The sequence below is a fragment of the Clostridioides sp. LIBA-6822 genome (assembly GCF_056688955.1).
In genome coordinates this window covers 3557620-4348008 of sequence record NZ_CP196995.1, presented here as the reverse complement: position 1 = coordinate 4348008, position 790389 = coordinate 3557620, and the positions used below count along the sequence as shown (strand labels likewise).

743 protein-coding genes, 4 tRNA genes, 6 rRNA genes, 1 other RNA gene, 5 pseudogenes, 1 CRISPR repeat array, 9 riboswitches and 2 other annotated features (1 of these 771 only partly in view) are annotated in these 790389 nt (G+C 29.2%); of the genes and pseudogenes, 646 read left to right on the top strand and 113 right to left on the bottom strand.

Annotation, left to right across the window (positions count from 1 at the left end; translation table 11 throughout):
* The first annotated feature begins 658 nt into the window (after positions 1-658).
* The 12 genes from rpmH (at position 659) to ACTG48_RS20630 (ending at position 10930) form a co-directional block, all read left to right on the top strand.
* Complete coding sequence (gene rpmH / locus ACTG48_RS20685; RefSeq protein ID WP_003420485.1) at positions 659-796, top strand: 50S ribosomal protein L34; 138 nt, start codon at positions 659-661, stop codon at positions 794-796.
* A gap of 77 nt (positions 797-873) precedes the next feature.
* Positions 874-1218: a ribonuclease P protein component gene (gene rnpA / locus ACTG48_RS20680; protein ID WP_021386625.1), complete on the top strand. Its 345-nt coding sequence runs from the start codon at positions 874-876 to the stop codon at positions 1216-1218.
* Between the two features lie 32 nt (positions 1219-1250).
* On the top strand, positions 1251-1502 hold the full coding sequence (gene yidD, locus ACTG48_RS20675) for a membrane protein insertion efficiency factor YidD (RefSeq protein WP_021386578.1): 252 nt from the start codon (positions 1251-1253) through the stop codon (positions 1500-1502).
* A 31-nt stretch (positions 1503-1533) separates the two neighbouring features.
* Positions 1534-2241, top strand: a complete 708-nt coding sequence (locus ACTG48_RS20670; protein WP_021386599.1) for a YidC/Oxa1 family membrane protein insertase — start codon at positions 1534-1536, stop codon at positions 2239-2241.
* Positions 2210-2839: an RNA-binding cell elongation regulator Jag/EloR gene (gene jag / locus ACTG48_RS20665; protein WP_021386604.1), complete on the top strand. Its 630-nt coding sequence runs from the start codon at positions 2210-2212 to the stop codon at positions 2837-2839. Before ACTG48_RS20670 ends, jag begins: the two co-directional genes overlap by 32 nt.
* A 110-nt stretch (positions 2840-2949) precedes the next feature.
* A complete protein-coding gene (mnmE, locus tag ACTG48_RS20660) occupies positions 2950-4329 on the top strand; it encodes a tRNA uridine-5-carboxymethylaminomethyl(34) synthesis GTPase MnmE (protein WP_479917846.1) in 1380 nt (459 codons plus the stop codon).
* 95 nt (positions 4330-4424) lie between these two features.
* On the top strand, positions 4425-6320 hold the full coding sequence (gene mnmG / locus ACTG48_RS20655; RefSeq protein WP_479917845.1) for a tRNA uridine-5-carboxymethylaminomethyl(34) synthesis enzyme MnmG: 1896 nt from the start codon (positions 4425-4427) through the stop codon (positions 6318-6320).
* Positions 6313-7032, top strand: coding sequence for a 16S rRNA (guanine(527)-N(7))-methyltransferase RsmG (gene rsmG / locus ACTG48_RS20650; RefSeq protein WP_479917844.1), 720 nt, complete (start codon positions 6313-6315; stop codon positions 7030-7032). Before mnmG ends, rsmG begins: the two co-directional genes overlap by 8 nt.
* A gap of 162 nt (positions 7033-7194) precedes the next feature.
* Positions 7195-7980, top strand: a complete 786-nt coding sequence (gene noc, locus ACTG48_RS20645) for a nucleoid occlusion protein (protein ID WP_021386567.1) — start codon at positions 7195-7197, stop codon at positions 7978-7980.
* Positions 7981-8116: 136 nt separating this feature from the next.
* Entirely contained in the window at positions 8117-8887 is a 771-nt protein-coding gene (locus ACTG48_RS20640) for a ParA family protein (protein WP_479917843.1), read from the top strand.
* A gap of 4 nt (positions 8888-8891) precedes the next feature.
* On the top strand, positions 8892-9755 hold the full coding sequence (locus tag ACTG48_RS20635; protein ID WP_021386586.1) for a ParB/RepB/Spo0J family partition protein: 864 nt from the start codon (positions 8892-8894) through the stop codon (positions 9753-9755).
* 32 nt (positions 9756-9787) lie between these two features.
* Positions 9788-10930 (top strand): aminotransferase class V-fold PLP-dependent enzyme, encoded by a 1143-nt coding sequence (locus ACTG48_RS20630; RefSeq protein ID WP_479917842.1) that lies wholly within the window; start codon positions 9788-9790, stop codon positions 10928-10930.
* Between the two features lie 99 nt (positions 10931-11029).
* Here the strand turns inward: ACTG48_RS20630 and ACTG48_RS20625 are convergent, their stop codons facing one another.
* Positions 11030-11605 (bottom strand): GerMN domain-containing protein, encoded by a 576-nt coding sequence (locus tag ACTG48_RS20625; protein WP_021386629.1) that lies wholly within the window; start codon positions 11603-11605, stop codon positions 11030-11032.
* Positions 11606-11864: 259 nt separating this feature from the next.
* On the opposite strand from ACTG48_RS20625, the gene rstA reads away from it, so the two are divergent.
* The 19 genes from rstA to ACTG48_RS20530 all read left to right on the top strand — a co-directional run bounded on the left by rstA (position 11865) and on the right by ACTG48_RS20530 (position 24700).
* Complete coding sequence (rstA, locus tag ACTG48_RS20620; RefSeq protein ID WP_021386565.1) at positions 11865-13157, top strand: toxin production/motility transcriptional repressor RstA; 1293 nt, start codon at positions 11865-11867, stop codon at positions 13155-13157.
* Between the two features lie 103 nt (positions 13158-13260).
* Positions 13261-13863, top strand: coding sequence for a sulfurtransferase-like selenium metabolism protein YedF (yedF, locus tag ACTG48_RS20615; protein WP_021386623.1), 603 nt, complete (start codon positions 13261-13263; stop codon positions 13861-13863).
* 79 nt (positions 13864-13942) lie between these two features.
* Entirely contained in the window at positions 13943-14206 is a 264-nt protein-coding gene (locus tag ACTG48_RS20610; protein ID WP_021386600.1) for a putative Se/S carrier protein, read from the top strand.
* 14 nt (positions 14207-14220) lie between these two features.
* A complete protein-coding gene (locus ACTG48_RS20605) occupies positions 14221-14406 on the top strand; it encodes a DUF951 domain-containing protein (RefSeq protein ID WP_021386561.1) in 186 nt (61 codons plus the stop codon).
* A gap of 102 nt (positions 14407-14508) precedes the next feature.
* On the top strand, positions 14509-15705 hold the full coding sequence (locus ACTG48_RS20600) for an aminotransferase-like domain-containing protein (RefSeq protein WP_021386598.1): 1197 nt from the start codon (positions 14509-14511) through the stop codon (positions 15703-15705).
* A gap of 216 nt (positions 15706-15921) precedes the next feature.
* Positions 15922-16200, top strand: a complete 279-nt coding sequence (rpsF, locus tag ACTG48_RS20595) for a 30S ribosomal protein S6 (protein WP_003420522.1) — start codon at positions 15922-15924, stop codon at positions 16198-16200.
* Between the two features lie 37 nt (positions 16201-16237).
* The gene (locus ACTG48_RS20590) at positions 16238-16672 is read left to right on the top strand and encodes a single-stranded DNA-binding protein (protein WP_021386628.1); all 435 of its coding nucleotides are present in this window, start codon (positions 16238-16240) and stop codon (positions 16670-16672) included.
* A gap of 18 nt (positions 16673-16690) precedes the next feature.
* Complete coding sequence (rpsR, locus tag ACTG48_RS20585) at positions 16691-16918, top strand: 30S ribosomal protein S18 (RefSeq protein WP_021386573.1); 228 nt, start codon at positions 16691-16693, stop codon at positions 16916-16918.
* A gap of 142 nt (positions 16919-17060) precedes the next feature.
* A complete protein-coding gene (locus ACTG48_RS20580; protein ID WP_003420530.1) occupies positions 17061-17381 on the top strand; it encodes a MazG-like family protein in 321 nt (106 codons plus the stop codon).
* 7 nt (positions 17382-17388) lie between these two features.
* The gene (locus ACTG48_RS20575; protein ID WP_021386569.1) at positions 17389-18345 is read left to right on the top strand and encodes a YybS family protein; all 957 of its coding nucleotides are present in this window, start codon (positions 17389-17391) and stop codon (positions 18343-18345) included.
* A gap of 10 nt (positions 18346-18355) precedes the next feature.
* Positions 18356-20350, top strand: coding sequence for a DHH family phosphoesterase (locus ACTG48_RS20570; protein WP_021386606.1), 1995 nt, complete (start codon positions 18356-18358; stop codon positions 20348-20350).
* Positions 20351-20800 carry a 50S ribosomal protein L9 gene (gene rplI / locus ACTG48_RS20565; protein ID WP_479917841.1) on the top strand — a complete coding sequence of 150 codons (450 nt, stop codon included), beginning with the start codon at positions 20351-20353 and terminating at the stop codon, positions 20798-20800.
* Between the two features lie 18 nt (positions 20801-20818).
* The gene (dnaB, locus tag ACTG48_RS20560; protein WP_021386564.1) at positions 20819-22147 is read left to right on the top strand and encodes a replicative DNA helicase; all 1329 of its coding nucleotides are present in this window, start codon (positions 20819-20821) and stop codon (positions 22145-22147) included.
* A 204-nt stretch (positions 22148-22351) separates the two neighbouring features.
* Positions 22352-22660 carry a hypothetical protein gene (locus tag ACTG48_RS20555; protein ID WP_479917840.1) on the top strand — a complete coding sequence of 103 codons (309 nt, stop codon included), beginning with the start codon at positions 22352-22354 and terminating at the stop codon, positions 22658-22660.
* 81 nt (positions 22661-22741) lie between these two features.
* Positions 22742-24031 (top strand): adenylosuccinate synthase, encoded by a 1290-nt coding sequence (locus ACTG48_RS20550; RefSeq protein ID WP_479917839.1) that lies wholly within the window; start codon positions 22742-22744, stop codon positions 24029-24031.
* A gap of 325 nt (positions 24032-24356) precedes the next feature.
* A tRNA-Lys gene (locus ACTG48_RS20545) sits at positions 24357-24432 on the top strand.
* A 6-nt stretch (positions 24433-24438) separates the two neighbouring features.
* A tRNA-Glu gene (locus tag ACTG48_RS20540) sits at positions 24439-24513 on the top strand.
* Positions 24514-24517: 4 nt separating this feature from the next.
* A tRNA-Val gene (locus ACTG48_RS20535) sits at positions 24518-24593 on the top strand.
* 32 nt (positions 24594-24625) lie between these two features.
* Positions 24626-24700, top strand: a tRNA-Thr gene (locus tag ACTG48_RS20530).
* Between the two features lie 348 nt (positions 24701-25048).
* On the opposite strand, the gene ACTG48_RS20525 is transcribed toward ACTG48_RS20530, so the two are convergent.
* The gene (locus ACTG48_RS20525) at positions 25049-26041 is read right to left on the bottom strand and encodes an ATP-binding protein (protein WP_479917838.1); all 993 of its coding nucleotides are present in this window, start codon (positions 26039-26041) and stop codon (positions 25049-25051) included.
* Between the two features lie 8 nt (positions 26042-26049).
* Positions 26050-27108, bottom strand: coding sequence for a DnaD domain protein (locus ACTG48_RS20520; protein WP_021386620.1), 1059 nt, complete (start codon positions 27106-27108; stop codon positions 26050-26052).
* Positions 27109-27232: 124 nt separating this feature from the next.
* Here ACTG48_RS20520 and ACTG48_RS20515 point away from each other — a divergent pair, with 124 nt between their 5' ends.
* Entirely contained in the window at positions 27233-28696 is a 1464-nt protein-coding gene (locus ACTG48_RS20515; RefSeq protein WP_479917837.1) for a M1 family metallopeptidase, read from the top strand.
* A gap of 95 nt (positions 28697-28791) precedes the next feature.
* On the opposite strand, the gene ACTG48_RS20510 is transcribed toward ACTG48_RS20515, so the two are convergent.
* Both ACTG48_RS20510 and ACTG48_RS20505 read right to left on the bottom strand, forming a co-directional pair.
* Positions 28792-29835 (bottom strand): BtrH N-terminal domain-containing protein, encoded by a 1044-nt coding sequence (locus ACTG48_RS20510; RefSeq protein ID WP_479917836.1) that lies wholly within the window; start codon positions 29833-29835, stop codon positions 28792-28794.
* A gap of 2 nt (positions 29836-29837) precedes the next feature.
* Positions 29838-30647 (bottom strand): MerR family transcriptional regulator, encoded by an 810-nt coding sequence (locus tag ACTG48_RS20505; protein WP_479917835.1) that lies wholly within the window; start codon positions 30645-30647, stop codon positions 29838-29840.
* 345 nt (positions 30648-30992) lie between these two features.
* Between ACTG48_RS20505 and ACTG48_RS20500 the strand changes: the two genes are divergently transcribed.
* From ACTG48_RS20500 to ACTG48_RS20470, 7 genes are all read left to right on the top strand, one after another.
* Positions 30993-31457, top strand: a complete 465-nt coding sequence (locus ACTG48_RS20500; protein WP_479917834.1) for a GyrI-like domain-containing protein — start codon at positions 30993-30995, stop codon at positions 31455-31457.
* 252 nt (positions 31458-31709) lie between these two features.
* Complete coding sequence (locus tag ACTG48_RS20495) at positions 31710-32507, top strand: MBL fold metallo-hydrolase (protein WP_021386601.1); 798 nt, start codon at positions 31710-31712, stop codon at positions 32505-32507.
* Between the two features lie 12 nt (positions 32508-32519).
* Positions 32520-34619 carry an EAL domain-containing protein gene (locus tag ACTG48_RS20490; protein ID WP_479917833.1) on the top strand — a complete coding sequence of 700 codons (2100 nt, stop codon included), beginning with the start codon at positions 32520-32522 and terminating at the stop codon, positions 34617-34619.
* Positions 34620-34686: 67 nt separating this feature from the next.
* Entirely contained in the window at positions 34687-35166 is a 480-nt protein-coding gene (gene rlmH / locus ACTG48_RS20485) for a 23S rRNA (pseudouridine(1915)-N(3))-methyltransferase RlmH (protein WP_479917832.1), read from the top strand.
* Between the two features lie 138 nt (positions 35167-35304).
* Positions 35305-36486 carry a hypothetical protein gene (locus ACTG48_RS20480; protein WP_479917831.1) on the top strand — a complete coding sequence of 394 codons (1182 nt, stop codon included), beginning with the start codon at positions 35305-35307 and terminating at the stop codon, positions 36484-36486.
* Between the two features lie 223 nt (positions 36487-36709).
* Positions 36710-36838, top strand: coding sequence for a hypothetical protein (locus ACTG48_RS20475; RefSeq protein ID WP_285891512.1), 129 nt, complete (start codon positions 36710-36712; stop codon positions 36836-36838).
* Positions 36839-37067: 229 nt separating this feature from the next.
* The gene (locus ACTG48_RS20470) at positions 37068-38027 is read left to right on the top strand and encodes a hypothetical protein (RefSeq protein ID WP_479917830.1); all 960 of its coding nucleotides are present in this window, start codon (positions 37068-37070) and stop codon (positions 38025-38027) included.
* Positions 38028-38147: 120 nt separating this feature from the next.
* Here the strand turns inward: ACTG48_RS20470 and dpaL (ACTG48_RS20465) are convergent, their stop codons facing one another.
* On the bottom strand, positions 38148-39374 hold the full coding sequence (gene dpaL / locus ACTG48_RS20465; protein WP_479917829.1) for a diaminopropionate ammonia-lyase: 1227 nt from the start codon (positions 39372-39374) through the stop codon (positions 38148-38150).
* A gap of 159 nt (positions 39375-39533) precedes the next feature.
* On the opposite strand from dpaL (ACTG48_RS20465), the gene ACTG48_RS20460 reads away from it, so the two are divergent.
* The 10 genes from ACTG48_RS20460 to ACTG48_RS20415 all read left to right on the top strand — a co-directional run bounded on the left by ACTG48_RS20460 (position 39534) and on the right by ACTG48_RS20415 (position 49068).
* On the top strand, positions 39534-40427 hold the full coding sequence (locus ACTG48_RS20460; RefSeq protein ID WP_479917828.1) for an AraC family transcriptional regulator: 894 nt from the start codon (positions 39534-39536) through the stop codon (positions 40425-40427).
* 304 nt (positions 40428-40731) lie between these two features.
* Complete coding sequence (locus ACTG48_RS20455; protein ID WP_479917827.1) at positions 40732-41043, top strand: PTS sugar transporter subunit IIB; 312 nt, start codon at positions 40732-40734, stop codon at positions 41041-41043.
* A gap of 47 nt (positions 41044-41090) precedes the next feature.
* Complete coding sequence (locus tag ACTG48_RS20450; protein WP_479917826.1) at positions 41091-41408, top strand: PTS sugar transporter subunit IIA; 318 nt, start codon at positions 41091-41093, stop codon at positions 41406-41408.
* A 154-nt stretch (positions 41409-41562) separates the two neighbouring features.
* Positions 41563-42264 (top strand): GntR family transcriptional regulator, encoded by a 702-nt coding sequence (locus ACTG48_RS20445; protein WP_021386608.1) that lies wholly within the window; start codon positions 41563-41565, stop codon positions 42262-42264.
* Between the two features lie 216 nt (positions 42265-42480).
* On the top strand, positions 42481-43782 hold the full coding sequence (locus ACTG48_RS20440; RefSeq protein ID WP_479917825.1) for a PTS sugar transporter subunit IIC: 1302 nt from the start codon (positions 42481-42483) through the stop codon (positions 43780-43782).
* Positions 43783-43913: 131 nt separating this feature from the next.
* Positions 43914-45008 (top strand): DUF871 domain-containing protein, encoded by a 1095-nt coding sequence (locus ACTG48_RS20435; protein ID WP_021386605.1) that lies wholly within the window; start codon positions 43914-43916, stop codon positions 45006-45008.
* Position 45009: 1 nt separating this feature from the next.
* Positions 45010-46122, top strand: coding sequence for an amidohydrolase/deacetylase family metallohydrolase (locus tag ACTG48_RS20430; protein WP_021386583.1), 1113 nt, complete (start codon positions 45010-45012; stop codon positions 46120-46122).
* Between the two features lie 39 nt (positions 46123-46161).
* Positions 46162-47271 (top strand): DgaE family pyridoxal phosphate-dependent ammonia lyase, encoded by a 1110-nt coding sequence (locus ACTG48_RS20425; protein WP_021386624.1) that lies wholly within the window; start codon positions 46162-46164, stop codon positions 47269-47271.
* Between the two features lie 59 nt (positions 47272-47330).
* Positions 47331-48071 (top strand): 2-dehydro-3-deoxy-phosphogluconate aldolase, encoded by a 741-nt coding sequence (gene dagF / locus ACTG48_RS20420; RefSeq protein ID WP_479917824.1) that lies wholly within the window; start codon positions 47331-47333, stop codon positions 48069-48071.
* 4 nt (positions 48072-48075) lie between these two features.
* Entirely contained in the window at positions 48076-49068 is a 993-nt protein-coding gene (locus tag ACTG48_RS20415; protein ID WP_479917823.1) for a sugar kinase, read from the top strand.
* Positions 49069-49189: 121 nt separating this feature from the next.
* Here ACTG48_RS20415 and ACTG48_RS20410 read toward each other — a convergent pair whose 3' ends face one another.
* Positions 49190-50071 carry a LysR family transcriptional regulator gene (locus ACTG48_RS20410; RefSeq protein WP_021386575.1) on the bottom strand — a complete coding sequence of 294 codons (882 nt, stop codon included), beginning with the start codon at positions 50069-50071 and terminating at the stop codon, positions 49190-49192.
* 272 nt (positions 50072-50343) lie between these two features.
* Between ACTG48_RS20410 and ACTG48_RS20405 the strand changes: the two genes are divergently transcribed.
* The 17 genes from ACTG48_RS20405 (at position 50344) to ACTG48_RS20325 (ending at position 67871) form a co-directional block, all read left to right on the top strand.
* Entirely contained in the window at positions 50344-51732 is a 1389-nt protein-coding gene (locus ACTG48_RS20405; RefSeq protein WP_479917822.1) for an LVIVD repeat-containing protein, read from the top strand.
* Positions 51733-51758: 26 nt separating this feature from the next.
* A complete protein-coding gene (locus ACTG48_RS20400) occupies positions 51759-52715 on the top strand; it encodes a flavodoxin family protein (protein ID WP_021386584.1) in 957 nt (318 codons plus the stop codon).
* A 49-nt stretch (positions 52716-52764) separates the two neighbouring features.
* Positions 52765-52974, top strand: a complete 210-nt coding sequence (locus tag ACTG48_RS20395; RefSeq protein ID WP_021386588.1) for a hypothetical protein — start codon at positions 52765-52767, stop codon at positions 52972-52974.
* Complete coding sequence (locus ACTG48_RS20390; RefSeq protein WP_021386580.1) at positions 52967-53479, top strand: DUF1097 domain-containing protein; 513 nt, start codon at positions 52967-52969, stop codon at positions 53477-53479. The genes ACTG48_RS20395 and ACTG48_RS20390 overlap by 8 nt, the downstream gene beginning before the upstream one ends.
* A 30-nt stretch (positions 53480-53509) precedes the next feature.
* Positions 53510-54364, top strand: a complete 855-nt coding sequence (locus ACTG48_RS20385) for an acetyl-CoA hydrolase (RefSeq protein WP_079747094.1) — start codon at positions 53510-53512, stop codon at positions 54362-54364.
* Between the two features lie 308 nt (positions 54365-54672).
* Positions 54673-55194 (top strand): cysteine hydrolase family protein, encoded by a 522-nt coding sequence (locus ACTG48_RS20380; RefSeq protein ID WP_479917821.1) that lies wholly within the window; start codon positions 54673-54675, stop codon positions 55192-55194.
* A gap of 485 nt (positions 55195-55679) precedes the next feature.
* A complete protein-coding gene (locus tag ACTG48_RS20375; RefSeq protein ID WP_479917820.1) occupies positions 55680-57767 on the top strand; it encodes a BglG family transcription antiterminator in 2088 nt (695 codons plus the stop codon).
* A gap of 14 nt (positions 57768-57781) precedes the next feature.
* Positions 57782-58069: a PTS sugar transporter subunit IIB gene (locus tag ACTG48_RS20370; RefSeq protein ID WP_021386611.1), complete on the top strand. Its 288-nt coding sequence runs from the start codon at positions 57782-57784 to the stop codon at positions 58067-58069.
* A 26-nt stretch (positions 58070-58095) separates the two neighbouring features.
* Positions 58096-59367, top strand: a complete 1272-nt coding sequence (locus ACTG48_RS20365) for a PTS ascorbate transporter subunit IIC (protein ID WP_021386607.1) — start codon at positions 58096-58098, stop codon at positions 59365-59367.
* 65 nt (positions 59368-59432) lie between these two features.
* Positions 59433-60032 (top strand): SIS domain-containing protein, encoded by a 600-nt coding sequence (locus ACTG48_RS20360; protein ID WP_021386582.1) that lies wholly within the window; start codon positions 59433-59435, stop codon positions 60030-60032.
* Complete coding sequence (dapA, locus tag ACTG48_RS20355) at positions 60004-60942, top strand: 4-hydroxy-tetrahydrodipicolinate synthase (RefSeq protein WP_479917819.1); 939 nt, start codon at positions 60004-60006, stop codon at positions 60940-60942. The genes ACTG48_RS20360 and dapA (ACTG48_RS20355) overlap by 29 nt, the downstream gene beginning before the upstream one ends.
* 105 nt (positions 60943-61047) lie before the next feature.
* Complete coding sequence (locus tag ACTG48_RS20350; protein ID WP_479917818.1) at positions 61048-61680, top strand: beta/alpha barrel domain-containing protein; 633 nt, start codon at positions 61048-61050, stop codon at positions 61678-61680.
* Between the two features lie 183 nt (positions 61681-61863).
* Positions 61864-62058: a helix-turn-helix domain-containing protein gene (locus tag ACTG48_RS20345; protein WP_479917817.1), complete on the top strand. Its 195-nt coding sequence runs from the start codon at positions 61864-61866 to the stop codon at positions 62056-62058.
* A gap of 582 nt (positions 62059-62640) precedes the next feature.
* Positions 62641-63750 carry an IS200/IS605 family element RNA-guided endonuclease TnpB gene (tnpB, locus tag ACTG48_RS20340; protein ID WP_479917816.1) on the top strand — a complete coding sequence of 370 codons (1110 nt, stop codon included), beginning with the start codon at positions 62641-62643 and terminating at the stop codon, positions 63748-63750.
* A 150-nt stretch (positions 63751-63900) separates the two neighbouring features.
* Positions 63901-64119, top strand: a complete 219-nt coding sequence (locus tag ACTG48_RS20335) for a hypothetical protein (RefSeq protein WP_479917815.1) — start codon at positions 63901-63903, stop codon at positions 64117-64119.
* 770 nt (positions 64120-64889) lie between these two features.
* The gene (locus ACTG48_RS20330) at positions 64890-67400 is read left to right on the top strand and encodes a sensor domain-containing diguanylate cyclase (RefSeq protein ID WP_479917814.1); all 2511 of its coding nucleotides are present in this window, start codon (positions 64890-64892) and stop codon (positions 67398-67400) included.
* Between the two features lie 126 nt (positions 67401-67526).
* A complete protein-coding gene (locus ACTG48_RS20325; protein ID WP_021386555.1) occupies positions 67527-67871 on the top strand; it encodes a zinc ribbon domain-containing protein YjdM in 345 nt (114 codons plus the stop codon).
* A gap of 128 nt (positions 67872-67999) precedes the next feature.
* On the opposite strand, the gene ACTG48_RS20320 is transcribed toward ACTG48_RS20325, so the two are convergent.
* Positions 68000-68557: a hypothetical protein gene (locus tag ACTG48_RS20320; RefSeq protein ID WP_479917813.1), complete on the bottom strand. Its 558-nt coding sequence runs from the start codon at positions 68555-68557 to the stop codon at positions 68000-68002.
* A 442-nt stretch (positions 68558-68999) separates the two neighbouring features.
* Between ACTG48_RS20320 and ACTG48_RS20315 the strand changes: the two genes are divergently transcribed.
* The 9 genes from ACTG48_RS20315 (at position 69000) to ACTG48_RS20275 (ending at position 77939) form a co-directional block, all read left to right on the top strand.
* Positions 69000-69866, top strand: coding sequence for a pentapeptide repeat-containing protein (locus tag ACTG48_RS20315; protein WP_479917812.1), 867 nt, complete (start codon positions 69000-69002; stop codon positions 69864-69866).
* Between the two features lie 117 nt (positions 69867-69983).
* A complete protein-coding gene (locus ACTG48_RS20310) occupies positions 69984-70388 on the top strand; it encodes a YmaF family protein (RefSeq protein WP_021386546.1) in 405 nt (134 codons plus the stop codon).
* 174 nt (positions 70389-70562) lie between these two features.
* Positions 70563-71012: an acetyltransferase gene (locus ACTG48_RS20305; protein ID WP_479917811.1), complete on the top strand. Its 450-nt coding sequence runs from the start codon at positions 70563-70565 to the stop codon at positions 71010-71012.
* A 139-nt stretch (positions 71013-71151) separates the two neighbouring features.
* A complete protein-coding gene (locus ACTG48_RS20300) occupies positions 71152-72999 on the top strand; it encodes a glycerophosphoryl diester phosphodiesterase membrane domain-containing protein (RefSeq protein WP_479917810.1) in 1848 nt (615 codons plus the stop codon).
* A gap of 71 nt (positions 73000-73070) precedes the next feature.
* Entirely contained in the window at positions 73071-73979 is a 909-nt protein-coding gene (locus ACTG48_RS20295; protein WP_479917809.1) for a DUF2268 domain-containing putative Zn-dependent protease, read from the top strand.
* Positions 73980-74461: 482 nt separating this feature from the next.
* Positions 74462-75880, top strand: a complete 1419-nt coding sequence (locus tag ACTG48_RS20290) for a potassium/proton antiporter (RefSeq protein WP_479917808.1) — start codon at positions 74462-74464, stop codon at positions 75878-75880.
* Between the two features lie 90 nt (positions 75881-75970).
* A complete protein-coding gene (locus tag ACTG48_RS20285) occupies positions 75971-76768 on the top strand; it encodes a MerR family transcriptional regulator (protein ID WP_479917807.1) in 798 nt (265 codons plus the stop codon).
* A gap of 384 nt (positions 76769-77152) precedes the next feature.
* Positions 77153-77275 (top strand): hypothetical protein, encoded by a 123-nt coding sequence (locus tag ACTG48_RS20280; protein ID WP_021386543.1) that lies wholly within the window; start codon positions 77153-77155, stop codon positions 77273-77275.
* Positions 77276-77321: 46 nt separating this feature from the next.
* Positions 77322-77939 carry a DUF488 domain-containing protein gene (locus ACTG48_RS20275; RefSeq protein ID WP_021386531.1) on the top strand — a complete coding sequence of 206 codons (618 nt, stop codon included), beginning with the start codon at positions 77322-77324 and terminating at the stop codon, positions 77937-77939.
* A 149-nt stretch (positions 77940-78088) separates the two neighbouring features.
* On the opposite strand, the gene ACTG48_RS20270 is transcribed toward ACTG48_RS20275, so the two are convergent.
* On the bottom strand, positions 78089-78541 hold the full coding sequence (locus tag ACTG48_RS20270) for a staygreen family protein (protein ID WP_021386525.1): 453 nt from the start codon (positions 78539-78541) through the stop codon (positions 78089-78091).
* 460 nt (positions 78542-79001) lie between these two features.
* On the opposite strand from ACTG48_RS20270, the gene ACTG48_RS20265 reads away from it, so the two are divergent.
* The 10 genes from ACTG48_RS20265 (at position 79002) to ACTG48_RS20220 (ending at position 87540) form a co-directional block, all read left to right on the top strand.
* Entirely contained in the window at positions 79002-80360 is a 1359-nt protein-coding gene (locus ACTG48_RS20265; protein WP_021386539.1) for an MATE family efflux transporter, read from the top strand.
* A 270-nt stretch (positions 80361-80630) separates the two neighbouring features.
* Positions 80631-81011, top strand: coding sequence for a VOC family protein (locus tag ACTG48_RS20260; protein ID WP_021386535.1), 381 nt, complete (start codon positions 80631-80633; stop codon positions 81009-81011).
* A gap of 124 nt (positions 81012-81135) precedes the next feature.
* Positions 81136-81336, top strand: coding sequence for a hypothetical protein (locus ACTG48_RS20255; RefSeq protein ID WP_003420681.1), 201 nt, complete (start codon positions 81136-81138; stop codon positions 81334-81336).
* A 197-nt stretch (positions 81337-81533) separates the two neighbouring features.
* A complete protein-coding gene (locus ACTG48_RS20250) occupies positions 81534-82262 on the top strand; it encodes an ABC transporter ATP-binding protein (protein ID WP_021386545.1) in 729 nt (242 codons plus the stop codon).
* 21 nt (positions 82263-82283) lie between these two features.
* Positions 82284-83201 (top strand): SufB/SufD family protein, encoded by a 918-nt coding sequence (locus ACTG48_RS20245; RefSeq protein ID WP_021386538.1) that lies wholly within the window; start codon positions 82284-82286, stop codon positions 83199-83201.
* A 141-nt stretch (positions 83202-83342) separates the two neighbouring features.
* Positions 83343-84527 (top strand): amidohydrolase family protein, encoded by a 1185-nt coding sequence (locus ACTG48_RS20240; protein WP_021386559.1) that lies wholly within the window; start codon positions 83343-83345, stop codon positions 84525-84527.
* A 107-nt stretch (positions 84528-84634) separates the two neighbouring features.
* Entirely contained in the window at positions 84635-84823 is a 189-nt protein-coding gene (locus ACTG48_RS20235) for a ferredoxin (protein ID WP_003422320.1), read from the top strand.
* Between the two features lie 148 nt (positions 84824-84971).
* Complete coding sequence (locus ACTG48_RS20230; RefSeq protein ID WP_479917806.1) at positions 84972-85622, top strand: HAD family hydrolase; 651 nt, start codon at positions 84972-84974, stop codon at positions 85620-85622.
* A 102-nt stretch (positions 85623-85724) separates the two neighbouring features.
* Positions 85725-86663, top strand: coding sequence for an SDR family oxidoreductase (locus ACTG48_RS20225; protein ID WP_479917805.1), 939 nt, complete (start codon positions 85725-85727; stop codon positions 86661-86663).
* A 121-nt stretch (positions 86664-86784) separates the two neighbouring features.
* On the top strand, positions 86785-87540 hold the full coding sequence (locus ACTG48_RS20220; RefSeq protein WP_021386541.1) for a metallophosphoesterase: 756 nt from the start codon (positions 86785-86787) through the stop codon (positions 87538-87540).
* Positions 87541-87784: 244 nt separating this feature from the next.
* Here ACTG48_RS20220 and ACTG48_RS20215 read toward each other — a convergent pair whose 3' ends face one another.
* Entirely contained in the window at positions 87785-88519 is a 735-nt protein-coding gene (locus ACTG48_RS20215; RefSeq protein ID WP_479917804.1) for a tRNA 2-thiocytidine biosynthesis TtcA family protein, read from the bottom strand.
* 125 nt (positions 88520-88644) lie between these two features.
* On the opposite strand from ACTG48_RS20215, the gene ACTG48_RS20210 reads away from it, so the two are divergent.
* The 6 genes from ACTG48_RS20210 to ACTG48_RS20185 all read left to right on the top strand — a co-directional run bounded on the left by ACTG48_RS20210 (position 88645) and on the right by ACTG48_RS20185 (position 95165).
* Complete coding sequence (locus ACTG48_RS20210) at positions 88645-89361, top strand: M15 family metallopeptidase (protein ID WP_479917803.1); 717 nt, start codon at positions 88645-88647, stop codon at positions 89359-89361.
* Positions 89362-89497: 136 nt separating this feature from the next.
* Positions 89498-90190 (top strand): response regulator transcription factor, encoded by a 693-nt coding sequence (locus tag ACTG48_RS20205; RefSeq protein WP_479917802.1) that lies wholly within the window; start codon positions 89498-89500, stop codon positions 90188-90190.
* Between the two features lie 70 nt (positions 90191-90260).
* The gene (locus tag ACTG48_RS20200; protein WP_479917801.1) at positions 90261-91367 is read left to right on the top strand and encodes a sensor histidine kinase; all 1107 of its coding nucleotides are present in this window, start codon (positions 90261-90263) and stop codon (positions 91365-91367) included.
* A 274-nt stretch (positions 91368-91641) separates the two neighbouring features.
* A complete protein-coding gene (locus ACTG48_RS20195) occupies positions 91642-92097 on the top strand; it encodes an S-ribosylhomocysteine lyase (RefSeq protein ID WP_479917800.1) in 456 nt (151 codons plus the stop codon).
* Positions 92087-92812, top strand: a complete 726-nt coding sequence (locus ACTG48_RS20190) for a vitamin B12 dependent-methionine synthase activation domain-containing protein (RefSeq protein ID WP_479917799.1) — start codon at positions 92087-92089, stop codon at positions 92810-92812. Before ACTG48_RS20195 ends, ACTG48_RS20190 begins: the two co-directional genes overlap by 11 nt.
* Positions 92784-95165 carry a homocysteine S-methyltransferase family protein gene (locus ACTG48_RS20185; RefSeq protein ID WP_479917798.1) on the top strand — a complete coding sequence of 794 codons (2382 nt, stop codon included), beginning with the start codon at positions 92784-92786 and terminating at the stop codon, positions 95163-95165. The genes ACTG48_RS20190 and ACTG48_RS20185 overlap by 29 nt, the downstream gene beginning before the upstream one ends.
* 205 nt (positions 95166-95370) lie before the next feature.
* On the opposite strand, the gene ACTG48_RS20180 is transcribed toward ACTG48_RS20185, so the two are convergent.
* Positions 95371-96600 (bottom strand): aminopeptidase, encoded by a 1230-nt coding sequence (locus tag ACTG48_RS20180; protein WP_479917797.1) that lies wholly within the window; start codon positions 96598-96600, stop codon positions 95371-95373.
* Between the two features lie 368 nt (positions 96601-96968).
* Here ACTG48_RS20180 and ACTG48_RS20175 point away from each other — a divergent pair, with 368 nt between their 5' ends.
* The 7 genes from ACTG48_RS20175 (at position 96969) to carB (ACTG48_RS20145) (ending at position 108659) form a co-directional block, all read left to right on the top strand.
* Positions 96969-97883 (top strand): nitroreductase family protein, encoded by a 915-nt coding sequence (locus ACTG48_RS20175; protein WP_479917796.1) that lies wholly within the window; start codon positions 96969-96971, stop codon positions 97881-97883.
* A 23-nt stretch (positions 97884-97906) separates the two neighbouring features.
* A complete protein-coding gene (locus ACTG48_RS20170; RefSeq protein WP_479917795.1) occupies positions 97907-98542 on the top strand; it encodes a DUF1847 domain-containing protein in 636 nt (211 codons plus the stop codon).
* Positions 98543-98917: 375 nt separating this feature from the next.
* On the top strand, positions 98918-99634 hold the full coding sequence (pyrF, locus tag ACTG48_RS20165; RefSeq protein ID WP_479917794.1) for an orotidine-5'-phosphate decarboxylase: 717 nt from the start codon (positions 98918-98920) through the stop codon (positions 99632-99634).
* A gap of 25 nt (positions 99635-99659) precedes the next feature.
* Entirely contained in the window at positions 99660-100703 is a 1044-nt protein-coding gene (gene carA, locus ACTG48_RS20160) for a glutamine-hydrolyzing carbamoyl-phosphate synthase small subunit (RefSeq protein ID WP_021386549.1), read from the top strand.
* Positions 100704-100755: 52 nt separating this feature from the next.
* Positions 100756-103962 (top strand): carbamoyl-phosphate synthase large subunit, encoded by a 3207-nt coding sequence (gene carB, locus ACTG48_RS20155; protein WP_479917793.1) that lies wholly within the window; start codon positions 100756-100758, stop codon positions 103960-103962.
* Between the two features lie 258 nt (positions 103963-104220).
* Positions 104221-105270, top strand: a complete 1050-nt coding sequence (gene carA / locus ACTG48_RS20150; RefSeq protein ID WP_479917792.1) for a glutamine-hydrolyzing carbamoyl-phosphate synthase small subunit — start codon at positions 104221-104223, stop codon at positions 105268-105270.
* A 182-nt stretch (positions 105271-105452) separates the two neighbouring features.
* The gene (gene carB, locus ACTG48_RS20145) at positions 105453-108659 is read left to right on the top strand and encodes a carbamoyl-phosphate synthase large subunit (RefSeq protein WP_479917791.1); all 3207 of its coding nucleotides are present in this window, start codon (positions 105453-105455) and stop codon (positions 108657-108659) included.
* A 167-nt stretch (positions 108660-108826) separates the two neighbouring features.
* On the opposite strand, the gene ACTG48_RS20140 is transcribed toward carB (ACTG48_RS20145), so the two are convergent.
* From ACTG48_RS20140 to ACTG48_RS20130, 3 genes are all read right to left on the bottom strand, one after another.
* Positions 108827-109204: a hypothetical protein gene (locus ACTG48_RS20140; RefSeq protein WP_021386512.1), complete on the bottom strand. Its 378-nt coding sequence runs from the start codon at positions 109202-109204 to the stop codon at positions 108827-108829.
* A 66-nt stretch (positions 109205-109270) separates the two neighbouring features.
* Entirely contained in the window at positions 109271-109720 is a 450-nt protein-coding gene (locus tag ACTG48_RS20135; RefSeq protein ID WP_021386516.1) for a permease prefix domain 1-containing protein, read from the bottom strand.
* A gap of 4 nt (positions 109721-109724) precedes the next feature.
* Entirely contained in the window at positions 109725-110054 is a 330-nt protein-coding gene (locus ACTG48_RS20130) for a PadR family transcriptional regulator (protein WP_021386501.1), read from the bottom strand.
* Positions 110055-110538: 484 nt separating this feature from the next.
* On the opposite strand from ACTG48_RS20130, the gene ACTG48_RS20125 reads away from it, so the two are divergent.
* From ACTG48_RS20125 to ACTG48_RS20110, 4 genes are all read left to right on the top strand, one after another.
* Positions 110539-111225 (top strand): response regulator transcription factor, encoded by a 687-nt coding sequence (locus tag ACTG48_RS20125; protein ID WP_021386518.1) that lies wholly within the window; start codon positions 110539-110541, stop codon positions 111223-111225.
* Entirely contained in the window at positions 111212-112201 is a 990-nt protein-coding gene (locus ACTG48_RS20120) for a sensor histidine kinase (RefSeq protein ID WP_021386510.1), read from the top strand. The genes ACTG48_RS20125 and ACTG48_RS20120 overlap by 14 nt, the downstream gene beginning before the upstream one ends.
* Positions 112202-112283: 82 nt before the next feature.
* Positions 112284-112973, top strand: a complete 690-nt coding sequence (locus tag ACTG48_RS20115) for an ABC transporter ATP-binding protein (RefSeq protein WP_021386515.1) — start codon at positions 112284-112286, stop codon at positions 112971-112973.
* On the top strand, positions 112970-115516 hold the full coding sequence (locus tag ACTG48_RS20110) for an ABC transporter permease (protein ID WP_479917790.1): 2547 nt from the start codon (positions 112970-112972) through the stop codon (positions 115514-115516). The genes ACTG48_RS20115 and ACTG48_RS20110 overlap by 4 nt, the downstream gene beginning before the upstream one ends.
* A 144-nt stretch (positions 115517-115660) precedes the next feature.
* Here ACTG48_RS20110 and ACTG48_RS20105 read toward each other — a convergent pair whose 3' ends face one another.
* Genes ACTG48_RS20105 through ACTG48_RS20095 form a run of 3 tightly spaced genes read right to left on the bottom strand, consistent with a single transcriptional unit; the run spans position 115661 to position 118076 of the window.
* On the bottom strand, positions 115661-116518 hold the full coding sequence (locus tag ACTG48_RS20105; RefSeq protein WP_021386502.1) for a MerR family transcriptional regulator: 858 nt from the start codon (positions 116516-116518) through the stop codon (positions 115661-115663).
* Positions 116519-116538: 20 nt separating this feature from the next.
* Positions 116539-117204 carry an RluA family pseudouridine synthase gene (locus ACTG48_RS20100; protein ID WP_021386503.1) on the bottom strand — a complete coding sequence of 222 codons (666 nt, stop codon included), beginning with the start codon at positions 117202-117204 and terminating at the stop codon, positions 116539-116541.
* A complete protein-coding gene (locus tag ACTG48_RS20095; protein WP_479917789.1) occupies positions 117204-118076 on the bottom strand; it encodes a class I SAM-dependent methyltransferase in 873 nt (290 codons plus the stop codon). The genes ACTG48_RS20100 and ACTG48_RS20095 overlap by 1 nt, the downstream gene beginning before the upstream one ends.
* A gap of 168 nt (positions 118077-118244) precedes the next feature.
* Between ACTG48_RS20095 and ACTG48_RS20090 the strand changes: the two genes are divergently transcribed.
* Positions 118245-118988: a DUF3298 and DUF4163 domain-containing protein gene (locus ACTG48_RS20090; RefSeq protein WP_021386514.1), complete on the top strand. Its 744-nt coding sequence runs from the start codon at positions 118245-118247 to the stop codon at positions 118986-118988.
* Positions 118989-119207: 219 nt separating this feature from the next.
* On the opposite strand, the gene ACTG48_RS20085 is transcribed toward ACTG48_RS20090, so the two are convergent.
* Positions 119208-119435 (bottom strand): single-stranded DNA-binding protein, encoded by a 228-nt coding sequence (locus tag ACTG48_RS20085; RefSeq protein ID WP_021386506.1) that lies wholly within the window; start codon positions 119433-119435, stop codon positions 119208-119210.
* A 202-nt stretch (positions 119436-119637) separates the two neighbouring features.
* Between ACTG48_RS20085 and ACTG48_RS20080 the strand changes: the two genes are divergently transcribed.
* From ACTG48_RS20080 to ACTG48_RS19975, 22 genes are all read left to right on the top strand, one after another.
* A complete protein-coding gene (locus ACTG48_RS20080; protein ID WP_074178786.1) occupies positions 119638-120207 on the top strand; it encodes a recombinase family protein in 570 nt (189 codons plus the stop codon).
* Between the two features lie 564 nt (positions 120208-120771).
* Positions 120772-121926 carry a trans-sulfuration enzyme family protein gene (locus tag ACTG48_RS20075; RefSeq protein WP_021386505.1) on the top strand — a complete coding sequence of 385 codons (1155 nt, stop codon included), beginning with the start codon at positions 120772-120774 and terminating at the stop codon, positions 121924-121926.
* 50 nt (positions 121927-121976) lie between these two features.
* Positions 121977-123230 carry an MFS transporter gene (locus ACTG48_RS20070; RefSeq protein WP_021386483.1) on the top strand — a complete coding sequence of 418 codons (1254 nt, stop codon included), beginning with the start codon at positions 121977-121979 and terminating at the stop codon, positions 123228-123230.
* A 125-nt stretch (positions 123231-123355) separates the two neighbouring features.
* Positions 123356-124750, top strand: coding sequence for a sodium:solute symporter family protein (locus ACTG48_RS20065; RefSeq protein ID WP_479917788.1), 1395 nt, complete (start codon positions 123356-123358; stop codon positions 124748-124750).
* A gap of 14 nt (positions 124751-124764) precedes the next feature.
* Entirely contained in the window at positions 124765-124995 is a 231-nt protein-coding gene (locus ACTG48_RS20060) for a hypothetical protein (RefSeq protein WP_021386481.1), read from the top strand.
* A gap of 16 nt (positions 124996-125011) precedes the next feature.
* A complete protein-coding gene (locus ACTG48_RS20055; RefSeq protein WP_479917787.1) occupies positions 125012-125542 on the top strand; it encodes a hypothetical protein in 531 nt (176 codons plus the stop codon).
* Between the two features lie 144 nt (positions 125543-125686).
* Positions 125687-126397: a peptide arginase family protein gene (locus ACTG48_RS20050; protein ID WP_479917786.1), complete on the top strand. Its 711-nt coding sequence runs from the start codon at positions 125687-125689 to the stop codon at positions 126395-126397.
* Between the two features lie 115 nt (positions 126398-126512).
* A complete protein-coding gene (locus ACTG48_RS20045) occupies positions 126513-127010 on the top strand; it encodes an SEC-C metal-binding domain-containing protein (protein ID WP_021386499.1) in 498 nt (165 codons plus the stop codon).
* A gap of 9 nt (positions 127011-127019) precedes the next feature.
* A complete protein-coding gene (locus ACTG48_RS20040; RefSeq protein WP_021386480.1) occupies positions 127020-127181 on the top strand; it encodes a hypothetical protein in 162 nt (53 codons plus the stop codon).
* Between the two features lie 109 nt (positions 127182-127290).
* A complete protein-coding gene (locus ACTG48_RS20035; RefSeq protein ID WP_479917785.1) occupies positions 127291-128229 on the top strand; it encodes a dipeptidase in 939 nt (312 codons plus the stop codon).
* An 83-nt stretch (positions 128230-128312) separates the two neighbouring features.
* The gene (gene yabG, locus ACTG48_RS20030) at positions 128313-129173 is read left to right on the top strand and encodes a sporulation peptidase YabG (RefSeq protein ID WP_021386497.1); all 861 of its coding nucleotides are present in this window, start codon (positions 128313-128315) and stop codon (positions 129171-129173) included.
* A gap of 147 nt (positions 129174-129320) precedes the next feature.
* The gene (locus ACTG48_RS20025) at positions 129321-129587 is read left to right on the top strand and encodes a Veg family protein (RefSeq protein ID WP_009892135.1); all 267 of its coding nucleotides are present in this window, start codon (positions 129321-129323) and stop codon (positions 129585-129587) included.
* 92 nt (positions 129588-129679) lie between these two features.
* Positions 129680-131230: a DUF3794 and LysM peptidoglycan-binding domain-containing protein gene (locus tag ACTG48_RS20020; RefSeq protein ID WP_021386491.1), complete on the top strand. Its 1551-nt coding sequence runs from the start codon at positions 129680-129682 to the stop codon at positions 131228-131230.
* A 117-nt stretch (positions 131231-131347) separates the two neighbouring features.
* Positions 131348-132238: a 4-(cytidine 5'-diphospho)-2-C-methyl-D-erythritol kinase gene (gene ispE, locus ACTG48_RS20015; protein WP_021386484.1), complete on the top strand. Its 891-nt coding sequence runs from the start codon at positions 131348-131350 to the stop codon at positions 132236-132238.
* Positions 132222-132902 carry a GntR family transcriptional regulator gene (locus ACTG48_RS20010; protein ID WP_021386492.1) on the top strand — a complete coding sequence of 227 codons (681 nt, stop codon included), beginning with the start codon at positions 132222-132224 and terminating at the stop codon, positions 132900-132902. Before ispE ends, ACTG48_RS20010 begins: the two co-directional genes overlap by 17 nt.
* A 143-nt stretch (positions 132903-133045) precedes the next feature.
* The gene (spoIIR, locus tag ACTG48_RS20005) at positions 133046-133705 is read left to right on the top strand and encodes a stage II sporulation protein R (RefSeq protein WP_021386486.1); all 660 of its coding nucleotides are present in this window, start codon (positions 133046-133048) and stop codon (positions 133703-133705) included.
* Positions 133706-133755: 50 nt separating this feature from the next.
* On the top strand, positions 133756-134241 hold the full coding sequence (locus ACTG48_RS20000; RefSeq protein WP_021386494.1) for a cell wall hydrolase: 486 nt from the start codon (positions 133756-133758) through the stop codon (positions 134239-134241).
* A 202-nt stretch (positions 134242-134443) separates the two neighbouring features.
* Positions 134444-135250 (top strand): glutamate racemase, encoded by an 807-nt coding sequence (murI, locus tag ACTG48_RS19995; RefSeq protein ID WP_021386488.1) that lies wholly within the window; start codon positions 134444-134446, stop codon positions 135248-135250.
* 16 nt (positions 135251-135266) lie between these two features.
* Positions 135267-135695: a YwiB family protein gene (locus ACTG48_RS19990; protein WP_052328894.1), complete on the top strand. Its 429-nt coding sequence runs from the start codon at positions 135267-135269 to the stop codon at positions 135693-135695.
* Between the two features lie 182 nt (positions 135696-135877).
* Complete coding sequence (tilS, locus tag ACTG48_RS19985; protein ID WP_021386490.1) at positions 135878-137266, top strand: tRNA lysidine(34) synthetase TilS; 1389 nt, start codon at positions 135878-135880, stop codon at positions 137264-137266.
* Between the two features lie 33 nt (positions 137267-137299).
* Positions 137300-139270, top strand: coding sequence for an ATP-dependent zinc metalloprotease FtsH (gene ftsH, locus ACTG48_RS19980; RefSeq protein WP_021386495.1), 1971 nt, complete (start codon positions 137300-137302; stop codon positions 139268-139270).
* Positions 139271-139576: 306 nt separating this feature from the next.
* Complete coding sequence (locus ACTG48_RS19975) at positions 139577-140047, top strand: biotin operon repressor (RefSeq protein WP_479917784.1); 471 nt, start codon at positions 139577-139579, stop codon at positions 140045-140047.
* Positions 140048-140270: 223 nt separating this feature from the next.
* Here the strand turns inward: ACTG48_RS19975 and ACTG48_RS19970 are convergent, their stop codons facing one another.
* Positions 140271-140420 (bottom strand): hypothetical protein, encoded by a 150-nt coding sequence (locus ACTG48_RS19970; protein ID WP_021384555.1) that lies wholly within the window; start codon positions 140418-140420, stop codon positions 140271-140273.
* Positions 140421-140659: 239 nt separating this feature from the next.
* On the opposite strand from ACTG48_RS19970, the gene tnpB (ACTG48_RS19965) reads away from it, so the two are divergent.
* From tnpB (ACTG48_RS19965) to ACTG48_RS19870, 20 genes are all read left to right on the top strand, one after another.
* Positions 140660-141769 (top strand): IS200/IS605 family element RNA-guided endonuclease TnpB, encoded by a 1110-nt coding sequence (tnpB, locus tag ACTG48_RS19965; protein ID WP_479917783.1) that lies wholly within the window; start codon positions 140660-140662, stop codon positions 141767-141769.
* Between the two features lies 1 nt (position 141770).
* Positions 141771-142412: a biotin--[acetyl-CoA-carboxylase] ligase gene (locus ACTG48_RS19960; RefSeq protein WP_479918811.1), complete on the top strand. Its 642-nt coding sequence runs from the start codon at positions 141771-141773 to the stop codon at positions 142410-142412.
* Complete coding sequence (locus ACTG48_RS19955) at positions 142405-143373, top strand: P1 family peptidase (protein ID WP_479917782.1); 969 nt, start codon at positions 142405-142407, stop codon at positions 143371-143373. Before ACTG48_RS19960 ends, ACTG48_RS19955 begins: the two co-directional genes overlap by 8 nt.
* 183 nt (positions 143374-143556) lie before the next feature.
* A complete protein-coding gene (locus ACTG48_RS19950; protein WP_021386471.1) occupies positions 143557-144147 on the top strand; it encodes an ECF transporter S component in 591 nt (196 codons plus the stop codon).
* A gap of 18 nt (positions 144148-144165) precedes the next feature.
* Positions 144166-144936, top strand: a complete 771-nt coding sequence (locus tag ACTG48_RS19945) for a type III pantothenate kinase (RefSeq protein ID WP_021386477.1) — start codon at positions 144166-144168, stop codon at positions 144934-144936.
* A gap of 137 nt (positions 144937-145073) precedes the next feature.
* Positions 145074-146042 carry a tRNA dihydrouridine synthase DusB gene (dusB, locus tag ACTG48_RS19940; RefSeq protein WP_479917781.1) on the top strand — a complete coding sequence of 323 codons (969 nt, stop codon included), beginning with the start codon at positions 145074-145076 and terminating at the stop codon, positions 146040-146042.
* A gap of 108 nt (positions 146043-146150) precedes the next feature.
* Positions 146151-146630 (top strand): transcription elongation factor GreA, encoded by a 480-nt coding sequence (gene greA, locus ACTG48_RS19935; RefSeq protein ID WP_021386470.1) that lies wholly within the window; start codon positions 146151-146153, stop codon positions 146628-146630.
* A gap of 14 nt (positions 146631-146644) precedes the next feature.
* A complete protein-coding gene (gene lysS, locus ACTG48_RS19930; protein ID WP_479917780.1) occupies positions 146645-148174 on the top strand; it encodes a lysine--tRNA ligase in 1530 nt (509 codons plus the stop codon).
* 308 nt (positions 148175-148482) lie between these two features.
* Positions 148483-148677, top strand: a complete 195-nt coding sequence (locus tag ACTG48_RS19925) for a hypothetical protein (RefSeq protein WP_021386474.1) — start codon at positions 148483-148485, stop codon at positions 148675-148677.
* A gap of 295 nt (positions 148678-148972) precedes the next feature.
* Positions 148973-150475, top strand: a 16S ribosomal RNA gene (locus tag ACTG48_RS19920).
* A gap of 282 nt (positions 150476-150757) precedes the next feature.
* Positions 150758-153654: ribosomal RNA gene (locus ACTG48_RS19915) — 23S ribosomal RNA — on the top strand.
* Between the two features lie 114 nt (positions 153655-153768).
* A 5S ribosomal RNA gene (gene rrf / locus ACTG48_RS19910) occupies positions 153769-153885 on the top strand.
* The 16S, 23S and 5S rRNA genes sit together here, the layout of an rRNA operon.
* Positions 153886-154004: 119 nt before the next feature.
* Positions 154005-154196, top strand: coding sequence for a DUF378 domain-containing protein (locus ACTG48_RS19905; RefSeq protein WP_021386455.1), 192 nt, complete (start codon positions 154005-154007; stop codon positions 154194-154196).
* Between the two features lie 179 nt (positions 154197-154375).
* The gene (locus tag ACTG48_RS19900; RefSeq protein ID WP_479917779.1) at positions 154376-155785 is read left to right on the top strand and encodes an aminotransferase class I/II-fold pyridoxal phosphate-dependent enzyme; all 1410 of its coding nucleotides are present in this window, start codon (positions 154376-154378) and stop codon (positions 155783-155785) included.
* A gap of 141 nt (positions 155786-155926) precedes the next feature.
* Entirely contained in the window at positions 155927-156616 is a 690-nt protein-coding gene (locus ACTG48_RS19895) for a dTMP kinase (protein WP_479917778.1), read from the top strand.
* Between the two features lie 2 nt (positions 156617-156618).
* Complete coding sequence (locus ACTG48_RS19890; RefSeq protein WP_021386465.1) at positions 156619-157554, top strand: DNA polymerase III subunit; 936 nt, start codon at positions 156619-156621, stop codon at positions 157552-157554.
* Positions 157551-158444, top strand: a complete 894-nt coding sequence (locus ACTG48_RS19885) for a PSP1 domain-containing protein (protein WP_021386447.1) — start codon at positions 157551-157553, stop codon at positions 158442-158444. The genes ACTG48_RS19890 and ACTG48_RS19885 overlap by 4 nt, the downstream gene beginning before the upstream one ends.
* A gap of 79 nt (positions 158445-158523) precedes the next feature.
* Positions 158524-159270 (top strand): tRNA1(Val) (adenine(37)-N6)-methyltransferase, encoded by a 747-nt coding sequence (locus ACTG48_RS19880; RefSeq protein WP_079747087.1) that lies wholly within the window; start codon positions 158524-158526, stop codon positions 159268-159270.
* Positions 159271-160104, top strand: a complete 834-nt coding sequence (gene rsmI / locus ACTG48_RS19875; RefSeq protein ID WP_479917777.1) for a 16S rRNA (cytidine(1402)-2'-O)-methyltransferase — start codon at positions 159271-159273, stop codon at positions 160102-160104.
* Between the two features lie 22 nt (positions 160105-160126).
* A complete protein-coding gene (locus ACTG48_RS19870) occupies positions 160127-160831 on the top strand; it encodes an HD domain-containing protein (protein WP_479917776.1) in 705 nt (234 codons plus the stop codon).
* 187 nt (positions 160832-161018) lie between these two features.
* Here the strand turns inward: ACTG48_RS19870 and ACTG48_RS19865 are convergent, their stop codons facing one another.
* Positions 161019-161447: an Lrp/AsnC family transcriptional regulator gene (locus ACTG48_RS19865; protein ID WP_021386461.1), complete on the bottom strand. Its 429-nt coding sequence runs from the start codon at positions 161445-161447 to the stop codon at positions 161019-161021.
* 36 nt (positions 161448-161483) lie between these two features.
* The gene (locus ACTG48_RS19860) at positions 161484-162914 is read right to left on the bottom strand and encodes a nicotinate phosphoribosyltransferase (protein WP_021386454.1); all 1431 of its coding nucleotides are present in this window, start codon (positions 162912-162914) and stop codon (positions 161484-161486) included.
* 131 nt (positions 162915-163045) lie between these two features.
* On the opposite strand from ACTG48_RS19860, the gene ACTG48_RS19855 reads away from it, so the two are divergent.
* The 26 genes and pseudogenes from ACTG48_RS19855 (at position 163046) to ACTG48_RS19730 (ending at position 190656) form a co-directional block, all read left to right on the top strand.
* Positions 163046-163630, top strand: a complete 585-nt coding sequence (locus ACTG48_RS19855; RefSeq protein ID WP_479917775.1) for a nucleoside recognition domain-containing protein — start codon at positions 163046-163048, stop codon at positions 163628-163630.
* 15 nt (positions 163631-163645) lie between these two features.
* Entirely contained in the window at positions 163646-164167 is a 522-nt protein-coding gene (locus tag ACTG48_RS19850; RefSeq protein ID WP_021386457.1) for a spore maturation protein, read from the top strand.
* Positions 164168-164232: 65 nt separating this feature from the next.
* Positions 164233-164481 (top strand) — a binding site (T-box leader).
* A gap of 83 nt (positions 164482-164564) precedes the next feature.
* Entirely contained in the window at positions 164565-166502 is a 1938-nt protein-coding gene (metG, locus tag ACTG48_RS19845) for a methionine--tRNA ligase (protein WP_021386453.1), read from the top strand.
* A gap of 29 nt (positions 166503-166531) precedes the next feature.
* Positions 166532-167302 carry a TatD family hydrolase gene (locus ACTG48_RS19840; RefSeq protein WP_021386463.1) on the top strand — a complete coding sequence of 257 codons (771 nt, stop codon included), beginning with the start codon at positions 166532-166534 and terminating at the stop codon, positions 167300-167302.
* Between the two features lie 347 nt (positions 167303-167649).
* Positions 167650-168081 (top strand): phosphonate C-P lyase system protein PhnG, encoded by a 432-nt coding sequence (gene phnG, locus ACTG48_RS19835; protein ID WP_044214042.1) that lies wholly within the window; start codon positions 167650-167652, stop codon positions 168079-168081.
* 14 nt (positions 168082-168095) lie between these two features.
* Entirely contained in the window at positions 168096-168671 is a 576-nt protein-coding gene (gene phnH, locus ACTG48_RS19830) for a phosphonate C-P lyase system protein PhnH (protein WP_021386458.1), read from the top strand.
* Positions 168672-168673: 2 nt separating this feature from the next.
* Positions 168674-169759, top strand: coding sequence for a carbon-phosphorus lyase complex subunit PhnI (locus tag ACTG48_RS19825; RefSeq protein ID WP_021386464.1), 1086 nt, complete (start codon positions 168674-168676; stop codon positions 169757-169759).
* Between the two features lie 19 nt (positions 169760-169778).
* A complete protein-coding gene (locus ACTG48_RS19820; protein ID WP_021386460.1) occupies positions 169779-170648 on the top strand; it encodes an alpha-D-ribose 1-methylphosphonate 5-phosphate C-P-lyase PhnJ in 870 nt (289 codons plus the stop codon).
* Positions 170641-171507 carry an ATP-binding cassette domain-containing protein gene (locus ACTG48_RS19815; RefSeq protein WP_021386469.1) on the top strand — a complete coding sequence of 289 codons (867 nt, stop codon included), beginning with the start codon at positions 170641-170643 and terminating at the stop codon, positions 171505-171507. The genes ACTG48_RS19820 and ACTG48_RS19815 overlap by 8 nt, the downstream gene beginning before the upstream one ends.
* Before the next feature lie 40 nt (positions 171508-171547).
* Positions 171548-172261, top strand: a complete 714-nt coding sequence (locus tag ACTG48_RS19810) for a phosphonate C-P lyase system protein PhnL (protein WP_021386449.1) — start codon at positions 171548-171550, stop codon at positions 172259-172261.
* A complete protein-coding gene (locus ACTG48_RS19805; RefSeq protein WP_021386468.1) occupies positions 172262-173431 on the top strand; it encodes an alpha-D-ribose 1-methylphosphonate 5-triphosphate diphosphatase in 1170 nt (389 codons plus the stop codon). It abuts the gene before it with no gap.
* 3 nt (positions 173432-173434) lie between these two features.
* Complete coding sequence (locus ACTG48_RS19800) at positions 173435-174271, top strand: PHP domain-containing protein (protein WP_021386467.1); 837 nt, start codon at positions 173435-173437, stop codon at positions 174269-174271.
* Complete coding sequence (locus ACTG48_RS19795) at positions 174272-175267, top strand: ABC transporter ATP-binding protein (RefSeq protein ID WP_479917774.1); 996 nt, start codon at positions 174272-174274, stop codon at positions 175265-175267.
* Positions 175268-175284: 17 nt separating this feature from the next.
* Positions 175285-176973, top strand: coding sequence for a putative 2-aminoethylphosphonate ABC transporter permease subunit (locus tag ACTG48_RS19790; RefSeq protein ID WP_479917773.1), 1689 nt, complete (start codon positions 175285-175287; stop codon positions 176971-176973).
* An 11-nt stretch (positions 176974-176984) separates the two neighbouring features.
* Positions 176985-178052 (top strand): putative 2-aminoethylphosphonate ABC transporter substrate-binding protein, encoded by a 1068-nt coding sequence (locus ACTG48_RS19785; protein WP_479917772.1) that lies wholly within the window; start codon positions 176985-176987, stop codon positions 178050-178052.
* A gap of 445 nt (positions 178053-178497) precedes the next feature.
* Positions 178498-179490, top strand: coding sequence for an ABC transporter ATP-binding protein (locus ACTG48_RS19780; RefSeq protein WP_479917771.1), 993 nt, complete (start codon positions 178498-178500; stop codon positions 179488-179490).
* Between the two features lie 17 nt (positions 179491-179507).
* Positions 179508-181196 carry a putative 2-aminoethylphosphonate ABC transporter permease subunit gene (locus tag ACTG48_RS19775; protein WP_479917770.1) on the top strand — a complete coding sequence of 563 codons (1689 nt, stop codon included), beginning with the start codon at positions 179508-179510 and terminating at the stop codon, positions 181194-181196.
* 10 nt (positions 181197-181206) lie between these two features.
* Positions 181207-182274 carry a putative 2-aminoethylphosphonate ABC transporter substrate-binding protein gene (locus ACTG48_RS19770; protein ID WP_479917769.1) on the top strand — a complete coding sequence of 356 codons (1068 nt, stop codon included), beginning with the start codon at positions 181207-181209 and terminating at the stop codon, positions 182272-182274.
* Between the two features lie 363 nt (positions 182275-182637).
* Positions 182638-183168, top strand: a complete 531-nt coding sequence (gene rnmV, locus ACTG48_RS19765) for a ribonuclease M5 (RefSeq protein WP_021386441.1) — start codon at positions 182638-182640, stop codon at positions 183166-183168.
* A gap of 158 nt (positions 183169-183326) precedes the next feature.
* On the top strand, positions 183327-184196 hold the full coding sequence (rsmA, locus tag ACTG48_RS19760) for a 16S rRNA (adenine(1518)-N(6)/adenine(1519)-N(6))-dimethyltransferase RsmA (RefSeq protein ID WP_021386446.1): 870 nt from the start codon (positions 183327-183329) through the stop codon (positions 184194-184196).
* Between the two features lie 65 nt (positions 184197-184261).
* Positions 184262-185533 carry a hypothetical protein gene (locus ACTG48_RS19755; protein ID WP_021386440.1) on the top strand — a complete coding sequence of 424 codons (1272 nt, stop codon included), beginning with the start codon at positions 184262-184264 and terminating at the stop codon, positions 185531-185533.
* Between the two features lie 150 nt (positions 185534-185683).
* A complete protein-coding gene (locus ACTG48_RS19750) occupies positions 185684-186799 on the top strand; it encodes a tripeptidase T (RefSeq protein WP_021386442.1) in 1116 nt (371 codons plus the stop codon).
* A 736-nt stretch (positions 186800-187535) separates the two neighbouring features.
* Positions 187536-187601 (top strand): annotated as a pseudogene (locus tag ACTG48_RS19745) (transposase); the annotation flags it as partial.
* A 21-nt stretch (positions 187602-187622) separates the two neighbouring features.
* On the top strand, positions 187623-188732 hold the full coding sequence (tnpB, locus tag ACTG48_RS19740; protein ID WP_479917768.1) for an IS200/IS605 family element RNA-guided endonuclease TnpB: 1110 nt from the start codon (positions 187623-187625) through the stop codon (positions 188730-188732).
* Between the two features lie 160 nt (positions 188733-188892).
* On the top strand, positions 188893-189789 hold the full coding sequence (locus ACTG48_RS19735) for a cation diffusion facilitator family transporter (protein ID WP_021386415.1): 897 nt from the start codon (positions 188893-188895) through the stop codon (positions 189787-189789).
* A 69-nt stretch (positions 189790-189858) separates the two neighbouring features.
* A complete protein-coding gene (locus tag ACTG48_RS19730) occupies positions 189859-190656 on the top strand; it encodes a hypothetical protein (RefSeq protein WP_021386411.1) in 798 nt (265 codons plus the stop codon).
* 56 nt (positions 190657-190712) lie between these two features.
* On the opposite strand, the gene murC is transcribed toward ACTG48_RS19730, so the two are convergent.
* On the bottom strand, positions 190713-192065 hold the full coding sequence (murC, locus tag ACTG48_RS19725) for a UDP-N-acetylmuramate--L-alanine ligase (protein WP_021386408.1): 1353 nt from the start codon (positions 192063-192065) through the stop codon (positions 190713-190715).
* A 218-nt stretch (positions 192066-192283) separates the two neighbouring features.
* On the opposite strand from murC, the gene purR reads away from it, so the two are divergent.
* From purR to ACTG48_RS19415, 62 genes are all read left to right on the top strand, one after another.
* A complete protein-coding gene (gene purR / locus ACTG48_RS19720; RefSeq protein ID WP_021386395.1) occupies positions 192284-193162 on the top strand; it encodes a pur operon repressor in 879 nt (292 codons plus the stop codon).
* A gap of 155 nt (positions 193163-193317) precedes the next feature.
* The gene (gene spoVG, locus ACTG48_RS19715; RefSeq protein WP_003421453.1) at positions 193318-193596 is read left to right on the top strand and encodes a septation regulator SpoVG; all 279 of its coding nucleotides are present in this window, start codon (positions 193318-193320) and stop codon (positions 193594-193596) included.
* A gap of 212 nt (positions 193597-193808) precedes the next feature.
* Positions 193809-195188 carry a bifunctional UDP-N-acetylglucosamine diphosphorylase/glucosamine-1-phosphate N-acetyltransferase GlmU gene (gene glmU / locus ACTG48_RS19710; protein ID WP_021386422.1) on the top strand — a complete coding sequence of 460 codons (1380 nt, stop codon included), beginning with the start codon at positions 193809-193811 and terminating at the stop codon, positions 195186-195188.
* A 93-nt stretch (positions 195189-195281) separates the two neighbouring features.
* Positions 195282-196232: a ribose-phosphate diphosphokinase gene (locus ACTG48_RS19705; protein WP_021386410.1), complete on the top strand. Its 951-nt coding sequence runs from the start codon at positions 195282-195284 to the stop codon at positions 196230-196232.
* An 841-nt stretch (positions 196233-197073) separates the two neighbouring features.
* Positions 197074-197159, top strand: a riboswitch (cyclic di-GMP riboswitch).
* A 160-nt stretch (positions 197160-197319) separates the two neighbouring features.
* Positions 197320-197829 carry a type II secretion system protein gene (locus ACTG48_RS19700; RefSeq protein ID WP_021386429.1) on the top strand — a complete coding sequence of 170 codons (510 nt, stop codon included), beginning with the start codon at positions 197320-197322 and terminating at the stop codon, positions 197827-197829.
* Positions 197830-197975: 146 nt separating this feature from the next.
* Positions 197976-199652: a GspE/PulE family protein gene (locus ACTG48_RS19695; RefSeq protein ID WP_021386406.1), complete on the top strand. Its 1677-nt coding sequence runs from the start codon at positions 197976-197978 to the stop codon at positions 199650-199652.
* Positions 199653-199663: 11 nt separating this feature from the next.
* Positions 199664-200872: a type II secretion system F family protein gene (locus ACTG48_RS19690; protein WP_021386397.1), complete on the top strand. Its 1209-nt coding sequence runs from the start codon at positions 199664-199666 to the stop codon at positions 200870-200872.
* 14 nt (positions 200873-200886) lie between these two features.
* Positions 200887-202599 (top strand): PilN domain-containing protein, encoded by a 1713-nt coding sequence (locus tag ACTG48_RS19685; RefSeq protein WP_021386433.1) that lies wholly within the window; start codon positions 200887-200889, stop codon positions 202597-202599.
* Positions 202592-203500 (top strand): type 4a pilus biogenesis protein PilO, encoded by a 909-nt coding sequence (pilO, locus tag ACTG48_RS19680; protein ID WP_021386425.1) that lies wholly within the window; start codon positions 202592-202594, stop codon positions 203498-203500. The genes ACTG48_RS19685 and pilO overlap by 8 nt, the downstream gene beginning before the upstream one ends.
* Positions 203501-203526: 26 nt before the next feature.
* Positions 203527-204093 (top strand): prepilin-type N-terminal cleavage/methylation domain-containing protein, encoded by a 567-nt coding sequence (locus ACTG48_RS19675; RefSeq protein ID WP_044214030.1) that lies wholly within the window; start codon positions 203527-203529, stop codon positions 204091-204093.
* Between the two features lie 36 nt (positions 204094-204129).
* Positions 204130-204657 (top strand): prepilin-type N-terminal cleavage/methylation domain-containing protein, encoded by a 528-nt coding sequence (locus ACTG48_RS19670; protein ID WP_021386398.1) that lies wholly within the window; start codon positions 204130-204132, stop codon positions 204655-204657.
* A gap of 20 nt (positions 204658-204677) precedes the next feature.
* The gene (locus ACTG48_RS19665; protein WP_021386435.1) at positions 204678-206213 is read left to right on the top strand and encodes a hypothetical protein; all 1536 of its coding nucleotides are present in this window, start codon (positions 204678-204680) and stop codon (positions 206211-206213) included.
* A gap of 105 nt (positions 206214-206318) precedes the next feature.
* Positions 206319-207401, top strand: a complete 1083-nt coding sequence (locus ACTG48_RS19660; RefSeq protein ID WP_021386438.1) for a type IV pilus twitching motility protein PilT — start codon at positions 206319-206321, stop codon at positions 207399-207401.
* A complete protein-coding gene (locus ACTG48_RS19655) occupies positions 207382-208164 on the top strand; it encodes a prepilin peptidase (RefSeq protein WP_479917767.1) in 783 nt (260 codons plus the stop codon). The genes ACTG48_RS19660 and ACTG48_RS19655 overlap by 20 nt, the downstream gene beginning before the upstream one ends.
* Before the next feature lie 103 nt (positions 208165-208267).
* The gene (locus tag ACTG48_RS19650; RefSeq protein ID WP_021386427.1) at positions 208268-208918 is read left to right on the top strand and encodes a prepilin peptidase; all 651 of its coding nucleotides are present in this window, start codon (positions 208268-208270) and stop codon (positions 208916-208918) included.
* Positions 208919-208931: 13 nt separating this feature from the next.
* Positions 208932-209492 (top strand): aminoacyl-tRNA hydrolase, encoded by a 561-nt coding sequence (gene pth / locus ACTG48_RS19645; protein ID WP_479917766.1) that lies wholly within the window; start codon positions 208932-208934, stop codon positions 209490-209492.
* Positions 209493-209508: 16 nt separating this feature from the next.
* The gene (gene mfd / locus ACTG48_RS19640; protein ID WP_479917765.1) at positions 209509-212895 is read left to right on the top strand and encodes a transcription-repair coupling factor; all 3387 of its coding nucleotides are present in this window, start codon (positions 209509-209511) and stop codon (positions 212893-212895) included.
* Positions 212896-212925: 30 nt separating this feature from the next.
* Positions 212926-213921 carry a peptidylprolyl isomerase gene (locus tag ACTG48_RS19635; RefSeq protein ID WP_021386426.1) on the top strand — a complete coding sequence of 332 codons (996 nt, stop codon included), beginning with the start codon at positions 212926-212928 and terminating at the stop codon, positions 213919-213921.
* Between the two features lie 123 nt (positions 213922-214044).
* Positions 214045-214584, top strand: coding sequence for a stage V sporulation protein T (gene spoVT, locus ACTG48_RS19630; protein WP_021386391.1), 540 nt, complete (start codon positions 214045-214047; stop codon positions 214582-214584).
* Between the two features lie 119 nt (positions 214585-214703).
* Positions 214704-216317 (top strand): putative polysaccharide biosynthesis protein, encoded by a 1614-nt coding sequence (locus tag ACTG48_RS19625; protein ID WP_479917764.1) that lies wholly within the window; start codon positions 214704-214706, stop codon positions 216315-216317.
* A gap of 106 nt (positions 216318-216423) precedes the next feature.
* Positions 216424-217872 (top strand): bifunctional methyltransferase/pyrophosphohydrolase YabN, encoded by a 1449-nt coding sequence (gene yabN, locus ACTG48_RS19620; RefSeq protein WP_021386437.1) that lies wholly within the window; start codon positions 216424-216426, stop codon positions 217870-217872.
* A gap of 88 nt (positions 217873-217960) precedes the next feature.
* Positions 217961-218239 carry an HU family DNA-binding protein gene (locus ACTG48_RS19615; RefSeq protein ID WP_003421415.1) on the top strand — a complete coding sequence of 93 codons (279 nt, stop codon included), beginning with the start codon at positions 217961-217963 and terminating at the stop codon, positions 218237-218239.
* A gap of 71 nt (positions 218240-218310) precedes the next feature.
* Entirely contained in the window at positions 218311-218553 is a 243-nt protein-coding gene (locus ACTG48_RS19610) for an RNA-binding S4 domain-containing protein (RefSeq protein WP_021386414.1), read from the top strand.
* 61 nt (positions 218554-218614) lie between these two features.
* Entirely contained in the window at positions 218615-218869 is a 255-nt protein-coding gene (locus ACTG48_RS19605) for a YabP/YqfC family sporulation protein (RefSeq protein WP_003421411.1), read from the top strand.
* Entirely contained in the window at positions 218870-219403 is a 534-nt protein-coding gene (yabQ, locus tag ACTG48_RS19600; protein WP_021386407.1) for a spore cortex biosynthesis protein YabQ, read from the top strand.
* 5 nt (positions 219404-219408) lie between these two features.
* Positions 219409-219693 carry an FtsB family cell division protein gene (locus ACTG48_RS19595; RefSeq protein ID WP_479917763.1) on the top strand — a complete coding sequence of 95 codons (285 nt, stop codon included), beginning with the start codon at positions 219409-219411 and terminating at the stop codon, positions 219691-219693.
* A gap of 112 nt (positions 219694-219805) precedes the next feature.
* Positions 219806-220726 (top strand): Ppx/GppA phosphatase family protein, encoded by a 921-nt coding sequence (locus tag ACTG48_RS19590; protein ID WP_479917762.1) that lies wholly within the window; start codon positions 219806-219808, stop codon positions 220724-220726.
* An 89-nt stretch (positions 220727-220815) separates the two neighbouring features.
* Positions 220816-223188 (top strand): stage II sporulation protein E, encoded by a 2373-nt coding sequence (spoIIE, locus tag ACTG48_RS19585; protein WP_479917761.1) that lies wholly within the window; start codon positions 220816-220818, stop codon positions 223186-223188.
* A gap of 350 nt (positions 223189-223538) precedes the next feature.
* On the top strand, positions 223539-225428 hold the full coding sequence (gene pepF, locus ACTG48_RS19580) for an oligoendopeptidase F (RefSeq protein ID WP_479917760.1): 1890 nt from the start codon (positions 223539-223541) through the stop codon (positions 225426-225428).
* Between the two features lie 114 nt (positions 225429-225542).
* Positions 225543-226508: a UTP--glucose-1-phosphate uridylyltransferase GalU gene (gene galU / locus ACTG48_RS19575; protein ID WP_479917759.1), complete on the top strand. Its 966-nt coding sequence runs from the start codon at positions 225543-225545 to the stop codon at positions 226506-226508.
* 499 nt (positions 226509-227007) lie between these two features.
* Positions 227008-228612: a transcription termination factor Rho gene (rho, locus tag ACTG48_RS19570; protein WP_044214027.1), complete on the top strand. Its 1605-nt coding sequence runs from the start codon at positions 227008-227010 to the stop codon at positions 228610-228612.
* A gap of 163 nt (positions 228613-228775) precedes the next feature.
* Positions 228776-228976, top strand: coding sequence for a 50S ribosomal protein L31 (gene rpmE / locus ACTG48_RS19565; RefSeq protein WP_021386394.1), 201 nt, complete (start codon positions 228776-228778; stop codon positions 228974-228976).
* Between the two features lie 144 nt (positions 228977-229120).
* Positions 229121-230014 (top strand): DUF1385 domain-containing protein, encoded by an 894-nt coding sequence (locus ACTG48_RS19560; RefSeq protein WP_021386432.1) that lies wholly within the window; start codon positions 229121-229123, stop codon positions 230012-230014.
* A 17-nt stretch (positions 230015-230031) separates the two neighbouring features.
* Positions 230032-230883, top strand: coding sequence for a peptide chain release factor N(5)-glutamine methyltransferase (gene prmC, locus ACTG48_RS19555; RefSeq protein ID WP_021386400.1), 852 nt, complete (start codon positions 230032-230034; stop codon positions 230881-230883).
* A 43-nt stretch (positions 230884-230926) separates the two neighbouring features.
* Positions 230927-231991 (top strand): peptide chain release factor 1, encoded by a 1065-nt coding sequence (gene prfA, locus ACTG48_RS19550; protein ID WP_021386387.1) that lies wholly within the window; start codon positions 230927-230929, stop codon positions 231989-231991.
* Positions 231992-232119: 128 nt separating this feature from the next.
* Positions 232120-232800: a ZIP family metal transporter gene (locus tag ACTG48_RS19545; protein WP_021386431.1), complete on the top strand. Its 681-nt coding sequence runs from the start codon at positions 232120-232122 to the stop codon at positions 232798-232800.
* Between the two features lie 28 nt (positions 232801-232828).
* The gene (locus ACTG48_RS19540; protein ID WP_479918810.1) at positions 232829-233869 is read left to right on the top strand and encodes an L-threonylcarbamoyladenylate synthase; all 1041 of its coding nucleotides are present in this window, start codon (positions 232829-232831) and stop codon (positions 233867-233869) included.
* A gap of 16 nt (positions 233870-233885) precedes the next feature.
* Positions 233886-234335 (top strand): low molecular weight protein arginine phosphatase, encoded by a 450-nt coding sequence (locus tag ACTG48_RS19535; protein ID WP_021386416.1) that lies wholly within the window; start codon positions 233886-233888, stop codon positions 234333-234335.
* Between the two features lie 16 nt (positions 234336-234351).
* Complete coding sequence (gene rpiB / locus ACTG48_RS19530; protein WP_479917758.1) at positions 234352-234804, top strand: ribose 5-phosphate isomerase B; 453 nt, start codon at positions 234352-234354, stop codon at positions 234802-234804.
* 35 nt (positions 234805-234839) lie between these two features.
* The gene (upp, locus tag ACTG48_RS19525; RefSeq protein WP_003437840.1) at positions 234840-235469 is read left to right on the top strand and encodes a uracil phosphoribosyltransferase; all 630 of its coding nucleotides are present in this window, start codon (positions 234840-234842) and stop codon (positions 235467-235469) included.
* 288 nt (positions 235470-235757) lie between these two features.
* Positions 235758-236573 (top strand): selenium-dependent molybdenum cofactor biosynthesis protein YqeB, encoded by an 816-nt coding sequence (gene yqeB, locus ACTG48_RS19520; RefSeq protein ID WP_021386419.1) that lies wholly within the window; start codon positions 235758-235760, stop codon positions 236571-236573.
* A 225-nt stretch (positions 236574-236798) separates the two neighbouring features.
* Entirely contained in the window at positions 236799-237236 is a 438-nt protein-coding gene (locus ACTG48_RS19515) for a deoxycytidylate deaminase (RefSeq protein ID WP_021386393.1), read from the top strand.
* A gap of 174 nt (positions 237237-237410) precedes the next feature.
* Positions 237411-237638 carry an AtpZ/AtpI family protein gene (locus ACTG48_RS19510; RefSeq protein ID WP_021386436.1) on the top strand — a complete coding sequence of 76 codons (228 nt, stop codon included), beginning with the start codon at positions 237411-237413 and terminating at the stop codon, positions 237636-237638.
* A 4-nt stretch (positions 237639-237642) separates the two neighbouring features.
* A complete protein-coding gene (locus tag ACTG48_RS19505; protein WP_021386396.1) occupies positions 237643-238029 on the top strand; it encodes an ATP synthase subunit I in 387 nt (128 codons plus the stop codon).
* A gap of 2 nt (positions 238030-238031) precedes the next feature.
* Positions 238032-238736, top strand: coding sequence for a F0F1 ATP synthase subunit A (locus ACTG48_RS19500; protein ID WP_021386413.1), 705 nt, complete (start codon positions 238032-238034; stop codon positions 238734-238736).
* A 68-nt stretch (positions 238737-238804) separates the two neighbouring features.
* Positions 238805-239065 (top strand): ATP synthase F0 subunit C, encoded by a 261-nt coding sequence (gene atpE, locus ACTG48_RS19495; RefSeq protein ID WP_021386434.1) that lies wholly within the window; start codon positions 238805-238807, stop codon positions 239063-239065.
* Between the two features lie 122 nt (positions 239066-239187).
* Complete coding sequence (gene atpF, locus ACTG48_RS19490; RefSeq protein ID WP_021386412.1) at positions 239188-239685, top strand: F0F1 ATP synthase subunit B; 498 nt, start codon at positions 239188-239190, stop codon at positions 239683-239685.
* Positions 239682-240227 carry a F0F1 ATP synthase subunit delta gene (locus tag ACTG48_RS19485; RefSeq protein WP_021386420.1) on the top strand — a complete coding sequence of 182 codons (546 nt, stop codon included), beginning with the start codon at positions 239682-239684 and terminating at the stop codon, positions 240225-240227. The genes atpF and ACTG48_RS19485 overlap by 4 nt, the downstream gene beginning before the upstream one ends.
* Before the next feature lie 16 nt (positions 240228-240243).
* A complete protein-coding gene (atpA, locus tag ACTG48_RS19480) occupies positions 240244-241746 on the top strand; it encodes a F0F1 ATP synthase subunit alpha (RefSeq protein WP_021386417.1) in 1503 nt (500 codons plus the stop codon).
* A gap of 27 nt (positions 241747-241773) precedes the next feature.
* On the top strand, positions 241774-242652 hold the full coding sequence (gene atpG / locus ACTG48_RS19475) for an ATP synthase F1 subunit gamma (protein WP_021386389.1): 879 nt from the start codon (positions 241774-241776) through the stop codon (positions 242650-242652).
* Positions 242653-242664: 12 nt separating this feature from the next.
* On the top strand, positions 242665-244059 hold the full coding sequence (atpD, locus tag ACTG48_RS19470; RefSeq protein ID WP_021386424.1) for a F0F1 ATP synthase subunit beta: 1395 nt from the start codon (positions 242665-242667) through the stop codon (positions 244057-244059).
* Positions 244060-244061: 2 nt separating this feature from the next.
* Positions 244062-244322 (top strand): ATP synthase F1 subunit epsilon, encoded by a 261-nt coding sequence (atpC, locus tag ACTG48_RS19465; protein WP_021386388.1) that lies wholly within the window; start codon positions 244062-244064, stop codon positions 244320-244322.
* Positions 244323-244782: 460 nt separating this feature from the next.
* Positions 244783-245163 carry a holo-ACP synthase gene (gene acpS, locus ACTG48_RS19460; protein WP_021386379.1) on the top strand — a complete coding sequence of 127 codons (381 nt, stop codon included), beginning with the start codon at positions 244783-244785 and terminating at the stop codon, positions 245161-245163.
* Between the two features lie 14 nt (positions 245164-245177).
* Complete coding sequence (locus ACTG48_RS19455) at positions 245178-245639, top strand: CBS domain-containing protein (RefSeq protein WP_021386374.1); 462 nt, start codon at positions 245178-245180, stop codon at positions 245637-245639.
* A 20-nt stretch (positions 245640-245659) separates the two neighbouring features.
* Positions 245660-246250: a germination lipoprotein GerS gene (gene gerS, locus ACTG48_RS19450; protein ID WP_021386375.1), complete on the top strand. Its 591-nt coding sequence runs from the start codon at positions 245660-245662 to the stop codon at positions 246248-246250.
* 14 nt (positions 246251-246264) lie between these two features.
* On the top strand, positions 246265-247422 hold the full coding sequence (gene alr, locus ACTG48_RS19445; protein WP_479917757.1) for an alanine racemase: 1158 nt from the start codon (positions 246265-246267) through the stop codon (positions 247420-247422).
* Between the two features lie 32 nt (positions 247423-247454).
* On the top strand, positions 247455-247742 hold the full coding sequence (locus ACTG48_RS19440) for a ribbon-helix-helix protein, CopG family (RefSeq protein WP_021386373.1): 288 nt from the start codon (positions 247455-247457) through the stop codon (positions 247740-247742).
* Positions 247711-248094 (top strand): type II toxin-antitoxin system PemK/MazF family toxin, encoded by a 384-nt coding sequence (locus ACTG48_RS19435; RefSeq protein ID WP_003421356.1) that lies wholly within the window; start codon positions 247711-247713, stop codon positions 248092-248094. The genes ACTG48_RS19440 and ACTG48_RS19435 overlap by 32 nt, the downstream gene beginning before the upstream one ends.
* A 170-nt stretch (positions 248095-248264) precedes the next feature.
* Positions 248265-249092, top strand: coding sequence for a transketolase (locus ACTG48_RS19430; RefSeq protein WP_479917756.1), 828 nt, complete (start codon positions 248265-248267; stop codon positions 249090-249092).
* Entirely contained in the window at positions 249085-250026 is a 942-nt protein-coding gene (locus ACTG48_RS19425; RefSeq protein WP_479917755.1) for a transketolase family protein, read from the top strand. Before ACTG48_RS19430 ends, ACTG48_RS19425 begins: the two co-directional genes overlap by 8 nt.
* Before the next feature lie 426 nt (positions 250027-250452).
* Positions 250453-251547, top strand: a complete 1095-nt coding sequence (locus ACTG48_RS19420; protein WP_479917754.1) for a YkvI family membrane protein — start codon at positions 250453-250455, stop codon at positions 251545-251547.
* A gap of 222 nt (positions 251548-251769) precedes the next feature.
* Positions 251770-252186 (top strand): hypothetical protein, encoded by a 417-nt coding sequence (locus ACTG48_RS19415; protein WP_021386383.1) that lies wholly within the window; start codon positions 251770-251772, stop codon positions 252184-252186.
* Positions 252187-252317: 131 nt separating this feature from the next.
* Here ACTG48_RS19415 and ACTG48_RS19410 read toward each other — a convergent pair whose 3' ends face one another.
* Entirely contained in the window at positions 252318-252899 is a 582-nt protein-coding gene (locus tag ACTG48_RS19410; RefSeq protein ID WP_479917753.1) for a 5-formyltetrahydrofolate cyclo-ligase, read from the bottom strand.
* 152 nt (positions 252900-253051) lie between these two features.
* On the opposite strand from ACTG48_RS19410, the gene ACTG48_RS19405 reads away from it, so the two are divergent.
* On the top strand, positions 253052-254209 hold the full coding sequence (locus ACTG48_RS19405) for a S41 family peptidase (RefSeq protein WP_479917752.1): 1158 nt from the start codon (positions 253052-253054) through the stop codon (positions 254207-254209).
* Between the two features lie 94 nt (positions 254210-254303).
* On the opposite strand, the gene nagA is transcribed toward ACTG48_RS19405, so the two are convergent.
* Both nagA and ACTG48_RS19395 read right to left on the bottom strand, forming a co-directional pair.
* Positions 254304-255458, bottom strand: coding sequence for an N-acetylglucosamine-6-phosphate deacetylase (nagA, locus tag ACTG48_RS19400; RefSeq protein ID WP_479917751.1), 1155 nt, complete (start codon positions 255456-255458; stop codon positions 254304-254306).
* Between the two features lie 85 nt (positions 255459-255543).
* Positions 255544-256269, bottom strand: a complete 726-nt coding sequence (locus ACTG48_RS19395; protein ID WP_021386377.1) for a GntR family transcriptional regulator — start codon at positions 256267-256269, stop codon at positions 255544-255546.
* A 265-nt stretch (positions 256270-256534) separates the two neighbouring features.
* On the opposite strand from ACTG48_RS19395, the gene pfkB reads away from it, so the two are divergent.
* Positions 256535-257464, top strand: coding sequence for a 1-phosphofructokinase (pfkB, locus tag ACTG48_RS19390; RefSeq protein ID WP_479917750.1), 930 nt, complete (start codon positions 256535-256537; stop codon positions 257462-257464).
* Positions 257465-257586: 122 nt separating this feature from the next.
* Here the strand turns inward: pfkB and ACTG48_RS19385 are convergent, their stop codons facing one another.
* The gene (locus ACTG48_RS19385; RefSeq protein ID WP_479917749.1) at positions 257587-258504 is read right to left on the bottom strand and encodes a Gfo/Idh/MocA family protein; all 918 of its coding nucleotides are present in this window, start codon (positions 258502-258504) and stop codon (positions 257587-257589) included.
* Positions 258505-258995: 491 nt separating this feature from the next.
* Here ACTG48_RS19385 and ACTG48_RS19380 point away from each other — a divergent pair, with 491 nt between their 5' ends.
* The 9 genes from ACTG48_RS19380 to ACTG48_RS19340 all read left to right on the top strand — a co-directional run bounded on the left by ACTG48_RS19380 (position 258996) and on the right by ACTG48_RS19340 (position 268721).
* A complete protein-coding gene (locus ACTG48_RS19380; RefSeq protein ID WP_479917748.1) occupies positions 258996-260159 on the top strand; it encodes an SIS domain-containing protein in 1164 nt (387 codons plus the stop codon).
* Between the two features lie 47 nt (positions 260160-260206).
* Positions 260207-261058 (top strand): tagatose-bisphosphate aldolase subunit GatY, encoded by an 852-nt coding sequence (gene gatY / locus ACTG48_RS19375; RefSeq protein WP_021386363.1) that lies wholly within the window; start codon positions 260207-260209, stop codon positions 261056-261058.
* Positions 261059-261392: 334 nt separating this feature from the next.
* A complete protein-coding gene (locus ACTG48_RS19370; RefSeq protein ID WP_479917747.1) occupies positions 261393-263294 on the top strand; it encodes a BglG family transcription antiterminator in 1902 nt (633 codons plus the stop codon).
* A gap of 2 nt (positions 263295-263296) precedes the next feature.
* Complete coding sequence (gene ypdE / locus ACTG48_RS19365; protein ID WP_479917746.1) at positions 263297-264340, top strand: aminopeptidase; 1044 nt, start codon at positions 263297-263299, stop codon at positions 264338-264340.
* 14 nt (positions 264341-264354) lie between these two features.
* Positions 264355-264660 (top strand): PTS sugar transporter subunit IIA, encoded by a 306-nt coding sequence (locus tag ACTG48_RS19360; RefSeq protein ID WP_021386337.1) that lies wholly within the window; start codon positions 264355-264357, stop codon positions 264658-264660.
* A 99-nt stretch (positions 264661-264759) separates the two neighbouring features.
* Entirely contained in the window at positions 264760-265095 is a 336-nt protein-coding gene (locus tag ACTG48_RS19355) for a PTS sugar transporter subunit IIB (protein WP_021386367.1), read from the top strand.
* A gap of 31 nt (positions 265096-265126) precedes the next feature.
* Positions 265127-266449, top strand: a complete 1323-nt coding sequence (locus tag ACTG48_RS19350) for a PTS sugar transporter subunit IIC (RefSeq protein ID WP_021386355.1) — start codon at positions 265127-265129, stop codon at positions 266447-266449.
* Positions 266450-266458: 9 nt separating this feature from the next.
* Positions 266459-267529 (top strand): aminopeptidase P family protein, encoded by a 1071-nt coding sequence (locus ACTG48_RS19345; protein ID WP_479917745.1) that lies wholly within the window; start codon positions 266459-266461, stop codon positions 267527-267529.
* 4 nt (positions 267530-267533) lie between these two features.
* A complete protein-coding gene (locus ACTG48_RS19340; RefSeq protein WP_479917744.1) occupies positions 267534-268721 on the top strand; it encodes a MalY/PatB family protein in 1188 nt (395 codons plus the stop codon).
* Between the two features lie 188 nt (positions 268722-268909).
* Here the strand turns inward: ACTG48_RS19340 and ACTG48_RS19335 are convergent, their stop codons facing one another.
* Together ACTG48_RS19335 and ACTG48_RS19330 are read right to left on the bottom strand one after the other, a co-directional pair.
* Positions 268910-269782: an aldose 1-epimerase family protein gene (locus tag ACTG48_RS19335; RefSeq protein WP_479917743.1), complete on the bottom strand. Its 873-nt coding sequence runs from the start codon at positions 269780-269782 to the stop codon at positions 268910-268912.
* Between the two features lie 393 nt (positions 269783-270175).
* Positions 270176-270367, bottom strand: coding sequence for a hypothetical protein (locus ACTG48_RS19330; protein ID WP_003425777.1), 192 nt, complete (start codon positions 270365-270367; stop codon positions 270176-270178).
* A 219-nt stretch (positions 270368-270586) separates the two neighbouring features.
* Here ACTG48_RS19330 and cobT point away from each other — a divergent pair, with 219 nt between their 5' ends.
* The 37 genes from cobT to ACTG48_RS19145 all read left to right on the top strand — a co-directional run bounded on the left by cobT (position 270587) and on the right by ACTG48_RS19145 (position 314742).
* Entirely contained in the window at positions 270587-271633 is a 1047-nt protein-coding gene (gene cobT / locus ACTG48_RS19325) for a nicotinate-nucleotide--dimethylbenzimidazole phosphoribosyltransferase (RefSeq protein WP_479917742.1), read from the top strand.
* Between the two features lie 32 nt (positions 271634-271665).
* Positions 271666-272226, top strand: a complete 561-nt coding sequence (cobU, locus tag ACTG48_RS19320; RefSeq protein ID WP_479917741.1) for a bifunctional adenosylcobinamide kinase/adenosylcobinamide-phosphate guanylyltransferase — start codon at positions 271666-271668, stop codon at positions 272224-272226.
* Between the two features lie 9 nt (positions 272227-272235).
* The gene (gene cobS, locus ACTG48_RS19315; protein WP_479917740.1) at positions 272236-273009 is read left to right on the top strand and encodes an adenosylcobinamide-GDP ribazoletransferase; all 774 of its coding nucleotides are present in this window, start codon (positions 272236-272238) and stop codon (positions 273007-273009) included.
* Positions 273010-273029: 20 nt separating this feature from the next.
* Entirely contained in the window at positions 273030-273644 is a 615-nt protein-coding gene (locus tag ACTG48_RS19310; RefSeq protein WP_479917739.1) for a histidine phosphatase family protein, read from the top strand.
* 55 nt (positions 273645-273699) lie between these two features.
* A riboswitch (cobalamin riboswitch) is annotated at positions 273700-273878 on the top strand.
* A 115-nt stretch (positions 273879-273993) separates the two neighbouring features.
* Positions 273994-275508, top strand: a complete 1515-nt coding sequence (locus ACTG48_RS19305; protein ID WP_021386370.1) for a cobyric acid synthase — start codon at positions 273994-273996, stop codon at positions 275506-275508.
* 39 nt (positions 275509-275547) lie between these two features.
* Complete coding sequence (locus ACTG48_RS19300) at positions 275548-276924, top strand: cobyrinic acid a,c-diamide synthase CobB (RefSeq protein WP_479917738.1); 1377 nt, start codon at positions 275548-275550, stop codon at positions 276922-276924.
* Complete coding sequence (gene cbiB / locus ACTG48_RS19295) at positions 276925-277896, top strand: adenosylcobinamide-phosphate synthase CbiB (RefSeq protein ID WP_479917737.1); 972 nt, start codon at positions 276925-276927, stop codon at positions 277894-277896. It begins immediately after the preceding gene.
* A gap of 31 nt (positions 277897-277927) precedes the next feature.
* Entirely contained in the window at positions 277928-278998 is a 1071-nt protein-coding gene (locus ACTG48_RS19290; RefSeq protein WP_479917736.1) for a pyridoxal phosphate-dependent aminotransferase, read from the top strand.
* A 1-nt stretch (position 278999) separates the two neighbouring features.
* Positions 279000-279887 carry a GHMP family kinase ATP-binding protein gene (locus ACTG48_RS19285; RefSeq protein WP_479917735.1) on the top strand — a complete coding sequence of 296 codons (888 nt, stop codon included), beginning with the start codon at positions 279000-279002 and terminating at the stop codon, positions 279885-279887.
* Positions 279875-280507: a cobalt-precorrin-8 methylmutase gene (locus ACTG48_RS19280; RefSeq protein ID WP_479917734.1), complete on the top strand. Its 633-nt coding sequence runs from the start codon at positions 279875-279877 to the stop codon at positions 280505-280507. The genes ACTG48_RS19285 and ACTG48_RS19280 overlap by 13 nt, the downstream gene beginning before the upstream one ends.
* Before the next feature lie 8 nt (positions 280508-280515).
* The gene (cbiD, locus tag ACTG48_RS19275) at positions 280516-281742 is read left to right on the top strand and encodes a cobalt-precorrin-5B (C(1))-methyltransferase CbiD (RefSeq protein WP_479917733.1); all 1227 of its coding nucleotides are present in this window, start codon (positions 280516-280518) and stop codon (positions 281740-281742) included.
* The gene (locus ACTG48_RS19270; RefSeq protein ID WP_021386351.1) at positions 281739-282347 is read left to right on the top strand and encodes a cobalt-precorrin-7 (C(5))-methyltransferase; all 609 of its coding nucleotides are present in this window, start codon (positions 281739-281741) and stop codon (positions 282345-282347) included. Before cbiD ends, ACTG48_RS19270 begins: the two co-directional genes overlap by 4 nt.
* On the top strand, positions 282337-282912 hold the full coding sequence (locus ACTG48_RS19265) for a decarboxylating cobalt-precorrin-6B (C(15))-methyltransferase (protein ID WP_021386341.1): 576 nt from the start codon (positions 282337-282339) through the stop codon (positions 282910-282912). The genes ACTG48_RS19270 and ACTG48_RS19265 overlap by 11 nt, the downstream gene beginning before the upstream one ends.
* Positions 282905-283657: a cobalt-precorrin-4 methyltransferase gene (locus ACTG48_RS19260; RefSeq protein WP_021386369.1), complete on the top strand. Its 753-nt coding sequence runs from the start codon at positions 282905-282907 to the stop codon at positions 283655-283657. The genes ACTG48_RS19265 and ACTG48_RS19260 overlap by 8 nt, the downstream gene beginning before the upstream one ends.
* Positions 283641-283847, top strand: a complete 207-nt coding sequence (locus ACTG48_RS19255) for a hypothetical protein (RefSeq protein ID WP_479917732.1) — start codon at positions 283641-283643, stop codon at positions 283845-283847. Before ACTG48_RS19260 ends, ACTG48_RS19255 begins: the two co-directional genes overlap by 17 nt.
* Before the next feature lie 619 nt (positions 283848-284466).
* Complete coding sequence (gene tnpB / locus ACTG48_RS19250) at positions 284467-285576, top strand: IS200/IS605 family element RNA-guided endonuclease TnpB (protein ID WP_479917731.1); 1110 nt, start codon at positions 284467-284469, stop codon at positions 285574-285576.
* Between the two features lie 129 nt (positions 285577-285705).
* On the top strand, positions 285706-286620 hold the full coding sequence (cbiG, locus tag ACTG48_RS19245) for a cobalt-precorrin 5A hydrolase (RefSeq protein WP_479918809.1): 915 nt from the start codon (positions 285706-285708) through the stop codon (positions 286618-286620).
* Positions 286617-287342 (top strand): precorrin-3B C(17)-methyltransferase, encoded by a 726-nt coding sequence (gene cobJ, locus ACTG48_RS19240; RefSeq protein WP_479917730.1) that lies wholly within the window; start codon positions 286617-286619, stop codon positions 287340-287342. The genes cbiG and cobJ overlap by 4 nt, the downstream gene beginning before the upstream one ends.
* Positions 287339-288088: a precorrin-6A reductase gene (cobK, locus tag ACTG48_RS19235; RefSeq protein WP_021386350.1), complete on the top strand. Its 750-nt coding sequence runs from the start codon at positions 287339-287341 to the stop codon at positions 288086-288088. Before cobJ ends, cobK begins: the two co-directional genes overlap by 4 nt.
* Positions 288089-288107: 19 nt before the next feature.
* Complete coding sequence (locus ACTG48_RS19230; RefSeq protein ID WP_479917729.1) at positions 288108-289586, top strand: cobalt-factor II C(20)-methyltransferase; 1479 nt, start codon at positions 288108-288110, stop codon at positions 289584-289586.
* Positions 289587-289616: 30 nt separating this feature from the next.
* Positions 289617-290522 (top strand): hydroxymethylbilane synthase, encoded by a 906-nt coding sequence (hemC, locus tag ACTG48_RS19225; protein WP_479917728.1) that lies wholly within the window; start codon positions 289617-289619, stop codon positions 290520-290522.
* A complete protein-coding gene (cobA, locus tag ACTG48_RS19220) occupies positions 290512-292011 on the top strand; it encodes a uroporphyrinogen-III C-methyltransferase (protein WP_479917727.1) in 1500 nt (499 codons plus the stop codon). Before hemC ends, cobA begins: the two co-directional genes overlap by 11 nt.
* Before the next feature lie 15 nt (positions 292012-292026).
* Complete coding sequence (gene hemB / locus ACTG48_RS19215) at positions 292027-292992, top strand: porphobilinogen synthase (protein ID WP_021386360.1); 966 nt, start codon at positions 292027-292029, stop codon at positions 292990-292992.
* 152 nt (positions 292993-293144) lie between these two features.
* Complete coding sequence (locus ACTG48_RS19210; protein ID WP_479917726.1) at positions 293145-293723, top strand: precorrin-2 dehydrogenase/sirohydrochlorin ferrochelatase family protein; 579 nt, start codon at positions 293145-293147, stop codon at positions 293721-293723.
* A 193-nt stretch (positions 293724-293916) separates the two neighbouring features.
* Positions 293917-295419, top strand: a 16S ribosomal RNA gene (locus tag ACTG48_RS19205).
* A 302-nt stretch (positions 295420-295721) separates the two neighbouring features.
* Positions 295722-298618: ribosomal RNA gene (locus tag ACTG48_RS19200) — 23S ribosomal RNA — on the top strand.
* 114 nt (positions 298619-298732) lie between these two features.
* Positions 298733-298849, top strand: a 5S ribosomal RNA gene (gene rrf, locus ACTG48_RS19195).
* Positions 298850-299305: 456 nt separating this feature from the next.
* Complete coding sequence (locus ACTG48_RS19190) at positions 299306-300376, top strand: ABC transporter ATP-binding protein (RefSeq protein ID WP_021386315.1); 1071 nt, start codon at positions 299306-299308, stop codon at positions 300374-300376.
* Entirely contained in the window at positions 300360-301229 is an 870-nt protein-coding gene (locus tag ACTG48_RS19185; RefSeq protein WP_052328893.1) for a carbohydrate ABC transporter permease, read from the top strand. Before ACTG48_RS19190 ends, ACTG48_RS19185 begins: the two co-directional genes overlap by 17 nt.
* Before the next feature lie 42 nt (positions 301230-301271).
* The gene (locus ACTG48_RS19180) at positions 301272-302132 is read left to right on the top strand and encodes a carbohydrate ABC transporter permease (protein ID WP_479917725.1); all 861 of its coding nucleotides are present in this window, start codon (positions 301272-301274) and stop codon (positions 302130-302132) included.
* A 30-nt stretch (positions 302133-302162) separates the two neighbouring features.
* Positions 302163-303467 carry an ABC transporter substrate-binding protein gene (locus tag ACTG48_RS19175; protein WP_479917724.1) on the top strand — a complete coding sequence of 435 codons (1305 nt, stop codon included), beginning with the start codon at positions 302163-302165 and terminating at the stop codon, positions 303465-303467.
* Between the two features lie 61 nt (positions 303468-303528).
* Positions 303529-304791: an alkaline phosphatase family protein gene (locus tag ACTG48_RS19170; RefSeq protein ID WP_479917723.1), complete on the top strand. Its 1263-nt coding sequence runs from the start codon at positions 303529-303531 to the stop codon at positions 304789-304791.
* A gap of 162 nt (positions 304792-304953) precedes the next feature.
* Positions 304954-306948 (top strand): excinuclease ABC subunit UvrB, encoded by a 1995-nt coding sequence (gene uvrB, locus ACTG48_RS19165; protein ID WP_044214005.1) that lies wholly within the window; start codon positions 304954-304956, stop codon positions 306946-306948.
* Positions 306949-306966: 18 nt separating this feature from the next.
* Positions 306967-309792 carry an excinuclease ABC subunit UvrA gene (gene uvrA / locus ACTG48_RS19160; protein WP_479917722.1) on the top strand — a complete coding sequence of 942 codons (2826 nt, stop codon included), beginning with the start codon at positions 306967-306969 and terminating at the stop codon, positions 309790-309792.
* 260 nt (positions 309793-310052) lie between these two features.
* Entirely contained in the window at positions 310053-311870 is a 1818-nt protein-coding gene (gene uvrC, locus ACTG48_RS19155) for an excinuclease ABC subunit UvrC (protein ID WP_479917721.1), read from the top strand.
* Positions 311870-312799, top strand: coding sequence for an HPr(Ser) kinase/phosphatase (hprK, locus tag ACTG48_RS19150; protein ID WP_021386302.1), 930 nt, complete (start codon positions 311870-311872; stop codon positions 312797-312799). The genes uvrC and hprK overlap by 1 nt, the downstream gene beginning before the upstream one ends.
* A gap of 146 nt (positions 312800-312945) precedes the next feature.
* Positions 312946-314742, top strand: a complete 1797-nt coding sequence (locus ACTG48_RS19145; protein WP_479917720.1) for a MutS-related protein — start codon at positions 312946-312948, stop codon at positions 314740-314742.
* A gap of 121 nt (positions 314743-314863) precedes the next feature.
* Here ACTG48_RS19145 and ACTG48_RS19140 read toward each other — a convergent pair whose 3' ends face one another.
* From ACTG48_RS19140 to cls, 4 genes are all read right to left on the bottom strand, one after another.
* Positions 314864-316645, bottom strand: a complete 1782-nt coding sequence (locus ACTG48_RS19140) for an NADH-dependent [FeFe] hydrogenase, group A6 (RefSeq protein WP_021386324.1) — start codon at positions 316643-316645, stop codon at positions 314864-314866.
* A 22-nt stretch (positions 316646-316667) separates the two neighbouring features.
* Entirely contained in the window at positions 316668-318554 is a 1887-nt protein-coding gene (locus ACTG48_RS19135; RefSeq protein WP_021386321.1) for an NADH-quinone oxidoreductase subunit NuoF, read from the bottom strand.
* Between the two features lie 16 nt (positions 318555-318570).
* The gene (locus ACTG48_RS19130) at positions 318571-319068 is read right to left on the bottom strand and encodes an NADH-quinone oxidoreductase subunit NuoE family protein (RefSeq protein WP_003416946.1); all 498 of its coding nucleotides are present in this window, start codon (positions 319066-319068) and stop codon (positions 318571-318573) included.
* Between the two features lie 317 nt (positions 319069-319385).
* Complete coding sequence (gene cls / locus ACTG48_RS19125; RefSeq protein WP_479917719.1) at positions 319386-320867, bottom strand: cardiolipin synthase; 1482 nt, start codon at positions 320865-320867, stop codon at positions 319386-319388.
* Positions 320868-321184: 317 nt separating this feature from the next.
* On the opposite strand from cls, the gene ACTG48_RS19120 reads away from it, so the two are divergent.
* The 11 genes from ACTG48_RS19120 (at position 321185) to rlmD (ending at position 335562) form a co-directional block, all read left to right on the top strand.
* Positions 321185-321955, top strand: a complete 771-nt coding sequence (locus tag ACTG48_RS19120; protein ID WP_021386327.1) for a formate/nitrite transporter family protein — start codon at positions 321185-321187, stop codon at positions 321953-321955.
* Positions 321956-322227: 272 nt separating this feature from the next.
* Positions 322228-323142, top strand: a complete 915-nt coding sequence (murB, locus tag ACTG48_RS19115) for a UDP-N-acetylmuramate dehydrogenase (RefSeq protein WP_479917718.1) — start codon at positions 322228-322230, stop codon at positions 323140-323142.
* 3 nt (positions 323143-323145) lie between these two features.
* Entirely contained in the window at positions 323146-323862 is a 717-nt protein-coding gene (locus tag ACTG48_RS19110; protein WP_021386308.1) for a PHP domain-containing protein, read from the top strand.
* Positions 323863-323889: 27 nt separating this feature from the next.
* The gene (rapZ, locus tag ACTG48_RS19105; RefSeq protein WP_021386320.1) at positions 323890-324747 is read left to right on the top strand and encodes an RNase adapter RapZ; all 858 of its coding nucleotides are present in this window, start codon (positions 323890-323892) and stop codon (positions 324745-324747) included.
* Between the two features lie 11 nt (positions 324748-324758).
* Positions 324759-325865 (top strand): gluconeogenesis factor YvcK family protein, encoded by a 1107-nt coding sequence (locus tag ACTG48_RS19100; protein ID WP_479917717.1) that lies wholly within the window; start codon positions 324759-324761, stop codon positions 325863-325865.
* 68 nt (positions 325866-325933) lie between these two features.
* Entirely contained in the window at positions 325934-326359 is a 426-nt protein-coding gene (locus ACTG48_RS19095; protein WP_003416968.1) for an NUDIX hydrolase, read from the top strand.
* Between the two features lie 16 nt (positions 326360-326375).
* Positions 326376-327326, top strand: a complete 951-nt coding sequence (whiA, locus tag ACTG48_RS19090) for a DNA-binding protein WhiA (RefSeq protein ID WP_021386323.1) — start codon at positions 326376-326378, stop codon at positions 327324-327326.
* 153 nt (positions 327327-327479) lie between these two features.
* On the top strand, positions 327480-331049 hold the full coding sequence (locus tag ACTG48_RS19085; RefSeq protein ID WP_479917716.1) for a DNA polymerase III subunit alpha: 3570 nt from the start codon (positions 327480-327482) through the stop codon (positions 331047-331049).
* Positions 331050-331257: 208 nt separating this feature from the next.
* Positions 331258-332217: a 6-phosphofructokinase gene (pfkA, locus tag ACTG48_RS19080; protein WP_021386333.1), complete on the top strand. Its 960-nt coding sequence runs from the start codon at positions 331258-331260 to the stop codon at positions 332215-332217.
* A 51-nt stretch (positions 332218-332268) separates the two neighbouring features.
* Positions 332269-334029, top strand: coding sequence for a pyruvate kinase (gene pyk, locus ACTG48_RS19075; protein ID WP_479917715.1), 1761 nt, complete (start codon positions 332269-332271; stop codon positions 334027-334029).
* Positions 334030-334203: 174 nt separating this feature from the next.
* Entirely contained in the window at positions 334204-335562 is a 1359-nt protein-coding gene (gene rlmD, locus ACTG48_RS19070) for a 23S rRNA (uracil(1939)-C(5))-methyltransferase RlmD (RefSeq protein ID WP_479917714.1), read from the top strand.
* A gap of 82 nt (positions 335563-335644) precedes the next feature.
* Here rlmD and ACTG48_RS19065 read toward each other — a convergent pair whose 3' ends face one another.
* From ACTG48_RS19065 to ACTG48_RS19055, 3 genes are all read right to left on the bottom strand, one after another.
* Positions 335645-336775 carry a tyrosine-type recombinase/integrase gene (locus ACTG48_RS19065; protein WP_479917713.1) on the bottom strand — a complete coding sequence of 377 codons (1131 nt, stop codon included), beginning with the start codon at positions 336773-336775 and terminating at the stop codon, positions 335645-335647.
* A gap of 150 nt (positions 336776-336925) precedes the next feature.
* A complete protein-coding gene (locus tag ACTG48_RS19060; RefSeq protein WP_479917712.1) occupies positions 336926-337141 on the bottom strand; it encodes a hypothetical protein in 216 nt (71 codons plus the stop codon).
* Positions 337142-337190: 49 nt separating this feature from the next.
* Complete coding sequence (locus ACTG48_RS19055) at positions 337191-337412, bottom strand: helix-turn-helix domain-containing protein (protein ID WP_227845434.1); 222 nt, start codon at positions 337410-337412, stop codon at positions 337191-337193.
* A 266-nt stretch (positions 337413-337678) separates the two neighbouring features.
* Here ACTG48_RS19055 and ACTG48_RS19050 point away from each other — a divergent pair, with 266 nt between their 5' ends.
* Positions 337679-337801 (top strand): hypothetical protein, encoded by a 123-nt coding sequence (locus tag ACTG48_RS19050; RefSeq protein WP_479917711.1) that lies wholly within the window; start codon positions 337679-337681, stop codon positions 337799-337801.
* 189 nt (positions 337802-337990) lie between these two features.
* Here the strand turns inward: ACTG48_RS19050 and ACTG48_RS19045 are convergent, their stop codons facing one another.
* Positions 337991-338353, bottom strand: a complete 363-nt coding sequence (locus ACTG48_RS19045; RefSeq protein WP_479917710.1) for a helix-turn-helix domain-containing protein — start codon at positions 338351-338353, stop codon at positions 337991-337993.
* Positions 338354-338490: 137 nt separating this feature from the next.
* Between ACTG48_RS19045 and ACTG48_RS19040 the strand changes: the two genes are divergently transcribed.
* The 63 genes from ACTG48_RS19040 (at position 338491) to ACTG48_RS18730 (ending at position 378172) form a co-directional block, all read left to right on the top strand.
* Positions 338491-338739: a helix-turn-helix transcriptional regulator gene (locus ACTG48_RS19040; RefSeq protein ID WP_479917709.1), complete on the top strand. Its 249-nt coding sequence runs from the start codon at positions 338491-338493 to the stop codon at positions 338737-338739.
* Between the two features lie 146 nt (positions 338740-338885).
* Positions 338886-339329, top strand: a complete 444-nt coding sequence (locus ACTG48_RS19035) for a helix-turn-helix domain-containing protein (protein WP_479917708.1) — start codon at positions 338886-338888, stop codon at positions 339327-339329.
* A gap of 15 nt (positions 339330-339344) precedes the next feature.
* Positions 339345-340163, top strand: coding sequence for a phage antirepressor KilAC domain-containing protein (locus ACTG48_RS19030; RefSeq protein WP_479917707.1), 819 nt, complete (start codon positions 339345-339347; stop codon positions 340161-340163).
* A gap of 49 nt (positions 340164-340212) precedes the next feature.
* Positions 340213-340569, top strand: a complete 357-nt coding sequence (locus ACTG48_RS19025) for a MerR family transcriptional regulator (RefSeq protein WP_054271832.1) — start codon at positions 340213-340215, stop codon at positions 340567-340569.
* Between the two features lie 136 nt (positions 340570-340705).
* The gene (locus ACTG48_RS19020; RefSeq protein WP_223195644.1) at positions 340706-340930 is read left to right on the top strand and encodes a hypothetical protein; all 225 of its coding nucleotides are present in this window, start codon (positions 340706-340708) and stop codon (positions 340928-340930) included.
* Between the two features lie 98 nt (positions 340931-341028).
* Entirely contained in the window at positions 341029-341271 is a 243-nt protein-coding gene (locus ACTG48_RS19015; protein WP_223195645.1) for a hypothetical protein, read from the top strand.
* An 80-nt stretch (positions 341272-341351) separates the two neighbouring features.
* On the top strand, positions 341352-341627 hold the full coding sequence (locus tag ACTG48_RS19010; RefSeq protein ID WP_479917706.1) for a hypothetical protein: 276 nt from the start codon (positions 341352-341354) through the stop codon (positions 341625-341627).
* Positions 341620-342522: a phage recombination protein Bet gene (bet, locus tag ACTG48_RS19005; RefSeq protein ID WP_479917705.1), complete on the top strand. Its 903-nt coding sequence runs from the start codon at positions 341620-341622 to the stop codon at positions 342520-342522. The genes ACTG48_RS19010 and bet overlap by 8 nt, the downstream gene beginning before the upstream one ends.
* A 14-nt stretch (positions 342523-342536) precedes the next feature.
* A complete protein-coding gene (locus ACTG48_RS19000; protein ID WP_479917704.1) occupies positions 342537-343328 on the top strand; it encodes a hypothetical protein in 792 nt (263 codons plus the stop codon).
* Positions 343329-343400: 72 nt separating this feature from the next.
* Positions 343401-343652: a hypothetical protein gene (locus tag ACTG48_RS18995; protein WP_479917703.1), complete on the top strand. Its 252-nt coding sequence runs from the start codon at positions 343401-343403 to the stop codon at positions 343650-343652.
* Positions 343653-343663: 11 nt separating this feature from the next.
* A complete protein-coding gene (locus tag ACTG48_RS18990) occupies positions 343664-344020 on the top strand; it encodes a hypothetical protein (RefSeq protein ID WP_479917702.1) in 357 nt (118 codons plus the stop codon).
* Complete coding sequence (locus ACTG48_RS18985; protein WP_479917701.1) at positions 343989-344129, top strand: hypothetical protein; 141 nt, start codon at positions 343989-343991, stop codon at positions 344127-344129. The genes ACTG48_RS18990 and ACTG48_RS18985 overlap by 32 nt, the downstream gene beginning before the upstream one ends.
* Complete coding sequence (locus tag ACTG48_RS18980) at positions 344126-344359, top strand: hypothetical protein (protein WP_479917700.1); 234 nt, start codon at positions 344126-344128, stop codon at positions 344357-344359. Before ACTG48_RS18985 ends, ACTG48_RS18980 begins: the two co-directional genes overlap by 4 nt.
* Positions 344356-344691: a hypothetical protein gene (locus ACTG48_RS18975; protein WP_479917699.1), complete on the top strand. Its 336-nt coding sequence runs from the start codon at positions 344356-344358 to the stop codon at positions 344689-344691. The genes ACTG48_RS18980 and ACTG48_RS18975 overlap by 4 nt, the downstream gene beginning before the upstream one ends.
* A complete protein-coding gene (locus ACTG48_RS18970; protein WP_479917698.1) occupies positions 344691-344939 on the top strand; it encodes a hypothetical protein in 249 nt (82 codons plus the stop codon). The genes ACTG48_RS18975 and ACTG48_RS18970 overlap by 1 nt, the downstream gene beginning before the upstream one ends.
* Positions 344940-345033: 94 nt before the next feature.
* Positions 345034-346032 (top strand): nucleoid-associated protein, encoded by a 999-nt coding sequence (locus tag ACTG48_RS18965; protein ID WP_479917697.1) that lies wholly within the window; start codon positions 345034-345036, stop codon positions 346030-346032.
* A gap of 8 nt (positions 346033-346040) precedes the next feature.
* Positions 346041-346910: a radical SAM protein gene (locus ACTG48_RS18960; RefSeq protein ID WP_479917696.1), complete on the top strand. Its 870-nt coding sequence runs from the start codon at positions 346041-346043 to the stop codon at positions 346908-346910.
* A 4-nt stretch (positions 346911-346914) separates the two neighbouring features.
* Positions 346915-347088 (top strand): hypothetical protein, encoded by a 174-nt coding sequence (locus tag ACTG48_RS18955; protein ID WP_479917695.1) that lies wholly within the window; start codon positions 346915-346917, stop codon positions 347086-347088.
* A 17-nt stretch (positions 347089-347105) separates the two neighbouring features.
* Positions 347106-347429 carry a DUF1827 family protein gene (locus ACTG48_RS18950; protein ID WP_479917694.1) on the top strand — a complete coding sequence of 108 codons (324 nt, stop codon included), beginning with the start codon at positions 347106-347108 and terminating at the stop codon, positions 347427-347429.
* Positions 347430-347514: 85 nt separating this feature from the next.
* Positions 347515-347730, top strand: coding sequence for a DUF3850 domain-containing protein (locus tag ACTG48_RS18945; RefSeq protein ID WP_479917693.1), 216 nt, complete (start codon positions 347515-347517; stop codon positions 347728-347730).
* 21 nt (positions 347731-347751) lie between these two features.
* A complete protein-coding gene (locus tag ACTG48_RS18940) occupies positions 347752-348054 on the top strand; it encodes a hypothetical protein (RefSeq protein WP_227437393.1) in 303 nt (100 codons plus the stop codon).
* Between the two features lie 9 nt (positions 348055-348063).
* Positions 348064-348507, top strand: a complete 444-nt coding sequence (locus ACTG48_RS18935; protein ID WP_479917035.1) for a RusA family crossover junction endodeoxyribonuclease — start codon at positions 348064-348066, stop codon at positions 348505-348507.
* 390 nt (positions 348508-348897) lie between these two features.
* On the top strand, positions 348898-349380 hold the full coding sequence (locus tag ACTG48_RS18930; RefSeq protein ID WP_479917692.1) for a hypothetical protein: 483 nt from the start codon (positions 348898-348900) through the stop codon (positions 349378-349380).
* 556 nt (positions 349381-349936) lie between these two features.
* Positions 349937-350428, top strand: coding sequence for a ParB N-terminal domain-containing protein (locus tag ACTG48_RS18925; RefSeq protein ID WP_479917691.1), 492 nt, complete (start codon positions 349937-349939; stop codon positions 350426-350428).
* Entirely contained in the window at positions 350428-351195 is a 768-nt protein-coding gene (locus ACTG48_RS18920) for a hypothetical protein (RefSeq protein WP_479917690.1), read from the top strand. The genes ACTG48_RS18925 and ACTG48_RS18920 overlap by 1 nt, the downstream gene beginning before the upstream one ends.
* A complete protein-coding gene (locus ACTG48_RS18915; RefSeq protein ID WP_479917168.1) occupies positions 351192-351824 on the top strand; it encodes a queuosine precursor transporter in 633 nt (210 codons plus the stop codon). Before ACTG48_RS18920 ends, ACTG48_RS18915 begins: the two co-directional genes overlap by 4 nt.
* Before the next feature lie 45 nt (positions 351825-351869).
* Positions 351870-352568 carry a phage terminase small subunit gene (terS, locus tag ACTG48_RS18910; RefSeq protein ID WP_479917167.1) on the top strand — a complete coding sequence of 233 codons (699 nt, stop codon included), beginning with the start codon at positions 351870-351872 and terminating at the stop codon, positions 352566-352568.
* Positions 352561-353790 (top strand): PBSX family phage terminase large subunit, encoded by a 1230-nt coding sequence (locus ACTG48_RS18905; protein WP_479917166.1) that lies wholly within the window; start codon positions 352561-352563, stop codon positions 353788-353790. The genes terS and ACTG48_RS18905 overlap by 8 nt, the downstream gene beginning before the upstream one ends.
* Positions 353777-355195 carry a phage portal protein gene (locus ACTG48_RS18900; protein ID WP_479917165.1) on the top strand — a complete coding sequence of 473 codons (1419 nt, stop codon included), beginning with the start codon at positions 353777-353779 and terminating at the stop codon, positions 355193-355195. Before ACTG48_RS18905 ends, ACTG48_RS18900 begins: the two co-directional genes overlap by 14 nt.
* Complete coding sequence (locus tag ACTG48_RS18895) at positions 355185-356672, top strand: minor capsid protein (RefSeq protein WP_479917164.1); 1488 nt, start codon at positions 355185-355187, stop codon at positions 356670-356672. The genes ACTG48_RS18900 and ACTG48_RS18895 overlap by 11 nt, the downstream gene beginning before the upstream one ends.
* Before the next feature lies 1 nt (position 356673).
* Positions 356674-356832, top strand: a complete 159-nt coding sequence (locus ACTG48_RS18890) for a hypothetical protein (protein WP_479917689.1) — start codon at positions 356674-356676, stop codon at positions 356830-356832.
* Positions 356833-356903: 71 nt separating this feature from the next.
* Positions 356904-357149, top strand: a complete 246-nt coding sequence (locus ACTG48_RS18885; protein WP_479917163.1) for a hypothetical protein — start codon at positions 356904-356906, stop codon at positions 357147-357149.
* A gap of 1 nt (position 357150) precedes the next feature.
* On the top strand, positions 357151-357561 hold the full coding sequence (locus ACTG48_RS18880) for a hypothetical protein (protein WP_479917162.1): 411 nt from the start codon (positions 357151-357153) through the stop codon (positions 357559-357561).
* The gene (locus ACTG48_RS18875; protein ID WP_479917161.1) at positions 357562-358059 is read left to right on the top strand and encodes a hypothetical protein; all 498 of its coding nucleotides are present in this window, start codon (positions 357562-357564) and stop codon (positions 358057-358059) included.
* 18 nt (positions 358060-358077) lie between these two features.
* Positions 358078-358350 carry a hypothetical protein gene (locus ACTG48_RS18870; protein WP_479917160.1) on the top strand — a complete coding sequence of 91 codons (273 nt, stop codon included), beginning with the start codon at positions 358078-358080 and terminating at the stop codon, positions 358348-358350.
* Positions 358351-358399: 49 nt separating this feature from the next.
* Positions 358400-358630 (top strand): hypothetical protein, encoded by a 231-nt coding sequence (locus tag ACTG48_RS18865; protein WP_479917688.1) that lies wholly within the window; start codon positions 358400-358402, stop codon positions 358628-358630.
* 45 nt (positions 358631-358675) lie between these two features.
* The gene (locus ACTG48_RS18860) at positions 358676-359248 is read left to right on the top strand and encodes a phage scaffolding protein (protein ID WP_479917687.1); all 573 of its coding nucleotides are present in this window, start codon (positions 358676-358678) and stop codon (positions 359246-359248) included.
* A 15-nt stretch (positions 359249-359263) separates the two neighbouring features.
* On the top strand, positions 359264-359644 hold the full coding sequence (locus ACTG48_RS18855) for a hypothetical protein (RefSeq protein WP_479917686.1): 381 nt from the start codon (positions 359264-359266) through the stop codon (positions 359642-359644).
* Positions 359645-359655: 11 nt separating this feature from the next.
* Positions 359656-360675, top strand: a complete 1020-nt coding sequence (locus tag ACTG48_RS18850; protein WP_479917685.1) for a major capsid protein — start codon at positions 359656-359658, stop codon at positions 360673-360675.
* A gap of 10 nt (positions 360676-360685) precedes the next feature.
* Positions 360686-361030 carry a phage head-tail connector protein gene (locus tag ACTG48_RS18845; RefSeq protein ID WP_479917684.1) on the top strand — a complete coding sequence of 115 codons (345 nt, stop codon included), beginning with the start codon at positions 360686-360688 and terminating at the stop codon, positions 361028-361030.
* Entirely contained in the window at positions 361030-361374 is a 345-nt protein-coding gene (locus ACTG48_RS18840; protein WP_479917683.1) for a hypothetical protein, read from the top strand. The genes ACTG48_RS18845 and ACTG48_RS18840 overlap by 1 nt, the downstream gene beginning before the upstream one ends.
* Entirely contained in the window at positions 361374-361799 is a 426-nt protein-coding gene (locus ACTG48_RS18835) for an HK97 gp10 family phage protein (RefSeq protein ID WP_479917682.1), read from the top strand. Before ACTG48_RS18840 ends, ACTG48_RS18835 begins: the two co-directional genes overlap by 1 nt.
* Complete coding sequence (locus ACTG48_RS18830) at positions 361792-362229, top strand: phage tail terminator family protein (RefSeq protein WP_479917681.1); 438 nt, start codon at positions 361792-361794, stop codon at positions 362227-362229. The genes ACTG48_RS18835 and ACTG48_RS18830 overlap by 8 nt, the downstream gene beginning before the upstream one ends.
* Positions 362213-362398 (top strand): hypothetical protein, encoded by a 186-nt coding sequence (locus tag ACTG48_RS18825; protein ID WP_479917680.1) that lies wholly within the window; start codon positions 362213-362215, stop codon positions 362396-362398. Before ACTG48_RS18830 ends, ACTG48_RS18825 begins: the two co-directional genes overlap by 17 nt.
* Entirely contained in the window at positions 362399-363709 is a 1311-nt protein-coding gene (locus tag ACTG48_RS18820; RefSeq protein ID WP_479917679.1) for a phage tail sheath family protein, read from the top strand.
* Positions 363710-363729: 20 nt separating this feature from the next.
* A complete protein-coding gene (locus tag ACTG48_RS18815; RefSeq protein ID WP_065977991.1) occupies positions 363730-364206 on the top strand; it encodes a phage tail tube protein in 477 nt (158 codons plus the stop codon).
* Between the two features lie 69 nt (positions 364207-364275).
* Positions 364276-364716, top strand: a complete 441-nt coding sequence (locus tag ACTG48_RS18810) for a phage tail assembly chaperone (protein ID WP_223195610.1) — start codon at positions 364276-364278, stop codon at positions 364714-364716.
* A gap of 263 nt (positions 364717-364979) precedes the next feature.
* Complete coding sequence (locus tag ACTG48_RS18805) at positions 364980-365546, top strand: zinc ribbon domain-containing protein (protein WP_479917678.1); 567 nt, start codon at positions 364980-364982, stop codon at positions 365544-365546.
* Between the two features lie 77 nt (positions 365547-365623).
* Positions 365624-367975: a tape measure protein gene (locus ACTG48_RS18800; RefSeq protein ID WP_479917677.1), complete on the top strand. Its 2352-nt coding sequence runs from the start codon at positions 365624-365626 to the stop codon at positions 367973-367975.
* A gap of 11 nt (positions 367976-367986) precedes the next feature.
* A complete protein-coding gene (locus ACTG48_RS18795; protein WP_479917676.1) occupies positions 367987-368676 on the top strand; it encodes a LysM peptidoglycan-binding domain-containing protein in 690 nt (229 codons plus the stop codon).
* Positions 368669-370639: a C40 family peptidase gene (locus ACTG48_RS18790; RefSeq protein ID WP_479917675.1), complete on the top strand. Its 1971-nt coding sequence runs from the start codon at positions 368669-368671 to the stop codon at positions 370637-370639. The genes ACTG48_RS18795 and ACTG48_RS18790 overlap by 8 nt, the downstream gene beginning before the upstream one ends.
* 13 nt (positions 370640-370652) lie before the next feature.
* Positions 370653-370913: a DUF2577 domain-containing protein gene (locus tag ACTG48_RS18785; protein ID WP_227832502.1), complete on the top strand. Its 261-nt coding sequence runs from the start codon at positions 370653-370655 to the stop codon at positions 370911-370913.
* A 4-nt stretch (positions 370914-370917) separates the two neighbouring features.
* Positions 370918-371337 carry a DUF2634 domain-containing protein gene (locus ACTG48_RS18780; RefSeq protein ID WP_169469051.1) on the top strand — a complete coding sequence of 140 codons (420 nt, stop codon included), beginning with the start codon at positions 370918-370920 and terminating at the stop codon, positions 371335-371337.
* Positions 371338-372387, top strand: coding sequence for a baseplate J/gp47 family protein (locus ACTG48_RS18775; protein ID WP_479917674.1), 1050 nt, complete (start codon positions 371338-371340; stop codon positions 372385-372387).
* Positions 372380-372997, top strand: a complete 618-nt coding sequence (locus ACTG48_RS18770) for a YmfQ family protein (protein ID WP_479917673.1) — start codon at positions 372380-372382, stop codon at positions 372995-372997. The genes ACTG48_RS18775 and ACTG48_RS18770 overlap by 8 nt, the downstream gene beginning before the upstream one ends.
* Before the next feature lie 11 nt (positions 372998-373008).
* Positions 373009-374034: a phage tail protein gene (locus ACTG48_RS18765; RefSeq protein WP_479917672.1), complete on the top strand. Its 1026-nt coding sequence runs from the start codon at positions 373009-373011 to the stop codon at positions 374032-374034.
* Positions 374035-374050: 16 nt separating this feature from the next.
* The gene (locus tag ACTG48_RS18760; protein ID WP_479917671.1) at positions 374051-375670 is read left to right on the top strand and encodes a glycine rich domain-containing protein; all 1620 of its coding nucleotides are present in this window, start codon (positions 374051-374053) and stop codon (positions 375668-375670) included.
* Positions 375671-375683: 13 nt separating this feature from the next.
* Positions 375684-376031: a hypothetical protein gene (locus ACTG48_RS18755; RefSeq protein WP_479917670.1), complete on the top strand. Its 348-nt coding sequence runs from the start codon at positions 375684-375686 to the stop codon at positions 376029-376031.
* 11 nt (positions 376032-376042) lie between these two features.
* Positions 376043-376213, top strand: a complete 171-nt coding sequence (locus ACTG48_RS18750) for a hypothetical protein (RefSeq protein ID WP_479917669.1) — start codon at positions 376043-376045, stop codon at positions 376211-376213.
* A 33-nt stretch (positions 376214-376246) separates the two neighbouring features.
* On the top strand, positions 376247-376810 hold the full coding sequence (locus ACTG48_RS18745; protein ID WP_479917668.1) for a hypothetical protein: 564 nt from the start codon (positions 376247-376249) through the stop codon (positions 376808-376810).
* Between the two features lie 61 nt (positions 376811-376871).
* On the top strand, positions 376872-377102 hold the full coding sequence (locus ACTG48_RS18740) for a hemolysin XhlA family protein (protein ID WP_054271786.1): 231 nt from the start codon (positions 376872-376874) through the stop codon (positions 377100-377102).
* A gap of 15 nt (positions 377103-377117) precedes the next feature.
* Positions 377118-377378, top strand: a complete 261-nt coding sequence (locus ACTG48_RS18735; protein WP_479917667.1) for a phage holin family protein — start codon at positions 377118-377120, stop codon at positions 377376-377378.
* Positions 377375-378172, top strand: coding sequence for an N-acetylmuramoyl-L-alanine amidase (locus tag ACTG48_RS18730; RefSeq protein WP_479917666.1), 798 nt, complete (start codon positions 377375-377377; stop codon positions 378170-378172). The genes ACTG48_RS18735 and ACTG48_RS18730 overlap by 4 nt, the downstream gene beginning before the upstream one ends.
* 28 nt (positions 378173-378200) lie before the next feature.
* Here ACTG48_RS18730 and ACTG48_RS18725 read toward each other — a convergent pair whose 3' ends face one another.
* Positions 378201-378680 (bottom strand): hypothetical protein, encoded by a 480-nt coding sequence (locus ACTG48_RS18725; protein ID WP_479917665.1) that lies wholly within the window; start codon positions 378678-378680, stop codon positions 378201-378203.
* 248 nt (positions 378681-378928) lie between these two features.
* On the opposite strand from ACTG48_RS18725, the gene ACTG48_RS18720 reads away from it, so the two are divergent.
* Positions 378929-379435: a hypothetical protein gene (locus tag ACTG48_RS18720; RefSeq protein ID WP_095903999.1), complete on the top strand. Its 507-nt coding sequence runs from the start codon at positions 378929-378931 to the stop codon at positions 379433-379435.
* An 18-nt stretch (positions 379436-379453) separates the two neighbouring features.
* Complete coding sequence (locus tag ACTG48_RS18715) at positions 379454-379882, top strand: HTH domain-containing protein (protein WP_479917664.1); 429 nt, start codon at positions 379454-379456, stop codon at positions 379880-379882.
* A gap of 232 nt (positions 379883-380114) precedes the next feature.
* On the opposite strand, the gene ACTG48_RS18710 is transcribed toward ACTG48_RS18715, so the two are convergent.
* The gene (locus ACTG48_RS18710; protein ID WP_479917663.1) at positions 380115-380324 is read right to left on the bottom strand and encodes a hypothetical protein; all 210 of its coding nucleotides are present in this window, start codon (positions 380322-380324) and stop codon (positions 380115-380117) included.
* Between the two features lie 23 nt (positions 380325-380347).
* Positions 380348-380767 carry a DUF6530 family protein gene (locus tag ACTG48_RS18705; protein ID WP_054272103.1) on the bottom strand — a complete coding sequence of 140 codons (420 nt, stop codon included), beginning with the start codon at positions 380765-380767 and terminating at the stop codon, positions 380348-380350.
* A 731-nt stretch (positions 380768-381498) separates the two neighbouring features.
* Here ACTG48_RS18705 and ACTG48_RS18700 point away from each other — a divergent pair.
* The 9 genes from ACTG48_RS18700 (at position 381499) to ACTG48_RS18660 (ending at position 388369) form a co-directional block, all read left to right on the top strand.
* Complete coding sequence (locus ACTG48_RS18700) at positions 381499-381876, top strand: BlaI/MecI/CopY family transcriptional regulator (protein ID WP_479917662.1); 378 nt, start codon at positions 381499-381501, stop codon at positions 381874-381876.
* Between the two features lie 103 nt (positions 381877-381979).
* A complete protein-coding gene (locus ACTG48_RS18695; protein WP_479917661.1) occupies positions 381980-382363 on the top strand; it encodes a BlaI/MecI/CopY family transcriptional regulator in 384 nt (127 codons plus the stop codon).
* 606 nt (positions 382364-382969) lie between these two features.
* The gene (locus tag ACTG48_RS18690) at positions 382970-383668 is read left to right on the top strand and encodes a V-type ATP synthase subunit I domain-containing protein (protein WP_021386334.1); all 699 of its coding nucleotides are present in this window, start codon (positions 382970-382972) and stop codon (positions 383666-383668) included.
* Between the two features lie 139 nt (positions 383669-383807).
* A complete protein-coding gene (locus ACTG48_RS18685; protein WP_479917660.1) occupies positions 383808-383942 on the top strand; it encodes a hypothetical protein in 135 nt (44 codons plus the stop codon).
* Positions 383943-384217: 275 nt separating this feature from the next.
* Positions 384218-384364, top strand: a complete 147-nt coding sequence (locus ACTG48_RS18680) for a glycine zipper domain-containing protein (protein WP_021386309.1) — start codon at positions 384218-384220, stop codon at positions 384362-384364.
* A gap of 707 nt (positions 384365-385071) precedes the next feature.
* Positions 385072-385473 (top strand): RNHCP domain-containing protein, encoded by a 402-nt coding sequence (locus ACTG48_RS18675; protein WP_021386311.1) that lies wholly within the window; start codon positions 385072-385074, stop codon positions 385471-385473.
* Between the two features lie 125 nt (positions 385474-385598).
* The gene (gene rsgA / locus ACTG48_RS18670) at positions 385599-386543 is read left to right on the top strand and encodes a ribosome small subunit-dependent GTPase A (protein ID WP_479917659.1); all 945 of its coding nucleotides are present in this window, start codon (positions 385599-385601) and stop codon (positions 386541-386543) included.
* A gap of 406 nt (positions 386544-386949) precedes the next feature.
* A complete protein-coding gene (locus ACTG48_RS18665) occupies positions 386950-387681 on the top strand; it encodes an ABC transporter ATP-binding protein (protein WP_021386325.1) in 732 nt (243 codons plus the stop codon).
* Positions 387674-388369, top strand: coding sequence for an ABC transporter permease (locus ACTG48_RS18660; protein ID WP_021386314.1), 696 nt, complete (start codon positions 387674-387676; stop codon positions 388367-388369). The genes ACTG48_RS18665 and ACTG48_RS18660 overlap by 8 nt, the downstream gene beginning before the upstream one ends.
* A 212-nt stretch (positions 388370-388581) precedes the next feature.
* Here the strand turns inward: ACTG48_RS18660 and ACTG48_RS18655 are convergent, their stop codons facing one another.
* A complete protein-coding gene (locus ACTG48_RS18655; RefSeq protein WP_479917658.1) occupies positions 388582-389538 on the bottom strand; it encodes a GGDEF domain-containing protein in 957 nt (318 codons plus the stop codon).
* Positions 389539-390245: 707 nt separating this feature from the next.
* Between ACTG48_RS18655 and ACTG48_RS18650 the strand changes: the two genes are divergently transcribed.
* From ACTG48_RS18650 to ACTG48_RS18630, 5 genes are all read left to right on the top strand, one after another.
* On the top strand, positions 390246-391241 hold the full coding sequence (locus ACTG48_RS18650) for an ABC transporter ATP-binding protein (RefSeq protein WP_021386331.1): 996 nt from the start codon (positions 390246-390248) through the stop codon (positions 391239-391241).
* Positions 391228-392082, top strand: coding sequence for an ABC transporter permease (locus ACTG48_RS18645; protein ID WP_479917657.1), 855 nt, complete (start codon positions 391228-391230; stop codon positions 392080-392082). Before ACTG48_RS18650 ends, ACTG48_RS18645 begins: the two co-directional genes overlap by 14 nt.
* On the top strand, positions 392082-392873 hold the full coding sequence (locus ACTG48_RS18640; protein ID WP_479917656.1) for an ABC transporter permease: 792 nt from the start codon (positions 392082-392084) through the stop codon (positions 392871-392873). Before ACTG48_RS18645 ends, ACTG48_RS18640 begins: the two co-directional genes overlap by 1 nt.
* A gap of 21 nt (positions 392874-392894) precedes the next feature.
* Positions 392895-393416, top strand: coding sequence for a CDP-alcohol phosphatidyltransferase family protein (locus tag ACTG48_RS18635; RefSeq protein WP_479917655.1), 522 nt, complete (start codon positions 392895-392897; stop codon positions 393414-393416).
* A 250-nt stretch (positions 393417-393666) separates the two neighbouring features.
* Entirely contained in the window at positions 393667-395046 is a 1380-nt protein-coding gene (locus tag ACTG48_RS18630; RefSeq protein ID WP_479917654.1) for an MATE family efflux transporter, read from the top strand.
* A gap of 148 nt (positions 395047-395194) precedes the next feature.
* Here the strand turns inward: ACTG48_RS18630 and ACTG48_RS18625 are convergent, their stop codons facing one another.
* Positions 395195-395320, bottom strand: a complete 126-nt coding sequence (locus ACTG48_RS18625) for a hypothetical protein (protein ID WP_021386290.1) — start codon at positions 395318-395320, stop codon at positions 395195-395197.
* A 330-nt stretch (positions 395321-395650) separates the two neighbouring features.
* Here ACTG48_RS18625 and ACTG48_RS18620 point away from each other — a divergent pair, with 330 nt between their 5' ends.
* The 3 genes from ACTG48_RS18620 (at position 395651) to ACTG48_RS18610 (ending at position 398232) form a co-directional block, all read left to right on the top strand.
* A complete protein-coding gene (locus ACTG48_RS18620) occupies positions 395651-396301 on the top strand; it encodes a hypothetical protein (protein WP_479917653.1) in 651 nt (216 codons plus the stop codon).
* 1 nt (position 396302) lies between these two features.
* A complete protein-coding gene (locus ACTG48_RS18615) occupies positions 396303-397253 on the top strand; it encodes an SDR family NAD(P)-dependent oxidoreductase (protein ID WP_021386283.1) in 951 nt (316 codons plus the stop codon).
* Positions 397254-397518: 265 nt separating this feature from the next.
* The gene (locus tag ACTG48_RS18610; RefSeq protein WP_021386284.1) at positions 397519-398232 is read left to right on the top strand and encodes a response regulator transcription factor; all 714 of its coding nucleotides are present in this window, start codon (positions 397519-397521) and stop codon (positions 398230-398232) included.
* A 183-nt stretch (positions 398233-398415) separates the two neighbouring features.
* On the opposite strand, the gene ACTG48_RS18605 is transcribed toward ACTG48_RS18610, so the two are convergent.
* Positions 398416-399954 carry an ABC-F family ATP-binding cassette domain-containing protein gene (locus ACTG48_RS18605; RefSeq protein ID WP_479917652.1) on the bottom strand — a complete coding sequence of 513 codons (1539 nt, stop codon included), beginning with the start codon at positions 399952-399954 and terminating at the stop codon, positions 398416-398418.
* Between the two features lie 552 nt (positions 399955-400506).
* Positions 400507-403197, bottom strand: coding sequence for a magnesium-translocating P-type ATPase (mgtA, locus tag ACTG48_RS18600; RefSeq protein ID WP_479917651.1), 2691 nt, complete (start codon positions 403195-403197; stop codon positions 400507-400509).
* Between the two features lie 348 nt (positions 403198-403545).
* Positions 403546-403704, bottom strand: a riboswitch (M-box (ykoK) riboswitch).
* Positions 403705-404234: 530 nt separating this feature from the next.
* On the opposite strand from mgtA, the gene ACTG48_RS18595 reads away from it, so the two are divergent.
* The 4 genes and pseudogenes from ACTG48_RS18595 to ACTG48_RS18580 all read left to right on the top strand — a co-directional run bounded on the left by ACTG48_RS18595 (position 404235) and on the right by ACTG48_RS18580 (position 408574).
* Positions 404235-407105 (top strand): EAL domain-containing protein, encoded by a 2871-nt coding sequence (locus ACTG48_RS18595; RefSeq protein ID WP_021386286.1) that lies wholly within the window; start codon positions 404235-404237, stop codon positions 407103-407105.
* Positions 407106-407461: 356 nt separating this feature from the next.
* Positions 407462-407596, top strand: a pseudogene (locus tag ACTG48_RS18590) (Lrp/AsnC family transcriptional regulator); the annotation flags it as partial.
* Positions 407597-407926 carry an Lrp/AsnC family transcriptional regulator gene (locus ACTG48_RS18585; protein WP_479918808.1) on the top strand — a complete coding sequence of 110 codons (330 nt, stop codon included), beginning with the start codon at positions 407597-407599 and terminating at the stop codon, positions 407924-407926.
* Positions 407927-407989: 63 nt separating this feature from the next.
* Positions 407990-408574 (top strand): DJ-1/PfpI family protein, encoded by a 585-nt coding sequence (locus ACTG48_RS18580; RefSeq protein ID WP_479917650.1) that lies wholly within the window; start codon positions 407990-407992, stop codon positions 408572-408574.
* Positions 408575-408578: 4 nt separating this feature from the next.
* On the opposite strand, the gene ACTG48_RS18575 is transcribed toward ACTG48_RS18580, so the two are convergent.
* The gene (locus tag ACTG48_RS18575; RefSeq protein ID WP_479917649.1) at positions 408579-408902 is read right to left on the bottom strand and encodes a winged helix-turn-helix transcriptional regulator; all 324 of its coding nucleotides are present in this window, start codon (positions 408900-408902) and stop codon (positions 408579-408581) included.
* A 151-nt stretch (positions 408903-409053) separates the two neighbouring features.
* Here ACTG48_RS18575 and ACTG48_RS18570 point away from each other — a divergent pair, with 151 nt between their 5' ends.
* On the top strand, positions 409054-409572 hold the full coding sequence (locus tag ACTG48_RS18570; protein ID WP_021386285.1) for a nitroreductase family protein: 519 nt from the start codon (positions 409054-409056) through the stop codon (positions 409570-409572).
* 181 nt (positions 409573-409753) lie between these two features.
* Here the strand turns inward: ACTG48_RS18570 and ACTG48_RS18565 are convergent, their stop codons facing one another.
* Complete coding sequence (locus ACTG48_RS18565) at positions 409754-410422, bottom strand: phenylalanine--tRNA ligase beta subunit-related protein (protein ID WP_021386296.1); 669 nt, start codon at positions 410420-410422, stop codon at positions 409754-409756.
* A 114-nt stretch (positions 410423-410536) separates the two neighbouring features.
* Here ACTG48_RS18565 and pdxR point away from each other — a divergent pair, with 114 nt between their 5' ends.
* The 3 genes from pdxR (at position 410537) to clpP (ACTG48_RS18550) (ending at position 413218) form a co-directional block, all read left to right on the top strand.
* Entirely contained in the window at positions 410537-411952 is a 1416-nt protein-coding gene (gene pdxR, locus ACTG48_RS18560) for a MocR-like pyridoxine biosynthesis transcription factor PdxR (protein ID WP_479917648.1), read from the top strand.
* Between the two features lie 208 nt (positions 411953-412160).
* Positions 412161-412637 (top strand): helix-turn-helix transcriptional regulator, encoded by a 477-nt coding sequence (locus ACTG48_RS18555; protein ID WP_021386282.1) that lies wholly within the window; start codon positions 412161-412163, stop codon positions 412635-412637.
* Entirely contained in the window at positions 412634-413218 is a 585-nt protein-coding gene (clpP, locus tag ACTG48_RS18550; protein ID WP_479917647.1) for an ATP-dependent Clp endopeptidase proteolytic subunit ClpP, read from the top strand. The genes ACTG48_RS18555 and clpP (ACTG48_RS18550) overlap by 4 nt, the downstream gene beginning before the upstream one ends.
* A gap of 192 nt (positions 413219-413410) precedes the next feature.
* Here the strand turns inward: clpP (ACTG48_RS18550) and ACTG48_RS18545 are convergent, their stop codons facing one another.
* Entirely contained in the window at positions 413411-413902 is a 492-nt protein-coding gene (locus ACTG48_RS18545) for a DUF2284 domain-containing protein (RefSeq protein WP_021386301.1), read from the bottom strand.
* Positions 413903-414180: 278 nt separating this feature from the next.
* On the opposite strand from ACTG48_RS18545, the gene ACTG48_RS18540 reads away from it, so the two are divergent.
* From ACTG48_RS18540 to ACTG48_RS18510, 7 genes are all read left to right on the top strand, one after another.
* Positions 414181-415257 (top strand): glycosyltransferase, encoded by a 1077-nt coding sequence (locus ACTG48_RS18540; RefSeq protein WP_021386280.1) that lies wholly within the window; start codon positions 414181-414183, stop codon positions 415255-415257.
* Positions 415258-415323: 66 nt separating this feature from the next.
* Positions 415324-417690 carry an exosporium glycoprotein BclB-related protein gene (locus ACTG48_RS18535; protein ID WP_479917646.1) on the top strand — a complete coding sequence of 789 codons (2367 nt, stop codon included), beginning with the start codon at positions 415324-415326 and terminating at the stop codon, positions 417688-417690.
* A gap of 173 nt (positions 417691-417863) precedes the next feature.
* Positions 417864-418085 (top strand): hypothetical protein, encoded by a 222-nt coding sequence (locus ACTG48_RS18530; protein ID WP_479917645.1) that lies wholly within the window; start codon positions 417864-417866, stop codon positions 418083-418085.
* A gap of 587 nt (positions 418086-418672) precedes the next feature.
* Positions 418673-419782, top strand: coding sequence for an IS200/IS605 family element RNA-guided endonuclease TnpB (gene tnpB, locus ACTG48_RS18525; RefSeq protein WP_479917644.1), 1110 nt, complete (start codon positions 418673-418675; stop codon positions 419780-419782).
* Between the two features lie 132 nt (positions 419783-419914).
* Entirely contained in the window at positions 419915-420451 is a 537-nt protein-coding gene (locus tag ACTG48_RS18520; protein WP_021386164.1) for a hypothetical protein, read from the top strand.
* A 276-nt stretch (positions 420452-420727) separates the two neighbouring features.
* Positions 420728-421006, top strand: coding sequence for a CD3324 family protein (locus ACTG48_RS18515; RefSeq protein WP_479917643.1), 279 nt, complete (start codon positions 420728-420730; stop codon positions 421004-421006).
* Positions 421007-421298: 292 nt separating this feature from the next.
* Positions 421299-421883: a DUF1062 domain-containing protein gene (locus ACTG48_RS18510; protein WP_479917642.1), complete on the top strand. Its 585-nt coding sequence runs from the start codon at positions 421299-421301 to the stop codon at positions 421881-421883.
* 81 nt (positions 421884-421964) lie between these two features.
* Here the strand turns inward: ACTG48_RS18510 and ACTG48_RS18505 are convergent, their stop codons facing one another.
* Complete coding sequence (locus ACTG48_RS18505) at positions 421965-422801, bottom strand: prenyltransferase/squalene oxidase repeat-containing protein (protein WP_021386232.1); 837 nt, start codon at positions 422799-422801, stop codon at positions 421965-421967.
* 71 nt (positions 422802-422872) lie between these two features.
* Entirely contained in the window at positions 422873-423502 is a 630-nt protein-coding gene (locus tag ACTG48_RS18500) for a DUF3786 domain-containing protein (protein ID WP_479917641.1), read from the bottom strand.
* Between the two features lie 287 nt (positions 423503-423789).
* Between ACTG48_RS18500 and ACTG48_RS18495 the strand changes: the two genes are divergently transcribed.
* From ACTG48_RS18495 to ACTG48_RS18460, 8 genes are all read left to right on the top strand, one after another.
* The gene (locus ACTG48_RS18495) at positions 423790-424449 is read left to right on the top strand and encodes a response regulator transcription factor (RefSeq protein WP_479917640.1); all 660 of its coding nucleotides are present in this window, start codon (positions 423790-423792) and stop codon (positions 424447-424449) included.
* Between the two features lie 211 nt (positions 424450-424660).
* Positions 424661-425719, top strand: coding sequence for a lysylphosphatidylglycerol synthase transmembrane domain-containing protein (locus tag ACTG48_RS18490; protein WP_479917639.1), 1059 nt, complete (start codon positions 424661-424663; stop codon positions 425717-425719).
* A 243-nt stretch (positions 425720-425962) separates the two neighbouring features.
* Positions 425963-428107 (top strand): formate dehydrogenase subunit alpha, encoded by a 2145-nt coding sequence (gene fdhF, locus ACTG48_RS18485; RefSeq protein ID WP_479917638.1) that lies wholly within the window; start codon positions 425963-425965, stop codon positions 428105-428107.
* Between the two features lie 48 nt (positions 428108-428155).
* Entirely contained in the window at positions 428156-428989 is an 834-nt protein-coding gene (gene fdhD, locus ACTG48_RS18480; RefSeq protein WP_479917637.1) for a formate dehydrogenase accessory sulfurtransferase FdhD, read from the top strand.
* Positions 428958-429170: a hypothetical protein gene (locus ACTG48_RS18475; protein ID WP_202594874.1), complete on the top strand. Its 213-nt coding sequence runs from the start codon at positions 428958-428960 to the stop codon at positions 429168-429170. The genes fdhD and ACTG48_RS18475 overlap by 32 nt, the downstream gene beginning before the upstream one ends.
* A 40-nt stretch (positions 429171-429210) precedes the next feature.
* Positions 429211-429762, top strand: a complete 552-nt coding sequence (locus ACTG48_RS18470; protein ID WP_021386206.1) for a 4Fe-4S dicluster domain-containing protein — start codon at positions 429211-429213, stop codon at positions 429760-429762.
* Positions 429763-429786: 24 nt separating this feature from the next.
* On the top strand, positions 429787-431163 hold the full coding sequence (locus ACTG48_RS18465; protein ID WP_021386239.1) for a [FeFe] hydrogenase, group A: 1377 nt from the start codon (positions 429787-429789) through the stop codon (positions 431161-431163).
* Positions 431163-431678 carry a 4Fe-4S dicluster domain-containing protein gene (locus ACTG48_RS18460; protein WP_021386201.1) on the top strand — a complete coding sequence of 172 codons (516 nt, stop codon included), beginning with the start codon at positions 431163-431165 and terminating at the stop codon, positions 431676-431678. The genes ACTG48_RS18465 and ACTG48_RS18460 overlap by 1 nt, the downstream gene beginning before the upstream one ends.
* 77 nt (positions 431679-431755) lie before the next feature.
* Here the strand turns inward: ACTG48_RS18460 and ACTG48_RS18455 are convergent, their stop codons facing one another.
* Entirely contained in the window at positions 431756-433039 is a 1284-nt protein-coding gene (locus ACTG48_RS18455) for a conjugated bile salt MFS transporter (RefSeq protein ID WP_021386189.1), read from the bottom strand.
* Positions 433040-433231: 192 nt separating this feature from the next.
* Between ACTG48_RS18455 and ACTG48_RS18450 the strand changes: the two genes are divergently transcribed.
* The 8 genes from ACTG48_RS18450 to clpX all read left to right on the top strand — a co-directional run bounded on the left by ACTG48_RS18450 (position 433232) and on the right by clpX (position 442359).
* Positions 433232-433654 carry a DUF3783 domain-containing protein gene (locus ACTG48_RS18450; protein WP_479917636.1) on the top strand — a complete coding sequence of 141 codons (423 nt, stop codon included), beginning with the start codon at positions 433232-433234 and terminating at the stop codon, positions 433652-433654.
* A 100-nt stretch (positions 433655-433754) separates the two neighbouring features.
* Positions 433755-434693, top strand: coding sequence for a phosphoglycerate dehydrogenase (locus ACTG48_RS18445; RefSeq protein ID WP_021386235.1), 939 nt, complete (start codon positions 433755-433757; stop codon positions 434691-434693).
* 180 nt (positions 434694-434873) lie between these two features.
* Complete coding sequence (gene ligA, locus ACTG48_RS18440; protein WP_479917635.1) at positions 434874-436898, top strand: NAD-dependent DNA ligase LigA; 2025 nt, start codon at positions 434874-434876, stop codon at positions 436896-436898.
* 158 nt (positions 436899-437056) lie between these two features.
* Positions 437057-438406 (top strand): ribonuclease PH, encoded by a 1350-nt coding sequence (gene rph, locus ACTG48_RS18435; protein ID WP_021386200.1) that lies wholly within the window; start codon positions 437057-437059, stop codon positions 438404-438406.
* Positions 438406-438876 carry a metallophosphoesterase family protein gene (locus ACTG48_RS18430; protein WP_021386218.1) on the top strand — a complete coding sequence of 157 codons (471 nt, stop codon included), beginning with the start codon at positions 438406-438408 and terminating at the stop codon, positions 438874-438876. Before rph ends, ACTG48_RS18430 begins: the two co-directional genes overlap by 1 nt.
* Before the next feature lie 193 nt (positions 438877-439069).
* Complete coding sequence (tig, locus tag ACTG48_RS18425) at positions 439070-440356, top strand: trigger factor (protein WP_021386237.1); 1287 nt, start codon at positions 439070-439072, stop codon at positions 440354-440356.
* Positions 440357-440505: 149 nt separating this feature from the next.
* Positions 440506-441090, top strand: a complete 585-nt coding sequence (clpP, locus tag ACTG48_RS18420) for an ATP-dependent Clp endopeptidase proteolytic subunit ClpP (protein WP_021386274.1) — start codon at positions 440506-440508, stop codon at positions 441088-441090.
* An 18-nt stretch (positions 441091-441108) separates the two neighbouring features.
* Positions 441109-442359 (top strand): ATP-dependent Clp protease ATP-binding subunit ClpX, encoded by a 1251-nt coding sequence (gene clpX / locus ACTG48_RS18415; protein ID WP_021386241.1) that lies wholly within the window; start codon positions 441109-441111, stop codon positions 442357-442359.
* Positions 442360-442429: 70 nt separating this feature from the next.
* Here clpX and ACTG48_RS18410 read toward each other — a convergent pair whose 3' ends face one another.
* Positions 442430-442957: a chromate transporter gene (locus tag ACTG48_RS18410; protein ID WP_021386259.1), complete on the bottom strand. Its 528-nt coding sequence runs from the start codon at positions 442955-442957 to the stop codon at positions 442430-442432.
* Positions 442945-443457, bottom strand: a complete 513-nt coding sequence (locus ACTG48_RS18405; protein ID WP_021386213.1) for a chromate transporter — start codon at positions 443455-443457, stop codon at positions 442945-442947. The genes ACTG48_RS18410 and ACTG48_RS18405 overlap by 13 nt, the downstream gene beginning before the upstream one ends.
* Before the next feature lie 171 nt (positions 443458-443628).
* Between ACTG48_RS18405 and lon the strand changes: the two genes are divergently transcribed.
* Both lon and yihA read left to right on the top strand, forming a co-directional pair.
* Complete coding sequence (lon, locus tag ACTG48_RS18400; protein ID WP_021386266.1) at positions 443629-445992, top strand: endopeptidase La; 2364 nt, start codon at positions 443629-443631, stop codon at positions 445990-445992.
* Complete coding sequence (gene yihA, locus ACTG48_RS18395) at positions 445982-446593, top strand: ribosome biogenesis GTP-binding protein YihA/YsxC (protein ID WP_021386255.1); 612 nt, start codon at positions 445982-445984, stop codon at positions 446591-446593. Before lon ends, yihA begins: the two co-directional genes overlap by 11 nt.
* Positions 446594-446859: 266 nt before the next feature.
* On the opposite strand, the gene ACTG48_RS18390 is transcribed toward yihA, so the two are convergent.
* Entirely contained in the window at positions 446860-448230 is a 1371-nt protein-coding gene (locus ACTG48_RS18390) for an MFS transporter (RefSeq protein WP_479917634.1), read from the bottom strand.
* Positions 448231-448410: 180 nt separating this feature from the next.
* Positions 448411-448526: riboswitch (FMN riboswitch) on the bottom strand.
* A gap of 287 nt (positions 448527-448813) precedes the next feature.
* Between ACTG48_RS18390 and ACTG48_RS18385 the strand changes: the two genes are divergently transcribed.
* The 24 genes from ACTG48_RS18385 (at position 448814) to ACTG48_RS18270 (ending at position 476698) form a co-directional block, all read left to right on the top strand.
* Positions 448814-449893, top strand: coding sequence for an ATP-binding protein (locus ACTG48_RS18385; RefSeq protein ID WP_479917633.1), 1080 nt, complete (start codon positions 448814-448816; stop codon positions 449891-449893).
* Positions 449894-450364: 471 nt separating this feature from the next.
* Entirely contained in the window at positions 450365-451045 is a 681-nt protein-coding gene (locus ACTG48_RS18380; RefSeq protein WP_479917632.1) for a DUF881 domain-containing protein, read from the top strand.
* The gene (locus ACTG48_RS18375; protein ID WP_202594873.1) at positions 451038-452417 is read left to right on the top strand and encodes a GspE/PulE family protein; all 1380 of its coding nucleotides are present in this window, start codon (positions 451038-451040) and stop codon (positions 452415-452417) included. Before ACTG48_RS18380 ends, ACTG48_RS18375 begins: the two co-directional genes overlap by 8 nt.
* A 171-nt stretch (positions 452418-452588) precedes the next feature.
* Complete coding sequence (locus tag ACTG48_RS18370; protein ID WP_479917631.1) at positions 452589-453674, top strand: type II secretion system F family protein; 1086 nt, start codon at positions 452589-452591, stop codon at positions 453672-453674.
* A 52-nt stretch (positions 453675-453726) separates the two neighbouring features.
* On the top strand, positions 453727-454077 hold the full coding sequence (locus ACTG48_RS18365) for a type II secretion system protein (RefSeq protein WP_021386197.1): 351 nt from the start codon (positions 453727-453729) through the stop codon (positions 454075-454077).
* Between the two features lie 188 nt (positions 454078-454265).
* On the top strand, positions 454266-454988 hold the full coding sequence (locus ACTG48_RS18360) for a pilus assembly protein PilM (protein WP_479917630.1): 723 nt from the start codon (positions 454266-454268) through the stop codon (positions 454986-454988).
* Positions 454989-455432: a hypothetical protein gene (locus tag ACTG48_RS18355; RefSeq protein ID WP_479917629.1), complete on the top strand. Its 444-nt coding sequence runs from the start codon at positions 454989-454991 to the stop codon at positions 455430-455432.
* Between the two features lie 14 nt (positions 455433-455446).
* The gene (locus tag ACTG48_RS18350; protein WP_479917628.1) at positions 455447-456031 is read left to right on the top strand and encodes a hypothetical protein; all 585 of its coding nucleotides are present in this window, start codon (positions 455447-455449) and stop codon (positions 456029-456031) included.
* A 252-nt stretch (positions 456032-456283) separates the two neighbouring features.
* The gene (locus tag ACTG48_RS18345) at positions 456284-457321 is read left to right on the top strand and encodes a YecA family protein (protein ID WP_021386268.1); all 1038 of its coding nucleotides are present in this window, start codon (positions 456284-456286) and stop codon (positions 457319-457321) included.
* Positions 457322-457401: 80 nt separating this feature from the next.
* Entirely contained in the window at positions 457402-457767 is a 366-nt protein-coding gene (locus ACTG48_RS18340) for a hypothetical protein (RefSeq protein WP_021386207.1), read from the top strand.
* A 4-nt stretch (positions 457768-457771) separates the two neighbouring features.
* Positions 457772-458089, top strand: coding sequence for a hypothetical protein (locus ACTG48_RS18335; protein ID WP_479917627.1), 318 nt, complete (start codon positions 457772-457774; stop codon positions 458087-458089).
* A 47-nt stretch (positions 458090-458136) separates the two neighbouring features.
* Entirely contained in the window at positions 458137-459741 is a 1605-nt protein-coding gene (locus ACTG48_RS18330) for an NAD(P)/FAD-dependent oxidoreductase (RefSeq protein ID WP_479917626.1), read from the top strand.
* 124 nt (positions 459742-459865) lie between these two features.
* Entirely contained in the window at positions 459866-461494 is a 1629-nt protein-coding gene (locus ACTG48_RS18325; RefSeq protein WP_021386231.1) for a Na/Pi cotransporter family protein, read from the top strand.
* Positions 461495-461983: 489 nt separating this feature from the next.
* The gene (locus tag ACTG48_RS18320) at positions 461984-463333 is read left to right on the top strand and encodes a glucose-6-phosphate isomerase (RefSeq protein WP_479917625.1); all 1350 of its coding nucleotides are present in this window, start codon (positions 461984-461986) and stop codon (positions 463331-463333) included.
* Between the two features lie 153 nt (positions 463334-463486).
* On the top strand, positions 463487-464566 hold the full coding sequence (gene htrA, locus ACTG48_RS18315; RefSeq protein WP_021386234.1) for a serine protease HtrA: 1080 nt from the start codon (positions 463487-463489) through the stop codon (positions 464564-464566).
* 344 nt (positions 464567-464910) lie between these two features.
* On the top strand, positions 464911-465819 hold the full coding sequence (locus ACTG48_RS18310; RefSeq protein WP_479917624.1) for a trans-4-hydroxy-L-proline dehydratase activase: 909 nt from the start codon (positions 464911-464913) through the stop codon (positions 465817-465819).
* Between the two features lie 4 nt (positions 465820-465823).
* Positions 465824-468193 carry a trans-4-hydroxy-L-proline dehydratase gene (gene hypD, locus ACTG48_RS18305; protein WP_021386184.1) on the top strand — a complete coding sequence of 790 codons (2370 nt, stop codon included), beginning with the start codon at positions 465824-465826 and terminating at the stop codon, positions 468191-468193.
* A gap of 308 nt (positions 468194-468501) precedes the next feature.
* Positions 468502-469305, top strand: coding sequence for a pyrroline-5-carboxylate reductase (gene proC / locus ACTG48_RS18300; RefSeq protein WP_021386204.1), 804 nt, complete (start codon positions 468502-468504; stop codon positions 469303-469305).
* Positions 469306-470160: 855 nt separating this feature from the next.
* Complete coding sequence (locus ACTG48_RS18295; RefSeq protein WP_479917623.1) at positions 470161-472917, top strand: sigma-54-dependent transcriptional regulator; 2757 nt, start codon at positions 470161-470163, stop codon at positions 472915-472917.
* Between the two features lie 132 nt (positions 472918-473049).
* A complete protein-coding gene (locus ACTG48_RS18290) occupies positions 473050-473529 on the top strand; it encodes a PTS sugar transporter subunit IIB (protein WP_479917622.1) in 480 nt (159 codons plus the stop codon).
* Between the two features lie 15 nt (positions 473530-473544).
* On the top strand, positions 473545-473967 hold the full coding sequence (locus ACTG48_RS18285) for a PTS sugar transporter subunit IIA (protein ID WP_479917621.1): 423 nt from the start codon (positions 473545-473547) through the stop codon (positions 473965-473967).
* Positions 473968-474006: 39 nt separating this feature from the next.
* A complete protein-coding gene (locus tag ACTG48_RS18280) occupies positions 474007-474798 on the top strand; it encodes a PTS mannose/fructose/sorbose/N-acetylgalactosamine transporter subunit IIC (RefSeq protein ID WP_479917620.1) in 792 nt (263 codons plus the stop codon).
* Positions 474785-475591 carry a PTS system mannose/fructose/sorbose family transporter subunit IID gene (locus ACTG48_RS18275; protein WP_479917619.1) on the top strand — a complete coding sequence of 269 codons (807 nt, stop codon included), beginning with the start codon at positions 474785-474787 and terminating at the stop codon, positions 475589-475591. Before ACTG48_RS18280 ends, ACTG48_RS18275 begins: the two co-directional genes overlap by 14 nt.
* 51 nt (positions 475592-475642) lie before the next feature.
* Positions 475643-476698, top strand: coding sequence for an SIS domain-containing protein (locus tag ACTG48_RS18270; protein ID WP_479917618.1), 1056 nt, complete (start codon positions 475643-475645; stop codon positions 476696-476698).
* Positions 476699-476831: 133 nt separating this feature from the next.
* Here the strand turns inward: ACTG48_RS18270 and feoB are convergent, their stop codons facing one another.
* Together feoB and ACTG48_RS18260 are read right to left on the bottom strand one after the other, a co-directional pair.
* Entirely contained in the window at positions 476832-478778 is a 1947-nt protein-coding gene (gene feoB / locus ACTG48_RS18265) for a ferrous iron transport protein B (RefSeq protein ID WP_021386227.1), read from the bottom strand.
* A 17-nt stretch (positions 478779-478795) separates the two neighbouring features.
* Positions 478796-479014, bottom strand: coding sequence for a FeoA family protein (locus tag ACTG48_RS18260; RefSeq protein WP_021386230.1), 219 nt, complete (start codon positions 479012-479014; stop codon positions 478796-478798).
* Positions 479015-479220: 206 nt separating this feature from the next.
* On the opposite strand from ACTG48_RS18260, the gene ACTG48_RS18255 reads away from it, so the two are divergent.
* From ACTG48_RS18255 to rgaR, 21 genes are all read left to right on the top strand, one after another.
* Complete coding sequence (locus ACTG48_RS18255; RefSeq protein WP_021386209.1) at positions 479221-479730, top strand: Gx transporter family protein; 510 nt, start codon at positions 479221-479223, stop codon at positions 479728-479730.
* 77 nt (positions 479731-479807) lie between these two features.
* The gene (locus ACTG48_RS18250) at positions 479808-479969 is read left to right on the top strand and encodes an aspartyl-phosphate phosphatase Spo0E family protein (protein ID WP_021386276.1); all 162 of its coding nucleotides are present in this window, start codon (positions 479808-479810) and stop codon (positions 479967-479969) included.
* A 149-nt stretch (positions 479970-480118) separates the two neighbouring features.
* On the top strand, positions 480119-480784 hold the full coding sequence (locus ACTG48_RS18245; RefSeq protein ID WP_479917617.1) for an MgtC/SapB family protein: 666 nt from the start codon (positions 480119-480121) through the stop codon (positions 480782-480784).
* A 66-nt stretch (positions 480785-480850) separates the two neighbouring features.
* Complete coding sequence (gene pepF / locus ACTG48_RS18240) at positions 480851-482635, top strand: oligoendopeptidase F (protein WP_479917616.1); 1785 nt, start codon at positions 480851-480853, stop codon at positions 482633-482635.
* A gap of 256 nt (positions 482636-482891) precedes the next feature.
* Entirely contained in the window at positions 482892-483725 is an 834-nt protein-coding gene (locus tag ACTG48_RS18235; protein WP_479917615.1) for a phosphate ABC transporter substrate-binding protein, read from the top strand.
* A gap of 235 nt (positions 483726-483960) precedes the next feature.
* A riboswitch (cyclic di-GMP riboswitch) is annotated at positions 483961-484044 on the top strand.
* Positions 484045-484617: 573 nt separating this feature from the next.
* Positions 484618-485295 carry a response regulator transcription factor CmrR gene (gene cmrR / locus ACTG48_RS18230; protein WP_021386246.1) on the top strand — a complete coding sequence of 226 codons (678 nt, stop codon included), beginning with the start codon at positions 484618-484620 and terminating at the stop codon, positions 485293-485295.
* A 71-nt stretch (positions 485296-485366) separates the two neighbouring features.
* A complete protein-coding gene (locus ACTG48_RS18225) occupies positions 485367-487382 on the top strand; it encodes a sensor histidine kinase (RefSeq protein ID WP_479917614.1) in 2016 nt (671 codons plus the stop codon).
* Positions 487383-487431: 49 nt separating this feature from the next.
* Positions 487432-488112 (top strand): response regulator transcription factor, encoded by a 681-nt coding sequence (locus ACTG48_RS18220; RefSeq protein ID WP_479917613.1) that lies wholly within the window; start codon positions 487432-487434, stop codon positions 488110-488112.
* Between the two features lie 375 nt (positions 488113-488487).
* Entirely contained in the window at positions 488488-489186 is a 699-nt protein-coding gene (gene vanR, locus ACTG48_RS18215; protein WP_479917612.1) for a VanR-ABDEGLN family response regulator transcription factor, read from the top strand.
* 35 nt (positions 489187-489221) lie between these two features.
* Entirely contained in the window at positions 489222-490304 is a 1083-nt protein-coding gene (locus tag ACTG48_RS18210) for a sensor histidine kinase (protein WP_479917611.1), read from the top strand.
* A gap of 144 nt (positions 490305-490448) precedes the next feature.
* Entirely contained in the window at positions 490449-491336 is an 888-nt protein-coding gene (locus ACTG48_RS18205; RefSeq protein ID WP_479917610.1) for an ABC transporter ATP-binding protein, read from the top strand.
* Complete coding sequence (locus ACTG48_RS18200) at positions 491337-492572, top strand: ABC transporter permease (protein WP_479917609.1); 1236 nt, start codon at positions 491337-491339, stop codon at positions 492570-492572.
* Positions 492573-492940: 368 nt separating this feature from the next.
* Positions 492941-493858, top strand: coding sequence for a phosphate ABC transporter permease subunit PstC (gene pstC, locus ACTG48_RS18195; RefSeq protein WP_021386196.1), 918 nt, complete (start codon positions 492941-492943; stop codon positions 493856-493858).
* A 1-nt stretch (position 493859) separates the two neighbouring features.
* Positions 493860-494684, top strand: coding sequence for a phosphate ABC transporter permease PstA (pstA, locus tag ACTG48_RS18190; protein ID WP_021386214.1), 825 nt, complete (start codon positions 493860-493862; stop codon positions 494682-494684).
* 18 nt (positions 494685-494702) lie between these two features.
* Positions 494703-495467 carry a phosphate ABC transporter ATP-binding protein PstB gene (pstB, locus tag ACTG48_RS18185; RefSeq protein WP_044213975.1) on the top strand — a complete coding sequence of 255 codons (765 nt, stop codon included), beginning with the start codon at positions 494703-494705 and terminating at the stop codon, positions 495465-495467.
* 27 nt (positions 495468-495494) lie between these two features.
* Positions 495495-496148, top strand: coding sequence for a phosphate signaling complex protein PhoU (phoU, locus tag ACTG48_RS18180; protein ID WP_479917608.1), 654 nt, complete (start codon positions 495495-495497; stop codon positions 496146-496148).
* Positions 496149-496307: 159 nt separating this feature from the next.
* The gene (locus ACTG48_RS18175; RefSeq protein WP_479917607.1) at positions 496308-497180 is read left to right on the top strand and encodes an FUSC family protein; all 873 of its coding nucleotides are present in this window, start codon (positions 496308-496310) and stop codon (positions 497178-497180) included.
* 83 nt (positions 497181-497263) lie between these two features.
* Complete coding sequence (locus ACTG48_RS18170) at positions 497264-498700, top strand: [Fe-Fe] hydrogenase large subunit C-terminal domain-containing protein (RefSeq protein ID WP_021386247.1); 1437 nt, start codon at positions 497264-497266, stop codon at positions 498698-498700.
* A 45-nt stretch (positions 498701-498745) separates the two neighbouring features.
* The gene (locus ACTG48_RS18165) at positions 498746-499576 is read left to right on the top strand and encodes a polysaccharide deacetylase family protein (RefSeq protein WP_021386271.1); all 831 of its coding nucleotides are present in this window, start codon (positions 498746-498748) and stop codon (positions 499574-499576) included.
* A 311-nt stretch (positions 499577-499887) separates the two neighbouring features.
* Positions 499888-500148: a binding site (T-box leader), on the top strand.
* A gap of 76 nt (positions 500149-500224) precedes the next feature.
* Positions 500225-502891, top strand: coding sequence for a valine--tRNA ligase (locus ACTG48_RS18160; protein WP_021386236.1), 2667 nt, complete (start codon positions 500225-500227; stop codon positions 502889-502891).
* Between the two features lie 425 nt (positions 502892-503316).
* Positions 503317-504027 carry a two-component system response regulator RgaR gene (rgaR, locus tag ACTG48_RS18155; protein WP_021386188.1) on the top strand — a complete coding sequence of 237 codons (711 nt, stop codon included), beginning with the start codon at positions 503317-503319 and terminating at the stop codon, positions 504025-504027.
* Positions 504028-504292: 265 nt separating this feature from the next.
* Here rgaR and ACTG48_RS18150 read toward each other — a convergent pair whose 3' ends face one another.
* Positions 504293-504616, bottom strand: coding sequence for an AzlD domain-containing protein (locus ACTG48_RS18150; protein WP_021386202.1), 324 nt, complete (start codon positions 504614-504616; stop codon positions 504293-504295).
* On the bottom strand, positions 504606-505322 hold the full coding sequence (locus tag ACTG48_RS18145; RefSeq protein ID WP_479917606.1) for an AzlC family ABC transporter permease: 717 nt from the start codon (positions 505320-505322) through the stop codon (positions 504606-504608). Before ACTG48_RS18145 ends, ACTG48_RS18150 begins: the two co-directional genes overlap by 11 nt.
* Before the next feature lie 813 nt (positions 505323-506135).
* On the opposite strand from ACTG48_RS18145, the gene ACTG48_RS18140 reads away from it, so the two are divergent.
* Positions 506136-507014, top strand: a complete 879-nt coding sequence (locus ACTG48_RS18140; RefSeq protein ID WP_479917605.1) for a S8 family peptidase — start codon at positions 506136-506138, stop codon at positions 507012-507014.
* A gap of 283 nt (positions 507015-507297) precedes the next feature.
* Positions 507298-508596, top strand: a complete 1299-nt coding sequence (locus tag ACTG48_RS18135; RefSeq protein WP_479917604.1) for a bifunctional folylpolyglutamate synthase/dihydrofolate synthase — start codon at positions 507298-507300, stop codon at positions 508594-508596.
* A 121-nt stretch (positions 508597-508717) separates the two neighbouring features.
* On the opposite strand, the gene ACTG48_RS18130 is transcribed toward ACTG48_RS18135, so the two are convergent.
* On the bottom strand, positions 508718-508963 hold the full coding sequence (locus tag ACTG48_RS18130) for a TIGR03905 family TSCPD domain-containing protein (protein WP_021386182.1): 246 nt from the start codon (positions 508961-508963) through the stop codon (positions 508718-508720).
* A 148-nt stretch (positions 508964-509111) separates the two neighbouring features.
* Here ACTG48_RS18130 and ACTG48_RS18125 point away from each other — a divergent pair, with 148 nt between their 5' ends.
* A complete protein-coding gene (locus ACTG48_RS18125) occupies positions 509112-509978 on the top strand; it encodes a YncE family protein (RefSeq protein ID WP_021386168.1) in 867 nt (288 codons plus the stop codon).
* A 3-nt stretch (positions 509979-509981) separates the two neighbouring features.
* Here ACTG48_RS18125 and ACTG48_RS18120 read toward each other — a convergent pair whose 3' ends face one another.
* Both ACTG48_RS18120 and ACTG48_RS18115 read right to left on the bottom strand, forming a co-directional pair.
* The gene (locus ACTG48_RS18120) at positions 509982-510518 is read right to left on the bottom strand and encodes a DUF4364 family protein (RefSeq protein WP_009891708.1); all 537 of its coding nucleotides are present in this window, start codon (positions 510516-510518) and stop codon (positions 509982-509984) included.
* Between the two features lie 190 nt (positions 510519-510708).
* Positions 510709-510912, bottom strand: a complete 204-nt coding sequence (locus tag ACTG48_RS18115; protein WP_003422115.1) for an alpha/beta-type small acid-soluble spore protein — start codon at positions 510910-510912, stop codon at positions 510709-510711.
* 290 nt (positions 510913-511202) lie between these two features.
* Here ACTG48_RS18115 and ACTG48_RS18110 point away from each other — a divergent pair, with 290 nt between their 5' ends.
* The 22 genes and pseudogenes from ACTG48_RS18110 (at position 511203) to ACTG48_RS18005 (ending at position 536715) form a co-directional block, all read left to right on the top strand.
* Positions 511203-511967, top strand: a complete 765-nt coding sequence (locus tag ACTG48_RS18110; RefSeq protein ID WP_021386279.1) for a polysaccharide deacetylase family protein — start codon at positions 511203-511205, stop codon at positions 511965-511967.
* Positions 511968-512355: 388 nt separating this feature from the next.
* The gene (prdC, locus tag ACTG48_RS18105; protein ID WP_021386223.1) at positions 512356-513669 is read left to right on the top strand and encodes a proline reductase-associated electron transfer protein PrdC; all 1314 of its coding nucleotides are present in this window, start codon (positions 512356-512358) and stop codon (positions 513667-513669) included.
* Between the two features lie 436 nt (positions 513670-514105).
* Positions 514106-514191, top strand: a riboswitch (cyclic di-GMP riboswitch).
* 15 nt (positions 514192-514206) lie between these two features.
* Positions 514207-516303: a Cys-Gln thioester bond-forming surface protein gene (locus ACTG48_RS18100; RefSeq protein WP_479917603.1), complete on the top strand. Its 2097-nt coding sequence runs from the start codon at positions 514207-514209 to the stop codon at positions 516301-516303.
* Positions 516304-516674: 371 nt separating this feature from the next.
* Entirely contained in the window at positions 516675-518435 is a 1761-nt protein-coding gene (gene prdR, locus ACTG48_RS18095; RefSeq protein ID WP_021386203.1) for a sigma-54 dependent transcriptional regulator PrdR, read from the top strand.
* A gap of 438 nt (positions 518436-518873) precedes the next feature.
* Positions 518874-519296, top strand: a pseudogene (locus tag ACTG48_RS18090) (D-proline reductase (dithiol) proprotein PrdA); the annotation flags it as partial.
* Between the two features lie 140 nt (positions 519297-519436).
* Complete coding sequence (gene prdA, locus ACTG48_RS18085) at positions 519437-521311, top strand: D-proline reductase (dithiol) proprotein PrdA (RefSeq protein WP_479917602.1); 1875 nt, start codon at positions 519437-519439, stop codon at positions 521309-521311.
* A 62-nt stretch (positions 521312-521373) separates the two neighbouring features.
* Positions 521374-521658 carry a CBO2463/CBO2479 domain-containing protein gene (locus tag ACTG48_RS18080; RefSeq protein WP_003422102.1) on the top strand — a complete coding sequence of 95 codons (285 nt, stop codon included), beginning with the start codon at positions 521374-521376 and terminating at the stop codon, positions 521656-521658.
* A 37-nt stretch (positions 521659-521695) separates the two neighbouring features.
* Entirely contained in the window at positions 521696-522421 is a 726-nt protein-coding gene (gene prdB / locus ACTG48_RS18075) for a D-proline reductase (dithiol) protein PrdB (protein ID WP_079739805.1), read from the top strand.
* 79 nt (positions 522422-522500) lie between these two features.
* On the top strand, positions 522501-523259 hold the full coding sequence (gene prdD, locus ACTG48_RS18070; protein WP_479917601.1) for a proline reductase cluster protein PrdD: 759 nt from the start codon (positions 522501-522503) through the stop codon (positions 523257-523259).
* Positions 523260-523273: 14 nt separating this feature from the next.
* Complete coding sequence (locus ACTG48_RS18065) at positions 523274-523741, top strand: glycine/sarcosine/betaine reductase component B subunit (RefSeq protein WP_021386220.1); 468 nt, start codon at positions 523274-523276, stop codon at positions 523739-523741.
* Between the two features lie 26 nt (positions 523742-523767).
* Entirely contained in the window at positions 523768-524241 is a 474-nt protein-coding gene (locus tag ACTG48_RS18060) for a glycine/sarcosine/betaine reductase component B subunit (RefSeq protein ID WP_479918807.1), read from the top strand.
* A 19-nt stretch (positions 524242-524260) separates the two neighbouring features.
* A complete protein-coding gene (locus tag ACTG48_RS18055) occupies positions 524261-525268 on the top strand; it encodes a proline racemase (protein WP_021386243.1) in 1008 nt (335 codons plus the stop codon).
* Positions 525269-525387: 119 nt separating this feature from the next.
* On the top strand, positions 525388-526269 hold the full coding sequence (locus ACTG48_RS18050) for a TSUP family transporter (RefSeq protein WP_479917600.1): 882 nt from the start codon (positions 525388-525390) through the stop codon (positions 526267-526269).
* A gap of 657 nt (positions 526270-526926) precedes the next feature.
* Entirely contained in the window at positions 526927-527562 is a 636-nt protein-coding gene (locus ACTG48_RS18045) for a single-stranded DNA-binding protein (protein ID WP_479917599.1), read from the top strand.
* Positions 527563-527745: 183 nt separating this feature from the next.
* Complete coding sequence (locus ACTG48_RS18040; RefSeq protein ID WP_021386272.1) at positions 527746-528315, top strand: class I SAM-dependent methyltransferase; 570 nt, start codon at positions 527746-527748, stop codon at positions 528313-528315.
* Between the two features lie 77 nt (positions 528316-528392).
* The gene (locus ACTG48_RS18035) at positions 528393-528530 is read left to right on the top strand and encodes a hypothetical protein (protein WP_021386277.1); all 138 of its coding nucleotides are present in this window, start codon (positions 528393-528395) and stop codon (positions 528528-528530) included.
* The gene (locus tag ACTG48_RS18030) at positions 528527-530302 is read left to right on the top strand and encodes a sigma-54 interaction domain-containing protein (protein ID WP_479917598.1); all 1776 of its coding nucleotides are present in this window, start codon (positions 528527-528529) and stop codon (positions 530300-530302) included. The genes ACTG48_RS18035 and ACTG48_RS18030 overlap by 4 nt, the downstream gene beginning before the upstream one ends.
* A 427-nt stretch (positions 530303-530729) precedes the next feature.
* Positions 530730-532037: an L-cysteine desulfidase family protein gene (locus tag ACTG48_RS18025; RefSeq protein WP_479917597.1), complete on the top strand. Its 1308-nt coding sequence runs from the start codon at positions 530730-530732 to the stop codon at positions 532035-532037.
* 313 nt (positions 532038-532350) lie between these two features.
* On the top strand, positions 532351-532890 hold the full coding sequence (gene hpt / locus ACTG48_RS18020) for a hypoxanthine phosphoribosyltransferase (protein WP_021386183.1): 540 nt from the start codon (positions 532351-532353) through the stop codon (positions 532888-532890).
* Positions 532891-533109: 219 nt separating this feature from the next.
* Positions 533110-533643 (top strand): sigma-70 family RNA polymerase sigma factor, encoded by a 534-nt coding sequence (locus ACTG48_RS18015; RefSeq protein WP_021386260.1) that lies wholly within the window; start codon positions 533110-533112, stop codon positions 533641-533643.
* Positions 533644-533705: 62 nt separating this feature from the next.
* A complete protein-coding gene (locus ACTG48_RS18010; RefSeq protein WP_479917596.1) occupies positions 533706-534926 on the top strand; it encodes a DUF4179 domain-containing protein in 1221 nt (406 codons plus the stop codon).
* A 103-nt stretch (positions 534927-535029) separates the two neighbouring features.
* The gene (locus ACTG48_RS18005) at positions 535030-536715 is read left to right on the top strand and encodes an exosporium protein (protein ID WP_479917595.1); all 1686 of its coding nucleotides are present in this window, start codon (positions 535030-535032) and stop codon (positions 536713-536715) included.
* A 206-nt stretch (positions 536716-536921) separates the two neighbouring features.
* On the opposite strand, the gene dapB (ACTG48_RS18000) is transcribed toward ACTG48_RS18005, so the two are convergent.
* Complete coding sequence (gene dapB / locus ACTG48_RS18000; RefSeq protein ID WP_479917594.1) at positions 536922-537677, bottom strand: 4-hydroxy-tetrahydrodipicolinate reductase; 756 nt, start codon at positions 537675-537677, stop codon at positions 536922-536924.
* A 331-nt stretch (positions 537678-538008) separates the two neighbouring features.
* Here dapB (ACTG48_RS18000) and ACTG48_RS17995 point away from each other — a divergent pair, with 331 nt between their 5' ends.
* On the top strand, positions 538009-538998 hold the full coding sequence (locus tag ACTG48_RS17995) for an SPFH domain-containing protein (RefSeq protein ID WP_479917593.1): 990 nt from the start codon (positions 538009-538011) through the stop codon (positions 538996-538998).
* 243 nt (positions 538999-539241) lie between these two features.
* Here ACTG48_RS17995 and dapD read toward each other — a convergent pair whose 3' ends face one another.
* The 5 genes from dapD to dapA (ACTG48_RS17970) form a co-directional block, all read right to left on the bottom strand.
* Complete coding sequence (gene dapD, locus ACTG48_RS17990) at positions 539242-539958, bottom strand: 2,3,4,5-tetrahydropyridine-2,6-dicarboxylate N-acetyltransferase (protein WP_021386275.1); 717 nt, start codon at positions 539956-539958, stop codon at positions 539242-539244.
* Between the two features lie 189 nt (positions 539959-540147).
* Positions 540148-540897: a 4-hydroxy-tetrahydrodipicolinate reductase gene (dapB, locus tag ACTG48_RS17985; protein ID WP_479917592.1), complete on the bottom strand. Its 750-nt coding sequence runs from the start codon at positions 540895-540897 to the stop codon at positions 540148-540150.
* A gap of 66 nt (positions 540898-540963) precedes the next feature.
* On the bottom strand, positions 540964-541851 hold the full coding sequence (dapA, locus tag ACTG48_RS17980) for a 4-hydroxy-tetrahydrodipicolinate synthase (RefSeq protein WP_254478790.1): 888 nt from the start codon (positions 541849-541851) through the stop codon (positions 540964-540966).
* A gap of 116 nt (positions 541852-541967) precedes the next feature.
* Complete coding sequence (locus ACTG48_RS17975) at positions 541968-542969, bottom strand: aspartate-semialdehyde dehydrogenase (protein WP_479917591.1); 1002 nt, start codon at positions 542967-542969, stop codon at positions 541968-541970.
* 177 nt (positions 542970-543146) lie between these two features.
* A riboswitch (Lysine riboswitch) is annotated at positions 543147-543320 on the bottom strand.
* A gap of 77 nt (positions 543321-543397) precedes the next feature.
* Positions 543398-544279, bottom strand: a complete 882-nt coding sequence (gene dapA, locus ACTG48_RS17970) for a 4-hydroxy-tetrahydrodipicolinate synthase (RefSeq protein ID WP_479917590.1) — start codon at positions 544277-544279, stop codon at positions 543398-543400.
* Between the two features lie 322 nt (positions 544280-544601).
* Here dapA (ACTG48_RS17970) and ACTG48_RS17965 point away from each other — a divergent pair, with 322 nt between their 5' ends.
* The 6 genes from ACTG48_RS17965 to ACTG48_RS17940 all read left to right on the top strand — a co-directional run bounded on the left by ACTG48_RS17965 (position 544602) and on the right by ACTG48_RS17940 (position 550457).
* On the top strand, positions 544602-545795 hold the full coding sequence (locus ACTG48_RS17965) for an L-serine ammonia-lyase (RefSeq protein WP_021386175.1): 1194 nt from the start codon (positions 544602-544604) through the stop codon (positions 545793-545795).
* 205 nt (positions 545796-546000) lie between these two features.
* Positions 546001-547119, top strand: coding sequence for an N-acetyldiaminopimelate deacetylase (locus tag ACTG48_RS17960; RefSeq protein ID WP_479918806.1), 1119 nt, complete (start codon positions 546001-546003; stop codon positions 547117-547119).
* A gap of 130 nt (positions 547120-547249) precedes the next feature.
* Positions 547250-547495, top strand: coding sequence for an alpha/beta-type small acid-soluble spore protein (locus ACTG48_RS17955; protein WP_021386217.1), 246 nt, complete (start codon positions 547250-547252; stop codon positions 547493-547495).
* Complete coding sequence (locus tag ACTG48_RS17950) at positions 547482-548228, top strand: class I SAM-dependent DNA methyltransferase (protein WP_021386219.1); 747 nt, start codon at positions 547482-547484, stop codon at positions 548226-548228. Before ACTG48_RS17955 ends, ACTG48_RS17950 begins: the two co-directional genes overlap by 14 nt.
* Before the next feature lie 273 nt (positions 548229-548501).
* The gene (gene hslO, locus ACTG48_RS17945) at positions 548502-549377 is read left to right on the top strand and encodes an Hsp33 family molecular chaperone HslO (protein WP_021386186.1); all 876 of its coding nucleotides are present in this window, start codon (positions 548502-548504) and stop codon (positions 549375-549377) included.
* Between the two features lie 279 nt (positions 549378-549656).
* Positions 549657-550457, top strand: a complete 801-nt coding sequence (locus tag ACTG48_RS17940) for a PIG-L family deacetylase (protein ID WP_479917589.1) — start codon at positions 549657-549659, stop codon at positions 550455-550457.
* Positions 550458-550938: 481 nt separating this feature from the next.
* Here the strand turns inward: ACTG48_RS17940 and tnpB (ACTG48_RS17935) are convergent, their stop codons facing one another.
* Both tnpB (ACTG48_RS17935) and ACTG48_RS17930 read right to left on the bottom strand, forming a co-directional pair.
* Positions 550939-552048: an IS200/IS605 family element RNA-guided endonuclease TnpB gene (gene tnpB, locus ACTG48_RS17935; RefSeq protein ID WP_479917588.1), complete on the bottom strand. Its 1110-nt coding sequence runs from the start codon at positions 552046-552048 to the stop codon at positions 550939-550941.
* Positions 552049-552668: 620 nt separating this feature from the next.
* Positions 552669-553409, bottom strand: coding sequence for a LysR family transcriptional regulator (locus tag ACTG48_RS17930; protein WP_021386140.1), 741 nt, complete (start codon positions 553407-553409; stop codon positions 552669-552671).
* Between the two features lie 139 nt (positions 553410-553548).
* Between ACTG48_RS17930 and ACTG48_RS17925 the strand changes: the two genes are divergently transcribed.
* From ACTG48_RS17925 to ACTG48_RS17880, 10 genes are all read left to right on the top strand, one after another.
* The gene (locus ACTG48_RS17925) at positions 553549-553779 is read left to right on the top strand and encodes a hypothetical protein (protein ID WP_234781150.1); all 231 of its coding nucleotides are present in this window, start codon (positions 553549-553551) and stop codon (positions 553777-553779) included.
* Positions 553780-553828: 49 nt separating this feature from the next.
* Positions 553829-554314 carry a flavodoxin gene (locus ACTG48_RS17920; protein WP_479917587.1) on the top strand — a complete coding sequence of 162 codons (486 nt, stop codon included), beginning with the start codon at positions 553829-553831 and terminating at the stop codon, positions 554312-554314.
* A 40-nt stretch (positions 554315-554354) separates the two neighbouring features.
* Positions 554355-555107 carry an NADPH-dependent oxidoreductase gene (locus ACTG48_RS17915; RefSeq protein WP_479917586.1) on the top strand — a complete coding sequence of 251 codons (753 nt, stop codon included), beginning with the start codon at positions 554355-554357 and terminating at the stop codon, positions 555105-555107.
* 71 nt (positions 555108-555178) lie between these two features.
* Positions 555179-556369 (top strand): MFS transporter, encoded by a 1191-nt coding sequence (locus ACTG48_RS17910; protein WP_479917585.1) that lies wholly within the window; start codon positions 555179-555181, stop codon positions 556367-556369.
* Between the two features lie 356 nt (positions 556370-556725).
* On the top strand, positions 556726-558966 hold the full coding sequence (locus tag ACTG48_RS17905; RefSeq protein ID WP_479917584.1) for an ATP-binding cassette domain-containing protein: 2241 nt from the start codon (positions 556726-556728) through the stop codon (positions 558964-558966).
* A 355-nt stretch (positions 558967-559321) separates the two neighbouring features.
* A complete protein-coding gene (locus tag ACTG48_RS17900) occupies positions 559322-560857 on the top strand; it encodes an ABC transporter permease/substrate-binding protein (protein WP_479917583.1) in 1536 nt (511 codons plus the stop codon).
* 14 nt (positions 560858-560871) lie between these two features.
* Positions 560872-561627 carry an ATP-binding cassette domain-containing protein gene (locus ACTG48_RS17895; RefSeq protein WP_479917582.1) on the top strand — a complete coding sequence of 252 codons (756 nt, stop codon included), beginning with the start codon at positions 560872-560874 and terminating at the stop codon, positions 561625-561627.
* Between the two features lie 130 nt (positions 561628-561757).
* Complete coding sequence (locus ACTG48_RS17890; RefSeq protein WP_479917581.1) at positions 561758-562171, top strand: cupin domain-containing protein; 414 nt, start codon at positions 561758-561760, stop codon at positions 562169-562171.
* 283 nt (positions 562172-562454) lie between these two features.
* Positions 562455-563324, top strand: a complete 870-nt coding sequence (locus ACTG48_RS17885) for an AraC family transcriptional regulator (RefSeq protein ID WP_479917580.1) — start codon at positions 562455-562457, stop codon at positions 563322-563324.
* A 172-nt stretch (positions 563325-563496) separates the two neighbouring features.
* Entirely contained in the window at positions 563497-563757 is a 261-nt protein-coding gene (locus ACTG48_RS17880) for a DUF3781 domain-containing protein (protein WP_021386137.1), read from the top strand.
* Positions 563758-563878: 121 nt separating this feature from the next.
* On the opposite strand, the gene ACTG48_RS17875 is transcribed toward ACTG48_RS17880, so the two are convergent.
* From ACTG48_RS17875 to ACTG48_RS17865, 3 genes are read right to left on the bottom strand one after another with little or no spacing between them, the layout of a single operon-like run.
* Positions 563879-564529 carry a flavodoxin family protein gene (locus tag ACTG48_RS17875; RefSeq protein WP_479917579.1) on the bottom strand — a complete coding sequence of 217 codons (651 nt, stop codon included), beginning with the start codon at positions 564527-564529 and terminating at the stop codon, positions 563879-563881.
* Complete coding sequence (locus tag ACTG48_RS17870; protein ID WP_479917578.1) at positions 564526-565029, bottom strand: flavodoxin family protein; 504 nt, start codon at positions 565027-565029, stop codon at positions 564526-564528. The genes ACTG48_RS17875 and ACTG48_RS17870 overlap by 4 nt, the downstream gene beginning before the upstream one ends.
* A 48-nt stretch (positions 565030-565077) precedes the next feature.
* Positions 565078-565593, bottom strand: coding sequence for a PadR family transcriptional regulator (locus ACTG48_RS17865; protein ID WP_021386150.1), 516 nt, complete (start codon positions 565591-565593; stop codon positions 565078-565080).
* 532 nt (positions 565594-566125) lie between these two features.
* Between ACTG48_RS17865 and ACTG48_RS17860 the strand changes: the two genes are divergently transcribed.
* A complete protein-coding gene (locus ACTG48_RS17860) occupies positions 566126-566587 on the top strand; it encodes a MarR family winged helix-turn-helix transcriptional regulator (RefSeq protein ID WP_021386141.1) in 462 nt (153 codons plus the stop codon).
* Positions 566571-567974, top strand: coding sequence for an MATE family efflux transporter (locus ACTG48_RS17855; RefSeq protein ID WP_021386151.1), 1404 nt, complete (start codon positions 566571-566573; stop codon positions 567972-567974). The genes ACTG48_RS17860 and ACTG48_RS17855 overlap by 17 nt, the downstream gene beginning before the upstream one ends.
* 203 nt (positions 567975-568177) lie before the next feature.
* Here the strand turns inward: ACTG48_RS17855 and ACTG48_RS17850 are convergent, their stop codons facing one another.
* Together ACTG48_RS17850 and ACTG48_RS17845 are read right to left on the bottom strand one after the other, a co-directional pair.
* Positions 568178-568489 carry a hypothetical protein gene (locus ACTG48_RS17850; RefSeq protein WP_479917577.1) on the bottom strand — a complete coding sequence of 104 codons (312 nt, stop codon included), beginning with the start codon at positions 568487-568489 and terminating at the stop codon, positions 568178-568180.
* Positions 568490-568544: 55 nt separating this feature from the next.
* Positions 568545-569138 (bottom strand): nitroreductase family protein, encoded by a 594-nt coding sequence (locus ACTG48_RS17845; RefSeq protein WP_021386147.1) that lies wholly within the window; start codon positions 569136-569138, stop codon positions 568545-568547.
* Between the two features lie 712 nt (positions 569139-569850).
* On the opposite strand from ACTG48_RS17845, the gene ACTG48_RS17840 reads away from it, so the two are divergent.
* On the top strand, positions 569851-570501 hold the full coding sequence (locus ACTG48_RS17840) for a YidC/Oxa1 family membrane protein insertase (protein WP_479917576.1): 651 nt from the start codon (positions 569851-569853) through the stop codon (positions 570499-570501).
* Positions 570502-570873: 372 nt separating this feature from the next.
* On the opposite strand, the gene ACTG48_RS17835 is transcribed toward ACTG48_RS17840, so the two are convergent.
* From ACTG48_RS17835 to ACTG48_RS17815, 5 genes are all read right to left on the bottom strand, one after another.
* Positions 570874-572124, bottom strand: coding sequence for an MFS transporter (locus ACTG48_RS17835; protein ID WP_479917575.1), 1251 nt, complete (start codon positions 572122-572124; stop codon positions 570874-570876).
* Between the two features lie 85 nt (positions 572125-572209).
* Entirely contained in the window at positions 572210-572956 is a 747-nt protein-coding gene (locus ACTG48_RS17830; protein WP_479917574.1) for a MerR family transcriptional regulator, read from the bottom strand.
* Between the two features lie 96 nt (positions 572957-573052).
* The gene (locus tag ACTG48_RS17825; RefSeq protein ID WP_479917573.1) at positions 573053-574075 is read right to left on the bottom strand and encodes a serine hydrolase domain-containing protein; all 1023 of its coding nucleotides are present in this window, start codon (positions 574073-574075) and stop codon (positions 573053-573055) included.
* Positions 574075-576495, bottom strand: a complete 2421-nt coding sequence (locus ACTG48_RS17820) for an excinuclease ABC subunit UvrA (RefSeq protein WP_479917572.1) — start codon at positions 576493-576495, stop codon at positions 574075-574077. Before ACTG48_RS17820 ends, ACTG48_RS17825 begins: the two co-directional genes overlap by 1 nt.
* Positions 576496-576580: 85 nt before the next feature.
* Complete coding sequence (locus tag ACTG48_RS17815) at positions 576581-577501, bottom strand: AraC family transcriptional regulator (RefSeq protein WP_479917571.1); 921 nt, start codon at positions 577499-577501, stop codon at positions 576581-576583.
* A gap of 576 nt (positions 577502-578077) precedes the next feature.
* Here ACTG48_RS17815 and ACTG48_RS17810 point away from each other — a divergent pair.
* The 3 genes from ACTG48_RS17810 to ACTG48_RS17800 all read left to right on the top strand — a co-directional run bounded on the left by ACTG48_RS17810 (position 578078) and on the right by ACTG48_RS17800 (position 580848).
* A complete protein-coding gene (locus ACTG48_RS17810; RefSeq protein WP_479917570.1) occupies positions 578078-578767 on the top strand; it encodes a conserved phage C-terminal domain-containing protein in 690 nt (229 codons plus the stop codon).
* Positions 578768-579387: 620 nt separating this feature from the next.
* Positions 579388-580497, top strand: a complete 1110-nt coding sequence (tnpB, locus tag ACTG48_RS17805; protein WP_479917569.1) for an IS200/IS605 family element RNA-guided endonuclease TnpB — start codon at positions 579388-579390, stop codon at positions 580495-580497.
* Positions 580498-580629: 132 nt separating this feature from the next.
* Complete coding sequence (locus tag ACTG48_RS17800) at positions 580630-580848, top strand: conserved phage C-terminal domain-containing protein (RefSeq protein WP_479918805.1); 219 nt, start codon at positions 580630-580632, stop codon at positions 580846-580848.
* A 129-nt stretch (positions 580849-580977) separates the two neighbouring features.
* Here ACTG48_RS17800 and ACTG48_RS17795 read toward each other — a convergent pair whose 3' ends face one another.
* Entirely contained in the window at positions 580978-581598 is a 621-nt protein-coding gene (locus ACTG48_RS17795; RefSeq protein WP_479917568.1) for a response regulator transcription factor, read from the bottom strand.
* On the bottom strand, positions 581570-582751 hold the full coding sequence (locus ACTG48_RS17790; RefSeq protein ID WP_479917567.1) for a sensor histidine kinase: 1182 nt from the start codon (positions 582749-582751) through the stop codon (positions 581570-581572). The genes ACTG48_RS17795 and ACTG48_RS17790 overlap by 29 nt, the downstream gene beginning before the upstream one ends.
* Before the next feature lie 85 nt (positions 582752-582836).
* On the opposite strand from ACTG48_RS17790, the gene ACTG48_RS17785 reads away from it, so the two are divergent.
* Positions 582837-583067 carry a hypothetical protein gene (locus tag ACTG48_RS17785; protein WP_479917566.1) on the top strand — a complete coding sequence of 77 codons (231 nt, stop codon included), beginning with the start codon at positions 582837-582839 and terminating at the stop codon, positions 583065-583067.
* Between the two features lie 243 nt (positions 583068-583310).
* Here ACTG48_RS17785 and ACTG48_RS17780 read toward each other — a convergent pair whose 3' ends face one another.
* From ACTG48_RS17780 to ACTG48_RS17765, 4 genes are all read right to left on the bottom strand, one after another.
* Positions 583311-585338, bottom strand: coding sequence for an FtsX-like permease family protein (locus ACTG48_RS17780; RefSeq protein ID WP_479917565.1), 2028 nt, complete (start codon positions 585336-585338; stop codon positions 583311-583313).
* A 12-nt stretch (positions 585339-585350) separates the two neighbouring features.
* Entirely contained in the window at positions 585351-586100 is a 750-nt protein-coding gene (locus ACTG48_RS17775; RefSeq protein ID WP_479917564.1) for an ABC transporter ATP-binding protein, read from the bottom strand.
* 405 nt (positions 586101-586505) lie between these two features.
* Positions 586506-588167 (bottom strand): cell wall-binding repeat-containing protein, encoded by a 1662-nt coding sequence (locus ACTG48_RS17770; RefSeq protein ID WP_479917563.1) that lies wholly within the window; start codon positions 588165-588167, stop codon positions 586506-586508.
* A 194-nt stretch (positions 588168-588361) separates the two neighbouring features.
* On the bottom strand, positions 588362-588700 hold the full coding sequence (locus ACTG48_RS17765; RefSeq protein ID WP_021386127.1) for a winged helix-turn-helix transcriptional regulator: 339 nt from the start codon (positions 588698-588700) through the stop codon (positions 588362-588364).
* A gap of 180 nt (positions 588701-588880) precedes the next feature.
* Between ACTG48_RS17765 and ACTG48_RS17760 the strand changes: the two are divergent.
* The 4 genes and pseudogenes from ACTG48_RS17760 to ACTG48_RS17745 all read left to right on the top strand — a co-directional run bounded on the left by ACTG48_RS17760 (position 588881) and on the right by ACTG48_RS17745 (position 592728).
* Positions 588881-590266, top strand: a pseudogene (locus tag ACTG48_RS17760) (MATE family efflux transporter).
* Positions 590267-590430: 164 nt separating this feature from the next.
* On the top strand, positions 590431-591552 hold the full coding sequence (locus ACTG48_RS17755) for an aldo/keto reductase (protein WP_021386128.1): 1122 nt from the start codon (positions 590431-590433) through the stop codon (positions 591550-591552).
* 230 nt (positions 591553-591782) lie between these two features.
* Positions 591783-592172, top strand: coding sequence for a MerR family transcriptional regulator (locus tag ACTG48_RS17750; protein WP_021386116.1), 390 nt, complete (start codon positions 591783-591785; stop codon positions 592170-592172).
* Positions 592173-592188: 16 nt separating this feature from the next.
* Positions 592189-592728 (top strand): flavodoxin family protein, encoded by a 540-nt coding sequence (locus ACTG48_RS17745; protein ID WP_479917562.1) that lies wholly within the window; start codon positions 592189-592191, stop codon positions 592726-592728.
* 533 nt (positions 592729-593261) lie between these two features.
* Here the strand turns inward: ACTG48_RS17745 and ACTG48_RS17740 are convergent.
* Positions 593262-593420 carry a hypothetical protein gene (locus ACTG48_RS17740; RefSeq protein ID WP_479917561.1) on the bottom strand — a complete coding sequence of 53 codons (159 nt, stop codon included), beginning with the start codon at positions 593418-593420 and terminating at the stop codon, positions 593262-593264.
* Between the two features lie 345 nt (positions 593421-593765).
* On the opposite strand from ACTG48_RS17740, the gene ACTG48_RS17735 reads away from it, so the two are divergent.
* The 19 genes from ACTG48_RS17735 to eno all read left to right on the top strand — a co-directional run bounded on the left by ACTG48_RS17735 (position 593766) and on the right by eno (position 620304).
* Positions 593766-593909 carry a hypothetical protein gene (locus ACTG48_RS17735; protein WP_021386123.1) on the top strand — a complete coding sequence of 48 codons (144 nt, stop codon included), beginning with the start codon at positions 593766-593768 and terminating at the stop codon, positions 593907-593909.
* 383 nt (positions 593910-594292) lie between these two features.
* Positions 594293-594670, top strand: coding sequence for a RidA family protein (locus tag ACTG48_RS17730; protein ID WP_003421988.1), 378 nt, complete (start codon positions 594293-594295; stop codon positions 594668-594670).
* Between the two features lie 393 nt (positions 594671-595063).
* Positions 595064-596866 (top strand): sigma 54-interacting transcriptional regulator, encoded by a 1803-nt coding sequence (locus tag ACTG48_RS17725; protein ID WP_479917560.1) that lies wholly within the window; start codon positions 595064-595066, stop codon positions 596864-596866.
* A 352-nt stretch (positions 596867-597218) separates the two neighbouring features.
* Positions 597219-597599, top strand: coding sequence for a DUF3139 domain-containing protein (locus ACTG48_RS17720; protein WP_021386117.1), 381 nt, complete (start codon positions 597219-597221; stop codon positions 597597-597599).
* A gap of 761 nt (positions 597600-598360) precedes the next feature.
* Positions 598361-599575 carry a diaminopropionate ammonia-lyase gene (gene dpaL, locus ACTG48_RS17715; protein WP_479917559.1) on the top strand — a complete coding sequence of 405 codons (1215 nt, stop codon included), beginning with the start codon at positions 598361-598363 and terminating at the stop codon, positions 599573-599575.
* 195 nt (positions 599576-599770) lie between these two features.
* Entirely contained in the window at positions 599771-600958 is a 1188-nt protein-coding gene (locus tag ACTG48_RS17710) for a YgeY family selenium metabolism-linked hydrolase (protein WP_479917558.1), read from the top strand.
* 15 nt (positions 600959-600973) lie between these two features.
* Positions 600974-602557, top strand: coding sequence for an N-acyl-D-amino-acid deacylase family protein (locus ACTG48_RS17705; protein ID WP_479917557.1), 1584 nt, complete (start codon positions 600974-600976; stop codon positions 602555-602557).
* 27 nt (positions 602558-602584) lie between these two features.
* A complete protein-coding gene (gene ssnA, locus ACTG48_RS17700; RefSeq protein WP_021386013.1) occupies positions 602585-603913 on the top strand; it encodes a putative aminohydrolase SsnA in 1329 nt (442 codons plus the stop codon).
* A gap of 105 nt (positions 603914-604018) precedes the next feature.
* Complete coding sequence (locus tag ACTG48_RS17695) at positions 604019-605371, top strand: nucleobase:cation symporter-2 family protein (RefSeq protein WP_479917556.1); 1353 nt, start codon at positions 604019-604021, stop codon at positions 605369-605371.
* Between the two features lie 123 nt (positions 605372-605494).
* The gene (locus tag ACTG48_RS17690; RefSeq protein ID WP_021385954.1) at positions 605495-606604 is read left to right on the top strand and encodes a 4Fe-4S binding protein; all 1110 of its coding nucleotides are present in this window, start codon (positions 605495-605497) and stop codon (positions 606602-606604) included.
* Positions 606605-606820: 216 nt separating this feature from the next.
* The gene (hydA, locus tag ACTG48_RS17685) at positions 606821-608212 is read left to right on the top strand and encodes a dihydropyrimidinase (RefSeq protein ID WP_479917555.1); all 1392 of its coding nucleotides are present in this window, start codon (positions 606821-606823) and stop codon (positions 608210-608212) included.
* Positions 608206-610767, top strand: a complete 2562-nt coding sequence (xdh, locus tag ACTG48_RS17680; RefSeq protein ID WP_479917554.1) for a selenium-dependent xanthine dehydrogenase — start codon at positions 608206-608208, stop codon at positions 610765-610767. The genes hydA and xdh overlap by 7 nt, the downstream gene beginning before the upstream one ends.
* Before the next feature lie 152 nt (positions 610768-610919).
* Positions 610920-612266, top strand: a complete 1347-nt coding sequence (rpoN, locus tag ACTG48_RS17675) for an RNA polymerase factor sigma-54 (RefSeq protein ID WP_021386088.1) — start codon at positions 610920-610922, stop codon at positions 612264-612266.
* A 582-nt stretch (positions 612267-612848) separates the two neighbouring features.
* Positions 612849-613871, top strand: coding sequence for a sugar-binding transcriptional regulator (locus ACTG48_RS17670; protein WP_021386036.1), 1023 nt, complete (start codon positions 612849-612851; stop codon positions 613869-613871).
* 59 nt (positions 613872-613930) lie between these two features.
* Entirely contained in the window at positions 613931-614938 is a 1008-nt protein-coding gene (gene gap, locus ACTG48_RS17665) for a type I glyceraldehyde-3-phosphate dehydrogenase (protein ID WP_021385974.1), read from the top strand.
* Positions 614939-615159: 221 nt separating this feature from the next.
* The gene (locus ACTG48_RS17660; RefSeq protein ID WP_479917553.1) at positions 615160-616362 is read left to right on the top strand and encodes a phosphoglycerate kinase; all 1203 of its coding nucleotides are present in this window, start codon (positions 615160-615162) and stop codon (positions 616360-616362) included.
* A 25-nt stretch (positions 616363-616387) separates the two neighbouring features.
* On the top strand, positions 616388-617131 hold the full coding sequence (gene tpiA, locus ACTG48_RS17655) for a triose-phosphate isomerase (protein WP_021386084.1): 744 nt from the start codon (positions 616388-616390) through the stop codon (positions 617129-617131).
* 11 nt (positions 617132-617142) lie between these two features.
* A complete protein-coding gene (gene gpmI, locus ACTG48_RS17650) occupies positions 617143-618672 on the top strand; it encodes a 2,3-bisphosphoglycerate-independent phosphoglycerate mutase (RefSeq protein WP_479917552.1) in 1530 nt (509 codons plus the stop codon).
* Positions 618673-619011: 339 nt separating this feature from the next.
* Positions 619012-620304 carry a phosphopyruvate hydratase gene (eno, locus tag ACTG48_RS17645; RefSeq protein ID WP_021385989.1) on the top strand — a complete coding sequence of 431 codons (1293 nt, stop codon included), beginning with the start codon at positions 619012-619014 and terminating at the stop codon, positions 620302-620304.
* A gap of 119 nt (positions 620305-620423) precedes the next feature.
* Here eno and ACTG48_RS17640 read toward each other — a convergent pair whose 3' ends face one another.
* Positions 620424-620852, bottom strand: coding sequence for a MarR family winged helix-turn-helix transcriptional regulator (locus tag ACTG48_RS17640; RefSeq protein ID WP_054271647.1), 429 nt, complete (start codon positions 620850-620852; stop codon positions 620424-620426).
* Between the two features lie 84 nt (positions 620853-620936).
* Between ACTG48_RS17640 and ACTG48_RS17635 the strand changes: the two genes are divergently transcribed.
* Both ACTG48_RS17635 and secG read left to right on the top strand, forming a co-directional pair.
* Positions 620937-621443, top strand: a complete 507-nt coding sequence (locus ACTG48_RS17635) for an N-acetyltransferase family protein (protein WP_479917551.1) — start codon at positions 620937-620939, stop codon at positions 621441-621443.
* Between the two features lie 117 nt (positions 621444-621560).
* Positions 621561-621785, top strand: coding sequence for a preprotein translocase subunit SecG (secG, locus tag ACTG48_RS17630; protein ID WP_003421948.1), 225 nt, complete (start codon positions 621561-621563; stop codon positions 621783-621785).
* 254 nt (positions 621786-622039) lie between these two features.
* On the opposite strand, the gene ACTG48_RS17625 is transcribed toward secG, so the two are convergent.
* The 6 genes from ACTG48_RS17625 to ACTG48_RS17600 all read right to left on the bottom strand — a co-directional run bounded on the left by ACTG48_RS17625 (position 622040) and on the right by ACTG48_RS17600 (position 625790).
* Positions 622040-622426, bottom strand: coding sequence for a DUF3795 domain-containing protein (locus ACTG48_RS17625; protein WP_021385992.1), 387 nt, complete (start codon positions 622424-622426; stop codon positions 622040-622042).
* Positions 622427-622605: 179 nt separating this feature from the next.
* Entirely contained in the window at positions 622606-623544 is a 939-nt protein-coding gene (locus ACTG48_RS17620) for an AEC family transporter (protein WP_479917550.1), read from the bottom strand.
* A 3-nt stretch (positions 623545-623547) separates the two neighbouring features.
* Complete coding sequence (locus ACTG48_RS17615; protein WP_479917549.1) at positions 623548-623922, bottom strand: VOC family protein; 375 nt, start codon at positions 623920-623922, stop codon at positions 623548-623550.
* 252 nt (positions 623923-624174) lie between these two features.
* A complete protein-coding gene (locus tag ACTG48_RS17610) occupies positions 624175-624672 on the bottom strand; it encodes a YbhB/YbcL family Raf kinase inhibitor-like protein (protein ID WP_021386079.1) in 498 nt (165 codons plus the stop codon).
* A gap of 123 nt (positions 624673-624795) precedes the next feature.
* On the bottom strand, positions 624796-625158 hold the full coding sequence (locus ACTG48_RS17605; RefSeq protein ID WP_021386106.1) for a winged helix-turn-helix transcriptional regulator: 363 nt from the start codon (positions 625156-625158) through the stop codon (positions 624796-624798).
* Positions 625159-625175: 17 nt separating this feature from the next.
* Positions 625176-625790, bottom strand: coding sequence for a DNA alkylation repair protein (locus ACTG48_RS17600; protein WP_479917548.1), 615 nt, complete (start codon positions 625788-625790; stop codon positions 625176-625178).
* Between the two features lie 600 nt (positions 625791-626390).
* Here ACTG48_RS17600 and rnr point away from each other — a divergent pair.
* The 5 genes from rnr (at position 626391) to ACTG48_RS17575 (ending at position 633028) form a co-directional block, all read left to right on the top strand.
* Positions 626391-628526 (top strand): ribonuclease R, encoded by a 2136-nt coding sequence (gene rnr, locus ACTG48_RS17595; protein ID WP_021386045.1) that lies wholly within the window; start codon positions 626391-626393, stop codon positions 628524-628526.
* Between the two features lie 340 nt (positions 628527-628866).
* Entirely contained in the window at positions 628867-629358 is a 492-nt protein-coding gene (locus tag ACTG48_RS17590; RefSeq protein ID WP_479917547.1) for a YfbM family protein, read from the top strand.
* 937 nt (positions 629359-630295) lie between these two features.
* A complete protein-coding gene (locus ACTG48_RS17585) occupies positions 630296-631168 on the top strand; it encodes an ABC transporter ATP-binding protein (RefSeq protein ID WP_479917546.1) in 873 nt (290 codons plus the stop codon).
* A complete protein-coding gene (locus ACTG48_RS17580) occupies positions 631165-632454 on the top strand; it encodes an ABC transporter permease (RefSeq protein WP_479917545.1) in 1290 nt (429 codons plus the stop codon). Before ACTG48_RS17585 ends, ACTG48_RS17580 begins: the two co-directional genes overlap by 4 nt.
* Positions 632384-633028, top strand: a complete 645-nt coding sequence (locus tag ACTG48_RS17575) for an ABC transporter permease (RefSeq protein ID WP_479917544.1) — start codon at positions 632384-632386, stop codon at positions 633026-633028. Before ACTG48_RS17580 ends, ACTG48_RS17575 begins: the two co-directional genes overlap by 71 nt.
* A 596-nt stretch (positions 633029-633624) precedes the next feature.
* Here ACTG48_RS17575 and ACTG48_RS17570 read toward each other — a convergent pair.
* Entirely contained in the window at positions 633625-634452 is an 828-nt protein-coding gene (locus ACTG48_RS17570) for an AIM24 family protein (RefSeq protein WP_021386022.1), read from the bottom strand.
* A 506-nt stretch (positions 634453-634958) separates the two neighbouring features.
* Between ACTG48_RS17570 and smpB the strand changes: the two genes are divergently transcribed.
* The 6 genes from smpB (at position 634959) to ACTG48_RS17540 (ending at position 638252) form a co-directional block, all read left to right on the top strand.
* A complete protein-coding gene (gene smpB / locus ACTG48_RS17565) occupies positions 634959-635414 on the top strand; it encodes an SsrA-binding protein SmpB (RefSeq protein WP_021386105.1) in 456 nt (151 codons plus the stop codon).
* 157 nt (positions 635415-635571) lie between these two features.
* Positions 635572-635921: a transfer-messenger RNA gene (gene ssrA / locus ACTG48_RS17560) on the top strand.
* A gap of 519 nt (positions 635922-636440) precedes the next feature.
* Positions 636441-637580, top strand: coding sequence for a hypothetical protein (locus ACTG48_RS17555; RefSeq protein ID WP_479917543.1), 1140 nt, complete (start codon positions 636441-636443; stop codon positions 637578-637580).
* An 81-nt stretch (positions 637581-637661) separates the two neighbouring features.
* Complete coding sequence (locus ACTG48_RS17550) at positions 637662-637847, top strand: hypothetical protein (RefSeq protein ID WP_160743629.1); 186 nt, start codon at positions 637662-637664, stop codon at positions 637845-637847.
* The gene (locus ACTG48_RS17545; protein WP_479917542.1) at positions 637816-638016 is read left to right on the top strand and encodes a hypothetical protein; all 201 of its coding nucleotides are present in this window, start codon (positions 637816-637818) and stop codon (positions 638014-638016) included. The genes ACTG48_RS17550 and ACTG48_RS17545 overlap by 32 nt, the downstream gene beginning before the upstream one ends.
* Positions 638017-638021: 5 nt before the next feature.
* Positions 638022-638252 (top strand): hypothetical protein, encoded by a 231-nt coding sequence (locus tag ACTG48_RS17540; RefSeq protein WP_114108499.1) that lies wholly within the window; start codon positions 638022-638024, stop codon positions 638250-638252.
* A 115-nt stretch (positions 638253-638367) separates the two neighbouring features.
* Here the strand turns inward: ACTG48_RS17540 and ACTG48_RS17535 are convergent, their stop codons facing one another.
* The 4 genes from ACTG48_RS17535 to ACTG48_RS17520 all read right to left on the bottom strand — a co-directional run bounded on the left by ACTG48_RS17535 (position 638368) and on the right by ACTG48_RS17520 (position 641883).
* On the bottom strand, positions 638368-639534 hold the full coding sequence (locus tag ACTG48_RS17535; protein ID WP_479917541.1) for a tyrosine-type recombinase/integrase: 1167 nt from the start codon (positions 639532-639534) through the stop codon (positions 638368-638370).
* Entirely contained in the window at positions 639524-640276 is a 753-nt protein-coding gene (locus ACTG48_RS17530; RefSeq protein ID WP_227824429.1) for a Fic family protein, read from the bottom strand. Before ACTG48_RS17530 ends, ACTG48_RS17535 begins: the two co-directional genes overlap by 11 nt.
* A gap of 91 nt (positions 640277-640367) precedes the next feature.
* Positions 640368-640859, bottom strand: a complete 492-nt coding sequence (locus ACTG48_RS17525; protein WP_009891546.1) for a helix-turn-helix domain-containing protein — start codon at positions 640857-640859, stop codon at positions 640368-640370.
* Positions 640860-641109: 250 nt separating this feature from the next.
* Positions 641110-641883, bottom strand: coding sequence for a helix-turn-helix domain-containing protein (locus ACTG48_RS17520; protein WP_225532654.1), 774 nt, complete (start codon positions 641881-641883; stop codon positions 641110-641112).
* A 137-nt stretch (positions 641884-642020) separates the two neighbouring features.
* Between ACTG48_RS17520 and ACTG48_RS17515 the strand changes: the two genes are divergently transcribed.
* From ACTG48_RS17515 to ACTG48_RS17375, 29 genes are all read left to right on the top strand, one after another.
* Positions 642021-642221 carry a helix-turn-helix transcriptional regulator gene (locus tag ACTG48_RS17515; protein WP_479917540.1) on the top strand — a complete coding sequence of 67 codons (201 nt, stop codon included), beginning with the start codon at positions 642021-642023 and terminating at the stop codon, positions 642219-642221.
* Between the two features lie 3 nt (positions 642222-642224).
* Complete coding sequence (locus ACTG48_RS17510; protein WP_003433761.1) at positions 642225-642539, top strand: hypothetical protein; 315 nt, start codon at positions 642225-642227, stop codon at positions 642537-642539.
* Between the two features lie 21 nt (positions 642540-642560).
* Positions 642561-643304, top strand: coding sequence for a hypothetical protein (locus ACTG48_RS17505; protein WP_199176456.1), 744 nt, complete (start codon positions 642561-642563; stop codon positions 643302-643304).
* Positions 643305-643313: 9 nt separating this feature from the next.
* Complete coding sequence (locus ACTG48_RS17500; RefSeq protein ID WP_479918804.1) at positions 643314-644651, top strand: replicative DNA helicase; 1338 nt, start codon at positions 643314-643316, stop codon at positions 644649-644651.
* 247 nt (positions 644652-644898) lie between these two features.
* Complete coding sequence (locus ACTG48_RS17495) at positions 644899-645171, top strand: DUF6809 family protein (RefSeq protein ID WP_054271625.1); 273 nt, start codon at positions 644899-644901, stop codon at positions 645169-645171.
* A gap of 271 nt (positions 645172-645442) precedes the next feature.
* A complete protein-coding gene (locus ACTG48_RS17490) occupies positions 645443-646570 on the top strand; it encodes an HNH endonuclease (protein WP_160743625.1) in 1128 nt (375 codons plus the stop codon).
* 479 nt (positions 646571-647049) lie between these two features.
* Positions 647050-647697 carry a CRISPR-associated protein Cas5 gene (gene cas5 / locus ACTG48_RS17485; protein ID WP_009891534.1) on the top strand — a complete coding sequence of 216 codons (648 nt, stop codon included), beginning with the start codon at positions 647050-647052 and terminating at the stop codon, positions 647695-647697.
* Complete coding sequence (gene cas6 / locus ACTG48_RS17480; protein WP_054277582.1) at positions 647688-648452, top strand: CRISPR-associated endoribonuclease Cas6; 765 nt, start codon at positions 647688-647690, stop codon at positions 648450-648452. Before cas5 ends, cas6 begins: the two co-directional genes overlap by 10 nt.
* Before the next feature lies 1 nt (position 648453).
* Positions 648454-649620, top strand: coding sequence for a hypothetical protein (locus ACTG48_RS17475; protein WP_479917539.1), 1167 nt, complete (start codon positions 648454-648456; stop codon positions 649618-649620).
* Positions 649621-649640: 20 nt separating this feature from the next.
* Positions 649641-650711 carry a DNA repair protein gene (locus ACTG48_RS17470; protein WP_227824424.1) on the top strand — a complete coding sequence of 357 codons (1071 nt, stop codon included), beginning with the start codon at positions 649641-649643 and terminating at the stop codon, positions 650709-650711.
* Positions 650712-650721: 10 nt separating this feature from the next.
* Positions 650722-652716, top strand: coding sequence for a CRISPR-associated helicase Cas3' (gene cas3 / locus ACTG48_RS17465; RefSeq protein WP_479917538.1), 1995 nt, complete (start codon positions 650722-650724; stop codon positions 652714-652716).
* Between the two features lie 268 nt (positions 652717-652984).
* Positions 652985-654131: direct repeats of the CRISPR family, unit length 29 nt; unit sequence GTTTAAATTACACTAAGTTAGTTATAAAT.
* A gap of 1005 nt (positions 654132-655136) precedes the next feature.
* A complete protein-coding gene (locus tag ACTG48_RS17460; protein WP_479917537.1) occupies positions 655137-657236 on the top strand; it encodes a site-specific DNA-methyltransferase in 2100 nt (699 codons plus the stop codon).
* A 2-nt stretch (positions 657237-657238) separates the two neighbouring features.
* The gene (locus tag ACTG48_RS17455) at positions 657239-660049 is read left to right on the top strand and encodes a DEAD/DEAH box helicase (protein WP_479917536.1); all 2811 of its coding nucleotides are present in this window, start codon (positions 657239-657241) and stop codon (positions 660047-660049) included.
* Between the two features lie 1123 nt (positions 660050-661172).
* Positions 661173-661526 (top strand): JAB domain-containing protein, encoded by a 354-nt coding sequence (locus ACTG48_RS17450; protein ID WP_479917535.1) that lies wholly within the window; start codon positions 661173-661175, stop codon positions 661524-661526.
* Between the two features lie 199 nt (positions 661527-661725).
* Positions 661726-662688: a helix-turn-helix transcriptional regulator gene (locus ACTG48_RS17445; RefSeq protein ID WP_479917534.1), complete on the top strand. Its 963-nt coding sequence runs from the start codon at positions 661726-661728 to the stop codon at positions 662686-662688.
* Between the two features lie 77 nt (positions 662689-662765).
* Positions 662766-663395 (top strand): type 1 glutamine amidotransferase family protein, encoded by a 630-nt coding sequence (locus ACTG48_RS17440; protein WP_021386055.1) that lies wholly within the window; start codon positions 662766-662768, stop codon positions 663393-663395.
* A gap of 830 nt (positions 663396-664225) precedes the next feature.
* Positions 664226-664639, top strand: coding sequence for a hypothetical protein (locus tag ACTG48_RS17435; RefSeq protein WP_479917533.1), 414 nt, complete (start codon positions 664226-664228; stop codon positions 664637-664639).
* 60 nt (positions 664640-664699) lie between these two features.
* Entirely contained in the window at positions 664700-665116 is a 417-nt protein-coding gene (locus ACTG48_RS17430) for a hypothetical protein (protein ID WP_479917532.1), read from the top strand.
* Positions 665117-665128: 12 nt separating this feature from the next.
* The gene (locus ACTG48_RS17425; protein WP_021386112.1) at positions 665129-665329 is read left to right on the top strand and encodes a helix-turn-helix transcriptional regulator; all 201 of its coding nucleotides are present in this window, start codon (positions 665129-665131) and stop codon (positions 665327-665329) included.
* A gap of 634 nt (positions 665330-665963) precedes the next feature.
* Positions 665964-667007, top strand: coding sequence for an extracellular solute-binding protein (locus ACTG48_RS17420; RefSeq protein ID WP_479917531.1), 1044 nt, complete (start codon positions 665964-665966; stop codon positions 667005-667007).
* Positions 667008-667286: 279 nt separating this feature from the next.
* Complete coding sequence (locus ACTG48_RS17415) at positions 667287-668144, top strand: hypothetical protein (protein ID WP_479917530.1); 858 nt, start codon at positions 667287-667289, stop codon at positions 668142-668144.
* A gap of 18 nt (positions 668145-668162) precedes the next feature.
* Positions 668163-669164 (top strand): ABC transporter ATP-binding protein, encoded by a 1002-nt coding sequence (locus ACTG48_RS17410; protein ID WP_479917529.1) that lies wholly within the window; start codon positions 668163-668165, stop codon positions 669162-669164.
* Positions 669157-670851: an ABC transporter permease gene (locus ACTG48_RS17405; RefSeq protein ID WP_479917528.1), complete on the top strand. Its 1695-nt coding sequence runs from the start codon at positions 669157-669159 to the stop codon at positions 670849-670851. Before ACTG48_RS17410 ends, ACTG48_RS17405 begins: the two co-directional genes overlap by 8 nt.
* A gap of 883 nt (positions 670852-671734) precedes the next feature.
* Positions 671735-672625, top strand: a complete 891-nt coding sequence (locus ACTG48_RS17400; protein ID WP_479917527.1) for a ketose-bisphosphate aldolase — start codon at positions 671735-671737, stop codon at positions 672623-672625.
* Between the two features lie 24 nt (positions 672626-672649).
* Positions 672650-674545 (top strand): PTS fructose transporter subunit IIABC, encoded by a 1896-nt coding sequence (locus ACTG48_RS17395; RefSeq protein WP_479917526.1) that lies wholly within the window; start codon positions 672650-672652, stop codon positions 674543-674545.
* Positions 674546-674766: 221 nt separating this feature from the next.
* The gene (locus tag ACTG48_RS17390) at positions 674767-676674 is read left to right on the top strand and encodes a BglG family transcription antiterminator (RefSeq protein ID WP_479917525.1); all 1908 of its coding nucleotides are present in this window, start codon (positions 674767-674769) and stop codon (positions 676672-676674) included.
* Positions 676664-677113, top strand: a complete 450-nt coding sequence (locus ACTG48_RS17385; protein ID WP_479917524.1) for a PTS sugar transporter subunit IIA — start codon at positions 676664-676666, stop codon at positions 677111-677113. The genes ACTG48_RS17390 and ACTG48_RS17385 overlap by 11 nt, the downstream gene beginning before the upstream one ends.
* Positions 677114-677561: 448 nt before the next feature.
* Positions 677562-678338 carry a nitroreductase family protein gene (locus tag ACTG48_RS17380; RefSeq protein WP_479917523.1) on the top strand — a complete coding sequence of 259 codons (777 nt, stop codon included), beginning with the start codon at positions 677562-677564 and terminating at the stop codon, positions 678336-678338.
* A 15-nt stretch (positions 678339-678353) separates the two neighbouring features.
* Positions 678354-678719, top strand: a complete 366-nt coding sequence (locus ACTG48_RS17375) for an ArsR/SmtB family transcription factor (RefSeq protein WP_479917522.1) — start codon at positions 678354-678356, stop codon at positions 678717-678719.
* A 164-nt stretch (positions 678720-678883) separates the two neighbouring features.
* On the opposite strand, the gene ACTG48_RS17370 is transcribed toward ACTG48_RS17375, so the two are convergent.
* Entirely contained in the window at positions 678884-679633 is a 750-nt protein-coding gene (locus tag ACTG48_RS17370) for an EFR1 family ferrodoxin (RefSeq protein WP_479917521.1), read from the bottom strand.
* Positions 679634-679995: 362 nt separating this feature from the next.
* On the opposite strand from ACTG48_RS17370, the gene licT reads away from it, so the two are divergent.
* The 3 genes from licT (at position 679996) to ACTG48_RS17355 (ending at position 684421) form a co-directional block, all read left to right on the top strand.
* Complete coding sequence (gene licT, locus ACTG48_RS17365) at positions 679996-680838, top strand: BglG family transcription antiterminator LicT (RefSeq protein ID WP_479917520.1); 843 nt, start codon at positions 679996-679998, stop codon at positions 680836-680838.
* Between the two features lie 147 nt (positions 680839-680985).
* Positions 680986-682914 (top strand): beta-glucoside-specific PTS transporter subunit IIABC, encoded by a 1929-nt coding sequence (locus tag ACTG48_RS17360; protein ID WP_479917519.1) that lies wholly within the window; start codon positions 680986-680988, stop codon positions 682912-682914.
* A 79-nt stretch (positions 682915-682993) separates the two neighbouring features.
* The gene (locus tag ACTG48_RS17355) at positions 682994-684421 is read left to right on the top strand and encodes a 6-phospho-beta-glucosidase (protein ID WP_479917518.1); all 1428 of its coding nucleotides are present in this window, start codon (positions 682994-682996) and stop codon (positions 684419-684421) included.
* A gap of 451 nt (positions 684422-684872) precedes the next feature.
* Here the strand turns inward: ACTG48_RS17355 and ACTG48_RS17350 are convergent, their stop codons facing one another.
* Complete coding sequence (locus ACTG48_RS17350) at positions 684873-685421, bottom strand: PadR family transcriptional regulator (RefSeq protein ID WP_021385958.1); 549 nt, start codon at positions 685419-685421, stop codon at positions 684873-684875.
* A 188-nt stretch (positions 685422-685609) separates the two neighbouring features.
* Between ACTG48_RS17350 and ACTG48_RS17345 the strand changes: the two genes are divergently transcribed.
* The 7 genes from ACTG48_RS17345 (at position 685610) to ACTG48_RS17315 (ending at position 697179) form a co-directional block, all read left to right on the top strand.
* Positions 685610-686866, top strand: a complete 1257-nt coding sequence (locus ACTG48_RS17345) for an L-lactate MFS transporter (RefSeq protein WP_479917517.1) — start codon at positions 685610-685612, stop codon at positions 686864-686866.
* Positions 686867-686885: 19 nt separating this feature from the next.
* Complete coding sequence (locus ACTG48_RS17340; RefSeq protein WP_479917516.1) at positions 686886-688841, top strand: oxidoreductase; 1956 nt, start codon at positions 686886-686888, stop codon at positions 688839-688841.
* 515 nt (positions 688842-689356) lie between these two features.
* Positions 689357-690217, top strand: coding sequence for a PRD domain-containing protein (locus ACTG48_RS17335; protein WP_479917515.1), 861 nt, complete (start codon positions 689357-689359; stop codon positions 690215-690217).
* Positions 690207-692078 (top strand): beta-glucoside-specific PTS transporter subunit IIABC, encoded by a 1872-nt coding sequence (locus ACTG48_RS17330; RefSeq protein WP_479917514.1) that lies wholly within the window; start codon positions 690207-690209, stop codon positions 692076-692078. Before ACTG48_RS17335 ends, ACTG48_RS17330 begins: the two co-directional genes overlap by 11 nt.
* A 19-nt stretch (positions 692079-692097) precedes the next feature.
* Positions 692098-693540, top strand: coding sequence for a glycoside hydrolase family 1 protein (locus tag ACTG48_RS17325; RefSeq protein ID WP_479917513.1), 1443 nt, complete (start codon positions 692098-692100; stop codon positions 693538-693540).
* Between the two features lie 1018 nt (positions 693541-694558).
* Entirely contained in the window at positions 694559-695767 is a 1209-nt protein-coding gene (locus ACTG48_RS17320) for a hypothetical protein (protein ID WP_021386030.1), read from the top strand.
* Positions 695768-695799: 32 nt separating this feature from the next.
* Positions 695800-697179, top strand: coding sequence for a M20 family metallopeptidase (locus ACTG48_RS17315; RefSeq protein WP_479917512.1), 1380 nt, complete (start codon positions 695800-695802; stop codon positions 697177-697179).
* A 205-nt stretch (positions 697180-697384) separates the two neighbouring features.
* Here the strand turns inward: ACTG48_RS17315 and ACTG48_RS17310 are convergent, their stop codons facing one another.
* Positions 697385-698710 (bottom strand): hypothetical protein, encoded by a 1326-nt coding sequence (locus ACTG48_RS17310; protein ID WP_479917511.1) that lies wholly within the window; start codon positions 698708-698710, stop codon positions 697385-697387.
* Between the two features lie 252 nt (positions 698711-698962).
* Between ACTG48_RS17310 and ACTG48_RS17305 the strand changes: the two are divergent.
* The 3 genes and pseudogenes from ACTG48_RS17305 to ACTG48_RS17295 form a co-directional block, all read left to right on the top strand.
* A pseudogene (locus tag ACTG48_RS17305) lies at positions 698963-699154 on the top strand (helix-turn-helix transcriptional regulator); the annotation flags it as partial.
* Between the two features lie 27 nt (positions 699155-699181).
* Positions 699182-699397 carry an AbrB/MazE/SpoVT family DNA-binding domain-containing protein gene (locus ACTG48_RS17300; RefSeq protein WP_479918803.1) on the top strand — a complete coding sequence of 72 codons (216 nt, stop codon included), beginning with the start codon at positions 699182-699184 and terminating at the stop codon, positions 699395-699397.
* Between the two features lie 33 nt (positions 699398-699430).
* Positions 699431-700606, top strand: coding sequence for a macrolide family glycosyltransferase (locus ACTG48_RS17295; RefSeq protein ID WP_479917510.1), 1176 nt, complete (start codon positions 699431-699433; stop codon positions 700604-700606).
* 198 nt (positions 700607-700804) lie between these two features.
* Here ACTG48_RS17295 and ACTG48_RS17290 read toward each other — a convergent pair whose 3' ends face one another.
* Positions 700805-702022 carry a 6-phosphofructokinase gene (locus ACTG48_RS17290; protein ID WP_479917509.1) on the bottom strand — a complete coding sequence of 406 codons (1218 nt, stop codon included), beginning with the start codon at positions 702020-702022 and terminating at the stop codon, positions 700805-700807.
* Positions 702023-702412: 390 nt separating this feature from the next.
* On the opposite strand from ACTG48_RS17290, the gene ACTG48_RS17285 reads away from it, so the two are divergent.
* A complete protein-coding gene (locus ACTG48_RS17285) occupies positions 702413-703129 on the top strand; it encodes a ribulose-phosphate 3-epimerase (protein WP_479917508.1) in 717 nt (238 codons plus the stop codon).
* A gap of 135 nt (positions 703130-703264) precedes the next feature.
* Positions 703265-703891 (top strand): YitT family protein, encoded by a 627-nt coding sequence (locus tag ACTG48_RS17280; protein WP_021386047.1) that lies wholly within the window; start codon positions 703265-703267, stop codon positions 703889-703891.
* A gap of 68 nt (positions 703892-703959) precedes the next feature.
* Here ACTG48_RS17280 and ACTG48_RS17275 read toward each other — a convergent pair whose 3' ends face one another.
* Both ACTG48_RS17275 and ACTG48_RS17270 read right to left on the bottom strand, forming a co-directional pair.
* A complete protein-coding gene (locus ACTG48_RS17275) occupies positions 703960-705504 on the bottom strand; it encodes a BglG family transcription antiterminator (protein WP_479917507.1) in 1545 nt (514 codons plus the stop codon).
* 25 nt (positions 705505-705529) lie between these two features.
* On the bottom strand, positions 705530-706171 hold the full coding sequence (locus ACTG48_RS17270) for a transaldolase family protein (protein ID WP_021385967.1): 642 nt from the start codon (positions 706169-706171) through the stop codon (positions 705530-705532).
* A gap of 305 nt (positions 706172-706476) precedes the next feature.
* Here ACTG48_RS17270 and ACTG48_RS17265 point away from each other — a divergent pair, with 305 nt between their 5' ends.
* The 15 genes from ACTG48_RS17265 to ACTG48_RS17195 all read left to right on the top strand — a co-directional run bounded on the left by ACTG48_RS17265 (position 706477) and on the right by ACTG48_RS17195 (position 723559).
* The gene (locus tag ACTG48_RS17265) at positions 706477-707628 is read left to right on the top strand and encodes an iron-containing alcohol dehydrogenase (protein WP_021386097.1); all 1152 of its coding nucleotides are present in this window, start codon (positions 706477-706479) and stop codon (positions 707626-707628) included.
* A gap of 12 nt (positions 707629-707640) precedes the next feature.
* Positions 707641-708453, top strand: a complete 813-nt coding sequence (locus ACTG48_RS17260) for a Cof-type HAD-IIB family hydrolase (protein WP_479917506.1) — start codon at positions 707641-707643, stop codon at positions 708451-708453.
* 25 nt (positions 708454-708478) lie between these two features.
* Complete coding sequence (locus tag ACTG48_RS17255; RefSeq protein WP_479917505.1) at positions 708479-708970, top strand: PTS sugar transporter subunit IIA; 492 nt, start codon at positions 708479-708481, stop codon at positions 708968-708970.
* 361 nt (positions 708971-709331) lie between these two features.
* A complete protein-coding gene (locus ACTG48_RS17250) occupies positions 709332-710735 on the top strand; it encodes a Sapep family Mn(2+)-dependent dipeptidase (RefSeq protein WP_479917504.1) in 1404 nt (467 codons plus the stop codon).
* A 19-nt stretch (positions 710736-710754) separates the two neighbouring features.
* Positions 710755-712395 (top strand): PTS transporter subunit EIIC, encoded by a 1641-nt coding sequence (locus tag ACTG48_RS17245; RefSeq protein ID WP_479917503.1) that lies wholly within the window; start codon positions 710755-710757, stop codon positions 712393-712395.
* Positions 712396-712760: 365 nt separating this feature from the next.
* A riboswitch (cobalamin riboswitch) is annotated at positions 712761-712926 on the top strand.
* A gap of 50 nt (positions 712927-712976) precedes the next feature.
* Positions 712977-713105, top strand: coding sequence for a hypothetical protein (locus ACTG48_RS17240; RefSeq protein WP_479917502.1), 129 nt, complete (start codon positions 712977-712979; stop codon positions 713103-713105).
* Positions 713074-714654, top strand: coding sequence for an ABC transporter substrate-binding protein (locus ACTG48_RS17235; protein WP_479917501.1), 1581 nt, complete (start codon positions 713074-713076; stop codon positions 714652-714654). Before ACTG48_RS17240 ends, ACTG48_RS17235 begins: the two co-directional genes overlap by 32 nt.
* Entirely contained in the window at positions 714654-715601 is a 948-nt protein-coding gene (locus tag ACTG48_RS17230; protein WP_479917500.1) for an ABC transporter permease, read from the top strand. The genes ACTG48_RS17235 and ACTG48_RS17230 overlap by 1 nt, the downstream gene beginning before the upstream one ends.
* 1 nt (position 715602) lies before the next feature.
* Positions 715603-716439 (top strand): ABC transporter permease, encoded by an 837-nt coding sequence (locus ACTG48_RS17225; RefSeq protein WP_021385969.1) that lies wholly within the window; start codon positions 715603-715605, stop codon positions 716437-716439.
* 14 nt (positions 716440-716453) lie between these two features.
* Positions 716454-717404, top strand: a complete 951-nt coding sequence (locus ACTG48_RS17220; RefSeq protein WP_479917499.1) for an ABC transporter ATP-binding protein — start codon at positions 716454-716456, stop codon at positions 717402-717404.
* The gene (locus ACTG48_RS17215; protein ID WP_021386011.1) at positions 717388-718152 is read left to right on the top strand and encodes an ABC transporter ATP-binding protein; all 765 of its coding nucleotides are present in this window, start codon (positions 717388-717390) and stop codon (positions 718150-718152) included. Before ACTG48_RS17220 ends, ACTG48_RS17215 begins: the two co-directional genes overlap by 17 nt.
* A 126-nt stretch (positions 718153-718278) precedes the next feature.
* Positions 718279-719097 (top strand): class I SAM-dependent methyltransferase, encoded by an 819-nt coding sequence (locus ACTG48_RS17210; RefSeq protein WP_479917498.1) that lies wholly within the window; start codon positions 718279-718281, stop codon positions 719095-719097.
* 121 nt (positions 719098-719218) lie between these two features.
* Positions 719219-719398, top strand: a riboswitch (Lysine riboswitch).
* Between the two features lie 147 nt (positions 719399-719545).
* Complete coding sequence (locus ACTG48_RS17205; protein WP_021386101.1) at positions 719546-720937, top strand: YfcC family protein; 1392 nt, start codon at positions 719546-719548, stop codon at positions 720935-720937.
* Positions 720938-720950: 13 nt separating this feature from the next.
* Positions 720951-722138, top strand: a complete 1188-nt coding sequence (locus tag ACTG48_RS17200) for a M20 family metallopeptidase (protein WP_479917497.1) — start codon at positions 720951-720953, stop codon at positions 722136-722138.
* Positions 722139-722419: 281 nt separating this feature from the next.
* Positions 722420-723559 carry a glycerate kinase family protein gene (locus ACTG48_RS17195; protein WP_021386019.1) on the top strand — a complete coding sequence of 380 codons (1140 nt, stop codon included), beginning with the start codon at positions 722420-722422 and terminating at the stop codon, positions 723557-723559.
* A gap of 154 nt (positions 723560-723713) precedes the next feature.
* Here ACTG48_RS17195 and ACTG48_RS17190 read toward each other — a convergent pair whose 3' ends face one another.
* The gene (locus tag ACTG48_RS17190) at positions 723714-725627 is read right to left on the bottom strand and encodes a BglG family transcription antiterminator (RefSeq protein WP_479917496.1); all 1914 of its coding nucleotides are present in this window, start codon (positions 725625-725627) and stop codon (positions 723714-723716) included.
* A gap of 245 nt (positions 725628-725872) precedes the next feature.
* Between ACTG48_RS17190 and ACTG48_RS17185 the strand changes: the two genes are divergently transcribed.
* The 11 genes from ACTG48_RS17185 to ACTG48_RS17135 all read left to right on the top strand — a co-directional run bounded on the left by ACTG48_RS17185 (position 725873) and on the right by ACTG48_RS17135 (position 735725).
* On the top strand, positions 725873-726190 hold the full coding sequence (locus tag ACTG48_RS17185) for a PTS sugar transporter subunit IIB (RefSeq protein ID WP_009898152.1): 318 nt from the start codon (positions 725873-725875) through the stop codon (positions 726188-726190).
* A gap of 22 nt (positions 726191-726212) precedes the next feature.
* Complete coding sequence (locus tag ACTG48_RS17180) at positions 726213-727445, top strand: PTS sugar transporter subunit IIC (RefSeq protein ID WP_021385988.1); 1233 nt, start codon at positions 726213-726215, stop codon at positions 727443-727445.
* 28 nt (positions 727446-727473) lie between these two features.
* Positions 727474-727833: a PTS lactose/cellobiose transporter subunit IIA gene (locus ACTG48_RS17175; protein WP_021385998.1), complete on the top strand. Its 360-nt coding sequence runs from the start codon at positions 727474-727476 to the stop codon at positions 727831-727833.
* 17 nt (positions 727834-727850) lie between these two features.
* Positions 727851-729299: a glycoside hydrolase family 1 protein gene (locus ACTG48_RS17170; protein WP_479917495.1), complete on the top strand. Its 1449-nt coding sequence runs from the start codon at positions 727851-727853 to the stop codon at positions 729297-729299.
* A gap of 87 nt (positions 729300-729386) precedes the next feature.
* Entirely contained in the window at positions 729387-730004 is a 618-nt protein-coding gene (locus tag ACTG48_RS17165; RefSeq protein ID WP_479917494.1) for a YczE/YyaS/YitT family protein, read from the top strand.
* Between the two features lie 282 nt (positions 730005-730286).
* Positions 730287-731039 (top strand): MurR/RpiR family transcriptional regulator, encoded by a 753-nt coding sequence (locus ACTG48_RS17160; protein ID WP_479917493.1) that lies wholly within the window; start codon positions 730287-730289, stop codon positions 731037-731039.
* 101 nt (positions 731040-731140) lie between these two features.
* Complete coding sequence (locus ACTG48_RS17155; RefSeq protein ID WP_021386048.1) at positions 731141-732061, top strand: 1-phosphofructokinase family hexose kinase; 921 nt, start codon at positions 731141-731143, stop codon at positions 732059-732061.
* A gap of 2 nt (positions 732062-732063) precedes the next feature.
* Entirely contained in the window at positions 732064-733980 is a 1917-nt protein-coding gene (locus ACTG48_RS17150) for a fructose-specific PTS transporter subunit EIIC (RefSeq protein WP_479917492.1), read from the top strand.
* A gap of 19 nt (positions 733981-733999) precedes the next feature.
* Entirely contained in the window at positions 734000-734869 is an 870-nt protein-coding gene (gene gatY, locus ACTG48_RS17145) for a tagatose-bisphosphate aldolase subunit GatY (protein WP_479917491.1), read from the top strand.
* Between the two features lie 339 nt (positions 734870-735208).
* A complete protein-coding gene (locus tag ACTG48_RS17140; RefSeq protein ID WP_479917490.1) occupies positions 735209-735589 on the top strand; it encodes a nucleotidyltransferase domain-containing protein in 381 nt (126 codons plus the stop codon).
* A complete protein-coding gene (locus tag ACTG48_RS17135) occupies positions 735579-735725 on the top strand; it encodes a hypothetical protein (protein WP_479917489.1) in 147 nt (48 codons plus the stop codon). The genes ACTG48_RS17140 and ACTG48_RS17135 overlap by 11 nt, the downstream gene beginning before the upstream one ends.
* Before the next feature lie 73 nt (positions 735726-735798).
* Here ACTG48_RS17135 and ACTG48_RS17130 read toward each other — a convergent pair whose 3' ends face one another.
* Positions 735799-736365: a CD3073 family putative ECF transporter S component gene (locus tag ACTG48_RS17130; RefSeq protein WP_021386034.1), complete on the bottom strand. Its 567-nt coding sequence runs from the start codon at positions 736363-736365 to the stop codon at positions 735799-735801.
* 164 nt (positions 736366-736529) lie between these two features.
* Here ACTG48_RS17130 and ACTG48_RS17125 point away from each other — a divergent pair, with 164 nt between their 5' ends.
* The 6 genes from ACTG48_RS17125 (at position 736530) to ACTG48_RS17100 (ending at position 742240) form a co-directional block, all read left to right on the top strand.
* A complete protein-coding gene (locus tag ACTG48_RS17125) occupies positions 736530-737051 on the top strand; it encodes a CD3072 family TudS-related putative desulfidase (RefSeq protein ID WP_479917488.1) in 522 nt (173 codons plus the stop codon).
* 601 nt (positions 737052-737652) lie between these two features.
* Entirely contained in the window at positions 737653-739731 is a 2079-nt protein-coding gene (locus tag ACTG48_RS17120; protein ID WP_479917487.1) for a glycoside hydrolase family 31 protein, read from the top strand.
* Complete coding sequence (locus ACTG48_RS17115; protein WP_021385973.1) at positions 739731-740510, top strand: PTS mannose/fructose/sorbose/N-acetylgalactosamine transporter subunit IIC; 780 nt, start codon at positions 739731-739733, stop codon at positions 740508-740510. The genes ACTG48_RS17120 and ACTG48_RS17115 overlap by 1 nt, the downstream gene beginning before the upstream one ends.
* A complete protein-coding gene (locus ACTG48_RS17110) occupies positions 740497-741312 on the top strand; it encodes a PTS system mannose/fructose/sorbose family transporter subunit IID (RefSeq protein WP_223153229.1) in 816 nt (271 codons plus the stop codon). The genes ACTG48_RS17115 and ACTG48_RS17110 overlap by 14 nt, the downstream gene beginning before the upstream one ends.
* Positions 741313-741332: 20 nt before the next feature.
* Positions 741333-741815, top strand: coding sequence for a PTS sugar transporter subunit IIB (locus ACTG48_RS17105; RefSeq protein WP_044213929.1), 483 nt, complete (start codon positions 741333-741335; stop codon positions 741813-741815).
* A 20-nt stretch (positions 741816-741835) separates the two neighbouring features.
* The gene (locus ACTG48_RS17100) at positions 741836-742240 is read left to right on the top strand and encodes a PTS sugar transporter subunit IIA (protein WP_021386091.1); all 405 of its coding nucleotides are present in this window, start codon (positions 741836-741838) and stop codon (positions 742238-742240) included.
* Between the two features lie 474 nt (positions 742241-742714).
* Here the strand turns inward: ACTG48_RS17100 and ACTG48_RS17095 are convergent, their stop codons facing one another.
* Positions 742715-743896: an ROK family transcriptional regulator gene (locus ACTG48_RS17095; protein ID WP_021386077.1), complete on the bottom strand. Its 1182-nt coding sequence runs from the start codon at positions 743894-743896 to the stop codon at positions 742715-742717.
* Between the two features lie 213 nt (positions 743897-744109).
* Here ACTG48_RS17095 and xylB point away from each other — a divergent pair, with 213 nt between their 5' ends.
* Both xylB and xylA read left to right on the top strand, forming a co-directional pair.
* The gene (gene xylB / locus ACTG48_RS17090; RefSeq protein ID WP_479917486.1) at positions 744110-745654 is read left to right on the top strand and encodes a xylulokinase; all 1545 of its coding nucleotides are present in this window, start codon (positions 744110-744112) and stop codon (positions 745652-745654) included.
* Positions 745655-745741: 87 nt separating this feature from the next.
* The gene (gene xylA, locus ACTG48_RS17085) at positions 745742-747079 is read left to right on the top strand and encodes a xylose isomerase (RefSeq protein ID WP_479917485.1); all 1338 of its coding nucleotides are present in this window, start codon (positions 745742-745744) and stop codon (positions 747077-747079) included.
* 167 nt (positions 747080-747246) lie between these two features.
* Here xylA and ACTG48_RS17080 read toward each other — a convergent pair whose 3' ends face one another.
* From ACTG48_RS17080 to ACTG48_RS17070, 3 genes are read right to left on the bottom strand one after another with little or no spacing between them, the layout of a single operon-like run.
* Complete coding sequence (locus tag ACTG48_RS17080; protein ID WP_479917484.1) at positions 747247-748977, bottom strand: alkyl sulfatase dimerization domain-containing protein; 1731 nt, start codon at positions 748975-748977, stop codon at positions 747247-747249.
* A gap of 30 nt (positions 748978-749007) precedes the next feature.
* Positions 749008-750267 carry a DUF1254 domain-containing protein gene (locus ACTG48_RS17075; RefSeq protein WP_479917483.1) on the bottom strand — a complete coding sequence of 420 codons (1260 nt, stop codon included), beginning with the start codon at positions 750265-750267 and terminating at the stop codon, positions 749008-749010.
* A gap of 14 nt (positions 750268-750281) precedes the next feature.
* The gene (locus ACTG48_RS17070; protein WP_479917482.1) at positions 750282-751055 is read right to left on the bottom strand and encodes a sulfite exporter TauE/SafE family protein; all 774 of its coding nucleotides are present in this window, start codon (positions 751053-751055) and stop codon (positions 750282-750284) included.
* A 354-nt stretch (positions 751056-751409) separates the two neighbouring features.
* Between ACTG48_RS17070 and ACTG48_RS17065 the strand changes: the two genes are divergently transcribed.
* The 8 genes from ACTG48_RS17065 to ACTG48_RS17030 all read left to right on the top strand — a co-directional run bounded on the left by ACTG48_RS17065 (position 751410) and on the right by ACTG48_RS17030 (position 760142).
* Positions 751410-752609 (top strand): S41 family peptidase, encoded by a 1200-nt coding sequence (locus ACTG48_RS17065; protein WP_479917481.1) that lies wholly within the window; start codon positions 751410-751412, stop codon positions 752607-752609.
* Between the two features lie 339 nt (positions 752610-752948).
* Positions 752949-753407, top strand: a complete 459-nt coding sequence (locus ACTG48_RS17060; RefSeq protein WP_021386031.1) for a helix-turn-helix domain-containing protein — start codon at positions 752949-752951, stop codon at positions 753405-753407.
* A 20-nt stretch (positions 753408-753427) separates the two neighbouring features.
* Entirely contained in the window at positions 753428-753784 is a 357-nt protein-coding gene (locus ACTG48_RS17055; RefSeq protein WP_479917480.1) for a DUF4180 domain-containing protein, read from the top strand.
* 159 nt (positions 753785-753943) lie between these two features.
* On the top strand, positions 753944-754696 hold the full coding sequence (locus ACTG48_RS17050; protein WP_479917479.1) for an ABC transporter ATP-binding protein: 753 nt from the start codon (positions 753944-753946) through the stop codon (positions 754694-754696).
* Positions 754697-756604, top strand: a complete 1908-nt coding sequence (locus ACTG48_RS17045) for an FtsX-like permease family protein (RefSeq protein ID WP_479917478.1) — start codon at positions 754697-754699, stop codon at positions 756602-756604.
* A 154-nt stretch (positions 756605-756758) separates the two neighbouring features.
* Positions 756759-757436 carry a response regulator transcription factor gene (locus ACTG48_RS17040; protein WP_021385986.1) on the top strand — a complete coding sequence of 226 codons (678 nt, stop codon included), beginning with the start codon at positions 756759-756761 and terminating at the stop codon, positions 757434-757436.
* On the top strand, positions 757433-758452 hold the full coding sequence (locus ACTG48_RS17035) for an ATP-binding protein (RefSeq protein WP_479917477.1): 1020 nt from the start codon (positions 757433-757435) through the stop codon (positions 758450-758452). The genes ACTG48_RS17040 and ACTG48_RS17035 overlap by 4 nt, the downstream gene beginning before the upstream one ends.
* A 628-nt stretch (positions 758453-759080) precedes the next feature.
* Complete coding sequence (locus ACTG48_RS17030) at positions 759081-760142, top strand: transglutaminase domain-containing protein (RefSeq protein WP_479917476.1); 1062 nt, start codon at positions 759081-759083, stop codon at positions 760140-760142.
* 115 nt (positions 760143-760257) lie between these two features.
* Here the strand turns inward: ACTG48_RS17030 and ACTG48_RS17025 are convergent, their stop codons facing one another.
* Positions 760258-761232: an aromatic acid exporter family protein gene (locus ACTG48_RS17025; RefSeq protein WP_479917475.1), complete on the bottom strand. Its 975-nt coding sequence runs from the start codon at positions 761230-761232 to the stop codon at positions 760258-760260.
* Positions 761233-761702: 470 nt separating this feature from the next.
* Between ACTG48_RS17025 and pepI the strand changes: the two genes are divergently transcribed.
* The 6 genes from pepI (at position 761703) to ACTG48_RS16995 (ending at position 770223) form a co-directional block, all read left to right on the top strand.
* A complete protein-coding gene (gene pepI / locus ACTG48_RS17020) occupies positions 761703-762584 on the top strand; it encodes a proline iminopeptidase (protein ID WP_479917474.1) in 882 nt (293 codons plus the stop codon).
* 290 nt (positions 762585-762874) lie between these two features.
* Complete coding sequence (locus tag ACTG48_RS17015; RefSeq protein WP_479917473.1) at positions 762875-763678, top strand: hypothetical protein; 804 nt, start codon at positions 762875-762877, stop codon at positions 763676-763678.
* A gap of 11 nt (positions 763679-763689) precedes the next feature.
* Positions 763690-764820, top strand: coding sequence for an ATP-binding protein (locus ACTG48_RS17010; RefSeq protein WP_479917472.1), 1131 nt, complete (start codon positions 763690-763692; stop codon positions 764818-764820).
* 3 nt (positions 764821-764823) lie between these two features.
* Positions 764824-766233, top strand: a complete 1410-nt coding sequence (locus ACTG48_RS17005) for a vWA domain-containing protein (protein ID WP_479917471.1) — start codon at positions 764824-764826, stop codon at positions 766231-766233.
* Between the two features lie 205 nt (positions 766234-766438).
* Positions 766439-766942, top strand: a complete 504-nt coding sequence (locus ACTG48_RS17000; RefSeq protein ID WP_234781145.1) for a CarD family transcriptional regulator — start codon at positions 766439-766441, stop codon at positions 766940-766942.
* A 1925-nt stretch (positions 766943-768867) separates the two neighbouring features.
* Positions 768868-770223, top strand: a complete 1356-nt coding sequence (locus ACTG48_RS16995; RefSeq protein WP_021385961.1) for a peptide MFS transporter — start codon at positions 768868-768870, stop codon at positions 770221-770223.
* 205 nt (positions 770224-770428) lie between these two features.
* Here ACTG48_RS16995 and ACTG48_RS16990 read toward each other — a convergent pair whose 3' ends face one another.
* Both ACTG48_RS16990 and ACTG48_RS16985 read right to left on the bottom strand, forming a co-directional pair.
* A complete protein-coding gene (locus tag ACTG48_RS16990) occupies positions 770429-771310 on the bottom strand; it encodes a PhzF family phenazine biosynthesis protein (RefSeq protein ID WP_021385976.1) in 882 nt (293 codons plus the stop codon).
* Positions 771303-772049, bottom strand: coding sequence for a TrmB family transcriptional regulator (locus tag ACTG48_RS16985; RefSeq protein ID WP_479917470.1), 747 nt, complete (start codon positions 772047-772049; stop codon positions 771303-771305). The genes ACTG48_RS16990 and ACTG48_RS16985 overlap by 8 nt, the downstream gene beginning before the upstream one ends.
* 254 nt (positions 772050-772303) lie before the next feature.
* On the opposite strand from ACTG48_RS16985, the gene trxA reads away from it, so the two are divergent.
* On the top strand, positions 772304-772621 hold the full coding sequence (gene trxA, locus ACTG48_RS16980) for a thioredoxin (RefSeq protein WP_021385981.1): 318 nt from the start codon (positions 772304-772306) through the stop codon (positions 772619-772621).
* Positions 772622-772792: 171 nt separating this feature from the next.
* Positions 772793-773677: an NAD(P)/FAD-dependent oxidoreductase gene (locus tag ACTG48_RS16975; protein WP_479917469.1), complete on the top strand. Its 885-nt coding sequence runs from the start codon at positions 772793-772795 to the stop codon at positions 773675-773677.
* 255 nt (positions 773678-773932) lie between these two features.
* Here ACTG48_RS16975 and ACTG48_RS16970 read toward each other — a convergent pair whose 3' ends face one another.
* Positions 773933-775207: an aminotransferase class V-fold PLP-dependent enzyme gene (locus ACTG48_RS16970; RefSeq protein ID WP_479917468.1), complete on the bottom strand. Its 1275-nt coding sequence runs from the start codon at positions 775205-775207 to the stop codon at positions 773933-773935.
* 343 nt (positions 775208-775550) lie between these two features.
* Between ACTG48_RS16970 and ACTG48_RS16965 the strand changes: the two genes are divergently transcribed.
* From ACTG48_RS16965 to ACTG48_RS16900, 14 genes are all read left to right on the top strand, one after another.
* Positions 775551-776222, top strand: a complete 672-nt coding sequence (locus ACTG48_RS16965) for a response regulator transcription factor (protein ID WP_021386039.1) — start codon at positions 775551-775553, stop codon at positions 776220-776222.
* The gene (locus ACTG48_RS16960) at positions 776210-777256 is read left to right on the top strand and encodes a sensor histidine kinase (protein ID WP_479917467.1); all 1047 of its coding nucleotides are present in this window, start codon (positions 776210-776212) and stop codon (positions 777254-777256) included. The genes ACTG48_RS16965 and ACTG48_RS16960 overlap by 13 nt, the downstream gene beginning before the upstream one ends.
* Positions 777257-777319: 63 nt before the next feature.
* Entirely contained in the window at positions 777320-778681 is a 1362-nt protein-coding gene (locus ACTG48_RS16955; protein ID WP_479917466.1) for an FtsX-like permease family protein, read from the top strand.
* Between the two features lie 10 nt (positions 778682-778691).
* Entirely contained in the window at positions 778692-779396 is a 705-nt protein-coding gene (locus ACTG48_RS16950; RefSeq protein WP_044213924.1) for an ATP-binding cassette domain-containing protein, read from the top strand.
* A gap of 901 nt (positions 779397-780297) precedes the next feature.
* Positions 780298-781134 carry a PRD domain-containing protein gene (locus tag ACTG48_RS16945; RefSeq protein WP_021386110.1) on the top strand — a complete coding sequence of 279 codons (837 nt, stop codon included), beginning with the start codon at positions 780298-780300 and terminating at the stop codon, positions 781132-781134.
* A gap of 433 nt (positions 781135-781567) precedes the next feature.
* The gene (locus ACTG48_RS16940; RefSeq protein WP_021385997.1) at positions 781568-783145 is read left to right on the top strand and encodes a PTS transporter subunit EIIC; all 1578 of its coding nucleotides are present in this window, start codon (positions 781568-781570) and stop codon (positions 783143-783145) included.
* Positions 783138-784319 carry a MalY/PatB family protein gene (locus tag ACTG48_RS16935; RefSeq protein ID WP_479917465.1) on the top strand — a complete coding sequence of 394 codons (1182 nt, stop codon included), beginning with the start codon at positions 783138-783140 and terminating at the stop codon, positions 784317-784319. The genes ACTG48_RS16940 and ACTG48_RS16935 overlap by 8 nt, the downstream gene beginning before the upstream one ends.
* Before the next feature lie 19 nt (positions 784320-784338).
* Positions 784339-784938, top strand: a complete 600-nt coding sequence (locus ACTG48_RS16930) for a KpsF/GutQ family sugar-phosphate isomerase (protein WP_021386113.1) — start codon at positions 784339-784341, stop codon at positions 784936-784938.
* Positions 784939-784962: 24 nt separating this feature from the next.
* Positions 784963-785433 (top strand): PTS sugar transporter subunit IIA, encoded by a 471-nt coding sequence (locus ACTG48_RS16925; protein WP_021386073.1) that lies wholly within the window; start codon positions 784963-784965, stop codon positions 785431-785433.
* 353 nt (positions 785434-785786) lie between these two features.
* Complete coding sequence (locus ACTG48_RS16920; RefSeq protein ID WP_021385955.1) at positions 785787-786533, top strand: DUF2087 domain-containing protein; 747 nt, start codon at positions 785787-785789, stop codon at positions 786531-786533.
* Between the two features lie 67 nt (positions 786534-786600).
* Positions 786601-787275: a 4Fe-4S binding protein gene (locus tag ACTG48_RS16915; RefSeq protein WP_479917464.1), complete on the top strand. Its 675-nt coding sequence runs from the start codon at positions 786601-786603 to the stop codon at positions 787273-787275.
* A gap of 61 nt (positions 787276-787336) precedes the next feature.
* On the top strand, positions 787337-788293 hold the full coding sequence (locus tag ACTG48_RS16910) for a DUF1848 domain-containing protein (protein ID WP_479917463.1): 957 nt from the start codon (positions 787337-787339) through the stop codon (positions 788291-788293).
* 164 nt (positions 788294-788457) lie between these two features.
* Positions 788458-789390 carry a TDT family transporter gene (locus ACTG48_RS16905; protein WP_021385991.1) on the top strand — a complete coding sequence of 311 codons (933 nt, stop codon included), beginning with the start codon at positions 788458-788460 and terminating at the stop codon, positions 789388-789390.
* 105 nt (positions 789391-789495) lie between these two features.
* Positions 789496-789963, top strand: coding sequence for a C-GCAxxG-C-C family protein (locus ACTG48_RS16900; protein WP_479917462.1), 468 nt, complete (start codon positions 789496-789498; stop codon positions 789961-789963).
* 117 nt (positions 789964-790080) lie between these two features.
* Here the strand turns inward: ACTG48_RS16900 and ACTG48_RS16895 are convergent, their stop codons facing one another.
* Positions 790081-790389: the 3' portion of a GRP family sugar transporter gene (locus tag ACTG48_RS16895; protein ID WP_479917461.1), read on the bottom strand. It continues 564 nt past the right edge of the window; only the last 309 of its 873 coding nucleotides appear in the window; its start codon lies beyond the right edge, outside the window; it ends in the stop codon at positions 790081-790083.

Below are 790389 nucleotides of genomic sequence, written 5' to 3'. Positions count from 1 at the left end.
AATATAAACCTCCGAACAGAATAATTAATATTTTCCACAAAGTTATTAACAGAAAAGCAAAAATATATATAAATTTTACAGAATAACTAAATTTATGGATAATGGTGTTGATAAATTAATAATAGTATAAATTATTAAAAAAATATGAAAAGATATAAACAATATGTAGATAAAGTTATAAATAACATAAACATACAATAAATGGTGATTATAACTAGAGTATTGTCAGTAATCTTAAAAGTTATACACAAAAGTATCCACAAGCTGTGAATAATTTTTAATAAGTTGATAACATTTATGCACATTATCAACAAGTATATTTATAATATCAAAATATATGTCAAACTTCAATGATTTGTAACTAATTTATCCACAATATTAACTAATTGTTGATAAAAATATAAACATGTTAAAATTGCTTTATTTGTGCATATAATTGAAAAAAATAATTTAGAATAAAATTAAATAGATTTTTACTAGTATTTTCAATAAAAAAAATACATAATATATATATGGTAGATTTTGTGATAGAAGCGTCCCAAAAACTCGTTGACAACAGTGATAAAAGTATTTATAATTATATGTGTTATGTTTACTTTGAGGGTAAAGTTATTATTTTTATAAACGGAAAATGAAATCTGAAAGGCGGTGCAAAATAATGAGTAAAAGAACTTATCAACCAAAAAAGAGACAAAGAAGTAAAGAACATGGTTTCAGAAAAAGAATGAAGACGTCTAACGGAAGAAACGTGTTAAAGAGAAGAAGAGCTAAAGGAAGAAATAGATTAACTCATTAATTACAAAAGGGCCGCTGCAAAGGTGGCCTTTTTGTGTAAATAATTACAATTCATAGCTGTGTTTATGGAGGTTAACTATGGACTTTAATAGGACTAAAGGGTTAAAAAAGGACTCTGATTTTAGAAAAGTATATAAACACGGCAAATCTTTTGCAAACAAATATTTAGTAATATATATACTTAAAAATAAATCAGATTATAGTAGGATAGGCATTTCTGTTTCTAAGAAAGTAGGAAAAGCCATCACTAGAAATAGAGTAAGAAGACTAATAAAAGAAGTCTACAGATTAAATATTGATGAAAAAATTAAGCCTGGATATGATATAGTATTTATAGCAAGAGTATCTAGTAAAGATGCTACTTTTAAAGACATAGACAAGTCTATAAAAAATTTAGTTAAAAGAACGGATATTTCTATTTAAATTGTATGCTATAAGTATGGAGGTTCATAACTTTGAATAAAATAATTTATATATTAAAGGAAATAAGTAAGCATTTATCGAATTTATGTATTTATTTAGTGAGATTTTATCAAAAATATATATCTCCCTTAAAGGGACCTACCTGTAGATTTTATCCAACTTGCTCACAATATTCAATAGAGGCATTTAAGAAATATGGATTTGTAAAAGGTATGTATTTAACCGTAAGAAGAGTTTTAAAATGTCATCCTTTTCATCCAGGAGGTTACGATCCTCTAAAATAAAAGAGAGTAACTATTAGGAGGTATAAAAAAATTGAATATAATAGGAAATTTCTTAGGAATGATTCTTAAGGTAATATTTGAATTTGTTAATCATTATGGTATTTCTATAATACTTTTTACTATCCTTGTAAAGATTATTTTATTACCATTAACAGTTAAGCAGACTAAGTCAACAAAGGCAATGCAAGATATACAACCTCGTATAAAAGAGATACAAGAAAAATATAAAAATAAGCCAGAAAAACAAAATGAAGAAATTGTTAAGTTATATGGAGAAGCTAAAATTAATCCACTATCTGGTTGTTTACCTTTATTAATACAGTTTCCTATATTAATAGGATTATTTAGCGTTTTGAGAGAGCCAGTTGCTCATGGCGTTTTTGCAAATCAAGCTGCATTTTTAGCAGCTGATAATGGTTTTTTATGGATAAAAAGCTTAACAGCACCAGATTATGTACTAGCAGTATTTTCAGGAGCAAGTGCATATGTAATGCAAAAAGTAATGACTCCAAAAGATCAATTACAAGGCTCTATGAAAGTAATGACATATGTAATGGCAGGTATGTCTTTCTATTGGGGATTTATATTCCCAGCAGGACTTACATTGTACTGGACAGTAAGTAACTTATTCTCAATAGCTCAATACTACTTAATAATGAATCCTTTAAAAGCTAAGCTGGCTGCTAACTCTAAGGAGGAAAAAGTTAATGAGAAAAAGCCTAAAATTAATAAAAAGTAAAAGTAGGGAAGAAGCTATAAGTAAGGCTATAGCAGAATTAAATTTAAAAGCAGAGGATATAGAAGTTGAAATACTTGAAAATCCGAGCAAGGGGTTTTTAGGTCTCATAGGTGCTAAAGATGGGACTTATGAAATTTTTGTTATCGAGAAGGAACTAGATGTAGCTAAAAATTTTATAGAGGTAATGTTGAAAAATGCAAATGTTGATGCCAAAGTCAATGTATCTCAAAAAGATAATTTAATCATGGTTGATATTGAAGGCAAAGAAGCTGCAAGTTTAATTGGTAGAAGAGGGGAAACTTTAGATTCTATTCAATTTTTAACTGGATTAGCTCTTAATAAAATAAATAAAGATTCTCATACAAGAGTGCTTGTAGATATAGAAAACTATAGATCAAAAAGAGAAGAATCTTTAATAAGATATGCTAATAAAGTTGCTAGAGAAGTAGCGAAAACAAGAAAAACTAAAAAATTAGATTATATGAATCCGTATGAGAGAAGAATAATACATTCAGCTCTTCAAAACGACAAATATGTAATTACATATAGTGAAGGAACCGATCCATATAGAAGATTAGTAATTGAGTGTAAAAGATAAAATCAACCTCCTAAACATTAGGGGGTTTTATTTTTTAATATTATTATATTATTGTGATTAGTCAAAAGTAAAACTATATGTAAAAAATTATAAATTAAGAGGTGATAAATTTGTTTATAGATGATACAATTGCAGCAATAGCTACAGCACCTGGAGAAGGTGGTATAGGAATAATTAGAATAAGTGGAGAAAAATCTTTAAAGATTGCAGAAGAAATTTTTAAGTCTATGTCAGGGAAGAGTATTAAAGAATATAATAAGAGAACATTAATATATGGAAATATAGTAGACGATGGAAATGTAATTGATGAAGTTTTATTGGCATATATGAAAGGTCCAAATTCATACACAGGAGAAGATGTAATAGAAATCAATTGTCATGGTGGATTTATTTCAGTAAAGAAAATCTTAGAATTAATATTATCAAAAGATGTTAGATTAGCAGAAGCTGGAGAGTTTACTAAAAGAGCATTTTTAAATGGGAGAATAGATTTATCACAGGCAGAGGCAGTAATTGATGTTATAAAAGCCAAAACTGATATAGCTCATGAAGTTGCTCAAAACCAATTAGAGGGTTCTTTATCAAAAAGGATAAGAGAATTAAGAGATAAAGTTACAGAGATATTAGCTCATGTGGAAGTTGCTATAGATTATCCTGAAGAAGACATTGAGCATATAACATATCAAACTCTTAAAGAAAAAACTGATGAGCTTAAAAAGGAAATTAAAAAATTATATGACACAGCTGAAAGTGGAAAAATACTTAGAGAAGGTTTAAAAACAGTAATAGTTGGTAAACCAAATGTAGGTAAGTCTTCACTACTTAACTCCATTTTAGGAGAGAACAGAGCTATAGTTACTGATATACCAGGAACTACTAGAGATGTTATAGAAGAGTTTGTAAATATAAAAGGTATACCTTTAAAAATCGTTGATACAGCAGGTATAAGAGATACTGATGATATAGTTGAAAAAATAGGTGTTGAAAAATCTAGAGAATCATTTACGAGTGCAGATTTGATTATAATGGTTTTAGATGCATCTAGAAAGTTGTCAGAAGAAGATATAGAGATATTGGAAAGCCTTAGAGATAAACAAACAATAGTACTATTAAATAAGAATGATTTAAAACAGCAAATTGAAGAAGAAAAAATACTTAAATATGTAGAAAATAATAGTATAATAAAAATATCAGCTTTACAACAAGAAGGTATAGAAGAATTACAGGATAAAATAGAGTCTATGGTATATAAAGGTAGCGTTAAAAATAATTCGAGTTTAGTAGTAACAAATTCTAGACATAAAGATGCACTTAGTAAAGCATATAAATCTGCCACAGATGCTTTAATTGCTTTAGAACAAAGTATGCCATTTGACTTTGTAGAAGTAGATTTAAAAAATATATGGGATTATCTTGGTTATATTAATGGAGATACAGTAACAGAGGATTTATTAGATAATATATTCCATAACTTCTGTATAGGTAAGTAAGGTTTAAAAGCAAATTTGATTTTTTTATTATAGAGGTTTTAAAAAAATTATAGTGTTTCTCATGAAACATTAATTTAAAAAGAAAGGAATTATAAATGATAAAGTTTGAAGCAGGAAAATATGATGTTATAGTAGTTGGGGCAGGACATGCTGGGTGTGAAGCTGCTTTGGCTACTGCAAGAATGGGATATAAAACTTTGATAATAACAATGTCTTTAGATTCTATAGCATTAATGCCTTGTAATCCATCCATTGGTGGAACTGGTAAAGGTCAATTGGTTAAAGAAATAGATGCTTTGGGTGGCCAAATGGGATTAAATATAGATAAGACATATATACAAAGTAGAATGTTAAACACTGCAAAAGGACCAGCAGTTCACTCTTTAAGAGCTCAAGCAGATAAATTTAAATATCATGAAGAAATGAAAAAGACATTGGAAGATGAACCAAATCTTGATATAGCTATGGATGAAGTAGTGGAAATTTTACATGAAGGAAATGTTGTAATAGGAGTTGGGACTAAATTAGGATGTTCATTTAAATCTAAAGCTGTAATACTAGCTACTGGAGTTTATTTAAATTCAAAAATATATATGGGTGAGGTTGCATTTTATGAAGGACCTAATGCATTAGGATATGCAAAATACCTTACAGATAGTTTAGTTGAATTGGGTCTTAGAATGAGAAGGTTTAAGACAGGAACTCCAGCTAGAGTCCATAGAGATAGTATAGACTTTTCTGTAATGTCTTTACAAGAAGGTGATGAAAAAGTAACTCCATTCTCATTTATGAATGAAAATATAGAAAAAGAGCAAGAACCTTGCTATTTAACGAGAACTACTGAAGAAACTCAGAAAGTTATATTGGATAATTTAAAAAGGTCTGCTATGTATAGTGGTGTAATAGAAAGTACTGGACCAAGATATTGTCCTTCTATAGAAGATAAAGTAGTAAGGTTTAGCGATAAAACATCACATCAACTATTTATAGAACCAGAAGGGTTAAATACTAAAGAAATGTATATCCAAGGAATTTCAACTAGTTTACCTTTTGAAGTGCAATTAGATATGTACAAAACAATAAAAGGGCTTGAAAACTGTAAGATAATGAGACCTGCATATGCTATTGAATATGATTGTGTTGACCCAACACAACTAAAAATAAGTTTGGAAATAAAGGGAGTAGAGAACTTATTTAGTGCTGGTCAATTTAATGGAACTTCTGGATATGAAGAGGCAGCAGCTCAAGGGCTTATGGCTGGTATAAATGCAGTTAGAAAAATAGAAGGAAAAGAACCATTTGTATTAGACCGCTCAGAAGCATATATAGGTGTTTTATTAGATGACCTTGTTACTAAAGGGACTAATGAGCCTTATAGAATGATGACATCAAGAGCAGAATACAGGTTGTATTTGAGACAAGATAATGCAGATATGAGATTAACTCAAAAAGGTTATGATATAGGATTAGTTAAAGAAGATAGATATGAACGATTCATAAATAAAAAAATTGCTGTAGAGAAAGAATTTGAAAGATTAAAAAATGAAAGAGTTACGCCAAAAGAAGTAAATAGTCTGTTAGAAGAAAAAGGCGCAACACCAATAAAAGTTGGAATTTCGTTGTATGAGTTTTTAAAGAGACCAGAGGTTACTTATGAATTGCTTGAAGAATTAGGAAAAGGCGCTGGTGAAGATGTTTCAAGAGAAGTTAAAGAGCAGTGTGTAATAATAACTAAATATGAAGGTTATATAGAAAAACAATTAAAACAAATAGACCAATTTAAGAAACTAGAGAATAAAAAGTTAGATGAGAAAATAAACTATTCATCTATAGAAGGACTTAGATTAGAGGCTAGACAGAAGCTAGATGATATAAAACCTATCTCAATAGGACAAGCTTCTCGTATATCTGGAGTTTCACCAGCTGATATATCAGTTTTACTTATATACCTAGAACAAGTCAGAAGAACTAGAGGTGGCAAAGGTGAATAACATAGAGCTTCTGAAAAATGGGATTGAAGATTTTAATATAGTTACTAATGATAGTATGCTAGAAAAATTTAAAAAATATAGAGAGATATTAGTTGATTGGAATCAAAAGATGAATCTTACTGGGATAGAAGATGAAAAAGAGGTATATGTGAAGCACTTTTTAGATTCTATTTCAGCTGTAAAAAATGGATATATAAAAAATGGTATGTCTATAATAGATGTTGGTACAGGTGCTGGATTTCCTGGGATACCATTAAAAATATGTTTAGATGATTTAGAACTTACCTTACTAGACTCTTTGAATAAAAGAATAAACTTTTTAGAGGAAGTTGGTAGAGAATTAGAATTAGCTAATATTAAATTTATACATGGAAGAGCTGAAGATTTTGGTAAAGATGAAAAGTATAGAGAAAAGTATGATATTGCTACAGCAAGAGCTGTAGCTGGATTACCAATTCTTATGGAATTTTGTGTACCATTTGTAAAAGTTGGAGGATACTTCATTTGTTTAAAAGGTCCAAATGCTAATCTAGAACTAGAAGAATCACAAAAAGCTATTGATATTTTGGGATTAGAATTTGTTGAAAAAATAGATGTGGAATTACCAGAAATAGATTTAAATCATAATATATTAATTTTTAAAAAAATAAAAGAAACACCAGTTAAATACCCTAGAAAAGCTGGCAAACCAGCTAAGAATCCTATTATATAGTTGAAAAATTATTATAGGTAAGCTTAATTATTTCCTGAGAAATAATTAAGCTTACCTTAAACAAAACAAAAATAAAGGAATTATTAAAGTGGATGCAGAAATAAATTTGTATGTACATATAGAGAACAAAAATATTTATATCTAAAATAAGAGAGGTATGTTATGGAAGATAAAAGAGTTATGGAGATACCTATAGAAGATGTAGTTCCAAATCCATACCAACCAAGAAAAATATTTTCACAAGTTTCATTGGAGGAATTGAGTAATTCTATAAAGGTATATGGTATAATTCAACCTATAACAGTTAGAGCAAAAGATGGCAAATATGAATTAATTGCTGGAGAAAGAAGATTAAGAGCGGCTAAATTAGCAGAACTTAAAACTGTACCAGCGATTATAAATAATATGAATGATGAGTCTTCTGCTGTTCTAGCGTTATTAGAAAATTTGCAACGAGAAGACTTAAATTTCATTGAAGAAGCAATTGGTTATGAAAACTTAATAAAAGAACATGCTTTTACTCAACAGCAATTAGCAGAAAAATTGGGCAAAAATCAATCTACTGTAGCAAACAAGCTTAGAATATTAAAGCTTCCAAACAACATAAAAATGAAGTTGATAGAAAATAACTTAACAGAAAGACATGCTAGAGCATTCCTTAAACTACCAAGTGAAGATTTAATGCAAAGTGTACTAGAAAAAGTTATAAAAAATGAATTGACTGTTAAAAAAACAGAGAAATTGATACAAGAGATATTAGAAGAAACTAAAGTTCAAGAAGAGCCTGATAAAAAACAGAATATAAAGGGTGCTATGAGTATAAGAATTTACATAAATACTATAAAGCAGGCCTTTGATGCTATATCAAATACAGGAATTGATGCTAAGTATAATGAAATAGATAAGGGAGATTATATGGAAGTTGTTGTAAAAATCCCTAAAAAATAGAGATTACTGCTTACCAGTAATCTTTTTTTGTAATATAAGCCTTGTAATATAAATTGATTTATAGACATTATTTGTAATTATAAAAACACCTAGTCAACATTTAAAATTAATTCAATTCTTAAAGGGGGGGAACATCATGGGCAAAGTTATAGCTGTATTCAATCAAAAGGGTGGAGTCGGAAAAACTACAACAAATGTAAACTTAAGTGCTAGTTTAGGAACTTTGGGGAAGAAAATATTAGTATTAGATTTGGACCCTCAAGGAAATACAACTAGTGGATATGGTATTAATAAAAACGAAGTGGAAAATACAATCTATGAAATTATGTTAGATGGGTTACATATTAAAGAAGCAATAATAAATACTGAGTTTGAAAATATAGATTTAGTTCCATCAGCTACTGAGCTATCAGGTGCAGAAATAGAACTTACATCTAAAAGTAATAGAGAGTATATTTTAAGAAATTCCATAAGAGCAGTAGCAGATGAATATGATTATATATTTTTGGATTGTCCACCCTCACTTGGGATGCTTACAATAAATTGTCTAACTGCTGTAGATAGTGTTTTAATTCCTATACAATGTGAATATTATGCTTTAGAAGGTGTTAGTCAATTGATGGAGACTATAAAATTAGTAAAATCAAGATTAAATGCAGACATAGAGATTCAAGGTGTTGTTTTAAGTATGTTTGATGGGAGAGCGAATCTATCAATACAAGTAGTTGAAGAAGTCAAAAAATATTTTAAAGGAAGTGTATATACGACCCTAATTCCAAGAAATGTAAGACTTGCAGAAGCTCCAAGTCATGGGAAACCTGTTATTTACTATGATAAAAGGTGTAGGGGGGCTATAGCTTATTTGGAACTAGCAGAAGAATTTATAGATTTAGAAGAGGAGGAATAGTAGTATGGAGAATAAGTCTAAAAGAAGTAACAGATTGGGTAGAGGTCTTAGTGCATTGATACCAGAGATTAAAGGAGAAACTTCAGAAAAAGAGATAGTCAACATAGATATAGACGAAATATATCCAAACGAAGTTCAGCCTAGAAAACAATTTGATGAAGAAAAGATAAAAGTGTTGTCTGATTCTATAAAAAACTATGGTGTATTACAACCAATAGTAGTTAAGAAGGATGAAAATGATAAGTATATGATAATAGCAGGGGAAAGAAGATTTAGAGCATCAAAACTTGCAAATAAAAGTAAAATACCTGCTATAATTAAAGATATAGATATGAAAGATATAATGGAGATAGCTTTAATTGAAAATTTACAGAGAGAAGATTTAAACTCAATAGAAGAGGCTCTAGCATATAAAAGTTTAATAGAGCATTATAATGTAACTCAAGAGGAAATATCAGAAGCTGTTGGTAAAAGTAGACCTCATATAACCAATACACTGAGACTTTTAAATCTTGGACAAGATGTCATAGAAATGATAGATAGTGGTAGAATTACAGCAGGGCATGGTAAGGCATTGTTGAGAATTGTAGATAAGGATTTACAACTACAAATAGCAAAAAAAATAGAGGAAGAAGAGCTTTCTGTAAGAGAAGTCGAAAATATAGCTAAAAAAATATCTGAAAACAAAGAAGAAGTACCAAAAAAATCTAAGCCTAAAGATGTATTTATCTTGGATGTAGAAGATAAACTTAGAAATATCTTTGGAACTAAGGTAAATATTTCCAAAGGAAAGAAAAAAGGCAAAATAGAGATAGAATACTATAATGATGATGATTTAAATAGTATTGTATCAATGCTTCTTGAATAGAACAAAACTATAAAACAGAGAGGAAGATTGTTATGATTTATTTAGATAATGCTGCAACTACATATCCAAAACCAGAAAGAGTGTATGATGCTGTTTTAGATTGCATGAAAAACTACTGTGCAAATCCAGGTAGAGCTGGACATAAACTTGCTATGAGAGCTGCTAGGGAAATATATGATACAAGAGAGAATATAGCTAAGTTGTTTAATGTGAGTAATCCTATGAATATAGTATTTACATCTAACGCTACAGATTCCTTAAATTTAGCAATAAAGGGTGTATTACAAGAGGGAGACCATGTGATAACAACATCTATGGAGCATAATTCAGTAATAAGACCTATAAAAGCATTAGAAAAAAAGGGTGTTGAAAATACTGTAGTAAAATGCGATTATGAGGGATTTTTAGATTATGATGAATTAGAGAAATCAATAAAGAAAAATACTAAATTGATTGTAACAACACATGCATCTAATGTATGTGGTACCTTAATAGATATAAAAAAAGTTGGAGAAATAGCTAAAAAACATAATATACTGTTTTTAGTAGATGCGTCACAAACGGCAGGTGTTTATGACATAGATGTAAATGAATGTAATATAGATATGTTGGCAATGCCAGGTCATAAATGCTTATTTGGACCTCAAGGAACAGGTATATTATATGTAAGAGATGGTTTAAATTTAAATATATTAAAAGAAGGTGGAACAGGTAGTAAATCAGAAGAAATGGTTCAACCAGAATTGTTCCCAGATAAATATGAATCAGGGACTCATAATACCCCTGGAATAGCAGGTCTTAACCAAGGCGTATTATTTATATTTGAAAGAGGAATCAACAATATAAGACAACATGAAGAAGAATTATGTCAATATATGATAGACAAATTAGAGGAAGTGCCAGATATAAAGATATATGGACCAAAAGATAGTAAAAAAAGAGCATCAGTAATAGCTATAAATATAGGAAACATGGATTCTGGAGAGGTTACTTTTTTATTAGATAGTGATTATAATATAGCAACTAGATCAGGAATACATTGTTCTCCACTAGCGCATACTACTTTAGGTACTTTAAAACAAGGTGCAGTAAGATTCAGCATAGGATATTTCAATACAAAGGATGAAATAGATAAAGCAGTAGAAGCTCTAAATAAAATTTCAAAAAACAAGTAGCATATAATAATTAAATAATATAAGAATATAAAAATAGTGTAGATTGTACAATCTACACTATTTTCTTGTAATAGCATGGCTTAAGTATATCTTAAAAAATTACTTTAAGTAATCTCCTTCTTCAAGAACTATATGACCACTTTCATAATTACCACCATCAACAGTAATTTTTATTTGTTCAACATTCATATTTTTTATGTAAGTACGAGCAACTGAATCAAGCATTAAAGTTTCTGCATCACTACCTAAATTTGAATTTGTAAAATCAGAGTTAACATCTAATATACCAGTTTTTACACCATCAATATCTTTTGTAGTAAATGAATTTAGTTTTGAAGATTCTGGAACAACTTTAAGTTTTTGAAGTTCCTCAAATAAAGTATTTTCATCAACTTTATTTAAGTCAATCTTGTTTTCTATTAAATCTGTTTTATCTACATCAAAAGAATAAATAACAGCTGATTGAGTTTTCTTTTCCTCTTTTGGAGTAGATGTAGCTTTTTTATCAGGTGCCTCTTTTTCAGTATTGTTTTCCTCTTTTGGTTGCTCAACATTTGTATTACTCTTAGCTTCTTTTTTAGGTGTATCATTACCAACTTGAGCATTAGTACAACCAATTGCAAATATAGATATAGATAATATACTTAACACTAACATTATTTTCTTATTTTTCATAAAAATTTCTCCTCTCATAAAAACTATTCTTATATATAATTATAGTCGTTATGAGCAAATATATGAATACAAAATAGTAACAAATTTAAAAAATGATTTATTTAAATTAATTAAATTCAAAATAAACTAAATTTTAGTCATTTTTATGGGAAATCATTTAATGTACACAGAAAATATTGTAAAATAAAAGTAGTGTTTTTAAAATAAATATAAGTTATAATTATATTATAAAAAAATGTCTTCAAAAGGTGGGAATAGTATGGAAATTTTGAGCTTAGGAGAAAAGATTAAAAAATTAAGAAAAGAAAAAAACATGACATTAAAAGAATTAGCTGGAGATAGGATAACAGCAGCACAAATAAGCCATATAGAGAGGGATAAATCTCATACTAGCTATGAACTGTTGGAATATCTAGGCGATAAGTTAGATGTAAGTGTAGAGTACTTATTAGAAACCAAAGAAATGCAGTCAAAAAAGATAACTGATAATTTAATACTACAGAGCGAAATATATATAAAAGAAAATGAACTAAACAAGGCTGAGGACCAAATAAAAGAAGTTTTAGATATATGTAAGAGATACGATTTAATGGAGAACTATGGCAGATGTAATTTTTTAATGGCTAATATTAATCTAAAAAAATCTGATTATAATGATGCTATAGAAAACTTTGAAAAGGCATTATACTTCTTTATAAAAAATAGTGATAGTGAAAATATACTTAAGTGCTATTTAAACATAGGAAAAATATACATGCAAGAAGACTTTTATAAAGGTGCTATAAGCCACTTTAATTTTGCAGAGGAAATTTTGTTAGAGAGTAAGTTTGAGGATGTTAACATATACAAGGAACTATACAGTAAGATGGCATATTGCTACATAAAATTAGATAATCCAAATATGTCATTGAAGTACATAGATAAAATAAATGAAATAGATAATAGAAATGATAGAAAAGAAGATGTCGATATTTTGGTGTTAAAAGCAAATAATATGCTTGAAATAGGAAAATATGAAGAATCAAAAGATTATTTTAAAAAAGCGTTAAAGATACTTGAAAATGAAGATAATAAAACTGGATTAGCAAATGTATATTTAACAATTTGTGATGTTTACAGAAAAATAGGTGAGACAGATAGAGTACTTGAATATTCACAAAAGGTATATGATATAAAGAAAAATGATGAAGACGAATACATGATGTCAGGTTTATTTAAGATAATAGAAGCATATATAGATAAAGAAGATTATGATTTAGCTAGAAAATATTGCAAAATAGCTTTAGCTTCATCAATAAAAAATAAAAATAAGTTCAATGAATATAAAGCATTAAAATTCTATTCTAATATGTATAAAAATCAAAATGAAATTACCCTTGCAATTGAGTATTTAATTAAATGTATAAAAATAGTATCAGACTTAGGAAATAGTAGAATATTGGCTAATTTATATATAGATTTAGGTCAATTATATTCAAGTATTTCAAAAGAAAAAGAGTTAGAATATTATCAAAAAGGTGTATTTATGTATAAAAATTTAGAAATAATGTAAAAAAATAAACCTATAAGGCTATAGAAACAATCTATAACAAGCAAGATAACATCTATGATAAAATATAAATTGTATGAATATTTTTAAGGAGATGAATCAAACAATGAGTATAAAAATAGATGCTAGAGGACTTGCTTGTCCTAAACCAGTTATAAACACAAAAAAAGAATTGGATAACATAGAAGAAGGTATTGTAGTTACAACAGTCGACAATGAAACAGCTAAAGAAAATGTATTAAAACTTGCTAAATCTTTAAATTGTGAGGCAAATATTGTTGACGAAAAAGAGAATTTTATATCTATAGAAATTATAAAAGGTCAAAATATCTTAGATAAACAAAATAATGTAGACAAGAAAGAATGTGAACTAGAAGATACATGTGTATTTATATCTTCAGACAAAATGGGACTTGGAAATGATGAATTAGGGAAAGTATTAATAAAAGGATTTATATATACTTTGACAGAATCTAAGCCTTATCCTAAATATGTACTTTTAGTTAATGGAGGAGTAACACTAAGTGCTGAAAATGAAGAAACTATAGAAAATTTAAAAATACTTGAAAATGAAGGCGTAGAAGTCTTATCTTGTGGTACTTGTTTAGACTACTACAATTTAAAAGACAAACTACAAGTAGGTTCAGTTACAAATATGTATACTATAGTTGAAACATTAAAGAATGCATCAAATACTATTTCTATATAATGTATGTTTGTTTAATAATATAAAAACTAATAATAATGATTAACTTAAAGAAAAACAGATAGTCAGAAAGGATTAAGCAATGAATCAGATGTATATAGTGTCATTTAATTCGACACATCATGCAATAAGATCAGAAAAGTTATTTGGTGAAAATGGTCTAAAGGTAATGGCTCTTCCAACACCAAGAGAAATAACAGCAAGTTGTGGAATATCAATTAAATTTTCTTTTGAAGACATGGAAAAGATAAAAACAATTTTAACTGAAAATAATGTAGATATAAAAGGAATTTATTGTATAAGTAAATTAGAAGATGGTTCGAAAGAAGCAGAGAAGCTAGATTAGGAGGCTAATTATTTATGCCAATGGATTTAAAAATAGGAGACATTGTCGAATTAAAAAAACAACATGCATGTGGATGTAAAGAATTCGAAATCATAAGAACTGGAATGGATATAAAGATAAAATGTACTAAGTGTTCAAGGTTAATAATGCTTGATAGAGAGACTTTAGAAAAGAGAGTAAAAAAGCTAATAAAAGAATGATATAAATTTAACATTTAAAAAATGTCAAATACCGTATATTAATATCCAAAATTTTGGTATAATAGAAAATGAAGAAAACATTTTCATGGGGGTGCTTTAATTATGGCAATTAAATATGCAAGAAGAATGGAAGGTTTACAAGGATCTGAAATACGTGAGCTTTTAAAACTTACTCAACAACCACAAATAATATCTTTTGCTGGTGGAATGCCTGCTCCAGAATTATTTCCAGTTGAAGAAATGAAAAAAGTATCAGTTGCAGTGCTTGAAGAAAATGGAAGATCAGCTATGCAATACACTACAACAGAAGGATATGAACCATTAAGAGAGAAAATAGCAGCTAGAATGAATGAGAAAAATCAAACTAATGTAGACAAAGATGATATATTAGTTACAAGTGGTTCTCAACAAGGTCTAGATTTTGCAGGAAAAGTATTTATTGATGAAGGTGATGTAATTTTATGTGAAAGCCCATCTTACATAGGAGCTATAAACGCATTTAAATCTTATCAACCTAAATTCATAGACGTTCCAACTGATTCTAACGGAATGATAATGGAAGAATTAGAAAAAATACTAGAAACAACTGATAGAATAAAAATGATTTACGTAATTCCTGACTTCCAAAATCCAACAGGAAGAACTTGGCCACTTGAAAGACGTAAAAAATTCATGGAAATAGTAAACAAATTTGAAATACCAGTAATAGAAGATAATCCATATGGAGATTTAAGATTTGAAGGAGAATCTTTACCATCTTTAAAATCAATGGATACAAAAGGATTAGTAATATTCTTAGGAACTTTCTCTAAAATATTCTGCCCAGGATACAGATTAGGATGGACTTGTGCTTCTCCAGAAATATTATCTAAATTTAACTTTGCAAAACAAGGTGCAGACTTACAAGCATCAACTATATCTCAAATGGAAGTAAGTAAATTCATGGATATGTATGACTTAGATGCACACGTTGAAAAAATTAAAGCAGTTTATATTAAACGTAGAGATGTAATGCTTAAGACTATGGAAGAAGAATTCCCAGAAGGATTAGTATTTACTCATCCAGAAGGTGGATTATTTACATGGGTAGAGCTTCCAAGTAACTTAAATGCTAAAGAATTAATGCCAAAATGCTTAGAAAAGAATGTTGCTTATGTTGCTGGAGGAGGATTCTTCCCTAATGGTGGTAGAGAAAATACTTTCAGACTTAACTATTCAAATATGCCAGAAGAAAAAATAATAGAAGGTATAAAAAATATAGCATCAGTTTTAAAAGAAGCTATGGGTGTTGAAGCTTAATTAAAAATAATAACTTATATAGATATATTATAGGGGATGGCTATTGCCATCCCTTGTTAATTTAAGAATATATAATTTACCTTATATTAAACTTTGTCCAAAATTTAAATTGACATAAATGAGAATAAATGATAAAATGTGTAGGTATGAGATTTTAGTCTCATTTCTCTGCTCTAAGAGTGTAGAGCCGTTAAGTCCAAAGGGAGGTGAATTATAGTGAGAAATTATGAATTAGTTTATGTGGTAAAGCCAAACTCTGATGAAGAAGTAAGAGAGGCTATACTAAACAAAGTTAAGGAAGTTGTTGCAACTGACGGAGAAATAGTTAAAGTTGATACTTGGGGAACTAAAAAATTAGCTTATCCAATAGCTAAGTTTACAGAAGGTTTTTACGTATTAGTTAACTTTAAATCAGCAGTAGACGTTCCTAAAGAGATAGACAGAAACTTAAAGATAAATGAAAACGTAATAAGACACATGATAGTTGTTGCTTAATAACTGGGTTTTATTATAAAAAATAGGTGGTGTTTTTATGAATCAAGTTGTATTAGTGGGAAGATTAACTAAAGACCCTGAATTAAGATACATCCCAGGTACAGGAACACCAGTGGCATCCTTTACAATAGCCATTGATAGAGACTATGTAAAAAAAGATGGATCTAAAGAAACTGATTTTATACCTGTTGAAGTAATGGGTAAATCTGCTGAATTTTGTGCTAACTACATAACTAAAGGTAGATTAGTTGCATTGCAAGGATCTATAAGAGTAGACAATTATCAGACACAATCAGGTGAAAAGAGAACTTTTACAAAAGTAAGTACTAGATCAGTACAAGCTTTGGATAGTAAGAATAAATCGGAAAATTCATATAGAGAGAGTGCTCCAGCTTTTGAGCCAAGCTTTGAACCTCAAGGTCTAGACCCACAAGGTTTCCAAGCTATAGATGATGACGATATACCATTTTAAAAAGGAGGGAAAAAAGTCATGATGAATAAAAAAAGACGTAAGAAAAAAAGAGTTTGTCAATTCTGTGCTGACAAAAACGCTAAAATAGATTACAAAAGTACTCAGAGATTACAAAAGTATATAACTGAAAGAGGAAAGATATTACCAAGAAGAATATCTGGAACTTGTGCTAAGCATCAAAGAGAATTAACAGTTGCTATAAAAAGATCTAGAAATATAGCACTTTTACCATATACATTAGACTAAAAAAATGAGCCTTGTGCTCATTTTTTATTATAGGTATTTATATATCTAAATGAGGCGAGCTATAAAGCTCGTTTTTTTGTTTATATACTTAAATATATTATTATTTATGATATAATATTATATATTAAGGAGGGTTGTAAACGTGAAAATAGATAAAGGTTCTGAGATAACGAGAAACATAAAGATAATAGAATGGATGAAAACAGAAATATTAATGAGTGTAAGTGATTTGTTTAACTTATTATTTAAAGGGGTAAAACCTTTAGATGAAGCAATTCAAGATACTCTAGCAAATATAATAATGATAACATATCTCTTAGCAAAGAGATTAGGAATTAGTTTTAGAGATGTGGATTATAAAGTCAAAGAAAAAATAAAAATTGGTATAGATGAAGACCATAGTGTTGAAAGATGGTATGGAGATTTATCTAATTTAAAAAAACATATGGACAATAGGGAGTGATATTAAATTGAATAATAAAATTAGACTATCTAAAGCAATGTCTATAATAATTTTAGCTATAATAATCGCTTTAGTGATAGCCTATATTCCAATGCTAGGAATGTTTAGTATATTAGCAGCTGTTCCATATGTAATTATAGGTGCTATTACTGATAGAAAGTATTCTTTTATATCTATTTTGATTACATTTTGTGTACTAATTCTATTTGCAGACATTTCTTATGCATTAAATATATGTATAATGTATTCTTTACCAGGTATAGCAATAGGAAAGATGTTAAAGAGAAGTTTTGAACAAGAAGATAGTAATAAATTTGAACCAATATATGGTGGAACGATAATATTTGTACTTTCAATGCTTGTATATTTCTTTGTATTAAAAACATTTTTAAATGTAAACCTATTAGATGAAGTTTCTAAGATGATAACAGAAATTGTAAATATTCAAAAAAATAGTTTTTCAGCAGCTGAGCTTAAATTATTTGATAAAATGAAGCCAGATGAGATTGTAAGTTATTTTACAAATATGCTACCAATGATGCTATTTTTACAAGGGTTATTATCAGCATTTGTAACATATTATTTAAGTGTATTTTTTATCAAAAGAATTACAAAGATGAATATAAGATTTCCTAAATTTGCAGATTTTTATTTACCAGGAAATGCTATACTCACAACTTTTTTACTTTATTTATTAGTCTTATTTATTCAAATTATTGGTTCAAAACTATATACAGAATTAATAATGACTAATTTACAGCTAGTTTTTAATTTAATGTTTGTAATTCAAGGTATAGCAGTTTGTATCTATTTTTTAAAGAAATGGATAAGACAGGGACCAAATAAAATTATGTTTCTTTCAGGGATAATTTTATGTTTATTTGGATTTATGGGAATATCTTTTGTTGGTATGGTAGATAGTATAATTGACTTTAGAAAGGTGAGAAGTTATAAATCCACTTAGGAGGATAGAAATGAGTAATAAACAAACCTTTAAATTAAATATGCCAGAAATAAATTTATATATAATTGTTATTGGTATTTCTAGTATAATTTTGCTTTATTACAACTTGTATGTAGGGTGTTTATTTTTCTGTATTTTTGTATATATGGTTTTTCACAATTGGAGAACAACTAATATTAGACGTCATGAATGGACAGAGTATATTCAAAATTTATCTTTAGATATAGATGAGACAACCAAGAAAGCCATAATAAACCTTCCAATACCACTGTGTATCTTAGAATTTGATGGAAATATATCGTGGTACAATGGGAAGTTTTATGATATGATTGGTCAAAAAGATTTACTTGATAAAAATATAGAAGATATAGTTAAAAATCTTAACTTAAGAAAAGTATTAAATGAAAATAAAGAAATGTACACAGAAATAAACTACAAAGAAAAAGAATATACAATAATTTATAATGTTATAAAAAATGATCAAGAAAAAAATCCTAAATATTTGATGATATTATACTGGATAGACAAGACAGAATATTTAAAAGTAAAACAAGATTATGATGATGAAAAAAATGCAATGATGCTAATACAAGTAGATGGATACGATGAAGTATTAAAAAGTGCAGCAGAAGATAAGAGGGCTTTAATTAATGTTGAAGTAGAAAAAATACTTTCTGCTTTGGAATTAAATTCAAATGGTGCATTGAGAAGAACCTCAAAAGATAAATTTTTCTTGGTAATGCATAAAAAAGAGTTGAAAAAATTAGAAACTGAGAAGTTTTCTATTTTAGATACAATAAGACATATTGATTATGGAAATAATCTTCCTGTTACTATAAGTATAGGAATTGGTATAGATGGAGATACATTAAATGAGAACCTAAAACTTGCTACAGGTGCCCTTGACTTAGCACTTGGTAGAGGTGGTGATCAGGCTGTTGTAAAAACAAAAGATAAATTTGTATTTTATGGAGGAAAATCTAAAGCTGTAGAAAAGAAAACCAAAGTAAAGTCCAGATTGATAGGTCACGCTCTAAGAGAAGTTATACAACAAAGTGACCAAGTTTATATAATGGGACATAAATATCCAGATATGGATGCTATGGGAGCGGCAGTTGGAGTTTATGATATATGTAAATCCTGTAACAAAACAGCAAACATAGTTTTACACTCTGTAAATGAATCTATAGAAATATTTATAAATAAAATAAATGAAAATAATTATTATAAGAAACTATTTATTGGAAAAGAAGAAGCTATTGACAACTGTACTAAAAATACGTTAGTTGTAGTAGTTGATACTCATAGACCTAATTATACTGAATGTGAAGAGTTATTAAAGCTATCAGAGAAGATAGTAGTAATAGACCATCATAGAAGAGGTGTAGAATTCATAAATGATGCGGTACTTTTATTCCATGAGATATATGTATCTTCAACCTGTGAAATGGTTACAGAATTAGTTCAATATATGGATGAAGATGTAACAATAAATAAACTCACAGCTGAAGGACTTTTAGCAGGAATAAGTCTAGATACTAAAAACTTTGCGTTTAAAACAGGTGTTAGGACTTTTGAAGCAGCTTCTTATCTTAGAAAAGTTGGAGCAGATACTATTGAGGTTAAAAAGTTTTTCAATTCTGATGTAAAAGACTTCATAATAAAAGCTGAAATAATTCAAAGTACTAAAATAATTAATAATAGGATATGTTTAGCATATTCAAGTACAGAAATAGATAGTATAAATGTTATAATAGCTCAAACTGCTGATGAGTTATTAAACATAAAAGAAGTAGAAGCTTCCTTTGTATTAGGTGAAAAAGATGATACTATATTTATAAGTGCAAGGTCCTTAGGACAGATAAATGTACATGTGCTTATGGAGAAATTAGGAGGCGGGGGACATATAGATATAGCTGGAGCACAGTTAAAAGATGTTTCTCTAAAAGAAGCTTATAAGATGGTAAATAAAATAATAGAGGAGTATTTGGAGGAGGAAGAATAGATGAAAGTTATATTATTAAAAGATGTAAAAGGGACTGGTAAAAAAGGGGAAATGAAAGAAGTAAGTGATGGATATGCAAGAAATTTCTTATTTCCTAAAAAGATGGCTGTGCAAGCAGATAATGTAGCAATAAAAGAATTAAATGAAAAGAATAAGTCTAAAGAAATAAAAGCACAAAAAGAATATGAAGAAGCTGTTTTATTAGGTAAACAAATGGAAGAAATTAATATAGAAATATATTCAAAAGCAGGAGAAGGTGGAAGACTTTTTGGTTCAATAACTGCTAAAGAGATTGCTGAGCAATTAAAGAAACAAAAAGATATAGATGTAGATAAAAGAAAAATATTATTAGATGAGCCAATAAGAGCCCTAGGTTCAACTTTTGTAGAAATAAAAATACATCAAAAAGTAACTACTAAAATAAGAGTAGATGTAAAAGAAAAACAGTAATAACTAGAGGTGATAAAGATGGAAGATATGACGAGAATTCCTCCTCATAGTGTAGAATCGGAACAATCAATATTGGGTTCTATACTTCTAGATAAAGATGCTATAATAACAGTCACAGAAACTATAAAGCCTGATGATTTCTATAAAGAGGCTCACAAAATAATATATGAATGTATGATAACTTTAAGTAATAAAGGTGAGCCTATAGACTTGATAACATTAACAGAAGAACTAAGAAAACAAGGGCATCTTAATGATATTGGAGGAATCAGTTATATTACAAGTCTTTCTACTATAGTACCGACGACTTCAAACGTAAAATACTATGCTGATATAGTAAAAGAGAAGTCTGTGCTTAGAAAGCTTATAAAAGCTTCTAATGAAATAATAAATCTAGGATATAGTGGAGCAACTAAAATTGAAGATGTTTTAGAACAAGCTGAAAAGAGTATATTTGATATATCACAGGAGAAAACTAGTGATGATTTTAAATCTATAAACTTAGTTTTAATGGATGCCTATGATATGATAGAAAAGTTATACACTAATAAGAGTGATGTGACTGGTATAACTACTGGTTTTAAAGATTTAAACAAAAAAATAAATGGTCTTCAAAGGACCGATTTAATATTAATTGCGGCTAGACCAGCAATGGGTAAAACTGCCTTTTCTTTAAACTTAGTGCAAAATGCAGCCCTAAAAGGTGATGCTTCTGTAGCTGTGTTCAGTTTAGAGATGTCTAAAGAACAATTAGTACAACGTATGCTATCTTCACAGTCTAGTGTAGAATTAAAAAAAATAAAGACTGGAACACTTAATGATAATGACTGGCCTAGAATTATAGATGCTATGGCGGTGTTATCAGATGCGAAAATACACATAGATGATACTCCTGGTATAAAAATATCAGAATTAAGGTCAAAGTGCAGGAAGTTGAAAATAGAAAAAGGTCTGGACTTAGTGCTTATTGATTATCTTCAACTTATGGAAGGTGAAGGCAATAATGAAAGTAGACAGCAGGAGATATCTAAAATATCAAGGTCACTAAAGGTCTTAGCTAAAGAATTAAACTGTCCTGTTGTAGCATTATCTCAGTTATCACGTGCACCAGAACAAAGAGCAGATCATAGACCTATGTTATCTGACTTAAGAGAATCTGGAGCAATAGAGCAGGATGCAGATATAGTTATGTTCTTATATAGAGATGAATATTATCATGCTGATTCTGAGAGTAAAAATATAGGAGAAGTAATAATAGCAAAAAATAGACATGGTGAAACTGGTTCTGTAGAACTAGTTTGGCTTGGTGAAGTTCAAAGATTTGGGGATAAGTTGAGAGACCTATAATCTAACGAATATCCACAGAACATCCTTTCTTTCTACAGGAAAAATGTGGATACCTGTCACTAAATATGTCTAAACATTGAAATTTAGCTAAAAAATTATCCACAGTATCCACAGGTGCCCTGTTGATAAGTGTGAATAAGTAGATAAAGCAAGCTTTTGGCTTGCTTTATCTGTGTATAAATGTTAATTATTAGGAGGAATAATATGGAAAAAATAAGCTTAAAGTGTATATATCCCAATATAATTAAAGTACTTGATGAAATAAACTTATTTAGAATAATTGATAATAACCTAAAAGAATCGATTGTTGTTTATGCTAGTATTGTGGATAGTCAGTATTATATAAATATGACTAATACAAACTTTGGAAATATAATTAACATATGTAAGTTAGAAAAACTTTTAGATGTGGATAAATTTATGGAAAAAGTTATAAAATATGAAAAAGAAATTATAGAGAAAGATGAATTTTCAAAAATAGAAAAGTATTTGTTAAATATTGGAGAACGCTAAAAAAGTTGAAAAAAATACGAATGTTTGATAGAATAAATAAGTAAAGCGTTCGAGAGTATATAAAATATAGAGGTGAATTACATGAAAACAGTTGCAATTGTTGGTTCTCAATGGGGAGATGAAGGTAAAGGTAAAGTTATAGATTATCTTGCTACTCAAGCAGATGTAGTAGTGAGAGGACAAGGTGGAAATAATGCAGGGCATACATTAGTTGTGGAAGGTAAGAAGTATGCATTACATTTAATTCCATCAGGAGTATTAAATCCAAAAACAGTAAATATAATAGGAAATGGTATAGTATTTGACCCTAAAGGATTTTTAGAAGAATTGGAAATGTTTAAAGCGGATAATATAAGTACAGAAAATATAAAAATAAGTGATAGAGCCCATGTCATATTCCCATATCATAAAGAGCTAGATGCATTGTCAGAAGAAGCCAGAGGTGATTTAAAGATAGGTACAACAAAAAAAGGTATTGGACCTTGTTATATGGATAAAACAGAGAGATCTGGAATAAGAATATGTGATTTAATGGATAAAGATAAATTTGCTATAAAGTTAAAAGCTCAGATATATGCTAAAAATGAAATAGTTAAAAATATATATGGAAAAGAAGAATTATTTGATTTTGAAACTATATATAATGAATATATAGGATATGCAGAACAGATAAGAAAATATGTTGCAGATACGTCAGTTATTGTATATGATGCGGTAAGAGCAGGTAAAAAAGTATTATTTGAAGGAGCACAAGGAACTTTATTAGATTTAGATTTAGGAACATATCCATTTGTTACATCGTCTCATCCAACATCTGGTGGATTTGCAATTGGTGCAGGTATAGGGCCAAATATGATAAAAGATGTTGTTGGTATAGTAAAAGCATATACTACAAGAGTTGGAGAGGGACCATTTGTTACAGAACAAATAAATGAAATTGGTGATAAAATAAGAGAACAAGGTCATGAATTTGGAGTAACTACTGGTAGACCAAGAAGATGTGGATGGTTTGATGCAGTTATAGTTAAGTATGCAGCTAGGGTTAATGGTTTAACTAGTATCTCATTTATGTTACTAGATGTTTTAACTGGATTTGATAAGATAAAAGTTTGTACATCTTACAAAATGGGGGATAAAATAATAACAGATTTCCCAGCATCATTAGATGATTTAGCAAAATGTGAACCTATATATGAAGAATTAGACGGATGGAATGAAGATATAACTCAAGTAGATAATTTTGATAATCTTCCAGAAAATGCAAAGAAATATATAGCTAAAATAGAAGAGTTGGTCGGAGTGAGTGTAGACATGGTTTCTGTTGGGCCTAATAGAGCTCAAACAATAATAAGAAAAAATATATTTGCTTAATATTTTATTAAACAATTTAAGTTATGAATAATAAGGAAAGAGTATCTCAAAGTAATGATTATAGTTATTAGAGATACTCTTTTGTGTTAGATTTATATTAAATTTTTATTCAGTTAAAATTATTTATGTATATTCTATGTGTAATTAAAGTTGAATTTCTGTATTATAATTACATATTTTATTTAAAATACTTGTTGAAAATAGGTAGTTCAAGAGGATTTTAATTATATGCTAAAAAAATAAAAAAACTATTGACTAAAAATTGTATAGCAGTTATAATATAACTTGTGAGTGAAAGAAACGACGAAAAAAGTCGAAAAAATGTGGTCTATTAGCTCAGTCGGTAGAGCACCTGACTTTTAATCAGGGTGTCCCGCGTTCGAGTCGCGGATAGATCACCAAATTATGGCTCGTTGGTCAAGAGGTTAAGACACCGCCCTTTCACGGCGGTAACAGGGGTTCAATTCCCCTACGAGTCACCAGTATGGGACTATAGCTCAGCTGGGAGAGCACCTGCCTTACAAGCAGGGGGTCACAGGTTCGAGCCCTGTTAGTCCCACCATTTTTGAATTAGAGATGAATACTAGATTATATGCTGGTGTGGCTCAACGGTAGAGCAGCTGACTTGTAATCAGCAGGTTGTAGGTTCGATTCCTATCACCAGCTCCACAAAGTACATAAATTCAAATTAATATAATTTTCTATGTTACAGGATACTTTTAAGTATCTTTTTTTGATTGAAAAATTAAATTTAATTACAATAAAGTATTAAGTTATTTGTAATGATATAATTTTAAGATTAAAATTTAGAATCTTTTTAGAATAGTATTATATAATCTGATAAGTTTACAATATTGATAAATTACAAGTAATATAAAGAATTAGATGTATTAAAAATACTTTAGAAGTGTACTTATAGCAGAGAGATTAGTTTCTTTAGTATAAGTTTTAAACAGAGAAGCAAGTTTGTTCTTACCTCTCTATTTAAAAATAAAAAAATGTTTTTTAAGGGCTATTTTATTTAAATCTTTCCCATCTCAAATCATCACCAGTAAATTCTAAAATCCTAAATTTGTCTAAAATTCTAGAAAGAGTTCTTTGAGTATAAGTGTTTCCTATTTGGGATGGTGTTAAGTTGGTTGAGATAATAATTTTTTTACCAGTAACTAGTCTTGTGTTTACAATGTTGAAGATTTCTCCACTAGTAAAAGAGTTATTAAGTTCAGTACCAAGGTCATCTATTATTAATAAATCACAATCAAACAAGTTTTTATAATTATCTTCACTTATCTGATTATTTGTGTCTCTTCTAAATTTATAGTCTTCAAGAATATCTAATATTCTAAAAGAAGTTTGATAGATTACAACATTTCCTTTGTCCAATAATTCCTTTGCAATACAATTGCACATATATGTTTTTCCCAGTCCAGTAGAACCATAAAACAGTAAATTTTCATCATTATCTTTCTTGAAATCATGAACAAAATTTTCGCAGATACTTAAATTATTTAGCATATTTTCTCTAGGAGATATTTCTCCATTAGAACCTTTCTTAGGAGAAAATATATTCAAGTTAAAATTCGAAAAATTTTCCTGACTTAAAATCCTATCTAAATTAGACATTTTATAAGCTTCATTTACAATTTCTTGTTTAAGACAAGAGCATTTTTCACCATTAGGTAAAAAACCTTTGTCTTTACAAGAAGCACATTGAAACTTTATTTCTAGATAATCAAGAGGTATGTTATTTTCAACTAAAAGTTCTTCTTTCTTTACCTTTAAAGATTCTATAGTATCTTTAGATTTATTCACAATTTCATCTTTAGACTTAGGATTTAAAAGTACTGTTCTAGCTAAGCTAAGGCCTATTTTAGAAATCTCATCATCTATAGATTTTATTTCCGGAATTCTATTATATACCTCATTTTTTCTATTTTCTAATAAGAGTTCGTTATTATCTCTTTTCTTATCGTATTTAGCAAGTATTTTTCTTATTTTATCTTCATTCATTTAATCACCTACTTAAACTTTTCTTTTTGACTTTTTTTAATAATCTCATCGAGTTCATCAGAGGTATACTGAGTGAATGTTTCGTTGAAATTATGAAACTTAGTTTTCTTGTAAGTATTGTTGTTTTGAGTAGTATTAATCTGCTTCTTATTAATATTCTCCTTAACTATACGTTCTTCCTCTTTTTGCTTTAAATCATTTAAATTTTTTATATTTTTTTCATTCCAATTTTTAACTATACCATTTATATAAGATATACTTGGGTTTGAAATATTTTTAGACTTAGAACAGGCATTTATTATCAAGTCCATATCCATATCAAATTTATCAAACCAACTGTCCATAAGTTCTTTTTCTGACTTTGATGGTTGTCTTGAAAATCCTAACTCATTGAAAATGGTTTTATATAAAATATATCTCTCACTTCTAACTAAAAAGCTGTCTTCAACATCTTTTGGTGTATATAAATTTGAATCATACCAATTCCTGATAATACCCTCAATGTATTTAACTGGTTTTGATGTACCTGTTTTATCTTTGACGTATTCATAAGCACAAAGTATCATATCAGGGCTCATATTGTATTTATTCATTATATCCATAATACTTATTTTTTCACTTGGGTCGAGATATCTGCCAACTATTTTATTTATGGAATTGAACATTTTTCTAATACTTGGATTTTCAGAAGTAGATACAACTTGATCTGTATTAGATTTTATAGATGAATTATTACCTAATATATTCTCAATATAGAAATTTTTTAAATCTAAAAATTCTATTGAATAATTAAAACTATCAAATTCTCCATTGTCATGTATTTTTATAATCTTCTTTTCCTCCCAAAATTTCCAAGCAGATAACACATCAGACAAAGGTATATTTAGGTTTTTGGCTATTGAATTATTGTCGAACTTAGGATTAGAAGTAATATCACATGCTTGTCTATAACCCAAAAGATAAACTTTTACGTATAACCCGTCCGCCATTGGCATAAATATATCTATAAAGATATTGGGAATAGTGATTTCACCTAAATCTATTTCATTGCTTTCTTTGAAAAACATTTTATCACCTCAGATTAAATTATATCATTTTTTATATTATATTTGTCTGTAAACAAATAAAAGGTCACAAGATTAGCATGTAAATATTTTCTAGCAATATTCATTTTGAAAGGGAGGAGATATTTTGGTTATAAAATTCAACCAAAAAGTAAGAAGAACATTATCAGTAGCAATTCTATTTGTGGTATTAATAATAGGTTGCTTTATAGAAAAGGATGACAGTCTAGAAACGTACAAAGAAAAAAACAATTCTAAGATAAATCAATATAATATGGATGTTATATTTGATGATGAAACTAAGAGGCTAATGTGTAATCAGAATGTTGAGTACATAAATAATACAAAATCAAATATGGATAAAGTATATTTTCATATATATCCAAATGCTTTTTCCAAAAAAGATTTTGCTCCTTTTGAAAAAGAGGAAATGACAAGAGCTTATCCTAATGGATTTAATGAAGGATACATAGATATAAAGAATGTATTAAATAAGAATAGTAAAATGGAGTATAAAATTAAAGGGGATAAAAATGATATATTAGAAATAGAATTAGGAAAAGAATTGAAACCAAATGAAAAAATATCATTAGACATAAAATATAATGTAAAAATGCCAAATTCAGTTGGAAGATTTGGATATGGAGAAAATACTATAAATGTTACTAATTGGTTTCCTATAGCTTGTGTTAATGATGAAAGAGGATGGAATTTAAAGAGTTATGAAACAATTGGGGACCCGTTTTATAGTGAAACTAGCGATTTTCATGTGAAACTATTGATTCCAAATAAATATAAAATTGCTCATACAGGAAAACTTATAAATGACAAACATGACAATAAAAAGATGTTATATGAAATAGAAGCTGAAAATGTTAGAGACTTTGCATTTATATTAAGTAGTAAATTTGATGTAAATAAAGTGGATTCAAAAGGAGTAGCTATTAGTACATACAATTTAAATAAAAAACTTTCTAAAAAAGCAACTGAAGTTGCAAAAGACTCAATAGATATATTTAGTGAATTATTTGGCAAATATCCATACAAAGAATACTCTGTTGTAGCAAGTGATTTTTTTATAGGTGGGATGGAATATCCTATGCTTGTTATGATAGACCAAAGTTTATATAATGAAAAAAATGAATTTCTACTTGAATATGTTATTGCTCATGAGACAGCACATCAATGGTGGTATTCTGCTGTTGGAAATGATGAAATAAGTGAACCTTGGTTGGATGAAGCACTTACTGAATATTCTACAATAGTGTATTTTGAACAGAAATATGGTAAAGAAATGGCAAATAAACTTCTAAAGACTATGGAAATACAGACAAAGAGTTATTTGAGTGAGAATATATTTAAGCCAACAAATGAGTATAAAAATTCTACTGAATACAGCTTGAATGTTTATACAAAAGGGGCAATAGCTTTTAATGAAATAAGAAAAGAAGTTGGCGATAAAGTATTCTTTGAGACTTTAAATGAATACTATAATAAATATAAACATAAAAATGCTAATGGAAGAGCTTTTGTAGAGCTATGGAGTAGTAAAGGGGTAGATATAAATAAGATTATAAGTGAATACAAGTAAATTTTGTACAGGGAATGTTTCAAAATAAGAATTTGGAGCATTTCTTTTTTTGTGTAAAAAACAGAAAAAATAGAAATGGAGGTTCTTAAGAACCTCTAATCTACAGTAGTTTTTAATGATAAATACAAATTTTTTTCATCATCATAAATTTGTGAGATTGAATTAGACATCTTCTTCAAAAGTTCAACATTAGCTGTCTGAGATAATTCCCACATATCATTAGCTATTTCGTTCCAATGTTCAGAAACATCAATAAACTTTTGACCTATCACAAATAGTCTCTCATCTTTTATTATTGGAGCAGATTCAATTAAAAACTCGCCATACATCTTGCGGAAAATCCCACCGCCAGTTCCACCATCTTTACTGATTTGAAAATAATTTGTTATCCCAGCCAAGCGTAGTTTGTTTGAGCTAAATTGCTTCCACTTTAGTATTTCTTTTGAAAATTTCATGATTCCATTAATACCCATAAGTTGTGCTGGTGGATCTAGCATTGTATCACAAATTTCTTTTATAGCTTCCTGTAAAATTACCTTATCAATCACTCTGAAACCAGTAAAATCAAATATTAAATATTTATTGTTTGCAGGAAATGGTCTATATACACTACTGCGTGCCTTTTCAATTTCATCGTAATCGACCATATGATAATCTTGAGATATTTGCCCAGAGGGAATTTTTATCGGATAATCATGATTATCTCTATCACTTATCCAAAATTTTCTTGATGTTTCATCATATCCAAATAAAACGACTGCATGACCTCCAAAATGGTTATTTTGGTTCATTCCTAGATATTTCATATAAGGCATATCTACATAAATTAGGACTGGATTATTTGTATCAACCAAATGTTTTGTACTGTCAAAAATCTTAGGATAATTATTCCCAGACTTACATTTAATTTCTATGTTTAATCGTTTGGCAAGTTTATTTTCAAACTCAAATATTTTTGTTCTTCCATTTATCATAGGTGAGGCAGATTGATTTAAATATAGAAATGATATACCTGATGCTAATCCGAATAACATTTCTTCTGACATTGGATAACCATAATAAGTAAAAATTTGTTTCAGCGAATTAGTAATACAGTGTTTCCCGCCTTGTGGAACAAAACTTTCAATTAATTTTTTCATAATTACTCCTTTTCTATTATTTCAAGAGGCAAAATAATTTCAGTTATATAATTAGCAGGATTTCCCCTGAAAATAGCACCAGGCCCTTTGATATATACTTCTCTACTTGGAGTCAAAATTTTCAAGTTATTAGCATTAGCATATTCAAACATAGCCTTATATGCAAGATATAAAGTATCATAGCTACCATAGTGTTTTGTACATATTGCTTTAATTTTAGGTAATACTTTACACTCAATACTTGTATCTGTAATGTGCTTTTTTAGAGGTACACATAATTCTATGTCTGCATTTTTAACATACTCCTCATCAAAATAGCAGTTAAAATGTTTTCCATCTTTATTATTTTTTACTGCTTTATAAAGCAATGGGACATACTTATCAAGGTCGCTATACTTTCCAGTGAATCTGATAGAAGCAACAAGCATTTTTTGAATTTCAATGTTTTCAATTTTGTATTTGTTATTCTCATGCGTAATTTCTAATGAAGATGTACCCATGCTAATTTTCTGAATGAGTTTCTTTTCTCTTGAAATATTCATTTCAATAAATTTAATTTTTTCTTGTAAGATATATACTAAATCATCTTCATTTTTGACAGTTTCAACAACTTCTTTGATTTCTATTATAGAAAAATCTAAAGAGCGTAAATACTTAATAAGCATTGCTTTTTTCAAATTATCATCATCATAGTATCTATACTGATTTTCTTCATTTCTAAATGATGGTTCTAAAATACCTTCTTTATCATAATAGCGTAGAGCTTTTACAGTCAAACCAGATATTTTAGAAAACTGACTTATTCTATACATAATTACCTCCTTCGATTTTAATTGTAAACTATCCTCTGCACTGGAATGTCAAGAAAATTATAACGTATTAAAGATGACTATACAATAAGCTATTTATCTCTCTATTTATATATATAATGTCCTTATGGAATATAGAGTTGATACTCCTATTAATTTATAATGTATTTTTAAAGTAATTTGCTTTATGGTTTGCATATTGAAAATATTATGTATAGTATTTAAATATGTTTGTGCCATTTAATTATTACTTTGGGGCTTAAAAAGAGCATTGTAGGACAAGCCACAATATATGCTAGATGATATCATATTAACTATAAATAAAATAAACTTATTGGAGGAAATGAAATGTCAAGAAAAACAGATATTACTGTGGTTGAACAGAGTGCATATTATGCTTTAGTAATAAGGAAAACAATTAACTTCATGCTTGAATTTCAAGAGTTCTCTGCTCAAGGATATGCCAAAATCATGGACTATATAAAAAGTAAAAATACTTTCGTAGCAGGAGCACCTATTGTCTGCTTTCACAATATGGACTTAGAAAACTTAAATATTGAAATAGGTTTTCCTACTGCAACTAAGATGGAAGGCGTAGATGATATTCAGGGGATAGAAATACCTGCACAAAAGATAGTTACTGCAATTGACCAAGGTGATTATCTTTTACAAGACTCTACATTAGAAGAATTGTTTGCATGGGTACAGAGTAGTCCATATGAAATGCTTGGAGAAATTTATTATCAATACCTAAATACGCCAAATCGCCCAACGAGCGAACTTTTAACCAAAATGATGTTGCCAATTCATTAATACAAGGTAGAGATTATATAGGTGATTGAATAAAAATAGATTGTATATCTTGTGTGCTAAAGTAAAGCAAGTCTGAAGACAGCAAGTTAGAAAAATTTCTAATATTTACCTAAGTGTAAGCCGTATAGAAGGAATATTTCTTTATTAAAAACAGGAGTTGAGCTTAAAATTTGATTAGAAAAAATCAATTTCGAGACAACTCCTGTTTTTTTGGTATAATATAATTTATAAGGCAGAAAAAGAGGTGAAGGAATGCTAAAGTATTGTTCAGTCGGAAGTGGCAGTAGTGGAAATTGCCATTATATAGGATATAAAAATACCAATATACTAGTAGATGCAGGATTAAGTGGAAAGAGAATAACTACAGGTCTTAAAGACATTGATGTAGATGCAGATAAATTAAAAGGAATATTTATAACACATGAGCATGTTGACCACATAAAAGGGGCAGGTATATTATCAAGAAAGTTTGATATACCAATATTTGCTAATATAAAGACATGGTGTTCTATGAAGGATAAGTTAGGAGATGTTAAAGATAAAAATATGAAAGTTTTTGAAAATGATAAAACTTATTCATTAGGAGATATTATAGTTAGACCTTTTTCAATAGAACATGATGCGTCTGACCCAGTTGGATATAATTTCTATACAGAAAGTGATGAAAAGATATCTATAGCTACTGATATAGGATGTATAACTCAAAATATAAAAAAACACCTATATAAATCTAAGCTAGTAGTGTTAGAATCAAATTATGACCCTAATATGCTTATGATGGGGTCATATACATATGCTTTAAAGAAAAGAGTAATGTCAAATACTGGCCATTTATCTAATGAAGATGCAGCTAATTTCTGTGTTGAGCTTATTAATGAAGGGACAGAATCTATATTATTGGCACACTTAAGCAAAGAAAATAATTTTCCAGAATTGGCATATGAGACTTCAAAAGGAGTATTAGCATCAAATGATATAGTAGTTGGACAGGATGTAAAACTAGATGTACTATCACGAAATGATGTTTCTAATGTTTATGAAATGAAGTAGAGGTGAATAACTTTGCTAAAAAGAAATTTCGAAAATGTCGAAGATAATAAAATTTTGTATTCTATAAAGCAAGGAATGATTTTAGCGATACCTGCTATTATGGCTGGTTCAACTGCTCTTGTCATTTTGAATCTTCCAATTGATGCTTATCAAAAGTATTTATCAAGTTTGTTTAATGGAGAAATTACAAATATACTTAACTTTATAAATGATTCTACTTTAGGAATTATTTCATTAATAATATTATTAACAATAAGTTATAGTTATGGGAAAATATATGGGAGCAAGTATACAGTACTTGTTCCTATAGTTGCAATGTGCTCTTTTTTAGTGTTTTCAAGTGGCAATGAACTTAATTATATAGAAGTATTTAAGACCAAGTGGTTATTTACAGCTATTATTGTAGCTATGACATCATCTGTATTGTTTGTAAAACTTACAGAATCTTTTGTCACAAGTGTAAAGTTTCATACAGAGGGAGCAGATGCAGATTTTAATATGGTAGTTTCGGCTATAGTTCCGTTCATAATTGTAGTATTTTTATTTTCTATTTTTAGAGTAATAATGATAAATCTAATTGGAAGTTCAAACTTTCAAGATATATTTTACGATTTATTTTCAAATGTGTTTAGTAAAATGGGAAGAAATCTCATGAGTGCCTTATTATTTATTTTCTTGATGCATTTCATGTGGTTTTTTGGAATTCATGGGAGTAATGTACTAGATACAGTTGCAAAAAGTTTATTTGAAAATAGTATGGCAATTAATATCAATTTAGTTAACAATAATCAATTGCCAACAGAAATTTTTACTAAGACTTTTTTTGATACAATGGTCTTGTTGGGTGGATGCGGTTCTTTGCTATGTCTAGTAATTGCGATTTTTCTTAGTGAAAAACGTATAAATGTAAGAAAGCTAGCCAAAATTGCTTCCATACCAGCTCTTTTTAATATAAATGAGATGTTAGTTTTCGGAATCCCAATTGTTTTTAACCATATTATGTTTGTACCTTTTGTAATTACGCCTATAATCTTAACTATTACAAGTTATATAGCTATGTCTATAGGGTTTGTTCCATGTACAGTTTCTCCTGTAGAATGGACATCACCTATATTTTTAAGTGGCTATATGGCTACAGGCTCTATAAGAGGTAGTATGTTACAATTGTTTAATCTATGTATTGGGGTTATGATTTATATACCATTTATAAAAATGTCGCAAAATAGATATACATACATGTTTAAGAATAATATAGAAAACTTAACAAATTTAATAAAAAGGTATGAATTAACAGGTGAACAGCCAAATCTTTTAAATTACAGTGGTAAAATAGGGTCAATTTCAAAAATGTTGGCTTCAGATTTAAAATTTGCTATGAAAAGAGGAGAGATAGAACTTTTTTATCAACCTCAAGTTAATTATAATGGAAGTGTCGTGGGTGCAGAGGGATTACTTAGATGGAAACATTCAATAGGGGGATTCATTTATCCACCACTAGTTATAATCTTGGCTAAAGAAGAAGGATTTTTAGATGAGCTTGGAGAGTATATTATTAATAAAGCATGTGTTGATTTAAAGAAGAGTGAAAAGCTACTGAGAAATCCTGTTAAATTCTCTGTAAATATATCTCCAGACCAACTTGATGACCCTAAGTTGCCAGAGCAAATAAAAAATATAATTAATGGTAATGATATAAATCCCAATATGCTAGGTATAGAAATCACAGAGCAAGTTGCATTGTCAGGTTCACAAATAATTATTGAACGTATAAATGCGATACATAACTTGGGAGTAAAGTTAATTATGGATGATTTTGGCATGGGGCACAGCTCTCTTATATATCTTCAAAATAATAATTTTGATATAGTTAAATTGGATGGTTCGTTAGTTAAAGAGATACTTACAAATAAAAGAAGCAGTGAAATCATAATGTCTATTGTAAATCTTTCAAAGCATTTGGATTTTGATATAATTGTAGAGTATGTTGAAAATTTAAATCAAAGAGATAAGTTATATGGATTAGGATGTGAAATATATCAAGGATATTATTACAGCAAAGCTGTACCTTTTGAAGAGTTTATAGAGTATGCAAATCAAGAAAGAGTGAGATAATTTTATAAGAGCTTATAGATTATATTAGGATATAAATTTGTAGCAAAATTAAGTTTAGGAGAAACATATGAATATAAGTATAGTTGTGGTAGGTAAAATTAAAGAGAAATATTTAAAATTAGGTATTGATGAGTTTAAAAAAAGACTTTCTAAGTACTGTAAGTTGGAAATTATAGAGTTGGACGATGAGAAAGCTCCAGAGAATTTGAGTGCTAAGGAAATGGAAATTATAAAAGATAAAGAAGGTAAGAAAATTTTAGGGAAGATAAAGCACAATAGTTATGTTATAGCTTTAGCTATTGATGGAAAAAATTTGTCTTCTGAAGAGTTAGCTAAGACGATGAGTGATTTAGCGGTTAGAGGGAATAGTAGTGTCTGTTTTATAATTGGAGGTTCTCTAGGGCTTTCTGATGAGGTTTTAGGAAGAGCTGATTATAAGTTGTCTTTTTCTAGGATGACTTTTCCTCATCAGATGATGAGATTGATATTGTTGGAGCAGATTTATAGAGCATATAGGATAAATAATGGAGAACCGTATCACAAGTAACGGATCAAAATAGCCTTATCCATTGATATATCTTGGTTAAGGCTATTTTCATACATAAAAATACTGTATCATAAGTAATGCAATATAATTGAAAAATATGGTATAGTTGTAATTGATAATGATTAAAGGAGAGAATTTATGGGGGAAAGAAAAGTAATTTCAGATATAAGCAATGAAACTTACTTAGGGATAATTAAAGCAGGATATTCACCAGAGGATATAAAAGAAATGGTAATAGAAGAGTTTAATCAGTTTTTTATGAATAAGCAAGTATTAGAAAGAAATGCAATTGAAGTTTTATTACCAGAATTAATTAACTTAACTAAATTAAAACAATATGAGAAGTATTATCAAGAATTTACTATGTGTCTAGATATGTATAAGAATAGTATGAATATTGATAAAGAAGAGTGTTTTAAAGCATTTGCTAATTGGTCATCAGATATTAATAAAGCAATAAATAAATATTGGATTATATATAATTTGGATAAAGTAAGAGAAAATTTGACTATAGAAGAATATGTAGAAGTTACATTTAAAAAAATTGGTAAATTAATAGAGGGGATTATAAAGCCTTATTCATTTAATATATTAAATAACATATATATAATCAAAGGTAAAAAAGAAAAGGTTAATACATTTGAAAAGAAAGATTTAGGTGCATTCTTTGAAGAAATAATACAGGCTAATATAACAGGGGAACTTTTTAGAATACAATTAGACACTATGAGTGGAATAAAAGAAATAAAACTAAATCAATTAAGAAATATAGTAGCACATGAAAATTATGAGATTGAAGGAGAGATCATAAATTGTTTTATAAAGAACAAGAATGAGATAAAAGACTCATTTAGGATATCTATAGAACAACTAAAAAAATGTTTTGGTGATGTATATTATACATTAGGGTCAATAAAGTTAGCTCATACGATATTTTTTGTTGATAATATTGATGAAATAATTAAGTATAATCCCGATAAATCAAATATAAGAGTAGAACAGTTGATTACCAATGCCTTTTTGGGAATACAATCACAAGGATTTAAAATTATAGATTTTGTAGAAGACAGTATAGAGAGTAAACTAATTCTTGAAGATGCTTTATATGATAATGAAAAGCAAAGAATGATTCACTCATCTCAATTTTTATTTAGACTGTGGGAAATTACTAAAGCTAAAAACAATGTAATAGAATATCTTGATAATACAGGGGAGCTGAAGGCTATATTTCAATTAGATTCAAATGTATGTGAACGTATTAATAATGGAGAATTAGAACCATTAGCTCAAGCAGAAATGATGAAAATAAAGATTATATAAAAAGTTCATCTATCATAGATATGGAGAATACGAAGCTATAATAAATAATGTTATATGGGAAAAAGTACAAATAATCCTAAAAGATAGAAGTGAAACTCACAATAGAGTCTATGGGTAGTGAGTTAATTCTAAGTGGACTAACATAGAACTATTTGAAGATGGAAGACTAACAAAAACTGAGCTGGCAGAAAGAGTAAATAAACTAAATGAAGAGATAGATATTTTGAAGTTTAGACTAGATGAAATAAAGCAAGATGTAATGTTAGAAGAAGGAGAACCAGTACATTTTGAGTTAGTAAGTCAAGTGATGAAGAAGTTTGGACAAGTGTTCAAGGAAAGTAGTACAAGATAACAAAGAAAGCAGTTGTTGAACTTGCTTGTATCGAAGGTAACGATAGATAAGCCAAGAGTAATAGATACTATAGAGCTATAGATAAATGAAGATGTAGTAAGATACTTAGTGAAGGAAAGATAGTCTGAAGAAGATGAAGACCCTTCCTTTTTTCCTGTTCCTATGCTTAATTGTACTTGTTTGAAATTTGTAATACAATGTAAATAGTATAATGGAATGGAGGATTTAAGTGAATAATATAAAAAGCAATATTGAATTTACATTATTAGAGAATGGTCTTGATTTTATTTTATCTTCAACTCAACATATAGATAAAAAAGATAATAATAAGCGTAATATAAAATATAGCATATTACATATGTCATCAGGTATAGAGTTGATTTTTAAGTATAAACTTATGTTAACTGATTGGAAACAAGTTTTTAAAAAAGTTGAGAACGCAGATAAAAAAAACTTTTCACAAGGCAATTTTAATAGCATTGATTCAAAAGAATGTCAAAATAGATTAAAAAAAGTATGCAATGTATGTTTTAGTGAAGAAGAAGAAAATTTACTAAAAAAACTTAGAGAAAAAAGAAATAAATTAGAGCACTTTGCTATTGTAGACTCGTATGAGTCATTGATAGCTTATCTAATGAAAGTTTTCAATCTTATAGTAGAATTTATAATTGATAATTTTGAAAATGACAACTTTAGCATAAATGAAATGGAATTATTAGAAAAAATAAGGCTAAAGATAGGTGAAATTGAAGTATTTGTAGAGCATAGATGGAATGAGATAAAAGAAGAAATTGATTCATACTCAAAATATGGAAGCATTCTACAGTGTCCAAGTTGTTTTCAAGACTCACTAATAACGGATGATGGAACAAAGTGCTTATTTTGTGGATACACAGATGATAGTAACAAAGTGGCAAGTAAATATATAGAGCGAATATTAGGTATAAATGAATATAGAACAGTAAAAGATGGTGGAATATATCCAAAATATGATTGCCCAGAATGTGGTGTTGATTCATTTATAAATGATGAAGTTTTAGAAAAGTGGAAGTGTACAAACTGTGGTATTGAAAATAATGAAGAAGAAGTAGGAATGTGTTGTTATTGTGGAAGTCCTTACGTAATTTCTAATGAAGATGATATCGAGATGTGTAGTGATTGTATTGATTATAGATTTGAAAATGATTAAGTAAACTTTAATAAAGTAAGTGTGCTCCGTTGGAGTTGTAACGGAGAACCGTATAGTGATATAACAGAATAAATAAAGTAAGGTAGATAAGGTAATGAATACCTAATCTACCTTACTTTATTAAATTGACGTATAAGCGCCATCCCACACTATTCTTTTATAATTTTCAGGATCAGTATCACCCTCTGTACTTATAACAAGTATTTTTGAATCTTTATTTATGTTTAGCTTATCAGCTATTTCTTTTAATCCATCTTCCTCTAAAATCAAACTTAAAATTCCTAAACCTACCGCACCAGATTCTCCAGATACAACCGTAGGGTCTCCCTTTAATGGGTTAGCAAGTATTCTCATTGCTCTTGCAGCTACATAATCAGGGCAAGAAATATACATATCAGAATAATCTCTTAAAATATTCCAACCTATAGTGTTAGGTTCACCACAATTAAGCCCTGCCATTATAGTTTCCATAAAACCTGTAACAGCATGTGGTTTTTGGTCATTTATTTCTACCGATTTAAATATACATGCTGCTTCATTTGGTTCAACTATCGTAGTTATTGGTCTATTATTGCCAAATACATATTCTAAATATCCTTGTACAGTTCCAGCAAAAGAGCCAACTCCTGCCTGAAGGAATACATGGGTAGGAATTCCATTATCTAAAGAATTTATTTGATTTATAGCTTCATCAATAAGAGTAACATATCCTTGCATAATCCAAGTTGGAATTTCTTCATAACCATCCCAAGCGGTATCTTGTATTATAACACCATTATTTTCATCAGCATATTTAGTAGCTAATCTTACTGCATCATCATAATTTAAATCTGTTATAGATGCTTTTGCACCTTCTTTTCTAATATTATTTAATCTTATCTCAGAAGACCCTTTTGGCATAAATACTACTGATTTTTGTCCAATTTGATTTGCAAACCAAGCAATCCCTCTTCCATGATTTCCATCAGTGGCTGTTACAAAAGTTAAGTCTCCAAGCTTTTCTTTTATATTTTTACTATTTAGCATTTCAAAAGAAAGATCAGAAATATCCATATTTAATTTTTTTGCTATATATTTTCCAACCGCGTATGAACCACCAAGACTTTTAAATGCATTAAGTCCAAATCTATATGACTCATCTTTTATCCAGATATTACTAATACCTAATTCATTAGCTAATTCACTTAAACTGTGAAGAGGAGTTACTTTATACTCTGAAAAGCTTCTATGGAAGTTTCTGATTTTTTCTATTTGTTCTTTGTTAATAAAGTCTATACTTACTTTAGATTTGTGTAAATTTCTTGAATTTTCATTTTGTATATATTTGATATCTTTTATATTTCTCATAGTTTTTATCTCCTAAAATTATTTATTATTTATTTCTTAATTATAATTATATTGACTAATTCACAAAAAATATATAATAATATAGGCAATAAATATCGTTATATTATCAAGTTATATATAATTTAAAAAAATCGAAATTAGTAAAAGGAGGATTGATTTATGCAGGATAATATTGTTACTAATAAAAATAAAAAAGAAGTAACACAACAAGGTTCATTTGAATTTCCAATTACAGTCTATCAAACTAAAATAAGTGAAAATATTTTAGGATATATTGATTGGCACTGGCATGAAGAGTTGCAATTTTGTATTGTAACAAAGGGTAATATTAATTTTAATGTTGATGGAGACTCAATAATTTTATCTGAAGGAGAAGGGATATTTATAAATGTAAGGCAATTACATCAAGCAAAAAATTATAAGGGAAGTGATTGTTCTTATATAAGTGTAGTTTTTAATTCAGACTTTATATCTAGCTTTGCAGGAAGTCTTGTAAATATAAAATATATACAACCTTATATAGATAATTCTAGAATTAATTATTGTATTTTGAAAAATGATATTGAATGGAAATCGGTTATATTAAACAAGGTTTTCAAAGTTTATGAAGAGTATAACAAAAAGGAAATGGGGTTCGAATTACAGATATTTATCTTATTAATAGAGGTATGGAACATTTTAATAAAATCTTATTTTGTATTATTTCCTAATGATAAAGCTAGAAACAATAGTTTGCATATAAAAAATATAATTAGCTATATATGTAATCATTATATGGAGAAAATTGAACTTAATAATTTAGCAAAAGAAGTTAATTTATCTAAAAGTACTTGTTGTCGTGAATTTAAAAAATATATGAATTGCACTATTTTTGAATATATTACTAATTACCGTTTAGTAGCTAGTTCAAATTTATTAATTACAACTAATGATTCAATTTCAGATATAGCTTATCAGTGTGGATTTGGAAGTACTAGTTATTTTATTGAAAAATTTAAAATGAAAACAGGAGTATCACCATCTATTTATAGAAGACAAAAAATAAATTTGTAATAAAATAGTTTTATTAATAGTTATAATTAGATATACTGGGGTATTGAGTATTTTATATTAAGGTTTAAGCAAATAAAATTCAATGATTAATCACTTATAGTTAAGTAATAAAAACACGCTCAGTGGATTAAGTTATGAAGAACTGTATCACAAGCAAATGATACGGTTTTTATCTGTTTTGCAACTAATAACATTAAAATAATAAAAAAGTGTTGAAAGTATATAGCATTTAAGGTAGAATTAAATAAATATTATAACATTATAATGTTTAAAATGTTATTAACAAAAAATAGGAGGGGAATATATGATAAAAATAATGTTGGCTTGTTCAGCGGGAATGTCTACAAGTTTATTAGTTAATAAAATGGAAAGTGCAGCTAAAGAAAATGGTATAGAGTCACAAATTTGGGCAATACCAGAATCAACTATACAAAATGAAATAGAAAAATGTGATGTTTTATTATTAGGTCCACAAGTTAGATACATATTGCCTAAGGCTCAGGAAATAGCTAAGCCACATAATGTACCAGTAGAGGTTATAAATATGATGCATTATGGGACAGTTGATGGAAAAGCTGTTCTAAATAGAGCAATAGAACTTAACAATGCAAAGTAATAGAAAATATAATTTATTTTTAATATATAAATTGGGAGAATCAAAGGATGGACGAAAAAATTATAGAGATTTCTTTTGGTATAATAGGTTATGCAGGTGAAGGTAAAGGATTAGCTTTTGAGGCAATACAAGAAGCTAAAAATGGAAATATAGAAAAAGCAAAAGAATTGTTAAAAGAGTCTAAGGAAGTTATAAATAAGGCACATAGATATCAAACAGAATTAATACAAAATGAAGCTAGTGGAAACAAGACAGAAATGAGTGTCATACTCGTACATGCACAAGACCACTTAATGAATTCTATGAATTTTCAACAGTTAGCTGAGGAAATCGTTGATTTACATTTGAAGCTACAAGATAAATAAGAATTAACAGGAACAAATTAAGAGAGTTCTTAAAATATACATTAAGTTTATTTTGAGGACTCTTTTTATATTAAGTTTAAAGTTAATATATACTACTATTAAAGTATAAGATTATATGTTATAATATTATAACATATAATCTAAGAGGTGAATCATGTTAAGAAATCAACCATTATATATACAAGTTGTAGAGATATTAAAGCAAAAAATATTAAATAATGAATATAAAATTGATGAAAATATTCCAACAGAAAAAGAGTTAGAGCAAGAGTTTGGCGTTAGTAAAATTACTATTAGAAAAGCTATTGAGATATTAGAATCAGAAGGATATGTAGAGAAAAAAAGTGGGAAAGGTACAAAAGTAATAAGTAATAGTCTTTTTAATAAGTTATCTAAGGCAGATTCTTTTTCAAGTATACTTTTATCTAAAGGTCATAAGTTATCTAAAGAGATTATTTCAATTGAAAAAATTACAAATGATGCAAACTCACAAGAATTTTGTATATTTGGAGAAAACTGTAGTAAGATTACTAGAATGTATTACTTGAATAGCAAACCATACATATATTTTACTCATTATATACCTTTTGACGAAAATCTAACTATTGAAAGCTTTAATAATCACAGTTCTTTATATATGTACTTATATAGACGAAATATAAACATAACTAGATTTGAAGATGAATTTTTTATAGAAGAATCAGAAGTAGAAATATCAAAGGCTCTAAATCTTGAGAAAGACAAATTATTAGGAAGAAAGAGAAAAACATATGATGAAAATGATAGCATAGTTGAATTATCATTTGCAAGATATAATACAGAAGTACAAAATTATGTAATTAAATATGAAATATAATAAAAATCCTGAGCTTATTAAAGTGATAATATGCTCAGGATTTTTATTTCCTTTATAAAATATTATAACATTATAATGTTTACAACTAAACATTATAATGTTATAATATTTTTAAGCAAATAAGTGATATTACCAATTACATAAAAATTAATTTTTATTATGAAATAGTTATTGAATTATAAATAAAGGAAAATATCACTAATACAGGGGGGAATTATGGAAAAATTCGCAAGTTTTTTAGAACGTAAGGTTATGCCTGTAGCGGCGAAGATAAGTAATCAAAGGCATATGAGAGCTGTAAGGGCAGGTATAATAGCAACCTTACCACTAACAATAGTGGGTTCATTTTTTACAATATTACTAAACATACCTATTGATGCTTATATGGATTTTATAGCTCCATTCAAGGCAACATTAGATATACCATTTAGATATACTGTAGGATTTTTATCTCTATATGCTACTTTTGGAATAGCATCATCACTTGCCAAAAGCTACAACCTAGATACAACAGGTGTTGGTATGCTTGCAGTTATGGCATTTTTGGTTTCTACAATAGTTCCAACTCAAGTGATTGAACCGATAAATGGAGTTATAGAAGCTGGAAGATGGATGGATATGGCAAAACTTAATTCGCCATCATTATTTGGAGCAATCGTAACATCATTAATTACAGTTGAGATATATCGTTTTATGAAGGAAAGGAATATTACAATTAAGATGCCAGCAGGGGTTCCACCAGAGGTTTCAAACTCATTTACTGCATTATTACCAACAGCAGTGGTGTTAATGTTATTCTGGGTAATAAGACATATATTAGGATTTGATATAAGTACAGCGTTAAGTTCTATGTTATCACCTTTAAAAGGATTCTTATCAGGAAACAGTTTGGGTGGGGGACTGCTGACAGTATTCTTAATAACAGTATTCTGGGTACTTGGAATACATGGTCCAGCTATAATGGGTCCAGTAATAAGACCTATATGGGATATGTCCATAGCAGAAAATATAACTGCATTCACAGAAGGAGTATCAGCTCATGCAATGCCAAATATATTTACAGAACAATTTTTACAATGGTATGTATGGATAGGAGGAGCAGGAGCTACTCTTGCATTAGTTATAATGTTTATGTTTTCTAAGTCAAAATACCTAAAAAGTTTAGGTAGATTAGGATTTTTACCAGGGCTATTTAACATAAATGAGCCTATAATATTTGGAGCACCAATAGTTATGAATCCAATACTAGGGATACCATTTATAATTGGACCTATGATAATGACAGCTTTGTCGTATGTTCTTACTATTACAGGGATTATACCTATGATGGTAGCAAGACTACCCTTTGCAATGCCAGCACCAATAGCAGCTGTAATGAGTACTAACTGGAGTATAATGGCAGGTATCTTAGTATTAATTAACTTTGTGATATCATTTGTTGTTTATTATCCATTCTTCAAGGTTTTTGAAAAACAACAATTACAAAGGGAGCAAGAAGAAATGAGTGAAAGTTTATAAAAATACATAGAATAGAAGTTTTGTATTGTAAATATAAGAAACTTATAAATTATTAAAGGTGAAGGTAGGAGGAATTACCTTCACCTTTAATAATTTATATACTTTAAAAATGTAACTTGAGGAGGAAAAAGATGGAAAGAAGATTAGGGATATCAGTATATCCAGAACATAGTAATATGAAAGATGATAAAGCATATATAAAAATGGCTTCAAAGTATGGATTTAAAAGAATATTTATGTGTATGCTTTCAATTACAAGACCAAAGGAAGAGGTTAAAAAACATTTTAAAGAGATTATAACCTATGCAAGAGACTTGGGATTTGAAGTAATCCTTGATATAGCTCCAAATATATTTGATATATTAGAAATATCTTATGATGATTTAACATTCTTCAATGAGTTAAATGCTAGTGGAATAAGACTTGACTATGGATATGATGGAAGTAAAGAAGCCATGATTTCTTTTAATCCATATGATTTAAAAGTAGAGCTAAATATGAGTAATGATGTAGCATACTTAGATAATATAATTACGTACAAGCCAAATGTAAATAATATATATGGTTGTCATAATTTTTACCCTCAAAGGGGTACAGGTTTACCCTATGATTTCTTTGTAAGATGTTCAAATAGATTTAAAAAGTATGGAATAAGAACTGCTGCTTTTGTTAATTCAAAACATGCAACGATAGGACCTTGGGATATAAATGATGGATTGTGCACACTTGAAATGCATAGAAATTTAGATATATCTACAGCTACTAAGCACTTATTTGCAACTGGTTTGATTGATGATGTGATTGTAGGAAATGCATATGCAAGTGAAGATGAACTAAAAAGAATGTCTGAAGTAAATAAATATCAAATTGTATTTAATGTAGTAGCTGAGGAGCAAATTTCTGAGGTAGAAAAGATAATAATGATAAAAGAGCAACACTTTAGAAGAGGAGACATAACTAGCCAGGTGGCCAGGTCTACAGAGGTAAGAAAAAAATATGCTAAAGAACATTTCCCTAAACATGATAACAGTACTGTTTTTAAAAGAGGAGACGTAGTGATTGGTAATGATGACTTTGGAAAGTATAAAGGAGAATTACAATTGATACTTCAAGACTGTGAAGATGAAAGAAAAAATAGGGTTGGTAGAATAAAGGAAGATGAAATAATGCTTTTAGACTTTATTGAACCTTGGAGCAAATTTAAGATTATTTTAGAGGGAGAGTAAAGTGAAGATAGACATATTAATCAAAGGTGGAAAAACAGTAGATAAACATATAATTGATATAGCTATATTAGAAGGTAAAATAATAGAGGTAACAAATAATATAGATGATTCTAAGTATCAAGCAAGCCAAATCATAGAGCTGTATGGAGAGACATTTATTAGTGCAGGATGGATAGATATACATACACACTGCTATGAAAGGTTAGAGATTTATAAGGATTATCCTGATGAGGTTGGAATAAAAAGTGGAGTTACCACTGTGGTAGATACAGGGACAACAGGTGCTTTAGATATAGAAAAATTTTATGAGGATACTAAAAAGTACAAAACAAATGTGTATGCTTTGATAAATATTGCAAAGCAGGGAATAACGTCTCAAGATGAACTTTCAAATATGATGAGCATAGATGAGGAGGCGCTTAAATATGCAGTTAAAAAATATAAAGACTTTATTATTGGAATCAAAGCTAGAATGAGTAAAAGTGTTGTAATTTCAAATGGTATTGAACCTTTGAAGTTAGCTAAAAGAATTAAAAAAGAACTTAATCTACCTATGATGGTTCACTTTGGCAGTTCTCCTCCAACTATAGAGGATATATTAGGATATATGGAAAAAGGTGATATATTAACTCATATATATAACGGAAAACCAAATGGAATATTGAAAGGTAATAAACTTAAAGAGGAAATTATAGAAGCTAGGAAAAGAGGTATAATCCTTGATGTAGGTCATGGAACAGAAAGTTTTAGTATGGATGTTGCAATGAAAGCTAAAGATGCAGGACTTTTTCCAGATACCATAAGTACAGATATATATATTAAAAATAGAATAAATGGTCCAGTATATAGTTTATCTACAACAATGGAAAAGTTTATATATATGGGTTACTCACTTGAAGATATAATAAATAAGGTTACTAAAAATGCAGCAAATGCAATAAATTTGAAAAATAAAGGTTTAATAAAAAAAGGATATGATGCTGATTTAACTATATTTGATGTAGTAAATGAAGAAAAAGAGCTTCAAGATTCTTTGAATAATTCAGTAATCACAAATACGTCCATAAAACCAAGGGCTGTAGTAATAAATGGAGAGTATTTGAATATATGTTAGTCCATAAAATAGAATGTATAGATGGGAGAGGCTGATTGTATGAGTAGTATATTTGAAAAGTACTCTGTAAGACGTGTTATAAATGCTTCAGGTAAGATGACTATACTAGGGGTGTCAACATTAGATAAGGAAGTTATTGAAGCAATAGGTCAAGGGTGTGAAAATTTCTTCATAGTAGAAGAGCTTGTAAATAAAACTGGTGAATATATATCGAGTTTATTAGGCTGTGAAAGTGCAGTAATAGTTTCTAGTGCATCTGCTGGAATTGCACAGAGTGTAGGTGCAATAATAGCAAAGGATGATATAAATTTAATTTACAATATAAATAACCCTAAGAAACAAATTAAAAGGGAAATAATAATTCCTAAAGGACACAATGTTGACTATGGAGTTCCAGTAGAAACAATGATAAGACTTGGTGGTGGAGAAGTTTTTGAGGCTGGTTATAGTAATATGTGCAGTAAGGAACATATAATAAGAGAGATAAATGACAATACAGCAGCAATTATGTATATTAAATCTCATCATTGTGTTCAAAAGAGTATGCTAAGTGTATTAGATGCAGTGCAAGTTTCCAAAGAATACAACCTACCTTTAATAGTAGATGCAGCAGCAGAGGAAGATTTAAAAGTATACTATGAATTAGGAGCAGATTTAGTTATATACAGTGGTGCAAAGGCTATAGAGGGTCCTAGTTCAGGGTTAGTAATAGGTAGGAAAAAATACATAGATAATGTAAAGCTTCAATCAAAGGGTATTGGAAGAGCTATGAAAATAGGAAAAGAAAATATAATAGGTTTAACATGCGCAATTGAGAGATATGTGAATAGTGCTAAAGTAACTTTAAAAGAAATGGAGGATAAGTTAAATCCATTTATAGATAAGATAAATACTTTAAAAGGGGTTAGTGCGAATATAACTAGAGACTCAGCAGGGAGAGAAATATTACGTGGAGAGATTAATTTTAATGAAGATATAATAAATAAATCAACACAACAAATTATAAACGAACTTAGAGGTGGAAAGATAGCTATATACACTCGAGATTATAAGTCTAATGAAGGCAATATAGAGGTTGATATAAGAAGCGTGAGTGAAGATGATTTAGATATTATTTATAATAGAATAAAAGAGATAATAGAAAAATAGAAAATAAGATAAATAAAATTATAAAGATTTATTAAATTTTACTAACGGGGGTAAGTGATATGAATTGTACGCCAAAATATTATAAAGATAGAGTTTGTTTAAATGTTCTTGCAGGAAGTATAAAAAACGCCAAAGAAATATATGATGCTTGTGATGGGCATGTATTAGTAGGAGTATTATCGAAGAATTATAGTACTGTAGAAGCAGCTATTGAAGATATGAAAAAATACTCAAAGGAAATAGATAATGCAGTATCTGTAGGTCTTGGAGCTGGAGATCCGAATCAGTCAAATATGGTATCTCAAATTTCTAAAGAACTTCAACCACAACATATAAATCAAGTATTTACAGGTGTAGCTACATCTAGAACATTACTTGGTCAAAATGATAGTATAATAAATGGATTAGTTTCTCCAACTGGTAAACCAGGATTTGTAAAGATATCTACAGGTCCATTAAGTTCAAAGGAGGAAGATGGCATAGTTCCTATAGAAACAGCTATAGCTATGATGAAGGATATGGGAGGAAGTTCAGTTAAGTTTTTCCCAATGAGAGGGCTTAAAACAAAAGATGAATATATAGAAGTTGTAAAAGCTTGTGCAGAACATAATTTTTATCTAGAGCCAACAGGAGGCATAGACTTAGATAACTTTAAAGAGATAGTTCAAATTGCACTTGATAATGGTGTAGAAAAGGTCATACCTCATGTTTATACATCAATAATCGATAAAGTAACAGGTGATACAAAAGTAGAAGATATAAAAACACTTTATAAAATAATGAAAGAATTATTGGGATAGATTTATGAATATATTAGCTTTTGGTGAAATAATGATGAGACTTTCAGTACCTGATTATAAATTTTTAACACAAACTGACCAACTAAATTATGTAATTACAGGTACAGGGTTAAATATATTATCTGGACTTAAAAACTTTGGATATAATACCTATATGTTAACAAAGTTACCTAATAACAATGTAGGTAAAGCATCAAGTGCAAACATAAGAAAGTTTGGAGTAAAAGATGACTTTATTACATATGGAGGAAATCATATGGGGGTATACTTTCTTGAAAGTGGATATGGGGAAAGACCTTCAGAAGTGACTTACTTAAATAGGTTAAATAGTTCATTTTGCGAGAGTAGGATACAAGACTATGATATTGATAAATGTTTAGAAGGAATTGATGTGGTTCATATTTGTGGTATTGCTATGCAACTTACAGATTCAGTTAAACATATTGCTTTACAACTAGCTAAAGAATCTTATGAAAAGGGAATAAAAGTATTCTTTGATTTTAATTTTAGACAATCACTAAATCCAGATAAGACTTATGATGATTTAGTAAACGATTATAAAAAAATACTGCCATATTGTCACGGATTATTTGCTAGTTATAGAGATATAAATAAAATACTTAATATAGATACTTTAGATATAAAATGGAGTTCAGAATTAATTAGAAAAGAGTATAATATAGAAATTGTAGCTGGAACTATGAGAAGATTTGATAATATGAACAATAGATTTATAAAGGGATACATATCAAATAATGATGGCTATTTTGAAAGTAAGGAATATAAACTAGAAATATACGATAGAGTAGGTGCTGGGGATGGATATGTAGCAGGAATTATATATTCATATTTGGAAAAGATGAGAAATGAAGATATTGTTGAATTTGGAGTTGCTAGTTCAGTGTTAGCTCATACAACTTATGGCGATAGTTCCTTAATAAATACAAATCATGTATTTAGATTGATGAACAATGAGAAATTAGATATATTGAGATAATATTTTTATATCATATTTATAGTGTTCCATTATTGATGTTTTGGTAAACCTAATTAATATAATTAAGTAGAAAATAGCATTAACCATATAAAAGTGGTTAATGCTATTTTTATAATTAATTTTATACTATAGAAATAAATTTTTCTAATGCTGGGTTTGTATTGTTTTTATTCCATACAACTACAACTTCAATTCTATCTTCTACTTCTTTTATAGGTACTATTGCAATACCATGTTCTATCATAGTATCTAGAACACAAAATGAAGGTAAAATGGATATCCCCATATTAGATGCTACTAGTGATTCAATAGTGTTAAGATTATTTGAACGTTGAACTACATTAGGCACAAATCCTGCTTCACGATATCTATTCTGTATCATGGATTTTTGACCATATTCATCTCCTGTTTCTTTTACAAAAATAAATTTCTCATGTTGTAGTTCAATTAAATCAATATAATCCTCATTGCAAAGTGGATGACCAGGGGGTAAAAGAGCTACCAAGGAATACCTTTCTACAGTTTTATATTCAAAATCTTTTAATGGTTGATTTTCTGGATTAATTACAAATGCAAGGTCCATAAAATTATTTTTTACTAAGTTTAAAAGTTCAGTTATCTCATTAGTACAAATTTCCATAGATATATTAGGGTATATATTAGAAAATTCTTTTAAATATTGTTGAAATTTGTTTTTTTCATATCCTATTAAAATTCCTATACTTAAAGTTCCAAAAAAACCATGTGCAAATTGCTGTGTTTTTGTAATAGCATCATCTATATTTTTTATTATAGTACGTACCTCAGATAAAAAAACTTTTCCAGCAGGTGTTAGTTCAACATGTCGTTTACTTCTTGTAAATAGAGTTACATTTATTTGTTCTTCTAAAGCTTTTATTTGCTGTGTAACAGCAGTTTGGGAAATATAAAATTTTTCTGCTGTTTTGGTAAAACTTAGGCTTTCTGCTACAGATATAAAATATTCTAATTGTTTAGTATTCAAATAATCACCCCTATTTAAACTTGATTGTTCGTAAACATCATTTATATATAATTAAAACTTATTATAGTATAAGAAAATTTACTTTTAAAGGATATTGAAAAATATTTGTATAAAAATATATATTTTAAACATATTTTCACACTAGATTTTATAAATTTATTAATAAGAATAACTTATATATTCCCATGAAAACGATATTGGATTTAAGTAAGTTTATCTCATAAAATGAAAGTATATCAATTGATAATACCTTAAATGAGAAGGGAGAAAAAATGGAAGATAAATTTTATGCAAAAGGTAAAGGAAATAACGGTTATATTAAAAATCTTGAAGTTTGTTCCTTTAATAACTTAGATGGAACTTGTGGAATGTTTCAAATGGCTCTGTACAAAAGAGATGAAAAATACTATTTATATGGATGCTGTTTTGGCGGAAGTAAGAAAAATGGAGTAATGATTAGTGATATTACAAATCCTTATAATCCACAATTTATAAAGCATTTTCAAATGTTAGACCCAAAAGAGTATCCTACAACAACAACTCCAAAAATTCAAATAGCAGATGATTTAATGATAGTAGCTATGAGCTGTGGAAGTGGACCAGGAGCTCTTGTTGACCAAGCTAAATTATCAAGTATTAAGTGTGAAGCAGGAATTAGAATATATAGTTTAAAAGAAGACCCTTTAAATCCTAAGTTTTTAGGATATTGGGATTGTGGATTAAAGCATGTGATGGGTGTTCATAGATTTATGTATAATGGTGGAAGATATGTACATTTATCAAGTGACTGTGTTGGATTTGAAGGTATGATTTACAGAATCATAGATATAATAGATCCAACTAATCCAGTAGAAATAGGCAAGTGGTGGAGACCAGAGCAATACGCAGATGGATATCCAAATAAGACATTTGATCCAGGAGCACCTCATTGCCCAGAATTTATGGATAAAGGATGGCTTCATGGGCCTCCATTTGTAAGAGATGAAAAAGCATATTGTGGTTATGGTGGAGCTGGATTAGTTGTGTTAGATGTTGAGGATTTAACAAGACCAAGATGTTTAGGTGAATTACCATTTATGCCTGTATTTTCTAGTAGACTTGCAGGAGCAAGAACTCATACAGCACTACCATTACCAGGAAGGGATTTAGTAGTTGTTCAAAATGAAGGAGAGCGATTTCAATTTTTTAAACCAGATAGTATCACAGATGTTCAAGCCATGAACAATATACATATGGTTGATGTTAGTAATCCAACAAAGCCAACATTAATTGCTCAATTCCCATATCCTGAAGTACCAAAGGATTTTCCTTATCCTAATTTTAATGTTGCAGGTCTAGGAAAGCCAGGACCATTTGGCCCACATAATCTTCATGAACCAATGGATAATAAACCATGGCTAGAGCAAAGAGGAGATAGAGTATATTGTTGTTATTTCCACGCAGGTTTAAGAGTTTATGATGTATCAGACCCATATTACATCAAAGAGTTAGCATATTTCATACCACCAAATCCAAATAAAACGCCAGAAGAGTCTTATTTTCCAGGATTCCCTGGACCACGTTTGGCAGTAACAGAAGATATTATTGTTGATGATAGAGGATACATCATTATAGATGCTCTAGATGATGGATTCTATATATTAAAAATGAAAGAAGATTAATAAATACTGAAGAGGGAGAGTTAAAAATGAAAATATTAGGTATTTCTTTCGGAACAAAAAATGGAAATAATGACACAATGTGTAAAGTAGCACTTAAAGGAGCTCAAGAAGCAGGAGCTGAAGTAGAATTTATTCAAATGTCATCTCTTAATATTAAACATTGTACTGGGTGCTGTGCATGTGTTAAGACTTTATTATCTGGAAAAGGTAGTATGTGTGTACTAAAAGATGATTTTGAGTGGCTACTTGACAAAATGAAAGATGCAGATGGGATAGTAGCTTCAGACCCAATATTCGAAGAAGGAGCATCAGGATTATTTCATACGATAATGGATCGTTTTGGGCCAAGAGTAGATAAAGGAAATAATATTATAGGAACAAAAGTTGCAGAAGCTACAGGAGGAAAAATTCCAGACCCAAGGATTCTTAAAGATAAAGTAATATCATTTATGGGAATAGGTGGTTCAGACTGGGGTACAAGAGTTCAATGTGAGCATGCTATGTTAGCTCTAATACCAATGTGGAAAGTGATAGATAATGCTTGGTTTCCATGGGCAAAGGAACTAGTCATGAATGATGAAAAACTTGCTCAAGTTCGTCAAATAGGAATAAATATAGTTGAAGCAGCAAAAGATTTTGAAAAAGCTTCATACCAAGGAGAAGAAGGAGTCTGTCCACATTGCCATAATAGGCTATTCTACCTTGAACCAGGTACTAAAAAATCAATATGTGCTCTATGTGGTATAGTTGGAGAATTGGATACAGCAAATGGAAAAACTGTATTTAGTTTTCCAAAAGAGCAATTAGGTCATGCTCATGATACTTTACCAGGTAAGTTTATACATGGAGATGATATTAAACAAATGGAAGGTCATTATGCAGAAATTCGTAAAACACCAGAATTTAAAGAAAGAAAAGTAGCTTATAATTTTATAGAACCATTAACTAAAGAAAAGCAAGTTGAAGTTTCGTTAGGAGAATAATTGAAATATAAAGACTCTTTTTTAAGGAGTGTTATAGGAGGCTTATTATATGAATGAAAAGCCGTGCTTTAGACAAACTGTAGCTATCAATACAGTAAAAAATATACCCATAGCACTTATCGTGTCAGTTGTAGTACTAATAATACCACTATACCTAAGTTATTTTGTAGCATCTATAATTATAAGTCCAATAGCAATTAAGCTAATAGGAATGAGACAAACTAGAAAATTTACTAATTACAATATAGAAAATGGATAGAAAGAAAAAAGAAATATTAACACTATCCATAGGAATTGCTTTATTACCTCCTTTATGGGCAGTATTAGCACCTTATATAGGAATAAAAACTGGAGCAGTAGCATTAATTTGTGCAGGGTTATATGTAACTAATGGTAATAAACAAAAAGATGGATTAAAAATAATGTTTGGGTTTTGGTGTGGAGATTTATGGGCACTTTTGGCCATTTTAATTATGGAACATATAAATTTCAATCAAAATCTAGAATTATTTTTAACACTTAGTATATTGGGATTCTTTGCAGTTATAATTGCATCTTTATTTGAAAAAATAATTTTCTTACCATCATGGCTTTGTGGTTGGGCTATAGGTCTAACTATCATGACAGGTGAAAATATTATTAATTTACAGGACACTTGTATTCAAATTGCTATAGCTATGGCAGTAGGAGTGTGGTATGTGGGAGCAGGTGTAGATTTGTTTACTAGAGGTATTTTGAACAAAGATAAAAAAGAGAAAAATTGAAGCATGTGAATATAATTTGATTATAGGAGAATGTTTATGGGATTTGAATTTAAAATAATGAGAAGTTTAATATACGTAGGGCTTGCTAAGGAAGAGTATAGACCTAAATTAATGGACTGGTTATATCGTTACCATATTCCAGATAGTATTAGTAATTTTGGACCATATTGTACTAAATATGCTTTTTATCAAGCATATCCTACACCGAATGAAGGAGAACGCTTTGGGGTACGTAAGATGCAATTAACAGAGCATTATTGGATTGTGGATGAGCATATGCCTGAAATGGCAAATAGAATTATGACAGAGTACATGCCTATGGATGTTCTTCGTTGGCAAGGATGTATACCAGATGTGGAAAATAAAAAAGTTCATGAGAATGCAGAAAGTGGAGATGCAGGACGTGCAGTAGGTGGGGACAACGGATGTCCACCATTTATATTTGCTTTTGTTCCAATAAACTGGGAAGAAGATTTTAGAGGAAAAGGACGTACTGTGCAAGATGGACCAAACTATCGTTGGCAATTTATGATTAAGTATCCAGAGGGCATTTCTAAAGAAGAAGGGGAAAAATGGTTCTATGATGAGGTAGTTCCATACTTTACAAACTGCTGTTATGTTAATCGTTTTGTAAGTAGTAAAATTATGATTAACTATGGAGCAACTGCTTTTGACCGTGTAGTAGAACTATGGTTTGAAGGAGAAGAAGAATGGTATAAAGCTGTGGTTGAAGAGGCAAAATCATTTATTAAAAAGCCAGAATGGGCACAAGAAGAGGAGTTTCCATATCTAAAGCCACAATTCAATATCGCATCAGTATTTTTAGGTGATATAGCTACTATGGATGCATATTCACAGTATCGTGGATATATTCCAATGAGATAAAAATTTATAAGATATTTATTAAAAAGTGTTTAGAGTGTATTTAAAAATTGAGATATTCCTTTTATGATAGAAAGTTGAAATAATAAAACTGTTACCATGAAGGGAATATTTTTATGTCTAGAAAATCTTGTGAGATAAAATTTAAAATATATGAAAGAGTATCTTAAAGGTAAAAAATTAAAAAATATTTTGGAGAATACACTATAGGAAAATATACTATAAAAGAAATGAAAGACTACATAAGATTGTATTTACTTTTTATGGTAAAATATAAAGAAATTTTAAAAGAGATTCAAGGAGGGATAAATATGGTTTTATTGGTAGTCGATACACAAAAACTAATAACAAATGAAGAGTTATATAATTTTAATGGATTTGTAGCAAATGTAGAAAACTTGATTGATACAGCTAGAAAAAATAACATAGAGATAATATATGTACGTCATGATGATGGGGCTGAAAATGAGTTGACTAAGGGTAAAAATGGTTTTGAGATATATGAAAAATTTAAACCATACGATAAAGAAAAAATATTTGATAAAGAAGTAAACAGCGCTTTTAAAGAAACTGGTCTATTAGAATATTTAACAAATAAGGGTGAAAAATATATAATTATCGTTGGACTTCAAACAGATTACTGTATTGATGCAACTATAAAATGTGGATTTGAACATGGTTTTAACATAATAGTTCCGGCTTATTCGAATACAACTGTTGATAATTCATTTATGTCAGCAGAACAGTCATATAAATACTACAATGAACTCATATGGGATGGAAGATATGCAGAATGTATTTCATTGGATGAAACCCTTAAAAGAATGAAATAAGTATAGACTACTTATAATAAAAAAGTGTAATCTACTTGGATTAAAATATTAAAATCATAAGAAGTATAAGTTACTGAATCTTGTATTTAGACAGATTAATTTTAGAAAAGTATGATACTAGAGTAAAAGTTAATGGACAAATCTAGTGTATTAGAATTATATAAGTAGGATAAGGCACATCAATTTTATTTTAAATTAATGTGCTTTTTAAGTGAAATAATGTGCTAAAAGTGAATATGATTTTTATTTATAAAATCAGTTTTCTTGTGTTTCTTTACTAAAGAAACCTTTTTTATTTATAAAATCTACAATTGTAATATGGTATCTATTTTAGATAAGTATAATTTTTGTCTCAATCTAAAACAAAAGTTATACTTAAATGAAATTGAAAACAATAAAATTCTCCAATAAAATAAATATTGTGGAGGTGATGAAAGAATCCAATGATAATATGAAGACTAATCTTAATAAGAAAGTAGGGATTAATGGTAGTGGACAAAGAAATTGTATCAATTCTCCAGATTTTATTAAATAGCACGTTGATTACAACTAATGGATTACAAGAAGAATCCAACTCATCAAAGAGGCAAATTACTTATAGAATAAATAAAATCAATGACATGCTTAAAGTAAAAAAAGTACCACTTATATGTTTAAGAGCTGATAAAGATATTATCGTTAGAAAAGAAACTAAAAAAGCAATTAAAGAAATTTTAGAAAAAAACTATTCTAAGAATACTTATTACTTTAGTAAAGAAGAAAGACTTTTATATATGTACCTAATGCTTTTTATTAACATGGAGGATATCTCAATTAACCATTTTACAAATTCTATAAAAGTGAGTAGGTCTACTGTAAATCTTGATTTTAAGGATTTAATACCAAATCTTGAAAAAAAAGGCATATATGTTAAGAACAATCGTATAAGTGGTTATTATTTAGTTGGAAATGAAATGGAAATTAGAAGAGTACTTATTAAGAATATTATAGAAACTCTGTCTAATGAGAAGAGCTCAAGAGTATTTGATATTTTTATTGAAGAATATCATTTAGATAGCTTTGAAGAAGCCAAAAAAATTATATTAAAGCTCATAAAAAGATACGAAATTAATTTTGTTGAAGATAGATTAATAGAATTTATATATATATTTATCTTTCTAAAAGCAAGGATGTGTTCAACTAGAATAGTTACTCAAGAAAATATAGATATTCCTAATATTTCGGTTATGAGTTCGATGAAGGAATATAAATTTGCTAAGGAATTATTAGAAGTATATGAAAGTGAAGAAAAGATAAGACCTCATAATATAATGTATATTAGTGCTTGGATTTTAGGTATATCAGTAGGAAATTATGAAGAAGATACAGAAGATAAGGCTGTAATTTCAGAAATTGTAAATAAAATGATGACAAGGTTTGGATATTTAAGTGGGGTTTATTATATAAGTCAAGAAAAGATATTTAAACAATTATATTCTCATTTTAGACCAGCTTATTATAGACTTTTGTTTAAATTGCCTATTTATAATCCAATTTGTGAAAAGGTAAAAGAAGAATATAGATTAGTTTATAGAATTGTAAGTAATTCAATGAAAGAGTTTTGTGGATTATTTGGAGAAGAAATTCAAGAAGAGGAATTAGCATACTTAACAATGCATTTTGCAACTCTTTTTTCAAATAAAAAGGAATTCGAAGACTTTAGAAAAAGAATAGCATTAATAGTTTGTTCAAATGGTGTTGGGAGTTCAGCTATTTTACATGCAGAACTTACAAACTTATTTCCTGACTTGCATTTTATACCAATGTCAGAATCAGTTGGTTTGGAAAATATAAGTGAACCTGTAGACATTGTATTTACTACTAATTATAATACAGAGAGTCTAAAGACAGATGTACCAGTAATTAAAGTAAGTCCTGTTATGACCACAAAAGAAAAATATAAGATTACACGTGAAGTGTACATTCAATTGGGAGATATTTTTTTAAGACAACCTAAGATAGATGAGGTTATGAATATAATAAAAAAATATGCAAAAGTAACTTCTGAAAGTATGCTTTCAAGCGAGTTATTAGCTTATTTTGCACAAATAGAGAATTTTACATCTAAGGAAGGAGAGGGGCCTATGCTAAGTGAGATTACTAGTGAAACACTAATAAAATTAAAGATAAAAGCTAAGAATTGGGAGGATGCTATTAGACAATCAGCTTCTGTTTTAGTTGAAAACAATAAAGTAACTGAGGGATATGTAGATGCCATGATTGACTCAGCAAAAGTATCTGGGCCATACATAGTAATTACAAAACATGTGGCACTTCCACATGCTAGACCAGAGGCTGGCTCAAAAGAGATTGCAATAGGTATTGCTACTTTAGATAGCTCTATTAAGTTTGGAAATGATGAAAATGACCCTGTAAAATATGTATTTTGTTTAAGTGCAGTAGATAATAATAGTCATTTACGTGCTATGTCTGAACTGGTTGAATTATTGGAACAAGATGAATTCTTTAGCGTGTTGGATACTGCTAAAGAAGGTAAAGAAATTATTGATTTTATAAAAAGACACGAATTATAAAGGAGGATTTAATAATGTATAAAATTTTAATCGCATGTAGAGCAGGAGTTGGCTCAAGTTTAATGTTAAAAATAAAAACTCAACAAATTATTAAAGAAAATAACTTTCCAATCGAAGTAGAACATGGTTCATTGGATTCATTAAATGGATTTAATGGAGATGCTGTAGAAACATTAATTGATGTTGCTGAAGAATTAAAAAAGAAAAATTTGAAATTCGATATAATTGGAATTCGTAATATTGTTGACCGTAACGAGATTAAGGCGGCACTAGAAAAATTCCTTGCTTCAAAAGAGGGATAAATTTAAGAGAATAGGGAGGAAGGTTTATGGAGTTTATTATTAGTTTGTTGAGTACACCTGCTGTTTTGCTTGGTGTAGTTGCATGTATAGGATTGATTCTTCAAAAGAAATCAGCTGTTGAAGTATTTACTGGGTCTTCAAAAACGCTTATTGGCTTTCTAATATTTGGTATTGGTGCATCTGCTATGACTGGTGCACTTCAGAATTTCAATAAATTGTTCCAACATGGGTTTGGAATTACTGGTGTTATAGCTTCACCAGAAGCAGCTACAGCACTTGCACAAAGTACATACGGTTTTGCAGTTTCATGTACATTAATTCTTGGATTTATATTAAATTTAGTTTTTGCACGTATTACAAAGTTTAAAAATATTTTCTTTACAACAGGTCATAGTTTATTCTTTTCTTGTGTATTAGTTTTAATCATGAAAGCACATGGATTCGATAATACAATCACTATTTTAATAGGTGGAGTTATTTTAGGATTTATGTCTGCTGCACTACCTCAATTTTGTCAGCCATTTATGCGTGAATTGACAGGTGGAGATGAACAAGCCATTGGTCACTTCAATATGATTGGTTATGGTCTATCAGGATATATAGGACGTTTATTTTCAAAGCATAAAGATGATACAACAGAAACTATAGAATTTCCTAAGTGGTTATCAATATTTAGAGACTTTTTAATGGGTCTATCTATAGTTATGTTAATCTTATTTTATATTGCAACATTAAAAGCTGGACAGGCATTTACTCAAGAAATCGCTGGTTCAACACATTGGTTAGTATTTCCACTTATAGAGGCATTTACATTTGTAGCTGGTATGTCAATACTGATGTCAGGTGTTCGTATGTTCTTAGCTGAAATAACTGCGGCATTCGTAATTATTTCAGAAAAATATATTCCAGGTTCACGTCCTGCACTTGATGTTCCAACAGTATTTCCATATGCACCAAATGCAGTTATTATTGGCTTTATATCAGCATATGCTGCGGGTCTATTAGCAATTGTTATTATGGCATCATTTCCTAGTATATTCCCTGTAGTAATTATTCCAGCTGCTCATATATGTTTCTTTTCAGGTGGTACAGCTGCGATATTTGGTAATACTTCAGGAGGATGGAGAGGAGCTATTGCAGGGTCGTTTGTTGTAGGATTATTACTTGCATTTTTACCAGTTATACTATATCCAGTTTATGGAACTCTTGGTATAGAGGGTGCAACTTTCCCAAATATTGATTATAACGTAGTTGGCTCAATCTTACATAATATTTTACAATTTATAAAACCTATCTAGTCTTAAAGTAACAATGTAAAAGTCATAGGTATGGTTACCATAATTTAAAGGAGGATAAGTCTATTATGGAAAACACGCTATCTGAATTTCTAGACACTCTATCTAATGAAGTATCAGAGTTTATTGCATCAATAGATGAAATATCTATAAATAAAGCATGTGACTTAATTTTTGAAGTTGAAAGGAATCATGGACGTGTACACGTGACTGGTATTGGTAAACCAGGACATGTATCAGGGTATATTTCATCATTACTTTCATCTACTGGAACGCCAGCATATATATTACATGGTACAGAAGCAGTACATGGCTCAAGTGGTCAAGTAGTAGCTGGGGATGTTGTTATTGCAATATCAAATAGTGGTGAGACTCAAGAATTAAAAGCAACTATTGAGACATTAAAAGTAAATGGAGCAAAGATAATTGGTGTAAGTGGTAATACAAATTCATTCTTAAAGGATGTTTCTGATATATTCTTGTTTGCAGGTGTTAAACAGGAAGGTGATTGCCTTAATAAAGCCCCTCGTGCTTCGATTCTTGCCGAAACTATAGTCTTACAGTCCTTAAGTGTTGCATTACAATATGCTAAAGAACTTGATGTACAACAGTATTTGAAGTGGCATCCAGGAGGAAGTCTTGGAAAGTCTATTAGAGAGGAAATGTAATTTTATGAAATATAAAGGTATTATATGTGCAATGATAACACCTTTTGATGAAAATCAAAATATAAATCCACAGGCAACATGTGAGTTAATTGACTATCTAGTAGGTAAGGGAGTTTATGGCTTATTTATTTTGGGAACTAATGGTGAATGTCATGTGCTAACAGATGATGAAAAGGTTGAATTCGCAAAAATTGTTGTTAATCACACTAATAATCGTGTACCTGTTTTTGTTGGAACAGGTGGTAATTCAACTCGTGAAGTTATAAGTTTATCTAAGAGAATGGAATCTATTGGAGCAAGTGCTTTATCTATTATTACACCATACTTTGTAACACCAATGCAGGAGGAATTAATTTTACATTATAAAACTATTGCTAATTCAGTTAATTTACCCATTATGATGTATAACATGCCAGGTAAGACAGGGATTAATATTGAGCCTGAATCAGTGCGTGAATTGGCAAAGATAAAGAATATCGTTGGTATTAAAGATAGTAGTGGTAAACTTGACAACATGAAAGCTTATATTGAAGTAACTAAGAGTGAGGATTTTAGTATATTTTCAGGTTCAGATTCACTTATTCTTGATAGTTTGAAGGCTGGTGGACAAGGTGCTGTTGCTGCAACAGCAAACTTTCTTACAGAGATTGATATTGCTATTTATGAAAATTTCATGAAGGGGGATTTGGAAGAAGCTCAAAAAGCTCAAAGTAGTATAGAGGAGCTTCGTCGTATCCTAAAGCTGGGAACAATTCCATCTGTTATAAAAAAAGCTGTTGTATTTAATGGAATTAACGTTGGAACTGCACGACTTCCTGTAACTGAACCAACTGGAAAAGCACTTGAAGAAATTAAGCAAGTGGTTAAAAATTATAGAGGAGTACTTAATCAATATAGTGATAATAGATAACATAGATAAGGGAATCACATTTGCATATGACTAATATATGTCTTATGAAAATGAAGTTAACTTAATGGAAAAGTAAAATGGTTTGATAAATATAGAGGTGATGATATGAAAAAGATGAATATAACCAAAAGAATGGCAGAATGTGGGGCTCTTGCAATTGTAAGAGAAGAAACACTTAATGGTGCATGTGAAATTGCTGAAGGTTGTATAAAAGGTGGAATAACGGTTATGGAAATGAGCTATACTTTGAATAATGCTGGAGAAATAATTCAAGGGCTTAATAAAAAATATGGTGAATCCCTTTGTGTAGGAGCAGGAACCATTTTGGATAGTGAAACAGCTCGCCATGCTATCTTACATGGAGCTCAATTTATTATTGCACCAAATTACAATGAAGATGTAGCAAGGCTTTGCAATAGATATCAAATTCCTTATGCTCCAGGATGTACATCATTGACTGAAGCAGTAGATGCACTGAGCTTAGGAGCTGCCTTTATCAAGGCTTTTCCAATATCAGATTTCTATGGACCTAAACTAGTAAAGGTATTTAAAACACCGATACCTGATATGCCAGTTTTGGCAAGTGGTGGAATTAACCTTGATAACCTGCATGTATGGCTTGGAAACGGTGTTGATGTATGTGGTTTTGGTGGCTTATTAACTAAAGGTAATGTTGGGGATATTGCTGAAAATGCTAAAAAGATTCGTGAAATCATTAAAAATACAAGAGAAGTTTAATATTCAGGCTATATCATAGTAGTTTATAATTACTATGATATAGCCTCTTTAATATTTGTTATATTTTAATCTAAACTATAGATAAAATTAGTAATGCAACTATTAGTTAACAAAATGCAACTATATAAGGATTGTGAATCAATCAATATATAAATATAATTAAGTTGAGATGAGGTGATAATATTGAATTTTGGAGAAAATTTAAAGCGACTAAGAAAAGAAAGAAATTTATCACAAGAACAACTTTCTGAAATGCTAAACGTATCTAGGCAAGCTATATCAAAATGGGAATCCAATAAAACATATCCAGATATAGAGAATTTAATGTTACTAAGAAATATATTTAATATAACTTTAGATGATTTGTTATTTGATTAAAAAATAGCTACGCACACTCGTGACTTTAGTCGTGAGTTAGTAGCTAAAGTAGTCAGCATATAGGGAAACTTATATGTAGAGATAGGAAAGAACCTATCCAATACTACTTGAATTGCTGGAAACCCCTAAAGCTAACTAAACTAAAACATAAGGATGAAATAAACCTAAGTGTGAAAGTTACGAAAGTAGAAAAAATTGGTTAGATGGTATAAGGTTAAACCCTAAGTACTTTAAAATGGGCAATCAGCAGGTAAGCTCCGAATAGGAGAAACTTCAACGACTATTCCTCTTGAGGGAAGTACACTACAAGCTATTGGTAGTGGAAGTGGGTAGACCTTAACGGATAATGCCGAAGGATAAGATATAGTCTGTGCTTGCATGAAAATGTAAGAAGTTCATAAGAGAACTGCATAGGTAGTAGCGAACTTATGTGAACGACAACCTCAAAAATGATAAAAGTTAAGGGCTTACAGTTCTTATATATGTTATTTAAAAAATAAATATGAAAACCTTCAAAATACTTGTTTTAAATGTTAATATTATGATGGGTGATGAATAATCAGAAAAAACAAGTAAAGTGAGGTGATAGTAGTGGAAAAGGCATATAAGTTTAGAATGTATCCAAATAAAAAACAGCAACAGTTAATTAACAAAACTTTTGGATGTTGTAGATTTGTATATAATAAGTATCTTGCTAAAAAAATAGAAGTTTATGAAAATAATAAAGAAACTTTTACTTATAAACAGTGCAGTTCTGATTTGACCAATTTAAAAAGAGAATTAGAGTGGCTTAAAGAACCTGACAAATTTTCACTACAAAACACCTTAAAAGATTTAGAAAACGCATATAAAAAATTCTTTAAAGAAAATGCAGGATTTCCTAAATTTAAATCAAAGAAAACTAATAGATTTTCATATAGAACTAACTTTACAAATGGAAATATTATGTGCTGTGGTCAATATATAAAATTACCTAAACTTGGTATGGTCAAAGTAAGGGATAAACAAGTACCTCAAGGGAGAATACTTAATGCTACTGTATCTAGGGAGCCAAGTGGTAAATATTATGTATCATTATGTTGTACTGATATAGAGATTGAAGCACTTGAAAATACTAATAATAAGATAGGTTTAGATTTAGGAATTAAAGAATTTTGTATCTCAAGTTGTGGACAATTTATAGAAAATCCTAAGTATCTTCAAAAGTCATTAAACAAACTTGCTAAATTACAAAGAGAATTATCGAGAAAAACAATTGGTAGTTTAAATAGAAATAAAGCAAGGTTAAAAGTTGCAAGACTTCAAGAACATATAGCTAATCGTCGAGAGGATTTTTTACAAAAACTATCTACTAAATTAATACGAGAGAATGATATTATTTGCATAGAAGATTTACAAGTAAAGAACATGACTAGAAATCATAAACTATCTCTTTCTATTTCTGATGTATCATGGTCAGAATTTATTCGTCAATTAGAATACAAGGCTAATTGGTATGGTAGACAAATTGTAAAGGTAGGTAAATTCTTTGCAAGTTCACAAATATGCAATAAATGTGGGTACAAAAACGAGGAAATGAAGAATTTAAGTATAAGAGAATGGATGTGTCCTTGTTGTAATGAAACTCACGATAGAGATATAAATGCAAGTATAAATATACTAAAAGAAGGATTAAGACTAATAAGAGTTTAAAATAAATAACTTATGTAAGAACCGTAGGAACTACGGGGATAGCTTGTGGAGAATTGGTAAGACATATTTTAGTATGCAAAATTCTATGAAGCAGGAACCCTGTGACTTTAGTCATGGGAGGTTCAGGAAAATACAGATAAAATTGAAGACATGATTGAGTCAAGCAAATTGCCTACAAATAGTATAAATTATGATGAAAATGAGTCAGAAGATGAACTGTCAGAGAATTTCATTATAGGTGGTTTTATAATAGGAATATCAATTGGATTTATTACAGATAATTTTATATGGGGGCTAGCAGGTAGTTTTATAGGTATGGGAATTAGTTATCTAATCGAATATGTAAATAAAAAAGACAAGATAAACTAAATAAAAAAACTTTCAATAAAAGTGCAACATGGAAATACATTATAAATAAGAATATATAGTTTGGTTATAAGTGAGCAATACATGTATATAGAGTATTATCTAGTAAATATATTGTATAGTATAGAAGTAACAATTATTAGAATTAAAAAAGGAAATTTACCTTAAGCATATTTATTGTATAATATCTTGAAATAAAACTTTATATCAATGAATAATCAAGACCATATAGGATAATTACTTATATGGTTATTTTTAGTGAAGTAATTTCAGTTGTTTTGTATTGTTTCTTTGACTTAGAAAAGGACTGATTTAAAAATCAAGTTATGATATAATTTCATTAAAAGAATGCAAACTTGAGATATGTATGAAAAAATTATGATTGAAGTAGAAATAAATTTGGTTCTATATATTAAATAAATCAAGCTTTGTTTACAACAAATCAAACTTATCATTTAAATGACAATAAACAAACCTTACAAACTAAATTTTTAAAAATAGTCTTAAGTATATTATCAAAGTCAAATAAATAAAACTTTCGTCTTTAAATTTGGAAAAAGATTAATTATAATTACAAAAGATTTAATATTAAGTAAAAAGAAACAGGGAAAGAGAACTTATATATTTCAGAGAGAAATTTAAATATGGATTTAAGTTAAGAAGAAGCTGTAAATAAGATAGGTTAACACACATTGATGATTCACTTTTAGCATTATGTTATAAAAAGCATAATGTATTGAAAAAGGGTGATAAGGATAGGAGGATAACAAAAAATGATACGAGATAATGCTGGGTTAGATAAAGTATTTGAAAAAGAACAAACAATAAATAATGAAGTTATTTCAGAAGAAATGTTAAAATCCATGGGTATTGGAGTTAGTAAGCATTTTTTAGATGATTCATTTACAGTTATCTGGGGAAATGCAGCTTTTTATCAGTTGTTAGGATATACAGAAAAAGAATTTTTGAATGAATTTTCTAATCTAAGAGATTATTATGAAAATGATTATGATGATTTTGAATCTATGAGAGATTATTTTTTCGATGTTTACCATAATGGTAAGAAGAGTGGAGAGCATAAAACTTGCATTCCAATAAATTATGGAAGTAATCTTTGGGTAATAATGAATGGCATATTAATCGAATCACAGGAACATGAAAAAGCAATAATCTATATATTGTATTCAAATATCAATGAATTAAAAATAAAGCAAGATGAACTGTGTGAGAAGGAAAAAGAAAGTAAAGAGAATTTTGAATGGATGATGTCAGAGTATGCTGGAAACGTTTATATTAGCGATATGAATACGTATGAGTTGTTATATTTAAATAAACAATCGTGTAATACCTTACAAGCATCACCAAGTGAGCTGATTGGAAGGAAATGTTATGAGGTAATTCAAGGAAGAACTTCTCCATGTCCATTTTGTACGAATTCATATTTAAAGAAAGATGATATATATGAATGGGAGTTTTACAATAAAAAACTGAAAAGAACATTTATGATTAAAAATCGCATGATAGATTGGAAAGGTCGAAGAGCTCGCATAGAGTTATCTTATGATATGTATAGTGCTGAGTATAAGCTAGCGAAAAAAGACCAGGAAAGAGAATCAATCTTGAAAACTATTCCAGCAGGTATGGTTCGAATAGATGCAAGAGATTTTAGTACAATACTTTGGCATAATAACATATTCTTGAACATGATTGAATATACAAAGGAACAGTTTGAAAAAGAACTTGATAATCAATGTAGATATTTATTTTCCGAGGATTATAAACGCAGTAAGGAATTGGCACTAGATTTAAAAGAGTCTGGAGATAATGTTGTATTTGAAACAAGAATATATACACGCTCAAAGCAAGAACGCGTATGGACTGTCACGCTGTGTTATGTTAGTGGAGAAGATAGTTGGGATGGAATACCATCTTTTTACAGTATAGGGCTTGACATTACTAAAGAAAGAAAGCAGATTGAGAAATTACAGTACATATCAGAGAAAGATGCATTAACAGGAATTTATAATCGTGCTGAAACCGAGAGGCAGATTAAGAAATATTTTGAAGAGAATTTAGATGTTATGGGTGCATTGTTTATGATTGATACAGATAATTTTAAACAGATTAATGATACAGAAGGACATATGATTGGAGACATAGTGCTCACTGAAATAGCAGCAGGTATGAAAAAAATAATGCGAGACAATGATATTGTTGGCAGGATTGGTGGGGATGAGTTTACTATTTTAATGAAGAATATTTCTTCATTAAAAGATGCGGAAAAGAAAGCAGAAGAACTTTTATATATGTTTCGTCATCTATTTCATAAAGAGAAAAGTTCCATAAAAGTGACCTGTAGTATTGGAATAGCTATATATCCAAAAGATGGTGGTACATTTAAGGCGATGTACAAAAGAGCGGATAAGGCTTTATATCAAGCAAAAATTCTGGGGAAAAACAATTATGTCATATATGATCAAGGTTACTTTGAAGATTTGGAAGAATTTAATTACTCTTCTCTTGGAACAGCTATTGATTCAGAAAAGAAATATGCTGAATGTCCTGATAACCTTACACGTTATATATTCCGTATGCTTTATCAGTCTGATGATATAGATAAAACAATTAATATGATACTTGAAGTTGTTGGGAAACAGTTTAATGTGAGTCGTGTTTATATTTTTGAAAATACAGAAGATGGTCAATATACATCGAACACTTATGAATGGTGTAATACTGGAATTTCTTCTCAAATGGCTAATTTACAAAATAGTGATTATCAAGAGTATAATGATTATGAAAAGCTTTTTGGAGAAGATTTAGTTTTCTATTGTCGTGACATTCATACACTACCTCCTAAGTTAGAAGAGCTGTTCTCTAGTCAGGGTATCCATTCTACACTTCAATGTGCATATAGAGATGGTCAAGTTTTCAGTGGATTTGTTGGATTTGATGAGTGTACAGGACTACGTCTATGGACACAGGAAGAAGTCAGCACATTATCTTTGATTTCTCAAATTATATCAATATTTCTACAACGTAAAAAAGAAAAGAAAGTAAGTCAACATATGAACCAATATAAGTCTATTTTAGATAATATTGAACAATGTATTTATGTGATTGATAAGGAAAATAATATTTTGTTGTATTTAAATAAAAAATTTAAAAATACATATTCTGGATTCCAAATTGGACAACCTTGTTATCTTGATTCTATAGATATTCATAGTACATCCATTATGTGGAATCAAAAAGAAGCATACCTATGTATTGATATGGTGTAATGGAAGAATTTAAACCTTAGGAAAAAGAGTAGTTTGTAAATATAAGTATAATATGATATCATATAGGCTCAAAAGAAATTTTATGTTGTAAAAAATTTAAAAATAACAAGTGGAGGACATATAAATATGGAAAGTTTGCCAAATTGCCCGAAATGTAATTCAGAATATACTTATGAAGATGGAACTCTTTTAGTTTGCCCAGAATGCTCTCATGAATGGGCCTTAGAATTGGGAACAGAAGAAAATTCAAATATTATTAAAGACATAAATGGAAATATATTAAATGATGGAGACTCTGTTACAGTAATTAGAGACCTTAAAGTAAAAGGGAGTTCATCATCTATAAAGATTGGAACAAAAGTAAAAAATATACGTTTAGTACATGACCCATCAGATGGGCATGATATAGAATGCAAAATAGATGGATTCGGAGCTATGAAGTTGAAGTCTTCGGTAGTTAAAAAAGCGTAAAATCATGAATAAAGTATTTTATTTATGATTTTATAGTACAGTATAAACCACAAGAGTTTATTACAGAATTAAAGCTTATTTATCTTTATATTCTCTTGTGGTTTTATTAATATGCAGTTGTAATAAGTTTATTTTTCAAGAGATATTCTGAACATTTTGCCTAATCGCTCATAAAGTCCATTATCACTCTTACTGATATATTCACCAATACATTTACCTAATCTATTATATAGGTTGAAAACTCTAGGATGACTTGATTTTACATAAATACTTTTGAATTTTTTACCATAGTAATATGGAATAATGATATCTCTTAACCAACGTCCACCATTACCTCGGTCTTCTGGAGAAATATGAAAATAATTGAATACCAAAATATTATCTGTAGGTTCTGAAATATGTATCGTGTCTGGGAAAAAAAGTGGTATATCAAGTATTCCATGTGACATTAATCCAACTCCAATTATGTTATCATCTTTTTTTATATAGTGAAAGTCCATTATAATATTTGGATTCTGTTTTACTGTTTCAATTAAATGGCAACAATGATATATCTCGTCATAATCATCCCATTCATTTTCTGCTTTATATAAAAGGTTTTTAATAACTGGTACTAGCATGTTACTTGTGAAAGTATCTGAAACAAAAAAATTATACTTTTTCTCTTTATGTAGCAATAGTTCCATAAATATTCTCTCCTCTGCAAATAAGTTAATCGTATTTACTTAAAATAGTAATATAGTTGTTAGGCTTATTTATACTAGAATTGTAAAGTTAAATGAGATACTTAGCTTTGTATAGTTAATTTGCATATTTTTGATTTTATAGGTTGTATCTATGGCTATTATATCATGGATTCTAAAAACATTGAAATTTTCAACTTCTAAAAATATTTATAGTTCATGAGCTATATTATGATTGGGTGAAAACTTATTAGTATAATGTTATAGTTAAAATAAGTTCTAGTATAAAAAGTGTTGTTACAAATATCAAGAAACCAATGTATACTATTGGAATAACAAACACATTAAATTATAATTAAAAATAAGAAATGTTACATAATAGGTTGAAATGTAATTTATTTACAACAGTAGCTTATTAAAAAACATGCTGAGAAGGAGAAGCGATATGATAAATATACATAAAGATATATATAATAATAAATTATTTGATGAGTTAAAAATTGATTGTGAAAAGTGTTTTGGACTTTGTTGTCTAGCTCTTTATTTTTCTGCTTCAGATGGATTTCCTGTTGATAAGGAATCAGGAAATCCATGTATTAATTTGCAATCAGATTTTAAATGTTCTGTACATAGCAATCTTATAAAGCGAGGTTTTAAAGGCTGTACTGCATATGATTGTTTTGGTTCAGGTCAGAAAGTAGCACAAGTAACATATAAAGGTAGAGACTGGATGCAATCATCAGAATTAGCAAGTCAAATGTCTGAAGTATTTTTAATTATGAGACAGTTACATGAAATGCTATGGTATCTTAAAGAAGCATCTATATTAGATATAGCAGATGCAATAAAAGTAAAAATTGACTCAATAATTGAAGAAACTGAAAAGATAACTAATATGAATCCAGAACAGCTAATTGATTTAGATATCACATCACATAGAGTAAAGGTAAATTCATTATTAGCACAAGCTAGTGAGTCTGTAATGGAAAAAGTCAAATCTTTTCTTAAAACTTCTAATCCTAAAAACAAGAAAAAATTAAGTAAAAGTATAGATTTAATAGGAGCAGACCTTAGAAAAACAAATCTAATAGGAGCAGATTTAAAAGGAAGATTCATGATAGCAGCAAATTTAAAAGACGCAGATTTAAGTGGAGCAAATTTAATAGGAGCAGATTTAAGAGATTGCAATATTAGAGGAGCTAATCTTAAAAATAGTATATTTTTAACACAATTGCAAGTTAATACTGCAAAAGGAGATTCTAATACAAAATTACCAGCTTCACTAGTACATCCTAAACATTGGAATGAATAATTAAATTAATACATAATTTTACAAAATATGAACTTTTTTGACTCTGATTCATACTATATATTAGAGATTCTTTAGAGGAATTTCTAAATATATAATATAACAAGGAGAGATATAAAAATGAGTTATCAAAATTATAAATGTGAAAGAGATTATGTATATGATGATTATAAATATAATGAATGTAATAAGTGCTATAATGATTATGAGGAAATGACACATGTTCATGAATACTCACAAAGTGTTAAGTTAGCAGAAGAATGCGACGATAGACATAACCATCGTGCAGCAGGAGTTACTGGTGAAGTTATACCAATAAATGGTGGTACAAATCATGTTCATAAAATAAATGATAATGTGGATTTCCTTGACCATTTCCATAAGATATGTGTTACAACAGGTCCAGCTATTAAGATACCAGGAACTAACAAACATGTTCATTTGGTATGTGGAAATACTACTGTTAATGATGGTCACTGCCATAAATTCCTTTTTACTACTCAGATAGAAGCTCCATTAGTATAGCTAATATGAATTCTTGTAGTAAATTTGTTAGACTTTAGTATATAATTATAAAAATATAATGGATTATATTTAAATTTAATTAGGGCTATGATATTAACTTTCATAGCCCTTTCTAAATTTTATATAAATAATCAGGAACAATTAAAAATCACATAGAACAGAAAGGAAGTTTTTATGAACTCTGAAATAATTTTTGAAATGAGACAAATAAATTCAAACGAATATGAGGAAATGTTGAAAGTCTGGGAATCATCAGTAAGAGCCACTCATGATTTTTTAATAGAGAAAGATATTGAATCTTTAAGACCATTAGTTAAAACTGGGCTTAAAGAAGTAGAAAATATAGTCTGTGTTAAAGAAAAAAATATAATAAAAGCCTTTATGGGAATAGATAAAGACAAAATTGAGATGCTATTTATAAAAGATAAATATAGAGGTCATGGTATTGGTAAAAAGTTAATAACGTATGCTATAGATAAATATAATATAAAATATGTTGATGTAAATGAACAAAATAAAAAAGCAGTGGGATTTTATCTTCATTTAGGATTTAAAGAATTTGATAGGTCTGAAATAGATGGGCAAGGCAATCCATTTCCAATATTACATATGAAATTAACTTAAATAAAACTGCAGTTATAATAATATATTTGGGGAAATATAATTCTTTGTATTAGCTTAAATAAAATTATTAATTTAAAAAAATAGTATATATTTATGAGGTTTACAGGATAAAATACAATAAAAAGATTAAGGGGACATCATGAATAAGAATATCTTAGATACTTTTGTAAAATTAATAAAATATAACTGGACCACATTAATTACATTTGAACTGTTTCATAAGGGATTGGCTTTGATAATTATATTGCCATCAATTAAATTTGTATTAAGTAGCTCTATGAAAAGTGCAAATATAGTTTATTTAAGCACTGATAATATAGGAAAAATATTAACTAATCCTTTATCAATATTATTAGCCATACTTTCAATTGTGATATTAACATTTTATATGTTTTTTGAATTTACTTCAGTAATTATTTGTTTTGATAAATCAAGAATTTCTGAAAAAATTACATTGTATAAACTTATTAAATTGTCTTTAAAAAAATCTATGAAAATATTGTATCCTAAAAATATATTGTTATTTGTATTTGTGCTACTGATAGTTCCACTTACAAACATAGCCTTAACCTCAGGGTTTATTGGAAAAATAAAGCTTCCAGAATACATATTAGAGTATATAAATTCTAATATAGTTTTAAATATAATTTATATGTTTTTAATTTTAATATTATATATATCAGTTATTAGATGGATTTTTAGTATACATGAAATAACTCTAAATACAGATGGTTTTAAAGAGGCAAGAAATATAAGTAATAACCTTACAAAAGGAAAAGCTATAAAGTTGATTTTTTATTCATTAGGAATATCTTTAATAGTCAGTATTATAGGATATATAATATATCATATTATTGTTATATTGATAGGGATATGGACAAAAAATTATACTGATGCAAATTTTTTGAAAGATATATTTATTAATAGGTGTATATTGTTCAATGACTATGCTACATTTATTTCATCAATAGCTATATTTATAATTAGTACAGGTTTTATTTCTACATTTTATTATGAATATAATGATATTAGAATTTATGAAAAAAAATCTGAGAAACAAAAAAACTCAGTAATTCAACTATTAAGAATAACTCTAAAAATATCCATAATTTTATTTATCCTACATATTGAATCTATAGCGTATTCTTTAAATAATGATATTTTATTTAACTCTTCATTTTTTTATAATACAACAGCAACTGCTCATAGAGTTTCTTCATTAATTGCTCCGGAAAATACACTAGCTGCTTTTAAAGAGACTTTTATAACTCAAGCTGAGTATGCCGAAATTGATGTACAAGAAACTAAGGATGGGGAATTGATTTTATTTCATGATTCTAACTTTGAAAGAGTAACTGGTGTAAATAGAAATGTTTGGGAAGTAAATTATGATGAAATTAAGACCTATGATGCAGGTAGTCACTTTAGTTCAGGTTTTGCAGGTGAAAAAATACCAACTCTTGATGAGGCTATGAAGTATTCGAAAGGGAAAATAAAACTTTTAATAGAAATAAAACTTAATGGTCATGAAAAAACTAATGTAGAAAAAAAGGTTTTAGAATTAATTAAATCAAACAGGTTAGAGAACCAATGTGTTGTAGCATCTATGAATAAAGATGTATTAAAAAATGTCAAAAAATTAAATCCAGATATAATAACATGTTATTTAACTGCGGTTGCATATGGAAATTTTTACAACTGGGATTATGTTGATATATATGGAATAGAGTCTACATTTATAACTGAAAACGTTGTGGATAATATACACCAAAAAGGAAAGCAAGTTTTTGTGTGGACTATCAATAATAGTAAGCTAATGAAAAAAATGATTAATTTAAATGTAGATAGTATAATTACTGATAATCCATTTTTATTAGATGATGTAATTTATTGGCAACAGAATGGATTTGTTAATAGAGTAGCTTATTACTTGTTTGGTGATGATTCTGACAAAACTATAGACGAAACTATAATTGAAGAAAGCTAGATTATATAAAATGTATATTGACATTGACGCGACGTAATTCTATATACTCTATTTTGAAGGAGATGATAAAGATGAACATTATAGAAGTTCGCTCAGATAAGATATACAAGAAGATAATGAATGCACCATTAAACAAAAAAGAAGATATCTATAGATATGAACTTATGAAGCCTTTTGAATTTAAGTGGAAGTGCATAAATGTTCCAATGGTTGCTAGACAAGAAGGTGGATATGATGTAATTATGGCAAGTGAAATGATGGGGCTTTTATCACCTAAGGATATTGATGAAAATCAAAAAAATAATATAAATGCATTATCTGATGATAAACTTTGGAGCACTTGCAAAGAAACCATAGAAGAGTCTATAAACTCATTTATAAGAGAAGGATACGATTTGAATATTAAGAACTATAAATATTCAATCTTATTGGCTAATCCAAATAGTCCTTATACAATTTTAAGTGATGGATATTGGGGCGATGGTGGAATACCTGGATATATGTTCATATCATTGGTTCCTAATGAATACACGACTAATAGATTACAAGTAGCACTAGCACATGAATGTAATCATAATATTAGATTCCAGTTTATAGATTGGAGTAATAGTATAACATTAGAAGAAATGATGATAAATGAGGGGCTTGCAGAAAATTTTGCGACATGGATGTTTGGTGAAGATATGGTCGGACCTTGGGTTAGTAAAACAGACATCCAGACGTTAAACACATGTATAAAACCAATAATTAAAGATGCTTTAAAAGAGACTGGATTTCAAAACATAACATCCTATCTTTATGGTGATGATATAGCTAAAATGCAAGGATACTTTCCAGTTGGCTTACCTTACTGCGCAGGATATGCTTGTGGATATCATATGATTAAATATTATCTGGAAAAAACAAATAAATCAATAGTAGAAGCTACTTTATTGCCTTATAGTGAGATAATAGAAGGGATAAAAGAGTTTTGGGAATAAATATTATGGGTTGCATAATTTAAAAAAAATTATGCAATTTTTCTATTTTTAAGAAAAATAATTTGACAATAATTTGTAACAAATATAAAATAATATATATAAAGAAATATTTCAATGTATGAAATTTTGAAGATTTCATATCTAAAGTATCTAACATTGTATGTTAGTTTCTTATTACTTATCTAAATATTATATATTTCATAGTATATATAAAACTACTATAAGAGCATGAAATATATTAAATAATCAACTGAAAAATGAAATATTAATAAAAAAGAATTCAAATTTTGAATATTAAATGAATATAATTAAAATAAATATATAAACTTGAGTAGAATACTCATATTTTAGTGTATTATTAAATTTTAATTGTACTTTATGCACCATAACTTATAAAACTTATGTCATGTTATATTTGAACAAATAATAAAATTGTAGGTATATTTTAATCTACAAAATTTATATGAAATGGAGTTGATGCTATGACAGAATTGATGATTATAAGTGGATTAGTGCTATTGATTTGTATAACCTCGAGTAAGGTCTTATATAAATTTGGAGTACCAATATTATTAATTTTTATCCTATTAGGGATGCTATTTGGGTCTGATGGTATGGTAGGAATTTATTTTGACAACTATGAATTAACAAAACAATTATGTTCTATAGGACTAATATTTATAATGTTCTTTGGAGGATTTGGAACAAACTGGAATATGGCTAAGCCAGTTGCAATACCTTCTATACTGATGTCATCATTGGGTGTAATAATTACAGCAGGAGTAACAGGTATATTTTGTCATATGGTAGTAGGAACTAGTTTACTTGAAGGCTTATTAATTGGAGCAATTGCAGCTTCAACAGATGCTGCATCTGTATTTGCTGTGTTGCGTTCTCGAAAACTAAATTTAAAAGGTTCTCTTGCCTCCTTATTGGAAGTCGAAAGTGGAAGTAATGACCCAATAGCGTATATGTTGACACTAATTCTTTTGACATTGATGAATAATTCTGGAGTAGAACTTATTGTGCCAATGGTAATAAAGCAAATAGTTTTTGGGCTAGCTATAGGATTTATACTAGCAAAATTGTCTGTTTATATTTTGAAAAATTCAAACTTCGAGATAGAAGGATTTTATACTATATTTACAATAGCTATTGCAATACTTTCTTATGCATTTAGTGAGTATCTTGGAGGAAATGGATATTTAAGTGTGTATATTTCAGGTATTATTCTAGGAAACAGTAAGATACCTCATAAAAAAAGTTTGGTTCATTTCTTTGATGGAATCTCATGGATTATGCAAATAATGTTATTCTTTATGTTAGGATTGTTATCTTTCCCTTCCAAACTACCAAATGTATTTGGTATAGCAATGGCAATATCTATATTTATGATAGTTATTGCAAGACCATTAGCAACATTTATAGTTCTAGCAAAATTTAAATTTTCAAATAAAGAAAAATTATTCATATCATGGGTAGGTCTTAGAGGTGCTGCTTCAGTAGTTTTTGCGATTTATGCAGTTACTCAGGGTGTAATCATAGAGAATGACATATTCCATATAATCTTTTTTATAGCGTTACTTTCAGTAGGCATACAAGGAGCATTAATACCAACTGTAGCTAAAAAGCTCGATTTGGTTGATGATAATACATCTGTATTGAAAACATTTAATGATTATGATGGAGAAATTAGCTCTAAACTTATAGAAGTAAATGTTGATGATAGTAGTAAGTGGGCAAATAAGAGTATAATGGATTCTAATATACCAGAGGATATATTAATAGTTATGATAAAACGAAAGGAACAGGTTTTAGTACCTAAAGGTTCAACTGTTATAAAAACAGGAGATACATTGGTATTAAGTGGAGATAGAATTGAAGAATTAATACAATTATAATTTATTTTGTATTGACTTTAACCTAAGGGGAAGGTCTAAACTTAAATTAATCAAATCTAATGCGCAGGTGATGAGATGTTTTCTATAGGAATGTTTTCTAAAATAAATAAAATAACTACAAAGACATTAAGGTATTATGAAGATATAGGCTTATTAAAGCCAGAATATGTAGATGAGTTTACAAAATATAGGTACTATACAACAGAGCAATTACCTAAATTACATCAGATAATAACTTTAAAACAAATGGGCTTATCATTAGCTGAGATAAAAGAAGCTGTGGAAAATCCTGAAGAGGTTGAAAATATTTTAATGAATAAAGAAAAAGAAATGTTGGATGTAATCAAAAGTGAAGAATATAAACTCATTAAACTGCGTAATTATCTTGTGAATTTGAAAGGAGAAGTCAATATGAATGATGTAATTATTAAGTCTTTACCAAAAGTTAAAATTGCCTCTATGAGAAAGGTATTAAAGGGGTATGATGAACTTTTCAATCTATTTCCAAACGTAATGGCTGAAGAAATGAGAAATACAGGGTGTACATGTGCGGTTCCTGATTATTGTTTCAATATATATCATGATGGTGAATATAGAGAGTCTGATATGGATGTTGAGATGTGTCAAGCTATAAATGATTTAAAGAAAGATACAGATATATTAAAGTTTAAAGAACTAGATGAAGTTGAAAATGCAGTTTGTATATTACACAATGGTTCATATTCAACATTAGGAAAGACTTATGCAGATGCATTTAAATGGATAGAGGACAACAAATATGAAGTAATTGGAAATCCTAGAGAGTCTTATATAGATGGCATATGGAATAAAGAGAATGAGGATGATTGGTTAACAGAAGTTCAGATACCAGTGAAACGAGTTTTATAAGAGGTTAAAATTAATCAAGATAAAGCTATTAAATGGGGCTGTCTCAGAATAGAGATAAGCCTCTTTTTCGTTGTTGAAATGATAAAAATATATTTGATTTAATACAAAAAAGAGTGCCTCATTAACTAAACAGTTCATTTTGAGACACCCTCATTTTTTGAGATTATTTTTTGGTTTATTTTGGGGTTTAGATAAATCTAAAGATAAGCATTTTAAGCAGGAAAATAAAAAATACATACAGAAAGTTATAAGTAAAAAAGAGTGTAAGTATTTAGAACAAATAAATGATATTTTATTTGATTTTGGAGAAATAAGGGTATAATTATTATATAATTGATATTCTTATGAAGCTGGCACTAAGAGAAAGAATATATATCTATATATATGCTTTATTTAGAAATAGCATTAGAAATAAACGATTTATTTAGTAATGTATATACTTGTCAAAATGAAAATATAGAAGTTGTTAAATACATTTGTAACATAGAAGGTTTATATGTAGGATAATCAATTGTATTTCGAATATTGATTTTTAAGAATAGTAGGTGATTATATGGAAATATTTGCGATAGGACATTCAAATTATCCCTTTAGTAAACTTATTGATATGATAAAAAAGTACAATATAAACTGTGTAGTTGATATTAGAGAAACTCCATATTCTAAATATAATATTCAATATAATAAAGAGGCATTTAACGAATCTCTTAGAGAATCTGGATTTGTATATATATACATGGGTAAGGAGTTTGGAGCAAAAAGGACTAACAAAGATGTATATACAGAAGAAGGTTATGCAGATTTTGAAAAGGTAATTGAGGAAGAGATTTTTTTAAAAGGGATAGAAAGATTAAAAAAGGGATGTCAGATGGGATATAAAATAGTTTTATTAGGAGCAATGCAAGAGCCTATACGATGTCATAGAAGCATTTTGCTAGGTAAGGTACTGAATAAAGAAGGTTTTGATGTAAAATATATAATGCATGAGGGACATTTAGCAACTCAAGAAGATATAGAAGAATCATTATTGGATAAGTATTTTAGTGATAGAAAACAACTTAGTATTGATAATTTATTAGGGAATGCGTTGACAAGAGAAGAAATGATACAAGAAGGCTATAAATTAGCAAACAAAGAGATAGGATTTAGAACAGAAAAAATAAGTAAATAGAAATCTTAAGTACTAAAAATTATCTTAAATAAGAAAATGTGATAAAATTGTAACAGATAAACATGATGTACTGATTAATAATGTTACTATAATTTAATAATATGATTTAGTTTATGATATTGTTTCAAATAGTACATCATGTTGTAATGTTACAAAATAAAATTTCTAATACTGCCATAATCAACAGTTCTATTAAGTGTAGGATGACTGGATATAAATCTAACTGTAATTTTTGAGTTTAATAAACAAGAGTTAGAAATGAAGAATATTCTATCTCCAATTGCAATAGAAGTAATTGCAATTGGAAGAATATTAACAAAAGCATCATATCTATTTCTAGCAATTTCATAAGGGTAGTTTCCAACAAAAACGAATAGATTTAAATCATATATGTCACCAACAACCCAAGCCCATTGACCATAAACTTTATCAATACTTACTGTTCCTAAACCAAGTGTATCGAAGTAGGTTGCTATAGTTAAATAAATATTGCTCATATTTTCTGAGTATGAAACAGTGTATCTTCTAAAACGTATAGGAGCTGTAGCAGAAACAGGATAAACCATATTTACATTTAAATTATTTGCATTCAAATTAACCAAAGTATCACATCCTAAAAATAGTCTATAAAATACAATATTAAATTGAGTCAGTTTTGTTACATTTATATTGTAAGATTTTATATTTTAGCTTATCTTTTATATAAATTGGAGTAATCAAAACATGGATAAATATGGATAAATGTGTGACATGTATTTATTGTGATTATTACACAATAATGATACAATATTAACGAAATATAGCTATCTTTTATAATAGTTAATTATACTAATTGTCTAATTTAAATATATAAATATTTAAATTCTAGTATCCATAAAAAATAATAAACATAAAATAATTATAAAGATGTACTGTGTTCAAATGATATTAAATAAGAATAATATTATTTGGACACAGTATATTATGATGTCAACAATATAATTTTAACTTTAAAAACCAACTTAAAGTTTGATAAGTTAACTAAAATTTAAATTTACATAAATGGGGAAAAGAGGGAGAAGTATGTTTATAAGGAAAAATGTTATAAAATTAGCAATTCCTATAATGATAGAGCAGACATTTGTCATGCTTCTAGGAGTATTTAATACGATGATGGCAGGTCATATTGGAGAAGAGGCTGTATCTGCAGTTGGAATGGTTGACTCAATAAATAATATATTTATATCTGTATTTGCTGCACTATCTGTTGGTGCAACTGTTGTTGTAGCTCAACAGATAGGTAAAAGGGATAGTGAAAAAGTGAATGAAACTATAAAGCAAGCTCTAGTATCTGGAGTAATACTATCATTTACAATAACAATATTAATGTGGGTTTTTAGAACGGGTGTAATCAATTTATTTTATGGTTCAGCAGAAGAATTGGTAAAATCAAATGCAAAATTATACATAGAATTTACATTATTTACGTATCCATTTATTGCAACACAACAAATAGCAAATGGTATTTTAAGAGGATGTGGAGATGTAAAGAAACCTATGTATGTTACTATGTTTATGAATATAGTAAATGTAACATTAGGATATATACTTATATATGGCATTGATTTAAACCCTCTAGGTATAAATCTACAAACACCATCTTATGGAATAACAGGTGCAGCTATGTCTATTGCTATAGCTAGAATAATTGGATGTATAGTTATTATAAGAGCTTTATTTAAAGGAAATGAATTTATATCTATAGGTAAAATATTTCCATTTAAGATTGATATTGAAACTCAAAAATCTATATTTAATATAGGAATACCAGCAGGCGTTGAACAATTACTTTTTAACGCAGGGAAATTAATTGTTCAAGTGTTTATAGTTACTATGGGTACCTCAGCAATTGCATCCAATGCAATAGGAATGTCAATTGCATCTATCATAAATGTAATAGGAAATGCTTTGGCCTTATCTGCAACGACATTGGTAGGTCAGTATATAGGGCGTGGAGATATTAAAGGGGCTAAAAGTACTCTCTTATACCTAACTAAATTTGCAACAATTTGTTTATTTGTAGTAGGAGCTATATTTATACCAATTGCACCTTGGATTTCAAGTATGTATACTCAAAATACTAGTGTAATTGCTGTATCAACACAACTGATTCGAAGTGATTGTTTAGCTATGGTAATATGGCCTATATCATTTGTATTGTCAGCAGGGTTAAAAGGGGCTGGAGATACAAGATATACAATGATGACAGCTATAATAGGCATGTGGATTTTTAGAATTTTTACAGGTTATGTATTGGGAGTTGTGTTAGAATTTGGAGTACTTGGTATTTGGATAGGTATGTACACAGATTGGCTTGTTAGAGGAACGTTATACTGTTTAAGATTAAGAGGAACAAAATGGCTAAAACATAAAATTGCATAGGATATATAAAATCACTTTTAGATATAAAACTCTATTTAAGAGTGATTTTTAGTGTACATATTTTCATAATTATAAGTATGATACAGAATGATTAAATCATATAAATAAAGTCTATAATAATATGGGATAAATAAATTACATTATAGTTTAGAATTATATAATATGGGATAAATATTAGAAATATATATCTATAGAAAATAATATATATGGGTATATTATTAAATATAAAAAATATTAGATATTTATTTAATAATAAAGGTGGGTATTGTTATGATAAATAAAATAGGAAAGATAAGCCTCTATGTAAACAATCAAGAGGATGCAAAATTGTTTTGGACAGAAAAATTAAACTTTGTAGTAACTTATGAAAAGGAAATGGGCCCAAATGTGAAATGGTTAGAAATAGCACCAAGCAAAAATGAGTTTACGACATTTGTACTGTATGATAAAAATCTAATGATGAAACAAAATAAAGAGATAGATTTATCTCATCCGTCAATAATTTTAAGTACAAGAGATATTAATGGAACTTATGAACAAATGGCTAATAATGAAGTTGAGGTTGGTGAACTAATGGAAATGCCTTATGGAAGGATGTTTTCATTTAAAGACCAAGATGGAAATGATTATTTGGTTAGAGAGGATAAATAATTTTACAAAGTATTAAATTTACTCTATATCTGATATAATTAGAGACAATAATTATTATAAGTTAGTCTAAGACTAGGTTTATATAATTAAAAATCAATTGTAAATTTTGAGTAGAGGTGATAAAATGTTTAAGAAAATGGCAGTGTTAAAAGATATAGCAACTAAAATAGGACGTAAAAAAGCTTATGAGTTATTAGAAATGGTTGAAGGTAATGATGCTTTTGTAGCTGAGGTAAAGATAAAAAAGAATGGAATAGAATCTAAAAAAGAAGAGATTATGTTAAAAGATAATCAAAAAATAATACTAGAGTATATAGAAGGTTAATTTTTCAAATACATATAACTTTATAATAAGAACTTTTTAAGATGAGTCAGTATAAGACTCATCTTTTTTGTTTTTTAATAAGTCTGTTTTATTATTTAATACATATTTTGTCTCTTTGGAGTTGCTGGTATATAAAAATTACTGATATAATAAAAGAATGGATATCAATGTAATATTTTACAGAAAAGAGGGGTATTATGCTTGAAATAAAAAATCTTTCCTTTAATGTTGAGTCTAACAATGAGGAACTAGGAATAATAAATGATGTTAGCCTTTCATTTGAGAGAGGAAAACTTATTGTTATCACAGGGCCAAATGGTGGAGGAAAATCTACAATTGCTAAACTTATCATGGGAATTGAAAAAGCCACTAGTGGTCAGATAATTTTAGATGGAGAAGATATAACAAATCTTAGTATTACAGAAAGAGCAAAGAAGGGGATAGGATATGCATTTCAACAACCACCAAGAATAAAAGGTATGACAGTTGAAAATCTACTTACACTTGCTCATGGAAAACCATTGTCTACAGATGTATGTTGTCAATATCTTACGGATGTTGGATTGTGTTCAAAAGACTATTTAAACCGTGAAGTTGATAACTCTCTCTCTGGAGGAGAAATGAAAAGAATTGAGATAGCAACTCTTTTTGCTAGAGATTTAAAGGTTTCTATATTTGATGAACCTGAAGCAGGGATAGACCTTTGGAGTTTTGGAAAGCTTAATGAAAGTTTTAAGAAAATCCACGAAGAGTCTGACCAGACTATAATCATAATTTCTCACCAAGAAAGAATATTAGAGTTAGCTGATGAAATAATCGTTTTACAAGATGGTTCAGTAAAAAGTCATGGAACAAAAGATGCTATATTACCTGAAATCATGTGCCAAGTTAATTCAAGTTGTGAATTAATGAAAGATATGAATTAATTAGAAAGGAAGGCAAATTAAATGAATAAAACAGATTTAAATCTTTTAGAAAAAGTTGCTGAACTTCGTGGAACTCCATTAGGAGCATACAATATACGTAAAAATGGGCAAGGAATAGAGAGACATTCAACTGAAAATGTAACTATAGTTCCTAAAAAGGATAAACCTGGAATTGATATTATAGTAAAGCCAAATACAAAAGGCGAAAATGTCCATATACCAGTAATAGTAACAGAAGCTGGCGTACAGGATATGGTTTATAATGATTTTGAAATTGGAGAAAATGCAGATGTTGTTATAATTGCTGGATGTGGAATACATAATTGTGGTTGTGATGATAGTGAACATAATGGAATACATAGATTTTTCTTACGTAAAGGAGCTCGCTTAAAATATGTAGAAAAACATTATGGTGAAGGTGATGGAGAAGGAAAGAAAATTTTAAATCCAGTTACTATTGTTAATATGGATGAAGATTCATATTGTGAGATGGAAACAATTCAAATTAAGGGTGTAGATTCGACTAAAAGGGAAATGGATGCAAACCTAGGTAAAGGAGCTAAAATAGTAGTATTTGAAAAATTATTGACTCATGGAAATCAAGTTGCTGAGTCTAATATGAAGGTTGTATTAGAGGGAGAAAATTCCTCTGCTCAAGTAATTTCTCGTACAGTTGGGCAAGATAATTCTAAACAAAAATTCAATCCTTGTGTTATTGGGGATTCTCTTTGTTCTGCACATGTTCAATGTGACTCAATAATCATGGGAAATTCTCAAATTAGTGCCATACCTGAGATTGCTGCAAATCATCCAGATGCTCTCTTAGTACACGAGGCGGCTATTGGAAAAATTGCAGGAGACCAAATACTAAAGATGATGACATTAGGTCTTACTGAAGAAGAAGCTGAACAACAAATACTTAATTGTTTCTTAAAGTAAATTGAAGTTTTTATTTAATTTAACATAATGAATATAGTATAATATAATGAATAAGTCTAAATTATTTCTATTTTTAGACTTATTTTCTTTATGTAAGAAAAACTATTAGAGAAATTATACTGTAATTAGGATGTGGAATAAATGAAAAATTTACTTATAAGAAATGGGACAATAATATCTCCAAAAGATGGTATCAAGTTTGAAAAAAAAGATATCTTGGTTTTGCATGGGAAAATATATGCTATTGGATTGAATCTCAAAGAAAAGATAAGAAAAGAGAAATTACTTACAAATAAAGAATTTGAGATAATAAATGCTGATAATATGTATATTTCTCCTGGATTTATAGATGTTCACACCCATTGTTATAAGAGAAAATTACCTACAGGTATGGACTCTGATTCAATTGGAATTGAAAAAGGTTCAACAGTCATATTTGATGCAGGTACAGCAGGTCCTTTAAATTACTATGATTTTAAGAAAAAGTATATGGATGAGTGTAAAACTGAAGTGTATTCATTTCTAAACGTAACAAATGAGGGACTAAATATATTGAACGAATCAACCTCTTTAGATGTTATAAACTTTGATAATGTTGAGTCTATTGTAGAAAGAAATATGGAAAAGATAAAAGGGATAAAAGTAAAAGCAAGTAGGTTTCAATCTAATGAAAATGGGATAGATATAGTTAAAAAATCAAAGCAAGTTGCTAAAAAATTAAATTTACCATTAGTGGTATATATAGGTGAGCATCCATCATATATAGATGAAGTAATGAATATTTTGGGAAAAGGAGATGTGGTTACACCTGTATATGGAAATAGCACACATGGAATATTTAATGAATTTGGCACACTGAGAGAGTCAGTAATAAATGCAAAGAATCGAGGCGTACTATTTGACGTGTGCCATGGATTAGACCAGTTTGATTTTAAAGTTTTTAAAAAAGCAGTAAATCAAGGATTAGAACCAGATTTAATAAGCACTGATATGCATATAAAAAATATGAAAGACATAAATTATTCTCTTTTAAATGTTATAAATAAAATTATGGAACTTGGAATATCTTTAGAAAAATGTATAGAAAAAGTAACTGAATATCCAACAAAGATTTTCGATTTACATGGAAGTAAAGGTAGAATAAAGGTTGGTGGAGAAGGTGATTTTACTATATTTACAATGGAAAAGGGCAACGATATTATAAAAGACTATAATGATAATGAACTCACTTTAAATAGAAAGTTAAGTTTACAATATACCGTAAAATCATGGATGAAAAGTAGCGAAGTTTATAGACATGGATATGAAGATACTATAATAAACTGAGCAATAGTGATAAAATAATAAATATATGTTTAAATTGGCATATATTGGATAAATATCTTAAGGAAACAATAATTAAAAAATGATAATTTTAGGGGAGGCATTTTAGTATGAAAGCATTTGTTGATAAGGATGTATGTGTAGCTTGTGGAGCGTGTATAGGAACATGTCCAGACGTTTTTAGTATGAGTGATGAAGGACATTCAGTTGCAATTGAAGGAGAAATACCAGCAGATTTACAAGATTTATGTAAAGAAGCAGAAGAAGGATGTCCAGTTTCAGCTATAACAGTTAAATAAAGCTATTCAAATTTATTTTAAAACTAAATATGTAAGATTTAATTGTTATTTAAGCTATAGTATTAGAAAATTCTATTACTATAGCTTTTTAAAATATATAAATATAAAATATAAGATATTACTTTTTATAAATATGGAGGATTTAAATATGAAAAAAAACTATGAAATAGTATTGTTTGATTTGGATGGAACGCTTACAGACCCTAAAGAAGGAATAACAAAGTCTATTCAATATTCTTTGGATAGTTTTGGTATAAAAGAAGATTTAGATAACTTGGAACAATTTATAGGACCACCCTTATATGATACTTTTAAAGAATATTATAAATTTGAGGATGAAAAAGCTAAAAAAGCTGTTGAAAAATATAGAGAATATTTTTCAGATAAAGGAATATTTGAAAATAAAATTTACAAGAATGTAAAAGAAATATTAGAAATGTTATATAAAAAGGGTAAAATATTATTAGTAGCTACTTCTAAACCAACAGTTTTTGCAGAAACTATACTTAAATATTTTGAGATAGATAGATATTTCAAATATATAGCAGGTAGTAATCTTGATGGGACAAGAGTAAATAAAAATGAAGTTATACAATATGTATTAGATTTATGTAATGTGGAAGATAAAGATAAAGTTATCATGGTTGGAGATAGAAAATATGATGTAATTGGTGCAAAAAAAATAGGCATAGATTCTATTGGAGTGTTGTATGGATATGGTTCGTTTGAAGAGATTAGTGAAAGTGAACCTACTTATATTGTCGAAAGTGTAGATTCTATAAAAGATATTTTTCTATAAACATCTTTTATAAACAAAAATAATACAAAATACTGTAGCATATTTAAAAATATGATATTATAATTAAGGAAGTCATTTAAAAAAGAGGAGGATGCACTTAAAATGAAATCTATTTTAATTATGGGTGGAAGCGACTTCATAGGTTCTGCACTTGCTAAGCGTTTAATTAAATGTGGGTATCAAATTGATATACTTACAAATGGTAAAAAGGAAATAGATTATACAGGTTTTAAAGAACATCTAATTTGTGATAGAAAAGTTCGCAAAGATATGGAAAACATTATCAGGGGAAGAAAGTATGATTACATATATGATATGACGGCATATACAAAAGACGATGTAAGTAATCTTATTGATTTTGTAAGCATAGATAGCCTAAAGAAATATATAGTATTGTCAGCAGGAGCAGTATACAAAGATAGTGGGAGAAATGTTAAAGAAGAAAATGAGAAGGGTGAAAATGAAAACTGGGGAAAATATGGTCTAAATAAAAAAGAAGCAGAGGATTTTGTTATAAGTAGCTCTATACCATATATAATTATTAGACCAACTTATATATATGGCGAAAATAATAATTTATATAGAGAATATTATTTCTTCGAAAAAATAGAAAAAAATGAAAAAATACCAGTGCCAAAAGGAAAACAAGTGAGTAATCAATTTATATATATTGGTGATTTGGTAAAGGTATTAGAAAGTATAATGAAAAATCCTCATGTAAGAGAGGCTTATAACGTAACAAATCCACAGTTAATTTCTTGGGATGAACTTATACATACATGTGGAGAAGTTATTGGTAAAGAACCTATTATAAAGTATGTAGATATGGAAAAAGTGGAGTTTAGAGAAAGAACCTATTTCCCATTTAGAAATATAGACTTCAATCTTGATATAAATAAGCTTATTGAACATGGGCTTTATATACCAAATGTATTATTAAAAGAAGGGCTTACAGCGACATATAAATGGTTTTTAGCTAATAAGCCAAAAATGCATGACAGAAAAATGGACAAAGTTGAATCTGTAATGCAAATAGTTTAAGAAAGTAAATAAGTAGGTAGATGCTTTGAATTTAAAAGTTAAGTCTTTTTTAAAAATTTTTATACTGATAGTTATTTTGATTTTTATATACTCAGTTGCGATAGAACCGAGTCTATTAATTGTGAAAAAATATAGTATAAGTGAAAGTGGAGATTTGGTAAAAAATGATACAGTGAAGCCCAAATCTGAAAGTATAAAAGTAGTTCAAATTACAGATACTCAAATAGGAAGTTTTTACTCAACTAAGAACCTTAAGAAAGTAGCTAATAAGATTAATGCTTTAAATCCAGATATAATAGTATTTACTGGTGATTTAATTGATTATTCCAATAAAAATCCAGATATAGATGAAATTACAACTATTTTATCAAGTATGAATGCTAGGTTGGGAAAATTTTCAGTATTCGGCAATCATGATTATATGTATAAACTTCCTAGGTATTATAGACAGATTATGAAAAATTCCAACTTCAATCTTTTGATAAATGAAAATAAAAAAATAAAATTAGCTGAGGACAAATATATTAACATATTAGGTGTTGATGAAATATTAAATGGAAATCCTAATATAAAATATCTGGAGAATAAAACTGATAAGAAAAATTTTAATTTATTATTGGCACATGAACCAGATTTAGTTGATATGCTCAGTAAGGATGCGATGAATTTAGTTTTATCTGGGCATAGCCATGGTGGTCAAATAAGAGTACCTTTTAAAGGAGCTCTAGTTACTCCTCCATATGGGAGAAAATATACTAAAGGGTTTTATGAGATAAATGGAAATCATTTATATGTAAGCTCAGGACTTGGAAGTACAAAGCTACCATTTAGATTTCTTAATATACCAGAGATAGTAGAATTTAACATTCTAATTTAATATGAAATATTATTTTATTTATTAGAATATGTAGAAACTGTAAGAATAGATTGAGTTAAGATACAAAATATTCAAGTTATTATAATTAGTGTATTAGATAATATAGATATTATTAATAACTGTTAAAATATACATTAAAACAATATAAGATAAAAAATAAAAATACAGCAAGATTGTGTAGCTTATATACTGATTATTTATAATTAATACAATCTTGCTTTTTTGTGTGTAAAAATATTAATTACTATTTAAAGTTTTTTATTTTTTCTTTATCCCATATAAATAATTTTTCTGAATTATTTAAAGCACCAAATACATTTCTTTTAAAATCTGGCATTTCTTTGTTTAAATCAGCAATAAGATTTTTTATGTATTCTCTTCTAGTATGACCATTTGCAGGGCATGGATTTGTTATAATAGGATAGTTAGAATCTTTTGAAATCTTTTTAGTCATATACTCTTCTATGTAAATCATAGGTCTTATGACAGTTAAATCTTGTCTATCTAAATATGTTTTTGGAGAAAAACAATTTACTCTGCCTTCATAAAACATAGACATTAAAAATGTTTCAATTGCATCATCTTTATGATGTCCAAGAGCTACCTTGTTACATCCAAGCTTTTTAGCATTATCATTTAAGGCACCTCTTCTTAAATTAGCACATAATGCACAAGGATTTTTTTCTTGTCTTATATCAAATACAATTTCCTTTATATCAGTTTGAAACTCATAAAAAGGCACATCTATTTCCTGACACAACTTATCTAGTGGAGAATTATCAATACCACCAGTATTTAATGTTATAGCTATCAATTCAAAGTTTTGAGGAGAAAATCTTTGATAACTTTTAAGTATATGAAGCAATGTTAAACTATCTTTTCCACCAGAGAGCCCAACAGCAATTTTATCATTTTCTTGTATCATATCGAAGTCTTGTATAGCCTTGCGAGCTTTACTAAGAAGTTTTTGTATAGACATTTTTAGCACCACCTTTCAAAAATATTAAATTTAAGATTTACTTAAGATTTACTTATAAAATACTTAAAATTTATACTCTAAAATTAACATTATAGACAAACATACAAAAAGGAGACGATGTAACCATGAAAAAATTTAAATTAATATTAGCCATTATTATAGTAGTATTTATAAGTGTATTTATATCTAAAGATAAATTTCTTATAAAAGACAAAAACCCAACAGGAACTGCCCAATTTGCTTCAGAAGAAGATGTTGAATCAAATTCCCAAAATAAAAATCACTCAAATAGTATAGCAAATATATTACTGGTAAACAAGACAAATGGAATTGGCAAAGATTATGCTCCCGAAAATATTACTAAAGTAAATATACCTTTTGTTGAAGAAGCAACAGAAGAGGAAAAACAAATGGCAGGAGTACCTGCAAAAGCAGTTGAAGATTTAGTTAAGCAAGCTAAAGAAGAAGGAATACAATTTTTAGGGTCTTCAGCATATAGATCTTACAGTACTCAGCAAGAGACTTATACAAAAAGGGTAAAATCTCAGGGACAGGAAAAAGCAGATGCATATGTGGCAAAGCCTGGTTATAGTGAGCATCAAACTGGACTTTGTATAGACTTAACAAACCCAGAAAGATGGTTTGTTGGGAGTACAAAAGAAGCTATATGGTTGGCAGAAAATGCTCATAAGTTTGGATTTATAATAAGATATCCTAAGGGTAAAGAAGATATAACAGGTACAGCATATGAACCATGGCATATTAGATATGTTGGAAAGGATATTGCCGAGGAAATTTATTCAAAAGATTTAACTTTAGAAGAATATTTGCAAAATAAATAATATAAATATTTAAAGTTAATTGTATAATATTGGAAGTTAAGAAGTGGGTAAATTTAATGGATTACACTAACTAAAGTATAGTATAATTTTATATGAATAAAAACTATATACAAAAGTTAAGTTGGGATGTGTAAAAGTGGAGAATACAATTCTTGTTGTTGATGATGAAAAAGAAATAAGAGACCTTATAGAGATATATCTTTTAAATGGTGGATATAATGTAATTAAAGCTGAAGATGGAGAAGAAGCTCTAGATATTTTAAAAAAAGAAAATATTCATTTAATGGTGTTGGATATAATGATGCCAAAAATGGATGGGATAGAAGTTTGCAGAAGAGTTAGAGAAAGTTTGAATATACCAATACTTATGTTGAGTGCAAAATCAGAAGACATGGATAAAATACAAGGAATAATGACTGGTGCAGATGATTATCTTACAAAACCATTTAATCCACTTGAACTTACTGTGAGAGTGAAATCATTGATTAGAAGAGCATATTATTTTAGTGGAGCTAATAATGACAATAAAAATATCATAGAAGTTGGAGTGGTATTAATAGATAAGGAAAAGCATAGTGTAACAGTAGCTGGAAAGGACATAACTTTAACGTCAAGAGAATTTGATATACTGTACTTATTGGCAAATAATAAGGGAAGAGTATACAGTACAGAAGAAATATTTGAAAAAGTATGGAAAGAGAAATATTATCAATCTAACAATACTGTAATGGTTCATATGAGTAGAATAAGGGATAAAATTGAAAAATATACAGATGGAGAAAAAATAATTCATACTGTATGGGGAGTAGGATATAAAATTGAAAAATAAAAGCTTATTAAATCATATGTTTCGTCCTATAATAGATTTTACGATAAGTTGCATTATTACCTTAATAATTATGCTAACAAGCATTTATATAATAAAAGTGTTATATGTTAATACTGGTTTATCTACAATTAATTATCTTGTATATAATTTAAGAGATTTAAGAGCGTTTATAGGTGAGGGATTATTTTATCCATTTTTATTTGTACTCTCATCATTAGCAATTTATTCTTTAATATCATACAAGAGAAATAAACAACTTGTCGATTTTATAAGAAAAAATAATAAAAAAAATCAGAAGTTAGAAATCATTGTAGATGCTGTAAATTCAATGGATGAAGGCGATTTACAAAAAAATATAGATATTGAGTATGACTTAGAAGGGTTAAAGGATAAAGAAGTTGATGATATTGATGAACTAGCACATAAAATTAATAGTATTATTCATCAACTTAGAAACATAACTGTTGAAGAGAGACAAGCTCAGCAAACCAAAACAGATTTAATAACAAATGTGTCGCATGATTTAAGAACCCCTTTGACATCAATAATGGGTTATTTAGGATTGATAGAAGAAGGTAAGTATAAAGATGAAGTACAGATGATGTATTATATTAATATTGCATATGAAAAATCAAAAAGTTTAAATGTACTTATAAATGATTTGTTTGAGTTTACAAAAATGCAAAATAATACAATAAGATTAAATAAAATAGAAATAAATTTAGTAGAATTATTAAGTCAGATAGTATCTCAATTTGAAATTTATTTTAAGCAGGAATTTATGGTTAGTAGAGCTAATTTTAATGAAGAAAAATTAATTGTAAAAGCTGACCCGAATAAATTGGTAAGAGTATTTGAGAATCTTATGACTAATGCTATGAAGTATGGAAAAGATGGACTTTATGTAGACATAGTTACAGAGAAAAAAGGAGATATGGCAGTTGTAAAGGTCATAAATTATGGAGAACCAATTCCAGTATTAGATTTACCAAACATATTTGATAGATTTTATAGAGTTGAAAAATCAAGAAATAGAAATGCTGGAGGGTCTGGACTAGGTCTTGCAATTACAAAAAATATTGTGAACTTACATGATGGACAAATCACCGTTTTAAGTGATAAACATCAAACTGTATTTGAGGTACAACTACCACTAATACAATCAGTTGAGTTATAAAATAAAAGCATATTTATATGTATAAATAATATAGCAATAAAGTGTTTACAAAAATAAAAAAGTAATATATAATTTAAGTCAGTTTAATAAGATACTTATCAAGAGTTAGGGGAGAGAGTTAGCTCGGTGATCCTATACCAACCTTTTATCAGGTGGTCCTGCTAACAACGATGAGACGATTTGAAATAATATACTCTTCTTATCAATAATGGATAGGGGGAGTTTTTTTTAGAATTAATATAATAAATTTTAAATGATAATGGAGGATTAAATAATGGAAAAAGTGGAAAGTTTTAAGTTAGATCATACAAAAGTAAAGGCCCCTTTTGTAAGAAAGTGTAGTGTACTTGATGGAGTAAAGGGAGATAAAGTAAGTAAATTTGACCTAAGATTTTTACAACCAAATGTAGAAAGCTTTGGAACTGCTGCTATGCACGGTTTAGAGCATCTTTTAGCAACTTATTTAAGAGACACACTAGAGGGTGTAATAGATTTATCTCCAATGGGATGTAGAACAGGATTTTATTTAATACTGTGGGGAGACGTAGATGCCAATACAGTTAAGGTTGGTTTAGAAGAAGCGTTAAAAAAAGTGATTGAATCAGACGAAATGCCAGCAGCTACAGCAATAGAATGTGGAAACTACAGAGATTTATCTTTATTTGGAGCAAAAGAATATGCAAAAGATGTTTTGGATAAAGGATTTTCTTTAAATATATATGGAGAATAATTTGATTGAAAAAGGAAATATAAACATAAATCAAAGTGAAGTTTTAAGATACTTACAATACAGAGGTCAAGAGATAGATAAAGACCTTAAAGATACTATTGATGAATGTGTAGACATAACTAAAAATAAAATAAATCCTAGATATTTATCTAGGATTTATCCTATTAAAATAAATAAAGATAATGTTGTAGAGTTAGAGGGAACAAATTTAACATTAGAAAGTAAAGACATATATGAACTTTTAAAAGAATGTAATGAATGTGTAATTATGGCAGCTACCATAGGATTAGAGATAGAAAAAGAAATAAAAAGACATTCTTATTCAGATTTAACAAAAGGACTAATAATAGATTCATGTGGAACAACAGCAATAGAAGAAGTATGTGACATCGTTCAAGATAATGTAGAAAAGGTTTTTTCAGAACAAAATAAATTTATAACTATGCGATATAGCCCAGGATATGGAGATTTACCGATAGAGAAAAATATAGACATATTAAATGTGTTAAATGCTCAGAAACAAATAGGTCTAACAATTACCTCCAATGGAATTATGATACCGAGAAAGTCTGTAGTGGCTATCATAGGCATTTCTAATATAAAAATAGGTGAATCTAAAAAAGAAAAATCGTGTGAAAATTGTAAAAACTATAGAAACTGTACATATAGAAAAGGAGCGAATTCTTGTGGAAATAAGACAATATCTAAAGAATAATATACTAATATTTGATGGCGCAATGGGAACAATGCTTCAACAAAAAGGTTTAAGGTTAGGTGAAAACCCAGAAGTGTTTGGTATTCAAAATCCAGAAAAACTTATAGAAATACATACCTCATATTTAGAGGCAGGCTCAAACGTAATTCTTACAAATACTTTTGGATGTAATGAGCTAAAATTAGATAGTAAGTATACAGTAGAAGAAGTGATTGATAATGCTGTTTCAGTGGCTAGAAAAGCTATAGAAAATGTAGATAATACTAAACCAAGATATGTAGCATTAGATATTGGTCCTATAGGAGAAATGCTAGAGCCTATGGGAACTTTAAGCTTTGATAGAGCATATGAAATATTTAAAAGACAAGTGTTACAGGGGGCTAAGTCTGGTGTTGATGTAATAGTAATAGAGACTATGATGGACTTATATGAAGCTAAAGCAGCTGTATTAGCAGCTAAAGAAAATTCTGATTTACCTGTTTTCTGTACTATGACATTTGATGAAGGTGGAAGAAGTTTTACTGGATGTATGCCAGAGAGTATGGTGGCTACTATAGAAGGATTGGGTGTTGATGCAATAGGAGTTAATTGTTCATTAGGGCCTAAACAACTTTTACCGATAGTTAAAAAAATAGTATCAAGAGCTACAATACCTGTGATGGTTCAAGCAAATGCTGGTTTACCAAATATAGTTGATGGAGAGGCTATATATGATGTTGATGCAAAAGAGTTTTTTGAAGGTGTCAAGAAATTCGTTGAGGTTGGTGCTACTATAATAGGCGGATGTTGTGGTACAAACCCAAGTTTTATAAAAGAAATATCTGATAATATAAATTCTGTTACTAAAGGAAGTATAGAGAAGATTGATAAATGTGTTGTTTGCTCACCATCAAAATTTGTAGAAGTAGAATCACCTATAGTTGTTGGAGAAAGATTGAATCCTACAGGCAGAAAATCTCTACAAGAAGCATTGAAAAATGAAAACGTAGATTATGCAATAAATTTAGGGTTAGAACAAGTGAACGCTGGAGCACAAATATTAGGAGTAAATGTTGGCTTACCAGAGATAGATGAAAAAAAATTAATGCCAAAACTAATAAAAGAAATACAGGCAGTAGTAGATACTCCTTTACAAGTCGATTCTTCCAATGTAGAGGCACTTGAGCAAGGACTTAGATATTATAATGGTAGAACAATAGTAAACTCTGTAAATGGCAAAGAGGAGTCTTTAGAAAGCATATTACCAATAGTCAAAAAGTATGGTTCATGTGTGGTTGGACTTACACTTGATGAGAAAGGGATACCTAAAAAAGCCGAAGAAAGATTTGAAATAGCAAAAAGGATAGTAGATAGAGCAGTTTCTTATGGAATAAAGCCAAAAGATATATTTATAGATTGTTTATCATTAACTGTGTCAGCACAACAAGAAGAAGCAATAGAGACTATAAAGGCTATAACAATGGTAAAGGCATTGGGAGTAAAAACTATATTAGGTGTTTCAAATATTTCCTTTGGACTTCCAAATAGAAAGGCACTTAATGCTTCTTTTCTAACATTAGCTCTAGGGGCGGGACTTGATTTAGCAATTATAAACCCAAATGAATATAGTATGATGGAGGCTATTAATTCTTTTAAAATCTTAAATAATACAGATAAAGGATGTATTAACTATATAAATCAATACAGTAATATAAATAATTCAAAAAAATCAGATTCTACTACTAAAGTTGACAAAGAGTTGTCTCTAGATGTTTTAGTTGAAAGGGGCTTAAAAGACGACGCAAAAAATGTAACGCTGAATCTTTTGAAGGAAAAGGATGAAAATTATATATTGGATGAGATTCTAATTCCTGCCCTTGATAAAGTAGGGAAGAGATATGATAGTGGAGATATATTTTTACCACAATTGATTCAATCAGCAGAGACAGTAAAAGCTTCATTAAATACAATAAAGGAAACTTTATTAAGTAAAAGTAGTAATAATGTATCTAAAGGAAAAATAATAGTTGCTACAGTAAAAGGTGATATTCATGATATTGGAAAAAATATAGTAAAAATAATGTTAGAAAATTATGGATATGAGGTTATTGACTTAGGGAAAGATGTTCCAATTGAAGAGGTAGTAGAAGTTGCTAAAAAAAGAGATATAAAGTTAGTAGGCTTAAGTGCGCTTATGACTACAACTGTCCAAAGTATGAAAGATACAATTCAGGCATTAAGAGATAATGATATAAATGCAAAAGTATTTGTAGGTGGTGCAGTTTTAACAGAAGAATATGCTGAAGAAATGGGTGCTGACTATTATTCAAAGGATGCAAAATCTGCTGTTGAAATAGCAAAGTTAAATTTTTAGCATGTAAATTAAAATAAAGGTTGTGCTAAATAGGATATTTTATATATAATATAAATATAAGTTTTAGATACTTATGTTTGAAACAATAGGAATTAATCTATAAAAATGAGATTAATTAATATAAAAAAATATTTATCATCAACATTAAAAAGGGCTGGGAAGTCTGGTATAACTTCCATCAGCCCTTTTTAGTTAAAAATATAGATTAAAAAGCCCAGTTGCCGTTTTTAAAAATCTGTATTTGTTTTCCATCATAAGTTTCTCCGATAATATCCATATCCGCAGAACCAATCATAAAGTCCACATGTGTTAAGCTGTCATTTACACCGTATTCATCTAATTCTTCATCTTTTAAATTGTTTCCACCCTCTAGACAAGTTTTATAAGCAGAACCAATTGCAAAGTGGCAAGAAGCATTTTCATCGTATAGAGTATTATAAAAAATTATATCTGTATTGGATATTGGTGAATTGTATGGAACAAGAGCAACTTCTCCTAAATAATGAGACCCTTCATCTGTTTCAATAAGATTCTTTAAAGTATCTAATCCTTTTCCAGCAGAGAAATCTATTATTTTACCATCTTTAAAAGTTAAGAAGAAATTATCGATTATATTTCCACCATAAACAAGGGGTTTAGTACTATAAACAGTTCCATTTACTTTAAATTTATGTGGCATTCCAAAAATTTCTTCAGTTGGGATATTAGGATTAAAACTTATTCCATTAGGGTCTTTAGATGCTCCACTTAACCAAATATGGCCTTTTGGCAAATCTAGAGTCAAATCAGTTTTTGAAGATTTATATCTTAGAGTTTTAAAATTATTTTTATTTAAAAACTCCGTTTTAGATTTAAGATTTTCATTATGTTCTTCCCATGCCTTTATAGGGTCTTGACCATCTACTCTTGAACACTTAAATATAGTATCCCATAGTTTTTCTATTGCTTTATCTTCTGATAAATTTGGAAATACTTTTTTTGCCCACGCTTTTGTTGGTACAGAAACTATGCTCCACTTACACTTATCAGTTAGAGTATAAGAACGCCATTCTTTTAAAGCTTTACCAGATGCTTTTTGAAAATTTGCAACTCTTTCAGGGTCAACATCTTTTAGTAAGTCAGGGTTTTGAGCATATACTGATAAAAACGCTCCACCTTCTTTTGCTATATCTACATATTGTTCTGCTGTCCATTTTGGAAACTCATGAAACGCTTCATCTGGAGCATACAAATACTTAATGAGAGAACTTTCTTCATCAGACCATTCTATATATACATTTTTAGCACCACATTTATATGCCTCTTTAAGTGCATTTCTTGCAAAATTGGCACATTCTATTGGTGATTTTATAAGTAAAGTTTGACCTGGCTGTATGTTAATTCCAACTTTGATTGCCAATTCAGCATATTTTTCTAAATTTCTATTTAAATTCATATCCATCCTCCTATATTTTTAATATTGAATAACTTATAAAGTATTATAACATTACTTAGATTTTGGGTCATATTTAAAATATTTATACTCTGTAAACTGAGAAATAAAAAATATCTATTTTAATTAAAATAGATTGTTTAGATGTACAAACTTAAGTGGAAGAATATTTTTTGTTGATATTAGTATTAAAGTAGAAATAAAAATACTTTTTTAGTGAAAAGCTATACAAGAATACCGAAAAAAACTTATAATATAATAATGAGATAAATATAAATAATGAAATAAAAAATTTTCTGGCAAAGCTTATATATGTTTAAATATAGTAGTTTATATATTATGAACAGAAGATTTCAGTTAGGAGGGCATAAATGGAGCTTTATGAAGCCATTTTTTATAGAAAATCTGTAAGAAATTTTTCCAGTAATAAGATAAAAAAGCCATTAATGGAAGAGATAAAGAGAAGTTGTAAAAATTTAGAATATTTAAATGAAGATTTAAATATTAAGGCGCATGTTGTTGATAGAGGTCATATAATACATTTTTTAATGGGTAAGGAATGTAAAGTAAAAGCACCTCATTATATAGTAATCACATCAAATAAAGGTGAAGACTATTTACAAAATATAGGTTTTGCTACAGAAGGTGTAGTTTTACGTCTTACAACATTGGGTGTAGCTACCTGTTGGCTGGAAGGAAACTTAAAGAGAGAAGATATTTTAGAATTTGTGGATATTGGAAACAAAAGCTCTGAAGAAGATGAAGAAGACGATTTAGATTATTTAGCTGGAATAAAAACAGAAGAAGATAAGGAAGAAGAAATAGAGTATCCTTATATAATAATAGCTTTTGGATATCCAGCGAGAAATGAGGATTTATTTAGAACAAGATATGCTAGACCTGATAGAAAACCAGTAAAAGATATGATAAATAAAATAAATAGGAATAGAAAGTGGAAAGAAGTATTAGAATTTACAAGAAGAGCTCCATCTGTAAAAAATTCTCAGCCATGGTATTTCCATAAGGATGAACGAGGTCTTCATTTATTTGAAAAAAAACCTAAGAAACATTGTGAAGATATGAATAAAGTTAGCTTAGGTGTAGGATTAAGGCATTTTGATATAGCTTGTATAAAAAATAAAATAGATGTTTCATATGAAAAACTTCCTATAAGAAATAAAATAGGAAAATCATATTTTATAACCGTAGTTGAACATGTGAAACCAGAAGAAGAAATACCAGAAGAAAGTGTAACTCCAGAGAAAGAAGAATCACAAGAAGAATAAAATTTTGGAAGGGGATATTGGATATGTACAAGTGTGGAAAGTGTAATCTTAGGGGCTGTTCTGATGGAAATATGGATAAGCTGATGAAGATATGTCCTACTAGAGAAGTTGAACTACAACAAAAAGCAAAACAGCTTTATGAGGAAGAGGAAAATAGGAAAATAGCTTATAATGCTGGACTAGTTGAGACAGAAGGGTATTGTCAATATACTAGATTAAAAGAGATAATAGAGTTTGCTAAGAAATGTGATTATAAAAAAATAGGTATAGCATTTTGTATTGGATTAAAAAGAGAAATGCAAACAGTACAAAAAATATTTGAACACCATGGATTTGAAGTATTTTCGGTTATATGTAAAAATGGAGCAATGCCTAAGAGTACAGTTGGCTTAGAAGCATCTCAAACAATATCAAAGTGTGCAGATGAAATAATGTGTAATCCAATAGGACAGGCTTTGTTTTTAAATGAAGCTAAAGTTGACCTCAATGTAATTCTTGGATTATGTGTTGGACATGATACATTAGCCATGAAATATATGGAAGCTCCGATAACAACTCTAATTGTCAAGGATAGAGTAACTGGGCATAATCCAGCTGCTGCGATATATAATGCAGAGTCATATTTTGAAAAAAAATTGTTTGATAAAGATGAAGAATAATTCAAAGACTTATTGACATAAAAAGCAATTAGTGGTTTAATTATAAAAAAAGATAAAACTTTAAATTATCTTAGAGATACATAAAGTTATATTAATAAAGAAAAATATTACAGCTAAATTCCTTAAATTAGTCCAGAGAGACTAAAGGGTTATAGATAGTGTTAATATATAACCTCTAGTAAATCTTCTAGAGGTTTTTGATGAGTATAAAATAAAAATTTAAATATAATAAAGTCTTTTAAACTAGTCCAGAGAGACTGGGAAAGATATCTCATAGCTGAGAATTGAGTTATGTATAGATAAAATCCTTGTGCCTCTTTTGGTGTGAGGATTTTTTTATGAAGATTTAGGCTTTATTAAAAAGGAGATGTAAAAATGATAAATGGTAAAGAAAAATTGATAGTTGCAATTGATACTGACGAATTTGATAAAGCTAAAGAATTAATAGACAGATTAGAAGATAGTGTAGATATATTTAAAGTAGGACTAGAGCAGTATGTTGCTACAAAAGGAAAAACAATAGATTATCTTAAAGAAAAAGGAAAAAAGATATTTTTAGACCTGAAATTTCATGATATTCCAAATACTATGAAAAGTGCAGTAAGAGCTGCAGTTAGAGATAATGTTTGGCTAATGACAATACATGTATCAGATATGGAAGGAATGAGACAGTGTGCACTAGTTGCTAAAGAAGAAGCAGAAAGATTAAACATAGAAAAACCTTTAGTAGTTGGAGTAACAGTTCTAACTTCATTAAGCAACCAAGACTTACAGGATATAGGATGCAATATGACAACAGAAGAGTTAGCTATAAAGAGAGCTAAACTGGCAAAAGAATCAGGAATAGATGGAGTTGTTTGTTCAGCACAGGAAGTAGATAAGATAGTAGAAGCATGTGGAACTAATTTTATAACAGTTTGTCCAGGAATAAGACCTAAATCAGCAGAGGTTGGAGACCAAAAAAGAGTTGTAACTCCGTCAGATGCAATAAAAAGAGGAGCTCATTATTTAGTTGTTGGAAGACCTATAACAAAAGCAGAAAATCCAAGAGAATCAGCGATTAACATTGTAAAAGAAATAGAAAATGCTTAGATAAAATATTTGGGAGGTAGCTTATATGAAGGGGAAATTAATTTTAGAAGATGGAACAGTATTTGAAGGAAAAGCATTTGGATATCTAAAAGAAACTGTTGGAGAAGTTGTATTTAACACTTCAATGGCTGGATATGGAGAACTATTAACAGATGCAACTTATTATGGACAAATAGTTACTATGACTTATCCACTTATAGGTAACTATGGAATAAATTTAGAAGATGTTGAATCAAATAAAGTACAAGTAAAAGGACTTATTGTAAGAGAAAAAAGTGATAACCCAAATAATTTTAGATGTGAAATGGATATAGACACATATCTAAAGCAAAATAAGGTAATAGGACTTGAAGGAATAGATACAAGAGCACTAACTAAAATTATTAGAAACAATGGAACAAAGAGAGGTATTATAACTTTAGAAAATGCATCATTACAAGATGTTAAGTCTAAGTTAGCAGAGCATTGTAACAAGGATTCAGTAAAAAATGTTACAAGAAAAGAAATTGAAAATATTAAAGGTGTTGGTTCAAAAGTTGTAGTTATAGACTTTGGTGTTAAAAATAGCATACTAGAGTCTCTTAAAGCTTGTAACTGTGATATAACTATAGTACCAGCGATGACTACATCAGAAGAAATTTTAAATATAAATCCTGACTTAATATTATTATCTAATGGACCAGGGAATCCAGAAGATGTAAATGATATAGTTGAAAATATAAAAAATTTAGTAGGTAAAAAGCCACTGACAGGAATCGGTTTAGGACATCAAATTTTGGCATTGGCATTAGGAGGAAAGACTTCAAAACTTACATTTGGACATAGAGGAGGGAATCATCCAGTTAAATGTTTAGAAACTGGAAAAGTGTTCATAACTTCTCAAAATCATGGATATAATGTTTCAGAAATGCCAGAAAATACAGAAGTAACTCATATAAATTTAAATGACAATACTATAGAAGGAATAAGACATAAAGAATTACCAATATATAGTGTTCAGTACATTCCAGAATACACAACAAGAGAAGATTTAGATTGTATATTTAACAAATTCTTAGCATTAATATAGATTTAGTATTATTTACAGATAGTAAAAACCATTTAGATAAGGAGAAAAATTTATGCCTAAATTAGATAGTATAAAGAAAACTTTAGTATTAGGGTCAGGACCAATAATAATAGGTCAAGCAGCGGAATTTGACTATTCAGGTACACAAGCTTGCCAATCTTTAAAAGAAGAAGGAATTGAGGTTGTATTAATAAACAGTAATCCAGCTACTATAATGACTGATAAAGAAGTGGCAGATAAAATATATATAGAACCATTAACAATAGAATTTATAGAAAAAATAATAGAAAAAGAAAGACCAGATAGTTTACTTGCAGGTATGGGTGGACAAACAGGATTAAACTTAGCAGTTGAACTTTATGAAAAAGGCATACTAGATAAATACGGAGTAAAGATAATAGGAACTTCAGTAGAATCTATCAAAAAAGGTGAAGATAGAGATATATTTAGAGATGTAATGAAAGAAATAAATCAGCCAGTAATAGTTAGTGATATAGTTACAGATTTACAAGCAGGTCTTGACTATGCACTTACAATAGGTTATCCAGTAGTTGTAAGACCAGCATACACATTAGGTGGAACTGGTGGAGGTATAGCTGATAATGAAGAAGAATTAAGAGAGATACTTTCACATGGATTACAATTAAGCCCAGTTGGACAAGTATTAATTGAGAAAAGTATAAAAGGCTGGAAAGAAATAGAATATGAAGTAATAAGAGATTCAAAAGGAAACTGTATTGTTGTATGTAATATGGAGAATATAGACCCAGTTGGAGTTCATACAGGAGATAGTATAGTTGTTGCCCCAACTCAAACTTTAAGTAATAAAGAATGTGCAATGCTTAAAAAAGCATCTTTAGATATATTAAATGCAGTAGAAGTTCAAGGTGGATGTAATGTTCAGTTTGCATTAAATCCGCACAGTTTTGAATATGCAGTTATTGAGATAAACCCAAGAGTTAGTAGATCATCAGCTCTAGCATCAAAAGCTACAGGATATCCAATAGCTAAAGTTTCATCAAAAATAGCTCTAGGTTATACTTTAGATGAGATAGAAAATGCAGTAACTAAAAAAACTTATGCTTGTTTTGAGCCAACTATAGATTATGTAGTAGCAAAAATACCAAAATGGCCATTTGATAAATTTAAAAAAGCAAATAGAAAATTAGGAACTAAGATGATGGCAACTGGTGAAATAATGAGTATAGGAAGTAACTTTGAAGCTGCCATTCTTAAAGGTATAAGATCGCTTGAAATAGGAAAATATTCATTAGTGCATGTGCCATCTGAAGAGAGAAGTATTGAAGAATTAAAGAAAAGAGTTGTAGCACCTGATGATGAGAGATTGTTTGACTTAGCTGAAATGATAAGAAGAGGCTATAAGTTAGAAATGATAGAGCAAATTACAGGTATAGATAAATGGTTTATAAATAAATTTAAGTGGATAGTAGAGCAAGAAGAAAAACTAAAAGTTATGAGAATTGAAGATTTAACTAAAGATTATCTTCTTGAATTAAAGAAAAAAGGATTCTCTGATAAAGGGATATCTGACTTGATGAAGATAAGCCCAGAAAAATTATATGAATTGAGAAGTCTATATAATATAAAACCAGCATATAAGATGGTTGATACTTGTGCAGGTGAGATAGATGCTATATCTCCTTACTATTATTCAACTTATGAGCAATATGATGAAGTAGTTGTTAGTGATAAGAAAAAGGTAATAGTATTGGGTTCTGGACCAATAAGAATAGGTCAAGGTATAGAGTTTGACTATTGTTCAGTTCACTGTGTAAAATCTCTAAGAAAAATGGATATAGAAACTATAATCATAAACAATAACCCTGAGACAGTAAGTACAGATTTTGATACATCAGACAAGTTGTATTTTGAACCATTAACAGAAGAAGAAGTTCTAAGTATAATTGAAAAAGAAAAACCAGAAGGTGTAATACTACAGTTTGGTGGACAAACAGCTATAAAATTAGCTAAGTTCTTACATGAGAAAAATATACCTATATTAGGGACTGATTTTGATGATATAGATGCAGCAGAAGATAGAGAAAAGTTTGATGATTTACTAGAAAAGCTAGACATAAATAGACCAAAAGGAAAAGGTGTATGGTCACTTAGTGAAGGTATTGAAGTTGCCAATGAATTAGGTTACCCAGTATTGGTTAGACCATCTTATGTACTTGGTGGTCAAGGTATGGAAATAACTTATAATGAAGAAAAATTATCTCAATACTTACAGGATGCATTTGATAGAGACCATAAGAATCCAGTACTTATAGATAAATATCTAACTGGTAGAGAAATAGAAGTAGACGCTATATGCGATAAAGAAGATATATTAATACCTGGTATAATGGAGCATTTGGAAAGAGCTGGAGTTCACTCAGGAGATAGTACAACAATGTATCCAAGTCAAAATATATCTGATGAGATAAAAGAAAAGATAGTAGAATACACTAAAAAAATAGCTTTAGAGCTTAATGTACTTGGTATGGTTAATATACAATTTATAGAATTCCAAAATGAACTATATATAATTGAGGTTAATCCTAGAGCTAGTAGAACAGTTCCATATATAAGTAAAGTTAGTGGAGTACCAATAGTTGACTTAGCGACTAAATGTATGTTAGGGGCTAAGTTAAAGGATTTAGGATATGGTACAGGAGTTTATAAAGAGCCAAAACTAGTATCAGTAAAAGTGCCAGTATTCTCAATGTCTAAATTAGCTAAGGTTGAAGTAAGTCTAGGACCTGAGATGAAGTCTACAGGAGAGGTTCTAGGTGTAGGAGAAAACTTAGAAGAAGCTTTATACAAAGGATTCTTAGCAGCAGGTAGACATATGTCTGATGAAAGAGGAGTAGTCCTTGCCACTGTTAATAATCTTGATAAAGATGAGTTTATAGAGATAGCAAAAGATATGAAAGAGTTAGGATATACTTTTGTCGCTACAGAAGGAACAGCTAAGAGTCTAAGAGAAAATGGAATAGAGGCTGATACAGTAAATAGAGTAGAAGAATCTAGACCAAACATATTAGATGCTATAAGAAATAAGCAAGTTGATATAGTGATAAATACACCAACTAAAGGTAATGACTCTACAAGAGATGGATTTAAGATAAGAAGAACAGCGATTGAGTTCTCTACTGAAATAATGACATCTTTAGATACATTAAAAGCCTTAGTAGAGGTTAAGAAGAAACATTTAAATAAAGATAAGTTAAAAGTTTACAATATAGCTGAATAGAAATTGAGTTGATTGTATAGTTTAAGAATTTAATTATTAAATTAATAAAGAAGAAGTTATTTTTTCTATGAGTTTTTACTTTTGAGATAACTTCTTTTTTTTAAGAAATTTGTAGTATAATAGAAAAAGATAAAAAATAACTGTAAATAAGTATAAAACTAGAATGTAAAAGTGAAAAATATATATAGATATTTAAAAGCTTATATTTAGTTAATGTTCTTTAGCTTGCCTAAAGAGAATTATAGGAGGTACTGTAATATGAAAGCAAAGTTAATATTAGAAGATGGGACAATTTTTATAGGAAAGGCATTTGGATATTTAGAAGAAAGTGTAGGAGAAGTAGTGTTTAATACTTCTATGATAGGATATGGTGAAGTTTTAACAGACCCTTCTTACTATGGTCAAATAGTTACTATGACTTATCCTCTTGTAGGAAATTATGGTATAAATTTATCATCAGCAGAATCTGAAAAAGTGCAAGTAAAGGGATTTATAGTAAGAGAAAAAAGTGATTCTCCAAGTAATTTTAGATGTGAAATTGATATAGACCAATATTTAAAGCAAAATAAAGTTATTGGACTTGAAGGAATAGATACAAGAGCTTTGACTAAGATACTTAGAAATAATGGAACAATGAAAGGTATAATTACATTAGAAGAGAGTAAATTAGAAGATGTAAAACATAAATTGGATAAATTCTCAAATACAGAAGCAGTTAGAACAGTTACAAGAAAAGAAGTAGAGCATATAAAAGGAAATGGTCCAAAAGTAGCTGTTATGGATTTTGGAGTTAAGAGAAACATATTAAGATCATTTGTAGCTCGTGGATGTGATGTAACAATATTTCCAGCTACAACATCTCCAGAAGATGTATTAAGCATAAATCCTGATTTAATATTCTTATCAAACGGACCTGGAGACCCAGAAGACCTAGAAGATGTTATAGAAAATATAAAAGCCCTTATTGGTAAAAAGCCTATAGTTGGTATATGCCTAGGGCATCAACTTTTAGCTTTAGCTCTTGGCGGAAAGACTGCTAAGCTTAAATTTGGACATAGAGGTGGAAATCACCCAGTTAAAGATTTAGAAGAAGGAAAAGTATTTATAACTTCTCAAAATCATGGATATTATGTTTCAGAAGTTCCTGAACAAATGAAAGTTACACATATAAATTTAAATGATAATACTGTTGAAGGAATGAGACATGAGAATCTAGATGTATACAGTGTCCAATACCATCCTGAAGCTTGCCCAGGACCAAAAGATAATGATTATATTTTCGATAAGTTTTTAGAGTTAGTAAAATAATAATACGAGGATATATAGCTAAAAAATAAGAATAACTTAAATCAAAAAATAGATTGATTTAATTAACATAGATATGTATAATGATAAAACTCAAATTTAAGATGAAATAAAGTAATTAAAATTGATTATATAGATGATAAAGATAAGAGCTGTAAAAATTGTTTAGATAAGGAGAAAGAGTTATGCCTAAATTAGATAGTATAAAGAAAACTTTAGTATTAGGGTCAGGACCAATAATAATAGGTCAAGCGGCAGAGTTTGACTATTCAGGAACACAGGCCTGCCAAGCACTAAAAGAAGAGGGAATAGAAGTTGTATTAGTTAATAGTAATCCAGCTACTATAATGACTGATAAAGAGATTGCTGATAAAATATATATAGAACCACTAACAATAGAATTTATAGAAAAAATAATAGAAAAAGAAAGACCAGATAGTTTGCTTGCAGGTATGGGTGGTCAGACAGGACTAAACTTGGCTGTAGAATTACATGATGCTGGTATATTAGATAAATACAATGTAAAAGTTATAGGAACATCTATAAATTCTATAAAAAAGGGCGAGGACAGAGATTTATTTAGAGAGGTAATGAAAGAAATAAATCAACCTGTAATAGTTAGTGATATAGTTACAAACTTAGAAGCAGGTCTTGAGTTTGCCAATAAAATAGGATATCCAGTAGTTGTAAGACCAGCATATACATTAGGTGGAACTGGTGGAGGTATAGCCGATACTGAGGAAGAATTAAGAGAAACTCTTACACATGGTTTACAATTAAGTCCAGTAGGTCAAGTTCTTCTTGAAAAGAGTATAAAAGGCTGGAAAGAAATAGAATATGAAGTAATGAGAGATGGAAATGGTAACTGTATAACTGTATGTAATATGGAAAATGTAGACCCAGTTGGAGTTCATACAGGAGATAGTATAGTTGTTGCCCCAAGTCAAACTTTAAGTGATGAAGAGTATCAATTACTTAGAAAAGCATCAATAGATATAATAAATGCAATAGAAGTTCAAGGTGGTTGTAATGTTCAAATAGCTTTAAATCCGCATAGTTTAGAATATGCGATAATAGAAATAAATCCAAGAGTTAGTAGATCATCAGCTCTAGCATCAAAAGCTACAGGCTATCCAATAGCAAAAGTAGCGGCTAAGATAGCTCTAGGATACACTTTAGATGAGATAGAAAATGCAGTAACTAAAAAAACTTATGCTTGTTTTGAGCCAACATTAGATTATGTAGTAGTAAAAATACCAAAATGGCCATTTGATAAATTTAGACATGCCAATAGAAAATTGGGAACTAAGATGATGGCAACTGGTGAAATAATGAGTATAGGAAGTAACTTTGAAGCTGCAATTCTTAAAGGGATAAGATCACTTGAAACAGGAAAATATTCATTGGTTCATGCTCCATCAGAAGGTAGAACATTAGAAGAATTAAAGGCTAGAGTAGTAGTACCTGATGATGAGAGACTGTTTGATTTAGCTGAAATGATAAGAAGAGGCTATAAAGTAGAAATGATTTCAGAAATAACTGGTGTTGATAAGTGGTTTATAAATAAATTTAAATGGATAGTAGAACAAGAAGAAAAATTAAAAGTTCTAAAAATAGAAAACTTAGACAAAGAGTATTTACATGAATTGAAGAAAAAGGGATTCTCTGATAAAGGTATATCTGACTTAATGAAAATAAGCCCAGAGAAATTATACGAATTGAGAAGTTTATATAATATACAGCCAGTTTATAAAATGGTTGATACATGTGGGGGAGAATTCGAAGCTCTATCACCTTACTATTATTCAACTTATGAGCAATATGATGAGGTAGTTGTTAGTGATAAGAGAAAGGTAATTGTATTGGGTTCTGGACCGATAAGAATAGGTCAAGGTATAGAATTTGACTATTGCTCAGTTCACTGTGTAAAATCTTTAAGAAAAATGGGCATTGAGACTATAATTGTAAACAATAACCCTGAGACAGTAAGTACAGATTTTGATACGTCAGATAAGTTATATTTTGAACCATTAACAGAAGAAGAAGTTTTAAATATAATAGAGAAAGAAAAACCAGAAGGTGTAATACTACAGTTTGGTGGACAAACAGCTATAAAATTGGCTAAGTTTTTACATGAAAAAAATATACCTATATTGGGAACAGACTTTAGAGATATAGATGCAGCAGAAGATAGAGAAAAGTTTGATGATTTACTAGAAAAGCTAGACATAAATAGACCAAAAGGAAAAGGTGTATGGACAACTAATGAGGGTGTTGAAATTGCTAAGCAGTTAGGTTACCCAGTATTGGTTAGACCATCTTATGTACTTGGTGGTCAAGGTATGGAAATAACTTATAACGAAGAAAAATTAATTCAGTATTTGGATGATGCGTTTGATAGAGACCATAAGAATCCAGTACTTATAGATAAATATCTAACTGGTAGAGAAATAGAAGTAGATGCTATATGCGATAAAGAAGATATATTAATACCTGGTATAATGGAGCATTTAGAAAGAGCTGGAGTTCACTCAGGAGATAGTACAACAATGTATCCAAGTCAAAATATATCTGATGATATAAAAGAAAAGATAGTAGAATACACTAAAAAAATGGCTTTAGAGCTTAATGTACTTGGCATGGTTAATATACAATTTATAGAATTCCAAAATGAATTATATATAATTGAGGTTAATCCTAGAGCTAGTAGAACAGTTCCATATATAAGTAAAGTTAGTGGAGTACCAATAGTTGACTTAGCGACTAAATGTATGTTAGGGGCTAAATTAAAGGATTTAGGATATGGTACAGGAGTTTACAAAGAGCCAAAACTAGTATCAGTAAAAGTGCCAGTATTCTCAATGTCTAAATTAGCTAAGGTTGAAGTAAGTCTAGGACCTGAGATGAAGTCTACAGGAGAGGTTCTAGGTGTAGGAGAAAACTTAGAAGAAGCTTTATACAAAGGATTCTTAGCAGCAGGTAGACATATGTCTGATGAAAGAGGAGTAGTCCTTGCCACTGTTAATAATCTTGATAAAGATGAGTTTATAGAGATAGCAAAAGATATGAAAGAGTTAGGATATACTTTTGTTGCTACAGAAGGAACAGCTAAAAGCTTAAGAGAAAATGGAATAGAGGCTGATATAGTAAACAGAATTGAAGAGCCTAGACCAAACATATTAGACGCTATAAGAAATAAGCAAGTTGATATAGTAATAAATACACCAACTAAAGGTAATGACTCTACAAGAGATGGATTTAAGATGAGAAGAACAGCTATTGAATTTTCTACTGAAATAATGACATCTTTAGATACATTAAAAGCATTAGTAGAGGTTAAGAAGAAACATTTAAATAAAGACAAGTTAAAAGTTTATAATATAGCAGAGTAGAATAAAATTCTTATATAAGAGGCTATAAATTTTGTATAATAAAAAGACTGTAGATAAGTTATATATTTTATACAAGTTTATTTACAGTCATATATGTTAATTGTATAGTTTATATTTATTTTAAACTATTTTAAAGGCGTTAGCTCTAGAGGCTTTCGCCTTTTATTTTAATCAATAGATAAAGGATAAAGATGATAATCATGAATTTCTTCATGTATAAGATTTTCATATTTATCATAAGAATATTTAATTGTAACAACTATCTTATCTCCCTTAGATACATTGCTATAAAGTTTTTTGTTCTTGATAGAATAGACAACATCTTTGTATAAGGCATTAACTATAAAAATTTCTGATTCATAATCAAATGTACCCATTATTGGATTATAGTGTTTTGAATCTTCTTTATAACAAAAACTATCGACAGTCATTATATAAGTGCCAAATGAAATCCATTTAGTGTCTTTAAATAAATTCATTTTTTCATTGATATAGGAAACTCCTGGTGTATCAAGAAATTTTTCTAATAACATTTTTTTATCCATATAAAAGCTCCCTTCATAATCTTTATTTATTAGGAATAAATAAGAAATTAAAATATAGTTATAAGGTTACGTATTGTAATCATTTTCTATTTCTTTTTTTAATTTCTTAATTAAGATACTTAAAATTATTAATACAATAATTGATATTATTAAAACTATAATCAGCCATGGTGGAGTTATATGACCAAAACTTCTATTTATTGTGAATGCAGTAGCAGCAAAAAGCCATCCAAATAAATTTAAAAATACAATCCTTAAATTTGATAATTTTCGTAATAAAACTTTTTTAGGTTCTATTTTTTGTTTGAATATTGAACGTAGTTCTACTGACACTTCATTATTACCATCAAATCTTTCTATTGCTTTATTTTGTGCTTCATCTATATCATATCCATTCTCAATAAACTCGTTTGTAGAATTCATTAGATGCTCTCTCAATTCTTCTTTTAAGTCTTGAATTTCTTTGCTAGTATCATTTTTATATAGTGTTCCTAAATACTCTTCTATTATTTTCATAAATCTATTCACCCCTCTTTAGAAATTTGTTCATAACGCTTTGTATAAAGTTCCACTCTTGAATTTTTACTTCTAAATTTTCTTTTCCTTCATCAGTTATATTGTAATACTTTCTTCTACTTCCAAGACCTTGGTCATTTCCCCAATATGATTTTATTAGACATTTGGATTCTAATCTTTTAAGAGATACATAGAGAGTACTTTCCTTTAATTCAAAACTTGTTTCATCTCTAACTACTTTTGCTATTTCGTAGCCATATGAATCTCCTTTGTCTAGTATTGATAATATTAAAGTATCAATATGCCCCTTAAGTACTTCTTTATTCAAGTCCATAAATTCACCTACTTTGTTTTATCATATACCTTATATTATGAGGTATATATAACTATATAATAAGACTTCTAGATTAATTTTTCAAGTATAAATTATAAAATGTACACTTACGTTAGAACTAATAGAAAAAATTAGTAAATATTAAGATTAATAGCTATACTACTGTGGATGTAGTGAAGATTATGGAGTATGATTATAAACTAATTATGTGAAAATGTTTTTACCTATATCGTGTTTTATGACTCAACTTGTATCTTTGTGTCAAAAGAAATATAATAAAGCAATGAAGGGTTATTTATGATTATATAACAACAAAATATACTGCTAAACTTTGGAAAACTAAAGATAGAATGGCAGTGCATGATTATTCTTTTAAGCGGATTAAAGGGGCTAAAAAATAGGAAATACATGGTTTATTTTAGCTTACTCGCAAAACTAACCGATAGAAAGTATAAAACCAGTAAAATAAAGGGGGATGAAATAAATGAAACGGATATTTTTGGTTGAGGATGATAAGGCAATTGCCAAGAACCTTATTCTTTTGCTAAATGCAGAAGGATTTATGGTAACCCACGCTCCCACAAGAAGTGAAGCACTTGGTGAGATTGTTGGCAATAAATTTGACTTGGCACTAATTGATATTTCCTTGCCTGACGGAAATGGATTTACGATTTGCACAGAAATTAAAGAAACAAAAGATATTCCTGTTATCTTTCTGACAGCTTCTGGAGATGAATCAAGTGTTGTTACTGGGCTGAACATGGGTGCAGACGACTATATCACAAAACCTTTTCGTCCACGTGAATTGATTGCACGAATCAAAACAGCACTAAGAAAAAGTGAGCGTTTTGGGTCAACTTTTGAAATCTGTGGGCTTTCTGTTGATACAGCAAGTGGCATTGTGAAAAAAAATGGCAACGAAGTCTTTCTTTCAGCTTTAGAATACCGCTTATTGCTGGTATTTATTAGCAATCCCAAAAGTGTTATTACGAGGGGTAGGCTGCTTGACGAATTATGGGATGCAGCGGGTGAATTTGTCAATGACAATACATTGACTGTGTATATCAAACGCTTGAGAGAGAAGATAGAGAATGACCCCTCAAGTCCGCAAATAATTCTGACTGTTCGTGGAACAGGGTATAGATTGGGGGGAGGGTATGCTTCGGAATAGGGAGTTTCGTAAATTTACTATTTTGTTCTTATTAATAACTGTTGTTACTGTAACTCTGGGATTTTCAATCAATACGGCAGCTGGAATACTTGTCATTGCTTCTGATGCCGTTTTTGGAATAGTATTTCTAATATTTACTAAATCCCGATACAAAAGTATTGCACATATTTCAGAACAAATTGATATTGTGCTTCATAATGCTGACCATCTGTATATTGCCGAGGTAGACGAAGGAGAACTTTCTATTCTGCAAAGTGAGATAACCAAAATGACATTGCGTATTAGGGAGCAAAATGACGCACTAAAAAAAGAAAAAAAACATCTAGCTGATTCTTTAGCTGATATAGCTCATCAGCTACGCACTCCTCTTACATCGGTAACTATTATCCTGTCGTTATTAGAGACTAATCCTGATGAAGATGAGAGAAAAGATTTGATACGGGAGACAGAAGAATTGCTTGTACAGGTGGATTGGTTGATTACCTCTCTATTAAAATTATCCCGATTGGATGCGGGTATTGTAGAGTTCAAAAGCGAACAGATAGATGTAAATGACTTGATATACACTGCATTTAGACCGTTTATGATTCCAATGGAACTGCACAATATTGCTTTACAAGTAGACGTACCTAAAGGGATGAGTATTCAGGGAGATTCAAGTTGGCTTTCAGAAGCAATTCAAAATATCCTTAAAAATTGTATGGAAAAGGCAGGTGATAATGGTAAGATTGAGATTGTTTGTGAGGATAACATATTGTTTACTGAGATTACTATTCATGATAGCGGAATGGGTTTTGAGAAAGAAGATTTACCATTTTTGTTTGACAGGTTCTATCGTGGAAAAAATACAAATATGGTAGGATATGGGATTGGATTATCTCTCTGTAAGATGATTATAATGCGTCAAGGAGGGACAATTACTGCAAAAAATCATCCGCAGGGTGGTGCTATATTTGCTATTCGTTTCCCAAAGTGACTAATCTCTCACCTGAAAGTCACAGAGATGTAAGTTGAAAGTTCTATTATATGGGTAAACCATAAGAAAGGAGACTCACATAATGGAGTTTTTAAAAATTCAAAATCTATGCAAGATTTACGGAAAGGGTGAAAATCAGGTCACTGCACTCGACCATGTTTCACTTACTATCCAAAAGGGAGAATTTACAGCAATTATCGGCTCATCTGGGTCTGGTAAATCTACGCTGTTACACGCCATTGCAGGTGTAGACGTGCCAACAAGTGGAAAGATATATTTGGAGGGGCAGGATGTATATGGTCAGAGTAATGAAAAACTCGCTATTTTCCGCAGACGACAGGTTGGATTGATTTATCAGTTTCACAATCTGATACCAACACTAAATGTAGTGGAAAATATTACCCTACCTATACTTATGGACAAGCGAAGGGTTAACCAAGAACGACTAAATGACCTTTTAGAGTTACTTGGACTAAAAGAACGAAAAACGCATTTACCAAACCAGCTTTCTGGAGGTCAGCAACAACGTGTAGCTATCGGTCGTGCTTTGATGAATGCACCAGCAGTTATGCTTGCTGATGAACCTACTGGAAGTCTAGACAGTAAAAATGGACAGGACATTATACAGTTACTGAAAGAAAGCCATAATAAATATCACCAGACACTTATAATTGTCACACATGATGAAAATATTGCTCTGCAGGCAGATAGAATTATATGTATTGCAGATGGAAAAGTAGTGCGTGATGAAAGACAGGTGAATCGTCCATGAATATTTTCAACAAAGTTGCCCTGCAAGGACTGAAAAAAAATCGTACACGAACTCTTGTAACGATTATAGGAGTTGTGCTATCTGCTGCCATGATTACAGCAGTCACGACTTTTGGAGTTTCTTTGATAGACTATATGACAAAGGGTGCTATTTCGAAATATGGTGATTGGCACATTGATTTTTTAGATGTTGATTCATCTTTCGTCCAGAAACAGAAAGGTAATGATAAAGTTTCAAATACTACAGTATTTGAAAATGTTGGATATGCAACGCTTAGTGGCAATAGAAACCCAGATAAACCGTATCTTTTTATAGCTGGATTTAACGAAGAAACTTTTGATACTGTGCCTATAGATTTGATATCTGGCAGATTACCTAAAAACAGTGGGGAAATTATTGTTTCGAGTAAGATTGCAACAGATGGTGGTGTCAAATTCTCAGTAGGTGATACTATTTCCTTGAATGTAGGTAAACGTATAAATGGAAATAATAGACTTGGTCAAGGTAACCCATACACTGCTGGAAGTGAAACCTTTGTATCACAAGACAAGAGAACATATAAAGTTGTTGGTATATGTCGAAAACCCGTGTTTGAGGAATCTTCTGCACCAGGATATACTTTGATAACCAAAGCAGATGCACAATTCAAAGTGGATAGCTTTAGTTTGTTTGCAACATTGAAAAATCCGCGCCAAGTTCATTCCTATGCAAGTAGCACTGGAGAGAATGCTTACATTTTAAATGATAATGTGTTGCGTTTCATGGGAGCTTCTGACAACAATCTGTTCAATGTGTTTTTATATTCAGTTGGCGGAATTGTACTTGCTATCATAATGATTGGATCAATTTTTCTAATCTATAATTCGTTTAATATGTCACTGAATGAACGCACACAGCAGTTTGGAATCCTTTCATCTGTTGGAGCTACAGCAAAGCAGTTACGGAATTCAGTGTTGTTTGAGGGGCTTTGTATTGGTGCTATTGGGATACCAATTGGTGTTGCAGTTGGTATAGTCAGTATTGAGCTTGTAATTTCTGTTATTGCCAAAAACTTTGCAAATGTTCTATACACTAACGTCCCTTTGACCTTGACGTTGTCTATTCCTGCAATCATCGTTGCAGTAGTAGTCAGCATGGTTACCATCTTAATCTCAGCCTATATTCCAGCTAGAAAAGCAGCAAGTACACCAGTAATGGAGTGTATACGCCAGACAAACGAAGTAAAAGTCGAATCTAAAGCTGTGAAGACATCAAATCTTGCGCAACGCATTTATGGTTTGGAGGGAACCCTTGCACTGAAAAATTTTAAAAGAAATAAGAAACGCTATCGCAGTATAGTTCTATCATTAGCTCTAAGTATAGTGCTATTCATATCAACTAGTGCTTTGGTAGAGGATTTGAAACAGATGTCAAGTCAGAAGTCAGAGGTTACTGACCATGACATTATTTTTTCTACACAAGGTATGAGAGACAGTGAAATGCTAAAGCTTTATGATAAGATGAAGAGTGCCAATGGTGTTTACGAAGGCTTGTATCAAGAAATTATGACCTATTCATGTGTTGTTAAAGAAAATAAGCTTACAGATAACTATTTGCACCATGAGGGTTTACATTCAAAGAATAAAACAGTTAATCTACCAGTAGATATGCAGTTTCTTGATGATAGTACTTATCTGAATATTATCAAAGGTCTTGGATTAAACACAAAAGAATATACTGGGAAAAATGCAAAAATGATTGCTGTTTCTATGGTTGTTGAGGATGAGCATACTATTGATATTTTCAAAAATTCTTCCATGGATGTTAATCTTATTCCTGAAACCAATGGTGAGTTGAAGAAAGTTGAAAAGCAAAATGTAAACATTACATTTGTAAAAATAGTACCACCTGATTCTCCTCCAGGTGTAAGAAACTCCAATCATAAACAAGCAAGCTTTAGAGTATTGGCTCCTTATTCAGCCAAAGATAAGTTTGAGACTCTCGATGCTTCTACAGGAATTAAAAGCATGGGATTTCAATCAAAGAATCCAACTAAGTCAGTTGAAGAAATGGAAAAGATTATCGAGAGCGAGGGGATTACAGTTGAGCATAATCTGTACAATATGTATGGAATGATGGATGAGAACCGCAATTACATCTTCATTGTTAACGTATTCGCCTATACTTTCATCATTATGATTTCTCTTATTTCTGTTGCTAATGTGTTCAATACAATTTCTACGAATATCAAGTTACGCCGTAGAGAGCTTGCCATGCTTCGCTCTGTTGGAATGTCTGAGCGTGATTTTCAAAAAATGATGAATTTTGAGTGTGTTTTTTATGGTATGAGGGCTCTACTTTTCGGGCTCCCTATAGCAGTAATTTCTTCTTGGCTAATTCATAAAGGAATGGTCACAGATGATATTAACTTTACGTTTCCATGGGTAAGTATCGGAATCAGCGTGTTTGGCGTTCTCTTTATCGTATTCATTACAATGCTGTATACTATTAATAAGATAAAAAAAGAAAATATTATTGATGCACTTAGAGATGAGATGGCTTAATTTAAGACATATATTAATTTTATGAAAAACTCTTCTTGAAAGATGGTGCAAGAAAAGAATATTAATTTATACTAAAAACAGGTGGGAATTGGCATTAGCTATTTTCCCACCTGTTTTCTTAAAAATTTTACTGAGAGAAGGCAATTACACTAAACATCTTAAATCAATTTCTCTCTTTTTAACTTGTATCTGAATTTCAGTTAGAAGCTCTTCTTCATTGTTTGTAGACAAAGGGTCTATTATAGGTATTTCATATATATAATTTTCAATAGGTATTCTTTTATACTCAACATAATCGACCAGCTTCTTAAAAGCAGTATAATTTTCTTTGTAAGGTCCCTTATATGTCATACAGATAAAGTCGCCAGCTGAAATTTCTGTTATATATTTTTGTGATTTTGTGTCAAATAAATCTCTTTCAACTGTAACAAAACTATTGTCATAAATGACTTTATCTTCCTTTAAAAATCTATCTATAGATACAAGTCCACTCACACCACCATAAAACACAGATATATTATCTTCTAATATATTTGCTATTTGTCTTCTCGAAAGTTCCATAGTTTCTTCACTACTTAATCCTTCTTCATATTCTATAGATAAGATACTTCTTCGTGGAATATGCTTTCTTACTATTTTATTAACATCATCTACTTTCATACCCTTTTCCATTGTTTCTTTCTTAGTACTTAGTACCTTTTTTATAAGTTCTAATTCTTTAATTTTTTCGTCAACTATGTTAATTTTATTAGTTAGTAGTTTTAGAATTTCTTCATTGTTTTCATCAAGTTTAGATTTAATTTCCTTTAGAGGCATACCTAGATATTTTAAGTATTTTATAATATCTAATTGTGAAAATTGGTCAATTGAGTAATATCTGTAATTGCTTTCTTGATCAACATGAACGGGTTTAAATAAATCTATTTGGTCATAGTATCTTAGTGTCTGTATACTTATTTTATGAAGTTTTGACATTTCTCCTATTGAAAACTTTTTACTCATACAATCACCTCATTTGAGATTTAAAATATATTCCATGGATATTTATCAGGTGGATGACATGTAAATTCCATTTTTTCTTTTGTAGTAGGATGATAGATTTCTATTTTATTAGACCAAAGAGATATTTGTTGTCCAACTTTATTTACTTCTTTACCATATCTTTGGTCTCCATATAATGGATGTTTTCTGCTTGCAAACTGAACCCTTATTTGATGAGAACGACCAGTTTTCAGGTTAACTTGAACTAAACTTAGATTTTCTTTAAAGTCTAATATCTTATAGTCAAGCTCGGCTTCTTTAGCATCTTTATGATTTTTTTTCACTACAGTTACCATATTGGTCTTTTTATTCTTATATAAAAAATCTTTTAATGTATCTTCATAAGATTTCATTTTTCCATGTACAATAGCTAGGTAAGTTTTGTTGAAAGTCTTATTTCTTACTTGTTCAGACAGTCTTGATGCTGCTTTTGATGTTTTTGCAAAAACCATAACTCCACCTACTGGTCTATCCAATCTATGTATTAAACCGATATATACATTTCCAGGTTTGTTATACTTTTTTTTTATATAGTCTTTTAAAAGATTTACCATATCTTTATCATTAGTATCATCTCCTTGAGACAATATATTAACTGGTTTTTCTACAACTAATAAATGGTTATCTTCATATATGACTTTTATCATTATTTTTTCTCCCATCTTCCAAATATACCACAAGGAAGAATCTTACCATCTCTAGAAGCTGGTATTCCTAACTCTCCTCCATATATATCTCCTGCATTTGTTTTTTTGCCTATTGTTGTAGAAAGTACATTTTCAAGAACTATTGGAGAAAAGCCTGTTGTATAAGAATTAATCAAGAAAAATAATGGGTCATCTGATAAAACTCCCATACATAAGTCTACAAAACTATATAGTTTTTCTTCTATTTGCCATACTTCTCCCTTAGGTCCCCTTCCGTAAGAAGGTGGGTCCATTATTATTGCATCATATTTTTTACCCCTTCTTATTTCTCTCTCAACAAACTTTACAACATCATCTACTATAAATCTTACTGTTTGATTTTTAAGACCTGATAACTCTATGTTTTCTTTTGCCCAATTAACCATACCTTTTGCTGCATCAACATGGCATACTTCTGCACCAGCAGATGCACAAGCTACTGTAGCTCCTCCTGTATATGCAAACAGATTTAACACTTTTATAGGTCTGTTAGCTTTCTTTATTTTGTCTATCATCCAATCCCAATTGGCTGCTTGCTCTGGGAACAATCCAGTATGTTTGAATCCAGTTGGTTTAATGTGAAACTTTAAGTTTTTATAATTTATAGTCCATTGTTCAGGGTATCTTTTTTTATGTTCCCATTGACCTCCACCTTTATTACTTCTATGATAATGTCCATGAGGATTTTTCCATAGAGACCATTCAGATTCCATTGGCCATACAACTTGTGGGTCTGGTCTTCTAAGTACATAATTACCCCAACGTTCTAATTTTTCTCCATTTCCCATATCTATAAGTTCATATTCTTTCCATTTATCTGCTAATAATAACATATCTTTCCTCCTATAAAATAACTCTCAATCCTATGTATTATACCACAAAATCAGTCATTTTTTGCTGTTTTAGATACTTTCTATTCTTTGCATTTACTATTAACATTATTACTGTTTTAAGCATATTATATTGTATCTGATTTTTTTAATAAAAGGGGGAGGATTTTAATGGAAAATTATCAATCTACAAATACTTGTACATATAACATATTATATGTGCAATTTAATGAAGACTTTGAAAGAAGTAAGTATTTTTCATACGATGTAAAATATCCTATAATATACAATATTAGAAATCAATCTACTTATGTAAATCCAGCGATTTTAAATAACATAAACAATGCTGTAAAAATGACTGTAAACAATTTTAAAAATGGTTTACAGGAAGAAGAACAAGAATATAATAATGCAGCTTCTCAAAATTCACTTCCAAAGCAAAGCTACTGGGTATCTACAAATTATGCAGTTACTTTTAATAAAAATTATGTGCTAAGTATGATATTAAGTCTTATGGCGTTTACTAGTAACTCTGGACCTAAATATAATACATTGAATAATTACAATATAGATTTGACAACTGGAAAAGAACTTTTGCTTGATGACGTTTTTAGAGATGGGGTTGATTATATAAATATAATAACTGATTATATAAAATCTCAAATAAATGAAAATAGAGATATGTATTATTCTAATGTGGAACTAGTCATACCTGAGGACCAAGCTTTTTATCTTACAGATGATGGAATTGTTGTTTATTTTGGTGTTGATGAGATAGCACCTGAAAGTTTTGGAATACCTAAGTTCAAGCTTAAGTTTTCTGATTTTGGAAATTTCATAAATTCACGTTTCTATTGTATCTCTCCAGATATATATGTTCAATCAAGAGGAAAATCGAAGCATTTTATAGGATAAAAATATAGATAATTCTAAGCCCTATTTTAGTATTTATACTGGAGTAGGGTTAAGATTTATCTATCTTAAATAATGTGATTTAAATAGTACTATTTATATGTGTTAATTATATAAATTTAGACATATTGATAAATATTTAAAATAGCACGATTGTTTTGTATTAAAAGTTTTAACTTTTGAATCAACAAGAGGATTATATTATCATATACATTTAAGTCACTATTTTTTTTTATACATTTGCTGATAAGCAGAGTTTTTATTAATAACCTCTACATTCAAATTGGGATTACTTACCACTTCATATAAAAAGAGTTTTCCTAATTTTAATCTGATATTCATCTCCAACCTGTTCCATTCATAGCCTTTGAACAATTCTTTTAATAAAAAAACTTCGCCACAATTGATGTTTTTTAATTCATCTATTGCTTCTTTTAACAGACTATTCATATTATTTCCTCCAATTTGTGTAAACTCATTAATTTCATTATATTGGTAATTTTTGACATAGTCAAACAAATTATAAAGGAATTATTATGGTGTCAAAAGTTAACAGTATTGACACTAAAAAACCATTTTAGTAAAATGGATAAAGATGATTAGATACAAGCCTCTAGGCAACTTCTGTACTAAATCTTTATGTTAGGAAGTGATTATTATTATATATGGATATTGTCGTGTAAGTACAAAAAATCAAACAGATAACAATAGTCTGTATCAGCAACAACAGGAAATATTGAGCAAATATAACGATGCTAAGATAATAAAAGAAACTTATACAGGTACTACTACAAATAGACCTAAATTTGAAAAAGTTATATCATCTCTGAAAAAGGGCGACTTACTTGTTGCAACTAAATTAGATAGGCTAGCTAGAAGTACATCAGAAGGAATACAATTAATAGAAGGATTATTTGCTAAAGAAGTAAGTGTTCATATTTTAAATATAGGACTCTTAGAAAATACTTCAATGGGTAAATTTTTTCTAACTACATTGCTTGCAGTTGCAGAGCTTGAAAGAAATATGATAATAGAGCGTACTCAATTAGGCAAGGAATTTGCTAGAAAGAAAAAGGATTTTAAAGATGGTAGACCAAAGAAATACAGTAATCAACAGATACAATATGCATTAGGATTATTAAACTCTAAACCGTATAGAGAGGTTGTGAAGATGACTGGAATCTCTAAAAGCACACTTATTCGTGCAAAAAAATCAATATAATAGAGAGATAATTTATGAAAAATTAGAGGTATAAATAAACTAAAGATATTTATATCTCTAACTAATCTTATTTTAAATTATAATGCATAAAAAATTCTTAAAGGTTTTGTAAAATATTTTTTATATTATATAATTTTACTGTTAGGGTATATCTGATTAAAGATATTAAGTAATATTAAAATATTTAACTATAGTATATCTATAAAGAGATAATAAATCTTTAAAAATTTATGTGTTACATAAAAAATTAATGATTTATGTAATTATTTAAGGAACAACATAAAAATAGGTATATCTTAGAGTGACATTAGTTATTCTAAGGTATACCTATTTTTGTGCTAAATATTTTAAACATTGTAAAAAAAATATCAAAAATATATTGACTCTATAGTTACTATAGAGTTTATAATTAGAACTGTAAAAAGACAAAATAAGTGTAAGATTTTTAGGAATTATAACAAATATAAAAGTATACTTAAAAAATTTGTACTAAGATTAAGCTAAATTGGTGAAATTTGGCAGGGAAAACGTTGTATAAATAAGTCAAACCAGGAGGGAATTAAAATGAGTAATAATATTAATCAAGATTTAGAGACAAAAATAATACATTGGGGACATAGTGCAGACCCAACGACAGGTGCATTAGCTACACCAATATGCCAAACAGCAACATTTGCAGCAAAGACAGTAGAACATTTTGAAGAGTTATGTATGACATGGGGATATGTATATACAAGAGAGTGTAATCCTACACTTACAGAATTAGAGGATAAATTAGCTATGCTTGAAAATGCAGAAAGTGCAATATCTAGTACATCAGGCATGGGGGCAATAACATCTACTATATTAGCATTAGTAAAAAGTGGAGACCATATAGTTAGTTCAGATGGGATATTCTCGCACACTAAATTATTTATGTCTGAATTATTATCTAAATTTGGAGTTGAAGTTACATTTGTAGATGCAGTAAATCCGCAAAATATAAAAGATGCAATGAAGCCAAATACTAAGATTGTTTATATAGAAAGTCCTTTAAACCCTTCATTGGATTTGGTAGATATAAAAACAATAGCTGAAATTGCTCATGAAAATAAAAGCTTAGCAATAGTTGACAGTACTTTTGGTACACCAATTATACAAAGACCGATAGATTTAGGTGCAGATTTAGTAATACATAGTCTTACTAAATTTATAAATGGACATGGGGATACTTTAGGGGGATCAGTAGCAGGTTCGAAGGAATTAATAGACTTAGTTAGATGGCCAAGTTTATGTTGTTTTACAGGAGCATCTTTACCACCAATGAGTGCATGGATGATTTTAAGAGGTATGAAAACGTTAGATATGAGAATGAAAAAGCATTGTGAGAATGGATTAGCAGTAGCAGAGTTCTTGGAACAAGAAGAAAGCGTGGAATTAGTAAAATATCCAGCACTAAAATCTCATCCTCAATATGAGCTTTGTAAAACTCAAATGAATGGTTTAGGTGGAGGTGTAGTTTCATTTAAACTAAAAGATGGTATCAATGGTTTGACAAGAGACCAAGCTAGTAGAAGATTAATGAACTCTTTAGAACTTGCAACAATAGCAACAAGTTTAGGAGAAGAGCATACATTAGTTCAAATGAATGGAGAAAATCTAATAAGAATAGCTGTAGGATTAGAATCTTCAAATGATATAATAAACGATTTTAAACAAGCGATAGAAAAATTAAAATAAAATTATATGAATAAAATTACAAATAACAAAATTTTAAGGAGAGAAAATCAATGGAAAACAAAAGTAATGTTAAAAGATTTTTGATAATATTCATATTGGCATTTGGAACAACAGCTATGTATAGTTTACCATATATGAAATCATCATTTTATGACCCAATGCAACAAGCTTTAGCATTAAGTCATACACAAATAGGGAACTTATTGAGTTTATATGGATTAGTAGGAATGGTATCTTATTTTATAGGAGGATGGTTTGCAGATAGATTCTCAGTTAGAAAGCTGATAACTTTTTCTTTAATTGCTTCAGGGTTACTTGGGTTTTACTTCTCAACATTCCCATCATATAATATGATTCTTTTAATATTTGTATTGTGGGGATTTACAACAATATTAACTTTCTTCTCAGCATCTGTTAAAGTTGTTAGAATGCAAGGTAGTGAATCAGAGCAAGGAAGAATATTTGGTTTTTATGAAGGATTATCAGGTGTATCAGGTACATTAATTTCTTTTATAGGTCTTTATTTCTTTGGTAAATTTGCTGAAATAACAATAGGATTCAAATATGTAGTATGGTTATATTCTGCAGCATCTATAATATGTGGTATACTTTTATTCTTCTTAGTAGAAGAGAAAAAAGATACTGGAGCATCAGATGAAGGCTTAAGCATTAAATCACTATTAAAAGTAGTTACAATGCCAAAGGCTTGGTTAATTGGTCTTATAATATTTTCAACTTACCTAGTATTCTCAAGTTTAACTTACTTAAGCCCATATTTATCAGAAGTTTATGTAATGCCAATGACTTTAGTTTCAGCTCTATCAATAATTAGAACTTATGTTATAAAAATGGGAGCATCTCCTGTTGCTGGTGTCATAACAGATAAAGTTGGCTCATCTATAAGAGTAATGTTTGTAGGATTTATACTAATGACAGTAAGTACAGCTGCCTACTTGGTAATTCCTAAAGGTGCAGGGTTTATATGGATAGCTGTAATAAATATGATAATACTAAGTGTAATCTTGTTTGGATTTAGAGGAATATACTTTGCATCTGTTTCAGAATCTAATATATCTTTAGAAACTACAGGAGCAGTAGTTGGATTTGCCTCATTTATAGGATTTTCTCCAGACGCATTTTATTACACTATAGCAGGTAATTGGTTAGATAAATATGGACAAACAGGATATACATATATATTCATTTTATCTGTAGTATGTGCAGTTATAGGTATATTTGCCACTTATGCTCTAAATAAGATAAATAAAAGAGAAAATAACAATTTGAATAACAAGATTGCTTAATAACGAGATTGATTAAATACTTATAATTATTATATAACTCTACCTATTTTTATGGAAATGGGTAGAGTTGTTCATATTTAAATATTAAAGTGAAAATTTAAAATATAAGAACGTGGAGATTAAATATGTTAACATTGTGGGAAAATGGAATTATAGTTATATTTGCATTTATATTATTAGGGATAGGTTATTATTTTTCTAGAAATGTAAAAGATATGGAGAGCTATTACCTAGGAAATCGAAGCTTACCATGGTCATTGATAGTAGGCACTTTGGTTGCTTCGTGGTATGGAGGCGTTGGTACGGTAGGTAGTGTAGAGTATGCGGCTATATATGGAATATCTGCATGGGCAGTTTGGTCAATAGCTGCACATATTGGAAGGATGCCTTTAGCATTATGGGTTGGGCCGAGGATTCATATAAGAACCAATATAACAGTTCCTGATTTATTAGAAAGCTTTTATGGTAAACAGGTTGCTATAATTGGGGCAATTTTGATGTTTATATATTGTGCACAACTTGGAGAAATAACAGCTATGGGAACTATAGGTAATGTAGCTTGGGGAATAGATAAAGAATTGATTGGTTTAATAATGGTAGTTGTAGTCGTTGTACTTACAGTACTTGGTGGGCTTATGGGAGTTGCCATTACAGATATGGTATTATTTTTTTGCATGGTATTTGGTCTAACTATGGTTATGCCAGGTCAATTTGAACAAATAGGAGGTTTTCAAGGTCTTACAGAAGCACTTAAAGATGCACCTCAGCTTATGCATCCTACTAAAGGTATGTCAGCGATGAAAGCATTGATGTTAATTGTATATTCTTTTGGAGCTTATTCAGACCCAACTTTTTATCAAAGATTTTCAGCAGCAGACTCCCCTAAAGTTGGTAGAAGGGCCTTATTAACTTGTTTTTCTTTATGGATATGTTTTGATATGGTTTTAACTATGACAGGTCTTATAGTAAGAGCCACTTATCCAGAAATGGCACCAGCTGCTGGGTACATAACTTTAGTTTTGGAGACATTACCACAAGGAATAAGAGTAATATTTATAATAGGAATCTTAGGTTCTATAGTATCAACATTAGATAGTTATTATTTAGCGGCAGGAGCTACCTTGGCAAATGATATATATGGAAGAATTACGAAAAAGGAGTTATCTCAGAAACAATTAGTAAAGTTTACTAGAATAGGTGTATGTTTAGCAGCAGTTATGGGACTTAGTGTAGCATTTAGATTTGAAAATGTATATGATGCATGTATATTTGTAGGAAGTATCTGGATGGGTTCAGCATTTGTACCTATAGTAGGTGGACTTCTTGGAAATGGAAGGAGGACATCTATGGGTGGAGTTCTAGGAATGATTGTAGGGGGAGTTACTTTTGGTTATTTTAAAATATTCCCAGTCCAAAGTTTTGAGCTAGAACCTCTTGTAATGGCTATACCTCTTTCATTTATTGCATGGATAATTGGAAACAGAATAGGTGAAAATTTAAATACACAAAATAATCTATAAAAGGAGAAACTGCTATGTCTAAATTAGTGTCTAAGGTAAAAAAAGATTTAGAAATAAAATGGCTTGGAATAGATGGTTTTCTAGTACTATTGTACTTTTTAATAACAGGATTTATATTTTATGGTATAGTGACTAGAAATGATATTATAGTTGGAAAGATAATTCCATATGGAGTTATGACAGTTGTAGTTATAATATTTTTTGACTATCTATATAGAGTTGTAAAAATGACAAGAAAAAAATAAGAAAGAGAATGATTTTATGGATATAAGAGCCTTACCTATAAAAATTACAAAAGATGAAGCTATAGATATAGCCAAAAATGGAAAAAACTCTTTGATTAGCAAATTTATATTAAAGAACAAAGATACTCATGAAGTTAGACTTCACTATATAGAGTTTAAAGTTGTCATACTTAAAATTCATAAAAATAAATCTATTTTTATGAAAAAAAAACATTCTAATGATACAAATGAATTAAAAATCTTGGTGAATGGTTCTACAGGTGCTGGTAGTATAGTGCAAGAGTTGCCAGTACATGAAATAGTAAAAAATGTAGATTGTAATATTGTACAGTATAGTGATAAAGATGAAAGAAGAGTAAAAGCAAAAGCAAACAAGATGGCTATGAGGTTAACTCATAGGTTTATGGGAGGAATTCCAGAAATTGAAATAGTTAAAATTGAAAGTATTTTTAGACCATATTGGGTAGTATTTTTTGGAAAAGTGGAATTGAATACAAGAGTTAGTTATCTTCCAATTGAAGCTGATGGCTTTGTTATAGGAATGTAATATATTTTGCACTTATTGTATAATACATATTAAGAGAAGATGTTATATTTAGCTATATAATATGTCTTCTATAGTAGATAATATGATTTGCAATAAGTGCATTTTAGATTTTATAGATTATAAAAATGGAGGAAATTAAGTCTTATGGAAAGTTATGAATATAATGGATTTTATATAGAAAAACCAGTGGGGAACAATGTATTCTCATATGATAAGAGAGACAATAAAAGTATATATGTACCAAAACTTATAAGTGGTACATTGAATAATGTAAAGCTGGGTAATGAGGTAGTTTTTAATGAAATAGACGAAAATGAGGAAATAAAAGCAATAGGATTGGAGAATATGGTCGAATATGTCCTGGGAAATAAAACAATATACGTGTTTGATAATCATAATCATGCATTTTATTTTTGGTTAAAATCTATGATGAATGATGAATTTACAAGAGGATGTAAGTTAGTACATGTAGACCAACATAAGGACACTAGAGAGCCTGAAAGCTATGATGTAGATGTAAACAATATAGAAGATGTATTTAGGTATACAAATGAGGTTCTAAATGTAGGAAGTTTTATAAAACCAGCACTAAAACATAAAATATTTTCAGAATTAATAATAATAGACAGTTTATATGGATTTGATTTAGAGATAGAGCCCGAGTTTGTTCTTGATATAGACTTGGATATATTTTCAAGTGATATGGAGTATATACCGTTTGATTTCAAACTGGATAAGATAAAAAACTTAATTAAAAAAGCTAAAGTAATAACAATTGCTACAAGCCCTTACTTTATAAACCAAGAGTATGCTATAAAAGTGTTAAAAGAATTGTTTAATTATGATATAATATAAGAGTTAACTTTAAATAGAATATGGTATAATCAAAAAGAAGAAACTTCCGATCTAACTAAAAGATTTTATACTATAAAAACTATAAAAATATAGATGTACTTAGGAGGAAAAAAGTATGAGTTTATATACTGAATGGAGAAATTTAAGTGATAATCATGAAAGTCAAGAAGCAGAGGTAAAATTCTGGGAAGCATATTTAAAAATTGAAGCTGGAATATACAATGAAATATTAAACAATAAAATGGATGTTGTTGAAGGTAAAGTAAGTGAATTAGCTGAAAAATTTGGAACTACTAATGAATTTTTCATGGGATTCATAGATGGAATAAGTGAAAGTTTAAAAGAAGATATAGTTTTAGAAGGTGTAGAAGCTGATAAAGAAGTTTCTATAAAAATAGATTGGGAAAAATTATATAACAATATGGTAACTGTTGAAGCTCATTGGTTATATAATCTACAAGGTTGGGAAGAAATATTACCAGCAGACCAAAGAAAAGAAATAATAAAAGCGTACAAAAAATCTAAAACTATAGTTAAAGAAGCAAAAATAGGAAGAAATGATTCATGCCCATGTGGAAGTGGAAAAAAATATAAGAAATGTTGTGGAAAGTAAGGTAGTCTTATGTTTATTTTAAGATTTGCAGATGATGATGACAATTTATCAGTTAAAGATTTTACATCTTTAACTGATTTAAAAAAATATATTAGTGAAAATAATATAGATAAGACATGGCATCAAATTGAAGAGGTTAAAAGAGTAATACCTAACTTAAAAGAGGAATAAGATTAAGTAATATCAAAAAGAATATTAAAAAATAGTTGTCAATAGTTGTCTATAAGGACAACTATTTCTATTTTTGGATATAAATATAAAATATACAGGGGGTATAAATATGAAATTTATTGATTTACATTGTGATACTATAGCAAAGCTAATGGAAAATGTAGAAACAAGCGAACTTAAGTCTAACAAGTATTCTGTTGATATAGACAGATTGAAAAAAGGGGATTCATTAGCTCAAACATTTGCCCTTTTTGTTGATACTGAAGAAGTAAAGCATCCTTTTGATTATTGTATGAGCATGGCAAATAAATTTCATGAGGAAATGAAAAAAAATAGTGATGTGATAGCTTTAGCTACTAACTATGAAGAAATTATGAAAAATCAATCAGAAGGAAAACTTACAGCACTTTTATCTATTGAGGAAGGTGCAGTACTTGAAGGTAAGATAGAAAATTTAACTAAATTTTACAACTTAGGGGTTAGAATGATGACAATAAGTTGGAATCATGTGAATGAATTGAGTTTTCCTCATAATAAAGTAGAGTATAGAGAAAAAGGTCTTACTGATTTTGGAAGAGAAGTAGTACATAAAATGAATGAATTGGGAATGTTAGTTGATGTTTCACATATTTCAGATGGAGGATTTTATGAAATTGCGAAGATTTCTTCTAAGCCAATAATTGCTACACACTCTAATTCAAGAGCAATGATGAATCATTCTAGAAATCTAACTGATGATATGATTAGAGTATTGGCAAATAAAGGCGGAGTTACAGGTATAAACTTTTTCCATATGTTTTTAAGTGATAAAAGCGAAAGTAAGCTTGAAGATATGCTTAGACATATAAAACATATTGTAAATGTTGGAGGAATAGATGTTGTGGCTCTAGGCTCAGATTTTGATGGGATAGATTCAAAGGTTGAGATTGAGGATATATCTCAAATGGGTAAATTATACGAACCCCTAAAAAAAGAAGGATTTAGTGAAGATGAAATAGAAAAGATATACTATAAAAATGCTTTAAGAGTAATAAGAGATGTATTATAAGAAATGTTTTTTTGACATTAGGAAACAAAGTTTTATATCGAACATAGTATAAACTAAGATAAAAATTTATTGGAGGTTTAACTATGAAGGTAGGAGACATTGTAGCTAGAAAGTCACATAACAAAGATATAGTATTTAAAATAGTCTCTTTTGGTGTAGATGAAAATAATGAAAAAATAGCTATACTAAAGGGTATTGCATTTAGAGTAATAGCAGATGCTTATATTGATGATTTAGAATTAGTAAAAGCACCTGATATAAAAGATATATTAATAGATAAAAATGTAGAAAATTTATTATATAAGTCAGTGAGAAAAGCTAAAGAAAGACAAAAGAGAATGACAAGAGCAGTTCCAAAACTTCAATTAAATCCTAACACATATGGAATGCCTGGAAAAGTATTACAGATAGATGGAGATAAAGAATATCTAAAAATTTGTTTGGATGTATACGCTCAACTTGGAATACCTGCTGTAGGAGTAGCAGTTTCAGAGCAAAACCAGTATAAAGAAGTAAGAGCACTACTAGAAAAATATAATCCGGATATACTAGTAATAACAGGTCATGATGCAATGACAATAAAAAGAGGAGATATAGAAGATATGAGCAACTATAGAAACTCTTTAAACTTTATGAAAACGGTAAAAGAAGCACGTAAATGGCAACCAAATTTGGATAATCTTGTTATATTTGCAGGAGCATGCCAATCAAATTATGAAAAAATAATAAGTGCAGGAGCAAATTATGCAAGTTCACCTGGAAGAATAATGATACATGCTTTAGACCCTGTTTTTGTAGTGGAGAAAATTGCTTGTTCAAGAATTGATGTAGTAGTGCCTATTGACGAGGTCATAGAGCAGACTATTACAGGTGTTAAGGGTATCGGCGGTTCTGAAACAAGAGGGAAATTTAGATGGGCAATGCCAAAAACAATATTACATTAACAAAAATTAGCATAATTATACTGTATATCTTCAAAAATAGTATTGACATTTTTGCAAAAAATATATAAAATAATTAGTTTAAACATTTGACAAAAATGTTTATATGTGATATTATGTAAACATATAAACGTTAAAGAAGGTGATATTGTGGCTACTGTTCAAACTCTGGATAAGATAAGAGTAAGCTTAGAGAGACATATAGGAAAGAAAATATTGTTGAAAGCTAATAAAGGAAGAAAGCAGATTATTACAAAAGAGGGTATACTAGAAAAAGTTTATCCAAGCGTGTTCGTTATAAAATTAGATGATGAAAGTAATGGATACCCTAGAGTATCTTATAGTTACTCAGATTTATTAACATCTAATGTAAAATTGCAAGTTTTTAGAGATCAAGATAAATTACAGATAAGTTAAAATTATACCTATTAAAAATAGGTGTAATTTTTTTTTTGCTCCTTAAATATAAATATAGTGTGATACTTTTATAATACTTAAGGAGGTAAAGTATGGAATTAATTAAAGATGTAATTAAAATTGACAATAGAATAGACTTTGGAAAATTTCAAACATTTATTGAGGCGGAGGCGGTAGTACCAGACAAAAAATTAGATGTATATGAAATTGTAAAGACAGAAGGGTACATATCACTTAAAAAAATTGAAATGGCAGATGGGAAGATACTTTGTAGGGGAAGCTTTAATTATAATGTAATCTATATTGCAGATGATAAAAATACTATTTCTAATGTAGATGGAAAAGTAGATATAAACGAAGTTATAGAAAAAGATAATGTTGTTCAAGATATGGAATACATGTTATTTTCAGAAGTAGAGCATATGGATTGTACTATAATGAATGAGAGAAAAATCAAAGTAGGAGCTCTTATGAATATAAGAGGAAGTTTATTTGAAAAGCAAAGATTAGATATAGTAAAGGATGTATCACAAGTAGAAGGAATACAAAAGCATAGAAAAGAAATTTGTTTTCAAGATATAGTTGGAATAGAAAAAGCAGAAAGTTCTATAAGAGATACTATAACTATAAACACAGAAGAAATTCAGTCTATAATAAGTTTGAATCCATCTGTTAAAGTAAAAGAAAGCAGAGTGACTGACAATAAGGTTATTATTGGTGGAGTATTAGAAATAAATCCATTAGCTTGTACATATGAGGGTGAACTTGTAGAGTTAGATAGAGTAGGTATTGAGTTTACTCAATTTGTAGAAGTACCTGGAGTTAGTGATGGTATGATTGAGGAAGTCTTATTGTCCATGTCAGATTTCAATCATATTTTCAAACAAAATAGTGAAAGTAATACAGGTCTTTTAGAAATAGATTGTATGGCTTGTTGTAAAGTGAAAGTTACAGATGAGGTGACGAGAGAAGTATTACAAGATGCATATTCTCCTCAGAAAATAATAAAATTTGACCATAAGCCTATTCAATTAAACAAGACTTTAAGAAATAGTGAAGAGACATTTATGGTTAGAGAAGGCATAAGAAATGATAATGATGATATACAAATAAAAGATATTGTAAGCGTTTGTCCAACTATGTCTATAGAAAATAGTTATATTGAAGAAAATAAAAGTATTATACAAGGGATTATAAAAGTTGAGATTTTATTTGTTCCAGTTGAGGGTCTAAAATTAGTTTACAAAATTAGTGAAGAAATTCCATTTGAACATGATATAGAGATGGATAATTTAACTGATACAGCATCTGTATTTAATACAGCATGCATTGATAAAATTGAAGTTGATTTGAATAGAGACCAAATAGACTTAGTTATAAAAATTAAGCGATTTACTGAAGCACTAGATAAAAAGGCAGAAAACTTTATCATCAAAGGTGAAGACCAAGGTGTATATGATTTGTCTAAGGCTCCTAGTATAATTGTATATATATGTAAAGAGGGAGATACTTTCTGGAACATCGCAAAAAAATACAATACAACAGAAAATGAAATTGCAGAGCTTAATGATATAAAACTTGATGAACCAATTAAGCCTGGCAAGTGTCTTATTTTAGAAAAAAAAGTCGTATTAGTAGATTAATATTAAAAAATTTAAAGTAATTAAGTATAATAGGGTATTATAATACCCTATTATTTTATTTTTTGTAGTATAATATTATTGTTAGTGATGCATTATTCTTTAAACAAGGAGGATAGAATGGATTTTATAAAACTAAAAAGTAAGGCAAAAATAAATTTATCCATTGATGTCTTAGGAAAAAGGCAAGATGGTTATCATTTTGTTGAAATGATAATGCAAACGATAGATTTATACGATATAGTAAAAGTAAAAGAATTAGATGAAGATGAAATAAAGGTAAAAAGCACTAGTTTAGATATTCCTTTAGATGAAGATAATATTGTTTATAAAGCCGCCAAAATACTTAAGAATAAATTTGATATAAAAAAAGGTGTAGAAATATTCATAGAAAAAAATATCCCTGTAGCAGCGGGAATGGCTGGAGGAAGTTCTAACGCAGCCGCAGTATTAGTAGGTTTAAATCAATTGTGGAAGCTTGAATTATCTGAAGATGAATTAAAAGACATAGGATTTAATTTAGGAGCAGATATTCCATTTTGCATATCAGGAAAGCCTGCTTTAGCTCAAGGAGTTGGAGAAAAGCTAACTGATATCAAAGGTTTGCCACGTGATATAAATATATTAATATGTAAACCAGACTTATTTGTTTCTACTAAGGAAGTTTATCAAGGATTAGATTTGAATAATATTAAAAAAAGGCCAAATAATAAATATTTGATAGAATGTTTAAAATCTGAAGATATAAAAGCTTTATCAGAAAATATGGTAAATGTTCTTGAAAATGTTACTATAAGTAAGCACAAAGAAATAGATAATATAAAGCAAATCATGATGAAAAATAATGCTTTAGGTTCTATGATGAGTGGAAGTGGTCCTACAGTTTTTGGATTATTTGAAAGTAAAGAAGATGCTCTAATTGGAAAAAAAGAATTATTAAAAAAATATAAACAGGTATATGTTGTTAATAGCAGTCAAAAAGGGGTTGAAATTTGTGGAGAATTTAACTAAACTGAACTTGGATAATTACAAGCCATTAAGAGATGTAGTTTTTGAAAATTTGAGAGAAGCAATCTTAGAAGGAAAATTAAAGCCTGGTCAAAGGCTAATGGAAGTACAGCTAGCAGAACAATTGGGAGTAAGTAGAACTCCAGTAAGAGAGGCAATAAGAAAGCTTGAATTAGAAGGTTTAGTTGTTATGTTGCCTAGAAAAGGTGCTTATGTGGCAAATATGTCATTAAAAGATATTATGGATGTATTAGAAGTAAGAGCGAGCTTAGAAGGTTTAGCAGCATATCTTGCTGCTGAAAGAATCAGTGATGAAGATATTAAAAAGCTTAAAGATATATCAGAAGACTTTAAAAAAAGCACTTTAGAATGTGATGTAGATTCATTATTAAAACTTGATGTAGAGTTTCATGAATGTATATTTAAAGCAACAAACAATAAAAAATTAATCCAATTGATAAACTCATTATGGGAACAAGTATATAGGTTTAGAGTTACTTACATGTCTGATTATGACACATCACATAATATTGTTGAAGAACACAGATACTTACTTGATGCTATAATTAAGGGAGATAGTGAGCTATCTAAGAAGTACGCTACAGAACATATAGAAAAAGCAGAACAGTTTATGATAGATAAGGCTATGATTAATAAAGACTTATAAAATATAAAGTGAAAAAAGCTATTTTAAAATGATTATAATCGTTTTAAAATAGCTTTTTTTATTAATATTAAAAAATATTATGAATAAATTAAATTAAATTGGACATAATTGATGATATAAATTTATCTTAAGGGGGATTTTCAGTGAGAAAAGTTAAGATTAGATTGGGAATATTAATATTAAGTCTTATATCAGTTATATCAATAATGACAATAGTAATAAATGGTGAAGTAAAAAAGGTCGATAGTATATCAAAAGACTATAAAGATAAATTAATAAGATTTCATGTTATAGCAAATAGTAATACAGATGAAGACCAAGAACTTAAGTTAAAAGTTAGAGATGAAGTAATAAAATACCTACAGCCAAAGCTTCAAAATTCAAAAAGCATAGAAGAAAGTGAAGCAATTATAAAAAGGGAATATAGCAATTTGGAAGAAATAAGTAAAAATATTATTCTTGAAAATGGATATAATTACAGTGTAAAGGTAGGTATACAATACAGTAATTTCCCTACTAAACAATATTCTAATATAGTTCTTCCAGCTGGTGAATATAAAGCTTTAAAAATTATCATTGGAAAAGGCGAAGGAAAAAATTGGTGGTGTGTTATGTTTCCACCATTATGCTTTGTTGATGAATCTAATGGAGTAATAGATAAATCCACAGATGATAAGTTGAAAGAAGTATTAACTGATAAAGAATATAAGTTAATAAAACAAGATACACCAAAGAAAACAAGTAGAGTAAAAATTAAGTTTAAAGTACTTGAAGTAGTAAAGGATTTAGAGAAAAAATTTTAAAAATAAGATTGTAAGGAGTGGTTTTAATCATGGACAGGTGGAGTAAACTGATGGCTATACTATTAGCTTTGACTTGTATATTTATGCCTATTAAAGAGGTATTTGCATATGAACCAACAGAGAAAGTTAATAAAATAAATAAACAAGAAAAAAATATAGCAAAGAAAGAAGTCATAAATTTATCTAATGATGACTTGATGCTATTATCTAGGTTGGTTGCAGGAGAAGCTAGAGGAGAAAGCTATGAGGGACAGGTAGCTGTGGCAGCTGTAGTAATAAATAGGATATTGGACCCTAGATTTCCAGACACAATAGAAGAAGTCATATATCAAAAAAATGCTTTCTCAGTTGTGCTTGATGGGTCAATAAATATGACACCAACAGATTCAGCATGTAAAGCAGCTCAAGAAGCACTTTATGGAACTGACCCAACTAATAAAGCAGTATATTTTTGGAATCCAGAAATAGCCACTTGCAAATGGATAAATAGACTAAGTCCATATATGAAAATAGGGAATCATGTGTTTGCAAAATAAATATAAATTTTTGAAATATCGAAAGGAGTTGTCTTTTTCTAGAAATTATTTTCTAATTTAAGATAGCTCCTTTATTTTTTGTTTAAAATAAACTATAATAATCATTTAGGTAATAATATATTAACTGTGAATATAAATATAAATTTTAGCGATAAATAAGTTGTTGTTAAACACAAAATTGTAAAGTAGGTGTTGTATAAAAATGAGTAATAAGCCAATAGGAGTTTTTGATTCGGGATTAGGCGGATTAACTGTTCTAAAAGAGATAATGAAGATATTACCAAATGAGGATATAATATACTTTGGAGATACTGCCAGAATACCATATGGTTCAAGATCTAAAGAAACTATAATTAAATATACTTTTCAAGCTATAAACTTTCTAAAAACTAAAGATGTAAAAGCCATAGTTATAGCATGTAATACTGCTACTGCAAGAAGTTTAAAAGAAGCTCAAGAAAAATATGATATACCTATAATTGGTGTTATAGAGGCAGGAGCTAGAACAGCTGTAAGTTCTACAAAAAATAAAATTGTAGGTATAATAGGAACTGAAGGAACTATAAGTTCAAAAGCATATAATTTAGAAATATCTAAAATAGATGAAAGTATAGAAATTGTTAACAAAGCATGCCCTTTATTTGTGCCTATTGTTGAAGAAGGTTGGGCAAATACAGAAGTAGCTAAATTGACGGCAAAGATATATTTACAAGAATTGAAAGAAAAAAACATAGACTCTTTAGTATTAGGGTGTACTCATTATCCTATCTTGAAGAGAACAATAGGCGAAGAAGTTGGAGAACATATAAGATTAGTTAATCCAGCTAAAGAGACTGCTAAGGATTTAAAAACGATTTTAGAGGTACAAAATATTATAAACGATACAGAAGTTCATGGAACATATCAATATTATGTATCAGACATACATGAGAAGTTTTCGGATATAGCAAGAGAATTCTTAAAGAAAAAAATTGATAAGATTCAAAAAGTAGAAATACAAAAATATTAGCGTATATGAGGAATCTATGGAGGAAAAATCGTTGAGTGTAAAAATAAGTATAAATACTAGACAATATGATGAAAAAGGAAATATGGACACCATAGAGATGACTGCCTTTGGTAAAATTTTTTATAAAAATGATGGAATATATGTTATTTACAAAGAAAAAGAAGAAAATATAGAAATAACTAATACTATAAAGATACTTAAAGATGAAGTTAGTATCAAAAAATTTGGTGCTATTAACTCAACAATGCTGTTTAAGTGTGGAGAAAGTAGCGCTACAAAATATGTGACCCCACAAGGTACTCTATTAATTGATATTGATACAAGAGAATTGGATATAAATATACAAGAAGGGGAACACATAAAATTGAAAATAGACTATAATATAAAGATACAAGATTTATTTTTAGGTAGGAATAAAATAGATATATACATAGGTATTAAATAATAACTATAGCTATTTTCTAGAAATTTTATAAAGGTAGTGAAAAAACTACCTTTTATTTAATTTATTTGGTATTATTATATTTATATTAAACTTTAATTTCTTAAAATTGATACAAGGGTTTAGCGTTTTTTTATAGAAAGTATACTTAAAAGTGAATAAAACTAAGTGTAAGAGGGATAAATATGATATTTGATAAGGTACTAAGTACTATAAATAAACATAATTTAATACAAAAAGGCGATAAAATAGTTTTAGGTCTCTCTGGAGGACCTGATTCAGTTTGTTTATTGCATGTACTAAATAGATTAAAAAAAGATTTTAATATAGAAATATATGCAGCACATTTAAATCATCAGATAAGAGGGATAGAAGCTCAAAAAGATGCATTATATGTATCTAAACTTTGTGAGGATATGGGAATAGTATTCTTTGTAAAGTCTATTAATGTACCAAAATATTGTGAAAATGAGGGGTTATCATTAGAAGAAGGAGCAAGGAAGTTAAGATATGAAATGTTTTATGAAATTAAGGATAAGATTAAAGCTAATAAGATAGCTATAGGTCATAATCTTAATGACCAAGCTGAAACTGTTATGATGCGTATCATGAGAGGAACAGGTCTAACAGGTCTAAAGGGAATTGATTATATTAGAGATAATTGTATAATTAGACCAATATTAGATGTGGAAAGAAGTGATATAGAGGATTATTGTGAAGCTTATAATTTAAATCCTAGAATAGATAAAACCAACTTAGAAAATATATACACTAGAAATAAAATAAGGTTAGACCTTTTACCATATATGAAGGATAATTTTAATTCAAATGTAATAGAATCTATAGTAAGGATGAGCAATAGTTTAAAAATTGATAACGATTATATTGAGAAAGAGGCAGAAGCTAAATTTAGAGAAGTTTCAAGTGTAAAAGAAAAGGGCTTTGTAGAGATAAATTTAGACGATTTTATTTGCTTGCATGATGCTATCAAAGTTAGGGTTCTTAGAAATTCTATAAAACATATACTAGGAGATACTAATTTTGTTGACCAAAGACATATAGAGGATATAATGTCTTTAGAGGATAATTCGAAAGTAAATAAAATGTTAACTCTTCCAAGAAATATATTTGTTTATAGAAAAAAAGACAGTATAATATTAACCAATGAGGAAATTGTTAATGAGGAGATTGAATTTTATTACAATGTACCTAGTAATGGGTTTATTAAAATAAAAGAATTAAAACAAATTATTGAGACCCAAATAATGAGTATAGATAGGTATAAGAGTATGAAATTAGACAATTCATCTAAAGGGTTTGATTTTAATAAGGTAAAAGGGGGTATAGTAATAAGAAGCAGAAGGCAAGGTGATAAGATAAAGCTTGCTATGGGAAGTAAAAAAGTGAAAGATTTATTCATAGATTTAAAAATCCCAAGAGAAGAAAGGTGTAAAATTCCTATAATCACAGATAGTGAGGGAATAATATGTGTTGGAGATTATAAAATCAGTGAGAATTATAAAATTGACGAAAGCACAAAAGAAGTATTAAAAATTAATTTTAACAAATTATAGAGCAAAGCAATGTATGAAAGGAGGGCTTCTATATTGAATAAGTTGCTAAAAGGGGCAGGTTTTTATCTACTTGTTTTTATAATTATAGTGGGTATAGTTCAATTCTCAGGTAAGCCTACAGAAAAAATAAAAGATTTAAAATTCTCCGAAGTGTATAGAGAATTAACTGATGAGAATATATCAAGATTATACTTTGTAAATCAAACTTCCGTAGAAGGTACTATAAAAGATACAAATACAAAGTTTAAGTCATATGTTCCAACAGAAGTAATGGGAAATAAACTTGCAGATGAGGTGTTAGACCAAGCTAAGGCTGGTAAACTAACTTTTGGTGGTGAAGCTAAACCATCTACACCTTGGTTTGTTGAAATGTTGCCTACATTACTATTAATATTCTTTATGGTAATTCTTTGGTTTGTATTTATGAATCAGTCTCAAGGTGGAGGCGGAAAGGTTATGAGCTTTGGTAAGTCAAAGGCTAAGGTTCATAAAGATGATGAAAAGACTAGAGTTACATTTAAGGATGTAGCTGGATTGGATGAAGAAAAAGAAGATTTACAAGAAGTAGTAGACTTCTTAAAGAATCCTAAGAAATATATTGAATTGGGTGCAAGGATACCAAAAGGTATGCTTATGGTAGGTCCTCCTGGAACTGGTAAAACATATCTATCAAGAGCTGTTGCAGGAGAAGCAGGAGTTCCATTTTTCAGTATAAGTGGTTCTGATTTCGTTGAGATGTTTGTTGGGGTTGGTGCTTCTAGAGTAAGAGACTTATTTGAACAAGCTAAGAAAAGTGCTCCAGCTATAATATTTATAGACGAGATTGATGCAGTTGGTAGAAAAAGAGGTGCAGGTCTTGGTGGAGGTCATGATGAAAGAGAGCAAACTCTTAATCAACTTCTAGTTGAAATGGATGGATTTGGAGTAAACCAAGGTATAATAATCATGGCAGCTACAAATAGACCAGATATACTTGACCCAGCTTTACTTAGACCAGGAAGATTTGACAGACAAGTTGTTGTTGGTACGCCAGATGTAAAAGGTAGAGAGGCTATATTTAAAGTTCATTCGAGAAATAAGCCACTAAGTGATGATGTGAAAATGGATGTGTTAGCTAGGAGAACACCAGGATTTACTCCTGCTGATATAGAGAACTTAATGAATGAAGCTGCAATATTGACAGCTAGAAAAAGAGAAAAGAAAATTAAGATGGATACTATAGAAGAAGCTATAACTAAGGTTATAGCAGGTGTGGCTAAAAAATCAAAAGTAATAAGTGAAAAAGAAAGAAGACTTACAGCATATCATGAAGGTGGGCATGCAGTTTGTGCTCATGTACTTGAGGAAGTAAGCCCTGTTCATCAAGTTACAATAGTACCAAGAGGAAGAGCTGGAGGATTTACAATGCAACTTCCTGTTGAAGATAAATTCTATGCTACGAAAAATGAAATGAAAGAAAACATTGTAGTTTTACTTGGAGGTAGAGTAGCAGAAGAGTTAGTACTTAAAGATGTATCTACAGGTGCTTCAAATGACTTAGAAAGAGTTACAGCTACTGCAAGAAGTATGGTAACAAAATATGGAATGAGTTCTAAGCTTGGCCCAATGTCATTTGATAGTGATGATGAAGTATTCTTAGGCAATAGTTTTTCAAGTAAGAGAAATTATTCTGAAGAAGTTGCTTTTGAGATAGACCAAGAAACAAAACGTATAGTTGATGGTGCATACGATAAGACAAGAAGTATACTGCAAGAAAATATGGATAGATTAGAGTATGTAGCACAAGCTTTACTTATATATGAAACTTTAGATGCAGAGCAATTTGTAAAAGCATTTAATAAAGAATTACCATTAAATGATATTGAAAATGCAATTACAGAGGAAAATTCTCCTAAAGAAGTTGAAGAACAACTAACTATAAAATTAGAAAAAGATGAAGTAGAAAGAAACAATGTTATTGATATAAATAAAAATTTAGATAATAAATCTGATGAGGATAAATAGTTTTAAAATATTGATTATTTTAAGGTTATTATCTGTTATAGATTAAATACTAAAACTGAAAGTATAATATTAAATTAATGAGCAAAGTATATTTGCAAGTGTTAATTTGATTGATACTTTCAGTTTTTTATTATTTTACGAAGATTTAAGTAAAATAATAAATCCTCCACATAAAATATAAATATTATTGTGATAAGATATTGAAAAGGAAATTTAAAATTAATAGTATTAAAAGTCTATTAATAATGTATAATTATTTATTAGAAGAAAATAAGTCATGAAATTATGTCATATTAGAGGTGAAATATGCGAGATAAGATAATAGAAATTATATTAAATAATAAATCTGAATTTATTTCAGGAGAAGAATTATCAAAACAATTAGGGGTATCACGTGCAGCTATATGGAAGCACATGAAAGCCCTAAAAGAAGAAGGATACAATATAGAATCTGTAAATAAAAAAGGTTATAGATTATCAGAAAATCCAACGGATTTATTAAGTCCACAGAATATTTACTATAAATTAAATACGGAGTTTATTGGAAAGAATATAATACACCTTGAAACTGTAGATTCAACTAATGAATATGCAAAACGAATAGCTACAAATAATATAGATGGAACTGTGATTTTAAGTGAACATCAAGATATGGGAAAAGGTCGATTAGGAAGAACCTGGGATTCCAAACCTCATGAAGGAGTTTGGATGAGTATTATTTTAAAACCAGATATGGAGCCATTTAAGGCACCCTTTATAACTTTGATTAAAAAATAGCTACGCACACTTGTGACTTTAGTCGTGAGTTAGTAGCTAAAATAGTCAGCATATAGGGAAACTTATATGTAGAGATAGGATAGAACCTATCCAATACTACTTGAATTGCTGGAAACCCCTAAAGCTAACCAAACTAAAACATAAGGATGAAATAAACCTAAGTGTGAAAGTTACGAAAGTAGAAAAAATTGGTTAGATGGTATAAGGTTAAACCCTAAGTACTTTAAAATGGGCAATCAGCAGGTAAGCTCCAAATAGGAGAAACTTCAACGACTATTCCTCTTGAGGGAAGTACACTACAAGCTATTGGTAGTGGAAGTGGGTAGACCTTAACGGATAATGCCGAAGGATAAGATATAGTCTGTGCTTGCATGAAAGTGTAAGAAGTTCATAAGAGAACTGCATAGGTAGTAGCGAACTTATGTGAACGACAACCTCAAAAATGATAAAAGTTAGGACTTACGGTTCTTAAATATGTTATTTAAAAATAAATATAAAACCTTCGAAATAATTGTTTTAAATAATTACGTTTGTTAATATTATAATGGGTGATGAAAAATAGAAGTTACTCGGATATGTATATTAATAATCATAAAAAACAATTAAAGTGAGGTGATAGTAGTGGAAAAAGCTTATAAGTTTAGAATGTATCCAAATAAAAAACAGCAAGAGTTAATTAACAAAACTTTTGGATGTTGTAGATTTGTATATAATAAGTATCTTGCTAAAAAAATAGAAGTTTATGAAAACAATAAAGAAACTTTTACTTATAAACAGTGCAGTTCTGATTTGACCAATTTAAAAAGAGAATTAGAGTGGCTTAAAGAACCTGACAAATTTTCACTACAAAACACCTTAAAAGATTTAGAAAACGCATATAAAAAATTCTTTAAAGAAAATGCAGGATTTCCTAAATTTAAATCAAAGAAAACTAACAGATTTTCATATAGAACTAACTTTACCAATGGAAATATTATGTACTTTAGTCAATATATAAAATTACCTAAACTTGGAATGGTTAAAGCAAGGGATAAACAAGTACCTCAAGGGAGAATACTTAATGCTACTGTATCCAAAGAACCAAGTGGAAAATATTATGTATCATTATGTTGTACTGATATAGATATTGAAGCATTTGAAAATACTAATAATCAGATAGGTTTAGATTTAGGAATTAAAGAATTTTGTATCTCAAGTTGTGGAGACTTTATAGAAAATCCTAAGTATCTTAAGAAGTCATTAAACAAACTTGCTAAATTACAAAGAGAATTATCGAGAAAAACAATTGGTAGTTCAAATAGAAATAAAGCAAGGTTAAAAGTTGCAAGACTTCAAGAACATATAGCTAATCAAAGGAAGGATTTTCTACAAAAACTATCTACTAAATTAATACGAGAGAATGATATTATTTGCATAGAAGATTTACAAGTAAAGAATATGACTAAAAATCGTAAACTATCTCGTTTAATTTCTGATGTGTCATGGTCAGAATTTATTCGTCAATTAGAATATAAGGCTAATTGGTATGGTAGACAAATTGTAAAGGTAGGTAAATTCTTTGCAAGTTCACAAATATGCAATAAATGTGGGTACAAAAACAAGGAAATGAAGAATTTAAGTATAAGAGAATGGATTTGTCCTTGTTGTAATGTAACTCACGATAGAGATATAAATGCAAGTATAAATATACTAAAAGAAGGATTAAGACTAATAGCAGTTTAAAATAGATAACTTATGTAAGAACCGTAGGAACTACGGGGATAGCCTGTGGAGAATTGGTAAGACATATTTTAGTATGCGAAATTCTATGAAACAGGAACCCTGTGACTTTAGTCATGGGAGGTTCAGAGCAGGAGCAAGTGTAACGAAGGCTTTAAATAATTTAGGGGCAAACACCTTAATAAAATGGCCAAACGATGTTATTTTAAATGGTAAAAAAATATGTGGTATATTAACAGAGTTGTCTGCTGAAATTGAGAGAACAAATTATATTGTTCTTGGAATTGGAATAAATGTTAAGATAATGGATTTTGAGCCAGAAATAGCCGAGAAAGCTACATCATTGTATAAAGAAGGATACAAATTATCTAGAGTAGATATTGTTAGAAATGTGTTGACTGAATTTGAAAAGCTATATTTAGATTATATCGTAAATAACTCTAAAGAAAAAACTCTAAAGATATGTAGAGATTATTCTGCAATTATAGATAAAAATATATATGTATTAAAAGGCACTGATAAGGAATTAGTGAAATGTTTAGACATAAATGAGGATGGGAATCTATTAGTTCAAAGTAGTGATGGAATTGTAAAAGAAATCATTTCGGGTGAAGTTTCTATAAGAGGAGAAAAAGGATATGTATAATAATATTTTGGATATAGAAGGACTAAAGGTTGGGCAAGTTGAGGATAGAGATGGTCTTACTGGATGTACAGTAGTAATATGTGAAGAAGGAGCTACTTGTGGTGTTGATGTAAGAGGTTCTGCTCCAGGGACTAGAGAAACCGATTTATTGGACCCTGTGAATATGGTTCAAAAAGTTCATGCAGTAGTTTTAGCTGGAGGTTCTGCATATGGTCTTGAATCTACTTGTGGTGTAAGTAGATACTTGGAGGAAAAAGGAATTGGGTTTGATGTAGGTGTAGGAAAAGTACCTATAGTTGTTGGAGCAGTGTTATTTGATTTGGGCGCAGGAGATTTTAAGTGTAGACCAGATTTACAAATGGGTTATAGAGCTTGTGAAGTTGCAAGCAAGGATATTTTAAATCAAGGAAATTATGGAGCGGGATGTGGAGCCACTGTTGGAAAGATAAGAGGTCAGGAGTATGCCATGAAAGGTGGTATAGGAAGTTATTCCATAAAATTGGATAATGGTCTAATTGTATCTGCATTGGTTGCTGTAAATGCTCTTGGAGATGTTTATGAAAATGGTGAGGTTATAGCAGGTGCTTTAAATGATAAAAAGACAGAGACCATTGATACATATAAGCTAATGAAACAAGGCGAAAGTAAAGGTGAATTTAGTATAGATAATACTACAATTGGAGTAATTGCAACAAATGCTAAGTTAACTAAAGCTGAATGTAAAAAGATATCTCAAATGGGACATGATGGATATGCTAAAGCTATTTTTCCTATTCACACACCTCATGATGGAGATACAATATTCACAATATCAGCAGGAGAAATAGAAGCAGATATAACATTATTGGGTTCATTAGCTGTAGAGGTTGTGGAAAAAAGTATAATAAATGCAGTAAAAAAAGCGGATAGTATAGAAAATATAATAGCGTATAAAGATATAGTAAAAAAACGAGAAATATGATGAAATTAGCATATTTTTCTTGTCAAATTGTTGACAATAGCAACTCATCTTGATAAAATTATTCTTGTTAGAGCGGGCATCCTAGAATGGTAGCCTGACTCAGAAATATAAGAAAAAAGACCAAAAAACGAAAAAATTAAGTAGTCCGGCATCGTTATGAGCTGGAACGGAGGTGTATTTTTTATGATGAACACAAGTGCATCAGTAAGAAAAGTAAATGTAAGAAAAATGACTATAATAGGAGTACTATCAGCTATTTCTATTATGCTATCTATGACTCCATTGGGATTTATTCCAGTTGGACCTACAAAAGCAACTATAATGCATATACCAGTTATTATTGGAGCTATTATAGAGGGTCCAATAGTTGGGGGTGCAATAGGATTTATATTTGGAGTATCAAGTCTCCTAAATGCTATAATAAATCCAACCATAACATCCTTTGTTTTTATAAATCCGTTAGTTTCAATATTACCAAGAGTTATGATAGGTATATTGGCTTATTATGTATATCAGTTAATAATTAAGGCTACAAATAAGGTATACATATCAGGTTTAATTACAGGAGCTATAGGTTCCTTGTTAAATACAGCTGGAGTTTTAGGAATGATATATGTCTTATATGCTGACAAATATCTTCATGCAATGGGTCAAAGTGGTTCAGCAGGAAAAGTAATAATGGCTCTTGCCGCAGCAAATGGGGTACCAGAAGCAATAGTAGGAGCTTTAGTAGTAGCTGCCGTTGCCACTGTACTTAAGAAAAGCAAAAAATAGAAAGAAGGTTAATGACATATGCTTCTAGTATTTGATGTTGGAAATACTAATATGGTTTTAGGTATATATAAAGGTGATAAATTAGTTAATTATTGGAGAATTAAAACAGATAGAGAAAAAACATCTGATGAATATGGAATTCTAATAAGTAGTTTATTTGAGTATGATAATGTTGATATAAATTCTATTAATGATGTGATAATATCATCTGTAGTACCAAATGTTATGCATTCTCTTGAAAACTTTTGTATAAAATACTGTAAAAAACATCCATTAATAGTAGGTCCAGGCATAAAAACAGGTCTAAATATAAAATATGATAATCCAAAACAAGTTGGAGCAGACAGAATAGTTAATGCTGTAGCAGGCATAGAAAAGTATGGAGCACCAAGTATACTTGTTGACTTTGGAACAGCAACTACGTTTTGCGCTATCTCTGAAAAAGGTGAATATCTAGGTGGGACAATAGCACCAGGAATAAAAATATCTAGTGAGGCATTATTTCAAAGTGCGTCTAAATTACCTAGGGTAGAATTAACTAAACCAGGTATGACTATTTGTAAGAGTACTGTATCAGCTATGCAATCTGGAATAATTTATGGATATGTTGGTTTAGTGGATAAAATAATAAGCATGATGAAGAAAGAATTAAATTGTGATGATGTTAAAGTTATAGCTACAGGTGGATTAGCTAAACTGATTGCTTCAGAGACAAAAAGTATAGATTATGTAGATGGTTTTTTAACACTAGAAGGATTGAGAATAATATATGAAAAAAACCAAGAATAATTAATATACAGGGAATTGGGTTATATATCCAATTCCCTTTTTATGATAGTTTCCTAGCTTTATGTGGTATATTATAATGAGGAAATATGAACTTTAAAATCAAATCATAAAATAAAGGAAAAAATAGGAGAAAAGCAATGAAAATAGGAAATTTAGAATTGAAAAATAAAGTTTTTCTATCACCTATGGCAGGGGTAACAGACCTTCCATTTAGATTAATTTGTAAAGAACAAGGTTGTGGACTTTTATATACAGAAATGATAAATGGTAAGGCACTTTGCTATGATGATGAAAATACTAAAAAAATGCTTAAGATAGAAGAGGAAGAACATCCAGTAGCTGTTCAGATATTTGGCTCAGAGCCAGATTTTATGGGAAGAGCAGCAGAGATAATGAATGATTATTCAAATGAGATTCTCGATATAAATATGGGATGTCCAGCTCCAAAAGTAGTTAAAAATGGAGATGGGTCAGCACTTATGAAAAATCCTAAGCTTACGGAGAAGGTATTAAAGGCAGTAGTGAAGAATTCAAAAAAACCAGTAACTTTAAAGATAAGGAAAGGATGGGATGATAATAGTGTAAATGCTGTTGAAATAGCAAAGATAGCAGAAGCTTGTGGAATAAGTGCTCTAGCAATACATGGAAGGACTAGAGAACAGTTTTATACAGGCAAAGCAGATTGGAATATAATTGCAGAAATTAAGAATAGTTTAAACATACCTGTCATAGGAAATGGTGATGTATTTACAATAGAAGATTCAATAAATATGTTAGACAAAACTGGTTGTGATGCTATAATGATAGGTAGGGGTGCTCAAGGTAACCCGTGGATATTCAAAAGAATAAACCATTATATGAATACAGGCGAGATTTTGCCAGAGCCAACTCTTAACGAAAAAATAAGTACTGCCATTAAGCATTTAAAACTTGCAGTAGAAGAACATGGAGAGTATGTAGCTGTAAGGGAAATGAGGAAACACATCGCTTGGTATTTAAAAGGACTTAGAAATTCTGCAAGATTAAGAGATGAAATTAACAAAATAGAAGACTATCAAGAAGTTGTGTCGAAATTGGAGTACTATATGGAAGACTCCTTGACATAAAAATAATAGTGACTTATAATATAGCGCATAAATTAAAAAAAGATTATAAAATTTTTAAAATATAATTAGGAAAATTCCTAAGAAATTTGTGAAGGAGTTGTATTTATAATGGAAGAAAATAAAGAGTTTTTATTGACACAAGAGGGATATGATAAATTAGAAGAAGAATTAGAAAACTTAAAGGTTGTAAAGAGAAAAGAAGTTGCAGAGAGAATAAAGGTTGCTATATCTTTTGGTGATTTATCTGAAAATGCTGAGTATGATGAAGCTAAAAAGGAACAAGCACAAGTTGAAGAAAGAATTCTAAAATTAGAAAATATGGTTAGAAAAGCTGTTATCATAGATGAAAGCAAAATAGACCTTAATGTTGTTACAATAGGATCAATAGTTAAAGTTAAGGATTTAGAATTTGACGAAGATGTTGAATATACTATAGTTGGTTCGACAGAAGCAGACCCATATGATGGAAAAATATCAAACGAATCTCCTGTAGGGAAAGCACTTTTAGGAAGAGCTGTAAAAGAGGTTGTAGAAGTGCAAGTTCCTGATGGAGTTGCTAAGTTTGAAATATTAGAAATAAGAAGATAATCTGGAGGAAAAAAATGAAAAATAATCAACAAAGCAATGAAGAAGCACAAATTCAAGAAGACCTTAGTGAAGTACTTCAAGTAAGAAGAGATAAACTAAAAAAATTACAAGAATCAAATAGAGACCCTTTTAAAGAGAGTAGATATGATAGAACTCATTATTCTGCTGAGATAAAAGATAATTTTGATTCTCTTGAAGGTGAAACTACAAAAATAGCAGGACGTATAATGAGTAAGAGAATACAAGGTAAGGCTGGTTTTATAGATATTCAAGACCAAGAAGGAAGAATTCAATCTTATGTAAGATTAGATGCTATAGGGGAAGAAGAGTATAGTGTATTTTCAACATATGATATTGGAGATATAGTTGGAATTGAAGGGGAAATCTTTAAAACTAAAAGGGGAGAAATATCTGTAAAGGCTAAATCTGTAGTATTACTATGTAAATCTTTACAAGTACTACCAGAAAAATATCATGGATTAAAAGACCAAGAATTAAGATATAGACAAAGATATGTTGATTTAATAGTAAACCCAGAAGTAAAAAATGCTTTTTTAACTAGAACAAAAGCATTAAAAGCATTGAGAACATACTTAGATGATAGAGGATTTTTAGAAGTTGAGACTCCAATATTAAACACTATAGCAGGTGGAGCAAATGCTAGACCATTTATAACTAATCATAATACTTTACATATACCAATGTATTTAAGAATAGCTAATGAATTATACTTAAAGAGACTTATTGTTGGTGGATTTGATAAAGTTTATGAAATGGGAAGAATGTTTAGAAATGAAGGTATGGATTTAAAACACAATCCTGAATATACTGCAATAGAACTATATCAAGCATATGCTGATTATACTGATATGATGGAAATAACAGAAAATGTTATCGCACATATGGCTGAAGTTGCTACAGGAAGTATGATAATTAACTATCAAGGAACAGAAATAAACTTTACACCTCCTTGGAAAAGAATGAGTATGGAAGAGTGTGTTAAAGAGTATTCTGGGGTAGATTTTTCTACTATAGATACAGACGAAGAAGCGTTAGAAGTTGCTAAAGAAAAAGGTATAGAAATAAAACCTGGAATGAGAAGAGGAGAAGTAATAAATGCTTTCTTTGAAGAATTTGGAGAAGATAAATTAATCCAACCAACATTTATAACTCATCATCCAGTTGAAGTATCTCCATTATCTAAGAGAAATAATGAAGACCCAAGAAGGACTGATAGATTTGAAGCATTTGCTAATAAGTGGGAATTAGCTAATGCGTTTTCTGAGCTTAATGACCCAATTGACCAAAAAGGAAGATTCATGGATCAATTGAGAAAAAGAGAATTAGGTGATGATGAAGCTTTTGAAATGGATGAAGACTTCTTAAAAGCATTAGAAGTAGGTTTACCTCCTACAGGAGGATTAGGAATCGGTATAGATAGAGTAATTATGTTATTGACTAACTCTCCATCTATAAGAGATGTATTATTATTCCCTACTATGAAACCTATTGATAATAATTCAAATAAAGAAGAAGAGAACTAAAAAATATAAGCATTCTACCAAGTTTTAAATAAAGTATAGCTGTTAAATTAGCAATAAATAGCTTTATTTTATTTAAAATGTCAATGTAGAATGCTTTTTATATATTACAAATAAATTTTTAGATATTTAATTTATAAATTACCAACAAATATTACAAAATGATATTAATTTTTGTTGATTGAGATTTTATATTTAGAAAATATGATTGAAAGTAATTTATTATGAAAATATTTAGAATAATTTTTGGGAAGGGAAATGGAATAATTTCTGAGAATACTATATATAAAAAATTATTGGGGGAATGTCTGATGTTTCAAGTAATTGATTTTTTATGTTTATTTTGTGTTGGATTTTTAGTTCTTGATGTTATGGTATATTTTTGTAAAGATGCAATGGATATTTTTGAAGGTACAACTAAGGTTAATAAAGTTAAGAGTATAAATGTTTGGGCAGATAGAGTCAGAGCTAATTCATATTCTTATGAAAATAAAATTGCAAAATAGGTAAAACTATATATGCAGGTATTGCTTGTAATATCAAGGGTTATATCTATTAGTTTTAATTAAATTGATTAAAAAAAACAAAGAGCTATAACCTTTTTAAAAATAAAAAATAAAAAAATATTGAAAAAGTGTTGACGAATCATTTTTAAGATGATATAGTATTACTTGTCCTTAAGAAAAGGGCAAACATGAAAAATGAACTTTGAAAATTAAACAGTAGGTTAATTTATAAAACAAGAAACAAACCATAAAGCCAGATATTTTGATAACAATAGTATCTGAGCCTGATAAACTTTTATTTGAGAGTTTGATCCTGGCTCAGGATGAACGCTGGCGGCGTGCCTAACACATGCAAGTTGAGCGATTTACTTCGGTAAAGAGCGGCGGACGGGTGAGTAACGCGTGGGTAACCTACCCTGTACACACGGATAACATACCGAAAGGTATGCTAATACGGGATAACATATTTGAGAGGCATCTCTTAAATATCAAAGGTGAGCCAGTACAGGATGGACCCGCGTCTGATTAGCTAGTTGGTAAGGTAACGGCTTACCAAGGCGACGATCAGTAGCCGACCTGAGAGGGTGATCGGCCACATTGGAACTGAGACACGGTCCAAACTCCTACGGGAGGCAGCAGTGGGGAATATTGCACAATGGGCGAAAGCCTGATGCAGCAACGCCGCGTGAGTGATGAAGGCCTTCGGGTCGTAAAACTCTGTCCTCAAGGAAGATAATGACGGTACTTGAGGAGGAAGCCCCGGCTAACTACGTGCCAGCAGCCGCGGTAATACGTAGGGGGCTAGCGTTATCCGGATTTACTGGGCGTAAAGGGTGCGTAGGCGGTCTTTCAAGTCAGGAGTGAAAGGCTACGGCTCAACCGTAGTAAGCTCTTGAAACTGGGAGACTTGAGTGCAGGAGAGGAGAGTGGAATTCCTAGTGTAGCGGTGAAATGCGTAGATATTAGGAGGAACACCAGTTGCGAAGGCGGCTCTCTGGACTGTAACTGACGCTGAGGCACGAAAGCGTGGGGAGCAAACAGGATTAGATACCCTGGTAGTCCACGCTGTAAACGATGAGTACTAGGTGTCGGGGGTTACCCCCCTCGGTGCCGCAGCTAACGCATTAAGTACTCCGCCTGGGAAGTACGCTCGCAAGAGTGAAACTCAAAGGAATTGACGGGGACCCGCACAAGTAGCGGAGCATGTGGTTTAATTCGAAGCAACGCGAAGAACCTTACCTAAGCTTGACATCCCAATGACATCTCCTTAATCGGAGACTTCCCTTCGGGGACATTGGTGACAGGTGGTGCATGGTTGTCGTCAGCTCGTGTCGTGAGATGTTGGGTTAAGTCCCGCAACGAGCGCAACCCTTGTCTTTAGTTGCCATCATTAAGTTGGGCACTCTAGAGAGACTGCCAGGGATAACCTGGAGGAAGGTGGGGATGACGTCAAATCATCATGCCCCTTATGCTTAGGGCTACACACGTGCTACAATGGGTAGTACAGAGGGTTGCCAAGCCGTAAGGTGGAGCTAATCCCTTAAAGCTACTCTCAGTTCGGATTGTAGGCTGAAACTCGCCTACATGAAGCTGGAGTTACTAGTAATCGCAGATCAGAATGCTGCGGTGAATGCGTTCCCGGGTCTTGTACACACCGCCCGTCACACCACGGGAGTTGGAGACGCCCGAAGCCGATTATCTAACCTTTTGGAAGAAGTCGTCGAAGGTGGAATCAATAACTGGGGTGAAGTCGTAACAAGGTAGCCGTATCGGAAGGTGCGGCTGGATCACCTCCTTTCTAAGGAGAATTACCTACTGTTTAATTTTGAGGGTTCGTTTTTACGAATACTCAAAATTAGCACTTTAAGCAACAGAATAAACTGAGCGCATGCGAAGTTTGTTTGTTGGCGATGTGCGTTAGCACTTTAAGCAACGGGATTTATACGTTGGCGATGTGCGTTAGCACTTTGAAAACTGCATATATATTTAGTGATATGACATCTAATTTGTAATATATAAAGCTGATAACTTTTAAAAATTATCAAGTTGATAGACTTTAATCTATCAAACCTTTTTAACTGGTCAAGTTATTAAGGGTGCAGGGCGGATGCCTTGGCACTAGGAGCCGATGAAGGACGTGATAAGCTGCGATAAGCTTCGGGGAGTTGCACGTAAACTTTGATCCGAAGATTTCCGAATGAGGAAACTCACTTAGAGTAATGTCTAAGTATCATTAAGTGAATACATAGCTTAATGAGGGGAACTCAGGGAACTGAAACATCTAAGTACCTGAAGGAAGAGAAAGAAATTCGATTCCGTAAGTAGCGGCGAGCGAACGCGGAATAGCCCAAACCAATAAAGTTTTCTTTATTGGGGTTGCGGACATATCATAACGAAGAGGTATCGTAATTGAAGAGGTTTGGAAAGACCCACCACAGAAGGTAATAGTCCTGTATGTTAAACGAGAAGACTTCAGATATGATCCAGAGTACCACGGGACACGTGAAACCCTGTGGGAAGCAGGAGGGACCACCCTCCAAGGCTAAATACTACCTAGTGACCGATAGCGTATAGTACCGTGAGGGAAAGGTGAAAAGAACCCCGGGAGGGGAGTGAAATAGAACCTGAAACCCTGCACTTACAAGCTGTGGAAGCACATTTCTTGTGTGACCGCGTACTTTTTGTAGAACGGGCCAACGAGTTACGTTAAGTAGCAAGGTTAAGCACTTAAGGTGTGGAGCCGTAGCGAAAGCGAGTTTTAACTGAGCGTTCAGTTACTTGACGTAGACCCGAAACCGGGCGACCTACCCATGAGCAGGATGAAGCGAAAGTAAAATTTCGTGGAGGTCCGAACCCACGAGCGTTGAAAAGCTCGGGGATGACTTGTGGGTAGCGGTGAAATTCCAATCGAGCCCGGAGATAGCTGGTTCTCCCCGAAATAGCTTTAGGGCTAGCCTCAAGGTGAGAGATACGGAGGTAGAGCACTGAATGTCCTAGGGGGTATTGCACCTACCGAAGACTATCAAACTCCGAATGCCGTCATCTTATACTTGGGAGTCAGACTGTGGGTGATAAGATTCATAGTCGAAAGGGCAACAGCCCAGATCGTCAGCTAAGGTCCCTAAATGTAAGTTAAGTGGTAAAGGATGTGGGATTGCACAGACAACCAGGATGTTGGCTTAGAAGCAGCCACTCATTCAAAGAGTGCGTAATAGCTCACTGGTCGAGTGATCCTGCGCCGAAGATTTCCGGGGCTAAAACTTACTACCGAAGCTACGGCATCATTATGATGGGTAGGGGAGCTTCCCATACGGGTTGAAGCATGACCGTAAGGACATGTGGACAGTATGGGAGTGAGAATGTTGGCATGAGTAGCGAGATGTGGGTGAGAATCCCACAGGCCGTAAACCCAAGGTTTCCAGGGGAAGGTTCGTCCGCCCTGGGTTAGTCGGGACCTAAGCTGAGGCCGAAAGGCGTAGGTGATGGACAACAGGTTGATATTCCTGTACTACCGATAACCATTTGAGAGATGGGATGACACAGTAGGATAAGCTAAGCACACTGTTGGTTATGTGTGCCCAAGCATTGAGGCAGTCAGAGTAGGTAAATCCGCTTTGATAATGCTGGGATGTGATGGGGAGCGAAATTTAGTAGCGAAGTAGCTGATTTCACACTGTCAAGAAAAGTCTCTATCGAGGTTAAAGGTACCCGTACCGCAAACCGACACAGGTGGGTGAGGAGAGTATCCTAAGGCCCGCGAGAGAACTGTTGTTAAGGAACTCGGCAAAATGACCCCGTAACTTAGGGATAAGGGGTGCCACCATCCGGTGGCCGCAGAGAATAGGCCCAAGCGACTGTTTACCAAAAACATAGGTTTCTGCTAAGTCGCAAGACGATGTATAGGAGCTGACGCCTGCCCGGTGCTGGAAGGTTAAGGGGATCTGTTAGAGCAATCGAAGCAGTGAACTTAAGCCCCAGTAAACGGCGGCCGTAACTATAACGGTCCTAAGGTAGCGAAATTCCTTGTCGGGTAAGTTCCGACCCGCACGAAAGGCGTAACGATTTGGGCACTGTCTCAACAACAGACTCGGTGAAATTGTAATTCCGGTGAAGATGCCGGATACCTGCGACAGGACGGAAAGACCCCATGGAGCTTTACTGTAGCTTGACATTGGGTCTTGGTACTACATGTACAGGATAGGTGGGAGGCTTTGAAACCAGGACGCCAGTTTTGGCGGAGCCATCCTTGGGATACCACCCTTGTAGTACTGGGACTCTAACCATAGGCCATGAATCTGGTCTTGGGACACTGTCAGGTGGGCAGTTTGACTGGGGCGGTCGCCTCCCAAAAGGTAACGGAGGCGCTCAAAGGTTCTCTCAGTACGGTCGGAAATCGTACGTAGAGTGTAAAGGCAAAAGAGAGCTTGATTGCAAGACATACAGGTCGAGCAAGGATGAAAATCGGACTTAGTGATCCGGTGGTTCTGCGTGGAAGGGCCATCGCTCAACGGATAAAAGCTACCCTGGGGATAACAGGCTTATCTCCCCCAAGAGTCCACATCGACGGGGAGGTTTGGCACCTCGATGTCGGCTCATCACATCCTGGGGCTGTAGTAGGTCCCAAGGGTTGGGCTGTTCGCCCATTAAAGTGGTACGCGAGCTGGGTTCAGAACGTCGTGAGACAGTTCGGTCCCTATCCGTCGCAGGCGTAGGAAATTTGAGAAGACCTGTCCTTAGTACGAGAGGACCGGGATGGACGTACCTCTGGTGTACCAGTTGTTCTGCCAAGGGCATAGCTGGGTAGCTATGTACGGAATGGATAAGCGCTGAAAGCATCTAAGCGCGAAGCCAACTTCAAGATAAGATTTCCCACCGCAAGGGTAAGACCCCAGAAAGACTATCTGGTTGATAGGTCGAAGGTGTAAGTGCAGCAATGTATTTAGCTTATCGATACTAATAGGTCGAGGACTTGACCAAATTATTTGATGTCCATTCAGTAAAATATATATGTAGTTTTTAGAGTGCTAACTCTAAAGAAACTAGTATTACTAGATTCTAATAACTTAATAGAAATATTAAGCATAAAGATTATGTGGTTACAATAGCAGAGAGGATACACCTGTTCCCATTCCGAACACAGAAGTTAAGCTCTCTAGCGCTGATGGTACTTGGTGGGAAACTGCCTGGGAGAGTAGGACGTAGCCACGTAATTTTTTTATTTTTTGTAAAAAAAGACAAAAAATATGTATTTCTTTTTTTATTTCGGGAAAACTAAACACAGGAATTATGGATTATTATAAAAATTTAATTCTTGAGGAGTGATAGAAATGAAAAAAGTTGCTTTAATCTTAGCCATAATCGGTGCACTTAACTGGGGAGGAATTGGTATCCTAGGTACAGATTTAATAGGTAGTATTTTTGGTGGAACATATGAAATGGTAAGTAGAATAATATACTTCATTGTAGGTTTAGCTGGATTATACTTAATACCAAGCTTAATGTCTGATGATAGAGAATAATTTAATTTGTACTTTTATATTAAATGCCTCATTCTAAATATTTAGGATGAGGTATTTAATTTTATAAAAATCTTAATTTGTATCTTTTTTAATGGTAAAATAGATAAGAATTGAAGTTTTTAAAAAGATGTATTATGAAAAAAGAAATACTATGTGAAAAAAGGAGTATTATATAATATATGTTTATAATTAATGAATTAAGTAAGATTGTAGATGAAGAAGTGATATCTTTTCATATGCCTGGTCATAAAAAGGGCAGAATTTATGAGAAATTAGGATATAGAAATGTATTAGAAAATTTGTATAAAATGGATACTACTGAAATATTAGGAACAGATAACTTGCATTCGCCAGAAGGGATTATAAAGAGTTCTCAGAAGAAAGCCTCAAGAGTATTTAAAAGCGATTATACATATTATCTAGTGAACGGGAGCAGTTGTGGAATACAGTCCGCGATAATGTCAGTGTGCACTCCTAAAAGTAAAATAATTGTAAATAGAGATTGTCATCAGTCTGTTATAAATGCATGTATTTTGGGAGATATAGATATAGAGTATATTTCTTGTGAGATAAGTGAAGATACGAATGTCTTAAAGGGAATATCCATAAATAATGTAATTGATGTAATAGATAAAAATTTAGATGCAAAAGCAGTACTTCTTACGTATCCTACATATTATGGAATGACATATGATTTAGAATATATTTGTAATTATGCACATGATAAAAAAATGGTGGTGATAATAGATGAAGCACATGGTGCTCATTTAGGTCTTAGTGATAGACTTCCTAAAACAGCTCTTGAGCAAGGTGCAGATATAGTTGTGCAGAGTACTCATAAAACACTTCCATCATTTACCCAATCATCAATGATACATATAAAAGGAAATAGAATTGACATAGATAAACTCTTAAATATGTTGAGAATTACAGAATCTTCAAGTCCTTCATATATATTGTTATCTTCTTTGGAATTAGCAGTAGATATATATGAAAATAGGGGACAAGAACTAATGAAAGAGCTTTTAAATAAAATTAGAGTTTTTAAGAATAATATTAATAAAAATATTGAGATATACGATACAAATGATAAAACAAAAATATTTATATCTTCTAGAAATATAGGTCTAACAGGTTATGAACTAGAAAATATTCTAAGAAATAAATATAATATACAAGTAGAATTATCTAATTATTATGGAGTTCTTTTAATATGCACGATAGGAAATAGTACTAATGATTTCAATAGTTTAGAAACAGCATTGAACAATATTGTAAAAGAAGACTTTAAATTTACAAAGTTAGAAAATAAAAAATATCCCACTCTTATTCCAAAGAAAATATTAACACCTAGAGAAGCATTTTATAAAACTAAAAAAAGTGTTAAAATATATGACAGCATAGGTAAAGTCTGTGGTGAGTGTATAGTCCCATATCCACCTGGAATAAGCATAATATCTCCTGGAGAAATTATCAGCAAAGAAATAATAGATTATTTAATATTCTGTAATTCTAAAGGTATGGTTGTAAGTGGATTAAAAGATGTAGATTTAAATTTTATAGAAGTAATAGATTTAGAAAATATTTAAATTTATAATACAAAGTTTAGAATTATAATGCGAAGTAAAAAACTTATAGTTGTAATAAGTAATGTATAGAATATTTATATAAAGTTGTCTAAATAAAAATTATATTAAAAAGTAAAAAGTGTTTGTATGGAGGATATGAAAATGAAAGGTAAGTTAATAATTATAGAAAGTGGTTCAGATGCAAGTGGAAAGGCAACTCAGACAAAAAAATTATATGAAAGATTAGAAAAAGAAGGCTATATGATTAAGAAGGTAGAATATCCAAATTATGAGTCTCCATCATCTGCTTTGGTAAAAATGTATTTAAAAGGAGATTTTGGTAAAAATGCCTCAGATGTAGACCCATATATAGCATCAACTTTTTTTACTGCAGATAGATATGCTTCATTTAAAACCGATTGGGAGAAGTTTTACAATGAAGGTGGAATAATTATCGCAGATAGATATACAACTTCTAATATGGTACACCAGGCTTCTAAAATGGATGCTTCTGATAGAGAAGAATATTTGAACTGGTTAGCTGATTATGAATTTAATTTATTTAAGATACCACAACCTGATTGTGTTATATTTCTAGATGTCCCTATTGAGTTTAGTGAGAAACTTATGGAAAATAGAAAAAATAAGATTACAGGAGAAGAAGAAAAAGATATTCATGAAAGTGATATAGAGTATTTAAAGAAATCTTATAATAATGCTTTATACATAGCAGATAAATATAATTGGAAAAAAATAAATTGTGTTTCAGATAACGAATTGAGAAGTATTGAAAGTATACATAATGAAGTTTATGAAATAGTTCTTGATTCAATAAAATCTATGGAGAGATAAATATGTATTTTGAAAATATTATAGGGCAAAGTTTTGCAAAGAAATATTTAACAAATTCTATAAAGAAAAATAAACTTAATAATGCGTATATGTTTGAGGGAATAGATGGGATAGGGAAAAAGAAGTTTGCTGATGAACTATCCAAGCTGTTGCTTGACTATGTAAATCTAGAAAACAGTCCAGACTATGTACTCATAAAGCCAGATGGAAATAGCATAAAAATAGCTCAAATCAGAAGTTTACAATCAGACATAGTAATAAGACCTCATAAGGACTATAAAATATATATAATTAACAATGCTGAAAAAATGACTGTAGAAGCCCAAAATGCACTTTTAAAGACACTGGAGGAACCTCCAAATTATGCTATAATAATCTTAGTCACAAACAACAAAGAATCTTTATTAGAAACTATAAAATCTAGATGTGATATAATAAAGTTCTCACCTATACCAATGCAAGATTTAAAAAATTATTTGATAAATGCAGGTATAGAGGAAGAAAGAGCTCAACTGTTGGCTACTTTTTCAAGGGGAAGTATTGAGAATGCTTTAAATCTATCTCAGTCTACTGAGTTTTCAGTGATGAGAGAAGATATACAACAGTATATTCAAGTAATGTTAGATAAAAACATAGTAGAGATTCTAAACATACCAAATAATATGGAAAAATACAGAGGTAAGATTATAAGTTTATTGGATATTATGATAAACTATTTTCGAGATATTATCCTATTAAAAGAAAATGTTAATAAAAATATGCTAATAAATGTAGATAAGCTAGTTTTTATTCAAAATATGAGTGGAAAAATTAGTTATTCTCAATTGTCTAAGATTATTGATATAATAGAAGATGCAAAGAGTAAAATAAAGAGCAATTGCAATTTCAATATAAGCATACAAGTTATGTCTTTAAATATATACGAGGTGATTAAATGATAAAAATAGTAGGTATAAGGTTTAAAAGTGCAGGAAAAATATATTATTTTGACCCTGTTGATTTTAATATAGAGCAAGAAATGGATGTAGTTGTAGAAACTGCAAGAGGTTTAGAGTATGGAAAAGTAGTAGTAGGGCCAAAAGAAATGGATGAGAGCGAACTAGTTTCCCCTTTAAAACCAATTATAAGAATAGCTACAGAAGAAGATAAAAAAATATATCTAGAAAATAAAGAAAAGGCAAAAGAAACCTTTGAATTATGCCAACAAAAAATAAAAGAACATGAGTTAACAATGTTTCTAATAGATTGTGAATATACTTTTGATAGAAATAAATTGATTTTTTACTTTACAGCAGAAGGAAGAATAGACTTTAGAGAACTTGTAAAAGATTTAGCTGCTATATTTAAAACGAGAATAGAGCTTAGACAAATTGGTGTTAGAGATGAAGCAAAATCCATAGGAGGTCTAGGACCTTGTGGTAGAAAACTTTGCTGTTCATCATGGTTGGGTGATTTTCAACCAGTTTCAATAAAGATGGCAAAAGATCAAAGCTTGTCTTTAAATCCAACAAAAATATCTGGAATATGTGGAAGATTGTTCTGCTGTTTAAAATATGAGCATGATGTATATAGTGAGGCGATAGAAAAAATGCCTATTGTAGGTGCACTAGTGCAATCAGATGATGGAAAAGGAAAAGTTGTAGAAGTAAATCCTCTATTAGAGCAAATTAAAGTAGAGTTTCAGGATAAAACAGTAAAGATATATACAAGAGAAGAGATAAAAATACTTAGAGAGCCTAAAAAATGTGATGGCTGTGGCGGTAAATGCAAAGATAATGATGGATTAGATGAAGCCACACTAAGAGAGTTAAAGAAATTAGAAGATTAAATTTAAGGTAGGGCTTTTCCTACCTTTTTTAAAGCAAATAATACTTGAAGTTATTAATATTTGAGGAGCGTTTATGAATATGCAATTAAAAGATTCAGAAAGAATAGATGATTTACAATTAAAAGGTCTTAGACTTATACAAGATACTAATGGATTTTGTTTTGGTATAGATGCAGTTTTATTAGCTAATTTTACTAAAATAAAAAAAGATGCTAAAGTTGTAGACCTAGGTACAGGAACAGGAATCATACCTATTTTAATAGCAGGAAAAAGTGAAGCTAAAAAAATTATTGGTGTAGAAATACAAGAAGATGTATATGAAATGGCAACTCGTTCTGTAAAATTAAATAATTTGGAAGAAAGAGTTGAGATTATAAATGAGGATATAAAATCTATAGATAAAGTTTTAGATATAAATGGTTATCATGTAGTTACATCAAATCCTCCATATATGCATATCGATGGAATAAAAAATCCAAATGATAAAAAAGCAATATCAAGACATGAAGTAAAGTGTAATTTAGAAGATGTAATCAAAGCTGCATCTAGATTAGTTATGCCTAGAGGAAAGTTTTTCATGATACATAGGCCAACAAGGTTGGTTGATATAATAACTTTAGGGCGAAAATATAAACTAGAGCCAAAAGTTATCCAATTTGTACATCCAAGACCTAAAAAAGCACCTAATTTGGTTTTAGTTCAATTTGTAAAAGATGGAAGACCAGAGCTTAAAATATTAGACCCATTGTATGTTTATGGAGAAGATGGGAATTATACAAAAGAATTAAAAGCAATATATAATAATGAAGATATAGGAGAGTTATAGATGAGTGGGAAATTGTACATATGTCCAACACCAATAGGAAACTTAGAGGATATAACATATAGAACTTTAAGAGTATTAAAAGAAGTGGATTTAATTGCAGCAGAAGATACAAGACATAGTATAAAGCTTTTAAATCATTTTGAAATCTCAAAGCCTTTGACTAGTTATCATGAACACAATAAAGATTCAAAGGGTGATTATTTAATAAATAAACTAATTGATGGCGAAAATATAGCCTTGATAAGCGATGCAGGTATGCCTGGGATATCTGACCCAGGAGAAGAAATAATAAAACAAGCTATACAAAACAATATAGAAATAGAAGTTTTACCAGGTGCAACAGCATTTGTAACTGCTTTGGTTGGTTCTGGTATGGATACACATAAATTCGTTTTTGAGGGCTTTTTAGATAGAGATAAAAAAGTTAGAAAAGGGCAACTAGAAAAAATAAAAGAAGAAAGTAGAACTATAATTTTTTATGAATCACCACATAGATTGAAGGATACACTAAAAGATATGTTTAAGATTCTTGGAAATAGAAAAATTTCCATAAATAGAGAACTTACAAAAAAATATCAAGAGATAATCAGAGAAGATATAGAAACTGTTATAAAAATATTTGATGAAAAAGAAGTAAGAGGCGAGTTCGTATTAATCGTAGAAGGATTTCATGGTGAAAAGTCAAAAAAAGAAGATTATGATGCTCTTACAGACAGGGAATATGTTTTAAAACTAATTGAAAGTGGTATGAACAAAAAAGATGCAATAAAAATAGTTTGTAAAGATAGAAAATTAAAAAAGGATGTAGTTTATAAACAAGTCCTGGATTTATAAAACCTGAATCTGAGGTGATTTTATGGAAATAGAAAAAATTATAATAGAGAGTTTAAAGAGAAAATATACACACAAAACGTTTGTAGAGCTAGATGAAAAGGAAGAACTAGAAAAAATAATACCTAAAGTAAAATGTATGAAGTCTGTAGGAGAATGTAAGTATCATGTTGTTAATTGCTTTGAACACTCTATAAATGCATTAAGAGAATTAGAAATAGTGTTAAATGATAAAGCTTTTTTTCCAATACATTTAAGAGAACATGTATCAAATTATTTAAATGTATGTATTGGGGATGGTATAAATAAGTTACATGCACTAAAGTTAGGAATATTTCTACATGATATAGGTAAGCCTGATAGTATGACCTTAGATGAAACAGGAAGAGTTCATTTTACAAATCATGAAAAAATAGGTGCCCAAATAATAGACAATATGGGGATAAAGTTAGATTTATCAACAGAGACATATAAACTTATAAGCAAATATGTAAGATATCACATGATACTGCTGTCCTTGTATAAGAAAAATGATTTGAGTAGAAAAGAATTAATTAATGTATTTAATCTAGTGGATGAAGATACTATAGGCATAATACTTCTTGGATATGCAGATATAGTTTCTACAATAAAACTATTAGATAAAAGTGAAGAAGTGAGTGTATTAAAGACATATATGGAATACATTCTAACAAATTACTTGTATAAGAGTAATTATACGCATGTATAAATTTAGTTAACATAATTGAATTTTAAATGGTTAGATAAAGTTTAAAATATGTAGATTTCAAAAACATAAAAGAAGTTGTCTTTGTTATAAAATTATGAAAGACAACTTTTTTTATATCAAAAATTGGAATCTCATTAAGAATACTTAATGGTCTATTAGTCAATAAACCATTAGTATTTAACTTATATTACAATATTGATTTTGCTTGTATTGGTGTTGATAGTATAACAGAGGTCTTAGTAGAGCCTATTTTCTTTATAGTATCAATCACATTTTCTAATTCGTACATATCTTTTACAATGACTTTTAAAAGTAAGCAATCATCACCTGTTATATGGTGACATTCTACAATTCTAGGGTCCTTTCCAGCTGATTCAATGAACTCTGTATATCCATTACTTGGAAGAGAAATATGAATAAATGCCTTTATAACTCTACCTAATGAATCTGGGTTAACAATAGCCTTATACCCTTCTATAACACCAGATTCTTCTAATCTTTTGACTCTTTCTGAAACTGCAGGAGAAGTTAAACCAACTATTTTTCCTAAGTCCTTCATAGAAATTCTCCCATCATCCTGTAAAATTTCTATGATTCTATAATCTGTAACATCCATAAATAAACAGTCCCCCTTAAATAAAAATAATTAATGCTATAAAACTTTTTTAGAATCTATCATTTTTGTTTTTAAATACCAAAGATTTCTAGATAAATCAACCTTATAAATGTGTGGTTTTGAAAGTCTTTTGTATTGTTCCCAGATAGTACTTAATTCATATTGTACATGATTTTTTATTTCAAGAACAGGTTTTTTATTATATTTGCATATTCCTTTTATATACAATGGTTTAAGAAGCTCTTTAACTTTATAGTTTGTAAATATCTTCGTTTTCCATGTATATGTAGGATGGAAGATTTCTAAAGGTTTAGATTCATCTATAACTTCATCATGTAACATAATTAAATCTGCCTCTGCTTTATTGTCTTCGTTATATATTCTTATAACTTTCTTGTAACCAGGATTATTTATTTTCTCTGGATTTTCAGAAATTTTTATCTTAGGTTCAAGAGTTCCATTTTCACAAGATGCAGCTAATTTGTAAACTCCTCCAAGAGAAGGTGAATCGAAAGATGTAATGAGCTTTGTGCCTACTCCCCATGAATTTATAGTAGCTCCTTCTGCTTTAAGTGATGATATAGTGTATTCATCAAGGTCATTAGATGCAGTAATGCTAATATCTGAAAAACCAGCACTATCTAATTGTTTTTTTGCTTCTTTAGATAAATAAGCTAAATCTCCAGAATCTAGTCTTATACCCATAGGTTTGTATCCTTTTTCGGAAATATTTTTAAATACTTTTATTGCATTAGGTACACCACTGTTTAATACATCATAAGTATCTACAAGTAGTAAGCATTTGTCTGGATAAACATCAGCATATGCTTGGAATGCATCAAGTTCAGTATCAAATTTTTGTACCCAACTATGAGCATGTGTACCAATTATAGGTATATCAAACATTTTCCCAGCTAATACATTTGCAGTTCCAGTACAACCACCAACTACAGCAGCTCTAGCACCATATATACCTGCATCTGCACCTTGTGCACGGCGTAATCCAAATTCAAATACAGGGTCTCCTTGAGCTGCAAAACAAACTCTAGAGGCTTTAGTAGCAATAAGAGATTGAAAATTGACTATTGTCAACAATGCTGTTTCAATAAGTTGAGCTTGATATAAAGGTGCCTTAACAGTAATCAATGGCTCATTAGGAAACATGATAGTTCCTTCTTCAACAGCATATATATCTCCTGTGAACTTAAATTCTTTTAAAAACTTTAGAAACTTATCAGAAAATAAATTTAAGCTTTTTAAGTACTCTAAATCTTCATCTGAGAAATGAAGATTATCTATGTATTCAACAACCTGATCAATACCACAAACTATAGTATACCCTCCATCACAAGCGTTTTTTCTAAAAAACATATCGAATACAACAATGTCTTCGTGAATATTTTTTTCAAAATAGCCATTTAACATAGTCAGCTGATATAAATCAGTAAGAAGTGTTAGATTTCTCATTATTTCTCTCCTTAATTATTATTAAATATTAAAAATTATAAAAACTCCCACACTTATACTAAAACATAATATAGTACAACTTTCAAGTATAAAGTATTACCTAACTATCATAAAATTATTTAAAGAGGAGGATGATTAGGATAGGAAAAATATGGTTTTATATGGTATCAATAGGAATAATAGGAAGTTTGATTTCTAAAAATATGGGTGAATTAAATAAAGTTATATTAAGTGAAACATCAAAAGGTATAGAATTTGCAATAAGTCTAGCTGGTATAATGGCACTTTGGATGGGTGTAATGAATATTGCAAAAGAATCAGGTCTAATCGAAAAGATAGGCCAGAAATTAAATCCTATAATGAGAAGATTATTTCCTTCTATTCCAAAAGGTCACAAAGCAATGTCTTATATAGTTATGAACATTGCTTTAAATATGCTGGGTGCTGGAAATGGTGCAACCGCATTTGGTTTAAAGGCAATGAGTGAGCTTCAAACTTTAAACAACAAAAAAGATACAGCAACTAATGATATGATTATGTTTATGGTAATAAATATATCATCTATACAAATAATTCCATTTACCATAATTAAATTAAGGATGGATATGGGAGCTCAAAATCCAAGTGAAATAATTTTTACAACCTTATTTGCAACCATTATATCTACAGTAATAGCGATAATAACATGTAAATTTTTTCAAAGAAGATATAGATAAAGGGGATGTAGATACATGGAAGTGTTTTCAAACTTACTTATACCAATAATAATTTTGTACATAGTAGTTTATGGTAAATATAAAAAAATAGATGTGTATGATAGTTTTGTAAAAGGGGCAATTGATGGGCTAAAGGCAGCATGGGACATATTACCATATATAATAGGAATATTCCTGGCAATAGGAATATTCAAAACAGGTAAAGGTCTTGATATGTTAGAATGGTTATTTACACCAATAGCTAATATGATGAGTATACCAAAAGAATTAATAGGTCTGATAAGTGTAAAACCTTTATCTGGAAGTGGTGCTTTAGGTATGTATAGTGAACTTGCAAATAGGGTTGGAATAGGTAGTTTAGTAGAAAAAATGGGTGCTACAATTGTAGGTTCTTCTGAAACTATCTTTTATACAATGGCAATATACTATGGAAGTCTAAAGATAAAAAATACTAGGCATACATTGTCATGTGCTATGATTAGTCATGTCGCTGGTGTTATAGCAGCTGTTTTTATTTGCTATGTAATATTTGTATAATTTGTTGACAATGTGGGAAAAATTTTATAATATAGTGATTATATAGAAATAAATAGTAATATAAATTATAAGCTATGAAAAGAAGAGTAAATAAAGGTTTTTTCTATCAGAGAGCTAGGTTAGGTGAAAGCTAGTGTCAAAAGCTTTATTGAAGATGGTCTTGGAGCTTTTTATCTGAGCATATATGCTAGGATAAAACGGTTGGGCACGTTATAGTCTACTAAGATGTCTATAAAGTGAATTTCTACATTTCATGTGAAACATAATTATTATAGATGAATTAGGGTGGTACCGTGAATAATCTCGCCCCTATGTTAGCTCATAGGAGGCGATTTTTTATTATTTCAATGAAATATTTATAAAACTAGAACGATAAAAAAATTAGGAGGTAAATAATATGAGCAAACCGAGTTTTTATGTAACAACACCAATATACTATCCAAGTGGAGGATTACACATAGGTCATACTTATTCAACAGTAGCAGCAGATACGATAGCTAGATTTAAGCGTTTTTGTGGATACGATGTAAAGTTCTTAACAGGAACAGATGAGCATGGTGAAAAAATCCAAAAGAAAGCTATAGAACAAGGAATGTCAGAGATAGAATATCTTGATGGAATGATAAAAGATATAAAGGCTTTATGGAATACTATGGATATATCTTATGATGATTTTATAAGAACAACAGAAAAAAGACATACAGACATAATACAAAAAATATTTACTAAATTATATGAGCAAGGTGATATATATAAAGGAGAATATGAAGGTAGATATTGTACTCCTTGTGAAAGTTTCTGGACAGAATCTCAATTATTGGAAGGAAATAAATGCCCTGATTGTGGAAGAGAAACATATTTAGTGAAAGAAGAATCTTATTTCTTTAGACTATCTAAATATGAAGATAGATTAAAAGAGTTATTTAAGGATGATAGCTTCTGTTTCCCTGCTGCTAGAAAAAACGAAATGGTAGCAAACTTTTTAGATAAAGGATTAGAGGACTTAAGCGTAACAAGAACGACTTTTGACTGGGGTATAAAAGTTCCTTTTGATGAAAAACATGTAATTTATGTATGGGTAGATGCTTTATGTAATTACATAACAGCATTAGGATATATGACTGACAATGATGAAGAATTCAAAAAATATTGGCCTGCAAATGTTCAAATAGTAGGTAAAGAAATAGTGAGATTCCATACAATAATATGGCCAGCACTTTTAATGGCTTTAGGTTTAGAAGTTCCAAAGCAAGTATTTGGACATGGATGGATATTATTTGCTGATGATAAGATGAGTAAATCAAAAGGTAATGTGGTTTATCCAGAACCTATAATAGAAAGATATGGAATAGATACACTTAAATATTTCTTATTAAGAGAGTTTGCATTTGGACAAGATGGAAGTTATACTCATAGAAATTTTGTAACAAGAATAAATTATGACCTAGCAAATGATTTAGGAAACTTAATAAGCAGAACAGTAGCCATGGTTGAAAAGTATAATAATGGTATAATACCAACAGTAAAAGTTTCAACTGACTTTGATGCAGATTTAAAAGAGCAAGCTGTATCAACTAGAGAAAACTTTGAAGCTGAAATGGACAAAATGCAATTCCATGAAGCATTAGAGAGTGTATGGAAATTAGTTAGAAGAACTAATAAATATATAGATGAGACTATGCCTTGGGCACTAGCTAAAGATGAAACTAAGAAAGATGAATTAGACACAGTTTTATATAATTTATGTGAATCTATAAGAATAATTGCAACATTAATAAATCCTATAATGAATGAAACAGCAAATAAGATATATGAGCATATAGGAATAAAAGGTCAAGATGATATAACTACATGGGAAAGTACAAAAACATTTGGTCTTATTGGCGAAAATGTAAAGGTATTTAAAGGTGAACCTTTATTCCCAAGATTAGATGTAGAAAAGGAAATAGAAGAATTAACTAAGATGTTTTCTGGGAAACCTCCAGTAGAAGAAAAGCCATTAGAGCATAAAGAAGAAATTACTATTGATGACTTAGATAAAATAGAGCTTAGAGTAGGAAAAATAATAAGCTGTGAAAAGCATCCAAAAGCAAATAAATTATTAGTATCACAAGTTAAAATTGGACCAGAAACAAGACAAATAGTATCAGGAATAGCTGAATACTATAAGCCAGAAGACTTGGTAGGTAAGGAAGTTACAGTAGTATGTAACTTAAAACCAGTCAAATTAAGAGGTGTAGAATCTCAAGGTATGATACTAGCAGCAGGTGATGATGGAGACCCATATGTTCTACCATTTACACAAGGGGCTAAAGATGGATGCGAGGTTCGTTAATAGGCAATTAAACAGTAAGGAGATTAAAAATGTTATTTGACTCACATGCACATTTAAACGATGAAAGTTTTGATGAAGATAGAGATGAACTTATTGGTTCATTAAAAGAAAAAGGTGTAGATTTAGTTGTAAATCCAGGTGCAGATATAGAAACATCAATAACAGCAATTGAACTAGCAAAAAAGTATGATTTTATATATTCAGCAGTTGGAGTACATCCACATGATGTATCAAAGCTAGATGATACAGCAATAGATACTTTAAGAAAACTTGCAACTGAAAATGAAAAAGTTGTAGCTATTGGAGAAATTGGGTTAGATTATTATTATGATTATTCTCCAAGAGAAGAGCAAAAAGAGTGGTTTAAGAAGCAAATTGAGTTAGCTAATGAGTTAAAACTTCCAATAATAATACATGATAGAGATGCACATGGAGATACTTTTGAGATAATAAAAAGTACTAAAAGTCCTGAAATAGGGTGTGTACTCCATTGTTATAGTGGCAATGTGGAATTAGCTAGAGAATATGTTAAAATGGGTTGTTATATATCAATTCCAGGAACAGTTACTTTTAAGAATAATAAGAAAACTAGAGAAGTAGTAAGAGAAATTCCTCTGGAAAGGCTGTTTATAGAGACTGATTCACCATATATGTCACCAGAGCCACACAGAGGAAAGAGAAATAACCCTTCTCAAGTAGCTTTTGTTGCTGATAAAATAGCTCAAGAAAAAGGTATATCATATGAAGAAGTATGTAGAGCTACAAAAGAAAATGCAAAAAAGTTTTTTAATATAAAATAAACAATTAAAACTTATAATGATATATTAAAATAAATCATTATAAGTACAAAATGAGGGAGTGTCTCAAGACGAACTTTTTAGTTCATGAGGCACTCTTTTTTTTATGAAATCAAATATATTTTCATCATTTTAACAATGAAAAAGGTGATTATATCTATTTTGGGAAAACCTACTTTTTTATTTCTAGTGATTTAATTTACATTTTCAATATATAATTTCTTAACATTGTTAAAAAAGAATTTACAAGATATCCATTAGAATTAACTGAAACATAATATCTATTTAACTTAAGTTGTTTATTATATTCTTAGGTAAGTAAACGAAAAGTAAATTAAGGAGGCAAAATCTTGTATACAGTTGATAGTACTAAGATATTGATAAATATGGATTTAGGGAAACTAGAAAAAATATATTCAATGATAAAAAACATATCAAGTATTTCTATAATCAAAGAACCTAACTTAGCTACAGTGATGGTAAGAGCTAATGAAAGTGTAAATAATGCAACATTTAATTTAGGAGAGATATTAGTGACAGAATGTAGTGTAAAGGTGGATGAAAGTTTAGGTTATGGAATAGTTGCAGAAAATGATGATAAGAAAGTTGTTTATTTAGCAGCTATAGATGCAGTTTTACATAGCAATAACACTAAATTTGATGAGTTAAAAAATTATATAAATAAAAGTGTATATGAAGAGAGCTTAAGATATGAGCAAGAGATTATTGACGAGTTTAGTTTGATTAATAAAACAAAAGTTCAATTCAATACTATGGATTAAATAGGAGGAGAATCATGGTAAATTATACACAAGAAATATATAGAAAACTGCTAGATAGTGCTTCATTTCCTGGGAAATTAAATAACATAGATAATATAAATATAGAAAATAATACAAAACTATCAAATGGAGCAATTGGTATAGCAATTACTCTATTAGACCAAGAGGTTACCTTCTATGTAGAAAATCATACTCAAGAAGATATAAAAAACATAAGAGCACTTACAATGTCAAATCAAGTAGATTATAAAAAGTCAGATTATCTATTTTTAGATATTAATTCAGAAATAGATATACTGCAAGTTAGAATAGGTTCTTTTGAATATCCAGATGAGAGTGCAACTATAATACATCAAGTAAATGATTTATCAATAGATTATCAAATTAAGTATATAAAACTTGATTTAAGTGGTCCTGGTATAAAATCTAAAAATAGTTTATATATAGATGGAGTTAAAAAAGAATTTCTAGAAAGATTATCTACTATAAATAAAGATTATCCAATAGGAGTAGATTTGATTTTAGTGGATAAAAAAGGAGAACTTGTTTTTATACCAAGGTCGTCAAAATTAAGTTGGGAGGTACTATAAAAATGGCTTATGTAGCAGTTAAAGGTGGAGAAGAAGCTATATTACAGGCTAAAAATATACTTGAATTTTATAGAGTAAAAGGAGAGAGTTTGCCTATAGATGTAAAGCAGATTAAAGAGCAGATGTCTTATGCTGTAGATAAAGTAATGTCTGAAGGTAGTTTATACAACAAGGAACTATCTGCATTAGCTATAAAACAAGCTCAAGGTGATATATTAGAAGCATCTTTCTATATAAGAGCTTTAAGGTCAACAATGCCTAGAGTTACATATTCAGAACCTATAAACACAGAAGAAATGAGAATAAAGAGGAGAATATCAGCTACATTTAAAGATATACCAGGAGGTCAATATCTTGGAGCAACAAGAGATTATGAGAATAGAATACTAAATGTAGAATTATTAAAAGAAGACGAAAAAAAGAATAGAGACTTTAAAGATAGTTTCATAAATGAATTAGAAAAAGTGGATGAAATACCTAAGTTTACAAAGATATCTAATATATTTAGAGAAGAAAATTTATTACAAGAGGAAGTGTGTGAAGATAAATCAGAGGAAGTGATAGATGATATCACAAGAAATAGTCTAAGATTTCCAGTTTCTAGGTCGGCAAAATTACAGGCTTTAACCAGAGGTGAAAGTGGAGTGGTATCAGGTTTTGCTTATGCTATTGTAAGAGGTTTTGGTGATGAACATCCATATATAAGTGAACTTAGAACAGGTAATGTATCTATAAAAATAAAACATCCTATCTATGAAGATGAGCAAATAACAGTTGGTGACATGTTGGTTACTGAATGTGAAATAGTTTCCAATGCATCACAAAACAAGACTGAAAATTCTAAAAAAAGTTCAGAAGATAGAAATAAAATGTCTTTAGGATATGGTCTTTGTATGGGGAACAACGAGAATAAGGCTATATCTATGGCTATACTAGATAAATCTCTAGAACCAAATAGTGAAAAACTAGCACAAGATGAAGAATTTGTATTGCTTCATATAGATGGAATAGATTCATTAGGATTTATATCTCACTTTAAGCTTCCTCATTATGTAGATTTTAAAGCGGATGTAGAAAGAATAAAATAGTTTATGGAGGTAAGTTTAGGTGATATATAACTATGGTTTTTTAGATGAAAACACGAAGAAGGAAATAAGAAGAAAAATATTAAAAGCAGTATCAATACCTGGTTATCAAGTTCCTTTTGGTTCAAGAGAATTGCCTATAGCTAAAGGATGGGGTACTGGAGGTCTACAACTGACACTATCATTAATTGGTAAAAGTGATGTAGTAAAAGTAATTGACCAAGGAAGTGATGATTCTACAAATGCTTGTAATATAAGAAGCTTTGTCGCAGATGTAAGTAATGTAGAAACCACAAAAGATACATTAGATGCTACATTGATTCAAACAAGACATAGAATACCAGAAGAAAAACTAAAATCTAACCAAATACTGATATTTCAAGTACCAATACCAGAAACACTTAGAATAGTGGAACCTAGTGAAGTTGAAACGAGAAGAATGCATTCAGAAGAAGATTATAGCAGGATGTGGGTATATCTTTATGAAGATATAGTTAGATTTGATGATATATCAATAGCAGCCGAATATCCATGTAAAGTAAATGATAGATATTTAATGAATCCATCTCCAATACCAAGGTTTGACATAAAAAAATTAAACATGTCAGACAATTTATTCTTATTTGGTGCAGGAAGAGAAAAAAGGATATATGCAATTCCTCCATATACAAAAGTGGAACCTTTAGAATTTGAAGATTATAAATTTGAAGAGGAAAAATTTGAAGGAAAGTATTGTAGTTTATGTAAAAGTACAAACACATTTTTGGATGAAGTGTATGATAGTGACACTAATGAAAAGTACTATAGTTGCTCAGATACAAGTTATTGTGAAAAGGTTAGGTTAAGAAATAACGGTGTAGATGTGACAATTGGAGGTGCTTGGAATGAGTAATATAAATAAAACTAAAAGAATAGAAAATGTAGATAAACAAGTATTAATAGGAAGAAATATCAATCTTATTTATGGAGATGGATGTGAAAAGTGTTTTGAAAGCACAGGATATGAAAGTAACAATATATGCAAATATTGTGGCTCTATAGTTGCATGTAATAATGTAAATCTAGAACTTTATGAAGGGGAAGTCCTTGGTATTGTAGGTGAATCTGGTTCAGGAAAAAGTACATTATTAAAAATACTATTTTTTCAAGAACATGCCAACAGTGGAGAGGTATATATATCACATTACAATAAAGATGAAAATATATTAGAACTTTCAGACCAGAAAAAGAGGTATATAAAGAATCATTTTATGGGTATTGTATATCAAAATCCTCATCTTGGTTTAAACTTGGATTTTAGCAGTGGTGGTAACATAGCAGAAAAATTATTAATGGCAAATTTATATAACGTTGAAAAAATAAGAGATAGAGCCAAAGAACTTCTAATAAAAACTAACATACCTGTAGAGAGAATAGACCATAAACCAAAATACTTTAGTGGGGGAATGCAACAACGAGTTCAAATAGCAAAAGCTCTTTCAAATAATCCTCCAATATTGCTACTAGATGAAGTTACAACAGGTTTAGATGTATCTGTACAAGCCGAAGTTTTGGATTTAATAAGAGAAATTCAAAGAGAACTGAAGATTTCTATGGTAGTTGTATCTCATGACTTTGATGTTATCAAAATGCTTGCTGATAGGACAATTGTAATGAAAAATGGAAGTGTTATTGAGTCTGGTCTTACAGACCAAATAATGGAAGACCCACAACACCCATATACTCAGCAACTTATAAATTCACTGTTATAAATATTGTTTGTAAATAAGTAAAATGGGGGCTTTGAATAAAATGAAAGAAACTATACTTGAAGTAAATAATTTTAGTAAAGATTTTGAACTACATGCATTGAACAAAACTATAAAGGCATGTAATAATATAAGCTTTGAAGTTTCAAAAGGGGAATTCTTAGGAATAATAGGTAAATCTGGAGCAGGTAAATCCACTATATTAAAAAGTATTTACAAAACATACATACCAACAACTGGAGAAATAATCTTTAACTCAGAAACATATGGGAATATAGACTTGGCTAAAATTGGAGACAGAGAAATGATAAACCTTAGAAAAAAGGAAATAGGGTATGTATCACAGTTTTTAAAGACACTTCCACGAATAACTGCAATTGAACTAGTAATACATTCATTAATTGAGAGTGGGTTTGAAAAAATTTGTGCATATGATATGGCAAAAGATATACTTAATCAATTTGAAATAAAGGAAAATTTATGGGATGCTTATCCAAATAATTTTTCTGGTGGAGAAAAGTTAAGATTAAATCTTGCTCAAGCTATGGTTAAAAAACCTAGACTCTTGTTACTTGATGAACCAACTGCATCGCTTGATAATCAATCTAAAATATATGTAAAAGAAAAAATGTTGGAACTTAAAAGTCAAGGAACTACAATGATAGGAATTTTTCATGATATAGAATTTATGGAAACTGTTATAGATAAGACCTTTACTATGGCAAAAGGGACTATGAGTGAAAGTGGGGTAGCCTAGATGATAAAACTAATTCATAATGCAAATATTGTATTAGAAGATGCAATACTTGAAAATGCTCATTTAATTATAGAAGGAGATACAATAAAAAAAGTATCAAATGATAAGATTGACTATGCATTTGGTTTTAATGAGATAGATGAAATAATAGATGCAAAAAACTTGTATGTCATACCTGGTATCATAGATATTCATAGTGATGCTATTGAAAAAGAAATAGAGCCAAGACCAAGTACATTATTACCATTTAATATGGCATTTTATGAACTTGATAAAAAATTACCTGCAAATGGAATAACTACAGTTTATCATTCTATATCTTTAGGTGATGGAATAGGGGTTAGAAGTATTGATAATTCTTTAAAGATGATTGAAAATATTGATTCATACAAAAATGTAGATAGTAAGAGTATAAATCATAAGGTTCATCTAAGATACGAAGTATTATATCATGAAGGTTTAGATAAGGTTTCAGAATTATTAGAGGAAAATAAAATAGATTATTTATCAATAATGGACCATTCTCCAGGTCAAGGTCAGTATACAAATCCAAAATTTTATAGAGAATATGCTACTAAAGTATGGGGAGTTACAGAAAATTATGTTGATACATGGCTAGATGGTTTAGTAGATTTACATGATAATTTGGATTGGAACAAAATAGCTAATGTTATAGGAAAAGCAAAAAATAAAAATATAAATATTGCTTCACATGATGATGATACATTAGAAAAGATGGATTTTATAAAAAATATAGGAGTCAATGTATCTGAATTTCCTATAACTCTTGAGGTTGCAAAGTATTCAAAGAAGCTAGGTGTCTTAACTTGTCTGGGTGCACCAAATATTGTAAGGGGAAAATCTCACAATAACAACTTAACAGCAATGGATGCTATATTGGAAGACTGTTGTGACATTGTTTGTTCGGATTATCTTCCATCAGCTATGATAAAGTCTATGTGTATAGTTGCAGAAAAAACTAAAAATTTAAATAGAGCAGTCAATTTATTTACTTCAAATCCAGCTAAAGCAGTTGGTATATACGATGAAAGAGGTAGCATAGAAGAAAATAAAAAGGCAGATTTAGTTTTAGTAGATATTGATAGTGAATATCCAAAGATTGTAAATACTATTGTAAATGGAAATACAGTTTATAAAAGGGAGGTATAAAGATTGTTAACAGATTTACATTGCCATACAAGTATATCAGATAATAATTTAACTACAGAAGAAATAATAAAAAAAGCATCAGAAAAGAATATAAATGTACTAGCAATAACAAATCATGATACTTTATCTGGATTAGATGAAGCTCTTGTACTTGGAGAACATTATGGAATAACAATAATACCAGGTATAGAAATCTCGGCTTATGATTACAAAAATAGAAAAAGAGTTCATATTCTAGGATATAACATAGATTTAAATAGTCAAGAAATAAAAAGTCTATGTAATCCAATGGTATGTGATAGACATAAAGCATCCGTTAAGATGGTAAATAAAATTATAGATTTAGGATACAAAATATCTCTAGAAGATGTAAAGAAATACTCATCAAAAACTGGAATATTTAAACAGCACATAATGAAAGCTCTTATAGATAAAGGATATACAGATAATATATATTCCAGTCTATATAAAGAATTGTTTCACAGAGGAAATGGTAAGGCATATGTATCCTTAAAGTATGTGGATTATAGAGATGCAATAAAAGCTATAAAAAATTCTGGTGGAATTTGTGTATTAGCCCATCCAGGTCAAATGGACAATTTTAGTGCTATTGAAGATATGGTAAAAGTAGGATTAGATGGCATAGAAGCATATCATCCTTCACACAATAAAGAATTGGAAAAAGAATCACTTTTTTATGCTAAGAAGTACAACTTGGTAGTTACAGGAGGTTCAGATTACCATGGGGATTATTCTCAGCATAACTATGAACTTGGAAGCAAGAGCTTAAATAGAGAAGACCTATTTAAGTTCAGGTTGGCTTTGGGAGGGGTTTTATAAATGTCTTTTTTACAAGTAAAAAATGTAAGTAAAAGTTATGGACAAGTCAAAGTACTAAAAGATATATCTATTGACATTGAAAAAGGAGAGTTTATCTGTTTATTAGGTCCAAGTGGTTGTGGTAAAAGTACATTACTTAGGATAATTGCAGGTCTTGAAGATAAACATGATGGAAAAATAATAATAAACGATAAGGATATGACTAATTCACCGCCTGAAAGTAGAAATTTTGGTATAGTTTTTCAGTCATATGCATTATTTCCAAATATGAATGTTTACAAAAACATAGCTTTTGGATTAGAAAATAAAAATATAAGTAAATCTAATATCGATAAGAAGGTTAAAGAAGTTCTAGAAGTTGTAGAATTGAGTGGATATGATAAAAAATATCCATCGCAATTATCAGGAGGTCAACAACAAAGAGTAGCATTAGCTCGTGCAATTGCTTTAGAACCAGACTTTTTACTTCTTGACGAACCTTTATCGGCATTAGATGCAAAAGTAAGGTTAAAACTTAGAGAGCAGATTAGAAGCTTACATAGAAAACTAGGAATTACAACTATAATGGTAACTCATGACCAAGAAGAAGCGCTTTGTTTAGCTGATAAGATGGTTGTTATGAATAGTGGAGAAATAATACAGGTCGGAACACCAAAAGAAGTATATAAAAATCCCAACACACCTTTTGTAGCTGACTTTATAGGAACAATTAATTTTATAGATGATGGTATTAATAAAATAGCAATTAGACCAGAAGATATAAAAGTAGAATTCAATAGAGATTCTAAAGATAAGGATATAAAAGTAGGAGAAATTTTGGATATTGAATTTAGGGGATTTAACTATAGAATTACAGTTGAGTATTGTTCTAAACAAATGAAGTTAGATGTAGTTTCAAAAGTTGCTGAACAAATGAAACTATGTATAGGTTCTAAAATAAACTTTAAGATACCTAAAGAAGGAACTGTAGAATATAAATCAGAGGGATGTGCTTAATAGCTAGGGGTGAATAAATGATAACAGCAAAGAATAAAAGAAGAATAGGTGATAGCACGATACAGAAATGTTTCTTAGTTTTTTCAGTAATTTTACTAATAGTATTTATATTATTTCCATTAGTATCATTATTAAAAAATGCATTCTTAGATACAACTGGAAATTTTATAGGTTTTTCAAACTTTAGTAAGTATATTGAAAATCCAAGTCTTATAGCATCGTTTAAAAACTCAATTTTTGTATCTACAGTTTCGTCTTTAATATCACTATGTTTAGCATTTATATATTCGTATGCAATAACAAGAACAAATATAAAGTTTAAAAACTTTTTTAAAACTATGGGAATGTTTCCACTTTTTGCACCAACTATGTTATATGGTATTTCACTTATATACCTTTTTGGAAATAAAGGAATCTTTACAACAATGGGATTTGAGGTACCATTATATGGTCCATTAGGAATAATTATTTCTCAGATACTATTTACATTTCCACAAGCATTTTTAATATTGTCTGTCGCACTTTCAATGGCAGATTACAGACTTTATGAAGCAGCAGATAGCTTGGGAGCTAGTGAATTTAAGAAGTTCTGTAAAATTACAATTCCAGGTATAAAGTATTCACTGGTTAGTTCATTCTTTGTATCCTTTATACTAGCATTTACAGATTTTGGAGCGGCCAAGGTAGTTGGAGGAAACTATAATGTATTGGCTACTGACATATACAAACAAGTAGTAGGACAATTTAACATACCAATGGGAGCAACTGTTTCTATGGTAATGCTGATTCCTGTACTGATAGCTTTTACATTAGATAAGATGGCAAGTAAAAAGCAAGGAATGACTATAACTGCAAAATCTATGCCATATAAAATTAAGGAAAATAAGCTTAGAGATAGAGTATTTTTAATAGCATGTAGTTTTATAACTTTATTAATCTTTATCTTGATATTCGTTTCAGTTATAGGTTCAGTTATAAAACTATGGCCATATAATTTAAGTTTTACAATGGAGCATTATACATTTAAAGGTATCTTGGGAAGTGGAATAAAAACATATTTAAGTAGTTTAAAAATATCAACTTTAACAGCAATATTTGGAACTATATTTGTATTTTTTAGTGCATATATGATAGAAAAAGTAGATAAATTTCCTAGATTAAGACAAACGGCTTACTTTTTATCAATGATACCTATGGCATTACCTGGATTGGTTTTAGGTATATCATATATAACTTTTTTTAACTCAGCAAATAATCCATTAAACTTTCTATATGGAAGTACAGTGATACTAGTTATAGTAAATATAGTTCATTTTTATTCAGTTTGCTTTATAACTTCAAATTCATCGCTAAAGATGCTAGATAAAGAATATGAACTAGTTGCAAAATCTATAAATATACCATTTTATAAAGTGTTTTTTAACATAACAGTTCCAATGTCTATAACATCAATACTTGAAATAGTAGTATATTATTTTGTAAATTCAATGGTTACTGTTTCAGCATTAATATTCTTATATACTCCTCAGACTCAAACAGCATCAATATCAATACTAAAGTTAGATGAGATAGGATATATAGGGCCATCGGCTGCTATGGCAGTATTAGTGCTTTTAACAAATATAGTAGTAAGACTTTTGTACGAATTTGTCACAAAGAAGTTGAAAAATAACACACAAAAATGGCAACAAAAAGATGTTGCTTAGGGGAGGTAAAAATGAAATTTAAGAAGCTAGTTTCTTTAGGAGTATTATCAACACTTTTATTGAGTGTAATAACAGGGTGCAGTACTGCCTCATCAGGTTCAGATTCAAAGACTGATAGTAAGACAAAAGGAGATTTAACAGTTTATACAGCAATTGAAGAAGATAGTATAGAACCATATTTAGCTACATTTAAAGAAAAATATCCAGATATTAAATTAAATATTGTTAGAGCATCAACAGGAGACATAACAGCAAGACTACTGGCTGAAAAGGATAATCCTCAAGCAGATGTTGTATGGGGAGTTGCAGCTACAAGCTTATTAGTTGCAGATGAGCAAGGAATGTTAGAACCATATGCCCCAAAAGGTTCTGAGGAAATAGAGTCTGCATTTAAAGATGATAAGGAAGTTCCTTCTTGGGTTGGAATAGATGCTTGGATGACAGGTATAACAGTAAATACTAAAGAATTAAAAGATAAAAACATACCAGTTCCTAGTTCTTATGAAGATTTAACAAAGCCAGAGTATAAAGGTCTTATATCTATGCCTAATCCATCTTCTTCTGGTACAGGATATTTAACAGTATCAGCACTTATACAAATTATGGGTGAAGAAAAAGCATGGCAATACATGGATAAGCTACATGAAAACATTGGTGTATATACTCAATCTGGTTCAGCTCCGGCTACATCAGCAGCTTCTGGAGAATATCCTATAGGTATATCTTTTGGATATAGAGGTATAAAATTAAAAGAGGAAGGATATCCAGTAGAAGTTGTATTTCCAAAAGAGGGTTCTGGATGGGATATAGAAGCAAATGCTCTTGTAAAAAAAGATGATATAAAAGAAGCTTCAAAAGTATTTTTAGATTGGGCGATAAGTAAAGAAGCAATGAATGAGTATTCTAAGAATTATGCTGTTACTACAGTTTCTACAGGAAATCCAATACCAGAAGGATTCCCTAAAAAACCATTAGAACAAATGATAGATAATGATTTAAAATCAGCAGCAAAAAATAGAGAAACTATACTAAATAAATGGATATCAAAATATGATGGAAAGACAGAAAAAGAGAGTTAAGTTTAATAATAAAATCAAATAAAAAAGAGCCTAGAATATAAATTTTATATCTAGGCTCTTTTAACGTGTTAAAATTTTTAAAATATTTTTCAGAACCAATATAAACTCAATATTTATAAATAATTATGTATTAAACTTATAACAATCAACATATTTTACTTATTACTATTAATTTAGAAGTATAGATATTACAGATTAAAATAAGTTATTTTTAATATTAAGATTAAAATATAACTATAATATATCAAGTAATTACGTTATTAACCGATTATTAAAATAGGTATGTAAATTTTTATTTAAGTAATTCTAGAATATATGATGAAAGAAGATATAAAGAAGGAAAATAAAAAGTAAATTGCTTTCAGATAACTATTAACTTGAAAGCAAGAGTTTAAATAGAGAAGACCTATTTAGGTTCAGGTTGGCTTTGGGAGGGGTTTTATAAATGTCTTTTTTACAAGTAAAAAATGTAAGTAAAAGTTATGGACAAGTCAAAGTACTAAAAGATATATCTATTGACATTGAAAAAGGAGAGTTTATCTGTTTACTAGGTCCAAGTGGTTGTGGTAAAAGTACATTGCTTAGGATAATTGCAGGTCTTGAAGATAAACATGATGGAAAAATAATAATAAACGATAAGGATATGACCAATTCACCGCCTGAAAGTAGAAATTTTGGTATAGTTTTCCAGTCATATGCATTATTTCCAAATATGAATGTTTACAAAAACATAGCTTTTGGATTAGAAAATAAAAATATAAGTAAATCTAATATCAAAAAAAAGGTTAAAGAAGTTCTAGAAATTGTAGAATTGAGTGGATATGAGAAAAAATATCCATCACAATTATCCGGAGGTCAACAACAAAGAGTAGCATTAGCTCGTGCAATTGCTTTAGAACCAAACTTTTTATTTCTTGATGAACCTTTATCTGCATTAGATGCAAAAGTAAGGTTAAAACTTAGAGAGCAAATTAGAAGCTTACATAGAAAACTAGGAATTACAACTATAATGGTAACACATGACCAAGATGAAGCACTTTGTTTATCTGATAAGATGGTTGTTATGAATAATGGAGAAATAATACAGGTTGGAACACCAAGAGAAGTATATAAAAATCCCAACACACCTTTTGTAGCTGACTTTATAGGAACAATTAATTTTATAGATGATGGTATTAATAAAATCGCAATTAGACCAGAAGATATAAGTATAGAATTTAATAGAGATTCTAAAGATGAGGATATAAAAGTTGGTGAGATTTTGGATATTGAATTTAGAGGATTTAACTATAGAATTACAGTTGAGTATTGTTCTAAGCAAATAAAAATAGATGTAGTTTCAAAAGTTATGGAACAAATGAATTTGTGTATAGGTTCTAAAATAAACTTTAAGATACCAAAAGGAATTGTAGCGTATAAATCAGAGGGATGTGCTTAATAGCTAGGGGTGAATAAATGATAAAAGTAAAAAATAAAAGAAAAATAAGTGATAGTACTATACAAAAGTATACTTTAACTTTTTCAGTAATTTTACTAATGGTATTTATATTATTTCCATTAGTATCATTATTAAAAAATGTTTTTCTAGATACAAGTGGAAATTTTATAGGCTTTTCAAACTTTAGTAAGTATATTGAAAATCCAAGCCTTATAAAATCGTTTAAGAACTCAGTTTTTGTATCTACAGTTTCGTCTTTAATATCACTATGTTTAGCATTTATATATTCGTATGCAATAACAAGAACAAATATAAAATTTAAGAACTTTTTTAAAACTATGGGAATTTTTCCACTTTTTGCGCCAGCTATGTTATATGGTATTTCACTTATATATCTTTTTGGAAATAAGGGGTTTTTTACAATTATGGGATTTGAGGTACAATTATATGGTCCATTAGGAATAATTATTTCTCAGATACTATTTACATTTCCACAAGCATTCTTAATATTGTCTGTCGCACTTTCAATGGCAGATTACAGACTTTATGAAGCAGCAGATAGCTTGGGAGCTAGTGGATTTAAAAAGTTCTATAAAATCACAATTCCAGGTATAAAGTATTCACTAATTAGTTCATTCTTTGTATCCTTTATACTAGCATTTACAGATTTTGGAGCGGCAAAGGTAGTTGGAGGAAACTATAATGTGTTAGCTACTGACATATATAAACAAGTGGTTGGACAATTTAATATACCAATGGGAGCAACTGTTTCTATGGTAATGTTGATTCCTGTACTAATAGCTTTTGCATTAGACAAGATGGCAAGCAAGAAACAGGAGATGACTATAACTGCAAAATCTATACCATATAAGATTAAGGAAAATAAGCTTAGAGATAGAGTGTTTTTAATAGCATGTAGTTTTATAACCTTATTAATCTTTATCTTGATATTCGTTTCAGTTATAGGCTCAGTTATAAAGTTATGGCCATATAATTTAAATTTCACAATAGAGCATTATACATTTAAAGGAATATCTGGAAATGGAATAAAAACATATTTAAGTAGTTTAAAAATATCAACTTTAACAGCAATATTTGGAACTATATTTGTATTTTTTAGTGCATATATGATAGAAAAAGTAGATAAATTCTCTATGTTAAGACAAATAGCTTACTTTTTATCAATGATACCTATGGCATTGCCTGGCTTAGCTTTAGGTATATCATATATAACTTTTTTTAACTCATCAAATAATCCATTAAACTTTCTATATGGGAGTACAATGATACTAGTTATAGTAAATATAGTTCATTTCTATACCGTTTCTTTCATAACTTCAAATTCATCGCTAAAGATGCTAGATAAAGAATATGAACTAGTTGCAAAATCTATAAATATACCATTTTATAAAGTGTTTTTCAATGTAACAGTTCCTATGTCTATAACATCGATACTTGAAATAGCAGTATATTACTTTATGAATTCAATGGTTACTGTTTCAGCATTAATATTCTTATATACACCTCAAACTCAAACAGCATCAATATCAATACTAAAGTTAGATGAGATAGGATATATAGGGCCATCGGCTGCTATGGCAGTATTAGTGCTTTTAACAAATATAATAGTAAGGCTTTTGTACGAATTTGTAACAAAAAAACTAAAAAATAACACACAAAAATGGCAACAAAAAGATGTTGCCTAGGGGGGAAAAAATGAAATTTAAGAAGCTAGTTTCTTTAGGAGTATTATCAACACTTTTATTGAGTGTAATAACAGGGTGCAGTACTGCCTCATCAGGTTCAGATTCAAAGACTTATAGTAAGACAAAAGGAGAGTTAACAGTTTATACAGCAATTGAAGAAGATAGTATAGACACATATTTAGCTACATTTAAAGAAAAATATCCAGATGTTAAATTGAATGTTTTTAGAGCATCAGTAGGAGATATAACAGCAAGACTACTGGCTGAAAAAGACAATCCTCAAGCAGATGTATTATGGGGTGTTGCAGCTACAAGTATGATAATTTTAGATGATCAAGGAATGTTAGAGCCATATACTCCAAAAGACTTTGATAAGATAAATCCTGCTTTTAAAGATGATAAGGAAGTTCCTTCTTGGGTTGGAATAGATGCTTGGATGACAGGTATAACAGTAAATACTAAAGAATTAAAAGATAAAAACATACCAGTTCCTAGCTCTTATGAAGATTTAATAAAACCAGAATATAAAGGTCTTATATCTATGCCTAACCCATCTTCTGCAGGAACAGGATATTTAACAGTATCAGCACTTATACAAATTATGGGTGAAGAAAAAGCATGGCAATACATGGATAAGCTACATAAAAATATTGGGGTATATACTCAATCTGGTTCAGCACCAGCAATATCAGCAGCTTCTGGAGAATACCCTATAGGTATATCTTTTGGAAATAGAGGTATAAAATTAAAAGAGGAAGGATATCCAGTAGAAGTTGTATTTCCCAAAGAGGGTTCTGGATGGGAGTTAGAATCAAATGCTCTTGTGAAAAAAGACAATATGAAGGAAGCTTCAAAAGTATTTTTAGATTGGGCTATAAGTAAAGATGTAATGAATGAGTATTCTAAGAATTTTGCAGTTACTACAATTGATACAGGAAATCCAATACCAGAAGGATTCCCTAAAAAGCCATTAGAACAAATGATAGACAATGATTTAAAATCATCAGCTAGAAATAGAGAAGCTATACTAAATAAATGGACATCAAAATATGATGGAAAGACAGAAAAAGAGAGTTAAACTTATAGAAAAGTAATTTAAAATAGAATGTATCAAAATGAAATGATAATTTATGTGTATAAAAAGGTGGATTCTGATATATAGAATTCGCCTTTTGACATATACAAATGTTCTATAGATGGCATAATATACTTAATATTAATAAAAGATATTAACATATTAAATATAAAGAAAAGTATCTCTACTACTATTTGTAAATAAGGTTATAAAAAACAAGGTAGTATTCATTTAATAAAAATGATTTTTTAATAAGATATGTTTTCAAATAAAAATAAATAGCTTAGTACCTTGATTAAATCAAATAAAAACCTTAAAATAAATAGATGTAAAGAAAAACTAAAAACGAATAAAAGGTGAATTTATATGATAAAAGAAATAATCGTAGTAGAGGGTAGAGATGATGTTACAGCAGTTAAGAGAGCAATAGATGCAGAACTTATAACTACAGGGGGATTTGGATTTCCAAAAGGTGTAATGGAGCGTATAAAAGCTGCTAATGAAAGACGTGGTGTCATAATATTTACAGACCCAGACTTTGCAGGTGAAAAAATAAGAAAAAAAATAGCATCAGAAGTTCCAGGATGTAAACATGCATTTCTACCAAGAGAAGAAGCTAAAAAAGATGGAGACATAGGAATTGAAAATGCTACTCCTAAAAGTATAATAGCAGCTTTGAATAAAGTTAGAACTGAAAATACAGAAAAAAGAAATGAATTTAAACAAGTTGACCTAATTAGAAATGGTCTTATAGGTAACGAAGATGCATCACATAGAAGAGATGCACTTGGTAAAATACTTGGAATTGGATATGGAAACGCAAAACAATTTTTAAATAGATTGAATAATTATGGAGTTGAAAGAGAAGAATTTATAGATGCATTAAAACAACTCTAAATGTAATATTTAGTATATGAAAAATATTATATAAAATAGATGTGAAATCACAGGTTAATTTAAGACAAATTATTTCTAATAAATACTTTGTTTTAAACACATACAAATATGTATAATTAAAAAAATTAAATCTTAAAATAAGTTAAAAGGAGTAAATAATGGATAGACTATCTTCACATAGTGCAACAAAAGAAGTAGTACAAAAATATAATTTTAAATTTTCAAAGTCTCTAGGTCAGAATTTTTTAATAGATAGTAATATAATTGATAAAATATTAGTTGGAGCTAGGATTAAAGAAGGCGACAACATAATAGAAGTAGGACCTGGAATAGGTACTCTTACTCGTGAAATGGGTAAAGTAGCAGAAAAAGTAGTGGCTATAGAAATTGACAGAAATCTAATACCTATACTGAAAGATACATTGTCAGATTTAGATAACACAGAAGTAGTAAATAAAGATATATTAAAAGTAGATATACAAGAACTAATAAAAGATAAATTAAATGGTGGGCCAGTTAAGCTTGTGGCAAATCTTCCATATTATATAACTACGCCAATAGTTATGAAGTTTTTAGAAGAAGATATACCTGTAACAGACATAGTAGTCATGGTTCAAAAAGAAGTTGCAGATAGAATGAATGCTATACCAAGTACTAAAGATTATGGAGCATTATCTATAGCTGTTCAATATTATTGTGAAACAGAGATTGTAGCAAAAGCTCCAAGACATATGTTTATACCACAACCAAATGTAGATTCTACAGTTATAGGTCTACATGTAAGAGCTGAAAGAAAATATGATGTTCATAACGAAGAACTATTCTTTAAAACAGTAAAAGCATCTTTTGGGCAAAGAAGAAAAACTCTTCTCAATTCGTTGGGAGGTCTTGGTTTTCTTAATAAAGACGAAATAAGAGAAATATTAAAAGAAGCTAATATAGATGAAAAAAGAAGGGGTGAAACTCTTAGTATAGAAGAGTTTGCAGTTCTTTCAAATATAATAAATACAAAAGTATCTTCTAAATAGAAGGTACTTTTTTTTATTTTATTAACATATATTGTTTAGAGAAACTGTGTTAAGGGGGGATTGCAGTGGGTTCTAAAAGAAAGTTTAAAAGAGACTATATAATACTAGAAGCTAAAGACATAAACTTTAGATACAAAGAACGAGTACTGCCAAAAGCTTTTGCAAAAGTTGAAGTAAATGATGAAAAAGCAATTATTGCATTATATGTAGAAAATCTAAAATATGTTAAAGATGGGTATAAAGCAGTGGCAATAAAAGGTGACCATGGGTTAATAGACCTAGGAAATATAATTTTAAATGAACAAGGAAGAGGTGAATTTGTTTTAGACTTAGAGGATTATGATGATGAAATAAAAGGTATTGCATTATTGTATGGAAGAAATATACCATTAATTGGATTTAAAGGAAATAAGATTGAAAATTATGAGGACATATTATTCCAAGAGGTAGAAGATGAAGAATATGAAGAGCTGGAAGAAGACGAAGAATATGAAGAGATAGACAATGAGGAAGATGGTGATAGAGAAGAAGGTAGCGACGATGAAGAAGAATATATTATAGAAGAATATGATGAAGATGAGTACGAAGATTATTGGGAAGATGATGAAGACGTTGAAGATGGAGAATTAAAAGCAAGAACGGACATAGAAGATTCTAGTGATGAGGAAATAGAAGAATTTAATAATTATAAGGAAATAGAAAACTACAATAAGGTTAAGGCGCAAGAAGAATATAGAGATATGGAATATGATGATGAATGTGACGAAGATGATGAAGAAGATTTTGAAATAAACAGAGAAGAGGAATCTGTTGTTTCTTTAAAACCTACTAAATCAAAGAAAGCTCAGAAAGAGCAGAATAATATTGAAAAAATAAAAAGAGCCAATGGAGTAAGTCAGGGGGATAGTGGAAATAAACAAGCTAGTACATTACTTATGCCTAGACAAATAAAGAAAGGTTTGAAATTATTTAGAGAAGTAAAACCTTTTGCAACAGATTATATAGATAAGACAAGATGGTGGAAAATAGAGATAAATCCTACAACTCTATGTGGATATACAATGCCACATTTAGGATATTTAAATGTGTTGAATTATACGATGTATAGTGATGCAGTATTGCATTCATATAAATATAGACATTACTTATTTGGAGTTCAATATGATGAATATAATAAAAGAAAACATTATATCTATGCTATTCCAGGAAATAGAAGTGAACAGCCAGACAATGGAAGCACAGGGTTCTTAAGATATCAAGCTTGTGACAATAGAACAAATAGCTTAGGATATTGGTTATGTTTTATAGATTCTAGACAAAGAAATATAGTTAGATAGAAATAATAAAAATGCAAGAATTTAGCCTTGACTTTCACTTTACTAAAAAAAATTAAGGAAAGTAATATAAAAACTTAAAAACTATTGATAATATTTAAATATTACACTACAATATATGTTGAAATACCTATTATATTATGGAGGAAGATTATGATAAACGAGCAAAGAATTTTAAACGAGTTCCTTGAATTAATACAGATAGACAGTTTATCTTTAAAAGAGGGGAATGTTGCTAAAGTATTAGTTGAAAAATTAGAAGAAATAGGTTGTTCAGTTGTAGTAGATAATGCTGGTGAAAAAACAAATGGAGAAACTGGCAATATAATAGCTACATTAAAAGGAAATAAAGAAGGTAAGAAAATATTATTTAGTTCACATATGGACACAGTAACTCCAGGTATAGGAGTAAAGCCTATAGTGGATGAAGCAAATGGAATAATAAAAAGTGATGGTACTACAATATTAGGTTCTGATGATAAAGCAGGTATAGCAGCTATATTAGAAGGCTTAAGATATATAAAGGAAAATAACATAGAACATACTGATATACAGGTTGTATTCTCTATATGTGAAGAATGTGGATTAGTTGGAGCTAAAAATTTAGACTATGGAAAAATAGATTCTAAATATGCTTTTGTATTAGATAGTGGTGGTTCTCCTGGAGAAATAATAGTAAAAGCTCCTGCACAAGATGTAATAAATGTTAAGATATTAGGAAAGACTGCTCATGCAGGTCTTGAGCCTGAGGCTGGTATAAGTGCTATAATGGTAGCAGCTAGAGCAATAGAAAATATGAATTTACTTAGAATAGATGAGGAAACAACTGCTAACATAGGAATTATAAACGGTGGAACAGCTACAAATATAGTAACAGGTGAAGTTAATATAGTTGCAGAAGCTAGAAGTTTAAAAGAAGATAAATTGGATGTTCAAACTAAACATATGGTAGATACTTTTGAAAAAGCTGCTAAAGATTTTGGAGCTCAAATTGAGATAGATGTAAACAGAGCATATACTCCAATAGATGTTAACGAAGATTCTGAAATAATAAAACTTGCAAAGAAAGCTTTTTCAAACTTAGGTATAGAGGGTCATACTGAATCTACAGGAGGAGGCAGTGATACAAATATATTAAGTAAAAATGGTATCGAAGCTATAACTTTAGGAATAGGTATGAAAAATGCTCATACATTAAGTGAACATATAGCTATAAAAGACTTATATGATTCTGCTAAGATGGTAGTAGAGATAATAAAAGAAGCATAAATTTAAATAATAGTGTATAATATATATATCGCCTAGCTTAAGCTAGGTGATTTTTCATTTTATAGAAGATTGATAATCTTTATTGAAAGTAAAGAGTATACATTTGCATGTAATAGTAGATTTAATCTATGTCCAGATGTATATTTTGATTAAAAAATAGCTACGCATACTCGTGACTTTAAGTCTTGAGTTAGTAGCTAAAATAGTCAGCATATAGGGAAACTTATATGTGGAGATAGGATATAACCTATCCAATACTACTTGAATTGCTGGAAACCCCTAAAGCTAACCAAACTAAAACATAAGGATGAAATAAACCTAAGTGTGAAAGTTACGAAAGTAGAAAAAATTGGTTAGATGGTATAGGGTTAAACCCTAAGTACTTTAAAATGGGCAATCAGCAGGTAAGCTCCTAAGTAGGAGAAACTTCAACGACTATTCCTCTTGAGGGAAGTACACTACAAGCTATTGGTAGTGGAAGTGGGTAGACCTTAACGAATAACGCCGAAGGATAAGATATAGTCTGTGCTTACATGAAAGTGTAAGAAGTTCATAAGAGAACTGCATAGGTAGTAGCGAACTTATGTGAACGACAACCTCAAAATGATAAAAGTTAGGACTTACGGTTCTTACATATGTTATTTAGAAATAAATATAAAAACCTTTAAAATACTTGTTTAAAAAAATTTACCTTGTTAATATTAGGATGGGTGAGTAAAAATTGAAGTAGCTCAGATATGTATATTTAGTACAATACCATATAGTATGGTGTGTAAAATATAGACATCCAGTATTACATAATCATAAAAACAAGTAAAGTGAGGTGATAGTAGTGGAAAAAGCATATAAGTTTAGAATGTATCCAAATAAAAAGCAACAAGAGTTAATTAATAAAACTTTTGGATGTTGTAGATTTGTATATAATAAGTATCTTGCTAAAAAAATAGAATTTTATGAAAATGATAAAGAAACTTTTACTTATAAACAGTGCAGTTCTGATTTGACCAATTTAAAAAGAGAATTAGAGTGGCTTAAAGAACCTGACAAATTTTCACTACAAAACACCTTAAAAGATTTAGAAAACGCATATAAAAAATTCTTTAAAGAAAATGCAGGATTTCCTAAATTTAAATCAAAGAAAACTAATAGATTTTCATATAGAACTAACTTTACAAATGGAAATATTATGTACTGTGGTCAATATATAAAATTACCTAAACTTGGTATGGTTAAAGTAAGAGATAAACAAGTACCTCAAGGAAGAATACTTAATGCTACAGTATCCAAAGAACCAAGTGGTAAATATTATGTATCATTATGTTGTACTGATATAGATATTAAAGCATTTGAAAATACTAATAATCAGATAGGTTTAGATTTAGGAATTAAAGAATTTTGTATCTCAAGTTGTGGAGACTTTATAGAAAATCCTAAGTATCTTCAAAAGTCATTAAACAAACTTGCTAAATTACAAAGAGAACTATCGAGAAAAACAATTGGTAGTTTAAATAGAAATAAAGCAAGATTAAAAGTTGCAAGACTTCAAGAACATATAGCTAATCAAAGGAAGGATTTTCTACAAAAACTATCTACTAAATTAATACGAGAGAATGATATTATTTGCATAGAAGATTTACAAGTAAAGAATATGACTAGAAATAGTAAACTATCTCGCTTAATTTCTGATGTGTCATGGTCAGAATTTGTTCGTCAATTAGAATACAAGGCTAATTGGTATGGTAGACAAATTGTAAAGGTAGGTAAATTCTTTGCAAGTTCACAAATATGCAATAAATGTGGGTACAAAAACGAGGAAATGAAGAATTTAAATATAAGAGAATGGATTTGTCCTTGTTGTAATGTAACTCACGATAGAGATATAAATGCAAGTATAAATATACTAAAAGAAGGATTAAGACTAATAAGAGTTTAAAATAGATAACTTATGTAAGAGCCGTAGGAACTACGGGGATAGCCTGTGGAGAGTTTGTAAGACATATTTTAGTATGCAAAATTCTATGAAGCAGGAACCCTGTGACTTTAGTCATGGGAGGTTCAGAATAGTTAGAGTTGTTTTATAAGGAGGAATAAAAATGGAAACAAGGTATGAGGAAGCAAATAAAATAACCATACAGTCGATACTTTGGAATATAGTATTAACAATAATTAAGATGATAGCTGGGGTTATTGGTAATTCTAGTGCAATGATTGCAGATGGATTACACTCAGCATCAGATATCATAAGTTCTGTAGGAGTATTAATAGGTAACTATGTATCTTCTAGACCAGGAGATAGAGAGCATAATTATGGGCATGAGAAAGCAGAAACATTGGTATCATTCGTATTATCAATATTACTTATATTTGTTTCTATAACAATAGGTATAGAAGCAATTAAATCTTTATTTAACCTAGATGCATTACATGTCCCATCAATATTACCATTAGTGGTATCAGTTATTTCAATCTTGATAAAAGAGTATCAATATAGAATAACAATAAAAGTTGCTAAAAAGATAAATTCTCCAGCCTTAAAAGCTGATGCTTGGCATCATAGGTCGGATGCATTATCTTCAGTAGCTGCTTTTATAGGTATAGGAGGTTCTATTTTAGGATTTAAGCCTTTAGACCCAATTGCATCAGTTGTAGTAGCTATATTTGTAGCTAAGGTAGGAATCAATATACTTATAAGCTCTGTTAATGAATTGATGGATGTTTCAGTTGATGAAAAAGAAATAAAAGAATTAAATTATATCGTAGCTGATACAGAAGGTGTTAAGAATCTAGGGGATATAAAGACTAGAAAACATGGGGCTATGGCATATGTTGATTTAACTATATGCGTTGATGAGAATTTGACAGTTAAACAAGGTCATGACATTGCTACTAAACTGGAAAAACATATAATAAAACATATGGAATTTGTAAAAGGTATAACGGTTCACGTTGAACCATGTACTAATTGTCAAGGAAATAAGTGTAATAAATAATTAAACCTTAAAAAAAAGTGTAAAAAGTTATATAATTGTTTTATGATTATAAACTCTAGGGGTGGTTAAATGAGTAAGAAAAGAAAACTAAAGAAAAAAGCTGCGATATTAATAGGAGTAGTTGTTTTCTTTATAATATACTTTATATCCTTCAAAATAGGATTGAATATGGAAAAGGATAAAAGTGAAGTTCCAAAGAAGGTAGAAAGAGAAGAAGAAGATACTAGGTCTTTAATGACTCAAATAAAAGAGAAGAAGAAGATTTATATATCAGACAAAAATATAGAAAACATAAAAATTGAAGAAGATATGTGGAATGACATAAAGTTCTTTTTCTCAGATTTTAAGAAAGTAAGAAATACTACATCTTCTTATGAAGCAGTTTATGAAGGATATTCTGATGATGGCGTTAAATTTTCTACAGACCTTAATTTTTTTAGAGTATATACTGTAAACAAGGAAGAGTATTATAAAGTTCCAGTTGATTCTAAGAATGCTTTTAAGAAGCTTTTAGATGAGAGTATATATACCTCATTTGACCTTTTAAGTCACTATAAAGATTGGAAAGAAGTGACTATATCTCATGGAAAAGAAATTAAAAAAGTTCATAGATGGAAGTTTGATGATTTAGCACATAAGATGATTTCAAAGAGGGTTGTAGGAAAAGTTCAGCCTGAGAAAAGTAAGGAAAGAAGTGAATATAACTTTACTATAGACATAAAAGGCGATAATTTTGCTGTAAAAGTTGAAACAATGGGAAAAGATTATGTGAAAGTTACTTCTAAGAAAACTGTATCTTATTATGAAGTTCATACAAGTTTGTTTGATTACCTTAAAAATGAGATATTTGAGATTGGAAAGAAATAGGACTTTAAGAAGGCTATCAAATGAGATATTTGATAGCCTAAATTATTTTTTATATATTATTTTTCAACCAACAAGTCTGCAACTTTATAAATTGGACCAGCACCAGCAGTTATTACTAAATCATTATCGTTAACATTTTCATGTAAATATTTTACTATATCTTCAAATTCTTTTATGTAGATAGCATCTACATTGTTTTGATATAATTTTTCAACTAAATCTTTAGAATGTATATCTCCTGGGTCATTTTCTCTAGCAGCATATATATCTGTTATTATAACTTTATCAGCAGCATAGAATGCCTCTGAGAATTCGCCTAAAAGAGATTTTGTTCTAGTATAAGTATGTGGCTGGAAGATACACCATAAAGTAGATTTTTTTAATTTTTTAGCAGCAGCTAAAGTAGCTTTTAATTCAGTTGGATGATGTGCATAATCATCTATTACTAAAGCATTCTTATAATATCCTTTAGCTTCAAATCTTCTTCCTACACCTTTATAAATTTTTATATTTTTTCTTATAGTCTCTAAATCAATACCAGAAACAAGAGCTGCTATTATAGCAGAAGATGCATTGTATATGTTATGAAGACCATATACAGAAAGTTCAAATTCTCCTAAGTCTTTTCCTTGATATTCTATTTTAAATATTCCATGACCACCATTGTCAAAGTGAATATCTTTTATTACAGCATCATTATCAGAGTCTCTACCGTATTTTATAATAGTAGCTTTAACATCATACAATATGTCATCGACATTTTCATCATCACCATTTATTATGAAATAGCCATCTGGAGGTAAGAGCTTACCAAATTTGTTAAAAGAAGCCTTGATTTCATCTATACCAGAGAAATAATCAAGATGGTCTTCCTCAACATTTAGGACTATAGATATTTTAGGGTTAAAATTAAGGAAGCTATCTACATATTCACATGCTTCAGTTATAAAGTGGTCAGAATTACCTATCTTAACATTACCACCTATCATACTTAAGTTACCACCAACTAGTATAGTTGGGTCTAAGTCTGCATATTCAAAGATTGTGGATAACATAGATGTTGTAGAAGTCTTTCCATGTGTTCCAGAAACTGCTATAGAATTCTTATATTCCCTCATGATTTGACCTAAAAAAGTAGCTCTGTTCATTACTAATTTATTTTTTTCTTTAGCAGCTATAAGTTCTTCATTGTCTGGATGAACTGCTGCTGTATAAACAACCATATTTACATTATCTGATATGTTCTCTTTTTTCTGACCAATATAGATAGTTGCCCCTTGGTCTCTAAGTTTGTCTAATAGGTATGATTCGTTTGAATCCGAACCTGAAACTTGGTAACCTTTATTGATACATATTTCAGCTAATGCACTCATGCTGATACCGCCAATTCCTATAAAGTGTATATTCATAATAAAACCACCTTTCTTTTTAATTAAGTCCTACAATATGAACTATTTTTGTGGTATAATAATATAATGTTCAATATTTTATAATTAATATGCATATAATATTATATGTATTTTATTTTTGAATATAATAAAACATAAGTAATATTATACCACAATAAGAATTGTTATGCATTAGTTAGTTTAACGTTATATAAAGGTACTTGTAGGAGGAAATAGTAATGAAATTTAAAAGAACAGAGAGAATTGGAGCGATAGTTAAAATACTATCTGACAATCCAAATAAAATATATACATTAAGTTATTTTACAAATCAATTTAATGCAGCAAAATCAACAATAAGTGAAGATTTATTAGTCGTAAAGAATGTATTTGAAAAACTGCATTTAGGTAAAGTTATAACTATCTCAGGAGCAGCAGGAGGAGTAAAATATATACCTAAAACTTCTATAGCAGAAAATGCAGAGTTCTTAATGGAATTATGTGAGAAAATATGCGACAAGTCTAGAATATTATCTGGTGGTTTTTTATACTTGATTGATTTAATTTATGACCCTACAATAGCTGCTAAAATAGGAAAGATATTTGCCTCAAATATTGAGTATGTAGATGCAGATTATGTTGTGACAATGGAGACAAAAGGTATACCTATGGCACTTATGACTGCAAAAGCTATGAATTTACCTCTAGTTATAATAAGAAAAGATATAAAAGTATCAGAAGGTCCTACTCTTAGTATGACATATGTGAGTGGAAATAGAAGCTCTAAGGTTGAGAGTATGAGTTTGCCAAGAAAAGCCCTTAAGCCAGACAGTAAAGTTATAATTATAGATGATTTCATGAGGGGTGGAGGTACTATAAAAGGAATGGTAGACCTTATGAATGAATTTGGTGCAGAAGTTATAGGTACTGGAGTATTCATATCTACAACAAATCCTTCAGAAAAGATGGTAAAAGATTATATCTCATTAATTCAGTTGGATGTCAATGGAGATAAAATAGTAGTAGAGCCAAATTTAAAGACTTTTAAAGATGAATATAGAAATGAAGATTTAGATGAAGAAGATTCAGAATTTGAATTTGAGATAGATGAAGATTAATAAAAAAAATATTTAGAAAAATATGTAAAAATAAAAAGAGGATATCCCTAGTTGTTCATAGAATTACTTAAAAAACAGTTTATATTAATTTATTCCAGCGATAATAATTTTAATATAAATTAATTTCTGTCAAAATCAAAGGGGGATATTTTGGTATGAAGATAACTGACGTAAGAGTAAGAAAATTAACAGAAGAAGGTAAGATGAAATGCATAGTTTCAATAACTTTCGATAATTTGTTTGTAGTACATGATATAAAAGTTATAGAAGGCCATAATGGCCTATTTATAGCAATGCCTAGCAGAAAAGTAGGCGAAGGAAATTTCAGAGATATAGCTCATCCAATAAATGCAGAAATGAGACAAGTTTTAGAAGATGCAGTTTTACAAGCATATCATGAAGCATTAGTTCAATGGGAAGTAGCTGCTGAATAATAATAAATATATAAAATGGAGAGAGCCCGAACATTTAGGCTCTTTTTAAATGTAGAATTTGTATTAAAATATGTACTTTTTAGTAAAAAAGTGCTATATTATTAGTGATAATGTATATGTTGTATACAAATTGTCAAATAAATGTATTATAATGTATATTGATTGAGAGAATAATACGAATAAAATTAAATTAGATTGAATGGAGTGTATCAATGAACTTTAAAGCTATAATCCTTGCCGCAGGCAAAGGAACAAGAATGAAGTCTAAATACCCAAAAGTTATTCATAAAGTATGTGGAAAAGAAATGGTTAACCATATTATAGATGTTTCAAAAAAATCAGGTGTGAAAGATACTGTTGTGATTTTGGGGCATGAAGCTGATGTAGTAAAGGAAAAACTAGCAGAAGAAACTATAATAGCTATGCAAACAGAACAGCTTGGAACAGGACATGCTGTAAAGATGGCTAAAGAATATATTAATGATGAAGATATAATAGTTGTACTTTGTGGAGATACTCCACTTATAAAGGAAGAGACACTAAAAAAATTATTTGAATATCATATAGAAAATAAATATCATGCCACAGTTCTTACAACAAGAGTTGGAAATCCAACAGGTTATGGTAGAATAATAAGAGATAAGAAGGGCGACCTTCTTAGAATAGTGGAACAAAAAGATGCAAATTCAGAAGAAAAAATGATAAGTGAGATAAACTCTGGAATTTATTGTTTCAATGGTAAGAGCCTTAGAGAAGCATTGGATTTGTTAAATAATAACAATGCACAAGGCGAATATTATTTAACTGATACTGCTAAAATAATGAGAGATAAAGGTCTTAAAGTTGGTGCATTTGCAGGTTCAACTATTGAAGAGCTTATGGGTGTTAATTCAAGAGTAGAATTATCAAAAGCAGAAGAGATTATGAGAAGAAGAATAAATGAATCTCATATGGTAAATGGAGTGACTATAATAAACACTAACTCTACCTATATAGAATCTGATGTTGAGATAGGTAATGATACTATAATATATCCAGGTGTTATGTTACAAGGAAAAACAAAGATAGGTTCAGATTGTATAATTGGAATGAATTCATCTATAACAAACTCAGAAATAGGTGATGGTACAGAAGTAAAAAATTCAACTATAATTGATAGTAAAGTTGGAGAAAATACTACTATTGGTCCATATGCATATTTAAGACCAAAGAGTAACTTAGGAAACAATGTAAAAATAGGTGATTTTGTTGAAGTAAAAAATGCTATTATAGAAGATGGTTCAAAAGCATCTCATCTTTCTTACATAGGAGACGCACATGTTGGTAAAAATGTAAATATAGGATGTGGAGTAGTCTTTGTAAACTATGATGGTAAAAATAAGTTTAAATCAGTAGTAAAAGATAATGCATTTATAGGTTCAAATTCCAACCTAGTTGCACCAGTAGTTGTAGAAGAAAAAGGATACATAGCAACTGGTTCAACAATAACACATGATGTTCCAGATGGAGCTTTGGCAATAGCTAGAGAAAGACAAGTTATTAAAGAAGGTTGGGTAGAGAAGAAGAACCAAAAAGATGAAGAAGGTAAGTAAGTATTAGTTTATTATTTTGGCTAATAAATTTAGCTCGAAATTATTATAAATTATATTCATTAGGATTTTAAAATTTTCAGGAGGGTTACATAAATGAATACTAGCGGAAGCGAGATTAAAATTATTGCAGGTAATTCATCGAAAGAGTTAGCACAGAAAATAGCTGACTATATAGGTGTATCAGTGCTAGACTGTGAAGTAGGTACATTCAGTGATGGTGAAATATGTGTAAACATGAACGAGACAGTAAGAGGTTGTGATGTGTTTGTAGTACAATCTACTAATAGCCCAGTAAATGATAACTTAATGGAGTTATTAATCTTAATTGATGCATTAAAGAGAGCATCAGCAGGAAGAATAACAGCTGTTATTCCTTACTATGGATATGCAAGACAAGACAGAAAAGCTAAGGCAAGAGATCCAATCACTGCTAAATTAGTTGCAAACTTAATAACTGCTGCTGGAGCAGACAGAGTATTAACAATGGATTTACATGCAGCTCAAATACAAGGATACTTTGATATACCACTAGACCACTTATTAGGTGGAACAATATTAGCAGATTATTTCAATGAAAAGAAAATAGAAGATTTAGTAGTAGTATCTCCTGACTTAGGAAGTGTTACTAGATCAAGAAAATTTGCTAATTCTTTAAATGGAGAAGTGCCAATAGCTATAATAGATAAGAGAAGACCAAAAGCTAACGTATGTGAAGTTATGAACTTAATAGGTGATGTTAAAGGTAAAAATGTTATACTATTAGATGATATGATAGATACAGCTGGAACAATAGTTAATGCGGCAAATGCACTTAAAGAGTTTGGTGCAAAAGATGTTTATGCTTGTTGTACTCATGGTGTATTATCAGGACCAGCTATTGAGAGAATTTCTAATTCAGAGATAAGTGAGTTAATAGTTCTTGATACTATACAACTTCCTGAAGAAAAAAGAATAGATAAGATAAAGATAAAAACTGTAGCTCCTTTATTTGGAGATGCTATAAGAATGATATTCTCTAACGAATCAGTAAGTAAATTATTCTAATTTATTAGATTTATAAGAGTTGTTTAAAAGGATGTAAAACTTTTGAACAGCTCTTTTTTGATATTTTAATTTATATAGCTGTTTTTTATTTATTATAAGAGTGTATGTGATTTTAGAAAAATATTATGGTTTAAAATTTATGTATAGATACGTAAAAGAAATCTGGAAAAGCACATAAAAATATGAATATTATGAATATAAAAAATATTTGGAAAAAGTATTGAAAAATTTCAGATTATGTAGTATTATGTAAATATAAACAAAGAAAGAGGTGTTTCCAATGGGAAGGTCAGAAGATGAACCCCTAATACTTAAATGATTCAGTCACAATCTAGAAGGAATATAAAAGTCTATTGAAAGTTTATTTATAAGAATTGAAAATAGTATCTATTCTATATCTTTGATGTTTGTGAGAGGGTTCTGGATTATATAAAGTTACTGTAAAGAAAGTAATTTTGCACAATGAGCATATCTGTAAATGAAGAGTTTCATTTATATAGTGATTGTGGCTGAATCATAATTAAAAGAGATAGAATGTTTATAATAGATGATTTTAATAAAATACTATATTGTAATAGCTTCTAGCTTTCAAATAAATATTAGCAAAGGATGGAAATGACAATGATAAAACTAAATGATAATTTATAAATATCTCCTTACGATATATGATAATTGTAGGGAGATGTTTCTTTTTTTGTATAGTATAATTATTTGTATGAACTGTGTTTTAATATGTAAAAAATTGGTATATATAAATAATATAAACTTAGTTGATAAAATTTGGTAACTATTATATAATATAAGTGGATATGTATATATAATTATGCATTACCCTGAATTTAATAAAAATAGAAACGTTGATATATGTTCTGTGATTTGGGCGCCTTAGAACATATGGAGTTAGTGGTGCAACCGGCTATGGAATTGTATTTATTTATGGATACTTTTATTTTCATAGCATTTTTTGTTTTAAAATGGTTATATGCTAGAAATAAATCTGGTTAGTACGTGTAAATAATTTTACTTAGATTTTTAACCAGATATATTATAAGGAAGTATTAATTAAAAAATTTGAGGGGGAATAAAAATGAAGTTAAGAAAGAATAAAAAAGGTTTCACTTTAGTGGAATTATTGGTAGTAATTGCAATTATAGGTATATTAGCAGTAGTAGCAGTTCCAGCTTTATTTAGTAATATAAATAAGGCTAAGGTAGCAAGTGTTGAGTCTGATTATAGTTCAGTTAAAAGTGCAGCATTATCTTATTATTCAGATAAGAACACAATGCCACCTAGTGGTGAATTAGATGCATTAGAGACTTACATGGATACTCTTCCAGACAAAGCAGACATAGGAGGAGGATATAAATTACTTTTAGTTAATAATAAATTAGCATTAAAGATAGGTGATGGTACTGCTGCTGATGGAGTTACATTAACAAAAGCACAAATAGAGAAATTATTAAGTGATATAGGACCAAAGAAGATATACACAGAGAATACACTAAAAACTGAGTTACAAAAAAATTCAACATTAAAAGATGGGACTCTATATATAGTACTTATAGATAATGCTGAAATGGATTCAACAAATAATTAAAGTAATATTTTTACAAGAAATATTATAAATTCAATGAAAAATATGATAAAAAAGACAGGAAGAAAATCTTCCTGTCTTTTATACTATTTTCTTTAATATCCAATCACAAATGATGATATAATTGAGATAGTAAAGGAGTGAAATCTGTGGCTAAAAAAGTTAGAATAGGAGACAAACTGGTTGAAAAAGGATACATAACAGAAGACCAGCTTAAATGGGCATTATCAGAACAAAAAAACAGTGGAAAAAGACTAGGAGAATTTCTAGTACAAGAAGGTCTTATAGATAGTAACTTATTAATAAGTGTATTAAAAGAACTTTTGGATATAGAAAGTGTATTTTTAGAAGGAACAGAAATAGACACATTAGCTACAAAGATGGTTCCAGAAAATATATGTAAAAGATATGCTGTATTTCCATTCAAAATCGATGGAGACAAGATATGTCTAGCCATGTCAGACCCACAAGATAGAGAAGCAGTTCAAGATGTAAGACGTATGTCAGGTAAAGATGTAGAGATATTTATATCGAGTGCAGAAGATATAAACAAAGCAATAGGTCATGCTTATGCACATTCAGAAATAAATAAAGCTATGACTGAGTACAACAAAAACAGAACTGGTGGAGTAAGAGAAACAGTAATACTTGAAGAAGATGTAAATGCAGCTCCAATAGTAAGATTAGTAAACAACATACTAGAAAATGCTGTTAGAATGGAAGCAAGTGATATACATATAGAACAAAGTGAAAATTACATGCGTGTTAGATTTAGGATAGATGGAATGCTAAGGGAATATATGAGAATGAACTCAGCGCCATACAAAGCAGTAGTAAGTCGTATCAAAATAATGTCAGATATAAATATATCTGAAAAGAGAATCCCACAAGATGGCAGAATCTATTTAAAAGTGGATAACAAACCTATAGATTTTAGGGTTTCTACAATGCCAACTAATAGGGATGAAAAGATAGCCATGAGGGTTCTTGATAAAAGTAATTTTATGGTTAGTAAAGAAGTACTAGGAATAGATGAACATGGCTCTAAGATATATGACGAGTTGATAAACACTCCTTATGGACTTATATTGGTGGTTGGACCTACTGGAAGTGGAAAGACAACTACACTATATTCAATGTTAAATCAATTAAATACAGAAAATAGGAACCTCCTAACAATAGAAGACCCTATAGAGTATGAATTACCTGGTGTAAATCAATCTCAAATAAATGAAAAAGCAGGTCTTACCTTTGCCAGTGGACTTAGAGCTTTTATGCGTCAAGACCCAGATATAATAATGGTTGGGGAGATAAGAGATACTGAAACTGCAGAAATAGCAATTAGAGCTTCTCTTACAGGACATTTAGTTTTAAGTACACTACATGCAAATACAGCAGTTGGAGCAATTTCACGTCTTTTAGATATGGATGTAGAAAGTTTCTTGATAACATCATCCGTTTTAGGGGTAATATCTCAAAGACTTACAAGAAAAATATGTGAGCATTGTAGGGTTTCATATGAAGCAGACATTGGAGAAAAAAAGGCTCTTGGTATTGATGTAAATGAATCAGTAACTATTTATAAAGGAGAAGGCTGTGAAAGATGCAATAATACAGGATATAAGGGGCGTCTAGGTATATTTGAAATGCTTGAAATTACACCAGAAATAAAAGAGTTAATAGATTCATCTGCCAATCAAAGAGAAATTTTAAAGGTAGCTAGAAAACAAGGTATGATTAGTCTAAAAGAGGATATAGTTAAAAAGGTTTTAAATGGAAAGACAACAGTAGAAGAAATGATTAGAATAATTTTGATGACTGATTAAAGGATGATATTATGAAAAGTTTTAAGTATACAGTAATAAAAGAGGATGGAAAAAAACAAACTGATGTAATTGAAGCCAATGATTTTAATGAAGCTAGAAGTCTACTTAGAAAAAGAAATCTTAGAGTTCTCGAAATTAAAGAGAGCAAAAGTAAAAACATAAGCGTCTTTAATAGAAAGAGAAAAAAAGACTTAGGAGCTGACCAGATAAGCCACTTCTGTAGACAGTTTGCTATTATAGTATCTTCTGGTATAAATAGTATCTCAGGTCTAGAAACATTAGCTAGAAGGTCAACTAATGTTACCTTGAGAGAAGAGATTAATCGTATAGTAGCAGAAATAAAAATAGGTTCTACTATTGCAGATTCAATGCTTTCATCAAAATCAAAGTTTCCAAAATTACTTGGGGCTATGATAGCTACAGGTGAGGCTACTGGTAAATTAGATGAAGTACTAAAAAGTATGGCTTCATTTTATGATAGTGAACACAGGGTTAAGCAAAAGCTTAGAAATGCGGCAACATATCCATTAATAGTTTTGATTTCTTCCTTTGTAATGATTTTTATATTTACAGCATTTATGGTGCCTAAGATGGTTAATTCAATTACAACAGTAGGAGCATCTCTTCCACTTATAACAAGAATTGTTATGGGGTTTGGTGTGTTTATGAAGAATTTTTGGATAATAGTACTTCTAGCTATTATATTGTCTATTTACCAATTTAAGAAGTATCTAAAAACACCCATTGGTAGAGCACATAAAGATAGAGTCATAAATAAGATTCCTATTTTAGGAAAAGGAATAAACTGTATGGTGGCTACACGGTTTTCAAGAGCATTGTATCTATTTGTATCAACAGGATACCCTTTAGTTCAGGGGCTTGATTATATTATAGATAGTGTAAATAATACCATGGCAGAAAAGATTTTGGCATCAGCCAAAGATGGAATAACAAGAGGTGAGGGCTTAGCAGAGAACTTAGAAAGATATACATATTTTGATTCTGTGCTAGTACAGATGATAGCTATAGGGGAGCAGACAGGGGAGTTAGAGAATATAAGTAGACAGATGGCCGAATTCTATGAGTATGAATCCGAAATTTATTTAAATAGGATGGCATCAATGATAGAACCTGTTTTAATAATTGCAGTTGGTATTATAGTTGCGGTACTGGTTGTATCAATATTTATGCCAATGCTTAGTATATATGATGCTATGTAGGAGGGAAAGGACAAATGAACAAGGTTTATGTATCATATTATGGCGATTCTATTTCCATAGTTGAGGGCAGATATAAACATGATAAAGATAAGTTTTATATAAAAAGTTTTAATGCGTTTTCAATAGAGGATATTGCACAAGATTTTTCTAAGGAAAAGTATGCTCTATTGAGATACGCATTAGAAAATGTGAAGTTAAAATCAAGACACGTAGTTTTTTGTTTAAATACAAGAGATGTAATTCTAAAACCCCAAAAACTCCCTAAGATGGATAAAAAGGATTTAGATGGATTTATGAAGCTAGAAATGGATGAGATGATGGCTTTGGAATCAGATGAATATGTGTTTTCATATGAAGTATCTAGTGAAACATCAGATAGTTCAACTGGTGAGGAGTCAAGTTTGAATCTTATCATTGGAGCTATAAAAAAGGAAGAAATAAATGCAATTGTAGAGATAATGCATGAGTTTGATTTAATATTAGATAGAGTAGATACACTATCAACAGCTTATTTAAGAATTCTTAAAAATTTAGATTACAGTGACATAATGGTAACTAATATAAGTGACAATAGTACAATTATAAATATATATAAGAAAGATACTTTATTTATTAGTGATAATATACCTATAAGAATAACTGCAAAAGACATGGAAATGCAGTTATTAAATGTAGTAGAAGAATCAAAAGGTCTTATGAATTACTATTCATCAAGAAACTTTGGTAAAGTTACAGACACTATATTAATATTAGGAAAAAGATATTCCAATAAATTAATTTACGAGGCTTTTAGTTCTGCATTTTCAAATTATGTTTCTCAAGGTCTTACTGAAATAATGGATATATCTGATATGATAACTGGAGATATAGACGAAGACGATATAAATTCAATCGTAGAGATTCTAGGAAGTATGATAGAACCTAAAGGTAAAAAAGATTTTGAAAATATAAACTTTTTACCAATGGATATACTCAAAAAACAGATGAAAGCCAAACAAATGAAAAACATACTGAAAATAGCACCAATAGTTATATTAGTTCTTGCTATTCCATATTTATGTTTGATTTTTTTTAATAATCTAGCCAATAAAGAGCTTGAAAATGTTAATGATGAAATAAGAAATATTGAATCTGCATATTATCAGATTGGAAACATAGAAAAAATGATACAAAGCAAAACTGAAGAAATAAAGGTATATGATATGTTAATTGGGAAAAAGGTAAAATGGGAAAATTTATTGGATGATATAGATAAAAATACTCCAAGTAGAGTTGAACTAACGAACCTATCAACGACTTATCAAAATCTTGGGACTACTAATAAAACTGAGAACTCAAATAACAATAAAACTACCACAAATAAATCAAGTAGCAATGAAACAAAATCAAATACGAAAAGTAATAATGATGGAGATAAAACCAGCAGTGATTTAAATGAAGATAAGACTACAAATGTATCAGAAGCATTAACTGGAGATAGTGAAACTGATAGTGCTGATACAGAAAAAGATGATAAAACACCATTATATGATAAGATACCAAATGTTATAAACATAGAAGGAAACGCTAAAGATTCTTCTTATGTAGGTCAATTTTTATATAAATTAAAGGGCTTGTATTATTTTGAAGATGTTAAATTACATAGCATAAAAAATAATGAAGAAGATTCTAACTATACATTTAGTATGACATTATACCTGAAAGAAGGTGTATTAACTAATGAATAAAGATATATTTAAAAAAGATATAAAAGATATATTCAAAATGGAAGTTAGCTTAAAAGGAATTCTTATAAAAGTCATAATTTTATTAGCTATTTTATCATATGGATACTTTGGGCTTTATCCTCAATACCAAAAATATGTTGCTACAAAAAATTCTGTAAAACAATCTACAGAAAAATTAAATACATATAAAGAGAAAACAGCTCTTATGCCAAAATATGAAAAACAACTTAAAGAAGTTGAAAGTGAGCTGAAAGAAAAAAGCAAAAATCTTTTATATGATATGCAAGATGGACTTTTTTTAATAGGCTTAGATAAGAAAATGAAAGTATATAATATTGACTTAACTAGTTACGATGTTGGAAGTGTTAGAGAATATGAGCATTTTTATGGTGTATCAACAACAATAAGTGTTAGAGGGGATTATAGAAATGTCAAAAAATTAATGGCTTATTTAGAAGAACAAAAAAATGTTACTCAGATATTAGATTATACAATGACTTCATACATAGAGCCAGAAAAAGAAGAAAAAGAAACGACAAGCAATAAGGATTTAATTAAAAATGTGAACATAAATAAAGATACAAAAATATATTGGGTAGAAGGCGAAGACAAATGGCACTTATATAATGATTGTCCATTGATAAAAGAAGGCGAAATTTTAAAAAATGATAAGCTTTTAGATAGGTCTACTAGTTATCTATGTAATACTTGTGTACTTAGAGCAGCTACAGAGAAAGAAACACAAAAAGAAGTTGTGGCTCCAGAAGCAGAAGGTGTAGTAGATGCTACATTTAAATTTATAATGTACACTAAGGATAATACTACTATGATACTTGATACAGATAATCCATCTTCATGGAGACCAGGAAAATATAATCCATTTAAGTCTAGTGCAAAATAAAGCTAAATAGGCTTTAAAGATAGGTGATGAACTTGTACAAAAATAATGAAAAGGGTCTTACCTTATTAGAAATAATAGTAGCAGTATTTATATTAACTGTAGTTTTAAGTATTTCTTATAAAGTGTTTAATGGTATAACATCAGCAGTAAAGAAACAACAAATCATTACAGATGCTCAAGTAAATGTTAATTTGATTAATAAATATCTAAATAGGGATTTAGAAAACTGCAAAGAGGTAAGAAAAGCTAGTTCAGGTAGTAATTATGAATATAATATAGAGACACCAGATAATATCGTAAGGTATGAAGTTTCTATAGAAACTAAAAATAATACAGGAGTATATTCTGTAACGAGAATTCAAAAAGATACTCCTGATGCCGAAAATGCGGTTAGAGAAGAAATAATATCTAATCAACCACTAGTTCAAAATAATAAAGAAATGAAGGAAACACCATTTAAAATAGAGAAGCAAGCTGATAAATCTATTTATACTGTAAGTATATACTATAATGAATCAACACAAGAAAGTCAGAAAGATAGTGATTTAAATAATAAGACTTATACATTTGATGTTATGTCTAGAATTGGGTAATAAGAATTTATTTAAAAATAAGTAGGTTGATAAAATATGCGTAAAAAGAGTAATGAAAAAGGATTTTCTTTAATGGAAGTATTAGTAGCTATGGCTATTATGGGAATTATACTATTTGCATTTTTTAATATTATCAATACTAACAACAAAGCTAACACTAAAAATGATACAGATATAAGTTCCTTAAACTATGTTCAAAGTGAAATAGAAAATCTGAGAGGAAAAATAAAGAGTGGAGAATTTGATTTTGATAGTTTAGAAAAACGAGAAGACGGAACTGCCGTGTATGAAAAACTCATAGATAAGTCAAAAAAAGTTGTGTATGATAAAGTACTTAGTAAGGATGATGTGAGTTTATATGATACTCCGTATGAAAAGATTACAACAATAGAAAATAAAGATGGAGATTTAATTGACAAGGAAAGTATTGTAAATAAGATAAAGATTACTGTAGAAGATAAAAATGGTCAAATATATAAAATAACTGCAACTGGGAAAAGTATGAGTGATTATTCAAGTAAAAAAGAAGTTAAAATTGTAACTGAAGTATTTAAAGATAAATAATTTTACTTGGGGGTGAGATTTTGAGGAAGTGGAATAAATCTAAAAGTGAAAGAGGGGCAGCTTTAGTTTTAGTTTTGGTTGTAGTAGCATTGCTTTCTATTGTTGGGTTGACGTTTTCAAATCAGATAGCTAATAGAATAAAATCTACAAAGACTACTAATGAGGGTATACAAGCAAAGTATTTGGCAGAAACATGTGTGGAAAATAGTGTTGATAAAGCATATACAAAATTATATGATGAGCTTGAAAAAATAGATAATGAGTTTAAAAATGAAAATAAAGAAAAATCTATATCTAGGTCAACATTAAGGAATATATCAGATACAGATGTTAATAATCAAGATGAGGAAAATCTTCCAGTGGAGAGACTTGGGTATATGAATAATATAAAGTTCTATTTAAATAAGGCTGCTCCAGATTTAGAAAAAGCTAGTATAGAGTTAAAAAAATTACAGGGTTTAAATATATTTGATGATAGGGATATTGAAGATATAGCTGAAACTATTCTTTCACATAGAGATTCTACATTAAAAATTTGTAAGACTTATACTTCTGGAGATATCAGTAAAATAAATGAAAGTATTTTGGTTGGAGATATAGATTCAACTACATTACTTCAGACAAAGTTAGTAAATAATGATATTCTTTTAAAAATGTTTTTAGAAGGAAATAAAGTTGAAAATGAACATTTAAATGCGACCTTTTCGTACACTTATAAAGCTTTAGATAATATTTCCTTGGCAATGCAAAATATGATTGAGTACAGACATACATTTCATATTGATGAGCAAAAAGTAGAAGTATCTGATGGAATTCCAAATTATCAACAGTATCATGACTTAATACAAAATCCTATAATAAATGGGAATAGATATTGGAATAGTAAATGGGAGACATTAGAAGATATGTTAAGGGTTTTACCAAATCAAAATGAAGGGTTTAATGCTTTGAGAGTTCACTTGAGAAATAATGTAAAAAAATTTGAAAAATTAAGTGATAATATCTCTAATGGAAATAAAAATACAGCAGAAAATTTTCTGGAATATAAAGATTTACTATATGAGATATCAGAGCAATGCAATCAATTAAAAAGTTTGTCTTATGAGAAGATACCAGTAGAATATGATAATATGGCCTTGATAACAACTTTTGACTATATACAGAATGAGCTTTTAGCAGAGATAAAATGTAGACTGAAAGAATTAAAACCTCAAGAAGTTGATAAAACAGAAGATGCCACTATAAAAATACCTTTTTATAAAGCTGACTATGACATGACAAAGGAAAACTGGCCAGAATTAAAAGAAAATGGCTCAGGTGCAGAGTTAAGTTTAATAGTAACTGGTGATAAAAATGGAATAAAAGAGGTAGAAGTTAAAGATGGGCAAAAAAATATTCTTGGATTAGGCGTTGAAGAAAACTCAAATTCAAAATATGAAGTTGAAGCTAAAGTTAAATTTAATATAAATGTAGATTCAAATATATTAGATAATTATGACATAAAAGATAAAATTTCAATTAGTCATGACATAAGTTCATACAAAAAAGTAAACTAAACATAAAAATATAACTTAGTATAAACAAACAAGTAATAAAATAACTTTATATATTTATTGCTAAAAAAATAAGTAAACTAATGGAAGATATGGAGATTAAATATTATGTATATTTATGATTTATTGGAGCAAGGTATAAGACTAAATGCATCAGACATACACATAACAGTTGGAACAAATCCTGTAGCTAGAGTAAAAGGTGGATTTGTAAAACTAAGTGAACAGATACTTACACCAGAAATAACAATGCAAATGGCAAAAGACATAGCAGGGGAATCTATGTTTAAAGTAATAGAAGAACATGGAGAAGCTGATTTTTCAGCTTCTCTAAAAACAGGTGAGAGATTTAGGGTAAACTCATATAGACAAAAAGGAAATTACGCAATAGCAATAAGAACTATAACAGCGGAGATACCAACTTTTGAGAAATTAGGTCTTCCAGAAAATATAAAATCATTTACTGACAGACATAAAGGACTAGTTTTAGTTACAGGTCCAACAGGAAGTGGTAAAAGTACAACACTTGCAAGTATGATAAATATAATAAATGAAACACAACAAAAACATATAATTACACTTGAAGACCCAATAGAATATGTACATCGCCATAAACAAAGCTTAGTAAATCAAAGAGAAGTAGGAACTGATACTGAAAGTTTTCACTCAGCTCTTAGAGCTATCTTGCGTCAAGACCCAGATGTAATACTAATAGGAGAGATGAGAGACCCTGAAACTGTATCAATAGCATTAACAGCAGCTGAAACAGGTCATTTAGTATTTTCAACACTACATACAGTTGGAGCAGCTAAGACAATCGATAGAATAGTGGATATGTTCCAACCATCTCAACAGCAACAAATAAAAACTCAACTATCTACAGTTTGTGAAGGGGTAGTATCACAGCAATTACTTCCTACAGCAGATGGAAAAGGTAGAATAGCTGCAATTGAATTGATGTTTGCTACTCCAGCAATAAAAAACTTAATAAGAGAAGGTAAAACATATCAAATTCCAAACATGATACAAACTGGCGTCAAAGCAGGTATGAAGACTATGGACCAAGATTTAATGGAACTTTATAAAAACGGAAAAATTACAAAAGATATGGCACTTAGTAGATGTACTGACCAAGAATTTCTGACAAGAATGATAGGTGGAGTAAATTATAATGGACATTATAATCGTTAATTTATATGTATTTATAGTGGGTCTAGTATTTGGAAGTTTCTTTAATGTTTGTATTTTTAGGATTCCAGAGGGAATTTCTATTTCTAGACCTCCATCACATTGTATGAGTTGCAACACTAGACTAAAACCTATAGACTTAATACCAGTACTAAGCTATTTAATTAGTGGTAGAAAATGTAGATATTGTTGTGAGAAAATTTCTAGTAGATATGCTATAGTAGAATTAATTACAGGAATTTTATTTTTAACAGTATTCATGATATATGGAATATCTACAACAACTATTTATTATTTCGTTCTTGTATCTTTGCTGATTATAATAACATTTATAGATATTGACCACTTTATAATCCCAGATAAAATACTGATTTTTGGAGCTATATTCGCTATAATTTTTAATCTCCTTTTTAAAGAAATACCAATTAAAAGTTCAATTATAGGAGTTTTTATTTGTGGAGGAAGCGTTTGGCTTATTGTGATTTTGATTGAATTTATAGTAAAAAAAGAGTGTATGGGTGGAGGAGACATTAAACTATTTGCAATGATAGGTCTTTATATGGGTGTTAAAAATGGACTTTTGACTGCTCTATTAAGTGTTTATGTGGGAGCAGTATATGGAATTTGTGTGATAATCTTAAGTAAGATAAAGAAAAAGGAATACAATTCTGTTATACCTTATGGTCCATTTATATCAATTGGAGCATTAATAACAATCTTATGTGGTAAACAATTACTTGAACTTTATTTTTCTATGATTATGTAGATAATAGTTAAATTTAATCAAGTTTTAATTTTTATAAAAGTGAATTAAAGTATTCGATAAGGACAATATTATTATTAACCCTATTACTAAAGTGCTATAGGCTATGGAGTATATAATAATAATTTCCTTATTTTTTGCACATTTGATAAATAAATCTCTATGTATTTTTTGTGATAGAGCAAAGAAAAATCTATATAATATGTTTTTTATTTACATAATAACTGTAGTTTTATCTTTATTAATATATATAAAATTTGGAATTAGTGTAGAATGTGTACAATATATGGTATTAATTCCATTTCTAATAATTATATCCATTATAGATTACTACACAATATATGTATATGATATAACAATAGTTAGTGGTATAATAGTTCAAGGTATAATTTTTTTGGTCTTTTGTAATATTGTGCAATTTGACTATATAAATCATATAATTGGACTAGCGATAGGCTTTATTATACCTTATATTATTGCTAAATTAACAAAAGGATTAGGCTATGGAGATGTAGGTCTCTATAGCTTATGTTGCTTTGCATTGGGAAATAATTATGTATTTTATGTGATAGTTTTATCATTTATTTTAGCGTTTTTGTTTTTTATTGTTTTATACATAACTAAAATATTTAAAGGTATAAATGTAAAAAAGCAAATTCCTTTTACACCTTTTATTTCCCTATCGACAATTATAATAATATTTACAGAGTATAATATATTTGATTTTTATTATAGTTTGTTATACAAATTTATATAACAGGAGGTAAGAAATGTACGTAGTAGTAGGGTTAGGTAATCCAGGAAAGAAGTATGAGAAGACTAGACATAACGTTGGATTTGATGTCATAGATATTCTTGCAAAAGAATACAACATTAGTGTTACTAAAATAAAGCATAAGGCTTTAATTGGAGAAGGTAGAGCAGGTACTGAAAAAGTATTATTAGTAAAACCACAAACTTATATGAATTTAAGTGGGGAAACATTAATAGATATATATAAATATTACAAGGTTGATTTAAGTAATATAGTAGTAGTATATGATGATATAGATTTAGAGGTTGGAAAGATACGTATAAGAAAAAAGGGTAGTGGAGGAACGCATAATGGTATGAAGTCTATAACAAAATGCCTAGGTTCAAATGATTTTCCAAGAGTAAGAGTAGGTGTATCTAAGCCAGCAATTGGGCAAGATTTAGCTGATTTTGTACTTTCTAGATTTAGAAAAGAAGAATCTGATAATATAAATGAAGCATTAGAAAAAGCGGCATGTGCTATTGACTCTATAATAAGAGAAAACATAGATATGTCTATGAACAAATACAATGGATAGTGAGAGGGAGATTTAAATGAATGATGTTTTTTTATATCCTTTGCAAAATTCAAAAGAGTATAAAGATATAATAAACTGTATAAAAAATACAAAAGGCTCATTATTGGTTAATGGACTTTTGCCAGTACAAAAACCTCATATATCTTATTCTATGTTTAATGATTTGTCACGACAAATGATTTTTATAACTAGTAGTGATTTAGAAGCCAAGAAAGTATATGAAGATTTAAGTTTTTATATTGAAGATAAAGTTGAATATTTAGGATTTCAAGATATTTATTTTTATCACTTAGATGCAAAGGACAGAAACGAAGAGGCAAAGAAATTAAAGGTATTGTTAAAACTAGCAAATAGGGAAAAAATAATTTTAGTAACTTCTATTGAAGCGGTTTTAAGAAAATACATACCAAAACAAGTTTTACTTGATAGTGTATCTCATTATAAGGTGGGAGACAGTTTAGATTTAGAAAAACTAACTGAGAAACTAGTTTCATTAGGATATGAAAGAGTTTCAAAAATAGAGGGGTTTGGTCAGTTTAGTATAAGAGGTGGAATTATTGACGTGTTTTCACTTGAATATACAAATCCAATTCGTATGGAATTATTTGATGATGAGATAGATTCCATACGAACTTTTGACGTATATTCGCAAAAATCAATTGATAAATTACAACAATTTTCTATAACGCCATCTAGAGAATTTATTTATCCAGAGAAAACTACAGATGCATTAGTTAAACTAAAAAAAGAAACAACTAAGATTACTGATGAAGGTACATTTCAAAATATAGACTATATATCAAGCAAGACTTATTTTGAAGGTGTAGAAAACTATATAGACTATATTTATCCAGAAGAAAACAAAAGTATATTTACCTATCTAGCAGATGATGCAATAGTATTTATCAATGATATAACAAGGCTTAAAGAAAGATGCGAAAATTATATAAATGAGTTTAGAGAAAATTACAAACTGAATCTTGAAAGAGGCTTGGCTATTAAAAACCAAGGAAAATTATTATATCATTATGCAGACTTAGAATATCTAGTAAAAGACAAGTCTGTAGTTTTAAACTCACTATTGCCAAAGTCTATAAATAATTTTTCTATAAAATCTATAATCAACTTTGAAAGTAGAGAAGTTCCTACATTCAATGGAAAAGTAGATTTGCTTATAGAAGAATTAAATCGACTGAAATATAATGGATACAAAATAATTTTAGCAACAAATACATTGGAAAGAGCAACTAAATTAAGAAAAGATTTATTGGATAAAGGCTTAGAAACAACTGTTTCTAAAGATAGAGATATTGAAATTAAATCTTCTCAAATTGTAATCGTACCTGCACATATAAACAGTGGTTTCCAGTATAAATCAATAAAGTTTGTTGTTATAACAGATAATGAAATGATAGGTGTTTATAAAAGAGCATCTAAAGCTAGCAATAAAAAAGCTAAAAAAGGGAAAAAGATAGAATCATTTTTAGATTTAAGTGTTGGTGATTATGTAGTACATGAAAATAGTGGTGTAGGTAGATACACAGGGATTGAACAGATTACAGTCAATGCTATTAAAAAAGATTATATGAAAATAGTTTATCAAGGTGGAGATAATCTATATGTGCCAATAGACCAGATGGATAAAGTACAGAAATATATTGGTGCAGAGGTAGAAAAAGTTAAGTTAAATAAGCTTGGAACCAATGAATGGACAAAGGCAAAAGCAAAAGTCAAAAAAGAAATTGAGGACATGACAAAGGACTTAATTGAACTTTATGCAAAACGTGAAAAAATACAAGGATATAAGTTTTCAAAAGATACACCTTGGCAGGCAGAGTTTGAGTCATTATTTCCATATCAAGAGACAGAAGACCAATTAAAGGCAATAGAAGAAACTAAAAAAGATATGGAATCAAGTAAGGTAATGGACAGACTTGTATGTGGAGACGTTGGTTATGGAAAAACAGAAGTGGCGATTAGAAGTATTTTTAAAGCTTGTATGGACCAAAAACAAGTTGCTGTACTAGTTCCAACAACCATACTAGCTCAACAACACTATAATACATTTAAAGAGAGATTTGAAAATTATCCTTTGAGAGTGGAAGTTTTAAGCAGATTTAAAACGCCAAAACAACAAAAACAAATTATTGAAGATGCAAAAAAAGGATTAGTAGATATTTTGATTGGAACACATAGAATAATATCCAAAGATATAAATTTACCAAATTTAGGTCTTGTAGTTATTGATGAGGAACAAAGATTTGGGGTAAAACATAAGGAAGCTTTAAAGAAAATTAAATCTACAGTAGATGTACTTACACTTTCAGCAACTCCTATACCAAGAACCTTACATATGTCTTTAAGTGGAATAAGAGACATGAGTGTTATAGAAGAACCTCCACAAGAAAGACACCCTGTAATAACATATGTTACAGAGAGTAAGGAAAGCGTAATTCAAGATGAAATAGAGAGAGAATTAAGTAGAGGTGGACAGGTATTTTTCGTATACAATAGAGTTGAGCATATTGAAGAAATGGCAAGTATGATTCAAAAGCTCGTACCAGATGCTAGAGTAGCTGTTGCACATGGAAGAATGACTTCTAAATCATTAGAAAATATAATCCTAGGATTTTTAAATAAAGAATATGATGTACTAGTTTGTACTACAATAATCGAAACGGGTATGGACATATCCAATGCAAATACAATGATTATATATGATGCAGATAAAATGGGATTAGCTCAACTTTACCAATTGAGAGGTAGAGTTGGAAGAAGCTCCAGACAAGGATATGCGTATCTTTTATATGAAAAAGACAAAACTCTGAGTGAGATAGCAGAGAAGAGATTAAAAGCTATTAGGGAATTTACAGAGTTTGGCTCAGGTTTTAAAATAGCAATGAGAGACCTTGAAATAAGAGGTGCTGGAAATATTTTAGGCTCTCAGCAACATGGTCATATGGCAGTCATAGGTTATGATTTGTATGTTAAAATGCTTAATGATGCAATTAAAAAGGTTAAAGGTGAGCCTATTGTGGAAGAAATTGATGTTGAAATAGATTTAAGTGTAAATGCATACATTCCAGATAATTATATAAAAGATGAATTGATTAAGATTGAAATGTACAAAAAAATAGCTTCTATTGAAAATAAAGAAGATATGTTGGAGATACAAGAAGAACTTGAGGACAGATTCTCTGATATACCTAAACCAGTTCAGACACTACTTACAATAGCTTATATAAAATCATTGTGTAAGGTATTGAAAATAGAAAAAATAAGACAATTAAAAGATGAAATATTATTAGTTCCAATAACAAAGTATAGAACTAAACAGAAAATAGGTTATAATATAGTTACAGAATTAGAAGAATTATTAGAAAAAATGTGCAAGGTGAAATAACTTGTAAATTTAAGAAGGGATGTTTTAAATTTGAAAAAAGTAATAACATTGGCAATAGCTATGATTTTGGTAGTATCTATGACTGCCTGTAGTTCTAGTAAAGAAGAAACTGTAGCGACAGTTGAAGGAGCAAAGATATCATCAGATGAATTTAAAAAAACTATAGCTCTTTATAAAGATTCTATGGAACAAACTTATGGAAAAGATATATGGGATAAGGAAGTTGAAAAAGGTGTAAAGTATAAGGACAAGTTTAAGGATTTAATTCTTGACCAACTTATAACTACAGAAGTAATATATTCTCAAGCTAAAAAAGATAACTTACTTCCTAAGAAAGAAGATGTTGAAAAAAGTCTTAAAGATTTAAAAGATGCTATGAGTAAGGACGAAAAATATAAAGAACAGCTTAAAAAGTTAGGAATAGATGATGCATTTTTAAAAGACCAACAAGAGAAAGATTTAGCTATGCAAAACTATCAAAGTAGTTTCGCTAAAAAGACTAAAATATCAGATGAAGAAATGAAAAAATACTATGATGAGCACAAAGATGAATTTAAAAAAGATGAGGTAGAAGCTTCTCATATTTTATTAAAAACAGTAGATGAGAATAACAAGCCACTTTCAGATGAGAAAAAAGCAGAAGCTAAGAAAAAGGCTGAAGAAGCTCTTAAAGAAGTTAAATCAGGTGAAGATTTTGCAAAAGTAGCAAAAAAATATTCACAAGACTCTACAGCAAGTGATGGTGGTAAATTAGGTTTCTTCTCAAGAGGACAAATGGTTGCTGAGTTTGAAGAAGCTGCTTTTTCTATGAAAAAGGGTGAAGTATCTAATTTAGTTGAAACTCAATATGGATATCATATAATTAAAGTAACAGACAAAGTAAATGAGCAAACATCATTTGAAGATGCAAAAGAAACTATAAAAGACCAATTGTTAAAAAATAAGTATCAAGAGCAAATAGAAAAATTAACTAAAGAAGCTAAAGTGGAAAAAGATGAAAAAGTAATAAATAAAATCACAATCTAAAAACTAAAAAAAGAGTAATATGCTTAAAAAAGCTATATCTAGATAAGATATAGCTTTTTTTGTATATTTTTCTTAACAATGGTAAAAATAAACTTAAAGTAATTTATGGAGGGATTAAAAAATATGAAAGCAACAGGTATAGTTAGAAGAATAGATGATCTTGGAAGGGTAGTTATACCAAAAGAGATAAGAAAGACATTAAGAATTAGAGAAGGAGACCCTTTAGAGATATTCACAGCAAAAGATGGAGAAGTCATACTTAAAAAATACTCTCCAATAGGAGAATTAAATGAATTCTCTCAAGAATATGCTGAAACATTAGCTGAAGTGCTAGGATATGGTGTATTGATAACAGACTTAGATTCTATAATAGCTGTATCTAAACTTCCTAAAAAAGATTATAAAGAAAAAAGTATAAGTGATGAGCTAGAAGCAATAATAAGTGAAAGGACAGTAAAATATTCAAAAGATAAAAACCTTTTACCTTTATTTAAAGAAGACCAAAAAGAATATACTAGTCAAGTTATTATGCCTATAATTAGTGCATCTGGTGACTGTATAGGTTCAATTGTAGTAGTTTCAAAAGATAAAGATACAATTGCAGAAAATGAAGAAAAATCTTTGAAAATTGCTGCTAACTTTTTAGGAAAACAAGTTCAATAATTTTATCATAAAGACCTTTTAAATGAAGGTCTTTTGAAGTTTTTGTGTAAAATATTGAATATAGCATCAAAAATATGGTATATTAAAGTTTGTTATATAAACAGTATGGAGGTTATGTTATGAACAATAACAAAAATAAAGACTCCTTTTTAAAGGGAGCCCTTATACTTGGGCTAGCAGGTGTAATCGTAAAAATAATGGGAGGATTTTTTAGAATCCCTCTTGGGAACATGATTGGTTCAGAAGGAATGGGATACTATCAGGCTGCTTATCCTGTGTATACTCTATTTTTAACATTAGCTACTGCTGGATTCCCAACGGCCGTGGCAAAATTGGTTTCGGAAAAAGTTGCCATTGGAAATTTTAAAGGTGCAAATAAGATATTTAAGGTATCACATACAGTTTTATTTATAACCGGAATAATATCATTTTGTATATTATTTTTTGGTGCCGACTACATAGTAACAAACATAATGAAAAATCCAGGTGCATTATACTCTATGAAAGCTATTGCTCCAGCATTATTATTTGTCCCTGCAATGTCTGCGTATAGAGGATATTTTCAAGGGAGACAAGATATGACTAAGATTGCTGTGTCTCAAGTTGCAGAGCAATTTTTTAGAGTTGTATTAGGTCTTACTTTGGCCTACCTACTTATGAAAAGTCTAGGTCAGACTTTTGGAGCAGCTGGTGCTATATCAGGAGCTACAATAGGTTCAGTAGCATCTATGATTTACTTGATGTTTGCTTATATGCTAGGAAGAAAAGAGCGTAGAGCAGAGATAGATGCAAGTCAAAGATTTAAAGATGAGAGAGTTTCTTATATTTTTAAAAAGCTTTTAATTGTTGCTATCCCTATAACAATAGGAGCATCAGTAATGCCACTTGTAAATATGATAGATAATGTTATCGTGATAAGAAGACTTATGGAAGCAGGCTTTACATACAAAGTAGCAAATTCAATGTTTGGTCAGTTAACAGGTATGGCAATGGCCACAATAAATTTACCAGCAGTTATAACAACTGCAATGAGTATGAGCTTAGTGCCAGCAATTTCTAAAGCATATGCATTAGGAAATAAGTCAAAAGCTAGAAAAGATACTAAGAGTGCAGTTAAGGTAACTTTACTTATAGTGTTACCTTGTGCGTTTGGTATGGCTTCTTTAGCAATACCAATAATGGGTCTTTTATTTCCACATGAACCATCTTCTGTAGGAACTATTTTGTTTACTCTTACTCCATGTGTATTATTTTTAGGTTTAATACAAACATTAACTGGTATAATTCAAGGAATGGGAAAACCAATAATCCCTGTAATTGCCCTATGTGCTGGTATGTTATGTAAGATTGTGATAAGTTATACTTTGACAGGGATACCAGATATTAATGTATTGGGTTCTGCATTTGGGACAGTTACAGCATACTTTGTAGCAGCTATGATTAACTTATTATATGTTAAAAAACACATGAATGTAAACTTCCCTAAAAAAGAATTTATAATAAAGCCATTTATAACAGTTATGACAATGTTTATAATGGTTAAGTTGAGTTACGGTGCTTTAGTTGGATTCTTAGGAAATAGCATATCTACAATAATTGCAATATGTATTGGTGGAATTGTATATGTAGTAGTTATACTTGGAATAGGTGGAGTTAAAAAAGAAGAGATTTTAACTATGCCAAAAGGTGATAAATTATATAAATTGTTAAAAAAAGTTAAACTTATAAGATAATATAGGAATATATATGTAAATAAAGGAAATACTATACAAATAGTAAAGCTCCTTATTTGCATAATAATACAAAAATAAAGTGAAATTTGCTAATAGGAGTGATGTTATGGGTAAGATAAGTATTGTAGGTCTTGGACCAGGAGATTATTCTCTTATAAGCCAAGGTGTTTTAGAATCTTTAAAAAATAGCCCTAGAGTCTTTTTTAGAACAGAGAAACATCCAATAATTGATAAACTTAAAGAAACTATACAATACACTTCTTTAGACTATTTTTATGAAAATGAAGAAAATTTTGAAAATGTCTATTTAAAAATATCTGAGTTTATCATAGAAGAAGCTACAAAGGGTGACTTAATATATGCTGTTCCTGGTCATCCAAGAGTCGCAGAAAAGACTGTAAGTATAATAGAAAGACTAGCCAATGAAAAGCACATAACAGTAGAAATATTGCCTTCTATGAGCTTTGTAGACGCTATGTTTAACTATTTGGGCATAGACCCATCTGAAGGCTTTAAATTGATAGATGCTTTTGAAATAGAAAATTCATATATAGACTTAGATACTAGTATGATAATAACTCAAGTATATGATAAATTTATAGCATCTAATGTAAAGTTAAAGCTTATGGAATACTATGACTATAATCAAGAAGTATGTATAGTAAATGGAGCAGGTGTCAAAGATTTAGAAAGTAAAAAGTTTATAAAACTGTGCGAATTGGACAGAAATGAAAACTTTTTTGACTATTTAACTAGCTTATATATACCCAAAAGTTCTAAAAAGATGTATAATACAGTACATGACTTAGAAATAATAGTTAATACACTTAGAAGTCCATCTGGATGTGAATGGGATAAAAAACAAACGCATCAGTCATTAAAAAATTCTGTTATAGAGGAAGCATATGAGCTTTGTAATGCAATTGACAATAATGATATAGATGAAATGGTAGAAGAACTAGGAGATGTTCTTTTACAAGTTATATTCCATTGTCAGATAGGAAATGAGGAGGGCTACTTTGATTTAAAAGAAGTAGTAAATGGAATCTGTAAAAAATTAATTCATAGACATCCTCATATATTTAGTGGTGTAAAACTAGATATGTCTAAGTTTGAAAAAACTTGGGAAGAATTAAAGAAGGAAGAAAAGGGCGAAAGCACTGTAACAGATGGTCTTAGAAGGATACCAAAACATCTACCAGCTCTTATGAAGGCTAGTAAAGTTCAACATAAAGCAGCCCTTGTTGGCTTTGATTGGGACAATGTAGAAGATGTATTTAAAAAAATTGAAGAAGAATATCAGGAATTACTTGACGAACACAGGGTCGGGAATATAAAATACATAAAGGAAGAACTAGGCGATTTATTATTTTCGGTAGTAAATCTAGCTAGATTTTTAGACATAGACTCAGGAGAAGCCTTGAACTGTACTACAGATAAATTCATAAATAGATTTGAGTTTGTAGAGAAAAGTGCAATGAATTTAAATAAAAAATTAGAAGACATGACACTTGAAGAGATGGATGAATTTTGGAATCAGGCTAAAAAACAATAAAATTGTGGAAGGAAATTTGTCAAAAATCTAGAACTTTTATCACAAAGATAGAAGTCTATATTATAAACATTTTTAGGAGGTAAATATCGTGAATAAAGCTGAATTAGTATCAAAGATGGCAGAAAAAAGTGGATTAACAAAGAAGGAAGCAGAGGCTGCATTAAACGCATTTATGAGTTCTGTTCAAGATGCACTAGTAAATAATGAAAAAGTTCAATTAGTTGGATTTGGAACATTTGAGACAAGAGAAAGAGCTGCTAGACAAGGAAGAAATCCAAGAGATCCAGAGCAAGTTATAGATATACCAGCTTCTAAAGCACCAGTTTTCAAAGCTGGAAAAGGATTAAAGGATATAATAAATGGATAATTAGAAATCTTGTGAAAAAGTGTGGATAAATTTGCCACACTTTTTCTATAGAACTAAGGAAGGTGATAATTATGAGATTAGATAAGTTTTTAAAAGTATCTAGGATTATAAAGAGAAGAACTGTTGCTAAAGAGGCATGTGATAAAGGAATTGTCACTATAAATGGAAAAGTTGCTAAATCTTCTTCAGAAGTGAATATTGGAGACACATTAGAAATACAATTTGGAGAGAAAAAGATGAAGCTTAAGATAAATGAAGTAAAAGAGCATGTGTTAAAAAATGATGCAAAAGAAATGTATGAAATTTTAGAATAAAATTGATAGTCCTCTAGTATATTAATAGTAGTATTAGTGAAATATTTACTGGGGGGATATTATGGAACAGAACATAACTTTGAAAGATAGATCAAAGCTGGTTATTTCAGGAGTCGAGCACATATATTCTTTTAATGACAAAAGAGTTGAGCTTAAAACTTCTGTAGGCGAGATGGTGATTGAAGGCGAGAACCTAGATATGAGCAAGCTAAGTATAGACGAAAATATAATTAGCATAGATGGAACTATAAATTCTATGGTGTATGCAAAGCCTAAAAAGCCACAAGAGAGTTTCTTGAAAAAGGTATTTAGATAGATGATACCTTTCACTCAAGATGTAAGTATTTTTTATGCTACTATTTATGGTGGAATACTTATAGGAGTATTGTTTGATTTTTATAGAGGTCTAAGAGGAAACTTTAAATTTATCAATTATTTCGCAATAATCTTTGATGTGTTGTTTTGGTTTCTAGCAACGGCTATAATATTTCTAACAATAAACCTTACGGAATTTTTTGATTTAAGATATTACCATTTTGTGGCTTTGTTTATTGGTTTTATTTTATACTATAACACCATAAGTAAAATTGTTTTATCAATTATCAATAAAATAATCTGTTTTGTGAGGAATTTTTTAAAAAAAGTTATACACTACATAGTCAGTTTTTTAAATAATTTGTATTACGTTATAATCTATTCACTACACCTACTATTTGATATTATATTTTATATACCAAACATATTTATAGCAACAAAGAAGGGTATAAAAAGAAAATCAAATAAAAAATCAAAGAGCAAGAAAAAAACAAAACCTAAGAAGAAAAAAAATAAAACTAAAAAAAGGGTGTAGAGAAAATGAACTTAAGAAAAAAATTTTCAGGACAAATTGTTGTTATCAGTTTATTTTTAGGAATATCAGTTTTTAGTATGATAACAGGGTTTGTATTTGAGTACACAAAAGCCAAGGAATATAAAAAAGAAATAGCAAGTCTAAATAAACAATTAAAAAAGACTGAAATACAAATAAACAGCTTAAAGAAAGATGAAAAATCATATGAAGGAGACTTAGAAGAAATAGCAAGAAAAAGATTAAATATGGTAAAGCCTAATGAAACTGTTTATGTTGATATAAATCGTTGATTAAAGCTTGCTAATAAGTTTACAGATGTATTGATTTTAAAATTTAAGATTTGATAAAAAAGTCATTCAGTTTAAGGATGGCTTTTTATTTTTATTGAGGAGGTATTTCATAATGAAAGTAGGAGCTATAGACATTGGGACAAACTCAATGAGATTATTAATAGCAGATTATAGAGATGGAAATCTCATAAACAGAAAAAAGTTTGTTAATACAACTAGAATTGGGCATGGTGTAGATAGTAAAGGATATATAAAAGAAGATGCTATTCAAAGAAATATAGATGCCTTAAAAGAATTCTCTGATAAGTGTAATGATGAAAAGTGTGAGAAGGTATATTGTATGGGAACATCTGCCCTTAGAGATAGCAAAAATGGAGATTACTTTGTTAAACTTGCAAAAGAAGAAACTGGAATAGATGTTGATATAGTTACAGGAATAGAAGAATCGAATTTGGGATTTAAGGGTGTCTTAGAAGGTATACAAGGTGATGATAATATTATTGTTATAGATATTGGTGGAGGTTCAACAGAATTTATTATAGGCGACTCAGATGGAATTAAATTTAATAAAAGTGAAAATGTAGGTGCTCTTAGAATGACAGAGAGATTTTTAAAGCATGATATCATTGAAGATGAAGAGTTTGAAAATATGAGTTCATTTATATATAACGAGATTGATGAAACTTTAAATTATATAAAAGAAAGGGGATTAAAAACTCTTATAGGCATAGGTGGTACGATTACATCATTATCAGCAATGAATCAAGAATTAGAGGTTTACTCTATGGAAAAAATACATAATAGTAAAATACACAAAAAAGAAATAGAAGAAATTCTACAAAAATTAATAAACATGACATTAAGTGATAAAAAGAACTTAAAAGGGCTACAAGAAAAACGTGCGGATATTATAACTGCTGGTGTAAAAATATTGAATATAATAATGGAAAAATTAGAAATAGAAGAAATAACCGTAAGTGAATACGATAATTTGGAAGGCTTAATATGTCAAAAGTCAAAAAAAATGTATTAATATTTTTTGATTTTTAAAACCGATTATGACAAAAAAAATTACTCCTCTTTGTTACAATTCTTAATATAAACAAAAGAGGAGGTTTTTTTATGCAAAGAAGTGTAGCAGTTGTGGAGAATAAGACTGTAAAACCAAATGTCATAAAATTAATAAGCGGATATATTGATTTTACTACGGCGGCATTCGCCGTAATGGGATTTTTACTTAGTAGGTCTATTATAGTAGACTCTGTAGCCCCTTTAGGAATTGCCTTTTTTATATGTGCATCAAAGATTGACAAGTACAAGATACCTGTATTCATATCAACATTATTAGGAATATTGTTATCATCTAATGATTTTGGAAATGTAGCAAAATATGCTGTGTGCCTTACAATATTTATGGCGATGAATAAGAAATTAAAATTATCAGATTCAATTGCTAAGGTAGCATTTATAGGTGCAATGATATTACTTCCAATTTCCATGGGACAAGCTTTCTTTTCAAATAGGTATACGTACAATCTTCTTATAGCAGGTGTAGAAGCAATAATAATGTTTATATCTATATATGTGTTTTCTTATGGGATAGGTTTAATGGCCAATGTCAACAATAGGATGTCTGTACGGACAGAAGAAGCTATCTCAATAAGTTTACTGCTGACCTTTAGCATAATGGGGATAGGTGATATATCCTTGTTTGGAATATCAATAAGGACCATTTTATCAACAGTATTGATATTACTGACCTCCATAGTAGGAGGAGCTACCATGGGAGCATCTAGTGGTGTAATTATTGGGGTAGCATCCATTTTAAATAACATGACATCAGCTATTTATATGGGAATATATTCTTTCTCAGGATTAATAAGTGGTGCATTTAATAAAATAAATAAATATTTCTGTATATTAGGATATATTCTAAGTTGGACAATAATATACCTATATACTTCTGGTATTCCTTCTAATATGATGCAATTAAGAGATATACTATTAGGTTGCTTAATAGTCCTAGTGTTGCCAGAGAGGTTGTTTAATAAGATTGAAAAATTAATAAAAAGTAATGTAGCTTCAAATGAAATCGTATACGATTATATTATGAGAAGCAAGAACTTAACTAATAGTAGATTGAATAGTATTTATAAAACTTATGATGACCTTGCAGATACATTTGACAAGATAAGAGAAAAGGATAAGGTACTAGACCAAAGAGATATAGCCAATGTAATAGATATGATTCATAATGATGAATGTAAAAGTTGTAGTATGAGAAGAATGTGCTGGGAATCAAGATTTAATCATACATACACTATGATATATAACATTCTTGAAAAAATTGAGGAGAAGGGAGAATTAAGTTTAAACGATATACCTAAAAACTTTAGAAAGGAATGTATGAAACCAGAGTCAATAGTGAAAATATCAAATCACTATTACAAAATGTTTGTATTAGATTATGATTGGAGTGTGAAGTTTTCAGAAAGTAGAAAATTAATAGCAAATCAGATAAGAAGTATTTCAAAGTCAATTAAATCGTTATCTCAAGATTTAGAGGGCGATATAATGCTGGATATAGAAAAAGAAAAAAATATATATGAGCAATTAGAGAGATATGACATAACAGTTGATAAAGTAAGTTACTTAACGAAGAGTAACAGTGAATTCGAAATATCAATAGAAAAGAAAACTTGTCATGATGGATGTATGTGTGAAGATAAAATTGTGAACATAATTTCAGACCTAGTAGGTGAAAATATGTCTGTTAGAAAAATAGGGTGCCATTGTTTAGGAGGTAAATGTAAGGCAACATTCGTTAAGTCCCAAAAATATAAGGCTGTTACAGAAGTTTCAGCAATGTCAAGGGATGGGCATATTCTTTGTGGAGACAATTACACATATATGGAGATAAATGATGGTAAATATATGATGGCTATAAGTGATGGTATGGGAAAAGGTAAAAAAGCATATGAAGAATCTTCTGCTACCATTGATATATTAGAAAAAATGATAGATGCAAAAATTAAAGACGAAATAGTTATAGATACTATAAATAATATGTTGCTATTAAAGTCTTCAGAAGAGATGTTTTCAACTCTAGATTTGGGAATTTTAGATTTGAAACGAGGCTCTTTAGAGACTATAAAGATGGGAGCGTGTTCTACCTATATAAAAAGAGGTGATGGAGAAGTCGACTTAATATCGTCATCATCATTACCTGTGGGTATATTATCAGATGTAAAAATTGATAGAAAAAATGTAAAAGTTAAGGAAGGAGACTATGTTATAATGGTTTCTGATGGAATTGTAGATGCAGGAAGAAATAACAATTTAGGAGATAATTGGTTAATATACTTCTTAAAGAATATAGAGACTACAAATCCAAAAGAAATTTCAAACTTGATATTGGATAGAGCATTAGAGTTACAAGCGTTACAAATCGAAGATGATATGACTGTTTTAGTTACTAAGATATGTACAAAATAAAATTTATAAAATTCTGTGTATAATATGTGGATAACTTGTGTATAATATGTTAATAGACTTTTGAAAAAAGTATAGTTATTAACAAAAAAAACATATAAATCAACAAAATTTGTTGATAAGTATGGCATAAATGTTAATAAAATGTAAAAAAAGAAAAAACAAAAGCTATTATCAAGAGAGATTCATGTTGAAATAACTAAATTTCTAGGTAAACAAAGCCTGTGAATATGTTGATTATTATGTGGATAACTATTAATTCTATATTTATTTATATAGTATGAATAATTGAATAATATATCTAAAAAAAGCCATCCTATTATTAAGTAAATTTATTGAAAGGATGGCTTTTTATGAATAGAAAATTGTGCAAAGCAATAATACCTTTATTTATTTCTATTTTTTGCATGTTAATAATAAGTATAAAAGCTGACCAAGGATATCAAAAGAATAATGATAGAGCAGTTACTGTCATGAATAATGATACTGAAGATGATGCTGAAAAAAAACAAGAAATAGATTATGAAAAAACATGTTGGAACTTACAATCTTTGTTTAAAAGTGATGACCAATGGAAAAAAGAACTTAAGAGTTTTGATAAAGATACTAAAGAATTAAAAAATTACATAGGTAAAGTAACAAAATCACCAACACATTTGTCTTTTGCCTTAAATATCAAGGAAAAGCTTGATATAAGATTAAATAGACTTTCTGCCTATGTAAAATTAAAACAAGATACTAATAAAAATTCATATAAATATTTAGATATGAATGATACTATGAGTAAATCTTATGGCAACTATATGGGGATTTGTTCGGATTTAGAATTAGAGATATTAAAATTATCAAACAAAGATTATAAGAAAATTATTTCAAATAAAAATATAAATAGGAAATATGGTGCATATTTAAGAGATATAAGAAGAAATAAAGTACATTATTTGGATGATAAGTCAGAAGACATCCTAAGTAAAGTGTCTTCAATAAGTAGTCTTCCAAGTCAAGTTTATGAATTATTTAGGAATATGGATAGAAAAACTAATTTGACACCAGCTCAATATGCTAGTGAATTAGAATCATCAGACAGAGAAAATAGAAAAAAAGCTTATCAAGATGAACTTATAACCTACAACGATAATGTAAATACAATTGCAGGTTTGATTACTGGTCAAGTTAAAAAGAATATTTTCTATTCTCAAGAGAGAGGTTATGAGTCTTCTTTAGAAATGTATTTGGAGTCTGATAATGTAGATGAAAAAGTATACAATAATTTAATAAGAACTGTAAATGGAAACATGGACAGTCTACACAAATATATAGATTTAAGGAAAAAAGTCTTAAAATTAGATAAGGTTCATTCATATGATATGTTTGTACCTATAGTTAAAGCTGTTGATAATAATATTAATTATGAAAAAGCACAGAGTATAGTGTATTCAGCATTATCACCTTTAGGAAAAGAATATAATGATGTAGTCTATAAAGCTTTCAATGAAAAATGGATAGATGTCTATTCACATGAAAATAAAGTAAGTGGTGGGTATTGCTTATCTGTTTATGAAAATCATCCATATATACTTTTGAATTATAATAATTCGTTAGGCTCAGTTTCAACTTTATCTCATGAACTTGGTCATGCTGTATATGAATATTTAAGTTCTAAGAGTCAAAACTATTTTAATTCAAATCCATCTATATTTACTCATGAGGTTGCATCTACAACTAATGAAGCATTACTTTATGAGATGCTTATAAGAGAAGCTAAAGGTAATGATGAAAAAGCTTATTATATAACACAATATTTAGACTTAATAAAAGATACTCTTTATACACAAACGATGTATGCTGAATTTGAAAAAACTATACATGAGTTAGTGGAAAAAGGAAAAAGTGTAAATGCGTTAGTATTAAATGATGTTTGGGGACAACTTCTTAAAAAATATTATGGACAAAGCTATGAATTAGACCAATTATCTAAGGTCGGATGGGCTAGAATCCCACATTTTTACAATAGTTTCTATGTCTATAAATATGCAACAGGTTGTAGTGCAGGAGTAAGTTTTGCCCAAGACATACTAAAAAATGGTTCAGATAACTATATAAATTTTCTTAAAAAGGGAAGCTCAGATTATCCAATAAACTTATTAAAATCAAGTGGTATAAATTTAACTAATACAAAGCCTATAGAAAATACAATCAAAAAATTTGACAGCTTAGTAGCAGAACTTGAAAAGCTATTATAAAAGATTATTATAATCCACATGGTAAATATATCGAATTAATGATAAAATATACTAAAAGTTTAAAGTCCTATCAAGATAGGGCTTTTTATTTATTAATTAGTGGGAGATGATTCTATGCAAGTTAAAGTTAAAAAAGCCGTAATACCAGCAGCAGGTTTAGGGACTAGGTTTTTGCCGGCTACTAAGGCACAACCAAAAGAAATGTTACCAATAGTTGATAAACCAACTCTACAATACATAATAGAAGAAGCTGTGGCTTCAGGGATAGAGGAAATACTAATAATAACAGGTAGAAATAAAAAGTCTATTGAAGACCACTTTGATAAATCCGTAGAATTGGAACTTGACTTAGAGAAAAAAGGCAAAAAGGAATTGTTAGAGATAGTCCAAAATATATCTAACATGATTAATATACATTATATAAGACAGAAAGAGCCAAAAGGATTGGGTGATGCAATTTATTGTGCTAGACACTTTATAGGTGATGAGCCTTTTGCAGTAATGTTAGGTGACGATATTGTAGATAATGATGTACCTTGCCTAAAGCAGCTAACAGATGCATATGAAGAGTATAGAACTACAATATTAGGTGTTCAGAAAGTGAATCTAGAAGACACTAATAAATATGGTATAATAGAAGCAAAAAATATAGAAGGTAGAGTTTATAAGGTAAAAGATATGGTAGAAAAGCCGGAGCCAGGAAAAGCTCCTTCAAATATTGCTATCTTAGGTAGATATATAATAACTCCTGAAATATTTGATATTCTTAAAGATTTGCCACCAGGTAAAGGTGGAGAGGTGCAATTAACAGATGCTTTAAAAATATTGTCTAGGAAAGAAGCTATGTATGCATACAACTTTGAAGGAAAGAGATACGACGTTGGTGATAAGCTAGGATTTTTAGAAGCTACTGTTGATTTTGCTCTAAAAAAAGAAGACCTTAAGAAAGATTTTATCAAGTACTTAAAACATGTTTGTGAGGAATTTGATAAAGATAAAAATGTGTTATACAATAGCACAGATGAAGAATTGGACTCATCTGAAGTGTGCGATGCTAGAGAACTTGAAATTCAAAAATAATTAGTGAAAGGTGATGTATTGTGGCAAAATCAAGTCAGAAAAAAATTAATAGAATAATAGCTGTTGGGATTGTGGGAATTCTTGTATTAACAAGCATAACAGCTGTTTTAAGTATGATTGCAACTATGTAATAGGATAAATAACTACAGTGAATATACATAAATATAAAAACCATATATAACTTAATGTAGTTAAAAATTTACAACATTTTAGTTATGTATGGTTTTTAGAATTTATAAATGTAAAAAAAAATTTTTATAATAGTTGCATATTTTAAGGGAAAATATTATTATAAGATATAAATATAGTGATAAATTTATAAAAACGTGCTAAGATTGGACTTGAGATACAATAATATAATGGATAACAGTGTTTTAAATTTTATTTATTGACCATAATGTATAAATAGTGATATTATTAGACTTAACTGTTTAAATAAGACTTTTCTTTTTCATGCCTTCAATTTCCAAAATAAGTATGTATATAAATGAATATATAGATGAGGAGGATTTTTTTGATTTTAGATGATAAAGTATTAGAAGGATTAGGTAGTAAAACCTTAGTTGAACTAAGAGAGATAGCTAAAGAATTAAAAATAAAATCAATTACTACATATAAGAAAAATGAGTTAATTGAGATTATAAATTCTAAAAGTAAAAATGAGGAAAAAGTAAACGAAGAGATTAAAGAAAAAAATGAAGATATTAAAGAAGACATAAAAAATAGAAAAGAAAATATAGAGCGTGAGAGTATAGAAAAAGAAGTTGAATATAAGAGCCCTACCAAATCATACAACAAGAAAGAAATAGATACTCAAAATATTTCCCAAAACCAAGAAAACAGAAACCAAAGAAATGATTATAATAAGACAACGAATGTAAATGATTGTAATAAGGCATCAAATATATCTAATAGAATGGTCAGAAATAATAATAAAAACTATTATATGCCTAAACAAGTCGATGAATCTAAGATAGTTGATGAATTTAACACATCAAAAGAAGATGAAGTAGTAGGTGTACTTGAAATTTTGCCAGATGGATTTGGTTTTTTAAGAGGTTCAAATTATTTATCTACTGAAGGAGATGTTTATGTCTCACCATCTCAAATAAGAAGATTTAATATGAAAACAGGAGATAAAATTAAAGGGATAACTAGACATCCAAAAAGCGGAGAGAAATTTAGAGCACTTTTATACGTTCAAAAAATAAATGATGAAAATCCTGATACAGCTATACAAAGAAACGCATTTGAGACATTAACACCAATATTCCCAGAAGAACGACTTACACTGGAGACTAATAGAAATGAAATAGCAACAAGAATTATAGATTTAATTTCTCCTATAGGAAAAGGACAAAGGGGATTAATAGTAGCACCTCCAAAGGCTGGGAAAACAGTTCTTTTAAAAAGTGTTGCAAATAGCATAGCTAAAAATCATCCAAATGTTGAGCTTATAGTACTTCTTATAGATGAAAGACCAGAGGAAGTTACTGACATGAAAGAATCTATTGAAGGAGATGTTATATATTCTACTTTTGACCAAGTATCAAGTCATCATGTTAAAGTTGCAGAGATGGTGTTAAATAGAGCTCAAAGACTAGTTGAGCATGGGAAAGATGTAGTAATCTTATTAGATAGTATAACTAGACTAGCAAGAGCATATAACCTTACAATATCTCCTACAGGTAGAACTTTGTCTGGTGGTATTGACCCTGGTGCACTTCATGGACCTAAGAAGTTCTTTGGAGCAGCCAGAAATATTAGACAAGGTGGCTCTTTAACTATACTAGGAACAGCATTGGTTGAAACTGGTTCTAGGATGGATGATGTAATATTTGAGGAATTTAAAGGTACAGGAAATATGGAATTGCATCTAGATAGAAAGTTAGCTGAAAAGAGAATATTCCCTGCAATAGATATTTACAAATCTGGGACAAGAAGAGATGACTTATTGCTTGATGATGAAGAAAAGACAGCTCTTTGGAGATTAAGAAGAGAAATGAGCAATAATTCAGTAATGGAAATTACAGATAAAGTCATTGAACTTATAAAAAGAACTAAGGACAATAAAGAGTTTGTAAAATCAATAAAGAATTTGTAAAGTCAGCAATATATCAGCAATATAAATGTAAATATAGATTATATAAAGTAATGGAAAAATCACTTGAATGGCATAATAAGTTGTGCTATAATAATGTAGTTGATAATGTAAAAAGAAAGTTAATATAATTAATTTTTTTAAATAAAGAGAAGAGGTGACTATAATGCAAAAGGAAATACAACCAAAATACAATCCAGTTGAAGTGCGTTGTGCTTGTGGGAACACATTTGCTGCTGGTTCAACTAAGGACGAAATAAAAGTTGAAATATGTTCAGAGTGCCATCCATTCTATACAGGAAAACAAAAGAACATAGAAAAAGGTGGAAGAATCGACAAATTCAAGAAAAGATTCAAAATGGATTAATTTTTATAAAAATGGAGTTGGAGGAAGCCAACTCCTATTTTATTACAAAAAAACATTCATATTCTACTTTAAATTGTCTTTTTGTATTATAATAATAAATATGTAAAATTGAGTATTCTAAATACAATAAAATGAGGTGAGTGGATGTCAAAACAAGCTGTAGGTGGGCAAGCTGTTATTGAAGGTGTAATGATGCAATCAAAAGACAAAAGAGCAGTAGCTGTTAGAAAAAGTGACGGAGAAATAGCACTAAAAGAAGATAGAATAAAAAGTTGGGTAAGAGATAAGAATATAGATAAGATACCTTTTGTTAGAGGTTCTTTTGTTATGATAGATACAATGATTCAAGGGATAAAAAGTTTAAATTTTTCTTCAGAATTTTTTATGGAAGAAGCAGAAGAGGATAAATTTGATTTATTTATAAAGAAAATTTTTAAAGATAAGGCAAATGATATAATTATAATATTTTCATTGGTCATAGCAATGCTACTTTCTGCTGGATTATTTATTTTCATACCTACATTAGTAGGAGGAGCTTTTTCTAAGGTAATGCCTAATGACTTTATGCTCAATTTAATAGAAGGTATTATAAGAATAGTGATATTGTTTGCATATATAGTACTAATCTCACGAAGCAAGGATATAGAAAGAGTATTTCAATATCATGGTGCAGAACATAAATCTATATATTGTTATGAAAATGATTTAGAACTTACAGTAGAGAATGCAAGAAAATTTAAAAGATTACATCCTAGATGTGGTACGAATTTTTTATTTATAGTTATGGCTGTGTCAATAATACTGTTTGCGTTTTTTGGTTGGCCAAATCCAATCCTTAGAATATTTATGAGAATCATATGTGTGCCTATAGTAGCAGGTTTATCCTATGAAGTAATTAGAATTCTTGGAAAATATGATAATAGATTCACTAAAATTGTTGCATACCCAGGAATGATGTTGCAATATTTTACAACAAAAGAGCCTGATGATGAGCAACTAGAGGTAGCCTTAGAAGCGTTAAAGGCAGTGGTAGATTAAAGAAAAGGATATTTATTATGACGATAAAAGATATAATTATTAAATATTCAGATACATTTAAAGATATAAGTGATACTCCAAGATTAGACACAGAGTTATTATTGCAAAAAGCATTAGGTGATGTTGATAGACTGTATATTCACTTAAATCTAAATAAAGAGTTAACTGAAGAACAAGAAATAAAATTTATAGGTTTTGCTAAAGAAAGATTAAATGGAAGACCAATAGCCTATATAGTTGAAAATAGAGAGTTTATGGGATTAGATTTTTTTGTTAAAGAAGGTGTATTAATACCAAGACCAGATACAGAAACTTTAGTAGAAGAAATAATTGAAATATGTAAGGGAAAAAAAGATGTAAGTATACTAGACATAGGTACTGGCTCTGGTGCTATTACAGTTAGTTTGGCAAAATACATTGAAAATTCTAAAGTAATGTCTTTTGATGTATCAGAAATAGCTTTAGAAATAGCTAAAAAAAATGCTATTATAAATGAAGTTGATGAAAAGATAAAATACATTAATTCTGATTTATTTACAGCAATAAGTGATAGTAATATAAAATTTGATATCATAGTTTCAAATCCACCATATATTAAAAAGCAAGATATAGAAACTTTGCATACACAAGTAAAAGATTATGAGCCATATAATGCTCTTGAAGGTGGAGAAGATGGATTAGATTTTTATAGAAAAATAACAGAGCAAGGTAAGAAATATTTAAATAGATGTGGAATATTAGCATATGAAGTTGGTCATAATCAAGCTGAAGATGTTATTAATATTATGAAAAGCAATGGATATAAAAAAATATATACAAAGAAGGATATTCAAGGCATTGATAGAGTTGTTATAGGTTACAATATATGATATAATCAACAATTGATATGTTACATTTAATCGAGGTGAAAGTATGTTAAAAAAATTAGAGGTATTGGAAGATACATATAAAGACTTAAGTGAAAAAATAGGTGACCCTGATATAATAAATGATCAAAAAGTTTGGCAAAAGTATATAAAAGAACATGCTGACTTAGAACCTATTGTTATGAAATACAGAGAGTATAGAAATGTTTTAGATAGTATAAAAGAATCAAAAGAAATATTGCAAGAAGAGTCAGATGAAGAACTAAGAGAATTAGCTAAGATGGAATTAGCTGAGATGGAAGAAAAAGTAGAACCTTTAGAGGATGAAATAAAAATATTATTATTACCTAAAGACCCTAATGATGATAAAAATGTTATAGTTGAAATTAGAGGTGGAGCTGGAGGCGATGAAGCAGCTCTATTTGCAGGTGATTTATTTAGAATGTATTCAAGATATGCTGAGAGAAGAAGATGGAAAATAGAATTATTAAGTGCAAGTGATACTGGAGTTGGTGGATATAAAGAAGTATCTTTTATGATAAAAGGTAAGGGAGCATATTCAAGATTAAAGTATGAGTCTGGAGTTCATAGAGTCCAAAGAATACCATCAACTGAATCTGGTGGAAGAATACACACATCAACTTCTACGGTTGCAGTATTACCAGAAGTTGAAGATGTAGAAGTTGATATAAATCCAAATGATTTAAGAATAGACGTTTTCCGTTCTTCAGGTAATGGAGGACAAAGTGTCAACACTACTGACTCTGCAGTTAGGGTAACACATATACCTACAGGTGAAGTAGTATCTTGTCAGGATGGAAAATCACAATTAAAAAATAAAGAGCAAGCTTTAAAAATATTAAAAGCTAGACTTTACGATAAAGCATTGGCAGAGCAACATAAAGATATAGCAGCAGAAAGAAAGAGCCAGGTTGGAACAGGAGACAGATCAGAAAGAATAAGAACATATAATTTCCCTCAAGGTAGAATAAGTGACCATAGAATAAATTTAACTTTATATAAGTTAGATGCGTTCTTAGATGGAGATATAGATGAAATGATAGATGCTTTAATTACTGTTGACCAAACAGAGAAAATGACTGCAATATAAGTAATGTTTTAAAGAAGCTGTTTCTTTCTAGAAATTATTTTCTATTTTGAAACAGCTATTTTGCATTTTAGGTCATGTTATCATATTCTACTGTATATAATTGTTATATACAAGTATAGGAGGGTTATATGATACTAAAAGTAACAATGATTGGACTTTTGGCAGGTGTTATAGGGACAGGATTAGGAGGAGTAATATCAGCTATTTTTAAAAAGGAAGTTGATAAATATCTAAATTTCTTTATGGGATTATCTGGTGGAATAATGTTAGCTGTAGTGGTATTTGATTTGATGAAAGAATCAATGGATAAAATGGGGATAATCAATACAGTTATATTTACATTTGTTGGAGCTCTCATAACTATGTACATAAAAACAAAATTAGATGTGTCTGGAAGTATGACATCTGGGTATCTTATATTCATAAGTATATTACTACATAATTTGCCAGAAGGGTTAGCTATAGGTTCTTCTTTCATGTCAACTGAAAGCTTAGGTATTACTCTTGCTATAGTTATAGGTCTACATAATATACCAGAAGGATTGGCTATGGCATTGGGTTTAGTTTGTAATAAAATGAAACTAGGTAAAGTTATTTTATTTACTGTAATAGCTGGACTACCTATGGGTCTAGGAAGTTTTTTAGGTGTTTATTTTGGAGGAGCATTTACGTCTCTTATAGGTGTATTTCTTGCCACAGCAGGAGGTACAATGATGTATGTTGTATTGGAAGAAATTTTTCCGCATTCAAAAAGTGTGTATTGTATAATTGGTTTTTTGGTAGGTACAATAATTGTAAACTATATATAAAATTAAAATGAAAGCAGGCATACAAAAGATGAAAACTATTATAAGTAGTATTGATATAAATAATATTGATTATGAGGAAATAAAAATACAAGCAAAACTTCTTAGAGAAGGTAAGACAGTTATCTTTCCAACTGAGACAGTATATGGACTAGGTGCAAATGCGTTAGATGAAAATGCAGTAAAGAAGATTTATGAGGCTAAAGGAAGACCTAGTGATAATCCATTAATAGTCCATATCTATGAAAAAGGGGAAGTATATGATTTAGCTAAAGATATAAGTGATAAAGCTAAACTTGTTATAGAAAAGCTTTGGCCAGGGCCTATAACAATAATATTAAATAAGAAAGATATAATTCCATATAGAACTAGTGGGGGGCTTGATACAGTTGCAATAAGGATGCCTTCTAATGTTATTGCCAGGGCAATAATAAGAGAAGCTGGTGTACCTATTGCAGCGCCTTCTGCAAATATATCTGGTAGACCATCTCCAACAAAAGCAAAACATGTCTATGAAGAAATGAATGGAAGAGTAGACGGGATAGTTTTAGGTGGAGATAGTAACTTTGGGTTGGAGTCAACAGTATTAGATTTAACAGAAGAAACTCCAATGATATTGAGACCAGGGAGTATAACTAAAGAAGTTTTAGAAGAAATTCTTGGAGAAGTAAAGCTCGACCCATCATTAAGTAAAAAAGAGGATAATCAAAAAGCTAAGGCTCCTGGAATGAAGTATAAACACTATTCTCCAAATGCAGATGTATATATTATATCTGGAAAAAGAGAAAATGTAGCAACAAAGATAAATGATATGATAAAATCTAATAGAGAGAAAGGCCTAAAAACAGGCGTAATGTGTATTAGTAGAAATAGAGAGTTTTATGATGGAGAAGTGATAGATTTAGGAAGCACTCTTGAAGAAGTTGCAAGTAATCTGTTTGATGCTCTTATAGAAATGGATAAAAAGGGTATTGATGTCATATATTCAGAGGAGTTCCCTAAGACTGGAGTTGGACAAGCAATTATGAATAGACTACTTAAGTCAGCAGGATATAAAGTAATAAAGGCTTAAAAGGGAGTTGTAAAATATGAATATACTTATTGTATGTACAGGTAATACTTGTAGAAGTCCTATGGCTGAGGCTATATTAAAGAAGGAAATTGAAAAATCAGGAAGAAATATTGAAGGATATTGCATATCATCAGCAGGTATATCTACAGTAGATGGTATGAATGCTTCCCAAAATTCTATAGAAGTATTAAAAGAATTAGGGATAGACTTGTCGAATCATAGAAGTAAAGTAATTACTAAGGAATTAATAGATAACTCAGATATAATACTAACAATGACCAAGTATCATAAAGAAATTTTAGTACAAGCAGTTCCAAAATGCAAAGAAAAAGTGTATACTTTTAAAGGGTTTGTAAATGAAAATGAGGCAGATATATCTGACCCATTTGGTGGAAATTTAGATACTTATAGAGATACTATGGAAGAAATAATGTATTCTGTCAACGAAATAGTAAAAAAAATATGAATTGGAGGATAAACAAATGAAGATAGGATTAGGTTGTGACCATGGAGGATATAATTTAAAAAAAGAAATAATAAGCTATTTAGAAGGTAGAGGTATAGAATGTGTAGATTATGGAACTAATAATGCGACAGATTCTGTTGATTATCCTGTTTATGGAGAAGTAGTTGCAAATGCAGTTATAGATAAAGAAGTAGATTATGGAATATTATGTTGTGGTACAGGTATAGGAATATCTCTAGCTGCAAATAAGGTTCCTGGAATAAGATGTGCAGTTGTATCAGATGTATTTTCTGCAAAAATGTCAAAAGCACATAATGATGTAAATATGTTGTCATTAGGTGAAAGGGTTTTAGGAAAAGGTCTAGCACTTGAAATAGTTGAGGCATGGATTAATACAGATTTTGAAGGTGATAGACATGCTAGAAGAGTAAATATGATTAAATCAATAGAAGAAAAACACAATAAATAATAAAAATTACAGTTTTATCAGGAGGAATTATCAAAATGAGTAAAGTGGTAGAGACAAACCATCCATTAATACAACATAAATTAACTTTAATGAGAGATAAAAATACTGGTTCTAAGGATTTTAGAGAACTTTTAACTGAAATTGCAATGCTTATGGGATATGAAATAACAAAAGATATACCATTAAAAGATGTCGAAATAGAAACTCCTATTCAAAAAACATCATCTAAAGTAGTTGCAGGTAAAAAGTTAGCAATAATTCCAATTTTAAGAGCAGGTCTTGGAATGGTAGATGGATTAGTAAGTTTAATGCCAGCAGCAAAAGTTGGGCATGTAGGGTTATATAGAGACCCAGAAACATTAAAACCAGTTGAATATTATTGTAAACTTCCTCAAGACATAGGAGAAAGAGATATAATAGTAGTTGACCCTATGCTTGCAACAGGAGGGTCTGCTGTAGCAGCTATAGATTTACTTAAATCTAAAGGAGCTAAAAGTATAAAACTAGCTAATTTAGTAGCTGCTCCAGAAGGTATAGCAGAAGTACAAAAATATCACGATGATGTTGATATATATGTTGCATCAGTTGATGAAAGATTAAATGAACATGGATATATAATTCCTGGTCTTGGTGATGCTGGCGATAGATTATTTGGAACTAAATAAAAATAAATAACCATAAATATTTCTTAGGGACTTTCTTATGTAGTATATAATTTTATGTAAGAAGGTTCCTTTTTATGTATTTTTCTCAAAATAGTAATTCTTGAATTGATAAATTTCTCGAATTGAGAATAAAAAGTTTTTACCAATTAAAAAAGAATGGCTATTTTACAGGAATCTACAAAATAGTGGCGTTTTTTAATGTGGCATGTTAGTTGCTTACAATTAAATTGATATGTATTAATTTAATTAAAAATAAAGTATGAATGATACTATTAGGAGTGATAATACATGAAAAATTGTATAGTGGTAAGAGGAGCAGGAGATTTAGCAACAGCAGTTATTCATAAATTACACAATAGTGGTTTTAAAGTGATTGCTCTAGAAATAGAAGAACCGTTAGCTATAAGAAGACAAATTTCTTTTTGTGAAGCTGTTTATGAAAAAAAGGTAGTTGTTGAAGGTGTGGAGTGCATACTTTGTAATACTGAAAAAGAAATAGAAGAAACTTTGTCTCAAGATAAAGTAGCACTGATTATAGACCCAAAAGGAGAAATGCTATCTAAGATAAATCCGATTGTTTTGGTTGATGGAATATTAGCTAAGAAAAACTTAGGTACAACTAGAGAAATGGCACCACTTACAATAGCGTTAGGTCCTGGGTTTTGTGCAGGAGAAGACGTAGATATTGTGATAGAAACAATGAGAGGTCATAACCTAGGAAGAATAATAACTGATGGTAGAGCAGAAAAAAATACAGGAATACCAGGTGCAATAAAAGGTTTTGCCAAAGAGAGGGTAATGCATTCACAGTATACTGGAATAATGGAAAATGTATGTAAGATAGGCGACATAGTTGAAAAGGGAGACTTACTTTGTTATATTAGTGATTATGAAAAAAAACATGAAGTTAGAGCAACAATATCTGGAGTGCTTAGAGGATTATTAAAAGACGGAGCAAAGGTAACTAAAAATTTAAAAATACTGGACATAGACCCTAGAAAAGAAGAAGTTAAGAATGCTTTCACAATATCAGATAAAGCTAGATGCATAGCTGGAGGGGTTTTAGAAGCCATATTAAACAAAGGAATCTATCCAAAAAATTAATTTATATTAGATAAGGCTATTAATATTTTATTAAGATGATATAATAAATTTAATAGATTAAAGAGAGCATATAACGGGTATTTAAAATTTAAATGGTAAAAATGCTCTTTTTTTATTGGACATTCAATTAACATGTGTATATAATATAAAAATAAGTATTTATTTAGCTTGAAATCTAATAAATATATAAGACCAGTACATAAGCAAAGAGGAGAAAAGTAAATTATGAGACCATCATGGGATGAATACTTCATGGAAATTGCAGAAGTAGTGAAAAAGCGTTCAACTTGTATTAGAAGACAAGTAGGTGCTGTCATTGTAAGGGACAAACAAATATTAACAACTGGATATAATGGCTCTCCAAGAAATCTTGAACACTGTGAAAATATTGGATGTAAAAGGGAGGAGCTAAATATTCCTTCAGGGGAAAGACATGAATTATGTAGAGCATTACATGCTGAACAAAATGCCATAATACAAGCTGCCCATAATGGTATTAGTGTAGATGGGGCAACTTTGTATGTTACTACAAGGCCTTGTGTTTTGTGTGCAAAAATGTGCATAAATGCAGGTATATTAAAAATTGTTTATGAAGGTGATTATCCAGATGACATGTCTACAGAATTGCTAAAAGAAGCAGGAATAGAGCTTATAAAATTTTAGTAAAGGATAATGACATGACAATAAATGCTAAATTATGACAATGGAATAGGATGATTAAAAGAAAGTGTTTGAAAAATCATCTGATTAGTAGTAAGATATATTTTATAATTAAATAAATTTATGATATAGATTAATTAAATGTTATTTATTTTGTAATAATGAGGGATACTATTTATGAGTAAAAGAAATACACATATGGAAATTGCAAAGTTGTTTAGTTTAATAAGTCAAATAGGATTGATGATTGTAATATCAATATTAGGATGTACTTTCTTAGGAAAATTTTTAGATAGTAAATTAAATACTAGTCCAGTTCTGACGATAATATTTTTATTGTTAGGTGTTGGAGGAGCTTTCAGTGGTGTTTATAAAACTCTAATAGTATATACACGAAGGAAGTGATATATTGGATATAAAATTACTTAACCAAGTAAGGTCAGTAACAAAGGGTATAGTAATATTTGATGTAATTTTAATTGTGCTAATGTTGATAACATCAACATTAAGTAAGCCAGTATTATTAGGACTTATATTTGGCTCTATAATAGCTATGTTAAATTTTAGATTATTGGCAATATCACTGGAAAAATCGGTGACATTTTCTGCTGGAAAGGCACAAGCTTATGCATCAGCACAATATACCATTAGGTTATTTATAATGGCGGTTGTTCTAATTGCTTCAGCTAAAGTACCACATTTAAACATAATCGGAACAGCATTAGGATTATTGAGTACAAAGTTTGTCATATTATCAAAAAACTTTATAAATAAATTAAAGAGGAAGGAGGCATAAGTATGAGTCAAGCGCATTATTATCTCATAGGAAACTTTAAAATTAGTGAAACAATACTAGTGAGTTGGGGAATAATGGCCTTTTTAGCGATAGCATCTTATTTCTTGACTAGAAACTTAAAAAAAGTTCCAACTAGTAAAATCCAAATATTTTTGGAATTTGCAATAGGTGGTCTTGCTAAAATGGTTACAAATGTTATGGGTAAAAACACAATAAAAAGAATGCCGTATATGATACCATACATAGGAAGTTTGTTTTTATTTTTCGCATGCTCAAATTTAAGCCCATTACTTGGATTAAGATCACCAACAACCGACCTGGATACAACTGCTGCATGGGCAATGATTACATTTTTTATGATTTATTTTGCAGGAGTTAAATTTAAGGGATTATCGTACTTTAAAGAATTGGCTCAACCACTTGCCATAATGTTACCAATCAATATTATAGGTGAGTTAGCTAGACCAATATCGTTAAGTTTCCGTCCATTTGGGAATATTTTAGGTGGAACAATTATAATGGGGCTGTTTTATCAACTTTTAGGTTTTGTATCCAGTTTAATACCAGGATTATCAATACCAATTGGACAGATATTAATACCAGTACCATTGCACTTGTATTTTGACTTATTTGCAGGATTGTTACAAGCATATATATTCATAATGTTAACAATGGTGTTTATATCAAGTGCAGGAGAATTAGATTAAGAAATCAACTTATATTAAGATAAAAATAAAATAATTTAAAAATTTAAAGTTTTAAGGAGGAAATAATTATGGAAACAGCAATAGTAGCGGCAGCATCAGCAATAGGTGCAGGAATAGCAGTTGCAACAGGTATAGGTGCAGGTATAGGGCAAGGTGTAGCAGCAGGTAAAGCTGCAGAAGCAGTAGGAAACCAACCAGAAGCTAAAGGTGATATAACTTCAACTTTATTACTAGGTGTTGCTATAGCAGAGTCTTCAGCAATATATGGTTTGGTTGTATCAATAATACTTCTATTCGTAAATCCATTCTTTAAATACTTAGGAATGTAGATTTAGTCCTTAAATATTTTGAGATAGGTTTATAGGTAAATCATCTCAAACTTATAATCATGAGAAGAGTTTTATCTTCTCGTGATTATAAGTAGTTATGATTTATGGAAAGGAGGATAATTATGGAGAAAGCACTAGTAGGTATAACATGGGAATTTGTGTTCCAAATTGTTAATACTTTTATAATATTTTTACTTCTGAGAAAGCTTTTATTTAAGCCAGTATTAAATATAATTGAATCAAGAGAAAATGATATTAAAAACGATTTGGCAGAAGGCGAAAAAGCAAAAAATGAAGGTTTAGCTCTGAAAAAAGAATATGAGTCAAAAATCAATTTTGCCAAAGATGAAGGTCAAGAAATCATAAAACAAGCAACTATAAGAGCAGAACAGAAATCAGATGATATAGTAAATACTGCAAAGAAAGATGCTCTTGATATAAAAGAAAAAGCAAGTAAAGATGTAGAACAAGAAAAACAAAAGGTTATAAATGAAATTAAGAATGATATATCTAATATAGCACTACTTGCAGCATCTAAGGTCATTGAAAAAGATTTAGATAAATCTAAGCATGAGGAATTGATAGAAAACTTTATAAAAGAGGTAGGGGAAGCTAAATGATAAATGTAATAGCCAACAGATATGCCGAAGCCCTATTTCAATTAGGAGAAGAAGAAAATTCAACTGATGCATTGTTCAAAGAATTAGAAAAAGTAGTAGATATGATGACTAAAGTTAGTAAAGATTTCTACAAAGTTTTAAAATCACCATTAGTTTCAAAATCAGAAAAGAAAAACTTGGTAGAAATTATTTTTAGTAAGGAAGTAAGTTTGAACATAAAAAACTTCCTAAAAGTCTTGGTAGATAAAGATAGAATATCATATTTAGAAGATATAGAATTAGCTTATAAAGAATTATTAAATAAGAAAAATAATGTAATTGCTGGTGTAGCAATAAGTGCTATTCCAATGAGTGAAACAGATATTAAAGAACTTGAAATTAAACTTTCAAGTAAATACAACAAAAATGTTACTATAGAAAATGTAGTTGACAAGACTATACTAGGGGGAGTTCTAGTTAGACTTGGAAATGAACAGATAGATGGCACTGTAAAAACTCGTCTAGATAAGATGAAAGAAAAGCTATCTGAAGTAATATCTTAAGAATGGCGGTGAACCCATGAACTTAAAACCTGAAGAAATAAGTTCTATAATTAAACAGCAAATAAAAAATTATGAGAATAAAGTTGAGTTGACAGATACAGGGAGTGTTTTAACAGTTGGGGATGGTATAGCGAGTGTATATGGATTAGAAAAAGCTATGTCTGGTGAGTTACTAGAGTTCCCAGGTGAAATATATGGTATGGCACTTAACTTAGAAGAAGAAGTAGTTGGAGCTGTTATACTTGGAGATGACAGTGGAATAAAAGAAGGCGATATAGTTAAGAGAACTGGAAGAATAGTTGAAGTTCCAGTTGGAGAAGCTTTAATAGGTAGGGTTGTAAATTCTCTAGGTCAACCAATAGATGGAAAAGGACCTATAGCATATACAAAAACTAGACCAGTTGAATCTGAGGCACCTGGTATAATAAATAGAAGGTCTGTTTATGAACCATTACAAACAGGAATCAAATCAATAGATTCAATGATACCAATTGGTAGAGGACAAAGAGAGTTAATAATAGGTGACAGACAAACTGGTAAAACATCTATAGTTATTGATACTATATTAAATCAAAAAGGAAAAGATGTTATATGTATATATGTAGCAATTGGGCAAAAACGTTCTACTATAGCTCAATTAGTTAATTCACTAGAAAAAGGTGGAGCTTTAGACTATACAATAGTAGTTTCAGCAACAGCATCTGAATCAGCACCACTTCAATATATAGCACCATATGCTGGAGCAGCGATGGGTGAAGAATTTATGTATAATGGAAAACATGTACTTATAGTATATGATGATTTAAGTAAACAAGCCGTTGCATATAGAGAAATGTCATTATTACTTAGAAGACCACCAGGACGTGAAGCATATCCTGGAGATGTATTCTATTTACATTCAAGATTACTTGAAAGAGCAGCTAAGTTATCAGATGAATTAGGTGGAGGCTCAATGACTGCTTTACCTATAATAGAAACTCAAGCTGGTGACGTTTCTGCATATATACCAACAAATGTTATATCTATAACAGATGGTCAAATATACTTACAACCAGAGTTATTCTATTCAGGTGTAAGACCAGCAGTTGACCCTGGTATATCAGTATCAAGGGTTGGTGGTTCTGCGCAAATTAAAGCAATGAAAAAAGTTGCAGGTACATTAAAACTTGCATATTCACAATATAGAGAACTTGCAGCATTCTCACAATTTGGTTCTGACTTAGACGAAGATACTAAGAAGAGACTTGCTCAAGGTGAAAGAATCGTTGAGATATTAAAACAAGGTGAGCATCAACCAATAAAAGTTGAAAATCAGGTTATGATAATATACGCTGTTATAAATAATCATCTAGAGGATATTCCAATAGATAATATAGCTAGATTTGAATCAGAACTGTATGCATTTGTAGATAATAATTATCCAGAAATATCAAGAAAAATATTAGGTGGAGAGGACTTCACTCATGATTTAACAGATGCAATAAATGAATTTAAAGAAAAGTTTGTTGTTGAAGTATAATCCTTTTTAAAAAAGGAGGTAAATTAATTGGCAGGAGCTGGAATTAAAGCAATCAAAACACGTATGGGAACTGTTGAAAGTACAAAACAAATAACTAAAGCGATGGAACTAGTTGCATCTTCTAAGCTTAGAAAGGCAAAAGAAAAAGCTGAAGATTCAAGAGAATACTTTAATACTTTGTACGATACAGTAAAAGATATTGCCCAAACAACACGTGGAGTTAGAAATGAATTTTTAAAAGAAAGAGAAGTAAAAAATAAGTGCTATATAGTAGTGGCTGGAGACAGAGGTCTTGCAGGTGGATACAATTCCAATGTATTAAAGGAATCTGTATCTCATATGCAAGGTAAAAAGGAAACAGTTATAACTGTAGGAAAGAAAGCTCATGAATTCTTTTCCAAAAGAGATTACAATATAGCAAAAGATATAAGTAGTGTTGAAGCTTGTGGATATGAAGATGCGATAGAAATTTCACAAACTATTATTGACCTGTATAAAAAAGGTGAGGTAGATGAAGTTTATATTTCTTATACAAAGTTTAAATCAGCTTTATCACAAGAAGTTGAAATTTTAAAATTGCTTCCATTAGTTTTTGAAAAAGATACAGATGACCATGGAATTGTAATAAAAGAAGAAAATCAAAGTAAATCAAAAGTACAATATATACCATCAGCAGAGGCAGTTTTAAGTTATATTGTACCTCAATTTATATCAGGTACAGTGTATGGCGGAATTTTGGAGTCTTTTGCATCAGAGCAAGGTGCTAGAAGAACTGCGATGGAATCAGCTACAGACAATGCGAATGAAATGCTATCTAATTTAGAGTTAAGTTATAACAGAGCAAGACAGTCAGCTGTAACTCAAGAAATAACAGAGATAGTTGGTGGAGTTGAAGCTCTAAAATAGGGAGGTTAGGAAATGGCAAATGTAGGTAAAGTAGTACAGATTGTAGGAGCTGTACTAGATGTTAAGTTTGATAGTGAACAAAGCCTACCTAACTTATTAAATGCGTTAGTAATAAAGTTAGGAGATAAAGAAATAGTTGCAGAAGTTGCTCAACATATAGGTGATGATACTGTAAGATGTATATCTATGAGTGCAACAGATGGACTTGTAAGAGGTATGGAAGTTGTAGATACAGGTGGACCAATAAGCGTTCCTGTTGGAGACGAGACTTTAGGTAGAATATTTAATGTTCTTGGAAAACCAGTTGATGGAAAACCAGCTCCAAAATCTGCACCTAAATTACCTATACATAGACCAGCACCAGCATATGATGAACTAGAAACTACAGCTGAAATACTGGAAACAGGTATTAAGGTAGTTGACTTACTAGCACCATATCTAAAAGGTGGAAAAATAGGTCTATTTGGAGGAGCAGGAGTAGGAAAAACAGTTTTAATACAAGAACTTATAAACAATATTGCTAAGCAACATGGTGGTATTTCTGTATTCTCAGGAGTAGGAGAAAGAACAAGAGAAGGTAATGACCTTTATGGAGAGATGAGTGAATCTGGAGTTATAAACAAAACTGCTCTAGTATTTGGTCAGATGAACGAGCCGCCTGGAGCAAGAATGAGAGTTGCTTTAACTGGGCTTACAATGGCCGAGCATTTTAGAGATGAGCAAGGACAAGACGTTTTACTTTTCGTTGATAATATATTCCGTTTCACACAAGCTGGTTCAGAAGTTTCAGCGCTTCTAGGACGTATGCCATCAGCTGTTGGTTATCAGCCAACATTAGCTACTGAAATGGGTGCACTTCAAGAGAGAATAACATCAACTAAAAAAGGTTCAATAACATCTGTTCAAGCGGTTTATGTACCAGCAGATGACTTAACTGACCCAGCACCAGCTACAACATTCTCTCACTTAGATGCAAAAACAGTTTTATCTAGACAAATATCATCACTGGGTATATATCCAGCAGTTGACCCTCTTGAATCTACATCAAGAATTCTTGACCCTAATATAGTAGGAAAAGAACATTATGAAGTAGCCAGAGGTGTACAATCAATACTTCAAAGATATAAAGAACTTCAAGATATAATCGCTATACTTGGTATGGACGAATTATCTGATGAAGATAAGTTAATAGTTGCACGTGCTAGGAAGATACAAAGATTCTTATCTCAATCATTTACAGTTGCTGAGCAATTTACAGGAAATCCAGGTCAATATGTTCCTGTTAAAGAGACTGTAAGAGGATTTAAAGAGATTCTTGAAGGTAAACATGATGACTTACCAGAGTCAGCATTCTTGTTTGTAGGAACAATAGAAGATGCTGTTAAAAAAGCGAAGGGAAGTATGTAGTCATGGCCAGTGAATTTTCATTGAAAGTTGTAACTCCAGATAATACTTTTTATGATGGAGACGTTGAAATGGTAGTAGTTAGAACTACAAAAGGAGACAAAGGGGTATTGAAAGGTCATATACCATTTGTTTCAGGTATACCTGTAGGAATTTTAAAGATAAAAAAAGATGGAAGTTTTAAAGAGGCGAAAATAGCAGAAGGATTTGTTAATGTAGCTCAAAATAAAACAGTTATATTAACAGAATCTGCTGAGTGGATTTAATAATTTAATTTATATCCTAAAAAGTCATTTTGACCAAAAAATATTTTGGATAAAATGACTTTTTTTGTTTTTGATGTTAATAAAATAACGAAAAAAATGTAAGTTTTTAGTGATAATAAATTCACAAAAAGTTTAAATTTACTGCAAAATTATGTTGTAATTAAGAATATAAAGAAGGTTTAGCTTGATTTTATGTAAGTGAAATCATCTTCATATAATAAATATATATAAAATTTTTATAAAATTTAAAAAATTTGCTTAGTTGTGTAGTATAATAAATAATATAATAGATTTGTATATAATATTCATTACAAATAATTTTAAAAGTTACAATTTTATTATAATGATTATTAAATTAAGATAAGTAACATAAACTAAATAATAATATGTATTATCAATAGTAAATTTATAAATTCATTATTAATATTTAAAGAAGCATTATAAATTTTCTGGAGGAACAATGAATATATTTGATATTGGTGTAGACATAATTGAAATTGATAGAATAAGAAAAGCTGTAGAAAAAAACAATAGGTTTTTGGAAAAAATATTTACTGATAAAGAAATTGAGTATTTTAATTCTAAGAATTTTAAAGCAGAAAGTATAGCAGGTAATTTCGCAGCTAAGGAAGCTATAAGTAAATCTATGGGTACAGGGATTAGAGTATTTAACTTTAAAGACATAGAAGTTCTCAGAAATGAAATGGGAAAACCAATAGTAAAAACTTATAATAATCTCACAAAAATGTGCATAGATTATAATGTTTTAGAAATAAAAGTTTCAATATCACATTCAAAAGATTATGCTATAGCAAATGCGATAACCATAATTAAGGACTAAGGAGTGATTACATTATGATGGACAAAACAGCAAAAGAAATAATGACAACAGATGTAATAGTAGCAAAACAAGATGATAGTATAGCAGATGTAGCTAACATGCTAATTGCAGAAAAAATAGGAGGTCTGCCAGTTGTAGATTCAGAGAATAGAGTTGTTGGAGTAATTTCTGAAACAGACATTCTTAAAAAGGAAAAATATATAGAAGCACCTCTCTATATAAATCTATTACAAGGTTTGATTTTCTTAGATGATTTAAAAAAAGTAGAAAAAGATATAAAGCAAGTGGCTGCTTATAAAGTTGGAGAACTTATGTCTAAAGATATAATAAAAGTTCATGAAGATGATAAGTTTGATGATGTAGCTAATGTAATGATTAAAAAATCAATAAACAGGGTTCCTGTAGTAGATGATGACAATAAACTCAAAGGTATAATTTGTAGATATGATATAATAAAAGCTTTATACAATGAATAGACTAGAATAGGAGGTGTGATGTGAGAAAAAAGTGGACCATAGCATGTATTATGTTTTTGGCACTGGTTATAATTGTAATAGGATGCCAAAAGCGACAGTCCACAAAAGAAGAAGTATACAAAGATTTTCAAAAGCAGATTTCTGATATGAATTCTTACAGTTGTAAAGCTGATGTAGAAGTATTTGGAAATAAAAGCCCACACAATTATGTTTTAATTCATACTTATAAAAAAACTGATAACTATAAATTAGAAGTAATTTCCCCAAAACATTTAAAAGGGAAGAGTATAGAGTATCAAGGTGATAAAATATTAGTTAAAAATCCAAATATCAGTGATATAGTGGAATTGCCTAATACAGGAAAGAACAATCAATATCTTTTTATAGGAGACTTTATAAAAAACTATCTTCAAAACGAAGAGATGAAAATAAAGTTATCCAAAGGACATTTGGTTCTAGAAACTTTTATTCCTGGGGATAATAAATATTTTAATAAGCAAGTATTATATGTAAATGCTGACACAAAGAACCCTGAAAAAATGGAAGTATTGGATAAGGAAGGAGTGCCAAGATTTACAGTAAAATACAAAGATTTTGAATACAGAAACTAAGGGGGACTAAAGAAATGCAAAAAATAACAGTGCCTACATGGGCAGAGATAAATCTAGATAACTTAAGATTTAACTTAAATAATATTAAAAATTTATTAGAAGAAGATATTAAGGTTTGTGGAGTAATAAAAGCTGATGCATATGGACATGGTGCAGTAGAAGTTGCAAAATTACTAGAAAAAGAAAAAGTAGATTATTTAGCAGTAGCAAGAACTGCTGAAGGAATTGAACTTAGACAAAATGGCATAACACTTCCTATTTTGAACTTAGGATATACTCCAGACGAAGCTTTCGAAGATTCTATAAAAAATAAAATAACTATGACAGTTTATTCTTTAGAAACAGCACAAAAGATAAATGAAATTGCAAAATCATTAGGAGAAAAAGCCTGTGTTCACATTAAAATAGACTCAGGAATGACTAGAATAGGTTTCCAACCTAATGAGGAGTCAGTACAGGAAATAATAAAATTAAATAAATTAGAATATATAGATTTAGAAGGTATGTTTACTCATTTCGCAACAGCTGATGAGGTAAGTAAAGAGTACACTTATAAACAAGCTAATAATTACAAATTTATGTCTGATAAGTTGGATGAAGCTGGTGTAAAAATAGCTATAAAACATGTATCAAACAGTGCAGCTATTATGGATTGCCCTGATTTAAGATTAAATATGGTAAGAGCAGGAATAATATTATATGGTCATTATCCATCTGATGATGTATTTAAAGAAAGATTAGAACTAAGACCAGCCATGAAATTAAAATCAAAAATCGGACATATAAAACAAGTTGAACCAGGTGTAGGAATAAGTTATGGATTAAAGTATACAACTACAGGTAAAGAAACAATCGCTACAATTCCAATAGGATATGCAGATGGATTTACTAGAATTCAAAAAAATCCAAAGGTTCTTATTAAAGGAGAAGTGTTTGATGTAGTTGGTAGAATATGTATGGATCAAATAATGGTTAGAATTGACAAAGATATAGACATAAAAGTTGGAGATGAGGTTATACTATTTGGAGAAGGTGAAGTTACAGCTGAACGTATAGCCCAAGACTTAGGAACTATAAACTATGAAGTGTTATGTATGATATCAAGAAGAGTTGACCGTGTTTATATGGAAAATAATGAGCTTGTACAAATAAACAGTTATTTGCTAAAATAAAACCATGATATTATAATCTGGGAGGCGATTTTGTGTACGATAAAAGTAAAGAAAAAATAGAAGTTACTTTACCAGACTCTCTGGTTTCTGAAGTTGATAGTATAGTTCAGATGGAGAACAGTAACAGAGAAGATTTTGCAAAAGCTGCTTTTCAGTTCTATATAACTCAGAAAAAGAGAATTCATATTAAAGAATCTATGAAAACGGGTTATAGAGAAATGGGTCAAATTAATCTGTCATTGGCTGAATTAGGTATGACAGTTGAAGAAGTATCTTCTGATGATAAAAATGAAGGGAAGATTGCCCAAGGTGAGTACTAATTGTGAAATAAAGCGTGGTGATTTATATTACGCTGATTTAAGTCCAGTTGTTGGGTCAGAGCAGGGAGGCGTTAGACCTGTTCTGATAATACAAAATGATGTAGGTAATAAATACAGTCCTACAGTTATAGTATCAGCTATAACATCTCAGATTAATAAAGCCAAATTACCTACTCATGTAGAGATAAGTTCCAATGAATATGGGCTTAATAAAGACTCAGTAATTCTTTTAGAGCAAATTAGAACTATTGATAAAAAGAGACTGAGGGAGAAAATTGGTTGTCTAGATGAAAATATGATGATAAAAGTAGACGATGGACTTCAAATAAGTTTAGGATTGTTTACTTTTTAAAGAGGGGTTTGTCTTTTATTAGACAATCCCTTTTTTCGTTAAAAATATCTTTTAAGGTTTAATTTTAGTAGTGCGTATTAAGAAAATCAAAAATAACGCAAAAAATAGTATAAAAGTGATATAATAATATGGAATTGATATAAAATTACGAACTCAAGGGAGGTAATTGCATGAGAGACCATAAGGGATTAAATGAGATTGCGCGTATCATAAGAAGAGATATAGTTTCTATGATACATAGAGCCAAATCTGGACATCCAGGAGGGTCATTATCAGTAGTTGAAATACTTACTGCGTTATACTTTGATGAAATGAATGTGGATTCTTCAAATCCTAAAATGGAGGATAGAGATAGATTTGTATTATCAAAAGGACATGCTGCACCAGCATTATATGCTACATTGGCTGAAAAAGGCTATTTTGATAAGGAAGAACTGAATGGGCTAAGGAAAATTGGAAGAATGTTACAGGGTCATCCAGATATGAAAGGTACGCCAGGAGTAGAGATATCTACAGGTTCTTTAGGGCAAGGTTTTTCAGTTGCATGTGGCATGGCGATGGCATCCAAGCTGGATAATGCTCCATGGAACGTATATACTTTACTTGGTGATGGAGAAGTTCAAGAGGGTATTGTTTGGGAAGCTGCTATGAGTGCTGCACATTATAAGCTTGATAATTTAATTGCTTTTTTAGATAATAATGGGCTTCAAATAGACGGAGATACAGAAAGTGTAATGAATTTAGGTTCAATAGTTGATAAATTTAAAGCTTTTGGGTGGAATGTAATTGAAATAGATGGACATGATTTTGACCAAATATTTGCTGCTCTCGATATAGCTAAATCAACAGTTAAAAAACCTACAATGATAATTGCAAAAACTATAAAAGGCAAAGGAATATCTTTTATGGAAAATCAAGCAGGATGGCACGGAACAGCTCCAAGTGATGAAGAGTTAGAAAAAGCCTTGCTTGAACTAGGAGGTGCTGACAATGAGTAAAATGGCGACGAGAGAGGCATATGGTAAAGCATTAGTAAAACTAGGTCAAATAAATGACAATGTTGTGGTATTAGATGCAGATTTATCTAAATCTACAAAAACGCATGATTTCTATAAATCATTTCCAGATAGATTTTTTAATATGGGTATAGCAGAACAAAACTTAATAGGTGCTGCTTGTGGGCTATCAACTGCTGGCAAAATACCTTTTGCAAGTACTTTTGCTATGTTTGCTACAGGAAGAGCTTTTGAGATTATAAGAAATTCAGTTTGCTATCCAAAACTAAATGTAAAAATCTGTGCTACTCATGCAGGTCTTACTGTTGGCGAAGATGGAGCATCTCATGAAAGTGTAGAGGATATTGCTATAATGAGAGCTATACCAAATATGACGGTTCTTGTTCCAGCTGATGGTGTTGAAACAGAAAAAATGATTTTTGAAGTATCTAAGTATAATGGACCTGTTTATGTCAGACTAGGAAGAAGCTCAGTGCCAGTTTTATTTGATGAAAGCTATAAGTTTGAAATAGGAAAAGGTACAGTTTTAAGAGATGGGACTGATGTATCAATTATAGCTTGTGGAATTATGGTGAATGAGGCTCTATTAGCACAAGAAAAGTTGCAAGAAGAAGGTATAAGTGCTAGAGTCATAAACATGTCTACAATAAAACCTATAGATAAGGATTTAATATTAAAAACAGCAAAAGAAACAAATGCTATAGTGACTGTAGAAGAGCATAGTATAATTGGAGGACTAGGTTCTGCTGTAAGTGAAGTAGTTGGAGAGTCTTATCCAACTATAGTAAAAAAAGTTGGAATTAAAGATTCATTTGGAGAATCTGGTGCCCCAAATGAATTGTTAAAAAAATACGAATTAACTTGTGATGATATAATAAAAGTTGCCAAAGAGGCTATTCTTGCAAAAAGAATTTAAGGCATATAAATTATTCATGTTTGTTAATAATATAATATATTTGAAGGAGAGATATAAAGGTCTATATTAATTTATATCTCTCTTTTTTATACATGATATCAATCTATCAAAAATGTAATGAAATATTCAAATTTTTACAAAAATAGAGAAAATATTCAAATATATATTGACTATTCAGAAAAATATGACTAATATATAGTTTATAGGGAAATTAATTTTATATATAAAGACTACTTAGACAAAAAAGAATCTAGTAAATTTTATAAAAGGAGGTATACTGTATAAAAAACATATTATAAGTTTTAAGTTATTATACTAAAAAGGCTCTAAAACAGTTATCATGTATTTTATGTTAAAGGAAATTATAGGTAGTTTATCGAATTGTTTAAGCAGATGAAAAATTTCACGTGGGGAGGTAACTGAGATATGTCAGAAAAGGTAAACGTTAAAACAGTCATAAGTTTCGCAGGAGCTTATGTAGCAACAGTAATTGGTTCTGGATTTGCAACAGGACAGGAAATAATGCAATTTTTCTCTTTTTATGGTTTTGCAGGTATTGTTGGTGGAGTAATTTCAATGGTATTATTCTCATGGATGGGTGCTTCAGTTATGTCAAAAGGTAAAGAACTTCAACTTAAAGAACCTATCAAAATTTATCGTGTTTATTGTGGTAAGTATTTAGGAATATTCTTTGAGTGGTTTGGACCATTATTCTTATTTGGTGTTTTCGTAGTAATGATTTCAGGAGCAGGAGCAACTTTAACTGAATATTATGGATTAAATCCATTTGTAGGTAGAGTTGGTATGGCAGTAGTAGCATTATTAACTGTTTCACTAGGTCTTGATAAATTATCAAAGATACTAGGTGGAATAGGACCTATAATAATAATCTTTACACTTTTAGTTGGTGGTATAAGTTTAGCTAGTAATATAGGTAATATAGGAGAGGCTACACAAGTTCTTAGTACTGTAGATGTAGCTAGACCAGTACCAAACGCATATTTATCTGGTGTAATATATACTACTTATAATACAATCGTTGTCATGGCGTTCTTGACAGGATTAGGAGCAGGTGCTGCTAATAAAAAAGAAGCCATTTGTGGTGGTATATTAGGTGGAGTAGCACTTATGGCAGCAGCTATAATGATGCACTTAGCTATTCTTTCTGATATAGGAAACTTATACTCAAAAGCAATACCATCATTATTCTTAGCAGATAAGATTTCACCAATAGTTGGAGTTTTATTCTCAATAATTCTTATATTAGGTATATATACAACAGCTGTACCTTTATTATGGTCAGTAACTAATAGATTTGTTGATGATAATCATCCTAAGTTTAAAATAATAACTTTAATAACAGCTATATTAGGTCTTATAGGTGGATTCCTACCATTTGATAAGCTGGTTGGTATTTTATATCCATACACTGGATATATGGGCGTCATAATACTGGTTTGTGTTCTTTATAGACAGATTACAAAAACGTCTGGATACCAAGAGGGAGTTAGTGACAAATAAATATTTTAAGATTGTAATTTAAGAGCTATATGAAAACAATTAAATTGTTTTCATATAGCTCTTTTTATTTTACAGTTAACTTATAACAAAATGTCGAAAACATGTTTTTTAATTATATTACATATATTTAAAATTATGGATAAATATATTCTAAGCGATAATTTAGAGTCTAAGATAAAGTTATAAATCATATATTTAGAATAGATGGGAGGAGTGATAAGATTGAATGTAAAGTTTAATATTAAAGGTATAATTTATGGAGTCATAGCTCTTATATTTGTTATAGGGGGATTTATATTCATACCAAGTATGTTTGTAGAAAAATCAAAGCCTATAGATTATACAATATTACAAAGAAATTCAATACCAGAAAAGATACTTGATGTCATGGATAAGTATACAAACGAAGAAAGAGCATTGGCAGCCAAAATTGATAACAAAATATATATCATAGTGACTAGAGGAAATAATAAATATGGTATAGAAATGGACAAAATAGAAAGTGTGAGTGAAGAAGGAAAGGATGTTTTGAGAGTCAAGGTAAAGTATAAAGATAAGGAGAATTCTTTTCCATACATAGTGGTTGAAACAAACATGAGTGAGCTTCCAGATAGAATAGAATTAAATTCAACTAAATAAAAATATGTTTTATAACTAAACAACTAAAGATTTATACAATAAAGTCATGGTTTTTATTATTGTAGGTAAATTATATATATTTTATTATTTTAAAAGCCATGACTTAAAATGCTCATTATATAATGCTAAAACTATTTGGTGTTAAAATTATTTGGAGTGATAATTCTAGTTTCAGTAACTATATAATTTAATTGTGCATCATGAGTTTCTTTTGGGATAGAATTGAATATCTGGAAATCAAATGCTATTCCAATAGTTATGGCATCTTTTCTTAAATTTTCTAAAAACCTATCATAAAATCCTCCACCATACCCTAGTCTGTAGCAATCTATATCATATGCTACAGCTGGTACAATTACAACATCTAAAGCTTTAATATCAATTGTAGGTGATGTTTCCTTAGGTTCTCTTATTCCATATGTTCCAATTCTCAATCCATCTTTCAAATCTGTTATTTGAGTAGGGATTAATGTACGATTTTCTTTTATTGTTACAGGGCTTGAGACTATTTTCTTTAAGGATAAAAGTTTTTGGATTAAGTTATCTGTTTGAACTTCATTATTAAAGTCTAGATAAAGCATTATATTAGTTGCATTTCTTATATCTTTCATTTGAAGTAATTTTTCTGTTATTAAATTTGAATTATTAAGTACGAAATCTGCACTCTTATTTTTTCTAGATTCAATAACTTTTTTCCTAAATTCTTTTTTCATAAAATATTCCTCCCTTAATATGTTATAATGTGTACAGCAATTGTATTTAATATAAATTTTAGTATAGTTTGTTACAATAAAGCAATATATTTGGGTAAATGTAATAAAAATAACAGCTAGTCATATAATAATAATAGTTTATGTAAAAGGAGATGTATCTTGTGATTTCAAAGAAGAAAGCTATTTTTTTAGGGGTGATTTTAGTAATTATAACAGCGATGACTACATCAGCATTTCAGTTAACATTGGGGAATAAGGTTGTAATATCGAAAGAACTCTATGAAGACTATAAAAAATATGATAAGTTGTTAGGATTAGAATCTATTATAAAACAAGATTTTTATAAAAAAGTATCTGATGCTGACTTGGTAGATGGAGCATCAAAAGGCTTGTTCTTAGGTACGAATGATAAGTATTCTGGTTATTACACTAAAGATGAAATGGAAGATTTAATAAACGATAGTGAAGGCTCTTATGTTGGTGTAGGCATGTATATAGGTGCATCAAAAGATGGAGGGCTAGTGGTAGTTCCTATGAAAGATTCTCCAGCAGAAAAAGCAGGTGTAAAAGCAGGGGATAAACTAGTAAAAGTAAATGGAAAGTCTGTATCATATAAAAATTCAGATGAAGCTGTGCGTATGATGAAAGGTAAAAAAGGAAAAACAGTTGAGTTAGCAATATTAAGAGAAGACAAACAACTAAGCTTTAAGGTAAAGACAGAACAGATAGTTGAGAAAAGTATAGAAAGTAAAGTAATTGATAATAATTTAGGTTATATAGAAATCACTCAATTTATATCAAGTACATATACTGACTTTGACAAAGCCTTAAAAGAATTAAAGGCAAAAAATATTAAGGGATTAGTAATAGACCTTAGAAATAATCCTGGTGGAATGCTGGATATATGTAAAGAAGTTGCTGATGAGTTAATTGGTGAAGGGACTATAGTATATACAAAAGACAACAAAGGAAACACTGAGTACTTGAAATCTGATAAAGAAAAATTGGGACTTCCAATAGTAGTCTTGACTAATGGAGAAAGTGCCTCTGCTGCTGAAATACTAACAGCTGCAATCGTTGATAATAAAGAAGGTATTTCTGTAGGTACTACAACTTTTGGTAAAGGATTGGTACAATCAGTTGTAAGATTAAAAGATGGAACAGGATACAAGCTAACTACTGCTCAGTATTTTACACCTAATGGAGATTATATCAATGAAAAAGGAATAAAACCTACCATTGAAGAAAAAGATGAAAATAAACAGTTGGATGTGGCAACTAAGTGGCTTAGAGAACAGATTGATAAATAGGATTTAATTCTTATAAACTTATAGTATAAGATGAAGAGTATTATAAAAGAGTGGATAATTTTTAATTATCCACTCTATGTTTTTTATGTAGAATCTATTTATCAGTCTTATACTTACATATACCATTTATATAAGTTTCATGTATATTAAAGTTATCATCTATCACTATAAAATCTGCACTCATACCTTGGCACATAGAGCCACAGACATTATCAATATTGCAACTTAAAGCAGGTATATATGTAGCCATTTTTATTGCATCTTCTAAAGTTGATATATCCCAATTAACTATATTTCTTACAGCATTATCCATTGTCAATACACTCCCAGCTAAACTTCCACTGCTTAATCTTGCAACACCATTTTTTACATTGACATTAAACCTACCAAGAGTATATTCTCCATCATCCATAGCACCAGCTCTCATACAGTCTGTAATCAAAGCAATATTGTTTCTAGACTTAATATCCATTATTATTTTAGCAGCTATAGGATTTACATGATGACCATCACAGATTAATTCAGCATAAGTACCTTTTAATGCCATGGCAGCTCCAACCATTCCAGGTTCTCTATGATTTAAAGGGCTCATTCCATTATATGTATGTACAAACACTTTAGCACCTGAATTAACAACTTGTTCAACTTGCTCAAATGTAGCTGAGCTGTGGCCAAGTGCTACGGATATATTATTTTTAGTAGCGTATTTTGTGAATTCTATTGAACCATTACGTTCTGGGGCAATTGCTATTTTTCTTATTAAATTTTTTGATTTTTTTTGCCATAACTTTAAAGTATCAATGCTGGGGTCTCTAAAATATTTTTCGTTTTGAGCACCTTTGTATTTTTCTGTAAAAAAGGGACCTTCTAAATAAATACCTTGTATTTTTGCACCTTCAACTTTATCATAATTATTACTTATATTTTCAATACAGTCATTTAGGTTATCTATAGAATCAGTTAAAGTAGTGGGTAGGAAAGATGTTACTCCATATTTTAATAGACCTTTTGAAATTGTGTTTATTGCTTCAAATGTATTATCCATAATGTCTACACCCAAAAGTCCATGGATATGAGTATCAACTAAACCAGGAGCAATATATTTACCTGAAAAATCTATAACACTATCGGCAATATCTGGTTTTTCTTGTTGAAATTCACCAAATTTGCCATCAATTATTCTAAGGTAACCTTTTTCTTTGATGCCATACTTCATAAAAAATTTATCTGCATAAATAAAATTTTTCAAAACTACCTCCTTATAATTTGTACTATCATTTGTAGTTTTGACGTTTATAAAACATTAAGTTTTCTGGAAATCTATTTAAAATTTATTATCTTACATGCCTTATCTTATATACAAATTTATCACTTCTAGCAACACTCAAGGTAAATTCAATAACTATATTGTCATCATTATATGTGGTACGAAGTAATTTTAGACAAGGTGAATCACCTGGGACTTCTAATAACTTTGATTCCTTATCAGATATTATTCCTGCAGAAAATTCCTCATCAGCCACTTTAATAATCTCTCCATAATCTTCTCTAAATATCTCATATAGAGGTTTTTGTTCTATTTTTTCTTGTGTCAATCCTGTAAATTCTTTCATAGGAAGATATGTTCTTTCAAGCATCATAGGGAGATTATCAGCAAGTCTTAGACGCATTATTTTTATTATTTTTTCACCAGGAGTTATACCTAATTTCTCAGAAAAATATTTTGTACTTTCCACTACCTCAAATGATAATACTTTTGTGCTTGGTTTTTTTCCTTGTGTTCTCATGTAATCTGTAAAGCTATAACTATCCATTAAGTTTTGGGAATTTTGACTAAGTGCAGCAACAAAAGTTCCTTTTCCATGTCTTTTGTATATATATCCCATATGTTCTAATTCAGCCATAGCTAGTCTAACTGTAGTTCTACTTACTCCGTATTCATCACAAATTTTTCTTTCGGAAAGCATTCTATCATTTGGTTCCATCTCGTTTTCAATTTTAGTCCTTAGTATCTCAACAAGTTGGTCATATATTGGTCTTTTATCATTTCTTTTTATCATAAAAATTTATAGTCCTTTCTAAGTGGTTATAACCACAATTTGATTATAAAATATACAATTATTTCTGTCAATGAGTAAAGCTTAATTAAATAAGTAAGACTATTAATTTATTTCAAAATTATGATGCATTGACAAAACGAGTGAAATAATTTATATTCAAATTGGTAATAACCACTTGAGGTGTATTATAGACGAGGATTTTATATTTTTACATATTAATTTATTATTTAGAAAAGTAAAAGGTTAATAATGAGGAGAATCTAGTATGATTACAATAGTAACATTCAACCCATCTATAGATAGAATGTATAGAGTAAATAGTATAAATATAGGTGAGGTGCAAAGGGTAGTAAGTACAAATGCAACTGCTGGAGGTAAAGGATTAAATGTAGCTAAAGTATGTAAAGTTTTAAAAGAAAAACCTTTGGCTATGGGATTTTTGGGGGGATTCAATGGAAAATTCATACAAAATGAACTTAAAAAATTAGATATACAAAATAAATTTACAAATATAAAGCAGGAAACTAGAAATTGTCTAAATATAATTGAAGACAATAAAATAAGTACAGAATTTTTAGAAAAGGGACCAAGGGTGGAAAAAAGTGATTTAGAGAGATTTGAAAATGACATAGATGAAGTAATAAAAAGTACTAAAATACTAGTGGCATCTGGTAGTTATTGTGAAAATATGCCAATAGACTATTATGAAAAGTTAGGTAATTTATGTAGAGAAAATAATATAAAATTTATATTAGATACATCAGGAGATGCTTTAAAAGTAGCTTTAAAGTCGCAACCATATTTAATAAAGCCAAATATAGATGAAATAAGAAATTTATTAGGAATTAATATAGAGTCAAGAGAGGAAGTTATCTTATCAGGAAAAAAACTTCTTGAAATGGGGGCAGAAAATGTATGTATATCTCTAGGAAAAGATGGAATGGTTTATTTAAGTAGAGATAGTGTATATGATGTTAAAGTACCATCTGTAAAATGTGTAAATACTGTAGGTAGTGGAGATAGCACGATAGCTGGATTTAGTGTAGGTATTTTAAGAGGGTACGAAATAGAAGATTTACTTAAGTTTGCAAATGCTTGTGGTATAAGTAATGCTCTAAATATGGAAACTGGATTTGTATGTTTAGAAGAAGTTGAGAAGTATCAAAATTTAGTTGAAGTAACAAAGTTAAGTTGAATAGAGCTAATGTGAATATAATGGGTTTAGTATGTATGTAATAGAATTTTATGTATAAAAACATAGTCTTATATAAAAATAAGTTAGAGACATTTGTCTCTAACTATTTTTATAATAAATATCTATTTTACTGAACCTATAATTTTCTCTAGTAATCTTTGAGCTTTAATGCACTCTTCTCCACTAATTGCTGGCTTTATATTATTTTCTAAGCAATCAATGAAATGATTTGTTATATCCTCAAAACCCTTTTGTTTTAATATATTTACCCATGCACCACTCTGTTTTGAAGTTAGATTTCCATTTTCCTCTATTTCCAGTACATTAAGATTCTTAACTCTTTGAATCTTACCTTTTGAAAGAATTTCAACTTGTTCTAATTTTGTTCCAGAATCTCTATGCATAGAGGTATTTATAGAAAAATATTTACCTTTAAGTTTATGACTTACAAATATTAGATTTTTATTGTCTGTTAAAAATAAATCCTCTCCAGTAATTTCGACATCGCCATTGGATAACCATAAAGCAGTGTCAATAACATGTATATAGTCATCTATAAGTGTACTGTCAAATCTAACATTTTTTAAGGAATTTAATCCATGTTTACATATGTTGATAGATACAATTTCTGTGGCATTATTTTTAATTTCTTTATACATAGGACAGAATCTGCGGTTGAATCCAACCATTAAATTTAAGTTTCTTTTCAGACTTAACTCAATAAGCTCTTCTCCTTGCTCGACTGTTGAGGCAAGGGGCTTGTCTACATATATATGAGTATCTAAATTTAATAATTTCTTTATAATATCGTAATGTGTTTCTGTAGAGCTATGTAGAAAAATACAATCACATTTTTTAGCTAAAGATTCAATAGAATCAAATGGTGTGAGTCTATAATCACTACAGATTTTTTCTCTCTTGGTTTTATTTGGAGTAAAAGCTCCTACAAACTCAAATCGCTCGGATTTTGCTAATACAGGTAAATATGCCTTTTGAGCTATAGAGCCAAGACCTATCATACCTACTTTTATATTTTTCATAATAGTTTCTCCTAGTGTTTTTTATATTTATAGAAATGATTATAATTCAGACACATAAATTTGTAAACTTTGTGTCAAAAAAATAAATCTGAAGTTTATGCAGGTAAATCAATGGTCAAATAAAGATAATTGATAAAGTAATTTTAAAAAATGTATATAAAATTGACTGACATAAATATTTTATGTATTGACAAAAAATTCAAATTAATTTATATTTGGATTAGTGGTAATAACCACTTTGTTTAAATAAATTTTTATCATAAAATAAAAATACCAAAACGTCTATAATATAATTCTAATAAATTTTTTAATATAAACTAAAAATAAATTATGAAAATAATCAAAATGTATAGAGTGTATTTAAAAATTAGTTTTAGTAGTAATAAAAAGTCCAAGTAAAAAATATAAAAAGATATATTTTTTTTACATTTAAAAGTGGTTATAACCTCACTACCAAAAATAAATGTTATAAGTATGAAAGGGGAATAAAAATGTTTAAACTAGAAGAACAAAAACTAAAAGATTTAGGTGCAATAATAACGACTAATGAAATAAAACAACAACCTGAACTATGGTTAGAAACTTATGAAATATATAAATCCAACAAAGAAAGATTAAGTAGATTTATAGACACAATAAGTAATAATCATGGGCAGTTTAGAGTTATATTTACAGGTGCTGGAACTTCAGCTTATGTAGGCAACTCAATACTTCCGTATCTTAAAAATAAAAATGACATAAGAAAATACATATTTGAAACAATACCTACTACAGATATAGTTTCTAATCCATATGATTACTTAAAAAAAGATGTGCCAACGTTATTAGTTTCATTTGCAAGAAGTGGAAATAGCCCTGAAAGTTTGGCTGCTCTAAATTTGGGGAATCAGGTTGTAGATAATTTTTATCATTTAGCTATAACTTGTAATCCAGAAGGAGAACTGGCTAAAATGACTAAAAATGATGAAAATAATTACTTATTATTAATGCCATCAAAATCAAATGATAAAGGTTTTGCTATGACAGGAAGTTTTTCATGTATGATGTTATCTGCTATGTTGATATTCGATAGTTTAGAAGAGGATATAGAAAAGTCATATATACATGCAATAATTGAGATGGGAAAAAATGTTATAGATAGAAAAGATGAAATACATGAGTTAATAAATAAAGATTTTGATAGAGTTGTATACTTAGGCTCAGGGGGATTAGGTGGTTTGACACAAGAAGCACAACTAAAACTTTTAGAACTTACAGCAGGGAAAATAGCTACAGTATATGATTCTCCTATGGGATTTAGACATGGCCCAAAATCATTTATTGATGAAAAGACACTTGTCTTTGAATTTGTATCTAATTGTTCATATACACGAAAATATGACTTAGATGTTTTAGAGGAAATAAAAAGAGATAAACTTGCTAAACTTGCTTGCTCAGTATCAGTAGAAGATGAAAATAATTTCTCAGGAACAAAGTTTGAATTTGAAGGAAAGTACAATAAATTACCAGATGTGTATCTTGCAATGCCATACATATTATTTGCACAAACTATAGCATTATTTGTATCTATAAAAGTTGAAAATAAGCCAGACACACCTTCAGCTACGGGAACAGTAAATAGAGTAGTAAAAGGTGTAACAATATATGAATACTAAAAGCATTTGTTAAAATATTATAATTGAATAATTTGGGGGGTATCAATGTGGCATTAGTAACAACAACATCTATGCTTAAAAAGGCACAAGATGAAGAGTATGCAGTAGGAGCATTTAATGTGGAAAATATGGAAATGGTAATTGCTGTTATAGAAGCTGCTGAGGAGTTAAATTCTCCAGTTATATTACAAACTACTCCGTCAACTGTAAAGTATGCAGGGCTTGATTATTATCTAGCAAACGCAAAGGTTGCTGCAGAAAGAGTAAATATACCTGTGGCAATGCATCTAGACCATGGCTCAAGTTTCGACCTTGCAATGAAAGCTTTAAGGGATGGATATACATCAATAATGATAGATGGTTCTCATGAAAGTTTTGAAAATAATATATCTCTATCTAAATCAGTAGTGGAAGCATGTAACCCGTCTCTTATACCAGTTGAAGCAGAACTTGGAAAAGTTGGAGGGAAAGAAGATGATTTAGATGGTGGAGACAATAATGATTATACAAATCCAAAAGAGGCAAAAGAGTTTGTCGATAGAACAGGGGTATCTTCATTAGCTATAGCTATAGGTACAGCGCATGGGCTGTATAAAGGTGAACCTAAAATAGATTTAGACAGATTATCAGAAATTAAAAAAGTAGTTTCAATACCTTTAGTATTACATGGAGGTTCAGGAATACGTGATGATATTATAAAAGAGGCTATAAAAAGAGGGATTACAAAAGTTAACTATGCAACTGAATTAAGAATTGCATATAGTAATGGAGTTAAAAAAGTTTTAAGTGAAGATTCTGAAGTTATAGACCCTAAAAAATATGGATTAGCAGGACTTCAATCAGTAAAGGACTTTGTAAAAGAAAAGATTAAAGTATGTGGGTCTGTAAATAAAGCATAAAAAATAAAATATCCTAAATTTATTTTAGATAAGTTTAGGATATTTGTTATATGAAAAATTTATTTCATTTATAGCTATAATGGTGTATTTTTTTCATTTAATTGATGAAAAATATCAGCTTTTATTGGTAAAGTATTACATATATAATTAAAATATAATAAAAATTGAACTATATATTTTATTGTTATGAAATATATATCTTAAATTTTAGTGCTAAAATATACTAGGATATAAACTTCGATAAATACAAATAAAGAGGTTAATTTTTATAAGAAGATATTTTTGTTTATAATACTACTTTGAAAAATATAATAATACTGGGGGAGGTGGTGATATGAGAGAACGCATTATTCTTGAAACATTGAAAAATAGTAGTGGTTATCTAAATATAGATTATTTTGCAGATAAGTTGGGGGTATCTACTCGAACTATCAGAAATGAAATAAAAAAGATAGAAACTATAAAAGAATGTAATGGTTTCAAATTAGAATATAAGTCTAAATTAGGATATATTCTAAATATTAAAGACCAAGATAAATTCGAGCATTACCTAAAAAACTTACCCTCAGACTTAGTTGAAAATCCAGAACAACGGTTGGAGTCTATAATAGTAGAACTTTTAATAAATGAAGGTTATAAAACTATAGAGCAGTTAAGTAAAAAATTTTTAGTCAGTTCATCTCAAATAAAAAATGATTTGAAAAAGGTAGATGAAAAGATAAAAGATACAGAATTAAAATTAGAAAGAAAGGCTCATTATGGAATCAAAATAGAAGGCTCTATAAAAGAAATTCAAAGTATATTAGTGGAGAGTTATTTTAAAGGTAATAGAAATATAACAGAGTATAGAAATAAGTTTATAGATAATTTTAAATTAGATAATATCAGAAGTACAATAAAAAATGTCCTTAATGAACATAACTTAGAAGTTAACTTAACAGAGCTTGAGGAGATATTAGCACAAATTATTATATTGTATATAAGAGTTAGTATGAGAGTGGCGAGAGATATTAATGATTTAGACTTATATACAGAAGATTTAATTATAGATGACTTATTAGATAAAATTTTTAAAGATAAAAAATATAACCTTACTCATGACGAAAAGTATTACTTAAAACAACTTATAAAACTAAGGACTAAAGATAAGAAAGCCACTATAAAGAATATAGATAAAAATAAACTTCAAGATATAATGTATGAATTTTTTAGAGATATAGATAAAAAGTATGACTCTAATTTTTTGGAGGATAAAGAGTTTCTTAACTTATTTTATTTACATATTGCATGTTTAATAGAACGCATAAAGAAGAATCACAAGATAATAAATCCTTTTTCAGTTAAGATAAGTCAACAGTATCCAACTGTTTTTAATTTATCTATTCAATTTTCAAAAATTATAGAAAATGAGTATCATATAAAAATAAGTCAAGATGAAATAGGTTTTATAGCAACTCACATTGCTGTTCCTTTTGAAAAAAGAGAAGAGGCTAATTTTAATAAAAAATATAAGATAGCAATAATATGCTCTTCTGGCGGAGGTAGCGCATTTTTGATAAATTTAAGACTTAAAGAAATCTTTCCAAATGCTGATATAAAAAACTTTTCATTACTAGAAGAAAAGGCTGTAGTAGAATTTGCACCAGATTTGATTTTTTCAATAACAAATCTTTTATTTGAAATAAATACTCCAGTTATTCTTATAAATGAAATTTTAGACGAACTAGATTATTTGGATATTAAAGAAAGTATTAGATTTGCAGAACATATAGGAAATATATCAAGTCCAAAACAATACATATTAGGTCTGTTTGATAAGAATCATTTTAGATGTATAAAAGATAAATTCAAATATAAGGATATCCTTGATAGCATGTCACAATGCATAGTTGATGAAGGAGCTTGTTCTCCGACCTATCCTAAAGATGTGTGGGAAAGAGAGAGCTATTTGAGCACTATTTATACAAATGGTGTAGCGATACCTCATCCAATTGAAATGACAGGTAATAAAAATATTATATCAGTGGCCTTGATACAAACTGATATTAGTTATGAAAATAGAGTGCCAAAGATTATTTTCATGATTTCATTAATAAAGGGAAATCTAGAACTTCATAAACAGATATCTAAGTATCTAAGTAAGATTATGACAGATAAGGATATGGTAGATATGCTAAATAAGTCGCAATCCTATGAAGAGTTTATATATAAGTTAAAAATCTACCTGGGAGGTTAGACATGAATATAGAGTTTTTTAAGAGATTATCAGAAGCAGATGGTATAGCATCTAATGAAGAGGAGGTTAGGCAAGTTTTATTAAAAGAATTAAGAGATTATAGTGATAGAGTTATATGTGATGGGTTAGGAAGTATAGTTTTTTCTAAGATAAAAGATGAAAATGCACCAAATGTAATGATTTGTGCTCATATGGATGAAGTTGGATTTATGGTGAGGAGTATAGATAAACTTGGTATGATTCACCTAATAACAATAGGAGGGGTAAAACCCCTTGCACAGTTTGTCCAAAAAATTAGAATTACAACAAGAGAAGGAAAAAAAATACCTGCTATCATAAATGCCACATATAATAATGGCAAAGCTGAAAATATATATGCAGATATTGGAGCATATACAGAAGAAGAGGTATACAATTTAGGGATTCATGTTGGGGATATGGTGACCTATACAACAAACTTTGAGGAATTTGCTCTGTCAGACCGATTAGTGGGAAAAGCTTTTGATGATAGAGTAGGATGCTTTGTTATGGGTGAGGTTTTAAAAGCGTTAGAGAAGAAAAATCTAAGCTGTAATATTCACTTTGCAGCTACAAGTAGTGAAGAAGTTGGAATAAGGGGTGCAAAGACAGCAACACAGTTGATAAATCCTGATATAGTATTTGTGATAGATGTAGCATGTGCTAAGAACGAGTTTGTAAGAGACTATACAAATCAGAAACAAATTGATAAAGGTATAATGCTAATGCATAGAGACAGGACTCTAGTCCCTAGTAGAAAAATGATAGATTATGTAATGGAAATTGCTGATGAAAACAACATACTACTTCAACACGATATGTTTGAATCAGGTGGAACTGATGGGGGGGAAGCACATCTTGTAAATGAAGGGAAACCTTGTGTAGTAACTTGTGTACCAGTCAGATATGGTCATTGTGCATTTTCGATAGTAAGTAATAAAGATTTAGATGCCATTATAAGATTATATACACAGTTAATTTTAAATTTTGATGAAGAAAAATATAAACATATAAGAAATTTTATTTAAAGGAGAAAAAGAAAATGTCAACAGAAGTGCAAATAATGGAGCTTATATCAACTGCAGGAGAAAGTAAATCAAAAGCTTTCGAAGCTTTAAAAAAAGTTAAGGCAAAAGATTTTAAAGGAGCAAAATTGTTAATAGAGGAGGCTCGTAAAATAGATATTGAAGCTCACAGAATACAGACAGAATTAATAACTCAAGATTTAAATGAAGATGTTGAAAGTCCAGCAATGAGTCTTTTAATGGTACATGCCCAAGACCACTACATGACTTCTCAACTAGCGAAAGATTTGATAGAGGCTTTGATAGATTGTTTTGATAAGTAGTTGAAGTGTATAAATAAATTATTTACATAAATTTTCTTTTAGAAAGTTTTAAATACTTTCAAGAGATAATAAAAAATACAAATTTTAGGAGGAATTATTATGAAAATATTATTATGTTGTGCAGGTGGATTTTCTACTAATATGCTAATGCAAAATATGAAGAAGGTAGTAAAAGAAAGTACTAAACTTAATGAAAAAGATTTTGAATTTACAGCTATACCAGCAGATTCAATAGAAAGTGAGGTTGATGATTGGGATATAGTACTTATAGGTCCTCAAATAGCTCACAAAATAGATTTTTTAAAAGGAATATTAGAGCCTAAAAATAAACCTTTTGCAGTAATAGATAAAGATGTTTATGGAAAAATGGATGGAGCTACAGTTATGAAGTTAGCATTAATAACTTATAAGAAACATCAATTAGCTCAAGGATAATAAGAATATTGAGGGAAAAGGGGGATTAAATATGTTTTCAAAATTTGAAGCGTTTATGAATAGAGTATTTATGCCTTTAGCTCACAAGGTTGACAATCAGCGTCACCTTGGTTCTATAAAGGCTGGTATGGTAGCTATGACACCATTCACAATATTAGGAAGTATATTTGCAATACTTCCAGCACTTCCAAACATGCTTGGAGAAAATAACTCAATAAGCAAATTCATATTGAATAATGCAGCAATACTGGACTTGCCAGTAAGTCTTTCCATAGGTTTGATAGGATTATATGCTTGTATGTGTATTGCTTTTAATCTAGGTAATTATTATAAGTTATATATACCAGGTTGTGTTGCATTATCAACTTTTTCTTTTCTATTCCTAGTAGCATCATTCACACCAGATGGTGCATTAGAAATAGGAAACTTAGGAGCTAAAGGGCTATTTACAGGGATGATAGCAGGGCTTGGTTCTGTAGAGTTATATAATTTCTGTAGTAAGAAGAATATTACAATAAAAATGCCAGAAAATGTACCTGATTTTGTATCTAGGTCTTTTGAGTTAATACCAACTACTATAATAGTTTGTGGTACTTTTATAGTTGCTCGTTTTATTTCATTAAAAGTGTTTGGAGAATTACCTCCACAGATACTTACTCAATTTTTATCTCCATTAGTAGGAAGTATGGATAATCCATGGTCAGTTCTTGCTCTTAATTTTGCGATATGCACTATATTCTTTTTTGGAATACATTCATCAGTATTTAGCCCTATAACTAGACCTATAATGATTACATTTATAGCTGAAAATATAGCAGCTATGCAAGCTGGTGAAACAATACCTCATTTCTTTACAGCAGGAGCTTCAAGTGCATTCTTTGGATTTACAGGTTGTGGAATTAGTATAGGTTGTGTAATCGCATGTATGTTATCAAAAAATTCATCTTATAAAAAAATTGGACGTGTATCATTATTCCCTGCATTATTTGGAATAAATGAACCAATATTATTTGGTGCACCTATAATATTAAATCCAATAATGTTTATACCACATGTATTTGGTGGAGCTATAATAGGTACATTACCAATGTTTTTTATGCACTGGGGATGGTTAGCAAAACCAGTATTTGACCCTCCATATGTAGGAGTATTCTTAGAAGGTTTTTTAACTAATGGAGATTGGCATTCTATATTAGCAAATGCATTACAATTAGTATTAGCAATCTTGTTATATTGGCCATTCTTTAAAATAATGGAACGTCAACAAAACAATAAAAAACAAAAAGAAGAAACAAAGAACATATTCTCTAAAGAAGAAGAAGACCTATTAGATGATTTAGGTCTGGATTTCTAATATTTTGTTATGAATAATACAATAGAGAGACTAGTAGATTTAATCTATAAAAGAGGTGTTGACGCTCTTTTGATTAAGTCCAAAAATACTAAAAAATACATAGGAGCATTATCGGGTAGCGGTGTGTTTGTACTTATTACTAAAGATAAAAAGTACCAAATTCTAGATGGTAGATATATTGATGAAGCAGATAAAAAAACGAGTGGTTTCATAAAAAGAGTTGTATCTCAAGGTTCTTATATACCAAATATAATCGAATTATTAAGAGAATTGAATATAGGAAAGCTAGCAATAGAAAATCAGGCTATGAGTATACAAGAGTATATTTTGCTAAAAAATGCAGGTTTTGAAATCAGTTTAATAACCAATGAATTATGGAAATTAAGGGCTATAAAATCTAAAGTAGAAATTGAACTTATTAAAAAGGCATGTGAGATTACAGATGAAGTATTTAGTGAGGTTATTTCTGAGATTAAAAAAGATATGACCGAACTAGAAGTATCAGCTCTAATTCAGTATCATGCATTGAAAAAAGGTGCAAGTGGAATGTCTTTTGAAACAATAGTGGTATCAGGAGAAAGAGGAGCAATGCCACATGGAAGACCTACAAACAAAAAACTGAGAACGAATGAGGCTATAACAATAGATTTTGGTGTTGTTTATCAAGGGTATCAATCGGATATGACTCGTACAATATCTATAGGTAAACCTCCTGAAATTATTCAAGAGATATATGATGTGGTATTAGAAGCACAATTATCTGCAATAGAGTCAATAAAAGAAGGCGTTAAAGCCAGTGATGTTGACAAAGTAGCTAGAGAAATTATAGATAAACATGGATTTGGTGAGTATTTTAATCATGGTCTGGGTCATGGTATAGGTCTTGGAGATGGTGAGGTTCCTACCCTAAATCCAAATAGTGATGATATATTAATAGAGGGAATGGTAATGTCTTGTGAGCCAGGAATCTACATTCCAAATATAGGGGGAGTTAGGATAGAAGATGACATTGCTATAATAGATGGAAAAGGTGTCCCACTCAATAAGACATCTAAAGATTTTATGATATTAGGAGAATAAAATTATGAAATATAATTTTGACAAAGTATTAAATCGTAAAGAGGGGAATTGTAGGAAATGGAGCAACCATGTAATTAAAGAAAAGTTTGACTTAAATGAAGATGCAATTCCTATGGATTTAGCTGATATTGATTTTGAATGTGCTCCTGCCATAAAAGAAGCTATTTTAAAAAGAGCCTCAGTAGGAGATTATAGTTATACTTTTATAGGAGATGGCTTCTATGATGCTGTTATAAATTGGAACAAAAGACGATTTGATATATATGTAGAGAAAGAATGGATAAAGTTAACTTTTGGTACTGTTTCAACTCTTCATTATATAGTCCAAGCATACACTAAAGAAGGAGATGGTGTATTGATAAATACACCTGCCTATGACCCTTTTGCAGAAGCTGTAGTAAATAATAATAGAAAGTTATGCTGTAGTTCATTAAAATTAGATAATAATAGATATTATTTAGATTTAGAAGATATAGAAAAGCGAATGAAATACGAAAATATAAAATTATTTATATTCTGTAGTCCACAAAATCCATCAGGTCGTATATGGACAAAGGAAGAACTGTATAAAGTGTCAGAGTTATGCTTAAAGTATAATGTACTTTTGGTAAGTGATGAAATTCATAGGGATGTAGTATTTAAAGGTCATAGATTTGTGTCTTTATGGAATTCTCATCCAGAAATTTATAAAAATAGCATAATCTGTGTATCTCCTAATAAAGGATTCAACTTAGGAGGATTAAAAACATCTTATGTACTAATAAGAGATTTAAAAGTTAGAGAAATTTTGTTAGAAAGACTAAAAAGTAACTCAATAACTTCTCCAAATGTATTTGCAATACCAGCAATTGTTGCGGCATATAATGAAAGTGAAAAATGGTTAGATGAAATGACCAATTATGTAGAAAATAATTTTCAAATAGTCTATGAGTTCTTTGAGACATATATACCAAAAGCTAAGGTTATGAAATCAGACTCTTCTTTTCTAGCTTGGATAGATGTGAGAGAAGTATTTAGAAATGAAGAAGAATCGAAAGAGTTTTTTAGACATGCAAATATAACTATGGTAGTTGGAAGTTACTTTGTAAAAGATGGAGAGGGGTTTATCCGTCTTAATATAGGGTGTCCTAAAGAAACATTAAATGAGGCTCTAAATAGAATTAAAAAAACGTATATAAATATGTATTGTTAAGCCATAAAAAATAAGATATTTATAGGCTTATGTAAAAACATATTATTTAGTTATCAAATATTACTGGAATTTTGTATTCCAGTAATATTTTTTGATTAAGGAATATTAAATAATACCACTTCATATTATTATACTAACTTATATTAACATATTTTATAACTTTGGTAACACATGTAACTGACTCTTATTTAATGTATATTTATACTGTAAGAAGCAGTAAAAACTTTTCCTTTACTAAGTTTATTAATGAATTTCTTGTCTTTATAAATTTTATTGGAATACATACTATCAGCAAGACCATACCAAGGTTCTATACATAAAAATGGAGCAGTAGAATTAGACTCACTATAATAAGGAGTCCAAATACCAACTAGAGGGAAATCTAACATAGATAGAGTTATATATTTGCTACCATCATTATTACATATAGATACTTCATCTATATTGGTGTATATCAAGGCATCATTCTTGAATAGTTCCGGATTTAACTGTAAGTTTTTTAAATCACTAATAAATGTTATATCATCAGTAAAAGAACCATTTAAATTGATTTTTTCCACATCATTTCTTCTTTTAAATTCAAGATGATATTTAGAAAAACCATTTTGTTCAAAAAAAGGAATATTAAATGCAGGATGTCCACCTATAGAAAAGAATATATCTTTAGAGTCAGTATTTTTTACAATCCACTCTATATTTATACTGTTAGCGTTTAATGTATAATTTATAATTAGTTCAAAAGAATATGGATACTTTTTTAAGGTAGATTCATTGTCTATTAACTTATAAGATATGAATGTATCTCCTTTGTCTACAATTTCAAATTCCATATCTCTAGCAAATCCATGCTGAGTCATGCTGTATAGATTTTCTTCTATTATAGTTTCATTATCAAAAAGTTTACCTACTATAGGAAATAATATAGGGGATTGTCTACCCCAATATTTCTTATTGCCATTCCAAAGAATGTCTTTGTTATATTCTTTAGAAAATATTTTAGTGAGTTCAGCACCAGAACTGTTTGATTCTATAATTAACTTTTCATTTTGTAAGATATTCATTTAAAATCTCCTTTATTATATTTTATGAGTATATTATACTATAAAGTATAAGGATTATTAAATTTTATTTGATATTATATTTGAAAGGTAGATTTTAGTATATTTTGAAAATTTTGTTTTGAAAATTTGGGATTATTTAAGAAATTTTGTATTATAAATAGAAGGAAATAGATAAATTGTATAGAATAAAATATATTAAGATAAGTTAATAATGTTAAATGGGAAGTGAGTTTATGGAGAAACCAAATACAAAAGTTGTTAACTTTCAAGAGTATAAGGACAGAAAAAATGAAAGAGAAGTAAACCGAGACGAACTTTTAAAGCTTATAAAAAAAATTGTGACTTCAAAATAGGGAGTTGTTAAACTCCCTATTTTAATGGGTTTCATAGTTATTAAGACATTCTAAGTCCATCTATATAATCTTTGAATTGTGAGAAATCTGATTCGCTACTCAACTCTATAGTTTCTGAACCTTCCGTATAAAAATTCTTAAGGTAGATAGTATAATTATTATCTACACAGTCATGATAAATACATCTATATCCATCTTCATATAAATTTTTTAATTTAGAAAAATCATCCACAATATCATCTCCTTAAAGTTCTTTTAAATATATTTTTACAAAAATCATCGGATTGTATGCAAATTCATAATGTAAAATAAAGGAAATACAGATAAAATGTAGAATAATTTTTGTATATATGTAAAAATAAAAATAAAAAGTTGAAATTTTTAGAAAATAAGAGTATTTTTTATCTAAAAAGATAATTTAAAAAACAAAAAAATGTTGGGAGGATAGAAAATGAGTTTATTAGAAAGTATATCAAAAAATATATATTCTTTAGATAATTCTTCTATTGAAAAAACAAAGCAGAGATTGGACAGGCTTATACATCCAACTGGAAGCTTAGGAAAAATAGAAGATATTTGTATGCAATTATCAGGAATATTTGGCAATGAAAATTTTGATACAAGTAAAAAAGTTATAATAGCTTTTGCTGGAGACCATGGTGTATATGAAGAAGGAGTAGCACCTGACCCTCAAAACATAACAAAACTACAATTTCCAAATTTCTCAAAAGGTCTGTGTGGAGTTGGAGTAATAAGTAAATTTGTAGGGGCAGATGTTGTAGCTGTAGATGTAGGAATAAACTGTGATGAAAAACTAGATGGAGTATTGGATTATAAGATTAGAAAAGGAACATCAAATATGGCTAAAGGGCCAGCTATGAGTAGACAAGAGGCTATTAGATGCTTAGAGATAGGAATTGAAATAGCGGAACAGTGTATAGAAAAAGATTATAAGCTTATTGGTATTGGAGAGATGGGTATAGCAAACACTACTCCAAGTACAGCAATAATATCTGTGATTTCAGGATGTGACCCATTAGAAGTTACTGGTATAGGTGCAGGTCTTAAAAAAGAAAGACTAAAACATAAGGCTGAAGTAATTAGAAAGGCTATTGAGATTAATAATCCAAATCCAACTGATGGAGTAGATATTTTATCTAAAGTAGGAGGATTTGAAATAGGTTCAATGGCGGGTGTTATATTAGGCTGTAGTGCTAATAGAATTCCAGTAGTAATAGATGGATTTATTTCTTATGCAGCAGCATTGATTGCATATAAGATAAATCCAAAAACTAGAGAATATATGATAGCATCTCACTCGTCAGCAGAATCAGGGACTAAAAGAGCCTTAGATATATTGAAATTAGACCCTTTACTAAATATGGACATGAGGTTAGGTGAAGGAAGTGGAGCTGCTTTAGCATTTAATATAATAGAAGCTTCAAATTATACTTATAAGAATATGGCAACTTTCGATGAAATTGACATGGGAAGATAAGACATAAAAATTTAATATATAGGAGTGTTTTGATGAGTGAAATTATTCTGGTAACAGGAGGAGCTAGGTCAGGAAAGAGTAACTTTGCAGAAAAACTATGTTTGAACAGGAATAATAATACAGCTTATATAGCAACTTCTATTCCATTTGATGATGAAATGAAAGATAGAGTAAAAAAACATCAAGAGAATAGACCTAGAAATTGGAATACATATGAAATATATGAAGATATATATTCCATAATTAGACAGCTATGCAAAGAACATGAAACTGTTATACTAGATTGTGTGACATTACTAGTAAATAATCTAATGTTTAAACACAATCTAAATATAGAAGAGTCTACTCAAGAAGAAATAAACAAATTGGAAGAGTACATAAAAGAACAAGTTAGAAAACTTATTGAAGAAATAGAAAAAACAAATCTATACTTTGTGTTTGTGACAAATGAATTAGGTATGGGAATTGTTCCTGGGAATAAACTTAGTAGGATATATGCCGACATTGTAGGTCGTATAAATCAATACATAGCATCAAAAAGTAATGAAGTTTATTTTGTAGTTAGTGGAATACCCATGAAAATAAAGGAGTAGTATGTATCTATGAAAAGATTTATTTTAATACTACAGTTTTTAACAAGGATACCTATAAAATTAAATGTAGGATTTGATGATGAATTTTATAAATCAATAGTATATTTTCCACTTGTAGGTTTTGTCATTGGCATATTAACCTACTTAGTAGGATGGATTTCTATACTATTATTTGAGCCATTTATAGCTTCTATAATAATAACTTTAGCTGGTGTTTTAATTACTGGAGGTCTCCATATAGATGGATTAGGAGATACATTTGATGCAATATACAGTTATAGAGATAAAGAAAAAATGCTTGAAATAATGAAAGATTCAAGATTGGGCACAAATTCACTTTTAGCAATTATGTTTGTACTTTTATTAAAGGTTGGATTCATATACAATATAATAAGTAACAACTCATTATGGATTATAATATTTATGCCAATGATTGCAAGATTAGGAGTAATGTTATTGACATATAAAACTGTGACACCAAGAGAAAAAGGAATGGGAAATTTATTTATAGGAAAATTGACTACAAGTATGTTAATGACAGCTATAATATACACATTTTTAATAGTTATTCTTATTACTAAATTTATATTCTTATTACCTAATATAGTGTTGATTAAAATATTAGGTTCAGCTATAGTAGTTTTTATATTTATAATATTATTCAAAAAACATATTTATAAAAAGATTGATGGAGTAACAGGAGATATATTAGGTTGTGGAATAGAACTTTCAGAACTTGTATATTTGATTTATATATATTTGTTAATTTTTATGTTTTTTTAAAACTAAAAAGTGGTGATAATATGATAAGATTAATATTAATAAGACATGCATTGACAAATGATAATAAAAAAGGAAGATTATCAGGTCACATAAATAGTTGTATTAGTGAAGAAGGTAAATTGCAAATAAATAAAATTACTAAATATCTAAGTCATGAAAATATAGACAGAATTTACACGACGCCATCTTCACGTACTAAGGATACAATAGAAAAAATATCAAGATTAAAGTTAATAGAAATAGAAGAAAAAGAAACTCTAAGAGAAATTAGTTTTGGTGATTTTGAAGGAATAACTTTTGAGGAAATTAAAGTCAAATATCCCAAAGAATTCGAAAAAATGATAGAAGAAGGTAACAACTATAGATATCCAAGTGGAGAAAGTCTTATAGACTCTTATAAAAGAGTGGCAAAAGAGATTGATAATATAATTTTAGAAAATGATAGTCATTCAGATATAAAAACAATACTTATATGTTCTCATGCAGGAACAATAAGAAATATAATAACACATTTGATTTCTGGTAGTTATAAATATCATTGGAACTTTAAAATTGATAATGCATCTATTACGGTTTTAGAAGTTAATTGTGGATTTACTGTAGTAGATAAAATGAATTTTACAGATTTTATATAATTTAATTGAAATTAAGTATTATAATATATGTCTGTAAGAATATCAATGAAAATAGAATATTAGATTAAAATTAGGTTCTTAATTATATGTTAAAAGGGAAAAAGGTTAGATGCCTTTGCAGCCCCCGCTACTGTGAAACCAACGAAACTATAAATACCACTGTCAATTTGATGGGAAGGTTATAGAAGTAGGATGAAGTTAAGCCAGGATACCTGCCTAATTTAATTTAAAACAAGAGGTCTTCGGGGTGAAAGATTTTTAATTAATACGTATAAAAGTCCTATCTTTAGAAGCATTAGGACTTTTTTTATTTGTGTTTTAGTAAATTTTAAAAAGGAGGGATTAGAAAGTGGGGAAAAAAATAATGCTACAAGGAACAGCATCTAATGTAGGTAAAAGTATCTTAGTAGCAGGGTTGTGTAGAATATTTAAACAAGATGGTTATACTGTTGCTCCTTTTAAATCTCAGAATATGGCTTTAAATTCTTTTATAACTAAAGAAGGATTAGAAATGGGAAGAGCACAAGTGTTTCAAGCAGAAGCGGCGAAAATAGAGCCAATAGCTGATATGAATCCGATTTTATTAAAACCTTCTGGAAATAACAAAAGTCAAGTTATTGTAAGAGGGAAGGTTATAGGGGAAATGCCATCTTCTCAATATCATGATTATAAACTGGAATTGGTAGATGTATTGAAGGATACCTTTGATAGCTTGAATTCAACCTATGATATTGTGGTTATGGAAGGTGCAGGTAGTAATGCAGAGATAAATTTAAAAGATAGAGATATCTCTAATATGGGTATGGCAGAAATAGCGGATGCACCTGTAATAATAGTTGGAGATATTGATAGAGGTGGAGTATTTGCATCACTGGTAGGAACAATGCTTTTATTAAGTGAAGATGAGAAAAAAAGAGTAAAAGGAGTAATAATTAATAAATTTAGAGGCAAAAAAGAGCTTTTACAAGATGGAGTAAAGATGTTAGAGGACATCATAAAAGTACCAGTTATAGGTGTAGTTCCTTATACAGATATAAAAATAGAAGATGAAGATAGTGTGACTACTAGATTCAAGAAAAAAATGAATAAAAGCGATATACACATAGAAATAATTAGAACTCCACATATGTCTAACTTTACAGATTTCAATATATTTGAGACGCAAGAAGATGTAAGTATTAGGTATGTAGATTATGGGGAATCTTTAGGAAATCCCGATATGGTAATAATACCTGGAACTAAAAGTACTATAGATGATTTAACATATATAAGAAAAAGTGGTCTTGAGTCACAAATTAAAAATTTATATAGTCAGGGTAAATTGATATTTGGTATATGTGGTGGATATCAAATGCTAGGTAAAAAATTAAAAGACCCTTACCATGTTGAAAGTGAAATTGAAGAAGTTGATGGTATAGGTCTCTTAGATACAGAAACAATATTTGAGAAAGAAAAAACTACAACACAGGTAGAAGCTACTATTGTTGAATGTACTGGTGAATATATGAATGGCCTTAAAGGTAAGAAAGTCAAAGGTTATGAAATCCATATGGGTATTACAAATCGAGGTAATGGTGTAAGAAGCTTGGACCTGATAACAAAAAAACTGGATGAAGAAGTGAATTATACTGAAGGAAGCATAAATAAAGATGGGAATGTAATCGGAACTTATCTTCATGGAATTTTCGATGAAATAAGTTTTACAAGGAAAATTTTAAATAATATAAGAATGAAAAAAGGTCTACAAGAATTAGAAAGCAAGGTAAACTCTTTTGATGAATTTAAAGATAAAGAATATGATAAATTGGCTGATTTTTTGAGAGAGCATTTAGATATAGAAAAAATATATGAGATTATGAAATAATAATGATTCTGTATTTATAATTTAGGTAGGAGGTGTATTATGAAAAAAATTTTAATTGCAGGTACTAGTAGTGGAGTAGGTAAGACGACAATATCATTAGGGATAATGCAAGCTTTAGTCAAGAGAAATATGAAAGTACAGCCATATAAAGTAGGGCCAGATTATATAGACCCTTCATACCACACTTTTATAACTGGAAGACATTCCAGAAATCTAGATTCTTATATGTTAGATGACGAAAAAATAAAGTATATAGTAAATAAGTCCTCAAAGGATGCAGATATTTCAGTAATAGAAGGTGTTATGGGGTTGTATGATGGTTTTGGAATAGATTTAGATAACTGTACAAGTTCACATACTTCGAAAGTGTTAAAATCACCTGTTATATTAGTTATAAATGGAAAATCTATGGCAGCATCTAGTGCTGCTATGGTACTAGGATATAAGGAATTAGATAAAGATGTAAATATAAAAGGTGTCATAGTAAATAATGTTAAGACTAATAGCCATTATCAAATAATTAAGAGTTCTATAGAGAAATATTGCAATGTTGAAGTATTGGGATATTTTCCTCCAAATAGTAAATTTTCTTTAGAATCTAGACATTTAGGATTGGTTCCTAGTGTAGAGATGAAATCTCTAAGAGAAAAATTTTATACTTTAGCTGATGAAATTGAAAGTTATATAGATATTGATAGAATAATCGAAATCTCGGAAAGTGATGAGTTTGAGAGTGATTTCGATTTTCAAACTTTGATAGAGAATAATGGAATAAAAAAGCATGTTAATAATAAATCAATAGCTATAGCATATGATAAGGCATTCAATTTTTATTATAAAGAAAACATAGAGCTTTTAGAAGAACTTGGATTAGAAGTAAATTATTTTAGCCCTCTTGAAGATACATCAGTGCCAACTTCAGATTATATTTATATTGGAGGAGGTTTTCCAGAAATATTTGGAAAAGAACTAGAAGCAAATGAGTCGATGAGAACCTCTATATTAGAAGCACATAATAACAATATACCTATTTATGCAGAATGTGGAGGACTGATGTACCTAGGTGAGAAACTATTGAATCAAGAAGAACAAGAATTTAATATGGTTGGTATATTTAGTGGAATTAGTAAGATGACATCTTCTTTAAAGAGATTTGGATACTGTATTGGTGTAGCTAAAGAAAATACTCTTTTATCTAAAAAGGGAGAGACGATTAAAGGACATGAGTTTCATCATTCAATATTTGAGAGTGATGAGAAGTGTGCATATTCAATGAAAAAAGAAAGAGATGGAAACATAGTAGAAGAGTGGGATGGTGGTTATAGTAAAGGAAACACTTTAGCTACATATCTTCATACTCATTTTTATAATAATTTAAATTGTATAGAAAATTTTTTGAATAAAGGAAATAAGTAAATGAATATTTTATCTATTTATATAGGGTATGTGACAGATTTAATTGTAGGAGACCCATATTCTTTTCCTCATCCAGTGAGGTTTATTGGTAAGCTTATAAATTTTACTCAAGGTATAATAAGGAAGGTCTTTAAGAGTGATAAACAATTAAAATTTGGCGGATTTATATTATGGTTTATCACTGTTGGAATAACGTATTTAATAACCTATGCTATAGTGAAGTTATTTAGTTTTAATGTAGTATTGAGTGTTGCAGTAAATAGTTTTCTAATTTATACAACACTAGCTACAAAATGTTTAAAAGATGAAGCATTAAAAATTTATAATGTATTAAAAACTGGAGATATAGAGAAATCTAGAACTCAGTTATCTTATATAGTAGGTAGAGATACTACTAATTTAAGTGAGTCTGAGATAATAAGGGCGACTGTAGAAACTGTTGCAGAAAATACTGTAGATGGTATAATTGCACCTATGTTTTATGCATTTATTGGAGGAGCACCACTTGCTATGGCGTATAAAGCTATAAATACATTAGATTCAACTGTTGGATATAAAAATGAGAAATATAAAGATATTGGTTTTGCTTCTGCTAAGATTGATGATATAGCCAATTATATACCAGCTAGAATATCTGTTATTCTTATGACAATTGGCAGTTTCTTTTTACGTTACAACTATAGAAATTGTTTTAAAATATCCATTAGAGATAGAAAGAATCATAAAAGTCCAAATTGTGCTTTTTCAGAGGGGGCAGTGTCTGGTGCTTTAGGAATACAACTGGGAGGTACCAATTTTTATTTTGGAGAAAAAGTATATAAGCCAACAATAGGGGATAAGCTTAGGGAGATAGATAAAGAGGATATAATTAAAACGAATAAAATTATGTATGCATCTTCCTTTGTATCTATATTAGTATTTACACTAGTATATATGTTATGTAGGGCGATTTTAATTAACTTAATTATATAAATTATGGTTTGCTAACTTAAGGGGGACATAGATGAAGGATTTAGGGCATGGTGCCAATGTAGATGAAATGGCAAAATTATATGGGAAAGACCCAAAAGAAATAATAGATTTTAGTTCAAATATAAATCCAAATGTATTACCAAATTTAGAAAGATACATTTTAAGAGGATTAAAAGAGTGTAGGAATTATCCAGATATAAACTATACAAACTTGAGAGGAAATATATCAAAATATATAGATATAAATCCAAACTTTATAATACCTGGAAATGGTGCTACAGAAGTGATTTATTTGCTTATGAGGAGTATTAAAAAAAGATTAGCTATAATAAATCCTACATTTTCAGAATATAGAAGAAGTGCTAAGTTAAACAATCTAGATATTATAGAATTAGAGTTAGATTCGGAAAATAATTTTAAACTTGATATAGATATAATAAAAAAGAACATTGAAAAATTTGACAGCTTATTTATATGTAATCCTAATAATCCTAGTGGGAATGTTCAAGACTTAAAGGAACTTGTTTACTTATTAGGTCAACACGAAAAGCTATTAATAGTTGATGAAACTTTTATGGAATTTGTTGAAGATGAAAATGAGTATAGCTTAGTAAAATATATAGAATCAAACAAAAACATATTCATCATTAAAGCTGTGACTAAGTTTTTTGGTATGCCTGGCTTAAGGTTAGGATATGGTATTACAAGCAATACTAACATTATGGACAAAATTTATGAATACAAAGAGCCATGGACTATAAATTCTTTTGCAGACATACTATCTGATTTTATTTTTGAAGATAAAGAGTATATTAGAAAGAGTAAAGAATATTACATAAAAGAAAGAAAATACATGTTACAAGAGTTGAGAAACGTAAAAAATATAAAAGTCTATGATACAGATGCTAATTTTATTTTGATAAAAATTTATAAAAAAATATCTAGAGAATTGAAAAAAGATTTGTTTAAGCAAGGAAATCTATTGGTTAGAGATGCATCTAACTTTGTAGGATTAGATGATAGTTTTATAAGAGTAGCTATAAAATCTCATGAGGATAATAAAATTCTTATAGAAAATATAAAAAGTTTATTGGGTGATTAAAATGAAATCTTATGGAATATGCCCAGCATCTTGTGGAGAGTTTGTACAAGGGATAATTGATGATGAAGAATATTTATGCTCATATGCAATAGATATGTATTCCAAAGTGTATATTGAAGAAAAATTAGTAGATATAAATTTGGGTAGATATAAGTCAAGATTGGCAATTGAGAAGGTATTTGAAAAGTTTAATTTACCTAAAAAAGATACTAAAAATATTTCTTTGAATATAGATAGTAAAATACCTATTGGAAAAGGGATGGCAAGTTCGACTGCCGATATAGGAGCTACTATAAAGGCAACATTATCATTGATAGATAAAGACTTGAGTAGTGAAGAGATTTGTAAATTAGCAGCAGAAATAGAGCCAACAGATTCTATATTTATAGACAAAAATAGCATATTTAATCCTCTAAATGGAACTGTTATAAAATACCTAGGAAATATAAGTAATGCAAAAGTTATAATACTTGAGCCCAATAAAGTACTAGATACTATGAAAATTAGGCTGAGGAAAGATTATAATACCTTAAAAATAGAAAATAGGGAAATCATAAAAAAGTCATTTACTCTTTTAGAAGAAGGATTGAAAAATGATAACTTATCTCTAGTTGGAGAGGCTTGTACTTTGAGTAGTTTAGCAAATGAAAATATAGAAAAAAAAGAGTACTTAAATGAAATCATAAAAATAGCTGAAAAATGTGGAGCATATGGAGTAAACATTGCTCACAGTGGTACAGTAATAGGTATTTTAATTGATAAGTTTATGGATGATAAAAATATAATAAATGTTTTATGTGAATCTAATATAAATTCTGTTTATAATAAGATTTATACGTTGAACATAATAAATGGAGGAATTAAGGGGGAAATAGAATGCAATACATAAAGAATCCTATGAAAATAGAAGAAAAAAGTTTTGAATTAATACAAGAGATAATAGATGAGATTAGACCAGATTATAGATTTAAGAATACTATCGAAGAAAAAATAATAAAGAGAGCTATACATACTACTGCAGATTTTGATTACTTAGACATATTAAAAATATCAGAAGAAGCAGTAGATAGTATAATAGATGCATTAAAAAATAATGCGAGTATTTATACTGATACAAATATGGCTCTTAGTGGGATAAATAAAAGAAAGCTAGAAGCATTAGGATGTAAATATAAATGTTTAGTAGCAGACGAAGAAACTGCAAAATTAGCTAAAGAGAAAGGGATTACTCGTTCCATGGCAGCAGTAGAGATTGCAGCTAAAGAAGAGGGAAGAAAGATATTTGTTTTAGGAAATGCACCAACAGCTTTATATAAAGTTATGGAGATGAAATCAGAAGGAAGATTAGATTTAGATGCAGTTATAGGTGTTCCTGTAGGTTTTGTAGGGGCACAAGAATCAAAAGACGAAGTTGAAAAAACAGATATACCATATATAATTTCTAAAGGCAGAAAAGGTGGTAGTAATTTAGCAGCAGCAATAGTAAATGCTATATTATATACTATGTAGGTATGTGTATGGAAGAATATGTGTATATAGATGGTAAAAAATATCGAAGAGGATATACTACAGGTTCATGTGCAACAGGTGCATCTAAGGCTGCTGTGTACATGTTGATGACAAAAAATAAGATTGATACTATAAATATAGATACACCTAAAGGGATACCACTATCATTAAAGGTCGATAATGTAAATATTTCTAATTCTTTTGTGGAGTGTTCCATAAAAAAAGATGGTGGAGATGACATAGATGCAACTCATACTATGGATATTTATGCAAGAGCTGAAATTGTATCCAAAAACGATGAGGATAAAGAGTATCTTACTTTATATGATATCGGTAGTGTAAGTACTAATAGTGAGAGTCAAAGTGAGTTACATAAATTTATTAGAGTTTATGGTGGGATTGGTATTGGGGTAGTAACCAAAAAAGGGCTTAGTGTAGATGTTGGTAAGCCAGCTATAAATCCTACTCCACTTAAAATGATAAACGAGGAAATAAGAAAGCTTGTAGGAAGTAATTTTGAATCTATACTTGGAGATAATAAAGTTTTAAAAATAACAATATTTGCTCCACAAGGAGAAGCAGTAGCAAAGAAAACATTTAATCCAAGATTAGGCATAGTTGGAGGAATATCTATAATAGGTACAACTGGTATTGTTGAACCTATGAGTGATGAAGGATGGAAAAAATCTTTATCTATAGAACTTCAAATGAAAAAAGAACAAGGCTTAGATAAAATAATACTGGTTCCAGGAAATCATGGAGAACAGTTTATAAGAGAGAAACTAAACTTAGATATTAAGTATGTAGTTAGAACGAGTAACTTTGTAGGCTATATGATTAAAGAAGCTCAAAGAATAGGATATAAAAAAATATTAATGGCTGGCCATATAGGTAAGTTTATAAAAGTATCTGCTGGTATCTTTAATACTCATAGTAAAGTAGCAGATGCTCGAAGTGAGATATTAGTGGCAAATTTAGCCTTAATGGGAGCTACATATGAATTTTTAAATAAAATAAATCAGTGCCTAACAGCTGAAGAAGCTGTAGATATAATAAATAATAGTGAATATAAACAGGTGTATAATATATTAAGTAATAAATGTAGAGATAGAGTAAAGCAATACTTAAATGAAGAGTCAGATGATATTGATGTGGAAGTGATGATATTTTCAATGGATAAGTCATTGTTAGGTAAATCGGATAATACAGATGCATTAGTGGAGGTCTTTATATGATAAACATAATAGGTCTAGGGCCTGGGAATTTGGACTATATAACAAAAAAAGGTGAAAACTTAATTTCCACTTCTGATGTATTAATTGGTGGTAAGAGGAATCTAGAATCTATAAAAAACTTCAAAGGAGAAAAAATAATCTTAGATTCTAATTTGAGAGAAATTATAGAGTACATAAATAATAATAAAGAAAAGCAAATATCAGTAATAGCTTCTGGCGACCCATTAATATATGGTATAGGTAGATATCTATCTAAGAATATTGACAACAAAATAATAAATATGGTTTCTGGAATTAGTTCATTACAATATATATTTTCAAAAATATACGTTGATATGAATGATGTATATATCACAAGTAGTCATGGTAAAGTACCAGATTTTGATTATATACTATCACATAAAAAAGTATGTATGGTTACAGACTCTAAGATAGGGCCAAAACAAATAAGTAAAGAAATAATGGATAGAAATCTAAATAAGATTATTGTTGTAGGAGAAAATTTGTCATATGAAAATGAAAAAATAACAATAGCAAAACCAGAAGATATAATAAGAATGGACAATTTCGAGATGAATGTTGTGGTGATTTTAGATGAAGAATAGTGAATTTATAACAGGGAAAGTTCCAATTACTAAAGAAGAAGTTAGAGCAATATCAATAAGTAAGTTGAATTTAGTTAATGCTAAAAACTTTATAGACATAGGGGCTGGTACAGGTAGTGTAAGTATTGAAGCAGCATATAATTATCCAAATTTAAATGTTATATCCATAGAAAAAAATGATGTTGCTATAGAGCTTATAGATAAAAACGTAAAAAAATTCAACTTAAAAAATATAGAAGTAATAAAAGGATATGCTCCAATCGATATAGGATTAAATACTCAGGTTGAGTCTATTTTCCTTGGTGGAACAGGAAATAATTTAGAAGAAATAATAGAATGGTCTAAAAAGAGTTTGGTTACAGGAGGAAGACTTGTAGCTAATTTTATAATAATAGATACTTTTAATCAAACTTTAAAACTACTAAAAAAATATGGATTTAAAGAAATAGATGTATGCGTTTTGAATGTTTCTAAACTAGAGAAACTAGGAAAAGGTGAATACTTTAAACCACTAAATCCTATATATATAATATCTTGTGAAAAAGGGGAAAATGATTATGAATAAAGTACATTTTGTAGGAGCAGGACCTGGAGATAAAGAATTAATAACATTAAAAGGATACAAATTATTAAGTAATGCAGATGTAGTAATATATGCAGGTTCTCTTGTTAATCCTGAACTTCTGGAATATTGTAAAGAAGATTGCCAAATACATAATAGTGCACATATGGATTTACAAGAGATAATAGATGTAATGAGAGAAGGTATAGAAAATAATAAGTCTGTTGTAAGATTGCAAACAGGTGATTTTTCTATATATGGTTCAATTAGAGAGCAAGTGGAGGATTTAAATAAATTGAATATAGACTATGATTGCACTCCAGGAGTAAGTTCTTTTTTAGGAGCAGCTTCATCTTTAGGTGTTGAATATACAGTTCCAGAAATTTCTCAAAGTGTAATTATAACAAGAATGGAAGGAAGAACTCCAGTTCCAGAGAAAGAATCAATACAATCATATGCTAAGCATCAAACATCTATGGTAATATTTTTATCTGTTCAAGAAATTGAGAAGGTTGTGTCTAGATTACTGGAAGGTGGATATCCAAAAGATACCCCTATAGCAGTTATATATAAAGCAACTTGGGCAGATGAAAAAATAGTTAAAGGAACTTTAAGTGACATAGCTGTAAAAGTTAAAGAAAATAATATAAACAAAACTGCTTTAATAATGGTTGGAAGATTCTTAGGAGAAGAATATAATAACTCAAAGTTATATGACAAGGATTTTAAACATGAGTATAGAGGGTAATATTGCTATAATCTGTATCACAGAAAATGGTAAGAATCTAGCTGTAAAGATAAAATCTTTAGTAAGTAACTGTGTTATATATCAAATAAAAAATAAAAAAAGTGATTTAAATGTTCAAGAAACATGTGTACATATAGTTCAAAAGAAATTAAGTGATTTTGTGGGAGAAGTATTTAATAAATTTGATTAAAAAATAGCTACGCACACTTGTGACTTTAGTCGTGAGTTAGCAGCTAAAGTAGTCAGCGTATAGGGAAACTTATATGTAGAGATAGGATATAACCTATCCAATACTACTTGAATTGCTGGAAACCCCTAAAGCTAACCAAACTAAAACATAAGGATGAAATAAACCTAAGTGTGAAAGTTACGAAAGTAGAAAAAATTGGTTAGATGGTATAAGGTTAAACCCTAAGTACTTTAAAATGGGCAATCAGCAGGTAAGCTCCAAATAGGAGAAACTTCAACGACTATTCCTCTTGAGGGAAGTACACTACAAGCTATTGGTAGTGGAAGTGGGTAGACCTTAACGGATAATGCCGAAGGATAAGATATAGTCTGTGCTTACATGAAAGTGTAAGAAGTTCATAAGAGAACTGCATAGGTAGTAGCGAACTTATGTGAACGACAACTTCAAAAATGATAAAAGTTAGGACTTATGGTTCTTACATATGTTATTTAAAAATAAATATAAAACCTTCGAAATAATTGTTTTAAATAATTACGTTTGTTAATATTATAATGGGTGATGAAAAATAGAAGTTACTCGGATATGTATATTAATAATCATAAAAAACAATTAAAGTGAGGTGATAGTAGTGGAAAAAGCTTATAAGTTTAGAATGTATCCAAATAAAAAACAGCAAGAGTTAATTAACAAAACTTTTGGATGTTGTAGATTTGTATATAATAAGTATCTTTCTAAAAAAATAGAAGTTTATGAAAACAATAAAGAAACTTTTACTTATAAACAGTGCAGTTCTGATTTGACCAATTTAAAAAGAGAATTAGAGTGGCTTAAAGAACCTGACAAATTTTCACTACAAAACACCTTAAAAGATTTAGAAAACGCATATAAAAAATTCTTTAAAGAAAATGCAGGATTTCCTAAATTTAAATCAAAGAAAACTAATAGATTTTCATATAGAACTAACTTTACAAATGGAAATATTATGTACTTTAGTCAATATATAAAATTACCTAAAATTGGTATGGTTAAAGTAAGGGATAAACAAGTACCTCAAGGGAGAATACTTAATGCTACAGTATCCAAAGAACCAAGTGGTAAATATTATGTATCATTATGTTGTACTGATATAGATATTAAAGCATTTGAAAATACTAATAATCAGATAGGTTTAGATTTAGGAATTAAAGAATTTTGTATCTCAAGTTGTGGAGAATTTATAGAAAATCCTAAGTATCTTCTAAAGTCATTAAACAAACTTGCTAAATTACAAAGAGAACTATCGAGAAAAACAATTGGGAGTTTAAATAGAAATAAAGCAAGATTAAAAGTTGCAAGACTTCAAGAACATATAGCTAATCAAAGGAAGGATTTTCTACAAAAACTATCTACTAAATTAATACGAGAGAATGATATTATTTGCATAGAGGATTTACAAGTAAAGAACATGACTAGAAATCATAAACTATCTCTTTCTATTTCTGATGTGTCATGGTCAGAATTTGTTCGTCAATTAGAATACAAGGCTAATTGGTATGGTAGACAAATTGTAAAGGTAGGTAAATTCTTTGCAAGTTCACAAATATGCAATAAATGTGGGTACAAAAACGAGGAAATGAAGAATTTAAGTATAAGAGAATGGATGTGTCCTTGTTGTAATGAAACTCACGATAGAGATATAAATGCAAGTATAAATATACTAAAAGAAGGATTAAGACTAATAAGAGTTTAAAATAGATAACGTATGTAAGAACCGTAGGAACTACGGGGATAGCCTGTGGAGAATTGGTAAGACATATTTTAGTATGCGAAATTCTATGAAACAGGAACCCTGTGACTTTAGTCATGGGAGGTTCAGTACATAGTATTTATAATGGCTACAGGTATAGTTGTACGAAGTATAGCACCATATATAGTGAGTAAATTTAGCGACCCAGCAATTTTAGTACTAGATGAAAAAGGCAAAAACGTAATAAGTTTATTGAGTGGGCATATTGGAGGAGCAAATAATTTAACACATTATATAAGTAATCTTATCGATGCTAACCCAGTAATAACAACAGCCACTGATGTAAATCAAAAAGCTTCCTTAGACATGATAGCAAATAACCTAAATGCACACATTGATAACTTCAGAGAAAATGTAAAAGAAGTGAATTCTATGTTAGTTAATAATAAAGGTGTTGGCTTATATGTTGATGAAGGGTATCAAGTTGATACTAGAGGATTTAAGTTTATAGAAAACATTGATGAATTAAAAGAGAGTTTCTTAGATAAGTACATAGAAAAAGTGGTTATAATAAGCCATAAAATAAATTGTATTAGAGATGTTGAAAATTTAAATACAGATAATGAGTTTGAGAATGGTTATATTAATGAAAAAATAATAAGAGTAATTCCAAAAGATATAGTAATAGGAATTGGTTGTAGAAGAAATACAGATAGTGAGTTAATGTATAACTCGCTTGTAGAATTTCTTAATAAACAAAATATAGATATAAGAGCAATAAATATGATTGGAAGTATAGAGCTGAAAAAAGATGAGAAGGCAATCATTGATTTATCAAAAGTACTACAAATACAATTTAAAACATTTTCAATAGATGAAATATCAAAGGTGGATAATTTATTTGATAAATCCGATTTTGTTAAAAAAAATGTGGGAGTGTATTCAGTAGCAGAGCCTGTAGCATATCTTTTGAGCAAAGGTAATTTAATAGTTGAAAAACATAAATATAAAGGAATAACTTTTTCAGTGGGGAGAATAAAAATATGATATACGTTGTAGGAATTGGTCCAGGAAGCAAAGATACCATGACTTTAGAAGCAATAAAAGCAATTGAAGATTCTGAGGCTATTGTTGGATATAAAACTTATATAAATTTAATAGAAGAATTTATACAAAATAAAGAAATAATTCAAAATGGTATGAGACAAGAAGTTGACAGATGTAAACAAGCAGTAGAAGAAGCTAAAAAAGGAAAAAAGGTAGCAGTTGTAAGTAGTGGAGATGCTGGAATATATGGAATGGCAGGACTTATCTTAGAATTAATATCTAAAGAAAAAGAAGATATAAAAGTAAAAGTGATTCCAGGTGTTACTGCAAGTATTGGTGCAGCAGCGATACTTGGAGCTCCTATTATGCATGATTTTTGTCATATAAGTTTAAGTGATTTAATGACTCCATGGGAAGTAATTGAAAAAAGGTTGAAATTAGCTGCTGAAGCTGACTTTGTAATTTGTTTATATAATCCAAGAAGTAAAGGAAGAAGTGAGCATTTAAGTAAAGCATTTAAAATAATGGGTGAATTTAAAAGTGGGAATACGCCTGTTGGAGTGGTTAAAGATATAGGCAGAGAAAAGGAAGAAAAATTTGTATGTACTTTTGAAAATATGGATTTTGAAAAAGTCGATATGACTACAATGGTTATAATTGGAAATAAATCTACTTATATTGATGGTGAGTTGATGATAACTCCAAGAGGCTATACAGTATGATTTTGATTTTAGGAGGAACTTCAGATAGCTTATCTATATGTGATAAGATAAATGAACTAAAGCAACCATATATCCTTTCAGTGACCACAGATTATGGAAAGGAACTTGCACAACGACATACAAAAAATGTGATTTTAGGGAAACTCGGAAAAGAGGAAATGCTAAAATTTATAAAAGATAACCATATAGTAAAAATAATAGATGCAACTCATCCTTATGCAGTTGAAGTATCTAAAAATGCTATGTATTGTGCAAAACTATCAAATATAGAATATATAAGATTTGAGAGAAAATCTCTAATTGAAAAAATAGATTATGATAATAAGTTTATAGTAAATACAATTGAAGAAGCCTGTGAAATAGCAAATAAAATAGGAAAAAATATATTCATAGGAACAGGAAGTAAAAATTTGAATAGATTTGTAGAAGAAATAAATGATAAAAACTTAGTAGTTAGAGTTCTTCCAACTAGTGAAGTTATACTAAGTTGTGAAAAATTAGGTTTAAACGCAGACAATATAGTAGCTATGAAAGGGCCGTTTAGCCAGTGTATAAACGAAGAAACTTATAAACATTATGACATAGACTTAGTTATAACAAAAGAAAGTGGAATAGCAGGTGGTTTCTTAGAAAAAGTAAATGCATGTAAAAGTTTCAATATACCAGTGATAATTATTAAGAGAGAATCAATTAACTATGAAAATGTAATTAATGATATAAACAAAATTAAAGACATACTTGTATAATTTTTTAGGAGGAGAACATATGAAGAAGGCCTTATTAGTAGTGAGTTTTGGTACAAGCTATAATGAAACGAGAGAAAAGACAATAGATATATGTGAAAATAAAATAAAAAATTCATTAAAAAATTACGATTTTTTTAGAGCCTATACATCAAATATGATAATAAATAAAATAAGAAAAAGAGATGGAATAGAGATAGACAATCCAATACAAGCTTTAGATAAAATATATGAACAAGGATATGATGAAGTAATAATTCAAACTCTTCATATTATATGTGGAGAAGAATTTAACAAGTTAAAAGAACAAGTGGAAAGCTACTCATCTAAATTTAAAAAGATTGTATTAGGTAGACCTTTACTTACACATATTGAGGACTATCAAGAATCTGTAGAGGCAATTAAGCATCAAATCCCTCATATGGAAAATGATGAAGCAGTAGTATTCATGGGTCATGGAACTATTCATGAGTCACATTCGGCATATCCAGCATTAGAGTATATGCTTAGAGATAATGGAGTAAATGCTTATGTTGGCACAGTTGAAGGTTATCCAGAAATAGAACATGTAATAAGAAGATTAAAAGAAGGAAATATAAAAACTGTAAATCTAATGCCATTTATGTTAGTTGCAGGTGACCATGCTATAAATGATATGGCAGGAGATGAAGAAGATTCTTGGAAAACAATCTTAGAAGAGAATGGGTTTAATGTAAATATACATTTAAAAGGCTTAGGTGAAAATCCTTATATACAAGATAAGTTTGTTCGTCATGCGACTAAATGTGCAGAAAATGTTAAATTTTATGGTATAGGAGCAGGGCCAGGAGATAGTTCTTTACTTACAATGAAGGCAGTTAGCACATTAAAGAAACTAGATATTTTATATACTCCAGAATCAAAAAAAGGTGGAGATAGCTTAGCTTTATCAATAGTTAAAGAATACTTAAATGAATCAATAGAGATAAAATCTAGACATTTTCCAATGTGTTTTGATGGAAATGAAAAGAATATAGCATGGGACAATGTAGCCGAAGAGATTGCTGCCGATGTTAAGAATGGAAAAAATGTAGGGTTTGTAACATTAGGGGACCCTATGATTTATAGCACATATGTGTACATAATGGAGAGAATATCAGATGAGATAGAGGTCGAGACTATACCAGGAATTTCATCATTTTCTAATATAGCATCTAATCAAAATTTCCCACTAGTTATGGATAAGGAAGCCTTAGTAATAGTTCCTTGTACTATGGAAGATGATAAAATAGAACTTGCTTTACAAAATTATAACTCAATAGTATTGATGAAAGTTTATAAGAATTTTAAAGAAATAATAAAGAAACTAGAAAAATATAATCTAATAGAACATGCTATTTTAGTAAGTAATTCGTCTCAAGAAGGTGAAACTGTATTTAAAGATTTACGAGAGGCACATCTTGAAGATAAGATATCTTATTTTTCTACAATACTAGTAAATAAAGAGAACAAAATAAAATAGATGAAGGTAACATTTTAAAGGAGATTTAGTATGAATATCGTGGTTGGAACTAGGGGTAGTAATCTAGCACTTATACAAACAGAATGGGTAATTAATGAACTAAAAAAGAAGTATCCAAATATTAATTTTGAGATTAAAGTTATAAAGACAAAAGGGGACTTGATTCAAAATGTTTCCCTAGATAAAATAGGCGATAAAGGATTGTTTGTTAAAGAAATAGAGCAACAACTATTGGATGGAAAAATAGATATAGCAGTACATAGTATGAAGGATATGCCCTCTTATTTAGCAGATGGACTAAAATTTGCTCATACACCTAAGAGAGAAGACCCAAGAGATGTTCTAATACTTAGAGAAGGATATAAAAACTTAGACGATTTACCTCATGGAGCAGTAATAGGAACAGGAAGTAAAAGAAGAAAATTTCAATTATTAAAGCAAAGACCTGACCTAAATATAGTACAAGTTAGAGGTAATGTGGAAACTAGAATACGAAAAATAAAAGATGAAAATATGCATGGGATTGTGTTAGCTGCATCAGGAATAATAAGAGCGAATTTACAAGAAAAAATAAGTTCTTATTTACCTGTTGATGTTGTTATACCAGCACCTGCTCAAGGAGCTTTGGCTATAGAAATAAGAAGTAATGATAGTAATATAGAAGAAATAGTAAATTCACTAAAAGATGAAAATACAGAAATCCAAATATTAGCTGAGAGAGGTTTTTTGGATGGTGTTAATGGAAGTTGTCATATTCCAATGGCAGCTTATTGTGAAATAATCCAAGATAAGATACATCTTACTGGTCTATATGGAGATTCAGAAGGGACTAAAGTAGTAATTAAGTCTATAGATGGAGATATTTCTTCCCCTAGAGAGTTAGGTTTAAAGTTAGCTAAACTTGTGTTGAAGGAGTATGAGAATTATGAAGGGTAAGGTTTACTTAGTAGGAGCAGGACCAGGAGATTATAAACTCATGACTTTAAAAGGCCTAGAGTGTATAAGAAAATCAGATGTAATAGTATATGATAGATTAGCAAATAGTAGTTACTTAAGAGAGGCTAAGCCTGATTGTGAACTTATATATGTAGGAAAGGCATCAAGTAATCATATTTTGCCACAGGAAGATATAAATAGAATTATAGCAGAGAAAGCTAAAGAAGGAAAATATGTGACTCGTCTTAAGGGGGGAGACCCTTATGTATTTGGTAGAGGAGGCGAAGAAGCAGAGACTTTAGTAGATGAGGGGATAGAATTTGAAGTAGTTCCAGGAATAACTTCTGCTATAGGAGGCTTATGTTATGCTGGTATACCTATAACACATAGAGAACATGCTTCATCTTTTCATGTAATAACAGGTCACTTGAAAGGTGATGATAGTGGAGAATTAAATTGGAATGCTCTTGCAAACAATAAAGGGACTCTTGTGTTTTTAATGGGAATATCAAACTTAAAGAAAATAAGTGAAAACTTAATGAAACAGGGAAAAGATAAAGATACACCAGTTGCTCTTATAAGTTGGGCAACTAGGTACAATCAAAGAGTTGTTACATCTACACTTGAGAATGTTTATGAAACTGCTATTAAAGAAGAAGTAAAGCCACCAACCCTTATAGTAGTTGGAAGTGTTGTAGGTCTTAGAGAAAAGTTGAATTTCTTTGAGAATAAGCCTTTATTTGGAAAAAGTATTGCTGTAACTAGGTCTAGAAATCAAAATAGTGTATTGGTGGAAAAAATAATGGATTTAGGTGGAAATCCAGTTGAAATACCTACTATAAAGATAGAAAAAATACAAAATAATATTAAGTTAGAAAACGAAATAAAAAATATAAACAAATATAATTATCTAATATTAACTAGTAAAAATGCTGTAGAAATCTTTTTTGAAAAGATATATGAAATGAATTTTGATCTAAGAATACTATCTAATTTAAAAATATGTGCTATAGGTTCTGCTACATCAAATGAATTGAAAAAAAGAGGAATTATAGCTGATATAGTACCTAAAAAATTTGTAGCAGAATCACTATATGAAGAGCTAATGCCTATCTTGAAAAGTAGTGATAATATACTTATACCAAGAGCAGAAAATGCTAGAGACTATCTAGTTGACAAGCTTAAGGATATTTGTGAAGTAACAGAAGTACATACATATAGAACATTAATAGATGAAGGTAAAAAAGATGAGATATTAGATATTTTAAATTCTAAAGATATAGATTATATAACTTTTACTAGTTCTTCAACAGTAAATAATCTTGTTGAAATTATAGGAAAAGAAAATATTAAAATATTAGACAAAATAAAAACGCTATCCATAGGACCTATAACTACAGATACAATAAATAGTTTGGGAATAAAGCTATATAAAGAAGCTACTAAATCTACTATAGATTCATTGATAGATTTAATCATAAAAAATTAATTTTGGAGGATTACTATGTTAAGAAGACCAAGAAGACTAAGAGCAAGTAAAGCAATAAGAAATTTAGTAAGAGAAACTAAAGTGAATGTAGAAGATTTGATATACCCGCTATTTGTAGTAGAGGGAGAAAATATTAAAGAAGAAATTAAATCTTTACCAGATGTTTATCATTTATCTATAGATAAGTTAGAAGAAGAAATAAAAGAAATAAGTGAGTTAGGAATTGAACATATAATGTTATTTGGAGTGCCAGATGAAAAAGATGAGTGTGCTTCACAAGCATTTAATGATAATGGAATAGTTCAAAAGGCAATTAGAAAAGTTAAAGAGATAAATCCAGATATGAATGTAATAACAGATGTCTGTATGTGTCAATATACAAGTCATGGACATTGTGGAATTTTAACTGATACTGGCTATGTTGATAATGATAAATCATTAGAGTATTTAGCTAAAATATCTGTAAGTCATGCTAAAGCTGGAGCAGATATGGTAGCTCCATCTGATATGATGGATGGAAGAATACAAGCGATAAGAGAAGCTTTAGATGAAAATGGGTTAGAGAATATAGGAATAATGGCTTACAGTGTTAAATACGCTTCAAATTTCTATGGACCTTTTAGAGAAGCAGCTCATTCAGCTCCATCTTTTGGTGATAGAAAAACATATCAAATGGACCCAGCAAATAGCAATGAAGCTATAATAGAAACTGAGCTTGATATATTAGAAGGTGCAGACATACTTATGGTTAAACCTGCATTATCATATTTAGATATCATAAGAAGAGTTAAAGACAATTTTGATTTACCTCTAGCAGCTTATAATGTAAGTGGAGAATACTCTATGCTTAAGTATGCTGTAAAAGAAGGTTTATTAAATGAAGATGTAATTCTTGAATCAATTACATCTATAAAAAGAGCAGGAGCAGATATAATAATAACTTATTTTGCTAAAGATATTGCTAAGTTGTTGCAAAAATAAATTTTATAAAGAAAAAGAATCTTAGAAAGTATAGAAATTATAATTAGATATTTTAGCATGTTTTTATTTAGAAATTTATTAAATAAGAATAGATACTAATTTATAATTTCTATACTTTATTTATGTAATTAAATAAACTTTGGAGGTATAAAATGCTATATCCTATTAATTTAAAATTAGATGATTTAGATGTAGTTATAATTGGTGGAGGAGAAGTTGCATATAGAAAATGTAAGAATTTTTTAAACTTTAATAAGAGTGTTACTATAGTTTCTAAACAACTTTCAAATAGGTTTTATGATTTAGAAGGAGATATAAGAATAATAAAAGATGATTATAAAGAAATGTATATAGAAAATGCTTCTGTAATAATTGCTGCAACAAATAACAGGGAATTGAATATGGAAATAGGATTATATTGTAGAGCAAAAAAGAAGTTAGTAAATGTTGTTGATAATGTAGAGGTATCAAATTTTACTGTCCCATCATATATAAAAAGAGGTGATTTGCTTATAAGTATATCTACTGGGGGTAAGAGCCCTTCATTATCATCGAAGATAAAAAAGGAGCTTGAAGAGATATATACTGAAGATTATGAGGAATATTTAAATGTATTAGGTGATATTAGAAAAAAAGTTATAGAAAAATATGAAGATAAAATTAAAAGAAAAGATATGCTTAATATGTTGATAACACTCGATTTAGAAGAGTTAAAGAAACTTGATATATGAAAAATAAAATAAAAAATTTTAAAAAGGTGTTGACGGATTATTTTTAAGGTGATATAGTATTACTTGTCCTTAAGAAAAGGGCAAACATGAAAAATGAACTTTGAAAATTAAACAGTAGGTTAATTTATAAAACAAGAAACAAACCATAAAGCCAGATATTTTGATAACAATAGTATCTGAGCCTGATAAACTTTTATTTGAGAGTTTGATCCTGGCTCAGGATGAACGCTGGCGGCGTGCCTAACACATGCAAGTTGAGCGATTTACTTCGGTAAAGAGCGGCGGACGGGTGAGTAACGCGTGGGTAACCTACCCTGTACACACGGATAACATACCGAAAGGTATGCTAATACGGGATAATATATTTGAGAGGCATCTCTTAAATATCAAAGGTGAGCCAGTACAGGATGGACCCGCGTCTGATTAGCTAGTTGGTAAGGTAACGGCTTACCAAGGCGACGATCAGTAGCCGACCTGAGAGGGTGATCGGCCACATTGGAACTGAGACACGGTCCAAACTCCTACGGGAGGCAGCAGTGGGGAATATTGCACAATGGGCGAAAGCCTGATGCAGCAACGCCGCGTGAGTGATGAAGGCCTTCGGGTCGTAAAACTCTGTCCTCAAGGAAGATAATGACGGTACTTGAGGAGGAAGCCCCGGCTAACTACGTGCCAGCAGCCGCGGTAATACGTAGGGGGCTAGCGTTATCCGGATTTACTGGGCGTAAAGGGTGCGTAGGCGGTCTTTCAAGTCAGGAGTGAAAGGCTACGGCTCAACCGTAGTAAGCTCTTGAAACTGGGAGACTTGAGTGCAGGAGAGGAGAGTGGAATTCCTAGTGTAGCGGTGAAATGCGTAGATATTAGGAGGAACACCAGTTGCGAAGGCGGCTCTCTGGACTGTAACTGACGCTGAGGCACGAAAGCGTGGGGAGCAAACAGGATTAGATACCCTGGTAGTCCACGCTGTAAACGATGAGTACTAGGTGTCGGGGGTTACCCCCCTCGGTGCCGCAGCTAACGCATTAAGTACTCCGCCTGGGAAGTACGCTCGCAAGAGTGAAACTCAAAGGAATTGACGGGGACCCGCACAAGTAGCGGAGCATGTGGTTTAATTCGAAGCAACGCGAAGAACCTTACCTAAGCTTGACATCCCAATGACATCTCCTTAATCGGAGACTTCCCTTCGGGGACATTGGTGACAGGTGGTGCATGGTTGTCGTCAGCTCGTGTCGTGAGATGTTGGGTTAAGTCCCGCAACGAGCGCAACCCTTGTCTTTAGTTGCCATCATTAAGTTGGGCACTCTAGAGAGACTGCCAGGGATAACCTGGAGGAAGGTGGGGATGACGTCAAATCATCATGCCCCTTATGTTTAGGGCTACACACGTGCTACAATGGGTAGTACAGAGGGTTGCCAAGCCGTAAGGTGGAGCTAATCCCTTAAAGCTACTCTCAGTTCGGATTGTAGGCTGAAACTCGCCTACATGAAGCTGGAGTTACTAGTAATCGCAGATCAGAATGCTGCGGTGAATGCGTTCCCGGGTCTTGTACACACCGCCCGTCACACCACGGGAGTTGGAGACGCCCGAAGCCGATTATCTAACCTTTTGGAAGAAGTCGTCGAAGGTGGAATCAATAACTGGGGTGAAGTCGTAACAAGGTAGCCGTATCGGAAGGTGCGGCTGGATCACCTCCTTTCTAAGGAGAATTACCTACTGTTTAATTTTGAGGGTTCGTTTTTACGAATACTCAAAATTAGCACTTTAAGCAACAGAATAAACTGAGCGCATGCGAAGTTTGTTTGTTGGCGACGTGCGTTAGCACTTTAAGCAACAGAATAAACTGAACGAATGTGAAGTTTGTTTGTTGGCGATGTGCGTTAGCACTTTGAAAACTGCATATATATTTAGTGATATGACATCTAATTTGTAATATATAAAGCTGATAACTTTTAAAAATTATCAAGTTGATAGACTTTAATCTATCAAACCTTTTTAACTGGTCAAGTTATTAAGGGTGCAGGGCGGATGCCTTGGCACTAGGAGCCGATGAAGGACGTGATAAGCTGCGATAAGCTTCGGGGAGTTGCACGTAAACTTTGATCCGAAGATTTCCGAATGAGGAAACTCACTTAGAGTAATGTCTAAGTATCATTAAGTGAATACATAGCTTAATGAGGGGAACTCAGGGAACTGAAACATCTAAGTACCTGAAGGAAGAGAAAGAAATTCGATTCCGTAAGTAGCGGCGAGCGAACGCGGAATAGCCCAAACCAATAAAGTTTTCTTTATTGGGGTTGCGGACATATCATAACGAAGAGGTATCGTAATTGAAGAGGTTTGGAAAGACCCACCACAGAAGGTAATAGTCCTGTATGTTAAACGAGAAAACTTCAGATATGATCCAGAGTACCACGGGACACGTGAAACCCTGTGGGAAGCAGGAGGGACCACCCTCCAAGGCTAAATACTACCTAGTGACCGATAGCGTATAGTACCGTGAGGGAAAGGTGAAAAGAACCCCGGGAGGGGAGTGAAATAGAACCTGAAACCCTGCACTTACAAGCTGTGGAAGCACATTTCTTGTGTGACCGCGTACTTTTTGTAGAACGGGCCAACGAGTTACGTTAAGTAGCAAGGTTAAGCACTTAAGGTGTGGAGCCGTAGCGAAAGCGAGTTTTAACTGAGCGTTCAGTTACTTGACGTAGACCCGAAACCGGGCGACCTACCCATGAGCAGGATGAAGCGAAAGTAAAATTTCGTGGAGGTCCGAACCCACGAGCGTTGAAAAGCTCGGGGATGACTTGTGGGTAGCGGTGAAATTCCAATCGAGCCCGGAGATAGCTGGTTCTCCCCGAAATAGCTTTAGGGCTAGCCTCAAGGTGAGAGATACGGAGGTAGAGCACTGAATGTCCTAGGGGGTATTGCACCTACCGAAGACTATCAAACTCCGAATGCCGTCATCTTATACTTGGGAGTCAGACTGTGGGTGATAAGATTCATAGTCGAAAGGGCAACAGCCCAGATCGTCAGCTAAGGTCCCTAAATGTAAGTTAAGTGGTAAAGGATGTGGGATTGCACAGACAACCAGGATGTTGGCTTAGAAGCAGCCACTCATTCAAAGAGTGCGTAATAGCTCACTGGTCGAGTGATCCTGCGCCGAAGATTTCCGGGGCTAAAACTTACTACCGAAGCTACGGCATCATTATGATGGGTAGGGGAGCTTCCCATACGGGTTGAAGCATGACCGTAAGGACATGTGGACAGTATGGGAGTGAGAATGTTGGCATGAGTAGCGAGATGTGGGTGAGAATCCCACAGGCCGTAAACCCAAGGTTTCCAGGGGAAGGTTCGTCCGCCCTGGGTTAGTCGGGACCTAAGCTGAGGCCGAAAGGCGTAGGTGATGGACAACAGGTTGATATTCCTGTACTACCGATAACCGTTTGAGAGATGGGATGACACAGTAGGATAAGCTAAGCACACTGTTGGTTATGTGTGCCCAAGCATTGAGGCAGTCAGAGTAGGTAAATCCGCTTTGATAATGCTGGGATGTGATGGGGAGCGAAATTTAGTAGCGAAGTAGCTGATTTCACACTGTCAAGAAAAGTCTCTATCGAGGTTAAAGGTACCCGTACCGCAAACCGACACAGGTGGGTGAGGAGAGTATCCTAAGGCCCGCGAGAGAACTGTTGTTAAGGAACTCGGCAAAATGACCCCGTAACTTAGGGATAAGGGGTGCCACCATCCGGTGGCCGCAGAGAATAGGCCCAAGCGACTGTTTACCAAAAACATAGGTTTCTGCTAAGTCGCAAGACGATGTATAGGAGCTGACGCCTGCCCGGTGCTGGAAGGTTAAGGGGATCTGTTAGAGCAATCGAAGCAGTGAACTTAAGCCCCAGTAAACGGCGGCCGTAACTATAACGGTCCTAAGGTAGCGAAATTCCTTGTCGGGTAAGTTCCGACCCGCACGAAAGGCGTAACGATTTGGGCACTGTCTCAACAACAGACTCGGTGAAATTGTAATTCCGGTGAAGATGCCGGATACCTGCGACAGGACGGAAAGACCCCATGGAGCTTTACTGTAGCTTGACATTGGGTCTTGGTACTACATGTACAGGATAGGTGGGAGGCTTTGAAACCAGGACGCCAGTTTTGGCGGAGCCATCCTTGGGATACCACCCTTGTAGTACTGGGACTCTAACCATAGGCCATGAATCTGGTCTTGGGACACTGTCAGGTGGGCAGTTTGACTGGGGCGGTCGCCTCCCAAAAGGTAACGGAGGCGCTCAAAGGTTCTCTCAGTACGGTCGGAAATCGTACGTAGAGTGTAAAGGCAAAAGAGAGCTTGATTGCAAGACATACAGGTCGAGCAAGGATGAAAATCGGACTTAGTGATCCGGTGGTTCTGCGTGGAAGGGCCATCGCTCAACGGATAAAAGCTACCCTGGGGATAACAGGCTTATCTCCCCCAAGAGTCCACATCGACGGGGAGGTTTGGCACCTCGATGTCGGCTCATCACATCCTGGGGCTGTAGTAGGTCCCAAGGGTTGGGCTGTTCGCCCATTAAAGTGGTACGCGAGCTGGGTTCAGAACGTCGTGAGACAGTTCGGTCCCTATCCGTCGCAGGCGTAGGAAATTTGAGAAGACCTGTCCTTAGTACGAGAGGACCGGGATGGACGTACCTCTGGTGTACCAGTTGTTCTGCCAAGGGCATGGCTGGGTAGCTATGTACGGAATGGATAAGCGCTGAAAGCATCTAAGCGCGAAGCCAACTTCAAGATAAGATTTCCCACCGCAAGGGTAAGACCCCAGAAAGACTATCTGGTTGATAGGTCGAAGGTGTAAGTGCAGCAATGTATTTAGCTTATCGATACTAATAGGTCGAGGACTTGACCAAATTATTTGATGTTCATTCAGTAAAATATATGTGTAGTTTTTAGAGTGCTAACTCTAAAGAAACTAGTATTACTAGATTCTAATAACTTAATAGAAATATTAAGCATAAAGATTATGTGGTTACAATAGCAGAGAGGATACACCTGTTCCCATTCCGAACACAGAAGTTAAGCTCTCTAGCGCTGATGGTACTTGGTGGGAAACTGCCTGGGAGAGTAGGACGTAGCCACGTAATTTTTTTTTGAGTAAATTTATTAAAATTAAAAAAAGTTTTGTATTTTATGTTTAGACCCTGCAAATTTGGGACATAATATAATTGTAAAACTTAATATAGCAAAAATAAATTACTCAATCTCCCCCACTTAAAGGCCTCTATCCCCCATAGAGGTCTTTTTTATTTTCAACTCTAATTTTATAAAAATAAATAGTCTTATATATTATTCTATAAATTAAAATTATCTTGTGATAGGAAACATTAAATATAGAAATTATAGAAAATCATAAATTACTTAAACAACATATTCATTTAACTTTATTATATTTAACAAAAAATGTTTATAATTTAACCTTCATTTTAATAAATTTACTATATATTCACTTTGCCTTAATATATCCTTTACAAATTAATAGTATTATTAATCTATAAGTAAATCGTAAAATCAAATCAAATATTTTAGGAGGATAAAAAATGGCAGATATAAGGCTAGAAAATGTCACAAAATCTTATAATAAAAAAAATCCCGTTATAGAAAACTTAAATCTTACTATAGAAGATGGTTCTTTTACAGTGTTGGTAGGGCCAAGTGGATGTGGTAAATCTACTACACTAAGAATGATTGCAGGTCTTGAAGAGATAACTTCAGGAAAACTAAAGATTGAAGAAAATGATGTAACAAAAACGGATGCTAGTAAAAGGGATATAGCTATGGTATTTCAAAACTATGCATTATATCCACATATGACTGTCAAAGAAAATATAGAATTTGGTCTTAAAAATAAGAAAGTACTTAAAGAAAGAAGAGAACAACTTATAACAGAAGTTATTGATGTAGTAGGATTACAAGAATATTTAAATGTAAAACCAAGCAATCTATCTGGAGGACAAAGACAAAGAGTAGCACTTGCTAGAGCGATGGTTAAAAATCCAAAGGTATTTTTAATGGATGAGCCATTATCAAATTTAGATGCTAAATTAAGAAATCAGATGAGGACAGAATTAATACAATTACATCAAAAACTGAAATCTACATTTGTTTATGTAACACATGACCAGGTTGAAGCAATGTCTATGGCAGATAAGATAGTTATAATGAACAAAGGAAAGATAATGCAAATAGGTTCTCCAAAGAAAATATATCAAAATCCTAAAAACTTATTTGTGGCACAGTTTATTGGAAATCCTTGTATGAATATATTAAATATCAAGAATGATGTCAAGTTTGGATTTAGACCAGAAAAAGCAACATTAGAGAGTATAAATATAGATGGAAAAAATGACGGTGTATTTAGCCTATTTGGAAAGGTCATGACTAAAGAAGTCTTGGGAAATGAAACTATATATTGTCTGTCTGTTCTTGATAGTGAGATAAGAGTTAAAACAGAAAATGATATATTTGATATTGGAAGAACTTTAAGAATAAGTGTGTTAGAAAAAGATTTATATTATTTTGATAAACATGGAGAAAGAATAGAAGATATAAAAAAATGTAAAAATATGTATTCTAAAATTAAAGGAGATATTTATGAAAAAGCGATTTAATAAAGCCTATTTATATATAACACCTGCTATTATAGGAACTCTATTGTTTATAGTATATCCAATAATTAAGACAATATCTCTAAGTTTCAAATCAGGTAGTCTTCTTAGTTCAACTTTTGAAAATGTAGGTTTAAACAACTATACAGAACTCTTAAAGAATCCAGAATTCATACAGACTATAACGAATACTGCAATTTATACTTTTTTTATGGTGGCTATATCTATCTCATTAGCTGTAGTACTTGCTGTTTGGTTAAATAAAAACTCTATAATACACAATTTGACACAAAGTATAATCTTTACACCACATGTAATTTCACTAGTATCTGTAGCTGTATTGTGGCTTTGGATTATGGAGCCGCAATATGGCTTTTTAAACTGGATACTGTCAACACTGCATTTACCAACATCAAAATGGCTTTCAAGTGAAAGTTCAGCTTTAATGTCACTTATTCTAATAGGGATATGGAAAACACTTGGATACAATATTTTAATCGTGTTATCAGGTCTTAAATCTATACCAAACTATATATATGAGGCATCTAAACTAGATAATGCAAACAAGATAACAAATTTCTTTAAAGTGACATTGCCATTATTGTCACCAACAATATTTTTTCTTATGATAACAACAACAACTGCATCATTTCAAGTATTTGATGAAATAAGTATAATGACACAAGGTGGTCCACTAGGTTCAACCAACATGTTATCTTACTATATATATGAGTCTGGATTTATATATTATGATATAGGACAAGCAAGTGCAGCGAGTATGTTTTTACTGGCTATAGTTATGATTGCTACATATGCTAATTTCAGATTACTGTCAAAGAAAGTTCACTATCAATAAAGAGAAATAGACACTATAAGGCCTATCAAGAAGGAGGAGAAAATGGATATTATACAACCCATCAAAAAAGATAAAATTGATATAAAAAAAATAGCATCAAAATCAATAGAAGTATTAATTTTACTACTTTTATCTGCAATATTTATATTCCCTTTTATATGGATGTTATCAACATCTTTTAAAAATCCACAAGAAATGATGCAATTACCCCCTACTATTATACCAAATGATATAGTGCTAGAAAATTATAGTACAGCATGGAATTCAGGTCCATTTTTTAGATATTTACTAAATAGTGTATTTGTAACAGGAAGTGTTTTAATTATACAGTTTTTAGTGATGGTTCCAGCAGCGTATGCATTTTCTAAAATTAAATTTAAAGGTGAGAAGGTACTATTTGGGCTTTTGCTTATGGGACTTATGATTCCACCACAAGTAACTTTTCTACCAGTATATATGATGATGAGTAAGTTTGGATTTATAAATACATATGTTCCTCTTATAATTCCATTTATGACATCTTCATTTGGCATATTCTTGCTTAGACAAAATTTTATGCAGATTTCAGATGAGATTATTGAAGCAGCTAAACTAGATAATGCTTCTGATTTAAAAATAATGTTTAAAATAATGGTTCCCATGGCTAAACCAGCAGTAATAACATTTATATTATTTAATTTTATATATCATTGGAATAATTACTTCTGGCCTCTAGTAATGACAAACACAGATGCCATAAGAACTTTACCAATAGGAGTAGCACTTCTTAAATCTTCAGAAGGAATTACTGCATGGAATGTAATAATGGCAGGAAATATAATTCTAATTTTACCAATAATTCTTGTATATATATTTGCAAATAAAAAGGTAAAAGAAGCCTTTATGTATTCAGGAATAAAATAAAAAATTAAAGACTAAATTTGGAGGATGAAAATGAAGCTTAAAAGAAAATTAACAACAGGATTAGCAATAACATTATTATTAGGTTCTTTAGTTGGGTGTTCAAATTCTAATGATTCAAATGCATCTAAAGGGGAAAAGACTGATAGCAATATTACAAAGATAGATTTCTGGGCCCCTTTAGGTGGAACTAATGGTGAAACTGCACAAAAAATGGTTGACCAGTTTAATAGTGAACATAAGGATGTACAGGTAAATATGTTGAAACAGAAAGATTATTATGAAAATGCAACAAAATTACAGGCAGCTTTAACTTCTAAAGACCAACCAGATGTAACATTATTAGAAATAACTCAAACAGGTACATTTGCATCGGCAGGTGCTTTAGTAGATATGAGCAAGTATTTTGATAAAACATACCAAGAAAGATTTTTTTCTGGTCTTTTAACAAATTCCTATTATGAAAATAAGTTTGTTGGAATGCCATTTAACAGAAGTACACCAATATTATACATAAATAAAGATATGGCAACTAAAGCAGGTCTTGACCCTTCAGGTCCAAAATCATGGGAAGAGCTTAAAGAGTATTCTAGTAAAATGACAAATAAATCAGAAGATACTTATGGTTTTGAAACACCAATAGATATTTGGTTTTATGAAGCTATGGTAATGCAAAGTGGTGGAGAAATAGCTAATGGTAAAAAAGTAGCATTTAATAATGAAGCAGGACAAGCACCAGTTAAATTCTGGCAAGATATGATGAAAGATGGAATAATGAAAATGCCTCCTGGTGAAGATTATAATGCTTGGGATGTGGCAAAACAAGACTTTGTAAATGGTAAAGTAGGTATGATATTCACATCAACAGCAGATTTAGCAGGACTTATGCAACAAACAGAAGGTAAATTTGAAATATCAACAGCATTTTTACCAAAGAATCAAAAATACGCAACTCCTACAGGTGGAGCAAACCTAGTTATGCTTGAAGGTGGAACAGATAAAGAAAAAGAAGCAAGTGCAGAGTTTATAAAATGGATGACTCAAACAGACAAGATAGTTCAATTCAGTTCATCAACAGGGTACTTACCAACAACTGAAGATGCAACTAAGTCAGAAAAATTACAAACACTATATAAAGAAAAACCTCAATACAAAGTTGCAACTGACCAATTACAATATGCTGTCGCACTTCCAATGCTAAATGGATATAAAGAAGCAACTGATAAGTTAATGGATGAGATTAAAAAGGGACTTACTGATTTAAATATATCTCCAAAAGATGCAGTAAGTAAAGGAACTTCTGCAATGCAAGCAGTGATAGATAAAACAAATAAATAATTATGTAGACCTGTAGCTGATTAAAAGTATTTAATAATATATGAATGAAGAGGTAATGTAAATGACAAAAGTTATAGTATTATCAGTGGATTCTTTATTTGAAAAAGACTTGGAATTCGTAAAAAATCTACCAAATTTTAAATCTATATTAGAAAATTGTTCTATAGTAAAAAATATAAATTGTGTATATCCTACTTTAACATATCCATGCCATACTAGTATGGTTACAGGAGTATACCCGAAAAAACATGGTATATATCATAATGAAAAATTTGACCCCAATAAAGAAAATAAAGATTGGTACTGGTATTCAAAAGATATAAAAGTAAAAACTATTGTAGACGTAGCAAAAGAAAACAATCTAACTACCTCTAGCGTATTATGGCCTGTAATGGGAGCAAATCCAAATATAGACTATAATATTGCAGAAATATGGGCTCCTAATAGAGAAGATAATCCAAGAGATACTTTTGAAAAAAGTTCTAGTAAGATTATAATGGATGGTATTTACAATAAACATTGTCATTATATTGATTGGAAGTTAGAACCTAACATGGATTTGTTTGGAGTAAACTGTACAGTAGATATTATAAAGGACTATAAGCCAGATTTAATGTTGATACATTTGGCTACATTGGACCACACAAGACACAATTATGGTCTATTTAATGAGCAAGTAGATAAAGCATTGAAAATGAATGATGAATGGTTAGGAGATATAATTCAAGCTACAAAAGATGCGGGTACATATGAAGATACAAACTTTATAATACTTGGAGACCATGGTCATCTTAGAGTTGATAAAGTTATAAATCCAAATATCTTACTTAAATCAAGAGGATTTATAACAGTAGAAGACGGAGAAGTTAAAAATTTTGATGCCTATGTAAATTCCTCTGGTATATCAGCTCAGATAATAGTAAATAACTTAGATAGATTAACCGAGTTAAGACAACTACTTGAAGAATTTAAAGAAGAATTATTTATAGAGAATATTTTTAGCAAAGAGGAAGCGTCTGAACTTGGTCTTGAAGGTGATTTCGAAATGGTAATTGAAGGTATTGAAGGAATTTCATTTGGTAATGATTTAGAAGGAAATATTATAAAGGATTCGGATATAAAAGATTATAAATTTGCTGTTGCGACACATGGTCATTTACCTACTAAAGGTAATAGACCTCCATTTATAGCTTTTGGACCTAATATTAAAAGTGGTGTGGTTATAGAGAACGGAGATTTGAGAGCACATGCATCAACTATATTAAAGATATTTGATTTAAAGCTAGATGGAGTTGAAAAAGAAGCGTTTGATTTTGTTATATAAGTTAAATAAAGTATTTATTTTCCATGTATTATAGACTTCTATTGTAAAGATAGAAGTCTTTTTTTATATTTTAGATTTAAGTAAAATTTAAATGGGTAAAATATTTAAAATAACTTAAACAATTTTAGAAAGGTATGATATAATAATAAATATTAGGAACTAATGTTCGAAAAAAGGAGTGATACTGTGGATTTTAAAATAAAATCAGACTTCAAACCTACAGGTGACCAACCAGAAGCTATTAAATCAATAGTGGATTCTATAAATAGAAATGAGAAATTTTCGACATTGTTAGGAGTAACGGGTTCAGGAAAAACATTCACAATGGCAAACATCATTCAACAAGTTAAGAAACCTACCCTAATAATGGCTCACAATAAGACACTAGCGGCACAGCTTTACAGTGAGTTTAAAGAATTTTTCCCAGACAATGCAGTTGAATATTTTGTAAGTTACTATGATTACTATCAACCAGAAGCATATGTAGCTCACAGTGACACTTATATAGAAAAAGATGCAAGCATAAATGATGAAATAGACAAACTTCGACATTCTGCTACGGCATCTATTTTAGAGAGAAGAGATACTATAATAATATCATCTGTATCTTGTATATATGGACTTGGAGACCCAAAAGACTATAAAGAACTTATGTTATCTATAAGACCAGGTATGCAAAGAGACAGAGATGATGTAATAAAAAAGTTAATAGAGATACAATATGAGAGAAATGACATAAATTTTACAAGAGGAACTTTTAGAGTTAGAGGAGATATACTAGAGATATTTCCAGCAAGTAACGATGAAAAAGCAATAAGAATAGAATTTTTTGGTGATGAGGTAGATAGAATAACAGAGATTGATTATGTAACAGGAAAGATTGTTGGTACTAGAAATCACATTGTTATATTCCCAGCATCTCACTATGTAACAACACCAGAAAGAATTGAAAAGGCAATTGTAGAAATAGAAGACGAGCTTCAAGAACAAATAAAATCTTTCAAGGAAAATGATAGACTTTTAGAAGCGCAAAGAATTGAACAAAGAACTAAGTACGATATAGAGATGCTAAAAGAAATAGGTTTTTGTCAAGGCATAGAGAACTACTCAAGACATATTACAGGTAGGTCAGAAGGAGAAAAACCATATACATTAATGGATTTCTTTCCAGATGATTATTTAATAATTGTAGATGAGGCACATGTTACTATACCACAAGTAAGAGGTATGTATGCAGGGGATAGGTCTAGGAAAACATCTCTTATAGAGAATGGATTTAGATTACCTTCTGCACTTGATAATAGACCATTAAACTTTCAAGAATTTGAAGGAAATATAAATCAAATGTTGTTTGTAAGTGCTACACCAGGGCCTTATGAAATTCAACATTCAGAAACTATAGCAGAACAGATAATAAGACCAACTGGACTTTTAGACCCAATTGTAGAAGTAAGACCTATTAATAATCAAATAGACAATTTGGTAGGAGAGATAACCAAAACTATAGAAAAAAATGAAAGAGTGCTTATAACCACTTTAACTAAAAAAATGAGTGAGGACTTGACTAATTATCTTAAAGAGATAGGGATAAAAGTTAAATATTTACATTCAGATATAGTTACATTAGAAAGAACAGAAATCATAAGAGATTTAAGACTAGGAAAGTTTGATGTACTTGTAGGAATAAATCTACTTAGAGAAGGATTGGATATACCAGAAGTTTCACTTATAGCAATTTTAGATGCAGATAAAGAAGGTTTCTTACGTTCCGAAACAGCATTAATACAGACTATTGGACGTGCAGCTAGAAATGAAAATGGAAGAGTAATTATGTATGCAGACAGAATAACTAACTCAATGCAAAATGCTATTGATGAAACAAAGAGAAGAAGAGATATACAAAATCTATATAATAAAGAACATGACATTACCCCTAAAACTATACAGAAAAGTATAAGAGATAGTATAGAAGCTACTAAGGTAGCGGAGGAAGAAGTTGTATATGGAATATCTGACACAGATGATAAAGATGAGATAAGAGATAATATAGAAAAATTAAAATCAGAGATGATGGAAGCTGCTCAAAACTTACAATTTGAGAGAGCAGCAGAACTTAGAGATAAAGTAAAACAATTAGAAGAAAAATTGGAAAAATAGAAAGGTAAAAACAACATTATGGAAGATAAAATTATAATAAGAGGAGCAAAAGAGCATAATTTAAAAAATGTAGATTTAGAATTACCGAGAGACAAATTTATTGTTTTTACAGGATTATCGGGTTCTGGAAAGTCTTCTTTAGCATTTGATACAATATATGCAGAAGGTCAAAGAAGATATGTAGAGAGTTTATCTGCATATGCTAGACAATTTTTAGGTCAAATGGAAAAGCCAAATGTAGAATATATTGAGGGGTTGTCACCAGCTATATCAATTGACCAGAAGACTACTTCAAAAAACCCGCGTTCTACTGTTGGAACAGTAACAGAAATATATGACTATTTAAGATTATTATTTGCAAGAGTAGGAGATGTATATTGTCCTACATGTGGTGAAAAAATAAGCCAGATGACTATTCAAGAAATAGTTGATAAAATGCTAGATTTTCCAGATAGAACGAAATTACAGATACTTTCACCAATTGTTAGAGGACAAAAAGGTACACATAAAAAGGTTTTTGATAATATCAAAAAAGAAGGATTTGTAAGAGTTAGAGTTGATGGTGAAAACTATGAAGTTAGTGATGATATAGATTTAAATAAGAATCAAAAACATAGTATAGAAGTTGTAGTAGACAGAATAGTAATTAAAGATGGAATTGAATCTAGATTGGCAGATTCAATTGAGACTGCAGTTAAGTTATCTGATGGTCTTGTAATAGCACAAATAATAGATGGAGAGGAAATTCTTTTTTCAACTAAATTTGCATGCCCAGAACATGGAATTGGGATAGAAGAATTATCTCCAAGAATGTTCTCATTTAATGCTCCTTTTGGTGCTTGTGATGTTTGTAATGGTCTTGGAGAAAGTAAAGAAGTAGACCCGGAATTAGTAGTACCAAATAAAGACTTATCAATAAAACAAGGTGCAGTTGCAGCATGGGGGTCAACTGGTGTTAATGATGATACTTATTATAGTAAAATGATAAAAAGCTTAGCAGAACATTTTAATGTATCTTTGACAACTCCATTTAAAGATTTACCAGAGGATTTTGTTGAGGAATTACTTTATGGCAAAGACAATATAATTGTAGAGTTTACTTATGAATCAAAATTTGGAGGAACTAGAAATTATAAGTCATATTTCGAAGGTGTAATAGTAAACTTAGAGAGAAGATATAGAGAAACCAACTCAGAGTACATGAGAGATAAGATTGAAGAATATATGGCAGAAAGACCATGTCCAAAATGTAAAGGGATGAGACTTAAAAAAGAAGTTTTATCTGTTTTAGTTGATGGAAAAAACATAATGGAAGTTACAAACTTATCTGTAAATGAATTGATTGACTTTATGGAAAATATAAATCTTACAGAGAAACATAGGTTTATAGCTCATGAGATTATAAAAGAAATAAAAGGAAGAGCTATGTTCTTAAGAGATGTAGGTCTTGATTATTTAAATTTATCAAGAAAGGCTGGAACTCTATCAGGAGGAGAAGCACAACGTATAAGATTAGCAACTCAAATAGGTTCTGCATTGGTTGGAGTTTTATATGTACTTGATGAGCCAAGTATAGGACTTCATCAAAGAGACAATGATAGGCTTATAGGTACTCTTAGACACCTAACAGACTTAGGAAATACCTTAATTGTTGTAGAGCATGATGAAGATACAATGAGAGAAGCTGATTATATTTTAGATATTGGGCCAGGTGCAGGTATACATGGTGGTGAGATAGTTGCACAGGGTACTTTGGATGAAATAATTGAAAATGAAAACTCAATAACAGGTCAGTATCTAAGTGGTAAAAAACAAATATTACTTCCTGAGACTACTAGAGAAGGAAATGGAAATTTTATAGAAATAGTCAAAGCATCAGAAAATAATCTAAAAAATATAGATATAAAATTCCCATTAGGTAAGTTTACATGTATAACAGGTGTTTCAGGTTCTGGGAAAAGTACATTGATAAATGATATACTTTACAAAGGTGTTGCAAGTAAAGTAAATAGACTTAAACAAAGAGCTGGTAAACATAAGGAAATAAAAGGAATTGAAAACATAGATAAAGTTATAAATATAGACCAAAGCCCAATTGGAAGAACACCTCGTTCAAACCCTGCAACTTATACAGGTGTATTTGACTTTATAAGAGATATTTTTGCAGCAACTAATGAAGCTAAAGCAAGAGGTTATAAAAAAGGAAGATTTAGTTTCAATGTAAAAGGTGGAAGATGTGAAGCTTGTAAGGGTGATGGAATAATAAAAATAGAAATGCATTTCTTACCTGATGTATATGTTCCTTGTGAAATTTGTAAGGGTGAAAGATATAATAGAGAAACACTGCAAGTAAAATACAAAGACAAAACTATATCTGACATACTGGATATGAATGTGGAAGAAGCTGTTGAGTTTTTTGAAAATATACCGAATATAAAAAGAAAACTAGAGACTTTAATGGATGTAGGTCTTTCATACATCAAATTAGGACAGCCTTCAACTCAATTATCAGGAGGAGAAGCACAACGTATAAAATTAGCTGCTGAGCTTAGTAAAAGACCAACAGGGAAGACCTTGTATATATTAGATGAGCCTACTACTGGACTTCATATGGCAGATGTAGATAAGCTAATTCAAGTGCTACAAAGATTAGCAGATACAGGAAATACAATTATAGTTATAGAGCATAATTTAGATGTTATAAAGACTTGTGATTATGTAATAGACCTAGGACCAGAAGGTGGAGATAAAGGTGGAACTGTAGTTGCAACTGGAACACCAAAAGAAGTATCTAAAGTTGATGGGTCTTATACAGGTCAATTTTTAAAGAAATATTTTTCTTAAATCATATAAAATGTGATAAATCTTAAAATTAGAGATATAAGTTAATTACATCTTTTAGAAGTTAGTTAACTATAAGTTGTAAACAGTCAACAAAAGTATAAAGTCCATATTACTCTTCATATTTAGGTTTGTTTTTAAATCAATTATGGAAGGGGGATATGGACTTTAACTTGTCTAGAGTACTGGAAATTGTATAACTTTTTAAATTTCACATTTTAGGGTATAATTTTAGTATAAAATTTAATGTTTTGGAGGGCGAGATGTTTGATATACAAGAGCATTTAAAAAAATTACCTTCTGAGCCCGGAGTATATTTAATGAAAGACAAATACGACCATATAATATATGTGGGAAAAGCCATATCTTTAAAAAACAGGGTAAGGCAGTATTTTCAATCTTCAAAAAACCATACATCTAAAGTAAAATCTATGGTTAAGAATATATATAAATTTGAGTATATTATAACGGATTCAGAGTTAGAGGCATTAATACTTGAATGTAATCTAATAAAAAGATATAGACCAAAGTATAATGTAGTACTTAGAGATGATAAAACTTATCCATATATCAAAGTAACTACAAATGAAGATTACCCAAGAATCTTAAAAGTTAGAAGAGTTCTTAAAGATAAGGCAAAGTATTTTGGACCATATACTAATATAACTGCTGTGAATGATACTTTGGAACTTATAAGTAGCACATATCCAATAAGAAGTTGTAAAATAGATATAGAAAAAGCAATAAAGAATAAAACAAGACCTTGTTTGAATCTGCATATAAATAAATGTCTAGGACCTTGTACAGGAAATGTTTCTAAAGAAGAATATGGAAAGATGATAGAAGAAATTATAATGTGTTTATCTGGTAAAGAAGAAAAATTAATGGAGCTTTTAAAGGAAAAGATGAATGAGAGTTCTATGAATTTTAGATTTGAGGAAGCTGCTGTATATAGAGATAAAATAAAGAGTCTTGAAGAAATGATACAGAAGCAAAAAATAGATACTAATGTAAGTGACTTAAATCAAGATGTGGTTGCAATGGCAAGAGCTCATAATGAGGCTTGTGTACAAGTATTTTTTATTAGAAATGGTAAAATTGTGGGTAGGGAACACTTTATACTAGAAGGTGTAATGGATAGCCCAAGAGCTTCTATATTAGGTTCATTTGTAAAACAATTTTACAATGAGCAAGAGTATATACCTAAAGAATTAATTATACAAGATGAGATAGAAGATAGTTCTATATTAGAAGAATGGTTATCGTCAAAAAAAGGTCAAAAAGTAACGATAAGAGTTCCACAAAAGGGAGAAAAGAAAAGCTTAGTTGAAATGGTAAGAAAAAATGCTGTAGAGTATCTTGAAAAGTTTTCTGACATGAACAAAAGAAAATATGAAAAAAGTATTGGAGCGTTGGAAGAATTAAAACGTCTATTAAATCTAGAAAAGTTACCAATAAGAATAGAGGCTTATGACATATCAAATATACAAGGTGTAGATTCGATTGGTTCTATGGTAGTATATACAAATGCTAAAAAAGATAAAAAAGAATACAGAAGATATAAAATAAAAACAGTCATTGGACCTAATGATTATGATTCTATGGCTGAAATTGTAGATAGAAGATTAAAACATGGAAATTTACCTGACTTGATATTGTTGGATGGTGGAAAAGGGCAGGTTAGTGCAGTAAAAAAGGTCTTAGAACTTAATGATGTAGATATACCTCTTTGGGGAATGTACAAAGATGATAAGCATAGAACCAAAGGATTGATATGCAAAGAAAAAGAAATAGAGCTAGATAAAACAACCAATTTATATAGATTTATTGCTAGTATACAAGAAGAGGTTCACAATTATGCGATAACATATCATCGAAGTTTAAGAAATAAAGCTTTGACAAAATCTATCTTAGATGATATACAAGGAATAGGTGAAAAAAGAAAGAAATCATTACTAAATCATTTTAAAGATGTAGATGCTATAAAAAAAGCTACTATGGAAGAACTTCTAGAAGTAGATGGAATGAATAAAAACATTGCAGATAATGTTTATAATTTTTTTAGGAAGGAAGAAAATTAATGGAAACTAGCAATAAGGTATCGATAAGAGAGATAATAAAAGACCTAAAGTTAAAAGTTGTGTACATGCCTGATGATGTAGATTATTATGTCTATTCTCAAGATATAAATAGACCAGGATTACAGTTTGCAGGCTATTTTGATTACTTTGCGTATGAAAGAATACAAATAGTTGGAAAAACAGAATATAATTTCTTTGGATTGATGGATAATAATATTAGAGAAGAAGTATTAAATAGATTTTTCTCATATGAAATACCTGCTCTAATAATCTCTAGAGACTTGGAAATCAAGCCAGATGTAATAGAAAAAGCTAAAAAATATAAGAGAATACTTTTGAGTACAAACAGAAATACAACTAGACTTATAAATAGACTATCAAATTATTTGGATAATAAATTAGCACCACACACAACAATTCATGGAGTGTTAGTTGATATTTATGGGATAGGCGTACTGATAAAAGGTGAAAGCAGCATAGGAAAGTCAGAAACAGCATTAGAACTGATTCAAAGAGGAAATAGACTAGTTGCAGATGATGCTGTGGAAATAAGAAAGCTGGATGAAAGTATGCTGATGGGGCAGTCACCTGAATTAATAAGACATTTCCTTGAGATAAGAGGAATAGGAATAATAGATGTTAGAAGTCTATATGGAGTAGGAGCGATTAAAAATTCTAAAATGATAGATTTAGTAGTTCATCTAGAAGCTTGGGATGAAACTAAATATTATGACAGACTTGGACTTGATAAAGAATATGAAGAGATACTTGGTGTTAATGTAGAGAAACTTGTTGTACCTGTTAAGCCTGGAAGAAATACTGCTATGATATTAGAAGTAGCAGCAATGAATTTTAGACAAAGAGGAATGGGATATGATGCAGCTCAAGAGTTTACTAAAAAATTATCAAAATTAATTGATACTAAGTAGTAAAGAATAATATTAAAATTAAGTTGTATATAATATTTATTAATAATATATATCATATAAGGAAAATTTAAAATAATAGATTAAAATCACACTAGATTAATTTTATATTTGAATTTTATTATATAATAAGAAAGTTGGAATTTTTTATGGGAATAGACTATTTTAGTAAACTTTTACAAAGTACTACTGAAAAAGAATTGCTCTTAAGTAAAAAGTCAAATAATATAAGTACAGCGAGGTTAATCTCTTTTTTGATAGTGATAGTAGGATTTGCTATTGGACTTTACAATAAACATATAGTGGGTGTTTTTGTTGGAGTTGTAGCGATTGTAGCGTTTATAGCACTCTTAGTTATTCATAATAAAGTAAAAGAAGAAGAAATGTATTTTAAAAGTAAGATTGATGTAATAGACAAGTATATAAAACGATTTGGAGATGGCTGGAAAGAATTCAAAATAGATGGTAAAGAATACTTAGAAGATGAGAATTCACAAGCAAAAGATTTAGATTTGTTTGGAGGAGCTTCATTGTATCAATATATATGTGTAGCTAATACATCTTATGGGAAGAAGTCCTTGGCTAAGTCATTATGGAATGAAAATCCAGATGATAAGATAATATCAGAGAGACAAATAGCAATAAAAGAACTTTTATCAAAAGATGACTTTTCTATTCATATTCAAACACTGAGCAATATAATTGGTAAGGAGCAAAAAAATAACTCTGATGGGAGTATAGAAACATTTATAGAGTATGGAGAAAATAAAAATGTATATATACCTAAATGGATGCATATTTTTACTTGGGGTCTACCTACTGCTACAATCCTATCTTTTATATTTTTTACATTAGGTTTTTTACCTATTTTACCTGTTTTTTTACTTTTTATAATACAGTTGGGATTTAGTGGCTTTGGGCATACGAAACTTATGCAAACTCTTTCACCATTATTTTCATTTAGTAGAAATATACAAGTATATGAAAAGATGTTTGAGGTTTTAGAAAAAGAGACATTTGAAAGTACTTACTTGAAAGAATTACAAGAAAAACTTTCTAAGGGAAGTGGCGTTTCAAAAGGTATTAAACAATTGAATTCAATAGGAAATGCTGTGAATTTAAGATATAATCAGATATTATATATAATTGCTTGTGGTGTTCTTATGTGGAATTATCATTGTGCAGAATCTCTGGAACGATGGAAAGGAATGTATGGAAATCAAATTAGAGGATGGCTGGAATCTATTGGGGAATTTGAAGCTCTAATAAGTTTAACAGTTATTGGTCATGTAAAGGAGAATACATGCTTTCCAGTAATAAAATATGAAGATGCTCCAAGGTTAAAAGTTGAAGAAGTATATCATCCATTGATAGCAGAGAAAAGTGTAATAGCAAACTCAATACAATTAAATTCTCAGACATGTATTATTACAGGTTCAAATATGTCTGGAAAAACAACATTTTTAAGAAGTATAGGAGTGAACTTAGTATTAGCATATGCAGGAGGGCCAGTATGCGCTAAGAATTTTGATGCAACTTGTATGGCTATATTTACATCTATGAGAATACAAGATGATGTAAGCCAAGGAATATCAACTTTTTATGCTGAGATTCTTAGAATAAAATCAATGATTCAATATAGCTTAAAAAAATTACCAATGTTGGTTTTAGTGGATGAGATTTTTAAGGGAACTAACTCTGCTGATAGAATTATTGGGGCAAGTGAGGCAGTAAAGAAGCTATCAAGACCATGGGTTATAAGTATGGTTACAACACATGATTTTGAGTTATGTGACCTTTCAGGTAGTGGAGATGTTGAAGTTGTAAACTATCATTTCTCAGAGTACTATGTAGATGATAAAATTCATTTTGACTATATGATAAAAGATGGAAGATGTAAAACTACAAATGCAAAACAACTTATGAGGATGGCTGGGATTCTTTAATTAATCTATAAGTCTAAGAAGTTGTATTAAAGTAAACTAATAAGGATTGTCTTAAAATACTTAAGAGTATTTTAAGACAATCCTTTTATTTAAGAACACTTAATTTTATAATTGTTAGAGCTTATTTAGATTCCTCACAAGCACATTCTTGTGGACATTCTCCATAGATACAGCTCTTATCGAAGTAATGAGTATGAAGATATTTATGAGCTACATCGCTATTTGGGTCTCCAAAGAAGTCTTTATAAATAGCTTGTAAATCAGGGTTTTCATGAGATTTACGTATAGCTTTATTTCTATCTATTTCATATAATGCATTTGCACGTCTATCAACTATTTCAGTATTACCATGGTGATACGGTTGACCAGCACCTCCAACACATCCACCAGGACATGCCATAACTTCTATAATGTGATATTTACATTCTCCACTTCTAACCTTATCCATAATCTTTCTAGCATTTTTAAGTGTATTTACAATACACACATTAACTGTAGTTCCATCAACATCTATGCTTGCTTCTCTTATTCCTTTAAGACCTCTAACATTAGTAAAGTTTACATTATCTAAAGTCTTATTAGTTATCTTCTCATATGAAGTACGTAGAGCAGCTTCTAGAACTCCACCACTTGCTCCAAATATAGATGCAGCACCTGTAGATTTTCCTAAAGGATTATCAAAATCTTGGTCTTGAAGATTAGGTAAATCGATAGCAGCCTCTTTTATCATCTTAGCTAACTCTCTAGTAGTTATAGAAAGGTCAACATCTAGTATTCCAGATTCACTTAATTCTTCTCTTGAAGCTTCATATTTTTTAGCTACACAAGGCATTACAGATACAACATAAAGCTCTTCAGGATTGATTCCTAATATTTTAGGTGCGTAGTAATTTTTAGCTATAGAACCAAACATACCTTGAGGAGACTTACAGCTAGATGCTAAATTTAACTTATCTGGATAATTATGCTCTAAGAAGTTTACCCATGCAGGACAACAACTAGTTAATATAGGAAGATTTTCACCACTTTGAATTCTCTCTATAAATTCAGTAGCTTCTTCCATGATAGTAAAGTCTGCACCAAAGTTTGTATCAAATACATGTTCAAATCCAAGTGCTTTTAAAGCAGCTACCATTTTTCCTGTAGAAATTGAACCTGGCTCTAATCCAAATTCTTCACCAATTGCAACTCTTACAGCAGGAGCAACTTGCACTACTATAGTTTTTTCTTTTCTATTTAAAACATCCCAAAGTTTAGGTACATTGTCTACTTCTGTTAATGCTCCAGTTGGACAGACAGATATACATTGACCACAGAATGTACACTCTGTTTCAACCATATCAGCGTTAAAGAATGTACTAACTAAAGTATTAAATCCACGATTAACTCCAGATAATGCTCCTACTGTTTGTATATCATTACATACAGTTTCACATCTTCTACATAATATACACTTAGAGTGGTCTTTAACTAAAGACTTAGTAGAAGTATCCTTACCTGCAAAAGATTTAGAACCTTGATATCTTATTTTTCTTACTCCTAAATCAGCAGCTATAGTCTGTAATTCACAATCTCCATTTTTTTCACATACAAAACAATCTTGTGGATGGTCTGATAACAATAATTCAACAATAGTTCTACGAGCATTTAATGCTTTTGCACTATTAGTTTGAACTCTCATACCTTCCTTTATAACTGTCCCACAAGCTGGAACTAGGCCTCTCTCTGTCTCAACCATACAAACACGACAAGATGCACAAGTGTCAAGCTTATCTATTTCATTCATATGTAAATGACAAAGATTGTGTATTTTTATATTTATTAATTTCGCAGCATCTAAGATAGAAGTTCCACTAGGTGCTGAAACGTGTTTGCCATTAATAGTTAAATTAACTAAACTCATTGTTATTCCTCCTCCAAATAAGTTATTTCTTGATTATAGCGTTAAATGTACAATTATCTATACAAGCACCACATTTTAGACACTTAGAAGTATCTATTGTATGTTGTTCTTTAACAGAACCTGTTATACAACCAGCAGGACACACTCTAGAACATTTTGTACAACCCTTACAAGCATCTGTTATAAAGTAAGAAAGTAAGTTTTGACATTTGCCAGCAGGACATTTCTTATCCACAACATGAGCTATATACTCATCTTTGAAATATTGAAGAGTACTTAAAACAGGGTTTGGAGCAGCTTTACCAAGACCACATAATGAAGCAGTTTGTATAGTTTCAGCAAGGTTTTCTAGGTCATCTAAATCTTGTAGAGTACCATTACCTTCTGTAATTTTAGTTAATATTTCTAATAATCTTGTAGTACCTATACGACAAGGTGTACATTTACCACAAGATTCTTCAACAGTAAACTCAAGGAAGAATTTGGCTATATCTACCATACAGTCAGATTCATCAAGAACAAGCATACCACCAGAACCCATCATTGAGCCTATAGAACTTAATGAACCAAAGTCTATAGGGATGTCCAAATGCTCAGTTGGTATACATCCACCAGATGGCCCACCTGTTTGAACTGCCTTGAATTGTTTGTCTTCAGGGATTCCTCCACCAATTTCAAATACAATATCTCTTAAAGTAGTACCCATTGGAACTTCAACAAGCCCTACGTTTTCTACTTTTCCACCAAGAGCAAAGACTTTAGTACCACTAGAATCTTCAGTTCCTAAGTTAGCAAACCAGCTTCCACCATTCAGTATGATTGCTGGAATATTAGCAAAAGTCTCAACATTGTTTAAGCAAGTAGGAGATTTCCATAAACCACTCTTAGAAGAACTATAAGTCTTCATTCTAGGTTCTCCACGTCTACCTTCAATTGAATGCATTAGAGCTGTACCTTCACCACAAACGAAAGCTCCTGCACCGTATTTTAATTCTAATTTAAAGTTAAATCCAGTACCTAATATATTTTCGCCAAGTAAACCATATTTTTCAGCTTGAGCTATAGCTACTTTTAATCTTTCTATAGATTTTGGATATTCTGCTCTTATGTATATGTAACCTGTATCAGAGCCTATAGCATATCCGCATATTGCCATAGCTTCTAGTACACTGTGAGGGTCACCTTCAAGTACGGATCTATCCATAAATGCACCTGGGTCACCTTCGTCAGCATTACAGACAACGAATTTTTTATCTGTTGGACCAGCAGGATTTTTTGAAGCAGCTTCCCATTTAGAACCTGTAGGGAAACCAGCACCACCTCTACCACGAAGACCAGAAGTTTTTACTTCTGCAATAACTTCTTGAGGAGTAAGAGAAGTTAAACATTTGCCTAGAGCTAAATAACCATCATTGGCAATATATTCTTCTATACTATCTGGGTCTATAAGTCCACAATTTTTTAAAGCTATACGTAATTGCTTCTTGTAGAAAGACATTTCTTCTTGTTCTTCTACTTTTTTACTTAAAGATTCTTCTTCATATAATAATTCCTCAACAACTGTATTTCTAATCAAGTGGCTTTGAACTATCTTTTCAGCATCTGATGGTTCAACCTTTACGTAGAAAACGTTATCAGGATAAACTTTTACGATAGGACCTTGAGCACAGAAACCAAAACAACCAGTCAAACGAACACTAACTTTGTCTTGGATTCCTGATTTTTTTATTTCATTTTCTAATTCACTAACTATTTCCATACTGTTTGAAGATGTACATCCAGTATCACAACAAACAAGTAATTCTCTTCTTAATACATTTTCCTTAGAATAATTTTTTCTTAAGCTAAGATTAGGTTTCAGCTCATCAGCCAAAACTTTTAATTCATCAAATGAATTTACTTTACGCATTATTTATTCACCCCTCTTAACAATTCAATTCTAATTCTCTATAAGTATCTAATATTTCGCTTACTTGGTCGGGTTTTACCTTACCATAAACTTTACCATTTACAGTAACAACTGGAGCTAAACCACATGCCCCCAAGCATCTTAAACCTTCTAAAGAAAATTTAAAATCACTAGTAGTTTCTCCAACTTTTATACCAAGCTGTTTTTCAAAAGCGCTTAATATCTTGTCAGCACCTTTTACAAAACATACAGTACCTAGACAGACACTGATTTTATACTTACCTACAGGTTCTGTAGTAAAATAAGAATAGAATGTAACAACTCCATATACCTTTGCAGGAGCTACGCCAAGTTTTCTAGCAACGTGAAGCTGAACTTCTTTTGGAAGATATCCAAATATACCTTGCGCTTCATGTAGAACTTGTATTAACGCACCTTCCTTTGTTGCAAGAGAGTCAATAAATATATCTAGTTCGTCAAATAATTGCTTGTTGTGTGAAATAAAATCGCACATAACAAATCCCCCTTTTCTTTTTAAAGTTATTATTTTTCAAAAAATAATTAACCATGAGTTGACCCCAACCTTATGTTGGTGAACAAAACCAAAACAATAAAGAAAGAACAATATACAACAATTTCTTTATTCATAAAAACAATGCAAAAAAGTTACCTATTAAAAATAAAAACTATACTAGTCTATTATAATATAAAATAATTCAGAATAGTTAAAAAAAATAAAAAAAATGGACTAAATTCAATAAAAAAAAAATAATATATATAAAAAACTTTAAAAAATAAACTGAAATGTAAAATTTTTATAAAATAAAAGATTTATAAAACTGCTGATAATAGTCTAGAAATTGATTCCTTGATTTTTATATAAGTAGACCTAGAATTATATATATCTAATGTTATCTCTTTTGAATCTAAAATATCATTTTCAAATATAATTCTTTGTTCCAATGCTTTTTTTGAAGAGTACATAAATGCATTTACTTCAAAATTAAGTTCAAAGCTTCTTATGTCCATATTAGCTGTTCCTATAGAGCAGATAGAGTCATCTATAACTATCGTTTTAGCATGTAAAAATGCATTTTGCCCATAAGTATAAATTTTAGCTCCAAAGTTTAAAAGTTCCCCAGCATATGAATATGATGCCCAGTATACAAAAGGATGGTCAGGTTTAGAAGGAATCATAATTCTTACATCAACACCAGATAAACAAGCTATTTTTAAAGTATCTATAAACGTTGAGTCAAGTATTAAATAAGGACTCTGTATATATATATACTTTCTAGCTTTCTGAATCATTTTAAGGTAACCATATTTAATTTCGTCAAGCTCTGATATATCTGGACCACTTGACACTATCTGAATCCCAATATTTTCAGAAGGATGATTAGAGTGTGCTTCTTCTTCTATAAAGTACTTTTCTAAGTCTAAATCTTCTTTAGTTGTGTATCTCCAATCAAGGATAAATCTCATATTCAGGTCAATTACACAATCACCAGTAAGCTTAGTATGTGTATCTCTCCATAGACCAAATTTTGGATTTCTACCTAAATATTCATCACCAACATTATATCCACCTACAAATCCTACTTTACCATCAATAACAACAATTTTTCGGTGATTTCTATAGTTTAAGTTAAAGTTTACAATTTTTAAGAATGATGGGAAGAAGCTTCCAACTTTAACACCACTTTCTTTAAGTCTAGAAAGTGTACTATTCTTTAGTGTTCTACCACCCACGGCGTCAAATAAAAGTCTTACTTCAACACCTTCTTTAGCTTTAGCTACTAGAATGTCGATTATTTCAGTTCCGATTTTGTCATCTTTGAAAATGTAAAATTGTATATTTATATATTTTTTAGCTTTTTTAAGTTCATCAAGAAGACTGTTAAAAAATTGACTAGACTCAGCATAAATCCACACATCGTTATTATTGGTATAATGAGCATTATTTGAATTAGCTAATGCATAAATCATATCCTTATGTTGATGTATATCTGAATCAATTTCAGAAGTAGACTGGAGTTTAACTTGAGTATCTAGTATATTACTTTTGATTATCTTATCGTCCTTTTCTTTCAATCTAAACATATTGTTTTTTGAAATATTTCTACCAAAAGCTATATAAAGTATGAATCCAAGTGCAGGAATTAATACCAATATAAGAAGCCATGTTAGAGTTGTATTTATGTTTCTTTTTTCTCTAAAGATAAGGTTCAGTATAACCATGAAATTAATTATATATATTGTAGTAACTGCTATTTCATATATCGACATTTCGAAAAATGATATATCAAACATAAAATTTCCTCCTTCAAATATTTATTAAAATAAGTAATTATATATAATAACACAAACATATATCTATTATATATAATACCTCAACAATAAAAAAGTAAAATAAATAATCGAGAGGTAAATTTTTCAAATTCGATATAAATTATTTCGAAATTAACAAAGTTGGTATATAATAAATAGTATAATTATATGAGACAAGTATATATAAGCATATAGTATATTTTTTATGTTAATAAAATTTATTATATATCATATTGTTATTATATAATTATTGCCATAAAAAGACAAGGAAAAGTATAATTTTTAAGGGGGAAGGATTTATGAGTAAAGGATTCTTGACACCTGGGGAAACAGCACAAGCAACTATAAGTGCTGGCATTAAAAAAGCGAATATTTCAACACAAAATGCAATTTTATTAGGTTTATTTGGAGGCGCATTTATAGGTTTAGGGGCATTGGGGAGTATTATAGTTAGTCAGACTTTCGGTAAAATAGACCCAGGAGTAGCTAGTTTTTTAAGTGCTATGGTCTTTCCAGTAGGTCTTATGCTTGTAGTGGTAGCAGGAGCAGAGTTATTCACTGGAAATACTTTAATGCTTATTCCACTTATGGACAAAAAAATAACATTAGGAAAAATGTTAAGAAACTGGGGACTGGTTTATTTTGCAAATTTAGTAGGTTCAATTTTATTAGTCGCACTTGTATTTTATTCTTCTACATTGACAGGGGATGCAGCTACAAAAGCTATAGCTGTAGCAGAAGCTAAAGTTAATTCAACTATAGTTTCAATGTTTTTAAAAGCAATACTTTGCAATATTCTAGTAGTTTTAGCTGTATGGATGGCTACAGCATCTCAAGATGTAGTATCAAAGTTAACTTCATGCTGGACAGTAATAATGCTATTTGTGTTATGTGGATTCCAACATAGCGTTGCAAACATGTTTTTTATACCAATGGGAATGGCATTAGGAGCAAATATAACTATAGTCCAATTCATAACTAATTTGGTATTTGTAACACTTGGAAATATTGTTGGAGGTTCCATAATAGTTGGAGGAATTTATTATCTTTGCTATGTTAAAAATAGTTAGATAAATAATACGAATTAAATTGCCTTTTAAAGCATTGATATCAGTGATATTGATGCTTTTTTTAAATTATTTATATTCTTTTATATGTTGTTATTTTTTTTTTTTTAATTTATTATATATTTATTGAATATAGTTTGTAATTAAGAAACTTAAAATATAAAATCCATATGATAAGCAAAATCATATATTATTGAATATAGTTAATACTATATATTAATGTAATTTAAATAAGAATGACAGCTAAAGTTCAGTATAATTTGGGAGGAAATACAATGAATAATCAAGATATATACGAAAATTTATTAAATATATTAAGTAAAGATGATATAAAAGTTGATGAACCTATGAAAAAGCATATTTCATTTAGAGTAGGAGGACCAGCAGATATATTGGTTAGACCTAGAACAGAAGAACAATTAAAAAATGTACTTCAGTTGGTAAAAAAGGAATCCATTCCATATTTAATAATTGGAAATGGCTCAAATATTTTAATTAAAGATGGTGGAATAAGAGGTATTGTAATAGAATTAGCCGATAATTTCAATTCTTATGAAATAAATGATACTAGAATGATTGCTCAGTCAGGAGTTTTGTTATCAGTTTTAGGTAAAGCTCTTCAAAAACAAGAATTAAAAGGATTTGAATTTGCATCAGGGATACCTGGAACATTGGGAGGAGCATTAGCCATGAATGCTGGGGCATATGGTGGCGAAATGAAAGATATAGTAAAATCAGTAAGATTAATGGATATGGAAGGAAATATATTTGAACTATCAAATGAACAGATGGAATTTGGGTATAGAGGAAGTATAATATCAAAAAATGGCTATATAGCCTTATCAGCAGAATTAGAATTACAAAAAGGAAATTATGATGAAATAAAAAGTTTAATGGACGATTTAGCAACAAGAAGAACAACTAAACAACCATTAAATTTTGCTAGTGCAGGAAGTACATTTAAAAGACCAACAGGATATTTTGCAGGTAAATTAATAGAGGAAACTGGATTAAGAGGTCTTACTTTAAGAGGAGCACAAGTGTCTGAGAAGCATTGTGGATTTGTAGTTAATCAAGGAGAAGCAAATGCTAAAGATATCTTAGATTTAATATATGTTATAAAAAGTGCTGTATATGCCAAGTTTGGGGTTATGTTGGAAGAAGAAGTCAAAATACTTGGAGAGGATTAACAGATGAAAATACTGGCTGATTATCATACACATACATTATATAGTCATGGAAAAGGGACTATTGAAGACAATGTAAAGGTGGCCATTTCTAAGGGAATAAAAACAATAGGAATATCAGACCATAGTTATAAACATATTGCATATGGTGTAAAGAAAAAAGATATTCTTAAAATGAGAGAAGAAGTAAATTATTTAAATGATAAATATAGTGATATAAATATACTCTTAGGTATGGAGTGTAACATATTAGATGACAAAGGGAATATAGATATGGATGATAAATTTATCAAAGAATTTGACTATATTATGGCTGGTTATCATTTTGGCTCTACTCCAACCTCATTCAAAAGTCTATTAAATCATTGTAATAATTATATATTCAAAACTGAAAAAGCAAAAGAATATAATACAAAAGCTGTAATAAATGCGATGAGTAATAATGATATTTTTATAATTACTCATCCTGGAGATAAAGGCGATGTGTATATAGAAGAAGTAGCAAAGAGAGCAAAAAAAACAGATACTAGACTTGAAATAAATAGTAGTCATTCTTTTTTGAATGTTAATCAATTAAACAAGATAAAAGAGTTAAAAAATAAATTTGTGATAGGTTCAGACGCACATTGTCCAGAACGAGTTGGTGACTTTGAACTAGCGATAAAGACTGTATTTAATTCTAATCTAGATGTATCATTAGTAGAAAACATTATAATAGAATAAACGTAAGATAAAAGGGAGGAGTTAGCAATGAAATTTGTTATAGTTACAGGTCTTTCAGGATCTGGAAAAAGTGAGACAATGAGAGCTTTAGAGGATATGGGATTTTATTGTGTAGATAATCTACCTCCTGCTTTAATAACTAAATTTGCAGAATTATGTTATCAACCAAATTCAAGTATTGATAAAGTTGCTCTAGGGATAGATATAAGAGGAAGAAAATTTTTTGAAGCTCTTCATGAAAGCTTAAACTACTTGGAAAAAGAAAATTATGAATATGAGATGGTATATTTGGATTGTGATGATGATGTACTGTTAAAGAGATATAAAATGACAAGAAGAAATCATCCGTTGGCAAAAGATATGCAGATTCCAGAAGGTATAAAAATGGAAAGAAAAATAATGGAGCCTTTAAAGGAATTATCTACATGTATAATTGATACAACTAATATGAAGCCAAAAGATCTTAAAGAAGAAATAAAGAAAATATATTCTTCTGGTGAAGATAATCCAAATTTAACTATATCTGTAGTATCTTTTGGGTTTAAACATGGTATACTTGCTGATGCAGATTTAGTATTCGATGTAAGATTTCTTCCAAATCCATATTATGTTGAAGAATTGAGATCTAAAACTGGTGATGATAAAGAAGTTAGAGACTATGTTATGAATTCTAAAATCAGTGAAGAATTTTATATAAAACTTTTAGATATGATTCATTTTTTAGTGCCTCAATATATAGAGGAAGGAAAACAACATTTAGTAATTGGTGTTGGATGTACAGGTGGAAGACATAGGTCAGTTACTATAACAAATCTTATAGCGGAGGATTTATCTAATAAAGGATATAGGGTTGTAAAGAAACATAGAGACTCTATGTTACGATAGTGGAGGCAAACATGGCTAAATTACTTATTATTGTAGGAATTTTAGGTTGGATTGCATTAATTGTATCGTTATTTATATATAAAAAAGCAAAAAATGAAAAAGTAAAATTATTTCAAAGGTCTATTGTTGAAAATAGAGACCCAAATGTAGTAGTGATAGGTGGAGGTACTGGTCAGTCAGTATTTTTAAGAGGTCTTAAACATTCCACACAGAATATCACTGCAATTGTTACTGTTGCTGATGATGGTGGAGGTTCAGGTGTATTGAGAGAAGACCTAGGGATGCTACCACCAGGAGATATAAGAAACTGTCTATTAGCACTTGCAAATATAGAACCAACAATGAATGAAGTCATGCAATATAGATTTACAGAAGGACTTTTGAAAGGTCAGAGTTTTGGAAATTTATTTTTGGCTGCTATGAATGGATTGTATGGCAACTTTGAAAAGGCTGTGTATAAATTAAGTGAGATTTTTGCTATAACAGGAAGAGTTTTGCCAGTAACCTTAGAAGATGTAAACTTAGTTGCAAAATTGGAGAATGGCAACATAATAAATGGAGAATCTAGCATACCAGAAGAATCGAAAAGTCAAAAAAGCTCTATTGACAAAATTTTTTTAAATCCAAAAGATGTCAAACCATTAAAGGATGTTATTGCTTCTATTTATGATGCTGATATTATAATTATGGGTCCTGGAAGCCTATATACAAGTATCATACCAAATCTACTTGTAGATGGGATTGTAGATGCCATTAAATCGTCTGTAGCTCCAAAAGTATATATATCAAATATAATGACCCAGCCAGGTGAGACAGATGGTTACAACGTATTAGAACATGTTAATGCTATAGTGAAGCATACTGATGAGAGTTTAATAGATTATGTAATAGCAAACAATGAAATATTGCCAGAGGAAATGCTTGACCTTTATAGACAGGATGGAGCAGAACAAGTTTTGCTTGATAAAAAACAAAAAGATAAATTAAAAGAGATAGGTATAAAAACCGTAGAAAAGAATTTAATTGAAATAAAAAATAATTATATAAGACATGATGCAAAGTATATATCTAACATAGTTATTGAGTTAGCCCTAAATCATAATTACAACAAAAGTTAGTAAAAAAGGATTTTAAAAAATTGTGTAGAAATCCTTATCATTATGTTAGTTTTAAGGAGTGAACATCGATGAGAGAAGAGGTTAGTGCTGGTGGTGTAGTCCTGTTTGGCAATACAATTCTTTTACTAAGGAAGTTCAATGGAGATTGGGTGCTACCCAAAGGAAAAGTAGAAGAAGGGGAAAATAACCAAGAGGCAGCATTACGTGAAGTAAGTGAAGAAACTGGAGTAAAGGCAGATATATTGAAATATTTAGGTGAAATACATTATACATTCAAAGAAAACTGGGATGAAAATAGAGCAGTTCATAAAACAGTTTTTTGGTATTTGATGCAAGCAAAGAATATGGATACTATTCCACAAAAAGAGGAAGGCTTTATTGATGCTAAATTTATCCATCTAGATAGAGTTGTAGATCTAGCTAGATATGATGATGAAAAGGAGATAATAAAGGTTGCCTTACAAGAAATAAAAAAAAGGTTAAAGAAAAATTAGTTAATGGGTGATAGAGATGTCTTTTTCAACTGAAACCAAAAATGAACTAGCGAGAATTGTATCTGGAAATGAATGTTGTAATATAGCTGAATTGTCAGCTCTAGTCAAATCAGGGGGAAGTATACAAATTGTTGGATATAAAAAACTAAATCTAAAGATAACAACAGAATTAAATTCAATAGCCCGTAAAGTATTCAAGTTATTAAAAAAGAATTTTAATATTAATACTACAATCTCTGTAAATAAGAATCAAATGTTAAAGAGAAATAACAGTTATGTATTGATGGTAACAAGTGAAATGGGTTCAGAAAAGTTATTAAAAAAATTAGGTATACTTGAAGATAAAGAAGGATTTTTTACTATAAACAAAATTCCAGATAGCTTAATTAAACACGAAGGATGTAAAAGAGCTTTCATAAGAGGTGCTTTTCTTGGTGGAGGTTCTATAAGTGACCCAGAAAAGAACTATCATATGGAATTTGTGACTAACAACGAGGAGTTTGCAGATTCCTTAAAAGAGCTTATAAACTCTTTAGGTTTTAATAGTAAAATTGTGGCTAGAAAAAATAATCATGTTGTTTATATTAAAGAGAGTGAACAAATATCAGATTTGTTGAGTATTATAGGAGGACACCACGCTCTTTTAAGTCTCCAAAATACTAAAATAGTAAAAGAAATGAGAAATAATGTAAACAGGATAGTAAATTGTGAGACAGCTAACCTTTCTAAAACAGTAAATGCAGCAGTAAGACAAGTAGAAAATATTAAGTTCATACAAGAAACTATAGGAATTAGCAGCTTACCAGAAAATTTACAAGAAATAGCTAATATTAGAATTGAGTATGAAGATATGACTCTCAAAGAACTTGGAGAGATGTTAGAGCCACCGATAGGAAAATCTGGTGTCAATCACAGGCTTAGAAAAATAGAGGAAATTGCGACAGATTTGAGAAAAAAATCATTATAATAAATTGAGGGGACAATCTCAGAATAAGCATTAATTTCTAACATATAATGGGATATGTTGAAGTTAATTCCTATTTTGAGATAAAAGTCTCTGTTTTTGTTTTAAGACATATATTTGTGGTAAAATTAAATTTATAAAACAGGAGGTGATTTAATGGACAAAGATTTTGCTCATCTTCATGTACATACTGAGTATAGTTTACTCGATGGATTTTCGAGGGTGAAAAAACTTATAAAAAGAGCTAAGGAGTTAAACATGAGCTCAATAGCTATCACTGACCATGGTTGTATGTTTGGTGTTATAGATTTCTACAAAACAGCTATAGAAGAAGGAATAAAGCCAATTATAGGATGTGAGGTCTATACGGCTGCACGTGGACTTAGAGATAAAGACCCAAACTATGATAAATATCAAGGACATTTAGTTCTATTAGCTAAGAATATGGAGGGCTATAAAAATTTAATAAAAATAGTTTCGACTTCATACGTAGAAGGCTTTTATTATAAGCCTAGAGTTGATATGGAAGAACTTAAAAGACACAATGAGGGAATTATAGCACTTTCTGCATGCCTTGCAGGAGATGTAGCACGTGCCTTAATGAATAGAAATTATGAAAAGGCAAAACAATTTGCTATTGATTACAGGGATATATTTGGAGAAGAAAATTTCTTTTTGGAGATTCAAGACCATAATTTACCCGAACAGAAAGAAGTAAATTCTGGATTAGTGAAATTATCAAAAGAGACTGGTATTCCACTAGTTGCGACTAATGATGTCCACTATGTAAATAAAGAAGATTCAAAAATACATGATGTCCTTATGTGTATTCAAATGGGAAAAACATTAAATGACCCAAATAGAATGAGATTTGGTAGTGATGAGTTCTATTTGAAATCAAGAGAAGAAATGGAAGAATTATTTCCATATGCATTAGAAGCTATTGATAATACTACGAAAATAGCTGACATGTGTAATGTAGAGTTTGATTTTAATACTATACATCTTCCGAAGTATGATGTTCCAGAAGGATATACACCAGAAACTTATTTAAGGGAGTTATGTTTTAATGGATTAAAAGAGAGATATGACAATCCCAGTGATGAGATACTGGAGAGATTAAATTATGAATTAGATGTAATTGAAAAAATGGGTTATATGGAGTACTTCTTAATTGTATGGGATTTCATAAACTTTTCTAAAGAAAATAATATTATAGTAGGTCCAGGTAGAGGTAGTGCAGCTGGTTCAATAGTAGCATATACACTTAAGATAACTGATATAGACCCAATAAAATATTCTCTCTTATTTGAACGTTTTTTAAATCCAGAACGTATATCTATGCCAGATATAGATATAGATTTTTGTTATGAGAGAAGAGAAGAAGTTATAGATTATGTAAAGAGAAAATATGGTGATGACCATGTTGCACAAATAATAACTTTTGGGACAATGGGTGCAAAAGCAGCAATAAGAGACGTAGGAAGAGTGTTAGATATAGGATACAATAAAGTTGACAAGATAGCTAAAGAAATTCCTTTTGCTTTGGGAATGACAATAGATAAAGCTCTAGATACAAATCCTAACCTTAAAGAGTTGTATGACCAAGACCCTGAAACAAAAGAGATAATAAATATATCTAAACAGATAGAAGGAATGTTAAGACATGCTTCTACTCATGCAGCAGGAGTAGTTATATCAAAAAATCCTGTAGATGAGTATGTGCCTCTATATAAACATCAAGATGCAATAACAACACAATTTACTATGACGACACTTGAAGAACTGGGTCTTTTAAAGATGGACTTTCTTGGATTAAGAACACTTACAGTTATAAGAGACACTCTTGATTTAATAGAAAAAAATAGAGTTATAAAAAACTATACAGAAAAAATAGACTTTTCAAAGATGGATTATGATGACCCAAAGGTATATGAGATGTTATCATCTGGAAACACATTAGGAGTATTCCAATTGGAGAGTGCTGGTATGAGAAGCTTTATAAAGCAACTAAGACCAGACAACTTTGAAGATATTGTAGCGGGAATATCTCTGTTTAGACCAGGCCCAATGGATTCTATACCTGCATATATAAAAAACAAAAGCAATCCAAAAGATGTAACCTACCTACATGAAAAATTAAAACCTATAATGGAAGTAACATATGGTTGTTTGGTATATCAAGAACAAGTTATGCAGGTTGTTAGAGATTTGGGTGGTTATAGTTACGGTCGAAGTGACTTGGTTAGAAGAGCCATGAGTAAGAAAAAGATGGATGTAATGGAAGAAGAAAGACAATATTTTATCCATGGTAAATTTGATGAAGATGGCAATATAGAAATCGCAGGTTGCATTAGAAATGGTGTAGAAGAGGAAATAGCTAATAAAATATTTGATGATATGATAGACTTTGCTCGTTATGCATTTAATAAATCACATGCGGCGGCATATGGAGTTTTAGCATATGAGACAGCTTATCTAAAAACATATTATCCAGTTGAATTTATGGCGGCGTTGATAACGAGTGTCATGGGAAATACTGACAAGGTAGTTGAGTATATAAGAGAATGTAAAGCATTAGAAATAGATGTATTGCCTCCAGATATAAATAAAAGTTTTTCAAAGTTTTCAGTTGAAGGTAATAATATAAGATTTGGTCTAGCTGCTGTAAAAAATGTTGGTGTAAACATAATAAACAATATAATTGACGAAAGAGAATCGAATGGATTATTTGTAGATTTAGTAGATTTAGTTAAGAGGTTAGACCAAAAAGATACAAATAAGAGAGTAATAGAAAGCTTAATAAAATGTGGAGCTTTTGATAATATAAGTGAAAATAGAGCTAGTTTAATGGCTGGTTATGAAAGTTTATTAGAAAGTGTATCTATGGATAGAAAGAAAAATGTTCAAGGTCAAATTTCTCTATTTGATGCTTTTGGAGATAGTGAAGAAGATAATGATTTTCAACAAATATATAGTTTACCTAAAAGACAAGAATATGAAGAAAGAGAGAGACTTAATCTTGAAAAAGAAGTACTGGGAATGTATGTAAGTGGACATCCTTTATCACAATTTGAAAAAGAGTTGCAAGAAAAAACATCTATAGATAATGGAAAATTAAATTCATTAAAAGAGGATGAAGAAGCATATATACAAATGAATGAAACAGATGCCATAATGGGCGGAATGATTGTGAATAAAACTATAAAAACTACAAAGAGAAATGAAATTATGGCGTTTATTGAATTAGAAGATTTGTATGGAGCTATAGAAATAGTAGTTTTTCCTCAATTATTACAAAAATACAATGTCATTTTAAATGAAGACAATATAATCTATGTAAAAGGAACATTAAGTATAAAAGAAGGCGAAAATGCAAAACTTATAGCTAGAGAGATAAAAGATATAAACGATAGCACTGATTTTGCAACTAGAAACTATAATTCAGGAAGAACTAAAAATATACAAGATATTAAACCACAAAGTGGTAAAAAATTGTATTTGAAAATAGATAGTATGTCTGATACAGATACAACTAATAATATTGTAGAAATAGCTAAACAGCATCCAGGCAATGATAGTATATACCTATATCCTATGGATGAAAATATAAATGGTAAGCGTAAAGCATATAAAATGACAGGAGTATTGACTTGTATATGTGATGAATTTATAAATAACTTAGAAAAGTTACTTCCTAAAGATAACATAAAAATAAAAGCTTAATTTTTCGGATAAAAATCTAAATATATTATAATAATATGAAAAATATTGTCCGTTTTGTGATATAATATCACAAAATGGACATTTAAGGACATTTAATTTTTTTAGTCTTGATGGGATTGAAAAATGATATAGGGACAAAAAAAGTCCATTAACATATAATAACAATGATTATAATAAAAAATTGACATAAAATCCAAGGAGGAAAAAGATGAAAACTATAGGATTACTAACAAGTGGAGGAGATGCTCCAGGAATGAATGCTGCGATTAGAGCGGTTGTAAGATCAGCAATCTATTATGGATGCAAAGTATATGGAATCAATAGAGGATATAAGGGATTACTAGAGGAAGATTTAACTGAAATGAATTTATCTTCTGTTGGAGATATTATACACAGAGGGGGAACTATATTAAAGTCTTCTAGATGTGAAGAATTTAAAACAGAAGAAGGTAGATTAAAAGCAGTAAAAATTCTTAAAAAGTATAAAATCGATTGTTTAGTTGTAATTGGTGGAGATGGTTCATTTACAGGAGCTCAAAAACTTAGCGATTTAGGATTTCCAGCTATAGGTATACCAGGAACTATAGACAACGATTTAGCATATACGGATTATACTATAGGATTTGACACTGCAATGAATACTATTATAGATGCTATAGGTAAGATAAGAGATACATCATCTTCTCATGAAAGAGTTAATATAGTAGAAGTCATGGGAAGACACTGTGGAGATTTGGCTCTATATGCAGGTCTTGCAGGGGGAGCTGAAACTATAATAGTACCAGAAGTAGAAATTAAAGTTGATGAAGTTGCTTTAAGACTAAAGACTACTCAAAAAAGAGGTAAGAGACATAGTATAATCGTTTTGGCAGAAGGTGTCGGAAGTGCTAGCGATTTAGAAAAAGAACTTAAAAAAGAGTCAGGGGCAGACTTAAGAGTAACCGTATTGGGGCATGTCCAAAGAGGAGGAAGTCCAACTGTATCTGATAGAATACTAGCAAGTAGACTTGGTGTAAGAGCAGTAGAATTATTACTAGATGGAAAATCAGCTAGAGTCGTAGGAATAAAAGAAAATAAGATAATTGATTTAGAAATAAGTGAGGCTTTAGCTCAAAAGAAAGTGTTTGACAAAGAAGCTTATGAGATGGCAAAAATATTATCTATATAAGTTTTAGTATTAAAAATAAATCTGTGGAATAATATCTCAGGAGGAGCAAATATGTTAAATAATGTAAAGAAGACAAAAATTGTTTGTACACTAGGTCCAGCATCACAAAGCGAAGAAGTTTTAACTCAACTTATGCAAAATGGTCTAAATGTGTGTAGATTTAACTTTTCTCATGGTTCACATGAAGAACATAAGGAAAGAATAGATATGGCAAAAAAAGTTAGAGAGAAATTAAATAAGCCAGTTGCTATATTATTAGACACTAAAGGTCCAGAAATTAGAACAGGTAATTTTGAAGACCCAGAGGTATTTTTAGAAGAAGGGCAAAAGTTCACTATAACTATGAAAGATGTTATGGGAACTAAAGAAATGTGTACAGTAAGCTATAAAGGTCTTGCTGAAGACGTTAAAGCAGGAGATTCTATATTAATAGATGATGGTCTAGTTGGCTTAAGAGTAAAAGAAATAAATGTAGAAGATATAGTTTGTATTGTTGAAAATTCAGGGATAGTTAAAAATCACAAGGGAGTAAATGTGCCTGGTGTTAAGATAAATTTACCAGCAATAACTCCTAAAGATATAAGTGATATAGAGTTTGGAATAAGTCAAGGTATAGATTATATAGCAGCTTCTTTTGTAAGAAAGGCATCTGATGTACTAGCGATAAGAGAAATACTAGAAAATAATAATGCAACTGATATACAAATAATATCTAAGATAGAAAACCAAGAAGGTGTAGAGAACCTAGATGAAATATTAAAAGTTTCTGATGGTATAATGGTGGCTAGAGGTGACTTAGGTGTTGAGATACCTACTGAAGAGATGCCAATAGTTCAAAAAATGATGATAAAAAAATGTAATGAATTAGCAAAACCAGTTGTAACTGCTACTCAAATGCTTGATTCTATGATAAGAAATCCAAGACCAACAAGAGCAGAAGTTACAGACGTTGCTAATGCTATATATGATGGAACAGATGCGATAATGTTATCTGGAGAAACTGCTGCTGGAAAATATCCTGTAGAAGCAGTAAAAATGATGGCTACAATAGCAAAAAGAACAGAAGAAACTTTAGATTATGATAGATTACTAAAGGAAAATGGAACTAATAATGTTACTGTAACAGATGCAATAAGTCATGCAACTTGTACAACAGCAGTAGATTTAAATGCATCAGCTATAATAACGTCTACTTCTTCGGGATATACTGCTAGAATGGTATCTAAGTTTAGACCAAAATCTCCAATAATAGCTACTACAAATAATGAAAAGACTATGAATAAACTAGCTCTTACATGGGGAGTTTATCCAGTTAAATCTTCTGTTGCAGGAAATACAGATGAAGTTATAGAAAAAGCAATAGAGGCAGCTAGACAAGCAGATTATATAGATAATGGAGAATTAGTAGTTATAACTGCTGGAGTACCAGTAGGGGTGAGCGGAACTACTAACTTAATAAAAGTTCATGTAATAAGTGAAGAAATTGTTCAAGGTATAGGTGTAGGTACTCAAACAGTGGAAGGTAAAGTTCGTGTAATAAAGAATGGAGAGACTTGTGTAGATTTCAATGAAGGAGATATACTTGTTTCTACGACTACTGATGCTGAAATGAACAATTATATAGAGAAAGCAGGAGCTGTAGTAACGGAGAATGGTGGAATGACATCACATACAGCTATTGTAGGTATAAATTTAGATATACCAGTTATTGTGTCTGCAACAGATATAACAAATCTAGTAGAAAATGGAGAAGTTGTAACTGTGGATGCATCAAGAGGTGTGGTATATAGAGGTTCAACTAGAGTTTTATAGGAAAAATAATAAATTTATTTGTCAAGGGGCTTTATAAGCTCCTTTTTTTTTGGTAAAATAAAATATTGTAGCTTAGTAAAAAATATAGTTTAGTTAATAGCAATATTTTAATATAAATTTAAAGAAAAAAGTTTGTAAAGATTAAAATATAATAGATTGATTGGAGGGTGATTTATGCTTTCGAAAAACGAGGTGTATATTGTAGATATAGTAGACATTGGACAAGGCGGAGTAGGAGTAGGAAAGTACAATGGTATTACAGTTTTTGTAGAGGGCGGATTAATACAAGATAAGGTAAAAGTTAGGATTAATAAAGTAAAGAAAAATTATGCTGTAGGAGATATTGTTGAAATAATAGAGAAGTCTCCGTTTAGAGTAAAAAGAATGTGTAATGACAATCTTAGGGATTGTGGAGGATGTCAGATACAAGATTTAGATTATAATAAGCAACTTGAAATGAAAACGAATGAAGTGAAACAAGTACTTGCTAGAATAGGTAAGTTAGATGACGTAGAAGTTCATAACACTATAGGAATGGAGAATCCATATAGATATAGAAATAAAGCACAATTTCCAATACAAAAGAATGATGGTGTTCCAATTATTGGCTTTTACAAAAAGAAGACTCATGATGTAATATCAACAGAAAAATGCGTAATACAACATGAGATAAATGATAAAATTGTTAAGATAATAAAAACATATATAAGAGCCTATAAGGTAAGTATATATGATGAAAAGACTCATACAGGATTAATTAGACACTTAGTAACAAAAATAGGTTTTACAACTAAAGAAGTGATGGTTGTATTAGTAGCTAATGGAAATAAACTTCCATATCTTAAAGAATTAGCTTCTGTACTTAAAGAAAATATACCTGGTTTTAAAACTTTGGTTGTAAATGTAAATCAAAAAGATACGAATACTATTTTAGGAAGAGAAAATATAGTTATTTATGGTGATGGTAAAATAAATGATTATATAGGTGACTTAGTGTTTGAGATTTCACCATTATCATTTTTCCAAGTAAATCCTGTCCAAACTAAAGTATTATATGATAAAGCTCTTGAGTATGCAAGTCTAAAGGATACTGATACTGTTTTTGATATCTACTGTGGTATAGGTACAATATCTTTATTTTTGGCACAAAAGGCTAAAAAAGTTTATGGAATAGAAATTATAGAAGACGCTATAAAGGATGCTAAGATAAATGCTAGATTAAACAACATACATAATGCAGAATTCTATGTTGGTAAGGCAGAAGAGGTTGTACCTAAGATGTACAGTCAGGGTAAAACTGCGAATGTTGTAGTTGTAGACCCACCTAGAAAGGGATGTGACGAAAAGGTTCTAGAGACTATTGTTTCAATGAATCCTGAGAGGATAGTTTATGTTTCTTGTAATCCATCTACTTTAGCGAGAGATTTAGATTATCTAAATATGCACGGATTTAAATGTGTCGAGGCTCAGCCTGTAGATATGTTCCCTCATTCTACACATGTGGAAACTGTAGCTAAGGTAATCAAGCAATAGCAACGTTTATATAGATTAATATATTGGTAATATATTGTATTTGCCACCGATTTGCCACCGTAAGGCGTTTTCGGTGGCAAATTTAGTCTACAATATTATCAAAAATCTCTACGGTCTCATTTTTCATTTTATCAGTTACATGTGAATAAGTGTCCATTGTAGTTGATATTCTATTGTGCCCAAGTCGTTTTTGTATATCTTTTATATTAGCACCATTTTCTAATAACATTGTAGCATGTGTATGTCTTAAACTATGGAAATTAAAATCTATTTCAAGTTCATAATTTATAACTCTACTTAAATATTTTATACTATTGGCTGTTATATGTTCCCCATTATCTTTAGTACACACCCAGTTTGAATCAATATACCATTCTCCTAATTTTAATTTCATTTCCTTGTTAAATTTTTTGCGTTCCTTTAGTATCTTAACTAGTTTATCACCAATATGTATAACCCTTTGAGAACTTGCAGTTTTTGGAGTACCAAGTTCAAATTGCCCCTTCCCTTTATCTATCAGAGTATGTCGAACATTTATAGTTTTATTTTCTAAGTCTATATCATCCCATCTTAGTGCTGTAACTTCTCCAATCCTCATACCAGTATAAAATCCGATTTGTAAAGGTATATAAAAATTAGACTCCTTAGGAAATCTATTTAATATTTTATTGTAGTCCTCTATGCTTATTATTTTTAAAGTTTCCTTTTCTTTTATTTGTTTCATTTTTGGCATCTTAACATACTGCATAGGGTTTTCTTTTATATATTTATAGGGATATACAGCAGATTTTAAAGAAGTACTTAGTACAGTATAAAAATTATTAATTGAGTTTTTACTAAACCCATCTCTATATTTAGTATTTATAAATTTTTGCAAAATTGTTGGAGTTATTGTTTTTAATTTGTAAACACCAAGTGCAGGTTTTATATGATTTTCAATTGTTTGTTTATAATATTGTTGTGTATTATATTTACAATTTAGCATTACATATTCTTTATACCAAAAGTCTAAGTAGTCTAATAAACTTATGTTACTTTCATCAAAAACAACACCAGCATTATCAAATTCATTTATTGCATCTCTTAAAGCTTTTTCAGCTTCTTTTTTAGTTTTGCCACCAACTCTTTCTATCTTTTTTCTTTTTCCATTAATAGTTCCTAAATCAAAGTAGTAATACCATTTTTCACCACGTTTTCTTACTCCACCTTTCATAAAATTTCTCCTCTCAAAAGATTTTTATGTAATTATATAATAGCATATATAAGTTTAAACAAAATAAATAAAATTAAGAGTAAATAAAAAAAAGACTATTGATAAAAGACATTCATCCTCATAATCAACAGTTTTTAGAGATATAGATATTTAATGTTTTTTATTTTGAGTTGCCATTACTTTCTCAGCTAAATAATTAACTATTTTTACATACTCTATGTCTGTTTCTAAAGAAAAGTCAACAATATCAGGTATGGTTATATCTCCTGCATAGCTATTACCTAACCAATTTTCAATCAATTCAAATTCTTCTTCGTTTAATTCAAGTTTTTTCTTTTTATTAAAATTTAAATTCAATTTATTCACCTCAAATAATATTATATATTAAAAATAGTATTTGATAGAAGCATTCGAATTATTTATATAATTTTCTTTTTTTTATATATTCATCAGAAAAATAATTTACTAAATATTTCTCTTCTAATCCTAAAGCTATTTCTAATTCTATAAGAATAGGGATAGTTAAATCTTTATCCTCATTGTTTTCCAACCTAGAAATTTGACTTCTATGACAACCAACTCTTTTTGCTAACTCTGTTTGTGTTAATTTCTTCTTTTTTCGTAATTCTTTTAACATATATTTAACCTGCCTTTTAGATTATTTTATATATGTTAGTTTGTGTAATTTCTTGTAATAAATGTGCAATATTCGCACACTTTTTGTTGGAAATTTGTGCTAGAATGTAGTTAAGAAATAACTTTATCTAGATAAAGTAAATATAAGAAGAGTAATTTCAAAATACAGTTTTAGTTTTATTCAATTTGCAATGAAGTTTAAAAAAGGGTAGATTCTAACTATTTCAGCGAACGTAAGTTCTTGTGTGAGGCAAAAGGGGTGATAATATGCAAAATGATAGAGAAAGACTAGTTGCTATTATAAAAAAATTAAAGGAAGAATATAAATATGATTATGAAAGTTTTATGAAACTAGTAATATATTTCTATATAGAATTAAAAGAGAAATAAGCATACATATTTTTATTAATTATAATAAAGGTAATAAGGTGCGTACATTAAGAATGATTTAAGTGACATTTAGAAACTAATTTATATAAACGATATTATATACCTTTAAAAAAATAGAAAGTATAATATTGTTTATTAATTTATTATGTTTGAGCATTATAAAATTAATAAGCATAAATAAAAATATCTTTATTTATGCTTATTAATTAGAGCATCAAGTATTTTTGTAACGGTTGCCCTATCATCTTTATCTAATTCGTATATCATATCAACTAACGCTTCTACTTCCTCATCTGTTTCATTTGAACCTATTTTTGAACTTGAGTTGTTTTTATTGGTATAATTAGTTTTGTCCTTTATGTTATTATCAAGTAAAAAATCTATAGAAACATTAAAGTATTCAGCAATTTTTTTTAAAACTTCAAAATCAGGCTTTCTTTTATTTGATTCATATAAAGATAAGGCTGGTCTGGAAATACATAAACTTTCAGCAAATTCTTCTTGAGTCATATTTTTTTCCAATCTAAGACTTTTAATTTTTTCTCCTAGCATAATGCACCTCCTTTAAATTTATTATACTCTACAAAATGTAACATTTCAATTTTAGTAACAATGTGTAACTAAAATTTAAAAAATATCTTGACAGTTACATATTGTAACATTATAATATAAACATAAGATGTTACAAAATGAAACGAGGTGGAAAAATGAATAATATAAAAAGATACAAATTATATGAATTAAGACACAAACTTGGAATAACACAAAAAAATGTAGCTGAAAACGCAAAAATAAGTAGGTCTTCCTATTCTTTGATTGAATCTGGCAGAAGAAATCCAAGCATAACAGTGGCAATAAATATCTCACAAGCATTAAATGTTTCACTAGAAGATGCTTTCCCAGATGAAATCTTTTTCGGGAAAAATGTTGCGATATGAAACTAAGGATGAAAGCATAATTAACGAATACAATATCTAAATTTATTTGAAATTATTATACTTTATAAATAAGAGTAACTGAATGTCACAATAATTAAGTATTTTTAGTTATAGACTAATTATAATACTAAATGGAGGAAAACTGAATGTCATACGAATACCAAAATATTTATCAAAATGCAAGAGAAAATACCAATCTAACACAAGAAAAAGTATCAGAGCTACTAGATATATCAGTAGAGAGTTTAAGAGCATATGAGAATGATAAAAGGATACCACCAAATACAGTAGTAGCCAAAATGGTTTCTATTTACAACAACAACTTATTAGGATATGAACATGTTAGAAGAACTACAGAAGCAGGAGTAATGTTTTTGCCAAAGCTGGAAATGAAAAGTCTTTCAAGTATAACTCTAAAATTACATAAAGAAATTAAAGATTATCTAAAAAAGGAAGATGATTTCATAGACATAGTTGAAGATGATGTGATTGATGAAGATGAAGAAGAAGTTTGGAATGAAGTAATGCAAGAATTAGAAGACATTTTTAAATCAATTTTAATTCTGAAACTTTCAAAGAAGACAATATAGGAAGGAGAAAATTGTATGAACAACTTAGTTCTAATAAATGATAAGGAATTGCAAATTAAAGAGTTTAAAGGTGAAAGAGTTATAACATTTAAAGAAATTGATTTAATTCATGAAAGAGCAGAAGGAACAGCAAAAAGAAATTTCACCGAGAATAAAAAATATTTTATAGAAAATGTTGATTATTTTGAGGTCAGTACGAAAATCGTACCAAGCTTAGAGTTATATGGTTTTAGTAAATTTGCTCCAAATGGGATTCTAATAACTGAAAGTGGTTATCTAATGTTAGTAAAATCTCTAACAGATGATTTAGCATGGACAGTACAAAGAGAATTAGTTAATAACTACTTTAGAGTAAAAGAAAAAGAACAACCTAAATTACCAGCTACATATAAAGAAGCATTGCAACAGTTATTAGTAGAAGTTGAGGAAAAAGAGCAATTACAATTAGAAAGTAAAATGAAAGACCAAGTTATAAGTGAACTCAAACCTAAGGCTGATTATACAGATAAAATATTAAAAAGCGATAGTCTAGTTACAATAACACAAATTGCAAAAGATTATGGCATGAGTGGTGCAGAAATGAATAAATTACTTCATGAATTAAAAGTGCAATACAAGCAAAGCGAGCAATGGCTTTTATATAAAGAGCATCAAGGTAAGAGTTACACTCATTCAGACACAATAGAGATAATTAGAAGTAATGGGACAATTGGTTCAAAGATGACAACTAAATGGACTCAAAAGGGAAGATTGTTTTTATATGACTTGTTAAGAGTAAATAACATATTACCAGATACAGAAAAAAGTAATCAACAATTATCAATGCTAAGTTAAAACTTTGAAAATTAAATACAGAATATTCTTAAAATGGTGGTGGTTTAATATGGAAAATTTAAATATTGGAGAACTTTTTAATGAAAGTATAAAAACAATAATACTACAAGAAGTAAAAAATGCAAAACAAGAAATAGAGAAAAAAACAGATAGAGAAAAAATAGTTATATTAATGCAAAGAGGGTATCCAAACGAATTAATACCAAAAGAAAAAGTTAGAAAAAGATTAAATATAGGTAAGGAAACATTGAAAGATTTAATTGATTTAGGTCTAATTCCAGTGATACGAAATAAAAGAGCTACAAAAATAGCGAGTTATGATTTGGATGATTTTATAGAACGAAGCAAAGGAAAAGATTTAAGCGAGGTAATAGAAGAAGCCAAGAGTAGAATGGAGGTGATTTAAATGACTCTAAGATGGTTTCTAAGATTCTGTAAAAAACATAAAAAAGTCCCTACACCAAAGTTTTATGCAGAGTGTGTAGCTTATATGGAAGAATGTAAACAAAGAGGACCTGAAATTTAAGAGAGGGGGATTAATTATGGAAGTTTTAAAAATTACTTTTAATTTAGAAAATCTTGAAGTAGGTAAAACAATAAGAATAAATTCATTATATGAAGGCGAAAGAGATTGCATTATAGTTGTAGCAACTGAAAATGAATTAAACTTAGCTTATCTTGATAAAGAGAGGGGTTGTATGGAGTATCAAGCATTAACAATAGAAGATATTCAAGATAACTATTATAAGATTAAAGTTTTATCCTAGGAGGAAATAAAATGGCAGTTTTAATAATGGTAGGTTTATTTGCAATATGTTTAGCAGGATTATTTCAAAATAGAGATTAAGTGAAGGGGTGTATTTAGATGGAAGCAGCTAGATTAATAGCAATAGGTCAAATTAAACAGGCTAAAAAAGAAATAAGTAAATTGCAAGGCACAAAAAACAATAGTAGTTTAATGTGGTGGGAAGCTGTTAAGTTTGCAAGTGAAAATATATTACAAGGGTTGGAACATGATATAGAGCTAGAAGCATCAACTGAATTTAGGGAGTTTATGATAACACAAGAAGAACTTGAAAGAGATAGACCTATAGAGGTACAGATATAAGAAAAGAGCCATTACGACTGGCTCTAATCAAAAATAGATACAAATAAATTATAGCTATATTATAGCACAAGGGGGAAGAAATGAAAACTAGAAATGAGATAATTAATGATTTAGAAGATAGATTATTTTTTTCACAGTTTACTATAGTTGATGAAATTGATTTGGATGAAAGGTTTGGAGAAATATCAGCCTTAAAATCTTGTATAGAAAAACATAAAAAAGAGTGGACTTTAGAACAGTTTAAAGAGCATTTAAAAGATAATGAAAAGAAAAATGAATATGGAGATTATGTAAATGGCTTTATGTCAGTTTTAAGAAGAAATATAAAAGATATGGAGGGGTTGGAAAATGAATAATAAGGCTTTAGAATTAGCGACATGTACTTTAGAGTCAGGACAAATACTTGATTATACAACAGTAAAGAATTATCTAGTAAGTGGTAGTGGAAATGTAACAGACCAAGAAGTTCTAATGTTTATAGAATTATGTAAGGCTCAGAAACTAAATCCTTTTATAAAAGAAGCATATTTAATAAAGTTTGGTAATTCACCGGCAAACATAGTAGTTGGTAAAGATGTATTTGTAAAAAGAGCAAATAAAAATCCTAACTTTGAAGGTATGAAAGCTGGGATAGTAACTGTAAATAAAAATGGAGAAGTATTTGAAAGAGAGGGCAGTTTAAAACTACCTCAAGAGGAATTAATCGGTGGATGGTGTGAAGTATCAGTAAGAGGTATGAAGTTCCCTATAAAGTCTGTAGTGTCTTTAGAAGAGTATTCAAAGAGCCAAGCTACTTGGAAGCAAATGCCTTGTGTAATGATAAGAAAATGTGCAATTGTTACAGCTTTAAGAGAAGCATTTCCAGAAGATTTGCAAGGATTATATGATAGCGCAGAAATAAAGATTGTACCCGATAAATTACCTCAAAAGCCTATTGAAATAGGTAAGGCAAGCCCATCGCAAAAACAAGGAATACTTAAATTAGCATCAACGAAAGGTTTATATGATTATGAGAATAAAAAAGATACATCAAAGTTAGAAGAATTTTGTGAGAGTAATGGATTTGATTTAAAAGAATTAAAGTTTGAGGAAGTAGATGAATTAATTGAATTACTAAGTGAATATGAACCAAAAGATGATTTTATAGATGCTAAGTTTGAGGAAGTAAAAGAGGATGAAGTAGAGATAAAAGAAGAAATTGAAAACAAAGATAGTCAAATGAGTATGGAAGATACTATGAATTTTGATTAAGTAGGTGAAGCACCTTGAAATATACAATATTAGGATTCAGTCAGAAAAAGGCAGTAGAATTAGGATTAAATACAAAGGATTTACTTATATTGAGATGGTTTGTAGATTTTCTAGGTAGTGGCAGGATGGCAAGAAAACTTATTAATGGAATTGAATATTATTGGGTTGATTATTCTGGGGTTATTAAAGAGCTACCAATTCTTTATACAGAGAAGCATGACACTATTTATAGAGTACTCAAAAAGCTAGATAAAATAGGTATATTAGAACATGCTACATTAAAGCAAGGTGGTACATGGAGTTACTATAAATTAGGATATAGGTACATAGAGTTGATTAGTGATAGTTATCAACAGGTCGGAAATAAATCCGACTGCTCGGATATAAATCCGAACCACTCGGATAAAAATCCGACCCAAACGGATAAAAATCCGGAACGAAAAACCCATCCACTATATCCTTCTACTATACCTTGTAACCAAACCAGTGAGGTGGAGGAAAAGAAGAAAATAATTGAAGAAATGACACAATTAACAATAAGTAAAAATATGTGTAATATAATTAAAGATTGGGATATAGAAAGGCTTTTAGTAGCTATAGAAATATATAAAGAATGTGATGGTAAAAGTTTTAAATATCTGAAAACAGTCTATAGCAATGATGATAACTTTAGAAAAGATAAAAGTAAAAGCATTTCAGAGACAAAAAAGACTAAGTTTCATAATTTTAATGAGACATTTACTAAATACACATCTGATGAATTAGATGAGATTATTAAAAAAAGTCAGAAGGAGAAGTTCAGTTGAGCTAACTAATCTAGGGAGTAATTATACAATATTACTTCCTAGAAGTTAAATAAAAATATTGGAGGAATAGAAATGATAATAATTAGAAGTCAAGATAAATTAGGTTTAATGAGAACTGATAGGGTTGAAATAGGTTTTAATCGAATGTATGCAATACTTGAAAATGAAAATAGAAAAATAGCTGAATATGAAAGTAAGGAAAGAGCTATACAAGTGTTAAATGAGATACAAGAGTTTATAGAAAATGGAGTAAGAATGGATTATATAGATTCTTGCAGAGTTAGACACAATCAAGAGAAAGTATTTGAAATGCCAGCTGAATAAGGGGGATAAACATGGCTAAAGTTTGGATAGATGCAGGAGAGCTGTTAGAGAAAACTATGGATTTAGAAATTATGTATGAAAATAATCTAAAAAAAGTAAGAATTAAAAATAAGCGAGAAAATGTTATTGATTTGCAAATAAATAATAATGTGCAAGGTAGAAAGGGCAAGAAAGTAGAGTGTTTCAATATTAGAACTGGAGAAACTAAAGTATTTGATACTACTGTTGAAGCAAGTAAATATGTGCATTTTACAGATGTTCATATTGCTAACTTAGCAAGAACAGGTAAGGTTTCTAAAAATGGATGGAAAGCTAGATATATTCAAGAGGTGTCAGATGGTATTAGCAAATGTGGAACAAGTAATTAAATTAGCTGAAAAGATAATAAATAAGAGAAAGTGTTCTGTAAATAAAGCTATTGATATAGCTATAAAAATATTGAGCAAGTATGAATATGAGGGGATGTTAGAAAAATGAATATCAGCGTCGAAGAAGGTTTAAACTTATTTTTTAAAACAATATTTGAGTGGAATGACTTACCAAACTATGTATATAGCAATGAATATAAAGAAGCATTCGCAAAATGTATTATTGAAAAAAGTAAAAATAGTAAGTTGACTAAAGAGTATATTCTAAAATTGATTGACCATGAAACTGGAAACAAAAAACCTTATTTTGAATTTAATCGAGGAGGCATTAAAAAATGAGTAAAGTCATACAGTGTGATTTTTGTAAGAAAATATTTGAAAAAAATAATAGGGGATGTATCGAGCTATATAAAAAGAATATTGGAAATGAATTAATCAGTACAGGTAAACATATGTGTCCAGTATGCTACGAAAAATTTGGAGAGAAAGCAAAAAAGAAAGTGACTAATTTTGAAAAAGTAACTAGGGATAAAGAAAGTTTAATGGAGTTTTTATTTAAATGTGATGCAGAGTGTAGTTGTTGTATTTATGGAAATAAGAATGATTGCTATTATCCAACTAGTTGTATTGAAGGATGCGAAAAATGGCTTGAAAGTGAGGTAGAAGAATAATGAATAAGATTTATATATGCAGTTCACAAGGGTTAGAGGAAGTTGAAATATTAGAGGAAACAAAAGGTAGATATAAAGTAGGAAGGAATGGTCAATTTTTAAGAGTTATTAATAAAAGTGGACTTGATGCCAAATGTAGTGGTTATGTTGCTTCTTTAAATAAAGATAGAGCTATAAAAATTTGGAATGATGAAATAAACAGAGAAATAGAAAGATTGAAAGGATTTTTATATACAGAAAATATCTAACAAAAACAGTTTATAGAGTTGCAAAATGAATTTTAATATAAATTATTGTTGAAGTGTTTTGCGACTCTTAAAAATGAAAACAAGGGGTGAAATTATGATAATACATAAATTTATAATACATGTTTTGGATAAGAATAGCGATACTCCAATACTAAATGATTTTGAGGGTAGAGTTAGTCAAGATATTGAAGTTTTCTTTCAAAAGAAAATCAACAAAGTATTAAGAGATAATGACATCAGAAAAGCAGTATTTAATGACTATAGTAACAATCTAATTAAGAAATGTTGTGAACAGATAATATATGATGAAAACTCATTTTTAAGTAACTCTAAAGAAATAGCAGCTTATTTATTTGAGATTATGAAAGTGAATGCTACATTAGAATCTTGTGACTTAGCAATATGCTTATATACTGAAAAAGATGAAAAGGGAATTGCTATATTAAAACTTGATTACAACAAGTCGTATACTCATTCTATTGAGTTTGAAGATGATAAATTTAATATACAGATGTCTAAAAATGAAGTTAATATTCAAGAAACTAAAGCAATTAAAATTGCTACTTTGGTTGGCTTGAGTGGGATGAATGACGAGTATCATTTAAGAGTCTTAGACAAGGATGCAGAAAAGGAAGAAACTAATTCTAAGTTCGTTACAGAGTTTTTAAATGCTACTAAAATTAAAGATGATAAGTACAAAACTAAGGTGTTTAAAGGCTTGGTAGATGCTTTTATAGCGGATTTATATAGTGATATGAAGCAGGGCGAAGACGTAAGAAGTATCTTACTTTATATGCTAAGAGAAAAGCAAAAACTTGATATAAATGAGTTTACTGAAATAGCAATAAAGGAAGATTTAAAAGATAGTTTTAAGTACCATGCAGAGGAAAAAGGTCTTGATGGAAGTTTTAATATTGATAAAAAATGGGTTGAGAAAAATCTGAAAAATAGACATATAAAAACAGATACAGGGATTGAGATAAAAGGCAAAATGGATGATTTTGAGGATTTTATGAAGTATGGCATTAGACATAATGCTAATGGAACTGTAGATATAATTATTAAAAATGTTACTTTCTATAATGAGAAGTAGGTGCTCATATGAAAATAGGCTTAATAGATATTGATGGACATAACTTTCCTAACTTAGCTTTAATGAAAATAAGTGCATACCACAAACAACAAGGCGATAAAGTGGAATTTGTAAACTTCTTTGAGGAATATGACAAAGTATATAAAACCAAAGTATTTACTTTCTCAGATGATGATTGCACAGTTATAAATGCTAAGGAAGTCATAAAGGGTGGCACAGGATATGATTTACAGAATAAATTGCCATCACAGATTGAATTTATGTATCCAGATTATGATTTATATGATATTAAAAATGTCGCTTATGGCTATTTGACAAGAGGTTGTCCACGAGGGTGTGAGTTTTGCATAGTTCAAAAAAAGGAAGGGAATAAAAGTTATAAGGTAGCCGATTTAAACCAGTTTTGGAGGGGGCAAAAAGAGATTAAGCTATTAGACCCTAATATTTTAGCTTGTAGTAAGTGGGAAGAACTCTTAAAGCAACTTATAGATAGCAAAGCTTGGGTTGATTTCACTCAAGGGCTTGATATAAGACTTATGACAGAGAAAAAAGCAGAAATGATTAACAGAATTAAAATAAAACGGATCCATTTTGCATGGGACAATTATGAGTTCAATACATATGACAAGCTGAAAGAATTTAGAAGTAAATTGAACTTTAAAAAACAAAAACTAGGCGTTTATGTTCTTACTAATTTCAATACTACTTTTGAAGAAGATTTAGAGCGTGTTTATAAATTAAAAGAGTTAGATTATGACCCTTATATCATGATATTTGAAAAATGGAAATGCCATCATAAGTATAGAAGGTTGCAAAGATGGGTTAATAATAAGATTATTTTCAGAAGTGTAGATAAATTTGAAGATTATAAGAGGTGAGCATATGACTAATAAAGAAATGTGCAAGTCAAAGAATCTTGATGAAAGAGAAGTGTATAAGGAATTTGGGAAAGAGATTTGTGGTAGTTGCAAAAATACTAAGATAGATTGCGAAAGCAAAGATTGTGATATAGCACATAAAATATGGTTGAAGAAGGAAGCAGAAAATTATTTATAAAATTTGGAGGGAATAAAATGTTATTAGTTGAGAATAAAAATGATAGGTCCATTCTTGCAAAAGAATCGCTTGAAAGATTAGGGGCTAAAAATGTGAAAATATATAATATGGATACTGGGAGCAATGTTATATATTCAGTTGAAAATGGAAAAGAGCATCTAACTATATCAAATGAAAAAAGATTTCCTAATTGGAATGAAATTAAGTATGTTAGATATAAATTAATGAAACCAAATAAGACTATAGTACAGATATTGCCACCAAAACAAGAATATATAAATTTACATGAAAATTGCTTTCATCTTTGGGAAATAGAGGATAATGCAGTTCCAACTAAGTAATTTGTAAAAAGTAAATAGTCAAGGTAAGTTTGTGAATGAAACTAGAATGTTATAGACTTACTTTGACTTATAAAGAGGTGATTGTATGATACATGAATTGCAGATAGCTTCTAGTACTTTTAAAGATGTAATTAAGAATAAAAAACAAATTGAAGTAGAGCATATAGCAGATTTTAGAACAGGAGATACAGTTATATTACAGTCATTTAAAGATAAAAAAATTACAGAAATCGAAGTAAACAAAGAGATTGAGTATCTTGTTAAATTGGGAAATGGGTATGTTGAGCTAGGAATAAAATAAAAATTTAAGGAGGAAGAGTAAATGTTAGAATCTGCAACAGCAACTATAGCACTAGAAGATTTAGATGAATTAAGAAAAGATAGAGAGAATTTAAGACTATTAAAAAAAGAAATAGGTAAATTAATGAAGGTTGAAATGTATTGTGATAGATGCAGTAGGGATGATTGTGAGAATTGCAAAACAAAGATTAAAGTTGAAGTTGAAAAAGATGAAATTAAGGAATTTTTATTTAACTATATTTATTATAGTAGTAGTAAAGCACGTGACTGGATAGTTCATGAATGTGAAGTAGGAGAAGCGGAATTTTATTATATAGAGGATTAAGGAGAGGCAATGAAGATTAATTTTACAATAGATGGAGAACCAAAGGCAAAGGCACGACCTAGAATGAGTACATCAACTGGCAATGCTTATACACCTGAACAAACTGTACTTTATGAAAATTGGATTAGACTTATGTATAATTCTACAGTAAAACATTTCTTTGAAGGCAATGTTAAAATGACGGTTATTTGTTACTTTGATATTACTAAAAAAGATAGAGAAGCACTAAAGAAAAATAAGAAAAATACTAAAGCGTATAAGGATGCTATAGCTAAAGTAGAAGGTTCAATAAGACCAAGTAAAAAACCCGACTTAGATAATATAATCAAGTCTGTAGCTGATAGTTTGAATGGTATAGCTTATAAAGATGATTCTCAAATTGTAGAAGTAGTGAGTAAGAAATATTATAGTGATAAGCCTAGAGTTGAAGTTGTACTAGAGGATATTATATGAAAAGAGTCTAAATAAAAGTCACAATAAAATTATTAATATACTCTATAAAAAACGATACTAGTAAAATTAAACAAATCCATGTAAAGATGTGCTTTTTGAATGGATATGTCTTATTGAGTTTTTGTGCAGCAAATGCCAGTAAAAAATAAGTACAAAGTCTTATGAAGAAAACTATTAAATCTCCCATAAAATCCTCCTAATCTTATATAATCTAACCTTAGGATACTATGAGATATTAATAATAACAATAGATTTTTCGGAACTGTAAATAAATTGAAATGAATTATTCAAAAGAGAAAAGGAGTGCTTTCACACTCCACTTGTCAAAAATATAAAGCTTTTATATACAAATATTATTATAACATAAATAATTGATAGGAGTGTGGAAGTATGAATAAAAAGACACTATTCCAAGAGATTGAGGGAAGATTATATAACTATAAAAAATTAGAAAGTCAAATAAGAATAAAAGATATATATATTAAAAAGTTAGAAAATGAGTTTTGTGGATGTAAGGCTCTTGGTTATGAAGAAAAAACATCACCTACTTATAATATAAGTTCAAGTGTGGAAAATGAAGTTATTAAAAGAGAAGAGGATTTAAATAGATTAAAAGAGGATAAGAAAACATTAGAGATTGAAAAAGAAACTATAGAATGTGCATTAACAAGTCTAAATAGCTTTGAAACAGAGTTCTTCAATGAAATGTATATGAATAATGAAAAGATAAACATGGATTATATGTCTAATGCTATGCACATAGATAGAAGTCATTGCTTTAGAATAAGAAAAAGAATAGTTTGTAAAATCATGGATATGTTATATCCGAAAATAAAAGAGTTTGAATTGCCCATTTTTTCATGGAAAGCTTAAAAATGAGACTATTTTGAGACTTTTTGGAGACTATCATGAGACTTTTTATTGGCAAAAACGTGAGATAATAATATTGTGGAAATGACATATTTCCCTCTCAAAACTAAATTGGCTAGGGTTAAGGGATTGCCCTAGCCACTATACAATAATAGAGAAAGTAATGATATATTTGCGAATATATTATGGATTTAAAAAAAGGATGCCAAAACTGCACGCTCTATTATTATAAAGGGCTTAGATGTCAGTGACAGAAAGTCTTTTATGTGAACAGACTAGGCAGGGCATGAGGATGCTGTTAGTTCAATTCTAACTATGTTCAAAATCTATTGATACACTATATTAAGTATTTGAATTGAGATTAAAATCTCATACAATTTTGTATCTTAATTCAGAGGTCTAAAAATCGGGTGGGGCTTGGTAACCTCACTCACCATGCAGGTAGTGGTTTAATCTAGGTTCGATTCCTAGAACTTGCTACCAACAATATACATTCCCTAAAAAAGGCTAAGTTACCCCTACTTAGTCTTTTATCTTTTTTTAAAAAGGAGGTCTTAAAATGAACAAAAGAGAAGTTGTTTATCTTAATTTAGAAGATATAAAACCATATCAAAATAACCCTAGACGTAATAATGAAGCAATAGAGAAGGTTATTAAATCAATTGATGAGTTTGGATTTACTAACCCAATTTTAATTGATGAAGATAACATAATAATAGCAGGTCATACGAGGTATGAAGCGTCTAAACAATTAGAACTTAAACAAGTACCTTGCTTAGTTCTAGACAATTTAACAGAAGAACAAATAAAAGCTTACAGGTTAATAGATAACAAGACTAATGAATATGCTAGTTGGGATTATAATAAATTAGTTGAAGAATTATCTGACATAGTTAATATTGATATGAAAGAGTTCGATTTTAATATTAATGATTTTGAAGATTTAAGTATAAGTGATAAAGATTTTATATTAGATGAAGAATTAGAGGAAAAAGAGAAAAAAGGTAAGATGGTGAAATGTCCATGTTGTGGTGAGGAGTTTGAAGCATAATGAGGATTTTTCTTGCTGCAACAAAAAGTGGAATGAATAAAGAATTAAGATTAGAAACAATAGAGAAATGTAAACCTTTATATATCTTAGAAACTTTTTTTAATAAAGAGAAATCATGCCTAGAAGCTTTGCAAATAGTAGGAAATGAGAATTTTTTACTCGATAGTGGAGCTTTTTCTTTTATGAATGGTACAGAAATATCAAAACAAGAAATAGAAAACTATATTGATAGATATATAAAATTTATTAAAGACTACAATATAAAATATTTCTTTGAAGTAGATGTAGATGTGATTTTTGGACTGGAGCAAGTAGAAAAATGGACTAAAAAAATAGAAAATGAAGTAGGCAGACAATGTATACCTGTTTGGCATAAATCAAGAGGTGTGGAGTATTGGAAAAAACTATGTGAGGAGTACAAATATATTGCAGTTGGTGGGTTTGCAATAAATGATATAAAGAAACAAGAGTATCCTTTAATACAAAAAATGGTTGAGTATGCTTATCAAAAAGGTGTAAAAGTGCATGGATTAGGATTTACTAAGACAAAGATATTAAAATCATTTAAGTTTTATAGTGTTGATAGCAGTTCGTGGACAATAGGGGCATCAATTGGTCAACAACTTTACACTTTTAAAGATGGAGATATACATATAAGAAGGTTAGAAAAAGAAGGTAATAAGAAAACTGATTTGAAAAAATTAGTAGCTCATAGCATGTGTGAGTGGGTTAAATACCAAAAATATATGAATGGAGTGAGATGGTGAAAAAGACAGAAAGAAATTTAACATTATTAAATTGTGTATTTGTAACAAGCTTAGTGGTTTCTAATATTGTTGCAGGAAAGGTGATTGATGTATTTGGGCTTATAGTTCCTGCCGCAGTAGTGGCATATCCATTGACATTTCTATGTACTGACATAATTGGAGAAATATGGGGCAAAGAAGAAGCTAACAGAACAGTCAAAGCAGGTATTTTAATGCAGTTATTTAGTCTTTTATTAATTACAATAGCAATAGCCCTTCCAAGTGCAAGTTTTGCAACAGAGTATAGTAGTAACTTAAAAATAGTATTAGGACAAAATGCGAGGTTTGTATTAGCTAGTTTAATAGCTTATATATTAGCTCAAAGTAATGATGTATTTATATTTCATAAGCTAAAAGAGCGATTTAATGGAAAACATAAGTGGTTAAGAAACAATGCTAGTACTATGTTAAGCCAACTAATAGATACGGCTATATTTATTACAATCGGGTTTTGGGGTACTGTTCCAAATCTACTAGTAATGATTATAAGTCAGTATGTAGTTAAGTTCTTCTTAGCTTTAGCAGATACTCCATTCTTCTATTTATTAACTAGAAATAAAGAAATAAAAGTGGATAAACAAGCTTCATAATAAAAAATAAGATTCAAACGAATATAGAAATAATGAGGTGGTGGTGTGGCAAAAGCTAGAAGCCCCAACAGGGATAAAGCACTTAATTTATATATAGAACGCAATGGAAATATAACAAACAGAGAAATATCAGAAATATTAAAAGAAAATGAAAAAACAATAAGTAATTGGAAATGCAGAGATAAATGGAATGTAGTACTACGAAAAGGTGAATGTAGTACTACAAAGAAAAGAGGGGGGCAAATTGGCAATAAAAATGCTGTTGGCAGTGGTGCTCCAAAAGGAAATAAAAATAGATTAAAGCATGGTCTTTATGAAGGTGTTTACTGGGATACTTTAAGCGAAGAAGAAAAAGAAATGTTACAAGAAATGGAATTCGATAGAGAGGAACAACTTTTAAAAGAACAATTAATGTTGTTTACAGTAAGAGAACGACGATTGCTAAAATCTATAGAGAATTATAAAAATAAACCAAAAGGATTAGTTTTAGAAAGTGGAACAATAAGAAATTTAACAATACAAGGTAATCTTGTAAAAGATAATGAGCAAAAACAGATAGAAACAACTAGTAGAACTATAAGCGTATTTGAGGTAATACAAAAACTTGAATCTGAATTAACTAAAATACAATCTAAAAAAACTAGATGTATTGAACTTCTAAGTAAAATAAATAGCCAAGAAAATAGAGAAGATAAACTCGACAGATACTTTGATAAGCTTGAGAGTGTGATAAAAAATGATTGATAAATTATATCATAAAAAGCAACTTGAAGTTCTTGATTTTGCTTTAAATAATGACTATTTCATGTTAATAAATTATGGAGCTAAGAGGACTGGTAAAACAATAATTGACAATGATTTATTCTTGCTTGAACTTAGAAGGGTCAGAAAGATAGCTAATAAACTAGACATTAAGCTTCCTCAATACATTCTAGCAGGTGCAGATTTAGGAGCTTTACAAAGAAATGTACTGAATGAACTTACAAATAAGTATGATATTGAATTTAAGTTTGATAAACATAATAGATTTGTACTTTTTGGAGTTCAAGTATGTTGTTTTGGACACTCAAAAACGAATGACTTGGGAAGAATAAGAGGTATGACTTCGTTTGGTGCATACATAAACGAAGGTACAGTTGCAAATGAAGTGGTTTTCAATGAAATAAAGTCAAGATGCAGTGGCGAGGGTGCTAGAATACTTGTAGATACTAACCCCGACCAACCCGAGCATTGGTTGAAAACTGATTTTGTAGACAAGACAGATGGGAAAGCTATTCAATCTTTCCATTACACATTAGATGATAATATATTTTTGAGTGAAAGATATAGAGAAAATATTAAAAAAACTACTCCTAGCGGTGTTTTTTATGATAGGGACATAAATGGCTTATGGGTTTCAGCAGATGGGCTTGTTTATCAAGATTTCAATAAAGATATACATTATATATCTAAAGATAAATTGAATGATATTAACTTTGTAAGATACTTTGCAGGTGTTGACTGGGGCTATGAACATTTTGGAGCTATTGTTGTAATTGGTGAGGATGATAAAGGCAACTTATACTTATTAGAAGAACATTCAGCTCAACACAAAGAAATTGATTATTGGACAGATAAAGCTAAGAGTATAAAAGAGAAATATGGAAATATAAAGTTTTATTGTGACAGTGCTAGACCCGAACATTTGGCAGCATTTAAAAGAAATGGGATAAAAGCTTTTAATGCTAACAAAGCGAGATTGTCGGGTATTGAAGCAGTTGCAAAAAGGTTTAAAACTAATACTTTATTTATAGTTTATGAGAATGTTAATTTATTTAGAAAAGAAATTTTTATGTATGCTTGGAACAAAAATACAGGTGAGCCAATTAAACAATGGGATGATGTATTAGACGCACTTAGATATGCTATTTATACAGATTCATTAGGTACAGGAATTAAAGTGCTTACACCAAGTGGAAGAAGGTGATAAATTGGAACTAGATGTAATAAAAAAGTTAATTGAACAAACTAATAGTAAACATAATAACTTTGTTAAAAAGGCTGATGAAGCTGAAAAATACTATAAAAATGAAAATGATATTATAAGAGATAGAAGCCCTAATAATGTTGGCAAAGTAAATACAACCAATAATCCATTACGAAATGCAGACAATAGAATACCATTTAATTGGTTTGGTTTTTTAGTTAATCAAAAAATATCATATCTGTTCACTTATCCTCCTACATTTGACGTTGGAGATGATAGTATAAATTCAAAGATAACCGATATTTTAGGTGATAGATACCCAAAAGAAGCCAAGACACTTGGGAAAAATGCTAGTATATGCTCTAAAGCATGGCTACATGTTTGGGAGGATGATAATAACGACTTTCAATATACTAATATAGACCCCCGCCAAATAAGAGCAGTATATTCATCAGATTTAAATGGAAAGCTTCTCGCAGTACTTAGAGAGTATGAAAAGACTGATGCCGAAGGAAAAGAATATGCAATCTATGAGTATTGGACAGATGAATGTTGTTATACTTACGGAAATAAAAATGGGAAGAGTGACATTAATGGATTAGAGATACTTAATAAATTTATAGAGAAAAACTTAGATAATAAACTTGAAACTCAAACTAATGTGTACAAACATAACTTTGGAGAAGTTCCGTTTATTGAATTTCCAAACAATGATTTAGAGGTAAGAGACTTAGATAATGTTAAACACCTCATTGATGTATACGACAAGGTTTATAGCGGTTTTGTGAATGATATTGAAGATATACAAGAAGTTATTTTTGTTCTTACAAATTATGGAGGTGCAGACTTAACAGAGTTCTTAAAAGGACTTAAAGAATATAAAACTATTGATTTACAAAGTAGTGGTGCAGATGATAAGAGTGGACTAAGTACAATTACAATAAATATTCCAATAGAAGCTCGAGATTCGCTTCTTAAAACAACTGAAAAGCAAATATATGTACAAGGTCAAGGAGTTGACCCTAAACCCGAAAATTTTGCGAATACAAGTGGTGTAGCACTTAAATTTCTATACACTTTATTGGAATTAAAAGCAGGTTTAATGGAAACTGAGTTTAGACTAGGGTTCGCTAAACTGGTTAGAATGATATGTAGATATTTAGGATATTCTCCTAAAAGGGTTTTACAGACTTGGACTAGAAATATGATTCAAAATGACTTGGAGTTAGCAGAGATATGCTCTAAGAGTGTTGGAATAGTATCAGAAAAGACTAATTTAAAAAATCATCCACTTGTAGATAATGCGGAGGAAGAAGAAAAACAGATTAAGAAAGAAAAAGAAGATAGCCAACAAGAATATGATAATCTAATTCCTAATCAAGATGGTGTCATAGATGAAACATAAAGATTATTGGAGGAAGAGATTTGAACAATTAGAAGAAGCTCAGAATAATAAAAGTGTAAAATATTATCTTGAATTGGAAAAGCAATACAAATTAGCTATGAATAGTATAGAAAAAGATATATTATCATGGTATAACAGATTTGCTGAAAATGAAGGTATTTCTTTGTTAGAAGCTAAGAAGCTACTTAACACAAGAGAGTTGGAAGAGTTTAAGTGGAGTGTTGAGGAATATATTAAATATGGCAAAGAAAATGCTATTAATCAAAAGTGGATGAAAGAGTTAGAAAATGCTAGTGCAAGGGTTCATATAACGAGGCTTGAAGCTTTAAAGTTACAAATACAACAACAAGTAGAAGTTCTTTATGGAAATGAACTTGATAGTATTGATAAACTAATGAGAGATATTTATACAAGTGGATATTATCACACAGTTTTTAATATTCAACAAGGTATTGGTGTTGGTTGGAGCTTAATGAGTCTTGATACTAACAGAATAAATAAAGTAATATCTAAGCCATGGACGAGTGATGGGTTAAATTTCTCAGAAAGAATTTGGGGTAAACATAGACCTGCTCTAATTAATGAGCTACATACTAAACTTACTCAATCAATTATAAAAGGAGAAAATCCAAAAAGTTTAGTAAATGACTTTGCTAAAAGATTTAATGTATCCAAATCCCAAGCTAAGAATTTAATAATGACTGAATCAGCTTTCTTTGCATCAGCTTCTAGGAAAGATTGTTTCAATGATTTAAATGTAGAGAAATATGAGATAGTTGCCACATTAGATTTAAAAACATCAAATATTTGTAGAGAACTAGATGGTAAAGTATTTGATATGAAAGATTATAAAGTTGGAATAATAGCTCCACCGTTTCATTGTCATTGTAGGACTACAACATCTCCTTGGTTCGAGGGTGAAGAAGGTTATAGAGTAGCAAGAGATGAAAATGGTAAAACTTATTATGTGCCATCAAGTATGAAATATCAAGAATGGTATGAGAAATACATTAATAAAAACATTAAGTTACCAGATAATGAACAACTTGCAATTAATAAATATATAAGTAGTGATTCTTATAAAATTAATGAGAAGCTTAGAAATGGTCTTACATTGACAAATGAGGACAAAAGGTTTATAAATGACTTAGATAGTGCATTAGATAAGATGTCTAACTATAAAGGAGAGGTAAATAGGTCTTTATATTTCTTTAATGATAGTGATAAAATAGCTTTTTTAGATAAACATCAAGTAGGTAAAGAAATAATCTATAATGAATATATCTCTACATCCAGTAAGGGTGAATATAATCCAAGTGGTCAAGTTGAATTAAATATTATAAGTGCAAATGGTAAAGATATAAGAAAATATAATCCTCAAGAAGCAGAAATTTTATTTAAAAGAAATAGCAAGTTTATAACTACTGATAATTTTGAATATGATGGGAAATATTATATAACAATGAAAGAGGTGTAATATGAAAAAGGATAATGAAAAATTATTTTCAGCACCAAGATGGGCAGAAATACCACAAGGTAAAGTAGTTGGAGAAAGACGTTTAACAGAAGAAGAAGTGAAAGAAGCTCAAGAAATTAGAAGAAAGATAATTGAAAGAAAAATTAATAATAAAGAATAAAAGCACTTGCTAAATGATTAATTAGTAGGTGCTTTTATTATGTAAAAATTTAGTTGAGAGGGTGATTTGAAATGTTTAAATTATATATTTTATCAATAATTGTGTTTTTCACAGGGTTTTATTTGTATATGTTAAGACTTGGAAATATTAAAGAAGTAATCGAAACTTTAAAGAAATATAAGGCTTGGAGAAACTATAAACTTATTTTTATAGCTTTGTTTCCATTGTTAAACTTTATTCTTGGTTTAATATTTATAGCAGTTTCTTTATTTGCAACAAATAAGGATATAATTAAAAGTTTGGAGGATGATAAATAAAATGGCTAAATTTAAAAGGAAGTCCGAGGAAGTAGAAGCCTTCAAATGGATATTAGGAAGTACAAACACTCCTAAATGGTTTTATCAAGCTTTTGAAAAAGGAACTATATGGCTTGATGAATCTTTAAACTCTATGAATCGCAAAGGTGAAGTAAAGAAAACTATTTGTATAAAGTATAAAAATGGAGTTATTAGAGCAACTAATGGAGATTTTATTATAAAAGATAGTGAAGGTAAAATCTATTCTTGTGCATGTGGGGAATTTGAAAAGTATTATGAGGATTTAGATGATGAAAAAACAAAGATTTCTGATAAAGTTTTTAAATATCCAAGTGAGATGGTATCAAAAGAGGTAAGGTTAATATGTCCAGAAATGAAACTTGAAATTGTAGGATTTAAGGAGGATGAATAAATGGCTAGATTTGTAAAGAAAGCAATTGAAGTGGAAGCTTTTAGATTTGATATAGATGTAGAACCAACAGTATGGATACGAAAAGAGATTGAACGTGGCAATGCTTGGGTTGAACACTCTATTGATAAGGCACATACTAAATTGTTCATAAGAACTCTTGAAGGGCTGATATATCAAGTTAACATAGGGGATTATGTTATACAAGGTGTAAAAGGAGAAATATATCCTTGTAAAGCAGATATGTTTGAAATGACTTATGAGAAAGTTGGATATAGAGGGAAAAATAAATTATCAACAGAGATGACTTTAGATTCAACAAACTTTCAAGAAAATATTAAAAATGCCACAAAGGAATTAGAGTTTTTTATAGAAACCTTAGAAAAAGCAGATGATAAAATTGATAAACTAACAGAAAAAATGAATAAATATGCTTGTAAAGTTGATGTAGATAAGATTGTAAAACAGTTAGTGAAACACCTAAGAGAAGGTATTGAATAAGTTTTGGGGGATGGAAATATGTTTAAAAAGAAATATATTAAAAAGCCAAGTAAAATAAGCGTTAGAAATATTATAGCATTTATTATTACAGTTATTGGTATAGCATTAGGTGTTTTTACAGGTATCAACATAATTATGGCTCATGTTTTAGGTATAGCTAACATGGTAGATAATAATACTTTTACATGTGTTAGATTAGTTTATGGCTTAGTAGGAGTTATAAGTGGGTATTTGATAGGAAAAGCAATATACCTTATGGCTTCACTAATAAGCTATATTATTTATGAATAATTTGTTTAAAGGTTTTTATTAGGTAAAAAACAAAAGGAGGATTGCATTATTGAAAGAGTATGTAATTTGGTTTAAGAGTGGAAATTGTGTATCTGGAATAGTAGATGAAGATGTTGCTGATAAGTTAATGCAAGATTTTATTGAAGTTGACTCAGATTGTAGAGACTTGAAAGGATATTTAGATGAAGATGGAACAACAATAATAGATTTATCACAAATAGAAGCTATATCAATAAATAATTGTAATGAGAATAATAATATTGGTTTTAGTAAGTCCTAGATAGGGCTTTTTTATTATGTAAAAATGAAAGGAGAATTAAATAAAATGAAAAAAGGTGAACTGATTGCACTAGGTCTTAGTGAAGAAGATGCAAAGAAAGTAGAAGTTGAATCGATAAAAGAATTAGAAAATTATATTAATAAGATTGAGTATGAAAAAGTAAAAGAAGAATTAAAAGCATCCAAAGAAGCAATTGAAGGTTTTAAGGATGGAATGACAAAAGAGCAGATTGAAGAGCTTAAAAAAGGTTATGAGACTAAATTAACTGCAAAAGATGAAGAATATCAAAAAAAATTAAAAGAAAAAGAGCAAAGAGAGTTTGACATAGCGTTAGAAAATGAACTTATTAAGCTTAATGTTCATAGTACTAAAGCAGCAAAAGCAGAACTTGATTTAGAAAGGGTAAAATATGAAAATGGTACTTTTACGGGGCTAAAGGAACAGACTGATAGTTGGGCAACTCAAAAGTCTTTCTTAATAAAAACAGGAGAAACTAAGATAAATTACAATCCCGATAATGGCAATAAAAATACATTAAGCAGGGCTGAAAATATTGCAAAAGAAAAAAATGAGGAAGGTTCAAAAAATCCATATGCCGACGCATGGAGTATAAAATAAAAAGGAGGATAAAGTATGTATTTTAAAGAGGTAAATTTTAATAACACACCCGAATTTCTAGCTTCTCAACACTATATTAACTTTACAAATACAGTATTAGATACAGATGTAGTGGCTGATGAAAATGGCAGAAAGTATGTATTAGCAGGAAGCTTATTAGGTGAAAGTGGAAAGGTAGTAAAGATAGCTAGAGCAGGTTCTTCGGGTAGCTATACATACACATTATCAGAAGACCCTGTAGGAATTGTATTTGCAACTGTAGATGTTACTTATGGACCACAACCAGTTGCATCAATGGTAGAAGGTTATGTAATAACTGAAAGATTACAAGGTGAGTATGTAAAAGAAGCTATAGAAACTATAAAGACAAAATTACCAAATATTAAATTTATGTAGGAGGATGAAATATGGCAAGAGTAGAGGAATTATTATCAGTTCAAGAGCTGATAAACTATACAAAGACTAGAAAACTGAAAGAAACAATGGGAGATTTATTGTTTCCAACTCAAAAGATAGAAGGGCTTGAAATAAAAATGATAAAAGGTGCATCTAACCTTCCAGTATCAGCAAGTGTTCATGCGTTTGATACAGAAGCAGAAATTGCATCAAGAGAAGGTGCTAATTTAAGTATAGCTGAACTTGCACTTGTAAAAAGAAAAATAAAGCTAGATGAAAAAGATATAATTGTACTTGAACAACCAAGAAATTCTCAAGAAGAAACTCAGATGATAAATCAAATATTTAATGATGTTGATAACCTTGTATCAAGTGTAAATACTAGAATAGAAGCAATGAGAATGGAAGTGCTATCAACTGGAGAATTGAATATAAATGAAAATGGAGTTAAAGCTGCTTTAAAATATGGAACTCCAACAAATCATAAAGAAACAAAAACTTGGTCTAGTGGAACACCAGATATATTAGGAGATATTTATAATATGACTGATAAAATAGTTGTTGATACTGGATTTACTCCAACAAGGTCATTAACTTCTAAAACTATCCTAAATGTGATATTAAGAGATGAAAAACTAAGAAAGGCTATATTTGGTATAAATAGTGATAAACTACTTACTTTAAATGAATTAAATACATTTTTAGTTTCTCAATCTCTTCCACCTATTTTTACTTATGATGAAAGATATAGAGTACAAGGCAAGGATGGCAAGTACGCAACAAAGAGATTCTTAGATGAAAATAAGTTTATACTTATGCCTGATGGTAAGATGGGAGATACTTTCTTTGGATTAACAGCAGAGGAGTTAGAACTTAGAAAAAACCCAGCAATAGATATTAGTTCAGTTGGAAATATAATTGTAGAACAATACTCTACTGCTGACCCAGTTGCTAAGTGGATAAAAGCAGTTGCAACAGTTTTACCTAGCTTTCCTTATGCCGACCAAGTGTTTATGGGTACAATAAATTAGAGGTGTTAATATGGAAATTGAAAGACTAAAAAAGCTTTTAGGGTTTAGCAGGGAAGATGATTCAAAAGATATTATATTAGAGTTTGTATTAGAAGATGTAGAGGAAATGGTCAAAAGCTACTGTAATATACTTACTATTCCCGAAGGATTAAATGGTACTATTTTAAGAATGGCTATAGATATGTACAAAAATGAGAGTCTAGGAAGCAAGGATATTGCGCTAGGCTCTATTTCTTCTATAAGTGAGGGCGATACATCTGTTTCGTATAGAAGTTCAGCTAGTGAATTTAAAGAATCTTTACTCAAAGATTATAAAGCACAATTAAACAGATACAGAAAAATTAGGTGGAAATAATGAATAAATCAAGGAAAGCAATAGAACTGTTATATAGAGATAAATGCACTATAGTGGAATATCAACCAGTCAAAGACCCTATTACAAAACGAACTAATAATAAAGAAGTAGTAGTATTGGAAAATCAACCATGTAAGCTTTCATATAAAAATATTGCATCAGCTACAGATGGAAAAGTAGCTAAGCTAGAGCAAACTATTAAACTCTTTATATCTCCAGATATAAAAATTAAAGCAGGTTCAAAACTTATTATAAATAATAAAGAATATGTAAGAAGTGGAGAACCTGCTATATATCCAAATCATCAAGAGGTAATACTTGAGTTATTTAAGGATAAAGCATAATGGCTAGATGGGGCAGTGTTGATTTTAGAGAGTTTAAAAGAGTTTGTAAGAAAATGGAGAAATTTACAAAGATTGATTTAGATAAATTTTGTAAAGATGCAGCAAGAGAATTAGCAGCAAGGTTACTAGGAAAAGTAATTAGAAGAACACCAGTTGATACAGGATTTTTAAGAGAGGGTTGGAGTGGAGTAGCTTACGCTAGGTCGCTTCCTGTTTACAAACAAGGTAATAATTATGTTATAGAAGTCGTTAATCCAACTGAGTATGCAAGTTATGTAAATTTCGGGCATAGAACTAAAGATGGTAAGGGATGGGTTAAAGGACAACATTTCTTAACTATTTCAGAAATGGAACTACAAAGTCAAGTTGATAAGATTATAGAGAAAAAGTTATTAATCTTGTTGAAAGGAGTGTTTGATGCTTAATAATATTATAGATGGAATATCAGTAAAATTAGACAAAACGTTTGGAGAAAGTTATACAATTTACAGTGAGGATGTAGAACAAGGGATAAATGAACCTTGTTTTTTTATTTGTCCTCTAAATCCAAGTAAAGTACCATATCCAAATGGAAGAGAGTTGAAGAAAAATTCATTTGATGTACATTATTTTCCACGTTCAAAAGATAAGAGTTTTGAAATAAATGAAGTAGCTGAAATGTTACTAGAGGAATTAGAGTATATAGAAATTGATGAAGATTTAGTCAGAGGTACAAATATGAACTATGAAATTATAGATAATGTGCTACACTTCTTTGTTGACTATAACTATTTTACTATAAAAAGTAATAATACAGATAAGATGGACACAGTAGAGTTGTTTGGTGGTCTAAAGAGAGGTGATAAACTTGAGTAAAACATTAAGTAAAGAAGAAAATTACAAATTTACTAAGGAACAGATAGTTAATTCTAAGAAGTATGTAAATAGAAAAGATTTATTAAATGCAATTTTAAAAGAAAATGAGTTATATTCTTTCTTAGAAGTAGAGGATAGAATAAATAATTTTATGAAAGGAGTGAGTTAGATGGCTTTAGGTGGAGGAACATTTGTAACACAAAATAAAGTGTTACCAGGAAGTTATATAAACTTTGTAAGTGCTGCAAGGGCAACAAGTTCTCTTAGTGATAGAGGTATTGTCGCAATGCCTTTAGAATTAGACTGGGGTATTGATGAAGAAGTATTTCAAGTCACAAGTGATGATTTTGAAAAGTATTCAGTGAAGTATTTTGGATATGATTACACTCATGAGAAGTTAAAAGGTCTTAGAGATTTATTTAAAAATATAAGATTAGGTTATTTTTATAAATTAAATAAAGGAGTTAAAGCTAGTTGCAGTATTGCTACAGCTAGATTCAGTGGTATAAGAGGTAATGACTTAAAAGTAATAGTTACAACAAATGTTGATGATAATACTAAATTTGATGTTGTAACTTTGCTAGATAATAAGAAAGTTGATACACAAATAGCAAAAGTTATTACAGATTTGGAAGATAATGACTATATTACTTGGAAAAAGGATGCAACACTAGAAGCAAGTGCAGGGTTAGTATTTACTGGTGGGACTAATGGAGAAGCAATTACAGGGACAGAATATCAAGCTTTCTTAGACAAAATAGAAAGCTACTCATTTAATGCTTTAGGATGTTTGGCAACAACAACAGAGATTAAAAGTTTGTTTGTAGAATTTACTAAGAGAATGAGAGATAAGGTAGGAGCTAAGTTTCAAACTGTATTATATAAAAAGAATGATGCAGATTACGAAGGTGTAGTATCTGTAGAAAATAAAGTTAAAGATACTGGATTATTAGAGTCTAGTTTAATTTATTGGACTACTGGAGCTATAGCAGGATGTGATATAAATAAATCTAATACAAATAAGCGATATGATGGTGAGTTTGATGTTGATGTTAATTATACACAAATACAACTCGAAGAAGCTCTAAAAACAGGTAAATTTATATTTCATAAAGTTGGTGATGAAGTTCATGTATTAGAAGATATAAACACTTTTATTAGTTTTACAGATGATAAGAATGATGATTTCTCAAGTAATCAAAGTGTTAGAGTATTAGACCAAATTGCTAATGATATAGCGATTTTATTTAATGATAAATATCTTGGTAAAGTGCCTAACGATAAGGCAGGAAGAATAAGTTTCTGGAATGATGTAGTAAAACATCACAAAGAATTAGAAAACATTAGAGCAATAGAAGATTTTAAAACTGATGATGTATCTGTAGAACTTGGAAATGATAAGAAAACAGTTATAGTAAGTGATGCAGTTAAGGTTATTAATGCTATGAGTAAGCTTTATATGACTGTTTCAGTTAGTTAATTAGGAAGGAGAATATTAGAATGGCTAAAAATATTACTATGAAGTCAAAAGATGCAATAAGTGCATCTTTGGCAGAATGCTATGTTACCATTGAAGGTAAAAGATACCTTCTTATGCAGTGCATCAAGGTAGAGGCTAAATTTAAGAAGAATAAAAGTAAGATACCAATTTTAGGGCAAACAGGAAAAGGAAACAAAACTACTGGATGGGAAGGCACAGGAAGTGCAACTGTTCATTATAATACTTCTATCTTTAGAAAACTTATGCTTAGATATAAGGAGACTGGAGAAGATATATATTTTGATATGCAAATTACTAATGAAGACCCTACTTCAAGCATAGGAAGACAAACTATTATATTAAAAGATTGTAATATAGATGAGGTCACATTAGCTAAATTTGATGCAGATAGTGAATATTTAGATGAGGATATAGATTTTACTTTTGATGATTGGGATATGCCAGAAGAATTTAAAATTTTATTAGGTATGATATAGAATACACATTTATAAATTATAGATGTGTGTTTTTTATGTAAAAATTAAAATAAAAAGGAGAATTAAGAAATGAGTAATTTAAGTGCTTTTTTAAGTCAAAATGCAATAAAAAATGAGAATGTAATGTATGTGGCAAGCGATAGATTTTTAGATGAAGAAGGAAAACCGGTTGAATGGGAATTAAGAGTTTTATCTTCTGAGGAAGATGAAGTATTAAGAAGAAATTGTACCAAAAGAGTGAAAGTGATTGGCAATAATGGGAAACATACAGGACAATATACAAGTGAAATTGACTACAACAGTTATGTAGCTGAATTATGTGTGGCATCTACTGTATTTCCCGATTTGAAAGACGTTGAGTTACAAAATAGTTATGGAGTAATGGGAGAAGCTCAGCTATTAAAAGCAATGTTAAATGCAGGTGAGTATGTAAATTACACTGTAAAAGTGAATGAAGTTAATGGATTTGATACCTCATTTGAAGATAAAGTAGAAGAAGCAAAAAACTAATCAGAGGTGGCGATTTCGATGCTAGTATTACTCATTATTGTATTCAAAAATTAAAGTGGAAACCTAGTGAATACTTGAATTTAGAAGTTAATGAGAGAGCATTAGCAGCCGCCTCAATACTTGTTAAAATAGAGGATGAAGAAGAAGCAATGAAAGAAGCTGAAAGAGAGAAAAAGAGAGGTAGAAGGAGATAATGTATAATGTAAAAATTGTACTAGTATAGTATAATAATATTATAAAATTATTATGCTAGGGGGATTATTATGTTTTGTTCAAGTTGTGGAGCAGAAATTACAGGGGTAGGTAAATTTTGTTCAAGTTGTGGAGCTTCTGTAGAAATTGAAATCGTTATAGATAATAAAGATATTGAAACAAAACAAGATTTAATTGTTAATGTAAATAATACAGAAATAAATATGACCGAAATTTATAGAAAGTATAGAAAAGAAAAAGTAAATGCAATAAAAAATGTAATGAAAATAAGTGGTTTGAACATAAAGGAAGCAAAAAAAATAGTGGATTCTTCTTTTGAAGAGTTAAAAATTAATTTTATTGATGATACTATGAGTAATTCAGAAAAGGAAAAAATAATAAACAATCAAAATAGAAAAAATAATATTGAAAAAGCTCAACAAGAATCAGTTGCTTGTTGCCCTAAATGTGGTTCAACATCTTTGACAGCTCAAAAAAAAGGTTTTGGTATAGGAAAAGCAGTGGTAGGAGCGAGTTTAACTGGTGGAATAGGTTTAGTAGCCGGAAATTTAGGAGCAAAGAAAGTTAGAGTTACATGCTTGAATTGTGGAAAACAGTTTTGGGCAGGTAAAAAATAAATGTATTCATAATAAAAACACTTACTAAATTAGTAAGTGTTTTTATTATATAAATTAACAGAAAGGAGAGTGAAAAAATGGCTACAATACAAACATCTATAAGAATTTTCGATGGAATGACGCCTGTATTTCGACATATGACAACTGCTATGAATATAGTACTGAGTTCATTTGAGCAATTACAAAGAACTTCTAGTAATGCAGTAAATGCTAATAGCATAATAAGAGCTAGAGAAGAATTGGCAAGAGCAGAAGCTGGATTTGATAGATTAGAACGACAGATAAGAGAAGCTGATGAACAACAAAAAAGATTTAATGATGATGTTAAAAAAGGAGCAAGTAGTACAGATAAATTAGTAGCAAATGCTAAAAGATTAGTAGCGACTTATGTTACTTTAAGAAGTGTTGGTGGTTTAATTAATCTAAGCGACAAAATGACGAGTACTAATGCTCGCTTGAGTATGATAAATGATGGTCAGCAATCAGATGGTGGATTAAACAAGATGATATTTCAATCAGCAGAAAGAGCAAGGGCGTCTTATTTAGATACTTCTAAAATAGTAACTAGAGTCGGAATGAATGCAGGTAAAGCATTTAGTAGCACAAAAGAGATAGTAGCATTTGCTGAACAATTAAATAAAAAATTCGTAATTGCAGGAGCAACAACAGAAGAAACCAATTCAGCACTATTACAATTAACTCAAGGTCTTGGTAGTGGAGTTTTAAGAGGAGAAGAATTGAATGCTGTGTTTGAGTCAGCACCTAATATAATTCAATCGATTGCTGACTACTTGGATGTGGACATAGGGAAAATAAGAGGAATGGCATCAGAGGGAATGTTAACAGCAGACATTGTGAAAAACTCCTTACTTGCAGCAGCAGAACAAACTAATGCAGAGTTTGAGAAGATGCCTTACACATTTAATCAAATTTGGACATCAATAAAAAATAATTGCGTCATGATTTTTGGCGTTATACAAAAAAAGATAGAGCAAGCTATGTCTAGCCGGGGTTTCCGAACCTTTATAGATAATTTTATAGACTCTTTGTATGTGCTTGGAAATGTTGCTTATAACATTTTTAATGGAATTATAAATATATTAGGTAGTCCAGCTTTTCAAAGTTTCTCAAATGTGATGATTGTTGGAATTAGTTTAATTGCACAAGGTATGGGATGGATAATAGCACAAGCATTAAATGTTGCTAATGTATTTGCACAAAATTGGAGTATTATCGCACCTATAATACTTGGTGTTGCAGCAGCAATGCTAGTGTATAACAATGTATTACTACTTAGCATTGCAAATAAAGTTAAAGACATTGCACTATCTGCAATATCTTTAGCCATGAACTTTGCACATATAATAGCCGAATCTTGGAGAGCTGCTGCATTAGTTGCTACTACTATAGCTCAAGATGGATTAAATGCAGCAATGATGGCTTGTCCAATTACTTGGATTTTATATGGTGTAATAGCAATTGTTGTTGCATTTTTTGTGGCTATAGCAGTTTTTAATCAGTTTGCAGGAACAAGTGTTTCTGCGATTGGTGTAGTTGTAGGAACTCTTTATTTTCTAGGCACTTGTATTTATGATGTATTCGCAGGTGCGTGGAACATAGTAATGGCATTTGCAGAGTTCTTTGTTAACTCATTTAATATTTGTATCTATGGTGTACAGATGTTATTCTATAATCTTGCAAATTTTGTTATAAACTCAATGGGTGATGTTGGAGGTTCTTTTGATAGATGTGCAACAACACTTGCAAATGTATTTATAAATGGAGTAAATCTAGCAATAAAAGCGGTAAATGGCTTAATTGAATTAATTAATAAAATACCTGGAGTAAATATAGATGCATTTGGTCATGGTTATACAAAAAATATAGACTCTGTCGTTGGAGGTTTAAAAAACTATCAAAAAACATTAAAAGAGCCTATTAAGCCGCAGGACTGGAAAGCTCCATATGCAGAAATCAAAAATCCATTTGACTCTTACAAAAAAGGATATGATGTAGGACATCAATTACAAAACAAACTGAAAGACACTTTTGACATTAGTAAAATAGCAGAAGATGCAAAGAAAAAACTTGGGCTTGATGATTTATGGGATAAAAAATATGGACTTGGTGATGGATTTGGTTCAGCAGGGATTAATTCTCCGCTCAGTGACGCAGCAAAAGGAGCGAAAGATACTGCGGGAAATACTGCAAAGATGGCAAAAACAATGGATAAAAGTCAAGAAGATTTAAAATATCTTAGAGACATTGCAGAGCAAGAAACAATCAATCGTTTTACAGGAGTAAACATTAAAATTGACATGAACAACACAAACAACATAAGTAAAGATGCAGATGTAGATGGAATAGTTAATGTACTAACAGAAAAACTGAATGATGCTATGGTTGTTTCAGCCGAAGGAATCGTTTAGGAGGTGTTTAAATGGCTTATGACTTTTATTTAGATGGAGTACAATTACCAATCACACCTGGTAAGCTTGAGGTCAAAGTAACAAACAAAAATAAGACAGTTGACCTAATTAATATGGGTGAAGTAAATATATTAAAAAAAGAAGGGTTATCTGAAATAAGTTTTGAAGCAGAATTTACACACAATAAATTACCGTTTTACAGAGGGACTTTTAGGGATGTACAATTCTTTTTAAGTAAACTAGAACTACTAAAAACAGATTGTAAGCCATTTCAATTTATTGTTTCAAGGGAAATGGGTAATAAGGTCCTATTTAATACTAATATGAAAGTATCTCTTGAAGAATATACAATCTTAGAAGACGCCGACAATGCCTCAGATACAAAAGTAGCAATAAAATTAAAACAATATAGAGATTATTCAACTAAAAAGTTAGTTCCTGCTGCACCTAAAAACGAGACAGGTAGACCTAATGTAAAAATAGAGCCAAAACGAGTTGATTCAGTCAATGCACCAAATGCTAAAACATACACAGTCAAGGCAGGTGATAGTTTATGGTCAATCTGTCAAAAGCAACTTGGTAATGGCTCATTATATAAGAAAGTATATGAGCTAAACAAGACTATGATGGATAAGGCTAATAAGAATAAAAACTTAAGTAAATATACCATTTACAAAGGGCAGGTGTTGAGGCTTGGCTGATGAATTAGTATTAGCAAATGATAGAGATATAAGACTAGTAATAGCACATTGGGAAGATTTCTATGAGCCTGTAGTTTTAGATGGTATCACATGGGAAATGGAAAGACGAGGTACACCTTCAAAGTTAGAATTTACAATTGTCATGGATGATATACTACAGTTTTGTGAAGGCAATTCAGTTCGTTTATATTTTAAAGAAATAGGTATATTCTATGGATATATATTTCAGAAGAAAAGAGATAAGGAAAATCACATTAAAATAGTTGCATATGACCAGCTAAGATATTTTAAGAATAAAGATACTTATGTATATAGTAATAAAACTGCAAGTGAACTTATAAAAATGTTAGCTAAAGATTTTAATTTAAAATACAATGTCATAGAAGATACAAAATATAAAATATCGAGAGTTGAAGAAAATAAAACACTCTTTGATATGATATTAACTGCACTAGATGATACTCTAAGAGAGAAAAAGGAAATGTATGTTTTGTATGATGATTTTGGAAGGATAACATTAAAAAATGTTGCATCAATGAAATTAGATACTGTTATGAATAATGATGTAATAGAAGATTTTGACTATAATTCATCAATAGATAGTGATACTTATACAAAAATAAAACTTGTGAGAGACAACGAGGAGTCAGGTAAAAGAGATGTCTATATCGCTCAAGACTCAACGCATATGAGAAGCTGGGGAATACTTCAAATGTTTGATACAGTAGACAAGAACATGAGTGAAGCAGAAATAAAACAAAAATGTGATATACTTTTAAAACTATATAATAAGAAAACTAAGTCACTAAGTTTAAAAAATGTGCTTGGAGATACTAGAGTGAGAGCAGGTTGTTTAGTACCTGTTTTTTTGTCGTTAGGAGATATAGAGTTACAAAATTATATGTTAGTTGAGAAAGTTAAACATACTTTTGAAAATAATTCACATTTCATGGATTTAACTTTAGTTGATGGAGACGAGTTCGCTTCTTATTCTTCAAGTTCCTATTCAAGTGGAAATACAAATAATAAAGATGAAAAGAAAAATGGTACTACAGAAAGTACTGCAAGTAAAGAAGATACTGAAATGGCTAATAAAATTAATAAACTACTTAAAGGTAAATTATCAAATACAGGAAATATATTTGTTAAATATTCAAATGCTTATAAAGTTAATCCAGCACTAATGGCGGCTATATCAATGCACGAATCAGCTAGAGGAACTTCAAATATTGCAAATACTAAAAATAATTTCTTCGGAATGAGAATAGATGGAAAGTATTTAAGTTTTTCAAGGACTGATGAAGGAATAAAAAGAGGTATAAGTAATTTATCAAGAAACTATATCTATCAAGGTAGAAAAACATTAGAAAGTATCAGAAATAAGTATTCTTCAAGTTCAGACAAAGAATGGGTAAAATGTGTGAGTGCATTTTATAAACAAATAACAGGGAGTAATTACGATAATTCAAGTGGTACAGGAATTGGAAGTGATGAAGAAGCAGAAAAGAATTTAAAAGATACAACTTATCAAGTTCAAAATAATAGCACTGATAATACATCAACAAACAATAATAGTAAAGTAAGTAAAGTTATTCAAGAAGCAAAAAATCAGCTTGGTAAGCCATATGCTTGGGGTGGTAATGGTCCTAAAAGTTTTGATTGTAGTGGACTTATGATTTGGGCATTTAAGAGAGGTGCAGGAATAAATCTACCTAGAGTTTCAGCAGACCAATCAAAAGATAGTAGAGGAAAACTATTATGCAACATAAATGATGTAAAAGCTGGGGATTTAGTATTCTTTGCATACAATCAAGGAAAAGGAAAAGTACATCATGTTGGACTATGTATAGGAAATGACCAGTTCATACATTCACCAAAGACTGGTGATGTAGTCAAAATAAGTAGTTTAAGTGGTAGACAAAATAAGAATCATGATTTTGCAAGAGCTAGAAGATTCTTTTAAGTGAGGTGATAAAATGTCACAGGAATTATTGCAAATAATTAAAAAGGCAGCAATGGATGCAGTAGAAACAAGTAATCCAATGCAAATTGTATTTGGAACAATAGAAAGTGTAAGTCCTTTAAAAATTAAAATAGAACAAAAATTATCTATTGGTGAATTTTTTTTAATACAAACAGATACATTTAAAAGATATACAGATAAAAAGATAGGAGATAAATTAGTTTTAATTCGTATGCAAGGAGGACAACAGTATTTAATTTTAGATAGGATGTGATGAAGTGATACCAACAGACACTATTGACTATGATATAGAAGATGTATCAATTATAAACTTTGATGTAAGAGAAGAACCAAGTAAGACCTTTAAATTAAATATAGAAAAAAATAAAGTAGATGGTATTTGTGATGATGTGGAAGCATTAAAACAGACCATCTTTTTGATTTTAAATACTGAAAGATATGAGCACTTTATTTATTCTTGGAATTATGGGGTCGAGTTGAACGACCTTATTGGAGAACCTGTCTCATATGTAATACCCGAGTTAGAGAGAAGGATAACAGAAGCATTAGTGCAGGATGATAGAATTGAAAATGTAGATAATTTTGAGTTTGAAAATATAAAGGGTAAAGTACATTGTAAGTTCATAGTTCACAGTAAATATGGAAATATAAAAGCAGAGAAGGTGGTGAGTGTATAATTGTTTGAGTTAATGACTTTTGAAAATATAATTAAAAGAATGTTAGATAGTGTACCAAATACACTAGATAAGAGAGAAGGTTCTATAATATATAATGCCTTGGCACCAGTTGCTATCGAATTGACAGAGGCTTATATTGCAATGGACGAAATGTTAGACCAAACATTTGTTGATACTGCTAGTTACTATTATTTAGAGAAAAGATGTAAAGAAAGAGGAATCACACCACTATCTGCAACTAATACCATTGCAAAAGGAGTATTTAATATAGATATTCCTCTTGATTCAAGATTCAACTTAGGAGAATACAATTATGTGGCAGTTGATAGAATTAGTGAAGGAATATATAAGATGAAATGTGAAACTGCTGGACCTATCTTTGAACTTGGTCAGTTGATTCCAATTGAATATGTAGACAAATTAGAAACAGCAGAATTGACAGAAATATTGATAAATGGAGAAGAGGAAGAATCAGAGGACAGTTTAAGACAAAGATACTATGATAGTTTAAATTCACAAAGTTTCGGTGGGAATATACAAAACTATAAGTATGAAGTTAATAAATTGCCTGACGTTGGGGGAGTTAAAGTTTATCCAGTTTGGAATGGTGGAGGAACTGTTAAGTTAGTAATAATTAACTCTAATTTTAAAGTACCATCTAGTGATTTAGTTAATCTAGTACAAGAAGAAATTGACCCTATACAAAATCAAGGAGAAGGTATTGGATTAGCACCTATAGGACATAAAGTTACTGTTACAGGAGTCGTGAGTACAACTATAAACATATCAGCAGAGATAACATACAAGAGTGGCTATGCTTGGGAGAATATAAAGACTATAGCAGAAGAAACAATTGACGATTATTTAAATGAACTTAACATGAGCTGGGAAGATGAAGAAAACTTAATAGTTCGTATATCTCAAATTGAAACTAGATTGCTTAGTGTAGATGGAGTATTAGATATTGCAAATACTATGATAAATGATGCCAAATCTAATCTAACAATAGATAGTAATAGCATAGTAGTAAGAGGTGAGGTAGTTGGATAAAGAGATAAATCTAATAAGTTACTTACCACAAATTCTGCAAGATAAAGAAGAATATATAAAAGCATTTAATGCAGATAACAAAGAAATAAAGATACTACATGATAAATTAGATGATGTCTTAAATGACCAGTTCTTAGAAGATTTGACCATAACTGGTATAAAAAGATGGGAAAAAATAATGTCTATAGTTCCTAAATCAAATGAGAGCCTAGAAGATAGAAGATTTAGGATTTTTAGTAAATATATAAGTAAATTACCTTATTCGGAGAAATTTCTTAGGAATTGGCTAGATAGTATAGTTGGAGAAGGCAATTATGAATTAACTATAAATAATGCTACTTATAACATTCATTTAGAGAGTGACGCAAGGAATCAAGACTGGTTTGAGGAAGTTCATTCTTTTGTAAGTAGTATTAAACCTTGTAACATGAGTTTTGACTACACTAGAATACTTATAAGTAAAGATAATTATATGAATTTTGGAATAACCACTTTGATGGGTCAAGAAATAACTATATATCCTTGGAGTCCACCAAACATAGAAACGTATGGAGAAATTGATATATTAACAGGAAATGGAGTTGGATACCAAGAAATAACAATATTTTAGGAGGTGATATATTGGCTATAGATAAAAGTTATTACACTATAATTACAAATGTAGGAAAGGCAAAGATAGCAAATGCAAGTGTTACAGGTGACAAAGTAGGGTTTGTAAAAATTCAACTTGGAGATGGTGGAGGAAGTGAGTATACTCCTACTGAAAGTCAGACAGAACTTAAAAATGTGGTATGGGAAGGCAACATCGGAAATACAACCACAGATGAAACTGCGCCAAACTGCATAATATTAGAGAGTTTAATACCATCAAGTGTAGGTGGGTTTATGATAAGAGAAATAGGATATTTAGATGATGAAAATAATCTAATTGCAATCTCTAAATATAAAGAATGTTATAAACCTTCTATAGAACAAGGAGCAGTTGTTGATATGAAGGTTAAAACTGTGCTTATTGTATCTAATGTAAATAATATAGAACTTAAAATTGACCCTACAATAATTTTTGCTACGCTCAAAGATATACAAGAATTGGATACTAAAATAGACACTATTAATGCTAAAATAGATACAACTAAAACAGAGTTAACAAGCAATATAGAAACTGCTAAGACAGAGTTAAACACTAGAATTGACACAGAAAACGAGAAACAAAATATCAAAATCGACAGTATCATTGCAGGTGGTGTGAATGTATCTCATACACATATCGTAGAAGTAGATGATTGGGTTTTAAATAGTGAAACTAATATGTATGAAGTAACTATAAATCATCCTTTATTGACTAAAAGAATACTGATAGCTTTATATGATGAAATTGGAGAAGCACTTACACCAAATGCTAGAGCTATTGATGATAATAGTATTCTTGTTAGGAATGAAGAAAATATTAAGATGTATGTGTATCTAATAAATGGAAATGCACAAACTAGTTTAATTAATGCGACTGTTGATGATAATAGAGTGTCTGAAATGACTACTTATTCATCTAAAAAAATTGAGGATAGATTCGTTAATTTAGAAGAAAAAGTAAATGGTGGATTATCTAACATTGCAACTAGTGTGAATGAGTTAATAACTTATTGTTAGAAAGGAGAGTGATAAAATGCAGACAGTATGGGATTTTGATTTTAAAGCAGAAGCACAACCTATTACTCTAAAAGCAGGCAAATATAAATTAGAGTGTTGGGGAGCTTATGGAAGGGTTTGGACTGGAGATTCTCAATCTAATGGAGGATACTCTTATGGTGAACTTACATTAAAAAAAGAAACTACATTATATGTATACACAGGTGCTGCTGGTTCTAGTAATAAATATGAAGAATTTACATTTAATGGAGGAGGACTTGGTGTTAATAGCGGAGGAGGCGGAGCAACTGATATAAGACTTGTCAATGCAGATTGGAATAATGAACGAGGTCTTTTATCTAGGATAATTGTTGCTGGTGGTGGCGGAGGCGGATATAGTAAAACTCCTGCTGGCAAAGGTGGTGGTTTTAAAGGCGGAAATAGTACTAATGATGATAACAGTTCAATGCTTGTTGTACCTGGAGGAACACAATATGATGGCGGTAGAGGTTATCGTGATGAATGGGATGGTGTTTTTGGTTGTGGTGGAGGTTCTATTCTTGGTTTAGAACGAAATAAATATCCTTATAATTCTGGAGGTGGTGGGTGGTTTGGTGGTGCAGGTGCTAGAACCACTTCAAGCGGTGGAGGCGGAAGTGGCTATGTATTAACTAAAGATAGCTATAAGCCTGTTGGGTATATACCAACATCAGAATATTGGTTAGAAAATGTTGGTAGTGTTACTGGGGGTAATACTACTAAAGCGAATGGATATGCTAAAATAACATTACTACAAGCATTACCATTTTTAACAGTATCCTCTTATAACTCCACACAAGCAACATTTAAAGCTGACCACACAGAACCTGCGCTACTAACTAAAATAGAATATTTTATAGATGATGTATTAAAAGAAACTATAACAGAAGATTTAACTCTTGAAAAAACAATTAACTATACATTAGAAGATAATGCACTACACACACTTAAAATAGTCGTTACAGACAGTGCAAATGCTACAGTAGAGAAAGTATTAAGTATAAGTAAGAATATAATGCCATTACCCGAAGAAAATTCTAATTTGAGCGATATAGCATCCAAAATTGTTGAAGTAAATTCGGGTTTTAAAACTGGTAAGACAAGTATTATAAATACTTTAGCATTAAAAAATATAGAAGCAAGTTTAAATAATACACTTGTTGAGTTATCAGAGAAAATAAAAACTTCTTTTAATAGTTCAGACGCTAGTGTACAGGAATTGCAAAATAGGATAACCGAGTTGACTAACCAACTTAGTCAACGTGTCAGATATGCTAGTGGTACTTATGCTTTTGATACTCCAACTACTTTACCAATTACTGTTCCAACTAATTTGAATTTTACTCCTAAACTCGTTATAGTTAAATATTTTAGTGTATATGATAAGAATGATTTAACTATAAGCATTACTTATCTAATTAATGATGGTTCACAGTATGGTTTAGCTAGAGTTGATGGTAAAGACCGTAAAGTTTTTATATTTAATATAGAAAATATCACTGATAAAAGCTTTACTATTAGTGGTGGTTTTACTGATAGTATTGTTGAATTTCCTGTTGCTTTAAAATACAGCCGAACTGTAAAGTGGTATGCGTTTGATGTTGATATAAAATTATAAGGAGGTAATAAAAATGAATAGAGGAAATAGAATAATATATAATGAAAAAGGAGACATACTGTTTCAAACAGGAGAAGCAATAGGAGATGTATCAGAGCATGATACAATAACAGAACTACATTACTTAGATTTAGAATATGGAAGTATAGACTATAGTAAACAGTATATAGAGTCTATAAATCCAATCACAAAAGAACTTGTTTTAAAAGATATAGAAATTGTTTTGACAGATGAACAAAAGAGATTACAAGCATTAGAAGAAGAATTAAGTATGTTAAAAGAAGAAAATAAGAATAGAGATTCTGAAATAGTAAACACAGCATTTGAAGTAGAAAATATCAAATTAAATAACAATTTATAGGAGGAATTAATATGTATAACTTATTAAAACTTATGATAGAACAAAAGAACTATAGTGCGAAGGAAGATTTGCAACACAAGATAGATGTATTCTATGCAGTAAACAGGATTACAGAAGAACAATATTTAGAGTTAACAAATTCATTAAATAAAGAAGAAACACCAGTAGAACCAATAATATAGAGGTTCTTTTTTTATTGGAAAGAGGTGATTTAATTGACTTTCAAAGAGTTAGTTAATAAAGTTAGAAATCTTGTTTTAGAAGCAAAGAAAGTAACTATAGAAGATACAGACAATAAATTCACTAGTGAAAATGTTGAGGGAGCATTGAAAGAATGTATAGATAGAGCAGATTCGGCTTTTCAAAGTGCCGATAGTGGAAAAGAGTTAATTGCAACCGCTATCGGCTCTCCTGCTACGTCAGAACAAACATTTCAAGAGTATGCTGATTATATAACAGAATTTAAAGGTACCATAACTGATTTACAACAACAAGTTAATATTAGATACAAAATAACAGGAGGTTCTTTTGAAGGAGAAGAAGCAAAGCCATATAAGGTTACTTTTCCTTCTGTTCCCGAACATCTAGCAATATTTTCTATAATGAATGAAAGAGAATGTTATTATACTCCATTAAGACAAAAATTAGAAAGTAATCCTGGTGGAAGCACTGCTTATATTAAAATTAATGCAGATAAAAAAGGATTTGAAGCAGGGAGTACTAGTTATACAACAGGGAAAAGTCCGTTTAAAGGATATTTTATTGCTTGTTATAAATAAAAGGGCTTAGATAATATCTCTAAGCCTTTTTTAATGCAAATTTACAATTTAGGAGGTTTTCATGAATGAAGAACTTTTCAAAGACCATTTGAAACGACATGAAGTAACAATAAACAAACATAATGATGAAATAGACGAATTAAAAGTAGCAAATATAGAATCTAAAGCAGAATTAAAAGCGTTGTGTGAGAATTTAAATTCACTCACAAGCATGTTAAAGTGGCTAATTGGAACAATGATTACAACACTTGTAGGCTTCTTTATATTTGCCATACAGAGAGGAATATTTTAATTAGGAGGAAAATATATGGATAATTTAATAAGTTTCATACCCGAGCAGTTGCTAATTTTAGTAGCTGCTCTTTATGTTATAGGAGCAGGTTGTAAGAAGTATAAACAGTTAGATAACAAGTACATTCCAGTAGTATTACTAGCACTTGGAGTAGGCTTCTCAGTATGGATGTTAGGATTAAATCCAACCTCAATCTTACAAGGTGTAATTTGTTGGGGTATATCAATAGGTATAAATCAAACTTACAAACAATTAAAGGAGGAAAATAAACAATGAAAATAGCAATAGTACCAGGTCATACACTAACAGGTAAAGGAACAGGAGCAGTTGGTTATATAGATGAAGGAAAAGAAAACAGAATACTAACAGAACTAATAGTTAAATGGTTAAAACAAGGTGGAGCAACTGTATATACTGGTAAGATAGATAAATCGAATAATTATCTATCTGAACAATGTCAAATAGCCAATAAACAAGATATAGACCTAGCAGTTCAAATACATTTTAATGCTAATAAAATGACTCTAAATCCTATGGGTACAGAAACGATATATAAAACTAGTAATGGCAAAATGTATGCAAATAGAGTCAATGATAAATTAGCAACAGTATTTAAAAATAGAGGTGCAAAATCAGATGTAAGAGGTTTGTATTGGCTTAATCATACAAAAGCACCAGCAATATTAATTGAAGTATGTTTCGTAGATAGTAAAGCAGATACAGATTACTATATTAAAAATAAAAATACAGTTGCAAAGCTAATAGCAGAAGGTATTTTAAATAAGAAAATAGATAATATTGAGGTGAAACAAATGTATAAGCATACAGTAGTTTTCGAGGGAGAAGTTGACAAGGTATTAGCACAAGTAGTCAGTTGGAATTATAAAGAGAGTGAATGTTTAGTTTGTGATATAAAAGATTATGTGCCAGGTCAGACGGAGAATTTATATATTGTAGGGGGAGGAGCATGTAATAAGATAGATTCTATAACTAAAGAAAGATACACTATGATAAAAGGCAATGATAGATTTGATACACTTTATAAAGCATTAGATTTTATTGATAGATAGATTAGAAGGTAGCAACTAGAGTTAGTTGTTACCTTCTTTTTTTATACTTTCTTTCTTTAAGTTTTTTATTTTCCATATTATCTAATGCTTGTAATGAATTTATATAGAATCTTTGGTGACTATTTGATTTTTGCTGAAATTCACATATTAGATACGAATAAACACAAAAAAAGGCAACTATTATAGCACCAGCAATATAAATATTTTTTATAATATTGACAATAAATATACTAAAGAAAATTGATATAAATGTAGAAACAATAGCAATCATAAATGGAATTGCTGGATTGTTTTTAGAATCTAACATAGTTTTGATGCGTGTTTTTTCTATTTTTATATTTTCTATTGAATCCATCTCCTTAAGAGAATTATAAAATCTGTAATTGCATTTATAATATTCCTCAGCTTCTTTTATGTCTGTTTTTTCTTCTCCTTGAATAATATGCAACTGCTCTATAGGGCTTTTTTTGTTAAATTTAATAATATCAAATATATCATCGAGAAACATATTTTATACCTCCATAAATTAATGTCTAATATACTTTAATTTATAGCATATTTAAGAGTTTATATCAGCAATTTGTCGAACGATTTTATATGAAAAAATATTTAGACTTAATGCAAGTATTTTAAAAGCTTGTACATAAAACTTATTCTATCTGCATAGAATAATGTGTTGACTTATAAACTCTATTATAATAGAATAAAGGAGAAATCGATTTCAAAAATAATTAATTTAAATCATAGGAGGTTTTTATGTCAAAAATATTTAAAAAATTAACAGGAATATTATCAGCAGTTTTATTAGTTGCATCTATGTCTATAACTTCTTTTGCATATGATTCAGAGACACAAGAAAAAGAATATGTAGTTAATGTAGCAGGAAAGGAAATAAAACTAAAAGAAGGCGAAGAAATAGTTATTCCTTTAGTTGACCCTAATATTGATCCAAATAAAATATCTACTCGCGAGATATTTGAAGGAAATACAGGAAAATTAAGTTTAACAGCTGGTTCTAAAACTGTCAATTATAAAATAACAATGTTTATACCAGCTGCTAGATTTTCTGGAGCTGTAAATGTAACTAATGTTTCTCATGGTGGTTCTTCTTCAAGTAATAGAGTAACTGGATTTAGTGGTTCTGTACCATATAGAGCACTTTCTGGGTGTAGATATAGTGCAATAGTAACTGGTGCTGCTTATGATTTAGGTGGTAAAGTAGTTGCAAGAGTAGTTCCTAATTTAATTACATGGGTTCGTTAATTTAAAGAGGAGAATTTGATGGAAACAAAAAAAATAGATAAGAATTACATAGAGTCTCTTCTTAAGAAATTAATAGATGAATATCATATAAATGAAAATATTCTATCCAATTTACTTGATGTAAAAACAGAAAAATTGAAAAGCTATAAAAAGTATGAAAAAGAATTTACAGTAGATTTAGATATATGGTCTAAATGGATAAATTTTGTTTTGCAACTTGAATATATTATAGATGTTGATTCTGACTCTAGACTCAGAGGTATCTTAAGTCTTTTAATTAATGTATATGAAATTAATATCGAGTTTATAGCTAGGGCTGCACATATTGAAGAAAAATATCTAATAGACTTTATAAATGGAGAGGATTATCTATCAACAGAAATAAAGTATAAGATATGTGCTACTGTCATGAGTTTGAGTTTATTGTTTAAAAATACAGAAAAGTAAAACATAAGACATGTTATAATTGTATTAGATATATACATTAACATACACCAAAGCACTCTTTTTATAGGAGTGCTTATTTTTTTGAAATACATTAAATGTATAAACTATCAATAACCTTACTCAACATATCTTAAAAATGATTTAAATAGGTCTTTTTCATAGAGTAAATGATATGATATAATAAAAAAAGTAAAGATGAACATCCAATCCATCTTTACTAAGTTAACCAATATTAAAGAGAGCATTTTCTGTCGTAAGGGATGCTCTTTTTACTTTTCCAAACAACCCTGTTTTTTTCATCAATAATTATCAAATCAATCTTATTATCTTTCAAAATTTCTGTTGCAGTACAAATAAGATTATCTAAGTCAAAACTTCGAGTTATCTCCAGTTGTTTATTGTTCAGAGTTCTTTTTAATATGTAAGTTTTAAAATTACACAATTCATTCACCTACTTAACTAACTTTAATCTTCTAAATTTATTTCATTTAAGATTCTTTTTAATTCTCTGATTCTAGGTTTTAGATATTCTTGATTTTCATCTAAAAATTTTTCTAATATTTTATTATCAGATTCATTTAATATAACTTCATCTAAATTAGTCTTTGAAAGATTATTATCTTTTTTAATCATCATTGATGACAGTATTAATATATTTAAATCTAATACTCTGTGTAGCGGTAATTCTTCACTTTGTCTAGACCATTTCCCTCCAGTGTGTCTCCAAACTTTAGCTGAAATTTCAATATTCTCATCATCACTCCATTGTGCTTTCCCTAAAGACAAAGCTTTTGCATCAGAATTATTTGCATACTTTCCATCAATTCTATCATAATTATCTACCGCAACTATAGGTTTGTGTGACAAATATTCAGGTACTCTCATTTTATCAATCTCCTTTTATTTAAAAATTTTATTAAGTTTATTTTACTAGAATACTTACTAAATGTCAATAAAATAAATAAATAAATTGATTACTAAAACATTTAGTAATAATATTGAAATTACTAGATTATATTAAAATTTTCACTAGAATAGATATGATTTACACAAGATGGATGATATAAATTAATTAATCTTTTATAATTATATTTACCTATCAATATCATTGCTTTATGCAGACAAAATTCTACCATATTTTCTATGTACTATATTACAAAGTCGTCTAACTGTGTATTTATAAAATTATAATAACTATATAAACTATAATTATAAGTAGTCAATATATGTGTATATCCATACAATTTATTTTTAAATATAGATATTATTGCCCACCTAAAAAACTTTCACAAAACCAAAAGAGTATATGTTTTTGATAACTTACCAATATAACTTATAACTCATTTTACAAGTCTTATTTAATAAATATTTATGCCACTAAATTCCTCTAGTTTTGCCAACTTAGTTTTATTCTACAATTAAAACAATACAATACAACTAGTTATTATTCATTATATGTGTTTGAAAATTGAATAAGTTTATAGAAATGAATAATATTTTTTATATATAAAAACAAACTAAAACAGTAGAATATATGGTAAATTTTACCTGTAGTTTTTGTGTTAAAAAGCTCCTATTATTAGTTTAAGTTAGACTAAATGAGGAAGTGACATAAGATGAAAGAAGAAATGTTAGTAGAAAAATTATTAAGAGCAGAATTAATAGTGATGGAATATTTATGGAAAAAAGATTCTAAAATGTCTAAAAAAGAAATTGTAAAAGATATAACACAGATGTATGGATGGCATAAAAGTACAATAAAAACACTATTAAAAAGGCTACTTGACAAAGGTTATTTGGCTAGGGATATTATAAAGTTCCAATCTCATTATAAAATAATAATAGATAATGAAGAATATTATGCTTTTAAGAAAAAGGTACTAAAATCTAGTAAAAGTAGAAAAATAATGAGTTCTCTTACTACCACGCATAAAAATGTAAGTAAAGAAAAGTTGGATTCATTAGAAGAGTATTACAGAAACTTAAAAGAATGATATGGTAAAAATTGGATGGATATATTTGGCTAAATTCTCTTGTTTGAGAAGCTTTATTGATGTAGAATTTACATATACATAAATCGGCAAAGGGGTGTAAACTATGAAAATTAGTAAATTACCAGAAGCAGAATTAAAAGTTATGAGATATATTTGGGAAGCTAACAAAGTATTAACTTCTAGAGATTTAGTTAATGCAATGGAAGAAAAAAATGGATGGAATGAATCAACTACATTTACAGTTTTAAAAAGATTAGAGCGAAGGGAATTTTTAAGCACACAGAAAATAGGTAAACTTACACATTATAATATACTAGTAAAAGAGAAAAAATATCTAAGGTTTGAAACAAAAGAATTTTTGAAGAACATACATAAAAATTCAATTTCAAGTTTAATGTCAGCATTGCATGGTGAAGATGATGAAGTAGACGAAGATAAATTAAAAGAACTTGAAGAAGATTTTAAAAATTTAAAAGAGGAAGAATAAATAAAGATTATTTTAGGTGGCAAATTGCATTTTGCCACCATTTTGCCACCGTTTTAAAAACTTATACTTTTTTATAGTAAATACGATAGAGGGTAGTGCAGGAGTATAGTTTCCTTTAATGTAGCTATTTAAAAATTTTAAAAACTAGTGTAGGTTAGTCTAGCATAGTAGTTTTTGCACTCTACACATGTGGAAACTGTAGCTAAGATAATCAAGAAATAGTACATTTATATAGATTATATATTAATAATATATTGTATTTGCCACCGATTTGCCAACGTAACTTAATCTCGGTGGCAAATTTAGTTTACAAATTAGAATTTTAAAATAATGTTGATTGAGCAAAATGAAGTTTCTGATAACTTATAAGAAATTGTGTAAGTTGAAAATGTTTATATAATACTACAAGAAAAATACTTTAGAAAAACTTGATATTTCCGATAATATATATAACTTGTGACGAATACTGAATTTACTTAGATTATAAAGAATCTCTTATAAAAGAGATTTTACTTTATAGAAATATTGAAGTTGTAAAAAGTGAATGACAATATTTAACTATTAATCTAGACTTAAGAAGTAGTTTATTTTAGGAGGATAAAATTAATGAAGATTTCTAATAAACATGAAAGTCAGTACTCATTTAGTTATAAAAATGATATGATAAATAAAGAAACTAGTGAAAAGATTATTAATAAAAATGCTAATACAGGAAAAGACAATTATTTATCTAATATCATGAGGCAAAAACAAGAACTTAATAATCGAATTAGAGATTTGAAAGAGAGACAAGAGATTTATACTAAAAAAATAAATGAGGCGATTAAGAACTTACCTAAGTCAGAAATAAGAGAAACAATTAATGACTTTTCTAATATAGAAATGAGTATAAAAAATAGTGATATAGAAGATGAAAATAAAAATACAATGTTAGATGAAAATTCGACTTATCTAGATATAAATGAGGAGAAAGAATCTTTAATAACTAAAGAGCTCAATGAAGAAATTAAAAATAAGAAATTAAATGATAAAGAATTAGAAGAACTAGAACAAAAAAAGACCGATAAAGAGGCTTATAATAACAATGATAAAGTATCTGAAGATTTGTCTTTATTAGGTAAAACTCGTGAAGAGCTTGAAGGCATGCTTAAAAATTTTATAAATATGACACAAGAAGAAATAAAGAAAATAGAGTCTAGAATAGAAAAATTAGATGAGGATGTTAAAGAATATAAACAAAATTCAAATACTAATATATTTAATAAAATAGATAAACAAAAAAGACATATAAATACATTGGTTTAAGCAGTATGTCTTAAAAAAGTAATTTTAATGTTGACCTTACATGGAAACTTGTCACAATGTCAGATGAGAAAAAACTCTATTTTTTATACAAATAAATACTGTAATTTATCAAGAAATTAAATAAAAATAAGCAAATACTTTGATAAATGATGATAATATTGATACTTATAACTATATAAATTTTAACTTTGGAGTTGGGACAAGTTATACAGAAGAACACTTAAAGGACTTAATAATTGATTGGATAAAAAATGTATTTACAAGCGTTGTGTAACAACTTGTAAACTATAATAAAAGCAAAAAATAGGTTTACTTATAATAAATGGAACAAATAATTTTAGCAATTTATTATAATATACTTTCAAAAGGATTACAATATGTGTAAATATTCTAGGAAAGGGAAACACATGTATATGAAACTTGATTTCAAAGCTATAGGGCAAAGACTATAATCTTATAAAATTTAAAGGTGTAAGATATGCGCTTTTAAATTTTATAAGATTATTTTAATATAATATAGATAAATATGGGTAGGAGAGAGTAAGAGATATGAAAGATGAAAATGTAAGTTATTTGGCATTAGGATTATGCTTTGGTGTTATTTTGGGTTTAGTATTTAAAAATCTCGCTATTGGTTTGTCCATGGGGTTAGTTATTGGAGTAGTATTAGATAATAACAAAAACAAAACTAAATAAAGTTTCTATAGTAGAGTATAGCTAAAAATAAGAATTTGTTTTGAGCTTTATAGTAAGATTAATCATAAGGAAAAATACAAAAGATACTTATTATAAAAAATTAATATTGAGCTAATATTAGATTTGATAAGAATCTTAAATGATATAGAGTAAAGAAAAGATATAAACTTAAATGTATGAGTATGTTAAATTGTAGTTGAACATAAGGATATTTTATGGTAAAATATCAATAATATTATTAGAAAAGGAGAGTTTTGCTTGATGTCGGAGTTATATATAATGGTAACCAACAAATAAATAGTTGGAGACATAGATATTCTGTTTAATCAGAATTTTTAAGTGTATTTTTGATACATTTAATTATTGTGTCTTACTCTGCCTTTATAGATAACTAACATATGACAACAAATAATAATATTATATATTACTTTGTTAAATTGTGGTGTAGTGGGCTTTAATCTGCTACACCTTTATTAATTTAACATAGTATTATTTTAAATATAATTATGTTGAAATAGAAAATATTAAATTTTCTAGTCCACAGGAGTTTTCTGTTTTTATGTAGGTAAATATATACTACATAAAAAGGCAGATATAAATACCTGTGGATTTTTTTTGTGAAAAATATAAGATATTGAGTCAATAAAAATGAGCATTATTGAACTTAGTGGAAAGTGTAAGATGTTTATCTTAAGGAGGATTTAAAAATGAATTATACAAATAGAAAACGAGCTTATTATCAGGATAATTCCTGTCTAGATAACTTTATTTGCAAAAAGTGTGGTTGCCTTGTAGTTCCTGAAGGTTCTGGGACACAACATAGAAATCATTGTCCACATTGTCTACATAGTCTTCATGTGGATATTATTCCTGGTGACCGTGCTGCGGATTGTGATGGTAATATGGAACCCATCGGAGTGTGGGTAAGAAAAAATGGAGAGTGGGCAATTATTCATCGTTGCATACGATGTGGTCATCTTAGTTCTAATAGAGTGGCAGCAGATGATAATCAAGTGAAATTGATGTCGATTGCACTAAAACCATTGGCACAACCACCTTTTCCACTGGAAAAAATCACTGAGAAATTAGAAAAGGAGGAAGAAAAATGAAAGATATAAAACAGATTGATTTACAGGAATATGGTCTAGATAACAGTTTTATAGCTCAGAGTATCGAATATAGTGGTCTGTATATTGCACGTATTGTATCACAGGAAAAGAACCTTTATCGTGCGATGTGTGAGAATGGTGAACTTTTTGCAGAGGTATCAGGAAAGTTGCATTTTGAAGTTACTATACCATCTGACTTCCCAGCTGTTGGAGATTTTGTTATGTTAGACCGATGTACTGATAAAAATGGCAATGCTATTATTCATCATGTGCTTCGTAGAAAAAGCTTGTTCATACGTAAGTCTGCTGGAAAGACAAATGAGGAACAGGTAGTTGTAGCTAACATTGACATTGTTTTTCTATGTATGTCACTAAACAAGGATTTTAACATTCATCGATTAGAGAGGTATCTCTCTATGGCATGGGAAAGTGGGGCAATTCCAGTAATAGTACTCACTAAAGTGGACTTATGTGACAATTTATATCGCAAGTTACATGCAATTAATTCTGTAGCTTTGGGTGTAGATGTAGTTGTTACTTCTTCTATAGAACCAGATGGTTGGAAAGAGCTTTCTAAGTATATTAAATCAGGCTATACTATTGCTTTACTTGGTTCATCAGGAGTTGGAAAATCTTCATTAATTAATTGTATGTTAGGTGAAGAACTTCTAAATACGAAGGAAATTCGCATAGATGATGATAAAGGACGACATGCCACAACTAGACGAGAGTTATTTTTAATATCAGGTGGTGGTATTGTTATTGATACACCAGGTATGCGACAGTTGGGAATGTGGCATGCTTTGGAGGGCTTAGATAAAAGTTTTGCAGATGTAGAAGTTTACTTCGGAAAATGTCGTTTCCGTAATTGTACTCATACTTCAGAGCCAGGTTGTGCTATTTGGGAAGCCATTGCAAATCAGGAACTTTCTCCTAAAAGGTGGGAAGCTTATCGTAAGCTAAAAACTGAAGCAATATTCGCAGATGATAAAAGCAACTATTTGGCGGAAAAAGAAAAGAAATTTAAAAATATTTCAAAGATAAATAAAAAATATTTTAAAAATAAATAAGATAATTAGGATATGAGTGCAGTTGTTTTTATTCTACTCATTCTGTTTACTATGATATTAAGGAATTACCTATATTAGGATTTAAACAATAAAAACAGGAAAGGTTCTTTGTAGAGCCTTTTTTATGGATTTTTTAAGAAAAATTCTCTATAACAGTATCAATTTTAATTAAAAAATATAATCCTTTGACATCACTCTTGAAAATAGAATTATTAAAATATAATAGTCATCATATTGACTATATTTGAAACTTATGATATTCTATAATAGTCAATATGATGACTATTATAAGTTAAAAATAGTTGGTTTATATAACTATATGTAAAGATATATTGCTATTTGTGCTTAGTAACTAAATGCATAGCGAAAAGAAGTTTCTATTAATTAAAAAATGAGGAGATATTATATGGATAATAAAATTATTAATGTTCAAAACTTAACCAAAACTTTTAATGAGAAAGAAGTTATTTATAGATGTAATATGACAGTTCCACAGGGAGTAATTTATGGTTTCTTAGGAGCAAACGGTGCAGGAAAAACAACAATTTTTAAACTTATAACAGGACTATTAAATCCAACTTATGGACAAATAAACATTCTTGGTTTAGATATTGAAACAAATCATAACAAAATATTGAAACAACTTGGATGTATGATTGAATCTCCTATTTTTTATGACAATCTTTCTGCTACAGAAAATTTAGAAATACACCTTAAATATATGGGTGCTATTGATGCTAATATTGAAAAAACATTAAATGATGTAGGACTTGTTAGTACAGGTAAAAAGCCTGTATCCCAATTTTCTCTTGGCATGAGACAACGATTAGGAATAGCTAGAGCAATTATTCATAAACCACGTATTTTAATACTTGATGAGCCAATAAATGGATTAGATCCAATGGGAATACGTGAAATGAGAGAACTTTTTATAAGACTTGTTCAAGAAGAGAATATGACTATTCTAATATCTAGCCATATTCTTAGTGAAATTGAGTATATGGCAGATATTATTGGTGTGATTGTAAATGGTAGTATTGTAGAAGAAATTACTTTAGCCTCTGTTAAGGAAAAATTTCCAAATGGGCTTGAAGATTATTTTTTTAATATTATGAGTGGAGGAAATACTTATGTATAATTTAATGAAGTTAGAATTAAGGCGTACCAATGTTAAAATCTATCTAATAGCTGTGGCAGTCATTACTATGTGTAATTTCTGTATGCTATATATGTTTGCATATATGTCTATGACAGGTTCAGATGGGGAATTTTTTGGTTATATAGGGATACTATCTATTGTTAGTTCTATAAATATGGCATGTTTTTGTGTACTTAGTTCTGTCATGCATTCACGATTTATTATTGATGAATATATTGGCAAACGAGCTGTGTTACTATTTTCTTATCCAATTGAAAGAAAAAAGATGTTTTATTCTAAGTTCTTATTAGTAACTTTATTTACGGTTGGAGGAATGGTTTTGAGTAATTTACTTATGTTTGTTATATTTTTCTTAAGTGAATCAATTTTTCAAATTGTTAATGATAATCTCTCAATTAGTATAATAAGTAAGTCTATTTTTCTAACATTGCTGATGGCTATTATAGCAGGAGGATTTTCAGCAATAGCAATGTCAATTGGGTTCAAACGTAAATCTGTGCCAACAGCAATTGTAGTAGCAGTAATACTCTGTGCCTTAGTTACTAATATTTTTTCTCTTTCACCTTTTACAATGATACCAACAATTGTTACTACAGTGTTTTCAATAATAGTTTCGTCTATTAGCACTAAATCACTAGCTAATACAATAAATTATTTAGAAGCATAAGCAAAACGAGAGATTAGTTATACTAAAGTCAAATTGAAAAACTATTTATTACATCTGCTTATTAGTATATATCATAGAATATTTTATGAAGAGCATTTGCTTTAAAAGGCAGACGTTAAAACAATCATAAATTTTATATAAGTATCCAAAATGGCATAGAATAAAAACATACCATTTTGGATTTTACTTTATATGTTTTAATATATTTAGAACTAAAACCAACTAAAACTTCCTTTATTATTTCTTTTTGAGTAATACAGAGCATAATCCGATTGTTTGTACAAAGATTGAAAAGTATCTGAGTTATTTTCAAATCTAGAGATACCTATAGAACAAGAATTGCTATTAGAACACAATTCTAAAACTTTTTTTGCTTTATTTTCAACATCTTCTTTCGATTGATTACTATATTCAAAGACAGCAAATTCATCTCCACCAAGTCTTCCAATAATAGCATCATTGACAAATACTTTAGTCAAAATTTTTGAAAAATGTATTAGTATCTCATCTCCTCGAATATGACCAAATATATCGTTTACCTGCTTAAAATTATCTAAATCAAAAATGTAAAAATACCCATGTGAAACAGTTTCAAGCATTTTTTTTATATGTACTTCAAAAAAATGTCGATTATATAGTCCAGTCATAAGGTCTTTTTCTGATTTTTGCTTAAATTCATTTGCCATTGCTAATGCTTCTTGTGCTTTTTCAGCTATTGTTTTAGGATAATACTCATCTTTCATTTGGTCAAAGTTTGGAATAGAATGATGCACATGAATAAGTCTAATTATATCATCTATAACTTTGTATACCATTGTAAAGCGAGTATCCATTTCTATATAGACATCTTTTCCTAAATAATTTTTTTCTATTACCCAAAGAGTCCCATATACTATAAAAGTTTCATCTGTGACTTTGGTACATGAATACCATTCATCTATAATTTCAAAGTCTATCTGTTCTGATTCTTTTTGATCCTTTTTAAGATTTATAATAAATTCTTCTAATGTTTCATAAAATTCATGCTTTCCTGTTCCAATTAATGTAAGGTTATCCTCTAATAAGGAGATAATAAATTTAATACCTTCTTCTTCTGGATTTAAAACATAAATATGCCAAATCTTTTTTGATAAATCATTTAATCTTTTTTGTATCGTATTATTTTCCATACATTACCTCCTTAAGATTTGCAGTTTATAGTTTTAGTGTATTATAAATTAAACTATTATTACAATATTATAATATAGAACTAAATAAATTGCATTATGTGTAGAGAGAAGTATGTTTTTTATAATAAATTTATTATAGAAAAGTAATCAATTTTAATAGAAGCATTACATTTTAAAACTATAAAGAAAAATGGTAAATTAGATTTGAATTTAACTATGAAGAAATAAAATAAATCTAAATGCATTAGAGTTTTAATCTATACTTGAACATAAATAATCTTTATGATATGATGTCAATAATAATACTATGAAAGGAGTGCCTTGATGTCGGAGTTATATAATGGTAACCAACAATTAAATAGTTGGAGACACATATATTCTATATAATCAGAATTTTTAAGTGTATTTTTGATACATTTAATTTGTGTGTCTTATTCTGCCTTTATAGATAACTGACATATGACAACAGATAGTATTTGAAATATATATTACTTTGTTAAATTATGGTGTAGTAGGCTTTAATCTGCTACACTTTTATTAATTTTGCATAGTATTATTTTGATTATAATTATGTTGAAATAGAAAGTATTAACTTTTCTAGTCCACAGGAGTTTTCTGTTTTTGTGCTGGTCAATACATGCACAGAAAAAGGCAGATATACCTGTGGGCTTTTTTTATATAAATTATGAAATATGGAGGTAGTTGAAATGAGTATAATTGAACTTAGGCAACTGACTAAATCTTATAAAAGATTTGAGAAAGAGCCAGGGCTTATGGGAAGTGTAAAATCTTTATTTAACAGGAAATACACAGAGAAAACAGCTATATCATCATTTGATTTAGAAGTAGAGGAAGGTGAATTTGTTGGATTAATAGGGCAAAACGGAGCTGGGAAAACTACTCTTGTTAAGATGTTAACTGGTATTATTGCACCATCTTCTGGAGATATATCCGTTATGGGTTATTATCCTAATAAGTTGGAAAACAACTTTAAAAAACAGTACGCTGTTGTTATGGGACAAAAAAGTCAACTATTCTTTGAATTGACACCAGCAGATACATTTCTTTTATTTAAAGAGCTATATGATATATCTAATGAAGAATATAAAAGAAATTTAGATTACTTTATTGAATTATTTGAGGTATCAGACTATTTAAATGTACAAGTTAGAACACTTTCTTTAGGAGAGAGAATGAAGATGGAGCTAATAGTAGCTCTTCTTCATAATCCTAAAATATTGTTTTTGGATGAACCAACAATAGGTCTAGATGCTGTAGCACAAAAACAAATTAGATATTTTCTAAAGGAAGTGAATGAAACAAAGGGAACTACTATTATACTTACTTCTCATTATATGGAGGATATTAAGAGCTTATGTAGTAGAAGTATCGTTGTAGAAAATAGTCATAAAATATATGATGGTTCTACAGAAGAATTGTTTAATCATTTCCAAAAATATAAAAAAATAACAGTTAGTTTCGCTGATGAAACTGATATTAAATTTCCGAAAGATTGTAAAATCATTGAGCAAACAAAGCATAAGATATCAGTAGTTATGCCAAAAGAAAGAGGAAATGAAACTGTTAAATGGATTTTTGATAATTATGATGTCAAGGATATGATAATTGAAGAAGAAGATATAGGTAATATTGTAGAGAGAATATATAAGAAAGGAAGTGAGGAATATCGTGAGCAACTATAATCAGGTATATTCTAGTCATTCAATGTTTTATAAATTTAAACAAAATATACGAAGATATTATGAAGTAGCCAAAATTAATTTCAAAGTACAACTTATCTGGAGATTTGATGTAGTAGTTAATATGATGTTTACTATTATAAAAATTTTATTTGCTTATATCTTATGGAAAGCAGTTTTTGGTGAAAATAAAATAGTTTCTGGCTTTACATTTAATTCAATGTTGTCTTATTACATAATAAGCTCATTTTTATCAGGTATTGATATGTCAAAGAGTACTAGTGAAGAGATATGTAATCGTGTAAAATTAGGTACATTTTCAAAATATATGATTATTCCAATTAATGTTCAAAATTATTTTATTGCTAAAAATTTTGGAATGACATGTTTCTATTTTGTATTTAATCTGATTTCTGCTTTTGTATGGATTTTCATATTTAAGTTGGATTTTGCTTTTACATCTAATCCAGTTCAAATATTTATTTCAATTTTAATGATTTTTTTAGGGCTTGTTTTTATGATGCAACTTCATTTCTTTATTGGAATTTTGTCGTTTAAATTTCTTGAGATTGGATTTTTTAGAATGATAATTGAAAATATCTCTGAATTTGTTACAGGAACAATGATACCACTAATACTTTTGCCAGAAGTTGTAGTATCAGTTATGAAGATATTTCCATTTTATTATACAGCTTATTTACCATCTATGTTACTAATAGATAGAAACAGCAGTGAGGCAACACAAGGATTGATTATTATAGCATTATGGGTTTTATTCTTTTTTATAGTGAATAAAATCATATATAAAAGAATGAGAACATTATTTGATGGGGCGGGGATATAATGAAAAAAAATTTCAAAATAATATTTATGTTACTAAAGATGAAATTATCAAAGATGATGGTATTTAGGTTTGATTTTTTTGGAGCATTTTTTGTAGATAGTTCATTATTTATATTACAATTATTAATGTTTAATGGTATATATTCTCATATAGACTCAATAGGGGGTTGGCAACATGGAGAAATGCTAATATTTATAGGAACTTTTTCATTAATAAATGCAATAAATATGACGATTTTCTTTTTTGGTATTTATGATATTCCAAGAAAAATTCAAGAAGGAGAATTAGATTACTATATTACAAAACCAATAGACCCACTATTTAGATTGACATTTGAAAATATTAATATTGGTTCATCGCCATTAATTTTGGCAAGTATACTTATAGTTTTATATGGGGTATCTGAATTAAATCCAAGGATAACTTATATCACAATAATAATGTATATCTGCATGGTACTATTGATGACATTACTTTTTTATGATGTAGGGATTATACTTCGAACAGTTTCATTTTTTGTTATATCTTCTTCTGCTATAATGAGATTAGAAGATAATTTATTACCAATGAACATGAAAATTCCTGGTGTAATATATGAAGGTGTTTTTAAATTATTATTCTATTTAATTTTACCATATGGAATTATGTCAACAATTCCAACTCAAATTTTGGCTGGTACAATAACAATGAATGGATTGATATATTCAATCTTAATTGTATTCTTGTTTACAGTGTTTATGTGGAGATTTTGGAAGTTAGGTATGAGGCATTATAAAAGTGCAAGTAGTTAACAATTTTACTGCTTTGAGGTGATGAGAATTAAAAATATAGCAAATATTATTACTATACTTAGAATTATTTTATCAATAGTATTACTTAAAACAGAAGTATTCTCTAATTTATTTTTTATAATCTATATTGTTTGTGGATTAAGTGACTTTTTAGATGGATATATAGCTAGAAAAATGAATCTAACAAGTGAATTTGGCTCAAGGCTTGATAGCATAGCAGATATATGTTTTGTAATCTCCACATCTGTTATTATGCTTCCCATAATAAATATACCAAAGTATATAGTGTTATGGATAGTAGTAATTGCTATCATTCGTATTACATCAATAATTATAGTAATTTATAAATACAATACATTTTTTATATTACACACATATGGAAATAAAATATCTGGATTTATGCTGTTCTGTTTCCCTTTATTTTATAATATGGTTAACATAAGTTTGTTTACTAGTATGATTTGTGTTGTAGCAAGTATCTCGGCTATTGAAGAAGTAATGATACATATATTTTCTAAAGAGTTGAAAAAAGATACTATGTGAATGTTTATAAGTAAACACGTTTCATGTGATACTAAACAATAAAAACAAGTGTTAGTGATTAAAATCATAAAATGCTTGGAGTAAAGGTTAAGAAGTTATTTTTAGATATTATGATAACGTATAATAGCAAGATTAATTAAAAATCTATTCAAGCAATTAGATATAATCTTTATGGAGAAAGGGGGTCTTTTAATGCCTAATAGGTTGGATATAATTTTAGATATAAGTAATGTACAAGAGAATGAATTGAATGAGTGATATATTTTATTCAGAAAATCGAAAGCAAGATAATCTTCATGCTCAGAATAATTTACTTGCACAAAGGTTTAATTTGTTTTCTCTATTAAAATTTGCATTTCCCACTATTTTTATGATGATTTTTATGGGGCTATATACAATTGTTGATACTATATTCGTTTCAAGATTTGTTAATACAAATGCTTTATCAGCAATTAATATTGTATGCCCTATTATTAATATTATCGTTGGACTTGGAACTATGCTTGCTACTGGGGGGAGTGCTATAGTAGCTCGTAAGATGGGTAATGGTGAGACTGATGAAGCAAAGAAAGTTTTTACTTTAATCGTATTATTTGGAGTTGTACTTGGGATGATAATTACTGGTATTGGGATTGTATTTATGGATTATATTATTATATGGTTAGGAGCAAGTGAGATTTTGATTAAATATTGTCGCTCGTATCTTTTTATTATTTTGATTTTTGCTTCTGCTAATATATTACAAGTATTATTTCAAAGTCTATTTGTGACAGCTGGGAAACCAAAGTTTGGATTATGGTTAGTGATAGGTGCAGGGTGCACTAATATAATTTTAGATTATGTGTTCATTGTTCCATTACAAATGGGTATTGGTGGAGCAGCACTTGCAACGGGTATAGGATATTTAATTCCTACTATTGCAGGGTTAATTTTCTTTTCAAAAAGTAACGGGATACTTAGATTTTGTATACCTAAAGTAGATAAGAAAGTATTGTTTGAGACTTGTTTTAATGGCTCATCTGAAATGGTGAATCAATTATCAACAGCAGTTACCACTTTTTTATTTAATATTATAATGATGAAGTTGATTGGTGAAGATGGAGTTGCAGCTATTACAATAATTATTTATTCTCAGTTCCTTTTAACTTCAATTTATATTGGCTTTTCAATGGGAGTTGCTCCAATAATAAGTTATAATTATGGAAGTAGAAATAATGTACAGTTAAAGTACATTTTTAAAATTTGTATATTATTTATCTCAGTAGCTTCTTTAGTGGTATTTGTTTTTTCTATGATATGTTCACCAAGTATAGTAGAGATTTTTTCTCAAAGAGGAAGCAATGTTTATAAGGTCACAATGTCTGGATTTTATATATTTTCTTTTAGCTTTATTTTTTGTGGATTCAATATTTTTACATCATCTATGTTTACAGCACTATCAAATGGAAAAATATCTGCAATACTATCTTTTTTACGCACATTTGGTTTTATATCTATAGGTTTGCTGATATTACCAAATATATTGGATATATATGGTATATGGCTAGCGGTACCAATTGCTGAGCTATTAACCTTATTTTTAACAGTTAGTTTTATATATAAATATAAGAATAAGTATAACTATATATAATAACAATTATAGTTAACATATATCTTTTTTAACTGTGTATCATTTAGTCCATAAATAACGATTTTTCCGTTATTTATGGGCTTTTATTGTATTTCTTCTTTTGAATTTATTCCTTTATGGCAAGTCTGTTCTTAACAACATTACAATTTTAATTTTTTTTTAATATTTTGTTATTCATATATTGCATAATCAAATCAGCACCAAATTCATTACTACCTGTACTTCTAATTTCTTTTAACCAAGAATCAGTCATTAACTCAACACCGTTTGACACTTTTCTAGTCCATCTGTAACATATCCATTTAAAACAGATTATGCTTAATCTTCAGCCAGAGTTAATAAATTCTTTCATCAGAATTTCATTAGGAGCTGGTGCAGTAATAATCCTAACAACAGGCTTATTGAACTTTTATGCTATATGCTTCCCTAAAAAGAAAAGATATTCATAAATAATTAAGTCAAATTTATGGGCTACTTTTATAGATGATTGATAGACATTTTTTATTAGTAGATAGAGCCTGAAGACATTACATTAGTTTTTTTAGTGGTTGATTTTATCTATTAGGAATGTTACTATTAGTAATATAAAAGGAGAGTAAGTAAAATGGATAAAATTATTTTAGGATTACTTATGTTTAAGAAGCTAACAATTTATGAGATAAGAAACATCATAGAAATAAATTTCACTTCAATGTGTAGCAATAGTATGGGAAGCATTCAAGCTGCAATAAAAAAATTACTTGAAAAGAAAATGATAGTATATGAAGAAATTATTGAAAATAGTGTAAATAAGAAATTTTATGTATTAACTGATGAAGGGAAATTATGTTTTTTAAAATGGGTACAGACTGCTATGATCTCAGGTAAAATGAAGGATATGGAATTAAGTAAACTATTTTTTATGGGTTTTGTGCCAACGAAAAAAAGATTATCATTAATAGAATCTTATCTTGTAGACCTCAAAAAAGAAAGAGAGCAGTTAGAGAATATCAAAAAACAAGACATCAATATTGCAAAATTACAGTTCATTACTTGTATAGAAGAAAACCAAGCACAGTTTAATCACTTTTCACAATACACTGAACCCTCTGACATGCAAAGAGATATTCAAGATATAATTGATTTTGAATTATTGACTTTACAGTTTGGGATTGATAGGACAAATTTTGAAATAGAATGGTTTGAGAACTTAAAGAAAAAACTAATTAATGAATGTTCAAAGAATGGTCATAATCAAGAAAAAGGGGGTAGCTAGTGTGAAAAGAATTGTAATCATAACTGGAGCTAATTCAGGAATAGGGAAGGCAGCAGCATTTAAGTTTGCATCAGAAGGTTATAGGGTCATAATGGCATGTCGAAATATTAAGACTAGTGAAGCAGTGCATGAAGAACTTATTGATAGGACTAAAAATACTAATATAGATTTGCTTCAACTTGATATTTCATCAAAACAATCAATTTATAGTTTTTGTGAGATGTATAAGAATAAATATGGTGTTCTAGATATTTTAATTCATAATGCTGGACATTTCAGACATGGAGAAAAAAGATTTCAAAAAAGTATTGATGGTGTGGAACTAACTTTTGCTACCAATCTATTTGGGCCAGTTCTCATGACTGAGTTATTATTGGATGTACTTGCTAAATCAAATAATCCTAAAATTCTAAATGTTTGTAGCACAAATATAAAACATTTTTTTGATGAAAGAAGAAAAATTAATTTTGGAGTTTTAAGTGGGGAAGCCATAGAGGATAAACAATATAATTCATATCAAATTTATGGGGATTCTAAAATGGCTTTACTTATGGCTACAACTATGATGAAACAAAAATACAAGCCTTATAATATAAGTGTAAATGCAATTATGGTTCCAGCAACAAAAATGAGTAAAGAAACAATTAATAAGTTTAATTCTTATTGGAAAACACTTGCATTTTTACAAAACCTTATTATACTAGAGCCAGAAACTATTGGAAAGGCTTACTTTTCAATTTGTACCTCTAATGTTTATACAGGTATTACTGGAAAACTAATAAATCATCGAGGTCAAATTGTTAAAATGGCTGATGATTCAATATCATTTATAAAAATTATTACAAGCAAAGAGGTTTATCCGCCTTATGTCAATAATAAAGAGGCAATAGATAAGGTGTGGGCTGTATGCAAACAGTATATCGAAAATGCTAAGTGTAGTTTGCTATCATAATATATATAATTAACGAAATTATTACATAAACAATATAATTTCATTAATATTGAAATTGCTAAAACGAGAGAGTGTATTTGCTAATTCTGATAAGTTTTTATTTTACTGCTTAAATTAATATGAGAAAAGTTATGATTAATTAGAATTTAATTTATAATTGATATATACTTGATTTTATTTAATTATTTGAATATACTTTAAGCAGAACATAGAGAGCGATAGAATTAAATAGAAAAAAATAACTCTTTATAGGAGCGATTTTAATATGGAGACATACTTTAATAAAAAAATATTACTTGTTGATGATGAGAAAGATATAATAAATCTAATTGAAGAAGTTTTGATAAAGGATGGTTTTAAAAATATTGTTAAAGCTTATAATGGTTTAGATGCTATTTCTTTGTGTAAGACAGAATGTCCAGATGTCATTATTCTTGACATAATGTTACCAGATGTGGATGGGATAGAAGTGTGTAAAAAAATTAGAGAGTTCTCATACTGCTCAATTCTTTTTCTTTCATCAAAAGATGATGATATTGACAAAATACTTGGTCTTAGTAGTGGTGGGGATGATTATATAACGAAGCCATTTAGTCCAAGAGAGGTTGTCTTTCGAGTTAAAGCTCAATTGCGTAGACAACAGTACCAAAGCATTATACCATCGGATGATGTAGTTATTAAGTTAGGTAATATTACTATTGATACAGAAGGATGTCGTGTATATAAAAATGGAGATGAAATTGAGTTAACTGGAAGAGAATATCAACTTTTAAGTTACATGGCTCAAAATGTAAATAAAATTATAGGAAAAGAAAGGCTTTATGAACAAGTGTGGGGTGTATATAGCAGTATCTGTGATAATACAATTATGGTACATATACGACATATAAGAGAAAAAATTGAAGATAATCCTTCAAATCCTAAAGTACTTATAACAGTTAAAGGTCTAGGATATAAACTTGTGAATAGAGTTGATTAGAACAAATTTTAATATTAATAGGCACTCCTAAACAAGTGCCTATTAATATTTGTATCTTAGCAATAGACTTTATACTCTTGTAGACATTTATTCTTTAAAGTTTCCTAGCAATGAAACTTTAACTAAAATATTAATACATGTATTGAAGTACTAATTAAACAATATATCATATAACATATAAATTTATATTAATTGTTTTTCTATATTAAATACCTTATCAATCCAACCTTTATAAAATTTTTCTTCATGAGAGACTAGTATGATACTTCCTTTAAACTGTTTTAAAGCACTTTGTAAAGCATCCTTTGTTTCAGCATCAAAATGGTTGGTTGGTTCATCTAGAATCAAAAAATTGCAAGGAGATAACATCATACAACATAATTTAACCTTAGATTGTTCACCACCACTCAAAGTAGATACACTCCTTGAGACATGCTCTTCCTTTACACCACATCTGGCTAGATGACGTCTAATCTCTTTTGTATTAAATTTTGGATACTTATCTGCCACTATTTGAAGGGGTGTCTTAGTAGGATTTTCCCATTTTAAATCTTGCTCATAATAACCAATTTTAACTTGCTCTGAAAACTGAAAACTTCCAGAGATACAAGGAATATCTTTAACTAATGTCTTTAATAAAGTTGACTTACCAATTCCATTAAATCCAGTTATAACTATTTTTTGACCTCCATCAACAGAGAAATTTAACTTTGGAAGTAAAGAATAGTAGTAGCCCACCTCAAGATTAGTTACTGTAAGTGCATTCTGAGCAGATATTTCAGTCTCTGAAAATTGAATATTTGGTTTTCCTACAAAACTAGGAGGAGCTATTCTTTCTATTTTATCCAATTGTTTTTGTCTTCCTCTTGCAATTTTCGAATTAACTCCAGCTTTATTTTTACGTATAAATATCTCTTCTTTTTCTATTTTCTTTTGTTGTGCATGATATCTTCGAATATAATCTTCTCTTAAGTGTGATTTTTGCTTAAGGAACTCTGAATATTTTCCATGATATTTCTTAATCATCCCAAACTCTATATCAAGAATACCTGTAGAAATTTTTTCTAGAAAATCAAAATCGTGAGAAACCACAATAAATGCACCACTAAATGTGCTTAAATAGTTAGCAAGCCATTCAACATGTTCTTTATCTAAAAAGTTTGTTGGCTCATCTAATAATAAAACTTCATGATTAGAAAGTAGTAATTTTGCTAAGATTACTTTTGCCCTTTGTCCACCACTAAGTTCTCCAACAACACGATTCATTCCTATTGAATCTAATCCAAGACCAGTTGCTATTCTGTTCACTTCATTGTCTATAGAATAGAAGTTGTTTGCTATTAATAATTCTTGATACTCTGATGCTTTAATTAGTTGTTGCTCATTTCCAGATAGAGCACTTTCTTGGTATAGCAAGTTCATCTCCTTTTCTATTTTATAAAGTTCTTCAAAGGCAGTGTGTAAATAGAGGGATATTGTTGTATCTCTATTAATTTCTGCATATTGGTCTAAATGACCTATTTTGATACTAGTTTGCCACTTGATTTCTCCTTCATCTGGAATAACTTCTCCTAATAAAATTTTAATTAAGGTACTTTTACCTACACCATTTTGACCAACTATACCAATATGTTCACCTTTGAATAAATCAAAGTTAGCTTTTTCATACAGTGACTTATCCATAAAACCTTGTGATAAATTAGTTACTTTTAATAAACTCATAATTCAAACTCCTTTTCTTTTATTAAAAAATTTATGAAAATAAAAAAAGCAGAGGAAAGGCATTTTAAAATGCCGACCTCTGCTTTTGGAAAAACAAAAGGTCATAGACAAGCATTGTTGTCTATGACCAGAAAATCTATATATCTATCGGCAAATAGGCAATTTTAAATAAGCATAGCAGAAAAACTATACTATCTAACCTATATTTGCCGATGAAGATAGAAAGCTCTAAGCTTCCAGATTAACCTCTACACAACGCTTCATCGTATACATTTGTGTAGAGTTAAGTTTTCTAACAAGTTTAACTAATTTTATATAAATCATAATTATTCACATCCTAATCTTAATAGTAATTCTAGTTTATTTATATTTAAATTGTACTTTGTACTTTTGATATTATCTTATTTATTTAAAATATATTTTGCTAATTATAGCTTAAATCATGTTATCATAATACGTGATTATAGTCAACAAAAAAAGTTATTTTTATATAGTCACCTTGATAGCATAATAAATTAAAGTTTATATTATTAAGATGAAGGATAGTATTAATTATAATAATTCTCCATATTTTTTTATAAATATCTTTTTTAATAGAGTTACCAAGACCATATAAGATAAAATAGTAAAAATCAATCCAATAAAGTATATACTTGGAAGTGGCATCATACCAATAGCATGACCAAGGGATGTATAGGGTATAACAGTACCAATAACAATTCCCATTGTTGTAAAAAGAGTTAATTTCCATGAAGCTCGACTTTTAATAAATGGGATGTGTGGAGTTCTTATCATATGAATAACCAATGTTTGAGACCATAAAGATTCTATAAACCATCCAGCATGAAATAGAGATATAAATCCAAGCTGACCTGTAGTATCTAAGCTGTGAAAACTTCCACCAAATACACTTGGGCATACTATAAAATACATTAGTATATATGTTGTAATATCAAATACTGAACTAGATGGACCAATCCAAGTCATGAATTTGCTTATAGATGATGAATCCCATTTTCTTGGAACTTTTAGATAATCATCATCCACATTATCCCATGGAATAGTTATACATGAAATATCATAAATTAAGTTTAGTATTAAGATTTGAATTGGTAGCATTGGTAAAAATGGTAAGAATGCACTTGCTATTAATACAGAGAACATATTACCAAAATTAGAACTTGCAGTCATCTTTATATATTTTATAATATTTGCATATGTTTTTCGTCCTTCAATGGCACCTTGTTCTAGTACCATAAGGTCTTTTTCAAGTAGTATAATATTTGCACATTCTTTAGCTATATCAACCGCTGTATCTACGGATATGCCAACATCAGATTCCTTCATAGCAGCGGCATCATTTATGCCATCACCCATAAATCCAACGATATGTCCATTTCTACGAAGAGATGCAACTATACGAGATTTTTGTTCTGGAGAAAGTTTTGCAAATATACTTGTATTTTCTACTATTTTATCAAGATTTTTATCATCCATGTTTTCTATGTCTGAACCAAGTAAGATATTTTCGATTTTAATGCCTACTTGTTTGCAAATATACTTTGTTACTGCATCATTGTCACCAGTTAGAACCTTTATATCAACTCCATTTTTAAGTAGAGCTTTTACTGCATTAGATGTACTTTCCTTTGGTGGGTCAAGGAATACAAGGTAACCTATTAAAACCATGTTACTTTCGTCAGAAACTGAAAATTCATCTACAGGAGAAGGGTTATTTTTCTGTGCAATTCCCAAAACTCTCATACCCTTATCGTTGTATTTAGAAACTATTGTAATAATTTCTTTACGTATTTCATCTGTTATCAACTGAATCTCACCTTTATACTCAACATGAGTACAAATTGACAACATCTCTTCAATAGCACCTTTTGTAATAAGCTGAGTTTTTCCAAATTTATTTTTAACTACTACACTCATTCTTCTTCTATTAAAATCAAATGGGATTTCATCAACTTTTGTATAATCTATCCAAAGCTCTTGCATACCATTATCATTTGCATGGTTAATAATAGCTATGTCCATAAGATTTTTAAGCCCTGTCTGATGATAACTATTTAAAAATGCATGGCGAAGGATTCGTTTATCTTCTTTTCCATGAATATCAAGAGAATACTCTAAAACTACTTTATCTTTAGTTAAAGTTCCAGTCTTGTCAGTACAAAGTATGTCCATAGCACCAAAATTTTGTATAGAGCCTAAATCTTTAACAATAACTTTTTTCTTTGACATAGCAACGGCACCTTTAGCAAGATTTGCAGATACTAACATTGGCAACATCTCTGGTGTAAGTCCAACTGCTATTGAAAGTGCAAACAAAAAAGCTTCCATCCAATCACCTTTTGTAAAACCATTTACAAAGAGAACTATTGGAACCATAACAAACATAAATCTTATAAGTAGCCATGAAACTGAGTTAACACCCTTTTCAAAACCTGTTATAGTTTTATTGTTTGTTATTTGCTGAGCCATAGAACCGAATACAGTACAATCACCTACTGAAATAACAATAGCTATGGCTGAGCCACTAATTATGTTACTACCCATAAATGCAATATTATCTAAATCAAGTATATTATTGCTAGCTCTTTTGTAGACATCAGAAAATTTTTCTATTGGCTCACTTTCTCCTGTAAGAGAAGATTGACTAACGAATAAGTCTTTACATTGTAATATACGTACATCAGCTGGAATCATATCACCAGCGGCAATATGGATAATATCTCCTACAACAATATCACTTAGTGGTATTTCTATTAATCCTTTAGAATCACGCATAACTGATATAGTAGTATTTACCATATCACTTAGGGCTTGTGCTGCTTTCCCAGAACGAGATTCTTGAATAAATTGTAGTAATCCACTTATAGCTACCATTGTCAATACGATAATGACTGTAGTTACATTTTTATCAGCTGGCTTTGCTAAAATAACATCTGTGACAAAAGAAATTATAGCTAAAATAAAGAGTACAATGGTAAATGGGTTTACAAAAGCTTTTACAAACTTTTTTATCATTGAATTACCAGATTTTTGAGTGATTTCGTTATTACCATACTTGTCTCTCATTATATTAACCATTTTTTCAGAGTAACCATTATAAGAATTTTTATATTCATTTAATAAAATATAGTCTTTCATTATAGCTGAATCAAGTATACGTTCTTTTGAAGTTGAATTATATATAGTTTGTGTAATAAGTTTTTTATTTAATTTTTTTATCATGTCTGAGACCTCCTTAAATAGTTATCTATTTCTTGAAAATAAGGAAGTAAAGACATAAGTCTGTGACGAAAAACATCACTAGTTTTAAGTTTATTAAAAATAGGCAGAAGAAATAAGACGTACAAAATAGTACAATTCTTCAAATAAGTGACTACTTCGCTCAACAGAGCTTATGTTATTACTACTTCCTGCGTCCATTCTTCTCACCTCCAAAATTCAAAATATATAAATCTAAAATAAACATTAAAAAATCCCTTATCAAAGCATAAACAATGACAAGGGAATTAAACCTACAATAAAAACAACCAAGGCATAGAAAACCTAAGTATATTTATAATACAGTAAAAAATGTTTAATCATCGTTCAAGCTTTAACTTCATAGGGCGATGAAATTGCATTAGATTATGCCTTGGAATCGACATAAACTGTTGACCTTCTCATAGTGTCTCCACTATTTTGCGGCAGCAACCCGTATCCCTATGGTAGCCTCACCTACCGAGATATTTAATTTCTATGAGATTATAATATATAAAAAAATATTTGTCAACATATAAAAAACTATATACAGTCAATATATTATATTACTTTGTCAAACTTATTGTTCTAAATCTTGTATTTGTATAATTACAAATATTTTTAATGTATGTTTTTTTTTATTAAAATTGTATAACAATTCATTTCTAATAAAATTGTATAATCTATAAAAGCAATTAAGGCTATTAGCTTTATAATTTTAATATAGCATGTACTATTTTTATGAAATATTACAACCTGTAGAAGCAGTTGAATACTATTGTTGAATTTTAAAGTATGTGCTAAGATACATATATAATTGTTAGAAACAAAATAAATATAAATTTTATATATGAAAGTATACATTTAAAGTAATAAGTAAGGATATATGTTTATTTATGATTATATAAATAGGTATATTTTGAATATAATATCATTAGTAACATAATGTAAATAAGTATTGTTATTAAAATAATCGCAAGCAATTTCAACAAAAACTTTTTATAAAGGGGGGAATTAGATTTGTGTCAATTAAAAGAATTGCTTTTATAATTTCTTTAATTATCTGTATAATATTTGTGTATCTCCCAATACAAACAATTGCTACATCAGAAAAGCGTGTTGTAAAGGTAGGTTTTTTTGAGTTTGAAGGGTATCATGAGTATAATGAAACTGGGGATAGAAGTGGGTATGGATATGAGTATCTTCATGAGATTGCAAAGCATACTGGCTGGACATATGAATATGTATCTGGTACATGGGAAGAATGTCAAGCTATGTTAGAAAATGGTCAGATTGATTTGCTTACATCTGCACAATATACAAAAGAACGTGCAGAAAAATTTGATTTCTCAGAATTGCCTTTGGGAAGCAGTTATGCACGCATTACAGTAAAGCATGGAAATTCAAAATATTTACCAAATGATTATAAAAATTTTGATGGAATAGTGATTGGATTACTTGAAAGTAATAGTAGAAATGAAAACTTAAAAAAATTTGCATACGAAAAAGAATTTAATTACACATCTAAATATTTCAAAAATCAAAAAGAGTTAGAAAGTGCATTAAAAAATGGAAAAGTGGATGCTATATTAACTAGTAGCCTAAGAACTGCTAAAGATGAAAATGTAATTGCTCAGTTTTCTCCATCTCCATTTTATTGTATTGTAAAAAAAGGTAATGCTCAATTGTTAGAAGAAATTAATAATGCTCTAGAAGACATAGAAATGGATAATCCTGCATATAAGTTTAATTTATATAGTAAGTATTATCAATCTAGTAATCAAAATGAGTTTATCCTTTCTAAAGAAGAACATAATTATTTAAAAAGAAATGATAGTATACGTTTAGTTAGTATGCCAGAATCATATCCATTATCATACTTAGACAACGGAAATTTTAATGGTATAATATCAGATATGTTTAGTTTAATTGTTAAGGACCTTGGTTTGAAGATAGACTATATAGAAACCAATTCATATAAAGAATCAATTAATATGTTAAAAGAAGGAAAAGCAGATGTTATATGTTTTTTTAATTCTGATTATGGATGGGCAGAACAGAATGGAATAAAAATTACATCTCCTTATATGGAATTGAACTACAGTGCAATAACTAAGAACTATAGGAATACTAAGTTTAATAATATTGCTGTTGTTGACAGTGATAAGTTTAATGATGAGTATATCAAAAAACGTTATAAAAAATCTAATGTTAAAAGTTATAAATCTGAAAAAATGGCTATAAATGCAGTAGAAAGAGGCGATGCAGATGTAGCGTTTATAAATACATATTCTGCTGAAAACTATATACAAAAGGATTATAATAATTTAAAAGCAACCTTAGTTACTGATTATAAAACCAATATATCTCTAGGAGTTAGCCAAGATATAAATCCAGTATTATATTCTATTTTGGATAAAAGAATAAATTCACTTAATAAGGATGAGTGCTCTGAAATTATTGCAAAGTATACAATGTTTCAAAATTATGAAACTAGCTTATCTCAATTTGTTCATCAGCATCCAGTTCAGACAGTTTTAGTTTCTTTTTGCTTTTTCTTAATTATAATAGCTGCTCTTTCTTATATAATTGCAATTAACAGAAGACATTCAATACATATTTTTGATTTAGCATTTAAAGATACAATTACTGGAATTTGGAATTACAATGGATTTGAAAAAGAAACAACAAAAATTTTGGAAAAACATAAAGGAAAGTTTTATGCACTGGTTGCTTTTGACATAAAAAAATTTGCTATAATAAATGAAAATTATGGTAGAGATTCTGGAAATATAATCATAAAAGAAATTGTTTCAGTCCTAAAAAGGATTATCGGAGATACAGCCTTATTGGCCCATGTAAAAGCAGACCATTTCCTTTTTCTTTTACCATACGAGTTTAAAAAAGATTTGGAACTAACTCTTAACTGTATAAATGAAAATATCTCATATTTTGAAGTTAAAGGTTTTAGTATTAAAGTTAAGCCCAACTTTGGAGTATATAATATTGAAACTGAGAATATTGCTGTTACAAAGGCTATTGATTATGCTGAAATTGCTAGAAGAAAAGCAAAGGAAGGCAAGCTATCTATTGTATATTTTGATGATTCACTTAGAGAAAATCTTAAAAAAGAAAAAGAGATTGTTGACAGAGTAGATTATGCATTAGAAAACAAGGAGTTCCAAGTTTATTATCAACCTAAATTTGATATGAGAACAAATGAAATTATTGGAGCAGAAGCACTTGTAAGATGGAATCATAAAGAACTTGGCTTTATGAATCCAGCAGAATTTATTCCTATACTTGAGAAGAGTGGTGGTATTATAGAAGTTGATTTTTTTGTGTTGGATGAAGTATGTAAATTGACTCGTTTTTGGATGGATTCTGGAATTAAACCAATTTCAATTTCTGTAAATCAATCAAGAGCACATTTTCAGAGAAAAGATTATATAAATAGATTGCAAGAGTTGCTTGTTAAATATAATATACCTAGAAACATAATTGAACTTGAAATAACTGAAAGTTTGTTTGAAAATGATAGTATATCAAATGATATGATAAAAAAGATTAAGGAACTTGGATTTTTTATTTCTGTTGATGACTTTGGGTCAGGTTACTCTTCTTTAAATCTTCTCAACCAAGTTTCTGTAGATATTCTAAAAATAGATAAATCTCTATTAGATAATTCTAAAGGTGAAGGTAAGATTATAAGTAAAGTAGTTGAGATGGCAAATGACTTGGGTCTAGAAGTAATTTGTGAAGGTGTTGAAAATATGGAACAGGCGGAATTTTTAATGAGTATTAATTGTTATTATGCACAAGGTTATTTATATGCTAAACCTATGCCAAAGGATATGTTTGTTCAAAAAGTGGAGAAGTCTAAAGATATATAGAAATTGTATAAATATTTAAGTTGTTATAATAGTATATTAAAGATTACAATAAATAAAATATTTATGTATGATATCTAAAAATGAATGAAAATTAAATATATAGTAAAGGCACTTTATAAATTATGAAGTGTCTTTTATTGTTGTAAAAATAAGTAGTGTATTACGAATAACAAAAAGAATAACATTAATTAAATCTTAGATAATCTTAGGTATAATGTATGATTTACTTTGAAAAAACTAAAATTTTAAGGTGAAATAATATAATTATATTAAATTTTATTGAAATAATTAAAATTATTTACTTAATATAACTTATTAGTTAGAATTATACTAAATAATTAAGGAGGTGAGTAGCGATAGATGAGATAGATTTAAAAATAATTAATTCTCTAAAGAAGAATAGTAGAGCCTCAACTTCTGAAATAAGCAGGCAAGTCAATTTATCAATACCAGCAGTATCAGAACGAATAAAGAAAATTGAGCAATCAAATATAATTCAAAAGTATACTATCCAAATCAATCGAGAAAAAACAAAATACAAACTTTTAGCTTTTATATTTATCAATACTGATTTATCTGAAAGTATGGAAGATTTTAAGCAAACTATATTGGAACATGAGACTGTATTGGAGTGTCATCATATTTCAGGAGAGTATGATTATTTGATAAAAGTATTAGCAGAAGATACAAATGACCTTGAAGAATTCATATCTGTGACATTAAAAAGAATCAAGGGAATTCAGAAAGCTAATACAACTATTGTTCTATCTACAATTAAAGAAGAAATTAATACATGTAAAAATATTTTTAAAATAGATTAATAGTTAAATGTTAATTACCTTATCTATATTTATTTTAACTAAATTTTAGGAGGAAAATGTAATATGAAAATTTTAGTTTTTTTAGCAAAAGGTTTTGAAACTATGGAATTCAGCGTATTTATAGATGTTATAGGATGGGCTCGTAATGATTATGGTTGTGATATTGATGTAGTAACTTGTGGCTTTAAAAAGAAGGTTATGAGTACGTTTAATATTCCAGTATTTGTTGATAAGACTATAGAAGAAGTATGTGTTGATGATTATGATGCTCTAGCTATTCCTGGTGGTTTTGAAGAGTTTGGATTTTATGAAGAAGCATATGATATGTCTTTTTTAAATTTAATAAGAGAGTTTGATTTAAAAGAAAAGATAATTGCATCTATTTGTGTGGCGGCATTGCCAGTTGGCAAAAGTGGAGTTTTAAAAAATCGTAAAGCTACTACATATCATTTGAAAAATGGTCAAAGGCAAAGACAGTTAAGAGAATTTGATGTAAATGTAATTAATGAACCAATTGTTGTAGATAAAAATATTATAACTTCATATTGTCCAGAAACTGCTCCACATGTAGCTTTTAAACTTTTGGAAATGTTGACATCTAGAGAACAAATGGAGACTGTTAAACTAGCTATGGGATTTAAACTATAATGAGCTATAGATTTTCTAAGTAATCAGAACCCCAGTCACACATACAATCTAGAATTGGAATAATACTCTTTCCAAAATCTGATAGTGAATATTCTACTTTTGGAGGAACAACAGGATAAACAACTCTGATAATTAAACCATCTGCTTCTAATTCACGTAGCTGTTGAGTTAACATCTTAGGTGTTGCTTTAGAAATTAATTTTCTTAGTTCATTAAATCTCAATATAGTGTCTTTGAGATGCCAAAGTATAAGTGTCTTGTATTTACCACCAATCAATGCAAGTGTTGCTTCTATTGGACAACTATAATCACTAGAACATTTTTTCATTTTTAAGCTCCTTTTATATATTTTAAGTATCTTTTTAGGTACTATATTACAAAAAAGTGCATTATTGTAATATAAAACTATAGTGATAAAATTATAGCATAGGTTAAATAAATCATCAACTTAGCCTAATAAAATGATAGGAGGTAAGTAAATGAATTTTGTTGAACTTGCAAAAAAAAGATATTCTTGTCGTAATTATCAGGATAGAAAGGTAGAGAAAGAAAAACTTGAGAAAGTTTTAGATGTTGCAAGAATAGCTCCAACTGGTGGTAATCGTCAACCACAAAGATTAATTGTTATTCAAGAAAAAGAAGGTCTGAATAAACTTTCTAAGGCTGCCAATATATATGATGCACCATTAGCTATTATCGTGTGTGGAGATAAGGAAAAAGTTTGGACAAGACCTTTTGATGGGAAACAACTTACAGATATTGATACAAGCATAGTTACTGACCACATGATGTTACAGGCAACTGAACTTGGATTAGGAAGTGTTTGGGTATGCTATTTTAATCCAGATGTAATTAGAGAAGAGTTTAGCTTGCCAGATAATCTGGAAGCAATAAATATATTATTGATAGGATACGAATCTAAAACACCAGAAAGCCCAGAGAGACACGAAAAAACTCGTGTTCCTTTAAGTGAAATTGTTTCTTATGAAACTCTTTAGTCATAAAATCAGGTTATTTACATAATAAATGTCATAAAATATTTACTGTAAGTAAAATTCAAAATAAGTAATATCTACATGAAATTAACTTTAGTGAAGTGTATCTAGTTTTAATAAAAGATATACTTCACTAATTTATTTTTTAAAAATATTTATTAAATATGAAGGTTTTACGAATTAACTAAAATATATTTATTGAACTAACTTTTAAATCTGAAAAAGCACTTGAAATATAGTCTTTTATATCATTTAGATGGTCTTGAATTTGTTTTTCTGATATTCTATCAGCTCCATATACAAAATACATAATATTTTTAGTATCTTTTGTTATAGATGTTCGATTATCTGGTCCATTAAGAATACTGGATAATATACCAATGTTATCAGATAAAAATAAATCATACTTTGTTAAAACCTGTTCTTTTCCACCTATCCCATAAAAATGTTCACTACCATTTGCAATATCTATTCTCAAAGGTAATTCTATCTTATCAAAGTCATGCCCTGCTGTTAGAAGAAGGTTTTTTAATTCTGCTAAAAACATTGATTCAACTGTTATTCCTGCATCTGGAATACCTTTTGATTTTAATAAAAGAGATTCCAATTGAAGTAATACAGGGTAAGTTTTCTTAAATTTTTTATAATATTTTATATAACTTGAAATTGGTTCTGTTTTAATTTTTTCTTTACGATTGTACTCTGGGTGTTGTTCAATAATATTTTCAGTTATAGAGTTTTTAAGGAATAAAAAATTTTCTTTATTAGGATTTGAATATGTAATATTTATAACCATAACTCCGAATTTAATATTAGGATAAATTTCTTTTACCTTACTTGATATTTCTAGCATAATATAGACTCCTTTTTATTTTATATTTTATGATATAATCTTAGCAAGTTAAAAGTGGATTTTGTAGTTCCACTTTTATAGAAATTTTATAGAACCACTTTTGGAGGTATTAAAGTGTGGATTACAATTAATAGAAATAGCAACATATCATTATCGAGGCAAATTTATTGTAAGATAAAGGATATGATTTTGGATGGAAGCTTAAAGTTTGAACAAAAATTGCCATCATCTAGAACTTTGTCAAAAGAATTATCTGTATCTCGCAATACAGTTTTGGATGCATATAATCAATTGATTGCAGAAGGATATTTGGATACAAAAAATGGCTATGGTACAATCGTAGCTAAAGGTATATCAGGGTATAATGTTGGCTTTAAATTAAACTATACTTTTGAAAGTGCAGATAATTTGCACATCAATGAACAAAAAAATTGCATAGATTTTCGTTCTGGTATTCCAGAATTAAAACTATTTCCACGTAAAGAATTTTCAAAGCTATATAAACAAATACTATATGATTTATCAGATTCAGACTTTAGATATGGAAGTGTAGCTGGTGTATGGGAATTGAGGGTAGAAATATCTAAGTATTTATTTCGAACTAGGGGGATTAGATGTAATCCCCAAAATATTATGATTGTCTCTGGTTCAACACAAGGTTTATCCCTAATTTCCCAACTTTTATATAAAAATAATAAAAAGGTAGTTGTAGAAGACCCTATTCATAAAGGATTATTAAAAGTTATTTCATCTATTGGATATTCAGTTGTTGGAATTAAAGTAGATGATAAGGGTATGAATACTGATTTAATAAAATCGGTAAAAGACATTTCTTTTGTTTATACTACGCCTTCTCACCAATATCCGTTGGGAGGCATTTTACCTATTCAAAGAAGGTTAGAGCTTATTAAATGTGCAACAGATAATAGTTACTATATAATTGAAGATGACTATGACGGTGAATTTAGATATGAGGGACCACCAATTAGTTCTCTTTATGAACTTAATCCAAATAAAGTAATTTATATAGGCTCTTTTAGTAAAATATTATCTCCAGCTATTCGTATCGGATTTATGTTACTACCAGACAATATGCTAGAGAATTATAAAGTTTTAAAAATGTACTCTGATGTTCATACAGAAACAATATTTCAGTATGTATTGGCTGAATTTATTAGAAATGGAAGCTTAGAAAAGTATATTTTTAGAATGAAGAAGCTATATAATAGAAAACGTAAACACCTAATTGAAGTATTAAATACTGAGTTTAAAAATGAATTTAAAATAAAAGGTGAGGCAGCAGGTCTTCATATAGTTGTTCATTTTTATAATATTAAGTTTACAGGAAGCTTGATTAATAAAATTTTTGAAGAAAACATAAAAGTTTATCCTATACAGCAGTATGCAATTAAAAATACATTAGAATATGACCATGAAATTATACTGGGTTATGCTCATCTTAGTATTGATGAAATTGAAAAAGGTATAAAAATACTCAGTAAAATAGTACATATGAAACAAGATATATAGATAGAACCTATAGCGATTTATATAAGATGCAATCAAGTTGAAATTTTAATAATAGTATTATATTAATGATATCTATTATTATTTTTATGTTGGAATACTTAATATTGTGTTGTGGATATTTTGTAACTATTAATTAAGTTAAGATAGCAATTTATATTAAGAAAAAAGTTTTTGCATAAGTTATAATACTTAAAAGGAGATGATGAAGTTGAAAACAAATACAGATGTGATTATGGAAATCATTGATTATATAGAAGAAAATCTTACAGAAAATTTAAATTTAGATAAGATAGCAGATATTGCTAATTATTCAAAATATCATTTGCACAGAATGTTTACAAATATTGTAGGATGTACTATTCATCAATACATACAGAGAAGGAGACTTACTGAAGCAGCTAGACAACTTATATTTACAGATAAATATATTATAGACATAGCTATTACAGCAGGATATTCTACACATCAATCATTTACGCTAGCATTTAGAAAATTATACAAAGAGTCTCCACAAGTATATAGAAATAAAGATGAATTTTATCCTATACAACATAGATTTGTTTTAAATCTAAATCATCAAATCCAAAATACAAAATGTATTTCTTATACAAGTATTAATTATGAACAAAGAAGAGACGAAATCAATTCTTATTTTAATATTAATTGCGAGGTGAAGGTAGCATGAATTTAGTACCACATGTAATTGAACAAACAGGTAAAGGGGAAAGGTCGTATGACATATATTCGAGATTGTTAAAAGATAGAATTATATTTATAGGAGAAGAAATTAATGATGATATTGCAAGTCTAGTAGTAGCTCAATTACTGTTTTTAGAATCAGAAGACCCAGATTCAGATATAATTATATATATAAATAGCCCTGGTGGCTCTGTTACAGCAGGATTTGCTATATATGATACTATGCATTATGTTAGATGTGATGTGTCAACTATTTGTATTGGTATGGCTGCAAGTATGAGTGCATTTTTACTTGCAGGAGGAACAAATGGAAAAAGATGTGCTTTACCTAATGCAGAGATTATGATTCATCAGCCGATGGGTGGAGCTAAAGGTCAAGCAACAGATGTAAAAATAGCAGTAGATAATATGTTAAAAACAAAAGAAAAATTAGATAGAATTCTTTCTGAAAATACAGGAAAATCAATAGAAGATATTAGAAGAGATACAGACAGGGACAATTTTATGACTGCACTAGAGGCTAAAGAATATGGACTAATTGATTATATAATGAATAAAGAAGAGTAGAAAGCTGATTTTAGAATCTAATCTATAGTATATAGATACTAAAAAATAACCATGTTTATTTAAACATGGTTATTTTTTTTTAGAAAAAGAAACTTTTCTTGGGATTATAACCACACTGGTTAATATTTGTACAAAGATTTATTATAAATACAAACTTTATACTATTAAAATAAAAATAAAGTATTAACATGTTTAATCAACTAGCAATAAACCAAAATGATTTTGAATTTCTCCTTTTTTTCGTAAAGTATTTATTTCTAATCCATTTGACCTTACTGTAGCAAATACGTCAATGCCACAAGCTTCCATTGATGGAGCCGTTTTGTTAGGAAAATTACAGGTAGCAGGGTTACATTTGGCGCACATTGTGCAAGGTCCACTTCCAAAAGCAATTACTTTATAATATCCATCTAAAAATAGTTCTCTTGCAAGTTTGACAGCTAAAGGAGTGACAATACTCATTTCATGACATCTAAATAGAATAGCTTTATCATAGCAATCTATTATTGCTTGTGTCTGTTGATATGTTGGTACATTAGGTGGACAACAATGGCTATGCCCAAATGTATTACAACCAAACTGGCACTTGTAAATTGTCCATGCTGCTGTGAGAATCGTTTTAGGGTCTATTGAAATAGCAATATCTGCTCCATTAGATTTTAATGTTTCAAAGTATTTTTTCATAATTTGCCTCCAATAAAAAGTAGTTTAATTTTTTGTACTATGAATGAATAAATTTAACAATTTCTTATGATTATAATAACTCAAAAGTATATATCAAACAAATTAAAGTATTAGAATTCTGAATTCAATAGAAATGAACTATAAAGTAAATATTGTAGATAGAGTTATATACTGTTTTTTTGTCGTTAAAAATTTCTGAAATTTCAATAACAAATTAAAGAGAAATACCATATATTACTTATGTCTGTAATATATAGAAGACAAAGGAGTTGTACATTATGATTACAATAAGTTTGTGTATGATTGTTAAGAATGAAGAAGAGGTTATAGGAAGATGTTTAGATTGTGTAAAGGATATAGTAGATGAAATTATAGTTGTAGATACTGGTTCTACAGATTCCACAAAAGAAATAGTCTCAAAATATACAGACAAGGTATATGATTTTAAATGGATAGATGATTTCTCTGCTGCAAGAAATTTTTCATTTTCTAAAGCTTCTAAAGACTATACAATGTGGCTTGATGCAGATGACATAATTTTAGAAGATGATAGGAAAAAATTATTGGAAATTAAGGAAAGCTTAGATACTTCCATTGATATTGTTATGGCAAAATACAATGTCTCCTTTGATGAAAACGGCAAACCAACTTTATCATATTATAGAGAACGATTATTTAAAAGAAGCTCTAATTATAAATGGGTTGACCCTATTCATGAAGTGATACCTCTTGTTGGAGAGATATTCTATTCTGAAATTGCAATATCTCATAAAAAACTACACAGACAGGACCCTCTAAGAAATCTTAGAATATTTGAAAAAATGATTTCAGAAGGTAGGGTATTAGAGCCAAGACATCAATTTTATTATTCAAGAGAGCTGTACTATAATGCGAGGTATGAGGAAGCAGTAGAAGGTTTTACTAAATTTTTAGATTCATCTAGAGGGTGGATTGAGGATTGTATCAGTGCTTGCAGAGATTTAGCCACATGTTATTACTTAATTAATGATGAAAAAAATGCCTTATATTCTTTATTTAGAAGCTTTGAATTTGATGAGCCAAGAGCAGAAGTTTGCTGTGATGTAGGAAAGCACATGTTTGATAGACAAAAATATAAAGAGTCCATTTTTTGGTATAAGGTAGCACTAACAAGAGATAAAAATGATACTAATGGAGGATTTAAATCGAATGATTGCTATGGATATATACCATATATACAATTGAGTGTTTGCTATGACAGATTAGGAGAAACAGATAAAGCTATTTATTGTCATGAAAAAGCAAAAGAAATTAAACCTAATGATAGTGCTATTTTGCACAACGAAAACTATTTTAATAAGTTAAAAAATAAGTGATAAGTCACAATAATACTAAATTTGACATATTATATATAGAGCTTAAAAGCTCAAATATATTAGGAGGTGCTTTTAATAATGAGTAGAAATAAATATTTTGGCCCATTTGATGATAATGATTGCAACAATAACTATGATGATTGCAATGGTGGTCATGATAATTATAATAGCTGTGATTGTCATCATGGATGTCCACCATCTTGTGTAGGACCAACTGGTCCAATGGGTCCAAGAGGTAGAACAGGAGCAACGGGATCAACCGGACCAACTGGTCCAAGAGGTCCAGGAATAGGATCAACAGGTCCAACAGGCCCAACAGGTCCAACAGGAAATACAGGAGCAACAGGAAATACAGGAGCAACAGGATTAAGAGGTCCAACAGGAGCAACAGGTTCAGCAGGCCCAACAGGTCCAACAGGAGCAACAGGATTTGGAGTAACAGGTCCAACAGGAGTAACAGGAGCAACAGGAAATACAGGAGCAGATGGAGTAACAGGCCCAACAGGCCCAACAGGAATAACAGGAGCAAATGGAATAACAGGACCAACAGGAGCGACAGGAGCAACAGGAATAGGAATAACAGGCCCAACGGGAGCAACAGGAGCAACAGGAGCAAATGGAGCAGCTGGAGGGACAGGAGCGAATGGAGCAACAGGAGCAACAGGAACACCTGGGTCAACAGGTCCAACAGGTCCAACAGGCCCAACAGGAGCAAATGGATTAGCAGGTCCAACAGGTCCAACAGGGGCAACAGGAACACCTGGAGCAACAGGAGTAACAGGCCCAACAGGAGCAACAGGAGACACAGGTGCAGATGGAGTAACAGGTCCAACAGGGGCAACAGGAGTAACAGGAATAGGAATAACAGGCCCAACAGGTCCAACAGGAGCAACAGGAGTTGGAGTAACAGGAGCAACAGGATTAATAGGTCCAACAGGAGCGACAGGAACACCTGGAGTAACAGGTCCAACAGGAGCAACAGGAGCAACAGGAATAGGAATAACAGGTCCAACAGGAGCAACAGGAACAACAGGAATAGACGGAGCAACAGGAGTAACAGGTCCAACAGGAGCAACAGGGGCAACAGGAGATGCTGGAGTAACAGGTCCAACAGGAGCGACAGGAGCAACAGGAATAGGAATAACAGGAGCAACAGGTCCAACAGGTCCAACAGGAGTAGGAGTAACAGGGGCAACAGGATTAATAGGTCCAACAGGAGCAACAGGGGCAGACGGAGCAACAGGTCCAACAGGGGCAACAGGAGCAACTGGAACAGCAGGTCTAATAGGTCCAACAGGAGCAACAGGGGCAACAGGAGCAGATGGAGCAACAGGCCCAACAGGAGTAACAGGAGCAACAGGGGCAACAGGAGCAGATGGATTAGTAGGCCCAACAGGAGCAACAGGAGCGACAGGAGTAGGAATAACAGGTCCAACAGGAAATACAGGAGCAACAGGAGTAGGAATAACAGGAGCAACAGGAGCAACAGGGGCAACAGGCCCAACAGGAGCAGATGGATTAGTAGGTCCAACAGGAGCAACAGGAAATACAGGAGCAGATGGAGTAGCAGGTCCAACAGGAGCAACAGGGGCAACAGGAAATACAGGAGCAGATGGAGCAACAGGTCCAACAGGAGCAACAGGAAACACAGGAGCAGATGGATTAGTAGGTCCAACAGGAGCAACAGGAAACACAGGAGCAAATGGAGCAACAGGAGTAACAGGCCCAACAGGAGCAACAGGAAACACAGGAGCAGATGGAGCAACAGGGGCAACAGGAGCAACAGGGGCAACAGGAGCAGATGGATTAGTGGGTCCAACAGGAGCAACAGGGGCAACAGGAGCAGATGGAGTAGCAGGTCCAACAGGAGCAACAGGGGCAACAGGAGCAACAGGAAATACAGGAATACCAGGAGCTAGTGCAATAATACCTTTTGCATCAGGTATACCACTATCACTTACAACTATAGCTGGTGGATTAATAGGTACACCAGGATTTGTTGGTTTTGGTAGTTCAGCTCCAGGCTTAAGCATAATTGGAGGAGTAATAGACCTTACAAACGCAGCAGGAACATTGACTAACTTTGCATTCTCAATGCCAAGAGCTGGAACAATAACATCTATTTCAGCTTACTTTAGTACAACAGTAGCACTTTCACTTGTTGGTTCAACGATTACAATCACAGCAACACTTTACCAATCGACTGCACCAAATAACTCATTTACAGCTGTTCCAGGAGCAACAGTTACACTGGCTCCACCTCTTACAGGAATATTATCAGTTGGTTCAATTTCTAGTGGAATTGTAACTGGATTAAATATAGCAGCAACAGCACAAACTCGATTCTTACTAGTATTTACTGCAACAGCTTCAGGACTTTCATTAGTTAATACTGTAGCAGGATATGCAAGTGCAGGAATTTCAATAAATTAGATTAGATAATTAAAAAAAGGCTTCTAGTATCTTATTGATATTAGAAGCTTTTTTAATACTGATAGATAAACATAGTTTTAATATTAATTGTTGAGCATAATATAAAGTACTATAATATAATATAAAATAAATAACATTAAATTTTAAATGGAAAGTTGTCTAGGGGGGATATTGTGAAAAGTAAGATTGAAACATTAATGAATAATTTTGTAAAAGAGTATTATAAATTAAATAATATAACTACAAAATGGCAAGAGCTTTTATTTGCTTATGCATCTGCTGAAGATGATATGTTTCAGAAGCTAAAAATTGCTGTAGGAACATCTCATGCTATGCCAAAAGATTTTTTGAAAGATGGTAAAACTATAATTACATATTTTATACCTTTTGATTAAAAAATAGCTACGCACACTTGTGATTTTAGTCGTGAGTTAGTAGCTAAAATAGTCAGCATATAGGGAAACGTATATGTAGAGATAGGATAGAACCTATCCAATACTACTTGAATTGCTGGAAACCCCTAAAGCTAACCAAACTAAAACATAAGGATGAAATAAACCTAAGTGTGAAAGTTACGAAAGTAGAAAAAATTGGTTAGATGGTATAAGGTTAAACCCTAAGTACTTTAAAATGGGCAATCAGCAGGTAAACTCCGAATAGGAGAAACTTCAACGACTATTCCTCTTGAGGGAAGTACACTACAAGCTATCGGTAGTGGAAGTGGGTAGACCTTAACGGATAATGCCGAAGGATAAGATATAGTCTGTGCTTGCATGAAAGTGTAAGAAGTTCATAAGAGAACTGCATAGGTAGTAGCGAACTTATGTGAACGACAACCTCAAAAATGATAAAAGTTAGGAATTACGGTTCTTACATATGTTATTTAAAAATAGATATAAAAACCTTAAAAATACTTGTTTAAAAAAATTACACTTGTTAATATTAGGATGGGTGGAAAAATCAGAAAAACAAGTAAAGTGAGGTGATAGTAGTGGAAAAAGCATATAAGTTTAGAATGTATCCAAATAAAAAACAGCAAGAGTTAATTAACAAAACTTTTGGATGTTGTAGATTTGTATATAATAAATATCTTGCTAAAAAAATAGAAGTTTATGAAAACGATAAAGAAACTTTTACTTATAAACAGTGCAGTTCTGATTTGACCAATTTAAAAAGAGAATTAGAGTGGCTTAAAGAACCTGACAAATTTTCACTACAAAACACCTTAAAAGATTTAGAAAACGCATATAAAAAATTCTTTAAGGAAAATACAGGATTTCCTAAATTTAAATCAAAAAAAACTAACAGATTTTCATATAAAACTAACTTTACAAATGGAAATATTATGTACTGTAGTCAATATATAAAATTACCTAAACTTGGTATGGTTAAAGTAAGGGATAAACAAGTACCTCAAGGAAGAATACTTAATGCTACTGTATCCAAAGAACCAAGTGGTAAATATTATGTATCATTATGTTGTACTGATATAGATATTAAAGCATTTGAAAATACTAATAGTCAGATAGGTTTAGATTTAGGAATTAAAGAATTTTGTATCTCAAGTTGTGGAGAATTTATAGAAAATCCTAAGTATCTTCAAAAGTCATTAAACAAACTTGCTAAATTACAAAGAGAATTATCGAGAAAAACAATTGGTAGTTTAAATAGAAATAAAGCAAGGTTAAAAGTTGCAAGACTTCAAGAACATATAGCTAATCAAAGAAAGGATTTTCTACAAAAACTATCTACCAAATTAATACGAGAGAATGATATTATTTGCATAGAGGATTTACAAGTAAAGAATATGACTAGAAATAGTAAACTATCTCGCTTAATTTCTGATGTGTCATGGTCAGAATTTATTCGTCAATTAGAATATAAGGCTAATTGGTATGGTAGACAAATTGTAAAAGTAGGTAAATTCTTTGCAAGTTCACAAATATGCAATAAATGTGGGTACAAAAACGAGGAAATGAAGAATTTAAGTATAAGAGAATGGATTTGTCCTTGTTGTAATGTAACTCACGATAGAGATATAAATGCAAGTATAAATATACTAAAAGAAGGATTAAGACTAATAACAGTTTAAAATAGATAACTTATGTAAGAACCGTAGGAACTACGGGGATAGCCTGTGGAGAATTGGTAAGACATATTTTAGTATGCGAAATTCTATGAAACAGGAACCCTGTGACTTTAGTCATGGGAGGTTCAGAAAAGTGTGAATAATAGTAATATTGGGGGATTTGAATGTTCAGAAGTTTGGGCAAGGGCATATGTAGAAACTAATAGATTAATTTCAGATCTGAATAATTTTTTATGTGGAGAACTAGAGAAGATAGGATTTAACTCATATGCCATTCCTGGGTCATATAATTTTGATAACAATAAATTAGTCAGTGATTGGTCACAAAGACATGTAGCATTCATAGCAGGTCTTGGAACTTTTGGCCTAAATAATATGCTTATCACAGAAAAAGGATGTTGTGGAAGAGTAGGAAGTATAATCACAAGTTTAGAATTAGAGCCAACTAAAAGGCCAGAACAAGAATACTGTTTGTATAAACAAAATAACAGTTGTAAAAAGTGTGTAAGTAAATGTGTAAAAGGAGCTTTAAAAGAAGATGGATTTGATAGAAAGAAGTGTTACGAGATGTGTATGCTAAATGAAGCTAAGTATTCCTATATAGGTGGATGTGATATTTGTGGGAAATGTATAGTTGGTGTTCCTTGTTCAGTAATAAATCCATTAAGATAAAGAGCTCACATTAATTAACGATTCTAATTATATCTGTAATAAGTTACAAGAATAAATAAAGTATAAAGTATATATAAATAATTTATATTGATTGACAACTATTTATGCTATTGCTAGACTTATATGTATCGCTGTGATATATAAGGAGGGGTGAGAATTTATGTTTGATTTAATCTTTATTTTTGCATAGCAAGGGCTATTGCAAATATAAAATTTAATATATAAATAGCCCTTTGCTATTCCTAATAAAAAATTACTATTTAATAGGAGAGCAAAATGAGCTATAAAAAAGCAATACATATACTACCAGAAGAATTACTTGAGTTAATACAAGAATATGTAGATGGAGAATATATCTATATTCCTAGAAAATACAATAATAAAAAAGAATGGGGAAGTAATACATCTACTCGTTCAGAATTATCAACTAGAAATATGCAAATTTACGAAGATTATCAAGTTGGACATGACTTAAAATACTTATCAGAAAAATATTACTTATCTTTGAAAAGTATTCAAAGAATTGTATTACAAGAAAAAAGAAAAGATGTTTAAGAATGAGCTAGTATAGTTTTATAACTATACTGGCTCATTTTCTTTTGATAAAAGTGTTTGAGGTATAGTTTCTTTTAAGTGGATGATATAATTTAAGTAATTTCAATAACTTATACAAAAGCTAACAAAGCTAGTTGTAAAGTACCTAATAGTAAGCAATAGCTTTTTATATGTGTGAAATTAAAATTTATTAAAATTAGGAGGTCTTGTTTTGAAAAAAATACTTGATTATATTCCACCTTTTCATAACTTTCTATTAGTTTAATAATCTTATAGAAAGGAAATTATGTTTATGCAAGAAATTACTTGGGAGGTGAAATATATCTCCCAACTACCTGTAATTAGGTACTGTAAAAAATGTGGAAAAAAGGCTGAATATATTTGTTCTGGTTTATTTAGAGTTAATGCTCAACATAAATATTTGGATATATGGCTAATATATAAGTGTTCAAATTGTGATTCAACATGGAACTCAACTATATATTCTCGTGTTAATCCAAAAAATTTAAATCAAGAAATACTAGAACAATTCCATAAAAATGATGATAATCTTGTTGAGCAATATGCTATGAATGCAGAACTTTTACATAGAAATGGAGCAGAAGTTGGTATTCCAGAATATAAAATAGTAGGTCAAGGAATTAACATTAATGACCTTACACAAGTTAGAATTGTTAGTAAATATCCATCTCAGCTAAAGGTATCAACATTATTACGTGAGAAACTAGGTTTATCTAGGAAGAAATTTGATGAAATGTTAGACTGTGGGGTTATTAAAAGTATATCTGGAGTTGATTTAAAGAAAATCAAATTAAATTATGAAATTATGTTAGAGATAGGTAAGGAGAAGCAGAAGTCTTCAAATTTACTAGAATAACTAACTTAATATATTTTCTATTATTACATCTTTTAAAAAATAGTGGCTATGAAAATGAAAAGCCACTATTTTTGTATATAACTATTCTCTTTCTAGATTTTTTAAGATTTCATAGTAGTGTGTTGTAGCCTGTGTACTTGGCTTACCTTTTTTACAGAAAGATAATTTTGATAGTTTGGGAACTACACGCTCAACCACAATTTTATTATCTATTATTTTAGATTCAAGTGTTTTTAACGCTTCTAGAAATCTCTTATCCTTTTTTGCACTATTGTAAAATGATAAAACATAGACATAAAGGAATAGATTATAATTACGAAAAGGATATTCAACTTGCATAAATAATGTGCCAATTCCATAATGGCAAGGTCCAATTGGTTTTTTTATAGTCCAATGATTAAGTAAAAATTCTACAGCTTTGTCAAGCTTTGACTCTTTATTTAAATAATCACTAAAACGAAATGCGTTTAGTATATTAAGTGTTGGAAGAGGATTTGAATATTCAGTCTCTGGACCTCTACCAAAACTAAATTTATTGCAACGCCATCCACCATCACTATATTGTGTATCTAAAAAATGTTGAAACGTTTTTTGTATCCTAGTGTCAAACGCATATCCCATATGACAGAGTACATTAGCAGCATTAGCAGTATGACAAGGGTAAATACCTCCATTTGGATATAGTTTAAAACGTCCATCTTCTCTCCAAGTACTAAATATTAGTTCAGCACATTCTTTAAGCAAAGTATCATTAGGATTAACTCCCAATTCTAACAAGTAAAGTATACTATCAAGAGTGGAGAAAGGGGAACCTTTTATTAAACGTTTATCAGGTGTAGTCCAATAGTCTGCACCATTATCATGCCTGTGTGATAATATTATTTCAATATCTGATAAAGATTGATTTTCTACATTCATGTCTTTGACTCCATTTCATATTACATTTTAAATGAATCTATAAGAAGTTTTATTATTATATTAATTGATATTTATAATTTCTTTACTTTACTTAGAATTGCATCTATAGCTGTGTCAGGAACAACCGCTAAGTCTTCTGCATTAAAGTAATAAATTATATTAGAATCAAATAATATATTTGAATTTGGAGGGAATTCATCATCTCCAAACCAAAGTATAAATATCATAGATGTATTACCCATATATGTAAACTTATAAGCTAAATCGCCCATGTTTACTTTTTCAGCTCCTATACTTTCCATAACTAACTTGTATTTGTCTATTTGAGATGCAAAAACTTCTGAAAGTCTAGAGAGGGTCCTATTTAAAAAGTTTGGATAGTAAACATTACCTCCTGGTACTTCTTTAAAAGTTACATATTTATTAGTTCTAGGAATACCTTTAGCATTGATTAAGTATCTAATTATCAAAATTTTAAGCTCAAAATTTTTACAAAGGTCATCATTACCATTCCAAACTTCTCCACTTGGATAGTCTATAATATATTGTCTATCAAAAAAATTTAGTGTGAATTTATTTGAATTACTGTTGAAAGGTATATCGCTTAATTTACTAATTGTATGAGGGTCTAATTCTTTAAATTTTTCTCGAGCATAGTCAAATGGAACATTATAATTACTTTTTGTTAATTTTTCATCCATGATTTTTTCCTCCAATTTAAATAATTAAAGATATGTTAATAAGAAGTTTTCTTATTATTGATTTTATTACATATTTAAAATATTACAACTATAAATTTTGATATTTAAGCGAATATACGTAAAATAAATATAAAGTGCTTGAAATATAAAGTTTTTGTATCTAAAATATTTTATTTGTAAAATATTAAGCAGTTATTGTAATCTATAATATGAGAGTATGATAGTTGATATAAATTTGTAAAAATATGCATTAAAATGTTATTGAACACATAAAGGGAGGAGTTAGTATGTCTAAGATACTAGTAATAGATGATGATTTAGATATGTTAAAGCTAATTGAAAATGTATTAAAAAGAGATAGACATGAAGTAAAAGTAATTAGCGATGTGGAAAATGCTATGGATATCAATTTTAATTCTTTTAATTTAATAATATTAGATGTAATGATGCCTAAGATGGATGGTTTTGAAGTATGCAAAGCTATAAGAAATAAGGTTGATTGTCCAATACTGTTTTTGACAGCTAAAAATATGGAAAGTGATATTATGTATGGTCTTGGTATAGGAGCAGATGATTATATAACAAAACCTTTTGGTATAGGAGAATTAAGAGCTAGAATAACAGCTCACCTAAGAAGAGAAAATAGAGAGAAAAAAAATTTATTAACTATATCAAATGTTCAATTTAACTTTTTAGGAAAAGAAGTTTCAGTTGATGGTAAAAAAATCAACTTTACTAAGAGTGAATATTTAATATGTGAATTTTTAGCAAAAAATAAGGGGCAAGTATTTTCAAAAGAAAGAATATATGAGTCAGTATATGGTTTTGATGGAGAAAGTGATATAAGTGCTATTACAGAGCATATAAAAAATATACGAAGCAAATTAAAACAATATAACATATATACAATAGAAACTGTGTGGGGTATAGGGTATAAATGGGTGTAATAAATGGAAGTGTAATTTAGTGAAAATATTATATATATCTACAAAATGTTTGTAAAATATTAATCTATATATTAAAATTTAATTTATAGATTAATATTTTTTGTGAATGACAAAATTGCAAGGTATTTTGTTATAAAATATTAATATTCGTAGTGTATACTAATAATAAGGTATTTGGTATTAAATCTTGAGAAAAGGACGGTTATCTTTAATGGATAAACTAAAGAATATTAGAAAAAGTTTACTACAGTATACATTTTTATTTTTACTAATAGGTATAACGATTTATCTAGTGTTTAAAACATTAGACATTAAAATGTTATCAAATGTTATAGTTATGGTAGATAAGAAATTTTTATTTATAGGTGCCTTGGCAATAATGTCTCATATAATGCTTGAAGGAGTGGTAATGAAGATAATTATAGAAAGCACCCACAAAGTTAATATTAGATTTATTGGTTTTAAGCTAGCCATTATGGGATTTTATTATAATTTAATAACTCCATTTGCCTCAGGAAGCCAGCCAGTGCAGATATATGTACTTAAAAAATGTAAAATGCCACTTAGTAAGGCAAGCGCAGTTGTTACCAATAAATCTATTATTTTTCAAATAGTAGTTACTTTTTATTGTACAATACTTGTTCTAATGAATTTTTCTATGTTAGAAAAACAGATGAAAGTGATTATGCCTTTAGTCTTTTTAGGGATAGCTATTAACTCATTTGTCTTAATTATGATAATATTAGTTATTTTAAATCCTCAAAAAATAAAATATTTTATGAGAGTTTCTATAAAGCATTTAACAAAAATTAAATTTTTGAAATTTTTAGATAATAAGGTTGACTCTATAGAAAATTTTATAGATGATTATAGTAAAGCGATAAGTTTTTTTGCCAAGAATAAAAAAGTGTTAATTTTAACTATAATAGTAACTTTTATTCAATTAAGTGCTTACTTTAGTGTTTCATTTTGGATATACAAAGCATTTAATTTACAAGGTTACAGTTATATCTATATATTAACACTACAAGCATTTTTATATATGGCAATATCCCCAATACCAACACCTGGGAATGTAGGAGCTAATGAACTAGCATTTTTCACTATATTCAAATCAGTATTCCCTCAACCTTTGATGGGATATGCAGTATTTTTATATGGTGGATTTATGTACTATTTGATTCTGATTGGAAGTGGAATATTTACTGTAATCACTCACTATAGAATGAAAAATAAGATTGGAAGAAATGTCGTTTTAGGTGAAAATTAAATAAATTTAAATAAGCGTATATTAAAAAATATGTCATAAGAGCTAGAATATTTTAATTAGGTAGTTGAAATATAAAGATTGTTATGACATATTTTTTTTAAAACATAAAAGGAATTGTGAGAAAATTGTTGAATTTAATAGATAGTATTGCAAAATATTTGTAATTTTGCATATTATAAAAACATTTCATTATCTTTAAGGTAAATTTTACTTATCAGGGGATAAATCTAAGGGGGGAAATGTATGGAGAAAAAAATTTTAACAGTTTGTCCATACTGTGGAGCTGGATGCCAATTATATCTAGTTGTGAAAGATAATAAGATATTAAGAGCTGAACCAGCTAATGGTAGAACAAATCAAGAAAGTTTGTGCTTAAAAGGTCGTTATGGATGGGATTTTCTAAATGACCCTAAAATTTTAACACCTAGGCTAAAAAAGCCAATGATAAGAAAACAAGGTGTATTAGAAGAGGTTGAATGGGATGAAGCTATAAGTTACACAGCTTCAAGATTAAATGAAATTAAAGAAAAATATGGTCCTGATTCTATTATGGGAACAGGTTCTGCAAGAGGTCCTGGCAATGAAGCAAACTATATAATGCAAAAATTTATGAGAGCTACAATAGGAACTAATAATGTTGACCATTGTGCTCGTGTCTGACATGCACCATCTGTAGCCGGTCTGGCTTACTCATTAGGTAGTGGTGCAATGTCAAATTCTATACCAGAGATAGAAAATGCAGATGTTTTATTTATATTTGGATATAATGGAGCAGATTCACATCCAATAGTAGCAAATAGAATAGTAAAAGCTAAAAAAAATGGAGCTAAGTTAATTGTTACTGACCCTAGATTAACTGAATCTGCGAGAATTGCTGATATACATCTACCTATAAAAGGTGGAACAAACATGGTTTTAGTAAATGCTTTTGGAAATGTCTTGATTGAAGAAGGTCTTTATAATAAAGAATTTGTTCAAAATCATACACAAGGATTTGATGAGTATAAAGAAATTGTTAAACCATATACAGCTAAATATGCTGAAAAGATTACAGGAATTCCAGAAGAGCTTATAAGAAAAGCTATGAGGGAATATGCAAAAGGTAAGAAAGCTATGATACTTTATGGAATGGGTGTCTGTCAATTTGGTCAAGCTGTTGATGTAGTTAAAGGACTTGCATCAATTGCTTTGCTTACAGGTAACTTTGGTAGAGAGAGTGTTGGAATAGGACCTGTACGTGGACAAAACAATGTCCAAGGGGCTTGTGATATGGGAGCTCTTCCTAATGTATATCCAGGGTATCAAAATGTAACTGATGACAAGATAAGAGAAAAATTTGAAAACGCTTGGGGTGTAAAATTATCTCCTAATAATGGTTATAGTTTAACTCAAGTTCCAAATTTAGTACTAAAAGAGAAAAAGCTTAAAGCTTACTATATATTTGGAGAAGACCCAGTGCAAAGTGACCCAGACGCATCAGAAGTTAGAGAAGCTTTGGATGAATTGGAGTTTGTCGTTGTTCAAGATATATTTATGAATAAGACAGCACTTCATGCTGATGTTATACTTCCAGCTACTTCTTGGGGAGAACATGAGGGAGTATATACATGTGCAGATAGAGGGTTCCAGTTGATGAGAAAGGCTATAGAGCCACAAGGAGATGTAAAACCAGATTGGCAAATTATAAGCGAAATTTCTACAGCAATGGGATACCCTATGAACTATAAAAACACTAAAGAAATATGGGATGAACTTAGACAATTATGTCCTAGTTTCTTAGGTGCCACTTATGAAAAAATAGAAGCTCAAGGGAGTGTTCAGTGGCCTTGTAAGAGTGAAAGTGTAGAAGATAAAGGAACTATGTATTTATATGAAGGTCAGAAGTTTTCTACTCCTAATGGAAAAGGTAATTTATTTGCTGCTGAATGGAGACCTCCTATGGAAGTCGAAGATGATGAATATCCATTTAGCTTATGTACTGTAAGAGAAGTTGGACACTATTCAGTAAGAACTATGACTGGTAATTGTAGAACACTTAGCTCATTAGAAGATGAACCAGGCCGTGTTCAAATAAATTGCAATGATGCTGAAAAATTAGGAATTGAAGATGATGAGTTAGTTAGAATTAGTTCAAGAAGAGGAAGTGTAATAACAAGAGCAACAGTTACTGATAGGGTTAAGGAAGGTGCAACATATATGACTTATCAGTGGTGGGTTGGAGCTTGTAATGAACTTACAATAGCAAACTTGGACCCTATATCTAAAACACCAGAATATAAATATTGTGCTGTTAAACTGGAGAAACTTGAAGACCAAGAACTAGCAGAAAAATGTGTGAAAGAAGAGTATCAAAATCTCAAAGATAAAATGACTGCTACAAATATTTAGCTGTTAATTGGATTAAAGATTTATAAAAAGCGGAAAGGCTAATATTTTATGAATAATATATACTCAAAAACTAAATTACAAGAGAATAGCAAAGATGAAGTTTTTGAAAAAAGTTATAGTCTAGTGGATTACAAATATTTAAATTCTTTTAATGTAGAAGTAAATAAAATAAACGAATATGAACTATCATCAGATAATGAAGAAATAATTGCAGAATATCCACTTAGTTTTATTTTGAACGATAAATATATAAATACATTTTTATGTACCCCATATAATTTGAAAGAACTTGTAGTTGGTTTTTTGAAAACTAAGGGATACATAAAAAATAAAAAAAATTTATTAAGTTTGGAGATAAACGAAAAGGAGCGTTTTGCAAGAGTAAATATTCAAAGAAAACAGGAAATTGAAGATGAGCAAATTATATTTTTGAATTCACTAGACTATATAAAATGTGTTCCTGTAGAGAGTAATATAAAAATAAATTATGATACGGTTTATAGTATAATGGATAGAAATTTGAATTCGTCAGAATTATTCAAAAACACAGGTGGAGTGCATAGTGTATCCATATTTAATTATGATAAAAACATAGTAACTTGTGAAGATGTAGCGAGACATAATGCAATGGATAAGGCGATTGGGTTTTGTGTTTTAAATGAAATATCATTGGAAGATAAAATTGTAGCAGTAAGTGGAAGAATATCATTGGAGATGATATTGAAAGCAGCTATGACTCAAATTCCTATTGTAGTATCAAAATCGGCACCGACTAATTTATCAATAGAGCTTTCTAAAAAATTAAACATAACTCTTATTGGGTTTGTAAGAGGAAGACGAATGAATATTTATGCAAACCCACAGAGAGTTATTAAAAAGTGAGACTGAGTATATGTGTATTAAAAAAGAAAAACAAAAATATTCAAAGTGTGAAATTTGTGGAGCATTAATTGATGACACTGATAAAATATATGAAAACACATACAATTTGTGTAAAAAATGTAAGCGAAATATAAGTACTGAGAAAATATTAAAATATATAAATATATATAATGGAAAGTAACTAGGGTGTTAGAAATATGCAAATTGAAAGGTGGGATAATATGAAAAATAAGATAGGCTCTTTTGTAATAGCAGACCCAAACAAATGTACAGGTTGTAGAGCTTGTGAAGTAGCTTGTTTTACAATGCATAATCAACATAACAATGTAGGTTATACAGTTGGAACAGTTGATATACCTGTTATACCTAGACTTTATTTAGTAAAAGGTGATACTTTCTGTATGCCAATACAATGTAGACATTGTGAAGATGCTCCTTGTCTAAACTCATGTCCACAAAAAGCTATAATCAAAGAAAATAATATTATGTCTGTTAATGAAGAAAAGTGTATAGGATGTAAAACTTGTCTGCTAGCATGTCCTTTTGGAGCTATAGATTTACTTCCACAATATGAAGATGGTAAAGAAGTAGAACAAGTAATTTTAGAAGAAAATAAAAAAATAGCTTATAAATGTGACTTATGTAAAGACAATGAAAAAATAGCTTGTATAAGTGCATGTCCTCAGGAAGCATTAAAACTTGTTACTCCAATAGATGACAAAAAAGCTAAGAATAGACAGGCTGCACTTAGTTTATTGTTAACAAATAAATAAAGGATACAGGGGTAGGTGACGTTTATGATAATAAATATAGATAAAGATTTATGTACTGGATGCAGAGAATGTTCAAAAGTCTGTCCAGTAAATGCTATTGAAGGTGAAGAGGGGAAACCACAAGAAATAAATTTAGATAGATGTGTTATGTGCGGTCAATGTGTTCAAACTTGTAAATCATATGCCTCAGTTATAGATGAAGGTTTTGAATTTTTACAAATCAAAAAACAAGAAAGAGATATACCAGAGTCTATAAATGAACCTATATTTGCAGCACATAATGTATGTGATGTGGATAGGGTGAAAAAGGCTTTAAGTGACCCAAATGTATTTACTATGGTTCAATGTGCACCAGCAGTTAGAGTAGCTTTAGGAGAAGATTTTGGATATTATTTAGGATACTTAGGTGCTGGTAAAATGGCAGCAGCACTTAGAGCTTTAAATTTTGATAGAGTCTATGATACTAACTTTGCAGCAGATTTGACTATCATGGAAGAAGGTAGTGAGTTAATTAAAAGGGTTACAGAAGGTGGAACTCTCCCAATGTTTACATCTTGTTGTCCAGCATGGGTAAAGTTTATGGAAAAAAATTATCCTAAATTAACTAATCATTTATCTTCTTGTAAATCACCTCAACAGATGGGTGGAGCGATATTTAAAACTTATGGAGCAGAAATAAATAATGTAGATGCATCAAAGATATTTAGTGTTTCTATAATGCCATGTACATGTAAAAAATATGAATGTGATAGAGAAGAAATGGATTCTAGTGGATATAGAGATGTAGATGTAGTGTTAACTACAAGAGAATTAGCTTACCTAATAAAAGATATGGGAATTGATTTCAAAAACTTAAGAGAAGAAAAGTTTGATAGTCCTTTAGGTAGCTATAGTGGAGCTGGAACTATATTTGGTGTTACTGGTGGAGTTATGGAAGCCGCTATAAGAACTGGTTATGAGCTTATAACTGGAGAGAGTATTCCTAATGTAGAAGTAAAGCAAGTAAGAGGAGAGAATGGTTTTAGAAAGTCAACTATTAAAATAGGAGATTTAGACCTAAGAGTTGGAGTAGTGAGTGGACTAAAAAATGTAATACCAGTACTTGAAGATTTGGAAAAAGGAAAATTGGATGTAGATTTTATTGAAGTTATGACTTGCCCTGTTGGATGTGTAAGTGGTGGAGGTCAACCAAAAATTTTACTAGAAGAATATAAAGAATTAGCCTATGAAAATAGAACAAAAGCAACATATGTGCATGATGAACATTTAGCAGTTAGAAAATCTCATGAGAACCCTGAGATTAAAAAGCTGTATGATGAATATCTAGTAGAACCATTAGGAGAAAAATCTCATCATTTATTACACACTACATACTGTATAGGAAAGGAAGTGGCTAAGTAATGAACTATTTTGTTATAGCAGACCCTGATAAGTGCATAGGATGTAGGACTTGTATGATAGGATGTGTAGTTGCACATTCAGATGAGGATATTTTTTACAAAAATCCAGATGAGATAAATTTTAACCCAAAACTTTCTGTTATAAAGACAAAGGAAGTTAGTGCTCCAATACAATGTAGACACTGTGAAGATGCTCCTTGCGCAAAGGCATGTCCAAATGGTGGTATAGTTAGGGTAGGAAACACAATAAAAATAAATGAAGAAAATTGTATAGGATGTAAGACTTGTATGTTAGCTTGTCCTATAGGAGCAATAGATATAGTTACATTAAAAGATATAGACGAAGGAAAGCTTTGTTTTAGAGAAAGAATGACAGCAAATAAATGTGATTTTTGTATAGAATCTCCAGAAGGACCTGCATGTGTAAATGTCTGTCCAACCAAAGCATTTACTATTGTTAAGGATGAAGATATAGATAGTAAAGTTAAAAACAAAAGAAAATTAGCTATATTGTAATATATAAAAAGATGGAGTTCTATTTGATATTAAAAGCTCCATCTTTTTTATATAATATTTATATATCTAAAAATCAATTATTGCATTAGTTTATCGAGCCTTTCCTCATTCATTTTTTTCATTCCTATAGAAGTTATAATAAGTAAAGTATAGGCAATTATAACTGATAAAATTATAATAGACCAAGAAAACCTATATCCAAAGTTATCAACCAATAATCCAAATAATGTTGAACCTAACGCAAATCCCACTGCAAAAATTAATTGTACGATTCCATATATACTACCAAACTCCTTTTGACCAAAGAAAGCACCAGTTAAATAAGCAGGACCAATCATATAAGCAAATACAGAAAGTCCTTTCAAGGCAGCAAATACAAATGCAAAGTTAGAATATTTGTCTACAAGTAGTAGTGATAAAGTAGCTATAAATACCAATATAAAAGATATAATAAGCGGTTTTATCTGACCAAATTTGTCAAATAATAATCCTCCAATTAAATTACCAATGAGAGCAAATAAAGCAAAGGTGGAGCCTACTATTCCTACTAGAATTGGATTTAGATAGTTTCTAAGATAAGTTGGATATTGCACAGATAGTGATGAAACATATATACCAACAAATATAAATCCAATTGTCATAATCCAAAAATACTTAATTTTTTTAGCTTCTTTTAATGTATAACCCCATACTGAAGGAGAAACTGTACTAGATACTTTCTCTTTTTTACCTTTGGATTTCACTTTTTCACTAATGTCCTTAGGCATTTTAAGTATGAATAATATTACAGGTATACCAACTATTAATGCTACAATTCCAAATATTAGATAGGAACGACTATATCCTTGAGAAGCTAATAAGCGAACTGCAATTGGTTGTAAAAATATGCTCCCAATAGAGCCACCCGCAAAAGCAAAACCAAGAGCTTTTCCTTTACTTTCTTCATCAAACCAAGCACTTATTAAAACTGGTATCCCTATGGAAGATATAATTGTAGCACCAATTTGCACAATACATGATACAGTGTAAAACTGCCATAATTCAGTACATATAGAAAAAGCAGCAAATGCAATGCTAGAAATTAAACAACCTAATAAATATAGTATCTTAATATTGACCTTAGAAAATAATGTACCTATAAAAGGTGATGCAATTGCTGAAGCTATAGTACCAATAGTGAATATTAGAGAAAAAGACGCTAAACTAAAGCCTTCTCCTTCTACAACGTAACTTATAAACTGAGGCTGTATACTTGCTACAATACTAAATGGAACAGCTTGCATCAACATACAACCAATTACTATAACCCAAGCATTTGAAAAATTTTTAATGCTAAATTTATTGTTTAGTAGTGTATTCATTGTATCTCTCCTTTAGATTAGGATTTGTAAATACTAATCTAATTATTCTAGTTTTATAGATTAGTTTTGGATAGTATAATTATTTAAATATAATTTTGAGTATTAATATAAAAATTCTCTATAAAAATTGATTATTTTAAACGGATGGGGTAAATTAACATATATAGATAGATAAATGAAAGGATGGATGAAATGTCATTTGAAAAGATAAATAATAATAATCTAGATAAAATACACAATAGAAAGTGTATCATGTTTGTAAATTTTAATAAAAAAGAATTATCACTAATTAAAAATGTTAGTAATTTTGCTGGAATAAGAGACCACATAATTTTAAGTGATAAAAATGGAGAAAATGTAATAAGAGATATTTTGGATGGGAATATATCAAATGAATGTGAAAATGGAATTAAGAGTAAATCAGTGATATTCAATAACACACCAAGTACACAAGTAAATGCATTTTTAGAAGGATTAAAAAAAGTGAGAATAAGTAGACCTTTTACAGCTATTGTAACTGAAACATCTATTGATTGGACATTAAATAATTTAATAGAAAATTTAGTTCAAGAACGTAATGCTATGGCTTTAGGAAAAACAATTGAACATAAATAATTTTGAAACATCTTCTAGTGAGTTTAACTAATATACATTAAGTATCATATTATACTGTAGTATATAAAAATTTTAATGTGAGTGGATGAAGGAGATTAAGATGAAAGTTTTATTTACAATAAACTATGGAAAAGAAAAGTTTGATAAAATAAGTGAATTAGGATATGATGTTATACATTACTCTGAAGATAGTATTGAAAATAATGAAGATGTAAACACTGCAGATGTACTAGTTACATATAATCCTTTTAATAGACTAGATATTTCTAAAATGGAAAATTTAAAATATATACAAACAACTAGTGTAGGTATAGACCAACTTCCAAGAGAAGAAGTATTAAAGAGAGATATTAAGATAGCTAATAATAGAGGTGGATATAGTATACCTATTGGTGAAAGCATAGTCATGTATATTTTAGAAATCTATAAAAATAGTGCAAAGTTTTTTAAACAGCAACAAAACAAAGAATGGAAGATGGATTTTTCCGTATCAGAATTATATGGTCAAAGAGTTGGATTTCTTGGAACAGGTACTATATCATCAGAAGCAGCTAAAAGGTTAAAGGCTTTTGGTCTAGAAATATGGGGTGTAAATACTGATGGAAGTAGTAAAAAATACTTTGATAAATGTTTTGCTACTGACAATATGAATGTTGTATTTGAAGAGTGTGACATAGTTGTTGTAGCAATGCCTTCCACAAAAAGTACAGATGGAATAGTAAACAAGGACATGTTTAAGCTTATGAAAGAAGGTTCAGTATTTATCAATGTTGGTAGAGGAAATACAGTTAACCAGAAAGATTTAGAAGAATGTGTAGAAAAATTTAGAGGGGTAGCATTAGATGTATTTGAAAGTGAACCTTTAAGTCAAGATAATAAGTTATGGGAGTGCGAAAATGTCATAGTAACTCCTCACAATTCTTGGGTATCTGATAAGAATAAGGAAAGAACATTTAATATGGTTTATAATAATTTGAAACACTATATAATGGAGAATAAACCTATAGATAATGTTGTAGATATATCAAGAGGCTATTAAACATAAAAAATTCTAGTGAAAATAAAAACTCTTATTGGTATTTTTAGAGATACTAATAAGAGTTTTTTTTGTAATAAATTTAAAGTCAAAAAAGTGATATACTAAAAAATGTATAAATAGGAAATAATCAATTATAAGGAAATTTAAAAATAATTTAAAAAATATAAAGAGGTGCAAAAAGTGAGTGTTAAAGATGAAATTAATAAACTTATAGAAAAAATAAACTACCATAATGAAAGGTATTATAATCAAGATAGCCCAGAAATATCAGACTATGAATATGATAAATTAATGAAGGAGTTAATTTCTTTAGAAGAAGAAAATCCAGAGCTAAAGAGAATTGATTCCCCAACAAATAGGGTAGGAGGTAAGCCATTAGACAAATTCAATCAAATTGTACATAAAACTCCTATGTTAAGTCTATCGAATGCTTTCTCAGAACAAGACTTAAGAGATTTTGACAAGAGGGTTCAAGAATATGTAGGAGATAATGTTGAATATGTTGTTGAGTTTAAAATAGATGGTCTTTCTGTAGGTCTTACTTATAATAATGGAGAGTTCGAAAAAGGAGCAACTAGAGGAGATGGAATTGTAGGAGAAGATATTTCTCATAATTTAATGACAGTAAAAAGTATACCTCTTAAAATAAACGACAAAAAAGAACTGATAGTTAGAGGAGAAGTATATATATCAAAAGATAATTTTAGAAAAGTAAATGAGCAACAAGAAGAACAAGAACAGCCATTATTTGCTAATCCAAGAAATCTTGCAGCAGGCTCATTAAGACAATTAGACCCAAAATTAACTGCAAAGAGACCATTAGATATATTTATATTTAATATGGAAAATATAGAAGCGTACGATTTAAAAAGTCACAGTGAATCACTAGAGTATTTAGAAAAACTAGGATTTTCAGTAAGTCAGAGTTATAAAGTTTGTAAAAGCATAGATGAAGTTATTGAACATATTGAGTACTGGACGGAAAATAGAGGCAATTTGGAATATGAGATAGATGGTATGGTAATAAAAGTAAACGATATAAAACAGAGAGAAGAAATGGGATATACAGCAAAAAGCCCTAGATGGGCAATTGCATATAAGTTTCCAGCAGAAAAGAAAAAAACTAAAATAATAGATATAATAGTGGAAGTTGGTAGAACTGGTACAATAACACCTTCAGCAATACTTGAACCAGTTAGACTTGCAGGTACTACTGTGAGTAGAGCTACACTTCACAACGAAGATTATATAAGAGAAAAAGACATAAAGATAAATGATACAGTATTAGTTCAAAAAGCAGGAGATATAATACCTCAAGTTTTAGAAGTTATAAATGAAGAACGTACTGGAGATGAAATTGATTTTAAGATGCCAGAAAAATGCCCTGTATGTTCAGAGCCAACGGTAAGATTAGAAGGAGAGGCTGCTGTAAAGTGTATAAATATGTCTTGTCCAGCACAAATAAGAAGGGGAATTATACACTTTGTATCAAGAGATGCAATGAATATAGATGGCTTAGGAGAATCTATAATTACGTTGTTATTAAATGAAAAAATAATTCAAGATGTATCTGATTTATATTATATAAAAAAGGAAGATGTAGTAGACCTAGAAAGAATGGGTGAAAAGTCTGCTGATAATTTAATTAATTCAATTGAAAAATCAAAAGAAAATGATTTATGGAGACTTATAAATGGATTAGGTATTAAATTTATAGGAGTTAAAGCAGCTAAGATACTTGCATCTAACTTTAACGACTTAGATGATGTAATTTCTGCAACAAGTGAGCAACTGGAAGAATTAGAGGAATTCGGAAGTATAATGGCAAACAGCGTTGTCGAGTTTTTTAAGGAAGAGAAAAATATAAATGTTATAAACAAGTTGAAAAGTGTAGGAGTAAATACAAAATCATCAGACAGTACAGGAGAAAAGGTAGAAAAAATATTTGAGGGAATGAAAATAGTCTTGACTGGGACACTTCCTACATTAAAAAGGAATGATGCAAAAGAAATGATAGAAAAAAGAGGTGGAAAAGCTACATCTAGTGTAAGTAAATCGACAACATTTGTTTTGGCAGGAGAGGAAGCTGGTTCTAAACTTACTAAAGCAAATGATTTAGGTATTAAAGTTATAGACGAAGAGATGTTTTTAGAATTATTGAATTTATCATCGAAAGATGAAGTAAAAGCTGTATTAGAGGGCTAAAAAGTCGTTTAATTTACTAGAAAACTACTATAATTAATGATAGAATAGTTCAGTAAGCTAATAAGACTGTGAAAAAGACAAAAATTAATATTTGACGAAACTAAAAATTATAAAAATAATTTTATAAAATATAAAAAATATAAGAAAGGATATAAAAAATGACCAGAAGTTATGATAGAAGTAATGACCAGATAAGACCTGTAAAGATAAGCAGAAATTATACAAAGTATGCAGAAGGTTCTGTTCTTATAGAAATGGGAGAGACAAAGGTTATATGTACTGCATCAGTAGAAGATAAAGTACCTCCCTTTTTAAGAAATAGTGGTACTGGGTGGATAAATGCTGAATACTCTATGTTGCCAAGAGCAACACAACAAAGAAAGATAAGGGATGCATCTAGGGGGAAAATCGACGGAAGAACACAAGAGATACAGAGACTAATAGGAAGAGCAATAAGGTCTGTTGTAGATTTGAATAAATTAGGTGAAAGAACTATATGGGTAGATTGTGATGTTATACAAGCTGATGGTGGAACTAGAACAGCGTCTATAACAGGAGCATTTGTAGCAGTTGCAGAAGCAATATATAAATTATATAAAGCAAAGACAATAAAAGAAATGCCAATAACAAACTTTGTATCAGCAATTAGTGTTGGTATAGTAAATGAAACACATATGATAGATTTATGTTATGAAGAAGATTCTAAAGCACAGGTAGATATGAATATAATAATGACTGATAAGTGTGAGTTTGTAGAAGTACAGGGGACTGGAGAAGAGAAGCCTTTTTCAAGAAAAGATTTAAATTTATTGTTAGAGTTAGGAGAAAAAGGGAATAAAGAATTAATAAGGTTTCAAAGAGAAGCTTTAGGTGAAATAGCAGATGAGATATTAGGTATGGAGTACGGTAATGAAGTAGTAATTGCTACTAATAATGCTCATAAGTTAGAAGAAATAGGCGAAATCTTAAAAGACTTTGAATATAAAGTATATTCTTTAAAAGATGTTGACCTAGCAGGTATAGAGATAGTTGAGGATGGAAAAACATTTGAGCATAATGCCTTAATAAAAGCTAGAACAATAGCTAAAAAAACTAAACTTATAGCCATATCAGACGATTCAGGTCTAGAAGTAGATGCTTTAGGAAAAAAACCTGGTGTTTATTCAGCTAGATATGCAGGAGAACATGCAACAGATGAAGAAAATAGAGAAAAGCTATTAAAAGCTATGCAAAATGTACCAATTAGTAAAAGAAATGCAAGATTCGTTTCTGCAATTGCAGTAGTTTTCCCAGATGGAAAAGAATTTGTAGTAAGAGGAATCTGTGAAGGAATAATAGGTTTTGAAGAAAAGGGTAAAAATGGCTTTGGATATGATAGCTTATTTATAGTAAAAGGATATAATAAAACTTTTGGTGAAATACCTAGTGTTATAAAAAATTCAATCAGCCACAGAGCAAATGCACTAAAACTTATGAAACAAGAGTTTATGAAAAGGGTAGTGAAGTAATGAAGATAGGCATAGTAAGTGACACACATATGATGATTAAAAATATGGAAAAAACAATACCATATTTGAAAGAATGTGACCTAATAATTCATGCAGGAGACAACTTTACAGACTCAAGATATATTCATAGTATGACTAATGTGGGAATTATTGCAGTTAAAGGTAATTGTGATTTTGATGCTGTTGAGGAAGAAGTTGTCTTTGAAGTGGCAAATAAAACTATATTTTTATGCCATGGAGATAAGTATGGTGTAAAATATGGAACACAGATGTTAGAAAACAAGGCAACTGAAGTTGGAGCTGATATAGTTATATTTGGTCATACCCATACTCCGTTTAGAGAAGTTAAAGATGATGTGCTTTACATAAATCCTGGAAGTACTTCACTTCCAAGAGGAGTATCGTATAAAAGTTTTGTTATTATGGACATAGAAGGTGATGACATAAATATTGAAGAAATACGCATATAAAGGTGTGTTTATCCAAAAAAACGGCAAAAAACGCTCAAAAAATTAAATTTTATCAAATAAGTACAACGATATTAATGGAACACTTGTAAATAAAAAAACTTATGTGATATAATTAAGTGGTTGAATTATAAATAGAATGAATTATGATACCATTATCGGGTATTACATAAATATCACTAGGAGGATTAGAAGGATGAAAGCAGAACTAATTAAAAAAGAGGGTAATAAAGTTACTTTAAAAATAACAGTAGATAACAATAAATTTGAAGCAGCAGTAAATAAGGCTTATAATAAAAGCAGAAATAAATATAATATACCTGGATTTAGAAAAGGTAAAGCTCCAAGAATTGTTATAGAGACTCAATACGGAAAAGGCATATTCTATAATGATGCTATAGAAATATTATTCCCAGAAGTTTATCCAGAAGCTATCAAGGAATTAGATATAGACCCAATAGACAATCCAGATTTAGATATAGAAGAAATAAGCAAAGATAATGGATTAGTTATGGTTCTTAATGTAGAAGTTAAACCAGAGTTTGAATTAGGAAACTACAAGGGTATAGAAATAGCTAAGGTTGAGAATACTGTAAGTGACGAAAATGTTGAAGCTAAACTACAAGAAATGGTTGAAAAAAATGCTAGATTAGTAAGTGTAGAAGATAAAGCTTTAGAAGATGGAGACACAGCTATAATAGACTTTGAAGGATTTGAGAATGGTGTAGCTTTCGAAGGTGGTAAAGGTGAAAATTATAACTTAGTTATAGGTTCAAACACATTTATACCAGGATTTGAAGAACAATTAGTAGGTAAAAAAGCTGGTGAAGAAGTAGAAGTTAATGTTACTTTCCCAGAAGAATACCACTCACAAGATTTAGCTGGAAAACCAGTTGTATTTAATGTGAAAATAAATGATGTAAAAGTAAAAGAATTATCTGCATTAGATGATGAATTTGCTAAAGATACTAGTGAATTCGATACTTTAGATGAATTAAAAGCAGATGTAAGAGCTAAATTAGAAGAAGAAGCTAAAAATAGAGCAGATGCAGAAACTAGAAATTCAGTAGTAGAAAAAGTTGCTGAAAATACAGAAATAGAAATACCAGAAGTTATGGTACAACATCAAATAGATAATATGTTAAACGAACTTAACTATCAATTACAATATCAAGGATTTGGATTACAACAATTATTAGAGATGACTGGTAGAACTATGGAAGAATTAAGAGAAGAGAGAAAAGAAGATGCTAAAAAATTAGTTAAATCTTCTCTAGTATTGGAAGCAATAACTAAAGCTGAAGGAATTGAATCAACAGAAGAAGAATTTAAAGCTGAGTTAGAAAAAATGGCTTCTGCTTACAATATGGAAATAGACAAAATAGAAGCTTCTTTAAGAGATGCTGATAAAGAAGATATAAAAGGACAAATAAAGATAAGAAAAACAATAGATTTATTAGTTGAGAATGCAACAATAGCTTAATAAAATAAACGCTAACTAATATAGTTGACGTTATAGAATGTTTAGTATATAATGATGTGCAAATATAATTTAGTTAAATGCGTATAATAATTTACAGTAGCTCAAAAAAAGCTACTGTAAATTATATAGAATAAAGGGGGTATGAAACCATGGCATTAGTACCTGTAGTTGTTGAACAAACAGGAAGAGGAGAAAGATCATATGATATTTTTTCTAGACTATTAAAAGACAGAATAATCTTCTTAGGAGATCAAGTTAACGATGCCACAGCAGGGCTTATAGTAGCACAGCTATTATTTTTAGAAGCTGAAGACCCAGACAAAGATATACATTTATATATAAATTCTCCAGGAGGAAGTATAACTTCTGGAATGGCTATATATGATACTATGCAATACATCAAACCAGATGTAAGCACTATATGTATAGGTATGGCTGCTTCTATGGGAGCATTCTTGTTGGCAGCAGGAGCAAAAGGAAAAAGACTAGCACTACCAAATAGTGAAATAATGATACATCAGCCATTAGGTGGAGCTCAAGGTCAAGCAACAGATATAGAAATTCATGCAAAAAGAATTTTAAAAATAAAAGAAACTCTAAATGAGATATTATCTGAAAGAACTGGTCAGCCATTAGAGAAAATAAAAATGGATACTGAACGTGATAACTTCATGAGTGCAATAGAAGCCAAAGAATATGGTTTAATAGATGAAGTATTTACAAAGAGACCGTAGATAGAGAGAGGTGTTAATATGTCTAAATATGAAGAAAAACGACAATTAAAGTGTTCATTCTGCGGTAAAAATCAAGATCAAGTAAGAAGATTAATTGCAGGTCCAAATGTATACATTTGTGACGAGTGTGTTGAACTTTGTGACGAAATTATTCAAGAAGAGATAGAAGATACTATAGATGAAGATACTACATCATTACCAAAGCCAAAGGAAATGATGGAAATTCTAAATGATTATGTAATAGGTCAAGAAAAAGCTAAAAAAGCTTTATCCGTTGCAGTTTATAATCATTACAAGAGAATATACAGTAAAAAATCTAGTAACAAGGATATAGAAATTCAAAAGAGTAATATACTTTTATTAGGACCTACTGGTTCTGGAAAAACATTACTTGCTCAAACTCTAGCAAGAACTCTTAATGTACCTTTTGCAATGGCTGATGCTACATCATTGACTGAAGCTGGATATGTTGGAGAAGATGTTGAAAATATACTTCTAAAACTTATTCAAGCTGCTGATTTTGATATAGAAAAAGCTGAAAGAGGTATAATATATATAGATGAGATAGATAAGATTGCAAGAAAATCTGAAAATCCATCTATAACTAGAGATGTAAGTGGTGAAGGTGTTCAACAAGCCCTTCTAAAAATATTAGAAGGTACTGTTGCAAATGTTCCACCACAAGGCGGAAGAAAACATCCTCATCAAGAATTCCTAAAGATAGATACTACTAATGTATTATTTATATTAGGAGGAGCTTTTGATGGATTAGAAAAAATAATCCAAAAACGTGGTGGAGATAAAACACTAGGTTTTGGAGCTAAGATAGAAAGTAAAAAAGAATTAGATTTAGGGAAGTTATATGAAAAAGTACTTCCAGAGGATTTATTAAAATATGGTATAATACCTGAATTTATAGGAAGAATACCAGTTTTAGCTACTTTAGAATTGCTGGATGAAGATGCATTAATGCAGATATTACAAGAACCTAAAAATGCTCTAGTAAAACAATATAAAAAACTATTAGAGTTGGATGATGTTGAGCTAGAATTTGAAGATGGTGCGCTTCGTGCAATAGCTAAAAAGGCTATAGAAAGAAATACAGGAGCTAGAGGGCTTAGAAGTATAGTTGAAAGCGTAATGATGGAGACTATGTTTGAAGTACCATCTAGAGATAATATAAAGAAGGTTATAGTAACAGAGAAATCTGTGAACGAAGACTCAGTAAATCCTATCATAGTACTTAAGGATCAAGAGGAAAGTGCATAAGATGATGAAAAGGAGCTTTAAAGGCTCCTTTTTTTATGTTAATATGCTTAATATAAAACTAGATATTACATTATAAAAATGAGAGTAATATACCTAGAATACCAAAGACGAATACAATTGCAATAGAACCAATTTTTCCTTTATATAAAAGATAAAATGAAGCTATAAATGCAATTATTCCATATAAGTCCCAATTAACCTCTTTGGCAGATGAAAAAGCTGCTGATAATATGAATCCCAAAGTAATTGGTCTAAGAACCATCAATAAGTTTTCTACTTTTTTATTGTTTTTGAACTTAGAAAATAACTTTGATATAATAGTTAGACCTATTAACGCAAAAATCGTTACACCAATAGTTGCAGATAGAGAACCAAAGAAACCTGCAGTCTTAAATCCTACGAATGTAGCACTATTTATTGCTACAGGACCTGGTGTAGATTGTGATATAGCAAGTAAATCTAAGAATTCTTGATTAGTTATTAGGTGGTATTTAGATATAAATTCTTGTTGAATAAATGGTAGCATAGCATACCCACCACCAAAACTAAAGGCTCCTATTTTAAGGAATATTAAGAAGAGTAGTGTTATTTCTGACATAGACTATATACACCTCCTCCAATTATTAAATAAATAGGGCTTATATTGAATACACCAACAGATAAAACTGCTATAATTAATAGTAGTATGTTAGTTCTAGACTTTGGCAGTTTCTTAAACATGCTCGTAAAAGAATACAATATAAGAGCTATTACAACAGGGGCAACTCCCTTGAAAAATCCATCTAAAATTTTAGATGATGAATTTTTAAAATATAGATATGATAAAACTAAGACTATACAAAATGATGGTAAAGCAGAGCCTAAGGTACATATAAGAACTCCTGGTATACCATAAAGTTTATATCCTAATAATACAGATATATTAACTGCCAGCACTCCAGGGTAACTTTGAGCTATGGATAGAAAATCAATAAATTCTTCCTGCTCTAAAAGTTTTTGTTTGTTTACAAGTTCATCTTGTATAAGAGGAACCATAGCGTATCCACCACCAAATGTAAACGCACCGATTTTTAAAAAGGTTAAAAACAATTTCAACATAATAGAAACCTCCAAAAGATAAATAACATCTAAGTATACTAATATTAATATTATATCATAATAAAATAATAATATAATATGCTAAGAATTTATCATTAATGTTGAAAGTTAACCTATTCGAATATATAATATTAAAAGCAAAATAATTAGACTAGAAAAGGAGTAATGTTGATGGAACAAAATTATACTAAAATAGATCATGAATTACCATTAATTCCTCTAAGAGGATTAGCAATATTTCCATATATGATATTAAATTTTGACATAGGAAGAGAGATATCTCTTAAGGCTTTAGACCAAGCTATGATGGAGGAAGAACTTATATTTTTAACATCTCAAAAAGAAGCTGAAGTCGATGAGCCAGGAGAAGATGATTTTTATCATGTAGGAACAATCTGTAAAGTTAAACAAATGATAAAATTACCAGGAGATACAGTTCGTGTTTTAGTTGAAGGTGTATCAAGAGGTAGAGTAAAGCAAATAGAACAAGAAGAAGGGTACTTCAAAGCAGTAATAGAAGAAATAGTTTTTGATAGTGATAATCTAGATAGTGAGACAGAAGTTGAAATTGAAGCATTTGTAAGAAATGTATTTGATGCCTTTGAAGAGTATATAAATATTGGAAACAGAGTATCACCAGAAATATTAATATCTTTGGCTGATATAGAAGATGTCGATAGATTTATAGATACAATAGCTGCAAATATATATCTAAAGTCAAGTCAAAAACAAGAAATATTAGAAGAATTTGATATTAAGAAAAGACTTGAACTTATATATTCTATATTATTAGAAGAGATAGATATATTAAAAATAGAAAAAAAGATAACTTTAAGAGTTAAAAAACAGATGAATAAAGTTCAAAAAGAATATTATCTTAGAGAACAATTAAAAGCAATACAAAAAGAATTAGGTGAAGAAGAAGATATAAATTCTGAAGCTGATGAATATAGAGAAAAGCTTAAGAAAATAAAAGCACCTAAAACAACTAAGGAAAAGATAGAAAAAGAAATAGATAAATTTTCAAAGATATCTTCAATGTCTCCAGATGTATCTGTAAGTAGAAACTACTTGGATACTATCTTTTCATTGCCATGGAATAAAGAGACAAAAGATAAACTGGATATAAATAAGGCAAATGCTATATTAGATGAAGACCATTATGGCTTAGAGAAAGTAAAAGAAAGAATATTAGAATACCTAGCTATAAGAACACTTGCTAAATCACTTAAAGGTCCTATAATATGTTTAGTTGGTCCTCCAGGAACAGGAAAGACATCTATAGTAAAATCAATAGCTAGAGCATTGAATAGAAAGTTTGTAAGAATATCTTTAGGTGGAGTTAGAGATGAAGCAGAAATAAGAGGTCATAGAAGAACGTATGTAGGTTCAATTCCAGGAAGAATAATCAATGGAGTAAAAGAAGCACAAACAAAAAATCCTGTATTTTTATTTGATGAGATAGATAAAATGGCAGCAGATTATAAAGGTGACCCAGCTTCAGCAATGCTAGAAGTATTAGACCCAGAGCAAAATAAGGATTTTGTAGACCACTACTTAGAAATACCTTTTGATTTATCAAAAATACTATTTGTTACAACAGCAAACAGTTTAGGTAATATACCAAGACCATTATTAGATAGAATGGAAGTAATAGAAGTATCTGGATATATAGAAGAAGAAAAACTAAATATAGCAAAAAAATACTTACTTCCAAAACAAATTAAAGAACATGCTTTAAAAGAAAACTTCATAAAAATGGATGATGAGACTTTAAGAAGCATAATAAATCATTATACAAGAGAAGCTGGTGTGAGAACACTAGAGAGAACTATTGGTAAAATTTGTAGAAAAGTTGCAAAAAAATATGTTGAAGACCCAACTCTTGAAGAAGTTGTTGTAAATAAGTCTGATTTGGAGACATATCTTGGAAAGGACATCTTTAAGTATCAACTTGCAGAAGTTAATCCTCAAATAGGACTAGTAAATGGTCTTGCATGGACAGCAGTTGGTGGAGTTACACTTGAAGTAGAAGTAAATGTACTTAAAGGTAAAGGAGAAATTGTATTAACTGGAAAACTAGGGGATGTTATGAAGGAATCTGCTAAGACAGGTATCTCTTATATAAGGTCAATAGTGGACAAGTTTGATATAGACCCAGACTTTTATAAGACAAATGATATCCATATACACATTCCAGAAGGTGCTGTTCCAAAAGATGGGCCATCAGCTGGTATAACTATGGCTCTTGCAGTGATTTCAGCACTTACTAAAAGACCTGTTCCAGGCAATATAGCTATGACAGGAGAGATAACTTTAAGAGGTAGAGTGCTAGCAGTAGGAGGAGTTAAAGAAAAATTATTAGCAGCTCACAGAGCTGGCATAACAAAAGTCTTAATTCCTAAAGAATGTGAAGCTGACTTAGATGAAATACCAGAAAATGTAAAAGAAAAAATGGAGTTTGTACTCGTAGAACACATGGATGAAGTATTGGAACAAGCTTTATTAAAGAGTGGTGAGAAGAATGAAAATTAGAAGTTCAGAGATAACTATGAGTGCTGTGAATAAATCACAGTATCCGGCAGAAGGAATTCCAGAGATAGCATTAGCTGGTAGGTCAAATGTTGGAAAATCATCAATAATAAATACATTGCTTAATAGAAGAAACTTTGCTAGAACTAGTCAAACACCAGGAAAAACTAGAACTATAAACTTTTACCTAATAAATAATGAGTTTTATTTTGTGGACCTTCCGGGCTATGGATATGCAAAGATAGCTAAGTCTGAAAAAGAAAAATGGGGAGGTATAATGGAAAGATATCTAGAAAGTAGACAAGAATTATGTTCTATACTTCTACTTGTAGATATTAGACATGAGCCTACAGCAGATGATAAGCTTATGTATGAATGGATAAAACACTTTGGATACAACTGTGTAGTTATTGCAACTAAGGCAGATAAAATATCTAGAGGGCAATATCAAAAACATATAAGTATAATAAGAAAAAAATTACAACTGGAAAGTAGTGAAAAAGTAATTCCTGTTTCTTCATTAAAAAAGACTGGTGTTGAAGAACTATGGGAAGAAATTGTAAATCAATACAATCAACATGGATATGAGATAACAGTAGATTAAATTTAAAATATCAAATGTTGGCATAATACTTGTTTAGATAATCTATATAAGATTAGATTAGTTTTAATTGTATTAATATCAAAATAAAATATAGGATGCCTCAAAATGGTTTTAATGGTCATTTTTTGGCATCCTTGTTGTTTATAAGCAATAAATATTAGCAATTTATTGTTAAAAATTATAAAACTTAGCAAAACTACTATAAATTAATGTAGATTAGTATATTTAAAAATTTATTCACTAATGAAATAACCAATAAATTTTATTTAAGAAATAGATTTATCTGTTTTTCTCATAAAGAAAATAGTTAGTATAAGTCCTATAAAGCATACTGCTGCTGCAATCCAATAAGATTGATTACTAGCTGTGACATAAGCTGATGTATGGCTTTTAAAATTTTGATTATATGTAAGGCTTTGTGCAAAGAAACTACTAAAAAATGCTGTTCCAAGAGCAAATGATAAATTACGAACAGTTGCAAGAAAGCTACCTCCATATCCCTGTTTTTGTGGAGGGACATCTGCAAGGATACTACTATTGTTTGGTGAACTAAAAGCACCTAGTCCAAGTCCAAAAATAACTAAACATGCAATTAGAAGGAACAATGGTGAATCTGCCTTTAAAAGTGCCATTCCAACAAGGGAAATAGTCATAAATGAAAAAGATGCTGTTAAAATATTCTTTGCACCATGTTTATCAGAAAGAGAACCTGCAATAGGAGCTATAAGTACCATAATAAGTGGATGTACAGTCATTACAGAACCAGCCATCATAGGAGATAAATTTTTTAATTGCTCTAAATAAAACGGAAGTAGGAAAGACACTGCCATTTGAGGAAAATAACAAGCTATTCCGATAATGTTACCTACAGTGAAATTTCTATTTTTAAATAGAGGTAAGTCAATAAAACTTTGTTCAAATTTTACTTCTCTTAATGCCAACAGTAAGAATATTATAAGTGATGCTATTCCTAGATACAATCTTGTATCTCCCTTTCCATTCATCGCAAGTAATATAAGTGTAGTACAAGTTGCAAATAGTAGAAGACCTGGAATATCAAAGCTATTATTTTGTTCATCTAAAACAGGTCTAGGAAGAAATTTAATTCCAAGAAAGACTGCTACAATGCCAATAGGTATATTGATAATAAAAATAGAAGGCCATCCGAAATGTTCTAAAAGTATCCCTCCAATTACGGGACCACTCATATTTCCTATACCAACTACAGCTCCAGTGATTCCTATAGCCTTTCCTTTTTCATTTGCTGGAAATGCATTAGAAACTATGCCAAGTCCAGTTGCCATTAAAATACTTGCTCCAACTGCTTGAAATATTCTTGAGGAAATTAATGTTGATAAATTGTGTGATATACTACACAGAAAAGAACCTATTGTGAATACAAAAAATCCTAACGTGTATAGTCGATTTGAGCCTACTTTATCACCGAGTTTTCCAAAAAATAACATAGTAGCTGTTACGACAAGCATATAAGCTGTTACAACCCACTGAATTTGTGACATGTTAATTTTAAAGTCAGTAGCGATTGTAGGATTTGCGATATTTAGTATACTTCCATCAAGAGTAGACATAAATACACCAATACAGATGATAATTAATACTATCCATTTTTGTTTCATGATAACACTCCAATCTTTTATATAATAGATTTTATAAGTACAGAATGGTTATATAAATAAACAACAAAAAAGCACCTACATCTTAGGTACCTCGAATGTGTTTAATTTCATGAATAAATACGGTAGTTGAAGGAGTTGTATAGATTACTCATGCAAAATTACATAAAGGTACTCATATACTATTTTCTTCTACCATCCAGATTTTACTGTCGGCTTTGGAATCTGACCAAATTATGCCATAAGGCTCGCGGGCTTTTACCGCCGATAGGGAATTTCACCCGTTTCTGAAGAAAAACAGATGTATTTTGTAATATTATTTTAACATAAAATTACAACGGAAACAATTGGATTTAAACAATACACAACTATATTACTGTATAAAGAGTGAAATTATATTCATACATAAAAGTATATAAAAGTTAAATCACATAGTATGGAAATCTACTATAATTAGATAAAATTAATTTGTTATTGGTATTGAATGATAAGTTTTAGATTTATCAAAAGCATAAAGCTGTAACAAAACTCGTATAATATTAATATCTTAATTAAGAGATATTGTAAATTATGAGGAGGCGCTAATATGGAAGGAAAGGTAAAGAAGGCATTTCCAGGTGGGAACACATCACAAGGCTCATATTCTTTTTTTGAATATATAATTCCTGAAAATGTAAAAAGAGTTTTTTGTTTAAAAGGTGGACCTGGAGTAGGAAAATCCTCACTTATGAAAAAAATTTATAAAGAATTTTTAAATAGAGGATATGATATCGAATTATATAACTGTCCTTCTGACCCAAGTTCATTGGACGGTGTAGTTATAAAGGAATTAGGCGTGGTACTTATGGATGCAACTGCTCCACACACTATGGACCCAAAGCTACCAGGAGCTTTGGACGAGATAATTAATTTAGGTGATTACTGGAATACAGAAGAGTTAGAAAAAAACAGACAAGAAATATCAGGATACGATAAAGATATTAGTAATGCATTTAAAAGAGCATTTAAATTTTTAAAAGCATCAGAACCAATCTTTAGAGATATAGAGGAAAAGTATTCTGACTGTATGGATTATGGTAAAGTGAATTTAGTTACAGAAGAACTTATTAAAAAATTGTTTGATGGAGTTGAGAGCACAGGAAATTTAAAAAAAGCAAAACATTTATTTGGTTCAGCCATAACTCCTGTAGGATGTTTAGATTATACAGAAAACATTTTAAAAGATGTAAATAAGGTGTATTATTTAGATGGAGAAATAGGAACTGGGAAAACTACACTATTAAATAAAGTGTATAAAAAAGCTATTGAAAAAGGTTTAAATGTAGAAGTTTATCATTATCCACTTATTCCTGAGAAAATTGAGACTGTATTATTAACTGACTTAGATATAGGTATAACTATAAGCACAACTTTTAAAGAAGAGGAGACAATTAATTTAAATCAATTTTTAAATAGGGAAAAATTACTTAAATATGAAGAAGACATTAAATTTGATGAAAAAGTTTTGGATGATTTAATTTGTTGGGCAGTGTTAAATCTTAAGAGAGCTAAGTCTAAGCATGATATTATAGAAAGTTACTATATTCCTAACATGAGATTCGATGAAGTTGGAAAGTTAAGAGACAAACTAGTTAAAAGAATTTTAAAATATGAGAAAAATGTATAAGAACATATATATTAAATTAGATATTAATTATAAAATATGATTTTTAGTAAACTGGCGTAGCTTTGAAGCTATGCCAGTTTGCCGTTTTTGATACAATTAAGAAATAATTATTAATTAATAGAGATTTTTATATAAAAAATTAATATTCTAGAAATAATTTTACAAAAAATATCTTACTTAGCTATAATATCTTTAGTTTGAGTTAAGGTGTGATAATGGAATATCCTTTTCAAAGTTATGCTTTTATAATAATACAAAAAAATGTTTATTGAAAGTTCTCGTATTTTGTAAATAAGATTTAGGGATATATACTTGGTATTAGTAATTTAGTGATAGGAGTTCAATGTATGATATTATATACTAAAGATGAATTTTAATATATAACTTTGATATAATAAACATATGTAAATGTTAAATGGTTAATTAAATAAACTTATCATATAAAAATAAATTTGTAAGGAGCAATACAGTATGAAAAAACAATATGTGTTTATAATACTAGCAAGTACTATTTTAGGTATACTTGTTGGAACCATATTTAGAGATTATAGTAATGAACAAACAGTTTATACAAGTAAAGATAAGTCAATAAGAAAAGAAATAAAATTGACAAGAAAGTCTATAAAGGAATTAACAAAAGAAAAAGACAAGTTAGATGAAGAAATTAATTCAATGAAAAAAAATCAAAAAAATTCTGAAAAAATCTCAGAAATAGAAACTCTTAGAGATAGCCTATCATATTCAGATGTGAAAGGTAGCGGAATAATATTAAGTATAGACGCTATAGATGAAAAAACAGGAAATATAGCCAATAGTATAGACTATAATAAAATACTTGTAAAAGTCATAAATGAATTAAAAGTAAATGGAGGAAAATACATAGAAATAAATGGTCAAAGAATCAATCAGTATTCAGAAGTTGTACTTGCAGGAAGCCACATAAATATAAATGGAGTTCCTGTAGCACAACCTTATGAAATAAAATGCATTGGGGATAAAGATAAACTATCTAATTATGTAGATAAAGGCAGTAAATATTTAGATAGTATACAAACTACTTATCCAATGAAAGTAAGTATAAAAGCTGAAGAAAATATCTCTATGAAAAAAATGAATATACCTAATAAATTAAAGTATATAAAGGGTGATTAAGATTATATTAGAGGAAAGCAGTTTGCCAATGTTAATACCAGAAAAACTTGCAAAAAAATATAATGTATTTCCAGTAGAATTTCAAGATGATAATTTAGTAGTAGAAATAGAAGATGAAGATATATACGCTCTACAGGATTTAAGATTAGCTACAGGGAAAGAAATTATATTGAAAAAAGAGAAAAAAGAACTTATAAGTGAGAAAATTGATAAATATTACAATAACTTTGAACTTGATGAGGATTATGCAAAAAAACTATTTGAAAATCTTTTAGAAAAGGCTATGAAAGAAAATGCAAGTGATATACATATAGAACCATTTAAAGAGCATTTAATAGTGAGAATGAGGGTAGATGGAGAACTAAAGGAAGTATCAAAGTTTTTAATTGATATATATCCATCATTATCTACTGTCGTAAAATTAAAGGCCTCAATGGATATAACGGAAAAAAGACTTCCTCAAGATGGTAGAGTGGATGTAAAGTTAGGTGGGAACTTAATTGATATTAGGGTTTCATCAATACCAACTGTCTATGGTGAAAAAATTGTTTTAAGAATACTTAATAGAGATACTTTCTTAAAAGATAAAATAGAACTTGGATTTTCAGACGAAGCAATAAAATCTATAAATAATATAATAAATAAAAGAGCAGGGATATTATTAGTTACAGGCCCTACAGGTAGCGGAAAAACTACAACAGTATATTCCTTATTAAATGATTTAAAAGGCATAAAGAAAAATATAATGACCATAGAAAATCCAGTAGAGTATAAGATGGATGGTATAAGTCAGATTCAAGTGAATTCAAAAGTAGGATTAAGTTTTGATGTGGGTCTTAGAGCGATATTAAGACAAGACCCAGATATAATAATGGTTGGAGAAATAAGAGATGCAGAAACAGCTAAAATAGCAGTAAGAGCAGCTATAACAGGTCATTTAGTTATAAGTACTTTACACACTAATGATGCAGTGTCTTCTATAGCTAGATTATTAGAAATGCAAATACCACCATATCTTTTGAATGCATCTCTTATAGGTGTTATCTCTCAAAAATTGGTTAGAAAAGTTTGTAATCATTGCAGTCATGAGATTATGATAAAAGATAATTTTAGTGGAGATGTAAATACTAAAGTAGCTGTAGGTTGTGAGAGATGTAATGACAAAGGGTATTTTGGAAGGACGGCAATTTATGAAATATTAGAAGTCAATGATGATATAAAGACATGTATAAGAAATATGGATGATTCTAGTACTATAAAAGATGTTGCACAAAAAAATGGAATGATAACATTTGAAGATAGTTGTAAAAGATTAATAAATGAGAAAATTACTACATTAGAAGAATGTTTAGTAGTAAATGAAATGATTTAATTTAATTGTATAGTTAACTTTCATTTAAATAGTTAGACTTCATTTAATCTACTTTAATTAAAGTATTTGAGTATAAATTATACTTAAGTGAGAAAAAGTTAAATGTATTAAATTAGAAAATATTAAGTTTATTTAATTATAATTAATATAATTTGGAAGGAATTATAGTACATGAGATTATCTAAAAGTATATTTTATAATTTAGAAAAGCTTTATTTAGTATTAAATAGAATTAGTGATAAAGAAGTTAGAGTAATTTGCAAAGAGCTAGGTATATTACTAGAATCTGGATGTGAGATTACGAAGATATTTGAAGTCATTAAGGGTCAGTCTAGTAAAAAGGTAAAAAATTTGCTTAACATAGTATCAAATCACATCCAAAAAGGTAACTCAATAGCAGAATCATTTCAGATAACAGGTACATTTTCTAAATTTTTTATAAGCATGATAAGAGCAGGAGAAACTAGTGGAAACCTAGATGTAATAATGAATGATTTATCTAATTATTATGATAAAGAACACAAATTAAAAATGAAAATAATAAATATTTCAATCTATCCAATAATACTTATAATATTATCTATCGTATCAATGATATTTATATTAGTATTTGTAATACCTAATTTTCAGGTGGTTTTTACAAGCAATGGAATTGAACCACCTTTAATAACTAGAGCCTTAATAGTAATATCTACAATAGTTACAAATAATCTAGGTTTTCTGATGCTCAGTTTTATATTATTTTTAATAGTAACTATTTACTTTTTTATAACAAATGATAAAATAAAAAGATTGATTAATTCTCTGAAATTTAAGGTGCCTTTTATAAGAAGGATTAATCAGTTGGTAGCTACAACTAGATTTTCTAGAGCATTGTCTATCTTAATTAGTAGTGGAATACAAATTGTGGACGCTATAGAAATGTCAGCAAGTGTTGTAGATAATGAATTTATTTGTGAAAGACTAAAGATTTCTAATAATTATATAAAAAAGGGAAATGGTATAGGTAAGTCCTTAAATCTAGCAAATATTTTTCCTAAATTATTTATTTCAATGGCAAACACAGGAGAAGAAAGTGGAAAATTAGATAAAAGTTTAGATGTAATAAATAAATTTTATGAAAGTGAATTAAATAATAAAATAGAACAAATAATGAAATTTATAGAACCTATTTTAATTATTTTTATGGGATTAATTATTGGAATTTTTATTTTGGCGATGGTTATTCCAATGTTCGATGCAGTTACTAGTTTTTAGGATAAAAAATAAATTTTATTAGAGAAAACTTTTAAAAGGAGAGAATATTTAATTGATAAATAAAAAACGAAAAGGATTTACACTCGTTGAAATGATTGTAGTAGTAACAATTTTAGGTGTTATATCTAGTATAGCATTAGTTAAATACAGCAAGGTTCAAGAAAGTGCTAAGCTAAATGCAGATTATACAAATGCTGCAAATATAGTAACCGCAGCTAGTATGGCTATTAATGATGATGAAAATATAGCAGAATCTCTAAGTGTAGAGTCTTTAAAGGAAAAAGGATATTTAAATACTGTTCCAGTTCCTCAAAGTACATCAGGTAAATTTGAACTTGTTATAAATGATAGTGGTACAGATATAAGTGTAAATATAAATTCTAAACAATTCTATCCAAAGTAGTATTTATATCTATATATTTTAGAGTTTAATTAAAGGAGAGGATTATAATTAAAAAAATTTTAAATTTAGAGATAAATGATGATTATATAAGGATTGTATTTTTAAGAAAAAATCATAAAAAAATTTTTATAGATAAGTCATTTACAAAAGAGATTAACTTTAATATAAAAAATGATAGTAATGAGGTTGTGAGGATTAGATACGTAGAAGATGTAGTTAGACTTGTAAAAGAGGAGATAGCTAAAACAAAAATATCATATAAAAATGTATACTTTAATATTCAAATTCAAGATATAGTTATTAGGAATATTGAAGTTATAGATACTAAGAAAAAAAGAGATATATTAAATATGATTGAATTTGAAATAACACAATACATTCCAATAAATATAAATAACTATTCAATAAAATATAAAGTTATAAATTCTAGCCATGATAAATTGAATATACAAGTGATTCTTTTTCCAAAAAGTATTATTCAATTAATTAAGAGCATTTCAGAAAATCTAAACTTAAACCCAAAGGCTATAAATATAAATTTTGATATACTGCAAAAACTCATAAACTTAGACTTGATAGAAGATTTTTTAGAAGAAGGAGTATTTATAGAGTGTAAAAAAAATCAGTTTATTATAAATATAACAAGAAATAAAAAAATAGAAGAAACATACTTACTATCAAAAGAAATAAAATCCTATGAATCAGTAAAGAAGCTATTAAGTAGTTTTAAGTGCATTTATTACTATGGAATAGAAAATTATTTTGTTGAAGAATACTTTAAAGATACAGATAGGTATATTGAAATAAGTCCATTGAAATTAAAAGATAAAGTAAAAGTAGAAAATAATTATGATAAAGGTTTAGAAGGTAGCAGTATAAATTATATAAGCAGTATAGGAATGATTATTTAAATGAAGCCTTGTAAAACTATAAATTTTCTCAATGGATTAAAAGAAACTAAATCATCTAATAAAGTATATAAACTAATAATAGTCTTAATTTTAATGTGTGTTATATTCAAATCGTTTATATATTTAAACTCTATAAGCGAACTTAAAAATTACATAAGTCAAAATACGTCAATAAAAGAATCAAAACAGGCTATACCAATGACTGAAGAGAATAGAGAGCAATTCTCTAAAATAAAATTTAATGAAATAAAAAAAATATATGAGACAGTTGGAATAAATAATATTACTAGAATATCCATAGATAAAAATAAACTGGAAGTGGAAGGAGTATGTAATGATTTAGATGTTTTAAATAATCTAAGAAAAATAAAGTACATAAAATATTATCATATAGACAGCATTGTAAGAGATGGAGAATATTACAAATTTAAAATAAAAAGTTAGATGGGTGATTATTTTTGAGATTAAATAATAGAGAAAAAAATCTACTTAAAATATTGTTCATATTAATTATTATATTAGCAACTAATATAGTATTAAGTCCACTAGAAAAAAACTTAACTAGTTTGAAGAAAGAAAAACAAAATTTAATAAATAAAATAAATAAGCAAGATAATTATCAAATAAAGGACAATAATTATAAAGATGATAAATATATAGAAAATGTTGAATTAAATGGAAATGAAGAATTGAAAAGTAATTTTAATAATTCATTTTTAGATAAAAAAACAAATAAAGATATAGTATTATTAGTAGAAAACGAACTGAGAGACATAGTGAACATAGAATATATTAATCAAGAGAGTGGTTTGGATAATAGCAATAAAAAACAAGTTAATTTAGAAATAAAAGTCAATGGTGAACTTGAAAATGTATTGAAACTTGAAGGTTTAATGAAGAATTTGAAGTTAAGTAATAAACTTGAAAAAGTAGAAATTAACAAATTAAAAACGAGTAATTTAGACATCCAAAATATTTCTAATGGAGATAAACGAGGAAAAGACAATATTGTTGAATGTAAAATGACAATTAGAGTCACATAACAAAAAAGAATAGATAAAGTAAAAAACTATTATCAATTAATAAAATTTTATAGAGGAATTAGTTTTACGATAATTCATTTCTACAAGAGGGATTGTTAGTGATTTTATCGAAATCCTAATTAAAGTTAATATATTATACCAAAATATAAGTAAATTTAAGAGAATATTTACTTATACTATAGATTGATTAATAAAAAAATGGTATAATAACAAATTGTACTTTAATTTAATAATAAGGGAGTGGAAGTCATATTGTTAGGGAGAAATGAGCTATGCCCTTGTGGAAGTGGCAAAAAATACAAGAAATGTTGTTTAAATAAAGATATTGTTTCAGAAAGAGCATGCAGAAAAACTGAACTTTCACAAAAACAATATACAGATTTATATTCAAAGTTATATGATTATTCAAGACAGGACAGATTCAAAGACGAATGTGAAAAAGCTAAAGAAATGTTTTATATAATGCAAAATGATAGTGTAAATGAAAAATTTGAAAGATTTTTTAATACTTATTTAATACAAGACCACATAATGGAAAATAAAAAGGTCATGACTGTTGGGTTTCTTGAAGAAAATGGTGCAAACTTAAGCCAATCAGAAGTATCAATATTAAAAAGTTTGTTTGAATCATATGTAAGTATTTATGAAGTAAAAGAAGTTTCTTCTGGAAAAATAGTATTAAAAGATTGTCTAAGTGGGAATGAACTTTACACAGAAGATGTAAAACTTCTAAGAAGTTTTAAAAGCGGAAGTTGTATGATAGCTAGAATTATTGATATTGAAGGAACTAACATACTGATAGATGTAACTATAAGTATATCAAATGAAGTTAAAGACATAATTTTAAAAGATGTTATGAATTTATTTAATCAATATCAAGACTTATACAAAGATATGAAGACTTTCTTAATCTATCATACACATATACTATACAAGTATATACAACAGCTTTTAGACCCAAGTATAGCTGAATACTTAAAGAGAGAAAGAGATAAGAAGAAAACAAAAGTTAATTCAGAAAATGAATTAGCTGAAGTAGAGTGCAAAGTTTTAGATACTCTTAAAGAAAATGTAGAAAAAGAAAATATAGATGCCTGTATAGAGTTTTGGAATGAGTATAAGAAAAAACATGAAAATATAAAAGGAGCTGAAAATGGTTGGGCAGCTGCTGTTGAATATTATGTTAAGAAAGAAGCAGGACAACCTATAACTCAAGTACAAATATCAAAAAAATACGATATAAGTTCCAGTACGTTAGGAAAAAGATACAAAGATTTAAAAATATCTTAATTAATTATGAAAAGCTTTAAGTCATAGATAAAGAATATATAGTATAATATATGTATAATGTTGAGAAAGAGGTATTAATAATGAGTCTTAGTTTAGGAAATGCAATTGCTGTGTCAACGAACTTTATAAAATCTAATCCAGCAGTACCTGTGTACAATGGAGAAGAAATATATGCGGTTATTTATCATATAGAAATAGGATATAATAATGGTGTATCACCTGATACCAAACAATATATAATAATAGACTATAAAGAGTTCGATTTATCTATGGATAAAAAAAATGAACTAATAGAAATAGCAAAAGAATACTGTAAATCTAAAGGTATTATAGAAAATGAAAACCTTGAAATAAATCTTTTAGATAATGAAGAAGCAGAAAACTTCTTAGAAAAGGTATTTAATAACATGAAAGTTATAAGAGGCCTTATAACTAAAAGAGGATAAATAAATGGACTATGTAGGAATAGAAAATATAACACCTTATGAAAATGTATATGAATTTAGTGTGTATAAATATGATGATGAAATCACTTTAGGTAGTAAAGAGTTATATGTGTGTGAATTAAGGGTTATATTAATTAAAGTGAATTCTCTGTATGTTGAAAGATTGAATAAGTCAGTTGAAGCAATGGTCTTAGTAAAAAACTTGAAAAAAGATTTAGATAAAGCAATTGTTGTAAATAAAATAAAGAATTTTGTGTTAGACGAGATTTGGGTAGAAAATCTAGTAAAAGAGAATATAGAAGTTATATTTGTAGAAAGCTAGGAATAACCCTAGCTTTTTTATATTACAATCTAAGAGAGGAAAACAGTATGTTAAGAGTATCTAATATAAAACTTGGAATTGATAAAGATATATCTTTATTAAAAGATATTGTACTTAAGAAGCTTAGAATAAAAGAAAAAAACTTAGTTAAATATAGTATATATAAAGAATCTATAGACGCTAGAAAAAAAGGAAAAATGGAGTTTGTTTATTCTGTAGATGTAGAAGTTAAAGATGAAGATAAAATACTCAGTTCAAAAATAAAAGATGTAACAAAAATAAAGGAAATCAGATATACAAATGTGACTATGGGTAATAAAAAATTGAAGAATAATCCTTTAGTAATTGGTAGTGGACCAGCAGGTTTGTTTGCAGGTTTAATTTTGGCTCAAATGGGTTATGAACCAATCATACTTGAAAGAGGTCTTGATGTAGACAATAGAACTAAAGATATAAGTGATTTTTGGACAACTAGAAAGTTTAAAAATAATTCAAATGTTCAATTTGGAGAAGGTGGAGCAGGAACTTTTTCAGATGGTAAACTTACAACTAGAATAAAGGATATACGATGCAGAAAAGTATTGGAAGAGTTAGTTCAATTTGGAGCACCAGATGAAATATTATACTCACATAAGCCACATGTAGGAACAGATATATTAAAAAATGTAGTTAAAAATATAAGAAATGAAATAATAAATCTAGGTGGTCAAGTTAGGTTTAATTCAAAAGTGACTGATGTAGTTGTATCAAATGATTCTATACAATCTGTAATGATAAATGGTATTGAAAAAATAGATACAGATACAGTTATATTAGCTGTTGGACATAGTGCAAGAGATACTTATGAAATGTTGTATTCAAGAGGTGTAAAAATAATTCAAAAACCTTTTGCAATAGGAGCTAGGGTTGAACATCCACAGGATTTAATAAATAAAGCACAATATAAGGAGTTTTACAATCATCCTAGACTAGGAGCAGCCGATTATAGACTTATAGAGCATGTTTCAAATGGAAGAACAGCATATACCTTTTGTATGTGTCCAGGAGGTAGTGTCATAGCATCTGCATCAAATGACTTTGAAATAGTTACAAATGGTATGAGCGAACATGCAAGGGACAAGGTAAATGCAAATAGTGCATTTTTAGTAAATGTAACTCCGGAAGACTTTAATAGTGATAATCCTCTAGCAGGTGTACATTTCCAACAAGAATATGAAAAATTAGCTTTTGAATTAGGTGGAAAAAATTACAATGCACCAGTTCAACTTGTTGGAGATTTTATCAATAATAAAGCATCTACAAATTTAGGCAGTGTTGAGCCATCATATAGACCTGGATATACACTTACAAATTTAAGTGAATGTTTACCTAGTTTTGTAACAGAAACTATGAGAGAGGCATTCATATCTCTTGATAAAAAATTGAATGGATTTGCAATGTACGATGCTGTTTTAACTGGAGTAGAGACTAGGTCATCATCACCAATAAGAATAGTAAGAGATGAGGATACTTTAGAGTCAGTAAGTGTTAAGAATCTATATCCATGTGGTGAAGGTGCTGGATATGCAGGTGGGATAGTCACAGCAGCAGTTGATGGTATAAAATGTGCAGAAAAAATAATACAAAAATACACTAATAATACAAAAATTTAACATAAATTTAATGATTTTTTAATATTTAACATGAATTTAACATTATCACTCCTATAATTTGATAAAATACAATAGGTTATAAAAATTTTTAGATACAGTAATCTCTTTACAAGGAGGAAATAATTTGAACATTATAATAAGTCTAATGGGTGGATTAGGTCTATTCTTATATGGTATGAACCTTATGGGAGAAGGTCTACAAAAATCTGCTGGGACAAAGCTAAAAAAGATAATAAAATTACTTACTAGTAACCTATTTATGGGAGTTTTAGTAGGTACAGGAGTTACAGCAGTAATACAAAGTTCAAGTGCTACTACTGTAATGGTTGTTGGTTTCGTAAATGCAGGCATAATGACATTAAAGCAGGCAATTGGTGTAATAATGGGTGCCAATATAGGTACTACTGTTACAGCCCAATTGGTATCTTTTGATCTAACTGGTATGGCTCCAGTAGCATTAGGTATAGGTATCATACTTTATTTATTTGGAAATAAGCCTAGGATAAAAAATATAGCCGAAATACTTATAGGTTTTGGTATATTGTTTACAGGTATGGATTTTATGAAAATGGCAGTTGAGCCATTAAGAGACTATCAAGGGTTTACTGACTTACTAGTTACATTTGGTAGATATCCACTACTTGGATTATTATTGGGATTTGGAATTACAGCAATAATACAAAGTTCAAGTGCATCTATGGGTATGTTGGTTGCATTGGCAGCAGAAGGTCTAGTGCCATTATCAGCAGCATTGCCAATTCTTTATGGTCAAAATATTGGGACATGTGTAACTTCGCTGTTATCGAGTATTGGTGCCAATAAAAATGCACGAAGAGCAGCTATGATGCATCTAATCTTTAATGTTTTAGGAACGGTGATATTCTTAATATTATTAAATAAGCCAGTAGTAAACTTGGTTACAAGTTGGGACCCAAGTAATGTTGCAAGACAAATAGCTAATACACATACACTGTTTAATATAATATCTGTCTTAATACTTTTACCATTTACAAAGCTTATAATAAAGTTAGCAATAAGACTTGTTCCTGATAAAGAAGGCGATATAGATGAAGATGAAGCTAAGACTATTAAATATATAGATGATAGAATGATAGAAACTCCTTCTATAGCTCTTGCAAATACGATAAAAGAAACACTTCGTATGGGTGAAAAGGCTAAGGAAAGTTTAAATGCTTCTATGGAGGCTTTAGTAGAACATGCAACTGAAAAAATAGACAAGACATATAGACGAGAGAGATTAATCAATGATTTGCAGAAAGCTATTTTGAATTACTTACTTAAACTTTCAAAAGCACCTTTAGATGATGATTCGAGAGAAGTTGTGGATACCTTGTTTAACACAGTTAATGATATAGAAAGAATTGGTGACCATGCTAAAAATATAGCTGAATTATCACAAGTTGCAATAGATTCAAATATTTCTTTCTCAGAAGAAGGACAATCTGAACTTGATGTTATGTACAATAAGGTTGTTTCAGCATATACTTATGCATTAGAATCAATGAGAACTGATAATGTAGATTTGGCTTGCAAGGTTATAAAAATCGAAGAGCAAGTTGATATAATGGAAAAATCTTGTAGAGCTAATCATATGTACAGATTGAATAATAATCTATGTAGTATAGAGAATGGAGTTATTTATTTAGATGTAATAAGTAATCTAGAGAGAATATCTGACCATGCTGTCAACATAGCACAACAAGTTATAGCTAAGAGATTAGGAAATGATTAAAAATAATATAAGAATTAAAATATAAATGAAAGAGAAACTCTAAATGATAAGTTTAGAGTTTTTTTTATTGGTTATTTATAATTCAACTATCCGATTATATAACTATTCCAATAAAGAGACTTTAATACTGCATCATAAATTTAGTACTAGATTTTTCCATAAAAATTTTACCTACAACTTAAATCTATTTAAATTTACATGTAAGGACGTATAAACTGTATTTCAATTAATTTAAACAAAGCATTATTTCTTGTCAATCATCCATATAGCATGTTTTAATTTTCTGTGAAATACAGATGATATACTATTTTTAATAACTTTATTTGATTAAAAATTTATAATTTATAGATAGTTATAGTATTTAGAAGAATCGATTTCCTGATAACAAATGGTGATATATGTATAATTTTGTGGCAAATTTTAAAAAAAAACACCCATATTTTATGTTATAATCTCTTTAAAACGAATATGCTGAAAAGAGGGATTTAAATGGGAAAAATAAATTTTGATTATAGTAAAGCTACGGAGTTTTTTTGTCAAAACGAGATAGATGTTATGCAACCATATGTAGATGTTGCACATGACATGTTACACAATAAAACGGGTTTAGGAAATACTTTTCTAGGTTGGATAGACCTTCCTAAAAATCATGATAAGGAAGAGTTTGATAGAATAAAAAAATCTGCTGAAAAGATAAAATCTGACTCAGATGTTCTTTTAGTAATAGGTATAGGAGGCTCTTATTTGGGTTCAAGAGCTGCTATAGATATGGTAAGTCATTCATTTAGAAATGGACTTAAAAAGGAACAAAGAAAGGCTCCAGAAGTATATTTCGTAGGACAAAATATAAGCTCAACATATATTATGGATTTATTAGATGTAATTGAAGGTAAGGATATTTCTGTAAATGTAATATCTAAATCAGGAACTACTACAGAACCAGCTCTTGCTTTTAGAATATTTAAAGATTATTTAGAGAAAAAGTATGGTAAAGAAGAAGCGAAAAAGAGAATTTATGCAACAACAGATTCAAGTAAAGGAGCACTTAGACAGTTAGCTACAGAAGAAGGATATGAGACTTTTGTAATACCAGATGATGTAGGTGGTCGTTTTTCTGTACTAACAGCAGTTGGATTACTTCCTATTGCTGCTGCGGGGCTTGATATTGATGCTATGATGAAAGGTGCAAGTGATGCTAGAGAAGCATTTCAAAATCCTGATTTAAAAAGTAACGATAGTTATAGATATGCTGTTGCTAGAACAATTTTACATAGAAAAGGAAAAGATGTAGAGCTATTGGTTAACTATGAACCTCAATTGCATTATGTGAGTGAGTGGTGGAAACAGCTTTATGGAGAAAGTGAAGGAAAAGAAAATAAAGGGTTATTCCCTGCTTCTGTAGATTTTTCAACAGATTTACACTCTATGGGTCAATATATCCAAGATGGGAAAAGAATTTTATTTGAGACAGTACTTAATGTTGAAAACTGTAAGAGAAATATAACTATAAATTCAGAGGAAGTAGATTTAGATGGTCTAAACTATCTAGCAGGTAAGACTGTAGATTTTGTTAATCATAAAGCTTTTGAAGGAACTCTATTAGCCCACACAGATGGAAAAGTACCTAATTTAGTAATAAATATACCTCAATTAGATGAATATAATTTTGGATATCTAGTGTATTTCTTTGAAAAAGCTTGTGGAATAAGTGGATATTTATTGGGTGTTAATCCATTTGACCAACCAGGAGTAGAAGCCTACAAGAAAAATATGTTTGCCTTATTAGGAAAACCAGGTTATGAAAAAGAAAAGGAAGAATTAGAAAAAAGACTTAAATAATTTTAAATAGTTAAGGTTTAATTAAGATTAAAATAATATAATGAAATCATCGAAAAAGAGTTTACTCAAAATAGATGATTTCATTTTTTTATGAAAAATTGGGAAAAATATATTTTGATAATTTATATTATATTAGATAGGGAGTGGTATGAGATGTCAAGAAGAAAGAAAGGTATAAGTTTAGTAATATTAGTTGCTATAATAAGTTCAATACTTAGTAGTTTACTAACAATAATTTTAGTTAAAGATAATTTAGGAAGTAAGACTACAGGAAATTCTACACCTATAGTTGTAAATGATGATGGTAAGAGTCAAAATATTTATCAAGCAGTTGCAGAAAAAGCCACACCATCTGTTGTAGGTATTACGACAACTAGCGTCGATACTAATAATATGTTTGCAATACCAACTGAAACACAAGGTGTAGGAACTGGAATCATAGTAGATTCAAATGGTTATATACTTACTAATTCTCATGTTATATCAGATGGTCAAGCTACAAGTGTAAATGTACTATTCAATGATGGTTCAACAACTTCAGGTAAAGTTGTATGGTTTGACCAACAACTTGATTTAGCTATAGTTAAAGTTGATAAAACTGGATTGACACCAGCAGAATTTGCTGATAGTGATAAAGTAAAGGTTGGAGATATATCAATAGCAATAGGTAATCCACTTGGATTAGATTTCCAAAAAACAGTTACTCAAGGGATAATAAGTGGATTAGATAGAACTATACAAACAGAAAAAACTAATATGACTGGTTTATTACAAACTGATGCAAGTATAAATGCAGGAAATAGTGGAGGACCATTATTAAATCAAAAAGGTCAAGTAATTGGTATAAACACAGCAAAAGCTTCTCAAGCAGAAGGATTAGGATTTGCAATACCAATTAATACAGCTAAAAGCATAGTTGAAGAAGTAATAAAAACTGGAAAATATGAAAAAGTGACTCTAGGTATAAAAGGTACAGATGTATCAAACTATGAGGCAGCTACAGGAACAAAATTAAGTACTGATAAAGGTGTTTATGTGGCAGAAGTAGTATCTGGCTCATCAGCAGAAAAAGCTGGAGTAAAAGTAGGAGATATTATAACTAAAGTAGGAGATGCAAATATAACAGGTATGAATGACCTAAATAAAAAGTTATATACTTTCTCAAAAGGAGCTAGTACAAAAATTACAGTAAATAGAGGCGGAAAAGCAGTAACAATAAATGTGAATTTCTAAATATGACTAGAAAGGTGGAGACTACATGATAAAGTGTAGTCTCTATTTTTATTTAATTTTTATAGTATATATATCTAAATTAACAAAAATAATATATTGTTTATGTGATATAGCTATATTTACTTATAAAAATAAATTTAATAAATATTTAAATTTAATTTATAAAATCAGTATAAATATCATAATAAAATAAAATTTTTTAATAACACTAAAAAAATATAGACAAAATAATAACAAATATAGTATTATGTAATTGTAGAAATGCTTTTCATAGATACAACCTATGAAAATAAATTACATAAAGATGAAAAAATGGAATGGATATTATTTAGGGGTGAAAAATTATGAATCCATTAGTTATAAACTTACAAAAATGTAGTATACATGATGGACCAGGAATAAGAAGTACAGTTTTTTTTAAAGGATGTCCACTTGAGTGTGTTTGGTGTCATAATCCAGAGAGTCAAACATATACAAAACAAGTTTTGTATAATGACGAAAGATGTTCAAGATGTGAAGCATGTATAAACATATGTCCTCATAAAGCAATCTTCAAAGGGGAAACAAAAATATGTTTAGACCAAGATAAGTGTGAATTTTGTGAAACTTGCTTAGACTATTGTGTAAACAATGCAAGAGAAATTGTTGGTCAAGAGTATTCTGTAAAAAGTTTGGTTAAAGAGATAGAGAAGGATAGAATTTTCTATGAAGAATCAGGTGGAGGAGTAACTCTATCAGGTGGGGAAGTAATGGCTCAAGACATGGATTTTATTTGTGGAGTAATAAATATGTGCAAATCAAAGGGGATTCATGTAGCAATTGATACTTGTGGTTATGCAAGGTCAGAAAATTATGAGAGAGTTGCAAAATGTGCAGATTTATTTTTATATGATATTAAGCTTATTGATGAAGAAAAGCACATAAAATTTACAGGAAAATCAAATGACTTAATATTGGAAAATGTTAAACTTCTGAGTGAATTAGGAGCTAATATAAATATAAGAATACCATTAATAGTAGGAGTAAATGTAGATGATGAAAATTTAGAGGTTAAAAAAATGATAGAATTTTTAAAGCCTTTGAATATAAAAGCTGTAAGTCTTCTTCCATATCATAATATTGGTAAACATAAGTATGATAAGATTTATAAAAAGTATGAGGGAGAAGAATTACAAAGACCAACTGAAGAAAAATTAGAAGAAATAAAAAGGCTGTTTGAAGCAAGTAATTTCAATACTAAGATTGGGGGGTAATAAAATGTCAAGAGGAACTTTTGAGAGAACTAAAAAATTAAGAGAAGAAAGTGTTAACGCAGAACCACACATATCTATTGAAAGAGCAGTACTTATGACAGAGGCTTATAAAAAATATGAAGGAAGTGTAGAAATTCCTGTACTTCGTGCTTTATCATTTAAGTATTATATAGAGAATAGAACTCTTAGCATAAATGATGGAGAATTAATAGTAGGTGAAAAAGGTGATTCTCCTAATGGAGCACCAACATATCCAGAAATTTGTTGTCATACTTTAGAAGATTTAGATGTAATGCACAATAGAGATATAATAAATTTCAGTGTATCTGAAGAAGCTAAAAAAATACAACAGGAAGAAATAATACCTTTCTGGAAAAAGAGACAAACAAGAGAAAAAATAATAAATGCAATGACACCTGAATGGTTAGCAGCATATGAAGCAGGTATGTTCACAGAGTTTATGGAGCAAAGAGCTCCTGGACATACAGTTTGTGGAGATACAATATATAAAAAAGGATTTTTAGATTTAAAGAAAGATGTAGAAGCAAGACTAAAAGAATTAGATTTTCTTAATGATTTAGATGCATATAATAAGAAAGCTGATTTAGAAGCTATGGCAATAGCTTGTGATGCAATGGTAATATTAGGTAAGAGATATGCTGAGAAAGCAAGACAAATGGCAGAAGAAGAAACAGATGAAGCTAAGAAAAAAGATTTATTACTAATTGCTGAAACTTGTGATGTTGTACCAGCTCATAAACCAGAAACTTATCATCAAGCTATACAAATGTACTGGTTTGTTCATATAGGGGTTACTACTGAACTTAATATATGGGATGCTTTTACTCCAGGAAGACTTGACCAGCATTTAAATCCTTTCTATGAAAGAGATGTAGAGAATGGAGTGTTAGATAGAGATAGAGCACAAGAATTACTTGAATGTTTATGGGTTAAATTTAATAATCAACCAGCACCACCAAAAGTTGGTATAACATTAAAAGAAAGTAGCACATACACAGACTTTGCAAATATAAACACTGGTGGAATAAATCCAGACGGTCAAGATGGTGTTAATGAAGTTAGTTATATAATACTTGATGTTATGGATGAAATGAAATTGATACAACCTAGTTCAAACGTTCAAATAAGTAAAAAAACTCCTCAAAAATTCTTAAAGAGAGCTTGTGAAATATCAAGAAAAGGATGGGGTCAACCAGCATTTTATAACACTGAAGCAATAGTACAAGAACTTATGGAAGCTGGAAAGACTATAGAAGATGCAAGACTTGGTGGAACTAGTGGGTGTGTTGAAACTGGATGCTTTGGTAAAGAAGCATATGTTTTAACTGGATATATGAATATTCCAAAAATACTTGAATTAACATTAAATGATGGATATGACCCAATTAGCAAAAAGCAAATAGGTATTAAAACTGGAGACCCTAGAAGTTTTAAATCTTATGAGGAATTATTTGAGGCATTTAAAAAGCAATTACATTATATGATTGATATAAAAATAGAAGGAAATGCTGTAATAGAAAATATATGTGCAAAACATATGCCTTGCCCACTTATGTCTACAATAGTTGATGATTGTATAGAAAAAGGTAAGGACTATCAAAGAGGTGGAGCAAGATATAACACTAGATATATACAAGGTGTTGGTATAGGAACTATAACAGATAGTTTAACAGCAATAAAATATAATGTATTCGATAAGAAAAAATTTGATATGGATACATTACTTAAAGCACTTGATGTTAATTTTGAAGGATATGAAGCTATACTTAATTTAGTTTCAAATAAGACTCCTAAATATGGAAATGATGACGATTATGCTGATGAGATAATGCAAGAGATATTCAACACATATTATAATGAGGTAACTGGTAGACCAACTGTTTGTGGTGGAGAATATAGAGTGGATATGTTACCAACAACTTGTCATGTATACTTTGGTGAAATTATGGGAGCAAGTCCAAATGGTAGACTTTGTGCAAAACCAGTTTCAGAGGGAATTTCACCTGAAAAAGGTGGGGATACTAATGGACCTACAGCAGTTATAAAATCTTGTGCTAAGATGGACCATATAAAAACTGGTGGAACATTATTAAATCAAAGATTTGCACCATCAGTAGTTCAAGGTGAAAAAGGATTGGATAATATGGCTAATCTAGTAAGAGCATACTTTAATATGGATGGGCATCATATACAATTCAATGTATTTGATAAAAATGTATTATTAGAGGCTCAAAAGAATCCTCAAGATTACAAAGACTTAATAGTTAGAGTTGCGGGGTATAGTGACCATTTCAATAATCTAAGTAGAACACTACAAGATGAGATAATAGGAAGAACTGAGCAAACATTCTAGGATTGTTTGTAAACAAAACTTCTTACTATATAAAAAAGCAACTGGTATAATAATAGTATAGACTATTAGATATCATTTAAAAAAATTCAGATTAATTATGAGCTAACTTTCTAAATTGGAAGTTAGCTCGTTAAGTTTAATGAAAAAATCGTTAAATTTATATTTAATAAGTGTTATATATATTAAGGAATAATTTATATTAATATAATATGGTTAGATTTTATGAGAATAAGATAATTTTAAGCAGTTAAAACATAGTTAATTTAGCTACTTTAAAATAAAAACTAATAGAAAAAAGGAGATTTGATATGAAAACTTTAGGATTTATTGGTTCAGGAAATATGGGAAGTGCAATGATAGGTGGTATAGTAAAATCAGGTCTAGTAAAAGCAGAAGATATAACTGTATCAGATTTAAGCCAAATTGCTTTAGATAAAGTAAAAGCAGAATTTTCAGTAAAGACTACAACTGATTCCAAGGTAGCTGTTGCAAATTCTGATGTAATACTAGTGGCACTTAAGCCTAATATATGTGAAAAAGCTTTAGCTCCACTTAAAGAATTAATAGATGCAGATAAAATAATAGTATCAATAGCAGCAGGAAAAACTATAGAAACATTAGAAAATATTATAGGTTCAGATAAAAAAATAGTAAGAGTAATGCCAAATACTCCAGCTCTTGTTGGAGAAGGTATGTCAGCTCTTTGTAAAAATAATAATGTAACTGATGAAGAACTAAATATGATTAAGTCTCTATTTGAATCATTTGGAGAGGCAGAAATAGTATCAGAGTATTTAATGGATACTGTTACAGGTGTTAGTGGGTCTTCTCCTGCATATGTGTTTATGTTTATAGAAGCTATGGCAGATGCAGCAGTATTAGCTGGTATGCCAAGACAACAAGCTTATAAATTTGCATCACAAGCAGTTATGGGGTCAGCTAAGATGGTTCTTGAAACTGGCAAACATCCAGGGGAATTAAAAGATATGGTTTGCTCTCCAGCAGGGACTACTATAGAAGCAGTTAGAGTGTTAGAAGAAGAAGGATTTAGATCAGCAGTTATAAAGTCTATTGTTGCTGCTATAGATAAATCTAAAGATATGAGCAAATAGTAAATTAAGAATAATATAAAAATAAATGTCTCAAAATGACTTTCATAGCTTGTTTTGAGACATTTTTATTTTATATTTTATTTTTTAGTCCATTCATACCATGTGCAATAAATGTACTAATAGTTTTTGCAGTATTTTCTGCTACTTCTGAATTATTTTCACTATATTTTTTAGAAATCATCTCTAAACAACCATCTATAATTCCTCCTACAATACAAGCATCTAAAATGTCTACAGTTTCTTTATTTTCTATTGTGTGACTGCTTTTTTAAAGTCCTTTTTAGCATTTCGTTATATTTATAAAAAATATACATTTTACCCTTACAAGATAAATTTTTAATTGTACTTGTATATTTTGGAAAAAGATTAATGATTGATTGAGTATTTAGTAGTTAAATATTAATAGCTAGTTAGATAAAAATTTAACTATATTATAAATAAATTATAATAATAAAAAATTTATAAATATCATTTTTAGACTCTAAGTAGATTTATGCAAAAGCAAATTTACTTAATGGACTTTGTAAATTTGAAATAATATTCATAGAATAATAAAATTTATAAGATTTTCTTCATTAATAAGTTCTAAAAACATATATATTACATTACTTTTGATTATAGTAAATACAATGAAACTATATTACATAGATTCTATACTAAATATTCTGTACTAAATTATAGATAGATATTTTGAATTTATGGCTAAAAGCTAAAGATTTTATCTATAAAAAATTTAATATTATTACTCCATAACAGAAAATTAATAAAAGATAAGAATATAATCTGCTTTTTCATGAGTATATAAATGATATACTAGTGCTATAGTATTATTGATGTTTATATTGGAGGTTGAATATGAGGAATGAGATTTTAAGTTTTGTAAATGAATGTACATTATTTAACAATTTTGATGAACTTAAAAAAAAGGGTGGTATTGTAACAGAAGATATAGTGAAAAAGTTTAATTTAAGCAGAACTCAATCAAGTAGATTATTAAATGATTTGGTAAAGTCTGATAATCTTATAAAGATAAATAGTAGACCAGTTATCTTTTTACCCAAAAATAAGATAAATAATGTAATAGGACCTACGAAAAAAAGTATTTATGAAAGTGTAGACGAACTTAACAATGAGTGTAAAATATTAAAGCAAGAGGTTGTATTCAATAGTATTATAGGTCATGATAATAGCTTAAAAGAGGTAATAGAACAAATAAAAACGGCTGTACTTTATCCAAATGGTGGACTTACAATAATGTTAACAGGTGAAAGTGGAGTAGGAAAAACCTTTTTAGCTAAAGTAATATATGAATATAGTGTAAATAGTAATATATTAGAAAAAAATGCTCCATATAATGTACTAAACTGTGCGCAGTATTATAATAATTTGGAGCTATTGTCCAGTATACTGTTTGGACATGTAAAGGGAGCTTATACAGGAGCAATTGAATCTAGAGCAGGTCTAATAGAGCAATCTGATGGGGGCATATTATTCTTAGATGAGGTACATAGGTTGAACAGTGAAGGACAGGAAAAGTTATTCACATTTATGGATACAGGTACATTTTCTAGAATTGGAGAGAATGGGGTAAGCAGAAGGGCTAAGGTAAGATTAGTGTTTGCTACAACAGAGAGTTTATCCGAATTTTTACAAACTTTTCTAAGAAGAATACCTATAAATATTTATGTACCTAATATAGAAGAAAGAGGAAGTCTTGAAAAAAGAAAGATTGTAGAACACTTTATATACGAAGAAAGTAAAGTGCTTGGTTTGCCTATAGAGATAACCCAAATTACATTAAATACAATTTTAAAGATAAAATTCAAAGGCAATATAGGTGAATGTAAAAATGTAATAAAATATGCATGTGGACGAGCATACGCAAAAAACCAAAGACGAAATGAAAATATCTTTGTTACACTTCAGGACCTTCCTAGGAACATTTATATAGAAAATGCAGATGTATTTCAATTCCAAAGTGGGAAAAGCAAAAGTATTGTATTTTCTCCTAACCAATCTAGTCTTGAGATATCAGTTGGAGGAAATAAAAGAAATATAATATATCAAACTCTTATAGAGTGTTTAAATTACTTTGATAGTCTAGAAAAAAACGAAATAACAGACAAGCTATTTAGCGAAAACAGCTCCAATTTAATGATTAGATTAATGGATAATCTTATTTTTTCAAATAATGATGAAAATAAAAATGTACTTATGGATCTTATAATATCTATAATGCAGGATATATTTAGAAGTCTAGAAGTTAACAACAATATAAAATATGATGGGAATAATGTATTAGCATTTTCATCATATCTTTATCTAAAGGATGAGTCTTATCAACTGTCTGATGAATATAAGAATTTAGAAAGCAGATTACTAATGTACTTAAAAAAAGAAAATTATAAAGAATACTCTATAATAAATAAAGTATCTACATTAATAATGAACAGATTAGATATGTATCTTAATAATGCAGATATAATTATGATGACTATATTTATTAAGTCAACAGTTATAAGAATGAAGTCTAATAAAATTAATGCAATGATTATAGCACACGGATATGCTACAGCTAGTAGTATGGCAAATGTATGTAATCGTATGTTAGGTAAAAATGTATTTACAGCTATTGATATGCCTATAGATGCTACTATAGCGGATGTATCAAATCAAATGTCTAGATACTTGGATGAAGATAGAATAAAAAATGGACTAGTTGTGCTATTTGATATGGGTTCTCTCAATTTGATATATGAAGATTTAAAGAATAAAATAAATAGTCCAATGTTATTTATAGACCAAATATCTACTATCTCTGCACTAGAGGTAGGAAATTTATTAATGCAAAGTAAAAATATTGAAGAGATTGCAGAAATTATGGATGAAGAAACTAAACCAAATATACAATTGTATTATCCTCAAAAAAATAAGGAGTATGCAATCGTATCTTCTTGTTTTACAGGAATAGGCACTGCTATAAAAATTCAGCACCTACTTTCAGATAGTTTAATGGGAATCTTTGATGTTAAGATAATACCATATGATTATGATAATCTTGTCTCTATGGGAGATAAAGACCCAATTTTCAAGATGTATGATGTATTGGCCATAGTAGGGACTGCCAATCCAAATGTAAATGGTGTAGATTTCATACTATTAGAGGATATGATATCGGGAAAAGGAGAAGACGATGTCTTTAGGATACTTAGCAGAGTAGTAGAAAGTGAAAAAATTAAAAATATAAATGATTCTATTATAAAGAATTTTTCATTGACTAGAGTAATAGATAGCCTGACCATTTTGGATTCAAAAAAGATAATAGAACGAATAGAAGAGGGAATAAATGCTATAGAAAATATTCAAAAGAAAAAACTTCCTAATGATAAAAAGATTGCTTTATATGTTCACTTAAGTTGTATGATTGAAAGATTAGTTAGACAAGCTGAGATTGAAGAGTATAATGATATGAATTTATTAATTAAAAACCATAATAGTGAAATCAAACTAATAAAAAATGCGTTTAGTGTGCTAGAAAAAAGTTATAGTGTGCAAATACCTATTTCAGAAATAGGATACATCTATAATATTATTTATGGTCTACCTCAGTAGAATACAGGATTAAAAAATAGATAAATAAAATTAAAAAAAAGTATGCCACTATTTGGCATACTTTTTGCTTTTATAGCTAAGTAAGAGAATAAATAGTAAAAATTTTAATATAGAATGGAGGATTTAAGGAAAATGATATCTTTAATGAGAATTGATGACAGATTAATACATGGTCAGGTAGCGTATGGATGGTCAACGTCACTAGGTATAAATGTAATCTTAGTTGCAAATGATGAAGCAAAAAATGACCAAATGAAAGCTATGTCATTAAATTTAGCTAAGCCTAGCAATGTAACCTTATATATAAGGGGGATAGAAGAATCTGGAGAAATAGTAGAAAAATTTGCTTCATCAAAGAAAAGTAATGTATTAGTATTAGTAAAAAATACAAAAGATGCTTTAGATGTAGCCAAAAATTCAGGAGGAGTTTTAAAAGAAATAAATGTAGGTGGATTAAGGTATGAAGAAGGAAAGAAGAAGCTTACAGACTTAGTTGCTGTTGATGATAATGATATAAATAATTTTAAGGAAATAATTGATTTGGGAATTGATATAGAATTCAGAATGTTACCTAGAGACAAAAAGAAAAAACTATCAGACTTAATAAAATAATTTAGGAGAAAGAAAATGAAAAAATTTTTAATTGCAACACATGGAAAACTGTCTAGAGAGCTTGTTGATACAAGTAAATTAATAATTGGTTCATTAAATAATGTTGAGTACTTTTGTATGACAAAAGATAAATCAGCAGATGATGCTGAGAAAGAAATTAGAAGTATACTATCAAATAACAAAACTAATGAAGAATTTGTTGTTCTAACAGATGTATTTGGTGGAAGTGTAGCAAACATATGTACTAATTTACTTTTAAAAGGGGTCAAATTTGAGTTATTGACAGGAGTAAATTTACCAATGCTTTTATCTGTTCTTTTATCAGTTGAAGAAGATACAAAACTATTAACTAAATCAGGGTTAGAGGAAGCAAAAAATGGAATTATTTATGTAAATGAATTATTAGAAAGTCAAAATAAAATTAAGAATGTGATGTAATTAATTTAAATTTAAACTGAATTAAGAGGGAGGTTTACTATGTTAGTACAAGCTATCATGTTAGCTATTATAGCAGGTTTTGGCATATTAGATGGGCGTATATTTGGTCAGTCTATGCTGGATAGACCCATAGTTACAGGTATGTTAGTAGGGTTAGTTTTAGGAGATATAAAGGCAGGAATTATGATTGGTGCACAACTTGAGTTAATTTGGATGGGAATTGCAGGAATAGGTGCAGCTACTCCTCCAGATGTAGTAACAGGTGGCGTATTAGGTACAGCTTTTGCTATATTGTCAGGAAATGGTGCAGAAGTTGCTTTGGCAGTTGCAGTGCCAGTAGCAGTCTTAGCGCAATCTCTTGGTGTATTGGTTAGAATAATAAACTCATACTTTTCTCAAAAAGCAGTTTTTTATGCTAAACAAGCTGATTTTAAGAAAGTTACTATAATGATGTGGATACCAGTAGTACTATTCTTTTTAAGTACATCAGTTCCAACTTTTTTAGCAATCATGATTGGTGCTGATAAAGTTACAATATTAATAAATGCAATACCTAAAGTTATATTAGATGGATTAGGCGTCGCTGGAACATTATTACCAGCAGTAGGATTTGCACTTCTTATGGATATGTTACTTTCAAAAAAGATGTCTGTATTCTTCTTTATAGGATTCCTTTTAGCATCTTATGGTGGGATAGATATAACTGCAATTGCACTGTTTGGAGTTTGTGTAGCAGTCGTATTAAACTTTTATATAAATAACAAAGAAAATAATCAAAATCCTCAAGTGGCAATTAATACTTTAACGGAAGGAGAGATTGACTTTGAATAAACTAACAAAAAAAGAATTAAGAAGTATGTTTTGGCGCTCATTTGCTCTTCAGGGCGCATTCAATTATGAGAAAATGCAAAATTTAGGTTACTGTTATTCAATGTTACCTGCAATAAAGAAACTATACAATAATAAAGAAAAGCAAGCAAAAGCAATAGAAAGACATCTAGAGATTTTTAATACAACAACCGTAGTAGTTCCTACAATATTAGGGATAACAGCAGCTATGGAAGAAGAAAACGCTAACAATTCAGAGTTTGATGAAAGTTCAATTAGTGCTGTTAAAACAGCGCTTATGGGACCTCTTGCAGGAATTGGAGATTCACTATTTTGGGGAACATTTAGAATTATAGCTGCTGGAGTAGGAGTATCACTTGCAAAAGAAGGAAATATATTTGGACCATTATTATTCTTGCTATTATACAATATACCAGCATTTGCTCTTAGAATATTTGGACTTAAATATGGGTATCAAGTCGGAGTAAATTCCCTTGAGAGAATACAAAAAGAAGGACTTATGGAGAAAATAATGTCTATGGCTACAACTGTTGGTTTATTTGTTGTAGGAGGAATGGTGGCAACAATGTTAAGTATAACCACTCCTTTGAAATTTAACTTAAATGGTGCAGAAGTAGTTTTACAAGATATATTAGATAAAATAATACCTAATATGCTACCTTTAACTTTTGCGTTTGTAATATATTACATGTTAAAGAAAAAGGTAAGTGTAACAAAATTAACTATAGGAATTATAGCAGGAGGAATTGTTTTACATGCTATAGGTCTATTATAGAACTTAAATTATAATTTATTGAATATATTATAGATAAGGAAGGCATACAAAATGAGAATACAAGATTATATTTTAGAGACACCAACTAGAATGAGAGAAATGATATCCAATGCAGATAATTTGTTTAATGAGGTTAAGAAAGAAGATATAAAAAAGATTATAATAACAGGTTCAGGGACTAGTTATCACTCAGGGGTACAAGTACAAGCATATTTACAAAATTTATTAGATATAGATGTTGTAGTGATATATCCATTTATGATAACTGAAGATACATTTAAGTTTAACAATGAAAATACTTTAGTGGTAGGGATATCTCAAGGTGGAAGCAGTTATTCTACATATAATGCTATGAAATTAGCAGAAGACAATGGTTGTAAAATAGCATCTATGGCAGGTTGTAAAAACGCTCTAATAGATGAGATTTCTGATTATATATTAACAGTAAATTGTGGGGAAGAAAAATCTGGAGCTAAAACAAAAGGATACTACTGTACAAAGTTGAACTTAATGTTATTAGGGCTTCAAATAGCTAGAGAAAAAGGATTAATATCTAGTAAAAGGTATAATGAGGAGATAAATAAGATATTAGATGCAATTGATAGATTTAAATCAGTGTATAAGTTATCTGAGCAATGGATTGAAAGAAACAAAGAAAAGCTGATTGACTCTAAAGAAATAAGAATAATAGGTCATTCTGATATATATGGAGATACACTAGAATCAGCATTGAAATTATTAGAAACAATGAGAATACCTGTAACTGGATACGAGTTTGAGGAGTTCATACATGGTATATATAATGCTATAAATAGTGATTCAACTATATTTATATTAGATACAGGAAAAGAGCCTAGAGTAGCCAAAATGGTTCAGGTACTTTCTGGATGGACAGACAAAGTATTTGTTATAGGTAGAGAAGTTACAGAAGATAATAAAAACTTAAAAATAGATATTACAGATAATCATTATTATCAAACATTTAACTTTATAATACCTATACAATTAATATGCGGAGAAATACCTATATTAAGGGGAGTAGACCCAAGTATTCCAAAAGATACTAAGTTCCATATGAAATTAGGAAGTAAGAAGCTGAATAAGTAAAAAAGAAGCTATCACACAGCAATTTAAAATTGTTTGTATGATAGCTTCTATATTATTCTAATAAGGTTTTTGTAGGAACTATCTTTAAAGGATAGTTCTTTAAATTTATCTTTAAATATAAGACATCTACATGTTAGTGTGTACTACTTTTTTTATCATTATTTTCTTCGTCTGAACAAGCATTAGAACTTGGACATCCACTACAGCCAGAACATCCACTACAGCTATTTCCATTCTTTGTAGACTTGAATTTATTAAATAAAATCACAACTGCAAGAACTATAATTATTCCGCCTATCAAAGCTTCCATTATTGAATTGCCCATAAATAATACTCCACCAATACTTTTAACTATAAACGCCATTATCCATGCTAATACAAACTGATATGCAAATGATGCAAACATCATCTTATTGCCATATTCTTTTTTCATAGTTGCAAGTGCAGCTATACATGGAGTATATAAAGCAGTAAATATCAAGAAAGTATATGCAGTAACTCCATTAAATATTGTTGGCAATACAACATTTAGATTACCATATAGTATATTTAAAGAGTTTACTACGATTTCTTTTGCTCCAAGACCACTTAAAATAGCAACTGAAGTTCTCCAATCATCAAAGCCAAGGGGCTTGAATATAGGAGATATAATATGACCTAGAGTAGCCAAAAAGCTTACATTTATATCTTCTGTATATCCAAAAATATTAAATGAAGAAAGTCCCCAAATTACAACTGACATTGCAAACATAACAGTAACAACTCTTATTAAGAAACCTTTTGATTTATTCCATGTATTTTTAATAAGTGCATCTATAGTAGGAATTCTATATTCTGGTAACTCTAATATAAATGGCTCAGCCTCTGTTTTAAATGCCGTTTTATTTAAGAATAATGCAATCACTATTGCCATAACTATACCAACCAAGTATAGTGATGTAGTCACTAAGGCAGCATTATGTGGAAAGAATATAGCTACGAATAGTGCATATATAGGTAGTTTTGCTCCACAAGTCATAAGTGGTGCAATAAGAGCTGTAACTCTTCTGTCTTTTTCACTTTCCAATGTTCTAGTTGCCATTATAGCTGGAGAAGAACATCCCATACCCATAACTATAGGTATAAAAGCTTTACCAGATAGACCAACTTTTCTCATAACTTTATCCATTAAAAATGCTGTTCTTGACATATATCCACTATCTTCAAATAGTGATATACCAAAAAACAATGTAAATATTAATGGGAAGAATGGTAACGTGCCACCAACACCTCCAATTATACCGTCAACTATAAGTGACTTAAACCACGGGCTAGAGTTAGATAACATATCACTAGCAGGTGCAGAAATATAAGCTTCTATAATACCAGCAAAGCCCTCTTGTAGTGGTCCTCCAACCCAATCAAAGGTAAATTTAAATAAGAGGAACAGTACACCAATAAATATTGGATAGGCTAATATAGGATTTAAAACTACATTATCTATTTTATCACTGATAGATTTTTTGTGTGTATATGTAGTTTTTGTACATCTTGATAAAATGGATTCTAATTTTTTGTATGTTTCCGTTTCACTTCCAAAGTTTGTTTGATATATAAAAGCTTTTTGAGTAGCTCCTTTAATTTCTTCTTCTATTCTCTCAACACCGTTTTTCTTTTTTGCAATAATTGGAACAACAATTACTCCAAGTTCTTCACCTAATTTTTTAGCATCTATATTAACACCTTTAGATTCTGCAATATCTAACATATTAAGCAGTATAACTATAGGTTTGTTAAATTGCATAAGTTGAGTTGTTAAATAAAGATTTCTCGATAAGTTAGATGCATCAACTACATTTACTATTACATCAACGTCTTCATTTTCTAAATATGATTTAGAAACCTTTTCTTCATTTGAGAAAGTATCCATTGCGTATATACCAGGTAAATCTACAACTTTTATTTCTTTCCCAATAAATCCTTCTTTTTTTTCTATAGTAACACCAGGCCAGTTACCTACATATTGATTTGAACCTGTAAGTAGGTTGAAAACAGTAGTTTTACCGACATTTGGGTTTCCTAATAATGCTACATTAATCACAGGTAGCTCCTCCTCTATTATTGTAAAGAAATATTTTTAGCATCAGATTTTCTAATAGCAAGGTCAAAACCTCTAAATCTGATTATAATTGGGTCTCCAAATGGAGCAACCTTTTTAACTTCTATTTCAGTACTATTTATACATCCAAGTGCAAGTAATCTTTTAGATAATTTAATATCTCCATCTATACTATTAATAAGTCCTTTTTCTCCTATTTTTAAATCGTAAACAGTCATTATTAGCACCTCCTAATGAAATTCATTATCATTAAAATTGTAACAAGTATGATACAAAAAGTCAAGAATTATAGAGGCAATTACACATTGAAATCACTAATGTTTATTTTAAATAAATTGAAAAATATTTTAATCTAAATTAGGTGTTTTTATATATTTTGTATTATAATGTAAGATGATAGATAAAATTTGGAGGAGTTAACTCAATGAAAACTAGAAAAATGACATTTTTAGGTCTGATGATAGGGTATAGTTTAGCTTTATATGTATTAGAGACATATATACCGAATCCTCTTATAATTATATTTCCAGGGGCAAAATTGGGTTTGAGCAATATTATAACTTTAATTTCATTAATGTTGTTAGGTGTCAAAGATACTGTTATAATTGTTACTATCAGGGTAATTTTGTCATCAATATTCGCAGGTCCTTTGTCCTATCTTCTATTTAGTATAGGAGGAGCTTATCTAAGTCTTTTATTTATGTATTTAGCAAGTAAAATAAAAGGTTTATCATTGATTGGAGTAAGCATTATAGGTGCAATAGGGCATAATATAGGTCAATTAATAGTTGCAAGTTTAATCATAGAAAATATACTTGCTATAGGATACTTACCATTTATGTTAATGGCATCGTTAGTAACGGGTATGTTTGTAGGCTTAGTGTCTAGGTATACAGTACCCAAGTTGGAGCATTTTTATAGTAAGTTTTATTGACATAATATTGACAAAATATAATATTGTTTGATAAAATGTATATAAAAATATACAAATTTGTAATAGTGGTGATTATTATGGCGAACAATGAATTAGAAACGTTAAAAAATGAGATTGAAGCAGTTAGGGAAGAGATAAATACATACATAGAATATCCAGAAATATTTCAAGAAGAGTTAGTAGAATCGAGTAAGAAAATAGATATATTAATAAATAAATACATGTACTTAAGCAAATAGCCCACAGTTGTGGGTTTTTTTGTATCAAAAATTAACAGATAGCTATATTTTACATATATTAATAATAATATTAAGATATAAAATAGTATTTCTGATGTGTAAATTATCTGTAGGACATAATTATGATTAGGTCAGGAGGGTTTTATATTATGGTTGACATAGGAAGTAAGGAGATAGCAATAAGGTTACTATTAGCTCTAATAATAGGAGGAATAATAGGTTTAGAAAGAGAAAAAATAAGACAGTTTGCAGGGTTTAGGACACATATATTAATAGCAATAGGTTCTTGTATTGTTTCAATAACTTCAATTCAGTTATTTTCTGATTATAATTTATATACAAATGCTGACCCAGCAAGAATGCCTGCTCAGGTATTATCTGGAATTGGTTTTTTAGGTGCAGGAGCAATTTTAAAAAATAAAGGTGGAGTAAAAGGGCTTACTACAGCTGCTGGCATGTGGGCAACTGCGTGTATTGGTATAGCAGTAGGTTATGGTTATTATGAACTATCAATTTTAGGTGGGCTATTTGTAATGATAGCATTATTTGTACTTAGGATAATAAATACGTTTTTATTCAGCCAAGAAAAAAATGTGTTGATATTAAAATTAAGCAATTTGGATTCGATACCTTTTTTATATGATAAATTTGAAAAAAGTCAACTTATTGTAAGAAATATGGAAATAGAATGTCGTAATGAAGAATACTGGAAAGTTAATTTTTTTGTATCTTATGGTAAGAGAATACACTTACATGATGTTATGAAGGAAATAAATATGATAGAAGGAGTAATAAATGTAGATTATTTGGACTAAAATATATACAATATATTTTGTAAAGATAATAAAATATAAAAACAAATCAAAATAGAGGTGTATTATATGGGAACTGATAGAAGTACAGTAGAAGAAAAGTATAAGTGGAAGATAGATAAGATGTATTCTAGTAAAGAAGAAATCGAAAAAGACATAAGTAAAGTAAAAAATCTTATCCAAGAGGTAAAAGAGTATAAAGGTAAAGTTTCTGAGAGTAAAGAGAATTTATATAAAGTATTAAATATTTCTGAAAATGCATCTAGAATTATTCAAAATCTATATGTATATACTCATATGAAACAACATGAAGATACTAGAATCAATGACAATCAAGGAAGAGCTACTAAGACAGAAATGTTATCGACTGATTTGGGTGTGGCTACTTCTTATATAGTTCCAGAGATACTGGCTATAGAAGAGAATAAACTAAATGAATATTTAAAGGATGAGGAGTTATCTTTTTATACAAAGTATATCAAGGATATATTAAGAGATAAACCTCATACTTTAAGTGAAAGAGAAGAAGAAATACTTGCTGCTACATCAGAGCTATCAACAGTTCCAGAAAATGTATATGATATGTTAGCATATGCTGATATGGAATTTCCTGAGATAGAAGATGAAGAAGGCAATAGAGTTAAGCTTTCTCATTCAAATTACTCTTTATTTATAAAAAGTAAAAATGACAGAGTTAGAAAAGAAGCTTTTGAAGGTGAATTTTCAACTTATGGAAAATATAAAAATACATTTGCATCAACTCTTTATGGTGGAATAAAGTCAGAGATATTTTATGCAAAAACTAGAAAATATAATTCAGCAATAGAGGCTTCCTTATTTTCAGATGATGTAAGTTTGGATGTTTACAATAATCTTATATCAGCTATAGATGAAAGTCTTCCTACTTTAAATAAATATGTTGAACTTAAAAAGAAATTTTTAGGGCTAAATGAAATACACATGTACGATTTATATGTACCTTTGACAGAAAAGTTTGATATGGATATACCATATGATAAAGCACAGAATATCATATTAGAGGCACTTAAGCCTTTGGGAGAAGAGTACTTAAAAGCTATAAAGAGTGCTTTTGAAGAAGGCTGGATTGATGTATATGATAATGAAGGTAAAAAAGGAGGAGCTTATTCTTGGGGAAGTTATGATTCGCATCCTTATATATTAATGAGCTATAAAAATGACCTTAATTCTCTATTTACTTTAGTTCATGAATTGGGTCATTCTGTCCATAGTCATTATTCAAGAACAAGTCAACCATTTTTATATTCTGACTATAAGATATTCGTTGCAGAAGTTGCATCTACTTTAAACGAATTACTTCTTATAAATTATTTGTTAGAAAATTCTAAGTCTAAAGATGAAACTATATATCTATTAAATTATTATTTAGAACAATTTAGGACTACAGTTTATAGACAAACTATGTTTGCTGAATTTGAAAAAATTGTACATGAAAAAGTAGAGAGTGGAGAACCACTTACTGCTGATGAATTTACTGATATATACTATAAATTGAATGAAAAGTATTATGGAAAATCTGCAGTAGTAGATAAACAAATAGGAATAGAGTGGGCTAGAATCCCTCATTTTTATTCAAATTTCTATGTATATAAGTATGCTACAGGATTTTCAGCTGCAAGTGCTTTAAGTCAACAGATACTTTCAGAAGGTAGTACTGCTGTAGATAGATATTTAAACTTCTTAAAAAGTGGAGGGTCAGAGTATCCTTTAGAACAATTGAAATCTGCTGGTGTAGATATGACAAAAAAAGAATCTATAGAAGAAGCCTTAAATGTATTTGCTGGTTTAGTTAATAAACTAGAAAAAGAATTATAGAATGTGGCAAATTAATAATCTTAGTGAAGGTTTGCAATAATTCTAAATGTTGCGTTATACTCATATACTTCAAAAATAACTTAAAAAAATTAATATAATTAGCAATATACTATATAAAATTAAATTTTTACATGTATTTAACAATATTTACACTTACTTAACCTCGCTCTAATATTCACTTAACAAAAAATATGTATTATTAAAATATAGAAAATATGACAACAAAAAAATTAAAATATAAGCGGGGGTAAGTGAAATGTTTAAAAAGAAAATAGGAGTTCTTTTAGCTAGTACAATGTTAGTTGGAGGTTTAGCAGTAGGATGTGGCTCTGGCTCAGGAGGTTCAGCAGACTCAAATAAAGTTTCTGTTTCAGGTTCGACTTCAATAGGTCCTCTTATGGAAACTATAGGAGAAAAGTTTCAGGAAAAAAATGAAGGTGTTAGTGTAGAAGTTCAACAGATTGGTTCTTCTGGAGGTATAAAAAATGCTATAGAAGGAACATCTGAGATAGGAATGAGTTCAAGAGACTTAAAAGATGAAGAAAAAAGTGCTGGATTAAAGGAAACTAAGATAGCAATAGATGGAATAGCATTGATAACTAATACTACTAACCCAGTAAAAAATTTAACAATGGATCAAGTTAAAGGTATTTATACAGGAAAGATAACTAACTGGAAAGACGTAGGAGGAAATGACGCTCCAATAGTAATTGTATCAAGAGAAGAAGGTTCAGGAACTAGAGATGGATTCCAAGAAATTGTAGGATTCAAGTCAGAAGAATTAACTAAAGATGCACAAATAAGTGATGGTTCAGGAAATATAAAAACTACAGTTGAGGGAAATGAAAATGCTATAGGATATATATCATTTGGATATGTTGATGAGAAAGTAAATAGTTTGAAAATAAATGATGTTGAAGCAACTGATGCCAATGTAATAGCTAATAAATATCCAATATCAAGACCATTTATACTAGTTAATAAAGAAGATAATTTATCAGAAAAAGGTAAAGCTTTAATAGATTATATATTGAGTGACGAAGGACAAGCACTTGTTTCAGAAAAAGGATTTATTAAAGTTAATCAATAATATAAATATTTAATATAAAATGAATATATAGTACCCTGCAAGATAAGCTCATAAAAATGTTGCTGTAACTTGCAGGGTATTGTCTATTATTGGTGATATGAATATAAATATTTTAATTATATAATAGATATTTTAGTACATTATCTCTAAAGAATATTGGAATATTGACAAAATAATATTACAATGTTAGAATAAAAAGGAAATTTATTAAAGTGTATTAAAATTTTTTAATAAAAATATTTTAGAAACTGAGAAGTATACCTTATTATTGGGCATCTAGAGGTATATGGAGTTAGTGGTGCAACCGGCTATGAATATAATTTTATATTGCATAGCCTTTTTTTGTTTTAAATTTAACAAAAATATTTAAAAATCTAAAGACTATTGAATTAGTAGTTAGATTTAATTTGATACGTGGAATTTTGGCTTTTAAAGTAGCCATTTGTTGGAAAAGGGGAATTTTTTTTAAAGTATAATATAATTATAATAAGAAAATAACGTTTTTATAAACATCAAGATGCGAAATATAAACATTTTGTAACAATACATTTACCAAAATAATCCAATTTATTTTATATTATAACTATATAAATCATATAAATCAATACTCAAACTGGCTGATTGACAAGTTTCTAGAAAAATAATAAATTTATAATATAAAATCACCTTAAGCTCCATTTTCCAACAATCGGAGACTTTGATTAGTATTTAATAATGAATCTTAATATTTAATTCAATATTCAAGAATTATTCAAAAATACTTAAGTTTTATAGTCGAGTTTGTAAAGATATTATAAAATAATAATACTAGTTATATAAAAAATAAAACATCATAATTTGTAATAATTAAAACCTTAGACTATGATTGAAATATTTTGAATGGAGTGGTGTAATGTATAACTTACTGGTTGTAGATGATGATGTTGATATTTTAAACATAAATCAAATTTATTTTTCAAATATAGGTTTTAATGTATATATATCTAAGACAGCTAAAGAGGCTATGAAGATAGTAGAAAGTGTAGTTTTAGATTGTATAATTCTAGATATTGCATTACCAGACTTAGATGGGTATAAAGTATGCAATGTTATAAAAGAAAAGGTTAACATACCTATAATATTTTTATCTAATTATGAACATGAAGAAGAAAGAGTTCGGGGTTTTTTAGCTGGAGGAGATGATTATATAACAAAGCCATATAGCTTAAAAGAACTTGAACTTAGAATATATGCTCGTATGAGGCAATATAAAAACATTACATCAGTTCCTAATGTGTTAAAATTTTCGTCTTTAGTGATAAATGTGAACTCAAGAAAAGTAACTTTTGACGAAAAAAGTATCGATTTAACCACTATGGAGTTTGAAATATTATTGTTTCTAGCTGAAAATAAAGAACAAGTATTCTCAAAAATAGAAATATATAATCAAGTTTGGAAAATGCCTGATATTGGAGACCAACATACAGTACAGGTTCATATTGCACAGATGAGGAAAAAAATTAATTCTTTAAGCAGAGAGCATCAATACATTCAAACTGTATGGGGAAAAGGATATAAATTTGTACCGTAAGTGGGATACTGTAATCAATAAATAGTTCTTGTTTTATTTAGTACTACTATGAAAGAGATGTGATTGATGCAATGAAAAAGTATAATATACTAAAAGGAACTCTCATTGTATTGATAATCTCTCTGTTGGCAATAACAGGATTAAATCTTCTGTATAAATATGATAATAAATATACATATAAGTCTATTAGAGCAAGTAATGGAATTTTAACTATAGATAGTAATACCTTTACTAAAAGTAAACTTGTCTTTTTAATAGATGATTGGGAGTTTTATAACCATAAAATATTTAAACCAAATGATTTTATAGAACAACATATAAAACCAAAATACGTTTTTATAGGTCAATATCCAGATTTCTCTATGAGAAAAGAGAACCAATCACCATATGGCAATGCTACTTACCGTATGAGAATAAAAAATGAAGGTAGGGATAAGGTATTAAGTCTAGAGATTCCTGAAATTTTTTGTGCAAGTGAAGTATGGATAAATGGAGAAATGGTTTCTAAACTGGGAGATGTAGGAACAGAAAAGTATAGACCAAAAATTAAAAATTCAGTAGTAAGTTTTGTCGCAAAGAAAGATACAGAAATTATAATCAATGTATCTAATTTTTCACATTATTATAGTGGTTTGTATTATCCACCTGCATTGGGGGAAACAAAAGACATAAGTAATATGGTATTTTATCGATTACTTTTTTATAGTATAATTTGTTTCACAACTTTTGCAATAGCTATATTTTCACTAGCTGTTTGGTTTTTTTCAAAAAAAAGTAAACTCTACTTTTATTTTGGATGTATGTGTATTTTCTTTGCAATACATGTATCATATCCTTTTGTGCATCTATTGGGGCTTCCTTTAGTAAACTTTACATATGCAGTTGAGGATTCATCATATTTTATAGCGGTCTTATGTATTATTTGTATAAATGGAAGTATATCCAAAATAGAAGAAAATAAAGGATATAGATTTTTAATTTTACCATTAGGGATTACAATGTGTATTATATCTATTGTAATACCAGTTGTTCTTCTTCCATATTATATAGATTTTGTTGATATATATGGAAAATTAATAGATATATATAAATATATTGTATTTATTTATATCTTAATGTCTTCACTAGTTTCAATCTATAAAAAGACATGCTCTGAGCATATAAGTTCCTATATTTTAGTTTCAGTAAATATTGTGTTTGGTATTAGTGTATTATTCGATGCAGTGACTAGTAACAGATTTGAGCCTATATTTACAGGATGGCAAACAGAATACTGTGGGTTTATAATTGTTATTTTATTTTCTATTATGATGATACATAGGAACAAGATGATAATAAAAGAAAATGAAAAACTCACAAAGAATCTTGAGCATGAAGTTGAATTAAGAACTAATGAACTTATGACACTATTAGATGAACGTAAAAAGTTCTTGGCTGATGTGGCACATGATTTAAAAGCACCTGTTTCAGCTATACAGGCATTTATAGATTTAATAAAGGTTGGTAATATTCATGTAGATGAAGAGACAAAAGCTTATCTATCTGCGATAAATCAAAAATCAAATGAAGTACAAAGTAGAGTACGTAGTCTACAAGAATTTACATCACAAGATAAAGAAATTGGTCTTAGTGAGAAGATATGTCTAAATGATTTCATCAAAGAGATATATGAAAATAACTTGCCAGACACACAAGCATGTGGTGTAAACTTTGAACTCTCTCTATTAGATAAAAAAATATATGCAAAGATAAATAAAGAAAGATTGGCTAGAGCATTTGAAAATCTAATTTACAATGCTTTAAGCTTTACTTCATTTGATGGTAGGATAAGTTTGTCAATGAATAAAGAAGATGAATTTGCAGTTATTAAAATTTCTGATAATGGTAAAGGAATACCACCAGAAAATATACCAAAGATATTTGAACGGTTCTTTACAGCAAGAGATACTGACATTTCAACAGGGCAAGGGTTAGGGTTATATATTGTAAAGTCCATTGTAAAAGAACATGATGGAGAAATTTTTGTAGATTCAGAGTTAGGAAAAGGAACCGTTTTTACAATAAAATTAAATCTCTGTTTTTCATAATAATGGGTTATTTAATATAAAAGAATAATGATATTTAGGAGTGATTATAATGCAAACTAAGATATTGATAATAGATGGAGACAAGAATAATTGCCAGGAATTGAAAAACTTTTTAGAAGGAAAAGGGATAACTATAGATTTAGCATATAGCTGTGAAGAAGCTATTGGAAAAATATTTAGTAATAGATATGATTTAATATTTTTAGAGATAATCCTAACTGATGGTGATGGATGGACTCTCTGCAAGAAAATAAGAAATGTAACTACTTGTCCAATTGTTTATATGACTTACATAAATGAAGACCAAAGTATTTTAAATGCCTTAAATTCTGGTGGAGATGATTATTTGATTAAACCTCTAAATTTGGAAATTTTATATGCAAAAGTAAAAGCAATTTTAAGAAGAGTAAATTCATATATAAATAGCAATGAAAGTAATTCAAAATTAGAGGAATACAATAGAACTAGTGGAGTAATAAAATTAGAAGACAAAATAATAAAATTAACTCCAACAGAAAATAAATTATTAAATTATTTTATAGAGAATCCTGAAAAGACATTGACTACTAAAGAGATATATGAACATGTGTGGTTAAATGAATATTTAGAGGATAATTATAGTGTAGTAGTTGCAGTGAACGGATTGAGAAAGAAAATAGAAAAAGATTATAAAAATCCTCAAAAAATTATAACAATAAGAGGAGCAGGTTACTATTTTAATAAGGAATAATAAATATATTAACATCACTAATAAGTATTAAAAATGTGCAATGTTAGCAATATCTAAACGAAATTATAAAATAGCTGACTATAATTTAACTGGTGAAACCTATTTTTCTAGGCTTTATCATTTAAATTATAGTCAGTTTTATTATTTAAAAAGATTTTTACCTGAATTATTATTTTATAGATTATATTTGAAAAGATAAGCAAATTGCATATCTAAATTCATATATTTTTCATTTTCATGATTAAGATATACTAAATAAAAAGTTAAATAATAAGATTAAGAATTTCTTAATAAATTCTCATGCAAAAAATCATATATAAAAAAGTTAAATTTAGTATAATAGATATAAATATATAGAAAGGATTTTTAAAGTTTATGAGTGGAAAAATTTTAGTTGTAGATGATGAACGTGATATTGCTGATTTAATAGAAGTTTATCTTACAAATGAAAACTATATTGTTTATAAATTTTATTCTGGCCTTGACGCGCTAAACTACATTAACTTAGATGAATTTGACCTTGCAATTTTAGACGTTATGTTGCCAGGGATAAATGGTTTTTCTTTGTGCCAAAAAATTCGAGAAAAATATACTTATCCAATCATTATGTTAACAGCCAAGGATGAAGAAACAGACAAAATTACAGGTTTGACCCTAGGTGCTGATGATTATGTTACTAAACCTTTCCGACCTTTGGAGCTTGTTGCCAGAGTAAAGGCACAACTTAGACGGTATAAAAAGTATAGTGGAAGTTTACAGTCTGTTGATGAATTTTCACATATTTTTTCTTTTTTAGGTCTGGAATTGAATACCCAGACATATGAATGTCATTTAAATGGCAAAGCTCTTTCACTTACACCAACAGAGTTTTCTATTCTACACGTATTATTAAAGAATCAAGGTTCTGTGGTGAATTCAGAAAATCTTTTTCATGCTATTTGGAAAGATGAATATTACAATAAAAGCAACAATACTATAACAGTTCATATTCGTCATCTTCGTGAAAAATTAGGTGATACTGTAGATGAAGCAAAATATATAAAAACAATTTGGGGTGTTGGCTACAAGATTTGACACCTATTTTTCTTGTCAAGAAAGGATGTAGTATTATGAAAAAGACTAATAATTTTACTTATAGTAAACAAAATACAGAGGCATATATAAAATATAAGTTATATACAATGTTAGCTCTCTACACAGTTATAATGTTGGCTTCAATGTTTATAGCTGATTATACATTTTCAAATTTTTCAAATCCTTTTATTAAATGGTTTCAGTTGAGAAGAGATGTATTATTTTTTTTGGTTTTTATACTTGGATATATCACTATCTTCAATTTTTATTGGAAAAAACCATGGAATTATTTAAGAGAAATTATCGATGCTACACATACTATTTATCAACAAAATGATGATTTGGTAGAATTATCTAAACCATTAAAGGAAATAGAACAACAAATGAACCAAATTAAGATGTCTGTTTTGTTAAGTCAGCAAGCAGTGAAAGAGGCCGAAAATAAAAAAAATAATCTTGTAATGTATCTAGCACATGATATAAGGACACCTCTTACTTCAGTTATTGGATATTTGAGTTTATTGAAAGAAATACCTAATATGAATATTTCTCAAAAATCTAAGTATATCGAAATTGCACTTGACAAAGCACAATATTTGGAAAGACTTATCAATGAACTTTTTGAAGTAACACGATATAATTCTAATCAAATCAAAATTAATTGCGAAAAAGTAGACCTATATTATATGTTGCTTCAGTTAAAGGATGAATTTTATCCAATACTATCTGAAAATGGAAATACAGCTATTCTAAAAGCAAATGAAAATTTAACGATAAAAGCAGATTCTGAAAAACTTGCAAGAGTGTTTAATAATATCTTAAAAAACGCTATTGCTTACAGCTATCCTAATACAGAAATTATTATCTCAGCAGTTTATAAAGACAGCAAGGTAGATATTGCTTTTAGAAATTATGGTCAGACAATTCCAGAAGAGCAACTTTCTGCTATATTTGAAAAATTCAATCGTTTAGATGAAGCTAGGAAATCTGATATGGGTGGTGCAGGCTTGGGGCTTTCTATAGCGAAGGAAATTATAAATTTGCATGGTGGTGATATTACTGTTCAAAGTAAAAATGAAGTTACAATATTTACTATATCACTTCCTGCATCTGCTTAGTAAAATATGAATCAAATATTAGGATTTTCTTAAGAAATTATCTATTTAATATTAAAACTATGAGTGTCTTTGTTTAGTAAAATAAATACTGAGCAAGGCACTTTTGTTTTTGCAGGTAAGTAGATAAAGAGAGGAGTTTCAAATATGGAATTAAAAATTGAACATTTGACAAAAAAATTTAAGGATAAAATTGCTGTAGATGATGTTTGCCTTACTTTAACACCAGGTGTATGGGGATTTCTCGGAGCGAATGGGGCAGGTAAAACTACTTTGATGAGAATCATTACAGACATTATGAAACCCACCAATGGTAAAATTTTATATAATGGAAAAAATATCTATACAATGGGTGCTGATTACAGAAATTTACTAGGATTTTTGCCACAAGAATTTGGTTTTTTCCAAGATTTTTCCGTAAAAGATTATCTAGAATATGTAGCAGCGTTGAAAGATGTACCACCAAGAGAAGTAAAAGGAAAAATTAATAATCTGTTGGAAATTCTTACATTATCTGATGTAAAAAACAAAAAGATTATTAAATTATCTGGTGGAATGAAACGAAGAGTGGGAATTGCACAGGCTATGTTAAATGACCCTAAAATCCTTATAATGGATGAACCAACAGCAGGACTTGACCCTGGTGAACGAGTGAGATTTCGTAATTTTATTTCAGAATTTTCTCATAATCGTATCGTCCTAATATCTACTCATATTGTATCTGATATTGAGTACATATCAACTCAAAATGCTATTATGAAAAGTGGAAAAATTCTTGATGTAGGTACAACTGATAAACTGGTTAAGAAGGTAGAGGGTAAAGTATGGGAATGTCTTATATCAAATATAGATATTCCCAAATATGAAATGAACTTACGTATAATCAATCAGCGTAGTGAAAAAAACAATCAAGTATCTATTCGTTATTTGTCAGAAAGGTCACAAATTGATAACTCTATTGCTGTTGAACCAAGACTAGAAGATTTATATTTATGGTTATTTCCAGAAGCAATTTATAGTAAGGAGGAGAAATAAATGCGTATTTTTTATTTGGAAATCAAACGAGTGTTGCAATCACGTCGTACATTAATTTTATTATTGCTGGCATTAATTTTATCTGTGCTGATGGCTTTTCTTCCAATTACTTATGAGGGTATCAATTATTTAGATAATAATGGAAAAGTAGTCGAATTGAGTGGTTTGGATGCTATTGAATATAAAAAAACAATTTATGCTAATAACAGTGAGATTAGTAGTGGAGTTGTAACACCCAAAAAATTAAAATATGCTTTAAATATATGGAAAAAAACAGAAGAAAAGTATGGAAAAGTAGGTAGTGAGGATTTTCCATTAGATGTTTATTCTAAGAGTATTCTAGCAATTCGTCCATTGTTGAATAGACTTCCTGAAGCATTTGCTAATTCGGAAACAGGATTTGCAATAGAATTATCAGAAATAAATACGAATGATTTAGATTCTTTTTATGAACAATGTAAAACGCACTTAAATGATATTATGAAGATTGAACAACAAACTTCTAATGCACAGATGCAGGCTCAAGAGCTTTATAGCAAAGTAGATACTCCATTTGAGATATATCCAGGTTATTCTAAAGATGCTTTTGATTATATAGTATTTTATATTTTTATATTATTAATTATATGTGTTGCAATTGCTGCATCTACTTTTTCTGGTGAATATCAGACACAATCAGATAGCATCCTTCGTTGTACTAAACATGGACATACTCGTCTAGCGTTTACTAAAATATTAGCTCTATTTTCTATATTTATAGTAATGTTTGTTGTATGTATTTCTATCCATTTGGCAATTTCTGATTTAGCTTTTGGCACTGAATGTTTGAGAACCTCATTTCAAATGTTGTTTTCTGTTATTAGCCTAGTAAATATAAATTTACTACAAGCACAGATTCTTATAGCTATTGGTGGGCTGATTTCAATACTTGCAATGGTTAGTTTGACATTATTTTTATCTGCAAAATGTAAGGATTCTCTTACTTCTATGCTGATTGCTTTTTCTATTTGTTTAATTCCTATGGGAATAGGTGTTAGCTGGTTTGGATACCTACTACCATCAGGGGGAATTGGTTTTAAGATTAGTTTATTATATCAAATGACATCATTTAATTTCTTAAATTTAGGGAATATGAGCTTTTGGACACCACACATTATACTGTTTTTCTCAGTGATAGAAATACCTATTTTTATATTTTTGGCTATTCGTACTTATTGTAAACATCAAGTATCATAACAATTTTATGGAAATAATAGCTACATAGACAATAGAATATAATAATTACATATGTAGTATAGATGTTAAATTTAGTTAACAAATCTTAATAGCAGGTATAAGGAATAAATTACACATAAAGTGTATTATTACTTATATCTGCTATTTTAATATAATAAAATACCATCGTAATGTAAATTAAATGTCAAATATAGTTCTAAAAGTAAAATCAATGTTAAAAAAGTGAATATAATTTTACACTTGTTTAACTTAATCCTAATATAGATTTAACTTAAAAAAAGTAGAATAAAAGTATAGAAAATTTAATTGATACGAATTATAAAAATTTAAATTTTGAATACAGAATGAAAATCGATTGGGAGGATATTATGATAGTAAAATCTAGGTTAGTAGGTTTAGAAAAAAACAACAATAATGGCAACAAGACAAAATATATAATTGAAAAAGTAGCAAAAAATATTTTTTTACTTAGTGCTTTGGTAGCAGTTGCAAGTTTACTTTTGATAATAGGATTTGTATTTTATAAAGGACTAAGACCATTTATATTTGAGGGATACTCATTTATAGATTTTTTAACTGGTGCAGATTGGGTTCCTTCTGCTAATAAATTTGGAATATCATCTATGATAGTAGCATCAATATTTGCAACACTTGGAGCACTTGTGATAGGAGTACCAGTGGGTATATTAACATCTATATTTATAGCAGAAGTAGCACCTAAGAGGTTAGCAAAAATAATGTCACCAGCAGTTGAGCTTCTAGCAGGTATACCTTCAGTATTATACGGTGTATTTGGTCTTGCAGTGATAGTTCCAATGATACAAAATATGTTTAATCTTCCAAAGGGTCAAAGTTTATTAGCAATAGTAATAGTACTAGCAGTAATGATGTTACCAACAATAATATCTGTATCAGAAACAGCTATAAGAGCAGTACCAAAAGCATATAAAGAAGGTTCATTAGCACTTGGTGCATCAAAAATAGAAACAATCTTTAAAGTTGTATTACCAGCTGCGAAATCTGGAGTATTAGCTGCAGTAGTATTAGGAGTAGGAAGAGCTTTAGGAGAAACAATGGCAGTAATACTTGTTGCAGGAAACTCACCAGTTATGCCAACTTCAATAACAGACAGTGTAAGACCACTTACAACTAATATAGCACTTGAAATGGGATATGCATTTGGTACACATCAAGAGATGCTATTTGCAACTGGAGTAGTACTGTTTACATTTATATTAATCTTAAACTTAGTTTTAAATAAACTTTCAAATAAGGCGGTAAATTAAGATGAGAAAGTTCAGAGAGAATACATTAAAATTATTAGTATACCTATCAGCACTATTTACAATAGTATCGTTAGTAGTCATAGTAGGATTTATATTTATAAAGGGAATCGGAAATATGAATTTTAATTTCTTATTCAGCAATTATTCAGCATCAGGTGATGGTGGTATACTTCCAATGATAATTACAACATTATACACAGTAGTAGTTTCTATAGTCGTAGCAACGCCTATAGGAATCTTAGCTGCTATATATTTACAAGAGTATGCAAAAAAAGGAAAAGCAGTTACAGCCATAAGATTCGCAACTGAAAGTTTATCAGGAATACCATCTATAGTGTATGGATTATTTGGAGGAATTTTCTTTGTTGTTACATTAAAAATGGGGTATTCAATAGTTGCAGGTTCGCTTACAGTAGCAATAATAATATTACCAGTAATAATTCGTACAACAGAAGAAGCTTTAAAGACAGTTCCTCAAGCGTATAGAGAATCATCATTAGCACTGGGAGCTACTAAATTTCAGACTTTATATAAAGTAGTACTTCCAAGTGCAATACCAGGAATCTTATCAGGAATAATCTTATCAGTTGGTCGTATAATTGGAGAATCAGCTGCGATATTACTTACAGCAGGTACTGTAGCTAAGATGCCAGGTGGAATATTTGATAGTGCAAGAACATTAACTGTACACTCATATTTACTGACTAAAGAGAGTGGAGATATAGCAACAGCAGCTAGTATAGGAATTGTTTTAATAGTAATCGTATTAGCACTAAACATGCTAGCAAGATTTGTTGCTAAGAAGTTAAATAAGGCTAATTATTAAATTTAAGAGGTGTGAATGATGGAATTAATCGATAATATAAAAATGAGTGTAAAAGATTTGGATTTATTTTATGGTGACAAACAAGCATTAAATAAAATAAATATGGACATAAAAGAAAATAAAGTTACTGCTTTAATAGGACCATCTGGATGTGGGAAATCAACCTTTATAAGAACTTTAAATAGAATGAATGACTTAATAGAAGATGTAACAATTAAAGGAAATATTTTTGTGGATGGAGAGGACATATACATTTCAGATGATGTCATAAATCTTCGTACTAAAGTAGGGATGGTATTTCAAAAACCAAATCCATTTCCTATGAGTATATATGATAATGTTGCCTATGGCCCTCGTACACAAGGGCTAAGAGATAAGAAACAATTAGATAAAATTGTAGAAGAGAGTTTGAAAGGAGCAGCTATTTGGGATGAAGTTAAAGATAGGCTTAAGTCATCTGCATTAGGACTTTCTGGTGGACAACAACAACGTATATGTATAGCAAGAGCAATTGCTATGAGACCAGAAGTTATTCTTATGGATGAACCTACATCTGCTTTAGACCCAATTTCAACATTAAAAGTTGAGGAACTTATAGAGGATTTAAAAAAAGATTACACAATAGTCATAGTTACTCATAACATGCAGCAAGCTGCTCGTATATCAGATGAAACAGCTTTTTTCTTAAATGGAGAGGTTATAGAATTTAGTGATACAAAAACTATGTTTACCACTCCTGTGGATAAAAGAACAGAAGATTATATAACAGGTAGATTTGGTTAAAATATATAACTATAAAGGAGTTAGACAATGGTCAATAATAGCTTAGATATAAGTATTGATACTTTAAAGGAACAAACAGTACTTATGATGGAAAAATGTGAAGAAGCAATAGAAAAGTCTGTGACTTGTATGATAGAGAAGGATTTAGAAGGTGCAAGAAAAGTAGTAGAAAATGATGAAGAGATAAATAAATTAAGAGAAGAGATAAGGGATAAGAGTATAGAACTAATAGTATTAAAGCAACCAATGGCAAGGGATTTAAGATTTATTTATTCATTAGGAAATATATCAATAGAATTAGAGAGAATAGGAGATTATGCAGCTAATATAGCTAGAGAAATGCTGAAAATAGGTGGAGAAGCTTATATAAAAGAGCTGATAGATATTCCTAAGATGGCAAAAGAATGTAAATCTATGATGTCTCAGACTAGAGAAGCTTTAATCTTATTTGATGCAAGTATAGCTTATGATGTAGGAACTAAAGATGATATTGTAGATGGTTTGTATGAACAAGTACAAATTGATTGTTTAAAAATAATGCATGAAAATACAAATACCATAGACCAAGGGGTAAAACTTTTACTTATAGGAAGATACCTTGAAAGAATTGGAGACCATATAACAAATGTGTGTGAAAAAATAATTTTTGCAATTGAAGGTAAAATGGTAGAGATAGGATAAAAAAACTGCTTTAAAGCAGTTTTTTTTATTGTCTAAATTAAGAAGTAATTGATAAAAAAATATGATTAATGGGTAAATTTAAAAAATTGTGATATACTAGGAACATATTAAATTTGAGGATGCGTATTTTATAGAAAGTGCTTTTTAGGAGGTGGAACTTTGAAACTTCAAAAGATGGGTATGAGAACTATAAAAACAGGAATTAGTGTAACGTTATGTATGCTTTTAGGAGACTATTTAGTTGAGAATATGTTTTATTCTCTGGTAGCATGTATAATTTCTGTCCAAGATACAGTAAAAGGTTCTTTAAAAACAGGAATCAATAGAGTAGAAGGTACTATTTTAGGTGGTATAATAGGATTCATCTTTGCCATCACTAAAGCTGGAGACCCTTTTTTATGTGGTCTAGGAGTAATGTGCTCAATATATTTATGCAATCTGTTTAAAATAAAGTCAGTAGTAGTTGCCTGTGTAACTTTTCTGGCTATACATCTAGGTGTAGGAAACAATGACCCTGTATATTATTCTTTACATAGGGTACTGGATACATCTGTAGGTGTCTTGTTTGGGGTACTTGTTAATTACTATGTTGCTAGACCAAATTATCTAAATAGTGTTATAGATGAGTTTAAAAAGATAGAAGAACTGTCAATGTTACTTATTGAAGACAAAATACTTAGAAAAAATAATTTAGATGTAGAGAGATTTGAAGAAGAAGTAGAAAAATTAGAAGAAATATATTCAAAACTTATTGATGAATTGGATTATAGTTTGAGTGAAACTAATATAGAAAAAATTGAGAATGCCTTAAGGATATGTAGAGAAATACATTTTCATATGCAGTCTATAGAGTTATTAGAAAATAAACTTTATTTAAAGGAGCATACATATAAATACCTTAAGAAAACATATAATGTGGATGAATTAGACTGGAATATAGATGAAGAAAAAAGCCCTGTATTTAACTATCATTTAATGAAAATAATGCTTGAAATAGAGATGTTAAAGAAATTAAATAAATTATATCAATAATAGTAAGTAAATAATAAATAAAAAATAGTATCTTTGTAAATATTAAACATATATAAGTTTAATTTACGGAGGTACTATTTTTTATGAATACTAGAAATGATAATTCTAAAATATTAGAAATATATAAGATGAAGCTTTTTGGAGAACTTGTAAAGGCAGTGTGGAATGATAATACAGAGGATATTGAAAATCTACCTGAAAAAATTTTAAATGATAATTTGAATAATAATTTAAAAAATGATTTTAATGAGGAATTTGATAAAGATACCATGGTAAATCTAATTAGAGTAACTATGGGATTAGATGTAACAGGAGACACAGATAAAAATTTAAAAGATGCATTACATGAAGCTATAAATTTAGATGAAGTCAAAAGACCAATAATATCTATAATATCAGATGCTTGCAAATATTGTGATGAAAATAATAAGGAAGATGAGTCATGTAAAATAAAAAGCAAGCATATTAATTGTAATGAGGAAGATGTATGTAGTGCTTGTGGTGATTGTGTATCAAGATGTAAGTTAGGTGCAATATCAGATAAGATAGAATTTATACCAATGATAAAGTTGTTGAAAGATATAAAGAGTCCTGTATATGCAATAGTCGCACCAGCTTTTGTAGGGCAGTTTGGAAAAGATGTAAGCCCTGGTAAATTAAGAACTGCATTAAAAAAGATAGGATTTGAAGATATGATAGAAGTTGCTTTGGCAGCAGATATGCTTACTGCAAAAGAAGCATATGATTATTATGAACATATGAAAAAGGATGAAGAAGGATGCTTTATAACTAGCTGTTGCTGTCCTATTTGGGTAAGCTTGATACAAAATAGTTTTCCTCAAATATTGGAGAATGTATCACCATCTGTTTCTCCTATGATTGCCTGTGGGAGAGCTGTAAAAATTTTAAATCCAGATGCTAAAGTTGTATTCATAGGTCCTTGTATGGCAAAAAAGAAAGAAGCAATGTTAGAAGATATAAAGGATGCAGTTGATTTTGTGCTTACATTTAAAGAGTTACAAGAAATATTTGATGCATTAGAGTTAAATCCAGCTATAATGGATGAAAGTAATAGAGTAGAGGCATCCCTTTCAGGTAGAGTTTATGCTAGAACAGGAGGTGTAAGTAAAGCAGTTAAGTTATCAGTTAGAAGAATTGACAAAAATATAAAATTTGAAGAAAAAGCATTTGAGGGAACAAAAGAATGTATGGACGGTTTAAAGAAAGTTTTAAATAAGGAGATAGAAGCTACCTTTATAGAAGGAATGGGGTGTGTAGGAGGCTGTGTAGGAGGTCCTAAGCGTATTTTAAGTGTAGAAGAAGGTACTAAGAATGTTGATGAATATAGTGAAAGCACAAATATGGAAACTCCATTTGATAATTTAAATGTGTTGCAATTTTTAACTTCTTTGGGAATCAAAAGAGTAGAATCTCTAGGAGAAAAGGAAGAAGAAAAAGTTAAAAAAATATTTAGTAGAGATATAAAAAGTAATAAGAAAGAGAATAAGTATAAAAAGTAATTTTTACTCTTAAACTTATTCTTTTATAAAAGGGAGATATGGGGGATGAAAATTAAAGATAATAAGGCTACTTTTCATGTAATGATAAGGTTATTTCTTATAGCTGTTTTAATTTTAACTGGGACATTATTGGAAGAAAAAATCAATAATGTTCCAGTCCAAAATATAAGCACAAAAGGTGAAAATACACTAGAATTACTTTCTCAAGGGAATACATTAGGAGAAATTATGTATAAAGCATCTCAAGAGGAAACAAAAGGACCAGGGGCTACTTCTGAAAAAGTAGCGTACATAACGATAGATGATGGACCATCAAAATATACAAATGCACTTCTTGATATTTTAAAAGAGAACGATGTCAAAGCGACATTTTTTATGCTTAATCAAAACATGAAAAATCATAAGGAAGAAGTAAAAAGGGTATTAGAAGAGAAAAATTCAATAGGTTTTCATAGTGTAAGTCATGATATACATAAGCTATATAAAAGCCCAGAGGTAACAGTGGGGGAGTTCAATACATGTAATGATACTTTACAAGATATAACTGGTCAGAGTTCAAAATTAATAAGATTACCCTATGGAAGTAAGCCATATATGCCAGAAGGTTCATATAGTAAACTTATGGAGAATGATTATTTAATTTGGGACTGGAATTTGGATACACAAGACTGGAAATCTTCTACAAGTCAAATTGTTAGTAATATATTGTACTATGGAAGAAAAAGAGATGAATTAGTAGTGCTGATTCATGAGAAAGAACAAAGTTTAAACGCTTTAAACAATATTATAAGAATTTTGAAGGAGAGAGGATATACAATATTGCCAATTACAGAGAATATCACACCTAAAAATTTCTGGCAAGAAAACTTACAATAAATTCAATTATAGTAAAAAATAAAGTAAATTATTTAGGAAATAAAACATATAATTTATAAAATAGAATATAAAAAATAGAACATAAGAAAGATAATGTAAATAGAATGTAATCTAAAATAAATAACATGGCGTTAAAATTTAAACAAAAAATAGTATAGTTATTGACATTATAAGACAAAATAAGTTGAAAAAAATAGTATAGAATATAATAATCAGCATATAATATAAAAAAATAATTAAGAAAATTCAGAAAAAATAAAATAAAAATAATTGACAAAGAGAATAATATTTGTATATAATAATATGTAATATTAAAGACTGAGAAGAAGAGGAGTAAGTAAATACTACTAAAAGAGAGGAAAATTCACTGGCTGTAAGATTTTCTAAGTATAAGGTTTGCTGAACGTAGCTTTGGAGTTTCTAAACTGAACTGTTAGTAAGTTTAGACGGTTAGAACCGTTAAATTCTTTGAGAGTCAAAGTTGATGAAATAACATTAAACAATATTTGATTAATGTTATTGTATTTTAAACTTTGGAATTAAGGTGGTAACGCGAGCTTTTCGTCCTTTTAAAGAGGATGAAGGGCTCTTTTTTATTTCTAGATATATTTTAAAAAATTTATTTATAAAAATACAGGAGGCAAGACAATGGAAAATACGAACTTATCAAAAACTTATAATCCAAAAGATTTTGAGGCTAGGTTATATAAAAAATGGATGGATGAAGGGTATTTTAAATCTAAACCAAATCCAGATAAAAAGCCATTTACAATAATGATGCCACCACCAAACATAACAGGGCAATTGCATATGGGACACGCTCTTGACCATACACTTCAGGATATATTAATAAGATGGAAGCGTATGGATGGGTATGAAGCTTTTTGGCTTCCAGGAACTGACCATGCTTCTATAGCAACTGAAGTTAAAGTTGTTGAAAGAATAAAAAAAGAAGAAGGTAAGACAAAGTATGAAATAGGTAGAGATGAATTTTTAAAGAGAGCTTGGGACTGGAAGGATGAATTTGGAGGAAAAATATCTAACCAACTTAAACAATTAGGAGATTCTTGTGATTGGGATAAAGAGAGATTTACCATGGATGAAGGGTGTAATGAAGCAGTTATAGAATTCTTTGTAAAACTATATGAAAAAGGTCACATATACAGAGGGAATAGAATAATAAACTGGTGCCCAGATTGTAAAACTACTTTATCAGATGCAGAAGTTGAGCATGAAGAACATGACGGAAACTTTTATCATATAAAATACCCACTAAAAGATAGTGAAGATTTCTTAGAAATAGCTACAACTAGACCTGAGACGATGATAGGGGATACTGGTATAGCAGTAAATCCGGAAGACGATAGATACAAACACTTAATAGGAAAAACAGCAATACTTCCATTAGTAGGAAGAGAACTTCCAATAGTTGCAGATAATTATGTTGACTTAGAGTTTGGAACTGGTGCAGTTAAAATGACTCCAGCACATGACCCTAATGATTTTGAAGTAGGATTAAGACATAATCTTGAGCAGTTAAATACTATGAATGAAGATGGAACTATGAATGAAGTTTGCGGAAAATATGAAGGTATGGATAGATTTGAATGTAGAAAAGCTATCGTAGCAGACTTAAAGGAGCAAGGTTACCTAATTAAGATAAAAGAGCATAATCATAATGTAGGAACTTGTTACAGATGCCATACAGTGGTTGAGCCTAGATTATCAGAGCAATGGTTTGTTAAGATGGATGAACTTGCAAAACCAGCTATAGATATTCTTAAAAATGGAGAACTAGAATTTGTTCCAGAAAAATTTGATAAAACTTATTTACAATGGCTAGAAAATATAAGAGATTGGTGTATATCAAGACAATTATGGTGGGGTCATCAAATACCAGCTTACTATTGTCAAGAATGTGGAGAAATAGTAGTAGCAAAACAAATGCCTGATAAATGTCCTAAATGTGGAAGCACTCATTTTAAACAAGATGAAGACGCATTAGATACTTGGTTTAGTTCTGCACTATGGCCTTTCTCTACTCTAGGATGGCCAAATAAAACTGAAGCTTTAGACTACTATTACCCAACAAGTGTACTTGTTACAGGATATGATATAATATTCTTCTGGGTAGTTAGAATGGCTTTTGCAGGGATGTTCTGTATGAATGAGAAGCCATTTGACCATGTATTAGTTCATGGATTGGTAAGAGATTCTCAAGGTAGAAAGATGAGTAAATCTTTAGGAAATGGTATCGACCCATTAGAGATAATCGAGCAATATGGAGCTGATGCACTAAGATTTACATTAACAACTGGAAATTCCCCAGGAAATGATATGAGATTCTATATGGAAAGAGTAGAATTTGCTAGAAACTTTGCCAATAAATTGTGGAATGCATCAAGATTTGTATTTATGAATATTGATGAAGATATAATTAAAAACATAACTAGAGAAAGTGTTAAAGATAACTTAACTTTAGCAGATAAATGGATAATATCAAGAGCAAATAATATTGTAAAAGAAGCAACTAATAATATGGATAAGTTTGATTTAGGAATAGCACTTCAGAAGATATACGATTTCACTTGGTCAGAATACTGTGACTGGTATATTGAAATGGTTAAACCTAGATTATATGGAGAAGATACAAATGCTAAATCTGCAGCATTATATACATTAACTTATGTTCTTGAAAAGATATTAAAATTATTACATCCATATATGCCATTTATAACAGAGGAGATATACACTTACCTTCCTACTGTTGAAGGATGTATAATAGTATCTGAGTGGCCAAAATATAATGAAGAAGATAATATGGCTGAAGAAGAAGAAATGATGAATTTATTGATGGAAGGTATAAGAAGTATAAGAAATGTAAGAGCAGAAATGAATGTACCACCTTCTAAGAAAGCTAAATTGATAATAATACCAAGTGAGGAAAAGATAGAAGCTATTGAACTTGGTAAAGATTATTTCATAACTTTAGCATCTGCTTCAAATGTTGAGGTAGCAAAAGACAAATCTAATGTACCAGAAGATGCAGTTGGAGTAGTTATTGATGGTGTTGAAATATTTATACCTCTTAATGAGTTAGTTGACTTTGAAAAAGAAATTGAAAGATTATCTAAAGAAAAGAAAAAATTAGAAGGAGAAATAAAAAGAGTTAATGGAAAACTTGCAAACCAAGGATTCCTAGCAAAAGCTCCTGAAAGTCTAATTGAAGAAGAAAAAGCTAAAAAAGAAAAATTTGAAGAGATGATTAAATCTGTTGAGGAAAGACTAATAAATTTAGAATCTAAAATAAAATAAATGAAAGTGTTAATAAAAACATACAAAAAGTACGTAATTTGTACTTTTTGTATGTTTTTCTTTCTATATATACAAATATGATGTTATAATTCATTACAGATGTGTTATATTTTTATCTTATTTTATGATTATATTAATCTTACATTTAAAAAATTTATGAGTAATAAAAATTTGCTGTATTATGATATTTAACATAGCATAATAAAATACATATTACATTTGTTTTCATATATTTTTTACACAATATAACTAGAAAAATAGATGAATTTATCATAATTTAAGTTTATGTATCAAAGATAATTACTAGAAGTAGTTTAATCGACAATTTAAACTTGTAAAAAAATTTGAATAGAAAAGTCAATGAGTACAGTTTGGAAATTGAAATAAAGTAAACTAAATGATATTTTAGATTTGGAGGTGATATTATGTTCAGGGTAGTTATATGTGATGACGAAAAAATACAAAGAAGCATACTGAAGGAATTTGCAGAAAAACTTTTGTCTGAAAGGTGTCTAAATTATCAAATACTGGAATTCTCCTGTGGAGAAGATTTAATATCCAAATACCCAGAAAAAATTGACATTATATTTTTAGACATCCAAATGAAAGATATCAATGGAATTGAGGTGGCTAAAAAAATAAGAAAGTTTGATGAAAAAGTAGAAATTATATTTACAACAGCTTTTTCAGAGTATGCTCCCCAGGGTTATGAAGTACGTGCTTATAGATATTTAGTAAAACCTATAGAGTATAGTAACTTTGCAATGGGTGTAAATCTTTGTATTGATAACCTTCAAAGAAAGAAGGAGCGTTATATAGTTTTAAATAGTAAAAAAGGATTTAATAGAATACTGATAGATTCTATTTTATATGTTGAAACTGTAAAGAGAGATTTAGTTGTACATACATTAGGGAGAGATTATAAAGCTAATATGAGCATGAAACAAGCAGAAAAATTATTATGTGAAAATGGATTTTTCAGATGTCACACAAGTTTTATTGTCAATTTGAGAAGAATAGAAGATCTTGGGGATAATATGATTACTATTAATGATAAATTTATACCTATTAGTAAGTACAGGCTCAAAGATTTAAAAGTAGCATTAACAAGCTTGTTATGTGATATAATGTATTAATTTTGAAAAAGGTAAAGTAAAATATTTTGAAAAATATTTAAAGTCATCACAGAGCTATTAATTTAAAACTGTCTTAATATAGAAAAAATTCTCTGTATTAAGACAGCCCTTATTATGATGTAAAATAGTAGCTTATAGATTATTGATATTGTTTTAGATGTAGAGTACACAATTATAATAGATTAATTATTAGTATATTATGACTGATTTTTATATGCAGTATTGTACAGTATTTCAGTTTTTTACTGTATAGTGACATAAAATTTTAAAAGATGACTCCAAAAAAGCATATAGATATTGCACCTACAGCTATTGAGATAGCAATAGATTTAAATTTATAAGCTACTAATAGTACTATGATACCTGATATAATTTTGGGATTGGTGAATGACAAATATATACTATCTCCATTAAAAAAAATATCCTTTGCTATTAGTGAACTAAGTATAGCGATAGGTATAAATTTCATAATGTCTTTAATAGAATCAGGCATATCATTTTTTGAAAGTATTATCATAGGTAAAATCCTTGGAATATAAGTAACAATTGCCATACCTAAAATAACTATAAGTATGTAATTAGTATTCATAGACTTCCTCCTTTTTATGAGTTAATTTTTGTATATAAAAGCCAAATAAAGCAGATAAAACAGAGGCTATTATGATAACTAAACTGCTTTTAAAGAAAGTATATAAAACTATTGATAATAGGATAGAAAGCATTGAAACGAGTATATATACTTTACTTTTAATTTGATTAACTACTAATGTGATGAACATTGCTGTAAGTAGGAAGCCTGCAACAGAATCACTGATAGTAACAATTTTTCCAAGAAATGCTCCTAAGAAACAACTACCAGCCCATACTATTATACAAAGATTGTTTAGGTATAATGCGTGTCTATCTGTCCAAGTACCATAAGTATATTTTTCTAAGTTTATAGCGAATGTTTCATCTGTAACACCATGGCAAAAATACATTAAAAATCTCATATTTTTATTTTTTATATGCATATGTAGGTTGGAACTCATTAAAAAGTTACGAAGATTCAATATAAATGTAGTTAATACTATTGAAGTTATACTTCCATTTGAAGCTAGCATTGAAGCTGCTACAAATTGTGAACTACCCGCAAATACCATAAGTGACATCATTAATATGTAAAAGGCAGATAAACCTGCTTTTTGAAGCATAATACCACAAATAAGTCCTAATGGAATATATCCTAGAAATATTGGGATTGATGCCAGAAAACTTTCTTTTAAGATTTCTTTTTTTGATGTTTCTTGTTTCAAATACAATCACCCCTTTAAAATAATGAATATTTATAAAATTCTATAAATATTTGTTTCATTTTATTATATCTATTTTGATTGGTTATATCAATGTTTGAGGCAATACAGTATATACATTAAAATAATTATTTATAATTTGTAGAACTTATAGTAATAAATTAATAGATAGTTTAATTCTATTAAAAGACTTCCTTTTATGCGATTTATTTATTGAAATATGATATAATGTATAAGGGTGTAGGTATTGCTTCTTAGGATAATACCTATATAAATTTTTAGAGTGTACTTGGTACAAATTTTTACATAGTAATTTAAATTTATATTTATTCGCAGTTCTTGGTGTTTTTTTACACTTTGATTCATACTTTGTAGAATGAATAGTATGTTTTGTAAGATAGATTACAAGACGATTATATTTAAATTAATTTTCTTATAGTATATAAATAATTATTCCCCTAAATAAAAATGAGATTTATGTAATCTAGATTGAAAAGTATAATATACAATTGATAGTTAATTATGAATAAGTATTAATAAAGTATACAAGGGGATTGTCTAATAAGAAGGATAATCTCCTTTTTACAAAAAATTCTAAATTGTGATATAAATCTAAAAATTTTATCTTAATTTTTAACTATTTAATGATAATAATTGATATAATGAATATAAATTGAATATATAGTATACTTAATTTGTGTTTTTAGAAATAAATATAGCATTTAAAAGATAAATTGTGCAACTTAAATTAAAGTTTAAGATGAACTATTAGCATAGATATATTAAAAACTTTTAGTAATGGAGAATATATGTGATATGAATAATAAAGTTAAGGTTGCAGTATTAGATACAGGAATAGATAAAGAACATGATTACTTAAAGGATAACTTAGTTGGAGGAATTGCTTTTGAATGTATACATGATTATATTTTTATATCAGATAAATTTGATGATGAAGATGGTCATGGAACTGCTTGTGCATCAATAATAAAGAAGGAATATGAAGATGTAGAGCTATTTGTCATAAAAGTTTTAGGAAAAGATAGCATTGCAAATATAAAAGTTCTTGAAGAAGCATTAAAATATCTTCTAGATACTAACATAAGATTGATTAACTTAAGTTTATCAGTCATAGGAGTAGAAAGTGTCAAGGGATTATTTGAAGTATGTTATGAATTGTTTAGAAAAGGAAAAATAATAGTATGTTCATTGTCTAATAATTTTGACTTAAGTTATCCAGCAATGTTTAATAATGTTATAGGCGTGAGAGGATTTACTTTAGATGTAGAAGATTCTTTTTGGTACAATAAAAAATATGATGTTCAATGTGTAATGGATAGTAATTCATATATAAGTTGTGACATAAACAACTCCTACAGGTTACCACCAAAATGTAATAGCTATGTAGCAGTGAAGTTTACTGGAAAAATAGCTAAGATATTGTCGGAAAATCCAGATATAGAGATATCTGATTTAAATGATAAACTTGAACTATTAGCAACTAAAAACCATTGGGATAGTTTTGAGTTTGATGAGTATAGTAGAATTCCAAACTTTAAATTGGATTTGTATGACAAAGAAAATACTCTTCTTATGAAAGTTGCTGATGTTGTTAGAGATTGTTTAAACATTAAAGCTGATAATGAAAAATTATTTCAATGTAGTCTTTTTAATAAGGAGATAGGATTAGTTTAGGATAATTGTTTTAATTTACTTCAAAAATTAGAGCAGGTATTTAACATAAAATTTAATTATATGGATATCTCAAAGTATGATTTAGTTTCGATATATACATTAACTGAGTTAGTAGAAATGTATAAAAATAAAAATTTATAAATAAAGAAAATAAAGAAGTAGTAACTAGATTTAATGTAGAAGGTATTAGATTATATGTATTCTTTGTCAGTAGATTAAAAGTAGAAAATATACTATAATTAGATAACATAAAAGAAAATGCCGATACAGGGGGAATTAGATAATGAAATATGAAGAAGCATTGGAGTATATATCACAAACCAATAAATTTGGTATAAGATTAGGTCTAGAGAATATTGGAAAATTATTAGAATTATTGGGGAATCCACAAGAAACTTTAAATATAATACATGTAGCTGGAACTAATGGAAAAGGCTCAGTGTGTTCTTTTGTTTCTAATATACTAAGAGAGTGTGGATATAAAGTCGGTTTATATACATCTCCGTATTTAGAAACCTTTACTGAACGTATAAGAGTAAATGGAGAAAATATACCACAAGATGATGTTGCTAGGATAATTGAATTAATAAAAGAAAAAATAGATATTATGGTAGGACAAGGCTATGAGTATCCAACAGAATTCGAAGTAGTTACTGCAATGGCATTTTATTACTATTCAGAACAAAAGGTGGATTTTGTAGCTTTAGAAGTTGGTTTAGGTGGAAGATATGATGCTACCAATATAATAACAAAATCACTTGTAAGTGTAATAGCATCTATAAGTTTAGACCATACAGGTATACTTGGAGATACAATAGAAAAAATAGCATATGAAAAGGCTGGTATAATAAAGGAACGTGGAGTAGTACTAGTATATGACCAAACTGATGAAGCCAAAAATGTTATAAAGTCAGTTTGTAAGGAGAAAAAAGCACAATATATAGAAGTTAATTTTGATGATGTAAATATAAAAAAATCAGATATAGACTCTCAAATATATGACTGTACTGTAATGAAAGAAATTCACAAAGACCTTGAAATAAAGTTGATAGGTGAACATCAAATAAATAATTCTATATTGGCGATGAGTGTAATAAAATATCTAAAAGATATAAATAAACTAGAAAATATAAGTGAAAAATCTATAAGAAAAGGACTTATAACTACTCAGTGGCCAGGAAGAATAGAAAAAATAAAAGAAAATCCAATTTTTATAATAGATGGTGCACATAATGAAGATGGAGCAAAATCTTTGGCAAAAGCACTTGATAAAAATTTTAAAGAGAGAAGTTTAACTCTATTGATAGGTATGCTAGAAGATAAAGATATTGATAGTGTTTTAAATATATTATTGCCACGTTTTAATAAGGTAATAACAACAACACCTAACAATCCAAGGGCCATAAATTCAGATATACTAAAAGAGAAAGTATTAAAATATGTGGATGATGTAACATCAAAACACGAGATAGAAGATGCAGTAAATTACACACTAGAAACAGCAAATAAGGATGATGTGATAATAAGTGCAGGTTCTTTATACATGATTGGCACAGTGAGAACTTTAGTAAAGAAATTATAATTTTATAAATAAATACAGGAATATAAATAAAAATATAAAAAAGAGTTGTCTAAGATGGTAGACAGCTCTTTTTATGTAAAGTAAGTTTTTAATAAATTTTATTGATGTTATATAGTAGTAATTATATAGATTGACGGATAGCCTTAGATAACTGGTCTGGGCAAGAAGTACCTTTTCCACCGCAATCAATACCATTTAATTTATCAGCTACTTCAAGAGCATTTTGACCAATTATTAAGCTTCTAAGTCCTGATAAATTACCATTACATCCTCCTACGAACTCAGCATCAACAATCATATTATTTTCATCAACTTCAAAAATCATTTCTCTACAACAGACACCACTTGGGTTAAATGTTACTTTCATTAAAAAGACCTCCATTAAATATTATTTCATTTTTTTAACATTAATAATAATACCAAATATATGCGTAATAATGCAACTATAAAGCATAATACAAGCTAATGAAATAATATATTATTGTAGTATATGTATTGTGGAGAGGAGGGGTTATGTGAAAATCTATATTTCTAACTATCTATCAAAGAGCATTAGCATAGTTGATTATTCTACACTTGAGCTAGAAAAGGAAATAGTATTAGAAGATAATATATATCCACATCATTTTTGCATAGAAAAAGAAAAAAATTTAATATACATACCTAGCTCAAGTAATGGTATACTCTATGTCTTAGATTTAAGTAATGATAAAATAATTGATACTGTTTCCATAGGAGGAAGTCTTAGTCAAGTTGTACTTAGTGATAATGAATTATTTGTAGCAAATGAAGATTCTAATAGTATATATGTATTGGATAAAGACACATTAAATCCAATAGGAATTATTGGTGTTGATAATATGCCACATGGATTTGACTTTGACAGAGAAAGTAAAAAATTATATGTACCGTGTATAAATTCAATAGTATGTATAGATACAATAAATAAAAATATACAAAAGAAAATTAATATGGACTTTAGAGCATGGCATATAGAACTTGATAAGCAAAAGAAAGAAATGTATATATCAACACTTGATGGAAAGCTCATAATAGTTGATGAAGTAAGCATGGATATAAAAAAGGTATTATATGAATTCTTATTACCAGTGGAAATAAGATTTAATTATAGTGGCAAAAAAGTTTATGTTGCTGACTTGGGTTATAATAATGTGAGAATTTTAGATTATACAACAAGTAGATATATTGGAAATATTGAGATAAATGGAATTCCTCAGGGATTAGAAGTATCTAAAGATGAAAAGTTATTATTTGTATCAGACACACAAGAAAACTCAGTGAAAGTTTACGAAACCGCAAATAATAAATTAATAAAAGAAATCAAGGTAGGAAAAGAGCCTACAACTATAATTTGTTTGTAGGCTTTAATGTATGTCTCTTATAAGTAAGTCGATAACTTCGGCATACATATAAGATGCATTATTTTTCCAGTTGTTGCAAATAAGTTTTGCTTGTTTCTCTGATGAAACATTTAGATTTAAATCTATTAAGTTAGACTGATTTTCTATGACTCTAAGGTTTACAATAAATTCATTATCACTTTGCTTTACGAAACTAGACTTTACTTGAGTATCTGCTAGTAAATTTTCTTTATTAGAATCTATATACTTGTCTATTTTTTCTGTAACACTAGTAGGTATTCGATTAAAGAAGTATTCTAGACTTTCTACGCCTCTTTGAGTAAGAGCATAATATTCTCTGTCAGAGTCTTTATATGTAGTCAAAAACTTAGATTCCATAAGCTGAGATAAAAGCTGTTGTAATGAGAAGTAATTCATCATTTCAGTCTCTAATACTACTTGAGTTATTTGAGAATTAGTTAAATCCATTTTAATTTTTTCTAAGATATATAAAATTAAAAGTTTATGATACGCTAATTCTTCAGACGAGTTTTCAAACATAAATATCATCCTCCGTCAAACTATTTCTATATATAATATATTAAACTAATTTATACAAAATTAAAAGAACAATTTGTATAGTATTATTAATCTTTAACAAATCATATAAAATTAATTTTATAAATAAATACAGAGAAATAGGGCTGCTAATTAGCAGCCCTGTTGATACCCAGGTGTCAAAATTTACTATCTATTTTCCAGCCATTTGTCTTTCAGCCATTTCAACTAATTTCTTAGTCATGTATCCACCAACATATCCATTTTCTCTAGCTGTTAAGTTACCTTTGTCTATGTTCTCATAGTTAGATAAACCTATTTCGTTAGCTATTTCTAATTTCATTTGGTTTAAAGCAGCTTTTGCTTCTGGCACTACTGTTCTGTTTGAATTTGACATAGTAAATTTCCTCCTCAAATAATTAGTTTATGATGTCTAACAACACTTTTATTTATGTGATGTTAATACTAATTTCTCCAAAATAAAAACAATATATACAGAAAAATAAAGGTAAAAATGTAAAAAATATAAAAAAATTAAATAAATGAGTATTTTAGAGCATTTAACTGGGTCAAGATAGACTTTGTTTTTTTCTTTATTGTCCTATAAATTAAATATTACAGTACTTTTTTGAGCTAAAAAAAAATAAATTTTAAATATAGAAGAAATTATCTAAAAGGGGGAATAGTATGAAAAGAGAAGTTAAAAGAACTAAAGCTTTGATATATAGTGTTTTATTTTTTTCATTATTATTAGTATTAATATTTGCTTTTGTTTGTGGAATAAAGTACATATGTTCTAAATCTGACAACTCAAAAATGCCTATATATAAAGTTGATACAAATGAGAAAAAAATAGCTTTAAGTTTTGACGTGGCATGGGGAACTAATAATATGGATGAAATTCTAAATACTTTAGATAAACATAATATAAAAGCTACTTTTTTTCTAGTTGGTAGTTGGGTTGATGATAATGAAGATATTGTAAAGGCTATAGATGAAAGAGGTCATGAAATTGGAAACCATTCAAATACCCATGCTAATTTGAAAGAAATATCAAAAGAAGATATAACAAAAGAAATAGAAACGACATCGGGAAAGATATTTAATATAACAGGGAAAAAGACCAATCTGTTTAGACCACCTTTTGGAGATGTAAACAACAAAGCTATGGACATTTGTAGTGATTTAGGTTATAAAGTAATTAAGTGGGATGTGGATTCTATAGACTGGAAAGAGCTTGGACCAAACCACGTAATTGAAAAAGTAATAAAAGAATCTCAACCTGGTTCAATAGTTTTATTTCATGCTAATATAAATGATGTAGATAACTACTTGGACACTATAATAAGTAAACTTAAAAAAGATGGATACAATTTAGTAAAGGTATCAGACTTACTATATAAAGATAATTACATAGTTGACTCTAATGGAGTGCAAAAACCTAGGAATTAATAAGTAATAAATGTATATTTTAAGTAAAGTTGTGGTAAATTATATAATATATGTTAGAAAAGTGTCGATAAAAAGACGGTGTCTATTTTTTGACACTTTTTATGCATGTATGCGATATCAATAATTATAGATTAAATTAATTAAAAAAGTGTCTAATAATTGACTTATTTAAAATAAGTTTAAATATTTTAAATAAGTTATGAATGCTGTAAGACAGTATTTTCAAAGGATATAAGTTTGTTTAAAAGTTGGCATAGAAATTGCTTTGTTAATAAGCGATATGTTCTATAGAAATAAACAATATGTTAAGACATTGTAATAGAAAAACAACATTAACATTATTTGAACAGCTTATAAAAAAATTAATATACTTAAGGGGGCGTACTAGTTGAACAAACTATATTCTATTTTATTAAAACAACACGTTGGTGGTCCAGATAAACCAGTAGTAAGTGTTGGAGATGTAGTAAAAAAAGGAACTCTAATCGCAGAACCAGCTGGATTAGGGGCAAATATTTATGCCAGTGTTAGTGGAAAAATAAGTGAAATAAATGACCAAGCTATAGTAATCGAAGCTGATGAAGTACAAGATGATACTTTTGAACCATTAAAAGGAGAAAGTATACTTGACTTAATTAAAGAAGCTGGAGTTGTAGGAATGGGTGGAGCAGGATTCCCTACTCATATAAAATTAAACATAGATTTAAAAGGTGGAACAATATTAGCAAATGCAGCTGAATGTGAACCTTTATTAGCTCACAACATAAAAGAAATAGAAGAAAGACCAGAAATAGTTTATCAAGGTATAAAATACGCTATGGAAGTTACTAATGCTGGAAAAGGTATGCTAGCAATAAAAAGCAAGCATCCAGAAGCAATAGCAGCATTCAAAAAAGTAATAAAGCCAGGAGATAACATAGAAGTTGCAGAACTAGTTGACATGTACCCAATGGGAGAAGAGAGAGCGATAGTAAGAGATGTTCTAGGTAAATTACTTGAGCCAACTCAATTACCTTCAGAAGCTAATGCAGTAGTAATAAATGTAGAGACATTAACTAGAATAGTAGAAGCTGTTGAGCAAAAAAGACCAGTTATATCTAAAAATGTAACTGTAGTTGGACAATTAAACAGTGGAAAAGAATCTATAGTATTTGAAGATGTACCTATCGGAACTACTGTTGGAGAATTAATTGAAAGAGCTGGTGGAATAAAAGGTGAATACGGAGAGATAATCTTAGGAGGACCTTTCACTGGTAAAGCTACTACTTTAGATACTCCAATAACTAAAACTAGTGGTGGTATAATAGTTACTATGCCATTTGTTAATGAAAAGAGAAAAATGGGTCTTTTAGTCTGTGCATGTGGACCTAATGAAGAAAGAATGAGAGACATAGCAGCTAAAATGGGAGTTACTGATATAGTATCAGTTCAAAAATGTAAACAAGCTCAAGAAATTAAAGGTGCATTAAAATGTGAAAATCCAGGACACTGTCCAGGACAAGCTCAAAAATGTATAGAATTTAAGAAAGCTGGAGCAGAAGTTATATTAATAGGAAACTGTACTGACTGTAGTAACACAGTAATGGGTTCTGCACCAAAATTAAAATTAGGTGTATATCATATTACTGACCATGTAATGAGAACAGTTAATCACCCATTAATAAGAAGAATAAAAGGTGACGTAAGATTAAAAATAAAATAATATAATATAAATAATAATATAATATAAAAATATATGAAAAAAACATCCTTAGAAAAGTTTGAAAAATTACTTTAAGGATGTTTTTTGTTGCAATATGACGATAAGATTATGGAATAATATAAATAATATGGAAGAAATAGACAAAAGGTAATGCATAATGTATAATGATGGAAATAGCTATTAAAATTATATTAGACAAAAATAAAGACTCAAATATGTGGCCATATTGACAAGTAAAAATTTAATGAAGTCAATCATCCAACAGGGTAAAGTTTTTGTGTTATATCAAGATACTCTATGGTATCTTTTTTAGTGTGAAAATATATTTTTGTCTTTTATTAATCAAGAATATCTTAAATAATAAGATTATATTTTAGGATATTCATAAAAAGTGCACTTAAAATACTTAAAAATAAGAATTAAAAATTACTAAAAACCTATTTATAGAAACTGTGAAGTATATCTTAAACCTGGGCACTTAAAAGATATATGGAGTTAGTAGTGCAACCTGCTATAAATATAAATAGGAGGAAAATCTTGAAAATAAAAATTAAAAAATCAAGTATAATTAGTTTAGTAATTGCTTTTAGTATAGCATTTACTGCATTTGCACCAATAATATCTTATGCTGACGAAGTAGATGGAAAAGATATAATACTCGATGGAGAGAAACCAACAGTAGGAGAAACACCAGATGGAGAGAAGCCAACAGTAGGAGAGACGCCAGATGGAGACAAACCAACAGTAGAAGAGACACCAGATGGGGATAAACCAACAGTAGGAGAGACGCCAGATGGAGAGAAACCAACAGTAGAAGAGACGCCAGATGGAGACAAACCAACAATAGGAGAAACACCAGATGGAGAGAAGCCAACAGTAGGAGAGACGCCAGATGGAGAAAAACCAACAGTAGGAGAGACACCAGATGGGGATAAACCATCATTAGAAGAAGTACCAAATGAAATGATACCATCAGAAGAAGAAAAATTAGAAGTGGAAGAAATGAGTTTGAAGAAGAACATTGAAGATATTCTTAATCTTACTGTATCTCAAATAAATAAGATTGTATATAATTTCTGGGAAGACGAAAATGATGTAAAAACAGATGAACAGTCAGAAATTTATGAGGTACTTACTTCACGAGATGGAAATACTAGCTTTTGGTCTAATAATAAAAATTCAAAAGTAAAGAATAGTTGTTTATTAAAAGAAACAGATGGTTCAAATAGACCTTATTTTGATTTAAGATTTGATGATATTACAAAAACTTTAACTTTCGATTATGTAATAGAGGGTCTTATAGGTGCAAGCCATAAGTATGGTAAATATGTAATAGAAGGTGAAGATGGAGAACAAACTGCATTTTGTTACAATAATCATTTAAAATCTCCAAGTAATAAAAATAAGAGTCCATACTTACCAGCAGAAGATTTTAATGGTCAAGAAAATAAAAATGAAGATGCAATTAAATCTATACTATATGCAGGTTCTGAGTTTGATGGATTTGGATATAAGCAACAATTTAATTTAGGTGGAAAAGAATATGAAGGTATGATTCATTTTGCAACTCAAGATGCAATTTGGATTATGCTTGGGCAAATGAATGAGCAAGAGAGACTTAAGCTTTATCAAACTCTTATAGATTCTTATGATAGATTGATAGAGAATGCAAATACTGAAGAAGAAAAAGCTAAATATCTGAAAGACAAGGAAGCTCAAATAAATACAAAAGCTTATTTAGAAGCATTATTAGAAGCTGGTCGTAATGAGTTAAAGCCAAATGATACAGGAAAACCTAGTTTAAGTAGTGGTTTAACTGATATTAAATTTGATAAAATTCAAGATGGAACTTATGAAACAGAATCTATAGCTCTAGTAGGCTACAGTGGTGTGGTTAAGTTGAAATTACCAGATGGAGTAACTGCTTATGATGAAAACGGAAATGTAATAGGTACAGGTGAAGTAGAGATTTCAACACAACAAAAGTTTAAACTTAAGAGCATAGATAAGCCAGATGTAAAAGATAAGGTATCTGCATTATCTTATGATTATATTTTCCCAAAAGCCATTCAATATTTTAAGACAGTTTTTGATTTTGGAGAAAAAGACCACTCATCTGTATTACCAGCTAGTAAGCAAAATTTATTGAGCTATACAATAGAACAAAAAAGTGGTGAAGTAGTTGATTTCAATATAGATGTACCAACGGATGGAGACCCAGATGTAAATCCGCCAATACCACCAAATAATGATAATAATGACTCAAACGGGCATAAACCTAAGCCATCACCACCATCAGATGACACAGTGATAAATCCACCAGTACCACCATCAGATGATACAGTGATAAATCCACCAATACCACCATCAGATGATACAGTGATAAATCCACCAATACCACCATCAGGTGATACAGTGATAAATCCACCAGTACCACCATCAAGTGATATAGTAGAAAATACATCAGTACCATCAAAAAATGATACAATAGTAAACCCACCAGTGCCACCATCACATGATATAGTGGTAAAATCACCAAAAACAGGTGATGAAACGCAAATAATGCCATATATACTTATTGGTGTTATAGCAATTTGTGGATTGGTATATCAAGCTAAAAGAGTAAAAAATTAATACGGAATACTGCTTATTATTAAGTTTTAAAATATATTGTCTCAAATTGATTTAAAAATCATTTTGAGGCATTTTTTTATGTAAATATAATCTTTTTTAAAATGGATGTTAACTGTTTTATGAATAGAAAAATAATTTGAAGGTGAAAATAGTATTGAAAAAATAACATACTAAAGGTATAATTCATTTGATTTTATTTGTATAGATTTAAGTATTCATTTTAGTACTTACATGAATTTGTATTAGAAATCTGTATAATAATCACTTAAGAAATTTTAATATTAATTATTGAATAAATTGTTATTATGATATGCTAGAATAAATATGTATAAATAAGTTTTGATGATGTACTACTATAAAGGGGGGACTTTATGTTTTCGATACCAGAAGTAAAAAAAGTAGAAGAGGTAATGGATACAAAATTTACAACTATAGACGAAGACACAAGAATTGAAGATGCAATAAAAGAAATGATAAAAAGCAATACAAAAACTCTAATGGTAATAGATTCATCTGGTGAATTAAAAGGTATTATATCTATGACAGATATACATAATCTTTATGACATGCATAAGAAATATGAAGGCCAGACAGTAAAACTTATAATGAAAAAGGATGTAATATATGTCAGCGAAGGTTTAACCTTAGATGAGTGTAGAGATATAATGATATTGAAAAATATAGGAATTCTTCCTGTTCTTAGAGATAATAAAATTATTGGTGTATTAAAACAAGAACATATTAGAGATTATCTATATATGCACTTAGAAGACTATGGTTTGACTTTAAAATATATTATAGGACAAATTAAAGAAGGAATTTGTGCTATAAATAACGAAGGTGTAGTTATATTATGGAATAAGTTTATGGAGGAAAGGTATGATATAAAATCTGAAGACATAGTCGGTCGACCGATGAACGAATTTTTGGAGAATACTATCTCAGAGAAAGTATTGAATAGTAAAATCGGTATGAGTGACTTATATTTTACGGATAAAAAAGAAAATATGTATGCGTTAGTTCATGCAAATCCTATATTTTATAAGGAAGAATTTATTGGTGTTGTATGTACAGAGGTTGATGTTACAGAAGCCAAGATACTTGCTCTTGAGCTTGAAAAAGTAAATGATACTTTGAAATATTTAAAGAATGAAGTTAAAAACTTATCTAAAGGTAGCTTTGACAAAATTTTAGGTAAAAGCTATAAATTAGAAAAATCGAAAGCGATTGCAAAACAAGTAGCTAGAACTAATAGTAGTATATTTATCTGGGGTGAAAGTGGTACAGGTAAAGAAGTATTTGCAAGAGCTATTCATGATTATAGTGAGAGGAAAGGTCAGTTTATACCTGTTAACTGTAGTGCTATACCAAATGAGTTATTTGAAAGCGAATTTTTTGGGTATGAATCAGGTGCATTTACTGGAGCAAGTAAAAAAGGTAGAATAGGTATATTCGAACTTGCAAAAGATGGAACTGTATTTTTAGATGAAATTGCTGATTTACCTCTTAGTATGCAGGCTAAGTTGCTTAGAGTGTTGCAAGAAAAAGAAATAAGAAGAGTTGGTGGAGATACCACAATAAAAATAAATCCCAGAATAATATCAGCTACTAATAAAGATTTAGAGAAAATGGTAAAAGCAGAAAAGTTTAGAGAAGATTTATATTATAGATTAAATGTTGTGGAAATAAAAATACCACCACTTAGAGAGAGAAAAGAAGATATAGGATTGTTAGTGCATAGTTTTTTAGAAGAAATATGTAAACAAAATAATAAACCTGTTCTTACAATTAGTAAAGATGTAATAGACATATTTCAAAGTTACAGATGGAAAGGCAATATTAGAGAATTGAAAAATACAATTGAAAATATGGTTGTTTTATCTCAAAACTCTAGGATAGAGGTGGAAGATGTACCAAGTTATATGATGGATTCTACTAATAAGAGTATTGAAGAAGAGGAATATCCTTTGGATTTGACGAAAGCTACTCAAAAGATTGAAGTAAAAAATATAACAAAGGCTTTAAAAATGTCTAATGGAAACAAAGCTAAAGCAGCTAAGATATTAAATATACCAAGAACTACATTGTATTATAAGATAGACCAGTATAAAATAGATGTGTCTAAAATATGACACATGACTAAATTTTGACAAAATAATAAGTGCGAGTTTGAAATGTAGCAAAATCAATGGCTATAACAATGCTATGTATGTGGGTATGTTAAAAAAAATGAAAAAGTGTTGATAAATTGACACTTTTTTTTGTTTGAGAAAATGTTTACAAGCATAAAAAATAAACTGCTTTAAATAAATATTTATATGATATTTGGCTAAAAATAGCGATAAGAGAAGAATCTATTATAGAAAAAATCTTTTTGTTAATAAGTTGGCATAGGAATTGCTTATATATAAGGTGACTTCAAATGAGAAAAAAACAATAATTTTGATGACTTATGTAGTTTAAAAATCTTAACACTTGGAGCTGTTAGTAGGGAACAGTAAAAATGTTTATTATTAAAAGTGTTAAGGTATCAATATAAATTAAAAATCAAAAGAAGGAGGCATTTTTATATGTCAATAACTTTAGAAACAGCTCAAGCTCATGCAAATGACCCAGCAGTATGCTGCTGTAGATTTGAAGAAGGAACAATAATAGCACCAGAAAATTTAGAAGATCCAGCAATATTTGGAGATTTAGAAGATTCAGGATTGCTAGTTATACCAGAAAATCATTTAACAGTAGGTCAAGTATTAGGAGCTAAATTAACAAAAACTTTAGATGCTTTATCTCCAATGACTACAGATAATGTAGAAGGGTATAAAACAGCAGAAACGGATGTTGAGGAATCTACTGAAGAAGTAGTAGAAGCTCCAGTAGCACCTGTATCTACTTTGACACAGGCTACAACAGGTCAAGTAATAAAAATACACATACAAGAAGGTAAAGATATAAACTTAGAGATACCTTTAGCAATTGCTACTCAAATGGGAGTAGTACCACAAAAATAATAGTTAAAATACAACTATTTAAGTAGGTTTTAATTTACTTGATTCCTCAGTTAAGGGGTTACCTGTTGAGGAATCGAGATTTAAAATAATAAATAAGAAAATAATGTAAGGAGGTATTTTATACTATGTCAATAACTTTAGAAACAGCTCAAGCCCATGCAAATGACCCAGCAGTATGTTGTTGTAGATTTGAAGCGGGAACAATAATAGCACCAGAAAACTTAGAAGATCCAGCAATATTTGCAGACTTAGAGGATTCTGGATTATTAACAATACCAGAAAATGGATTAACTATAGGTCAAGTACTAGGAGCTAAGTTAAAAGAAACTTTAGATGCGTTATCTCCAATGACTACAGAAAACGTAGAAGGATACAAAGCAGGAGAGGCTAAAGAAGTAGTAGAAGAAGCAGTAGTAGAAGAAGCTCCAGCAGCTTTAGAAGCAGTAGTGCCAGTAAGCACAGGAGTTTTAGGTGAAACAGTTAAAATACACATAGGTGAAGGTAAAAATATAAGTTTAGAAATACCTTTATCAGTAGCTGGTCAAGCAGGAGTTGCTGCTCCAGTAGCAAACGTTGCTGCTCCAGTAGCAGGTGCAGTAGAAGTAGCTCCAAAAGTTGCAGAAAAGAAACTTTTAAGAAGCTTAACTAAAAAACACTTTAAAATAGACAAAGTTGAATTTGCTGATGAAACTAAAATAGAAGGAACTACTTTATACATCAGAAATGCTGAAGAAATATGTAAAGAAGCTAATGATACTCAAGAGTTAGTTGTAGATATGAAGTTAGAAATAATAACTCCTGATAAATATGAAACTTACAGTGAAGCTGTATTAGATATACAACCAATCGCTACTAAAGAAGAAGGCGAATTAGGTTCAGGTATAACTAGAGTTATAGATGGAGCTGTAATGGTATTAACTGGTACAGATGAAAATGGAGTTCAAATAGGTGAATTCGGTTCTTCAGAAGGTGAGTTAAATACTACTATGATGTGGGGTAGACCAGGTGCTGCTGACAAAGGTGAAATATTCATCAAAGGTCAAGTAACAATAAAAGCAGGAACTAACATGGAAAGACCAGGACCTCTAGCTGCTCACCGTGCATTTGACTATGTAACTCAAGAAATAAGAGAAGCATTAAAAACAGTTGACAACTCTTTAGTAGTTGACGAAGAAGTAATAGAGCAATACAGAAGAGAAGGTAAAAAGAAAGTTGTTGTTATAAAAGAAATAATGGGACAAGGTGCAATGCATGATAACCTAATATTACCAGTTGAGCCAGTTGGTACATTAGGAGCTCAACCAAACGTTGACTTAGGAAACATGCCAGTTGTATTATCTCCACTTGAAGTATTAGATGGTGGTATCCATGCATTAACTTGTATAGGACCTGCATCAAAAGAAATGTCAAGACATTACTGGAGAGAGCCATTAGTAATAAGAGCTATGGAAGATGAAGAAATAGATTTAGTAGGTGTTGTATTTGTTGGTTCTCCACAAGTAAATGCTGAGAAATTCTATGTATCTAAGAGATTAGGTATGTTAGTTGAAGCTATGGAAGTTGATGGAGCTGTAGTAACTACTGAAGGTTTCGGAAATAACCATATAGACTTCGCATCTCACATAGAGCAAATAGGTATGAGAGGTATACCAGTAGTTGGTGTAAGTTTCTCAGCTGTTCAAGGTGCTCTAGTTGTTGGTAATAAGTACATGACTCACATGGTAGACAATAACAAGTCTAAACAAGGTATAGAGAATGAAATATTATCTAACAATACATTAGCTCCAGAAGATGCTGTTAGAATAATGGCTATGCTTAAAAATGCTATAGCTGGTGTAGAAGTTAAAGCTCCTGAAAGAAAATGGAATCCAAATGTTAAATTAAATAACATAGAGGCTATAGAAAAAGTTACAGGAGAAAAAATAGCATTAGAAGATAATGAGCAATCTTTACCAATGAGTAAGAAAAGAAGAGAAATATACGAAAAAGACGAAAACTAAGATTTAGATAATAGTATAAATTTAGATCCAAGTTTAAAACAGTGTAGAGAGGTAGAATTATAATGGATAGATTAAAATATATCTCATCAGAGACTTTTTATGAGGGTATTATAGTTGACATCAAAGGTGGTGGAGTGACTATAGACCTGAAAGGTAGACTTGGACAATTTAAAATACCTAATAGAATGCTTATAACTGACTACGAACTTAAGATAGGTCAAGAAGTTGGATTCATGCTAAGCTATCCTGAGGTATTAAGTCCAGAGCCTAATCAAGAGTATGTAGAAAATATTAGGAGAGAAAAAGAAAAACAAGCAGAAATGCAATCAAAGCAAGAAGAAAAATAATAAATAATCGTTTGAAAATAGAAGGGAGAGGAAATATATGAGCCTTACAACAGTACAAGGACTTCAATCTGAAATATTCGTTCCAATAACACCTCCTCCAGTTTGGACTCCTGTAACTAAAGAATTAAAAGATATGACTATAGCTTTAGCTACAGCAGCTGGTGTTCACTTAAAATCTGACAAGAGATTTAATCTAGCAGGAGATACTACATTTAGAGCAGTACCTAATACAGCTACAGTTGATGAAATGATGGTATCACATGGTGGATATGACAATGGAGATGTAAACAAAGATATAAACTGTATGTTTCCTATAGATAGATTACATGAATTAGCTGCAGAAGGATTTATAAAAGCAGTAGCTCCTATGCACTATGCATTCATGGGTGGTGGAGGAAACCAACATGTCTTCACTGAAGAAACTGGTCCTGCTATCGCTGCTAAACTTAAGGAAGAAGGAGTAGACGGTGTAGTCATGACAGCTGGCTGAGGTACTTGCCATAGAACTGCCGTGATCGTGCAGAGAGCAATAGAGGAAGCTGGAATACCTACAATAATAATTGCAGCTCTTCCTCCAGTAGTTAGACAAAACGGAACTCCTAGAGCAGTTGCTCCATTAGTTCCAATGGGTGCTAATGCTGGTGAACCACATAACATAGAAATGCAAACACATATACTAAGAGATACATTAGAGCAATTAGTAGCAATACCATCTGCTGGTAAGATAGTTCCATTACCATACGAATATAAAGCTCACGTTTAAAATGTAATTTATATTTGAAAATATAAAACCCTTCTCCCATACAGTTGGGAGAGGGGTTTTAAGAACAAAGGTGGATATTATGGAAGAAAAAATAATGAGAAGACTTGTTATAAAACCGTTTCATATGAATGAAGTTAATTTCGGTTCAAAAACTTCTATAAAGAAAGATGTACTTACAATCAACTTATCAAGTATAGATGAAATAAAAAAAAGAGAAGATTTAATAACAGACATAAAAGTGGATATAATAAAGCCTGGAGATTATGACAGAGAAATTAACACTATTATGGACATTATACCAATATCAACCAAAGTTTTAGGCAGATTGGGAGAGGGAATTACACATACTTTAACTGGTGTATACGTAATGTTAACTGGTGCAGATGAAGATGGAAATCAAATGCATGAATTTGGTTCTTCAGAAGGTATTCTGAAAGAACAAATGGTGTTTGGTAGATATGGAACTCCATCAGTTGAAGATTATATAATTCATGTGGATGTAACTCTAAAGGGAGGTTTACCTTTCGAAAGAACACTTCCACTTGCAGCATTTAGAGCGTGTGATGATTTTATACAAGAAATAAGAACGTCTTTGAAAATGGAAGACGGAAGAAATGCTACTCAAGTTCGTGAATATTTTGACAAAATTCGACCAAATGCAAAAAAGGTTGTCATAGTAAAGCAAATAGCAGGTCAAGGTGCTATGTATGACAATCAGTTATTCTCAAAGGAACCTAGTGGTTTTGAAGGAGGAACATCAATTATAGATATGGGAAATGTACCTATGATTATATCTCCTAATGAATACAGAGATGGTGCCCTTAGAGCTATGACTTAAGAGAGGTGGATATTATGGGAATAGGACCTTCAACAAAAGAAACATCTCTTCATCACTTTAGAGACCCACTTTTAGACATCGTTGAAAGTGATAAAGATGTAGACTTACTTGGAGTAATAGTAGTAGGAACTCCAGATGGAAATGAAAATAAGACTTTTGTGGGACAAAGAACGGCCGCTTGGCTGGAAGCCATGAGAGCAGATGGAGCTATAGTTTCATCAGATGGATGGGGAAACTCACATGTTGACTATGCTAATACATTTGAAGAAATAGGCAAAAGAGATATACCTGTAGTTGGAGTGACATTTAATGGTACTCAAGCTAAATTTGTTGTAAGCAATCAATATATGAATACAATAGTTGATATGAACAAATCAAAAGAAGGTATTGAGACAGAAGTTGTTGGAGAAAACAACACAAATGAAATAGATGCTAAAAAGGCTTTGGCATTTTTAAAGCTTAAAATGAGAAAACATGGATAAAAAATTTAAGTAAGGGAATGAGTTTTGTGGGAATTTCTACATCAATGAAAAACACATCACTTCATATATTTAGAGACCCATTACTAGATTTGATAGATAATGATTCTGACATAGACTTGTTAGGAGTGGTTGTAGTTGGGACATCAGAGCACAATGAATGGAAAACATTTTTGGCAACTAGACTTGGAAGATGGATTGAATCATTGCGACCTGATGGAGTGATTATAACTTTAGATATGGCAGGAAACCAGCATATTGATTTTACAAATGCTATATCAGAGTTTGTAAAATCAGATATACCTACAGTAGGTCTTACTATTATAGGAGCAGATGGATTAGTAATTACCAATTCATATTTGGATAAAGCTACTATAATTGATTATAAAAAGACAACAGGCTACATAGAGACAGAAGTAGTTGGAGACAATCACATGGATGAAGTTGATGTTAAAAAAGCATTAGCTTTCCTAAAATTAAAAATGCGTGAGCACGCAAAATAAACCTAAGGGGGAATTTGATATGAAATTTAGCAGAAGTATACAAGCTATAGACTCTCATACAGCAGGTGAAGCAACTAGAATAGTTGTAGGTGGAATACCTAACATAAAAGGAAATTCTATGCCTGAGAAAAAAGAATATTTAGAAAAAAATCTAGATTATTTAAGAACTGCTATAATGTTAGAGCCAAGAGGACATAATGATATGTTTGGTTCTGTAATGACTCAACCTTGTTGTCCAGATGCTGACTTTGGAATAATCTTCATGGACGGTGGCGGATACCTTAACATGTGTGGCCATGGTACAATAGGAGCTATGACAGCAGCTATAGAAACAGGTGTAGTTCCAGCAGTAGAGCCTATAACTCATGTAGTTATGGAAGCTCCAGCAGGAATAATAAGAGGAGATGTTACAGTTGTAGATGGAAAAGCTAAAGAAGTATCATTCTTAAACGTACCAGCTTTCTTATATAAAGAAGGTGTTGAAGTTGACTTACCAGGTGTTGGAACAGTTAAATTTGACATATCATTTGGTGGAAGCTTCTTTGCTATAATACATGCAAGTCAATTAGGTTTAAAAATCGAACCTCAAAATGCTGGTAAATTAACTGAGCTAGCTATGAAACTTAGAGATATAATAAACGAAAAAATAGAAATACAACATCCAACTTTAGCTCATATAAAAACTGTAGACTTAGTTGAAATATATGATGAGCCAACTCATCCAGAAGCTACTTACAAAAACGTAGTTATATTTGGTCAAGGTCAAGTTGACAGATCTCCATGTGGAACTGGAACAAGTGCTAAATTAGCTACTTTACATGCTAAAGGTGAATTAAAAGTAGGAGAAAAATTCGTATATGAAAGTATATTAGGAACTTTATTCAAAGGTGAAATAGTTGAAGAAACTAAAGTTGCAGATTTCAATGCTGTAGTACCTAAAATAAGTGGTTCTGCTTATATAACTGGATTTAATCACTTTGTAATAGATGAAGAAGATCCACTTAAACATGGATTTATTCTTAAATAAGTAATAAATAACTTGGGAAATTAAAATAGAATAGTAGCCTCTTATTGGCTACTATTCTATAGCTTTTAGGCTATAAGATTCAGAATATATTAAAAAATAAAAAAATAGGAGGATGGATTATGGTAGCAATCTTAAAGGCATTATACGTAGTATTCGCAGCAATCTTTGCAGTTGTGTTTGGTAAAGACGTAGCTAAAGCAAACAAAGAGGGGAAACTAGAAGAACAAAGTACTCCAAAAGTTGCTGTAACAGGATTTATAACAGATTTCTTTGATACATTAGGAATAGGGTCATTTGCTCCAACAATAGCAATGTCAAAAGCTTTAAAATTAAATATACCAGATAAGAAAATGCCTGGTACATTAAACGTAGCACATACAATTCCAGTTGTAACAGAAGCATTCATATTTACATCAATCATACCAGTTGATGGTGTTACTCTAGTATCTATGGTTGTGGCAGCAGCTGTTGGTTCATATATAGGTGCAGGAATAATAGCTAAAATGGACGAGAGAAAAATACAACTTGTTATGGGTGTGACTCTAGCATTAACAGCAGTATTAATGTTATTAGGTCATCCTTGGGTTAATGTATTACCAGGTGGAGGAAATGAATTAGGTCTTACTGGTGTTAAATTAGTAATAGGTGTAGTAGGTAACTTTATACTAGGTGCTTTAATGACAGCTGGTATAGGTCTATATGCTCCTGGTATGGCAATGGTTTATTTCTTAGGAATGTCTTCAAAAGTTGCATTCCCAATAGTTATGGGTTCTTGTGCATTATTAATGCCAGTTGCAAGTATGAAATTCATAAAAGAAGATGCATATACTAAAAAAGCATCAGTTATAATAGCTATCTGTGGTTTAATAGGAGTTTTCATAGCAGCATATATAGTAAAAACTCTACCAATGGATATATTAAAAGCATTAGTAATAGTTGTTATAGCTTACACTTCTGCTACAATGATAATGGCTGCAAATAAAAATAAAAAGACTGCTTAGTATTTATTAAATATTACAGCTAATAATAAAAATCATAAACTGCTTTAGAATATTGAATTAATATTTTAAGGCAGTTTTTTATTTATTAAATTAATATAATTATATAAAGCAATTAACATGCCAATTATGTAATATATATAATAATTTAGTAAATTAGATGTATAAATTGTTATATTTCTAAAAACTAAAGTATAATTTGAAGTTAAATATTTATATTTTATACTCAATAAACTGACTAAGTATTCATATATTAAAATAGATTAGTAAAAATATTATCATAATAAGTCTAATATAACTTGTATATAATAAAAAGTAAGTTTATAATGACTTGATAGTTGTCTGAGTTATTTGTATAAATTTAAGTTGTTGAATTTACTTGCATATAAGTATTAAAAATGAGTTATATATGACTTAAAAAGCATTAAAAGAGTTTCATAATTAATCTAAAGCTAAAATGGGGAAATTCATCAGTGATGATATATAATCGTATAGAAATTTTATAAGTTTAAAACTGAAAGATTAAATGAAATTTATAACTAAATAAAAATTTTTAAACAGCAATCAAAGATTTGTAATAAAATACATCTCTCACAAATATATTTATTATATAAGCTGATACCAGAAATATAAGAATTAACAATTGTGGAGGGATAAAATATGATAGCTGTTAAAGATGAGAATAACGTAGTAAACTTAAGAGGGGAGTTAGACAATAAGCTAGAATTTAGTCATGAGATATTTGGAGAAAAATTTTATAGCATGAAAATAAAAATAAACAGACTAAGTGATTCTTTTGATATACTTCCAATGACTGTATCAGAAAGACTTCTTCAAGACATTGACCTCGATAAACAAAATTTAGTCAATGTTGTAGGACAATTAAGATCATATAATAAAACATTAAATAATAAAAATAGATTAGTGCTTACTGTGTTTGCCAGAGAAATAAAAAGCATAGACGAGGAAAATAAGGACCCTAATAGCATATTTCTAGATGGATATGTATGTAAGGAGCCTGTGTATAGGAAGACACCTCTAGGAAGGGAAATAACTGATTTATTAGTGGCTATAAATAGACCTTATAACAAATCTGATTATATACCATCTATAGTTTGGGGAAGAAATGCTAAATTTGCAAAGAATCTAAAGGTTGGTGATAGAATACAGCTTTGGGGTAGGGTTCAAAGTAGAGAGTATGAGAAAAAAATAGATGAAAATAATGTGATTAAAAAAATGGCATATGAAGTATCAATATCGAAAATAAAAAAACTGGATGAAAATAACAATGAATAGACTCAAAAAGTATACTGTTTTTTATGAACAAAATACTAATAATTTCGCTATAATAACATATTAAAATGCATAAAGATTGTTTAAAAAAATACTAATGAAATATCTCTTGAATAGTTGCTCGCCATTTATTATAATGTAATCTGTACATAATTTATAATTGAGGAAATGAAGAGGTGAAGCATTGTGAAAAGCATATTATATCAGATAAATAGACAGCCAGTTAAAGCTAAATATACATCTGATGAATTAGAATGTTTTTTGGATACAATTGAGTATAATGTAGGTGATAAAATATTGCTTGTTGGTCATATAGGAAACCTAGGCAAGAGATTAAGAGGTCTTGGTACTTCTGTAACTATACTGGAGAATAGTAACTATGAAGATGTCTGTTACTCTTTAGTATATAATGAAAATTGCAATGTAGTTAAAGGTAAGTTAGAGTTTTTACCATTTGATGATAATCATTTCAACAAGATAATAATAGTAGACCAATTTAATGTTATTACAGATTGTGAAAAAGCTTCATCCGAAATACAAAGAGTTTTAAAGGGCAATGGAGAGGTTATATTAGAGGATTTAAATTTAAAAAATTTAAAAGTTAAGTTAAACTATCTTAAACATAAGTTTTGTGGTTCTGTTGCAAAGATTCACTATCCACATGAAGTATTCAATATATTTTCAAGATTAAACTTTGACGGTATGATTAAAGAGTCAAATAAATTAAAATATATTTATGTGGGAAAAAGAAGATAAATGAGTTAAAATATAAATATGGATATAATATAAAAGACTAGGTTAAGCCTAGTCTTTTGTTATAAGGAGATGTTTAGATGGAAATAAATTATGAGTTGATAATAATTGTTATGCTCTTTGTAGTCCTAATGTCAATCCAATTTACTTTAAATAAGATATACTTAATTCTTAAAGAAATAAGACAAATACTTATGTTAAGAAAAAACAAGGAATGATGATTATGATAGGTCTAGAATATATAAAAACTGATATTCAAAACATAGCTGAGGCTATAGTATCAGTACTCAATATAGATGTAACTATAGTAAATAAGGAGTTATTTAGGATTGCAGGAACAGGAGTATATGTAGATAAAATAGGTGAGAAAGTAGATAAGTATACGGCTTTTAAAAAATCACTTACAGAACAGATTACAATACTGATTGATGACCCAAAGAGTAGTGATATATGTAAGGAATGTTATAAAAATGATGCTTGTGTAGAGTTTGCAGAGGTGTGTTGCCCTATTATATGTGATGGTGATTCTCATGGTGTTATAGGTCTTATAGCCTTTACAAAAGAGCAGGCACAGATTATAGAAAATAATAAAAGTGGTCTTATAAACTTTTTAGGCAAGATGGCAGATTTAATATCTAGCAAATTAAAAGCTCAAATTAAAACATATGAACTGGAATTAGAAAAGAAAAAATTAGAAACTTTATTAAACAATATGGACAAGGCAGTTGTATCTATTGATGTAGATGGTAAAATTGATAAATATAACTCAAAATTTAAAGAGCTTTTTAATCTAAAAGATAATATAACTGGCAAAAACATATTTGCTGAATTAGACTTTATACAGAAGCCTTCTATAAATAACTTTAAGAAAGATAAATCATGTAGCTTTTTTTATAAGAGATATGGATATGATTCAAAGGGAATATATAACATCAATAAAATAGTATTAAAAAATGAATTAAAAGGATACGTTATTGACTTTATAGATAAAAGAGACGCTATAAAAAACTACAATAAGATTAATAAAGATTATAAGATAAAACTGGAAAATATAATTGGAGAAAGTACAGCTATAAGAAATTCTAAAAAAGAAGCACTGATGGCTTCTAAATCAACTTCAACAGTACTTATTACTGGTGAAAGTGGAACGGGTAAAGAGCTCTTTGCAAGAGCCATACACAATCATAGTAATAGGGTTGATAATCCTTTTATAGCTGTAAACTGTGCAGCGATACCAGATAATTTATTGGAGAGTGAACTATTTGGATATGAAGAGGGAGCTTTTACTGGAGCTAAAAAAGGTGGAAAGCTTGGAATGTTTGAAGTAGCTCATAAAGGAAGTATCTTTTTAGATGAGATAGGAGATATGAGTTTGCATTTACAGTCAAAGCTATTGAGAGTATTACAAGAAAAAGAGCTCAATAAGATTGGAAGTAAATCAAATGTTTTAATTGATGTAAGAATTATTGCTGCAACAAATAAAGATTTAGAAAAAATGGTTCAAAATGGGACATTTAGAGAAGATTTATATTATAGATTAAATGTTATACCTATAAAATTACCAAGTTTAAGAGAAAGAAAAGATGATATACCACTTATAATTAAGCATATGGTTAAAGAGTATTCAAAAAAACTAGCTAAAAATGTTATTGATATAGACAGTAGGGTTGTTGATACCTTGATTGAATATAAGTGGCCAGGCAATATAAGAGAGTTACAGAATATCATTGAATATAGTGTGAACATGTCTTCATCTCCAATAATTACAATGAATGTGATTCCTCAAAAAATAAAAAATACATCTGTAGAAGAATTAGAAGTTAAAAGTGATAAAGTAATTCCACTTGATGAACTTGAGAAAATTGAGATAATAAAAGCTTTAAATAAATACAAAGATTATAAAAAAGATAAAGAATTAACAGCTAAAGCACTTGGAATATCAAGAGCTACATTATATAGAAAAATTGAAAAATACAATATAATCTCATAGTAATATAAGAAGGTAATAAAAAGTTGTATAAAACGTAAATACAAATAAAAATATTAATTGTTTGAATTTTTTTTAATTTATAACTTTTAAGAATAGCATAATTTTTATTATGAGTATTTTGAATATATATATTTAGATAGTATATTTGAACCGTCTCAAAATGATATGAAATCTCATTTTGAGATTTTTTTTTGTCTTTTTGCGAAATTGTCGCTATTTTAGCAATTGAAAAAAATATAAAATCTCTATATAAATAAAAAAAATATATACATAGAATTAGCCATACCAATGATTGTAGCATATCAAAAATAAAAAAATAAAAAAAATAAAGAATATGGCATGTATATTGCTATAAATATAGATAAGAAATTATTTAATAGAATTATTTGAGTACTAAATCTAAACTTAATTGGGAGGTTTATATAAAATGAGAGATATAAGAAAAGAATTAGTGGAAATGTTAAAGGCAGAAGTTAAGCCAGCAGTAGGATGTACTGAGCCAGTAGCTTTAGCACTAGCATGTGCAAAGGCAAAAGAGTTATTAGGAGAAGAAGTCGTTGAAAATCGTATGTTAGTTAGTCCTAGTATCTATAAAAATGGTATGTGCGTAGGTATACCAGGTACTGAAAGATTAGGATTAAAAATAGCAGCAGCTCTAGGTATAGTAGGTGGACATTCTGAAAACGGATTAAGTGTGTTAGAGACCTTAACAAAGGAAGAAGTTAAAATAGCTGAAGATTATATAGATAATAATCCTTTATCAATAGCACCTGCAGATACAAAAGAGAAAGTGTTTATAGAGGTTGTATTAAAAGGAGCAAATCATACTTCTAAGGTTAGAATAAGAACTAAACATGACAACTTCACATACTTTGAGAAAGATGGAGAAGTATTACTAGATAATGAACCAAAAGTATCAGCTTCAAATGCTTCAGCAGAAAAAGCTGAAAGCTTAATGGATACTGTAACTATACAAGAGTTAGTAAAAAATATAGAAGATATGGATTTTAAAGATATAGAGTTTTTACTAGATGGAGTAAAAATGAATGAAGAAATGGCTGAGTATGGATTAAAGCAAAAAACTGGTATAGGTGTTGGATATGGAATTAAAAAATCTATGGAAGAAGGTCTTTTAGGTAATGATGTTATAAACTATGCAATGATGTTAACTGCTGGAGCTTCAGATGCTAGAATGGCAGGAATAAAAATGCCTGTTATGAGTTCAAATGGAAGTGGTAACCACGGCTTAACAGCAATTCTTCCAATAGTTGCTTACAATAAAAAATTCCCACAATCTGATGAAAGACTAGCAAAAGCTTTAGCTATATCACATTTAGTAACTGGTTATATCAAAAACTATACAGGAAGATTATCTGCTGTATGTGGATGTGGAGTTGCTGCATCTACTGGAGCAACTGCTGGTATCTCTTGGCTTATGAATGGTACTGAAAAGCAAATAGAGGGAGCTATAGAAAATATGATAGCTGATTTAAGTGGAATGATATGTGATGGAGCAAAAGCTGGTTGTGCATTGAAATTATCATCTGCTGCATCTGCTGCTGTACAAAGTGCTATAATAGCTAAGCAGGATTGTTTTGTACCACCACTAAATGGTATAGTTGGTTCAAGTGTTGAGCAAAGTATACAAAACTTAGGTAGAGTAAGTGATAAAGGTATGTCTATAACAGATGAGATAATCCTAAATGTAATGAATGATATGAATAAAGTTGATTAGTATTTTAAAATATTTTTATATTATAAATACAATAAAAATAGCATAAATAAATTTGGTTAGTACCCCTAATAAAATGTGATTATGTATAAATGGAAAAAACTTGTTATTGCAAGTTTTTTCTTTTTTTGTCTAAAATATATAGTATGTAATTTAGTATTAATATATCGACTACTTAAAATATAAGATACATTGTTAATAATTGTTGAATGTACTTAAAAACTCAATAATATTGGCTAATATTGAATAAGAGTATTGAAAAAATGAGCAATCTCTTATAAAATTAAGAAGGATTATTACAATTGGAGGTCTTTTTATGGATATAGAAACAAAAAAATGGGAAGTGTTGTATTCAGAAGAAAAAATTAAAGATAAATTAAAAGAATTAGGAGCAGTTATAGAAAAAGACTATAAAGATAAAAATCTTATGGTAGTTTCTCTATTAAAAGGTAGTTTTATATTTTGTGCGGACTTAGTTAGAAATATAAATTTACCTCTTAGAGTTAATTTTATGACTACATCTAGTTATGGAAATAGTGAAGAAAGTACTGGAAGGGTTAAAGTAGTTGCGGATGTTACTACTGATATAGCAGGATATGATGTATTAGTTGTAGATGATATTACTGATTCTGCATTAACTATGGATTTTGTATTAAAGCATTTAAAAGCTAAAAACCCATCTAGTTTAAAATGTTGTGTTCTTTTGGACAAACCAAGTAGAAGAAAAGTAGATTTAGTACCAGATTATTGTGGATTTGAAATAGAAGATAAATTTGTAGTTGGATATGGATTTGATTTTGGTGATTACTATAGAAATGTTCCTTATATATTCAATGTTACTGATGAAGATAGATAAGCAATTATATAATTTTGTGGATGCCTTAATATGATTTTTATTAATCGTGTTGGGGCTTTTTTCATTTAAAAAGCAATTTAAAGTAGGATTAATTTAACTTTATACAGATTAACTGGTTTTATTTTTATAATATAATAAAAAAAATTTAAATAATTGATAGGAAATGAGATTTTTAATTGTATTAGTAATTGTAAAGGCTTTTACAAAGGAGGTATTAAATTGGAGGATAAACTTATAATCAAAAATATAAAAAAGCAAAAAGAAAAAGGTATGGAAATGCTTATTGATGAGTATGGGAATTTTATAACATCTATAGTCAGAAGAACACTTGCTAATGCTAGAATTTATGAAGAAGAATGTATAGATGATGTACTTTTATCAATATGGAATAACATAGAAAAATTTGATATTGAAAAAAATTCATTTAAAAATTGGATAGGTTCTATCTCTAAATATAGAGCAATCAATTATAGGAAAAAGTACACAAACAATAATATGCATTTAGAATTGGAAGATAAAGAAATACTCTATATAGATAAAAAATTGGATAAAAAAGAAATTGAAGAAGAAGTAAATGACCTTATAAGTACATTAAGTGATAAAGATGCAGAACTCTTTAGAAAGTATTATTTAGAAGATATTTCTCTAAAAGACATAGCTATACAAAATGAAACTACTGTTGAAAATCTACATAATAGACTTTCAAGAGGTAGAAAAAAGATGAAAATTCATTTAAATAAGAAGAAAGCTTAAATATAAAATGAATAATAGCAAGTATTTGAATATAAAAAATATAGAGGAAAAGGAGATTTTTTATGAAAGATAAATTTGATTTATTTAATGAGACAAATATAGATATAGAAGAATATGATGACATTGTATTAAGTAGTGAAGAGAAATCTAAGATGAAAAAGAGAATGAAATCTAAGATTCAATATAATAAGAAGAATAATAATTTTAAGAGGTATGCTCTAGTAGGGGGATTATCAGTAGTTATTTTAGGTACATCTGCATTTACTAATGAAACTACTCTAGCATATATGCAACATATAGGAAAACAAATAGAATATTTCTTTAATAAGGATACTGAAGAACTCAAACCTTATAAAAACATTGTAGATAGTGTTGCTACAGATAAAGGAATCAGTATAAAGTTAAATGAGATTATGCTTGGAGATGGAGAACTATTCCTCAACATAAGTGTTGATGATAGTAAGCTTGATAAAGATGCTTTGGGGTTAAAGAAACAAAATGGATTCTTAGGAATTGATGATATTAAAATTAAAGTTGGAGATATGAACTTTGTTTCAATAACAGGTGCTTCTACATCAGAAAAAAATAAAGATGGCACTACTAATATGGTTATGACATGTAAGCTTGATAATCTAGATAAAGATGGAGATGGAAAAAGTGATGTAGAAAATTTTGATTTATTAAAAAATATAGATTTAAATAAAGACTATGATATAAAGATAAGTATAAATAAAGTCGAGTATGAGTTAAATAAGAGTATAAAGACATCAAAAGAGATAGAGATAGGAAATATGGGAGGAGTAGAAGGTGAGCACTTAAATGGATATCTTAGTGGAAATTGGTCATTTAATACGAATATAAATGGTTCAAATATAGTTAAAGATACAAGAATTTATAATGTAGATAAGAATGTAAGATTAAAAAATAAAGATATTGATGTTGATTTAGTGTTGAAAGAAGTAAGAGTTTCTCCTACAAAGATTAGGATAATATATGGATTTAAAACTAATAAATATAATTTTGATAAGGATGATAATGCACCAAAAATATTAGAGTTTGAACTTAAAGATGGAAGAGGAAAAAAATTAGAATTTGTTGGCGGTGCAGGAGGCTATGACTTAGGTTATCCTAAAGGTAAATATGTTGAATCTTATTTAGAATATGAAATTAGAAAAAATGTTAAGAAAATAAGTGTTACTCCAATAATAGAAGACTGGGGTAAAAATAATAATAATGTAACAACCTTTAACAATCAAAGTATAGATATTGATATAAGTAAATAGATATATTCTCACATAAAAAATTGTCGATTCATATAATTAATTAGAGCAATACTCAATATTTATAGAGTGTTGCTCTAATTTTAAAATAGGGAGGATTTATTATATGAGTAATTATAAGGACAATTCAGGTCCAAGTTTGTATCAAGATATAGGCCCAACAGGTCCAACGGGTCCTGCAGGTCCAACAGGGCCAACAGGTCCTAAAGGAACGACTGGAGCAACAGGGGCCAATGGAATAACAGGGCCAACAGGAAATACAGGAGCAACTGGAGCCAATGGAATAACAGGCCCAACAGGAAATACAGGAGCAACTGGAGCTAATGGAGCTACAGGGATAACAGGCCCAACAGGAAATATCGGAGCAACAGGAGCAAACGGAATAACAGGCCCAACAGGAAATACAGGAGCAACTGGAGCTAATGGAATAACAGGGTCAACAGGAAACAAAGGAGCCACAGGAGTAAATGGAATAACAGGTTCTACAGGTCCAACCGGAGTAACAGGAAATACAGGAGCAAATGGGATAACAGGTCCAACAGGAAATGCTGGAGCAACAGGAGCAACGGGCCCAACCGGAGCAACAGGAAATACAGGAGCAACAGGAGCCAATGGAATAACAGGTCCAACAGGAAATGCTGGAGCAACAGGAGCCAATGGAGTAACTGGAGAAACAGGAGCAACAGGAAATACAGGGGCAACAGGTCCAACAGGAAGTACAGGAGCAACGGGATTAAATGGAGTAACAGGTTCTACTGGTCCAATAGGAGCAACAGGTCCAACAGGAGCAGATGGGGAAGTAGGTCCAACCGGAGCAGTAGGAGCAACAGGTCTAGATGGAGCAATAGGCCCAACAGGAGCAGTAGGAGCAACAGGCCCAACCGGAGCCAATGGAGCAGTAGGGGCAACTGGAGTGACAGGAGCAACAGGGGCAGATGGAGCAATAGGTCCAACTGGAGCAACAGGGGCAACCGGAGCCAATGGAGCAATAGGTCCAACCGGAGCAGTAGGAGCAACAGGCCCGACAGGAGCAGATGGAGTAGTAGGTCCAACTGGGGCAACTGGAGCAACCGGAGCCAATGGAGCAGCAGGTCCAACAGGAGCAGTAGGAGCAACAGGAGCTAATGGAGCAGCAGGTGCAATAGGTCCAACAGGTCCAACAGGAGCTAATGGAGCAGCTGGTGCCACAGGAGCAACAGGAGCAACAGGGGCCAATGGAGCAGCAGGTCCAACAGGAAACACAGGAGCAACAGGAGCAGCAGGAACAGCAGGAGCAATAGGCCCAACAGGCCCAACAGGGGCCAATGGAGTGGCAGGAGCAACAGGAGCAACAGGAGCAACAGGGGCCAATGGAGCAACAGGTCCAACAGGAAACACAGGGGCAACTGGAGCATTAGCATCAAATAATGCACAATTTACAGTAACTTCTCCAAGCTTAGTGAATAATTCATTGGTGACATTTAATTCATCATTTATAAATGGAACTAATATAACTTTACCAACAAGTAGTACTATAAATCTTGCAGTTGGAGGAGTGTATAATGTATCTTTTGGTATACGTGCTACGCTTTCACTTGCAGGGTTTATGGCAATTACAACTAACTTTAATGGAACAGCTCAAAATAACTTTGTAGCAAAAGCAGTAAATACACTTACCTCATCAGATGTAAGTGTAAGTTTAAGTTTTTTAGTTGACGCTAGAGCAGCAGCAATAACTTTAAGTTTTACCTTTGGCTCAGGAACAACAGGTACTTCTCCATCTGGTTATGTATCAGTGTATAGAATACAATAATTTATATGAGAAATAAAAAACTATAAGATAGTAAAAGATATTATTATATATCAATAAGTGAAATAATAGATAAGAAAATATTTATATGCAAAAGAAATAGATAGAAGTTATAAACTTTAGAAATATGTTAAAATCTCAATCTATTAAGTATTCAAATTTTAAAATATGGATATTTAAATAGATTGAGATTTATTATGTATAAAAAGCTATCCTAATATATCTGACATTTTATAAAGTCCAGATTGTTTACCAACTAAGAATTTAGCTGCGATTATAGAACCGTTTGCAAATACCTCATCAGATTGAGAATGATGACTTAATGTAAGAACTTCATTATCTCCTGCAAATATAACGTCATGGTCGCTGATTATATTACCACCTCTTATAGAGTGTATTCCAATTTCGTTTGCTTTTCTTTTACAATCTCTACCATATCTTCCATGTGTGTTTATACTTTCTGGTAATACTTCTTTAATTGCATTTGCTATCATAGTAGCAGTTCCACTAGGAGCATCTTCTTTTCTATTGTGATGTTTTTCTATGATTTCAATATCAAAGCCATCTAGCATTTTTGATGCATCTTTAACTAATTTGATTAAGATATTCACTCCAAGAGATGTATTTGATGACAATAATACAGGAATACTTTTTGATGCTTCTTCTATTCTGTTTAAATCACTCTCATCATAGCCAGTAGTGGCTAATACCACAGGTGTATTATTTTTTAGTGCATATGATAATATTGGCTCTAAAGTTGCATGATGTGAAAAATCTATTATGACATCAGTTTTTTCAGTTACATCAGTCATTGTTTTATAAAGTTTTGTATCACCATGACAACCTTTTTCATCAGCAGACCTAGCTACACCACACACTAGTTGTAATTCACTATCCTTTTTTACACATTCTGCTAATACTCTTCCCATTGTTCCATTATAACCGCTAATTATAACTTTCAACATAAATTCCTCCTATGAAATTAATAAAAATTTGTTGTATTACTATAAGTTTATTTTATCACTAATATAATCTATATAAAATAATATTAGTGATAATAGGGTTACAATTTACTGGATATTTAAAAAAGTGTACTCAAATTTAATATATATTAAATATAAGTTCATATTTCATAAAAGGCATTTAAAAATTAATATTGATATATTAAAAATACTAAAGATATATATAGGTGAAAATTTAGAGTATTAACTTTAAATTCAACATTTAGGGCATTAAAAGTGATATTATTAAATTAGAAATATCTTAACTTAATACACGAATATGGGAGTGATAGATATGTTAAAAGAAGAAAAAACTTATCAAGAGAAAGAAGCGAAAACATTTAATGGAGTAGTGGCTTTGATAATGATTATCTTGTTTTTAATAGTTTCAATAAGCATCATGGTTTTTGGAATAATAAAACTTGATAATGGTTTTGCTGGGATAGGCTCACTTATGCTAATTTTAGGGCTTGTATTTATACTGGTAGACTTTATCCTATGTTTTGGTCTAAAAATGATTAATCCTAAAGAAGCTATAGTTCTAGTTTTGTTTGGTAACTATTATGGAACTATAAAAAAAGAGGGATATTATTGGGTAAATCCATTTTGTTCAGCAATAAATCCAACATCATCGAGAATTAATGTATCAAAATCTTCTTCTGATGAAAAAGTAGATATATCATCTAATCCAAGAGGGAAAAAAGTATCTTTAAAAACGATGACTCTTAATAATGAAAAACAGAAAGTTAATGATTTACTAGGGAATCCAATTATAATAGGAGTTGTTGTAATTTGGAAAGTTATAGATGCAACTAAGGCTGTGTTTAATGTGGATAATTATAATACATTTTTATCTATTCAATGTGATTCAACTATTCGTAATGTTTCAAGACTTTATCCATACGATGTGTCTGAAGATGGAGATGAGAAATCTCTTCGTGGTAGCAGTCAGGAAATAGCAGATAAATTAAAAGACGAATTACAATCAAGAGTTGATATTGCAGGAATTGAAGTGTGTGAAGTGAGAATTACTCACCTTTCCTATGCACCAGAGATTGCAGCAGCGATGTTACAACGTCAACAGGCAGAGGCTATAATAGCAGCACGTAAAAAGATTGTTGAGGGGGCTGTGAGTATGGTAGAAATGGCACTAACTAATTTAAGTGAAAATAATGTTGTAACTTTAGATGAAGAACGTAAAGCAGCTATGGTAAGTAATCTATTGGTGGTTCTTTGTGGTAATAAAGATGCACAACCAGTAGTAAATAGTGGTTCGATGTATTAATCTAAGGTAAAGTTAAGATAGTTTAAAATGCTGAATAAGAATGAATAAAATACAATAAAAATAAGTAATCAGATTTAGTAAAATAAATAAACATAGTGGAAATAAGCAGTCGGATTTGATAAGGATAAACAAGAATAAAAATAAGAAACTATATTGAATAAATTAAATATTATAAAAAGAGGGTGTCTCTAATGAATTAAATTCATGTTGAGACACCCCTTTGCTTATACATTACTTATTTAATTAGTCTAAATTTCTAAGGTCATCCATAAGTTTAGTCTTGTCAGCCGTTTTTTCATCTTTCATTTTTATAACTTTAGCAGGAGAACCAGCAACAACAGCACCAGCTTCTACGTCAGTAGTTACAATAGCACCAGCTGCAACAACAGCACCTTTACCGATTCTAACACCTTCAAGAATAACTGCATTAGCTCCTATTAAAACATCATCTTCAACTATAACAGGAGTAGCAGAAGGTGGTTCTAAAACACCAGCAACAACAGCTCCAGCACCTAGATGAACATTTTTACCAAGAGTACCTCTAGCTCCAATAACAGCATTCATATCTACCATAGAACCTTCACCAATAACAGCTCCTATATTTATAACAGCTCCCATCATGACAACAGCATTTTTTTCTATAGTAACCATGTCTCTTATTATTGCACCTGGCTCAATTCTTGCATGTTCACTTAAAGTATTTTTTAGAGGAATAGCAGAATTTCTTCTATCGTATTCTACATGAGTATCTATTATATCTTTACCATGTTTATCTAATACTTCCATTATATCTTCATAGTCACCTATAAATATATAAGAACCATTGCATCCAAATACTTTAAATTTATCAGTTGATTGGAAATGTAAAGAGTTAGTATTTACATATACCTTAACAGGTGTTTTCTTTTTAACTTCTTTTATATATCTTGCTATTTCATAAGCATCGTTTAAATTTACCATTTGTTAATTCTCCTTGTATTTCATTATATTTCTTTTATTATATACTTATTTATCAATTTTAGTATATACTTACTTTTCATTATTTACATTTTATTTTACAGATTTTTTATTATATAAGCATAGTATCAAATAAATTTATCTATTGTATATATTTGAGTTATACTGTGTATTCTCATTATATTATTGTTATTATCCTAACATGCTGTCCATATTATAAAATCCTGGTTTTTGTTTAACTAAATATTTAGCAGCAGCTATAGAACCACTTGCAAAGATACCACGAGATTGTGCTTGATGGCTTATTGTAAGTACTTCATTATCTCCAGCAAATAGAGCATCATGTTCACCAACAATGTTTCCACCTCTTACAGCATGAATACCAACTTCGTTTGGTTGTCTTTTCGCACTACGACCATATCTACCATAATTATTTTCAACGTTTGGTAAAACATCTTTTATAGCGTTAGCAATCATAACAGCTGTGCCACTTGGGGCATCTACTTTTCTGTTGTGATGTTTTTCTATTATTTCTATATCAAATCCTTCTAATAATTTAGCTGCATCTTTAACCAATTTTACTAATACATTTACACCAAGAGACATATTATATGATTGGAATACAGGAATAACTTTAGCCGCTTCATGTATTTTGTTCATTTCTTCATCATTATATCCAGTAGTAGCGATTACTAAAGGTGTCTTAGTTTTTAAAACATAAGATAAGATATTATCTAAATTAGAGTGATGAGAAAAATCTATAACTACGTCAACTTTTTCAACTATAGTGCTCATATCTTCATAGATTTTAAGGTCACCTTCACAGCTATCCATACCTCTAGCTGCAACACAAACTAATTCTAATTCACTATCTTCTCTTATAGTATCGGCTAAAATCTTACCCATTTTTCCATCATAACCAGTTGCTATAACTTTTAACATAATTTCCTCCTATGATTAAGGGCTAACTTTTGACCAAACTTATTTTTTACCATGCATCAATTTTTACTATGCATTAACTTTTAGTCCAAAGTTAACTAATTCTTTCTTTAATACTTCTAAATTTGCTGGGTCCATTTCTGCTAGAGGTAATCTTAAATCTCCAACATTGAATCCTAATAAATTCATTGCAGTCTTAACTGGTATAGGATTTACTTCTATAAATAAAGCTGCGATTAGAGCATCCATACCAAGTTGTAATTTTCTAGAACCTTCTATATCGCCTTCAAAGAATTTGGCTACTAAATCGTGAGTTTCTTGAGGGCAAACATTAGCAAGTACTGATATAACTCCTTGACCTCCTAAAGACAATAAAGGAAGTATAGTATCATCGTTACCAGAGTAGATAGCAAAGTCATCTGGTACTAAGCTAGCTATTTCTGCAACCTGTCCTAGGTCTCCACTAGCTTCTTTTACAGCAACTATATTATCTATTTTAGCAAGTTCAACTATAAGGCTAGGGCTTATATTTACACAAGTTCTTCCAGGGACATTGTAAAGTATAATTGGAAGTTTGACACTGTTAGCTATTGTTTCAAAATGACGTTTAAGTCCAGACTTATTAGCTTTATTGTAATAAGGAGTTATGATTAATAGAGCATCTACTCCTAATTTTTCAGCTTCTTGGCTTAGATTAACTGAGTGCATAGTATCATTAGAACCACTTCCAGCTATAACAGGAACTCTTTTATTAACTTTTTCTACAACATACTTAATAGTAGCAAGTTGTTCTTCATCAGTCATAGTATTAGCTTCACCAGTAGTACCACAAGATACTATAGCATCAGTACCATTAGCTATTTGGTATTCAACCAATTCGCCTAATTTGTCAAAATCAACTTTGTTATCCTTTGTAAATGGTGTAACTAGAGCAACAGCAGAACCTTTAAATATCATATAAAATCAATCCCCTCTTTTTTATTTTTGTGTTTTATATTACAGTTACTTCTAATGCTTGTTTTTGTGTTATTATTAATATTTTACAAAATTATATATTTATACAATTTTGCATATTATACTAAATCGTATGATAAAGCCATTTCAGCTATTTGAATTGCATTAGTTGCAGCACCTTTTCTTATATTATCAGCAACAACCCAAAGATTTACACCATTATCAACACTAAAGTCTCTTCTTATTCTTCCAACAAATACTTCATCTCTATTGTCAAATTCTACAGCAGTTGGATATTCATTATTAGCAGGATTATCAACTACTACAACCCCTGGAGCTTCTTCAAGTGTTTTTACCAAACCTTCTAATTCAAATGGATTATTAAATTCAACGTTTATAGATTCACTGTGACCATTTCTTACTGGAACCCTTACAGTAGTTGCAGTTATTTTTAAGTCGTAATTATTAAGTATTTTCATAGTTTCATTTACCATTTTCATTTCTTCCTTAGTATATCCATTTTCAGTAAATGAATCTATATGAGGAAGACAATTGTAAGAGATTTGATGAGGGTAGAATCCAGTAGGATTACCATTCATTCCTTGCTCTAAATCCTCAACTCCTTTAACACCAGAACCAGATACAGCTTGGTAAGTAGAGTATACTACTCTCTTAATTTTGTACTTATCATCAAGTGCTTTAAGAGGAACCATAGCTTGTATAGTAGAGCAGTTAGGATTAGCTATTATGCCTTTGTGTTCTTTTATTGCCTCTGGATTTACCTCAGGAACTACTAAAGGCACATCTGGGTCCATTCTCCAGTGACTAGAGTTATCTACTACTAAGATTCCATTTGATGCTGCTATTGGAGCATACTTTTCACTAATACTTCCTCCAGCAGAGAATAATGCTATTTGTATACCTCTATCAGTAAATGAAGTTTCCTTCAATTCTTCTACTATATATTCTTTACCACCAAATACTACTTTAGAACCAGCTGATTTAGAAGATGAGAATAAAAATAGATTTTCTATTGGAAAATTTCTTTCTTCTAATACTTTTAAAAATGTTCTACCTACCATTCCAGTAGCACCAACTATCGCTACATTTACTTTTTTCATATAAATTCACCCCAATTTTAAATTATTAAAACATTATTTTATTTGATTTTAGTTATACAAGTAAGATATGTTAATATTTTTATATATCCAAAAACTTTAATATTATATTAACAACTTTAATTATATACAAAAAACGTACAAAGGTATACTTTGTACGTCTAATTTATCACTCAAAGTAAACCCTGTAGCTCATCACTCATAATATAAGTGACAGTATTACACATGTTATGTGTAATCCCAGAAAATATAATTGCAAGAAATATTTTCTTCGGCTGTAAATCCTTTTTCCAATCATTAACGCCTGCCAGCTACTATTGGATACTCTTAGTTACAGCTACCTCTACCCTAGGTTAATAGGATATTAAAATTTGATTATTCTAATAATAATACATATTTAAGAAAAAATCAACTTATTTATATAAATATTGCTAAAATTTAAATCCAAAATTTGTAATTTCTTGTTTTAATACATTTAGATTAGTTTCTTCCATTTCAGCTAGAGGAAGTCTTAAATCTCCAACATTAAAACCTAAAATATTCATGGCAGTTTTAACTGGCACTGGATTTACTTCTATAAATAAGGCAGCAATTAAAGCATCCATATCAAGTTGTAATTTTTTTGAGCCTTCAATATCACCTTCAAAGAATTTAGTTACTAAATCATGTGTTTCTTTAGGACATATGTTAGCAAGTACAGAGATAACACCACTTCCACCTAATGATAATAGTGGTAAGATAGTATCATCGTTACCGGAGTATATAGCAAAGTCTTTAGGTACTAATTTAGCTATTTCTGCAACTTGAGCTAAATCTCCACTAGCTTCTTTTACAGCAACTATATTATCTATCTTAGCAAGTTCAGCCACAACAGATGGCTTTATATTTACTTTAGTTCTTCCAGGTACATTATATAAAATAATTGGTAACTTAACGCTATTTGCTATTGTTTCAAAGTGAAGTTTAAGACCTTTTTCATTAGTCTTATTATAGTAAGGAGTTATTATTAAAAGACCATCGACTCCTAATTTTTCAGCTTCTTGACTCATATGAACAGACAACATAGTATTGTTTGAACCAGTACCTGCAATGACAGGTATTCTTTTGTTAACTTTTTCAACTGTATATTTTATTACAGCAAAAATTTCAGATTCACTCATAGTAGTTGCCTCACCTGTTGTTCCACAAACAACTAGTGCATCTGTGTCATTCTCAATGTGGTATTCGATTAATTCACCTAATTTTTCAAAGTTGACATTATTATCCTCTGTAAATGGGGTAACTAAAGCAACAGCAGAACCTTTAAATAACATATAATCAAATCTCCTTTTTTATCTAAATTTAATTTTTTAAGTACAATAATAATTATAGTACAAATTAATTAATTTTAATAGGTATAGTTAATATCTTAACTGTTTAAATAAGATATTTATATTATATTAATATTACAAAAATTTGAAATAAATGTTTTATTCTCAAAATATGCATATTAATTTAATAAAATATACCAAAATGGAAATAAAAAATAAATTTTATGCGAATTTAATAACTAATAATTAATATATTTAGGTTATAATAAATATGTGCGTAAAATCTAATAATAAGTAATAATACGGAAAATTTAGGAGGAATAATATGGATACTTTAAAGGAACTTTTTAAAATAGGAAGTGGGCCTTCAAGTTCTCATACTATGGGGCCACAAAGAGCAGCAGAAAGATTTAAAAATGAAAACCCAGATGCAGAAAGTTTTAGAGCAATATTATATGGTAGTTTGGCAGCTACAGGAAAAGGTCACTTAACTGACTATATAATTGAAAAAACTATAGCACCTAAAAAAGTTGAAATTGTTTGGGAAGAAGATATTATAAAAGATTTTCACCCAAATGGAATGAAGTTTGAAGCTTTAGATAAAGAAGGAAATGTAACAGCTGAATGGACTGTATACTCTGTAGGTGGAGGAACTATAGCAGAAGAAGGTCAGAGAAATAGCAAAAGTAACAGTATATATCACCTAGATACTATGGATGAAATAGTAAAATGGTGTAAGGAAAATAATAAGACTTTAGTAGATTTTGTGTTGGAATGTGAACCAAAAGACATAAAAGATTATATAACAACTATAAAAGATGCTATGAGAAAATCTATTGATGATGGACTAAGCACAGATGAGATAATACCAGGTAAACTATTATTAAAAAGAAGAGCAAGTACATTTTATAATGCATACCAAAAAGATAAGAATTTCTCAACGCTTGTATACGCATATGCACTGGCAGCGTCAGAGCAAAATGCTTCTGGTAATATAATAGTTACAGCACCAACTTGTGGTTCTGCTGGTGTAATTCCAGGAATATTCTTTGCAATGCAAGATTTTTATAAGTATGATGACGAAAAAATAATCGAAGCTCTACTTGTAGCTGGGATAATAGGAAATATAATAAAAACTAATGCATCAATATCTGGAGCAGAGGTAGGGTGTCAAGGTGAGGTTGGTGCAGCTTGTTCTATGGCAGCAGCGGCAGTAGCATACTTAAAAGGTGGGACTATAGACCACATTGAATATGCAGCAGAAATAGCACTTGAGCATCATCTAGGAATGACTTGTGACCCTGTATATGGATACGTTCAAATTCCATGTATAGAAAGAAATGCAATGGCAGCTCAAAGAGCTTACGATGCAGCTAATTATGCATTATTAACTGATGGCTCACATTCTGTCTCCTTAGACCAAGTTGTTGAAACAATGAAAGAAACTGGTATAGACATGATGGATAAGTATAAAGAAACTGCTAAGGGTGGACTTGCTAAACATTTCTTCTCTTGCTAAAAAATAAAATTTTTAACTAATAATTCCCCTGTTTTGATTTATGAAACAGGGGAATTATTATTAATGGTGAATTATTTAATAATGCAAAATATTTTTATATTAAATTTAATTTTTTACTTTTAATTAGTATAGTTTGTTATATAATATTTTAATTATGAGAGATATAGAAATATTTTTTAATAAATTAGAATTTGGAGGAGATTACATGAGAGAGGCATCATATTTACAAGAGCAACTTTATAAACATAGAAAGGCATTAAACCCAATCGCAGAAATTGGAAGAAAAGAATATAAGACTTCAAAGTACATAAGAGATTATCTTGACAAATTGGGAATTAAATATGAAGTTTATTTAGAAACAGGTATAGTAGGTATAATAGAAGGTAAAAGACCTAAAAAAGATATAGCTTTTAGAGCTGATATAGATGGGCTTCATAGCGAAGAGGGTGTAAAACATTTATGTGGTCATGATGGACATGCTACTATATTACTTGGGTTAATTGAGTATTTAAATGACAATAAAGAAGAGCTAAATGATAATATAGTATTCATATTCCAACCAGCAGAAGAAGGGCCAGGGGGAGCAAAAGCTTTAATAAATGAAGGTGTGCTTAGAAAATATAATGTTGATGAAATATATGGGCTTCATATATATCCAGAGTTACCTGAAGGTTATGTTGGTACAAGAGAAGGATACTTTATGGCTCAAATAGGAGATATTGACATAGAAATAGTGTCTAAAAGTGGGCACGGTGCTATGCCACAAAATGGGATTGATGGGATAGTAATAGCTTCAAACTTTATAAGTTCACTTCAAACTATAGTATCAAGAAATATAAGTCCAATAGACAATGCAGTGTTGACTATTGGTAGAATTGAAGGTGGGGCTAGAAGAAATATAATAGCTGAGAACATAAAGATGGAAGGTACTATGAGATGTTTCAGCCCAGAAGTGTATGAGAAAATGAAACTTAGAGTTAGAGAACTTGCTAGAGGGTTTGAAGTAGCTTATAACTGTAAAGTTAATATAAATATCATAGACGATTATATTGCTGTTAAAAATGACAAGGATTTATATCAAGAATTTGTATCAGCTGTTGGAAATGATACTGTTGTGGAATTAGAGCCACTTATGATATCAGAAGATTTTTCTTACTATCAAAAAGAAGTTCCAGGTTTATTTTTTATGTTAGGTTCAAAAAATGAGGAAAAAGGATTTGTAAATGGCCTTCATAATATAAACTTTAATTTTGATGAAAAGATATGTGTAAATGCACTGAATGTTTATGCAAAATTATTGAAATATAAAGAAGCTATAAATTAAGAAGTAATTTATAAATATTAAAAAGTAGAGATACTTAAATTTAAAAAGATGTGAATTGATAAATACCCCTTACATATTTGTATAAATTTCTTTTAATTGACAAAAATACAAATAAGAAGGGGTGATTTTTTTGAAAGAAAATATGCAAAGAGAAAAGAAGATAACTAATGGCAAGAATACTAAAATATTGACAAATGATGATATAATGAAATATGAGATAGCCTCAGAACTAGGTCTTATGGACAAAGTTGGAGAACGTGGATGGGCAGGGCTTACAGCTAAGGAAGCTGGAAGAATCGGAGGTATGCTTACATCACGCAAAAAGAGGCTGAAAAAGATTGTGGAGGGGCAGAATAAAAAGGATGAGTCAATATAGCGATTTTGCGTTTGTATACGATGAACTTATGAATGAAGTTGATTATGAAGGCTGGGTTAAATATATAGAAGATATAATAGATGATGAAGGTGTAAAAGTAAAAAATATATTGGAATTGGCATGTGGTACAGGTAATCTTACAATTCCATTAACTAAAAAAGATTATGATATAGCTGGCATCGATATATCTGATGAGATGCTTAGTGTAGCAAGAGAAAAAGCAGAAAAAGAAGGAGTAGAATTGGTTTTACTTCAACAAGATATATCAGAACTAGATTTTGAAATATCTGATTTAGATTGTGTGCTTTGTGCTTGTGATGGATTCAACTATATAACCTATGATGATGATTTGGAAAATGTATTTTCAAAGACATATGAATTATTAAAAAAAGATGGAATATTTATATTTGATATAAGCTCATTTTATAAATTAGCCAATATATTAGGAAATAATATGTATGGTGAAAATAGAGAAGATATAGCATATATGTGGCAAAATTACTTTGATGATGAAGAAAATCTAATTGAAATGGAGCTTACATTTTTTATTAAAGATGAATATGGAAAGTTTGAAAGATTTGAAGAAGTACATCAACAAAGAGCGTATACTGAAGATGAAATAGTTGATATGCTTAAAGAATCTGGGTTTAAATATATAAAATCTTATGGAGATTTTACTTTTGATGAACCTAATGAAGAAAGTCAAAGGATATTTTTTGTATGTAAAAAATAAGATATTTTTGTATGTAAAAAAATTTTGTATATATTTGTATATAGAAGATAAATGTCATATAAAAATACAACAAATACAGGTTTATATATTAAAACAAAGTGATTACGTTTTATGAACCATTACTTTTTGATAATTATAAAGTTTTATAGATTGAGAGTAAATCTAATATAGAAGAACTATTATCTAAGGTTAAAATAGGTAAGTATTTATATATTGAAATTAAAATAGTAATATATTGAAATTAGATAATTAACGAAATATGGAGGAATATAAATGAGAGATTATGTATTAAGAGCAACATCAGGAAATGGTCAAGTTAGAGCATTTGTTGCAACTACTAGAAACACAGTGGAAGAAGCTAGAAGATTACATGAAACTACAAAAGTAGCAACAGCAGCACTTGGAAGAACATTAACTGCAACATCTATAATGGGACTAATGATGAAAAATGATAGTGATAAATTGACTGTAATAATAAAAGGTGGAGGCCCAATTGGAACTATTATTGCAACAGCAGATTCTAAAGGTATGGTAAAAGGGTATGTAGGAAATCCACAAGTAGAAGTTGAAGACTATCCAAATGGTAAGTTAAATGTAGCTGCAGCAGTAGGTACAGAAGGTGTTGTAAAAGTTATTAAAGACTTAGGCCTTAGAGAGCCATATAATGGTACTTATCCATTGGTAAGTGGAGAGATTGCAGAAGACTTTACTTATTACTTTGCAGTATCAGAACAAACTCCATCAGTAGTAGCTTTAGGTGTACTTACAAAAGAAGAAGAAGTAGAGTTTGCGGGAGGATTTATAGTTCAATTGATGCCAGATGCAGAAGAAGAGACGATTGCTAAATTAGAGGAAAATGTAGCTAAATTACCTTCAGTAACGAATCTGTTAAAAGAAGGAAAATCACCAGAAGATATATTAAGTATTGTTTTAGATGGTTTAGAGCCTAAGATACTTGATACTTGTGAAGTTGGATTTATGTGTGAATGTTCAAAGGAAAGAGTAAAAACTGCTTTAGTTGCAATAGGTAAAAAATCATTAGCTGAAATAATAGAAGAAGACAAAAAAGCAGAAGTTGGTTGTCAATTCTGTAATAAGAAGTACATGTATAGTGAAGAAGAGTTACTTGAAGTTTTAAAAGAAATGTAGACTATGAAAATAGTCGTATTTATATAGTAATTAAAGTATAATTTATCTAAAATAGACATGTTTAGATTAAAAATAAGCTTAATAAATTTTAAGAATTAAGAAGCTTTCTAGCTGTAATATTTGCAATGTTACGGTTAGAAGGCTTTTTTATTTTATTATAGCTCGTGTCAAAGATTGTATGAAACTATAAAATATTGTAAAATAATTTGTGTATTTCAACCTATTTGCCACAAAGGTTTATCATATATTTGAATTAATAAGAAGGAGAAAACTTTAAATATGGAAAATAAAACAAAGCACATAGGCATAAGTATATTAATATTATTAATGATATTTTTAATTGCGAAGAATTTTAATGGAAAACTTGAAATGCCTATTCCTAAGAGTAATAGCAGGAAGCTTAAGTCAGTAGCAGTATTTTATCCTCAACATCAAGATGATGAAGTCCTATGGGGTGGAAGTGCAATTGTAGATGCTATAAAACAGTGTGGTGTTAATAATGTATATGTTGTACTAGTATCAGATGGTTCTGGGGTTAACGTTTTTAAGGCTAATACTAAATTTAGAAATCTGACTAGAAAGCAAAAAGAAGAGCTTAGAAATAATGAATTTAAATCTGCTTTGAAAGAACTTGGAGTGAAATCTCAAAATGTAATTATACTTGCAGATATAGATAAAAAAGAAGGAACACATTATGAGTTAATGAAGAAGACTATATTGGATTTTGAGCATAAATTTAAGGGTGATGTTACTCATATAGCTCATCATTATAAGTATGATGACCATATAATGCATAGAAAAAATGGAGAAGTTTTAAAGAAGCTTAAACGTGAGCGTAAGATAAAAGACGACTTGTATTTTATCAAGCCGAAATATGTAAAGTATATACCAAGAAATGAAAGAGCTATCTATAAAGCAGTGGATTTTAATGACTACAATAAAGTCAAGAGTGCATGTTATGAATATAAGGTTGTAAATTCAAAACGTAAAATGTATGGAATAGGATATATTTCAGCACATAGCTATTTTGAACATCTTTTAAATGACCCTGAGCTTACATCTGTGTTAAGTGGAGATTAATTGTTAATATTAACAGATGGAGATACTCTAGCATGGAGATTAAATAATATAAAAAATAAATATGTTTAAATAACATATAAAATGCCCCTAGAATCTAAATAATTAAATTCTAAGGGCATTTTTACTACATATTTTAGCACTTAAGAAATAATTTAGACTAGCTCATTTTTATAAGTAAATACACTTAATAAATTATTCTCTATATAGTAAAATTTTCTTGCATCTTTTTTAAAAATATTTCAGCAGCAGGTGAAAAAACTTGATACTTTTTCCATACAATATTTAAGCCTGATTCAAGATTTGGCTCTAAAGGTCTAAAGCAAAGGTTGCTATTCTCAGTTGTATTGACTAATTTCTGAACCTCCCATGACTAAAGTCACAGGGTTCCTGTTTCATAGAATTTCGCATACTAAAATATGTCTTACCAATTCTCCACAGGCTATCCCCGTAGTTCCTACGGTTCTTACATAAGTTATCTATTTTAAACTGCTATTAGTCTTAATCCTTCTTTTAGTATATTTATACTTGCATTTATATCTCTATCGTGAGTTTCATTACAACAAGGACAAATCCATTCTCTTATACTTAAATTCTTCATTTCCTTGTTTTTGTACCCACATTTATTGCATATTTGTGAACTTGCAAAGAATTTACCTACCTTTACAATTTGTCTACCATACCAATTAGCCTTATATTCTAATTGACGAATAAATTCTGACCATGACACATCAGAAATTAAACGAGATAGTTTACGATTTTTAGTCATATTCTTTACTTGTAAATCTTCTATGCAAATAATATCATTCTCTCGTATTAATTTAGTAGATAGTTTTTGTAGAAAATCCTTCCTTTGATTAGCTATATGTTCTTGAAGTCTTGCAACTTTTAACCTTGCTTTATTTCTATTTGAACTACCAATTGTTTTTCTCGATAATTCTCTTTGTAATTTAGCAAGTTTGTTTAATGACTTTTGAAGATACTTAGGATTTTCTATAAATTGTCCACAACTTGAGATACAAAATTCTTTAATTCCTAAATCTAAACCTATCTGATTATTAGTATTTTCAAATGCTTCAATATCTATATCAGTACAACATAATGATACATAATATTTACCACTTGGTTCTTTGGATACTGTAGCATTAAGTATTCTCCCTTGAGGTACTTGTTTATCCCTTACTTTGACCATACCAAGTTTAGGTAATTTTATATATTGACTAAAGTACATAATATTTCCATTTGTAAAGTTAGTTCTATATGAAAATCTGTTAGTTTTCTTTGATTTAAATTTAGGAAATCCTGTATTTTCTTTAAAGAATTTTTTATATGCGTTTTCTAAATCTTTTAAGGTGTTTTGTAGTGAAAATTTGTCAGGTTCTTTAAGCCACTTTAATTCTCTTTTTAAATTGGTCAAATCAGAACTACACTGTTTATAAGTAAAAGTTTCTTTATCACTTTCATAAACTTCTATTTTTTTAGCAAGATACTTATTATATACAAATCTACAACATCCAAAAGTTTTGTTAATTAACTCTTGCTGTTTTTTATTTGGATACATTCTAAACTTATAAGCTTTTTCCACTACTATCACCTCACTTTAATTGTTTTTTATGATTATTAATATACATATCCGAGTAACTTCTATTTTTCATCACCCATTATAATATTAACAAACGTAATTATTTAAAACAATTATTTAGAAGGTTTTTATATTTATTTCTAAATAACATATTTAAGAACCGTAAGTCCTAACTTTTATCATTTTTGAGGTTGTCGTTCACATAAGTTCGCTACTACCTATGCAGTTCTCTTATGAACTTCTTACATTTTCATGCAAGCACAGACTATATCTTATCCTTCGGCATTATCCGTTAAGGTCTACCCACTTCCACTACCAATAGCTTGTAATGTACTTCCCTCAAGAGGAATAGTCGTTGAAGTTTCTCCTATTCGGAGCTTACCTGCTGATTGCCCATTTTAAAGTACTTAGGATTTAACCTTATACCATCTAACCAATTTTTTCTACTTTCGTAACTTTCACACTTAGGTTTATTTCATCCTTATGTTTTAGTTTGGTTAGCTTTAGGGGTTTCCAGCAATTCAAGTAGTATTGGATAGGTTCTATCCTATCTCTACATATAAGTTTCCCTATATGCTGACTACTTTAGCTACTAACTCACGACTAAAGTCACAAGTGTGTGTAGCTATTTTTTAATCAATAGTTATAGCATAGCCTACACCTTTTTCTACCATTATGGCTGCATTATATACAAGATTAAAAGTAGCAACAATGTTTAATTTATCAAAGTCTCTTCCAAACCATTCTGCAAATTCATTTTTTGATATTGTTTGGAGTATAGCTTGTCTTGAACAAATAAGAGGTACATCTAATAAATCTTTACGGCTAATAGTTTCTTTTGTAGCAAGTGGGCTATTTTTTTGCATAATTACTCCCCAAATATCTTTTACAGGCATGTTAATATAATCATACTTTGATATATCAGCAGGTTGAATTAAAATTCCAAAATCTAATAATCCTTTATCAAGCCTTTCAGTAACATCCTCTGAATTTCCACTATAAAGATGATAATGTATACTTGGATAATCTTCTTGTAAATTTTTTACAATATCAGCAATATATTTCATCGCATCTGTTTCCCCACTACCAATATAGACATCACCACAAATAGTTTCTTCCATTGAGTTAAACTCTGATTCTGTTTTTTCAACCATTTCAATAATTTCTTCAGCTCTTTTTCTAAGAAGCATTCCTTCGTTTGTTAGTGTTACATTGTGGTTACTTCGAATAAAAAGTTTTTTACCCAATTCTTCTTCAAGTTCTTTAAGTTGTCTGGAAATTGTAGGCTGTGTAACATGTAAAAAATTTGCAGCTCTTGTGATACTTCCTTCTCTAGATACTGTAAGGAAATATTTTAAAACTCTAAGTTCCATATGTAAATCTCCTTTTTATCAATTTTCTTTATCATATAGTTATTAGAAATGCTTGTCAAGTATATCTGAATATAAGATATAAGTATTTGCTATAGACTAAAAATAGTATTAGAATTAATTAAGAAAAGGAGGTGTTATGTTGAGTGAAATAGCAAAGGAAAATATTACTGTAATTCGTAATCTTAAAGATGCAGGTTGCGACTCTAATATGATTGATAAGTTTTTACAATTAAAAAAAGATGGAAAAATCAAAGAGCAATTACGTTTATTGTCTTGTCAAAGAACTTCATTACTTCATAAGGTACACGAAAATCAAAAAAAGATAGATTGTCTTGATTTTCTAATTTTTAATATGATGCAGAAAAAATAAATTATTTTAAATTAGTTAACTACAAATTACAAATAAGAAGGGTGATAATATGAAAAATAATATACTGATAGCATACTTTTCCTATACAGGGAATACTAGAAAAATCGCTGAACAAATCCAAAATATAATTGGTGGAAATTTATTTGAAGTTGAACCAGAACAAGGTTATTCAAATGACTATAATGAATGTGAGACAAAAGCAAATAAAGAAGTTAAAGAAGGATATAAACCTAAATTAGCTGTGGAATGTAAAAATATTGATTACTACGATATAGTTTTTATTGGTACTCCAAATTGGTTTAACACTATGGCTCCTCCTGTTGCAACATTTTTATATGAAAATAATATGTCAGGTAAGACTATAATTCCATTTTGTACCAATGGTGGTGGTGGTCTAGGTCATGTTGTTTCAGATATACGTACATTTTGTAATGATTCAAATATTTTAAATCCACTTGAAATTTATGAAAGTGGTGGTAAAAATTCAGAATCTGAAATAATAAAATGGTTGGAAAAAAATGGTTTTAGAAGCTAGTTTAAATATTTTTATACTATAGAAAAGGATGTAAATAATTATGAATGAAGTTATAGGAGCACTGCTTTCACATCGCTCTATCCGTTCTTACTTAGACAAACCTATAAGTGAAGAACTTTTAGAGCAGATTATAAAAGCAGTACAATCAGCGCCAAATTGGGTTAATATTCAGCATGTATCAGTCATTGCTATTAAAAATATAAAACGTAGAGAAAGACTTGCATTACTTTGTGGTAATCAAAAGCACATTGAAGAAGCGCCTGTGTTTCTTGTATTTTGTGCTGATTATTATAGAACATATCTTGTATGTAAGGAAAAAAATCAGTCTATAGATAAAGTTATTAAAGATATTGATAATTTAATTGTAGGGTCTCATGAAGTTGGTATTGCTTTAGGTACAGCAGTTGTAGCGGCTGAATCGCTTGGGTTAGGAACTGTAGTAATTGGAGATGTACGTTTAAATGCTTTAGAAGTAATTAAAGAGTTAAATTTACCTAAATACGTTATTCCTATCTTAGGTTTATGTATTGGATATTCTGCTCAGAATCCTGATTTAAAACCACGTTTGCCTAAAAATGCAGTCTATTTTGAGGAAGTTTATAATCATGATTTACATGAGTTAATAAAAGAGTATGATGAAACCTATGCTAAATATTTAAAAGAGAGACCATACAATAATCTTATATCTAATTGGACAGAGCTTGTAACTGATTTTTACTGTTATCCTTATAACCATTATCCACAAATTTCTAAAACGCTAAGTAAACAAGGATTTGTTAATGATAAAAAATAAGATTTTAAAATAAATTTATTAAAATACAATGAATTGATTATTTTAAAATAGAATAAAAATTATAAAGGTGGATGAAAAAAATACTTATGACTAAACATAATAACCTGTTTATATTTATATTAACTTTTGGAGTATTTGCAATTTTAAATACTGAAATGGGAATTATAGGTATATTACCTATAATTGCTGATAATTTTAATGTTAGCATCTCTCAGGCAGGACTTCTTGTGAGTCTATTTGCCCTTGCTATTGCAATATCTGGACCAATTATGCCCTTATTATTCTCAGGAGTAAACCGCAAAAAGGCGATGCTATTTGTTCTTGGAATTTTTCTTTTAGCTAACATTTTATCAGTGTTTACTTCAAGTTTTACAGTCTTATTAATTGCTCGTGTAATATGTGGTTTTTTACAACCAATATACTGCTCACTTGCATTTTCAACAGCTTCTGCATCAGTAAGTGAAGAAGAAGCGCCAAAAGCTGTTGCTAGGGTAATGGTTGGAGTATCAGCAGGTATGGTAATTGGTGTACCAGTAGCCAATTTTATTGCTAACACAGTTTCATTAGGAGTGGCTATGTCATTCTTTGCTATAGTAAATGCTATAGCATTTGTAATTACATTAATATTTGTGCCATCTATGCCTGTAGAAAAAAGACTTTCTTATGGAGCTCAATTAAGTGTATTAAAAAAACCGATTGTTTGGTTTTCTATTATGGCTGTAATTTTAATAAATGGCTCAATATTTGGAGTGTATAGTTATTTTGCTGAGTATCTTAAAAGTGTAACAAATTTGCCTGAAAAGATAATTAGTGTAATGTTATTGATATATGGTATGGCAAATATTATTGGAAATCTTATAGCAGGAAAATCACTTAGCAAGAATCCTATAAGACTTATAAAATATTTTATTTTTTCAATGGTAGTAGTATACATAGTATTATTCTTATTAGGTCAGTTTAGCTTACCAATGATGTTAATTACTTTGGCATGGGGAGTATTAGCTGGTATAGCTGCTAATATTAATCAATACTGGATTGCATCTGTAGCATCAGAAGCTGCTGATTTTGCTAATGGATTATACTTAACTGCATCCAATCTAGGAATAACAACTGCTACAGCTGTATGTGGATTATTTATATCGGGATTAGGGACAAAATATGTTGTATTAGGTGGATTGATGTTCTTAATATTAGGTATAGTTTCAGTTTTATTAAGAGAAAGTTTAAAGACGATATTATCAAAAAATAGTAGTGAAACTTGATTTTACACATATATGAAATGTAGTATCTTATTTATGATTTTAGAATTATAGATAAGATACTTTTTTTGTAATTAATACAATTATATAAAGTTTTTAACTTAAGAACTTTACATAATTTAGTATCTATATAATTATGATATTTATATAAAATAGATTCAATAGTGTTTATATAAAATAAATTTATTTTCTATAAATATTAAGCCCTCCAGTATACTACCAGATAAAATTTACATGTTATAATTTAACCTGTATTTACAAGAAAAAGTAATTTAATAGAAATAGTATCTTACTTATTTATAGCTATTACTATGATTTACTCTAAAGAATCTAAATAGAAACAATGTAGGAGGTAAAATATGAATAATGAATTTATAATTTTAAAAGGGTGCAAAGAGAACAATTTAAAAAATGTATCTTTAAAAATACCTAAAAGAAAAATAACTATATTCACAGGTGTATCAGGTTCCGGAAAATCATCTATTGTATTCGAGACAATTGCAAAAGAATCCCAACGCCAGTTAAATGAAAGATTTAGCACTTTTATAAGAGGTTTTTTACCTAAGTATGGAGAAGTTAAAGCTGATTGTATAGAGAATCTATCAACCCCAATTATTGTAGACCAAAGTAGACTTGGTGGCAATTCAAGGTCAACTCTAGGGACTATTACAGATGTAAACTCATTTTTAAGAACCTTATATTCAAGATTTGGCAGTGAACGTATAGGTAATGCTAACATGTTTTCTTTTAACAATGTCTATGGTATGTGTCCAGACTGCCATGGACTTGGAAAAAAGCTAATGCCTAATATGAATAATATTCTTGACACGAATAAATCACTAAATGAAGGTGCCATATTGCTTTCAGGATTTGGAGTGGGTTCTTGGCACTGGAATATATTTGCTGAATCAAGATACTTTGACCTTGATAAAAAAATCTGTGATTATTCAGAAAAAGAGTTAGAAAAATTCTTATATGGTGAAGCAGAAAAGATTAAAGGAGAAAATGCTGGTCAAACTAATATGACATATGAAGGATTGTTGATTAAGTTTAATCGTCTATATTTAAGTAAAGAAGGAGAAATCTCTGAAGCTACGAAGAAAAAAATGAGTAAACTTCTTATAGAAGACAAATGCCCTGTTTGTAATGGAAGGAGACTTCATGAAAGGGTGTACAAGTCTTTAATTAATGGCTATAACATAGCAGATTTAACTAGTATGCAAATTGATGAATTAGTTGAAATTATTAAAAATATAGATGAACCAGAAGCCCAACCTATACTTAAGGGAATAATAGAAAAATTAAATAGTATAATAGATATAGGTCTTGGGTATTTAAGTTTAGATAGAGAGACATCTTCTCTATCAGGAGGTGAATCTCAGCGTATAAAGATGGTTAAATATCTGAATAGTAATCTTGTAGATTTAATGTATATATTTGATGAACCAAGTGTAGGTCTTCATCCTAAAGATGTATATAAATTAAATAAACTTTTAAAACAATTACGTGATAAAGGAAATACAATTATAGTTGTTGAACATGACCCAGATGTCATTAAGATTGCAGACCATATTGTAGATGTAGGTCCAAAAGCTGGTAAGTATGGTGGAGAAGTTGTGTATGAAGGAAGTTATGAAAATTTACTTACAAGTGGGACAGTGACAGGAAATGCTTTAAGTAAATCTCTTACTATCAAAGAAAATGTAAGAGAAGCTAGAGGATATTTAGAAATTAAAAATTGTAATAAAAATAACTTGAAAAATATATCTATTAAAATACCTAAGGGTGTATTTACTTTAGTTACTGGAGTAGCAGGAGCAGGTAAAAGTACCTTAATTAAGGATGAATTCTTAAAGCAAAATCCTAATGTTGTGCTTATAGACCAAAGCCCTGTGTCAGCAAATTCAAGGTCAAGTTTAGCAACATACAGTGGCATTATGAACAATATAAGAAGTATATTTTCAAAAACAAATGGAGTGAATTCTTCTTTATTTAGCTCAAATTCAGAAGGAGCTTGTGATAATTGTAAAGGGTCTGGAATAGTAGAGATGAATCTTGCCTTTATGGATAGTATAAAGAGCGTTTGTAATATTTGTGAAGGGAAAAAATTTAAAAAAGAAGTTTTAGAATATAAGTTTCAAGGGAAGAATATAATAGAAGTTCTTGAAATGTCTGTATCAGATGCGATTGAATTTTTTAGTCTAAAGCAGATTAAAACAAAATTACAATGTATTGAAAAAATGGGCATAGGATACCTTACTTTAGGGCAAACTCTTGATACCTTATCTGGTGGAGAATGTCAAAGGTTAAAGCTTGCTAGCGAATTAAACAAGGAAAGTTCAGTGTATATATTGGATGAGCCTACAACAGGACTTCATATGGCTGATATTGAAAATTTTGTAACTATAATTGAAGAAATTGTAGATAATGGAAATACGGTTATAATAATTGAACATAATATAGATGTAATTAAAAGAGCTGACTGGATTATTGATATGGGTCCTGAAGGTGGAACAAAAGGTGGAAAAGTAATATTTCAAGGAACTCCAAAACAATTGAGCAATAATAGAGTATCATTAACAGCAAAGTATATAGTATAATAAATAAAATATAATTAATATATGATATATTAATAAGTATAATGGGTATATAAAATGATACTTAAACTTAACAGTAGTAAATAATATGAGAAATATTCAAATTTAATTAAATATAGTGTCAGAAATTCGTTTAAATATCAAGATTTTAACGATTCTGGCATTTTTTCTTATTTTTATAGATAATATATAAGAAAATATTCTCTAATAGTTACTTTTTTGTGCCTACTTGCAAGTTTAATATTATAACCTTAACATGTAATTTATGGAATAATTTGTTGATGTATTAAAATGAGTACTATTACTAAATTAAAATTTAAATCTTGTTAAGTAAAACTCATAAAAAGGAGTGAGATAAATGATAAATGCTATTTTGACATTATTATCTGAGAGAAGTGATTTTTTTATAAAATTATCTATAGAGCATTTGACTATTTCTATTATTTCTATAATAATCGCAATAGTTTTAGGTGGTATAATTGGTATAATTGTAAGCGAATTTCATAGTTCATCTAAACCCATATTGGGAACTATTAATTTTCTATATACCATTCCGTCGATTTCTATGCTAGGATTTTTAATACCATTTTCTGGAATTGGAAATACTACTGCTGTTATTGCTCTTACTATCTATGCATTATTGCCTATGGTTAGAAATACATATACTGGAATTACTAATGTAGATAAAAATATTCTTGAAGCGGCTAGAGGGATGGGAAGTACAGATTTTCAGATACTATATAAAATAAAGCTTCCACTAGCTTTACCAGTTATTATGTCTGGTATTAGAAACATGGTCATTATGACAATTGCATTAGCTGGTATTGCTTCGTTTATAGGTGCTGGAGGATTAGGTGTAGCCATATATAGAGGAATCACGACAAATAATACAGTAATGACAATTACTGGAAGTATACTTATCGCTTTGTTAGCTTTAGTATTTGATTTTATTTTAGGATTAGTAGAGAGATTTTTTCAAATAAAAAGAAAAAAGAAAAATAAAAGAAAAGTTTTTGCCATTCTAGGAAGTTTTATTCTCATATTAGCTATCTTTACATCATATTTATTTAATTCTTCGAAGACTCAAACTATTCATATTGCTACAAAACCTATGACTGAACAATATATACTTGGTGAGATGTTGGATATTTTAATTGAAAAGAATACTGGTCTAAAAGTAGAAATTACACAAGGTGTAGGTGGAGGAACGTCTAATATTCAGCCAGCTATGGAAAATAGAGAATTCGATATTTATCCAGAATATACAGGGACAGGTTGGAATATGGTACTTAAGAAAAATGAATTATATACTGAAGATATGTTTAGTGAATTACAATCGGAATACAAAAATAAACTTAAAATGCAATGGACTGGTATGTATGGTTTTTCTAATAGCTATGCATTGGCAGTCAGAAAAGAAGTTGCAGAAAAATATAACTTAAAAAATATCTCGGATTTAAAGGATGCATCTTCTAAATTAACATTTGGAGCAGAATATGATTTTTATGAGAGAGAGGATGGATATACTCCATTGTGTAATACATATGGATTAAACTTTAAAAACACAGTTGACTTAGATATTGGATTAAAATATCAAGCTATCAATGAGGGCAAAATTGATGTAATGCCTATATTTACAACTGATGGTCAGTACAGTGTTTCAGACGTTGTAGTTTTAAAGGATGATAAAAACTTCTATCCATCTTATCAATGTGGAAATGTTGTTCGTTCAGAAGTATTAGAGGAACATCCAGAGTTATCAAAAGTATTTAAAATGGTTGAAAATACTTTGACTGATAAGGAAATGGCTAAAATGAATTATGATGTAGAAAATAACAATTTAGAGCCTAGAGAAGTTGCACATGAGTTTTTGAGTAAAAAAGGTCTTTTATAATTGGAGGAAATATAATGACACCTATTATACAATTTAAAAATATTGAAAAACAATATGATGATAAAACTATCATAAATAATCTTAATTTAGATATAGAAAAAGGAGAATTTTTAACTGTTATTGGTTCATCTGGTTCTGGTAAAACAACACTTTTAAAAATGATTAATGGTTTGATTTTGCCAGATGGTGGGAATATCTTGATAAATCAAACAGATATTAAAAATGAGGACTTAATTAAGTTAAGAAGAAAAATAGGGTATTGCGTACAGGGAAGTGTTCTTTTTCCTCATATGACTGTTGAAGAAAACATTTCATATGTACCAAATCTTCTCAATAAAAAAAATAAATCAGAAGTGAAAAATGCTGTAGACAAGTGGATGGAGATAGTGGGATTACCGAATGATATGAAAGTCCGCTATCCATCAGAATTATCGGGTGGGCAACAACAGCGTGTAGGTATTGCAAGAGCTTTAGCTTCTTCTCCAGAAATTTTATTGATGGATGAACCTTTTGGTGCCGTCGATGAGATTACACGAAAGCAATTACAAAAAGAGATAAAAGAAATTCATAAAAAAACAGGAGTTACGATTATATTTATTACACATGATATTTATGAAGCTTTGATTTTAGGTACAAAAACTTTGGTATTAAATCATGGGGTTATTCAACAGTATGATACTCCAAAGAATATTTTAAATTCTCCTGCTAATCAATTTGTAGACCAATTATTGAATATAAGAAAATCTATAATTGAGGATGAGGATTTATAAGGAATAGATTAAAAAATAAATCTAAATTAAAAATTAAATTATTATAGTAAAAGCTATTGCCTTAGAGTTAACTTCAAGTTGTATACTTGAAGTGTAAAAAAGTTAGATTAAGGCATAGGGGGAATTAGAAATGAGTAGAGAAAAAGATTTAGGTGTAGGAGCAGTTTTTCCTATTGGTGAGGAAAATAAAGCATTTGCACAGTATTTTACAGGAGAATGTTATTTAAATATGCTTAGCACGAATGGAGTAGCAATTGGCAATGTAACATTTGCACCTTCTACAATAAATTCATGGCATATACACCATAAGGGAGGGCAAATTTTACTTGTAACTGGAGGTAGAGGATACTATCAAGAATTTGGAAAGCCAGCTCAGGAATTGCATGCAGGTGATGTAGTAAATATACCACCAGATATAAAGCACTGGCATGGAGCTGCACATGATAGTTGGTTTCAGCATTTAGCTATAGAGGTACCTGCTGAAGGTGCCTTCAATGAATGGCTAGAACCTGTATCTGATGAAGATTATAGTAAACTTAAATAAAAAGCTAATAAGTTGTAAGCTTAGTTAACAGATAGGTCTATAAATCTTTGGAAATAAGGAATGTTACAAGTATGTTTATATAAGAGTTGAAACATTAAAAGAGTTGAAATATTAAATCTTATAAATAGTGATAGATATTTAAATTAAAAAAATAAAGATGTAATGTATAGGCACTTCAAGTTGAAGTGCCTTTTATATGTAAGAAAATAAATCAAAACATTAGCAAAGAATGTGAAAAATAAACTAAAACAATATGTTATCTTTAAAATAGGAGGTGTTCTACATGGATAATAATTTAATTACTATTGAAAAAGCTTTGGATTATATAGAGATACATCTTTTAGATGAAATGTTGGATTTAGATGCCATTGCTAAAGAAACAGGTTATTCAAAGTACCATTTACATAGAATGTTTACATCAGTTGTAGGTTTTACTGTTCATAATTATATACAAAGACGTAGATTGACTGAAGCAGCAAGAATGCTTATTTTTACAGAAAGGCCAATTATTGAAATTGCTTTAATTTCAGGTTATGACACACAACGCTCTTTTTCACACAGATTTAAAAAAATGTTTAAATATAGTCCGAATTTTTTTAGAAAACATAAAGACTTTTTACCAATACAATTAAAATTTGATATTAATAATCGGAAAAAATTGCGTGTAGATATGATTTTAGACATTAAAAAAGTCGATTGTACAGAGATAAATATTGTTGGCTATTCTGGTAAAGTAAAAAGGGGATTTCATATTATTGGAAGGTGTTGGAGAAGTTTACATAAAAATAAAGAATTGATAGAGAACAGAGTAGATTTAGATTTCTTAATTGGAGTCAATGATTATAGTGACTTTAAAGAAGTTGAAAATACACCTATGTTTACATATATTGCAGGAGCACAAGTATCTTGTTTTGGTAAATTAACCAATGGAATGGAAAAATTTACACTTCCAAAAAGTAATTATATTATCTTTACATTTATTGGAAGAAATGAAGATAGTATGCAAAATGTTGTAGAATATATCTATCAAGAATGGTTTCCTAATTCAAGTTGTCAATTAAATGAAAATAATTTATATGATTTTGTAAAATATGGAGAAAATGTTAATGATAGTGGTTTGAGCGAAATTCAGTTTTGGGTTCCAATTCTTTAAAAAAAGTAGCAATATAAAGTAGAGAAATTCATATAAAAATAGTTTTATAACTCTAATATGTTAATAAGGAATTTATAAACAGTAGAAAAAATTACTTTATTAGAAGGCTATGATAAAATAGAATTAAATAATATATATTTAATTTTATAAAGGGTGAGGTGTTCTAATACGAATGAATCCAGAAAATGAATTACTTAGAAATCTAGATAAATTACATACAACAGAATTAGGTGTGGTAAGAATTAAGAAAAACCTTTCTTTAGAGATAAATGATGTAGTGAACTGGTGTAAAACTAAAATAGAATCTTCAAGTGCTGTTATTAATAGAAAGGGAAAAAACTGGTATATAAGTGTAGATAATTGTATTATAACAGTAAATGCTTATAGCTACACAATCATTACAGCTCATAAAGAAAAGAATTGCAACATATAGAAATTAGGAGTATTTTATGCTATCTATTGTTTAGTAAATATGAATATCATGAAAACCATCAAGATGAATGGCTTTGCTGTACTTGACGGTTTTTTTGATATTGTTATATCATTCTATTTTTTTATTTCTTTAGTATATCACTCTTAGTTAAACCATTTGATTTAGCTTGAGGATTCCACTGATAATTACCCAGAAGTTTATATAGAAATCTAGGGAAATTAGGTGAAATGAAAATATTATTTTTACGAGAATTCTCAATGTTCATATTGTCATTAAGTATATTTCCTGATAATTCTTTTAGTGTAATACCTAATTTTTTTTTTGGACCTTTACCCAAAGGCACAGATTCTAGTGAACCAAACATCTCGCCAGCACCAATTCCAATACCTTGAACCCATGTGAAATTGACCTTTTTACACCAATGCTCTATCATTTGAATTGCCAAATGATTATGTTCGCCCTCATAGAATCCACAGTTAACAATTGCATACACTGGAATAGGTTTTTTATTTTGTGTATTTAAAAATTTTTCACATTTCTCTAGAAAATGAACCAAATGAGATGGAATGCCATCTACATAAAGAGGAAATGCAATTACCAATCTATCACAGTTAAGTATAGCATTAAAAGCATCAGGGTATTTAGAAGTATTATCTATTTTAAATGTAAAAATTTTATTGTCTTTTTTAATAAGTTTTTCTATTTCAGATAAAAAATACTGTGAATTATTTTTATTCACTTTTGGACTACCATTTATCATCGCTATATTCATATAGATTCACCTCTTATATCTTGTATATTTTCATAAAAACAAATAGAGTGTTCTTTCATATTAAAATTTATGGAATTTCCATGTACTAATTTGGTAGCAGTGTCTTTTTCAGCTTCTGTAATATGATTTCCATAAAATATAGCTTTTAAATTTATTTGTTTGCTATATCTACTTTTATGACGCATCATATTATCTTTCATTACAAAGTATGGGAGGATATAGCTAATACTTTTATCAATTATATTTTTTACAAAAAGGCTGAATCCTCCATAACAACATCTACTTATTATAATAAGTTCATCAGAGTCATTTATAAGTTTACTCATATTACTATAATAATCTTTTATAACACATTCAGTAGGAGTTTTAATCCAGCAACCAAAACAACCAATACATTTGTGAATTTCTTTTGTGTTTGGAAGCACTTTTATATTTTCATTAAGCCTAGGTGCTAGCTTATCTAATTCTTCCTCAGTTAAATCATGTATTAAAAGTCTCATAAGTTTCATCTCCTTTTATTATGTATATTTATTTTAAAAAATTATATCTTACAAATTTTTTAGTAAATCTTTACACCAATTAATTACAAAACTATAATAGTCAACTCCATAAATCATTGTGGAATACATGTATTTGTATTCTTCAATACAATGATTTTTTTCTGCATCAATTTTTTGTTTATTTAGTTTATCTGAGAGTAATTCAACCTCAGCTATAAATAGTTTTAAGTTTGTTTCAATTACTTCTTTAGGTAGATACTTATAAAAGAATATATTAACAAGATGGTCTTGCTTTGTTTTAGAAAATTTTATCGGTTTTTTTAGCCATTCAAGAAAGTATTCTTTACCTGAATCAGTTATAGAATATAGTTTTTTTAATTTGCTACCATCTATAGCTTCACGACAGTAGATATATCCCTTTGTTTCTAATCTTTTAAGTGCTGGATAGATGCTACCAAAGCTAGCATCAAAAAAGTATGATGTACTATGTGACATCCATTGCTTTAAGTCGTACCCACTTAATTCTTCTTCCATTAAGAATCCTAAAATAATGTATTCTAACATATTGCCTCCTAATATCACTTAGATATATATCGTTTCGATATAAATATTATTACAGATAATAAATATTGTGTCAATATGATTTTTAAAATAAACTTAAAAGGAATTAGGAATTAGGAATTAGGAATTAGGAATTAGGAATTAGGAATTAGGAATTAGGAATTAGGAATTAGGAATTAGGAATTAGGAATTAGGAATTAGGAATTAGGAATTAGGAATTAGGAATTAGGAATTAGGAATTAGGAATTAGGAATTAGGAATTAGGAATTAGGAATTAGGAATTAGGAATTAGGAATTAGGAATTAGAAAATATTTATGTAAATAGATTAATATAAAAGGTAATTAAACATTAGTGAAAAATTAAAGATAGTTAAATTAAAGTAATGGTCTAATATATGAAATTTATAGTGACTTTATAATTTAAATATAAACTTGGGTGCTATTGACAAAGAATAAAATTAGCAGTAGAATGATTGCATGAGCAAATAGATTATTGCGTACGCAAAAAATGGTGAATAATAAATAAGGAGAGAATATGAGAGAGCTATTAAAATGGGTTTCCATTATAAATAGATATAATACAAATTATATTGACAGGAAATTGGCGGATATTGGAATCAATAATAGCCAATATTTTTATGTGTTACACATATGTAATAATCCAGGCATTACACAAGATACTATATTTAAAAAAATCCTTGTGAATCCTAGTAATATAACAAGAGCTTTGGCAAATTTAGAAAAAGAAGGATTCATCACTAGAAAACCAAGTGTAAAGGATAAAAGAACATGGCATTTATACCCTACAGAGAAATCTTTAGAATGTTATGATGAAATATTAAAAATAACAAATGGATATGTAGAAGAATTGTTGAGTTCGTTTGAGAAAGAAGAGAAAGAGTTATTTATATCAATGTTAGAAAAGGTTGCCTTTCTAGCTATTGATATGAATGAAGAAGCAAAATTGGAGGCGAAAGAAATTGGAAGAAAACTATAAAGAACCATTGGAATATGATAAAGTTTCAAAATTATTAACTAAGTATGCAATTCCTAGTATTATAGCAATGTTAGTAAGTGCATTATATAACATTGTTGACCAAATATTTATTGGGCAAGGTGTTGGGGTATTAGGTAACGCTGCTACAAATGTTGCTTTCCCATTAACTACAATATGTACAGCAATTGCCTTGTTATTAGGTATTGGAGGAGCATCTAAATGCTCATTGGAATTAGGGGCTAAAAACTCAGAAAAGGCTACAAAAGCAGCAGGAAATTCTATTTGTTTGATGGCTATTTTTGGAATAAGTTTGTTTGTAATAGTATCAGTATTTTTGACACCACTATTAAAATTCTTTGGTTCTACATCAGAAATACTACCTTATGCACACACATACACAAAAATTACATCAATCGGATTACCATTTCTTATAATGTCCACTGGAATGAGTAAGTTGATACTTGCAGATGGAAGACCAAAAGCTTCTATGTTTTGTATGTTAGTAGGAGCAGTCATCAATACAATCTTAAATCCACTATTCATATTTGTTTTTAATATGGGGATTGCTGGCTCTGCTTTAGCAACTGTCATTGGGCAACTTATATCTTTTGGAATCAGTGTTTATTATATAAAGAATTTTCAACATATCAAATTACATAAGAAAAGTTTTAAATTAGAGAGTATAATTTATAAACATATATTTGCACTAGGTTCAAGTTCATGTTTTAATCAATTAGCAATGACTGTAACACAGATAGTGATGAACAATACATTGGCATATTATGGAGCTAGGTCAGTTTATGGAAGTGAGATTCCACTTGCTTGTGTTGGTATTATTATTAAAGTAAATATGATTTTTATATCTATAATTATAGGTATAGCACAAGGTATGCAACCTATTATAGGATACAATTATGGGGCTGAAAAGTATAATCGTGTAAAAGAAGCATATAAGTTAGCAGTAGGAAGTGCAACTGTTATAGCTAGTATTGCATTCTTATGCTTCCAAATATTCCCACGACAAATTACATCTATATTTGGTAATGGAAATGAGACTTATTTTATATTTGCAGAACATTATTTTAGAACTTTCCTATTCTTAACATTTATAAATGGTGTTCAAATAATATCATCAACTTTCTTTACATCAATTGGGAAATCAGTACTGGGACTTTTTACTTCTTTGACTCGTCAGATTTTATTCTTAATTCCATTAATAGTGATTTTACCAATGTTTATGGGAATTGATGGAGTAATGTTTGCAGGGCCAATAGCAGATGCCGCGGCAGCAATTGTATGTATATACTTTGCACTTCATGAAATGAAGTCATTGACTATAAAGCAAAATAAGGTGATTGGTAATCACAAAGAGGTTATGGAGGTATAATATACTTTCTAAGAAATATATTAAATATATTAAATTAATTTTTATTAATTAACACTAAAATAATATTCATATGTAACCTTAGGTGCATTTTCAGGAGCTACAGTTAGATTGTAGAGTGTAGATACTCTGCCTTGCTTGAGAAGGTTGTTTAAAAAACAATCAAATTTTCATAATAGCTCAAGAAAATGCACTATTTACAATGTTTATTTTGTTTTGTGTACAATTTTAGAAATAATTACTCTAATCAAATCTAAGATTATGCCATAAATAAGAAAAGAAAGCATAGATGCTATGTACCAATAAATTGAAATTGACCCCATAATCGTTCTACATGGTATTTGCATACCTGAATCCATGAAAACAAGAAAACTATCAGTGCGAGAAATAATAGATAAGATAGGATTTAAGCCTATTAGAACAATACTCTTTGAGTCTTGCCCAATTTGATGCATATAAATCTCAAATAATGCTATTAAAAGAAACCAAAATGTAAAAGATTTAGCTATTTTTTTCATTAAAATACCTCGCCTAATATAAATTCTTTTAGTCTTATTTACCCAATATAATTATTTATCTCCACTCAGTTACATCGCTTAATTGTAATCTAGGTCTCATTGATGGTTCTTCATCAGGATAACCTAAAGATATTGCTGCTACTAATTGGCTGTCTGTATCTAACCACTCACATAATTCACGATATGCAAAATATACATCACAAATCCAAAGACTACCTAGACCTAATTCTACAGCCTCAAGTGACATGTTTTGAATTGCAGCTCCAATTGATTGTATATTTGCCATTTCATAAAAGCGTTCTTCAGCAGATAAGCTTTCTAAAGGTGATTTACCTAATATGTTTAAAATAAAGATTGTTACTGGAGCTTGTTCCATAATTTTAACTGTGTAATTTGCACCAGCGATATGTTGACGACTTTCTGGAAGAAGTCCATTGTCGTCAATTTCATTTTGAATACCTTTACTCATAGCTTTGAGCATAGATTCTTTTTCCTTCTCAGTGACAACAACAAAACGCCATGGTTGTCTGTTTTTAGATGAAGGTGCATTTATTCCAGCTTCAATTATTTTTTCTATAGTTTCATGTGAAATACTTTGTTTTTTATATTTTCTAATACTACGTCTTTTTGATATAGAATCACTTATCATCTTAAGTAACCTCCGTTTATTTTTTTGAAAATTCATTTGAGTTTTAGTTTCTATTTTTAATTATTTTAGCACTAATCATAAAAAAAGTCATTGATTTTAGTATTTGGTTATATTTAATATTGTATTAATGACTAAATGTAAGAATTCAATATAAAAATTCAATATTGTTTTGTTCAGATATTAAAAAAAATATTTTAAAGGATTTTGCTTAGAAAATAGCTACGCACACTTGTGACTTTAGTCATGGGAGGTTCAGTAAATGTTATATATGAAAAGGCTGGATACTTATAAATATTTCGAATAAAATATGATAAATATTACAACTTGTATATTTACATTAGGAAATTTATATACTATAATTATTTAAAACTAAGTATGAACACTGAAATTATTTAAAGCTAAATATAAATACTGAAGAGGTGATGTAGTGAAATTAGATATGGATAGTATGATATATATACTAATTTATATGACATTATTGATATCTATCGTTGGTAGTATAATTTATTTTTGTAAAGACCTCTTAAATCATAGAATTACATATGTTTTAATAAGAAACATATTTGTAAATAGAATTACATACTCTGAAGAAAGATTGCCTAAACAGTATATCGTTTTTCAAAAGTATGATATTTGGAGGTATTGTAGTTTATTTTAATTTGAAATGAATCTGTTATAATCCTAAAAACTAAAAATAAAAGGAGAGAATAAAATGGATTTCATTTCAAGTATATTACAAGGATTACTAAGTATATTATTTAACTTTACAGGAGATTTTGGAATTTCTATTGTACTTATAACTTTAATAGTTAAGTTAGTACTAATGCCACTATCATTAAAACAAAGGTTTTCTGTAAAAAAACAGCAAGAATTAGCAGAAAAAATGGAACATATAAAAGAAAAGTATAAGAATGATACTAAAGAATTGGAAAAGCAAATACAAGTAAATTCTGTAGAAAGCATGAAGAGTATGCTTGGATGCCTTATAATTTTGGTGCAAATGCCAGTAGTATATGCGTTATATCATGTATGTCTAGATATGACAAAGGAATTTACAACAATTATAATTCCATGGATTGCTAATTTAGGTACATTTGATAACTTATTTATACTGCCTTGTATATATACATTAATTATGTTAGCTTCAAATTTGGTGAATTATATACCGTATTTTAAGGTGAATTCTCAAGTAAAGTTTAACAAGCAAATGGCTATAGTGACTACTATAATGAGTCTTATATTGACTGTTAGAACTCCAGTAGCTATAGGTCTGTACTTTATAACAAGTGCAATTTATTCATTAATTGAAGATATTTGCTTTAGAATATATTTTAATCGAAAAAATAGAATAGTAATAAAGTAATATATTTATTATTCTAGAAATATTTTAGCCTGCTAACATGAGATATAGTTAGCAGGCTATTTTTATCAATAATACTATAATAATACTATAATAATACTATTAAAAATAGTTGCAAAATAAATAAATTGATATAGACTAAAATAAAATCTATAAAAAAGAAGATAGATTTACATGACTGCTGATAATGAAGTTAAATCACTTACAATATTAAAAAACAGTCATATAGATTTAAAATAATTAGATATCATGATTTTATATTTAAAATGAATTCTCAGCATGTAGAGTTTCACGTGAAATGGCTAAGATACTTATTATTAAGGCAGTATATAATTTTAGTTGAGCATTGTATAGTATGATTCATTTTAGTATATATTATTTAGATTCTTTTGACTTAAATATCCCTTGCTTATAAAACTGTTTTGAGTAGGGAATAGAAAAGGCAAAAAATAAGAGTATAATACCTGCTATTATGATTAAATTATTAATAGATATTATATCTGCCATTGGTCCGAAAATCATCATACCAAGAGGTATGAAGCCAGTATATATAATAATAGGTAAACCAAGCACTCGACCTTGCATTTGTGGTTCTACATGTTCTTGTAACATAGTCATAGCTGATGCTTGAATAATTGGAATTGAAAAATTGGTAAAAAACATAAATATAAAAAATTGCCATGCCTGTGTTACAAAACCTAAAATAATTGAAAAAACAGCATAAGATAATATTGCTAAGAAAAAAGTCTTGTTTCTGTTTTTAAAGCCACCAAATATTCCTATAATCAATCCACCTAAAACCATACCCCAAAATCCAATCATTTCAATAATGGACAGATAGATATAACCTCTACCAAATGTACGTTCAATCAACAGTCCTATAAGGAATCCTGATGGAACACAAAGAAACATAAAAGCTCCATAACTAAAAAGTATCTTTCTAATGAATTTATCTGAAAAGCAGTACTTTATTCCTGACACCATATCCGTAAAAAATGATGCTTTTTCAACTTGTTTTGGTATGTTATGCTTAGGAATCTTGATAAATATCAACAATACAATAGCAATAATTGCAGTGAATACATCGATTAAAAGAACTTGATTTATTTGGTTACCAAAGCTAAGTATTGCTGCAGCTACAATAGGAACTATAAATTGTACTATAGATTGTAGACTACCATTTATGCCATTAAAACGCATTAAGTGTTCTTCTGGTACAAGTTGAGGAATCATTGCATTTACAGCAGGTGTCTGCACACCACTTCCTAGAGAACGTATAACAGATACTATTGCTATGGCTATCAATTCATTTTTTGTTCCAGTTGATGACATCATAAATATGATTAGAACTAATGTAGAGATGGCAATTATTGCATCTGATACAATTATGAGTACTTTTCTATTGTAGTAGTCTGCCCATACCCCAGCAAAAAAAGAAATTATCATTTGAGGTATAAAGGAACATACAGTTAAAACTGTTACCCATATACCTGATGATGTTTGAAGTGTGACATACCATATTAGAGCCATCTGTACAAGTGATGAGCCAAATAAAGAAATATATTGACTTGCTAGAAATGTGATTACTTTTTTCTTCCATGTAGAGTGAGTATTTTTGTTTTCCATTCTATTCCTCCTTTGATTTGTGTGTTGAATTTTTCTCGTTCTTAAGGATAACACACAAATCAAAGTCTGGAGTTAGAGTGTAGGGTTAAGAAAATTGTTTTTTCATAATTTGAAGATGGGACTTCATGGTTTTTGCATTATGCTCAGCTTCTTTCAACGAAGTTATCAATTTGTCACATACTGAAATAATTTCATCGTCATCTTTTGGAGTGTCAATGACAACTTTGATATTAGTATCAGGATTACAAGACAAAGCATTTAACATTCGTAAAATAGCTGAAAGAGAATAGTTTGCTAAACGAAGTGAACTGATAATTTTAAGTCTCTTTATATCTTCATCAGTATATACACGATAACCATTTTGTTTTCTTTTTACTTTTAGCAAACCATTCATTTCCCAGTTTCTTAGAGTATCTATTGTAACATTTAAGTGTTCTGCAGTTTCTTTTCTAGTTAAAAATAGTTTATTTGTTTCCTGAGAATTTCCATTTAAAATTTGAGTGACAATAGTGAGTGCTTCTTCAGCATTAGATTTTTCTATTTCTAATTGTTGCAAGTAGTGATTTACAAGACAAATAGCCTTGTCAAAATCTCTATTTGCTGATGTTTTAATAATCTCAAGAGCATTTTTTCTCAATCCTCTTTGTAGAACTTCAATTTTTAAGGCTGTACGAGCAAATCTAAATTGTTCTATATGAAAATCATTAAAGATACGATAACCATTTGTATTACGCTTGGGTCTAGGTATTAAGTTGAGTTCCTCATATAAACGCACAGTATTAGGATGTACACCAATTAATTCTGCTACCTCTGATGTTGTGTAAGTCTCCATTAGTATTCATCTCCTTTTATGTATATAGTATCAATCATAATATCACTAAACCAAAGTCTGGTGTTATAGTGGAGGGTTTCGCTATTTGTGATATAGTTAATCTATCATAGATGTAAGTATGTGCTTTTGAATAAAATCCCATCTGTCACGAGGTTTAAAAACTATCTTAGATGGGATAGCTATCACTAAGTCATATTGTGGAATACAACAGATAGCATTTCCTCCAGCTCCCATTGCTGAATACCATAAAACTCCATCTTTTTTACATAGCCACCATAGGTAACCATACTCATTGGTATTCATTTTGACAGACTCTTCAATCCATGATTTAGATATAATACTTTTATTATTCCAAATACCTTTATTTAAATACAGAAAACCAAATCGTAACATATCTCTAGTGCTCAACATAAGTCCCCATCCACCTGTAGAATTACCTTGTCTGTCTTTTGCCCAACCCTTAAGATTTTTTCCAAATAAATCTTCAAAGCCAAAGCCGTTCATATCATAATCTGGTATCTCTTTCATACCAATAGGTTTAAATAAGTATTCATTAGCAAATTCACGAGCAGATTTTCCTGTAGTCTTTGTGATAATAGCTGAAAGTAGATGCGTTCCAGCTGAAGAGTATTTGAAAGTACCAATATCACCTTTTTGACCAAGTTGATTTAAGGCATATTTTATCCAATCTTTCTGTTTACAAAATCTCTCTAACGACTCAGTATTATTTTTAAAAGGGTATGGTGCAGTCATTGTAAGTAGATGTCGTATAGTTACTGCCTTTTTACATATTTCAGTAGGACTACAAGTATATTCAGGAAAAAAATCAACAACTTTTTGGTCAACATCTTTTATATATCCGTTGTCTATTGCGATACCTATTAAAGCTGATATAACACTTTTTGTAACTGATGCAACATGAAAAGTATCATCAATATTATAACCATTATAATATTTTTCAAAGACGATATTTCCTTTTCTTGCGATAATTATTCCATTTATATTGCTGTACTGAGAGATTATTAGAGGTTCAAGTTGTGAAAGTTTTTTTGAACTCATACCAACATTTGAGGGTTCTATACTTTCAAATGTCAAATCTAAGCAACTATTTTTATTCATTATAGGTACCTTCCTGTTATAGAGTTTGGATTTTCTTTTAGAGCTTTAGGGGAGCCTTCTGCAATTATATAGCCTCCTTTATCACCACCTTCTGGACCAAGTTCAACAATCCAGTCGCAAACATTTAAAACATCTATATCATGTTCAACAACAATTACAGAGTTTCCATTTGCTACTAACTCATCCAACAGTTGAATTAGTTTGGCAGTATCATATAGACTTAGACCAGTAGTTGGCTCATCCAATACATAAAGGATATTACCATTTCGTTTTTTACCAATTTCTTTTGCAAGTTTGACTCTTTGAGATTCACCTCCACTTAAAGTAGGTGTGGGTTGACCCAATTTTATATATCCCATACCTATTTGTTCTAGTACCTTTAAGTGTGAAACAATATTTGGCATATCTTCAAAGAAATTTACAGCTTCAGAGACACTCATATTTAAAACATCATGAATATTTTTATTTTTATATTTAATGGATAAAGACTCATCATTAAACCTCTTTCCATGACATTCGCTGCATATATGGTCGATGCTTAAGTTATTACCCAGCCAGACCTTTTCATATCCACTACCACTACATTTAGAGCAAGCTCCTTTAGAATTAAATGAAAAATGACCAGCTGTAAATCCTCTATTTATTGATTCTGACTGATTTGCAAATAATGTACGTATCTTATCCCATATACCAATATAAGAAGCAGGAGTTGAATTCATATTTTTGCCAATAGGAGATTGAGATATTTCTGAATATCCAGAAATATACTTAGTACCTATTAATCTATCTGCTATAGTCTCAACAACTGCATAATCATCTTCATCACTTATTTCACTCTCTAGAACACTTGATTGACTATTGATAGTATGGTTATTAAAGTGACTTCTAAGAAGAGGGAGTAGGGTGTCTGATATAAGTGAACTTTTTCCACTACCTGATTTACCAGATATTCCAACCATAGAACCCAAAGGCATTGACACTGTTACATTTTTAAGGTTGTTTGTATTTGCATTTTGAACAGTTATACAAGGCATTTTATCAATACTATCAATATTTCTAGAGGTTGCTCTGTTAGGCATTGAGCATTTTCCTGATAAATATTGTCCAGTGATTGATTTGTCTGATTTAAGTAAACCATTTAAATCTCCTTGATAAATTAGTTGTCCACCTTCAATACCAGCCTTTGGACCAATATCAATAATATGTTCTGCCATTTCAATTGTATTTCTATCATGTTCAACGACTATAACTGTATTTCCTAAGTCTTTAAGTTTTTTTATTGATTTTAAGATGTCTATTTTTTCTGATTCATGTAATCCAGCAGTTGGCTCATCAAGTACATAAATTAATGAATCCATCTCTGAATCAAGATGTGAATTTAAAAATAGTCTTTGAATTTCTCCACCACTCAAAGTTGACATTTCTCTGTATAAGGATAAATGACCTAATCGTGATTCTATTAGATGTCTTGTTTTGGATAAAATATCATTTATAAGGTTTGTACCAAATGTATTTAAATTCCCTTGACCTAATAAGATTTTAAGGAACTCATCAATTTCTAAAATAGTCATTTTTCCAAGTTCACCAATATGTTTTCCATTTAAGAGAACTCCACGTGCTTCTTCACCAATCTTAAAGCCTTGACACTCAGAACAAGCAGTCATAGTGTAAACTCCATTCAAATCCTCACCCCTTTTGTAACGGTTGTGAAATAGCTTTGATAAAGAGGAACTTTTTTTGCCATTTTCATAATGACCATAGAGTACTTCATTTTTTATTTCTTCAGGTAATTGTAAGAATTGTATCTCTAAATAATCGTTGAATTTTTTAGAGAATACTCTCAAATATCCTGGTGTAATTTTTGCTCTATCCAAGACTTGTTTTAGGGTATCGTGTTTATCAAAGACTAACTTTTCAATATTAATCTCAAAGTATGCTCCATGTCCAGAACATTTCATACACATTCCATCTGAAGAGTTGTATGAGAAATAACTTGGTCTCAATCGTTCTTCTTCATGACCACAATTATTGCAAACTAGATTGGTGCCTAAAGGAGTATTACACATTGTACACATTATCTGTCCCTCTGCTGAGTACAATAGTGTAAGCATATTAAGTATATTAGTTCTTGTACCTACTGTTGAACGAGGATTACTTTGACGAATAATATTTTGTTGAACAGCTATAGTAGGAGCTAGGCCTTGAATATTATCAAATTTATCTTCCTTATCAATACCTGAAAGTATACCTAAAGATTGCAGATATTGTTTACGCCCCTCCTCAAATACAATGTCAAACATAAGGCTGGATTTACCTGAGCCACTGACACCTGTTGCAACAACAAGTTTGTCTTTTGGGATAGAAACATCTATATTTTTAAGATTGTGTATCTTAGCTCCATTAATTTTTATTTCTTTCATTGGTTCACCTCATTTTATCAATCTTATCAAACCATAAAATAGGGATTATGAACCCTTAATACAAGAATAATTTATACGAGGTTATTTAAAAAGGTTCTATCGGCAAATATATATCAACTAAGTGCCTATTTTGAGGGTGATTATTTGGGTTATTAAGATATACTTCAAAAGGAAAGGATGCACGTAGCTTGTAATTGCCATTTGATAGCCATTCTCTATACATAAAATCCCACGCATCACTGTATTCGTATTTTGAAATATCGAAATGTCCCACAAGATACTTTCCAGAAGGTATTATCATATTGCCAAGATTATCATTTTCTTTGACAACTTTGTTGTCTGGAATTGTCATACAAATACTAGTCCTTAATTGGTGCTCCTGTGTAAATTGTGGATTATCATGATAGATGGCTAATATTTTTGTATTTTCAAGTCCAATTAGATTCTGCTCACTTGCATATATGAATAGCTTTTCTAAAAGTTTTGGAAAAGTACTGGTTAGATTACCATATGAACCAGTATATCTAGTGTAAATGGTGTTCATATTACCAAGTTCTAGAATTTCAATTTCACCCTTAACCTCTCTAATATTCTTACATTTAGGTTTTGATATGCTTCTATTGTACTGAGAAATTTTATATGGTTCTTTGCAATTCTTGCTATAATTATTTCTATATTTTATAGGGCTTATTTTATAATAATTTTTAAATGCTCTAGAAAAAACAGCAGAATCAGTAAAGCCAAAGTAATGTGCAATATCAGTAATTGTCATATCAGGGCGGTGAATAAGAAAAGAAGTTGCGTTTTCTAATTTTAGCCTATTTACATACTGAGACAAAGTTTCTTTTTCTATGGCTTTGAAAATTCTATGAAAATGAAACTTTGAAAACCCTGCTATGTTGGAAAGTTCATCAAGAGAAAGAGGTTCATGCAAATGTTCTTCTATATAATCTTGTACTTTGTAAATACGATTTAGATATTCTGTTTTACTTTTAGAGTTTGTCATAACTATTCCTCCTCATTGTGTAAAATATGTATATTAACTAATTGATAATACATAAAATTTTAGGTATTTGTAATTTATAATGAATAAGGTGTTATACATTTTTCTTGTGTTTAATAAAAAGTATAAAGCTCCTTATAGTTGTTTTTGTAGCTATCAGTATAATCTTCGTAATAATTAGTATAGCATAGTGATTTATTTTTGATTGCGTATTTATATAAATATATAGTTTATGGCAGGGACAAATTATTATATGAATAAACCATAATTTAAATAAATCATAATATAAACAAGTTAAGATATGAATTAGAGTTTAGTACATAGCAGAAAAATATAGAGAAGATAAAATAATATTAAAAAATTACATGCTAAGTTTAATAAAATCTTTATATTAAAAGTAATATTAAACTTATTGTTTAAATAAAAAAGTTAAATCTGCACCATTAACTTAATATGATTAAAAGTTTAAAATAAAAATATCAAAGAATTATTTTTAATAAAAATAATAATTTAATAAGTTATTTAGAAATCTAAAAAATTTTACAAACAAATATTTATTCAAATTGGAGGAGTGGGAATATGAGTAATGGCTTTTATCAATTAAATTCAGCGGTATTGTATTTTAATGAGCGAAGTGATGTAAATAGAATCAGATTTAATCATTATATAATGAGAAAAGAAAATATACAAAGATTAAAAGGAACTTTGCCAAGAGGTCAATTTATGATGACAGTAAGAAAAGCTGCATCTGACCTTGATGTATCTATATCTACAATAAGTAGACTTGTAAATGAATTTATAGATTTAGGTATATTGAGATTAATAAGTAGAGGAGTAAAGGGAAATTGTTGTTCTGTGTATAGTTATATATGTTCTGAAGATAGTAATACAGAGGTTGTAGGAAAAAATAGTGATATTTTCACAAATATAGAGAAATATATTAACGGAACTATTAACAATAATCAAAAAACAATGAAACATAAGCATAGAGATGAGTTGTTCAAAACCAATAATACCAGCACATACGGCTGTATAGATGAATATAGTATAGACAAAGATTATGAGTGGGTAATTGATACAGGGTGTGAAACAGAAAATGAGACAAAGAAAAAAGAGTTATTAAAAAACAATTTAAATAAAAAGAATTTTAAAAAAAATACCCTTGAAGAATCAAATGAAGAATCGACTTGTGGAGTTTTAGAAACTATTCATGAAGTTATTATAAAAAAATTAAACAATGAATCAGGAAAAAATTTTAAAGTTGATTGAAAAATAGCTACGCACACTTGTGACTTTAGTCATGAGTTAGTAGCTAAAATAGTCAGCATATAGGGAAACTTATATGTAGAGATAGGATAGAACCTATCCAATACTACTTGAATTGCTGGAAACCCCTAAAGCTAACCAAACTAAAACATAAGGATGAAATAAACCTAAGTGTGAAAGTTACGAAAGTAGAAAAAATTGGTTAGATGGTATAAGGTTAAACCCTAAGTACTTTAAAATGGGCAATCAGCAGGTAAGCTCCGAATAGGAGAAACTTCAACGACTATTCCTCCTGAGGGAAGTACACTACAAGCTATCGGTAGTGGAAGTGGGTAGACCTTAACGGATAATGCCGAAGGATAAGATATAGTCTGTGCTTGCATGAAAGTGTAAGAAGTTCATAAGAGAACTGCATAGGTAGTAGCGAACTTATGTGAACGACAACCTCAAAAATGATAAAAGTTAGGACTTACGGTTCTTAAATATGTTATTTAAAAATAAATATAAAAACCTTCGAAATAATTGTTTTAAATAATTACGTTTGTTAATATTATAATGGGTGATGAAAAATAGAAGTTACTCGGATATGTATATTAATAATCATAAAAAACAATTAAAGTGAGGTGATAGTAGTGGAAAAAGCTTATAAGTTTAGAATGTATCCAAATAAAAAACAGCAAGAGTTAATTAACAAAACTTTTGGATGTTGTAGATTTGTATATAATAAGTATCTTGCTAAAAAAATAGAAGTTTATGAAAATAATAAAGAAACTTTTACTTATAAACAGTGTAGTTCTGATTTGACCAATTTAAAAAGAGAATTAGAGTGGCTTAAAGAGCCTGACAAATTTTCACTACAAAACACCTTAAAAGATTTAGAAAACGCATATAAAAAATTCTTTAAAGAAAATGTAGGATTTCCTAAATTTAAATCAAAGAAAACTAATAGGTTTTCATATAGAACTAACTTTACAAATGGAAATATTATGCACCTTGGTCAATATATAAAATTACCTAAACTTGGTATGGTTAAAGTAAGGGATAAACAAGTACCTCAAGGGAGAATACTTAATGCTACAGTATCCAAAGAACCAAGTGGTAAATATTATGTATCATTATGTTGTACTGATATAGAGCTTGAAGCATTTGAAAATACTAATAATCAGATAGGTTTAGATTTAGGAATTAAAGAATTTTGTATCTCAAGTTGTGGACAATTTATAGAAAATCCTAAGTATCTTAAGAAGTCATTAAATAAACTTGCTAAATTACAAAGAAAACTATCGAGAAAAACAATTGGTAGTTTAAATAGAAATAAAGCAAGGTTAAAAGTTGCAAGACTTCAAGAACATATAGCTAATCAAAGGAAGGATTTTCTACAAAAACTATCTACTAAATTAATACGAGAGAATGATATTATTTGCATAGAAGATTTACAAGTAAAGAATATAACTAGAAATCGTAAATTATCTCGCTTAATTTCTGATGTGTCATGGTCAGAATTTATTCGTCAATTAGAATATAAGGCTAATTGGTATGGTAGACAAATTGTAAAAGTAGGTAAATTCTTTGCAAGTTCACAAATATGCAATAAATGTGGGTACAAAAACGAGGAAATGAAGAATTTAAATATAAGAGAATGGATTTGTCCTTGTTGTAATGTAACTCACAATAGAGATATAAATGCAAGTATAAATATACTAAAAGAAGGACTAAGACTAATAACAGTTTAAAATAAATAACTTATGTAAGAACCGTAGGAACTACGGGGATAGCCTGTGGAGAGTTTGTAAGACATATTTTAGTATGCAAAATTCTATGAAGCAGGAACCCTGTGACTTTAGTCATGGGAGGTTCAGTCAGGTATAACTAAGGACATTATAGATGAAAGATTAAAAGAAGGATATAGTTTAGATGATTTTTATAAGGTTATAGAGGCAAAGGTAAAAAGATGGAGATATACACCTATGGAAATGTATATAGAACCAGCAATTTTGTTTAGTTGTAATTTTGAGTCGTATTTAAGTGAAGAAAGTTCCTTAAAACCCTGTAATTATGGGGATGGATATGATGATATGTATTAGGAGTTATATAGAGATATTTATTAAGAGGTGAGTTTGTTTTTTAGTTGCTTAAAATATGAGTATATAAAAATAAACAGTATATTAAAAAATAGTGTGCATTTTTTAAATGAGAAAAGCACACTATTTTTTTTAATATACTGGAGAAATATAGCCCATTTGAATTGCTTTTGTAATAGCCTCAACTGATGAAGAAACATCTAATTTGTCATATATGTGTTGTAAATGATTTGATAATGTTCTTTCACTTATGTACAATTCATCAGCAATCACTTTTCTTTTTTTTCCACTACAGATAAGTTGTAATATTTTTTTCTCCATACTTGTCAAATCTTCAATAATTAGTTCATTATTTTCAGATGGGAAACAAGTTCGACCTTGATGGACTTTTAATAATGAATCAATTAAACTATCTGGACTGATATTCTTATTAAGGAATCCACAGATACCTATTTTTTTAGCTTTATATTTATAAACTGGTAGGTCATATCCAGTCAACATTATTATTTTAATGGTAGGGTTAGTTTCTAATAAATTGTAAGCTAGCTCTAAGCCATCATATTCACTTAAGTCTCTAAGATTTATATCCATCAATACAATATCTATTTTTTTATTTATAATTATTTCTGATAAATTATGAACATCTTGTGTGGAATAAAATTGTTCGAGTTCTTCATATTCTTCTAATGCAATAGACAAGCTTTTAGCAAAAAGCATGTGGTCATCAACTAACAAAATATTTATATGAACCATCTCCTTTCATAGGAATTGTAATTTGTACACAAATTCCGGGAGGTATATTATCAGAAATATTTATTGTTCCTCCTAGATTTTTTACTTGTTCTTTAATTGAGATAATGCCCTTATGTTTTGTTGTATCTAAAGGCATTTTAGGTGTATCTAAATTAGTTTTAAAGGATGTATTTGTCACACCATTATCACCAACAGATAATTTTATTATATCTTTTTCTAGTGATAAAGTTATCCATGCGTGGCTACCATTTGAGTGTTTATATACATTGGTCAATAATTCTTTAATTAGACGGTACATCAATATATCATATGGCTCAACCAAGAATAGAGTATCAGAACACTTAAAGGCAACCAGGATATTTCTTTGTGGAAATGATGAAGAAACACTTTCAATCAAATTCTGATAATTTTCTTTTATTGTCAGATTTTTTAAGATTACAGGATGATAGTCCTGCATCTGCTTTCTTATACGTGTATTTAAGTTGTTAAGTGTTTCATATATAATATCTTGTACTTCTGGACGATATGACTTACTAGTCATATTTTTTATTGAAAGCAAATCTTGTAACACATCGTCATGTAAAAAATTAGAAAAATCTGTTTTTAGTTGTTCCTCTTGTTGTAATCTCTCTAATGCAAAAGTATACTTACTATTTCTAGGAATTTGATTTTTTTCATGCTTTAAATTAAATTCTAAAATAATGTTACAAAGGAAAATCAGCATAAATAAAACATTTATAGCGATTAATATTATAGAAAAATTACCACTACTAAGCAGTACTACCAAACTAATAACTATAATACTCGTAAAAAGAAAAATAGACCTTTGTTTTAAGTTAAAAACTGTTGAAATAGGAAAACTATCATTTTCTTTAAGTACAATACCATGAATACTCATAGAAAATATCAATACAGTTAGATAGATTCCAAAATTACCAATATGATTTGATATTTTTAGTGTGAAAAAATAATAAATAAGGAATCCTATAATTGTTATAAATACAGAAATCAGTATAGGTCTTTTTTCACTTCTTATAACAAAAGTGACTCTTTTCCAATGATAAAAAATAATATAGAAAAAGCTTACTATACTTACAACAAACTGTATTCCATACATACAAGCATAGATTTTGTCAGATATAAATGCTCCCATAATTGCAGTAATACAGGTGATAATTAACAAAATATCTGTTATCTTACGAAATTTGTATCCACTACCTTGAAATAAAAATAAAAATATGAACTTAATAGAGACATACGCTATAATTGTGTTTAATATTTTAAAAATAATAGTACCTATTGGTGTGGCTACAAATGACAAGAGTAAATACCAACTATCTAGTGCTAATAACCCACAAAATAGTGAAATAATCTTATTTTCTCTGACATTACAAGAAGTTATATATGTAATATCTATAAGCAATAATGTTGAAATCATTAAGGGGATAATGCTTTGTATATTCATATAAGTTTCAATACTTGTAGAGATTCCCATAAAGAGGAGTGATAGGATGTAGTTTCCTAAAAATAATGTTTTTAAATTAAAGTTTGGCAATCTTATACACCTCCTTATGAATTTATAGTATTGTACTATATCAAGTTTATGACTACATTAAACCTATGAATTTATAGTTTTGTATTATATCAAATATTTATAAATAAATAAAGTATACCAAATCGCCACACATTTAAGTATGACGATTTGAAAAATATCATTTTTTTAATACGATTTTACAACAGGATTTAGTAGTAAGTATGTAATATATTAAATATACTATAGCAGTTGAGAAAACCGCAATAATTACAGGTATATATTGTGAGAATGAGGTTCCAAGTAAATTTTGCATCAAAGCAGTTTTATAGACCAAAGTAGCAAATGCACAATCCAACATCCCAAGTAAAAACGGAATATTAAAAAATGGTAATACCTGTTTTTTAATAATTTTTTTAATTTGTATATCAGTGTAGCCCATTTTTTGTAAAATCTCATAATCAGACTTTGAATCTAAAATTGCTGTTATATTGTTAAAGTATAATATACTTCCAACAGCAATAAAGAATAAAATAACGAGAAATCCTATTAGTAGGAATGTAGAGCTATTAATTGATAATAAATCATTAATCCTGTGAGAATGTCCTTGTAAATAAGGGCTTTTATTTAGATAATCTGAAATATCACCATATAATTTTTCATTGTTTTTAATTGATTTACTATTGATACTCAAAATACTTGTTACTGGCAATTTATTTTGTTCTATTTCTTTGTATATATTATCACTAACAATAAGTGTTCCAACACTATTACCAAAAGAAATGGTATTGTTTAATGATGTTTCTCTTACAGTTATAGGTGTTTCTTTACCATTGATGAGTAGTGGGTAAATCATTCCATTTTCAATACTTCCATCATTATTTGGTTGATACTTCATCAAAATACATTCATTATCATTTAAAGGTGTAAGTTGCTTTAGCAGTTTAGTTCTACCTTGTGCTTCTAATAATGTACAATAGTCCGAAAAAGATATACACTCAAATCCTGCTTTTCTTGAGATAACTCCTTTAGATGAACTATTATTAGATAGCTCATTTTTAGATGTACCAATCTCATATTCAAGAGGAAGGTCTTTTGCTGAAGATGTTACTTTATAAATATCTGTCTGTGTAAAAATAACATCGTCTGTATCAGAAGTATATCGACTTACAATTTGTTTTACATCTTCAACTTGTTCATTTCTTTCTACCCTAAATTCTATCTCTGAAGGTGCAATACGTGAAATTGATGCAATAGGATAGTATAAAGAAAGTGCCATAACACTTGAAACTGTTAAAGTAGAAGCAGATAGTAATGTAAGCATAATTAGAGTCTTAGAATTTGAGCGTATACGATAGATAAAGTTTGGAATAGTTATTATCTTCATATCTGTGTAGAAAGCTTGTCTATTTTTTTTGCTCTGTTGCATAATGTATGGAAGAAAGGCACTGATAAAGAGAGCTGTACCAATTACAATAAGAATCATAGTTACCAATCCTATTTGATAAAATCCTATACGTATCCATACCGACTTAGTTCCACGAAGAATATCTAATGCCAGACAATAGCCACTTAAAATCATAATAAATCCCATAAAAGCTGGGATTTTTCTGCACTTCAACTTTTTTTCTGCACTTTTTTCATACCTTACTAATTTTATAAGTGAAGTCCTAAAAAGGAATTTAGCGTTTGATATAGCTATTACTAAAACAACGAATACTATAAAGAGTGTTGTTTTACCTATTGCACTTATATTAAAAAATGGTATTTGTGAATTGTCAATTGATAAATTGAGTAGATTAGTAATTCCAAAGACAATACCCTTATGAGCCAATGCTCCTAATACCAACCCTACAATAAAAGCTCCACTACAAATTAATATATTCTCAAAAGTAAGTAGTGATAGGATTGCAAACTTGCGATATCCAAGAAAAGCATATATACTCAGCTCTTTTGTACGATGTCTCAAGAAGAATCGATTTGAATATGCCATATAGAAGATAACAAAAGCCATTAAAAATATAGAGATAACATTGCACATAGACTCAACTCTACCATCAGTTGAAATCTTTTCTAGCATTACCTTATTAACCGAAAATGAAGTAAATGCAAAAAATACAGTGATAACAAAAGAGACTGAAAGCATATATAGAGAATAGAATGAAAAGTTCTTTTTAAGGTTTTTTATTGCCATATAAAAAATGTTCATTAAATTATCCTCCTATCTTTTAGTATCCAATTTTGTAATTTCTTTAATAATCAATTCGTAAAATGTATGTCTATCGTTTTGTTGTTTGTGTAGTTCTTTAATAATACAACCATCTTTAAAAATCAAAATTCGATTTGCAAAACTAGCTGCATAAGCATCATGAGTCACCATTAAAATTGTTGTATTCAATTCCTCATTTGCTTCTTGTAGTGAGTAGAGTAGTTGGGTAGCTGAATTGGAATCTAAAGCTCCTGTTGGCTCGTCTGCAAACAGGATACTAGGCTGTTTAACTATTGCTCTAACTGCTGAAGCTCTCTGTCTTTGACCACCAGATAATTCATTTGGATATTTGTTTAATTGAGCAGTTATGCCAAATCGTTCGGCTAGACTTCTTACTAGATTTTCTATTTTATCTGGAGGTAGTTTTTTTAGAGTAAGAGGTACTGAAATATTTTCAAAAATTGTGAGACTGTCCAGTAAAAAATATTCTTGAAAGATAAAGCCTAAATTATTTTTACGAAAATCAGCAGAACTAGTATCATTAAGTGATTTTAAGTTTACATTGTTTATGAAAACATCCCCACTTGTTGGTTTATCAATTGTAGATAATACGTTAAGAAGAGTTGTTTTTCCAGAACCAGAAGCCCCCATTATTCCTATAAATTCTCCTTCTGATACATTAAAGGACACATTATCTAAACTCGGTTGTTGACCTTTAGTATAAATTTTAGTTATGTCATTTACTTTTAATATGGTATTCATAGTATATATCTCCTTTCATCTTAATACAGTCAAATTATATATTAACTTTATTGTTCGTTCATGAGTAAATCACGCAATAATTTTAGGCAAATTAATAATATTATAAAATATTATCTAAAAACCTTTCTTTTCTAGATGTTGTGAGAAAAGACTGGGTTTTAATTTAATCTTTTTACTGTATTTTGTAGATGAAAGGGAATTATTATCAAAGAATTGAAGGAGTAGATTATCATAAGGATATATAGTACTTACTAAACTTTTTATTAGATTTGAGTTAAAAGACATGTGTATAGATATAGCGATGTGAGAGGATAAACCATTTAAAAAACAAAAATAAAAAAAGCCATATATACGGAATAATCCAGTATTTATGGCTTTGTGATAATTAATAAAGTATATATTTTATTAATTGTCTATTTCAAATTCCAATATTTCACCAGTAATTGCATTGATTGTTATCTCATATTCAGTATTTCCTTTTATTAGTTCACCTTCATATTCTTTATCATCTTTATCATATTCAAATTTTACTATTTTTCCATCGGGAACTTTACTTAGCATTATTGATTTAGCTTTTTCAGCACTAATAATAGAATTGTTATCATTAGTATTAGAGTTATTATTGTGATTATTATCATTATCATCAAAGTCATCATCAGAATCATTGTCCATGTCAATATCTACAATTCTTCCATCAAATGCATTTATCTCTAATTCATATGTTTTATTGTCTTTTACTATTTTAGCTTCATATTCATTATCCTCAGCATCATATTTACAATAGATTAAATTACCATTAGGAACAGTATCTAGTGCTATAGATTTAGCTTTGTCCAATGATATATTTTTTGTACCTAAATTACTATCATTTAAGTCATCATCTTTTTCAATTTCTATTATTTTACCAGAGTAGGCATCAATTTCTATCTCATATAGGACATTATCTTTTATAACTTTGCAGTCGTATTTATTATCATCTTCATCATAGTAACAAACTAAAATATTACTTCCTGGAAGAGCTTGTTTTAATAGTTCTTTAGCCTGTATTAAAGATACTTTTTTAGTTTTATTTCTTATGTCGACATTTTTTAGTTTTAAAATATCTTCAAACGCTTTTTGGTTATATCCTCCTCCTACTTGTGTTATTTCATCTATGTCTTTATTTTTAATAAATTCCTTTTGACTATTTACGAGGCTACCATTAGATATCATTATAGGTGAATTTTCTTTAGCAGCTAGTACTCCTATTGATAATGAATCTACTAGTGCATTTTCTTGGTTAATACCATCTTTAGCTACAAATACATTATTTATTTTTTTGTCTTTATAAAATTTCTCAATAATTTTTGCATTAGTATTGTTTCTATCCAAACCGCTAATTCTTTCTCTGTTTGGATATTTTTTTACTGTATTGTCTGATAAAACCTTACTTCCTCCAACTATGTAAGATTTTTTTATAAACCTATTGTTTAAGAAATTTACACTACTATCATTACTGTTTTCATCTGATACTAGTATTATAGGCATATTATGTATTGCTGCTGGAGAAGCTATGCTAACTGCATCAGATAACCCATTTAATCCATTTACAACAGCAACATTTTCTACTTTTTTTATTTTATCTATTTCTTTAAGTACATTTGTAGACATTTCATATATATTATTTCCTGCGACTTTATTTATTTTTATGTTAATTGATTTTAGCTCATTTTCTACTTTAGCAGAAATACTATTTCCACTATCTACTATGTACACATTTTCTACACCAAGTCTTTTAAGTTCAGCTTTAGTCGAACTCTCAATACTATTACTGTTTACTAAAAGAATAGGTGCATTCTTTAGTATAGCAAATGGATTTGCACAAAGAGCACTTTGAATAGAGTTACCATTAACTAGAATAGCTGTTTTTGATTGAACCCACCCCAATTTACTTACTTCTACGGCTGTTTCATATCTTGTTTTACCTATTAGTCGTTCTTGTTTTGTAGCATTATCTGCAAAGATTACTGAAAAACTAGAAAAAAACATCATACCCGATACTAATATAGCTAAATTTTTCTTATTCATATTTTTACCTCACAATCTTTAAAATTTTATTATTTAGCGTTACTTAGTAAAATATAATCTTAAAAGTAAGCTGATATTAAATCTGATACTATAAAATCAACAGATAAGATTATTTAAAAACAAAATTTTCCTTTTTATATTCAATATTGTATCATAAATATAAAAAGGAAAATGCTTTTTAAAAGGGGTATACACTATTCATTTTTATCATTTGATAAATGAGTCTTTCCCCATTGTTTCATATGTTCTAAAACAGGAACAAAACTTATTCCTAAATCTGTTAGAGAATATTCTACCTTAGGTGGGATTTCTTCATAAATATGTCTAGAAATAAAACCATCTGATTCTAGTTCTCTAAGTTGTTTTGTTAATGTAGATTGAGTAATGTTTCCAATCTGTCGCTGTAGTTCTCCAAATCGTATTGTTTTTAAAGATATATAGTAGAGAATTTCAATTTTCCATTTGCCTCCTAATATTTTTTGTATCTTGACTATCGTTTCACATCGTTCAACTTTTGATGAATTATTTTTCATAAAAACCTCTCCTTGAATTTAAGTATAAAGCAGAGTATTTTTAAATTCAACACACTTTATTTTGAGATACTTAGTAGCATATTTGATACTATAAACATAAAAAGACAGTACTTTTCGATTTCAATATGCAATGCTATCATTAGCCCTGAAAGAATTTTATTGATAGGGGAGAGTTGTGTTATGGCAAAAATAAAAAAAATAAGTAAAGACTTACAGAAAATAGATGTTTTTCAAAAGGGGATGTTTTCTAAACAAAGTTTGAAAAAAATAGTTATTCCTTTGATGATTGAGCAGACTTTGATGTTATCAATAGGTATGTTTGATACGTTAATGGTATCTTCAGTTGGAGAAAGTGCAGTTTCTGGTGTTTCTCTTGTAGATACCATCAATACTTTGCTTATATACCTATTAACTGCTCTTGCTGCTGGAGGAGCTATAGTAGCAGGTCAATATCTAGGTAGCAAAAACTCAGAAAAGAGTAATCTTGCTGGAAAATAGCTGTTGACTGTCAGCTTTGGAATATCTGTGTTATTTATGACAATTTGCTTGATTTTTAATCACAGACTTTTATCGTTGTTTTTTGGAACTATAGAGCACGATGTCATGAGAAACGCTAGAATATACTTCTATATAACAGCAGTTTCCTTTCCTTTTATAGCTGTTTATAGTTCATCAGTAGCTTTGTTTAGAGCAATGGGAGATACTAAAACTGCTATGATTAATTCCCTTATTATGAATGTAATCAATATAGGGATAAATGCTTTACTAATATACGGGTTGCAATTGGGTGTATTAGGAGCTGGGATAGGCACTCTAACTGCAAGAGTTGTTGGAGCTACAACAACCATACTTATGTTACGTAATCCGAAATTAACAATTTCTATTTGTTCATATTCTTTTTGGGATATTGACTTAAATACAATCAAAAATATCTTAAAAATCAGTATTCCTGCCAGTTTAGAAAACAGTATTTTTCAAATAGGAAGAATAATTCTTACAAGTTTAATTGCTGTATTTGGAACAAGTGCAATTACAGCAAATGCCGTAACAGGAAGCCTTATTAATGTAGCTACCATTCCAGGTCAAGCATTAGGTTTAGCAATCACTATTGTAGTATCTCAATGTGTAGGTGCTAAGGAATTCGAACATGCCACTTTATATACAAAGTATCTGCTTAGATTATCTTGGTTTTATATGGCTATACTTAATTTAGGAATTTTACTTCTATTAAATCCTATTCTTAATCTTTACAATCTATCCAATATCACATTTTATTTAGCTTTTGAGATTATGATTATCCATATTAGTGGTTGGATAACTGTTTGGCCTCTTTCCTTTGTATTGCCAAATTCATTTAGAGCTTCTGGTGATGTAAGGTATCCTATGATTATTTCTATTTTCTCTATGATTATTTTTCGTATTGGGTGTAGCTACTTATTAGCTTATGTGGTAGGAATTGGTGTTTTGAGCGTATTTATAGCAATGCTTATGGATTGGATTTTCCGAAGTATCTGTTTTTTGTGGCGTTGGAAAAGTGGAAAGTGGAAAGAACATGCTTTGGATTAATATTAAAAACTATATTTTTATAATATTTGGACTAAAAATAAAAAAAGCTATTGACTTGAAGTTAACTCCAAGTAGTAAAGTATAGTTATACAAGATTTGTATAGATTTAAAAGAGAAGTTAAAAAGAAATAAATTAAATAAGATTTAAAGGGGGAAGTAAAACAATGGAGGCAAAAAAATTAGGTTTTGGATTAATGCGTTTACCAATAAAAGATGAGAATGATGTTACAACTATTGATATGGAATATTTAAATAAAATGATTGATACTTTTTTGGAGAGAGGATTTACATATTTTGATACAGCTTATGTATACCATATGGGAAAAAGTGAGATAGCACTGAGAGAATCTTTAGTAAAGAGACATAAAAGAGATAGTTTTACTGTAGCTACCAAACTGCCATTAATGGTTTTAAAGAAAAAAGAAGAACAAGAGACTATTTTTAATGAGCAGTTAGAAAAGTGTGGTGTAGATTATTTTGATTATTACCTTTTACACAATATAGGTGTATCACATTATGAGGTAGCCAAAAAATTTGATAGTTTTAAGTTTATTGAAGAAAAGAAAAAAGAAGGGAAAATAAAGAATATTGGTTTTTCTTTTCATGATAGTGCAGAATTATTAGATAAAGTCTTGACTGAGCATCCAGAAGTAGACTTTATTCAATTACAGATTAACTATATAGACTGGGACAATGAAAGTATACAGTCTAGAAAATGTTATGAGATAGCAGAAAAGCACAATAAGCCTGTGATTGTTATGGAGCCAGTAAAAGGAGGCACACTTGCAAAGGTACCAGAAAAGGCAGAGAAGTTATTCAATGATTATAATCCAGATATGTCAATACCATCTTGGGCAATCCGTTTTGCAGCAAGTAAAGACAATGTTATGATGGTCTTAAGTGGAATGTCAAATATGGAACAATTATTAGACAATACAGGATATATGCAAAATTTTAAACCATTTATAAAAGAAGAATATGATGTTATAGACGAAGCTGTAGAAATTATCAATGAATCAATTGCAGTTCCATGTACTGCATGTCAGTATTGTGTAGAAGGATGTCCAAAAAATATTGCTATTCCAAACTATTTTGCATTGTATAATTCAGAAAAACAAGCTATTAATGCTGGATTTTCAACACAGATGGTTTACTATAATAACTATACTAAGACTTATGGCAAAGCATCAGATTGTATTGGATGTAAACAATGTGAGGAAAGTTGCCCACAACATATTAAAATTATAGATGCTTTAAAGGATGTGGCAGAAATCTTTGAAAAATAATTAGTAGCTATAAATAAGAAGGATAAATAATTTTAAAAAATAATTACATGTAGATAAATAGAGTAAGTAGTTTTGATTAAAAAATAGCTACGTACACTTGTGATTTTAGTCATGGGAGGTTCAGAAGTTACTAACTATGGCTAAACAGAATAAGAAATTTCTATAGGATATTATTTGAATTATCTAATGATATTTTAATCTATACAATATCAAGAGAGAGGTATGTATGTATGACGATTTCAGAAGTTAGCAAAAAATACGAGCTTTCAGCAGATACTTTACGATATTATGAAAGAATTGGTCTGATACCACCTGTAGGTAGAAATAAAAGTGGGATTAGGTCCTTTACAGAAAAAGATTGCGAGTGGGTTAATTTTATAAAATGTATGAGAAGTGCAGGACTTTCTATTGAGACATTGATTGAATATGTGGCTATGTTTCAACAGGGAAATAGTACTATTAAAGCGAGAAAAGAACTTTTAATAGAGCAGAGAAATCAGTTGGCTAAAAGAATGGAAGAAATGCAAAAAACTTTGGAGCGATTAAATTTTAAGATTGATAGATATGAAGAAGGTCTTGCTGAAAAAGAAAAGACATTAGAAAGCAGTATAAATAAATAAGAGGAGGAAGTATATTATGAGTAAAAATGTATTAATAGTATCCGCAAGCCCTAGAAAAGGTGGAAATTCTGATTTATTGTGTGACCAATTTATGCAAGGGGCATTAGAATCAAAAAATAAAGTAGAGAAGATATTTCTAAAAGATAAAGATGTTAACTACTGTACTGGATGTGGTGCTTGTTATGAAAAAGGAGCAAGTTGTCCACAGAAGGATGATATGGGAGAAATTCTTGAAAAAATGATTGAAGCAGACGTGATTGTTTTGGCAACTCCAGTTTATTTTTATACTATGAATGGACAAATGAAAACTATGATTGATAGAACCTGCTCTAGATATACTGAAATTTGTGATAAAGATTTCTATTTTATTGTTGCAGCAGCAGACAATAATGTGGATGATATGGAAAGAACAATAGAAGGATTTAGAGGGTTTACATCATGTTTAAATGGTGCTAAGGAAAAAGGTATAGTATATGGTGTAGGAGCTTGGCACATAGGTGATATTAAGGGAAGTGAGTCAATGAAACAGGCATATGAAATGGGCAAGTTGGCATAGTATGTTTGTATATAATAAAGGAGCTGTCTCAAAATAGAGATAAGCTTCTTTTTTATTGTTGAAATTATGAAAATATATTTGAGTTCATACAAAAAAGAGTGCCTCATGAACTAAAAAGTTCATTTTGAGACACTCCATTTATTTTATGATAATTATCTAAATATTTAGTATCACCCATATATTTTAATAATTATCATAAAAAATTATAAAGATTCTTGCATGATATTATTTTCTTTAGCAATTAATTTTTCTAAGCTTTTCCAATCAGTTTCTTCCATATTTGCAAAATAATGACCGCTTCCTATACAAGTCAAGTAAGACTTTCCATCTAATTCAAATGAAGAACCACCAATACACTTTGGATTACATTTTTTACAAGTACGAGTTTTAGTGATACTTTCCTTAATAGTTTTAGAACATTCTTCTACAACATTTTTATATGTATTTAGATGAAAAAGATTTGCTTTAACTCTCCATTTTTTTTCGTTACATTCTATAGTAAATAGGCTACGCTTTGGTTTCTTAGTGGAATATTATACTATCTTGTAAGAACGAGCACCTGTCTTTGGCTCAATTTTGCAATCTAATGATTTACCAAGTTCATGTAAATCACAAGCAACATTATAATCTTTACCACTTAATACCTTTAACATTTCCTCTGTTGTTTCTGCTGTTAATTCACTTTTACCCATATTAAAAAATCCCCCTAATAAATAATAATTTCACATAAAAATAATTAATATTAGTATATTAAATAAATTTATTAAAATCAATAAAATAACTACAATCTTACATTATTAGACATAGAATAAGAGCTAATGCTTTATTATAAAAAAGACTTAATAGTATGAAAATTCACTTAGACATGATACAATTCTATAAAAGATTTAAAAAATATGAAAGGAGAAAGTTGCTGAGAGGTAATCAACATAATAATTTACTGATAGATTATAAATTTATTATGAGAAGAATAATATTATGAAGTAAGGTTATTAAAAGAGGGATTTGTGAGTTCTCAGCAATGGTGATGGGTATTGATGATTTTTTGGTTACTATTATATTTAGCTATTATATTTTCAATAGGTTCTATGATAACTAGAGTAAATAAGGTTTGGGTAAAGGTTTTACTATTTATAGTGGTTGGATTGTCAACTATAGTTCTTTCATACATAATAACTTGATAATTCATACATAATAACTTGATAATTTAGGATTAAAAAACTGGTTTTAACATATAAATTCTCAAAACAAGAATTCTCAAGTTGGTAAATTTCTAGATATGAGAAAAAATTTGACATTACGAAAAATAATTTTGAAGCGTTTTTTTATAAAAATATTTAGATGTGGCTGGTTTGAATGACTTCACAAAATTTTATATATAGGTAAAATTTGGCATGTTAATTGCTTTAATAAAAGTTAACATGGACACAAATAAATATAATCATCTAAGTATTGATTATTTGAAGTTTTAGATTTGAAATTTAATCTAAAGGTTCATATTGATATTGGTGTTTAGGAAATTTTATTTTCCTGTAAATATAACCTAATAATAGGAGGTGAAATTATGTCAAAAGTAGTAATAGCTACAGAGAAAGCTCCAGGAGCAATTGGACCATATTCTCAAGCGATACAAGTTGGAAATATAGTTTCTACATCAGGTCAACTTCCAATAGATATGAAAACTGGTGAGTTAGTATCTGACCCAAAAGAAGCAACAAAAGCTTCTTTAGATAATGTAAAAGCAATATTAGAACAAGCTGGTACAAGTATGGATAAAATATTTAAGACTACAGTATTCGTAAAAGATTTAAAAGATTTTAATGATATTAATGAAGTGTATGCTACATATTTTAAAGAAAACCCACCAGCAAGATCATGTGTACAAGTTGCTCAATTACCAAAAGATGCAGTTTTAGAAATTGAAGCAATGGCAGTATTATAACAATAAAACCAATAACAAAACTAATGAAAATTAAAAACTAATAAAAAAAGTCTACAATTAAAAAAGTTTATATTAAAAAAGTCTATATAAAAATCTATCTAAATATTTAACTATTGAGCTTTTCTCATATAATGTATATTTTTGTGCCAAAAATATATTTGTTATATGGGGAAGGCTTTTTTGTATTTTATTATTGTATTATGATTCATTTTATTATTTCTATATTATAATTAATGTAATCACAATATAAAACAATTTTTTTATAATTAATATTATGTATTTTAATCCAAATATATAAATAAGTAATGTTTTATATATATTTTAAAGATTGACTATATGTTAAAATATAGCTAAACTGATAATTTGGTAAATTAAATTATAATGGGGGAAACTATGTTAAGTAAATTAAAAGAATTTCAACAAGAAATGATAAAATACACTGAAACAGTAGCTAGTGTGTTAGATGTAGATATTGAAATAGTTGATGATAGATTAATAAGGATTAGTGGCACAGGTCTATATAAATCAAAGATAAATGAAAGCGTTGTTACTGAAGGATTTATCTATGATAAAGTTATACAGACAGGTCAGGAATTAGTCGTATTGGATATATGTGATAATCAGCTTTGTATAGAATGTTCCCATTACATGAAATGCCTAAATAAAGTAATAATAGCAGTCCCAATAAAATATAATAATCGTACTATAGGGGTAATTGGAGCTATTAGTACAGATAAAACTAAAAAAGTAGAAATAAGTGCAAAAATAGATAATTATCTAAAATTTGTCAATCATATATGCGATTTAATTTCTATGAAGATAGAAGAACATGAAGCGTCAAAAAATAGTAGCAGAAAAATGAATATGATGATAGAAATAATTGAAAATGTTGAAAAAGGCGTTATTATTCTAGATATAAATAGCAAAATATCATACATAAACAATATAGCTCTAAAAAAATTAGACATTGAGAAAGATATAATAGAAAATATAGTAAATATAGTATCTGTTGAATCCTCCTCAAATGGACATGAATTACTAGAAATTGATATTGATAGCAAGATTTATAATATAAATGCCAAAATAATTCCCGTATATCCATATATAAATCAATACGACAAAATAATAATATTTGACAAGACATATATCAACCACAAAGGACATGGAAAAGTTAATAGTGGATGGGGAAATAGTGATATAGAGTCTATAATTGGAAATTCAGAAGCGATGGTGAAAGTTAAAGAGAGAACCAAGAAATTAGCAAAATCAAATTCAACTGTCCTTATAACTGGTGAAAGTGGTACAGGTAAAGAGCTAATTGCTAGAGCTATACATGCAGAGGGTAGTAGGTGGAATAAGCCATTTATTGCTATAAACTGTGCTGCTATTCCAGAAAATCTTCTTGAAAGTGAGCTATTTGGATATATAAAGGGTGCATTTAGTGGAGCTAGTAGTGGCGGTAAGGTAGGAAAATTTGAACTTGCAAATGAAGGTGTGATATTTCTTGATGAAATGGGAGATTTGTCGATGCCTCTACAAGCAAAGCTACTTAGAGTCTTACAAGAGAGAAAATTTGCAAGAATTGGCTCAAATAAACTTATTGATTTAGATATAAGAGTAATTGCCGCTACAAATAAGAATTTACTGAAATTAGTAAATGAAGGTAAGTTTAGGGATGATTTATATTATAGATTAAATGTAATTCCTATAAATTTGCCACCTCTTAGGGAAAGAAAAGATGATATTGAAGCAATAATGATGAAATTTGCTTCTAAATATTCTTTAGAATTAGGTATTCAATTGAATAAAATAGAAAAAAATGTGATGAATATGTTGATTAACTATAATTGGCCGGGAAATATAAGGGAACTGGAAAATGCAGTTGAGTATATGATGAATTTAGTTGGAGATGATGGAATAATATACAAAGATATGCTTCCATTAGATATTTTGAACTATTATAATATTAATGGAAATGCATGTAAGAGTACAAATGGAACCTTTGAAGATGATATAGTTGAAGGTATAGTAGAAAATCAAGAAAGGATACTTTCAATCAAAGAATTAGAGTTGACTTATATAAGTAAGTTGTTGAATAAGTATGGAAGAGATACAAAGACAAAGAAAAAAATAGCGAAAGACTTAGGTATCGGTTTGGCTACATTATATAGAAAATTAGAAGAGGAACAGCAATAACTTAAAATACGAAGTAAGAAAACTTTAGACTAGACATATATACAATTGGACTAAAATAATGACAGTTGGGTCGATTGAACTACTAGTTGGGTCATATATATTGATACTAAAAAATAAGGATGTTATCTTTTTATTAACAGAAGATAACGTCCTTATTTTTTAGTGTCATAAGAATTTATAAATTTTTGGATACTTATGAGAAGGATTAGTTACAGACGAATGTAGTATGGTAAATAATTAATAAATACTTGATAAGTAAAAATATATGGAAGAAGAAAGTACATTCATCTTCTATTCAAAGTTTACTGTAATGAATTTATATGGTAATTTTTATTGAAATAAGGAGGTTTATATGAAAAAATATGGAGTTATTTTACTAGTATTAATTATAGGATTTACAGGATTTTTTGTATATGATAAATCCTTTAAACCCTGGAATGAAGCTGAAAAACGTATTAATAAATACATGGTAGAGCAGCGAGTTTCAAAAGATGATATAAGTAAAATCATAAAAGAAAAAGCAAAAAAAGCAAGTTACAAGGGTATCCTTTATAAGGTATCTTATAAAAATGACCCTCAATATGAATATCAATACTTTTATAGTGATGATTATCATGCTTTATACGTAAACAAGGTTTTATTACAAATATATGACTTAAATGATGGTCATGAATTAAAGGCTGATAAGGAACTTAGAAATTTAAAATATCCGCCAATCTACTTGGATAAATAAGCTATAAAAGAAAAAGGAGTCTTATGAAAATAGACTCTTTTTTTATTTTTACATTAATTTGTTGGTATTAACTCTGAATTGTCTACCTTTACTACAAATAACACATTATTTTATTATTTGTGTATTATAATTAAGCTAATTGAGGTATAAAACGGATTTTTTATAATTGATATTATGTATTTTAATGTAAATATACAAATAAGTAATGTTATATATTTTTAAAAAATTGACTATATGTTAAAATATAGCTAAAATGGTAATTTGACTATATAAAAAAAGTATTTAGTGGAACTAGTCTTAAAGGAAAAAGGATATTTAAACACTGTTTCAGTTCTTCAAAGTAATCAGGTAAATTTAAACTCGCAAATGAAGGCATTATGTTCAGTGACAAAGTGAAATAAAAGTTAAAGTGAAATAGAAGTTATAGAAAATAAAGGCAGTAATATATCTGACAAAATAATAGACATATAAAGAATAAGAGCATAATAAAGGAAAAATTAAAACAAAGAAACGGTTTCTCGAATTGATAATTCTCGTATTGATAAAAATTTCCCAATATGAGAATTTTTTCTTTTATAAATCTTATTTTTCACATTCATAATTTATAAAATTTAAAGAAATTTTATAAAAGTATGTAATTCCAACATAAAAAAAATATTTTTAGAATAAATAATATTGGCATAGTAATTGCTTTACTATTAAGACACAAAGATAAAAAATTAAAATGACACCGAAAAATTTGAAAGGGGAATATAAAATAAATGAGAGAAATAAAATGGAAATTAAATAATCTACCTAAATCTGAGGAAAAAGAAAAAGGTATTGAATTTTTAAAAGATGAAGAGATTGCAAAGGCTAAAGCTTTCCATGAGAGCTTTCCACAATATGAAAAAACTCCTTTAGTTAAATTAGATAACTTAGCAAAATCACTAGGAGTAAGCGGAATATATGTTAAAGATGAATCTTATAGATTCGGATTAAATGCATTTAAAGTTTTAGGTGGTTCTTACTCTATGGGTAGATATTTAGCTCAAAGATTAGATACAGATATATCTGAGTTAGGATATGACAAATTAACTTCAAAAGAAATAAAAGAAAAGTTAGGAGAAATAACTTTCTTTACAGCTACAGATGGAAACCATGGTAGAGGAGTTGCTTGGACAGCTAATAAATTAGGTCAAAAATCTGTTGTATTAATGCCAAAAGGTTCTTCTGAATTTAGATTAAACAAAATCAAAGGAGAAGGAGCAGATGCTAGTATAACAGACTTAAACTACGATGATGCAGTAAGATTAGCTAATGATTATGCAGAAGCTGATGACCATGGAGTAATGGTTCAAGATACAGCATGGGACGGATATGAAGAAATACCAGCATGGATAATGCAAGGATATGGAACTATGGCTAAAGAAGCTATAGAGCAATTAAAAGAATATGGAGTAGATAGACCAACACACGTATTTGTGCAAGCAGGAGTTGGTTCACTTGCTGGAGCAGTTCAAGGATATGTTGCTTCAATATACGATGAATGCCCAATAACAGTAGTAGTAGAAGCTGATGAAGCTGATTGTTACTATAAATCAGCAGAAGCAGGAGATGGAAAGCCAAGATTTGTTGGAGGAGATATGCCAACTATAATGGCTGGTCTTGCTTGTGGAGAGCCAAATACTATAGGGTTTGAAGTGTTAAAAAATTATTCATCAGCATTCGTTTCAGCACCAGACTGGGTTTCTGCTAAAGGTATGAGAATACTAGGAAATCCTCTAAGAGGAGATGAAAAAGTAATCTCTGGAGAATCTGGAGCAGTTACAACTGGAGCATTAGTTTCAATTCTTGAAAGTGAAGATTTAAAAGACTTAAGAGCAGCTTTAAAATTAGATGAGAATTCTAAAGTATTATTAATAAGTACAGAAGGAGACACTGACCCTGATAAGTATAAAGATATAGTTTGGAATGGTGAGTGCCAAAGTAAATAAAAGACTTAAAATAAGAACTAAATAAAATCAAAATAAGAGCTAACTAAAATTAAAATAAAGTCTAAATAAAAGATTAATAAATAAAATGTAAAGAAGTCAAAAATCAATAAATTAAGTAGAGTATGAATAAATTAAAAAAGTAAAATGTCAAAGTGAAACACCAACAAATTAAAAATTATATGGGGGAATATCAAAATGTTAAATGAAACAAGAAAAAAACAATTAACTGAAGTATGCCAAGATTTAATAAGAAATGCTAGTTATTCAGGTCAGGAAGAAAATGTAGTAAAAGCAATAGAAGAAAACTTTGCTTTACTAGGTTTTGATAGCTGGTCAAGAGATAGATATGGAAATATAGTAGGATGTATAAAAGGAAACAAACCAGGTAAGAAAATATTATTTGATGGACATATAGATACAGTTCCAGTTCCAGATGCAAGTAAATGGAGCGTTCCTCCTTTTGAAGCGAGAATAGTAGATGGAAAAATATATGGTAGAGGAACTTCTGATATGAAAGGGCAAGTAAGTGCTATGATGGCAGCTGTTTCATATTTTGCAGAAGATACTAACAAAGATTTTGAAGGTGAATTATATGTAGCAGGAGTTGTTCATGAAGAAATATTTGAAGGAGTTTCAGCTAGAGAAATAAGTAAGGCTGTTGAGCCTGATTATGTTGTAATAGGTGAATCTTCAGAATTAAACTTAAAGATTGGTCAAAGAGGTAGAGGAGAAATAGTAGTAGAGACTTTTGGTAAACCAGCTCACTCTGCTAATCCAGAAAAAGGTGTAAATGCAGTTTATAAAATGGCTAATGTAATCCAAAAGATACAACAATTAGTACCTCCAACTCATCCAGTTTTAGGTGATGGAATACTAGTTTTAACAGATATAAAATCTTCTCCATATCCAGGGGCTTCAGTAGTGCCAGATTACTGTAAAGCAACTTTTGACAGAAGATTATTAGTTGGCGAAACAAGAGAAGGAGTATTAGCTCCAATACAAGCATTATTAGATGAAATGATGAAAGAAGATGCAGAATTAAATGCAAAAGTTTCTTATGCAGCTGAAAAAGCTGATTGTTATACAGGAAATACTATAGAAAGTGAAAGATTCTTCCCAGGCTGGTTATATGACGAAGAGGATGAATTTGTTCAAGCAGCATATAAAGGATTAAAAGAAGCTGGAATAGATTCAGAAATAACTCAATACTCATTCTGTACAAATGGAAGCCATTATGCAGGTGAGGCTGGAATAAGAACAATAGGATTTGGTCCTTCTAAAGAAAATCTTGCTCACACAATAGATGAGTATATAGAATTAGACCAATTATTCAAAGGTGCAGAAGGATATTATGGTATATTAAAATCAGTTTACAAAAAATAATTAGGAGATGGTTTTGTGAGAACTTTAATAAAACATGGGCTTATAGTAGATGGAAGTAAAACACCAGCATATGAAGGAGATATTTTAATAGAAGATGAGAAGATATTAAAAATATCACAGGATTTAAATGAAGAAGCTGACAAAGTTATAGATGCAAAAGGTAGAGTTATATGTCCAGGTTTCATAGATACTCATAGCCATTCAGACCTAGTTATTTTAGTTAATCCATATAATGAGGTAAAGATTAGACAGGGAATTACAACAGAAGTGTTGGGCCAAGATGGTATATCTATGGCCCCTCTACCTCAAGAACATATATCTTCTTGGAGAAAAAATTTAGCAGGCCTAGATGGTGAAAGTGATGAAATTGATTGGAAATATGAAACAACAGAGAATTATCTAAAAATGATGGATAACAATGGGGTAGGTTTAAATGAAACTTATTTAGTACCTCATGGAAACGTTAGAATGGAAGCGATGGGGCTTGAAGATAGACCTGCCACTAAAGAAGAAATTCAAAAGATGTGTGAAATCACAGAGAGAGAATTAAAAGCAGGAGCTATAGGATTGTCTACTGGACTTATATATATACCTTGTGCATATTCGTTGACAGAAGAAATTATAGAAATGTGTAAGATTGTAGCAAAATACGATGGAGTATTTGTAGTTCACCAAAGAAGTGAAGCAGATACAATTTTAACATCAATGGAAGAAATCATAGAAATTGGAAAACAATCAGGAGTAAAAGTCCATTTTTCACACTTTAAGGTTTGTGGTAAATCAAATTGGAAGTATATACCTCAAGTTATAGAGCTTTTAGAAAAAGCAGAAAAAGAAGGCATACGAGTATCTTTTGACCAATATCCATATGCGGCAGGAAGTACAATGCTTGGAGTAGTTTTACCTCCTTGGGCACATTCTGGAGGAACTGATAAGTTAATCGAAAGATTAAGTGATGAAAACGAAAGAGCAAAAATGAAAAAAGATATAGCAAATGGAATAGAAGGTTGGGATAACTTTATAGAATTTGCAGGAATAGACCAAATATTTGTAACAAGTGTAAAGACAGAAAAAAATAAAGATACAATTGGTAAGAGCTTACTAGAAATTGGAGAAATGAGAGGAAAAGACCCATTAGATGCAACGTTTGATTTATTAAAAGAAGAAGAAAATGCAGTTGGAATGGTAGATTTCTATGGATTGGAAGAACACATAATAGGATTCATGAAAAGAGATGAGCAAAATGTGTGTACAGATGGTCTTTTAGCAGGTAAACCACATCCAAGAGCCTATGGTTCTTTCCCTAAAATACTAGGAAGATATGTTAGAGAGTTAAACGTATTAACAATTGAAGAAGCTGTTTATAAAATGACTAAAAAGGCAGCTACAAGCTTTAGTATAAAAGATAGAGGCGAATTGAAAGAAGGATATTTTGCAGATATAGTTATATTTGATAAGGATACAGTTACTGGTTGTGACGATTTTATCAACTCTATGCAGTACCCTACAGGTATAGATTATGTAATTATAAATGGAAATTGTGTTGTTGAAGAAGGAAAATACAATAAAATTAAAGCAGGGAAAGTACTTAAAAATTAAATCTTAGCTTTAAGGGGGAATAAATTTATGATTTTAGTGGGGAATGGGAGGCTAATAAGCCAAGATTCTTTAAATCCCTATATGGAAGATGGATGTGTAGTAATAAACGATAATCTAATTGAAGATATAGGTACTACAGAGGAAATGAAAGCTAAATATCCAGTACATGAATTTATAGATGCAGGCAAGAAGATAATCATGCCTGGTCTAATAAATTCACATATGCATATATACAGCTCATTTGCTAGAGGAATGGCAGTTCCAGGAAAACCTTCTGAGAATTTTTTAGAGATACTGAACAATTTATGGTGGAGACTTGATAAACAGCTTACACTAGAAGATACTAAATACAGTGCATATGCAACGTATATAGAATGTATAAAAAATGGTGTGACAACAGTTTATGACCATCATGCAAGTCCAAATGCAATTGAAGGAAGTTTATTTACAATATCAGATGTTGCAAAGGATTTAGGAATAAGAACATGCCTTTGTTATGAGGTATCTGATAGAGATGGTGGGGATACAATCCAACAAGGTATCAATGAAAACGTAAACTTTATAAAATACGCTCAAAAAGATGATACAGACATGATAAAAGGTATGTTTGGTCTTCATGCTGCCTTTACACTATCTGATGATACATTAAATAAGTGTGCTTCAGAAATGGATGGTCTTGATACAGGTTACCATGTACATGTTGCTGAAGGATTAGACGATTTACAGTACAATTTAGACAAATATGGAAAGAGAGTTTTAGAAAGATTTAATGATTTCGGGGTATTAAAGGAAAAGACTATAGCAGTTCATTGTATATATATAAGTACAGATGAAATTAGCCTTTTAAACAAAACAAATACATTTGTAGTTCATAATCCAGAATCTAATATGGGAAATGCAGTTGGATGCTCTCCAGCAATAGAGTTATTAAAAAGAGATGTTACAGTAGGTCTAGGAACTGATGGATACACTAGCGATATGTTTGAATCATTAAAAGTTGCTAATATAATTCATAAACATCACTTGAGTGACCCAAGAGTTGGATTTGGAGAATCACAAACAATGTTATTTGATAACAATAGAAAAATAGCTAAGGCTTATTATAAAAATGACTTAGGAGTACTTAGAAAAGGTGCTTATGCAGATGTAATAGTAGTTGATTATATACCACATACTCCATTGACAGAAAACACAATAGGGGGACACACTATCTTTGGAATGAGTGGAAGAAGTGTAGATACGACTATTATAAATGGAAAAGTACTTATGAAAGACAGAAAGTTAGTAAATATAGACGAAGAAAGTATTCTAGCTAAAAGTAGAGAATTAAGCCAAAAACTATGGAATAGAATTTAAATGTTGTAAAATAGAACTTAGACAAAAATAGGAATTTAAATGAAGTATATATATATAAAATATACGGAATAGAATATTAAATTAAATAAAGAAGGGAGACCCAAAATGTCTCAAGATAAAAGCCCTAAAATAGCTCCAGTAGATGAAAGGTTACCCGTATCCAAATCTTGGGTATTTTCATTACAGCACGTTTTGGCAATGTGTGCAGGAGCAGTAGCGGTTCCTATGATGATAGGAAGTGCTGCACGACTAGATCATGCTAGTATTGTTTTTTTAATAAATGCTTGTTTATTTATGGCAGGGATAGGAACACTCATACAAAGTGTTGGTATAGGAAATATTGTAGGTGCTAAAATACCAGTAATAGAAGGAACTAGTTTTGCCGCTGTGGCAGGTATGACAGCAATAGCCTCATCATATAGTGATTCTCAGGTTGCAATACAGACAGTATTTGGTTCTGTAATAGTAGCTGGATTGTTTTGTATATTACTTGCTCCAGTGTTTGAAAAATTAATAAGATTTTTCCCTAGTGTAGTTACTGGAACAGTTGTTATTGTAATAGGTATTTCACTATTTCCAGTTGGGATAAAGTGGATAACTGACAACAAATTGGAAGCGGTTGAACCAAACTCATTAGCATTGGCTTTGGCAGTATTGGCAATAACTTTACTTTCATTTAAATTCTTAAAAGGAATTTGGAATAGTACAGCTATATTGGTAGGTATAGTACTTGGTACACTACTTTCCATGGCAGTTGGAATGGCAGATTTTAGTGCGGTAAATGGAGTTGGGTGGCTTAACTTAAATGTACCTTTAAAATTTGGAATGCCTAGATTTGAACCATCTGCAATACTATCATTGTGTTTAATTATGTTAGTACTTATGACAGAATCAGTTGGTAATATGATAGCTATTCATGAAATGGTAGACAAAGAAGTAACAGGTAAAAATATCAAAAGAGGTCTATTTGGAGATGGAATATCTACAGCTTTATCTGGAATATTCAACTCATTCCCAATAACTCCATTTGGTCAAAATACAGGAATAGTAGGTCTTACAGGTATAAAATCAAGATTTATAGCAGTTTATGCAGGGGTTATATTGCTAGTACTTGGTTTCCTACCAAAATTTGCAGCAATAATAGGAGCAATACCTAAGCCTGTTCTTGGAGGAGTAGGGTTTGCAATGTTTGGAATGGTAATGGTTGGAGGCGTAAAAACTCTAAGTAAAGTAAAGTTTGATGGAACTAAAAATGGAGTTATAGTAGCAGTTAGTGTTGGCTTATCTATGATACCACTAACAAATCCTGCTTTCTATAATAATTTCCCAACTTGGGTACAAACAATATTCCATAGTGGAATAACAACAGGTAGTTTATCAGCAGTACTTTTAAATATATTCTTCAATGAATTAGGTTCTAAAAAAGAAAAGAATAATAAAGTTGAAGAAGCAAAATAGAAATAAGATAAAAGGAAGATAAACAACAAATACAAATAAAATAAAAAGAAGATAAATAACAAATACAAATAAAAGAATATAAGCTAAATATTAAAAATATTTAATTAAGGGAGAGATAATAATATGGCTAATTTAAAAGTTAATTTATATGGAATGGAATTCTTAAACCCAATTATGACGGCAGCAGGTCCTGGAGCAAAAGATGGTGCTCTCTGTCAAGAGGCAGCAAAAGGTGGAGCAGGAGCTATATGTACAAAAACTATATCTGTATTACCAGCAGATGTACCAAGACCATGTATGGCAAAAACTAATAGTGGTTTCTTAAATACAGAATTATGGTCAGAGCTTCCAAAAGAGCAATGGATAGAAGAAGAATACAAAAAAGTAAAAGAAACAGGTCTTCCAGTAATAGTAAGTATGGGATATTCAGCAGAGCAAATAGCTGAAGTTGCTCCTTTAGTAAAACCTTATGCTGATGCAGTTGAATTATCTACTCATTATGTAGGTACAGATGTTGCTCCAATAGTAAATGCTTTAAAAGCTGCAAAAGCTGTTTTAGACGTACCAGTATTTATGAAAATGAGTCCTCATACTGATATTCAAACTATTGCAAAAGCTGTTGAAGAAGCAGGAGCAGATGGACTTGTAATGATAAACTCATTTGGACCATGTATGGCTATAGATGTAAATACAGGATACCCTATAATGGGAAGTAAAGCTGGATATGGATGGTTATCAGGTGCACCAATAAGACCTTTAGCAATAAGATGCATATATGAAGCTTCTCAAGTTGTAAATATACCAATAATAGGTGTTGGTGGAATCACTTGTGGAAAAGATGTAGCTGAAATGATGATGGCTGGAGCAAGTGCTGTTCAAGTATGTACAGAAGCAATCCTTAAAGGACCTTCTATCTATGGAAAAATTGCTAAAGAATTAAATGAATTTTTAGATGAGAATGGATATTCTGATGTTAATGAAATAAAAGGATTAACTCATAAAAAAATGGCAGCTAGAGGATTTAGAACTCATTCAGTAGCTCCAGTTGTAGATGATAACAAGTGTATCAAATGTAAACAATGTGTAACAAGCTGTGTATACGAAGCATTAGAAGTTACAGATAAATTAAATATAGATGCAGACAAGTGTTTTGGATGTGGACTATGTGTAACTAGATGTCCAAAAGGAGCTTTAAGCATCTGCTACAATCAAGTAGAAGCTGTAAATGAATAATATTGTATAAAAATTTAATAATTAACTTAGAGTAATATGTACTGAGATGATAAATATATGAGATTAATAGACTAGCTATAGCAATAATCTAATATAAAGCAATATACAAAACTATTCTAGTACAGTTTAGGTGGTATAAGGGTTTTAGTAAAATTACTTTAAGTTAATTGCTTGAGATAAAATAAATTGATACGTTATAAGTAAGGTGGAGTCTATATGGGAATTGTTTTAAAAGGCGGGAAAGTAGTAACAAGTGAAAAAACTTACTGTGCAGATGTAAGAATAGAATATGAAAAAATAGTCGATATAGGTTTTGATATATCAAAAGAAAATGATGACATAGTCGATGTTAGTGATTCTTATGTTATACCAGGAGGTATAGATACACACACTCACTTTGACTTAGATACAGGGGTTACTAAGACAGCAGATAACTTTGAGACAGGTACAAAAGCTGCTATAGTTGGAGGAACTACTACTATATTAGATTTTGCTACACAAGCTAAAGGATGCTCTTTAAAAGAAGGATTAGAAGAATGGCATGAAAAAGCCAAAGATAAATCCTACTCAGATTATGGTTTTCACATGGCTATAACAGACTGGAATGACTCAGTTTGTAATGAAATGGAAGATATGGTAAAAGAGGGTGTATCTTCATTTAAATTGTATATGGCATATAAAGGAAGTCTCCAAGTTGATGATGGTGTCATATTTGAAGCTCTGAGAAAAGCAGAAGAGATAGGTGGAATTATTGGATTCCATTGTGAAAATGGGGATATAATATGTGAACTTGTGGATAAAGCAAGGGCAGAAAATAATTTATCTCCAAAGTACCATCAATTAACTAGACCAGCTATACTTGAAGCAGAAGCTACTTCAAGACTTATGAAGATAGCTGAAGTTGCAAACTCTAAGGTATATGTAGTTCATCTAAGTTGTAAAGAATCCTTGGAAGAAGTTTTAAAAGCTAAGCAAAGAGGTGTGGATGTAATAGTTGAAACTTGTCCTCAATACCTTCTATTAAATGATGAATTATATGATTTAGATGGATTTGAAAGTGCTAAGTATGTAATGTCACCACCTTTAAGAAATAAGGAAAATAATGAAATATTATGGAATGCTATTTCAGATAATCAGATAGATACTATAGGAACAGACCACTGCTCTTTTAATTATAGGAGACAGAAGGAACTTGGAATAAACGATTTCAGCAAAATACCGAATGGTTCTCCAGGTGTAGAACATAGGATGAGTCTTTTATACACATATGGAGTATGTAAAAATAAAATATCTATCAACAAGATGGTAGAAGTAACATCAACTAATGCAGCAAAATTATTTGGAATGTATCCTAATAAAGGAACTATAGAATTAGGTAGTGACGCAGATATATTAGTCTTAAATCCAAACAAGAAATCTAAAATAGAAGCAAAAAAACAATTACAAAATGTAGATTATACACCTTATGAAGGGTATGAAGTGGATTGTCAAATAGAACATGTTTACTTAAGAGGAAAAGAAGTAGTTAGAGAGGGAGAATTAATCTGCAATACTCCAAGTGGGAGATATATAAATAGGCGTCTAACAAAGGGGGCTAGAGAATGGTAGAATTTATATTAAATGGAAAGAAAGTTGTTGCAAAAGAAGGCAAAAAACTTTTAGACTTCCTTAGAGAAGATATGAATATAACTTCAGTTAAAAATGGATGTTCAGAAGGTGCTTGTGGAACATGTATGGTTATAATAGATGGTAAAGCAACTAAAGCATGTGTATTTAAAACTGATAAATTAGCTGGAAAAAACATAACGACTATAGAGGGATTATCAGAAAGAGAAAGAGATGTTTTTGCATATTCTTTTGCTAGCCAAGGAGCTGTACAATGTGGATTTTGTATTCCAGGTATGGTAATTAGTTCAAAAGCACTCATAGACGTTAACAATAATCCTACTGAAGATGATATAAAGAAAGCCTTAAAAGGTAATATATGTAGATGTACAGGGTATGTAAAAATAATTAAAGCTGTTGATTTAGCAGCAAAGATTTTTAGAGAAGATATAGATGTACCAAAAGTAAACTGTAAAGGTCTAGTAGGAGAAAATCTTCCTAGAGTTGATGCAGTAGGTAAAGCACTTGGATATTCTGAATATGTAGATGATATGAGAATTGAGGGTATGATTTATGGTTCAGCAGTTAGAGCAAAGTATCCTAGAGCTTTAGTCAAAAAAATAGATATAGAAGAAGCAAAAGCTTATCCAGGAGTTGTTGCAGTTCTAACAGCTAAAGACATTCCAGGAACTATAAAAGTAGGTCACTTAAAGAAGGATTGGGATACTTTAATACCAGAAGGTGAAATAACTAGATATTTAGGAGATGGAATAGTCTTAGTGGCAGCAGAAACTAGAGAGGCATTGGAAGAAGCAAAAAAACTAGTTAAGATAGATTATGAAGAATTAACATCATTGAGTACTACAGAAGATGCTCTTAGAGAGGATGCTCCAAAGATACATGAGACAGGTAATGTACTTGTTAAGGAACATTTAGTAAGAGGAAACGCTGAAGAAAAGATAGAAAATTCAAAATATGTTGTAACTAAAAGATATACTACACCTGCTACAGAACACGCATTTTTAGAGCCTGAGTGCGCAGTAGCTGGTCCTTATGAAGAAGATGGAGTAATAATCTATTCAACAGACCAAGGGGTATTTGCTACTCAACATGAATGTGCAGATATGTTAGGGCTTCCACATGAGAAGGTAAGAGTGATAAATAAAATGGTAGGTGGAGGATTTGGTGGAAAAGAAGATATGAGTGTTCAACACCATGCAGCCTTACTTGCTTATCATACGAAAAGATTTGTGAAAGTACAGCTAACAAGAAAAGAAAGTATTATTGTTCATCCTAAACGACATGCCACAGAAATGGAATTTACGACAGCATGTGATGAAAATGGATATTTAACAGGTATGAAAGCAACTATAATATCTGATACAGGTGCATATGCATCTCTTGGAGGTCCAGTACTACAAAGATTGTGTACTCATGCAGCAGGACCATACAACTATCAAGATATTGATATAACAGGAACAGCAGTATACACTAACAATCCTCCTGGTGGAGCATTTAGAGGTTTTGGAGTTACACAGAGTTGTTTTGCAACAGAATGTAACCTAAATTTACTTGCTGAAATGGCAGGAATATCACCTTGGGAGATAAGATATAAAAATGCAATAAGACCTGGTCAAGTTTTACCAAATGGTCAATTTGCAGATGAAGGAACAGCAATGGCAGAAACACTAGAAGCTGTGAAAGAAGAGTATGAAAAGCATCCACGTGCAGGTATAGCTTGTGCAATGAAAAATAGTGGAGTTGGCGTTGGTATACCTGATGTTGGAAGATGCAGACTAGTAATAAAAGATGGAAGAGTTCATATAAGAACAAGTGCTTCTTGTATAGGTCAAGGTCTTGGTACTGTTATGACTCAAGTAGTTTGTGAGGCTACTGGTTTACCACCTGAAAGTATAGTGCATGAAGTTCCAGATACTCATTTGACACCAGACTCTGGGAATACTACGGCTTCAAGACAGACCGTATTTACAGGGGAAGCCACTAAAGTTGCATCAAATAAATTAAAAGAAACTTTGGAATCTGGTAAAACTTTACATGATTTAGATGGAGAAGAGTTTTACGGAGAATATGCAAGTATTACAGATAAAATGGGTTGTGATAAAGAAAATCCAGTAAGCCATGTTGCTTATGGATATGCTACACAAGTTGTAATGCTAGATGAAAATGGAAAATTGGAGAAAGTAGTAGCAGCACATGACGTTGGAAGAGCTATAAATCCAATCAGTTTAGAGGGTCAAATAGAAGGTGGAGTAGTTATGGGTCTTGGATATGCTCTAACTGAGGATTACCCAGTAGTAGATTCTGTGCCTACAGCTAAATTTGGTACACTAGGTTTATTTAAGTCTACAGATATACCAGAAATACAAGCTGTAATAGTTGAAAAGAACAAAGATTTACTAGCTTATGGAGCAAAAGGTGTAGGAGAAATTTGTACAGTTCCTACAGCACCAGCAGTGCAAAATGCCTATTATGTATTTGATAAAGAGTTTAGAACTGAACTACCACTACAAAATACTCCATATAGTAAAAAAAAGTAACAAAAAAAAGAAATATTAAATAAAAAAATAGATGAAATTGTAAATAAAAAAAACCCTTTTGCATAAGGTATATTTTAAATGATAGAATATACATATACAGGAGGGTTTTTCTTTTATAAAAATAAGTTTAATAAAATTGAGAGGTGAGCAGAATGAATTTTAATAATAGTCTAGAGTTAACTCAGTCTCAGAAGCTAATAATGACTACACAACTCAAGCAATCATTATCAATATTAAATATGAGTAAGTTAGAATTAGAAGAAGAGATTAAAAAAGAAGCAGAGAATAACCCATTAGTTGAAGTTGAAAAAAGTGGGGAGATAAATTGGGAAGAATATATAAAAGATATGGATAAGTCAAGACGTTTAGACAGAACAGAGATAAGCTATAATCCCGATAATGAAGTTAATCTAGAAAATTTAGTTAAATATTCGTCAAATTTATATGAGGATTTAAAATTTCAGATAAGCTTATATAAACTGACAGATAAAGAATTGGAAGTCTGTGAGTATATAATTGACAGTTTAGATGAAGATGGGTATTTAAGAACTGAGGAAAAAGTAATTGTTGATACTTTAAAGATAGATGAGGAACTTTTTGAAAAATGTTTGATTAGTGTTCAGCAGTTGGAACCTAGTGGAGTAGGAGCAAGAAGTCTTTCAGAATGTCTGATGATTCAAATGGCAAGTTTAGGAATATATAATGAAATTTTAGAGGAAATCGTTACAAAAGACTTAAATTTGATTGCAAATAATAAATATAAAGAGATAAGTAAAAAATACAATATGTCACTACAAAAATGCGTTGAACTGATAAATATAATTAAGACATTAGACCCAAAACCAGGAAGAACTTGTTCAGTAGAAAAAAGTGTATACATTCAACCCGATGTAACAGTAGAAAAAATTGATGATGAATTTATTGTATATTTAAATGAAAAAGATTCTTATCAGATAAGAATCAATAGTTATTATAAAGACATATTAAAAAATTCACAGTCTGATGAAAGTGCAAAAGAATTTATAAAAGAAAGACTAAATTCAGCAACAGGACTTATGAAGAATATAGAGAGTAGGAAAACTACAGTACTTAAGATTGCAGAAGAAATAGTAAAAGCTCAAGATGAATTCTTGAGAAAAGGGACAAAATATATAAAACCCTTAAAAATGAAGGACATAGCAGAAAAATTAGAATTCCATGAATCTACTATAAGTAGAGGTGTAAATGGTAAATATATGCTGACACCTTTTGGCGTGTATGAATTTAGATACTTCTTTAGTAGTGCTATTGAAACTGAGAATAATGAAATGGCATCTAGTACAAGCATAAAAAAAATTATAAAGGAAACAATAAAAGACGAAAATAAAAAGAAACCTTTAAGTGATGACCATATATCTAAGTTACTAAAAGAAAAAGGAATCAATGTTGCAAGAAGAACAGTTGCCAAATATCGTGAAGAATTAGGAATCCTATCTTCAAGCAAGAGAAAAGAATACTAATAAGTAAAAGACAAATATCAATATAACAAGGGGAAAAGGCTAATTAAAAGGTGAATGGAAATTAGGCTAAAAATGTTATGAAGTAAAATATTGAAAACATGAAAATGATATAGAATTAGAGAGTATAAAAATATTGAAGAGTAGTAAAATACTAAAAAATATTAGAAAACCAAATAGCATTAAAATATTAAAAAGCTAGAGAAAATTAGAATAGTGGAAAATACTAAAAAACTAGAAAACATAATTAAATGAACATTTTTAAAGAATCATTAAATATTAGAACAATAAGAATGTTGGTATAAATAAACTATTATTAAATTTAATAACTACAAAAGGAAAAACACATAGAGTATAAATTAAATAAAAATATAAAAACATATACAAAAAACCTTATATAAAAAAGAAAAAATACTGTACTTTGAAAATGGTGGAGAAATATATTACAAAACAAAAAAATAAAAAAGTTTTTGAAAAACTATTGAAATCTATACGCAAATCCTATAAAATAAAAATATCTTGTGGGACTTAAATAAACACTAGGGACAAAAAAAGTCCCTAAAGGAAAGTAATAAGGAGTATGTTATGAAGAACTTATTAGAAATTCAAAAGAAATTAATTCCACAGGCAATTGAACTTATGGAAAGAAGATACTCTATTTTAAGACAAATATCTTTAAGTGAACCAATAGGGAGAAGAACTTTATCAAATGTATTAGAAATTAGTGAAAGAATAATCAGGTCAGAAACAGAGTTTTTGAAAGAACAAGGACTTATAGATGTAGCTGTATCTGGAATGACTATCACTAAAGAAGGTTCTGATTTGTTAGATAAACTTAAAGACATCATGAGTGATATCATGGGATTGTCTAAGTTACAAGATAGAGTAAGAGAAAAGCTTGGAATAAAAAAGGTAATACTAGTTCCTGGAAGCTGTGATGAAAATGGAAGTTTACTAAAAGATGTAACTAGATATGGATGTGAGTATTTCTTAAATATTCTTAAAGATGGAGATATTGTTTCAATAACAGGTGGAAGCACTATGTTGGAGTTTTCAAACGTTATTAAAACTGATAAGAGATATCCAAACTCTACAATAGTACCAGCTAGAGGAAGTATGGGGACTGATGTAGAGATGCAATCCAATAATATAGTTGCTTCAATAAGTAAGAAGTTACATTCTAATTGCAAACTTTTACATATACCAGATGAGTTGGACGAAAGTGCAATGAAAACTCTTAGCCAAGTGCCAGAGATTAAGACAACTTTGGAGTATATTAAAAGAACAGACATTTTAGTTTTTAGCATAGGTAGAGCAGATGTCATGGCAAAGAGAAGAAAACTTCCAGAAGATAAGGTTGATGAGATACTATCTAAAAATGCGGTTGGAGAAGCATTTGGATATTATTTCAACAAAGATGGAGAAATAGTTTATAAATTAAATACTGTTGGAATTGATTTAGAGACAGTTAAACAAGTAAAAGAAACTATTGCAATCTTTGCAGGTACAGAAAAAGTAGAAGCCTTATTAGCCATATCAAATATGCATAAAAACATGGTTCTTGTAACAGATGAAGAAAGTGCTTATAAGATATTGTCATTATTATAAAAGTCAAGACCTAGCATAGAGCTAGAAAACATACATTTACTTTATAGGAGGTAGCGAAAATGGTTAAAGTAGCTATAAATGGATTTGGAAGAATAGGAAGATTAGCATTAAGAAAAATGATGGAGCAACAAGATATGTTTGAAGTTGTTGCAATAAACGACTTAACAGACGCTAAAATGTTAGCTCATTTATTTAAATATGATACAGCTCAAGGAAGATTTAATGGAGAAATAGAAGTTAAAGAAGGTGCTTTTGTAGTAAACGGAAAAGAAATAAAAGTAACAGCAGAAAGAAATCCTGCTGACCTACCATGGGCTGAACTAGGAGTAGATATAGTATTAGAATGTACAGGATTCTTTACATCTAAAGATAAAGCTGAAGCTCATATACAAGCAGGAGCTAAAAAAGTTGTTATATCTGCACCAGCTACTGGAGATTTAAAAACAATAGTATTCAACACAAACAGTGACATATTAGATGGTTCTGAAACAGTTATATCAGGAGCTTCTTGTACAACTAACTGTTTAGCTCCAATGGCTAAAGTATTAAACGACAAATACGGTATAGAAAAAGGATTAATGACTACTATACATGCATACACTAATGACCAAAATACTTTAGATGGTCCTCATCCAAAAGGTGATTTAAGAAGAGCTAGAGCTGCTGCTGGAAATATAGTTCCAAACACTACAGGAGCTGCAAAAGCAATCGGTCTAGTAATACCTTCATTAAAAGGAAAATTAGATGGTGCAGCACAAAGAGTACCAGTTGTAACTGGTTCAATAACTGAATTAGTTTGTACATTAGGAAAAAATGTTACAGTTGAAGAAATAAATGCAGCTATGAAAGAAGCTTCAAACGAATCTTTCGGATACACTGAAGAAATGTTAGTATCTTCTGACATAATCGGAATAAGCTACGGTTCATTATTTGACGCTACTCAAACAAAAGTTATGGAAGTAGATGGAAAGCAATTAGTTAAAGTTGTTTCTTGGTATGATAATGAAATGTCTTATACTTCTCAATTAATAAGAACTTTAGGATACTTTGCACAATTAGCAAAATAGTCAGCTTTGAGAAAATAGAAAAGTAGATTGACAAAGTCCGAGTTTGTAGTTTAATACTACGGACTCAGGACTTTTTTTAAGAAAAAATATATAAAATACACCTAAATAATGTTACATACTATATATAAAAATATGATAATATGATATATTTAATAGGGTAAAAGTATGTACTATATTATACTTGGCAATAAAAAATTACTTTATTAAAAGGAGAGATATTTATGTCAATGCTTAACAAAAAAACTATAGAAGATATTGATGTGTGCGGAAAAAAAGTATTAGTGAGATGTGACTTTAATGTGCCATTACAAGATGGTGTAATTACTGATGAAAATAGATTGAACGGAGCTTTACCAACTATTCAATATTTAATTTCTAAAGGAGCAAAAGTTATATTATGCTCTCACTTAGGAAAGCCAAAAGGAGAAGCTAAGCCAGAACTATCTTTAGCACCAGTGGCAAAGAGATTATCTGAAATGTTAGGTAAAGAAGTGGTATTTGCAGCGGACGACAATGTTGTAGGAGAAAATGCAAAAAAAGCTACTGAAAACATGAAAAACGGAGATGTAGTATTATTAGAAAATACTAGATATAGAAAAGAAGAAACTAAAAACGAAGAAAACTTCTCTAAAGAGTTAGCTTCACTTGCTGAAATATTTGTAAATGATGCATTTGGAACTGCTCATAGAGCACATTGTTCAACAGTTGGAGCGGGAGAATTCTTACAAGAGAGAGTTTGCGGATACTTAATTCAAAAAGAATTAAAATTCTTAGGAGAAGCTGTTGCAAATCCAGTAAGACCATTTACAGCTATACTTGGAGGAGCTAAGGTTTCTGATAAACTAGCTGTTATAAATGAATTATTAGAAAAAGTTGATAACCTAATAATAGGTGGAGGAATGGCTTATACATTCTTAAAAGCTCAAGGATATGAAGTAGGAACATCTCTACTTGAAATAGATAAGGTAGAATACGCTAAAGAAATGATGGAAAAAGCTAAAAATAAAGGTGTTAATTTATTATTACCAGTAGACGTTGTTATGGCAGACCACTTTGCACCAGATGCAACTCCAATAGTAACAGAAGATGCTAATGTAAAAGAAGACTATATGGGTCTAGATATGGGACCTAAGACTATAGCAAACTTTGTAAAAACTATAAAAGAGTCAAAAACTGTAGTATGGAATGGACCAATGGGAGTGTTTGAATTTGAGAACTTTGCAAATGGGACATTATCAGTAGCTAAGGCTATGGCAGAGTTAACTGATGCAACTACTGTAATTGGTGGTGGAGATAGTGCAGCAGCAGTTAATCAATTAGGATTTGGTGATAAGATGACTCACGTATCAACAGGTGGAGGAGCATCACTAGAATTCTTAGAAGGTAAAGAATTACCAGGTATTGCAGCATTAGATAATAAATAAACTAATATATAGAGGAGATTGTAAAATGAGAAAACCTATAATTGCAGGAAACTGGAAAATGCATAAAACAATAAAAGAAGCTTTAGAATTTGTAAATGAAGTTAAAGATAAAGTTAATTCTGATAAAGTAGAGGCTGTTATATGTGCACCATTTACTTTATTAAAGGATTTAAAAGAAGCTACTAAGGGTACAAATATAAAGATAGGTGCTCAAAATATGCACTTTGAAGAAAAAGGAGCATTTACAGGAGAAGTTTCACCTCTTATGTTAAAAGAAATAGATATGGACTATGTTGTAATAGGACATTCAGAAAGAAGACAATACTTCAATGAAACTGATGAAACTGTAAATAAAAAAGTTTTAAAAGCTTTAGAAGTAGAAATAGACCCAATACTATGTGTTGGAGAAACTTTAGAGCAAAGAGAAGCTGGAAAAACTAAAGATGTTTGTAAAGTTCAAGTTGAAAAAGCTTTAGAAAATGTTCTTAAAGAAGATTTAGCAAAAGTAGTTGTTGCATATGAGCCAATTTGGGCTATTGGAACTGGTAAAACTGCAACTGCTGAAGATGCTAATGATGTTATATCTTATATAAGAGAAGTTATAAAAGGATTATATGGAGAATTAGCTAACGAAGTTAGAATACAATACGGTGGAAGTGTTAAACCTTCAAATGTAGCTGAAATAATGGGTCAAAGTGATATAGATGGAGCTTTAGTAGGTGGAGCTAGTTTAGCTAGTAATGACTACCTAGACCTTGTTAATTTCTAAGGAGTGAAATGATGAAAAAACCAGTTGCTTTAATTATTATGGACGGGTTTGGATATAATAAGGACGTTAAGGGAAATGCAATTGCTAAGTCCAAAACTCCTAACTTAGAGAAAATAATAAAAAAATATCCAAACACATTGATAAATGCTAGTGGTCTTGATGTTGGTTTACCTGATGGTCAAATGGGAAATTCAGAAGTTGGTCACACTAATATAGGTGCAGGTAGAATTGTATATCAAGATTTAACTAGAATAACAAAATCTATAAAAGATGGTGATTTTTTTAATAATGAAGTTTTATGTGAAGCTATGAATAATGCAAAAGAGCATTCTCTTCATGTAATGGGACTTTTGTCTGATGGAGGAGTACATTCACATATAGACCATCTTAAAGCCATAATCAAAATGGCAAAAGATAGAGGTGTAGAAAAGGTGTATGTTCATGCATTTACTGATGGTAGAGATACTGACCCTCAAAGTGCATTAGAATATGCTAAAGAAGTACAAGCTAGTATGGATGAAATTGGAGTAGGAGAATTTGCTACAGTTTCTGGTAGATATTATGCTATGGATAGAGATAAGAGATGGGAAAGAGTAGAGCTTGCATACAATGCTATGGTTAGAGGTATTGGTGAAAAAGCAACTTCTATTGAGGAAGCTATTCAAAACTCTTATGACAATGGAAAAAATGATGAGTTTATAATGCCAACAGTTATTATGAAAGATGGTAAAGCAGTTGGAAGTATAAAGGAAAATGATTCAATTATATTCTTTAACTTTAGACCAGATAGAGCTAGACAAATAACTAGAGCTTTAGTTTGTGAAGAGTTTGATGGATTTAAAAGAGAAGATATTAAAAACTTCTTTGTATGCTTAACAGAGTACGATATAACTATAGAAAACGTGCATATAGCATTTGGACCTCAATCTTTAACCAACACTCTAGGTGAGTATCTAGCTAATAATGGAAAAACTCAACTTAGAGCTGCTGAGACTGAAAAGTATGCACATGTAACTTTCTTCTTTAATGGTGGAGTAGAAGAACCAAATAAAGGCGAAGAAAGATTATTGATACCTTCTCCAAAGGTTGCAACTTATGATTTACAGCCAGAAATGTCAGCATACGAATTGACAGATAAAGCTTTGGAGAAATTAGGAGAAGATAAGTTTGACTTTATAGTGTTAAACTTTGCAAATCCTGATATGGTAGGTCACACAGGAAGTATAGAAGCTGCTGTAATAGCTGTTGAAACTGTAGATACTTGTGTAGGAAAATTAATAGATAAGATAGTAGAGTTAGGTGGAAGTGCAATAATAACTGCTGACCACGGAAATGCTGAATATATGTTAGACCCAGAAACAGGAAAGACTGTAACAGCTCATTCTATTAATCCAGTACCATTTATTGTAGTTGGTCAAGAATTTGAAAGTGCAAAGTTATTGGATGGAGGAAGATTGTCTGATATAGCACCAACTGTTTTAGATATGATGAAGTTAGAAAAACCAGAAGAAATGACTGGTCATTCACTTATCTCAAAATAATTAACTCTGATAAGTAGAAAAGAAAATATAAATATAAGCAAAAATTTTAGAATCATTAGTTGTACATTTTATGTTTAATGTTTTAAATCTAGTTATAATGTTATGTATTGAAGATTACTTTTGAATTTTAGTCAAGTTTTTTAATACTATATAAGTTAAAATATTATAAAAAATAAAATAAAAATAGGAACTTTTACAAATTTACCCATCAAATAAATTTGTACCTAATTTTCAAAAAAGTCTTTATGTACTATAATATAAAAAGTAGAGTAAAATAGTAGACGTAAGTTTACAGTAAATGAAAATTTAACTAATAGAAAATCGAAGGGAGATATACAAATGTCAGTTATTGAATTAGTATATGCTAGAGAAGTATTAGACTCAAGAGGAAATCCAACTGTAGAAGTTGAAGTAGTATTAGAAGATGGAGCAATGGGAAGAGCAATAGTTCCATCAGGAGCATCTACAGGAGCTTTTGAAGCTGTTGAATTAAGAGATGGAGATAAAGACAGATACTTAGGAAAAGGTGTAGAAACAGCTGTTGCTAACGTAAATGAAATAATAGCACCAGAAATAGAAGGAATGGATGCATTTGACCAACCAGCAATAGATGCAATGATGATAGAATTAGATGGAACTCCAAACAAAGGTAAATTAGGAGCTAATGCTATATTAGGTGTTTCAATGGCAGTAGCTAGAGCTGCTGCTGATGAAATAGGTCTTCCATTATTCCAATATTTAGGTGGAGTAAATGCTAAACAATTACCAGTACCAATGATGAACATATTAAACGGTGGAGAGCATGCTGATAATAACGTTGATGTTCAAGAGTTCATGATATTACCAGTAGGTGCTTGTTGTTTTAAAGAAGGTTTAAGAATGGGTGCAGAAGTATTCCATGCATTAAAGAAAGTTTTAGGAGAAAAAGGATTAGCTTGTGGTGTTGGTGACGAAGGTGGATTCGCTCCAAACTTAGGTTCAAACAGAGAAGCTTTAGAATTAATAGTTGAAGCTATAACAAAAGCTGGATACAAGCCAGGTGAAGATGTTATGTTAGGACTTGATGTTGCTGCTACAGAAATGTACAACAAAGATACTAAAAAATATGTTTTAGCAGGAGAAGGAAAAGAGTTAACTGCTGCTGAAATGGTTGCTTTATATGAAGATTGGTCAAACAACTTCCCAATAATAACTATAGAAGATGGTTTAGATGAAGAAGATTGGGACGGATGGAAGTTATTAACTGAAAAATTAGGAAATAAATTACAATTAGTTGGTGACGACTTATTTGTTACTAATACAGAGAGATTAGAAAAAGGAATTGAAAATGGAGTAGCTAACTCTATATTAGTTAAAGTTAACCAAATAGGTACAATAACTGAGACTTTAGATGCTATAGAAATGGCTAAGAGAGCAGGATATACTGCTGTTATATCTCATAGATCAGGAGAAACTGAAGATTCTACTATAGCAGATTTAGCTGTTGCAGTAAACGCTGGTCAAATAAAAACTGGTGCTCCATCAAGAACTGATAGAGTTGCTAAGTACAATCAATTATTAAGAATAGAAGAAATGGTTGGAGAACAAGCTAGATACTGTGGGTTAAAATCTTTCTATAATTTAAAAAAATAGTTATTGAAGATTAAAAAGATAGTATTAAAGATTAAAGAGATAACATAAAAGATAAAAATTTATCTTATAAGGGATAAGTGATAGTTGATTTTTCAATTCACTTATCCTTTTTTTATATTTCATTTCTTACTTTTATTCACAGCTTTAGAAAAAATACGAATAAAAGTTTCTATTTCATCTTTATCTAATTGATGTAAGAGATTTCTAAATACAATTATTTCTATATCTCTATGTTCTTGTTGAGCCTTTAAACCTAATTCAGTTAAGACTAAGTTATACCCCCTTTTATCTTTAATACAGGGATTTTTTTTAATAAATTTTTTTAATTCAAGACGTTTTACAGCACTTGTTAATGTGCTTTTTGGCAATTCTAAAATTTCACTAATTTCTTTCATTATACTATTTGGATACTGTTCAACTATTTCTAAAATACTTAATTCTACTAAAGAAATACCATGAATAGTAGGATACTTACCACTACACATTTCTGTTTTCATCTGCATACTAACAATATGCCACAGGTTGTTTAGCTCTTTTACAGGATTCATTGACTTTTACCTCCATATATGATACGATTATCGCACTAATATAGTACGATAATCGTATTAATTTGTCAATAGGATGGTGTTTTTATGAATTTAGAGATTATACGAGCTACAAGTGAAAATGCTACAGAAATGGGCTTTATACATTCTTGTTCGTGGAGAAAAGCGTATAAAGGAATTATTCCAGATAAGATAATAGATGAATTCACTTCTGAGAAAAGAGCAGAAGTTTTCCAAAGTGTTATTCCAAAAGCTGAAGAGGAATATTATCTTTTTAAAGTAAATGGTATACCTGCTGGTTTTGCTTCATTAAATAGAAGCCAAGAGGATAATGCTCCAAAATATGTTGGAGAAATATATTCTATCTATTTCCATCCTGATTTTTGGGGAACATCTGTGACAAAAAAAGGATTACAATTTTGCATTGATAGATTAAGCAATTTAGGATATTCACATATAACGATATGGGTTCTAAAAGACAATACTAGAGCTATAAATTTCTATAAAAAAAATAGTTTTACTTGTGATGATTTTGAGAAAGAGATACATATTGGGAAAAAATTATTAGAAGTACGTTATTCAAAAAAGATATAGTAATTGCATATTATTTTTGTTTGTTATTTATACTTTAATAGTCTTGAAATGACTATATTATTGTGATACACTAAAGAGTAATGAAATTTAAGTAATAAATAGATAGGAGGGGCAATAATGAGCAACATTTTAATGGGTGTGCAAGTAGTGCTAGGGATTTTACTAGTAATTAGCATAATGCCTCAAGATTCAAAAAATGCTTTGCCTTCAGAGTTTGGTGGAGAAGGAAGTCAAGCTTACTTTAAACCAAAAGGTAAACAAGCATTTCTTGCTAGAGTTACAAAGATAACAGCAGTATTATTTTTTATAAATGCATTAGCATTACTTATAGTTAAAAAGTAATGATATTGTTGAATAACTGGCCATTATTTGATTAGTGTATTTAGGAAATATTTAAAAATTAAATTTAGTTTTTAATAAAAGTACGTAAAGTAAAAAATAAAAAGGGAGGTGTCTCAAAATGAACTTTTTAGTTCATGAGACACTCTTTTTTTTATGAAATCAAATATGTTTTCATCATTTCAACAATGAAAAAGAGGCTTATCTCTATTTTGAGACAGCCATTTTTATTTTAAATATTAAGTTAGATATTTTGATTATTTACACTTATGTGTATCTTTATCAAACCAGACAATTAGTTTATTACAATTTGGACAAGTATTTTCAGTGACTTGTTTTTCAATCCACCTAAAAACACTGTTTTCCTTCATATACTGTAGATTATCAATGACATTTTTATGATGACAAATTCCATTGACAATATGTTTGTTTTTAAAATCGTGTAATCTATCACAAGGGAATTTATCACATTCATAACATCGTGTAACATTATTCAATTCTGCACAATCTCTAAATCCGTGGTCACAAACTAAACACTCAGAGTTAACATTATCTGACAGACAACCATGACAGTTTTCAGGGTATTCAGGACAAGTCCCACAAAATAAGCCACAAATAGCAGCAGTATTTTCACAAGGTTTCATAAAATCATCTCCATTAAGTTTTATAGTATAGCTAGTGTATTGTAAATATAAACAGTACTTTCATAATACTTAATAGAATCATCTTCATTAGGGCTTATATTATAAATATGGTGTACAAGTAAAAGCATACAACTAGAAAATATCATGTAAGTAAAGCTAAATTTTTAAATAAAATTAGTTTAAATAAAATTATTCTGTTTTAAAATAAATATTATTAAAAATACTGTAATTATAGAAAATGCAGAAGTAAATACTACAATTTGACCAGCTAGTTCACTATCAGAATCCATCTGTTGTGCCATTGTAAATGAAGAAACTGCAGTTGGAGCAGACAACATTATCATAAGTGAGGCTAATTCTACATTTCTAAATCCAAGAAAAATACTAATTGGCAAGAATATAGTAGGTACTAGTACAAGTCTTCCACATACTCCCAATATAATGGGTCTTATATGTCCCTTTATAGAAGAAAAACTAAAGGAGCCCCCTAAAATTATAAGAGATAAAGGTGTTGCGATTTTAGATATATCGCCAATTGTATTATGTAAAAATGTAGGAATATTTACATCTAAAATTAACATAATAAGACCTATTGCAGAAGCTATTATAAGTGGATTTGTTATAATACCTTTAATCATATGTTTTATATTTACTCTGCCTCCTCTAAAAATTTCAAGTATTACGACAGACAACACATTAAACATAGGTACAATGACTGCAATTAATAAAGATGTGACTCCAATGCTCTTATCACCAAATAGTGAGATTGTGACAGGAATACCAAATATAACGAAATTACTACGAAATATACCTTGTATTAATGCACCCCTTGATTTATTATCTTTTTCAATTTTAGGAATAATAAAAACTAAGATTAAGAAGGTTGAAAAAATGATTATAACAGCCACAGTCATAAGTCTAAAATTAAGAGAGCCGTTTAAATCTGTGTTATATATATTAAAAAATAATAATAATGGCAAGAAAGATTTGAAACAAACATTATTCATTTTATTTAAAGTATGTTCATCAAATAAGCCTAATTTTTTTAGAACATATCCAAGTGACATTGTGAGAAACAAAGGAAGAACAACATTTACTGATAAAATTAAATTTTCCAAAGTCTATTCTCCATAACTTGACAATTCAATTAAATTTCCATCAGGGTCTCTTAAATAAATGGATTTCATTTTACCAAAAAATCCTGTGCGTTCTACAATTCCTTGTTCAATTTGAATATCATTTTGTTCTAAGTATTTTTTTGTCTCATTAATATTATCGTTTATTTCAAAACATAAATCGGCACTACCTGTTTGTACGTTTTTGCTATGTGGTGAAAGTTCATGACCTTTTATATGGATATTTATCTTGAAATCTCCAGCATAAAGCTCATATCTTTTATTCATTTCCTTAAATGTAAAACCAAGTTTTGTATAAAATTTGATACAATTTTCTATATTATTAGTAGTAATTACTACATGGTCTATTTTTTTTATCATTACAACTCCTTAAGATTTTATATATTGATAAACTTATCATAAATTTATTTGATTTTATAAACTGATACGATTTATCTTGATTATCTAATTTTATCTTGATTGTTGAATTTTATATTTATTATTAAATTTTATGTAAATTGCAGGATTTAATGTAATTTGTTAATTAAAATATAAAAAATATTCTAATAACAATTAAGCTAATCATTAATCAAATGTAGACATTTAGTTAATGATTAGCTATAGTCAATCTAATTAGTTAGAATAACTTCCTTTTAATGTAAATGTATCTAAAACGTGTCCATCCATAGCTTTGAAAAATTCATTCATATAGAATCCTTTTTCAAGGTCAAGAATAGTATCAAGTGCAAATACATGTATCTCATAAACATGAGGTCTGTCTGGAGGAGCCATACCACCATATACACTGGCTTCTAATCTATCAAGACCTCCTAGCTTACCATGCCAGCTAGTAGTACCTTGAATAAAATCAGTAGCTGTTATACTTTCATTTTCACTTAATTCGTCTCTTGTTATATTTACAGCTAACCAATGTATCCACGCAAATCCACATACAGGGACAGAGTCTTTGTCTTCTAAAAATACAGCAAAGGATACTGTATTCTTTGGAGCATCTTCAAATTTTAGAGGTAGTGAGTATGTAGGCATACCACCTTCATTGAACTGAGTTCCTCTTTTTCCATATTTATCTTCTATAACGCCATTTACTATACCAGTACTAGTTACTTTCATAATAATTTACCTCCTAAATATATAATAAATTAATATAATATTTCTGTAATTTAATTATATACCAGTTGAAAATAATGGTAAATTACTTACTTTTTTGTGGGTATATATTTAGAGTGTATCTACCTATTTTAAAATACCCTTTTCCTTAAGGACATCTTCCATACCATTATCTAGCATAAAGTTAATTCCTATATCTTGCATTATAGCCAAAGCATCTAATATTTGCTTTCCTCGAATAGGTGTAAGTAAATATTCAACCTTAAGCGGGTAACCTTCATATGTCTTTTTATCTACAAGACCAAATTCGATTAATTCTTTAAGTTGTTCAAGCAACATTTTTTGATTAATACCATTAATTTCCTTCTCAAGTTTTGATAGGGAAGTAGGTCCCATACGTAATCTCCATAATATAATAGATTTCCATTTGCCTTTTATCATATCATGTGTTAGTTCTAAGGGGCAAGTATATTCATCGCGAAGTTTCAAATAAGGTCACCTCCAATTTATTTTGCTAAGATACGTTTTGAAGCAAGCTTATATACAAACTCAATTTTTTTATTTGAAATATCCCATGAATCTAATTCTTTTTTTATTAAATCTGGATATTTTTTACTTATATCTCTAAGTGCATTACCTACAGATTTTCTTAAGTATTCACTATCATTATCCTTTAAACTGGAAAGTAGAGATATAGCGATATCAGGATTAGATTTAAAATAATCTCGATTGGTCCAAATCCTAAGCCCTTCTGTGACAGCTCTTTTTATGTTTGGGTTGTCAGAATTAATCCATTCTTTTATCACAGGTAGTGATTTTTCATATCCTACCTCACTACAATAATAATCAAATGATTTAGCTAATATCTCTTGTACCCTCCAGTTTTCATCTTTACTCACATTGTCTTTTAAAAATAACAAAGCTTCAGAAATCGTTATTGATATAAAGCCAAGTATAAACACTGCCAATTCTCTTACTTGATAGTATTCTGATCTATATAAGTAGATTGATAGATAATAACATTTTTTTGATTCATTATTTTTTACAATCTTTTTAGCGATGCTTTCAATTTCTTTAAAGCCATTTTCTATAGTAATAATTTTTGCAATTACTTCTTCCAATTTTATCTCCTCCAATAAGTAGATTAGTTTAAATTTCATGTATTTATTTGTAAAAAAAAGTTTGTTTAGTTTAGATAAAATAAAGACTTGTCAAAAAACGTTTGCAAGTCTTTAGTACTAGCATAAATAAAAAATAATAAAAAATCAACCTAATTTAGCATATAAATTTACTTTTATTATGAGTTTTATATTATAAAGTTGTGTTTAAAAAATTAATTGAGTTATATAAATTTTACATGATTTGAGTATACTAATAGAATAAATTATTATATAGTAATACTTATATGAGATGAATATTTTACCAATCTTATCTGATAGTGTATAATTAGGTGATAAAGTAGATAATAAATAGTAATTTAAACGATAATAATCACATTTATTACAGATAATTTATGATTAGAAAATCACTATAATGATGTTTCAAGATATTCCTTTACAATTTATAATAAATCAAAAATATAAATAAGTAATTTAGTTTGTAGGAATAATAAAAAGTATAAAAAGTTATGTGTAATTAATAAAAAAGCTTTGTTATAAGGAATATAAAGGATAACATAATATAAAAAATAATATAATAAAAGATTAAAATAGGAGGGAAAAATGATACCAGGACTTAAAGAGAGTTTGTTAGGATTAATAAATGAAAGTGCATATAATCCTCTAAAAAAAGAAGAATTAGCAGAAATTTTTGATATACATTCATCAGAAATGCCAATGTTTTATAATTTTTTAAATGAATTAGAAGAAGATGGTTATATAAGTTTTACTAAGAAAGGAAAAATAATATCTCCAAATCAAATGGGATATTTTGTTGGAAAATTTGTATCACATAAAAAAGGATTTGGATTTGTGGAATCTGATGCTGAGTATACGCAGGATTTATTTATCTCAAGCGACAATATAAATGGGGCTATGCATAATGATAGAGTTATGGCAGAAATAGTTGTACCTGCTACTGAAGAAAAGAGAGCAGAGGGAAGAATAGTAAAAGTTATAAAGAGAGAGATAACTAGAATAGTAGGAACTTTTCAATCAAGTAAAACTTTTGGATTTGTAACACCAGATAACAAGAAGTTTACTAAAGATATATATATACCTAAAAAACATTTTAGTGGAGCAGTAGATAATGATAAAGTAGTATGTGAAATTACAGTATGGCCACAAGAGGATAGAAAGCCAGAAGGAAAGATTATAGAGATATTAGGTCAAAAAGGTGAAAGAGGCGTAGAAATAGACTCTATAATAAGGGAACATGGTCTGCCAGAAGAGTTTCCAAAGAAAGTATTGCAAGAAGCTGAAGCTGTAGCTGTTGAAATTCCTCAAGAGGAGATAAAAAGAAGAAGAGATTTAAGAGATTTAAACATATTTACTATAGATGGAGATGACGCAAAAGATTTAGATGATGCTATATCAATAGAAATATTACCCAATAAAAACTTTAAATTAGGGGTTCATATAGCTGATGTCACACATTATGTAAGAGAAAAAAATAAACTTGATAAAGAAGCTTTAAAAAGGGCTACATCAGTTTATCTAGTAGATAAAGTAATACCAATGCTGCCAAAGACTCTTTCAAATGGAGTATGTAGTTTAAATCCATTTGAAGATAAGTTAACACTTTCTATATTTATGGAAATAGACCATAAAGGAAATGTAGTCAAACATGAGATATGTGAATCTATAATAAATTCAAAAGCTAGAATGACTTATACAGAAGTGTCTGACATATTAGAGAAAGATGATGAAAAACTTAAAAAGACTTTTGAACATGTTGCAGATGACTTTAAAAATGCTGAGGTTTTGGCTAGAATTCTTATGTCAAGAAGGGAAAAAAGAGGAGCTATAGATTTCAACTTCCCAGAAGCAAAGATAATTCTAAATGGAGAAGGTGAAGTTGCAGATATAAAGCCTTATGAAAGAAGAATATCTAATAAAATAATAGAAGAATTTATGCTTATAAGTAATGAGACAATTGCAGAACATTTTTATTGGATGGGAATACCATTTGTTTATAGAATACATGAGACACCATCTTTGGAAAAAATGGAAGAATTGAGCAAGTTTATATCTACATTTGGATATGTAATAAAGGGTGATAAAGAGGAAGTACATCCAAAAGCATTACAAGGTATAATAGAGAAGATAAAGGGCAAAAAAGAAGAAGGTGCTATTAGTACTATAATGCTTCGTTCTTTAAAACAAGCTAAATATTCACCAGAATGTAGTGGACACTTTGGATTAGCAGCTAAATTCTACTGTCATTTTACTTCACCAATAAGAAGATATCCTGACCTTCAAATTCATAGAATAATAAAAGAATCTTTAAATAATAAGATAAGTGGAAAGAGACAAGAACAGCTTACTACTATAGTTGATTATGCATCTGTTCAGTCTTCTGAAAAAGAAAGAAAAGCAGAGTTGGCTGAAAGGGATGTACATGATTTCTATAAGGCTCTTTATATGAAGGATAAAGTTGGTCAAGAGTTTGAAGGTGTTGTATCTAGTGTAACTTCATTTGGAATATTTGTTGAGTTGGATAATACTATAGAAGGATTAATAAGACTTGCAAATATGAATGATGATTATTATATTTATGATGAGAGTTCTTACAGTGTTGTAGGAGAAAGAACTAAGAAGTCATATAAGATAGGTGACCTAGTTAAGATAAAAGTTGAGGGTGTAAATGTAGATTTTAAAGAAATTGATTTTGAAATAGTTGAAAAGATAGAGGAATAAGTAAAACATTTAAAAAAGATATGAGAAGTTGTAGTATTTATGATATAGCTAAATTTACAATACTCAATGCGCAATGAAAATTAGTAGTTAAAAAATATTTAATGAAAATAGATAATATAAAAATATTTGATGAAAATAAGTAGTATAAAAATACTTAGTTAAAAACAGATATTTAAAAAATAAATTTTTAATATAAAGTAAGTGTATCCTTTAAAATTTGAGATACACTTATTTTTTTGTTCTATATAAATTTTTGTTTTATTTAATTTATAAAAATGTATTACTTTGTATAAATTTAGTGTTAAAATTATTAAAAACATTACTTAGGAGGAATGAAATTATGGGTATGATAGGATGTTATACTAAAATAAGTGAAGAAAATGTTTTGAAACTACAACGAGCAGAAGGGAATTTACAAGAGTTTGTTTTTGGAGATGTGAATGAAAATAATTCTATTAATATTGATAAGGCATGGGATGCTATTCACTTTACTTTAACAGGTTGTCCATTTGGAGGAGATGATGATAATATATTTAGCAAATTAGTTCTAAGTGGAAATGTACTTGTAGAAATTGATGAAGAGCCACCTGCAATGTTGATTACAGCTAATGATGTAAAAAAACTATCAGAAGCAATGAACAATTTAGAAGAGCAGATGTTTAGAACAAAATTTAATATTGGTGAGATGTTAGAAAATAATATTTACCCTGTTATGGATGATGAGAATGAAGAAGAGTTTTTTGAGTATGTATGGGCAAATTTAATTGAACTTAAAAAGTTTATAGAGGAAGCAGCTAATGAAGGAAAAGCAGTGATATTTTGTATAATGTAATGATTACTAAAAAACTATGAATGTTGATGTACTTACATATCTTAGACAAGGAGAAGGATGTTTTTTATAAGGGAAGAATAGATATTATATTAGCCTTTTAATTATTTATTTAATAGTAGCATTTTGAAATACGTATATTATTTTGAATTCTTGTGATGTATAGCTACATATGTTTTAATTTATTTTAAAAGGCTAAATGATTTATCCGAAGTTAGTATCATTAGGATACAAGTATGTGATAAATATTTCTTAGAACAGACTATATAATATGATTTTGAAATATATGAGTCTACAATAGGCATTTAATAATCTTTTAGATTCCAATTCAATTGATAAAATAGAGGATTTTTTAATTATAGTTTTGAATCTACTATATTTTTGAAATTTATCTATTGTGTCCTATAATTCTCTTGTATATCTATAATATTTTTTCATTATGTGACTCGATTTATTTTTGAAGCTAACCTATTATATTCAATAATTCTTTTAATTAGATATTGTATTTTTTTATTATGTGAATTAATTTTTAAAAAAATTTATATCTTATATCCAACAATTCTTTTGTATACTTATCTTATTTTTTAATTATGCAAATTAACTATTTTTTGAAGCTAATCTCTTATATCCAATAATTTTTTTAGTTATCTGCAATATTTTTTAGTTATAGCAACTTACCATCACATTGAAAGCTATCCATTATAAATAATTCTTTTAGCCATCCACCATATCTTTTTATTATATAAAACGGATTCACAAATAAAGTAAGTAAAAATTAAAAATATAGATACTTTAATTAAAAGTAGAAAAATTAAAATCTTTAGGAAAAATTTAGAAAATTATAAATAATATCTTAAGTTTTAGAATTTATTATGAAAATACAATAAAAAGTTTATAGAAACACAATTCTATAAAACTATTTCTGGAGGTGTATTTATATATGGAAATGAAAATATCAGTGTCTAACCTTAGTAAAAGGTTTGGAACAAAAAGTGCTCTTGATAGCATAAATCTTGAAATCGACAGTGGTATGTTTGGACTTTTGGGGAGAAATGGAGCAGGAAAAACGACTTTTATGAGAATATTAGCCACTTTATTATCAAAAACAGAAGGCTCAATAGACATGTGTGGAGTTCCTATTGAGAATACTAAAGATATTAGGAACATGGTTGGCTATTTACCACAAGATTTTTCAATGTATCCTAATATGACAGTATATAAAGCAATGGATTATTTAGCAGTTTTATCGAATATACCACTAAGAAAAAGAAGAAAAATTATATGCAAGTTATTAAGTAAAGTAAACCTTACTAATCACCAAAATGTTAAGGTAAAGTCTTTATCTGGAGGTATGAATAGGAGGCTTGGTATAGCACAAGCGCTAATTCATAATCCAAGAGTTTTAATAGTAGATGAACCAACAGCAGGTCTTGATCCAGAAGAACGTATAAGATTTAGAAACCTATTATGCGAAATTGCAAATGATAGAATTGTCATCTTATCAACGCATATTGTTGGAGACATAGAAGCTACATGTGAAAATGTGGCTATATTAGATAGTGGAAAGGTCATATACAATGGCTCTACTGAGGCATTAGCAAAACTAGCTGAAGGAAAAGTATATAGCATTGAAGTAGACAAAAAAGATATTGAAAATATAAAAAGTAGATTTGTAGTTATAGGTATGCTGACTCAAGGTGGAAAGGCTACACTTAGGGTCATATCGGATGATAAACCTTTTGAAAATGCAGTAGAATGTAATCCAACTATTGAAGATGGCTATATGCTTATAATGGGAGGAGAGAAGATATGAATTTATTTGTAAAAGAATGTAAAAATATATTAAAAAGTATAGTATATTATGTTTTTATTATAGTTTTAGTATTTTTCTATGTTTCTCAACTTGGTGGTTCAGTTTCTAAAGATGTAAGTAAAACTGTCCCTAATAATGGAAATCCACTAGTTGCACCTCAAAGGGTAGAAAATATTGAGGAATATTATTCTATACACAATCAATATCCATATGGTCAAAAAGAATCTATGAAAACAGAAGAAGTCATTCCCAACGCAACTATAAATTTAATTAGAGAATATCAAGAGAACTCATATACAACATATCCAACAGGAATAGCTAAATCTATAAAATTGGACCAAAATAAAACTAAGACTATAGAACAATATATAGAAGAAATAACTGATAGAAGTATTGAGGAAATAAATTCACTATGGAAAAATGGAGATAGCATAAAAATAGATTATTCAAGAGTATCTATTGGAAGATTTGAAGAAATAATGCAAAAAGTAGATGATATTTTAGGTGGAGGGTCTGCATATGCCTTTGATAAGTTGCAAAGATTTGGAGTAGTTCCAATTACTTATAATGAAGCAGTGAAGAATTATAACTATACAATACAAAAAGATAAAGTTACTAATGGATATGCAAGAATTTTTTGTGATTATATAGGTATAGTTTTAAGTATATTTCCAGTGTTTGTGGCAGTTTTCATGTCACTTAAAGATAAGCGTTCAAGAATGAGAGAAATTATTTATTCAAAACAAGTATCATCATACAAAATAGTTTTATCAAGATATTTTGCACTTGTTTTTATGATGTTATTACCAGTATTAATTTTAGGTATAAAAGATTTGCTTCCTTTGATTGCATTTGGTAAAAATGAAGGGATATCAGTTGATAATTTAGCATTTATAAAATATACAATATGGTGGCTACTTCCAACTCTTATGATAGCTACAGCTATAGGTATGAGCCTTACTATATTAACAGATACGCCAATAGCAATTATTGTTCAATTAATTTGGTGGTTTTACAGTATAAATTCTACAGCTCTTAAAGGGGATTATCCAACAATGGGATTAATGATAAGACATAACAGTGTGTTAAGTGGGGATATTGTTGCACAAAACTTTAATCAAATTATGAGTAATCGACTTATGATGAGTTTAGGTGCATTAGTGATTGTTTTGTTAACGATATTCTTATATGAGCAAAAAAGAAGGGGGAATCTTGATGTTGGGTCAAAGCTTTCAAAACTGTTTAGTTTTAATAAAAGAAAACTTCAAATTAAGCACTTTAATTAATTTGATATGTTCAATTATATTGTTATGTTTGATTCCTCTAATACAAGGAGTAGCTAATTTAGATAGAATTTCGGCAGCCATATGCTTAGAAAATTATGTTGCAATATTAGGAATAATAATGTTGGTACCTATATTTTCACTAGAACAATCAAAGGAGATTGATGAAATAGTATCATCAAAATCATTATCTCAAGTTGTTGTACAATTAATTAGAATACTGATGTCAATTACAAGTATAGCTGTTTTAATTATAGGCTTTGTAAATATTTTAATATATTTAGGTGGAGATTTTCCAGTAATCGAGTATATTGTTGGAAGTTTCGCATCAGCTATATTTATAGGAAGTTTGGGAATGTTTTTCTCGAATTTATTTAACAATACAATCATGGGATATATGATATCTATAGGATATTTAATTTTAAATATGATGACTAAAGACAAATATGTTGGAAATCTCTTTATAATGTCTATGAGTCAAGGCAGTTTTAATGAAAAATATTGGTTGATATCTGGAAGTGTAGTGTTGATAATTCTATCTCTATTGATAAAACCAATAAAAAGGAAGGTTAGATAATAAAATGAGAGCTTTAATAAAATGAAGGTAATAGAAGTAAAAAGTGTATTTATGAAATACAAGTGTATTTTTATATACACAAACTATAACTTGATATTTATGTATGTAAATAGATGTACATATCTATTAGTATAAAAATACATACATATACTGCATTTTATTAAAAGCTCTCAAATTTATATTTTATATTGATTTCACAATAATAGTCTGATAAAACTTATAGTAATTTTATAAATTTCATAGTGATTTTATAATAATAGTTCAATAAAACCTACAGTAATTTTATAAATTTCATAATGATTTAATAATACTAGTTTAATAAAACCTACAGTAATTTTATAAATTTCATAATGATTTTATAATACTAATTCAATAAAACCTATTAATAATTTTATAAATTTCATAATGATTTCACAATAATAGTCCAATAAAACCTATTAGTAATTTTATAAATTTCATAATGATTTTATAATACTAGTTTAATAAAACTTATAGTAATTCTATAAATCTCATAGTGATTTTATAATACTAGTCCAATAAAACCTATTAATAATTTTATAAATTTCATAATGATTTAATAAATATTTATAAAACTACTATTTTTGTTTAGAAACTTTATTATTCATATTATCATTAGTAGGCATTGCTCCAAAGCTTAATTTTTCATACATTACTTGAGTTGGAGCTAACCAAACTGTGCCATTACCAGTAAATGTATTTAAGAAACCTTCACCATTTAAAGCAGAACCTATTAAAGACTTATCTGATTTAGTAACAGAGAAATTAACTCCAGATGTTCTTGCTATTGCAAAGTTACCATCTACCTTTAATTCTTCTCCATTTTTTAATTCATACTCTACAATTTCACTTTGAGGAACAACACATTCTAGAACGATTACACCAGTACCACTTAATTCTATTTGGAAGAAACCTTCGCCACCAAGTAAAGCAGATGAGAAGTTCTTTTGTGTAAATGCCTTTACTTCTATTGTATCAGAACAGCAATAGAATAATCCTTTATCAACAACTATTGAATCATTATCAAGGCTCATAAATAAGTAATGTCTAAAAGAAGGTTCTAAGTAAACTTCACCAGTACCTTTATATACAGGTTTCATCATTGATTCATTAGTAAGTGCTCCTGATATTCCTTTTTTGAAAAGACCACCAACACCACCAATTTTAGTTTCAGAAGAGATATTACCTTTATAATAATATAACGCACCAGCTTCTGTTTTTATTGATGAATTATTTAACTTTATCTTAATTTGTCTAGCTCTTAAGCCAGCTTCTCTAGCAAAATATAATCCCATTGCCATCATTGGGCTAGAAGCACCTTCAAGTTTTTCAAATTCCAATATTTCAAATTCACTTTTTCCATCTGATGCATTTTCTAAAATTCTTACTTTTTTGCTTAAATCCATACAAATTTCTCCCTACTATAGTTAATATTTATCTCTAAAATATTACAAGATATAATTATATATTACATTTTTTTTGGAAAAATGGCTACTTTATCATCAAATTTTTACATCTTTTAAGATGATTCTAGTCGGAGTAGGATTGTTTAAGGGTGTGTGATTATTTAAATAGATATTTTGAGTATTATTTATTATTTGTGGGTATTATATCTTATGGGCATGTTAAAAGATAAAAGATAAAAATTTAGAGTAGTTTTTGTTTTGAAGTTAATAAATTAATTTTATCAGTTAAATTTAGCTTGGTACTGAATGTATTTGATATGTCTTGTTATTTATTTTGCTTTATTATTTATCATATTACTTAAGAAACTTAATACATTAGTGTAATCTTGACTAAAATCCCTGAATATGTTATTATACAGGTTAGTCAAATGATTTAGTAGTATGGAAAATTTAGCAAATTCTTAATATCAATTGAAGAATTTTCTAGCAAAGAAGGTGAGATTTATATGGCTGGTAAGAAAGTATTAGCAACAAATAAAAGAGCAAGACATGAATATTTTATAGAAGAAACTTATGAATGTGGAATTGAATTAAAAGGAACAGAAGTAAAATCAATAAGACAAGGTAAAGTTAACCTAAGTGATGGATATGCATCTGTAGATAATAGTGAAGTATTTTTGAAACAAGTTCATATAAGTCCATATGAGCAAGGAAATATATTCAATGTTGATTCTTTAAGAGTTAGAAAATTATTGCTTCATAAGCATGAGATAAGAAAACTTATTGGAGCAACTACTATAAAGGGGTATTCACTTATACCACTTAGTTTATATCTAAAAAACGGTAAGGTCAAAGTAGAGATTGCTTTAGCAAAAGGTAAGAAGTTATATGATAAGCGTCAAGATATGGCTAAGAAAGATGCACAAAGACGTATAGAAAGAGAAATGACAGGCAAGTATTAAATTAGATAAAAGTGTATTTTTTAGAATAAAATTCTTTATTATCTAGAACATAACATTGATTTTTATTCTTAAAAGTATTATATTATATATACATTAAAAATTTAATAAAAATGGTGATAAAGTTTGCGAAAAGTCTACTGGACTATAAACTACTCAAGGGGGCGTAAAGGTTTCGACGTGGGTTTGGAACTTGAGGCTGCATGTCGTGTTACTCTGGGTCACGTAAAAACTGGGGAACTTTAAAATAAACGCAGACGATAATTTCGCGATAGCAGCCTAGTTGCTGCTCGTCCCTCTTAGTCCTCCTGCCGACTAAGACTGGACGTCATTATGCAGGGAACTACTTTAAGGGTGTCTCGACTTAAAGTAGATTAATTGGGACTGGCTAAGCATAAAGCCTGCCACTTGGCGTTATGTGAGGCGAGATACTAGTGAAGTTGGCTAAGCATGTAGATGCAACGAGGAAAAGACTTACGGACAGGGGTTCGACTCCCCTCGTCTCCACCAATTTTTAAAAAAGAATGATGAAATACTTGGAAATACTAGTCTTTATTGACTAGTATTTTTTGTTTTGGAGATGAAATCCACCAACCGTACCCCAACCACAGAAAAAGAGGTTTTTTTGAGCGTATATTGGGGTGCATTTAGGCTGTATAAAAAGCCTTTATTTATTATGATATTAAGTAACATAGAATTTTAATATCTACTTTATGATATAATATTTTTATAAATGTAAAATAGTTTAAGTTGTTAATTAATAAAAATATATATTATATAAGTTTGATAGGAGTTGAGGTTTGTAATGGATGAAAGAAAACTAGAATTTTCTATTTTATTGCATAGAAGCCTTAAATGAATCGAATGTAGTTTATTAGCATGAAGATTATATAAATTTAGTAGAGTAAATTAATAGTACAAAATTAAATTAGTTACTTAGTATATATTCTCTTAAGTACTGAATATTAGTTAACTTTTTTATTTTTATAAATTAGTAAGATAATTAATAGCTAGAAAGGATCGTAGAGAATGGAATTTAATATGGATAATAGAATAGATGAGAAGTATAATTTAAACCCATATAGTGTTATTGTACAAATACCTAAGTTTAAAACAAAATATGGATATTTAACTTTAGAAGATGAATCGTTTATAAAACAAAAACTTCTTGAAGCAGAATCTAATAATCAAATCATTAGATTAGCAAGGGGAGAATCTAGAAGCTTAATTTTAGATAACATAGTAAGTAATCCTGATATAATATTTGATTGGGGAATAAAATCAATGCATGCTCTTTATTATAACAGTGAAAATTCTGAGCTTAGAGATTTTTTAGAACCAAACCAAATAGATAAAAAATTATTAAAAAGGCTATTATACAGATATAAAAGAAAATTATTAGAATTACACAAAGATGAAAAAAAAAGATTGGAAAATATTCAACAAAATCATTTGGAAAAATATAAAAATAGATTAGATAAAATAAATGAATGGAAGGAAAAACACCCTAACCGTAGATGTCCATTTGATATTATTAGATTTAGTGAATCAGGTATAAATCAATCAATAAATACTATCGAAAAAGCAATAGATAATGAGGATAATTATGAGAATTTAATTATAATTAAAGAATTCTTATGCTATTCATTACATACATCTGGATATTCAAAATATAAAGACATTAGTCCGTGGGTATCTACATCAGAGGGTGATAATAGATATTTTTATGCTAGAAAATTTATATTTATGTCACCTAAAAATTTAGAAAATATAAATAGGCGAAATACTAAGAGAGGAATAATACTTGATTATTGGGTTGATAAATGTGAAGATGGACATGCATACAGAAGCACAAATCATATTGTAAGAAAATTACGTGAAATAGGTATACCATGGTACAGGAATAAGTATAACGAGGTAATGGTTAAGTATGCATTGTACCCCCATCAACTGGTAGGTTACTACTATTTTGAGGATAATGAATTAAAACACTATGTTGTAAATCATCACTATGTGGATATGTGGAAAGAAAACCCACAATTTAATATTGGTGACTATGTATACATAGATCAGGGTAATGTGGATTTTCCTGCGGATAATCCATATAAGGTTGTGTACTCAAAGCATGACTTTGGAAGATATACTTCAATACATAATAAAATATGGTAACTATAATAAGGTGTATTGAGGATGTATATTTTTGTAAAAGTATGACTGACATTATGTAGATATAGACAGGTGTGTAATATATTGATAAGTATAAATATAGATGGAGGTGTTTGTGTATTTAATGCTTTTAGGAAAAATACAACAAAATTCAATAGACTAGTTGATTTTATAGAAGCTAACTGCGATAGATTTAAATTAGGAGAGTTTAGAAAAACAATCAATAAAACAATATATAGTGAATGGGTGGATAAAGATAAAAGGATATGATGTGGGCTGGTTTAAGTTTTTTGATTATTTTGATACTTTTGAAAATAAAACATATGAGAACTCAAGTATAGGATTTAATTTTATATATAATCCAAATGAACAAATATGTACAACCAATCAAAATGTAATAGATAAATATTTAAAGTTTAGATGTGAAGAGGAGGTATAGTGCTTATGGAAGCAAATAAAACATTATTACAATCACTATATAAAAAAATCATATTAGAATTTTCTAAGCAGACAGGCAAGAGTTTGGAAGAAAGTATGGATTATTTATATACTTCTGAAACATATAAACTTATAAGTGAGGGTGTATCAGATATGCACTGTAAGGGTCATATATACTTGGCTCAAGAATTAATGCTAGAAAATGGATTAATGTATCATAAAGGCTATCCAAGATAAATAGTTAAAACTAGATACGAATTAAGGATACAAGATAATATGAAATTAATTTGTATCCTTATTTTGATTTTGTAATTAACTATATGAAATCATAGTATTTTTATGTATTTGATTTTTACAATGAAAATATTTTATCTAACTTTTCTACAGCTTCAATTTTTTTATCTTCCATAACTTGAGTATATATATTCAAAGTTATTGATATATCATAATGACCCATTAAAACTTGTACAGTTTTAGGAGGGACATCATTCTCAAAAAGTCTAGTTGCATAAGTTTTTCTAAGGCCATGAAACTTTATAGGCTCTATATTTAATCTGTTTAATATAGATTTTAAATTCCTTAAAGGTCTTTTATCATCTATAGGGGCACCTAATTCATTGCAAAATACATAATTATCATTTCTATATAATTCTCCAGCCTTTAATATATCTGTATTTTGATTTACTTTATGTTCTTTCAATTTATTTAAGACATCCTTTGGAATAGGCACAGTTCTGTAAGAATTTGATGTCTTTGGCTCTTGTTCTAATACTTTAAGCTCTCTATTTCCAGTCTTATCTATAAAATATGTTCTTTGAAGAGTTCTTTTAACTGTTAAATTAGACTTTTTAAAATCAATATCAAACCATTTAAGTCCTAATAATTCTCCTAATCTAAGTCCAGTACCAAGAGCAAGTAAAAATAATACCTCTAATTTATGCCCCTCTATAGCTTTTATAAAACTCTTTTGTTGTTCAAGAGTCAATATTTCAAGCTTATTTTCCTTTTTCTCAACTGGTATATTTACCATAGTACAATAATTACGTTGTATAAGACCTTGTTTTTCAGCTTCTGATAAGCAGGTTTTCAGTTTAGTGTTTATTTGTCTTATAGTAGGTATACTTTTATTAGAATCAAGCAATCTATTGTAATATTTTTGTATGTGAGATACTCTTAAGTCTTTTAATTTAACATTGCCTAAATCAGTATCTTTAATATAATTACGATAGATGCTTTCATATCTTTCAAATGACTTAGGTTTTAAATCTTTTATTCTATATTCAAACAACCAATTGTAAAACCAATGCTCTAAAGTTATTTTATCATCTGAAATATCAGAGCTTAAATAATATTGTTTTTTATAAGCCTCTAATTTATCTTTAACTTCCTTTTGAGTCTTACCATAAAATTCTTTTCTTATTGGTTTTCCATCTTCATTATAACCAATCATTATACGAGAACGCCAACCATCTTTATATTTTCCGATAGAGCCTTCTCCATTAGCTCTTTTAGTTGCCATTTTTAAACAACTCCTTATATGATTTATAGTTATATCCATCGAAGAATGTAATACATTTCTCTAATAAGAATTTTATAACTTCATCAGCTTCTAGTGTTTCATAGAAGTTTAGCATTAATGTGTTGTATTCTTGTTTATGTTTGGCTGGTATTGATAGAACTCCTATATCATTACTTATAAGTATTAGGTTTGAGGTAAGTCTAGCAGTTCTTTTGTTGCCATCATAGAAGAATTGACAATAGGACAACCATAAATTTATTATTATAGCCTTTTCTAAGGGGTTAGTTATTTTATTTATGATACTTATGTCACTTATAAATAAATCCTTTAATAGAGTGGCTTCTATGCACTCATATTGAGTAGTACCAGCTATACCTATGTTACCGTTTCTAAAATCTCCAACAATTAGAGCTTCATCTTTTGCAACTATTTTATGTATAGAGCAAATTGTATCTTTATTTAAAGATAAGTTTTCTTTGTTACTTAATTTTATTACATAATCCCATGATGATTTTATATTTAGTATTTGATTTTGGTCACTTAATTTATGGCCACCTACTGTTATACCATCAAGTAATGTTTGTACTTCTGGGAATGTAAAGGGGTTATTTTCTAGGTTACCCATATCATATACAAATTCACTTATCATTCTTCTAATATATGTTAAAGTATATTTTTTATCTCCATGAGGTAGGTTAGTAGGGAATTTATATATGTATTTTGGTATATATGATTTATTCATGATTTTAGCTCCTTTCATATCTAATTTTTATTTATTAACTATGAATGTATAAAAGTTAATAGGTAAACCCATATTTTGAAAATGTGCAATACTAATATTCTTCATCCTCATCTTCAATAAGACCATTAGAGTTTTCTTGTATAAAATTTTCAACAAGACCATTTATCACCCAATTTAGATTTTTGGAGAAGTCTTTGAAGTCAGAGAAGCTTAAGCTAATTGGTTTTATTGTATCTGCATTATCTGTAATTTCAAACTTTTTTTTATAGTCTGTTTTTATATCATAACCATAATTTTCTAATATGTGAACTACTAAATCCAACTCTTTATCAAATACTTTTAAATTAATATTATTATTTGTTAAAGTATCTAAATCATTTTCTTCAACAATGAGTTTATTTATGGCAATTGATAAAGCAGTAGATATTTTTCTTATCATATCTAGACTAGGTATTCTTTGATTTTGCTCATATTTAGCTATAGCATGAACTGAACAACCAATCTTGTTGGCTAGCTCATTCCTTGACATATTTATCGATTTCCTATATTGTTTAATCTTTTCTCCGATTGTATTATTTATCATAATTCCACCTTAAATATATCATCAAACAATGATTGTACTTTTACACATATAAAGGAGTTATTTTCTAGATTATCTATATCATATGCTAACTTACTCATAATTCTTTTAATGTATGTTAGAGTATATTTTTTATCTCCATAAAATAAATTAGTAGGGTATTTATATGTGTATTTTAGCATATATGCTCTATTAATAATTGTAACTCCATTTGTAGTTTTTTATCATTGCTTTAGATAGTATTGATATTATTTTATATTTTAGTTAGTAGTTTTTTTATTTCTTTAAGTGTATTTTCAAGCTTTTTATTTTTTTCCTTTAATTCATTATTTTCTTGTAATAATTTAAAGTAATCATTATTTTTAATAGTCATATTTTCTTTTTGAGATATTAACTTTTTTAGTCGAATGTTACTCCCATTATCTGTTGCCTCACTAAAGTAATCATAGATTGCTTCTATATTTTCTTCTGATAGACCAATATCTAATAATTCATCAATTGATTGTTTTATAAGAACATCATTTTTAATAATTTCTTTTATATCATCAGGATGTAATGAAAAATCTAATTCAGTATTAGATACACAATCTGAAAGTATCCAATTATAAACTTGATTTTCATTTAGTTCTAATTTTTCACCAAGTTTATAATATTGGTCTTTATCAGACCAAGCACCTAGCAATAAACTTGAGGTAATCCTAATATCATCATCTTCCATAAGATTTGAAATAGCATTTAAAAATTCATCAAAAGAATAGTATTCTTCTGGGAATAAAGACTGTAAAAAGTATAAAACATCTTCATTAGTCATTACTTCATTTTCAATATCAAAATAAAAGATAGTCTTTTCAATTTTCAAAGCTTTAGCGAGTTTTGATAAGGTATCTATACTAGGTATTCTTTTATCATTTTCATAATTTATTAGAGCATTTCTTGAGATGCCACTAATTTCAGCAAGTTGAATCTGTGTTAGTTCTTTTTGTTTTCTTATCTTTTTTAAGTTTTTTCCAATTTGCAATATTATCACCTCGTATAAAGTATATCCCAAAAGTACACAAATGAGAACAGAAAAATAATATATTCTTATTGACAGCACACATATGTCGACATTATAATTAAAATGTAAAGTTTACGAATGTAAACTAGAAAAAAGGAGGAAAAAGTATGGGAATCAATTTAAAAATATTTAGGATTAAAAAAGCTTTAAAGCAACAAGAACTGGCAGATAGAGTTGGTATATCAAGATATTATTTGTCAAACTTGGAAACAGGTAAGGCTAATAATCCAAGCAATGATTTGATGATTAAACTATCTAGAGCTTTAGATACAACAGTAGAAGAATTATTTTTTAGTAAGGAGGAGTAAAATATGAAAGAGAATAATAATTTAGAAGTTTTAAAGACATTACAAGCTACTTTAAACATTATTGTAAAGAATGAAGAAGAAGCACAAGAAAAAAAGCAAGGATATAAAATTATTGAAAATGCGAAAAGAAATAAAGCTGAACTTATAACATGTAAAGAAGCATCTAAGCTTTATCCTATAGGAGAATCAAAATTTAGGCAGTTATGTCACTCTAAAAATAAAGGTTTCCCTTGTATATGGATAAATAATCGAGTATACATAATAAAAAACAAATTGGATGATTGGTTTATTGAAAATGCAAATGGTATCAAGTTATAGTCTTAAAGTAGGTGTTTGCAATTGAGCAATAAAGGGTGGATAAAGCTTTATAGGGAGTTGTTGGATAAATCAATTTGGAAAGATATTAAACCAGAAAGAAAAGTAATATTAATAACTCTATTACTTATGGCTAGTCATAAAGAAAATCATGTTTTTATAGATAATAAAAAGATAAAAATAAAGTCTGGACAATTTATTTCTTCATATAGCAAAATAGCTGAAAGATGTGGTAAAGGAGTTAGTTATCAAATGGTTAGAAGTTGTTTGTTGTTTTTTAAAAATGCTGGTTTTCTAACATACGAAACAACAAACAAATATATAGTCATAACTATTGAAAACTGGGAGCTTTACCAAGAGAACATAGAAAATCAACAACCTAATCAACAGACGATTAACAATCAATCAACAACAATCAAGAATATAAAGAATGAAAATAATATTATATATAGTGAAATTATAAGCAAATTTAATTCAACTTGTATTGAACTTTCAAAGGTCAAGAAACTAACAGACACAAGAAAGAGGAGAATAAATTCAAGAATAAGAGAATATGATAAAGAAACTGTATTAGAGGTTATAAATATAGTTAGTAAAACAAGTTTTCTGAATGGAAATAATAATACAGGATGGAAAGCAAATTTTGATTGGATAATGAATTCAAGTAATTTTACCAAGATACTAGAGGGCAATTATCATAGCAAGGAAACTGACCTAAATAAAGATGAAAAGGTATATAATCCAGATGACTCACAATTAAAGTGGTAGGGAGGTTATATTATAAATAATTCAAACAACTTAATTAAAAATACAGAAGCAGAGCAATCAATATTAGGAAGTATTTTATTAGATTCAACAATAGTACAAGAGTTAGAGCAAATGTTAAATGAAGACATGTTTTATCATGAGGAACATAAATACATATTTAAGGCTATAAAAGAAATAAATAAGAGAAATGAAGTAATAGATATAATAACTCTTACAGAAGAATTAAAGAGAAAAGGTCATTTGAATAATATTGGAGGTATAAGCTATATTAGCAGTTTGTCAACAATAGTCCCAACAGTATCAAATTTTATGAGTTATGTCAGTATAGTTATTGAAAAATATAAAAATAGAAATATAATTGATAAATTCAATAAATTCAGTCTTGGCGAAATAGATGATAATACCCTTATATATCAGTTAGAAAATGATATAAATAAAGCTAATCAGAAATTAATAAAAAAGGATTCAAGTATAACAGCCATATCAGAGAGAGCCTTTGAATATATAAATGATGAAATAAATGAAGGTATTAAGACTGGAATAAAGTTCTTAGATGATACTATAGGAGGTTTATATGGGGGTGAACTAACTACAATAGCAGCTAAAAGTGGAAGGGGGAAAACGGCATTAGCTTTACAAATACTTAGAAATGTAATATTTCAAGGTAAGAAAGTACTTTTTATAAGTGGAGAAATGAGCGATATACAGATTTTGTTTAGAAATATAGCATCACTGACTGGAATATCAGTTGTAAAAATGAAAAATAGAAATCTAAATGATGATGAAATAGTCAAATATATACAAGCTTTAAGCATAATAAATCAAGAAAATAATCTTTATATAAATGACTCTGTAAATACAGTATCAGGAATAAAGAGAGAAATAAAGAATATTAAGCCTAGTTTAGTAATAATTGATTATTTGCAGATTTTGGATTATGAGGGTAAAGAAGTAGGAGAAGCTAAATTCGCTGACTTATCAAGGCAAATAAAAAAGATTACTTTAGATTTTAATATACCAGTTATTCAGCTTGCTCAATTAAATGATGAATTGAAAGATGAAAGACCTAAAGGGGATAGAGTAATGAGAAGCTCAAAGCAGATATATATGGATTCTAATTCAGTTATATATATTCATAGACCTACAGAAAAAGAGGCTCTTAATTATTGCAAGACAATGGGAATTGAGGATATAAGAGAGTTGAGACGAAGAGAAAAAGGTTTTGGTGCTAATTTAAGTGAGATTATTGTTGCCAAAAATAGAGATGGTGAGTCAGGATTTAGACCATATTGGTATATAGGAAATTTGTTTTCTTTTGAAGAATGTAAGAAGATACAAGAGATATAAAAAAGAAGCATGATTTATTAAGTAATAGATAAATTATGTTTCAAGAAGTATTGAAGGATAAATATAAGTATTAATTAGATGTAATAAAGATTTAAAATATATTGAGTTTAGATTTAAACACTTATTAGAAAAAGGTAGTTGCCATATAAATATAACAACTACCTTTATAAATTAGGTACTTAATGTACACTAACCTAGCAACTTAAGTATATATTAAGTACCTGATGAAAGTCAAGGAGGTACTAAAATGTATGATGAAATTATAGAAATATATTTTGATTATTGGATAAATGAACATATGTATAGAAGTATTTTAGAAAAAGATGAGTATTATATTGAATGTTGGAAAGAGGTTAAAAAAATTAATGAATTATTGGAAAAAAATTTGGAAGATGATAAGAAATATCTGTTGGTTGAATTAAATGATTTGTTTAATTCATTAATAGAATTTGAAAGGGAACTTAGTTATAAATTAGGATTTAAAACAGGAGCAAAATTTATAATAGAGTTGTTGAAGTAATTAATTTGTGTATCTCAATAGAATAATTAAATAATAAATCGAGATTATTAATAAGTTGTACTAGAATACTTTAAGTAAAGTATATATTAATATATTGTTTAAAATAAATATATTTAATAAAGAGGGTATAGGTATGCCCTCTTTTGTTTTTATGCAATCAATGATATTGTAGGATTTATGTATTTTGATAAATAGCACAATATATTTTAATAATAAATATATGATACAATAATTTTATTAAAATCTAAAATAATCAATTGAGGAGGAGAATATGACAATACCTAAGTTAGAGTCTAATGATAGAAAAAGAGAGTTTAATAAATACACATCAGAGCAAATAAACAAAGTAGTTTATAATTATTTATTTAAAAATAATATGAGTAATAGAAATATAGATGATGAGATACTAGATTTATCATCAAAACAAAGTAAAGATTATCAATCAATGGGTATATTACATCATTTAGGAATAAATAAAAATCATAAAGGTATTTTTAGCGGATACACAATAGATAAAGCAATTGAAGTTCTTAAGGAAGATGAGATACATTTCAGTCAAATTATTAATATACTTTTAGAAATTAAAAATATAAATGAGTATCCTATAATAGTTGACTCTTGGGAGTTATTAGATGAGAAAATAGCTTTAAAAACAATTGATAAATCTACATTAAAACATAATGGGACAGGAGTTCCAATAGAAATAAGACATTTTTTTGAGATAAATAATTTAGGAAAGAATGAAAAGAAAAATGTGAATTTTAAATATAATGATAATTATTATAGTGCAGTTATAGAGATGGATAAATTAGAGAATCCAAGAAGTAGAATAATTTGGAAATCTAAGTTTAGAGATTTACTAAGAAGTATATTTCCTGAGTATTATGAGAAATTCTTAGAAAATAAAATAGAAGGAAAAACAAATTTACCTAAAATAAGATTCATAAAACTTGATAGTAATAATTTTAACATAGAATTCATTTTTACTACTGAAATAGAAGACGATGTATTAGAGGAGATAAGTCAAGATAATCCTTTGAACATTAATACTATTAACATAGAATTAGAAACTGAAATTAGAAAAGAAGGGAAAGTTAAATATGTTTATGGGAAACAGTATGAGCGTAACCCCAGAAATAGAATAGAAGCAATAAAATATCATGGCACAAAGTGTATTGTATGTGGGTTTGACTTCGAAAAAACGTATGGAGACAGAGGTAAGGGATACATAGAAATTCATCATATTAAACCATTAAGTTCTGTTGGAGAAGAAAGCAATATAAATCCCAAAACAGATTTGGTGCCAATATGTTCAAATTGTCATAGAATGATTCACAGGAAGAAAGATAATGTTTTGAGTATTGATGATTTGAAGCAAATTATAAAAGATAGTAAATAATACTTATGTATGGCAGAGATGTATAAAGTATATATTCTAAACTAGTTAACAACAAATACTGATATAAAAAATCAAAGAATTTATTAGGAAAAGGTAGTTGCTAAAGTATAACAGCTACTTTTAGAAATTAAGTATTTGAGGTATATTAGTCTAACCGATTAGGTATATCTTAAGTTATTGATGAAAATCAATTAAGTACTAACATGTATGATGAATCCATAGAAATGTATTTTTATTGTTAAATAAATGAACATACATAGAAATATTTTAAAAAATTACAAGTACTATATTGAAAGTTTGAAGGAGAACCTTGATTTAAGGTAAGTGTAAAGTTTTTAAAAACTTCACTAAAATAATCTAATTAAGTTATATATTGTTACTTTTAGGAAAATAATGGTAAAAATTAAAGGTTTTTATAAATGAATGTCTAATTTTATAAATAAAATGGAGTATTTTAACTAAATATTTGAGGAGATAAAATGATATTAAATAAAATCGAAATAATTGGAGATATGGCTCACTTTAAAATTCCTATGCATAGCAAGATACAAAGAACATATGAAATTCCACCAATATCAACAGTTGTCGGAATTTTAAAAAATATATATGGTGAAGAAATAGATGATTTTATATTAGGATATGTTATATATCATGATGGTACATTTAAAGATTTACAGACTATATATAAAGAAATCAATCCAAATGTAAAAACATTGACAGATAGCGATAGATTTCAAACTGATGTATGTCCCATTGAATACCTAATTAATCCTAAACTTATCATATATACTAACATAGATAAAAATATAGAATTTAATGAGCCGCTATGTTTAGGTAAGACTAATTGTTTAGCGAAGGTATTATCTTTAAGTGAAATTGAAGTAAATCTAATAGATAAAAAAGCTATTGGATACAATCAATATACAGATATTAATATTGGAGATGGAATGATAAAAAGAATAAATACATTGACAGAGTATAATGAAAAAAAAGGTTATTATGATATATATTCTTCAATGGTAAGAGAAAATGATGAGTTTGAATATGGTAAATATTATGATGAAGATGAGCAACAGAATATTTTTTTATGGAAATGGAAAAAAGGGGGAGTAATTAAATGCATTTAGTAAGAAGACATTTGATACTCACAGTGGATAATGAAGTTGTATTAGATTACAATTACCAGTATGAGCTAATGAAAAGGATATATGAGGCTATAGAAATTAATGATAAAAGAAAAGCACTAAGTCTTCACAATGAAGGCTATAAGGTGGATAAGAAAGTATTTAAATTATTTAATTACACAATTATGTTTGAAAATGCTAAGTATTTAAAAGAGGGAATACATTTAAATCCCCAAACAAAAATCAAATTAATTTTAAGTGGATATGATGATATATTGAATAATATTATAAAAGGTTTTATTAAATTTAAAGTATTTAAATTGAATAATATAGAGTTTAAAGTTTCAGATATAGAAGAAGATTCAAAGAAAAATTTTAATAATATAACACTTTATAAAGTAAGGTCACCTATTGTAGCAAGTTTATATGATTTAAAAAGTAGGAAACAAGTATACTTAAATCCAATGCAAGAAGAGTTTTATAAAGCATTACATGATAATTTAGGAAATAAGTATAAGCTTATACATAATAAAGAATATACTGGTGAACTATACTTTGATATTGAGGATGTATTAGCAGTAAAAAAGAAATATATAACTAATATAAAAGGAAAAGGATTTATAATTGGATATACAGATTTTGAAATATTTGTACAAGCTAATAAAGATATGCAAGAAGTAATTTATTATTGTGGATTAGGTGAAAAAAATAGTATAGGAATGGGGTTACTAACTTATATAACTTCTAGGAGGGCTTAATATGGATAGAAGTTACAATGTATTTGTTGATAATGGTCTATATGTGTTGGCTTATTATCTGAATAAAGATATTAATGATATAACTTATCAAGATATAGAGAATAGTATAGATTTAATGAGTGATAAAATTGAAGAATTTGTAAGTTGCGAAAAATACTCTAATTTAAAAAGTATGTGCTTTAGCAATTCTACACTAACTCAACCAAAAGGAAAAGTTACTTTAAATGAGAAGCTAAAAGGTTTTGTTAAAAATCAAGGAGATGAATATTGTAGTTTATGTGGTCAATATAAGGCCAAAGTCAAAATTGAAGATAAAGAATACAATATAGGGAGAAGTTATATGCCTAATTTGGTTGCAAATACATTTTATAATTTCTCCAATAATTTGCAAGGTTTGAATGTATGCCCATATTGTTTAGTATTGACTATGTATTCAATTTTGAATTGCAGAGTTAGTAGGTATGTTTTTTTATACAATTCTACATCAGATGAATTTATGAAAGATTATACTTGCCATATTCAAGACGAAAATTTAACCGATGTAGAGTTAGGAGCAAAGAAAGAAAAAGAAAAGTATTCAATTGTAAAATTATTAGAAAGTCTAGTGTGTAAATATAACTTATTTGATGGTGATATAGAGCAATATATGTTTAATAACTCTGGTCAATCTCAGGATATTCAGGTAAATAGAATAAAAAATAAATATGTGAATTTATTAATCAAATTACAGGGAAAAGCACTACTATCAAACTTTGAAAAGTTACATTTGGATAGGTATATCTTGAATGGGACTTTAGAAAGCAATTATCTCAGAGAAGTATATAGGGTAAAAAAGGAAGAAAAAATGGATGAGAAAGAACAAAAGAATTTTGATGAACTTGTTATTCTTTTAAACAGGGAGGTAAATGTATTGAAAAAAGTCAAAATAGATATAATAAAAAAATTAACGGATAAATTAAAAACTAGTGACTTAGATATAGACAAAATATATAAGGAGCTTAAAATGTTAGGAAAATTTTATGCATATGAGGACTGGTTAGTTAACTTAAATGAAATGTATTATGAAAAAACTGGAGAAAAACTATTTGAAGCAGAGGATTATATTGAGTTGGATGATATAAGAAGCTTTAGACAGATTAAAAATTTAATATTAGTAAGTTTAATTTAATAACATTATGGAGGGTTAAAATGGAAAATAAAAATTCAAATAGAATGTTAAATATAGGGTATGCAATAGAAGTTTTATGTGGACGATTAAATGGAAGTAGTAGTGAAGTAGAAAAGAAAAATAATTCATATAAGAATTCTACTTATACTAAAAAAATAGGGAGCAGAAGTAGAATCTCAAGTCAATGTCAAAAATACAATCAAAAGCTATTTATGGAACAAGTTTGTGGTTATGAACAAAATGTTAAAACTAAAGATGGTAAACAAGTAAAATTGGTTCCAAACCCATTTAAATATGCGACAGATGATATATTTGGGTTTATGATGGCGGAAAAATTATCTATAGAAGAAGATGTATACAAAGAATTATCAGATGAAGAAAAACAAATATATAAACAAAATAAAAAGAAATATGAAGCAAATATAACTAAAAAAAGAAAGTCAAGATGGCAAATGAACTCTTTAATAAATGTATCAAATAGAAAGGTTGAATGGGAGTGGAATGTTTGTGGAACTACAGGAGATAGTATGCCATATCAAGTTGAGGTATATTCAGGGGTACATACAAATATAGCAAATCTTAATATAGGAAAGATAGGAGAATATGATATATCTGATATAGCAAGTGAGCATAGAGATTATACAACTTTAGAAGCTAAATCAATTGGAGTTGAAAAGTTAGATAAAGAAGAAAAGTTTAAAAGAATAGAAGCTCTCCTAAAATCACTAGAATACTTAAGTGTAGAAGGTAATAAGACAAATCATCTAACTGATACAAAACCAAAATTTGTTATATTGGGAGAGTATTCATGGGGAAATAATGTATTTCAGGGTATTATCAAAGAAAATGGCTTAGATGTAGAGATGTTAAAAGAATCTATAGAACAAAATGAAGAATTTAGAAAAAGCGATATATGGATTGGAATAAATAAATTTTATGATGATACATTTAATGAGATAGAAGTTAATAATGAAAAGGAACAAATAAAGAAGTATTTAGAAGAAGAGTTTGAAGAGTATGATTTTATGAAAATATCAAATGTACATCAAGCTTTTGAAAGTTACTTAAAATATTTAAAGGAGACTTTATAAAGGATATATCATGAATAATTTATATAAATATAAAGCTAAATCAGATGGGACAAGTATAGATAAGCATAATGAAGATATGAATTACATAATGAATCAATTAGTTAACATATATAATATATCTAATGATATGAAAAATGATTTATATGAGGCAATTGTATGTCATGATGTAGGGAAAGTAGTAAAAAGCTTTCAAGATAATATTGAAAGTAGCACAAGAAGAGTTAGACATGAGTTATTATCAGCAAGTATTAAGTATTTAAATAGAGGTCAGAAGTTAGCTATATTAACCCACCATAAAGATATAAAGTTTCTAGAGGGTCAAATAACAAATTCTATTTATGAAATTGAATTAAAGGAATTAAAGGAACTATTAGATATTGAAGTAGAAGATATAAGACCATTTATAAAGGAAATATCAAGAGCAAGAAATGATGATACTAGAAAACTTGAAAATATATTATTAAAAGGTTACTTGCAATATTGTGACCATATAGCTTCTGCGGGAATTAAAAGTATAGATAAGGGATTTAATTCTATTAAAGATTTTAGTCTACCAAAGGGTGTAAGTTATAATTCAATACAAGAAAAAGTCTTAAATATGGATAAAAATGAAGATATAATGATAATGGCTATGACAGGTCTTGGAAAAACAGCAACATCATTGTATTGGAGTAACCTAGTTCAAAATGAATATAAAAGTAAGAGAGTGTATTATATACTTCCTTATACAGCAAGCATAAATTCTTTATATGAAAATTTATATAATAGAAATATAAGCGTAAGTATGTTACACAGTAAAGCTCCATATTTTTTGAATAAAATTAGTGATGAAGAAGATATAAAACAACTTTACCAGATATACAAAAAGAGTGTAAAACAAATTAATGTATGTACTATATTTCAATTAGTAAAGTCAGTATTTTCTTGTAAGAGATTTGAAATGCTATTATCACAATTAAAAGGTAGTATATTTATAGTTGATGAAATACATTGTTTTGATACAAGAGTATTGTGTTATACATTGGAATTTTTAAAATATTTAAAAGAAAACTTAAATGTACAAATATGTATAATGAGTGCAAGTATACCAACTTGCTTAAAAAAGTTAATACAGGAAAGATTGCAAATAAGTACAATTATTGAACCAGATAGTAAAGATTTAATATTTAGACATCGATTGAATAGATTAAATGAAGGGATACTTGATAACATACATAAAATAGAAAATGATTTAATGCAAGGAAAAAGAGTATTAATATGTGTTAATTCAGTAGATTTATCTCAAGAGTTATATGGAAGGCTCCAAAAATATAATCCTAAATTAATACATGGTCGATTTAATACTAGAGATAGAGAGCAGGCAGAAAAAGGGATAGAAGAAAGCTTCTTATTGATAGGTACTCAAAGTATAGAGGTAAGTTTAGATATAAGTTATGATGTTCTTTATACAGAGTTAGCTCCTTTAGATTCATTGTTGCAAAGGTTTGGTAGAGTAAATAGAAGGGGAGATAATGCTGAGTTGAGCAATATTTATATATATGATTATGATAGAAAGCTTAATATATATGATGAAGATATAATAAATAGAACTGATATAGTAATATCAAATATAATACATAATGATAATTCCATAGTTGATGAGAGTAAAGTTCCATTTTATTTAGATAATGTCTATTTAGATATAGATATGGATAAATATAATAAACATAAAGTTGCTTTAGAGATTATAATGAAAAATATGAGGTTAGGGGTATGGAATAAATCTGCTAATAATGATATGTTAAATAATGATACAATTAGTGTTGTGCCTGAATGTCTTTTAGAAGAGTATAAGTTCTATATTGATAAAAAAATGTATTTAGAAGCGAGTTCATTATTTGTAAATGTATCTGTAAAAAGATACAATTATAATAAAAAGATGTTTTATGAATGTGGAGATATAGTCGTTACAAGTTATAGTTATAATGATAAACTAGGTCTAATATTTGGTTGGATTTTTAATTAAATATTAGATTGTTAAGAGAATGATAGTATAACTAATTAAAATATTTTATTGGGAATTTGTTATAATTTATATCTACTACAAGTTTTATATGTTATAGTAGAATAATTTTGCAGTGAGCGAAAAATATGTGTGAATGTCTGTGAGCTAGTGATGGCAAGGTTTATAACTGTATTTTTATTTTTAGCTAAAAACACTACTGGTGGCTCACTGCAAATTACTTATTTTAATAACCCTACAAGTGTTGGAATTACTATAGTTTTATTTGGGGGTTTAAATTACACTAAGTTAGTTATAAATCTCTCCATTTTTATTTGCATTAAAATCTATGTATTCAACGTTTAAATTACACTAAGTTAGTTATAAATAAGGCAGTTAGAGAAATGATATTATCTAATACAGTAGAGTTTAAATTACACTAAGTTAGTTATAAATTACGCTAAAGTGCATTATTATAATAATGCTGGGCGTGTTTAAATTACACTAAGTTAGTTATAAATCCCATTTCGTTTGGTATATATAAATATTTCTACCTAGTTTAAATTACACTAAGTTAGTTATAAATCAGAAGAACTATGCCCGCAACAAGACCAGCTATTGCAAGTTTAAATTACACTAAGTTAGTTATAAATTGGGAAAAAGTAAACCCTGACTTGCAGGGGGAAAAACGTTTAAATTACACTAAGTTAGTTATAAATGAAGAAAATGTTAATTTAAATGATATATCTACAAAAGTTTAAATTACACTAAGTTAGTTATAAATTATGATAAGCATGATTTAATGGGACAAGCATTAAAAGGTTTAAATTACACTAAGTTAGTTATAAATGTCGCATACTGTTTTGCTAGATAGGTTCTTTCATCTTGTTTAAATTACACTAAGTTAGTTATAAATTTTTTTGCTTATTCCTTTCGTTACTATTTTTGTATAGTTTAAATTACACTAAGTTAGTTATAAATTTTGGATATGATGTTTTACTTGAATTTATAGGAACAAGTTTAAATTACACTAAGTTAGTTATAAATACTTTAGTTGTTGCTGCTGTTCCTTCCCAAACTACTGTTTAAATTACACTAAGTTAGTTATAAATCCTGTACCTCCTGATTTACTTTTGACATCAATCCCTGTTTAAATTACACTAAGTTAGTTATAAATTTTAGTGTATAATGAACTTTCATAGAATCATTAAACTGTTTAAATTACACTAAGTTAGTTATAAATATCCAATTGACTGGAAAAGGAGTCATGGATGGTTCTTGTTTAAATTACACTAAGTTAGTTATAAATCCTGCTGTTACATATGCTTCTAGCATTTGTTGCATAGTTTAAATTACACTAAGTTAGTTATAAATTTGCTAGTTAAAAATGTCTTATAATATTCTATCACTGTTTAAATAACACTAAGTTAGTTGCAAATAAATCAGATATATAAAATTATGTATAAGCTATATTGTTATGAGTACAAATAATATTTCTCTATTCATTAAAAAACTTAACTAAGAATTTGATTTATATTATTGAATTAGCAAGAATTTTGAAAAGTAGAAAATTATACCCCAATAATACCCCAACTACAAAAATAAACAATAAAAAACAACCAAAAAAATTGCTCTAACATCATAACTAAATAGCTATATACCGACATTTACAAAAACCAACAAAACAATCAAATAACCACTTATAGACTCCCCTCGTCTCCACCATTGAAATCCACGAAAAGATATTGATTGAAAAATCAATATTTTTTTTATTATATGAGGTAATAAGATGAAGATATTTGAATTAAGCAAGATTACTTTTAATACAAAATAATATATAATATATTTAGTAAAATAACTAGATATTATTTGTGTATATAAAAAAATTATAGAAAATAATATTTGAGAAATAAAATTTTCTGTTATACAAGGAATATGAGAATTAATCTGATAAAATTGTACAGTTTGTTTATAATCTTATTTATACATTGTATAAAAACTTATATCTTAAAATTTACTATGGTAGTCAAGGTAGATTTTATTATTGACGCTATATCTATTAATGATATAATGAAAACATAAATTTTGAAAGTAAATGAATACTATTTTGAAGTAGACTGAAAAGAAGAACAGAATATGGCGAAATATAGATTCAAAGTACATAAGATTAAATGTACAGTAGATGGATAAATGGAGACTTGAATAGGCAAAAGATTGTAGTGAAAATTATTACTGAATGAGTATATGTACCTATAGATAAAACTGTAGAACTGATGACGCCTGTTCAGATATATATCATAAAGGATATGAAAAAAAGATTAAAAACTTATTGTGTATTTAATGATGTTAGAATGAAAAGTATGTTGAGAAATATACTAGATGAGTTTTTGAAATCTAAAGGGATTTAATTAATTCATGATATAATTTTAAGGAGGAATTAAAATATGGCTAATATTCATGCTGTGATTGAAGAAGTTGCAAAATTAAATCCTGCATTAGCAAGGGAGATTCAGAAATATGTGAAGACGCATTCTTATGGTCTTGTATATGAGAATAACTTACCAGATGCAGTAAGATTATATAAAAAATTGCCTGGAGTTGGTGATAATGTTAATATTTTATCCAAACGCGGACATGAAGAAACAGATGTAAACAAAGTGGTATGGACTGTTAAAGAAATTAAAGATGGAGTTGCAATTATTCAGAATAGTGACGAATTTTGTGAAGTACCAGTGGAAGATATTGTTCCAATCGTTGGATATAGAGATGTTATTTATCCAGGTTTAAAAGAGGTTGACCGTGTAGAGAATGGGAAACCTGAAGATCCATATCATATGGTAATTAATTCTGAGAACTATCATGCATTGGAAGCTTTGACTTATGCATATGCTGGTAAGGTTGATTGCATATATATTGACCCACCATATAATTCAGGTGCTACTGATTGGAAATATAATAATGATTATGTTGATGAAAATGATAAATATAGACACAGCAAATGGTTAACATTTATGGAAAGACGTTTAAAATTAGCAGCTCAATTATTAAATCCTAATAATTCTGTTCTAATTGTTACAATAGATGAAAAGGAGTATGCTAGATTAGGATTATTGTTGGAGCAAATTTTTCCAGAAGCTAAAATTCAGATGATAAGTAGTATTATCAGTAGAAAAGGTACTGCTCGTGCGGATGAATTTTCTCGAACAAATGAATTTATTTATTGTGTCCGTTTTGGAAATTGTTCGATTGAGAAATTAAATGATGTTAAATCTGTTTCAAAAGATTCTGAAGTGCATTGGCAACCATTACGTAGGAGCGATTTAGCATCTAAACGAGGTACAAAAAAAGGTGGAACTGCACAATTTTATCCTATTTATATTGATTCTAAAGAAGGGAAGATTGTTCATATAGGAGAGCCATTAATGCCAAGTGATAGTTTAGATTCAATTCCAATGATTGAAGGTACAATTCCTGTTTTTCCAATTCGTGATAATGGTATAGAAATGAACTGGGGGCTAACTGGGGATGCATTAAAAGCTCGTCTAGAGAAGGGATTTGTCAGAGTTGGTAAATATTTTAAAGACAAACCTCAAAAATATGTAATATCATATTTGACAACAGGAACCATTGAGGATATTGAAAAAGGAGAAGCAACTATTACAGGTTATGCAAAAGATGGTAGCGTAAATGCTTTTTATTCTACTGGAAAGAAATCATTGCCAACAACTCAGTGGGATAATATTGCATATGATGCAAAGATATATGGAACAAATGTTAATTCGTGTTTTATGCCAGATAGAATATTTCCATTTCCTAAGTCAGTATATGCTGTAGAGGATGTTATTCGTTTATTTGTTACAAATAAGCCAGATGCACTTATTGTAGATTTTTTTGCGGGTTCAGGTACTACAGCAAATGCAGTAATGCTTCTAAATCATCTTGATGGAGGAAATAGACGTTCAATTTCTATTACAAATAATGAAATTGGGGCAGATGAAGAAAGAACATTTATACAAAAAGGTTTACAACCTTATGATGCTGAGTGGATGGAATATGGAATTGCGAATTATTTCACGTGGCCTCGTATTAAGTCAGCAATTACAGGTATCAATACTCTTAATGAACCGATTAAAGGTGACTATAAATTTACGGAAGAATTTCCTATGTCTGATGGATTTAAAGAGAATGCCATATTTTGTGAGTTAACATACGAGTCAGCATGGCCTATTCGACTGGATAATGCATTTGATGCAATTGCTCCTATTCTTTGGATGCAAGCAGGTTGTCGTGGACCAATTATTAGAAAAATAGGAAAGAGTTATTTAACAACAGATTATTATGGTGTATTATTTGATTACAATCAAGCGTCAAAATTTTGTGAGAAGATTAAAAATACACCATCAATTAAGACAGTATTTGTTGTAACAGATGATCAAAGAAGGTATTCTAATATGTGTAAAAGGTTGCCAGGAGTAGAAGTACATAGATTGTATGAAACATACCTTAGAACATTTGAAATTTATGGAGAAGGGGGTATTGACTAAATATGAAATATGAGTTATTTGATTTTCAAAAAACTGCAGTAAATACTCTTTTAAAGAGATTAGAATCAATGCAGAGAAGCTATGAATCAGATGGTTCATTATCTGCAGTTCCGTTAATTGCACCTACGGGTTCTGGTAAAACAGTTATTGCTGCAGCTGTGGCAGAGGCATTGTTTTATGGAAATGATATCTATAGTGGAGATAGTAGTGCGACTATTTTATGGTTGTCTGACAGTCCATCCTTGAATGAGCAGACATTAAAGAAGTTTGCTGACGCGACAGATTTACTGTCAGATGCAAAAACTATGGAAGTTATTGGTCCAGATTTTGCAAAGAATCATCTGAAATTACAGCAGGGACATATCTATTTTTTAAATAGACAGCTTCTTGGTGAAGGAAAAAAGTTATCAAATCCATCAGAAGTTGGGCGTACTTTTTATGATGTTCTTACAAATACAATTGAAGACGATAATATTCGTTTTTATTTATTTATTGATGAAGCACATAGGGGTCTTGGTAGTAAAGGTGATAGCAAGGCTACATCTGAAAATACTAGTAAGACTATTTATGCTAAATTGATTGATGGTCAGGAAGGAAATAATCCACCCGTACCTGTAGTGATTGGTATTTCTGCTACTCCTGAAAATTTCAACAAAGCAATGAATGGTAGAAAAGAACGTGATATTAAAGCTGAAGTGAAAGTTCCAGTATCACAGGTAAGAACTTCTGGGTTGGTTAAAGATTCTATTGAGTTAAGAACACCCCAAAAAGCAGTTGATACAAAACATCAGGATTTGAAATATGCTTGCGAGAAGTTAGCTGAATCATCAAGTCTTTGGAAAAAGTATTGTGAAGAGAATCATATATATCCAATTATTGTGCCACTTATGGTTGTACAGGTTGAAGACAAGGTTAGTAAAGAAACATTGGCTGCATTATGTAGCCAGATTTGCAAAACTTTACCTTGGCTTGATAGTTCAACATGCTTTGCTAATGTATTTGGTGGACATGAAGATATTATAACTAATGCAGGGAAAATTCCTTATGTAAAACCTGAGGATGTTGCAGAACATAATGAAATTAAAGTTCTATTCGCTAAGGATGCGGTTTCAACTGGTTGGGATTGTCCACGTGCTGAAGTAATTTATTCTAGACGTAAACGTAGTGATCCAACATATATTGCTCAATTAATTGGTCGTATGGTTCGTACACCGTTGGCTCGGAGAATTCGTGATATAGAGGAGTTAAATACTGTTTCTTGCTACCTTCCACAGTATGATGCATCAACAGTTGAAAGTGTTGTTAAAAAGTTGAAAGAAGATAATATAGACCAGACTTCTAATATCACAGTTAACTCTGTTGATGTTGCATTTTTTGGTAAAACAAAGAAGATGTTAGAGGAAAAATTGGAGAATAAACAGAAAAAAGAAAGTGGACAGAATGATATATCTTTATGCAATGAGGATACAATTGTGCAACATGTATCTAATGCAACGGAAATTTCAAATATAGTTAGTTCTGGTATGTTAGATATATCTAATTTAGAGGATGAATTTTATGTAAATATGGATGATGGTTTTTCAGTTAATTCAGACGAGGCTCAAGAATTTATGCAGAAACTTAATGAGATACTTGAACGTATTCCTAAGGTCGATAGCGAAGCTATACGTACATGTTTTGAGAGTATTATTACAAGGCAAGTACGTCATGATAAGCCAAATCATTTTTTAGATTTGTGGGATTGTGTCGATATAATTGAAGCGGATCTTAATCCAAATGGAAATCTTGATGCTGATATTCAGGAAGATTTCTATCGTAATATTGAGGCTGAAATTAAGAGGAATCCAGCACAATACAAGCGTTCACTTGGTGAAATTCGTAGTACACAGATGTCTATTAAAAGAGTTGACCCATTAACTGGTGAAGAATTTGAAGATCGCGTTGAATTGGCTGAAAATGATGCAGATAGATTACTCGCTTACTATAAGAATACAGTGAGAGTTTTCTCAGGTGCATCTGATAAAATTAAATACTGCATTAATAAAAGAATGAAAGATGAACTTGATACAGAAGAAGATGCTATTCGTATGATGTGCGCAGTTGGATATTGTATTGAAATTGTTCAGGCTATGGAAGTTTGGGCTGAAAGCAAAACAGAAGAACTACTTGACATATATGGACCATTTAGAGCTTCTGTATCTGAAGAGAATAGAGAAAAATGGGATAGAATTGAAGGTAATACAAAACCTTATGTTGAAGATTATTTGAACATAAAATCTACTAATACACATCAGAATAAAGATTATGATAGATATGAAAAACATATCATCAGTGATGATGATGGATGGTCATATCATAAGTTAAATGAATTAGAACAGAAAGTTCTCAGAACAGAAATGAGTCATGCATTGAATGTTGCTTGGTATAGAAATCAACCAAAGAATCTTCGCGCATCACTATCTATTCCAAAATGGATGAATAGTGAAGGAAAGCAGCTCGATAATTGTTATCCCGATTTTATATTTTTTCAGAATGTAGGCGGAAAAATTATTCCTTCAATTGTTGATCCACATGGAGGCTGGTTGGGTGATAGTGTTGGTCGATTGAAAGGATATGTTTCATATCTGAAAGATCATCCAACAATGTTTGCAAGAGTACTTGCTGTTACAGATGAAAAAAATGGTGAGATTCGTTATCTAGACTTAATGAAATCAGAGGTACAAGAGGCAATTGATAAGTTTACTGGTAGTCATGCAAAAGAATTGTTTAATGGAACATTAAGTAAACAGTATAAGATTGTAGATGAGGATTAATTTAGTGAGGCTGTAGCGTAACTAATTTTAAAATTGGGGGCGTATGCAGCCATCTTTTTTAATTAAAAAAGATGAATAATTAAATACTTAAATGTGCTTAAAGCGGTCGGTAAACAGAATAAATATCTGCAAGATTTAAACTGCAGAATAAATTTAATATCTTATTAGTATATAAGTAATATATTAATTATACCGTATAGATTTGAAGAATTAAAAAATTATGAAAATGCATTAATAGACCTAATTATAGTGTTAACAAATAACATATTTGAAAATAGGAACAAAATAGATTATATAAGAAATCAAATTTTGATGTAGATAAAATAGATAATATGTTAGAAGCTATAAAGAAAGATATTTTACAAATAGATGGTAGGCTAGAAAGTCGTATCAAATTGTTTTACAACTATATATTATATATTTGATCTATATTAAATAGATAGCCTACTAGAATAGGAACATAAAAGCTAAAAAAGAGATGTTGATAAAAATATTAACATCTCTTTTTTAGTATAAAAAATTAAAAGGAGGAAGTTAATATGATTAACTTATGTAAGAAAGAAGATTTAAACTTATTATCAGAATATCCTAAAGAAATTGTTGATAGTGTAGATAACATTATCACGATATTGAATTAATCTTACGGAAAGGATAGAAAATTAACAGATGATGGTGGATATGTATGTGTAATTGAGGAGATTGAAGAAGTAGAGTCTCTAAAAGTAAACATACTAAAGGAATTAATTGAAGAGTTTAGTGATGTTATACATGAAGATGGTATTGATAAGTATAGTTCAACATTATACTTATTATCTAGTGATTATTCTATTACCGTAATTACTAAGAATAAAGCAACTGATGAATTACTAAAATAAGCATTTATACTAGCAAAGTATAGATGCTTATTTTTATTTAGCATTAAGAAATATATTAACTATTGATAATTTAAAGGAGGTTAGAATATGTGGACATTAATAATAGCATTTGTTTTAAGTCTTATAGCAGAGGGGATAGATCCAAGCGAAGCAGTAAGTAAAGCTTGTTCAAAGTATAGAGTTTCATCAAGTGATATATAGGATAGATTATAATAAATAAAGGTATGGATATATAAGGAGAGATAAAAATGGAGGAGGAAGTATCAGCAAAGAGAGTAAATATTATATCTCTTAAAATAGTTAAAGAAAGTTCAGTACTATATGAAACTAGAAAAATAAGTAATCCTTATGATGCATATAGATTAGCAAAAAACTTTCTAATAGATAGTAATAGAGAAAAGTTTATAGTGGCTTGTTTAGATACAAAGAATCAACCTGTAAGTATAGAAGTAGTAAGTGTTGGCACTGTAAATTCAGCTATAGTACATCCAAGAGAAGTATTTAAGACAGCAGTTCTTACTAATGCATCAAAAATATTATGCTTTCATAATCATCCATCTGGATTAATCCAGAGTACGCATTTAAAATTAGCAATGGAATAGAGTATAAGTATACAAATAGGAGTAAATAAAATATGTTTAATAAAGAAAATAGATATATAACTAACCACTTATAGACTCCCCTTCGTCTCCACTATTAAAATCCAAAAAAGATATTAGCAAATTGCTAATATTTTTTTGTGAAAACTAATCATAACCTATATAATTAACTTATAAAACACACATGAAGAGGTAAAACTATATGGCTAAAATTGATAATATGATGTCCATATTATGGATGTTAAACTCAGACAAAAAAGTTACCGCAAAACAAATATCTGAAAAACTAGAAATAAATATAAGAACTGTCTACAGACACATTAATGCATTATCTGCTAGTGGAGTACCTATAATTTCAGATACAGGTCATAATGGTGGGTATACACTTTTGAATAATTTCATCAAAGCACCTCTTTTTTTCGATACAGAAGAACAAACTGCGTTACTTCAAGCAGCTATATTTGCTAAAGAAGAGGGATATTTCTTAGATGACACACTAGACAAAGCAACATCAAAGTTAAAAATGTATTCAAATCAAAAACAAGAAGAAACTTTAACAAAACATTTAATAGGTTTTGAAGTAATAAAACCAACTGGAAAAATATCCATAGAATCTGTACTTAAAAAGTTAAAAAATAGTATAGCAAATGAATTATCTGTAGAAATCAACTATCGTACAGCTCGTGAAGAAAAATCAAAATGTAGGACTATAAATCCATATGGAATTGTTCGTTGGAATAATAATTGGTACATAGTAGCATTTTGTCAAATGAGAAATGAGATTCGTAGTTTTAGGGTAGATAGAATTAGTAGTGTCATAGAAACATCAAATACTTTTAATAGGCCAAAAGAATTTTCAGCAAGTGAATTTTTTATAAGAGGAATTATGGATGAAACAAAAGATGAGGATAATCTTATATCATTAGTTATAGAAGGAAGGATAAATACATTGGATAACTTATGTCAGCATTGGCTTCTAGGATATTATTTAAAAGAAAGGACTTCAAATAAAGCAATATTTAAACTTCAAGAAGAGATAATATTTACATATGTACCAAATATACTTATACCTTATAGAAAATCTATACAAATAATTGAACCATTAAGCCTTAGGGATAAAATAGTTGAAGATTTACTCGAATTAATTAATCATTATCAAATTTAATAACTTAACTGACAGAGTATGTCAGTTAAGTTATTTTACAATTAGGTATATTAATTAATTATAGAAGGAGCAAAAAAATGAAAAATAGAAAAGTATATATGTATGTATTCGATACTATGTCAGATTGGGAAGTTGGATATCTAACTGCTGAATTAAATACAGGAAGATATTTTAAAAAAGGATTAAAACCACTAAAAGTAATTACAGTAGGAGTTGATAAAAATCCTATTATAACAATGGGTGGATTAAAAGTTTTACCTGAGATTACAATTGATGAGCTTAATATTGAAAGTAATGACTTATTAATTTTGCCAGGGGGAAATACTTGGACATCTATAGGTCATGAGAAAATATTAGAAAAATCTAAAGAGGCTTTGAAACAAAGGTCTATAGTTGCAGCTATTTGTGGTGCTACTTTAGGGTTAGCTAAAACAGGTTTACTAGATTTTAGAAATCATACAAGTAATGATTTAGAATTTTTAAAAATGGTGATACCAAGTTATTCTGGAGAAAAATATTATAAAATGGAATCTGCGGTTAATGATGAAAATTTAATTACTGCTTCTGGAATTGCACCATTAGAATTTACAGTACAAGTTTTAAAAGTTTTAGATGTTTTTAAAGAAGAAGCATTAAGTTCTTGGTTGAACCTTTATAAGACGCATGACTCTAAATATTTTTTCGAACTAATGAATTGTAATAAATAAATTTAAGATTTAATTTTAAATTCAAATTCTAAACTACTTTTTCTATGGCAATAGATAAGTAGTTTAGAATTTTATCATATATATAATTTGTACTTATACCAACACAAATAGAAATGATAATTCCAATAATAAAATTTATAATTAGTTCAATATGGAGTACACTTTTTTCCTACTAATATAACTAAGAATATATGAAACCACCATAGATTGTAGTTTTTTCTGTTGTATTATATCATGGGATAGTAAAGTGACGTATATTTTTGATGAAAACCTAGGATTGTATATGAAATGAATTAATCCTGTGTATTATTCCTGAGATTCGTGTCCAATGATTTGTAAAAATAAATAATGAAATACTTAGAAATACTTGTAAATACTAGTCAATATTGACTAGTATTTTTTATTTTATTAATGAAATCCCCAACTGTACTTCATTCACAAAAAAAGAGGTATTTTTGAGGATGTATTGGAGTGAACTTAGGCTGTATAATTATACATCTCAATATTTCATATTAATTAGGATAATAGTTGGTAAATGATATGATTGAAACAATAGATATAATAAACTAATCTAGTACTGTACTGCTTACTAAAGAATATATTTTTATGGTATAAGAATTTTTTAGAGAGTGGTTCTATAGGAGGGAATAAAAAAGTAATTTTATAATATTATTTGTAACCATTAGATGTCTATTATGAAATCTTTTATGGACTATACTTGTAAAAATGTTATTAAGTATTTACAATATTTTCTTGCAATTTGTTTGGAAAAGTTATATATTTATAACATGAGGTGTTATAAATATATAACTTTTAAGGGGTGATTTTATATGTCTAGATCAGAGCTTGGTGTTAAAGCAAATCTTGTTTCAGAATTACTGATGCTATCCTATTTCTTTATAAACTTATTATTAGAAAAGTTTATTTTTAAAGGAGAAGGTATTTGGATTACTTTTATAATCTTATTAGTTTTTTGGGTATTTGACTCCATGTATAATAAAAAATATAATGATTTAGTTGATGAGGCATCAAAACTTATGTTATTAAAGGTTGATCAAATTGCATCAAAAATAATGCTGTACTCTATATTTGTAATAGCTGTTCTCTTTTCAGCTAATCATGCAAGAGCTTTGGATATATCAAATTTGGATATAGGTATAATTCTATTAGCAGTTTTATTTATACAATCGTTATCTAAATTAATTTTGTATATATATTTTGATAAAAGAGGGATATGTAATTAAGTAATTATATTAATGAAAACAAAAACTAAAGAATATATAACTTTTAAGGAGGGCTTTTATATGTCTAAATCAGAAACTGGTGTAAAATCAAAACTCATATTGGAATTACTTGTAATAACTTATCTTTTTATAGCTGTATTAGCTACTCAGTATATTTTTAAAGGTCCAAGTACTGCATCTCTTCCAGGACTGAGTTGGTTAATAGTCTTTGGATGCTATTCAGTTTATAATAAAAAATATAATGATTTAGTTGATGAATCATCTAAATTTATACTATCAAAGGTTAATCAGATTGCAATAACAATAATGATGTATTCTATAGTTATAATAGCTATTTTCTTTGCAACACCTTATACAAGTAATATAAATATATCAAACTTGGATACTGGTATAATTCTTATTGCAGTTTTATTTATACAATCGTTATCTAAATTAATTTTGTATATATACTTTGATAAAAGGGGGATATGTAACTAAGTGGCAATATCGATGAAAACAAAAATTAAAGAATATAGAGAAAAACTCCTTATGACACAAAACGAACTTGCTAAATCAGTTGGGGTAAGACGTGAGACTATTGTACACTTAGAAAATGGAAAATATAATCCTTCGTTAAAGTTAGCGATGGATATTGCTAAAGTATTCGATACCACAGTAGAAAATTTGTTTGAATTTATTGAAGAAGATTAGTAGATAGGCTATAAACATTTATAAGATGGTTAATAAAATATAGCTATTTAATTATTAATTTTGTTAAAAATATTTATATATAATATAATGTATGAGTAAAGTTAGGTTGTAATTATTTTAAGATAAGAAGACTACTGTAAATGATAAAAATTAGTGAATATACAGCCAATTAATAAATAATAGATAAAACTTTAAAGTTTAGATGTGAGGATGAGGTATGGTTTTACAGTAGTTCACACTTTTAATTAAGACTTAAAATGGAAACCATATACATACATGCACTATTTACTGAAAGTGGACTAGATAAAAAAATAATAAGTGATTTAAGAAAGTATCTCATATACTATATAAGCATTATTTTAGGTGACCTATTTATAGGTCATTTTTTATGTATATAAATGATAATAATACTAATATTTAAAATAGGTTTTAAAGAAATAAAATATCCAGATTGAAAAATGGATTAATGTTAATAAAAAAATTATATGTATAAAAATAGGTATAATTATAGAAAAAAACAATAATAAAATAAGCTGTTATAGAAAAATACAATTATATAGATTATTGTCGAATCGTTGACTATAAGAATAATAACATTTAAAATGAACATGGAGAATATGAGGGAGGAATCAATATGAAGAGGAAAATAGCAGCTATTTTATTAATTGTAGCAATATCATTATCACTTGTAGCTTGTAGCAATGATAGCACAGCAAAAAGTGATAAATTAGAGGATACATTAGTAGTATATACTACACATGCAGAGGATATGCTAGGAGCAATCTCTGAAGAATTTAAAAAGGAAACAGGAGTTAATGTTGAATTTATAAACTTAAAAGGTGAACTAGCAGATCGTGTTAGAAGTGAAAAAGATAATCCACAAGCAGATATAATGTTTGGTGGAGATACATCTACATATATGCAATTAAAAGAAGAAGGATTATATGAAAAGACTGAACCAAGCTGGAATAATGAATTGGACAAGTCTTATAAAGATTCAGAAGGATATTGGTATGGAACTATAAAAACGCCAGTAATGATGTTTTATAACACAAAACTATTATCAGCTGATAAAGCACCAAAAGATTGGAGCGATTTAACAAAAGAAGAATATAAAGATTTAATAGTTACTAGAGACTCATTATCATCATCTATGCGTTCTACTGTTAGTAACTTAATCAATTACTATTCAACTACTAAAAGTGAAGATGAAGCTTGGAAGTACCTTGAAGATTTAAATAAAAATATAAAGAACTACTACAATAGTGGAAGTGTTATGTATTCAGCAATAGGTAAAGGTGAAGCTGCTATATCTGTTGCAGTATTAAGTGATATAATAGATAATAAAGAAAAAAATAATATGCCATTAGAAGTTGTGGATGCAGAGAGTGGTTCTGTAGTAATCACAGACTGTGTAGCAGCTCTAAAAAATGCACCACATCCAAAAGCAGCAGCTAAATTTGTAGATTTTGTTGGAAGTGCTAAGGTTCAGGCTATGATTGCAAATGATTTTAACCGTATTCCGACATTAGATTCTGCACTTAAAGATTCACCAAAGTGGATGTCGAAAGAATATAAAGCTATGGATGTAGATTGGTCTGTAATTGGAAAAAATCAGTCTAACTGGATTGAAAAATGGGAAACAGATATAATAGATAACAATAAAACTATAAAATAGCCTAATTAAATAATTTAATATTATATACAAAAATAGTGAGGATTTTCCTCGCTATTTTACGTATAAGGGAACTATGGTATCTCATAGTTTTTGTATAGCTCATACAAACAAATGATACTAATACACCAATATTAAATAAAATAGCTTTTGAGCAACTGACGAAGTAGTTGGAGATATGAAGTGATTCTTAGACGTAGTCGCTCAATTGAAGCAAATTTTTTATTATGTAAAACTTTTAATTATAGTAAAGGTACAATTTATGTGAGCAAGGAGATAAAAATGGGACTGAAAATTAGTGATTATAAATTATTATGCAATAAAGGTAGTGGCAATTTTAACGAAGATATCATAGGTTTATCACCTTATGGAGCATGGGTACTTGATGGAGCTACAGGTTTAAATAATAAGAACTTAGTCTCTACAGAAAGTGATGCCAAATGGTATGTAAGTTGGTGGAATAGTTATCTTCATGATAATGTGGGAAGAGAAGATAGCTTAAAAGTAATTATTAAAGAAGGCATTGAGGAAATAACAAAAGAGTATCGCAAATTAATAGGTGATAAAGAAATAGAAGCAATAGATATTCCTTCTTGTTCATGCTCTATATTAAAGTTTTATAAAGATAAGATAGAGTATTTACTTTTGGGAGATTGTACTTTATTAGTTAGCTATAATGAATCTGTGAAAGTTTTAAAAGATGAGACTCTATGTAGGCTTGATAAAAAAGTATTTGATTTTATGCAAGATGGCAAAGACTCTTTAAACCTTACCTTAAATGAGAGAAAAGCTAAGGCAATGCCAATTATAATAGATAATAGACTTAAGAAAAATACTGTAGGTGGATATTGGGCTTTAGAATTTTCTAAAGATGCTGTTGATAATTGTGTAAGTGGATTTATTGATATAGAATATAAAATGAAAATTATGATATCTAGTGATGGTTTTTCATGTGGATATGATAGATATAAGATTTTTGATAAAGACGAAATGATGAAAATAGCAGAAGTTAAAGGTATAGACTATATATATAGAAAAGTTAGGAAGCTAGAAAAGGATGATGAAATGGCAATAGAGTTTCCTAGATTTAAAATCTATGATGATTCATCATGTGTATATTTAGAGATTTATAAATATTAGATAATTTGTGGAGACGATATGAAGAATATAGAATTAAAAGAAATTAATCATTATTATGGAAAAGAAAAAGTATTACATGATATTAATATATCCATTAAGGAAGGAGAATTTTTTACTTTATTAGGCCCTTCTGGATGTGGTAAAACAACTATTTTAAGAATAATTGGTGGATTTATAAAACCTTCTTCTGGAAGTATTTATGTTGGTGATAAGAATATTACCAATCTAGAACCAGAAAATAGAAATATGGGGACTGTTTTTCAAAACTATGCACTGTTTCCAAATATGACTGTAGAAGAAAATGTATCTTATGGATTGAAAATAAAAAAGTTATCTAAAAAAATTATAGTGGAAAAATGTGATACTTATTTAGAATTGGCAGGAATGAAAGATTTTAAGAAAAAAAAGATTGATGAATTATCTGGTGGACAGCAACAAAGAGTAGCAGTAGCAAGAGCATTAGCTACTGAGCCTACTATGCTTTTATTAGATGAGCCAATGTCTAATCTAGATGTAGCTTTAAGAGTCAAAATGAGAGAGGAAATAAGAGAGATACAGAAAAAGATAGGTATTACTACTTTATTTATTACTCATGATCAACAAGAAGCCTTAGCTATTTCTGATAGAATAGCTATAATGGAGAAGGGGAAAGTTCTTCAAATTGGTATGCCAATGGAAGTTTACAAAAGCCCATTGAATGATTTCGTAGCAAACTTTGTAGGTACTTCAAACTGTATTGAAAAAGAGGATTATGTTAATTTCAGCATTGAAAAAGAGACAAAGCCCTATATTTATAAAAGACCTGAAGAAATGGTATTATTACAAAATACCAACCAAAGCGGATTTGTAAAAGTAAAAGTAGAATCTAAGAATTTCTTAGGTCCAATTTTAGAATATACAGTATCAAATAATGGAAAAAAGTATCAAGTAACTGAACTTAATAGACTGAATAATAGTAATAAATTAAACGTAGGGGATATGGCATATTTAGGTGTGTTACAAGGTGAACAATATGATTAAAAAAATAAACCATAGTAAATTCACACCTAAAAATATTATTTCTATTATTTTATACAGTATATTATTTTGGATTCTGATTGGATATATTATCGTTCCAATAGGTAACACTTTTGCACAAGCATTCCAAGGTGAAGGAGGATATTCTTTTGAAGTTTTCAAAGAATATTTTTCAAATACTAATAATTTAAGGGTAGTAAGTAATACTATAATTTTGGGGTTGGGTTCTGTATTCGTATGTGGAATTATGGGAATATCACTTGCCTTATATATGACATTTATTTGTGATAAACACAAAAAAATAATACATATTCTTTTACTAAGTCCAATGATGATTCCTGGAGTAATTATGGTAATTGCATGTATTCAGCTTTATGGAGAAACTGGTATAGTTACAAAATTTATAGAAATTTTACTCTCCTTTATCAACAAACCTTATGATTTTAGTGGGTTAAAGGGAATTTTATTTGTGGTTGCCTATACTCAGTATGTGTATTTTTATTTAAATGTATATGTTGCCTTAAAATATGTGGATTACTCAACAGTTGAGGCTGCAAAAGGAATGGGAGCATCAAAGCTAAGAGTATTTTTTGATGTAATATGGCCTGTTATTACACCTGCTGTTATAACCTCCACTATTATAACTTTTGCATCAGGTATTAGTTCTTTCTCAGCACCAAATCTTATAGGTGGTGGTTTTAAAGTTTTAAGTACTCAGATTGTTAGGTCTAAGGCTAATAACCATATGGATATAGCCTCAGTTCAAGTAATTACTTTATTACTAATGGGAATTGCATTTATGCTTTTGTTACAGTATTATGGCAAAAAATATGGAGTAGTATCATCTCTAAAATCTCAAAGTTATAAAGTCGATAATAGAAAAAAAGACTTATTTACATTTGTATGTAAGATTATTATTGAAATACAAATTATTATGATTATGCTTCCTATAATTACTATTGTATACTTATCATTTGTAAGTACACATTCAATTATGACAACCATATTTCCTAGGGACTTTACACTGGAAAACTACCAGATGATTTTCCAAAAATCACGTGTACTACAGCCTATTTTAAACAGTTTGAAAATGTCTTTAATGGCAGTAGCATTAGGGTTGATAATTACTGTACCAGTATCATATTTAGTAATTAAAAAGGATAATACACATAATCGACTAGCAAAATTTATTATAATGTTACCTTGGAGTATGCCTGCAAGTGCCATTGCAGTTAACCTAATTAATACATTTAATCAAAAAAGTATATTTGCTTTTAATGAATTCTTAATAGGTGGTTTTTATATTTTACCTATAGCATATACAATTTATGCCTTGCCATTACTATTTTCATCCAATGAAGTTGCTATGAAGTCAATAAATTTAGGACTAGAAGAATCATCAAGGAGTTTAGGTGCTGGAAAGATACAAACCTTTTATAATGTAATAATACCAAATATGATGCCAGGAATAATTTCAGGAGCTATATTAGTATTCATTCGTACAATTGGAGAATATACAATGTCAGCCTTGCTTTATGGCGTTTACAATAGACCTATTTCAATTTCTATTGTAACTAATATGCAAGAATTTAAGATAGGAGTATCTATGGCTTATGGTGTATTAGTAATTGGTATATGTTATATAGCATTAGGAATAATTTTTAAATTGGATAAAAAAAGATTTACATAAAATAACAGATACTAATTTATAAATTAGTGGTTAGAAAACCAAGTCTCTTCATTTCTTAGAACTGAACTTAAGGAGTGTAATTTTGGTGTTTTATGTCAAGATTATGTGAATAAAAAATTAGATAATTGTGAGTATGATTCCTATAAATCATATCTGCTATTGAAATCTACAAAAAGATATTGGCTAAATAGCTAATATCTTTTTAATTTTTTGATACAAATATAGTATTAACTGTAGTGTTAGTATTTTAAAATTTATAGCTATAGGTATGTAAAATATAACATCTATATAAAATATGTTATTATTGCCTGTTAATTTTTTAGTAAATAAAAGTAGGATATTTGATATGCCTTATATCTTTTGATAAATTAGATGATATAACTATAGGATAGAATTTAAATGAATACTTACAAAGAACCGTAATTATTAGAGTCAGCTTTTAAGCTTATTGAGTATTGATAACAAATAACTTTAAGAAATTAGGACATTAAATGATTTCATAAAATTTTGTAATTTAGTATATCTTTGCTTTATGAACTATTATTCCAGTTTATAATATTAATTTGTTAGAATGTAATAATTTGAAACACTAAAGGCATTGTAATTGTATTTATCTAATTGATTATTATAAATAATTAGGAAAGATAAGTCATGTTAAAACAGTTAAGAAGAGAAGTTGTACCTAAGAAATATAATTAACTATGATACAGACTTCTAAAAACTCCTTATTGAAAAGGAACTAAGAATATATAATAAAAGTTCCTTTTCAATAAGGAAAACGATTGTTATTTTCTGACTTTTATTACCCTGATATTATTTAAATATAAACAATAACAAAACCAATAACAAATAAATCAAAATTAAAAATATCAGGAGGTACAATATGTTAATAAATATGAAGGAAATGTTACAAGTGGCACAAGAAAATCAATTCGCTGTACCAGCATTTAATATAGGGAGTGGGCAAATACTTAAAGCGGTAGTACAGAGTGCTAATGAAAAAAATGCACCAGTAATCCTTGCAATTCACCCAAATGAGTTAAGTTTTCTAGAAGATAGTTTTGTAGCTAGTTGTATAGAAGAAGCAAATAAGAGTAAGGTACCTATGGTAATACACTTAGACCATGGAGCAAATAAAAGTCAAATATTAAGAGCTATAAGATGTGGATTTACATCAGTAATGATTGATGGGTCACATTTACAATATGAAGAAAATGTAGCTATATCTAGAGAAGTAGTAGAAATAGCAAAAGGATTAAATGTATCTGTAGAAGGAGAACTTGGCACAATAGGGACAACTGGAACATCAGGAGAAGGTGGTTCTGATGAAATAATATATACAAATCCACAATTAGCTAGGGATTTTGTTGAAAAAACAGGAGTAGACACACTAGCCATTGCAATTGGTACAGCGCATGGTATATATCCAAAAGGGTTTAAACCAAAACTTAGATTAGATTTATTAAAAGAAATAAAAGAAGTAGTAGATATACCTTTAGTCCTTCATGGAGGCTCATCAAATCCAGATGAAGAAATAGCACAAGCAGTTAAACTAGGAGTTTGTAAAGTAAATATTTCAAGTGATGTTAAATCAGCATATTATAAGAAGTGCAGAGAAGTATTAGAACAAAATCCAAGTTTATATGAACCAGATGCTATATATCCACAATGTATAGAGGCTGCAAGGGAAGTTATAGAGTTTAAAATGAATTTATTCAATGACATAGATAAATTAAAATGCTTTTCACAAAAAGAAGAATTAGTGATTGGATAATAAATTACGAGGAGGTGAGAGTCTATGATAGAGCAAATATTACGTAGTGATTGTATTGTATTAGATAAACAATTTAAAACTAAGAAAGAAGTAATTGATTATATGGCAAATCATTTGTATCATGGAAAGTATATAAATGATAAAGAAAAGTTCATAATTGATATTAATAAACGTGAAGAGGAATCACCAACCAACATGGGAAATTTAATAGCTATTCCTCATGCTAAGTCAAGTGCAGTAAATCAACCTGTGATGATGTATTTAAGAACAGATAAGGACATTGTGGATAATGATGGTCAAAAACTTAGGTCATTTTTTATGATAGCAATTCCAGAATCAGGTTTGGACGCTCATCTTAAGATTATATCTAAACTAGCTACATATTTAATGGATGAAAATCTTATTAAGAATCTACTAAATGCAGAAACTCCATATGAAATATTAAATATATTTAATTGTAAGGCTGTAGAATCAGGAGATTTAAGTAATAATCAAAGTAAAGGTCTTATAGTTGGAATAACAGGATGTCCAACAGGGATAGCTCATACTTTTATGGCAAAAAAAGCGTTAGAGGAAGCAGGACAAGAACTTGGATATGAAGTTAAAATAGAAACACATGGAGCTATAGGTATAGAAAATAAGTTAACCAAAGAGGATATAAAAAGAGCGGAGTACGTGATAATAGCTTGTGATAGAGAAATTCAAACAAGTAGATTTATAGGAAAAAAAGTATTACAAAAGAAAGTAGCAGATGCTAAGAATGTTTCACTAGCAAAAAATCTAATTATAAATGCTGAAAACGGCATGGCCAAAGAAATTAAGCCAGGTGGAAAAACTTTAGAAGATTCAAAAGAAATACTTCAAGGGTCAGAGAAAAAAGGTATTTATAAACACTTAATGAATGGTGTATCTGAAATGATTCCATTTGTAGTAATAGGTGGGATTGGTATAGCTATAGCGTTTATGTTTGGTATATTTGCATCAGACCCAACTCATGAAACATACAACCCTATAGCTGGATTCTTTGGACAACTTGGAGGCGACTCAGCATTTAAGTTATTCATACCAATACTTGCTGGTTTTATAGCTAAATCAATTGCTGGAAGGCAAGGTTTTGCTCCTGCTATGATAGCTGGTTTTATGGCAGTTATTGGAGGTTCAGGATTCCTAGGGGGTATGGTAGCAGGATTCGCAACAGGATATATAGCTTTAGGAGTAATGAAGATAACAGAAAATTTACCAGATGTATTAAAGGGAGTAAATGCCGTACTGATATGTCCATTGTTGATTGCATTCACAAGTGGGGCTATAATGTTCTTCATAGTTAATACGCCAGCATCATGGTTAAATGAAGCTTTACAGTCATGGTTACAAAGTATGTCTGGAACTAATAAAATATTATTAGGAGCAATATTAGCAGGAATGATGGCATCAGATATGGGAGGTCCTATTAATAAAACAGCTTCAGCATTTGGATTAGCTATGTTCTCTAGTAATGTATTTGAACCATCAGCAGCATTAATGGTAGGTGGAATGGTACCTCCATTAGCAATAGCATTAGCTATGTTAATATTTAAAAATAAGTTTACTAAAGAAGAAAGAAAGTCAGCACTGCCAACTGCTATAATGGGTGCATCTTTTATAACAGAAGGAGCAATACCATTTGCAGCTGCAGACCCATTAAGAATGATTCCAGCAAATATAATTGGTTCTTGTATAGGTGGGGCAATATGTATGAGTTTAGATATAACCTTGATGGCACCACATGGAGGAATATTTGTAATACCATTTGCATGTAGTGCACCAGTTGCGTATATAGCTTGCATATTAGCTGGAACAGTAATAACAACATTAATTATAGGGATAACAAAACCTACTGTAAAGAGTGAAAGTAGTGAATTTGAATTAATTAGCGCTTAAATTATAAATAAGATTGAAAATAAGGATATTGAGAAGTAGTCAGCTACATCTCAATATCCTTACTTTTTATTTTGAAATTATATTATATATTATATTAATTTTGTAAAGTGTATCATAAATTCTTTTATGATACAGAAGTATCTTAGTATTCTTACATAGTGATAAAATATGCTAAAATGGTACTTAATAGAAATATCAAAAAATAGGTAGGGGGCATAAGTATGCTTGTATCAAGACAAATTGAATTTCTTAAATTGATATTAAATGAAAATGAATATAAACCTATAAAATACTTTAAAGATAAGTTAAATGTATCAGACAAAACATTACAAAAAGATTTGAAGATTATTGAGATATATCTAGAAACTTTTAATATAAAAATTGATATAAAAAGAGGTTGTGGAATATTAATCGAAGCTTCAGCAAAGAAAAATATAGACCTAATTAATAGTTTAAATATACAACCAAAGGGAAATAAATCTTTATCAGTAGAGCAAAGAAGAATGGAAATTTTAAAATATCTATTATTAAATTCAAGTAATATAACTTCAATAAATCAGTTATCGGATAAATATTATGTAAGTAAAACTTCTATAGTAAATGATTTTAAATATATAGAGGAATGGATAAAAGAATATAATTTAAAACTTAATAAAACCTTAGAGGGAACTAAAATTATAGGTAAAGAAGTAGATATAAGGAAATCGATTGCTAAGATGGTAGATGATTTATTAGATGAAAATTATGAACAGCATGATATATCTGAGTTAACAAGATTAGATTCTGCTACATTTAGTGCATTGATAAATTTATTTGATATTGATTCCATCATATTTGTAGAAACTATAATTACAGAATTGGAAAACAATTTAGGCTATGTTATAAGTCAGCCCTACTATATAAATTTAATTACGCATATACTTATATGTTTAAAGAGAGTTAAAGAAGGTAATCAAATAGAGTTTCAGGAAGAAAAGGAAGTTTCCATATGTAATTTGGATGAGTTAGTATATCAAAAAGTCACTACACTTATAGGTAAAATAGAAAATAGATATGGAGTAAAAATAACTAAAGATGAAATTAAATATATATATATTTATTTAGTATCATCTGGATTTAGTAGCGAAAGTAATAGGAGTTGCAATGATGAATCATATATATTAAGTGACAGTGAAAAAGTATCATCTATAATGATAGAGAATATGTCACAGTTTTTAAATATAAGTCTTAGAGATGATGAACTATTACAAAAAAGTCTAGTATCTCATGTAAGGCACATGTTAAACAGATTAAGATATGATATCCAAATAAAAAACCCATTATTAGAAGAGATACAAGAGAGATTTTCGGAGGTATTGGGATTGTGCATGATGACTATAAACATTATGAAAGAACATTATAATCTTAAGGATATTAGTATAGATGAAGTTTCGTATATTGCTACATATTTTCAAGCGGCTATAGAAAGAAATATGAGTAGTAAGAGAGTAATAGTAGTTTGCAATACAGGATATGGAACATCTCAGCTTCTTGCAGCTAGATTAAAAAGAGAATTTCCTGAGTGGACTATAGTTGATATAATTCCTATGCATCAGTTGAATAAGCGAAATTTAGATGATGTAGATTTTGTAATATCTACTGTAAATTTAGATTTGAGAGACAAATTACATATAGTTGTATCAGTGCTATTAATGGAAAGTGATATCAATAATATAAAAAATGCTTTACTTAATAAACCTAGGAAGAGTATGAACTTAGATACAAATTTATTAGGAGTGTATTTAAAAGATAATATATATTTTAATCTTGATGTAAGCCAGATGGGAAGTTTAATAGGTATGAATTTAAGCAGTAAATATGATTCTATCTCATTAGGAAAAGATTTAAATATATATATATGCAATCAAAGTAAAGTAAATAAGGTAATAATGAATGTTGATAATGTTAATAGAGTGATTAATCTTTATTTAGAAACTAGTAATCATAGTTTTTTAAAGCATATACTGATTGAAGTATCAAATCTATATAGGCAAAAAAACTATGTAAATTATATAATAGATTGCGAAAGAGAAGAGGATATTAAAATATTATTTGATAATAATGTACTGGAGAAAATAAATGGAAATTAGAGATATATTAAGCGAAGAAAGTATTATTTTAGACTTAAAATCAACTACAAAAGAAGGCATAATACAAGAATTAGTAGATAAATTATACGATAAAGGAAGTATAACTTCAAAAAGCAAGTTCATAAAATCACTAAAGCATAGAGAGAAAATAGGCTCTACAAGTATAGGTTATCAGATGGCTATGCCACATGGAAAGACAAAGTATGTGAAGAAAGTATCTGTAGTAATAGGTAAATCTAGAGAAGGTGTAGATTGGCCAAGTATAGATGGCTTGCCTGTAAAAGTAATAATTATGTTTGCTATGCCACAATCTGAAAGCAATGAGGATATAATATTAATATCTAAAATAGCTTATATTTTAGGTGGTAAATATGTAAGTGAAAAGCTTTTAAATGCACATACTAAAAAAGAAATACTAGATGTGTTTTATGAAGCTTAAATATTATATAAACTATAAATTTGAATTTATTTTTGGATATTGAATTAATATAAAAGAACCTGGTGAAATCTACATGGATTATAATTTTTATAAAAAATATATTTATTTAAAATGTGCATCTGATTGGGGATGTGCTTTTTTGTTGTTTGTTATAACTACAAATGAAAGATAACAATTATGAGGATTTTTCAAAACTTAACCCATAAAGACATAAAATGTGTTGTTATAGGTGCCTATTCTAAATATGTATCAAGTTATGAAGGTGGTTATTAGGCTTAAATAAAAGAAAGTTACTATATGAAAACAATAATGCTTTAAAATCTATGAAAAGCTTGTGTAATAGAAATGGTAAAAATTTAATGGTAATCAAATTCTTTACCAATGAATATAAAAAATAGCTATGTGTTATAATAGTTTAAACTAATGAACGAAAGGTAGATAAAAGCATATGAGATATAAGCATATAATTGAAGTTAATAAAGAACTTTGTATTGGATGTGGACTTTGCAAAAATGATTGTCCAGTAAATAATATAGATATAAAAAATAAAAAATCAGTAATTAAAAATCAAGACTGTCTAATGTGTGGACATTGTGCAGCGATTTGTCCAAAAGAAGCTATTACACTGACAGGGTTTGATGAACCACCAATAGAACTTACAAATAGGCCAAAATTAGACTCAGATGAATTATTAATGGCAATTAAATCTAGAAGAAGTATTCGTAAATTCAAAGATAAAGAAGTTTCTCCAGAAATTGTAAAGCAAATTATTGAGGCAGGTAGGTATACACCTAGTGCTAAAAATTCACAAGATGTATCATATATTGTTTTGGATAATAAAAAAGCAATATATGAAAAGGAAGCAGTGAAATTTTTTAGAAAAATAAAACCTATTGCAAATATTGCTGTTAAATATTCAAAGGAAGTTTCGATTGATGATAACTTTTTTTTCAAGAATGCTCCTACTGCAATAATTATAGTTACAAAAGATAAGATTAGTGGTTCACTTGCAGCATCAAATATGGCACTAATGGCAGAATCTTATGGTCTAGGAGTTTTATTTAGTGGATATTTTTCAGATGTAGCAAATAATTCACCAAAGTTAAAAAAACTTTTAGGTCTAAAACACAGGGATCATGTACTTATGACACTAGTGATTGGATATCCAGATGTTAAATATAGACGTACAGCACAAAAAGAATCAGCAAATGTTAAGTACTTATAAGAAGTGGAGGATTTTATGGAAAAAGAATGTCAGCAAAGAATACAAGAAATAACATCTAAATTTAAAGAATGTCGTAAAGCTATTTCTGCTATGGGTGATGAAACTAGACAGTTGATTTTAATTACACTTCTAGAGAGTGATTTTAATGGAATAAGAGTGGGAGAAATTACAGAAAAAACACATCTTTCTCGTCCTGCTGTATCTCATCATCTTAAAATATTGAAAGAAGCAGAAATTGTCAATGTACGTAGAGAAGGAACAAAAAACTATTATTATCTTGATTCAAAAGAATCACAATGGAAATCACTAACAGAATTAATAAATCTTATATTTATTGGAATACAACATATTGGTGAAAATGATGCAAGAAAAGGTGAGTAAAATAATTTAACAAAAAGGGAGTATCTCAAAACTAACTTTTTAGTTCATGAGGTTCTCTTTTTTGTATGAAATCAAATATATTTCTATGATTTTAACAATGAAAAAGGGGCTTATCTCAATTTTGAGACTGCCCCTTTTATAATGGTTTAAATGGCAAAAATGTATTATTTTAAATAGTATCTTTCTTTATTCTGAGTATTATTTTTATACTCAATAGCTTCAGTAGGGCAACCACAAATACATGCCATACAATGAGTACAGTTATTTCCCCAATCTGGTTTTTGATTTTTTAAATTAATATTATTTAAAGGACATAATGCTACACATTTTCCACAGCCAATGCATTTATCAGTATAGTGAAATCCTTTGGCATGAACAATTATCTTATAAAAAGCTATGTTTGTTATACCACTTTTAATTGTACCGCCTAAGCCACTAGGGGTAATGGTTTCAAATTCATTTTCATTACGTATATCAGAAATAATTTTATATATTTGTTTATCTGCCTCTTTAATCATTTGTTTTGAGGTTTCTTTATCTGTTGTTGGAAATAAAGCTATATAATTTTCTGGCATTTTAATTTCTGCCATGCCTTTTAGTTGCCAATCTTTATATTTACATAGTTTTTTAATATAGTTTACAGCTTTTGCTGTATCTCCTCCGCAAGTCATTACAAAGTAAACTTTATTGTTTCCTAAAAATTTTGTTCTTTTTATAAAATCTGTAACTACTATTGGCAATCTCCATGCATAAGTAGGACATACGAATATGAATGGTTTATCTATTGATATTAAGTCATTTGTTTTTTCTTCTTTTATAAGTTGATTTAATGATATTAGTTCATCGTTTAATTCTTGTGCAATTTTGCGAGCTACATATCGGCTATTACCAGTACCGCTAAAATATAAAATCATAATTATATCTCCTAACTATTTTTTATGTTAATCTTTAATATTTTTTTGTAATAAAGTAATTTATGAATATATTGCATTATAATAAATATAAAATTTACTAGTTAAAGAAATTATAGCACATTAATCTTTTTTATATTTATTGGTAAAGAATTTGATTACCATTAAATAATAGTCATAGAAGATTAAATAAATGTATAGAAAACGTTGACAAAATATGTCTAATGTTTTATCATAATAATTGGAATTAGGTAGTAATTGTTTAAGTACAAGCTAAGCTTATTCATTAATAATAGCAGTATCCTAGGAAGGAGTATGCCCATTATTATGGATAAGCTTTTTTTATGCTTAAAAGGAGGATAATCATGATAATTAATAAGATATTAAACAATAATGTTGTAATCACATTAGATGAAAATGATGAAGAAATTATCGTCATGGGCAAAGGCATTGGTTATCAAAAATCAAAAGGTAGTCTAATAGATAAAACTAAAGTTAACAAAGTATTTAGAATATCAAACAAAGAAATATCAAATAAGCTACAAGAATTACTTAATAACATTCCTATAGAACACATGAAATTATCAAGTGAAATTATAGAATATGCACAGACAAAGTTAAACAAGAACTTAAATGAAAGTATTTATATATCACTAAGTGACCATACATATTCTGCAATTCAAAGAATGAAAGAAGGAATAAACGTAAAAAATGCAATACTTTGGGAAATTAAAAGATTTTACAAAGAAGAGTTTGAAATTGGAATGAAAGCACTAGACATTATCGAAAGCAAAACAGGTGTAAAATTACCCGAAGATGAAGCTGGATTTATAGCTTTTCATATAGTAAATGCCCAGCTAAGTGAAGGTCACACTTTGGCATCTGATATTACAAAGCTAATACAAGAAGTACTTAGTATAGTTAGATATCATTTTAGGATAGAATTTCATGAAGAATCAGTATTTTATTATAGATTTATAATGCATCTGAAATTCTTTGCACAGAGATTACTTTTAAATAGTGCACATGAAGGTGAAACAGATAAAGAGTTATTAAGTATTATTAAGTCTAAGTACAATAAAGAGTTTGAATGTGTAATTAAGATTAAAAATTTTATTAAAAAACAGTATAACTACATATTAACAGATGATGAACTTATATATTTAACTATACATTTAGCTAAAGTAGTTAAAGATTCAAAAATATAAGTTGAATAATCTTGTAGTAGTTTATATAGGAATAGCTATTGAAAGGAAGTGATACTAAAAAGATATACCTATGGTTGGATGGTAACATTGAGTTGGCCAAACCTTCAAATTTCAAAAATTTAATTTAAACGAAATATGGAGGAGAAAATGGGAAAATACAAACAATTAGCACAAGACATAGTAAAAAATGTTGGAGGAAAAGAAAATATTAGTGGATTAGTACACTGTATTACGAGATTACGTTTTACATTAAAAGATGAAAGTATAGCAAATGACGATGTGTTGAAAAATATGGAAGGTATTGTTACTGTAATGAAAAGTGGAGGGCAATATCAAGTAGTTATAGGAAATCATGTTGAAGCTGTATATAAAGATGTAGTTGAAATAATTGACTTAGATGACTCAAGTACAAATTCAGAAACGAAAAAGTCAGGTAGTATGTTAGATAAATGTATAGATATAATATCAGGAATTTTCCAGCCAGTATTAGGAATAATGGCAGCTTGTGGTATGTTAAAAGGTTTTAATGCTCTATTTGTAGCAATGGGACTATACAGTGATGTATCTGGTATATATATGGTAATAAATGCAACAGGAGATGCATTGTTTACATTTCTTCCTTTATTTTTAGGATATACTTCAGCTAAAAAATTTGGTTTAAAACCAATGTTAGGATTAGCACTAGGAGCTGCAATGTGTTATCCTGCTATACAAGGTAGCAGTATATCAGCAGGTACAGATGCGATGTATACTTTATTTAAAGGAACGATGTTTGCATCACCAGTATATATTGATTTCCTTGGATTACCAATAATATCAATGGATTACACTGGAACAGTTGTACCAATTATATTTATAGTGTATTTTGCATCTAGGTGTGAAAAATTATTTAACAAGTTTATTCCAGATTTAGTTAAATTCTTCTTTGTACCAATGCTCACATTATTAGTAACATTACCTGTTGCACTTATAGTTATAGGTCCTATAGCAACATTTGGTTCTACACTTATTTCACAAGTTGTACTTTCAGTAAGAGATTTTAGTCCATTATTAGCAGGTGCTATAGTAGGATTTACTTGGCAAATTCTTGTTATTTTTGGTATGCACTGGGGATTTATTCCTGTATATATAAACAATGTTATGACTTTAGGATACGATAATGTTATGATGCCATTCTTTGCTTGTACATTTGCAAGTTCAGCAGTTGTATTAGCGATATTTTTCAAGACTAAAGATAAGAAATTAAGAGAGATGGCAATACCAAACTTTATATCTGGTATATTTGGAGTTACAGAGCCAGCAATTTATGGAATATTACTACCTTTAAAGAAACCATTTATAATAAGTTGTATTGCTAGTGGTATTGGAGGAGCTTTCTATGGATTCTTTAATCTTAGAAAGTTTATAACTGGAGGTATGGGAATATTCGAACTTCCAGCGATGATTGAGCCAGATGGAGGAATGGGCAACTTAATAGTAGCTCTTTCTGGTATAGCCATATCAATGGTTGTAGCTTTTGTATTAACTATGGTTTTATATAAAGATGAGAAAAAAGAAGAAGCTAAAAAGGTAGAAAATAAGGTAAAAGAAGAAATAAAAGAAGTTAAGTCTGCTAAATTAGAAAAAGAGATAGTAGCAAGCCCTATAAAAGGAGAAGTATTAAAATTAAGCGATATAGAGGATGCGGCATTTGCATCTGGTGTACTAGGTCAAGGTGTGGCAATAATACCTAGTGATGGAAAAGTAGTTGCGCCAGTAGATGGTGTGGTTACAACTTTATTCCCAAGTTTACATGCTATAGGAATTCTTTCAGATGAAGGTGTTGAAGTACTTATTCATATTGGATTAAATACGATTCAGTTAGAAGGAAGAGGTTTTGAGGCATGTATAAAACAAGGTGACAGGATTACAAAAGGTCAAACAATACTAAAATTTGATATTAATGTAATAAAAGAGTCAGGATATAGTGTTGTAACTCCAGTTGTTATTACAAATTCATCACAGTTTTTAGATGTAGTAGAAACAGAAAGTAAAAATACTGAATTAGAAGATAATCTGATTACAGTTATATTTTAGTAAAATATTAAAGTATTAATAAAAGACTAAAGTATTCGCATAGGTTAATGCTTTAGTTGTAATTTTAGGAGGCTTAACTATGAGTTTTAAAAAAGATTTTCTCTGGGGAGGAGCTACTGCTGCTAATCAATGTGAAGGTGGATATAATGAAGATGGAAGAGGTCTAGCAAATGTAGATGTATGCCCAACAGGAAAAGATAGAACGGCAGTTATTACAGGAAAATTAAAAATGCTTAATTTTGACGATGAGCATTACTACCCAGCTCAAACTGGTATTGATATGTATCATAATTATAAAGAAGATATAAAGTTGTTTGGCGAAATGGGATTTAAAGTATACAGAATGAGTATCGCATGGAGCAGAATATTCCCAAAAGGTGATGAAGAAACACCAAATGAAAAGGGGCTTCAATTTTATGAAAATATATTTAAAGAATGTAAAAAATATGAGATAGAGCCACTAGTTACTATTACACACTTTGATTGTCCAATGTATTTAATTGAAAAGTATGGTGGATGGCGTAATCGTAAAATGATAGATTTCTATGAGAAACTATGTAATGTTATCTTTAGAAGATATAAAGGATTAGTGAAATATTGGTTAACTTTTAATGAAATAAATATGATTTTACATGCTCCATTTATGGGTGCTGGTATTTATTTTGAAGAAGGTGAAGATGTTGAAAAGATAAAATATCAAGCTGCTCATCATGAACTTGTAGCTAGTGCAGTTGCAACTAAGATAGCACATGAAGTTGATGCAAATAACTTAGTTGGATGTATGTTTGCAGCTGGAAGTGTATACCCTTATAGTTGCAATCCTAATGATGTATGGGAAGCTACGAAGTTAGATAGAGAAAATTATTTCTTTGTAGATGTACAATCTAGAGGAAAATATCCTAATTATGCATTAAAGTATATGGAACAAAGAGGTATTACACCAAAAATGGAACCTGGTGATATTGAGTTACTGAATAAATATACAGTAGATTTTATTTCATTTTCATATTACAATAGTCGTTGTGTTAGAACTGATGAAAATACAGATGATGTGGCTGAAGGAAATATATTTACATCTGCTAAAAATCCATATCTTTCATATAGCCAATGGGGATGGCCAATTGACCCATTAGGTTTAAGAATTACATTAAATCATGTATATGATAGATATGAGAAACCACTATTTATTGTAGAAAATGGATTGGGTGCTAAAGACATAGCTGACGAAAATGGTTATGTAGAAGATGATTACAGAATTGATTATTTAAGAGAACACATAAAAGCTATGCGTGATGCAGTTTATATAGATGGTGTAGATTTATTAGGTTATACTACATGGGCACCTATTGATTTGGTAAGTGCTGGTACGGGTGAAATGGAAAAGCGTTATGGGTTTATATATGTAGATAGAGATAATAGTGGTAATGGAAGTTTAAGAAGAACGAAAAAGAAAAGCTTTGAATGGTATAAGAAAGTAATTGCTTCAAATGGTGAGGATTTATATTAAATAAAAAGAATATAAAACTAATAGTGGGTATAATTTTTCATCCTTGTATCGACTATTTAAACTCACAAAAAGATATTGGAGAAATAACTTATAATTATTATATTAGATTGATTGTGACGAAGATTCGATTTAATATCCATAAAAAGATATGAAAATAGAGTTAAATTAAAATGTACCCTATAGAGTAGATACCGAAAAAGTCTATTTTGTAGGGTATTTTTACATATAAAATAAATATAGCGTGGATGATTTAATATGAACTGTAGTAGTTTTTATAACTTTAAGAATGAATCAAATATAAAATCATGCTCTAATTTTAAATAGTTAAAAGATGAGATAGATTAGTATATGTATTACTGTAATAGTTAAAGGAATCATTGAGAATAAAAAAGATGACTCCCATTCAAAATGGAAATCATCTTTTTTATGTTGTATAGCTCTTTAAAAACATTTATTTTTTACTTTGATTTAAACAAATATCTATACAGTTATTTAGCCATTTAATTTGACCTTCTTCTCTTATAATGGCACCATCTAATACAAGATAATCACCAAAATAATCATCATAAAAATCAGGAATTTCAGTATAAGCATTTTTTTGACTTATTAAGAATTCAAGTCGTTTACTATGCTGAACAAGTTGGTGTTTAAGTAAAGCAATTCGATTTTCTAAATCTAAATTATTATAAAAATACACTCTCAAGCGAAACTTATTTTTAGGAGTAGGTTCCATTGGAATATCTTTAGATAACCAAATTAAAAATTCATCTTTTCCTTTTTCTGTTATGTAGTAAACTTTTTTTTCTAATACATCACCACTAATTTCAACTTCATGAACTATCAAATCTTCATTAGTTAATTTTTTTAGTTCTGGATAAATTTGGCTATGTTTTGCACTCCAAAATTCATTTAGTTGAAAATTAAACTCTTTACTTAAATCATATCCTGTCATAGGTTTTCTATTTAATAGTCCTAATATTGCATATTTAAGGGTTCCCATGTTTCACCTCTTTAGTTTTATTATCAATAAGTCTATTATATCATTATTTATAAAAAAATAGGTTAAATAAAAAAATGTAAATACAAACATGTAATTTATTACATGTTTGTATTTACATGAAAACATTATTATGATAATATTAACCTAAATAAAAGGAATAGATTGAATTATTTGGAGGGGAAAAAATAATGAACTATACTAAAAAAAGATGGATTATATTAATCGCAAGTTGTTTTATTAATTTGTGCATTGGGTCAATCTATGCATGGAGTGTATTTGCTACACCTATGGCAGAATACTTAAGTGGAATTAATGGAACAGTATTTACTGCAGGAACTTTAGCAATAGTATTCACGGTTACTAATTCTGTTGGACCTATAACTATGATTACTGGAGGAAGAATAAATGATAAGTTTGGACCTAAAAAAGTTATTTTTGTAGGTGGTCTTATATTTGGTATTGGAATGATTTTATCTGGATTTTCAAAAAGCTTACCAATGTTAATTTTAACATATGGAATCATACTAGGACTTGGGGTAGGTATGGTATATGGATGTACAATAAGTAACTCTGTTAAATTTTTCCCAGACAAACGTGGGTTAGTAGGGGGAGTAACAACTGCCGCCTATGGATTTAGCTCTGTAATTATACCACCAATAGCAAATAGCATAACTACTAGCTTTGGTATTACAACAGCATTTAAATCAATAGGAGTTGTATTTCTTATAATTGTATGTGGAGCATCATTTTTTATTGAAAAATGCCCAGATGATTTTGCACCAGAGGGATGGACTCCACCAGTTACGAAAGGCAAACAATTAAAAAATAAAGATTGGAGAGAAATGCTTTCTTCATCTATATTCTATGTGATGATTATTTTATTAACATGTGGAGCGTTTTACGGATTGATGTGTACATCAATGGCATCTGCTTTAGCACAAAATATGATAGGAATGACATCAGCAACAGCTGCGATGGCAGTTTCTATTTTAGCTTTATTCAATACAGCAGGTCGTATTGTAGCAGGTTATATATCAGATAAGATAGGTAGAATAAATACTTTATCAATGGCATTTCTAATTTCAATTGTAGGTTTATTATGTCTATCAACTTCAGTACAAGGAGATGTAGTGAAGTTTTACATAGGGATTTCTATTATAGGAGTATGTTTTGGGTCATTTATGGGTGTATTCCCAGGATTTACAGTAGATCAGTTTGGCCCTAAAAATAATAGTGTTAATTATGGAATCATGTTTATAGGATTTGCATTTGCAGGATACATTGGACCTACAGTAATGAAAAATGTTTATGCAGTAGATGGTAATTATACAAGAGCATTCACAATAGGAATTGTTATGGCAATAATAGGATTAGGATTAACATTTGTTTATAGATTTGTAAATAATAAAGAAGTATCAAAATATCAAAGTAAAAAAATAAGTTAATATTGGGGGAAATAATATTATGAAAAGAAAATATCCAAATTTATGTAAGCCAATTCAAATAGGAAATGTAGTATTCAGAAATAGAATGTTTTCTGCACCAATGGGTGGAACAGATATAACAGCTGATTGTACAATAGGACCAAAGTCAACAGCATTTTATGAATTAAGAGCAAAGGGTGGAGCTGGAGCTGTAACTATAAGTGAGTGCATGGTTCATCCAGAAACTGATGGTTCACATGCGTATCATTTAGATTTAAAAATAGTTGATTCTTTAGCTAGTTTTACATATACAGCAGATGCTATAAGACGCCATGGAGCAATACCAAGTGTAGAACTATCACATTCTGGTCAATATGCAGGGACTTACCTAGTGGATAAAAATAAAAAGCAAGGTTTGTCACAGTATGGAGTAAGTCCAAGTATAAGGGCTGATGGTCTAGAAATAAAGGAATTAACTCAAGAATTAATTGATGATATAGTAAAATCTTATGGTGAAGTTGCAAGTCTTGCTAAAAGAGCTGGATTTGAAATGATAATGGTTCATGGAGGACATGGATGGTTAATCAATCAATTCTTATCACCATACTTTAATAAAAGAACTGATAAATATGGAGGTACTTTAGAAAATAGAGTACGTTTTGCACAAGAAGTATTAGATAGTGTTCGTAAAGCTGTAGGTCCAGGGTTCCCAATAGAATTTAGATTAAGTGGTTCTGAATTATTTGAAGGTGGATATGATTTAGATGAGGGTATTGAAATATCTAAGTTATTAGAGTCAAGAATTGACTTACTTCATGTTTCAGCAGGAACGTATCAAAGAGGATTTGGAATAACACATCCATCTATGTTTGTACCTCATGGCTGTAATGTTTATCTTGCATCAGAAATCAAAAAACATGTAAGTGTACCAGTTGCAACTCTTGGTGGATTAAATGACCCATCTCAAATGGAAGAGATAATAGCAAGTGGAAAAGCTGATGTAGTTGAAATGGCAAGAGCATTATTGGCAGACCATGAACTTCCAAGAAAGGTAATGTCAAATAGAGATGAAGATATAGTTAAGTGTTTAAGATGTTTCACTTGTATGGCTGAAAGAGCTGCAACTTCCACTAGAAGATGTACAGTAAATCCACTTATAGGTCGTGAAATAGAAGGTATGGAAATAACTCCAGTATTAAAACCTAAAAAAGTTTTAGTAGCAGGTGGAGGGCCAGGTGGATTAAAAGCAGCAATAACAGCAGCACAACGTGGTCATAAAGTAATACTTTGCGAAAAATCAGATGCATTAGGTGGAATATTAAAAGGAGAAAAAGCTATACCATTTAAATACGAAATGTATGAACTTGGAAATACTTTTAGCAAATTAGCAAAAGATGAAGGTGTAGAGATTCGTTTAAATACAGAAGTTACTAAAGAGTATGTAGAAAAAGAAAATGTGGACGCCTTAATAATAGCAGTAGGTTCGTCTCCTTTAGTTCCACCAATTCCAGGACTTGATGGTGATAATGTAGTAGTTGTAAATAATTATTATCTAGAAAAAGATAAAGTAGAAACTGCAAAAGAAATAATAGTACTTGGTGGAGGTCTTGCTGGATGTGAAACAGCAATACATTTATCGAAAGAAGGTAAGAAGGTTCATCTAGTAGAAATGAGAGGAGAACTTGCTCCAGATGCAAATATAAGACATCGTCCAATACTTTTAAGTGAAATAGAGAAACAAGATATTAAAGTACATACAGAGTTTAAAGGATTAAAAGTATCAGAGAAGGGTGTTCTTTGTGCTGATAAAGATGGTAATGAAATTTTAGTTTCAGGAACACATGTTATATGTGCACTTGGTCAAAGAGCTAATCGAAATATAGTAGATGAGTTAATAGATTGTGCTCCACATGTGGCACAAATAGGTGACTGTGTACGTCCATCTACTATAACAACTGCAGTATATCAAGGATATCATGCAGCACTTGATATATAATATATGTGAAGTTTATAAAATAATAAAGTTTGAATAGTGGGTATAGGTAGATTTTTGTGAAAATAAATCTATCTATACTCTTTTTTTAACAAATTAATAATTGTGAATATGATTTTCTATGAAAAAAGTAAAATTTGTATTGAAAATAATACTAATTTTTTCGGTAATTAGGAATTCTAGATATTATTCTAAAATAAGATAGGCAAAGGATTTACATAGTGACTATAATATAACATTTAATAATATCAATTTAGGATGTAAATTTTATAGAGGATTGTTTAACAAGCCTATACTTATCAAGTTTAAAAAATATCTAGGAAATCGTTGACAGATTTATATAGATAGTATAATATATAGAATATAAAATTAAACGAAAAAGAATTCTAGTTATGGCGACGTAGTCATAATTTTGAGTATGTTACTGATTAGCAGGCAGAACTCAAGTATATATGTAAAAAATAGAGGAATACTCTATACATATATGCTTGAGTTCTTTTTATTGAAGGGAGGAAGATATGAAAATAATTCAGATTTTAAATAATAATGTAGCCTTAGTAAAAAGAGGTAAAAACGAAATTATTGTATTTGTCAAAGGTATTGGTTTTAAAAAAAGAGTAGGACAAGTAATAAGTGAAAATGAAATAGAGAGAACTTATATAATAGATTCATATGATATGTTGGAACACTTTAGTTACTTACTACAAAACTCAGATTCTAACAACATAGTTCTTATTAATGAAATAATTGAATATGGGGAGAAAGCTTTAAATATAAAATCAAGTGATTATCTAAGTTTAACGTTACTAGACCATCTAGAGTTTTTGCTTAAAAGGTGTGAAAAGAATCAGTTTATAAAAAGTCCCTTAGTATGGAATGTCAAAAGATTTTATCCAAAGTACTTTGAAATTGGTATGTATGCACTAAAATTAATTGGTGATAGTAAGGGGATTAATCTTCCTGATGATGAAGCAGTATCAATAGCACTTCATTTTGTAAATATGGAAGTAAATAAAGAATCTCATGATGACACAATTGTAGAATTAAGAACTCTAGGAGATATAGTTTCGATAATAAAATATCATTTTAATGTAGAGTTAGATGAAACTTCAACAAACTATATGAGATTTACAACTCATCTACAGTACTTCATACAAAGAATTATATCAGAGGAAGCTTCAATAGATGAAGATGGTTCAATAGACTTATATAAACAAGTAAGTAAACTTTATCCAAAATCATTTGGAAGTGTTCAAAAAATAAGAAAATATGTAAAATCACAATTTAATGTTGATATATCTATAAGTGAAGAAACTTATTTAATGTTGCATATAAATAGGGTGACTCAAAGATTGGGGGTAAAATCAGATGAAGTATAAAGAGTTAAATGAAAATATAATAAAATTCATAGGAGGAAAAGAAAATATAAAGTCGGTAGCACATTGTGTTACTCGCTTAAGATTGACATTAAATGATAGGAGTATAGCTCAAACAGAAGAAATTAAAAAATTAAAAGGGGTAATTGATGTAGTTTCTAATGATGTTGCTTATCAAATTATAATAGGAACTCATGTTGTAGATGTATATAATGAGTTTATGTCTATGATAGGTTTAAGTTCAAGTGAATCAAGTATAAAGAGTGAAAGAAAAAAAGGAGTTAGAGGTATCAAAGGTATATTTAATTCCATATTTGTAGTAGTCTCAGAGACTATGACTTCAGTAATTGAGGTACTACTTGCAGCTGGTATACTTGCAAGTATATTAGCTCTTTTAAATATGTCAGGTATACTTCATAGTGATAGCCCTACATATCAAATATTAGATACATTAAGAAGTGCTACATTTCACTTCTTACCAGTATTAATTGCAATAGCTTCAGCAAAAAGACTTAATGTAAATCCTTATATAGCAGTAGTATTAGCAGTTACGTTATTGTCTTCATCAATAGATGGTGTAGAAGGATTGAGTATTTTTGGTATAAACTTACAAGCAACAACTTATGCAAATAGCTTTATTCCAATACTTTTAGGTGTATGGGCAATGGGAATTATAATTGCAGGTTTGAAAAAAATCCTACCTAAAGCATTACACTACTTTTTAGTTCCAGTACTATCTTTAATAATAACTTTATCAGTTACATTAACAATATTTGGACCTATTGGTATGTGGATTGGTGATGGACTAAACTATGCATGTATGTTTTTAATTGATACAGTAGGAAATTGGAGTGTTGTTGCACTGTATGCAGCTTTCCAACCACTTTTAATAGTTTTTGGTGCAGCAAACTTTACTATGCCTATAGCTTTAAATTCTGTGACAGCATTAGGATATGACCCAATTTTTATGGGAGCAGCAACAATATCTGATATTGCAGTTTGTGGTGCAATGTTTGGATATTTCTTAAAAACTAGAAATAAGGAACAAAAGCAGTTATTTGGTACGGTAAGTTTTAGTGCACTTATGGGAGTTACAGAGCCTTCAGTGTTTGGTGTGTTTATGAAATATAGAAGACCATTTGTAGCAGTAATGATAGGTGGAGGTCTAGGTGGTTTAATAGCAGGGTTGGCACAAGTTAAAACATACGGAATGGTTTGGGGATTAGCAGCATTACCAACGTATCTTGTTGGAGGAGAGCTATCCAACTTTACATTTATGATAATAGGTGTAGTAGTAGCATTTGTAGTAGCAACAGTAGCTTCTTATTTATTAGGAATACCTTCAGATGAGAAAGAAGAAATTAAGAATGATAATGAAAAAGGATTAGAATTAGTAGTTAATGAAAACGACTCAAGAACTATTAGTGTTGGAAGTGTTGCAAAAGGTAAGATAATTGCACTTGAAGAAGTTAATGATAAGGCATTTTCATCTGGAGCACTAGGCAAAGGTGTTGGAATTACACCTAGTGAATCAAAATCAACTGTTATATCTCCTGTAGATGGAACTATAACTATAGTATTTCCAACTAAACATGCTTATGGGATAGTGACTGACGAAGGATTAGAAATATTAATTCATATTGGTATAGATACTGTAAATCTAGATGGAAAGTTCTTTGAAAGTCTTGTAACACAAAATCAAAGAGTTAAAAAAGGAGATGCTTTAGCAGTATTTGAATCTGATAAAATTATAGAAGAAGGATTTGATTCAACTATAATAACTGTAGTTACAAATACTAGTGATTATTTAGATGTAATTTCATCAAATGATGAATCAGAAGAGCTATTAACTGTAATAGTATAAATTTTAGGAGGAGAAATTCATGAATTTTAAAGATACATTTTTTTGGGGAGGAAGTATTGCAGCTCATCAATGTGAAGGTTCATGGGATGTTGATAACAAAGGGCCTGCAATTATGGATTTTGTAACTAAAGGCTCTTATGAAACACCAAGAGTAATTACTGATAAAATAGAAGAAAAATTAGATTATCCATCTCATAATGGAATTGATTTTTACAATAGATATAAAGAAGATATAGCTTTATTTAAGGAAATGGGTTTTAACGCATTAAGAGTATCTATAGACTGGTCACGAATTTTTCCAAATGGGGATGATGAGAATCCTAATGAGTTAGGGATTAAATATTATGAAGATTTGATAGATACATTGATAGAAAGTAATATAGAACCTATTGTAACATTATATCATTTTGAATTACCTATGAACTTAGTACATAAATATGGTTCATGGAATAACAGAAAGCTTATAGATTTGTATTTAAAGTATAGTGAGACTGTAATAAGAAGGTTTGATGGTAAGGTAAAGTACTGGGTTACATTTAATGAGATGAATCATATTGACCCTCAAACAGAACACTCTGACATTTTTACTTATATGATAGCAGGAATTAAGTATAGTGAAATGGAAGACAAGGTTCAAACACTAGCAAGGGTAGGGTATAATATGACTTTAGCAGGCGTAAAGGTTACAAAGTTGGCTAGAAAAATCAATCCAAATAATAAAGTTGGATGTGTGTTTGGATTAAATCCAATTTATCCATATAATTGCAATCCTAGTAATGTATTAAATGCATTTTTAGATAATGACCGTGACTATTATCAAATTGATGCAATGTGTAATGGAAAGTTTCCTCAATATAAATTAAGAGAATATGAAAAAAATAATATAAATATTGAAGTGACTGATGAAGATAAAAAAGCATTTGAAGAAGGTAGGTTAGATTTTATAGGGCTTAATTATTATTTTTCAAGTGTGTCTACTCCAAAAGAAAATTTATCAAGTGATAAATCTTTATTTGGGGGAATTCAAAATCCATATTTGGAACAAAGTAAGTGGGGATGGGCAATAGACCCTATAGGTTTAAGATTTACTTTAAACTATATTTACAGAAAGTATCAATTACCTATCTTAATTACAGAAAATGGGTTAGGGGCGTACGATAAAGTTGAAGACGATGGGTCTATAAATGATGATTATAGAATTGAGTATTTAAGTAAGCATCTATCTCAAATGAAGTCTGCAATTGAAGAGGATAATGTTGAATGTTTTGGATATTTAATGTGGGGACCAATTGACCTAGTTAGTGCAACTACAGGACAGATGAGTAAAAGATATGGATTTATCTATGTTGACTTAGATGATGAAGGTAAAGGTAGTTTTAAGAGATATAAGAAAAAATCATTTGATTGCTATAAAGAAGTAATAAAATCTAATGGAGATAATTTAAATTCATTAGATATGTAAAATAAAATGTGTACTCTCCTAAATATGGTGGTAATTAAAGAAATTAAATCTACTATAACTGGAGGTACACATTTTTATGTATAGTAAAAGTATTCGGTCTTATAGGCTTAATATTCGTTTAAAATATAATGAATTGTGATAATTAAAGTATTAAACATTATGACAATGAAAGGGATGGGCACTTTTATGGTTTTGTTTAAGTAAAGAGATGTACACGTTCATAATATGATTTATTTACTATATAAAACTATAAATTTATGATTTATTGTCAGAATATATTGACAAATATAACGTTTGAAATTATAATTTATATCAAGAATAGTTTGACAAAATAAAAACTAGTGACTTTAGAGCTTAATAAATTTTTTTATTTTTATTTTAAGAATAATTTAGGACTACTGTGTATATATAGTTCATTATTGATTTAATATGATAAATAATTTTTGTTTTTGGACATATGATTTCTAAAGTCTCTAGAGATAGTCTAATTTATAAATGAGGGGGGATGTACTAGCAGATAGAATTTGTACCAAAAGGAAGGCTTAAATTTAAGAATTGAAATAATATATGTTTTAACTGTGATGATGTACATGTTATTAATTTATATTAGATATTTTAGGAATAATTTGAGACGTATATACAACGTAAATTACATATTCAATATTTAAATTAATATAAGTATTCTAACATGTATATTAAAATTGAAGCTGATTGTAGTATAATTCTGTATTTATACAATGATGCAGAAAGTTAAATACTTAAAAGAAGTCTAGTAAATTAATAAATAGTGATGAAGAAAGCGAAACACTTAAAAGAAATCTAGCAAATTAATAAATATGGTTAATATTTAAAAGTTAACTCTAGTTGTCTTTATTTAAGTATTTTAAGAATAATTTGAGACGTATAAAAAACAAGAAATATCAAGCTGTACTATTTGTAGTTAAAATAACTACAGTATATACATTTTATAATTATTGTTTTATTGATAAAAAATTATTATATTCAGGAGGAAACAACAATGGAAAATTTTTGGAATCCACTTACTTGCTTTACTGTATGTGTAATGATTTATGCTTTTAGTGAGTTTTTATCTAAGAAAACAAAAGGTGCAATTTCAACATTGCTATTTGTATGTATTATATTTTTAATAGGATTTTGGACAAATATTCTACCAAAAGACATTACAGGAGCATCAGGCATATTAGCTGCAATGAGTAACTTTGGTATAGCTTTATTAATAACTAACCTAGGGACACTTATAAATCTTGAAGACTTATGTCATGAATGGAAAACGGTTGTAATTGCATTAGTAGGTATTGTAGGAATAGGGGTTGGCTGTTTAACAGTGGGTAGTATGTTATTTGGTAGAGAGTATGCTTTAATAGCAGCACCTCCAATAGCAGGTTCTACTGTTGCTGGTATTATTGTAACAACTGTTGCAGAAGCAGCAAATAGACCTGAACTTGCAGCATTTGTAATTCTAGTATTATCATTTCAAAAATTCTTTGGTATTCCAATAACTACATATTGTATAAATAAAGAACTAAAATTTAAAAGAGATAAAGGAGATTTCTTAAAAGATGAATCAAAAAGTGATTTTAAGCTTCCAAGTATGAGGATTTTTAAAGAAGAATCAGGTAAAAAATCGTCTACTTTAGTATATCTTGCAAAACTTTCATTTGTTGCTATGATTGGTAACTTTGTAGGATTGGCTACTATAATACCAGGTTTTACTCCTGCAAATTATTATTTAAATCCCAATATAGCATGTTTGTTAGTGGGATTAATTTTTACAAGAATAGGATTTTTAGAAAAAGGAATTTTAGATAAATCTCAATCTAATGGGATTATAATGTTTGGTTGTATGTTAATGTTACCTGGAGGACTTGCTAAGGTAACTCCAACTGCATTGTTTTCAATGATTGTTCCAACTGTAGGAATACTTGTTGTAGGAGCTGTATTTATCATACTCTTTACTGCAATCGTAGGAAAATTATTAGGATATTCTCCAAGAATGTCAGCTGCAATTGGTGTAACTTGTATGCTTGCTTATCCAGCAACACAGATAATTTCTAATGAAGGTATTGATGCTATGGAAGGCACTTTAGAAGAAAAACAAAGGGCAACAGATTATTTATTGCCAAAGATGATTATAGGGGGATTTGTTACAGTTACTATTGCCTCAGTGGCATTTGCTAGTATAATAGGTCCACTTATATTTGGTTAATATTAAAATAGATTTATAGGGGGTATGAAATAATGATAGGAAGTATATCTATAAGTGAGATAGAGGAAAAAAGATTTAAACTTGATGATTTGAGTAAGAAGATATGGAAAAATCCAGAAAAGGCATTTAAAGAGTTCAAAGCATGTGAAAATACAGCAAATTTTCTAAAAAGTGAAGGGTTTGATGTGGAAGTAGGGGTGGGAGGCTTAGCTACAGCTATTAAAGCTAGTTTTGGTTCAGGCAAACCAGTTATAGGTTTTATGGGAGAGTTTGATGCATTACCTGGTTTAAATCAAAAAGTTTCAACAAAGCAAGAAGCATTTGAACTGGGAGCTTATGGTCATGGATGTGGGCATAATTTATTATGTACTGCACATGTAGGAGCAGTAGTAGGACTTAAAAGAGAAATGATAGAAAAGAATTTAAGTGGAACTATAGTATTTTATGCATGTCCAGGAGAAGAACAATTAACAGGAAAAGGATTTATGGCTAGAGGAGGTGCATTTGAAGGTCTAGACTTAGCTATAAATTTCCATCCAAATAAAATTAGTGAAGCTACAGTTGGTATATCAACAGCTGTTAACTCTGTAAAATTTCATTTTAAGGGAAAAACTGCACATGCAGGGTCAGACCCTCAAAATGGAAGAAGTGCTTTAGATGCTGTAGAACTTACTAATGTAGGAGCTAATTATTTGAGAGAGCATGTTACTTCTGATGTAAGAATTCACTACACTATTACAGATGGAGGAGTAGCACCTAACATAGTTCCTGATAAAGCATCAGTATGGTATTATACAAGAGCCTTAAGTAGAGAAGCTGTAGAAAGTACATATGAAAGACTTATAAAAGTAGCAAAAGGAGCTGCAATGATGACTGAAACTGAGGTTGAAGTAGAGTTTTTAGGAGGATGCTATAATACTTTAAACAATCATGTTTTAGCAAATCTTGTATCAGAATGTATGAATGACATTAAACAAGAGCCTTGGACTCAAGAGGAATTGGATTTTGCAGCTGAGTTAGATAGACAAAGCCCACAACAATATAAGGCTATGATAAGTAAATATAATTTACCAGAAGGAACTCATCTATATTATGGTGGAGGAAATGTTACAAACTTTAATAGTTATGGCTCTACTGATATTGGAGATGTAATGCATATAGTTCCGACAGCATACTTTTTTACAGGATGTACAAATCTAGGTGCACCAGGTCATAGTTGGCAGTTTACATCCTGTGCAGGAAGTTCTATAGGAGAAAAAGGTATGATATATGCAGCGAAAATTATGGCTATGTTTGGAGCTAAAATATTAAATAATCCAGAAATAGCTAAAAAAGCAAAAGAAGAATTTGATAAATCTATGAATGGAAGAACATACAAATGCCCTATTCCAGAGGGTATTCCGACTCCTTAAAAGAGATGTAAAGTTCAAAATATAGAATTATAATTTTTATACTAGTTTATTTCCTTATCAAAAGAACGTGAAATTTTGTTGGTTGTTTGATTATAAATACTACAAAAGGTATATCTTATATTTGTGTTTTTAAGATATACCTTTTAAAAAATTATATAATTTTATTTATCATTCAAAGATAAAATATTTTTATGCATTCTATATTTTAATACTCATTTTCTGATATAAATAATTTGTATACCCTTTCAGGTCTACCTTTTGTTGAGTTTTGTTTTTCATATAATATAGTAGCATTTCCAGACTTTAATAGACTACTTAGAAATCTATTGGCAGTTCTTACTGTTACATTTAAACAAGAAGATAATTCCTTAGGAGTAACTTCATCTCTTTGTAGGATTTCAGTAACGGATATAATCTTTTGAATAGTAAGAGTAGAAAGTTTAGAATTTTTAGCAATTGTATTTATGTGTGGAGTCACTTTATTTGAAACAGTAAGTAGCTTATCAGATAATAAAGGCCCTACTGTCTCATAATTTTCATTAACTAAGAAACTGTAATTTAAAGGGTTTATTTTAGACTCCTTATTAGCACTTATGGCACTAGACATAGCTTGTTTTATATCATTACCAATTCCATATCCAACACATACCTTAATATCAATACTATTTTCAATAGATTCTTTTATATAACATGTAGTAAAATTTTTAGTTAATGATTTAATAGTTTCACATTTAGTGAAGATTTTAAAAGAATTACTATTTTTTTCAATTATAAAATCGGTTAATTTATCTTTTTTTATACTATTTAATATTTTATAAACTTGGTCTAAAGTATAATCATCATAATTTATATCTTTAACTGTTATATATATTACACTTGGTTGATTTCCCTTCATTCTATGTAAATGAATATCTTTTATTAAGTTGTTAAAAGTACTTTTTAATAAACCTATATCAGGGTATATGAAATGAAAATTTACTCCTGCATCTTGTAACATAGGAACAATACTACTGAAACGAGTAGTAGAAAAATCAATTTTACCTTCATTCCATAAATTAATATGTTTTTTTGCAATATTTTTTTCGAGTTTTGCTATATCAGATAAACTCATTTTAGACGCATTTCTATTAATACTATTCATTAAGTCTCCAAATGTACCATTTGATAAATAATATGAGATGTCTTTTGGATTATCTGCCCAATCCATTAGGTCAAAGTATGCTCTAGAAAAATCTAATGTATTATATTTGAAAATAAGCTTTAGAAACATATCATAGTAACTTTGTAAATCAGTACCAAAATCAACTAAAGGTTTTTTTATAGTCCCAGCCTTTTTTGTAATAGCTTCCTTAGGAATAGGACCACTAACTGCAAATCCATCAAATTTATCTTCGATTTCTAGATACAAATCTCCAACATGAGAAAAATCTTTATAAATATATATTTCAATTTCTGCATTAATATTTAACTTTTTTATAGAATTCTCTACAAAATCTTTTAAAAATTCTGTTGTTATGATTGCTATTTTCATATATTACTTCCTTTTCAATTAGTATAATTATTTCATATTAAATCTTCTATATAATTTTTACTTTTTCTAGTCATGATAAAACTATTTCTCTCTTTACTATTATACATAATAATAGCATGACTAAATATTTATTGTCTAACTAATTATAATTTAAGAAGATATGTTAGCTAAATGTATATAAGTATACACATTAATGTTAAGATTAGGTGATAGAATTTAGGTGATAAATCCAATACTATAAATATAGGAGGTATGAAAAATATGATTAATACGAATTTGAAAAGACTAAGAAAAATACACCAGTACACACAAGAAGAGATAGCTGAAAAGCTTGATGTCTCTAGGCAATCAGTAGCAAAATGGGAAAGTGGAGAATCTACTCCAGATATAGATAGTTGCATTAAACTTACAAAATTGTACAATGTCAAACTAGATGACTTAGTTAATCATTCGGAAGAAAAAACAGGTATTATAGTACCACCTAAAGGAAAATTTTTCTTTGGAACTGTCATAGTTGGTGAACGTGGTCAGATTGTTATTCCAAAAGAAGCCAGAGATATATTTAATATAAATGCAGGAGATAAATTATTGATACTTGGAGATGAAGATAGAGGATTAGGAATTGTTCATCAACGTGATTTGATAAATTTTGTAGGTAGTATAGGAGTGGTAAGTAAAGAAGAGTGAGTTCTAGAGAGATTGTAAAAGGAGGATTAAAATATGAGTAAAGTAGTCTTTTTCAGTATTCCAGCATATGGTCATACTAATCCTACGATTGAAGTAGTTCGTGAATTGGTAAGTAGAGGTAATGAAGTATGGTATTATTCTTTTAAAGAATTCAAAGATAAAATTGAGGGTGCGGGAGCAAAATTTATTTGCTGTGATAAGTATCTTCCAGAATTACACCCTGGAGATGAGAGCAAAATAGGCAAGGATTTTGCTGGATTAATTGAGATGATTGTAGATACTACGATATCTTTTGATGTAAAAGTTTGTACAGAACTTAAAGATTTTAATCCAGATTGTATTGTATCAGATTCATTAAGTTTTTGGGGAAAGTTATTTGCACAAAAACTTAATATTCCATATATATGCTCTACAACAACTTTTGCAATTAATAAATATACAGCAAAAATGATGAAGCAAAGTTTTAGTGAAATTATTCGTATGATTTTTGGTATGCGACGCATTAATAAAAAAGTAAAGCTCTTACGAAAAAAAGGATATAAGGTAAAAAATTTTATTTCTATAGTTTCTAATGATAACGATGTGAATACTATTGTATATACATCAAAAGAATTTCAACCGAGGGTAGAAACTTTTTCTAGTAAGTATTCTTTTGTAGGACCATCAATATCAAAGGTGATTGTCGAATCTAAAGAGAGAAAGAAAAAACTAATATATATTTCACTTGGTACAATTAATAATAAAAATATTGAATTCTATGAAAACTGTATAAGTGCATTTAAAGATTATGATGTTGATGTAATTATGTCTGTGGGTCGAAATACTGATATTAAAAATTTAGGACATATACCAAATAATTTTAAGGTTGAAAATAGTGTTGAACAGATTATCATACTCCAAGAAGCTGATGTGTTTATTACTCATTGTGGAATGAATAGTGTTAATGAAAGTTTATATTATGGAGTACCCATGGTATTATTTCCACAACATTCAGAGCAGAGAATGGTAGCTAATAGAGTTGCTGATTTGGGGGCAGGACTTATGTTAAAAGAAAATAATACAGAATATATTAAGGATGCAGTATTTCAAGTTATGAATGACAGTGAATACAAACAAAATGCAAATAGACTCTCAAAAAGCTTTTATGATGCAGGAGGTTCAAAAAAAGCAGCTGATATAATATTACAGGTTATACATGATAGTAGATAAATTAAAGTATAGTGAGTTGATTAAGAATGTTAGAAAAATTTTGTCGAAATTTAATTGAGGATACTATTCCTTGGAATTGTATCTACCATTGAAATCCATGGAGGGGCTGTCAAATAACGATTTATAATTGTTAGCGTGACAGTCCCTTGTGTATTCAAATGTGAGTCTATTGAATATATTCCACATCTTGACGATTGTTTAGTAAAGTACTGAGAAAGAAGGTAGTCCATTTTTATATTTGATATCTGGGTTACCTTGAATAAGTGGAGATAGGTAATCTAAAGCATCATCAGTCACATGATTACATTCTTTATTTATCCACTCTATAGGGAAATACTTTGTCTTATTAGCTATTTTAGAAATATCAGTATGATTAACTTCATACTTATAAGGAGTATTACTTATTCTATTAATAGTAGCCATAACACCTGTATATCCTTTTTGAGAAAGTTCTAATCCATGTGCACCAACTTCAGCAGCTTGTCTTAAGTCAGTATCTGCAGCTAAATGTATAGCACATCTTTGTATTACGCCAAGTTCTAAAGTTTTTACTCTTGTTGTAATTGATGATGATACTATAAGGTCCTTTAGATAGTTACTTACTCCACCTAATTGAGAATGACCAAATTTATCATGAGTAGAAGTTTTTTGCTCACATATAAAGTTTCCATATTTATCTCTTATACCTTCTGATGCAACTATATAAACCTTATTTTTTTCTTTAAATACTCTTCTAACATCTTCTACAAACTTATCTTCATAGAATTCAATTTCTGGAAGGTATATTAAATCAACTAGTGGATTGTCGTCATTGAGTCTAGCCAGTGCAGAAGAAGCGGCTAACCAGCCAGTATCTCTACCCATAGTTTCAAGTATGAATATTCCATTATTTTTATATATAGAAAAATCTAAGTAAGTTTCCATTATTAGTGTAGAAATAAGCTTTGCAGCGGAACCAAATCCAGGACAGTTATCAGTTCCCAATAAATCATTATCTATTGTTTTGGGAATTCCTATAAACTTTATTTTACAAGTAGTGTTTTTACAGTATTGAGAAAATTTCATGACTGTGTCCATAGAGTCGTTTCCACCTATGTAAAATAATGTATCTATTTCATACTCATCTAGTATATTTATAACTCTGTCATAATCATAAGAATTTATTTTATAATCAGCTAGCTTATACCTACATGAACCAAGACCAGAAGAGGGGGTTTGTTTTAAATTTAGTACGTCTTCCTTATTTAAACATTCTGAATCTACTATATTCTTATTTAATATACCTTCGATTCCATTGATACCAAAATACACTTTATAAAAGTATTTAGTTTCTAAGTTCTTTTCATAAATACCAATGGCAGAAGCATTGATAACAGCTGTAGGGCCTCCAGATTGAGCAATAATACAGTTTCTCATTTTACATCTCCCCTTTATTAATATTATTATGAATGATGCTTTTTATTAAGCAAATTTGTATTTATAGTCTGATTATATATTAAGTGAACTAGTGATATCAATTGACCTAGTATAGACAATAAATGCCATAAGAATGTGGTAAAAAACTAACTTTTATACATAATTAATGTCTATAATTTACCACAATATAAAGGTAATTTTAAGGAGTAGTAAAACTGTTGTGAAAAGAATTATATCAGTGTAATATTAATTTACAAAGCAAAATAAGTTCACAAAAGCAGAATAAGTTCATACAAGAAATACAGACATCAATAAAAGTAATAATACGTTAAAAAGTATCAAAAACTAATATCTAATACTAATTAAAGTAAAATATGGAGGTACATAAATATGAAACACATAAAAATAGCAGCAGGATTAGCACATGTAAATTATGGGCACATATCAGCAGTAGTTAAGGAAGCAATGGATGCTGGCGTAGACTACGTACATTCAGATGCAGCAGATATGCATGACTTAAAAAATATGCAACTTATGGGTGGGCATCAAATAATAGAAGCAATAAGACCAGTAACAGATAAGCCAATAGAATGTCATATATACACAAGAGATTGTGATAGATTATTTATAGAAAAAATAGCGGCGGCAGGGTGCAATATGTTAATAATACCAGCTGAGCAATTCTTAGGAGCTCCTCTTGCATACATAATAAATTACTGTAGAGAATTTGGTATGAAAGTAGGATTAACAGTTGGATGTTACACACCATTATGTTTTGTTGATGAAGCTATATATGATATAGATAGATTACAAATAGTTGTTCATGGTGTTGATGAAACAGATGGAAAAGATAACTGGGGATGGAGAAAGAGTTCTGTTGATTTAGTTAAGAGAGCTAGAAAAATGATAGACGAAAAGAATCCTAAATGTGAGTTGGCAATAGATGGTGGATTAAGAGCAGATAATATGGAACCATTAATAGAGTGTAATCCAGATATTGTAATATTATCTTCAGCAATATTCAAAGATAAAGATGGTATAACAGCAGGTGTTAAGAATTGTAGAAAAGCTATAGATGAAGCAACTGCAAAATTTGGTTTAGAATAAGGTAAATAAACTATGATAAAAGAGATGCTTTCTTAATGTTTTAAGGAAGCATTACTTTTATGAAAAACTATGAGAAATCAGAATAATCTAATTGATTTTTTATACTGAAATAATGTAATTATTGGAGGTTATTAAATGAAAAAAGAAATGGTAAAAGACTATTTATTAATAACAATATCAGCATTTTTAATGGCATTAGCAGTTAATTTTTTCTTTGCAGAGCATACACTAGCTCCAGGAGGTATAACAGGATTATCTGTTGTACTTAGTACATTTTTATCAATGCCTGTTGAGAATATCTCTTTAGGAATATCTATGCCACTTCTAGTAATGGGAGTATTATTTTTGGGTAAAGGCTTTGGAATAAAAACATTATATATAACTCTTATGGGTCCATTATTCTTAAAAGTAATACCACAAACTCATATAACTGACAACTTATTAGTGGCAGGGATAATAGGTGGATTATTAGTGGGAACTGCTATAGGTATAGCGATAATAAGGGGATGTAGTACTGGTGGAACTGATTTAGTGGCCATGCTTATTAATAGGATAATTAAGTTCTTGAAGTTACCAGTTATACTATTTATTTTAGATGGATTTATAATAGTTGCATCTGGAATCATAAGTAAGAACTTTATGATATCTATATATTCATTAATATCTTTGCTATTAATAATAAAAACAATAGGGTTTGTAACTACAAAATTTGCAAAAAATACTGAAGAAACTAACAATATGAATAGTGCTTGTACTCAATAAAATAGTAAAATTTACTTTAAATATAAAAAATATCAAGATAACTTAAGTCATCTTGATATTTTTTATGTTTATTTAAATGATAGTATTTTATTTTTTTCAGAATATAGCTTTTTAATAATTGTACTAAGTCTAGAGATATCATGCTTGCTTAAAAGGGCATTTATATTTATCAACTCAGCATGATGTTCAAAGTCTACAGGAGCAGTAGTTAGTATTAAGTCTACATCTTCAAAATTTGTAAATGAAATAGAAGAGATGGGGATAGATTCAACTATATTAATCTGGTTAAACTCAAAGCTTAATTTTTGAACTAATAAGTTGGATACACCAGCACTACAATGACATATTAAAACAGTATTTAAGGGAGCTTTGTTTCTATCTATTGCTGATATTAAATATAAAGTAAGATATCCTATTTCATCTTCATTGACCTCGTAATTCATCAAACGTTTAATAACAGTATTAGACTCTTTGGCAGCCTTATATGTGTATGGAAATGTTCTCTTTATATCATTTAATATGGGATTTGTAATAGTAAATCCATAATTTATTCGGTGTAAAACTGACTTAAGGTGATTAGCAAGAGATTTTATTAATACTAAATCTTCTTTTAAATTTAGATTTAGTATATCACCCCAATAAGTAGCTATTGCTTCAGATAGATTATACTCTGTAATTTCTTCACTTCTAAGGGGTTCAAGAGTAGTTATTTTCTTTATTGATTTGAGTAATCCCTCTATATGAAGAAGAATATAACAAACCTCTTCATCAATAAATTCTACATCAAAAGCTTCACTTAGATTAGAGCATAAGGTTTTTGATTTTCCAAAGCACTCATGTTCTAATAATTCTTTAAAAAAACTTTCAGATAAGTTAATATATCTGTTAATAGAAATTCTTTTAATACATATAGCTATATGTATTAAGAAATTTATATAATACTCATCACTGAGATTACTTTTTTCTACTTGTAAAGTATGTAGAGTAATTTGAGATAATTTCTCGAAATCATAATTGAATAACTCCTTAAATATTTTTGTTGAAGGAGTATCCTTATCTTTATCAGATATCGAGAATAATATTTCTTTAAGTTCAGTATAACTTTTATTAGAAGTAGCAAGTTCAAAAATTGCCTTTCTAATATCTTTTTCTTTACCTTCTAGATATACACCATTATTGGTTTTTCTAACTAGTACTACTTTAAAGTTTTGCAAAAACTTTTGAATAACTACCAAGTCCTTATGCACAGTGGCTCTACTAACATGTAGTTCATTGCAAATATCACGAATCCTAAACTTAGAATTTTTAATAAACAATTTACTCAAAATATATCTTTTTCTATCTTCAGGAGAGTACGCATATATACAATTTGATTTATCGTTGATATCTCTAATAACTTTAAGTTTTATATCTTCATTACCTAGAATAATAACTCCTGAACCCGTCTTTTTATCTAAGGATAAGTCAAACTCTAAAAGCCATTCATCTAAAATAACAAGGTCATTACGAATAGTTTTATTACTAACATTTAATTCTTCAGCAATAGTATTTACAGTAATATAGTCTGAACTATTTAGCAATAATTCTGCAATATCTAATAATCTTTTGTTCAATGCAAACCCTCCTAAATCTTAATTGCTATTTATTAACTTGGGACCAATCTTTTTCAAAAGTATTGGTACCATCTACTGTAAGCTGGTTAAAAGAAGCTTTTTTAAATAAATCATATGTTACAGCTGCATAATCACATCCACAAAGAGATGCTTGAGTTAAGTGGAATACATTTTTAATAGAAGCTGCAACAACTTTAGTATTATATCCATTTATTGATATAAGGTTACATATTTCTGTAAGGTTTTTTATACCATCATATCCATTTTCATCATTTCTACCTATGAAAGGGAATAGGTAATCAGCACCTGCATTTATAGCTAATGACGCTTGATTTGTATTAAAAATTAAGGTGCATGCAGTTTTTACACCTTTACCATTCAATATGTTTATAAGTTCTAAGCCAACTTCAGAAAAATTTATTTTTATTATAGTGTTCTTGTTTATATTTGATATCTTATCACAAGACTCAAGTAATTCATATAAATCATTTCCTATAACTTCAGCAGTTAATATTTCTGGATTTAAATTAGTACATGCTTCAATGAATTCATAAAAGTTTACATTTTCTTTAAGATACATAGATGGATTAGCTGTTATTCCTTTAAATCCATACCTTAAACACTTTTGAATTTCATCAAGATTTGCACTATCTATTAAATATTTCATAATTTAATTCTCCTTTAATTTATTTATTACAATAAAAGTACTCTTTTATTAGCTATAGACGTCCTCTGAATACAATAATTTTTATTTATAAGATATTAAGTTAATTATACAATAAGATTGTTTATAAAATTATCACATGACTACTTAATAAAATTTACATAATGATATGGTAATAATAAAACATTGATTGTTTATTAATTGCCATAAGCTTTAGTAAATAAGAGTTAACAGTTAAAGTATTGCCTTAAAAATCCTGTGATAGGTATAATTTGAATATGAAGGCAATAATTTAAGGGAGGAAAAATATGATTAACTTTTATCAACCATCAAGAATCAATTTTGGACAAGGAACTTTAAGTGAGTTACCTAGAATAATAGGAAAATATGGAAAGAAATGTTTGTTAGTTACTACTCCAAATGTAGAGCCATTAGACAAGTTATATGAAAGAGTTAGATTAGATTTAACAGGAAAAGGTATAGAAGTTGTACACTTTGATAAGGTACAGCCAAATCCAACTGTAGAGCTAATAAATGAAGGCTTTGAGTTAGCTAAAAAAGAATCTGTAGATGTTGTTTTAGCTGTTGGTGGAGGTTCAAGTATAGATACTGCTAAAATATTAGCCTTAACTTTTGGACTAGAAAAAATAGATTGGGATTATATGTTTAATACATATACAAATGCATTTAAAATATATGATAAAGTAAGTGAAAAAGAATTACCATTAATAGCTGTATCAACTACTTCTGGAACAGGAAGCCAAGTTACACAAGCAGCAGTAATATCAAGAGGAAGCGAGAAAAATACAATATTCCATCAAAATTGTTTCTCAAGAGAATGTATAGTAGACCCAGAACTTATGCTGACTTTACCAGAGAGAATTACTGCATCAACAGCATTTGATGCCTTTACTCATGCATTTGAAAGTTACATAAACCCAAATGCTAATGATTTTACAGAGATAATGTCTGAAAAATCTATGGAATTAGTTGTTAACTATCTACCTAAGGTAATGGAAGAAAAAAACAATATAGAATATAGAACAAAACTAGCAGTAGCAGATACATTAGGTGGAAGCTCACTAGCAAATGCTGGAGCAGCAGCACCACATCCACTAAGTGAGATAATAGGAGGGGTTACACATATTCCTCATGGTGAAGCTTTAGCTATAGTATTCCCAGCATTTACAGAAAAGTTCTGTGACAATAATATAGCTAAATTTGCTAAAGTAGCTAGAATATTCAACAAAGAATTAGAAAATGTAGAAGATAATGAAGCAGCTAAAGCTTTAAAGAATGAAATAGAAAGTTTTTTAAAGAATGTAGGTCTTAAGACAAAAATGTCTGAGTTTAATGTTACAAGAGAGCAGTTAGAAGAAATAATAAGTTGTCCAGTTTTAGGATTTTTACCTTTTGGAAAGAAAGAAGACCTTGTTGAAATATTAGAAAAATCTTACTAGGATGTGATACAAATGAGCTATAAATTAATTTGCACTGATATGGACGGGACTTTAATGGGTAAAGGATTTGAAATATCAGAAGAAAATATTAAAGCATTAAAAGAAGCTATGGAAAAGGGAATTAAGGTAGCATTAGTTACAGGAAGACCTTATAATGTTATGAAATACTTTACAAGCATTTTAGGTGATGATATATATGTTATTTCAACTAATGGAACATATTTTAATTTACCAGGATATGAGTATAAAAAAGCTTTAAGTAAAGATGCACTAGAAAAGATATACACAATAGGTGAAAAATATAATTTAAATAGACATTTTAAGGGATGTAGAAGAATTATAGCTAACAATGAAATAGGAGAAGAACATCCATACAGATTAGTAAACAGTAAAAATAAAGAAGAAGACAGAATTGAAATAATAGAAAATGCAAGCTGTGAAATTTTACTAGAAAGAGCTGAAGATGAGATTTTAAAGTGTATACTATTTTCAGAAGACTCAGAGTCTCTAAAAAAAGCAAAGAGTGAGCTTAAAAAACAAGGAGATTTAGAAGTAGTAAGTTCTGGAAAGATAAATTTTGAAGTTATGAGTAAAGGTACTTCAAAAGGTATTGCAGTTAAAAAGTTTTGTGAGATATTAGGTATAGATAGCAAAGAAGTTATTTGTATAGGTGATAATGAAAATGATATATCTATGATTGAATTTGCAGGTCTTGGTATTGCTATGGGAAATGCTATAGATGAAGTAAAGTCTAAGGCGGATTTTGTAACTGATACAAATGTAAATGATGGAGTAGCAAAGGCTTTAAGAAAAGTATTAGCATAAAATTTTATAGTATGGAGAGTGTGTTATGTTTAACATATTTAAGAAAAAAGAAAATAAGACTGAGAAGATATATAGTCCATTTAAGGGAAATTTAGTTAATTTAGAAGATGTCCCAGATTTAGCTTTTGCTCAAAAGATGATGGGAGATGGAGTAGCTATAATACCGAGCGAGGGGAAGTTATATTCTCCTGTTGATGGTGAAATAGTCAGCATATTTGATTCAAAGCATGCTGTAATGATTAAGAGTGCTGATGGAACAAACATGTTAATACATGTAGGATTAGAGACAGTATCACTAGAAGGAAAACCATTTGATGTTAAGGTAAAGGCAGGAGATAAGGTAAAAGCTAAAGATTTAATAATGGAAGTAGATTTGGATATTATAACATCAAATGATTTACACGTAATAACTCCTGTAGTAATAATGGATGATGTGGATGCTGTTAAGAGAATAATAAAGTATAGGCTAGAACCTAGAAATGTAGATATCAATAGTGTGATAATGGAAATTGAATAGATATAAAGAGGCTATCTCAAAATAGAGATAAGCCTCTTTTTCATTGTTGAAATGGTGAAAATATATTTGATTTCACACAACAAAGAATGTCTCATGGACTAAAAAGTTCATTTTGAGAGACTCTCTTTTTTGAGATATTTTATTAGAAGTAAGTTACATTAAATTTAGAGATAACAGTTAATTAAAATGTTAATAAATGGTAGATTATGATTTTGTCACAATCTGTTGATTATTTACCGTATCATTATGGTAATTTAGAGAAGTATTTGAAATATTGAAAAAACAATATTCAAAATTTATAATGTAGATATGAACTTAAATGCTTTGTAAAACTAATATAAAGGGGTGATAAATAATTAAGATGATAGTAAATAAAGAGCTAATTATTGATTATTTAAAATCCAATCAAGAGAACATAGTAAAAGATATTGCGGGTCTAGTTGAGATACCTTCAGTTAGAGATGAAAGTACAGTAGATATAAATCAGCCATTTGGGGTAGAAATAAGAAATGCATTTGATAAGCTTATTCAAATAGCAAAAGACAAAGATTTTGTTGTAAAAGATTTTGATGGATATGCAATCCATATAGAATATGGAGAAGGCGAAGAAGTAGTTGGGGTACTTAATCATATAGATGTTGTACCAATATATACTAAAGAGCTGTGGAAGAGTGAACCTTTTAAAGTTTGTGAAAAAGATAATTATCTTTATGGTAGAGGTGTTAATGATAACAAAGGACCTTTGGTAGGAATTTTATATGCATTACTTTTCTTAAGGCAACTTAATGAAAAACCAAAGAGAAAGATTAGATTGATAGTAGGTGGAGCTGAAGAAACAACTTGGGAATGTATGGAGCATTACTTTAGCATCAATGAACAGCCAAAGTTTGCATTTTCTCCAGATGGAAACTTCCCAATAGTAAATGGAGAGAAGGGTATTTTGTACTTTAATCTAAAAAAGGAAATAAAAGAAGATAGACTTAGAAATCACAATTTAGTTGAGATAAAGTCAAATAAAGAAGATGGATTTGTATGTGATAAAATTGAAGCTATTTTTAAAACTAATGATAAGGAAGATTTAATAAAATTATTGGTTTATTATACAGAGATAGAAGAAATTGAAGAAGATAAAATATTAGTAAGATATATAGGAAAAAGGGCTTTATCAAGAAACCCACACAGGTCATATAACTGTGCATTCAATTTAGCAAAGGACTTAGATAAAATCAAAAAGCTAAATGATAAAGGAATCATAATAAAAGATATTTTAAATTCATACTTTACAGATGATAATCATGGAAAAAAATTAGGATTATATACAGAAGATGTAGATATGGGAATTTCTACAATATGTATAATGAGCCTTTTATTAGAAAAAAATGAGTTAAGTATGAAAATAGATTTTAGATATCCTAAGGGTATAAGTTGGGAATTTATAATTAATAAAATCAATGAAATTGGAAAAAAAGAAAATTTAATAGTTAATATATATAAGGATTTAAAACTATTGTATGTAGAACCAGATAGTGAGTTAATAAATAAGTTATCAATTGCATATAAACAAGTTTTTGGAAAAGAAGCAGAACTTTTTACAAAAGGAGCTGCATCTTATGCAAGGGTATTAGAAAATGGAGTTGCATTTGGTCCCACAATAGAGGGAGATATTCCAAATTCACACCAGGCAAATGAAAACATAAGTATGGACACACTATATAAAGCTATAGAAGTTTATATATATGCATTATATAGTTTAGCATTTCAATAAAAATGGAGGAAATAATACTATGAAGGATAAATTACAAGTACTTTCTGGAGCAATGATGATTCCTGTTATATTACTTGTTGTAGCAGGAGTATTTATAGGATTAGGGTCAGCTTTTGCAAATATGGAAAACGTTTCTGCTTTAGGGCTCAGCGGGTTAATACAGGAAGGTTCATTTATAAATGTATTCTTTAAAGTAATAAATGACCTAGGATTTATGGTAATGAGATATTTACCTATATTCTTTGTTACTGGTATAGCTTTTGGATTATCTAAAAAGGAAAAAGGGTGGGGTGCATTAGGAGGAATTGTTTTATTCATAGGAATGCACACAGTTATAAACACATTATTAATAGCAAATGGTATAAATTCAGACACAGTTACAGCGGAAGCATTTATGGCATCTGGATTAGGTGAGGCAGAAGCATATAGTCGTAGCTCATTATATGGTTCTTTCTTAGGAATATTCTCATATGACTGTAGTATATTTGGAGCTATAATAGCAGGTTTTGTGGCTAGTGCAGTACATAACAAATTTGTTGACACAGAACTTCCTAGTGCATTATCTTTTTTCTCAGGAGCAAGGTCTTCAATGATTATGATGTTTATAGCAGCAATAGTATTAGGCACAGGAATGTACTTCATATGGCCACCAATAGGTTTAGCATTATCTAAGCTTGGTAATTGGATAGGTTCAAGTGGATTATTAGGAACATTTACTTTTGGAGCAATGGATAAAGCGTTATTACCATTTGGGATACACCATTTAATTGCATTTCCTATAGAATACACAAGAGTAGGTGGAACAATGGAAGTAGGTGGAGCAATTTACGAAGGTGTTAACAATATCAGATTGGCTCAAATGGGAGACCCAGATACACTATCTTATATTACTCGTAATTTTACAACAGGGCGATTACTAATACATTTTGCAATATTACCAGCAGCAGCTTTAGCTATGTACAAGTTATCCGATAATGTTAATAAGAAAAAAGCCCTAAGTATATTGATACCAGCAATAGTGACAGCTATGCTAGTAGGAGTAACAGAACCTATAGAATATACATTCTTGTTTGTTGCACCATTATTGTACTTTGTGGCATATGTTCCACTAGCAGGATTAACATATGTGTTTACAGAGATGTTTAATGTTTCTATAATGGGTGAATCATTTAGAAATATGTTCCCTAACTTATTACAACCTCAAAAAGTGGATGCATTACCTCTATTATTTTTAATACCAATATTCTTTGTAGTTACTTATGTAATATTTACATGGGCAATTAAGAAGTTTGATATAAAAACACCAGGAAGAAGTTCAGAAGAAGTTAAGCTTTACAGTAAGAAAGAATATAGAGAAAAACAATCTGCAGGTGCTGTTAAATCTACAGACAACGGGACAGTAGAAGATAAGGATACAGAACTTGTATATTCTATAATAGAAGGTTTAGGAGGGAGTGACAATATAAAAAACATTACGAACTGCGCAACTAGACTTAGAGTAGAGTTAAATTCAATAGATGGATTTTATGAAGATTGTTTTTGGGTAAATGAGTTAGGAGCAAGTGGAGTTGTTAAAAAGAAAAACTCAGTTCAAGTTATATTTGGACCAAGGGTTATTACAATAGCATCTAAGGTTAAAGCTGTGTTAGGTGTAGATTAATAGATGTAGAGCCATACAAATTAGATTATTTTGTATGGCTTTATTTTTTAATTATAGAAGACTAGTAAAAAAATATCTACTTGATTTAAATAGTATATTATAGGCATTTTAGCTATACGTTGTCTAATAATAATTAAGTTGTAAAATAAAACATAATGGGGAGATATATAAAATATTTTTTGTCTAGTTATCATATTAATTGCATTAATATTAATATCATTATCACTTGGAAAATATTCAGTAGAGATACAGTAAGTATTTAGAATTTTAATTTCTAAAGTACGTAACATAGATAAGTACAATATTTTACTTTACAAATAGTGATATATTTTGATTTAAGTTGACAATCCATATAAGATTGCATACAATTAAGTTAATAACTGAATAAACATATTTAAAGAGTAGGGAAGTTGGTGAAAGTCCAACACGAACCCATCACTGTAAGCATGAATAAATTCCTCATATCTACCATAGGTTACTTGGTAAGGTTGAGGTATAAAATGTAAGTCAGATACCTACATTAAATATTAGTAAATAAATTTAGGGGGGAGCAACTAAATTTATTATTTTGTATATTGAATTTGGAAACTAAAGTATACATATTAAAATGGGATGTTATAGCATTATTTGCTATAACTTTTTTAATGCTCATATTTATAAATAAGGGGGAAGTATATCATGAGGAAGAATTTAAATGGGAAGCTGATTAGTATAGTTTTAACAGTTGTGTTAATGTTGTCCTTATTAGTTGGATGTGGCAAACCAAAAGAAAATAATGATGTTAGCAAGATGAATAATGAAAAGGAAGTAGTTTTAGCAGCAGCTAGGGATTTGGCTCCAGGAGAGCAAGATGCGTATTACACAAGTTCAATACTTTATGTATGGGAGCCATTGATAGGGTTAGGCAATGATGGAAAACCAAAAGCTGAGCTTGCAGAGAAGTGGTCAAATTCAGATGATTATAAAGAATGGACATTTACAATAAAGAAAGGTGTAAAATTCCATGATGGAGTAGAATTAAATGCAGATTCAGTAGTAAAAAACTTTGAGCGTTATATGAGTATGAAAACTAAATCTTCGCCTTTTTATTCATTTGATATAGAAAAAACATATCCTAATTTACAAGATGTGAGTAAAGTTTCAGACTATGAAGTTAAACTTACTTTTAGTAAACCGATATCAACTTTAATATATAATATGGCTAGGTTTGGAAGTGCTATGTATAGTCCAGAGTGTTTTGATGTACAAACTGGAGATTTTACTAAATATGCACAAGGAACTGGGCCATTTAAAATAAAAGAAAGAGAAAAAGAACAATATGTTTTGTTAGAGAGAAATCAAGATTATTATGGAGAAAAAAGTAAAATTAAAAATGTAAGAGTAAACGTAATTAAAGATGCTCAAACTCGTTACACAGCACTTAAATCAGAAGAAATTATGGGTGTTATGGATTTAGGGGCAATTACTCCAGAGTTAGCTAGTGAACTAGTAAAGGATGAAAACTTTGAGATTAAATCGTCTCCATCAACAATAACTCAATTTATATCAACAAATGGTACTAGAGCACCGTTTAATAATGTGAAAATAAAAGAAGCTTTAAGTTTGCTGGTAGATAGAGAAACCATAGTAGATAAATTTTATGGAGGATACGGAACTCCAACTATGAATATATTGAATCAAGGTTCTCCTTTTGGTAAGGAAATTAAACCTGTTTATGATGCAGAAAAAGCAAAGAAAATAATAAAGGATGAACTAAAAGGGGAAACAAAGGAGCTAGAGTTTATAATTCCATCTTATGGTGTAGACCGTTACCCATATAAAACTGTTGCTGAGTATATACAATCTGTATTAAGTGAAGTTGGATTAAATTCTAAAATAACTATACTTGATGGAGCTGCTTTTAAGGAAGCACAAAAAACAGGAAATTATGATATAGCACTTCACACACAAGGGCTTCCAAATGCAGAACCATTTTCTATATTTGATAGTTATATGAGAAGTACAGGGTCAAGTAATATAGCTTATTCGTTAGGTTATAAGAACGAAAGAGCAGATGAGTTAATAGCTAAATTAGAAAAAACAATGAATTTAGATGAAAGAAGTAAAATATATGATGAACTTCAAGATATATCAGCAGAACATCCATCAGCTATACCATTATTTGAAGATGTTAACTTAATTGCCTATAATAAAAAAATAGCTGGGTACAAGCCGACATTATATGGAACTACATTAGTAAGTATGGAGTGGAGTGAGTAGTGAAAAATTCATTTAAATATTTAATTAAAAGAATATTGATGACTATTCCTATTTTGGTAGGAATAACATTTCTAGCATTTATATTGGGTGTTATAGCTCCTGGTGACCCAGCAGTTGAATATTTAAGCATGGATGGTGTTTCTGCTCCTACAGAAGAAGAAATAGAAATAGTTAGAGAAGAGTTAGGATTAAATGATAGTATTGTAGTTCAATATATTAATTGGACTAAAAAAGCTATAACTGGAGATTTAGGACTTTCCTATATCAAAAAGACATCTATCACAGAAGATATATTGAGAAGGTTGCCAATAACCTTCTCTTTATCTTTAATGGCTATGTTTTTTGTTATAGTATTATCTATACCATTAGCTATAATCATGGCTCTTAAAAAGGATTCAGCTATAGATAAGATTGGTACTTTTGTATCATTATTTCTGACTTCTATCCCAGGATTTTGGTTAGCAATTATCATGCTAGGTATATTTTGTGAAACTCTTAGGTGGCTACCTACGAGTGGGTATGGAACAATTAAACACTTAATAATGCCTGGATTTGTTTTAGCAGCTGGTACAATAGGAACTGTAGCTAGGTTAAATAGAGCAACTTTAATAGAAAGTATGGGACAAAACTATATAACAGTAGCAAAATCTAAAGGATTGCCAAATAGGATAATTACTTTTAAATATGCTTTTTTAAATTCTTTAATGCCTATTGTAACCGTTTTAGGAAACTATTTTGGTGCAATTTTAGGAGGTTCTACAGTAGTTGAGGTTATTTTTAGTATTCCAGGTATGGGAAGCTATGTAATACAAGGAATAATGAGTAGAGACTATCCAGTTGTACAGGGATACGTACTATTTACAGGAATTATATTTGTATTATTTAGTTTAGTTGTGGATATATGTTATCTATTTCTTAATCCTAAAATAAGGATAGGAGGTAAATGATATGGAGAAATTTAAAGGAATGTTATTTATACATAAAGTAGCTTTTTTAGTGTTAATAATTATGATACTTGTTGCTTTTTTTGCACCTAAATTAGCTCCATATGACCCTAATAAGGTGCAAATGGCGGATAGGTTAATGGGAATATCTAGAGAGCATATACTTGGGACTGATACTCTAGGAAGGGATATTTTAAGTAGGATATTGTATGGAGCTAGAGTGTCTATATCTTTAGCATTTGTAGCAACCTTATTAACAATGATATTTGGAAGTTTTGTAGGTATAGTAGCAGGGTATTGTGGTGGTATAGTAGATATGATAATTCAGTCGATTGTAAATATATTTCAAGGTCTTCCAAGTCTTAGCTTTATGATTGCTCTTGCTGGAGTTCTTGGTCCAGGAATAAAAAGTTTATTAATAGCAATAGTATTTACTTCTTGGGCTGGGTTTTCAAGAGTAGTTAGAGGAGAGGTACTAAAGGTAAAAGAGGAAAAATATGTTGAAGGTGCAAGAGCATTAGGTGCCAGCCATCTTCATATAATTTTTCATTATATAATTCCAAACATATTTGCTCCATTTATAGTACTATTTACAATAAGAATAGGGAAGAGTGTACTTTCTATGGCATCGCTAAGTTTTTTAGGATTAGGGATACAACCTCCACAGGCAGATTGGGGAGTTATGATAAATGATGCTAAAACACATTTTAGAAGTTATCCTAATTTGTTGCTGGCACCAGGCTTTAGCATATTATTATTGTGTTGTAGTATAAATTTAGTTGGTGATGCGCTAAGGGATATGTTTGATGAAAAAATCAACTCTTTAAGTCAATATCTTTAGAAGGAATCAAAAATATGAGCAGAGATATAAATATAAAAGATTTAAAAATTTATTTTAATACTAAAGAAGGAAAAGTGAGAGCTGTAGACGAAGTATCTGTAACTTTTCAAAGTGGTAAAATTACAGGAATTATTGGAGAAACTGGTAGTGGAAAATCAGTACTAGGATTGGGAATTTTAAACCTTGTATCCAATAATTCAATTGTCTCAGGTAGCATTTTATATGAAGACAAAGATTTATTAAAACTTAAGGAAAAAGAACTCAGAGAAATTAGAGGAAAAAAGATAGCATTAATACCACAAAATCCGTCGAGTTCTTTTAATCCAATGTTAAAGGTAGGAAGTCATATTAATGAACTTTTCTATTATCATGCAAAAGAAAAAAAGAGCTCATGTAAGAGTAAGAGCTTAGATATATTAAGAAAATTTTCATTTTCAAATACTGATTTAATTTACAATTCTTATGGTTTCCAACTAAGTGGAGGAATGAGCCAAAGAGTATTGGCAGCTATAGGGACAGCACTAAACCCAAACTGGATAATTGCAGATGAACCAACTAAAGGGCTAGATGCAATAATAAGAAAACAAGTATATGAGGTATTTTGTGATTTAAGAAGTAATATGGGTGTTAGCATGATACTTATAACTCATGATTTAATGTTAGCCAAAAAACTTTGTGATGAAGTTATGGTTATGTATGCAGGGAAAATCATAGAAAGGGGTTCTAAAGATAGTGTATTTAATAACCCTTTACATCCTTATACAAAAGGTCTAATTGATTCACAGCCAAATAAAAAATTAATGCCTATTGATGGGATAGCACCAAGTCTAACAAACTTACCAAAAGGATGTAGATTTTTTCCAAGATGTAAAGTTGCAAAAAAATCATGTTCTGATTATGAGCCAGTGCTATTTGATGTAAATAGCTCAAAGGTGAGGTGTTTTATTTATGATAAAAGTTTGTAATCTTTATAAGGAGTTTAGGAGCGGAATAATTAATAAGAAAATAGTTAAGGCAGTAGATGATGTATCATTTGAAATAGAAGAAGGAAAAACCTTGGGTCTTGTAGGAGAAAGCGGATGTGGAAAATCAACTTTATCAAGGCTTATTTTAAGACTTGTTAAATCTGATGGAGGTAAAATTTATTTTAATGGTAGAAATATAAGTAATTATAATTTTTCTCAGATGAGGAATTTAAGAAAAGAGATGCAAGTAATATTTCAACATCCAGATTCAGCTCTAAGCCCTAAGAAAACTATATATGATAGCCTTGTAGAACCATTAAAGATTCATAAAATCTATGAGAAGAATAAATCAACAGAATATATAAAGGAATATTTAAGTTTTGTTGGAATCAGCGAGGAAATCTTAACTAGATACCCATATCAAGTCAGTGGAGGACAAATACAAAGAGTTGCTTTAGCCAGAGTCCTTTTATTAAAGCCTAAATTTATAATATTGGATGAGCCTACATCAATGTTAGATGTATCTGTACAAGCTCAAGTTGTACAAGTTCTGAAAAAAGCTCAAAAACAATTTAATATAACCTATTTATTTATATCTCATGATATAGACTTAGTAAAGGAATTTAGTGATGAAATTGCAGTTATGTTAAATGGTAAGATAGTTGAAATTATAGGTTCCAAAGAATTATATAAAAGTGCAAAGCATACTTACACTAAAGAGCTTATTGAGAATTTTATTAATTTTTAGAGCAGAGTAATCAATTATTTAGTTAAGCACTTAATTAATATAGCATTAATTTAGTAAAAGTGGTTTACTTTGATTATGGAAAATGATAAGTCTCAACCTTAACATTTTTAGAAAGGAAGATTAATCATGTATTATAAAGATATAGATTTCGAAAAAAAATGGCATGAGTATATTGAAAATAAAGAAGGATATGCAAAGGAAAGAGCATTTGATGATGAGGTGGAAAGACTATTTTTTAAAAAATTATCTCATAAGTATGATGATAATCCAACACTTTATGATTATTCAAAAGAAGTATTTGATTTTATTGATAAATTAATAGATGAAGGAAAAAATCTTATAGAAATTGGTGCAGGTACAGGTAAATTTACTATACCACTTTCTAAAAAATGCAAGGTCGTAACTGCTAATGATTTTTCAAGGGATATGCTTGATGTACTTGAACAAAAGATTAGGGAACATAATATAACTAATATAAACACAGTACAAGGTAAGTGGGAAGATGTCAATATTGAGTGCAGTGACTACATTTTATCTGTGAATTCACTTTATAGAATTTGGAATATTAAAGATGCCTTGAATAAAATGAATAAGTTGGCTAAAGAAAAAGTAATTATAGTAAGGGCTATTCAAAAGCCATTATTCAATGACTTGTATATTGATTTAGGGGAGAAAGATAGAACCTGCCCAGATTATATATATATTCCAAATATACTACATTCTTTGAATATATGTGCAGACACAAAGTTTATTGATGTAGAAAATGAAATTGAATTTGATAGCATAGAAGATATACATCTTAAAATGGAAACTGAATTAAATAAAAAGATTAATTTTGGTGAAGTGGTAGATAAATATATAGATAATATAGAAAAAAGAGAAGATAAATATATTTTTAAACATAAAACTAAAGTTATAATTATATACTGGAATAGTATAAATTAAACTTGTCAATGTCATTAAATGTAAGTATTATTATATTGAAAATATTTACAATCTCGACATATTATGCTACAATTATTTACAATAAATAAAATTTAATAAGCATTACCTCATCTAATAAAAAGATTGAGGTAGAGGTTGCATTTACTAAGATTAATATTGAAGAGGTCGGAAACCAATGAAGCAATATAAAAGGAGTAAGTGCCGAAGTGCTAGTGTCCAAAGCTAGTGCTGGGACTGTATTTAATAAGTACAGTACTGTCATCAAAATCAGCCCGAATTTTGATGGAGAGCTATCTTAGATAAGATAAAGGGAAGATGTAGGTATGTTGTATTTAGCACATTTAGCTCAACATGTATCCATGTTGAGCTTTTTTACATCTATGCAAAATAGGATAGAAAAGGGATGCAATAATAAAATATTTTAATTTAAAAAGTGGGGAGATTACAAATGAGCAGTTTAAAAAAGAAGAGGTTTAGTATGCCACAGACACTTACTATAATATTCTTATTAATAGTGGTAATGGCAGTTCTTACTTGGATAGTACCAAGTGGAAATTTTGAAAGGGTAGATATAGATGGAAGGTCAGTTGTTGTAGCTGGAACTTATGAAAAAGCACCATCAAATCCACAAGGTGTTACTGATGTATTTTCAGCTCCTATAAAGGGATTTATAGATGCAGCTGAAGTAGTTGGATTTGTTTTGATAGTTGGAGGAGCTTTTGGAATAGTTAACAAAACAGGTGCAATAGAAGCCATTATAGCACACACTGTAAATAAAATGAAGAAGTTTCAATTTTTAATAATACCTATATCAATGATTTTGTTTGGTCTTGGTGGTACAACTTTTGGAATGAGTGAAGAAACATTACCTTTTTATATGATATTTATTCCACTTATGACCAGCATGGGATATGATTCATTAACTGCGGTGGCAACAGTGTTTATAGGAGCAACAGCTGGATTTGGAGCGGCAACTACTAATCCTTTCTCTGTAGGAATAGCACAGGCATTGTCACAAATAACACCAGGTTCTGGAATAGAGTTTAGAGTTGTTATGTTTATAATATATATGGCTATATCTATAGGATTTGTTATGATGTATGCCAATAGAGTTAAAAAAGACCCTAAAAAGTCTTTAGTACACGATATATCACTAAATCAAGAATCAATGACTAATACTGATACAAACATAAAAGAATTTACAAAAAGAGAAGCCATGGTAATAGCAATTTTCGTAATAGGTATGGCAATTATGATATTTGGAGTTTTAAGGTTAGGATGGTATATAACTGAGATTGCAATGATATTTACAGCAATAGGTATAATATCAGGAATAGCGTCAGGGCTTAAACAAGATGAAATAGTTAATTCATTTATAAGTGGAGCAGGAGATTTAATGACAGCTGGGTTATGTATAGCATTTGCACGTGGAATCGTAATAATAGCAGAAAATGGATTTATAATAGATACAATTTTAAATTCTGCAGCAAATTTATTAAATGGACTACCAAAAACTATATTTATAAATTTAACTTTCTTGATAGAAGGTTTAATAGCATTTTTAATACCATCAGCATCAGGACTTGCATCACTTACAATACCTGTACTTGCACCACTTGGAGACTTAGTTGATGTATCTAGACAAATGATAGTTACAGCTTATCAATTTGGTATAGGTGTAACTAACCTAATAACACCTACATCAGGTGTTTTAATGGGAGCACTAGCAGTAGCTAATATTCCTTGGTCAAAGTGGGTTAGATTCGTAGTTCCTCTAATGGTAGTATTAACAATTCTTGTAATGGTATTCTTGACAATAGGATTATATCTAGGATTCTAATAGGAGGTAAGTTATGATAGATAGTGTAAAGAAAAGAGCCTATGAGATAGAGAATGAACTTGGAAAAGAAATTGAAGAAGTATGTGATTTTATATTCAATAACCCAGAACTAGGCGAAGAAGAATATATATCATCAAAGTACTTAGTAGAGAAAATGAAGGAATATGGATTTGATACAACTTATCCGTACTGCAATATGGATACTGCTTTTAGAGCAGAATTAGGAGATAGTGATGGTCCTACTATAGCATTTTTAGCTGAGTATGATGCACTTCCTGGATATGGAGAAGATAAAGAGCCAGGTCATGCTTGTGGACACAACTGGATTGCGGCATCTACACTAGGAGCCTGTATAGTATTAAGTAAGTTAAAAGAACATTTTAAAGGAAAAATTGTATTAATAGGGACACCAGCTGAAGAAACAACAGGAGGAAAATGTGACTTAGTTAAAGCAGGAGCTTTTGACGATGTTGATGTAAGCTATCAGATGCATATAGAAGCGTTCAATAATATAAACTGCAAGGCTTTGGCAATAGATTCATTAGAGTTTAGTTTTGAAGGGGTATCAGCACATGCAGCTAGTCATCCTCATATGGGAGTTAATGCATTGGATGCAGTGCAACTTACTTTTGCTGGAATAAACGCTTTAAGACAACATGTAAAATCAGATGTTAGAATACATGGTATAGTTTCAAATGGAGGAGAAGCCCCAAATATAGTTCCAGAAAAAGCAGCTTGTAAGTTTTTTGTAAGAGCTGCTGAAAGAAGTTATTTAGATGAAGTAACTAAAAAAGTTATAAACTGTGCAAAAGGAGCAGAGTTAATGACAGGAGCTAAACTTTCTTATAGATATTTTGAAAATTCTTTTGACAATATAATAAACAATAAAGTACTTCAAAGGATAACAAAAAACAATTTAATCGAAGCAGGTATAACAGATATACTAGAAGGGAAAGATGGGCCAGTAGGTTCTACAGATATAGGTAATGTAAGTCAAGTTTGTCCTACTATGTATACAGAAATAGCTTTAGATATAAATCCAATGGTATATGTTCATGAAAAAGAGTTTCTAAATTATGCAAATTCTGAGGAAGCTTATGATAAACTTCATAAATCAGTAAAGGCAATGGTGGGCTGTGCATTGGAGATTTATCTGGAAGATGGGCTACTTGATGAGATTAAGAAAAATCACTTAAATTAATTTAAATTGAAAATAAAACAAAGAGGTATTACCTAAAAATTGGTAATACCTTTTTTATATGATGGAAGTGAAGGCTTGCTATAACCAATTTGGGTGTATAAAGAGAAACATGTATGATAATAATTACGTAAATAGTTCTACAAACGAAAATCTATTTAATATATATTTGTATTTTTACAAAATAAAAATAAGATAAATAGTATATGTTATATACAAAGAGAGATGTAGGGTATAAAATAAAAATGAAATTATTCTTATAATAAAATAAGGAGTAGATAAATATGAAAATATTAATCTCTATAGATTCCTTGAAAGGAAGCTTATCTTCAATAGAGGCAGCGAATGCAATAAAAAAAGGAATATTAAAAGTTAAAAAAGATGCAGAAGTAAAGATATTACCACTTGCAGATGGTGGAGAAGGAACAGTAGATGCTTTAGTTCAAGGAATGAATGGTGAAAAAGAAATCATAGAAGTTACTGGTCCAATAGTTAAAAAAGTAAATGCAACATATGGATTATTAAAAGAGACAAATACAGCAATAATAGAAATAGCTCAAGCATCAGGACTGACATTGGTTCCAATTGAACTTAGAAATCCTTTATACACTACAACTTATGGTGTTGGAGAAATAATAAAGGAAGCAATAAATAAGGGATGTAGAAACTTTATAGTAGGTTTAGGAGGAAGTGCCACCAATGATGCTGGAGTAGGTATGCTTCAAGCCTTAGGATTTGAGTTTTATGATGAAAATAACAAATTAGTAGGATTAGGTGGAAAAGTTTTAAATGAAATAAGACATATAAAAATAGATAATAGATTAAAAGTACTAGATGAATGTAATTTTAAAATAGCTTGTGATGTAAACAATCCACTGTTTGGGAAAAATGGAGCTGTACATATATATGGCTCTCAAAAAGGTGCAACAGCAGAAATAATTGAAGAGTTAGATAATGGGCTTAGAAACTTTGCTAATGTAGTCAAAAATGATTTAGACAAAGATATAGCAAATGTGGAAGGGGTAGGAGCAGCAGGAGGGCTGGGTTTTGCGTTTTTAGCATTTTTAAATTCAAAGTTAGAATCTGGAATAAAAATAATATTAGAAGAGATTAAATTAGAGGAAGAGTTAAAAGGTGTAGACTTTGTTATAACTGGAGAAGGTAGATTGGATAATCAGACTGCTATGGGAAAGGCACCAATAGGAGTTGCAAAATTAGCTAAAAAATATGGTGCAAAAGTAATAGGCTTAGCTGGAGCGACAACAGAAGATGCAGTTAAGTGTAATGAAGAGGGGATAGATGCTTATTTTTCTATAGTAAATAGGGCTATGACAATAGAAGAAGCAATGGATAAAGAAACTGCCATTGATAATATGACTGCCACAACAATACAAATATTTAATCTTATAACTAGTGTACAATAACCAAAAAATAAGTAATAAAAATAAGATATATTAATTAAAGAAGAAAGCTATTACGAAAAAAGAAAGATATCACGTAGAAATTTAGACTTTTAGTGTAATAGCTTTTTTATTTTGTATTAATAATTTTAACAATATATATTGTAAATACATGTATTTAGATATTCTGAATAAGATAAGCTATTCTATTCATAAAACTACTATAGCTATCTGCCTTAGTAAGTTCTTTAACATTATTCCACTCAGACAGTATTTCAATAAGGCTTTCGAATATGTAATTGAATTTTTCTTTTTCATTTTCATTTATGGGTATCATGGCTATAATTTGTACTTTTTCCTCACCCCATTTAACTGGTTTATCATTGACAATTAAACAGACACCAGTTTTTAAAGCATCCATTTTCATGCTATGAGGAATTGCTACATTGTTATTAAAAGCAGTTGAAGACATGTTTTCTCTTATAAGAACATCATCTACATAAGTAGTTTTAACATATTTATTTTTGTGCAGAATATTTCCCATAAATTTTATATAATCTTTAGCGCTATCTAAATATATATTTTTCATAAATAAAGACTCACTAAAGTACATTTCTAAATGATTTTGTACAGTAAGTATGTTTTTTCTATCTTTGATTTGAATAAATTTACTTTGGATATTATCATAATCTTTTCTATTTGGGTAAGGATTTATATATACAAAAGGTATGGGGCATCTATTACTAATTGGTAAGGTAGTGATGACCATGTCTACTTTGCTATCAAAGTCTAGATTATGAATATCTGAAAAAATTTGAATAACTTCTATAGATTCATTAAATCTTTTTTCAAGGTCTCTTACTATTCTTAGTTGTAAATCATAGTAATTTGGAGTAATTAATGCACAAAGAACTTTATCTTCTAGTAGTTTTTGTCTATCAAAAAATGAGCCTACATGTAGAGATATATAAGATATTTCATCTTCATCTATTTCTATGTTTTCTAAAATTTGAATCTGATTACAAATATAAACAGATATATCATATATCAGAGGATAGGAATCTTTTAACTTCTGAGGTATTTGATTTCTCAAAATTTGATTATTCTTAGCCCTACTGATTAAATTTTTTACATGAAGAGTAAATTTAACAACAAATTCATCATCAGATAAATCTATAAAGTATAAATCATACACATTTTTAATTATTTTTTTAGTTAGATTAATAAAATGTTCATTTATATAATTTGATAAAGATTTAGTATCCATTTTATGATAGTTTAAAACTGTGGTTTTGTTTGTTAACTGAAATACTAAATAGTATAACTCTGTACTAGTTAAAGTTATGTTGTACTCTGATTCTAAAAAATTTGATATATCTTTTGCAATGTTTATATCTATATTATTGTCTATATAGTTTACTACTTCAACAGACTCTATGTAGTTATTCTTTTTTATTCTATCTATAGTTATCATTAGATGAAGAAGTATATTATTTATAGCGTACTCATTTATAAATAAATTGTATTTTTTTAATATATATATTATGTTTTCTTTTAATTTAGTTAGATTATATTCTTGATATATTTTTTGTACATCAAATAAACTTAAAAAATCACTTCCTGTTTCTTTAAATATTATGGAACTCATTAATTTACGTTTTTCAGATTCATTTCCAATCAGTTTCAATAAAAATCTTGATTGTTTTATCTTTAAATTATAACTTCCTATAAATTTATTAGCTTTAACTATGTCACTTTCAATGGTAGCTGAACTAACGAATAATTCTTCACTTAAATCAAATATATTAATTCCACTACTATTAACTATAAGTTCTTTTAAAATTAAATTTAACCTATTATCAGGTGATGTATTTTCTGAACTATCAATTTTAGTTTGACAATTATTATTAAGATTTACTTTGTATCCTTTTTTAGATGACAGTATAAATTCACCAGTGGAGTTAATTTCATTTACATATTTTCTAATCGAACGTGTTGATACATTAAGGTAATTAGCTAATGTGGATGAATCTATCCAATCGTGTTGCGTTTTTATATAATTTAAAAATAGCTCTTTTTTAGATGTTTTCATTAGTATTCCCTCGCATAGTTTTAAAATAAAATCTGCATGATATGATATATTATATAATTGAATGTGCGTATTATAAAGTACATTATACTATATATTAATAGGCTTAGTTAAGAGTAAATGATTTCCTATTATTAGGAAATATATTTATGTGAAATGAACTTATTTAGGAAGTACAATATAATCATAATCAAATAAAAAATTCATTAAGAAATAAACTAATGGATAAAAATACTGGAGGTATTAATATGAAAAATATAAGAGTATTATTGGCATGTGGTTCAGGAGCCAGTACAGGTTTTATGGCAACTAGTATGAGAAAGAGTGCAAAGAAAAAGGGCATAGAAGCAGATATAAAAGCGAGAAGTGAGTCAGAAATAGATAAGTATTTATCGGAAATAGATTGTTTATTATTAGGGCCACACTTAGATTATATGAAGGAAGAAATTCAACAAAAAGCTAATGAATATAATGTGCCAGTAGCATGTATATCTAAAACTGCATATGGAAGATTAGATGGTGCTAAGGCTTTAGAAGAAGCATTAGAGTTAATATCAAACAAATAAAATACTTATGGGGAGATTATTTATGAATAGATTTATAGATTTGTTAAGTGAAAAGTTTACTCCTGTTGTAAATAAAATAACTAAGAATATATGGGTACAATCAGTTCAATCAACTATAATGAAAGTTTTACCTATGGTATTTGTAGGTTCTTTAGTAACTATCGTTTCTGTCTTGAAAAATTACATAAGTTTTTTACCTGATTTAAGCCCAATAAATCAATATACATTTGGGCTTTTAGGATTGTTTATAGCATTTTTATTACCTATGGAAATAATGAAGAATAAGAAATTTGAAAATATGAGTATAGTTGCAGGCCTTGCAGGAGCTGGATTAATGCTGATGATGATTCGTCCAGAGATTACAGAACAAGGTGCTTTATTTAACTTCAATAGATTTGGAGGAGAGGGGATGCTTGTGGCACTAGTTGCAGGATTGTTCTCTGGATTAATAATGTCCTTATTTGGCTCTTTTTCATTTTTCGGTGAAGATTCAGCACTTCCTGATTTCGTAAGTAAATGGTTTGACAGTATGTTACCTATAGCAGTGATAATGTTTATAGGTTGGGGATTAATTTATGGACTTAATTTTGATATGTTTGAGATAATAGTTAGAATATTTAAACCAGTATCAGACATAGCACAGACATTGCCTGGATTTGTATTGTTAAATTTCTTAGTAGTATTTTTATACTCTTTGGGTATAAGTGGCTGGGTACTATCCCCAATAACCTATGCAATTCAGCTTAGTGCAATTGCCGCCAATGCAGCAGCTGTAGCATCAGGTGGCATGGCAACTAATATATATACTTATGAAGTTATTCAAACAGGATGGATAACTTTAGGTGGATGGGGAGCGACATTGCCACTAGTATTAATGATGTGTATATCCAAAGCTGGTAGAATAAAAGCAATAGGAAGAGCATGTGTTGTTCCTTCAATAATGAACATAAATGAACCAGTAATGTTTGGAGCTCCAGTAGCATGGAACCCTTTTTTAATGTTACCTATGTGGATAGGAACAGTGTTAATATCAATAACTACTTACTTATCAATGAGTATGGGATTCGTTGCAATTCCAAGTAAGGTGTTTAATTTATGGTATCTTCCTTTTGGTATATCTACTTTTATGATAAATCAAGATGTTAAGGGACTCATTGTTTTAGCAATAAATATAGTATTATTATTTATGATATGGTATCCATTTTTTAAAGCTTATGAAAAAGAAGAACTAAAATTAGAGAGTCAAGAAGCTTAAATTTAGATGTTGAAAGGAAATTATAAATATGACAATTGAAGAACATATAATAGATGAAGAGCTAGTAGAAGTAGCAATGCAAATAATACTTAGTGCAGGAGAGGCTAGAACTGAAATTAAACAAGCTCTTAGTGATTTAGAAAAGTTTGATTATAAAAATGCTGATTTGAAACTAGCTAAAGCAAAAGAGTTTATGACAGAAGCACATAGAGCTCAAACTAAAATTATACAAGGAGAAGCTAGTGGAGAGAAAAGAGCTCACTCACTGTTATTTGCACATGCTCAAGATACTCTTATGACAATATTCAGCGAATTAAATATAACTAGGTCTTTAGTAGGAATAGTAAAGTCCATAGAATACAAAGTAAATGATTTAAATAACAAATAGAATAAGGAGTGATTAAGTTGAGTAAGTTTCCTAAAGGTTTTTTATGGGGTGGGGCTGTAGCAGCTAACCAATTAGAAGGTGCCTGGAATGAAGGTGGAAAAGGGTGGTGTTTAGCTGATGTACATATATATGATAAAGATAGAGATATATCTAAACATTATGAGTCTGATATGACTATAGAAAAAATAAAGTTTGCTATGAAAGATAAGAATGGATATTATCCTAAGCGAAGTGGAATAAACTTTTATCATACATACAAGGAAGATTTAAAGCTTTTAAAAGAACTAGGATTAAAGTGTTTTAGATTTTCAATAAATTGGGCTAGAATATTTCCAAATGGAGATGATTTAGAGCCTAATGAAGAGGGGTTAAAGTTCTATGATAATCTTATAAATGAAGTAATAAATAATGGCATGGAGCCTATTGTAACACTACTTCATTATGAAACACCTTTAAATTTAACATTGAAATATAAAGGGTGGGTTAATAGAAAAGTAGTAGATTTCTTTGTTAGGTATGCAGAATTAATGTTAAATAGATACAAAGATAAAGTTAAGTACTGGATAGTTATAAACCAAATAAATTTGATGTATCATGAATCATTTAATTCAGTTGCATTTTGTGTAGATCAGGTAGAAGATGTAGAAAATGCTAAATATCAAGCTATTCATCACCAATTTATGGCTACAGCTTTAACTAAGAAGCTTGGAAAAGAAATAAATTCAGATATGATGATAGGTATGATGATGGCAGATTGTACATCCTATCCAGAAGACTGTGACCCCGAAAATGTAGTATTTGCTTTAAAACGAAATAGAATACAATACTTCTTTACTGATGTAAGTTTTAGAGGGAAGTATCCAGCTTATATTAAGAGGTTTTTCAAAGAAAATAATATAAATATAGTTATGAAGGACGGTGATGAAGAGGTATTGAAAGAAAATACTATGGATTTTCTAGCTTTATCATATTATTATTCTACAACGGTTTCAGCAAGTAAAAATACTATGAATCCAATTGACAATATAAAAAATCCATACCTAAAAGCAAATCCATGGGGATGGGCAATTGACCCAAAAGGATTATATCATACTTTATCTCAATACTATGATAGATATCAAAAACCAATAATGATAGCGGAAAATGGATTTGGAATGCATGATAAATTTGAAGATGGAAAAATCCATGACAGTTATAGAATAGATTATTTAGGAAAACATATAGAGCAAATAGGTGAAGCTATAGCTGATGGGACTGAAATACTAGCTTATTGTATGTGGTCACCGATAGATATAATAAGTTGTTCATCTCAAGAAATGGAAAAGAGATATGGATTTATATATGTAGATATAGATAACAATGGAAATGGAAGCAAAGAACGTCATAAAAAAGATAGTTTTTATTGGTATCAAAATGCAATAAAAACTAATGGAGAAGAATTAGGAGAAAAAGTAAATAATTTCTAAATATAAATAATCCCTCTTATAAATACTATATTATTAATATAGTTTTATAAGGGGGATTATAATTATAAATAAGGTGGTTTATTAATTATGAGTGTTATAAAAAAATTTATGTTTGTATTTTTAATTATAAATATGTTGGTATGTGGTATATCTCTTATACTTCAGTCAGGTCTTGGTAGTGATTCAATTACACTATTAAATGAAGGTATACATCTAAAATTAGGTGTAAATTATACAATAGCAGGATTAATATATAATGGAACTTTGTTATTTATAGCATTGTTATTGAATAAAAAAAATTTGGGATTAGGAAGCTGTGTTTATGTATTACTAGCAGGAATATTTATAGATTTTTATATATATTTATTATTAGATTTTAATATAGGTAGTTTAGGGACTACTATTAAAATAATGAGTTTCATAATTGGTCATATACTTATGTGCACTGGATTTGCAATGCTCATAAAGTTTGATATTGGGATGAGCCCCTTAGACGCTATATTAATCTATATTGAAGATAATTTTAGATATTCATACAAAGTTTTAAAAACTATAGCAGACGTATTGTTTTTAATTTTAGGTATATATTTAGGGGGAAATATAGGGTTTGGAACTCTATTTTCAATATTATGTACGGGCACTACAATTTCAATTGTTAGTAAGGCAATTTCTATTAATAAAAAAAGATATTACTCAAGTATATAAGCAGAAGATAAAGTTTATTGTTTGTAAATCATTTCTAATAGTTTAAGTTACTTGAAGGTTGTAAAATGGGGGATTAATCAGTACTAGTAATTGAATAATTCCTTTTTTATTGCAAAATAACATAATGAATTAAAGCATAAAATTATGATATTATAAATTTACATATATAGACATTGACTAAATCTTAATTGTGTATAAAAATTAATACTTAAGAGGTAATATATTATTATAAATACTTGATAAATTTAGACAAATAAAACTATATACGAGGAGATAAAAAATATGATAATTGAGTTAAACAAAAGCAACTCTGAAAATCTAACAAAAACAGAACTTGAAATAATTAAATTTATAAATGAAAATGAGTCGATATTGCCAGAATTATCTATAGTAGAGATTGCTCACGAAACATATTCATCTCCAGCAACTGTTTCAAGAGCAATTAGAAAATGTGGTTTAAATGGTTTTAATGAACTTAGGTATAGGTTAACAGTAAAAGATGAAAATGATGATATACAAAATATGGGGGATATAATAAATAAATCTTTTATAGAAGCACAGAGGGTTATAGAACAAATATCTTTAACTACATTAATTAATATAATAAAAACTATAAATAAATCTAGTAAGATATACATTTTAGCAAGAGGACTTACTGAGTATGTAGCAAAAGAGTTTAGTCTTAAATTGCAACTACTCGACTTCAATGTAGTGTTTATAAATGACCCAAATATAATGAAAATAAAATCTAAATCAATAAAAAAAGATGAGCTTATAATTATATTTTCATTGAACGGAAATACTGTAGAACTTGTAGAATCAGCACAAAATGCCAACTTAGGAGGGGCTAAAGTTATAACTTGCTGTTGTAGTGAAAATGCAAAACTTATAAATTATTCAGATTTATATATTGTTGGATATAAGCATGAGCATATCTCAATTTCTGAATATGAAGTATCATCTAGGTTACCATTGTATATTATATCTAGAATAATTATAGACTATATGGTCAGATATAATAATTCTGAAAACTAAATTAAAAAGTCTATGAAAATCGATTTTCTATTTGTGAAAAGATTTTCATAGACTTTTTTATTATAATGAAAACATACACAACAGAAGCAAGGGGGAAGACAATGATATATACATTAACTACGAATCCAGCAATAGATATGAATATATCTACTAATGGTATAAAGAGTAAATTAGTAAATCGTACATCCAATGCTATATATTCTCCTAATGGAAAAGGTCTAAATGTATCATTTGTACTAGGTCATTATGGAATAGAATCTAAAATATTGGGTTTTTTTGGAGGATTCTCAGGAAGATATATAGTTGAAGAAAGTGAAAAGAGAGGGTTTGATGTATTACCCACTTGGGTAGAAGATACAACCCGTATAAATATATTTTTAAATGATGGAAATGATGAGTTTAAATTTGTTAACTCTGGGTCATATGTAGATGAAAAACAAAAACTAGATATGTTAGAGAAGATAGAGGCTCTAGAAGATATAAGTCATTTATCAATAAGTGGGAGTCTACCACCTGGCATTGATGATAATTATTATGAAGATATATTTAAGATATGTAAAAATAAAAATATAAAAATAATACTGGATATAAGTTCACCAAAATTAAGAGAACTATTACAATATAATCCATATTTAATAAAACCAAATGATGAAGAAATCAAAGATATATTTGGAATTATTGTAAGAGATGAAGAGGATATTAAAGATGTACTTAAGTTATTACACTTGAAAGGTGCTCAAAATATATTGTTAACCTTAGGAGAAAAAGGTTCTTATTTCTATAATGGAAAATCAATTTATTATGCGAGTACTCAACCAGTTACAGTTGTTAGCTCTGCCTGCGCTGGAGATTCTGCATTGGCTGCTTTTCTAAGTATATGGTTGAAAAATCCAGAAGATATTGAAAATGCATTGAAAAGGTCATCAGCAACAGGAGCAAGTGTAGCTGAAAGTAATGGGATAGGCAATTTAGAAAATGTAGAAGATTATATAAAAAATATAAAAGTCAGAAAGGTGGTATAAAAATGGGGAAGAAAATGATTCTAGGGGTAACGGGTTGTCCAACTGGAATAGCTCATACTTTTATGGCAGAAGAAGCTTTAAAAAAATCAGCCAAAGAATTAGGTTGTGATATAAAAGTTGAAACTAATGGAGCCATAGGAGTAGAAAATAAATTAACAGCAAAAGATATCGAAATGGCAGATGCAATAATAGTGGCTTGTGATAAAAATGTTGATATGGATAGATTCAATGGAAAGCCAGTAATAGAAGTACCTGTCAAAGAAGGTATACATAAAGCTAATGAACTTATACAAAGGTGCATTGATGAGAAAGTACCTATTAGAAAAGGAAATAAGTCAAGTAGTAAGCTTAAAGAAGAAGGTAATTTGTCATTTGGTCAAAAGTTATATAAAGACTTAATGAATGGTGTATCTCATATGTTACCTTTAGTAGTAGCAGGTGGAGTACTAACTGCTATATCATTTTTATGGGGGATTTACTCATTTGACCCAAATTCAGAACAGTATAACCAGATAGCAGCTACATTAAAATCTGTTGGTGGATATTCTATGAATTTGATGGTTCCTGTATTAGCAGCGTTTATAGCTCAATCTATATCGGGAAGACCTGGTATGTTAGCAGGTCTTGTTGGAGGAATGATATCCTTTGACACAGGTTCAGGTTTCTTAGGTGGAATTATAGCAGGATTTTTAGCAGGTTACTTAGTAAATTTATTTGTACATGTATTAAGAAAATTACCACGACAATTAGAAGGACTTAAATCTATTTTTATAATTCCTATAGTCAGTGTAGGTATTGTTGGTGTAGTTATGTTATTGCTTGGAGGTCCATGCTCAGCACTTAACAATGCTATGATGAACTTTCTTTCAGGATTACAAAATTCAAGTCCTATAATCTTGGGAATAGTAATAGGTTGTATGTCAGCGTTTGATATGGGAGGTCCAGTAAATAAAGCAGCATATGTAACTGGAACGATGCTTCTAGGACAAGGAAACTACTTATTTATGGCAGGTGTATCTGCAGCTTGTATAACACCACCATTAGTAATAGCAATAGCATCTACTTTATTTAAAAACAGATTTACAGAAGAAGATAGAGCAGCAGGGTTAATTAACTATATACTAGGTAGTACTCACATAACAGAAGGAGCAATACCTTTTGCAGCGAAGAATCCATTAAAAGTGTTGCCAGTACTTATGATTGGTTCATCAATATCAGCAATTTTAACTTATATAATGAAAATAGAGGTACCAGCTCCACATGGAGGATTTTTAGTTCTAGGATTAGTCAATAAACCGCTTTTATGGGTAGGATGTATATTGGTAGGTTCATTAGTAGGTGCTGTGCTTTATATGATGGTTACACCTAAGGTAGTAGATAAGAAAAATACTACAGAAAATACAAGTGAAATTAAAAATGAAAACAAACATAAAAATGTAAAGTCGGAAAACGTATCTAATGATATCTCTTTATATAGTGAAGAAACAGTAGTTTTAAATGTTAAGGGAAAAAATAAAGCAGATGTAATTGATGAAATGATTGGGATACTTGATAAATCAGGTGTTATTTCAGATAAAAATAAGTTTAAAGAAGAAATCCTTAAGAGAGAAGAAATATCTTCTACAGGTTTTGGTATGGGAATAGCGATACCACATGCAAAAACAGATGCAGTAAAAATACCACGTGTAGCGGTGGGTATATCAAAAGAAGGATTTGACTTTGAATCAGAGGATGGAAGTCTAGTACACATTATATTTATGATAGCTGCAACAGATAATGGCGATAATTTACACTTAAAGACATTATCTCAACTATCTTCAAAGTTAATGAATGAAGAATTTTTAAATGAGTTATTAAATAGTAAGACAAGTAGAGAAATAGTATCAAAATTAAACAATGAAGAAATTAAATCATTATAAGTATATAGGAGGATGAATTATGGCATTAGTGACAACTAAACAAATATTATTAGATGCACAAGAGGGACATTATGCAGTAGGAGCATTTAATGTTGAAAATATGGAGATGGTTATGGCAGTAATAGAGGCTGCTGAGGAACTTAAATCACCTGTAATACTACAAACGACACCTTCAACAATAAAGTATGCAGGACTAGATTATTATTTAGCAAATGTAAAGGTAGCATCAGAAAAAGCAAGTGTTCCTGTAGCGATGCACTTAGACCACGGTTCAAGTTTTGGACTAGCTATGCAGGCACTTAGAGTTGGGTATACTTCTATTATGATTGATGGTTCCCATGAAAGTTACGAAGATAATATTTCAATATCTAAATCTGTTGTAGATGCATGTATGCCTTCATATATACCTGTTGAAGCTGAATTAGGTAAAGTTGGAGGTAAGGAAGATGACTTAGATGGTGGTGATGGTGGAGCATACACAGACCCACTAGAAGCAAAGGAATTTGTGGAGAGAACGGGAGTATCATCTTTAGCAGTAGCAATAGGTACGGCGCATGGGATGTATAAGGGAGAGCCAAAGCTTGATTTAGATAGATTGTCCGAGATTAGAGAGGTTGTATCAGTTCCATTAGTGTTGCATGGTGGGTCTGGAATACCAGATGAGATGATTAAGGAATCTATAAAAAGAGGAATTTGCAAGGTTAATTACGCAACAGAATTAAGGATTGCTTATAGTAATGGAGTTAAGGATGTGCTTAATTCTGACCCAGAAGTGATTGACCCTAAGAAGTATGGTAAAAAAGGTTTAGATTCAGTTAGAGAGTTTGTTAAGAGTAGAATGGAAGTTTGCGGATGTGTAGGAAAAGCATTAGGGACAGTAGAGTGTTAATAATAAAATAATAAGTAAGATTAGAGTAAGAGTTCTATGATAGAGCTCTTATTTTAATTCTTATAATTAAAAATTTAATTGAGAAGTTTGAATTAAGAAAGACATTATAATGAAATGAAAAGTTTTTTACTATTCCAAGTCAATATTGAAGAACATGATAGAGATATAGTTATCTAAGGAGAGGATATACTTCTATGATAAATGTGTGATAAAATAATTTTATGCACACTTGAGATAAAGTTATATATAATTACAGAAAAATTAAGAGATAAAATAGAGAAGATTTAGTGTATATTTATTTAATTAGATAATAGTGGATAATAAATGTGAGGTGATTATATGAGGAATATATCAGAGGATATTAAAAACTCAATAATAAATATATTTCCAAAAGAAAATACTATGGCCATCATAATATTTGGTAGTTATGGTACAGATAGGTATACATCAAAAAGTGATATAGATATAGCATGGATTCCTATCAAAAAAGTACCAATTACAGAACTTGCAATTAAAACAGAAGCTCTAAGAAATATATTAGATATTGATGTAGATTTAAAAATCGTTACAGATAATTATACAATAGCACTTAGAAAAACTATTCTAGAAGGTGATGTTATTTATGAAGCTAAAGATTTCAAGGATTATATAAATAATTTCTATTTTGAAAATAGTGATGTAATAGATATCTTAAATTGGAGGGATATGTATGATAATTAGAAACAAATTGTCTTGGAATTCGATAGAAGAAGTAAGCAGAGATTCTGGTTCTTGCCTGTATGATTTGCAAAACTTCAAAATACTATATACTAAAGAGGAAACACTTGTAAGAAGTAATTTTTTATGGATAACATAGATATACAAAAGAGATATTGAATGATTCTGCAATATCTCTTTTGAGTTAATAAATCATATGTATAAATACCTCATTAAGACGAACTAGACGTATTTCTACTATATTGACTTATAAAACCTTTAGGCATTTTACTTATAAAATATACAACCATTATGCAAGATAAAGGCTTGTCCACTATATTGCTGAGAATTCTTGGAAAGAATGCAGCAGTAAATATCTTCTGCCCAGACTGAACTAAAAAACCAACCAATAAATCAGCACCACTTCCACTTAAACCACCAAACAATAAAACTGAAATAGGAGTACCAATTAAAGGGCAAACAACAGATAAAATTATTCCTGTGATAATAGCTTCTTTATAACCAAAACCTTTTTTCTTAGAAATATAACCAACAATAAGACCAAGAGCAATATTTACAAGAGCAAAAGGTATATTTGTAGGCCCTGATATGACACCTAAAACTAAATTTGTGCATCCACCAATAAGAGCACCCCAAAAAGGACCTAATACAACAGCCCCAAGTACAGTACCAACTGTATCTAAAAATAATAATGGTATGTTTATCATAGATATAAACATACCTAAGACAATGTTAATAACTATACACATTGAAGAAAATGTGATTTTTTTAGTATTCAATTATAATACCTCCTAAAAAATGTATACATTTATCATATTATAGATTATAAAAGATTACTAATTGTATATTTCTATATAGAATATTAGAAATATAGAGCAAATAAATAATATAATTGGCGAAATATATAGTATTATTAAAATTAAGAATAACTAAGGAGATTATTATGAAAAGAAATAGAGAGATTGTAGTAGTATGTCATTGTATATTAAACTGTAACTCTAAGGTGGAGGGGCTATCAGAATTTAAAGGTGCACAAAGTATAGTAATAAATTTAATAAATAATGGATATGGAATAATCCAACTACCATGTCCAGAGATAATGATGTATGGAATAAATAGGTGGGGACATGTAAAAGAACAGTTTGACAATATGTTTTTTAGAGAACAATGTAGACAAATGTTATTACCTTATATAATGCAGCTTGATGAGTATTTAAAGAATAATTATGATATAAAAAGTATTATTGCAATAGATGGTAGTCCAAGTTGTGGCTATAATAAGACGTGTAGTTCTAAGAAGTGGTTTGGTGAATTGAGTGGTTGTCGTGATTTAAAGAACAAGATAAATGATGTACAAGTAGTAAATGGTAAAGGAATCTTTATAGAAGAGTTGGAGAAGTTACTTAATGAATACAATTTGAATATACCAATAGTTGGCTTTGATGAATCTGGAGAAGATAAGTAATAATATTATAAATATATTTTTAGAAAGTATGATAATTATTTATAATTAAAAGAATATTGAATATCTATAATGCTATAAATAAGTTTATAAAAGTATTATTTATATATAAGTTAAGTTTTTAATAATTTTAAAATTAAAAGAGTAGAATTTTTTTAAGATACTAGTTTGGTAAAACTAGTATCTTTTTTTGTCATGAAATCTATAAATTACATTTAAAATATGTATAGTTAATTGAATTACAAACAAATTTAAATTATGACCATTACTATTATAGAATGATTTAATATGTATGGGTTAGTGCCATAAAAAACTACTAGAAATATATGATTAGTTATCTTACCCAATCATGAGAAACCAAAAAAGTGTAAATTAAAAGAAATTTAGGGTACTAAAAATGATTACCTTTTATCAAATTGGAAAATTACGTTAAATTATGGAAAACGATTGACAAATAGAGTCAAATAAAGTATATTATTGGTAAGTTAGTTTAACGTACAAATAAATACTAATATAAAATCTTCTACATCAATTCATATATTAAAGTAGTTGACCTAAAAGTACATTAAATATAACACTATATCATCAATTTAGGAGGGTGGCTGTGGTAAGAATATTTGAAAACTATATTGAAAAAAGATTTGACAATGAACTATTGCGAATAGAAGCATGGGGAAAAAATTCCTTACGTATCAGGTCATTTGTAGACCAAAATTTTGTTGACGAAAACTATGCTCTTAACGAAAAGCCTAAGTTAAATAAAGACGATATTATAATTAATAAAAATGAAGATAATAGTGTAATCATTAAAAATGGAAAGATAAAGGCTGTCTTAGACCATAGAGATAGAATTACTTTTTACAATGATAAAAATGAAATATTATTGAAAGAGTATATTCGATTAAGAGCTGTAAAACATGATGACGGTGGAGAGGATGTAGGTACAATTGAAATTACCAAAGACTTTAACTCTACTCTTAAATTAAAGTCAAGAGAATATCGACCAAGTTACAGTGGAGACTTTGAAGTAACTACTAGATTTGAGTCTGAGCCTTCTGAAAAGGTTTTTGGAATGGGACAATATCAACATAAATTTTTAGATTTAAAGAATACTGTGCTAGAACTGGCACAAAGAAATTCTCAAATATCAGTTCCTTTTTATATTTCTAGTTTAGGTTATGGATTTTTATGGAATAATCCAGGGATTGGAAAAGTATCTTTTGCCAAAAATATGACAGAATGGAAGATGTTTTCTACAAAATTTATAGATTATTGGATTACTTGTGGAGAAAGTCCAAAAGAGTTAAACAAAAATTATTCTCAAGTTACAGGAACTGTTCCTATGATGCCTGAAAACCTTTTGGGGTTATGGCAAAGCAAATTAAGATATAGAACTTCAGAAGAAGTTTTAGATGTTGTGGAAGAATACTCGAAAAGAGGAATTAAACTTTCATCAATTGCAATTGACTATTTTCATTGGCCTAAACAAGGTGAATATAAATTTGACCTAGATTATTGGAAAAATCCTAAGGAATTAGTTAGGAAACTAAAAGAAGAGTATTCAGTAGAGCCAATGGTATCAGTATGGCCTACAGTTCAAAGTGATGCAGAAAACTACAATGATTATTTAGAAAATGGTTATTTAGTTAATGTTAATCGTGGTGTCAGAATGACAATGCAAATTCAAGGAAATACAGTATTTGTAGATATGACAAACAGAGATGCAAGGGACTATGTTTGGGATAGAATAGATAAAAATTATAAACAGCTTGGAATTAATTACTATTGGTTAGATGTAGCTGAACCTGGATATTCTGTTTATGATTTTGATAATTATAGATATAAAAAAGGAAATGTTTTAAGTTGTGGTAACATTTATCCTATTGATTATTTAAAAATGATTTATCATGGTTTACATGATGATACAGAGTCAGTTGTAACTCTTGTAAGAGGAGCTTGGGCAGGAGCTCAAAAGTATGGAGCTTTAGTATGGTCTGGTGATATTGATTCTAGTTTTGAAGCTTTTAATAATCAAGTGAATACAGGGTTAAATATGGGACTAGCAGGTATACCATGGTGGACGACAGATATTGGAGGTTTCCACGGAGGAAATCCTAAAGACCCAGAATTTAGAGAACTTATGGTAAGATGGTTCCAATATGCTACTTTTTCACCAATTTTAAGAATGCATGGAGATAGATTGCCTCATAGCAAACCATTATCAAATAAAGGTGGAGGTTCAATGGTAACTGGAGCTCCGAATGAGATATGGTCTTATGGTGAAGACGTTGAAGTAATTCTTACAAAGTTCATCAAAATTAGAGAAAGTATAAAAACTTATTTATCAAAATTGATGAAAGAAGCTCATGAAGAAGGAACACCAATTATGAGAACTTTATTTTATGAATTTCCTGAAGATGATAAAACTTGGGAGCTTGATAATACATATATGCTTGGAGATGAAATTTTGGTCGCTCCAATAATGAATTATAAAGATAGAAGTAGAAAAGTATATTTGCCAAAAGGATATACATGGGAGAATATCTTTAGTGGTGTTAGTTATGAAGGTGGAAAAACTTATGAAATTGAATGCCCACTTGAAGAAATTCCTATTTTCTTAAAGCAAAATTCTAAGTATAACTTTGAAGAACTAAAAAATATTTTGAGCGAGGTGAAATCATAATGGAACCACAATTATGGCAATTGTTATTAATAGTAGTATATGGATTTTTTATAAACTATGAAAAAAATTCAACAATGTTTGGAACATATCAACCAGTAACAGCAGGTTTTATTACTGGTCTTATCTTAGGTGATATAAACACAGGTTTATATATCGGAGGGACACTACAATTATTATCATTAGGTATTAGTAACTTTGGTGGAGCATCAATACCTGATTATCAGACAGCAAGTATAGTAGCTACATTTATAACTATTACAACTAAGCAAGAAGCATCTGTAGGAATCTCTATAGGTATTCCAGTTGCTTTATTGATGGTACAGTTAGATGTTCTTAGAAATACTATTGGTATATGGCTAGTTCATAAAGCAGAAGATGGAGCTAGAAAAGGAAATTACAAAAATATAACATATATGCAAATGTTAGGAGTATTATTAACAGCAGCTACAACAGGTATTCCAGTAGCTCTATCTGTAATATTTGGACCTTCTTTAATTAACACAATTTTAAAATATACACCTGAATGGTTAACAGGTGGTTTAACAGTAGCTGGAGGACTACTTCCAGCGGTAGGAATAGGATTATTACTTAGATACCTTCCTGCTAAGGAGTATTTTAGTTATTTAGTAATTGGTTTTGTTTTAGCAGTATATATGAAAGTACCATTGTTAGGTGTAGCTTTAATTGGAGGAGCAATTGCACTTATAATTTATAAAAAGAATGTAGAAAATCAAGCACAACATTATACTGTGGCAGGAGGTATGGATGAAGATGAGTGATAATGTATCAGTAAATAAATCAAATGAAAAAGTTAAAAAAAGTGTTCTGTGGCGTTGGTTTTTCACTAGTTCTGTTTCTTCAAATTATGAGAAGATGCAAGCTTTAGCATATTGTTATGCAGTACTACCATTTTTAAAGGTAGTATATAAAGATAACCCAGAAAAACTTCAAAAAGCTGTATTAAATCATTTACAATTTTTTAATACTAACCCATGGGTTGCACCTTATATTTTGGGTATTAATGTAGCTATGGAGGAATTATCAAGTGAAGACACTGAAGAGGCTGTTACCTCAATTAAAACAGGATTGATGGGACCAGTAGCAGGTTTAGGAGATAGTTTATTTGTTGTTATTCCATGGACAATTTTTGGAGCAATAGCAGCTAATATGGCGATAGATGGAAGTCCGTTTGGAATCCTGCTATGGATTGCAGTGAGTGTAGCGTTAAAATTATTAAGTATACCACTATTTAATGCTGGGTATACATCAGGTACTAAGCTAATATCTTCAATTGAAAAAAGTTTGAAGATTTTAACTGAAAGTACATCTATTTTAGGCTTAATGGTGGTAGGTGCATTGATACCATCTGTAGTAAAAGCTAATGTTGCTTTGAACTTTCAACAAGGCGACTTTACAATGAAAGGTCAAGAAATATTAGACCAAATTATGCCTGGATTAGTTCCTGCAATTTTAGTTTTAGTTGTGTATTGGGCTCTTAAAAAGAACATAAAGCCTATATACTTAATTTTAGGTGTGATGGTTGTTTCAATAATTTTATATGCATTAGGTATTTTAAAATAAGGAAAGGGTGATATTTAGATATGGAAATGAAAGGTATAAAGAATATTCGTATAGATGACCGTTTAATCCATGGTCAAGTTGCAACTATGTGGAGTAATAAATTAGGTGTTACAAGATTAATGGTAGTAAATGATGCAGTAGCTAATAATTCTGTGCAAAAACAAGTCTTAAGAATGGCTACACCTGCAGGAATAGCATCGTCTATAATTACAGAAGAAACTGCTATAAAAAATATTACTGCTGGGAAGTATGAAGGACAAAATGTATTATTAATTGTCAAGTCTCCTGTTGACCTTATTCCATTTGTGGAGGCAGGATTAAAAATACATAATATAAATGTAGGAAATATGTCAAGTAGAAAAGATACAACAGTATTAAAGCCTAATATCAGTGTTACAGAAGAAGAGAAAGAAGCATTTAAAAAACTTTTAGATGAAGGAATTGAAATAACAACTATAATGACGCCTGATGACAAGAAAACTTATCTTGTAGACATTTTATAGATTTAGAGAGGTGTATTAAAATGAATAGTATTATTTTGATGAGCCATGGAAATATGGCTGAAGAAGTCTTAAATTCTGCAAAAATGATAATAGGGGATTCTGTAGATTATCCTACTGTAAATATGAAACAAGATGATGGAATTGAAGGGACAATAAAAAAACTTAAAAAGGCCTTGGAAGTATATAAGGAAAGTTCAGAAATAGTTATAATGGTAGATTTACTAGGTGGAACTCCATGCAATGCAGCTTTATTAGAGGCTAGTAGTGATAGTAGAATTAAAATTATTTCAGGGCTAAATTTAGGTATGGTTGTTGAATCAGCTTTTTCAGATGCAGAAGAATTAGCAACAAAATTAGAGCAAATAGGCAAAGATAATATTTCTATTGTTGAACCAACATCAGGTTTATTATCTGATGATGAATAGATATATTATATTAATATTTAATTAATATATAACTTCTGAGAAAAAGAGTACAAATAATTTTATGTAAACTCCAGAATAAATTTAATTTTAGAATATATAATTTAAAGGGGTTATGGCTATATAGTCATAACCCTTATTTAAGATTATTTCTATTCTTGTAAAAATAGTATATTTCTAAATATATTCTTAACTTTTTTGATTTTCGTAATTACTATAACTAGTATTTAATTAAGATGAATATTTAATTGATTTAATAATTTAGGTCAGTTTCTAAAACTTTGAATTCACTTATATATAATTAAAGCTATTAGATAAAGTGACTTATGAAGTGGTTCATCTGTTGTAAATGTTGATTTAGACGTAGTTATCTTTTCTAGTGTTCTATTATATTTTTAGTAAAAGTAATATATAGATTCACTTAGATATTAAAAAATGTAACTAGCTTAAATAAGCTAGTTTTTAGATTATCCAATATTATAGTACAGCTATTTTATCATTTATGTCATTCATCAAAGTTAGGTTTTGTATATTTAAGAAGCTTTTAATATTGACAGCAGAGCCACCATATAGAGATGCCTCAGAACCTAATGATGAAATTTCTATATTTATGCCTTTGTTAAAAGAGCTAACCAGCATATCTTTTGTAATATCTAATATTTCAGGGATATTTCTGATTATTTGGCTGTTTAAATATATTATCTCAGGAGCATAAGTTGCAATAGCATTGTTTATAGCTAGTGATAGGTAACTACAAAACTCATGGATAACTTTTTTAGTATTCTGATTATCTTCATAGTATAGTTGTTTTACCATATCAGAATCTATTTTAGGAATATTTTCTAGACAACAAATCTGTTCAAATACTTTTTTCTCTGAACAATATTGTTCTAAACAACCACGGTTTCCACATGGACATAGTTTACCATTAGGCATGATAATAGTGTGGCCGATTTCACCACTCATACCATTTCTACCACTATATAATTTATTGTTTATTATAATGCCTGAACCGAATCCACTGTGGATGCTAAGACTAAGTAGTGAATTATGTACAGTTGAGAAAGTACTCTCAGCTAAAGCTGTTAAGTTTGCTTCATTTTCTATATGAATAGGGAAGTCGTATTTTTTACTTAGGATACCATATAAATCAATCTCATTGAGATTGTAATATGGAGTGAATAATATGTTATTTTCACAAGTAATCCCATGTATAGCTAAAGTAAGCCCTATTACATGATAAGGAGTGTCTATTTTGGATATGTTATAACTATCTATAATTTCATCTATTAATTGTATAACGTTACCTTTATTTACTTGTATATCTGTTAATTTCTTAGATTTTATAATAGTCCCATCTAAGTAAGATAGAGAAGAAAATATATAGTCATATCCAATATCCATACTTAAAGAAATCCCTGCACACTTATTAAATACTAAAAGTATGGGTTTTCTTCCGCCACTATGAGTACTATTTCCAATTCCTATTTCATGAATCAGAGACTCATCTATAAGTTTTTTGGTAATAGCAGATATAGTTGCTTTATTTAATCCTATAGTAGAGGCTATACTTGCTCTAGAAATAGGACCACTCTTTATAATTTGTTCAAGTACCAATCTTTCATTCATTTCTCGAATCGTGTATTTATCAGTAACCAATTTGATATTCCTCCTTAAAATAATATTGTAATACTTTTTAGACAAAAATAAAAGGCTATTTTGCATTGACAAAGATAATTAAATATTTTATTATTAGTTCATAAGTTAGTTTAATATACTAACAAAAATAAAGCAAGTAAAATATACCTAAAATATAAAAAATTAGAATAGGAAAACGATAATTATGAAGTGATGTCTCAAGGAGGGATAAAGTTGGAGTATGTGTTAGGTGTGGATATTGGTACATCAGGTACTAAAACAGTCTTATTTGATAAATTAGGAAATACTATAGAAAGTTGTACATATGAATATCCTCTTATACAAGAGAAAGCAGGTTGGGCAGAACAAGATGCAAATGATTGGTGGGAAGCTGTAGTTGAATCTATAAGACATGTAGTTCAAAGTTCCAATATAAGTAGTGAATGTATAAAAGGAATTGGGTTATCAGGACAGATGCATGGTCTAGTTATGTTAGATAAAGAGGGAAATACCCTAAGAAACTCTATAATATGGTGTGACCAACGTACAGTAAAAGAATGTGAAGAGATAACTGATTTGGTAGGTAGAGAAAGACTGATTGAAATAACTGCCAATCCAGCACTTACAGGATTTACAGCATCAAAGATATTATGGGTTAGAAATAATGAACCCAATATTTATAAGAATACTAATAAAATATTTCTTCCAAAAGATTATATAAGGTACAAATTAACAGGTGAATACGCTACAGAAGTATCGGATGCAAGTGGTATGCAGTTACTTGATATAAGAAAAAGAAATTGGAGTGATGAAGTACTAGAAAAGTTAAATATAGATAAAAGTCTTTTAGGTAAAGTTTATGAATCTCAAGAAATTACAGGATATGTTACTAGAGAAGTAGCAAACTTAACAGGGCTTAAGGAAGGAACAATAGTTGTAGGTGGGGCTGGAGACCAAGCAGCAGGAGCTATAGGAAATGGAATAGTTAAAGATGGGGTAGTTTCATCGACTATTGGTACATCAGGTGTAGTCTTTGCATATACAAAAGAACCAAAAATTGATAAAGAAGGTAGAGTTCATACTTTTTGCCATGCAATACCAAATACATGGCATGTTATGGGAGTTACTCAAGGGGCTGGATTATCATTAAAATGGTTTAAAGATAACTTCTGTCAAAGTGAACTGGAAGTATCAAGCTCTTTAGGTAAAGACGTATATGAAATTATAAATAGTCAAGTAAGCCAAGTACCAACAGGATGCAATGGATTACTTTACCTACCATACATGATGGGGGAGAGAACTCCTCATCTTGACCCTTATGCAAGAGGAGTGTTCTTTGGATTATCTCCAATACATTCTAAAAAAGAAATGGCAAGGTCAATTATGGAGGGAGTTTCATATAGTCTAAAAGATTGTATGGATATAATAGAAAAACTTAATATAGAAGTCAATGAAGTAAGAGCCTCAGGTGGAGGTGGTAAAAGTAAAGTATGGAGACAGATGCAAGCAGATATGTTTAATCAAGATGTATATACTATAAATTCAAGTGAAGGACCAGCGCTAGGAGTTGCAATTCTTGCATTAGTAGGAGCTAGAATATACGAAAATGTCCAAAAAGCTTGTGAGACTATAATAAAAACTTCAACTAAATTAGAGCCAATAAATCAAAATGTAGATACATACAAGAGATATCATAGATTGTATAAGAAGATATATAATTCTTTGAAAGATGATTTTAAATTATTAGATGAAGTAGTTAATTTTAAAGATGAAGAATAAAAATAGCTACAAATGAATATGAAAGATATTTTTAAATTAAAAAAATATTACATACATCATATGTGTAAAACATTAGGAGGATATGAAATGAGTGAAATATTTAAAGGAATAGGACAGATAAAATTTGAGGGACCACAATCTAACAATGAGTTAGCATTTAGATACTACAATCCTGAACAAGTAGTAGGCAATAAGACTATGAAAGAGCACTTAAGATTTGCAATGAGTTACTGGCATACTTTATGTGGAGAAGGGAATGACCCATTTGGAGTAGGTACAGTGGATAGACCTTGGAATAATATAACAGACCCAATTGAAATTGCAAAGATTAAAGTTGATGCAGGATTTGAATTCATGTCTAAGATGGGAATTGAGTATTTCTGTTTTCATGACAGAGATATAGCACCAGAGGGAAGAAATTTAGAAGAAACAAATAAGATATTAGATGAAATAGTTGAGTACATAAAAGCTAAGATGAAAGAAACAGGTATAAAATTATTATGGGGAACTGCTAATATGTTTGGAAATCCAAGATTTGTTCATGGTGCATCTACAACATGCAATGCTAATGTTTACGCTTATGCAGCAGCTCAAGTTAAGAAAGCTATGGAAATAACTAAGTATTTAGGAGGAGAAAACTTTGTATTCTGGGGTGGAAGAGAAGGTTATGAAACTTTACTTAACACTAATACAGAACTTGAAATGGACAACTTCGCAAGATTCTTACAAATGGCTGTAGATTATGCTAAGGAAATAGGATTTACTGGACAATTTTTAATAGAACCTAAACCAAAAGAGCCTACTAAACATCAATATGATTTTGATACTGCCACTGTTTTAGGATTCTTAAGAAAGTATAATCTAGATAAATACTTCAAAATGAACATAGAAGCAAACCATGCTACACTTGCAGGTCATACTTTCCAACATGAATTAAATATGGCAAGAATAAATGATGTTTTAGGAAGTATAGATGCAAATCAAGGAGACCTATTATTAGGATGGGATACAGACCAATTCCCAACAAATATATATGATGCAACACTTGCTATGTATGAAGTGTTAAAGCAAGGAGGAATAGCTCCAGGAGGATTTAATTTTGACTCTAAAGTGAGAAGAGCATCTTTTGAAGTAGAAGACTTATTCTTAGCATATATTGCAGGTATGGATACATTTGCAAAGGGATTATTAATAGCTCATAAATTATTAGAAGATGAGGTATTTGAAAACTTTACCAAAGAAAGATACTCAAGCTTCAGTGAAGGCATAGGTAAAGATATAGTAGATGGTAAGGTTGGGTTTAAAGAATTAGAAACTTATGCACTACAAATGCCAGTTATAAAGAATAAGTCTGGAAGACAAGAAATGCTAGAAGCTATACTTAATAGATATATATATGAAGTAGATACAATCTCTAAGAAGTAGATACAATCTCTAAAGTGTAAAATTAAAATCATAATAAAAGAGGCTATTTCAAAATAGAGATAAGCCTTTTTTTTATTGTTGAAATAATGAAAATATATTTGATTTTATACAAAAAAGAGTGCCTCATGAACTAAAATGTTCATTTTGAGACACCACCATTTTAAAAATTATTGCAACCAAAATGGCATATTTACAAATGGAGTAAATTTATCAAATAAGTCTAAATACTCCTGAGCTTTTTTAGGGTTATTACATTGAACTAAAGAATTTTCAATAGCTTGAATAATTGTGATTTCTTTTGTAATTAATTTTGCCCAGGTTTCTTTAGAGGTTTCAATTGAAACATCGGTTTTTACGTCACTATCATGATTATGCATTTCAACAATCCCTCTACGTAACTCTAGCTTAAATGTTTCATTAGTATCAGTCACACATGCCAATAGTGTCATATGAACATCAGAACTTTTAGGACCATTTAATTTAACCTTAAAAGATTCAAACATAGCTTTGGATGTTAGACCTATAAATGAGTTTGAAAATGGAGGAAACCCAGCATTAGCCCCAACTTGATTTACTATCTTTTCAAAACCTCCATCTAATGCCATAGCACTAGTCAAATACCAATTACGCCAAGTAGCATTTTCTGTTTGGTATCCAAGCATACGAATAGCAGTTGCTTTAAGGTCTCTAGCTTCCATATCATTATTATCTATACGTATAGGATAATTTAATATCTCTGTAGCCCATTCATAATCTTTTTCATCAATAGCTTTTTTAGCTTCAGCTAATATTATTTCACGACCACCCATAATTTTCACATATTTTTTAGCTGCATCCTTAGGATAAATAGGATTTAATTTACTTGATTCACCATTAAACCAACCTATATATTGGTCATAAACAGCTTTAATTCCTTGTTTAAATGTTCCATAAAATTCACCTAAACGTTCTCTTTGAAATAGATGAGGAGGAAGTTTTCCTAACTCGTTTATTGCATAATCAGGAGTATAACCCATATTTATAAGTCTGACTGCTTGGTCATGGGTATATTGTATGGCATCTCTATAATCCATCAGAAGAGAACTACATTCATCTTTACCATGTAGTGGTCTCATATGAGTTCCAACTAAATAATGTGGTTTATATTTACGAATTTTATCAATTCCTGTATACCATTTCTTAGCATCACGAACAGTCCCTCTAACAGTATATATATTAGGGAATATTTCACCTTGAACAGCATCTCCGACAAACATTATCTTTTCTTTAGATAAAAATATACACATAGCATCTTCAGTCTCAGCTTCACAATGGAACAGTTCTAAATCAACTCCTGATATAGTTATTTTTAATCCATCTTCAACAGATACAAATGTATTTGGTTCAATAAATTTATTAGAACCCTTTGATAAAACAGGTCCACATCCTAAATTAACATAACCATGTTCTCCTTTAGGAAGTATAGAGCCATACATCCAAACAGCTCTTCCCATTCTAATGTCTAGCAGTTCTCCACTAGCTTGAGAGAAATGTTTTATAAATGTCTCATCAACAATAACAAGAATCTCTTTATTTTGGCTTTGTTCTTGACTCACACAAACACTCATACCACCCCAATGGTCACCATGATTATGAGAGATTATCACAGCTTTAATAGGTTTATCAGTAATCTTACGAAAATGCTTCATGATTTCTTCCATCATTTCAATAGTTTCACCTGGGTCAATAATTATAATTCCATCAGTTCCTTCAATCATAACAGGATAAGATAATCCAAAACCAACTGCACTATATACATTTTCGCCTGTTTTATAAATTTTTTGTTCCATTGTTTTAGAATGTTCTGTTAATCTAGGATTAACAAATTTTGATTTTTCAGTATATGCAAAATTGCTCATGAATATAACTCCTTTTAAATATTAAAAAATTTACTGGTTTGCTCTAGTAACAACTGGAGGTAACCATTTACCCGAAATGGCATCTTTACTTGGACCATATAACCTTAGTGTCATGTAAAATTTCTCTTTAGGGGATGGTAGCCAGTTTGATATTTTATTTTCATCTTTTGGTGGTTTATTTTGTATATATATAGTTAGTGAACCATCCTCAGTGTAAAATAGTCCTTTTGTACGGTCTCCAATAGAGTAGCGGTCAATCTCATTATCTACTAAGAATGCATTTTTAAATAAATACATTGTTAATGACCAAAATTGGCTTACGGGAGGAAGTTCGTTTTTATTGAACTTTAGCTCATAGTCGAAATTTCCATCTAAAAATTGACCAGTACTATCTTGAAAAATACTTGGATATAAAGATTCTTCTGGTTGATTAGCTAAAGCACCTTTATGCCAAACTATTGAACGTTGTAAATAATCCTCTCCATAATTACCAATGCCTTTTCGAGCAATTCTCCAGAAGTTATGGGATTCTCCAAATGCTAAGCCACCTTCATTAATAAGTTTTTTTGCACTATCACAAGCTTCATTTAATATATCATCAGGAACTTCTTTTAGTTGTCTTGATGATAGTATGTTTGTCCTAGTTTTTAAGTATGGAATTAATAAAAGTATGCTATTAAGGGTCTCAAAGAATTCATAGTAATTTGAATTTTTATATATTGGTAAATATTTAGTATCATAGTTATCATGATGTGTTTTATTAGACATTTCAGAAGGTCTATGTATTTTAAACTTGCTTTGTATATCTTTAACTTCTTGAATATCATTTTTATCATTGATAAGAATTCTTAAAAATGCTAATGCAAAAGGTGTATCACTTTTAATTATATGAGTATCTTTAGGTAAGTCACCATTCCAACCTGGTCCAATAACAGTAAATTTATTTGATTTTGTTCCAGTTAATCTTCTACCAATATTAGTAATTGTCTCTGTAAATAAGTCTAATAACTGTATAGAGTAGTATCTATCATTAGTATCTGGAACTTCTATTATTGCTGGTTGCTCACGTAAGTCTAACCAAGCTCTTGAATATGTTGTATCATTGTTTGGTGCTGGGATAAAGGATGTTTTTGGTGATGCTACAGTAACAGTATGAGCAAATTCATTAAAATTTGTTGTTTTAGTTTTTGAATTAATAACTTGTGTATAGAGTAATTCATACATCCCTACTATTGGATATCCATATATATAAGCATTTTGAACTGTTTCAAGTAAATTAGTTTTATTCATTAAGAGCCTCTCCTTTAAAATAATCTTATTATATTCCACAGACATGTCATTATAACGAATAACATGACTGAATTATAAGCAATGATTAAATGATTTTTATTTATTTTTCTATTAATAGTTGTACCTAATAGTCCTCCTAATATTGCAGCTGGAATTATACAAAGTAACATTGATACTTCAAGCCCTGAAGGTATTGATTTTGAAATTAATAGAGTTATTATTTTTGAAGCTTGTGAGAATAGTATTAGTATTACTGAGTTAACAGATGCACTCTTTAAATTCATTGAGAAAAATAATGTCAGAGCTGTTATATTTATAGGGCCTCCACCTATTCCTAAAAAAGATGAAATCATTCCTAAAGTATATCCAAGTAAAAGTGTAAATATACGATTCTTTATGTGGAATTGTTTTTTGTTAGGTAGATTTATGTATACTAATATAGTTACTAATAAAGATAAAAGGAGTCCGTTTTGAATTAGCTTTATAAACCTATCCTTGTTAATAAAATCAACTATAAGTTCAAATATCTCAGTACCAATTAAACCACCTAAAATTGCACCCATTCCAAGTAATACAGTCGTAGGCTTTTCAAACTTAGTTTTATATTTAATATGTTTAGTAACAGCAGAACAAGACATAGTAAATACTGCACATGTTGATAAAAAGTTTATAACTGAAGCATCTAGTTCAGTTACTGCATCTAGTACTGGTTTTATGATAATCCCGCCACCAAGTCCAGAAATTGCACCTATAATAGAGGCTATAAATCCTACTATAAAAAACACCATATGTATCTCTCCTTTTCTTGAGTTTTATGTTGATTTCTTGGTAGTAAGTTTGCCCTAAAATAGTAAAATAATTTATTCTAAGGAGGTTTAAATTTAAAATAATATATCTATTTTTACAAATAATATAGATATATGATAAAATGTAGTAATTATTTGACTAGTATATTTTGATTTGTCTAAAGTCATTTTGAATTAAAGTAAATTAAAAAAGAGGAGAATAGTAATTTCTATTTACGATAAGAATATTAAGATGCTAAAGATGTCTAACTAATATATGAATTATAATAAGATTATTAGATATTTATGATAGTAAAATGTATTAAAATATAAAATTTGAAAGTTGATGAGAATTATATGAAAAAGAAAATATTGTTTTTAGTAATTATTTTAACATTTATAATTTTATTAGGTAATTCTACTTATTCACAAAAAAATCAACTATCTGAAGAAGAAAAAGTAGATGATTTTAAATATGTATATAATGTTATAAAAACAGGATATCCTTATCTAGATGTAAATAAAAGACTTAATAATACTGATTGGTTACAAAATAAGGAAGATTATATAAAAAGAATAAAGAGTACTGAAAATGATGAGGAATTTATAGAAGAAATGTCATCTATATTATCTGAATTAAATAATAAACATACAGAGTTAATTGATAATAAAAAACGATATGAGCTTTTTAAGAAATCATATTCTAATAATGATTGGTATGATTTTCTTAATGATAAAAAAGTTGTGGTGAGATATGATTCTATAAATCCTAAGATAAAAATGCCAAATGATATTTTTGTAAAAAAAGAATTAATTTTAGAAGATGTAATCAAAGGGAAAGTAGGATACATGTATCTACCATCAATGTCATCAAAGCATGGAGCTATAGATAATGATTTAAAGGAAATTGAAACCTATATTAACACTTTAGAAAAGCATAAAGCTCTAATTATTGATATAAGAGGAAATTCAGGAGGAAGTGATAGATATTGGCAAGGAATTGTATCTAAACTTATAAAAGATGATGTCAAAATAGATGGATATAGAGTTTATAGAAATAATAATGAAATAGTAAAAAAATACACTAATGTAAGAAATATAAAATTAGAGCCTATAGAAAATTTGCCAACAAGTGTAAAGAAAAATGCTCCAGAAGAAATTATGAAAAATTTTAATGGCTTCGAAAATACTTCTTATACCATAAAATCTAAAAATGATTTAAAATTTAAAGGTAATATATACTTACTTGTAGATAAAAAAATATATTCATCATCAGAGTCACTTGCTATGTTTTGTAAAGAAACTAAATTTGCAACTTTAGTAGGTGAAGCTACTGGAGGAGATGGAGGATGTATAGACCCTGTGTTGTTTAACTTAAAAAATAGTGGTCTGATAGTCAGAATGGCGAGTTGTATGTATTTAAATAAGAATGGAATATGTGATGAAGAATTTAAAACTATTCCAAACTTTAAAGTGAAAGATTGTGAAAGAACTGCAAATTTTAAAGATGATAATTGTATAAAAAAGGTACTAGAACTTGAAAATATTACTTACTAGGTAGCCTTTTAAGTATCACTTTAGTGGTTGAAGTATTGGAATTTAAAAATGTAAAAACATACTATGAAAAGCAATTTGAAAAGATTTTAAATCTTTTTAAATTGCATTTTTAATTATGAAATTTTTCATTCTAGTGGTGTATTATTGTAGAGTTTGATTTATAGGCTAAGTTGAGGTATTATCATGATTTATTAGAAAATATCATAATATCATAAAATATAAAAGTATATGAAAATACAATAAAAGGAAACAAAAAGCAATAAAATACAAAATAAATTTGACTTTTTGATATTCCTAAATTAATATATTATTATTATCAAATGAAAGGTAAGTGTAGCTATGGAGGAAAAGTTTTATACAATAGACCAAGTCGCAGATGCTTTGGAAATGCATCATAAGACAATAAGAAAATTTATAAAAGATGGGAAATTAAAGGCTAATAAAGTCGGTAAGCAATGGAGGATATCAAAAGAAGATTTAGATAGATTTATGGATGTAAAGAGTGATAAAAGTAATAGTTTGGAATTTAAATTGGATTCCTCTAAAGAACGAGGGTGTATTCCAAAGGTTAATGTATCTACAGTAATTGACATAAATAGTATTTCTAACAAGGAATACTCACGTCTATCAAACTTACTTTTGGCACTTGTAAATAATCCAACTTCAATATCAAATGGCTCTACTATTAATTTGAAATATAATGAAAATGAAAGTAGGCTTAGAGTTATGTTATGGGGAAATATAAAATTTATTGAGGATATGTTAGGTTCTATATCCATATTAATAGAAAATATTTAAAACAGAAATGAGGAATAAGAATGAATTATAAGATAAAAGAAGAAAATAACAAGAAATATATTTTTTTAGATAGTAAATTTAATAATGAAGGAGAAATAATGGATATTATATCTCTATGTATGGAACATGGTGTAAATTATCTGATGCTTAGTAATAATTCATTTTCAGATGAGTTTTTAAATTTGAAGACTGGACTAGCAGGTGTAGCATTACAAAAATTTATAACTTATAGAATACAAGTTGTTGGGATTATTGCTGATGAGAATAGGATAAATAAAAGATTTTCAGAATTAATGCTAGAGCTGAATAAATCAAATAATTTTAGAATAGTAGGTAATTTTGAGGATGCTAAAAAATGTATCTTAAATATAAATTGATAGTAGAAAGATATAGATCAAATATTTTAATAGCCATCTTGTTCATGTTACAAAAGTGTAATGTTAACAGTTAAAATGTAATATTTACTTAAGGATTTATTTAAATAAAACCTTTAAAATAAATATATATTAAAAAATTAGCAACTGGAGGCTATTATTATGAAAGAAATATTAAAAATAAAAAATATATCAAAAGATTATGGAATAAAAGGATTTAGAACAAATGTATTAAAAAATATATCACTTACAGTCAATGAAGGTGATTTTATAGCAATAATGGGACCATCTGGTGCAGGAAAAACAACATTACTAAATCTCATGTCTACACTTGATAAGCAAACTTCTGGAGATGTAATACTAGATGGAATCAATATATCAAAAGTAAAAAATAATGAACTTTCAAAACTAAGAAGAGAAAAAATAGGTTTTATATTTCAAGACTATAATCTATTAGATAATATGAAACTAATGGATAATATAGCACTTCCTCTAGCATTAGGAAAAAAGAAAAGTAAAGAAATAGAATCTAAGGTGTTTTCCATAGCCAAAAAATTTGGATTAGAAAATCATTTAGATAAATATCCTTATCAGTTGTCAGGAGGACAAAAACAAAGAGGTGCAGCAGCTAGGTCATTGATTACAAATCCAGCAGTCATATTTGCTGATGAACCAACAGGTGCTTTAGATTCGAAGTCAGCATATGAACTTTTAGAATCATTGGAAAGAATAAATAAGGAGAATAATGCTACTATTATAATGATTACACATGACCCCCTAACTGCAAGTTATTCTAATGAAGTATATATGATAAACGATGGCAATATAAAGTGTAAATTAAACAAAGGAAGTAGCAGAAAAGAATTTTATAAAAAAATTATGGATATGTTAGCCTCTATGGGAGGTGACATGTAAGTGAGTATACTTGGAATTGCGTATAATAATTTTAAGAGTAATATAAGAACGTATCTAGCATTTTTTATATCTATGGTTTTTTCAGTAGTTGTACTAACCAACTTTGAATTATTAAGATATGGTGATGCTATAAATGTATTACAAGGAGAAAATAAAAATTTTACATTATCAGTATTGGTGGCTGTGATAATGATACTATCAGTGTTTTTGTTTTTCTTTATTTGGTATGCAACAAATATATTTTTTAAAAATAGGTCTAAAGAAATTGGTATATTATCATTTATGGGGTTAGACCTATATACGATAGGGAAAATATATTTTGTAGAAAATATGCTTATAGGAGTAAGTTCTTGTATAACAGGAATAGTTATAGGAATAATAACATCTAGATTTTTTCAAGTAGTGATAATAAAGCTATCTGGATTTGATATAAATGTATCTAATGGACTTAGCATGGAGGCTATACTATATACTACTTTGATATTTATGTCTATATTTATGGTAATGGCTATAAAGGGCTTTATAACAATATGTAGAAGTAGTGTAATAAACCTAATTAATACATCCAAAAAGCAAGAAAAAATACCAAAGATAGGAATAGGTATATATATATTAGCTATAGTATCAATTATAGTAATAGGATATGGTTATTACCGTTCTACTAATATAAGGACTGGAAATATAATGAGTGTAATACCTGTTATAGCTATAATAATAGTTGGGACTTATGGTCTATTCAAATCAGTTGTTCCTGTTATATTTGATATTATCATAAAAAACAAAAAAATATTATTCAAGGGAAATAATATAATAGCAATAAATAATATAAATTACAGATTAAATAAAAATTACAAAACTTATGCTATAATAGCAATAATTATAACCACTACGATATCCACTCTTGGAGCGTCAGTTGCAATGAAATATATACATCAAAACGCTCAAGAACAAAGAAATGTATATACTGCCAGTATAGTTTCAATGAACAAAGATGAAGTGAATAAAACAAAAATAGAGAATATAATAAAAGATACTAATAAAATAAAATATTCAGTAAATCTAGAACTAACAATTTTAGAAAACACAGATAGTAAGGATATTTATGATAAAACTGATGCCATAATGAAATATAGAGATTTTAGTAGTATTCTTAAAGAGAATGGTCATGATGAAGAATTAAAAGAATATAGTGATAAACTAGTTAAAGGAAATAATGTAATAGAGTTAAAAAGCCCTCAAACGATAGTATCAATACCTACAAAAGAAGCCCACGTAAACATTGATGGACATTTATATAATATTTCAAAAGGAAAAGTAAAAGTTCCAGTGTTAGGGACAGGATTCAATCAAAGCATCATAGTAGTAAATGATGATACATATTTCAAATTAAGAGATAAGGGACAACAAGTATATTTTTACGGAGCAAAAGTGTATCAAGAAGAAAATAGCCAAATGATGTTTAAAAATCTTGAAAAGAATATAAATTTAAAAAATAGCTATATTCAGAATGGATATAAAGGTCTAAATGAGGGTAGATGGATGAAATTTGCATATGTAGTGCTTGTATTTTTATTCTTAGTATTTGTACTTGTAGCTGGAAGTATAATTTACATGAAAATATATAGTGATGCATATGAAGATAAAGGTAAATATAAGATTTTATTAAAAATAGGTACTACAGAAAAAGATATAAATAGAGCTATACTTAAAGAAGTAGCCATCTTTTATACTTTACCAATGTTAAGTGCAACAATATCTAGCTATTTTGCATTGAGGTTAGCAGGAGATTTATTGATGACTAATTTATTTGGTATATATATACTAAGTTTAGTTATATGCTTGATAATATTTATAATATATGGAGCAGTATCCGTCAGTAAGTTTAAGCGTGTAGTATATAAAAATTAACTGATAAATTGCTAAAAAACAAGGAGATTCTTTTAATAAGAGTCTTCTTGTTGATTAACGAAACAACTTGGTTAATCAACCTATATAATAAAATATGTTATTATAGTAATAGTTTATAACATAGTTAAATATTAAAATAATGGAGAATACACAAATGTATAAAATTTTATTAGTAGAAGATGATATTGATTTGGCCAAAGAAATTGCTCTTGCATTGGATAAATGGGGATTTAACATAGAATTAATTAATAACTTTGAGGTAGTATTAGATGAATTTGTAGACAAAAAACCAGATGTAGTACTTTTAGATGTAAACTTACCATTATATAATGGGTTTTACTGGTGTGAGAAAATTAGAGCTATTTCTAATGTACCAATAATATTTTTATCATCAAGAGATTCTGACATGGATTTAATAATGGGGATAAATAATGGAGCAGATGATTATATTACCAAACCATTTTCTATAGATATATTGGTTACCAAAATAAATGGTATAATAAGAAGAGTCTACAATTATAGTGACTCTAGTAGTATTATGTACTACGACGAGTTGATATTTGATACAGGAAGAGGAGTTATAAAGCACAAATACAAGGATGAAAGTTTAGAATTGACTAAAAATGAAATAAAAATTTTAACCTTATTATTAAAAAATAAGAATAGAGTTGTATCAAGGGAAAGTCTTATGATGACTCTATGGAATAATGATGAGTTTGTGACAGATAATGCACTTACTGTAAATATGAATAGATTGAGAAGTAAAGTTAAAGAATTAGGTTTTGATGATTTTATAAAAACTAAGAAGGGCATAGGATATATAATACAATGATAGCGAAATATTTAAAAGGTAGGTCTAAGTATATTATCATCTGTTTAATTATAGTCAGTATAATAAATATATACTTATTTGCTATAGATGTATTTAAAAATAAATATGCAGAGTTGGTATATTTAGATTTTTTAGTACTATTTATAACAATATTATTTTTTGTTGTGGATTATATCGGCTTTAGAAATAGTTATAAAAGTTTATATAATTGTATAGAAGATAATGGTGAAATAGATGGTTATTTGGTTGAGGGACAATCTTTTGAAGAGAATCTAATGAGAGCTATTATAGAAAATCTAAAAATAAAAAATAACAATGATATAGAAATTTATAAACAATCTTTAAAAGAATTAGATGAGTACATGGCTAAGTGGGTTCATGAAATAAAGATTCCAATATCTTCTTTGAGTATAATTACAGATAGGTTAAGCAGTATAAAAGATAGTATAGATATTAAGAATCAGGTTGCTAAGATAAACTTTTTAGTTAACTCCATTTTATATAGTAGTAGAAGTAATACCATGTTTGAAGATGTATTTATAAATAAGGTTAAATTAGAAAAATTAGTAAAAATGGCTGTAAAAAATAACTCATTTTTGCTTATAAAAAATAACATTGAAGTTAGTTTAAATAAACTAGACTATGATGTCTATACAGACTCTAAATGTATGTCATATATTTTAGACCAAATTATTAATAATGCCATAAAGTATTCTAAAAAAGCTGGTAAAATTGAGTTTGATTCAAGAGAGTTAGAAAATGGAGTGGTATTATCTATAAAAGATTTTGGAATAGGCATAAGTGAAGAAGATATAGTTAGGATTTTTGATAAAGGTTTTACAGGTACAAATGGAAGAAATCAACTGTATAAGTCTACTGGAATGGGGTTATATTTTGTAAAGAAAATGATAGATAATTTGGGTCATGACATTGATGTATGTTCAGAAAATGGTTCGTATACAATTTTTAATATCTATTTTTATGATATATCAGATTATTTAAACCTAAATAGTTAGGTTATTATAAAGACTATAACAATATTAGAGATAAAAATATTTGCATAAATTTTATAAAGATTTTTATCTATTTTAAAATAAAAATATTATTGGAATAAAAAAAGACCAGTAATATTTTTATTTTAAACTTGTCAGTATATTTAAATGAATAATATTTATAGTATAAATAAAATATAATAAAGTTTATCATAATATAGTATTTTTATAAACATATCCTATATTTTTCCAAAAACTGTATTGAATATAAAAATTATAATAGATATAATATTAGGTGGAGATTGTATAAAGTGTATACAAATTTGCCTTTAACTCTCTTATTGACAATTCTATTTATTCTTGCCATTACTAATAATTGAAAAGAAATATCATTTGCTACATGATAATGGTTTTGAATATATTAATTACCATCATTTTATCAAGCTGACAGCAAAGGCATTGATTTGCTAGTTGTACTGTATACAAACCATGTAGAAAATATCGACTAGATTTTTCATTAAATTTGAACATTTCACGAACGTATGAATGGAGAAACCTACATGTTGACAATCCACCTTTTTAAATCCAAAGTGAGCATTATTAATGGCAAGGAATAGGAAGTAACTATATTTTATAAAGGAGAATATTGAGTATGAAAAAAATTAGGAAGTTAGCTACCAAACTATTGATTGCAACCATAGTTTTAACCTCATGTATGAGTATGACAGTTTATGGTATGACGGGCAAGGAAGTAACAGCAAAGACACCAAAAAGCTATGTCACAGGAACTAATAGCATATATGGCCCAAAGCTGTCACAAGCACAATTGAATTCAGTAGCACAAGCAACAGCGGATTTTATGAACAAGAAAATCACAAAGAATATGACCACAGATGCTAAGATTTTAGTTGCCTATAATCACATTAAAAATAACACAACATATGTTGACTGGAATGCATCAGAGGGAGCCAATACTGCCTATACACTGGTTACTAAAAAGGGAGCATGCTCTGGAATGGCTAGGAGCTTCAAAGCTTTATGTGACGCTATGGGAATTGAATGTTATTATGTCCATAGTACATCAAATGACCACCAGTGGAATCTTATCCGTTTTGGTGATGGGCGTTTGTATCACGTAGATATTGATGCTAATAAATCGGCAGGAAAGGACATCATATATAAGAGTCTTAGCCACCCATTACCATTTGACAAGAAGGCATATCCAGAAGTTGGGGCAGTAGTACAGACGACAAAACCAGAACAGACACAGAAACCAGCGCCACCTGGTAAGCATACTATGCAAGCACATCAAGAAGGGGCAAAAGTTGTTGGAAATTTTGGAAAAAATGGAGAAGATATAAATAATAAACATATAACATACCAAGGTGTTCGATGTGCTTTAGTCAACTCATCAGTAAATACAATTACATTTTCTGGAAAGGAATCAAATTTAGACCCATCAAAGCATACATATGCTGTAATAGGATTTATGAACACACCATATGGTATGTTTGCATTAGCGCCAGAAGGTAAACCTGTTGAATATCCTTTTGAATATGATAAGCCTTTTTCTTTAGATTTTAGTGGTAAGAACCGTTCTGGTGCAGAATTAGCGAAGTACTGCAAAAAAAATGATGTAACTATTAAAATAGAAATCACTAATCCAAAACTTAATAACGGAATTGGTCAAGTAATGTATGTTCGATATGAATAATGATTAACTCATGACAGTAGAATAGATTATAAACAATGCACCCTCTTACTAGGGGCGCATTTAACATTATATCTGATATTTTGTAGTTGGGTCAACTGCTGGATTTCTCCTCTTTTTATTTATAAAAATTATTATCTCTAAGTTCCTGAGCATGTATACGATTAATTAAAAACTGTTTTAGCTTAGTCAAGCATAAGAATAAAATAGCTCTATTTTCAAATTCTATTCTATTTACAGGTAAAGGTTGATTTTTCATACTTAACAATAATCTATCCAATTCTTCAAGAAGTAGATTACCTGTTTTAGCTTCAAATTTGGTATAACCTATCTTATGTATGAAAGCAGATAGAATATGAGCTTGTGGTGGTGTAGAATTTAGTTGAGATACATAACTATACAAATTTTCTAAAATATCCCGTTGACTTTTTATAATATCCATGTGCTCTAAGAAGAATCTAGTGTCATTTAATAAAGTATTATTAATATTATCATAAGTTTCAGAAATACTTCTATCAATAAGTGAATTTAATGTATATAAATCTCTACTATATTCATTTTCTTTTTTAGGATTTACAATAATATCTGCAATGTCTATAAGTACAACGCTCACTTCTTCCTGTAACTTTTTTTGAACTTCATAGATTTTATGTATATTTGTTGGAATATACATGTTTATTATGACACCTATTCCAGTACCTACTGCAAATATTCCAGCTTCGTTTAAAATCCACTTAATAGATGTTTCTTCTTGAATAAAGTAATGGGATGCGATGACTACACACATAGCAATGACATCTTGAATATTTAATAAAAAACAAAGTGGTATAATTATAAATATAAATATTGAAAATGAAGTCAAATTATATCCTAAAATATTAAAGCATAAATATGAAAAAAGAGTACATAAAAGAAAACCATAAAACTTTCCAATAAAACCTTTAAGAGTTTCTTTTTTAGTGTCTTTTACTGTAAGTAGTACTATAACTCCAGCAACCATTGAGTATTCTAATTTTAATAGCCAAGCAATAAATATAGCAAGAGAGCATCCTAAAGATAACTTTATAACTTTAAGCAAATCAATATCGTTCAAATACAAACCTCCTTTAAAATATAATAAAAATAATTTTATCATAAAATCAATTTTATTTGAAATTGAGTTAACAATATTTTATTTAAAAAATACTGTAAAATTCGATAAAAAAATAAGTAAATAGAAACACAAAGATATTTTTTTTAATGTAATACATTGTAGAATACAAAATATTATAATGAATATAAAATAATTATACTCTATTGAGGAAATAATATTTGAAATTACTATTATATTAGTGAACGATATAACTATAGATATATCTATTATTATTAACATAAAATAAAATTATATAGTTAATGTTATTTTATAATTGATTTGGTATGGAGATTTTTTTCTTTTATGTTATACTATTTATGAAAGCAGATATAAAGATTAAAATACATTAATAAATTATGTATTAGAAGTTTTAAATAGCCATATTAATGAACTTAATTATTGTTCATAATAGCAAATTGGAGGAGATAAACATGAAAATTACTGAAGGATATATGCCTTTTGAAGGTTTTAAAACTTATTACCGTATAGTAGGAGAAAACACTGAAGGGAAAAAGCCATTAGTACTACTTCACGGAGGACCAGGTTCTACACATAATTATTTTGAAGTGTTGGACAAGATAGCTGAGAGTGGTAGACAAGTAATAATGTATGACCAAATTGGTTGTGGTAATTCATTTGTAGAAGGACATCCTGAGTTATTTAATGCGGACACTTGGATAAAAGAGCTTATTGAACTGAGAAAACATCTAGGGCTTGAAGAAATTCATCTATTAGGTCAATCTTGGGGAGGTATGCAGGCTATTTGGTATGCTATTGAGTATAAACCAGAAGGTATTAAGTCATACATTCTTTCATCTACTCTTTCATCTGCAAAGCTTTGGGAGAAAGAACAAAAAAGAAGAATATCATATATGGATGAAGCTGACCAAAAAGCATTGCTTGATGCAGTAAATACTGGAGATTACTCTAGTAAAGAATATAATGATGCACTAGAAAAATTTATGGAAATGTATTGTGCAGGTGAAGTAACAGAAGATTCTCCAGAATGTTTAAGAAGACCTAAAAAATCAGGTTCTGAAGCGTATATTGTAGGATGGGGACAAAATGAATTTTCTCCTACAGGAACTCTTTCTGGATATGAGTTTACAGATAGATTACATGAAATCAAAGAACCTTGCTTAGTAACTAGTGGAGCAATAGATTTATGTTCACCATATATTGCAAAAACTATGTATGATAGAATTCCTAACAGTAAATGGGAGTTATTTGAATATTCAAGACATATGCCATTTGTTGAAGAAAATGATAAATATATAGAGGTTCTAACTAAGTGGTTAGATGCTAATGATTAAAAATAATATAAATTTATATAAAAAAGAGGCTGGACATATTGTCTAGTCTCTTTTTTATTATTAATAGAAGTACTAAACTTTTATTTGATTTTACAAATAGTGGAAATATATTTGTGTATATGTATTTAATTTTATTCGATTCTAGAAATTTTTTTATATATTGGTATAATTATTCTGTTTAAATTTGCTTAAAAAGTATATTAATTATAATAAGAAACAATTATATAAATAGGAATAGATTATTATAATTAGTATAGAGATAAAAATAATTATAGAAAGAAAGGCATATTATGGAAAAATCAAGAGTTATTGAAATGATAAAAAATAATCCTAATATTATATCTACTTTAAATAATCCAACTGATGAAATGAAAATACTAGCTATCAAAGAAAATGGGCTTGTACTAGAATATATAAATAATCCAACTAGAGAGATGCAAGAGTTAGCAATAGATAATAATGTTAGAGCAATTAAATTTGTAGATAATCCAACAGAAGACATGATGATAAAAGCAGTAAATGAGGGGTGGAGTATACTAGACTATATCAAAAATCCAACTGATAGAGTTATTAAGATGGCCATAAATCAAGCAGGATGGGCTATTAAATATGCTAAAAATCCAAGTGAAGAACTGCAATTATTAGCAGTAAGAAAAAATTATGATTCAATAAAATTTATAAAAGAGCCTTATGAAAGTGTACAAGAAGAGGCAGTTAGAATAAGTTATGATGCATTAAGATATATAGAATCACCTAGTTATAATACAGAAATTATAGCTATAAAAAATAATGAAGCAGCTATTGGCTTTATAACTGATTTAGATAAGAATAAAATGTTAGAGTTTTTGAAAGTTAATATTTTAGTGATTAAATATATTATAAAGAAAATATCTAAAGATGAATTAGAGGGAGTATTAAAAGACGTATTATCAAAGGAAAATGTTGAAGAAAAATATGTTAGAGATTTTTTAAACTGTAGTGTTATAGATAGGAATAGTGAAAATCTGACAATAGATAAAATTATGTTTATTTATAAGTATGGAAGTAAGACAGCAAAAAAAATCGCTGTAGACGAGAAATTAAAGATTATGTAGGAGAGAGAAAAATGAATTTTATAGACACATTAAAAAGCGTTGACTTAATATTATCCACTGGAGAAGTTCCCTTAATAGTGGGAGAAAGTGGGATAGGAAAAACAGCTTTAGCAAAAAAACTTGCTGAAGAAAATTATTGGAGTTTAGTTGTTATTGATGGGAACCTACTTAAAGAGGGCGAAATAGGAGGCCTTCCAACTATAGAATCTTATGTAGGAGTTGATTCCAATGGATATAAGATTGAAAAGAAAACAACAGTATATGCTGTTCATAATAAATTAAGAGAAATTGATGAAGAGATATCTAAAGGTAAGATTGTTCTTTTATTTATAGATGAGATAAATCGTTGTGAGCATACTGTGCAACAAGAACTTATGAATTTAATTCTAAATAGAGAGATTAATGGATATAAGTTGGATGATGATGTAAAGATTTTAGCAGCAATGAACCCATCAAGTAAATATGGTTCAGACTTTGATTATCAAGTTGTGGACATGGACGCAGCTCAAGAAAATAGATTTGTCTGGTTAAATATGGAGAGTGAGCATACACAATGGTTAAAATGGGCAGTTGATGAAGGAATTGAAAGAAAGGTCATAGAGTTTATTTCTACTTTTCCAGAATATCTTCATAAAATAAATGAAGATGATGTAAGGGCAACTCCTAGAAGTTATGAAAGAGTATCTAAAATTTATAAAGTTTATAAGGAAAAAAATAATTCAATTCCTAGAGCTGTATTTTTAAATGTTATAAAAGGGAATATAGGTAAAGTTATTGCAGAAGAGTTTATAAGCTTTATTGAATCAGATTCTAAACCACTAATATCTTATGAAGAGGTTTTTTTAGGAGAATCTATTGATGAGTCTATTATAGAAAGAGTAAAAAATGAAAGTCATACAAGACTTTATCTATCAGCTATAAATATCTTAAAAAACTTAGAATCAAATGTGAAGGAGGGTAAATATGAATCAAACCGATACATTAATAGATTCATTGAGTTTTTAAAAGTATACCCTGTAGATTTAATGATAGGAATTATGAAGGACATTAGAAATAGTTATACTGAAGTGTATAAAAAAGCCATAGAAAATGAAGAGTTTGTAAAATCATATTTTGAATCTTATAGTTTAATAAGGGGATAGTGTATGGAAAATTATTTTAATAAGCAAGCAAAAGAACTTTATAATAAAGCAAGTGAAATTATAAGTACTCATTCTATGCTAAAGGCGAATCGTGCCAATGAGAAATTTGATGTAGATATACCACAAGATTTTAAATATGAATTTTTTAACCTTATAGATAAAGTTAATTTAAGTCTTATGGAAGAAAAGGACAATTTTTATGGATATTTTTTATTTCAGATGTCAAGAGAGATACGATTTGATATAAGTAGTCCTACGGGTGTGAATTTTAAAGGAGCTAAGTATGTTATATACTTTAATCCAATGATTTTTTTAACACTTGACATAAAACAAATGGAGACTACAATCAAACATGAAATTCATCACATATTATCTATGCATTTGGTGAGAGCAAAGGAATTAAAAGGAAAGTATAGTACATTAGCTATCAACATGGCAATGGACATAGTAGTAAATAAATTTTTGAATAATTTACCACCATATGCAACTACCTTGGAATGGGTAAATTTAAAATATTCCTTAAAACTTGAGCCATATGAACCTTTTGAATATTATGTAGAAAAGATTCAAACTGAATTAGATTTACTAGAAGAGGATGAAGATGGGGAAGAAGATGATAGTGATAAGTATGGAAATATAGAAACTGATTATAGCCCAGAAAAAACTCATAATATTTGGGAAGAATCTAACGACATAGATGAAAAAATGCTTAAAGAATTTACTGAAAAGTTTATTGATAGTTCTCAAAAAGGTACAATTCCTGCTTATTTAGAAAGTATGATATCGTCACTTAAAAATAGTAAAGGTGAATTGCCATGGAATTTGTATCTTAATAGGATAATGGGAACCGTTGAAAGTAATAAAAAGAAGACTATAACAAGAAGAAATAGAAGACAACCAAATAGATTAGACTTGAGGGGTGAACTTAGAAGTCATAAGGCAGAAATAGCAGTTGCACTTGATATAAGTGGAAGTATCAGTGATGAAGAGTTTAAACAAGCGATTAAAGAGGTTCTTAATATCGTAAAAAACTATAGTCATGAAATTACGATTATAGAGTGTGATAATGAAATTAGACGTGTATATAAGGTGAGAACTGAAAAAGACATAAAAGATAGAATTAGGATAGGTGGAGGTACTAGATTTTCTCCAGTTTTTGAATATGCTAATAATAAAAAGATTAATTTATTAGTTTACTTTACTGATGGAAAAGGTGAAAATAAGCTACAAATAGCACCTAAAGGGTATAAGATTTTATGGGTTATTTCTGGAAGAGGAGATGAACTTTCATTGAAAGAGTCTTATGGAGCAGTTAAGAAACTTACAAAAGTCGAAATAAAGGGCGAAATTTTAGAGATAAATGATGTAAGAAATGATGGATATTCAATGAATAGTCAAGCACCAATTTTATAAGTACTCATAGAAGATAAACTATTTTAAGTTATATTTACTATGTAAATCTAAAAAATACGTTAACTAGTAGTTAATGTATTTTTTTATTTTAATAATATAAGTTTTATTTACATTAAAGTACCAAAATATGTTAAAATTAATATATAGCAAATAGTTTTGGCAAGATGAATTCAGTTGTCAAAGCTATTTTTTATTAAGGAGGGTGATGTTTTTGTTTAAGGTTGATGATTATATAATGTATGGTATGACAGGAGTATGCAAGGTTCTAGACATAACAAATGAAAAATTTACAAATGGAATAAAAAGAGAGTATTATGTGTTGAGCCCTATTTATTCTAATAATACAGTAATAAAAATTCCTGTAGATAATGAGAAAGTACCAATGAGAAAGTTACTTTCTAAAATTAATGTTATTTCATTAATAAATGATATTCCTAATATGGATACACTATGGATAGATAATGAAAAAACAAGAAGTGAGCAATTTAAAAAAATACTTAGAAATGGTAAATGTGAAGAGCTAATAAAATTAATAAGAAGTATATATGATAATAAAGAGTATGTAAAATCTATTGGTAAAAAAACACATCAAGCAGACGACAATATAATGAAAGAAGCCGAAAGATTATTGAATGAAGAGTTTGCAACTATTTTAGATATCTCTCCTGATGAAGTTAGTTCATATATATCAAGTCATATACCTCAATAAAGTATTTTATAGTATCTTTTATTTAAAAATCATAATCTAATAAAATATAATATAATTAAAAAAATACGAGAATAATGTAATTATAGATTATAAGTATTAGAATGTAAAAAAATATTGAATTTAAAGTAATTATACATAATTTAAATATAGACTGTAATAAAGTTGAAAAATTAACATTCAACATAAAAGATAAAATGAAATTTAACAACAACTTTAAAATAGGTGGTTATCAATATTTTATTGTTGTTTTTAGTCATTTTTAAAAATTGATTATCTAGGTTAATAGTATGATGAGTTATCTAGATTCTAAAATGTATAATACTATCAAAAAGTTTTTTTGTTTCGAGTAAATAAGATGGATACTATGTTAAATAGAATCCATCTTATTTAAATTTTATTTATAGTTATTTTTTAGGTGCTATTTTTTAGACATGAAAATCTATTGTAATAGAATGTATCTAGATTAGGAAATCTTATAAAAAATATAATCGACAAAATAAGACTAAATATCTATTGTAATTTATAACTAAGATAATTACTGCATATTTATAGTCTAACCTGAAAAATTATAGATGTGCGAAATTTATTAAGTATTTTATAGGAGTAATATAGAATAATTAAAAAGTTTATTTTTAAACAAACTTTTTCTTTTTTAGATAAAATATTATTTGAATAATAAATAAATATAATTATTTATAAATAATTTAAATTTGTTAAAAAAATATTTATTGATGTGATTAGTTAGATTACTTATAACACATTTGAAATAATTGTATTTATCTATGTTTAGAAATTTAAGATAAAGAATCATTTTTACAAGATAAGATACATATAAGTTTAAAAATTAATGAATTCTATTAAGATAATTAAATATATAACAATTATTTAATTATCTTAATAGAACTTATAAAACTCAATTTGGATTTATTTCATTTCTTAATTTATCGTTTTTATTCTTAAAAAAATAGATGTTAATAGTATGTAATTTGATTATTATATATTGGATACAAAAAACTTATTTTTGAAAATAAGTAAATTAAGAAAAAGATTAAAATTTCATTTCTAAAAAACCATTCTAGATATTGATTTAACTTATATTTCCATATAAAAAAATATATATAATATACTTGATAAATATAATTTAAATTTTTCTAATTATTTACTGTCGATTAATCGATTTTTTTCTTGCATATAAGTATGTATTTATGGTACGATTTACATGGTGAAATAAATAGGGGGAGGTGGAAAATAAATATTCGTGAAAAAGTTTTCAAATTGAAGCATTTTTATGGAAAATATATTATAAATACATAATATAGCTTCAGTTAATAGTATTAAAGCGAATATATGGATAATCACTTTAAAATAACAGTTTTTATGTTTAGATTCACAGTGTTTAGTATAGTCTTATATCATAAGAAATAAATCTAATATGTGAATGGATAGTAGTTTATTTATTTAAGTTGAGAATTGGTTAGACGAAGTAACATAGAGATTTAAAAAATAAATAAAAACATTATTTGAATAAAATATATGTTGCTTTATTCGAGACTCCTTTAAAAAAGCACTTAAATGTAATTATATAAGTTGCCACAAAAGGAGGAATTTAGTTTGTAAAATACTATCACGTAAAAAAATAAGAATTGCTATGATGAAGATTTTTTCATGGTCTTAAATAAGAATCTAATGATTTATAAATATATCTGAAAATAATGAATTTATATAATTTAAATTTATAATTAAAAAGCATATTTAATTTGTTCCATGAAAAAATAAATTCTACAAATAAAAACGCAATTATCTTAATAATTATTACAAATTGTTTTACAAAACAATATCACCGAATCTTTCACCAAAAGAAAGAATCTAGGTAAAACGTAAAAATATAAAAATACAAAAATACAATTAAGAAAGGATTTAAACTTATGAGCACAACAGTAAATAAGAAGGGTAAATTCCCTATAGGATTTTATATCTGCTCAACAACTTTCTCATTTGAAAGAGCAGCATATTATTCTGCGAAGTTTTTAATCTATATATTCCTTACAACAGCTGTAATTCATGGTGGTCTTGGAATAGATAAAGGACAAGCTGCCATAATGCAAGCTAACCTTGTTGCATTCACATACCTTGCACCAATCATTGGGGGATATATATCAGATAGGTGGATAGGAGCTAGATATACTATACCTATAGGTATGCTTATCATGGGGATAGGATATTATCTTGGTTCTATTGCAACTACAGTTTCTATGGTAAATGCAATGATAATATTAGTTTCAATTGGTACTGCATTCTTTAAAGGAAATGTATCTGCAGTAAATGGACAGCTTTTTGACAATCAAGAAGAACTTGATACAGCATTCTCAGTACAGTATTCTTTTGTTAATATAGGTTCTTTTATTGGAACTACAGCAGTTGGTATACTTTATGCTAAAACATTTGCAAAAAATGGTGTACTTGGATTCTCTCAATGTTTCTTCATAGCAGCTGTACTTTGTGTAATAGGTGCAATATGGTTCACATATGGATGGAGATTCCTTGGAAATGCAGGAAAGAGACCATTTAAAGAAGGCGTAGTTGCTGAAAAAGTTGAAGCAAAAGATAATTCGCCTCTTACAGGTATGGATAAGAAGAGAATTTGGGCTATTATACTTATTTCATTCTTCTCTGTAGTATTCTGGTTATTCTGGTACTTAACTTATCTTGCAGTTTATGATTATGGTGCAGCATTTGTAGACATGACTATTGGAGGATTTGAAATTCCTCTTGCTTGGTTTGACTCATTAAATGCACTTGTATGTATAGTATTAGGACCAGTTCTTGGAGCATTATGGTTCAAACTTGCCAGTAGACCACAAGGAGATATAAGTTTATTTAAAAAGACAGGTCTTGGATTAGCATTCTTAGGTCTTGCATTCTTAATGCTTGTTGGAGCAGAACTTTCAAGAGGTGTTGGAGCTCCTGAAACTGCTAAAGCTAGTATAATATGGATAATCATGTTTGGTATACTTCTAAGTTTTGGAGAAATGTTATTCTCACCACTTGGTAACTCTTTCGTAAGTAAGTATGCACCTAAGAAACTTCTAGGTGTTCTTATGGGAGTATGGACATTTGCTACTTTCTTAGCTGGTCAAGGATACGGATATATATATGCATTCACTCTTAAATTTGATATGATTAAGGTATACACTGTAATTCCAGTAATACTATTTGTTGCAGCTATACTATTATTCTTATCTGACAAGACATTAAGTAAACTTGTTGAGGATGATAAATAATCAATAAATAATTATTATTTTATATAGATTAATCTACAATAATTATATTATATTAGGTTGATTTATAGCTAATTAGTAAGAAGAATAAAAATTTACGTTTAAGCATAATATTATTATATATATTGAAGTAAATTTATTAAAAAATAGATAAAAAAATACTAGTCTTAGTTGGCTAGTATTTTTTTATATTAAATTATATAGAGAATTAATACATAATTTCTCCACTTAAAACAGTATAAGCACTTCCTCCAATTTTTACAGAAGATATATCATTATTTTCCTTGGCTATATTTACATATACTTTTCCAGGTCTGTTTATAAAGTTACCTTCCTCACCAATAAAACTAGTTTTTTCTAAAATATTATGTTGTACTATATAAGATGACACACAAGCATTTCCAGTTCCACATACAGGGTCTTCTGTAACTCCAACATATGGTGCAATAGATCTTAAATGATAGTCACATTTTTCATCTATAGTCTCTATGCAAAATGGAGTTATACCAATTATATTATTTTCACCACTAAATTTTTTGATTTCATTTAAGTCTGGAGAAATATTTTTTAAATCATCTAAAGATTTTAATCCAAATACAAGCCACCAAAGTCCAGTATTTACCTTCATAATTGGATACTCAAGCAATCTATCTTCATTTACACCTATCATTTGTGCAAGTTCTTTTCTGTAGTTATCTAAATTCTCAAATTCAGGGGGATTTTGTTCCATCATAAATATATTTTCATTATCTATTTCTTTAAGCTCTACAGATAATACACCAGCTTTTGTTTCTTGATAAAATATATTCTTATTAGTATCAAGTTTACCCTCTTCTAAAAGTGCATGAAAAGCTCCTACTGTTGCATGACCACATAAATCAACTTCTAAACCAGGTGTAAAGAATTGTACCTTGAAATCTGCTACATTTGATTCTGAAACAAATGCAGTTTCTGATAAGTTCATTTCTTTAGCCACATTTTGCTTGATTTCGTCAGAAATATTGGATGCATCAGTAACTACACCAGCAGGATTTCCTCCAAAAGGTACAGTTGTAAAAGCATCAACTTGTTTAATATTAATTTTATTCATTTTTAAAACCTCCTTTTGTTTTTTCTGAAATATAAATTTCATGTTTTATGTATTGAGCTCCAATATATAAAATATTAGAGTTTCTTGTCCAGATTGAAATAGCTTCACTTCCTTTAGATAAGTTTCCTGTCAGTATTTCATTGTTATCTACAATTAAAATAATTCCTCTGTAAAGCTTTTTATTTTCAAGTGTAGTATCATTTCCTCCATGGATATGAATATTACTTAGGCCTTCTAGTTTTTTATTTTCTGAAAGAAGTATTTCAACATTAATATTTTTTTTACAAGCAATTAGAAGGTCATTTTTTAGTTCAAGAATTTCTTCATAAGGGCAAGAAAGTATAATTTCTTGTTTTGCATTATTTATCATTTCTATTGCCTTTTTTAAGATATTTTTATTATCTTTTATATTTAAAACATATTCTATACTTTTACCTTTATTTAATACCTGTAAGTTGTCGTTTAGCTTATCTATAGAATTATTAAATTCTTCTTTTTTATTTTTTAATAATTCGCTAGGATTTATAGGTACATATTTAATAGGGTCAGTTCCAACATTGACAATTATATTATTGTTTATTAGTTTTGTTATGTTTTCATATACTTTTGATTGTGGGACACCTGATAATTTGCTTATCTCGTATCCTGTTAAAGGATTTTCTTTTAATAATGCTATGTATATTTGAGATTCATATTTTGTAAATCCTATATTTTGTAATTCATTAACTATATCATCCATAGGTAAACTCCTTTTATAAAAGTTTAGTAACTACATAGGTAGTTATTAATTTAATTTTATAACCTAAATAGTGAAATGTCAACTATAATTAAGCAGAAAGTAAAAATATATAGTATAGATATGTAACCTCATAATCATACTTAGCATGAGATTAAAGTTATTAAAAATGAGTAGTTACAAAAAAGTGACTAATTGCACTGTTACATGGGTCGTAGTATATTAATATCAAGAAAACAATAAAGGAGATATATATTATGTCAAAAATAATAAATAACAATGAATTTATAAACGAAGTAGAAAATAAAGATGGATTAGTAGTTGTAGATTTCTTCGCAACTTGGTGTGGACCTTGTAAAATGTTATCACCAGTATATGAAGCATTAGGAAATGAGATGGCTGAAAAAACAGATTTTCTAAAAGTGGATATAGACCAAAGTATGGAATTAGCTCAAAAATTTGAAGTATCTACAGTACCAACTGTAATAATATTTAAAGATGGGAAGCCTGTAGATAGATTAATAGGTTTTATACCTAAAGATAATTTAAAAAGTAAAGTTGAATCATATATGTAATTAAAATAATTCATATATATAAACAAAAAACTCATTATAGTGAGTTTTTTTGTTTATATAGTATAAATCTTAAAGCGGTTACAAATAAGTGCCTAATTGGCAATGATATCATCTGTTGATATAGTATTTATATAAAAGAAAAATGAAAGGTTATAAAAAATAGGTGAAACTATGAGATATGATATTGCGATAATAGGAAGCGGTCCAGCAGGACTTGCAGCTGCTATAAATGCTAAAATTAGAAATAAAAATATAATTTTATTTGGAACTGAAGATATAAGTCAAAAGCTTATTAAAGCGCCTTCTATAGAAAATTATTTAGGAATTGGTAATATAAGTGGCTTAGAACTTAAAGATAAATTTAAAAAGCACATAGATGATATGGGAATAGAGATAACTCAAAAAAGAATTAATAATGTATATAGTATGGGTGAATATTTTACATTAGTTTCTGGAAACGATACATATGAATCAACTACGGTTGTATTAGCTACAGGTATTGAATATGGAAAAATGATAAATGGAGAAGAAGAATATCTTGGAAAAGGGGTAGGATATTGTGCAACATGTGATGCAATGTTATATAGAGATAAAAAAGTGGCTATAATAGGATACAATCATGAAGCTGAAGAAGAAGCAAATTTTTTAAGTGAAATAGCAAGTAGTGTTTACTATATACCTATGTATAAATTAGAAAATAAAATCAATAGTAGTATAAACATAATAGATGATAGACCCTTAGAAATAAAAGGTGGAAAACTAGTCAATAAATTAGTATTGAGAAAAAGTGAGTTGGATATAGATGGTATATTTATCATAAAAGATAGTGTATCACCAAAATATATGGTTCCAGGATTAGAAGTAGAAGATTCTCATATAAAATCAGATAAAAACATGAATACAAATATTGAAGGTTTATATGTGGCAGGGGACTGTGCTGGGAAACCATATCAATATTTAAAATCAGCAGGTCAAGGTCAGACAGCTGTATCTAGTGCAATTTCTTATCTAGATAAGCAGAAGATAAAGAAATCAATGCTTGTTAATACTTATTAGATAAAAATTAATAAAAACCTAAGGTATTATTTTTTTAATACATCCACCCAACATTAAGAAATGTTATTTGAAAATAAAGATTTAATGTAAAAAGGTGAATTCTATTATATGAATTCACCTTTTTACATTAAATCTTATATAAGTTGTGTATAAAAATGTATTTCTTTTGATGATTAAAAATATTTTAATAGAGTTAATTTTTTGTGTAAAAATAAGATTAATCTTTATCTATTGCTGAAAAAGAATAGAAAAATCTTATTTAAAAGCCAAAGTTTTAATAGCATATATAAATTTATCTATCTCATCAAAAGTATTGTACATTCCTAAACTTATTCTAACAAGCCCTACAGGACTTTCCCTCATAAATCTAATATATGCCTCTTTTGGACTTATACCTAACAGTTTTTGTACATAAATATCTGCACCTACTACTCCAGCTCCAGTTTCTATTCCAAAGTTATCAACCAAATATTTTGCTACATCCTTATAGTACATATTACTTATATTAAAAGATATATTTGGGATAATTACATTGTTTGACTTATCTCCATATATTATCACATTAGGTATTTTCTTCATTTCCTCTTTAGCATATAAAAATAATTCTCTTTCATATTCTGAAATTCTGTTTAAACCAATTTTGTTTAAAGTGTTTAGTGATTTTCCCATTGCAAGAGTTCCAAAATACTCTGGATATCCTGCTTCAAAACGTTGAGGTATATTTGCATATATTATTTTGTCATCGGTTACAAATTTTGTAGAACCTGAACCATATAATACAGGAGTAAATTTTTCAAAGAATGCTTTAGGACCTACTAGAGCCCCACCATTTAATGGGGAATAGCATTTATGTCCACTAAAAACAATAAAGTCTATATGCTCAGCACATTCATGTGGCATCATTGAAAAAGGTTTATGCTGAATTACTTGAACAATATCCACTAATATCTTTGCACCGTATTTATGAGCAATTCTTGCTATTTCATATATAGGAGTGGTTATACCTGTAACATTACTAGCACCTGTAACCGTAACCAGAGATATATTCCCAGCATTATTTCTAAGTATATTCTCTAATTGGCATAAATCAAGTTCTCCTTTTTCTGTAATTCCAACAACTTTTGTAGGAAAATTAACTTTAAAAGGCAGGTAATTAGCCATATGTTCCATTGCTGTAGTAATAACAAGTTTATTTGGACTTTCATTCTTAAAAAATTCCGCTAATAAGTTTATTCCTTCTGTAGCATTTTTGACATAAATAACAGAGTCTTTTTCTTTATCTCCATCAATGAGTTTTAGAATGGTATATCGTACATTCTCATATTCTAAAGTATTTTTTTCTGAGATTATTCCTGGAGCATTAATATAAGTAAGCCACGGAATCTCGCAATTTAAATTATCCACTACGTTTTTTAGAACTAATGGAGTAGCAGAATTGTTAAAATATATCCTTTTAACAGTTTCACTACTCTTAGTTTTAACTTTAAGATTTGCACCTTCAATGTATTCAGATAAATCCATGAATGGCATAAAAAAACCCCTTATCTAACAAACTATTGTATTTTTTATTAAACAAGTTCAAGTTTTAATCAAGAGCTTGTTTAATATATGTTATGTTTTTAGAAAGGGTTTTGTTAATTAGCTCTTGTTAAGTTATTTATTGAATTTATTAATATTTGTAGATAGATTATTAAATCCATTACTAGAAACATTAAAAGATTGGATTGACTCAAATTTGACACGTGCAAATATTTGAATAATAATAAGGTTGAGTTTTGTTTAAAATATAAATAGTTATAAGGTGAAGTTAACATTCAATAAACATTCATTATATATAATAAATAGATTGATATTTTATTTAGGAGATGATTATGTGAGAGTATTAATAATAGAGGATAATAAGGAACTTTCTTATAATATAAAGTCAGGCTTGGAAAATGAAGGACTTGTAGTAGATATAGCAAATTGTGGATTAGATGGAGAAGAAAAAGCATTTATAAACGATTATGATGCTATATTATTAGATTTAAACTTACCTGATAAAGATGGAATAGAGATATTAGAATTTTTTAGAAGTAATAATCTAGAGATACCTATAATAATTGTAACAGCAAGAGATGGAGTAAATGAGTTGGCAAAGGGGCTTGATTTAGGAGCTGATGATTATATAGTAAAGCCATTTCAAATTATAGAATTAAGAGCTAGGATACAAGCAGTTATAAGAAGATTTTATGGTAGGACAAACCCAGATATAAAAGCAGGACCCATTACAATAAATCCAGCATCGAGAAAAGTATATGTATATGATAAAGAAGTAAGTCTGGGAAGCAAAGAATTTGATATAGCAGAATATATTGCAAGTAGATATCCAAATATTGTGTCAGGTATAGATATATCAGAACACGTTTATGATGAATATTTTGACCCTTTATCATCTGTACTAAGGGTACATATAGCTAGATTAAAAAAGAAATTAAAAGAAGTGGCAGGTAAAGAGATAATAATAACTACTAGAGGGATAGGATATTCTATATGCAAGGATTAAAGAATAAAAAGTCTATAGTGTTAATTTTATATTCTGTTATAGTTTTTATAATTTTTACAATAGGTCTAAAATATATTATAAACATATCTGATATAGATAAGAATTTAATTTCTAGAGATTTAACTCCATATAAGGGCGAAATGATGCCAGACAATGTATATGATATAGATAAAGGAGTAATAACTAATTATGATCTTATACTTAAGAATAATTTTAATGTAGTTATAATATTATTTTTTGCTTTTATAGTGACATCTAATTTCATACTTTTATCGATACTAAATAGATTGGAGTTTAAAGAAAGAATAGAAATATTAAATAATATAAATAACATTGAAGATGAGGACGAAATATTGAGCATAGACCCTATTATGTCTAGAGTGTATAAAGACTTAAAAAATAAATTTGATTCTCATATTGAGGACTATAAAAGATTGAATTCATATTTATCACATGAACAAAAAAACGCTATATCTATATTGAAAACAAGTTTAGAACTTGATGGAAATAATGAATTATTAAATACTCTCGATAAAGTTTCAAATAGCGTAGAAGATGTACTTGCAATAAGTGATATAAAAAATAATGAGGATATGTATGAGGTTGATATAGCTTTAATATGTGCACAAGTGTGTGATAATTATTCTAAAGTGTATAGCAATTTGAACTTTGATTTTGATGAAGATGAAAATATGAGTATCTATGGAAAAGAAAAGTGGATTTATAGAGGTGTATCCAATCTTTTAGATAATGCAATAAAATATGGTGAAGGTAAAGATATATATGTAAATGTAAAAAATCAAAAGGGAAGTGTTATTGTATTGGTAAAAGATAATGGCATTGGAATGAATAAGCATCATATAGATAAAATATTTTATGATAGGTATAGAATAAATGAATTAAATAAGGACGGGTATGGTATAGGTCTTAGTTTAGTAAAGCATGTATGTAATTTATGTAATGGTTTTGTATGGGTTGAAAGTGAAGAAAATAAAGGTTCAACTTTTTATTTAGTGTTTAAAGAATATAAGTGACAATTAATAAAAATTCTAATAATATTGCTAGCACAGTATTCAATTGATAAGAGGAGATATAAAGTGTATATTTTAAATAATGCAATTAAAAATTTGATTAGAAATAAAATTCATAGTTCATTTAGTATAGTTATTATGTTATTAATGGTTTTATCAATTGCTATTTTCTCAATAATAAATTTAAGTGCATCTATTATAAATCAAAAATATGAGAAAAAACTTGAGTCAAAGGTAAGTATTAAAATTAATGAAAAAAAGATTGGCCAAAATGATTCAATAGAATCTTTGAGAGGATATAATGTTTTAAATTTAGATGACTATTTAAACTTTTCAAAATCAAAATATGTAAGAAAAATGTCACTTATAGGAAATATTGTTTTGTATCTTGATAATAATAAAAAACCTGTAGTTAGTAATGATAAAAATCTTGTATATGGTGATATAGGCACAAATTTTGTGGTTATGGGATTTACAGATAAAAATATAAATCTTAAATATTATAATTTAGATATGAGTAGAGGGAGATTATTTGAAAAAGATAATGAATGTATAGTAAGTGAAGACTTTCTAAATGTTAGTGAGTCTGAGGTTGGAGATACAATATCTTTGCTAAATGATTATGATGCTAATACTATGTTAAATCTAAAAATAGTAGGTGTATATAAGAAAAAACATGGCAATAAAGTAGAAAATACTCAAGATATAAGCATATACAATAACATATTAACCTCATACAACACTTTACTTGAGTTTGAAAAAAAGATTAGACCAGAGAATCAGATGATTTATACAAGTGCTAATTTTTTACTTAGAGATTCTAATAGTAGAAAGGTTTTTGAGAAAGAACTAAGAAATAAAGGGCTAAGTGATATATATAAAGTTACTATAGATGATTCAGTGTATCATAAATTAATGGCACCAATAAAACACTTGTCTAGTGTAGCTTTTACATCTATTTTTGGAATATTAGTGTTAGGCTCAATATTATTGATGATAAGTTCTGTAATATCAATAAAAAAAATAAAATATGATATAGGGGTGTTGAGACTAATTGGAATGTCTAAATTTAAGATAATTAGAAGTTTCGTTTATGAAAGTATCATAATGATTTTGATATGTATTATACTTGGATTGGGAATTGCAAGTATATCAGAAAAAGCAATATCAAATTATGTTTTTGAATATCAGTATAAATATAATGTAACATATAATGACTCTGTATTTGATTATGGAGGATATAAAGATATAAACATAAATTATAGTAACAGCAAACAAGAGATGAAAAATTTAAAAGATAAATCAACTTTAAAATTTATGTTTAATATAATTATTATGGCAATTATATTGATATTGTTGACTAGTATAGTATCCATATATAGTACAATTATGTACAAGCCAATACAAATAATTTATGATAGAAATTAGGTGATGGAGATTGCCAATACTTAAATTAATTGATGTTAATTATAAATATGAGGGCAGTAGTAAGTTTGTATTAAAAGATATGAGTGCAGAGTTTGAAACTGGAAAAATGTATGTTATTATAGGAAAAACTAGAGCGGGAAAGAGTACTTTATTGTCTACAATATCGGGTCTCGATGATTGTACTAGTGGAAGTATTATATATAATGGTGAAGATTTAAAAGATATAAATAAAAATATTTATAGAAGTAAGTATGTAGGTGCAATATTTAAAGGTTACAACTTGTTAAATGATGCCACTGTTTTAGATAATATTATTATGACTATGTTGGTTGGTGGAAACAGAGAAAAGAATAAGGATGAAATTGTATATAAGACTCTACAAAAAGTAGGAATTAATAAGGAAAAAGCAAATTGTAAAGTGAAAGATTTATCTAACTATGATAAGAAGAGAGTCTGTATTGCTAGAGCATTGTCTAATAATCCAAGTTTAATAATTTGTGATGATATCATAGAAAATGATGATATTATAGAAAGTACTGATGATAAAAGCAAAAAAAGCTTGGTAGATATACTTTACAAACTAGCATCTAAAGATAATAAATGTGTGATAATAGCTACAACTTTAGATAGAATTGCTTTATGTTCAGATGAGTTATGGGGAATAAGTAATGGCAAATTGATGTTTATAAAAAGTAGAGATAATAGGATAGACTAAAAATATAATAAGATAGATTAAGATAAAAGCATTATTATAAATTTGTAATAGTGCTTTTATTTATGAGTTATTATGTAAATAATTTGTGTAATAGTCTATATATTTTTTATGAAGATATCAAAAAGTATAGGACAATTAAATTATTAAATTACACGAAAATGAGCTACAGTTGGGGGAAACTGTAACTCATTCTATTTTGGGGGAGATAGGTTGAACTTATTGGTTATCCGTATCATATTTTTAGTATAGTCACTTATTTAAATTTATATACATTTTTTTATAAATTTTACATAAAATGTTAAATATTAATTGAAACTAATGATAAATATGACCAGTAAACTTATAAAAATATTAAAGATATGACTAAATAAAAGTAGTTAAAATGTATTGTAAATAATTAGAAAAAATGATTTTATAAGTAATTATAGACATATAAGTATAATAATCTAATAAAAAAACATAAAACAAAATATAAAAATTATTATAAAATATATTATAAAAAACTATGCCTAATTTATCTAAATTAAAATTTATATTAGTTAATACATATATTTGAGAAAAAATTAAAAATACAATATAATTTGAATTTCAATATATATCTATATAGTTCAAATTGAAATACTTGAAAATACTGGAAAATAGTTTGAAATTAGTTTCAGAATATAAAATGTCGATTAATTTTAACTAATTGAATATACAAAAGAAATATTTAAATATATTTAAATAAAAAAACGACAAAATATGATAATTTGATTAAGAATAATTAAAATATTTTGTTATTGTAGTATTATAGGGTAAAATGCAAAATATATTCGAAAATAAAATTTTAAATATTGACATTAAATTAAATATAATATACTATGTAAGTGTGATGAGAGATTTTTTTTAGAGGGGATTTATAGTGAATATAAAAAAAATATTTAATAACAATGTCGTAGTAAGCTCCTTAGAAGATGGCACAGAAATAATTGTTACTGGTGCTGGAGTTGGATTCAAGAAAAAAGTAGGAGATTTGATAGATGAAAATTTGATTTCTAAGAAATATTTTGTTCAAGATAATCAAAAAGACAAATACAATCAAATACTTAATAAGACCTCTATTGAATACTTTAAAATTTCAGAAGAAATTATAGAAAAGGCTAATGAAGTTTTAAATACTCAAGTGAATGATTCAATAATATTAGCCTTAACTAGTCACATAGAATTCGCTGTCCAAAGAGAAAAACAAGGTATAAAATTACCAAACTTAATATTGAATGAGACAAAACAACTTTATAGAGAAGAATTTGAATTTGGATTATGGGCAATTGATGAAATTGAAAAAAGGATAGGAGTAAAATTGCCTGAAGATGAAGCAGGATATATTGCTATTCATATAATCAATGGTTTGGAGAATTCTCAAAAAGATGAAGGTATTAATATACTTGAGTTTTCAAAGCAAGTTATTCAGATAATTGAAGAAGTACATGGGTTTAAATTAGATGTAAATTCACTAAATTACACTAGACTTATAACTCACTTAAAGTTTTTTGTTCAAAGGATTTTAAGAAAAGAAACTTATAAAGATAGTGATATTGAAGATATGTACAAATTGGTAAATAAAAATTATAATAAACCTAAAATATGTACTGAGGAAATTGCAGCATTGGTATTAGACATGTTTGAATATAAAATTAGTAAAGAAGAAGAATTATATCTAATGATTCACATAAATAAAATAACAAACAGTGGTTGTTAGGATTGTAACTGATAAGCAGGCAAAACCTAAGTCATTGAACTTAACTATAGATTAAGTTTTTTGATTTAGGCTTTTTTATTAAATACAGACAGTGAGTTTTAGGATTGTAACTGGTTAAGCAGGCAAAACCTAAATCATTGAACTTAACTATTAGATTAAGTTTTTTGATTTAGGTTTTTTTATTAAATACAAGCAGTGAGTTTTAGGATTGTAACTGGTTAAGCAGGCAAAACCTAAATCATTGAATTTAACTATTAGGTTAAGTTTTTTGATTTAGGTTTTTTTATTAAATATAGACAGTGAGTTTTAGGATTGTAACTGGTTAAGCAGGCAAAACCTAAATCATTGAACTTAATTATTAGATTGAGTTTTTTGATTTAGGTTTTTCTATAAATTTGATTATGTTTTTAGATAAAAATAGGAGGGTAAAATTATGAAAAAAAATAAGTTAGGTTTATGGAACTTCTTCCAAATGTTAGGAAAAACGTTTATGTTCCCAATAGCACTACTTAGTGTTTCAGGGATGATGTTAGGACTTGGTGCAGGTTTTACAGACCCTAAGATGATTGCTATGGTTCCATTTTTAGGAAATGAATATGTTAACATGATTTTAAATTTCATGCTGACAATAGGATTATTTGCATTTAATAATTTGGGAGCATTATTTGCAATGGCAATTCCATTAGGATTATTAAAAAAAGAAAAAGAGTTTGGAGCGTTTTCAGGTTTAGTAGGATTTATAGCAATGCATATAGGTACAAATTTTTATTTAACAAGAGCTGATTTATTAGTACCAGTAGACCAAATGTCAACTAATGGTCAAGCTATGATTATGGGGATACAAACATACAATACAAGTGTTTTAGGTGGTATTGTAGCAGGTTTAATTGTTTATGCAATATATGATAAAGTTAGTAATTTAAAAATGCCAGAATCATTAGGATTCTACAGTGGTCCAAGATTAGTTCCAATTGTTAGTTTAATAGTTATGAGTATTGTTGGATTATTAATACCTATTGTTTGGCCACCATTTTTCAATGCGTTCCAAAATTTAGGAAAATGGATTTCTTCAGCAGGACCATTAGGCTATTTCTCATATGCAGTGGCAGAAAGAGTTACAATTCCATTTGGATTAAATCATCTTGTAACATCAGTATTCCGTTTTACACCAATAGGTGGAACTGCTGTTATTGACGGAGAAACATACTTTGGTACATTGAATATGTTTATGGCATATGTAGAGAATAATCAGATTATACCTCTTGATTTAGCTGGTAAAATGGAACAAGGTAAATTAATGATTCAATATGGATTAGCTGGTGCTGCACTAGCTATATATCGTACAGCAAAACCAGAAAATAGAAAAGCGCTTAAAGGACTTTTAATATCAGGAGTGTTGACAGTTATTATAGGTGGTATAAGTGAGCCAATAGAATTCTTATTCTTATTTATCTCACCAGCATTATTTGCTTTCCATACATTTATGAATGGTTTAGCAAACATGGTACTTCCATACTTAGGTGTATTAATGGGATTCACAGGAGATTTAATTGCATTTATAAGTTTTGGTGTGTTAAGAGGTACAGCTACAGGATGGCCAATAGCAGTATTAGTAGCAGCCTTATACTTTGCAATATACTATTTTGTATTTAAGTGGGCAATTATTAAGTTTAATATAAAGACTCCAGGACGTGAGGATAAAGAAATAAAAGTATCTGAGGGAAATGGTTCAGATTTTAAAAATCTATCTACATATAAAGGACAGCAAATGATAGCTGCTTTAGGTGGACAATCTAATATATTATCATTAGATAATTGTGTAACTAGACTACGTTTAAAATTACAAGATGTATCACTAATAAATGAGGATGCAATTAAAGAAGCTGGTGGTATAGCAGTTGTTAAATTAGACGAACACACAATACAAGTAATTATAGGGACTCAAGTGTATTCTTTAAGAAAGCAGATGGATAAAGCTATGGAAGGTCATTTGGAGGCATGTAATGATTAACTTTGATAAAAAAATAGACCGATTGGGTACATATTGTACCCAATGGGACTATGTAGAAGATAGATTTGGAAAAAAGGGGTTACTTCCTTTTACAATATCAGATATGGACTTAGAGTTTCCATATGAAATAACAGAAGTCTTACAAGAAAGATTAAATCATAGAGTTTTGGGATACAGTAGATGGAAACATGATGATTTTAGAAATTCAGTTACGAATTGGTACATTAGAAGGTTTAATTGTAGTATTGACAGTAATTGGATATATTACAGTCCTAGTGTAATGTACTCAATTAGTAAACTTATTGAGATATTTAGTGATGAAGGAGATGGAATCCTGATAAATACTCCTGCATATAATGCTTTTTATGATGTTATAGCAAATAATAATCGTAATATTATAAAATCGCCTCTTGTAAATGAAGGTGGATTATATTTGATTGATTTTGAGGATTTTGAGAAAAAATGCAAAAAATCTAAGATATTTATTTTATGTAATCCTCATAATCCAACTGGAAGAGTATGGAGTGAATTAGAACTCGCTAAGATTGTAGGTATATGTAAGGACAATAATGTAAAGATAATATCAGATGATATACATATGGATATTGTATATGATAATAGAATGACTCCTATCTTAAAGGTTGCAGAAAGCTATTTAGATTCTATATTTATTTGTACATCAGCATCTAAGACTTTTAATATACCAGCATTAACTGGGTCATATGTGATTATACCAAATGAAAGTATTAGAAATCAATTTGAAAATATCACTAGATACCGTGATTTTGTAAATTCACCTGCAATACTAGCAATACTAGCAACAATGGTTTGTTATAATGATTGTGAATATTGGTTGGATGAGCTATTAAAATATCTTAAAGGTAACCTTGAATATACAATTAATTATATAAAAGATAGTTTAGAACCATTAAAATTGATTATGCCAGAAGGTTGTTACTTTGCTTGGATAGATTTTTCTGACCTTAAGATAAGTAGTGAGGAATTCCAAAAGTTATTGATGGATATTGGAGAAGTAGCTATTATGTCAGGAAACGTATATGGTGAAGAAAGTGAGTTTTATTTAAGGTTAAATGTAGCATGTTCAAGAGAAAAACTTGAAGATGGTTTAAATAGAGTTAAAAAAACTATAGATTATATTGCAAAAAATATTTAATATAGAAGGGGAGATAGTTATGAGCTATTTAAAAACAATGGTTGATGTTATGACTACTGAAATGAATGCCATAAAGTGTTTAATAGATGAAGCAGGTATTGAATATGAAAGTATAGTTAATGAAATTGCCAACTGTGAAGGTAAAGTAATTTTTATGGGAGTAGGTAAATCTGCACATATAGGCAAGAAATTGGCAGCTACATTTGCTAGCACTGGGACACCAAGTTTTTTTGTACATGCAACAGAGGCAGTACATGGAGATTTGGGAATGATTGAAAGTAAAGATATTACAATTTTAATCTCAAATAGTGGAAATTCTATGGAAGTAGTAAATTGTATAAAGTATGTTAAAGCAATAGGTTCTAAAACAATTGCATTTACTTCAAATAGAAATTCAGTATTGGCAAAAGAGTGTGATTATGCTTTAATATATCCTGCAAAGGATGAAGCAGACCACTTAAATTTAGCACCAACAACATCATCTACGATTACTTTAGTTTTAGGAGATTCTATTGCATGTGCATTATCTAAGAATAGTAACTTTGATTCAGCTGATTTTTATAAATATCATCCAGGAGGAAGCCTAGGAGAGAAATTAAAAGCAGCAAATAATGGTTAAAAGTAAAAAAGGAGAGTATGCTTTATGTTCAAAATGTTTAAAAAAAAATCAATAAAGTCACCCATATCAGGAAAAGTAATAGAATTATCTAAAATTCCAGATGCTGTATTTTCTCAAAAACTTATGGGAGAAGGTGTAGCTATAGATTCTACAGGAGATATTGTTTATGCACCAATTAATGGAAAGATAGCAGTAATAGCAGAGACTAAACATGCATTCGTGATAGAATTAGAAAATGGAATGGAGCTTCTTATTCATATTGGATTAGATACTGTAAATTTAAAAGGAGAAGGGTTTGAAGCATTAGTAAGTGTGGGTGAACAAGTAAAAGAAGGAACACCAATGTTGAAAATTAACCGTTCTTTGATTGAATCAAAGGGGATATCACTTATTACTCCAGTTACAATAACTAACTATTCAGAGTACAACATGAATACATATAATGTAGGTAATAGTGTTGAGGGTGGAAAAGATACTGTAATTGAGTTTAAATAAAAAACTAAGGTACAAGACTAGTATTTATAAATTTATGTTTTATAAGTTTAATTACATAGATTTGTTGAATAAAAAGGAATTCTTTAATTATTAATTGAGGAGTTCCTTTTGTTTTGTAAATATTAAATAGTTTTATGTATATAGAAAAATATTTAATGTTAAATAAGACAAATAAGTACTCATATAACTAATAATTTAGATATATTTGTTTAGATATATTGTTTTGTATATTGTAATTTAAAACTAATGAATAAGTAGATGTTGCAAACAAAAAATAAAAAAGTTGACTAAATAAATAAACTTTAATATAATATATCTATTAAAACTATAAACCATAGAGCGGAGGTAGAGGTATGAAAATTGAAAATCTTTCTATTAATGATATTAAACGAGGTTATGTATTTAATGATGAGTTAAATTGTTATACTTGCATTACATGTACAAAAACGTATGAAGTTGGAGAGATATACAGAATAGGTGATAGATTCTTTGAAGCTTCAAAAGCCATTGAATTACATATGGAATTAGAGCACAGTGATTATTTGGAAAAATTGATTAATGGTGATTCAAAGTACAACACACTGACTGAAAATCAAAAACACTTATTTCAATTATTCATTAGTGATTTACCAGATAAGGAAATTGCAAAAAAGATTGAAGTATCTACATCCACTATTCGCCATCAAAAATTTATGTTTAGAGAAAAAGCAAAACAAGCTAAACTATATTTAGCATTATATGAGTCTGTATTTGAAGAAAAACCTAATAGAGGTAGTACTATAGTACCAATACATGAACATGCTAGAATGGTTGATGAAAGATATGTAGTAACTGAAGAAGAGAGAAAACACATTTTAGAAACTTCATTTGAAAGTATGAACCCTCTAAAATTAAAAGTATTTTCCTCAAAGGAAAAGAAAAAGGTTGTAATTTTATCCAAGATTTTGGAACAATTTGAATATGGAAAGCAATACTCAGAAAAGGAAGTTAATAAGATTTTAGAATCAATATATAATGATTTTGCAACAATTAGAAGATACTTAATTGAATATGGTTTTATGAGTAGAAATAAAGAATGTACAAAGTATTGGTTAACATAATGATAATAGTAAAATCTACTAACATATAATGCTATTTTTACTTTGTTAATTATGGAAGGAGTTAAGTATGAATGATGAATTGAAATCTATTTTGCACAGTAAAGGTGTAGATATTGTTTGCTTTATTGATATATCTGAATTTCCAGCAAGTCAAACACATGGTTTTTCTAAAGCAATTTTATTTTGTATAGGATTATCAAAAAAATTCGTTACAGATATATATAATAACTTACCTACAGATAGTGATGATTTCTTAGAAAAAGAGGAAAAAGTAGAAGAGTTAGCTGATTGGATTTCAAAATATATTCAAGATAAAGGTTATAAAGCTTATTCTCAATCAGAAAAAAATAATCTAGAACATGGATATTCTGAAAAGGGTTATATTAATCCAACAATGCAATCTGGTATTAGTACTTTACCACATAAGACAATAGCAAATATTAGTGGTATTGGATTTATGGGGAAAAATAATTTGTTTGTAACTGAGGAATATGGTTGTGCTTTTAGTATGTGTACTGTACTTACAGATGCTCCAATTTCTGTTGAAAGATATCCTTTAATGGATTCGAAGTGTTTAGATTGTAATATTTGTGTAGAAAACTGTCCTGCAAAAGCTATACATGGAAATGAGTGGACTCTGCCAGGTAAAAGAGAGTCTCTTATTGATATTTCAAAGTGTTTTTGTGTATTGAAGTGTATAATGAGTTGTCCATGGTCATTAAGATATGCAAACCAGAAATAAGTCTACTAGATATTATGTTAAAATATATTAGAGCATAATTATATTAATAAGGAGGCTGAATATGATAGTAAGTGTGAGTAGGAGAACAGATATACCTGCTTTCTATAGTAAATGGTTTTTTAACAGACTTAAAGAAGGTTTTGTATATGTTATTAATCCAATGAATCCAAAGCAAGTTAGTAAGATAGAGTTAAATCCACATACTGTCGATTGTTTTGTATTTTGGACAAAGGATGCAACTCCAATGATACAGGATTTAAATAAATTAAAAGACTATAAATATTATTTTCACTATACTATAACATCATATGGCAAAGAAGTAGAAACACGAATTTCAGACAAACAAAAGATAATAGATTCATTTAAGGAACTATCTGGAAGAATAGGTAAAGAAAGAGTAATTTTGAGGTATGACCCAATTTTTCTAAGTGAAAAGTATACTGTAGATTACCATATTAAAGCATTTGAAAGGTTATGCAATCAACTTGATGGATTTACAGAAAAATGTATAATGAGTTTTATCGATTTGTATAAAAAAACAAAATTTAATACTAAGTCATTACATATAAAACCATTAGAAATTGCAGAAGTAGAAATGTTATCAAAAGAGCTTTCTAGGATTGCTCATAAATATGGTATAGTGCTTGAAATGTGTTCAGAGGGATACAATCTAAGAAAATTTGGGATTGAAGAAAGTAAGTGTATTGATGATAAGTTAATATCAAAAATCATAGGTAGTGAAGTAAAAGTAAAAAAAGATGATACACAAAGAGATGTTTGTGGGTGTGTCAAAAGTGTTGATATTGGGCAATACAATACTTGCAGACATTATTGTTTGTATTGTTATGCTAATTTCAATTATACCAAAGTAGAAGAAAACTATAGACTTTACAAAGAAGACAATAAATTACTTATAGGTACTTTAAGAGATGATGCTAAAATAACTACTAGAGATATGAAGAGTATTAAAGTAGATAAAAGTGAAAGTACACAAATTAACATGTTTGATTTAAAATAAATAAACAAATTACCTTAATATATTAAGGATATAGATACTTATAATAACAAAATTAAACTTAATAGATATTTTCTATATAAGAAAAATGGTCATAATATGTCAACTTGACCATTTTTTTGATATAATTAAAAATACAAATAACTTAGTAACAAAGGAGGTAGAATTTGAATTTTTTTAAAAAATATCCTATACCTATTGCAAGTTTGATTTTATCAATATTTACTTTAGGTAACTTATTACAATCTTATAGTGAACCATTACGTAATGTAATTGGATTTATAGGCTTTGTTTTGTATACAATTTACATAGTCAAAATAGTATTACTTAAAAAGGGTGTTAAAGAGCAATTAGAAAATCCCTTAATATCAAGTACATTTCCAACTATAACAATGGCAACGATGATATTTGCTACATATGTAAAACCATTATCTTTAGAATTAGGTATTGTAATTTGGAGCATCGGAGTTGTAGGTCATATTGTGTTGATAATCTTATTTAGTAAGAAATTCTTAGTTAAATTCTCAATAAAAGCAGTATTTCCATCTTGGTATATAGTCTATGTCGGGATAGTTGCAGCAAGTGTTACAGCACCAGCATTTAATCAGCTTTTAATAGGTAAAATTGCTTTTTGGATAGGATTTATATCTTATATAGTTCTTATACCAGTAGTTTTAAAAAGAGTGTGGATAATCAAGGAAATGCCTGAACCATCTTTACCAAGTATAGCTATATTAGCTGCACCAGGGTCATTACTATTGTCTGGATATATTAATTCTTTTTCAGATAAGAATAGTGTAATATTATACTTATTATTTATACTGTCAATTGTATTTTATATTATAGTTTTGGGGTATTTACCAAAATTATTAAGGTTGCCTTTTTATCCAAGTTTTGCTGCATTTACATTCCCTATGGCAATAAGTGCAATGGGCATGAAACTAATGAATGGTTATCTAACTAAATCAGGTCATCCTGTAAGTTGGATTTTATATGCTTTTAAACTAGAAGAGATAATAGCTACAGTGATTATTTTGTATGTTTTAGTTTTATTTATTATATATCTTAGTAAATCAGAAACTACATCTAAAGCTAAATAAAAATTATTAAATATACGTATTTAATAAAGATATTAATATCAATGAGTGAAAGTGATATGAATTTTAGAGACTTAATTTAGCTTAATTTTATTGGAGGATAAACAAATGAAAACAAAAGAGGAATATTTACAAGAGGTTAGAGAAATATCAGAAGAATACTTTAGAAAAGGAGAGTTTTTTTGTTCTGAAGCAGTTCTTCAAACAATAAATGATGCTTTAGGTCAACCTTTGAGTCCAGATATAACTAAGTTAGCATCAGGATTTCCAATAGGTCTTGGAAAATCACAATGTCTTTGTGGAGCAATATCTGGAGGTGAAATGGCTTTAGGTATTGTATATGGAAGAGTTCATGGTGAAACTATGAATCCAAAGATGTTTGAATATGCTAAAGATTTACATGATTATATTAAGAAAGAATATGGTGCAACATGTTGTAGAGTTATTACAAAGAAGTGGGATGGTGATAACTTTATGTCTCTTGAAAGAAAAGAACACTGTATTAAAATAACAGGTCAAGTCACAGAGTGGGTTGCAAATAAACTTGTTGAAGATGAAGAACTTAAGATTAAATAGAATTATAGTAGCCTGTAAATTTTAAAAACTAAATTTACAGGCTTTAATTATATAACTAATTTTAATAATACAATTAACTATAAATATATAAATAAAATTGTTCAAACAAATAAATAATTACTTTATAATACTCAACATAAGGACACCAAACATGATTAATATTATGCCAAGAGAAATAGAAAACCATTCTTTTTTATTTTTCTTCTCTTTAAAGAATATAATACCTCCTAAAGTGGCTACTATCACACAACTTTGGGAAATAGAAAAACTTATTGTAACCCCCAATGCATTAGTTGTTATAAACATACCTAAATTTGCTATTGACCACAATACTCCAGTAATTAAATTAAATGAAACATTTTTCTTATATACAATCTCTTTAGAAAAATACTTAACAATAATAAATGAAGTTATCAACATACCCAC

Bases quoted from the DNA above. Each gene is read 5' to 3' on its own strand.
- rpmH (WP_003420485.1), top strand. From the start codon at position 659: ATGAGTAAAAGAACTTATCAACCAAAAAAGAGACAAAGAAGTAAAGAA.
- rnpA (WP_021386625.1), top strand. From the start codon at position 874: ATGGACTTTAATAGGACTAAAGGGTTAAAAAAGGACTCTGATTTTAGA.
- jag (WP_021386604.1), top strand. From the start codon at position 2,210: ATGAGAAAAAGCCTAAAATTAATAAAAAGTAAAAGTAGGGAAGAAGCT.
- mnmG (WP_479917845.1), top strand. From the start codon at position 4,425: ATGATAAAGTTTGAAGCAGGAAAATATGATGTTATAGTAGTTGGGGCA.
- noc (WP_021386567.1), top strand. From the start codon at position 7,195: ATGGAAGATAAAAGAGTTATGGAGATACCTATAGAAGATGTAGTTCCA.
- ACTG48_RS20640 (WP_479917843.1), top strand. From the start codon at position 8,117: ATGGGCAAAGTTATAGCTGTATTCAATCAAAAGGGTGGAGTCGGAAAA.
- ACTG48_RS20635 (WP_021386586.1), top strand. From the start codon at position 8,892: ATGGAGAATAAGTCTAAAAGAAGTAACAGATTGGGTAGAGGTCTTAGT.
- ACTG48_RS20630 (WP_479917842.1), top strand. From the start codon at position 9,788: ATGATTTATTTAGATAATGCTGCAACTACATATCCAAAACCAGAAAGA.
- ACTG48_RS20625 (WP_021386629.1), bottom strand. From the start codon at position 11,605: ATGAAAAATAAGAAAATAATGTTAGTGTTAAGTATATTATCTATATCT.
- rstA (WP_021386565.1), top strand. From the start codon at position 11,865: ATGGAAATTTTGAGCTTAGGAGAAAAGATTAAAAAATTAAGAAAAGAA.
- yedF (WP_021386623.1), top strand. From the start codon at position 13,261: ATGAGTATAAAAATAGATGCTAGAGGACTTGCTTGTCCTAAACCAGTT.
- ACTG48_RS20610 (WP_021386600.1), top strand. From the start codon at position 13,943: ATGAATCAGATGTATATAGTGTCATTTAATTCGACACATCATGCAATA.
- ACTG48_RS20605 (WP_021386561.1), top strand. From the start codon at position 14,221: ATGCCAATGGATTTAAAAATAGGAGACATTGTCGAATTAAAAAAACAA.
- ACTG48_RS20600 (WP_021386598.1), top strand. From the start codon at position 14,509: ATGGCAATTAAATATGCAAGAAGAATGGAAGGTTTACAAGGATCTGAA.
- ACTG48_RS20590 (WP_021386628.1), top strand. From the start codon at position 16,238: ATGAATCAAGTTGTATTAGTGGGAAGATTAACTAAAGACCCTGAATTA.
- rpsR (WP_021386573.1), top strand. From the start codon at position 16,691: ATGATGAATAAAAAAAGACGTAAGAAAAAAAGAGTTTGTCAATTCTGT.
- ACTG48_RS20570 (WP_021386606.1), top strand. From the start codon at position 18,356: ATGAGTAATAAACAAACCTTTAAATTAAATATGCCAGAAATAAATTTA.
- rplI (WP_479917841.1), top strand. From the start codon at position 20,351: ATGAAAGTTATATTATTAAAAGATGTAAAAGGGACTGGTAAAAAAGGG.
- dnaB (WP_021386564.1), top strand. From the start codon at position 20,819: ATGGAAGATATGACGAGAATTCCTCCTCATAGTGTAGAATCGGAACAA.
- ACTG48_RS20555 (WP_479917840.1), top strand. From the start codon at position 22,352: ATGGAAAAAATAAGCTTAAAGTGTATATATCCCAATATAATTAAAGTA.
- ACTG48_RS20550 (WP_479917839.1), top strand. From the start codon at position 22,742: ATGAAAACAGTTGCAATTGTTGGTTCTCAATGGGGAGATGAAGGTAAA.
- ACTG48_RS20525 (WP_479917838.1), bottom strand. From the start codon at position 26,041: ATGAATGAAGATAAAATAAGAAAAATACTTGCTAAATACGATAAGAAA.
- ACTG48_RS20520 (WP_021386620.1), bottom strand. From the start codon at position 27,108: ATGTTTTTCAAAGAAAGCAATGAAATAGATTTAGGTGAAATCACTATT.
- ACTG48_RS20510 (WP_479917836.1), bottom strand. From the start codon at position 29,835: ATGAAAAAATTAATTGAAAGTTTTGTTCCACAAGGCGGGAAACACTGT.
- ACTG48_RS20505 (WP_479917835.1), bottom strand. From the start codon at position 30,647: ATGTATAGAATAAGTCAGTTTTCTAAAATATCTGGTTTGACTGTAAAA.
- ACTG48_RS20500 (WP_479917834.1), top strand. From the start codon at position 30,993: ATGTCAAGAAAAACAGATATTACTGTGGTTGAACAGAGTGCATATTAT.
- ACTG48_RS20495 (WP_021386601.1), top strand. From the start codon at position 31,710: ATGCTAAAGTATTGTTCAGTCGGAAGTGGCAGTAGTGGAAATTGCCAT.
- rlmH (WP_479917832.1), top strand. From the start codon at position 34,687: ATGAATATAAGTATAGTTGTGGTAGGTAAAATTAAAGAGAAATATTTA.
- ACTG48_RS20480 (WP_479917831.1), top strand. From the start codon at position 35,305: ATGGGGGAAAGAAAAGTAATTTCAGATATAAGCAATGAAACTTACTTA.
- dpaL (WP_479917829.1), bottom strand. From the start codon at position 39,374: ATGAGAAATATAAAAGATATCAAATATATACAAAATGAAAATTCAAGA.
- ACTG48_RS20460 (WP_479917828.1), top strand. From the start codon at position 39,534: ATGCAGGATAATATTGTTACTAATAAAAATAAAAAAGAAGTAACACAA.
- ACTG48_RS20455 (WP_479917827.1), top strand. From the start codon at position 40,732: ATGATAAAAATAATGTTGGCTTGTTCAGCGGGAATGTCTACAAGTTTA.
- ACTG48_RS20450 (WP_479917826.1), top strand. From the start codon at position 41,091: ATGGACGAAAAAATTATAGAGATTTCTTTTGGTATAATAGGTTATGCA.
- ACTG48_RS20445 (WP_021386608.1), top strand. From the start codon at position 41,563: ATGTTAAGAAATCAACCATTATATATACAAGTTGTAGAGATATTAAAG.
- ACTG48_RS20440 (WP_479917825.1), top strand. From the start codon at position 42,481: ATGGAAAAATTCGCAAGTTTTTTAGAACGTAAGGTTATGCCTGTAGCG.
- ACTG48_RS20435 (WP_021386605.1), top strand. From the start codon at position 43,914: ATGGAAAGAAGATTAGGGATATCAGTATATCCAGAACATAGTAATATG.
- ACTG48_RS20425 (WP_021386624.1), top strand. From the start codon at position 46,162: ATGAGTAGTATATTTGAAAAGTACTCTGTAAGACGTGTTATAAATGCT.
- dagF (WP_479917824.1), top strand. From the start codon at position 47,331: ATGAATTGTACGCCAAAATATTATAAAGATAGAGTTTGTTTAAATGTT.
- ACTG48_RS20415 (WP_479917823.1), top strand. From the start codon at position 48,076: ATGAATATATTAGCTTTTGGTGAAATAATGATGAGACTTTCAGTACCT.
- ACTG48_RS20405 (WP_479917822.1), top strand. From the start codon at position 50,344: ATGGAAGATAAATTTTATGCAAAAGGTAAAGGAAATAACGGTTATATT.
- ACTG48_RS20400 (WP_021386584.1), top strand. From the start codon at position 51,759: ATGAAAATATTAGGTATTTCTTTCGGAACAAAAAATGGAAATAATGAC.
- ACTG48_RS20395 (WP_021386588.1), top strand. From the start codon at position 52,765: ATGAATGAAAAGCCGTGCTTTAGACAAACTGTAGCTATCAATACAGTA.
- ACTG48_RS20390 (WP_021386580.1), top strand. From the start codon at position 52,967: ATGGATAGAAAGAAAAAAGAAATATTAACACTATCCATAGGAATTGCT.
- ACTG48_RS20385 (WP_079747094.1), top strand. From the start codon at position 53,510: ATGTTTATGGGATTTGAATTTAAAATAATGAGAAGTTTAATATACGTA.
- ACTG48_RS20380 (WP_479917821.1), top strand. From the start codon at position 54,673: ATGGTTTTATTGGTAGTCGATACACAAAAACTAATAACAAATGAAGAG.
- ACTG48_RS20375 (WP_479917820.1), top strand. From the start codon at position 55,680: ATGGTAGTGGACAAAGAAATTGTATCAATTCTCCAGATTTTATTAAAT.
- ACTG48_RS20370 (WP_021386611.1), top strand. From the start codon at position 57,782: ATGTATAAAATTTTAATCGCATGTAGAGCAGGAGTTGGCTCAAGTTTA.
- ACTG48_RS20365 (WP_021386607.1), top strand. From the start codon at position 58,096: ATGGAGTTTATTATTAGTTTGTTGAGTACACCTGCTGTTTTGCTTGGT.
- ACTG48_RS20360 (WP_021386582.1), top strand. From the start codon at position 59,433: ATGGAAAACACGCTATCTGAATTTCTAGACACTCTATCTAATGAAGTA.
- ACTG48_RS20350 (WP_479917818.1), top strand. From the start codon at position 61,048: ATGAAAAAGATGAATATAACCAAAAGAATGGCAGAATGTGGGGCTCTT.
- ACTG48_RS20335 (WP_479917815.1), top strand. From the start codon at position 63,901: ATGATTGAGTCAAGCAAATTGCCTACAAATAGTATAAATTATGATGAA.
- ACTG48_RS20330 (WP_479917814.1), top strand. From the start codon at position 64,890: ATGATACGAGATAATGCTGGGTTAGATAAAGTATTTGAAAAAGAACAA.
- ACTG48_RS20325 (WP_021386555.1), top strand. From the start codon at position 67,527: ATGGAAAGTTTGCCAAATTGCCCGAAATGTAATTCAGAATATACTTAT.
- ACTG48_RS20320 (WP_479917813.1), bottom strand. From the start codon at position 68,557: ATGGAACTATTGCTACATAAAGAGAAAAAGTATAATTTTTTTGTTTCA.
- ACTG48_RS20315 (WP_479917812.1), top strand. From the start codon at position 69,000: ATGATAAATATACATAAAGATATATATAATAATAAATTATTTGATGAG.
- ACTG48_RS20310 (WP_021386546.1), top strand. From the start codon at position 69,984: ATGAGTTATCAAAATTATAAATGTGAAAGAGATTATGTATATGATGAT.
- ACTG48_RS20305 (WP_479917811.1), top strand. From the start codon at position 70,563: ATGAACTCTGAAATAATTTTTGAAATGAGACAAATAAATTCAAACGAA.
- ACTG48_RS20300 (WP_479917810.1), top strand. From the start codon at position 71,152: ATGAATAAGAATATCTTAGATACTTTTGTAAAATTAATAAAATATAAC.
- ACTG48_RS20295 (WP_479917809.1), top strand. From the start codon at position 73,071: ATGAACATTATAGAAGTTCGCTCAGATAAGATATACAAGAAGATAATG.
- ACTG48_RS20290 (WP_479917808.1), top strand. From the start codon at position 74,462: ATGACAGAATTGATGATTATAAGTGGATTAGTGCTATTGATTTGTATA.
- ACTG48_RS20285 (WP_479917807.1), top strand. From the start codon at position 75,971: ATGTTTTCTAAAATAAATAAAATAACTACAAAGACATTAAGGTATTAT.
- ACTG48_RS20280 (WP_021386543.1), top strand. From the start codon at position 77,153: ATGCTTTATTTAGAAATAGCATTAGAAATAAACGATTTATTTAGTAAT.
- ACTG48_RS20275 (WP_021386531.1), top strand. From the start codon at position 77,322: ATGGAAATATTTGCGATAGGACATTCAAATTATCCCTTTAGTAAACTT.
- ACTG48_RS20265 (WP_021386539.1), top strand. From the start codon at position 79,002: ATGTTTATAAGGAAAAATGTTATAAAATTAGCAATTCCTATAATGATA.
- ACTG48_RS20260 (WP_021386535.1), top strand. From the start codon at position 80,631: ATGATAAATAAAATAGGAAAGATAAGCCTCTATGTAAACAATCAAGAG.
- ACTG48_RS20255 (WP_003420681.1), top strand. From the start codon at position 81,136: ATGTTTAAGAAAATGGCAGTGTTAAAAGATATAGCAACTAAAATAGGA.
- ACTG48_RS20250 (WP_021386545.1), top strand. From the start codon at position 81,534: ATGCTTGAAATAAAAAATCTTTCCTTTAATGTTGAGTCTAACAATGAG.
- ACTG48_RS20245 (WP_021386538.1), top strand. From the start codon at position 82,284: ATGAATAAAACAGATTTAAATCTTTTAGAAAAAGTTGCTGAACTTCGT.
- ACTG48_RS20240 (WP_021386559.1), top strand. From the start codon at position 83,343: ATGAAAAATTTACTTATAAGAAATGGGACAATAATATCTCCAAAAGAT.
- ACTG48_RS20235 (WP_003422320.1), top strand. From the start codon at position 84,635: ATGAAAGCATTTGTTGATAAGGATGTATGTGTAGCTTGTGGAGCGTGT.
- ACTG48_RS20230 (WP_479917806.1), top strand. From the start codon at position 84,972: ATGAAAAAAAACTATGAAATAGTATTGTTTGATTTGGATGGAACGCTT.
- ACTG48_RS20225 (WP_479917805.1), top strand. From the start codon at position 85,725: ATGAAATCTATTTTAATTATGGGTGGAAGCGACTTCATAGGTTCTGCA.
- ACTG48_RS20215 (WP_479917804.1), bottom strand. From the start codon at position 88,519: ATGTCTATACAAAAACTTCTTAGTAAAGCTCGCAAGGCTATACAAGAC.
- ACTG48_RS20210 (WP_479917803.1), top strand. From the start codon at position 88,645: ATGAAAAAATTTAAATTAATATTAGCCATTATTATAGTAGTATTTATA.
- ACTG48_RS20200 (WP_479917801.1), top strand. From the start codon at position 90,261: ATGCTAACAAGCATTTATATAATAAAAGTGTTATATGTTAATACTGGT.
- ACTG48_RS20195 (WP_479917800.1), top strand. From the start codon at position 91,642: ATGGAAAAAGTGGAAAGTTTTAAGTTAGATCATACAAAAGTAAAGGCC.
- ACTG48_RS20190 (WP_479917799.1), top strand. From the start codon at position 92,087: ATGGAGAATAATTTGATTGAAAAAGGAAATATAAACATAAATCAAAGT.
- ACTG48_RS20180 (WP_479917797.1), bottom strand. From the start codon at position 96,600: ATGAATTTAAATAGAAATTTAGAAAAATATGCTGAATTGGCAATCAAA.
- ACTG48_RS20175 (WP_479917796.1), top strand. From the start codon at position 96,969: ATGGAGCTTTATGAAGCCATTTTTTATAGAAAATCTGTAAGAAATTTT.
- ACTG48_RS20170 (WP_479917795.1), top strand. From the start codon at position 97,907: ATGTACAAGTGTGGAAAGTGTAATCTTAGGGGCTGTTCTGATGGAAAT.
- pyrF (WP_479917794.1), top strand. From the start codon at position 98,918: ATGATAAATGGTAAAGAAAAATTGATAGTTGCAATTGATACTGACGAA.
- carA (WP_021386549.1), top strand. From the start codon at position 99,660: ATGAAGGGGAAATTAATTTTAGAAGATGGAACAGTATTTGAAGGAAAA.
- carB (WP_479917793.1), top strand. From the start codon at position 100,756: ATGCCTAAATTAGATAGTATAAAGAAAACTTTAGTATTAGGGTCAGGA.
- carA (WP_479917792.1), top strand. From the start codon at position 104,221: ATGAAAGCAAAGTTAATATTAGAAGATGGGACAATTTTTATAGGAAAG.
- carB (WP_479917791.1), top strand. From the start codon at position 105,453: ATGCCTAAATTAGATAGTATAAAGAAAACTTTAGTATTAGGGTCAGGA.
- ACTG48_RS20140 (WP_021386512.1), bottom strand. From the start codon at position 109,204: ATGGATAAAAAAATGTTATTAGAAAAATTTCTTGATACACCAGGAGTT.
- ACTG48_RS20135 (WP_021386516.1), bottom strand. From the start codon at position 109,720: ATGAAAATAATAGAAGAGTATTTAGGAACACTATATAAAAATGATACT.
- ACTG48_RS20130 (WP_021386501.1), bottom strand. From the start codon at position 110,054: ATGGACTTGAATAAAGAAGTACTTAAGGGGCATATTGATACTTTAATA.
- ACTG48_RS20125 (WP_021386518.1), top strand. From the start codon at position 110,539: ATGAAACGGATATTTTTGGTTGAGGATGATAAGGCAATTGCCAAGAAC.
- ACTG48_RS20120 (WP_021386510.1), top strand. From the start codon at position 111,212: ATGCTTCGGAATAGGGAGTTTCGTAAATTTACTATTTTGTTCTTATTA.
- ACTG48_RS20115 (WP_021386515.1), top strand. From the start codon at position 112,284: ATGGAGTTTTTAAAAATTCAAAATCTATGCAAGATTTACGGAAAGGGT.
- ACTG48_RS20110 (WP_479917790.1), top strand. From the start codon at position 112,970: ATGAATATTTTCAACAAAGTTGCCCTGCAAGGACTGAAAAAAAATCGT.
- ACTG48_RS20105 (WP_021386502.1), bottom strand. From the start codon at position 116,518: ATGAGTAAAAAGTTTTCAATAGGAGAAATGTCAAAACTTCATAAAATA.
- ACTG48_RS20100 (WP_021386503.1), bottom strand. From the start codon at position 117,204: ATGATAAAAGTCATATATGAAGATAACCATTTATTAGTTGTAGAAAAA.
- ACTG48_RS20095 (WP_479917789.1), bottom strand. From the start codon at position 118,076: ATGTTATTATTAGCAGATAAATGGAAAGAATATGAACTTATAGATATG.
- ACTG48_RS20090 (WP_021386514.1), top strand. From the start codon at position 118,245: ATGGAAAATTATCAATCTACAAATACTTGTACATATAACATATTATAT.
- ACTG48_RS20085 (WP_021386506.1), bottom strand. From the start codon at position 119,435: ATGAATAGTCTGTTAAAAGAAGCAATAGATGAATTAAAAAACATCAAT.
- ACTG48_RS20075 (WP_021386505.1), top strand. From the start codon at position 120,772: ATGAGTAATAATATTAATCAAGATTTAGAGACAAAAATAATACATTGG.
- ACTG48_RS20070 (WP_021386483.1), top strand. From the start codon at position 121,977: ATGGAAAACAAAAGTAATGTTAAAAGATTTTTGATAATATTCATATTG.
- ACTG48_RS20065 (WP_479917788.1), top strand. From the start codon at position 123,356: ATGTTAACATTGTGGGAAAATGGAATTATAGTTATATTTGCATTTATA.
- ACTG48_RS20060 (WP_021386481.1), top strand. From the start codon at position 124,765: ATGTCTAAATTAGTGTCTAAGGTAAAAAAAGATTTAGAAATAAAATGG.
- ACTG48_RS20055 (WP_479917787.1), top strand. From the start codon at position 125,012: ATGGATATAAGAGCCTTACCTATAAAAATTACAAAAGATGAAGCTATA.
- ACTG48_RS20050 (WP_479917786.1), top strand. From the start codon at position 125,687: ATGGAAAGTTATGAATATAATGGATTTTATATAGAAAAACCAGTGGGG.
- ACTG48_RS20045 (WP_021386499.1), top strand. From the start codon at position 126,513: ATGAGTTTATATACTGAATGGAGAAATTTAAGTGATAATCATGAAAGT.
- ACTG48_RS20040 (WP_021386480.1), top strand. From the start codon at position 127,020: ATGTTTATTTTAAGATTTGCAGATGATGATGACAATTTATCAGTTAAA.
- ACTG48_RS20035 (WP_479917785.1), top strand. From the start codon at position 127,291: ATGAAATTTATTGATTTACATTGTGATACTATAGCAAAGCTAATGGAA.
- yabG (WP_021386497.1), top strand. From the start codon at position 128,313: ATGAAGGTAGGAGACATTGTAGCTAGAAAGTCACATAACAAAGATATA.
- ACTG48_RS20020 (WP_021386491.1), top strand. From the start codon at position 129,680: ATGGAATTAATTAAAGATGTAATTAAAATTGACAATAGAATAGACTTT.
- ispE (WP_021386484.1), top strand. From the start codon at position 131,348: ATGGATTTTATAAAACTAAAAAGTAAGGCAAAAATAAATTTATCCATT.
- ACTG48_RS20000 (WP_021386494.1), top strand. From the start codon at position 133,756: ATGGCTATACTATTAGCTTTGACTTGTATATTTATGCCTATTAAAGAG.
- murI (WP_021386488.1), top strand. From the start codon at position 134,444: ATGAGTAATAAGCCAATAGGAGTTTTTGATTCGGGATTAGGCGGATTA.
- ACTG48_RS19990 (WP_052328894.1), top strand. From the start codon at position 135,267: ATGGAGGAAAAATCGTTGAGTGTAAAAATAAGTATAAATACTAGACAA.
- tilS (WP_021386490.1), top strand. From the start codon at position 135,878: ATGATATTTGATAAGGTACTAAGTACTATAAATAAACATAATTTAATA.
- ACTG48_RS19975 (WP_479917784.1), top strand. From the start codon at position 139,577: ATGCGAGATAAGATAATAGAAATTATATTAAATAATAAATCTGAATTT.
- ACTG48_RS19970 (WP_021384555.1), bottom strand. From the start codon at position 140,420: ATGCAAGCACAGACTATATCTTATCCTTCGGCATTATCCGTTAAGGTC.
- ACTG48_RS19955 (WP_479917782.1), top strand. From the start codon at position 142,405: ATGTATAATAATATTTTGGATATAGAAGGACTAAAGGTTGGGCAAGTT.
- ACTG48_RS19950 (WP_021386471.1), top strand. From the start codon at position 143,557: ATGATGAACACAAGTGCATCAGTAAGAAAAGTAAATGTAAGAAAAATG.
- ACTG48_RS19945 (WP_021386477.1), top strand. From the start codon at position 144,166: ATGCTTCTAGTATTTGATGTTGGAAATACTAATATGGTTTTAGGTATA.
- dusB (WP_479917781.1), top strand. From the start codon at position 145,074: ATGAAAATAGGAAATTTAGAATTGAAAAATAAAGTTTTTCTATCACCT.
- greA (WP_021386470.1), top strand. From the start codon at position 146,151: ATGGAAGAAAATAAAGAGTTTTTATTGACACAAGAGGGATATGATAAA.
- lysS (WP_479917780.1), top strand. From the start codon at position 146,645: ATGAAAAATAATCAACAAAGCAATGAAGAAGCACAAATTCAAGAAGAC.
- ACTG48_RS19925 (WP_021386474.1), top strand. From the start codon at position 148,483: ATGTTTCAAGTAATTGATTTTTTATGTTTATTTTGTGTTGGATTTTTA.
- ACTG48_RS19905 (WP_021386455.1), top strand. From the start codon at position 154,005: ATGAAAAAAGTTGCTTTAATCTTAGCCATAATCGGTGCACTTAACTGG.
- ACTG48_RS19900 (WP_479917779.1), top strand. From the start codon at position 154,376: ATGTTTATAATTAATGAATTAAGTAAGATTGTAGATGAAGAAGTGATA.
- ACTG48_RS19895 (WP_479917778.1), top strand. From the start codon at position 155,927: ATGAAAGGTAAGTTAATAATTATAGAAAGTGGTTCAGATGCAAGTGGA.
- ACTG48_RS19890 (WP_021386465.1), top strand. From the start codon at position 156,619: ATGTATTTTGAAAATATTATAGGGCAAAGTTTTGCAAAGAAATATTTA.
- ACTG48_RS19885 (WP_021386447.1), top strand. From the start codon at position 157,551: ATGATAAAAATAGTAGGTATAAGGTTTAAAAGTGCAGGAAAAATATAT.
- ACTG48_RS19880 (WP_079747087.1), top strand. From the start codon at position 158,524: ATGCAATTAAAAGATTCAGAAAGAATAGATGATTTACAATTAAAAGGT.
- rsmI (WP_479917777.1), top strand. From the start codon at position 159,271: ATGAGTGGGAAATTGTACATATGTCCAACACCAATAGGAAACTTAGAG.
- ACTG48_RS19870 (WP_479917776.1), top strand. From the start codon at position 160,127: ATGGAAATAGAAAAAATTATAATAGAGAGTTTAAAGAGAAAATATACA.
- ACTG48_RS19865 (WP_021386461.1), bottom strand. From the start codon at position 161,447: ATGGATGTTACAGATTATAGAATCATAGAAATTTTACAGGATGATGGG.
- ACTG48_RS19860 (WP_021386454.1), bottom strand. From the start codon at position 162,914: ATGAGAAATCTAACACTTCTTACTGATTTATATCAGCTGACTATGTTA.
- ACTG48_RS19855 (WP_479917775.1), top strand. From the start codon at position 163,046: ATGATTAGGATAGGAAAAATATGGTTTTATATGGTATCAATAGGAATA.
- ACTG48_RS19850 (WP_021386457.1), top strand. From the start codon at position 163,646: ATGGAAGTGTTTTCAAACTTACTTATACCAATAATAATTTTGTACATA.
- metG (WP_021386453.1), top strand. From the start codon at position 164,565: ATGAGCAAACCGAGTTTTTATGTAACAACACCAATATACTATCCAAGT.
- ACTG48_RS19840 (WP_021386463.1), top strand. From the start codon at position 166,532: ATGTTATTTGACTCACATGCACATTTAAACGATGAAAGTTTTGATGAA.
- phnH (WP_021386458.1), top strand. From the start codon at position 168,096: ATGGTAAATTATACACAAGAAATATATAGAAAACTGCTAGATAGTGCT.
- ACTG48_RS19825 (WP_021386464.1), top strand. From the start codon at position 168,674: ATGGCTTATGTAGCAGTTAAAGGTGGAGAAGAAGCTATATTACAGGCT.
- ACTG48_RS19815 (WP_021386469.1), top strand. From the start codon at position 170,641: ATGAGTAATATAAATAAAACTAAAAGAATAGAAAATGTAGATAAACAA.
- ACTG48_RS19810 (WP_021386449.1), top strand. From the start codon at position 171,548: ATGAAAGAAACTATACTTGAAGTAAATAATTTTAGTAAAGATTTTGAA.
- ACTG48_RS19805 (WP_021386468.1), top strand. From the start codon at position 172,262: ATGATAAAACTAATTCATAATGCAAATATTGTATTAGAAGATGCAATA.
- ACTG48_RS19795 (WP_479917774.1), top strand. From the start codon at position 174,272: ATGTCTTTTTTACAAGTAAAAAATGTAAGTAAAAGTTATGGACAAGTC.
- ACTG48_RS19790 (WP_479917773.1), top strand. From the start codon at position 175,285: ATGATAACAGCAAAGAATAAAAGAAGAATAGGTGATAGCACGATACAG.
- ACTG48_RS19785 (WP_479917772.1), top strand. From the start codon at position 176,985: ATGAAATTTAAGAAGCTAGTTTCTTTAGGAGTATTATCAACACTTTTA.
- ACTG48_RS19780 (WP_479917771.1), top strand. From the start codon at position 178,498: ATGTCTTTTTTACAAGTAAAAAATGTAAGTAAAAGTTATGGACAAGTC.
- ACTG48_RS19775 (WP_479917770.1), top strand. From the start codon at position 179,508: ATGATAAAAGTAAAAAATAAAAGAAAAATAAGTGATAGTACTATACAA.
- ACTG48_RS19770 (WP_479917769.1), top strand. From the start codon at position 181,207: ATGAAATTTAAGAAGCTAGTTTCTTTAGGAGTATTATCAACACTTTTA.
- rnmV (WP_021386441.1), top strand. From the start codon at position 182,638: ATGATAAAAGAAATAATCGTAGTAGAGGGTAGAGATGATGTTACAGCA.
- rsmA (WP_021386446.1), top strand. From the start codon at position 183,327: ATGGATAGACTATCTTCACATAGTGCAACAAAAGAAGTAGTACAAAAA.
- ACTG48_RS19750 (WP_021386442.1), top strand. From the start codon at position 185,684: ATGATAAACGAGCAAAGAATTTTAAACGAGTTCCTTGAATTAATACAG.
- ACTG48_RS19735 (WP_021386415.1), top strand. From the start codon at position 188,893: ATGGAAACAAGGTATGAGGAAGCAAATAAAATAACCATACAGTCGATA.
- ACTG48_RS19730 (WP_021386411.1), top strand. From the start codon at position 189,859: ATGAGTAAGAAAAGAAAACTAAAGAAAAAAGCTGCGATATTAATAGGA.
- murC (WP_021386408.1), bottom strand. From the start codon at position 192,065: ATGAATATACACTTTATAGGAATTGGCGGTATCAGCATGAGTGCATTA.
- purR (WP_021386395.1), top strand. From the start codon at position 192,284: ATGAAATTTAAAAGAACAGAGAGAATTGGAGCGATAGTTAAAATACTA.
- spoVG (WP_003421453.1), top strand. From the start codon at position 193,318: ATGAAGATAACTGACGTAAGAGTAAGAAAATTAACAGAAGAAGGTAAG.
- glmU (WP_021386422.1), top strand. From the start codon at position 193,809: ATGAACTTTAAAGCTATAATCCTTGCCGCAGGCAAAGGAACAAGAATG.
- ACTG48_RS19705 (WP_021386410.1), top strand. From the start codon at position 195,282: ATGAATACTAGCGGAAGCGAGATTAAAATTATTGCAGGTAATTCATCG.
- ACTG48_RS19700 (WP_021386429.1), top strand. From the start codon at position 197,320: ATGAAGTTAAGAAAGAATAAAAAAGGTTTCACTTTAGTGGAATTATTG.
- ACTG48_RS19690 (WP_021386397.1), top strand. From the start codon at position 199,664: ATGAAAAGTTTTAAGTATACAGTAATAAAAGAGGATGGAAAAAAACAA.
- ACTG48_RS19685 (WP_021386433.1), top strand. From the start codon at position 200,887: ATGAACAAGGTTTATGTATCATATTATGGCGATTCTATTTCCATAGTT.
- pilO (WP_021386425.1), top strand. From the start codon at position 202,592: ATGAATAAAGATATATTTAAAAAAGATATAAAAGATATATTCAAAATG.
- ACTG48_RS19675 (WP_044214030.1), top strand. From the start codon at position 203,527: ATGAACTTGTACAAAAATAATGAAAAGGGTCTTACCTTATTAGAAATA.
- ACTG48_RS19670 (WP_021386398.1), top strand. From the start codon at position 204,130: ATGCGTAAAAAGAGTAATGAAAAAGGATTTTCTTTAATGGAAGTATTA.
- ACTG48_RS19660 (WP_021386438.1), top strand. From the start codon at position 206,319: ATGTATATTTATGATTTATTGGAGCAAGGTATAAGACTAAATGCATCA.
- ACTG48_RS19655 (WP_479917767.1), top strand. From the start codon at position 207,382: ATGGACATTATAATCGTTAATTTATATGTATTTATAGTGGGTCTAGTA.
- ACTG48_RS19650 (WP_021386427.1), top strand. From the start codon at position 208,268: ATGGAGTATATAATAATAATTTCCTTATTTTTTGCACATTTGATAAAT.
- pth (WP_479917766.1), top strand. From the start codon at position 208,932: ATGTACGTAGTAGTAGGGTTAGGTAATCCAGGAAAGAAGTATGAGAAG.
- mfd (WP_479917765.1), top strand. From the start codon at position 209,509: ATGAATGATGTTTTTTTATATCCTTTGCAAAATTCAAAAGAGTATAAA.
- spoVT (WP_021386391.1), top strand. From the start codon at position 214,045: ATGAAAGCAACAGGTATAGTTAGAAGAATAGATGATCTTGGAAGGGTA.
- ACTG48_RS19625 (WP_479917764.1), top strand. From the start codon at position 214,704: ATGAACAATAACAAAAATAAAGACTCCTTTTTAAAGGGAGCCCTTATA.
- yabN (WP_021386437.1), top strand. From the start codon at position 216,424: ATGGGTAAGATAAGTATTGTAGGTCTTGGACCAGGAGATTATTCTCTT.
- ACTG48_RS19610 (WP_021386414.1), top strand. From the start codon at position 218,311: ATGAGATTAGATAAGTTTTTAAAAGTATCTAGGATTATAAAGAGAAGA.
- ACTG48_RS19605 (WP_003421411.1), top strand. From the start codon at position 218,615: ATGGAACAGAACATAACTTTGAAAGATAGATCAAAGCTGGTTATTTCA.
- yabQ (WP_021386407.1), top strand. From the start codon at position 218,870: ATGATACCTTTCACTCAAGATGTAAGTATTTTTTATGCTACTATTTAT.
- ACTG48_RS19595 (WP_479917763.1), top strand. From the start codon at position 219,409: ATGAACTTAAGAAAAAAATTTTCAGGACAAATTGTTGTTATCAGTTTA.
- ACTG48_RS19590 (WP_479917762.1), top strand. From the start codon at position 219,806: ATGAAAGTAGGAGCTATAGACATTGGGACAAACTCAATGAGATTATTA.
- spoIIE (WP_479917761.1), top strand. From the start codon at position 220,816: ATGCAAAGAAGTGTAGCAGTTGTGGAGAATAAGACTGTAAAACCAAAT.
- pepF (WP_479917760.1), top strand. From the start codon at position 223,539: ATGAATAGAAAATTGTGCAAAGCAATAATACCTTTATTTATTTCTATT.
- galU (WP_479917759.1), top strand. From the start codon at position 225,543: ATGCAAGTTAAAGTTAAAAAAGCCGTAATACCAGCAGCAGGTTTAGGG.
- rho (WP_044214027.1), top strand. From the start codon at position 227,008: ATGAGGAGGATTTTTTTGATTTTAGATGATAAAGTATTAGAAGGATTA.
- rpmE (WP_021386394.1), top strand. From the start codon at position 228,776: ATGCAAAAGGAAATACAACCAAAATACAATCCAGTTGAAGTGCGTTGT.
- ACTG48_RS19560 (WP_021386432.1), top strand. From the start codon at position 229,121: ATGTCAAAACAAGCTGTAGGTGGGCAAGCTGTTATTGAAGGTGTAATG.
- prmC (WP_021386400.1), top strand. From the start codon at position 230,032: ATGACGATAAAAGATATAATTATTAAATATTCAGATACATTTAAAGAT.
- prfA (WP_021386387.1), top strand. From the start codon at position 230,927: ATGTTAAAAAAATTAGAGGTATTGGAAGATACATATAAAGACTTAAGT.
- ACTG48_RS19545 (WP_021386431.1), top strand. From the start codon at position 232,120: ATGATACTAAAAGTAACAATGATTGGACTTTTGGCAGGTGTTATAGGG.
- ACTG48_RS19540 (WP_479918810.1), top strand. From the start codon at position 232,829: ATGAAAACTATTATAAGTAGTATTGATATAAATAATATTGATTATGAG.
- ACTG48_RS19535 (WP_021386416.1), top strand. From the start codon at position 233,886: ATGAATATACTTATTGTATGTACAGGTAATACTTGTAGAAGTCCTATG.
- rpiB (WP_479917758.1), top strand. From the start codon at position 234,352: ATGAAGATAGGATTAGGTTGTGACCATGGAGGATATAATTTAAAAAAA.
- upp (WP_003437840.1), top strand. From the start codon at position 234,840: ATGAGTAAAGTGGTAGAGACAAACCATCCATTAATACAACATAAATTA.
- yqeB (WP_021386419.1), top strand. From the start codon at position 235,758: ATGAAAAATTGTATAGTGGTAAGAGGAGCAGGAGATTTAGCAACAGCA.
- ACTG48_RS19515 (WP_021386393.1), top strand. From the start codon at position 236,799: ATGAGACCATCATGGGATGAATACTTCATGGAAATTGCAGAAGTAGTG.
- ACTG48_RS19510 (WP_021386436.1), top strand. From the start codon at position 237,411: ATGAGTAAAAGAAATACACATATGGAAATTGCAAAGTTGTTTAGTTTA.
- ACTG48_RS19500 (WP_021386413.1), top strand. From the start codon at position 238,032: ATGAGTCAAGCGCATTATTATCTCATAGGAAACTTTAAAATTAGTGAA.
- atpE (WP_021386434.1), top strand. From the start codon at position 238,805: ATGGAAACAGCAATAGTAGCGGCAGCATCAGCAATAGGTGCAGGAATA.
- atpF (WP_021386412.1), top strand. From the start codon at position 239,188: ATGGAGAAAGCACTAGTAGGTATAACATGGGAATTTGTGTTCCAAATT.
- ACTG48_RS19485 (WP_021386420.1), top strand. From the start codon at position 239,682: ATGATAAATGTAATAGCCAACAGATATGCCGAAGCCCTATTTCAATTA.
- atpA (WP_021386417.1), top strand. From the start codon at position 240,244: ATGAACTTAAAACCTGAAGAAATAAGTTCTATAATTAAACAGCAAATA.
- atpD (WP_021386424.1), top strand. From the start codon at position 242,665: ATGGCAAATGTAGGTAAAGTAGTACAGATTGTAGGAGCTGTACTAGAT.
- atpC (WP_021386388.1), top strand. From the start codon at position 244,062: ATGGCCAGTGAATTTTCATTGAAAGTTGTAACTCCAGATAATACTTTT.
- acpS (WP_021386379.1), top strand. From the start codon at position 244,783: ATGAATATATTTGATATTGGTGTAGACATAATTGAAATTGATAGAATA.
- ACTG48_RS19455 (WP_021386374.1), top strand. From the start codon at position 245,178: ATGATGGACAAAACAGCAAAAGAAATAATGACAACAGATGTAATAGTA.
- alr (WP_479917757.1), top strand. From the start codon at position 246,265: ATGCAAAAAATAACAGTGCCTACATGGGCAGAGATAAATCTAGATAAC.
- ACTG48_RS19435 (WP_003421356.1), top strand. From the start codon at position 247,711: ATGAAGGGAAGATTGCCCAAGGTGAGTACTAATTGTGAAATAAAGCGT.
- ACTG48_RS19430 (WP_479917756.1), top strand. From the start codon at position 248,265: ATGAGAGACCATAAGGGATTAAATGAGATTGCGCGTATCATAAGAAGA.
- ACTG48_RS19425 (WP_479917755.1), top strand. From the start codon at position 249,085: ATGAGTAAAATGGCGACGAGAGAGGCATATGGTAAAGCATTAGTAAAA.
- ACTG48_RS19420 (WP_479917754.1), top strand. From the start codon at position 250,453: ATGTCAGAAAAGGTAAACGTTAAAACAGTCATAAGTTTCGCAGGAGCT.
- ACTG48_RS19410 (WP_479917753.1), bottom strand. From the start codon at position 252,899: ATGAAAAAAGAATTTAGGAAAAAAGTTATTGAATCTAGAAAAAATAAG.
- ACTG48_RS19405 (WP_479917752.1), top strand. From the start codon at position 253,052: ATGTATCTTGTGATTTCAAAGAAGAAAGCTATTTTTTTAGGGGTGATT.
- ACTG48_RS19395 (WP_021386377.1), bottom strand. From the start codon at position 256,269: ATGATAAAAAGAAATGATAAAAGACCAATATATGACCAACTTGTTGAG.
- pfkB (WP_479917750.1), top strand. From the start codon at position 256,535: ATGATTACAATAGTAACATTCAACCCATCTATAGATAGAATGTATAGA.
- ACTG48_RS19385 (WP_479917749.1), bottom strand. From the start codon at position 258,504: ATGAAAAATATAAAAGTAGGTATGATAGGTCTTGGCTCTATAGCTCAA.
- ACTG48_RS19380 (WP_479917748.1), top strand. From the start codon at position 258,996: ATGTTTAAACTAGAAGAACAAAAACTAAAAGATTTAGGTGCAATAATA.
- ACTG48_RS19370 (WP_479917747.1), top strand. From the start codon at position 261,393: ATGAGAGAACGCATTATTCTTGAAACATTGAAAAATAGTAGTGGTTAT.
- ypdE (WP_479917746.1), top strand. From the start codon at position 263,297: ATGAATATAGAGTTTTTTAAGAGATTATCAGAAGCAGATGGTATAGCA.
- ACTG48_RS19360 (WP_021386337.1), top strand. From the start codon at position 264,355: ATGTCAACAGAAGTGCAAATAATGGAGCTTATATCAACTGCAGGAGAA.
- ACTG48_RS19355 (WP_021386367.1), top strand. From the start codon at position 264,760: ATGAAAATATTATTATGTTGTGCAGGTGGATTTTCTACTAATATGCTA.
- ACTG48_RS19350 (WP_021386355.1), top strand. From the start codon at position 265,127: ATGTTTTCAAAATTTGAAGCGTTTATGAATAGAGTATTTATGCCTTTA.
- ACTG48_RS19345 (WP_479917745.1), top strand. From the start codon at position 266,459: ATGAATAATACAATAGAGAGACTAGTAGATTTAATCTATAAAAGAGGT.
- ACTG48_RS19340 (WP_479917744.1), top strand. From the start codon at position 267,534: ATGAAATATAATTTTGACAAAGTATTAAATCGTAAAGAGGGGAATTGT.
- ACTG48_RS19335 (WP_479917743.1), bottom strand. From the start codon at position 269,782: ATGAATATCTTACAAAATGAAAAGTTAATTATAGAATCAAACAGTTCT.
- cobT (WP_479917742.1), top strand. From the start codon at position 270,587: ATGAGTTTATTAGAAAGTATATCAAAAAATATATATTCTTTAGATAAT.
- cobU (WP_479917741.1), top strand. From the start codon at position 271,666: ATGAGTGAAATTATTCTGGTAACAGGAGGAGCTAGGTCAGGAAAGAGT.
- cobS (WP_479917740.1), top strand. From the start codon at position 272,236: ATGAAAAGATTTATTTTAATACTACAGTTTTTAACAAGGATACCTATA.
- ACTG48_RS19310 (WP_479917739.1), top strand. From the start codon at position 273,030: ATGATAAGATTAATATTAATAAGACATGCATTGACAAATGATAATAAA.
- ACTG48_RS19300 (WP_479917738.1), top strand. From the start codon at position 275,548: ATGAAAAAAATTTTAATTGCAGGTACTAGTAGTGGAGTAGGTAAGACG.
- cbiB (WP_479917737.1), top strand. From the start codon at position 276,925: ATGAATATTTTATCTATTTATATAGGGTATGTGACAGATTTAATTGTA.
- ACTG48_RS19290 (WP_479917736.1), top strand. From the start codon at position 277,928: ATGAAGGATTTAGGGCATGGTGCCAATGTAGATGAAATGGCAAAATTA.
- ACTG48_RS19285 (WP_479917735.1), top strand. From the start codon at position 279,000: ATGAAATCTTATGGAATATGCCCAGCATCTTGTGGAGAGTTTGTACAA.
- ACTG48_RS19280 (WP_479917734.1), top strand. From the start codon at position 279,875: ATGCAATACATAAAGAATCCTATGAAAATAGAAGAAAAAAGTTTTGAA.
- cbiD (WP_479917733.1), top strand. From the start codon at position 280,516: ATGGAAGAATATGTGTATATAGATGGTAAAAAATATCGAAGAGGATAT.
- ACTG48_RS19270 (WP_021386351.1), top strand. From the start codon at position 281,739: ATGATAAACATAATAGGTCTAGGGCCTGGGAATTTGGACTATATAACA.
- ACTG48_RS19265 (WP_021386341.1), top strand. From the start codon at position 282,337: ATGAAGAATAGTGAATTTATAACAGGGAAAGTTCCAATTACTAAAGAA.
- ACTG48_RS19260 (WP_021386369.1), top strand. From the start codon at position 282,905: ATGAATAAAGTACATTTTGTAGGAGCAGGACCTGGAGATAAAGAATTA.
- ACTG48_RS19255 (WP_479917732.1), top strand. From the start codon at position 283,641: ATGAGTATAGAGGGTAATATTGCTATAATCTGTATCACAGAAAATGGT.
- cobJ (WP_479917730.1), top strand. From the start codon at position 286,617: ATGATATACGTTGTAGGAATTGGTCCAGGAAGCAAAGATACCATGACT.
- cobK (WP_021386350.1), top strand. From the start codon at position 287,339: ATGATTTTGATTTTAGGAGGAACTTCAGATAGCTTATCTATATGTGAT.
- ACTG48_RS19230 (WP_479917729.1), top strand. From the start codon at position 288,108: ATGAAGAAGGCCTTATTAGTAGTGAGTTTTGGTACAAGCTATAATGAA.
- hemC (WP_479917728.1), top strand. From the start codon at position 289,617: ATGAATATCGTGGTTGGAACTAGGGGTAGTAATCTAGCACTTATACAA.
- cobA (WP_479917727.1), top strand. From the start codon at position 290,512: ATGAAGGGTAAGGTTTACTTAGTAGGAGCAGGACCAGGAGATTATAAA.
- hemB (WP_021386360.1), top strand. From the start codon at position 292,027: ATGTTAAGAAGACCAAGAAGACTAAGAGCAAGTAAAGCAATAAGAAAT.
- ACTG48_RS19210 (WP_479917726.1), top strand. From the start codon at position 293,145: ATGCTATATCCTATTAATTTAAAATTAGATGATTTAGATGTAGTTATA.
- ACTG48_RS19190 (WP_021386315.1), top strand. From the start codon at position 299,306: ATGGCAGATATAAGGCTAGAAAATGTCACAAAATCTTATAATAAAAAA.
- ACTG48_RS19185 (WP_052328893.1), top strand. From the start codon at position 300,360: ATGAAAAAGCGATTTAATAAAGCCTATTTATATATAACACCTGCTATT.
- ACTG48_RS19180 (WP_479917725.1), top strand. From the start codon at position 301,272: ATGGATATTATACAACCCATCAAAAAAGATAAAATTGATATAAAAAAA.
- ACTG48_RS19175 (WP_479917724.1), top strand. From the start codon at position 302,163: ATGAAGCTTAAAAGAAAATTAACAACAGGATTAGCAATAACATTATTA.
- ACTG48_RS19170 (WP_479917723.1), top strand. From the start codon at position 303,529: ATGACAAAAGTTATAGTATTATCAGTGGATTCTTTATTTGAAAAAGAC.
- uvrB (WP_044214005.1), top strand. From the start codon at position 304,954: ATGTTCGAAAAAAGGAGTGATACTGTGGATTTTAAAATAAAATCAGAC.
- uvrA (WP_479917722.1), top strand. From the start codon at position 306,967: ATGGAAGATAAAATTATAATAAGAGGAGCAAAAGAGCATAATTTAAAA.
- uvrC (WP_479917721.1), top strand. From the start codon at position 310,053: ATGTTTGATATACAAGAGCATTTAAAAAAATTACCTTCTGAGCCCGGA.
- hprK (WP_021386302.1), top strand. From the start codon at position 311,870: ATGGAAACTAGCAATAAGGTATCGATAAGAGAGATAATAAAAGACCTA.
- ACTG48_RS19145 (WP_479917720.1), top strand. From the start codon at position 312,946: ATGGGAATAGACTATTTTAGTAAACTTTTACAAAGTACTACTGAAAAA.
- ACTG48_RS19140 (WP_021386324.1), bottom strand. From the start codon at position 316,645: ATGAGTTTAGTTAATTTAACTATTAATGGCAAACACGTTTCAGCACCT.
- ACTG48_RS19135 (WP_021386321.1), bottom strand. From the start codon at position 318,554: ATGCGTAAAGTAAATTCATTTGATGAATTAAAAGTTTTGGCTGATGAG.
- ACTG48_RS19130 (WP_003416946.1), bottom strand. From the start codon at position 319,068: ATGTGCGATTTTATTTCACACAACAAGCAATTATTTGACGAACTAGAT.
- cls (WP_479917719.1), bottom strand. From the start codon at position 320,867: ATGTTTGATATATCATTTTTCGAAATGTCGATATATGAAATAGCAGTT.
- ACTG48_RS19120 (WP_021386327.1), top strand. From the start codon at position 321,185: ATGAGTAAAGGATTCTTGACACCTGGGGAAACAGCACAAGCAACTATA.
- murB (WP_479917718.1), top strand. From the start codon at position 322,228: ATGAATAATCAAGATATATACGAAAATTTATTAAATATATTAAGTAAA.
- ACTG48_RS19110 (WP_021386308.1), top strand. From the start codon at position 323,146: ATGAAAATACTGGCTGATTATCATACACATACATTATATAGTCATGGA.
- rapZ (WP_021386320.1), top strand. From the start codon at position 323,890: ATGAAATTTGTTATAGTTACAGGTCTTTCAGGATCTGGAAAAAGTGAG.
- ACTG48_RS19100 (WP_479917717.1), top strand. From the start codon at position 324,759: ATGGCTAAATTACTTATTATTGTAGGAATTTTAGGTTGGATTGCATTA.
- ACTG48_RS19095 (WP_003416968.1), top strand. From the start codon at position 325,934: ATGAGAGAAGAGGTTAGTGCTGGTGGTGTAGTCCTGTTTGGCAATACA.
- whiA (WP_021386323.1), top strand. From the start codon at position 326,376: ATGTCTTTTTCAACTGAAACCAAAAATGAACTAGCGAGAATTGTATCT.
- ACTG48_RS19085 (WP_479917716.1), top strand. From the start codon at position 327,480: ATGGACAAAGATTTTGCTCATCTTCATGTACATACTGAGTATAGTTTA.
- pfkA (WP_021386333.1), top strand. From the start codon at position 331,258: ATGAAAACTATAGGATTACTAACAAGTGGAGGAGATGCTCCAGGAATG.
- pyk (WP_479917715.1), top strand. From the start codon at position 332,269: ATGTTAAATAATGTAAAGAAGACAAAAATTGTTTGTACACTAGGTCCA.
- rlmD (WP_479917714.1), top strand. From the start codon at position 334,204: ATGCTTTCGAAAAACGAGGTGTATATTGTAGATATAGTAGACATTGGA.
- ACTG48_RS19065 (WP_479917713.1), bottom strand. From the start codon at position 336,775: ATGAAAGGTGGAGTAAGAAAACGTGGTGAAAAATGGTATTACTACTTT.
- ACTG48_RS19055 (WP_227845434.1), bottom strand. From the start codon at position 337,412: ATGTTAAAAGAATTACGAAAAAAGAAGAAATTAACACAAACAGAGTTA.
- ACTG48_RS19050 (WP_479917711.1), top strand. From the start codon at position 337,679: ATGCAAAATGATAGAGAAAGACTAGTTGCTATTATAAAAAAATTAAAG.
- ACTG48_RS19045 (WP_479917710.1), bottom strand. From the start codon at position 338,353: ATGCTAGGAGAAAAAATTAAAAGTCTTAGATTGGAAAAAAATATGACT.
- ACTG48_RS19040 (WP_479917709.1), top strand. From the start codon at position 338,491: ATGAAACGAGGTGGAAAAATGAATAATATAAAAAGATACAAATTATAT.
- ACTG48_RS19035 (WP_479917708.1), top strand. From the start codon at position 338,886: ATGTCATACGAATACCAAAATATTTATCAAAATGCAAGAGAAAATACC.
- ACTG48_RS19030 (WP_479917707.1), top strand. From the start codon at position 339,345: ATGAACAACTTAGTTCTAATAAATGATAAGGAATTGCAAATTAAAGAG.
- ACTG48_RS19025 (WP_054271832.1), top strand. From the start codon at position 340,213: ATGGAAAATTTAAATATTGGAGAACTTTTTAATGAAAGTATAAAAACA.
- ACTG48_RS19020 (WP_223195644.1), top strand. From the start codon at position 340,706: ATGGAAGTTTTAAAAATTACTTTTAATTTAGAAAATCTTGAAGTAGGT.
- ACTG48_RS19015 (WP_223195645.1), top strand. From the start codon at position 341,029: ATGGAAGCAGCTAGATTAATAGCAATAGGTCAAATTAAACAGGCTAAA.
- ACTG48_RS19010 (WP_479917706.1), top strand. From the start codon at position 341,352: ATGAAAACTAGAAATGAGATAATTAATGATTTAGAAGATAGATTATTT.
- bet (WP_479917705.1), top strand. From the start codon at position 341,620: ATGAATAATAAGGCTTTAGAATTAGCGACATGTACTTTAGAGTCAGGA.
- ACTG48_RS18995 (WP_479917703.1), top strand. From the start codon at position 343,401: ATGATAATAATTAGAAGTCAAGATAAATTAGGTTTAATGAGAACTGAT.
- ACTG48_RS18990 (WP_479917702.1), top strand. From the start codon at position 343,664: ATGGCTAAAGTTTGGATAGATGCAGGAGAGCTGTTAGAGAAAACTATG.
- ACTG48_RS18985 (WP_479917701.1), top strand. From the start codon at position 343,989: ATGGTATTAGCAAATGTGGAACAAGTAATTAAATTAGCTGAAAAGATA.
- ACTG48_RS18980 (WP_479917700.1), top strand. From the start codon at position 344,126: ATGAATATCAGCGTCGAAGAAGGTTTAAACTTATTTTTTAAAACAATA.
- ACTG48_RS18975 (WP_479917699.1), top strand. From the start codon at position 344,356: ATGAGTAAAGTCATACAGTGTGATTTTTGTAAGAAAATATTTGAAAAA.
- ACTG48_RS18970 (WP_479917698.1), top strand. From the start codon at position 344,691: ATGAATAAGATTTATATATGCAGTTCACAAGGGTTAGAGGAAGTTGAA.
- ACTG48_RS18965 (WP_479917697.1), top strand. From the start codon at position 345,034: ATGATAATACATAAATTTATAATACATGTTTTGGATAAGAATAGCGAT.
- ACTG48_RS18960 (WP_479917696.1), top strand. From the start codon at position 346,041: ATGAAAATAGGCTTAATAGATATTGATGGACATAACTTTCCTAACTTA.
- ACTG48_RS18955 (WP_479917695.1), top strand. From the start codon at position 346,915: ATGACTAATAAAGAAATGTGCAAGTCAAAGAATCTTGATGAAAGAGAA.
- ACTG48_RS18950 (WP_479917694.1), top strand. From the start codon at position 347,106: ATGTTATTAGTTGAGAATAAAAATGATAGGTCCATTCTTGCAAAAGAA.
- ACTG48_RS18945 (WP_479917693.1), top strand. From the start codon at position 347,515: ATGATACATGAATTGCAGATAGCTTCTAGTACTTTTAAAGATGTAATT.
- ACTG48_RS18940 (WP_227437393.1), top strand. From the start codon at position 347,752: ATGTTAGAATCTGCAACAGCAACTATAGCACTAGAAGATTTAGATGAA.
- ACTG48_RS18935 (WP_479917035.1), top strand. From the start codon at position 348,064: ATGAAGATTAATTTTACAATAGATGGAGAACCAAAGGCAAAGGCACGA.
- ACTG48_RS18930 (WP_479917692.1), top strand. From the start codon at position 348,898: ATGAATAAAAAGACACTATTCCAAGAGATTGAGGGAAGATTATATAAC.
- ACTG48_RS18925 (WP_479917691.1), top strand. From the start codon at position 349,937: ATGAACAAAAGAGAAGTTGTTTATCTTAATTTAGAAGATATAAAACCA.
- ACTG48_RS18920 (WP_479917690.1), top strand. From the start codon at position 350,428: ATGAGGATTTTTCTTGCTGCAACAAAAAGTGGAATGAATAAAGAATTA.
- ACTG48_RS18905 (WP_479917166.1), top strand. From the start codon at position 352,561: ATGATTGATAAATTATATCATAAAAAGCAACTTGAAGTTCTTGATTTT.
- ACTG48_RS18895 (WP_479917164.1), top strand. From the start codon at position 355,185: ATGAAACATAAAGATTATTGGAGGAAGAGATTTGAACAATTAGAAGAA.
- ACTG48_RS18890 (WP_479917689.1), top strand. From the start codon at position 356,674: ATGAAAAAGGATAATGAAAAATTATTTTCAGCACCAAGATGGGCAGAA.
- ACTG48_RS18885 (WP_479917163.1), top strand. From the start codon at position 356,904: ATGTTTAAATTATATATTTTATCAATAATTGTGTTTTTCACAGGGTTT.
- ACTG48_RS18880 (WP_479917162.1), top strand. From the start codon at position 357,151: ATGGCTAAATTTAAAAGGAAGTCCGAGGAAGTAGAAGCCTTCAAATGG.
- ACTG48_RS18875 (WP_479917161.1), top strand. From the start codon at position 357,562: ATGGCTAGATTTGTAAAGAAAGCAATTGAAGTGGAAGCTTTTAGATTT.
- ACTG48_RS18870 (WP_479917160.1), top strand. From the start codon at position 358,078: ATGTTTAAAAAGAAATATATTAAAAAGCCAAGTAAAATAAGCGTTAGA.
- ACTG48_RS18860 (WP_479917687.1), top strand. From the start codon at position 358,676: ATGAAAAAAGGTGAACTGATTGCACTAGGTCTTAGTGAAGAAGATGCA.
- ACTG48_RS18855 (WP_479917686.1), top strand. From the start codon at position 359,264: ATGTATTTTAAAGAGGTAAATTTTAATAACACACCCGAATTTCTAGCT.
- ACTG48_RS18850 (WP_479917685.1), top strand. From the start codon at position 359,656: ATGGCAAGAGTAGAGGAATTATTATCAGTTCAAGAGCTGATAAACTAT.
- ACTG48_RS18845 (WP_479917684.1), top strand. From the start codon at position 360,686: ATGGAAATTGAAAGACTAAAAAAGCTTTTAGGGTTTAGCAGGGAAGAT.
- ACTG48_RS18840 (WP_479917683.1), top strand. From the start codon at position 361,030: ATGAATAAATCAAGGAAAGCAATAGAACTGTTATATAGAGATAAATGC.
- ACTG48_RS18835 (WP_479917682.1), top strand. From the start codon at position 361,374: ATGGCTAGATGGGGCAGTGTTGATTTTAGAGAGTTTAAAAGAGTTTGT.
- ACTG48_RS18830 (WP_479917681.1), top strand. From the start codon at position 361,792: ATGCTTAATAATATTATAGATGGAATATCAGTAAAATTAGACAAAACG.
- ACTG48_RS18820 (WP_479917679.1), top strand. From the start codon at position 362,399: ATGGCTTTAGGTGGAGGAACATTTGTAACACAAAATAAAGTGTTACCA.
- ACTG48_RS18815 (WP_065977991.1), top strand. From the start codon at position 363,730: ATGGCTAAAAATATTACTATGAAGTCAAAAGATGCAATAAGTGCATCT.
- ACTG48_RS18810 (WP_223195610.1), top strand. From the start codon at position 364,276: ATGAGTAATTTAAGTGCTTTTTTAAGTCAAAATGCAATAAAAAATGAG.
- ACTG48_RS18805 (WP_479917678.1), top strand. From the start codon at position 364,980: ATGTTTTGTTCAAGTTGTGGAGCAGAAATTACAGGGGTAGGTAAATTT.
- ACTG48_RS18800 (WP_479917677.1), top strand. From the start codon at position 365,624: ATGGCTACAATACAAACATCTATAAGAATTTTCGATGGAATGACGCCT.
- ACTG48_RS18795 (WP_479917676.1), top strand. From the start codon at position 367,987: ATGGCTTATGACTTTTATTTAGATGGAGTACAATTACCAATCACACCT.
- ACTG48_RS18785 (WP_227832502.1), top strand. From the start codon at position 370,653: ATGTCACAGGAATTATTGCAAATAATTAAAAAGGCAGCAATGGATGCA.
- ACTG48_RS18760 (WP_479917671.1), top strand. From the start codon at position 374,051: ATGCAGACAGTATGGGATTTTGATTTTAAAGCAGAAGCACAACCTATT.
- ACTG48_RS18755 (WP_479917670.1), top strand. From the start codon at position 375,684: ATGAATAGAGGAAATAGAATAATATATAATGAAAAAGGAGACATACTG.
- ACTG48_RS18750 (WP_479917669.1), top strand. From the start codon at position 376,043: ATGTATAACTTATTAAAACTTATGATAGAACAAAAGAACTATAGTGCG.
- ACTG48_RS18740 (WP_054271786.1), top strand. From the start codon at position 376,872: ATGAATGAAGAACTTTTCAAAGACCATTTGAAACGACATGAAGTAACA.
- ACTG48_RS18735 (WP_479917667.1), top strand. From the start codon at position 377,118: ATGGATAATTTAATAAGTTTCATACCCGAGCAGTTGCTAATTTTAGTA.
- ACTG48_RS18730 (WP_479917666.1), top strand. From the start codon at position 377,375: ATGAAAATAGCAATAGTACCAGGTCATACACTAACAGGTAAAGGAACA.
- ACTG48_RS18725 (WP_479917665.1), bottom strand. From the start codon at position 378,680: ATGTTTCTCGATGATATATTTGATATTATTAAATTTAACAAAAAAAGC.
- ACTG48_RS18720 (WP_095903999.1), top strand. From the start codon at position 378,929: ATGTCAAAAATATTTAAAAAATTAACAGGAATATTATCAGCAGTTTTA.
- ACTG48_RS18715 (WP_479917664.1), top strand. From the start codon at position 379,454: ATGGAAACAAAAAAAATAGATAAGAATTACATAGAGTCTCTTCTTAAG.
- ACTG48_RS18705 (WP_054272103.1), bottom strand. From the start codon at position 380,767: ATGAGAGTACCTGAATATTTGTCACACAAACCTATAGTTGCGGTAGAT.
- ACTG48_RS18700 (WP_479917662.1), top strand. From the start codon at position 381,499: ATGAAAGAAGAAATGTTAGTAGAAAAATTATTAAGAGCAGAATTAATA.
- ACTG48_RS18695 (WP_479917661.1), top strand. From the start codon at position 381,980: ATGAAAATTAGTAAATTACCAGAAGCAGAATTAAAAGTTATGAGATAT.
- ACTG48_RS18690 (WP_021386334.1), top strand. From the start codon at position 382,970: ATGAAGATTTCTAATAAACATGAAAGTCAGTACTCATTTAGTTATAAA.
- ACTG48_RS18680 (WP_021386309.1), top strand. From the start codon at position 384,218: ATGAAAGATGAAAATGTAAGTTATTTGGCATTAGGATTATGCTTTGGT.
- ACTG48_RS18675 (WP_021386311.1), top strand. From the start codon at position 385,072: ATGAATTATACAAATAGAAAACGAGCTTATTATCAGGATAATTCCTGT.
- rsgA (WP_479917659.1), top strand. From the start codon at position 385,599: ATGTGTGAGAATGGTGAACTTTTTGCAGAGGTATCAGGAAAGTTGCAT.
- ACTG48_RS18665 (WP_021386325.1), top strand. From the start codon at position 386,950: ATGGATAATAAAATTATTAATGTTCAAAACTTAACCAAAACTTTTAAT.
- ACTG48_RS18660 (WP_021386314.1), top strand. From the start codon at position 387,674: ATGTATAATTTAATGAAGTTAGAATTAAGGCGTACCAATGTTAAAATC.
- ACTG48_RS18655 (WP_479917658.1), bottom strand. From the start codon at position 389,538: ATGGAAAATAATACGATACAAAAAAGATTAAATGATTTATCAAAAAAG.
- ACTG48_RS18650 (WP_021386331.1), top strand. From the start codon at position 390,246: ATGAGTATAATTGAACTTAGGCAACTGACTAAATCTTATAAAAGATTT.
- ACTG48_RS18640 (WP_479917656.1), top strand. From the start codon at position 392,082: ATGAAAAAAAATTTCAAAATAATATTTATGTTACTAAAGATGAAATTA.
- ACTG48_RS18635 (WP_479917655.1), top strand. From the start codon at position 392,895: ATGAGAATTAAAAATATAGCAAATATTATTACTATACTTAGAATTATT.
- ACTG48_RS18630 (WP_479917654.1), top strand. From the start codon at position 393,667: ATGAGTGATATATTTTATTCAGAAAATCGAAAGCAAGATAATCTTCAT.
- ACTG48_RS18620 (WP_479917653.1), top strand. From the start codon at position 395,651: ATGGATAAAATTATTTTAGGATTACTTATGTTTAAGAAGCTAACAATT.
- ACTG48_RS18610 (WP_021386284.1), top strand. From the start codon at position 397,519: ATGGAGACATACTTTAATAAAAAAATATTACTTGTTGATGATGAGAAA.
- ACTG48_RS18605 (WP_479917652.1), bottom strand. From the start codon at position 399,954: ATGAGTTTATTAAAAGTAACTAATTTATCACAAGGTTTTATGGATAAG.
- mgtA (WP_479917651.1), bottom strand. From the start codon at position 403,197: ATGATAAAAAAATTAAATAAAAAACTTATTACACAAACTATATATAAT.
- ACTG48_RS18580 (WP_479917650.1), top strand. From the start codon at position 407,990: ATGAAAATTTTAGTTTTTTTAGCAAAAGGTTTTGAAACTATGGAATTC.
- ACTG48_RS18575 (WP_479917649.1), bottom strand. From the start codon at position 408,902: ATGAAAAAATGTTCTAGTGATTATAGTTGTCCAATAGAAGCAACACTT.
- ACTG48_RS18570 (WP_021386285.1), top strand. From the start codon at position 409,054: ATGAATTTTGTTGAACTTGCAAAAAAAAGATATTCTTGTCGTAATTAT.
- ACTG48_RS18565 (WP_021386296.1), bottom strand. From the start codon at position 410,422: ATGCTAGAAATATCAAGTAAGGTAAAAGAAATTTATCCTAATATTAAA.
- clpP (WP_479917647.1), top strand. From the start codon at position 412,634: ATGAATTTAGTACCACATGTAATTGAACAAACAGGTAAAGGGGAAAGG.
- ACTG48_RS18545 (WP_021386301.1), bottom strand. From the start codon at position 413,902: ATGAAAAAATACTTTGAAACATTAAAATCTAATGGAGCAGATATTGCT.
- ACTG48_RS18540 (WP_021386280.1), top strand. From the start codon at position 414,181: ATGATTACAATAAGTTTGTGTATGATTGTTAAGAATGAAGAAGAGGTT.
- ACTG48_RS18515 (WP_479917643.1), top strand. From the start codon at position 420,728: ATGAGCTATAAAAAAGCAATACATATACTACCAGAAGAATTACTTGAG.
- ACTG48_RS18510 (WP_479917642.1), top strand. From the start codon at position 421,299: ATGCAAGAAATTACTTGGGAGGTGAAATATATCTCCCAACTACCTGTA.
- ACTG48_RS18505 (WP_021386232.1), bottom strand. From the start codon at position 422,801: ATGAATGTAGAAAATCAATCTTTATCAGATATTGAAATAATATTATCA.
- ACTG48_RS18500 (WP_479917641.1), bottom strand. From the start codon at position 423,502: ATGGATGAAAAATTAACAAAAAGTAATTATAATGTTCCATTTGACTAT.
- ACTG48_RS18495 (WP_479917640.1), top strand. From the start codon at position 423,790: ATGTCTAAGATACTAGTAATAGATGATGATTTAGATATGTTAAAGCTA.
- ACTG48_RS18490 (WP_479917639.1), top strand. From the start codon at position 424,661: ATGGATAAACTAAAGAATATTAGAAAAAGTTTACTACAGTATACATTT.
- fdhD (WP_479917637.1), top strand. From the start codon at position 428,156: ATGAATAATATATACTCAAAAACTAAATTACAAGAGAATAGCAAAGAT.
- ACTG48_RS18475 (WP_202594874.1), top strand. From the start codon at position 428,958: ATGCAAACCCACAGAGAGTTATTAAAAAGTGAGACTGAGTATATGTGT.
- ACTG48_RS18470 (WP_021386206.1), top strand. From the start codon at position 429,211: ATGAAAAATAAGATAGGCTCTTTTGTAATAGCAGACCCAAACAAATGT.
- ACTG48_RS18465 (WP_021386239.1), top strand. From the start codon at position 429,787: ATGATAATAAATATAGATAAAGATTTATGTACTGGATGCAGAGAATGT.
- ACTG48_RS18460 (WP_021386201.1), top strand. From the start codon at position 431,163: ATGAACTATTTTGTTATAGCAGACCCTGATAAGTGCATAGGATGTAGG.
- ACTG48_RS18455 (WP_021386189.1), bottom strand. From the start codon at position 433,039: ATGAATACACTACTAAACAATAAATTTAGCATTAAAAATTTTTCAAAT.
- ACTG48_RS18450 (WP_479917636.1), top strand. From the start codon at position 433,232: ATGTCATTTGAAAAGATAAATAATAATAATCTAGATAAAATACACAAT.
- ACTG48_RS18445 (WP_021386235.1), top strand. From the start codon at position 433,755: ATGAAAGTTTTATTTACAATAAACTATGGAAAAGAAAAGTTTGATAAA.
- rph (WP_021386200.1), top strand. From the start codon at position 437,057: ATGACCAGAAGTTATGATAGAAGTAATGACCAGATAAGACCTGTAAAG.
- ACTG48_RS18430 (WP_021386218.1), top strand. From the start codon at position 438,406: ATGAAGATAGGCATAGTAAGTGACACACATATGATGATTAAAAATATG.
- tig (WP_021386237.1), top strand. From the start codon at position 439,070: ATGAAAGCAGAACTAATTAAAAAAGAGGGTAATAAAGTTACTTTAAAA.
- clpP (WP_021386274.1), top strand. From the start codon at position 440,506: ATGGCATTAGTACCTGTAGTTGTTGAACAAACAGGAAGAGGAGAAAGA.
- clpX (WP_021386241.1), top strand. From the start codon at position 441,109: ATGTCTAAATATGAAGAAAAACGACAATTAAAGTGTTCATTCTGCGGT.
- ACTG48_RS18410 (WP_021386259.1), bottom strand. From the start codon at position 442,957: ATGTCAGAAATAACACTACTCTTCTTAATATTCCTTAAAATAGGAGCC.
- ACTG48_RS18405 (WP_021386213.1), bottom strand. From the start codon at position 443,457: ATGTTGAAATTGTTTTTAACCTTTTTAAAAATCGGTGCGTTTACATTT.
- lon (WP_021386266.1), top strand. From the start codon at position 443,629: ATGGAACAAAATTATACTAAAATAGATCATGAATTACCATTAATTCCT.
- yihA (WP_021386255.1), top strand. From the start codon at position 445,982: ATGAAAATTAGAAGTTCAGAGATAACTATGAGTGCTGTGAATAAATCA.
- ACTG48_RS18390 (WP_479917634.1), bottom strand. From the start codon at position 448,230: ATGAAACAAAAATGGATAGTATTAATTATCATCTGTATTGGTGTATTT.
- ACTG48_RS18385 (WP_479917633.1), top strand. From the start codon at position 448,814: ATGGAAGGAAAGGTAAAGAAGGCATTTCCAGGTGGGAACACATCACAA.
- ACTG48_RS18380 (WP_479917632.1), top strand. From the start codon at position 450,365: ATGAAAAAACAATATGTGTTTATAATACTAGCAAGTACTATTTTAGGT.
- ACTG48_RS18370 (WP_479917631.1), top strand. From the start codon at position 452,589: ATGAGATTATCTAAAAGTATATTTTATAATTTAGAAAAGCTTTATTTA.
- ACTG48_RS18355 (WP_479917629.1), top strand. From the start codon at position 454,989: ATGAAGCCTTGTAAAACTATAAATTTTCTCAATGGATTAAAAGAAACT.
- ACTG48_RS18340 (WP_021386207.1), top strand. From the start codon at position 457,402: ATGAGTCTTAGTTTAGGAAATGCAATTGCTGTGTCAACGAACTTTATA.
- ACTG48_RS18335 (WP_479917627.1), top strand. From the start codon at position 457,772: ATGGACTATGTAGGAATAGAAAATATAACACCTTATGAAAATGTATAT.
- ACTG48_RS18330 (WP_479917626.1), top strand. From the start codon at position 458,137: ATGTTAAGAGTATCTAATATAAAACTTGGAATTGATAAAGATATATCT.
- ACTG48_RS18320 (WP_479917625.1), top strand. From the start codon at position 461,984: ATGGGAAAAATAAATTTTGATTATAGTAAAGCTACGGAGTTTTTTTGT.
- htrA (WP_021386234.1), top strand. From the start codon at position 463,487: ATGTCAAGAAGAAAGAAAGGTATAAGTTTAGTAATATTAGTTGCTATA.
- ACTG48_RS18310 (WP_479917624.1), top strand. From the start codon at position 464,911: ATGAATCCATTAGTTATAAACTTACAAAAATGTAGTATACATGATGGA.
- hypD (WP_021386184.1), top strand. From the start codon at position 465,824: ATGTCAAGAGGAACTTTTGAGAGAACTAAAAAATTAAGAGAAGAAAGT.
- proC (WP_021386204.1), top strand. From the start codon at position 468,502: ATGAAAACTTTAGGATTTATTGGTTCAGGAAATATGGGAAGTGCAATG.
- ACTG48_RS18295 (WP_479917623.1), top strand. From the start codon at position 470,161: ATGAGGAATGAGATTTTAAGTTTTGTAAATGAATGTACATTATTTAAC.
- ACTG48_RS18290 (WP_479917622.1), top strand. From the start codon at position 473,050: ATGATATCTTTAATGAGAATTGATGACAGATTAATACATGGTCAGGTA.
- ACTG48_RS18285 (WP_479917621.1), top strand. From the start codon at position 473,545: ATGAAAAAATTTTTAATTGCAACACATGGAAAACTGTCTAGAGAGCTT.
- ACTG48_RS18280 (WP_479917620.1), top strand. From the start codon at position 474,007: ATGTTAGTACAAGCTATCATGTTAGCTATTATAGCAGGTTTTGGCATA.
- ACTG48_RS18270 (WP_479917618.1), top strand. From the start codon at position 475,643: ATGAGAATACAAGATTATATTTTAGAGACACCAACTAGAATGAGAGAA.
- ACTG48_RS18260 (WP_021386230.1), bottom strand. From the start codon at position 479,014: ATGACTGTTTACGATTTAAAAATAGGAGAAAAAGGACTTATTAATAGT.
- ACTG48_RS18255 (WP_021386209.1), top strand. From the start codon at position 479,221: ATGAAAACTAGAAAAATGACATTTTTAGGTCTGATGATAGGGTATAGT.
- ACTG48_RS18250 (WP_021386276.1), top strand. From the start codon at position 479,808: ATGGCGAACAATGAATTAGAAACGTTAAAAAATGAGATTGAAGCAGTT.
- ACTG48_RS18245 (WP_479917617.1), top strand. From the start codon at position 480,119: ATGGTTGACATAGGAAGTAAGGAGATAGCAATAAGGTTACTATTAGCT.
- pepF (WP_479917616.1), top strand. From the start codon at position 480,851: ATGGGAACTGATAGAAGTACAGTAGAAGAAAAGTATAAGTGGAAGATA.
- ACTG48_RS18235 (WP_479917615.1), top strand. From the start codon at position 482,892: ATGTTTAAAAAGAAAATAGGAGTTCTTTTAGCTAGTACAATGTTAGTT.
- cmrR (WP_021386246.1), top strand. From the start codon at position 484,618: ATGTATAACTTACTGGTTGTAGATGATGATGTTGATATTTTAAACATA.
- ACTG48_RS18225 (WP_479917614.1), top strand. From the start codon at position 485,367: ATGAAAAAGTATAATATACTAAAAGGAACTCTCATTGTATTGATAATC.
- ACTG48_RS18220 (WP_479917613.1), top strand. From the start codon at position 487,432: ATGCAAACTAAGATATTGATAATAGATGGAGACAAGAATAATTGCCAG.
- vanR (WP_479917612.1), top strand. From the start codon at position 488,488: ATGAGTGGAAAAATTTTAGTTGTAGATGATGAACGTGATATTGCTGAT.
- ACTG48_RS18210 (WP_479917611.1), top strand. From the start codon at position 489,222: ATGAAAAAGACTAATAATTTTACTTATAGTAAACAAAATACAGAGGCA.
- ACTG48_RS18205 (WP_479917610.1), top strand. From the start codon at position 490,449: ATGGAATTAAAAATTGAACATTTGACAAAAAAATTTAAGGATAAAATT.
- ACTG48_RS18200 (WP_479917609.1), top strand. From the start codon at position 491,337: ATGCGTATTTTTTATTTGGAAATCAAACGAGTGTTGCAATCACGTCGT.
- pstC (WP_021386196.1), top strand. From the start codon at position 492,941: ATGATAGTAAAATCTAGGTTAGTAGGTTTAGAAAAAAACAACAATAAT.
- pstA (WP_021386214.1), top strand. From the start codon at position 493,860: ATGAGAAAGTTCAGAGAGAATACATTAAAATTATTAGTATACCTATCA.
- pstB (WP_044213975.1), top strand. From the start codon at position 494,703: ATGGAATTAATCGATAATATAAAAATGAGTGTAAAAGATTTGGATTTA.
- phoU (WP_479917608.1), top strand. From the start codon at position 495,495: ATGGTCAATAATAGCTTAGATATAAGTATTGATACTTTAAAGGAACAA.
- ACTG48_RS18170 (WP_021386247.1), top strand. From the start codon at position 497,264: ATGAATACTAGAAATGATAATTCTAAAATATTAGAAATATATAAGATG.
- ACTG48_RS18165 (WP_021386271.1), top strand. From the start codon at position 498,746: ATGAAAATTAAAGATAATAAGGCTACTTTTCATGTAATGATAAGGTTA.
- ACTG48_RS18160 (WP_021386236.1), top strand. From the start codon at position 500,225: ATGGAAAATACGAACTTATCAAAAACTTATAATCCAAAAGATTTTGAG.
- rgaR (WP_021386188.1), top strand. From the start codon at position 503,317: ATGTTCAGGGTAGTTATATGTGATGACGAAAAAATACAAAGAAGCATA.
- ACTG48_RS18150 (WP_021386202.1), bottom strand. From the start codon at position 504,616: ATGAATACTAATTACATACTTATAGTTATTTTAGGTATGGCAATTGTT.
- ACTG48_RS18140 (WP_479917605.1), top strand. From the start codon at position 506,136: ATGAATAATAAAGTTAAGGTTGCAGTATTAGATACAGGAATAGATAAA.
- ACTG48_RS18135 (WP_479917604.1), top strand. From the start codon at position 507,298: ATGAAATATGAAGAAGCATTGGAGTATATATCACAAACCAATAAATTT.
- ACTG48_RS18130 (WP_021386182.1), bottom strand. From the start codon at position 508,963: ATGAAAGTAACATTTAACCCAAGTGGTGTCTGTTGTAGAGAAATGATT.
- ACTG48_RS18120 (WP_009891708.1), bottom strand. From the start codon at position 510,518: ATGTTTGAAAACTCGTCTGAAGAATTAGCGTATCATAAACTTTTAATT.
- ACTG48_RS18115 (WP_003422115.1), bottom strand. From the start codon at position 510,912: ATGTCAAATTCAAACAGAACAGTAGTGCCAGAAGCAAAAGCTGCTTTA.
- ACTG48_RS18110 (WP_021386279.1), top strand. From the start codon at position 511,203: ATGAAAAGAGAAGTTAAAAGAACTAAAGCTTTGATATATAGTGTTTTA.
- prdR (WP_021386203.1), top strand. From the start codon at position 516,675: ATGTTTTCGATACCAGAAGTAAAAAAAGTAGAAGAGGTAATGGATACA.
- prdA (WP_479917602.1), top strand. From the start codon at position 519,437: ATGTCAATAACTTTAGAAACAGCTCAAGCCCATGCAAATGACCCAGCA.
- ACTG48_RS18080 (WP_003422102.1), top strand. From the start codon at position 521,374: ATGGATAGATTAAAATATATCTCATCAGAGACTTTTTATGAGGGTATT.
- prdD (WP_479917601.1), top strand. From the start codon at position 522,501: ATGGAAGAAAAAATAATGAGAAGACTTGTTATAAAACCGTTTCATATG.
- ACTG48_RS18065 (WP_021386220.1), top strand. From the start codon at position 523,274: ATGGGAATAGGACCTTCAACAAAAGAAACATCTCTTCATCACTTTAGA.
- ACTG48_RS18055 (WP_021386243.1), top strand. From the start codon at position 524,261: ATGAAATTTAGCAGAAGTATACAAGCTATAGACTCTCATACAGCAGGT.
- ACTG48_RS18050 (WP_479917600.1), top strand. From the start codon at position 525,388: ATGGTAGCAATCTTAAAGGCATTATACGTAGTATTCGCAGCAATCTTT.
- ACTG48_RS18045 (WP_479917599.1), top strand. From the start codon at position 526,927: ATGATAGCTGTTAAAGATGAGAATAACGTAGTAAACTTAAGAGGGGAG.
- ACTG48_RS18035 (WP_021386277.1), top strand. From the start codon at position 528,393: ATGGAAATAAATTATGAGTTGATAATAATTGTTATGCTCTTTGTAGTC.
- ACTG48_RS18030 (WP_479917598.1), top strand. From the start codon at position 528,527: ATGATGATTATGATAGGTCTAGAATATATAAAAACTGATATTCAAAAC.
- ACTG48_RS18025 (WP_479917597.1), top strand. From the start codon at position 530,730: ATGAGAGATATAAGAAAAGAATTAGTGGAAATGTTAAAGGCAGAAGTT.
- hpt (WP_021386183.1), top strand. From the start codon at position 532,351: ATGGATATAGAAACAAAAAAATGGGAAGTGTTGTATTCAGAAGAAAAA.
- ACTG48_RS18010 (WP_479917596.1), top strand. From the start codon at position 533,706: ATGAAAGATAAATTTGATTTATTTAATGAGACAAATATAGATATAGAA.
- ACTG48_RS18005 (WP_479917595.1), top strand. From the start codon at position 535,030: ATGAGTAATTATAAGGACAATTCAGGTCCAAGTTTGTATCAAGATATA.
- dapB (WP_479917594.1), bottom strand. From the start codon at position 537,677: ATGTTGAAAGTTATAATTAGCGGTTATAATGGAACAATGGGAAGAGTA.
- ACTG48_RS17995 (WP_479917593.1), top strand. From the start codon at position 538,009: ATGTTAAAAGAAGAAAAAACTTATCAAGAGAAAGAAGCGAAAACATTT.
- dapD (WP_021386275.1), bottom strand. From the start codon at position 539,958: ATGGTAAATTTAAACGATGCTTATGAAATAGCAAGATATATAAAAGAA.
- dapB (WP_479917592.1), bottom strand. From the start codon at position 540,897: ATGTTAAAAGTTATAGCAACTGGTTATGATGGAAAAATGGGTAAGATT.
- dapA (WP_254478790.1), bottom strand. From the start codon at position 541,851: ATGATATTTAAAGGTTCTGCTGTTGCTCTAGTTACACCATTTACAAAG.
- ACTG48_RS17975 (WP_479917591.1), bottom strand. From the start codon at position 542,969: ATGAAAAAAGTAAATGTAGCGATAGTTGGTGCTACTGGAATGGTAGGT.
- dapA (WP_479917590.1), bottom strand. From the start codon at position 544,279: ATGTTATTTAAAGGTTCTGCTGTTGCTTTAGTTACCCCATTTACAGAG.
- ACTG48_RS17965 (WP_021386175.1), top strand. From the start codon at position 544,602: ATGGATACTTTAAAGGAACTTTTTAAAATAGGAAGTGGGCCTTCAAGT.
- ACTG48_RS17960 (WP_479918806.1), top strand. From the start codon at position 546,001: ATGAGAGAGGCATCATATTTACAAGAGCAACTTTATAAACATAGAAAG.
- ACTG48_RS17950 (WP_021386219.1), top strand. From the start codon at position 547,482: ATGAGTCAATATAGCGATTTTGCGTTTGTATACGATGAACTTATGAAT.
- hslO (WP_021386186.1), top strand. From the start codon at position 548,502: ATGAGAGATTATGTATTAAGAGCAACATCAGGAAATGGTCAAGTTAGA.
- ACTG48_RS17940 (WP_479917589.1), top strand. From the start codon at position 549,657: ATGGAAAATAAAACAAAGCACATAGGCATAAGTATATTAATATTATTA.
- ACTG48_RS17930 (WP_021386140.1), bottom strand. From the start codon at position 553,409: ATGGAACTTAGAGTTTTAAAATATTTCCTTACAGTATCTAGAGAAGGA.
- ACTG48_RS17920 (WP_479917587.1), top strand. From the start codon at position 553,829: ATGAAAAATAATATACTGATAGCATACTTTTCCTATACAGGGAATACT.
- ACTG48_RS17915 (WP_479917586.1), top strand. From the start codon at position 554,355: ATGAATGAAGTTATAGGAGCACTGCTTTCACATCGCTCTATCCGTTCT.
- ACTG48_RS17910 (WP_479917585.1), top strand. From the start codon at position 555,179: ATGAAAAAAATACTTATGACTAAACATAATAACCTGTTTATATTTATA.
- ACTG48_RS17905 (WP_479917584.1), top strand. From the start codon at position 556,726: ATGAATAATGAATTTATAATTTTAAAAGGGTGCAAAGAGAACAATTTA.
- ACTG48_RS17900 (WP_479917583.1), top strand. From the start codon at position 559,322: ATGATAAATGCTATTTTGACATTATTATCTGAGAGAAGTGATTTTTTT.
- ACTG48_RS17895 (WP_479917582.1), top strand. From the start codon at position 560,872: ATGACACCTATTATACAATTTAAAAATATTGAAAAACAATATGATGAT.
- ACTG48_RS17890 (WP_479917581.1), top strand. From the start codon at position 561,758: ATGAGTAGAGAAAAAGATTTAGGTGTAGGAGCAGTTTTTCCTATTGGT.
- ACTG48_RS17885 (WP_479917580.1), top strand. From the start codon at position 562,455: ATGGATAATAATTTAATTACTATTGAAAAAGCTTTGGATTATATAGAG.
- ACTG48_RS17880 (WP_021386137.1), top strand. From the start codon at position 563,497: ATGAATCCAGAAAATGAATTACTTAGAAATCTAGATAAATTACATACA.
- ACTG48_RS17875 (WP_479917579.1), bottom strand. From the start codon at position 564,529: ATGAATATAGCGATGATAAATGGTAGTCCAAAAGTGAATAAAAATAAT.
- ACTG48_RS17870 (WP_479917578.1), bottom strand. From the start codon at position 565,029: ATGAGACTTTTAATACATGATTTAACTGAGGAAGAATTAGATAAGCTA.
- ACTG48_RS17865 (WP_021386150.1), bottom strand. From the start codon at position 565,593: ATGTTAGAATACATTATTTTAGGATTCTTAATGGAAGAAGAATTAAGT.
- ACTG48_RS17860 (WP_021386141.1), top strand. From the start codon at position 566,126: ATGAGAGAGCTATTAAAATGGGTTTCCATTATAAATAGATATAATACA.
- ACTG48_RS17850 (WP_479917577.1), bottom strand. From the start codon at position 568,489: ATGAAAAAAATAGCTAAATCTTTTACATTTTGGTTTCTTTTAATAGCA.
- ACTG48_RS17845 (WP_021386147.1), bottom strand. From the start codon at position 569,138: ATGATAAGTGATTCTATATCAAAAAGACGTAGTATTAGAAAATATAAA.
- ACTG48_RS17840 (WP_479917576.1), top strand. From the start codon at position 569,851: ATGGATTTCATTTCAAGTATATTACAAGGATTACTAAGTATATTATTT.
- ACTG48_RS17835 (WP_479917575.1), bottom strand. From the start codon at position 572,124: ATGGAAAACAAAAATACTCACTCTACATGGAAGAAAAAAGTAATCACA.
- ACTG48_RS17830 (WP_479917574.1), bottom strand. From the start codon at position 572,956: ATGGAGACTTACACAACATCAGAGGTAGCAGAATTAATTGGTGTACAT.
- ACTG48_RS17825 (WP_479917573.1), bottom strand. From the start codon at position 574,075: ATGAATAAAAATAGTTGCTTAGATTTGACATTTGAAAGTATAGAACCC.
- ACTG48_RS17820 (WP_479917572.1), bottom strand. From the start codon at position 576,495: ATGAAAGAAATAAAAATTAATGGAGCTAAGATACACAATCTTAAAAAT.
- ACTG48_RS17815 (WP_479917571.1), bottom strand. From the start codon at position 577,501: ATGACAAACTCTAAAAGTAAAACAGAATATCTAAATCGTATTTACAAA.
- ACTG48_RS17810 (WP_479917570.1), top strand. From the start codon at position 578,078: ATGAGTAATGGCTTTTATCAATTAAATTCAGCGGTATTGTATTTTAAT.
- ACTG48_RS17795 (WP_479917568.1), bottom strand. From the start codon at position 581,598: ATGGTTCATATAAATATTTTGTTAGTTGATGACCACATGCTTTTTGCT.
- ACTG48_RS17790 (WP_479917567.1), bottom strand. From the start codon at position 582,751: ATGGGAGCATTTATATCTGACAAAATCTATGCTTGTATGTATGGAATA.
- ACTG48_RS17785 (WP_479917566.1), top strand. From the start codon at position 582,837: ATGAACTTAATAGAGACATACGCTATAATTGTGTTTAATATTTTAAAA.
- ACTG48_RS17780 (WP_479917565.1), bottom strand. From the start codon at position 585,338: ATGAACATTTTTTATATGGCAATAAAAAACCTTAAAAAGAACTTTTCA.
- ACTG48_RS17775 (WP_479917564.1), bottom strand. From the start codon at position 586,100: ATGAATACCATATTAAAAGTAAATGACATAACTAAAATTTATACTAAA.
- ACTG48_RS17770 (WP_479917563.1), bottom strand. From the start codon at position 588,167: ATGAATAAGAAAAATTTAGCTATATTAGTATCGGGTATGATGTTTTTT.
- ACTG48_RS17765 (WP_021386127.1), bottom strand. From the start codon at position 588,700: ATGAAAAATAATTCATCAAAAGTTGAACGATGTGAAACGATAGTCAAG.
- ACTG48_RS17755 (WP_021386128.1), top strand. From the start codon at position 590,431: ATGGAGGCAAAAAAATTAGGTTTTGGATTAATGCGTTTACCAATAAAA.
- ACTG48_RS17750 (WP_021386116.1), top strand. From the start codon at position 591,783: ATGACGATTTCAGAAGTTAGCAAAAAATACGAGCTTTCAGCAGATACT.
- ACTG48_RS17745 (WP_479917562.1), top strand. From the start codon at position 592,189: ATGAGTAAAAATGTATTAATAGTATCCGCAAGCCCTAGAAAAGGTGGA.
- ACTG48_RS17740 (WP_479917561.1), bottom strand. From the start codon at position 593,420: ATGGGTAAAAGTGAATTAACAGCAGAAACAACAGAGGAAATGTTAAAG.
- ACTG48_RS17735 (WP_021386123.1), top strand. From the start codon at position 593,766: ATGATTTTTTGGTTACTATTATATTTAGCTATTATATTTTCAATAGGT.
- ACTG48_RS17730 (WP_003421988.1), top strand. From the start codon at position 594,293: ATGTCAAAAGTAGTAATAGCTACAGAGAAAGCTCCAGGAGCAATTGGA.
- ACTG48_RS17725 (WP_479917560.1), top strand. From the start codon at position 595,064: ATGTTAAGTAAATTAAAAGAATTTCAACAAGAAATGATAAAATACACT.
- ACTG48_RS17720 (WP_021386117.1), top strand. From the start codon at position 597,219: ATGAAAAAATATGGAGTTATTTTACTAGTATTAATTATAGGATTTACA.
- dpaL (WP_479917559.1), top strand. From the start codon at position 598,361: ATGAGAGAAATAAAATGGAAATTAAATAATCTACCTAAATCTGAGGAA.
- ACTG48_RS17710 (WP_479917558.1), top strand. From the start codon at position 599,771: ATGTTAAATGAAACAAGAAAAAAACAATTAACTGAAGTATGCCAAGAT.
- ssnA (WP_021386013.1), top strand. From the start codon at position 602,585: ATGATTTTAGTGGGGAATGGGAGGCTAATAAGCCAAGATTCTTTAAAT.
- ACTG48_RS17695 (WP_479917556.1), top strand. From the start codon at position 604,019: ATGTCTCAAGATAAAAGCCCTAAAATAGCTCCAGTAGATGAAAGGTTA.
- ACTG48_RS17690 (WP_021385954.1), top strand. From the start codon at position 605,495: ATGGCTAATTTAAAAGTTAATTTATATGGAATGGAATTCTTAAACCCA.
- hydA (WP_479917555.1), top strand. From the start codon at position 606,821: ATGGGAATTGTTTTAAAAGGCGGGAAAGTAGTAACAAGTGAAAAAACT.
- xdh (WP_479917554.1), top strand. From the start codon at position 608,206: ATGGTAGAATTTATATTAAATGGAAAGAAAGTTGTTGCAAAAGAAGGC.
- rpoN (WP_021386088.1), top strand. From the start codon at position 610,920: ATGAATTTTAATAATAGTCTAGAGTTAACTCAGTCTCAGAAGCTAATA.
- ACTG48_RS17670 (WP_021386036.1), top strand. From the start codon at position 612,849: ATGAAGAACTTATTAGAAATTCAAAAGAAATTAATTCCACAGGCAATT.
- gap (WP_021385974.1), top strand. From the start codon at position 613,931: ATGGTTAAAGTAGCTATAAATGGATTTGGAAGAATAGGAAGATTAGCA.
- ACTG48_RS17660 (WP_479917553.1), top strand. From the start codon at position 615,160: ATGTCAATGCTTAACAAAAAAACTATAGAAGATATTGATGTGTGCGGA.
- tpiA (WP_021386084.1), top strand. From the start codon at position 616,388: ATGAGAAAACCTATAATTGCAGGAAACTGGAAAATGCATAAAACAATA.
- gpmI (WP_479917552.1), top strand. From the start codon at position 617,143: ATGAAAAAACCAGTTGCTTTAATTATTATGGACGGGTTTGGATATAAT.
- eno (WP_021385989.1), top strand. From the start codon at position 619,012: ATGTCAGTTATTGAATTAGTATATGCTAGAGAAGTATTAGACTCAAGA.
- ACTG48_RS17640 (WP_054271647.1), bottom strand. From the start codon at position 620,852: ATGAATCCTGTAAAAGAGCTAAACAACCTGTGGCATATTGTTAGTATG.
- ACTG48_RS17635 (WP_479917551.1), top strand. From the start codon at position 620,937: ATGAATTTAGAGATTATACGAGCTACAAGTGAAAATGCTACAGAAATG.
- secG (WP_003421948.1), top strand. From the start codon at position 621,561: ATGAGCAACATTTTAATGGGTGTGCAAGTAGTGCTAGGGATTTTACTA.
- ACTG48_RS17625 (WP_021385992.1), bottom strand. From the start codon at position 622,426: ATGAAACCTTGTGAAAATACTGCTGCTATTTGTGGCTTATTTTGTGGG.
- ACTG48_RS17615 (WP_479917549.1), bottom strand. From the start codon at position 623,922: ATGATAAAAAAAATAGACCATGTAGTAATTACTACTAATAATATAGAA.
- ACTG48_RS17610 (WP_021386079.1), bottom strand. From the start codon at position 624,672: ATGAAAGTAACTAGTACTGGTATAGTAAATGGCGTTATAGAAGATAAA.
- rnr (WP_021386045.1), top strand. From the start codon at position 626,391: ATGATACCAGGACTTAAAGAGAGTTTGTTAGGATTAATAAATGAAAGT.
- ACTG48_RS17590 (WP_479917547.1), top strand. From the start codon at position 628,867: ATGGGTATGATAGGATGTTATACTAAAATAAGTGAAGAAAATGTTTTG.
- ACTG48_RS17585 (WP_479917546.1), top strand. From the start codon at position 630,296: ATGGAAATGAAAATATCAGTGTCTAACCTTAGTAAAAGGTTTGGAACA.
- ACTG48_RS17580 (WP_479917545.1), top strand. From the start codon at position 631,165: ATGAATTTATTTGTAAAAGAATGTAAAAATATATTAAAAAGTATAGTA.
- ACTG48_RS17575 (WP_479917544.1), top strand. From the start codon at position 632,384: ATGTTGGGTCAAAGCTTTCAAAACTGTTTAGTTTTAATAAAAGAAAAC.
- ACTG48_RS17570 (WP_021386022.1), bottom strand. From the start codon at position 634,452: ATGGATTTAAGCAAAAAAGTAAGAATTTTAGAAAATGCATCAGATGGA.
- smpB (WP_021386105.1), top strand. From the start codon at position 634,959: ATGGCTGGTAAGAAAGTATTAGCAACAAATAAAAGAGCAAGACATGAA.
- ACTG48_RS17555 (WP_479917543.1), top strand. From the start codon at position 636,441: ATGGAATTTAATATGGATAATAGAATAGATGAGAAGTATAATTTAAAC.
- ACTG48_RS17540 (WP_114108499.1), top strand. From the start codon at position 638,022: ATGGAAGCAAATAAAACATTATTACAATCACTATATAAAAAAATCATA.
- ACTG48_RS17535 (WP_479917541.1), bottom strand. From the start codon at position 639,534: ATGGCAACTAAAAGAGCTAATGGAGAAGGCTCTATCGGAAAATATAAA.
- ACTG48_RS17530 (WP_227824429.1), bottom strand. From the start codon at position 640,276: ATGAATAAATCATATATACCAAAATACATATATAAATTCCCTACTAAC.
- ACTG48_RS17525 (WP_009891546.1), bottom strand. From the start codon at position 640,859: ATGATAAATAATACAATCGGAGAAAAGATTAAACAATATAGGAAATCG.
- ACTG48_RS17515 (WP_479917540.1), top strand. From the start codon at position 642,021: ATGGGAATCAATTTAAAAATATTTAGGATTAAAAAAGCTTTAAAGCAA.
- ACTG48_RS17510 (WP_003433761.1), top strand. From the start codon at position 642,225: ATGAAAGAGAATAATAATTTAGAAGTTTTAAAGACATTACAAGCTACT.
- ACTG48_RS17495 (WP_054271625.1), top strand. From the start codon at position 644,899: ATGTATGATGAAATTATAGAAATATATTTTGATTATTGGATAAATGAA.
- ACTG48_RS17490 (WP_160743625.1), top strand. From the start codon at position 645,443: ATGACAATACCTAAGTTAGAGTCTAATGATAGAAAAAGAGAGTTTAAT.
- cas5 (WP_009891534.1), top strand. From the start codon at position 647,050: ATGATATTAAATAAAATCGAAATAATTGGAGATATGGCTCACTTTAAA.
- cas6 (WP_054277582.1), top strand. From the start codon at position 647,688: ATGCATTTAGTAAGAAGACATTTGATACTCACAGTGGATAATGAAGTT.
- ACTG48_RS17475 (WP_479917539.1), top strand. From the start codon at position 648,454: ATGGATAGAAGTTACAATGTATTTGTTGATAATGGTCTATATGTGTTG.
- ACTG48_RS17470 (WP_227824424.1), top strand. From the start codon at position 649,641: ATGGAAAATAAAAATTCAAATAGAATGTTAAATATAGGGTATGCAATA.
- cas3 (WP_479917538.1), top strand. From the start codon at position 650,722: ATGAATAATTTATATAAATATAAAGCTAAATCAGATGGGACAAGTATA.
- ACTG48_RS17460 (WP_479917537.1), top strand. From the start codon at position 655,137: ATGGCTAATATTCATGCTGTGATTGAAGAAGTTGCAAAATTAAATCCT.
- ACTG48_RS17455 (WP_479917536.1), top strand. From the start codon at position 657,239: ATGAAATATGAGTTATTTGATTTTCAAAAAACTGCAGTAAATACTCTT.
- ACTG48_RS17450 (WP_479917535.1), top strand. From the start codon at position 661,173: ATGGAGGAGGAAGTATCAGCAAAGAGAGTAAATATTATATCTCTTAAA.
- ACTG48_RS17445 (WP_479917534.1), top strand. From the start codon at position 661,726: ATGGCTAAAATTGATAATATGATGTCCATATTATGGATGTTAAACTCA.
- ACTG48_RS17440 (WP_021386055.1), top strand. From the start codon at position 662,766: ATGAAAAATAGAAAAGTATATATGTATGTATTCGATACTATGTCAGAT.
- ACTG48_RS17435 (WP_479917533.1), top strand. From the start codon at position 664,226: ATGTCTAGATCAGAGCTTGGTGTTAAAGCAAATCTTGTTTCAGAATTA.
- ACTG48_RS17430 (WP_479917532.1), top strand. From the start codon at position 664,700: ATGTCTAAATCAGAAACTGGTGTAAAATCAAAACTCATATTGGAATTA.
- ACTG48_RS17425 (WP_021386112.1), top strand. From the start codon at position 665,129: ATGAAAACAAAAATTAAAGAATATAGAGAAAAACTCCTTATGACACAA.
- ACTG48_RS17420 (WP_479917531.1), top strand. From the start codon at position 665,964: ATGAAGAGGAAAATAGCAGCTATTTTATTAATTGTAGCAATATCATTA.
- ACTG48_RS17415 (WP_479917530.1), top strand. From the start codon at position 667,287: ATGGGACTGAAAATTAGTGATTATAAATTATTATGCAATAAAGGTAGT.
- ACTG48_RS17410 (WP_479917529.1), top strand. From the start codon at position 668,163: ATGAAGAATATAGAATTAAAAGAAATTAATCATTATTATGGAAAAGAA.
- ACTG48_RS17405 (WP_479917528.1), top strand. From the start codon at position 669,157: ATGATTAAAAAAATAAACCATAGTAAATTCACACCTAAAAATATTATT.
- ACTG48_RS17400 (WP_479917527.1), top strand. From the start codon at position 671,735: ATGTTAATAAATATGAAGGAAATGTTACAAGTGGCACAAGAAAATCAA.
- ACTG48_RS17395 (WP_479917526.1), top strand. From the start codon at position 672,650: ATGATAGAGCAAATATTACGTAGTGATTGTATTGTATTAGATAAACAA.
- ACTG48_RS17390 (WP_479917525.1), top strand. From the start codon at position 674,767: ATGCTTGTATCAAGACAAATTGAATTTCTTAAATTGATATTAAATGAA.
- ACTG48_RS17385 (WP_479917524.1), top strand. From the start codon at position 676,664: ATGGAAATTAGAGATATATTAAGCGAAGAAAGTATTATTTTAGACTTA.
- ACTG48_RS17380 (WP_479917523.1), top strand. From the start codon at position 677,562: ATGAGATATAAGCATATAATTGAAGTTAATAAAGAACTTTGTATTGGA.
- ACTG48_RS17375 (WP_479917522.1), top strand. From the start codon at position 678,354: ATGGAAAAAGAATGTCAGCAAAGAATACAAGAAATAACATCTAAATTT.
- ACTG48_RS17370 (WP_479917521.1), bottom strand. From the start codon at position 679,633: ATGATTTTATATTTTAGCGGTACTGGTAATAGCCGATATGTAGCTCGC.
- licT (WP_479917520.1), top strand. From the start codon at position 679,996: ATGATAATTAATAAGATATTAAACAATAATGTTGTAATCACATTAGAT.
- ACTG48_RS17360 (WP_479917519.1), top strand. From the start codon at position 680,986: ATGGGAAAATACAAACAATTAGCACAAGACATAGTAAAAAATGTTGGA.
- ACTG48_RS17355 (WP_479917518.1), top strand. From the start codon at position 682,994: ATGAGTTTTAAAAAAGATTTTCTCTGGGGAGGAGCTACTGCTGCTAAT.
- ACTG48_RS17350 (WP_021385958.1), bottom strand. From the start codon at position 685,421: ATGGGAACCCTTAAATATGCAATATTAGGACTATTAAATAGAAAACCT.
- ACTG48_RS17345 (WP_479917517.1), top strand. From the start codon at position 685,610: ATGAACTATACTAAAAAAAGATGGATTATATTAATCGCAAGTTGTTTT.
- ACTG48_RS17340 (WP_479917516.1), top strand. From the start codon at position 686,886: ATGAAAAGAAAATATCCAAATTTATGTAAGCCAATTCAAATAGGAAAT.
- ACTG48_RS17335 (WP_479917515.1), top strand. From the start codon at position 689,357: ATGAAAATAATTCAGATTTTAAATAATAATGTAGCCTTAGTAAAAAGA.
- ACTG48_RS17330 (WP_479917514.1), top strand. From the start codon at position 690,207: ATGAAGTATAAAGAGTTAAATGAAAATATAATAAAATTCATAGGAGGA.
- ACTG48_RS17325 (WP_479917513.1), top strand. From the start codon at position 692,098: ATGAATTTTAAAGATACATTTTTTTGGGGAGGAAGTATTGCAGCTCAT.
- ACTG48_RS17320 (WP_021386030.1), top strand. From the start codon at position 694,559: ATGGAAAATTTTTGGAATCCACTTACTTGCTTTACTGTATGTGTAATG.
- ACTG48_RS17315 (WP_479917512.1), top strand. From the start codon at position 695,800: ATGATAGGAAGTATATCTATAAGTGAGATAGAGGAAAAAAGATTTAAA.
- ACTG48_RS17310 (WP_479917511.1), bottom strand. From the start codon at position 698,710: ATGAAAATAGCAATCATAACAACAGAATTTTTAAAAGATTTTGTAGAG.
- ACTG48_RS17295 (WP_479917510.1), top strand. From the start codon at position 699,431: ATGAGTAAAGTAGTCTTTTTCAGTATTCCAGCATATGGTCATACTAAT.
- ACTG48_RS17290 (WP_479917509.1), bottom strand. From the start codon at position 702,022: ATGAGAAACTGTATTATTGCTCAATCTGGAGGCCCTACAGCTGTTATC.
- ACTG48_RS17285 (WP_479917508.1), top strand. From the start codon at position 702,413: ATGAAACACATAAAAATAGCAGCAGGATTAGCACATGTAAATTATGGG.
- ACTG48_RS17280 (WP_021386047.1), top strand. From the start codon at position 703,265: ATGAAAAAAGAAATGGTAAAAGACTATTTATTAATAACAATATCAGCA.
- ACTG48_RS17270 (WP_021385967.1), bottom strand. From the start codon at position 706,171: ATGAAATATTTAATAGATAGTGCAAATCTTGATGAAATTCAAAAGTGT.
- ACTG48_RS17265 (WP_021386097.1), top strand. From the start codon at position 706,477: ATGATTAACTTTTATCAACCATCAAGAATCAATTTTGGACAAGGAACT.
- ACTG48_RS17260 (WP_479917506.1), top strand. From the start codon at position 707,641: ATGAGCTATAAATTAATTTGCACTGATATGGACGGGACTTTAATGGGT.
- ACTG48_RS17255 (WP_479917505.1), top strand. From the start codon at position 708,479: ATGTTTAACATATTTAAGAAAAAAGAAAATAAGACTGAGAAGATATAT.
- ACTG48_RS17250 (WP_479917504.1), top strand. From the start codon at position 709,332: ATGATAGTAAATAAAGAGCTAATTATTGATTATTTAAAATCCAATCAA.
- ACTG48_RS17245 (WP_479917503.1), top strand. From the start codon at position 710,755: ATGAAGGATAAATTACAAGTACTTTCTGGAGCAATGATGATTCCTGTT.
- ACTG48_RS17235 (WP_479917501.1), top strand. From the start codon at position 713,074: ATGAGGAAGAATTTAAATGGGAAGCTGATTAGTATAGTTTTAACAGTT.
- ACTG48_RS17225 (WP_021385969.1), top strand. From the start codon at position 715,603: ATGGAGAAATTTAAAGGAATGTTATTTATACATAAAGTAGCTTTTTTA.
- ACTG48_RS17220 (WP_479917499.1), top strand. From the start codon at position 716,454: ATGAGCAGAGATATAAATATAAAAGATTTAAAAATTTATTTTAATACT.
- ACTG48_RS17215 (WP_021386011.1), top strand. From the start codon at position 717,388: ATGATAAAAGTTTGTAATCTTTATAAGGAGTTTAGGAGCGGAATAATT.
- ACTG48_RS17210 (WP_479917498.1), top strand. From the start codon at position 718,279: ATGTATTATAAAGATATAGATTTCGAAAAAAAATGGCATGAGTATATT.
- ACTG48_RS17205 (WP_021386101.1), top strand. From the start codon at position 719,546: ATGAGCAGTTTAAAAAAGAAGAGGTTTAGTATGCCACAGACACTTACT.
- ACTG48_RS17200 (WP_479917497.1), top strand. From the start codon at position 720,951: ATGATAGATAGTGTAAAGAAAAGAGCCTATGAGATAGAGAATGAACTT.
- ACTG48_RS17195 (WP_021386019.1), top strand. From the start codon at position 722,420: ATGAAAATATTAATCTCTATAGATTCCTTGAAAGGAAGCTTATCTTCA.
- ACTG48_RS17190 (WP_479917496.1), bottom strand. From the start codon at position 725,627: ATGAAAACATCTAAAAAAGAGCTATTTTTAAATTATATAAAAACGCAA.
- ACTG48_RS17185 (WP_009898152.1), top strand. From the start codon at position 725,873: ATGAAAAATATAAGAGTATTATTGGCATGTGGTTCAGGAGCCAGTACA.
- ACTG48_RS17180 (WP_021385988.1), top strand. From the start codon at position 726,213: ATGAATAGATTTATAGATTTGTTAAGTGAAAAGTTTACTCCTGTTGTA.
- ACTG48_RS17175 (WP_021385998.1), top strand. From the start codon at position 727,474: ATGACAATTGAAGAACATATAATAGATGAAGAGCTAGTAGAAGTAGCA.
- ACTG48_RS17165 (WP_479917494.1), top strand. From the start codon at position 729,387: ATGAGTGTTATAAAAAAATTTATGTTTGTATTTTTAATTATAAATATG.
- ACTG48_RS17160 (WP_479917493.1), top strand. From the start codon at position 730,287: ATGATAATTGAGTTAAACAAAAGCAACTCTGAAAATCTAACAAAAACA.
- ACTG48_RS17155 (WP_021386048.1), top strand. From the start codon at position 731,141: ATGATATATACATTAACTACGAATCCAGCAATAGATATGAATATATCT.
- ACTG48_RS17150 (WP_479917492.1), top strand. From the start codon at position 732,064: ATGGGGAAGAAAATGATTCTAGGGGTAACGGGTTGTCCAACTGGAATA.
- gatY (WP_479917491.1), top strand. From the start codon at position 734,000: ATGGCATTAGTGACAACTAAACAAATATTATTAGATGCACAAGAGGGA.
- ACTG48_RS17140 (WP_479917490.1), top strand. From the start codon at position 735,209: ATGAGGAATATATCAGAGGATATTAAAAACTCAATAATAAATATATTT.
- ACTG48_RS17135 (WP_479917489.1), top strand. From the start codon at position 735,579: ATGATAATTAGAAACAAATTGTCTTGGAATTCGATAGAAGAAGTAAGC.
- ACTG48_RS17125 (WP_479917488.1), top strand. From the start codon at position 736,530: ATGAAAAGAAATAGAGAGATTGTAGTAGTATGTCATTGTATATTAAAC.
- ACTG48_RS17115 (WP_021385973.1), top strand. From the start codon at position 739,731: ATGGAACCACAATTATGGCAATTGTTATTAATAGTAGTATATGGATTT.
- ACTG48_RS17110 (WP_223153229.1), top strand. From the start codon at position 740,497: ATGAAGATGAGTGATAATGTATCAGTAAATAAATCAAATGAAAAAGTT.
- ACTG48_RS17105 (WP_044213929.1), top strand. From the start codon at position 741,333: ATGGAAATGAAAGGTATAAAGAATATTCGTATAGATGACCGTTTAATC.
- ACTG48_RS17100 (WP_021386091.1), top strand. From the start codon at position 741,836: ATGAATAGTATTATTTTGATGAGCCATGGAAATATGGCTGAAGAAGTC.
- xylA (WP_479917485.1), top strand. From the start codon at position 745,742: ATGAGTGAAATATTTAAAGGAATAGGACAGATAAAATTTGAGGGACCA.
- ACTG48_RS17080 (WP_479917484.1), bottom strand. From the start codon at position 748,977: ATGAGCAATTTTGCATATACTGAAAAATCAAAATTTGTTAATCCTAGA.
- ACTG48_RS17075 (WP_479917483.1), bottom strand. From the start codon at position 750,267: ATGAATAAAACTAATTTACTTGAAACAGTTCAAAATGCTTATATATAT.
- ACTG48_RS17070 (WP_479917482.1), bottom strand. From the start codon at position 751,055: ATGGTGTTTTTTATAGTAGGATTTATAGCCTCTATTATAGGTGCAATT.
- ACTG48_RS17065 (WP_479917481.1), top strand. From the start codon at position 751,410: ATGAAAAAGAAAATATTGTTTTTAGTAATTATTTTAACATTTATAATT.
- ACTG48_RS17060 (WP_021386031.1), top strand. From the start codon at position 752,949: ATGGAGGAAAAGTTTTATACAATAGACCAAGTCGCAGATGCTTTGGAA.
- ACTG48_RS17055 (WP_479917480.1), top strand. From the start codon at position 753,428: ATGAATTATAAGATAAAAGAAGAAAATAACAAGAAATATATTTTTTTA.
- ACTG48_RS17050 (WP_479917479.1), top strand. From the start codon at position 753,944: ATGAAAGAAATATTAAAAATAAAAAATATATCAAAAGATTATGGAATA.
- ACTG48_RS17040 (WP_021385986.1), top strand. From the start codon at position 756,759: ATGTATAAAATTTTATTAGTAGAAGATGATATTGATTTGGCCAAAGAA.
- ACTG48_RS17035 (WP_479917477.1), top strand. From the start codon at position 757,433: ATGATAGCGAAATATTTAAAAGGTAGGTCTAAGTATATTATCATCTGT.
- ACTG48_RS17030 (WP_479917476.1), top strand. From the start codon at position 759,081: ATGAAAAAAATTAGGAAGTTAGCTACCAAACTATTGATTGCAACCATA.
- pepI (WP_479917474.1), top strand. From the start codon at position 761,703: ATGAAAATTACTGAAGGATATATGCCTTTTGAAGGTTTTAAAACTTAT.
- ACTG48_RS17015 (WP_479917473.1), top strand. From the start codon at position 762,875: ATGGAAAAATCAAGAGTTATTGAAATGATAAAAAATAATCCTAATATT.
- ACTG48_RS17010 (WP_479917472.1), top strand. From the start codon at position 763,690: ATGAATTTTATAGACACATTAAAAAGCGTTGACTTAATATTATCCACT.
- ACTG48_RS17005 (WP_479917471.1), top strand. From the start codon at position 764,824: ATGGAAAATTATTTTAATAAGCAAGCAAAAGAACTTTATAATAAAGCA.
- ACTG48_RS17000 (WP_234781145.1), top strand. From the start codon at position 766,439: ATGTTTTTGTTTAAGGTTGATGATTATATAATGTATGGTATGACAGGA.
- ACTG48_RS16995 (WP_021385961.1), top strand. From the start codon at position 768,868: ATGAGCACAACAGTAAATAAGAAGGGTAAATTCCCTATAGGATTTTAT.
- ACTG48_RS16990 (WP_021385976.1), bottom strand. From the start codon at position 771,310: ATGAATAAAATTAATATTAAACAAGTTGATGCTTTTACAACTGTACCT.
- ACTG48_RS16985 (WP_479917470.1), bottom strand. From the start codon at position 772,049: ATGGATGATATAGTTAATGAATTACAAAATATAGGATTTACAAAATAT.
- trxA (WP_021385981.1), top strand. From the start codon at position 772,304: ATGTCAAAAATAATAAATAACAATGAATTTATAAACGAAGTAGAAAAT.
- ACTG48_RS16975 (WP_479917469.1), top strand. From the start codon at position 772,793: ATGAGATATGATATTGCGATAATAGGAAGCGGTCCAGCAGGACTTGCA.
- ACTG48_RS16970 (WP_479917468.1), bottom strand. From the start codon at position 775,207: ATGCCATTCATGGATTTATCTGAATACATTGAAGGTGCAAATCTTAAA.
- ACTG48_RS16960 (WP_479917467.1), top strand. From the start codon at position 776,210: ATGCAAGGATTAAAGAATAAAAAGTCTATAGTGTTAATTTTATATTCT.
- ACTG48_RS16940 (WP_021385997.1), top strand. From the start codon at position 781,568: ATGAAAAAAAATAAGTTAGGTTTATGGAACTTCTTCCAAATGTTAGGA.
- ACTG48_RS16935 (WP_479917465.1), top strand. From the start codon at position 783,138: ATGATTAACTTTGATAAAAAAATAGACCGATTGGGTACATATTGTACC.
- ACTG48_RS16930 (WP_021386113.1), top strand. From the start codon at position 784,339: ATGAGCTATTTAAAAACAATGGTTGATGTTATGACTACTGAAATGAAT.
- ACTG48_RS16925 (WP_021386073.1), top strand. From the start codon at position 784,963: ATGTTCAAAATGTTTAAAAAAAAATCAATAAAGTCACCCATATCAGGA.
- ACTG48_RS16920 (WP_021385955.1), top strand. From the start codon at position 785,787: ATGAAAATTGAAAATCTTTCTATTAATGATATTAAACGAGGTTATGTA.
- ACTG48_RS16915 (WP_479917464.1), top strand. From the start codon at position 786,601: ATGAATGATGAATTGAAATCTATTTTGCACAGTAAAGGTGTAGATATT.
- ACTG48_RS16910 (WP_479917463.1), top strand. From the start codon at position 787,337: ATGATAGTAAGTGTGAGTAGGAGAACAGATATACCTGCTTTCTATAGT.
- ACTG48_RS16900 (WP_479917462.1), top strand. From the start codon at position 789,496: ATGAAAACAAAAGAGGAATATTTACAAGAGGTTAGAGAAATATCAGAA.